This is a genomic window from Paraburkholderia phenoliruptrix, from assembly GCF_047325075.1.
Lineage (GTDB): Bacteria > Pseudomonadota > Gammaproteobacteria > Burkholderiales > Burkholderiaceae > Paraburkholderia > Paraburkholderia phenoliruptrix.
The window spans coordinates 1-909,862 of the sequence record NZ_CP168531.1 but is presented as its reverse complement, the minus strand read 5'-3'; the positions used below and the strand labels follow the sequence as shown (position 1 = coordinate 909,862).

The following is a 909,862-nucleotide window of genomic DNA, read 5'->3' as shown; positions in this document are numbered from 1 at the left end:
AGTTCGTCGGCGTCGCTGAAAAGCTGGACGGGCTGGAGGTTTTCTATCCGGACCGGATGGCGAACCGGATTCTGGGCATGGGCGACATTCTCGCCCTCGTCGAAGAAGCGCAACGCGGCGTGGACGTCCAGGCCGCACAAAAGCTCGCCGACAAGGTCAAGAAAGGCGGCGACTTCGACCTGAACGATTTCCGCGCGCAGCTCACGCAAATGAAGGGCATGGGCGGCCTGTCGTCGCTGATGGACAAGCTGCCCGCACAGTTCCAGCAGGCGGCGGCCGGCGCCGACATGAGCCAGGCCGAAAAGCAGATGCGCCGCATGGAAGGCATCATCAACTCCATGACGCCGCTCGAGCGCGCCAAGCCGGATCTCATCAAGGCGACGCGCAAGCGCCGCATCGCCGCGGGCGCGGGCGTGCAGGTGCAGGAAGTCAACCGCATGCTCAACCAGTACGACCAGATGCGTACCATGATGAAAAAGCTGAAGGGCGGCAATCTGCAAAAGATGATGCGCGGCATGAAGGGCATGTTGCCCGGCATGCGCTAAGCTTTAGCAAGACGGCGGCGCGCAGGGTGTCCACGCAAGCGCCAGCCGCCGTCTTGAAAGAAGAATGGGTTGTGAGCATTCCCGCTCACACTATGTATACAGTTACCGCCCGTCACATGTCATGAACCGCGAAGAAGCTCTCCATATTTTCAGCCACTCCGAAGAAATCGTTTCGGCCGACGAGGTGAACGCGTCGATCAGCGGCATGGCGGCCGCCATCCGCGCCGAAATGAGCGAGGACTTCCCGCTCGTGCTTTCGGTCATGGGCGGCGCGGCGGTGTTTACCGGCATGCTGCTGCCGCATCTCGACTTCCCGCTCGAATTCGACTACATCCACCTGACCCGCTACCGCAACACCACCAAGGGCGGCAACGAGATGCAATGGCGCGTGGCGCCGGCGGAGTCGGTGAAGGATCGCGTGGTGCTCGTGCTCGACGACATTCTCGACGAAGGCGAGACGATGGCCGCAATCCGCGACCGCATTCTCGCAATGGGCGCCAAGCGCTTTCTAAGCGCGGTGCTGTGCGAGAAGATCATTCCGAAGGCGAAGCCGCTGCGCCCCGACTTCTGCGGCTTCGAAGTGCCGGACCGCTACGTGTTCGGCTGCGGTATGGACGCCAAGGGTTACTGGCGCAACCTGCCGACTATTCGGGCGCTGACTGAAGGCGCTTGATGAGTCCCGCCGTGGGCCGGTAGCCTGTAGCAGGCGAAGCAGAAAAAAAGCGGCCCGCCGGGCCGCTTTTTCATTTGCGCCACGAATGGCGCGAAGCGGCGCCGAAGCAACAGCGTGCCCGCTTCACAGTTGATGCACGAACGCGCGAATACCGCCCAGCATCATCTCCACCGAGATCGCGACCAGCACGAGCCCCATCAGGCGCTCGAACGCCATCATGGTGCGCTCGCCAAGCCACGCCTGAATGCGCTCGGCCAGCATCAGGACCACGGCGCAGACGATCATGGTGACCGTCAGCGCGCCGATCCACTCGAACATCTTGCCGGGCGCCTGCGACGTCAACAGCATCACCGTTGCGAGCGCCGACGGCCCGGCGAGCGCCGGAATGGCGAGCGGCACGATAAGCGGCTCGCCGCCGCGCGTGTCGCCGCCGAACGGGCCGTCGGGATGCGGAAACACCATACGCAGCGCGATCAAAAACAGCACGATGCCGCCGCCGATGCGCAACGACTGGTCCGTGAGGCTCATCATGCGCAGAAAGCCGTCGCCGAGCACCATGAACAGCAGCAGGATCGCAAACGCGATCGCGACCTCGCGCAGAATCACCGCGGTGCGCCGCTTCGGCGACACACCGCGCAGACAGCTGATGAAGAGCGGAATGTTGCCGAGCGGGTCGGTGATCAGAATCAGCAGGACGGTCGCGGACAGGAAGGTGTACTCCACCGTCCGCTCCGCTTAGCGCGCGAGCGCCGCGCGAACCTTCGCGATGACCGCTTGCGCGGCCTCGTCGACCGGCAGCAGGGTGGCTTCGACATCGCGGCGGCCCTGATATTCGAGCTTGCCTTCCTTCAGGCCGCGGTCGCCGATCACGAGACGATGCGGCACGCCGATCAATTCCCAGTCGGCGAACATGACGCCCGGGCGCTCGCCGCGATCGTCCAGAATCACGTCGATGCCCGCACCCACCAGTTCCGCGTACAGCTTGTCGGCCTGCTCGCGGACGGCTTCGCTGCGGTCGTAGCCCATCGGGCACAGCACGACTTCGAAAGGCGCAATCGATTCCGGCCAGATGATGCCCTTCTCGTCGAAATTCTGTTCGATCGCCGCGCCCAGAATGCGCGTGATGCCGACGCCGTAGCAGCCCATTTCCATAGGCTGCGGCTTGCCGTTTTCGTCGAGGCAGGTCGCGTTCATCGCTTCGGAATACTTGGTGCCGAGCTGGAACACGTGACCCACTTCAATGCCGCGGCAGATGTCGATCACGCCCTTGCCGTCCGGCGACGGATCGCCCTTCTTCACGTTGCGGATATCCGCGACGACCGGCTCCGGCAGATCGCGGCCCCAGTTGACGCCGGTGGTGTGGTAATCCACTTCGTTCGAGCCCACCACGAAGTCGCTCATGTTCGCGACGGTGCGGTCCGCTACCACCTTGACCGGCTTCTTCGTGTTGAGCGGCCCGAGATAGCCCGGCGGCGTGCCGAACGTTTCGATAATCTCGGCCTCGGTCGCCATGCGGAATTCGGCGAGGCCCGGCAGCTTGCTCGCCTTGATCTCGTTCAGATCGTGATCGCCGCGCAGCATGAGCAACCAGATGGTCGGTTCGGCGCCTTCATTTTCGGTGGCGAGCACGATCGACTTGATGGTCCGCTCGAGCGGAATGTTCAGATACTCGGCGACGGCCTCGCACTTTGCCTTGCCCGGCGTGGGCGTCTTTTTCACTTCCTCGGCCGGGGCCGCGCGCTCGGCGTAGAGCGGCAGCGCTTCGGCTGCTTCCACGTTTGCCGCGAAATCGGAGGTCGGGCAATAGGCGATGGCGTCTTCGCCCGTGTCGGCGATCACGTGGAACTCATGCGAACCGCTGCCGCCGATCGAGCCGTTGTCCGCCGCCACCGCTCGAAAATCGAGACCGAGGCGGGTGAAAATGCGCACATACGCGTCGTACATCTTGCGATACGACTCGCGCAGGCCCGCCGCATCCTTGTCGAACGAGTAGGCGTCTTTCATGATGAACTCGCGGCCGCGCATCACGCCGAAACGCGGGCGGATTTCGTCGCGGAACTTGGTCTGGATCTGATAGAAGTTGACCGGCAACTGACGGTAGCTCTTGATCTGACCGCGCGCGATGTCCGTCACCACTTCTTCGTGCGTGGGTCCGATCACGAAGTCCGATTGTTTGCGGTCCTTGAAGCGCAGCAATTCGGGGCCGTATTTCTCCCAACGGCCCGACTCCTGCCACAACTCGGCCGGCTGCACGGCCGGCATCAGCAATTCGATCGCGCCTGCCCGGTTCATTTCCTCGCGCACGATGGCTTCCACCTTGCGGATAGAGCGCAGGCCGATCGGCAGATAGTTATAGATGCCGCCGGCGACGCGGCGGATCATGCCGGCGCGCACCATCAGTTTGTGGCTGACGATCTCGGCGTCTGCCGGAGCTTCTTTCAGGGTGCCGATAAAGAAACGGGAAGCTTTCATTCAGATTTTCCAAAAGCGGCGGCTCCGGAGGGACCGCCCGAAAGGGTGAAAACAGGAAATCGACACGGCTTGGGCGCCAAATCCCCGCCCCGGGCCGCACTGCGCGGCGCCGCCATTACGGAGCCGTCGCCGCCGCGCAAGGCCTTGCACGCAAGGGATGACGCACGGGAAACTTGACAGGCTACCCCAAATGCAGGCCATTTGCGGCGAATCGTTCCATTCTGGTGCGAATCGGTGCGTGAGGGCCGTTATCTGTTTATAATCAAAGCAATTTTAAAGGATTCGAAGGTGGTTGTATGCTGGATCGTGAAGGCTTTCGCCCGAACGTCGGCATCATCCTCTTGAACGCGCACAACGAGGTGTTTTGGGGCAAACGGCTCCGTGAACATTCCTGGCAGTTTCCGCAAGGGGGCATCAAGTACGGTGAGACCCCCGTGCAAGCGATGTATCGGGAGTTACACGAAGAAACCGGTCTGCTTCCTGAGCACGTCAAGGTGATTGGTCGCACGCGCGACTGGTTGCGTTACGAGGTGCCTGACAAGTTCATCAAGCGCGAGGTACGCGGTCATTACCGCGGCCAGAAGCAAATCTGGTTTTTGCTCCGAATGGTGGGGCGCGATTGCGACATCTGCTTGCGCGCCACCGACCACCCGGAGTTCGATGCCTGGCGCTGGAACGAATATTGGGTGCCGCTCGACTGTGTGATCGAGTTCAAGCGGGATGTGTATCAGTTGGCGCTGACGGAGCTATCCCGTTTCATGCGCCGGACTGCGCCGCGTACGGAAAAAACGGGCGGTCACCATGGCCCGCGCTATCCGCGGATAGCGTCGTCAATGGAAAGTCCGCCGGATTCCACGGTGATGACGGTGACCTCGGTTACGTCAGTCACGTCGGTCAGAATCGAAACGTCGGTTCACACAACGGGCGCGGCCGACTGCGGCGAGCATGTCGGCTCAGCGGATCAGACCGGCACTGCGTCCGAGCTCGAAAACGAATCGGCTCGCGAGGCGGGGGGTTCGCTCCTTCGCCACGGCGCGCGCAGTTGATTGTTCTGAGCGGCGTCTCGCGCCGTCCATGCGGGCGCGGCCCCCGGGATCCGGGAGCCGCGCCCGTTTTTTGAGGAAATCATATTGAAAGCACTTGCTCTCGTCGTGGCGTGCGTCGCCACCGGCGCCCTGCTGGCTGGCTGTTCGAGCGCCGGCAAACCCACCAACAAGGACGACAGCGCGTTCACCTACCTGCTCGACCGACCCACGAACTGGGTGGAAAACAAAGTCGACACGTTGCCGCCGTTGCCGCAGGAGTCCAACCTGCTTCCGTTCGAGGTGTCGGGCAATACGCCGCTGCATTTCGCGATAGATCGCAACTCGTTGAGCGTGGGTTCCGACGGCGTGGTGCGCTACACCGTGGTGGTCACGAGTCCGAGCGGCGCGCGCAATGTGAACTACGAAGGCATTCGCTGCGACACCTACGAATGGCGCCTCTATGCCGGCCTGAATTCGGATCACGACGGCTGGGACAGAACGGTCGCCAACGACTTCACCCGCATTGAAAACGGCACGCTGAACGCTTATCACGCAGCGCTGTATCAGGATTACCTGTGCGCCAACAAGCTGCCTACGGGCAGCGCGAAGTCGATTATCGAGAACATCCGTTATAAGCGCACAGCAACGTCTCTGGTTCATTGATCACATTGAACTGCTGACGATGAGCCCGCCGAGAAGCCGTTCCGGTCCCACTGGAACGGCTTTTTTTATGTGCTTCTGGAGCTCAGCTCGAGGCTCGGCTCAGCGTGCTAACCGGACGTGCCGACCGGAAACCGGCGAGCAGATCAAACCAGCACCAGATTGTCGCGATGAATCAGCTCGGGCTCCAGCATATAGCCGAGCACCGTTTCGATCTCGCCGCTCGGACGCCGCTGGATCAGCTTGGTTTCCGCACTACTGTAGTTGGTGAGGCCGCGCGCCACCTCGCGGCCGGTCGCGTCGAGGCAGGCAATGACCTCGCCGCGGGCAAACGCGCCCTGCACACCAACAATGCCGATTGGCAGCAAACTCTTGCCGCCGGCGGTCAGTTTCTCGACGGCGCCGTCGTCGATTACCACGTGGCCGCGCACCTGCAGGTGATCGGCCATCCACTGCTTGCGCGCCGCCATGCGCGCGGTGCGTGCGATCAGCTGCGTGCCGATCGCCTCCCCGGACGCAAGGCGCGATAGCACGTCTGCTTCGCGGCCGCTCGCGATCACCGTATTGGCCCCGCTGTGCGCGGCGCGTTTGGCGGCCAGAATCTTCGTCAGCATGCCGCCGCGGCCCAGGCTGGAACCGGCGCCGCCGGCCATGGCTTCGAGATCCGGCGCGCCGGCATCCGCCTGCTGGACCAGCGTTGCATTCGGATCTTTCCGCGGATCGGCGGTGAAAAGCCCTTGCTGATCGGTGAGGATGATGAGCGCGTCGCCCTCGATCAGGTTCGCCACCAGCGCGCCCAACGTGTCGTTGTCGCCGAACTTGATCTCGTCGGTCACGACGGTGTCGTTCTCGTTGATGATGGGCACCACGCCGAGCCGCAGCAGCGTCAGCAACGTGGAACGCGCATTCAGATAGCGCTCCCGGTCCGCGAGGTCGGCATGAGTCAACAGGATTTGCGCGGTCTGAATGGAATGCTCGGCGAAGCGGCTCTCGTAGACCTGCGCGAGGCCCATTTGACCGACAGCGGCGGCGGCCTGTAATTCGTCGATCTCTCGCGGCCGCTTGGTCCAGCCGAGCCGCTGCATGCCTTCCGCGATGGCGCCCGAACTCACCAGCACCACTTCCTTGCCTTGCGCGCGCAAAGCGGCAATCTGCGCAGCCCAGCGACCAATGGCCGCATGGTCGAGGCCGCGACCGTCGTTAGTGACGAGGCTCGAGCCGACTTTGACTACCAATCGCCGTGAATCTGCGATGACGGAACGCATTGTGCGCTGTCTCCCAAGATGACGCCTGACGCGCGCCGGCGCCGCTCAAGCGCCGACGCTCCGGTTGTTAGTCCTGCGGATCGACGCTGGACTCGCCCGCGGCGGCCTTCGCATCGGGCTTGTCGCGAAAGCGCACATCAGCGGCAAGATCTTCTGCCTCGGCTGCGCGCTGCGCGTCCGAATGCGCGGCGATGTGGTCGTACACCGCATAGCAAAGGCTCTCGCAACCCTGACCGGTCAGCGCCGAAATCTCGAAAACAGGACCGTCCCAGCCGAAGCCTTCCAGGAAGGCCGAGACGCGCGCCTCGCGCTCGTCTTCAGGCACCATGTCCAGCTTGTTGAGCACGAGCCAGCGCGGCTTTTGATACAACTGCTCGTCGTACTTGCGCAGCTCGTTGACAATCGCCTTGGCCTCCGCGACCGGATCGACCGATTCGTCGAACGGGGCGAGGTCGACGATATGCAGCAGCAGCCCCGTGCGCTGCAGGTGGCGCAGGAACTGGTGACCGAGCCCCGCGCCTTCGGCGGCGCCTTCGATCAGGCCCGGAATGTCGGCGATCACGAAGCTGCGGCTCGGCCCCACGCGCACCACGCCGAGATTCGGCGCCAGCGTGGTAAACGGGTAGTCGGCAATTTTCGGCCTGGCATTCGATACCGACGAAATGAATGTCGATTTGCCCGCGTTCGGCATGCCGAGCAGGCCGACGTCAGCCAGCACCTTCAGCTCGAGGCGCACCATGCGGCGCTCGCCCGGCTTGCCGTCCGTCTTCTGGCGCGGCGCGCGGTTGGTGCTGGATTTGAAATGGAGGTTGCCGAGACCGCCCGCGCCGCCCTGCGCGATCTGCACGCTCTGGTTGTGCTCGGTCAGATCGGCAATGAGCTCGCCGGTTTCCATGTCGGTGATCGTGGTCCCGACCGGCATGCGCAGCGTGATGTCGTCGCCGCCCTTGCCGTAGCAATCCGAACCGCGGCCGTTCTCACCGTTGCGCGCCTGATGCTTTTTCGCGTACCGGTAGTCGATCAGCGTGTTGATGTTGCGGTCTGCTACCGCGATCACGCTGCCGCCCCGCCCGCCGTCCCCGCCATCCGGCCCGCCGAACGGAACGAATTTCTCGCGGCGCATCGACGCGCTGCCATCCCCTCCGTCGCCGGCGATGACTTCAATCCTCGCTTCGTCAATGAACTTCATGCGTAACTCCGTCCCGTGGTGTACCGCCAGATGGTGCTGCCAGATCTGGTGTTGCTGGATCCTGCTTCAAACTGCTATTTTGCCGCGCCCGCCGCGCGATGATCAATCGACCGAACGGCATAAGACGATGTCCGAATGCGCGGCGCGACCGGCGCTTGCTGCAATAAAAAAAGCCCCGCTAACTTCGCGGGGCCTTTTCCGGTCCTGAAGCCCGTGCCTGATTAAACTCAGGCTGCTGCCGGGACAACGCTGACCGTGTGCTTCTTCGCGGCGCCTTTCGTCGAGAACTGGACGTGGCCGTCCGTCAGCGCGAACAGGGTGTGATCCTTGCCGATACCGACGTTTTCACCCGCGTGCATGCGCGTGCCACGTTGACGAACGATGATGCCGCCGGCGTTGATAGCCTGACCGCCGTACACTTTCACGCCAAGTCGCTTCGACTCGGAGTCGCGGCCGTTCCGGGACGATCCGCCTGCCTTTTTGTGTGCCATTTGATTTGCTCCTTAACCGGTGCGCTTACGCGTTGATCGCGTCGATGCGCAGTTCGGTATAGTTCTGGCGGTGGCCGCCATGCTTCTGGTAGTGCTTCCGGCGACGCATCTTGAAGATGGTCACTTTCGCGTGACGACCTTGCGACACGACGGTAGCCTTGACGGAAGCCCCACTGACCAGCGGCGTACCGAACTTAATCGATTCGCCTTCGCCCACTGCGAGAACCTGGTCGAGCGTGATTTCAGCGTCAATGTCTGCCGGTATCTGTTCTACTTTAAGTTTTTCGCCGACGGCAACTTTATACTGCTTGCCACCGGTTTTTATGACCGCGTACATTGAGAACCTCACTCTGTGTTCATTTTTCCCGCGCACCGCGCGCGGAAACCCGTGATTATACATAGAGTTAGCTGCTCGGTCAAAACTCATTGAGAGCCGCCGCGCGGCCCTTGCGGGCGACGCGCGGTCCGCCGCCGAGCGCCGCCTGACGGCGTCCCGCGCGCGCCGCGCGGCAGTCCGCGACCCGGAATCTCCGCGATTCGCCTTATAATTCGCGGCACTACCCAATTCAGCCATCATGTCGTCGACTGCCACCCCCTCCTCCAACGCCGCCAGCCTGCTTGCTCCCATCGCCGAAGACATGCAGCAGGTGAATCGCGTCATCCGGCACCGTCTTGCGTCCGAAGTGATGCTGATCAATCAGATCTCCGAGTACATCATCAGTGCCGGCGGCAAGCGGCTGCGGCCCGCGCTGCTTCTGCTGGTGGCCGGCGCGCTCGGAGAAACCACGGGGCACCGGCACGAACTGGCGGCGGTCGTCGAATTCATCCACACCGCCACGCTGCTGCACGACGACGTGGTCGACGAATCCGACCTGCGGCGCGGCCGCCAGACGGCCAACGCGCTGTTCGGCAACGCGGCGAGCGTGCTCGTCGGCGACTTCCTCTATTCACGCTCGTTCCAGATGATGGTGGGTGTCGGCAAGATGCGCGTGATGGAGATTCTGTCGGAAGCCACCAACATCATCTCCGAAGGCGAAGTCCTGCAGTTGCTGAACATGCACGACGCGGACGTGGACGAAGCGCGCTACATGCAGGTGATCCGCTACAAGACGGCCAAGCTGTTCGAGGCCGCCGCCCAGCTGGGTGCGGTGCTGGCCGGCGCGGACGCTCGTACCGAAGCGGCCGCCGCGGAGTTCGGGCGGCGCATCGGCACGGCCTTCCAGATCATGGACGACTGGCTCGACTACACGGGCACGGCAGAGTCCATGGGTAAAAATGCCGGCGACGACCTGCGCGAGGGCAAGCCCACGCTGCCGCTCATCTATCTGATCGAGCGCGGCACGCCCGAACAGTCGGCGCTCGCCCGCGAGGCTATCGAACAAGGCGGCACGGATCGTTTCGACACGATTTTCGAGGCCATCACGCGCTCGGGCGCGCTCGACCACACGCTCGAATGCGCGAAACAGGAGGCTCAGGCAGCGGCCGCAGCAATTTCTTCGTTTCCTGATTCCATTTACAAAGAAAGCCTGCTAGAATTATGTTCTTACTCGACGGCGAGACAGTCTTAAACGAGACAGAAACGCCGGTTTAGTCTGAAACGAGTCCGCAGTACATTTCGGGGTGTAGCTTAGCCTGGTAGAGCGCTACGTTCGGGACGTAGAGGCCGGAGGTTCGAATCCTCTCACCCCGACCAGATTTGCCTTGTTCATTCAAGGCTCGAAAAACCGCCCAGCTTGCTCGGCGGTTTTTTGTTTTTTGCGGCGCATTGTCGTCAGAGCGCCGAACGCGGTGCGCGTCAAGAGGGAAGCCGGGCGCGGCGCCGCTGGCGGCTTGCACTGCCCCCTCTGCTATATTCTCTCCATCCTTCCTCCCTCTATTCTTCACGACGCGTGGAACAACTTCCCTTATGGGCGCAGATTGGCGCCGTCTTCCTGCTGCTTGTCTGCTCGAGCTTCTTCTCGATTTCCGAAACGGCGATGATGGCGCTCAACCGCCATCGCCTGAAGCACCTTGCCAGCAAGAACGCGCTCGGCGCCAAGACCACGCAGGGCCTGCTCGCGCACACAGACCAGCTGCTGAGCGTCGTGCTGATCGGCAACAACCTGTTCAACACCATCATTCCGGTGCTGACCACGTCCATCGCGTTGCACACCTTTGGACGCAACAACGTGGTGCTGTCCATCGCGACGGGTATCGTCGCGTTCCTGATCATCGTGTTTGCCGAAATCACGCCGAAAATCGTGGGCGCCACCTTCCCCGAGAAGATCGCGCTGCCCGCGAGCCTGCTGATCGCGCCGATGATGCGGGCCGCCCGACCGCTCGTCTGGTTCGTCAATCTCTTTGCCACCGGCATCTTGCGCGTCCTGCACATCAACACCCAGGGCGCGCGCGACCAGCGCCTTTCCACCGAGGAGCTGCGCACCATCGTGCTCGAGTCCGGCAGCTTCATGCCGACCAAGCACCGCAGCATCCTGCTGAATCTGTTCGACCTGGAAAACATTTCCGTCGACGACGTGATGATCCCTCGCCGCCGTATCGAGGCGCTAGACTTCGACGCGCCGTTCGAACAGATCCTTCATCAGCTCGAAACCTGTTATCACAACAAGCTGATCGTCTACCAGGGCGACATCGACCGCGTGCTTGGCGTGCTCCACGTTCGTAAGACGCTGGCGGCGCTGCACAACCAGGAACTGGAGCGCGAGACGCTGCGCGAGCTGCTCACCGAGCCCTACTTCGTGCCGACCGGCACGCCGGTGTTCCAGCAACTGCAGTACTTCCAGGAAAGCCGCCATCGCATCGCGCTCGTCGTCAACGAATACGGCGAATTGCAGGGGCTCGTCACGCCGGAAGACATCATCGAGGAACTGATCGGCGAATTCACCACGTCCATTCCGCGCGGCGCCAGTTCGCGCGGCGGCTGGAACGAGCAGGGCGAATGCATCGTCGCGGGCAGCATGCCGCTGCGCGAATTGAACCGCTGGCTTCAGCTCACGCTCCCGACAGACGGGCCCAAAACACTCAACGGCCTGATCCTCGAAATTCTCGAAGACATTCCCGACGGCGACGTGTGCGTGCAGATCCGCGACGTCAAGATCGAGGTGATGCGCAGCGACGACCAGGCAATCCGCACCGTGAAGCTTTTCAAACCGCCCGCGCGTGCGAAGAGCGCCAAGGCGCTGCTCAGTTAGCGGGCTCGCGCGCTGCCGAGCCGCTACCCCTTCACGTCTCGTTCAGATCGTCGTCGCCATCCGACCCGGCGTGCCGTTCGCTTCCCCGACGGGCACGCCCAGCATCGCATAAGCCTGCGGCACGCGCCATTAGCCGAATGGCCGAATGTCATTCAGACGCGCCTTGGCGGAAACTGGAGCCGTCGTGTTCTACAGGCGGCGCATCGCCGGCTTTTCATGCAAGCTTCTTTTCAATCTGCGGCGCCGCTGCGGCCGCTCGCGGCCGACGGCGAAAGCGCCTCCCGCGGCAAGCCCAGCGGGTTCGCCGCTGATTCAGGCGCGGCCACGCTCAACGATTCTGATAACGCCCCCGCCGTGCGTCTGCTGACCGACACGCTGCGTGAGGCGACTCGCCGCAACGCGTCAGACCTTCACATCGAGCCGGCCGAAAACAGCTGGCGAGTGCGGCTGCGTATCGACGGCGTGCTGCACGAATTGGCGCCGCCGCCGGCTCACCTGCGGGACGCCTTCATCACCCGTGTAAAGGTGCTGGCTCGCATGGACATCGCCGAGCGCCGCATACCGCAAGACGGCCGGCTGCGGATCGCGACCTCGCCGGGACGGATCGAGGACTACCGCGTCAATTCGCTGCCCACGCTGTTCGGCGAAAAGCTGGTGCTGCGCCGGCTCGACGCTCTGCCAACCGACCTTTCGCTCGACTCGCTCGGCCTCGACGTCCGCCAACGGCAAACCGTCGATGCGGCCATCCGCGCGCCGCATGGCCTCGTGCTTGTCACTGGGCCGACTGGCAGCGGCAAGACTCTCTCGCTGTACTGCTTTCTGAATCTGCTCAACAGCGAATCGCGCAATCTCTGTTCGGTGGAAGATCCGGCGGAAATCCAGCTGGCCGGCATCAATCAGGTCAGCGTGCGCGAGAAGGCCGGGCTGACCTTTGCGGTCGCGTTGCGCGCGTTCTTGCGCCAGGACCCGGATGTCGTTATGGTCGGCGAAATCCGCGACGAGGAAACCGCCGACGTCGCCGTGAAAGCCGCACAAACCGGCCACCTGGTTCTCTCGACTTTGCACACGAACGACGCGCCGGCCGCCGTCGCGCGTCTGATCGACATTGGCGTCGAACCGTACAACCTTGCTGCCGCGTTGCGTATGGTGACCGCGCAGCGGCTGGTGCGGCGCCTGTGCGAGGCGTGCCGGGCGCCCGCGCCGCATTCGGCGGCAGCGCTAGAAGCCGCGGGGTTCGCCGACCATCAGCTCGACGGCTGGCAGCCGTATGCGGCGAAGGGCTGCGCGGCATGCCACGGCATCGGTTATCGAGGCCGCGTCGGCATCCATCAGGTGATGCCGGTATCTGACGCCATGCGTGAGCTGATCGTCGCGCGCGCGAGCACGCATGAGCTCGCGCGACAGGCGCAGAGCGGAGGCGTCCGCACGCTGCGCGATGCCGCGTTGGCCCGCGTGCGCGACGGCACAACGAGCCTCGCCGAGGCACTCGCGGCGACGGAGGTCGCGTGAACACGCCGACCGCAAGCCCGCTAAGGCCTGCAGATATTCGCTTCCGATGGCGCGGTGTCGATGCGGACGGCAGCCGCAAAACCGGCGCACTCATTGCGCCGGATGCAGGCACGGCTCGGGCGCTCCTCCAGCGCGACAAGCTGTTCGTGGTCGATCTGAAGGCCGAAGGTCCCGCCCCGCGCCCAAGCGCCAATGCCGCCGAGGTCACGTTGTTCACACGCCAGCTAGCCAGTCTTCTGCGCGCCGGCTTGCCGCTCGCGCCCGCGCTCGATCTGCTGGCGCAGGCGCCAGGCTCGCGTCGCATGGGCATGCCGCGCATCGTCGGCACGCTGGCGCGCGACATCACGGCCGGCCTGCGGTTTTCGGCTGCGTTGCAGCGGCATCCGGCGCAGTTCAATGCGCTGTATTGCCAGCTCGTCGAGGTCGGCGAGGCGGCGGGCGCCCTCGCCGGAGTTCTCGCCCGAATCGCCGACGACCGGGAACGCGCCGCCGCCCAGCGTTCGAAAGTGCGCGCCGCATTGACCTATCCGCTCGCGATTTTGCTGCTGGCTCTCGCGATTACCGCTGCGTTGCTGGTCTGGGTCGTACCGACTTTCAAACAGATCTTCGACGGCTTTGGCGCCCGCCTGCCCGCGCCCACGCAGTTCGTCCTCGCGCTGTCCTCCGGCGTGGCCCGATGGAGCGTTCCGGCCATTGCGGTCATCGTCGCGACGAGCTCGATAGTGACGTTTCTCCTGCGGCGCTCCGAAGCGGCGCGCATCCGCTTCGCCCGCCTATCGCTGAAAATACCGGTCGCCGGAACGCTGCTCGCCACCCTGTGCTCCGCGCGCTGGAGCCGCGCGCTCGGCACCTTGCTGTCGGCCGGCACGCCGCTCGCCGATGCCTTCGACTCGCTCACTCACGCCACCGGCAATGCGTTTTTCGACCGTGCCACCGTCGACATCGCGGCCCGGCTGCGCCGCGGAGAACGGCTCGCCGCGGCTATGCGGGCGGCGCGCTGCTTTCCGCCCGAGGTGGTGCAGCCGATCGCGGTTGCCGAGGAGTCCGGAGCAATCGACTCGATGCTGCTCGACGTGGCCTCATTGGCCGATCGTCAGGTCGACGAAAAGATCGGCGCGCTGGCGAGCCTCTGTGAACCGCTCGTCATCATTGTGTTGGGAGCGCTCGTCGGCGGTCTCGTCGTCGCCATGTATCTTCCCATTATTCAACTCGGCAACGTGGTGTAGCATCGCAGCCGAATCCATCGTTTATCCATGCAGGCAGCTCATTCACTCGTGCCAGACACTTCATCCAGCGTGCTTTCAGGCGCATTTTCGAACCTGCTTCCGGCGCATTTCGCAGCCGTTCCCGGCGAGGCATTCGGCAGCCTGCCCGCCGGTTGGCAGTTCGCCTTTGCAATCGTGTTCGGGCTCGCAATCGGCAGCTTCCTGAACGTGGTCGTCCACAGGCTGCCGATCATGCTCGAACGCGCATGGCGTCTGGAAGTCAGCGAGGCGACCGACGAACCTCTCGAAGAAGATGGCCTGCCCACGCGCTACAACCTGTGGGTGCCGCGCAGCGCCTGTCCTCACTGCGGGCACGTGCTGCGCGCGTGGGAGAACGTGCCGGTGCTGAGCTACCTGCTGCTGCGCGGGCGCTGCTCCGAATGCAAGGCGCACGTGAGCCTGCGTTACCCGCTGGTCGAGGTCGCGAGTGCGGCACTCGCGGCGGCCGCGCTCGCGCTCTTTGGCCCGACACTCGCCGCGCTTGCCGCGTTCGGGCTGTGCGCGGCATTGTTGGCGATGAGCATCATCGACATGGACACGCATCTGCTTCCCGATTCCATGACGCTGCCGCTCTTGTGGGCCGGCATCGTCGTCAACTTCAACGGGGTCTTCGCGAGCCTGCACGACGCGGTGCTCGGCGCTATCTTCGGCTATCTGGTGCTATGGGCCGTGCATTGGCTGTTCCGGCTGGTACGAGGTATCGACGGAATGGGTTACGGCGACTTCAAGCTGCTGGCCGCGCTGGGCGCGTGGCTGGGCTGGGCGGCGCTGCCGCAGATCGTGCTGGTGGCCGCCGTGGCAGGCGCGGTGGTCGGGCTCGCGGCGACCTGGCGCGGCCGGATGCGCTTTGAAGAGCCGCTGCCCTTCGGGCCGTTTCTGGCAGCGGGCGGCGCCCTCACCCTGTTTCTCGGCACACCGCTCTACCTGGCTCTCGGAGGCTGAAGCATGTTCGTTGTGGGATTGACCGGCGGCATCGGCAGCGGCAAATCGACGGTGGCGGACCTGTTCGCGGCGCACGGCGTGCCGATCGTCGACACAGACCTGATCGCGCATCGCATCACGGCTCCGCAAGGCATGGCGATGCCGCAGATCGCCGCCGAATTCGGCCATGCTTTCGTCGCCGCCGACGGCTCGCTCGACCGCGCCCGCATGCGCACCCTCGTCTTCAGCGACGACGCCGCGCGCAAGCGCCTCGAAAACATCACGCATCCGTTGATTCGTGCGGAAACCGAGCGCGAGCAGCGCGAAGCGAAGGGACCCTATGTGATCGTCGTGGTGCCGCTGCTCGTCGAGTCGGGCAGTTGGGAAAACCGGGTAAATCGCGTGCTTGCCGTGGATTGCAGTGTGGAAACGCAAATCTCCCGTGTAATGATCCGCAACGGTTTCAGCCGCGACCAGGTGCTTGCGATTATCGCGCGTCAGGCGACTCGCGAAGCGCGCCTTGCCGCCGCGGACGACGTTATCGTGAACGACGACGCGCCGCTTGCGGCGCTCACGGCGCAGGTCGACGCGCAGCATCGCGCGTACCTGGCGCTGGCGGCGGCCTGATCGGCGGCATCGGAAACAGTCGGCCACACACTGCAAGCGCGCGGGGAACGCCGTGTGTAGGCCGTTAGACAAAAACAGCGCTTGCGGTGCGTCACCGGTTGGCGCGAATCGTTGAACTTCGGCACTTTCCGCATGCCGAACCGGCTGAAAACCGCCGAAAACACGCGAAAAACTTTGCCAAAGCACGCGCAAAACGCGCGCGATTGCTAGGGTAGTCCCACGGCATTAGAATGTCCTGCATTCCCGTCACCGACCACGCCCGAGGCGAGCCCGCTTGATCCTTTACGAGTACCCCTTCAACGAGCGAATCCGGACGCTATTGCGCCTCGAAGATCTGTTCGAGCGCTTCACGTTCTTCCTGACGCAGGAAGACGCCAGGGAACACCACGTCGCACTGACCACGCTGTTCGAGATTTCAGAGGTAGCGGGTCGCGCGGATCTCAAGTCGGATCTGATGAAGGAACTCGAGCGGCAGCGGCAAACGCTCGCGCCGTTTCGGGGCAATCCGGGCATCGAGCAGAACGCGCTCGAAGTCGTGCTCGGCGAAATCGAACAGACCCTCGCGGGCCTCTCGCAGATGCAAGGCAAAACCGGCCAGCATCTCGCAGAAAACGAATGGCTTGCCAGCATCCGCAGCCGGGCCATCATTCCGGGCGGCACCTGCAAGTTCGACCTGCCGTCCTATTATGCGTGGCAGCAGCTTCATCCCGACCAGCGCCGTCAGGACATCGCCAAATGGGTCACGCCGCTGCTTCCGCTGCGCGACGCCGCAACTATCGTGCTGAGGCTCGCGCGCGAGTCGGGTCAGGCGTCGAAAGTCATGGCCATGGCGGGCAGCTATCAGCAAATGCTGTCGGGCCGCTCCTATCAATTGATGCAGGTACGGGTCGCGCCCGAATTGCGCGTGATTCCCGAGGCCAGCGCCAACAAGTACATGCTGTGGGTGCGCTTCACGGTGCAGGACGGCGATCTGCGTCCGCGCGCGGTGGATGTCGACGTGCCCTTTCAGCTTACGCTCTGCAGCCTGTAAGCCAGGCTCGTCCCGACTGTCAGATAGATTCGAACAGATCCGGCGGCTTTACTCAGCCGCGCCTTTGAAGCGGCGAGAAATGGCCTAATATTCGTTACTTGTTCCATCTGCCATGTCTGCCTGACCGTATGCCAACCGTCGTCAAATGCCCCACTTGCGGAAAGGACGTCCGCTGGACACCTGAAAATCGATTCCGCCCGTTCTGCTCAGAACGCTGCAAACAGATCGATCTCGGCGCCTGGGCCGCCGAGAAGTACAAGATCGGCGGGACGGATCAGGACGCGCCGTCGGACGAGACACCTGGCGGGGATTACAGCCCGCATTGATCGACAGCGCGGTGTTCCACCTGCGTCGAAGCGCCTCGGAATAACCGCGCGAAAAACGGCGTCGCGTGGCGACTCACTCAGCGGGGTCAACCGGCCTTCCGACGTCCGTGCGCTTTCCCTATGCAGTCTTTTCCGCCGCGAGCCATTCGAGCACGGGAATCGTGGCCGGCAGCAGCGGCGAAACGTCGGCGGGCAACGCCTGCCAGACAAACGCCTGACCTTCGCGGCCATGCGGCTCGCCGGTCCACTGCGTCACCTTGCAGAAATAAAGCCTCACATAAGCGTGCGGATAGTCGTGTTCGAGCGTGTGCCACAAGTGGCACGCTTTGACGTCGATACCGAGTTCCTCGTGCAACTCGCGCGCGAGCGCCGCCTCGACCGATTCGCCCGCTTCCAGCTTGCCGCCGGGAAACTCCCAGTAGCCCTCGTACGGCTTACCTGCGGGACGTTGCGCGAGCAGATAGCGGCCATCAGGCTGCACGAGCACGCCAACGGCAACCTCGGTGACGGGCCGGCCCGCCGCGTTCTTCTGAACGTCGCTCATGCCTGTGATTTCCTGCCGGACCAATCGCGCGCGAACTGCCACGCGACACGTCCCGAACGCGACCCGCGCTCCAGCGCCCAGACGAGCGCATCGCCGCGCGCCGCCTCGACTTCCGCGTCGGTGCAGCCGAAATGGCGCAACCAGTGCGCGATGATCGACAGGTAGTCGTCCTGCTTAAACGGATAAAAGCTGACCCACAGCCCGAAACGTTCTGACAGCGAGATCTTCTCTTCCACCAACTCACCGGGATGAATCTCACCGTCGGACGTGTGCTTGTACGTCTCGTTATCGCTCATATACTCGGGCAGCAGATGGCGCCGGTTCGAGGTCGCGTAAATGAGCACGTTGTCCGACTGCGCGGCGACCGAGCCGTCGAGCGCGACTTTCAGCGCCTTGTAGCCCGACTCGCCGTCTTCGAACGAGAGGTCGTCGCAGAACACCACGAAGCGCTCCGGACGCTGCGCGATCAGCTCGACGATGTCGCCGAGGTCGTGCAAATCATCCTTGTCCACTTCGATGAGACGCAGCCCGTCTTTCGCGTAGGCGTTCAGGCAGGCCTTGATCAGCGACGACTTGCCGGTGCCGCGCGCGCCCGTCAGCAGTACGTTGTTCGCCGGCAGCTTGTGGACGAATTGGCGCGTGTTCTGCTCGATCAGCGCTTTTTGGCGGTCGATGTTTTGCAGGTCGTCGAGCTTGATCTCAGAAATGGCCGGCACTGCCTGCAGGTAGCCACGCCCTTGGCGCTTGCGCCAGCGGAATGCGACCGCCGCCGACCAGTCGATGTCAGGCGCGGCAGGCGGAAGCATCGCCTCCAGGCGAACGAGCACGGCTTCGGCCCGTGTCAGAAACTGTTCGAGTTTGTCCATGACCATGATGAGCGGCCCGAAGGCCGCGTGATGAACCGGGTTACGAGCGGTAGTCGGCGTTGATGCTCACGTAGTCGTGCGACAGGTCGCAAGTCCAGATCGTGGCTTGCGCATTGCCGCGACCGAGCACGACGCGAATGCCGATCTCGCTCTTCTTCATGACGCGCTGGCCGTCTTCTTCGCGGTACGCCGGGTTGCGGCCGCCGGCCGTCGCGACCAGCACGTCGTCCAGATACAGATCGATTTTGCCGACGTCGAGATCGTCGATGCCGGCATAGCCGATGGCCGCCAGAATGCGGCCGAGGTTCGGGTCCGATGCGTAGAAGGCCGTCTTCACGAGCGGAGAGTGGCCGATCGCATACGCGATCTGGCGGCATTCGCCGACGCTCGAACCACCTTCCACATGAACCGTCATGAATTTGGTCGCGCCTTCGCCGTCGCGCACGATCAGTTGCGCGAGCGTCTGCGCGACTTGAGTCACCGCATCGCGCAACGTGGCGTAGGCGGGCGAGTCGGTGGACGTGATCGCCGGCAGGCTGGATTTGCCCGACGCGATCAGGATGAACGAGTCGTTGGTCGACGTGTCGCCGTCAATCGTAATGCAGTTGAACGAGCGGTCCGCCACGTGTTTGACGAGCGCGTCCAGCACCGGCTGCGCGACGGCTGCGTCGAATGCGAGGAAGCCGAGCATGGTGGCCATGTTCGGCTTGATCATGCCGGCGCCCTTGCTGATGCCCGTGAGCGTAACCGTGTGCCCCTCGATCGTGACCTGACGCGAGGCCGCTTTCGGCAGCGTGTCGGTGGTCATGATCGCCTGCGCGGCGTCGTACCAGTTGGCTTCCTTGCGGTTCGCAAGCGCGGCCGGCAGCCCGGCTTTCAGGCGATCGACCGGCAGGGGCTCGAGAATCACGCCCGTCGAAAACGGCAGCACTTGCTCGGGCGCAATATCCGCGAGACGCGCGAGTTCAGCGCAGGTTTCCCGCGCATGCGCGAGGCCCGGCTCGCCGGTGCCCGCGTTTGCATTCCCGGTGTTGATCACCAACGCGCGAATCGGCTTGCCGCCGGCGCGCACGCGCGCGAGATTCTCGCGGCAGACGGTGACGGGCGCCGCGCAGAACCGGTTCTGCGTGAAGACGCCGCCGACCGTCGCGCTTTCGTCGACGGAAATCACCAGCACATCCTTGCGGTTCGGCTTGCGAATGTTCGCCTCCGCCCAGCCGAGCGTGACGCCGGCGACGGGATGCAGTTGAGCGGGATCGATCGAGGGGAAATTGACAGCCATGGTCGCGACCTGTCGAAGAAAATGCCGGCGAGCGCCGGCATAAAGGAAAACGGAACTGGTGGCTCGGGGAGGGTGCCGCACCACCGCGCAATCAACAACACCACACGGTGCAAAAGACACGCTGTAAAGCGACGCGGCGCGCCGCGGGGCGCGCCGCCTTCGGCATTATGCGATCTTGCCGTGACACTGCTTGTACTTCTTGCCGCTGCCGCACGGGCATGGGTCGTTGCGGCCGACCTTCGGCACGCTGTCCGCGCCGACAGGCGACGCCGTTTGCGCCGACGCCGCGTGGCTCATTGCGTCGCCGATCATGGCGGCGGTGGCGGCTTCCGCGGCGGCGGGCGCCGCAGCCGACGCTTCGGCAAACTCCGCGTGGCGGAACTCCACATTCTCGAGGTGGCCGCCCTGCTCTTCCATCTGCTCGGCGGCCTGCTCGAGTTGCTCGGGCGACTGGATCTGCACGTTCATCACAATACGGGTGACTTCGAGCTTGACCGCGTCGAGCATGGCGGCGAACAGTTCGAACGCCTCGCGCTTGTATTCCTGCTTCGGGTTCTTTTGCGCATAGCCGCGCAGATGGATACCCTGGCGCAGATGGTCCAGCGCCGCCAGATGCTCGCGCCAGCTCCGGTCGAGCGTCTGGAGCATGATCGAGCGTTCGAACGCGCTGAACGACTCGCGGCCGACCAGTTCGACCTTCGCCTCGTAGGCTTCGTCCGCGGCGGCCTGCACGGCCTCCAGAATTTCGTCCGACGTGATCGAGTTCGACTCGTTGATCATTTCCTGGATCGCGAGGTCGAGCTGCCATTCGTTGCGCAGCACTTCTTCGAGTTCCGGCACGTCCCACTGTTCTTCGATGCTGCCAGGCGGCACGAACTGGTGAACGATGTCCGCGATCACGCCATGACGCATTGCGCCGATGGTTTCGGTGATGTCGTTCGCCTCCAGCAGCTCATTGCGCTGCTGGTAGATGACTTTGCGCTGATCGTTGGAGACGTCGTCGTATTCGAGCAGCTGCTTACGAATATCGAAGTTGCGCGCCTCGACCTTGCGCTGCGCGGATTCGATGGAACGCGACACGATGCCCGCTTCGATCGCCTCGCCTTCCGGCATTTTCAGGCGGTCCATGATCGCGCGCACGCGGTCGCCCGCGAAAATGCGCAGCAGCGGATCTTCCAGCGACAGATAGAAGCGCGACGAACCCGGGTCGCCCTGACGGCCCGCGCGGCCGCGCAGCTGGTTGTCGATCCGGCGCGATTCGTGACGTTCGGTGCCGATAATGTGCAAACCGCCCGCAGCCTTCACCTGATCGTGCAGCGCCTGCCATTCGTCGTGCAGCTTCTGGATGCGGCGCTGCTTTTCGTCGTCGGCAAGCGTCTCGTCCTGTTCGATGAACGACGCCTGCTTCTCGGCATTGCCGCCGAGCACGATGTCGGTACCGCGACCGGCCATGTTGGTGGCGATCGTGATGCGCTTCGGCCGGCCCGCTTCCGCGACGATCTCCGCTTCGCGCGCGTGCTGCTTGGCGTTGAGCACCTCGTGCGGCAAACCGGCCTGCTTCAGCAGATGCGACAGCAGCTCCGAGTTTTCGATCGACGTGGTGCCGACCAGCACCGGCTGCCCGCGCTCATAGCAATCGCGGATGTCGCGAATCACCGCGTCGTAGCGTTCCTTGGCCGTCTTGTAGATCTGATCCTGCTTGTCGATCCGCTTGGGCGGACGGTTGGTCGGGATCACGACCGTTTCGAGACCGTAGATCTCGTTGAATTCGTACGCTTCCGTGTCCGCCGTGCCGGTCATGCCGGCCAGCTTCGCGTACATGCGGAAGTAGTTCTGGAACGTGATGGAAGCGAGCGTCTGGTTCTCGCTCTGAATCTTCACGTGCTCCTTTGCCTCGACAGCCTGATGCAGCCCGTCGGACCAGCGACGGCCCGCCATCAGACGGCCGGTGAATTCGTCGACGATGATCACTTCGCCGTTCTGCACCACATAGTGCTGGTCACGGTGGAACAGCGTGTGTGCACGCAGCGCCGCGTAGACGTGATGCATCAGCGTGATGTTTTGCGGCGCGTAGAGGCTCTCGCCCTCGCCGATCAGGCCCCATTCGGCGAGCAGGCGCTCGGCCTTTTCGTGGCCCGATTCCGTGAGGAACACCTGACGGCCCTTTTCGTCGAGCGTGTAGTCGCCCGGCTTTTCGACGCCCGTGCCGTCCGCCTTCTCTTCGCCGATCTGGCGCTCGAGCAGCGGCGGCAGCGCGTTCATGCGCACGTAGAGTTCGGTGTGGTCTTCGGCCTGACCGGAGATGATGAGCGGCGTACGCGCTTCGTCGATCAGGATCGAGTCCACTTCGTCGACCACGGCGAAGTTGAGCCCGCGCTGCACGCGCGCTTCGGGCTCGTACACCATGTTGTCGCGCAGGTAGTCGAAGCCGAACTCGTTGTTCGTACCGTACGTGATGTCCGCGGCGTAGGCCTGCTGCTTGGCCGCATGGTCCATTTGCGACAGATTGATGCCGACCGACAAGCCGAGGAAGTTGTAAAGACGCGCCATCCACTCGGCGTCGCGCTGGGCGAGATAGTCGTTCACCGTCACGACGTGAACGCCGCGGCCCGACAGCGCGTTCAGATAGACCGGCAGCGTGGCGACGAGCGTTTTACCTTCGCCGGTGCGCATTTCGCCGATCTTGCCGTAGTGCAGCACCATACCGCCGATCAACTGCACGTCGAAGTGGCGCATTTTCAGCACCCGCTTGCTCGCCTCGCGGCAGACGGCAAACGCTTCCGGCAGGATCTTGTCGAGCGACTCGCCGCTCGCGACGCGCTGGCGGAATTCGTCCGTCTTCGCGCGCAGTTGCTCGTCCGTCAATTGCTCGATCTGCGGTTCGAGCGCATTGATCGCCGCGACGGTCTTTTGATATTGCTTGACTAGCCGCTGGTTGCGGCTGCCAAAAATCTTCTGTAGAAAACCGGTGGTCATCGGATCGGTGTCTGCGTCGCGGCTTCGGCTGGTCGCGGCGTGCGGTTCGTGCACGCGCGCTCCGGGGTCGGAATGGCCTCGGCGGCTTCGTCCAAGAGTGAATTCGAATCGGGCATTTTAGCACGCGCCCTCGCCCGCGCTGATGTCAGCGGCGCGAGGCCGGGAACGCAGCAAACCCCGCCCCGCCGCGCTTCGCGGCTGCCGATGCGGCCGGCCGGGGGTGCATGCTGCGCGGTACAATTGCGGCAGGTTCGCGCGTGGGGCGCGGACACGCCGTCACAGTCAAACATGAGCCGTTTTCCCTCGTTTTCAAGGCCGCCCAGGCAGTTCGAGGCGCGCCGCCCGCAGCCGGTCGCCGACGTGCTCAATCGCACCGACGCGTTCGCCGCGCTGCGCGCGGGCGTCGAGCAGATTGCGGCGCTGGAAAAGGACCTGCGCGACCTGCTGCCCGACTACCTGGCGACGAGCGTCGAACCTGGTTTTATCAAAGAAGGCGTGCTCTCGCTCTTTGCCGCGCACAACGCGCTCGCGGCGCGTCTGCGGCATCTGGAGCCGCGGCTCCTGGCGGATTTGCAGCAGCGCGGCTGGCCGGTCAATGCGCTGCGCATCCGCGTGCGGCCGCAGCCCGCCAAAGAGCCGCCGCCCGTCAAGCAGGCGCGCATGACGCCGGCCGGAGCCGACGCGCTGCACGCGCTCAGCGAATCGCTCGCGCCGTCGCCGCTGCGGGAGGCGCTGGCGAAAATGGCGGCGCGGCATCGGCGAAATCGCTGAACAAAAAAAGCGGCTCATCTGAGCCGCTTTCTTTTCGTCCACTCGCTTCGGAAATTTCACCGAAGACGCGATGCCGATTCTTTATGCAAAAGCCGTCTGCGTCTCGTAAGCAAAGCCGCGAGGCGCCTTTTGTGTGTCGTCGAACGTGACGATTTCGTACGAATCTTCGTGCGCGAGCAACTCGCGCAGCAACGCGTTGTTCAGGCCGTGACCCGACTTGTAGGCGTTGTACGAAGCCAGCAGCGGATGCCCGACCACATACAGGTCGCCGATTGCGTCGAGCATCTTGTGCTTCACGAACTCGTCGTCGTAACGCAGCCCATCGTTGTTCAGAATGCGGTATTCGTCGAGCACGATCGCGTTGTCCATGCTGCCGCCGCGCGCGAGGCCCAGCTCGCGCATCATTTCCACCTCGTGCGCGAAGCCGAATGTGCGGGCGCGCGCGATTTCGCGCACGTACGACGTGTTGGCGAAATCGACTTCCAGCGCCTGGCCGGTCTTATCGACAGCCGGGTGGCGGAAATCAATCGTGAATTTGAGCTTGAAACCGAAATACGGATCGAGACGGGCGAACTTGTCGCCGTCGCGAATCTCAACGGGCTTCGTGACCTTGATGAACTTCTTCGCGGCGTTCTGTTCTTCAATGCCCGCCGATTGAATCAGAAACACGAACGAGCCGGCGCTGCCGTCCATGATCGGAATTTCTTCCGCGGTGACGTCGACATACAGATTGTCGATGCCGAGACCGGCGCAGGCGGACATCAGATGCTCGATGGTCGAGACGCGCGCGCCGTCTTTCTGCAACACGGAAGCGAGGCGCGTGTCGCCAATCGCCATGGCCGACGCAGGAATGTCCACCGGCGTGGGCAAATCCACGCGCGAAAACACAATGCCCGTATCCGGCGCTGCGGGGCGGAGCGTCAGGTCGACCTTGCGGCCGGAATGCAAGCCGATGCCGACCGTCTTGACGATTGATTTGATGGTGCGCTGCTTCAACATGGTGATCTTTTGTTCGATTGAAAATCCCAATCGGGACTTTTTATTCCATAGCACGAATTATACTCCATAACCCTAAGAAGCGTCTTCGCGCGGAAAGTATCAATCTGTTTCGCTGCATTACCCGCATTTTCCAACGGGCGCCCGTGAGGGAAAGCGTGACGGGCCGGCGTCCGGAACGGAGGCGTTTCCGGTCGTCGGCCCGCGTAACGGCCTGTCACAAAGCGTCATGCTCGCCGTTGCCATTGCGCCACGCGGCGGACCGCGTGTCGGGCGAAGGCGCCGACGCTTCCATAACTAGCTCAACGTGGCGAGGATACTCCTTGCATCGCTTACTTCGAATTTGCCGGCAGCCTCGACGTTCAACGTCTTGACCACGCCGTCGTCGACCACCATCGCGTAGCGCTGGGAACGGATCCCCATGCCGCGCGCCGACAAATCCTGCTCGAGACCGAGCGCTCGGGTGAAAGCCGCACTGCCGTCCGCCATCATGCGCACCTTGCCCGAGGCGTGCAGATCGCGTCCCCACGCGCCCATCACGAACGCGTCGTTCACGGACACACACCAGATTTCGTCGACGCCGGCCGCGCGCAACTGCTCGGCGTGCTCGACATAACCCGGTACATGTTTGGCCGAACAGGTCGGCGTGAAGGCGCCGGGCAATCCGAAGATCACCACGCGCTTACCCGCCGTCTGCTCGCGCACGTCGAAGCTGTTAGGCCCGATCGTGCAGCCCGCCCGCTCGTCTTCGACATATTCGAAGAGCGTTGCGTCGGGCAGCTTGTCACCAGCTTGAATCATGCTCAGTCCTTTGCATCGATGCGAAGCATCGTTCGCACGTCATCGTGTCGCAGTGAATCGGCGACAGTTGCCCGATCCGCTTCGCGATTGCGAAGAGGGCACTTGTCCTTGCCGCGAATCCGACGATACGCGGCTTGTCTGCCGTTCACCCGCCACGCTCGTGCATTCGTCCGCCAACGCCTGAAATCCGGAAAAAACCCGGCGGCGCGGCAGCGAAAGCCTGCCCCGTGCGCTCAGTCCGCCTGCTTGCGCAGGAAAGCCGGAATGTCGTACGTGTCGACGCCCTTTTCCTGCAGCGCCTGCACGTGCGAAGCCGCGGTGTCGCGCGACGTACGCCACACGGCCGGCGTGTCGAGCGCGCCGTAGTCGGCGGTGCTCGCGTGCGACGGCGTGGCGTACGAAGCATGCTGTGCGGCGATCGGCTGATTGTCGGTGCCGGTGCGCAGGAGCGTCATCGGTGCCGATTGCTGCTTCTTCGCCGCGCGGCCGAGACCCGTTGCCACGACCGTCACACGCAGCGCGTCGCCCATGGCGTCGTCGTACACCGCGCCGAAGATCACCGTGGCGTCTTCCGCTGCGTAGCTCTTGATCGTGTTCATCACTTCGCGCGTTTCCGACAGACGCAGCGAACGGCTCGACGTGATGTTGACCAGCACGCCGCGCGCGCCCGACAGGTCCACGCCTTCCAGCAGCGGGCTGGCAACAGCCTGCTCGGCCGCGAGACGCGCGCGATCGACGCCGGCCACCGTGGCCGTGCCCATCATCGCCTTGCCCTGCTCGCCCATCACCGTTTTCACGTCTTCGAAGTCGACGTTCACCAGACCGTCGACGTTGATGATTTCCGCGATGCCGGCCACTGCGTTGTTCAGAACGTCGTCAGCGCACTGGAAGCACTTGTCCATCTCGGCGTCGTCGCCCATCACCTCGAACAGCTTGTCGTTCAGAACGACGATCAGCGAGTCGACGTGATCCTCCAGTTGCTGCGAACCGGCTTCTGCCACACGCATGCGCTTGCCGCCTTCGAATTCGAACGGCTTGCTGACCACGCCAACAGTCAAGATACCCATTTCCTTGGCGATTTGCGCGACCACCGGCGCTGCGCCCGTGCCCGTGCCGCCGCCCATGCCCGCCGTGATGAAGACCATGTGCGCGCCGCGCAGTGCGTCGGCGATGCGCTCACGTGCTTCTTCCGCTGCGGCGCGGCCCATTTCCGGCTTGGCGCCGGCGCCCAAGCCCGTGTTGCCCAACTGGATCACCGCGGTGGCGCGCGAACGCGACAGAGCCTGCGCGTCCGTGTTCATCACGATGAAGTCGACGCCTTGCACGCCCTTGTTGATCATGTGCTGAACGGCATTGCCGCCAGCGCCACCTACTCCGACCACCTTGATGATGGTGCCGTTCGTTTCGGTTTCCAGCATCTGGAATTCCATGTTGCCTCCGTCAAGATAAAAAATTGCAGCCACTCGGCCGTTATTCGGCAGAAGATCGGGCAACCTTCTGTCGCGCGCCAGCCGCCGGCACCAGCGCGTATTTCTAAACCCGTTCGGTCACGCGAATTCGTTAGAAGTTGCCGAGGAACCAGTCCTTCATTCGCGTGAAGACTTGTCCCATCGACCCTGACTGCACCGCCACCTTGCGGCCGCGCATGCGTTGCGAGCGTCCTTCGACGAGCAGACCCATCGCCGTCGAATAGCGCGGGTTGCGCACCACGTCCGCGAGACCGCCCGCGTATTCGGGCACGCCGATCCGCACCGGCTTCAGGAAAATGTCCTCACCCAGCTCGACCATGCCGAGCATCATCGACGCGCCGCCCGTCAGCACGACGCCGGAGCTCAGCAGTTCTTCGTAACCCGACTCGCGCACCACCTGCTGCACGAGCGAAAACAGTTCTTCGACGCGCGGCTCGATCACCGCGGCGAGCGCCTGGCGCGACAGCGTGCGCGGACCGCGCTCGCCGAGCCCCGGCACTTCGATCATTTCGTCAGGATCGGCGAGCGCCTGCTTGGCGATGCCGTAATCCACCTTGATGTCCTCCGCGTCCGGCGTCGGCGTACGCAGCGCCATGGCGATGTCGCTCGTGATCTGGTCGCCGGCAATCGGAATCACGGCCGTGTGGCGGATTGCGCCTTCGCTGAAAATCGCAATGTCCGTCGTGCCGCCGCCGATATCGACAAGCACCACGCCGAGCTCTTTTTCGTCTTCCGTCAGCACCGCGAGCGACGACGCGAGCGGCTGCAGAATCAGATCGTTCACTTCGAGCCCGCAACGGCGCACGCACTTCACGATGTTCTGCGCCGCGCTCACCGCGCCGGTGACGATATGCACCTTCACTTCGAGGCGGATGCCGCTCATGCCGATCGGCTCGCGCACATCCTCCTGACCGTCGATGATGAATTCCTGCGTGAGGATATGCAGCACCTGCTGGTCGGTCGGAATGTTGATCGCCTTCGCCGTTTCGATCACGCGCGCCACGTCGGCCTGCGTGACTTCCTTCTCCTTGATCGCCACCATGCCGCTCGAATTGAAGCTGCGAATGTGGCTGCCGGCGATCCCGGTGAACACGTTCGTGATCTTGCAGTCGGCCATCAGCTCGGCTTCTTCGAGCGCGCGTTGAATGGACTGCACGGTGGCTTCGATGTTCACCACCACGCCTTTCTTGAGCCCCTTCGATTCGCTCTGGCCGAGGCCGATCACCTCGTAGTGACCTTCGCCCTTCAGCTCGGCGACGATGGCCACGACCTTCGACGTCCCGATGTCGAGGGCGACCAGCAAGTCTTTATAGTCTTTACTCATAGCGTGCTCATTGCGTGTGATGTCCCTTTACTTCTTGCCCTTGTCGGGTTCGCTGATAAAGCGCATGCCAGCGGCACGAATCGCGAAACCGTTCGGATAGCGCAAGTCCGCATACTCGATATCCTTACCCCAACGTTGCGTCACCGCGCTCCAGGCCGCGGTCAGACGCTTGCTCCGATCGAGCAGCGTGTCCTGATTGCGTTCGCGCCCGAGTTCCACCTGCATGCCGTTTGACAGCTTCACCGTCCATGCATAACGCGGCGACAGCGTCACTTCTTCCGGCGTGGCGTTCAGCGGTGCGAACCACTTCTGGAAGTCGTGATAGCGCGCGACCACTTCCTTCGCCGTGCCGTCCGGACCGTCGAACGCCGGCAAGTCTTCTTCGAGCTCGCCCTGATTCGCGGTGAAAAGCTCGCCGTCGACGCTCACCAGCTGGTCGCTGCCCCACGTGCCAAGCGGTTTGTACTCCTCCAGCGTGACAGCCAGCGCGTTCGGCCAGACCCGGCGCACGCTCGCGTGACGCACCCACGGCATCTGCTCGAACGCCTGGCGCGCGACGTCGAGATCCACCGTAAAAAAGTTGCCCTTCAGGCGCCCCACGACGCCCGCGCGAACCGTCGGCGAATTGATGTGCTCGGTATCGCCGTCGATCTGTATCTCGCGCAGCGCGAAACTGGGGCGCTGGATCAGCCAGTAACCGCCCGCCGCCAGCAGCACGAGCACCAGCAACGCATGCAATGCGCTGGCGGCGAGATTGAGCTGGCGAACGTTATTCCACATAGTGTTGCTTTCGGGTTGCCCCGCTTATTGCTTCGAACAGGTGCTGCCGATTAATCCTTCAAGGTCAGCGCCAGCACGCCGACCACCAGTTCCTGATAGCTGATGCCCACCGCGCGCGCCGCTTTCGGCGGCAGCGAATGGTCCGTCATGCCGGGCGCCGTATTCACTTCCAGGAAGTACGGATTGCCGTCGGCGTCGAGCATGAAATCCGCGCGGCCCCAGTCGGTGCAGCCGAGCACGTCGAACGCGCGGCGCGCCAGCACTTTCATGCGCGTTTCTTCGGCAGGCGTCAGACCGCAGGGAATCAGATACTGCGTGTCGTTCGCGATGTACTTCGCGTGATAGTCGTAGAACTCGCCGGCCGGCACGATGCGGATCACGGGCAGGTCGAGATCGCCCGCGATGCACGCGGTGTATTCGCCGCCGCCCTCGATGCTCTTCTCGACCACGACAATCCGGTCGTACTTCACCGCTTCGACGAGCGCCGCAGGCAACGCGTCCGCGCTCTTCACCTTGATCACGGCGACGCTCGAACCTTCGCTGGCCGGCTTCACGAAAAGCGGCAAACCGAGCTTCGCGACAATGTCTTTCGCGCGCGCTTCGTAGTCGTCGCCACGCATGACGGCTTCGAACGGCGGCGTCGGAATGCCGAGTTGCTGCCACACGAGTTTCGTGCGGAATTTGTCGAGTCCGAGCGCCGAGCCGAGCACGCCGCTGCCGGTGTATTTGATGCCGTAAAAATCCAGCGCGCCCTGAATCTGGCCGTTTTCGCCGTAGCCGCCGTGCAGCGCATTGAACGCGCGCACGAAGCCTTCGTCCTTCAGCGCGGCTAGCGGGCGCTCAGCCGGATCGAACGGATGCGCGTCGACGCCGGCGTCGCGCAAACCCTGCAGCACGAGGCGCCCGGAATTGAGCGACACCTCACGCTCGGCCGAATTGCCGCCGAGCAACACTGCCACCTTGCCGAATTTGTTGGGGTCGATACTGCTCATCTCACACCTTCGTTTCCTGAGCGAGACGACCCGGCACACCGCCGATCGAACCCGCGCCCATCGTGATCACCACATCGCCGTCGCGCACCACTGCTGCGAGCGCGCCCGGCACTTCGTCCACCGTATCGACAAACACCGGCTCCACCTTGCCCGCAACGCGCAATGCGCGCGCGAGCGCACGGCCGTCCGCCGCGACGATCGGCGCTTCGCCCGCCGAATACACTTCGGTCAGCACCAATGCGTCCACCGTCGAGAGCACCTTCACGAAGTCTTCGAAACAATCGCGCGTGCGCGTGAAGCGGTGCGGCTGGAACGCAAGCACGAGGCGCCGCCCCGGAAACGCACCGCGCGCCGCCGCGACCGTGGCCGCCATTTCCACCGGGTGATGACCGTAGTCGTCGACCAGCGTATAGGTGCCCGCCGCCTGGCCGTCGGCGATCACGGGCACTTCGCCGTAACGCTGAAAGCGTCGGCCGACGCCGTTGAAATCCGCCAACGCTCGCTGGATATCGGCATCTTTCACTTCAAGTTCAGTCGCAATGGCGATAGCGGCCAGCGCGTTCTGCACGTTGTGCTCGCCCGGCAGGTTCAGCGTGATGTCGAGCGGCGCCGCATCTTCGCGCATCGCCGTGAAATGCATCTTGCCGTCGCGCGCTTCGACATTGACCGCGCGCACCTGCGCATCCGGCGCGAAGCCATAACGGATGATCGGCTTCGACACGAACGGCAGAATTTCCTTCACGTTCGGATCGTCGACGCACAACACGGCGATGCCGTAAAACGGCAGACGGTGCGTGAATTCGATGAACGCCTGCTTGAGCCGCGCGAAGTCGTGCCCATAGGTGTCCATATGATCGGCGTCGATGTTCGTGATGACCTCGATCACCGGGAACAGATTCAGGAACGACGCGTCGGACTCGTCCGCTTCCGCGACGATGAAGTCGCCCGTGCCGAGCCGCGCGTTTGCGCCGGCGCTGATGAGCCGTCCGCCGATCACGAAGGTCGGATCCAGGCCGCCCGCCGCGAGCACGCTCGCCACCAGCGAGGTCGTGGTGGTCTTGCCGTGGGTGCCTGCAATCGCAATGCCTTGCTTCAGGCGCATCAGTTCGGCGAGCATGACCGCGCGCGGCACGATCGGAATGCGGCGGTGACGCGCGGCCAGCACTTCCGGGTTGTCGCTGCGCACTGCCGTGGAAACGACCACCGCATTCGCCCCTTCGATATTTTCCGCCGCATGGCCGATCGCAATGCGCGCGCCGAGCGCGGCGAGGCGATCAGTGACGGCGTTGCTCGACAGATCCGAGCCGCTCACCTGATAGCCGAGATTGACCAGCACCTCCGCGATGCCGCTCATGCCGACACCGCCGATGCCGACAAAATGAATATGTTTGACGATGTGTTTCATTGCTTTCCTTCTGGGCTCGCGCCCGAAATCGAACCCGCCACGGTGGCGCAAATCTGCGCCACCTGTTCCGTGGCGTCGGGTTTCGCGAGCGAGCGCGAACGCTCTGCCATCTGCGCGAGACTTTCGCGCGTCAGGCTGCGCAACCAGTCGGCGAGTTTTTCCGCCGACAGATCGCGTTGCTGCACGACCAGCGCCGCGCCGTTGTCGGCGAGAAACGCTGCATTAGTGGTTTGATGATCGTCCACCGCATAGGGAAACGGCACGAACAACGCGGCCACACCAACCGCTGAAATCTCCGACACCGTCATTGCGCCCGAGCGGCAGATCACGAGATCCGCGCGCGCGTAGGCGCTCGTCATGTCGTCGATGAACGGCACGAGCTGTACGTCCGCGCCCGCCTGCAGTCCCGCTGCCGCGTAGTTCTCGCGCAGCGCGTCGATATGCTTCGCGCCCGCCTGATGCACGATGCGCGGCCGTTCCTGCGGAGCGAGCAGCGCAACCGCGCGCGGCACGACTTCATTGAGGGCTGCCGCACCCAGACTGCCGCCGACCACCAGCACATTCAGCGGACCGTTGCGTTCTGCATAGCGTGCTTTGGGCGCAATCGCGCGCGCAAGTTCCGCACGAATCGGATTGCCGGTCCATTCGCCGTGCGGCAGCGCGTTCGGAAACGCGACGAGCACGCGTTTGGCGAGCTTCGCGAGCACCTTGTTCGCGAGCCCCGCAATCGAATTCTGTTCGTGCAGCACGAGCGGACGTCCGCTCAATGCCGTCATGAGGCCGGCCGGAAACGTGATGTAGCCGCCCATGCCGAGCACCACGTCAGGCTTCACGCGACGCAGCACATTGAGGCTCTGCGTGCAGGCACGCAGCAGATTCAGCGGCAGCATCAGCTTGGTCTTCAGGCCTTTGCCGCGGAGTCCGCCAAAGCGCACGTACTCCATCGGAATGCCGTGCTTCGGCACGAGCGTGGCTTCCATGCCCGCCGGGTTGCCGAGCCAGACGACTTTCCAGCCCCACGCCTGCATCAGATGCGCGACCGCGAGCCCGGGGAACACGTGCCCCCCTGTGCCGCCGGCCATCACCATCAGCGTGCGTTGCTGGATGGAGGTCATACTTTTCCTCCGCGCATGAGCACCCGGTTTTCGTAATCGACGCGCATCAGCACCGCCACGGCGACGCAGTTGAGCAGAATGCCCGAGCCGCCGTAACTGACAAGCGGCAACGTCAAACCTTTAGTGGGCAGCAAGCCGAGATTCACGCCCATATTGATAAACGTCTGCGCGCCGAACCAGATGCCGATGCCTTTCGCGACGAGACCCGCGAACGTGCGGTCGAGCGCGAGCGCCTGACGGCCGATCTCGAACGAGCGGCGCACGATCCAGTAGAACATCAGGATCACGACGAGCACGCCGACAAAGCCGAGCTCCTCGCCGATCACCGCCAGGATGAAGTCGGTATGCGCTTCCGGCAGATAGTTGAGTTTTTCGACGCTGCCGCCGAGGCCCACGCCGAACCATTCGCCGCGGCCAAAGGCGATCAGCGAGTGCGTCAATTGATACGCCTTGCCCTGCGCGTAGCGGTCGTCCCACGGATCGAGGTAAGCGAAGATCCGCTCGCGCCGCCACGGCGACGCCCACACGAGCAGGGTGAACGTGCCGACGGCGGTGGCGACGAGGCCGCCAAACAGCTTGCCGTTCACGCCGCCGAGAAAGAGCAGCCCCATCGCGATCGCGGCGATCACCATGAAAGCGCCCATGTCCGGCTCGAGCAGCAGCAATGCGCCGACGAAGCCGACCGCCATCGCCATCGGCAGAAAGCCTTTGGCGAAGCTGTGCATGTATTCCTGCTTGCGCACGGTGTAGTTCGCCGCATAGATCGTCACCGCGAGCTTCATGATTTCCGACGGCTGCATGTTCGTGATGCCGAGCGGAATCCAGCGGCGCGCGCCGTTCACGCCCTTGCCGACGTGCGGAATCAGCACGATCACGAGCGCCGCGAGCGCGATCAGGAAGAGCTTCGGCGCGTATTTGTCCCACGTCGAAATGGGAATACGGAACGACACCACGCCCACCACCGCGCCCATGATCACGAAAATGATCTGACGCACGAGGAACGCGTAGTCGCGATACGACGCGTACTTCGGCGAATCGGGCATCGCAATGGACGCCGAGTACACCATCACGACGCCGAGCCCGAGCAGCGCGACGACAACCCACAGCAGCGAGTGGTCGTAGTCGAGCATGCGCGAGCGCAGCGGCCGCACACCGTTGACGGCGCTCGCCAGGCCGCTGCCGCCCGTGCGGCCGCCGCCGCGTGCGGCGCCCGCCGTCTCGCCCGAGCCGCCCGCGCGTGAACCGAAGCGTTCCGACCAGCTCATATCATCGCCCCCCGTTCGGCGGCGATTTCTTCCACCGTGCTGCGGAACACCGCTGCGCGGTGCGCGTAACCCTTGAACATGTCGAAGCTCGCGCAAGCGGGCGACAGCAGCACGGCGTCGCCCGGTTGCGCGAGGGCGGCGGCGGCACGCGTCGCTTCTTCAAGCGTCGTGTGATCTGTCATGGCGATGCCGGTGTCTTCGAGCGCCGCGCGAATCTGCGGCGCGTCGCGGCCGATCAGCATCACGGCGCGGCACCAGCGCATGACGGGCGCGGCCAGCGGCTCGAAATCCTGGCCTTTGCCGTCGCCGCCGGCGATCAGCACGACGCGCTGCGCGAGGCCGTCGAGCGCGGCGACCGTCGCGCCGACGTTCGTGCCCTTGCTGTCGTCGACATAATCGATGCCGTCGATCGACGCGATCAATTCCACCCGATGCGGCTCGCCGCGATATTCGCGCAATCCATGCAGCAGACGCGCGCCGGGCAGGCTGATCGCGCGCGCGAGCGCGTAGGCGGCGAGCGCGTTGGCGGCGTTGTGCAGCCCACGAATGCGCAGCGCGTCCGCCGGCATCAACCGCTTGAGCGCGATGTTCGGCGGCGTGACGGCTTCGTTCTTGCGGCGGCGTTTCGGTGTGGGTTCGTCGCTCGCGTCGAGGTCGTGCGCTTCCACGAGCCACACCATGCCGTTCTCGCGCTGCAGGCCGTAGTCACCGTCGTTCTTCGGCTCGGTTACGCCGAACGTGACCACGTCCGCGTCGCTCGACTCGGAAGGCGCGAGCGCCATGACGCGCGCGTCGTCGCGGTTCAACACGCGCACGGTTTGTGCACCGAAGATGCGGCCCTTGGCGGCGGCGTAGGCATCCAGCCCGCCGTGCCAGTCGAGATGATCCTGCGTGATGTTGAGAATGGCGGCCGCGTCCGGTTCGAAGGTATGCGAGGTTTCGAGCTGGAAGCTCGACAGCTCGAGCACCCACACGTCGGGCAGCGCGGTGTTGTCGATGGCTTCGCTCAGCTTGTCGAGCAGCGACGGGCTGATGTTGCCCGCCACCGCCACCTTCTTGCCCGCTCGCTCGCACAGCAGACCCGTCAGGCTCGTCGTGGTGGTCTTGCCGTTCGTGCCGGTTATCGCGAGCACCTTCGGCGCGTAGCCGCTTTCGCCGAGCGTCCTCAGCGCTTGCGAGAACAGTTCGAGTTCGCCCCACACGGGAATGTCCTGCTCGCGCGCCGCGGTGATCAGCGGCAACAGGTCGGCGGCGAGCGGCGACAAGCCCGGGCTGATCGCGACGAGCTCCACGCCTTCGAGCAGCACCGGCGAAAACGGGCCGCCGACAAACGCAGCGTCGACGCCGTGCGCTTCCAGCGCGGACAGGTTCGGCGGCACCTCGCGCGTGTCGGCCACTCGCAGCCGACAGCCGTGCCGCGCGCACCAGCGCGCCATGGCGAGACCGGATTCACCCAGTCCCAGCACGAGCACCATCGGCTTTTGCCGATCCCGAAACTTCTCGCCGAACATCGTCTGCTTCCTTAAATGCCTTCTTAACGCAGTTTGAGCGTGGACAACCCGAACAGACACAACATCAACGTGATGATCCAGAAGCGCACGACCACCTGCGTTTCCTTCCAACCCGACAATTCAAAATGGTGATGCAGCGGCGCCATCTTGAAGAGACGCCGTCCTTCGCCGAACCGGCGCTTGGTGAACTTGAACCACGCGACCTGCAACATCACCGAAAGTGTTTCGGCGACGAAAATGCCGCCCATGATGAACAGCACGATTTCCTGCCGCACGATGACCGCGACCGTGCCGAGCGCGCCGCCGAGCGCCAATGCGCCGACGTCGCCCATGAACATCTGCGCCGGGTGCGTGTTGAACCAGAGGAACGCGAGCCCCGCGCCGCCCATCGCCGAACAGAAGATCAGCAGCTCCCCCGCGCCGGGAATGTGCGGAAACAGCAGATATTTCGAGTAGACGGAGCTGCCCATCACATAAGCGAACACGCCGAGCGATGCGCCCACCAGCACGACGGGCATGATGACGAGGCCGTCGAGACCATCGGTCAGATTCACGGCGTTGCTCGCGCCGACAATCACCAGATACGTCAGCACGATGAAGCCCCACACGCCGAGCGGATAGCTGATCGACTTGACGAACGGCAGCATCAGGTCGGCGCGCGCGGGCAAGCCCATGGACAAACCGCTGCGCACCCATGCCATGAAGAGGTCGAACACGCGCACATTGCTTGCTTCCGACACGCTGAACGCGAGGTACACCGCAGCGAACAGACCGATCACCGACTGCCAGAAATACTTTTCGCGCGACGACATGCCGCGCGGGTCCTTGTAGACCACCTTGCGATAGTCGTCGACCCAGCCGATCACGCCATAGCCGAAGGTGACGAGAATCACGATCCAGATGAAGCGATTGGTCAGATCGGCCCACAACAGCGTAGCCACGGCGATGCCGAGCAGAATCAGCACCCCGCCCATGGTCGGGGTGCCGGATTTCACGAGGTGCGTTTGCGGACCGTCTTTACGGACGGCCTGACCGACCTTCATCGCGGTCAGTTTGCGAATCACGGCCGGGCCGCAGACGAGCCCGATCAGCAACGCGGTAATGGTGGCCATCACCGCGCGGAAAGTCAGATAACTGAACACGCGCAAGAAGCTTGCGTCATTCTGCAGCCATTGCGCCAGCGCCAGTAGCATGCTTCGGTCCTTCTATTTCAGTGTGCGGCGGGCGCGCTGCCCGCTGCGTTGGGTTGTGGACTCGTAACGGCGTCCACCACGCGCTCCATTTGCATGAAGCGCGAGCCTTTCACGAGAAGCGTTGCAGCCGCGCCGAAACCGGCCTGCTGCAATTGCGCGACCAGCATGCCGACGTCGGCGACGTGATGCGCGCTTGCGCCATACGCCACGCAGGCGTCGCGCGAGGCGTCGCCCATTGCGTACAGTGCGTCGACACCGCGTTCTTTGGCATAAGCGCCGATTTCGCGGTGGAATTCGGGACCGTTGTCGCCGACTTCGCCCATGTCGCCCATTACCAGCACGCGCGGCGAAGCGTGCGACGCGAGCACGTCGATCGCGGCGCGCATCGAATCGGGATTCGCGTTGTAGGTGTCGTCGATCACCTTGGCGCCCGCAAGCGTGCCGAGCGCGGCTCGCTTGACCTGCAAGCGGCCTTTCACCGCGCCGAACGATTCGAGGCCGCGCTTGATCGCGTCGAGCGAAACGCCTGCGGCAAGCGCCGCCGACGTCGCGGCGAGCGCGTTGTGCGCGTTGTGGTCGCCGAGCACCTGCAGCGTGACCTGCAAAGCGCCTTCGGGCGTTTCGATGCTGAGCAGCCCGCCGTCGAACGTGCCCGTGACAGCCGCTTCGGTCGCGCGTTCCGCCGTGTTGAGCGCGAAGTCGATGATGCGGTTTCCCGTGGCCGCCACGCGCCAGATGCTCGCGTAAGCGTCGTTCGCCGGGAAGACCGCGACGCCTTCAGGCTTGAGCGCGTGGATCACACTCGCGTGTTCGAGCGCGACCGCTTCAACCGTCGCCATGAATTCCTGGTGCTCGCGCTGCGCGTTGTTGACCACCGCGACCGTCGGCTCGGCGATCTTCGCGAGCAGCGACGTTTCGCCCGGGTGGTTCATGCCGAGTTCGACGACAGCGAGGCGATGCGCGGCATCCAGACGAAACAGCGTGAGCGGCAAGCCAATGTCATTATTGAAGTTGCCGGCCGTGGCGAGACGCTCGTCCGCGCCGACGGCCGCGGCGAAGATCGACGCGATCATTTCCTTGACCGTCGTCTTGCCGTTGCTGCCCGTCACGGCGACGAGCGGCATGCCGAACTTGCGGCGCCAGCCGCGCGCCAGCGCGCCGAGCCCAGCGCGCGTGTCGGCGACCCGCACGGCGGGCACCGTCCAGCCGTCCGGCACGCGTGCGACGAGCACAGCGCTCACATTGCGCGCGGCGACATCGGCGAGGAAGTCGTGTGCGTCGAAACGGTCGCCTTTGATCGCGACGAACAGATCGCCGGGACCGGCGCTGCGGCTGTCGGTCGACACGCGTTCGAACGCGGCGCTCTCGTCGCCGACTATGGTGGCGCCCGGAATCAGCGCGGCTGCTTCACGCAGCGTGAACATGACGTTGCCCTGATCGCTCATTCGCCGCCTCCGCGTGCCTGCGTCGCCCGCGCGGCGAGCGCGAGCCGGGCGTGGTCCTGGTCGGAGAAAGCGCGCTTTTTGCCCATGATTTCCTGTGTTGCTTCGTGCCCCTTGCCGGCCAGCACAATGACGTCTTCGCGCGCGGCGCCGCGGATCGCCTGCAGGATCGCGCTCGCGCGATCTTCGATGCGGCGCGCTTTCGACGCGTCCTTCATGCCGGCGGCGATCTGTTCGATGATCGATTGCGGGTCTTCGCTGCGCGGGTTGTCGCTAGTGACGACGACACCGTCGGCAAGCTTCTCGGCAATCGCGCCCATCAGCGGACGCTTGGTCGCGTCGCGATCGCCGCCGCAGCCGAACATGCAGACGAGTTCGCCGCCGCGCGCGGCTGCCATCGGCCGCAATGCTTCGAGGGTTTTTTCGAGGGCGTCCGGCGTGTGTGCGTAGTCGATCACGACGAGCGGCTCGTCGTTCTGCAAGCGGCCGCCGAGACGCTGCATGCGGCCGTTCACCGACTCGAGCCTGGCCAGTTCGGCGAGCGCGGCGTCGAACGGAACGTCGGCGGCAAGCAGCGCGCCGAGTACGCCGAGCAGATTGCTCACGTTGAACGCGCCGAGGGTTTGCACTTCGACATCCGCGTCGCCCCAATCGGACGTGCTCAGGTGGAACGCGGTGCCCGTGGCAGTCGCGCGCACGTTCGACGCGAGCAGCAACGCGTCGGCCTGCGGCGTGCTGTCCGGCGTGCTTCGGGACGCATCTTGCTGCGCGGAGTCGAGACCATATGCGATGGTGCGTGCGTGGCCGCGTGTGCTCGCGAGCAAACGACGGCCCGCCGCGTCGTCGCGGTTGATCACGGCCACGCGCAGTTCGGGCCACGCGAAAAGGCGCGCCTTCGCCGCCTCGTAGGCCTCGAACGTGTGGTGGTAATCCAGATGGTCTTGCGTGAGATTCGTGAACACGGCAATGTCGAACGCCGTGCCGTTCACGCGGCCCTGATGCAGCGCGTGCGACGACACTTCCATCGCCACCGCCTTGGCGCCGGCGTCGCGCAACTGCGCAAGACTGCGCTGCAATTGCGGCGCGTCGGGCGTCGTGAAGCCGGTGTGCACGAGTTGCCCCGGCAAACCGGTGCCGAGTGTGCCGATGATCGCGCAGCGCGTGCCGAGCGCGGTCAGCGCCGCCGAAATCCACTGGCTGCACGAGGTTTTGCCGTTCGTGCCGGTAACGCCGACCGTGAGCATGCTGTCGCTCGGATCGCCGTACCACGCGCTCGCGATCGAACCGGCGAGCTCGTTCAACGCCGGCACCGCGAGCATCGTGGATGCGTCGATCGCGCCGCCGAAACCTTCCGGCTGGACGAGCACCGCGGCAGCGCCGCGTTCGAGCGCGCCGTCGATAAACGGGCGGTTGTCCGCGCCCTCCACCGCGTAGGCGAAAAACGCGTCGCCGGCTGCGAGCGAACGCGTGTCGGCATGCAGATGCGCGCCCGGCTGCACGCGTGCGCGCAGCCACTGCAACGCGTCGGCAATCTGTTGATGCGCGGGATGGTGCTGGCGGAGCGCGCTCATCGAACGACTCCCGGGTGGCTCTTCGCGTTCGCGGAAATCGTCATCTTCTTCGCGCTCGCGCTGGTCGAAATTTTCTTCGCCGCCGACGGCGCCGGCGTGGCCGAAGGCGCAGCGGACGCGGAATCGTCCGACACGACCATCTGCTTGACCGGCATTTGCGGCGGCACGTTCAGCGAGCGCAGCGTGTCGCCGACAATGCCCGAGAACACCGGCCCGGACACCTGACCGCCGAAGTGGCTGCCCGCCGTCGGTTCGTCGACGGAAACCGCGACCACGATGCGCGGATTGGGCATAGGTGCCATGCCGACGAACGACGCGCGGTACTTCGAGTGGTCGTAGCCGTGCGGCCCGTGCTTATACGCGGTACCGCTCTTGCCGCCGACGCGATAACCCGGCACAGCCGCATCGGGCGACGTGCCGCCCGGCGAGACGACGGTTTCGAGCATCGCGCGCACTTCGCGGGCGGTGGTCGGCGAAAAGATTTGCGGGCCGGTTGCCGGCTGGTCGCCCGGCGTGCGGAAAATCGACACCGGCATGATCTGGCCGTCGTGCGCAATGGCGGTATAGGCGCGGCCCAGCTGGAACAGCGACACGGAAAGGCCGTAGCCGTACGACATGGTCGCCTGCTCGATGCGGCGCCAGCTCTTCCACGGCCGCAGCCGCCCCGCCGCCGCGCCCGGGAACCCGACCTTCGGCGCCTGGCCGAGACCGATGCTCGTGTACATGTTCCACATCTCTTCGGGCTTGAGCTGCATGGCGATCTTCGTCGCGCCGATGTTGCTCGACTTCTGGATCACGCCGCCGACGGTCAGCACGCCGAACGCGCTGTCGTCGGTGATCGGCGCACCGTCAAGCACGAAGCGGCCGCCGCCGGTATCAACCAGTGTAGTCGGCGTGACGCGGTGCAGATCGAGCGCGAGCGACACGGTGAACGGCTTCATGATCGAGCCGGGTTCGAACGTGTCGGTCAGGATGCGGTTGCGCAGCTGGTCGCCCGTCAGGTGAGAACGGTCGTTCGGGTTGTACGTCGGGTAATTCACCAGCGCGAGCACTTCGCCCGTGCGCACGTCGATCACCATCGCCGCGCCGGCCTTCGCCTTGAATTTTTCGACGGCCGCCTTCAGGTTCGCGTAGGCGATGTACTGGATCTTGCTGTCGATCGAGAGGTCGACGTCCCGGCCGTTATGCGGCACGACCTGCTCGTCCACGTCCTCGATGATGTGGCCCATGCGGTCCTTGATTACGCGACGGCTGCCCGACACGCCCGCGAGCAGCTTCTGATCGCCGAGCTCGACGCCTTCCTGGCCCTCGTCCTCGACGTTGGTGAAGCCGATCAGGTGGGCGGTGATTTCGCCTTCTGGATAGAAGCGCTTGTATTCGTCGCGCGCGTAAATGCCGGGGATGTCGAGCGCCTTCACCTTGTCGGCAATATCCACCGGCACCTGGCGCTTCACGTAGACAAAGGTCTTGTCTTCCGAGAGCTTCGCGCGCAGTTCCTTGTTGGTCATGCCGAGCAGCTTGCCAAGCGCGTCCAGCTTGTCTGCGCCGAGGTCGTCGGGCACGGACTCGGGAATGGCCCAGATAGCGCGCACGGGCAGACTCGTGGCCAGCACGAGACCGTTACGATCGAGAATCTTGCCGCGCGTGGCCGGCAGTTCGAGGCGCCGCTGATAGCGGATTTCGCCCTGCTTCTGATAGAACGCGTTGCCGGGGCCCTGAATCCAGAACGCGCGCGCGGTCAGCGCGACGAACGCCATGAAGAGCAGGAACACGACGAGCTTCGAGCGCCACATGGGCAGGCGCACGGACAGGATCGGGTTGGCGGAAAACGCGACGCTCTTGTGAGCCGACGATTTTTTCATCGCACGCCTCCGCTGCGTTTCGCTGCGCCAACCGGCGCCGAGGCCGGCGCGGAAGTCGGGATCGGCGCGTCTTCGGCCTTCGCGGCGCCGGGGTCGAGCGTCAGGTACTGGGTGCGCCCGGTGCTGACCGCCTGCATTTTCAGCGACGCGGTCGCGATCTGCTCGATGCGCGACGTCTTCGACAGCGCGCTCTGCTGATATTGAAGCTGCGAATAGTCCTGCTGCAGCTGGCGCTCCTGCGACTGCGCGCGCTGCAACTGGATGAAGATCTGGCGCTGCTGATTGGTGGCGTTGACAACAGACAAGGCGCAACCCATCACGATCATCAGCAGGAATATATTGAGGCGATTCATGGTGCAATCCGCTCCGCCACGCGCATCACGGCAGAACGGGCGCGCGGGTTCGCGGCGACTTCAGCGTCGCTCGCAAATACGCGGCCGATGATTTTGAGCGGGGGGCTCGGCAGATCGACGGCGCGAATCGGCAGGCGACGATCGACCGCGGGCGCACTGGCGTGTGCCTGCATGAATCGCTTGACGATCCGGTCCTCGAGCGAATGAAAGCTGATGACCACCAGCCGCCCCCCTTGCTCCAGCAGCGCTAACGCTGCTTCTAAAACGACTTGCAGCTCCGCAAGCTCTTGATTGATGTGAATCCGTATAGCCTGAAAGGTGCGGGTTGCCGGATCCTTGCCCTTCTCACGGGTTTTGACGACGTTAGCCACGATTTGGGCAAGCTCGCCCGTGCTGACGAGAGGCCCAAGACGGTCGGACTCTGCCCGGCGAGCAACAAGCGCCTTTGCAATCTGAAAAGCAAACCGTTCTTCCCCATAATCTCGTATCACCTCCGTCAGTTCCTGCACCGTGGCCCGCGCCAGCCAGTCGGCGGCAGACTCGCCGCGCGTCGGGTCCATCCGCATGTCGAGCGGGCCGTCGGCGCGGAAACTGAAACCCCGCTCCGGGTCGTCGACTTGCGGCGACGACACGCCCAGATCCAGCAAAACGCCCGACACCCGTTCAATGCCGCGCGCCGCAATCGCAGTGCGCAGCGAAGCAAAACTCTCGTGCACGATGCCAAAGCGCGGATCCGCGATCTGCTGCGCCGTGGCGATGGCGAGCGGGTCTTTGTCGAAAGCGATCAGACGCCCCGCTTCACCCAGCTTCTCCAACACCAGACGGCTGTGACCGCCGCGCCCGAATGTGCCGTCCACATACACGCCGTCCGCGCGCGTGACGAGCGCCTCTACCGCTTCTTCCAGCAGCACCGTGCGATGCTGCAATTCGTTTCTCATCGCCGATGCCATATATATAAGCCGCGATCAGAACGTGAAGTTCTTCAACGCCTCGGGCATGCCCTCGGCGATCGCCGCCTGTTCCTTCGCGGCGTAAATCTGTGCGTCCCAAATTTCGAAGTGGCGCCCCATGCCGAGCAAGGTCACTTCTTTTTCCAGCGAGCCGGCCGCACGCAATTCGGGCGACACGAGCACGCGGCCCGCGCCGTCCATATCGACGTCCATTGCATTGCCGAGGAAGATGCGCTTCCACCACGCCGCATTCATGGGGAGCTTGTCGACTTTGTCGCGGAAGATTTCCCATTCCGGGCGCGGAAAGAGCAACAGGCAGCCGTCCGGGTGCTTGGTGATCGTCACCCGGCCCTCTGCCTGTGTTTGCAGCGCATCCCGATAGCGCGAGGGAATCGACATCCGCCCTTTCGCATCGAGCGTCAGCGCCGACGCCCCTTGGAACACTTCGCTCTCCCTCTTGACCAGCGCCTGTGCGCTGGCTGCCCGATTCGTAAAAATCTACCCGAAACCGCCAGTGAGATCACACAAAAATGCACTTTCTCACACTGTCTCCCACTTTAGAGGAACGCTAAACACGGGTCAAGGGAGAGAGCCGCTTTTTGAGCGAATTTTGTTTGTTAGAACAAGGACTTAGCGCGACTCCTTCATGTCAGACTTAAAACGGAAAACCGTTATAAATGAAGGAACTACTGAAGCTTGTGAAGGTGATACGTGAAAAGTGCGGGCGAAGGGCGCGGATCGTAAGCGATCGTGAAGGGCGTCTGGAAGGGGTCCGGCGGGGTTTCAGCAGTTACGTGCGGACGACGCGAGCGGCGTCGTCCCACTTGGCGCGATGTGACGGAAAGCTGGCGGTTCTTAGAGGTAGTACGCGGTGCGCGTCATGACTTTCGACATCGCGCGCATCAAGGCGCGCGCTGGGAACGGCAACTCGATGCCGCCCGCGTCCATGGCCGCTTTTCCGTGCTCGGCCTCGTCGACGCGCATCTGCTCGACAATGGCGCGCGATTCGCGGTCGGCGGCAGGCAGGCGGTCCATATGACTATCCAGATGCTGTTCGACCTGCCGCTCGGTTTCAGCCATGAAGCCGAGGCTCACGCGATCGCCGAGGCGTCCCGCCGCGAGCCCAATGGCAAGCGCGCCTGTGTACCACAGCGGATTGAGCAGACTCGGGCGCGAATCCAGCGCCTCGAGGCGCTTGGCCGTCCAGGCGAGGTGATCTTCTTCCTCGATTGCGGCACGATTGAACACGCTGCGCAGCGACGGCGACTTCGTCGCCAGTTTCTGCGCCTGATAGAGCGCCTGCGCACACACTTCGCCGACGTGATTCACGCGCATGAGACCCGCGGAATGCGCGCGCTCGGCCGGGGACAGTTCCGGCACTTCCGCAGAGGCCGCCGATTCTTGCGGAACCGGCAAAGGACGGCTCATTCGCGAAACGCCGGTCATTGAGCGTAAACCCCGATCAAACTCAGTAATCAACTCGTCCAGAAACATTCGGCACTCCCTGATTCAACAACCGGCTTCCTGCACTTCGTAGTCCGTGCGGCAAGGCTTTGCGGGGGAAAAAGCGGCCTGCGAGCGGCTCTGATCCAGCCGTCTAAGGCATCAGGATTTCGATTTTAGATCATGTTGCGTAAACGAAACAGGAGCGTTCCCGGCGACCTCCTTTTTCTTTGTGCCATCTAGCCCTTTTGTTACATTACGTGCAACTTCTCGCGAAGTTGGACAAGCAAGGCCTCAACGCTACATAAATATTTCGCCTTGTAGAAAAGATTCGTAATCCTTGGAGATCATTCGATGAAAAAGTCGCTTCTCGCTCTCGCAGCACTGGGCGCATTCGCAGGCGTCGCACATGCGCAGAGCAGCGTGACCCTGTACGGTATCATTGACGAAGGCTTCAACATCAACACCAACTCGGGTGGCAAGCACCTGTACAACCTGTCCAGCGGCGTTATGCAAGGCTCGCGTTTCGGCCTGCGTGGCACGGAAGATCTGGGCGGCGGTCTGAAGGCGCTGTTCGTGTTGGAAAACGGCTTTGACGTGAACAACGGCAAGCTGGGTCAAGGCGGCCTGATGTTCGGTCGTCAAGCTTATGTCGGTCTGTCGAGCCAGTTCGGCACGGTCACGCTGGGTCGTCAGTACGACTCCGTCGTCGACTACGTCGGTCCGCTGGAAGCGGGCGACCAGTGGGGCGGCTACATCGCTGCTCACCCGGGCGACATCGACAACTTCAACAACGCATACCGTACGAACAACACGGTTAAGTACACCAGCGCGGATTACGGCGGCCTGAAGTTCGGCGGCACGTACAGCTTCGGCGGCGTTGCAGGCAACTTCTCGTCGAACCAGATCTGGTCGTTGGGCGCTGGCTACAACAACGGTCCCCTGGTCTTGGGCGTCGGTTACCTGAATGCACGTACGCCGGCAGCTCAAGGTGGCCTGTTCAACAACGGCGGTCAGTCGCCGCTGCCGGCTGCGAACGCAGCAGTGAGCTCGCCGGTCTACGCTGGTTTCGCATCGGCTAACACGTACCAGGTTATCGGTGCAGGCGGTGCTTACACGTTCGGCGCAGCAACCGTCGGTCTGACGTACTCGAACATCCGCTTTGCAAACCTGGGCGCTTCGTACGCATCGCCGTTCAAGGGCCAAACGGCTACGTTCAACAACGCAGAAGTCAACTTCAAGTACCAGTTGACCCCGGCATTGCTGGTCGGCGCAGCGTATGACTACACGCGCGGCACGGAAATCAACGGCAACTCGCGCGCTCAGTACCACCAAGGCGCAGTTGGCGTGGACTACTTCCTGTCCAAGCGTACCGACGTCTACGTGATCGGCGTGTATCAGCACGCTACCGGCGAAACGGTCAACGCAGCAGGTGCCGTGGTTGCAGCAACGGCTGGCATCAACGGCCTGTCGGGCTCGTCGAACCAGAACCAGCTGGCAGCTCGTGTCGGTATCCGCCACAAGTTCTAATAAGTCGTAAAAACGCAGTTTGCCTCAAAGGCGCCTTCGGGCGCCTTTTTTTACGTCCGTGGCGGGACTGCGCAAATAAGAAGGCCCGGCTGACCTGGCGTCTGCCGGACCCTTCCGTTCTGCTTATATCGACGGCTTACTGCATGTCACCTGTTGATCAATTCAACGCGACAGGCGCTCATGCACGACCATCGCGCAGCTCGCGGCGCAAGATCTTGCCGACATTGCTCTTCGGCAGCTCGGTGCGGAATTCGACGATTTTCGGCCGTTTGTAGCCAGTAAGCTGCTGTTTGCAATAAGCCAGAATGTCGGCGTCGGTAAGCGCCTCGTCCTTTTTCACGACAAACAGCTTCACCGCTTCGCCGGAATGCTGATCGGGCACCCCAACCGCGGCGACCTCGAACACGCCGGGAAGCTTCGCGACCACGTCCTCAATCTCGTTCGGATACACGTTGAAGCCGGAGACCAGAATCATGTCTTTCTTGCGGTCGACGATCTTCACAAAACCATGCTCGTTCATGAAGCCGACGTCGCCTGATTTGAAGAAGCCGTCCGGCGTCATGACTTTCGCCGTTTCTTCCGGCCGATTCCAATAGCCGGCCATGACCTGCGGGCCACGAATGCAGATCTCGCCCGCCTGGCCGAGCGGCATTTCGTTGCCCTCGTCGTCGCGGATGGAGACTTCCGTGGACGGCAGCGGCAAACCAATCGTCCCGCTATATTCCGTCACCGTGACGGGATTGCAGGTCACGCACGGCGAGGTCTCGGACAAGCCGTAGCCCTCGATGATCGGCGTCTTCGTATGCTCGAACCAGCGCTTCGCGACCGCTTCCTGCACGGCCATGCCGCCGCCGTTGGCCGCAATCAGTTTCGAAAAATCGAGCTTGTGAAAGTCGGGGCTGTTCAGGAGCGCGTTGTACAGCGTGTTGACCGCCGGGATCGTCGTAATGGCGTAGCCTTGCAGCGCTTTGACCATACCGGGGATGTCGCGCGGATTCGGGATGAGCACGCCGAGGCCGCCGGTGCGAATGGTCAACAGGCCGCACACCGTCAGCGCGAACACGTGATACAGCGGCAAAGCCACCACGGTGATGAACTGGTCGATGTCCGTGCGGTTTGTGCGCACCGGATTCAGCCAGACTTCGGACTGCAACACGTTTGCAATCAGGTTCCGATGCAGCAACGTGGCGCCCTTGGCCACTCCCGTCGTGCCGCCGGTGTACTGCAGGAATGCGACGTCGTCGGGGCCCTGCTCGACTGGCTTGAAGCTTTGACGTTCGCCTTCCGCGATTGCCGCGTTGAATTTGACGTGGCCGGGCAAGCTCCAGGCCGGCACCATCTTCTTCACACGGCGCACGACAAAGTTGACCACAGTGCCTTTCACGCCCATCAGATCGCCCATAGCGGCGACCACGATGTGCTTCACCGCTGTATTGCGCACGATTGCCTGCAGCGTGACAGCAAAGTTTTCCAGCAGGATGATTGCTTCCGCGCCGCTGTCTTTCAACTGATGTTCAAGCTCACGCGGCGTGTACAGCGGATTGACGTTCACGACCACATAGCCCGCGCGCAGGATTGCCGCAATTGCGACCGGATATTGCAGCACGTTGGGCATCATGATCGCGATGCGAGCGCCGCGCGCAAGACCCTTTGACTGAAACCACGCGGCCAGCTTGCGCGAAAGCGCGTCCAGTTCGCCGTAGCTGATCACCTTTCCCATGCACACGAAGGCCGGCTTGTCGCGATGCTCGCGGAACGCTTCCTCAAGCAGCTCGGCGACAGACGAATAGCGGGTCGGGTCGATCTCTGCGGGAACGCCGGGCGGGTAAGATTTCAGCCAGATTTTATCCATGCAGCGTCTCCTTCTTTATTTTCGAATGGTCGTGCTAAAAACGCATCGTAGCATGGGCACCTCTGCGGTATCCGCGAAAAACGGCTGGGTTAGACTGCTGCCTCGAACCTGCGAACGCCTTGCTGGCGACGCTTGCGCAGTGCGAGAAGCGCGGCTCAGACGCGCTCCACTTCGACGAGGCAGTCGTAGAAAGTGGCCGATCCGCCGAGATCGGTGAGCGCCTGGCTCGTGACCTGATTGGCGTTGCGACCGTCGGGCGCAAGCTTTTTCCACCAGATCGACAAGCCGATCACGACGCCCTGGCGCGCGCGGTCGGTGACGCGGGCGCGCGCCTGCATCGAGCCGCGGTCGTTGAAAATGCGCACCGTGTCGCCGTGGGCAATACCGCGCGCGTCAGCGTCCACCGGATGAATGTCGAGATGCGGCTCGCCTTCCGTCGAGCGCAGACTCTCCACGTTGACGAACGTGCTGTTCAGGAAGTTGCGCGCGGGCGGCGAGATCATCGCGAGCGGGTAGCGCGCGGCGAGTTCCGGTGCGTATTCCGCCGACTCGTAAGGCGGCAGGTAATCCGGAAGCGGGTCGAGGCCCTGCTCGGCGAGGCGCTCGCTGTAAAACTCGCATTTACCCGACGGCGTGCGAAAGCCGCCCTCGGCAAACGGCGCGTCTGGCACATTCAGCTTTGCCCAACCGGTCTGCTTGAGCGTCTCCCAGTCGACGCCTTCGAGCGTCTTGTCCTCCCATCGGAGCGCCCGGCGCGCGACGGCTTCGTCGCTTTCGAAGAGTGCTGGCTCGTCAAGCGCCATTTGACGCGCGAGGCCGCGAAAAATCTCAGTGTTCGGACGGGCACCGGCGACCGGCGGAATCGCCGGCAGGTTCACCATGACGTGCGTGTGGCCGTACGACTTGTGCACGTCGAGATGCTCGAGCTGTGTCGTGGCCGGCAGAAGCAGGTCGGCATAATCGGCCGTATCCGTCTGGAAATGCTCGAGCACGATGGTGAAGAGGTCCTCGCGCGCAAAACCTGCCGCGACGCGCTCTGAATCGGGCGCGACGGCGACCGGATTCGAGTTGTACACGACGATCGCCTCGATTTTCGGGCCGAACTGCGGGTCGCCCGGGTGCAGGAGTGCGTCGCCGATTGCGTTCATATTGATGACGCGGCTCGGTTTCTCGGGCCAGCCGGGCATCAGATCGGGACGTTGCAGAGCATGCGTATCGACCGGCGCCCAGCCGGACGACGACAGCAAGGCGCCGCCGGCGCGCTCGCGCCACGCGCCGGTCAGCGACGGCAGACACGCGATCGCGCGGACCGCGTTGCCGCCGCCGCGCACTCTTTGCAGACCGTAGTTCAGGCGAATCGCAGCTTTCCGCGTGCTGCCGTAAAGTCGCGCGAGGTCAATGACAGCCTGCTCTTCAATGCCGCAAATGTCTGCCACGCACGCCGGCGAATACGTGAGCGCGCGGGCTTTGAGTTCGGCGAAGCCCACGGTATGCGCGGCGATGTAAGCGTGATCGAGCAGGTCCTCTGAAATCAGCACGTTCATCATGCCGAGTGCCAATGCGCCGTCAGTGCCCGGCTTCAGCGCAATATGCTGATGGCACTTCTCCGCCGTCAGCGAACGATACGGATCGATCGCAATCAGTCGCGCGCCTCGACGCTTCGCCTCCTGCGCCCGCGTCCAGAAATGGAGATTCGACGCAATGGGATTCGAGCCCCAGATCAGAATGACCTCGCTCTCCTCGAAGAACTCCGTGAGCATGCCGAGGCTCGCGCCATAGGTGTATTTCAACCCCGCCGCGCCGGCCGCCGCGCAGATCGTGCGGTCCAGTTGCGATGCGCCCAGCTTGTGAAAGAACCGTTGCGCAATGCTGTCGCCCTGGACGAGACCCATCGTGCCGGCGTAGCTATAGGGCAGGATAGCTTCGGGCGTGCGACCCGCGATCTCCGACAGGCGCCTCGCGCCCCACTCCAACGCGTCTTCCCAGCTAATGGCTTCAAAACGGCCCTCGCCTTTGCGGCCGATGCGCTTCATGGGGGTTGTCAGGCGTTGCGGATGATGGACCCGTTCCGCGTAGCGGCTGACTTTGGTACACAAGGCACCCTGCGTCGGAGCATGGTCCGGGTCAGCGACGACCTTGATCGCCCGCCCGCCGTCAATGGTGACCCTCATTGCGCAGGTGTCGGGGCAATCGTGAGGGCAAACAGCGCGAGCGAATTCGGTGGGGGCGTTCATTGGGTAACCATTCGGGGGACGGTAAGCGGGGCGCAACGCGGAATTTTATTACGTCCGTTGGCGCTTGCCTGCATGCTGCCGCCAAAAAGCCTTCGGCGTAGAATCGTTAGCACTGCGTCCGGCACCTATCGCCACGACGATTTCATGCAAGTCAAAGCGCAAGCACATCGGCACTCTATTATGAAACTGATCCCCGAAATCCAGGCTGCTCACGGAGAAATCCGAAACCTTCGACGAACGATCCATGCTCATCCCGAACTGCGTTACGAGGAAACCGCGACCGCCGACCTGGTTGCGAAGACACTCGAGTCGTGGGGCATAGAAACTCATCGCGGATTAGGCAAGACAGGCGTCGTGGGCGTGCTGAAACGCGGCAGTGGCGCGCGTTCGATTGGCCTGCGCGCCGACATGGATGCGCTGCCGATTCAGGAGCTGAATAGCTTCGAACATCGGTCGCAGAACGACGGGAAAATGCACGCGTGCGGTCACGATGGACACACCGCGATGCTCCTCGGTGCAGCCCGGCATCTCGCGAAACACGGCGACTTTGAAGGCACGATCGTGTTCATTTTTCAGCCGGCCGAAGAAGGCGGCGCTGGCGCTCAGGCCATGATCGAGGACGGCCTTTTCGAGAAGTTTCCCGTCGATGCGGTGTTCGGCATCCACAACTGGCCGGGCATGCCGGCGGGGCAGTTCGGCGTGACCGAAGGTCCGATCATGGCCTCGAGCAACGAATTTCGCATTGATATCAAAGGGGTAGGCTCGCACGCCGCGTTGCCGCATAACGGACGCGATCCGGTATTTACTGCGGTGCAGATCGCTAACGGGCTGCAGGGCATCATTACGCGGAACAAGAAGCCGCTCGATACGGCCGTGCTCTCGATCACCCAGATCCATGCCGGCGACGCAGTCAACGTCGTTCCCGACGACGCGTGGATCGCGGGCACTGTACGCACTTTCACCACTGAGACGCTGGATCTCATCGAAGCGCGTATGCGCAAAATCGCCGAAAACACGGCGGACGCTTACGATTGCACGGTCGACGTCCACTTCCACCGAAACTACCCGCCCACGATCAACAGCAGTGAAGAGGCGCGCTTTGCGGCGGCAGTCATGAAGGAGGTGGTGGGGGCGGAGAATGTGAACGATTCCGTCGAACCGACGATGGGTGCCGAAGACTTCTCGTTCATGTTGCTGGCGAAGCCTGGATGCTATGCGTTCCTCGGCAATGGCGACGGTGGCCACCGCGAGGCAGGCCACGGTGCCGGCCCCTGCATGCTGCATAACGCGAGCTACGATTTCAACGATGAGTTGCTGCCCATCGGTTCGACGTATTGGGTGCGACTTGCGCAGCGGTTTCTGGCGGAAGGGAAATAGGATTTCGCGTGGATGTAGACAGGACGCCGCGGCAGGGCCCATCGCGCTGGTGGGGTGCATATGGCTTGCGTTGCCGCGTTTCTGTAGCTTCGGGCGCCAGCCGTTTCCGTGCCGCTGTACCCGCGGTCGGTCCGTAAACGCAGAAACCCCACCTTTGCGGGGTGGGGTTTCTGACGGTGGTGGGGAGCCTGACGATTACCTACTTTCACACGGGTAATCCGCACTATCATCGGCGTGGAGTCGTTTCACGGTCCTGTTCGGGATGGGAAGGGGTGGGACCGACTCGCTATGGTCATCAGGCTTTGACGGGTTGCCGTACTGCCGGTGGGGCAATACAGCCAATCTGGAAGAAGTAGTTTCTGGTGATGCTCACCAGGCGATGCGGGGTTGTGCTGTATCGGGCACAACATGGATCTCAACCGTGTGTGGTCTGCATAAGACCCTGCGCGTGGCGCAGGGTGGGGCATCCATAAGTGCTGAAGCACTCACGGCTGCCGACACACACCTGTTATAGGATCAAGCCTTACGGGCAATTAGTATCAGTTAGCTGAACGCATTACTGCGCTTACACACCTGACCTATCAACGTCCTGGTCTTGAACGACCCTTCAAGGGGCTCGAAGCCCCGGGGATATCTCATCTTAAGGCGAGTTTCCCGCTTAGATGCTTTCAGCGGTTATCTCTTCCGAACATAGCTACCCGGCGATGCCACTGGCGTGACAACCGGTACACCAGAGGTTCGTCCACTCCGGTCCTCTCGTACTAGGAGCAGCCCCCTTCAAATATCCAGCGCCCACGGCAGATAGGGACCAAACTGTCTCACGACGTTTTAAACCCAGCTCACGTACCTCTTTAAATGGCGAACAGCCATACCCTTGGGACCGGCTACAGCCCCAGGATGAGATGAGCCGACATCGAGGTGCCAAACACCGCCGTCGATATGAACTCTTGGGCGGTATCAGCCTGTTATCCCCAGAGTACCTTTTATCCGTTGAGCGATGGCCCTTCCATACAGAACCACCGGATCACTATGACCTGCTTTCGCACCTGCTCGACTTGTCGGTCTCGCAGTTAAGCACGCTTATGCCATTGCACTATCAGCACGATTTCCGACCGTACCTAGCGTACCTTCGTACTCCTCCGTTACACTTTGGGAGGAGACCGCCCCAGTCAAACTGCCTACCATGCACTGTCCCCGATCCGGATTACGGACCAAGGTTAGAACCTCAAACAGATCAGGGTGGTATTTCAAGGATGGCTCCACGCAGACTGGCGTCCACGCTTCACAGCCTCCCACCTATCCTACACAGACCGGTTCAAAGTCCAATGCAAAGCTACAGTAAAGGTTCATGGGGTCTTTCCGTCTAGCCGCGGGGAGATTGCATCATCACAAACACTTCAACTTCGCTGAGTCTCGGGAGGAGACAGTGTGGCCATCGTTACGCCATTCGTGCAGGTCGGAACTTACCCGACAAGGAATTTCGCTACCTTAGGACCGTTATAGTTACGGCCGCCGTTTACCGGGACTTCAATCAGGAGCTTGCACCCCATCATTTAATCTTCCGGCACCGGGCAGGCGTCACACCCTATACGTCCACTTTCGTGTTTGCAGAGTGCTGTGTTTTTATTAAACAGTCGCAGCCACCAGTTTATTGCAACCCCTTCACCCTTCTCGCGCAGGCGAGTCAAGCTACAGGGGCGTACCTTATCCCGAAGTTACGGTACCAATTTGCCGAGTTCCTTCTCCCGAGTTCTCTCAAGCGCCTTAGAATACTCATCTCGCCCACCTGTGTCGGTTTGCGGTACGGTCTTGTTGAACTGAAGCTTAGAGGCTTTTCCTGGAACCACTTCCGATTGCTTCGTGACCTAGATCACTGGCCTCGCACCCTTGAATTCCGCGCCCGGATTTGCCAAAGCGCCTTCTCCAATGCAAGGACCGGGACTTCCAACACCCGGACAACCTTCCGCGATCCGTCCCCCCATCGCATTCAACAATGGTGCAGGAATATTAACCTGCTTCCCATCAGCTACGCATTTCTGCCTCGCCTTAGGGGCCGACTCACCCTACGCCGATGAACGTTGCGTAGGAAACCTTGGGCTTACGGCGAGGGGGCCTTTCACCCCCTTTATCGCTACTCATGTCAGCATTCGCACTTCCGATACCTCCAGCACACTTTCCAGTGCACCTTCGCAGGCTTACGGAACGCTCTCCTACCATGCATATAAATATGCATCCGCAGCTTCGGTATATGGCTTAGCCCCGTTACATCTTCCGCGCAGGACGACTCGATCAGTGAGCTATTACGCTTTCTTTAAAGGATGGCTGCTTCTAAGCCAACCTCCTGACTGTTTTAGCCTTCCCACTTCGTTTCCCACTTAGCCATATTTGGGGACCTTAGCTGGCGGTCTGGGTTGTTTCCCTCTTGACACCGGACGTTAGCACCCGATGTCTGTCTCCCGTGATTGCACTCTTCGGTATTCGGAGTTTGCTATGGCGTAGTAATCCGCAATGGACCCCACAACCATGACAGTGCTCTACCCCCGAAGGTGATACACGAGGCACTACCTAAATAGTTTTCGGAGAGAACCAGCTATTTCCAGGTTTGTTTAGCCTTTCACCCCTATCCACAGCTCATCCCCTAACTTTTCAACGTTAGTGGGTTCGGACCTCCAGTACGTGTTACCGCACCTTCATCCTGGCCATGGATAGATCACCTGGTTTCGGGTCTACACCCAGCGACTGAACGCCCTGTTCGGACTCGCTTTCGCTACGCCTGCCCTAATCGGTTAAGCTTGCCACTGAATGTAAGTCGCTGACCCATTATACAAAAGGTACGCCGTCACCCCCTTGCGAAGGCTCCGACTGTTTGTATGCATGCGGTTTCAGGATCTGTTTCACTCCCCTCCCGGGGTTCTTTTCGCCTTTCCCTCACGGTACTGGTTCACTATCGGTCGATCACGAGTATTTAGCCTTGGAGGATGGTCCCCCCATCTTCAGACAGGATTTCACGTGTCCCGCCCTACTTCTCGCATACCTAGTTCTTCCAATCTGTTTTCGCTTACGGGGCTATCACCCGCTATGGCCGCACTTTCCAGAGCGTTCAGCTAACAGTTCAGATAAAGAATGCAGGCTGCTCCCATTTCGCTCGCCACTACTCTGGGAATCTCGGTTGATTTCTTTTCCTGCGGTTACTTAGATGTTTCAGTTCACCGCGTTCGCCTCACATGACCTATGGATTCAGTCATGGATACTCCATTCGGAGTGGGTTTCCCCATTCGGACATCTACGGATCAAAGCTCGTTTGCCAGCTCCCCGTAGCTTTTCGCAGGCTACCGCGTCCTTCATCGCCTGTGATCGCCAAGGCATCCACCACATGCACTTGTTCGCTTGACCCTATAACGGGTATGTCTCATCGTGCTGGACACGACAGGACCCACTCGCTACAGGTTGAGTATTCGTGTTGCGCCGTATTCCAAGGCGATCTTTCGATCACCTTTAAAATACATCGATACAATCACAACCCTGATTCACCTACTCGCGCACCCATCTCCAGGTACACTTTCGTGAATCTCTTTACTACTTCTTCCTGATTGTTAAAGAACGTTCAGCCGATATCACGACTGGATCGTGCATCACGCTGACTGGCTCAATTGCCAATGCATAACGCTCAGCTCGCACTGAACACTAGGCATTGGGAATTGGTGGAGGATGACGGGATCGAACCGACGACCCCCTGCTTGCAAAGCAGGTGCTCTCCCAGCTGAGCTAATCCCCCCGCGGGTCACACAGATACAGGGCACCTCAGTGTGCACTTCAGTGAGCACCCCGGTCAGCCACCACACAAGACAGCTGGTGGGTCTGGATGGATTCGAACCATCGACCCCCGCCTTATCAAGACGGTGCTCTAACCGACTGAGCTACAGACCCCTGCGTCTGTCTGCGTTTCTTTACTTACAGCCGATAAGCGTGAGCGCTCAACACCCTGACGCGTCAAGCTCTGGAAAGGAGGTGATCCAGCCGCACCTTCCGATACGGCTACCTTGTTACGACTTCACCCCAGTCATGAATCCTACCGTGGTGACCGTCCTCCTTGCGGTTAGACTAGCCACTTCTGGTAAAACCCACTCCCATGGTGTGACGGGCGGTGTGTACAAGACCCGGGAACGTATTCACCGCGGCATGCTGATCCGCGATTACTAGCGATTCCAGCTTCACGCACTCGAGTTGCAGAGTGCGATCCGGACTACGATCGGTTTTCTGGGATTGGCTCCACCTCGCGGCTTGGCGACCCTCTGTTCCGACCATTGTATGACGTGTGAAGCCCTACCCATAAGGGCCATGAGGACTTGACGTCATCCCCACCTTCCTCCGGTTTGTCACCGGCAGTCTCCCTGGAGTGCTCTTGCGTAGCAACTAGGGACAAGGGTTGCGCTCGTTGCGGGACTTAACCCAACATCTCACGACACGAGCTGACGACAGCCATGCAGCACCTGTGTGATGGCTCCCTTTCGGGCACTCCCACCTCTCAGCGGGATTCCATCCATGTCAAGGGTAGGTAAGGTTTTTCGCGTTGCATCGAATTAATCCACATCATCCACCGCTTGTGCGGGTCCCCGTCAATTCCTTTGAGTTTTAATCTTGCGACCGTACTCCCCAGGCGGTCAACTTCACGCGTTAGCTACGTTACCAAGCCAATGAAGGCCCGACAACCAGTTGACATCGTTTAGGGCGTGGACTACCAGGGTATCTAATCCTGTTTGCTCCCCACGCTTTCGTGCATGAGCGTCAGTATTGGCCCAGGGGCTGCCTTCGCCATCGGTATTCCTCCACATCTCTACGCATTTCACTGCTACACGTGGAATTCTACCCCCCTCTGCCATACTCTAGCCCGCCAGTCACAAATGCAGTTCCCAGGTTAAGCCCGGGGATTTCACATCTGTCTTAGCGAACCGCCTGCGCACGCTTTACGCCCAGTAATTCCGATTAACGCTTGCACCCTACGTATTACCGCGGCTGCTGGCACGTAGTTAGCCGGTGCTTATTCTTCCGGTACCGTCATCCGCCACGGGTATTAGCCACGGCGTTTTCTTTCCGGACAAAAGTGCTTTACAACCCGAAGGCCTTCTTCACACACGCGGCATTGCTGGATCAGGGTTGCCCCCATTGTCCAAAATTCCCCACTGCTGCCTCCCGTAGGAGTCTGGGCCGTGTCTCAGTCCCAGTGTGGCTGGTCGTCCTCTCAGACCAGCTACAGATCGTCGCCTTGGTAGGCCTTTACCCCACCAACTAGCTAATCTGCCATCGGCCGCCCCTGTAGCGCGAGGTCCCGAAGGATCCCCCGCTTTCCTCCGCAGAGCGTATGCGGTATTAATCCGGCTTTCGCCGGGCTATCCCCCACTACAGGACACGTTCCGATGTATTACTCACCCGTTCGCCACTCGCCGCCAGGCCGAAGCCCGCGCTGCCGTCCGACTTGCATGTGTAAGGCATGCCGCCAGCGTTCAATCTGAGCCAGGATCAAACTCTTCAGTTCAAACCTGTTACTGTTTTCGGGCTCTCTCGAACCCGGTCGCTCACTCAACGTACTGACGAATGATTAACCCCACTCCTCCATAGAAGAGTCAGGCAACCTTCCTTTCATTACTATTACTGTGTGAGACTTGATACTTTCGCTTTTCCGCCAGACCCCGAAGAGTCCGGCGTAGCGTCGTCGCATCAAGCGCCCACACTTATCGGCTGTTAGTTTTTAAAGATCGGTTCGCACACTTTGCAGCGCCTGATTTCAACCACCCGGCACCGCTTCGTTCTGCGTCGCTGCATCAGCAGCAGAGAAGCGAGATTATGAAGAACTTCCGTCGCGCCGTCAACAGGTTTTTGTTACTGACTGAACCTGCTGCCACCGCCGGAAGCCTTGCCACTGCTGGCTTTCCCGCTTCCCGTGCCCCGGCGTCCGGAGCACGAAAGAGCGAGATTCTAGCGAGCCCGGCGGCGGGTTGCAAGCGTTATTTTGACAAGCGTATTAACGGTGTTTGAAAACTGGCTTGCGCTTCTCCACGAACGCCGCCATCCCTTCTTTCTGGTCCTCCGTCGCGAACAGCGAATGGAAGAGCCGACGCTCGAAATGCACGCCCTCCGCAAGCGTCGTTTCGTACGCCCGATTCACCGACTCCTTCACCATCATGACTGCCGGCAGCGGGAACTCCGCGATCGTAGCGGCCGCGGCGATCGACTCCTCGATCAACGACGCAGCGGGAATGACCCGCGACACCAATCCGGCGCGCTCGGCTTCCGTGGCGTCCATGAAGCGCGCCGTCAGGCAAAGGTCCATCGCCTTGGCCTTCGACACCGCGCGCGGCAAGCGCTGCGTGCCACCGGCGCCCGGCATGATGCCGAGCTTGATTTCCGGCTGACCGAACTTCGCAGTGTCCGCGGCGAAAATCATGTCGCACATCATCGCGAGTTCGCAGCCACCGCCCAGCGCAAAGCCCGCCACCGCTGCAATGATCGGCTTGCGGATCGAGCGAACCGTCTCCCAGTTGCGCGTGATGTAGTCGCCCTTGTAGACGTCCATATAGGAATAGGTCGACATCATGCCGATGTCGGCACCGGCGGCGAACGCCTTCTCACTGCCCGCCACCACAATGGCGCCGATGCCGTCGTCGGCATCGAACGCGCGCAGCGCCGCCCCCAGTTCGTCCATCAACGCATCGTTAAGCGCGTTCAATGCCTTCGGGCGGTTCAATGTGACCAAACCGACCCGCCCCCGCGTTTCGACCAGAATGTTCTCGTAAGCCATGCCGCCTCCTTGTGATCAATTGAGCGCGAAAAACGCTTCGCGCGGCCATCCTAATAATGCTAACATTCCCCAACCAACCGGTCGGTCAATTATTCGACGGGCTTTCCCCAACACACAGCCAAGCCTCTGCCATGACACATCCGTTATTCACCAAGCACGAAGATACGCTGCAAAAGGCGCTCGCCGCGGCCGAGACGCGCGGTTACTGGAGCCCATTCGTCGAAATGCCCAGTCCGAAAGTGTACGGGGAAACCGCCAACGCGGACGGCGAAGCGGCTTTCAAAGCGCACCTGAACGCAGCCTTCGAGTTGGACCAACCGTCCACGGGGGAGACGGTCGGCGCGGAAGTGTCTCCTTTCGGCTTCCCGCTCGGCATTCGCTATCCCAAGTCCGATCCCGATGCACTGATCGCCGCCGCCGCGGCCGCTCAACGCAACTGGCGCGCCGCCGGGCCCAAGGCATGGATCGGCGTGTCGCTCGAAATTCTCGCCCGGCTCAATCGCGCCAGCTTTGAGATCGGCTATAGCGTGATGCATACGACCGGTCAGGCCTTCATGATGGCCTTCCAGGCGGGCGGCCCGCACGCACAAGACCGGGCGCTGGAAGCTGTGGTCTACGCGTGGGACCAGTTGCGCCGTATTCCCGCCGACGCCCATTGGGAAAAACCGCAAGGCAAAAACCCGCCGCTCGCCATGCACAAGCGTTACACCATCGTGCCTCGTGGCACAGGCCTTGTGCTCGGGTGCTGCACCTTCCCCACCTGGAACGGCTATCCAGGGCTTTTCGCCGACCTCGCCACGGGCAACGCCGTGATCGTGAAACCGCATCCCGGCGCGATTCTGCCGCTCGCGATCACCGTGCGCATTGCGCGCGACGTTCTGCGCGAAGCCGGTTTCGATCCGAACGTCATCACCCTGCTCGCCACTGAGCCTAACGACGGCGCGGTCGTCCAAAGCCTCGCCGTACGTCCGGAAATCAAGCTGATCGACTTCACGGGCAGCACGCAAAACGGCACCTGGCTCGAACGCAACGCGCACCAGGCCCAGGTCTATACCGAGAAAGCTGGTGTCAACCAGATCGTGATCGACTCCGCGGACGACATCAAGGCCGTCGCCCGCAACATCGCGTTCTCTCTCTCGCTCTACTCCGGCCAGATGTGCACCGCGCCGCAGAACATCTATGTCCCCCGCGGCGGCATTCGTACCGCGGACGGCACGCTCACCTTCGACGAAGTCGCGCAGGCCATAGCCGGCGCCGTGCAAAAACTGGTGGCGGACCCGGCCCGTGCCGTCGAACTACTCGGTGCCATTCAGAACGAAGGCGTCACGCAACGCATCGACGAAGCCGCGAAGCTCGGCCGGATTCTGGTCGAGAGTCAAACGCTCGGGCACCCCGCTTTTGCCGGCGCCCGTGTGCGCACGCCGCTTGTGGTCCAGCTCGACGCCGCAACCGACCGCGCCCAATTCACCAAGGAATGGTTCGGTCCCATCTCGTTCGTCATTGCTACGGACTCGACCGCGCAATCTCTCGAACTTGCCGGCACGATCGCAGCCGAGCACGGCGCGCTTACGCTGTCCGTGTACAGCACCGATGAAGCCGTGCTCGAAGAAGCGCACGAGGCGTCGCTGCGCGGCGGTGTCGCGCTTTCGATCAACCTGACGGGCGGTGTGTTCGTCAACCAGTCGGCTGCGTTCTCCGATTTCCATGGCACTGGCGCGAACCCTGCGGCCAACGCCGCACTTACCGATGCAGCCTTCGTCGCAAATCGTTTCCGTGTGGTTCAAAGCCGCGTACATGTTGAACCGAAAGCGGCGCCAGCGGTAGCTAGCTGAACGTCATAAGACAAAAGCACGGCTTCGTCCTATGCCTTTTGGCTGAATAGACCGCGCCGTGCCCGCCAACTAACATGAGACATCGGATCGGCATGCACCGCCGGTCCGCCTGAGCAGGAATGGACATGAACGACGCCTTTATCTGCGACGCGATTCGCACTCCCATCGGCCGCTACGGCGGCGCCCTGAAAGACGTCCGGGCCGACGACCTCGGCGCCGTGCCGATCAAGGCATTAATCGAGCGCAATCCTGGCGTCGACTGGCGTGCCGTGGACGACGTGATCTACGGCTGCGCGAACCAGGCCGGTGAAGACAATCGCAACGTGGCGCGCATGTCGGCGTTGCTCGCGGGACTTCCCACCGACGTACCGGGTTCGACAATCAACCGCCTGTGCGGATCTGGCATGGATGCTGTCGGCAGCGCGGCGCGCGCCATCAAGGCGGGCGAAGCCCGGTTGATGATCGCCGGCGGAGTGGAAAGCATGACCCGCGCGCCGTTTGTAATGGGCAAGGCGGCGAGCGCGTTTTCGCGGCAAGCGGATATCTACGATACGACGATTGGCTGGCGCTTCGTCAATCCGCTCATGAAACGTCAGTATGGCGTCGACTCCATGCCCGAAACGGCGGAAAACGTCGCAGTGGAATTCGGAATCAGCCGTGTCGATCAGGACGCGTTCGCATTGGCGAGCCAGCAGAAGGCCGCGCGCGCGCAACGTGACGGCACGCTCGCCCAGGAAATCGTCGGTGTGGAAATCGCGCAGAAGAAGGGCGATCCCATTCGCGTGACGCTCGACGAGCATCCGCGCGAGACCTCGCTCGAAAGCCTGGCGAGGCTCAAGGGCGTGGTTCGTCCGGACGGCACCGTGACTGCCGGCAATGCGTCGGGCGTGAACGACGGCGCGTGCGCGCTGCTGCTAGCGAACCAGCAAGCCGCCGACCAATATGGGCTGCGCCGCCGCGCGCGCGTGGTGGGCATGGCAACGGCGGGCGTCGAGCCGCGCATCATGGGTATAGGGCCCGCGCCCGCCACGCAGAAGTTGCTCAAGCAACTCGGCATGAGTCTCGAGCAGTTCGACGTGATCGAGTTAAACGAGGCATTCGCATCGCAGGGACTCGCGGTTCTGCGCACGCTCGGACTGCGCGACGACGATCCGCGCGTCAATCCGAACGGCGGAGCAATTGCCCTCGGGCACCCGCTCGGCGCATCGGGCGCGCGCCTCGTCACGACCGCGCTCTACCAGCTGGAGCGCTGCAACGGGCGCTTCGCGCTTTGCACTATGTGCATCGGCGTGGGTCAGGGCATCGCGCTCGTCATCGAGCGGCTCTGAAATCAAGCGCTGCAGTTCCGCGAAAGAGACTTTGAGGAGACACCCAATGTCATACGAAGCGATCCGCCTCGCGTTCGACGCGTCGAGCCGCGTAGCGACCATTACGCTGAACCGCCCGGACAAGCTGAACAGCTTCACGCGCGCCATGCATGAGGAACTCGCGGCTGCGCTCGGCGAGGTAGAGGCAAACGGCGCTCGCGCGCTCGTCCTGACCGGCTCGGGCCGCGGATTCTGCGCGGGGCAGGACCTCGCCGATCTGGATTTCACGCCCGGCGCCATGACAGACCTGGGCGACTTGATCGACGCGCATTTCAACCCGCTGATTCGCCGCTTGCAAGCACTGCCGCTACCCGTGATCGCGGCAGTCAACGGCACGGCGGCGGGCGCCGGCGCCAATCTGGCGCTCGCCTGCGATATCGTGCTGGCAGCACGTTCGGCGAGCTTCATCCAGGCATTCGTGAAGATCGGTCTCGTGCCGGATTCGGGCGGCACCTGGTTCTTGCCGCAGCGAGTCGGCATGGCGCGCGCGATGGGACTCGCCATCACCGGCGACAAACTCAGCGCGGAAAAAGCCGAAAACTGGGGCCTCATCTGGCAAGCAGTCGACGACGAGGAGCTCGCCGCAGCCGCCACCAGACTGGCGGCGCAGCTCGCGCAGCAACCGACGCGCGCCATTGCCGCGATCAAGCAGGCCATGCGCGCCGGCGCGACGCAAACGCTCGATCAGCAACTCGACCTGGAGCGCGACCTGCAGCGCGAGCTGGGTGCGTCGCATGATTATGCGGAGGGCGTGCAAGCCTTCGTCGACAAGCGCGCGCCGCGTTTCGAGGGCCGCTGATATGTCGACGCAATCTCTCTATCCTGCGGAAATGACACCCGACGAACTCGCCCGCGCCACCGCCGCCGCGATGTACGAGAACGATGCGTGCAGCCGTGCGCTCGGCCTCGAAATCGTGGAAGTGCGCGCCGGCTATGCGCGTCTGCGGATGCCTGTGCGCGACGACTTTCTCAACGGCCATCAGATCTGCCATGGCGGACTGATCTTCACACTCGCCGACTCGAGCTTTGCGTTCGCCTGCAACTCGCGCAACCTCAACACTGTGGCATCCGGTTGCTCGATCGAGTTTCTGCGTCCCGTGCATGGCGGTGACGTGCTCACTGCAGAGGCCGTCGAACAGACCTTGAACGGCCGCACCGGAATTTACGATATTCGCGTCACCAATCGTGCCGGGGACACAGTTGCCCTGTTTCGCGGCAAATCGGCGCAGATCAAGGGAAACGTCATTCCGCATACGTCGTCCGGCACGGGACCCGAGTAAGACGAGACGAGACGAGACGCGACAGCGTCACAGCGCACGGAGAAGGCGTGCGGCAAGCGCTCCGCCCGGGAGTCGCAAGTCCGCGGCAGTGATGAGCGGCGACACGGCAATCGATTCGCCGCGTAGCAGCGGCGCGCAGTCCGGCGCCCACGCTCGAATTTTGCGCTTGAGCGCAACCTATATCAGCCCCGCATTAGCATTGAGGCAGCAAGGAGACATGCAATGAGCCCCGCCCTTCCGCTCGATCCGATCGAGACCGCCAGCCGCGACGAACTTGCCGCGCTTCAACTTGAACGGCTCAAATGGTCGCTGAACCACGCTTACGAAAATTCACCGGTCTATCGTCGAAAGTTTGACGAAGCGGGAATTCATCCGAGCGAACTGAAGACGCTCGCGGATCTTGCGCGCTTCCCGTTCACGACCAAGAAAGATTTGCGCGACAGCTATCCGTTCGGAATGTTCGCCGTGCCGCAAGAGCGTGTCTCGCGCATTCACGCTTCGTCTGGAACGACCGGCAAGCCGACCGTGGTGGGCTACACCGCTCGCGATATCGACACGTGGGCGAATCTCGTCGCGCGTTCGATCCGCGCGGCCGGCGCCAAACCCGGCGACAAAGTCCATGTGAGCTACGGCTACGGCCTCTTCACCGGCGGTTTGGGCGCGCATTATGGCGCCGAACGGGCGGGCCTCACCGTCATCCCGTTCGGCGGCGGCCAGACGGAAAAGCAGGTGCAACTGATCCAGGACTTCCGGCCCGACATCATCATGGTGACGCCGAGCTACATGCTGTCAATCGCCGACGAGCTGGAACGCCAGGGCATTGACCCGGCCACTTGCTCGTTGCGCATCGGCATCTTCGGCGCCGAGCCGTGGACCAACGACATGCGTCAGGCAATCGAAAGACGTATGGGAATCGACGCGGTCGACATTTATGGTTTGTCGGAAGTGATGGGACCGGGCGTGGCCTCGGAATGCGTCGAAACGAAAGACGGGCCGACCATCTGGGAAGACCATTTCTATCCCGAAATCATCGACCCGGAAACGGGCGAGGTTCTTCCGGACGGAGAACTGGGCGAGCTGGTGTTCACGTCGCTCACCAAGGAAGCGTTGCCGATCATTCGCTACCGCACGCGCGACCTCACGCGTCTCTTACCGGGCAGCGCCCGCACCATGCGCCGCATGGAAAAAATCACCGGTCGCTCGGACGACATGATGATCGTTCGGGGCGTCAACGTATTCCCCACGCAAATCGAGGAACTGCTGCTGAAGCAACACGCTCTCGCGCCTCACTATCAGATCGTGCTCACCAAGGAAGGTCCGCTCGATGTGTTGACGCTGAACGTCGAGCCTTGCCCGGAAAGTGCGCCGGACACCACCGCGCTAAGCGCGGCGAAGCAGGCGCTCGCGTACGACATCAAGGCGCTGATCGGCGTGAGCGCGGTCGTGAACGTGCTGCCGGTGAACGGAATCGAACGTTCGGTGGGCAAGGCAAGGCGCGTCGTCGACAAGCGCAAGTCGGGGCAGTGAACCCCGCCGTTTTTCGCCGAGGCTGCGGATAAGCGGTTAGCTCGGGCGCGCGGCGCAGACCGCGGCAATGGGGTAGGACGCGTCACGAGCGCCAGCGGCGTCCGAGTAGCCATCGCCGCGACACTGACGGAGAGGCTGCTGCCCACCCTAAGAATTCGGCAGCAGCAACCACATCCGGCCGCCCTGCTTCATCTTGCCGGCGAGGTCGCCCGCGTCATCGCCGAGACCCCAGAAGTAATCGGCGCGCACGCCGCCCTTGATTGCCGAGCCGGTGTCCTGCGCAAATACGAGGCGGTTCATGGGCGAGTTCGTCAGCGGGCGCGTGGTCTGCAAGAACACCGGTGTGCCAAGCGGGATCGAGGTCGGATCAACGGCAATGGAGCGCTCCGGCGTCAACGGCACGCCAAGCGCACCGATGGGACCGTCTGCGCCGCCTTTGGGCGCGCTTTCCGCCGACGGCATCTCGCGGAAAAAAACGAAACGGGGATTCGTATCGAGCAGCGCGTCCACGCGGCCGGGGTTCGCGCGCGCCCAGGCCTTGATGCCTTGCATGGTGGCTTGTGCTGGCGTCAGCTCGCCGCGGTCCAGAAGCCATCTTCCGATAGATTTGTACGGCTGGTTGTTCGTGCCGCCAAAGCCCAGGCGCATTACGCTGCCGTCTTCCATGACGATCCGGCCGGAACCCTGCACTTGCAGGAAGAACGCTTCAATCGGGTCGTCGACCCAGACAAGCTCGTTGCCGTTTAGCACGCCCATTCGTTCGAGCTGCGCCCGCGGCGGCATCGGCGCACCCGGCCGATAGCTGGATGGCCAGCGATACAACGCCGTTTGATACACGCCATGGCGAGTGCGCGACCCGCGCAGCAACGGCTCGTAATAACCGGTGACGAGGCCGTCGAGCGTGCCGTCGGTGTTGGCTAGCTGGAACGGCGTGAAATAGGCCTCAAAAAAAGCTCGCGCGCTCGTCACGTCGAGATCGTCCAACTGCGCCGCTGCCGCACAGGCCCGCGCCCAATTCGGTTGCCGCGCGAGCCTCAGGCAGTTCTGCCGCAAGGCGGCCGTGGCGCCAATCAGCGAATCGTCCTGCCAGCCGGGAACCTGCTGCCACGCTACCGCCGTGAGGCGCGTAGCGGCGATCTGGCCAGGAATGATCGCGGCGCCGGTAGGTGGCGAAGTCACCGGCCGCACCGCGCCGCCGCCGCCACAGGCGGCGAGAATGACCGCAACCGACAGCGCACCGAGCCAGGCTCCGGCCGCGCGGACAAAACGCATACAATGTTCGTTCTTGATGGAAACCGCCATGTCTGATCTGTTCGACGAATACCCAATGCTCATCTTCGCGCTGGAATCGCTTCTCGCGTTGTTCCTGCTCGTGTTCATCGTCGTGTGGACGTCATCCGGTAAAAAGAAAGCGGCGCGCGCCCACAGCCGCGAAACGCAAAAGCCGCCAGAACCGCGCTGACGCAGCGCCCCTCCGCGCACTCCACTGTGCCGATGGAAGCCGCGTCGCCGCCGCATTGCCCAGTTAAAGACCGCGGGCAATGGCCCCGGTTCAATGCAGCGTGCGCGGCATGCGCAGAATGAACTCCGGCACGGGCGCGTCGAAACGCTCACCGTCCTCAGCCACGCAGAAGTACTCTCCTCGCATCGTGCCGACCGGCGTGGCGATGACCGCCCAGCTCGTGTATTCGAACTGCTCGCCGGGTTTGAGGAGCGGCTGGTGGCCAACCACGCCGAGACCCTTCACTTCCTGCACCGTCTTTTCACTGTCTGTGATCACCCAATGCCGCGCGATCAGTTGCGCGGGCACCTGACCGGTATTGCGGATGGTCAGCGTATAGGCGAACGCATACTGGCGGCGCTCCGGGTCTGACTCCTCGGGCAGAAACTGCACTTGCGCCGACACGCTGAATTCGTACTGGCTCATCCTGATTCCAATCTGGTGAAACGGTGCGACAAGATCGCTGGAAAGCCCGAGCGCCAACGGCTTCAGGCCCCTCGACGCCGATGCGCCATGGTTTGGCATTCTGCGTCATGAGCGAGGCGCCCGCAACCGGACATAACCTTTGGACTAGGGCGCATAAGGCGCCCCGGGCGCTCACGGCCTTCGCGCGGCTTCGTATTCGACGCCGGCAAGCCAGCAGCGGCCAAACTCCAAAGGACCGCCACGAGAACCGCCCTCCGTCGCTCGGCCATTCCCGCCATTCCCCGCCACTCGGCCGCACCACCCGCCGCACTGCCCACCACCCGCACAAAAGGTAAAATGGCGCTTTCCCGCTTGCATCCGCCCGCCGCCATGACGCAATTCCGCATCGCCCCCAGCATTCTGTCAGCCGACTTCGCCCGCCTCGGCGAAGAAGTCCGCAACGTCGTCGCCGCCGGCGCCGACTGGATCCATTTCGACGTGATGGACAACCATTACGTGCCGAACCTGACGATCGGTCCGCTCGTATGCGAAGCCATCCGTCCGCATGTGGACGTGCCCATCGACGTGCATCTGATGGTGCGCCCCGTCGACCGTATCGTGCCGGACTTCGCGAAGGCGGGTGCGAATCTGATCAGCTTCCACCCGGAAGGCTCGGACCACATCGACCGCACGCTGTCGCTGATCCGCGATCATGGCTGCAAGGCCGGCCTCGTCTTCAATCCGGCCACCTCGTTGAATTACCTCGATCACGTGATGGACAAGCTCGACCTCGTGCTCATCATGTCGGTGAACCCGGGCTTCGGCGGCCAGTCGTTCATTCCCGAGGCGCTCAACAAGCTGCGCGAAGCGCGCAAGCGGATCGACGCGTACAAGGAGCGCACCGGGCGCGAAATCCATCTTGAAGTGGACGGCGGCGTCAAGGTCGACAACATTGCCGAAATCGCCGCGGCCGGTGCGGACACGTTCGTGGCGGGCTCGGCGATATTCGGCCAGCCGGACCACAAGGTCGTGATCGACAAGATGCGCGCCGCGCTCGCCAACATCCAGCACCAAGCCCAGCACTGATACCGCGCGCCCGATGACCGCTCCGTTCCCCGCCCCGACTTTCACCGGCTTGCGCCTGCAGGCCGCGATCATCGACCTCGACGGCACGATGATCGACACCGCCGACGACTTCACCGCCGGTCTCAACGGCATGCTCGCGCAGCTCGACGCTGAGGAAACCTCGCGCGAGGAAGTGGTCGGCTATGTCGGCAAAGGCTCGGAGCATCTGATCCGCAGCGTGCTCGCGCCGCGCTTCGAAGCGGAGCACGCGCAAGACCGTTTCGACGAGGCGCTCGCCATCTATCAGGCGGAGTACGCGAAGATCAACGGTCTGCACACGCGCCTCTATCCCGACGTGGAAGCCGGCCTCGCCGCGCTGCGCGACGCCGGCCTGAAGCTCGCGTGCGTGACCAACAAACCGCACCGCTTTGCCGTCGAGCTGCTCGCGCAATACGGCCTCGCGCACTATTTCAGCGTGGTGCTGGGCGGCGACAGTCTGCCTAAGAAAAAGCCCGATCCGTTGCCCATGCTCACGGCTGCGGCGCAACTGGGCGTCGATCCGCGTGCCACGGTCGCGATCGGCGATTCGGAAAACGACGCACTGGCGGGCCGCGCGGCCGGCATGGCGACGCTGACCGTGCCCTACGGCTACAACCATGGCCAAGCTATACAAACAATAAAATCCGATGGTATAGTTGCCTCGCTGCTCGACGCCGCCAGGGCGATCGCAGCGCACCATTCCACGACTTGAAAAGTCCTTCATCCTCATGTTTCTGAATAAAAAACGGAGTCTGATTAGCATCGACCGGGGAGCCTGGCCCTGGCGTCGCTGGTCGCGCTAACCTCGCCCGAGGTACGCTGAAGCTCGTCTTCGGCAACCGTTTTTTACTTCGCTGCGCTCACGCGTTTTTCCCTCGTTCGCATCGCTGTACTCAGCTGCATCGGTTGATTCGGCCTGCGTGTGCTTGCACAGTACCGCTGGCGCCGGAACTCCGTGCTTGCGTCGATGGGAAAATCGCGCCGGTCGGTTCATCATCGCCAATATCGAACGAACGCCTGACCGGCTGCGCTATGCCCCGCTTTGTCCGACGCACGCTGCCGCCGGACCTATGAACAGGATCGGAACATGACCGAACTCGAATTCCAGTCCCTCGCCAACGAGGGCTTCAACCGCATCCCGCTGATCGCCGAAGCGCTCGCCGACCTCGAAACGCCGCTTTCGCTGTACCTGAAGCTCGCGCAAACCGAGCGCAACGGCGCCAATTCGTTCCTGCTCGAATCCGTCGTGGGCGGCGAGCGCTTCGGCCGCTATTCGTTCATCGGCCTGCCGGCGCGCACACTCGTGCGCACGCGCAACGGCGTCTCCGAAGTGGTGCGCGACGGCAAGGTCGTCGAAACCCATGAGGGCGATCCGCTCGACTTCATCCAGCAATTCCAGGGCCGCTTCAAGGTCGCCCAGCGCCCCGGCTTGCCGCGTTTCGCGGGCGGCCTCGCCGGTTACTTCGGCTACGACGCAGTGCGTTACATCGAGAAAAAACTCGCACATACCGCGCCGAAAGACGATCTGAACCTGCCGGACATCCAGTTGCTCCTGACAGAAGAAGTCGCGGTAATCGACAACCTCGCGGGCAAACTGTACCTCGTGATCTACGCCGACCCGACACAGCCCGAGGCCTACACGAAGGCGAAGCAGCGTCTGCGCGAACTGCGCCAGCGCCTGCGCGCGACGGTCGAGCCCCCGGTCACATCGGCGAGCGTGCGCACCGAAACCTATCGCGAGTTCGCAAAAGACGATTATCTGGCCGCCGTGCGCAAGGCCAAGGAGTACATCGCCGCGGGCGAACTCATGCAGGTGCAGGTCGGCCAGCGTCTGACGAAGCCGTATCGCGACAATCCGCTGTCGTTGTATCGCGCGCTGCGTTCGCTGAATCCGTCGCCTTATATGTATTACTACAATTTCGGCGACTTCCACGTGGTCGGCGCGTCGCCCGAAATTCTGGTGCGCCAGGAAAAGCGCGGCGAAGACCGCATCGTCACGATTCGCCCGCTCGCCGGCACGCGTCCGCGCGGCAATACGCCCGAGCGCGACGCCGAACTCGCGACGGAATTGCTCAACGACCCGAAGGAAATCGCCGAACACGTGATGCTGATCGACCTCGCGCGCAACGACGTGGGCCGGATCGCACAAATCGGCTCGGTCGTCGTCACGGACAAGATGGTGATCGAGAAATACTCGCACGTGCAGCACATCGTGAGTTCGGTGGAAGGCAAGCTGAAGCCCGGCACGACCAATTTCGACGTGCTGCGCGCCACCTTCCCGGCGGGCACATTGTCCGGCGCGCCAAAGGTCCGCGCGATGGAGCTGATCGACGAGCTCGAACCCGTGAAGCGCGGCCTGTACGGCGGCGCAGTCGGCTATCTGTCGTTCACCGGCGAAATGGACCTCGCCATCACGATCCGCACCGGCGTGATCGCCAACGGCAATCTGTACGTGCAGGCGGCAGCGGGTGTCGTCGCCGATTCGGTGCCCGAATCCGAATGGCAAGAGACCGAAAACAAGGCGCGCGCCGTCCTGCGCGCGGCCGAGCAGGTCCAGGACGGCCTCGATAGCGACTTCTGACCGGAGACACACCATGCTGCTCATGATCGACAATTACGACTCGTTCACCTACAACCTGGTGCAGTACTTCGGCGAACTCGGCGAAGACGTGCGCACCTATCGGAACGACGAAATCACGCTGGACGACATCGCAAAGCTCAACCCCGAGCGAATCTGCCTGTCGCCCGGCCCGAGCAATCCGCAACACGCGGGCATCACGCTCGACGTGCTGCGCGAATTTTCCGGCAAGACGCCGATTCTCGGCGTGTGCCTCGGCCATCAGGCCATCGGCGAAGCATTCGGCGGGCGCGTGGTGCGCGCGCAAACCATCATGCACGGCAAGGTCAGCACGATCGAAACCGACTGCAAAGGCGTGTTCGCCGATCTGCCGAAGCATTTCGTCGTGACGCGCTATCACTCGCTCGCCATCGAACGCGAATCGCTGCCCGATTGCCTCGAAGTCTCCGCATGGACCGAAGACGGCGAAATCATGGGCGTGCGTCACAAGGAGCTGGCGGTTGAAGGCGTGCAGTTCCATCCGGAATCCATTCTTTCCGAACACGGCCACGCGCTGCTCGAGAACTTCGTGAAGCAGTCCAAAGCGAAGACCGCCCAACGCACCGCCTGATGAAGCGAGACGACATCATGACCATCACGCCCCAGGAAGCGCTGCAGCGGACCATCGAGCATCGCGAGATTTTCCACGACGAAATGCTGCATCTGATGCGCCTCATCATGCGCGGCGAACTTTCGCCCGTCATGGCCGCCGCGATCATTACCGGCTTGCGCGTCAAAAAAGAGACCATCGGCGAAATCACCGCCGCCGCCACGGTGATGCGTGAATTTGCCCGGCACGTCGACGTGCAGGACAACTCGAACTTCGTCGATATCGTCGGTACCGGCGGCGACGGCTCGCATACCTTCAACATCTCCACGGCGACCATGTTCGTGTCGGCCGCGGCCGGCGCGAAAGTCGCGAAGCACGGCAATCGCGGCGTGTCGAGCAAGTCGGGCAGCGCGGACGTGCTCGAAGCGCTCGGCGTAAATATCGACCTGCAGCCGGAACAGGTGGCCGCATCCATCGCGGAAACCGGCATGGGCTTCATGTTCGCGCCGAACCATCACCCGGCCATGAAGAACATTGCGCCCGTGCGCCGCGAACTCGGCGTGCGGACCATCTTCAACATTCTCGGTCCGCTCACCAATCCGGCCGGCGCGCCGAATCAATTGATGGGCGTGTTCCACGCGGATCTGGTCGGCATTCAGGTTCGCGTGATGCAGCGTCTCGGCGCAAAACACGTGCTGGTTGTGTACGGCATGGACGGCATGGACGAAGTCTCGCTCGGCGCGGCCACGCAAGTCGGCGAATTGCGCGACGGCGAGGTGCACGAGTACGAGATTCATCCGGAAGACTTCGGCATGCAGATGGTGTCGAACCGCACGCTGAAAGTGGCGGACGCCGCCGAATCGAAAACCATGCTGCTCGAAGCGCTCGACAACAAACCGGGCGTCGCGCGCGAGATCGTCACGCTGAACGCGGGCACGGCGCTTTATTCGGCAAACGTGGCGTCGTCGATTGCGGACGGCATTCAGCTTGCGCGCGAAGCAATTTCCAGCGGCAAGGCTCGCGCGAAAGTCGACGAGCTGATCCGCTTCACGCAGCAATTCAAGCACTGATTACGTAGCAACCATCGTAGCGAGACACCTATGAGCGACATCCTCGACCGTATCATCGCGGTCAAACGCGAAGAAGTCCGCGCGGCCGAACAAAGCGCCCCGCTCGAAGAACTGCGCCTCGAAGCGTCGTCACGCGACATTCGCGATTTCGTCGGCGCATTGCGCGCGAAGCACGCAGCGGGTCTCGCCGCTGTGATCGCCGAAGTGAAGAAGGCGAGCCCCTCCAAAGGCGTGCTGCGCGAAGACTTCGTGCCCGCGCAGATCGCGCGTTCTTACGAGCAGCACGGCGCGGCCTGCCTGTCCGTGCTGACTGACGTGCAGTTCTTTCAGGGCAGCGTCGCGTATCTGGAACAGGCGCGCGCCGCCTGCCAGTTGCCGGTGCTGCGCAAGGACTTCATCGTCGATCCGTATCAGATCGTCGAGGCGCGCGCCATGGGCGCGGACGCGATCCTGCTGATCGCCGCCGCGCTCGAAACCGCGCAGATGCAGGATCTCGAAGCGCTCGCGCATTCGCTCGGGCTTGCCGTGCTCGTCGAAGTGCACGACCGCGAAGAGCTGATGGAGGCGCTCACGCTGAAAACGCCGCTCATCGGCATCAACAATCGCAATCTGCGCACGTTCGAGACGTCGGTCGAAACGACAATCGGCATGCTCGAGGCCATTCCCGACGACCGTATCGTCGTAACGGAATCGGGCATTCTGGGGCGAGCGGATGTCGAACGGCTGCGCGCGAAGGACGTGAATACGTTCCTCGTCGGCGAGGCGTTCATGCGCGCCGACGAGCCGGGTGTGGAGCTTGCTCGCATGTTCTTTCCCGGCGCGGCGTGATGTCAGCGCGTCGCGTTTAGCAAAAACAGCGGAGCAGACCATGGGCATGGAACGCGAGATCAAGTTGCTGCTGCCGGCCGCGCAGGTCAAGGCGGCCGGCAGCTGGTTCGCCGCGCGCACCGGCGAGGAAGGCCGCGCGATCAGGTTGTCGAACATTTACTTCGATACGCCGCAACTCGCGCTCGCAGCGTCGAAGAGCGCGCTGCGTTTGCGCCATACCCCGGACGGCTGGCTGCAAACCTTCAAAACGGTGGGCCACGCGACGAACGGCTTGCATAGCCGTCACGAGTGGGAAATGCCTGTCGCGGGCGAGGCGCTCGACATCGACGCATTGCTGCGAGACTGCGACGAGCCTGCGGCGGCAGAAGCGCTGCGCCAAGCGGCGCCCCAGCTGATCGAACTCTTCCGCACCGATTTCACCCGCACGCTGTGGCAGGTGAGCGTCGACGGTTCGGAGGTCGAAGCCGCAATCGATCAAGGCAACGTGCTTACCGAAGTGAACGGCGAGTTGCGTCGTGCGCCCATCTCGGAGATCGAACTCGAACTGAAATCCGGCGACGAAGCCGCGCTGCACGCGCTCTGCGCCGAACTCGGCAAAGCGGTCGCGGGCCTTGAGCCGGAAAGCATCAGCAAGGCGCAGCGCGGATATCAGTTGCGGGCAGGCTGAGCGGCGCGCCGTCTCGCGGAGGGCTGCTGGGCTCCGTGGGCAGCCGGCCTTCCTTCAACGATGCTCACCGCTTCCCACCGATGGTCACGGCTTCTCACCGTTGCGTCGCCCTGCACGGCATCTAAAGAGGCGCCCGCCGCCACGACTTGAGCCGTATCCCGTTTGCTGCGACACTTGTGCGCCATGACTTCCTCATCCCGTACACGCTCGACGCGGTCGCAGGCGCCCCAGGCATCGCTATTCGGCGACGACGCTGCACCGGCCAGTGCAGCCTCCGCCGCGCCGCCACCGCACACGGCCGCCAGCACGCCGCCCACGCTGGAAGCGCAATTCGCCGCCCTGCCCGCTGCCTGGCGCGCGCACCTGAAACCGTTTATTGAAAGCGACGCCTATGCGCCGCTCTGCCGTTTCGTCGACGGTGAGCGCGCCGCAGGCAAAACCGTGTATCCCGCCGACGTGTTCCGCGCGCTGCGCCTGACGAGCCCCGACGAAGTGAAGGTCGTGATTCTCGGCCAGGACCCGTATCACGGCGAAGACCGCGGCACGCCGCAAGCACACGGGCTCGCGTTTTCCGTCGCGCCAAACGTGCGCACGCCGCCGTCGCTGCGCAACATCTTCAAGGAAATCGCTGCCAGCCTCGGCCACGAACCTCCGCGTCACGGATGCCTGGACACCTGGGCGAGACAAGGGGTGCTACTGCTGAACACCGTGCTGACCGTCGAGCGCGATTCGGCAGCGAGCCACGCCAAACGCGGTTGGGAGAAATGCACGGACACGCTGATTCACGAACTCGCGATGCGCCACGACGGTCTCGTGTTCATGCTGTGGGGCGCGCACGCACAGGCAAAGCGCGCGCTGCTCGGCGGCAAATCGCATTACGTGCTGGAGGCGCCGCATCCGTCGCCGTTGTCGGCGCATCGGGGTTTTCTCGGCTGCGGACATTTTGCCAAGGCCAACGAGTATCTCGTGCAGCATGGCCGCAAACCGATCGACTGGCGTCTGCCCGACGAAGCACAAATGCTCGCGTAGGCGGCAGCAACGCGCGTGGGCCGGCGCAACGCCGATCGCGCACGCCAGACAAAAAACGCCACGCGGCCCAAAGCCGGTGGCGTTTTTTTCGCAGTGTGCCGGAAGGCGCTGCGGCGAAGTGGCGGTAACGCTGCTCGAATCGCCCGGTTAGACGCTACCCGCGCGGCATCCCAAGACGCACCCCGGACATCGCCGAGCCCGCACCTTAGGCAGCAGCAATCGCTTCGCGTGCCGATGCCAGCGCGGCGCTCGCCGCGTCGGGGCCCATGTTCAGGCCTTCCGCGTAGATGAAGCTCACGTCGGTCATGCCGAGGAAGGCGAGGAAGGTCTTCAGATACGGCGTCTGGCTGTCGTTCGGCGTGCCCAGATACTTGCCGCCGCGTGCCGACACGACATAAACCTTCTTGCCCGTCACGAGGCCTTCCGGACCGTTCGCGGTATAGCGGAACGTGATGCCGGCGCGCGCCAGGAAGTCGAAGTACGTCTTCAGTTGCGACGAGATGCCGAAGTTGTACATCGGCGCGCCGATCACGATGATGTCGGCGGCTTGCAGTTCGGCGATCAGCGCGTCGCTGCGGGCGGCGATCGCGGCTTGCTCAGCCGTGCGCTGGTCAGCCGGCGTGAAGAACGCGCCGAGCACGGCATCGTCCAGGTGCGGCAGCGGTTCGGCTTGCAGATTACGGACGACGACTTGCGCGCCCGGGTTCGACTGTTGCAGCTTGTCGGTCAGTTCGTTCACAAGCAGCGTCGAGTTTGCGCCTTGCGAACGGGCCGCCGAGTTGATTTGCAGGATCGTGGTCATGGTTGACTCCAGTAGGGGGCGCGCAGCGTTGCGCGAGTGGAGCCATTGTGTTTTTTTACCGACCCGGGAAAAAGCCGTCCGGCGGCGACGGATTGTTGCACTGATAGAACAATCCGCCGCTTGCCAAGGCCAATTGACGTTATCGCAGATTACAGTCAGCTTGCAAGCCAGCGCTCGCGTGCCTTCCGCGTGGCGGGCCGCTTGTCGCTGGCGGTGAGCTTGTAGCGCGACACGTCGGGCCCGTCCAGCTTGAGTTGCGCGGTGCGCAGCTCGTCGCGGCGAAACGCATGCACTTCAACCTTGGCGCCCGGCTGGTAGCGCGCGAGCAGCGCGTCCAGATTGGAGCCGGTCACGCGCAGGCCGTCGAGTGCGATCAGCACGTCGCCGGCTGAGAGCCCGGCCTTCTGCGCAGCGCTGCCCTCGTGAACCGCGGCCAGCGTGCAGTCCGCGCCGCCGCGCACGCGCGCGCCGAGCGACGGCTTGCCATTTTTGTCGGGTTCCGGCGCGATCGTCACGCCGAACGGCTCCAGCAGCGTCTCCAGCGGCAAATCGCGCGTGCCGTGGACAGCTTGCGTGAACAGCTCGCCCAGTTCCACGCCGGTCGCCTCGGTGAAAAGCGCCTCGATTTCGCTTTCCTCGACGCCGACCGGCTTGCCCAGGTAGAAATCGCGGCCAAAACGCTGCCACAACAGGCGCATCACGTCGTCGAGCGACTTGCGGTTGCTGGTTTCTGCGCGAATCGCGAGGTCGAAGGAAAGCGCCACGAGGGAGCCCTTCGTGTAATAGCTGACAATCGCGTTGGGCGCGTTTTCATCTTGCCGATAGTATTTGACCCACGCGTCGAACGAACTTTCGGCGACGGTCTGCTTCGTCCGCCCGCTGCCGCGCTGCACGCCGCCGATCACCTTGCCGAGCATGCCAAAATAATCGTCCTGTGAAATCAGACCGCTGCGCACGAGGATCAGGTCGTCGTAATAAGACGTGAAACCTTCGAAAAGCCACAGCAGCGACGTGTAATTCTCGACGGAAAGGTCATACGGCGCGAACACCGCCGGCTTGATCCGCTTCACGTTCCAGGTGTGGAAATATTCGTGGCTGCACAAGCCGAGGTAGGTGCGATAGCCCTCCGTCAGCGCCTCGCGGCCTTGCACCGGCAGATCGCCGCGATTGCAGATCAGCGCCGTCGACGCGCGGTGCTCGAGGCCGCCATAACCGTCGGTGACGGCTTGCGTCATGAACACATAGCGGTCCACCGGCGCCTTCTTCGACTTCGGCTCGAACAGCGCGATCTGCGCCTCGCAAATGCGCTTGAGGTCCGCGCAAAGCCGCGGCATGTCGAGCCCGATCACGCGTCCCGCGATCACCACGTCGTGCGGCACACCGTGAGCCTTGAAGGTGGCGAGCTCGAATTCGCCGAGCGTCACCGGATGGTCGATCAGTTCGTCATAGTTTTGCGCGCGATATTCGCCGAAGCCGTAGCGCTTCGTGCCGCGCGCCTCCGGCAGCGCCGTCGCGACGCGCCAGTTGCGATACGCGGCGCCTTCGGGCTTCTGAATGTCGATCACGCACTGCGCTTCCTCGTGACCGAGCGGCGACACAAACACGCTCGTGCCGTTGAAAAAACCCGTGGTGTCGTCCAGATGCGCCGCGCGCACCGACAGATCCCACGCATAGACCTCATAGCGCAGCGTCAGCGCGCCTTTCACCGGCGCCGCCTGCCACGTGTGCTTGTCGGTTTTCTCGACGCGTACTTTGCGGCCCGCGTCGTTGAATGCGCGCAGCGTGACGATGTTGCGCGCAAACTCCCGCACCATATAGCTGCCGGGAATCCACACCGGCAGCATGAAACGCTGGCCGGCCGGATCGGGATCGGCGACGGTGACGGTGACTTCGAAGAGATGGGCGGCGGGTTGCTTCGGAACGATGGTGTAGCGGATCGGCTTCATCGGCGGCGCTTGTTTTTTCGGGCTTGAATGTTTGAGGAGCTTGATGCGAAAGGAGGCGCCAGTCGCGCCTCCTTTGTCAGATGTGAACCGCGTGCTCAATGCACCGCGGCCATTTCCTTGTCGAGCCGGTCGGCCGGCACGGCGCCGGGCAGGCGGCGGCCGTCGGCGAGAAATACGGTCGGCGTGCCTTCGACGTTCATCGCGTGGCCGAGCGCGAGGTTCTTGTCGATCGCGGCGGTGTCGCAAGTGCCGGCGGCCGTGGGCGCCTGATGATCCTGCATCCACGACTCCCAGGCTTTCGCGCGGTCCGTCGAGCACCAGATGGACTTCGACTTGGCAGTGGAATCCGGCGACAACACCGGGTACAGGAAGGTATAGACCGTCACGTTGTCGATCGACTTCAGCGTGGTTTCGAGCTGCTTGCAGTACGGGCAGTTCGGATCGGAGAACACGGCGATCTTGCGCGAGCCGTTGCCCTTCACGACCTTGACCGCATTTGCAAACGGCAGGCTCGCGAAATCGATACGGTTGGTTTCCGACAGACGCGCGTCCGTCAGATTCTTGCGCGTCTTGGTGTCGACCATGTCGCCGAGCAGCAGATAGTCGCCGTTGGCGTCGCTATAGACGATCTGGTTGCCGAGGTTCACTTCGTAAAGGCCGGCGATCGGCGACTTGGTCACACTCTTGATGGTCACGTCGGCAAGGCGGCTTTGCAGCGTGGCCTTGAGCTTGTCGGTGGACTGGTCGGCCTGCGCGGAGCAGCCGAACGTGACGGCGGCGATCGCGAGCACGGCTGCGGCCATGCGGAAAGTTCTTTTCATGCTGAATTCCTGGTTCAATCGCGCGCGTGGCGCACGCGTTGGCGTTTTGCGAGGTTCGCGCGGTGACGCGAACCGCCGCTGTGCGTTCATGATACCCGTCTCACCGGACTGGCACGGCGCGCGGCGTGTCGGCCAACGCGTCAGCCGAGCGCCGCGGACACCAGCCAGCGCTTGATGAATGGCTGTGCGCCGACAAAAGCCATGCCGCTATTGCGCACGATTTTCGCGAGCGGGCCGGGCACGGAGAAGAGCTTTTGCAGACCGTCGGTCGCGATCATCAGCGCGCGAATGTCTTCGCGGCGCGCGCGCTCGTAGCGCCGCAGCAGCACCATGTCGCCGAGATCGCGGAACGACTCCTTGCCGGCGACCGTATCGGCCAGCGCCGCGACGTCGCGCAGTCCGAGGTTCATGCCCTGCCCGGCGAGCGGATGAATCAGATGCGCCGCGTCGCCCACCAGCGCGACGCGCGGTGCGACGAGCCGGTCGACCGTTTGCAGCGCGAGCGGAAAGCCTTGCGCGGGCGTCACGCAATCGAGTGCGCCGAGCTGGCCGCCGGTTACGCGCTCCACTTCCGCCGCGAGTTGCGCGGGATCGAGCGCGATCAGCTGCTCGGCGTGCTCGGTGCGCGCCGACCACACGAGCGAGACGTGGCCGTCCGGCATCGGCAGCAGCGCAATGATCTCGCCGTCCCTGAACCACTGGAAGGCGGTCTCGCCGTGCGGCCTCTCGGCCTTGAAGTTCGCGACGACGCCTGTTTGCCGGTAGTCGCGCCGGTTCATCTTCGAGCCGATCTGCGCGCGCACCCACGAGTGGGCGCCGTCCGCGCCCACCACCAGATCCGCCACCAGCACGCTGCCGTTCGCGAGACCGACGCTTGCGCTGTCGGCGGTGAAGTCGAGCGCCTGGGCGCGGCTGTCGATCCACGTGAGGTTCGGCTGAAAGCGCAATCCCGCGTCGAGCGCGCGCTCGATCACCGACGACTCCACGATCCACGCCAGTTGCGGCACCGAAGCCTGAAACGCGGAGAAATGCAGTTCGGCATGCGCGTCGCCGTAGACTCGCATGTCGTAGACGGGCCCGAGCCGCGCCAGATCGAGCGCCTGCCAGACGCGCAACCGCTCGAGCAGGGCCTGTGAGCTCGACGACAACGCGTACACCCGCGAGTCGAACGAAGCGCCGGCGGCGAGCGGCGCGCACGCCTGCGCGAGCAGCGCGACGCGCAAGCCGGCTTGAGTGAGCGCAAGCGCGGCGGTTTTGCCGACCAGCCCGCCGCCGATCACGGCGGCGTCGAAAGTCTGATGGTGTGCGTTCATCCGCGCATTATAGCTGCGGGGTTGCGGGGGACGGACCGGGCGCGCAGCTTTCTGACGCCACGTCAAGAAGCGGGTGGGAACGGGTTACAATTACGGTTTCCGTGACAAAACCGGCCCAGAATCGTCGAGGCAATGCCCGCCTGGTGTCGTGTCCCGCTCCGCTGCGTCTTCCTTGCCGGTCCACCGCGAAGGCTCCTGAATCCTGCACACGGCGTCGAGCGCATCACGCAATTTACTGAATCACTGAAGGATTTCCATGAGCCTCAAATGCGGCATCGTCGGCTTGCCTAACGTCGGCAAGTCCACCCTGTTCAATGCGCTGACGAAGGCGGGCATCGCCGCCGAGAACTATCCGTTCTGCACGATCGAGCCGAACGTCGGGATCGTCGAAGTGCCGGACGCGCGCCTGAAAGCGCTGGCGGAAATCGTCAAGCCGGAGCGCATCCTGCCTGCAGTCGTGGAATTCGTCGACATCGCCGGTCTGGTGGCGGGCGCGAGCAAGGGCGAAGGGCTCGGCAACCAGTTCCTCGCGAACATCCGCGAAACGGACGCCATCACGCACGTCGTGCGCTGTTTCGAAGACGAGAACGTGATTCACGTCGCGAACAAGATCGACCCGCTGTCGGACATCGAGGTCATCAACACCGAACTCGCGCTCGCCGACCTCGCCACGGTTGAAAAGGCGCTCGCGCGCTATTCCAAGGCGGCCAGGTCGGGCAACGACAAGGAAGCCGTCAAGAACGCCGCGGTGCTGGAAAAGGTGCGCGCGCAGCTGGATCAGGCGAAGCCGGTGCGCGCGCTGGATCTGTCGGACGAAGAGAAGGCGACGCTCAAGCCGTTCTGCCTGATCACGGCGAAACCGACCATGTACGTGGCCAATGTGAAGGAAGACGGCTTCGAGAATAATCCGCATCTCGACGCGGTCATGAAGTTCGCGGCGTCGGAAAACGCGCCGGTGGTCGCCGTCTGCGCAGCAATCGAAGCGGAAATCGCCGACCTCGACGAAGCAGACATGGAAGTGTTCCTCGCCGACATGGGCATGGAAGAGCCGGGCCTGAACCGCGTGATCCGCGCGGGCTTCAAGCTGCTCGGGCTGCAAACGTACTTCACCGCGGGCGTGAAGGAAGTGCGCGCGTGGACCATCCATATCGGCGACACCGCGCCGCAAGCCGCGGGCGCGATTCACACCGACTTCGAGCGCGGCTTCATTCGTGCGCAAACCATTTCTTTCGACGACTACATCACTTACAAGGGTGAGCAAGGCGCGAAAGAAGCCGGGAAAATGCGCGCGGAGGGCAAGGAGTATGTCGTGCACGACGGCGATGTGATGAATTTTCTGTTTAACGTCTGAGCGATCTCTCCTATCGACGCCCCAAGCCGGAAGCCCACCGGCTGTTCCGACTTGCATCTTCAGAAGCCCGCCCCGCGCGGGCTTTTTTCATTGCCGAAGCCCTCTATTTCAGTTTCGTGACATGCGATGTTAAATTGCGACATCCGGCGCCCGTCAAAGGCGTAAAAGAGCGCCGGCCCGGCGGCGACGCCGGACTGTCATCGAATATAAATAGAATCGCGCGATTCGCATTCGCGCACCTTCCGTCAGGAGACAAATCGATGAGTTTGAAGCCGCTGTTCCGTTCGCTTTCCGTTGCCGCCGTGCTGAGTGTCGGCACCCTCGGCATGAGCCAGACGGCTCGGGCCGCCACTGAAATCCAGTTCTGGCACGCCATGGAAGCCGCGCTAGGCGAGCGTCTGAACGACATCGCCAACGCGTTCAACGCGTCGCAGTCCGACTACAAGATCGTGCCCGTGTTCAAGGGCACCTACGACCAGACGCTGGCAGCGGGCATCGCCGCTTATCGCAGCGGCAATGCGCCGGCCATCCTGCAGGTCTATGAGGTCGGCACCGCGACCATGATGCAGGCGAAAAAAGCCGTGGTTCCGGTATCGGACGTGTTCAAGCAAGCCGGCCTGCCGCTCGACGAAAAAGCGTTCGTGCCGACCATTGCGAGCTACTACAGCGACGCGAAAACCGGCCATCTCATCTCCATGCCGTTCAACAGCTCGACGCCGGTCCTGTACTACAACAAGGACGCATTCAAGAAAGCCGGCCTCGATCCGAACCAGCCGCCTAAAACCTGGGCCGAACTGCAAACCGACGCGCAGAAGCTGAAAGCGTCCGGCATGGCGTGCGGCTACTCGTCGGGCTGGCAGAGCTGGATCCAGTTGGAGAACTACAGCGCGTGGCACGGTGCGCCGTTCGCGTCGAAGAACAATGGTTTCGACGGCGCCGACGCGCAGCTCGAATTCAACAAGCCGCTGCAGGTCGCGCACATCCAGTTCCTGCAGAACATGCAGAAAGACGGCACGTTCACCTATGTAGGCCGCAAAGACGAGCCGATCTCGAAGTTCTATAGCGGCGACTGCGGGATCATCACGAACTCGTCGGGCTCGCTCGCCACCATCAAGAAGTATGCGAAGTTCAATTTCGGCACCGGCATGATGCCTTACGACGCCAACGTGAAGGGCGCACCGCAGAACGCGATCATCGGCGGGGCGAGCTTGTGGGTGCTGTCGGGCAAGGATCCGGCTGTCTACAAAGGCGTGGCGAAATTCCTGTCGTACCTGAGCTCGCCGGAAGTCGCCGCGAAGTGGCATCAGGACACGGGCTATCTGCCGGTCACGACCGCCGCGTATCAGTTGACCCAGCAACAGGGCTTCTACGAGAAGAACCCGGGCAGCGACACCGCCATCAAGCAGATGCTCAACAAGCCGCCTCTGCCGTACACGAAGGGCCTGCGCCTTGGCAACATGCCGCAGATCCGCACCATCATCGACGAAGAACTCGAGCAGGTGTGGGCCGAAAAGAAGACGCCGCAACAGGCGCTCGACTCGGCGGTCTCGCGCGGCGACGAATTGCTGCGCCGCTTCGAGAAAGCCGGCAGCTGATCGCCGCGTAAGCCTCAGCAATCGCCTCACCAATCGCATCAGCAAGCGCAAACCGGCAGGTTTCCGGCGCACTCGCGCCGGAGCCCGCCCGCAGCCACCCTCTTGAGATTCGTCGATGGAAAAGCGCTCCCGCTTCGGCACCAGCCTGCTGCCCTATCTGCTCGTCGCGCCGCAACTTCTGATCACGGCGCTGTTCTTTCTGTGGCCCGCCGGCGAAGCACTGTGGCAATCCACGCAAAGCCAGGACGCGTTCGGCACGTCGAGCGAATTTGTCGGGCTCGCGAACTTCAGGCAGCTTTTCGCCGATCCGTTGTATCTGTCGTCGTTCAATACGACGATCATTTTCTGCGCGTTCGTCACCGCGTCGGGCCTCGTGATTTCGCTGCTGCTCGCCGTTTGCGCCGATCGCGTGACGCGCGGCGCAAAGGCGTATCAGACACTGTTGATCTGGCCGTATGCGGTCGCGCCGGCCATCGCCGCCGTGTTGTGGTCGTTTCTCTTTAACCCAAGCATCGGCCTCGTCACCTTTGCGCTCGCCAAGTACGGCATTGTGTGGAATCACGCCCTGAACGCTGGGCAGGCGATGTTTCTCGTGGTGCTCGCCTCGGTGTGGAAGCAGGTCAGCTACAACTTCCTGTTTTTCTACGCAGGCTTGCAGGCCATTCCGCGTTCGCTGATAGAAGCCGCGGCAATCGACGGCGCCGGTCCCCTGCGGCGCTTCTTCGGCATCGCGCTGCCGCTGCTGTCGCCCACCAGCTTCTTTCTGCTAGTCATCAATATCACCTACGCGTTCTTCGACACCTTCCCCGTGATCGACGCAGCAACGGGCGGCGGCCCCGCCCAATCGACCCGCACGCTCATCTACAAGATTTTCGCCGAAGGCTTCCAGGGACTCGATATCGGCAGTTCGGGCGCGCAATCCGTGGTTCTGATGGTGATCGTCGTCGCGTTGACGGTCGTGCAATTCCGCTTCATCGAACGCAAGGTTCAATACTCATGATCGAGAACCGCCGCGGTTTCGACCTCTTCTGCCACGCGGTGCTGATTCTCGGCGTCGTGCTCGTGGTGTTTCCGGTGTACGTCGCGTTCTGCGCGGCGACCATGAGCGAGCACGAAGTGTTCACCGTGCCGCTCTCACTCGTGCCGAGCTCGCATCTGTTCGACAATATCGCGACCGTCTGGGCGCACGGCAGCGGCAACGCGGCAGCGCCCTTCGGCCGCATGCTGTTCAATAGCCTCGTGATGGCACTCGTCATTGCCATCGGCAAGATTGCAGTGTCGATGATCTCGGCGTATGCGATCGTGTTCTTCCGCTTTCCGTTTCGCAATCTGTCGTTCTGGCTCATCTTCATCACGCTGATGCTGCCGGTCGAAGTGCGCATCTTCCCGACCGTGCAAGTCGTGTCGTCGATGCATCTGAGCAACACGTACAGCGGTTTGACGCTGCCGCTTATCGCGTCGGCCACGGCGACCTTTCTGTTCCGCCAGTTTTTCATGACGCTGCCGGACGAATTAATGGAAGCGGCGCGCATCGACGGTGCGGGCGCGATGCGTTTTTTCTGGGACGTCGTGCTGCCGTTGTCGAAGACGAACATGGCGGCGCTCTTCGTGATCACCTTCATTTACGGCTGGAATCAGTATTTGTGGCCGATTCTGATCACGAGCCAGCAGTCGCTCACGACCGCCGTGGTCGGCATCAAGAGCATGATCGCCTCGGGCGATACGGCCACGGAATGGCATCTGGTCATGACGGCCACCTTGCTCGCGATGCTGCCGCCGCTCGCCGTCGTGCTCGCCATGCAGCGCTGGTTCGTGCGCGGACTCGTGGATGCCGAGAAGTGATCCGCACGGCGTGGACCGCATCAAGAAACTCGCAGAAAAGCACGCAAACGAAGACTCGCAAACGAAGGGCTAAAACCGCATGGCTGCACTCACACTGCAAGGCGTTAAAAAAACCTACGACGGCAAACAATTCGTGTTGCACGGCATCGACGTCGATGTGAACGACGGCGAGTTCGTCGTCATGGTCGGGCCGTCTGGATGCGGCAAATCCACTTTGCTGCGGATGGTGGCGGGACTCGAGCGGATTTCCGAAGGCAGCATTTCGATCGCCGGCAAAGTGGTGAACGAGCTCGAGCCGAAAGACCGCAACATCGCGATGGTGTTTCAGAACTACGCGCTCTATCCGCACATGAGCGTCGCGGAAAACATGGGCTACGCGCTGAAAATTGCGGGCGTCCACCGGGCGCAGATCGCAGAGCGCGTGAAGGCCGCCGCGCAGATTCTCGAACTGCAAGCGCTGTTGCAGCGCAAGCCGCGCGAATTGTCGGGCGGTCAGCGTCAGCGTGTCGCCATGGGCCGCGCGATTGTGCGTGAACCGGCCGTGTTTCTGTTCGACGAACCGCTGTCGAATCTCGACGCGCGTCTGCGCGTGCAGATGCGGCTCGAAATTCAACGTCTGCATGCGCGCCTCGCCACAACAAGCCTGTATGTGACGCACGACCAGATCGAAGCGATGACACTGGCCCAACGCGTGATCGTGATGAACAAGGGTCACGCAGAGCAGATCGGCGCACCGACCGAAGTCTACGAGCGGCCGGCCACGGTGTTCGTGGCGGGCTTCATCGGCTCGCCCGGAATGAATCTGCTGCAAGGCCGCGTATCCGGCGACGGCTCCACTTTCGACGTGGCCGGCAACGGTCCGCAGCTGCCGCTCGCGGGCGTGCCGTCGATGGGCCGCGAAGTCGCGAAGGGGCGCGAGTACACGCTCGGCATTCGTCCCGAGCACATGAGTCCGGGGCAAGCGGATGCGCCGCACGCAAGCCTCACCGTCGATTCCTGCGAACTGCTCGGCGCGGACAATCTCGCGCACGGACGCTGGGGTCAGCATGATGTGACCGTGCGTTTGCCGCACGCGCACCGGCCCGCGGCCGGCGAAGCGTTGCAGGTCGCGCTGCCTGCGCGCCATCTGCATTTCTTCGATACGGTGAGCGGCCGGCGCGTGAACTGACCTGCGCTTCGAGAACCGATGAACCACTACGCCAGAACGACATGCAAGCTCATGGCCTGAAAAGCGCGCGCCGCGGCGCATTGGTTGCAGCGGCGTTGCTGCTGACGCTGTCGATCGGCATCTCGCCGACATTCGCGTATGTGGCGCCCGGCACGACGCCGAACGAGGCCGACCTCAGCAATCACAACACCTACCGAAATCGCGACGGCAACACCGTGCATGCGCCGGCCCGCTCGCTGTCGGGCAAGGCGCCCAACGGCGCGACCGCGCGTTGCCGCGACGGCAGCTACAGCTTCAGCCGGCACCACGGCGGCACCTGCTCGCGGCACGGCGGCGTCGCCGATTGGCTGTAAGCGCCGCTAAAGCACGAACAGGCGAGCACGAACAGACGAGCACAAACAAGCGGGCGCAGGCAGACCGGCGCAAGCCGCCGGCAGTGCCCTCTGCCGTCGCGCGCTCCCGCCGAAGTACAATGCCATCTGCACAGGGCCCGCATGGGCGTCGTCGCGCTGACACCGCGTCCGACGCCGCGCCGGCCGACGCCGGGCGCTTCGCCCCGGCATGACACCGATTACCTATCCACCCACGACTGCCCGCCCCCGCGCGGCCGGCGTCGTCAACGTCTATCAAGCACACAAGCAAATGGCCCAATACGTCTTCACCATGAACCGGGTCGGCAAGATCGTGCCGCCCAAGCGTCAAATCCTCAAAGACATCTCGCTGTCGTTTTTCCCCGGCGCGAAGATTGGTCTGCTCGGCCTGAACGGCTCGGGCAAATCCACGCTGATCCGCATCATGGCCGGTGTGGACAAGGACATCGAAGGTGAAGCCACGCCGATGCCGAACCTGAACATCGGCTATCTGCCGCAGGAGCCGCAGCTCGACCCGAACAAGACGGTGCGCGAAACCGTCGAAGAAGGTCTCGGCGACGTGTTCAACGCGCAAAAAAAGCTCGACGAAATCTACGCGGCGTACGCGGAGCCGGACGCGGATTTCGACGCGCTCGCCGCCGAGCAGGCCAAATACGAAGCGATTCTCGCGACGTCGGACGGCGGCAGCGCCGAACAGCAGATCGAAATCGCCGCCGACGCGCTGCGCCTGCCCGCATGGGACGCGAAGATCGAGCATCTGTCGGGCGGCGAAAAGCGCCGCGTCGCGCTGTGCAAGCTGCTGCTCGAAAAGCCCGACATGCTGCTGCTCGACGAGCCGACCAACCACCTCGACGCGGAATCGGTCGACTGGCTCGAACAGTTCCTCACGCGCTTCCCCGGCACGGTGGTCGCCGTCACCCACGACCGCTACTTCCTGGATAACGCGGCCGAGTGGATTCTCGAACTCGACCGCGGCCACGGCATTCCGTGGAAGGGCAACTACAGCAGCTGGCTCGACCAGAAGGAAGAGCGCCTGAAGCAGGAAGAAGCGTCCGAGTCGGCGCGTCAGAAGGCAATCAAGAAGGAACTGGAATGGGTGCGCCAGAATCCGAAGGGTCGCCAGGCGAAGTCGAAGGCGCGTATTGCCCGCTTCGAGGAACTGAACAGCCAGGACTACCAGAAGCGCAACGAAACGCAGGAAATCTTCATTCCGGTCGGCGACCGCCTCGGCAATGAGGTGATCGAGTTCAAGAACGTCAGCAAATCGTATGGCGACCGGCTGCTGCTCGACAACGTCAGCTTCAAGGTTCCGGCGGGCGCGATTGTCGGCATCATCGGTCCGAACGGCGCGGGTAAGTCCACGCTGTTCCGCATGCTGACGGGCCGCGAACAGCCGGACTCGGGCGAAATCGTGATGGGGCCGACCGTGAAGCTCGCTTACGTCGATCAAAGCCGCGACGCGCTGGATCCGTCGAAGACCGTGTTCGAGGAGATTTCCGGCGGCGCGGACGTGCTGACGGTCGGCAAGTACGAGACGCCCTCGCGCGCGTACATTGGCCGCTTCAACTTCAAGGGCGGCGACCAGCAGAAGATCGTCGGCAACCTGTCGGGCGGCGAGCGCGGCCGTCTGCATCTGGCCAAAACGCTGATTGCCGGCGGCAACGTGCTGCTGCTCGACGAGCCGTCGAACGACCTCGACGTCGAAACGCTGCGCGCGCTCGAAGACGCGCTGCTCGAATTCGCCGGCTCGGTGATGGTGATCTCGCACGACCGCTGGTTCCTCGACCGGATCGCGACGCACATTCTGGCGTTCGAAGGCGATTCGCAAGTCACGTTCTTCGACGGCAATTACCAGGAGTACGAAGCCGACAAGCGCGCACGTCTCGGCGAAGAAGCAGCGCGTCCTAAGCGTCTGCGCTACAAGCCGATCACGCGTTAAGTTCGCCGGTCCGGCAGCGGCCTGCCCGTAGAAACACGGGCGGGCTGCCTGGCATTCACGCCTCTGCTCTTCAGCTTCCCACGCGCTTCTCGCACGATTGCCGCACGCTTCCCGCACGATTGCCGCAGCCTCGCGGCACGTCCGCCAGTTCTTCGCAGCCACTCCATACCATCCGCAACCGCCAGACGTCGGCGGCCTCGCGACACGGCACACGCATTGCTCGCCTGCGCGTGCTATATGTCGTCCCCGCGGCGCGCGAGGGCGGCGCGCACTCATCACGGCCTGGCCGCGCATCGCGGCAACGAGGAGACAAGCATGGCGATGTCGAGGAGCCAACGCTGGATCGTTGCCGCGGGCAGCGTGCTGATGGTGCTCGTCGTCATTGCATTCGGCCTGCTGCAATACGCGCAGCGCGAAGTGAAAGCGCGCGTGGTCGCCGCGCTCGGGCCGCTGGGCAGCGCGCAAAGTATCGATGTCGGGCTGACCTCGGTTCATCTCACCCATGTACTGCTGAAGCCGCCGCCCGGCTGGCCCGCCGGCGATCCCTTGAAAGCGGAAGACATCACGCTCACGCCGGACATCCGCGATCTGCTCGCGCACCGCATGCATATCCGCAGCGTGGTGGTGCGCGGTTTCGACATGGCCGTGCTGCGCACGCAAAACGGCACGCTCCGTTTGCTGCCGAATTTGCGCCAGTCCGTCAACAGAACCAACGACGAGGCGCGCGGCGCGTCGGCGAGTTCGGCGCCGCGCGAGAAGCAGGTCGATCACATCAGCTTCGAACAGGGCCGCTTCCATTTCTACGACATGACCGTCGGACCGCCCGCCTACAAGGTGACGGTGAGCGACGCCAACGCGACTGTCGACAACATTCATTTACCGGAGCTCACGGAGCCGACCCGCGTCGACGTCAAAGGCTCGATCAAAGGACCGGCGCACACCGGCACGGTCACGTTCAGCGGATGGATCCGAATCGCGAGTAAGGACTCGCAGACGACGAGCACGCTGCGCGGCGTCGACGTCGCCATGCTCGATCCCTATCTCGTGAAGAAGACCGGCGCGAGAGCACAAGTGACGGGCGGCACGGTCGACATGAGCATTCAGTCGACGGTGCGCAACTATCAGCTGCACGCGCCGGGCACGATAACGGTCCACAACCTGCAACTCGCGGACAACGGCAATCCGCTGGACACGTTCCTGTCCATTCCGACCAAGGCGGCGGTCGCCGCGCTGAAGACGCATAACGGCGACATCACGCTGCACTTCGTGCTCGACGGCAATTTGCGCGATCCGAAGTTCTCGGTGCAGGAACGGCTGACCACGCGGATCGCGGAGGGCTTCGCGAAAGCGCTGGGCGTCAGCGTGGAAGGGGTAGCGAAAGGCGCGGGCGAAACCGTCAAAGGTTTGGGAAACGCCTTGAAGAACTTACTGGGGCAGTAATCGTAAGCGGCTGCGCACCCGCTCGAAGCAGCGCGTCATCATGGCTCACGCCTGCCGCGCGCGGGTCGCGCACAGCGCCGCGCGGCCCGTCAAACCGGCAAACCCAATTCGCGCAAGCGCGCTTCGGTTTGCGCCGCGCTGGTGTGATGTACGCCGTGCCAGCCGAGCGCGGTGGCGGCGGCCGCGTTCTTCGGGTTGTCGTCGATAAAGACAAGCTCGGCCGGCTCGATGTCCGGCAGTTGCACGTTGATCCGCTCACGCATGGCCGCGAAGATCGCCGGATCGGGCTTCACGAGACCCACTCGCCCGGACACGATGATGTCCCTGAAACGCCGCAGCACCGGGTAGTGTTCCCATGCATACGGAAACGTCTCCGCCGACCAGTTCGTCAGCCCGAAGAGCGGCACCTCGGCGGCTTCGAGCTTTTCCATGATCGCGACCCCGTCGTCCAGCACGCCGGCCACCATTTCGTGCCAGCGCTCGTAGAACGCGCGGATCAGCGCTTCGTGGTCGGGAAACTGCGCGACCCGTTCCGCCGTCGCCTCGACGATCGGCTGGCCGCCGTCCTGACGCACCACCCAATCCATCGAGCAGACGTGCGTGAGAAACCAGCGGCGCTCGGCCTCGTCCGGAATCAGCTGCCGATCGAGGTACTCGGGATTCCAGTCGATCAACACGCCGCCGAAGTCGAACACGACTGCCTTGATGCCCATGCGCTCTCCGTCGCGAGGTGGTTACGGCTCAGATTGGCTGCGTGCGCAGTTCCAGCCACGCCTTCGCGTCGCCGGAAACATGCGGCGAGAGGCGCGTGCGAACCGTCTGATGATAGCCGTTGAGCCACGCGCGTTCGTCGTCGCGCAGCAGCGACAGGTCGAGGCAACGCGTGTCGATTGGACAGAGCGTGAGCGTCTCGAACTTGAGGAAGTCGCCGAATTCCGTCTGGCCCGCGGGCACATTCAGCACCAGATTCTCAATGCGCACGCCCCACTTGCCCGGCCGATAGATGCCGGGTTCGACCGACGTGATCATGCCCTCTTCCATGGCCGTCCACGGTTCGGCCGGCGCGTAGTGAGAGATGACTTGCGGGCCTTCGTGCACGTTGAGGAAGTAGCCGACTCCGTGGCCCGTGCCGTGACCGTAGTCGGCGCCGGCTTCCCAGATCGGCGCGCGGGCGATCGCGTCGAGCATCGGCGAGCGGATGCCGCGCGGAAATTTTGCGCGCGACAGCGCCATGGTGCCTTTCAGCACGATGGTGAAGTCGCGCCGCTGCTCGTCGCTGATCGTGCCGATCGGCACCACGCGCGTGATGTCGGTCGTGCCGCTCAGATACTGCGCGCCCGAGTCGATCAGCAACAGGCCGTTGCCTTCTATCACCGAATGCGATTCCTGGGTCGCGCGATAGTGCGGCATGGCGCCATTCGCGTTGAAGCCCGCGATGGTCGCAAAGCTCAGCGACACGAAGCCCGGCCGGCGCGCACGCGCGGCCGTCAAACGTTCGTCGATAGTCAGCTCGGTGATGGTCTCGCGGCCGAGCGCGCCTTCGAACCACGCGAAGAATTCGGCAAGCGCCGCGCCGTCCTGCTCCATGGTCTCGCGCACGTGCTGCGCTTCAGCTTCAGTCTTGCGCGACTTGAAGAACGTGGACGGATTGACCGCCTCGACCACTTTCACCGTCGACGGCACCGACTGCAGCGAGCCGTACGTGATACGGCGCGGGTCGATCAGCAGCGTGCTGCCGGCGGGCAGCGCGGCGAGCGCATCCGCCGCTTTTGCATACGGCTCGACACTGACGCCGTCGCGCGCGAGCGCCTCGGCGAGCGCGGACGGCACCTTGCCGTCTGCAATGAAAAGCGACGCGTGGTCTTTGCCGATTAGCGCGTGCGCGACGAAAACCGGGTTGAAGCTCACGTCGGCGCCGCGCAGATTGAAAAGCCACGCGAGGTCGTCGAGCGTGGAAATGAAGTGCCACTGCGCGCCCTTTTCCGCCATGACGCGGCGGATCTGCGCGAGCTTCTCGGCACGCGCGACGCTCGCATGCGGCGCGGCGTGCTCGAACACCGTGGCATCGGGCAGCGACGGGCGCTGCGGCCAGACGCCGTCGAACAGATCGACGTCGGTGCGCAGCTTCACGCCGCGCGCCGTGAGCGCCTGCGTCAGCGCCCGCGCCGCCGCCACGCCGAGCACGGCGCCGTCCACGCCGACGGTACCGCCGGGCGCCACGTTTTCAGCGAGCCAGTCGAAGTGCGGCGCGGTTTGCTGGCCGCCGGTCATCTTCATGAGCTGGACGCCGCTGCCGGCCAGTTGCGCGTTGGCCTGCTCCCAGTAGCGGCTGTCGGTCCACACGCCCGCGAATTCGGCCGTGACGACGAGCGTGCCCGCCGAGCCGGTGAAACCGGACAGCCATTCCCGCCCTTGCCAGCGCCCCGGCAGATATTCGGACAGATGCGGATCCGCGGACGGCACGAGGTAAGCCGCGACGCCTTCGCGCGCCATGGCGCTGCGCAAGCTGGCAAGCCGTTCGGGAATGGAGGAAGTCTGGGGAAGTCGGGCATTCATGGAAGTCACCTGCAAAGATTCAACGACGGGAAAGCAAGCCGACCGTCACGGCAACAGCGATCATCGCGACGGCCGTGCATACGGGCCATTCGAGCAATTCACCGTCATGAAAAAGTCCCACCACATTGCCGGCCATGTGCGCGACGCTCGCGCCCAGCACGCCGGTCACAAGCGCCACCCATAAGCGGGCACGATTCGAGCGATTCATGCGGCGCAGCGGATGCAGCCACCATCCCACGAAGCCGATTGCGGCTCCCAGTACGACGATTCCGGGCCAACCCATCAGCGAGTGATCTCGCGCAGTTTCGGATTTGTCTCATGGGCGCGAGGCTCGACGACAGCTAGCATTTTTGTCTCTTTCTCAAAAAATCAGCACGGCGCTTTCCGCACAGCGGTTGAGTTTAGGGGTCGGGGTGATGTTAGGCAAGCTGTAGGCCTTACGGAAAAGCCTGGTTCCTGGCCGTGGTCAAGTGGAACGCGCGCATGCGAATCGCCCTTATCGAGCCGGACACGCGACACGCCAAACTGGTCACCCGGCTGATTTTCGCCGGCGGCCACGTCTGTCAGCACTTCACCACTAGCGCTCCTTTTTTCGCCCAGGCCGCGGACCAATTCTTCGACCTGCTGATTACCGAAAATTGGGCCGGCGACCATTCGGCGGAAGACGTGATCGCACGTGCGCGCGCGCTGCTGCCGAGCCTGCCGGTCATCGTGATGATGTCAGAGCCGCGCGAAAGCCAGATCGTCGCGGCACTGCACGCGGGCGCCGACGACTGTCTGACAAAGCCAGTGCGCGGGCCGGAAACGATCGCGCGCGTGGACGCGCTGCTGCGCCGCGCGGGACTGCGCCGGCCGCCCAACCGGCGGCACGACGTCATCGGCGGTTATGCGTTCGACGCTGCGAATTTCGCCGTCACCTTCCGCAACCGCACGGTCACGCTCACGCCGAAGGAATTCCGCTTCGCGCTGCTTCTGTTCAGCAATCTGTCGCGGCCGGTGTCGCGCGCGCACATCATGGAAACGGTGTGGGCGCGCCGCCGCGACGTTAAGTCGCGCACGGTCGACACGCACGCGTCGCGCGTGCGATCCAAGCTCGAGCTACGTCCTGAAAACGGCTATTCGCTCGCGCCGCTGTATGGCTACGGCTATCAACTGGACGCCTTTCCGGTGGAAGCCGCAGCGGCCTGATGCCGATGCCGGCGCTGATGCCCGCCATAAGCGGCACGGCGCGGGCGTCGGCGGTGTAAGAATCGTGGAAACGCTATAATATGGGGCTAAACCATAGCTCCCCAGCATGCAGCTTCTAACGATCGGAATCAATCACCACACTGCGCCTGTCGCCTTGCGCGAACGCGTGGCGTTTCCGCTCGAACAGATCAAGCCTGCGCTGGACACCTTTAAAAGCGTCTGGCTCGGCACCACGGCCCGCTCGGCGCCCGAAGCGGCGATTCTCTCCACCTGCAATCGCACCGAGCTCTACTGCGCGACCGACGACGCCGCCGCGCGCGAAGCCGCGATCCAATGGCTGTCGCGGTATCACAACCTGCCTATCGAAGAGCTCGCGCCGCACGTCTACGCGCTGCCGCAGTCCGAAGCCGTGCGCCACGCATTTCGCGTCGCGTCCGGTCTCGATTCGATGGTGCTCGGCGAAACGCAAATCGTCGGACAAATGAAGGATGCCGTGCGCACGGCCTCGGAGGCAGGCGCGCTCGGCACCTATCTGAACCAGTTGTTCCAGCGCACGTTTGCCGTCGCGAAGGAAGTGCGCACCACGACCGAAATCGGCGCACAGTCCGTTTCCATGGCCGCAGCAGCCGTGCGGCTCGCGCAGCGCATTTTCGACAAGGTCTCGAACCAACGCGTGCTGTTCATCGGCGCGGGCGAAATGATCGAGCTGTGCGCCACGCACTTCGCCGCGCAGCAACCGCGCGAACTCGTGGTCGCGAACCGCACCGCGGAGCGCGGCATGCGGCTCGCCGAACGCTTCAATGGGCGCGCCATTCCGCTGTCCGAACTGCCCACACGCATGCATGAGTTCGACATCATCGTGTCGTGCACGGCGTCCACGTTGCCGATCATCGGCTTGGGCGCGGTCGAGCGCGCGGTCAAGGCGCGGCGTCATCGGCCGATCTTCATGGTCGATCTGGCCGTGCCGCGCGACATCGAACCGGAAGTCGGCAAGCTGGAAGACGTGTTCCTGTATACCGTCGACGACTTGGGCGCAATCGTCCGCGAAGGCAATGCGTCGCGCCAGGCCGCGGTGGCGCAAGCTGAAGCGATTATCGAAACGCGCGTGCAGAATTTCATGCAATGGCTCGACGCACGCAGCATCGTGCCGGTCATCCGCCATATGCATACGCAAGCCGACGTGCTGCGCCGGGCCGAAGTCGAACGCGCGCAGAAAATGCTCGCGCGTGGCGACGATCCGGCCGCGGTGATCGAGGCGCTCTCGCAGGCGCTCACCAACAAGCTGATTCACGGCCCCACCCACGCGCTCAACCGCGCGAGCGGCGAACACCGTGACACGCTCATCGAACTGATGGGCGGCTTCTACAAACACTCCGGTTCCACCGAGCGTTAGCGGCGCGCACGCCGCCGCCCCGCCCGCCCGTGGCCCCGCAGTGGCCCGCCACGTGCTTCTGTCCCGGGCATCCGCCCATTTTTCTGGTTGCCGTCCTTGCCGGAGCCCGCTCCGATACCCGCCCGATGAAAACGAGCATGCAACACAAGCTCGACCAGCTGACTACGCGGCTGGCCGAACTCAACGACCTGCTGAGCCGAGAGGACATCACCTCGAATCTCGACCAATACCGCAAGCTCACGCGCGAACACGCCGAGCTGGGCCCTGTGGTCGAGCATTACGCGCTGTGGCGCCAGGCCATGCACGACGCCGCCACCGCGCAGGAACTGCTGACAGACGCATCCATGCGCGATTTCGCCGAAGAGGAAATTCGCGCGGCGCGTGACCGAATGGAGCAGCTCGGCGGCGAACTGCAGACCATGCTGTTGCCGAAAGATCCGAACGACGACCGCAACATCTTCCTCGAAATCCGCGCGGGGACCGGCGGCGACGAGTCCGCGCTTTTTGCGGGCGACCTGTTGCGTATGTATCTGCGCTACGCCGAGCGCAACCGCTGGCAAGTGGAGATGATGTCGGCGAGCGAATCGGACTTGGGCGGCTATAAGGAAGTGATCGTGCGGATTGCGGGCGAAGCCGCGTATTCCAAGCTCAAGTTCGAGTCCGGCGGCCACCGCGTGCAGCGCGTGCCGGCAACCGAAACGCAGGGCCGCATTCACACGTCGGCGTGCACGGTCGCGGTGATGCCGGAAGCCGACGAAATCGGCGAAGTCGAAATCAATCCGGCCGACTTGCGCATCGACACGTTCCGCGCGTCCGGTGCGGGCGGCCAGCACATCAACAAGACGGATTCGGCCGTGCGGGTCACGCACTTGCCGACGGGCATCGTCGTCGAATGTCAGGACGACCGCTCGCAGCACAAGAACAAGGACCGCGCGCTGAAGGTGCTCGCGGCCCGCATCAAGGACAAGCAGTCGCACGAGCAGCAGGCGAAGGAAGCCGCGACGCGCAAGAGCCTGATCGGCTCCGGCGACCGGTCGGAGCGGATTCGCACTTACAACTTCCCGCAAGGACGTCTGACAGACCATCGGATCAATCTGACGCTGTATCGCCTCGATGCGATCATGGACGGCGATCTGGACGAACTGATCGGGGCGCTTGTGAGCGAACATCAAGCCGAGTTGCTCGCTTCGCTCGGCGACGCGGATTAGGCGTCAATGACCGCCCAGGACCCAGCCGATCGCGACCGCGCCGCCACGCCGGCCACTCCCGGCACGCCAGCCACGCTCTTGCGCGCCTCGCCATTGCCGCCGCTCGAAGCGCGGATTCTGCTCACGCATGTGCTGGGCTGGCGGCAAACGCAACTCATCACACGCGCGGACGAAGTGCTCGACGGCGCCTGCGTCGAACGCTATCTGGCGTTGCAGGCACGGCGCATGGCCGGTGAGCCGGTGGCGCAGATTGTCGGCGTGCGCGAATTTTTCGGACTCGAATTCGAGGTCACGCCGCATGTGCTGATTCCGCGTCCCGAAACCGAATTGCTGGTCGAAACGGCGCTCACGGCCATGCAAGACCTCGCGCGTCCGCGCGTGCTCGATCTCGGAACCGGCACGGGCGCGATTGCGGTGGCCATTGCGTCGATGCGACCGGATGCGCAAGTCACTGCGGTGGATCGTTCGGCAGAAGCACTCGCGGTCGCGGCGCGCAATGCCGCGCGCCGGCTCGATGCAAAGCGACCCGGCGGCGCCGTGATCTTCGCGCAAAGCGACTGGTACGGTGCGCTTGACCGCAGGCTGTGCTTCGACGTGATCGTCAGCAACCCGCCGTACATTGCGAGCGGCGATCCGCATCTGGCGCAGGGCGATCTGCGCTACGAGCCGCGCGGCGCGCTCACCGACGAAGCCGACGGCCTCAGCGCGATTCGCGCGATCGTCGCCGGCGCGCCCGCGCGGCTGAGCTCGCACGGCATACTGTGGATGGAGCACGGCTACGATCAGGCCGAGGCCGTGCGCACACTTCTGACAGCGCAAGGTTTCGCAGATGTCAGATCCGAGCGGGATCTCGCAGGTATCGAGCGAATCAGCGGCGGGCGGCTTGCCGGCTGAGCTCGCCTCGCCAACACACACGCCGCCGCTCGACTCACGTCAAACGCCAAACGCCGGACGCCCAACGCCAAACGCCAAACGCCAAACGCCCAATACCAAGCCGCCGCCGGCCACAGCGAGCCGCCGCAATAGCCGCAATCACCATATGGTCAAAGCGGCCGTCGGCCGGTACGAGCGAAATCCGCTATCATTTCAGCCTATTCCCTACACATACCGGAACCGCAAGGTCAGTCATGGATACGCAACAACGCATCAAGCAAATCGTCGACGAAAACAACGTCGTGCTCTTCATGAAGGGCAGCGCACAGTTTCCGATGTGCGGCTTTTCCGGCCGCGCCGTCCAGATCCTGAAGGCTTGCAACGTCAGCGACTTCAAGACCGTCAACGTGCTCGAAGACGACGAAGTCCGCCAGGGCATCAAGCAGTTTTCGAACTGGCCGACCATTCCGCAGCTTTATGTGAAGGGCGAATTCGTCGGCGGCTCGGACATCATGATGGAAATGTACGAATCCGGCGAACTGCAGCAACTGTTTGCCGCGGCCTGATCGGCTGCTCCCGAGCTGCTCTCGAAACACGCTGAGGCGCCGCGAGTCATGGAAACACGCGCTGCGGCGCCACGCCGGCTGATTGTCGCCATCACCGGCGCGACTGGCGCCATTTACGGCATTCGCCTGCTCGAAACGCTGCGCAAGCTGGGCGGCGTGGAAAGTCATCTGCTTATTTCAAACGCCGGCTGGCTCAACATCCAGCACGAACTCAAGCTAGGCAAGGAAGACGTGCATCCGCTCGCGGATGTCGTCCATTCGGTGCGCGACGTGGGCGCGAGCATCGCGTCGGGCTCCTTTGCGACGGACGGCATGATCGTCGCGCCCTGCTCGATGAAAACGCTCGCAAGCGTCGCGCACGGTTTCTCCGACAACCTCATCACCCGCGCCGCCGACGTCACGCTCAAGGAGCGCCGCCGGCTCGTGCTGCTGGTGCGCGAAACACCGTTCAACCTCGCGCATCTGCGCAATATGACGGCGGTCACGGAAATGGGCGGCGTGATCTTTCCGCCCTTGCCTGCCTTCTACAACCAACCGGCGAGCATCGACGAGATGGTCGATCACACGGTCGCGCGCGTGCTCGATCTGTTTGCGCTCGGGCCGGCGCTCTCGCCGGCGTGGACGGGATTGCGCGGCGCCGACGATTGACTGCGTGGCGCGACCCGAGCGCCCCATTAACAACTGCCGCAAGACAATCAATTCCGCTTTCGCCCGTTTATCAAACAGCGGTGCGGCTTTATATTGGCAGCAACCGAACTTCCGATCGCGCCTTGCGGGCGCCCCGCTGCCATGAACCGCTTACCTTCGCTTTTCCTGTCCCACGGCGCGCCGACGCTGCCGATCGACCCGTCATTGCCGTCCGCCGAGTTTGCGACGCTGGGCGCGCAGTTGCCGCGGCCGGAGGCGGTGTTGATGCTCTCGGCGCATTGGGGCACCGCGCAGCCTGTCGCGAGCATCTCGACTGAACCCGAGACCATCCACGACTTTTACGGCTTTCCACGCCAACTGTACGAGATTCAGTATCCGGCTCCCGGCGCGCCCGATCTCGCGCGCCGCGCCGCCGCGCTGCTCGGTGAAGGCGGCCTGCACGCCGAGCTGCAGCCGCACGGGCTGGACCACGGCACGTGGGTGCCGATGCTGCTGATGTTTCCCGACGCGGCCATACCCGTCGCACAGTTGTCGATCCAGCCGCGCCTCGACGCCGGTCATCATTTCCGCGTCGGCCGCGCGCTGCGCGCGCTAAAGGACGAAGGCGTGCTGGTGATCGGCTCGGGCCAGATCACCCACAATCTGCGCGCGGCCGACTTTTCCGCGCGGCCCGAAGATGCCGATCCGCGCGTCGCCGAATTCACCGACTGGTTCGAGGAAAAGCTGACCGCGCGCGACATCGACGCGCTGCTCGACTACCGCCGCCAGGCGCCGCATGCCGTGCTGATGCATCCGACCGACGAGCATCTGCTGCCGGTCTTCGCCGCGCTCGGTGCCGCCGACGACGATTACTCGCTGACGATCCAGTCGCTCGGCACGTACCAGCGCGCGCTCGCCATGACGAACTACGTGTTCGGGAGCGCCTGAGCGCCGGCTCCGCCCGCGGCGGAACGAGCGGTCAAATGCCGCAGCAGAAACAAAAAGCCCGCCCGAGCAGAACTCAGGCGGGCTTTTACTTTTGACTTGCCGCCGGGACGGCGAACGCTGCAGTTTAATGTGCGCCGATACCTTCGAGCACTTCGTCGTGCGTCTGACGCTCTTCCAGATATTCGGAGCGATAACCGCTCTGCACGCCCCAGTAATAGAAGACGAGCGAGAACGCGATCACGACCAGCATGTCCCAGCCGTACGGCAGCAGGCCATGGCCGCCGAACTCCTTGCTGCCGATCAGCGACAGGATCGCCATCACCGGCAGATAGGCGACGAGCCACCATGCCGCCTTCAGGTCGCGGCCCCAGCCGCCGAAGCCCGACTTCGCCTGGAAGTAGAAGTAGACCGGCAGCGCGACAACCATCAGCAGAATGATCTCGCCCGTCAGCGGCCATTTGGCCCAGTACAGGATCAGCGACGCACACACGAACGCGAACGGCGCGATCACCTGCATGCCGGGAATATGCAGCGGACGCTCGAGATCCGTCGCCGCGCGGCGCAGCGCCATCAGGCTGATCGGGCCCGTCAGGTAGGAAATCACGGTCGCCACCGAAATCACCGCCGCGAGCGAGCTCCAGCCGCGGAAGAAGAACAGGAAGATGAACGAGACCAGCAGGTTGAACCACATCGCCGGGCGCGGGACGCCGTAAAACGGATGCACGCTGCCGAAAATCTTCGGCATCGTGTTGTTGCGCTCCATCGCGTAGATCATGCGCGTGGTGGTCGCCATGTAGGTCGTGCCGGTGCCGCTCGGGCTCACGAAGGCGTCGACATACAGCAGAATGGCCAGCCAGTTCAGGTTCAGCGCGATCGCCAGTTCCGCGAACGGCGAGGCGAAATTGAAGTGGCGCCAGCCCTTCATCACGTCGGTCGGATTGACCGAGCCGATATACGCGACCTGCAGCAGCACATAAATGACGAGCGCAAGCAGAATCGAGCCAATCACGGCGAACGGCACGCTTTTCGCGGGATTACGCGCTTCGCCGGCGAGGTTAATCGGGCTCTGGAACCCGTTGAACGCGAACACGATGCCGCTCGTGGCGACCGCCGTCAGCACGGCCGACCAGCCATACGGCGCGAACGTGCTCACCTGGCCGAAGTTTTCCGTGTGAAAGCTGCTCGCCATCAAGCCGGCGATGGTCGCCCCCGGAATCAGGAACTTGAAGATCGTAATGGCCGAGTTGGCGCGCGCAAACAGCTTCACGCCCCAGTAGTTCAGCAGGAAGTAGACGATCACGAGGGCCGCCGAGAGCAGCAGCCCGGTTGTCGTTAATGATTCGTCGACGAATAATGCATGCGCCCAGGCATACGGCCAGGTGCTCATGTATTGAATGGAGGCCTCGGCCTCGATGGGAATCACCGACACAATGGCGATCCAGTTGGCCCACGCACTGATGAAGCCCACCAGCGCGCCGTGCGAATAGCGCGCGTAACGCACCATGCCGCCCGACTCCGGGAACATCGCGCCCAGTTCGGCGTAGGTCAGCGCAATGGCGAGAATCACGACCGCGCCGATGATCCACGCGCAGATCGACGCCGGACCCGCGATTTTCGCGGCTTTCCACGCGCCGAACAGCCAGCCTGAGCCGATGATCGAACCCAGGCCGGTCAGCATGAGTGCGAACGGCCCGATGTTCCGTTGTATAGAACTTTTCACGTCTTCTCCTGTTTCAGAACCATGTCGGCACCCCCTGACCTGCGCTTATGGCGCTGAGAACGGGTGACGCGCATGTATGCGCGGCGGTTATCCGTATGGTGCAACCGGCGCGGGCGCGTAGTTTAACGGTTGCACCCGCCTCCTGCAGCGAAACTAAGGGTTCTCCCTAGCAAAAAAACTACCCACTTCGCAAGCTTTGTAAGCAACTTTTCGGTGCGCTATCGCGAATTTTTGTAAAGTTGCCGGCCGAGTGTTGACCTTCTCTCGAAATCGCCGTATAACGTTCGGGCAGGATTTCAAGCGGCGAGTGAATTGGTCTTTCGTAGTTCGCCCATCAACGGTACTCCGGTTGGTCCCATTACCCCCTTCCTTGATTTTCATGCACTCATGGGCTTCGGCCTTATTCACCATCTTTAGGAACAAGTAATATGGAAACCGGTACCGTCAAGTGGTTCAATGACGCAAAGGGCTTTGGCTTCATCACCCCGGACGGCGGCGGCGAAGATCTGTTCGCGCATTTCTCGGAAATCCGCACGGAAGGCTTCAAGACGCTGCAAGAAAACCAAAAGGTTACGTTTGAAGTGAAGACGGGCCCGAAGGGCAAGCAAGCTGCTAACATCAAGCCGGTGTAAGCGCTACGCTGCTTCCTTCTGGACGCAAAAAACCCCGCCAAGGCGGGGTTTTTTTATATCCGTCGACATTGCGACAAGGCGATTATCTTCGCGCTATGCGAGTTGTGATTCGCGTTCAGGTGAAGACACGCCGCGCGTGAATGCCGAGGCCCGTGGCCACGCTGGCGAGGCGGTCGCCGAATACGGCTTGCGCATCGGGGAATGCCGCGGCCAATGCGTTAGAGAGAAACGCGAGACCGGTCGAGCCGCCAGTAAAGTACACCGCGCTCACGTCGCGAACGGACACGCCCGCGGCCTGCACGGTGTCGCGCGCCGCCGCCACGATGCGCCGCGTCTCTTCCTGCCCCGCCTCGATCAGCTGGGCTTCGTCGAATGCAAGACGCAGTTCGTCTTCCACTTCGTCCAGATCGATCACCGTCTCGCCGCCCGCCGCGACGCCGATCTTCGCCTCTTCGGCATGCGCTGCGAGCGCGTGACCGAGACGCCGCTCGACCACGCGCATCAGGCGGTCGTGGTGCTTGACCTCGCTGAAGAGGTGCCGCATCAAAGCGAGTTCGCTCACACGCTTCGGCGCATAGACCGTGTTGATCAGATGCCACGTCGCAAGGTCGAAATAGACGCGGTTCGGGATTTCGCGGCCTTCCGGGTCGAGCGATTGATAGCCGAGTTCGCGCAGGATCGTGGCCAGTTCCACGCGGCGGTCGAAATCCGTGCCCGCGACATGCACACCGTGGTGAGCCAGCACGTCGTCCTTGCGCTCCACGCGCTGCATCCGTTCGGGCCCCACGCGCACCAGCGAAAAGTCTGACGTGCCGCCGCCAATGTCGGCCACCAGCACGAGGCCTTCGCGCGTCAGGCGCGATTCGTAGTCGAAAGCGGCCGCAATCGGCTCATACTGGAAGTGAATGTCGCGCAAACCAACTGCGCGCGCCGCCGTTTCCAGCTGCTTTTGCGCCATCTGATCCGCGCGCGGGTCGTCGTCGACGAAGAACACCGGGCGGCCCAGCACCGCGCGGTCGATCGGCGCCCCCGCGCTTTTTTCCGCCGAACGCTTCAGATGGTCGAGGAAAATCGCGATGACGTCCGTGTACTTGATTGCCGTGCCGTCGCCGAGATCCGTCGAATTATCGGCAAGCGGCGAGCCGAGAATGCTTTTCATCGAGCGCATCAGCCGCCCGTCGAAACCGTCGATGTACGCCGCGAGCGCGGCGCGCCCGAATTCGCGGGTGTCTTCGTCGGTATTGAAGAAGACCGACGTGGGCAGCGTCGTGTACGCGCCTTCGACCGGAGCGAGTCGGAGCGCCGCGCCGTCCGGAACGGCCACGGCCGAGTTGGAAGTACCGAAGTCAATCGCGCAATAGGTCATGGCAGGAATCGCCGCTCACGGCTGGCGCGCACTGGTAGGGGGAGCGGCTTTGTATCACGAAAGCCGGACCAGCATCAACATGCCAATTAGCCCGGCGGGTCGTGAGGAAAGCGCAATGCAGGCGCGACCGAGCCGCAAACGGCGTGCAGCCCCGACGCGCGCTTTGCGCGCCACGCGCGGCGGAACGCAAATTGCTACCCACTGCTGTTCCAGCCGCCGCATTCCAACGACTCAGGAGACCATCAGCAATGAGCGCGCCGCCTGCCGCCGACGTCGAGCGAAAAACCGCCGGGGTGATCGAAACGGACTTGCCGTCGCGGCTCGACCGCCTGCCTTGGGGACGCTTTCATACGTTGATCGTCGTGGCGCTCGGCGTGACCTGGCTGCTCGACGGGCTCGAGGTGACACTCGCCGGGGCGGTCGCGAGCGCGTTGAAGTCGAGCCCGTCGCTGCATTTCAGCAACGCGGACGTGGGTCTCGCCGGCAGCGCCTACATTGCCGGCGCGGTGCTGGGCGCGCTCGGTTTCGGCTGGCTCACCGACCGGCTGGGCCGCCGCAAGCTCTTTTTCATCACGCTCGCGCTGTATCTGGCGGCCACCGCCGCCACCGCCCTGTCGTGGAATCTCGCCAGCTTTTTGCTGTTCCGCTTTCTGACCGGCGCGGGCATCGGCGGCGAATACACGGCGATCAATTCGACGATTCAGGAATTCACGCCGCCTCGCGTGCGCGGCTGGATCGATCTCGCGATCAACGGCACGTTCTGGGTAGGCGCCGGGCTGGGCGCGGCGGGCTCGCTGGTGCTGCTCGATCCGCACCTGCTGCCGGGCGACTGGGGCTGGCGCGCGTGCTTTTTCATCGGCGCGGCGCTCGCGCTGATCGTGCTGCCGATGCGCATCTGGGTGCCTGAAAGCCCGCGCTGGCTGCTGACGCACGGCGACGAGCGCGACGCTCGCGGCATCGTCGAAGGCATAGAAAGTCGCTTTCGCAGCGAAGGCCACACGCTGCCCGCCGACGGCTTCACGCGCCTGCGCCTGCGGGCCCGCGGGCACACGCCGCTGCGCGAGGTGTTCCATACGCTGTTCAATCTGCACCGACGGCGCGCGCTGGTCGGTCTTTCGCTGATGACCGCGCAGGCGTTCTTCTACAACGCGATTTTCTTCACCTACGCGCTCGTGTTGACAGATTTCTACGGGGTGCCAGGCGATCACATCGGCTGGTATCTACTGCCTTTTGCGCTCGGCAATTTCCTCGGGCCGCTGCTGCTCGGCCGGCTTTTCGATGTGATCGGGCGGCGCAAGATGATCGCGTCGACTTACGGCATGTCGGCGATTCTGCTGACGGCAAGCGGCTACCTCTTCGAGCAGCACATGCTGACGGTCGTCACACAAACCGTCGCGTGGATGGTGATTTTTTTCTTCGCGTCGGCGGCGGCCAGCTCGGCTTATCTCACGGTCAGCGAATCGTTTCCGCTCGAAATCCGCGCGCTCGCCATTGCCGTGTTCTACGCGTTCGGCACGGCGCTCGGCGGAATCGCCGGCCCGGCCTTCTTCGGACGGCTGATCGACACACACCAGCGCGGCGAAGTGTTTTCCGGCTATCTGGTCGGCTCCGCGCTCATGCTCGCGGCAGCCGTGATCGCCGCGATCTGGGGTGTGGACGCGGAGCGCAAGTCGTTGGAGCATGTGGCCGCGCCGCTTTCGAGCGTAACCGACGACGACGCGCTTTGACGCGCCCCAAAAAAACGCGCGGTAGGCGCCGCGCGTTCTTCGTCAACGTGCAAGGCAACGGAAGCCGCCTCAGAACGCCTTTTTCCAGCCGCCGCCATAGGCAATCTCGCCAAGCGGCAAACGCTGGCGCGCCGACTTTTCGCGCTCGCGCAGCACCGGATCCAGCTTCTCGACGTCGCCGTAATGGCCGAGAGAAATGATCGCGATGGGCTCGACGTCGTTCGGCAACTCAAAAGCCGTGCGGAATGCGTTCGGGTCGAAGCCGCTCATCTGATGCGCGGCGAGGCCGAGCGCATGCGCCTGCAAGACCAGCGCCATGGCCGCCGCGCCGGCGTCGTATTGCGCGCAGCGGTTCACTTCGCCCTTCGCGGTACGCGTTTGCGTCGTCACGGCGATCAGCACGGGCGCGGGTGCGTTCCAGCCCTGGTTGAACGGCACGAGGGTGGCAAACGCCTGCTTGAATGCGACTTCATCGACGCTGCGGTCGAACACCAGAAAACGCCACGGCTGGGCGTTGTACGACGAAGGCGCCCAGCGTGCCGCTTCGAGCACCGCGCGCAGGTTCTCGCGGCTCACCGGCTCGCTCGAATAGGCGCGCGGGCTCCAGCGACCGGCAATCAGCTCGTGGATGGCAACTTCGGTGGGGGCGGGTTTGTGGGTCATGCGCTTCTCTCGGTGGAAATTCATGATCAACGGGCGGCTGCCCAAGGCCACATAGCATACCCAAGGATTGGCGCGCGCGCTGTGCAATGCGCGCAGATGGTTTTTCCGTGGTGTGGAAAGACGCGGAGGCGGCGGGCTCGCGTCTTTCCGCGGCGTCGCGTCAAACGGCCTGCGGCTGCGGCACCTTGGCCGGCCGGTTGATCCGCAGCACGATAACAGCCGCGACGAGGCACAGACCGCCCGAAATCATCGACGCCACCGTGTAGGTGCCGAGGCTCGCGCGCAGCATGCCCGCGCCGAGCGCCGCGAACGCCGCGCCGAGCTGATGCCCCGCCACGACCCAGCCGAACACCACGGGCGCCGACTCCTTGCCGTAGACGTCGGTCGCGAGACGCACGGTCGGCGGCACGGTGGCGATCCAGTCGAGCCCGTAGAACACGGCGAATAGCGGCAGCCCGAAAAAATCGATGCCGAAGGCGTGCGGCAGATACATCAGCGACAAGCCGCGCAGCCCGTAATACCAGAACAGCAGCACCCGGCTATTGAAACGGTCCGAGAGCCAGCCGGAGAGCGTCGTGCCGAACAGATCGAACACACCCATGGCCGCAAGCAGCGACGCGCCCTGCACTTCCGACATGCCGTAGTCGCCGCACATGGCGATCAAATGCGTGCCGACGTAGCCATTCGTGCTCGCGCCGCAAATAAAGAAGCTAAAGAACAGCAGCCAGAAATCGCGTGTCCTGCTCGCCATGGCGAGCGTGCCGAATGCGATGGCGAGCGGGTTCTGCTTCGTGACCGTGGCCGCCACGGGCGCGTCGTGCGGCTCGCCGTACGGACGCAGCTTCACATCGGCCGGGCGCTCGGGCAGCAGAAACGCCACCAGCGGCAAAACGACAGCCGCGGCCGCCGCGACGACCCACACCACCTGACGCCAGCCATAGTGCTCGGCGATGGCCGCGAGCATCGGCAGAAACACGAGCTGGCCGGTCGCCGAACTCGCCGTAAGAATCCCCATGACCAGCCCGCGGTGCGTGGTGAACCAGCGCGTCACCACGGTCGCGGACAAGGACAGCGCGGCCACGCCCGTCGCGCCGCCCACCATCACGCCCCACACGAGCACCATCTGCCACGGCTGTGTCATCAGCGACGACAGCGCGACGCCCACCGCCATCGTGCCGAGCGCAATGAGCAGCGTGGGCCGCACGCCGAAGCGCTGCATCGCCGCTGCCGCGAACGGCCCCATCAACCCGTAAAGCGCGATGTTCACGGAGATGGCGAGCGAAATCGTCGCGCGGCTCCAGCCGAACTGGTGCTCGAGCGGCACCATCATCACGCTCGGCGTGGCGCGCGTGCCGGCCGCCGCGAGCAACACCAGAAACACCACGGCGACCGTCAACCAGCCGTAGTGGAAACGCCTGCCTATCAGTCCTGCTGCCCAGTTCATCGGTTCTCCTGTCGCGCGAATTCGAAGCGTCGGCACCGTCGGTATTTTTACGGTTTCGGTAAGGGACTTGTGACAGATCAGTCACAATCAGTGTTGCGATGTTAGTTACAGCTCGGTAACATGTCAAGGCGTCAATTGAATTCAGGGGCCGTTCATGTCTGCAAGCGAAACTTCCAAGCCAGCCGGCGCTCCGCCGGGGTCCGGGCCGGTGGGCGCCCCGCGCCGGGCCCGGGGCACGCATACGACCGGGCCCGAAGCGCAACAGCACTTGCTGCGCGCCGCGGACGAACTGTTCTATCGCGAGGGCGTTCGCGCAGTGGGCGTGGACGCGGTGGTCGAGCGGGCCGGCGTCAACAAGATGAGCCTGTACCGCCAGTTTTCGTCGAAAGACGAACTGGTGATGGCGTACCTGGAGCGCAAAGACGCGCAGTTCTTCGGCTATGTCGAGAAGAGCTTCGCGAAACATCCCGGCGAGCCCGCGCGGCAGTTGCAGCAATATTTCGACGACCTCGCGGCGCGGGCGTCGCTCGAGGACTATCGCGGCTGTCCGTTCGTGAATGTCGCCGTCGAGTTTTCGGACACCGAGCACGCCGCGCGGCAATTCGTGTTCCGCAACAAGGAGCGGCTGCTCGCGCGTCTCACTGAACTGGCGACGGCCGCAGGCGCCGACGATCCCGAGCTGCTCGGCAACGCGCTCGCTTTGCTGATCGAGGGTGTGTATGCGGCGAGCCAGACCTATCGCGCCGGTTCCGGGCCGGTGCTGGCCGCGCCGAAAGCGGCAGCGCAATTGATCGCCGCCGCATGCGGGGGCAGATCGGCAGGTTAGTTTTGGCTGGATCGCTGGTTCGCTGATTCGCGCGAGCGCACGCACGCAGCCAGCAGCGCCGTCGTGAGCCCGCGCGGGCGCCGCTAAAATGACGCTTTGCCTGAATTGCCGAACCGCCATGCCCTCATCCGCCGAACCGCACGACGCAGTCGTTGCCGCCACCCGTCACTGGCTGACTGAAGCCGTGATCGGACTCAACCTGTGTCCGTTTGCGAAGGCCGTCCACGTAAAGGGACAAATTCGCTACGCGGTGAGCGAGGCCACCGACCTGGAAGGCGTGCTCGCCGATCTCGAAACGGAGCTGAACACGCTGGTCGCCGCCGATCCCGCTGCCGTGGACACGACACTATTAATCTTGCCCCAGGCGCTCGGCGATTTTCTCGAATACAACGACGCGCTTTTTTTCGCCGAAAGAATGCTCAAGCAGCTTCGGCTCGAAGGCATTATCCAGATTGCCAGCTTTCACCCTTTCTATCAGTTCGAAGGCACCGAACCTGACGACATCGAGAATTACACGAATCGCGCGCCGTACCCCATTCTGCATTTACTCAGAGAAGACAGCATTGAGCGCGCGGTTCAGGCATTTCCCGATGCTGAAGCAATCTACGAACGCAATCAGGAAACGCTGCGACGAATCGGACTCGCCGGCTGGCATAAATTGATGAAAGCCTGAATTACGCGGAAACGAAAAACCGCTCTTTCAGTTCCTCGATACCGAGCGTCTGCATCACCTCGTTGAGGCGCTCGGCCGGGCGCCGCCGCGGCAGGTCCTTGAACTGGGCGATAATCAGTTCGTTTTTCATCGAATGTTCCCAGCCGACCAGTTCCGTCACGCTCACCTGATAGCCGTGCGCTTCCAGCTGCAAGCAGCGCAGCACGTTGGTAATCTGACTGCCGAATTCGCGCGTATGCAACGGATGCCGCCAGATTTCCGTCAGCGCATTGCCAAGCGATTTACTTTTGTTTTGCCGTAAAACGCCTGCCACTTCGGCCTGACAACACGGCACCACCACAATGTATTTCGCCTTCTTTTCGAGGGCGAAGCGAATGGCGTCGTCGGTGGCGGTATTGCAGGCGTGCAATGCGGTGACAATATCGATTTGCGCCGGCAGGCGCTCCGACGTAATGGATTCGGCTACCGACAGATTCAGAAACGACATGCCCGTAAAGCCGAGCCGCGCCGCCAGTTGCTCGGAGCGGGTCACGAGCTCCTCGCGCGTTTCAATGCCGTAAATGTGCGACGCCCCACCTGCGGCACCCTGAAAGTCCTTGAAGAACAGGTCGTACAGGATAAAACCTAGATATGACTTGCCCGCGCCGTGGTCGACGAGCGTGAACGCGCCCTTCTGCTCCTTCAGGTCCGTCAGCAGCGGCTCGATGAACTGGAACAGATGGTAGACCTGCTTCAGCTTGCGGCGGCTGTCCTGGTTCATCTTGCCGTCGCGCGTCAGGATGTGCAGCTCCTTGAGCAACTCGATGGACTGGTTCGGGCGAATTTCGTGGGTTTTGCTGGACATCGTGGGAAGCCGTGGGCAATTGCGGCGGGAACGTGCGTCAGGTGACGGAAGAAAACAAAAGTTGCTGCCAGTTTACCCAAACGGCGGGCCGTTCACCGAAGAGCGCGCCAAAACATGCAGGAAGTGCCGCATTCCTGGAACAGTTCCTGCTGTTTTTCGGCACGCCGCGGGAATTCTCCGCGCGCAGCAGAACCGTTTCGCGCCGCCAAGGTCCCAAAGGCTTAAGCCGTGGTGCCCATAACAACAAGCTGTCGGTCGTGGTGACGAACACCCGGCCCGGATGCAAGTGGGGAGGACGGCTCCGTAACACGAGCCGAACGTTACGTAACCGGCAGCGCGCCGCAATGTCGACAGCACTCGCGCCCGGACAATAGAAGAGGCAGCAATGGATACGGTACCCAACGGAAACGTCGAACAGAAGTTCCAGGAAATGATGGCGAAGCTCACCGCCATGCCCGCCTGGAGCGAAAAGCAGCAGCTCGAGCTGGAGATGGCGCGCGACATCTCCACGGAAATGCTTCGTCTCGCCGAAGTCATGCGCGACGGCAGCGTCGACATGGAAACCTGCCTGACGCTGCTCAAATACGCGAAAGTGCTGGACTTCGTGATGACCACGCTCGCGTCGCGGCGCGACATCAAACCGCAAACGCTGCGTGTCATCTTCAAGCTTGCCGGGCTCAAGGTCGACGAAGCCTACCCGAGCTGAGACCTCGGGCAACGCGTCGAGACGAGATCGACACCACGCCGCGACTCGCGCGAGCGGTCACGCGCCGCTCGCCTCCCCCGCGAGTCAGCGCGGCGGCTCTTTTTCCTGCCCGAGTGCAGTCAGAGGTTCGAGGCTCAATCCGCGAGTCAATGCCGCAAGTCAACGCCGCGAGTCAATGCCGCGACTCACATGCGCGGAGCCTGAACCGGGGGCGTGCCTTCGTGAAAAAGCGTCCTCAATTGCGACCGGAGTTCCGGCGAATCAGCATGCTTGTGCACGCTGACCGCGTGCTGCACGGCGGCGTCGAGCAACTCGTCTTCGCTGTCGGCCGACAGCGCGACCGTGCAGTTCATTTCGCTTGGAAACTCGCGGCAGTCGATGTAGTGGCGGGTCATGGCAGTCTCCTTGATCGATAGGTGCGGACATCCACGCAGGACACGACGCGCGAACTCGCGCGGGAACGACGCGGTGAGTGGAAAGATGCGGGGAACGACGCGAATGGCGCCCGGTGGAAGGTGTCCAGAAATTATAGTTCGCGATGCTGAATAACAAAGCGGCGGCCTTACGGCGCGGTGGGCGCAAAGGCGCCGAAATGTAGCGTTCTCGCGTCTGTGGTGAAGACCGACGCGTTTGCCCGGCGCCGCTTGCAATGTAAAAATAGCGGCCTTCGCCGCGCCACGTCTCACCGCAGCACGCTGTTGTGCTGGTGAGAGGAGCACGCCCGTTGTTTCGCCGCATAGGCTGCGGCACGCCGCCTCTTCCCTTATCCGCAGGCCCGCATGTCATCTTCGTTCGATTCCGCCCGCGTCGCCGTCATCGGCGGCGGCCCCGCCGGTTTGATGGCCGCCGAGGCGCTTTGCCTGCAAGGCGTGCAGGTGGACGTCTATGACGCCATGCCCTCCGTGGGCCGCAAATTCCTGATGGCCGGCAAAGGCGGCATGAACATCACGCATTCCGAGCCGCTCGAGCCGTTTCTCGATCGCTACGGCGCGCGCCGCGACCGCATCGCGCCGCTTGTGGACGCGTTCGGGCCGCACGCGCTGCGCGCGTGGCTACGCGAGCTGGGCGTGGAGACGTTCGTCGGCAGTTCAGGACGCGTTTTTCCGACCGACATGAAAGCCGCGCCGATGCTGCGCGCGTGGCTGCATCGGTTGAGGGAAGGCGGCGTGCGCTTTCACATGCGGCACAAGTGGAGCGGCTGGGACGGCGAGCACACGGACGGCGAAGGCGCGCCATCCGCCCGCTTGCGCTTCGCGACGCCCGAAGGCGAACAGTCCGCCGACTGTGGCGCCGTCGTACTTGCGCTCGGCGGCGCCAGCTGGCCGCGCCTCGGGTCCGACGCGGCGTGGGTGCCGTTGCTCGCCTCGCGCGGCGTGCCGGTGCAGCCGCTCAAGCCCGCGAACTGCGGCTTCGACGCCGGCTGGAGCCCTTACCTGGTGGAGCGTTTCGCGGGTCAGCCAGTGAAGTCGGTGGCCATTTCACTGACCGACGTAGACGGAAAAGTCCACAATCGACAAGGTGAAATACTTCTGACCGAAACCGGCCTTGAAGGCAGTCTGATCTACGCGCTTTCCGCGCCGATTCGCGAGCGGATTGCCGCCGACGGCGAACTCACGATTTCGCTGGATCTGGCGCCAGGCCTGGCTCTCGAGCGGGTGGTGGCGGAAGTGACGCGGCCGCGCGGGTCGCGCTCCATGTCGAGTCATTTGCAAGGAAGAGTCGGCATTGGCGGCGTAAAACTCGCGCTGCTGCACGAGATTCTGCCGAAGGAAGTTTTCGTCGACGCGACGCGTCTCGCGCATGCGATCAAGGCGTTGCCCGTGCGGCTGTTGCGCGCGCGGCCCATTTCCGAAGCAATCAGCAGCGCTGGCGGTGTCCCGTTCGAGGCGCTGGATGCGCATCTCATGATCGAGTGTGTGCCCGGCGTTTTCTGCGCCGGAGAAATGCTGGACTGGGAAGCGCCGACGGGCGGCTATCTGCTGACGGCCTGTTTTGCGAGCGGTTTGGTCGCGGGGCGCGGGGCCGCGGCGTTTGCCAAGGCGCGGGCGGGGTTGCCGTAAGACGGCTCTGCCCGTTACGCCAGAGTCGTCTTAAGCCCCAGCCGGCAGTGCCCGTTCGCGACTGCTGAATCTCTCACCCGCCGCTTACAACCGGCTCAAGCACGCGCCTTCAGTCGCCACAACGAGGTCACTTCGGCCACGCGCGCCTTGTAGAGCGGATCCGCCTCATCCGTCGACTTCGGATGCCTCGGGCGAATATCCTCCCGACCGACTACGGTGAGCCCCGCATCGTCGATAGCGGCGAGCAACCACTCGCGCGTGCGCAATCCGAGATGCTCGGCAAAGTCTGACAGAATCAGCCAGCCTTCCCCGCCCGGCGACAGATGTTCCGCGAGGCCCTTGAGAAAGCCCAGCAGCATGCGGCTTTCCGGATCGTAGACGGCATATTCGATCGGCGAAGCGGGCCGCGCCGGCACCCACGGCGGGTTGCAGACGACAAGCGGCGCGCGTCCTTCCGGAAACAGGTCGGCTTGCACGACTTCGACTTGCTGCTCATAACCAAGGCGCGTCAGATTCTCGCGCGCACAGGCAAGTGCCCTCGGATCCTGGTCCGTCGCGACGATTTTCTTCACGCCGCGTTTGGCGAGCAGCGCAGCGAGCACGCCGGTGCCCGTGCCGATGTCGAAGGCCTTGTTCAGCGAAGGCAGCGGCGTGCGCGCGACGAGATCGACATATTCCCCGCGCACCGGCGAAAACACGCCGTAGTGCGGATGAATCCGATCGCCGAGCGCAGGAATTTCCACACCCTTCTTCCGCCATTCGTGCGCGCCGATCAGACCGAGCAGCTCACGCAGCGACACGACCGAGGCTTCGTCGCCCGGCGGCCCGTAAGTTTCGATGCAGGCCTGCTGCACATCCGGCGCACGGCGCAGCGGAATCGCGTAATCGGCGTCGAGCGGAATCAGGATCATGCCGAGCGTGCGCGCGCGCTGCGACTGCGTCTGCCGATGCAGGTTGAACGCATCGAGCGGCGTCGCGCCCTGCTTGCGCGGCTTGCGCTCCAGCCGCCGCGTGACCGCCTGCAGCAATTGACGCGCGTTCTGGAAGTCGCCGCGCCACAGCAGCGCGGTGCCTTCGCACGCGAGCCGGTAGGCGGAATCGGCGGTGGTTCTGTCGTCGGCGACGATCACGCGCTTCGGTGGCGGCACCGCCGCCTCGGAGCGCCAACGCGCGGTACGGGGGCCGTCGGCTTCGGGCCAGGTGATGCTTGCAGGGCTCGTCATGGAAAGTTGAATGGTTGGGCGAAGTGGCGCTGCGACGTACTCTCGGCGCTCAGGCTCGGCGAAATGTAGACAGTTTAGTCCACAATCGACAAGGTGAAAGAGATATGGCGATTTTAGCCCTCACCTGCGCTCACCGTTTGCAGTGTCAACCGCTGAGCGGCCAAATAAAAAACGGGGTTCCTGACTGAACAGAAACCCCGTTTCGCACTACTGGTGCCGGCTGCAGGACTCGAACCCGCCACCTCATGATTACAAGTCAAGCGCTCTACCTGATGAGCTAAGCCGGCATGAGGCCGTGATTCTACTTCATTTTACGATCTTGAGGCGAGCCCTCCCGCCACCTTTCGAACCGTCGTCGTCGGGCTGGTCGCCCTCCGGCGCGCGATCGGCTTTGGCGGCGGCATCGGCTGCGGACGGACTCTCGACCGCACGCGGCGCGGCCGGTGAGGCGACCGGTTCGGCCGGCTGGGCCGATTCGACCGCTTCGGCGTCTGCGCCCGAATCCTGCGCTTCGCCGCCTGTCGACTCGACCGGAAACGCCATGCCTTGCCCGTTTTCACGCGCGTAGATCGCGAGAATATTGGCGACCGGCACCTCGATCTTGTGCGACTTGCCGGAGAAACGGGCGCTGAACTCGACCCACTCGTTGCCCATCTGCAACTGGCTGGTGGCCTCGAAGCTGATGTTCAACACGATCTCGTTATCGCGCACGAATTGCCGCGGCACGCGCGTGTGATTGTCGACGCGCACCGCAATGTGCGGCGTGTAGCCGTTATCCGTGCACCATTCGTACAGCGCGCGCAGCAGATAAGGCTTGGTGGAAATCTCTTGCATCAGCAGTCCTCTTACCGGGCGCGGGGCCGCGCGCGACAAGCCGCGTGGCGCCCTGCGCCCAAAGCCAAACTCAACGACGCATCACCTTTTCGGAAGGCGTGAGCGCCTCGATATAAGCCGGACGGCTGAAAATGCGCTCGGCGTATTTCATGAGCGGCGCCGCGTTCTTCGACAGCTCGATGCCATAGTGGTCCAGACGCCACAGCAGCGGCGCGATCGCGACGTCGAGCATCGAGAACTCTTCGCCGAGCATGTATTTGTTTTTCAGGAAGATCGGCGCGAGTTGCGTCAGGCGGTCGCGAATCGCGAGGCGCGCTTTCTCGTGGTTCTTTTCGGCGGCCTTGCCCTTTTCGTTTTCGAGCGTGCCGACGTGGACGAACAGCTCCTTCTCGAAGTTGAGCAGGAACAGGCGCGCGCGGGCGCGCTGAACCGGGTCGGCCGGCATGAGTTGCGGGTGCGGGAAGCGCTCGTCGATATACTCGTTGATGATGTTCGATTCGTACAGAATCAGGTCCCGTTCGACGAGGATCGGCACTTGACCATACGGATTCATCACGGCGATGTCTTCCGGCTTGTTAAACAGGTCGACGTCGCGGATCTCGAAGTCCATGCCCTTTTCGAACAACACCAGCCGGCAACGCTGGGAGAACGGGCAAGTAGTGCCGGAATACAGAACCATCATGATTTACGTTTCCTCAAAAAGCTGAAGGGCCAGCGCGCGGAAAAACCGTTCAGCAGGTTTTTCCTGGCGCCGGCCCCACGCCGTGGTGCGGCGTGATTATTTGATATGTTTCCAGTACGCGGCGTTCAGTCGCCAGGCGAAAAAGCTCAGAATACCGAGGAACAACAGCACCCACACGCCAAGTTGCTTGCGGGTTTTCTGCGTCGGCTCGGACATCCAGGACAGATACGACACAAGGTCGGCCACAGCAGAATCATAATCTACCGGCGACATCGTCCCCGGAGTGACCTGCTGGAAGCCCACAAATTTGTGCACCGTTTCGCCTGTTCTTTCGTCGACTTCGTCACCGAACTTCGCGGTACGTTGCCCCTGAAGCTGCCACAGCACGTGAGGCATGCTCACGTTTTCATACACCAGATTGTTCCAGCCGGTCGGCCGCGTATTGTCGCGATAAAAACTGCGCAAATACGTGTACAGCCAGTCCTTGCCGCGCGCCCGCGCTTCCACTGACAGATCCGGCGGACTTGCGCCGAACCAGGCTTTCGCGTCGTCCGGGCGCATTGCCACGGTCATCGTGTTGCCGATCTTGTCGGTGGTGAAGAGCAGGTTCGACTGAATTTCGTTCGGCGTGATGCCTAAGTCGGTCAGCCGGTTGTAGCGCATCAGGTTCGCGCTGTGGCAATTCAGGCAGTAGTTTACAAACAATTGCGCGCCGTGCTGCAAAGAAGCGAAATTGTCTGCGTTATCCGGCGCGTGGTCGAGGTGGATATTCTCGTCCGCGAAAGCCGGGCCGGCCAGCACCGCGAGCAGTGTCGCGCCGATCAGCGCGCACGTCGAAAGCAGCTTTTTCATCTTCGTGTTCTCCTCGCTCGCGATTAGTGGGGCTTGTAGCGCACGCGCTCAGGCGGTTGCTTGAACGTGCCAAGCCGCGTCCAGAACGGCATGCCGAGGAAAAACGCAAAATAGATCAGCGCGCACACCTGCGCAATCAACGTGGCCGCCGGCGATGGGGGTTTGGTGCCGAGGAAGCCCAACGTCAGGAAGGCCAGCACGAAGATCCCGTAGAACACCTTGTGAAAGAACGGCCGGTAGCGGATCGACTTGACGGGCGAGCGGTCGAGCCACGGCAGGAAGAAGAGCGAAATCACCGCGCCGCCCATCACCACCACGCCCCAGAACTTCGACTCGGTGAACGCCATCGCCAGAATCACGAGCACGGCGAGCACCGGCAAGCCGAGCTTCCACTTGCCGCGCGCGCGCACGAGCGCGAGCAGGCCGAGCAGCGCGATCACGACCATCAGCACGATCTTGAACGGGTCGGTGGTGGCACGCAGCATCGCGTAAAAGGCCGTGAAGTACCAGACCGGCGCGATTTCCGGCGGCGTCTGCAGCGGATTTGCCGGCACGAAGTTGTTCGCTTCGAGGAAATACCCGCCCATTTCCGGCGCGAAGAAGATGATCGCCGCAAAGATCATCAGGAAGATGCATACGCCCATGAAATCGTGCACCGAGTAGTACGGGTGAAACGGAATGCCGTCGAGCGGGATGCCGTCGCGGTCCTTCTTCGCCTTGATCTCGATGCCGTCGGGATTGTTCGAGCCGACTTCATGCAGGGCGACCAGGTGCGCAACCACGAGCCCCAGCAGCACGAGCGGTATGGCGATCACGTGAAACGCGAAGAAGCGGTTCAGTGTGACGTCCGACACCACATAGTCGCCACGAATCCACAGCGACAGATCCGGGCCGATGAACGGAATCGCCGAAAAGAGGTTCACGATCACCTGCGCCCCCCAGAACGACATCTGGCCCCACGGCAGCAGGTAGCCGAAAAACGCCTCGGCCATCAGACACAGAAAAATCGCGCAGCCGAAAATCCACACGAGTTCGCGCGGCTTGCGGTACGAGCCGTACATGAGCCCGCGGAACATGTGCAGGTACACGACCACAAAGAACATGGACGCGCCCGTGGAGTGCATGTAGCGGATCAGCCAGCCCCACGGCACCTCGCGCATGATGTACTCGACCGACGCGAAAGCCAGCGTCGCGTCGGGCTTGTAGTTCATGGTGAGGAAGATGCCCGTGACAATCTGGTTGACGAGCACCAGCAGCGCGAGCGAGCCGAAGAAGTACCAGAAGTTGAAGTTTTTCGGCGCGTAGTACTCGGAAACGTGCTTTTTCCAGGTCGACGTGAAGGGAAAGCGCCGGTCGATCCAGCCGACGAGCCCGGTCGTCTCTACTTCGTGTTCGATCGCCATTACGCTTCTCCTTTCTCGTCCTTGCCGATCACGAGCCCATTGGCCGACGTGAACATATAAGGCGGGATGTCGAGGTTTTGCGGCGCAGGTTTGTTCTTGAAGACGCGGCCGGCCATGTCATAGGTCGAGCCGTGGCACGGGCACAGGAAACCGCCTGGCCAGTCGTCCGGCAGATTGGGCTGCGCGCCCTCCTGGAAGCGCGGCGTCGGCGTGCAGCCAAGGTGGGTGCACACAGCAACAGCGACAAAAATATTCTTGTGGTCGGTGCGCGAGCGGAATTCGTTGTTGCAGTACTCCGGCAACGGCATCGAAAACGGATTCTTCGAGTGGGGATCGGCTACTTCGTTATCGGCTTTCTGGACATCGGCGAGCATCTTCTCGGTGCGGTTGATGATCCAGACCGGCTTGCCGCGCCAGGCCACGGTCTTCATGTCGCCGGGCTTGAGATCGCTAATGTCGACTTCGACCGGGGCTCCTGCTGCCTTGGCCTTTTCAGATGGTGCAAACGAACTAACAAAGGGTACGACAGTGGCAACACCTCCAATGCCACCTGCTACGGTCGTCGCTATCAGCCAGGTACGGCGGCTGCCGTCGACGCGTTCATCTTCCTTGTCTCGCATCACACGCCCCACTTCTGAGTTGGATTTTCCTTCAGGTCGCTTCTACCGCCGCTAGTTTGCTCGAATGGAGTCGCCATTTACAAGGGCCGATTGCCAAAAACCGTGCGAAGCCTTTGATAACTCAGGGTTTCTCCGTACGGATCGCAAACATTTTCACCACTGCTTTTAAGTGCTCCCTCCGTTATTCAAGCTTTTTTCTTCGCTAATGCGTATTCGATATGCCGACGCCTCAAACGGGGTTCGGGATATCGATAAAGAGGTGCTCTATATCGAACTGTTCGGACAGGTGCTTGCCGACCGCCTGCACGCCGAAGCGCTCGGTGGCGTGATGCCCTGCCGCGAGAAACGCGACGCCGCTTTCCGCCGACGTGTGCATGACCGATTCCGAGACCTCACCCGTCAGATAGACGTCCGCGCCGGCGTTGATGGCCGCATCGAACATGCCTTGCGCCGCGCCCGTGCACCACGCGACGCGGCGCAACATGCGGTCCGGGTCGCCGAACACCAGCGGCGTGCGGCCGAGCGTCTGCTCGATCTCTGCGGTGAAGTGCGCGAGTGTGATTGGCATGGCGAAGGTGGCGAGCCAGCCCAGGTCGTTTTCGCCGAAGCGCGCGTCGCTGATCCAGCCCATCTTCGCGCCGATCTGCGCGTTGTTGCCGAACTCGGGATGATCGTCGAGCGGCAGGTGATAGGCGAACAGGTTCAGGTCGTTCGCCAGGAGGAGCTTCAGGCGCGCGTACTTGCGGCCGGTGATCTGCGGCGCCTCGTTGCGCCAGAAGTAGCCGTGGTGAACCAGCACGGCGTCCGCGCCCCACTCCAGCGCGGCTTCGAGAAACGCGACCGACGCGGTGACGCCGGTGGCGAGTTTGCCGACCTTGCGGCGCCCTTCGACTTGCAGACCGTTCGGGCAATAGTCCTTGAAGCGCGCGGTTTCAAGAAGATTGTTCAAGTACAATTCAAGTTCGATCCGATCCATATAAACCTCTAGTCTTCAGATGCTTAGACGCTTCTGGCTGTTCTTCGCCCAAGCGGTGACTGTGCTGTTGGCGCTGATGTTCATCATCGCGACTCTCAAACCGCAGTGGCTTCAGCGTCAAGGGCAATTCGGCAAGCAGCTTGCCGAACCGATTGTCGCGCTGCGGGAAGTGGCGCCCGGCATCGGCAACGGGCCCGCCACGGCGTCTTATGCGGACGCCGCCCAGAAGGCCATGCCCGCGGTCGTCAATGTGTTTTCCAGCAAAGACGGCTCGCTGCCGCCGGATCCGCGCGCGAAAGACCCGCTGTTCCGCTACTTCTTCGGCGACAAGAACAACAACCGCAAGCAGCGCGAGCAGCCGGCCGCGAACCTGGGCTCCGGAGTGATAGTGAGTTCGGAAGGGTACATTCTAACGAACCAGCACGTGGTCGACGGCGCGGATCAGATCGAAATCGCGCTCGCCGACGGTCGCACAACGAACGCCAAGGTGATCGGCATCGATCCCGAAACGGATCTGGCGGTGCTCAAGGTCAACATGACGAACCTGCCCACCATCACGCTCGGCCGCATGGAGCAGACGCGCGTGGGCGACGTGGTGCTCGCCATCGGCAACCCGTTCGGCGTCGGGCAGACGGTCACCATGGGTATCGTGAGCGCGCTCGGGCGCAATCATCTCGGCATCAATACCTTCGAAAACTTCATTCAGACCGACGCGGCAATCAATCCCGGCAACTCGGGCGGCGCGCTCGTCGACGTGAACGGCAATCTGCTCGGCATCAACACCGCCATCTACTCGCGCTCGGGCGGCTCGCTCGGCATCGGCTTCGCGATTCCGGTGTCGACGGCGCGCAGCGTGCTCGAGAGCATCATTACCACCGGCTCGGTCACGCGCGGCTGGATCGGCGTCGAGCCGCAGGACGTGACGCCGGAGATTGCGGAGTCGTTCGGGCTCGATCAAAAGTCGGGTGCGATCGTGGCGGGCGTGCTGAAGAACGGTCCCGCCGACCGCGCGGGCATCAAGCCGGGCGACATTCTGATGAGCGTCAACGGACAGGAAATCACCGACACCACGCGTCTCCTGAACGTCATCGCGCAGATCAAGCCGGGCACGCCGGCGAAGGTGCACCTGGTGCGCAAGAACCACGAGATGGATGTCGACGTGATCATCGGCAAGCGCCCGCCGCCGCCGAAACAGCCCGCCGACGACAGCGACCAGCAGGACGACGACGCAGGTTAAGGGCGGCGGAGCGACTGAGCGCGATAGCGCGCGGGCTGAGCGCACCACCGCATGCAACAAGCAAGGCGCCAATCCGCAGCGTGAAATGCAAAAAAGGGCAGTCCACATCAAGCGGACTGCCCTTTTTGTTTTGCTGCACGACCTACTAACCGTCATCGCCACCGCGTCAGTCGATTCGACTTAGCCCGGCGGACTCGCTTCTTCGACCACCGCCGGTTGTTTCCCGACAATGAGCCGCGCCGCGATGATGCCCGCCTCATAGAGCACGATCAGCGGAATGGCCAGAATGAGTTGCGAAAACACGTCCGGCGGCGTGACCACAGCCGAAATCACGAACGCGCCGACAATCACATACGGCCGCACTTCCTTGAGCTTCTTGAGCGTGACCACATTCATGCGCACGAGCAGCACGACGACAATCGGCACCTCGAAGGTCACGCCGAACGCAATGAACATGGTGAGCACGAAGCTAAGGTAATTGTCGATATCCGTCGTCATCTCCGCGCCGAGCGGCGCGTTGTAATGCGCCATCACGCGGAAGATGGTGGGAAACACGACGAAGTACGCGAACGCCATGCCGCACAGAAACAGCGTGTAGCTGCTGCCGACGAGCGGCCCGACCAGCTTCTTCTCGTGCTGATAGAGACCCGGCGCGACGAACGCCCAGATCTGATACAGCACGAAAGGCAGCGCGATCACGAAGGCGACCAGCATGGTCACTTTCATCGGCACGAAGAACGAGCCGGTGACGTCGGTCACAATCATCTTGCCGTCTTTCGGCAGGTTGTTCATGAGCGGGCGCGCCAGCAGCCGGAAGATATCCGGCGCCCAATACACGAGCCCGACAAACACCACGATGACGGCAAGACCCGCACGGATGATGCGATCGCGCAATTCAACGAGGTGGGAAATGAAGGTCTCTTCAGTGCCTTCGTCCTGGCTTTGCTGGGGGTCGCTCACACCGGCCCTCGGTTAGAGATTGTCGTTCTGATCATCAGAAAAACCGCGTCGGACGACGCATGCTGGCAGGCGTATGCCGTGCGACGCGCGCCGCCCCGGACTGCACGCGCGTGCGGCGCGTGGTGGCGCGTTTGTACCAGGTGGGCATGGCGGTCTGCTTGACGCGCCAGTTCTTGCGCTTGGGCGCCGCAGCCGGTGTGCTGTTCGGCCAGGACGCGTTGCCGGCGTCTTCCAGCGCGCCGCCGGCAATGCTCGGCGACACCGACGTCCCGCTGTTCCACGCGTCGTTCAACTCGGCTTCGTGCTTGCGCAGATTTTCCTGAACGGCGGTTTCGACATTGCTCGCCGCCGTCTCGAACTCGGTTTTCATACGCCGCAACTCGTCGAGTTCGATTTCCCGCGTAACTTCCGCCTTCACGTCGTTGATATAGCGCTGCGCGCGGCCGAACAGCGCGCCGGCCGTGCGGGCGACGCGCGGCAACCGCTCAGGGCCGAGCACGACCAGCGCGACGACGCCGATCAGCGCCATCTTGGTTAGACCGAGGTCCAGCATGGAGGGAAATGTCCGTCAGTAACGCGGTTGGCCCGCGGCTTAGCGGTAATCGCCCGAACGCGGGGTCTTTTCCTTGGCTTCCACATCCACGGCGCCGTTGCGCGGCAGTTCGCGCTGCTGCTGCGCATCTGTCGACGACGGCGTTTCGCTTTCGCGCATGCCTTCCTTGAAGCCCTTCACCGCGCCGCCCAGATCGCCGCCGATGTTGCGCAGTTTTTTCGTGCCGAACACCAGCGCGACGATCAGCAACACGATCAACCAATGCCAAATACTCAACGAACCCATGACTACTCTCCTTAACCCCGACGCCGCACCTGGTGCGGCAAAAATTCGTCTGCCTCGCGGCGTGAATCGAAGCGCACGCGCTTCATCTCTACCTTACAGCAGCGTTGCGTGCTTTGCCGATGCGTTGCACCGGCGGCGAAGCGCCACGGCCGGCGTGTATTGTGACCAGGCAATCGCGTCGCCAAAATTACAAGCGCGCAAAAATGATGCTTGCCCGCCGGCCGATTCGCGTGATGGCTGGGACACACACGTCGCGCTCGCCGTATCAACCCATGCGCTGCCAGGGACGCGGCCCCGCGAGAATATGCGCGTGCAGGTGATACACCTCTTGCCCGCCGCCCGGACCGGTATTAATGACCGTGCGGAAGCCGGTTTCGCCACCGGTGTACGCCACGCCCAATTGATCCGCCAGACGCGCGGTCAAAACAAGCATTCTACCAAGCAGCGGCGCGTCGCTTTCGGTGCAACTGCTGAGCGTGGGGATATGCTTGCGCGGAATGACCAGCACGTGGGTCTCGGCTGCCGGACGGATGTCGCGGAAGGCCAGAAACTCTTCATCTTCATGGACTTTGGTCGACGGGATCTCGCCGGCGGCGATCTTGCAGAAGAGGCAATTCGGGTCGTGACTCATCGTATTCCTGACGCGGTATGGCTAAAGCGCGAACCGTGATCTGAGACGGCGCAGCGAACCGCGCCGACGCCCGAAACATCGGACGAATTCAGAACCACGCGCGCGGATTCGCAAGCGGCTTGTTATCGTACAGATACAGCCAGCCTTTGATAATACGGTACAACATCCAGATGCTGACGGCCCACAGCAAGGGAATGCCGATCACGACGAAGATCAGCAGCCCGCCGATCGCATAACCCAGCAAACCGATCCAGAACGTGCGGATCTGCCACTCGAAGTGCGGCTCGTACGGCGTGCCCGCCGCGTCCGCGCGCTTCACATAATTGATGATGATGGCGACGAGAATCGTCAAACCGCCCGTCAGCCAGTGAACCGCATACAGCGCGTACAGCACATGCGTCAGCGTGCGCAGGCTGCGTTCCCGCTCCGGCTCCATGGCGTGGCGGTAAGCCGGCGGCGGATAGCTCTCGTGCGACTGTTCCATGCTGCATCCTCCCGAGGATGGGTTGTCCGGCTGCGTTCACTGCAATGTGGGCGCCGGCGCCCGCCACTTCAAGCGGCAGCGGGCCAATCCGCGCCAAAAAATCGCACCGGCGAAAACTGCAGGCTCAGTCGCCGTTCTTCTCGCGCTCGCGGCTTTTGCGCAGCGCCTTTTCCTCGATGCCCGACATGCCTTCGCGGCGCTCCAGTTCGGCGAGCACGTCGGCCGGGCTCAGATCGTAGTGCGACAGCATGACGAGGCAATGGAACCACAGGTCCGCGACCTCGCCGACCAGCGCCTTCGTCTCGCCGCCGTGACGCGTGTCCTTGGCGGCCAGCACGACTTCGGTGGCCTCTTCGCCGATTTTCTTGAGCACCGCGTCGTCGCCCTTGTGAAAGAGGCGCGACACGTACGACACGTCCGGATCGCCGCCCTTGCGGCTGTCGATAATCGCCGCGAGGCGCATCAACGTATCGGTCGTGGACGGCGTGGCGACTGCGGCTTGGGTGGTCTGCGTCATTTGTAGATGTGTTCGGGGTCTTTCAACACCGGATCGACGGCGATCCAGTCGCCATCCTGCACGGTGCCTTCGAATTTCTGGAAAAAGCACGAGTGGCGGCCGGTGTGGCAGGCAATGCCGGACACCTGCTCGACTTTCAGCAGCACGACGTCTTCGTCGCAATCGAGCCGCACTTCATGCACGTGCTGCACGTGGCCGGATTCCTCGCCCTTGAACCACAGGCGCTGGCGCGAACGCGAAAAGTACACCGCGCGGCCGAGCTCGATGGTTTTCGCGAGCGCCTCGCGGTTCATCCACGCGAACATCAGCACGTCGTTCGTCGACGCCTCCTGCGCGATAACCGGCACGAGTCCGTTCGCGTCCCACTTGACCTTGTCGAGCCAATTGACTGCCGTTGGATTCACCACGTCACAACCTCACCGAAATGCCCTGGTCGGCCATGAAGCGCTTGGCCTCGCCGACTGTGTGTTCGCCGTAGTGGAAAATGCTCGCGGCGAGCACGGCGTCCGCGTGGCCGCTCTTGATGCCGTCGGCGAGATGCTGCAGATTGCCGACGCCGCCGGAGGCGATCACCGGAATCGGCACCGCGTCGGACACCGCGCGCGTGAGCGCCAGGTCGAAGCCGCTTTTCGTGCCGTCGCGGTCCATGCTGGTCAGCAGGATTTCGCCCGCGCCGAGCTCGGCCATCTTGCGCGCCCACTCGACGGCCTCGAGGCCGGTCGCCTTGCGCCCGCCATGGGTGAAGACTTCCCAGCGCGGCGGCTCGCCGTCCGCGGACACGCGCTTCGCGTCAATCGCGACGACGATGCATTGCGAGCCGTATTTGTCCGTCGCGTCCTTCACGAGCTGCGGATTCGCGACCGCCGACGAGTTCATGCTGATCTTGTCCGCGCCCGCATTGAGCAGGCGCCGCACGTCTTCGACGGCGCGCACGCCGCCGCCGACCGTCAGCGGAATGAATACTTGCGAGGCGACCGCCTCGATGATCGGGAGGATCAGGTCGCGCTGGTCGGAAGTCGCGGTGATGTCGAGAAAAGTGAGTTCGTCCGCGCCCTGATCGTCGTAACGGCGCGCGATTTCGACGGGATCGCCCGCGTCGCGCAGTTCGACGAAGTTGACGCCCTTGACCACACGGCCAGCGGTGACGTCGAGACAGGGAATGATGCGTTTAGCTAGAGCCATGATCGTGCAAATCTGCCAATACTGCTGATGAGGCCGCTCGCTTCAAGTGAGAATGCGAGCGGTGGTGTGCCGGGGGCTGCCCGAAGGCGCCGCCCCGCCCGCCTATGCGCCGCGCGTCCGACGCGCGCTCACGCGTCGTCCGATTCGCGCAGCCGGTCCGCGAGGGTTTGCGCCGCCGCGAAGTCGAGGTCGCCCGAATAGATGGCGCGGCCGCAAATCACGCCTTCAATGCCTTCGTCTTCGACTTCGCACAGCGATTCGATGTCGGCCAGATTCGACAGGCCGCCGCTCGCGATCACAGGAATCTTCACCGCGCGCGCAAGGCGCACCGTCGCCTCGATGTTGATGCCCTGAAGCATGCCGTCGCGGCCGATGTCCGTGTAAATGATCGATTCGCAGCCGTAATCCTCGAACTTGCGCGCGAGATCGGCCACTTCGTGGCCCGTCAGCTTGCTCCAGCCGTCGGTGGCGACTTTGCCGTCTTTCGCGTCCAGCCCGACGATGATATGGCCGCCGAACGCCGTGCAGGCGTCCTGCAAAAAGCCCGGATTCTTCACCGCCGCCGTACCGATGATCACGTACTCAAGGCCGTCGTCGAGATAACGCTCGATAGTATTCAGGTCGCGGATACCGCCGCCCAGCTGCACGGGAATCTCGCCGCCCACTTCCTGGATGATCGCTCGGATCGCGTCTTCGTTCCTCGGCTTGCCGGCGAACGCGCCGTTCAGATCGACGAGGTGGAGACGCCGCGCGCCGCGTTCGACCCAATGTCGGGCCATCGCCGCCGGTTCCTCGGAGAATATCGTCGCCTGGTCCATATCGCCCTGTTTGAGGCGTACACACTGACCGTCTTTCAGGTCGATGGCGGGGATCAGCAGCATAGCAATCGGGTGTTGTCTGGGAAGGGGTTGAAGGTCGGCGGCAGCGGCTGGAGAGCCAGCGCGCCGGAACGCCGTCTCGCTAGTTTAGTACAACTCTTTCGACGCCCTTGCGCGCGGGCGGCGCAAGGCGGAATCGGCATACGGCCGCAGCGGCGCACGGCGACGGCCCCGCGGGTGGCGGACGGCGCTCGCCGACAGGGCGAAGAAAGGCGCTCACGGGTTCCAGTGCACGAAATTACGATACACGCGCAGCCCCGCTTCGGCGCTCTTTTCCGGGTGAAATTGGGTGGCGAAGATGTTATCCCGCGCTACCGCCGAGGTAAAGGGCACGCCGTACACGGTCTCGCCCGAGGTGTGCGCCGCATTGTCCGGCACCACGTAATAGCTGTGCACGAAGTAGAAGAACGCATTGTCCGCGACGCCGTCCCACAGCGGATGCCGCTGCGTCTGATGCACGCGGTTCCAGCCCATTTGCGGCACCTTGAAGCGCGAACCGTCGTCCTGCACCTGGCCTTCCAGATCGAAGCGCAGCACCTTGCCCGGCAGAAGGCCCAAGCCCGGCGTGTCGCCCTCGGCGCTCCAGTCGAACAGCATCTGCTCGCCGACGCACACGCCCATCAGCGGCTTCACGCGCGACGCTTCGACGACCGCTTCCTGCAGGCCGGACTCGGCGAGACTGCGCATGCAGTCGGGCATTGCGCCCTGGCCGGGCAGCACCACGCGGTCGGCCGCGCGGATCGCTTCCGGCTGGTCGACGATAGCCACGTCCGCTTCCGGCGCGGCCTTGCGCAACGCCTGCGCCACCGAGCGCAGGTTGCCCATTCCGTAATCCACAATCGCTATCGAAGTTTTCATTTCAAGTTAGGCAGCAAAGCCTTCAATCCATCGACGATGAATTCCACCGCCAGCGCCGACAACATCAAACCCATGAGCCGCGTGCCGATGTTGATACCGGTGCGACCGACCCAGCGCGCAATCGGTTCGGCAAGGCGCAGCGAAAAAAAGCAGATCGCCGCCAGCACCGCACCGATCACGATCAGCCCAATGCGGTCGTACCAGTGCGGCGAGCCGGCCGCGTAGATGATCGTGGTGCTGATCGCGCCGGGGCCGGTCAGGAGCGGAATGGCCAGCGGCACGACCGCGATGTTGTCCTTCTGCTCCGCCTCGTCGCGCTCTTCGGGCGTGGACCGGCTATTGCCGATCTGCGCGTTCAGCATGTTGATCGCCATCAGCAGCATGATGATGCCGCCGCCCACTTCGAGCGAGCCGACCGAAATGCCGAAGAAGCTGATGATCTGCTGCCCGAGCAGCGTGGTCACCGCGATCACGCAGAACACCGAAATCGCCGCGATCCGGATGGTTCTGCGCCGTTCGGCGTCGCTCTGATTCGCCGTCAGACTCATGAAGAACGGAATGGCGCCGACCGGATTGATCAGCGCGAGCAGCGAAATAAACGACTTCAGAATGTCCATTGCACACCGGGCGCGCGCCGTGCGCGTACCGGTCCGGGTAAGTAAGAGTCGCTTAAAGGCTGCCCTTGGTCGACGGAATCTGGCCCGCTGCGCGTTCGTCGAGTTCGACGGCCATGCGCAGCGCGCGGCCAAACGCCTTGAACACCGTTTCCAGCTGATGGTGAGCGTTGAGGCCGCGCAAATTGTCGATGTGCAGCGTCACGCCCGCGTGGTTCACGAAGCCGCGGAAAAATTCGATGGACAGGTCGACGTCGAACGTGCCGATGCGCGCACGCGTGAACGGCACGTGGAATTCGAGCCCCGGACGGCCCGAGAAGTCGATCACGACGCGCGACAGCGCCTCGTCGAGCGGCACATACGAATGCCCGTAGCGGCGAATGCCCTTGCGGTCGCCGATCGCCTTTGCCACTGCCTGGCCGAGCGTGATGCCGGTGTCTTCGACCGTATGGTGGTCGTCGATATGCAGGTCGCCATGCGCTTCGATGTCGAGATCGAAAAGACCATGCCGCGCAATCTGGTCGAGCATGTGGTCGAGAAACGGCACGCCCGTGGCCAGCTTCTGCTGACCGGTGCCGTCCAGGTTGATCTTGACACGGATCTGCGTTTCGCTGGTGTTGCGAACGACTTCCGCAAGGCGCATGGTAATTCCTCGAATCTGGCTACAAAGCGATAGTAGTGTGGGAGGGAAGCGGCAAGCCGCCGTTTAATGCAATACGAGCTTTAACGCGGCGAGCAACTGGACGTTTTCCTCGGGAGAACCGACGGTCAAACGCACGCAATTCGCCAGCAATGGGTGCATTTTACTCACGTTTTTGACCAGAACCCGCGCCGTCAGCAGGGTTTCGAACAGAATGGAGGCGTCCGGCACGCGCACGAGCAGGAAGTTGCCGGCGCTCGGAAACACTTCGGCGCCCGGCAATTGCGCGACGGCGTCGGCCAGTTTGGCGCGTTCGTCGCGCAATTTCGCCGCCTGCGAGTCCAGCACGTCGACGTGATCGAGCAGGAAATCCGCCGCCGCCTGAGTGAGCACGTTGGTGTTGTACGGCGGGCGCACCTTGTCCAGCTCGGTGAGCCACGCGGGCTTGCCGACGAGGTAGCCAAGGCGAATGCCGGCCAGACCGAGCTTCGACACCGTGCGCATCACGACGACGTTGTCGAACGCGTCGGCGCGCGGCAGCCAGCTTTTCTGGGCGAACGGCTGATACGCCTCGTCGATCACCACAAGGCTCTTCGTCGCGGCGGCGATGATGCGCTCCATATCGGCGTCGTCGAACAAGGTGCCGGTAGGATTGTTCGGATAGGCAAGATAGATCACCGCGGGCTCGTGTTCCGCGATGGCCGCGAGCAGGGCTTCGGTGTCGAGCGTGAAATCCGCCTTGAGCGGCACGCCGACAAATTCGAGATTCGCGAGCTTCGCCGACATCTGATACATGACGAAACCCGGCACCGGCGCGAGCACCTTGGCGCCCGGCTTCGCGCACGCCACCGAGAGCATGCTGATGATCTCGTCCGAGCCGTTGCCGAGCAGCACGTCGCAGCCGGCCGGCACGCCCATCACACGCTTGATCTTCTCGATGAGCGCTTCCGGGCGCGGCGCCGGGTAGCGATTCAGCGCGACACCGGCCAGATGCTCGCCGAGATGCGCGGCCAGCACCGGCGGCAGCGCAAAGGGATTTTCCATCGCGTCGAGCTTGATGTAGCCCGTGGCGTCCGGTACCGGATAGCTCGTCATCGCGAGCACGTCGGGGCGGATAATGTCTTGAGGTGTCGTCATAAGTCAGTGGGCTCGGCCGCGTGCGCCGAATGCGTGTCGAGCATGCACGCTTCGGACACGCCTCGTGGCGCGGCGGCTTGCCGCGCCGGGTTGGTCTGTATTGTGTGGGCCAGGCCGCCGGCGCCCGCGCCGGCTCCTCGGCTCAGCCGCCTTGCCGCATCCGGTATTCCGCGCTGCGAGCGTGCGCCTGCAAACCTTCGCCGTAAGCCAGTTCGGCGGCGATTTCGCCGAGCGTCTGCGCGCCTTCCGCGCTCACTTCGATCACGCTCGAGCGCTTGAAGAAATCATAGACGCCGAGCGGCGACGAGAACCGTGCCGTGCGCGACGTAGGCAGCACGTGGTTCGGCCCCGCGCAGTAGTCGCCGAGACTCTCGCTCGTGTAGCGGCCGAGGAAGATGGCACCCGCGTGGCGGATCAGCTGGCCCCACTGATGCGGCTCCAGCGCCGAAATCTCAAGGTGCTCCGGCGCGATGTCGTTGGCGATCGCGCAGGCTTCAGCCATGTCGCGCACCTTGACGAGCGCGCCGCGCCCTTCGAGCGACGCCTGAATCACATCGCGGCGCGGCATGGTGGGCAGCAGTTCGTTGATCGCATCCTGCACGCGGCCAATGAACGCGTCGTCCGGACATAGCAAAATGGACTGCGCGAGTTCGTCGTGCTCGGCTTGCGAGAACAGGTCCATGGCGACCCAGCGCGGATCGGTCGTGCCGTCGCAGAGCACGAGAATTTCCGACGGCCCCGCAATCATGTCGATGCCGACCGTGCCGAACACGCGGCGCTTGGCCGACGCCACATACGCGTTGCCCGGGCCGCAGATCTTGTCGACAGCCGGCACGGTCTCGGTGCCGTACGCGAGCGCGCCGACAGCCTGCGCGCCGCCAATGGTGAACACGCGATCCACGCCGCCGAGCAGTGCGGCCGCCAGCACCAGCGGATTCTTCACGCCGTCAGGCGTGGGCACGACCATGACGATTTCGCGCACGCCGGCCACGCGAGCCGGAATCGCATTCATCAACACCGACGACGGATACGCCGCCTTGCCGCCCGGCACGTAGATGCCCGCCCGATCGAGCGGCGTGACCTTCTGGCCGAGCACGGTGCCGTCGGCTTCCGTGTATTGCCAACTGTGACTGCCGCACTCGATCTTCTGTTTCTCGTGATAGCCGCGCACGCGCGCCGCCGCGGCTTCGAGCGACGCGCGCCGCTTCGGCTCGAGGCCTTCCAGCGCCGCTTCCAGCTCCGAAATCGGCAACTCCAGCGCGCCGACGCTCGGCGCGTCCAGCCGGTCGAAGCGGTTCGTGTATTCCAGCACCGCCGCGTCGCCGCGCGCCTTCACGTCGTTCAGGATCTGCGCGACCGAGCGCTCGATTGCTTCGTCTTCGCTCGCCTCGAACGCGAGCACCGCGTGCAGCGACTTCTGGAAGTCGGGAGCGGTGGAATCGAGTTTGCGAATCTTGATAGACATACGTGTATCCGTTTCGGTAAGGCGCGCTTTACAGCGAGGTCAGACGGGTCGAGCGAACTCTCAGGCCGCGGCAAGGCCGGCTTTCGTCGCGCGTTCGAACGCGTCGAGAATCGGCCGCAACGCGGCGCGCTTGAGCTTGAGCGCCGCCTGGTTCACAACGAGGCGCGACGAAATCTGCATGATTTCCTCCACCTCCACGAGGTTGTTGGCGCGCAAGGTGTTGCCCGAGCTCACCAGGTCGACGATGGCATCCGCGAGGCCGACGAGCGGCGCGAGTTCCATCGAACCGTACAGCTTGATCAGATCGACGTGCACGCCCTTGGCCGCGAAATGCTCGCGCGCCGTCTCCGTGTACTTGGTGGCCACGCGCAAGCGAGCGCCCTGGCGCACGGCGTTCGCATAATCAAACCCCGCGGCGACCGCGACCGACATGCGGCAGCGCGCGATATCCAGATCCACCGGCTGATACAGGCCGCTGCCGCCGTGTTCGAGCAGCACGTCCTTGCCCGCCACGCCGAAGTCCGCGGCGCCGTATTCGACGTACGTCGGCACGTCGGTCGCGCGCACGATGATCACGCGCAGATTCGCGTCCGTGGTCGGCAGAATCAGCTTGCGCGAGCTTTCCGGATCTTCGGCCACCTCAATGCCGGCTGCGGCGAGCAGCGGCAGCGTTTCCTCAAAGATACGCCCCTTCGACAAAGCCAGCGTAAGCGGCGCGCTGACCGCCGGCGAAGTCGAGGTTTGCGGCATCGAACTCATGCCTCGCTCCCGGATACGCGGCGCACCTTTGCGCCGATCGCGTTCAGCTTGGTTTCCATGCGGTCATAACCGCGGTCCAGATGGTAGATGCGGTCGATCAGCGTCTCGCCTTCCGCGCGCAACGCGGCAATCACGAGGCTCGCCGACGCGCGCAGGTCCGTCGCCATGACCTTTGCGCCGGACAGCTTGTCGACGCCGGTCACGAGCGCGGTCTTGCCGTCAGTCGTAATGTTCGCGCCGAGGCGGTTCAGCTCCTGCACGTGCATGAAACGGTTCTCGAAGATGGTCTCGACCACCTGCGACTTGCCGTCCGCCACCGCATTGAGCGCCATGAACTGCGCCTGCATGTCGGTCGGGAACGCCGGATATTCCGACGTGCGGAACGACACCGCGCCCGGGCGCTGATTCATGCGCACGCGCATCCAGTCGTCGCCTTCCTCGATGGTCACGCCCGCTTCGCGCAGCTTCGCGGTCACCGCTTCCAGAATCTGCGGACGCACCTTTCGCAGCGTGACGTCGCCGCCCGCCGCGGCCACCGCGCACAGGAACGTGCCGGCCTCGATGCGGTCCGGAATCACCGTGTGCTTCGCGCCGTGCAGCTTGTCCACGCCCTGAATCACGAGACGGTCCGTGCCGATGCCTTCGATCTTCGCACCCATCTGCACGAGCAGATGCGCGAGATCGCCGACTTCCGGCTCGCGCGCCGCGTTCTCGATGACCGTCTCGCCTTCCGCGAGTACCGCCGCCATCAGCAGATTTTCGGTGCCGGTCACCGTGATCATGTCGGTGATGATGCGCGCGCCCTTCAGCCGCTTCGCACGCGCTTCGATAAAGCCGTGCTCGATCGTGATCTCGGCGCCCATGGCCTGCAGGCCCTTGATGTGCTGATCCACCGGCCGTGCGCCGATCGCGCAGCCGCCCGGCAGCGACACCCGCGCGTGGCCGAAGCGCGCGACGAGCGGCCCCAGCACGAGGATCGACGCGCGCATGGTCTTGACCATCTCATACGGCGCGACGAGGTTGTCGACCTTCGACGCGTCGAGCGACACGCGCCCGTCGCCGCTCTCGATGCGCACGCCCATCTGCCCGAGCAGCTTGAGCATGGTGCGCACGTCCTGCAAATCCGGCACGTTGTCGAGATGCACCGGCTCCGCGCTCAGCAGACTCGCGCACAGAATCGGCAACGCCGCGTTCTTCGCGCCCGAGACAACGACCTCACCCGACAGCGGGTAGCCACCTTCAATGACGAGTTTGTCCATGCCCATGTGTTCCTGATCGACCCGGACTTCAGCCGGGACTGCTTGCATTATGTTCGGCGCGCCGCTGCCCGCGTCGCGCCCTTCCTGAGTGATTCGCACTAAATTTCCAGATTACGCGTTCTGCCATTCGGCGGGCGTCAGCGTTTTCATGCTGAGCGCGTGAATTTCTTCGCGCATGCGGTCGCCGAGCGCCGCATACACGAGTTGATGGCGCTGGATCAGCCGCTTGCCCTCAAAGCTCGGAGACACGATGGTCGCAAAGAAATGCTGACCGTCGCCTTCGACTTCGAGATGCTGGCAGGCGAGCCCAGCGGCGATGTATTGCTTGACCTGTTCGGGAGTCGGCAACATGAGAGAAGCTCCTCGTCAGTGGCGCAGCTTGTAGCCGGAGGCGAGCATGCGCATCGCCACCACGGCCAGCACCACGAAGAAACCGGCGACAATCGCAAGGCTCGCGAGCGGATTGATATCCGACATCCCGAAGAAACCGTAGCGAAAGCCGTCGATCATGTAGAAAAATGGATTGAGCCGCGACACCTCGCGCCACACGGGCGGCAGCGTATGCGTCGAGTAGAACACGCCCGAGAGAAACGTGAGCGGCATGATCAGAAAATTCTGGAACGCAGCGAGCTGGTCGAACTTTTCGGCCCAGATGCCCGCGATCAGACCGAGCGTGCCGAGAATCCCCGCGCCGCAAATCGCGAACAGGATGATGTAGAGCGGCGCCGCGAAACTGACGGGCACGAACCAGATGGTCACGATGAACACGCCGAAGCCCACTGCGAGGCCACGCGCGACGGCCGCGAGCACATAGGCGGCGAACATCTCGTAGTGCGACAGCGGCGGCAGCAGCACGAACACCAGGTTTCCGGTGATTTTCGACTGAATCAGCGACGACGAACTATTGGCGAACGCATTCTGCAACACGCTCATCATCACAAGGCCCGGCACGAGGAAGCTTGTATATTCGACGCCCGGATAAACCTGCACATGGTTGCGCAAGGCGTGGCCGAAAATGGTCAGATACAAGAGCGCCGTGATGATGGGCGCGAGCACGGTCTGGAACGACACCTTCCAGAAACGGAGAATTTCCTTGTAGAACAGCGTGCCGAAACCGCTATAGCCGCTCATGCGAGCCCCTCGATCACTTCCGGACCGTTCATGACCTGAACGAAAACATCTTCGAGGTCGGCCTTGCGGACCTCGATCTCTTCGAACGTGCAGCCTGCCGCGCGGCATTGCGCGAGAATTTTCTCGACGTCGTCATAGCTCGCCAGACGCAGCAGATGCTGGCGGCCATTGCCGTTGCCCGCGCCGCCCTCGGCTTCGAGCGGCCGCAGTTCGGCGGGCAGCACGCCTTGCGCGAAGCGCACGAACAGCTGCATGCCGGCAAAACGCTGGAGCAGCGTGCTCGTGCGATCGAGCGCGACCACTTCGCCGCGGCGCAGCATCGCAATGCGGTCGCACAGCGATTCGGCTTCTTCCAGATAGTGCGTGGTCAGCACAATGGTGTGGCCCTCGCGATTCAGGCGCGAGATGAATTTCCACAGCGTTTGACGCAGTTCGACGTCGACGCCGGCAGTCGGCTCGTCGAGCACGATGACGGGCGGCCGGTGCACGAGCGCCTGCGCGACCAGCACGCGGCGCTTCATGCCGCCCGAGAGCGCGCGCATGTTGGCGTCGGCTTTGTCGGTGAGATCGAGGTTGGCCATAATCTCGTCGATCCACGCGTCGTTGTTGCGCAGCCCGTAGTAGCCCGACTGGATGCGCAAGGTTTCGCGCACGGTGAAGAACGGGTCGAACACCAGTTCCTGCGGCACCACGCCCAATGCGCGCCGTGCGGCGCGGAAGTCGTCCACCACGTCGTGCCCGCGCACGGCGATGCTGCCTTCGTCGGCGCGCGCGAGGCCCGCGAGAATGCTGATGAGCGTTGTCTTGCCCGCGCCGTTCGGACCGAGCAGCCCGAAGAACTCGCCTTCTTCCACCGTGAGGCTGACGCCCTTGAGCGCCTGCAAGTCCTTGTAGCGCTTCTTGACGTTACGAATTTCAATGGCTGACATGACAGTGCGCCACGTGCGTCGCGGCGCTTAAAGAAGCCCTGGGCGGGCGCAAAATGCTGGAAAGAAACGGAATTGGGGCGAGTTGGGCGACCCGAACCCTGCCCCCAAAAAACGTTTGATTATAGGGCAAAACCCGGCGGCCCTATCTCAGTTGCGGGGATTGGAAGGTGTGCGACGCAGGTGCGGGGCAGGTGAGACTGCCGTGCTCGCGGCAACCTGCTGCGCGGAAGCAAAAAACAGCAGCCGGCACGCGCACGACTGCTCAGTTGGGGCGATCGCCTTGCGCGGCACCGGCGATCAGCGTATCGACGCCATAGGCTTGCGCGAGACTCGCGAGCCCAGCCGGCAGATTGACGACCTGAAACGCGCCGCCGCGGGCTTGCGCGGCCCGCTGCCACGCGAGAAGCACGGCCAGCGCCGACGAATCGAACTGCGTAAGCGGCGTGCAATCCACACCGCGCGCGCCGGCGGCAATGCGCTCCAGACCCGCCGCAAGCGCGGCCTTCGCGCTCGCGTGGGTCAGCGTCGCGCCGCTTGCGAAGCGATTGGCGACGGGGCTCAGCACTTCGCTCACGACTGCTTGCCCGCGGCGAGTTGCTGATTGCGCTGCGTGAGGAACTGGATCAGTCCGTCCACGCCCTTCTGCTGGATCTGCTCGTTGAACTGCTGCTGATAAGCCTGAATGAGCCATGCGCCCAGCACGTTGATGTCATACACGCGCCAGCCCTGCGGCGTCTTGTACAGACGATAGTCGAGTTCGATCGGCGAACCGTTGTTCATCACGACCGAACGCACCACCGTGTCGGTGTCGTCCGGATTCATGCGGAACGGCTTGTACTGGATCTGCTGGTCGCGCACCTGCGCGAGCGCGCCCGAATACGTGCGGATCAGCAGCATCTTGAACTGCTCGACCACCTGGTTCTGCTGCTCCGGCGTGGCGGTGCGCCAGTTGCGGCCCATGGCCAGCTGCGTGGTGCGGCGGAAATCCGTGTACGGCAGGATCTTTTCGTTGACGAGACGCGTGATGTGAGAAATGTCGCCCTGCTGGATGGACTTGTCGGCGCGCACCGCGTCGATCACCTGCTGAGTCACGGTTTTGACGAGCACGTCGGGCGCGTTGCTGTCGACAGTTTGTGCCGATACACCAGCACTCACGAAGGAGAACAGCGCAGCAAACAACGGAATGAGGAAGAATTTTTTCATATCGAGCCTTGCGTAAAAAATAGTGCAACCGTTTGAACCGACATTAACACGCGAGTTCAGCAGCAATCCATGCGCAAACTGCGAGAGTCGTATCGATGTGTTACGGCCGCACCCGCACTATCAACGCAGCTTGAACGACGGGAAATTGAACCGCGTGGGCGGCACCAGCTGCCCCGCCGGAATCTGCGTGGTTTCGGGACCGCCGTTGACGTCGAGCGGCGGCGTTTCCGCGCTGCCCGACGCAGCTTCCGGCGCGGAAGCGCTGTTGGCGGTGGCCGGCTGCGGCGGCGTGGCGGCGTTCGCGCCGGGAGCGGCCGACGCCTTCGCTGCAGCACCGCCCGTTCCCGCTGCGCCGGCGGTTCCCGTTACTGCGCCCGCCGGGGCGCCCGCGGCCGTGCCGTCGACGTCCTCGTACTTCGGCAGCGGCGCCTCGTCGCCATAGTTCGGCAGCGCCTGCGCCTGCTTGCCGTCAGACAGCAGATACTGACGACGCTGCAAATACGCGTTACGCACGAACGAATATTTGTCGAGCGCGGCGCCTTCCAGCACGTCGCTTGCATTCAGCAGATTCGCGCGCGTGTTGACGATGTTCAGGCCGTACAGCGCCCAGCTCAAGCCCGGCGGATCGATGTAGCTGAGCGGGTTGACATAGTAATTGCCGATCGAGCCGACCGCATCGCGCAAGGTGCTCGGGCCGAAGAGCGGCAGCACCAGATACGGACCCGCGGGTACGCCGTAATGGCCGAGCGTCAGACCGAGGTCGTTGTCGTGCTTGGGCAGCTTCGCGAGCGTCGCCACGTCGAACAGGCCGCCCACACCGAAGACCGTGTTGATCACGATCCGCATGATGTCTTCTACGCCGTCGGTGATCTTCAGTTGCAGCAGGTTGTTTGCCGCAATGTAGACGTCGCCGATATTCGAGAAGAAGTTCGTCACGCTGTCGCGCACCGGCTGCGGCGTGATGAATACGTAGCCCTTGGCGACCGGCTTGAGCGCGTACTGGTCGAGCTTGTCGTTGACCGTGAAGATGGTGCGGTTCAGGCCCTCGAGCGGATCGCCCTTGGTCGGCGTCTGCACGGTGGTGCAGCCGGCGAGCGCCGCCGCCGCGACGGCCAGTCTGGCCAACCGGAAGACGCGCGCGCCTCCGGCCTGTAAGGTCTGCATTGTTGTTCTCCTTATTGACCGGCCGAGCCGGAAGCAGGCAGCGCCGCCGCGGGTGCCGGCGCAGGTGCCGGCGCCGCCGCGTTTCCGCCCGGTGCGGCGCCCGGCTTCGATGCGCCCGAATCGGCCGCTTTACTGTAGAGGAACTGCCCGATCAGGTTTTCCAGCACGATGGCCGATTGTGTCATCGAAATCGTGTCGCCCGCCTTCAGCATCTCGGAATCGCCACCCGGCTCGAGTCCGATGTATTGCTCGCCGAGCAGCCCGGAAGTCAGGATCTTCGCCGAGGTGTCTTTCGGAAACTGGTATTGCTTGTCGATGTCGATCGTGACGAGCGCCTGATAGGCATTGCTGTCGAAACCGATCGACGCCACGCGGCCCACCGTCACGCCCGCGCTTTTCACGGGCGCACGCGCCTTCAGTCCGCCGATATTGTCGAACTTGAGCTTGACCGGGTAGGTCGCCTGAAACGACAGCGAGCTCATGTTGCCGGCCTTCAGCGCGAGAAACAGCAACGCCACGAAACCCAGCACTACGAACAGGCCGACCCAGAAGTCGAGAGCAGTCTTTTTCATCGTCATCCTAAAGTGAATCCGCCACGCCGCCGCCGTACCGCGCGCGCCGAGCGACGCGCCGCAGCAACCGACAGGCGACGCAGTCCTAGCTGAACATCAGTGCGGTCAGCAGAAAATCGAGGCCGAGCACCGCGAGCGACGCATACACGACCGTCTTCGTCGTGGCGCGCGACACGCCTTCCGGCGTAGGCCTCGCTTCGTAGCCCTGGAACAGCGCCACGAACGTCACGGCCAAGCCGAACACCACGCTTTTGACGACGCCCGCGCCGACGTCGCGCCAGACATCCACGCCGCCTTGCATTTGCGACCAGAACGCGCCGGCGTCTACGCCGATCAGCAGCACGCCGACCACATAGCCGCCCGCCACACCGACCGCGCTGAAAATCGCGGCGAGGATCGGCATGGAAATGATGCCGGCCCACAGACGCGGCGCGACCACGACCTTGACCGGGTCGACCGCCATCATTTCCATGGCGGTCAATTGCTCGCCGGCCTTCATCAGACCGATCTCGGCGGTAAGCGACGTGCCCGCGCGGCCGGCGAACAGCAGCGCGGTGACCACCGGCCCGAGCTCGCGCACGAGCGACAACGCGACGAGAAGCCCAAGCGCCTGCTCGGAGCCATAGCGGTTCAGTGTGTAATAGCCCTGCAAGCCGAGCACGAAGCCGACGAAGAGCCCCGACACCGCGATGATCACGAGCGAATAATTACCCACGAAGTGGATCTGCTTCGTGACAAGGCGCGGGCGGCGCAGCAACGGAAAGAATTCGAACAGCAGCCGGAAGAAGAAACGCGTCGCGTAACCGGCCGTGCCGAGGCCGCCGAGCACCGAGCGGCCGAGCGTGCTGATCAATGAGCCGATCATGACTGACCTCCGCCGACGCCGAAGTCCGCCGCGAGCGGCGTTCTGCTCGGATAGTGAAATTTGAAGGGACCGTCCGGCGCGCCGTCGATGAACTGCCGCACCGTCGGATCCGTCGACGCGCGCAGCTGCGCGGGCGTGCCCTCGGCATGAACGCCGCCGTTGGCGAGGAAATAGACGTAGTCGGCAATGGCGAACGATTCCGGCACGTCGTGCGTGACCAGAATGGAGGTCGCGCCGAGCGCCTGATTGAGCGCGCGAATCAGATTGGCGGTGATGCCGAGCGAGATCGGGTCGAGGCCGGCGAACGGCTCGTCGTACATCATCAGTTCCGGGTCCAGGGCGATGGCGCGCGCAAGCGCCACGCGCCGCGCCATGCCACCGGAAATTTCCGAGGGCAGCAGATCGCGCGCACCGCGCAGGCCGACCGCGTTGAGCTTCATCAGCACGAGGTCGCGGATCAGTTCCTCGGGCAGATCGGTATGCTCGCGCAGCGCGAACGCGACGTTCTCGAACACCGACATGTCAGTGAACAGCGCGCCGAACTGGAACAGCATGCCCATCTTGCGGCGCAGCGTGTACAAGCCCTCGCGCGTTTGTGCGCCGACGTTTTCGCCGTCGAACAGGATCTCGCCGCGCTGCGCGCGCACGAGGCCGCCGATCAGCCGCAGCACCGTGGTCTTGCCGCAGCCCGAGCCGCCCATGACCGCGACGACCTGGCCGCGCTTGAAGCGCAGATTCAGGTTCGACAGGACGAGCCGGTCGCCGTAACCGAAGTCGACGTCGCGCAGCTCGAGTAAGGTCTCGGATGGGGAAGACACTGACTGACAATCCTTTTACACGGAAGGCCGAATTATAGGGCCATCATGCAAAAGTTGCCGTGAGGTGCCCTCTCCCTTAACGATTCGCGACCATTATTGCGTAAACGCTTGTTGCAGTGCGGAAACAGCGGCCGCCGGATCGGCCGCTTCCGTGACGGCGCGCACCACCGCCGCGCAGCCCACGCCGGTGGCGAGCACGTCGGGCAGCACCTGCAAATCGATCCCGCCGATCGCGACGAGCGGCACCACGCCGTCGAGTAGCCGGACGTAGCGCGCGAGGCGCTTCAGGCCCTGAGGCGCGGTCGGCATCACCTTGGTGGTGGTCGGGAAGACGGCGCCGAGCGCGATATAGCTCGGGCGGAAGTGCAGCGCCTTCAGAATCTCGTAGAAACCGTGCGTCGACAAACCGAGGCGGATGCCCGCCGTGGCAAGCGCCGACAAGTCCGCCGTGTGCACGTCTTCCTGCCCGAGATGCACGCCGTAGGCGCCCGCCTCGAGAGCGGCCCGCCAGTGATCGTTGATGAAAACCTGCGCGTCGTGCCGCCGCCCCGCCGCGACGCAGCGGGCAATTTCGCGCTGGAGCTCATCCGCGGGATGAGCGGACTTGCGGCGCAACTGCACCGTCTTCACGCCGAAGTCCAGCACCCGTTCGACCCACTCGGCGCTCGGCAGCACCGGATACAGGCCGAGCCGCTCGGGGCAGCGCGGAAACGCCTCGGCCGGCGCCGGCGGCAAACCGGCCACGCGCGGGAAGCTGGCCAGATCGCACGGGAAGGAATCGCCGGCGGCGTGCGTGCGGGTTTCATCGCCGTCGCGCCACGCGAGCGCGAGCACGAGCGCGTCGTGCGGATCGAAACCGCAGTCCAGAAATGCGGCCAGCGCGGGAATCCAGTCTTCCGCGAGATGCCCTTCCAACCGGTACTTTTCGCCGCCGAGGTGCAGCGTCGCCTTGTGCTCGGCGGCCTCGACCACGGCCGCGCCTCGCACGAGCCAGCGCGCCATCTGTTCGCCATGCCGGGCGGCGTCGGCGACCACGATCAGATCGCCGCCGTTCGGCTCGTCCGGCGCGGTCAGACAGATGCGCCACGGCGCGCGCGTGGGCGGCCAGTCGCCGAGGCGCGCGCGGATGCGCTCGGTGGCTTCGACGAGTTCGTCGGCGGGCGGCCAGAACAGGTCGCGGTCTTTCAGAGCCAGAGTCTGCGTCATGCTGCGCTCCCATCCTGATGCCAGAAGGGCATGCCGACCACCGGCGTGCTCGCGTGCGCGCTTTCGCGCTCGGCCATCGGTCCGGCGAGGAAGGCCTCGCGGCCGGCTTCGACGCCGAGCGCAAAAGCGCGGGCCATTGCCTCGGGATGCGTCGCCTGCGACACGGCCGTGTTCAACAGCACGCCGTCGAAGCCCCATTCCATCACCTGCGCCGCGTGCGACGGCACGCCGAGTCCGGCGTCCACAATGAGCGGCACGTCCGGCAGCCGTTCGCGCAGCACGCGCAGGCCGTACGGATTGATGACGCCCTTGCCCGTGCCGATCGGCGCGCCCCACGGCATCAGCGCTTCGCAGCCGGCGTCGAGCAGACGGCGGCCGATCACGAGGTCTTCTGTGCAATACGGCAGCACCTTGAAGCCGTCTTTGACGAGCTTCGCGGCCGCCTCGATCAGGCCAACCGGATCGGGTTGCAGCGTGTAGTCGTCGCCGATCAGTTCGAGCTTGATCCACTCGGTTTCGAAGATTTCGCGCGCCATGTGCGCGGTCGTCACCGCCTCGCCGACGGTCAGACAGCCGGCCGTGTTAGGCAGCAGCGGCACGCCGTGGCGCTTGAGCAGATCGAAGAACCCGGCTTCGGCGCCGCCTTCGTTCATCTGCCGGCGCAGCGCGACGGTCACCATGCCGGGGCGCGCGGCCGCGATCGAATCCGACAGCGATTGCAGCGACGGATAGCGCGACGTGCCGAGCAGCACGCGGCTCGCGAAGGTCTGGCCGTAGAGCGTGAGCGCGTCGGCGGGTTGGGTGGAAGTCATGTGCATCATCGGGTCTCCGGCAAGGCAAGGCGGGCGGCGATTGGGTGCGATTGGGTGCTCACCCGCCGGCCACCGGCTGCACCACGTCCAGCTTGTCGCCGGGCTGCAACGCACGCGCCGCATGCTGCGTGCGCGCGACGAAATCGCCATTCAGCGCGACGGCAAACGGCGGCCGCGCGCCATACGCGGCGAGCGCATCCGCGACAGTCGCGCCTTCGGGCAGCGACAACGGCTTCTGATTGATATGAATGTCCATAGTGCTCAAATACGATTCAGTCGATGGCCAATAGATGACCAATGCCCGAGCGCTCACCGCGCCGCCTCGTCATCCCAACGCTCATGCCGGCTCCCGCGCGCGGTCCTCGTGGAACAGCTCGCTCCAGCGCGCGGCGTGCCGCCAGTCGGCGAATGCGTCCGCGTCGGCGACGCGCCCGTCCAGCAGCGCCGCCGCAAAACGCACGGCTTCGTCCGCGACTTCGGGCACGATCATGTAGCCATGCCGGTACAGGCCGTTCACGCGCAGCGTCTGTCCGCCGTCCCACAACAAGGCCGGCCGATGATCGGGCAAGGTCGGCCGGCACTGCGAATTCAGTTCGAGAATGCGCGCCTCGCCGAAGCCCGGATGCACGGAAAACGCCGCGCTCAGCAGCTCCAGCGCGGAGCGCACGCTGACGGGCGACATGTCCTCGCCCTCCACTTCGGTCGCGCCGATCACATACAAATCGTCCTGCTTCGGCGCGATGTAGAGCGGATAGCGCGGATGCAGGAGCCGCACCGGCCGCGTCAGATGGATGCCCGGTGCGTGCACGCGCGCCACTTCGCCGCGAATGCCGCGCAGCGTCGGCAGCACGGGTTTGGCGCCGAGGCCGCGGCAATCGATCGTGATACGCGCCGGCGGCAGCGCACCGTCTTGCACCGGCGTATTCCAGTGTGTTTGCACACCGCGTTGCGCGAGGCCCGCGGCGAGGGCGCGCAGCACCTGGCGGTTGTCCAGCTGCCCCTCGCGCGGCAACAGCCAGCCCTGGTTGAAGCGCCCGGCAAGCGCAGGCTCCGCCGCGCCCAGTTGCGCGCCCGCCAGCGTGACAAAGCCGCCGTCCAGCAACTCGGCCGGCGCGTTCGAGCGCACGCGCCTTTCGAACAGCGGCGCCTCGGTCCGATCCGCGTGATGCCAAACGACGAGCGTGCCGTTGCGCTGGAAGAACACCGGCTCGGGCAGCTCGGCCAGCACACGCGGCCAGCTTTCGAGCGATGCCGCGCCCAGCCGCGTGATCAGCAGCTCCGCACTCGCGGCTTCGGCGAGCGGCGCCAGCATGGCCGCCGCGACCCACGCTGCGGCGTCCGAACCGGTGGCGTCGCCGCGCTCATAGAGTGCGACGCGATGGCCGTCTCCGGCAAGCCGCCACGCGACGAGGCGCCCGCACAGGCCGCCGCCGAGCACGGCGAAATCGGGTTGCGCGGCGCGGCTCATCGTGCGCCCTCCGCTTCGATATGACGGTCAACGGCGACACAGTGCGCGTGCCGAACAGCGCGGCCGGCGCAGTTGGCGCGATCAGGGGCAAAACACATAACTGAACAATAGGCGGTCATCGAGTCCTTTCCGTACGGCCAACAAGAAGCGCGTACCCAGGACGAAACCGGCGGGCAAGGCCGGCCAGGCAACAGGCGTGCTCGAATGAACTACGCCGCCCGGCGGGGAATGGAAGACTGGCTGCTTCCGGAAACTTCCCGCGCCGGTATTACCCGGATCGGGTGCAAAGGGTCTCTCTCAGCCTCGCTGCCGCAGCGTGAGAATCACGCCGCTCAAGTGCGAAGCACCCCTGTTTCGTCGAAAGGTCATTAGACCATAAAAGGCGCGGCGCTCGCAAACGAGCGGCGCTTTGCGTCGCACGCGGCTTGATCCGGCACCATCTCTCGCGGCTTTTGTCTGCCTTTGTGCGCTTTTGTCACTTAGAGAGCGGCGGCCCGGCGCTCTGGCACAATGCCAGCAGAGATGACGCGGCGAACGCGGCATCGCGCGCGAGACGGCGGTGAAACGTGGCGGCGGCGCAAGACAGGGCCGCCCGCGACCGGCGGCACGCGCGGCGCCGGGAATTAATTTTCGCTTAAGGGCTTCGCGCCAGAATCGGCAGTCGCCGCGGCGCTCGCCCATGGGGCGCCGCGCCCGCACATGCACCAGGACCCGCGACGGGCCGGCCCGCGTGGCCCGTCCAACGTGGCGCGGCCACCGTGGCACGGCCAGATTAGAACAGCACTCCTCAGGACGCTCATGACAACGCATACTTCTGTCAGCCCCGCGCTGCCGCCCGACGAGAAAGTCTCCGCCTGGAGTCTGATCAAGCCTTACTGGGTGTCGGAAGAAAAAAAGACCGCGTGGGCCATGCTCATTGCGATCATCGCGATGAACCTCATGGTCGTGTGGATCAACGTCCGCCTGAACCGCTGGAGCGCGGACTTCTACAACGCGCTGCAAACCAAGAATGTGCGCGACTTCCCACATCTGCTGATGATCTTTTCCGGGCTCGCGTTCGGCTACATTATCCTCGCGGTGTATGGGCGTTACATGCGCCAGATGCTCGGCTTCCGCTGGCGCCAGTGGCTCACCACGCGCTATCTGAACGAGTGGCTGCACGACAGCGCGTTTTACCGCATCGAGCGCGACCGCCTCGCCGACAACCCCGATCAGCGGATCAGCGACGACCTGCAGTCTTTCGCCACCACGACGCTTTCGCTCACGCTCGATCTGCTGTCCACCGTGGTCACGCTGGTGTCGTTCATCACGATCCTGTGGGCGCTGGCCGGCGCGCTGACCATCACGCTCGGCGGCGTGCCGCTGCATATTCCCGGCTACATGGTGTGGGCGGCCGCGCTCTACGCGGTGGGCGGGTCGCTCGTGATCCAGAAGGTCGGGCATCCGCTCGTGCCCATCAACTATCAGGCGCAGAAAGTCGAGGCGGATTTCCGTTTCGGCCTGATCCGCCTGCGCGAGAACGCCGAGCAGATCGCCTTCTACAACGGCATGGACACGGAGAAGAAAAACGCCCACTCGCTGTTCAGCCGCATTCGCGACAACTGGTGGCAGGTCATGAAGTACACCAAGCGGCTCACCTTCGTGCTGAGCTTCTACGGTCAGATCGCGATTATCTTTCCGCTTGTCGTCGCCGCGCCGCGCTATTTTGCCGGCGCCTTCACGTTCGGCGTGCTGATGCAGATCTCCAGCGCGTTCGGCACCGTGAGCGATTCGTTTTCGTGGTTCATCAACAGTTATTCGACGCTGGTGGAATGGCGCGCCACGGTCAACCGTCTGCGCGAATTCAAGCGTGTCGTGCATGCGCCGCGTCTGAAGGAATCCGTCTCGCCGGCCACCGCGCACGGCGGCATCAATCTGCATTTCGTCGACGCCGACGAGCTCTCCACCGACGGCCTCGAGCTCGCGCTGCCGAACGGCAGCCCGCTGTCGCGCATCCGCGATATCGTGATTCACCCCGGTTCGCGCTGGCTCGTGCGCGGCCCGTCGGGCTCGGGCAAGAGCACGCTGATGCGCGCGCTGGCGGGCCTCTGGCCGTTCGGCGACGGCGCGATCGACGCGCCGGTCAACGCCCGCATGATGTTCATTCCGCAGGTAAGCTACATGCCGATCGGCACGCTGAAGGCAGCGCTCGGGTATCCGTCGGCGGCCGACACCTATACCGACGACGAATGCCGCGAGGCGCTCGTGACCTGCCATCTGTCGCAATACGCGGACCGTCTGCAGGAATCCGCGCACTGGACGCGCGTCCTCTCGCCAGGCGAGCAACAGCGCCTCGCCGCCGCGCGCGTGCTGCTGCACAAGCCCGACTATCTGTTCCTCGACGAAGCGACGAGCGCGCTCGACGCTGAAAACGAAGCGCGTCTCTACCGCCTCTTCACCGAGCGGCTGCCGAAGGCGGCGATTGTCAGCGTCGCGCATCGCGAGTCGCTCGCTGCGTTCCATGACGAAACGCTCGACGTCGAGCGTGCCGCCGAAGCGGTCGCCGCATGAACACCGCAAGCGCCGTCACCGGCGAAAGCAGCGCGGCTTTCGAGCGTGTCGTGCTGATCACCGGCGCCGGTTCGGGTATCGGCGCGGCGCTGGCCCGGCGCATCGCCGCGCCGCGCACTGCCCTGATGCTGCATGCACGCGGTGCCGAGCGCGAGTCGCGTGAACGCCTTGCGCAGGTGGCCGCCGATTGCAGCGCCAACGGCGCCGTCTGCGCCACGGTGTTCGCCGATCTCGCCGAGCGCGGTGCGGCGGAACACGTGGTGCATCAAACGCTCGCAAGCTTCGGCGCGCTCGATCAACTGGTCGCGAATGCCGGGCATGCGCAGCGTCAAACGCTTCAGGCGCTGGATCCCGATGCACTCAGCGCGGCATTCGCCGCCATGCCCGCTGCGTTCGCCGCGCTCGTCAAACGCGCCACCGCTGCATTGGAAAGCTCGAAGCGCGGCCGCGTGGTCGCACTCAGTTCGTTCGTCGCGCATCGTTACCGCGCGGACACGCCGTTTGCCGCCACCGCCGCAGCGAAAGCGGCGCTCGAATCTCTGGCGAGAACCGCGGCCGCCGAACTCGCGCCGCACGGGGTGACGGTGAATTGCGTTGCGCCCGGCTACACGCGCAAGGACCGCGGGCCGAGCGCCGACAATGCCGCGGCGTGGACACGCGCCGCCGAGTCGACACCGCTCGGGCACATCGCCGAACCGGCGGATGTCGCCGCGCTGATCGCGTTTCTGCTGTCCGACGAAGCGCGCCACATCACGGGCCAGGTGATTCATGTCGACGGCGGACTGACGCTCGGCTGAGTCGCGCGCCAGCGCACGTTTATCCCGCCACAACGCCAGGCCACGGCAAGATCCGGCAACACACGAGAACACTCGGGAACACCCGGAAAGCATTTGCGAAGCGGGCAAGCTTTTCCGCCCTTTGAAACAAGCCCGAAAGAGCGACGATAGTCGTGCGCGCCGTCCCCGCGGCTCGCACGCTCTCCACTGCTAACGGACTCCCGCTCATGTCACTCGATCGCCGTTCTTCTCCGCTTCACCGCCTCGGGCTCGCTCTCGGCGCAGCCATGCTGCTCGCTGGCGCCGCGCACGCAGCGCAAACCACGCCGCCGAATGAACCCGCCGACGTCTGCCCCGCGCTCAAGCACATCGTCGAAGCATCCGACTTCAAGCAACTGCATGCACAACCGGCCGCACAATTGCCGGGCGTCGAAAGCACTGAAGATTGCCGCGCCAACGCGCATGCCTACGACTGCCACTGGCGCGCGCACTGGCAGGCCGACGGCGTCGTCAACGATCCGCTCGAAGAAATCGGCGCCGATATCGCCGCGTGCTTTCCGAATGTCGTGCACGACGTCAACACGCCGACGCGCCAGCACTTCATCGTGACCACCGCCGCGCGCCGTGTGAACGTGAGCGCGAGCGTGCAAGGGCAAAACGAGTTGCGCCTGCGCGTCACGCGCTGAGCGCAGGCACTGCGCAACAATCTTGACGATGGTGACGATGCGCCCGCCGCTGCTTTCGCGCCGCTCAGTCGCCGTCCGTTGTTGGCCTTCATCGCATCTCGCCCTGCATCATGACCTTCCTGCCTTGCATACGCGCTAACGCATTCGCGCACGCTCCCCGTGCGGCGTGGGTCATGTTGCGGCGGCCGGGCGCGCGGCTTGTGGCGTGCACGACGCTCACGATGGGACTGAACGGCTGCGCGTGGACCCTGATCCAGGCAGCCGACGCCACCGGCTCCGTGATCCAGGCGGGCTACGCCATCGCGGCGAACTATTCGTCGCCGACTTTTGTGAGCGGCCGTCCCGCGGATGTGCGCCACGTGTGCATCGAGGTCAACACTGCGGTGTCGGTCGGCGATTTCGTGCCGGCGCTGCAACTCGCGCTCGACCGCCACGGCATTCGTTCGGACGTCTACAATCCGGGCACCTCGCCGGCCGGATGCGAGGCGCGCCTCGTGTACAACGCCGCCATCGACTACGGCCGCCGCTCGTTCAGCGACGACGCAATCCAGTATCTGTCCATCATCGATCTGACGCTCGTGCAGAACGGCCGCGTTCTCGTCACCGCGCGCTATCAGACGGGCGGCCTGAACACCGACCGCTTTTCCTCCGCGTCCACCAAACTCAACGGACTGATCGACAGGATGGTGATCGACCAGACAGATTTTGGCCGCCGGACGCTGCAGACCATTCAGACCTCGCAGATCAATTAGCCTCGCGCCCTTGCTTTGTCTTACGCGAGAAAGTATTGGAAAGCGTTAGCCGCTTTGCTGCGCCCGCGCGGATCACTAAGATGACCTGAATGAACCCATCCATTCTGGTCGTCGACGACGACCCCGTCGTACGCGAGCTCGTCAGCCAATATCTCGAAGGGCGCGGCTTCAAGGTTGCCACGCTCGAACATGGCATGGCGCTGCAGCGCAAGCTCCAGGACGAACGTCCCGCGCTCGTCGTGCTCGACATCATGATGCCCGAGCTCGACGGCATCAGTGCGCTGCGCGCGTTGCGCGTGGCGGGCGACGACATTCCCGTGATTCTTCTCACGGCGCGCGCCGATCCGATCGATCGCGTCATCGGCCTCGAACTCGGCGCCGACGATTATCTCGGCAAGCCGTTCGAACCGAGCGAACTCGTCGCGCGCATCCGCACAGTGCTGCGGCGGCGCGGCTCGGTTGCGCCGAGCGCGCCCGAGCAGCGCGCGCCGTATCGTTTTGGCCGCTTCGAAGTCAACTTCCCGGCGCGCGAATTGCGCCGCGACGGCGAGCGCATTACGCTGCGTTCAAGCGAATTCGCGATGCTGAAAGTGTTCGTCACCCACGCGATGACCGTGCTCACGCGCGCGCAACTGCTCGAAAAACTGCACGGCAATAGCGACACGCATCGCAACCGCAGTCTGGATGTGTCGATCTGGCGATTGCGCCGGCTAATCGAGGTCGATCCGTCCGAACCGCGCTACGTGCAAACCGTGTGGGGACGCGGCTACGTGTTCGTGCCGGACGGCGAAATCGGTGCGGCGGAACGCGGACCGGCCTCGCTTGCGGAGTAAGTACCGCGGGCGCCGGTTCGGCGGGGCGGCGCGGGCCGCGCAGCGCGCGCGCCGACATGACGCGGCGCGATCCTGCGCGTCAGAACGTCAGCACGCTCAGGAACATTCTCTGCAGCCAACCCATGGTCGTCGCGTCGGAGATCATGCCGGTGCCGGCCTGCTCGATGCGCGCATTCGCGACCTTGCTCGACGCAACGTAGTTGCCTGCTTCGATGTCCTTAGGATTGACGACGCCCGATAGCCGCAGCCGGTCGCGGTTACCACTCATCGAAATCACCTTTTCGCCGGACACGACGAGATTGCCCGAGGGCATGGTGCCGATCACGGTGACAGCCAGCGTGCCGTTCATGCCGCTCACGTCGGTGAGGCTGCCCTGCCCTTTGAACTCCGTGCTCGCCGAGCCGATGTTGAACAGCCTCGCGAGCCGCGCGGCCGCGCCGGTCGACTTGTCCGCCGCGTCCGCGGTAATGCTGCTCGCGCGGCTCGCCGCCGCCGTCGAACTGTTGTTGCCGCTGTACGATTCCGACAGCCGGATGGTCAGCACGTCGCCGATATGCTGCGCGCGCGGCGTCTCGTACAGCACCATGAGCGTGCCGGCCTGATAGATCGCGCCCTGCGTGTTGACGTTCAGCGGCGCGGACACGAGCGGTGGCGCCATCGGCGTGTCGACAATCGACTTCTGTGTGCTGGCGCAAGCGGATAGACAGGCTGCCGCCACGCACACCGCGGCGGAAAAACGTGACGTAAGCATTGTTGTACTCCCAGGTCTCAAGGTGTCCGAAACGAGTTCAGGCTCGACCGGCCGCCCACTCATGGCGGACCGAGCATGCGCGTCACCTCACATCAACCGGCTTCCGCATCGCTCGCCTGCCATTGCCGTACGACCGACTTGACCCACGCGTCGGAGCCCTTCAGCAGATAAGTCAGCGTGCCGTTGCGCGTGCCCGGCAGGAAACACAGCGTGATCGAACTGACCGCGTTTTCCCACACATAGACCGGCAGCGCGCCGGGCGACGACACGTTCTGCGTCGCGTGACGCGGCGGGCCATAGCGCTCCGCGAGCGCGTCGCGCAAGTCCTCGGCGGTGACCTCGTCGATCACGAAGGAAATCTCGTAGAGCCGCAGCGCGCTTCGGCCCTCGCCCTGGCCTTCCATGCGCGCGAAACGCAGCACATGTTCGGCCGCCGGCGCACCGTCGACCACCGCTTGCGAGAGCGCCCACCCGCTGTCGTCCCGATGCGCCCAGCGGCAGGCGACCGTCAGGCTGTCGCGCGACTTGAGCCGCATGCCGAGCGCGCCCGCCTGCACGTCCGTCTCGCAGACCGGCACGCTGCCGAGCGGCGTCGCCCGCACCTTCGAACCGGCGCGGAATTCGTCGAGCGTGATGCCAAGCGCAATGCCGCGGAATGCAAACGGCGTCTCCTGCGCGCGCCGGCGCGCGTCGGCGGCAGCTTCTCTCGTGGCCGAAGCCGGCGCGCCTGCATCGCGCGCCGCCGGCTGTGCCGGCACGGTCAGCGGGAACATGCCGCACAGCAGCGCGAACGCAAGGGCAATCCGTTTGGGTGTCATGACTCAGTCGATCGCGGATGAACACATGTCGAACGGGGTGGCCGCCGCATGGCCGACGACCGGGATGATTTTCAGCGTAGCCGACGTGAGCCGGCATGGCAGCGCGGCCACGGCGCAGCCGTCGAGCGGCAGCAACGCCGCGCCGAGCGCGAGCCACGCGGTGGCGCGAACCACGCGCCTGCAAAGTTTCGAAGTCGACACGCGCGCCTCGCCAGATCAGGCGGTGGTGTTGACGTGATGGCCGACGAGGCCCGCAGGCAGCGACGGCTGCGCCTGCGTCCCGGCGCCCTTGCTTTGCGCGGTGCCGCCGGCCCCCGCGGAACTGCCGGACGACGCCGGTTTTTCGGCCGGCCTCGCGGGCGCAATGGAAGAAAACCTGGTGGAATTGAGGTTGCTGGGAACTGTCATGATGAGCCTCGCATGGCACTGGGTTGGGCGGGATGCCGGTCGTGCGCCGCGCGGACCGGCGAGCGCTCAAGGCGCTGCCGGCGTGCGACGCGACGTATCGCAGGACGAATCATCCCGCCGCGCGCGCCTCGCCGATGCACGAAGAAAAGCGCGCTTTCCGGCGGTTCTTACGACCCATTGCGAGCGGTTTCCAGCACTTCCTTAAGCATCCAGATTGTTTCCGGAAACGCCGCGCGCGCCGCCTCGAGGCGATTTCGCACGGTCCCGTGCGTTGCCGCACAGGACCGCTGTGCAATATGCTGTGAACCTTGGGTGACGAGCCTTACGCGTACATAGACCGGATTCGCGCCGCTTTTCGGCCGGATCGGCATGTCATCGGGTAAGCATTGGTAAGCAAACTGCCGGCCGCACGCCGCGCGCGCGAGGCGCGCGGCAGTCTAGAATTTCGCCATGAATCCACAGGTCCTTATCGTCGACGACGATCCGGTCGTACGCGATCTGCTTTGCAAGTTCTTGCAGTCGAACGGCTTCGACGCGTCCGTGCTGCATGACGGCACGCATCTCCAACGCCGGCTCGAGCGCGAACGGCCGTCGGTCGTCGTGCTCGACATCATGATGCCGAACACCGACGGTCTGCGCGCGCTCACCGCGCTGCGCGCCGCCGGCGACGACATTCCGGTGATCTTCGTGACGGCGCGCGGCACGGTGGCCGACCGCATTGTCGGGCTTTCGCTCGGCGCGGACGACTACCTGACCAAGCCCTTCGATCCGCGCGAACTGCTCGCACGCATTCACACGGTGCTGCGCCGCCGCGGCCCGTCGACCACGAGCGCGCCCGAGGCCCGCAAGCCGTACCGCTTCGGCCCATTCGAACTGGACTTCGCCACGCGTTCGCTGTCGCGCGCCGATAGCAAGCTGCCGCTGCGCGACAGCGAGTTCGCGCTGCTGAAGATCTTCGTCAACCATCCGTATAAGGTGTTGTCGCGCGTGCTGATTCACGACCTCGTGCATCGCGACAACCTCGCCTTTCGCGACCGCAGCCTCGACGTGCCGATCTGGCGCCTGCGCCGCGTGATCGAGGACGATCCGTCCAATCCGTGCTATGTGCAGACCGTGCGCGGCAAAGGCTATGTCTTCGTACCCGATGCCGACGGCACGCCGTTCTCCGACGAGGCCGCCTCGAACGCATGAGAAACCCGCTGAACACGCTATTCGGCAGAATGGCGTTGCTTTCGACGGCGGTGCTATTGGCAATTCAGGCCGGCTGGTTCGTGCTCGTGGTCATGCAGCCGCCGCGGCATGAAATCGACGGCTTTGCGCGCGGCGTCGTGCTGGCCTTGCAGGCCGTCAACGGCGAGCCGATCAAGGGCGCCGCGCTCGCGCCCGCCATGCGCGTGCATCTGGTTCCGACCTGGAACATGCCGCCGAGCGTCCATCTGCGTGAACCCACGGAACATCTGGTCGTGCAGTTGACCCGGCATCTGCGGGAGACGCTGCCGCCGGGCACCCAGATCGCCGTCGACGATCTGCATCCGCCGCAGCTGTGGGTGCTGTTTCCGGGCAAGTCCAACTGGGTCGTGCTGCCGGTCGACTTGCCGCCGCCGCCGCGCTTTCTGATCGAAGCGATTTCGATGCTGGCCGCCGCGCTGATCCTGTCGCTCTTCGCCGTGTGGCAGATGCAGCGCCCCCTTTCGCGCGTCGCAGAGGCGGCGCGCGCTTTCGGCTCGGGCGGCCGTCCGGAGCCGGTGACGGTGCAAGGGCCGCGCGAACTGCGCGATCTGATCGGCTCGTTCAACGACATGATGCGGCGCCTGAACGAAGCCGGCGACGATGAGGCCGTCATGCTGGCCGGCGTCGCGCACGACCTGAAAGCGCCGCTCACGCGCCTGAAGCTGCGGGCGAGCGTGCTGGTGGCGGAAAGCGAGCGCGCCGGCCTGATTCGGGACGTGGATTCGCTCACCAACATCGTCCAGCAGTTTCTGGAATTCGCCGGCCAATCGGCCGATGCCGGGCCGCCGGTCGAAGTCGACGAATTCCTGCGCGAGCAGTTCTCCGACAGTGACAGCGCGAGCGCCAATCCCGACGAAGCGCCGGACGACCGCGCCGGCGAAACCGCGCTCTTCGCGCTGGATTTGCGTGCCGGGCCGTCGTTCACGCTGCCGCGCACGCTGCTCGACCGGCTCGTGACCAACCTCGTCGATAACGCGCTGGAACACGGCGCGCCGCCCGTCGACATCGCCACTGCGCGCAACGGGGAACATTGGACCATCAGCGTGCGCGACCACGGTGCGGGCATTCCCGACGACCGCATTGCCGCCGCGATGAAACCGTTTGTGAGACTCGATGCCGCGCGCGGCGGCGAGGGCCATTGCGGCCTCGGCCTCGCAATCGTGGCGCGTCTTGCGAACGACCGCGGAGGACGTTGTCACGTCCGCAATCACGCCGAGGGCGGTCTGGTAGTGTGTATCGAGTTGCCGGTCGAGGCGGCGTGCGCGTAAGACGCCGATCGCGCCGATCACGCCTATCACAGGCGCGGCTCACCGACGCCGCCGAGGTGCGCTTACTCCGCCTTACCGAATGCGCTACCGCATGGCCGGCGGTCTTATAGTGGCCCCCGGCAACCTCGATGCCGCCCTTCTCAGTCCGCCCGCTTATCTGGGGGCGGATTTTTTTTGCCCGCGGGTTTGGCCCACGGGTTTGGCCCGCGCGTCAGACCACGAGCCGACTGCGCAAGCTCTCGATGGTGGAGTCCGATACGCCCAGGCCTTCCGTCAGATAACGCGTCATCGTGCCGTAGCTAGCCTGAACCTGATCGAAGCCCGCCTGCAGAAAACTTTCCTGCACGCCGAGCAAAGGCTCCTGGATTGCCGCGAGCGCGTCGCCGTCCTGCGCGCGCAATGTTTCCCTCAGCGACCGGATGGCCTGCGCGCGATACACGTTGCTGAGCAGGTAGTCCTGCATGATGACGTCGAGCGGCACGTTGGCAATGCTTTGCAGCAGCGCCGCGACCCAGCCCGCGCGATCCTTTCCCGCATTGGAATGGAAAAGCTGCGCGCCGGTGCCGTCGGCGAGCTGACGCAGCAGCGCGCCGAAGCTCGCCCGCTGTGCGGCGCCGGTGACATAGCCGCGCGCCTGCGACTCCATGAACGCGACGGCGTCGGCCGCCGAATTGACAGCGGGCGGCACGAAGTCGCGCACGCCCAGCACGTCGAGCCTTTGCGAAACCGCGCCGCGCGGCAGCATGTCGGCCGTCCGCTCGATCTCGCCGGGCGTGCGCAGATCGAAAACGCTCGCGATGCCGAGTCTCTCCATTTCAGTCTGATCGGCCACGCTGAGCGTCAGCACATTCGCGCGGAAAAAGGCGCCGCGGCGCATCTTCTTGCCGTCGACAGTCGGATAGCCGGCCGCGGCGCCCGCGACGTCGCGAAAATTGTCGACCGACGCAAGCCGCGGCGTCTCGCCCTGCTCATCGTCGAGATTGCCGCCGCCGCATGCCGAAAGCAGCGAGCTGCTCACGCCGGACACCAGCAGCACGCTGGCCGAGCGCTTCAGAAATGTCCGTCGCGACGGGCATGCCGCGAGTGTGAGCGGCTCCCCGCGCAGGTCCATGGGCATAAAGTAGCGGCGAGGCGCCGGGCAGGTTTTCGCGGTGGCGGGCATCAGGCGGGTCGACGTGGCAGGCGCAAAGCATGAGTCAATAATGTGCAGCCTATGCGCTGCGGGCGCAGTTTAACGTTTTCAATAATTGTTTTGGTTACGGCGTATTAGTTCGTAAGCAATGTTTTTGCACGGCTTTTCCGTGTCGCGCCGGCCTTCCCAGTATGCGGGTTGCAATCCGCATATTCTGTGTTATCGGCTGCTTACCGCTTACTGCCGACCTGATGCCAATTTTGACCCCACGTGGTCGCATGACGCCTCGTCCCCGTAGAATAGAAACACTGCCCACAAGCCGCCGGCACACAAGAAAAGCGAGGAGAACACAACAAACATGCCCTCTCTCCAATGGTTCACCGAACTGACGCAGCGGGAACGCCGCACCCTGTACGCCGGTTTCGGCGGCTATGCGGTCGACGCGTTCGACTTCATGATCTACTCGTTCCTCATTCCGACGCTGATCGCGACGTGGGGCATGAGCAAAAGCGAAGCGGGCATGATCGCGACGAGCTCGCTGATTTCGTCGGCGCTCGGCGGCTGGCTGGCCGGCATTCTGGCCGATCGTTATGGCCGCATCCGCGTGCTGCAATGGACGATCGCGACGTTCGCGCTGTTCACCTTCCTGTCGGGTTTCACGCATTCGTTCTGGCAACTGCTCGCCACGCGCACGTTGCAAGGCATCGGCTTCGGCGGTGAATGGTCGGTCGTGACGATCATGATGGCGGAGACCATACGCTCGCCGCAGCATCGCGCGAAGGCGGTGGGCACGGTGCAAAGCAGCTGGTCGTTCGGCTGGGCGGCGGCGGCCATCATTTACTGGGCATTCTTCGCCTTGCTCCCCGAACAGTACGCGTGGCGCGCGTGTTTCTGGATCGGCCTGCTGCCCGCCGCGTGGATCATCTACATTCGCCACAATGTCAGCGACCCGGATATCTACCTGCAGACGCGCCGCGCGCGGGAAAGCGGCGTCGAGACTGCGCATTTCCTGCAGATCTTCTCGCTGCCCCATTTGCGTACCACGCTGCTCGGCAGCGCGCTGTGCACCGGCATGCTCGGCGGCTATTACGCGATCACGACGTGGCTGCCGACTTATCTGAAGACCGTGCGCCATCTGTCGGTATTCAACACGAGCGGCTATCTGATCGTGCTGATCGCCGGCTCGTTCACCGGCTATATCGTCGGTGCGATTCTGTGCGACAGGATCGGCCGGCGCGCGTCGTTCGTCCTGTTCGCGGTGGGCTCGTTCGTGCTCGGCATGGTCTACACCATGCTGCCGATCACCAACGGCATGATGCTCGCGCTCGGTTTTCCGCTCGGCATCGTCGTGCAGGGGATTTTTGCGGGCGTGGGCGCGTATCTCTCGGAGCTTTATCCGAATGCGATTCGCGGCTCGGGCCAAGGCTTTTGCTACAACCTGGGGCGCGGCTTCGGCTCGTTCTTCCCGATTCTCGTCGGCACGCTTTCGCAGACCATGTCGCTCGTGAAGGCCATGGGGATTGTCGCCGGTTCGGGCTATCTGCTCGTGATCGTCGCCGCGCTGTGCCTGCCCGAAACGAAGGGCAAGGTGCTCGGCGCGACCCGCCCCGCCGCCTGAGACCGCGACTCCGGCTTGCCGCTGAATGGCCCGATAAGCACATGAAAACGATCGTTCTCGGCGGCGGCGTGATCGGCGTCGCCACCGCCTTCTATCTGCGCCAGCAAGGCTGCGAGGTCACGCTGATCGAGCGCGAACCGGATGTCGCGCTGGCCACGAGCTTCGGCAACGCGGGCGTAATCGCGCCCGGTTATGTGACGCCGTGGGCGGCGCCCGGCATGCCGGCCAAGATTCTCAAATACCTGTTCAAGCCGGCATCGCCACTGGTCTTTCGCCCCACTCTGGACGCGGCGCAATGGCGCTGGATCGCGCGCTGGCTGCGCGAATGCGAGCTCGAACGTTTTCGCGTCAACAAGCAGCGCATGCAGCGAATCGCCTACTACAGCCGCGAGTGCCTGCGCGAGTTCCGCAACTATCATCCGTTCGACTACGGCCGCAGCCAGGGTTATCTGCAGCTTTTTCGCAGCGAGTACGACGTCGAACTCGCGCAACCGGCGCTGGCCGTGCTGCGCGACGCGGGCATGGCGTATCGGGAAGTGAGCGCCGCGCAATGCGTCGATATCGAGCCGGGGCTGCGCTGGGCGCGCGCGGCGCCGGTGTCGGGCGTCCATCTTCCCGACGACGAAGCCGGCGACTGCGCCCGCTTCACGCGCGAGCTGCGCGCCATCTGCGAGCGCCATGGCGTGCGCTTTTGCTTCGACACGCGCGTCACCTCGCTCGATGTGGAAGGCGGCGCCGTGCGCGCGGTCCGTGTGCAAAGCGAGCGCGGCGCGCAAACGCTGCCCGCGGACAGCGTGGTCGTGGCGCTGGGCGTCGACAGCGCGGCGCTGCTCGCGCCACTCGGCGTGAAGGTGCCGCTTTATCCGGTCAAAGGCTACTCGGCGACCCTGCCTGTGATCGACGACGAAAAGGCGCCGCGCGCCGCGCTCATGGACGAATCGCTCAAGACAGCCATTACGCGCTTCGGCAATAACCTGCGCGTGGCGGGCACGGCGGAACTCGGCAACCGCCACGCGACGCTGCGCGAGCAGGCCTTGCAGACGCTGATGAAAGTGCTGGCCGACTGGTTTCCGCACGCCGCGGCGCCCACGTCCGCGCATTTCTGGGTAGGCCGCCGCCCGATGACGCCCGACGGCGCACCCTTGCTCGGCCCGTCGGGAATCGGCAACCTGTGGCTCAATCTCGGCCATGGCTCGACCGGCTGGGCGATGTCGATGGGCTCGGCCCGCGTGGTCGCCGATCTCATCACGCAGCGCAAACCGGAGATCGATCTCGACGGGCTGACGTTGGCGCGATATGAGAAGTGACGGACCGCCGCGCCAGTGCCAACCCACGCACGTGAAAAAGCCGGGTCACCTTTGCAGGTGCCCGGCTTTGTTCTTACCGCCTTGAGGGTGCCGCTCGCGAGTCACGCCAGGCCGGCACTTGCCCCCTCCGGCCGGCGGCCGACGACGCTTAGCGCGGCAGTTCCGAATGGCCCATCAGGTACGCGTCGACCGAACGTGCGCACTGACGGCCTTCGCGGATCGCCCACACCACGAGCGACTGGCCGCGGCGCATGTCGCCCGCCGTGAACACCTTGTCGACCGACGTGTAGTACGCCTTGTCACCTTCGGTTGCAGCACGCACGTTGCCGCGCGCGTCCTTGTCGACGCCGAATGCCTCGAGCACCGGCGACACCGGCTGCGTGAAGCCCATGGCGAGCAGCACGAGATCGGCCTTCATTTCGAATTCCGAGCCCGGCACTTCGACCATCTTGCCGTCCTTCCATTCGACGCGCGCGGCGATCAGCTTCTCGACCTTGCCGTTCTTGCCTTCCAGGCGCTTCGTGGCCACGGCCCAATCGCGCGAGCAGCCTTCCTCATGCGACGACGACGTGCGCAGCTTGATTGGCCAGTACGGCCACACGAGCGGCTTGTTTTCCTCTTCCGGCGGCTGCGGCAGCAGTTCGAACTGCGTGACGCTCTTCGCGCCGTGACGGTTCGACGTGCCCACGCAGTCCGAGCCCGTATCGCCGCCGCCGATCACGACGACGTGCTTGCCCTTCGCGACCAGTTGGTGCGGAACCTTGTCGCCGGCATTGACCTTGTTCTGCTGCGGCAGGAATTCCATCGCGTAATGAATGCCTTCCAGCTCACGGCCCGGCACCGGCAGATCGCGCGGCGTTTCCGAACCGCCGGCGATCACGACGGCGTCGAAGTCTTCCTTCAACTGCTCGGGCGTGATGGTCTCCTTCGCCGTGTTGCCGATGTGCGCGGGCAGCGAACCTTCCTTGCCGACGAACACGTTGGCGCGGAACGTCACCCCTTCGGCTTCCATCTGGCGCATGCGGCGGTCGATCAGCCACTTCTCCAGCTTGAAGTCGGGAATGCCGTAACGCAGCAGGCCGCCGATGCGGTCGTTCTTCTCGAACACCGTCACCTCGTGGCCCGCGCGCGCGAGTTGCTGCGCGACGGCGAGGCCCGCGGGCCCGGAGCCGACCACGGCGACCTTCTTGCCGGTCTTGTGCTTCGGCGGCTGCGGCGCAACCCAGCCTTCGGCCCAGGCTTTGTCGATGATCGCGTGTTCGATCGACTTGATGCCGACCGGGTCGTTATTGATGCCGAGCGTGCATGCCGCTTCGCATGGCGCCGGACAAATGCGGCCGGTGAACTCCGGGAAGTTGTTCGTGGAGTGCAGCACTTCGATCGCGTTCTTCCAGTCCTGATGGAACACCAGGTCGTTGAAGTCCGGGATGATGTTGTTCACCGGGCAGCCGTTGTTGCAGAACGGGATGCCGCAGTCCATGCAACGCGCGCCTTGAATCTTCGCTTCGTCGTCGGTGAGGGCCGCGACAAATTCCTTGTAGTGCTTCACACGCGTGAGCGGAGCTTCGTACGCCTCGTGGCGGCGCTCGAACTCGAGAAAACCGGTTGCCTTGCCCATGTGGTTCTCTTCTCTATCTGTATCTAGGGGTAATCTGGACCCGCCGCGCGTCGGCTTGCCGAGCGGCGGCGGGTACGGCTAAAGGTGACGTCTACCGTTCTGGAGCAGTCGGCGACAATTCGGCGATCAGGCGGCGAGTACTTCCTTGTTCGCCTTCTTCGCTGCCATTTCGCCCAGCGCGCGCTTGTATTCGGTCGGGAACACCTTCACGAATTGGCGGCGCGACGCGTCCCAGTTTTCGAGCAGCGCTTTCGCACGCGGCGAGCCCGTGAACTGGAAATGACGCTCGACGAGACCCTTGAGCAGCGCTTCGTCCGTCGTGCCCGCGTGCCACAGGCCGCGGTCGACCGTGCGCTCCTGTTCGGCCTGCTGCAACACCGGGTCGAGCGCGACCATCGACTTGTTGCACTTGCCCGCGAACGTGTTGTCCGGGTCGTACACATAAGCCACGCCGCCCGACATGCCGGCCGCGAAGTTACGGCCGGTTTCGCCGAGCACGACGACGGTGCCGCCCGTCATGTATTCGCAGCCGTGGTCGCCCGTGCCTTCGACAACCGCCGTCGCGCCGGAGTTACGCACGCAGAAGCGCTCGCCCGCCACGCCGCGGAAGAACGACTCGCCTTCGATCGCGCCGTACATCACCGTGTTGCCGCAGATGATGTTCTCTTCCGACTTGCCGCGGAAATCGTTCGTGGGACGAATGATGATGCGCCCGCCCGACAAACCCTTGCCGACGTAGTCGTTGCCGTCGCCGACCAGATCCAGCGTGATGCCCTTCGCGAGGAACGCGCCGAAGCTCTGGCCCGCGGTGCCCTTCAGCTGGATGTGGATGGTGTCGTCGGGCAGGCCGTCGTGGCCGTACTTCTTCGCGATCGTGCCGGACAGCATGGCGCCGACCGTACGGTTGACGTTGCGCACCGGCTGGATGAACGAGACGTGCTCGCCCTTCTCGATGGCCGCTTTCGCCTTTTCGATCAGCGTGTGGTCGAGCGCGCGGTCGAGACCGTGATCCTGCTCTTCCACGTGCTTGCGCGCCACTTCAGCCGGCACTTGCGGCTGATAGAACACGCGCGAGAAGTCGAGACCCTTCGCCTTCCAGTGCTCGATGCCCTTCTTCATGTCGAGCAGTTCGGCGTGGCCGATCAGGTCGTCGAACTTGCGGATGCCCAGTTGCGCCATGATCTCGCGCGCTTCTTCGGCGACGAAGAAGAAGAAGTTCACGACGTGTTCCGGCTGACCCTTGAACTTCGCGCGCAGCACCGGATCTTGCGTCGCAACGCCGACCGGGCACGTGTTCAGGTGGCACTTGCGCATCATGATGCAGCCTTCCACCACGAGCGGCGCCGTCGCGAAGCCGAATTCGTCCGCGCCGAGCAGCGCGCCGATCACGACGTCGCGGCCGGTCTTCATCTGACCGTCTGCCTGCACGCGGATACGGCCGCGCAGCTGGTTCAGCACGAGCGTCTGCTGCGTTTCCGCGAGGCCGAGTTCCCACGGCGTGCCCGCGTGCTTGATGGACGACAGCGGCGACGCGCCGGTGCCGCCGTCGTGACCCGCGATCACGACGTGATCGGCCTTGGCCTTGGCCACACCCGCGGCAACCGTGCCGACGCCCGACTCCGACACGAGCTTGACCGACACGCTCGAACTCGGATTCACGTTCTTCAGGTCGTGAATGAGCTGCGCCAGATCTTCGATCGAATAGATGTCGTGGTGCGGCGGCGGCGAGATCAGGCCGACGCCCGGCACCGAGTAACGCAGCTTGCCGATGTATTCGGACACCTTATGGCCCGGCAACTGGCCGCCTTCGCCCGGCTTCGCGCCCTGCGCCATCTTGATCTGGATCTGATCGGCCGAGGCGAGATATTCCGCCGTCACGCCGAAGCGGCCGGACGCGACCTGCTTGATCTTCGAGCGCAGCGAATCGCCGTCCTTCAACGGAATGTCGACGATCACTTCGTCGCCGATCACGGACTTCATCGTGTCGCCGTTTTTGATCGGAATGCCGCGCAGTTCGTTGCGATAGCGGTTTTCGTCCTCGCCGCCTTCGCCGGTGTTCGACTTGCCGCCGATACGGTTCATCGCGACCGCCAGCGTGGCGTGCGCTTCCGTGCTGATCGAGCCGAGCGACATGGCGCCGGTGGCGAAACGCTTGACGATTTCCTTGGCCGGTTCCACTTCGTCGAGCGGAATGGCGCGGGCCGGGTCGAGCTTGAACTCGAACAGGCCGCGGAACGTCATGTGACGCTTCGTCTGGTCGTTGATCAGGTGGGCGTATTCCTTGTACGTCTGATACGAATTGCTGCGCGCCGAGTGCTGCAGCTTGGCGATCGCATCCGGCGTCCACATGTGTTCTTCGCCGCGCACGCGGTACGCGTACTCGCCGCCCGCGTCGAGCATGTTCGCGAGAACCGGGTTCTCGCCGAACGCGTCGCGGTGCAGACGGATTGCTTCTTCGGCGACGTCGAAGAGACCAATGCCGCCCACCTTCGACGACGTGCCCTTGAAGTACTTCTGCACGAGGTCTTCAGCGAGGCCGACGGCTTCGAAAATCTGCGCGCCGGTGTACGACATGTAGGTCGAAATGCCCATCTTGGACATGACCTTCTGCAGGCCCTTGCCGACCGCCTTCGTGAAGTTGTAGACCGCCTTCTCCGGCGACAGGTCGCCCTTCAGGCCCGCTGCCAGCTGGCCGAGCGTCTCCATGGCGAGGTACGGGTGCACGGCTTCCGCGCCGTAGCCCGCGAGCAGCGCGAAGTGGTGCGTCTCACGCGCGGAACCCGTTTCGACGACGAGACCCGTGCTCGTGCGCAGGCCCTGCTGCACGAGGTGCGTGTGGATCGCGGCCGTGGCGAGCAGCGCCGGAATCGCGACGTTGTCGCGGTCGGTCTTGCGGTCCGACACGATGAGCATGTTGTAGCCGGACTTGACCGCGTCGACGGCTTCCGCGCACAGCGACGCGAGGCGCGCCTCGATGCCTTCCTTGCCCCACGCGACCGGATAGCAGATGTTCAGTTCGTACGAGCTGAACTTGCCGCCCGTGTACTGATCGATCGCGCGGATCTTCGCGATGTCCTTGAAGTCGAGCACGGGCTGCGACACTTCAAGACGCATCGGCGGGTTGATGTTGTTGGTGTCGAGCAGGTTCGGCTTCGGCCCGATGAACGACACGAGCGACATCACCATGTTTTCGCGGATCGGGTCGATCGGCGGGTTCGTCACTTGCGCGAACAGCTGCTTGAAGTAGTGGTAGAGCGTCTTGTTCTTGTTGGACATGACCGCGAGCGGCGAGTCGTTGCCCATGGAGCCGACGGCTTCCTCACCCGCTTGCGCCATCGGCGCCATCAGGAATTTGAGGTCTTCCTGGGTGTAGCCGAACGCCTGCTGGCGATCCAGCAGTGCAGCGGCTTCGCGGCGTTCCGTCGCGACGTCTTCGGCCTTCGCCTCGATCTCGTCGAGCTTGATGCGCACGGCGTCGATCCAGCTCTTGTACGGCTTGGCGTTCGCGAGGTTGTCCTTCAGTTCCTTGTCGTCGATGATGCGGCCGTGCTCCATGTCGATCAGGAACATCTTGCCGGGCTGCAGACGCCACTTCTTGACGATCTTCGACTCGGGAATGGGCAGCGTGCCCGCTTCCGACGCCATGATGACGAGGTCGTCGTCCGTGACGATATAGCGCGCCGGACGCAGGCCGTTACGGTCGAGCGTCGCGCCGATCTGCCGGCCGTCCGTGAAGGCAATCGCGGCGGGGCCGTCCCACGGCTCCATCATTGCGGCGTGGTATTCGTAGAACGCACGGCGGTTGTCGTCCATTAGCGTGTGCTGTTCCCAGGCTTCCGGGATCATCATCATCATCGCGTGAACGAGCGGGTAGCCGGCCATCACCAGCAGTTCGAGACAGTTGTCGAACGAGGCGGTGTCCGATTGGCCCGGGTAGATGAGCGGCCACAGCTTCGGCAGGTCGTCGCCGAGCACGTGCGACGCGATCGCGCCGGTACGCGCGTTCAGCCAGTTGACGTTGCCCTTCACCGTGTTGATTTCGCCGTTGTGGGCGATCATGCGGTACGGGTGAGCCAGTTCCCACGCCGGGAACGTGTTCGTCGAAAAGCGCTGGTGCACGAGCGCGAGCGCCGAGACGGTGCGCTCGTCCTGCAGGTCGCGGTAGTACACGCCGACCTGACCCGCGAGCAGCAGGCCCTTGTAGACGACCGTGCGCGCCGACATGGACGGCACGAAGTATTCTTTGCCGTGCTTGAGCTTGAGCGCCTGGATGCGGTGGCTCGCGGTCTTGCGGATCACGTACAGCTTCCGCTCGAGCGCGTCGGTCACCATGATGTCCTTGCCGCGGCCGATGAAGATCTGGCGGATCAGCGGCTCGCTCGCCTTGACGGTGGGCGAGATCGGCATGGTGTGATCGACCGGCACGTCGCGCCAGCCGAGCACGACCTGGCCTTCGGCCTTCACCGTGCGCTCGAGTTCCTGTTCGCAGGCGAGGCGCGACGCGTGTTCCTTCGGCAGAAACACCATGCCGACGCCGTATTCGCCGAACGGCGGCAGGGTGACGCCCTGCTTCGCCATTTCCTCGCGATAGAAGCCGTCCGGAATCTGGATCAGGATGCCGGCGCCGTCGCCCATCAACGGATCGGCGCCGACTGCGCCCCGGTGGTCGAGATTCTCGAGAATCTTGAGGCCCTGCTCGATGATCTCGTGGCTTTTCTTGCCCTTGATATGAGCGACGAAGCCGACACCGCAGGCGTCGTGTTCGTTTTGCGGGTCGTACAACCCTTGCGCGGCGGGAACCGGATGAGCCGGTTGCTGGTGATCGTTCATGGGGACACCGTCTGTGAGGGGCCGGACAGGCCGTTAAACCGTTTTTCTATTTGCCGCACGTGCACACCCGCAACGGCGAGGCGCTGGATGCGCAGGCCGCTAAGCCTGCCAGAACGCCGGAATTCGGAATATACGCGACGAATCAATGGAATAGCAAATAAAACGTGATGATCGATCCCCAATTATCAATTTGGTGCATTGCGGCCTCATTTAATTGGTTCCACATCAAAGTGGGGCAAAATAAAACGGCATATCGGGATGCCGTTTGAAACACAAACCTTTGATTCGAATCGCTTATCGCGTCTGCGGCGTCTCGCGCACCTTGCGCGGCCGCCCGCGAGGCAACGGCGACACGCGCCGGTTCGCGGCGCGCGCCGCCCATTCGCGATAGGTGTCGCTGCCGAGTACCCAACCCTTTAAGGTGGCCTGCTGAAGCTGGCTTGCCTCGCGTTCGTCGAGCGGCTGCTCGCACAGTTCGCGGTACGCGCGCTGGCGCTCGAACGGCGTGTTGCCGAGCGACCAGTAAAGCGGATGGTCGGTAATGAGGCTGTCGAGCGTGAGACCAATGTGATGCCGGTAGCTCGACCACCGGTAGTCTTCCGGCGCGCTCACGAGCTGCATGCGCACCGGGCACATTTCGACGACGCGGCTCGCCAGCAGAAAATACCGCTCGCCCTCGATCACCGTGGCGCGGTAGCGCCCTTCCCACAGCGTGCCGCGCCGCGCGTAGCGGCGGTTGAAGTGCGCCACGTAGCGGCGCCCGACTGCCTGCATCGCCTTGGGCAGGCTCGACTCCTCGGTAGGAGTGACGAGCAGCTGGACCGCGCCCGGCATCAACGCATACGCGTGGATGGACAAGTGATGGTCGCGCGAAGCTGCTTTCAGACAGTCGATGAACAATTCATAGTCCTGGTCGTCGACGAACGCAGGCTGCTGATCGAGTCCGCGGAGGATGACGTGCTGCGGCTGGTCAGGAACATAAAGACGTGCAAGCCGTGCCATGCTGAAGTATCCGATAGTCGCGTTGGTACATACCCGAAGGTCCGAGAAGCCGCATGCGCCGCAGGTTCGGCGCGGCGCGGCCAGGCCAGAAAGCGCGCGCGGCTTAGGGAGAAAGCTCTAATCGCCGCGTATGGTGAGTTTCAAACGTTGTGGTCATAATGAGCGGGCCTTTTTTGGAGGAGCACATATGAAATTAAAACAGGCCGTAGTGGGGACCGCGATGCTAGCCGGCATGACAACGGCAGCATACGCACAATCGGCCGGTAGCTTTTTCGTCTCAACAGGCTGGTTCCATCTTGCGCCTCAATCGAGTAGCGAGCCGCTGCGTGTGACGAGCATCGGCGGAAGCCCAACCAATATCGTAGAAGCCAACACCGGAGCCACACTCAGTTCCGCCGACACCATCGGCATCACAGCGGGCTACTTCGTCACTGATCACATCGCTGCCGAATTTGTAGTCGGCTACCCGCCTTCGTTCGACCTGAACGGTACCGGCAGCCTCGAACGGTTCGGCAAGCTCGGCCAGGCGAAACAGTGGAGCCCGACTCTGCTGTTCAAGTACTACTTCAACGCTCCGACTGCCACCTTCCGCCCGTACCTCGGTATCGGCGTGAGCCGTATCTGGTTCACCGACGAGAAGATCACGAACGGCACATTCGAAGCAAACGTTCTGCATGGTCCGACCAGCGTGACTACGGATAGTTCGTGGGAGCCTGTGTTTAATGCGGGCTTCACTTACGCGTTCAACCAGCACTGGTTTGCGGGCGTCTCGGTGTCGTATCTGCCGCTCAGCACCACGGCCAAGCTCAACACGCAGGCGAGCACGCCGGTCGGTACGCTTAACGTGCAATCGCAAACCAAGATCAAGCTGAACCCGATCGTGACCTACGTCAACATCGGTTACCGCTTCTAACACCTTTTCCGGTGCGCGATAGAACGATGCAGTGCGATTAGGGTAGTCGAATTTCCTTGGCTCCCACAACGCCGTCATTCATCCAATGGCGGCGTTTTTTATTTTGTGCGCGCGGCGAGGCGGCACGCCGGCTTTACCGATAATCGCCGCGCGTCACAGTGCGTTTGTAAATTTGACCCGCGTACAAGGCGCTTCGTGCAATATGTGCTGACGAAATCCGGCGCACACCACCGTCTGCCGCGCCTTCGGGTGTGGCACCGAAGTTGCGTTCTGCTGGTGCTTCCTGCGTTGCGATGTGGTTTGACGCAACCGTGAACGTGGGCCTTTTTCACCCTCATCGACGGAGCGACCATGACAGCACTTCCCAACACGCGAGACGCCCTCGGCGAATCCTGGACCAGCACGAGCCGCCGCGCACGCCGTATTGCCCGACATAGCCGCCATGCGGCCGAAGACATTGCAGGCGAACTGCGCACACTCATGTCGGAGCTGGAATCCACCCTGGCGGACGGCACTCAGGCCGACGCCGTTGCGCTACGCGGCAAGCTGCGCAAGCAGCTCGACAGCGCGCGCGCCCGTCTGAACGACACCCGCGAGGCCGTGCGCGAACGTGCCAACGTCGCGCTTGCCGACGCGGACGACTACGTGCATGAAAATCCGTGGCAGACGCTGGCGATTGTCGGCGGCGTTGCGTTGATTGCAGGCGCGCTGTTTGCCTCGCGGGTGCGCTAGACCATCTGCTGAAGATTGCGCCGCGCGTCGCGGTCGCGCTGCACATGTCGCCGAATCGGGCGAAGTGGGGCTGCGCGGCCGCTCAGTTTTCGTCCTCAGTTATCGTCGATCACGAAAAGACGCTGATACTCCTTCAGCGCATAGCGGTCCGTCATGCCCGCAATGTAGTGTGCGATGAGGCGCGGTTGCAGCGCGGCATCGGTCGACTGATAGCTGGGCGGCAAAAGCCGCGGATCGTCGGTGAACGCGTCGAACAGACCGACGACGACGCGGCGTGCCTTGTTCGCCATGCGCATCACGCGGTAATGGCGATACAGGTTCTTGAACAGAAAGCGCTTGAGCGCGGCAGCCTGCGCCGCCACGGGCTCGCTGTGCGCGACGAGCGCCGGCGCGGCACGCACAGCCTCGAGCGAATCCGGCGCATGGCGCACGAGATTCAGCTTGGTGGTGTCGATCAGATCGACGATCAGCGTGTTGATGATGCGCCGCACCGTCTCGTGAATCAGCCTGCGGCCTTCAATCTGCGGGAAATCGCTTCGCGCCGCCTCGTAGTGCGTTTGCCACAGCTCGACTTCGGCGAGTTGCTCGACGGTGAGCAGTCCCGAGCGCAAGCCGTCGTCGACATCGTGATTGTTGTACGCGATTTCGTCGGCCACGTTCGCAATCTGCGCTTCGATAGACGGCTGACGCCCTTGCAGAAAGCGCTCGCCCAACGCGCCGAGCCGCCGCGCATTCTCGCGCGAGCAATGCTTGAGAATGCCCTCGCGCGTTTCGAAACACAGGTTCAGGCCGTTGTACGCGCCGTAGTGCTCCTCCAGATCGTCGACGACGGCGAGGCTTTGCAGATTGTGCTCGAAGCCGCCGTGCTCACGCATGCATTCGTTCAGCGCGTCCTGCCCCGCGTGGCCGAACGGCGTGTGCCCGAGATCATGCGCGAGAGAGATGGCCTCCACGAGGTCTTCGTTCACGCGCAGATTGCGCGCCACGGACCGCGCGATCTGCGCCACTTCGAGGCTATGCGTGAGACGCGTGCGGAACAGGTCGCCTTCGTGATTCACGAAGACCTGCGTCTTGTATTCGAGCCGGCGGAACGCCGTTGAATGAACAATGCGGTCGCGGTCGCGCTGAAACTCGGTGCGCGCACTCGGCGGCGTTTCCGGATAGCGGCGCCCGCGCGATTGCGCGGAATGCGCGGCATACGGCGCGAGATGCGCTTCGAGCGCTTCCTGGCTGGGAACGCCGAGCGCTGCCGTGTCTGCCGCGGGTTGCTGCTTTACATCGTCGCTGCGCCTGTCTGTCACCGGGTTCTCCGAAACATGGGCGGCGCCGCTCGACGCCGTGCGCGGCGCCTTGCTGGAACGTCCGCCTTCTCAGACGGCGGCGGCCAGCGTGGCGCGCACCTCGGCGTCGGGCGCCTGGGTGATGAGCGTCTCACCGAAACGCTTCAGCAGAATGAATTTGATCGCGCCGCCCTCCGCTTTCTTGTCGACCTGCATCAGTTCGACGTAGCGCGATTCGCCCAGCGCGGGCGCGCGGGTCGGCAAATGCGCCGCGACGATCACGTCGACGAGCCGCTTGCGCGACGCTTCGTCGAGATAGCCGAGGCGCACCGACAGATCCGCCGCCATTACCATGCCGCAGCCCACCGCTTCGCCATGCAGCCACTCGCCGTAACCCAGGCCGGCTTCGATAGCATGGCCGAACGTGTGGCCGAAGTTGAGAATGGCGCGCAGGCCGCCTTCGCGCTCGTCCTGCGCGACCACCGACGCCTTGATCTCGCACGAGCGCTTGACGGCCTCGGCGAGCGCCGCGGGCTCGCAGCGGTTCAGCGCCTCGACGTTGGCTTCGATCCAGCGGAAAAAGCCGGCGTCCGCAATCGCACCGGTCTTGATGACTTCGGCGATGCCCGCCGCCAGTTCGCGCGCGGGCAGCGTGCGCAACGCGCCGATGTCGGCAATCACGGCTTGCGGCTGGTAAAACGCGCCGATCATGTTCTTGCCGAGCGGATGATTGATGCCCGTCTTGCCGCCCACCGACGAATCCACCTGCGAAAGCAGCGTGGTCGGCACCTGGATGAACGGCACGCCGCGCATGTAGCAGGCGGCGGCGAACCCTGTCATATCGCCGATCACGCCGCCGCCCAACGCGATCAGCGTCGTCTTGCGGTCGGCGCGCGATCCCAGCAGCGCGTCGAAGATCAGATTCAGCGTCTCGAGGTTCTTGTACGCCTCGCCGTCCGGCAACACGACTGTGGATACGTGCTTACCGAGCGGCGCCAGCGCCGCGCGCAGCTTGTCGCCGTAAAGCGGGTCGACGGTGGTGTTGGTGACAATCGTGACCGAGTTGCCGGCGATGTGCGGCGCAAACAATGCCGTCTGGCCGATCAGGTCTGCACCGATATGGATGGGGTAGGCGCGTTCGCCCAGTTCGACGTTGACGGTAATCATACGACCCATTATGAAGCAGGATGTTTGGCGACGCCGGCCATCTCGAGCTGCATCAGCACCATATTGACGAGCCCGTTGACCGAAGGCCGCCCCGTTTCGATCACGAAATGCGCGCACTCGCGGTAAAGCGGATCGCGTACTTCATAAAGCGCTTCGAGGCGCGCTTTCGGGTCTTCGGTTTGCAGAAGCGGGCGATTCTTGTCGCGCCGGGTGCGCAGCCAGAGATCGTGCGGATTGGCTCGCAGGTAAATCACGACGCCGCGGCTTTGCAGCGCTGCGCGGTTTTCCGGCCGGAGGACGGCGCCGCCGCCGGTGGCAAGCACGATATTGTCGCGCTCGGTGAGCTCCGAAATGACGCTCGCCTCGCGCTCGCGAAAGCCCGCCTCGCCCTCCAGCTCGAAGATCACAGGAATGCGCGCGCCCGTGCGCGCTTCGATTTCATGGTCCGAATCGAAGAACGGGCGGTCGAGACGGCGCGCAATGGCCCGGCCCACGGTGGTTTTTCCCGCCCCCATGAGCCCTACAAAAAATACATTGGCGTGTGCGTCCCGCGCTTGCAACGGTGTCCTCTGGCTAATCCGGTGTGGTTCGTGCCGCAGCTTACTGGCAAAGCGGCTGCCTTGTCGAGCCTGCGCGCCGCCGCTTTCCGGCGGCAAGAGCGTGCCCCTAATTCGTCTGAACGACGCGCGGCGTGATGAAAACGGCCAGTTCGCTGCGTTGGTCGCGATGAGCCCGATGGCGGAAAAGCGCGCCTAAAACCGGTATTTTGCCCAGGACCGGCACGCGAGTCACATCGTCGCGGCCGTCCGTCGCGTAAATTCCGCCGATCGACACCGTACCACCATCTTCCACCTCGACGCGCGTCTGCACGTGCTTGGTGTTGATCGCGGGCCCGGCGTCGGTCTGTTCGCCGACGCTGTCCTTCGCCACATCCAGGTCCAGCACGACGCGTCCGTCCGGCATGATCTGCGGCTCGACCTCCAGTTTCAGCGTGGCGCGCCGGAACTGCACGCCCGACACACCCTGCCCGACTTTCGCCTGATACGGCAGTTCGGTGCCCTGCTCGACCACGGCCTTCATCCGGTCCGCGGTGACCACGCGCGGACTGGAGACGACTTCGCCGCGCCCCTCGGCCTCCAGCGCGCTCAGTTCCACGTTCAGAAGCCGCGTGGCGCCGGCCGCGAACAGCGTGAGGCCGGCGGTGGCCGCGTCGAAACCGGCGATCGGCCGGGCGGACAGATCATAGACGAGGCCGTCCTTGCCGCCGCTCAAGCCGCGCGTGGTGCCGTCGGCGGCGGTGCCCGCCATCGAAAGCCGCACGCCCAGGTTGCGCGAGAAACCATGCTCGCCTTCGACGATGCGCGCCTCGATCAGCACCTGCCGCGTCGGCCGGTCGACGGAAGCCAGCAGCGCGGCAATCTGCGCGAGACGGCCTTCCAGGTCGGTGACGAACAGCAGATTGGTGCGCGGGTCCGCGGTCACCGCACCGCGTTTGGACAGCACGCGCTGGTTGCCGGAGCCGGTCAACAGACGGCGCACGTCCTCGGCTCGGGCATAGTGCAGCTCGAACGTGCGGCTCGCGAGCGGCTCCAGATCCGCCGCCCGCGCGTGCGCTTCGTAGCGCTGCCGCTCGCGCGCCGCCAGATCCGCGATCGGGGCGACCCATATGACGTTGCCATGACGCTCCATCGCGAGACCGTGGACGTCGAGCAGCGTGTCGAATGCGACGCGCCACGGCACCTTGTCGAGGCGCAGCGACACCGAGCCGCGTACCCTTTCGCTGGCAACGATGTTCAGGCCGGTGAACTGAGCGAACGCATTCAGCACCGCGCCCAGTTCCGCGCGCTGGAAGTTGAGCGAGATCGGCTTGTCATCGGCGGCGAGCGAGGCGTCGGCGGCGGTTTTCGGTGCGCCGCTCAGACGCGCGAGCGGCGGCAAGGGCACGGGCGGGCCTTCCAGCGTGGAGCTGGCGGCAGCGGCGTCGCCGCTCGCGGGCGCCGCTTGCCGGAAGAGAGGCGTGGAACCGTCGGCCGGGTCGATTGCGTCGTCCGTGCTGCTGCGGCTTGCGGGCACCGCCGCGCGCGACGCTTTCGGCTCGTCCGATGAATCGTCGCGGAACGGGTTCGGCGTCTCGGCGACCGCATCGCGCGGCAAAGGCGGCGCATTGTATGTCCCCTCGGACGACGCCAGCGCATCGTCGAGCGGCATGGCGGCCGGCAACGGCGGCAGCGATGGAATCGCGGCCTGCGCAGCGCCGACACTCAGTGCCACGCTCGCCGAGATGCTCAAGTACAGGCTCACCGACAGCCCAATGCCAACGCACCTGCGAACGCTGCCACCCACCACGACGCGATCAGCGGAGCGCGCTCGCACGCGTAACAGCTTCGTTGTGCTCATCAGGACGCCTCCGCGAGCGCCAGCGTACGCGTTGCATCGCCTTTGGCGAGCGTGATGCCCGACGCGTCAAAGTGCGTAAAGCGCTCGTCGCCGATCTGCTGACCGGACTCGACGGTGGTCGCGCCGTCCGGTGTATCGACTAGCGCGAGACCGCGCGCCCGATCATGCAGCAAGCCGAGCAGATGCAGTTGAGCGGCTCCGGGCGAATCCGCCGCGGCCTGCATCTGGGCGGGCGAGAACGGATCGAAGAACACGACATCTTCTTCGTCGTCCGAATCAAGACTGGCGTCGGCAAGCTGCTGTGCGGAGAGGCTCACAGGCGCCGGATGCAAGCCGCTGTACACGCGCAGTGCCGCGCTCACCGAGAGCGATGCGCTGTCCCGCTTGATTGTGACGTCCACGGGAACCATCAGCACCGGCAACTCCGTGAGTCCACGCAGAAACGACATGAGGTGGATGAAATCGGTGCGCGCCGTAAGCTGCAGCGGCCGCTCACTTTGAGCGCCCGCCCCGCTCTCAGCGCCCGGCTCGACCGCGAGCAGCAGCACGCCGTTTTGCGCGGCCAGTTCGGAGACGACGCGCACGTCGTCCGCCGACGTCCACTGTGCGGGCACAGGTGGAATCGCTGCCACGCCGCCGCGCGCGGCACCCGCTTCGCGGCGCAACGACGGCAACTGCGCGAGCGCACGCTTCCCATCCGCGAGACGTTGCGTGCTCGCGAGCAGCGCCGCACGGCTCGCCTCGACGCGACCGAGGTCCGCCACGACCCAGCCGTGCGCGCCAAGGACAAACACCGCGAGCCCAATCAGCAAGGCAACCGCCCACCGGCGACGCGTGCTCCACGTATGAAGCGGCGCGCGCGCGCATTTCAGCCAATGCGCGAGCACTGGGCCCGCCTGCACCGCGCCGCCGAATCCGGCAATCGTCGTACTCATTTCAAACCTCCTGTGTGATCCACGCCCGCTTTCGGCGATGCCGCCAGGGCCGCCTTCGTCGCCGGATTTTTTGTCGCGCCCGCCCAGTGCAGGCGCGCGCCGAACTCGATTGCGCCCGCGCTGCCCGCAGCGGAATTCGCCTTTGGCGGCGCGTGATGCGACTCGCTCATCTCCGCGCCCGTCACGCCGTGAATCGCACCGAGACGCTTCAGCCATTGCGCGGAATCGAGATGCGCTCGCGACGTCGCCACGAGTTCGGTCTCATGCTCGCGCTGGCGGAGCTGTTGCAGCAGCACGCCGTCGCCTGGTTCAAAGCTCAGCGCGTCGAGCAGATCGCGCAGATACGTGAGCGGCTCGGCGAGACGTTTGGCGCGCGCGGCTTCATCGCGTTGCCGGTCGCGCGCCCGCAGCAGGTTCGCGTGCGCTGCCAGCGGCGCCGCGAGTTGCGCGAGCGCCTGCTCGTTCGACTCGCGCTGCGCGTCGAGCCGCGCTTTGTCGAACGCCTGGTAGCCGGCCAGCGCGCCCACGGCTGCGCAGCCGGTCAGCGCTGCGGCAGCCCAAGTCAGCAGACAGCGCCTGCGCCCGAGCCGCGCCTTGCGTTGCCTGTGCGGCAGTAGGTTGAAGCCGCCGAGTTTCGGCACGAAAGAACGGACGGCGCCGAGCCGCCGCATGTCTCGCGCGACATGCAAATGCGCCGCCGCGCTCAACGGCACTGAATCGAAAACGGCCGCGCTCATTCGAGCACCCCGCGCAACGCCAGTCCGAAGGCGACGGCGCCGGCGGGTTCATGCAGCAACGGATCGCTCACCTGGCGCGCGACGCCGCCAAGCGCGGCGCATTCGAACGGCAAGGCAGTGCAGCCAAGCACCTCGGCGATATCCGCCATGGAAAAGCCGACGCCCTCCAGCAGCTCCAGCTCGCCGCTCACGAACGCGCAGTCGAACGCGGGGCCATGCACGAGGTCGCGCAGTGCGTCGGCGAGATCGGCATGCTCGGGCGCCGGGTACCGCATTTCGGCAGCGATGCTGTCGTCGACGAGACGCCAGCCTTGCACGCCGTCCGCGCCGATCCACAGCGCGACGTACGGTTCGTGCGGATCGAGTTCGCGACTCGCCGCGTAGCGCATGGCGCGCAGCGCGGCATGCGGCTCGCCGTCGATTGTGGTAAGCGAAATGCCCGCTGCCGCCGCGCATTCGATGCGCGCCTCGAGGTGCTGACGCCCCGTCGCGGCAATCGTCACCGAACGAACCGGCGACGGCCGCTCATCCACGAACCAGTCGACGGCGAGCGCGTGTCGCTCGAGCCCCGCAATGCGCTCCACTTCGCCCATGACCGCCGGTTCGAGCTCGGCGAGTTCATGGCCGCCGTCTTCCGCGCAACCGCTTTGCGCCGCGAGCCGCGCGAGCGGCACGGTGGTCGTCAGCGTCGCGGACGCGGGCACCGCCATCGCGCATCGCAACGCGGAGGTCGCGCACGCATGAGGCAAATCGGCAAATGCATCGCGCAAGGCGCGGGCGACCGCCTGACGGTCAGCGATTTCAACGCCGGCCATTGCATTCGCCGGCAACGGCACCGTGCGCATATATTCGATCTGCAGGGAAGCGCCTGCGCGCGCACGCTGACTCACCACGACGAGCCGCACCTCCTGCGCACTCACGTCGATACCGGCAGCGAAACGCTGCATACCTGCCTGCACGGCTTGCAGCCATGAACTTCTTATCGTCATCACACCCTCCCTGAGACTCGCGCGGCGAACCATTCGAACGCGAGCAGCGAGGAAGAATTGTGCGGATGGACGCGTCTGAGCGACACTCAGCCAAACGGCTAACGTGACCGAACCCACGCGCCGGCAATGACCAAAGCGGCTACAGTGAAGCCTCGTTCAACGCAGTGAAGAGACTTGTCAAGAACTGTCAGTAAGCACGCCGAAAGCTGAAATGCGGGACGGCTATAATCGCGGGACTGTTTTTTGGTGCCTATATGCAATCCACGTCTCCCACCTCTCCGCCGCCCGCGCCGCAGAAGCGCAAACGCCCGTTGTGGCTCAAGCTCATTCTTGGTTTTTTCGGGCTGATCGTTGCAGGCGTGGTGTGCGTGCTGCTGGTGCTCGGTTACGCGCTCGTGGTCGCCACACCCAACCTGCCCTCGCTCGATGCACTCACCGACTACCGGCCGAAAGTGCCGCTGCGCATCTACACGGCCGACCACGTGCTGATCGGCGAATTCGGTGAAGAACGGCGCGATATCGTGCGCATTCAGGACGTGCCCGACAGCCTCAAAAAAGCGGTGCTCGCCATCGAGGACGCGCGCTTTTACGACCACGGCGGTGTGGACCTGACGGGCATCGCGCGTGCGGGGTTCGTCGCGCTGACCAATGGCCATGCAACGCAAGGCGCGAGCACGATCACGATGCAGGTGGCGCGCAACTTCTTTCTATCGAGCGAGAAAACCTATACGCGCAAAATCTACGAGATGCTGCTCGCCTACAAGATCGAGTCGAAGCTCTCGAAAGATCAGATTCTCGAGGTCTATATGAATCAGATCTATCTCGGCCAGCGCGCGTATGGTTTCGCGAGCGCGGCGCGCGTGTATTTCGGCAAGGACATGAAGGACCTGACGCTCGCCGAGTCCGCAATGCTGGCCGGTTTGCCGAAGGCGCCTTCGGCCTACAACCCGGTGGTGAATCCGAAGCGCGCGAAGGTGCGTCAGGAGTACATCCTGCAGCGCATGTACGAGCTGCATTACATCAACCAGCAGCAATACGACGAAGCCAGCCGTCAGCCGCTCGTCGTGAAGGGCGCCGGCAAGGAATTCAGCGTGCATGCGGAATATGTCGCGGAAATGGTGCGGCAGATGATGTACGCGCAGTACCGCGAGGAAGCCTACACGCGCGGGCTGAATGTCGTGACGACGATCGACTCCGCCGATCAGGACGTTGCCTATCGCGCGCTGCGCAAAGGTTTGATGGACTATGAGCGGCGCCACGGTTATCGCGGCCCCGAAGCGTTCATCGACTTGCCGTCCGACGCGGACGACCGTGAGCAGGCCATCGACGACGCGCTGCTCGAACACCCGGATAACGGCGAGATCATCGCGGCGGTCGTGACCGCCGCGAGCCCGAAGCAGGTGCAGGCCACGTTTATCGACGGCAATGTGGCGACCATTCAGGGCGACGGCCTGCGTTTCGCGCAGTCGGCGCTCAGCGCACGCGCACAGCCGAATCAGCGCCTGCGGCCGGGCGCGATCATTCGTCTCGTCAAGAACGACGAGGGCGAGTGGGCCATCACGCAATTGCCGCAAGTGGAAGGTGCATTCGTTTCCGTCGTGCCGCAGGACGGCGCGATTCGCGCGCTCGTCGGCGGATTCGATTTCAACAAGAACAAGTTCAATCACGTCACGCAGGCGTGGCGTCAGCCGGGCTCGAGTTTCAAGCCGTTTATCTATTCGGCTTCGCTCGAAAAGGGTCTCGGGCCGGCCACCGTCATCAACGACGCGCCGCTCTTTTTCAGCGCCGCCGAGACGGGCGGCCAGGCGTGGGAGCCGAAGAATTACGGCGGCGGTTTCGACGGCCCCATGACCATGCGCACTGCGTTGCAGAAGTCGAAGAATCTGGTGTCGATTCGCATCCTCAATCACATCGGCACCAAGTACGCGCAGCAGTACATCACGCGCTTCGGTTTTGACGCGGACCGGCATCCCGCCTATCTGCCGATGGCGCTCGGCGCCGGTCTCGTCACGCCGCTGCAAATGGCGGGCGCATTTTCGGTGTTCGCGAACGGCGGCTATCGGATCAATCCGTACCTGATCGCGGAAGTCACCGATCCGCGCGGTGTCGTCGTCGCGCACGCGCAGCCGCTCGTCGCCGAGCAAAGCGCGCCGCACGCCATCGAGCCGCGCAACGCGTACGTCATGAACAGCCTGCTGCAGAGCGTCGCACAGCGCGGCACGGGCGCCAAGTCCAACGTGCTCAAGCGCACGGACCTGGGCGGCAAGACCGGCACGACGAACGATTCGCGCGACGCCTGGTTCGCCGGCTACCAGCACACGCTGACCGCCATTGCCTGGATCGGCTATGACAACCCGCGCAGTCTCGGCGACAAGGAAACCGGCGGCGGGCTCGCGCTGCCCGTATGGATCGAGTACATGGCACGCGCGCTCAAGGGCGTGCCGGACTACAAGATGCCGATGCCCGACGGCGTGGTCGAACTCGGCTCAGAACTGTATTTCGACGAATTCACGCCGGGTCACGGTTTTGTCGCGACGGTCGGCGTCAGTCAGGCGACACTGGACGAGGCTAGCGCAGCGTCCGCCGCGCCCGGGCAGGTGGGCGAGCAGGAGAAACAGGACATCATGAATCTGTTCCGCGGGCACTGAGCGGGCGGGTTGCCTGCAGCAAATAAAAAGCCGCCGCGCAGATCATGCGCGGCGGCTTTTTTTGACACTTGCGCGCAGGCGCGCGTTGCCGTGCTCAGGCCTCGAAGTGCACCGGCTCGCCGGCCTGTTGCGTCGCGTATTCAGAAAGCGCCGCGAAAAATTCCTTGCCGCTGCGGGTGTCGCGCCACTCGCCGTCGACGAAACGGTAGTGAAAACCGCCGGCTTTGGCAGCAATCCAGATCTCGCTCATGGGCGGTTGCAGATTGACGATGATCTTCGAGCGGTTCGCGAATTCGAGGGTCAGCACGTTGCCGCTGCGCTCGAGTTCGATGTCGGCTTCGGCGTCGTCCAGCGCCCGTTCGATGGCGGCTAGCGCGGCCTCGGCGCGGGTCAGGTAATCACTATCGGACATGCTAAACTCCATCGATTATTCATTCAGGGACAGTCATGCGAGTCGTATCTCGGATGCGCGCGGCGGCGCCCGGCCGCGCGATTGTAGCGGGTTTAGCCATTCTCGCAGGTTGCGCGCTCGGCGGTTCGCTCGCCGGGTGCGGGCAACGCGGTTCGCTCTATTTGCCCACCGTACCGCCCTTGCCGGCCAAGCCGATCGACCGCACGCAGCCGCCGTCGCCGGATGAAGTGAAGCCTGGCGCCGAAACTGCATCCGACGCGGACTCCATTCCCGATACGTCCGGCACGCCGCTTTCTCTCGCGCCGGCAGACGAACTATCGGCATCGGCGGCTTCTGCCGCTTCCGCCGGAACTGCCTCGAAGCCCGCCCCCGCCGCCACTCCCGCTCAATAAGAACTCCGCATGACTCGACCTGCATTTGACTATGTCGACGGCGTGCTGCACGCCGAAGGCGTGTCCGCCGTTTCGCTCGCCGAACAGTTCGGCACGCCGCTCTATGTGTACTCGCGCGCCGCGCTCACCGACGCGTGGAACGCCTACGCGGGCGCATGCGCCGGCCGCCGCGCGAGCGTGCACGTCGCCGTCAAGGCCAACAGCAATCTCGCGGTGCTGAACGTGTTCGCGCGGCTCGGCGCGGGCTTCGACATCGTGTCGGGCGGCGAACTGGCGCGCGTGCTGGCAGCGGGCGGCAAGGCGGAAAACACCGTGTTTTCCGGCGTCGGCAAGCACGCGGACGAAATGCGCGAAGCGCTTGCGGCCGGCGTCAAATGCTTCAACGTCGAGTCGATTCCGGAACTGGATCGCCTGAACGCAGTGGCGGCGCAAATGGGCAAGAAGGCGCCGGTTTCGCTGCGCGTGAACCCCGACGTCGACGCGAAAACACATCCCTATATTTCCACCGGGCTCAAGTCGAACAAGTTCGGTGTCGCATTCGAAGATGCGCGCGCCACCTATCAGGCGGCCGCCGCCATGGCGAACCTCGAGGTGGTCGGCATTGACTGCCATATCGGTTCGCAGATCACGGAGGTGGCGCCTTACCTCGACGCCGTCGACAAGCTCCTGGAGCTCGTCGAGCAGATCGAGCAGGACGGCCTCACAATCCGTCATATCGACGTGGGCGGCGGCCTCGGCATTACCTATGACGACGAAACGCCGCCGGACATCGGCGACTTCGTGCGCACGGTGCTCGACCGCATCGAGGCGCGCGGCCACGGCCATCGCGAGGTGTACTTCGAGCCGGGCCGTTCGCTCGTCGGCAATGCGGGCGTGCTGCTCACGCGCGTCGAATTTTTGAAGCCGGGCGCTGAAAAGAACTTCGCCATCGTCGACGCAGCCATGAACGATCTTGCCCGCCCGGCCATGTACGAGGCGTATCACGTCATCGACGCCGTCGTTCAGCGCGAGGCGCCGGCGCATGTGTACGACGTCGTCGGGCCGGTCTGCGAAAGCGGCGACTGGCTCGGGCGCGAGCGCCTGCTCTCCGTCGAGCCGGGCGACCTGCTCGCCATCCGCTCGGCCGGCGCGTACGGCTTTGTGATGAGCTCGAACTACAACACGCGCCCGCGCGCAGCGGAGGTCATGGTTGATGGTACACAAGCGCATGTGGTCCGTGCGCGCGAGGAAGTCCAGCAGCTGTTTGCGGGCGAAAGCATCCTGCCGGCGTAACCATAATCAGCGAGCGGCTGCATGAAAAAAGGCGATGTCACGGTGGTGGCATCGCCTTTTTTTCTGCAAAGCGGATTGAGCGCCAGTCAGCGCGACCGTTGCTTCATCGTCGTTTTGTTCCGCGCTCGCGCAACCACACAACCAGACGCCAGCCCAGCAGCGCCAGCATGATCCCGCCGTACAGCTTCGGCAGAATCAGGTCGTGCTTGCCTGCCTTCATCCACCAGAAGTGCAGAATCGCGAGCGCGCCGATCGCATAAACGGCGCGGTGCAACGCCTGCCAGCGGCGCCCGAGCTTGCGCACCATCGCGCGCGGCGACGTGACGGCCAGTGCAATCAGCAGCACGAAAGCGGCAAAGCCCACGGTGATGAAAGGCCGCTTGCCGATGTCCTTGACGATTTCCGCGACGTCGAACCACTTGTCGAACCAGAAATAAGTCATGAAGTGCAGCGTCGCGTAGAAAAATGCGTACAGCCCGAGCATGCGGCGAAACCGCAGAAAGGCCGCCACGCCGGTGAGCCGGCGCAACGGCGTCACCGCCAGCGTGATGCACAGAAAAACCAGCGTCCACAGCCCCGTGGAACGCGTGATGAATTCGATCGGATTGGCGCCCAACCGATCGGTCACGCCGAACAACACGATGCGCGCGAGCGGATACCACGCCGCCACGAAAACGGCGACTTTGGCCGGCACGACCCAACGCGAGCCAGCCGCGGGCCGTCTCGGTGCTGCGGACGCCGGAGCGGACGTGGCCGCGCGCGCCTGCTCCCGCGGCGCATTGTGCTCGGTACGCGCGACAGATTGAGTATCGGAAGCCATCGTCATGTCGCTTAAAAGTTCTTCTTCAGGTCCATGCCCTGGTACAGCGACGCCACCTGATCGCCGTAGCCGTTGAACATCAAGGTCTTGCGCTTCGGCGTGAAAAAGCCGTCTTCGCCAATGCGCCGCTCCGTCGCCTGACTCCAGCGCGGGTGGTCGACGTTCGGATTCACGTTCGAATAGAAGCCGTATTCGTTAGACGCATAGGTGTTCCAGCTCGTCGGCGGCTGCTTCTCGACAAAGCGGATTTTGACGAGCGACTTCGCGCTCTTGAAGCCGTATTTCCACGGCACCACGACACGCACCGGCGCGCCGTTCTGATTGGGCAGCACCTGACCGTACACGCCCATCGTGAGCAGCGTAAGCGGGTTCATCGCCTCGTCCATGCGCAAGCCTTCCGAATACGGCCAGTCGAGAATCGGCGTGGACAGCCCAGGCATCTGCGACGGATCCGCCAGCGTGATGAACTGCACATATTTCGCGTTGCCGGTCGGCTGTACGCGCTTGATAAGCTCCGCAAGCGGCACGCCGATCCACGGAATCACCATCGACCAACCCTCGACGCACCGCAGCCGGTACACGCGCTCCTCGAGCGGCGCGAGCCTGAGCAATTCGTCGATGTCGTACACCTTCGGATTCTTGATCTCACCTTCGACACTCACCTTCCACGGCCGTGGACGCAGCGTCCCGGCGTGCTCGGCAGGATCCGCCTTATCGGTGCCGAATTCGTAATAGTTGTTGTAGCTGGTGATGTCCTTGAACGGCGTGATCTTGTCGAGCGCGACGAACTTCGTGTTGGTCTTCGCCGCGAGCTTCTGCGCCTTGGGGTCGGGCGACGTGTAAGCCGCCAGCGCTTCGCCGTTCACGCCGATCAGACTGCCGAGCGCCAATGCGCCGGCCGCCCGCAGCACGCGCCGCCGGTTCTGGAAAATGTGCTGCGGCGTGATTTCGCTACGAGCGATATCGTCGCCGGTGAGTTGAATCCTGTCGCTTCGCTTGATCCACATCGTGCTGCTCCTTGCGGCCCCCGGGTCAGACATCCAGCGGGGCCATGGTGATGATCGCTCGTCGGGACATTTCACGCGCTCTCTCAATCACGAACACATTCAATGCGCCAATATTCCGCCAGCCGTAAAAAAACCGCCGGTGTGAAACACGCGGCGGTTGTTTGTCGGTCGAGGACGGCGAATATTACAGCTTGCCGTAACTATGCAGGCCGGACAGGAACATGTTCACCCCGAGGAAAGCGAAGGTGGTGACCAGCAGGCCGGTCAGCGCCCACCAGGCCGCGACCGCGCCCCGCAGCCCCTTCATCAGACGCATATGCAGCCAGGCCGCGTAGTTCAGCCAGACGATCAGCGCCCACGTTTCCTTCGGGTCCCAGCTCCAGTACCCGCCCCAAGCCTCCGCGGCCCACAGCGCGCCGAGAATCGTCGCAATCGTGAAGAACGCGAAACCCACGGCGATGGACTTGTACATCACGTCGTCGAGCACTTCGAGCGCCGGCAGGCGATCGGCCAGCACGCCGCGCTCTTTGGCGAGATAAGCAACCGCCACCATGGCCGACAACGCGAAGCTGCCGTAGCCGATGAAGTTCGCCGGCACGTGAATCTTCATCCACCAGCTTTGCAGCGCGGGAACGAGCGGCTGGATCTGCTGCGCGTCGCGCGCGACCGAATACCACATCAGGAAGCCGACGGCCGCGCTAATGACGAGCAGCACGAATGCGCCGAGCGCGCGCGTGTTGTAGTGCTGTTCGTAATACAAATAGAAGAGCGCGGTGATCAGGCTGAACAGCACGAACACTTCGTACAGATTCGAGATGGGGATGTGGCCGACGTCCGCGCCGATCAGATACGACTCGTACCAGCGCACCATCAGGCCGACGAAGCCCATCACCACCGCCGCCCACGTCATTCTGGAGCCGATCGCGGCGCCGGTGGGCGAGCGCGACAGCAGTCCGATCCAGTAGAAAACGGTCGCGAACACGAACAGCGCGCTCATCCACAGAATGGCGGATTGGCTCGACAGGAAGTACTTCAGGAAGAACGCGTTGTCCGCCCGGGCGAGATCGCCGTGATAGATCTGGATGGCCAGCAGCGACAGCACGGCGATTCCAGCCATGAGCGCGCGCGCGGGCTTCCAGCGCCAGCCGAGCACGACAAACGCCGGCACCGAGCACACCAGCACCAGCTTGTCGTAGTAATTCATGAACGGGTGATAGCGCGACAGCGCGAAACCGGCGCCCGCCACCATCGCGAGGGCGAACAGCCAGTCGACCACGCCGAGCCGTTTCAGGAACGGCCGCTCATCGTACTGAACCGCGTTGAGCGCTTCGTCCGCGGGCGTCTTGGCAGGCCGGGCGGCGGAAGGAGAAGATGAGGAAACCTGAGTCAAGTCCATGGTATTACCGGGTCGAATCTTGTGAGCTTGCCGACTGAGTGCCGGCGCTGCCGGACGCTGCATCGACGGGCTTCGCGCCTAGCGCGGCGCCGACGGCCTCGCGCGTCTGAGCAAAGTCTTTTTCGAAGTCGAGCGTTTTGCGGGCGCTCGACATGGCCATCACGACATGCGTGCCCTGCTCAGAGTCTTTGAGCCAGAACCAGAGGCGCCGTTCGCGGACGTAGAACATCGAGAAGATGCCCAATACGAGGAGCAGGCTGCCAAGATACACGACTTTTTTGCCGGGTGCGCGCGTCAACTGAAATACCGAGGCTTGCACCTGCTTGAAGGAGTCCAGCTGCAAATAGACCGGCGATCCATACAGAAAGCTGTCCGATATGGCATTAATCGAGCTTTGGACGAAGCGGCTCGTCTCCGCATTCGCCTGCGCGTCGGGCTCGCCCTGCTGCTGGCGCGACAGTTGCCAGAGATCCCACATCGAGCCTTCCAGCATGCGCAGCAGCAAACCAGCGGCCTTTTCCTGCTCGGCCTTCGGCACTGAATGGTCGATAAAACCGGCAATAGCCTGGAAGCCGCCCACCGGTTGGCCGTTCGGCAGCTTGACGCTGTTGTCGGCGCCCGCAAACAGGGTCAGCACGCGCAACGCGCTTTCTTCCAGATGCTGCTGCAATTCGGTGTTCGCTTCCGGCACCGAGCGCAGCGCAAAGCGGTGCGCGGCTTGTGCGCGCACGGCCGGGTTTTCCAGCACGGCGCGCAGGTTCATCCATTCGTTGACGGTCCCGCCGCTGTCCGCGGGAATGCGCAGGTAGCGGAACGGATCGTCGGGATTCAGGCGCATGCCGGCGAGGAAAAACTTCTCGCCGCCCACCGCAACGGGCAGCATGTAGTTGTTGTACTCGCGCGCCTGGCCGTCTTTGTCGCGCACCTTGTACTGCACCGAAGGGCCGACGTTGTGCAGCTCGAGCGGCTTGGACGTCTTCGCGCCGGAACCGAGCCGTTCGTCGAATGCTTCCTTCAGCGAGCGGTGCGCCGCGACGCCGCGGGTGTCCGTCTGGCCGTTGGCGTTCGAGATGTTCTCGACGTTGATCGCGCGGAAATCGGTGAACTCGACCGTCTGGCCGTCGGCGAGCGGCGTGGCCGAACTCAACGGCGCATTGCCGCCGATGGTGCCGCCGAACGGCGCCGTTTTCGCGCTCGCGCCGGTCATCGGGTAGGCGGTCATCTGCATTTGCGAGCCGCCGTCCTGGAAGCTCGACTGATAGATCGACACGCCGTCGTACTCGAACGGCTTGTTCACCTCGATGCGGGCCGGCACGCGCGCGCCGGTCTTGTGATCGACCACGACGATGTCGCTTGCGAACAGCTTCGGCATGCCGGTCGAGTAATAGTCGACGATGAACTTCTGCAGCTCGATCGAAAACGGCAGATCCTGAATGAGCGAGCCGTCAGGCTGATTCAGGATCGCGGTGGACACGTGCTGCCCTTCCGGCACCCACGCGTAGCCGCGGAACGTCGGATTGGACTGCGACAGGCGGTGCTCCGGCGGAATGTCGTTGATCACCGTGTTGGCGCGGATCGGCGATTTATCGAACAGCCACATTTGCAGCTTGATGGGCAGGTTGCTGTCGAGCAGGCCGCCGAGGCAAATCACCACAATCGCGAGGTGCGCGGAGATGTAGCCGAATTTGGTCAGCGCGCCGCGCTTCGCCGCGATCAGCGTGGCGCCGTCGGACTCGCGCGCGACGAACTTATAGCCGAGTTTCGCCGAAAGTTTGCCGAGCGCCGTGGCCGTCTGCGCGCGCGTGCCGTGCACGGCGAATTCGCTCTTGTGATGAAACGCGCGCAGGCTCGCTTCGCGAACCTTGTCTTTCCAGCTCTTCGCGTCGGCGATCATTTTCGGCGCGTTGCGGATCACGCACAGCGACACCGACACCATCAGGAAGCCGAGAATCAGGATGAACCACCACGAGCTGTACACCGTGTAGAGGCTCAGCGCGCGGAAGATGTCAGCCCAGAACGGGCCGAACTGATTGACGTAATTGGGATAGGGATCGTCCTGCGTGAGGACGGTGCCGATGATGCTGGCGATCGACAGAATCACCAGCAGCGCAATGGCAAAACGCATCGAACTCAATACTTCGACGACGCTGCGCAAGACGCGATGGCCCGACTTCGACTGCAAACCCGACGTGGTGACGCTCATTCATACTCCGACTGAACAGCAAAAAAGGGTGAAGGGCGATCGTAGCGACGACGCCCCCACCCTTTTCTTGTTTTTCACCGGCCTCGGCGGGCCGGTTGCACTTGCGCGCGAACCTCTTAGTGCAGGCCCGCGATGTAATCGGCTACAGCTTTGATCTCGCTGTCCGACAGACGCGATGCGACCGCATGCATCGCCTCATTGTTATTGCGTGCGCCGGGCCCCTGCGTGAACGCGTTCAGCTGCGCCACCGTGTACTCGGCCCATTGCCCGGACAGACGCGGATACTGCGACGGAATGCCTTGCCCCGTGGGCCCGTGACAACTTGCACAGGCCGGCACGCCCTTGTCCGCAATCCCGCCCCGATAAATTTTTTGCCCGAGCGGCACCGTATCTTTGTTGTGCGCGTAGCCGGGTTTCTGAGCCTGCGCCGCGAAATAGGCAGCGACGTTGACCATGTCCTGATCGGATAACGCCGACGCCATGCCCGTCATGATCGCATTGTTGCGCGCGGGTTGCTTGCCGCCGGGCTGCGCCTTGAAATCCTTGAGTTGTTTGACGAGATAGTCGGGATGCTGACCCGCCAGCTTCGGATACGCACCGCCGGCACTGTTGCCGTCTGCGCCGTGGCATGACGCGCAAACCTGCACCGCGATTGCCTGCCCCCGATTCATGTCCGGCTTTGCCGGATCTGCTGCTCGTGCCTGAATTGCCAAACCTGAAAGACCTGCCGCTACCTGAAACACCATCAGAGCCTTGCACAGTCGATTCATTCGCACACCCTGTCTCGTCTTGTGGGATTTTAGAGGTTTTGCACAATACGACGGCGACCCAAGTGACCGCCCAGGAGCCGCCGAGGCACGCGGGCTGGCCCCCTCAGGTTTTCAGTAAACCATCGTATTGTACAATAACTCGCTAATCGCTAAGACGCCAGTCGGGCTTGACCCGTCCCCAATCCGGGTTCCCCGGCGTCTCGAAATCCGGCCTGCCCATGTCCTTCCTGCTCCACCAATCCCGCTTTTTTACGACCGTCAATCACCTGCGCGATCTGCCGGCCACCGCTCAGCCTGAGATTGCTTTTGCCGGGCGCTCGAATGCGGGCAAATCGACGGCCATCAACATTCTGTGCAATCAGAAGCGGCTCGCCTTTGCGAGTAAGACGCCGGGGCGTACGCAGCACATCAACTACTTTTCGGTGGGAAAGGCGGACGACCCCGCTGCGCATCTCGTCGACCTGCCGGGCTACGGCTATGCCGAAGTGCCCGGCGCCGCCAAGGCTCACTGGGAGGCGCTGCTTTCCACTTATCTGCAATCGCGCTCACAACTGCGCGGCATGATCCTGATGATGGACGCGCGCCGCCCGTTGACCGAGCTGGACCGGCGGATGATCGAATGGTTTGCGCCGACGGGCAAGCCGATTCACGCGCTCTTGACGAAATGCGACAAATTGACGCGCCAGGAAAGCGTGAATGCGTTGCGCACCACGCAGAAGGGACTGGCGGAATATCGGGCCGCAGGCTACCAGGGCGAGCTGACGGCGCAGCTTTTTTCGGCGCTCAAGCGGGTCGGCATCGAGGAAGCGCACGAATTGATCGAAAGCTGGCTAATCCCCGACGCAAAGGGCGAAACGGACGCTGCGCAGTAAGGCGCGCGCGCTCTTTTGACGGCCTGAAGGCGCGATTTCGGCGGCCCATAAAAAAACCCGCCGCTTGAACGGCGGGTCAAACAGCCTAATCGAAAAACGACAGGCACCCGCTCAGGGAGGAGAAGCGGGGAGGTCAGCGCCAGGCGCCTTGCTCGATCGGTATGATATACCATTGTCTTGAAAAGTTTCCGCGAGTGGGCGCCGCCCCGGCCGGCGCCCCCCGTGTCATCGCCCCACTCAAGATATCCACGGTTTTCGATCCCACATGAGCTTCTACCCGCATTTTCGCCCGCGCCGTATGCGCCGCGACGACTTTTCGCGCCGTCTGATGCGCGAGAGCATTCTCACCACTAACGACCTGATCTACCCCGTCTTCGTCGTCGAAGGCAACAACGTCCGGCAAGCCGTGGCGTCGATGCCCGGCGTCGAACGCGTTTCCGTCGACCTGCTGATGAAAGTCGCCGAGCAGTGCGTCGAACTCGGCGTGCCCGTGCTGTCGCTATTTCCGGCGATCGAGCCCTCGCTGAAAACGCCCGACGGCCGTGAAGCGACCAACCCGGCGGGCCTGATTCCGCGCGCGGTGCGTGAACTGAAGAAGCACTTCCCGGAACTCGGCGTGCTGACCGACGTGGCGCTCGATCCGTACACGAGCCACGGCCAGGACGGCGTGCTCGACGAGACGGGCTATGTCATCAACGACGAAACCGTCGAGATCCTGATCGAGCAGGCGCGCGCGCAGGCTGAGGCCGGCGTCGACATCGTTGCGCCTTCGGACATGATGGACGGCCGCATCGGCGCGATCCGCGAAATGCTGGAAAGTGAGGACCACGTGCACACGCGCATCATGGCTTATGCGGCCAAGTTCGCGTCGGCGTTCTACGGTCCGTTCCGCGACGCCGTCGGCTCGGCCACCAACCTCGGCAAAAGCAACAAGATGACCTATCAGATGGACCCGGCGAATTCGAATGAAGCGCTGCGCGAAGTCCAGGCCGACATCAACGAAGGCGCGGACATGGTGATGGTGAAGCCGGGCATGCCGTACCTCGACATCGTGCGTCGCGTGAAGGACGAATTCCAGTTTCCGACCTACGTTTATCAGGTCAGCGGCGAGTACGCGATGCTCAAGGCGGCGGCGCAGAACGGCTGGCTGGACCACGATAAGGCGATGATGGAATCGCTGCTCGCGTTCAAGCGCGCAGGCGCCGACGGCGTGCTGACGTATTTCGCGCTGGATGCGGCGCGGATTCTCCGCTCGCAGAAATGATGAGGGCTGAGCTTGCCGCGGCTTGGCGTGCGTGCGTTCTTGAGTGAGTGAGTGGCGCGCCGCGTTGTGCGCAGCTGATCGCAGTTCACTCGCCCGTTGAATAGAAAAACGGAGGCGGACCTCTTGAGGTCACGCCTCCGTTTTTTTGCATGTCGTCAGGTTTGCGGCAGACTGGCCCGGTCGAGCGATCGCAGGAATTTGTCAGCCGATTCATAACCGACCACTCTGAGCACCTCCTTGCCGCCGCGGTCGAAAAAGATGATCCCCGGCGGGCCGAACAGGCCGAAACGCTTGAGCAGCACCTGATCTTCGGCATTGTTGGCGGTGACGTCGGCGCGCAGAAGGTTCATTTGCTTTAACTTCGCCTGCACGCGCGGGTCGCTGAACGTGAATTTCTCCATTTCCTTGCAGCTCACACACCAGTCCGCATAAAAATCGAGCATGGCGGGCTGTGGGGCCGCTTTGACGGCCTGGTCGAGTTCAGCCGACGAGCGCACCGGCTGGAACGCCAGATCGGCCTGCGACGCGATCTGCGGCGTGACAGGCCCACCTTCTCCCGTGGGCGCCGCGCCACGTGCGGCAAGCACGGCAAGCGGGCGCAAAGGGTCGGACGAACCCGCCGCAAGTCCGACCAGAATCACCGCCGCCCAAACGGCAAATGCAGCGCCGATGCCGCGTCCGAGCCGGCGCCATATCGGCGTCTGTGGCGCCGGCGCCGCAAAAAGGCCGAGCGATGCAGCAGCAATCAGCAGCCAGAGCGCGCTGAGCAGCATGGTGGCCGTGGCTCCGAGCACCGGCCAGACGATCCAGAGCGCCGCGGCGAGCAGCACGACGCCGAACAGCACTTTGACGCTGTCCATCCATGCGCCTGCGCGCGGCAGCAACGTGCCGGCGCCGAGACCGACGATCAAAAGGGGGACGCCGAGCCCAAGGCCCATCGAGAACAACGCCGCGCCGCCCAGCACGGCGTTCCCCGTATGCGCGATGAACGCGAGCACGGCAAAAAGCGGCGCCGTCATGCAGGCGCCGACCACCAGCGCGGACAGCGCGCCCATGCCGGCGACGGCGGCGAACCTGCCGCCCGAGCGCCCCGCCGACGCATGCGAGACGCCCTGCTGCCAGCGCTGCGGCAAAGCGATATCGAATCCGGCAATCAGCGTGAGCGCAAAAATGGTCAGCAGCACGCCGAATGCGCCCAGCACCCAAGGGTTTTGCAGCCAGGCGCCGAGGCTCTGGCCGACCAGCGCGGCGGCAATGCCGAGCGCGGTGTAGACGAGCGCCATCCCGAGCACGTAGGCGAGCGAGAGCGAGAAACCGCGGCCGCGCGTCACGCGAGCGCCTTCGCCGATGATGATGGCCGAAAGAATCGGAATCATCGGATAAGAACACGGCAGCAGACTCAGCACGATGCCCGCGACGAAGTAAAGCCCGATGATCGCGACGAAGCCACCGTCCTGCAGCAGCGATTGCGCGTAGTCGGCGCTGGTTGCGCGCTCGTACCACGGCGCGTCGCTCGCGGTGGAGCGCGGCGCGGCCGTGCTGCCCGCCGGCAGCAGCGCGGCGCCGCTGACGTGGTAGACGCGCTCCATCGGCGGATAGCAGATGCCGGCATCTGCACAGCCTTGAGATGTCACGGCGAGATCGAATCCCCCGGCAGCTTGTTTCACGGGGATCCGGATCGTCAGTTCATTGCGGTACGTCTCGACGTTCTTATTAAACGTCTGGTCGAACTTGATGTGACCCGCCGGCAGTTGCGGCTCGCCGAGTGTCGCGCTTCCATTACGGGTCGCAAACGCGAAACGCTCGCGATACATGTAGTAGCCGTCCGCGATCTTGTAGGTGACGTCGACTTCGCCCGGCTTTTCTGCCGCGCTGAACTTGAAGGCGACGGCGGGATCGAGGAAGTCGTCCGCCGCATGGGCGAGCGTGCCGAACTGCGCAAGAAGCAGGCTGGCGAAGACGAGGAAAGCGGCACGCCACGCATTGCGCGCGTGACGACTGAGGCGGTTAAACATGGAGGGGGCGTTGAGTTTCAGCGATGATCCATTGGCCATAGGCGGCCGACGCGGTGGCTTGCCAGGACAGGATTTCGGGCGTGTCGTACGGGTGGTGTGCCTGTAGGTACTGCTCGAGTTCGACCGCACGCGCCGCGCTCGTCTTGAACAGCAACTGGATTTCTTGCGCCGTCTCCACCTGGCCATGCCAGTAATAACTGGACTGCACGGCACCGAGCTGCGTGACGCACGCGCACAGCCGCGCAGCCAGCGCGTCGGCGGCAAGCTTCTGGGCCACGGCCGCGTCGGGTACCGTCGTCAGAAGTAAAGTCACGTTCACGCTCAAGCTCACAGATAGCTCCGGCAACACAAGCTGGGTGTCAATATCGTATCACCTGGCATTGCGGTGTCGCTCGCAGCTCGGCTCCGGGCATGCGGCATTTGGCCGCCGGGTCCTTTCGTGCGCGGGACTCAGCGTTTGCGCCGCCGCAAACAAAAAAGCCAGGCTGTAAGCCTGGCTTTTTCATGACCGATCAGCGCCTGAACGCTTATTCAGCTTCTTGCACTTCGACTTCTTCAACTTCCGGGCGGTCGAGCAGTTCGACGAGCGCCATGGGTGCGTTGTCGCCGACGCGGAAGCCGAACTTCAGCACACGCAGGTAGCCACCCGGACGGTTAGCGTAACGCGGGCCGAGGACGTCGAACAGCTTCGTGACCGAGTCACGATCGCGCAGGCGGTTGAATGCGAGACGACGATTGGCCAGCGACGGCTTCTTGCCGAGCGTGATCAGCGGCTCGACAACTTTACGGAGTTCTTTCGCCTTTGGCAGCGTGGTCTTGATGACTTCGTGCTCGATCAGCGAGTTGGACATATTACGGAGCATTGCCAGACGGTGGCTGCTCGTGCGGTTCAGTTTCCGCAGACCATGACGGTGACGCATGTTGATTCCTTCGATTCAAAGTTTTGGTCCAGCTCTTCTATCGCGCTGCTTCGCTCTGAAATGACTGCAGAGCAGAGAGCACACGGGCCGGTAGTGAAAAAAGACAGGACGCGGATTTTAAAGGAAAATCCGCGTCGTTGCCAGTGCAGCGGCGGGTTCTGCCGCGGACGGCTGCCGGCTTACTTGTCCAGCCCTGCGGGCGGCCAGTTTTCCAGCTTCATGCCGAGCGTCAAACCACGCGACGCCAGTACTTCCTTGATTTCGTTCAGCGACTTGCGGCCCAGGTTCGGCGTCTTGAGCAGCTCGTTTTCCGTGCGCTGGATCAGATCGCCGATGTAGTAGATGTTCTCGGCCTTCAGGCAGTTCGCGGAACGAACCGTCAGTTCGAGGTCATCGACCGGGCGCAGCAGGATCGGATCGATCTGCGGCGCGCGCGACGGCGCTTCAGCCGTTGCTTCGGTGCCTTCCAGTGCAGCGAACACCGACAGTTGATCCACCAGAATGCGAGCCGATTGACGGATCGCTTCTTCCGGCGAAATCACACCGTTGGTTTCGATGTTCATCACGAGCTTGTCGAGGTCAGTACGCTGTTCGACACGAGCGCTTTCAACGGCGTAGCTCACGCGGCGAACCGGCGAGAACGACGCGTCCAGCACGATCCGGCCGATGATCTTGGCCGATTCTTCGCCGTAACGACGCACATTGCCCGGCACATAGCCGCGGCCCTTCTCAACCTTGATCTGAACGTCGAGCTTGCCGCCCTTGGACAGATGCGCGATCACGTGGTCGGGGTTGATCACTTCGCAGTCGTGCGCCAGCTCGATGTCGCCAGCCGTCACGACGCCTTCGCCTTCCTTGCGCAGCGTAACCGTCACTTCGTCACGGTTATGCAGCTTGAACACCACGCCCTTCAGGTTCAACAACAGGTTGACCACGTCCTCTTGCACACCGTCGAGCGTCGAATACTCATGCACGACGCCTGCGATCGTCACTTCGGTCGGCGCATAGCCGATCATGGACGACAGCAGCACGCGCCGGAGCGCGTTACCCAAGGTGTGGCCGTAACCGCGTTCAAACGGTTCCATGACCACTTTCGCGTGGCTTTCGCCCAGCGATTCAACTGCGATGATCTTGGGCTTCAACAAACTGGTTTGCATAGGTTTTCCTTTTCAATACCCTCGGCTCGTTACACCGATAAGGCTGACCGGTAACAACCTGAAAATAAACAGCCGAGACGCCCCCTTGCGCAACGCAACGGGGTGCCCCGGCCGCTAATCCGATTACCGCGAATACAATTCGACGATCAGGCTTTCGTTGATGTCGCCAGCGATGTCGCTGCGTTCCGGCTTCTGCTTGAACGTGCCTTCGAACTTCTTCGAATCGACCGAGACCCAGCTCGGCATGCCGCCTTGCTCAGCCAGCGACAGCGCTTCGAGAATACGCGCTTGCTTCTTCGATTGTTCGCGCACGGCGACAACGTCGCCTGCCTTCACTTGCATCGACGGGATGTTCGAGACGACGCCGTTCACCATGATCGCCTTGTGGCTCACCAGCTGACGTGCTTCAGCGCGCGTCGAGCCGAAGCCCATGCGATACACGACGTTGTCCAGACGCGACTCGAGCAATTGCAGCAGGTTTTCACCCGTGTTGCCCTTCAGACGGTCGGCTTCAGCGAAGTAACGGCGGAATTGACGCTCCAGCACGCCGTAGATGCGCTTCACTTTTTGCTTTTCGCGCAGCTGCGTGCCGTAGTCGGACGTACGTGCGCCCGAGGTGCGGCCATGTTGGCCGGGCTTGCTGTCAAGCTTGCACTTGTCAGCGAGCGAACGACGGGCGCTCTTCAGGAAGAGGTCGGTGCCTTCACGGCGGGACAGCTTGGCCTTAGGGCCGATATAACGTGCCACGTTGATTCCTTCGTTGATTAGTCACGCGAATGCGTGCACTCGCGCTAGTCCGAACCCTTTGGGTCGAACGGTGGGCTTAGTCAATTCAATAGCGCAAGCAGCCTGTTTCGCCGGCTACTTGATCCGGCGGCAACAGGCGCAAGCGAAAACAGCGTCTTAGATACGACGACGCTTCGGCGGACGGCAGCCGTTGTGCGGAACCGGGGTCACGTCGGAGATCGCGGTGATCTTGATGCCAAGACCATGCAACGCGCGCACCGCCGACTCACGGCCAGGACCGGGGCCCTTGATCCGCACTTCGAGGTTCTTCACGCCGTATTCCATCGCCACGCGGCCAGCCGATTCGGCTGCCACCTGAGCTGCAAACGGGGTCGATTTACGCGAGCCCTTGAAGCCCTGACCACCCGACGTTGCCCAGGCAAGTGCATTGCCTTGACGATCGGTAATCGTGATGATGGTGTTGTTGAACGACGCGTGAACGTGAACCACGCCCTCGGCGACGTTCTTCTTGACCTTCTTGCGAACGCGTTGCGCCGCGGAGTTGTTCGAAGCCTTAGCCATTACGTTTTCCTGTAACTGTCAGTTCCGCTTACTTCTTCAGCGATTGCGCTGCACGACGCGGACCCTTGCGCGTACGGGCATTCGTACGCGTGCGTTGGCCGCGCAGGGGCAAGCCCTTACGATGCCGCACACCACGGTAGCAGCCGAGATCCATCAGGCGCTTGATGTTCATCGTCGTTTCACGGCGCAGATCGCCTTCAACGATGAACTTGCCGACTTCTTCACGCAGCTTTTCGAGGTCTGCGTCAGTCAGGTCTTTGACCTTCTTCGAAAATGCCACACCAGCAGCGACGCAAATGTCGCGCGAGCGCGTGCGGCCTACACCGTAAATAGCCGTCAGGCCGATTTCAGTGTGCTGGTGGTTCGGGATGTTAACCCCTGCGATACGAGCCATTGTTTTTCCTCAAACAAAAAGCGCAAGCAAAAGCGCGGCGTTCAGCCTTGACGCTGTTTGTGGCGCGGATCAGAGCTGCAAATCACGCGCACAACGCCTTTGCGCTTGATGATCTTGCAATTGCGGCAAATGCGCTTAACCGATGCCATCACTTTCATGATATTACCCTTTTTTCAAATCACTTCGCCCGGAACACGATCCGCGCACGCGACAGATCGTAAGGCGTCAATTCAACCGTCACCTTGTCGCCCGGCAGGATCCGGATGTAATGCATCCGCATCTTGCCGGATATGTGTCCCAATACGACATGGCCGTTTTCCAGCTTCACCCTGAAGGTAGCGTTAGGCAGGTTTTCGATGACTTCACCCTGCATCTGGATAACATCGTCTTTGGCCATAAGTCCTTTCAACGCATCGGGACGCCGCCGCCTTTGAAATTAGCTTTCTTCAGCAGCGATTCATACTGTTGCGACATAACGTACGACTGCACCTGCGCCATGAAATCCATTGTGACGACGACAATGATCAGCAGCGACGTTCCACCAAAATAAAACGGCACGTTCCAGCGCAGCACCAGAAACTCGGGCAGCAGGCAAACAAACACGATGTAGATCGCACCGGCCAGCGTCAGACGCGTGAGGATGCGGTCGATGTATCGCGCCGTTTGATCGCCCGGGCGGATGCCAGGAACGAAAGCGCCACTCTTTTTCAGGTTGTCGGCCGTCTCTCTGCTGTTGAACACCAGTGCGGTGTAGAAGAAGCAGAAGAACACGATCGCCAACGCGTACAGCAACACGTACACCGGTTGACCGGGCTTGAGGGCTTCGGCCACATTGTGCAGCGTGTCTGCGAACCAGCTGGTGCGCGATCCCGAACTGAACCAGTTCAGGATGGTTGCCGGGAAGAGAATGATCGACGATGCGAAGATCGGCGGAATCACACCCGACATGTTCAACTTCAGCGGCAAATGCGAGGATTGACCGCCGTAAATCTTGTTACCGACTTGCCGCTTCGCATAATTCACGAGAATCTTGCGCTGGCCGCGTTCGATGAACACCACCAGATAGGTCACGGCTGCGATCAGCGCGACGACGATAATCGCCGAGATGATGCTCATCGAGCCGGTTCGCACCAGTTCGAAAAGACCACCGATTGCGTTCGGGAAACCCGCCGCAATACCGCCGAAAATGATGATCGAAATACCGTTGCCAAGTCCGCGCTCCGTGATCTGCTCACCCAGCCACATCAGGAACATCGTGCCCGTCACCAGCGTCACGACCGTCGTCAACCGAAACACCATGCCCGGATCGATCACCAGAGCCGGCTGATTCTCCAGAGCCACGGCGATGCCGAATGCCTGGAACGTCGCCAGCAGAACCGTGAAGATTCGCGTGTATTGCGTGATCTTCCGCTGCCCCGCCTGCCCTTCCTTCTTCAGCGCTTCCAGCTGCGGCGAGACAATTGCCAGCAACTGCATGATGATCGACGCCGAGATGTACGGCATGATCCCGAGCGCGAAAATCGTGAACCGCGAAAGTGCGCCACCCGAAAACATGTTGAACATGCCAAGGATGCCGCCCGACTGGCTTTGGAACAACTTCGCCAGCTGGTCCGGGTCGATACCCGGCACCGGAATGTGCGCGCCGATACGGTAGACGATCAGCGCCAGCAGCAGGAACACTGCCCGCCGACGCAGATCGCCGAACTTCGCCGCGCTGCGACCGGGTTTTGCGAGACTCGGGCTGTTAGCCAAGTACCTTCTCCGATGCAAAAGCTAGTGACGGCAAATAACTTGCGCGTTACTCGGCGAAAGAGCCGCCGGCTGCTTCGATCGCAGCGCGCGCACCCTTCGTCGCACTCAGACCCTTCACAACGATCTTGCGCTTCAGCTCGCCCGTCGCGATGATCTTGGCGCTCTTGATCAGCTCGCCCACCAGGCCAGCCTGCTTCAGAGCCAACAGATCGATTTCGTCGACCGGCAGCTTTTCCAGATCGCCGAGACGCACTTCACCGACGAATTCCTTCGTCAGCGAGGTGAAGCCTCGCTTCGGCAGGCGACGTTGCAGCGGCATTTGACCGCCTTCGAAGCCAACCTTGTGAAAGCCGCCCGAACGCGACTTCTGACCCTTGTGACCACGGCCAGCGGTCTTGCCGAGGCCGGAGCCGATGCCGCGACCCACGCGACGCTTTGCATGCTTCGCGCCTTCAGCCGGCTTCAGGTTATTCAATTCCATTATCAACTCCTTGAGTCCTGGTCAGCCGCTTAGCTGATGACCTTAACGAGGTACGAAACCTTGTTGATCATGCCGCGCACGGCCGGCGTGTCCTGCAACTCGCTGACCGAGTTGAGTCGGCGCAGGCCCAGGCCACGCACCGTTGCACGGTGCGTATCACGGGTGCCGATCAGGCTCTTGACGAGCTGGACCTTGACAGTTTTTTCAGACATGGTGTCCACCTTAGCCCAGAATATCTTCGACGGACTTGCCGCGCTTCGCCGCGATATCGCTCGGCGTGGACTGCTTGCGCAGACCGTCGAGCGTTGCACGAACGAGGTTGTACGGGTTCGTCGAGCCGTGGCTCTTGGCCACAACGTTCTGCACGCCCATCACGTCGAACACTGCGCGCATCGGGCCGCCGGCGATCACACCGGTACCATCCTTCGCCGGAGCGAGGAGGACCATCGATGCGCCATGCTTGCCGTGCACTTCGTGTTGCAGGGTACCGTTCTTCAGCGGCACCTTGAACATGTTGCGGCGGGCTTGTTCCATCGCCTTCTGGACAGCAACCGGCACTTCCTTCGCCTTGCCCTTGCCCATACCGACGCGGCCATCACCGTCGCCAACCACGGTCAGTGCGGCGAAGCCGAGAATACGGCCACCCTTCACAACCTTGGTCACGCGGTTGACCGAAATCATCTTTTCGCGCAGGCCGTCGTCGCGTTCGTCAGCCTGAACTTTCGCTTGCATCTTTGCCATGACGAATTCTTCCCTTAGAACTTGAGTCCGGCTTCGCGCGCCGCATCAGCCAGCGCTTTCACGCGGCCGTGGTAACGGAAACCCGAACGGTCGAAGGCGACGGATTCGATGCCGGCAGCCTTAGCCTTTTCTGCGATGCGCTTGCCGATCAGCGTGGCAGCGGCGACGTTACCGCCCTTGCCCGTTTGATCAGCCAGTTGCGCACGCACTTCGGCCTCGAGCGTCGACGCGCTGGCGAGCACCTTGGTGCCGCACGGCGAGAACACTTGCGCATAGATGTGCGTGTTCGTGCGATGCACGGCGAGACGCGCGACCTGCAGCTCAGCGATCTTGATACGCGTCTGACGAGCGCGGCGCAGGCGAGATTGAGTCTTATCCATGATTGCGCACCCTTACTTCTTCTTCGTTTCTTTGAGGATCACGACCTCGTCAGCGTAGCGCACACCCTTGCCCTTGTAGGGCTCCGGCGGGCGGTAGCCGCGCACTTCTGCAGCGACCTGGCCAACTTTCTGCTTGTCGATCCCCTTGATCACGATTTCGGTTTGCGACGGGGTTTCAGCCTTCACGCCTTCCGGCATCTGGTGCACCACGGGGTGCGAGAAACCCAGCGACAGGTTCAGCTTGTCGCCTTGCGCCTGTGCGCGATAACCGACGCCAACCAGCGTCAGCTTGCGCTCGAAACCCTTCGTCACGCCGTTCACCATGTTCGCAACCAGTGCGCGCATCGTGCCCGACATCGCATTCGCTTCGCGGCTTTCGTCAACCGGCTCGATCTTCAGAATGCCGTTGTCGTTCACCACTTTCACGAGGCGGTTTGCCGCCTGCGTAATCGTACCCAGCGGGCCCTTGACGGTGATGCGATCATCGCTCAGGGCCACTTCTGCGCCTTGCAGCGCGATCGGGCTCTTACCTACTCGAGACATGTTTCTCTCCTTTCGGCCTTAAGCGACGTAGCAGATGACTTCGCCGCCAACGCCCGTTGCGCGCGCCTTGCGGTCCGTCATCACGCCCTTCGGCGTCGACACGATTGCCACGCCGAGGCCATTCATGACCACGGGGATGTCGTTACGGCCGCGGTACACACGCAGACCAGGCTTCGAGACGCGCTCAATGCGCTCGATGACCGGACGGCCAGCGTAGTACTTCAACACGATGTTCAATTCAGACTTCGCACCTTCGGACTTCACTGCGAAATCGTCGATATAACCTTCGTCCTTCAGGACCTGCGCAATCGCAACCTTGACTTTCGACGAGGGCATAGTCACCGAGACTTTCTCAACCATCTGCGCGTTGCGGATGCGAGTCAGCATATCGGCGATAGGATCACTCATGCTCATTTATGTTTCTCCTATTACCAGCTCGCCTTGGTCAGGCCAGGGATCTCGCCGCGGAACGCGATTTCGCGAATCTTGTTACGCGCCAGCCCGAATTTACGGAACGTACCGCGCGGACGACCGGTAATTGCGCAACGGTTGCGCTTACGGGTCGGGTTAGAGTTGCGCGGCAGTTGTTGCAGTTCCAGACGTGCTGCGTAATGCTCTTCGTCCGACTTGCTCATATCGCTAATGATCGCCTTCAACTCTGCACGCTTGGGAGCGTACTTAGCAGCGAGGCGAGCACGCTTCTTTTCACGTTCGATCAGTGCCAGTTTAGCCACGGTAACCTCAGTTTCTGAACGGGAACTTGAAGCTGGCGAGCAGAGCCTTTGCTTCGTCGTCGGTCTTCGCAGTCGTCGTGATGCTGATGTTCAGCCCACGCAGTGCGTCGATCTTGTCGTAATCGATTTCGGGGAAAATGATCTGCTCTTTCACACCGATGTTGTAGTTGCCGCGACCGTCGAACGCCTTGCCCGACACGCCACGGAAGTCGCGCACACGCGGGAGCGCCACCGTCACGAAACGGTCGAGGAATTCGTACATAGCCTGGCCACGCAACGTGACCATTGCACCGATCGGATAGCCCTGACGGATCTTGAAGCCGGCAATTGCCTTGCGCGCCTTCGTGATCACCGGCTTCTGACCTGCGATCTTGGTCAGATCGCCCACAGCGTTTTCGATGATCTTCTTGTCAGCAACCGCTTCGCCAAGGCCCATGTTCAGGGTGATCTTGGTGATGCGCGGCACTTCCATCACAGACTTGTAACCGAACTTCTCGATGAGGCCGGGTACAACCTTTTCTTTGTAAAACTCTTGCAAACGAGCCATTTTTTTACTCCGCAGCGTCAGGCGCTCAGCACGGCACCGGTCGTCTTCAGGAAACGGACCTTCTTGTCTCCTTCGACCTTGATGCCTACACGCGACGCCTTGCCATTCGCGTCGACCAATGCGACGTTCGAAATTTGCAGCGGCATCGTCTTGGCTTCCACGCCACCCGTCGTACCCTTCATCGGGTTCGGCTTGACGTGCTTCTTGACGAGGTTGATGCCCTCGACAGTGACCTTGCCATCGCCAACGGACAGCACGACGCCGCGCTTGCCTTTATCTTTGCCGGTGATGACGATAACTTCGTCACCTTTGCGAATCTTGTTCATCGCGACTCCTTACAGCACTTCAGGTGCCAACGAAACGATCTTCATGAATCGTTCGCTGCGCAACTCGCGCGTGACAGGCCCGAAAATACGGGTGCCAATAGGTTCGAGCTTGGCATTCAACAACACTGCGGCGTTGCCGTCGAACTTGATCAGCGAGCCGTCCTGACGGCGCACGCCCTTGGCGGTGCGAACCACCACGGCGTTATAAATTTCGCCTTTCTTCACGCGCCCGCGCGGCGTTGCTTCTTTGACGGTCACCTTGATGATGTCGCCAATGCTGGCATAACGACGCTTCGAGCCGCCGAGCACCTTGATGCACATGACTTCACGCGCACCCGTGTTGTCGGCCACTTCAAGCCGAGTTTCGGTCTGGATCATGGTTTATCTTTCCCAACTTAATCCGGTCACACCACCATGGCGTACCCGGTCAGTCTTGGTCCCGTCAGCCAATCGGCTGCTTGGGTTAGAACAGCAGCGACGGCAAACGAAACCCGCCATCGCAATCCGGTGAATCCTTCGGGACAGGCTGGCGCCTGAACCGCTTCCCCCACCAACTTCGCCCGCGACGGGGCTCCCACAAAGAGGGAAGACCGAGATTATAACAAATAATCTCGGTCTTGCAAGCGAAATCTACTGCGATTTCAACAACTTCTACTGCTTTGCGGCGTCAGATGACGCGAGCAGCCTCGACCAGGCGAGCCACAACCCAAGCCTTCGTCTTCGAAATCGGACGAGTTTCCTGGATTTCAACGAGGTCGCCCTCGTTGTACGTGTTCGCGTCGTCGTGCGCGTGGTACTTCTTCGAGCGCACAACGTACTTGCCGTAGATCGGGTGCTTCACGCGGTGCTCGACCAGCACGGTGACCGTCTTGTCCATCTTGTTGCTGACGACCTTGCCGACCAGCGTCCGCTTGAGCGAGGTTTTTACGCTATCGTTCATTTCTGGTTCGCCTTCTCAGTCAGGACGGTCCGCACACGTGCGATGTCGCGACGAACCTTCTTCAGCTGGCTCGTGTTCGTGAGCTGCTGGGTCGCGAGTTGCATGCGCAGGCCGAATTGCGCCTTCAGCAGGTCCGACAGCTCCTTGTTGAGCGCGGCCTGATCTTTCTGGTGAAGTTCGGAAGCCTTCATCATTTGCTCCTTAGGCGCCGAGCTGACGCACGATGAAGGTCGTCTTCAGCGGCAGCTTGGCTGCAGCCAGACGGAACGCTTCGCGTGCCAGCTCTTCGGTTACGCCGTCCATTTCGTACAGCATCTTGCCCGGTTGAATCTCTGCGACGTAGTACTCAGGGTTACCCTTACCGTTACCCATACGCACTTCCGCCGGCTTGTGCGAGATCGGCTTGTCCGGGAAGATGCGGATCCAGATGCGGCCACCACGCTTGATGTGACGCGTCATTGCACGACGTGCCGCTTCAATCTGGCGCGCGGTCAGGCGACCACGACCGATAGCCTTCAGGCCGAATTCACCGAACGACACCGCGTTACCGCGGGTGGCGACGCCGGTGTTACGACCCTTCTGCTCTTTGCGATACTTTCTGCGTTTCGGTTGCAGCATCGTTATTCTCCAGTCTTCCCGTCGCCGCCGGCACCGCCAGCACGACGAGGAGCGCCACGGCGTGCACCTGCCGGGCCACCACCTTCACCATCGCGACGCGGACGGCGATCGCCACCCGGACGTGCGTTGCGGCGCGGACGCTTTTCTTCGGCGACTTCTTCAACCACCGGTGCGTCGTTACGGCCGAGCGTGTCGCCCTTGTAGACCCACACCTTCACGCCGATGATGCCGTACGTCGTCTTCGCTTCCGAAGTCGCGTAGTCGATATCCGCACGCAGCGTATGAAGCGGCACGCGACCTTCGCGATACCATTCCGTACGTGCGATTTCGATACCGTTCAGACGGCCAGCGCTCATGATCTTGATGCCTTGAGCACCCAGACGCATCGCGTTTTGCATTGCACGCTTCATCGCGCGGCGGAACATGATCCGGCGCTCGAGCTGTTGCGTGATCGAATCGGCGATCAGTTGCGCGTCGGTTTCCGGCTTGCGAATTTCTTCGATGTTGACGTGAACCGGAACGCCCATGCGCTTTTGCAGCTCGGACTTCAGCAGTTCGATGTCTTCACCCTTCTTGCCGATCACGACACCCGGACGCGAGCTGAAAATCGTGATACGCGCGTTCTTTGCAGGACGCTCGATCACCACGCGGCCGACGGACGCGTTCTTCAGCTTCTTCTTCAGGTATTCACGAACACCGATGTCTTCCTGCAACATCGCCGCGAAATTGTTGTTGTTCGCGTACCAACGCGAAGCCCAATTGCGGCTGACGGCCAAACGGAAGCCAGTCGGATGAATTTTCTGTCCCATCGTATGACCCCTTAATTCCCGACCGTCACAGTGATGTGACAGGATTGCTTCTCGATGCGGTTACCGCGGCCTTTAGCGCGCGCGGTGAAACGCTTGAGCGACGCAGCCTTGTCGATGTAAATGCTCGTAATCTTGAGCTCATCGATATCGGCGCCTTCGTTGTGCTCCGCATTCGCGATCGCCGACAGCACGACCTTTTTCACGATTCCCGCAGCCTTCTTCGGCGAGAACGTCAGAACGTTCAGCGCCTTGTCGACCGGCAAACCGCGGATCTGGTCAGCCACAAGGCGCGTTTTCTGCGCCGAGATGCGGGCACCGCGATGAATTGCTTTCACTTCCATCTTGAGCCCCTTATTTCTTAGCCTTCTTGTCGGCTGCATGACCCTTGAACGTACGGGTCAGTGCGAACTCGCCAAGCTTGTGGCCGACCATGTTTTCCGAGATGTACACCGGAACGTGTTGACGGCCGTTGTGAACGGCGATCGTCAGACCGATGAAATCCGGGAGGATCGTCGAGCGACGCGACCAGGTTTTGATCGGCTTCTTATCCCGCGAAGCTGCTGCCGCCTCAACTTTCTTCAGCAAATGGGCGTCGCAGAACGGACCTTTTTTTACAGAACGTGCCATTGCCTACTCCTTAACGCTTGTGACGGCGCTGGACGATCATGCTCGTCGTGCGCTTGTTGCTGCGAGTGCGATAACCCTTAGCAGGCGTGCCCCACGGGCTCACCGGATCGCGACCTGCAGCCGTCTTGCCTTCACCACCACCGTGCGGGTGATCGACCGGGTTCATTGCAACGCCGCGCACCGTCGGGCGGATACCGCGCCAGCGGTTCGCGCCAGCCTTACCGATTTGACGGAGGCTGTGCTCTTCGTTGCCAACTTCACCGATCGTCGCGCGGCACTCAACGTGGACGCGGCGGATTTCACCCGAGCGCAGGCGGACCTGTGCGTAGATGCCTTCACGAGCCAGCAGCATGGCCGACGTGCCAGCCGAACGCGCCATTTGCGCGCCCTTGCCCGGCAGCATTTCGATGCAGTGGATCGTCGTACCGACCGGAATGTTGCGGATCGGGAGCGTGTTACCTGCGCGGATCGGCGCTTCCGAACCCGACATCAGTTGCTGACCGACGGTGACACCCTTCGGAGCAATGATGTAGCGGCGCTCGCCGTCGGCGTACAGAACCAGCGCGATGTTCGCGCTACGGTTCGGATCGTACTCGAGACGTTCGACCTTGGCCGGAATGCCATCTTTCGTGCGACGGAAATCGACGACGCGATAGTGGTGCTTATGACCACCGCCCTTATGACGCGTGGTGATGTGACCGTTGTTGTTACGGCCGGCGGTCGAGGATTGCGTGTCGAGCAGCGCAGCGAACGGCTTGCCCTTGTGCAGTTCCTTGTTGACCACCTTCACCATCGCGCGGCGACCCGGCGAAGTCGGCTTAACTTTAACGATTGCCATGATTACTTGGCCTCCGCTTCAAAGTTGATTTCCTGGCCGGGCTTCAGGCAGACGTACGCCTTCTTCACGTCCTTGCGCTTGCCCATGAAGCGGCCAAAGCGCTTGGCTTTGCCCTTCGAGACCAGCACGTTGACGGAATTGACTTCCACCTTGAACAGCAGCTCGACTGCAGCTTTCACTTCCTGCTTCGTGGCATCGGGCGCGACTTCGAACACGACTTGCTCGTTCTTGTCGGCCACCAGCGTCGCCTTTTCGGAGATCACCGGCGCGAGCAGGACCTGCATCAAACGATGATCGTTTTTGCGAATCTCGCTCATGACAGCAACTCCTCGATCTGGGCGACCGCAGCCTTCGTGATCAGGACCTTCTTGAAGTAGATCAGCGACAGCGGGTCGGCGTAACGCGGCTCGACAACCGCCACGTGGGCGAGGTTGCGCGACGCGAGGTACAGGTTTTCGTCAACCGTGTCGGTAATCACCAGCACGGAGTCGAGACCCATCGCCTTGAATTTTTCGGCCAGCAGCTTGGTCTTCGGTGCTTCGAGCGTCAGCTCGTCGACCACCGAGATGCGGCCTTCGCGGGCCAGCTGCGAGAAGATCGAGCAGAGACCTGCGCGATGCATCTTCTTGTTGACCTTGTGCGAAAAGTTTTCTTCCGGCGAATTCGGGAAGATCCGGCCACCGCCGCGCCACAACGGGCTCGACGACATACCGGCACGGGCGCGGCCCGTACCCTTCTGGCGCCACGGCTTCTTGGTCGTGTGCTTGACTTGCTCACGGTCCTTCTGCGCGCGGTTGCCGCTGCGGGCATTCGCTTGATACGCCACCACGACCTGGTGAATCAGGGCTTCGTTGTAGTCACGGCCGAACACGACGTCCGACGCGCTAACGCCTGCACCTTCCTGACCATTGGCATTCAGGAGCTTAAGTTCCATTATTTCGCTCCTTTCACGGCACGCGTCTTCACGGCCGGCGTAACGAATACCTTGCCACCCTTCGCACCCGGAACGGCGCCCTTGACCAGCAACAGCTTGCGGTCAGCGTCGATACGAGCGATTTCGAGGTTTTGCACCGTTACCGTTTCGTCACCCATGTGACCGGTCATGCGCTTACCCGGGAAAACACGACCCGGATCCTGCGCCATACCGATCGAACCCGGCACGTTGTGCGAGCGCGAGTTACCGTGCGATGCACGGCCGGATGCGAAATTGTAACGCTTGATGGTACCGGCGTAGCCCTTACCGATCGACACGCCTTGCACGTCGACCTTCTGGCCCACTTCGAACAGGTCGGGACCGACCACGGCGCCGTTCGACAACTCGGCTGCCTTAGCGGCGTCGATCTGGAATTCTTTGAGGATTTCACCGGCTTGAACGCCGGCTTTGGCGAGATGACCGGCCAACGGCTTCGTCACGCGCGATGCACGGCGCGTACCGAATGCAACCTGCACGGCGGTGTAGCCGTCGGTTTCAACAGTCTTGATCTGCGTCACGCGGTTGTCGGACACGTCCAGCACGGTAACGGGAATCGAATCCCCTTCAGCCGTGAAGATACGGGTCATGCCAACCTTGCGACCTACGAGTCCAAGGCTCATCGTTTTCTCCATTCCCGACTGCGATTGGTCGGGGCTAATTTACAAAATGCCGGTGCCGTTTCGGGCGTGAAACCACGCTGCAGCACACCGACTTTTTTGCGCAAATGCGCGAAAAGCCTTGCATTATAGCGAGGCTTTTCGTTTTCTGCAAGCAATCAAAGACTTAGCGTTGCCGATCAGGCTCGGCAACGGCTGGGAGCCTTATTGCAGCTTGATTTCGACGTCCACGCCAGCCGGCAGGTCGAGCTTCATCAGCGCGTCGACGGTCTTGTCCGTCGGATCGACGATGTCCATCAGACGCTGATGCGTACGGATTTCGAGCTGATCGCGCGACGTCTTGTTGACGTGCGGCGAACGCAGGATGTCGAAGCGTTGAATACGGGTGGGCAGGGGTACCGGGCCACGAACGATTGCGCCAGTCCGCTTCGCCGTGTCGACGATTTCAGCAGCCGACTGGTCGATCAGGCGATAGTCGAAAGCCTTCAGGCGAATACGGATTTTCTGGTTCTGCATGACAATTCCTTGGAAAGAGCGAGGCGGTATTGCGCCGCCAGATAGTAAAAGAACGTAGAGCCGGATGCCCACTTGGGGCGGGCGCCCGGCTCCGGGCACCACTTACTGCAAGTGAATCCGCGATTTTACTCGAGAATCTTGGCAACGACACCTGCGCCGACGGTACGGCCGCCTTCGCGGATAGCGAAGCGCAGACCTTCTTCCATCGCGATCGGGTTGATCAGCTTCACCGTGATCGACACGTTGTCGCCCGGCATGACCATTTCCTTGTCCTTCGGCAGCTCGATCGAGCCCGTCACGTCCGTCGTACGGAAGTAGAACTGCGGACGGTAGTTGTTGAAGAACGGCGTGTGACGGCCGCCTTCGTCCTTGCTCAGCACGTACACTTCAGCCGTGAAGTGCGTGTGCGGGTTGATCGAACCCGGCTTGGCCAGCACCTGGCCACGCTCCACGTCTTCGCGCTTCGTGCCGCGCAGCAGGATACCCACGTTGTCGCCCGCCTGACCCTGGTCCAGCAGCTTGCGGAACATTTCCACGCCCGTGCAGGTCGTCTTCACCGTCGGCTTGATACCGACGATTTCGATTTCCTCGCCGACCTTGATGACGCCGCGCTCAACGCGACCCGTCACCACCGTGCCGCGACCCGAGATCGAGAACACGTCTTCCACCGGCATCAGGAACGTGCCGTCCACAGCGCGCTCCGGCGTCGGGATGTACGTGTCCAGCGCGTCGGCCAGGTTCATGATCGCCACTTCGCCCAGCTCGCCCTTGTCGCCTTCCAGCGCCAGCTTGGCCGAACCCTTGATGATCGGCGTGTCGTCGCCCGGGAAGTCGTACTTCGACAGAAGTTCGCGCACTTCCATCTCGACCAGTTCCAGCAGCTCGGCGTCGTCCACCATGTCGCACTTGTTCAGGAACACGATGATGTACGGCACACCGACCTGACGCGCCAGCAGGATGTGCTCACGCGTTTGCGGCATCGGGCCGTCAGCGGCCGAGCACACGAGAATTGCGCCGTCCATCTGCGCGGCGCCCGTGATCATGTTCTTCACATAGTCAGCGTGGCCCGGGCAGTCGACGTGTGCGTAGTGGCGGTTAGCCGTTTCGTACTCGACGTGCGCGGTGTTGATCGTGATGCCACGTGCCTTTTCTTCCGGCGCCGCGTCGATCTGGTCGTATGCCTTCGCTTCGCCGCCAAACTTCTGCGTCAGAACCGTCGTGATCGCTGCCGTCAGCGTGGTCTTGCCGTGGTCAACGTGACCGATCGTGCCGACGTTCACGTGCGGCTTGGTCCGCTCAAACTTACCTTTAGCCATGTTTCTCTTCTTTCAAAAAGTTAATCGTTAATGACTTGCCGCGCGATTACTTCGACTTGGCGTTGATGATCGCTTCCGACACGTTACGCGGTGCTTCAGCGTAGTGCTTGAACTCCATCGTGTACGTTGCACGACCTTGGGTCAGCGAACGCAGCGACGTCGAGTAGCCGAACATTTCCGACAGCGGCACTTCGGCGCGAACGATCTTGCCGCCGCCCACCATGTCTTCCATGCCCTGGACGATACCGCGACGGCCCGACAGGTCGCCCATCACGTTGCCCATGTAGTCTTCCGGCGTTTCGACTTCCACAGCCATCATCGGTTCGAGGATGACCGGGTTTGCCTTGCGCATTGCTTCCTTGAACGCCATCGAACCGGCCATGCGGAACGCATTTTCGTTCGAGTCGACGTCGTGGTACGAACCGAACGTCAGGTGAACCTTCACGTCAACGACCGGGAAGCCCGCCAGCACGCCTGCCTTCAGCGTTTCCTGGATACCCTTGTCGACTGCCGGGATGTATTCACGCGGAATCACGCCGCCCTTGATCTCGTCGAGGAACTCGTAACCCTTGCCCTGCTCGTTCGGCTCCAGCGTGATCACTGCGTGACCATACTGACCGCGGCCGCCCGACTGCTTGACGAACTTGCCGTCGACGTCAGCCGCCGTGCTGCGAATGGTTTCGCGGTAGGCCACTTGCGGCTTGCCGACCGTGGCTTCCACGCCGAATTCACGCTTCATCCGGTCGACCAGAATTTCGAGGTGGAGCTCGCCCATACCCGAAATGATGGTTTGACCCGATTCTTCGTCCGTTTGAACGCGGAACGACGGATCTTCCTGAGCCAGGCGATTCAGCGCCAGACCCATCTTTTCCTGGTCAGCCTTCGTCTTCGGCTCGACAGCCTGCGAAATCACCGGCTCCGGGAAAATCATGCGCTCGAGCACGATCGGGTTTTGCGGATCGCACAGCGTGTCGCCCGTGGTCGCTTCCTTCAGACCGACTGCTGCGGCGATGTCGCCCGCGCGCACTTCCTTGATTTCTTCGCGCTGGTTCGCGTGCATCTGCAGAATACGGCCCAGACGTTCCTTCTTGTCCTTGGTCGCGTTCAGCACCGTGTCGCCCGAATTGACGACGCCCGAGTACACACGGAAGAAGATCAGCTGGCCGACGAACGGGTCGGTCATGATCTTGAATGCCAGTGCCGAGAACTTCTCGTCGTCGGCAGCGCGGCGCTCAGCCTTCTCACCGCTTTCCAGTTCGCCCGTAACCGGCGGAATGTCGATCGGCGACGGCAGGAAGTCCAGAACGGCGTCGAGCATGCGCTGCACGCCCTTGTTCTTGAACGCGGTGCCGCACAGCATCGGCTGGATTTCGCAAGCGATCGTACGGTCGCGCAGGCCCTTGATGATTTCCGCTTCGGAGAGCTCGCCCTCTTCCAGGTACTTGTTCATCAGCTCTTCGCTCGACTCGGCGGCCGCTTCGATCATCTTTTCGCGCCATTCGTTGCACGAATCGACCAGCTCAGCCGGGATGTCTTCGTACGAGAACTTGGTGCCTTGGGACGCGTCGTCCCAAATGATCGCCTTCATCTTCATCAGGTCGACGACGCCCGTGAAGTTTTCTTCCGCGCCGATAGGCACCACGACCGGAACCGGGTTGGCCTTCAGACGCAGCTTCAGCTGGTCGTAAACCTTGAAGAAGTTCGCGCCGGTACGGTCCATCTTGTTGATGAACGCGAGACGGGGAACCTTGTACTTGTTAGCCTGACGCCACACGGTTTCCGACTGCGGCTGCACGCCGCCCACTGCACAGTAGACCATGCAGGCGCCGTCGAGCACGCGCATGGAGCGCTCGACTTCAATCGTGAAGTCGACGTGGCCCGGGGTGTCGATGATGTTGATGCGGTGCTCGGCGCGGTCGCCGGCCATGCCTTTCCAGAACGCCGTCGTAGCAGCCGACGTAATCGTGATGCCGCGTTCCTGCTCCTGCTCCATCCAGTCCATGGTGGCGGCGCCGTCGTGCACTTCACCAATCTTGTGGTTCACGCCGGTGTAGAACAGGATGCGCTCGGTCGTCGTCGTTTTGCCGGCGTCGATGTGAGCGCTAATACCGATGTTACGGTAGCGCTCGATAGGTGTCTTGCGAGCCACTTTGATCCTCTATGGGGATGACGCGATGCGAGAAATACCCATCGCGCTGTAACACAAACGGGCGAGGCGCTTTGTAAGCGCACCCGCCCGGAATTTCTTTCCGTTTTTGCTGCTAACCCGGGTTCGGGAAGCTTAGAAACGGAAGTGCGAGAACGCCTTGTTGGCTTCTGCCATCCGGTGAACTTCGTCGCGCTTCTTCATTGCGCCGCCACGGCCTTCGGCCGCTTCGGAGAGTTCACCTGCCAGACGCAGGGCCATCGACTTCTCGCTGCGCTTCTTCGCGGCTTCACGCAGCCAACGCATCGCCAATGCCATACGACGCGACGGGCGCACTTCGACCGGAACCTGATAGTTCGCACCACCAACGCGGCGGCTCTTCACTTCGACCACCGGCTTGACGTTGTTGAGCGCTACCGTGAACACTTCCAGCGGGTCCTTGCCACCCTTGGTCTGGATCTGTTCGAAAGCGCCGTACACGATGCGCTCGGCAACCGACTTCTTGCCGGAGAGCATCAGCACGTTCATGAACTTAGCTACATCAACGTTACCGAACTTCGGATCCGGCAACACTTCCCGCTTGGGGACTTCGCGACGACGCGGCATGTTTCTTCCTTTAACTTTTCAGTTGGAGCTGGGTTGAACCCATCTAGCCCCGCGGCCACCAACTAACCCGATTCATCTCTGACGACTTACCAGCCTGGTCGGGTGACCACTTACTCGACAGCACCGGCGATTCCGGCACCACCGCTAATACCGCCTTTGCAGGCGACCTGAACTGCTGACCGACTGCTTACTTGCCGGCCTTGGCGCGCTTCGCACCGTACTTCGAGCGAGCCTGCTTACGATCCTTGACCCCCTGGGTATCCAGCGAGCCGCGAACCATGTGGTAACGCACACCCGGCAAGTCCTTCACACGGCCGCCGCGAATCAGCACGACCGAGTGTTCCTGCAGGTTGTGGCCTTCACCACCGATGTACGAAATGACTTCGAAGCCGTTCGTGAGGCGCACCTTTGCAACCTTACGGAGTGCCGAGTTCGGCTTCTTCGGCGTCGTGGTGTACACACGGGTGCACACGCCGCGACGCTGGGGGCAGTCCTGCAGGGCCGGCGACTTGCTCTTCGTCGTTTCCGACGTGCGGCCTTTGCGAACCAGTTGATTGATGGTTGGCATTGTTTATTCCTGAAATTGAACAAAATCGACGCATATGTTTTCGGGCAAAGCGAAAACGACTGCGCATCGAACTTCCGGCTTGAATCAGCTTGAATCAAATCTGGACTACGAACACACGGACAGCGCCCGCGCGCAAGCATCCCAAGAACCGGAACCTAGCATAGTATTCCGAAAACACTAAGCGAGTCAACAGGTTGCAATGTTTCGCAGACCTGCGCACCTCGCCGGGTGACGGCGGCCGGCTTAATCTGCGGCGACGACTTCCAGCAGTTCCTCGCCGAAACGGTCGAGCTTGCGCGCGCCCATGCCCGGAATGCCGCGCAGATCCTCGATAGAATCGGGGCCGTTGCGCGCGATCTCGGCCAGTGTGGCGTCGTGGAAAATGACATACGCCGGCACTCCGTCGCTTTTCGCGGTTTCCGTGCGCCACGCGCGCAGCCGCTCCCAGCGTGCGCGTTCGCGGGGACCCATGCCGAGCGTCGGATCCGCGCGTTCACTGGTCCGCCCGGACGACTGGCGGGTCCGGGTGGGCTTCACGTAGCGGCGCATGGTCACGCTTTGCTCGCCTTTCAACACGGGCTTGCTCGCCTCGGTGAGAACGAGCGAGCCGAAGCCTTCGTGATCGACCGTCAGGTAGCCGAATGCCACGAGCTGCCGAAACACCGCGCGCCACTCCGGCTCGCCGAGCGCGGCGCCGATGCCGAAGGTGGTCAGCTTTTCATGACCGCGCTGCAGGATTTTCTCGCTGCGATTGCCGCGCAAAATGTCGATCAGATGGCCCGCGCCGAAATTGAAACCGCTCGCCCGCTGCGCGCGGAACACACAGGAAAGCGCCATCTGCGCCTCACGCGTCGCGTCCCACGTGGCGGGCGGCTCAAGGCAGTTGTCGCAGTTGCCGCACGGCTTGCTCGCTTCGCCGAAGTACGCGAGAAGTCGCACGCGCCGGCACGTCGCCGCTTCGCAGAGTCCGAGCAACGCGTCGAGCTTGCCCGTCTGGACGCGCTTGTGCGCGTCGTCGGCGTCGGACTCGTCGATCATTTTGCGCTGCTGGACGACGTCGCCGAGCCCGTAGGCCATCCACGCGTTGGACGGCATGCCGTCGCGCCCCGCCCGGCCCGTTTCCTGGTAATAGCCTTCGACGCTCTTCGGCAAATCCAGGTGAGCGACAAAGCGCACGTCCGGCTTGTCGATGCCCATGCCGAACGCAATCGTCGCGCACATGACGATGCCTTCCTCCCGCTGAAACATTTCCTGGTGTTTCTGGCGCGTCTCGAATTCCATGCCCGCGTGATACGGCAGCGCGCGCATGCCTTTTTCTTTCAGCCACTCGGCCGTTTCCTCGACCTTGCGCCGCGACAGGCAATAGACGACGCCGGCGTCGGTCGTGCCGTCCGCGCGCGTGTGCTCCGCGCGAATGAAGTCGAGCAGCTGCGTGCGCGCGTTGTCCTTTTCGACAATCCGGTAGCGAATATTCGGCCGGTCGAAACTGGACACGAAGATGCGCGCGTCGTCCAGCGCAAGACGGTGGATGATCTCGTCGCGCGTGATCGCGTCCGCGGTGGCCGTCAGTGCAATGCGCGGCACATTGGGAAAGCGCTCGTGCAACACCGACAACTGAATATATTCGGGCCGGAAGTCGTGCCCCCATTGCGACACGCAATGCGCCTCGTCGATGGCAAACAGGCCGATGCGCGTGCGCTCCAGCAATTCCTGGAAGCGCGGCGTCATCAAACGTTCCGGGGCGACATACAGGAGATCGATGTCGCCGTCGCGCAACGCACGCTCGGTCGCCATGGCCTCGGCGCTCGACAGCGTGGAGTTCAGGTACGCCGCGCGCACGCCGACTTCGGTCAGCGCCGCCACCTGATCCTGCATGAGCGCGATCAGCGGGGAGACGACGATGCCCGTGCCAAAGCCGCGCTCGCGGCGCACGAGCGACGGTATCTGATAACACAGCGATTTACCGCCGCCCGTCGGCATCAGCACCAGACAGTCGCCGCCGCCGGCGACGTGCTCGACAATTTCGCCTTGTTGTCCTCTGAACGCGGGGTAGCCAAAGACTTCGTTGAGGATTTCGAGCGGACGGGACATGAATTTGAGAGAAGCGGCGCAAAGCGGGTGACAGGAATTTTACCAACCCATTCGGGTTACGCCCGCGCTTTGCAACAACGTTAGCCATTCGGCCTACGAATCGGCAAAAGCGGGCAAAAGGCCAGTAAAAAAGCGGCGCACGAAAAAAAAGCCGCCCAGTCGAAACTGGGCGGCTTTGCTGGCGGGTAAGCCGAGGCGGCTTGCGCCGCCCCGACATCCCGCTGAGCTTACTCGCCGGAGTGTTGCTGTTCGGCGGCCGGGGTTTCCGGCGTGCCGAATTCGAACGACTCTTCCGCTGCGATCTGGTCGAAACGCTCGCGGTCGGACAGCTCCTTGCTCTTGCGCGCCTTGTGGAACGCGAGACCCGTACCGGCCGGAATCAGACGGCCGACGATCACGTTTTCCTTCAGACCGCGCAGGTCGTCGCGTTTGCCCATGATCGCCGCTTCGGTCAGCACGCGGGTCGTTTCCTGGAACGACGCCGCGGAGATGAACGAGTCGGTGGACAGCGACGCCTTCGTGATACCGAGCAAGACGTTTTCGTACGTTGCCGGACGCTTGTCTTCCGCGATCATGCGGTCGTTTTCGTCGAGCATATCCGACCGCTCGACCTGTTCGCCCGGGATGAAGCGCGTATCGCCGTTGTCCGTGATCTGCACGCGGCGCAGCATCTGACGAACAATCACTTCAATGTGCTTGTCGTTGATCTTCACGCCTTGCAGACGGTACACGTCCTGCACTTCGTCCACGATGTAACGCGACAGCGCCTCGACGCCCTGCAGACGCAGGATGTCGTGCGGATCGGCCGGCCCGTCCACGATCATTTCGCCCTTGTTGACGACCTGACCATCGTGCACCAGAACCTGCTTTTCCTTCGCGATCAGGAACTCGTGCTGGTTGCCCTCGAGGTCCGTGATAACGAGACGCTGCTTGCCCTTCGTGTCCTTACCGAACGACGTCGTACCCGTGACTTCCGCCAGGATACCTGCGTCCTTCGGCGAACGTGCTTCGAACAGTTCCGCCACACGCGGCAGACCACCGGTAATGTCACGCGTCTTCTGCGATTCGGTCGGGATACGTGCGAGCACTTCGCCCACCTGCACCTGCTGACCGTCCTTCACGGTGATCAGCGCGCCGACCTGGAAGCCGATCTGCACCGAGTGCTCGGTGTTCGGGATCTTGACTTCCTCGCCGTTCGCGTCGAGCAGCTTGACCTGCGGACGCACCGTCTTCGACGCCTGCGAACCGCGGCGCTTCACGTCGATCACGACCAGCGTGGACAGACCCGTCACGTCGTCGATCTGCTTCGCCACGGTCACGCCTTCCTCGACGTTTTCGAACTTCACCGTGCCACCGTATTCGGTGATGATCGGACGCGTCATCGGGTCCCACGTCGCCAGTTGCGTGCCGGCCTTGATCTGCGCGCCGTCCAGTTGCAATAGCGTCGCGCCGTACGGCACCTTGTGACGTTCGCGCTCGCGACCGTGGTCGTCGGTGATCATGGCTTCGCCCGAACGCGAAATGACGATCTGCTCGCCCTTCGCGTTGGTGACGTAACGCATCGTGGACGTGAAACGCACCGTACCGTTCGACTTGGCTTCAACCGACGAAGCGACTGCCGCACGCGATGCCGCGCCACCGATGTGGAACGTACGCATGGTCAGCTGCGTGCCCGGCTCACCGATCGACTGAGCGGCGATCACACCGACCGCCTCACCGACGTTCACGAGCGAGCCGCGGCCCAGGTCGCGGCCGTAGCAGGCTGCGCACAGACCGTAGCGCGTTTCGCAGGTGAGCGGCGTACGCACGCGCACTTCGTCGATACCGAGGCGTTCGATTTCCTCGACCGCGTCTTCGTCGAGCAACGTGCCCGCTTCGTACAGCGTTTCCTGCGATTCCGGATTGACGACGTCGGCCACCGCCACGCGACCGAGAATACGGTCACGCAGTGCTTCGACGACTTCACCGCCTTCGACGAGCGCCTTCATGGCCACGCCTTGCGACGTGCCGCAATCGTCCTCGACCACCACCAGATCCTGCGTCACGTCGACGAGACGACGCGTCAGGTAACCGGAGTTCGCCGTCTTCAGTGCCGTATCAGCCAGACCCTTACGTGCGCCGTGGGTCGAGATGAAGTACTGCAACACGTTCAGACCTTCGCGGAAGTTCGCGGTAATCGGCGTCTCGATAATGGAGCCGTCCGGCTTCGCCATCAGGCCGCGCATACCGGCCAGCTGACGAATCTGCACCGCCGAACCACGCGCGCCCGAGTCCGCCATCATGTAGATGGAGTTGAACGACTCCTGACGCGTTTCGTTGCCGTCGCGATCGATCACCGGTTCCGTGGACAGCTGCTCCATCATCGCCTTGCCGACCGCTTCCGACGTTGCCGACCAGATGTCGACCACGTTGTTGTAGCGCTCTTGCGACGTGACGAGACCCGACATGTACTGACGGTCGTATTCCTTCACCTTCTTCGCGGCGTCGCCGACGATGGTTTCCTTCTGCGGCGGCACGAGCATGTCGTCCACGCAGATCGAGATACCCGCGCGCGTTGCCAGACGGAAACCGGACTGCATCAACTGGTCGGCGAAAATCACCGTTTCGCGCAGACCGCACTTGCGGAACGCCGTGTTGATGAGACGCGAGATTTCTTTCTTCTTCAGCGGCTTGTTCAGCACCGAGAACGGCAGGCCCGGCGGCAGAATCTCCGACAGGATTGCGCGGCCGACGGTCGTTGCGTACAACGTGACCTTCGGCACGAACGCCGGCGCACCTTCCGACTTGTCTTCGTTGTGGACCATTTCGGTGATCCGCACGTTGACGCGCGACGCGAGCTCGACTTCCTTGTTCTCGTAGGCACGCAGCACTTCCGAGACGCCGGTGAACGACAGGCCTTCGCCCTTGCCGTTCACGGCCTCACGGGTCGCGTAGTACAGACCCAGCACGATATCCTGCGACGGCACGATCGACGGATCGCCGTTCGCCGGGAACAGCACGTTGTTCGACGCCAGCATCAGCGTGCGCGCTTCCATCTGCGCTTCGAGCGACAGCGGCACGTGAACAGCCATCTGGTCACCGTCGAAGTCGGCGTTGAACGCCGCGCAAACGAGCGGGTGCAGCTGGATTGCCTTGCCTTCGATCAGCACCGGCTCGAAAGCCTGAATGCCGAGACGGTGCAGCGTCGGCGCACGGTTCAGCATGACCGGATGCTCGCGGATCACCTCTTCGAGGATGTCCCACACCACCGGCGTCTGGTTCTCGACTTCCTTCTTCGCAGCCTTGATGGTGGTTGCAACACCCATCACTTCGAGCTTGTTGAAGATGAACGGCTTGAACAGTTCGAGCGCCATGAGCTTCGGCAGACCGCACTGATGCAGCTTGAGCGTCGGGCCGACCACGATCACCGAACGGCCCGAGTAGTCCACACGCTTACCGAGCAGGTTCTGACGGAAACGGCCGCCCTTACCCTTGATCATGTCGGCGAGCGACTTCAGCGGACGCTTGTTCGCGCCGGTCATGGCCTTACCGCGGCGACCGTTGTCGAGCAGCGAGTCGACGGCTTCCTGCAGCATCCGCTTTTCGTTGCGGACGATGATTTCAGGCGCCTTCAGCTCGAGCAGACGCTTCAACCGGTTGTTACGGTTGATCACGCGGCGATACAGGTCGTTCAGGTCCGACGTCGCGAAACGGCCGCCGTCGAGCGGCACGAGCGGACGCAGTTCCGGCGGCAGCACCGGCAGCACTTCGAGCACCATCCAGTCAGGCTTGATGCCCGAACGCTGGAAAGCCTCGAGCACCTTCAGGCGCTTCGCGTACTTCTTGATCTTCGCTTCAGAGCCCGTGTTCTTGAGCTCGGTGCGCAGCAGTTCGACCTGTTCGTCGATGTTGATTGCGCGCAGCAGCTCGCGAACGCCTTCCGCGCCCATCTCGGCACGGAATTCGTCACCGTACTCTTCGACCTTGTTGTAGTAATCCTCTTCGGTCATGATCTGGCGCGCTTTCAGCGGCGTCATGCCCGGGTCGATCACCACATAGGCTTCGAAGTACAGCACGCGCTCGATGTCGCGCAGCGTCATGTCGAGCACCATGCCCAGACGCGACGGCAGCGACTTCAGGAACCAGATGTGCGCAACCGGCGAGGCCAGTTCGATGTGGCCCATCCGTTCGCGACGCACCTTGGCGAGCGTCACTTCCACGCCGCACTTCTCGCAGATCACGCCGCGATGCTTCAGGCGCTTGTACTTGCCGCAAAGGCATTCGTAGTCTTTGATCGGGCCGAAGATCTTCGCGCAGAACAGACCATCGCGCTCCGGCTTGAACGTCCGGTAGTTGATGGTTTCCGGCTTCTTCACTTCACCGAACGACCACGAACGGATCTTGTCCGGCGAGGCCAGACCGATCTTGATTGCGTCAAAAACTTCAGGTTGTTGGACTTGCTTGAATAGATCGAGCAAAGCTTTCATCGCTTCTCTCCAGTAGTCCGATTAGTTGCGGTCGAGGTCGATATCGATACCGAGCGAGCGGATTTCCTTCACCAACACGTTGAAGGACTCCGGCATGCCAGCATCGATCACGTGATCGCCCTTGACCAGGTTCTCGTACACCTTGGTCCGGCCCGTCACGTCGTCCGACTTCACCGTCAGCATTTCTTGCAGCACGTACGATGCGCCGTACGCTTCGAGCGCCCACACTTCCATTTCACCGAAACGCTGGCCACCGAACTGCGCCTTACCGCCCAGCGGCTGCTGCGTCACGAGCGAGTACGGGCCCGTGGAACGCGCGTGCATCTTGTCGTCGACCAGGTGGTGCAGCTTCAGGTAGTGCATGTAGCCGACCGTCACCGTACGTTCGAACATTTCGCCCGTGCGGCCGTCGTACAGACGCACCTGATTCTTCGACGGCGTCATGCCGAGGTTCTGCGCGATGTCGTCCGGGAACGCCAGATCCAGCGCGCGCGACATTTCTTCTTCCGTCGCACCGTCGAACACCGGCGTCGCGAACGGCACGCCTTCGCGCAGGTTCTTCGCCAGTTCGACGATTTCCTCGTCGGTGAAGCTGTCCAGCTCTTCGGCGCGGCCCGACTCGTTGTAGATCTTGGTCAGGAACTCGCGCAGTTCTTCGATCTTCGCCTGACGCTGCAGCATTTCGCCGATACGCCAGCCGAGACCCTTCGCGGCCCAGCCCAGATGCACTTCGAGAACCTGACCGACGTTCATCCGCGACGGCACGCCGAGCGGGTTCAGAACGACGTCAGCCGGACGGCCGTCGGCCATGTACGGCATGTCTTCGATCGGCACGATCTTCGACACGACACCCTTGTTACCGTGACGGCCTGCCATCTTGTCGCCAGGCTGCAGACGGCGCTTGACTGCCAGATACACCTTGACCATCTTCAGCACGCCCGGCGGCAGTTCGTCGCCTTGCGTGAGCTTCTTGCGCTTTTCTTCGAACGCCAGGTCGAACTGGTGACGCTTCTGTTCGATCGAATCCTTGATCGCTTCGAGCTGCGCCGCTGCTTCTTCGTCCGCGAGGCGGATGTCGAACCAGTGGTAATGATCGAGATCTTCCAGGTAAGCCTGTTCGATCTTCGTGCCCTTCGCGAGCTTCTTCGGACCGCCGTTCGCGACCTTGCCCGTCAGCATGCGCGCGAGACGCTGGAACGCGTCGCCTTCCACGATACGCAGCTGGTCGTTCAGGTCGAGACGATAGCGCTTCAGTTCGTCGTCGATAATCTGTTGCGCGCGCTTGTCGCGCTGAATGCCTTCGCGCGTGAACACCTGGACGTCGATCACCGTGCCGCTCATGCCCGACGGCACGCGCAGCGAGGTGTCCTTCACGTCCGAAGCCTTTTCGCCGAAAATGGCGCGCAGCAGCTTCTCTTCCGGCGTCAGCTGGGTTTCGCCCTTCGGCGTGACCTTGCCGACCAGCACGTCGCCTGCTTCGACTTCCGCGCCGATGTAGACGATGCCCGACTCGTCGAGACGGCCGAGTTGTACTTCAGCCAGGTTCGAGATGTCGCGCGTGATTTCTTCCGGTCCGAGCTTCGTGTCGCGAGCCACGACGTTCAGTTCTTCGATGTGGATCGACGTGTAACGGTCGTCGGCCACCACCTTCTCCGAGATCAGGATCGAGTCTTCGAAGTTGTAGCCGTTCCACGGCATGAACGCGACCAGCATGTTCTGGCCGAGCGCCAGTTCGCCGAGGTCCGTGGATGCGCCGTCAGCCAGCACGTCGCCGCGCGAAACCTTGTCGCCGACCTTCACGATCGGACGCTGGTTGATGTTCGTGTTCTGGTTCGAACGCGTGTACTTGATCAGGTTGTAGATGTCGACACCGACGTCGCCAGCCACCGCTTCTTCGTCGTTCACGCGAATCACGATACGGCCCGCGTCGACGTAGTCGACCACGCCGCCGCGGAAGGCCTGAACCGTCGTGCCCGAGTCGACCGCCACCGTGCGCTCGATACCGGTACCGACCACGGCCTTTTCAGGACGCAGACACGGCACAGCCTGACGCTGCATGTTCGAGCCCATCAATGCGCGGTTCGCGTCATCGTGCTCGAGGAACGGAATCAGCGATGCAGCCACCGAGACGATCTGCGACGGCGCCACGTCCATGTACTGGATGCGGTCCGGCGTGACCATCAGCGTTTCGCCCGCTTCACGCGACGACACGAGTTCGTCGGTCAGCGTGCCGTCTTCGGCCACCGCCGCGTTCGCCTGCGCGATCACGTAACGGCCTTCTTCGATCGCCGACAGGTAGTCGATCTGGTCGGTCACCTTGCCGTCCACGACCTTGCGATACGGCGTTTCGAGGAAGCCGTATTCGTTCAGGTGCGCGTACAGCGCGAGCGAGTTGATCAGACCGATGTTCGGACCTTCAGGCGTTTCAATCGGGCAGACGCGGCCGTAATGCGTAGGATGCACGTCGCGCACTTCGAAGCCTGCGCGCTCACGCGTCAAACCACCCGGGCCCAGTGCCGAAACACGGCGCTTGTGGGTAATTTCCGACAGCGGGTTGGTCTGGTCCATGAACTGCGACAGCTGCGACGAACCGAAGAACTCGCGAATCGCCGACGAAATCGGCTTCGAGTTGATCAGGTCGTGCGGCATCAGGTTTTCGCTTTCGGCCTGGCCGAGGCGTTCCTTCACAGCACGTTCCACACGCACGAGACCGGCGCGGAACTGGTTCTCCGCCAGTTCGCCGACGCAACGCACACGGCGATTGCCGAGGTGGTCGATGTCGTCGACTTCGCCCTTGCCGTTACGCAGCTCGACCAGAATCTTGATCGTCGCGAGAATGTCGTCGTCCTGCAGCGTCATCGGGCCGACGATCTCGTCGCGACCCACGCGGCGATTGAACTTCATACGACCCACCTTGGACAGGTCGTAGGCGTCTTCGCTGTAGAACAGACGGTTGAACAGTGCCTCGACCGCTTCTTCGGTCGGCGGCTCGCCCGGGCGCATCATGCGGTAGATCGCGATGCGCGCGGCCATCTTGTCGGCGGTTTCGTCGATACGCAGCGTGGACGAGATGTACGGACCCTGGTCCAGATCGTTCGTATAAAGCGTCTGGATGTCCTTGATCTTCGCTTCGCGCAGCTTTTCGAGGACGGTTTCCGTGATTTCGTCGTTCGCATTCGCGATGACTTCACCGGTGTCGCCGTCGACGACGTTCTTCGCCAGCACGCGGCCGAGCAGATAGTCTTCCGGAACCGAGATGAACTTGGTCTTGGCGTTGTCCAGGTCGCGGATGTGCTTCGCGTTGATCCGCTTGTCCTTCTGGACGATCACATTGCCGTCGCGGTCGGTAATGTCGAAACGCGCGACTTCGCCACGCAGACGCTCCGGCACGAACTCCATCTGCGCGCCTTCGGGCATCAGCGTGAAGTTATCGAACACGAAGAAGTTTGCGAGGATCTGTTCCGGCGTGAGGCCGATTGCCTTCAGCAGGATCGTGACCGGCATCTTGCGGCGGCGGTCGACGCGGAAGTACAGCACGTCCTTCGGGTCGAACTCGAAGTCGAGCCACGAACCGCGGTAAGGAATGATACGTGCGGAGAACAGGAGCTTGCCCGAGCTGTGCGTCTTGCCCTTGTCGTGCTCGAAGAACACGCCAGGCGAACGGTGCAGCTGCGAAACGATCACGCGCTCCGTGCCGTTGATGACGAACGAACCCGTCGGCGTCATGAGCGGAATTTCGCCCATGTACACTTCCTGTTCCTTCACTTCCTTGACGACCGGCTTGCTCGGCGATTCTTTATCGAGCAGCACCAGACGCACTTTGGCGCGCAGCGCCGAGCAGTAGGTCAAACCGCGCTGCTGACATTCCTTGATGTTGAATGCCGGCGGCGACAGCATGTAGCTGACGAACTCGAGGCGTGCGAACCCGTTGTGCGAAACGATCGGGAAAACGGATGTAAACGCAGCCTGCAGGCCTTCCGGCTTGCGCTGCGTAGACGGCGTATCTGCTTGCAGAAACGTGCTGAATGATTCAAGCTGGGTAGCCAGCAGGAAAGGTACTTGGTGAACGATGGGGCGCTTCGCAAAACTCTTGCGAATACGCTTCTTCTCGGTGAAGGAATATTGCATACGATCTCCGAATCACGGCGGGCATTGTTGTCGAGGCAGGATACCTTGATGAGACAACCCGAGTGTTCACCGACTGAGACCCGATGGCCGTCCGATGGCTTGAACGAGCCTAGAAGCTTGGTGGTTGGCCTCTACCAACCGCTGGCTGACGGTAGCGGATGCGTGTCGCATCTGGGACTTGAGCCGCTACCCGACCAAACTTGCCTTCTGCAGTCGCTTCAGAAGACAAAGAGAAGCGCCGGTCAATGTTGCCGATAGGCGATTTTCTTTGGCTTCTGGGAGTCGCATTCCTGCCGGACAGCAATGCAAAAACGCGTCCCCCACAAAGCACAAAAAGGCCGGCGGTGAAAAACCGCCAGCCTTCGCACAGCGCGCTGAAACTTACTTGATTTCAGCCTTCGCGCCGGCTTCTTCCAGCTTCTTCTTGGCTTCTTCAGCAGCAGCCTTCGGCACCGATTCCTTAACGGGCTTCGGTGCGCCGTCGACCAGGTCCTTCGCTTCCTTCAGGCCGAGACCCGTCAGTTCACGAACTGCCTTAATGACGGAAACCTTGTTCGCGCCGACGTCAACCAGGTTGACCGTGAATTCGGTTTGCTCTTCAGCTGCAGCAGCGCCGCCGCCTGCACCTGCCGGGCCTGCCACTGCAACAGCAGCTGCCGACACGCCAAACTTTTCTTCGAACGCCTTAACCAGCTCGTTCAGTTCCAGAACCGACATCGAGCCTACGGCTTCGAGGATGTCTTCTTTTGCGATTGCCATTTGAAATACTCCTAAATTGAATTCGGATACAGCTAGCGATCAATTACGCTCGGCTGAAGTGCATTACGCAGCGGATTCTTCGCCTTGTTTCTTCTCTGCCAGCGCGGCCAGAGCGCGCGCGAAGCCAGAAACAGGTGCTTGCATAACGAACAACAGCTTGGAGAGCAGTTCCTCGCGGCTCGGGATGTTGGCCAGCGCTTGCACGCCTGCCTTGTCCATCACGTTGCCTTCGTAGGCGCCAGCCTTGATGACCAACTTGTCATTGCTCTTGCTGAAGTCGTTGACGACCTTGGCAGCAGCAATTGCATCTTCCGAGATGCCGTAGATCAGGGGGCCAGTCATCTGCTCTGCCAGCGGAGCAAACGGGGTACCTTCGACAGCGCGACGCGCCAGCGTGTTCTTCAACACGCGAAGATAAACCTGTTGCTCACGCGCTTTCGCGCGCAGCTTGGTCAGATCGCCAACCGTGATCCCACGATACTCAGCCAGAACCACGGTCTGGGCTTTCGCGACTTGCGCGGCAACCTCAGCGACGACGGCCTGCTTGCTTTCTTTGTTGAGTGGCACGGTTAACCTCCAGATTCGATACACGCGGCGTGCGCCTTGTGTACCGCGTTCAATAACGGCGTCCGACCAGTCAGGAGTATTTCGACCGCCCGACACCCGCATTGCTGCGAGCATCAACCGGCTTCATCACTACAAAACTTTTTCGGGTTCGCCATCTGCGTTGGCTTTGCATTAAGGGCTCGCCTACCTGCTGCGTGCCCGCCAACGGTCTTTGACAACCGGCTGCGCGATGCAACTGCCACCGCACAACCGCCCAAAGCCCATAAACCACCCCGGCTTTCGCCGAGGCGATGAATTACTTACTGCGCCGCGAGCGATGCCTGGTCGACGCGAACGCCGACGCCCATCGTGCTCGACAGAGCGACCTTGCGCAGGTAGACACCCTTGCTGGTCGCCGGCTTGGCCTTCTGCAGCGCGTCGATGAGCGCGCTCAGGTTGCTGCGCAGAGCCGTCGGCTCGAACGAAGCACGCCCGATGGTGGCGTGGATGATACCGGCCTTGTCGACGCGGAATTGCACCTGACCTGCCTTGGCGTTCTTGACTGCAGTCGCGACGTCCGGCGTGACCGTGCCGACCTTCGGGTTCGGCATCAGGCCGCGCGGGCCGAGGATCTGACCGAGCGTACCGACAACGCGCATCGTGTCCGGCGAAGCGATCACGATATCGAAGTCCAGATTGCCGGCCTTAACCTGTTCAGCCAGGTCTTCCATACCGACGACTTCAGCGCCAGCTGCACGAGCCTGCTCAGCCTTTTCGCCTTGCGCGAACACAGCGACGCGGACCGACTTACCGGTACCTGCCGGCAGAACGACCGAACCCCGGACCACCTGGTCCGACTTCTTTGCATCGATGCCGAGTTGCACGGCCACGTCGATCGACTCGTCAAACTTGGCGCTTGCGCATTCCTTCACGAGCGACAGTGCGTCGTCGATCGGGTACAGCTTCTGACGGTCAACCTTTGCTGCAAATGCTTGCAGACGCTTAGAAAGCTTAGCCATTTACACGCCCTCCACGGTGATGCCCATCGAGCGGGCGCTACCAGCGATCGTACGAACCGCTGCGTCCAGATCAGCTGCCGTCAGATCGGGCATCTTGGTCTTGGCGATGTCTTCAGCTTGAGCGCGGGTAATCTTGCCGACCTTGTCGGTGTGCGGCTTGCTCGAACCCTTGTCGACCTTCGCTGCCTTCTTGATCAGGACCGTTGCCGGCGGCGTCTTGAGGACGAACGTGAAGCTCTTGTCAGCGAACGCGGTGATCACGACCGGAATCGGCAGACCCGGTTCCAGTGCTTGGGTCTGCGCGTTAAACGCCTTGCAGAACTCCATGATGTTCAGGCCGCGCTGGCCCAGTGCCGGACCGACCGGCGGCGACGGGTTGGCTTTACCTGCAGGAATCTGCAGCTTGATAAAGCCAATGATTTTCTTTGCCATGTTGAAAACCTCTTTGGAACGCCGCGTTGCGAGCAGACGTTCAGTGAGTAGTAACGCGCGTTCGTCGAAACTCGACTAGTTACGCTCCTCAACGGCCGTTACGCGGACCGTAAGCGCGAAGTACGAAACGCGCCGAATGGCGCGCCGCGTAAAATTCTGAATTACAACTTCTCGACTTGGCCGAATTCCAGTTCAACCGGCGTTGCGCGGCCGAAAATCGTAACGGAAACACGGACACGCGACTTTTCGTAGTTGACTTCTTCGACGCTGCCGTTGAAATCCGTAAAAGGACCGTCCTTCACCCGCACCATCTCGCCTACTTCGAACAGGGTCTTCGGGCGCGGCTTTTCCACGCCTTCCTGCATCTGCGACATGATCTTCTCGACTTCACGCGGAGAAATCGGACTCGGGCGATTACGTGCACCACCAACGAAGCCAGTGACCTTCGCCGTATTCTTCACGAGGTGCCACGTCTCGTCGGTCATTTCCATTTCCACCAGCACGTAGCCAGGGAAGAAACGACGCTCGGTCACCGACTTGTGACCACCTTTCACCTCGACCACTTCTTCAGTTGGAACGAGGATTTGACCAAACTGGTCTTGCATGCCAGCACGTTCGATGCGCTCCTGAAGCGCACGTTGCACGCTCTTCTCCATACCGGAGTAGGCGTGCACGACGTACCAGCGTTTGCCGCTCGGAGATGCCGGAGTATCGCTCATATCATTTCCAACCCAGAATCACCGAGAAAATCGCCCATTCGATGGATTTATCACTCACCCAAAGAAAGATCGCCATAACGAACACGAAGCCGAACACGACCAACGTCGTCTGGGTGGCCTCTTTGCGAGTCGGCCAGACAACCTTGCGGACTTCCTTGTACGAATCTTTGGCGAAAGCGATGAAACCCTTGCCAGGCGCGGAGAGAAGACCGACTGCAACACCCGCGATTGCACCAACAGCCAAGGCGGCTCCGCGGACGTACCATTCCTGACCGTTGAGCCAGAAGAACCCCACGAACCCGGCCAAGACCAGCAATACGCCCGCGACGAGCATCAGCTTGTCGCCGGATGTATTTACAGTTTCGACGGAAGGATTCGCCATAACACCTTAACGAAGCGTCACATACGACGCGAGAGTTGGCAGGGGCAGAGGGAATCGAACCCCCAACCTTCGGTTTTGGAGACCGACGCTCTGCCAGTTGAGCTATACCCCTAAACCATTTGGGGTTGACGACACCGCCAACCCCGAAACTACAGATTAACGAGAACTGTCTGGCGTTACTCGAGAATCTTGGCAACGACACCTGCGCCGACGGTACGGCCGCCTTCGCGGATAGCGAAGCGCAGACCTTCTTCCATCGCGATCGGGTTGATCAGCTTCACCGTGATCGACACGTTGTCGCCCGGCATGACCATTTCCTTGTCCTTCGGCAGCTCGATCGAGCCCGTCACGTCCGTCGTACGGAAGTAGAACTGCGGACGGTAGTTGTTGAAGAACGGCGTGTGACGGCCGCCTTCGTCCTTGCTCAGCACGTACACTTCAGCCGTGAAGTGCGTGTGCGGGTTGATCGAACCCGGCTTGGCCAGCACCTGGCCACGCTCCACGTCTTCGCGCTTCGTGCCGCGCAGCAGGATACCCACGTTGTCGCCCGCCTGACCCTGATCCAGCAGCTTGCGGAACATTTCCACGCCCGTGCAGGTCGTCTTCACCGTCGGCTTGATACCGACGATTTCGATTTCCTCGCCGACCTTGATGACGCCGCGCTCAACGCGACCCGTCACCACCGTGCCGCGACCCGAGATCGAGAACACGTCTTCTACCGGCATCAGGAACGTGCCGTCCACAGCGCGCTCCGGCGTCGGGATGTACGTGTCCAGCGCGTCGGCCAGGTTCATGATCGCCACTTCGCCCAGCTCGCCCTTGTCGCCTTCCAGCGCCAGCTTGGCCGAACCCTTGATGATCGGCGTGTCGTCGCCCGGGAAGTCGTACTTCGACAGAAGTTCGCGCACTTCCATCTCGACCAGTTCCAGCAGCTCGGCGTCGTCCACCATGTCGCACTTGTTCAGGAACACGATGATGTACGGCACACCGACCTGACGCGCCAGCAGGATGTGCTCACGCGTTTGCGGCATCGGGCCGTCAGCGGCCGAGCACACCAGGATTGCGCCGTCCATCTGCGCGGCGCCCGTGATCATGTTCTTCACATAGTCAGCGTGGCCCGGGCAGTCGACGTGTGCGTAGTGGCGGTTAGCCGTTTCGTACTCGACGTGCGCCGTGTTGATCGTGATGCCACGTGCCTTTTCTTCCGGCGCCGCGTCGATCTGGTCGTATGCCTTCGCTTCGCCGCCGAACTTCTGCGTCAGAACCGTCGTGATCGCTGCCGTCAGCGTGGTCTTGCCGTGGTCAACGTGACCGATCGTGCCGACGTTCACGTGCGGCTTGGTCCGCTCAAACTTACCCTTGGCCATTTTCGACTCCTAAGAGGATTTTTCCGTACGTTGCGCCGGGCGCAAACAATCACCGGGTACTTCTGGTGCCCATGGGCAGGATCGAACTGCCGACCTCTCCCTTACCAAGGGAGTGCTCTACCACTGAGCCACATGGGCGCTACTTCTATTTGGCTGGAGCGGGTGAAGGGAATCGAACCCTCGTCGTAAGCTTGGAAGGCTTCTGCTCTACCATTGAGCTACACCCGCAAGGACCCATGGATTCCCAACAACTGCTACAACTTGCATTCTGGTGGAGGAGGTTGGATTCGAACCAACGTAGGCGTAAGCCAACAGATTTACAGTCTGCCCCCTTTAGCCACTCGGGCACCCCTCCGCAGAGAACTGATGATTATGGGGGAACAACCGCTGAATGTCAAGAGTTACTCGACTGTTCCAAACCCAAACGCTCTCACTTATAGGTAGTGATTGCGGTGCTGCCGTAAACGCAGAAACCCCACCTTTGCGGGGTGGGGTTTCTGACGGTGGTGGGGAGCCTGACGATTACCTACTTTCACACGGGTAATCCGCACTATCATCGGCGTGGAGTCGTTTCACGGTCCTGTTCGGGATGGGAAGGGGTGGGACCGACTCGCTATGGTCATCAGGCTTTGACGGGTTGCCGTACTGCCGGTGGGGCAATACAGCCAATCTGGAAGAAGTAGTTTCTGGTGATGCTCACCAGGCGATGCGGGGTTGTGCTGTATCGGGCACAACATGGATCTCAACCGTGTGTGGTCTGCATAAGACCCTGCGCGTGGCGCAGGGTGGGGCATCCATAAGTGCTGAAGCACTCACGGCTGCCGACACACACCTGTTATAGGATCAAGCCTTACGGGCAATTAGTATCAGTTAGCTGAACGCATTACTGCGCTTACACACCTGACCTATCAACGTCCTGGTCTTGAACGACCCTTCAAGGGGCTCGAAGCCCCGGGGATATCTCATCTTAAGGCGAGTTTCCCGCTTAGATGCTTTCAGCGGTTATCTCTTCCGAACATAGCTACCCGGCGATGCCACTGGCGTGACAACCGGTACACCAGAGGTTCGTCCACTCCGGTCCTCTCGTACTAGGAGCAGCCCCCTTCAAATATCCAGCGCCCACGGCAGATAGGGACCAAACTGTCTCACGACGTTTTAAACCCAGCTCACGTACCTCTTTAAATGGCGAACAGCCATACCCTTGGGACCGGCTACAGCCCCAGGATGAGATGAGCCGACATCGAGGTGCCAAACACCGCCGTCGATATGAACTCTTGGGCGGTATCAGCCTGTTATCCCCAGAGTACCTTTTATCCGTTGAGCGATGGCCCTTCCATACAGAACCACCGGATCACTATGACCTGCTTTCGCACCTGCTCGACTTGTCGGTCTCGCAGTTAAGCACGCTTATGCCATTGCACTATCAGCACGATTTCCGACCGTACCTAGCGTACCTTCGTACTCCTCCGTTACACTTTGGGAGGAGACCGCCCCAGTCAAACTGCCTACCATGCACTGTCCCCGATCCGGATTACGGACCAAGGTTAGAACCTCAAACAGATCAGGGTGGTATTTCAAGGATGGCTCCACGCAGACTGGCGTCCACGCTTCACAGCCTCCCACCTATCCTACACAGACCGGTTCAAAGTCCAATGCAAAGCTACAGTAAAGGTTCATGGGGTCTTTCCGTCTAGCCGCGGGGAGATTGCATCATCACAAACACTTCAACTTCGCTGAGTCTCGGGAGGAGACAGTGTGGCCATCGTTACGCCATTCGTGCAGGTCGGAACTTACCCGACAAGGAATTTCGCTACCTTAGGACCGTTATAGTTACGGCCGCCGTTTTACCGGGACTTCAATCAGGAGCTTGCACCCCATCATTTAATCTTCCGGCACCGGGCAGGCGTCACACCCTATACGTCCACTTTCGTGTTTGCAGAGTGCTGTGTTTTTATTAAACAGTCGCAGCCACCAGTTTATTGCAACCCCTTCACCCTTCTCGCGCAGGCGAGTCAAGCTACAGGGGCGTACCTTATCCCGAAGTTACGGTACCAATTTGCCGAGTTCCTTCTCCCGAGTTCTCTCAAGCGCCTTAGAATACTCATCTCGCCCACCTGTGTCGGTTTGCGGTACGGTCTTGTTGAACTGAAGCTTAGAGGCTTTTCCCGGAACCACTTCCGATTGCTTCGTGACCTAGATCACTGGCCTCGCACCCTTGAATTCCGCGCCCGGATTTGCCAAAGCGCCTTCTCCAATGCAAGGACCGGGACTTCCAACACCCGGACAACCTTCCGCGATCCGTCCCCCCATCGCATTCAACAATGGTGCAGGAATATTAACCTGCTTCCCATCAGCTACGCATTTCTGCCTCGCCTTAGGGGCCGACTCACCCTACGCCGATGAACGTTGCGTAGGAAACCTTGGGCTTACGGCGAGGGGGCCTTTCACCCCCTTTATCGCTACTCATGTCAGCATTCGCACTTCCGATACCTCCAGCACACTTTCCAGTGCACCTTCGCAGGCTTACGGAACGCTCTCCTACCATGCATATAAATATGCATCCGCAGCTTCGGTATATGGCTTAGCCCCGTTACATCTTCCGCGCAGGACGACTCGATCAGTGAGCTATTACGCTTTCTTTAAAGGATGGCTGCTTCTAAGCCAACCTCCTGACTGTTTTAGCCTTCCCACTTCGTTTCCCACTTAGCCATATTTGGGGACCTTAGCTGGCGGTCTGGGTTGTTTCCCTCTTGACACCGGACGTTAGCACCCGATGTCTGTCTCCCGTGATTGCACTCTTCGGTATTCGGAGTTTGCTATGGCGTAGTAATCCGCAATGGACCCCACAACCATGACAGTGCTCTACCCCCGAAGGTGATACACGAGGCACTACCTAAATAGTTTTCGGAGAGAACCAGCTATTTCCAGGTTTGTTTAGCCTTTCACCCCTATCCACAGCTCATCCCCTAACTTTTCAACGTTAGTGGGTTCGGACCTCCAGTACGTGTTACCGCACCTTCATCCTGGCCATGGATAGATCACCTGGTTTCGGGTCTACACCCAGCGACTGAACGCCCTGTTCGGACTCGCTTTCGCTACGCCTGCCCTAATCGGTTAAGCTTGCCACTGAATGTAAGTCGCTGACCCATTATACAAAAGGTACGCCGTCACCCCCTTGCGAAGGCTCCGACTGTTTGTATGCATGCGGTTTCAGGATCTGTTTCACTCCCCTCCCGGGGTTCTTTTCGCCTTTCCCTCACGGTACTGGTTCACTATCGGTCGATCACGAGTATTTAGCCTTGGAGGATGGTCCCCCCATCTTCAGACAGGATTTCACGTGTCCCGCCCTACTTCTCGCATACCTAGTTCTTCCAATCTGTTTTCGCTTACGGGGCTATCACCCGCTATGGCCGCACTTTCCAGAGCGTTCAGCTAACAGTTCAGATAAAGAATGCAGGCTGCTCCCATTTCGCTCGCCACTACTCTGGGAATCTCGGTTGATTTCTTTTCCTGCGGTTACTTAGATGTTTCAGTTCACCGCGTTCGCCTCACATGACCTATGGATTCAGTCATGGATACTCCATTCGGAGTGGGTTTCCCCATTCGGACATCTACGGATCAAAGCTCGTTTGCCAGCTCCCCGTAGCTTTTCGCAGGCTACCGCGTCCTTCATCGCCTGTGATCGCCAAGGCATCCACCACATGCACTTGTTCGCTTGACCCTATAACGGGTATGTCTCATCGTGCTGGACACGACAGGACCCACTCGCTACAGGTTGAGTATTCGTGTTGCGCCGTATTCCAAGGCGATCTTTCGATCACCTTTAAAATACATCGATACAATCACAACCCTGATTCACCTACTCGCGCACCCATCTCCAGGTACACTTTCGTGAATCTCTTTACTACTTCTTCCTGATTGTTAAAGAACGTTCAGCCGATATCACGACTGGATCGTGCATCACGCTGACTGGCTCAATTGCCAATGCATAACGCTCAGCTCGCACTGAACACTAGGCATTGGGAATTGGTGGAGGATGACGGGATCGAACCGACGACCCCCTGCTTGCAAAGCAGGTGCTCTCCCAGCTGAGCTAATCCCCCCGCGGGTCACACAGATACAGGGCACCTCAGTGTGCACTTCAGTGAGCACCCCGGTCAGCCACCACACAAGACAGCTGGTGGGTCTGGATGGATTCGAACCATCGACCCCCGCCTTATCAAGACGGTGCTCTAACCGACTGAGCTACAGACCCCTGCGTCTGTCTGCGTTTCTTTACTTACAGCCGATAAGCGTGAGCGCTCAACACCCTGACGCGTCAAGCTCTGGAAAGGAGGTGATCCAGCCGCACCTTCCGATACGGCTACCTTGTTACGACTTCACCCCAGTCATGAATCCTACCGTGGTGACCGTCCTCCTTGCGGTTAGACTAGCCACTTCTGGTAAAACCCACTCCCATGGTGTGACGGGCGGTGTGTACAAGACCCGGGAACGTATTCACCGCGGCATGCTGATCCGCGATTACTAGCGATTCCAGCTTCACGCACTCGAGTTGCAGAGTGCGATCCGGACTACGATCGGTTTTCTGGGATTGGCTCCACCTCGCGGCTTGGCGACCCTCTGTTCCGACCATTGTATGACGTGTGAAGCCCTACCCATAAGGGCCATGAGGACTTGACGTCATCCCCACCTTCCTCCGGTTTGTCACCGGCAGTCTCCCTGGAGTGCTCTTGCGTAGCAACTAGGGACAAGGGTTGCGCTCGTTGCGGGACTTAACCCAACATCTCACGACACGAGCTGACGACAGCCATGCAGCACCTGTGTGATGGCTCCCTTTCGGGCACTCCCACCTCTCAGCGGGATTCCATCCATGTCAAGGGTAGGTAAGGTTTTTCGCGTTGCATCGAATTAATCCACATCATCCACCGCTTGTGCGGGTCCCCGTCAATTCCTTTGAGTTTTAATCTTGCGACCGTACTCCCCAGGCGGTCAACTTCACGCGTTAGCTACGTTACCAAGCCAATGAAGGCCCGACAACCAGTTGACATCGTTTAGGGCGTGGACTACCAGGGTATCTAATCCTGTTTGCTCCCCACGCTTTCGTGCATGAGCGTCAGTATTGGCCCAGGGGCTGCCTTCGCCATCGGTATTCCTCCACATCTCTACGCATTTCACTGCTACACGTGGAATTCTACCCCCCTCTGCCATACTCTAGCCCGCCAGTCACAAATGCAGTTCCCAGGTTAAGCCCGGGGATTTCACATCTGTCTTAGCGAACCGCCTGCGCACGCTTTACGCCCAGTAATTCCGATTAACGCTTGCACCCTACGTATTACCGCGGCTGCTGGCACGTAGTTAGCCGGTGCTTATTCTTCCGGTACCGTCATCCGCCACGGGTATTAGCCACGGCGTTTTCTTTCCGGACAAAAGTGCTTTACAACCCGAAGGCCTTCTTCACACACGCGGCATTGCTGGATCAGGGTTGCCCCCATTGTCCAAAATTCCCCACTGCTGCCTCCCGTAGGAGTCTGGGCCGTGTCTCAGTCCCAGTGTGGCTGGTCGTCCTCTCAGACCAGCTACAGATCGTCGCCTTGGTAGGCCTTTACCCCACCAACTAGCTAATCTGCCATCGGCCGCCCCTGTAGCGCGAGGTCCCGAAGGATCCCCCGCTTTCCTCCGCAGAGCGTATGCGGTATTAATCCGGCTTTCGCCGGGCTATCCCCCACTACAGGACACGTTCCGATGTATTACTCACCCGTTCGCCACTCGCCGCCAGGCCGAAGCCCGCGCTGCCGTCCGACTTGCATGTGTAAGGCATGCCGCCAGCGTTCAATCTGAGCCAGGATCAAACTCTTCAGTTCAAACCTGTTACTGTTTTCGGGCTCTCTCGAACCCGGTCGCTCACTCAACGTACTGACGAATGATTAACCTCACTCCTCCACAGAAGAGTCAGGCAACCTTCCTTTCATTACTGTGTGAGACTTGATACTTTCGCTTTTCCGCCAGACCCAGAAGAGTCCGGCGTAGCGTCGTCGCATCAAGCGCCCACACTTATCGGCTGTTAGTTTTTAAAGATCGGTTCGCACACTTCGCAGCGCCTGATTTCAACCACCCGGCACCGCTTCGTTCTGCGTCGCTGCATCAGCAGCAGAGAAGCGAGATTATGAAGACTCTCGTCCGTTTCGTCAACTAAATTTTTTCGCTTTCGCTTAAAAACCTGCTTGACGCCATCGCCGCTGGTTTCTGCCGCGGCTCCTCGTTCCCAAACGAGGAGCGAAATAATAGGTCACCGATAGCCTTATGACAAGGGTTCGACGAAAACTTTGTGCCAGTTCACCTGTGCACCGGATTCGCCACGGCCTCGACGGGGACCGCGTCGGCCATGGCGGCGTAACCGGCGTCGCTCGGATGGATGTGGTCGCCACTATCGAATTTGCGCTGCAGCCGATCAGGCGCCGCCGGATCGCGGAGGACGGCGTCGAAATCCACCACGCCGTCAAAAGCATGGCTGGACCGGATCCACTGGTTCACGGCGAGTCGAATATTTTCCCGCTCGGGCGGAAGCGCCGCGGGCGTCAACGTTCCGCCGAACACTTTCACCCCCGCGTGTCGTGCGCCCGCGATCAACCGCTGATAGCCCGCGATCAGCCCGGCCGCCGTCACCGAAGCATGCGGGAAGTCGCAGTCAAGGCCGTTGCGCGCGGGCATCGCCGCAAAATTGATATCGTTGATGCCGATCAACACAATTACCGACTTCACGCCGGGCCGCTCGAGCGCATCCCGCCCAAAACGCGTGAGGAGCGCTTCGCCATAGCAAGGCGAATCGTTCAGCAGCCGATTGCCGCTGATGCCCAAATTGATAACCGCCGTCGACCCGCTGCCCGCACTCGCCAACCGCCGGGCCAATGCGTCGGGCCATCGACGATTCTGGTTCAGGCTCGAGCGCATGCCGTCCGTGATCGAGTCACCGATCGCCGCGATCGCCGTCGCCTCAGGCGCCGCGTCGACGGACAGCGCCGTCACCCACGCGTACTGCGTGAAGCGCGCGCGAAACGCCGCGGCTGCCGTGTCCTGCGTGTGATTGCCGGATGCGGAAACATAATTGAGCTGACTGGAAACCCGGTGCCACGCCTCAATGCGCTGATCGGGCCCCACAAAGGCGCTGACCGCATAAGGCGCGCCCTCCGCGACGTCCATCGCGATGGGATCGCTATCCACCTCGCGGCCCGCCGGAAGGGTCACACTGCTTTTCCCACCGAACGTTACCCGCGCGCCGCCGCCAGCGGACGCCGCAGCGCCGCCGGCCGACCGCGCGATCCGCAGTTCCTCGATCACCAACGGCGTCTTGCCGTACTCGTTGCTGAGATGGATCCGCGCAGACTTCCCTGACAGCGTCGGATAAACAATCTGACGGACGGTGCGGCCGGCAACTTCCGGCGCGCGATAAAGCGGCGGCAAATCGGCACGCTGCGGAATGGGCTGCAGCGCGGTCGCCCAGGCGGCGACCCAATGCGCCGAGGTGTCGGCGGCCGCGGCGGGAACAGAAACGGCAAACTGGCCAAGCAGCGCCGCGCCGCATGCGGCAACCAGGGAGCGGATGGTCATTCCAGTATCTGACTCAGAGCAAAACGAGCATTGTGCACGATTCACGTCGCCCGCCGCGGGGAGCCACACCCAGCCCCGCCGGCGGGAGCGGCGAATAACGGGCAACTGACAGCGCGCACCGCGCAAACCGGCAGCATCGCCCGCGAACTCAGCCGGCCGCTAATGCCCTGTCATTTTCAAAGCCACGGCCTCGGCCACTTCAATCCCGTCGATAGCCGCCGAATAGATCCCGCCGGCGTACCCCGCGCCTTCGCCCGCCGGATACAGCCCCTCGACGTTCATGCTCTGATAGTCGTCACGGCGGCGCACCCGGATCGGCGACGACGTCCGCGTTTCGACGCCCGTCAGCACCGCGTCGTGCATCGCGAAGCCGGCGATCTTCTTTTCCAGCTGCGGGAGCGCTTCGCGGATCGCCTCGATCACGTAGTCGGGCAGTGCCGTACTCAGATCCGTGGGATGCACGCCTGGCTTATAGGACGGCACGACCGAGCCCAGCGACGTGGACGGCCGCCCGGCAATAAAGTCGCCGACCAGCTGGCCGGGGGCCATATAGTTGCCGCCGCCGAGTTCGAACGCCCGCTCTTCCCACTTGCGTTGAAACGCAATGCCGGCAAGCGGCCCGCCGGGGTAATCGTCGGGTGTAATACCCACGACGATTCCCGCATTCGCATTGCGCTCGGCCCGCGAATACTGGCTCATGCCGTTGGTCACCACGCGGCCGGGCTCGGATGTCGCCGCGACCACCGTGCCGCCCGGGCACATGCAGAAGCTGTACACCGCACGCCCGTTGCTGCAGTGATGCACGACCTTGTAGTCCGCGGCGCCCAGTTGCTTGTGGCCGGCAAACTTGCCGAACCGGCTGCGATCGATCACACCCTGCGGATGCTCGATCCGGAAGCCGAGCGAGAACGGCTTCGCTTCAATATAGACGCCGCGGTCGTGCAGCATCTGGAAGGTATCGCGCGCGCTGTGGCCAACGGCAAGCACCACGTGGTCGCAGCGCAGCGTTTCGCCGGTCGACAGCTTGAGGCCGCGCACTTTTCCCTGATCGATCTCGATATCGTCCACGCGGGTCTGAAACCGCACCTCGCCGCCCAGCTCGTGGATAGTCGCGCGCATCTTCTCGACCATGCTGACAAGGCGAAACGTGCCGATGTGCGGGCGGCTCAGATACAGAATGTCTTCCGGCGCGCCGGCACGCACGAATTCGTCGAGCACCTTGCGGCCGTAGTGCTTCGGGTCCTTGATCTGGCTGTACAGCTTGCCGTCCGAAAACGTGCCCGCGCCGCCCTCGCCGAATTGCACATTCGATTCCGGATTCAGCACCGACTTGCGCCACAGGCCGAACGTGTCCTTGGTGCGCTCGCGCACCGCCTTGCCGCGCTCGAGGATGATCGGCCGAAAGCCCATTTGCGCGAGGATCAGCCCGGCGAACAGCCCGCAAGGCCCCATGCCGATCACCACCGGGCGCGGCGCCGTGAGCTGCGCCGGGGCCTTCGCGACAAACCGGTACGTCATGTCGGGCGTCACGCCGCAATGCGGCACGTCGGCCAGACGCTTGAGCGCGGCGGCCTCGTCCGTGACCTCGACGTCGACGATATAAGTGAGCTTGATGTCGGCGCGCTTGCGCGCATCGTGCGCGCGGCGGAACACCGTGTATCGGACGAGCCCGTCGCGCGGCACGCCGAGTTCCGCAAGCCGTGCGCGAACGGCGGCGTCGAGCGCGCTCTCGGGGTGATCGAGCGGGAGTTTGATTTCGCTAAGACGTAACATGAAATACCGGGATGCAGGAGGGGCCGCAAATGGGGCCGCCAATCGCGGCCAATTCGCAATTTTATAGGTTAAGCGTCGGCGCGGGGCTTTGGCGCAAAGCCGATGCATCGCCGATCTGCCCCTCGCGATCTATCGGTCCGCGCATGTCGTCTCAAAATATTTATTAACCGACCGGTCGGTTGGTTTATACTGTGCGAACCAGACAACTCCCGCAGACGAGCGTCCCCATGTACACGCAATCCCTGGACATTCCCGGTAACGTGGCCCCGCTGGAATCCGGCGCGGCATCGCCGGACGAGGCGCAGTTCGACGCCGTGATGGCCGCCGACGGCAAGATCGAACCGCAGGACTGGATGCCCGAGGCGTACCGCAAAACGCTGGTGCGCCAGATTTCGCAGCACGCGCATTCGGAAATCGTCGGCATGCTGCCCGAAGGCAACTGGATCACGCGCGCGCCGAGTCTGAAGCGCAAAGCGATTCTGCTTGCCAAGGTGCAGGACGAAGCCGGCCACGGCCTCTATCTCTACAGCGCGGCGGAAACGCTCGGCGTCTCGCGCGATCAGCTGATCGCGGCGCTGCATGCCGGCAAGGCCAAATATTCGAGCATCTTCAATTATCCGACCCCCACTTGGGCAGATGTGGGCGTGATCGGCTGGCTGGTCGACGGTGCGGCGATCATGAATCAGATTCCTCTGTGCCGTTGCACCTACGGCCCGTACGCCCGCGCGATGATCCGCATCTGCAAGGAAGAGTCGTTCCACCAGCGCCAGGGTTTCGACGCGCTGATGGCGATGATGTCCGGCACCGAAGCTCAGCGCGAACTCGTGCAGCAGGCGGTGAACCGCTGGTGGTGGCCCGTGCTGATGATGTTCGGCCCGAGCGACAAGGATTCGATCCACAGCAATCAGTCGTCGAAATGGGGCATCAAGCGTATTTCGAACGACGACCTGCGGCAGAAATTCGTCGACGCCACCGTCGAGCAGGCCAAGGTGCTGGGCGTCACGCTGCCCGACCCGGCGCTCAAATGGAATGAGGCGCGCGGTCATTACGACTACGGCGATATCGACTGGGAAGAGTTCTGGCGTGTCGTGAACGGCGACGGCCCGTGCAACCGCGAGCGCCTCGGCACGCGCGTGAAAGCCCACAACGACGGCGCCTGGGTTCGCGAAGCGGCGCTCGCCCACGCCGAAAAGCAACGCCAACGCGCACAACAGCACGCCGCCTGAGCCGCGCGGCGCGCCATGCAACGAATCAGGAGATCAGGATGAACAAGGAATGGCCGATTTGGGAAGTCTTCGTGCGCAGCAAGCAGGGACTCGACCATAAGCATTGCGGCAGTCTGCATGCCGCCGACGCGCAAATGGCGCTGCGCATGGCGCGCGACGTCTACACGCGCCGCCAGGAAGGCGTGAGCATCTGGGTGGTGCCTTCTTCGGCGATCACGGCCTCGGCGCCGCAAGACAAGGCGGAAATGTTCGAACCGGCGGGCGACAAGATTTACCGCCATCCGACGTTCTACACGCTTCCCGACGAAGTCAATCACATGTAAGCGCGCCCATGAACACGACGCCCGACCATCTGCAATATGTACTGCGCCTCGCGGATACCGCGCTGATTCTCGGTCAGCGCAACACCGAATGGTGCGGCCACGGCCCGATTCTCGAAGAAGATATCGCGCTCTCCAACATGAGCCTCGACCTGATCGGCCAGGCGCGCCTGCTGTACACGCACGCGGCCTCGCTCGAACAGCAGCTCACCGGCAAGAGCCGCACCGAAGACGACTATGCGTACTTCCGCGCCGAGCGCGAGTTCGCCAATTACACATTGGTCGAGTTGCCGCACTACGGCCCGCTGTCCGCGACCGCGCAGGCCGAGAAGGACTACGCCGTCACCATCGTGCGAAATTTCCTTTACTCGACGCTGATGGCGCACCTGTGGACGGCGCTCATGCAATCGAAGGACACGCAGCTTGCCGCGATTGCCGCGAAGTCGATCAAGGAGACGAGCTACCACGTGCATCATGCGAGCGAGTGGCTGATCCGTTTCGGCGACGGTACGGACGAGTCTCACCGCCGCGCGCAGGCCGCGCTCGACTACCTGATGCCGTACACGCGCGAATTCTTCAGCACGGACGCCGTGGAGGAAGCCGTCGCCGCCGCCGGCATCGGGCCGCTCAGCGCCGATCTCGAGTCCGCCTGGCTCGACGACGTGCGCGCCACGCTCGAACAAGCCACGCTCGCGCTCCCCGAGCCGGTCAAGCACATCACGACCGGCAAGCACGGCGAGCATTCCGAGCACATGGGCTTTGTGCTGGCCGAGATGCAAAGCCTTGCGCGGCAGCATCCCGGTGCGACCTGGTAAGCGCGGCCACTCTGCCGATCCGATCATGACGACCTCGACCGCTCCCCTGGCCGCGCCCCGCGCCGCCCGCGACGCCACGCTGCAACGCGCGTGGGCCGTGCTTGAAGCCGTGCCCGATCCGGAGATTCCGGTGGTGTCGATCCGCGAGCTCGGCATTCTGCGCGATGTCCGCCGAGCCGACGACGGCGCGCTCGAAGTCGTCATCACGCCGACTTACTCGGGCTGCCCGGCCATGTCGCAGATCGCCGAAGACATCGGGCATGCACTCGAGCTCGCCGGTCTCTCGCCGTATCGGATCGCGACGGTGCTCGCGCCCGCGTGGACCACCGACTGGATGACCGCCGAAGCCCGCGACAAGCTGCGCGCCTACGGCATCGCACCGCCCACGGGCCATTGCGGATCGGCGGACGGCTCGGCCTTCGTGCCTCAGGAAAAAGTGATGCGCTTCGTGCCGCGCGCGCTGCCCGCGCCGTCGTGCCCGCGCTGCGGCTCGGCCCATACCGAACGCCTCGCGCAATTCGGCTCGACCGCTTGCAAGGCCTTGTACCGCTGCCTCGACTGCCGCGAACCCTTCGACTATTTCAAACCCTACTGATATGGCTACCCCGCAATTTCATCCGCTGCGTATCCGCGAAGTGCGGCCGGAAACCGCCGACGCCGTCTCGGTCGCCTTCGAAGTCCCCGCCGACCTGCGCGAGTTGTATCGCTTCACGCAGGGCCAGTTCGTCACGCTGAAAACGCACATCGACGGCGAGGAAACACGCCGGTCCTATTCGATCTGCGTCGGCGTGACCGACTACGACCGCGACGGCGAACTGCGCATCGGCATCAAACGCGTGCGCGGCGGCCGCTTCTCGAATTTCGCTTTCGACACGCTGCAGCCGGGCCACACGATCGACGTGATGACGCCGGACGGCCGCTTCTTCACGCATCTGAACGCGGACCACGGCCAGCAGTATGTGGCGTTCGCGGGCGGCTCGGGCATCACGCCGGTGCTCGCCATCATCAAGACGACGCTCGAGGTCGAGCCGCGCAGCACCTTCACGCTGATTTACGGCAACCGCAGCGTCGACCAGATCATGTTCGCGGAAGAACTGGAAGACCTGAAGAACCGCTTCATGAACCGCTTCGTGCTGTACCACGTGCTGTCCGACGATTTGCAGGACGTCGAGCTGTTCAACGGCGTGCTCGACCAGAAGAAATGCGCGGCGTTTCTGGAGAGCCTCGTGCCTGCGGATTCCATCGACGAAGCCTTTATTTGCGGCCCCGCGCCGATGATGGACGCCGCCGAGGCCGCGCTCAAAGCCGCCGGCGTGCCACCGGAAAAAGTGCACGTGGAGCGCTTCGGCTCGCCGCTGCCGCAAGCGGGCGTACCGCCCATCGAAATCACCGAAGATACGCCGGCCGCCGAGCTGGAAATCGTGCTGGACGGAAAACGCCGCAAGCTGCGCCTGCCCTATCAGGGCGTGAGCGTGCTCGACGTCGGCCTGCGCGCCGGCCTCGCGCTGCCCTACGCGTGCAAAGGCGGCGTTTGCTGCACGTGCCGTGCGAAAGTCGTGGAAGGCGAAGTGAAGATGGAAAAGAACTACACGCTGGAAGAACACGAGATCCGCGACGGCTTCGTGCTGACCTGCCAGTGTCATCCGATCAGTGACCGCGTCGTGGTGAGCTACGACGAACGTTGAGGAGACGCTCGTCGCGCATTGCGCCCGCCGTGCTTTGAGCCGTTCCGCGATCCGCTTACACTAGGGGCCGCTCGCCATCGGACCATTCCGGTCCGCGAGGCGAGCGGCCCTTTGTCAATCGCCCACTAAAACCCAATCACGGCCGATGAGCACGATCCACCTCACGAACGGCGATGTCGCCGCGGAATCACTGCGCACCGCCTTGCGCGAAGCGGGCTGCGACGATCGCGTGCACGCCCTGCGCGACGACCTCGCGGTCGGCCCTTTGCGCGGCATCGACGACGGCCCCGACGTGCGCGCCGCCTTCTGGGATCGCGTGAGCGCGGACACGAAGCGCGACTTCATCCGCGAGTTTCGCGAGCAGGCGGCGGCACTTGAGGCCATCGCGCGCGGCGCGGCAAACCTCGTGGTCTGGCACGCCGAAAGCGCCGCCGATCAATTGATGCTGCGCCGTGTCTGCTATTACCTACGCAATCAGCCGCAGCGCCTCAATGAAGTGCGTTTGTCGATTCGCGATCTCACCGATGCCGGCGCCTGGGCGCACACCCGCAGGGATCGCGCGACGTCCGTCGGCATGTTCGCGCCCGCGGTGCTGCAAACGCGTTTGCCTGACGCGGCGCCGATCTCCGTGCTGCGCATCAGCCGACTCGCGCTCGAATGGCAGGAAGCGAAACACGCCAACGGCGAAACGCGGCGCTGGCGCGACAACACCTTCACGAGCGGCAGCTTCGCCGATCTCGACGCCTTGATACTCGAGCACGCTGGCGCCGACTGGCAGCCGGCCGCGCGCGTGGCCGCGGAAGTCATGACCGCCGAGCTCGGGTTTCTCGTCAGCGACAGCATTGTGCTGTGGCGTTTCCGCGAGCTGGCCGCCACGCGCCGGATCAGGCTGCGCGGCGACGCGAGCGCGTGGCGCACCCTCGAACTGTGCGCGGCACTCGCACCCTGTCCCCACTGATAAGCCGATAAATAGCAGACCACCATGGCCCGCACCCGAGCCCCCGACCACGAAACCCAGCGCGAGCAGATTCTCGAACTAGCGGCGGCCAAGTTCGCGCAGACGAGCTATCCGAGCACGTCGATGTCAGATCTTGCCGCGGCGAGCGGCACGTCGAAAGCGCGCCTCTATCACTACTACGAGAGCAAGGAGGCGATCCTCTTCGATTTGCTGGATCGCTACACGAAACGGCTGATGCTGATCATCGCCGAGGTGGAAGGCGCGAGCCAGCGCCGCGGGCTGACCGAGCGCGAGACGTTCGCGGAGCTGATCCGCGCGTTCCTCTCCGAATATGAAACGTCGCACAGCCGGCACGTCGCCCTTTTGAACGACGTGAAGTATCTCGTCGACGCCCAGCGCGAGGTCATTCTCAACCGCCAGCGCGACGTGGTCGCCGCCTTTGCGCGGCAACTGGCGCGCGCTTACCCGGAGCGCGCGACGCGCGAAAATCAGACCGCGCTCACCATGATGGTGTTCGGCATGATCAATTGGACCTTCACCTGGCTGAAACCGGGAGGACGCATGGGCTACCGGGAATTCGCCGAGCAGGTGGTGGGTATGGTCGACCACGGACTGGGCGCGGAAGCCCGCTGATTGCGCACCACAGCAATATGCGCGCAGCATGAAGACCCGGGTTGCATAGATACGACAGCCTGAAACGAACGCCCGTCCTTTTATTCTTCTTCTTGTAATTCATAGACTTAGCATCAATGCGTTGCTCAATTAGGCAGCAACCTCCAATCTAGATACGGGTTTTCCCTAGTGTTGAGGTCGGGGTTCGGCTACAATCCTTTTTGCGGTGCACCAACGCCGCGCGATGAAAAGGAGAACCCGACCATGACCATGATTACACCCCGCGCCGCCGAGCCGATCGTCGCGCACGATCGCGCGTCGCTGCCAGCCGGTCGTGCGCCTGCTCTGGTCCGTGAACTCACGGCGGTCGACCGCGACCGCCTGTTGACGCATTTCCTCGCGCTGGACGAAGACGACCGCCTGCTGCGCTTCGGGCAAGTCGTGCCCGACCACGTCATCGAAAACTACGTCCGCGCGATCGACTTCACGCGCGACACCGTGTTCGGCGTATTCGACGATCAATTGCAGCTCACGGGTGTCGGTCACCTGGCTTATTTGCCGGCGGAAGGCGACAAGCGCACAGCGGAGTTCGGCGTTTCGGTACTGGAAAGCGTGCGCGGCCAGGGTATCGGTTCCAGGCTGTTCGAGCGCGCGGCCATTCGCAGCCGCAACACGCACGTCACCACGCTTTACATGCACTGCCTGTCGCGCAACTCGACCATGATGCACATCGCGAAGAAAGCCGGCATGAAGATCGAATACGCGTACGGCGAAGCGGACGCTTATCTCACGCTGCCGCCCGCGGATCAAACCAGCATCATCACGGAAATGCTCCAGGAACAGGCCGCGGTGTTCGACTATGCGCTCAAACGCCAGGCGCGCCGTACGTCGCGGTTGCTCGAGTCTTTCATGCCGGCGGCCGCGGCGGCATAACAAGTGAGGCATCGGGGCACGCAAGCACCCGCGCAGCAACAAAGGGCAGCCGCATGGCTGCCCTTTGTCGTTTGCCGCGTGGACCTTTGAGCGCCGTGAACCGCGCGTCTTCGCAGCACCTTTACAAAATAGGCAGCGCCGTCGTCTCCTTGATCGTGTCCAGCGAGAAGCTCGTTTTGACGTCGATCACCGAAGGATGATGCAGCAGCTGGTCCTGCACGAAGCGCGAGAAGTGCGCCATGTCCTCGACTTGGACCCGCAGCAGATAGTCCATGTCGCCCGTCATCGCGTGGCAAGCCACTACTTCAGGCCAGGTCTGGACGGCCGCGCGGAACAGGTCGGCGTGAGTCGCCTCGCCGCGCGGGCTGAGCGCCGAACCGCCGCGCTTTTCGAGCCGGACATTGACATACGCAAGCAGATCGAGCCCAAGGCGCTGCGCGTCCAGCAGCGCGACGTAGCCGCGAATCACTCCGCTCTCCTCAAGCCGCCGGATGCGCCGCAAACACGGACTCGGCGAGAGGTTGATCCGCTCGGCGATCTCCTGATTCGACAACCGGCCATTCTCCTGAAGGATCGCCAGAATCCGCCGGTCGATTGCGTCTATCTCGATATGAGCCACTTTCTGCCGCCGTTAGAGGAACTTGAGCCAGAAAATAGCGCAACGCTACGCCTTGGCGATTAAGTTCGCAAGTTTACGGCGCGATCCGGCCTCTACACTGGCGTCATTCGGTCGCGCTCTATCGCATTTCGCGCGCGCGATTCCGGCGCAAAGCGCCCTCGACATGGAGACAGACAATGCAGGTTCCAACCTGGGACAATCCCGTCGGCACCGACGGCTTCGAATTCATCGAATACACGGCACCCGATCCGAAAGCGCTCGGCAAGCTGTTCGAGCAGATGGGATTCACCGCTGTCGCGCGTCATCGTCATAAGGACGTGACGCTTTACCGGCAGGGCGACATCAACTTCATCGTCAATGCCGAGCCGGATTCGTTCGCGCAGCGCTTCGCGCGCCTGCATGGCCCGTCGATCTGCGCGATTGCGTTCCGGGTTCAGGACGCGGCGAAGGCCTACCAGCAGGCCGTAGAAAAAGGCGCGTGGGGCTTCGACAACAAGACGGGCCCGATGGAACTGAACATTCCGGCCATCAAGGGCATCGGCGATTCGCTGATCTATTTCGTCGACCGCTGGCGCGGCAAGAACGGCGCCGCGCCCGGCAGCGTCGGCAACATCGACATTTACGACGTGGACTTCGAACCGATTCCCGGCGCGAATCCGAATCCCGTCGGTCATGGCCTCACTTATATCGACCACCTCACGCACAACGTGCACCGCGGTCGCATGCAGGAATGGGCGGAATTCTACGAGCGCCTTTTCAACTTCCGCGAAGTGCGTTACTTCGACATCGAGGGGAAAGTGACGGGCGTGAAGTCGAAAGCGATGACGTCGCCGTGCGGCAAAATCCGCATTCCGATCAACGAGGAAGGTTCGGAAACCGCCGGCCAGATCCAGGAATATCTGGACGCGTATCACGGCGAAGGCATCCAGCACATCGCACTCGGCAGCAACGACATTTACCGTACCGTCGACGGTCTGCGTGCGTCGAACATCTCGCTGCTCGACACCATCGACACGTACTATGAACTGGTCGACCGCCGCGTGCCGAATCATGGCGAGCCGCTCGAGGAACTGCGCAAGCGCAAGATTCTGATCGACGGCGCGCCGGACGATCTGCTGCTGCAAATTTTCACGGAGAACCAGATCGGCCCGATCTTCTTCGAGATCATCCAGCGCAAGGGCAATCAGGGTTTCGGCGAGGGCAACTTCAAGGCGCTCTTCGAATCGATCGAGCTGGATCAGATCCGCCGGGGCGTCGTGCAGGACAAGGCGTGAAACAGCAAGGCGTCCGCCCGCATTGGCGGATGATCAAAAGCACGCATAGGCGTTGATAAAGCGACAAGGGCGAGGATCTCACGATCCTCGCCCTTGTCGCGTGTGCCGCTGCCTGGGTCCAGGCCGGGCAGCGGCGAGTCAACCATCGACACGCTGCATCAGCGGCGCGTCATGAATTCTGGTCTTCCTTGCGAGACGCGCTCTCGCGCGCGATGCGATTGATGGCAACGCGCGCCGGCGCAACCAGCGCCGTGCGGCTGATCGCGCTAGACGGCGCCCCCGTGCTCGCGTTCGAACGCACCGGCGCGCTCATGGCGAAAAAAGCGGCCGACACCATCAGGAAGGTCTGGATGTTTCTCGTGTTCATGCGTACTCCTTTTCTAACTGCCCTGTTGTCCTGAAGCGCCGCAACATGCGGCACGTTGCACAGACATTGCTCACAGGTGCGGTGTTAGACAGACATCTCAACCGCGGTTCCGCGAAATTGTAGGTTTTACAGCTTGTTACACCGACAGGCGCGCGCGACGGGCGAACCTTGCAAAAGAGCGCGACCGCTGAAAAGACTCACCTGACGACCGTGGCTCCGGAAGCTCCCGCCTGATGCGGCGGGTTTTCACCAGTGCTACCATCACTTAAAACACGTCAATATGGCGACCCCGGCCATACGCATTCACAAGATGCCGCGGCCCAAAAGTTCTGGCGATCCCAAACTGGGTGGAGGAGTACACATAATGAATGCCCCGCTAGACGCTGGTCAGCGAGCCTCGCTCGAAGCCGCGCTATCTTCCGTCACGCTCGACGACAAATACACCCTCGAACGCGGCCGCGCATACATGAGCGGCATCCAGGCGCTAGTGCGTCTGCCGATGCTGCAGCAGGAACGCGACCGCGCCGCCGGCCTGAACACCGCCGGCTTCATCTCCGGCTACCGCGGGTCTCCGCTCGGCGGACTCGACCAATCCCTGTGGAAGGCGAAACAGCATCTCGCCGCGCATCAGGTCGTGTTCCAGCCCGGCGTCAACGAAGACCTCGCGGCCACCGCCGTCTGGGGCTCGCAACAGGTCAATCTGTACCCGAGCGCCAAATACGACGGCGTGTTCTCGATGTGGTACGGCAAAGGCCCGGGCGTCGACCGTTCCGGCGACGTCTTCAAGCACGGCAATTCGGCGGGATCCTCGCGGCACGGCGGTGTGCTCGTGCTGGCCGGCGACGATCACGCGGCCAAGTCCTCGACCCTCGCGCATCAGTCGGAACACATCTTCAAGGCATGCGGCCTGCCGGTGCTGTTTCCGTCGAACGTGCAGGAATACCTCGATTTCGGCTTGCACGGCTGGGCCATGAGCCGCTATTCCGGGCTGTGGGTCGCCATGAAGTGCGTGACCGACGTGGTCGAGTCGTCGGCTTCGGTGGACATCGACCCGCATCGCACGAAGATTCTGCTGCCGGAAGATTTCGCCATGCCCGAGGGCGGGCTGAACATCCGCTGGCCCGATCCGCCGCTCGTGCAGGAAGCGCGTCTGCTCGACTACAAATGGTACGCGGCACTCGCGTACGTGCGCGCGAACAAGCTCGATCGCGTGGAAATCGACTCGCCGCACGCGCGCTTCGGCATCATGACGGGCGGCAAGGCCTATCTCGACGTGCGTCAGGCGCTGACCGACCTCGGTCTCGACGACGAAACCTGCGCGCGCATCGGCATTCGGCTGTACAAGGTCGGCTGTGTGTGGCCGCTCGAGGCGCAGGGTGCGCAAGCCTTTGCCCGCGGCCTCGACGAAATTCTCGTGGTCGAGGAAAAGCGTCAGATTCTCGAATACGCGATCAAGGAAGAGCTGTACAACTGGCCGGACACGCAGCGTCCGCGCGTCTTCGGCAAATTCGACGAGAAAGACGGCGCGGGCGGCGAATGGTCGGTGCCGATGGGCAACTGGCTGCTGCCGGCGCATTACGAACTCTCGCCAGCGATCATCGCGAAGGCAATCGCCGCGCGGCTCGCGAAATTCGATCTGCCGTCGGATGTGCGCGCCGGCATTGCCGCGCGCATCGCCGTGATCGAAGCCAAGGAAAAGGCGCTCGCGCGCCCGCGCGTCGAAGTCGAGCGCAAACCGTGGTTCTGCTCGGGCTGCCCGCACAACACGTCGACGAATGTGCCCGAGGGCTCGCGCGCCATGGCGGGTATCGGCTGCCATTACATGACGGTGTGGATGGACCGCAGCACCAGTACCTTCAGCCAGATGGGCGGCGAAGGCGTCGCATGGATCGGCCAGGCGCCGTTCACGAACGACAAGCACGTGTTCGCCAATCTCGGCGACGGCACCTACTTCCACTCGGGCTTGCTGGCGATTCGCGCGGCGATCGCGTCGAAGGCGAACATCACCTACAAGCTGCTCTACAACGACGCGGTGGCGATGACGGGCGGCCAGCCGGTCGACGGCGTGCTGACCGTGCCGCAAATCACGCATCAGCTCGCCGCAGAGGGCGCGTCGAAAATCGTCATCGTCACCGACGAGCCGGAAAAGTATTCAGGCAACGTCGGCCTCGCGCCGGGCATCGACATCCATCATCGCGACCAGCTCGACGAAGTGCAACGTCAGCTGCGCGAGGTTCCTGGCACGACGATCCTGATCTACGACCAGACCTGCGCGACCGAAAAGCGCCGCCGCAGGAAACGTGGCGCCTACCCGGACCCGGCCCGCCGCGTCGTGATCAACGAAGCGGTGTGCGAAGGCTGCGGCGACTGCTCGGTGAAGTCGAACTGCCTGTCGGTCGAACCGCTCGACACCGAATACGGCACCAAGCGGCAGATCAACCAGTCCACGTGCAACAAGGACTTTTCCTGCGTGAACGGCTTCTGCCCGAGTTTCGTGTCCGTTGAAGGCGGCCAGTTGCGCAAGCCGAAAACGGCCTCGGGCATTGTCGGCGACGCCATGCCGCCCGTGCCGGAGCCCGCGCTGCCCGCCATCGACCGTCCTTACGGCGTGCTGGTCACCGGCGTGGGCGGCACGGGCGTCGTGACGATCGGCGCGCTGCTCGGCATGGCCGCGCACCTGGAGAACAAGGGCGTCACCGTGCTCGACGTCACCGGCCTCGCGCAGAAAGGCGGCGCCGTGATGAGCCACGTGCAGATCGCGAACAAGCCCGACGACATCCACGCCACGCGCATTGCCATGGGCGAAGCGAGCCTCGTGATCGGCTGCGACGCCATCGTGACGGCGAGCGACGAATGCGTGTCGCGCATGCAAGCCGGCCAGACGCGCGTCGTGCTCAACAGCGCGCATACGCCGACAGCCGAGCTCATCAAGAACCCGAACTGGCGTTTCCCCGGCAGCAGTACCGAGGCAGACGTGCGCGCGGGCGCGGGCGACGAATGCGTCGACACCGTCGACGCAAACCATTTCGCGGTCGCACTGCTCGGCGACGCCATCTACACGAACCCGTTCGTGCTCGGCTATGCATGGCAACGCGGCTGGGTGCCGCTCACGTATCAGTCGCTGATGCGCGCCATCGAGTTGAACAACGTGCAAGTCGAAAAGAACCGCGCGGCCTTCGAATGGGGCCGTCGCGCGGCACACGATCCGGCAGCCGTGCGCAAGTTCGCGCAATCGCAAGGCAAGGGTGCCGGGGCTGAAGCGGCTGATGCGGCGAGCGGCAAGATCATCTCGCTGCATACGCCGAAGGCGCTCGACACGCTGATCGACAAACGCGCGTCCTACCTCGCGGCATGGCAGAACAACGCTTACGCAGAGCGGTATCGCGCGCTGGTCTCACAAGTGCGGGCAGCGGAATCGGCACTCGATTCAGCCGACACCCAGTTGCCGCTGACAGAAGCAGTCGCCCGGAATCTGCACAAGCTGATGGCCTACAAGGACGAGTACGAAGTCGCGCGCCTTTACAGCGATCCCGCGTTTATCGAGAAGCTGAAAGCGAGTTTCGAGGGCGACTGGAAACTGCACATCCACCTCGCGCCGCCCCTGTTCTCGAAGAAAGACGCGCAGGGTCATCTGATCAAGAAGAAGTACGGCCCGTGGGTGTTCAGCGCCATGCATGTGCTCGCGAAGCTGAAGTTCCTGCGCGGCACGGCGCTCGACATCTTCGGCAAGACGGAAGAGCGGCGCACCGAGCGCGCGCTGATCGGCGAGTATGAAGCGCTGGTTCGGGAACTGATCGGCGGGCTCAGCGCGCAGAACCGCGATCTGGCCGTCGAACTCGCGAATCTGCCGGACGGCATCCGCGGCTTTGGGCACATCAAGGAAAACAACCTGAAGGGCGTGCGCGTGAAGTGGAACGATCTGCTCGCGCGCTGGCGCTCGCCGCAGACCGGAACGACGCAGCACGCGGCTTGACGCGCTCCAGGACGTACGCCGCGCTCCGCACCTGGCGCACAGCGTGCGGGTCGCGGATAAAAAAACCGCCACGGAAGTGAATTCCGTGGCGGTTTTTTTTGCAGGCCGACTGCGGAACTGACCGCCGCCGGCCACCGGCCATGACGGCCGGTACGCCCGCGTGAGGCGCTGCGCCGATTACCGGTTGTTCACCGACTTGCGCGCGTTCGCCGAAGCGACCGCGGTCATGTTGATGATCCGGCGCACGGTCGCGGCCGGCGTCAGCACGTGGACCGGCTTTTCTGCGCCGAGCAGGAACGGGCCCACGGTCACGCCTTCGCCGCCGACCATTTTCAGCAGGTTGTAGGCGATGTTCGCCGCTTCCACGTTCGGCATGATCAGCAGGTTGGCTTCGCCCGACAGCGTCGTGCCCGGGAAAGCGGCCTTGCGAACCACTTCCGACAGCGCCGCGTCGCCGTGCATTTCACCGTCGATTTCGAGCGACGGCGCGCGTTCGGCAATCAGCTTGCGAGCCGCCGCCATGCGTTGCGACGACGAAGACGGCGCGCTGCCGAAGTTCGAGTTCGACAGCAGCGCGACCTTCGGCGTGATGCCGAATTTCTCGATTTCGCGCGCGGCGAGCATCGTCATGTCGGCGAGCTGCTCGGCGGTCGGCACTTCGTTCACGTACGTGTCGCAGATGAACAGGTTGCGGCCCGGCAGCATCAGCAGGTTCATGGCGGCGAAGTTCTGCACGTTGTCCGCCTTGCCCAGCACCTGCTCGATGAACTTCAGATGCGTGTGGTACTGGCCGATCATGCCGCAGATCATGCCGTCGGCTTCGCCGAGGCGCACCAGAATTGCGCCGATCAGCGTGTTGAACTTGCGCATGGCCGCCTTGGCGACGTCCGGCGTGACGCCTTCGCGCGCGCCCAGTTCGTGATACGCCTGCCAGCATTGCTGATAACGCGGATCGTCTTCCGGATCGACAATCTCGACATCTTCACCGCACTTGAGCTTCGAGCCCATCTTCTTCAGACGCATTTCGATCACCGACGGACGGCCGACCAGAATCGGCTTGGCGATCTTTTCCAGCAGCACGAATTGCGCGGCACGCAGCACGCGCTCGTCCTCGCCTTCCGCAAAGACGATGCGCGCCGGCTCCGACTTCGCGGCCGCGAACACCGGACGCATCACCATGCCCGTGCGGTAAACGGTCGTGCCGAGCTCCTCGCGATACGCGTCCATGTCCTTGATCGGACGGGTCGCGACGCCCGAATCCATGGCCGCTTGCGCAACGGCCGGCGCGATCTTGATGATGAGGCGTGGATCGAACGGCTTCGGAATCAGATATTCCGGACCGAATTCGAGCGAATGTCCTTCATACGCCTTCGCGACTTCATCGCCCTGATCGGTTTCTTCCGCCAGCTCGGCGATCGCGCGCACGCACGCGAGCTTCATTTCTTCCGTGATAGTGGTCGCGCCGACATCCAGCGCGCCGCGGAAAATGAACGGGAAGCACAGCACGTTGTTGACCTGGTTCGGATAGTCCGAACGGCCGGTCGCGATGATGCAGTCCGGGCGCACCTTCTTCGCTTCTTCCGGGCGGATTTCCGGCTCCGGATTGGCCAGCGCGAGAATGAGCGGCTGGGTGCCCATTTCGGCGACCATTTCCGGCTTCAGCACACCCGCGCTCGAGCAGCCGAGGAACACGTCGGCGCCGCGGATCGCGTCAGCCAGCGTGCGTGCCTCGGTATTGGCCGCATAGCGTTCCTTCGACGGATCCAGGTTGCCGCGGCCTTCGTAAATCACGCCCTTCGAGTCGACGACGAGAATGTTCTCTTTCGACAAACCGAGATTGACCAGCAGGTCCAGACACGCAATAGCCGCCGCGCCCGCGCCCGAGCAGACCAGCTTCACGCTGCCGAGCTGCTTGCCGACCACCTTCAGGCCATTCAGGATCGCCGCCGACGCGATGATCGCCGTGCCGTGCTGATCGTCGTGGAAGACCGGAATCTTCATACGCTCGCGCAGCTTCTTCTCAATGTAGAAGCATTCCGGCGCCTTGATGTCTTCCAGGTTGATGCCGCCGAGCGTGGGCTCGAGCATCGCGATAGCCTCGACGAGCTTGTCGGGATCGGACTCGGACAGCTCGATATCGAACACGTCGATGCCGGCAAACTTCTTGAAGAGACAGCCCTTGCCTTCCATCACCGGCTTGGCCGCGAGCGGGCCGATGTTGCCGAGGCCGAGCACCGCGGTGCCGTTCGTGATCACGCCGACGAGGTTGCCGCGCGACGTGTACTTCTGCGCGTCGAGCGGCTCGTCGTAGATCGCCATGCAGGCGGCTGCCACGCCCGGCGAATACGCGAGCGACAGGTCGAGCTGGTTGGACAGCGGCTTGGTCGGCGTGACGGAAATCTTGCCGGGCTTCGGATTCTGGTGATAGGCGAGAGCGCTTTGCTTCAGTTGTTCGTCCATTTTTTGCCTGCGAGACGTAAGAAATTTGGGCCGGCACACCGCACGCCCGGCGGCGCTTCGTTCTATCGAATGGATCATCGACCGAGGCGCTTTTCGCGTGCGCCGGTTAGGCGCGGCGTCGGTCCTCGGCGGAGGGCGGGACGGTGCGGAGTGCTACGCGGGTCGGTTAGTGTACACCCCGCGCGTGTCCATGGACCGACTGGTTAATGCGCCTCGCCATCGGCGAAACAGCCGCCAGCCATGCTGCGGCGCCGCATTTTCATGCGCCGGCCGGCAGCGCTCAGTGCAGTTCGGCGCCGCGCCGCTCGGGAATCAGCAGGAGGGTGGCGAGCACGTCCAGCACGTAGATCGAAGCGAGAAAGATGAGCGCCACCGCAAACGAATAACGCGCGGCGAGCGCGCCGACCACCACCGGCCCGAAGCCGCCGACCGCCCGGCCCACATTGAAGAGGACGTTTTGCGCGGTGGCGCGCGCGTCGGTGGGATAAAGCTCGGAAATCAGCGCGCCGTAGCCGCCGATCATGCCGTTGACGAACACGCCCATCGCCGCGCCGCCGACGAGCAGCGCCGCCGGCGTCGTCAGATGCGCGTAGACGAAGACCATTGCCACGGCGCCGAGCTGATAAAACAGAAAGGCCGGCTTGCGGCCGAAACGGTCCGCCGCCACGCCGAAGAGCCAGATGCCGCAGGCCATGCCGAGGACGGTCGCGGCTGTCCAGACGCCGGAGCGGGTCAGCGAATAGCCGAAGGTCTTCGACAGATAGCTCGGCAGCCAGATCATCAGCCCGTAATAGCCGAAGTTCTGCACCGAGCAGAGAATCGCCACGCCTAAACTTGCGCGCGCAGTCCGCGCGTCGGCGATCAGCAGTTTCAGCGGCAGCTTGCGCATGCCGCGTGCGGCGCGCTCGGTGAATAGCGCCGGTTCCTCCACGCGCCGTCGCACGAAGAAGGACGCCACGGCAGGCAGCAAGCCCAGCGCGAACATGCCGCGCCAGCCGACGAGCGGCAACAGCAGCGGCGTCAGCAGCGCGGCCGCCAGCACGCCGAGCTGCCACCCAAGGCCGACATACGACGAGACCCGCGCCCGCTGCGCGGCCGGCCACGCCTCGGCCACGAGCGTCATACCGATGCCGAACTCGCCTCCGAGCCCAATCCCCGCGATGGTCCGGTAAACCAGCAGGTCGGCGTAGCCTTGCGCGAGCGCGCAAAGTCCCGTGAACACGGCGAACACGAGAATGGTCCACGTCAGCATGCGCACGCGTCCGTAATAGTCGCTGAGCACGCCGAAAATCAAACCGCCGGCCACCGCGCCGATCAAGGTCCATGTGACGAGCGAGCCGGCCTGCGCGGAACTGAGATGCAGATCCGCCGCGATGACGGGCAGCATGAAGCCGAGAATCAGCAGGTCGAAGCCGTCCATCGCATAGCCGAGCACGGACGCGACGAGCGCCCGGGCGGCATAGCCGTTTCGGGCGGAAGCGGGCGTGTCGGCAGCGGAAGAAGCGGGCGTCATGGGAAGCAGTCCGTGATTCGATCGACGACGGCAACGGCCGGCGCCGGAGAAATTCGCGTGAGTGTAAAGGCGGCCCAGACGGCTCACAAGCTAGCCAAAAAGCCAATCCCGACGCGCGACTGCAACGTGCCGCGCGTCACCGTGGCTCGGGCGAAGCTTCCCGGGAAGCCTGGCGGGCCACTGCGCGCCACGACTCACGCGGCGGCGTCAAGGCGGCCGCGACTCGCCGCCCACCCGCACGACAGCCTCCTCGCAAGGACCCGTTTCGGGTAAAATGTCGGCCTACGCGCGCAGCAAAACCGGCCAGCTTCCACTGGCCGGCTGCACATTCCGCCCAGCACGGCGCGGCATGTCCCGCTTGCTGCGCCACCGGGCCCAGCGCCCGCTTCTCCCCGCTCAACCCCAAGGATCCGCCCATGACAGGCTTCGATCGCCAGACGATCTCCGACACCACCGCCAAGATGCTGCTCGAAGTACAAGCAGTGCACTTCAACGCGGAGAAACCGTACATTTTCACGTCCGGCTGGGCGAGCCCGGTTTATATCGATTGCCGCAAGCTGATTTCCTACCCGCGCGTGCGCCGTGGCCTCATGGAAATGGCGGAAACCACCATTCTGCGCGACGTCGGCTATGAGCAGATCGACGCCGTGGCCGGCGGCGAAACCGCGGGCATTCCGTTCGCCGCCTGGTTGTCGGACCGCCTGATGGTGCCCATGCAATACGTGCGCAAGAAGCCGAAGGGCTTTGGCCGCAACGCGCAGATCGAGGGTCTTCTGACCGAAGGGCAGCGCGTGCTGCTGGTGGAAGACCTGACCACGGACAGCCGCAGCAAGATCAACTTCATCAATGCGCTGCGCACCGCCGGCGCCACGGTGAATCACTGCTTCGTGCTGTTCCACTACAACATCTTCAAGGAAAGCGTGTCGGTGCTGAAAGACATCGACGTCGATCTGCACGCGCTCGCCACCTGGTGGGACGTGCTGCGCGTCGCCAAGGAAAACAAGTACTTCGACAGCAAGACGCTCGACGAAGTCGAGAAATTCCTGCACGCGCCGGCTGAATGGTCGGCGGCGCACGGCGGCGCCACCACCACGCCGCAGTAATCTCGGCTCTTACGCCTCGGCCAAACAGAAAGGCCGCCTGTCTCGCGACAGGCGGCCTTTTTGCTGCAACATGCCGAGCGGCTAGCGGCTCGTCCGGCGATTTATCCGTCAGCGCACCGTGGCGAGCAGCTACGCCACATCGCCCGTACCTTCCGCCGAATTCGACGACAGGTTCAGCAAGCCGTTGCTTTGCGCGTACTGAAACAACTCCGAATCGCGGTCGATGCCGAGCTTGCGCATCGCCGTGTTTTTCTGCGTGCTGATCGTCTTGATGCTGCGGTTCAGTTGCTCCGAAATTTCCTTGATGGTCATGCCCGACACGAACAGGCGCACGACTTCCAGTTCGCGCCTCGACAGCATGACTTCATCGCTCTTGCCGCCGGCGTTCATGCGCAGCGCGTCGAGCGACGCCTTCACCGACGGGCTCAGATATTCGAGATGCCGGCTCACGTGCTGCACCGCGAGCCCGATATGGCTCAGGTCGTCGGACTTGTTGACGACCGACGTCACGCCGAGCTCCCGCAACCGTTGCAGCAAGGCGGCGTTTTCCAGCATCGTTAGCACGACGATGGGAAGGTTAGGAAAATTGCGGCGCAGATAGCCGATCAACGGCAGGCCGTCGCCGAATTGGCCGCCCGGCATGGCGAGGTCGGTGACGAGCACGTCGCACGCGGTGGTTTGCAGCACCTTGATCAATTCCGTGGACTGTCTTGCTCGTGCAACCACCTGGATGCCGGGAAACTTGAGCAAGGCCTGTTCGGCGCCGAATAGGATGACTGGATGATCGTCGGCGATGACGACCTTGACTACGTCTTGCATTGCCCGCACCTCGACAAGAAAATCCCTCTCCAAAACTTCAGACATGCGTTGTTATTCTTAATGTTTAGTTCGACCTAATAGGACGCGGGCGACATCGCGTAAATTGTTCCGACTATAGCTGATTTTAGGCTCGCAATCCGCTTGCGCGCACAACAATGATGCACCGTAGAGCTAATGTTAGACTTGATTCGACGTCGAGGCACAAAATAGGGACAATAAACACCGCGAGGCAACCGCCTTGCACCCTCGCAGCGACCTGATGCTGCATGGGATCTGAGCCGGCGCCCGCGCGCCCACTCCGATCGACACAGGAGAGCCGGCACATGCGCTCGCGTTGCCTGGTTGTTTCGCACGCTTCACCGTCTAGCAGTACGCCGTTTTTTGTCTGCGCCACGCTCGGCCTGGCGCTCTGGCTCGGGCATGGCCCAGCGGCCTTGGCCGAGGCCACGTTTTCGATCACGAGCGCGAGTTTTCGCGCGGGTGGCGCAGTCAATTCCCCACAGGTTTTCGATCAGGACGACTGCAAAGGCGGCAACCGCTCGCCGCAACTGACATGGCGGGACCCGCCGGCCGGAACCCGCAGCTTCGCGATCACCATGTTCGATCCCGATGCGCCCGGCCGCGGCTGGTGGCACTGGGCGGTCGCGGGCATTCCCGCGACGGTCGAGAGCCTGCCCGAAAACGCGAGCGCGTCCGGCTTCCTGAAAAAGCTCGGCGCCGTGGAAGCCCGCAACGATTTTGATGTCGACGGTTACGGCGGCCCCTGCCCGCCGCCCGGCAAACCGCACCGCTACGTGATCACCGTGTATGCGCTGAATACTGCCGACCTCCGTCTGGCGCAAGGCCGCCCGGCGCTGATGTTCGATCACGAGATCGGCACGGCGGCGATCGGCAGCGCGAAGATGGTGGTGAACTACGGCCGGTAGGCCGGCACGCCGACGGTCGCGCGGGGCCGGTTCCTCGCGAATGCGGTGCTGCGACGACTTAACGCCCCCGCCCGCACGCACGCCAGGCCACCCTCAAGGCCCCGCGCCCGGGCCGGTCGCGTCCGACAAGTCACGCCCCTGTCACTTCGCGCGGGCATCGTCGTTTTTCCGCTGTTTTTGCGCCGTTTTCCCGCACCTGCGCACGCACATGCCGATGAAGTCTTAAAATGGCGGTTTCGCGCGGCGTCGGCCGCCGTTCCCCAAGAAGCCAGTGAGATCGAGATGAGCACGAAAGTTTTTGTCGACGGACAGGAAGGCACGACCGGCCTGAAGATTTTCGAATACCTGTCGCAGCGCGCCGACGTGGAAATTCTGCGTATCGACGAAGCGAAGCGCAAAGATATCGAAGAGCGCCGCCGTCTCATCAACGCGTCGGACGTCACGTTCCTGTGTCTGCCCGACGTGGCTTCGCGCGAATCGGCTTCGCTGGTCGAGAACGAGCGCACGGTGCTGATCGACGCGAGCACCGCGTTCCGCACGTCGCCGGACTGGGCTTACGGCCTGCCGGAACTTGCGCGCTCGCAGCGCGAACGCCTGCGCACGGCCAGGCGCATTGCCGTGCCGGGCTGCCACGCGTCGGCATTCGTGCTCGCCATGCGGCCGCTCGTGGAAGGCGGCGTGGTCGCGCCGGAGTTCGACGCGCATGCCTATTCGATTACCGGCTACAGCGGCGGCGGCAAGAAGATGATTGCCGACTACGAAGCCGGCGGAAACAGCAAGCTGAAGAGCCCGCGTCCTTACGCGCTCGGTCTCACGCACAAGCATCTGCCGGAAATGGCGGCGCATACGGGCTTGAAGTCGGCGCCGGTTTTCACGCCGATCGTCGGAGATTTCTACAAGGGTCTTGCGGTCACGACCTACTTCTCGCCGCGTCAACTGGCGAAGAAAACCACGCCGCAAGAAGTGCAGGCGCTGCTCGCCGAGTACTACGCGGGCGAAGCGTTCGTGCGCGTCGCGCCGTTCGACGCAGAGGCGAATCTCGACGGCGGCTTCTTCGATGTCCAGGCGAACAACGACACCAATCGCGTCGATCTCTTCGTGTTCGGCACGGCGGAGCGCTTCGTGACCGTTGCGCGTCTCGACAACCTGGGCAAGGGCGCTTCGGGTGCGGCGATCCAGTGTATGAATCTCGCCATCGGCGCCGCCGAGGAAAGCGGTTTGAAGCGATAACGAAAGTTTGAATAGCGCGGCAATGTGCCGTTTGCAAGCTTCACGAAAGCCGGTCTTTAAGACCGGCTTTTTTGTTTTAAACCCCCGCTGCTCGGATCGATTGAAAGATAATCAGTAGTAGCCCGCATTACTTTAAAAATCGAAAACAGGCTGGGCAGAATTTTTAAGGTAACTTTTCCCGTCGACGACCCGCGCGGCATACTTTTCCGCCTGGGGAAACTCCGGATTTTTTGTCGAACGGTCGTTCGAAGATCATGGAGCCATTTTGCTCCAAGGCTTACCAGTCAAGGGCGTGCAAGGAAACAACGACGAGCCGCCTCGCATCGCAATCTGCGTTTTTGTTTAAAAGGGCCGGTAGCGCCCGCACACTGCGCGTTTCGCCAAAATGCCGCTGTTTGAATCGTGCTTTTTAGACGGCTCATTCAATTGACATGCATTAATCGCGCGGCGAAATTAGCTCGCACAAATACATGAAGGGAGACAGCAGCATGGCGGACGCCATTATTCGAGGTTTGGCAGTGGCTATTGCCACGACTCCGTTTCTTATTGCTTGCGGCGGCGGTAAATCCGATAACCCGGGGCCGATCAACGCGCCGCAATGCTCGGGGTCGAGCTGCGGCGTACAGGGTCCGCCTGCTTCCAGCAGCACGTCGGCTGCGCTGTGTCCCGCAACCGCCGACATCGTCAAAAGCACGTTTCTCGGCGGCGCCGGCAGCGGCGAGGTCGTCCAGCTGAATATCAATGCCACCGCGATGACTTACACGCTCAAGTGGCTGGAATCGCCGATTCCGCTGCGCACCGGCACGGTCACGCCGACACGCGCGGGCACGCAGATCACGGGCGCGGTAATCCATCCGCCAACCGGCACGCTGCCGACCGCTGAGCAAACGCGCTGCGCCTTCATTCTCGGCGCCGGCACCGGCACGGCCGCTGGCGACGGCCAGCCCTACACGACGCCCGACTTCACCAACAACCCGAATCCGCCGATGATCTTCGTCGGCCAGGGCGTAGCGGGCGGCGGCATTCCGGGCGCGACGATCCAGTTCGACGGACTCTCCGTTCCGCTGATCGGCTCGGGCATCGGCGCGGTGCCGAACCGCCACTTCGACTTCTACCCGTTCCTCGGCTTCGCGAGCACGACCACGGACATCACGAAGCTGCCCGGCACCTACAACGGCCTCCTGTATCACCTCGCGCCGTCCGGCAACTATTCGACCGTCGCGACCAACACCGTCGAAACCTTCGACGCGAGCGGCACCTGCACGAGCAGCAACGCCGCGAACCCGAACTACTCGCCGAATGCGGGCGGCTGTCTGTCCACCGGCAATCCGTGGACCCTGAACAGCAGCGGCTACTTCGACAGCCAGCAGGCGCCGCAGATCGTCCAGCAGTTCCAGATGCCGCTGATCGGCGCGACCGGCAAGTCGGCCACGGCGCACATGGTGCTCGGCCAGATCAACGGCGCGACCGTGCCGCTCATTGTGCGCACCGGCTATATCAACCTCGGCACGGCGCCGCTGCATCTCGACGCCAAGGTCGACGACGAATCGGGCATCGCGATGCTCGCCGCCGCGACCCCGCTTGCCTCGGGCGGCTTCGACGGCGGCTACGTGGGCGCGGATTCGAACTTTAAGTACACCGCGACGCTGATCCAGGGCGCCGTCGGCACCTTCATCAATCCGACCACCTCGGCGGCCGAAAGCGGCTTCGGCCTCGGCTACGGCCTCGCGAGCCCTGGACTCGTCGGCGTGCAGGACACCAACGGCAAGACCGGCCTCGCGATCGCGTCGGGCGGCCTTTATGCCATCGAAGTCCAGGGCGCCGAGAACGGCGGCATCGCCCCGACGTCGGCCAATTCGGATACACCGAGCACGCCCTATTTCGGTATTGGAGCGCAAATCAGCAAGTAGTCCCTGGAGCACACGCAGTTCGCAGTACGAGACATAAAAGAGCAAGCGGTGGCTGGACAGGGAGCCGGCCATCTACAACGAAAAAATTCTGGAGGCGGTATGAAATGGAGATTTCTGTCGGTGCTCGCATTAGCGGCACCGTTGCTCGCGGCATGCGGCGGCGGAGGCGGCGGCAATGGCGACGGTCCGGTGACGCAGGTTCGGCTGTGTCCCGCGACGCTGGACTACAACACGGTCTACACGGGCGGCGGCGGCGACGGCGAACTCGTCAAACTGCAGCTCGACACGACGAAGATGACCTGGCAGGTGACCTACGTGGAATCTCCGATTCCGGCGACCACCGGCACGGTCGTGCCGACGCGCGCCGGCCAGACCGCAAGCGGCACGCTGACACAGGAAACCCTGCTGCCGACCAACAAGCTCAACCAGTGCGCGTTCCGGCTAAACGGCGCGAGCCTTGACCCGAATCGCCCGGCGCGTATTTTCGTCGGCGAAGGCGTGGCGGGCGGCACGATTCCGGGCGCCGAGATTTCGTTCGGCGGCATTCTCGGCGTGGGCGCGGTGCCGGATACCAAGTTTCCGTACTACCCGTTCATCGGTTTCTCGTCGATTGAAACGGATCTTGCGAAGGTGGCCGGCACCTACAACCAGCTCGGCTATCACCAGGTGCCGTCGCAGAATTTCATGCCGGTCGCCGTGGATACGAAGATCACGATCAACGCGGACGGCACGTGGACCGAATGCGACAACTCGGGCGTCAACGCGGGCAAATGCCAGCAGCCGGGCAGCAATTTCGCGCAGGCGTCCGACGGCAGCGGCGCGTTTCAGACCAACAATTTCCAGGGACAGGCGAAACCCACGCTCGCCACCACGCCCGAAGCGCGCGGCTACATGATCGTCGGCAAGCTGCGCAACCAGCTCGTGCCGATTCTGGTGCGCACCGGCGCCGCGAACTCGTCGGTGACGGTGCCGCAAAACGGCGCGCTCGGCCCTTACGCCGACGACGAATCAGGCATCTCCATTCTCGCGCCGCAAAGCGCGCTGGCGGTCAACTCGCAGAACGGCGAGTACATCGGCGTGGATAGCCAGTTCGACTATCGCACCACCGCGCTCGAAGGCACGCAGGCGACGCTGCTCGATCCGTTCAACCCGTCGCAGGCTTCGCTCGCGACGGCGCTGAACCTCGACTTCACGCAGACCGTGCCCGGCGTGGTCACGACGACGCACGTGGGCGCGTCCACGGGCAATACGCCGACCGGAAAGATGATTTTCACGGGCGGCGTGTTCGGCTATCTCGATCTGACCAACGCGGCCTCGCCGTATTTCACGATCGGCGCCTTCGTCCAGTAACCGGCGCGTTCCGCGCCGTCCGCACGCAATGAGGCGTTCGTGCCAGGGCGTTCGTGCCCCGGGCGTTCGTGCCCCGGGCGTTCGTGCCCCGGGCGTTCGTGCCCCGGGCGTTCGTGCCCCGGGCGATGGTGCCCCAGGCATCCGCGCTCCCGGGCATTCATGCACCGGCTTCCGCCCGCGCTTGCAGCGCGGCGGCCGGCGCACCGCCTGTTCCGCGCGCGGCTCCGCGGTCTACCCGCAGATGCCCACCGCGCGCGCATTGCGCCGGACGGCCGCTCAAGGAGAAGCAACACCATGAAAAAGATCTGTCTTGCAATACTGGCCGCGTGCCTCTCACTCAGCGCCCACGCACAGCACGCGGGCGACAACGTCGCGGTGCTCGGCTGGTTCCACGTCATGCCGAAAGATTCGAGCACGCCGCTGACCACCAACGTCGCGCCGACGCCGATCAACACCCCGCTGCGCCTGCCGAACTCCTTCACGTCAGCGGGCACGAGCCTCTCGACGAACACCGCCAATACGGTCGGCCTCGTCATGAGCCATTACCTGACCGATCACATTGCGGTGACGACCGTGGCGGGCGTGCCGCCCGTGTTCAAGATCTACGGTCACGGCACGATCAAGCCGCCGGGCCCGGCGGGCGCGCTCGGCCAGCAGAATATCGGCGATCCGCAAACCAATCCGATCGTGAAAAGCGTGCGCCAATGGAGCCCGGCCCTGCTCTTTCAGTACTACTTCAATGCGCCGACAGCAAAGTTCAGACCGTTTGTCGGCGTCGGCGTGTCGTACAACTGGTTTTCCGACATTCAGCTGAGCCAGAACTTCGTGCAATCGACGCAGGAGAATCTCGGCGCCATCCTCGCCGCCGGCGCAGGGAAGCCGGGCAAGACGCAGGTGTCGGCGAAGGCGTCGTCGTCGTGGGCGCCAGTGTTCAATGCGGGGCTCGCGTACAACATCACCGACCATTGGGGTCTCGTGGCGTCGGTCACCTACATTCCGTTGAAGACGACGTCGTCCGTCATCATCAAGGCGGCGGACGGCACGGAACTGGGCGTGTCCAAAGCCGAACTGAAAGCCGACCCGATCATTTCCTTCCTCGCGGTTTCCTACAAGTTCTGAGCGAACAGCAACACTGGCAACCCTGCGGCATACGTGCTGCAGCTTCAGGCACAGTAAGCCGGCGGTCCTCCCAAGGGCCAGCCGGCTCCGTGTTTTTGCAAGACCGGGGAAATTTTGGGCAAAAAAAAGCCCGCCTAAGTTGGCGGGCTGAATCCATATCAGAGGAGACATGGAGGAGACAAGACGAACTATAGCAAATGGTTTGGTGCGACGCAACATGAGAATCAGGGTTGTCCCCTCTTGTTGCGAATTCGCCACATGTGCTTGCTGGGCATGATGAGCGCCGCCAGACCCGTTAATGCCGGACGAGCGCCATCATGGCGCCAAAGCCGACAAACACGCCGCCTGTCAGCCGATTGAACAGACGCGCCACGCTGCGGCTCCTGAGCCGCGTACCGATGCGCGTGCCGAACCCCGCATACACGAGATACCAACTCACTTCGATCACTGCGAACGTGGCGACAAGAATGCCGAACTGCGGCAGCTTGGGCAGCCCGGCGTCGATGAATTGCGGCAGCAGCGCGGCGGCGAAGAGAATCGCCTTCGGATTACTGCCCGCCACCAGAAAGCCGTTGCGAAACAACGCGAACCGCGAATGGGCCGGCTTCGCGGCCAGTTCCTCGACTTGCGACGCGGCGGCCTCGTCGGCGGGTGCGCGCCACGCCTTGATGCCGAGATAGACGAGATAAGCCGCGCCCATCAAACGCAACGCGTTAAAGAGAGCCGGCCACGCTTCGAGAAATACGCCAAGCCCCGCCGCCGATACCGCCAGCATCAGCACCAGCGCCGACAGGCAACCCGCCATGGTGGCACCGGTGCGGCGCAGGCCGTGCCGCGCGCCGTGCGTCATGACGAGCAGCATGTTGGGGCCGGGAATGGCGCACACGACAAAGACAGTGGCCACAAACAGCCACCAGGTATGCAGACTCATCACATCACCGTGTAGAAAATGGGACGGCCATTATCGCCTGTTGCGCGGCCGCTCGCGCGCCGCGCTTGCGGCAAGGCTCAGCGGCCGGCGCGGCGGGCCGCCACCTGGCCGAGCACGGCGAAGTCCTTCTCGCCGTCGCCGTGCGCGACCGCTTCGATCAGGCTGTCGCGGACAACGCTGGCAATGGGCAGGGGTGTCGTGACTGCGTCGGCCGCGGCGAGCGCGAGGCGCAAGTCCTTCAGTCCCAAGCGGGCCTTGAAGAGCGCCGGCTCGTAGCTGTTTTCCGCGATCATCTTGCCGTAGCCCGCATAGACGGGTCCGGGGAAAATGCCGCTCGTGATCACGTCGAGGAAATCCTGGATCGCGAGACCGTGGCCGGAGACGAGCGCGGCGGCTTCGCCGAGCGTCTCGACGGCCGCGCCGAGCATGAAGTTCGCGGCCAGCTTCATGACATTCGCCTGTTGCGGCAGCGAGCCGATGCGCCAGGTTTTCTGACCGATCGCGTCGAACACCGGCTGCACGCGGTCGATCGCCTCCGCCGGGCCGCCCGCGACGATCGTCAGCTTGCCCGCCGCGGCCACGTCGGGCCGGCCGAGCACCGGCGCCGCGACGTAATTGATGCCGCGCGACGCGTGCGCGGTCGCGAGTTCCTCGGCCAACGCGACCGAGATCGTCGCCATGTTCACGTGAATGAGCCCGCGCGGCGCATGTTCGAGCAACGACGCCGTCACGACCTCGCGCAGCGCGGCATCGTCGGCGAGCATGGAGAACACGGCGTCGCCGGCAAAAGCGTCGGCCGGCGTCGCGACGATTCGCGCGCCCGCGTCCGCGAGCGCTTGCGCGCGCTCCGGCGAGCGGTTCCACACGCGCACCTGGTGTCCCGCTTTCAGAATGTTTGCAACCATCGCGGCGCCCATCTCGCCGAGACCGATAAAACCGATGTCCATCTGTGGCTCCGTCTTCTAAAGATGTGGAAGTAAAGCACACCCATGCGACAGATGCAGGAAAACGCGGCAACGCGGGCACGCGAACGCGGTGGCAGGGGCGCTCGCCGCCCGGCAGGCAACGGCGCGCAGTGCGATACTGCGACGATGGTCACCGCGACTTTCCGCTTCTACGAGGAGCTGAACGATTTTCTCGCCCGGCCGCTGCGCCGGCGCGCGTTTGCCTATGCCTGCGCGCGCGACGCGACCACGAAGCACGCAATCGAGGCGCTCGGCGTGCCGCATACCGAAGTCGAGCTGATCCTCGTGAACGGCGAGTCGGTCGGTTTCAACCATCTGCTCGCGGACGGCGACCGCGTCGCCGTGTATCCGAAGTTCGAGGCGCTCGACATCCGCCCGCTGCTGCGCGTGCGCGAGCGGCCGCTGCGCGTGGTGCGCTTCATCGCGGATGCGCATCTCGGCGGGCTCGCCCCGCTGCTGCGGCTGGCGGGCTTCGACACGCTCTACGACAACCATTTTCCCGACGCCCACATCGAAGCGCTGGCCGCCGCCGAAGAGCGCATCGTGCTGACGCGCGACCGCGAACTGCTGAAACGCCGCGCCATCACGCACGGCTGCTACGTGCGCGCGCTGCGGCCGCGCGAGCAATTGCGCGAGGTGTTCGAACGGCTGGATCTCGCCGGCAGCGCGCAGCCGTTTCGACTCTGTCTGATGTGCAACGCGCCGCTTCGACGCATCGCGCGCGACGAAGTCGGCGACCGCGCGCCCGATGGCGTCCTGCAGCGCCACAAGCAGTTTGTCACCTGCGACGTATGCCGACGTGTCTTCTGGGAAGGCACCCACTGGCAACGGATGCGAGCGCTCATGGACAGCATGGCGGCCACGCCCGCCCAGTCCGATTCGCTCGATTCCGGCGAATGCGGCGCGCCCGGCGCTTCGGCCTGAAACGCGCCGCGGCGCGCTCGCCCGACACAACGCCGCGTGCGTACAATGCGGGATTACTTATCTGTCAGAGGCCTGACGTATGGCGATGAAAAAAACCGACCTTGAAAAGAACAAGGCGCTCAAACTGAACAACGCAATGAAGCAGTCCACTGCCGAGCGCTTCGGCAAAGCCGCGGCTGCGGCGCCCAAGGTCGATCGCCGGGAACAGCGCAAGCTCGATCAGGCGCAAGGACTTGTGGCGTTCGCGTGCAAGCTGAACGGCGATCTGGTTGCCGAGCTGAAAGAGCGCGCTGCCACGCATCCAGAAGGCATGACGGGGCTGCTGAACGAAGTCATCAAACGCGGTCTTGCGGGATAAGCATGGCTAGCGAGTGACGAGTGCCGGCGCGGCATGCGCGCTTGCTGTTCGCGCGTAGACTGCGATCGCGCCGAGCCGGCGCGATAAACCCGGCTGAATGCAAAAAGGCCAGAGCTTGAGCTCTGGCCTTTTTGCTTGCGGCGCGTCTTGAGTGCGGCTGAAAAGCCGCGCTCGCTGGCGCCACGGCTGAAACCGCGGCTAACCCGGCGGCTAAAAAGCAGGCGCGCTGGTGGCACCTGCAATCGGCCGAGCCGCGCCCGCTGGCGCCCCGCGCCTCTTAGTTCTGCGAACCCTTGTCGTTCGTGCCGGCTGCCGATGCCGCTGCCGCGACCGGAGCGCGCTTGCCGTGCGACTTCAGCTTCTTGATGTGATGCTTCTTCGGTGCGCTAGCTGCAGCGGCCGGAGCGGCTGCGTCCGATGCTTGCGCGAAAGCCTGAACCGAGACCAGCGCGATGGATGCAGCTGCGAGCGAGACGATAACTTTTTTCATGTGTTGTTCCCCAAACCTCAACGACTGAGTCAGTGTGAATGAAATAGCTGCACGGTGAAGCAGGCAGGGCTTAGGAGCCTTACCGCTCCCCGCGGGAGAGTATTACCTGGCGTAGGCGGTTTGTCATGCGCAAAACCGGATATGTATTTTCCTGGAGACAGCTTGCTTTCGACATGCTTTCACTCACAAACACCCGATATGGGGTGACGACGCGCCGCGCATCAGACGAGGTTGCGCAGCAGGCTGGCGGTCTCGAGCAGCGTCGGCAGAACGCGGTGTAGCGCCGCGTTGGCCGACTCCTGGCCGATCGGCATACTGACGCTGATCGCAGCGACGACCGTGCCGTGCCGGTCGCGCAACGGCACCGCGACGCCGCGCACGCCGAGTTCCAGTTGCTGGTCGGTGACCACATAGCCGTTGCGGCGGATTTCGCCGAGCACTTCACGCAGCCGTTCGACGGTGGAGTAGGTGTACGGCGTGAACACCTTGATCGGGTACGACGCCAGCCATTGCTCGATACTCTCGGGCGCCTGGAACGCCAGCAACACCAATCCCGCCGACGACAAAGGCGCCGGCGCGCGCGAGCCCAGCACGAAGCCGACCGCCATCGCGCGATTCACGCCGTTGCGGGCCACGTAGACCACGTCGTGTTCGTCGAGAATCGCGACGAGCGCCGTCTCCTGAAGGGTCGCCGTGATGCGTTGCAGGAAGGGCTGCACCGTGCGCGGCAGGCGCGCGGAGTCGAGATACGACTGACCGAGCCGGAGAACGCGCGGCGCGAGCCAGAAGAGCTTGCCGTCCGTGTCGACATAGCCGAGCTCGCGCAGCGTCAGCAGATAGCGGCGCGCCGCGGTGCGCGACAGGCCGGCGCGGCCCGCGACGGCGGTCGGCGTCATGCGCGCGTGTTCTTCGTCGAATGCTTCGATGATGGCCAGTGCCTTGGCGGCGCCGGCGATCCAGTCTTTGTCGTCCATCGGGTTGCCATGAGAGTTGGCCGGCTCATGGGCGGTGCGGCAGGCGCCGCGCGCGGGGCCGCTGGGTCGGAGACAGTCGATACAGTCGAACGGAAGGGCCGGCCACTGCGCGCCATTGTGCCCGAAGCGGCGCGGCCGTTGCGCGGTGATCGCGCACACCGGCGCGATGCCAGGTCGCAATCCGGTTTGCTGCCGCAAGGGACTGGCTGGATTTGCCGGCAGCGGCAAGTCACTCGAACGCCGGGGCTCGACGCCGACCCTCGGCGCATCCGAGCCCCAACAGCGTTCAGGCCGCCCGGGGATGCGCGTACAGGTGCTGGGCGTCGCCCGTCGGCGGAAACACGCACCAGCAACCGTCGTCGTGACGGAAGAAGAAAAGTCCGCGGGAGCCGTTTGCTGCCGACGTTTCAACATGGACATAGCGCCGGCCGCCCATGCGCGTGCGGCTGAATTCGGTGACGTGAACAGCCGCGGAAGGCGCCGGCGCGAGCCACTTCTCGACGAGGAAACGCAACGAGTGTTCGCTCGTGGCTCTCATGACCTGCTCCCAGCCGGTTTGTTCGCCGGTGCTTCGCGGGCCGTATCCGTGCTGTCGTCGCTTTCGTGACTCTCGCCCGAAGCCTCGTGCCGCTCGGCCGATGCAAGCGCCATCTCCCGGTTAGTGGCGGCCGCCCGGAGCGTGCTGCAATGGGCTGCATGCCGGATATCCGAAAGGAGACGGACCAATTGTCGTGCTGTTCTGCGCTTCATTCCACACCCCCGCACTGCACCAATTACTTCAGAAACCACTTTAACTCTATGCCTGGATCGGGCGTTGCCAAACCTGTTTTGACTAAATAGCAACAGTTGCGCTCGCAAAAACAGACACGCAATCTTCGTACCGTCCGCCTTCAATTTGCGCGCGACGGGCAAAGCCATCTGTACGCTCGCGAGCAAACGACAGACGAAAGCCGCACTCGCGCCGAGCGCTGCGCCTGCGCCAGTTATCCACACCGGCCTTTGCATAACGTTGGGATAGCGCATGGAACAGCCTGTGCGCCGAATCTTGATAAGGCGGACCCGGCGTCACACGCCGCAAAACTTATCCCGCTTTGGCCGTCTTTCTGCAGAACCGTCCCGCGCGGTTATCGGATTCCCATTACCTTGATGTAACGGAAGAATCCGCGGTTATCCACAGAGCGGGCTTACCCTTGTTAACTACTACTACGTATGTATACGAAGAAAGTAAACGACATAGGACAACTGCCGCTGCGCGCTGCTTTTGCAAGCGAAGCGCGCCGCGTTCCGTGGCAACGCAGGGTCCTGGAACTTAACGGAGGGCGCCGGCTTCGCTCGCGGGCGCGAGAGCGGCGGCTTTATTGATCGGGAGGTCGGGGGTTTGCGCTGCGGGTGTAGATAGAGGTGCGGTTGCCGGCGCTATTGCCGGTGCGGTTGCCGTTAATGGCGCAGCTTCCACCGGGACCGGCAACACATGCGTCTCGATGCGGTCATTGACGACGGGCTGAGTCCGCACCACCGTCTGCAGATAATGATCGACGAGACCGAAGAAGCGGTCGTAGAACTTGCCCGACGGAATCGTTTCGCTGGAGATTTTCACCATGGCGTCGCTGTTCGAGCGGATCGGCAACGAGAGCGAACCGAGCACGCTCAGCCCGACGCTCGCCGACGTATCGCTCTTCTTCAGCGCAAAGCCGTTTTGCACCGCGTTCACGTAGACGATGCTCGTACTGCTCGCCTCTTCGCCGGGCGTGCAGACCACGTGAAATTCGACGACCACGTGCGTGTCGCCAGACGGCTGGAAGTTCTTGGTCCCGTCGACGGTGTCGTTGCGCGTCATCGTCGTCAAATAGCCCTGGCTCAGCAGTGCGCGGCGCGCGGCTTCGCAGGTGTCTGTCACGCTCGAATTGAAATTGCGCGCATACGGGCTCGCGCCGGTTTCGAAGAGCTCCTGCTGGAACTTCGGCGTCGGCGCGCTGCTGCATGCGGCGAGCATGAAGAGGCCGCACAGCGAGGCGGCGGTGGTCTTGAAAAGCGAGGTAGGCATGGTCGATCAGAAACGCTGCGTAGACGAGGGGCGAACCGCGAAGGCAATGCATTGTAGAGCGGTTGTCGCGCGTGCGTAAAAAGCGCGCAGCGAAGCCGACCGTGCGCGAATTGCGGCTGTCTTCAAGATGTGACTGGGGGCAGGATCTCAGCGAGAGTGAGAAGCGCTGAGTTGATGCGTCTGACCAGGACGCGGCGCATGGCAAGAGGCTGTGAGCGCCGGCCTTCAGTTCGATGTCGCCGACAGTCCCGCCGCGCTGACGGCGCCGCTGGCGCCAGCATTGGTGCTCACAGCCCCCGCGGAAGGGACAGCAAACGCATTCGTCCAATTGCCCGACACGGCCGGGCAGCGACCGGCCACGCGCGCGTCGCAGACGCCCGCCTGGGCGTCGGCATTTTTAGCGGAGTCTTCCCGGGTGGCGACGTTCGCGAAGTCGCCCGCGCGCAAGCTCACTTTCTGCGCGTAGGCTTGTGAGCCGCCATAGCTCTTGAGCGCGGCGTTCATGTCGCCGTTTGCCGAGCGCATGTAGCCGTACAGGATCGCGGAGCCCACCTCGATGTTCGCCGTCGGCTCGGTGAGATCTTTCACGTTGCGCAAAAGCCCGCGGTGCGCACTCGGCACGACCTGCATGAGCCCCGTTGCGCCATTCGCGCCCTTGGCCTTTTCCTTGAAGCGCGATTCGATCGAGATGATGGCCAGCAACAGCGCGGGCGGTAGCGAATATTTCGACGCCGCGGATTGCACCGCATCCGAAATCTTTTCAGCCTTTTCTTTCGCGATGCCGAATTTCTGCGTCAGATACGCGGACACACGGTCGCCATTTTCCTCGGCCATCGCGGATTGCGCGACACCGAGCGAAAGCAGAATCAGGCAGAGTAACCGGCTCATGGCAAACGTCTGAGGAAAAAGTCAGCGCATTATAACCTTGCCTTAAAAATAGGCATCTAGTGGTTTGGGTGCGGATTCGGGGCTCGGGGTGGGTCGGGAAAGCCGCGATGTCGCCCAGTGCCGGGCGCCGGGCGCGTCGGCGCGCTGGAGGCGATGGTTTTGATGGGCCGATAGTTTGTCTGTTAGTTGCAAATTTGACTCAGCGGAGCACCCAGGCGCCGCGTTTCCCTCAGTGGCGAGCCTGCCCGTCTCCTTGAGATTTGAGACAATGCCGGTCGCGCCGCGACAAACCGCCGTCCGTAACAGCCGTTTGCCTCGCGGCAACCGCAGACTGACCGAACACGAGATGTCCCCAGTATGAGCAAGACCGCATTCATCCCAAGCGTCCCCGCAACGTCTGAGGACGATTTCGAAATTTCGGCGACGTCCCGACTTGCGGGCTATCGGCGCTTCTTCGGCGTATTGAAGGTGGTTCGTACGACGGACGGCCGCGTGCTGTTCCCGTTCGACGGTGCGCCGGAACTCGGGCCCTACCCGACTAAGCTCGAAGCCATCGCCGCCGCGCAGGTCTACGGCGAGCACATCGCGACAAGCGACCTCGCCCGGCCGGAGTTGTGAGCGAGCGAGGCCCCGGGACGCGGATTCCGTAGCGACCGCGAAATAGAGACGGCCGACGGCGCAAAAAAAACGCCGGCTATATAGCCGGCGTTTTTGTTTGATGCCCTAACTCAATCGCCCACGCGACCCACCCCTCACTCCACCGTGACGGATTTGGCGAGATTCCGCGGCTTATCCACATCCGTGCCTCGCGCGCAAGCCGTGTGATACGCGAGCAACTGCAGCGGCACGACGTGCAGGATCGGCGAGAGCAGACCATAGTGCTCCGGCATGCGAATCACGTGGATGCCGTCGTCGTTGACGATCTTCGTGTCCGCATCCGCGAAAACGTACAGCTGGCCGCCGCGGGCGCGCACTTCCTGAATGTTCGATTTCAGCTTCTCCAGCAGCGCGTCGTTCGGCGCCACCGTCACGACTGGCATCGCCTCCGTGACCAGCGCGAGCGGCCCGTGCTTCAACTCGCCCGCCGGATATGCTTCCGCGTGAATGTAGGAGATTTCCTTCAGCTTCAAGGCGCCTTCTAGCGCAATCGGATAATGCATGCCGCGTCCGAGGAAGAGCGCATGTTCCTTGCGCGAAAATTCCTCCGACCACGCGATGATCTGCGGCTCCAGCGCCAGCACGCTGTTCAGCGCAGCCGGCAAATGGCGCAGCCGCTTGAAGTATTCGGCTTCCTGCTCCGGGCTTACACGGCCGCGCAGCTTGGCGAGCGTCACGGCCAGCACGAAGAGCGCGACCAGCTGCGTGGTGAACGCCTTGGTGGAGGCCACGCCGATCTCGCGGCCCGCATGCGTGAGAAACGCCAACTCGGTCTGGCGCACCATCGCGCTCGTGCTGACGTTGCACACGGCCAGCGTATGACGATGCCCCAGTTCCTGCGCGTGCTTGAGCGCCGCGAGCGTATCCGCGGTCTCGCCCGATTGCGAAATGACCACGACGAGCGACTTCGGATTCGGCACCGACTCGCGGTAGCGATACTCGCTGGCAATTTCGACCTGTGTCGGAATTTTCGCAATCGACTCGAGCCAGTACTTCGCCGTGAGCCCCGAGTAGTAGCTCGTGCCGCACGCAAGAATCAGCAGGTTGTCGATATCCGCGAAGACCTTGTCCGCGCCTTCGCCGAACAGCGACGCCTCGAACGAATCGGATTGCGGAATCGTGTCGGAAATGGCGCGCGGCTGCTCGAAAATCTCCTTCTGCATGAAGTGACGATACGGGCCGAGTTCCACCGCGCCCCCGTAGGCCGCAACCTGACGCACTTCGCGCCGCGCTTCGTTGCCTTCGCGATCGGCGATACGCACGCCTTCGAGCGTGAGTTCGCACACGTCGCCTTCCTCGAGGAAGATGAAACGCTCGGTGCTGCCCGCCAGCGCGAGCGCGTCCGAGGCGAGGAAGTTCTCGCCCTCGCCGAGCCCGACCACGAGCGGCGAGCCTTGGCGCGCGCCGACCACGGTATGCGGCTCGTCCTTATGCAGCACTGCAATCGCATACGCGCCGTGCAATTGCGCGACGGCCTCGCGCACAGCCGCGAACAAATCGCCGCCATACAGGCTGTGAATCAGATGCGCGATAACCTCTGTGTCGGTCTGCGAGACAAACGTGTAACCCTTGCCGCGCAACATCTCGCGCAGCGGCTCATAGTTTTCGATGATGCCGTTGTGTACCAACGCGAGCGCATCTTTCGAGAAGATCGGATGCGCGTTGTCGGTCACCGGCGCGCCGTGCGTGGCCCAGCGCGTATGCGCGATGCCCGTGATGCCGCCGAGGTGGCTGTCGCGCACCTGATCGTCGAGATCGGCGACGCGCGCGACGCTGCGCGCGCGCGCCGGGCCGCTGTCGCCCAGCACTGCGACGCCGCACGAGTCGTAGCCGCGATATTCGAGGCGCCGCAGTCCTTCGATCAGGACGGGGACGATATTACGTTGCGCTGCCGCGCCGACAATGCCGCACATGGTCTGTTCCTATTGAGTGCTGGAATTTTGCGGGGCGCGCGTCGCGCCGCCCGCGCCTCTCCGTCAATTTTTCTTTTTGGTCGGGCGCACGTAGCCCGACTTGCTGGTCTGGGTTTTGTCGTTCAGCACGAGCGCGTCCTGCTCGACGTCCTTCCAGACCGTCGTGCCCGCCGCGATTGTCGCGCCGCGCTTCACGCGCACCGGCGCAACCAGTTGCGTGTCGGAGCCGACGAACACATCGTCTTCAATGATCGTGCGGAACTTGTTCGCGCCGTCGTAGTTGCAGGTGATGGTGCCCGCGCCGATATTCACGCGCGCGCCGATGTCCGAGTCGCCGATATACGTGAGATGGTTCGCCTTGGAGCCGTGGCCAAGCACCGCGTTCTTCACCTCGACGAAATTGCCGACATGCGTTTCGTCGCTGAGCGACGCGCCCGGCCGCAGACGCGCATACGGTCCGAGCACGACCTTCGCGCCGACCTGCGCGCCTTCGATATGCGTGAACGCGTCGACCCGCGTGCCCGCGCCGATACTCGCGTTGCGGATCACGCAGTTCGGTCCGATCGTCACATTGTCGGCCAGTATGACGTGGCCTTCGAACACGCAGTTCACGTCGATCGACACGTCGCGGCCGCATTCCAGCGTGCCGCGCACGTCCACGCGCGCCGGATCGGCAAGCGTCACGCCGGCCACGAGCAGCGCGTCGGCCACATTGCGCTGATGAATCCGCTCGAGCTCCGCCAACTGCTGCTTGCTGTTCACGCCGAGCGTTTCCCACTCGTCCTGCGGCTGCGTGGTGACGACTTCCAGACCCGCCTCGATGGCCATTTCGACGGCATCGGTCAGATAGAACTCGCCTTGCGCGTTGTCGTTCTTCAGCGCGGCGAGCCAGCCCGACAGCCGCTCCGTGGGCGCCACGACGATGCCGGTGTTGATTTCGTCGATGAGAAGCTGGTCCGCGCTCGCATCTTTCTGCTCGACGATGCGCGAGACGTTGCCCTGCGGATCGCGCACGATACGGCCGTATCCCGTCGGATCCGCCAGCGTGACGGTTAGCACGCCGTAGGCATGACTGCCCGCACGTTCGACGAGTGCCTGCAAGGTGCTCGCGCGCGTGAGCGGCACGTCGCCGTAAAGCACGAGCGTAGGCACCGACGGATCGAGAAGCGGCAAGGCCTGCTGCACCGCGTGGCCGGTGCCGAGCTGTTGCTCCTGCACGGCGAATTGCAGGTCGGGCGCGGCAACCGTTTCGCGGACCGCTTCCGCCCCATGACCGATAACGACGACGAGGCGCGTAGGCTTCAGCGTGCGGGCAGTGTCGATGACATGAGCGAGGAGCGGCCGGCCAGCCAGAGGATGGAGCACCTTGGGCAGCGCGGAACGCATGCGCTTACCGGTGCCTGCCGCCAAAATCACGATGTTCATGGCGTCGGCAAATAGACGAGTTTGGAGCCGACGATTCTATCACGCACCCTCTTGCGAAAATGGCCGCGAAAGCGGCCACATTGCAAGCGAAAGTAAGTGCCCAAGCGCCTTTTTTGCAGGAATTCCGGTCAAAGATCGTCAAACTGCACGATCGAGATCGGCCGCGCCGCGCCAAGCGGCGCGGCCTCGCTGGCATCCGTCGAACACGGCTCTTCGTCGAAAGCAATATCGCCTTGCGGGTCGGCCTCGCCGGTCGCGCGCAGGCCAGCGAACGGAAACAGCTTGTGATCCATCAAATGCGACGGAACCACATTCGACAACGCGTTGAACATGTTCTCGATGCGGCCAGGAAAGCGCTTCTCCCAATCGCGGATCAGCGCCTTCATTTCCGCGCGTTTCAGGTTCGGCTGACTGCCGCACAGGTTGCACGGAATGATCGGGAACTCGCGCAACTCCGCGTATTTTTCCAGATCCGTTTCCTTCACGTAGGCGAGCGGGCGAATCACGATGTTCTTGCCGTCGTCGGATTGCAGCTTGGGCGGCATGCCTTTCAGCTTGCCGCCATAGAACAGATTGAGCAGCAGCGTTTGCAGAATGTCGTCGCGATGATGGCCGAGCGCGATCTTCGTCGCGCCTAGCTCACCCGCCACGCGGTAGAGAATGCCGCGCCGCAGCCGTGAGCACAGCGAGCAGGTGGTTTTGCCTTCCGGCACCAGCCGCTTGACGATGCTGTAGGTGTCCTGATTCTCGATGTGAAACGGAATGTCCAGTTGCTTCAGGTACTCGGGCAGCACGTGTTCCGGAAAGCCGGGCTGCTTCTGGTCGAGATTCACCGCGACGATGTCGAAGTCGATCGGCGCGCGCTCGCGCAAGCGCATCAGAATGTCGAGCATCGCGTAGCTATCCTTGCCGCCCGACAGGCACACCATCACCTTGTCGCCGTTCTCGATCATGTTGAAGTCACCGATCGCCTGGCCGACCTGACGCGCGAGCCGCTTGAAGAGCTTGTTGTTCTCGTACGCTTCCTTCTGCTCGCGGCGCGTGAGCGGCGACTTCTCGCGCGCGGCGGGCGTGGTGTCGTCGATGATGTCGGGCGCGTTCATGCCTCAGTCCTCCTTGATGCGGAACACTTCGACGCCCACCGCGTCGCAGTCGGGATAAACATCGGGCTTCTCGGTCGAAACGCGCGCGGCCCGCACCTGCGGATGCGCGAGCATGGTCTTCACGAGGTCGTCGCAGAGCGTTTCCTGCAAGTGAATATGGCCTTGCTCGACGCGGCGCGAAATGGTGGAACGCATGAAATCATAGTCGACGACCTCGGCCAGCTTGTCCTCCACCGGCGTGGACAGCGCGAGCGGCACGAACAGTTCGACGTTGATTACGACGCGCTGTTCGCCGCGCTTTTCGAAATCGTGCACGCCGATGTTGATGTGCACTTCGTAATTGCGCAGAAAGAGCCGGCGGCAATCGGCGAGCCGGGGATGCGAAAGAGCGGCAAACATGTTCGTTCCAGTCGAAAAAAGCGTGCGTGGCACGCAAGGGGGCGCGGACCTGAGTTAGGCGCCCGTCAAAAACATTACGTCGCGCGGCAGCGGCACGAGGTGCTGCCCGCCGTCGACCACCAGCGTCGTTCCTGTGACGCCGGTTGCGTCCGCGAGATACAGCGCGGCGGCGACAATATCCTCCGGCCGCGACGCGCGGCCCAAAGGCGTTACACGGTGAGCGGCCGCGAAACTTTCCGCGGTCTGGTCGCCGGATTGCATGGTGAGACCCGGCGCAAGTCCGACCACGCGGACCTTCGGCGCCAGCGCCTGCGCGAGCGCGACGGTGGCGGTCTGCAACGCCGCCTTCGACAGCGTGTAGGACAGGTAGTCCGGGTTCATGTTGTACAGCTTCTGGTCCAGCACGTTGATCACCACGCCGCGCTGCGTTTCGTCTGTCAGCGCGGCGGGGGGCGTCGCGTCGTACAGCATGCGCGCGAGCACGAGCGGCGCGCCCAGGTTCATCGCGGTCAGCTTGAGCAGCAGCTCATAGCCGACGTTGCGCGCCGTGTCTTCCTCGAAGCGCGACGCATTGTTGACGATGCACGCCGGCCGGCCAAGCGCCGCACTACAGGCCGGCAACAAGCCCGCGACCTGCGTCTCGTCGCCCAGCTCGGCGTGCAAAGCCACCGCCCGGCGACCCAGCGCGGTGATTTCTCCGACCACTTCTTCGGCTTCGCGCCGCGAGGCGCCATAGTGAACGGCGACGTCCCAGCCTCGCGCGGCAAAGCCGAGTGCGAGCGCGCGTCCGATGCGGCGCGCTGCGCCGGTAATCAGCACGACGCGCGGCGCGTCGGGCGCGCGGGCGGCGGCGGTGTCCGTAGAAGCGGTCATTTACAATGCGGGAATGAATCCGAAAGCTCACCAACCCGATAGTTTACCTGCTCCCGGCCCGAGCGCGCTTGCGCAGTCCGAGGCGCTCGTCGCGCGGATTCGCGCGGAGCTCGACGACGCCGGCGGCTGGATGCCGTTCGACCGCTACATGGAGCGCGCGCTGTATGCGCCCGGTCTCGGCTATTACAGCGGCGGCGCCCGTAAGTTCGGCCTGCGCGGCGACGACGGCAGCGACTTCGTCACCGCGCCGGAACTCTCGCCGCTCTTCGCGGACACGCTCGCGCGCCCCATCGCGGAAGCCTTGCAGGCAAGCGGCACGCGCGACGTGATGGAGTTCGGCGCCGGTACCGGCAAGCTCGCGGCCGGCCTGCTGAACGCGCTCGCGGCGCTGGGCGCGGAGTTCGACAGCTATTCCATTGTCGATCTGTCCGGCGAACTGCGCGAGCGCCAGCGTGAGACCATCGACGCCGCGGCCCCCGCGCTCGCCGGCAAAGTGCGCTGGCTGGACGCGCTGCCCGAGCGCTTCGAAGGCGTGGTGATCGGCAACGAAGTGCTGGACGCCATGCCCGTGCGGCTCTTCGCCTGCGCGGACGGCGCCTGGCGCGAACGCGGCGTGATCTGGCGCGACGGGCGGTTCGCCTTCGAAGACCGACCGGTCGCGGTGTCGGCCGAGCTGGCGCTGCTGTCCGACATCGACACGGCGGGCGGCGATTACATTGCCGAAACGCACGACGCCGCGCGGGCCTTTACGCGAACCATTTGCACGATGCTCGCGCGCGGCGCGGCGTTTTTCATCGACTACGGGTTCCCGCGTCACGAGTACTACCACCCGCAGCGCACCCAGGGCACGCTGATGTGCCACTACCGCCATCGCGCGCACGGCGATCCGTTTGTCTATCCCGGCCTGCAGGACATTACCGCGCACGTGGAATTTACCGGCATCGCCGAAGCGGGCGTGGAGACCGGTGCGGACCTGCTCGGCTTCACGTCGCAAGCGCGCTTCCTGCTGAACGCGGGCATGACGGACGCGCTCGCCGAAATCGATCCCGCCGACACCGCGCGCTTTCTGCCCGCGGCGAATGCGGTGCAGAAGCTGCTCTCGGAGGCCGAAATGGGCGAGCTCTTCAAGGTCATCGCTTTCTCGCGCGGGCTCGACGACACGCTGCAGGCGTTCTCCAGCGGCGACCGCTCGCACACGTTGTAATGCCGGACTACGCGCGATGATCCGCTGGCTGCTGACCACCTTTGTCGCCCTGGCTGTGCTGTCGGCCTGCTGGCCGTGGCTGCGCAAGCTGGGCATCGGGCGCATGCCGGGCGACGTGACGCTGCGTCTGTTCGGGCGCGAATATCATTTCCCGTTCATGTCGACACTGTTGCTGTCGATGCTGCTCTCGCTTATCGCCAGACTTTTGTAGAAGCCGCGCTGCGTTGTGTTGCGTTTTCGCTGCGTTGCGCGGCGTTTTCGCCGCGTTTTCGCGGACATGCGGCGCGAGCGCGGGCCGCCACACACTCACCCCAGCGCCGCCGCCACCGCGCGCACGCGCTCCTCGTGCACGGCGTCCTTGATCCCCGCCGGCGCATCGGCAAACCGCTTCGCGACAGCGCCCGCATCCACGCCGCGCGCGGCGACGAGCGCGACTCTCAGCCGCTCGGCCTGCGGATACTCGCGCGCCTCGAAACCGAGCCGCCCGCGCGCGTCCGCCTCGCACGCCTGCAAGGCTTCGGCAAAGCGCGAAGGCTTGCGAATCGCGTCGCCGCGCTCCAGCAGCCGCACGAGCGCAGCCGCGCCCATCTCCATCACACGATGAATGTTGCCGTGCTCGCGCGCGACCAGCAGCGCGAGGTCGCGGCAATCGTTCGGCACGCGCAGGCGCTCGCACAGCGGCTTGAGCAGATCGACGCTGCGTCCTTCGTGGCCGAGGTGGCGCGGCAGGATGTCTGCCGGCGTGGTGGCCTTGCCGAGGTCGTGCGTCAGCGCGGCGAATCGCACCGGCAGCGCGTAGCCCTGCTGTGCGGCGTGGTCGAGCACCATCATCACGTGCACGCCCGTATCCACCTCCGGGTGATAGTCCGCGCGCTGGGGAACGCCGAAGAGCGCGTCGATCTCCGGCAGAATCCGCGCCAACGCGCCGCACTCGCGCAAAACCTCGAACATGCGCGACGGCTTTTTTTCCATCAGGCCGCGCGACACCTCCCGCCAGACGCGTTCGGCGACGAGCGCGTCCACTTCGCCGTCGGCGACCATCTTGCGCATCAGCGCGAGCGTCTCCGGCGCGACGGTGAAATCTGCGAAGCGCGCAGCGAAACGCGCGATCCGCAAAATGCGCACGGGATCTTCCAGGAACGCGTCGCTGACATGGCGGAAAAGTTTGGCCTGCAAGTCGCGCTGGCCGCCGAACGGATCGACGACCGGCCCGGTCAGCTCGCCGTCGGGGCGCACTTCGCGCGCCATCGCGTTGATGGTCAGGTCGCGGCGCGCGAGGTCTTCTTCGAGCGTCACGTCCGGCGCGTAGAAAAACTGGAAGCCGTGATAGCCGGCGGCCGTCTTTCGCTCGGTGCGCGCGAGCGCGTATTCCTCATGCGTCTCGGGATGCAGGAACACCGGAAAGTCTTTGCCGACCGGACGATAACCCTGCGCGACCATCTGCTCGGGCGTCGCGCCGACCACTACGTAATCGCGATCCTGCACCGGCACGCCGAGCAGTTCGTCGCGAATCGCGCCGCCTACTGCATAGATATTCATGGGCATTCGTCGAGATACGGCACGGCGTAGGTGTCGCTCAACGCGTCGTCGATCCAGGCTTTGACCGCCGGCTCTTGCATCAGTCGACGAACATAAGCCTGCGACGTCTCCGACAACGCCGGCCGCCACGTGTTAAAGCGCATGGCCACCGGCGCATACATGGCGTCGGCAATACTGAATTCGCCGAACAGGAACGGCCCGCCGTAGGTGTCGAGGCAGTCGCGCCAGATCGTCTCGATACGCGCGATGTCGGCGAGCACGCCGGGCTTCGCGTTCTTGCCGGGAAACGACGCGCGAATGTTCATCCACATGTTCGAGCGCAATTCGCCGAAGCCCGAGTGCATCTCCGCGCTGATGCTGCGGGCACGCGCGCGCGCCGCCGGGTCGCGCGGCCATAGCGCGTGCTGCGGGAAACGCTCGGCGAGCGTCTCGGCAATGGCGAGCGAGTCCCAGATCGCCTCGCCCGCATCGTCGATCAGACAGGGAATTTTGCCTGGCCCGTTCGGCGCGTGCGCGAGGACCGCGGCATTCGTGCCCGGCTGATTCAGATGAATCAGCACTTCGTCGAACGCAATGCCGAAGTGCTTCAGCAGCAGCCATGGCCGCATCGACCACGATGAATAGTTCTTGTCACCAATAAGCAGCTTCATGCCGGTTCATATGAAGAGTGGGGAAAAGTAAAAGAGATCAGCGCCCCGCGCTCGCGCGGAATGCATCGAAACGCGAACGTGACGACGCGCCGGTCAGATAGACGGGCGCAATGGTTTCGATGCTGGCGGGCTCGATGCCCAACTCGGGCGCAAGCGGGCGGCTCAGCACGTTGTCGACTTTCATGGAGTCGAGATTGTCGCGCGTGATGACCGGTTCGCCCGGCGCCATTTCGAAGGTCATCGCCTGCATGCGCGCGAGCGCGTCGGGCAGACGGATGATGCTCGCGTGCCGGCCGATCACGTCGCCGCAATATTTGACGAGCTGTTCGAGCGTATAGACGCTCGGGCCGCCGAGTTCATAGGTCTTGCCGTTGGCCGCGTCGAGATCGAGCACATTGACAATGGCTTTGGCCACGTCGCCGACATACACGGGCTGAAACTTCGCGTCCGGCATGGCCAGCGGGATCACCGGAAAGACGCGCTGCAAAAACGCGAACTTGTTCAGGAACTGGTCTTCGGGCCCGAACACCACCGACGGCCGGAACACCGTCCATGCAAGATTCGCCGCGTGCACCGCTTTCTCGCCATCGCCCTTCGAGCGCGAGTACATGCTCGGGCCGTGCGAGTCCGCGCCGAGCGCGCTCAGATGAATCAGCCGATGCACGCCCTTGCCTTCGCAAGCCGCGGCGATTCGCGTGGGCAGTTCGACATGCGCGCGCGCGAATTCGGGACCGTAGGGCGTGCGGCGTTTGCCGTGCAGCGTGCCGACCAGGTTGATCACGCAGTCCGTGCCTTCGACAAAGCGCGCAAGCTGCACCGGATCGAACACATCGGTTTCGATCACGTCGATAGGCAGCAGCGTGAGATGCCGCGCGTTGTAGCGCCGCCGCGTGGCGATGCGCACGTCTTTGCCCATTTCAACGAGGGCGTTGACGAGATGGCTTCCGATAAACCCGGAACCGCCGATGATCGCAATGGCTTTATGTCGCATTTTCGACTCCCTGGTGGAAGCCGCGGCAACGGCTGGCGAGGCGCGCCGCCGCCTCGCAGGAGGCAGCGGCGGCACGGCGCTTACGGTGCGATGTAACCCAGACGCGCCTTCAGCGATTGCGGACGGCCTTCGAACAATGCCGCGTAGTAGACCGTGTTGGACAACACATTCTTAACGTAGTCGCGCGTTTCCTGGAACGGAATCGCCTCGGCGAAGATGGCGCCTTCAACCGGATGCTGCAACGACTGCCGCCAGTTGCGCGGACGGCCCGGACCGGCGTTGTACCCCGCGGTGGCCAGCACGGCGGAACCATCGAACTGATTGTAGATCATCGACAGATAGTTCGTGCCGAGCAGGATGTTGGTGTTGATGTCGTTCATCTGCTCGCGCGAAATCGGGCCGAGGCCGATCTTTTTCGCGACGAGTTGCGCCGTGCCCGGCATCAACTGCATCAAACCGCCCGCGCCGACTTCGGAACGCGCGTTGATGATAAAGCGCGACTCCTGGCGAATCAGCCCGTACGCCCATTCCACGTCCAGACCGGTGGACTGCGCATCGCGCTCGACAATGTCGCGGAACGGCGACAGATAGCGCAGCGAGAAATCGTGCTCGGTTTTCGTGCGGTCGGCCGTGTTGACGGTGCGGTCGTACAGCTGGATGCGGCGTGCGTATTCTGCAGCGGCGAGCAACTGACGATCGCTCATGTTGCGCAGCGGCCAGTTCCATTCGCGATTGCCTTCCAGACGCAGATTCAGCGCGTAGAAGCGCTGCGCGAGATCGAAGCCGGGCGTGTTGCCGGCCTGCTGGACTTCGGCGTCGGTCACCGAGGTTTTGGGCGGCGCCACGATCTTCTGGCCGAGTTCTTCTGCGGCGAGCTGGCCGTAGAAATTGAAGCCCTGCGAGATCGACTCGAATTCCTGGTTGGCTGTGGTCGTGTCGCCCGCCTGCTTGAGCGCGCGCGCGTGCCAGTAGATCCACGACGGCTGGTTGCGCAGCGCCGCCGGCATCTGCTCGATCGACCAGCGCACCATGTTCCAGTCGCCGGCGAGAAGTGCCGTGCGCGTGCGCCATTCGTACGCGGGATTGGAGAGCGGCGCGTTCACCGACAGGCGGTACCAGTCGGTCGCGCTCGGCATCTGTTTCGCGGCGGCCTGATAGGCGATCGTGCCCCAGCCGATGGCGCGCTCCGGCGAATTCAGCGAAGGTGCGACCGACGCAAAGGTGGCCGCCGCCATGGCCGGATCGTTGCGCGCCATGCGCGTGATCGCGAGCAACGCGAGCTGATGCGATTGCGGATCGGCACCGACGCCGCGCGCGAGCAGCAAGGGCGGCGTATTCGCCGCCTGCCCGAACAGCACGGGATCGGGCGCGTGGTCGCCCAGCGCGTCGACGAGCTTGCTGCCGACATTCGTGTAGTTCTGTTCGTACGCGAGACGGATCTGCTGCCAGACGTCGTCGGTACTGAACTGCTTGTTGACGCCGAGCATCGTGATCAGGTCGACGCAGCCGTCGCCGTACCATTTCGGATCGACGAGCAGCGCGCGCGCCGCGTCCGCGACATTCTCGCCGCGCGACGCACGCGATTCGAGCGCGTAGCACTTCACCTGCGTGTCGTCGTTCAGGACAAAGCGCGCATATTGCTGATCGAAGTTGCGCCAGTCGTGGCGCGTGCCAAGCACCGTCAGATAGTCGTTGCGCATGCGGTCGGCAATGGCCTGACCGTCGTATTTCTGCAGGAACGCGAGCACCGGCGCGTCCGGCGCGTCGACGCGCGCATGGCCGCCCGAATCGAAAAGCTGCGGCTTGAGCTGGAAATACTCCACATACGAAGGCGCCGGATAGCCCGGAATCATGCTCGCGAGCTGCGCCGCGCGCGCCGCGTCGTTATTGCGGGCAGCCTCGCGCAACTGGACGAAAATCTGGTCGTCGTTGGTGAGCTGCGAAATGGGAAGGGGCTTGACGGCTGACGCGGTGCTGCATGCGACGAGAGCGGCTGCGGCAAGCGCCATACCGGCCGCGCGATATACTCGAAAAAGACTTTTTGACATCGTTGTTTCTGGAGCGCGAATTGAACCCAAGCATAGCATGCAACCCTTCCGCCGAATCGAAAAAGGCGCTGCGTCGAATGCTATTGGAAGCAAGGCTGCAAGCGGCTTCCGAGCCGACGAACAATGCCGCGCTCGGACGCCGCGTGCTCGACGCGCTGAAGCATTTCGATGCCAAAAGCGTGGGGTTCTACTGGCCGCTCGCCGGCGAATTCGATGCGCGCGCAGCGGTCTCCATCTGGCTGGCGGGCGGCTCGCCGCGCGAAGCCAGTCTGCCGATCATCAGGGAACGCGGCTTGCCGCTCGAATTCCACGCGTGGTCGCCCGACGCGCCGATGAAGATCGGCCATCACAAGATTGCCGAGCCGGCAACGGAACGCCTTGTGATTCCCGAGCTGCTGCTCGTGCCCTGCGTGGGTTTCGACGCCGACGGCTACCGCCTGGGCTACGGCGGCGGCTATTACGACCGCACGCTCGCCGGCTGGCCCGGCGCGACGAGGCCGATCACGGTTGGCGTCGCATATGAAGCGTGCCGCACGCCCGCGCTCGAACGCGAGGCGCACGACATTCCCCTCGACATGATCGTCACCGAGACGGGGCTGCATGCGCGAGCCGCCGGTTAAGCCCGGACGAAGCGCGAGCGCGCGCTCGCTCTGCGCTGAGGTGCATTGACGCGTCAGGCTGCGCGCCTCTTCTTTATAACGACGCCGCCGCGCGCGCGGCCGTGTCGTACATGCCCGACGCACTGCGCATCAATTGCGCCGCCTCGCCGATCTGCTCGTTAGTGAGGCCGCTTTCCTTCAGCGTCGAAATGAGGCAGCTTTCGCGCACCTCGCGATACTTGAGGCATAGCGCGCGGCCCGCCTCCGTCGCCGAAAAGAACACTTCCTTGCCGGTCTTTTCGCTTTTTACATACCCTCTAGCTACGAGCTTCTTCAGCGCATAGGTCGCGACGTGCGTGTCTTCGATATTCAGCACGAAGCAGATGTCGGCCAGCTTCTTGCGACGCTCGCGATGACTCACGTGATGCAGCAGCGAGACTTCGATGGCGGTCATGTCCTTTTCCCCCGCCGCCGACATGCAGCGCACCATCCAACGGTTGAATGCGTTGCCGGCCATGATGAGCGCGTACTCGAGCTCGGACAGCTCCGCGCTCGTGTCGGACACGAGATGTTCCGACGAGACGATCTTGGTGGGATGCCGCGACATGTGAATTTCTCAGAAAACGAAATGGAAAGTGTCCGGAGTGTACGACGAGCGGGCGCGCCCCGCGAGCCTGGCGAAAACTCTTATTGATAAATCGTTGATATTTTATTGACAATGTATCCTTCAAACATCGCGTGACTGTCGTGCCGTGGTTGTCCGACGTTGCGCAATGCAGAACTCTTTGACTTCTTCGGGTCTTCAAGCCATGAGCCAACCCCACATCTTTCCGCTCGGCGACGCCGCGCTGGTCTGCGAGGCGCCCCCGCCCGCGACGCTCGACTGCCAGCGCCGCGTCTGGGCGGTCGCCGAACTCGCGCGCGACTGGCCGCATGTGCTCGAAGTGGTGCCGGGCATGAACAATCTGACGCTCGTGTTCGATCCGCTCGAAGCCGACCGCGACGCGCTGTCGAAGCTCTTGCAGGAAACCTGGGACGCCGCCGGCGAAGCCCCGGCGGCGGGCCGCGACGTGGAGATTCCGGTTCAGTACGGCGGCGAGTTCGGCCCTGACCTCGGCGCCGTGGCGAGCCACACCGGTTTGGGCGTGCGGGAAGTCATCGAGCGGCATTCCAGCGGCCAGTACGTGGTGTTCTTCCTCGGCTTCCAGCCGGGCTTCGCCTATATGGGCGGGCTCGACGAGGCGCTGCACACGCCGCGCCGCGCGTCGCCGCGGCTGGAAGTGCCGGCGGGTTCCGTCGGCATCGGCGGAGAGCAGACCGGCATCTATCCGGCGACGTCGCCGGGCGGCTGGCAGCTGATCGGCCGCACCGAACTGCCGCTCTTCGATCCCGCGCGCCGCCCGCCCACGCTGTTGCAGCCGGGCGACCGGGTGCGCTTCACCATCGCGGGGATACACGCATGATCGACGTGATTCGCGCAGGTCTTCTGACCACCATCCAGGACCTCGGCCGCCACGGCTACCGGCATCTCGGCGTCGCGATGGGCGGGGCGCTCGACCGCCTGTCGCTGGAAGTCGGCAACCGGCTGGTCGGCAACCGGCCCGACGCGGCCGGCCTCGAAATCACCTTCGGCCCGACCGTGCTGCGGTTTCTGCGCGCGACGCGGGTCGCGATCACCGGCAGCGAATTCGGCGCGACGCTCGACGGCAAGCCGGTCTATTCCTGGTGGAGCCTGCCCGTCAAAGCCGGGCAGGAGCTGGTGCTGAACGCGGCGAAGCGCGGCATGCGCGGCTACGTTTGCGTCGCGGGCGGCATCGACGTCTTGCCGATGCTCGGTTCGCGCAGCACGGATCTCGCCGGACGCTTCGGCGGTCTCGGCGGCCGGGCGCTGCGCGACGGCGACCGCGTGCCGCTCGGCGCGCCGCCGCAGCGCGGCCACGTCGGCTTCTCGCCCGAGGCGCCGGAATTCGGCGTGAAAGCGCCCGCGTGGTGCAAGTTCGTGCTCGTCGACGAGCCGCTGCGGCGCGGCCGGCATCCCACGGGCGTGCCCTGGGCTGTACCGATTCGCGTGCTGCGCGGCCCGGAATACGACAGCTTCACGGACGAAGCGCAGGAATCGTTCTGGTCCGACGAGTGGCTCGTCACGCCGAATAGCAACCGGATGGGTTACCGGCTCGCCGGCAACGAACTGAAACGCAAGCAGAAGGCCGACCTGCTGTCGCACGCGGTGCTGCCGGGCACGATCCAGGTCCCGCCGAACGGCCAGCCCATCGTGCTGATGAGCGACGCGCAGACCACCGGCGGCTACCCGAAGATCGGCGCGGTGATTCAGGCCGACTTGTGGAAGCTCGCGCAGGTGCGCCTGAACGCGGCCGTGCGCTTCATCCCGACCACACCTTACGAGGCGCGCCAGGCGTTGCTCGAAGAGCGCACCTACTTGCGGCAGATCGACGCCGCCATCGCCATGCATGAAGAGCGCTGCGCGCGGCAAATGGCCGTCGCGGCGCTGTAACTGAATAGAGGGAACACCATGGAAATCGATCTGAATGCCGATCTCGGCGAAGGCTGCGGCTCCGACGAGGCGCTGCTCGACCTCGTCAGTTCGGCCAATATCGCGTGCGGCTGGCACGCGGGCGGCGCCCAGGCCATGCGCGACTGCGTGCGCTGGGCAGTGCAGAAAGGCGTGTCGATCGGCGCGCATCCGAGCTTCAACGATCCCGAGAATTTCGGCCGCAAGGAAATGGACTTGCCGGCGAGCGAGATCTACGCGGGCGTGCTGTATCAGCTCGGCGCACTGTCGGCAATCGCGCAGGCCGAGGGCGGGCGCATCGCGCACGTCAAGCCGCACGGCGCGCTCTACAACCAGGCCGCGCGCGACCCGAAGATCGCGGATGCGATCGTGTCGGCCGTGCATGACTTCGACCCGTCGGTCGCGGTGTTCGCGCTTGCCAACAGCGGGCTCGTGACGGCCGCGCGCAACGCGGGGCTGACCGCCATCGAAGAAGTGTTCGCCGATCGCGGCTATCGCGCCGACGGCTCGCTCGTGCCGCGCAAGGAACCGGGCGCCCTGCTCGACGATGAAGACGAAGTGCTCGAACGCACGCTCGCGATGGTGCGCGAGCAGCGTGTGCGCGCGGTCGACGGCCAATGGGTGCCGCTCAATGCGCAGACCATCTGCCTGCACGGCGACGGCCCGCACGCGCTCGCGTTCGCGCGGCGCATTCGCAGCGCGCTGGAGCAGGCCGGTATCGAAGTGCATGCGGCCGGCGCCGCCAGCGTCTGACGTCGGCGAGTTTGTTCCGCGCCATGCCTTGATGATCCTCCAACGCCCCGCTCCACGCGGGGCGTTCGCCAGGTGCGGAACGCTTCCGGCGAACGGGCGGCGGACGGGCGGCGAGTTCGCCGCAGCAACGCGAGTTGCAGTTGCAGTAGAAGGTGAAGTAGCAGTACGTAGCAACGCGGCCGCCAAGAGCCGCGGCAACAAAACGGCGCGCGGATCGCCACGCGCCGGCCCATGCTGGCCGCCACAAGCGGCGAGGTTGAAACCTGTTTGGAGATCCAGATGCAGACAACAGTCAGTTTATGGCCGCTGATCGGCGTGGCCGTCATCATCGTTGGCTTTTTATTGCGGTTCAATCCGATGCTGATCGTGGCGGTTGCCGCGATCATCACCGGCCTCGCCGCGCACTTCCCGCCTGAAAAGATCCTCGCCGAAATCGGCACCGGCTTCATCAAGACGCGCAACATTCCGTTGATCATTCTTCTGCCGCTCGCGGTGATCGGCCTGCTCGAACGGCACGGCCTGCGCGAGCGCGCCCAGACGTGGATCAGCGGCATCAAGGCCGCCACGGCCGGGCGTCTGCTGATCGTCTATCTGCTCGTGCGCGAACTCACCGCGGCGGTCGGCCTGACCGGGCTCGGCGGACATCCGCAGATGGTGCGCCCGCTCATCGCCCCGATGGCCGAAGGCGCCACCGAAACCCGCTTCGGCAAGATCAGCGACGCCGTGCGCTTCAAGCTGCGCGCCTTCTCGGCGGCAACGGACAACGTGGGTCTCTTCTTCGGCGAGGACATTTTCGTCGCGTTCGGCGCCATCGTGCTGATGACCACCTTCCTGAAAGAGGCCGGCATCGTCGTCGAGCCGATCCACGTGGCGGTGTGGGGCATTCCGACCGCGATCAGCGCGTTTCTGATTCACGGCTTCCGCCTGTATCTGCTCGACCGCAAGCTCGACCGCGAACTGCGCGGCAACGCGAAAGCGGGCAACACCACCGTTTCGCCGGCGCAATCGGCCGCAGGAGACAAAGCATGACGCTCACGATTACCTATCTGTTCTGGCTGCTGGGCGTGGTGCTGCTGATCATCGGCGGCATGATCGTCACCGACAAGGAACACCCGCGCCGCCTGACGGCCGGCGGCTTCTGGATTCTCTACGCACTGATCTTTCTGATCGGCGACAAGCTGCCGCCCGCCGTGGTCGGCGTCGCGGTGATCGCCATGGCGCTGATTGCCGGCTTCGGCGGCGTGACCGCGGGCAAGCCGCGCGTGCTCTCGCTCGAAGCGCGCAAGGCGAGCGCCGCGCGGCTTCGCAACAAGCTGTTCGTGCCCGCGCTGACGATTCCGGTGATCACGGTGATCGTCACGCTGTCGGCAAGCCACCTGGTGTTCGGCGGCGTGCCGCTGATCGAAAAGGCCAACGTCACGCTGATCGGCTTCGGCATCGGCTGCGTCATCGCGCTCGCCATTGCCTGCGTGCTGACGCGCGACACCGTCGGCCAGTCGATGAAGGAAGCGCGCCGCCTCGTCGACGCCCTCTCCTGGGCCGCGGTGCTGCCGCAAATGCTCGGCATGCTCGGCCTCGTGTTTTCGGATGCGGGCGTCGGCAAAGCCGTCGCGCACGTGACGACCGCGTACATCAGCCTCGACTACCGGTTCATCGCGGTGGCTGTGTACTGCATCGGCATGGCGCTCTTCACGATGGTGATGGGCAACGGCTTCGCCGCTTTCCCGGTGATGACGGGCGGCGTCGGCGTGCCGATTCTCGTCGGCGTGTTTCATGGCAATCCGGCCGTGATGGTGGCGATCGGCATGTTCTCGGGCTACTGCGGCACACTGATGACGCCGATGGCCGCGAACTTCAACATGGTGCCGGCGGCGCTGCTCGAACTGCCTGACAAGAACGCGGTGATCAAGGTACAGATTCCGACGGCGCTCACGCTGCTGGTGGTCAATATCTTCCTGCTCAATTTCCTGATGTTCAGCTAGAACGCAGCGGTAAAAGACAGTACAAAATGCAGCAATTTCCGATGTGCCGTGCGACGTTTCGGCGGCACATCGGTGAAGCATGAGCAACAGGAAAAACCTGCAACGGAAATGGGATGTGTCCGAACGCCGGCCCATGAGACCGGCCATAAGATGCCGGACGATCTCCCGTCCACGCGCGCGGGCGCGCGCGTAGCGCACGGCCGCGGCTCTTCCCGCAGGTCTTCATGGAACATCAATCCCAGCGCCCCGGCGGGCGCACCGCGTCGCCGCCGTCGTCCAGTGTCGCTTCGCTCGTCGACGCCGCGCTGCACGCACATCAGGCCGGTCGGCTCGACACCGCCGACTCCCTCTACCGCGAAATCCTCGCGCTCGATCCAGCACATGCAAGGGCCTTGCATTACTTCGGCGTACTGCACTATCAACGCGGACAGCACGCGGCGGCCGCCACGCTAATGAGCCAGGCGCTCAAGCACGACCGTCACGACGCCGCGTGCTGGAGCAACCGCGGTCTCGCCGCCGCCGCGCTCGGCCGACTGGACGAAGCCACGATCTGCTACGACCAGGCGCTGCAACTGCAGCCCGATTTCGCCGACGCGCGCAACAATTTCGGCGTGGCCTTGCAGGCCCAAGGCGCACTGGATGACGCGCTCGAGCAGTACAGGCTCGCCATCGCGTCGAATCCCGCGTTTGTCGATGCGCATCTGAACCTCGGCACGGCGCTCGGCAAGCTCGGCCGTTTCGCCGAAGCGCTCGCGTGTTACCGCGACGCGCTGCGGCTCGATCCGACATCGGCGGAGGCGCACTTCAACGCGGGCAATGCGCACAACGCGCAGGGCGAACACGAGGCGGCGGTCGCCAGTTTCGAGCGCGCGCTCGCGCTGCGGCCGGATTACGCCGAGGCGCACGTCAACCTGGGCAGCGCGATCGGCAAGCGCGGCGACTATGCCGGGGCCGAGGCGCATTACCGGCGCGCCGTTGTGCTCCAAGCGAATCCGACGAACCTGGTGTGCCTCGGCGGTTCGCTCGGCGCGCAGGGGCGCCTCGACGAAGAAGAGAAGTTTTATCGCGAGGCGCTGGCGCAAGACCCCGGTTACGCGGACGCACATCAGAACCTCGCGTGGCTGCTGCTCAAGCGCGGCGATTACACAGAAGGATGGGCCGAGTTCGCGCTGCGCTGGCGCAAGAGCGACTATGACGCGCTGGCCGTCGCGGGCGTGGCCGAATGGCGCGGCGAGCCGCTCGACGGGCGGCGCCTGCTGATCGTCGGCGAGCAGGGTTTCGGCGATCACTTCCAGTTTCTGCGCTACGCGCGCGTGTTGCACGAACGCGGCGCGCGAGTGGATGTGTGCGTGCGCGAGCCTTTGCTGCGGCTCATCCAACGCATGCCGGGCGTGCATCGCGCGTTCGCCGGCAGGCCGGACGCGCCATACGACTTCTGGGTCCCGATGATGAGCGTGCCGTCCTGCGTCGGCACCGAACTGGCCACGATTCCGGCTGAGCTGCCCTATCTGTTCGCGGACGAGACAAAGATCGAAGCGTGGCGCAGCAAACTCGCCGCGAGCGGCGGCGCAAACCGCAAAGTCGGCCTGGTGTGGGCGGGCAGTCCGACATTCGGCAACGACCGCTACCGGTCGATGGCGCTCGCCGATCTGCACCCGCTTGCGGATGTCGCGAACGTGAGCTGGTATCCGCTGCAACAAGGCCCGGCGCACGCCCAGCTGGCCGGCGCACCGCTCGCGTTGCGCGCGCACGATTTCACCGGCGAACTGGGCGACTTCGAGGACACCGCCGCGCTCATCATGAACCTCGACCTGGTGATTGCCGTCGACACCGCCGTCGCGCATCTCGCGGGCGCGCTCGGCAAGCCGGTGTGGCTGCTGCTGCCGGCCAATTCCGACTGGCGCTGGCTGCAAGCGCGCAGCGACTCGCCGTGGTATCCGGGAATGCGGCTTTTCAGGCAGCAGGTGTTGGGGGAATGGGCGGGCGTGGTGGGGGAAGTGGTACACGCTCTCCAAACGGAGGAGCAAGAATGAAAACACCGCGCTTCGAAGCGGTTGATGTACCGCACGGCCGGCTGTCGCGTGGCGGTAATGTGCTACATTTGTTGCACACTCACGGCTCGGCAGCGAGCGGAGAAGAGACCATGGCTGTTACATCGAAAATTCGGAGGCAGGGCGGAGCACTTGTCATGACGATCCCGCCAGCGCTTCTCAAGTTGCTGCACGTAGACGCCGGAGATCACATGTCCTTGGAGGTCCAGGATGGACAATTGATCGCGCGGCCCGCGTCGTCGGCGACAAAACGCTATACGCTCGCCGAACTGCTGGAGGGCTCCGAAAGTATCGCGGAGTTGACCGCAGAGACCGCCTGGGCACGAGACGGCGGCCCTATGGGAAGCGAGCTGACATGATGGTCAAGCGGAATACGCCACGGCGCGGCGACGTCTACTGGATCGACCCGAACCCCGTAGCAGGCAAGGAGATGAAGGACCGGCACCGCTTCGTCGTGATCACGCCCGCCGAGATCAACGCGCTGGGTGTATGTATGACGGTGCCTATCACCACCGGCGGCAACTTCTTCCGTCACGCCGGCCTTGCCGTCCACATTTCCGGACACGATACAACCGGCATAGCGGTATGCAATCAGGTTCGCACTTTCGACATCAATGCTCGCGTAGAGCACGGTTCTGCTCGCTACGTAGAGACGCTCGACAAGCAAACAGCCGACGAGATCGTTGCGCGAGTAGTCAGCGCAATCGACCCCGCGCCGTGACTCGGCATTTCATGCCGGGCATTTCGCACCCGCTCTCACCCCGCCTCCACCACAAACCCATGCTGCCGCAGCAACTGCAGCACTCCTTTGCGTCCGCCCAGATGCAACGCGCCGATTGCCACGAACACGGGCTTATTCGGCGCGGCGATCAGCAGCATGCGCGAGACGAAGCGCCGGTTGCGCGCGTAGACGATTCTGTCGTCGATCGAATCCGACACGCGCTTGTCACGCGCGAGTTTCTCCGTTTTCGCGGCTTCCCACGCGGCGATTGCGTCGGCGTCCCCGACCCGCCATAGGCGATGCAAGGTACGCACGTCCTCGACATTTTGCGCGGGCGTCTGCACCAGATCCTGCGCGAGCATCTCGCGTTGCTGCGCGAGCGAGAGGCCGGTGAACGCGCGCATTTGCTGCGGCAGCGTCTCCAGTCCGACAATCTTGCCGCGCGTGCGCAAATAAACGTTCTGCAATTGCGCCTCGGTGCCGTATTCGGTCTGCAAACCGGCGCTGAGCGAATCGTAGGTTTCCACCAACAGCGAGGCGAGCCACGGCCGAGTCTTCTTGATCTCATCCAGCGCGGCGGGATTGCCGCGCAGACGGAACGCGAGCTTGCGCCACAGCGGCTCGGGCAGCAAGCCAGGCAGGCAGTCGCGGCGGCATACGCCGTATTTCGAGACGTCGTCTTGCGAGACCAGCAGCTCGTCCGGCGAGAGTTCCAGCGCCAGTGTCGGCGACGCCGCCAGGGCGCCCATGATCGGAGGACGAAACGGCTGAGCCGCCGGGTAATCGGCGGGATCGCCGACGTGCAGCGTGCCGAGCACGTAGAGCGTAGTGGTGCCGCGCGTCGCGACATAGAACGGCATGTGCGCCGGTTGCAGCCGCACAGGACCGCTCGCCGTCGTGCCGGGCGTGGCGGGCGGCGGATTGAAGCCGGGCAGCGCGGCGCGCGGCGGCGCCGGCGTCTGCGGCACCGGAACGCTCGGGTGCGCGCCTTTGGCGTTTGCCTCGGTGGATACGGTGGGCGTATTGGCCGCGGCACCAGCGGCATACGCGGCGCCGGGCAGTCCGACATAAAAACAAAAAACGCCGACAAGCGCGGCACTGGTCAGTGCACGCGCCCGCAAGCGTCGCGTGAAGGCAGCGCGGCGGCCGCCATCACGCGAGCGGCGCGCAAGACGACGCGCCGCCAGCGCATCAGGCATCCACGTCCCCCACCTCCTCGGCACGGTGACACGACACCAGACGGCCATCCACTTCACGCAGCTTCGGTTCCTCGCTGCGGCAGCGGTCGATCACATACGGGCAGCGCTGATGAAACGTACAGCCCGACGGCGGATTCAGCGGCGACGGCATTTCACCCTGCAGCTTGATCTTGATGGTGCGATCCGCCTCGAAGATCGACGGCGTCGCCGACATCAACGCACGCGTGTACGGATGACGCGGCTTCGAGAAAATCCGCTTCTTGTCACCGAGTTCCGCCACGCCGCCGAAGTACATCACCATCACGTCGTCGGCAATATGCTCGACGACTGACAGATTGTGCGAAATGAACACGTAGCTGGTCTTGAACTGCTGCTGCAGATCCATGAACAGATTCAGAATTTGCGCCTGGATCGACACGTCGAGCGCCGACACGGGTTCGTCGGCCACGACGATCTGCGGATCGAGAATCATCGCGCGCGCAATCGCCACACGCTGACGCTGGCCGCCCGAGAACATATGCGGATAGCGCTTCGCGTGTTCGGGACGCAGGCCGACGGTGCGCATCATCTGCGCGATGCGCTCGGCGCGTTCCGTCGCGCTCAGCTGCGTGTTGATCGCGAGCGGTTCGCCGAGCGTCTGCTCGACCGTCTTACGCGGATTGAGCGACGCGAAGGGATTCTGGAACACCATCTGCACGCGCCGCCGCAGCGCGGCAATCTTCGCGTGATCGGCGCCGGCGACGTCTTCACCGTTGATCAGCAAGCGGCCCGCGCTGGGCGACTCGATCATGGTGAGCTGGCGCGCCAGCGTCGATTTGCCGCAGCCGGACTCGCCGACCACCGCGAGTGTCTTGCCGCGCTCGAGTGCGAACGACACGCCGTTCAGCGCTTTCACCGTGCCCGTTGCGAACATGCCGCGCTTGACCGTGTAGTAACGCGCGAGCTTGTCGGCGACCAGCACGTGATCGCCCGCATGGTCCGACTGGCGCCGCGTTTCGGGTACTGCATTCATCGTGCGCCTCCATGGGTATGAACGTTCGCGTCGCCGGCGAGGTTCAGGGGTTTGATGCAACGCACGCGCGCCACCTCGGCGTGGCCTGGCATGGGCGCGAGCGCGGGGCGTCCCTTGTTGCAGTCGTCGACCATGTACTTGCAGCGCGGCGCGAAGAGGCAACCCTTCGGACGATCGTCGCGGCCCGGCACCATGCCCGGCAACGCGGCGAGCCGCACGGCGCCCACGTTGTGTTCCGGAATCGCCGCGAGCAGCGCTTCCGTGTACGGATGATGTGGCGCGGCGAAGATATCCGGCACCTTGTTGGTTTCGATTACTTCGCCAGCGTACATGACCGCGACGCGCTGCGCGACCTCGGACACCACCGCGAGGTCGTGCGAGATCAGCACGAGCGCCATGCCGCGCTCCTTCTGCAGGCGCATCAGCAGCTCCATGATCTGCGCCTGAATGGTCACGTCGAGCGCGGTAGTCGGCTCGTCGGCGATCAGCAGCTTCGGGTTGCAGGCAATCGCCATGGCGATCATCACGCGCTGGTTCATGCCGCCCGACATCTGATGCGGAAACGCGCCAATGCGATTCTTCGCGTCCGGAATGCCGACCTGGTCGAGCAGTTCTAGCGCGCGTTTGTCGAGCGCGCTGCCGCGCAGGCCTTCGTGCAGCTTCAGTACTTCCTTGATCTGATAGCCGACGGTGTAGCTCGGGTTCAGGCTGGTCAGCGCGTCCTGGAACACCATCGCGATCTCTTTGCCGATGATCTTGCGGCGTTCCTTCGCCGATGCCTTCAGCAGATCGCGTCCGTTGAAGGTGATTTCGTCCGCCGTGACCTTGCCCGGCGCGTCGATCAGGCCCATCAGCGCCATCATCGTCACGCTCTTGCCCGAGCCCGATTCGCCGACGACACCCAGCACTTCGCCCGGCGCGACGTCGAGGTTGATACGGTCGACGGCCGGCAAGCCGTTGAAGTTCACCGCGAGATTGCGGATGGTCAGTAGGTTGTTGCTCATTTATGCCATCCGTTTGAGTTTCGGATCGAGTGCGTCGCGCAGCCCGTCGCCGAGCAGGTTGATGGCGAGCACCGAGATCAGGATGGACAAGCCAGGCATGGTGACGATCCACCACGCGCTGTCGATGTAGTCGCGCGCCGAAGCGAGCATCGCGCCCCACTCCGCCGACGGCGGCTGCACGCCGAGGCCGAGGAAGCCGAGCGCGGCCGCGTCCAGAATCGCCGACGAAAAGCCGAGCGTGGCCTGCACGATCAGCGGCGCCGTGCAGTTGGGCAGCACTTGCGAGAACATCAGGCGCAGCGTGCCGGCACCCGCTACGCGCGAAGCCGTCACGTATTCCTTCTGCAACTCGCCTTGTGCCGACGCGCGCGTCAAACGCACGTAGCCCGGCAGCGCGACGATCGCGATCGCCAGCATCGTATTGACGAGGCCTGGACCGATGATGGCCACGACCGCCACCGCGAGCAGCAGCGAGGGCAGCGCGAGCAGCACGTCCATGATGCGCATGATCGGCGTGTCGGCCCACTTGTCGAAGAACGCGGCGATCAGCCCGAGCACGATGCCCGGAATCAGCGCGAGCACGACGGAGATGAAGCCGATCCAGAACGACAGCCGCGCGCCGTACATCAGGCGCGAGAGGATGTCGCGGCCCGCTTCGTCGGTGCCGAGAATGAACTTCCAGTTGCCGCCTTCGAGCCATGCGGGCGGAATCTTCACGAAGTCGCGGTATTGCTCGATCGGGCTATGCGGCGCGATGAGCGGCGCGAATATCGCCACGACGATCAACAGCAGCACGACGATGCCGGCGCCGACCGCGCCGCGATTGCGCGAAAAATTGGCCCAGAACTCGCGGGCCGCGATGGCGCGGCCGCTCGGCGGAGTCACCGACTGGGGAACGGTGTTTTGAATGTCTGCCATGTCCACTTACCTCGTATGGCGGATGCGCGGGTTGAGCACGCCGTACAACAGATCGACGACGAGGTTCACGAAGATCACGAGCGTGGCGATCATCAGAATGCCGCCTTGCACGACCGGATAGTCGCGTCGGCCGATTGCGTCGATGAGCCACTTGCCGATGCCCGGCCACGAAAACAGCGTCTCCGTCAGCACTGCGCCGGCCAGCAACGTGCCGACCTGCAGGCCGATCACGGTCACGACCGGAATCAGCGCATTGCGCAGTGCATGCACGACGATCACCCGCGCCGGCGACAAACCCTTCGCGCGCGCGGTGCGGATATAGTCCTCGCGCAGCACTTCGAGCATCGACGAACGCGTCATGCGCGCGACGACCGCGAGCGGAATGGTGCCGAGCACGATGGCCGGCAGGATCAGATGGCTCAATGCGGACTTGAACGCGCCTTCGTCGGTGGACATCATCGCGTCGATCAGCATGAAGCCGGTCACGTGCGGAATGTCGTATTCGACCGCGATGCGGCCCGACACCGGCGTCCAGCCGAGCTTGACCGAAAACACCATGATGAGGATCAAGCCCCACCAGAAGATCGGCATCGAATAACCGGTGAGCGCCGTGCCCATCACGCCGTGATCCACCGCCGTGCCGCGCCTGAGCGCCGCGAACACGCCCGCCGGCAGGCCCACGATCAGCGCAAAGAGCATCGCGCAGATCGACAGCTCGACGGTGGCGGGGAAGCGGGCGAGGAATTCGCCCATGACGCTGGTGTTGGTGATGATCGAGGTGCCGAGGTCGCCATGCAGCGCGCGGCCGATGTAATGGACGTACTGCATCGGCAGAGCTTCGTCGAGTCCGAGCCGGTGCATTGCCGCGGCATGCATGGCCGGATCGACGCCGCGCTCGCCCATCATCACTTCGATGGGATCGCCCGGTATCAGGTGAATCAGCGCGAATGCAAGGATCGTGATGCCGATGAAGGTCGGTATCACCATGCCGATGCGGCGCAAAACAAAGCGGAACATGGTTCGTCCCTATGGTCTTGATGAAGAAAAAACGCAACCGGCGACGAGGGCTCGTGACCCCGGTCGCCGGACCATTTCGACCAGTTTTCTAACCGTGCGAAAAGCGTACTGCGCGAATTTTACGACTTGCCCGACACGTGGCCGGGTGCCTTACTTGACGCTGACGCCGTCGAAGCGGGCATAGCCGAGCGGCTCGATGCGCATGTCGACCACCTTCTTGCTGACAGGCTGATAGACGGTCGAGTGAGCGATCGGCGAGAACGGCAGTTGCTGCGCGAAAATCTGCTGCGCCTGCATGTAGGCCGTGGTGCGTGCGCCCTGATCGGACGAGGAGCGGCCCTTCTGGATCAGGTCGTCGAACGGCTTGTAGCACCACTTCGAGAAGTTGTTGCCGTTCACCGCTTCGCAGCCGAGCAGCGTGCCGAGCCAGTTGTCCGGATCGCCATTGTCGCCGGTCCAGCCGATCAGCATCGTGTCGTCCTCACCAGCGTGGGCGCGCTTGATGTACTCACCCCACTCGTACGTGACGATCTTCGCCTTCACGCCGATCTTGGCCCAGTCGGCCTGGATCATTTCCGCCATCAGGCGGGCGTTCGGGTTGTAGGCGCGCTGTACCGGCATGGCCCACAGCGTGATGTCGAAGCCGTTCGGATAGCCGGCCTTCGCGAGCAGCGACTTGGCCTTTTCCGGATCGTACGAGGCGGCCTTCAGGTTCTTGTCATAGGACCATTGGGTCGGCGGCATCGGGTTCGTGGCGGCCTGGCCGGCGCCCTGGTACACCGATTCGATGATCGCCTTCTTGTTGATCGCCATGTCGAGCGCCTGACGCACTTCGACCTTGTCAACGGGCTTGTGCGACACGTTGTACGCCAGATAGCCGAGGTTGAAGCCCGGTTGCGACGGCATGGCAATGTTGGCTTCCGACTTCAGCGGCGCGATGTCGGCCGGACGCGGATAGCTCATCACCTGGCATTCGTCGCGCTTGATCTTTTGCACGCGCACGCCGGCGTCCGGCGTGATCGAGAAGATCAGCTTCGAGATCTTGACGGTGTTCGGCTTCCAGTAATCGGGATTGCCGTCGAAGCGGATGGTCGCGTCTTTCGTATAGCTGCGGAAGATGAACGGACCCGTGCCGACCGGGAACTGGTTGATGTCGGCGGCCTTGCCGGCCTTCAGCAGCTGGTCGCCGTATTCGGCGGACAGGATCGACGCGTATTCCATCGCCATGTTCTGGATGAACGGCGCGTTGACTTCCTTCAGCGTGAATTTGACCGTGTACGGATCGACCTTTTCGACCTTGGTGATCAGCTTGTCGAGGCCCATGTCCGTGAAGTACGGGAACTGCACGGGGTAAGCCTTGCGGAACGGCTGATTGGTGTCGAGCATGCGCTCGAACGTGAACACGACGTCGTCCGCGTTGAATTCGCGCGTCGGCTTGAAGAACGACGTGGTCTGGAACTTCACGCCGTGACGCAGATGGAACGTGTAGGTCTTGCCGTCGGCAGAGACGTCCCACTTTTCGGCGAGGCCCGGCTCGACCTTGGTGCCGCCGCGCTCGAATTCGACCAGACGGTTATAAACCGTGAACGTGTTGGCCGTGAAATCGGTGCCCGTGGTGTATTGGGCCGGATCGAAACCCGCGGGGCTGCCTTCTGAGCAGTAGACGAGGGTCTTGTTCGGAATCTCAGCACGGGCGACGCTCGCGCCCAGCATCGATGCCGCTGCAGCAGCGACGAGCGTCGTAACACGCGCGGCGCGCAACAGATTGTTTTGCTTCATGTTTCCTCCAGGTTCGGGGCCGGCTGTCGCCAGCGTAGCGCGATATTACTGAGCTTTCCCCGGTGTCACAAGCAGAGGAAATTATCCGCGACGCCGCATCCGGCGCGCCTCCGCGGTTATTTAGAGGGCTCTTTCGAATGACTTTCAGGGTCGGGCAGTTGGGGGAGAGGGGGCGATTCGACCTGCCCGGCCGGTTTTGAACCCGGCAAGAATACTAATGAGGAAACAGCCGCCAGACTCGCCGCACATGTCCCGCACGGCGAGTCTGGCGAGAACCGACAAAAAGCATGACAGGCAGCGCTTCGGCCGATCAGCCCTTCAACCGCTCACAAATCGCTCTCGTCGCCGCCGCGCCATTAAGCGTGTAGAAGTGCAGACCGGGCACCTTCGCGTCGATCAGACGAGCGCACAAATCCGTGACCACATCCAGCCCGAAGGCGCGGATCGACTCGCGGTCGTCGCCGAAACTCTCCAGCCGGCGCGCGATCCAGCGCGGCACTTCGGCGCCGCACATTTCCGAAAAGCGCATGAGTTGCGAGAAGTTCGTGATCGGCATGATGCCCGGCACGATCGGCACGTCGACGCCGAGCTTGCGTGCCTCGTCGACGAAACGGAAATAGGCGTCCGCATTGAAGAAGTACTGCGTGATCGCGGAGTTGGCGCCCGCCTTCACCTTGCGGGCGAAGTTTTCCAGATCGTGACGCGGCGAGCGCGACTGCGGGTGATATTCCGGATAGCCGGCCACCTCGATCCAGAACCAGTCGCCGAACTCGGCGCGGATAAAGCTCACCAGCTCCGACGCATAGCGCAGCTCGCCGACTTCGCCCATGCCGGACGGCAGGTCGCCGCGCAGCGCGACAATATGGCGGATGCCGTGCGCGCGGTACTGGTTGAGAATCGCGCGCAAGCTCTCCTTGGACGAGCCGATGCACGACAGGTGCGGCGCGGCCTCGAGCCCTTCCTTCGCCATTTCGACGACGGTATCGAGCGTGCCCTGTTGCGTCGAGCCGCCGGCGCCGAACGTGACGGACACGAATTTGGGCTTGAGCAGCGCGAGCTGCGCGCGCGTGGCCCGCAGCTTGTCGACGCCTTCCTGCGTCTTCGGCGGGAAGAATTCGAATGAAAGTTCGATCGGGTTCATGATTCAGTATGTCAACCGAGACTACGGTTGCCGAAAATGAGCGCGGACAGCAGCCATGAAACGATGCTGTACAGAATCGAGCCGAAGAACGCCGACCAGAACCCCGATACCTCGAAACCCTTCAGCAGCGACGCGCACAGCCAGAAGCACAGCGCGTTGACCACCAGAATGAAGAGCCCGAGCGTCAGAATCGTGACGGGCAGCGTCAGCAGAATCAGCACCGGCCGCAGGATCGTATTGATGAGGCCGAGCACGACCGCCACGATCAGCGCCGTCCCGAAGCTGCGGATGTGAATCGACGGAACGAGGTAGGTGATGATCAGGAGCGCCAGCGCATTGATCAGCCAGGTCAGCAGCACGGTCATGTAAAGCTCCTTGCAGGCAGAATGTCCGTTAAACAATGGGAAGCGGACATGGCGAAGAAAACGGCGCCTGCGCGCCGCCCCGTCGTCATGCCGTCATGCTTGCCGGCCGCCCGCGCGCTTGCGCGCAAGCGGGCGTGCCGCAACGCATGGGCTTAGTAGCGGTAGTGGTTCGGCTTGAACGGACCGTTCTTTTCGACGCCGATGTAGCTCGCCTGCGCGTCCGACAATTCGGTCAGCTGTGCGCCGATGCGCGCCAGATGCAGGCGCGCGACCTTTTCGTCCAGATGCTTCGGCAGCACGTACACGCGGTTCTCGTACTTGTCGCCTTGCGTGAACAGTTCGATCTGCGCGAGCGTCTGGTTCGTGAACGAGTTCGACATCACGAACGACGGGTGGCCCGTCGCGCAGCCGAGGTTCACGAGGCGGCCTTCGGCCAGCAGGATCACGCGCTTGCCGTCCGGGAAAATGATGTGGTCGACTTGCGGCTTGATGTTTTCCCACTGGTACTGGCGCGTCGACGCCACGTCGATTTCCGAATCGAAGTGACCGATGTTGCAGACAATCGCGTTGTGGCGCATTGCCTTCATGTGATCGTGGTTGATCACGTGGTAGTTGCCGGTGGCCGTCACGAAGATGTCGGCCTTGTCAGCCGCATATTCCATCGTCACGACGCGGTAGCCTTCCATGGCCGCCTGCAGCGCGCAGATCGGGTCGATTTCCGTGACCCACACGGTCGCGCCCAGACCGCGCAGCGATTGCGCGCAGCCCTTGCCCACGTCGCCGTAACCGGCCACCACCGCGATCTTGCCGGCGATCATCACGTCGGTCGCGCGCTTGATGCCGTCCACGAGCGACTCGCGGCAGCCATACAGGTTGTCGAACTTCGACTTGGTGACCGAGTCGTTCACGTTGATGGCCGGGAACGGCAGGCGCCCTTCCTTTTCCATCTGATACAGGCGATGCACGCCGGTCGTGGTTTCTTCGGTCACGCCCTTGATGTGCGAAAGGCGCGTGGAATACCACGTCGGGTCGGCGTCCAGATGACGCTCGATCGACTTGTACAGCGCGACTTCTTCCTCATTGGTCGGCTTGGCGATGACCGAGCGGTCTTTCTCCGCCTTCGAGCCGAGAATGAGCAGGAGCGTCGCGTCGCCGCCGTCGTCGAGAATCATGTTGGCGAACTCACCGTCCGGCCATTCGAAGATGCGGTGCGAGAACTCCCAGTATTCGTCGAGCGACTCGCCCTTGAACGCGAACACCGGCGTGCCGGCCTTGGCGATGGCCGCGGCCGCGTGGTCCTGCGTCGAGAAGATGTTGCACGAAGCCCAGCGCACGTCCGCGCCGAGCGCGGTCAGCGTCTCGATCAGCACGCCGGTCTGGATGGTCATGTGCAGCGAACCGGCGATGCGCGCGCCTTTCAACGGCTGCTGCGCCTTGTATTCGTCGCGCGTTTGCATGAGACCGGGCATTTCGGTCTCGGCAATGGTGAGCTCCTTGCGGCCCCAGTCGGCAAGCGACATGTCGGCAACGAGGTAGTCCTGGGAATTTTGGGAATCGATAACTGCGGCGTTCATCACGCCCTCCTTTCTAAGTAGTGACTAGAAATTTGACGTGAGCGCGGTTCGATGCGGTGGCTGGGACAGCGCGATTGCGCGTCCGGGTCCTCCGATTGAAGCCTTCGAGCCTGGCGGGCGGCCGGCGAATATGCGGAATTCGCGGTACCCGTCGCAACGCTCCTCGAAGACGAACGGCGATTGTAGCAAATCGGGATGACTGTGGGGCGCGGAGATGGGGGCGACGCGGAGGCTTGGGATTAGCGCGGTGGGGGCCGTTGGGGCTGTTTCGCCCGCAGCCTCCGGCGCGCGGTGCGGTGCGGCGGGTGCTACGGCGCGGCTTTTACATCGACATCGCGCTTAGCTGATCAGCGCGTCACGGCTGGGCTTGCTGGGTTTGCCGCTTCTGCCGCCGCCAGCCACCCGTTACGCAATTGACCGATGCCCGCTCGCGCCGACTCCACAAACCGCTGCGAGAAGCGAAACGCGTCGGCGACATCGGCGGGATCGGGCGTTTGCCAGCCGAACGCGATGCGGAAGTAGCGCTCAGCGTGAATGCCCGCGTGGTAATGCATGCGCACGCGCTTCGCGCCGTGCAGACGCGGATTGCCGAAAACTTCGCGCAACGCCCACGAAAATGCGCCATCCTCGCCGCCGATGCGTCGAAAGGCGTCGTCCATTGGAAAGCCCCCGAGCGCGGTGTAAGCCGCCCGTCGCACGACGAGACTGCTCGGCACCGTGTTGCTGAGCGTCGCCGCATGCTGCGCGAAGTCAGGGTGCTCCGTGATGTCGGCGGGGAAGCCGGCATAGTCGACGTCGAGCCGCACTGACATCTGCGCCGGGTTCCGCGCGAGGAATGCGCTCGCCGCCGCCAATGCGCCGGGCAGGTATTCGTCGTCGGCGTCGAGAAAGGCGAGCACATCGTGCGATGCATGCAGCGCGCCCCAGTTGCGCGCGCGCGCCGCGCCGCCGTTGCACGGCATGCGCAGCAACTGGACGCGCGGGTCGGAGCGGGCGCTTTCAAGCGCGAGCTCCGCGGACGCATCGCCCGAGCCGTCGTCCACCACGATGATCTGCGCCGCCTCGGGCTGGCAGCGGCAGCTATCCAGCGCGCGGACGAGTGTGGACGCGCCGTTGTAACAGGGAATCACGATGCAGATGCCGGAAAGAGGCGTCATAAGACAGTGCGGACGAACAAAGCGCCGATGGTAGCGCCCGCCGCGAAGCGCTCATCTTGATAAAGCGCGGCACGTTGAGCCGTGTCGCCAGGCCGGCGCCCCGCCCTCGCCGCCATAAATCGCATGACTTACAATCGTCCGATTCATTCCAATCTGGAATCCGGAGCCCACCGTGGAACTGCGTGCGCTGCGCTATTTCGTCGAAGTCGTTCGTCAGCAGAGCTTCACCGTCGCCGCCGAGCAGATGTTCGTCACCCAACCCACCATCAGCAAGATGGTGAAGTCGCTCGAAGACGAGATCGGCTCGCCGCTGCTCCTGCGCGACGGGCGGCAGATGGTGCTCACCGACGCGGGCCGCATCGTCTATCAGCGCGGCCAGGAGGTGCTCGCCGCGCACGCGCAGTTGCAAGCCGAGCTGAACGACCTGGACGCGCTCGGCCGGGGCGAACTGACTATCGGTATTCCGCCGATGGGCGGCTCGCTCTTCACGCCGGCCATCGCCACCTTCCGGCAGCGCTATCCGAAAATCGAGCTGAAGCTGTTCGAACAGGGCTCCCGAGCCATCGAGACGGCGCTCATCAATGGCGAACTCGAGCTCGGCGGAGTGTTGCAACCGGTGGATCCGCACAATATCGACGTGCTACCGATCACGCGCCAACTGCTATGGCTCGTCGCGCGCACCGGCTCGCGTTGGGACGACTTGCGCGAGGTGCCGCTCGCGCAGCTTGCGGACGAGCCGTTCGTGTTCTACGGCGAAAGCCTCGCGCTCAACGACGTCGTGCTGAGCGCCTGCCGCGCTGCGGGCTTTGCGCCGACTATTGTCGGACGCAGCGGGCACTGGGACTTCATGGCGGCGCTCGTGCTCGCCGGAGTCGGCATTGCATTGCTGCCCGCGCCCTACTGCCGGCGGCTCGATGCCGCGCAGTTCACATGCCGGCCGGTGGTCGAACCGGAGATTCCGTGGGAAATGGCGATCGGCTGGCGCCGCGACGGTTATCTGTCGCATGCCGCCCGCGCCTGGCTGGAGGTCGCTCGCGAGACGCTGCCCGGCCGCGCCGGCGACGATCTGATGCTCGGCCTGACCGGCATCGCCGCGCCGCTCCGGCTGCCGCGGCAGGAATGAGGCGCTGCCCGTCTCTCATGCCGCACTCGCAGTGGGCGCCGCCGCACCAGGCAATTCCACCGCTTGCGGCTCGCGCCGGCTTGCCGCGATCAGATCGGCCGCGCGTTCGCCGATCATGACAGTCGGCGAATTCGTATTGCCGCCGATCAGCGTCGGCATGACCGACGCATCCACAATCCGCAGCCCCGCGACACCGCGCACCCGCAATTGCGGATCCACCACCGACCGCGCGTCGCCGCCCATCCTGCAAGTGGCGACCGGGTGATAGATCGTGTCCGCGTGCCCGGCAATGGTCTGGCGCAGTTGCTCGTCGGTCTGCCCCGGCCGCGTGTACAACTCGCGCCCGCCGCACAGCGCAAGCGACGGCGCGTCGAGAATCCGCCGCGCCATCTGCACGCCTTCCACCAGCAGATCGAGATCGCGCGCATCGCTGAAAAAACGCGGATCGATCACGGGCGCCTCGCGCGCGTCCGCGCTCGCGAGCGTCACGGTGCCGCGGCTGAACGGCCGCAGCACGCACACATGCAGCGAATAACCATGGCCCCAATGCATGTGACGGTTATGGTCGTCGACGAGCGCTGCGCAAAAATGCAACTGCAGATCGGGGCGCGCGAGCGTCGGTTTGCTCTTCAGGAAGCCGCCGGCCTCGGCGACATTGCTCGACAGCATGCCGCGGCCATGGCGCATGAACGTGACGAGCTGCGGCACCATCCGCGCGATGCCGCGCACCGAAAAACCTGTCGGCTCGATCGACGACACGCGCTTGTTGATCGTGAAATCGACGTGGTCGATCAGGTTCCGGCCGACGTCCGGCGCATCGTGCAGCACCTCGATGCCCTGCGCCTGCAGGTGCGCGGCCGGCCCGATGCCGGAGCACATCAGCAGTTGCGGCGAATTGAAGGCGCCCGCCGCGAGCACGACTTCGGCGCGCGCCGTCAGCGTCTCGCGACGGCCCCCGCGCACCACGTCCACGCCGCACGCGCGCTTGTCCCTGAAAAGCACGCGCAACACCGTAGCGTCCGCGATGGTGTGCAGATTGGCGCGCGCACGGTCGTAGATATAGGCGCGCGCGACGCTGCAGCGCCGGCCGTCGCGCTGCGTGACCTGATAAAAGCCGATGCCTTCCTGATCCGCGCCGTTGAAGTCGTCGTTCGGTTTGTAGCCGGCTTCCATCGCGGCCTGCACGAAGCGCTTCGAAAACGGATTCCGGTAGCGCAAATCCGACACGGTCAGCGGCCCGCTGTCGCCGTGCCACGCGTCAGCGCCGCGCTCGTTGCCCTCGGCGCGGCGGAAATACGGCAGGACCTCCTGCCAGGACCAGCCCTCGCAGCCCAATTGCGCCCACTCGTCGTAATCCAGCGGATGACCGCGCGTGTAGATCATCGCGTTGATCGCACTCGATCCGCCGAAGCCGCGCCCGCGCGGCTGATAGCCACGCCGCCCGGCGAGGCCCGGCTGCGGCGTCGTCAGATAGCCATAGTTCGTCCTGAGCTTGTGCGGCACCACCGCCGCCACGCCCACCGGCATATTGACCAGCAGGTTGCGGTTGGTGTGCGGGCCGGCTTCGATCAGCGCAATCGTCGCGTCGGGACAGCTGTCCGCGAGACGGCTCGCGAGCGCGCAGCCGCCCGAGCCGGCGCCTACGATGATGTAGTCGTATTCCATCGCTCCTCCTGATGGGCCGCGTTGTCGGCGGGCCCTGTCTCGTGCACACTTGTCTACGTGTGTTGTCCACGCATTGTAGGGAGCGTTCGCAGGCCGCGGCGGCCCGACGTCAGAGCGATTACTCTAAACGTAAGCGCCCCCGCGCCCCTATGATGAAAGACCCGCGCGCGCCCGCCGGACGGCCGCTCGCTGGCATTCAAACAGCGCCCGCGCAGCGCCCGCTTTCGAGCCGTGGCGCACACGCGGCGATCAAACAGCGCCGCGCGAATTCATGCCGGAGACTGGGCACGAATGGCCCCGGAAGGGCGTTGGGAAAGCGTCGAACAATCGTCGAAAGGCGCCCGCACACGCAGGAGGGCGCGAAAAGGAGCCTACGCCGCGCGCCGAAAACGCGCCGGCGAGCGTGCCGCGAACACGCGGCGAAGGGAGACAGCAGATGCAACGCCATAGCTTCGGCCAGACTCACGAGGTCACCAATCAGGTGCCGCCGCTCGCGGATTACAACCTTTTTTCCACGGACGCCGCGTTGTCCGCCGCCGTGGAACGCGACGGCGCCGCATGGCACCGTGACGCGCTGCTGCGCCACGGCGCGGCGCTCACCACACCCGAGGCTCTCGCGCTCGCCGAGCTCGCCAATCGTCACACGCCCGAGCTCGTCACCCACAGCCCGCGCGGCGAAAGGATTGACGCGCTCGAGTTTCATCCCGCGTGGCATGCGTTGCTTGCGCTGCTGCGCCGCGAGGGACTGCATGCGCTGCCGTTCTCCGATCCGCGGCCCGGCGCGATGGCCGCGCGCTGCGCCGGCTACTTCCTGCATGCGCAGATCGAATCCGGCTCGCTGTGTCCGTTGACCATGACCTTCGCGAGCATTCCGGTGTTGCAGCGCGAGCCGCAGCTCTTCGACACGTTGCGCGACAAGCTGTACGCGCGCGAGCACGATCTGCGCGACCTGCCGCTTGCGCACAAGACTTCCGCGATGATCGGCATGGGCATGACCGAGAAACAGGGCGGCTCCGACGTGCGCAGCAATCAGACGCAGGCGCGCGCGATTGCCGCCGGCGGTCGCGGCGGCGCCTACGAGCTGGTCGGCCACAAATGGTTTTTCTCGGCCCCGCAATGCGACGCTCATCTGGTGCTCGCCCGCACGCACGATCACGTCGGCCTGTCGTGCTTCTTCGTGCCGCGCTTCACGCCCGACGGCAGCAAGAACGCCGTGCAGATCCAGCGTCTGAAAGACAAGCTCGGCAACCGCTCGAACGCGAGCAGCGAAGTCGAATTTCTTGACGCGTTCGGCATCATGATCGGCGACGAAGGGCGCGGCGTGCCGACCATCATCGAAATGGCGAACTACACGCGGCTCGATTGCGTGATCGGCAGCGCGGCGCTGATGCGCGCGGCGCTCGTGCAGGCCATTCACCACGCGCGCCATCGCAGCGCGTTCGGCCGCAATCTCGTCGACCAACCGTTGATGCGCAATGTGCTGGCCGACCTCGCGCTGGAATCCGAAGCGGCCACCGTGCTGTTCATGCGGCTCGCGCACGCATTCGAGCAATCGACCGACGCCGCGGCAACGTCCGCTGGAACTTCGTCCACGGCACTCGCCGAGCGCGCGTGGCGGCGCATCGTCACGCCGGCCGCGAAATACTGGGTGTGCAAACGCACGCTCGAATTCACCGGAGAGGCGATGGAAGTCTGGGGCGGCAACGGTTATGTCGAGACCGGCCCGATGGCGCGCTTCTATCGCGAGGCGCCCGTCAATTCGATCTGGGAAGGCTCGGGCAACGTCATGTGCCTCGACGTGCTGCGCGCGATGGAACGCGAACCCGAAGCCGCGCAGGCGCTCTTCGCCCAATGGCAGGCCGATGCCGCCGCACATCCGGCTCTGCGCGCCGCGCTCGGCCAACTCGCCGCGACGTTGCACGGGCCCGCCCAGCATCGCGAGGGCTTGGCGCGGCGCATCGCGCAGCAGATCGTGCTGATCGCGCAGGCCACGCTGCTCGTAAAGCACACGCCCGCGGCTGTCGCGGAGGCGTTCATTGCCACGCGTCTCGCGGAAGGCTGCGGCGAAAGCGGCCGCGTCTACGGCACGCTGCCCGCGACGTTCGATCATGCGGCGATCATCGAGCGGGCTTTTCCCGCTTGAGCGGCACCAACGTGGCATTGCAAGCGGCAACACCCAAAACATCAATAAGCGCGGCGTGACCGCGCATCCATCATCAGGGAGTGATGAACCATGAAGAACGATTTGCCCGAGGTCGCCGCGCTCGCCGCGCTGTTGCGCGATCAGCAGCATGCGTATCTGCGCGCGCCGTATCCGTCGTGGGACACGCGCGCGGCGCACCTGAAAGCGCTGCGCACCGTGCTGCTGGATAACCGCGACGCGCTCGCGGACGCACTGAGCGCCGACTTCGGCAATCGCGCGAAAGAGGAAGTGCTGCTTGCCGAATTCCTGCTGGTGAAGGAGGAAATCGACGCGGCGCTGCGCCACGGCAAACGCTGGATGAAAGCGCAGCGCCGCAGCACCAACAAATGGCTGCTGCCGGCGCGGGCGAAAGTCGTGCCGCAGCCACTCGGCGTGGTCGGGATTATCGTGCCGTGGAATTATCCCGTGCTGCTCGCCGCCGGGCCACTGATCAGCGCGCTCACGGCAGGCAACCGCGCGATCATCAAGATGTCCGAACTGACGCCGCGCACGTCCGCGTTGTTCGAGCGGCTGATCGGCGAGACGTTTGCGCGCGACCACGTCGCGGTCGTGAACGGCGACGCCGCGCTCGCCGCCGCTTTCAGCGCGCAGCCGTTCGATCACCTGCTGTTTACCGGATCGACGAAAATCGGCCACGAAGTGATGCGCGCCGCCGCCGCGAATCTCACGCCCGTCACGCTCGAACTCGGGGGCAAGTCGCCCGCGATCATTGGCGAGCACGCGCGCTTTGACAACGCCGTGGAGAATCTCCTCGCCGGCAAGACGCTCAACGCCGGGCAGACCTGCGTCGCGCCGGACTACGTGCTCGTGCCGCGCGGCAAGGAACAGGCGTTTATCGAGCGGGCGCGCGCGTGCATGGCGAAGATGTATCCAGGCATCGCGCGCAATCCGGACTACACGTCGATCATTTCGCCGCGGCACTTCGAGCGCCTTCAGCGTCTCGCGGACGAAGCGCAGGCCGCCGGCGCGCAACTGCAGCCGCTCACCGACAGCGCGCCCGATGCGGCCAGCCGCTGCTTTCCGCCTGTCGCGGTGACGAATGTCCCGCCCGAATGCGCGCTGATGGATGAGGAAATCTTCGGGCCGCTCCTGCCCATCGTGCCGTACGACACGCTCGACGACGCTATCGCCTGGATCAACGCGCGGCCGCGCCCGCTCGCGCTTTATCTGTATGCGGACGACGCCGCCACCATCGACCGCGTCACGCATGAAACCATCGCCGGGGGCATGGCGATCAACGAAACGCTAATGCATCTCGCCTGCGAGAGCCTGCCGTTCGGCGGAGTGGGCGCGAGCGGCATGGGCGCCTATCACGGCTACGAAGGCTTCGTGACGTTTTCGAAGATGAAGCCGGTGCTGACGCAGGCGCGCCTGAACGCGCGCGGCTGGATCGCGCCGCCGTACGGCAAGCGCGTCAATGCGTTGCTCAAGCTGATGATGCGGTTTTGAGGGGATCTGGCGCGGCGTGGGATGCCGTGATGCGGGGTTGGGTGATTCGGCGGTCGCATCGTCTGCGGCCCTCGCCGGCAGCGCCTTCACGGACTGCCGGTCAACGCCCGCCCGCGCCTCCATCCACATCCACCGCCACGACGTCGATGACATCGCCGGCCCGTCTCTTCGCACCGCCCGGCGCCGCCTGCGGCGGCTCCTGCTCTGCCCCGCTTTCCAGCCGATGCAGCCACGCCAGCAATTCCGCCACCGCCTGATACAGCTGCGGCGGAATGCGCGCGTCGAGGTCCACCTGCATCAGCAGCGAGACCATTTCGGGCGCTTCGTGCACGTAGAGGCCGGCTTCCTTCGCGCGCTGCACGATCATCTCGGCGAGCATGCCGTAGCCCTTGGCGATGACGCGCGGCGCGGGATCGCTGCCGTGGGCGTCGTAGACGAGCGCTGCCGCACTGCGGCGATGTTTGCGGCTCATCACATGTCCCAGTCGAAGTCGTCGAGCGGCGCGCGGCGGCCCTTTCCAGCCGCGCTGCCTGGTGCCGTGGCGGACGCACCGGCCGCTGTTGCCGCCGATGCCGCGGCGCCCACGCCTGCCGAAGCCGAGCGCGCATACGCCGACGCCGCCGCCTGAGCGGCCGCCGCCGCGCCCGCTGCGGCCGTGCCGGTGGCCGGCGCCCCGCCGCCAATCTCGCGGATCGTCAAGCCATGCAACTGGATGCCGGCCGCCGCAAGCCGCTGGCGAAAGCTCTCGCCCTGCATCGCAAGGCGCGCCGCGCCGCCGGGGCTCGCTTGCACGCGCGCGACGAGGCGCATGCCGGTCAAAGTCAATTCGGCGTCGACGGTGCCGAGCGTCGGCAGCGACAGCGTGAGGCGCGTGCGCCACGGCTGGTCGTCTTCGCTCGCCGTGCCGCCGCCGCTGCGGTCCCACTCGTCGCCTTCCTGTTCGATGGTCCAGTCAAGTTTCGCGCCGGGCCAAGCCTCGCCCGTCCAGCGGAACTGGCCGGTGGCGAGCAGATCGAGCTGCTGGCGCACAAGCGGCACCGTCGCGGGATGAACCGCCGCGGCCTGCGCCGTCTGCGACGCGCCGTTGTCGGCCGCCGTCGAAGCCGCGTTGTGCAGCCCCGCATGCGCCGGCTGACCGTTCAGGTCCGACAGCGAACTGGCCAGCACTTCACCGGCGACGAAACGCGCGGCGTGCGCCGTGTCGATCGACGGCATGGCGCGGCCGGCGCCCATGGCGGCATTCGCACTATTCGCGGCGTTCGGATTTGCGCCGTCGGCGGCCGCGCCGGACGCACCGTTCTGCGCGGCGCCCGTGCCCTGTCTGGCAGCGCCCGCGGCAGACGCAGTCGACGCCTCGCCGGCAGTCCCGCTCCAGTTCAGCGGCAATTGCGCGGCTGCGGCCACGAGCTTGTTCTGCGCCTCACCGGCGAGCGTCTCAGGCGAGCGCTGGCCGCTCAGCCATTGCGCAAGATGCGCTTCGTAAAAGAGACCGCTGTCGCCGACCGTCCGCGCTAGCGCGGCCGCAAGCGCCGCCACGGGCACCTGGGCCGCCGCCACATTGGCCGTGGCCGCGGCGGCGGCGGTGTTCGAAGCGGGATTGGAAGCAGGATTCGCAGCGGCGGGGGCGTCGAAGAGCGGCAACCCGCCGACTTCGACGTCGAGCGCAGGCGCGGCGGGCCAGATCGGCGTCTGCCCGACAATCGCGGGCGTCGCCTCGCCGCCCGAGCGCACGATCGCGTTGAGCGTGAGCGCGACGGCGGACAAGGCCGTCTGCGCGGAGGGCTGCGGCGCGGGCGGGGCGACGGGAGCCGCCATGGTCGGCGCCTCCTCGACGTCCGCCGCGCCGGTCTGAGTGGTGGCGGCGCTGCCGGGACCAATATTCAGCAGGCTGTCGATGCGGGTCGCAAGCAGCGATGCGAGAGCCGTGTCGATTCCGTTCATGCCGATTCCTTGGTCACATTGGCGGCAGCGCGCTCAAATTCGTTCAGTCGGACGCCTCGCGGCTACCTCGGGGCTCCAGTCAGCGCGCCCCGTACAGCTCCTTGAGCACCCGCGACGGCCGCCCGCCGAACAACGCCGACAGCTTGGCGAGGCTCGGATTGGCCAGATCGCGGATCGCGGCGTCGTCGGCGAGAATCTGCCGGATCAGCGCGTACTTGCGCAGGCGCTCCGTCTCGTCGAGCTTGACGCCCGTCTCCGCCTCCTTGAGCGCGTCCACGAGCAGCCGGTATTCGTCCTGCAGGTGGACCAGATCGTTCCACAGGGCGCGTCGGGCAGCCATCAGCATGCGGCAGGACAGCGCTGCGATGGCCTCGTAGCGGGCAAAGTATTCTGCGTTCGATGTCATCTCATGCTTTCCGCGGCCGGCTGTGCAGCCATCCGCGCTATCTCCGGGGCAATCCCGATCCATGCCTCTTCGAGCGTCGCCAGCAGACCGTCGACCTCGACCAGCATTGCCTCGCTCGCTTTTATATTGGCTTCCAGCAGCCGGCGCGACATATAGCCATATAGCGCGTTCAGCCGCTGCGCAATCTCGCCGCCCACCTCAAGGTTGAGCGACTGTTGCAGCCCGCTTTCGACGATTTGAATCGCCTTGCCGATCGCCTCTCCACGACCGGACACATTGCCCTGCTGCACGTGCATCCGCGCTTGCGCGATTGCCTGCCGGGCCCCCTGATACAACATCACGATCAGACGATGCGGACTCGCGCCCATCACCCCTGTCTCGACGCCCACGCGTGCGTACGCATTGGCTCCAGAGTGTCCTGGGGAAAACATCGGCGCTCCTCCTCAATTGCAACTACGGTTGGTCGTGGCAGCCCATCGGGCAGCGTTGCCGCACCCAGATTCATGCCTGTATCTGGTTATCGGATACGCAGCGAAAAAGCTTTAGGCCAGTGTAAGGAGGATTAAGGGGTCAGGCTGCGCGCACCCGCCAGGCGGGCGTGTACGCGCGTGCGGGCGGTTTGCGGCCGCAGCGGGCGGAACATTCTTGCCGCTGCGGCCGCGGTCTCGTTCAGACCTGCATCTGCATGATGTCGTTGTAGGCGGTCACCAGCTTGTTGCGCACCTGCAGGCCGAACTGGAAGCCGACATTGGCCTTCTGCATGTCGACCATCACGTCGTTCAGCGACACGTTCGACGCGCCCAGCTCGAACGCCTTCGATTCGCCGACCGCCTTGTTCTGATCGCCGCTGATCTTGTCCAGCGAGGCCTTCAGCGCCGACGCAAAGCCGCCGGCCGTGGCCGCGCCGGACTCCCCTGCGGCCGAAGCGCCGGTTGCCGCGGTGCTGCCGCCGGCGGCCGCTGCCGCCATCGAATGCAACTGTTGCAGCGCCGACGAAATCGCGTTCACGGGCAAAGTCATGTTCTCTCCAGTAATGACGAGCGGCACGACCAAACCGTACCGATCTGGACGAAAGCATAGCAGTGGCCCTCGCGGGAAAGCCCCGAAACTAGGGGGGAAACCCGGCTCTATTCAAGCAATCGGGCGGGGCGTGCGTGCGGATAATTTCAGTCGTGAAAGTATCTGTCCATACCCCCGCCGGCCCTCGGCGCGGTGCAGCGGCAGAACGCAAAGGCATCCCGGAGAAACCCGACGCATGGATTCGTCAGCCAACTCTTTGATCAACCCCGACGCCCGCATGGGCCTCGCCGGCGCGCAGCCCGGCGCGGCCGCGGCGGGCGCCGGCCAGCCAGGCGGCAACGCGGACCTGGGCGGCCTCGGTGGCGGCCTCGGCGGCAATTTCGGCCAGCGCCTGTCGGGCCTCGCGCAAATGCGCGGCAACCCGCGCGCCCCGCTGATCTTCGCGGTGGCGGTACTCGTCGCCGTGGTGGCGGGTCTGTTCCTGTGGTCGCGCGCGCCGGACTACAAGGTGCTTTACAGCAACCTGTCCGACCGCGACGGCGGCGCCATCATCACGGCGCTGCAGCAGGCGAACATTCCGTACAAGTTCTCCGATGCCGGCGGCGCCATCCTCGTGCCGGCCGAGCAGGTGCATGAGATGCGGCTGCGCCTCGCCTCGCAGGGCCTGCCGAAGAGCGGCTCGGTCGGCTTCGAACTGATGGACAACCAGAAGTTCGGCATCAGCCAGTTCGCCGAGCAGATCAACTATCAGCGCGCGCTGGAAGGCGAGCTGGAACGCACGATCGAATCCATTTCGTCGGTCAAGTCGGCGCGCGTGCATCTGGCGATTCCGAAGCCTTCCGTGTTCGTGCGCGACAAGGAAGCGCCGTCGGCCTCCGTGCTCGTCAATCTGTTCCCGGGCCGCGCGCTCGACGAAGGCCAGGTGCTCGCGATCACCCATATGGTGTCGTCGGCGGTGCCGGAAATGCCGGTCAAGGGCGTGACCATTCTCGACCAGGACGGCAACCTGCTGACGCAGCCGACGACGGGCGGCGGACTCGACGCCTCGCAACTGAAGTATCGCCAGCAGATCGAGCGCAACACGCAGCAGCGCATCGACGCAATCCTCGCGCCGCTCTTCGGCGCCGGCAACGCGCATTCGCAGGTGAGCGCCGACATCGACTTCTCGCGCAGCGAACAGACGTCGGAAAACTACGGCCCGAACGGCAACCCGCAACAGGCCGCGATCCGCAGCCAGCAATCGAGCACCGCGACCGAAATGTCGCAAGGCGGCGCCTCGGGCGTGCCGGGCGCGCTGTCGAACCAGCCGCCGCAGCCGGCCTCCGCGCCGATCAACGCGCCGAACGGCGCGAGCAGCAGCGTCACGACGACGCCCGTCAGCGACCGCAAGGACATGACGACCAACTACGAGCTCGACAAGACCGTGCGCCACCTCGAGCAGCCGATGGGCGGCATCCGGCGCCTGTCGGTGGCGGTGGTGGTCAACTATCTGCGGGTGGTCGACGGCAAGGGTCATGCGACCATGCAGCCGGTCAGCGCCGACAAGCTCGCGCAGGTCAACCAGCTCGTGAAGGACGCGATGGGCTTCGACGCGCAGCGCGGCGACTCGGTCAACGTGGTCAACAGCCCGTTCACCGCCGAGCTCGACCCGAACGCCGACCTGCCGTGGTGGCGCACGCCCGACATGCTGGCGCTCTACAAGCAGATCGCCACGTATCTCGGCATCGGCGCGGTGGCTCTGTTCCTCTACTTCGTGATGGTGAAGCCCGCGCTGCGCCGCGCCTTCCCGCCGCCGGAGCCGGTCGTGGCCGCGGCGCTGCCGTCGCCGGACGAGCCGATCCTGCTCGACGGCATTCCGGCCGCCGAGCGCGCCGGCAACGGTAATGTCGAAATCGACAACAGCGACAGCGAACTGCTGGCGCTGGAAAACGCGAAGCACAAATATGAGCGGAACCTGGAGTTCGCGCGCAACATCGCGCGCCAGGATCCGAAGATCGTTGCAACTGTCGTCAAGAATTGGGTGACCGATGAGCGCTGAAGGCGTAATGAAGAGCGCGCTTCTGCTGATGTCGATCGGCGAGGAAGAAGCGGCGCAGGTGTTCAAGTTCCTTGGACCGCGCGAAGTCCAGAAGATCGGCGTCGCGATGGCCGCCATGAAGGCCGTGACGCGCGAGGAGATCGACGTCGTGCTGCACGAGTTCGTGCGCGAGGCGGAAAAGCACACCGGCATGTCGCTCGACTCGAACGAGTACATCCGGTCCGTGCTGACCAAGGCGCTCGGCGACGACAAGGCCGGCGCGATCATCGACCGGATTCTGCAGGGCAGCGATACCAGCGGTATCGAGGGCCTCAAGTGGATGGACTCGCCCGCCGTCGCGGAACTGATCAAGAACGAGCACCCGCAGATCATCGCGACGATTCTCGTGCACCTCGACCGCGACCAGGCGTCGGAAATCGTCTCGTGCTTCACCGACCGTCTGCGTAACGACGTGCTGCTGCGCATCGCGACGCTCGACGGCATTCAGCCGGCCGCGCTGCGCGAGCTCGACGACGTCCTCACGCACCTGCTGTCCGGCAGCGACAACCTGAAGCGCAGCCCGATGGGCGGCATTCGCACGGCGGCGGAAATCCTCAACTTCATGTCGAGCAATCACGAGGAAGGCGTCATCGAGAACGTCCGCCAGTACGACGCGGAGCTCGCGCAGAAGATCGTCGACCAGATGTTCGTGTTCGAGAACCTGCTCGACCTGGAAGACCGCGCGATCCAGCTGCTGCTGAAAGAAGTGGAATCCGAGGCGCTGATCATCTCGCTGAAGGGCGCCGCGCCCGCGCTGCGTCAGAAGTTCCTCTCGAACATGTCGCAGCGCGCCGCCGAACTACTCGCCGAAGACCTCGACGCACGCGGCCCGGTCCGCGTCTCCGAAGTGGAGACGCAGCAGCGCCGCATCCTGCAGATCGTGCGCAACCTGGCGGAAAGCGGCCAGATCGTGATTGGCGGCAAGGCGGAAGATGCATATGTCTAACCGCAACTCCACGGCAAAGGAAAGCCTCTCGGCCTACCAGCGCTGGGAGATGGCCTCGTTCGACCCGGTGCCGCCCGCGCCGCCTTCAACCGAGGCCGACGAAGCCGCGCTGGAAGCCGAACTCGAGCGCCTGCGCGAAGCCGCGCATGCGCAGGGCATCGCGTCGGGCCATGTGGCCGGTCAGGCGCTCGGCTATCAGGCCGGCTACGACCAGGGCCATGCGCAAGGCTTCGAACAGGGCCGCAGCGAAGCGCGCGAGGAAGCCGCAAGGCTCGCCGCGCTCGCCGAAACCTTCAAGGCCGCGCTCGACGGCGCGCAAGGCGCGATTTCGGAGACGCTCGTCTCGCTCGCGCTCGACATCGCGCAACAGGTGGTGCGCCAGCACGTGCAGCACGACCCGACCGCGCTCATCGCCGCCGCGCGCGAAGTGCTCGCCGCCGAGCCGGCGCTCACGGGCGCGCCCGCGCTGATCGTGAGTCCGGCCGACCTGCCGGTGGTCGAAGCGTATCTGATGGAAGAACTGCAAACGCGCGGCTGGACCGTGCGCACCGATCCGGCTGTCGAGCGCGGCGGCTGCCGCGCGCAGGCCGGCAGCGGCGAAGTGGATGCGGGCATCGATACACGCTGGGAACGCGTCGCCGCGGCGCTCGGCAAAGTGAGTACATGGTGAAGCCGACGCTCGAGGAAATCCGCGCAAGCGACCTGACGCCGCTCGAACGCGAGCTGGCGCTGGCCTCGTTCGGCGCCGAGGCGCTCGCGGACACGCCGTTCGCGGATGGTGTGTCGGCCGGCGAATTGCTGGGCGGGTCTGCGCTGTCGGCGGCGTCTGCCGCGGGCGGTGCGGCTCAGGGTCACGCGCATCCGCTGACCGGCTCGGCGGCGAGCCGCGAGTCGGCGCCGGCCGCTCACGTCGGCGCAAATGCAGCGGCTGGAGCCGGGGCCGCGCGCACCGCCGCCAAGGCAGCGGCACCTTACGATCCCGCGCTCGACAGCAATCCGCACATGCAAGCCTGGCGCGGCCAGCTCGACGCGCTGCGCGCACGCAACGCGCTCGCCAAGCCGATGCTCGCCTGCGGACGGCTGACACGCGCCGCCGGTCTCGTGCTCGAAGCCGTCGGCCTGCGTCTTTCCGTGGGCGCCGAAGTGATGATCGAACTGCCGCCCGGCAGTTCGCTGCCGATGGCCGAAGCCGAAGTGGTCGGCTTTTCCGGCGACAAACTGTTTCTGATGCCGACCACCGAAGTGATCGGCCTGCTGCCCGGCGCGCGCGTCTTTCCGCTGGAAAGCGCGCCGATCGCGGACCCCATGGCGGGCGCGAAGCGCCTGCCGGTCGGCTGGGAGCTGCTCGGCCGCGTGCTCGACGCGTCCGGCCGTCCGCTGGACGGGCTCGGCCCGCTCGGCGCGCAGACCGACGCGCCGCTTTCCGCGCCGGTCATCAATCCGCTGAACCGCGAGCCGATTCACAAGGTGCTCGACGTCGGCGTGCGCGCGATCAATGCCCTTCTCACGGTGGGACGCGGGCAGCGCATGGGCCTCTTCGCCGGCTCGGGCGTCGGTAAATCCGTGCTGCTCGGCACGATGGCGCGCTACACCAGCGCCGAAGTGATCGTGATCGGGCTGATCGGCGAACGCGGCCGCGAAGTGAAGGAGTTCATCGAACAGATTCTCGGCGAGGAAGGTCTCGCGCGCTCGGTGGTGATCGCCGCGCCGGCCGACGTGTCGCCGCTTTTGCGGATGCAGGCGGCGGCCTACTCGACCTCGCTCGCCGAATATTTCCGCGACCAGGGCAAGCATGTGCTGCTGCTGATGGATTCGCTGACCCGCTACGCGATGGCGCAGCGCGAGATCGCGCTGGCCGTGGGCGAGCCGCCCGCCACCAAGGGTTACCCGCCTTCCGTGTTCGCGAAGCTGCCGGCGCTCGTCGAGCGGACCGGCAACGGCCCGGCGGGCGGCGGCTCGATCACCGCGTTCTACACGGTGCTGACAGAAGGCGACGATCAGCAGGACCCGATCGCCGACTCCGCGCGGGCGATTCTCGACGGCCATATCGTGCTGTCTCGCTCGCTCGCGGAAGCCGGCCACTATCCGGCGATCGACATCGAAGCGTCGATTAGCCGGGCAATGACCGCGCTGATCGACGATAACCATCTGGACAAAACGCGTATGTTCAAGCAGATGCTGTCGCGCTATCAGCGCAACCGCGATCTGATCAACGTGGGCGCGTATTCGAGCGGGCGCGACGCGCTGCTCGACCGTGCCATCGCGCTGTATCCGCGGATGGAAGCCTTCCTGCAGCAAGGCTTTCGCGAGTGCGCGAACTTTGAACCGAGTATCGAGATGCTGGACGCGCTGTTTGCCCAAGGAGGCTGACGATGGCGAAACACTTTCCGATCAAGACGTTGATCGGTCTCGCGCAGGACGACGTGGACGCCGCCGCGCAGCGACTGGGCCGCGCGCAGCGTGAGCGCAACGACGTCGAGGCGCAGCTGAACGCCCTCGTGCAGTATCGCGACGAATATCACGCGCGTTTCACGGCGACCGCCCAGGCGGGCATGCCCGCCGGCAACATGCGCAATTTCCAGGCGTTCATCGACACGCTCGACGCCGCCATCGAACAGCAGCGCAAGCTGCTGGCCGCCGCGACCGCGCGGCTCGAGGCGGCCAAGCCCGACTGGCAGCGTCAGAAGCAGAAGCTCGGCTCTTACGAGGTGCTGCAGGCGCGCGGCGAGGCAGCCGAGGCAAAGACCGTGGCGCGGCGCGATCAGCGCGACGCCGATGAACATGCAGCAAGAATCCTGAGGATGCGCGCGGAAGGCGCCTGACGCCCGCGCGGCCTCGACTAACAGACTCGATACCGTACCCTTTGACGGATTGACAGGACACTTATGTCGTTTCTCTCACAGATCGGTTCGCTGCTCGGCTCGGCCGGCAGCAACACCACCAGCAATGCCAGCAGTTCCAGCAGCGCAGCGGCGCTTGCCGCTGCGAACGCGAAGCCGTTTTCGCAGACCTTGCAGCAGAGCATCGACTGGCAAAACAGTGCGGCAAGCGCGTCGCCCAATAACGCGGCCGGCGTGAACGCTGGCGCAAGCCGGCCGGCGCCATCGTCGACGGATGTTTCGCAGGGGTCGAGCGTGCACGACGCGCCGCCGCCCGACGATTCCACGACGAAAAGCGCCGACGACACGAAGAGCGGCGGCACGGACAGCAGCGCCGCGAACGCGGCGTCATCCGCTGCGCCGGTGGACAAGCCGCAGCAGGCATCGACGGGTAAGACCGGCGACACGCCCCCGAAGCCGGCCAACGCGGCAAGCGCAAACGACGCCGCCACCGCCGCCGCGGCAGCCGCCGCTCAGGCGCAGGCTCAAGCGCAAGCCGACGCGAGCGCGCCCGCCGATCCGGCCGGCGCGAACCTCGCGGCATTGACGAATGGCGACCCGACCGCAACCGGCGCCGCCACCGACGCGACGCCGGCCGGCACGCTCGGCAAGAAGACGCCGACCGATCCGAAGTCGCTGCAGGACTCGTTGCAGGCCGCGCTCGCCGCGCTGGCGAACGGCCAGGCGGTGGTTCCGTCGCAGGCATTCGCGAGCGGCGCGGCAGCCGCCGCGGCGGCGAACGGTGTTGCGAGCGCGAATGCTTCGCTGAACGACACGACGAGCAAGACGCTGGAAGCCGGGCTGGCCGGCGGCGGCAAGGGTTCGGCCGCGGCGCGCGGCGCATTGGCCACGGCCGCGACGGCGGTCGCCGATCCGACTGCGGCGGCTTCGGCAGCGGTGGCGGGCACGTTGACATCGACGGGTACGACGGGCGCGCAAACGGGCGATCTCGCGTCGTTCAAGAACACCGCCGACGCGGCAGCGGCGGCGCTGGCCGCGAGCCAGGCGGCCGCGAGCGCGGCGAGCGCGACCGCAGCAGTGCAGACGACGGGCAACGCGAGCGCGGCGGAAGCAGCCAATGCATTGGGGCCGCACGTCGGCACGACCGATTGGGAAGACGCGTTGAGCCAGAAGGTGGTGTTCCTGTCGAACGCGCATTCGCAGAGCGCCGAGCTGACGTTGAATCCGAAGGACCTGGGGCCGCTGCAGGTGGTTCTGCAGGTCGCCGACAACCATGCGCACGCATTGTTCGTGTCGCAGCATCAGCAGGTGCGGGAAGCGGTCGAGGCTGCTTTGCCGAAGCTGCGCGAGGCGATGGAGGCGAACGGCATTGGGCTCGGCAGCGCGAGCGTCAGCGATGGGTTTGGGCGCCAGGGCGGGCAGCAGCAGAACGCCGGTTCGGGAAGGTCAGGGGGGCGCTCCGCGGCCGGCGGTGACGCGTTTGGGGCGGGCGCCTCCGGCGCGGTCGTTGCTTCTGTGGATGGCGCTGCGCGGCGGCGGGTTGGGCTCGTGGATACGTTTGCCTGATTTTTTTGTGGGTCTGGTTTTTTTGGGTTTTTTTGTTTGACACCTTTGGCCTTTCCTTGAGGTCACGGTGGTCTATTAGCGTTGCCCCTGTGCGGGGCGGCACCTACTTTCTTTGCATGCCGCAAAGAAAGTAAGCAAACAAAGCGGCTTCACACCGCCAGCTCATAAGTGGGTCCCCCGGCTCGGAGGGGGCAGTGGTGCATCTGGAATCCGTGCCCTCGCGCACTCCGCGCTCGTGACAAGGCAGTCATGCTTCCGGCGGCGCTGCGCGCGCCGCGGCGGTCGTTCTGCAACCATCGCGGGTCGAAGCGCCCCGGGTCGCTCCGCCGCTGGTCCCGAGTGCACTTGAGGCTCACCCCCAAACTCGCCGCCGTACGCCTCGCCGAGGCGCAGCCGACGGCCCCCGCCGCGCCAGCCGCGAGTGGTCGGTGTTGGGCCCGCCCCTTCCGGCGAGCACGCAGTGCGAGGCGGGAAGCATGACTGCCTTGTCACTGAGGCCGAATGTGCGGGAACACCGATTCCAGATGCACCACTACCCCCTCCGAGCCAGGGGACCCACTTATGAGCTGGCGGTGTGAGCCCGCTTTCTTTGCTTACTTTCTTTGCGGCGGCAAAGAAAGTAAGTGCCGCCCCGCACAGGGGCAACGCCAATAGACCACCGTGACAACAAGGAAAGGCCAAGGGTTTTAAAAAAACAGCCATCCAGAACAACAAAAAAGCCACGCCCCGCCGGGCCGCCAAAAACCAGGAATAGCCCGCATTAACCCTTCTGTTCGACCCATCGCGCCGCAGGCAAATCAACAACAATCACTATCACCAGCACTAACGGCAAGCACAGCACACCTCATGGCTACCACTCCTGCAAATCAGCAAGTCGCGCCCGCTTCCCCGGGCCCCTTGAAGCGCATCATCCTGATCGCCCTCATCGCTATCGTCGCCGCGGCCGTCGCCGGTGCCGGGGTGTGGTTCTTCATGTCGAAGCGCGCGCCCGCCCCCACGGCCGCCGCGCCCGCCCCGGTTCCCGCGCCCACGTTTTTCCCGCTCGATTCGATGACGGTCAACCTCCAATCGGACGACGGCCAGCAGCATTTCCTGCGCATCGGCCTCACGCTCAAGCTCACCGACCCGAAGACGCCGCAGGAACTTACCGAACACATGCCGGAAATCCGCAGCCGCATTCTGCTCGCGCTGTCGAACCATCATCCCGATGAACTCGCGCCGCTCGAAGGCAAGCACGCGCTTGCGACCGAGTTGCGCACGCTGATCGAACAGCCGACCGACAAGGGCGCCGCGCCGATCCACGTCCAGGACGTGCTGTTCACCGAATTCGTCGTGCAGTGACGCGCTTGCGCACTGCCCTCATCAAACGCCACGGTATGCACGAGGAATAGGAAATGGGCCACGAAGAGTTCATGTCCCAGGAGGAGGTCGATGCCCTCCTCAAGGGCGTAACCGGCGAGTCCGACTCTGAAGCCGAGCAAAGCGAGCGTGTAGGCGTACGTCCCTACAACATCGCGACGCAGGAACGCATCGTCCGCGGCCGGATGCCCGGCCTCGAAATCATCAACGACCGCTTCGCGCGCCTGTTGCGCGTGGGCATCTTCAACTTCATGCGGCGTTCGGCGGAAATCTCCGTCGGCCCGGTGAAGGTGCAGAAGTACAGCGAGTTCACCCGCAACCTGCCGATCCCGACCAATCTGAACCTGGTCCACGTCAAGCCGTTGCGCGGCACGTCGCTGTTCGTGTTCGATCCGAACCTGGTGTTCTTCGTGGTCGACAACCTGTTCGGCGGCGACGGTCGGTTTCACACGCGCGTCGAAGGCCGGGACTTCACGCAGACCGAGCAGCGCATCATCATGAAGCTGCTGAACCTGACGTTCGAACACTACGCGGCGTCGTGGAAAAGCGTGCGTCCGCTGCAGTTCGAATACATGCGCTCGGAAATGCACACGCAGTTCGCCAACGTGGCGACGCCGAACGAAATTGTCATCGTCACGCAGTTCTCGATCGAGTTCGGTACGACGGGCGGCACGCTGCACATCTGCATGCCGTATTCGATGATCGAACCGATCCGAGACATTCTGTCGTCGCCGATCCAGGGCGAGGCGCTCGAAGTCGACCGCCGCTGGGTCCGCGTGCTGTCGCAGCAGGTGCAGGCAGCGGAAGTCGAACTGACCGCCGACCTCGCGCAGGTGCCGATCACGTTCGAACAGATCCTGAACATGCGCAAGGGCGATGTTCTGCCGATCAACATTCCCGAGCAGATCACGGCGAAAGTCGACGGCGTGCCGGTGATGGAATGCGGCTACGGAATTTTCAATGGTCAATACGCGTTGCGCGTGCAGAAGATGATCAGCGCAGCCGACACAATGAAGGAAGGTGGATATGAGTGATCTGAACGCAAAGCCCGAGGAAGAGCTGAGCTCCGCCGCGGCGCAGGTTGCCGCCGACGCGGCGAGCGCCGAGGACGAAGCGGCGCTCGCCGACTGGGCAAGCGCGCTCGCCGAGCAGAACGACAACAGCAGCGAAGTCAGCGCCAGCACGGCCGGCGTATTCCAGCCGCTGTCGAAAGTCGCGCCGACTTCGACGCGCAACGACATCGACATGATTCTGGACATTCCCGTTCAGATGACCGTCGAACTGGGCCGCACCAAGCTCGCGATCCGCAACCTGCTGCAACTCGCGCAAGGTTCGGTCGTGGAGCTGGACGGTATGGCCGGCGAGCCGATGGACGTGCTCGTCAACGGCTGTCTGATCGCACAAGGCGAAGTCGTGGTGGTGAACGACAAGTTCGGTATTCGCCTGACCGACATCATCACGCCGTCAGAACGTATCCGGAAGTTGAATCGATGAAACCCGTCGTTCGCCGCGCGCTGTTCCCTGCGCCGCGTCATCTGTCCGCCCGCGCTGTGAGCGTCGCACGGCATGCCGCCGCGCTCTTCTGCGCGCTGTGCGCGCCGCTCGCCGCACACGCGGCCGACATGAACGCGGTCAACAACGCAGCGAAGATGGCGTCGAGCGTCGGTGCCGGCACGGCCGTTCCGGCGCTCGGCGTCGGCGCGGTATTGCAAACGATCGTCGGCCTCGCGGTCGTGATCGGCCTGGTCTTCGGATGCGCGTGGCTCGCGCGCCGCTTCGGCTTGCAGCCGGGCAGCCGCAGCGGGCTCGTGAAGACGGTCGGCGGCGCATCGCTCGGTGGCAAGGAGCGCGTCGCGGTGGTCGAAATCGGCGATACGTGGCTCGTGCTCGGTGCAGCGCCGGGCAACGTGCGTCTGCTTCACACCATGCCGGCCGGCTCCGTCGCAATCGACGCCGTCGGCACTGCCCAGCCGGGCACGCCGGGCGCAGCGGCTAACAGCGGCGCGGGCGGCACGACAGGCAGCGGCACATTGTCTGGCAGCTTCGGCCAGCGCTTTCGCGACGCCTTGAAGGGCGAAGTGAGCAAACGTTTCAACGGGCAAGGCAACGGGGTTCGGTAATGCAGTTCAGTCTTCAATCGGCGCATGACGCGCACTCCACCCGCACCTCGCGCGTCGCCTCGACAGTAGTTCGCGGTTTGCGCCGCGCCGCGCCCGTCGCCGCAGTGGCATTGCCTGCGCTGATGTTCGCGCTGCCCTCGCTCTCGTTCGCGCAAACCGCCGGCTTGCCGGCCTTCAACACGAGCCCGGGCCCGAACGGCGGCACCACGTATTCGCTGAGCGTGCAGACGATGCTGCTGCTCACGATGCTGTCGTTCCTGCCGGCCATGGTGCTGATGATGACGAGCTTCACGCGCATCATCATCGTGTTGTCGCTGCTGCGTCAGGCCCTCGGCACGACGACCACGCCGCCTAACCAGGTGCTCGTCGGCCTTGCGCTGTTTCTTACGCTTTTCGTGATGTCGCCAGTGCTGGACAAGGCTTACACGGACGGCTACAAGCCCTTCTCCGAAGGCACCGTTCCAATGGAAACCGCCGTGAGCCACGGCCTCGCGCCCTTCAAGACGTTCATGCTGCGTCAGACGCGCGAAAGCGATCTCGCGCTCTTCGCGCGCATCTCGCACGCGGCGCCGATGCAAGGCCCCGAGGATGTGCCGCTGTCGCTGCTCGTGCCTTCGTTCGTCACGAGCGAGCTGAAAACCGGCTTCCAGATCGGCTTCACCATCTTCATTCCGTTTCTCATCATCGACATGGTGGTGGCGAGCGTGCTGATGTCGATGGGCATGATGATGGTTTCGCCCGCAACGATTTCGCTGCCCTTCAAGCTGATGCTGTTCGTGCTCGTCGACGGCTGGCAGTTGCTGCTCGGCTCGCTTGCGCAAAGTTTTGTCTGAGTGCGCGGCGCGCTGCCCCGCGCGCTCGCGCTCTGCTGCAGTCCCTGTCTTTTACGTTGTCTACGCTTTCGGTTGAATCGCCATGAATTCAGAATCCGTCATGACACTCGCGCACCAGGCCATGTACGTCGGCCTGCTGCTCGCCGCGCCGCTGCTGCTGGTCGCGCTGGTGGTCGGTCTGGTGGTGAGCCTCTTCCAGGCCGCCACGCAGATCAACGAATCGACGCTGTCGTTCATTCCGAAGCTGCTCGCCATCGCAGTGACGATGGTGATCGCCGGTCCGTGGATGCTCACCACCATGCTCGATTATCTGCGCCAGACGCTCACCAACATTCCGACGCTCGTCAACTGAGCGCCGCGTTTCTCTTCCTGCAGCAAGCCTCGCCGCCACCATGTTTTCCGTCACTTATGCGCAACTGAACGCCTGGCTCACCGCGTTTCTGTGGCCGTTCGTGCGGATTCTCGCGCTGGTCGCGACCGCGCCCGTGCTCGGCAACCGCTCGCTGCCGCTGCGCGTGAAGATCGGCCTGTCGGCTTTCGTGACGATCATCGTCGCGCCGACCCTCGGCGCACTGCCGCAAGTCACGGTCTTTTCCGCCGAAGGCGTGTGGATCATCGTCAACCAGTTCCTGATCGGCATCGCGCTCGGCGTGACCATGCAGATCGTCTTTCAGGCGATCAGCGCAACCGGCGACTTCGTCGGCCTTGGCATGGGCCTCGGCTTTGCCACCTTCTTCGACGCGCAGGCGAGCAGCTCGAGCCAGGTGCTGTCGAGCTACATGTACACGATTGCGATGCTGGTTTTTCTCGTGATCGACGGCCATCTGCAGATGATCAGCGCGCTGCTTGCGTCGTTCAATTCGCTGCCTGTGTCCGCCAATATTCTCGGATCGCCCGGCTGGCGCACGCTGGCCAACTTCGGCAGCACGATTTTTTCAGCGGGGCTTTTGCTGTCGCTGCCAGTGGTCGCGGCATTGCTGATCACCAACCTCGCGCTCGGCATTCTGAACCGCGCGGCCCCGCAGATCGGCGTATTCCAGATCGGCTTTCCGCTCACCATGCTGATCGGTCTGTTGCTCCTGCAACTGATGATCCCGAACATGATTCCGTTCTTTGCGCGTCTTTTTGCGGTCGGGATCGATCAGATGGGGCGCGTGGCACTGGGGTTCAGGTAGGCCACCTTCCTTCCTAACGTGGACTAAGGGAAACCCGCGCAAACACACAGGTCTGAATGCAGAGAGGGCGGAGCCGGCTTCACCGGTCTCCGCCCTTTCTTCTTGAGCGACCAGTCAGTCGCTCACCGTCAGTTCAGATACTGAAACAACGACATGTTCTGGATCTTCACAAACGCCTGCTGTGCCGCCTGCAACGCATTCTGCGCCAACGTGTATTTGCCGACGGTCTTGATCATGTCCGTCTGCGTCAGATCCGACAGATTGCTCGACGTCTGCAGCGTATTCGCCTGGGTGACCGTCTGCAGTGCCTGGATCTCCTGCTCGCGGCCACCGACAGTCGCCTGCGCGGTCACGACGTTGTTCATCGTATTCTCGAGCTGGGTCATGCTGGTGACGAGCGCGCTCTGCAAGCTCGCCGTCGACGCGCCGCCCGAAACCGGCGACTGCAGCGTGCTGATCAGCTGGCTCAGGTTCGCGAACACGTCCATGCTGCCTTGCGTGGCGGGCGTCACCGAGAAGCTGTCGCCCGCATTCGGCGCGCCGCTGATCGAAATGGACTGGCCGCCGAGCGTGATCGCCGAGCCTGCCGTGAACGCCTGGGGACCGCTCGTCGTCACGGCGCCCGTGGCCGGGTCGGTCTGGCTCACGGTGTAAGTCGTCGACGACGTGAAGTCGATCGAGTACGTGTCCGCGTTGGCCGGGTTGGTCGGATTGTTCAGGCTCACCGTGCTGATGACGCCCGTGCCCGTGTTCCCCGCGGCGGCCGCCGGCACCGCGCTCGTGCCGATCGGCGCGACGCTGCCGAAAATCGCCAGGCCGTTGTCGCCGGTCTGCACGACGTGCGAGCCGGTGATCTGCACGGCAGGTGTGCCGGTGTCGCCGGAATACGTGACGACGCCGGCCGAGTTCGTGTTGTACGGCTGCGCGCTGCTTTGATAGCCGGCGAACAGATAATTGCCTTGCGGATCGGTCGCGTTGGCGAGCGTCATCAACTGGCTGCGCAGGCTTTGCAATTGGGTGGCGATCGAGCCGCGGTCGCCGTTGTTGAGCGACCCGTCGCCGGCGCGCAGCACGAGCGTGTGCATGCTTTGCAGCACGTTGTTGACGCTGCCGAGCGTCGAGTCTTCGAGCTGCAGCGACGCGAGCGCCGTGTTCTGGTTGCTCGTGTACTGCGCGAGGCTCGTCGCGGTCGAGCTCAACTGCACGGCCTGCGCCGCGCCGAGCGGATTGTCCGACGGCGTGGACAGGCTCACGCCGCTCGAAATCTCCGCGTAAAGCTGCGACAACTGAGCTTGCTGATCGCTCATCGTCGCCACGTTCATGGTGAAGTACTGGGTGCTGGAGATGCGCATGTTCAACGCCTCACTGGAAGATGCCGAGCAGCGTCTGGAACAGGGTCTGCGCGGTCTGGATCACCTTGCTGTTCGCCTGATAGAGCTGCTGATACTGAAGCAGATTGGCTGCTTCTTCGTTGATGTTGACGCCCGAGACGGACTGCTGCGCGGTCGTGATCTGCGTCACGAGCGAAGCCTGCGCCGTGCTCGCGGTCTGAATCTGATTCGTCTGGTTGCCGATTTCGTTGACGTAGTTCGCATACGCGCCCGTCAGCGTGACCGTGCCGCCGTTCATCGATTTGGCCGTGGACAGGTTCGACAGAGCCAGCGCATTGCGGCCGTCGTTGTTCGCGCCGGTGTTCGGGCCGATGGTGAACTTGTCGCCGGCAGCAGGCACGCCGCTGATTGTCACCGACACCTTGTTCATCTGGCCGGCGCTCGTGTTGTTGATCGTGAGACTCGCGCCGGTGCTCGACGAATACGGCACGACGGTCGTCGCGCTCGTGATGGAGTAAGTGGTCGCAGGCGAGCCGGCCACGGTCACCGTCGAGCCGACCGGGAAGCCGGTGAGCCCGGTGCCGTTGTAGGTCAACGTGGTGGTCGAGCCCGGCATCGTGTAGCCGGCCGTCACCGTGCCCGGCGAGATCGCGCCGGTGCCGGTGTTGGTCGTGGCGGCCGCGCCCAGAACCGGCGACGCAGCGGCGATTGCAGAGGCGTCCGTGGTGGCGGTCGCGAAGCTGTTCAACGCACCGCGGGTCGGTTCGACCGTGAACGAGTCGCCGGCATTCATCGTGCCGGTCATCGAGAAATTCAGGCCGTTGATCGGCTGGCTCAGGTTGCTGGCGGAACCGACCACGGTGCCCGTCGAGTTGTCGGTGAGCGTGTAGCTGCTGCCGTTGAAGGCGAGCGTGTAGTCGCCGGTGGTCGGCTGTGCGGCGTTCGCGAACGATACGGAGAGCGACGCATTGCCGGTGTTCTGCGTGTTCGCATAAACCGTCGGGCTGCCCACCGAGAACAGCGCGCCGCCCTGCACGCCTGCGAGCGTGATGCCGAGCGCGTTCTGTGCGTTGACCTGCGAAGCGAAGCTGACGGCGATCGCGCCGAGTTGCGCTTCTGCCGGATCGAGCGTCTGGCTGCGGAACGCAACCAGGCCGCCGAGCGTGCCGCCTTCAATCTTGCTGTCGGGCAGGTCCTGCGGCGCCGCCGCAGGATTGGCGCCGGCCTGGCCGAGGTACTGCACCGACAGTTCACTCGAATCGCCCGTGGAAGGCGCCGTGCCGAGGTTGAAGCTGTTGCCGGCCGACACGAGCGGCTGGCCGTTGCTCATGAACACGCTGTAGGCGCCGTTGCTGTTGACGACCTGCACGCCGATCAGTTGCGACAGATTCGACACGGCGAGATCGCGCTGATCCAGCAGCTGGTTCGGCGGCTGCCCTTGCGTGCTTGCAGCGTTGATCTGGCCGTTCAGCTGCGCGATCTGCTGCGTGTAGCTGTTGATCTGCGAAACGGTGTTGCTCAACTGCGTGTTGACGCTTTCGCGCAGCGCGTCGTATTGCTGACCGGCGGCGTTGATCTGGTTCGCGAGCGTCTGCGCGCCGCTCATCGCCGTCTGGCGCGTGGCGAGGCTCGAAGCATTGTTCGCGACGTTCTGCATGCCCGTGAAATAGCTCGTGATCGCGCTGGCAATGCCGGCAGTCGGGCTGCCGACCAGGTTGTTCAGTTGCGAGATCAACGAGTTGTAGGTGGACAGCGAGCTGCTCGACGACTGCGCGTTGTTGAGCTGCGTCGTCAGATACTGGCTGTACTGACGCGTGACGGTGACGGTCGAGACGCCCTGCGGCAGATAGCCGGAACCGGTGTACTGACCGCCCGTTTCCGCGAAGACGGGCGTTTCAATGGTGTAGCCGGGCGTCGACGCGTTGCTGATGTTCTGGCCGGTCGTCGTGAGTCCCCATTGGGCTGCGTTGAGACCGCTGAGACCGAGATTGATGAGATTGGACATGCGTCATCCTGAAGGGCGACACCGTACACATGCCGCCGCGTTACTTGAACTGACTGTTTAACGGCTTTAGCGACGGAAAATTGAGGCCATTCACGACGCTTCCGCAAGTTTGCTTCAACGTTTGCGAGGCCGATGCGCCAAGGCCGGCGGGTGCATGCTGGATAGTCCCGGCGCGGCGCGTGCGGCCTCTGTGCGCTGTTCGCTCTGTACGCCCGTTAGCGAACGAGCGACCGGCGCTTCATTTCGAGTTGCGTGATAAGACGCTGCAGCGTGTTTTCCGCGCTGCCCGGCAGCGTCAGAAAACGGAAGCCGAGCTGGTAACGCTGCGTGCCGTTCGGCAGCGCGAGCGACCGGTGCGACACGAGTTGCAGATCGAGCGACAGGCGACCCAAGCCGCCGAGCGCGAGCTCACAGTCGTCGAGCCGCGTGCCCATCGGCAGTTCGGCCACACGTTCGTCTGACGTGCGCATGCCGACGCCGCCCAGCGACAGATCGTGCACCTCGAAGCGAAACGAATCGCCTTCCGGCAAACGGCCGCTGCACGTGTACGGATCCAGAATGGGGGCGTCGACGCGGAAATACTCGCGACGTTGCACATAGAACAGCACTTGCGGAAAGTCGGCTTCGAATGCGGGCAGCCCCTCGAAGCGCGTTTCGCGCGGCGTGCCGGTGACGAACTCGACGCGCACGCCCTCGGGCGCCGCGTGGAACTGACAGCCCGCCGCGGCGAGCAGACCGCGGTTCTGGTCGGACAATGCGCCCCAGTCGAACGTGAAAGTGCGCCCGCGCACATCGACATCGAGCAGCCGCGTGACGAGCTGCCCACCCGGATACTGAACGGTGAGGAAGTCGCCCCGATTGACGAGATTGCGCAACTGAACGCCGATTTCCAGCGGATTACGACGGCCAAAATCGTGTGCGCTGTCGTCTAGCGGAACGTGCGGCTGGATCTGCGTGTCGGTTTGGCCGTTCGACTGATTGGTTTCCATGGGCTTGCCGGTATGCATGTTCTTGCGGGCACGTGCCACCGCTGCTGCCGGGGCTTTCACGCGGTCTTTTTCATGCAGACCGTGGCACGCGCATTCAACCGGACATTAACGCTTCCGGTATGGGGTCTAACGGATTAGCGGCAGTATCCCGCTAAAATTTAGGGGCGCCCAATGAATTATTTGGAAAGACCTCGCGCAAACGTTAAAGCTCCGTTAAAGCGCCATCAAGTCACCATTAAATTGCCGACCGCCGCGCATACCGCGCCGGTGATTCGTCAGCGGCAAACGGCGCGCGCCGGTGTTCGCACAGCGTTTCGCGGGTAGGCCGGCCGCCGTCGGGCAGCCGGCCTCGTCCGTCTTGTCATGCACCTGGCCCCGTCGCGTGCATGGTTTCTTTTGCGTTGACTCACTACGCAAGCGCTGTTTGCCGATTCGAATTACCGGCGTTTTAGCCCATTTTTTCCATAATCGACATCAACTTCTTCGCGTAATGCGGATCGGTTGCGTAACCGGCGCGCTGCATGCCGGTTGCAAAGCCCTTCACGTCATGCGCGGAATTGATGACCTGTGCATAGCGCGGGTTGCCCTTCAGCAGGCTCGCGTAATCGGTCATGGCTTCCTGATACGAGTCGTACGCCCGGAATTTCTCGACCACGCGTTGCGGCTTGCCGTTCACATACTCGGTGGTAAGCGTGGACACCGTCTTGCCGGTCCAGTCCTTGGTCGCCTTGATGCCGAACACGTTGTGGCTCGTCGTGCCGTCCGCCTTCTTGATCTCGCTCTTGCCCCAGCCGGACTCGAGCGCGGCCTGGCCGATGATGAAGCGCGCCGGAATGCCGGTCGCGGCGCTTGCCGCCTGGGCCGGAGCCGCGAGCTTGTCGACGAAAGCGTCGACCTTGGGCGAGCTGCCGTCGCCCTTCAACGGCGGCGTGAGCGCGCTGTTGGCCGAGTAGCCCTTGCCCATGGCCAACTGGCCGTTGGCCTGCGCGTTACCGTAGGCCTTGGCGAGCGCGTTGAGCGCCGCGGTCTGACCTTCGTCGCCGCCGCTGCCGCCGCCGAGCGCATTGGCCATGCCGACGAGACCGCCCGCGCCGCTGCCGCCATTGGCGCCGCCCGTCTGCATGCCCTGGTTGCGCATCAACTGCTTGAGCATGGCGTCGGCGACGCCGATGCCCTTCTGCGACAGCTGTTGCGACAACTGCTGGTCCATCATCGACGTGAAGGTGGCGCTGTCGTGCGAATCGAACGGGCCGTCCTGCGGCGTCGCGTCACGCATGCTCTTCAGCATCATCTGCGTGAAGACCGCGTCGAACTGCTGCGCGGCCATCTTCATGCCGGCTTGCGGCGATGCCTTCGCCTGCGCGCTCAGCTTCGCGAAACCCTGCACGTCGAGCGCGAAGCGCTGGGTCAGATCGTTCGCCGCCGTGGCGGAATTGGTCGTATCCGAATTCATCTGCTGTCTTCCTTAGATGATTTCCAGGTCGGCGCGCAGAGCGCCCGCCGCCTTCATCGCCTGCAGGATCGACATGAGATCCGCGGGCGTCGCACCCAATGCGTTGAGCGCCTTCACCACTTCGGCGAGGTTCGCGCCGGCCGTCACCATCTTCAGTGCGCCGTTGTCCTGCTTCATCTGAATCTGCGACTGCTTGGCCACCACCGTCTGGCCGTTCGAGAACGCGCCCGGCTGGCTCACCACCGGCTGCGTATTGATCACCACCGACAGATTGCCGTGCGCGACCGCGCAGTTCTGCAGCGTGACCATCTGGTTCATCACGATCGAGCCGGTGCGCGCGTTCAGGATCACCTTCGCGGCGGCCTGCGCCGGCTTCACGTCGAGGTTCTGCAACTGCGCCATGAAGGCGACCTGCTGCTCCGGATCGGCCGGCGCGCGCAGCTGGATCGTGCGACCGTCGAGCGCGGTCGCCGTGCCGCCGCCGAATGCGTTGTTCACCGCGGCCACCACGCGCTGCGTGGTGTCGTAGTCCATGTCGTTCAGGTTCAGCTGCATCGTGCCCGCTTGCGACACCGAGGTCGGCACCGCCCGTTCGACGATTGCGCCGCCGGCAATGCGGCCGGCCGCGAGCGTATTGACCTGCACCTTGCTGCCGTTCGCGCTCGCGCCCGCACCGCCGACCGCCAGATTGCCCTGGCCAAGCGCGTACACCTGGCCGTCCGCGCCCTTGAGCGGCGTGAGCAGCAGCGTGCCGCCGCGCAGGCTCTTCGCATTGCCGAGCGACGACACGGTGACGTCGAGCTGCTCGCCCGGACGCGCGAACGGCGGCAGCACTGCCGTCACCATCACCGCGGCGACGTTCTTCAACTGGATGTTCGAGAGCGACGACTGCGAGTTGCTCGAGCCGGCCGCCTGGTTGTTGATCGAGATGCCGAGGTTCGCCAGCATGTTGGCGAGCGTCTGCGTGGTGAACGGCGTCTGCGTGGTCTGGTCGCCGGTGCCGTCGAGACCGACGACGAGGCCGTAGCCGATCAGCGGATTGTCGCGTACGCCCTGGATCTGCGCGAGGTCCTTCAGGCGCTCCGCGTGAGCAGGGCTCGCCGCAGGCAGCGCCGCGCACGCGAGCACGACGAAGGCGAGCGCCCGGCCGATCTTGCCGGCGCGCGCGAGGAGGCGGAATGAAACAGTACCCATGATCACCACGGCGACACGTTAAGGAAGAAGCGTTGCAGCCAGCCCATGTTCTCCGCCTCGTCGACGTAGCCTTTCGCGGAGTATTCGATTTTCGCGTCGGCGACCTGCGTGGAGTACACCGCGTTCAGATTCGAAATGGTGTTCGGATTCACGACGCCCGAGAAGCGCACGAATTCGTTGCCTTGATTGATCAGCATCTGCTTTTCGCCGCTGACCATCAGGTTGCCGTTCGGCAGCACGCCGGTCACCGTCACGGTGATGGTGCCGTTGAACGTGTTCGACGCATTCGCGCCGCCCGTCGACGCGAACTTGTTGGCGCCGCTCGCGCTCAGGTTCGCCTTGCCGAACAGGCCGCCGAGGAAGCCGGCCGTCGGCACGTCGAAGCTCGTGTTGCCGCTGCGGTTCACGCCCGCGCCGGACGACTTCGTCGCGTTGACGTTTTCCTGAATCACGATGGTCAGGATGTCCCCGACATTGCGCGGCCGCTGGTCTTCGAACAACGGCCGGCCCGCGTAACCCGGGTTGTAGATCGAGCCGGGCGCCTGCGCTTGCGGCGGCATCGGCGGCATCGCCGTCATCGGCTGCTGCGTGATCGGCTGCTTCGGCACGAGGCCGCAACCGCCGAGCGCGGCGAGCAGCGCGAGCTGCACGAGCGCGACGGCAGTGCGCGAGTGGACCGGATTACGAGTGAAGTACGACATCTTGATTACCGCCTGTCAATTCCCGCTGGCTTCAGCGTTAAACCTGCATCTGGCTGAGCGTCTGCAGCATCTGGTCGGACGTCGTCACGGCCTTGCTGTTGATCTCGTAAGCGCGTTGCGTCTGGATCATGTTCACCAGTTCCTGCACCACGTTCACGTTCGATGCTTCCACGTAGCCCTGATTCAGCGTGCCGGCGCCATTCAGGCCAGGCTGCGCGACGTTGGGCGCGCCCGACGAGGCCGTTTCCGCAAACAGGTTTTCGCCCTTTGCGTCGAGACCGGCCGGGTTGATGAAGGTGGCGAGCTGCATCGTGCCGAGCTGCTGCGTGTTGGTCGAGCCGGCCACTGTGATGGACACCGCGCCGTCGCTGCCGATGGTGAGCGACGTCGCATTGGTCGGCACCGTGATGGCCGGAATCACCTGATAGCCGCTCGACGTGACGAGCTGGCCTTGCGCGTTGGTCTGGAACGAGCCGTCGCGCGTATAGGCGGTCGTGCCGTCGGGCATCTGCACCTGGAAAAAGCCCTGGCCGTTGATGGCGACGTCTTTCGAGTTGCCGGTCTGCTGCAGGTTGCCCTGCGTGTACAGACGCTCAGTGGCGACCTGCTGAACACCGGTGCCGAGCTGGATGCCGGACGGCAATTCGGTTTGCTGCGTCGAGTTCGCGCCGGGCTGACGGACGGTTTGATACAGCAGATCCTCGAACACCGCGCGCGAGCCCTTGAAGCCGTTGGTGCTGACGTTCGCGAGGTTGTTCGAGATCACGTCCATCTGCGCCTGCTGCGCATTCATGCCGGTAGCGGCGATGTAGAGTGAGCGGTTCATAAATTTCTCCAATTCGGGCCGCACTTTGCGCCTTAGCGCTGAGTGCGGTCCCATGCAACTTGTTTGCGAGCCGGTGCACGGCCCGCCATGCCCGTCAGCTGAAATTCAGCAACTGATTGGCGGCCTGATCGTTCTTGTCCGCGCTTTCCAGCAGCTTCGTCTGCATCTGGAACTGGCGCGCGTTGGTGATCATCGAAACCATCGCGCTCACCGGATTCACGTTGCTGCCTTCAAGCGATGCAGGCGCGACCGCCACGGTCGGATCCGCGTCGGCGGGATTGCCGTCGGCGGTGCGGAACAGGCCGTCGTCGCCGCGCGTCAGCGTTTGCGGATCGGGATTGACCAGCTTCAGCTGATCGATCGTCACCACGGCTGTCGGCGGATCGCCCGGCGTGAGCGCGGTCACCGTGCCGTCGCGGCCGATGGTGATCTGTGCGCCCGGCGGCACCGAAACCGGCCCGCCGTTGCCGAGCACCACCTGATTGGTGGCGTTGACCAGCTGGCCGTTCTGGTCGATGTGCAGATTGCCCGCGCGCGTGTACGCCTCGCCGCCGTCGGCGGTCTGCACGGACAGCCAGCCCGGGCCTTCGATCGCGACGTCGAGAGGATTGCCCGTCTGCTGGATCGGGCCTGGCGTGTAGTCCGCGCCCGGCGTCGACGACAGCACGAAGGTACGCGTGGTGTTGTCGTTGATCGAACTGCCGTCGCCGAACGACATCGGCACGGCGCGAAACGTCGCCAGCTGCGCGCGGAAACCGGTGGTGGACGCGTTCGCCAGATTGTTCGCAACGATGGCCTGCTGTTCGAGCGCTTGCGTGCTGCCCGACATCGCGGTGTAGATCAGCCGATCCATGATGGGTCCGTCCTGCTCGCTTACAGGTTGATGAGCGTCTGGTCGACGGTCTGTTGCGTCTTGATCGTCTGCGCGTTCGCCTGATAGTTGCGTTGCGCGGTGATCAGATCCACCAGTTGGCTCGTCAGGTCGACGTTCGAGTTCTCGACCGCGCCGCCTTGCAGCACGCCGTGGTTCGTCGAGCCCGGCGCCGAAATCTGCGCGACGCCCGACTGCGACGTCTGCTGGAATTCGTTGTTGCCGAGGTTGACGAGACCGTTCTGGTTCGAGAAGTTGGCGAGCACGATCTGGCCGAGCGCCGCGGTCTGCTGGTTCGAGTAGTTGCCGGTCAGCGTGCCGTCGGCGCCGATCGTGAAGCTCGTCAGCGTGCCGGCCGCGTAGCCGTCGGGCTGCAGCGAGTTCACGCCGTTCTTGCCGCCGTACTGCGTCGTGCCCGAAATGTTCAGCGTCAGCGCCTGCGGGGTCGACGAACCGTCGGTGGTCGGCACAGAGAAGTTGAAGACATACGGCGTGGTGGTCGCGGTACCCGCAGCGTCGGTCGTGCCGAGCAGCGTGCCCGACGAGTTGAAGTTCGCGTGGCCGACGAGCGAGGCGGTGCCGGTCGACACGCCGGCGTACACGTCCCACGTGCCGGCCGAGGTCTTGGCGAAATACATGTTGACCGTCTGCGAGCCGCCGAGCGAGTCGTACACGGTCGTGCTGGTCGAGTAGTTATACGTCGACGAGCTGTTCTGGTTGAAGGCCACCGGCGTCGGCGCAATGGTGTAGCTGTCGCCGGTGCCAGGCACGCCGTTGAACGTGACGGTCTGACCATTGCCGAGCGAGATCGGCGAGCCGGCCGTGTAGGTGCCGGTCGTCGAGGTGCCGAGCGTCGTGTCGGTCACCGTGTAGGCCGTCGCGCTGGTGAACGTGACGGTGTAGTTGTCCTTGTTCGTGCCGGAGGCGGTGTTGGTGATCGTCGCGCCCGGCGACGTCAGCGTGCCGGTATTCGACGCGTTGGCCGTCACGCTCGGCGTGCCGAGCATCAGCGGATCCTGCGCGTTCAGGTTGAGGCCGGCGGAAATGTTGGTCGTGGCCTTCGGCGCGATGTTCGCGGTCGGCACGCTCAACGGCACGGTCTGCGCGGTGTTGATGATGCCGGCGCTGTTGGCCGCATAGCCCATCAACTGCAAGCCTTGCGCGTTCGTGATGAAGCCGTTCTTGTCGAGCTGGAACACGCCGTTGCGCGAATACACGAGCGAACCGTTGTTCGACAGCTGGAAGAAGCCGTTGCCGTTGATCGCGACGTCGAGCGCCTGATTCGTGCTCGTAATCGTGCCTTGCGAAAACTGCTGCTGCACTTCCGAGAGCTTCGTGCCGATGCCGACCTGGTTGCCCACGGCGGTCGCCACCGAATTCGCGTACATGTCGGCGAATTGCGCCGCGCCGCTCTTGAAGCCAACCGTATTCGCGTTGGCGATGTTGTTGCCGATCACGTCGAGATCGCTCGACGATGCCGACAAACCACTCAAACCTTGTTGGTAACCCATGACGGTCTCCGTGTCTGGAAAGTCGTAACTGACTTGATCTGAATTAGAGGATGGCGGCGACGCTCGTCAGCGAGACGGTCGAGCCGTTCGACAGCACGAGGCCCGGCGTGCCGCTTGCCTGGGTCACGACGCTTTGCACCGTTGCGCCCGCGAGCGTGCTGGCCGTGGCCTGCTGGCCGTTGATCGTGCCGACCGCGCTGATGGTGTAGGTGCCGTCGGGCAGCGTGTTGCCGGCCGAGTCGGTCGGCGTCCAGCCCACCGGAATCGTGCCCGCCGACTGCTTGCCGAGGTCGATCGTGTTGACGATCTGGCCTGCCGAGTTCTTCACGACGACCTGCAGGTCGTTCACCGAGTTCGCGAGCTGCACGCCGAACGAGCTCGCCTTGCCGCCTGCAACCGAAATCGAGCTGCCCGGCGCGAGCACGGTCGAGCCGATCAGCAGCGCCGCCTGCGACTGCTGGCCGGCGGACATCTGCGTCGCGAGCGAGCTCAACGTCGTGTTCAACTGGCTGATGCCCGACACGGTGTTGATCTGGGCAAGCTGCGAAGTCATCTGCGAGCTGTCCATCGGATTGGTCGGGTCCTGGTTCTTCAACTGCGCCACGAGCAGGCTCAGGAAGGTGTTCTGCAGATCGGTCGCCGAGGTGCCGGAGGTGCCGGTCGTCGAACTCGTCGAACTGCCCGTGCTCGACGAGCTCTTCGTGCCGTTCATCGTGTCGAGCAGCGTTTGCGACACGTTCGTGCCGTTGCTGCCGATGGTGGTGCTGGTGGTCAAGGGGCTCTCCTCAGGTTCCGATCGTGAGCGTTTTCAGCATCAGGGTCTTGGCGGTGTTCAGGGTTTCGACGTTGGCCTGGTACGAGCGCGACGCCGAAATCATGTTCACCATTTCCTGCACCGGGTCGACGTTCGGCAAGGTGACATAGCCGTCCGCGTTCGCCGCCGGATTGCCGGGGTCGTAGGCGGTCTTCATCGGCGTCGGGTCGTCGACCACGCCGGTCACCTGCACGCCGCCAACCTGCTGGCCGGACGCCGTGCGCGCACCGCCGAGCGGCGCGACCGCGAACACGACCTGCTTGGCCTTGTACGGCTGGCCGTCCGGGCCGGTCGTGCTGTCCGCGTTGGCGAGGTTCGAGGCCGTCACGTTGAGCCGTTGCGACTGCGCGGACATCGCGGAGCCTGCAACACCGAATATGTTCATCAAAGAAGGCATGTTTGCTGACCTTTCTTGCCGGTTCGAGCCGGCTTCAAGTTAGTTCCCGTAGCGATTTGTTCTACCTGCCGCGCATGTCTTGCGGCGCTGCTCAGGAGCCCGACTGGATCGCCGACAGCATCGTCTTGATCTGGTTCGAGAGCACCGTCATGCCGGATTCGAAGTGCAGCGTGTTGTCCGCGAACTGCACGCGCTCCGTGTCGATGTCGACGGTGTTGCCGTCGAGCGCCGGTTGCGTCGGCACGCGGTATTGCAGATTGCCGTAGTCGTCGGAGGTGCCGCCTGACGCGCTCAGCGTCGATTTGCCGGACATGTGGCCCGGCGCCGTCGCCGCCATCGACATGCCGCTCGTCACGCCGGCCGGCTGCGCCATCGGCAGCGCGGCGGTGTTCGACGCCGCGTGACCGGTCGCGCCGGTCTTTTTCAGCGCGCCCGCAAGCGACGAGGCGAAGTCGACGTCGCGCGCCTTGTAGCCGGGCGTGTCGGCATTGGCGATATTCGACGACAGGAGCTCCTGGCGGTAAGCGCGCACGTCGAGCGCTTCACGTCCAAAAGCGAATTCGGCATCGAGTTTGTCCAGCATAAGAATCTCCGGAGAGCGGTCCCGAGGCTTCCCGTGCGCTCTTGTCAGAGAGCTGCATGAGACGGGAAGGCCTTTTTGCATGAGGAGCATCTTATGGGCGCCGCGCAAGCAGCAATCGGACGAATAACCGGGAAAGGGGGCTTCTATTCAACGTTTGCGCAAAGGGGGCGCTCAATAGAATGCAAGGCGTACCGAATGCATTCGATGGAGAACCGCGATGGACCAGCCCACTTCCGATCCGACGCCCCGCGCACGACGCGCGGCGGCGCATCGCATGAGTGCGGCCGCCCTGCGCGTCGCGGCGAGGCTTCTGTTGAGTTCGACGCTCGGCGTGGCCGCGTCGGGCGGCGCCGCGCTGCTGTTGGCCGCCGGCGCGCAGGCCGGCGAAGCCGACGGCCCGATCGTGATTGCCGGCCCGAACGAACAGAATCCCGCCGCGCTCGCGGAACTTGCCGAGCATATGCAGACGGCGCCCGCCAAACGGACCGGCTCGGCCGCGACACTCGCCGCCGCCACCGCGCAATCGCTGACGCGAGGTTCGTCCACGCGCGACGCCGATGCGTTTACCCGCGCCGCCAACGCCAGCGGCTCGATCGTCATTGCGGGCGCGGGCGACACGCCGGTCGCGCCGCAAATGATTCGCACCAATTTCAAGCCGGACGCGAACGGTGTCGTCACCATTCCCGCGCCGGGGCGCGCCGGCACGAGCGCCACCAGCACAACGAACTCCGCCAACCCGGCCGATACGGCCAGCCCAGCCGGCACCGCCGGCCGCCTCGACACGATGCCGGCTTCGCGCCGCGTCGTGCCGGTTGTCGTGGCCCCGGCGCCGCAAACCAACGGCGCACGCGGCAGCGCGGGCGTTCAGCCGGTCGCGGCCAACGCGCCTTCGGGCGTGGCAGGCCGCGCAGCGGCTGGCGTGTCGGGGTCGGCGGCAACTGCAGGTTCTTCGGCAACGGACAGTTTCGATCCGCTGGCGGCACGCGGCGAGCCGCCGCAGTTCGGCGCGGACGGCAAACCGGTTGCCACGCGCGCGAGCGCGCCCGCCAATGCGACGATGAGCGCCGGCGTCGCGCCGACGGCCAGCATGCCTGTCACGCGGCCTGCCGCAGCCGCGGCGGCCGTCGCCCAACCGAATCCGCGCACGGCAGCCCCGGCGCAGCCTGCGCCGCTACCCGGCCAGCAGGACCCGGAAGCGATTCGCGCCGTCGCGCTGGCGTTTTTGCAACAGCAATCGGCGGGCTTGCCGGGCAAGGTGGAAATCACCGTCGCGCCCGCGTTTCCGCGTGGTCTCGCCGCGTGCATGATGCTCGAGCCGTTCATGCCGAGCGGCGCGCGCCTGTGGGGCCGCGTGACCGTCGGCGTGCGTTGCGCGGGCCAGCGTCCGTGGACCATCTATCTGCAGGCGCGCGTTTCGCTGCATGCCACCTACTACCTCGCGGGCCGCGCCATGTCGGTCGGCGAAGTGGTCACCGCCGCCGACCTCGTCGCGCGCGATGGCGATCTGACGGGCTTGCCGCAGGCCATCGTGACGGATCCGGCGCAGGCGGTCGGCTCGGTCACGCTGACGCGCGTCTCCGCCGGCATGCCGCTGCGCCGCGACATGCTCAAAAGCGCGTCGGCGGTGTCCATCGGGCAGACGGTGCGCGTGGTGGCCGCCGGCGACGGTTTCGCGATTTCCTCGGAAGGCAGCGCGATGAACAATGCGTCGCCGGGTCAGCAGGTTCGCGTGAAGACCGCCAACGGCCAGATCATCTCGGGCATCGTCAAGGACGGCGCCACGGTGGAGATTCAACTGTGAAAGCGGACGACCCGCGCGTCGCGCAGGTTCTGGCGGCGCCGGCCGTTTCAGGGCCGGATCGTCTTGATAGACAAGGAAAAAGCTGCAGCGATTGCGCTAAAGTTTTGATGAACGCTTGCCGTTATCAGAATCAAATCGTTCAGGAAGCCAATCGTGAAAGTCGATTCCCAAACCAATTCGAACCTGCCGACGTTGAAAGATGCCGTGTCCCGCTCGCAGCAAAGCGAAGCGGCGACCGCGAACACCGGCGCGCAGACGGCGGGCACTGCCTCGCAACCCACTTCCAGCGGCTCGGGCGACGCGAGCGTCAGCCTGTCGGGCCTGTCGCAGCATTTGCGCAGCCTCGCGGCGTCCGGTTCCGCCGACATCGACATGGCGCACGTCGAGTCGATCAAGCAGGCCATCAAGGACGGCACGCTCACGATCGACTCCGGCAAGATCGCCGACGGCGTGCTCAGCACCGCACGCGAACTGTTGCAGACCAAATCCTCGTCGACCGGCAACTAATCGACGCATCGAAGTACGGTGAATTGCCGGGCGGCGTTCGACAAACCCGGCTCGCAATTCCTCTGCGAGCCGACGTTTTCAGCGAGTTGTTGAGATGAAAGACGCCCTGCTTGCCACCCTCATCGAAGAATATTCCGCCGTCGAGGCATTCGCGTCGGTCCTGACGCTCGAGACCAAGGCGCTCACCGCGTTGTCGCCGGTCGAATTGCTGCCTTCGGTAATCGAGAAAAAGACCGCACTGATCGGCGAGCTCGCGCAGCTCGAAACCCGCCGCGACGAGCTGCTCGCCGGCATGGGTTTTCCGGGCGGCTGGGCCGGCATGGAACTCGCCGCCAGCACCGACGAGCGCCTCGGCGCCCAGTGGTCGCTGCTGCAAAAGGCCGCCGAGCGCGCGCGCCGCTCGAACACCAGCAACGGCGAGCTGATTCGCGTCCGCATGGACTACAACCAGCGGGCGCTGGCCGCGCTGCAGGTGGTGATGCCGCAAAAGGCCGGTTTCTACGGTCCCGACGGGCGTATTCCGGCACGCGCGGCGGTGTAAAACCGCGATCAGACAGAACATTTCCATCAAGGGCTCGTCGCTGCGACGGGCCCTTTTTGTTTTCACCGTCTCGCTCGCTCGCACTTCCCTCCTTCCCTCACACATTGGCCATCCGGCCAGGTGGCGCTCAGGGTGCCGCCCGCGTTCAAATCTCCTCTTTCCCCAACGAGGTTTTCCGCCGCCGGCGCGCGTAGGCACGCCGCCTTTCCCGTGTCGTCCGACAGCAGCGGAAACTGACTCTAGCGAGGTTGTGTAATCGTGTGTATAGTACGAGGAGTGCAGTATGAACAGTGCCGAGGTCGTCAAACTGATTCACGCGGATGGCTGGCGGCTTGTCCGGATATCGGGCAGCCATCATCACTTCCGGCACGCATTGAAAGCCGGGCTCGTGACCATCCCCCATCCCAAAAGGGACCTTCCGCCCGGCACGCTGAACAGCATCTTGAAACAGGCAGGGCTGAAATGAAAAACTTGATCTTTCCGGTCGCCATCGAGCCAGGCGACGCAGAGCACGCGTTCGGCGTCATCGTGCCGGATATTCCGGGCTGTCATTCGGCGGGAGATACGCTGGAGGAGGCTTACGCGAACGCGAAAGAGGCGATCGAGGCGCATCTGGACACGCTGCTCGACGAAGGCTTGCCGATTCCCGAAAGGCGGACGCTAGACGAGCATCGGCGTAATCCTGACTACGCGGGTTTCACGTGGGGCTTCGTGACAACCCGGAATATTCCCGCGCTGAAGAAGGCGGTTCGCATCAACATCTCGTTACCCGAGGCGCTGGTGCATGAAATCGACGAATACGCGCAGGCGCGTGGCATGTCGCGTTCTGCTTTTCTCGCGCTCGCCGCCGAGCATGAAATGGCGGAGGCTTGACACGCATGCGTTGGCGCGCGAGGCAGAGCGCTCAGGTGGCCTCGGCATTCGCCCAGGCCATTTCGCGCAGACGTGTGCGCAAACGCGCCACCGCCTGGCTGTGCAGCTGGCATACGCGCGACTCGCTGACTTCCATCACCGCGCCGATTTCACGCAGGTTCATGCCGCGCTCGTAGTAGAGCGACATCAGCAGCTTTTCGCGTTCTGGCAAGCGGTCGATGGCTTCCACCAGCGCGGAGCGCAGGCTCTCGTCGAGCAATGCCGAGAGCGGATCCGAGTGATCCACGCAGTAACGGTCCAGAAACGGTTCGTCGTCGGCGGAACGGTCGAAGTCTTCGTAGTAGATGAGCTGGCTGCCGTGCAGATCCTGCAGCATCGACTGATACTCGTCGAGCGGCATTTGCAGGTGCTCGGCAATCTCCGTTTCGCTCGCCGAGCGGCCCAGGTTCTGCTCCACCTTGTGCACAGCTGTTTCCACTTCTCGCGAGGTGCGCCGCAAGCTGCGCGGCAGCCAGTCGTTACTGCGCAATTCGTCCAGCATCGCGCCGCGAATCCGCTGGCTCGCGTAGGTCTCGAACTGCGCGCCCTGATCTTCCTTGTAGCGGCTCGCGGCATCCAGCAGGCCGATCATGCCGGCCTGAATCAGATCGTCGAGGTCGACGCTGGCCGGCATTTTGGCGACGAGCTGCAAGCCGAGTCGACGCACGAGCGGTGCGTACTTCGTTAAAACATCGGCTTGGGAAATCTTTCCCTGAGCGTTATACATCGTGCTCCCCTTGTCCTTGTGCCGCCCCTCAGGCGTGCTGCGCAGACGGTTGGTCGGCGTGTTGCGCCGCTGAAACTGTCGCAGGCGCCATCCATGGCGTTTGCGACGACATCGCTGGCCGCATCGGCCAGTACTGCAGTTCGGCCGCGAGGTGCCGGAAATCGCGCGCTGCCGGTGTCGACGGAAATGCGTCGACGACACAACGCGACAACTCTTCGGCTCGCGCCATCCGCGCATCCGCGGCAATGCAACCGGCGTCTTCCAGCGCCACCGCGAGGTAGCGCCCGGCCACGCCGGCCAGGTTTGCAAAAGCAGTGCGAGCGTCTTCCACGCTCTGCACGTGGTTCACCAGCACGCGAAACTGCGCGATGGCGTGGGCGTAATGCAGGCGCTTCATGCATGCATAGGCGTCCGTGATCGCCTGCGCGGCCATGCGCGTGACGATCATCACGTCGTGCGCCTGCATCGCGAGCGCCGACAGGTGCCCTTGCTGATCCAGTTGCGCGTCGATCAGCACGACGTCGGCGGAGCCGTGCAGCAGCACGCTCAATTGCGCCGCGCTATAGCCCTCGCGATGCGCACGCGAGGCGGCCAGCACCGAGAAGCCGAGCGGATGCCGCGAAGCCGCGTCGTCGAGCGTCATCTCGCCGCGCATCACCGCCGTAAAGTTGCCCGCGCCGCGCACGCTGCCGGCAAGCGCGCTCACCGACTTGTCGCCGAGCCACTCGTCGATCACGAGCACGTCCTTGCCTTGCTGCGCGAGCGCCGCCGCGAGGTTGATCACCGTGGCTGTGCAGCCCGCGCCCAGCGACCCGCCCGTTATCGAAATCACGCGCGAGCCGCTGCGCGCGAGAAGGCGCCGCAGTCCTTCTGCCTGATCGGAGACGAGCTTATCCAAAGCGGACCTCGTGCAATTCAGCGGTGGAGCGCGCGGACAGCGCGGAGAGCAGCGCGGGCACGTCGTCGTCGTGCGGAACGAACGGCGAGTGATCGCGCGGAATGCAGAACGCGCTCTTCAGCAGGAAACGTTTGGTCGCGACGTAGAGGTTTTCCGGCACTTTCTGGCCGGTCGACACGTAGTGCACCGGCAGCTTGTAGCGGATCACCGTATCGAGTACGCCACCCAGGTTGGTGGCCTCGTCGAGCTTGGTCAGAATGCAGCCGGCGAGCGGCTGTTGATCCGGTCCGCGCTGGTACGCCTGCACGACTTCGTTGAGCGTGTCGCCGTGGCTCGTTGCGTTGAGCAGCAACAGACGCTGCACCGGCTGGCCCGCACGGCTTAACATCGCTATCTGGTCGGACACGAGCCGGTCGCGCTGGCTCATGCCGATCGTGTCGATCAGCACGATGTGCTTGTTGCGCAATTCGGAGAGCGCGAGTTGCAGGTCGGCGCTGTCTTTCACCGCGTGAACCGACACGCCGAGAATCTTGCCGAAGATGCGCAGTTGCTCGTGACCGCCGATCCGGTAGCTGTCGGTGGTGAGCAGCGCGACTTTGCTGGCGCCGAAGCGCATCACGCAGCGCGCCGCGAGCTTGGCCGTGGTCGTGGTCTTGCCGACGCCCGTCGGGCCCATCAGCGCGAATACGCCGCCGCGCTCCATGAGCGTGTCTTCGTCTTCCATCACCGGCAGGTTCGAGGCGAGCACCGAGCGCACCCAGTCCATGCCGTCGTCCATGTTGTCGACGTCCTCGGGCAGGTTGTCGACCATCATCTGCACGAGCTGCGCGGAAAAACCGGCCGCGAACAGATGCTTGGTCAGCGCGCCGTGCGCCGGATTGCGGCGTTGACGGTCGCCCCACATGAGGCCCGCGAACTGTTCTTCCATCATGCCGCGCAGCGACGACAGCTCGCTCATCACGGTTTCCTTGACGACCTGCTCCATGCGCGCCTTGATTGCTTCAGCGACAGCAGCAGGCGTGCGCGTGTCGTCGGCGGCGGCGGGCGCCGGCGCGAATTTCTGCGCGGCGCGGCGCGCGGCGACTTGCGCGGCTTCGCGAGCCCAGTCCGGCGTGTTGTCTGCTTGCGTTGCGGCGGCGTTGCCCGGCTCGACGGCGGCGCCGAGGCCCTTGGCCATCGCGTCGGCGGGCGTCATCGTGTGAGGACGCGCGCTGTATTCGCCGTGCTGCTGTTGCTCGGCGGCGATGCGTCGCGCGTGATCGATCAGCCACGGATTCGATTCGGCCAGCGTGCGCGGCGCCTGAGCGTCGGCGGACGAAGCCGCGGAGCCGGACGGCACACCGGCGGCCTTCAGCAGGTCGGCGCGAATGTCTTCGTTCAGGCGCGCGGCCGCGGCGCGGGCGCTCGGCTGACCGACGTTGATCTGTTGCGATTGCGGCGCAGGCGCGTGCTTCGCGCGCTCGGTGGCCGCATTGGCGGCAGTGGCGGAAGCGCCATGCAATGCGCCTTTGCGCGCGGCGGCCAGCGGGTCGGCCAGCGCCGCGGACGGCTTGGCGGCTTGCTTCGCCGCTTGCATCGCTGCATTCATCGCCGCACTCGGCATGACCTTGGCGGCCGGCTGCGCGTCATGACCGCCTGCGAGCGACGAATCAGCGAAGCTGCCCGCCGTCTCGGTGCCGGCTTCGGGGCTCGCGCCGAACACCGACGAGAACACGTCCGGCATGCCGCTCGCATACGGATTGGCTTGCATCGCCTGAGGCGCGGACATCGCGCGCGGCGCGGCCGGCGCGCCCAGCGCGGGTTGCGCGGCCGCCGGATTCGTCGATGCGGATGGTGCTGCGCTCGCTTCGGCGCGCGGTGCCTTCGGCGTGATCGCCGCAAGGTCGCTGTCGGCCAATGCGACGATCTCGACACTGCCGTCATCCATTGTCCGATTGGACAGCACGACCGCGTCGGCGCCCAGCGCTTCGCGCACGAGACGCAGTGCATCGCGACTGTTGGCACCGATAAATTTACGAATGTTCAAGCTGGACCCCCGATGAGGTAAACGGACTGACGGACCGGCAACACACCGCTTCCCATTGAGATCATTATTGCGAAACCCGTCGTCCGACGATCGGTGGATAAAGGCCGTTAAACGTGGGTAATTCGGCCGATGGAAGCACGCCGCCATCCCGACCCGCCGCGTGACGAAAACGCGCCGTGCCGCGCGCGCGCCGGCGAGTCGCAAGCCGCGCCAGGGCGGTGCCCGTGAGCGAAGCATGGACTCGCCGATACCTTCGCGGTGTGAAAAGTCAGGCGCGGAAATGAAAACCGGCGCCTTCAGGCGCCGGCTAACCGGTCGAGTGTCGGTCCACCCGTCATGCGCGCGGCAAGTGCCGCGCAGTTTGCGACAAGGTGCTCAGCGCGCTTTTCGTCGCGCGTTACCCCTGCGCGCCGATCAGATTGACCACCTTGATGTTGCGCGTGTCCGGCACTTCGGCATACGACAGCACCTTCAACTGCGGCAGGCTGCGGCGCAGGAAGCGCGCGAGCATCGGCCGCAATGCATGCTGCACGAGCAGCACTGGCGCAAGTCCCATGTTCTGCTGACGGCTCATCGCCTTCTGCGTTTCGGTCATCAGCGTATGCGCGAGGCCGGGCTCGAGGCCGGGGTTCGAACCGGTCGACAGCGCCTGCGACAGCACACGCTCCAGATTCGAGTCGAGGCCCATCACCTGCATGTCGCCGGTGCCCGGGAACCACTGCTGCGTAATCGCGCGGCCGAGTGCAAGACGCACGGCGGCGGTGAGATCGTGCGCGTCGGTGAGCTTCGGCGTGTGCTCGGACAGCGCTTCGAGGATGGTGCGCAGGTCGCGGATCGGCACGCCTTCTTCCAGCAGGTTTTGCAGCACCTTCTGCAGCGTGGTGAGCGGCAGCGTCTTCGGCACCAGATCGTCGACGAGCGACGGCGTGTCTTTCTGCATGCGCTCCAGCAGCGCCTGCACCTCGCGACGGCCGAGCAGCTCGGACGCGTGCGTGACCACGAGGTGATTCAGGTGCGTGGCGACCACGGTGCTCGAATCGACCACGGTGTAGCCATACACCTGCGCCTGTTCGCGCAGATTCGTGTCGATCCAGATGGCCGGCAGACCGAACGCCGGGTCTTGCGTCGGCGTGCCCGGCAGCGCGGCCGAAACCTGGCCCGGGTTGATCGCGAGCCATTGGCCCGGATACGCCTCGCCGACGCCCACTTCTACGCCCTTCAGCGCGATCCGATAACCGTTCGGCCGCAATTCCAGGTTGTCGCGAATGTGGATGACCGGCGGCAGAAAGCCGATTTCCTGCGCGAACTTCTTGCGGATGCTCTTGATCCGCTTGAGCAGTTCGCCGTCCGAGTTCTTGTCGACGAGCGGAATCAGCCGGTAGCCCACTTCGAGGCCGAGCGTGTCGATCATCGTCACGTCGTCCCAGCTGGCTTCGGTGTTCTCGACCGGCGTGACGGCGGCCGGCGCGACATTCACGAGCGCCGTCGTGTTCTTGCGTTCCTCGGCGCGCTTTTTCATGGTGCGGCCGAGCTGGATCAGACCGCCGCCCAGGATCAGAAACGCGAAGTGCGGCATGCCCGGAATCAGGCCCATCAGCACGAGAATGCAGCCGGTGATCATCAGCACGCGTGGGTTCGTGAAGAGCTGCCCGGTGAGCTGCGTGCCGATGTCTTCATTGGTTGCGACGCGCGACACGATCACGCCAGCGGCCGTCGAAATGACGAGCGACGGAATCTGCGCGACGAGGCCGTCGCCGATGGTGAGCAGCGTGTAGTTCTTGCCCGCCGACGCGAAGTCCATGCCGTGCTGAACCATCCCGACGATCAGCCCGCCGAAGATGTTGATCACCATGATCAGCAAACCGGCAATCGCGTCGCCGCGCACAAACTTGCTCGCGCCGTCCATCGAGCCGTAGAACTCGGCTTCCTGCGAGACTTCCGCGCGACGCTTGCGCGCCTGCTCTTCGTTGATGAGGCCGGCGTTCAGGTCGGCGTCGATCGCCATCTGCTTGCCGGGCATCGCGTCGAGCGTGAAGCGCGCGGACACTTCCGCGATCCGCCCCGCGCCCTTCGTGATCACCATGAAGTTGATCACCATCAAAATGATGAAGACGACGATACCGACCGCGAAGTTGCCGCCCACGAGGAAGTGGCCGAACGACTCGATCACCTGGCCCGCGGCGTCAGGACCGGTGTGGCCTTCGAGCAGCACGACGCGCGTCGACGCGACGTTCAGCGACAGGCGCAGCAGGGTCGAGAACAGCAGCACGCTCGGGAAAGCGGCGAAGTCGAGCGGTTTCATCGTGTACATGCTGACGAGCAGCACCATCACGGAAAGCGCGATGTTGAAGGTGAACAGCAAATCCAGCAGGAACGGCGGCAACGGCAGAATCATCATGCCGAGGATCATGCAGATCAGCACCGGGCCGGCTAAGGCGCGCAAATTGGTGCTGCTCAGGGCATCGGGCCGTCGAGCGAGGAAACCGGCGCGAGCGTTCATGCCGAGACTCCGTCATCGTTAGCGGGGTTGAGCGTGTCGGCGGCTTCCTGATCGGCTTCTTCATCCGATACACCGCCCTTGTCGAGTTCCGCGGGCACGTCGAGCTCGGTCGGTGCGACCGGCTTGACGCCGCCTTCGGTTTTGAAGCGCCGCAACTGGTACACCCACGCGAGCACTTCGGCGACCGCGCCATACAGCTGGCCGGGAATCTCGCGGTTCAGTTCGACGTTGTGATAAAGCGCACGCGCGAGCGGCGGCGCTTCCAGCAGCGGCACGTTGTTTTCGGCGGCGAGCTCGCGAATGCGCGCGGCCACGAGGTTCACGCCCTTTGCGACCACCTTCGGCGCGCGCATCTCGCCGTCCGTGTATTGCAGCGCGACCGCGAAGTGCGTCGGGTTCGTGACCACGACGTCGGCCTTCGGCACCTGCGTCATCATGCGGCGGCGGGCAATGGCGCGCTGCTGCTGGCGAATCCGGCCCTTCACGTGCGGATCGCCTTCGCTTTCGCGATGCTCGCGCTTCACTTCTTCCTTGCTCATGCGCAGTTTCTTGTGGAACTGCCAGAGTTGATAAGGCACATCCAGTGCGGCGACGACGAACATGCCCGCCACCGTCATCCCGCAGCACACGGCGATGAGATGCACGGTGTTGGCGAGCGCGATGTGCAGCGGCTGCGTGGCGAGCGCGAGAATCTCCTCGCGCCGGTTCCAGATCGCGGTACCGCCGATCACACCCACCACCAGCGTCTTGGCAAGCGACATGCCGAGCTGGATCGGGCCGTTGATCGAAAAGATCTTGCCGAGGCCGGCAATCGGATTGAGGCGGTCGAACTTGGGCTCGAGCCCTTTCGCCGACAGTTGCCAGCCGCCCAGCGCCATCGGCGCGAGCAAGGCGGCCGCGCCGGTAAACGCGAGGATCGGCAAAAGCGCGTAGAGGCCTTCGCGGCTCGCCGCGCCGGCGCCCGCCATCATGCGGTGCGTCTCGAAAGCGCTCGCGTGGTCGAATGTGAACGCCGCGCGCAGCATGGCCTGCAAATGCTCGCCGATGCTGCCCGACATGCCCCACACGCCGAAAAAGCCGGCCGCGAGCAGCGCGAACGTCGAGAGCTCCCGCGAACGCACGATCTGCCCCTCCTCGCGCGCTTTCTGCAAGCGCCGAGGGGTGGCTGATTCGGTTTTTTCGAGGTCGCTTTCCTCTGCCACAAGGCTCTCCAATCGGGCGAGGCACTGCGCCTCTTTCCAGTGAGAGCGATTATTCCCGGTCGGCGCAAGCACCGATCGGCGGATAAAGGAGGAGAAACCGGGGCTTTTCGGCGGATGGGCGAGCCGCGCGCGAGGCCGCGCGCCGCCGCAAAAGACAACGCCCGCGCTGCTTCGCGCGGGCGTCGTGGCTGGCGATCAGGCGGTGCGTCGCGCCGGATCAGCTTGCGTAGGCAACGAAAGGCGCCTGGGTGCCCCCGTTCGATTTCAGGTCGAAGCCGTGATAGACGTGACGTCCGTAGAAGAACGGCAAGCCCAGGTCGAACGCGGCGAGCCCGCCCAACTGGCCCGCGAGGTCGTTGAACGCGTAGTTGGTGCCGCTGTTAAAGAGCGTCGACGCACTCAGGATGCCGATGCTCGCCGTGGCCTGGGCGGCGTTCGCACCGACCAGCGTGATGGAGCGGGTCTGCCCGGAGGATGGGCAATAGAAGCCCGGGAAGCTGCTGCCGCACAGCGTGAGCGAGCTGTCGTTGAAGAAATAGCCGTTCGAGCCGGAATCCAGGAACGCAGTCGTGGTGCTGCCGTTGAAGACGCTGCCGGTCAGGTCGCCGTAGGCGTCGGTGGTCAGAACCTGCGCGGAGCCGAGCCCATTGTTGGACTGCGTGCCGATGCCGAACACCAGTGTGCCCGTGGCCGAAGCCTGCCCGTTATTGCTGATGGGCGGCATTTGCACGATCACGCCGTTGTTGTCGACCGGGAACTTCGCGACCGGATTGGCGACCTGGTTTGCGAGCAGAACCGTCGCGCGGGTGCACGAGGTGCCGCCCGGGCACGAGTAGTAATTGCTGTAGGTCGCCGCGGTCGATGCGTTCGCGCACGTCGAGCCGCAATCATAGAGTGCGGTTCCAATGCCGATGATGCCGTTTGCGCCCAGATCGCTCGGCGTATTCTCCGCCGCGCCGCTGCCGCAACCGGATGGCGCCGTGGCGCTCGCCGCCGTGTCGCCGATGATCTGCACCGGAACTGCCGCTGTGGTCGTTTCACCGCCAATCGTCACAGTCGCCGTGCGCACGCTGCCCCACGTATAGCCGTCGGCAAACGTGGCGCATTCGCCGAGCGGACTACCGGAGATGGAGCTGACGGGCAACGCGCCCTGCATCGTCGAATTCAACGCCGCGTTGGCGATGCGCAGTCCGAACGAGCCCGTGTCGACCTGAATGTTGTTGATGGTCTGGCATGTGGTCGTGTTAGGCACACACACCGTCACGCTGATCGTGGGAATGTTGATCACGCCCGTGACGCCGCGGCCAACCGAGATCGCCACCGTGTTGGCGGCGGTCGCCGCAATCGGCTGCTGCGTCGGGCTGGCCGGCAAGCCGCTCGTCGACGTGCCGCCGCTGGAGCCGCCCGTCGAACCGCCAGTCGAGCCGCTGCTGGAACCGGAGCCGCCGCTGTCACCGCCCCCCCCGCCGCACGCGGCAAGCGCGGAGACGAGCACGACGGTTACCGCAACCCGCGTCCAGTCCTTGAGTTTCTTTGCAATGAGCATGGTTTGCATCGTTCGTCCTCGCCGTTACTGGATGTCGGTGCCGCTGACGCCGGCAGGCAGCGCGGGCGGCAGCCATGCGCGGCCGGAGAAGGCGCCCATATGGCCGCCGGACTGCACGACGAGGCTGCTCTGATCGACCGCGACGGGTCCACGTGCGCCGCCGCGCGCCGCACGCGCGGCCTTCACACCTGCGACGTACTGCGGAAAGTAACTGCCGAGCATCTCATTCAGATCAGGCATTTGCGGGCCGTTCCACGCGATGCCGAAGACGGTGCCGTCGGTGGCCACGTATTCGCGCACCACCGTGCCGTTGCCGAGCGTGGTTTCACGAACGGTGTACGACGCCGTAGCGGAAGCGGAAGAAGCTGCACCCGACGCCGAGCGCACGACGGCGCTCGAAGGATGCATGGTGCGGGACGAGACCGACGCGTCCGCGGGAGGCGTCATCGGGGCGCCGCCGAGCGCCGCATGAGCGGACTGCACGGCGGAAAACGAACCGGGCAGGACAAAAGGCAACACAAGCGCCGTAACCCGACCGGCGCGGCGTACATGACTCCACATAACGAATTTCCTCCCTGGCTGCTGGCCGGCGCGCGCTCTCCCGCGGACCGGCTGCATGTAGGCCAATCATAGGACACGGATGGGGCCGCATCTGGAGGAAAACCTCGCTCTGCAAGCCCCGGTGATAGCGTTCACCTGGGTTCCGCGCCGCTCTTCGACCTCGTAGTATGCCTGCGGTTTGTGTCCATAGACAGCGTGGCGCCCGGGAGCGCGACTTGCTATATACACGGGTTGGGCCTCGCGCCGCGAGGGCGCGGGCCGCGAAAGGACCGCTAAAGGACCGCTAAAAGGCCGCTCAGAAACCGAGGCTGGCGAGTAGATCGTCGACCTGCGATTGATCCTGCATCACGTCCGTTTTGCCTTCCGGATTGATCTGCGGGCCGTTCAGCAGATGCTCGGGGCTGCCGGTCGGCGACACTTCCGCGACGAGCGCGGCGGCGTGCGCCGCGAACTGCTCGCGCCGCTCGAGCGCGATGTTCTCGACCAGCACGCCGAGCAATTGCTGCTCGATCAGATACACGACGTCGGTGATCTTCTTGATCACCTGGCCGGTCAGATCCTGGAAGTCCTGCGCCAGCATGATCTCCATGAGCTGCGAGTTGGTCGCGGTGGTTGCCTCGGGCACGCCGCGCAGGAACTCGCGCGTGTCGTTCATCAGCGCGCGCACTTCCGCGCGTTCGATCGGCGCCGCGTACCACTGCTCCCAACGCGCGTCGAGCTCGCCGGCGTCTTTCTGCAACTGTTCCTGAATCGGCTTCGCGATGTCGATCGAGGAAAGCACGCGCTCGGCGGCCTGCTCGGTCATGTTCGCGATGTACTTGAGACGGTCGCGTGCGTCGGGTACGGCTTCAGCCGCGCGCTCGACGTGCTTGTCGAGCCCGAGCTCGCGCATCGAATCACGCAGCGTGCGTGTCAGTTGTCCAATGCGGGCGAGAATGCGGTCTGACGCGAAGTCGCCGCTCTCGTTGACCGCTTCGGCGCTAGGCGCATTGGTGGGCAGGTTCACATCAGCTCCCGGTCTTGGCCATCTTCTCGAGAATCTTGTTGAGCTTCTCGTCCAGCGTCGCAGCCGTGAACGGCTTCACGACATAACCGCTCGCGCCCGCCTGAGCCGCCGCGATAATGTTTTCCTTCTTCGACTCGGCCGTCACCATCAGCACCGGCAAATGCTTGAGATTGGCGTCAGCACGGATTTCCTTGAGCATCGCGAGACCGTCGAGGTTCGGCATGTTCCAGTCGGAGATCACGAAGTCGTAGGTGCCGCCGCGCAGCCGCGCGAGGCCGGCCTGGCCGTCTTCGGCTTCGTCGACGTTGCCGTAGCCGAGCTCTTTGAGGAGGTTGCGAACGATCCGGCGCATCGTCGGAAAGTCGTCCACTACCAGAAACTTCATTGCCTTATCCATTTGATTCCCTTTACTTGATTCACGGTGCGGCATATGACCGCTTCAATCCAGACGGCGCATCATACCCGCTGAACGCGATCGCCCATCGACGCAAGACGCGCCATCACGCGCCGGCTCATGTCCGGCAGCGACGCGATTTCGTCGGCCGCGCCGAGAGCAATCGCCTCGCGCGGCATGCCGAACACGATACAGCTCGCCTCGTCCTGCGCCAGCGTATAAGCGCCAGCCTTTTTCATTTCCAGCAGACCCGCGGCGCCGTCGCGCCCCATTCCGGTCAGGATCACTCCGACCGCGTTCTTGCCCGCGTGCTGCGCGGCCGAGCGGAACAGCACATCCACCGAAGGACGATGCCGGTTCACCGGCGGATCGTCCGACAGATGCGCGATGTAGTTCGCGCCGCTGCGGGCAAGCAGCAGGTGAGCGTGGCCGGGCGCGATATACGCATGTCCCGGCAGCACGCGTTCGCCGTGCTCAGCTTCTTTAACGGTAATCCGGCACAAACCATTGAGGCGTTGCGCAAAAGATTTTGTGAAACCCGGCGGCATATGCTGCGCGATCAGCACCGCGGGCGCGTCCGGCGGCAGCGGGACGAGCACTTCGCGGATAGCTTCGGTACCGCCCGTCGACGCTCCAACGATAATCAGCTTCTCCGTACTGACGAGCGGATTGTTAAAGAGCGGCGCCGCGCTCACCGGCGCATGCGCGCCGGCAGCGGGCGCGTGATGCGCAGGCGCCGCCTGGCGCACGCGCGCGCGCGCCGCGGCGCGAATCTTGTCGGCGAGCTTTTCCGCGTAGTCGAGCATGCCGTCGCGAATGCCGACCTTCGGCTTCGTGACGAAGTCGACCGCGCCGAGTTCCAGCGCGCGCAGCGTGATTTCATTGCCGCGCTCGGTCAGCGAGGACACCATCACGACCGGCATGGGCCGCAAGCGCATCAGCTTCTCGAGAAAGTCGAGACCGTCCATGCGCGGCATTTCCACGTCGAGCGTCAACACGTCCGGGTTGTGCTGCTTGATGAGCTCGCGCGCGACGAGCGGGTCGGGCGCGGTCGCGACGACGGTCATGTCCGGCTGGCCGTTGATGATCTCGGTCATCAGGCTGCGGATCAGCGCCGAATCGTCGACACACAGTACTTTGATCTTTTGCACAGCGCTCACGCCTCCTCTGCGGTTCTGGCGTTGTTTGAATTGATGGGGCGCGGGGTCGAGCCGAACAGTTCGACTTTCGGCCTTGCTGCGCCGGCAGCCGCGCCGAACAGTTCGATCTTGGGGCGCGCGGCCGCGGGTGCGGCGAACAGTTCGACCCGCTTTCTGGCTGCGGCGAGCCGCTCGGCGCGCGCTTCGGCGGTCTGGCGCACGAGCGCCTGTTCGCGCTCGGCGACGCCCGGATCCTGCTGCAAACGCAGCTTTTTCACCATCACCTGGCCGGTGCGCGGCATGAACGCGACCTTGCGCGGATGCGAGCCCTGCAAGTCTTCCGCGACGATGCGGATCTTTTCGAGCGCCAGATAGCGGCGCACGAATTCCGAATTGCGATCGCCGATGTTGATGGTCGTCATGCCCGCGAGCACCGCGCCGCCGCCGAACACTTTCGCTTCGAAACGCTCGCGCCGGCCGCCGGCCTTGATGAGTTCGTTGATCAGCACTTCCATCGCGTAAGCGCCGTAGCGCATCGAATCGGATGCCGGCTGGCCGACTTCGGCGCCGTCGTCGGGCAACATGAAGTGATTCATGCCGCCGATGCCCGCGGTGCGGTCCTGGATACAGGCCGCGACGCACGAACCGAGCACGGTCACGAGCACCATGTCCTCGTGCGTGGTGTAGAACTCGTTCGGCAACAGCTTCACGCCCGGGCGTTGGAAGTGGTTGTCGTAGTAGAGATTGGTGGCGATCGGCAAGGCGCTGCTCATACCGTCACCCCGCTCGTCGATGCGCTCGCCGCCGTCCCCGTACGGGCCGGCGCACGGGCACCGGCCACGTCGCGCGTCAGTTCGTAGACGGTCTGGCCGCGCAGCCTGAATGCCTGCGTGACATACGTGAAGTTTTCCGAGTGGCCCGCGAACAGCAGGCCGCCCGACTTCATCAGCGGCTCGAAGCGCGTGAGCACTTGCGCTTGCGTCGGCTTGTCGAAGTAGATCATCACGTTGCGGCAGAAGATCGCGTCGAACTGCGTGCGCAACTGGTAATCGCGGTCGGTGAGGTTCAACTGCTCGAAACGCACCATGGCGCGTACTTGCGGGCGCACCTTCACCATGCCGGCATGCGGGCCGGTGCCCTTCAGGAAGAAGCGCTTGAGCCGCTCGGGCGAGAGATGCTTCACCTGGTCGAACTGATACATGCCGGCTTCGGCCTTGGCGAGCACCTGGGTGTCGATGTCGGTGGCGAGCACCGTCGCCTGGCGTGCGCCGCTTTCGCCGAGCGCTTCGATCAGCGTCATCGCGATCGAGTACGGCTCTTCGCCGGTCGAGGCCGCCGAGCACCACACGGACACCGGTTGCGCGCGGCGCGTCACGAAGTCCGCGAGAATCGGAAAGTGATGCGCCTCGCGAAAGAACGCGGTCAGATTGGTGGTCAGCGCATTGGTGAAGGCTTCCCACTCGGCCGGATCGTTTTCCGCTTCGAGCAGATCGAGATACTGCCTGAACGAGTCGAGGCCGCGGGCGCGCAGGCGACGCGCGAGTCGGCTGTACGCCATGTCGCGCTTGTGATCGGACAGGGAAATGCCGGCGCTGCGGTGAATCAGTTCGCGAATGCGAGTGAAATCTGCGGAGGTGAATTCGAAATCACGTCCCTGTTCACTAGATCGGATCGGGTCCGCACGGTCGGTGCGTTGCTGTGCGCGCGTTGCCATCATGAAAGTTCCTGCCTGCGATACGAGCCATCACGCCTGCCCGACGGAAACGCCCGCGAGCAAGGAATGTTTTCCGCGGGGTCGCGCCCGCCCGCACGTTCCATCACCATGCAGCCGGCCCGCGACACGCGTTGAAAGCGTGCTTCGATGATTCGCGCCGCATGGCGCGAGATGTCGAATGACTGCATGTTTCATCGTCATGTTTAAAAGGTTTCCCAGTCCGCGTCCGAACCGGCCGAGCTCACGCTCGCCGCTGCCGGACGTGCAACCGGCTCGGCGGCCGCGCGCGGCGCCTTCGGCTTGAGCGCCGGTTCGACGCGCCCGGTGCCTGCTTCGTGGTTGCCCGCGGCCGGCGCAGCGCTCGTTGCGGCGGCTGCATGCGCCGCTGCGCTGGCCGTTGCATTCGCCGTCGACGCATGAGCCGCCGGCGCGCTCGCTGCCGTCTTCGGGGCACGCGGTGCGGTCTTCGCCGCAGGCTTGCTGCTGCCGACGCTCGCCCGCGCCTTCACCTGCGGCACGACCGGCGCGCTCGCCGCACTGAAACTGCGCGCCGCATGGCTTGCCACCTTCCAGCCGCTCAGCACCTCTTGCAGCTGGCGCGTCTGATCTTCGAGCGACGCCGCAGCCGCTGCGGCTTCTTCGACGAGCGCGGCGTTCTGTTGCGTCACTTCGTCCATCTGCACGACGGCGCGATTGACCTGCTCGATGCCGCCGGATTGCTCCTCGGAAGCCGCGCTGATCTCGCCCATGATGTCGGTCACGCGGCGCACGGCCTGCACGATCTCGTCCATCGTGGTGCCCGCGCGTCCGACGAGCGCCGAGCCGCTTTGCACCTTGTCGGCGGAGTCGCCGATCAGTTCCTTGATTTCCTTCGCGGCGCTCGCGCTGCGTTGCGCGAGGCTGCGCACTTCGCCCGCCACGACCGCGAAGCCGCGGCCCTGTTCGCCGGCGCGCGCCGCTTCCACCGCCGCGTTGAGCGCCAGAATGTTGGTCTGGAACGCAATGCCTTCGATCACGCCGATAATGTCGACGACCTTGCTCGAGCTGCTCGCAATGTCCTGCATCGTCGTGACGACCTGGCTCACCACGTCGCCGCCGCGCGTCGCGATATCGGATGCATTCACGGCAAGCTGGCTCGCCTGGCGCGCGTTCTCGGCGTTCTGCCGCACGGTGCCCGTGAGCTGCTCCATGCTCTGCGCGGTTTGCTGCAGCGAAGCGGCCTGCTGTTCGGTGCGCTGCGACAGGTCCGTGTTGCCCATCGCGATTTCGCGCGCGCCGGTGTCGATCGACTCGGTGCTGCTGCGAACCGCCGTGACCATCGACGCCATGCTTTCCTGCATCCGCTTGATGCCGGCGAAGAGGCGGCCGATTTCGTTGCGGCTTCGCACTTCGATCGTTTCCGAGAGATCGCCCGCGGCGATCCGCTCGAAGCATTCGGTTGCGTCTTTCAGCGGCTGAACGATCAGGCCGCGCAGCGCGAAGCGCAGGCCGACCACGAGCAGCAGCGAGAGCGCGGTGAAGGCGATGATCAACGTGGTCATCAGCGAGATGTTGGACTGCGCGTCTGCCTGCTGGTCGACAGCCTGTTGCTGCAGGCTCTTCACCACCGCCGCCGCCACGTTGTCATACGCCACGAACATCGGGCTGATCTTCTTGTCGGCAATGTCGTGATAGGCCGCGAGATCGTTGGCGCGCAGCGCCGCGAATTCGGGCTCGACGCCGTCGCGCACGAGCGTCGTGCGCAGCGCGACGAGCTCGTCCATCTTCGCCTGGTCGACGCCGACCTTCGGCGCGTCCAGATAGGTCTGCCAGTTCTTGTTGCTGAAGCCATACAGCTCGACTGCGCGATCCAGCACCTTCTTCGCCGTTTCCGTGTCGCCTGCCGCGGTGAGCGCGGTGACACGGTCGAGCGAGATGCGCGAGCGCAGCAGATAAGCCGAAGCGTCGTCGAGCGCGTGAATCGCCACCAGATCGCCGCGCGCAATACGGTCGAGCGAACGGCTTGCGCTGCCGAGCGCCGTCAGCCCAAGCACGCCGACCACCATGGTCAGCGCGACGAGAATGATCCCCACTAGCGTGAGCGATGTGCGAATCGACCACCTGCTTAGCATCTCAGTGCTCCCTGTTTCAAACTTTTGAACGCCGCGGCCGTTAGACGCCGAGCGTTTCGATGAGCGCCATTTCGCGGCTCGTCATCAGCTTTTCGATGTCCATCAGAATCAGCATGCGGCCGTCGACCGTGCCGAGGCCCGTCAGGTACTCGGTCGTCAGCGTCGCGCCGAATTCCGGCGCCGGCATGATCTGGTCGACGGCAAGCGTCAACACGTCGGACACGCCGTCCACCACCATGCCCACCACGCGATGCGCGACGTTCAGGATGATCACCACGGTCTGGTGGTCGTACTCGACGCGGCCAAGATGGAACTTGATGCGCATGTCGACGATCGGCACGATGATGCCGCGCAGATTGATTACGCCCTTGATGAACTCGGGCGCATTGGCGATGCGCGTCACGTTGTCGTAGCCGCGGATTTCCTGCACCTTGAGAATGTCGATGCCGTACTCTTCGGCGCCGAGCGTGAAGACGAGGAATTCCTGACCGCCGGCGTCGGCCTGCTGCGCGTCGCGGCGACCATTCGTCGCGTTCGCGACGCTCGAATTGATGGATTGAACTTCTGCCACGTTAGCCCCCAAACGGTTGGGATAAATCAGGTTGAATAAGTGTTGCTGCGAATGCTGCGCACATCATGCGAGGCTCATTGCGCCGTGCGCGTTGCGCGACTCGCGGTTCAGCGCCGCCACGTCCACGATCAGCGCGACGCTGCCGTCGCCGAGAATGGTCGCTGCGGAAATGCCGTGCACCTTGCGGTAATTGGTTTCCAGGTTCTTCACGACGACCTGCTGCTGCCCCACCAACTCGTCGATGAGCATTGCAAAGCGGCGCCCCTCGGTCTGCATGATGGTGACGATGCCTTGAGTCGGCTCCTGCTTCGCGTCCGCCACGTTGAACACTTCGTGCAGCGCGACGAGCGGCAGATATTCGCCGCGCACGCGTACCACGCGCTCGCCGTTGGCGACCGTGTAGATGTCCTCGGCTTGGGGCTGCAGCGACTCCATCACGAAGTTCAGCGGCAGAATGAAGATCTCGTTGCCGACCTTGACGGACATGCCGTCCAGAATCGCCAGCGTGAGCGGCAGAATGATGCGCGTCGTGCTGCCCTTGCCTGCCTGCGAGGTGATTTCGACGTGACCGCCCATCGACTGGATGTTGCGCTTTACGACGTCCATGCCCACGCCGCGGCCCGAGACGTCCGTAACCTGCTCCGCCGTCGAAAAGCCCGGCAGGAAGATGAGGTTCCAGACTTCGTCGTCGGTCATGCTTTCGCTGACCTGCATGCCCTGCTTGGCCGCCTTGGCGAGAATCTTGTCGCGGCGCAGGCCGGCGCCGTCGTCGCTCACTTCAATGACGATGTTGCCGCCATGATGTGCCGCCGAGAGAACCAGTTGGCCGGTCGCGTCCTTGCCCGCCGCGCGCCGCGCTTCCACGGTTTCGATGCCGTGGTCGAGACTGTTGCGCACGAGGTGAGTCAGCGGGTCGATGATCCGCTCGATCAGGCTCTTGTCGAGTTCGGTCGCCTGACCGAAGGTGACGAGCTCCACTTCCTTGCCGAGCTTCGCCGCCAGATCGCGCACGAGGCGCGGGAAGCGGCTGAACACGTAATCCATCGGCATCATGCGGATCGACATGACGGCTTCCTGCAGATCGCGCGCGTTGCGCTCGAGCTGCGCCATGCCGTTGAACAGCCGGTCGTGCAGCGCCGGGTCGAACGTGCTGGTGGTTTCCGCCAGCATGGCCTGCGTGATCACCAGTTCGCCGACGAGGTTGATCAGCTGATCGACCTTTTCGACGCCGACGCGAATCGAGCTGCCTTCCGCGCCGCCCGCAGCCGCTGCCGGACGCGCGGCCTTGCGTTCGGCCTCGGCTGCCGCAGATCCCGCCGATGCGGCCGGCGCTGCCGCAGCAGGCGCCGCGGCCTTCGCGGGCTCGGCGGTGCTCGGCGGCGCCGCTTGTGCGGGCGCGGCCGGCGCCTCGGTATGAGTGGCGGCCGAAGCCGCCGGTGCTGCTTGCGCCGGGGACGAAGGCTCAGCGTCGGGCGTTCCAGGTTCGCCTTGCTGAGCACCGTCCGCCGGTGCGGTTCCGCGGCCGATCGAGATCTGACTTTCGTCGATCACGAAGCAGCACACGGCGATGATGTCGTCGGACGGAACATCGGTCTGAAGCCACAGCGTCAGATCGCCGCCGCTCTTGACCTGCCCGACGATGTTGCCCAGGTTGCCCAGCTCTTCGGCAAGCAGTTCCTGGTCCTTCGCATCAACGCCCCGTAGCGTAATTTTCAGATGCGGACCGGCGGCGTCGTCCGCGTCGCCGGCTCCTTCGGCACCGCCGGTCTCTGCCGGTTCGCCGTTATTCCATTCGCCCGCCGCCTGCACCGCCTGATCGACGACGTGCGCGGGCGGGTTGCCTTCTTCCACAACTGCGAGTTCCTCGACGGGCGCGGCAACCGCTGCCTGCGGCGCCTCGGCCGCGGCCGGTGCCGGTGCGGCAACGCCGCGGCTTTCGGCATGCAGCTGCTCGAGCTTCGCGCAGATCGCCTTCGCGACGGCGGTGTCGGGTTCGGCGCTCGCGCGGTAATCGGCGAGCTGGCCGGACAACACGTCCTTGGTTTCGAGGAACGTGTCGATCATGTCCTTGCGCAGCACGAGTTCGTTGTTGCGCGCACGATCGAGCAGCGATTCGAGGATGTGGGTCGTCTCCGTCAGCGCGGTAAAGCCGAACGTCGCCGCGCCGCCCTTGATCGAATGCGCCGCGCGGAAAATCGCCGCGAGATCTTCCGGGTCCGGATGCGCGACGTCCAGATTGAGCAGCAGCTGCTCCATCTGCGCGAGCAGTTCGTCCGCTTCGTCGAAGAACGTCTGGTAGAACTGAGTGATGTCGAGTGTCATGCCTGTGTCACCGCGAGAGTTCCTGTCTGGGCCTCGGCTACCTTGCCGCAGCGTCGAGAGCTTCCTAACCTGTGTGGGTTGATACTTATGCGTGATCTGGCTCGGCCAACGCCGCCACCAGTTCGGTCAGCAAATCGGGGTCGAGCGGCTTTTCTATCCAGCCGGTCGCGCCTGCTTCGCGCGCCGCAGCCTTGAAAGCGTCGCCCGATTCCGTCGTGAGGACGAGGATGGGCGTCTCCGCGTAAGCCGGATTGCCGCGCAGCTCGGCGATCAGATCGAGACCGGTCTTGCCCGGCATGTGCTGATCGGTGAGCACCAGGTCGAACCGCACGGCGAGCGCGTTTTCGAGCCCCTCCGCGCCGTCCGCCGCGAGCGTCACCTCATAGCCGGCCGCCGTCAGCGTCGCGGAAAGGATCTGCCGCATCGATGCCGAATCGTCGATTGCCAGGATATGCCTGATCATGAAAACCTCGCTGCACTGATGCTTTGAATCGCCCCGCTGTGCGCGCCGCTCTGGCGCGCGAACGGCCGGGCAACCGTCTTCCTGTTACTGAGCCGCCGGCGCTGCCGCCGGCACCTTCGGCGCGACCGTCACGGGCGGCGCCAGTCTTTGCAGCAGCGGCTTGGAGCCGGCTGCGTCGTCCGACAAGGTCGTCGTGGTCGAGTCGTCATGATTGAGCGCCTCCTCCGACTTCCTGTTCAGCACGATGATGCTGATGCGGCGGTTTTCCGGATCCATCGGGTCCGCCTTGTTGAGGTTCTGCGTGGACGCGAGACCGAGCACGCGCATCACCTTCGCTTCGTCCATGCCGCCGGCGATCAGCTCGCGGCGCGACGCATTGGCGCGGTCCGCGGACAGTTCCCAGTTGCTGTAGCCCTTCTCGCCGCCCGCGTACTGAACGGCGTCGGTGTGTCCCTGCACGATGATGCGGTTCGGCACATCGTTCAGCGTGTGACCGATCTCACGCAGAATGTCGCGCATGTACGGCTCCACCTGATCTCTCGCCGTTGCGAACATGGGCCGCTTCTGCGAGTCGACGATCTCGATGCGCAAGCCCGTCAGCGTCGAGTCGATGCGGATCTGCTGCTTGAACTGCCGCAGCACCGGATTCGCCTCGATGGCGGCCATCAGCTTCACCTGCAGATCGTGCAGGCGGACCTGCTCGCGACGTTCCAGCTCGCCTTGCAACTGCTTCATCGCGTCTTCGCTGCCGTGCGCGACCGTGCGATCCGAGCGATTGACCGAACCGTCGCTGGTCCGCGTCACGCCCTGGGAGTCGGTCGAAATATCGCGGCCGCCGCCCTTCAGAATGCTCGAATCCTCCGCGCTGCGGTCGCCGCCCCACAGCGTGATCTTCAACGGCTGGTTGAAGTAATCCGCGATGCCCTTCAACTGCGCCGACGACGCCGAGCTCAGCAGCCACATCAGCAGGAAGAACGCCATCATCGCGGTCATGAAGTCCGCATACGCGAGCTTCCAGGCGCCGCCGTGGTGGCCGGACTTCTTCGGTGCGGAGCGCTTGACGACAATGGCGCGGTCTTTGTCCTTGCTCATCGGTTCGGTCCCGGCGTCCTTACTTGGCCTTCACGCGGCGCACGTGCTCTTCGAGCTCGGCGAACGACGGACGCTCGGTCGAGAACAGCACCTTGCGGCCGAACTCAACGGCGATCGCGGGCGCATAGCCGTTCAGGCTCGCGAGAATCGTCACCTTGATGCACTGGAACATCTTGGTCGACTCGGTCACGCGCTGTTCGGCGACGCTCGCGAGCGGCCCGATCAGCCCGTACGAAAGCAGAATGCCGAGGAAGGTGCCGACCAGCGCCTGCGCGATCATTTCGCCGAGCACCGCGGGCGGCTTGTCGGCCGATGCCATCGTGTGCACCACGCCCATCACCGCGGCCACGATACCGAACGCGGGCATCGCGTCGCCGACCTTGGTCAGCGCATGCGCGGGCGCTTCGCCTTCCTGGTGATGCGTTTCGATCTCCTCGTCCATCAGACTTTCGATCTCGAACGCATTCATGTTGCCGCCCACCATGAGCCGCAGGTAGTCCGTCAGAAACTCGATGATGTGGTGATCGGCAAGAATCTTCGGGTACTGCGTGAAGATCGGACTTTTCGACGGATCGTCGATGTCCGCCTCCAGCGTCAACGTGCCTTCCTTGCGCGCCTTGGCGAGCAGGACGTAGAGGAGCGCCATCAGCTCCATGTACACGTCCTTGTTGTACTTCGCGCCCTTGAACAGGGTCGGAATGACGCGCAGCGTTGCCTTGATCGTCTTCATCCCGTTGCCGAGGATGAACGCGCCGACGCCTGCGCCGACGATCATCAGCACTTCAACGGGCTGCAACAGCGCGCCGAGATGGCCGCCTTCCAGCGCGTAACCGCCGAAAACGGACAAAAGCGTCACGAGTGTTCCCACGAAAATCAGCACTGCCGAGCCCTCACAAAGATGCGACGGTGACCGTCGTTAAACTGGTTTACGGCAACGCAACAGAAAACTTTGACGGAAAAGCGGCTTGTCGCGCCGGTGTAAACCAGAGGCGCGCGCTGTCGCGGGCGCCGCCTGGAAACGGCGACTGCGCGCCGTGCGGCGCGGCGATGGGCCGGCCCGAAGCGCCCGCCGGACGGGGAGAAATCTGTTTTTTGCTCGGGCGGGCGGGTGGCGGGAAGGTGGCCGCCGGGCGGCCGGACGGTGGCGGGCGCTAGGCGTCGAGCGCTGCGGCGAGGCTCTCGCGGGCGCGGGCGTCGGCGACTTTCTTTGTCTTACCGGCGCGCGAGGGCGGCTGGCACAGTCCGCAGACGAACCCCTGCTTCGGGTCGTGAGCGTGTGCGACAAAATGCCCGCCGCAGCGGCAGCAGGGCGTGATCTGCAGCATCCCCGAATCGAAGAAACGCACGAGCGTCCACGCACGCGTGAGGCTGAGCACGGGTTCGTCGGCGTGCAGTTGCATGTGCTCGAGGTAGAGCCGGTAGCTCTTCACGATCGACTGGATGGTCGCGCAGCCGCCGTGGTCGGCCATGAAACGGTAGATGTTGTAGAACAGCGAGGAATGGAAGTTCGGCTGCCAGGTCATGAACCAGTCGGTCGAAAACGGCAGCATGCCCTTGGGTGGCGAAACCCCTTTCAGCTCCTTGTACAGCTTGATGAGCCGGTCGCGCGACAGGCTCGTTTCCGCTTCGAGCAGTTGCAGACGCGCGCCCAGTTCGATCAGTTCGATGGCGAGCGTGATTTCCTTGACTTCGAGCACCACACTTTTATAGGCCATCCTGCTTACGTCTCCGTCCCGATTGCCTGGCTCGAACCGCGAAGGACCATCAGCCGAGCTGCTCGACCGGCTGGCTTGCCATCAGAATCGCGGAATGCGCCTGGGCCACGGCGCTCGACTTGCCCTTGTCCGCGAGCGCGGACAGCACGGCGTGATCGTCGAAACGGAAACGGCACAACACCTGATTGGACGCTGCAAGCTTGACGGTCTGCGCCAACGACAGATTGGCGAGCACATCGGCTAGCTGGTCTGAAATACCCATGCGAAACATGCCCATCGGCTTGTCTTCGCGAAGCAGACGCTGCGCGAGCAGGAGATAAGACAGGTTGACTTCTCTGATCTCATTGAGCATATCGCTTGTCGCGCTCATGATTCCCCCGGGGTGTATCTGGCTGGTCAGGCCGTTACGGAAACGTTTGCTCGACCGCGCGCACTTAAACCGCACGAATCGGCTCGTTTCTGGTCTTGCAAGCATTGTCTCGAAAGGGGGAGCGAAACAAAATCGGACAGACACCCAGCTTATTTGACGGATTAATCCGTCATTCGTGTAGGAGTTTTTCCTACATGGCTGGCTTCGCGGGAGGGAATTGGACTATGCAGCGTCCGCGCTGGGACGGGTTATGCGGTAACCCGAGGCGGCGGCGTGGGTGAACCATACGGTGAGTTTTGTGAACGCATGGGTCGCACCGTGCAGCGGTGAGCCGAATTATAAGGGGTTTTCACCACTGCGTAATATTTTGTGTGAAGCGGGATTTATGTGAAGCGGGCGCGTCGCTTGCTACCACCAAGCGCGGCGTTTTTCCGCACCGCCAGCCTCGCGGACGAAACCCCGCGTCGTGCGGCCTCCGCGTCTTGCGAAGGCGCGTGTAACGGTCCATGTTTCGCGCTGTAACAACATTAAGCGTTTGAAAAATAACTCGAATTGCCGCGGCCGATCCCGATAATGACGCTAAGGGATAACCCGATGCAGGTTCGGAGCACCCCCGGGCGGCGGCTCACCGCGCCCAACCGTCCGTCAGGCATTCGCTCCCCGCTCGACCCGAGCGCTGCCGTGCGAAGCCGTATCCAACAGGAGAAACGCATGCGAATCGCACAAATTGCGCCGCTGTATGAAGCAGTCCCGCCGAAACTCTACGGTGGCACCGAACGTGTCGTGTCCTATCTGACCGAAGCATTGGTCGACGAAGGCCATGACGTCACGCTGTTTGCGAGCGGCGACTCGGTGACGTCCGCGAAGCTCGACGCGTGCTGGCCTCGTGCGCTGCGGCTCGACCCCACGATTCGCGACGCGCTGGCCCCCCATGTCCTGATGATGGAAAAGGTGCGCCGCGTCGCGCACGAGTTCGATGTGCTGCACTTCCATCTCGACTACATGCCGTTCCCGCTGTTCTCGACTATGGACACGCCGTTCGTGACCACGCTGCACGGCCGCCTGGATCTGCCGGAGCTGCAGCCGGTGTTCGACGCGTTCCCGGGCGCACCGGTCATCTCGATTTCGGATTCGCAGCGCGTGCCGTTGCCGCAGGCGAATTTTCTGAACACGATCTATCACGGTCTGCCGGAACAGTTGCTCACGCCTCAGGCGGACAAGAAGCCGGAATACCTCGCGTTCCTCGGCCGTATTTGCCCCGAAAAGCGCGTGGACACCGCCATCAAGATCGCGGCGCAAAGCGGTTTGCCGCTGAAGATCGCCGCCAAGGTGGACAAGGCGGACCAGGATTACTTCAAGCGCGAGATCGAGCCGCTGCTGTCGCAAGCGCACGTGGAGTTCGTCGGCGAAATCAACGAGGCGCAGAAGCCGGCATTTCTGTCGGGCGCCAAGGCGCTGCTGTTCCCGATCGACTGGTCCGAGCCGTTTGGGCTCGTCATGATCGAGTCGATGGCCTGCGGCACGCCGGTGATCGCGTTCAACCGCGGGTCGGTGCCGGAAGTGATCGACCATGGCGTGACCGGCTATATCGTCGAGGACGTGCAGGGCGCGGTGGCCGCGCTGCAACGCCTGGATGAACTGTCGCGCGCGGAAATCCGGGCGCAGTTCGAGCGCCGCTTCAGCTCCAAGACGATGGCGCGCAACTACGTGGACGCCTATTCGGCGCTGATCGAAGCCACGCGCCGCCCGATTCTTCGCCAGGTCGCGGTGGGTTAAGGGCAGTGGAGAGCGGTCAAGGGGCGGTGAACGCCGCGCCGCCTCTTCCGCCTCTTAGCGCGCGACGCTTTAAACAAGCCGGCGGCGTGGTGCGATACCCACGGCTTCACTCCGCATACGCTTTCCGATTCCCGCACCGCGCGCAGACATTTTTTCCCTGTGAATCGTTTGCGCGAACAACAAGCCGGACTTATCGCGCTTCTTTTACAGAAAAGCCGCCTTGCCGATGCGGCTTTTTTTAATGGCGACGCAGATGCGCCTGCATGTCCGATTAGTACAGTCCGCTAAACCCGGACTCCCGCTCGTCCTTCAATCCGCTTTCGCGCCCACTTGCGAACAACTCAGCTCGCGCCAATCAAAAAGCGTTCACGGTTCTTGCCGACGATCCACTTGGGCGGTTTGCCGCGGCCGCTCCAGGTATTACCGGTTTTCGGGTCCTGGTATTTAGCCGGCAGCGGCGCCTTCTTGGGCGGGCGCCCGCGCTTGGCGGCCACTGCAAAGCCGAGGTCCTGGGCAGTCAGGCCGTATTCGGCGATTTTTTGGCGGATGTCGGCTATCACATTGTCGATTTCCGTGCGGCGGGCTTCTTCTGCTTGTGCCTGCAATTTGGCGATCTGCGCCTTGAGGTCTGCATATTGAGACATTCCGGTTCTCCCCTTTAGAACTCATTCGCCTCGCAGACTAACTGTAATTATAAAAATTCGCAATGGATAACAATACCGATTTAGGAAGCTATCTTCTGATAATTATTAAAGCTGGGTGAATTGTAAAACGGCTTTATCGCGGAATAATCGGTAAAAAACGGGCTGCATTGACAATTCTTGACACTCGATTGGCGACTCTTTCCCTAGAATTGGACGTTCACAGGCACACGCCTAGGTTAGCTGTGCGCCCTGCCTCTGTGCTTCCAGGCATCAACTATTTTAGGATTACCAATCATGCAGTTGTCAAAGCGCCTCGCCGCCGAGCTGTTCGGCACTTTCTGGCTCGTGCTCGGGGGCTGCGGCAGCGCGGTTCTCGCGGCGAACTTCGCGGGCCCGGTGCACGGTCTCGGCATTGGCTTCGTCGGCGTGTCGCTCGCCTTCGGACTCACCGTACTGACCATGGCCTATGCGATCGGCCACATTTCCGGCTGTCATCTGAACCCCGCGGTGAGCGTCGGGCTGACCGTGGCCGGGCGCTTTCCGGCTCGCGACCTCTTGCCGTACATCATCGCGCAGGTCGTGGGCGCCGTGCTGGGCGCAGCGGTGCTGGCGCTCATCGCGTCGGGCAAGCCCGGCTTTGAGCTGGTTGCGAGCGGCTTTGCCAGCAACGGTTACGGCGAGCGCTCGCCGGGCCATTACTCGCTCGCCGCGGCGTTCGTCTGCGAGGCGGTCATGACGGGCTTCTTCCTGTTCGTCATTCTCGGCGCGACCGACAAGCGCGCGCCCGCCGGTTTCGCCCCCATCGCCATTGGGCTGTGTCTGACCTTGATTCACCTGGTTTCCATTCCGGTCACGAACACGTCGGTGAATCCGGCGCGCTCCACGGGTCCGGCGCTCTTCGTCGGCGGCGCCGCAGTGGATCAGTTGTGGCTCTTCTGGATCGCGCCGATTATCGGCGCCGTGGTCGCGGGCGTGCTCTATCCGCTGATCGCGGAAAGCCGCGGCGGCAGCGCGCAGAAACTTGCGCTCGACTAATGGCGGCGGGTTGACCGGAGGATCAAAGGCGGGCGCTGAGGCGCCCGCTTTGTTTTGGCGCGGCGCACTCGTCCGCCGTGGCGTAAGGGCGGCGTTCTCCGCGTTGTGCGTACCGTTGCCCTTCGGTCGTTGGGTGCACGCTTCCCGTTAGGCTGAGGTCCTGCGGTGGTCCGCATCGCGCGAGGCCAAGGCAGTGAACTTGATTAATTCCGTTATACAGATGTAAGCCGCGATTACGCGCTGCGGACCTCGACGCGGCTTCCGCCCAGTGCCACGACAGCACCAGCGCCGCCCGTCTCGCCCCACACCGCGCTGCGACAGGCTTTTCCCGAATACCGCGCGACCCAGGCATCGCACCGCGCGACAACGCCGCCCTGCGCCAGCCCTGCGACGATGCTTGCAGTCCGTAACATCTAGTCGCAGTACCGCCCCGGCGGAATGCGTAGATTGGACCTGTGCGACAAACATACGTCGCTTCACAAGCAGGTCTCTCGCAGGAGAAAAACATGAAACGCATCGTCACTCAATTGCTGGTTGCCGCGGGCCTTGCAGCAGGCGCATGCGGTGTCGCGCAAGCCCACACGGACCTGAACATCGGCCTGTCGCTCGGGACACCGGTCTACACGCGAGCCGCGCCCGTGTACCCGGCACCGCAACCGGTGTATTACGGTAACGGCGGCTGGGACCATCGCTACGATCGCGGCGATTACTATCGCGGGTACCACCGTTATGAGCACGGCTGGGACCGCAATGACCGCCATTGGGGCTACGACGACCGCGGCGGCCGCGGCGACCATGGCGACCGCCGTGGCGGTTGGCGCGATTGAGCCGGCGCCCGCAAGACCGGGCCTTGCCGAAGATCAAGGTGCCGTATGAGCCGGCCCGCCGTTGCGTAAAACAACTGCGGGCCGATTTTCTTCAAACGATAGGCCGTGCTGGCGCTTCAGGCCATTAGTTCGTCGTCGAGTGAAAAGAGCTTGCGCAAGTGGTGCGCGACGCCCGCCTCGAAGTTATTGCCGATGCGCGGCACGTTCGGCAGCCGCGTCATCAGGTCGGGATTCGCGTTGTTCATCATGAACGGGTGTCCGGCCGTTTCGAGCAGGTCGATATCGTTCATGTTGTCGCCGAAAGCCACGCAGTGCGCGGCGTCCACGCCCACGCGCCCGAGCACGATTTGCAGCGCGCGCCCCTTTGAAACATTCGACGTCATCACTTCAAGGCAGTCGGGCAGCGAGTAGGTCACATAGACCGCGTCGCCGAATTCGCGCGCGAGATTCGCGGCCACCTGCGCGAGATCCGCCGGGTCGCCAATGTAAAGAACCTTGGCAATGTCCGCGCCGTCATGCGCGAGCAGTTCGGCCACCTCGTAGGTGAAGCCCGAGTCCTGATGAAACTTGAGCAACTCGGGCGCATCGCGGTCGATCAGCCACGCCTGATCGGCGAACAGGTTGACGATCACGCGACCGTGCGCGCCGACAATCTCCGGTTGCACGAGGCGTTGTACGACGGCGGGCGGCAAATCGTCCGCGTGGATCACCGTGTTGTCAGGCGCATGGATGCGCGCGCCGTTCGACGTAATCAGATACGGCTTGATGCCGAGAATGTCGCGAATACCCGCTACGTCGCAGAAATGACGGCCCGTGGCAATCACGAATTGCACGCCGTCACTTTCCAGCTTGCGCACGGTGGCGACCGTGAACGGGTCGACCTGGTGGTCGGCATTGAGCAGCGTGCCGTCGAGATCCGTGGCGATGACTTTATACATGGTGAAGTGGCGGGCAGCGTCGAAGGCGGTATTTTACCGTCGATGGCGCGACGCACCGGAGCGCTTTCCGCACAGTGGCTTGCACGATGCGCGCTATGCCGGCCGCTTTGCTATCTATATTGAGCCCCGCGTGCGCCCGCCAGGCGCCGCGCGACCCTCCACTCAAGCCTCGCCCGCGAGCCGCGCGGCTTCGCGTTGCGCCAGTTGCAAAGCGCCGTGCGCGGAATCCCCCAAGGGCTCGCGCAAGCGCGGCTGGTGCGCTTGCGGCACGTACTCGCGCAACGGCGCGCCAAGGCCGCCGCACAAGGCAACGGGCAGGGTCGCCGATGGATCGAGCGCCGCGATCATCTTGCCGATTTCAATGCCCGCCTCGCCGAGCAGCCGCGCGGCAAAAGGATGTGCGCGATGCGCGATCAGAACCCGTGCAAGGCTCGCGTACGCCGTCTGATTCGCCTCGCAAAGCCACACGACGAGCTCATCGCGATCGCGCGCGCCGACGTGGGCGAGGAGCGCCTGCGCGAAATCGTCGTTCGGGCCGCGCCCGTCGAGCGCGTGTTGTGCATGGACAATGGCGCGCACGCCGAGCCAGGCTCCGCTCGCTTCGTCGCCCGACGGGAAGCCGTAGCCGCTGACCATGCGGCATTCGCCGCCGTCGCGGTCTGCCGCCGCGCCGACGCTGCCTGTGCCGAGCGCCACGATCACACCGCAGGCGCCGCCGTGCGCCCCGAGCAGCGTGGTGTAGGCGTCGCTTTCTACGGCAAGACCCGCGAGGGCCGGCGCTTGCGCACGGAACGCCGCGAGCCAGTCGCGATTGTTCACGCCCGCCAGCCCGCAGCCCAGCACGCAGCGCGACCAGTCGAACGCGGCGCCGGCTTGCCCGAATGCGTCCGCGCAGGCGGCCGCGATAGCCCGCCATGCACGTTCGACGCCAAGTCCCAGGCCCGACGGCCCGCTCGCCGCCTGCGCCAGCTCGCGCCCCTGTGCGTCGGCGAGCACGATTCGCGTGCCGGTACCGCCGCCGTCCACGCCGATCAGAAAGAGGTCATTGTTCATCGATTCAGATGCGTTTCCTGGGAAATGTGCATAGCGTGGCAGGTCTGTTTCGATCCCGCAATTGGCCGAACGGCTAGCTTGCGGCGCCGATCCGATCCGCTATGCTGGCGAGCGACATCACAACGGGGAGCGCACAATTGACACAGCGATGCAACTGGGTATCGAGCGAGGCGCTCGCACACTATCACGACACCGAATGGGGCGTGCCGTCGCGCGACGACCAGCACCTCTTTGAAATGCTGGTGCTGGAAGGCTCGCAAGCCGGCCTGTCGTGGTCCACCATTCTGAACAAGCGAGCGGGCTACCGGCGTGCGTTTGCCGACTTCGACATCGACAAGGTGGCGCGCTTCACGCCGAAGCAGGTTGACGCGCTGGTCGCGGACGAAAGTATCGTGCGACATCGCGGCAAGATCGAAGCCGCCATTACCAACGCGCGCGCCGTGCAGCAGATCCAGGCGGAGCATGGGTCGTTCGCCAACTTCATCTGGTCTTTCGTCGACAACACACCCATCCAGAACGAATGGGCGTCGTACAAGAGTGCGCCGGCATCCACAGAAGTGTCCGACGCGCTCAGCAAAGCGCTGAAACGCTACGGCTGCAAGTTCGTGGGCTCGACCATCTGTTATGCATTCATGCAGGCGGTCGGCATGGTCAACGACCACGAGACAACTTGCATGTGCCGCGCACGCTGCGCGGCGCTGGGCAAGAAGAGCCGCTCGCGTAAAGCGGGTTGAGCCGGGTGCGCTAAAAACGGGCGGACCGGCCCGCTTTGCGATGGGCGAGCAAGTCAGCTCAGCCCGCGCTATCCTCGCGCGCCGGCTTCGAGCCGCTATCGGGTAAAGCCCTGCTGCGCTGGCCGCCGAATCCGGCCGTTATACAGATCAAGAGCGCTGGAGAAGAGTGACAACGCCACGGCGTTCGCTGCCGCGAGCCTGCGAGAAGCTCGCTGCGGACAGCGCGCAAACCTTGGAATTGAAGGCGTTTCGCCATGCTAGTCGGGGTTTCGCCGACAAAGCCAGGCGGGATACTGGAACCAGGCGCTCAACAACGAGTAACGACCGCGTGGCATAGCGAGACCAACCATGAAAACTCTCACCTTCCTCACCCATCAGGACATTTTCGACCAGGCCGTCGGTCATCTTTTCGGGCAAAAGCGCGCCGCTCTACTGCCGCGCGGAGGCGGCGCCTACCGCGGCTACTGCGGCGGCTGCCCCGTCGGCAATTTCATCAAGCTGCGCGACTATATGACGGCCATGGAAGGCGTGCCCGTGCGCTACGTCGGCAAGACGCCGGTCGCGGCGCCCGCCTATATGGATGCCGGCATCGCCGCACTCCGCAAAGCGCTGCTGCGCTCGCGCATCAATGTGTACGATCAGGCCACCGTCGACCTGCTCAGCTGCCTGCAAAATGTGCACGACGTGTTCGGCACGTGGGAGTGGAACGAGCGCTTGAACTCGATTGCGCGCCAGTTCGGGCTGTCCGCGCACAGATTGCAAAACGCGGCTTGACGACAGCCGGAGCGCGGCGCCGCCGTGCCGCCCGCTCCGACATGCCGGAAAACCGGCACCCAAAACCTGCACCCAATACGCGCCGAGCGTCCATGAGCGGCCACGACCGCCAAAGCGCAGCCCAGAACGCACATAACAAAACGGCGGTGTGGCTTCTTTCGAAGCTCACACCGCCGTTCCGATCGTGCGGAAAAAGCGTGCTTAGTGCAGCTTCTTCGGCAGCATCTGGCTGCGCAGGCGCTTGTGCAGACGCTTCACAGCGGCAGCCTTCTTGCGCTTACGTGCCGTGGTCGGCTTTTCGTACGATTGGCGCTCACGCAGTTCTGCGATCAGGCCGTTCTTTTCGATGGCGCGACGAAAGCGGCGAATCGCCACTTCGAACGGCTCGTTTTCCTTCAGAAGAATCGTCGTCATGTAATTCCTAACTCAATCACTTGATAGGGTTAATTGCGTGGCGGCAGACCGCTCACGCGCCGGCCCTCCGGTCGTTTCGATTCATGGCCAGTAACAGGCAAACGCGGGCAAAACCCGGCCAAACCACGAATGAAACGAGAGGCAAAGCGGCCACGGAGGCCGGAAAAGAGAGGTGGGGAGCTCACCGCGGAACGCGGACAGACGTATTGCAAAAGCCGCGCCTGCTGCCGTTTCGCCAACCTTTCATCAACGAGAAACCGGTGACGAAACAGGCAAAGATCTCAATTCACTCCCGATCATATCAGGAAACTCTCCATCGTACCAGGGGTTTAGGGATTACGCCAGGCCATCCGGAGCGGTTCAGGCGCTGGCATCGTCCAGTTCGCGGATGTCCGCGCCCGTGAGCGTGAGATGAACGGCGGCGACGAGGCTCTCCAGTTGCCGCAGCGAGGTGGCGCTCGCAATCGGCGCCGTCACGCTCGGCCGCGCGATGAGCCACGCCAGCGCGACGCTCGCGGGCGTGCTGGCATGGCGCGCGGCCACCCGGTCCAGCGCGCCGAGGATTCTCAAACCGCGCTCGTTCAGATATTTCTCCACGCGCCCCGCCCGCGCTTTGCCAGCAAGATCTTCCTTCGAACGATACTTCCCGGAGAGAAATCCGCTCGCCAGACTCCAATATACGACCACCCCGAGCTGATGGGCGAGCGCGACGGGCTCGATATCGGTTTCATAGCCGGCCCGGTCGTAGAGGTTGTATTCCGGCTGCAACACCTGATACGCGGGCAAGCCATGCCGGCGCGCAAGCGCCAGCGCCTCCTCCACCCGCGCGCCGCTGTAGTTCGACGCGCCGATCACTCGCACCTTGCCCGCCTCGATGAGCCGCTGATAAGCGCCGAGCGTCTCGGCAAGCGGCGTTGCGCTGTCGTCGTCGTGGGAAAAGTAGATGTCGATGTAGTCGGTTTGCAGGCGCCGCAGCGAATCTTCCACGGCCGCCTGGATATTGGCGGCCGAGAGCCCCTTTCGCTGCGGATGCTTCGACACCTTCGTCGCCAGCACGACCCTGTCGCGCTTGCCGCTCTTCCTGAACCACTTGCCGATGACGGTTTCCGACTCGCCGCCCTGATGGCCTGGCGCCCACGCGGAGTAGACGTCGGCGGTATCGATGAAGTCGAGCCCGGCGTCGACGAAGGCATCCAGGATCGAAAAGGAAGTGGCTTCGTCGGCGGTCCAGCCGAATACATTGCCACCGAACATTAGCGGCGCGACTTGCAATTGCGAGTGCCCAATGCGGCGTTTCCGCATGATTTCTCCCGGCTTTATCTGAAGAGAAAAAGAGAATACGCCGCCTTTCCAAATCCCGCAGCGCACTCGGCGGATCCCTTGCGAACCGTTGCCCGGCGCGGCCTGCGAGCCTTATCTCGCGAACTGATCGGGTCCCGATTACAGAAAGTTCCTCAAGTTTTTTTTAGGGGCGCCGTCAACCTTCACTGAGGCGGCCAGCAATGAACGAAGCTTCCGCCGATGCCAATGTGGCGTATTGGGCTCAGGCTTATTTAGGAGATTTTCCATGCTCGGAATCAATAGCAATATCAACTCGCTGGTTGCACAGCAGAACCTCAACGGCTCGCAAAGCGCCCTGTCGCAAGCTATCACCCGTCTGTCGTCGGGCAAGCGCATCAACAGCGCGGCTGACGATGCAGCAGGTCTCGCCATCTCGACGCGTATGCAGAGCCAGATCAACGGCCTGAACCAGGGCGTGTCGAATGCAAACGATGGCGTGTCGATGATCCAGACCGCATCGAGCGCATTGTCGTCGCTGACTTCCAGCCTGCAGCGTATCCGCCAGCTGGCCGTGCAAGCGTCCACCGGTTCGCTGTCGTCGAGCGACCAGGCCGCACTGCAGAAGGAAGTGTCGGCGCAGATCGCTGAAGTGAACCGTATCGCGTCGCAAACGACGTATAACGGCACGAACATTCTGGACGGCTCGGCAGGCAGCGTGTCGTTCCAGGTCGGCGCGAACGTCGGTCAGACGATCAGCCTCGACCTGAGCCAATCGATGTCGGCAGGCAAGATCGGTGGCGGTCTCGTGCAAACGGGTCAAACGGTTGGCACGATCGCCGTCAGCCTCTCGGCAACCGGCGCATACACCAGCTCGGGCGCAACGATCACGTCGATCAACGTGCTGTCGGACGGCAAGGGTGGCTACACCTTCACCGACCAGAACAACACCGCGATTACGTCGGGCGTGGCAAACGCGATCTTCAGCGCAGGCACGGCAGCGGGCACCGGCACCGCCGTCACGTCGCTGGCACTGAGCTCGGCAGCACTGCCGACGACCGGCGCAGCATCGTCGGCAGCAATCGCAGCGGTCAACCAGATCAACGCGATCAACGCACCGCCCACGGTTTCGGGCCTCGACATCAGCACGGTCACGGGCGCGAACCAGGCGATGGTCTCCATCGACAACGCGTTGCAGACGGTCAACACGCTGCAAGCTGCACTCGGCGCGGCGCAAAACCGCTTCTCGTCGATCGCAACGTCGCAGCAAGCCGAATCGACCGACCTGTCGTCGGCACAATCGCAAATCACGGATGCCAACTTCGCACAAGAAACGGCAAACCTGAGCAAGGCGCAAGTGCTGCAGCAAGCCGGTATCTCGGTCCTGGCGCAAGCTAACTCCAACCCGCAGCAAGTTCTCAAGCTCCTGCAGTAAGAGCCGCCGCGGTAAAGGCGATGCGCCCTGCGCAAGCGGGCGCATCGCCAGATTCAAAACGACGGGAGGCATGCCTCCCGCCGTGCGTTTCCGCCTTCCAATGATGTAGCATCGCGCAGCATCTGATACAGATTTCCGACGCCGGGAGCATTCTGCATGTCCACGATCTCAACTTCGTCTTCCACGGCTAGCGCCAACGCCGCGCTGCAGTCGGCCGCTCAATCGATTATCAGCGGCTCGACGGGCAATTCGTCCATGGACGTCTCGACGCTCGTCACAGCACTCGTGAACGCGAAGATCGCCGGACAAACTGCGGCTCTTACGGCAAAACAGACTACCGACAACACGACGCTCTCCGCCTACGGCGCGCTGAGTTCCGCGCTAAGCGCGTTGCAGTCTGGCATAGCCAGCCTGGCGAACGGCACCACGCTGAGCACCTTCTCGGCGACGGCGACCGGTACCGGGCTGACCGCGACGGCCGGTGTCGGCGCCGTGGCCGGCACCTACTCGGTCAACGTCACGCAGATTGCGAGCTCGCAAGCCCTGTCGTCGGCAGCCTTCGGCGCCACGACGCAACTGGGCACCGGCACGCTGTCCATCTCGCTCGGCGGCAAGTCGATGGACATCAACGTCGACAGCAGCAACAACACGCTTTCCGGCATTGCCGCGGCAATCAACGCAAACAGCAGCAACCCGGGCGTGACGGCAACGATCGTCACCGGCACGGACGGCGCGCACCTCGTGCTGCGTGCCGCCAACACCGGCGCGGCCAACGTCATCAACGTCTCGACCAGCAACATCACCACTGACAACGGCTTGTCGAGCCTCGGTGTCACCTCGACTGCGAGCACGACGGGCGGCACGTCGACGATCGTGTCGGCGAATTCGAGCCAGGCCTGGACGCAAAGCGGCTACGCGCAGGACGCCGAGTTCACGGTCGGCGGCATCGCGGCGAGCAGCTCGAGCAATTCCGTCACCACCGCGATTGCGGGCGTGACGATGAACTTGACCACCGCAGCAGCCGGCACCACGCAGACGCTGACCATTGCGCAGGACACCACCGCGCAGAACACCGCCATCACCAATTTCGTGAGCCTCTACAACACCGTCGTGACGACGATGTCGACGCTCACCTCCTACACGGCCGGCGCCTCGTCGCAAGGCGCATTGCTGGGGGATTCGACGCTCCAGACGATCAAGAACACGCTGGCCACGATCGTCGGCGGTTCGGTCGGCTCGGGCAGCGCCGGCGCCACGTTGGCGGCGATCGGTATAACGCTGAAGGACGATCCCGCCGACGGCACCCTGGTGGTCAACAATAGCGCGCTGAACACGGCGCTGACGAGCAGTCCGGCCACGGTCGCGTCGCTCTTTAACTCGACCAACGGTATCGCCCAGCAACTGAACAGCAGCATCACCACATTCACGCAGAAAGGCGGCATCATCGACACGCGCAACACCGCGCTGAATGCCGACCTCGCCAGCATCACCAAGCAGCAGTCCTCGCTCGCCGACTACACGACGCAGTTGACGAACCAGTACCAGGCGCAGTTCACCGCCCTGAACACGCTGATGGCGACCATGAACAACAACTCGCAATACCTGACCGCGCTATTCGGCGGCACGAACAGCGCGGGCGCGCTGGCGAGCAACAAGGGCTAAACCATGACGGCGCATAACCTGAACCAGATGGAACTGGTCGAACGCGTGTTGTCCATTACGCGGCAGATCCAGCAGGCGGCCGCACTTGCGGACTGGCCAGAAGCGGCGCGTCTGACGGAACTGCGCTCGCCGCTGCTCATGTCGCTTACTGCGGACGAGACGCCTGCGACGCTCGACAAGATCCGCCAGATTCAGGCCATCGACGCAGCGCTGCTCGCCGACGCCGCACTCACGCAACAGGAACTGCACGAGGAATTCGAAGCGGCGATGGGCCGCACCAGAGCGGCCGGCGAGTACCAGCGCATGGCCAGCCTGTAAAACACGGCCCCATACCGCCTGACACAAAGCCGGGCGCTGCCGCGCCCCCGCAAAGCCGGTTTCCCCGGCCAACCCGACAATAACAAGAAGTCCGCGCCGAAGTGAGGTGCGCTCGCTTCCTCAGCCCGCCTCGCGCGGGCTTTTTTCTTGCCTGGCGGGTTTCCGCGCCCCCGCCCATACGCTAAACAGACGGCCTTTTCACCGTCATCTCCGCGCATCGGAAAGCTGTGCCCCGCAGCACAATTTCTTCCATAGACGATTCTGCGCCGAGACCATGACTCTCCTGTACGAACAGCCATCTGCTGAAATTCTGACGCCCGAGCAGCAACTCGAGCGGGACATTGCGCTCGTGTTGCAAACCGCGCTGGAGCACCATCACAAGGGCGAGTTCGACGATGCGCAAGCGCTCTATCGCGCCATTCTCGACGCGAAGCCGAATCACGCCGACGTCATGTACAACCTGGGCGTGCTGCTTGGCCAGGTCGGGCAGGCGGCAGACGCGTTGCCGCTGTTCGAGCAATGTCTCGGCCTGCAACCGCACAACGGCCAGTATTGGGCGGCTTACATTAGCGGCTTGATCGACGCGGGCGAAACCGCGGCCGCGTGGCTCGCTTTGGAGATGGGCCAGAAGCAGGGTCTGAAGGGCCCGGCGGTGGACGGCCTGATCGTTCGCATGGCGAACCCGGGCCTGACGGTGCAGACGGTTCCGGTAGCAACGGAAAAACCGCAGTCCCCGGAAGCCGAGCCGCCGCAAGAGACGCCGGCCGCCAAAACCAGCATCGCTGCGGGCCGCCGCATCAGCCAGCAGGAAACCAGCCGCTTCACGTCGCTGTACAACAAAGGCAATATCGCCGAGGCCGTGAAGCTCGGCGAGTCGCTGACCCAGCGTTTCCCTGCCGACGGCAACTCATGGCGCTGGCTCGGCATCGCGCTGCACCGTCAGGGCCGCTACGACGATGCGCTCCCGCCATTGCGCAAAGCTGCCGAACTGAACCCCGAGGAGCTGGAAACCCGCACTGTACTCGCGGATACCCTGCGCCTGAAAAACATGCTGGCGGAGGCAGAGCGGGAATGCCGTGCAATCGTCGCAATCAATGCGGACAGCGCCGAGGCACAACGTATCCTCGGCATAGCGCTGGTTCATCAGGGACAGGTGGCCGAAGGCCTCGCCGCCGCACGCCGGGCAATTGAAATTGCGCCCAACAACGCGTCGGTGCATAGCTCGCTTGGCGTGCTGCAGCTCGATCTCGGCCTTGTTCAGGAAGCCGAGGAATCGTTTCGCACCGCTTTGCAAAAAGATCCGAAAGACGCGATTGCGGCGAACAACTATCTGTTCGCACTCTCGCACAACCCGACGATCGACCACGACACGCTGTTCGCCGAGCACACCGGTTTCGCGCGTCAACATGAAGACCCTGTGCGCTCGCAATGGCCAAACCATGCGAACAAGCGTTCGCCGGATCGCAAGCTGAAAATCGGCTTCGTTTCAGGCGACCTGTTCCGGCACGCCGTGGCGTCGTACCTGCTGCCTATCCTCGAGCATCTCGCAAAGGACGATAGCCTGTCGCTGCACGTGTACAACAACCACGTCCTCGAAGACGACTACACGCAAGCGTTGCGCGCTTGCGCCGACACGTGGCAGCAGATCACCGGCATGCCAGACGCGCAACTGGCCAACAAGATCCGCGACGAACGCATCGACATTCTGTTCGATCTGTCCGGACACACGGGCCGCAACCGTCTGCTGACTTTCGTGCGCAAGCCGGCGCCGATCCAGGTGACGTGGATGGGCTATCCGGGCACCACGGGCCTCAGCGCAATGGACTACTACCTCGTGGACAAATACGGTGTCCCGTTCGGCGCGCCGGAAAGTCAGTTCTCCGAGAAGATCGTGCATCTGCCTTCGAGCGCGACGTTCCTGCCCGAGAAGAGTGCGCCGCCCGTCAACTTTTTGCCGGCGATGCATAACGGTCACATCACCTTCGGCAGCTTCAACCGTCTGAACAAGCTGCGCCGCGACGTGATCGCGCTGTGGGCGGAGCTGCTGCGCGCGCTGCCGGACGCAAAAATGCTGCTCGGCGCGATCGCCACTGATCAGGACGAACAGATGCTGATCGACTGGTTCACCGCGGAAGGCATCGACCGTGAGCGCCTCACCTTCCGCCGCCGTTCGAGCATTCCGGTGTATCTGCAACAGCACTTCCACGTCGACATCTGTCTCGACACCTTCCCGTACACGGGTTCCACCACGGTGCTCAACTCGCTGTGGATGGGCGTGCCGACGCTGACCATCGCAGGCAGCACGCTGGCGAGCCGCGCCGGCACCACCTGGATGTCACATGTCGGTCTGGAACAGTTCGTTGTCGCAAACAAGGAAGAATTCGTCGCGCGCGGCGTGGCGCTAGCGTCCGACATTCCCGCACTCGCCGAAATCCGCATGAGCCTGCGTGAACGCTGCGCTGCGTCAGCGGCATTCCGCCCGGATGTGGTCGCCGCGGGCGTCTCGCGCGCGCTGCGCATCATGTGGCAACGGTGGTGCGCCGGCGAGTCGGCCGCCGCCTTCGAAGTTTCGATGGACGACCTCAGCGGCGCGCTCAATCGGTCGCCGATGTTGTCAGATAAAGGAGACACCAAGTGAACGCACCTTTGCCGCTGCGCGTGGTCGAGCCGCAGGCCGATGAGCGAATCTACGTCACCCAGCCTCATCTTGCGCCGCTGGAAGAGTTCATCCCTTATTTGCGCCAGATCTGGGACAGCAAGGTACTCACCAACGGCGGCCCGTTTCACCAGCAGTTCGAAAACGAACTGTGCAAGTATCTCGGCGTGCGGCATCTTTCGCTGTTCACGAACGGCACGCTCGCGCTCCTCACCGCGCTTCAGGCGTTGCGCGTGACGGGCGAAGTGATCACGACGCCCTACTCGTTCGTCGCGACCGCGCATTCGCTCGTGTGGAACGGCATCAAACCGGTATTCGTCGACGTCGATCCGGACACGCTGAACCTCGATCCCGCGAAGATCGAAGCCGCCATCACACCGCAGACCACCGCCATCATGCCGGTGCATTGTTACGGCAAGCCGTGTAACGTCGAGGCCATCCAGAAGATCGCCGACAACTACAATCTGAAGGTGATCTACGACGCCGCGCACGCATTCGGCGTGCAGACCGACACGGGCAGCGTGCTCGAATATGGCGATCTGGCGGTGCTGAGCTTTCATGCCACGAAGGTCTTCAACACCTTCGAAGGCGGCGCGATCATTTGCCAGGACGCGAAGACCAAGCAGCGCATCGACCACCTCAAGAACTTCGGTTTCGTCGACGAAGTGACCGTGGTCGCATCGGGCATCAACGGCAAGATGAGCGAAATCAATGCCGCGTTCGGCCTGTTGCAGCTGCAGCACATCGACGAAGCACTGGCGCGCCGCGCGCAGATCGACGCGGTTTATCGCGAGCGGCTTCGCGACATTCCCGGCATTCGCTGCCTGCCGAAAGGCGGCGAAAAGGTAGCGAACCATTCGTATTTTCCGATTCTGGTCGGCCCGGAATTCCCGGTGAGCCGCGACGTGCTGTACCAGAAGTTCCGCGACCACGACATCTACGCGCGCCGCTACTTCTACCCGCTGATTTCCGATTTTCCGATCTATCGCGGGCTTCCGTCCGCGCGCCGGGAAAATCTGCCTGTCGCACATGCGGCCGCGCAGCAAGTGCTGTGTCTGCCGATTTTCCCGGCACTCACCGACGGCATGCTCGATCGCATCGTCGGCATTATCGCGGACTGCCGGTCATGACGTCCCCGGTTCAATCGAGCGGGGTGCAGGCGCGCATTCTCGATATCGCCGGGTATCTGCCGCAGCAGATCCTGACGAACGATGAACTTGCCGCGCTTTATCCCGAATGGTCGGCGGACAAGATTCTCGCCAAGACCGGCATTCGCGAGCGGCATATTGCAGCGGCCGGACAAACCGCTGCGGACCTCGCCTACGAAGCGGCACGCAATCTCTTCGCCCAGACCGCGGTGAGCGCAGAGGACGTCGATTTCGTGATTCTGTGCACGCAGGCGCCCGACTATGTGCTGCCGACTTCCGCCTGCCTGTTGCAGGACCGGCTCGGCATTGCGACTCGCGCTGGCGCGCTCGACATCAATCTCGGTTGCTCCGGCTATGTGTATGGGCTTTCGCTCGCCAAGGGCCTCGTCGAAACCGGCGCCGCGCGGTGCGTGCTGCTGCTGACCGCCGACACCTATTCGAAATACATCCATCCGCTCGACAGGAGCGTGCGCACCCTGTTCGGCGACGGCGCGAGTGCGACGGCGATCGTCGGCTCGACAGACGGCAGCGGGTCGATCGGCCCATTCGTGTTCGGCACCGACGGCCGCGGCGCGGACAACCTGATCGTGAAGGCGGGATTGTTCCGCGAGCCGAAAAGCGTCGCCAGCGCAATCGAGAAAGAAGACGCCTCCGGCAATGTCCGCACCGACGAGCATCTGTATATGAACGGCGCGGAGGTGATGGCGTTCTCGCTTGCGGAAGTGCCCAAGGCCGCGACGTCGCTGCTCGAAAAGGCCGGCATGGACCGCGAGGACATCGACTTCTTCGTGCTGCATCAGGCCAACCGTTTCATGCTCGAAGCGCTGCGCAAGAAGATGAAGATCCCGGAGAGCAGATTTCCGATCGTCATGGAGCAATGCGGCAACACCGTGTCATCGACCGTACCGCTCGCGCTGAAACAGATGAAGGACGACGGCATGCTGCGGCACGGCAGCCGATTGATGTTGTTGGGCTTTGGCGTCGGCTACTCATGGGCCGGCTGCCTTGTCAATTACTAGTAGGAGCAGACATGGAACACTTTTACGAAGGCATGGCCGAAATTCTCGAGATCGACGCAAGCATCGTTACGCCGGAGCTCGATTTGCACGAACACAACTGGGACTCGCTCGCGGTGGTGTCGACGATTGCACTCGTCGACGACTGCTTCAGCGTGATGCTGAGCGGCCAGGCACTGAACAACTGCAACACCATTGCCGACATCGAAGCGCTGATCAGCACTGCGAAGAAGGCTGCCTGAGGAGTCAAGCATGAGTTCGCCGGACTTCGTCGCAGGCCGCGAGTTACACACGCAATCCGCCCGCATTGCGGGTGTGGTGTCGTGCGTGCCGTCACAGCAGGTGGATAACGACCACTTTGCGGAAAGGTTTGATGCGTCGGCCGTCCGTGATGTCGTCAAGATGATTGGTGTGAACCGGCGCCGTTGGGCAGACGCGCAAACGAGCGCTGGCGACCTGTGCCGCAAGGCCGGCGAAACATTGCTTGCCGGGCTCGGCTGGCAGGCGGACTCCATCGACGCGCTGATCTTCGTTTCGCAAACGCCCGACTATCGCCTGCCCGGCACCGCCTTTGCGTTGCAGGCCGATTTGAGCTTGCCGGTTGCGTGCCTCGCGTTGGATATCAACCTGGGCTGCTCGGGCTACCCGCAGGCGCTGTGGCTCGGCATGAACCTGATCCAGACCGGCGCGGCAAAACGCGTTCTGCTGGCGGTAGGCGACACCATCAGCAAGCTGGTCGATCCGGCGGATCGCTCCACCGCGCTGCTGTTCGGCGACGCCGGCACGATGACGGCGCTGGAGGCGTCGGCGGGCGATGCCCCCGCGCACTTCATCATCGGCGCGGACGGCCGGGGCGTGCGTAATCTGATTGTGCCCGCCGGCGGCTTCAAGCCTTACGACACAACCGCCGACGAACGCATGGCGGGCAAATCGGCGGAATGCCTGTTCATGGACGGCGGCGAAATCTTCAATTTCACGCTCAATGCAGTGCCGAAGCTCGTAGCGCGCACGCTCGAGATTGCCGGCCGCGACAAGCCAACTTACGACGCGTTTCTGTTCCATCAGGCCAACCTGTTCATGCTCAAGCATCTGAGCAAGAAGGCAGGACTGCCGGCCGAGCGCGTTCCGACCAATATCGGTGAATACGGCAATACGAGCTGCGCGTCGATTCCGCTCCTCATGACGACCGAGTTGAAAAACCGTCTGAAAGAAGAAGCGCTGCATCTCGGCATGTTCGGCTTTGGCGTCGGTTATTCGTGGGCATCGGCGGCGCTTCAGGTCGGGCCGCTCGCTATCGTGGACACCATCGAAACATGACTCTCTTCGCAAAAGACTGCCTCGCCGGTGGCCTCTTCCTGGTCACTGGCGCGTCGTCCGGCATTGGCCGGGCGAGCGCGACGCTGATCGCGAGCCTGGGCGGGCGTGTGATTGCCGCTGGGCGCGACGAGGCTCGTCTTCAGGCGACGCTCGCCGGCCTCGAAGGAAGTGGTCACGCCACGGCCGCCGTATCGCTCACTGACGCCGATCAGACCGCCGACTGGGTCAGCCAGCTCGCGCAGACACACGGCACGTTTGCCGGCGTGTTCCATGCCGCCGGCGTCGAGTTGATCCGTCCCGCCAAGCTCACGAAACAGGACCAACTGGAACAGGTGTTCGGCAGCAGTGTTTATGCGGGGTTTGGCATTGCTCGCGCGGCCAGCAAGAAAGATGTGATCGCGAATGGCGGCTCGCTGGTTTTCATGTCGTCGGTGGCGGGATCGACCGGCCAGGCCGGGATGACGGCCTATTCCGCAGCCAAGGCGGCTATCGACGGAATGGTTCGCTCGCTCGCCTGCGAAATGGCTCCGCGCAAGATTCGCGTCAACTCGATCGCGGCCGGGGCGGTCCACACCGCCATGCACGACCGCCTGACGGGCGGCAGCCCCGACGAAGCGCTGGCCGCTTACGAAAAGAGCCATCTGCTCGGTTTCGGCGAAGCGGGCGACGTTGCGCAGTCCGCGCTCTTCCTGCTGAGCGGCGCGAGCCGCTGGATCACCGGCACGACGCTCGTCGTCGACGGCGGATACAAGGTGCGGTGATGACGAAGCGATTGATCGTGGCCGGCTGCGGCGCCTTTGCACGCGAGCTGATCAACTGGGCGCAAGACGCGGCGGACGCCGGCAGCGGCCCTGCCATCAGCGCTTTTCTCGACGTCAGCCCGGCCGCGCTCGAAGGTTATCCGTACCAACTGGAATGGCGTGGCGACATCGACGACTATTGCGCGCGGGACGGCGAAACCGTCGTGGTCGCAGTCGGCGATCCGGCAGCCCGGCGCGACGTGGTTGCGCGTCTGCGCGCACGCGGCGCCGTGTTCGCGACGCTCGTGCATCCCCGCGCTGTCGTCGCGCGTTCCGCCGTATTGGGCGAAGGCGTGGTGGTATGTCCTCAGGCGGTGATCTCGGCTGACGCCCAGGTGGGCGACTTCGTCGCGATCAACGTGATGTCGAGCGTCGGCCATGACGTCAAGCTCGGCGCCTACTCGACGCTCAGTTCGCACGTCGATCTGACCGGTTATGTGCAAACCGGCGAAGGCGTGTTCTTCGGCAGCGGCGCCAAGATCCTGCCCAAGGTCAGGATCGGCGCGCGCGCGAAGGTAGGCGCCGGCGCGATCGTCATGCGCTCCGTACCGGAAGACGCCGTCGTGTACGCCGCTCCCGCGAGGAGGCTGTGAGATGACACTGGACCGGCTCCTGTTCGATGAATACTGGCATCTGGCCTGTCATCGCCGCGAGCTTGCCAATGACGGCGATTTCATCAAATTCGACGGCGTGTCCGGCGAAGTCGTGATCTTCAACGATAGCGGCGAACTCGTCGCGTTCGACAATATCTGTCCTCACCGCGGTGCGCGGATCTACACGGACGCGCACGGCAATCGCCCCGCCACCTGCGGCTATCACGGCTGGACCTATAGAAATGGCACCGTCATCGTGCCGCAAAGGCAACGCTTCAAGGCGTGCGACATCGACCGGGCACGCTTCAAGACTTTAAAGGTGGAGTGGTGCGGCGATTTCGTGTTCTTCGCCGTCAGCCCGCGCATGGGCTTGTATGAGCAGTTGGGAAAGACGGCTGAAATTCTCGAGAACATTTCGTTCAATGTGGATCGCCGCGTGGACCTGAACCGTTACGACTACGAATGCTATTGGCCGCTCGCGGTCGAAAACGCGCTCGAGCCGTATCACATCGATGCCGTGCACGCGGAAACGCTTGCCACATTGCAGCTTGCCGACGGCGAAAACGTGTTCGACGGCGCGAACTCGATCTGGTACGCGCCGCTCGGCAATTCGCGCGTGGCTAGCCAATTGGGCCGCCTGCGCAAGCTGTTTAGCATCGACTACCAGTACGAGGGATATATGAGCGTGTATATCTTCCCGTTCACGATGATTTCCTCGACGTACGGCTATTCGTATTCGTTGCAGCACTTCTTCCCGTCCTGCAATGGCGCGGACCGGACGCACTTCACGAGCCGTCTGTATGCGTCCCCTACCGTGAATGCGAATGCCGCACAGATGCTCGGCTCGTTCTTCGAATCCACTATCCGGATGAACCGACAGGTGTTCGAGGAAGACCACGAAGTCTGCAAGCTGCTGCCCAGGGAAAGCTGGTCGAGCAAGGCGCTTCGCTTTCCATCCGATGCGGAGGCAAAGATCGATCATTTCAGGCAGTCGTGCCGGGCTGTGAGCGAGGCGCGTGTTGCCGTATTGCACCGGATTCAAACATCAATCGAAGAAGACGCTTCGCCTTACACGGCGCGCACTGTCGATTGAAGCCTATACCAGCGAGAGTTCACCATGGCGACGCCATCAAAGTTCGACAACGACACGTTCCCGCTCACGCGCGAACACATGGATGCCTTCGTGCGGCGGACTGCCGACCGGCTTTCCGAAGAGACAGGCAGACTACTCGAAGTCGGCCCGCAGGACCGTTCACTGGTGCGCCAGTGCTTCACGAATTTCAGCGTTGATACCTTCGACGTAGTCGACACCTACAAGCCGACAATCGTCGGCGACATCACCAAGGTCAACGCGGCGATCCCGGAAAGCGCCTACGACGTAGTGGTGTGCATGGATGTGATCGAACACACGCTCAATCCATTCGACACCGTCAAAGAGATCCGTCGCATTCTCAGGCACGAAGGCCACCTGATGATTTCCGCGCCGTTGAACTGGCGTATTCACGGACCGTCGCCGGATTGCTGGCGCATTACGGAGCACGGCTGGAACGTTCTGCTGCGCGACTTCGATATTGTGGAAATCGACATTCTCGAATCGCCGGGGCGAGAACTCTTTCCGTTGAAGTACAACGTGCTCGCGAAGTGCAATAAGTTCAAAAACACACAGGATAACGAACTGACGTTCCGGTTCATCTAAAGTGCTGACATGAAAAAGACTCTGGCATCCGTCGAGGCGGTCGTCGATCAGATTGCTTCCGATACGTTTAATCCCAGCGTATTCAAAGAGACGGGCGTATTCGTGATGCGCAATGCGATCGCGCCGGCCGTGGTGCAGGAATGGCAAGCCGAATGGCAGGCTTTCTATGATGCCCAGCTCGCCGAAAGCCGCGCCGTGAACAAGGCCAATCCTGTTTCGCTCACGGAGCAGTTGCCGCCGAAGCTAGCCGTCATGTACAAGGAACCGGCTTTCGCCAAGGTCTGCAAGCAGATCTTCGGCGAGCACGTGGCGCTGTACAACCACCGCTTCGTGATAAAAGATAAGTTCAGTCCGAACAAGGTGTTCCTGCATCAGGACAGCTGCTATCACCTCGGCAACCTGAACAAGTGCAGCCTGTTCGTGCCCCTTAGCGAGGTGAACGCGGACAACGGCGGCATGACCTTTTACGCGGGTTCGCACAAGCTGGGTGTGCTCGGCGACGCCGGCGAAATCAATCCCGACAGTTTCGATTTCGAGTGGCCGAAGATCACGCCCGAGTTGAGTCCCGGCGACTTCGTGATCATGAACAGCGCGCTGTGGCACGAGTCCGGCCCGAACGTATCGGGCATTAACCGCATTATGGCCGACACGATCGTGCAGCCGGCGGACGATCCTACTGGCAAGGATCTGCTTTGCGGCGAATGGCAGACAGAGATATTCTATTCGACGGCGAACTACATCCGCTTTTTTGCGAATTCGCGCGTATTGAAGCTCATCAAGTACGAGAAAGAGCGCGCTGCCGCGGCAGCCTGACGGAGGCTCGCGAGTTCGTCTCCAGAAGCGCCGCCCGGCCTGGCCAAGGGTCATCCGCCGGGCAAGACGCACGACGAAGCACGGCGCCAGTGCAGCGCGGGTACGCGGGCGACGCGCCGGGACGGTGCGGCGCACGGCCGCTGTCGCCACTCGGCGCGCCCATCGAGCGGCGGTCAGCGACTCAACGTGATCGCCAGATAAGTCGCGTAAAGCGCGCCGCACACCAGCAGCGCCCACACCGGCGCGCCCTGCTCGCGCGCATTGAGCCGCAGCCAGGCCGCCGCGGCCAGTGTGATGACGATACCGGTGACGACTTCGATGCGCGGCGTCCATGGCGTGAGCAGAATGCCGATAGCGGGCAGCAAGGTGCCCTGAAACACCATTGCACCGGTGATGTTGCCGAATGCCAGCGTGTCCTTGCCGCGGCGAATCCACAGGATGCTGTTGACCTTCTCCGGCAATTCGGTCGCGATGGGAATAATCAGCAAGGACAGCAGCAGCGGCGACACGCCGAGCACCTCCGACACGCCCCGCACGCCGTGGATGAAGCCTTCCGCGCCCCACACCAGCAAGGCCACCGCGAGCAGCAGCTGGATCGCGATGGTCGCGAGGTTGGTCGGCACGCCGAGTCGCGCGAGCATCATCTTGCCGGGCGCCTCGGTGCCGTGACCGGCATCGACGAGATCGTTCGACGCGCGAAACGTCGCCACCACATAGGCGACATACACGCCGACGAGCGCCACGCTGAACACCGCGCGCACGATTCGCTGTTCGTGCGGCACATACATGGCGGCGGCGGCCAGCAGGAAGGCGAACAGGAAATAGTTGAGATCGCGCGTGAAGCCGGAGCGTTCCGGCCTGACGCGCCCGGCGAGACCGCGCGAGCGCAGCACCGCGAGCGTCATCAGAAAGGTGGACAGGGTGGAGAGCATCAACGGCGCACCGAGGATGGCACCGACACCGATTTCCTCATTGGCGGCATGGTCGGCGGTCCCGCCGACAATCGCGATCAGCGGCACCAGCGTCTCCGGCAACGCCGTGCCGACCGCCGCAAAGAGCGAACCGGTGACGCCTTCGGAGATCTTGAGCCGCTCGCCGAGATGTTCGAGCGCGTTGGTGAAAAGCTCGGCCGCCACGAGAATGACGACGAGCATGGCGGCCAGTTCGAAGAGAAGACCGGTCATGCGCGGCTCCGTGCATCGACGGAAAATGCGCGGCGCGGAAAAGCGCGCGAGAGGCTGGGGAAGGGAAAGCGGGTTTTGACAGCTTGAGGTTTCACAGCGGCTCCCAGGTCGGACGTAAGACGAACCATGACGCACCGCCACCCGTCCGACCAGAACGAAGCTGTGCGCCAATGGTCTCGCCAAACCGACCGGCCGAACGCGCCATGACCCGCAGGCCAAGTATGTTGACGCGCTCTCCTTCACGCGATGCGCAAAAGAAGGCTACTCCCCAGTGACCGGGGGATTCTAGCGGGTGTGGAGGCTTGCAACAAGCTTGCGGGGGTGCAGGGGGTGAGGGGTTAAAGCGGGGGAGGTGGGGTGGGGTGAAGCACTGCGGGAAATAAAAAAGGGCTTAGGCGACGTGGCCTAAACCCTTGATGATTCGTGAAGTTGGCGCGCCCGGCTGGGATCGAACCAGCAACCCCTGCCTTCGGAGTCTTACCGGTGCACCACAGCCCCTTATAAATCAACGCCTTGCACAACTCGCAAACTGCAGAATCAAGGCTAATCAAGGTCAATCAAGGCCAAACCAGCTCGTCCAAACTGTATTTTCACTGTACTGCCCCATTGCGTTAGACTGCATTCCAAACCACAAGGAGCGGGTTTATATGTCTCAGCTCGGCCCAACCGAATATGTGATGGCCGGGGCGACTCTGCTCGGCCCGATTTTCGCGGTTCAGGCACAGAAATGGGTAGAGCGTGCTCGCGAGGCTACGAATCGGAGGCAGTTGGTCTTCGCTACGTTGATGGCGACTAGACAATCGCGCGTATCGATCGACCACGTTCGAGCTCTAAATTCCATCGACCTCGCATTTTACGGGCGACGCGTACTCGGGATTCCCCTCCGGAGCCGGAAGGCTCAAGCAGTCCTCGACGCATGGCACGACTACCATGCGCATCTTTCTATCCCACTCGAACAGCGTCCGAAGACCGAGGCCGAAACTCGGGAATGGAACGGGCGAGGCGACGAACTGTTTACAAACCTCTTGGAGCGGCTCGCTACCGCTACGAAGTTCAAATTCGATCGGCAGCAATTGAAATCTGGCAGCTATTCACCGGAGGTACACGGGACAGTCGAGCTCGAGCAGAATCTCTTACGGCGACTCCTCCTCGAATTGTTGGCAGGCGATCGAACGCTCCCGTTGGATGTCCGGACAATCCAAGTGAACCCAGATGCAGCAGCCAGACAGCATGAATTCCAAGAACGCGTGGTAAACGTTCAGGCGGAAATCGCTACGAAATTGGGCGACGTCGCCGATCGTCTGGCACGTCCACGCGTCAACGAGAACGCTCGCGCCGAATAATCGAGGAATCAACATTTCTTCGAATTGCGCCCGCGAATCAGTAGAAGTAGAGAATTTCCAGTGTGACTGAGACCATCACAACCAGAGAGAGAGGGCAAAATGTCTACAGCAGTGGTAAAAATGCAGAAGAACGATACAAAAAGCGAGGATGTTAAAACAACGCTGGAAAAAAGGGCCTCGAAGGAAATGGTCATCGCTTTCATGGGGGCCGCAGGTTGCGGATTACCCCGAGTGATCACCGAATGCCAGCATCAACTTGAAAGTCTCGGCTACCGTGTCGAAAGAATAAAACTCAGCAAATTTATTAAAGACCACAGAGACACATGGAAGAGCAATTTATCGCCAGACGATGTTGATATTAGCTATCTAGAGAATCAGACCGGGGGTAATTTCTTTAGAAAAATGCATAGCCACGATATATTGGCCCAATACGCCGTCAACCACATCGCGCGCTTTAAATTTGCCACCAACTCAAATGCAGGAAATACCGCAATCGAATTGCCTCAGGTGGCCTATCTAATCGACCAAATAAAGCATCCCGATGAGGCAGCACTGCTTCGCCTGACGTATAGAAACCTCTTCTATCTAGTTGGCGTAATGAGCACCAACAATCACCGACTTGCGCGCCTTAAAGACCAAGGACTGGACGAAAACATCGCAAATCGAATAATGGAGCGCGATCGAAAGGAGACAGAGAGTTACGGGCAACACCTTGAGAAGGCGTTCAAAATGGCTGATTATTTTATACAACACCCGCTTGGCCGGGATGAGGCCATTCCACGGCAAATGGACCGTTTTTTGAAGTTGGCGCACGGAAACAATTCCATTACACCAACACGCCATGAACACGCAATGTATGTCGCGCACGCAAGTGGAATGAAGTCGGCGTGTTTCTCGAGACAGGTAGGGGCTTCAATATTGGACGCAAAAGGGAAGCTAATTGCGGTTGGTTGCAACGATGTCCCACAATATGGAGGTGGACTTTATACCGCCGAGAGCCGAGAAGATCAGCGATGCGCCTACAGGAAGGAAAAAATCTGCGAAAACGATCGACAGAAAAAAATTCGAAAAGATAAAATTCGATCCGGCTTAACCAACGAAATCGCGTCACTCTTTAAAGATGCAAAGACGAAGCTGGCCGTAACATCAAATATCGATTCGATAGTAGACTTAGCATATAAATATTCCGGCATCCCTGATTTGATAGAATTCTCTCGCGCTGTACATGCCGAAATGGATGCGATAGTTTCCGTATCGCGTGAAGGAGGGGCGTCTACTGTTGGCGGCACGCTGTATACAACCACCTTCCCTTGTCATAATTGTGCGCGCCACATCGTTGCCGCTGGCATCGACAAAGTCTATTACATTGAACCTTATGAGAAGAGCCTCGCCCTAGCCTCGCATGGCGACTCAATTGTTGTACTTGATCATGATGTCGAGGACAACGCCAACGTGGACGGAACGCCGGCGCCTCCCAATCAAGTGAAATTTATCCATTTCGCAGGGGCCGCACCAAGGGTTTACCCCAAGTTCTTTCACCGCGACAAAAGGAAAGACGGGGACGGCAATTTTGTCGAGTGGAGCGGTGAGAATGGTTCGTCCAAAATCATGGTGGAATATCTCGACTCTTATCGCGATTTCGAAGCGAAAGTCTCACAAAGATTCGAGGATGCATTTCCGTTGGAACCTGGCAACACGGGTTGACACCGCCTTGCTGCACCGCGTTGTGTGACCTATATTTGCGCCAAGCAGCTTGTGGTACTATCCCGCGCTGCACAAAGGAAGGAAAGCCATGAGAAAAGATGACCACGAGGCTGGCCAGATGTCTCTGGATTTCACTCTGCCAGTCGGCGAGCGAGAAATGACCGACCGGCGGCCGCCGAAAAGACCACTGCTGAGAGTGATCGTTTCCGACTCAGGCCGCGACGTGCCGTCATGCTCGCTGGGTCAGCAGAAAGCGCGAGAGACGGTCGAGCCGGACATCTACTCCACGGAAGTGACTCGTGCCCTTCATGCTTTCGCGGATAGGCTCCGTTGGTAGTTCGCCCGCGCTTCGGGCTCGTCCCATCGCGTTGTACTAACCTCGTTCGAAGAGCCCGCATCAGCGGGCTTTTTGCTTTACCCGTTCACGAAACACTACTTACTCAGCACGGTGCGCCCATTCGAACACGCGCGCATCAAAACGCACGATTTCCGCGCAGCCCAAATCCCCCAGAATCCCTTGCCACGATAGCCTTCGGCCCTGAAGGCCGGGTGCATAAAAACCGCCAGTTAAGCAAAGCCCGCAGGCGCGGGGGGGACTGCGTTTTTTTGCCTGCAGGCCCAAGCGGCCGCTAGCCGCACCACCGCTTACGCCAACGTGTGTTGTCCGCGGGCGAGGTAGTGCGCAAAAACTAGTCAAAGCGAAAAAAATAGCCGGCGGGATGACCACTTGCCGCCAGATGCTGCTCTTCGCAGTTGACTGCATGGGTTATTGCCCGACTGTAATTTCTTTTTCGTGAGATAGAATGACGCGGTTATTGGCCGGGCGTCTCCCGGCACTACTATCTCGGCGCAGCGCGTATGACGGGACCAGCTCGAACGCCGGCTGTTCAAGCTCAATGGCGCCGCACCGCGCACTGATAAAAATAGGGACCAACGTGTCTATCGACATCCTTGTAACAACGGATCGCATTAGCGACGACCCATTGGGGCGCGAATTCGTGCGTCATATAGAGACGCAAGCCACGGCGCTAGACTTGGACGACGCGGCGCTTTATTACGACTTTCCAACGTACTCGGACTACGAGACCGTCACCCACAAGCCAGATGCTTTGCTGCTTAGCCCCGTGCACGGCATCGTCGCGATCCGTTTTATCAGCGGGCATCAGGCCGAACGCCAACCGAGCCACGTACTAACTGACCTTGATGAGTCGCTTGGCCAGTTCTGCAGCATTCTTATTGGTCGGTTGTTGAAGAGCAGGACGTTACGGCGAGATCGCTCTAACCTGAGCATGGCAGTGACGCCGGTGATATTTTGCGATAGCCCTCGCGCCAGCCGGCTATTTCATGAAGCTGAGGGCGAAGTTATTTCATCCCTGGCGGCGTTTGATGACTTTCTTGCCGGGCAAGCAGACGACCGAATGTCCGACACTGCTTTTGCCGAAGCCAGATCCGTGCTGGAAGGAGCGAAAGCACTAACTCGCTCGAGCAAACGAGTCGTGGAGAATCCGGAGGCTCAGCGGCCGGCAGTAGCGCTCGCCCAGCTTGAGGCCGAGATCGCCAATTTCGACCAAAAACAGCGTCGAGCCGCCTTGGTCACAATCAATGGCCCACAGCGCATCCGGGGGCTGGCTGGTTCAGGCAAGACGGTCATCCTGGCAATGAAGGCAGCTCACCTTCACATGACTCGGCCAAATGAGCGAATACTTGTGACGTTCTTCACGAAGAGCCTTCGCTCCCCCATCAAGAACCTAATCACTAAGTTCTATAGACACTATAAAGAAGTCGATCCCGACTGGAATCAGATCCATATTCGCCACGGATGGGGAGGATCTAGCTCCAGCGGAACCTACGCTGACGCATGTCGTCGTTCAGGCATAACGCCACGGTCGTATGGATCAGCCCGCGACGCCGCGCCGAGTAAAGTTGACCCATTTGAGTTTGCATGCCGCGAGCTATTAGACCAGGCGGACATTGAGTCCTACTACGACCACGTCTTGATTGACGAGGGGCAAGATTTCCCCGCGGCGTTTTATAACCTCTGTTTCCAACTTGCGTCGGGTGATCGCGATAGTAAAAACATAGTCTGGGCGTACGACGAGCTGCAAAACATTCTGAACGTTCGCATGCGCTCACCGGAAGAGTTGTTTGGTAATGACACGGACGGTATGCCGCGAATCTCTCTCGCGCGAGCGGAGCAGGGACTACCGCCCGGGGCGACGAACGATACAGTGTTGAGCAAGTGCTACCGCAATCAACGAGAAATTTTGGTGACTGCTCACGCGCTCGGATTTGGCATTTATTCAGACATCGTTCAGTTGCTCGAAAGTCCTGATCACTGGCAAGACGTAGGATACGAAGTGGTAACGCCTAATTTCCGCGTCGGAAACCACATCGAGATCGTACGTCCCGCCGAGAATAGTCCCGTATCGATCGAGCGTGAAGGGTTGCCGCCGCTCATCGAACACATGGTGGCGGGCGATCTGGTGGAAGAAGTGGAATGGGTCGTGACGGAGGCTCTTGAGTTCTTGAACGGCGGCCTACAGCCGGAGGATATTCTTGTCGTAGCTCTTGACGATAGGAATATGCGTGACTATTTCAAGCTTATCTCTGCCGCCTTCGCAAGTCACGAAATTGCAACCAACAACATACACGCCGACCCCTACACTGAGCCGCCATTCACCATTCCCGGGAAAATAACGCTTTCGACCGTTTACCGGGCTAAAGGAAACGAGGCTGCCGTCGTCTTTGCTGTAGGTGTTGACGCGTTAGCTCTCAGCTTGAGGTCTGATCGGAACAAACTATTCGCGGCGTTCACCAGAACGAAGGCGTGGCTCCGAGTTTCTGGCTATAAAGATTCAGCACACCGAGTCGCCACAGAAATTGACGATGCAGCCGCCAATTTCCCGGCGCTGAAGTTTGTAATGCCCGACCTCAGCAGGATCAATTTGATTCAACGGGATTTGAGTCAACGATCCATCAGGGCGAAGCGAATTCGAAACGAATACTTTGCCAAGCTGAAGAGCGAAGGTTTCAGCGATGACGAGATCGCCGATCTGCTCTCCGCCGAGGAAAAAAATGGACCGCTCTGATGTAGTTCGGGGAATAAACAGAACATGGGAGACTGCAGAGCGCTTGGACATTGCAGAAACTTTCGGAAATGCGGGGCCGCTTCCTGTCAAGGACGAATTTCGCGACTTATTATTTTCAGCCGATACTCTATATGTTGACGCGTATCTAGCCGGGTTGAGTATGTCGCACTACAACGTACTGTTGTCAGACTACTCATATTTTCAGTTCAGTTGGGAACGCGAGGGCTACGTTCGGTATGCGTTTTATCCCAATCCCTTCATCTCAGGGAAGGAGGAAGAGCTCGCTAATTTCAAGCGCCTTCGCGAGCTTGTAGTAGCTGATATGATCACTCACGAGGAATATCTAGCGCTCATTGCGGACGGTTCTGTGAGTAGTGGCGTTCCGATGTTCCGATACGAAAATGCACCGGACCAACGCAAACCATTTCGACATCCCTGCTCGCACTTTCATATAGGATTTCACTCCGAAAACCGATGGCCTTTGAGGAGAGTTCTGACGCCGCTAGCGTTTTCGCTGATGGTGTTTAAGGCTTACTACGGACTCCCGTGGAAAGCCAAGGGTGACGACGAACAAAAGGACGTGAGCAACGTTTTTGAGCGCATGCTCATCGAGGAAAAAGCAAACTGTCGGCTCGTATCGATTGATCTCTTTGACGAGATCGAAGAACGAACCTTTTTCTTTGCCTGAGGTGCGCTGCACCCTCGCCATAAAAATAGGCGAGGGGCCCGAAAAGGCGCACCAACCAAGGCGCTGTACGGGCGCAGGCTCCTATCGTTGGGGCCAACGGTTCACGCTAGGGTGTCCCTCGCCCCGCATACTCCGAGTACGGCACAAACCGCACCACCTCATCGCCGGCCCACTCGTTTAGTTGCTCGAAGCGCCGTTGCAGCGGCGCGATTTCATTGAGTCCAAACACTTCGGCTGCTTTATCAGCCGCGCCGAAGCCACCGGTATTGCTCGGCACGATCCCCATGAGCTGCGGCGGAATGCGATGCGCCGCGAGCAAATCGTCGCGCGTCACATTCTTGATATTGAAAAACTCATCTTTCGCCGTGACCTCTGAAACAGGAATAAGCTGAATGCCGTCTTTCTTGCCGTTCGGCGCATACATGAAAAGGTTTCGGAAATTTCCCGGCCCCTTGCTGTTCTTCAAAGCCTCGCGCATTTTGTCGACATCGCTTTGACTCTGCGCCGCATCCGTCATGTACAGGATGAAACCGGCGTGCGAACCATTCTCGTAATACTTGCGACGAAAGAGAGTCGCCGACTCGTTCAACCATGCCGAGTGCAGCGCGCCGAGATATTCGGGCAAGCCGTACACCTCCTGATTAATGTCAGGTTCCATCAAGTGATGCACGGCACCCGGCTCGAACTCGTGTTCGATCTGTTGGTATCCGTTGAGCTGCACGAAGCGTTGCAAGTCGATCCGCCGGCGCATGTATTTCGACGGCGCACGTTTGAGCGCGAGTGTTCCGCCGAGCCGGTTCGTGCGGCGATCGATGTACCCGTTGCCGAACGTAAGGAAATCGAGCGCCCACTTGTCGAATTCCTCGCGCGTGAGCAACTTGTGCGGAATGAACGTGGATGAAAGCACGTTGCGTTTGAAGTAAATCGCCGAGCCGTGATGCACGCCGGCGCGAAACGTCTTTGCCAGTCCCGACCATGACACCGGCGGCTCATACCAATCGCCGGCCGACCACGCTTGCACGTAGTCAAGAATCTCGGCCCGATCCATCACCGGCACCGGATCGTCGAAAGTAAAGGCCTCGGCTCTTGCCGGCGTCCTGCTCGATGCGTTAAAACTGCGCTTGCGCTTGCTCATTAAGAGAACTCCATAAAGCCGGTATTGTTTGCGGTCACACCTTCTAGCGGCTCGTTATCGAGCGCGTGCAGACACGCCCAAGCTAGATCGGCGTGCCCTGTTTCCTCGCTGCGGCTCGCCTCGTATGTCACCTTTCGACCGCTCGCCGTCATGGTTTTACGAATTGCCATGAAGGATTGCGCAAGGTCCGTCCAACCCGCATCGAATTCGAGCCGGCCCTTGCTGATGACCGACAAGCCTTTCAGCACGAGTCGGCCTTTGATTTCGGGCGAGTAGTTAAGCGCGACCGCGCTCGGATAGAACTGTTTAACGAGCTGATAAACGCCCTGGCCGATGCCCGTCGTATCGATCGACATATATTCGACCTTGTATTGCTGCGTGATCTGTCGGATCGCCTCGGCTTGCGCCTCGAAATCCATGCCGCGAAACTGCTGCTTGTGCAGCACGCGGAACTTCCCCCCGGGCACCGCCGGCGGCGCAACGACGACAAGGCCGGCCGAGTCGCCGGATAGTGCAGGGTCATAGCCAACCCATACCGGCCGATAGCCGAAAGGGCGGGGCGCGAGCGGCTTGAAATCGTCGGCCCATTCTTCCCATGAGTCGACCATGCAGCGTTGCAGTTCGACGAGCGAAAAGAGCGATGCCGTGTCGTCGATAAACTGACACATCAAGAGATTCGCGTATTCCTGCGCGCTGTATTCAAGCCTCAGCTCGTCGATATCGAATAGGTCGCACCCGCCGGCTACGGCATCCTCGACCGTGACGATCTGGCGAAACTGTCGATCCTCGCAAAGCCGGCCGCGAGCGAGCGCCGCATGCGACGTATCGAGATGAATGTGATCGGCCTTTGGGCGCCCCCTGTTGTAGTGCTCGCCAGTCCAGAAGGTATAGGCCTCGTGCGTGATGCTCGACGGCGTTGAGAAATACGTCTTTCGCCATTTCTTGTGCATAGCCATGCCTGAGGCGACTTTGTTGAGCTGGCGAAACTGGCTCACCCAAAAGTATTCGTCGAAATAGAAATTGCCGTGATAACTCTGCGCCGTGCGCGAATTCGTGCCGAGGAAAATCAGCTCGGCCATGTTCGGCAAAATGATCGGGTCGCCGGTCAATTCAACCTCGGCGGCCTCGGCGGCAAACTGCCGAATGTAGGACTTGAAAACGTGCGCCTGCGCCTTGCTGGCCGAAAGGAAAATCTGATTGCGCGCAGTCTGCAAGGCATCGTCTAGCGCTTCGCGCGCGAAATAGAACGTCGCGCCGATCTGCCGCGATTTGAGAATGTTGCGCGTGCGCTTGTCGCCGTTGCGATACCACACCTTTTGATAGCCGAACTGGCAATCGAGAAACGCCTCGTGAAGCCGCGCGATCTGCTCGTCGCTGAAATCGTTGCGCACCTTCTCTTTGCGTGGCGCTTTGTTACGCGCCTCGATGTTCGGGTTTAAATCGCTCTCTTTCCCCGTTTCGCCGTACTTGCGCACTCGCGCGAGCCGTTCGACCTGCCGGCCGAGCAAGTCGATTTCTTTGAAGTCGTTACCCGTCTTTACCGGCTTGGCAATGAGCACCGCGAGGCGCGTTTCAAGCGACGACTCAATGCGCTCGATCGGCGCGGCCTTGTCCCACTCGTCGCGCTGTTTCCATGCCTCAACCGTCGCGCGCTTGAGCTGCAAGTGTTCCGCGACGGACGTGATGCGCCAACCCTGCCAGTAAAGCGCGCGCGCAATCCGGCGAGGGTTGGCATTCGATTCGAGTGCGGGTTTGATATCGGCTGTTTCGATCATGCCGGCAAGTTTCCCGCGTCGCGCGCGCGCAAGCACGCCCGCCTATGTGTACCGAACGCACGAACAAACGCGAAACGTTGAGCGCTTGCGGCCGTAATCGCAAGATATCAACTCACACCGAACCCTTCCCGAACCTGTTGGAGACCTAACAATGCAATTTCGCAAGCTGTCGCTCATGTCGCTCGCCGTCGCGGCGATCGCGCTCGCTGTCACGATGGACGCACACGCGTCAACACTCGCCGCACATGCCGTTCTCAACTCTGCCGGTGTGCTCGCGTTCATGGGCGATCACGGCATGAGCATCACCGGCGCTGCCGGCCTCGGCGCAATGGCGATCGGCTCGACCGCATCGACCGACGCGACGAAGCTCGCCAAGTCGAAAATGTTTCGCATCGCGGTCGAAGGTGCGACGACTGACGGCCGGGTGATTGAACGCTCATGGCTCGAACAGATTGCCGCGAACTACAGCGCGACGATGTACGGCGCACGCGTGAATCTCGAACACTATCGCGGCATCGTGCCCGATGGCCCGTTCAAGGCATACGGCGACGTGATCGCGGTCGAAACGCGCGAACTCGACGGCGAATTCGCGGGCAAGCTCGGCCTGTATGCGCAAATCGAGCCCACGCCCGAGCTGGTTGCCATGACGAAGGCGAAGCAAAAGATTTACACCTCGTGCGAAATCGACCCGTCTTTCGCTGACACGAAACAGGCGTATCTGATCGGCTTGGCTGTCACCGATAGCCCGGCAAGCCTCGGCACTGAAATCCTTTCTTTCGCAGCTCAGAACCCGAACGCCTCGCCGTTCGCCGGCCGGAAGCAATCGCCGACAAGCCTTTTCACGGTCGCCGACGAAACCCTGATCGAATTTGAAGAAGCCGAGAAGCCCTCGGCGATCGGCGCGCTGCTGTCCAGCGTCAAAGAAATTCTGTCCAGCTCGAAGAAGCGGGACGACAAGCAATTCAGCGAGCTGGCGCAAACGTGCGTTGAGCTGGCGACGGTCACGAAGTCGCAAGGCGAAACGATCGAAGCGCTCACGAGGCAAGTCGCCGATCTGAACACGGCGCGCGAAGCCGATCGCAAAGCGTTCGACGAGCTGCACACGCAGCTCTCGAAAACCGAGAGCGGCGTGCAGCGCCCCGCGTCGACCGGCTCGGCCGGCGGCACCGTAACGACCGATTGCTAACCCGGCAATTACCCATTTCACTGCCCCGGAGAACACACCACATGCGTAAAGAAACCCGCTTCGCGTTCGACGCTTTCCTCGACGCGATCGCCAAGCTCAACGGCATCAACAACGCGACGCAGAAATTCGCCGTCGCGCCGAGCGTGCAGCAAAAGCTCGAAACCCGCATTCAGGAATCGAGCGACTTCCTCAAGCGCATCAACATCATCGGGGTGGCCGAGCAACAGGGCGCAAAGCTCGGCCTCGGCGTTGGCGGCCCGATCGCGAGCACGACCGACACGACGCAGAAGGACCGCGCCACGGCTGATGTGACTGACCTCGACGAGAACGGTTACAACTGCACGCAAACGAACTTCGATTCGCACCTGACCTATGCGAAGCTCGACGCGTGGGCGAAGTTTCCCGACTTTCAGACCCGCATTCGAGACGTGATCGTGCGCCGTCAAGCGCTCGACCGTATCGCGATCGGCTTCAACGGCAAGACGCGCGCGGCAACGTCCGATCGCGCAGCTAACCCGTTGTTGCAGGACGTGAATAAAGGCTGGCTACAACGCATGCGCGAGCAAGCCCCGCAACGCGTGATGGATCACGGCGCGACGGCCGGCAAGATTGTCGTCGGCAAAGATGCCGATTACGAAAACCTCGATGCACTCGTCACCGATCTGGTCGCGAGCATGATCGACCCGTGGCACCAGGACGACACCGCGCTCGTCGTGATGTGCGGTCGCGGCCTGTTGCATGACAAGTATTTCCCGCTCATCAACAAGAGCCAGGCCCCGACCGAGATGCTGGCCGCTGATGTGATCCAGAGCCAAAAGCGCATTGGCAATCTGCCCGCCGTGACCGTGCCTTTCTTCCCGGCCAATGCGGTGCTCGTCACGAGTTTCGACAACCTGTCGTTGTATTTCCAAGACGGCGCGCGCCGGCGCACGATCGTCGACAACGCCAAGCGCGATCGCATTGAAAACTACGAATCGTCGAACGATGCGTATGTCGTCGAAGACCTCGGCCGCGCTGCTGTCGCCGAGAACATCGAAATCGCACCCGCACCGGCGGCGTAAAGGAGACACGACGCGATGACTAGCCCCGCACGACGCCACTTTCAGCGCGTATCGGCACAGCTCGCGTCGGCTTCGGCCGGCATGGGCGAAACGATGGTCGGAAGCGCTTACGAGCTGATGCTCGCGAAGCTCGCGATCGATCGTCGTCGACTCAAAGAGATCAAGTCGATCGCCCGAAAGATCGAAGTGAAGCGCGCCGAGCTGCTGCCGGAATACGTCGACTATGTGACGGGCGCGCTGAGTGGCGGGCGGGGCGCACAGGACGATGTTTTAACGACTGTGATGATCTGGCGCGTCGACGTCGGCGACTTCGCCGGCGCGCTCGATATTGCGCGCTATGCGATCGCGCACCGGATGACGCTGCCCGATCAATACGACCGCACGCTATCGACGGCGATCGCCGAAGAATTCGCCGAGGCTTCGCTTTCATCGTTCAAGAAAGACGCGAACGGCGATCGCTTGAGCGTCGCGCAGCTCAACGAAGTCGCGCAGCTCACCGAATCGCATGACATGCACGACCAGGTGCGCGCCAAGCTGCACAAGGCGATCGGTTACACGTTCGAGCGCGACGGCGATTCGCCGGCCGCCCTCGAACACCTGCGCCGCGCGCTCGAACTCGACGAGCGCGCCGGCGTGAAACAGGACATTGCCCGCATTGAGAAGGCGAGCAATGCGGCCGGCCCGACCGCCGGCCGCAAGTAAAGAGCCCACCCCGGCCGAGCGGCGCCGGCTGACGATCGCAACGCCTGACGGTTACGCGATCCGACGCCGGCCCACCGCTCACCCTTTCCCGAGCTGACGCCATGACGAGTTTTAACGCGATCGAAGACCCGACCATCACGCCCGAGCCGACACCGCCGGCCGACGCGCTGACGATCGAAAACGTCGCATGGTTTCCCTCTGTCGACCTCGCGCATATGCGCGAAGCCGTGCGCCTCACTGGCACCGTCACAACGGCCCGTCTGCGCGATGCCGCGATCGCCGCGATCGACGAAGTAAATCGCGAGCTGGCGAGCTGGCGCGCGGACCACGAAGCGGCCGGCGTTGCATCGCTCGCCGAGCTGCCCGCCGACAAGATCGGCGGCGAAAGCGTGCAGCTCGCGCGCTATCGCCGAGCGATCTATTTCCTCGCGCGCGCGGACCTCACCGAGAAGTATCGCGATTTCGATAGCACGAAGTCGGGCGCGAACGACGCCGACGAGCTGGTGACGACGATCGACGCCGATCGCCGCAACGCACGCCAAGCAATCAACGATATGCGCGGCGTCGCGCGCACAACGATCGAGCTGATCTGATGCGCGTCTATGCCCAACAGGGCGATACCGTCGACGCCCTCTGTTTCCGCTACCTCGGCCGCACGCAAGGCGTTGTCGAAACCACGCTCGAAATGAATGCCGGCCTCGCCGACTACGGTCCCGTGCTGCCGCATGGCCTCGCCGTCGACCTACCCGATCCGCCGAGCGATCAAACAACGCTCCAGCTCGTCAACCTTTTCGATTAACCCGGAGTCGTCAACATGGCCGAACCTAGCACCACCACCCTCGCCGCTGTGTCGGCCGGCATCGGCTTCGCAAGCCTGTTTCCCGGCATCGACGGCAACGCGCTCATCGGCGCTTTCACGGGCGCGGCGCTCGTCGTCGTCACGTCGAAAGACCTGTCGCTCGGCAAGCGCTTCGCCTATCTCGTGATTTCGCTGATCGCGGGCTATATGGCCGCGCCCGATGTTGTGAATCACACGCCGATCACGAGCACCGGCGTTGCGGCGTTCTTCGCCGCTGCACTGGCAATCACCGTCACTCTGCAACTGATCGAGCGCATCAAGTCTTTCGACCTGTTGTCGCTGTTCCGAAAGGGCTGACTCATGACCAACCCCCTCGCACTGATCGCTTTGATTGCGTACAGCCTCGCGGCGCTGCGCATCCTCGCCTATCGCCGCGACGGAGCGCGGCACCGGCATCACGTTTCATGGTTCGCCTGGCTGATGCTCGTCGCGCTTGGCGGCTCGGCGATCGAGCTGGCCGTGCATGCGAAAGCCGTCGGCTATTTCGAAGCGGCTCGCGCCGCTCTTTTCACTGTTCTCATTTTCGGCGCACGCGGCAACGTCGCGCGCCTGCTGCGGAGCGAATGACGATGATTCTGCGAAAGGGTGATATCGGCGACGAAGTTGCGTTGCTACAAAAGCGGCTCACGCGCGCCGGCTTTCCCGTGCACGAAACGCACGTCTTCGACCATGACACCGAATCCGCGGTTATGGCCCTGCAGAAAGCTCGCGGCCTTGTGATCGACGGCATCGCCGGCCCGAAAACGCTGATTGCTTTGCCCGGTGTCGCACTGCCCCGGCACCTGTCCGACGATGACCTCGTGAAAGCAGCCGACACGCTCGGCGTATCCGTTGCGGCGATCCGCGCGGTCAACGAAGTCGAATCGCGTGGCGAAGGTTTCTTGACCGATGGCCGGCCGGCGATTCTTTTCGAGCGGCATGTGTTCTATAAGCGCCTCGAGGCACGCGGCTTTGATGTGGATGCGCTCGCCGCTCGATATCCGAACATCGTATCGAGCACCACCGGCGGGTACATGGGCAAGGCGGCCGAGTACACCCGCCTTGCGATCGCCGAGCGCATCGACGCCGACACCGCGCACGAGTCGGCGAGCTGGGGCGCGTTTCAAATCATGGGCTATCACTGGCAAGACCTCGAATATTTGAGCGTCGCCGATTGGGTCGCTCGCATGCAGAGAAGCGAAGCCGATCACCTCGACGCGTTCGTGCGGTTTATCGCGGCCGACACGGCCTTGCTTTCTGCGCTGAAGGGTAGGAAGTGGACCGCGTTCGCCAAGGGCTACAACGGCCCGGATTACGCGCGCAATCTGTACGACGCCAAGCTCGCCCAGGCATACACGACGTATGCCGAGCGCGAGAAGGCGGCGGCATGAACCCTATCACCGCACGCCTCGTGCCGATCGCGCTCAAGCTCGCCGCGATCGCGCTCGTCGCGCTCGCGATCGCGGCCGGCTGGTTTTACGTGAAGTCGCTGCGCGCCGAGCTGGTCGACGCACAGGACACCGCGCACACAGCGCAAGAGACGGTCGGCCGGCGCGACGCGACGATCGTCGAACTACAGCAGAAAGAGCGCGAGCACGCGAAGGCGCTCGCGCAGCTCGACGCGAAGCGCGCCGGCATCGCCGCGAGCCTCGCACAGACTGAGACCGACTTTGAGGCGTTGAAACATGAAAACGAAGCGTTGCGCACATGGGCTGATGGCGCTTTGCCTGATGACGTTGTGCGCCTGTACGGCCGCCCCGCGATCACCGGAGCCGACGAATACCTTGCAATGCGCGCCCGTCGCGCGCTGCACGCTGCCGGCGACGGCACCGCGAACTAACGACGAGCTGCGCCGCGCGCTCGATATCACCGAGGCGGCATGGGGCGAATGCGCGGCCCGTGTCGATCTGATCGTCGATTGCCAGTCGAAAGCCCTTTCCCTTCCCGGCCCCGACCATGAATAAGGCGAACAGTCTGCGCAAGGCGCTCAATGTGGCCGTGCCGTCGCTCTCGACCGATCCCGACAAGCTGCTCGTGTTTATCGACGCCGGCAACATCATCGCGACGGGCGCGGCATCCGGCTCGTTCGATTACGCCTATACGCTTAACGTGCTGCTGCTCGACTTCGCTGGCGATGCCGATATCGTGTTCGCCGCGCTGCTCGCATGGATTAAGCGCAATCAATCGGACTTGCTGACGAACGACGATCTGCGCAAGACGGGCATATCGTTCGAAGCCGACCAACTCACGCAAACCACGGTTGATCTGTCGATCAAGCTCAAGCTCACCGAAAGCGTCGTCGTCGGCACCGACGACACTGGCGCGCAGACCATCACGCACGTCGACGAACCCGTGCCCGAATGGGAGGTGAGCGGCCTTTACGATCCGGCGCAATGGACGAACTAAGCGCGCTCGAATCATGGGCGGGCGGGCTGCTCTCGCGGCTCACGCCGGCCGCTCGACGCGCCGCGCTGCGCGATATCGGTCGCGAGCTGACGCGTAGCCAACGCACGCGCATCGCACAGCAACGCAACCCGGACGGGAGCGCATACGAGAAGCGCAAACCGCGCCCGAAGCATCTGCGCGACAAGGCCGCCCGCATCAAGCGCGCGGCAATGTTCGCTCGACTGAGGCAAGCGCGCTTCCTGCGCGCCGAAACTGACTCGCAAGGCCTCGCGATTGGTTTCGCCGGCCGCGTTGCACGCGTGGCCCGCACTCACCAATTCGGCGGCACCGATCGGGTCGCACCGGGCGGCCCCGAATACACCTACCCCGCGCGCGTGCTGCTCGGATTCACCGACGCCGATCGCGAAATGATCCGCGATTTACTGCTCAAGCACATCGCGCCTTAATCATTCGGCACCCGAAATTTGTACCCGACACGCTCACAAACGCAGCGTGTCGACTCGCGCGTGCGTGCTCGGCAACATGGAGCCATGAACGCAAACGAATCCTCACGCCAATTTCTGAACGGCATACGCAAAGGCACCGTTGAGTCGGTTGAAGGCGCGTTGTGTCGAGTAGTGAGCGGCGATTTACATACCGACTGGATTCAATGGTTCAGCCCTTTCGCTGGTGAGTCGATCGAGTGGCATGCGCCCTCGATCGGCGAAGGGGTGATGCTGCTTTGCCCGACCGGCGACCCTGCGCAAGCCGTCGCGCTGCGCGGTTTCTTTTCCGAAGATTTCCCACCGCCGAGCACCGACCCGGCGAAGCATATGCGCGTTTATCGCGACGGCGCATCGATCGAATACGACATGGCCGCCCATGTTCTCAACGCCGTCTTTCCCGATGGTGGAACCGTCAACATCACCGCCCCCGGCGCGGTCAACGTCACGACGAAAACGGCGACGGTTAAAGCCGACGATTTGACGCTCGACGCGACGCAAACGACCGTCACAGGCGCGATGCTTGTTAAAGGCTCGTTCGCGTTTGAGAACGGCATGACCGGCAAGGCCGGCACGAGCGGCGGCCCGACGATGGCTATTTCCGGCACCGTCGCCGTAAGCGATGACGTGATCGCCGGCGGCAAAAGTTCGGCACATCACAAGCACCTCGAACAGGGCGACGGGCAACTCGTCGGCGAACCGCAATGATTGGAATGAACGCCTCGACCGGCCGCGCTACGGCCGGCCTCGCACACCTGTATCAATCGATTTCGAAGATTCTCACGACGCCTATCGGCACGCGTATCGCTCGCCGCGATTTCGGCTCGGAGCTGCCCGACCTGATCGACGCGCCGAACAATGGCGCGACGCGCGTGCGCCTGTATGCGGCGATCGCGACCGCGCTGATGCAATGGGAACCTCGCTTGCGCCTTACGCGTGTGCAGCTCTCGACCGAACTGAGCGACGCCGGCGCGGGGGTGCAAGTCGTCGACATTGAAGGCACCACGACCGAGACCGGCGAGCCAGTATCGACGCGCGTGCAGCTCACGAGCGGGGTTGCGGCATGAGCGCAACGCCGATCGATCTGTCGCGCCTTTCATCGCCCGATATCGTCGAAACGATCGACTATGAAACGCTGCTCGCCGAGCGCAAGGCGCGGCTCGTGTCGCTCTATCCGCTCGATCAACAGGACGAAGTAGCGGCGGCCCTCGCGCTTGAATCCGAGCCGATGAACATTGCGTTGCAGGAAAACGCGTATCGCGAAATCGTGTTGCGCCAACGCGTGAACGATGCCGCGCGCGCCGTGATGCTGGCCTATGCAAAGGGCAAAGACCTCGAACACCTTGCCGCGCTGTTTGAAATTGAACGCCTCGTGATCACGCCGGCCGAGCCGGAAAATGACATTGAGGCGGTCTACGAAGACGACACCGATTTGCGCGCGCGCGTGCAGCTCGCGCCGCAAGGCTTTTCGGTTGCCGGCCCCGAAGGCGCGTATATCTCGCACGCTCGCAACGCTGACGGCCGCGTGCTCGATGCGTCTGCCGTAAGCCCCGCGCCGAAAGAAGTCGTCGTTACGGTTCTCTCGCGCGACGGCGACGGCACGGCCGACGAAACGCTCGTCGAAAAGGTGCGCGTAGCGCTCGCGTCCGACAACGTGCGCCCGCTCACCGATCTCGTGACCGTGCAGAGCGCGACGATCAAGCGATACGCCGTGCGTGCGACGCTCGTTTTCTTCGCCGGCCCCGATCGCTCTGTCGCACTCGCCGAGGCAAACAAGAACGTCAAGAAGTACACCGACGACATGCACAAGCTCGGCATGGCGATCACGCTCGACGGCGTTTATGCCGCTGCGCGCGCGCCGGGCGTGCAAAAGGTGATGCTCGACGAGCCGGCCGCCGACATTCCGGCAACGAAACAGGAAGCGCCGTATTGCACGGCGATCGAGCTGGTCGACGGCGGCATTTACAACAATGAGTGATCTGCTCCCGCCAAACTCGACTACGCACGAGCGCAACCTTGCGCGCGTCGGCGCACGCGTTAGCGATATTCCGTCGCCGCTGGCCGTACTGATGGACCCCGATGCGATCCCGTTGCCTTTGCTGCCGTGGCTCGCGTGGCACCTCGGCGTCGACGCATGGAAAGACTACTGGCCCGAACAGACCAAGCGCGCCCGCGTGAAGGCCGCCATTCCGATCGCACGCAAAAACGGCACGGCTGCTGCCGTGCGCGAAGTCGTCGCCGCGTTCGGCGCAAACATCGCCCTGCGCGAATGGTTCGAGCTGACGCCTCGCGGCGTGCCCGGCACGTTCGACGTAGTGCTAACCGTTAGCGGCCGGGACGGGCAAGTGCCGACCGCTGCACTCGTGGCCGACATCATCGCGGAAATCGATCGCACGAAGCCCGTAAGCGCGCACTACTCATTCACGCAAGGCTTTTCCATGCAGGGCACGCAGCGCGTCGCGGCGGCCGTTCGACCCGCGCTGTATCGCCGTCTTTCTCTCTCGGATATCTGACCTATGGCCGGAACCCTCATCACCATCACCGACGCCGGGCGAGCTGCGCTCGTCGCACCCGGCAACACGGGCACCAACGCGCACCAAGTCGTAAAGATCGGCCTTGCGTCTGCCCCTTTCGTCGCCGACAAGGGCATGCTCGCCATGCCGAACGAGCGCAAGCGCATCACGACATTCGCCGGAAAGAACGTCGCACCCGACACCGTGCATGTCACCCTGAAAGACGACACCGACGATCAATTCTCGCTATACGGATTCGGCCTGTATCTCGAAAACGATGTGCTGTTCGGAGTCTATAGCCAGGCGACGCCGATCATGGAGAAGTCGCCGGCCGCAATGCTGCTGCTATCCGCCGACATGCAATTCGCGACGATCGACGCGGCGGCGCTCACGTTCGGCGACGCGACGTTTCTGAATCCGCCGGCGACGACTGAAGTGCAAGGCGTGATCGAGTTGGCGACGCAAGCCGAAGTCGACGCCGGCACCGACGCCGTTCGCGCCGTGACGCCGGCGACGCTCAAGCCAAAGCTGGATGCAAAGGCGAGTCTGTCGGGCGCTGATTTCATCGGCCGCGTGCAAACCGTCGATTCTTTCCGCATCGCAGCGGCTCCCGGCAACGTCGCGACGCTTGGCCCCGGAAACGCAGATTCGGCGAGCTTCTATGGAAATAACGTTGCGCTGCGCTCTTGGTACGGCATCGGCTTCGGCCCGAATATTGATGGTTCGGCCGTGCCGAAAGCGGAGTTTTCGCACTGGTTCGACACGCGCACCGGAAACACCGGGTTTCGCGGAACGCTCGATGTAGGCGGTTTGATTACCGCGCTCACGCCCCCGGCCGGCGATGTATCGAAGCGCGTCCCGACGACTGAATGGGTAGTCGCGGCGATCGCGGCGGCTGCTGTCGGCACGATCGTTTTTGAACCGCGCACGAGCGTACGCGCTGGCTTTCTGAAGCTGAACGGCGCTGTTCTCAAGCGCGCGGATTACCCGGCGCTATGGGCCTATGCACAGGCGAGCGGCGCACTGGTCGCTGAATCCGCTTGGCCGTCGAATAACTGGGGGTGCTTTTCGAGCGGCGACGGCGCGACAACCTTTCGCCTTCCCGAGCTGCGCGGCGAATTCATTCGCTGTTGGGACGATGCGCGCGGCGCGGATACCAACCGTGGTATCGGCACCTATCAGGCCTATCAAAACATGGTCCACACGCACAGCGCGAGCGCTGCCGCTGTCGGCGATCACGTCCACAGCGCATGGACAGATTCGCAAGGCTGGCACGGGCACCACGGCAATACCTACGCGATCGGCGACCACGGGCACATATTGGATCAACCCGTGCCGATGTACACAACCGACACCGATCGCGGCGTCGGCAATTCGTCGACTTTCTCGATCGACGGCGCGCGATATCCATACACGAACGCGACCGGCGCACACGGGCACGGTTTCGACACTGACGGCGCGGGCACGCACGGGCACAACGTCGGCATCGGCGGCGCTGGCAACCACTCACACACGATCACCGTCGCTTATGACGGCGGCAACGAAGCGCGCCCGCGAAATATCGCGCTGCTCGCAATGATTCGCGCCTACTAAAAGGATCTGAACCATGCTGATTCACCAATACGACGCCGAGACCGGCCAGTACCTTTCCAGTCGGCTCGCCGACCCTGACCCGATCAACGCCGATCGCTGGCTCGTGCCTGCGTTCAGCACGACCGACGATCTACCGTCGCGACCGCGCCTGACGTGGCCGTTTTATATCGATGGCGCATGGAAGCTGCTGCCCGACTATCGCGGCCTGATGCTGTATCGGCAGGACAACGGCCAGCCGGCCGAAATTCAAATCGCCGGCGCTACGCCCGCCGAGCACGGTTTGACGGAAACCCCGCGCCCCTCGGACGACTACACGTTCCGCGATGGCGCATGGGTGATCGATCCCGCAATCGTCGCGCAACGCGTGCGCGCTGCGGCGATGGCCGAGTTTGATATGCGCATGGCGCGCGCCCGAACGATGAACGCGGGCAAGGCCGACGCCTATGCGGCCAGTTTGCTCTCGCGCGAAGAAGCCTATTACTTCCGCGCCTGGTCCGCGTATCAGCTCGACCTCGTGCGTGCGATCCAGCGTGAAGGCTTTCCCGATGCTGTGAGCTGGCCCGACGAGCCGACGCCGTTCGAAGTCGCGAGCGCGCCGGCAATGGCCGAATACGCTGCTCGCATTGCGAAGGCCGCGACCTTCACCGATGGCAAGGCCGAGGCTTACGCGGCCCGCACGCTGTCGGCCGAGGACTATTTCAACTATCAGGCGTGGACGGCCTACGCCGAGCAATGCACGCGTGCGCTCGATCGCGAAACCTTCCCGAACGCTGTCGTGTGGCCCGACGAGCCGGCCGCCTATACGCCCCCGGTTGAACTGCCCGTGATTCCGCCCACCGAATCCGCGCCGCAAACCCCGGCCGACCCCGCGTAACGCCGAAAGCGTCGCGATCTGCAACCCGCCCTTTCACTGCCCTTCTACACAGGAATTCATATGGCAACTGACTATCACCACGGCGTGCGCGTACTCGAAATCAATGAAGGCACGCGCCCGATTCGCACCGTATCGACGGCCGTTGTCGGCCTCGTCGCGACCGGCCTTGATGCTGATGCCGCAATGTTCCCGCTCGATACGCCCGTGCTGCTGACGAACATTCAAGCGGCGATCGGCAAGGCCGGCGACAAGGGCACGCTCGCGCGCACGCTCGAAGCCATGTCGGCACAGGCGAAGCCCGTCATTGTCGTCGTGCGCGTCGCTGATGGCGTCGACGATGCGGCGACGACGAGCAACGTGATCGGCACGACTGCGGTCGGCGGCGGTTACACCGGCATGCAAGCGCTACTCGCCGCGCAATCGAAACTCGGCATCAAGCCGCGGATTCTCGGCGCACCGGGCCTCGACACGCAACCCGTCGCGACGGCCCTCGGAGCGCTCGCGCAGAAGCTGCGCGGCTTTGGTTATATCTCGGCGAACGGCGCGGAAACGAAGGAAGCGGCGACCACGTACCGCAAGCAATTCAGCCAGCGCGAGCTGATGGTGTTGTGGCCTGATTTCCTCGGATGGGACACGACCGCGGACGCGTCGACCACGATCGACGCGACGGCGATCGCGCTCGGACTGCGAGCCAAGCTCGACGAGCAAAGGGGCTGGCAAAAGACGCTCTCGAATGTCGGCATCAACGGCGTCACCGGCATTAGCCGCGATGTGTTTTGGGATTTGCAAGACCCCGCGACCGATGCGGGCTACCTGAACGAACAGGACGTGACGACGCTGATTAACTCGAACGGTTATCGCTTCTGGGGTTCGCGCACCTGTTCCGACGATCCGCTGTTCGCGTTCGAGAACTACACGCGCACCGCGCAAGTGCTCGCCGACACGATGGCCGAGGCTCAAATGACGTTCGTCGACGTGGATTTACACCCGTCGATCGTGCGCGACATTATCGAAAGCATCAACGCGAAATTCCGCGAGCTGGTTTCGAATGGCTATCTGATCGGCGGCTCAGCCTGGTATGACGACAGCGTGAACGACAAAGACACGCTGAAGGCCGGCAAGCTCTCGATCGATTACGACTACACGCCGGTTCCCCCCCTTGAAAACCTGATGCTGCGCCAACGCATCACCGACCGCTATCTGATGGACTTCGCCGCACGCGTCACAGCCTAACTAGGAGCAATTAAACATGGCATTGCCGAAGAAACTAAAGAATTTCAATCTGTTCCAGAACGGCGAAAACTTCGCGGGACAGATTGCCGAAGTCACGCCCCCGAAGCTGACGCGAAAGATGGAGGCGTATCGCGGCGGCGGCATGAATGGCCCTATCGATATCGACCAAGGGCAAGAGGGCATCGTGCTCGAATGGACGGCCGGCGGCTTCATGCGATCGGTCTGCGCGCAATACGGCATCACGAAGCATGACGGCGTGCAACTGCGTTTCGCCGGCGCGTATCGCTCCGAGGATTCGACGAAGCACGACGCTATCGAAATCGTCGTGCGCGGCCGACACAAGGAACTCGATTTCGGCAACTCGAAGCCCGGCGACGATACGGCGTTCAAGGTTTCGACGACGTGCAGCTATTACAAGCTCACCGTCAACGGCGAAACCGTGATCGAGATTGACCTCATCAACATGGTCGAAAACGTCAACGGCGAAGACCTGTTGGCCGATCTGCGCAAGGCAATCGGCCTGTAACGCAAGCATGTCCCCTTCCCCGCCTGGTCAAGCACCGGGCGGGCATCAACGACCCAATCTGAACAGAGAAAGAAATGACCGAACAAGCCAAGTCGAACACCATCACCCTCGATGCTCCGATCACGCGCGGCGAACAGGTAATCAACGAAATCACGTTGCGCAAGCCGGCCGCCGGCGAGCTGCGCGGCACGTCGCTCAATGCGCTCGTGAATCTGGACGTCGACGCACTCGGCAAGGTGTTGCCGCGCATCTCGTCGCCGACGCTCACCGAGTTTGACGTGCAGCAGCTCGACCCCGCTGACCTCGTGCAATTGGGGGTGGCGTTCGCATCTTTTTTGCTGCCGAAGCGGGCGAGCTAGAGAACGGCATACCCGACCGCGTTGAAGAAGCGATGGCCGATATCGCGACCGTGTTTCACTGGACACGGCGCGATATGGACGATCTGACGTTGGCCGAGCTGGCCGACTGGCGCGAGCGAGCGCGCGTGCGCTCGCCGTATGGAAGCGAATAACGATGGCAAACAGTAACGACCTGAAATTGCGCGTGCTGTTCGATATGGTCGACGGCGCAACGAAGCCCCTGCGAAACATTCTCAACGGTAACAAGGGCCTCGCGAAGTCGCTCAAGGAGTCGCGTGAAGAACTCGGCAAGCTACAGCGCACGCAAAAGGACGTGGCCGCGTTTCGCGAAATGCGCGTCGGCCTGAACGGCACCAGGCGCGACATGCAGAGCGCGCAATCGCGCGTCGCCGAGCTGGCCCGCACGATCGGCTCGACCGACTCGCCGACGAAACAGATGGTCGCGGAGTTTGAACGCGCGAAGCGCACGGCCGCGCAGCTCACCGCCGAGCACGACAAACAGGCCGACAAGGTGCGGGCGCTCCGCGATCGCCTCGCGGGCGCCGGCATCGATACGCGCAATCTGTCGGAGCACGAGCGCAATTTGCGCTCGTGCATGGCCGCGACAATCGGCGTGATGACGATTCAGCAAAACAAGCTCGCCGACCTCACCACTCGCACGAAGCGGCTCGCCGAGGCGCGCGAGAAAATGAACAGGACAAAGGAACTGGCCGGTTCCATGGCGGGCACGGGCGCGAAGATGATGGCCGGCGGCGCTGTCGTCGGCGCGGCAACTCTCGTGCCTATCGCCGCATATGCGCAAGCCGAGGAATCGGCGACGCAGCTCGCGAGCGCGCTTATGCGCGCCGGCGGCGTCGTGCCCCCTGAATTCGAGAAGATCAACACGCTCGCGATGAAGCTCGGCGACCGGCTCCCCGGCACGACCTCGGATTTCCAGAACATGATGACCATGCTCACGCGGCAAGGTATCAGCGCGGAATCGATCCTAGGCGGCATGGGCGAGGCGACTGCCTATCTCGGCGTGCAGCTCAAGAAAGCGCCGGCCGAGGCGGCCGAATTTGTCGCGAAGCTACAGGACGCCACGCGCACGACCGAGAAAGACATGCTTTCGCTGACGGACGTGATTCAGAAATCTTTCATGCTCGGCGTCGACGATAACAACATGCTCGATGCGTTCGCCAAGCTCGGCCCGGCGATGGACACCATCAAGATCAAGGGCCTCGAAGGGGCGAAGGCGCTCGCGCCGCTGCTGGTGATGGCCGATCAATCGGGCCTGATCGGCGGCTCGGCGGGCAACGCTTTCCGTAAGGTGTTCCAGCTCGGCATGGACGCGAAGAAAGTCGGCAAGGCAAACAAGCAGCTCGCGCCGGCCCAACGCCTCGACTTCACGAACGGCAAGGGCGAATTCGGCGGCCTCGACAAGATGTTTGCACAGTTCCAAAAGCTCAAAGGCCTCACCACGCAAAAGCGCGAAGGCATCCTTAAAGAGATTTTTGGCGAGGACGCTGAAACGCTGCAAGCCGTGTCGCTGATGGTGAATAAGGGCAAAGAAGGTTACGAGGAAGTCGTCGCCAAGATGGCGGCGCAAGCCTCGATGCAGGAGCGCGTTAATAAGCAGCTCGGCACGCTTAAAAACCTTTGGGAATCGGCTACGGGCACCTTCACGAATGCCCTCGTCGCGTTTGGCGCGTCGATCGCGCCGGAAATGAAAGGCGTAGTCCAATGGCTCGGCGACATGGCGCAAGGCTTGGGCCAATGGGCGCGCGACAATCCGAAGCTCGCTAACGGCCTGATGAAAGTCGCGGCCGGCGTCGCGCTGCTGTTGACGGCCGGCGGCGCTCTCGTCGTGATGCTCGCCGGCGTGCTTGGCCCGCTCGCTGTCGTCAAATTCAGTATGACGGCGCTTGGCATGCAAGGCGGCATTCTCGCGCGCGTGCTCGGCCTCGGCGCGACTGCATGGCGCGTGTTCGCGTCGGCCGCCATGTTCGCCGGCCGCGCCATGCTGATGAATCCGATCGGCCTTGCGATCACCGCGATCGCGGCGGCGGCGCTCGCGATCTATGTCTATTGGGAACCGATCAAGGCATTTTTCGGCGGCCTATGGCCACAGGTTCAACAGGCGTTCGCTGGCGGCATTTCAGGTATCGGCGCACTTATCGTCAACTGGTCCCCGCTTGGTCTGTTCTATCAGGCGTTCGCGGCCGTGCTGTCATGGTTCGGCGTCGACATGCCGGCGAAGTTTTCGGAATTCGGCGGCAACCTGATCGCCGGCCTCGTCAACGGCATCACTAGCGGCCTCGGCGCTGTTCAAGCGGCGATCACGAACGTCGCGACAAGCACGGTCGGATGGTTCAAGGAAAAGCTCGGCATTCATAGCCCGTCGCGCGTGTTCGGCGAGCTGGGCGGATTCATCACGCGAGGCGCGGCGATCGGCATGGAAGGCGAGCAAGGCCGCATCGCGAAAGCCGCGGTCGGCCTCGCGACGCTCGCAGCGACCTCGTTCGCTGCCGCGCAAGGCGCACAGACGGCCGGCACGCCCGCCGGCGGTCCCGGCGCAGCGATTGATACCCGCCCCGCCCTGCAAGCCCGCCAGGCGACCGGAAACGCGGCCGGCGCGGCATCGTCGGCCGGCGGCGACACCTACATTTTTCAGATTTCAGGCGGCGGCTCTGACGAAATCGAGACGCGGATTCGCAAGGTGCTCGCCGATATCGAGCGCAAGAAGGCCTCGCGCGTTAGCTCCCGCCTGTCCGATTAACGGAGGAAGAAACGATGATGATGTCACTCGGCCAATTCGTTTTCAGTCTGTCGACGCTGGCCTATCAGGAGTTGCAACGGCGCACGAGCTGGAAGCACGCGAGTACGTCGCGCGTCGGCGGGCGTAATGCTCGGCAATACACCGGCCAGGGTGACGACACAATCACGCTCACGGGCTGGTTTGCGCCCGATCAAGGTATCGGCAAGCTGTCGTCGCTTACCGAGCTGCGCACGATGGCCGACGATGGCGAGGCCTATGTGCTCGTCGACGGCACGGGCACGGTATACGGCGCATTCGTGATCGAAGGCCTCGACGAAGGCCAATCGCTTCACCAGAAAGACGGCACGCCGAGGCGCGTCGAATTCACGTTAAACCTCACGCGCGTCGACGATGGCCTCGTGAAAACGAAAACTGAGCCGGCGAAGGACAAAGCGCAATGAAGCAACCGACGCCGATCTATCAAATCACGCTCAACGGCAAAGACCTCACGAGCAAGATTTCGCCGCGCCTGAATCACCTGTCGCTCGACGAGTCGCGATCGGACGAAGCCGATACGCTGATGCTCTCACTCGACGATGCCGATGGAAAGCTCGTGCTACCCAAGCGCGGCGAAGTCGTGCGCGTGGCGTTCGGATGGTCCGACACGGGCCTCGTCGACAAGGGCTCTTTCACGATCAACGAAATCGAGCACGCCGGCACCCCGGATATGCTCACCATTCAGGCGCGATCTGCTTCGATGACGAAAGGCCTCGGCGAACGAAAGGAAAAGAGCTGGCACGGCGAAACGATCGGCGCGATTGTGCGCAAGATCGCCGGCGCGCACGGCCTTAAACCGGCGATCACCGAGGCGCTTGCGGAAATCGTGATCGCGCACATCGATCAAACGCACGAGTCGGATATGTCATTTCTCACACGCCTCGCGAAGCGTTACGACGCCGTGATGAACGTGAAGGATACGCACCTGCTGTTCGTGCCGATCGGTCACGGCACGAGCGTTAGCGGCAAGGCGCTCGCCCCCGTTGAGCTGACGCGCAAAGAAGGCGACCGGCACCGCTATCACGTATCCGAGCGCGAGAACTATGCGTGCGTGCGCGCGTTCTACCACGCGACCGGCCGCGCGAAACGCAAGTCGATCGTCGTCGGCGGCGAAGATAACCATAACGCGAAGGTGTTGCCGGAAACCTATGCAACCGAAGCCGATGCACGCGCGGCAGCAACGGCCGAGCTGAACCGCACGAAACGCAGCCAGGCGACGATGACGTATAACCTCGCGCTCGGCCGGCCTGACCTCTACCCCGAAGTGCCCGTTTATCTGAACGGCTTCAAGCCCGATATCGATGCGGAGTCATGGCTTGTGAAGAAGGTGCGGCACGAGATTGACGGCAACGGCGGCTATACGTGCGAACTGGAACTTGAAACACGCGACGATCCGACGAGCGAGCGGCACCGCACGCACTTTCGCAAAGGCGGGCAATAAACAAAGGGCCAAGGTTTAGCCTTGGCCCTTTCGCTTTACTCGTCGCCGGCGGTCACTTCACCCGGCCGTCGCGGCCGACAGGCATTGCCGGCCACACACACCCAAAGGCGCTCAGAAATGTAGCTTGTCCGCTTTTCCGCATCGAGCGCGATGTTTTTAAGCGCCTCACACTCATTTCGCCCACCCTGAAATGAGAACCCTTGTGCGCCGATATCGTTCCGTATCTCAATGCGCCGTATGTCGGACCGCCCCCATGTGTTCGCAGTCCAGCATGCGCCGAACGTCAAAACATTATCGAAAGCTTCGCGCCTCACGACTGGTTTGCGAATCGTCATATAGAGCGATCCTTTTTCCAGTTTCACCCCGTCAACCTGTCGGCTTGCAAGGCTCTTTTGCAGAGCCGGCGGCAACTCGGCCGCGTGAACGCTGAGCACGTTGCATAGTGCGGCAATGATGATTGACTTGGCGGTCCATACAGATAGCTTCATTAATTTCCCCGTGCACAAATTTCCAGTCGGTCAGCCTTGGCCAATTCACTGGTGCCTGCTAGATGCAATGGTTCGCGTGACCTACCGCCGATGCCGTGTGTTGACCTTTTCCCACGTGACTGTGTTGTCGTCAGTTATCGCGCATTGCTGGCGTAAGCCAGCTTGCAGGACCACGCTACCGATAGAGTAGTGATGACCACCGTACTCGCATTGCGCCGCGACCGGTGCGGCGGGCGACTGCGCGGATGCTGTTGACAGGTCTACAACGACATAGGCCACGGCTGAAAGCGCGGCGATTACTCCGCACGCTACGGCAACCGCTCGCCACGGCGCCTTTCTCGCAGGCACGTCAGGCATTGCCGCCTGGGCGAAAAGCTGCGGAGTTGCTACGTTCGGATTTGTGGAGGTGAAAATATGCCTCGCGTCTTCCGTGGCATCGCGATATGACGCATCGGCAGCGGGGCTCGACGTTCGCGATGAAGCCTTGACCGGTGCCGGCTCCGTTGTGCCATTTCGCAACCAGACTTCGAGATAGGACATCGCACGCTGGTACACGTCGCGCGGCATCTCGTCCATGTTAGGGAACTTGAATACCGTCATCAGGCGCCGATATACCATCAGCTTGTCGGTCTGCGTCTTGGCTTGGATCTGATACGCCTTGCGGGCGATTGCACTGCGCTGACGGTCGCTGATGTAACGCTGTTTCGGTTCGTTGTGGATATGCACGCTTACGTTGGATTGCGCGCTATTTGTTTTGACATCGCGGCCCGCAACCTGCCCGATGTCCCCGTTGAATTTCTGTTCCATTGCTTTTTATTCTCCAACGCGGCTGGCCCCGCCGCCCTACTTTTCAACTGCTAATCTTTCTGCTCGCCCCGACGCTTCTTTCCCGTATTGCCCATGTCAATGGTGAAAGGACCGGTTACATCTCCGCTCACCTGCTGACCGATATTGGCGCCTTTAAAGCTTTGCTGGTACTTCGCTGGTGCCGCGCCTGCCGTCAGCGCTGCGACTGCAGCCACGCGGACCGCGTCTGGCGCTTCGCGGTATCGACGCACTAGGTCAGCTTCGTCCGGCGAAAGTGCCGACGTGTCACGTTCGCCGGTGAGGACGTAAAGCACGTCCACCCCAGCTCTCGCGACCGCTGACAGATATGCCCAATCAGGCGAGCGGTCACCGCTTTCGTACCGGCTTTGCGCAACGTTGGTCGTTGCGGCTAGTTCCGCAAGCTCAGCTTGTTTCAGACCCAAACGCTTCCGTTCGTCTTTGAGCCGCGCGCCGAAATTTTCCATAGTGGCAATAAACCTATTGAAACTTGCCAAACTGGCAATTACAATCAGATTGTGCAAGGTTAATGACAGGGAGTATATCGCCATGCCTCTGAAGAAAGCGCCTACAACACGCTCACCGCGCGGCGTGTTGTCCAGCAAGCCGGTCTATATGCGCCTGATGCCCATCGAGCGTCAGATGCTCGAGCAGCTTGCCGGAAGCCAGAACCGCTCGACCTCCAGCGTCGCGCGTCTGATCTATCTTGAAGGCGTTGAGCAGTACAGGGCCAAGGTTATCGGCTCCGTCGCTCAACTGCACGCAAATACTGTTGCGGGTCGTTGAGCCATGAGAACCCCCGCTCGCATCGAACCCGCCCTGCGTCAGGCGCTGAACGGCCCGGGACGCCACGACGTACAACAGACGATCGGTTGGGACGACTCGCAGGTCAGCCGCTTCCTGAGCGGCGGGCAGGGAGTTGTGATCGACAAGATCGACACGCTCGTCGCCGCAGTCGGCTTCGTGCTCGTCACGCGAAAGTATCTGGACGCTGTCGCGACGCTCGGCGAAGTCGGCGTCCATTGTGAATGCGCACGCCAGGGTTACGGCGAATGCGGCAAACGCTAACCCGGAGGTATTCATGCGCATTCTGAATCGCTGCCCGCACTGCCGGACACGCGCCACGGCGCGCAGTAGCCGGGACATGTCGCTCACATTCCGCGAAGTGACATTCATGTGCAACAACGCTGAATGCGGTCACACGTATGTCGTGAACATGGAGTTCGCGCGCACGCTGTCGCCGTCCGCGATGCCGAACCTGTCGCTCAAGCTGCCGCTGTCGCCTCACGTACGTGAACGGCTCGCCGAACAGCTCGAACTGCCCGTCTAGCTCCCTTAACCGTTTCCTCCCTCGCATCGTGCCCATCGGGCGCGAGGGACTTTTTTTGCCCAAAAAAAGGAGAACCTCATGGCTACCCCTGCTGCAGCGCCGCTTGTCCTGCCGTTCGACCCGTCGTTCCTGTCCATGCAGGAACGACGCGCATATCTGCGGCTTCTCTGGAACGCCGATATCGATCCGTTCGTGTTTGTCGGCATGGCCCGCCGGCTCGGCTACGTCCTCGGCTGCCGCTGGGATTGCGAGGCCGGCATGCCGATGCTCGCGCCGACCCTAACGACACTGCACTGATTGCCATGCGTGCGCCCATCACCGAAGCAGAACTGCGTGCGGCCTGGCAACGCCTGCGAATGGTCGGCGACTTCGATTCGTCGATGCGTCACCGGGCTGTGCACCGCGCGGTGGAAAGTGCCGCGCGCGCCATGCAGGCACGTAAATGCGACCGCCCCGGCTACGACGCCAAACGTCGCGCCGCGAACGATCAGAACGACTGACCCGACCTCTGCACCGATCACCGGTGCCCCTTGAAGGAAACCATCATGAAAACGTACATCTTCGGCTTAGGCGTATTGCTGATGCTGTCTTTCTCACTTGCTGGCATGACGTGGACAGCCGCGCTGACGCTGCGCCGCGCGTCTGACAGATTCGGCCCGCTCACCGCCGTCGCCATCGGCTTCGTGTCGCTCGTCGTCCTCATTACCGCACTGGCGTGGTCTGTTCCCGCACGGGAGGCCGTATGAGCTTCACTAACACCCCTCAACAAACGGCCGCGCCCCACGATGCTGCACTCACGGCCGCGATCGTTCGGGCCGCCGCCGTGCTGCGTTTCGATAGCCGGCCCGGCAGCCTGGAGCGCCAATGCACCATCGGCCTCTTTGTCGCCGCGCTGAGCGATCGTCTCGCCCTCGCTTTCCCGCACTCGTCGGACGCGCTGAAAGCCGTCGTATTCAGCCCGGCCACGGACGGCAACCCGGTCGAAACATTTGATTCCCAGTCACAGCAGCACGCATAACCATGGCCTCGATTGAAGAACTCAAACAGCGCGTCGACCTGCACGACCTGGCCGATCGCCTTGGCCTCAAACGCGGGCGCGGCGGCGATAAGGCGCTCTACCACTCGCCCCAGCACGAGGACCGGAGCCCGTCGCTGTCGATCTACCAGAACCACCCGAAACACGGCACCGGCTGGCGCGATCACAGCGCCGACCAGGGCGGCTCCTGCATCGATCTGGTGATCTATGCGCGCGGCGGCACGGTATCCGATGCGATACGGTTTCTGCATGAAGCCTACGGTATCCCGTTCGACCGGCCGGCCGCGCCGGCGGACCGCCGCGAGAAATCAACCGTGGAGTTCATTGCCGATCGATGCCTCGCGGAACGCGCGCGCGTACGCGACTACCTGACCGGGCGCGGGATTTCCGGCGATGCGATCGACGCCGCGATCGCAGCCAGAACGCTCGGCTTCAACGACTGGACCAGTTCGAAGGTGCAGTCCGGCGAGGTAGGGCACGGTGGCCCGGCTGCCGCGTTCATCGTCCGCACACTGAATCCCGGTCACGTCGTCGCCGTCGATATGCGCTACGTCGATCCGACCATCAATGGCGGTGTCAAGACGCAGACCCAGGGCGACAAGTCGGGTTATGGCTGGACCGCCGACGCGCGGCGTCTCAACAAGGCGAAGCGGGTGATCGTCGTCGAAAGCGCAATCAATGCGCTATCGGTCGACACGTGCAGCATTCCCGCGACAGCCGCATTTGCGCTGCGCGGCCTTGCGAACGTTGGCGGCATTGACTTTTCCTTCCTGCGAGGCAAACAGGTCGTGATCTGCCTCGACAATGACGAGCCGTTCGCGGACGGCCACCCGCGCGCCGGCCACCGCCCCGGCCCCGAAGCCGCGTGGGCACTGTACGAACGCCTCACGAGCCTGAATATCAGTGCCGTGATGGTCGATCAGTCCGGATGGCTGGCCGACCTGGCCGATGGGGAAAGGACTCGCAAGCCGATCAACGACGTCAACGACTTCCTGCAACTGCGCGGCCCTCGCGAGCTGCAACGCGCACTTGACCAGTACGAACCGTGGCTTATTGCCGGCATGGCGGGCGACGACAGCCGCAAGGGCCGGCCGCGCATCTACCTGCCGTCGCACGACTTCGCACAGTACTGGCGTTTCCGTACCCGACCCGACTTCACCAGCTATATCGCGAAAATGGAGCGCAACGAGGAAAGCGGCGTCGAGACACCCGTGACGACCGATCTGTGCGGTTTCCGTATCGCCTCCATGAGCCGGGTGTCCGTGGCGAGCGCGACCTCGACCATGACCGGCGACGCCGATCAGGCGCCGACCGTGTACTTCGCCGTGTCCGTGCAGGCGCCGCGTCACGGCCCGACGCTCATCCGTCGTGTGATGATGGATGACCAGCTTCACAACACGGACCAGTGGGCCAAGTTCGGGCCGATCTGGGCGCCGGCACCGTTCAAGCGCATGGTGAACATCCTTGAGCGCGGCGCGGACCTCGGCGCGCGCCACGCGGCGAACTTCGTGGGCCTCGCCTGGCGCGACGGCCAGCTCATCGTCAACGAAGGCCCCGACTGCTATTTCACCGAGGCCGACAAGCAGTGTCCGTATCACAACCTGTCATTTCCGGCAGGTCCGGTCGGCGACGCGCGGCGCGTGCTGGTCGCGTATCAGGAGACGTTCCGGCAGAACGCCGCCACGATCCCGCTCGTATGGGCACTCGGCGGTCACCTGAAAGCGCTGCTCGGCTTCTGGCCGCACATGACGGTGCAGGCCGACAAGGGCGCCGGCAAGTCGACGCTCATCAAACGGCTCGAACGGACGATCGCCTTCACCATGTTTTCCGGCCAAAGCCTGCAGACCGAATTCCGGCTCCTGACGAGTATCAGTCACACCAGCCACCCGGTCGGCTGGGAAGAACTGTCTGCACGTCGGCAGGATGTGATCGACAAGGCCGTCGGCCTGCTGCAGGAAAACTACCAGTACACCGTTACCCGCCGCGGCACCGACATGACGGAATACCTGTTGTGCGCGCCGGTGATGCTGGCCGGCGAAGACGTACCAGTAAAAAGTCTGCTCGGCAAGCTGGTGCGCACGTCGCTCACCGGCAAGCGCGGTCCCATGCTGCCTGACGATCTGCCGCGCTTCCCGCTGCGCCAGTGGCTTGAGTTCCTGGCCGGGCTGAACAGGCGCGACGTGCTCGACCAGTATCGCGCCATCCGGGAACGCTGCCTCGCCACCTGTCGCGCGAGCGGCGCCGACGATGGCGCGCTGCGCATGGCCGGCAACTATGCGGCCGTGGGGCTTGCGTGGCGATACCTGTGCGAGTTCGCCGGCATGGACCCCAGTGAAGGCGATTTTCCGCGCGACCTCACTGCCGAAATGAACAGCCACATTGCCGAAACCAGCGCCGATCGCGAGCCGTGGGTCTGGATTCTCGAAACCGTGCTGTCCGAAATCGACGGCGGCAATTACAAGCACCCGTACACGTTCGATACGGTCGACGGCGAATTCTGCATCCTGCTGCGCACCGGACACGTGATGGATCACATCGCACACACCGGGGCGCTCCGAGACAAGTGGAATGGTCTCCCTGTGAAATCCGATCGCGTGTTCAAGCGCCAGCTCCATCACGCCGGGGTCGTGGTCGGTGAGAAGGAAGTCGAACGGCGCATTTACACCCGCCGCGTGCCGTATCTCACACCGGTTTCACTCAATCGCCTGGCGGATTTCGGTCTGCACGTATCCGTGCGCGAAGACCTGGCGACGGACGCCGTCGAACAGCGGGGTCGCGCATGATGCCGGCCCGGCTCTCGTCGCCGCCGCGCGACCGGCACCTTCGTCCCGTTCCGTCTGGCCGCTGTCTGGCCGTCCTTTCCCCGGGCCAGGCCGGACGGAGACTGGCCCAAACCGGGAGGTCGGGGGACCGCGCGACCGACACTGGCCGATGGGGACGGGCAGGCAGCGCAGCTAACGCGTGGTTTTCGGGGGTGCGCGCCCGTAAGTCATTGATTGTTGAGAGGACTACCGCCACAGGTCGTCCGGGTTTTGCCATGAGTTGCTCCGGTTTTGCCACGAGTCTGTTTTTTGCGTTTTGCCGCGCCGTACCATCTTCTTCTCTCTCTAATTCATTGAAAGAGAAGAAGAAAGAAGGCTGTGAAGTGCGAGGAATCAGCCACGCACGCGCGCCACGGGTTACCGCTGTTTTGCCACGAGTCAGACATGCTGCCTATTTTTTAGGCCATCAGTCAGCCACGCCGGAATCGGCTGACTCATGGCAACTGATGGCAGGCGTTCCCTTACCGATCAATGACTTGCAACTGCCCGCCCGGCAATCCACGTGTCCACGAGTTGCGCCGCGTGTGCCCCCATCTCGCGTCCGTCTGGAGAGCCGCCGATGAGTACTGTCGATCTTGTTCAGGCAGCGGCAATGCTCGGCGCGCATCCGGAAACGGTGAGGCTCAAGGCGAAGGCCGGCGAACTCCCGGGCCGGAAGGTAGGCAAGCGCTGGATGTTCTCCACGATTGCGCTGCATCGTTACCTCGCAGGAGAATGGATTCCGCGAGTTGTGCAGGGCGATCATCAGGAAGATGAAAAATGTCGCTCTATAAACGAAGTAGAAGTCCGAACTGGTATTACCGACTTTCCCCGCCCGGTGGCGGCCCGGTCGTACAGGGCAGCACTGGCACCAGCAACAAGGAGCAGGCGCAGGAGTTCTACGACCGCCTGAGAGTGGATCTGTGGAACCAGGCCAGGCTCGGTCACAAGCCGCGCTACACCTGGAATGATGCGGTCGTCCGCTATGTCAGCGAACGTGAAGGCATTGCCAGTCTGGAAACCAGCAAGACGCATCTGCGGTGGCTCGATCAGCACCTCTCGGGCGTGCTGCTGACCGATATTGACCGCAACCGCATCGACGCGATTGCGCACATCAAGCGGATGGAGCCCCGGGTCGTCCAGACCCGCAAAGGTCCCCGGAAGCTCGGCCGCAATGTCAGCGCCGGAACGGTGAACCGCGTCGTCGGCGTCCTCAAGGCCGTCCTGAATGCCGCGGTCGAATGGGAGTGGATCGACCGGGCGCCAAGGACGAAAAAGGCCAAGATCCTGTCGCGCCGGATACGCTGGCTGACGCTGGCGGAAGCCGAACGTCTGCTGGCCGAGCTGCCGGCGCATCTGGCCGACATGGCGCAGTTCAGTCTCGAGACCGGGCTGCGCCGTGCCAACGTGACGGGCCTCCAGTGGTCGCAGGTCGATCTGGCGCGGGCCGTCGCCTGGATTCATCCGGACCAGGCGAAAGCCCGCAAGGCGATCACCGTGCCGCTGTCGGACACGGCAATCGCGGTGCTACGGCGACAGCGCGGCAAGAAGCGCATGCCGGAGTACGTCGAAAGCGTGTTCGTGTACCACGGCAAGCCGGTTTATCAGACCGTGACGGCTGCATGGACCAAAGCGCTCAGGCGCGCCGGCATCCGCGATTTCCGCTGGCATGATCTGCGACATACGTGGGCCAGCTGGCATGTGCAGCGCGGCACGCCGTTACAGGTCCTGAAGGAGCTGGGAGGATGGGAAACGCTGGAGATGGTGCAACGCTACGCGCACCTGTCGGCCGATCACCTGGCACGCTGGGTCCAGCCGCACACACAGGTCGTCGACCTGCAGACGGCCACCGGCTGACTGTACCAACTGTATTTTCACTGTACTGGAGGGAAATGCTGAAGCAGGAAAACCGCTGAAACCCTTGTCAGAATTGGCGCGCCCGGCTGGGATCGAACCAGCAACCCCTGCCTTCGGAGGGCAGTACTCTATCCATTGAGCTACGGGCGCTTAGACAACAACAAACACTAAATCGGACACACTCGGCGCAGCATTCAGAACAAAAGCGGCGCCCAAGCGAGACCGGAAGCATACCCGGTTTCGGCCACAGCGTCCACCGGACGGCCTCCAAGGCCTTTCTCCGGGCTTTGCAGGCAGCTCGCCCCGCCTTCCCCGCCAGCCCAACCGACTTCGCACGATGCGGGTAAACGCCTGCTGAACAGCTCGCCGCGCCTCTCGCCGCCGTCGAAAGCTTGCGTCTATAATCGTCCGTGGCTGATCAAGAACAAGAAGTTGCCGTCGCGCTGTACCGCTCACATACCCACGGAGACGAGACAAGCATGAGCGAAGCACCACACGGAGCCCCGATCAAAACCCCAGGACAGCTCATCGCCGCGGTCATCGCCGGGTTTGCTGTGCCGATCGTCATCATCGTTCTGCTGGCTTACTACGTCGACAATTCGACGCGCACCGGCGCCGGCACCGACAGTCTCTCCGAAGCCGAAGTCACCTCCCGCATCAAGCCCATCGCTCAGGTCGAGATTCGCGATGCCAACGCGCCGCGCGTCTACAAGACCGGCGAGGAAGTCTACAAGGCGGTGTGCTCGGCCTGTCACGCGTCGGGCGCAGCGGGCGCGCCGAAATTCACCAATACCGCCGACTGGGCGCCGCGCATCTCGCAAGGCTTCGACACCTTGCTGCATACCGCGCTGACCGGCAAAGGCGCCATGCCCCCGCGCGGCGGCACGAGCCCCGACGACTACAGCGACTTCGAAATCGCCCGCGCGGTGGCCTACATGGCCAACAACTCGGGCGCGAGCTTCGCCGAACCGGCGCAACCGGCTGCGGGCGCGGCTGCGGCATCGGCGGCAACTGCAACGGCGACGGCAGGCGGCGCGTCCGATGCAGGCGCGGCTCAAGCCGCCGCAGCGATGGCCGCCATGGCAAGCGTGCCGCAAGCCGCCGCGCCGCCGTCGGGTGCGACGCAAAGCGCCGATGCATCGCAAGCGGGCAAGGCCTTGTATCAGCAGGTTTGCCAGGCGTGTCACGCAGCGGGTGTGCTGAACGCGCCCAAGTTCGGCGACAAGGAAGCCTGGGCGCCGCGCCTGAAGGAGCCCATGGACACCGTCTACAACTACGCGCTGCACGGCAAGGGCGCGATGCCGCCCAAAGGCGGCTCGAACGCGTCGGATGCGGACGTGAAGGCCGCCGTCGATTACATGGTGAGCGCGGTTAAGTAACGTACGCTTGTTTCACCCGGCGCAGCGCGAAGATTAGCGGCCTTGCGCCATACGACACCGGAATCCCTGCACCGCGGCCACGCGGGCAGGGATTTATTTTGCGGGATGGATTTGACCCACCGCGATGCCGCGCAATAGACAGTTTTCAGACGGGCGCATCTGCCGGACGGCTGAACGCCTCTGCAAAAGCGAGCTCGGGCAAGCTGCGCACATGCTCCACGAAGCGCGCCTGCAATTCAGCAGGCGCAAGCCACGGATAGCTCAAGCCTTCCTGCAACGCCTCGAGCAACGTGCCATCGGCATCAGGCACGACGTCCATGCGTGCGATGTGAATATGAAAGCGGCTCACGCTGCCCGTGTCGTCGAAAGTCCACCGATACACGCCGTGGCCCACGCGCAACGCACCCGCCGCGGGCTCGCGCATCAGCACCAGCCAAGGCAGCGGGTCGATCGCCCCGTCGCGCGCCCTCAATGAGTCGCACACGTAATATGTGCGGCACCGCGTATAAGTCGCACCAAAATCCGTGACCAGCGTTTTCGTAATCGCATCAATTCCGCCGGTCCGCGCGGGAAATGTGATCGTCGACGTCGCGAGCGAAATGGTGAGCTCGGCGTCAGACGCGAACGCGTCGGCCATGCGCTGCGGGCGCGTGTTGTCCTTGGCGTCGATGTAGGCTTCCAAAGCGCGCACGTAGGGCACGTGCGGCGGCGGCAGCGGCGAGTTCATGCGGGCGGTCTCCGGTTGGCATGCTCGAAGGCGCACGAATGATGGCGACCAACTAGCTGCGCCACTGTAGCGCGCAGGTCCGCTCAAACAGGCGAAGCACCTGTGGCCAGCGGGGTCTTGCGGACTCGCACGCGCAAGCGGCCCACCCTCAAGCCTTCTGCAACAACGCCTTCAAACTCGCAAGCCGGTCTTTGGGCGACATCGGCGCCTCATCAGCCGTGGGCGGCGGCGCATCGTCGAGCAGCATTTCGGGGATGAACCGCGACGGCTCGCACACCACCGTCTCCCGTGCGCGCTTGCGCTTCTTGCACCAGTTCAGATGCAGGCTGCGTTGCGCCCGCGTGATCGCCACATACATCAAACGGCGCTCTTCTTCGATGCGCGCGTCGTCGATCGGTTCGTCGTCCGCGCCGCCGCGATGCGGCATGATGCCTTCCTCGACGCCGACCAGAAACACATGCGGATATTCGAGACCCTTCGACGCGTGCACGGTCGAAAGCCGCACCGCGTCCGGGTCTTCTTCACGGCCTTCAAGCATCGACATCAGCGCGACCGTCTGGATCAAGCCGAGCAGATTCTTCCCGGTATCGGTCAAACCGTCCGCCGTGTCGTAACCCGTTGCCTCGCCGCTCGCAGCCCCAGCCGCATCGTCCGGTTCCGCCTTCGTGCCCTTGCGCTTGAGCCATTCGATGAACTCCAGCACGTTCTGCCACTTCGCCTGCGCCTGACGTTCGTCGAATGCGTCGTAGAGATACGCTTCGTAGTGGATCGCGTCCATCAACTCGTCGAGCAACGTGCCGGCCGCGTCTTTTTCGGCGCGGTCGGTGAGGCGCTGCATGAAGTCGCAGAACGCACGCATGGGTTCGATCTGGCGCGGCGACAGGCGCGCCTCGATGCCGCCCATATACACGGCCTCGAAGAGCGACGCCTTCGCCTGGCCCGCGAATGAACCGAGCGCCTCGAGCGTCGTATTGCCCACGCCGCGTCGCGGCGTCGTGATCGCGCGGATGAACGCGGGGTCGTCGTTCGCGTTGGCAATCAGGCGCAAATACGCGCAAATGTCCTTGATCTCGGCTTTGTCGAAAAACGACTGGCCGCCTGACAGCACATACGGAATCCGCTCGCGGCGCAGCACCTGCTCGAAAATGCGCGCCTGGAAGTTGCCGCGATAGAGAATCGCGTAATCGCGAAAGTTCGCGCGCCGCTCGAATTTGTGCGCCGACAGACGGAACACGACCGATTCCGCCTCGTGCTCTTCGTCGTTGCAGGCGGTCACGGTGATCGAATCGCCCATACCGTGCTCGGACCACAGCTTCTTTTCAAAGAGCTTCGGGTTGTTGGCGATCACGTTGTTCGCGGCCGTGAGAATGCGCACCGTCGAACGATAATTCTGCTCGAGCTTGATCACGTGCAGCTTCGGGAAATCCTTGCCGAGCTGCGCAAGATTTTCGAGCGTCGCGCCGCGCCAGCCGTAAATAGCCTGGTCGTCGTCGCCCACCGCCGTAAACGCGGCGCGCGGGCCGGCCAGTTGCTTCAGCAATTCGTACTGGCACGCGTTGGTGTCCTGATACTCGTCGATCAGGAGATAACGCAGCTTGTTCTGCCAGCGGTCGCGCACCTGCTCGTTCTTCGCGAAGAGTTCGGCGGGCAGGCGGATCAGATCGTCGAAATCCACCGCCTGGTAGGCGTGCAGCGTCGCCACATAATTGCGATAGACAATCGCGGCCTGATGCTCGTCCTCGTTCGCGGCAATCGCAATCGCCTCTTCCGGCATGATGAGGCCGTTCTTCCACAGCGAAATGATCGACTGGATTTTGCGGATGAACCCCTTATCCGTCGATCCGACCTGCTCCTGGATCATGCCGAAGCAGTCGTCGGAATCCATGATCGAGAACTGCGGCTTCAGCCCGACGTGCTCCGCTTCCTGCCGCAAAATCTGCACGCCGAGCGAGTGGAAAGTACACACCGTCAACTGATTGACGGGCACTTTGCGGCCTTCCTTGCCGGGCGTCGTCAGCGTTTTGCCTTCGAGCAGCTTGCCGACGCGCTCGCGCATTTCGGCCGCGGCCTTGTTCGTGAACGTGACAGCCGCGATATGGCGCGGCTCGAAGCCCTTCGCCTCGATCAGGTGCGCGATTTTCTGCGTGATCACGCGCGTCTTGCCGCTGCCCGCGCCGGCGAGCACGAGACACGGCCCGTCAAGATAACGGACCGCTTCACTTTGAGCGGGATTCAGGCCTGCGGACATCGTGTGTGGATGGGCGTTGCGGTTGAAATGCGGCGGCGAGAGGAAAGAAAGAGGGTCTGGCGCGCCCCGTCTGGCGCGTCCCGTTCCGCGCGAGAGGAGCGATGTTAACACGGATGAAATCGGCGGATAAATTCAGCCGGCGCTTCTCGCAGCTCACGCGTCCAACCAGCAGCTCATGCACAAAACCCGCCGCGCGCCGCCGAGGCACGCCAACTTCGCCCCATGCCACAATGACGGCGTTGCGCGCCGCCGCCGCGGTGGCCAGGCGGCGCGCCGTTTTTCCGGGAAGACACGCATGTCCGCATCGCTGAAGATTGGATTGATGGGTTACGGGTTTGCCGGCGCGACCTTTCATGCGCCGGTGATCGAGCACTGCGGCCGCGCGAGCGTCGCGGCTATCGCAACGGGCAAGCCCGAGGCCGCGCGCGCCGACTATCCGCACGCCAAGGTCGTCGCCGACCTGGACGCCCTGCTCGCGCTCGACGAGATTGACTGCGTCGTAATCGCCACGCCGAACGACACGCACTTCGACCTCGCGCGCCGCACGCTGGAAGCGGGCAAGCACGTCGTGGTCGACAAGCCGGTGACGCTCACCGCCGCCGACGCCCGCACGCTCGCCAACATCGCGCTCGCGCGGGGCAAGCTCTTCGTGCCGTTCCACAACCGCCGCTGGGACGGCGACTTCCTGACCGTGCGCGATCTGCTGGCCAGCGGCGAGCTGGGGCGCGTCACGCACTATGAATCGCATTTCGACCGCTTCCGGCCCGAGGTGCGTCAGCGCTGGCGCGAAGAAGCCTCGCGCGGCGGCGGTTTGCTGTTCGACCTCGGACCGCATCTGATCGACCAGGCGCTCGCGCTCTTCGGCGCGCCGCAAACGGTCTCGGCGACGGTGCGCACACATCGCGATCAGGCGAGCGCGCCCGACTACGTGCACATCCAGCTGGGCTACGGCGAATTCGAAGTGCTGTTGCACGCGAGCGCGCTGACCGCGATCGTCGCGCCGCGCTTCACCATTCACGGCACGCGCGGCAGCTACGTGAAGTACGGACTGGACACGCAGGAAGACCAGTTGAAAGCCGGCCTGCGTCCCGGCGACGACGGCTTCGCCGCGGGCAACGCGGCGGGCACGCTGCGCGTGCTGGACGGCGACCGCGAAGTCGAACGGGAAGTCCCCACGCGCAACGGCGAGTATGTGAACTTCTACATCGCTCTGGCCGAAGCGATCCAGCACGGCGCGAAGTTCCCCGTGACGCCGCAAGACGCCGTCGACGTCATGACGATCATCGAACTCGCCGCGCACAGCTCCGACGAAGGCGTGCGCCTGCCGTTCGAGCGCATCCGTTAAGTTGCCGCAGGCGCCGGCGCGCGAGGAACTATCGCGCGCGCCGGCCAAACCGCCCGACAGCTGACAAAGCCGAAAGCAATATAACGTTACAAATCAGCGCCCTTCAGCAGTCAGCGCGAGTGCGCCGTGAGCCGTTGCTACGTCTGCAGCATCCAAAAACGACAACGATTGACGGAGAGTCCATGCCACGTACCATTCGCGCGCTCGCCGCATGCGCCTTGCTCAGTTCCCTCGCCGCCTGCGTGGTCGCGCCGCAGCAGGAGCCGGCGCCGCGCCCGAACCCGCAGCAGATCGCCGACAAACGGCTGCATCAGGTCGACGGCCGCATCGACAACCTGAGCCGCCGTATCGACAATCGCGTGAATCTCGGCTATTACCCGCCCCCGCAAGGCGGCGAGCTGCATCATCGGCTTGAGGTAATCCGGCGGGAAGCGCACGACATGGCCGCGCAGCACGGCGGCGGCCTGTCCGCGGACGAACAGCGCGTGCTGAACGAGGAACTGGACGGCGCGGCGCACGCAATCGGCGAATAACGGCGAGCCGAGGGTCAAGAAAGACAGACGAAGGCCCACATCAAGGACAGATTCCCGGCGAATCCGCCCTTGATTTGACAAGCCCTCGGGCCTCGCGTACATTCGCCGCACGCGTCGGGAGAGCGCGCTGGCCGCTGGATTCGCAGGCCGCGCCGCCGAAGGGGCACACCCGCAAACTCTCAGGCAAAAGGACCGAACGCGTCGAGAAACCCGCGCCACGCAAGATCCACGCAACACCCCGGCGCCGTTTTTCGCACTCTGGAGAGCGGCAGTAGCCGTCTGCACCGCATACGCTGCGCAGACCCGGCAAGCTGCCCACCGAAGGGGCGCGCGTTCAGCCGCGACGAGTCAACCTCGCCGCGGCAGCGCAATCTCTCAGGTATCGAGGACAGAGGGGCCATGCAGCACCACGCTCGCAGCCACACGGCGCGAGGCGCGGCGCCGCATGGCCTTTTTTGTTTCGCGAGACGCCCGAGGCCCCATGACCGAACTCAAACACACTCCGCTCAACGCCACCCATCGTGCGCTCAACGCCCGCATGGTCGATTTCGGCGGCTGGGACATGCCCGTCAACTACGGCTCGCAAATCGACGAACACCGCGCGGTGCGCACCGACGCGGGCATGTTCGACGTCTCGCACATGTGCGTCGTCGATTTCACCGGCGCGCGCGTGCGCGCTTTCTTCGAATACGCACTGGCGAACAACGTCGGCAAGCTGCAAACGCCGGGCCGCGCGCTGTATTCGTGCCTGCTGAACCCGGAAGGCGGCGTGATCGACGATCTGATCGTCTATTACTTCGGCGAAGAGCATTTCCGCGTGGTGGTCAACGCGGGCACCGCCGAGAAAGACATCGCGTGGTTCAAGCAGTTGAATGAAGGCGGCTTCGACCTGACCATCACGCCGCGCCGCGATCTCGCGATCGTCGCCGTGCAGGGGCCGAACGCCCGCGAGAAGTTCTGGCAAACGGTGCCGGCCACGCGTGCCGCCACCGAGGCACTCAAGCCCTTCAACGCGGCACGCGTCGACAGCACGCCGTTCGGCGAACTCACGGTTGCACGCACCGGCTACACGGGCGAAGACGGCTTCGAGATCATCGTGCCGGCCGATCATGTGGTCGCGCTGTGGAACGCGCTGCAGGCGCAAGGCGTGCGCCCGGCCGGTCTCGGCGCGCGCGACACGCTGCGCCTCGAGGCCGGCATGAACCTGTACGGCCAGGACATGGACGACGACGTCTCGCCGCTCGACGCCGGCCTCGCGTGGACCGTCGACCTCGCTTCGCCGCGCGAATTCGTCGGCAAGAGCAAGCTCGAGCTGGAAGGCTCGAAGGCGGCGTTCGTCGGCCTGATTCTGCTGAAGGAAAACGGCAAGGCCGCGGGCGTGCTGCGCGCGCATCAGAAGGTCGTCACGCCGCACGGCGAAGGCGAAATCACGAGCGGCACCTTTTCCCCGACGATGCAGGAATCCATCGCCTTCGCGCGCGTGCCGACAGGCGTGCAGCCGGGCGACACCGTCCACGTGCAGATTCGCGACAAATCCGTTCCTGCAAGCGTGGTAAAACTGCCGTTCGTGCGCAACGGCAAAGTGCTCGCGGCGGGCTAAGCCGCCGCCGGCAACCGGCGCGCGCGTCACCTTATCCAGACATTACCGAATCACACCGCATAGGAGCATCCAATGAGCATCCCGGCCGACCTGAAATACACCGAATCGCACGAATGGGTCCGCACCGAAGCGGACGGCACGCTGACGGTCGGCATTACCGACCACGCGCAGGAAGCGCTCGGCGACATCGTCTTCTTCGAAGTCCAGGAACTGGGCAAGACCGTCACCGCGGGCGACACCGTCGCCGTGATCGAATCGGTGAAAGCCGCGTCGGACATTTACGCACCGGTTTCGGGCGAAGTCATCGAGGCGAACAGCGCCGTGGGCGACGCGCCGGATTCCGTGAACAGCGCGCCGTACGAAAGCTGGCTCTTCAAGATCAAGCCCGCGTCGGACGCCACGCTCGACCGCCTGATCGACGCCGACGCGTACTCTAAGTCCATCGGCGCCTGATTCACCTCTCGTCTAACCGTCAGGTGCGGCGCGCCCTTCGCATAAGGCCGGCCGCACCGCCAGGAACACCATGAAGCTCGAACACCCGGATCGTCTGATGAACCGCACTCCTCTCTCGCTTGCCGCGCTCGAAGTGCATGACGCCTTCGCCGAACGGCACATCGGCCCGGATTCGGCCGACCAGCAAGCCATGCTCGAAGCGCTCGGCTTCGCGTCGCGCGCGGCGCTGATCGACGCCGTCATTCCGAAGACGATCCGCCGCACCGAGCCGCTGCCGCTCGGCCCGTTCGCGCAGCCGAAAAGCGAGGCCGAAGCGCTCGCCGCCCTGCGCGAGCTGGCGGACAAGAACCAGGTGTTCCGCTCGTACATCGGGCAGGGCTATTACAACGCACACACGCCGACGGTGATCCTGCGCAACGTGCTGGAAAATCCGGCTTGGTACACGGCTTACACGCCGTATCAGCCGGAAATTTCACAGGGCCGTCTGGAAGCGCTGCTGAACTTTCAGCAGATGGTGGTCGATCTGACCGGCCTCGCCATTTCCAATGCGTCCTTGCTCGACGAAGCCACCGCCGCGGCCGAAGCCATGACGCTGCTGCAGCGCGTCGGCAAACCGAAGTCGAATGTGTTCTACGTCGCCGACGACGTGCTGCCGCAAACCATCGAAGTGGTGAAAACGCGCGCCACGCCGGTCGGCATCGAAGTCAAGGTCGGTCCCGCAGATGAAGCCGCGAACGCGAACGCATTCGGCGTGCTGCTGCAATATCCGGGCGTGAACGGCGACGTGCGCGACTACCGCGCGCTCACCGAAGCCATCCACGCAGCGGGCGGCCACGTGGTCGTCGCCGCCGACCTGCTCGCGCTCACCGTGCTCACGCCGCCGGGCGAATGGGGCGCGGATGTGGCGGTCGGCAATACGCAGCGTTTCGGCGTGCCGGTCGGCTTCGGCGGTCCGCACGCGGCTTACCTTGCGGTGCGCGATGAATTCAAGCGTCAGATGCCGGGCCGTCTCGTCGGCGTGACGGTCGACGCGCAAGGCAACCCCGCGCTGCGCCTCGCGCTGCAAACGCGCGAACAGCACATTCGCCGCGAAAAGGCGACGTCGAATGTATGTACCGCGCAGGCGCTCCTCGCCATCATGGCCAGCATGTACGCGGTCTATCACGGCCCGCGCGGCCTGAAGACCATCGCGCTGCGCGTGAACCGCATCGCCGCGTTGCTCGCGCAAGGCGCGAAGCAGCTCGGCTACTCGCTCGTCAACGAAACGTTTTTTGACACGCTCACGTTCGACACCGGCGCGCGCACGCAGGCGCTGCACGACGCAGCCAACGCAAAGCGCATCAACCTGCGCCGTGTGAGCGAGACGCAAGTTGGCGTGTCGATCGACGAAACGACCACGCGCGGCGATCTCGCCGATCTGCTCGCCGTCTTCGCGCAAGCCGCGGGCGCAAGCGACGTGCCGCAAGTCGACGCGCTGGACTCGGCAGTGGTGGCTTCGGACACGGCGTCGGTGCCGGCATCGCTCGAACGCACGAGCGCCTACCTCACGCATCACGTGTTCAACCGTCATCATTCGGAAACGGAAATGCTGCGTTATCTGCGCAGCCTGTCGGACAAAGACCTCGCGCTCGACCGTTCGATGATTCCGCTCGGCTCGTGCACGATGAAACTGAACGCGACCTCGGAAATGCTGCCGGTCACGTGGCCCGAATTCGGCCAGATCCATCCGTTCGCGCCGGCCGAGCAAACCGTCGGCTACCGCGAAATGATCGATCAGTTGGAGGCCATGCTGGTCGCGGCCACCGGCTACGCGGCCGTGTCGTTGCAGCCGAACGCGGGCTCGCAGGGCGAATACGCGGGCCTCCTGATCATCCACGCGTACCACGCGTCGCGCGGCGAGGCTCATCGCAACGTCTGCCTGATTCCCGCTTCGGCGCACGGCACGAACCCGGCTTCGGCGCAAATGGCCGGCATGCAGGTCGTGGTCGTTGCCTGCGACGCGCAAGGCAACGTCGACATCGAAGATCTGAAGAAGAAGGCCGATCAGCACGCCGACAAACTCGCGGCGATCATGATCACGTATCCGTCCACGCACGGCGTGTTCGAACAGAATGTGCGCGAAATCTGCGAGATCGTGCATGCGCGCGGCGGTCAGGTCTATGTAGACGGCGCGAACATGAACGCCATGGTCGGTCTGACGGCGCCGGGCCAGTTCGGCGGCGACGTCTCGCACCTGAACCTGCACAAGACCTTCTGCATTCCGCACGGCGGCGGCGGACCGGGCGTCGGTCCGGTCGCGGTCGGCGCGCATCTCGCGCAATTCCTGCCGAACCAGATTTCGTCGGGCTACGAACGCGCGCCCAACGGCATCGGCGCTGTGTCCGGCGCGCCGTACGGCTCGGCGTCGATCCTGCCGATCTCGTGGATGTACATCGCAATGATGGGCGCGAAGAACCTCACGGCGGCGACGGAAACCGCGATCCTCAATGCGAACTATGTGGCGAAGAAGTTGGCGCCGCATTATCCGGTGCTGTACTCGGGCCCGGGCGGCCTCGTCGCGCACGAATGCATTCTGGATCTGCGTCCCATCAAGGAAACGAGCGGCATTACCGTCGACGACGTCGCCAAGCGCCTCGCCGATTACGGCTTCCACGCGCCGACCATGAGCTTCCCGGTGCCGGGCACGCTGATGGTGGAGCCGACGGAATCGGAATCGAAGGAAGAGCTCGACCGTTTTATCGAAGCGATGATTGCGATCCGCGAAGAAATCCGCGCGGTCGAAGAAGGCCGCGCCGACCGCGAGGACAATCCGCTGAAGCACGCGCCGCACACGGCCGCGGTCGTGATCGCCGACGCATGGAAGCACGCGTACTCGCGTGAAACGGCGGCTTATCCGCTGCCCACGCTGATCGCGAAAAAGTACTGGCCGCCGGTCGGCCGTGCGGACAACGTATACGGCGATCGCAATCTGTTCTGCTCCTGCGTGCCGGTCGCGGATTACGAGTAAGACTGGCTTTAAACGTGCGCCGTCCGCCGGTGGCAGGCGGGCGGTGCGCGGTTCTGTCGCTTCACGCCGCAAACGGCTAACATCTCACACCGAATCAGCCCAACGAGGAGTTTCGCATGGTGCGAAAGGTGCGATTGATGCAAAGCCCGGCCGAAGCAATGCGAGTGCACATGCGGCGGCAAGCGTGCGGCTGGCTCTTTGCCGGCGCCGCCGTGCTGCTGCCGCTGCGGTATGCGCAAGCCGCGATGAATTTCTGCGCGGCCCCCGCGTGGCAAACCAGCGAGCGCACCAACGCCGATCCTGGCGTGAAGGCTTTGGTGAGCAATGTGCAGGCGCATCTGAACGACCCGCCTCATGCGCAGGCGAGGCTGCACACCGAAGGCACGCTGCCGCACGAGGGCATCTACGATCAGAGCGTGGAAGCGGAGAAGGACCTCGCGTTGCTGCGCGACGCCGCGCTCGCGTGGCGCGCCACCAGCGACGACCGCTATCTGAAGCTCGTCGACCGCTTGCTGTACGCGTGGGTCACGACCTACCAGCCGAGCTTCAATCCCATCGACGAAACGCATTTCGAAGGCCTGATTCTCGCGTATGACATGACCGCGAGCGCGCTGCCGGTGAAAACGCGCAACGCGTCGATGGCGTTTCTCACCAAACTCGCCAACGGCTATATCGCACAAATCGACGCGCAGCCGCGTCCGCTGAAAGGCAATTACCGGAACAACTGGCAGAGCCACCGGATCAAACTGATAGCAATGGCCGCCTTCACGCTCGACAACCGCAAGATGATCAACGCGGCGCAGCGTCTCTTTGTCGAGCATGTGGGCGACAACGTCGAGCCGGATGGATCGACCATCGATTTCGCCGAACGTGACGCGCTGCACTACGTCACGTACGATCTGCAGCCGCTCGTGACCGCCGCGCTCGCCGCCCGCCGCCACAACCGCAACTGGCTGCCGGAAAAGGGCGCGAACGGCGCGTCGCTGCAAGCCGCGCTCAACTGGCTCGCGCCGTATGCGAACGGCAGCAAGACGCATGAGGAGTTCGTGCATTCGAGCGTCGCGTTCGACGCAAAACGTCGCGAAGCCGGCTTGCCCGGCTATTCGGGCCAGTGGGATCCGAAGAACGCGGCGGAACTGTTTCACCTGGCGGCGCGTCTCGACGGACGCTATACGCCGATCGCGCTGCAACTCGCAGCGACGCCGCCGGCATGGCTCGCCGTGTGTTTGCCGATGCCGGCGCGCTAAACCAACACTTCATCAGCAGGAGCAGTCAATGGCAGTCAGTGTGTTCGATCTCTTCAAAATCGGCATCGGTCCGTCAAGCTCGCATACGGTCGGGCCGATGCGCGCGGCGCTGATGTTCGCGCAAGGGCTCGAACGCGACGGGCTGCTCGTGAACACCGCGTCAGTAAAGGTGGATTTGTACGGCTCGCTCGGCGCAACGGGCAAAGGGCACGGCACGGACCGCGGCGTGATGCTCGGCCTGATGGGCGACGCGCCCGACACCGTGAATCCCGACACGATTGCGCAGCGGCTCGAAGCGGTCCGCACCACGCGCAAGCTCGCGTTGCTCGGCACGCACGAGGTGCCGTTCGTGCAGAAGGATCACATTTCTTTCTATCGGCAGGCGCTGCCCGAACACCCGAACGGCCTGAAGCTGCGCGCGTTCGACGCGCAAGGCGACACGTTGCGCGAGTCGACGTATTTGTCCGTGGGCGGCGGCTTCGTTGTCACGGCCGGCGCGCCGAACACCAAAGTGCTCAGCGCCGTGGATCAACTGCCGCATTCGTTTCGCACCGGCAACGAGTTGCTCGCGCTGTGCGAATCGACCGGTAAAAGCATCGCGCAATTGATGTGGGACAACGAGCGGGCCTGGCACACCGAAGAGGAAACGCGCGCGGGCCTGCTGAAGATCTGGGAGGTCATGCAGTCGTGTGTGTCGCGCGGCTGCGGCATCAACAATCCGGATGCCGACGGCAATCTGCCCGGTCCGTTCCAGGTGAAGCGCCGCGCGCCGCAGCTGTATCGCGCGCTGTCGGGCAACCCGGAACTGGCTTTGCGCGATCCGCTTTCCATGGTCGACTGGATCAATCTGTACGCGATTGCCGTCAATGAGGAAAACGCCGCGGGCGGGCGCGTCGTCACCGCGCCGACCAACGGCGCGGCCGGCATCATTCCAGCCGTGCTGCATTACTACACGCGCTTCATGCCCGGCGCGAACGAGCAGGGCGTGATCGACTTTCTGATGACGGCTGCGGCCATCGGCATTCTGTACAAGCTGAACGCGTCCATTTCCGGCGCGGAAGTGGGATGTCAGGGCGAAGTGGGCGTGGCATGCTCGATGGCGGCAGGCGCGCTGGCTGCGGTCATGGGCGGCACGCCCAAGCAGGTCGAAAACGCAGCCGAGATCGGCATGGAGCATAACCTCGGGCTCACGTGCGATCCGGTCGGCGGCATGGTGCAGATTCCGTGCATCGAACGCAATGCAATGGCATCGGTGAAAGCGGTCAACGCGGCGCGCATGGCGCTGCGCGGCGACGGCAGCCACTACGTGTCGCTCGATTCCGTCATCAAGACGATGCGCGAGACCGGCGCCGATATGAAGACAAAGTATAAGGAAACGTCGCGCGGCGGCCTGGCGGTGAATATCGTCGAGTGCTGACGATTCGCTGTTCGTCTGGCGATGGCTTGACAGCGGCTTGACGGCGCCCGGATGATTGTGCGGCGCATGCGAACGCGGGCTCTCGGGCCCGCGCTTTCAGGTACGCGAGCGCCGACCGGCGTCTTCCGCGTGATCATGCATTGCGCTGCGCCGTGACACTGCACGCCCTGTCGGCGTAAGCTGTCAAAGCGCCGGTCGGCCTACTTCGCAGTCGATCCGGCATCCGACCGCACTCATGCACTCACAGCCTGGAGGCTTCATCGCGATGTCGCAGCCGAATGCTCCCGTTTCCGATTCTGCCGCCGCTCGAACCACGGGCGCGCGCCTCGTGGTCGATGCCTTGCTCACGCACGGCGTCGAACGTGTTTTCTGCGTACCCGGCGAGAGCTTTCTCGCGGTGCTCGATTCGCTGCACGACGAAACCGGACGCATTCAGACGATTGTCTGCCGTCATGAAGCCGCGGCCGCCAACATGGCCGAAGCGGTGGGCAAGCTGACCGGCCGTCCGGGCGTCGCGCTCGTTACGCGAGGACCCGGCGCCACGCATGCGTCCATCGGCGTGCATACCGCGTTTCAGGACTCCACGCCGATGATTCTGCTGATCGGCCAATGCGCGCGCGAGCATCTGGACCGCGAGGCGTTTCAGGAGATCGACTATCGGCGCATGTTCGGGCAAATGGCGAAGTGGGTCGCGCAGATCGACGATCCGAAGCGCATTCCCGAGTATTTGAGCCACGCATTTCACACGGCGACTTCCGGGCGGCCGGGGCCGGTCGTGCTGTCCTTGCCCGAAGATGTGCTGAGCGACGCGTGCGACGCCGTGCCCGGCGCGCCCGCTTATCAGCGCGTGGCCGCGTCGCCGTCGGCGGCGCAGATGGACAAGTTGCGCGATCTACTTGTGCGCGCGCAACGGGCCATGGTGATCGCGGGCGGCAGCGGCTGGACGTCGGCCGCCTGCGCGGATCTGCAACGCTTCGTCGAAAACTGGCAATTGCCGATTGGCCTTGCGTTCCGCTATCAGGACACGCTGAATAACGAGCATCCGAACTATGCCGGCGACGTCGGCCTCGGCATCAACCCGGCGCTTGCGCAGCGCATCCGCGATGCGGACCTGTTGCTCGCGCTCGGGCCGCGACTCGGCGAGGCCACGACGAACGGCTACACGTTGCTCGACATTCCGAAGACGAAGCAGACCCTCGTTCACGTGCATCAAGGTGCGGAAGAGCTCGGACGCGTGTATGCCGCCGATTTGCCGATCGTCTCCGGCATGCCGGAACTCGCGGCGGCGCTTGCGGCTTTGCAGCCGTCAGTTGGCCCGCTGCCGTGGACGGGCGCGGCGCAAGAGGCGCATCGCGCGTATCTGGCGTGGCGCGAGCCGCGCCCCATTCCCGGCGATGTGCAGATGGGCGAAGTCATTCAACAGTTGCGCGCGCAACTTCCTGACGACGCGATTCTCACGAACGGCGCGGGCAATTACGCGACGTGGCTGCATCGGCACTTTTCGTATCGTCAGTACCGTTCGCAGCTGGCGCCGACCAGCGGCGCGATGGGCTACGGCGTGCCGGCCGCGATCGCCGCGAAGTCGCTGTATCCGCAGCGAGCGGTTGTGGCGCTCGCCGGAGACGGCTGCTTCATGATGGCCGCACAGGAACTGGCGACGGCGATGCAATACGATCTGCATGTGCTTTTCATCGTCGTGAACAACAGTCAGTTCGGCACGATCCGCATGCATCAGGAGCGGCATTATCCGCATCGCGTGCATGGCACAGGGCTCACCAATCCCGACTTCGCGGCGTTCGCGCGGTCGTTCGGCGCGCATGGCGAGACGGTTGAACGCACCGAAGAATTTCTGCCGGCGTTGCGGCGTTCACTGGAGGCTAAGCGCGCCGCGTTGATCGAGATCCGCATGCCGCAGGAGGCGAGTACGCCCGGCGCGACACTGGAACAGATTCGGGAGCAGGGGAGGAAGTTGAGGGGGGAGTGAGGGCGAGTGAAAAGCAGCAACTCTGCAAAAGCCCATAAAAAAACCCCGCCGAAGCGGGGTCCTTGACGACGTCAAACAAGCTGCAAAATCAGCTTACTTGCCGCCCACGCTTTGCAGCGTCGTCCACTTGCCGTCGACAACCTTGTACAGCGTGATGCCGCCGTTCTTCAGGTCGCCCTTGGCGTCGTACGACAGATTCGACGACGTCACCGCCGGCATCGACGTCTTCGCGAGCAGCGGCAGGTACTTGGCCGGGTCCGTCGAGTTCGCTTTCTTCATGGCGGCAAACATGGCCATCGCGCCGTCGTAGGCGTACGGCGAGTACGTTTGCACGTCTTCGTTGAAGCGCTTCTTGTACTTTGCGACGTAGTCCTTGCCGCCCGGCATTTCTTCCAGCGGCAGGCCGGCGAGCGAGGCCACCGTGCCGTTCGCCGCGTCGCCCGCAATCTGGATGAAGGTCGGCGTGTGGACCATTTCGCCGCCCATCAGCGGCGCCTTGATGCCGAGCGCCTTCATCTGCTTGACCATCGGCGCTGCCTGCGAATCCGCGCCGCCGTAGTAGATCAGGTCCGGATTGACCGACTTCACCTTGGTCAGAATCGACTTGAAGTCGACTGCCTTGTCGTTCGTGTATTCACGATCGACGATCGAACCGCCCGCCGCCTTCGCCGCCTTCTCGAACTGATCGGCAAGACCCTGGCCATATGCCGTGCGGTCGTCGATGATCACGATCTTCTTTACGCCCAGGGACTTCACCGCGAACGCGCCGGCGACCGAACCTTGCTGCGTGTCGGACGTCATCATGCGGAACGTGGTCTTGAAACCTTGTTGCGTGTATTCAGGCGCCGTCGCCATGGCGATTTCGGGAATGCCCGCGTTCGCGTAGATGCGCGATGCCGGGATCGTCGTGCCCGAGTTGAAGTGGCCGAGCATGCCTTTGATGCCGTCGTCCACCAGCTTCTGCGCAACGGTCGTGCCGGTGCGCGGGTCGGCCTGGTCGTCGGCTGCGTCGAGCACGAAGCGCACCGGCTTGCCGCCGATCACCGGCTTCGTCGCGTTCATGTCTTCCACCGCCAGCGTGATGCCGTTCTGGAAGTCCTTGCCGTAGTGCGCCTGTGCGCCCGTCATCGGACCGGCAAAGCCGATCTTCACGTCTTCCGTGGATTGAGCGTTGGCCGTCCCCGCCACCGACATCGCCGCAACCAGCGCTGCGCCTGCCAGCTGTTTCATCTTGTGTTGCATATCTTCTCCTTGGTACCAGGTGTGGATGGAGCGGCTTCCGGGATCGCCGTTACCGCTTCCGTTTTAATGACCGCTTGAATCGGTGAGGTTCGCTCAGCCGATCGTCATCAAATTCGCATTGCCGCCGGCCGCGGCCGTGTTCACGCTGACCGAGCGTTCCGTCAGCAGACGCTCGAGCGCGTAGTCTTCGTCGCCGTTCTCCAGCGCGCGCGACGCGGCGCCTTGCACCGACACGATCGGGCCCGGGCGCTTCGCCACTTCCTTCACGAGCGTCAGCAGTTCGTCGCTGTCGCCTTCGAAGAGCACGGCGTCGAACGGTGTGTCGGCATTCTTGCGCACGCTCGCATACGGCTTGAGCGACGCGGGCAACTGCGCCACCAATTGTTCACCGGCAGCGCCTTCGAACAGCGCACGATTTCCCGTAGCCAGCGCGGCCGCCAACTGCATGCGCGCGCCGCTTGCCGTCGACGCAATGCAGAGCACCGTGCCGCGTGCGCCGAGCGTGTAGGTGTTGCGCTCGCCCGTCGGTCCGGACAGCACCGCCGTCGCGCCCGCCGGCATGTGCGACAGATAACCGTCGCAGCGCGCGGCCAGGTGCGGCTCGCGTTCGGCGATCAGCCAGTCGCGCAGCGCCGTCAGCGCGGCGGACGGATTGTCGCCCTTTTCCGCAGCTTGCGGGAGATCGGCGACGAGCGCCGCTGCAAGCGACTTCGGCAAGCCCGCCGGACGCGTGGCGAGCAGACGCTGCAGATACAGCGCGCCGCCGGCCTTCGGACCCGTGCCCGACAGGCCTTCGCCGCCGAACGGCTGCACGCCGACCACCGCGCCGATCACATTGCGGTTCACATAGATGTTGCCGACATGCGCGCGGCTGATCACGTGCGCAATGGTTTCGTCGATTCGCGTATGGATGCCGAGCGTCAGTCCGTAACCCGTGGCGCGGATCTGTTCGAGCAGCGTGTCGAGCTGGCTGCGGCGATAGCGCACCACGTGCAGCACCGGGCCGAACACTTCGCGCTTCAATTCGTCGATGCTGTCGAGTTCGATCAGCGTCGGCGGCACAAACGTGCCTTGTGCGCAGCTTTCCGGCAGCGGCAGTTGCTCGACCTTGCGGCCTTTTTCGCGCATCGCGGCGATATGCGCGTCGATGCCGCGCTTCGCTTCCACGTCGATCACCGGGCCGACATCGGTGGACAACCGGTCCGGATTGCCAACGCTCAGCTCACGCATTGCGCCCGTCAGCATTTCGAGCGTGCGGTCCGCGACGTCGTCCTGCAGGCACAGCACGCGCAACGCCGAGCACCGTTGACCGGCCGAATCGAACGACGACTGCAGCACGTCCGCCACCACCTGCTCCGCGAGCGCCGACGAGTCGACGATCATCGCGTTCTGACCGCCGGTTTCGGCGATCAGCGGAATCGGCTTGCCTTCGGGGTCGAGACGGCTCGAGAGCGTCTTGTTGATCAGGCGCGCGACTTCCGTGGAACCGGTGAACATCACGGCACGCGTGCGCGGGTCGGCCACCAGCGCGGCGCCGACCGTTTCGCCGTCGCCCGGCAGCAGTTGCACGGCGCCCGCCGGCACGCCGGCCTCGCGCAGAATGCGCACGGCTTGCGCGGCGATCAACGGCGTTTGCTCAGCGGGCTTCGCGAGCACCGTGTTGCCGGCTGCGAGCGCAGCGGCCACCTGGCCCATGAAAATCGCGAGCGGGAAGTTCCACGGGCTGATACACACGACCGGCCCGAGCGGACGATGCGTGTCGTTCGAAAACTCGCTGCGGATCTGCGCGGAGTAATAGCGCAGAAAGTCGATCGCTTCGCGGATTTCCGACACCGCGTTCGCGAGCGACTTGCCCGCTTCGCGCACGACGAGACCCATGAGCGTATGCATTTGCGCTTCGAGCAGATCGGCGGCGCGCGCGAGGCAATCGGCGCGCGCTTCGACCGGCGTCGCCTGCCAGATGGGCGCGGTGGCCACAGCGTGCGCGAGAGCGGCGCTCACATGTTCCGCGCTCGCTTCCACCACCGTGCCGACGAGGTCGCGATGATCCGCCGGGTTGCGCACGTCGCGCGCGTTGCCGAGCGCGATCTGATCGTCGGCGAGCATGGGCGCGGCGCGCCACGGATGGTTCGCGCTCGCGAGCAACGCCGACGACAGCGACGCGAGACGATGCTCGTTCGACAGATCGAGGCCCATCGAATTGAGGCGCTCGGCGCCATACAGATTGCGCGGCAACGGAATCTTGGCGTGCGGCGCGCCGAGCGGCACGATCTTCGACGCCTCGTCGACTGGATCGGCGATCAGGTCCTTGATCGCGACGTTTTCATCGGCGATGCGATTCACGAACGACGTGTTCGCGCCGTTTTCCAGCAGACGCCGCACGAGGTACGCGAGCAGCGTTTCATGCGTGCCGACGGGCGCATACACGCGGCACGGACGGTTCATCTTGTCGCGGCCCGTCACCTCTTCGTACAGCGGTTCGCCCATGCCGTGCAGGCACTGAAACTCGTACTGGCCCGGATAGTAGTTGTTGCCCGCGAGGTGATAGATCGCCGAGAGCGTGTGCGCGTTGTGCGTGGCGAACTGCGGATACACCGCGTCGGGCGCGCCGAGCAGCTTCTTCGCGCAGGCGAGGTACGACACGTCGGTGTAGACCTTGCGCGTGTAGACCGGGTAGCCTTCCAGGCCGTCCACTTGCGCGCGCTTGATTTCGGTGTCCCAGTACGCGCCCTTCACGAGGCGCACCATGATGCGGTGACGGCTGCGGCGCGCGAGGTCGACAATGTATTCGATCACGAACGGGCAGCGCTTCTGATAAGCCTGCACCACGAAGCCGATGCCGTTCCAGCCGGCCAGTTCCGGGTCGAAGCACAGTGCTTCGAGCAGATCGAGCGACAGTTCGAGGCGGTCGGCTTCTTCAGCGTCGATATTCAGGCCGATGTCGTAGCGGCGCGCGAGGACCGCAAGCGAACGCACACGCGGCAGCAGCTCGCTCATCGTGCGTTCCTGCTGCGAGCGCGAGTAACGCGGATGCAGCGCCGACAGCTTGATCGAGATGCCCGGGCCTTCGTAGATGCCGCGGCCGCCGGCCGCCTTGCCGATCGCGTGAATGGCCTGTTCGTACGACGCGTAGTAGCGCTGCGCGTCGGCCTCGGTGGTGGCCGCTTCGCCGAGCATGTCGTACGAGTAGCGGAAGCCGCGCGCTTCATACTTGCGGCTGTTCGCGAGCGCTTCGGAGATGTTCTCGCCCGTGACGAACTGCTCGCCCATCAGGCGCATCGCCATGTCCACGCCTTTGCGGATGAGCGGCTCGCCGCCCTTGCCGATCAGACGCGTAAGCGCCGACGACAGGCTCGTCTCGCTATTGGTCGTGACCAGCTTGCCGGTGATCATCAAGCCCCAGGTCGCCGCATTGACGAACAGCGAAGGCGCCTGGCCGACGTGCGATTTCCAGTCGCCCTTGCTGATCTTGTCGCGGATCAGCGCGTCACGGGTGGCGCGGTCGGGAATGCGCAGCAGCGCTTCGGCGAGACACATCAGCGCGACGCCTTCCTGGCTCGACAGCGAGAATTCGTGGATCAGACCTTCCACGCCGCCGCCGCGGCTCTTGCCGCGCAGCGTCTCGACGAGCTTGCCGGCGAGCGCCTCGACGTCGCCCGCGAGCTTCGCCGGCAGTCGCGCCTGCTCGAGCAGGAACGGCACGCATTCCGGCTCCGGCCGCCGGTAGGCCGCCGTGATCGCCGCGCGCAACACCGATTGCGGTTGCACGTTCTGCGCAAAATCGAGAAACGGATGCGCTGCGCCGTCCTCGTCGTGTTCGACCGCTGCGCCGTCTGCCATATCGGCTGAGCCCACCGCGCCGGACAACTCCGGCGGCAATTGGCCCTGCTCGATCTTTTCGAGGTACGCGAAAATCGCCTGCTTGATGAGCCAGTGCGGAGTGCGTTCGAGGCGGGTAGCGGCATCTTTCAGCCGTGAACGCAGGAGGTCGTCGACCTTGACGCCAAGGGTGGTGCTAGCCATGTTTCCTTCTTCGGAGACCCAACGCAATGCTGGTGAAAGACTAAAAGTTGGCCGAATCGTACGCCTCTCAATAAAAAGGTGCAACCGATGCGGAGAATCGGTTGCACCTGCGTGCAGCCCTTGTGTGGCGCGGGTTTGCGCCGGGTGGCGCCGCCGCCGCGGACCGCGGTAAGGATCGGTATTTTCCCTGGCCTCATTTCTTTTGCCCCGAGCCCTTATCAAACCGGACGGCGCGCCGTTATAGAAGTCATAGCGGGCGCGGCGTGAAGGCGCGCACAACAACAGTACGGGGTTGAGGACAGCGAAATGGAAAAGTGGCTTGTCGTATTGGGCATCTGGGTGATGTGCGCAGCGTGCGCCGTGCTGTTTATCCGCGGCGCAACGGCCCGGTCGGACAAGCGCGAGGCGTCCGAGGGACATGCATCGGCGGGGAAAGCGCAGACCGCGTTGAACGATTGAGCAACGCGGCGGTTCGGTAAAGCGGGGCGAGCTTTTTGGAGCTTTTCAGAGCTGCGGGTGAGCTTCATGTGCGCTCCGTGCGCGCTCGTCGACGACCGCCCTCGGGAACGTGAACAGGCGAATATCGTGAGATCCACCATGCTTTGCTCCAGCGACTATCGATCTTCCGCGCGCTACCGGCAGCTTGCGGTGCGCGGCGTTCACGTGGCCTCGCGTGCGTCGGCCGTGCTGGGGACACGCACCGCCACGCGCGTCGCGGCCCCCGCCGCAAGCTATTCGAATACCGTGCGAGCACGCGCCCGGACTGCCCGCAGCCGGTGCCGGTACTGACCCGATACTGACGGGCTGCATACGCCGGGCGGGACCTAGATGTCGAGCGGATCGACTTCCAGGCTCCAGCGCAGCACGCCCTTCAAGCCGCGCAAGAGCGGCTGCCACGCGCGCAGCGTGGCCTGCAGCGCGGCGCGCGATGCGCTTTCGATCAGCAATTGCGCGCGGTGCACATGCATCACCTTGACGATGGTGAGCGGCACCGCGTCGTACACGGTCACGCGTTCGGCGGCCGGAATGCCTGCCAGCTCGGCTGCCGCCTGCTGCAGGAAGGCAAGCGCGGCTTCAAGCGTGCGGCCCTCGGCGCGCAGCAGCGCCTGATAGACGAAGGGCGGCAGATGAGCGTCGCGCCGCTCGGCGAGCGTGGAGTTGGCGAACCCGACGTAATCGTGACGCCCCAGCGCGTGATAAAGCGCATGGCGCGGATAGCGCGTCTGCACCAGCACTTCGCCGGGCAGGCCGGCTCGGCCCGCGCGGCCGCTGACCTGCATCAGCTGCGCAAAGAGCCGCTCGCTCGCGCGGAAGTCGTGGGAAAAGAGCGCGGTGTCCGCGTTCAGCACGCCGACCAGCGACACGCGCTGGAAGTCATGTCCCTTCGCGATCATCTGGGTACCGACGAGAATGTCGACTTCGCCGGCGTGCACGTCTGAAAAGAGCGCCTCTGCGCTGCCCTTGCGGCGCGTGCTGTCCGCGTCGATACGGAGCACGCGCGCGCCCGGCACCGCGCTCGCCAGCGTTTCCTCCACACGTTGCGTGCCGCGGCCGAGCGGCGCGATGTCCACGTTGCCGCAGTCGGGACACGAGCGCGGAATGCGCGACTCCCAGCCGCAGTGATGACAGCGCAACGCGCGCTCGGGCTTGTGAAGCACCACATAGGCGCTGCAACGCGGGCAACCGGCGACCCAGCCGCAGGCATCGCAAGCAAGCTGAGGCGCGTAGCCGCGCCGGTTCAGAAACACGAGACTCTGTTCGCCGCGCTCGAGGCGCGTCTTCAGCGCCGCGATCAACGGACCCGACAATCCTTCCATCGACGCGCGGCCGCGCCGGCGCTCGTCCTCGAGATCGATCAGGCGCACGGTGGGGAGCACTGCGTCCGCGACGGCGCGGCGCGACAGCGTGAGCCGTCTGTAGCGCCCCTGCTCGGCCTGCCACCAGCTTTCCAGCGACGGCGTGGCCGACCCCAGCACAACCGGCAAGCCAAGCTGCTTCGCGCGATAGATGGCGAGGTCGCGCGCCGAATAACGCAGGCCTTCCTGCTGCTTGTAAGCCGGGTCGTGTTCCTCGTCGACCACAATGACAGCGAGCCGCGGCAGCGACGCGAGCACCGCGAGACGCGTGCCGAGCACGATCCGAGCGCGGCACGCGTGCGCCGCGAACCAGTTGCGCGCGCGCTCGCCCTCGGCGAGACCGCTGTGCAGCGTGACGATCGCCGTATCGGCGAGCGCCGCGAAGCGGGCGCGGAATGCCGCTTCGAACTGCGGCGTCAGATTGATCTCGGGCACCAGCACGAGCGCCTGCGCGGTGGCGTCGGCCGCGAGAATGGCGGCGAGCGCGCGCAAATACACTTCCGTTTTGCCGCTGCCCGTCACGCCATGCAGCAGGAACGGCGCGAAGCCGCGGGCGTCGCGAATGGCTTCGACGGCGGCCGACTGCTCGCCGGTGAGCGTGGGCAGCGTCTGCGGCTCTGCCGCGCCCGACGTGGTGGCGGGCAGGGCTGCGGCAGCATCGACGAGATCGAGCGCCACCCAGCCCTCCGCTTGCCATGCGGCGAGTGTCGCAATGGCTTTGGGGTGCAACGCGCGAGCGTCGGCGGCAAGGAGAAAGTCTGCCGCGGCGAGCGCCTCGGCGAGGTTTCGCAGCGCCGTGGCGCGCGCGGGCAAAGCGTCCGGCAACGCAGCGCGGCCTTGCGGCGTCAAGCTGTAGCGTTCTTCCGGGGCCAGCAGACGCGGCCAGCGCGCGGCGTCGCGCAGCGCCTGCGGCAACGCGGGCAACGCCACTTCCCCAAGGCCGCGCTGATAGTAGTCGGCGGCAAACGCAGCCAGCGCGAGCCACTCGGACGACAGCGGCGGACAGGCCGTGCACACGGCATTCACGGCCCGCAGGCGATCGGCGGGCACCTCGCTGTGAGCGGCCACTTCACACACGAGGCCCACCACGTCGCGCTTGCCGAACGGCACGCTGACGAGCATCCCCGGCCCCGCCGGCTCGGGCGCATTCCAGTGGTAATCGAACAGCGTCGGCAGCGGGTGATCCAATGCGACGCGCACAAACGTCCCGGTCATGCCGCCGCTTCGGTCATCGCGGGGGCGCGTCGCGTCATAGCGCCGCAGCCGGCTCGCCGCGTCGCCGGCCTTTGACCCGCCCCGCTGAAGTTAAAGTAAAACTTCAATTTCGACGCTAAGTTTTGGATTCGGCTGAACAATTGCTGTCGACCCCATACGCCTGTGGATAACTTTGTTGAGAACTTCGCTCCGACGGCCCGGAAACCGCGACGCAGCGGCCTTCTGTGGGGTTCCGCACATTGCTTGCAGGCGCCGTCAAAGCCTTGCCAGACAAGGCTGAGATCAAATGCGCACGCACTGTGCAAGGGTCCGGACACGACTAAACGTTCTACCGCGCCGCAACGTGATGAATGTGTATAAGTCAAGTCTTGACAACTGCAAGAGTGCCTGTGGACGGCCCGCGTACCGCGAAGTTTCCCTTAGGTGAAGAGCCCAGTTCGCTGCGGCGCAACAATAAACGGTAGAAGTTGCAACATCACTTCGGTGCGTGCGCGCCGCTGCGGATGGCGCGACTGTGGCGATGCACTTCGTCGACGAGTTCCGCCACGTTCTCCGGCGGCGTGAATTGCGAGATGCCGTGGCCGAGGTTGAACACATGCCCGGGGTGATTACCGAAGGCGTCGAGCACCGCACGCGCCTCCATGCGGATCGACGCGGGCGGCGCGAACAGGACGGACGGGTCGATATTGCCTTGCAAAGCGACCTTCGCGCCGACTCGCTCGCGCGCCTTCCGCAGGTTGACGGTCCAGTCGAGGCCTACTGCGTCGACACCCGTCTCGGCAATTTCATCGAGCCAGAGACCGCCGCCCTTCGTGAAGGTGATGACGGGCACCTTCTCGCCGTCATGCTCGCGCTTCAACTGATTCACGACCTGCTGAATGTAGTGCAGCGAGAAGCGCTGATAGGCGCCGTCCGCGAGTGCACCGCCCCACGTGTCGAAGATCATCACGGCCTGGGCGCCGGCTTCGATCTGTGCATTGAGATACGCGGCGACCGAACTCGCGTTGACTTCGAGGATGCGATGCATCAGGTCCGGGCGCGCATACAGCATGGATTTGACCGTGCGGAAGTCCGCGGAGCCGCCGCCTTCCACCATGTAGCAGGCCAACGTCCACGGGCTGCCGGAAAAGCCGATGAGCGGCACGCGTTGCCGGCCTTGCGCGTCGGTCAGCGCCCGGCGGATCTCGCGCACGGCGTCGGTCACATAGCCCAACGCGGCCTCGATGTCCGGCACGGCGAGGCGCGCGACGTCATCTTCAGTGCGCACCGGCCGCGCGAACGTCGGGCCCTCGCCGGCCACGAACTCCAGCCCAAGACCCATGGCGTCCGGCACGGTCAGGATGTCGGAAAACAGGATGGCGGCGTCGAGCGGATAGCGCTCGAGCGGCTGCAGCGTGACCTCCGTTGCGAACGCCGGATTCTTCGCGAGGCCGAGAAAGCTTCCCGCGCGCGCACGCGTGGCGTTGTATTCCGGCAAATAGCGGCCAGCTTGCCGCATCAACCAGACGGGCGTGTAGTCGGTCGGCTGGCGCAGCAGCGCGCGCAGGAAAGTGTCGTTCAGGAGGTTATGGGCCACGTTGCGTGCGACTGAGAGCAAAGGGGCATTTTACCGGACGGCGCCCGCCTCATTCCGCTGATGCCAGCAATAAGGTAAGTGCGTGAGGTTCTGGCTCATTGTCCGCAGGCGCGCGCCTTAAGGCAACCTGGCCGAATGGCCGATGTTCAACGGCGAATTGCCGGGCTATCATCCGACGAACTTACACAACAACGCACACCAAGGAGACTTGATGAAGAAGGTTGCACTCGCACTGCTCGGCGCGCTGGCGGGCATTCTGATCCACAGCGGCGCGGCACAGGCGCAGGCGTCCGGCACGGCAGCAACGGCGTCGCGGCTCGACGAGATTCTCGCTCGCGGCACGCTGCGCGCCTGTACCACCGGGGACTACAAGCCATATTCGTTTTACAAGGCGGATGGGCAATTCGAAGGCATCGATATCGACATGACGGAGTCGCTCGCGAAGTCGCTCGGCGTCAAGGCGGAGTACATCAAGACTTCGTGGTCGAATCTGATGAACGATTTCGTCGCCAGATGCGACATCGGAGTCGGCGGGGTGTCACCCACGCTCGAGCGGCAGAAGCGCGCATTCTTCACGCAGGCGTATATGGTCGACGGCAAGACGCCGATTGTCCGCTGCGACGACGTCAACAAATACCAGACCGTGGCGCAGATTGACCAGCCCGCCACGCGCGTCATTGTGAATCCCGGCGGCACCAACGAACGGTTCGCGAAGCAATTCTTCACGCACGCGAACGTGACCGTCTATCCTGATAACGTAACGATCTTCAAGCAGATCCTCGCCGGCAAGGCGGATGTCATGGTGACCGACGCGTCGGAAACCCTGCTGCAGCAAAAGCTTAATCCAGGCCTTTGCTCGGTCCACCCCGACAAGCCGTTCCAGTACGGCGAGAAAGCGTGGCTGCTGCCGCGCGGCGATGTGGTGTTCCAGCAATACGTCGACCAGTGGCTTCACCTGGCGCGAGCCACCGGCGAATATCAGGCAGTGTCGGATAAGTGGTTGAAGTGAACTAAGCCCTCGGGCCGCGGGCATTCCTGAAGCGTTGAGGGGCTCCGGCAGACTCGCAGCTGCGCGGAGGGACTCCGCCGGCTGCATTGTGTAACGCAGGCAGGCGCGTACAGCCATCGGCTTAGCGGAGATGAATTTTCGCCGAGCGGTGAACGGGCCCTCTTCGGAGCGAGATTCGCACGGTATTTGTTGCACCGCATTCGGATTTCTGCACCTGCACTGGGAAAAGCCGGCAGCGCGCGAAGCAGTTGTAACAGCAGCGCTCTATTGTCAGAAAGATGACGACGCAACCATTTCATGCGGAATCGACTTAACGGTTTATGCGGCGCTATGCTTCGCGAATATCATTAAACGGGCGTATTAAATTGCGTCGCAGTCATAGGTAAAAATTGCGGATTTAACGTTTCCTTTCCGCAATAAATCCCGCAACGCCTTATCTGGCGGGCGTTACAACCTGAAACACTTTGTTACGGCGCTCCTAAGTTAATTCGCCCACAATGCCCTCAACGGTTTCAACACGGATGTGGCTGGGTGCGTGGTGTGAGCGGATACGATGCACTTGCCGGTCGGCGTATGCCGAAGCCCTGTGAAGGGGCATCCCTGCTGGGACCGTAGTCGACGCCGGGTCGTCGTCTCAGTCGGTTCCTACTTTGGTCTCCTCGCGCTAACCCCGTAGCGTGTGGTTTTTAGCGGGCTCCAGGCCCGCTTTTTTTTCGTCTTGCCAAACGTTTGCGCAGTGCAAAATGGCATCTTTTACATGCAATTAGGCGCCAGTTGACGTTTTGGCCGTGTGGGAATTTCGTCCCGGAAATAGACGAGCGAATAACAAGGGCTGCCTGAGGGCAGCCCTTTGTTTGTCGATTTGTGCCGCTCTGGCTTTCTCTCGCCGCGCGGTTCAGGCGGTCTTGCCTTCCTGCAGCCTGAGTTCGTTGATCATGCGCTCGCGCATGACGAACTTCTGCACTTTGCCGGTCACCGTCATCGGCAGTTCGTCGACGAAGCGGATGTACCTGGGCACTTTGTAGTGGGCGATCTGCCCTTGGCAGAACTGCTGGATTTCCTCCGCTGTCGCCTGTTCGCCTGAACGCAGCACCACCCAGGCGCACACTTCTTCGCCGTATTTTGCGTCGGGCACGCCGAACACCTGCACGCTCTGAATCTTCGGGTGGCGAAACAGGAATTCTTCGATCTCCCGCGGATAGATGTTCTCGCCACCGCGAATCAGCATGTCCTTCAGACGGCCGACGATGTTGCAATAGCCTTCGGCGTCGATTGTCGCCAGATCGCCGGTGTGCATCCAGCCGTCTACTATGCTCTCGCGGGTTTTTTCCTCGTCGCCCCAATAGCCCTGCATCACCGAATAGCCGCGCGTGCAAAGCTCGCCTGTTTCGCCCACCGGCACGATATTGCCGAGCGGATCAACGATCTTGACCTCCAGATGCGGTTGAATGCGGCCGACCGTCGTGGTGCGCTTGTCGAGCGGATCGGTGGTCGAACTCTGAAACGACACCGGGCTTGTCTCGGTCATGCCGTAGGCAATCGTGATCTCGCCAAGATGCATTCTGGAGACGACCTTTTTCATCGTCTCGATAGGACAGGGCGATCCTGCCATGATGCCCGTGCGCAAACGCGAGAGATCGTATGAAGCGAAGTTCGGATGGTCGAGCTCCGCGATGAACATAGTGGGCACGCCGTGCAAGGCCGTGCACTGCTCCTCGGCGACGGCAGCGAGCGTCGCCGCGGGGTCAAAGGCCTCCCCCGGAAACACCATGTTGGCGCCCACCGAAACGCAGGCCAAAACGGCGAGCACCATCCCAAAGCAGTGATAAAGCGGCACCGGAATGCACAGCGCGTCGTGCTCGCTCAGGTTCATGGCCATCGCGATATAGCGCGCGTTGTTGACCACGTTGCTATGGGTGAGCGTCGCGCCCTTCGGATTGCCGGTCGTGCCGCTGGTGAACTGAATGTTGATCGCCTCGTGGCAGGACAGCGTGTTGCCAATTTCATCGAGCCTGGCCACGTCGAGCGTGGCGCGCCCTTGCTCGATCACGTCGGAGAAGCTGAGCATTCCCGGCGTGTCCGTGTCGCACATGCGAATCACATAGCGCAAGGCCGGCAAGCGTGCGGCGCGCAGTTGGCCGGGCGCTTGTGTAGCGAGCTCGGGCGCGAGTTGCTGCAGCATTTCCAGATACATCGACGTCTTGAAACGCTCCGCCGCGACAATCGCCTTGCAGCCGACCTTGTTCAGCGCGTACTCGAGCTCCGCCAGCCGGTATGCCGGATTGATGTTCACCAGCACGGCGCCGATGCGCGCGGTCGCAAACTGCGTCAGCAGCCATTCGATGCGATTGGGCGACCAGATCCCGACGCGGTCGCCCTTCGCGATGCCCAGCGCCAGAAACCCGGCGGCCAGCACATCGACTTCTTCGGCGAACTCCTTCCATGTCCAGCGAATTTGCTGCTCGCGGAACACCACAGCGGGCCGGTCCGGGAAGCGTCCAGCCGTCTCTCGCAGAAATTCGCCGATCGTCGCCTGGCTCAGCGGAATGTCTGTCGATCCGCGGACATACGAGAGCCCGTTTTTCGGCTCGATGATTGCGCCTTCGCCTGACACTTGCGTTGCCATGGTGCTGTCTCCGTGAGCAGATCGCCCTATTGAAATGAGTTCGAAACCGATTGTGCCACCGGCGCGCGCCAGCCCGGCATCAAGTCTTACCCGCAGCGGATCGGCGCGGGCGGGCGGCTGGGTGCGGCCGCGATTGAGGCGCCGCGGGGGCTGCCGTGAAGGCGTCTGTGGAAGCCGCTGATGACGGACACACAATGTCGCTGACCTTTCCGTAAACGTCAACACGAGGTCAAAAAAAAGCAGCCACGCGGGCTGCTTTCTCTCTGATACCGGCTGCTTAATTCTGACTGCGCAGCTTACGCAGACGCTGGATTGCAGCGAGCTGAGCCGTCGCGTACGCCAGTTCCGCCTGGGCGGTCGCGTATTCGAGGTTCGAGCCCGTGTTTTGCAGCGCTTCTTCAGCACGCTTGCGCGCGTCTTCGGCCTTGGCTTCGTCGAGATCCTTGCCGCGGATGGCCGTGTCGGCGAGAACCGTCACTGCGCCCGGCTGGATTTCCAGGATGCCGCCGGCGACGAACACAAACTCTTCTTCGCCGTTTTCAGCTTCAATACGCACCGCGCCCGGCCGGATCCGCGTGATGAGCGGCGTGTGGCCCGGCAGAATGCCGAGTTCACCTGCTTCGCCCGGCAGCGCGACGAACTTCGCCTGGCCCGAGAAGATCTGCTCTTCCGCGCTGACGACGTCTACTTTAATGGTTGCCATATGTGTCGACTCCTGTGGCGACCAGAGTTACGGCTTGCGCCTGGCTCTCGTCGCATGCAAGGCTGGGTTTAGCGTAGTGAAGACGCCAGCCAGGGGAAAACCACCGTTGAGGCAGCTCTCACGCGCGCCAGCGCCTTCTTCGTTACACCCGGCCTTTACTGGATCTTCTTGGCCTTTTCGAAGGCTTCGTCGATCGTGCCGACCATGTAGAACGCTTGTTCCGGCAGGTGGTCGCACTCGCCTTCAACGATCATCTTGAAGCCGCGGATCGTTTCCTTCAGCGGAACGTACTTGCCCGGCGAGCCCGTGAACACTTCAGCAACGTGGAACGGCTGCGACAGGAAACGCTGGATCTTACGAGCGCGCGCCACGGCGAGCTTGTCTTCCGGCGCCAGTTCGTCCATGCCCAGAATCGCGATAATGTCGCGCAGTTCCTTGTAGCGCTGCAGCGTTTGCTGCACGCCGCGCGTGATCGAGTAGTGCTCTTCGCCGATCACGTTCGGGTCGATCTGACGCGAGGTCGAGTCGAGCGGGTCCACTGCGGGGTAGATACCCAGCGAAGCGATGTCACGCGACAGCACGACGGTTGCGTCCAGGTGGCCGAACGTCGTAGCCGGCGACGGGTCGGTCAAGTCGTCCGCAGGGACGTACACGGCCTGAACCGACGTGATCGAACCGGTCTTGGTCGACGTAATACGCTCTTGCAGCTTGCCCATTTCTTCAGCCAGCGTCGGCTGATAGCCCACTGCCGACGGCATACGGCCGAGCAGTGCCGACACTTCGGTACCGGCCAGCGTGAAACGGTAGATGTTGTCGACGAAGAACAGCACGTCGAGGCCTTCGTCACGGAAATGCTCGGCCATCGTCAGGCCGGTCAGCGCGACGCGCAGACGGTTGCCCGGCGGCTCGTTCATCTGGCCGTACACCAGCGCGACCTTGTCGAGAACGTTCGAGTCCTTCATTTCGTGATAGAAGTCGTTCCCTTCGCGGGTACGCTCGCCAACACCGGCGAACACGGAGTAACCGCCGTGTTCCTTCGCGATGTTGTTGATCAGTTCCATCATGTTCACGGTCTTGCCCACGCCGGCGCCACCGAACAGACCCACCTTGCCGCCCTTCGCGAACGGGCAGATCAGGTCGATAACCTTGATGCCGGTTTCGAGCAGTTCCGTCGACGGCGACAGTTCGTCGAACGCCGGCGCCTTCTGGTGGATCGAGCGCATGTTGTCGCTTGCGATCGGGCCAGCTTCGTCGATCGGACGACCCAGCACGTCCATGATACGGCCGAGCGTCGGCTTGCCGACCGGCACGCTGATCGGCTTGCCGGTGTTCTTCACGACCGTGCCGCGGCGCAGGCCGTCCGATGCACCCAGACAGATGGTACGGACGACGCCGTCGCCCAGCTGTTGCTGGACTTCGAGGGTCAGTTCCGAACCTTCCAGAATGAGCGCGTCGTAAACTTTCGGCATGTCCGAACGCGGGAATTCCACGTCGATCACCGCGCCGATGCACTGTACGATCTTGCCTTCTACCAAAGCAGTAGTACTCATCGCTTTTCCTTTAGATACTCAATTCTTCACTCGCGCAAAGGCGCTGTTTCGATGGGATCGCCCAGACCGTTGCCCAGACGGTGCGCCACACGGGCGCACACGAAGCGGCGTGCCTGACCTGAAGGTCAGACTGCCGCCGCGCCACCGACGATTTCCGACAGTTCTTTCGTGATCGCGGCCTGACGGCTCTTGTTGTACACAAGCTGCAGTTCGTTGATGACCGACTTCGCATTGTCCGAAGCGGCCTTCATTGCGACCATGCGGGCCGATTGCTCCGATGCCATGTTTTCCGCGACGGCCTGATAGACCAGCGCTTCGACATAACGCACCAGCAGTTCGTCCACCACTGCCTGAGCGTCCGGCTCGTAGATGTAGTCCCACTGGGTGCTCGGCGTCGCGCCCTGCTCTTCCTTGCGCTCGAACTGATCTGCCGCGAGCGGCAGCAGTTGCTCGATCACCGGCTCCTGCTTCATCGTATTGACGAAGCGCGTGTATGCGAGATACACCGCCGAAACCTTGCCTTCCGAGTACAGGTCGAGCTGCACCTTCACCGCGCCGATCAGCTTTTCAAGGTGCGGCGTATCGCCCAGATGCACGACATTCGACACCACCTTGGCGCGCAAGCGGTTCAGGAAACCCAGACCCTTGGTGCCGATCGCGGTTGCCTCGATCATCTTGCCCTGGCCTTCCAGTTCCTTGAACTTCTGCAGCGCCGCACGCAGCACGTTGGTGTTCATGCCACCGCACAGACCTTTGTCGGTCGTGACGAGGATGATGCCCGCCGTCTTCGCGCCTTCGTTCGACACCATGAACGGGTGACGATACTCGGGGTTCGCACGGCTCATGTGTGCAGCGATATCGCGGACCTTGTCGGCATACGGGCGAGCAGCGCGCATGCGCTCCTGAGCGCGGCGCATCTTCGATGCGGCCACCATCTCCATCGCTTTCGTGATCTTTCGCGTGTTTTGCACGCTCTTGATCTTGCCGCGAATTTCCTTCATTCCAGCCATTGCTTGCTCCTTGTCGGCCCGGATTTGCGCTGGCGCTCACCCGGGACCCATGCAAAGCGACCGAAGCCGCGCGGGAGCATTCGCATGCAGCCCGCGCCGCTTCAAGGTCCGTTTATGCCTTGCGGATCACTCGCGGATCAGTAAGCGCCGGACTTCTTGAAGTCTTTGAGAGCCGTGTGCAGCAGGCCTTCGTCGTCCTTCGAGAGTTCCTTGTTGTCTTCGATGCGCTTGACCAGGTCAGCGTGGCTCGACTTCAGATATTCGCGCAGGCCCTTTTCGAACGGCAGCACTTGCGACACTTCCAGATCGTCGAGGTAACCGTTGTTCGCGGCGAACAGCGAGATAGCCAGTTCCCACACTTGCAGCGGCTGATATTGCGGCTGCTTCAGCAGTTCCGTCACGCGGCGGCCGCGCTCGAGCTGCTTGCGGGTTGCTTCGTCAAGGTCCGATGCGAACTGCGCGAACGCCGCCAGCTCACGATACTGCGCGAGGTCGGTACGGATACCGCCCGACAGCTTCTTCACGACCTTCGTCTGAGCCGCACCACCGACGCGCGACACCGACACGCCGGCGTTAATTGCCGGGCGGATACCTGCGTTGAAGAGGTCGGTTTCCAGGAAGATCTGGCCGTCCGTAATCGAGATCACATTCGTCGGAACGAACGCGGTCACGTCGCCTGCCTGCGTTTCAATGACCGGCAGTGCCGTCAGCGAACCGCTCTTGCCCTTCACTTCACCGTTGGTGAACTTCTCGACGTACTCTTCCGAGACGCGAGCAGCACGTTCCAACAGACGCGAGTGCAGATAGAACACGTCGCCCGGATAGGCTTCACGGCCCGGCGGACGGCGCAGCAGCAGCGAGATCTGACGGTATGCCCAAGCCTGCTTGGTCAAGTCGTCATAAACGATCAGCGCGTCCTGGCCGCGGTCGCGGAAGTATTCGCCCATCGTGCAGCCGGCGTACGGTGCCAGGTACTGCATGGCAGCCGATTCCGACGCCGAAGCCGCGACGACGATCGTGTATTCCAGCGCGCCCGTTTCTTCGAGCTTGCGGACCACGTTCATGATCGACGAAGCCTTCTGGCCGATCGCAACGTAGATGCAGAAGAGGTTCTTGCCCTTCTGGTTGATGATCGCGTCGACTGCGACTGCGGTCTTGCCGCACTGACGGTCGCCGATGATCAGCTCACGCTGGCCACGGCCAACCGGCACCATCGCATCGATCGACTTCAGACCGGTCTGGACCGGTTCCGAAACCGACTTACGCCAGATCACGCCCGGAGCGATCTTTTCGATTGCGTCGGTCTTCTTGGCATTGATCGGGCCCTTGCCGTCGATCGGGTTGCCCAGTGCGTCGACCACGCGGCCGAGCAGTTCCGGACCCACCGGCACTTCCAGAATGCGGCCCGTCGTCTTGACGATGTCGCCTTCCGAAATGTGCTCGTACTCACCCAGAATCACGGCGCCGACCGAGTCGCGCTCGAGGTTCAGTGCGAGGCCGAACGTGTTGCCCGGGAATTCGAGCATTTCGCCCTGCATCACTTCCGACAGACCGTGAATACGCACGATACCGTCGGTCACGGAGATCACGGTGCCCTGGTTGCGAACGTCTGCGCTCGCTTCAAGGCCCTGGATCCGGCTCTTGATCAGCTCGCTGATCTCAGAGGGATTGAGTTGCATTATTCGCTCCTGATAGTCAATTCTGTTGCGTGCCAGCCGCCTGGCGCGAGGCGCTTCAGGCCGTCAGAGCCGTTTGCATGCTGGCAAGCCGCGCGCGGACCGAGGTATCGAGCACTTCGTCGCCGACCGTCACGCGCACGCCGCCGATCAGCGACGAGTCAACCTCGACCGTCGGCTTCAGCTTGCGTTTGAACTTGCGTTCGAGACTTGCGACGAGGTCGTTCAACTGCGCGCCTTCGAGCGGGAATGCGCTGACAATCAGCACATCGGCCGCCCCTTCGCGGGCGTTCTTCAACTCTTCGAACTGCGCGGCGATTTCCGGCAGCAATTGCAGGCGATGGTTGTCCACCAGCATTTGCACCAGATTCTTCGCTTGCGCGTTGTCCTTGAGCGGCGACTTGACCGCAGCCAGCAGCAGTTCGCTGATCTGGGCGCGGCTCACTTTCGGGCTCGAGGCGATCGACAGCACTTCGGGCAGACGCGCAACCTGTGCCAGCTCCTGCACGAGCGTGGACCAGGCGGCGATGTCACCAGCTTCGGCCACGCCAAACAGCGCTTCTGCGTACGGACGGGCGATGGTTGCAAGTTCGGCCATGATCAGAGCTCGGCTTTCAGTTGATTCAGCAGGTCAGCGTGTGCTGCCTGGTCGACTTCGCGCTTCAGGATCTGTTCAGCGCCCTTCACTGCCAGTGCGGCGACTTCGCCGCGCAGCGTTTCGCGCGCCTTCACGACTTGCTGCTCTGCGTCAGCCTTCGCTTGCGCGATGATGCGGGCGGCTTCGGCTTGCGCCTGAGCCTTGATTTCGTCAGCGACGGCGACAGCGCGCTTTTCTGCGTCAGCAATACGTTGCTGACCGTCATTGCGTGCCTGGGCGAGTTCCTGGTCGACGCGCTTGTGAGCGGCTTCCAGTTCAGCCTTACCCTTTTCAGCGGCAGACAAACCGTCAGCGATCTTCTTCGAGCGCTCGTCGAGGGCGTTGATCAGCGGCGGCCACACGAACTTCATCGTGAACCACGCGAGGATCAGGAACACGACCATTTGCGCAAACAGGGTTGCGTTGAGATTCACGGTGTTTCCTTAAACGTTGCTAGTTCGGAAAGTGAAACGGCAAGGCGCTCATCGATTCAGTGCTCGATCAGCGCCCCAGTGCCCGTTCCGCCCTGCGCCTTTAGTTATAGCTCAGGCGCAAACTTCCGAGGAACCTCAGCCTGCCAGCTTCGACAGCAGCGGGTTCGCGAACGCAAACAGCATTGCCACACCAACGCCAATCAGGAACGCCGCATCGATCAGACCAGCCAGCAGGAACATCTTGGTTTGCAGCGGGTTCATCAGTTCCGGCTGACGAGCACATGCTTCGATGTACTTGCCGCCCATCAGGCCGATACCGATACAGGCGCCGATTGCACCCAGGCCGATGATGATGCCGATACCGATGGCGGTCAGACCCTGGATGTTGGCGATGAAAGCTTGCATGATCACTCCTTTGTGAAAAGTCTTTTAGAACTGGTTGGAACTGGGATTTAAAAAACTACGATTCTTTCTACGACAGCGCGGGTTAGTGCGTGTCGTGTGCCTGGCCGATGTACACCAGCGTCAGCATCATGAAAATGAACGCCTGCAGCAGAACGATCAGGATGTGGAAAATTGCCCACACGCTGCCGGCGATCACGTGGCCGATGAAGCCAAGCACCGTCGTGTCCGCGCCGAAGCTCCAGATGCTGCCGAGCAGGGCAATCAGCAGGAACAACAGTTCGCCCGCGTACATGTTGCCGAACAGCCGCATGCCGAGCGAGACCGTCTTCGCGACGAACTCGATGATGTTCAGTGCAAGGTTCGGGATCCACAGCAGCGGATGTGCGCCGAACGGAGCGGACAGCAGTTCGTGCACGAAGCCGCCGGCGCCCTTGATCTTGAAGTTGTAGTAAATCATCAGCGCGAACACACCGAGCGCGATGCCGATCGTGCCGTTCAGGTCGGCAGTCGGGACGATACGGTGGTGCGGGATGGCTTCGGACAGGCCCAGCCAGCCAATGACATGGCCCGGCAGGTCGACGGGGATAAAGTCGAGCGAGTTCATGAGCGCGACCCAGACGAAGACCGTCAAGGCCAGCGGTGCAATGAAAGTGCGCGTGCCGTGGATCATCGACTTCGATTGATCCTCGACCATTTCCACCAGCATTTCGATCGCGCACTGGAAACGGCCGGGCACGCCGGACGTTGCCTTGCGGGCAGCGAGATGCAGGATGATGATGGTGGCCAGACCGCAAACGATCGACCAGAAAAGGGTGTCCAGATTCCACACGTGGATGTCGAAAATCGACGTCTGGTGCGCGGTGGAAAAGTTCTGCAAGTGGTGCGCGATGTACTCGGACGGATCCATTGCGCGCGTGCCTTCGCTAGCTGCCATATCGTTAAAGCCACCCAAATTGTCGAAAATCGTCTTAGGCCGTTTCCGCTGCAATGCTCTATTGCGGGAACGCGCCGGGTGCGGACCGTGTCATATCCGCACACTTTCACCGGCGCTATGCGCCGGCTTTAAATCTTGGTGTTACCTGCTGCATCCTCAGCGCCAGGCCAAGGCAATCCAGTACGTCTTGAGCGCGACGAGATAGGTCACGAGCAGCGGAACCCAGCGTACGTCGTGATACCAGAAGGCGATGGCTACAAACATCGCAATCGTGGCGCCCATCTTCAGCGCTTCGCCGAGCACCCAGCTCATCACTGTTTCGGCGCCGCTCAGCGTTCTCAGCCGTGCCGCGAACAATGCACCCGGCACCCAGCAGATCGCTCCCCCCAGGAACGCGGACAGCGCAGCAGCGCCCGGCGGCTTATAGAACAGCCACCACACCAACGTTGCAACCAGGGACAAAACCATTTGCGCTGCCACAACCTTGAACGGCGTAACGCGCGATGGACGGCTCACATTCGGGCCAAACAGCTTTTCGGCCTCGGCCCGGGTGAGCGGAACGATATTGTTATCTTGCTCGGCGTCCCAGGATTCTTCGCGCGCGGCTGACTGAGCGGTGGAGGCATCCGGAACGGTGCGCTCATCGCGGTGTTCGTCGCGCCCATTTTTTGGCGCTTGATTCGACGCTTTGACCGCCATCGCAGTGTTCCGAAAGTCTCGTTCCGATCAGCGGGCTTTCGCTGCGCTTACGGGGTTGCCGTGCAATTAAATCCGGGCGATTGTAAGCGATAGTTGCAGGCAATTCAAGACTTTAGGCCGTTCAATAAACAGTGCGAAACGACGCTTCGCGATGCGGAAAAGGCTTCATCGTCGACGGCAAGACGTCAACTGTAAGGCTGTCGGGGAGAGGCAAAACATGTGCGCAAACTGACAAGTTTTTGTCTCGCGGCCAGGCCCGACAATCGTTGCAACGGACGTCTCGAAAATGCAACAAACGCCGGTTGGGCGTTTACTTCCGCGCTGCCGGCTGCCTTTTTTGCGGCGCACTCACACGCAGACACGCCCTGCCCTTCGTTCGAGCTGAAAGCGTGTCATGTGGCCACAACAGATAGTTAGGATTCCATGGCAATCTGGACAGGGCAGACAATTTTTCCTGCACCGCCCGCTCGATGAGTCTGCAACGATCTGCGTTCTAGGCAGTAGCATTCCCGCGCAAGCGCACCAGAATGCCTTCCAGCGCATCCAGATCGCCGAAGTCGACGAGAACCTGGCCGCGGCCGCGCCGGCCGAGCTTGATCTTCACGGTCGCCGCAAGCAGGTCGGACAACTCTTCCTCGAGGCGCCGCGTGTCCCGCCCGCCGTCCGGATTGGCACGCGCCTTCACGGCCGGTGCGGCCTTCGTGGTCGCCGTCACCAGTTTCTCCGTTTCGCGCACCGACATCCGCTTGTTGACGACCTGATTCGCCAGCGTGATCTGCGTCGCGGCATCGACGGCGAGCAATGCTCGCGCGTGGCCCATATCGAGGTCGCCGGCGAGCAGCATCGTCTGAACCGGCGTAGCGAGGTTCAGGAGACGCAGCAGATTCGACACCGCACTGCGCGAGCGGCCGACCGACTCCGCCGCCTGCTCGTGCGTGAAATTGAACTCGTCGAGCAAACGCTGGATGCCCTGCGCCTCTTCCAGTGGATTCAGATCTTCGCGCTGAATGTTCTCGATCAGCGCCATCGCGGCGGCAGCCTGGTCGGGCACGTCCTTCACCAGTACAGGCACCTCTTCGAGGCCCGCGAGGCGCGCCGCGCGAAAACGCCGCTCGCCCGCGATGATTTCATATTTATCCGCCGAGACCGGCCGCACGAGGATCGGTTGCATCAGTCCTTGAGCGCGGATACTGGCTGCCAGCTCCTGCAAGGCGCCCTCGTCCATCCGCGTACGCGGCTGATACTTGCCGGCCTGCATCTTTGATAGAGGCAACACGTTCGGGGCGCCTTCTATCGCCACCGCTTCCGTGATGTCGGCGCTGCCGCCGAGCAATGCTTCCAGGCCGCGTCCCAATCCCTTCTTTCGTGCTACTGCATTCATCGTGCTTCCTCGATCCGCTTAGGATGCCTGGGGCGCGTCGCTCAGTGCGCGCACCCGTTCGATCATTTCCGCGCCGAACTGGACATAGGCCTGCGCGCCGCGCGACGCCCTGTCGAAGACCACGCCCGGCAATCCATAACTCGGCGCTTCGGCGAGCCGCACATTGCGCGGAATAACTGCGTCGAACACCTTGTCGCCGAAATGCTCTTTCAATTGATCCGAGACTTGCTGCTGCAAAGTGATGCGCGGGTCGAACATGACGCGCAACAAACCAATCACCTTCAGATCGCGATTCAGATTCGCGTGCACCTGTTTGATTGTATTGACGAGATCGGACAACCCCTCGAGCGCGAAGTACTCGCACTGCATCGGGATGACGACGCCGTGCGCGGCGCAAAGGCCGTTGAGCGTCAGCAGCGACAGAGCCGGCGGGCAGTCGATCAGAACAAAGTCGTACTCGCTTTCGACCGCGGCAAGGGCGGCCTTCAGCTGACGCTCACGGTTTTGCACGCTGACCAGTTCCACTTCGGCGCCGGCAAGTTCACGGTTGGCCGGCAGTACGTCGTAGCCGACCGCTTCGGGACGCATCCGTGCCTCGGCTACCGAGACGCCGTCCACCAACACCTCATAGACGGTGTTGGTGCACGCGGCCTTGTCGATGCCGCTGCCCATGGTGGCGTTGCCCTGCGGGTCCAGGTCGATGAGAAGGACCCGCTGTCCCTGCGCTGCCAGGCTGGCCGCCAGATTGACTGTCGTCGTCGTCTTGCCGACGCCGCCTTTCTGGTTCGCAACGCAGAAGATTTTTGCCATCGTTGGAATGTCCCTTTTGCTGCTTGAAGATGTAATTACGTGGTCAACCGTGAAGCGGTGAATGTGACTGCGTCGCCTGGCGGGCCTCGTCCTCAAGAACCGTCACAAGATGACGCTCGGCGTCCAGGAACGGCACATCGAGCCGCACGGTCTGTTCCACGTGGGCGCCCGCCGGCAGACGCTCGATTTCGCCGTCCGGACGTACGCCCTTCATGGCGAGAATTGCGCCGCGCTCCGCAACGAGATGACGGGCCAGTGTAACGAAATCGGCGAGTTCTGCGAATGCTCGCGAGACGATTACGTCGAACTTTGCCGACACTTCGGCGCCCGGTTGCAAAGTCTCCACGCGCCCTGTTACCACCGACAGATTCGCGAGCCCCAACTCGGCTTTGGCCTGAGCCTGAAAGGCCGTTTTCTTGTGAACGATGTCGTTCACGGTGACGGCCCAATCCGGCCGCACGATCGCCAGCACGATACCGGGCAAACCGCCGCCCGAGCCCACGTCAAGCACGGAGCGCGGATCACGCTCGGCCAGATGCGGCACGATCGAGAGCGAGTCGAGGATGTGCTGAATCAGCATCTGCCGCGGATCGCGAATGGCCGTCAGGTTGTAGACGGCGTTCCATTTGCCCAGCAAGGCGACGTAGTCGAGCAGCTTTGCCAATTGGGTATCGCTTAGCTCAAGGCCGAGCTGGCGCACGCCCTCTGCGAGAAGTTGCGCCAACGCTTCGCGGTCGCTTCCCTTCTGCTTCGTGGTCATTGAGCCACCGGCGTTGTGTCGGCGCCCGGCTCGGCCGGCTTCGCAGGACGGCGCCCAAGCCCCCGCTTCAGGTGCACCATCAGCAACGAGATGGCTGCCGGCGTGATCCCCGAAATGCGCGAAGCCTGCCCGATCGTTTCGGGCCGGAACTGCGTCAGCTTCTGACGCGCCTCGAACGACAGGCCCCTCACTTCCGCATAGTCCAGACCTTCTGGCAAACGCGTACTTTCGTGCGCTTCGTTACGCTCGATCTCGCCCGCCTGGCGGTCGATATAGCCCTGATATTTGATGCCGATTTCGATCTGCTCCTTGATCTGAGCCAGCAGCACTTGGTCTTCCGCCAAAATCTCGGGCGCACCACAAGCTCCACCGCGCAGCGCGCAAACGCCGTCATAGCTGACGCCCGGGCGACGCAGCAGGTCCGCCAGGCTGTACTCGTGATCGATTGGCTTGCCAAGCAAGGCAGTGGCTTCGTCGGCACTCAGGGTCTTTGGATTGACCCACGTCGTTCGCAGGCGCTCGGTTTCACGTGAAACAGCGTCGCGCTTGCGGCTGAATGCGTCCCACCGGACGTCGTCCACAACGCCAAGCTCGCGACCAATCTCCGTCAGCCGCATGTCGGCGTTGTCCTCGCGTAGGCTCAATCGATATTCTGCCCTGCTCGTGAACATGCGATACGGCTCGGAGACGCCGCGTGTTACCAGATCGTCGACGAGCACCCCGAGGTACGCCTGATCGCGACGCGGACACCACGCCTCTTTCCCCTGAACAAACAAGCCCGCGTTGATACCGGCCAGCAACCCTTGCGCGGCAGCTTCCTCGTAGCCTGTCGTGCCGTTGATCTGACCTGCAAAGAACAAACCACTGATCACCTTGGTTTCCAGCGATGCCTTCAGGCCACGCGGATCGAAGTAGTCGTACTCAATCGCATAGCCGGGGCGCAGGATGTGCGCGTGCTCCAGACCGCGCATCGACCGCACGAGTTCGAGCTGTACGTCGAACGGCAGGCTCGTCGAGATCCCGTTCGGGTAGAACTCGTTGGTGGTCAGGCCTTCCGGCTCCAGAAAGATCTGGTGCGATTCCTTCGACGCAAACCGGTGAATCTTGTCCTCGATGGAGGGACAGTAGCGCGGCCCCACCCCTTCGATCACGCCCGTATACATCGGCGAACGATCCAGTCCGCCGCGGATGATGTCGTGCGTACGCTCGTTGGTGTGCGTGACCCAGCACGGCATTTGCCGCGGATGCTGCTCCGCCCGGCCGAGAAACGAAAAGACCGGCACCGGATCGAGATCGCCCGGTTGCTCTTCAAGCTGCGAGAAATCGATCGTGCGGCCGTCAATACGCGGCGGCGTTCCGGTCTTCAAGCGCCCTTGCGGAAGCTTCAACTCCTTGAGGCGCACCGATAACGACACGGCCGCCGGATCGCCCGCCCGACCGCCCGTGTAATTGTTCAGACCGACGTGAATCTTCCCGTCGAGGAAAGTGCCCGCCGTCAGCACCACCGCACGTGCGCGGAAGCGGATTCCCACTTGGGTGACCGCGCCGACAACCCGGTCGCCTTCAACCATCAGGTCGTCCACGGCCTGCTGAAACAGCCACAAGTTCGGCTGGTTCTCAAGCCGGTGACGGATAGCCTGTTTGTAAAGCAGCCGGTCGGCTTGGGCGCGCGTCGCGCGCACCGCCGGCCCTTTCGACGAATTAAGAATGCGGAACTGGATACCGCCTTCGTCCGTCGCGGCCGCCATGGCGCCGCCGAGCGCGTCGACTTCCTTAACGAGATGGCCTTTGCCAATACCGCCGATCGACGGATTGCAGCTCATCTGACCGAGCGTTTCAATGTTATGTGTCAGCAAGAGCGTTTTATTGCCCATGCGCGCGGCGGCCAAAGCGGCCTCCGTGCCGGCATGACCGCCGCCGACGACGATTACGTCAAATTCTGTGGGAAAAAGCATCGCGGACCTCACGCCAGATCATCGCGTGAGCCTTCAAAGGAAAATGTATGGGCGAATTATAACGGGTTCGGTTTTGGCACGAATTCGGTCGAATGGCCTATGAATAAAAAAAGCGGCGTGTTTCACGTGAAACACGCCGCTTTGAACCGCCGCTCAGATCAGCTTCAGGCCGCTTTTTTCGCCAACCCGAGATACGTTTCGATCACCCGAGGATTCTGCGCCAGATCGGCCGCCTCACCTTCCAGCGCCAGCTCGCCCGTTTCCAGCACGTAGCCATAGTCCGAAATCTGCAGCGCGGCGCGGGCATTCTGCTCGATCAGGAGCGTAGCCACCCCCGTTTGACGCAGCGCGCTGATGATGTGAAAGATCTCCTTCACAATCAGCGGGGCAAGGCCCAAACTCGGCTCGTCCAGCATCAACAGATCGGGCTTGCCCATTAACGCGCGTCCGACGGCAAGCATCTGGCGTTCGCCACCCGACAAGGTGCCAGCCGCCTGCTTGCGGCGCTCCTTCAGGCGCGGAAAAAGCTCGAACACGGGCTCCATCTGATCCAGAAAATTGCGCTCGCCCGCGCGCTTGCGCCGGTACGCGCCCAAGACCAGGTTGTCTTCGACGGTCATCGACGCGAACAGCTCGCGCTTCTCCGGTACCAAGCACATACCGCGGGCGACGCGTTTTTCGACCGGCACGGCGCTGACATCCTCGCCCTGATAGACGACCGCGCCCTTCGCGTGCCCCGTGGGCGGCAACGCACCCATGATCGCGTTGAGCAGCGTGGACTTGCCCGCGCCGTTCGGTCCGATCACCGACACAATTTGCCCAGCCCGTACTTTGATCGCCGCGTTATGCAGGGCTTCGACCTTGCCGTAGCGCACGGAAAGCCCATTCACATCGAGAATCGGTGCTGTTGCATTCATGGTCTTCTCCATTACTCCACCCCGCCGAGGTACGCCTCGAGCACCGCCGGATCCTGCTGCACTTCCTGCGGCAAGCCTTCTGCGATACGTGTGCCGAACTCCATGACCACGAGCCGGTCGGTCAGATTCATCACAAAGTCCATGTCGTGCTCGACCAGCAGCACGCTCATCCCTTCCGCCTTCAGCCGGCGCAATAGGTCGGCCAGTTGTAGCTTTTCCTGATATCGCAGACCGGCCGCCGGCTCGTCGAGCAACAGCAAAGTGGGATCACAGCACAGCGCACGCGCGATTTCGAGGATTCGCTGCTGGCCGAGCGCAAGGCTGCCGGCTTCGTCGTACATATGCTGTTCAAGTCCGACGCGGCGAATCTGGCGAGCTGCCTCGGCCATCAGGCGCGCTTCCTCGACACTGTTCAAGCGCACAATGCTCCGCCAGACGCCCGCGTGCCCACGCAAATGCGCGCCGATTGCGACGTTTTCGAGGACCGTCATGCCGGGCAGCAGCTTGACGTGCTGGAACGTGCGGCCGATTCCCCGCTTGACGATTTCACGTGAACTCAGCGCGTCGATTCGCTCGCCGCGGAAGGTGATTTCACCGCTCGTCGCCTGCAGCACGCCGGTTACCAGATTGAACGTGGTGGATTTGCCCGCGCCGTTCGGACCAATCAAGCCGATGATCTGCCCTGCTTTCACTTCGAAGCTGACGTCGTTGACCGCGACCAGACCGCCGAACTGCTTGCGCGCCTTGTTCACCGTCAGCAGATTTTCACCGGCCGCAGGCTTGGTGCGCTGCGGCAACGCATCCGCATGGTCCGGCAGATGCGCGCGCGGGCCGCGCGGAAAGAAACGTGCGACGAACGGCCAGACGCCCTGTCGCGCGTATTGCAGCAACAGCACCATGAGAATGCCGAAAACGATCACCTCGAAGTTACCGTTCTCGCCCAGCAACTTCGGCAGCAGCGTTTGCAGATAGTCCTGCAACACCGTGAGAATTGCCGCCCCCAGCACAGCGCCCCAGACGTGCGACACACCGCCCACCACGGCCATGAACAGAAACTCAATGCCGTGATTGAGGCCGAACGGCGTTGGATTCACCGCCCGTTGCAGATGCGCGTACAGAAAGCCTGACACCGAAGCCAGCACGGCTGCGTACACAAAGATCACGACGCGCATCCATGCCGTGTTGACGCCCATCGCCTCAGCCATCATGCCGCCGCCGCGCAGGGCGCGAATCGCTCGCCCCGGCCGGCTGTTAAGCAGATTGTGAACAGACACGACCGCGCCCAACACCACGAGCCAGATCAGGTAATAAATATGGCGCCCCGATTCGAGGTCGATGCCGAACACGTTCAGCACCGGAATACCGTTGATGCCGTCGTACTTGCCGAGCATTTCCAGATTGCCGAACAGATAAAACAGCGAGAGCCCCCACGCTATCGTGCCGAGCGGCAAAAAGTGGCCGGACAGACGCATCGTCACAAGGCCAAGGATCAGCGCGATCAACGCCGTGACCAGCACGCCCGCGATCAGTGCGAGCCACGGCGAGACGCCAAACCGCGTGGTGAGGTATGCCGTCGCATAAGCGCCGATGCCCACAAACGCCGCCTGCCCGAAGCTGGTCATGCCGCCGATCCCCGTCAGCAGCACCAGCCCGATTGCAACGATCGAATACAGCCCGATGTAGTTGAGCAGCGTGACCCAGTACTCGGGCACGTGAATCGGCTGCGGCAACACAGGCAGCGCAAACAGCACCACGAGGAACAACCAGAAGAACCTGTTTTTCATGATCCGTTTCATCGCGTCACTCCTCTTCCTCTTCGGCGTGCGGGCTGGCAAGACTGCGCCAGAGCAGCACCGGGATAATCAGCGTGAACACGATTACTTCCTTATAGGCACTCGCCCAGAACGACGAATACGACTCCAGCAAGCCGACGAGAATCGAGCCGGCGGCCGCCAACGGATAACTGACGAGCCCGCCGATAATCGCCCCCACAAAGCCCTTCAGGCCGATCAGGAAGCCGGAGTCGTAATAGATGGTGGTCAGCGGGGCCACGAGGATCCCGCACAGCGCGCCAAGCCCCGCCGCCAACGTGAACGCGAGACGCCCCGCTTGCGTCGTGCCGATACCGACGAGCCGCGCGCCCAGCCGGTTCACCGACGTCGCGCGCAACGCCTTGCCCGAAATCGAGCGGTCGAAGTACAGATACAGCGCGCCGATCAGCACGACCGCCGTGCCGACCACCCAGAGGCTTTGCCCCGAGATCGACAGACTGCCCAGGTTGAAGGTCGCGTCCGAAAACGCCGTGGTGCGCGAGCCTTCCGCGCCGAACATCACGAGACCGAGGCCGACCATCGCGAAGTGCACCGCCACCGCGACGATCAGGAGCAGCAGCGTGGTCGCCTCCGCGATCGGCTCATACGCGAGCCGGTAGACGAACGGACCCATCGGAATCACGATCAACAGCGTCAGGGCGATCTGCGCGATCATCGGCAAAGGCTGCAGGAAAACGCCCTTTGTCAGCGCATAGACGGCGACCGGAAACAGCAGGTATTTGCCGGTCAGCACGGCCAGGGTGCGGGCCGCATGCCGCCGCCGCTCGGCGTGCCGCGCGAGCCCCGCCACTTCGATCACGAAGCACGCCGCGCCCATCGCCATCAGCAGCCAGCACGTGGCCGGAAATTTTTGGGTTTGCAACGCGGCGAGCGTGAGCGCGCCGTACGAGACAAACTCGCCCTGCGGGATGAAGATCACCCGCGTGACGGAAAACACCAGCACCAGCGCGAGCGCGAGCAACGCGTAAATCGCGCCCGTGGTGATGCCGTCCTGCGCGAGGATCGCCGCAATTGATAGATCCATACTTCCTCGTCCTGAAGCGTCGAAATCGAAACTGGAAACAGTCATGGCGGCGCAACCTGCGGCCGTCCATCAAACTGCAATGCCTGAAAGACGACCGCCGCGCCGGAGCACGGCGCGGCGGTCGGTGCCATTGTCCGCGAACAGAATGGCAGTGCGGCGTGATGTGCCGCACTTCACGAGAGGCGCGTACCGCCTTGTATTAGTCGTTCTGCAGCTTCCACTTGCCGTCGACGATCTCCACGATCACGCGTGCGCGCTTGTCGAGGCCGTTGTGGTCGGTCGTGGTCGTGTTCATGATGCCGTGCGAGACCGGCAGCTCCTTGATGTTTTCCAGCGCGCCGCGCAGTGCCACGCGGAATGCCTCCGTGCCCGGCTGAGCGGTCTTGAGCGCCTCCGGAATCGCACGCTGCAGCATCTGGCCGGCGTCCCATGCGTGGCCGCCGAAGGTCGCCACGGAGCCCGCGCCATAGGCTTTCTCGTAGGCAGCCTTATAGGCCAGCGACGACTTCTTCACCGGGTTCGAGTCCGGCAATTGATCGGCGACGAGAATGGGGCCGGCGGGCAGGATCTCGCCTTCGCAGTCCTTGCCGCACACGCGCAGGAAGTCGTTATTGGCGACGCCGTGCGTCTGATAGATCTTGCCCTTGTAGCCGCGCTCCTTGAGCGTCTTGGCCGGCAGCGCGGACGGCGTGCCCGAGCCGGCGATCAGAACCGCGTCGGGATTCGCGCCCATCGTCTTCAACACCTGCCCCGTCACCGAAGCGTCCGTGCGGTTGAATCGCTCGTTCGACACGATCTTCAGCTTGTGCGCAGCGGCGGCCGCGGTGAACACGTTGTTCCAGCTATCGCCGTAGGCGTCCGCGAAACCGATGAAGCCGACGGTCTTCACGCCGTGATGTTCCATGTAGTCGGCAATGGCGTCGGCCATCAGACTGTCGTTTTGCGGCGGTTTGAAGGCCCAGGCGCGCTTCGCGTCCATCGGCGAAATGATCGCGGCCGACGCAGCGAGCGAAATGACCGGCGTCTTGCCTTCCGACGCAGGATCGAGCATGGCGAGCGAGTTGGGCGTCACAGTGGAGCCGATAATCGCGTCGACATGGTCTTCGTCGATGAGCTTGCGCGTGTTCTGCACGGCCTTGCCCGTGTCCGACGCGTCATCGAGAATAATGTACTGCACCGTCTTGCCGCCGATCTCCTTTGGCAGCAACGCAATCGTGTTCTTTTCAGGAATCCCGAGCGATGCAGCCGGCCCCGTGGTGGACAGCGTCACACCGATCTTCACCTGAGCGAGTGCGGCGCCCGCGCCGCACATCAATGCCATCGCGATGCCCGTCCGTACCCATTGCTTTGTCTTTTTCATTGCAAGTCTCCAACGCTTCGAAGTGCGTATTTGTAATCCGACTCGTGGGTCGGGTGTCTGAATCTAGTTATAGGGTCCGGGCGTGCCAAGCATGGTTTTCCCTGCTCGACGCGCGTGCCTTCGCCGCCTGTACGTTGCTCCCTACTGCTGCAATTCCTGCGATGCCTTCCTGGACTGGCGCGCGCAAAACACTAACATGTTAGTAGTATTGCGTCGTGCCGCGCCGACGGTCAATAGACTGCAACCCAAATGCGGGTTTCTCCTGAAGCCGTACAACCACACTTTTCCCACCGGGCGCGCAATAAAAAAGACGCGTCAACTGCACGCGTCTTTTTGTATTGGGTCACCTATCGCTTCGCCTTCGCTCAGTCGCCGGACAACTTCCACTTGCCGCCGACAATCTGCACCATCACGCGCGCCCGCTGGTCGAGACCGGCGTGGTCGTTCGCGCTCATGTTGAAGATGCCGTGCGACGCGGGCAGGTCTTTCGTGGCTTCGAGCGCCGCGCGCAGCGCCTCGCGGAATGCCGGTGTGCCCGGCTGCCCCTTCTTCAGCGCGACAGGAATCGCGCGTTGCAGCAGCAGGCCCGCGTCCCATGCGTGGCCGCCGAAAGTCGACACCGAACCTGCGCCATACGCGGCTTCGTAGGCACGCTTGTAGGCGAGCGCGCTCTTCTTCACCGGATTGGAATCGGGCAACTGCTCGGCAACGAGCAACGGACCCGCCGGCAGATACGTGCCCTCGCAGTCCTTGCCGCACACGCGCAGGAAGTCGTTATTCGCGACGCCGTGCGTCTGATAGTACTTGCCCTTGTAGCCGCGCTCCTTCAGCGTTTTCTGCGGCAACGCGGCGGGCGTGCCTGCGCCGGCCACCAACACCGCATCCGGATTCTGCGACATGATCTTCAGCACCTGGCCGGTGACCGACGCGTCGTTACGCGCGAAACGCTCGTTTGCCACCACCTTGATCTTCGCGAGGTCGGCGGCCTTGCTGAATTCCTTGAACCAGCTTTCGCCATAGCCGTCCGAGAAACCGATGAACGCGACGGTCTTCACGCCGTGATTGGACATGTGCTGCGCGATGGCCGTGGCCATGAGAATGTCGTTCTGCGGCGTCTTGAAGACCCACGCGCGTTTGGCGTCCATGGGTTCGACGATGCTGGCAGCCGCGGCAAGCGAGATGACCGGCGTGGTGTTTTCCACGGCGACGTCCATCATGGCAAGAGAATTCGGCACGACGGTCGACCCGATCAGCGCGTCAACGTGGTCTTCGCTCGTGAGCTTGCGGGCGTTTTTGACGGCCTGAGTGGAGTCGGTGGCGTCGTCAAGCACAATGTAATCGACCTTCTGGCCGGCCACTTCCTTCGGCAACAGCGCGATGGTGTTCTTTTCCGGAATGCCGAGCGATGCGGCCGGGCCGGTTGCCGAGACAGTGACGCCGATTTTCACATCTGCGAATGCATGCGTGCTCCATGCAGCCGAAACTCCGGCGGCGACTAATGCCGCGCTGATCCAACGCAATGCCGACTTCATCCCGCTCCTCTACGTCCCGTTAAAACAATTCGGATTAAATTCGTGAATTAAATCCCGACCCAGCGGTCGGTGAATAAGGAGTGTAGCGGACGGAAGCCGCGCGCCGCAAGCGTTTTGAAGGGGTGCGATGCGGGAAAAGGCTAATTACCGGCGACATAAAAAACCGTCACCGCGTTAGCAAAAGATTTGAATGACGCCAATCGAAAATCGACAAATAAAAAGCGCTGTTGGATATCAATCCAACAGCGCTTTCGTGTGGGCACTTAGTGCCTCATGTCTCCTCGTTCTCCACCTGCAAATTCGTGGTGCATCAGAACTGCATGAAGATTAAATGAGCACCCGGCATGCCACAACTAGCAATTACCCTAGTGGTGCACTGCGGCACTGAATTGGGGCGCATAGAGCCGGCGTCGCCGCAGGATACGCAAATAAGGGCCTAAGCGCGCCTTGGTGTCCATACTGCACAGCAGCGAGAATTGGATCGGATACCGAAGCATTTCAATTCGCCTTTGCTCACGCGCGCAGCGGCCGCACGCGCGCGATGATTTCGCCGACAATGCCGCGCCGGAAAGCGAGCACGCATGCAATAAAGATGATGCCCGTCACAATGGTGACCGATTCGCCCAATGAGCGGAACCATTCCACGCCTGTCGTGGAAGCCAGCGCGCCTCCAATATCGCCGAGGCGATCCTCGAGCGCCACGATCAGCGCAGCACCGAGCAGCGGCCCAAACAACGTGCCCATTCCGCCGACGAGCGTCATCAGCACGACGAGGCCTGACATGGTCCAATAGGCGTCGCTCAGGGTCTCGAAGCCCTGCACCACCACCTTGAGCGAGCCCGCGAGTCCCGCCAGCCCCGCCGACAGGATGAAGGCGAGCAACTTGAAGCGGTCGGTATCGTAACCGAGCGACACGGCGCGCGGCTCGTTCTCCTTGATCGCCACCAGCACCTGCCCGAACGGCGAATGCACGATCCGCACGATCAGCAGGAACGCGAGCACCATGATTGTCAGCACGACGAAGTACAGCGCGACATCGGACGTCAAATCCAGCAGGCCGAAGAGCTTGCCGCGCGGCACGCCTTGCAGGCCATCTTCGCCATGCGTGAAGGGCGCCTGCAGGAACACGAAGTAGACCATTTGCGCGAGCGCGAGCGTCACCATCGCGAAGTAAATGCCCTGGCGGCGAATCGCGAAGATGCCGACGACAAGACCCAGCAGCGTCGCGCTGGCCGTGCCTGCGAGCACGCCCAGTTCAGGGGAGAAGCCGAGCGTCTGCATCGCGTAACCGGTGATATAGCCCGCCGACGCGAGAAACATGGCATGCCCGAACGACAGCAGCCCGGTGTAGCCGATCAACAGGTTGAAGGCGGCGGCAAAAAGCGCGAAGCACATCACCTTCATCACGAAGAGCGGATAGATGCCGAGCACGGGCACCGCGAGGAGCGCGAGCAGCAGCAGACCGTAGAGCACTTTTCTATGCATCATTTTTCCTTGCCGAAGAGACCCGCCGGGCGCACCAGCAGCACGAGCGCCATGATGACGAACACGACGGTCGCCGACGCTTCCGGATAGAACACGCGCGTCAGTCCTTCGATCACGCCCAGCATCAGGCCGGTCAGAATCGAGCCCATGATCGACCCCATCCCGCCGATCACGACCACCGCGAACACGGTGATGATCATCGGCTGGCCCATCAGCGGCGAGACCTGAATCACGGGTGCGGCGAGTACGCCGGCGAACGCGGCAAGCGCGACGCCGAAACCGTAGGTGAGCGTGATCATCAGCGGCACGTTGATGCCGAAAGCCTCGACGAGTTTCGGGTTTTCCGTGCCCGCGCGCAGATAGGCGCCGAGCCGCGTTTTTTCGATGACGAACCACGTCGCGAAGCACACAATCAGCGAGGCCACCACCACCCACGCGCGATAGTTCGGCAGGAACATGAAGCCAAGGTTGGTCGCGCCGGACAGTGCCGACGGCACGTCGTACGGCTGTCCGGACGAGCCGTAGATGGAGCGGAATACGCCCTCGACGACGAGCGTGAGCCCGAACGTGAGCAGCAGTCCGTACAGATGATCGAGCTTGTACAGCCAGCGCAGCATCGAGCGTTCAATCAGGACCCCGAACAGACCGACGACGAGCGGCGCGATGATCAGCATCGGCCAGTACGGCACGCCGAAGTAAGAGAAGCCCATCCACGCGAGCATCGCGCCGAGCATGAACAACGCGCCGTGCGCGAAATTGATCACGTTCAGCAAGCCGAAGATCACCGCAAGTCCCAGACTCAGAATTGCGTAGAACGAGCCGTTCACGAGCCCGAGCAGCAACTGGCTCAGCATCGCGGGAAGCGGAATGCCAAAGATGTCCATTGAAGCCTTCACCCATCGTCAAGGTGAGATCGGTCGCGCACGATCGGGCCGGCACGCGAACAGCACGCGCATAACGCCCGGCGCGCGCCATATGAAACAAACGGAACAACGCAAACGAACGGCTGTCTGCCCGCGGACAGCCAGCCGTCGCTCAGGCCATCACGCGTCGCTTATTTCCACAGTGCGCAGCGCGTTTCGGCCTTTGTCGTGAACGCCTGCTCGCCGGGGATTGTCGCGGTGATCTTGTAGTAGTCCCAAGGTTCTTTCGACTCTGCCGGCGTCTTCACCTGCATCAGGTACATGTCGTGGATCATGCTGCCGTCCTGACGGATGTAGCCCTTCGCATAGAAGTCGTCGATCTTCGTCTTCTTGAGTTGCGCCATCACCTTGTCGGCATCGGTCGAACCGACCGCCTGCACCGCCTTCAGGTAATTCATCGTCGCGGAATAGTCGGCGGCCTGCAGGCTCGACGGCATCTTGCGCATCTTGTCGAAGTAACGCTGCGCCCACTTGCGCGTGTTCGCGTCCTTGTTCCAGTACCAGCTGTCCGTCAGCACAAGGCCCTGCGTCGTTTCGAGGCCGAGGCTATGCACGTCGTTGATGAACATCAGCAACGCAGCGAGCTTCATGGTCTTCGTAATGCCGAATTCCTTCGCTGCCTTGATCGAGTTGATGGTATCGCCGCCTGCATTCGCGAGACCGAGAACCTGCGCTTTCGACGACTGCGCCTGCAACAGGAACGACGAGAAGTCCGACGCCGACAGCGGATGACGCACCGAGCCCAGCACCTGGCCGCCGCTCGCCTTCACCACGTCTGCCGTGTTCTTTTCGAGCGCCTTGCCGAACGCGTAGTCGGCGGTCAGGAAGTACCACGTCTTGCCGCCCTGCTTCACCACTGCCGAGCCCGTGCCCTTTGCGAGCGCAGTGGTGTCGTACGCATAGTGAATAGTGTACGGCGTGCATTGCTCGTTGGTCAGCGTGTCGGCACCCGCGCCGATGCTGATGTACACCTTGTGCTTTTCACCGGCGACGGTGTTCATCGAAAGACCCGTTGCCGAGTTCGTGCCGCCGATCAGCAGATCGAGACCCTCGCGATCCATCCATTCGCGCGCGCGCGACGCTGCAATGTCCGCCTTGTTCTGGTGATCCGCATACAGCACCGTGATCGGCTTGCCGTTGACCTTGCCGCCGAAATCGGCCACGGCCATGCGGATCGCTTCGAGACCGCCCTGGCCATCGATGTCCGCGTAAAGCCCCGACATGTCGGTGATGAAGCCGATCTTCACTGCGTCATCTGCCGCTTGCGCGCTGCTCATGGTGATGGCGGCGCCGGCTGCGACCGCGAAGCAGACTGAAGCAATTCGCGCGAGTGGGTTCTTTTTCATTTGTGTCTCCTGGTTCTTCGCTTGTGGTTATCAGAGGCAATGGGGCGTGCTCTCTACACGCCCAGCAGATCATGCAGGACCGGCATCTTGCTTTCGAGTTCACTAGCCCCGAAGTGTTCGACGATCGTTCCGTGCTCCATCACGTAGAAGCGATCGGCAAGCGGCGCGGCAAAGCGGAAATTCTGTTCGACCATCACAATCGTGTAGCCACGCGCCTTCAGTGTGACGATCATGCGCGCGAGCGCCTGCACGATGACAGGCGCGAGCCCTTCGGAGATCTCGTCCAGCAACAGCAGATTGGCGCCCGTGCGCAGAATACGCGCGACCGCGAGCATCTGCTGCTCGCCGCCGGAGAGCCGTGTGCCCTGGCTCATGCGGCGTTCCTGAAGATTCGGGAACATCGCATAGATTTCCTCGAGCGACATCATGTGCGCCTTGTCGCCGACGAGCGGCGGCAGCAACAGATTTTCCTCGCACGAGAGGCTCGAAAAAATGCCGCGCTCTTCAGGGCAATAACCAATGCCGTGATGCGCAATGCGATGCGTGGGCAGATTGATCGTTTCGCGGCCGCCAACGCGGATCGACCCTGTGCGCCGGCCCGTGAGGCCCATGATCGCGCGCAAGGTGGTGGTGCGCCCCGCGCCATTGCGGCCGAGCAGCGTGACGACCTCCCCGCGGTCCACGGTCAGATCGACGCCATGCAGGATATGCGATTCCCCGTACCAGGCTTGCAGTCCCGCTATCTGGAGTGCGGGCGCGCCCGCGGCCTTGCCGCTCACCTCGAGGCCTTCGCGCTCGGCAATTGTGTTCATGCGTGGGCTCCGGCGAGCGCCGCGTCGGCGCTGCCCATGTAGGCTTGCATCACGAGCGGGTTCTTCGACACGTCGGCATACGTGCCCTCGGCGAGCACTTCGCCCCGTTGCAGCACGGTGATCGTGTCGGAGATGCCGGCAATCACGTTCATATTGTGTTCGACCATCAGGATCGTGCGGCCGCTCGATACTTTCTTGATCAGCGCCGTGACGCGGTCGACGTCTTCGTGGCCCATGCCTTGCGTCGGTTCGTCGAGCAGCATCAGCTCGGGCTCCATGGCGAGCGTGGTCGCGATTTCGAGCGCGCGCTTGCGGCCATAGGAGAGTTCGACCGTCAACACATCGGCGAAATCGGTCAGGCCCACCTGCGTGAGCAGATCCATCGCGCGGTCGTCGAGCCGGCGCAGCGTGCGCTCGCTCTTCCAGAAATGAAAGGCGGTACCGAGCGAGCGCTGCAAACCGACGCGCACATTCTGCAATGCCGTCAGATGCGGAAACACAGCGGAAATCTGGAATGAACGGATGATGCCGCGCCGCGCGATCTGCGCCGGCCGCTCATGCGTGATGTCGACGCCGTTGAAAACGATCTGACCGGCCGTCGGTTCGAGAAACTTGGTGAGCAGGTTGAAGCAGGTGGTCTTGCCCGCTCCATTGGGCCCGATCAGCGCATGGATCGAGCCGCGGCGCACGCGCAGGTTCACGCCGTTCACGGCAATGAAGCCTTTGAACTCACGGGTGAGGCCGCGCGTTTCGAGAATCGTATCGCCGAGAATCATGTTCCCTTCCATACGGAGTGAGGCGAAGCACTACGATCTTTCGCGCGAAGCTCTGCGCGACTATTTGGACGGCGGCACCCCGTGCACGCTCGTTGGCGTGCTGCACCAATCCGGACGGTAATCCTTGGGGCAACACGCAGCATGGCTGCCATTGTCGCGCCAATGATGCAGCGCATTCATTGGGATTTGCACTTAGTGGATGGTGTATGTATGTAATCGCGCGCCGCAGTCTCTTATCGGAGACATGCGTGGGCAGCCCCGCATGCAAAGGCGGCGCCTGCCACGCGTGCCGCGACGCGACGTGTGTCACACAGCGGACATCGATACCGCATTGGCCGCGCGTGCGGCCACGCTGCCCGTCACGCGCGCGCGACGGTCCTCGCGAATCATCGCGCTGCCTCGTTCGGCAATCATCAACGTGGGCGAATTCGTGTTGCCGGACGTGATGGTCGGCATGACGGATGCATCGACCACACGCAGACCGTCAACCCCGATAACTCGTAGCCGGTTGTCCACCACTGCTGCGGGATCGTCGGTCGTGCCCATGCGGCATGTGCCTACCGGATGGAAAATCGTCGTGCCGACGAGACCTGCCGCACGCTGTAGTTCTTCCTCGGTCTGATACTCGATGCCCGGCAAGATTTCCCGAGGCTGGTAACGCACGAGCGCGGGCGCGGCTGCAATGCGGCGCGTGAGACGCAGCGCGTTCGCGGCCACGTGCCGGTCATAGTCGGTGGAGAGATAGTTGGGCGCGATGAGCGGAGGCGCCGCAGCGTCCACCGATTCGATATGAATGCTGCCGCGCGATGTGGGCCGCAACTGGCACACCGATGCGGTGAATGCATTGAAGCGGTGCAGCGGCTCGCCGAAGCGATCCAGCGAAAGCGGCTGCACGTGATATTCGAGGTCGGGGCGCGTGAGCGAGCGATCGTCCGGATCGGACTTCGCGAAAGCGCCCAGTTGCGACGGCGACATCGACATGGGACCGCTTTGGAAAAACGCATACTGCATGCCGATCATCAGCTTGCCCCACCAATGCGCGGACGCAGTATTCAGCGTGCGAACGCCGTCCACGCGATAGGCCATGCGCAGTTGCAAATGATCCTGCAAATTTTCGCCGACGCCGCGCAGATCGTTGACCACGCCGATACCCAGGTTCTGCAGACGCGCACCATTCCCGATGCCGGACAACTCGAGCAATTGCGGCGAGTTGACCGCGCCCGAACTCAATATCACTTCCCAGCGCGCCTTCGCCATATAGTCGGTACCGTCGCCGCGATATTCGACGCCGGTGCAGCGGCGTCCTTCGAATGTGACGCGCTGAGTGTGCGCGCCGGTGATGACAGTGAGATTCGGCCGCCGCATTGCCGGACGCAAGAATGCCTTCGACGCATTCCAGCGAATGCCGCGCTTCTGATTGACGTCGAAATAGCCGACGCCGGTGTTATCGCCGCGGTTGAAGTCGTCGGTAGCGGGAATGCCTGTCTGTTGCGCGGCCTTCGCAAACTCCTCGAGTATCTTCCACTTGAGGCGCTGTTTTTCGACGCGCCACGGCCCACCCTCGCCGTGCGCTTCGCTCGCGCCCGCGTAGTGATCTTCGCTGCGTTTGAAGACCGGCAGCACCGCGTCCCACGACCACGACGGATCGTTCGTCACGCGCGCCCACTCGTCGTAGTCCTCGCGTTGCCCGCGCATATAGATCATGCCGTTGATCGACGAACAACCGCCGAGCACGCGGCCGCGCGGATACGAAAGCGCGCGCCCGTTGAGGCCCGGCTCCGCCTGCGTTTTATAGAGCCAGTCAGTGCGAGGATTGCCGATACAGTACAGATAGCCGACCGGCACATGAATCCAGTGATAGTCGTCCTTGCCGCCTGCTTCGAGCAGGAGCACCTGCACGTCGGGATCTTCGGTCAGACGATTGGCGAGCACGCAGCCCGCCGTCCCCGCGCCGACAATGATGTAGTCGAACTCGCCTTCGAGACGCCGCTCGGAAGACGCGGCTTGCACGTGGCTCATCGTTCAGTCTCCTAATCATTTTTTCCGGCAGCGCAGTGAGCGGCGACCGGTTTTATCGATGCTTTCGGCGGGCCGCGCGAAGCACTGCGCGAGCATCGCCGAAGGCCAACATCATCAGCACTACTTGGCGACCGGCATGGTGAACTCGGCGCCCTTCGCGATGCTGTCAGGCCAGCGCTGCATGATGCTCTTGTAGCGCGTGTAGAACCGCACGCCTTCCTCGCCGTACGCGTGATGATCGCCGAACAGCGACTTCTTCCAGCCGCCGAACGAGTGCCACGCCATCGGCACCGGAATCGGCACGTTGATGCCGACCATGCCGATCTGGATCTGCCGCGAGAAAGCGCGCGCGATTCCGCCGTCCGACGTGAACAACGACACGCCGTTCGCAAACTCGTTGGCGTTGATGAGCTCCACCGCCGACGCAAAATCCGGCACGCGCACCACGCACAGCACCGGCCCGAAAATTTCCTCGCGGTAAATCTTCATATCGGTCGACACATTGTCGAACAACGTACCGCCAAGAAAGAACCCCTTCTCGTGTCCGTCGACGCGATGAGCGCGGCCATCCACGACAAGCTTCGCACCCGCGGCGACGCCGGCTTCGATATAGCCCAGCACTTTGTCGCGATGCGCGGCGGTTACCAACGGTCCCATTTCGGCAGCCGATTCCATGCCGTTCAGAATCTTCAGGCTCTTCACGCGAGGCGTGAGCCGCTCGATCAGCTCATCGGCGATATGCCCGACCGCGACCGCCACGGAAATCGCCATGCAACGCTCGCCGGCGGAACCGTACGCGGCGCCGATCAGCGCATCGACGGCCTGGTCGAGGTCGGCGTCCGGCATCACGACGAGGTGGTTCTTGGCGCCGCCCAGCGCCTGCACGCGCTTGCCGTGCCTGGTGCCTTCCGTGTGGATGTATTCGGCAATCGGCGTGGAGCCGACAAACGACACCGCGCTCACGTCGGGATGCACGAGGAGCGCGTCGACCGCGACCTTGTCGCCGTGCACGACATTGAATACGCCGTCGGGCAAGCCTGCTTCCTTCAGCAATTCCGCGAGACGGTTCGCCGCCGACGGGTCGCGCTCCGACGGCTTGAGCACGAACGTGTTGCCGCAGGCGATGGCGACGGGGAACATCCAGCATGGCACCATCATCGGAAAATTGAACGGCGTAATGCCGGCGACCACGCCGAGCGGCTGGCGCAGATTCCAGTTGTCGATGCCGCCGCCGATCTGGTCGGTAAAGTCGGTCTTCAGCAGATTGGGAATGCCACACGCGAACTCGACCACTTCGATGCCGCGCATCACCTCGCCCTTCGCGTCGGAAAACACCTTGCCGTGCTCGCGTGTGATCAGTTCGGCCAGCTCGTCGTGATGGCGGTCGAGCAACTCCTTGAACTTGAACAGCACGCGCGCGCGCTTGATGGGCGCCGTTTCGCTCCACGCGGGAAACGCGGCATACGCGGCGGCAACCGCGGCGTCCACTTCGGCCACGCTGCCGAGCGGCACCCGCGCGCTCACCGCGCCGAGGGCGGGATTGAAGACGTCGCCGTGACGGCCGCTGGTTCCGTCGATAGCCTTGCCGTTGATGAAATGCGCCAGCGTGCGCACGCCGGCACCCGCGCGGACGGTTTCGTCCTGATATGTCTCGCTCATGTTGTTCCTCTCGGTGGTGGACCATCATCCGGGATGGCTGCCGCGATCTTCCGCCACAAGAATGGCGTGCTGAAACACGAGCGTACGGCGCTTCGCCGAGCGAAATCCAATGAGTAATGCTCAACTGCGCTATAAGCGGCGTTAATATCAGCGGATGGATCTCATTCTGCTACGCGCGTTCGTCACCGTGGCACGCGAGGGCAACCTCACGCGCGCGGCGGTGCAACTGCATCTGACGCAGCCGGCCGTCAGCCTGCAAATCAAGCATTTGCAGGAGACGCTCGGCGTGACGCTGTTCACGCGTACGTCGCATGGACTCTCGCTCACGCGCGACGGCCAGGCGCTGCTGCCGCACGCCGAACGCGCGCTGGCCGCGGCGAGCGACGTGCAGCGCGCGGCGCAGTCGCTGCGTCAGGAGGTGCGCGGGCGGCTGCGCATCGGCACCATTCTCGATCCTGAGTTTCTGCGGCTGGGCGGCTTTCTCAAGCAGCTGGTGGAGACGTGGCCGCATATCGAAACGGCCTTGCGGCACGGCATGTCGGGCTGGGTGCTGGAGCAGGTCCGCGCGGGCGAACTCGACGTCGGCTACTACATCGGCGTGCCTTCCGACGACGAGAGCCGCGACGCGCCCGCGTTCCACACGCTGACGCTCACGCATTTCCAGTACCGCGTGCTGGCGCCGGCCGGCTGGAAAGACCGCGTCAAAGGCGCGCGCGACTGGCGCTCGCTCGCCGCCTTTCCGTGGATCTGGACGCCGCCAGCCTCCGCACACAACCGGCTCTTGTCGCGCGCATTCGGCGAGGCGGGCGTGAAGCCGGTGAAGGTCGCGGAAGTCGACCAGGAGCCGTCCATGCTCGATCTCGTCAAGTCCGGCGTGGGTCTGACGCTGGCGCGCGACGCGATTGCCCTTGCCGAGGCGCACGCGCATGCGCTGACGATCGTGGAAGGCATTACGGTGCCGACGCAACTGAGCTTCATCGCGCTTGCCGAACGCAAAGACGAGCCGGCGATAGCCGCCGCGCTCAAGCTGATCGAGTTGCAATGGGCCAGCTGACGGACGCGCCGGGCACGCCTTGACGATCGTCTGAGCGTGACGCGCCGCGATATGAGCGGTTCTCATGACAGCACGCGCGAAGCCTCGCGCTACGCCTCGCTGCTGCGTGAAACCGCGGCGTCACGCAGTTTTTGTTAGATTGGCGGTTCGCTCATGCGCCCGTCTCGCCGCTTTTCCGTTCCAACCGACTCTGTCTGTCCCGGCAGCTTCACCGCACACGACGCAAGCTGCCGGCCATCCCATTCCCGACAGGAGGCCGACATGGCACGCAACATCGAAATAAAAGCCCGCGCCCAGCATTTTGAGCAGCTGCGCGAACGCGCGGCGCAGCTCGCGCCGGACGCGCCGCTGATCTTCCGCCAGCAGGACTTCTTCTACGACGTCCCGCGCGGGCGCCTGAAGCTGCGCCAGTTCGACGACGGCACGCCCGCCGAACTGATCTTCTACCAGCGCGACGACCGCGACGGGCCGAAGGCCTCGTACTACACGCGCAGCCCGGTGACGAATCCCGAAGCCATGCACGCGCTGCTTGCGACGGCGCTGACCACGCGCGGCATTGTGACCAAGGAACGGCACGTGTATCTCGCGGGACGCACGCGCATTCATCTGGACCGCGTCGACGGCCTGGGCGATTTCGTCGAACTCGAAGTGGTGCTCGGACAGGACGACGACGAGGAACACGGCCACGCGGAAGCGCATGCGATGTTCGCGAGCCTCGGCGTGCCCGAAACGGATCTCGTGGCGGTGGCCTATGTCGATCTGCTGAGCAGCCCGAACGGCGAGCCGAAGCAGGCTGCGTAAAAGCGCCAATATGCGCGGTAGGGCAGCGCGGAGGGCCTCCGCGGCAGGGCCGCGCGAGCCGCTTCAGCCCGCGGCCGTTCCCGGCGACAGATGCGCAAGCGGCAGCGGCCCGTTGCGCTTGAACGTGGTGAGCACGATGTTCGAGCGCACGCTATCCACGCCCGGCACGCGCATCAGCTTCTTCATCACGAAGGTGGACAGATAGTTGAGGTCGGGCGCGACGATGCGCAGCAGATAGTCGGCGTCGCCCACCACCGCGTGGCATTCCAGCACTTCGGGCAACACGTCGATCTGCTGCTGAAACTGCTCGATGATCGAGTCGCCGTGATGTTTCAGCTTGAGGCTCGTAAAGGCGGTGACGCCCAAGCCGAGCTTTTCCGGCCGCAGCACGACGCGATAGCCGTCCACCACACCGACCTGCTCGAGCCGCTGCAAGCGCCGCCCAATCTGCGACGGCGACAGCGGCACCTGTTCGGCAAGCTGCTGATGCGTGGCGCGGCCAAAGCGCTGCAGTACGTCGAGCAGCGCCAGGTCGAAGTGGTCGAGATCCAGCATGTAGAAAACCCGCATCGAATCCAAGTTTGATGCGCGATTATTGCATGGCGTACGCGCCACGCGTCTGATCGCCCGGAGCGGTTCAACGCGTACGACAAGGTGGAGATCGGCCTGTCGACGCACGAAGCGAATGGCCTCACGACGCGCGACATTGAACCGGCGCGGTGTATCGAGCGTGTCGCAGTGCACGCAGCCACCGCTCAGAATTCGTCGTATTGAAAGGGCTTTGCAGGCAATGCCGTAGACAAACCTTCAGTTCTACAGGCCATTTTTAAGGCGCACGTAAGAATCCCATGCCTGCTGTGCATTCGCGTCCAAACGATCCCGCGATAGCGTGTTCCGACGCTGTACAATCAGGAGCGCATACGGCTTGGAGAGCGCGCTTGCCTCCTTGCACAGAATGAGTTCGTCCCCGCTCGCGGGTGAGCGGGCGCGCCAGAAGTTGATCGCGGCTTCGAGTTCCTGAATGCTGATCTCGGACATGCTTCGATTATCCGGAGGGCGCGAGCAAGCTGCTCGATGCAGCAGACGGGCGAACCAGTCTGTGAAGCAGGCGCCCCGGCGAACCGCTTGCCCGAACGCCTAAACCCATTGTACTTGAGCGAAATCCATGCGACTCCTTCTGATCGAAGATGACCGTCCCATCGCACGCGGCATCCAAAGCAGTCTCGAACAAGCCGGCTTCACTGTCGACATGGTCCACGACGGCATTTTCGCCGAACAGGCCCTCACGCAAAACCGCCACGAACTGGTGATTCTCGACCTCGGCTTGCCGGGCATCGACGGCATGACGCTGCTCTCGCGCTTCCGTCAGAGCAATCGCCATACGCCCGTGATCATCCTCACCGCGCGCGACGAACTGAACGACCGCGTGCAAGGCCTCAATTCCGGCGCGGACGACTACATGCTCAAGCCGTTCGAGCCGACCGAACTCGAAGCGCGCATTCGTGCCGTGATGCGCCGCAGCGGTCCGCACGGCGACATGCCGCGTCCGGAAGTGTCGCTCGGCGGCGTGCGCCTGTCGGGCGTGGATCGCCGCATTTTCAACGACGACAAGCCGCTCGAACTCTCGCCGCGCGAATTCGCCGTGCTCGAAATGCTGCTGCTGCGCCATGGCCGCGTGGTCAGCAAGGCGCAACTGCAGGACCATCTGACGCATTTCGGCGGCGATCTCGGCGACACAGCCATCGAGGTTTATGTGCACCGCGTGCGCAAGAAGCTCGAAAACTGCCGCGTTGAAATCGTCACCGTGCGCGGTTTCGGTTATCTGTTGCAGGAAATCCGCCAGGCCGCATAATCGTCGTGAAGGCCGCCATCCGCTGGCGGCCCGACGGCGCCGGGCCGGCGCAGCGCACAGCGTGCGCGAGTTGCCGGCATCCGGTGAAACTTCAGGGCGCCTCGCGCCTGCTCTTTTCCCGCGCGCTCGATCATGCCCCAGCCGGCCGCCAATAGTCTGCGCCGCACGCTGCTGCGGCGCCTCGCTGCTCCCCTTTCGCTGCTCGCGCTGATGAGCGGCCTGATCGCCTACTGGCTCGCGTGGCAGTACACGCAGCACGTGGTCGACCGCTCGCTCGCCGACCTCGCCACCGCCATCTCCAAGCAGATCCAGATTGCGGGTCCGGAAGCGCCCATTACCGTGCCGCCGCTCGCACAAGCCATGTTTTCCGATCCGATCGAGCATCTGGTCTATCGGATCAGCAACGGCGAAACCGAAATTGCCGGCGATAAAACGCTGCCGCTGCAAGGCACGAGTGTTCGGCGTATGCACTACGCGTACGTGTTCGAAACGCAGCACCAGGGCGTAACGGTGCGCGTCGCGCAAGTACGCGTCGATCAGCCGGTCGGCAACCCGATCGTCGTCGAGGTCGGGCAGCCGGTGCATCACCGCTTTCGCATCGCCGCCGAGTTTCTCGTGGCGATCATGATGCCGCTGCTGTTGCTGCTGCTCGCGGGCTGGGTGATCGTGTGGCGAGTGGTGAATCAGCAGCTCAACCCGCTGACCGATCTCGCCGATTCGCTGAACCGGCAAACGCACACGTCGCTCGAGCCGGTCGACGAAACCTATGTGCCCGTCGAGATCCGCCCGCTGACCGGTGCAGTTAACGCCCTGCTCGGCCGTCTCAAGACCGCGCTCGACGGTCAGCGCAAATTTATCGCCGATGCCGCGCATCAACTGCGCACGCCGCTCACGGCCGTCAAGCTGCATGCGGAGCAGGCTGCGGTCGCGCGCGATCCGCAGCAGACGCTCGCCGCGGTGCGGGAGCTGCGCGCGGCCGCCGATCGCGCGGTGCGCCTGTCCAACCAGCTGCTGTCGCTCGCGCGGGCGGAGCCGGCCGAGCAGGCCGCGCGCTTCGTCAATGTCGACATGGCCGCGCTCGCCTTCGACACCGGCGCGGAATGGGTACCGCGCGCGCTGGCCTCGCACATCGACCTGGGCTTTCAGCGGCTCGACGATCCCGCCAACGATCAGCCGTTAATCGCGCGCGGCAATCCCGTGTTGCTGCATGAAGTGATTGCGAATCTGCTGGATAACGCGCTGAAGTATGTGCCGCCTTCGCGCTTCGACGGCGGGCGCATCACGGTCACCGTGTCGCAAACCGTGGTGGACGACGTGCGCATGGCCGAGATCGTGGTCGAAGACAATGGCGCGGGCGTGCCGCCTACGCAGCAGGCCGATCTGTTCAAGCGGTTCTTCCGCGGCGACGGTCAGAGCGATGCCGGCGTGGACGGCGGCGCCGGGCTCGGCCTCGCGATCGTGCACGACATCATGGCGCTGCATCACGGCACCGTGCATTACGAAGATGCGCCGGAAGGCGGAGCGCGCTTTATCGTGCGCATTCCGCTCGTGAAAGCCGCTTTGCCGAAAGACGCGAACGACCTCAAGCAAGGCCACGACAAAAAACCGGCGCACTCGGCGCCGGTCGATCTGTAGCGATAACTTGTTGGAGCGCGCTGCGCGGGCGTCATTCGCACGACGAACCCCGCAGCTCGCCGCGTGTTACTTCTTTTTGGCTTTCTTTGCCGCTTTAGCGGATTTCTCAGACTTCGCGGACCTGGACGCTTTGGTCGCCTTAGCCGCTTTATCCGCGCCCTTCTCCTTCTCCGGCGGCGCCAGCATGGTGCCGCGGCACTTGCGCGAGCCGCAGCGGCATTCGTATTCCTTCTTCAGCTTCTTGGTCTGGCGCGCGTCGATCACAAGGCCGTAGTCATAGAAGAGTTCTTCACCCTCGGCGATGTCGCGCAGCGCGTGCACATACACGTGACCGTCGATCTCTTCCGCTTCGCAGTTCGGCGCACACGAGTGGTTGATCCAGCGCGCGCTGTTGCCGTTCACCTTGCCGTCGATCACCTTGCCGCTGTCGAGCGCAAAGTAGAACGTGTGATTCGGTTCGTCAGGATTATGCGGATGACGGCGCAACGCTTCTTTCCAGGAAATCCGCTCGCCCTTGTATTCGATTAGCCGCTCGCCGGCCGCAATCGGTTCGAGCGCAAACACGCCTTTGCCGTGCACACCGGAACGACGCACGGCGATCCTGCGTGAACTCATTGAATGAATCCTTGTGAAGAACTGGGGATGAAGTCCGGCAGCCGTCGGAAACGCCCGCGTCTGACGCGCTGATTTTTCTGGCGCTGATAGCAAACGCGGCGCCCTGCGAGCGCCGCGTCGACACTGCGACGCACATGCGCCACATCCGGCATCCTACACGGTCAAGACGGCTTCGTTCAACCGTCAAAACCATATGCCGCGTGAGCATGTGCGATGCGCGCGTGCTGCTTCATCGTTGCCCGAATGAAATCTCGCCGAACAGCGCCTTCTGGTCGCGCGGCTGCGAGCGCCAGTACTGCGGCGGCGCCTCGACTGTCGCGCCGAGTTGCGCGGCCGCATGCCACGGCCAGCGCGGGTTGTACAGCAACGCACGAGCCAGCGCGATGAGATCGGCATCGCCCTCTTCGATCAGTTGCTCAGCGTGAACCGGGTCGGTGATGAGTCCGACGCCGATGGTCGTGAGGGCCGTCGCTTTCTTGACAGCCTTCGCGAACGGAATCTGATAGCCCGGCTCGAGCGGAATCTTCTGCAACGGCGAGACGCCGCCGGACGATACGTCGATCCAGTCGCACCCGCGCTTTTTCAACTCGTGCGCAAACGCGATGGTGTCGTCGAGCGACCAGCCGCCTTCCACCCAATCCGTCGCGGACACACGCACGCCGACGGGTTTGTCGGCGGGAAAAGACGCGCGCACGATGTCGAAGATTTCAAGCGGAAAGCGCATGCGGTTTTCGAGCGACCCGCCGTAGTCGTCGTCCCGTTGATTGGCGAGCGGCGAGAGGAACTGGTGCAGCAGATAGCCGTGCGCCGCATGCACTTCCAGTGCGTCGATGCCGAGGCGCGCTGCGCGCCGCGCGGACGCCGCGAAGGCTTCGCGGATCCGATTGAGCCCCGGCGTGTCGAGCGCGAGCGGCGGTTCTTCGCCGGCCTTGTGCGGCAATGCCGAGGGCGCGTGCGGCAACCAGCCGCCTTGCGATACCGGAATCAGCTGGCCGCCTTCCCAAGGCGCATGACTCGATGCCTTGCGCCCCGCGTGCGACAACTGCATCGTCACGTTGATATGCGAATGCTTGCGGATCGCGGCAAGCACTGGCCTGAGCGCGGCCTCGGTTGCATCGTCCCACAAGCCGAGATCGCCGGGCGTGATGCGGCCGTCCGGTTCGACCGCCGTCGCCTCGATGCACAGCATGCCCGCGCCGGACAAGGCGAGGCTGCCAAGGTGAATCATGTGCCACGCGGTGGCCTCGCCGCGTTCGGCGGAATACTGGCACATCGGCGATACGACGATACGGTTCGGAAGCGTCACGCTGCGCAGCGTGAGTGGAGAAAATAGCGCGCTCATGGATCACCGCCCAGTAGAAACCCGAGAGCGATCGAGCATAGCACCGTGAGTCGTTTGCTGCAGGCAGCCCACGCTCGTGATCAACGTGATGCCGCTCAGGGTTTCGCTTCGACCTGATCCAGCCATTCGCCGAACATGCGGCAAGCCGCGGCCTCGAGAGCCGGACCGAATTGCGCGGTCTCGGCGCGCAGTTGACGCGCGTCGATTCCATGACCGACGAGTTCACCCGCATTGCCGATCAGCCAAGGCTCGAAGCGATCTGTGCGGATCTCCGGATGACATTGCAGCGCGAGCACATGGCGGCCCCATGTGAAAGCCTGGTTCTCGCATGCACGCGTGGAGGCGAGGCGCGTTGCGTTGGCGGGAAGATCGAAGGTGTCGCCATGCCAATGCAGCATGGACGTATGCGCGCCATCCAGATGACGCACCGGCGATGAACGACCGGCATCGGTGAGCGTGAGCGGTTCCCAGCCGAGTTCCGTCTGGCCCGCCGGATACACCCGCGCGCCGAGCGCCCGCGCGATCAGTTGCGCGCCGAGACAGATGCCGAGTGTGGGAAGCCCTGCTTCGATGCGCTTTTCGATCATCGAAAGCAGCGGCACGAGCGTGGGATAAAGCGCGTCGTCGGTCGCGCTGATCGGGCCGCCGAGCACGACCATCAACGACGGCGTGACGGGGTTCGGCGCCTCGATGCGGGCAAAGCCGACGTCGAGATAACGGACTGGGCGCCCGCGTTCGCCGAGCACCCGCTCGAGACTGCCCAGATCCTCGAAGTGCACGTGGCGAATGGCCAGAACTTCCTGATTCATCAGCCTGTCACCTTCAGGTTGACTGCAGACTGCCGCTACGCGGCGCCGGAAAGGCCGGCAGACGGCGTGTGCCGTCTGCCGCTGCCGGTTGCAGTGTAGCGGATTGCCCGGTGAGCAGCCGCCTTACTGGGCGAAGATCTTCCAGGTCTTCTTCTGGGTGGCGACATCCGCGGTTTCATGCACCGCGCAATCCAGACGCAGGTCGGTGTCCGCCATATTCAGATCGAGCAGCTTGCAGTGATGCGGCGCCTTCTTCGGATTCTTGCTCGGCTCGAAATGAGTGCAGCTCAGGCACATGCGGTGCGGCGGAATCGTGCCCTGCGCTTCCAGTTGATAAACCGTCTTGAGCAGCGTTCGGTAGAACGTGGCCTGCTCGTCGTCGCGCAAGGTGCCAACTGCCTTCGCAAGGAAGTCCGGCCATTGCGCGGCGCGCTTCGCAGCTGTACGGCCACGAGCGGTGAGGCGCACGGCGAGCGCGCGGCCGTCATCGAGCGCGCGGCGTTTCTCGACCAGCCCCTTGGTTTCCAGCGTGCTGACAGCGTCGCTGGTGGTCGCCGCGGTCAGTGCCGTTTCGCGCGCGATTTCCCCGAGCCGCATCGGACCCTTTCGCTGCATCAACAGAACCAGGATTTCGCCCTGCGTGGGCGTGAGCCCCGCGCCTTCGGCCCATTCCCAAGCCTGGCTTCGCATTGCCGTGCTGAGTCGCAAGAGGCTGTGGGTGACTCGCCCGGTTGCCTGTTCTCCGTATACGCCTTCGCTCATAATCTTCGATTGGTTTATTTACAGCTTTTGTGCGGTGCCGGCCGATTGCTCGCCGGGAACGCCCGTAGCCTGTGTGGGGTAGCCCCGCCCAAAACAGGACGAGACGGTCTCAACTATCTCAAAAATTCACCGCCTTGCAAGCCAAAGCAGTTAAGACGACATTCTATGCGAGAGCGGCGAATCGTACAGCTAAGTTATCCAATCTAATCTGTGGATAACCGTGGGACAACATCGGGGAAGACATGTGCGCCGATTCTTGATAGGTATCCGTACCACACTTACCAGTCCTTAAGTTGTCCTCGCCGAGCGACGCCCGCCCACTGCTCACCGGTCCACTTATGGTTTACGCAGCGCCTTGACTTTGCAGGGAATTATTCAGTTGTCCACAGCCTGCGGCGCTGCTTGTTAACTACTACTACGTTTGTATACGTACATATTTGAAAAACCTTAAGGGCACCGAACTGGAAATTTTAATGACGAAAAAAAACCCGCGCGTGGCGGGTTTGTTACGGTTGAACACAAGCAAAGACGCCCGATCGGTCAGGCTCGCCACTTCAGGCACTGCTGCCGCACGGCTTCATGCAGCGATTTTTCCTTTTCGACGACGCCTCTTAGCCACGTTGCATCGTTGATCTGGCCGCGTGCGATCGCGCCGATTTCAGCAAGCGCATGGCCCGAACCCAGCGCGTCGCCGTGCGGCGCGATCCGGTCGAGCGTTTCGAGGATATCTTCCGAAATGGTCTTGCGTTCGCCCGTCTGCGGATTGATGCAGGTGCCGGCGAGACCGAAGCGGCAGGCCTCGAAGCGGTTGAACGTGTAGACGAGGTAATCGTCTTCATGCGGCGTGACCGGCTTGTCGAGCAGCAGATGCCGCGCGAGCGTCTGGATGTAGCACGCAATGGCCGCGGCGCGATCCACGGAAAGCGGCGTGTCCATGACGCGTACTTCGATGGTGCCGAAACCCGGCTTCGGCCGGATGTCCCAGTAGAAGTCTTTCATGCTGTTGACCACGCCCGTGTGGACCATCTTCGAGAAATATTCCTCGAAACTGTCCCACGTCAGCACGAACGGCGCGCGGCCCGACAGCGGAAAGGCAAACACGGAATTCAGGCGTGCCGAGTGAAAACCGGTGTCCACGCCCTGCACGAACGGAGACGATGCGGACAACGCAATGAAATGCGGGATAAAGCGCGACATCGAATGCAAAAGGAATAGCGCGCTGTCCGCGTCCGGGCAGCCGATGTGCACGTGCTGGCCGAACACCGTGAACTGCTTGGCGAGATAGCCGTAGAGCTCGGAAAGATACTGAAAACGCGGCGTATCCACGATCTGCCGCTCGCTCCATTGCTGGAAAGCGTGCGTGCCGCCACCGCACAGGCCGACATTCAGATGATCCGCTGCCGAAACGAGCGTGTCGCGAATCTTGCGCAGATCGGCAAGCGCCTGCTCGTGATTCGTGCAGATTCCGGTAGAGAGTTCGATCATGCTCTCGGTGATTTCCGGCGTGATATTGCCGGGGATCTTCTGATCCTTGACGAGGCGCAGCAGATCCGAGCCGGCTTTGGTCAGATCATAGTCATGCGTATTGACGATCTGCATCTCGAGTTCGACACCGAAAGTGAACGGCTTCGAATCGATGAAGGGTTCGAGTGACATGGCGTCCCCTGAGTGAGGTCGGCCGGGCGGTTGTCGGAAGCCCGGCCGTTATGTGAAGCGAATAACCTGAATAACGCGCGATCTGAATGGCGAAGCGCTACTCTTCGCGCCGTTCGGCAACCAGCGCGAGGCTGCGATAAACGAGCCACGGCCCGAGAATCTGCAGCACGACGATCGAACACATGACGATGGCCCGCAGTTGCGGATCGAAATTCGGATACAGGTTGTAGGTGTCGTCGACGAGCAGATAAGCCAGCGCCGACATGGGCGAGAGCGACAAACCGAGCGCCATGCCCTGCTTCCAGTTCAGCCCGCTCGGCTTCGCAAACGCGAGCACGCCGACGAGCTTTGCGACCAGACGCGCAACAATCAGGCCCAGCGCCGCGACGCCGCCGAGCGCAATGTCTTTCCATTCGAACGATGTCAGCGTGAGTACGAACAGAATCACGGTGAGCAGCCAACCGGCGGTGCCGAAGTGCTGAGGCCACAGCTGCGGCCGCGCTTCGTGATTCTTCACGATGATGCCGGCCGCCAGCAGCGCGAGAATGGTCGACAGCTTGAACAGATGCGCCACCGCAATGGCCAGCAAAACGAGGCCGAAGAGGGCGACGAACGAATGCTCGTCCTGCATATTGAGCCGCCGGTAAAAGAACGTGCAGGTGCGCGCGAGCAGATACGCGAGCACGAGCGAGCCGACCAGCAGATAAAGCGGCTGGAGAATCGTTGCGAACACGTTGCCGTACGCTTCCTGATGCAGCCAGCTCGACACCAGCTTTTCGATCACGACCGCATACATGCTGTTCAAGGCGGTAAGCGTCAAAAGACGCTGCGTGACCTGCCCTTCCGCGCGAAGCTCAGTCTTGAGCTGGATCACCATGGCGGGCGAAGTCGCCATGGCAATGGCGGCGAGCACCGTTGCGACCATCAGCGGCACGTTCAGGAACAGCAGCACCGGCAAGACCAGCGCGAAAGTGAGCGTGGCTTCGGCGACGCTCGACATCACAAGCCACGGGTTACGGCGGATCCAGCGCAGATCGAGCCGGCTGCCGAGTTCGAACAGCAGCAGGCCGAGCGCCACGTCGAGCAACGGCCGCGCTGCCTTGGCCGAATCGGCGTCGATCACGCCCGAACCGGCCGCGCCGGCAATCAGACCGATGACGGCATAGCCGGAAATACGCGGCAAACGCCACGCGCGGTAGCACAGCTCGCCGCACAAGCCCGCGGCGAGTAAGGCGAGACCAGCCCAAAAGATGGCGTCGGGTGCGAGCGGCCAGGCTGGAAAAAATGAAAACGCCGAATTCATCGTTATGGGTTCTCCTTTGCTGCAACGGCAGATGACACGAACCAGCGTGAGCCGGCGCGAACACCGGCGAGCGGGTGGACGCACGAGACGTTCCACTGGCGTACATCGCTTCGCGTGATCCGCGTTGCGAATTTTCAACGATCGGATGATTCGAACGCGCCGCAGTCGCAAGGATCCCGGCGCATTCAGGGGTGCGGCCGTCGCAGCCGGCACGGCACGGTGAAAGAACGCCGTCGACGTTGAATCAGAGTCTGATTGAACGGCACCGTTCCGTAGCAGCGGGTACCGCTAGAGGCGAGGCACCACGCGAAAAAGAACGGCGATTGTGCCATAGCTTTTTCGGCTTCAACCGAAAACACACGAACATGCAGGCAAAACGGTAAAAAAGTACTTTATCTTCGTGAGACGCGGAAAAAGCGCCCGTTTTATCGGCTCTGTGCACAGGCATTGCCCGGCTGTTTCGCGGGTGCAGTCGGTGCTCTGGGAGCAGTGTGCACTGCTCGTATGTGCTTTTCAGGACAGCACTTAGCATGAGGGTCTCAGGCGTCGCGTGATCTGTGCGGTGGCGCACCGTCCGGCTCAGGCCTTGCTGTTTACGCGTTTACTGTATGTATACGTAGTAGCAGTTAACAAGCTGCCCGCTTTTCTGTGGATAACCGTGGTTTACCGAAGCGAATCAGCACGTTGCAGACTTCATAACCGCGCGCACAGCGTGTGCGGCGACGACTCGTATACGCGGGTAACTTTTGGCGAAATTTTGCGGCGTTCGAGTTACCCCGTTTACGTCCACAACGGTTCCACACGAGTTGCAGCGGTAAACAGCGCGGTTATCCACAATTTGCGGTGGATAACCGTGGCCCACGCGGCGGTGAGTTAACCGACGACGCTTCCCTGCCGCAACGCGCGCAGCAGAAATCGCGCAGGGTCGATGTCTTCGGCGAGATCCCGTTCGAGCGGCCACGGCTCGCCTTCGATCTGCGAAGCGATCAGCTCCGCGCCGAGCGCAGCCCATACGAGACCGCGCGAACCGTAGGCGAATGCGCTGTAGAGGCCCGGCGCACGCGGCAGATCCAGCGGCCACGCACCGCGCAGGCGTTCGGCGTCGCGCGCGGCGAGTGTTTCGTCGGCGATGTTGCCGATCATCGGCATGCGGTCGCTCGTCACACAGCGGAACGCGACGCGGCCCGTGACGGCCGCGGCATCGGCGTGATCCGTGGGATCGAGGTGAGCGGCCGAGCGCGCAAACGCAGGCAGCATGTGCGCGACGCGCTCGATGTTTTCCAGATGACCCGCTGGACGAAGCGACGTCTCCGCGTCGTCGAGCTCATAAGTGGCGCCCGTCAGCGTGACGCCGTCGGGCAGCGGTATCGCATAACCTTCGCCGATCACAGGCAACGCGAGCGACGGCGCGGCGCCCGGTGGCAGCAAAGTGAGCTGGCCGCGGATGCTGCGCGTCGGTGCATGACGCAAGCCGGCAAGGCGCGGGGCCTCATGAGCGCTCGCGACAACCAGGACCGGCGCGCGCGCGAGCGGCTCGCCCGCCGTGTCGAACACGGTCCACTGATCGCCGGAATGCTCGATGCGCGCGACGTCCACGCCGAAGCGCCGCTCGAGCAGGTCACCGGCGGCGGCGCACTGGGCGGCGCAGAGCGACGCCGGGTCGATCCAGCCGCCGTGCGGGAAAAACCAGCCGCCGCGCGCGAGCGGCGTACCGGCGAGTTTTTGCGCCTCGTCGGCGGAGACGGGCGTGACGAACTCCGGCGGATAGCGCAGCGCCGCGATGGCTTCGCTCATCGCGCGCGCTTCGTCTTCGTTTTCGGCGATCTGCAAAAGACCAGGGCCGCCGCGCTTCGGCGCGTGGCCGAGCCGTTCCAATGCCGCCCAGCGCCTGAGCGCGTACAGAAAACCCGCGCGCGTGACACGCGAGGCGACGCTGTCGTCGCGCGAGATCATCGGGTGGAAGACGCCGGCCGGATTGCCTGATGCATCCTGGGCAACCGACGCATGCCGCTCCAGCAACGTCACCCGCCAGCCGCGCGCCGCGAGCCGCTCGGTGAGCGCGCATCCCGCAAGGCCGGCGCCGATCACCATCGCGTGTCGTTCGCCGGGCGCGAGCGGTCCGAGCGCCACGGGCGGCTCATGGCGGCGCACGCGCCAGCGCGGCGCAAAGTGGCCGACCAGCATCGCGCGTTTCCAGCCGAAGCCGTCCACCTTTCTGTACTCGAAGCCGGCCTGCGTCAGCGCGCGCTTGATGTCGCCGGCGCTGCTGTAAGTGGCGAAAGTCGCGCCCTCGCCCGCCAGCCGCGCGAGCGACTTGAAGACGGCGGGCGTCCACAGTTCCGGATTTTTGGCGGGCGCGAAACCATCCAGATAAAACGCGTCCGCGCGCAGCCTCAGGTTCGGCAAGCTCTGCTGCGCGTCGCCGAAAACCAGCGTGAGCACGACGCGCCCATCGTCGAATTCCAGCCGATGCATGCCCGGCACGAGCATCGGCCATTCGCTCGCCAGCGTGTCGGCAAGTGCCGCGATCGCCGGATCCGACAGAATCGCGGCGTAGGCCCGCCGCAGATCGGCGAGCGCGAAAGGATGCTTTTCCGTCGATACGAAATGAAGCCGCTCGCAACGCGCCGGGTCCGCCCGCCATGCGGCCCACGTCACGAGAAAGTTGATGCCCATGCCGAAGCCCGTCTCAAGCACGGTGAAGACGCGTCGGCCGTGCCAGCGTTCGGGCAGCGCGTTGCCGCGCAGGAAAACGTAATGAGCCTGCTCGAGCGCGCCGACGGCGCTGTGATAGATGTCGTCGTAGAGCGGCGAAAAAGGCGTGCCGTTGTCCCGGAACGAGAGCACGGCTGGGATCAGCGGATCGGTCATGCGCGACGCAAAGTGACGCCCCGGAATGCGGGTGCAATGTTACCGCCAGCGCGCGCGGCTCGCCGGGCGGCGAAAAAGACGCGCCGAGCGTTGGCAAAAACCAACGTCAAAGCCCCGTCCACACTGGGTTTCGGGCTGATTAGCGAGGCTGGATCAGCAAAAAGTGCCGTTTCCTTGCTGTATCTGTTCCAAAACCGCGTAATTCTTCGAAACCCTTGTCCTGATTGGGTTTGCGCTGCGCTATCATAGCAAGCGCCGCGAAGGGAGCGGCAGCACGGCCGACGGACACTCGCTGTCCGGCGCTTTCGATCCGGAGGGGCTCCGGAGCCGCAGCTGCTCGACGGCGCGGCGCGCGCACGTATAATCGGCGCGTTCGCGCTGTTCGTGTCAACCTAAACTCAGAAAGGAACCTTAATGAACAAACAGGAACTGATCGACGCCGTCGCAGGACAGACGGGCGCCAGCAAGGCTCAAACCGGTGAAACGCTGGACACGTTGCTTGAAGTGATCAAGAAGTCTGTGTCGAAGGGTGACGCGGTCCAGTTGATCGGCTTCGGCAGCTTTGGTTCGGGCAAGCGCGCAGCGCGTACGGGTCGCAACCCGAAGACGGGCGAAACCATCAAGATTCCGGCCGCGAAGACCGTCAAGTTCACGGCAGGCAAGGCGTTCAAGGACGCAGTCAACAAGCGCTAAGCAGATTACTGCCAGGCAGTTGACACCCGCCAACGGCGGGTTTTTTTTCGCCCGTTTTTTCGTCTCTGTGCTGGGATCGAGCGAATGCGCCGCGTGGGGACCGGCCCGCGGGCGCTTTGCGGTTGCCGCAGCCGATGCCGCCAACGGCGCTACCGCCTAGTCGTGGCGATGCGGCGTGTCGCCGTGAGTGTGGCTGTGTTCGTGACCGTCGTGATCATGGTGGCTATGTCCATGTCCATGGTGCTCATGATCATGATCATGATCGTCTTCGTCGAAATCCCATGCGGGGAATGGATCGGCGAGCTGCTGCCAGCCTTGCGGTCCCAGCGCGTATTCGTCGCCGGTCAGGAGGCACGCGTCGAATTTCGCCGCCCACAGCGCCGGGTCGATGCCGACGCCAATCATCACCAGTTCCTGCCGGCGGTCGCCGATGCTCGAGTCGTCCGGCGCGCCGTACCAGTCGGCGGCGATTTCGGCGGCCAGTTCGTCGTCGGCGTCCGGCCATTCGCTGCGGTCCTGAGCCGCCCACCACATGCCCGCCGGACCATGCCGGCAAGCGCCGCCCGCCTGCGACAGCGAACCGGCGATGTCGTTGCGCGTCGCAAGCCAGAAAAAGCCCTTGCTGCGCAACACGCCCTTCCATTCCTCGTGCAGCAGCGCCCACAGGCGCTCGGGATGAAACGGACGGCGCGCGCGATACACGAAGTTGCCGATGCCGAACTCGTCCGCGTCGCTGCGATGGCCGTGGCCATGCTCGTCTTCGCTTCGGTTCTGCGGATCGAGCGACGCCAGCCAGCCCGGCGCATTGGCGGTTTCGTCGAAGTGAAAGCGCTGGGTATTCACGATCTGCTCGAGCGGCACGGCGCCGAAGCGGCTCACCACTTGCACGGCGCGCGGGTTGATCCGCGCGAGCAGGCGTTGCAGGCGCATGAGTTCGCCGGTACTGACGAGGTCGGCCTTGTTCACGACGAGCACGTCACAGAATTCGATCTGCTCGATCAGCAGCTCCACCACCGTGCGGTCATCATTTTCCGTCGCGGCGATGCCCCGCTCGGCGAGCGCTTCTGCTGAGCCGTAGTCGCGCAGGACATTGACCGCGTCGATCACAGTGACCATGGTGTCGAGCCGCACCGCTTCCGAAAGCGAGTCGTCGTCAAGCTCGGCGTCCGCAAAAGTCTCGGCGATCTGCGTGGGCTCGGCCGCAGCCGCCGACTCGATCAGAATCGCGTCGAAGCGTTTTTGAGCGGCCAACCGTTGCACCTGCGCGAGCAGATCGTCGCGCAACGTGCAGCAGACGCAGCCGTTCGCGAGCTCGATCAGCTCGGCGTCCGGACGCGAGGCCGCCGCCGCATTGCGTGCGAGCGTCGCCTCCACGTTGACGGCGGCGAGATCGTGGACGATCGCCGCCACTCGCAGGCCGGCGCGATTCGCGAGGATGTGGTTCAGGAGCGTGGTCTTGCCGGCGCCCAGAAAACCGGAGAGCACGGTGACGGGCAATGGCGGCTGGTTCATCGCAGTACGGAAATCGGGAGGATTGGAAGGCGTGCCGGGCGCCGTGTCGCGGCGTGAGTCCAACGACGGGCGAGCGCGGGCAGCAGCACGAAGCCGCATTGTGCATCAAATCGGCAAGGCCAAGCGGACGGCGGCCGCAACCGGCAAATTCCCGCACTGCTTCAGCGTGCCGCCGGCATCAGATTCCATTTGCGCAGAATCGCGGCGATCTGTTGAGCGTACTTGTCGCGCAACGCGGGCGTCTCCGAGTGATACGCGCCTACCGCCTGCCAGGTATTGCCGTACTTGTTCATCTGCCGGCGCAGATGCCATGCGGCGATGTAGACGTTCTTGCACGGCTCCATGAGCGTGCCTTGCGAGATGCCATACTGAGCCAGCGTGGGCAGGTGAACGGAGTTGATCTGCATGACGCCGTAATCGGTCGAACCGTTGGCGTTCTTGTGCTGGGCGTCGGGACGGTTATGCGATTCCTGCCACGCGATCGCGCGCAGAATCAGCGGGTTCACTTTCTGATATTTCGCGGCTTCGTCGAAGCAATCGGCGTGTACCGGCCCGGCTGCGGCCAACACGGTAATTCCTGCCAGAAAGGTCACGAAGGTTCGTTTCATCGGTCAAGACGACTTGGCAAACCGCAAGGGTAAGGGATAGTAAGGCCTGCTATCAGTCATTGTTCAGCCGATTCAAGCCGGCACGCGCAATCTGGCCGGGACATTGGCGGAATCTACGGGAAAACCCGTGCCCGCGAGGGCGAACCGGCGGCTCGAACGGCTCGTATGATACCGGCAGGTCGAGACCCGTCAAGTTGGCTAACAGACATAAGCGAGACAATAGGCGAGACATAAGCGGGAACTGAGCGAGACCTAAGCGCGCGAAAACATAGGGTTTTCTTGCGGCTTTCAACTAGCGGCGCTTTGCCTTTCAAGGGTCCGCGAGCGGGCGTGATCCCTCGCGAAAACTCACTCGGCCTTTCCATTTGTGACAAATCCGACATGAAAAACTGTTACTGTTCCTTCTTTTCGGACATCGGATGGCCAGCATTTTAGGGCGGGTTCGCCCCCCTGGCCCGCCGGCAGACCGACAGACCGGCGGTCTGCTTCCCTGTCCGTGCTGCATGACCGCCGGCGGCTCGCGCTGCCGGCATCGACATTACATTCCATGAGAAGAAATCGTATGGCTTTGCGTCGCGTCGCAACGGCGTTGCTGCTGGCTGGACTGATCACCGCGCAGACCGCACAGGCACAGGTGACACTCAACTTCGTCAACGCCGATATCGACCAGGTCGCGAAGGCGATCGGCGCGGCGACGGGCAAGACAATCATTGTCGACCCGCGGGTCAAAGGTCAGTTGAATCTGGTATCGGAAAACGCGGTGCCCGAGGACCAGGCGCTGAAGACGTTGCAATCGGCGCTGCGCATGCAGGGCTTCGCCCTCGTCCAGGATCACGGCGTACTGAAAGTCGTGCCCGAGGCGGACGCCAAACTGCAAGGCGTGCCCACCTACGTCGGCAATGCGCCGACCGCGCGCGGCGACCAGGTGGTCACGCAGGTGTTCGTGCTGAAGAACGAATCGGCGAATAACCTGTTGCCGGTGCTGCGTCCGCTGATTTCGCCGAACAACACTGTGGCCGCTTATCCGGCCAACAATACGATCGTCGTGACGGACTACGCGGACAACGTGCGGCGCATCGCGCAGATCATCGCCGGGGTGGACACGGCGGCGGGTCAGTCGGTGTCGGTCGTACAACTGAAGAATGCCAACGCGCTCGACATTGCCGCGCAGTTGAACAAGATGCTCGACCCGGGCGCGATCGGCAGCACGGATGCGACGCTCAAAGTGTCGATCACCGCGGATCCGCGCACCAATTCGCTGCTGATCCGCGCCTCGAACGCCGCGCGTCTTGCCGCGGCAAAAACGCTCGCGCGCGAACTCGACGCGCCGACCACCATGCCGGGCAACATGCACGTCGTGCCGCTGCGCAATGCCGAGGCGACCAAGCTCGCGAAGACCTTGCGCGGCATGCTCGGCAAAGGCGGCGAAAGCGGCTCCCCGACCGGCGGCAACGAGGCCAACTCGTTCAATCAGAACAGCGGCGGCGGGATCGGCGGCAACAATTCGACGGGCACGTCCGGCACGCCGCCGCTGCCGTCGGGCGGCCTTAACATGAGTTCCATGTCCTCGCCGATGGGCGGATCCGGCGGCGGTGGCTACGGCGCGAACAATGCCAGTCAGTCCGGCGGTTTCCTCGGCAACGACAAGGACAAGAACGACGAGAATCAGCCGGGCGGCATGATCCAGGCGGACGCCGCGACCAACTCGTTGATCATCACCGCGTCCGAGCCGGTGTACCGCAATCTGCGCGCGGTGATCGACCAGCTCGACGCGCGTCGTGCTCAGGTTTATATCGAGGCGCTGATCGTCGAGCTTAATTCGAACACGAGCGGCAATCTCGGCATTCAATGGCAGGTGGCGAACAATTCGGTTTTTGCCGGCACCAACCTCGCGACCGGTTCGAGCAACAGCATCATCAACCTGACGGCAGCGGCCGCGGCGGCGGGCACGACGGGCGGTCTTGCCACGGCCCTCGGCACGCAGGGTATCCAGCAGGGCCTGAACATCGGCTGGATTCACAACATTTTCGGCGTGCAAGGTCTCGGCGCGCTGCTGCAGGCACTCTCGCAGACGGCGGACGCCAACGTGCTGTCCACGCCTAACCTCATTACGCTCGACAACGAGGAAGCGAAGATCGTTGTCGGTACGAACGTGCCTATCCAGACCGGTTCGTACTCGAACCTGACGAGCGGTAACGCCAGCTCGGCATTCAATACCTATGACCGCGTCGATGTGGGCCTCACGCTGCACGTCAAACCGCAGATCACCGACGGCGGTATTCTCAAGCTGCAGCTGTACACGGAAGACTCGGCCATCGTGAACGGCACCACCAACGCGGCGACCAACCCGGCCGGCCCGCAGTTCACGAAGCGCTCGATCCAGTCGACGGTGCTCGCCGACAACGGCGAAATCATCGTGCTCGGCGGCCTGATGCAGGACAACTATCAGGTCAGCAACAGCAAGGTGCCGCTGCTTGGCGACATCCCGTGGATCGGCCAGCTGTTCCGCTCGGAGCAGAAGAATCGCAACAAGACGAATCTGATGGTGTTCCTGCGTCCGGTGATCATCAGCGATCGCGATACGGCGCAGGCTGTCACGTCGAATCGCTACGACTATATTCAAGGTGTGCAGGGCGCGTACCGTCAGGACAACAACCTGATGAAGGACAACGACGACCCGGTGGTTCCGCCGAAGCCGGTGGGCCCGAGTCAGGGCGGTTCGACGCTCAATCTGTTCGATCTCGATCAGATGCGCCGTCAGCAGATGCAGCCGCCGCAGGTTCAGCCGCGTCTGTCCACGCCGCAGTCCAGCGCGGCGCCGAGCACCGCGCCGGCCACCGTGCAGCCGGCGCCTGCCGTGAACGGCGGCGCCGTGCAAAGCAATCCGGTGCCGGTCGCGCCGTCCACCGCATCGCCAGGAGTCAAGCCGTGAACACGCCGTCCATGCCGCCGTCAGCGTCAACGTCGCCGGCATCGTCGCGGGCCGGATCGCCGGCCGCCGGGTCGCCGGTCGCCGGATCGCCGGCCGCCGGTCTTTCATCCGCGGAGGTGATCGGGCAGGCGGAACGCGCGGCGCCGTCGGCCGTCGCCGCGCGCCTCGTGCCGTACGGCTTCGCGCGCAGCGGCCAGATTCTCGTCGCGCATCAGTACGCCGACAGCCTCGAGGTGTGGATCAGCGAGCGCACGAGCGAAGCCGCGCTCGCGGAAGTCGCGCGCAATTTCGGCGCGGTCTCGGTGGTGCGTCTTCCCGCGGACGAACTCGCGCAGGCGATCAACCAGGCTTACGCGCGCCAGGACGGCAGCGCGGCGCAGGTGGTCGGCGAGGTGGAAGGGGAAGTCGATCTGTCGCGCCTGATGCAGGACATTCCCGAAGTCGAAGACCTGCTGGAATCGGAAGACGACGCGCCGATCATCCGCATGATCAATGCGCTCCTTACGCAGGCCGCGCGCGAACAGGCATCGGACATTCACATCGAACCGTTCGAGAACGCGTCGGTGGTGCGCTTTCGCGTCGACGGCACGCTGCGCGACGTCGTGCGCCCGAAAAAAGCGCTGCACGGCGCGCTGATTTCGCGGATCAAGATCATGGCGCAGCTGGATATCGCCGAAAAACGCCTGCCGCAGGACGGCCGCATCACGCTACGCGTCGGCGGGCGTCCGGTCGACGTGCGGGTCTCGACGCTGCCCACCGGCCACGGCGAGCGCGCGGTGCTGCGTCTGCTGGAAAAAGACGCCACGCGCCTGAACCTCGAGGCGCTCGGCATGGGCCCGGACACGCTCGGCAAGTTCGACAAGCTGATCGGCAGGCCGCACGGCATCGTGCTCGTGACCGGCCCGACCGGCTCGGGCAAGACCACCACGCTGTATGCGTCGATGTCGCGGCTGGAGACGGCGACCACCAACATCATGACGGTGGAAGATCCGATCGAATACGACCTGTCGGGCATCGGCCAGACACAGGTCAACGAGCGGATCGGCATGACCTTCGCGCGGGCGCTGCGCTCCATTCTGCGGCAGGACCCCGACGTCATCATGATCGGCGAAATCCGCGATCTGGAAACCGCGCAGATCGCCGTGCAGGCTTCGCTGACCGGCCACCTCGTGCTGGCCACGCTGCATACCAACGACGCGGCCTCCGCCGTCACGCGTCTGACCGACATGGGCGTCGAGCCGTATCTGCTGGCGTCGTCGTTATTGGGCGTGCTGGCGCAGCGGCTCGTGCGGCGCTTGTGTCCAGTGTGCCGCGAACAGCGCGTCGAGGAAGACGGTCGCGTCCATTGGCATCCGGTCGGCTGCGACAAGTGCGGCCAGTCGGGCTATGCGGGCCGGCGCGGCGTCTACGAACTGCTTCTCATCGACGACGACATCCGCTCGCTGATTCACCGCAATGCATCGGACGCCGACATTCTCGCCGCCGGCCGCGCACAAGGCATGCACACGCTGCGCGAGGACGCGGAGCGCTGGCTCGCCTCGGGACTCACGTCGCTCGAAGAAGTGATTCGCGTGACGGGCGGAGCGTAAGCGCATGCCGGCATTTCGTTTTGAGGCGATCGACGCGGCGGGCAAGGCGCAAAAAGGCGTGCTCGACGCGGATAGCGCGCGCGGCGCGCGGACCAATCTGCGTTCGCAAGGGCTCACGCCGCTCGTCGTCGAACCGGCGGCCACGCGCACGCGCGGTGAGCGCAATCAGCGGCTTTCGTTGGGGCGGCGGCTGTCGCAACGCGAGCAGGCCATTCTCACGCGGCAACTCGCGAGTCTGCTGATTGCCGGCCTGCCGCTCGACGAAGCGCTCGCCGTGCTCACCGAGCAATCGGAGCGCGACTACATCCGCGAATTGATGGCGGCGATCCGCGCCGAAGTGCTCGGCGGCCATTCGCTCGCGAATGCGCTCTCGCAGCATCCGAAAGATTTCCCCGAGATTTACCGCGCGCTGGTTGCGGCGGGCGAACACACCGGCAAACTCGGCCTCGTGCTCTCGCGGCTCGCTGACTATATCGAGCAACGCAACGCGCTCAAGCAGAAGATCGTGCTCGCGTTCACCTACCCGACCATCGTCACGATCATTGCGTTCGGTATCGTCACGTTTCTGCTCAGCTACGTGGTGCCGCAGGTGGTCAACGTGTTCGCGAGCACGAAGCAGCAACTGCCCTTTCTCACCATCATGATGATGGCGCTCTCGGGCTTCGTGCGGAACTGGTGGTGGGCCGTGCTGATCGCCGTCGCGGTGCTGTTCTATGGGGTGCGCTCCACGCTGCGGCAAGCCGGTCCGCGCCTCGCGTTCGACCGGTGGCTGCTCACCGCGCCGCTTCTCGGCAAGCTCGTGCGCGGCTACAACACCGTGCGGTTCGCGAGCACGCTCGGCATTCTGACGGCGGCCGGCGTGCCGATTCTGCGCGCGCTGCAAGCCGCCGCCGAAACGCTCAGCAACACGGCGATGCGCGGCAACATCGACGACGCAATCGTGCGCGTGCGCGAAGGCACCTCGCTGTCACGCGCGCTTGGCAATACGAAGACGTTTCCGCCGGTGCTGGTTCACCTGATCCGTTCGGGCGAAGCCACGGGCGACGTCACCACGATGCTCGACCGAGCCGCCGAAGGCGAAGCGCGCGAGCTCGAGCGCCGCACGATGTTCCTGACGAGTCTGCTGGAGCCGCTCCTGATTCTGGCGATGGGCGGCGTGGTGCTGGTGATCGTGCTGGCGGTGATGCTGCCGATCATCGAGTTGAACAACCTGGTGCAGTGACCTACAGGGTGCGGCCGGGCCGGCCGCGCTTTAGCGAACGTAGATGGTCGGGCCCGCTGCGTTGGCCGGCAGGAATATTTCGGAATGCGCGCCGTTGCGGTCGATCACGATGGAGCGGGCGCGCACTTCGGAGAGCTTCGCGCCTTGCATCAGCGTGCTGCCGAGCGACACGGCATGCGGCGGCTCGCCGCCCACGCTGACAATGGCCGCGGCGCCTTCGCGCAGCGCGAGGATGCCGAACAGATGCACGTCCTGATTGACCGTGCGCGTGAGCTGCCCGCCGAACAGCGTGGCCGCCTGCTCGGTCGAGACCTGCGGGTGCGCGGCGGCTGCGGGCAGCGGCGCGCCGGACATCGTGGTGAGCGTGATGACCCAGTAGGTCAGCGTCGCGCAAAAAACGGCGAACAGCGCGAGCGACAGAAGGCGGATTTGGAGGGCGTTCATGCGCATCATTGTACGGACTATTGTGAAAATTGCGTTGCGTTGAAACCCTTCAACTGCATGACATTAAAATGACCGGCCGGGCGTGTTCAATGGCATCGAAACTGCTGGACGCTAACGCCCGCAGTCAAAAATTTATCTGAAAGAGGTAGCAAGCTATGCAACTGTCGACCACTCGCCGCACAGCAATCGCGGGTCTGCGCAGCCGTCGTCAACGCGGCTTCACGCTGATCGAAATCATGGTCGTGATCGCGATTCTCGGCATTCTGGCCGCGTTGATCGTGCCGAAAATCATGAGTCGTCCCGACGAAGCGCGGCGCGTCGCCGCCAAGCAGGACATCGGCACGGTGATGCAGGCGCTCAAGCTTTATCGTCTGGACAACGGCCGTTATCCGACGCAGGAGCAAGGCCTGCGCGCATTGATCGAAAAGCCCGCGACGGATCCCGTGCCGAACAACTGGAAGGACGGCGGCTATCTGGAGCGTCTGCCGAACGATCCGTGGGGCAACAGCTATCAGTACCTGAACCCGGGCGTGCACGGCGAGATCGACGTGTTCAGCTACGGCGCGGACGGCAAGGCAGGCGGCGAAGGTAATGACGCCGATGTGGGCTCGTGGCAATAGACGTCAGCAGCACGCGTGTCGTGATTCATTCGCCGCTGCGCGCGGCGCAGGCGTTGGCGCGCGCGGCTGACGGAGGCCGCGGCAAGACCGGCGACATGGCGAGCCCGATTGCAAGCCCGAATGCAAGCCCGAGTGCAGGCGTGAGACGCCGGCATCAGACGGGCTTCACACTGCTCGAAATGATGGTGGTGCTGGTGATTGCCGGCCTGCTGGTTTCCCTCACGGCGTTGACGATGACGCGCAATCCGCGCACCGACCTGAACGAAGAGGCGCAGCGTCTTGCGCTGCTGTTCGAATCGGCCGGCGACGAAGCGCAGGTGCGCGCGCGCCCCATTGCGTGGCAGCCGCTCGACGGCGGCTTTCGTTTCGACATGCGCACGGAAGACGGCTGGCGTCCGCTGCGCGACGACCTGCTCAAGCCGCGCCAGTGGGAAGGCGGTGTGACTGGCGTGACGATCGATTATCCGGGTTCGAGCTCGCAGGCGAGCCGCGTGGTGTTCGGCACCGAGGCCATCGACGTGCCCGTGCGCGTCACGCTCTTTTCCGCCGTGGGCCGCGCGACGATCGTCGGCACCGGCAATGGCCGCTACGAGGTGCATTGACATGCGTCGTCGCAGCAGCACGGCGGCGCGCGGCGCCGCGCACCGCGAACGCGGTTTCACGATGATCGAAGTGCTGGTCGCGCTTGCCATCATCGCGGTCGCGCTGGCCGCGTCGCTGCGCGCGGTCGGCGGGCTGGCGAGCGGCGAGGCCGACCTTCACCGGCGGCTGCTTGCCGGCTGGAGCGCCGACAACACGCTTGCGCAGTTGCGTCTCACGCATGCGTGGCCGAATGTCGGCTCGATCAGCTTCGACTGCTCGCAGGGCAATTTGCAGCTGATCTGTACCGAGCAGGTGACGGCGACGCCCAATCCGGTGTTCCGTCGCGTGGAAGTGAAGGTGACAATGCCTGGGCGCTCCGGCAATCTCGCCCAGATGGTCACGGTGGTCGCGAATGAAACAAACCGTTCGCTCTGAGCGCGGCCTCAGCCGCGTCGGCCACGCAAGCCGCCGGAGTCGCGTGAGCCGCTTGAGACGCCGCGGCGCCCGCGGCTTCACGCTCATCGAGCTGCTGGTCGCGATTGCGATCATGGCGGTGATCGCCGTGCTGTCGTGGCGTGGGCTCGACCAGATCATCCGCGGGCGGCAGACCATCACGAACGCGATGGAAGACGAGCGTGTCTTCGCGCAGCTGTTCGACCAGATGCGCATCGACGCGCGTCTGGCTGCCTCCGACGACGAATCCGGCCAGCCCGCCGTGTCGCTCGCGGGCGGCGCCTTGCAGATCGTCCGGCAGATGCACCTGCCGGGTTCGGCGCCGCGATTGCAGGTGGTGCGCTACCGCGTCACCGAGGGCCGCGTGGTCCGCTATGCGTCGCCGCCGCTGGCCAATATCGGCGATCTGCGCGCGGCCTCGCGCGGCGGAGAAGGCGAAGGCTGGTCGGCCGTCCCGCTGATGGGCGGCGTCGGCGCGATTTCGGCGCGCCTGTACGTGCCGCGCGTCGGCTGGACCACGCAGATGAAGGACGTGCAAGGCGCGATCACCGAGGCCGACAACAACCTGAAGGTGCCGCAGCTCGGCAACGCGCCCCTGCCGCGTTCGGTGACCGGGCTGGAAGTGAGCGTGGGCGCGAAGTCGCTTGCGCGGCCCATCACGCGCGTTTTTCTGATTGGAGAATGAGATGAGATTCTCCTTCCATGCTGGCTGTGCGGCTGCGGCTGCGGCTGCGGCTGCGGCTCCGGCTCTCGCTCCGGCGCTGCGCGCGCAACGCGGCCCGCGCGGCGCGGCGCGCAGTTGCGGGAAGCGAGCGCGACAGCCGCAACGGCCGCAACCGGCGCAACCGCTGCAACAGCGGCCGCGGTCACGGCAGCGCGGCGCGGCCATCATCAGCGCGTTGCTCGTGGTCGCGCTGTCGGCGATCCTCGTCTCCGGCATGCTGTGGCGTCAGCAAGTCCAGGTTCGCCGGATCGAGAACCAGCGTCTGCTCGCGCAGGCGCAATGGGTCGCGCGCGGTGCGCTCGACTGGACGCGCCTGATTCTTCGCTCGGAAGGCGATACGTCGGCTGGCATCACGTATCTCGGCGGCGTGTGGGGCGTGCCGATCGCGAAGACGCGGCTCTCCGACTTCCTCGGCCAGATCGGCGAGGTGCGCGCGCAGCAAGGCGCGGCGACCTACCTGTCGGGGTCGATCGAGGACGCCCAGGCGAAGTTCAATTTGCGCAACCTGGTGGCGAGCCCGGCGCCCGGCGTCATGCAGCTCGACGCGCAGCAGATCGGCGCGTATCAACGCCTCCTCGTCTCGCTCGGCGTGAACAGCCAGCTCGCGAAAAATACGGCAGTGCAGGTGCGCGCGAGCCTGATGCAATCGGCCACGCGGTTTCAGACGGTGACGTCGACGTCCGGCACGACCTCCACGCAGGCCATCCAGGGGGGGGCGATGGGTGGCGCAACGAGCGGCGGCTTCACCGACAAACCCGGCATAGAAGACAGCGAGGACAGCGCCGCCCACGCGCCGCTGCAAATGACGAGCGTCGATTCGCTGCTCGACATTCCCGGCTACACGCCGGAGATGGTCGCGCGCCTGCGGCCCTTTGTTACCGTGCTGCCCACGGTGACGGCGGTCAACATGAACACGGCCTCCGCCGAAGTGATCGCGGCGGTCGTGCCGGGCATGAGCCTGTCTTCGGCGCAGGCGTTCGTCGCGCGCCGGCAGACGGTGTTTTTTCATAACGTCGGCGACGTGCAGCTCGCGTTGCGCGGCGCGGGCGTGCAGCAGGTGTCGATTGATCCCAACCAGTTCGACGTCAACACCAATTACTTCCTGATTCACGGCCGCGTGCAGCACGAGCGCGCCGAGGTGGATCGCACGACTCTCGTCTATCGCGACGCTTTGACTCACACTACGCGTATCGTGCGGGTGCAAGACCAACTATGAACAACGCCTTTCCCAGAGAGAGTGGCCTTTGAGCACGCTGATCGTCTTATTGCCGCCGCGTGATCCGGCGGTGCCGTCGCAGGAATGGCAGCTGCCGGACTTGCCGTTCGTGCTGCTCGACAAGTCGGGACGCACGCAGCGGGCCGGGCGCTCGGCGCTCGCGCTGTTGCCGCGCGCCACGTCGACGGTGCTGATGGTCGCCGCGCGCGACCTGCTGATGATGCCCGCCACGCTGCCGCCGCTGCGCGGGCCGAAGCTGCGCCAGGCGTTGCCGAACATCGTCGAGGATCAGCTGATCCAGGACCCGCAAACCTGCCACATCGCCGTCGATCCGCAACCGGCCGCGGGCGGACGTCAGATACTTGCGATCATCGACCGGGGATGGTTCCGCTTCATCTGCGAGGCGTTTTCCGCAGCGGGTCACCGCAGCCTGCGCGCGGTGCCGGTCACGCGCTGCCTGCCGGAGGCGCCGCTGTCCGCGCCAGTCCAGGTGGCCGAAGAAGCGACACAGACGGCGAACGCGCCCGAGCCGGCGCTGGCGGGCGCGGGCGCTTCCCTGCGCGAGGCCCCGCCGAAGCCAGGCGCGCCCAACGCATCTGCCGACGCCGCATCCGAAGTCGTGCCGATGGTAGCGGCCGTGCTCGGCGCGGTCGTGCAAACGGCGCCGGCCATGCTGCTGGAAGGCGCGGCGCAAAGCGGCCCGCCGCGCGTCGAACTGGCGATTGCGCGCGGCGCGCAAGGCGAAGGGCTGGCCGTGCCCGCGAGCGCGGTGAACGCGACGCTCGCCGCCCTCGCCGGCGCGACGCCGGTCTCGCTTCACATGCTGACCGAGGTGCCGGGCAACGAGCCGAGCCTCGGTGCGAGCAGCCCGGCGCGGCTCGCCGCCCATGTGCACGGCGCGAGTCCGTTGCCGTTCGAGCAGCTCGCGCGCCGCGCGCTCGCCTGCCGCTTCGATCTGTGCCAGTTCGAGTTCGCGTCGCAGCCGTGGCGGCTCGATCGCGCGACGCTGCGCCGCCTGCGCCTGCCGGTGCTGCTCGCGGTCGGCGCGCTGCTGGTCGCGATTGTCGGTGCCAATGTGCAGTGGCTGATGCTTTCGCGCCAGCGCGACGCCATCAACACGCAGATGACCGAGCTGCTGCTCAACGCCTTCCCGAAAACGACCGTCGTGCTCGATGCGCCCGATCAGATGTCGCGTCAATTGCAGCAGTTGCGCGTGGCCGCTGGCGAGCTGTCGCCCGACGACTTCCTGTCGCTCGCCGATGGCCTCGCGCGGTCACTGCCGCCCGTGCCCGTCAACGGCATCGCCGCGCTCGATTATCACGACCGGCGGCTCGACGTCACCTTCAAGCCCGAGGTCAAGCTCGATCCGGATTTCGGCAAGCGCCTCGCGCGCAACGGACTCAATGGCGCGGTCGACAGCAATACCGGCAAGTGGACCATCAGGAACGGACAATGAAAGCTCAACTCGCTCAAACCTGGGCCGGCTTCTGGGAGCAGCGGACCGACCGCGAAAAAATGCTGCTGACGTGGGGCGGCGCACTGCTCGCGGTCGTGATCGCGTGGTCGGTGCTGTGGGCGCCCGCGCAGGAGGGGCGCGCGCGGCTGCGTGAGTCGCTGCCCACCTTGCAGCGCCAGCTCGCGCAGATGACGGCGCAAGCCAACGAAGCGCGCCAGCTTGCCGCGGCGGCTCAGGGCGTGGCGCCGACGGGCGGCGCGCTGAAGGACGCGCTCTCCGCGTCGCTGGCCGACCACGGTCTCGCGGCCACGCAGGTCCAGGTGATCGGCAACGCGGTGCAGGTGCAGATGAAAAACGCGTCGTTTCCCGCGTGGACGGCCTGGGTCGACGACGTGCGCCGCCAGTTCAAGGTGCAGGTCGCGGAAGCGCATGTGACCGCGCTGAAGGAAGACGGCCAGGTGGACCTGACGGCGTCGCTGCAGCCATCCACGGCCAAATGAGCGCGCTGCCACGGGATCTCGCATGACTTACTGGATGCGGCGCCTGCGCGCCGCGCTGCCCTGGCTGCTGGTCGCCGTTTTCTCCAGCCTGGCCGTGATGCTCGCGATGTTGCCGGCCGCGTGGATCACGCCGCAATTCGCCCGGCAAAGCGGCGGACACGTGAACCTCGTCAACCCGGCAGGGTCGCTTTGGCACGGCTCCGCCACGCTGATGCTGGCCGCCGGTTCGGACATGAGCGCCGCGACGCTGCTGCCCGGGCGGATCGAATGGCGCACGGCGTTCTGGTCGCTCTTCACGGGCCGCGTGCGCATGACCATGCGTCATAGCGAGGCGATGCCCGACCCGATCACCATCGACGCGACGCCGCGCAGCGCGAATGTAACGCCCGGCACGATTGCCGTGCCGGCTTCGCTGCTGAGCGGGCTCGGCGCGCCTTTCAACACGCTCGATCTGCAAGGCGATGTGCGGCTTTCGTGGTCCGACTGGCGCAGCTTCAATCGCGAGGCGTTCGGCCAGTTGACTGTCGCGCTGACCGACGTGAGTTCGCGCGTCTCGCCCGTGAAGCCGCTCGGTTCGTATCAGCTGGTGTTTCAGGCGGAAGGCGCGTCGTCGACAGTCGAGTTGCGGACCGTCAAAGGACCGCTGATGCTGAGCGGGCGCGGCGTCGTGTCACCGGCTTCCACGTCGTTTCACGGAACGGCGAGCTCCGCGCCCGAGGCGCGCGACAATCTGGCGGGACTGCTGAATCTGCTCGGACGGCCGAGCGGGCCGAACGCGGTGATGTTGTCGTTCGTGCATTGAAGGCCGCGGCCACGCGCTTCGGCGCGGGCCGCACGCGACGCCACGCGATTTACCGGCTTTGCGCCTCGGTCTGCGGCGAGGCTTCGCCGGATTGTGCAACCGGCGTCGTCGCGGGCGCCGAAGCGGATGACGGCAAAGGCGCGGGCGCCGCGACGTCGCCGGTTTCGCGGTTCATCTGCGAGACGTCCCAGCCGCCGCCGAGCGCCTTCACCAGTCCGACCGACGACACCATCCGCTGCCCCGCAATGGTCTGCAGCTTCTGCTCGGCCGTGAACGCGGTGGTTTGCGCGGTCAGCACGTTGAGAAAGCCGACTGTGCCCGCCTTGTATTCGTTCGTCACGATGGCGAGCGCCTGGCGCGCCGACTCCACGGCCTGCTGCTGCACCACGATTTCCCGTTCGAGGATGCGTTGCGACGCGAGGTTGTCCTCGACGTCCTGGAACGCCGTGAGCACCGTTTGACGATACGTGGCGACGCTCTCGTCATAAGCGGCGCGAGCCGCTTCGGTTTTCGCGCGGCGCAGCCCGGCGTCGAACAGGGTCGCCGCGAGTTGCGGTCCGACCGTCCAGAAGCGCGACGGCACGGTCAGCAGTTGCGAGAAAACCGAGCTCTGGAAGCCGCCGGTCGCCGACAAGGTCAGCGACGGAAAAAACGCGGCAATAGCGATGCCAATCTGCTCGTTCGCCGCTGCCGCCTTGCGTTCCGCCGACGCGATGTCGGGCCGCCGTTCGAGCAGCGCCGACGGCACCTGCGCGGGCACGGCGGGCGGCGTCGCGGTGAGCGGCATGGGCGGAAGCGAGAAGCTGGAGGCCGGTTCGCCGACGAGCACCGCAATGGCATGCTCGTCCTGGGCGCGCTGCACGCCGTTGTCGATCGCGGAGGCCTGCGCCGATTGCAACTGCGTTTGCGCCTGGATCACGTCCGAGCGCGCGGCCACGCCCGCGGCGTACTGGTTCTGCGTCAGTTGCAGCGAGCGCTGATAGGCGGCGACGGTCTCGTCGAGCAGTTTCTGGTTGGCATCGAGCGCGCGCAGCGAGAAGTAGGTTTGCGCGAGCGTGGCCTGCGCCGACAGACGCGCGTTGGCGAGATCGGCGGCGGCGCTTTGCTGGCCGGCCTTCTGCGCGTTGACCGAGCGGCCGACCGAGCCCCACAGGTCGGGTTCCCAGGTGGCGTCGAGTTGCAGGCTGTAGCTGTTGTAGACGCCCGAGCGGCTAGCCGTGGTGGAACTCCCGCTCGACGAAGCACCGTTGCCCGAGCGCGTGGCGCCCGCCGACGCGCCGACAGTCGGAAAGTAGGCCGCGCGCGCCTCGCCGACCAGCGCGCGCGCCTGCCGGTACGCGGCGGCATATTGCGCGATGGTCTGGTTGGCGGCGTTCAGCTTCTCTTCCAGTGCGTCGAGCTGCGGGTCCTGGTAGAGGGTCCACCACGCGCCGCGGTCCTGCTGGTCCGCCGGTTGCGCGACTTTCCAGCCGGGGGCGGCTTCCTTGTAGGACGCGGGAATCCCGGCGTCCGGGCGCTTGTAGTCGGGGCCGACCGCGCACGCGGCGACGAGGCCGGCAACGGCCACTGCTACCGCGAGAGTCAGGACGCGAGGCGCAGATGTCCGCGCGGACGGGATTCGGTCAGACTGCATGCATTGTTTCCTTCTGGACGCCACGTGCCGCCAGTGACGGCGCCGGCCTGTACGTGTGCCGGCATGTTAGCGTATGAGCCCGCTGGGCGCGGGAAACCGAAAGGTTAATGCGGGCAGCGAAGAAGGTGTGTTACCGACGATGTCGCGAAGGTTACGTGCTGTTACCGGGCGGTGGTTCAAAACCGCCCTGGCCGCTCATGCCTGCCGCCAAGTCAGCCGCGCGATTCCGCGGAAGTCGCCTTGCGCGCCAGCTTGCCGGCCGCGGCCCGGCACGGTGCTTCACCGCGCGACTGGCAGGCGTTCGCCGCACCATGCGCCGGAGCGGCCGGAGCAGCCGCAGCGCTTGCCGCGCGCACGGGCGCGGCAGCGATTTCCGCGGATGCCCCGTTCGCGCCCTTGCGCCCCCGGCGATGCTCGAACCACGCCAGTACCGCGACCCCCACCGATCCGCCGGGCAGCACGAACAGCACGGCAAACAACGCGAGCTTCCACCAGCGATGCGGGCCCTGGAAGCTGTGCAAAGCGGAATCGGTCAGAGAGCGGCTGAGGCCGCCGAGGGTATTTTTCAGGTACAGCATGGGCGGAACATCCTTAGGTCGCGCCGACTTGGCGGCGCGATAAAAAAGCGGTCAGAACATAGTCTCGGGTGGCGCGGATCGCGTAACTCGTTGCTTAATATAATATTGACTATGCAAGTAAATTTCAAGATACTGTGCGCGATGCACGGCCGCGGTGTTGTTTTTCGGCGGATCGCGCGCCTGCCACTTCGGCCTGCTGCCATGTCCACGAATTCAAGATGACTGACGGTCCTTACAAAGCCGACGAAATCCGGCTCGATACGAGTCTCGGCTATTACTTGTCGAAAGCGCGCAACGTGCTGGTCGAGCGCACCGACCGGGCCGTTAAACCACTCGGGCTGACGGCGCAGCAGATCGGCGTGATCCTGATGCTCGCCGCCGGGCGCGCGAACACGCCGTTCGAGCTGTCGCGCGTCATGTCATACGACAGCGGATCGATGACCCGTCTGCTGGACCGCCTTGAAAAGAAAGGCTTTTTGCTGCGCACGCGCAGCGACGCGGATCGCCGGATGGTGAAGCTGGAGCTGACCCAGCAAGGGCAGGACGCGGCGCGGCAGTTGCCCGGCATCGGCGCCGCCGTGCTGAACGAGCAGTTGCGCGGCTTTTCGGCCGCCGACCTCGCGACGCTGATCGATCTGCTTGGCCGTTTCATTGCCAACGGGATCGACGCCGGCTCCAACGCAGGCTGCGGTTTGTGCGCCGAGGCGGAGCCCTCCGATGCCGGGCTCGACGATTCATCGCCGGAAAATGGCAAGCATTAACTGACTGATGATTCTGGAGGGCGCAGTTGCAATCCGATCTCTGTCTGGGCAGAGTGTGATGGGGCATGTAACCAGCGCTTCGACTGAAGCGATCCACGTGGCGACAATCTTTCCGCGCTGAGGAGAACAACCATGGCCGCTACGGCTACCAACGCTGCTGAACCCGCAGCACAACCGGCCACGCCGCCTGCGGCCGAGCCCGCCCCGCTGACGGGCGGCGCGCTCGCGCTGCTGACCGTCGGACTGGCGCTCGGCACCTTCATGGAGGTGCTGGACACGTCGATTGCGAACGTCGCCGTGCCGACTATTTCCGGCAGTCTCGGCGTCGCCACGAGCCAGGGAACGTGGGTGATCTCGTCGTATTCGGTGGCCTCGGCGATCGCCGTGCCGCTCACCGGCTGGCTTGCGCGGCGCGTCGGCGAAGTGCGGCTCTTCACGCTGTCCGTGCTGCTCTTTACGATCGCCTCCGCGCTGTGCGGTTTTGCGCAGAACTTTGAGTCGCTGATCGTCTTCCGGCTCGCGCAAGGGCTCGTGTCCGGGCCGATGGTGCCGCTCTCGCAGACTATTCTGATGCGCTCCTATCCGCCGGAGAAACGCGGGCTCGCGTTGGGACTATGGGCGATGACCGTGATCTGCGCGCCGATCTTCGGGCCTGTGATGGGCGGCTACATCACGGACAACTACACGTGGCCGTGGATCTTCTACATTAATGTGCCCATCGGCCTTTTTTCCGCGGGCTGCGCGTTCGTGCTGCTGCGCGGGCGCGAAACGAAGACCACGCAGCAGCGCATCGACGCGGTCGGCCTTTCCTTGCTCGTGATCGGCGTGGCGTGCCTGCAGATGGTGCTCGACCTCGGCAAGGATCGCGACTGGTTCAACTCCACGTTCATCGTGACGCTCGCGGTCATCGCGGTGATCTCGATTGCATTCATGCTGGTGTGGGAGATGACCGAGAAAGAGCCCGTCGTCGATCTGTCGCTCTTCAAGGACCGCAACTTCGCGCTCGGCGTGGTCATTATCTCGTTCGGCTTTATGGCTTTCTTCGGCTCGGTGGTGATTTTTCCGCTGTGGCTGCAGACCGTGATGGGCTACACCGCCGGCCTCGCGGGTCTTGCCACCGCGCCGGTCGGCATACTTGCGCTGTTCCTTTCGCCGCTGATCGGCAAGAACATGCACCGGCTGAACCTGCGCGTCATTGCGAGCTTCGCCTTCATCGTGTTTGCATTCGTGTCGCTGTGGAATTCCACCTTCACGCTTGATGTGCCGTTCAACCACGTGATCTGGCCGCGCCTCGTGCAAGGCATCGGCGTGGCCTGCTTCTTCGTGCCGATGACGACCATTACGTTATCGAGCGTGCCGGACGAACGGCTCGCGAGCGCATCCGGCCTGTCGAACTTTTTCCGGACGCTGTCCGGCGCGATCGGCACCGCAATCAGCACGACTTACTGGGAAAACGACACCATTCGCCATCACGCTCTGCTGGTCGATAACGTCAACGTGTACACCGCGAACACCAACGCGTACACGAATGCGCTGGCCGGTGTGGGTCTTTCCGGCGACAGCATCACCGCGCAGCTGAACCAGGTGGTGACCGCGCAGGCTTATATGCTGGCCACCAACGACTTTTTCCGCATTTCGTGCGCGGCCTTCCTCGTGCTCGCCGTGCTCGTGTGGATCACGAAACCGCGCAAGGGCGTGGGTCCTTCAATGGGGCACTGAGCGCGCCGGGCGCTGCTTACTGACTGGCTGCCGCGCCGGCCGACGGCGTGGCCGACTGTCCTTGCTGCGCCTCCGGGTGCAGGGCGGCGGACGCCGGCTGCGACGGTTTCGCGTCGTTTCCTTGTGTGCCGGCCGCTGTGCCGCGCACGTACTGCTTGAAGTCGGCGCCCGCTTCCCACGGGTTCGGCTTGCAGCCGAGCGATCCGTCGCAATGCGCAGCAAAGCCGATTGTCGCAGTGCCGTCGGGATTGGGCGTGCGGGTGATCTGATACGCGAGCGCGCGCTTGCCGCCGTCGGGGCCGGCGGTCTGGATCAGCGTGTCGGTGGCGGCTTCGACCTTGTATTTCGAATGGCTGGTCACCCATGTTTGCGCGCGCTGCCACCAGAGGTCGCACTCAGCCTTGTTCGAGCAGGTGAGCGGCGTGGTTGCAATCTGCATGACGTCGGGATCGACCTGTCCCTGCGTCGAGCATCCGGCCGCGGCCATGGCCGCAATGGCCGCGATGGCGACGCTGGCGTCGCGCAATGTGGGCAACAGACCTTTATTCATCACGTTGATCTCCCTCTCGCTAACGTGTCATGAAAGTTTGGACCGTCTTGCGCGGAGCGTGTTTCGTCTGGATCAGAGAAACGTGGAAAGGCGCGAATAATTTGCCGACGAGGCCGCGGTTCGCCGACGTTCTGCGTAGTCGTTACCGCGAGGTGCAGCAGGCAATAAAAAAGCGGCTCGGGGAGCCGCTTTACTGTCTTGCCGCAAATGAGCCGCAAATGAGCCGCAAGCGGGCCGCAAATGAGCCCGAGCTGCACTCACACGCTGAACCGGTTCAACGTATACGCCCGATAAGCCGCGACGAACGCATCGAACGAGCCGATCTCCTCGCGCTCCAGCTTCGCCTGTTCCTCTAGCGACTGCGCGGCAAGATCCGCGAACGCTTTCGCCGTGCCCGCGTCGAGCGGATGCGCGCGGAAATACGCCGCGTGCGCCTCGCTCTGCTCAAGACCGAATTCGAGGAAGCTTTGCTGCTTGTCGCGCATCGTCTGCAGCACACGTGCGGACGGCGTCAGCGACGGATCGGCCAGCTTCGCCCGCTGCACGGCAACGGAGCGCGCGTGCGCGTCGCCGCCGTGCAGCGCGTCGAGCGCGGCTGCCGCGGCGTCGATCTTTGCGAACAGTTCGTCGGCCCATTCGGTCATCGCCACAGCCTGGCCGTCGCGGACCAGTTCCAGGCCGGGCTTGCGCCCTTCCGTCGTGACGCGCGCGAAGTTCTGATTGGCTTCGCAATACGCGGGCGGCGGCAGCGGCGCGCTGTCGTCGAGCGCGCACACGAGCAGGTAGGCGTCGAGAAAGCGCGACGTCTCCAGCGAAATGCCGACCGGCTCGAACGGATCGATGTCCATGCAGCGCACCTCGACGTATTGCACGCCGCGCGCGGCGAGCGCATGCAGCGGACGCTCGCCGGGATAAGTCACGCGCTTCGGACGGATCGTCGAGTAAAACTCGTTTTCGATCTGCAGCACATTCGTGTTGATCTGCACCCACTCGCCGTCGCGCTGCGTGCCGATCGCCTCATACGCGGGATACGGCTGGCTCACGGCTTTGGCGAGCGCGTCGAGATAGCCGGGCAGCGTGTCGTAGTCGGCGTGCAGCGCGGCTTGCGCGGTGGTGTTCGAGTAGCCGAGGTCGCTCATGCGCAGACTCGTCGCATACGGGCGGTACAAGGTGTCGGCGTCGAAAGTGTCGAGCGTGTGTTTGCGGTCGCGCAAAAAGCGGCGGTCGAGCGCGGGCGACGCGCCGAACAGATACATCAGCAGCCAGTTGGTGCGGCGGAAATTGCGGATCAGCGCGAGATAACGGTCGGACTGAAAATCGACGGCGCTCGCGGTGGATTGCTGGTCCGCGTGCAGGAGCCGCCACACTTCTTCGTTCAGCGAATAGTTGTAGTGAATGCCCGCGATGCATTGCATCGTGCGGCCATAGCGCAGCGCGAGGCCGACGCGGTATACGTACTTCAGCTTGCCTATATTCGACGTGCCGTAGTTCGCAATGGGAATGCCTTCGTCGGTGTCGGGCAACAGCCCCGGCATGGAGTTGTTCCACAGAATCTCGTCGCCGAGTTCCGCATAGACGAAACGATGCAGCGTATCCAGTTTCTCGAGCGTCAGCGCGACGTCGTGCTCAGCGGGCGTGATCAGTTCGAGCAGCGCTTCCGAATAGTCGGTGGTCAGCGACGGATGCGTCAGCGCCGAACCCAGCGCGCGTGGGTGAGGCGTCAACGCGAGCTGGCCCGCATGCGTGACGCGCAGGCTTTCTCTTTCTATGCCGCGCAGGCCGCGCAGCAGCGCTTCGCGCTGCGGCCCGGAAGTGAGCACGGACAGGCGGTGCGAAAACGCGTCGGTCGTGCGGGATGAGGTCGTGTTTGGCATTGATGCGGGTCGGGCGTTGTCGGCCGCCATGTGCCGCGCGGCTGCCGGCTGGCAGCCCCGTGCGGTCGACAACGTTCGGCAAAATTTTCAGTAGCGGGCACTTTAACATCTCGCCACCGCGCCTGCTTGAGGCCGCTTCAGCGGGCGTTTGCGGGCCGCCGGCACGTGTGTTTGCCCGCCGCAAGTGCGGATTTGGCCACACGGTTTCCAGGTTATTCCGGGCATTTATTCTGGACGTTTCGCCAGCCGGAGGTTCAGTAGCGTGCCGGGCTTCGCGCTTCGCGCTTCGGGCTTCCGGCTTCCGGCTTCGGCCTTCAGGCTTCAGGCTTCAGGCCTCGGCACGGCGTCGCTTTTCGTCAAAGGGCTCGATATCAGCCGCCGGTGCGCCTAACCGCCGCGTGCGGCCCCGGCTCGGTCCGCCACCTCGTTCCACAGATGCATGGCCGCATAAGCGCGCCACGGGCGCCACGCGTCGGTGCGGGTGCGCTGCTGCGTGGGCCGCACGAGCGACGGGTCGCGCGCACAGATCGACTGCATCAGCACGAGGTCCCACGCGGGCCACGCGTCGGGATCGCGCCACGCACGCATCGCCACATATTCGACGGTCCAGGGGCCGATGCCCGGCAGCGCGAGCAATGCGGCGCGCAGCGTGTTGGCGTCAGCGGCGGCGCTGTCGAGCGGCACGTCGCCGCTCGCGACAGCGTGCGCAAATCCTTGCAGCGCGGCGACGCGTTTGCCAGGCATGCCGATCTGCGCGAGGTCGGCGCGCGCCAACGCTTCAGGCGTGGGAAAGCGCCACGCGGTGTTCTCATGCGCATGCCCTTCGATACGCTCGCCCGCCCGCTGGACCAATCGTCCGATGATGGTGGTCGCGCCCTTCACACTGATCTGCTGGCCGACGATCGCGCGCACCACTAGTTCGAAGCCGGACCACGCGCCGGGCACGCGCAGTCCGGGCGCCGCCTCGACGAGCGGCGCGAGCCAGGGGTCCTCGGCGAGGGCCGCGCCGATCTTCTTCGGGTCGGCCTTCAGGTCGAACATTTTCGCAATCGGCGCGGCGAGCGCGCCGGCGTGACGGCTGACCGGGCCTTCGAGGCTCGCCACCAGACAACGCTTGCGCGGGTGCGGGCGCACGCTCAGCGTGCCGCTCTCGCCGGCCCATTCGATCGCGCGGCGGTATGCGCCGTCTTCCACGGCTTCCACGCCGGGCGTTGCGCGTCCGCCGAAGAAGCGCAACAGGCGCGGCCAGTCGAACGGCGGTTTATAGGGGAGTTCAAGGGAGGTGACGTCGTCGAGCGTGCTCACGCAGCGTGATCCAGTTTGGTGGCGAGGGTTGAGATGGAAGCGGTGCCGGCATCGTCGGCGCAAACGTGCTGGGCGTGCTGCGCCTCGGCGTCGAGCAGCGCGACCTTGCGCGGCAAGCCCCAACGATAGCCGGCGAGCGCCCCGCCCTTTTGCACCACGCGATGACACGGAATGGCGAGCGCAACCGGATTGTTCGCGCACGCGCTGGCCACGGCACGCACGGCGCGCGGCGCACCGACGGCTTCGGCAATCTCCGAATAGCTGCGCGTTTCGCCGTAGGGAATGCGCCGCAGCGCGTCCCACACCCGCTGGCGAAAGGCCGTCGCCGCGATGTCCAGCGGCAGCTCGACCTGCTGACGCGTGCCGCGCAAATAGGCGTCGATCTGCGCGATGAACGGTGCGAGCCGCTCGCCGTCCTCGAGCAGTTCCGCATTGGCCAGTTCGCCGCGCAGTTCGTCGATCAGACAAGCGGTGTCGTCGGCGAAACCGATCTTGCAGATGCCTTTCTCCGTCGCGGCCACCAGCACGAAGCCGAGCGAGGTCGGCGCGCTCGCGTAGCGCACGGTCAGCCCCGCGCCCTTGCGGCGGTATTCGGAGGGCGCCATGCCCAATTCCGCGGACGCGCTGTCGTACATCCGCGAAGGCGAATTAAAGCCGGCGTCCAGCGTGGCGCGCGTGACGTCAGCGCCGCTTCTGAGCGCATCGCGCAACGCAGCGCCGCGCCGCGCGGCCTGATATTGACGCGGCGACACGCCCACCACTCGCTTGAACAGCCGCTGCAGGTGGAACGGGCTGACATGCACGGCGTCGCTCAATTGCGCGAGCGTAAGGCGCTGCTGCGGATCGGCGTCGAGCGCGGCGCACGCGCGGTTGACGATATCGAGTTCGCGCGGCAAGCCGCCCGGCTGACAGCGCTTGCAGTCGCGAAAGCCGGCGGCGCGGGCCGCGGCGGCATCGGCGAAAAAGGCCACGTTCTCACGACGCGGCTGGCGCGATGCGCACGACGGCCGGCAAAACACGCCCGTGGTCGTCACGCCGTAGAAGAAAGCGCCGTCCGCGAGCGGATCGCGGCGCGTGACGGCTTCCCAGCGTTCGTCGTCGGAACGCCAGGCGGCGCTGCGGCGGGTCGTGTCGGTTTCTGTGGGATGAGGCGTGCGGTTCATGATGATGTCCGATAGTGCTGTCGATGAGCTTATTCCATGCTCACCAATGTAGGCCGCATCCCGACACGGTACGCTCCGGATCTTGCTGTGTCATTGCGCTTCCTCGTAGGCAGCGGGTAGCCCTGAGGCGTCCAGGAAGTGGCCCTGCGCGCCCGCCAACGGGTCGTTTTGCCCCAACCTGCGACAAATTTCCACGATGTCGGGTTTTCCCCTAAAAAGTTATTGCGTCGCACCAAGCGCGTGTGTATATTAGTACCTGTCTCCTCCATGTCTCCTCCTGATATGGATTCAGCCCGCTCCACATAGAGCGGGCTTTTTTTCGTCTGTACATTTGGTTCGTCCGGCCGATTCCGGCTCCGTCAACGCCGGCCCCGCTTTCTCCTAAACTGGCTGTTCACCGTCAGAATGCCAGCCTCAGGAGGCCTTCCAATATGAAGATTCATATCCGCGAGATCGATCATGTGGTGATCCGGGCGGCCAATGTCGACGCCATGGCGCGCTTTTACTGCGACGTGCTCGGTTGCAGTCTCGAGAAGGAGCAGCGCGAGCTTGGTCTCACGCAATTGCGCGCGGGGCGCTCGCTGATCGACCTGCTGCAGGTGGGCGCGAAGATCGACCGGCCGGAGAACGGGTCGCCCGGCGCAGCGCGCAACATGGATCACGTGTGTCTGCGCGTCGAACCATTCGACGCCGAAGCGCTCAAGGCGCACCTCGCCGCACACGGCGCGCGTCTCGGCGAAGAAGGGGTGCGTTATGGCGCGGACGGCTATGGGCCGTCGCTGTATCTGTTCGACCCGGAGGGCAACATGGTCGAATTGAAGGGGCCACCGGAGGCCGCGCGCGTGACGTCGCTGTGACCGTCTCGCGCGGGTCTGGGTAAGTCGCATGGGCGAAGCTCAGGCTTCCGCGGCTCAGGCTCGGGGCCATAGCCCAGACGCCGCAACTCAGGCGTTGGCGGGCGCCTTCAACACCGTCCAGTCGATCTTGACCGCGTCGGCCTCGGCGCTGCCGAGCCACGCTTCGCCGTCCTGCACCGTGCATTGCAGGCGCATCGTGCGTTCCGCGAGCGAGCCGAGCTCCGCCGCCACATTTTCGCCGAGCGACCACACCGTCACATTGCGCATGCGCTCGACCTTGTTGCGCACGCCCTGCCACCAGATATCCGAAGTCCGGCCGCCGTAGGCGATCACGACCACGTCGTTGGAGCGGCCGCTCGCCTTGGCGATGCGCCGCTCGTCCGGCTGGCCGACCTCGATCCAGGTTTCGATGGCGCCCGTCAGGTCCTTTTGCCAGAGATCCGGCTCGTCCACGTCCGACAAGCCCTTGCAGAATTCGAGCCGTTCCTGCGCGAAGAGCGCGAACGCGGCGACGCGCACCATCATCCGCTCGTCCGTTTCCGACGGATGACGCGCGATGGTGAGTGAATGATCGGCGTAATAGTGCCGGTCCATGTTGGCGATCTGCAGTTCCGCCTTGTAAATCGTCGATTTGAGAGCCATGCCGTTGCTGAACCAGACGCTCGCCCCACCGGAGCGAACGGAAAATGAGTCGTCGACGGCGCGCTGCCGTTTTCCGTGCTTGTTATACATATCGGGTCCCTCCCGCGCTCCGAGGCGTCTGCCTTATACACGGGAAGGAGCATTTATCGAGCCACGGCCGCTTCCGACGGCGCGCCGTAGACCTCGCCGGCCGCCTCCCGCAGCGCCTCCAGTACGACGGAAGCCGCCGGCGACAAGAGGTGCGACTGGCGCGTGATGATACCGAAAGTGTCCATCCTGCACGGTAAATCGATCGGCAGACGCTTCAATACACCGTACTGTTGGTACTGACCCGCCACTTCGTTCGGCAAAACCGCCAACATGTCGCTCTGTAGCAGCAGGCTGGAAATCGCGAGGAAGTTGTTGGTATTCACCACGTTTTGCGGCGGATTCAGGCCGATTTGCGAAAACATCAGATCGAACCGATGCCGCAGCACGCTGCCGGGCGGATGCAGCACCCAGCTCGCGTTGACGATGCCGCGCAAGGTCAGCCCGGTCTCGTTTTCGAGCGGATGGCCCGGCCGCGCGACAACGCACAGCGGCTCGTCGGCGAGCGGCTCATAGCGGACTTCGGTCTTGAACTGGTTCTGCCGCTCCAGCACCCGGCCGATCATGATGTCCAGCTCACCCTCGGCGAGCCGCGGCAGCATCACGTCGGAGGTTTCGACTTCCGCCCACATTTGCAATTGCGGATAGCGCTCCTTCACGCTCGCGATCGCGCGCGGCACCATGGTCGCCGCCGCCGCCGCAATCACGCCAATTCGCACCTGTCCCGCAAGCCCCGCGCGCAGCGCCGAGATTTCGTCGTGCGCGTGGCTCAGGTTAGAGAGCACCATGCGCGCGTGGCGGATCATCACCTCGCCGTACAGCGTTGCGTGCATGCCGTGCGGCGTGCGATCGAAAAGGCTCACGCCCAGCATGTCTTCCAGCTCCTTAAGGAGCCGCGAGGCCGCCGGCTGCGTCATGCCGAGCACGTCGGCGGCGCGCCGCACGTTGCCCTCTTCTTCCATGGCGGCAAGCAGCAGCAATTGCCGCGTCTTCAGCCGCGCCCGCACGAACCAGTTCGAGTAGCTACGCGTCATGGCCTGTCTCCAGCGTCTTTGTCGTTGGCTGAATGATGCCATACCGGAATTGTTATCGGGATAGCTCAAAAAGGGATTGGAAAGTTATTGCCCCCGCTCATACCATTCGTGGACTTTCATGCATCTCACGTGACGCCCTTCCGTCGATGAACCGCGATCCGCTCGTCCCGCTCGTTGCCAGCCCGCTGCGCCATTACATCAATGGCGGCTGGGAGACGGGCGCGACCACGGGCGTTTCGCTGAATCCGTCAGATCTGGACGACCCGGTCGGCGAATATGTGCGCGCCGACGTGCGCCAGACCGACAGTGCGATTGAAGCCGCCAACGCGGCGTTCGACGAATGGTCGCTGAGCTCCGGTCAGCGCCGCGCAGACGCGCTGGACGCAATCGGCAGCGAAATGCTCGCGCGCCGCGACGAGCTCGGCCGTCTGCTTGCGCGCGAAGTCGGCAAGACCTTGCCCGAGGCGCTCGCGGAAGCCACCCGCGCGGGCCAGACGTTCAAGCTGCTCGCCGCCGATGCTCAGCGCGCGTACTCGGAGCCGGTCGCCTCGGCGCGCGCGGGCGTCGAAATCGACATGACGCGCGAGCCGCTCGGCGTGGTCGGCATCATCGCGCCGTGGAGCGCGCCGCTCGCGATTGCCGCGGCCAGGATCGGCGCGGCGCTGGCGCATGGGAATTGCGTCGTCTTCAAGCCGGCCGAGTCCACGCCGGCTTGCGCGGCGGCGCTTGCATCCATTGTGAGCCGCGCGGGTCTGCCGGCGGGCGTGTTCAATCTCGTGATGGGCAGCGGCCGCCAGGTCGGCGCGCGGATCGTCGCGCATCCGCTTGTCGCGGGTGTCAGTTTCAGCGGCTCGGCGGAAACCGGCACGCGTGTGCTGCAGGCCGCCGCGGCCCGGCAGGCGCGCGTGCAGCTGGAGATGGGCGGCAAGAATCCGTTCGTCGTGCTGGCCGACGCCGACCTCGACATTGCCGTCGATGCGGCGTTGACCGGCGCCTATGGCTCGACCGGCCAGCGCAGCACGGCGGCGGCGCGGTTGATCGTCGAACGCGCGATGTATGAGCCGTTTGTCGATGCGCTGCGGGCAAGGCTCGCCCAGCTCACCGTCGACCACGCGCTCAAGCACGGCACCGACATGGGCCCGGTCGCGAACGCCGCGCAGCTCGAGCGCAACCTCGACTATGTGCGCATCGCCGCGCAGGAAGGCGCGCAGCTGCTGCACGGCGGCCGGCGCCTCGAACGCGCGACGCGCGGCTACTTCTTCGAGCCCGCGTTGTTCGCGGGCGAAGCCGAACAGCGGATTGCGCGCGACGAAATCTTCGGGCCGCTCGCGGTCGTGCTGCGCGCCGACGATTACGAGCACGCGCTGCATCTGGCGAACGACAGCGCCTATGGCCTGTGCGCCGGCATCTGCACGCGCTCGCTCTCTCGCGCGCGGCATTTCCGCCGTCATGTGCACAGCGGCCTCGTCACGATCAATCTGCCGACCACGGCAGTCGAGCATCACGCGCCGGGCGGCGGGCGCAAGGCGTCCGCGTACGGCTCGACCGACGCGGCGTTCTGGACGGCCGTGAAAACGGCTTACGTCGCGAGCTGAGCCGGTGATGCACATGCACATCGCCGCCGGCATCGATCCATTCACCCGCTTTTCAAGTCCCGGCTAACGCCGTGTATCGCCTCGCTGCACATAAATGAAATCAATGCAGCTTTTCAACCTCAGGAGACAGACATGACCAGCAAGCTTCGCCGTTTGACGCTGACCGCGATTGCCGCGGCCACCCTTGCCGCGCCCTTCGCGATGCAGCTTTCCGCCCATGCCGACCAGCCGCTCAAAGTCGGCTTCCTCGTGAAGATGCCGGAACAGGCGTGGTTCATCAACGAACAGAAAGCCGCGACCGCGCTCGGCCAGAAGGACGGTTTTTCGGTGGTGAACATCGGCACGCCGGACGGTGAAAAAGTGCTGTCCGCCATCGACAATCTCGGCGCGCAAGGCGCAAAGGGTTTCGTGATCTGCGCGCCCGACGTGCGCCTCGGACCGGCAATTCAGGCGCGCGCCAAGCGCTACAACATGAAGTTCGTGACGGTGGACGACCAACTGGTCGATTCCAGCGGCAAGCCGCTCGCCAACGTGCCGCACCTCGGCATGTCCGCGTTCAAGATCGGCAACCAGGTCGGCCAGGCGATCAGCGACGAAATGAAGCGCCGCGGCTGGAAGCCGGAAGAAGTCGGCGCGCTGCGCATCACGAACTACGAGCTGCCGACCGCGAAGCTGCGCACCGACGGCGCGACGCAAACGCTGCTCGCCGGCGGCTTCAAGAAAGAGAACATTTTCGACGCGCCGCAAAAGACGACCGACGACGAAGGCGGCTTCAACGCATCGTCGCCAGTGCTCGCGCAGCATCCGAACATCAAGAAGTGGGTGATCTTCGCGCTGAACGAGGAAAGCGTGCTGGGCGGCGTGCGCGCGACCGAGCAGCTGCATATTCCGGCGGCGGACGTGATCGGTGTCGGCATCAACGGCGCGGGCGAAGCCTTTGCCGAGTTCCAGAAGAAGGAGCCGACCGGCTTCTACGGCACGATCGCCGTCAGCTCGACGATGCATGGCCGCGAGAGCACGGAAAACCTCGTCGAGTGGATCAAGAACGGCAAGCAGCCGCCGGCCGACACGCAAACCACCGGCAAGTTGATGGTGCGCAGCAACTGGCAGGACGTGCGCAAGGAACTCGGTATTTAAGCCGCGTTTCGCTTTCGCACGCGGCGGGCCGCGCCGCAGTTCGCCAGATCGCGCATTCGCATCTCGCGTGAAGCGGGAGCGGCCCGCACAGCCTGTTCACCACTGAGGTTTTTTGATGATGTCCTCACACACTGCGTCTTCCGCCGGCACTGCCGAGCCGGTGCAAGCGCCCTCGCCTGCGCTCGCGTCCACCGAGCCGTATCTGCAACTCGACGGCATTACCGTGCGTTTTCCCGGCGTGCTCGCACTCGACCAGGTGTCGCTCGAAGTGCGGCCCGGCGAAGTGCATGGCCTGATGGGCGAAAACGGCGCCGGCAAATCGACGCTGCTGAAAGTGCTCTCCGGCGTCAATCAGCCGGCTGCGGGCACGCTGTCGCTCGGCGGCGTCGAGCAGCAGTTCACGACGACGAAAGCGGCCATTGCGGCGGGCGTCGCGATCATCTATCAGGAACTGCATCTCGTGCCCGAGCTGACGGTCGCGGAAAACCTGATGCTCGGCGCGCTGCCCAATCGCTTCGGTGTGCTGGACGAAAAGACGCTGGCGGCGCGCGCGCTGCACGAGCTCGAACGGCTCGGCGAAAAAATCGACCCGTCGCAGCAGGTGAAGAATCTGTCCATCGGTCAGCGGCAGATGATCGAGATCGGCAAGGCGCTGATGCGCGACGCGCGCGTGATCGCGTTCGACGAACCGACCAGTTCGCTGTCGTCGCGCGAGACCACGCAACTGTTCCGGATCATTCGCGCGTTGCGGGCCGAAGGCCGCGCGATCATCTACGTCACGCATCGCATGGACGAGGTCTACGAGTTGTGCGACCGCGTGACCGTGTTCCGCGACGGCCGCCGCATCGATACGTTCGACGCAGGCGCGGGCCTCGACCGCGATCGTTTGATCAGCTGCATGGTGGGCCGTTCTATCGCGGACGTGTACGGCTATCGCACGCGCGAACTCGGCGACGTGCAGCTCGATGTGAAAGGCGTCATGGGTCCGGGCCTGCGCGAGCCCGCCACTTTTTCCGCGCGCAAGGGCGAAATTGTGGGCTTCTTCGGGCTCGTGGGCGCGGGGCGCTCCGAGTTGATGAAGCTCATCTACGGCGCGGTGAAGCCGACCGCCGGCGAAATCACGCTCAAAGGCAAGCCGGTGCGCTTTGCCACGCCGCGCGACGCGGTGCGCGCGGGCGTCGCACTCTGTCCCGAAGATCGCAAGCAGGAAGGCATTGTCTCGATCGCTTCGGTATCCGACAACCTCAATATCAGCTGCCGCCGGCATTTCAGCCGTTTCAACGTGCTCAACGGCCGCAAGGAAGCGCAGACCGCGAAGGAGTTCATCGGCAAGCTCGCCATCAAGACACGCAATGGCGAGACGCCGATCGGCACGCTCTCGGGCGGCAATCAGCAGAAGGTGATCCTGTCGCGCTGGCTCGCCGAAGAGATCGACGTGTTTCTGATGGACGAGCCTACGCGCGGCATTGACGTCGGCGCGCGCAGTGAAATTTACGGGCTGCTGTATGGACTCGCCGAAGCGGGCCGCACGGTGATCGTGGTGTCGAGCGACCTGGCGGAAGTGATCGGCGTGACGGATCGCGTGATCGTGATGAAGGAAGGACGCCTCGTCGGCGACCTGCCGAAAGCGCAGGCCACGCCCGACGCGCTCATCAAGCTCGCCCTGCCCCGCTAGACATGCCGGCTCGCCTTCGCCCATCGCGGGCCGAACCGAACGCAACTGAATGGCGCCGCTGAACCGAAACCGCGGCATTGAAACGGAACACACATCATGAATACACCTTCAACCGAATCCTCCACGCCGGCCGTCGCCTCGGCGGGCCTGAGCGCGCGCGCCGCGCGCACGTGGGATCTGATCAACAAGTCCGGCATCGTGATGGTGTTCGTCATCCTGTTCGCGGTGCTGTCGTTCACCGTGCCCGACTTCCTCAGCTCGCGAAACATTCAGGGCCTGCTGCTTTCCGTCACGCTGATCGGTTCGATCTCCGTGACGATGATGTTCGTGCTCGCGCTCGGCGAAGTGGATCTGTCGGTCGCCTCGATCGTGGCGTTCGCGGGCGTGGTGGCGTCGACGCTCATTACGGCCACGCATAGCGTGCTGCTCGGCGTGGCCGCGGGTGTGGTCGCGGGCGGCGTGGTCGGGCTCGTGAACGGCGTGCTCGTGGCGCGCTACAAGATCAACTCGCTGATCGTCACGCTTGCGATGATGGAAGTCGTGCGCGGCCTCGCGTACATCACGTCGAGCGGCGACGCGGTGATGATCTCCGAAGAACGATTTTTCGACCTCGGCGGCGGCTCGTTCCTCGGCATTTCGTATCCGATCTGGAGCAACATCATCGGCTTCGTGCTGTTCGGTTTTCTGCTGAAGAAAACCGTGTTCGGCAAGAACGTGCTGGCCGTCGGCGGCAATAGCGAGGCGGCGCTGCTCGCAGGCCTGCCCGTCACCCGCATCAAGATCACGGTGTTCGTGCTGCAAGGTCTCGTTACCGGTTTTGCGGGCGTGATGCTTGCGTCGCGTATGAGTCTCGGCGATCCGAAAACGTCGGTCGGCCTGGAGCTCGGCGTGATTTCCGCGTGCGTGCTCGGCGGCGTGTCGCTGACGGGCGGCGTCGCGACGATTTCCGGCGTGCTGGTGGGCGTGCTGATCATGGGCTCGGTGCAGGACGCGATGAGCCTGATGAATGTGCCGACTTTCTATCAATACCTGATTCGCGGCGGGATTCTGCTGCTCGCGGTGCTGTTCGACCAGTTCCGCCGCAGCAAGCGCGTGCACTAAAGCATTCCGATTGCGCGCCCCGCTCTACACGTTTGCCAACAGGAGATTTCATGGCTGATTCCAACCAGACTAAAAAGCCGCTGCGCAGCCAGGCGTGGTTTGGCCTCAAGGACCGCGACGGGTTTCTGCATCGCTCGTGGATGAAAAACCAGGGCATTCCGCACGACGAATTCGACGGACGCCCGGTGATCGGCATCTGCAATACGTGGTCCGAACTCACGCCTTGCAACGCGCATTTCCGCGAACTCGCCGAGTATGTGAAAAAAGGCGTGCACGAGGCCGGCGGCCTGCCGCTCGAATTCCCAGTGATGTCGCTCGGCGAAACGAATCTGCGGCCGACGGCCATGCTGTTTCGCAACCTCGCTTCGATGGATGTCGAGGAATCGATCCGCGGCAATCCGATGGACGGCGTCATTCTGCTCGTCGGCTGCGATAAAACGACGCCCGCGCTGCTGATGGGCGCGGCGTCCTGCAATCTGCCGGCGCTCGCCGTGTCGGGCGGACCGATGCTGAACGGGCGCTTTCGCGGCAAGCATATCGGCTCGGGCACGGGCGTCTGGCAGATGTCGGAGGAAGTGCGCGCCGGCACGATGACGCAGGAGGAATTCACCGAGGCCGAGTCGTGCATGAACCGCTCGCGTGGCCACTGCATGACAATGGGCACGGCTTCCACGATGGCTTCGATGGTCGAATCGCTCGGCATGGGTTTGCCGCACAACGCGGCCATTCCGGCGGTCGACGCGCGCCGTCAGGTGCTCGCGCATATGGCCGGCCGGCGCATTGTCGACATGGTCCGCGAGGATCTGACGATGGACAAGATCCTGACGCGCCAGGCGTTCGAAAACGCGATCCGCACGAACGCGGCGATTGGCGGCTCGACGAATGCGGTCGTGCACCTGATCGCGCTGGCCAAGCGCATCGGCGTGGAGCTTTCGCTGGAAGACTGGGAGCTTGGCTCCAACGTGCCGTGTCTCGTGAACCTGCAGCCGTCGGGCGAATACCTGATGGAAGATTTCTACTACGCGGGCGGGTTGCCGGCGGTGCTCAAGCAACTCGGCGAACAGGGTCTGCTGCATCGTGAAGCGTTGACGGTCAACGGCAAGACGATCTGGGACAACGTGCGCAATGCCCCGAATTACGACGAGAAAGTCATCACCACGTTCGCCGAGCCGTTCAAGGCGAAGGCGGGCATTGCCGTGCTGAAGGGTAATCTCGCGCCGAACGGCGCGGTGATCAAGCCGTCGGCGGCCACTGCGGAATTGCTGAAGCATCGCGGCCGTGCGGTGGTGTTCGAGAACATCGAGGAACTGCACGCGAAGATCGACGACGAGTCGCTCGACATCGACGAAAACTGCATCATGGTGTTGAAGGGCGCCGGACCGAAGGGCTATCCGGGCTTCGCCGAAGTGGGCAACATGCCGCTGCCGAAGAAGGTGCTGCAAAAAGGCATTACGGACATGGTGCGCATTTCCGACGGACGCATGAGCGGTACCGCGTACGGCGCGGTGGTGCTGCACGTGTCGCCGGAAGCGGCCGCGGGCGGCCCGCTCGCCCTGGTGCAAACCGGCGACATGATCGAACTCGACGTGGAGGCGCGGCGTCTGCACCTCGAAGTGGGCGACGAGGAGCTCGAGCGCCGGCGCGCAGCGTGGCAGGCGCCCGAGTCGCCCAAGCGCGGCTACTACAAGCTCTACGTCGAGCACGTGCTGCAGGCGGATCAGGGTGCGGACCTCGACTTCCTGGTCGGTTCGAGCGGCGCGCCGGTGCCGCGCGATTCTCACTGATGACGCGAGCGGGTCGACCAGATAAAACGTGTTTCTGCGCTTTGCGAGAAGGCGTACTGCCGATGCGGATGATAGGCCGCATCGGTTTTTTTTCGCTTCGTGTGTTATCTCGCTGCGCAAAATAAAAATCGACGCTACACCTAACCGTGTCTCGCCGATTTTTTTAATCGCAAGCTTGCCGTCTCCGGTATCTAAAGCCGGAGAATGCGCATGTTCGCACTGCGCTCCCGCGTATTATCGGAAGCGTGCTTGACGACGCGTTAAAGCCGAAGCGCGAAAAGCTTATTGCTTGATGAATCGGTCGTTTGCCCAGAGGCCTTGCGTGTCGCTATTGCCGGCATTCACGAACTCGAAGTCGTGACCGACCACGCGCACCACGCGGAAGCTCGAATTCTCCGGCGTGGAAACGCATTGGTATCCGGAGAAGAACTCCTGCATTTTCTGCTGTTCACCGGCTTGCGCGTGCTGGTCGACGGCGTCGAGCTTGTCTTTCGACAGGCAGCCATACGAGTTGGCCTTGAACTGAATGGTTTGCTGCGGCTTGATCACGACGTCTTGCGCCTGAACGGTTGCGGCAGCCAGACTTGCAATGGCGAAAACAAGGGCGAGTCGAGTTTTCATAGTTCCTCCGGTGCGGGCCAAATGCTCAGGTTAGCTATGTATTTAACTCCATCGTCTAACCCGCAACTTGCACTTTAGGAGAACGCCGCAGAACAACAAGCACATCTTGTGTGCGGTTGCAACAGCGGCGAATTGTCGCACCGCGCGCCGCACGTGCCTAAACCTTAGGCAGCAGGAAAAAGCGGCGAAAGTGCAACGGATAACTAAACGACCGGGCATGGGCACCGCTTTCACCAGTAACGGTTTGCGGCCCGCATTAGCGTAAACGCGATAGTCGATTTAAGCGATTTACTACAATCGGAAATGCGCTTGGTGCATTGCACACAAAGTCGTTCATATCGTCGCACGCACGACGCGAATTAACGCGGCAGATGCAGAAGATAAACAATGCCAGGTCACGTTCTATGTGGTGGGCACAGGTTAATGCGCGCTGGCCGGCAGTGCGGGTACGTGCGGTGCTCTAGAATGGATTCCATGCTCGAGCAAACGGAGGCCACCGTGATCGAGAACGTGATATTGGGCGTTTTTCTTGTCCTTCCGCTGCTGATCGTCGCGTTTCTTTTCTCCGACGAATTGTGGCAGGAACACCGCCATTTGCACGACATGCGTCCGCTGCATGCAAAGCCGCGGCGGCTCGACTGGCGCCATCCGCTGCGTCGTTCGCGGCATCGGCTGTAAGCGGCGCGTGTGTGCTTGACGCGATACACCGGCGCGCCGCATGCGAGTGCCTGAGCGCAGTCCGTCAATCTGCGCGCCAGTGCGCTCGGATGCGTTTGGCCAGCGCTTCGAGCGTGTCCGCGTCGGCGACCTCGCGGGCATGCAGGCGCAGCGGCTGGCCTTCCCAACGCGGAATCACGTGAAAGTGCACGTGCGGCACCGTCTGGCCCGCCGCTGCGCCGTTGAACTGGCCGATGAATACGCCGTCCGGTTGCAACGCCGCGCGCACCGCAATGGCGAGCTTTTGCGTCATGCGCATGCAGGCCACCGTCGCCGCGTCCGACAAATCGAAAATCTCCGCGGCGGCCTCCTTCGGCACGACCAGCACGTGGCCGTCGGCCTGCGGCATCAGATCCATGAAGGCGAGCGCTGCATCGTTTTCCGCGACCTTGATGCATGGTAGTTCGCCGCGCAGAATCTTCGCGAACGGATTGCTGTCGTCGTAGGTCATCGTTTTCTTCTCCTGATTAGTGATCGTGCGGTTGCGCAAGACGAGGGCGGCGTGCAGGACGCATTAGCGCCAGTCGGTCGCGACATCGTCCGGGTCCGTCAGCGTCAATCCGGACGCGGGCAGCGGCAGCGCCGTCTTGTAGCGCACCTGTTTCAGCGCAAAGCTCGAACGGATGTTGGAAATGCCGGGAATCTTCGTCAAATGATCGACGATAAAACGCTCAAGCGTTTGCATGTCCGGCATCACCACGCGCAACAGATAGTCGGCGTCGCCCGTCATCAGATAGCACTCCATCACCTCGGGGCGCTCCGCAATGGCCTGCTCGAAGCGCTGCAGCGCATCTTCCACCTGCTTTTCCAGACTCACCTGGATGAACACGTTGATGCGCAGCCCAAGCGGTTCCGGATTCAGCAGCGTGACCTGCTGCTTGAAGAGACCGAGCTTTTCGAGCGCGCGCACGCGGTTAAAACACGGCGTGGGCGACAGATTCACCGAGCGCGCCAGGTCGGCATTGGTGATGCGCGCGTTCTGCTGCAACTGGCTCAGGATGCCGATGTCGATGCGGTCAAGCCGCCGGGTTGGCGTGGTCATAGTCGAAATATTCTGTGAGCGGTGGGAAATCCGGAACAAATAGCCTATCGCAGCCTAACATCTCAAGCAAATGAGACGCTCATTTTGCCGACTCGCAAGTACCATTGACTCACTCGATTGTGAACCGAACGCGTCGACACGGAGTGATGTCATGACGGATTTGTCCAGCGGTAGCGAGCAGTGGCGGACCCTCGGTGCAGCGCGTGCGGAGCCGGCGGACGCCGATCCGCAGGAAACCGCCGAGTGGCTGGAGGCGCTGGACGCCGTTGTCGAACACGTGGGCCGCGAGCGCGCGCAGTTTCTGTTCGACAGGCTGGCGAGCCATGCTGTCTCGCTCGGCGTCGAAGCGGCGCGCAACAACGTGACGCCGTACCGGAACACGATCGCGCCGGAGGACGAGCCGCGCTATCCGGGCAATCTGGAGCTGGAAGAGCGGCTTGCGGCCGCGCTCCGCTGGAATGCGCTGGCGATGGTGGTGCGCGCGAACAGGGCGTACGGCGAACTCGGCGGGCATATTGCGAGCTATGCGTCGGCGGCGGATCTGTTCGAGGTCGGCTTCAACCATTTCTTTCGCGCCTCGGCTTCGGAAAAAGGCGCGGGAGCAGGCGAGGGCGCGGGCGACCTCGTGTACTTCCAGCCGCACTCGTCGCCGGGCGTGTATGCGCGAGCGTATCTGGAAGGCTTTCTGTCGGAGGAGAACCTGCGGCATTACCGTCGCGAGATCGGCGGCCCCGGGCTGTGTTCGTATCCGCATCCGTGGCTGATGCCGGATTTCTGGCAGTTTCCGACCGGCTCGATGGGCATTGGCCCGATCAACGCGATTTATCAGGCGCGCTTCATGCGCTACCTCGCGAATCGCGGGCTCGCGCACACGCAAGGGCGCAAGGTGTGGGGCTTTTTCGGCGACGGCGAGATGGACGAACCCGAGTCGACCGGCGCGTTGTCGCTCGCGGCGCGCGAAGGGCTCGACAACCTGGTGTTCGTGATCAACTGCAATTTGCAGCGTCTGGACGGCCCGGTGCGCAGCAACGGCCGCATCATCGACGAACTCGAGGCGCATTTCACCGGCGCCGGCTGGAACGTGATCAAGGTGATCTGGGGTTCGGACTGGGACGCGCTGTTTGCGCGCGACCGCAGCGGCGCCTTGCTGCGCGCATTTGCGCAGACCGTCGACGGCCAGTTCCAGACCTTCTCGGCTAACGACGGCGCCTACAACCGCGAGCGTTTCTTCGGCCAGAATCCGGAACTCGCCGCGCTCGCCGGGCAATTGAGCGACGAAGATATCGACCGCTTGCGGCGCGGCGGCCACGACGCGCGCAAACTGCACGCCGCCTACGCCCGCGCGCTTGCGCATCGCGGCCAGCCGACCGTGATTCTCGCGAAAACGATGAAGGGCTTCGGCATGGGCGCGGCGGGCCAGGGGCGCATGACGACGCATCAACAGAAGAAGCTCGACTACGACGACCTCAAGGCGTTTCGCGACCGCTTCCGCCTGCCGCTCACGGACGCGGACGTCGAACAGCTGAAGTTTTACAAACCCGCGGAAGACAGCCCGGAAATGCACTACCTGCATGCTCGCCGGGCCGCTCTCGGAGGCTATCTGCCCAGAAGGCGGAGAGTTGCATCGGAGGGGCTGATCGTCCCTCCGATGTCCTCCTGGGGCCAGTTCGCGCTGGACGCCAACGGCCGCGAGATGTCCACGACGATGGCGCTCGTGCGCATGCTGACCGCGCTGCTCAAGGACACCGCGCTCGGCCCGCGCATCGTGCCGATTGTCGCCGACGAGGCGCGTACCTTCGGCATGGCCAACATGTTCCGCCAGGTCGGCATCTATTCGCCGCTTGGCCAGTTGTACGAGCCCGAGGATCTCGGCTCGATGCTGTACTACCGCGAAGATACGCAGGGCCAGATTCTGGAGGAGGGTATTTCGGAGGCGGGCGCGGTGTCGTCGTGGATCGCGGCGGCAACGTCCTACAGCGTGCACGACCTGCCGATGCTGCCGTTCTACATCTACTACTCGATGTTCGGCTTTCAGCGCATCGGCGACCTGATCTGGGCGGCGGCGGACCAGCGCGCCCGCGGCTTCCTGATCGGCGCGACGTCGGGCAAGACCACGCTCGGCGGCGAGGGCTTGCAGCATCAGGACGGCACGAGCCACCTGGCGGCATCGACCATTCCGAATTGCCGCGCGTACGACCCCGCGTTCGCGTATGAAGCCGCGGTGATCGTCGACGAAGGCATGCGCGAGATGGGCGAGCGCCAGCGCGACGTGTTCTATTACGTCACGGTGATGAACGAGAACTACGCGCAGCCTGGCGCGCCGGGCGGCGACGTGGATGCCGTGCGCGAAGGCATTCTCAAAGGCCTGTATCCACTCGCCGCTCGTTCTGACGAGCGAGCGGCGGCGCAGATTCAACTGCTCGGCGCCGGCGCGATTCTCGGCGAGGTGCTCGCGGCGCAGCGCATGCTCAGGGACGACTGGCAGATCGGCGCGGCGGTCTGGAGCGTGACGAGCTTCAGCGAACTGCAGCGCGACGGCATGGCGGCCGAGCGGCTCGCCCGCTATGGCGAGCCGCAGCATGTGCCTTACGTCACGCGGATGCTTGGCGGTACTGAAGGTCCCGTGGTTGCCGCCACGGATTATGTTCGCGCGGTGCCCGAACTGATTCGCGCGTACGTGCCGCGCCGCTATGTGACGCTCGGCACCGACGGGTTCGGCCGCAGCGATACGCGCGGGGCGCTGCGCGAGTTCTTCGAAGTGGACGACAAGGCCATCGTGATGGCCGCGTTGAAAGCGCTGGTGGACGAGCGCGCAATAGAAGCGCACGTGCTGCGCGACGCGCGCCGCAAGTATTACGGCGATGCGCCGGTGCCGGCGGCGTCGTGGCAACGTTGATGCGCCGCCGGTGACCGCGCAGCCGCCGCGGCGGTTACACCCGTAATGCGTCGTTACCACTTGCAGCATCTATTTCCGCGCGTCTCGCCGACAATTCGTTCCATGCCTCAACGGCGGGAGCGGACAATGAAAAAGTTAGCAGTGGCTTTGGTGATGGTGGGCAGCTTGAGCGTCGCAGGACAGGCGTCGGCGCATGGCCATGACGGCGGCGATCTGGTCGGCGCGCTGATCGGCGGCGCGGTGCTGGGCGCGGTCGTGACCTCGGTGTTGAATCCCGCGCCGGTCGTGGCCTATCAGCAGCCTGTTTATGCACAACCCGTGTACGCGCAGCCCGCGTATCAGCCGGCACCGGCCTACGACGGCCCGCCGCCCGGCTACTGCTATGACCAGTACCAGCGCGCGTATGTGGCGTGCGGAGCGCCGCCGCGGCAGTATGAATACGCGGACCCGAACCCGAGGTGGTAAGCGCGAGGCGCGCGCCTTGTGTGCGCGCTACTCGCTACAGACAGAAAGGCCGTCGCCTGCTGCGACGGCCTTTTCATTTGAGGCGCCGCCTGGCGCTGCCGCTCAGTGCCTGTGGTGCAGCCACTCGGCGTAATGCGTGTCGAGCCAGCGCTCGAGCTTTTGTGATCCCGCCTTGTGGTGATAGCGGGACGTCGCCCAGATTGCCGCGCCGACCAGCACCATGACGGTCGGTCCAAGCAGGTAAGCGATCAACGATTCGGACATGGCCGCCTCCTTGGAAAGGTTGCATCGTTGCTCCAGTGTAGGCGATTGATTGCAGGATAAAAGTGCGGCGTGAAGCGAGGGCCTGGCGCGGTGCTTTGGGTTCTAGGCGGTGTTTTAGTAACCTTATGAACGAGCTAGGTTTTCCCGCAATTACAAATGCTTGTGATGCACATGCATTCCTTTGTGTACCTAAAAAGCGGCGCCGCCACTGCTGTGATGCCGTGACCGGCATTGGGCCAGTTCAGCTTGCGCGAGTCGCGCTCTTGCGCGCCGCGTCAAGCTGGGCGTCGACGAAGTCCGCCCAGCGCTGCGCGATTTGCCGCGCTTCGGCCGCAGCGCTTGTGGCTTCCACGTGGCGCGCGTGTTGTCGCGTTTGCGCTGAACTTTTGTCCTCTTGTGCGTGCCGCGCCATCTCGCGCAGATGAACCGACGCCGTTCGCCGGAAGTCGTGCAGAACGAAATGCTCGACGTCGAGGCCGAGCGCCTTCACGGCCTGGTTGAGCGTGCTCTTTGCGATCGGCCGGTCGCCGCCTCGCACGCTCGGAAACACGAACCGCGTGGCGGCTCGCGCGCGATGCAGCTCGCGCAGCAGCGTGACTGCCTGCTGCGGCAGGTAGACGAGCTGATCGGTGTCCTGCTTCAGACGCGAGGCCGGAATGCGCCACGACGCCTTCTCGAGGTCGAATTCCTCCCACGTCGATTCCACGAGGTCGGACTTGCGCACCATCGTCAGCGCGAGCAGATGCAGCGCGATCTTGAGCGGGCGCCGAATGCTCGAGGTGTCGATTGCATGGAGCGTCGCGCCGATTTCGTCGCCGGAGAGCACGCGCGTGCGGCTCTCGAAGGTCGCAATGGAGCGCGCCGGCACGACTTCGGCGGGATTGGCCCTCGCGAGTTGGCGCGCGATCAGATACTCGTAGAGGCGCTTGATCACATTGCGCGTGTGCAGCGCCATTTTCGGCGAGCCGCGGCTTTTGATGCTGTCGCAAATGGCCACCACGTGCTCGGCCGTCACGCTTTTGACGGGCAAGCCGCCTATAGCGGGCAACACGTCCTTGTCGAGCGCGCGCCGCGTGGTGCGGCGATATTCGTCCGACTTGCCGGCCATTTCGGTCGCCATGTAGAGCTCGGCGGCTTCGCGCAGCACGTCGGCTTTCGCTTCGGCACCGCGGTCGCGACGCGCGGTCGCAACCGGCGAAATGCCTTGCGCGACCAGCTCGGCGTACTTCTGCGCCCTGGCTCGCGCGACCCGCAGCGAAATCATCCGATAGTCACCGATGGTCGCGAGCGGCTGGCGCTTGCCGTTCAGCGAGTAGCGGAAGCGCCACACCTTGGTGCCGGTGGTCATGACTTCGATGACGAGGCCATTGCCGTCGGCGACGCTGTAGCGGGCGGCGCGCGGTTCGAGCGCGCGGACTTGCGATTCGGTGAGGGGGACGGCTTGGCGGGGCATGCTCGGGTGCGTAGAAGGCGACAGCGCGAGTTTAACCCGTTTGCACTTTGTGTACCAATGAAGCGGCGCGGTGATGGCTCACAAATGCGAACTGCGCGGCTTGGGTGCGATGCGGGTTTCTGCTGTGTGAGACCATGCGCGAAGGCATTTCAGGCGCAGTCAGCACTTTCCTCGCACGGCGCACTACTTCCCGATACAAAACCTGCTGAAAATCACTCCCAGCAGATCGTCGGAGCTGAACTCGCCCGTAATCGAGTTCAACTGATCCTGCGCGAGCCGCAGTTCCTCGGCGAATAGATCAAGCGCCTGCGAGTTCTGGTCGGCATGCGCGGCGGCTGTCGCGAGATGCTCCTCGGCCGCGCGCAACGCGATCAGATGACGTTCGCGCGCCAGATAAACGCTCTCCGCGCCGGCCTGCCAGCCGGCAATGCGCAGCAGTTCGCCGCGCAGCAGCCCCACGCCGTCTCCCTGTTTGGCGGACAACCGCACTTCGCTGAGGTCGAAGTCAACGCCGAGCGCGCGCGCTTCCGGCGGCAAGCCCACCAGATCCGTCTTGTTCAGCACGCGCACGACCGGCACGCCGGCGGGAAAACGCCTCGCGATGGTTTCGTCCTCGGCAGTCATGCCGGTGCGGGCGTCCAGCAGATGCAGCACCACGTCCGCGCGCTCGATCTCGCTCCACGTGCGCGCAATGCCGATTTTCTCGACTTCGTCTTCGGTATCGCGCAGGCCTGCCGTGTCGATCACGTGGAGCGGAATGCCCTCGATCTGAATGGTTTGCGCGACCTTGTCGCGCGTGGTGCCGGCAATCGGCGTGACGATGGCGAGCTCGGCGCCTGCCAACGCATTCAACAGCGACGATTTGCCGACGTTCGGCTGTCCCGCGAGCACTACCGAGAGCCCCTCGCGCAGCAGCGCGCCTTGCCGCGCCTCGGCGAGCACGCTCGCGAGGCGCTCGCGAATGCGCGCGAGCTTGCCGCGGGCGTCGGCGGCTTCGAGAAAGTCGATCTCTTCTTCTGGGAAGTCGAGCGTGGCTTCGACCAGCATGCGCAGCGTGATGACTTCCTCGACCAATGCATGGATGTCGCGCGAAAACGCCCCCTCGAGCGAGCGGCCTGCCGAGCGCGCCGCGGCTTCCGTGCTCGCCTCGATCAGATCGGCGACCGCTTCGGCTTGCGCCAGATCCAGCTTGTCGTTGAGAAACGCGCGCCGGGTGAATTCGCCGGGCTCGGCGAGCCGCAGACCGAACGCGCGGCCGGCGTCGATACAACGTTGCAGCAGCAGTTGGAGCACGACGGGGCCGCCATGGCCTTGCAACTCCAGCACATGCTCGCCGGTGTATGAATGCGGCGCTGGAAAGTAGAGCGCGATGCCGCGATCGAGCGCGTTGCCGCTGCCGTCGAGGAAAGGCACGTAGCTCGCGTGGCGAGGCCCGAGCGTCTGACCGGTGAGCGCCTGCATGAGCGAGTGCGCCGCGGCCTCGCCCGCGCGTCCGAACGAAATGCGCACCACGCCGATGCCTCCCCGGCCGGGCGCGGTGGCAATGGCGACGATGGGATCGGAGTCGGTGGTCAGCATGACAGAAGAGGCGGCGAGATCGGGAGAATGGGGCAGGGCGGCGCGCGGAACCGCGCGGCGCCGGGCATTGTAACGCGCGCGCCGGTGGGAGCCTGTGGGCGGTCCTCTTGTGCATCCGCATTCTTGCTTTCTATGCCGCGCTTAAGATTGATCCTAAGCAAGCTAGGATTGTTACTACACCGTTAGGACTAGTCCAAGCCCGGGGCGCGTCGCGCATGGCTCTGGCTCAAGCCCCATATGGAAATTTCGCAAAAATTGACATCCGGCGGAACTGCATGCCCCTTCGGCGCGTCAAGCTAAATTTATCTCAAATACGCTAAACATGAGCCTGTTCAGTTGTCAACCGGGAAGACGCTGAATTGCACAATCTGGCCCATGCCTACCCCCAAAGAAAAAGCCGCCTTCGCCAAGAGGCTGAAGGACAGCCTGGAGCCGCTGAAAATTCGCGGCGGGACCAAGCTCGCCGAACAGTTCAACCTTCGTTATCGCGGCGACCGTCCGGTTACGCCGCAAACCGCGCACAAGTGGCTGACGGGCACGACGATTCCCAAGCCCGACAAGCTGCGCACGCTGGCCGAATGGTTGAACGTGAAGGAGCATTGGCTCCACTACGGACCTTCGCCCGGCGCGAGCACAAGACCGCTGGCACGCGGCGAGAAGTATCCGCCGTCGCAGGAGACGATCGAGCTGGCTTCGAAGATCGAGTCGCTAACGCCGAAGGATCGGTTTCTCGTCGAAGAAATGATCGTGCGCTTCTACGGCGAGGATACCGAAGAAGAATAACGGATGCGTCGTTTCCGCTGGCCCTGGCCATGAAAAAAGCCGCCCGGTTCGATGAACCGGGCGGCTTTGTCTTTGCGGCTGCATTTGCCGCGCGTACTTTCAGTGCAACTCAGGCCACACTCAGGCCGGCTTCGCCTTCGACTGACCCATCATGCGCGTAATGTAGTACTGCTGCGCGATGGACAGCACGTTGTTGACCACGTAGTACAGCACGAGACCGGCCGGGAAGAAGAAGAACATGACCGAGAACGCGATCGGCATGAACATCATCATCTTGGCCTGAACCGGGTCGGGCGGCGTGGGGTTCAGCTTCGTCTGCAGGAACATGGAGACGGCCATCAGCACCGGCAGGATGAAGTACGGGTCCTGTTGCGACAGATCGTGAATCCACAGAATCCACGGCGCGCCGCGCATTTCCACGGAAGACAGCAGCACCCAGTAAAGCGAAATGAACACCGGAATCTGCACGACGACAGGCAGACAGCCGCCGAACGGATTGACCTTCTCGGTCTTGTACAGCTCCATCAGCGCAGCGTTCATTTTCTGCGGATCGCCCTTGAAGCGTTCGCGCAGCGCCTGCATGCGCGGCGTGATCGCCTTCATGCGCGCCATGGACTTGTAGCTTGCCGCCGACAGCGGGAAAAACACCGCCTTGATGAGCAGCGTGAGCAGCACGATTGCCCAACCCCAGTTGCCGACATAGCTGTGAATCTTCTCGAGCAGCCAGAAGAGCGGCTTCGCGATGATCGTGACCCAGCCGTAGTCCTTCACCAGTTCGAGACCCGGCGCGATGCCTTCCAGCATGCGCTCTTCTTCCGGACCGGCGAAGAGGCGCGCGGACACGTCGACCGTCTGGCCCGGCGCGATGGCCGCGACCGGCTCCTTCACGCCGACGCGATAAAGCGCCGGATCGATCTTCTCGACATAGATGTCGCGCTTCACGCCCTGCTGCGGAATCCACGCCGACGCGAAGTAGTGCTGCACCATCGCGATCCAGCCGTTGTCGGCCTGCTTCGCGTAGTCTTCCTTGTTCTTGTCGATGTCGCCGAACGTCATCTTCTGGAAGTGGTGCTGGTCGGTGTAGACAGCCGGTCCGATGAACGTGTGCGAGAAGCGCGGCGTTTCCACCGGCTGGTCGTCGCGCACCAGTTCCATATAGACCGACGGGCTCACCGGCGCCGTGCCGACGTTCTGGATCTTCGTGTCGACGCCGATCACATAGCTGCCGCGCGTGAACGTGTAGGTCTTGATGACCTTCACCCCACCCTTGACCGGCGACTCGAAGCTCAGGCTGAACGATTTCTGGTCGCCCTTCAGCTCGGTCTGCTGATTGGGCATCAGCGTGTAGACGTCGTTGTGGTTCGGGAAATCGCCGCCGAGCAGACCCGTGCGCGCCAGATACGTGTGATTGCCCGTACGGTCGAACAGCGTGATGACGAGGTCCGGCTGCTTGCCGTCGCCTTGCTTGACGAGCGACAGCTTGGACAGCGTGCCGCCGCGCGTGTCGATTTCGCCGCTATAAACGTCGGTGCTGAACTTGACGAGCTGCGATTGCGCGGCCGCCGGCGTGTTGGCCGGCGCCGCAGCGTTGGTGGCCGGCAGATCGGCGGGCTGGGTTCCCGGCGTCGTGGTTCCCGGTGCGGCGTTGCCGGCCGTTTTGGTCGGCGTGGCGCTTGGGAAGAACATCGACGGGCGTCCGTGGTCGCGTTGCCAGTTGTCGAACAGCATGACCGCTGACATGAAGAAGATGACCCATAGGACGGTGCGTTTGATATCCATGCGTTGTCTCAGTGTCGATGGAACGGCGCGTCAGCGCTTTTCAGAAGTGGGAGGCGGGACGAGATCGATGCCGCCCGCGGAAAACGGGTGGCAGCGGCAAAGGCGCCTGGCGGCGAGATAAGTCCCGCGCGCGGCGCCATGATACTGGATTGCTTCGCGCGCGTAATCAGAGCAGGAAGGGTAAAAACGGCACCGGTTGCCGAGCATGGGGCTCACGGCAACCTTGTAAAAGCGCAATAAAGCGATGAGTACCGTTTGCATGGCTCATGCGGCCGGACGGCGCCGCGCAACGTGGAGTACCGGACAACGTCCGCCGACAAAGGCTGCCGCAGCGACGGCGGCCCGGGCGAAACAGCGGACGGTTGCCTGAGCGTCATTCCGTCTTCGGCGCTTCCCCGGCCGGCGCCTCGCGACGGGCAATTTCGCGCGCTGCCTTGTCGAGCAGCGCCTCGATTTCACGGCGGCACAGCGCCTTCAGCGGCGGCGACGAGGCGCTCGGCAAAGCCTTCCTGTCGAAGCGCGTATGCAGACGCAGCAGCACGTCCCAACCGCCGAATTCCGCGCGACGCAGCCGGAAAGCCTCCCGCGCAATTCGACGCACCAGATTACGCGTGGCCGCGCGCGGCGCATACTTCTTGCCGATCACGAGGCCGAGGCGCGCGTCATTGCCGGTGGGCCGGCCATACACGACGAAGTGCGCGGTGCGGCGCCAGGGGCGCAAACGAAAAACGGATGAAAATTCATCCGTTTTCAGTAGCCTTGCGGCTTTGGGGAAGGCGGCTTGCGTTCGCAACGGTACGGAGCCCTGTTGCGGCGCCTTGGCCGGTTCCGCTTCCGCCTGGCCGTGATTGTCGGGCGTGCCGCGCATGTTGTTTGCCACAGTCAAGCCCGGAGCAACGACGTCTCGCGCAGACAGAGCGCGCAATCCGCTCGCCTGCCTTAGATGGCGAGGCGCTTGCGGCCCTTCGCGCGACGTGCGTTGATGACCTTGCGGCCGCCAGCGGTCTTCATGCGAACGCGAAAGCCGTGGGTGCGCTTGCGACGGGTAACGGAAGGTTGGTAAGTACGTTTCATGTTGCTCTCACTTGATCGAAAAAAAACCGCGCGATCATCGCTGAAAGCGCAATGGCCGGAGGTTTACTGAATTGGTTTTCGCGGAACCCGCTATTTAAACCGGTTTTTCGTTGACCGTCAATAGTTTAGCCGGGGCCGCCCGCGCAGAGCGGGCTTCGGCCCAAGATGATCCGGCCCTGTGGATAACTCACTTGCGGCTCCGATTTGGCGTTAGAATCTCGCCTTACTTCCCAAAAATGATGCACGCCGCTCCGGCTCGCTTGTCCCGCAAACCCTTGTGGCACAAGCGCCTGGGGCTGCTACGCCTGGCTGCTCCGGGCCTTGTTGCGCGCGCGCGACGGGGGCAGCGGCGAGCCTCGTGCACACCATAACGACAGCATCTTGATGAACGAATTCTGGCAACACTGTTCCGCATTGCTGGAGCGTGAGCTCACGCCCCAGCAGTACGTGACGTGGATCAAACCGTTGGCCCCGGTCGCCTTCGACGCCGCTGCGAACACCCTCAGCATTGCGGCGCCGAACCGCTTCAAGCTCGACTGGGTCAAGAGCCAGTTCTCCGGCCGCATCGCGGATATGGCCCGCGATTTCTGGCATGCCCCGATCGACGTGCAATTCGTACTGGACCCCAAAGCGGGCATGCGCGCGCCCGCGGCAGCGGCGCCGGGTCCGGCGCGCGCGGGTTCTTCGGGGCCCGCTGGCGGCCATGCGGGTGCTCACTCGGGCGCAAGCGCGGCCGTGGATGCCGCCGTCGGCGCGGTGCAGGCGGCGCATGCCGCGCGTGGCAATCCGGCAAACGCGGTCAATGCCGCCAACGCGGCACTGGCGGCGCAAAACGCAAGTGCACGCGGCGCAGGGGAAGACGCCGCCGACCTCGACCTGCCGAGCCTCGACGCGAACGAAGCCGCGGCGGCGCGCCGCACGTGGCGCCCTGGCCAAAGCGCGGGCGCGAACGGCAGCGCCGAGACCGACTCCATGTACGAGCGCTCCAAGCTGAACCCGGTGCTGACTTTCGACAACTTCGTGACCGGTAAGGCCAACCAGCTCGCGCGCGCCGCGGCGATCCAGGTCGCGGACAACCCGGGCATCTCGTACAACCCGCTGTTCCTGTATGGCGGCGTGGGGCTCGGCAAGACTCACCTGATTCACGCAATCGGCAATCAGCTGCTGATGGACAAGGCGGGCGCGCGGATTCGCTACATCCACGCGGAGCAATATGTGTCCGACGTCGTGAAGGCGTACCAGCGCAAGGCGTTCGACGACTTCAAGCGCTACTACCATTCGCTCGATCTGCTGCTGATCGACGATATTCAGTTCTTTTCGGGCAAGTCGCGCACGCAGGAAGAGTTCTTCTACGCGTTCGAGGCGCTCGTCGCGAACAAGGCGCAGGTCATCATCACCAGCGACACGTATCCGAAGGAAATTTCCGGTATCGACGACCGCCTGATCTCGCGCTTCGACTCCGGCCTGACGGTCGCGATCGAGCCGCCCGAACTGGAAATGCGCGTCGCGATCCTGATGCGCAAGGCGCAGTCGGAATTCGTGAGTCTCAATGAGGATGTGGCGTTTTTCGTCGCGAAACATTTGCGTTCGAACGTGCGAGAACTGGAAGGCGCGCTGCGGAAAATTCTCGCGTACTCGAAGTTCCATGGTCGCGAGATCACCATCGAGCTGACGAAAGAAGCGCTGAAAGATCTGCTGACGGTGCAGAACCGGCAGATTTCGGTGGAAAACATCCAGAAGACCGTGGCGGATTTCTACAGCATCAAGGTCGCGGACATGTATTCGAAGAAGCGTCCGGCGAATATTGCGCGGCCGCGGCAGATCGCGATGTATCTGGCGAAGGAGCTGACGCAGAAAAGTCTGCCGGAAATCGGCGAACTGTTCGGCGGGCGGGATCACACCACGGTGCTGCACGCGGTGCGCAAAATCGCCGACGAACGCGGCAAGGACGCGCAGCTGAATCACGAATTGCACGTGCTGGAGCAGACGCTGAAGGGTTAAGCGGCGCGGGCGGAGAAATCGACCTGTTTATTTCCAAAGTCGCCCCCAATTTAGTGAGGCGGTTCCTTTTTCAGGCACAATACAGGTTTAACCGCCCGGCGCGGCCGCGGGCGGATTTCACGCCGTGACGGGCGCTGCGTGGCGCCGGCGGGGAGCCACGGCTGGGTGCCGGAAACGCCTTGATTGGCTGGAAGGCGCGCAGGCCGTTATATCAACGAAGGAACTCTATGCAACTGGTCAAGACCGAACGCGATAACCTCCTCAGGCCGCTGCAAACCGTGAGCGGCATCGTCGAACGCCGCCATACGTTGCCGATCCTCGCCAATTTGCTGATTACCAAGAACGGCCCGGACGTGTCGTTCCTGTCAACCGACCTGGAGTTGCAGATCACCACGCGCGCCGACTTCGGCGTGGGCGGCGAATCCGTGGCGACCACGGTGGCAGCGAGAAAGCTCCTCGACATTCTGCGCGCCATGCCCGACGGGCAGGTCACGCTCACGCTGAACGACAAGCGTCTGACGGTGCAATCCGGCAAGAGCCGCTTCGCGCTGCAAACGCTCGCCGCTGACGAATTCCCGACCGTCGCGCAAGCTAAAGACTACGGCGCGAGCCTCGTGGTTCCCCAAAAGACGTTCCGCCAGCTGCTCGGCATGGTCCATTTTTCGATGGCCCAGCAGGACATTCGCTACTACCTGAACGGCATGCTGCTGGTGGTGGACGGCGACCAGCTGATGGCAGTGGCGACAGACGGCCACCGCCTCGCGTTCTCGTCGATGAAGATCGAGGGTTCGTTCGCGCGCCAGGAAGTGATCATTCCGCGCAAGACGATTCTTGAATTGCAGCGTCTGCTCGAAGACATCGACGACACCCTCAAGATCGACATCGCGCAAACGCAGGTCAAGTTTACGTTCGGCCAGGTGGAACTCGTGTCGAAGCTGGTGGAAGGCAAATTCCCCGACTTCCAGCGCGTGATTCCGAAGTCGCACAAGAATCAGTTCGTGATCGGCCGCGAAGAACTGCAGCGTTCGCTGCAGCGCGCGGCGATTCTGACGTCGGACAAATTCAAGGGCGTGCGCTGCATTATCGAGCCGGGCCAGTTGAAGATCATGTCGACCAACGCCGATCAGGAAGAGGCACAGGAAGAACTGGAAATCGCATACGACGGCGACAGCGTCGATATCGGGTTCAACGTCACGTATCTGCTCGACGTGCTCGCGAACCTGAAGGTCGACATGCTGCAAGTGAGCCTCGGCGACGCCAGCTCCAGCGCGCTGATCACGATTCCCGAAAACGACGAATTCAAATACGTGGTGATGCCGATGCGCATCTGACGCGTCCAATACCAGGAACACACCAAGGGGCGCAGCGCCCCTTTGGCGTTTTTATGGCGTTTTGAAAAGTCCCGAGCAGCAACCCAGCAGTAATGCAGAACCGGAAAAAATCCATGACTGAAACGAACAATACGCAACCCGACAACAGCTACGGCGCTTCGTCCATTCAGATCCTCGAAGGTCTGGAGGCGGTGCGCAAGCGGCCGGGGATGTACATCGGGGATACATCGGATGGCACCGGTTTGCACCACCTCGTGTTCGAAGTGCTCGACAACTCGATCGACGAAGCGCTGGCCGGCTATTGCAACGACATCCAGGTGATCATTCACGCGGACAACTCCATCTCCATTACCGACAACGGCCGCGGCGTGCCGACCGGCCTGAAGATGGACGACAAGCACGAGCCGAAGCGCAGCGCCGCCGAAATCGTGATGACCGAGCTGCATGCCGGCGGCAAGTTCGACCAGAACAGCTACAAGGTGTCGGGCGGCCTGCACGGCGTGGGTGTCTCGTGCGTGAACGCGCTTTCCGCGTGGCTGCGCCTGACCGTGCGCCGCGACGGCAAGAAGCACTTCATGGAGTTCCACCGTGGCGTGCCGCAAAACCGCGTGCTCGAAGAAATCGACGGCGTGATGACCTCGCCGATGCAGGTCGTTGGCGACACCGAAAACCGCGGCACCGAAGTGCATTTCATGGCCGACGAGACGATTTTCGGCAACGTCGAATATCACTATGACATTCTGGCCAAGCGTATTCGCGAACTGTCGTTCCTGAATAACGGCGTGCGCATTCGCCTGCTCGATCAGCGCTCGGGCAAGGAAGAAGACTTTGCGTTCGTCGGCGGCGTGAAGGGTTTTGTCGAGTACATCAACAAGACCAAGAGCGTGCTGCACCCCACGATTTTCCACATCACCGGCGAGAAAGACGGCGTGGGCGTGGAAGTGGCCATGCAGTGGAACGACAGCTACAACGAAAACGTGCTGTGCTTCACGAATAACATTCCGCAGCGCGACGGCGGCACGCACCTCACCGGTTTGCGCGCGGCCATGACGCGCGTGCTGAACAAGTACATTGCCGATCACGAAGTCGCGAAGAAGGCGAAGGTCGAGACATCGGGCGACGACATGCGCGAGGGGCTTTCGTGCGTGCTGTCGGTGAAGGTGCCGGAGCCGAAGTTCAGCTCGCAGACTAAGGACAAGCTGGTGTCGTCGGAAGTGCGCGCGCCGGTGGAAGAAGTCGTTGCAAAGGCGCTGGAAGAATTCCTGCTCGAAACGCCGAACGACGCGAAGATCATTTGCAGCAAGATCGTCGACGCGGCGCGCGCGCGCGACGCGGCCCGCAAGGCGCGTGAAATGACGCGGCGCAAGGGCGTGCTCGACGGCGTCGGCCTGCCGGGCAAGCTCGCGGATTGCCAGGAGAAGGATCCGGCGAAGTCCGAGATTTATATCGTCGAGGGCGACTCGGCAGGCGGCTCGGCGAAGCAGGGCCGCGACCGCAAGTTCCAGGCGATCTTGCCGCTGCGCGGCAAGGTGCTGAACGTGGAGAAGGCACGCTACGACAAGCTGCTCTCGTCGGAGCAGATCGTGACGCTGATCACGGCGCTCGGCTGCGGCATCGGCAAGGAAGATTACAACCTCGAGAAGCTGCGCTATCACCGAATCATCATCATGACCGATGCTGACGTGGACGGCGCGCACATCCGCACGCTGCTTCTCACGTTCTTCTATCGTCAGATGCCGGAGATGATCGAGCGCGGCTACATCTACATCGCGCAGCCGCCGCTGTACAAGATCAAGGCGGGCAAGGACGAGCGGTATCTGAAGGACGAGACCGAGGTCAATGCGCACATTCTGAAGCTGGCGTTGCAGGGTTCGGAATTGCTGCCGTCGGAGAACAGCACCGCGATTACCGGCGACGCGCTGGGCGAATTGGCCCGCGCGTATCTGCTGGCGCAGGCGGTGGTGGACCGGTTGAGCCGGCTGTACGACGCGGGTGCGCTCGAGGCGGTAATGGATGGCGTGGCGATCGATCTGTCGAGCGAGGCGGCGGCCGAGGCATCGGCAAAGGCTTTGGAAGCGAAGCTGCGTGACGATGCCTTGAAGCCTGAAGTGACCGTGACCACGATGTATGACCCGGTTCGGGAATTGCGCTCGCTGAAGGTGGCGCGCACGCATCACGGCAATCAGAAAATCTCGGTGTTCGACGAGGAGTTTCAGCTGACCGCGGATTATCAGCAGTTGGTGAATACCGCGAATACGTTCAAGGGGTTGATCGGCGCCGGCGCGGTGATCAAGCGAGGTGAGCGGAGCATGGCGGTGACCGACTTTAAATCGGCCATGAAGTGGTTGCTGGCCGATGCAGAGCGCAATGTTTCCAAGCAGCGGTATAAGGGTCTCGGTGAAATGAATCCCGAGCAGCTGTGGGAAACGACGATGGATCCGGCAGTGCGACGTTTGCTGCGTGTGCAGATTGAAGATGCAATTGCGGCGGATGGGATCTTTACGACGCTGATGGGGGATGATGTGGAGCCCCGGCGGGCTTTCATTGAGTCTAATGCGTTGAGAGCGGGGAATATTGATGTTTGATTTTGTCTGTAGCAGGAACCATAACGTGAGATTTTGGGAAGCATCCGCTGAGACATTTATTGAATGATGCATCCCGATAGCTCAAGCTTAGGGCATCCAGTCAAGCGTTAGTCGGACGGAAAAACGGCCACCTTTGTAAGGTGGCCGTTTTTTTCAGTGAGAAATTCCAGACTGGAGTCGTCAGCAAACTCGGGTTCGCACAACACGGCCGTGGACAACGTAGTCTTGGTCTGTGGTGATTCAAGGGGAACAACGATGTCTTCCAATTCGATGTCGACAAAAGGTGAAATCTGGCCAAGTTCGTGATGGTGGAGTGAGGGGGCGATGGCAGCATCGTTTTGTGCTACGTTGCATTAGTTTCGGTACGGGCCCCTCGATTTGATTTCGGTTACGGGGGCTGACCAACCGCTGAGCCTTTTGTCGCAAGGCGTAACCAGAACTATCGTCAAAGGGCCGCTGGAGTCATTTCCAGCGGCCCTTTTTTGCGATTGCCCTAGCAAGCTTGTAGATTGCACCGCGCGAACATGCGCGACTCAGGTCTCACCACGACCTGAGGCATCAAGACATCCGGGGGCACAGCCACCTCCAAGTCAATGGCCAACGCCGTTTTGCTTCGATTGCGCTCGTGCCGCCCACTTCTCATAAAACGGACAATAGATTTCGTAGAGATGCGCCGGTAGGCGCCGAGGCGATGCCGACGATAGTTTCGGCCGTCCGCACCGGCTTGCCATTGTTGCGGGCGCGCGAATACCACTGAAGCAAACTGCACTAACAGGTAGATTTTTCGATTAAGCGCACACATAATCGCCTGAAAGGTCAGACCTGCCTGCGCCAGTGTGCGGCGAGTGCTCGCGTCCGCCGACGAGATAACCATCGGTGGCCTTGTCCAGACGGTGGCGCTAGGTCTGCTCAGGCACTACCCGCTTGACATCGACCTCGATGTGTCGGCCTCAGCATTACCGGCAATCTGGGCCGCACCGAAACACCGGCGAACTGGCCCAACAGCAGCCCCAGAACGACCAAGAAGCAACACTGGCCGGGGCGATGCTGAGGATATTCGCGGTCAGGGAGAAGATGATGACCAGACGCCGTGGGGTTCCTGACGATTTCCCGAGAGAGCCGGCGCCTGGACTTCTGCCCGGTACGCAGCCCAAGCTTCTCGTGCGCGAGTTGGATGGGCGGTACCAGGCAAGGTGCAGCGCACGTATGAGGTCGCTTAGCAGGTGCTCGTTTCCACTGCCTGCTGGTATTGCGGCGAGCGCAAGATGATTGCGTAGTGAAAGCGAGCGGGCAGACTCTAGCGTCGGGAGTGGGAACGTGGCGTTTCTGGATGACTTGCTGGATACATAACGCCACCACTCTCCTTATATTCACCTGGCATAAAAATCACGAATCAATTGGTTCGATGCTGGCCCATGAAATCCATGTACGTTGCACTCGTTTTCAATCTTGCGGAGTCTTGTCGTCAATGACCCGCCGAAAACGGAGGCACTATGAATCCGGCACGAGAATCGCTGCCGTGAATTGAAATATTTAACAGTCTGAAAGTGATGATTGCGTGAACATCATGTGTCATTCATTGATAGTCGCCTTGGCAAGCTGTTTTTCCCAAAAAATGCCGGAAGAGCAACGAATGTGGCTGAGAGCGTAAATGGTGGGTCAGTCGGAGCGCGGCGCTTACTCCGTATGAGCGATGTTTGTGTTCGTCCACGATTCGGCGCTTCGCTATTTCAAGTGTTACGGGAGATTGCTGCGATAATCAAGGCAGCCTAATCCCCGCCTAGCGAAACTATCTCCGCCGTGCTGATAAACGTCAAAGCGGGAAAAAACTACCTTTCATGCGTGCATCTGTAAATAATTCCGAATCGCAAGTTGATTGCGCGCGGTCTTTTACAAAAATTGTCCGGTAAAGATTTTCATCATATTATTCCGGGTGGCAATCCGCAGCGGAGTCTAAAAATGACAGTAAATGACTGGGCAGCCGCGCTGGGCGCGGGGTTGGACCAATCTCGACGCTTGTTGAAGCTGGATACAGCTCTGGGCGGAAATGTGCTGGTGCCAGTCCGTGTAGTCGGCACTTCGCGTATCGGGCGCAACTACTACTTCACTGTTGATGTCGCTTCCCTGAAGGATTCAATTGAGCTCAAATCCCTCATTGCGAAACCGGTGACGCTCTGGACTCAACAGACTGACTCGTCATATCTGCCGCGTCACGGCTATGTCCACACTGCGCGATTTCTGGGCTCGGACGGAAGCGTCCAGCTTTACCAGCTCAGTTTTTCGTCCTGGTTGCATTTCCTTAAGTTTCGCAGCGACGCGCGAATATTCCAGGACAAGACCGCAGAGGATATTATCGCGGCGGTATTCAATGAGCATCCCCAATCACGCGGTGCCTATCGCTTTGAGCTTGGTAAGCAGCTACCTCAGCGGTCGTTCTGTGTCCAGTATGAAGACGACTGGAACTTCGTGCACCGGATTATGGAGAGTGAAGGGCTCTTCGGCTATTTTGAACAGGCGGAAGACGGCAAATCGCATACGCTGGTCATTACCGACGACCTCTACACCGTTAAAGCCCTTGCACCACAAGATGTGTCGTTTTATCGAGCGGGCGCGGGAAGTGAGACGGATGCCATAGTTCAGTGGGGCGGAGCACGCACATTGCAGAGCGTGAGCTATACCACGCGCACATTCGACTATAAGAATCCGACTTTCAGCAGAGAGCTATCCACGCCGACAGTCGACAAGCAAGGCGACCTGCCCGACCAGGCTGAGGTCTACGAGTACACGGGCGCTTATACCTACGGCGACAGCGCTCGTGGCGACACGTTATCCAAGACGCGGATGGAAGAATGGGAGTCGCGCGCGAAGCGTTTCTTTGCGACGGGCAGTGTGCGGCGAGCCGATGTGGGACGCTGGTTCCAGCTCGAGGGCGCAACCGCTCTCGCATCTGACAGCGCAGAAAACCGTCAGTTTGCGATTCTGGCATTGACCTGGTACATCGAGAACAATCTGCCCGTTTCGACCGGAACACAGTTCCGTCATAGTCTCCAGTCACAACTGGCTGAAGCTCGCACTTATCACGCGGGTTCGTCGGACGTCTTCAACGTAAAGGACGCGTTGGGCGGTGAGGGATTTTTTCTGGTCGAAATGGAAACGCAGCGTCGCACCGTTCCTTTTCGCAGTCCCTTTGAACACCGCAAACCTGTAATGCATATGCAGACCGCAACAGTGGTCGGCCCGAATCAGGAGGAAGTGTTCACGGACGACCTCAACCGGGTGAAGGTGCTGATGCACTGGGACCGGGAGAACGGTGGCGATGAAAAAGCTTCGTGCTGGCTACGCGTCATGTCGCCAAACGCCGGCGGGACGCTCGGTGGCGTATTTGTCCCGCGCGTGGGGCATGAAGTGGGAATCGTCTACCTGGACGGAGATTGTGACCGCCCCGTCGTCAGCGGAAGCCTGTTCAACGCACAGCAGACGCCGCAATGGCACTCCAACGGATTGCTGTCGGGTTACAAGTCGAAGGAATTTCAGGGCACAGGCTACAACCAGCTTGTGATGGACGATTCAACGGGCCAGAACCGGGCGCAGCTATTCAGCAGCACGGCCCAGAGTTATTTGCATCTCGGTTATCTCATCGACCAGCAAGGCAATACGCGCGGCAACTATCTCGGGACGGGCTTCGACCTGAAGACCGATTCGTATGGCGCTGTGCGCGCTTCGCAGGGCATGTATCTGTCGACGTACGCGCGAGTCGGCACGTCGAGTCAGCCGCTTGATGTCAAGGAGGCACATCAGCACCTAGTCGACTCGGGCGGTGTCGTTGAGCGGCGCTCCGAAGTCGCAACAGGCAGCCAAGCTGAAGGCTTGCAGGACGCGCAGGACACCATTAACGATTTTGCTGCCGCGACGCAGAGCCCTCGGCAGGCGAACTCGGGTGGCGGCAACACGGCCAGTGGTGGAACTGGTGAGGCGAACGGATTCGCTCAGCCCGTGATGCTGCTGGCCAGCCCGTCCGGTATCGGTCTTTCGACGCAGAAATCCATTCAGGCTGCGGCGACGGAGCACGTCAACATTGTGAGCGGCGCCAGCACGCATATCGCCGCAACCAAATCGCTCATCGCGAGTGTTGGCGAGAAACTCAGCCTGTTTGTCCAGAGCGCCGGTATGAAGCTCTTTGCCGGCAAGGGGAAGGTCGAACTTCAGGCCCAGTCCGACAACGTCGAAATTACGGCCGACAGAACGGTCAAGGTTGTCTCGACGTCTGATGCCGTCAATGTGATGGCTGACAAGGAAATCAAACTGATGGCTGGTGGCGCAACGATTCGGCTTGCTGGCGGCAACATCTATGTACATGCGCCGGGCTTGGTCGAAATCAAGGGTGCCCAACATTCATTCCAGGGGCCCGCGAGCGAGAACGCGGCAGCGCAGCTACCGACCACTGAAGCTTGCGCGCAAAAATTCGCTTCTGCCTCGCAAACCGGTGCGGCCATTGTCGACTAGGAGTACCTATGGACCAGTACCTGATTGTCGAGCCTGACAACGGCAGCGTTGACCTTGGCACGGCGCCGCGGATGTACGAAATCGGCGAGATTGTCCCCGCTGCGATGCCGGAACTCAAAGGCGTGATGCCGATGCTTTACTCGGTGGAGCACCCTGAACAGCAACTGCCAGCTATCGAGGTCATTGCGGGACGGGACCAAGAGAGTGGCCTCCCACCGCGCGTCTGCGCGCTGCTTGAGACTGATGCAAGCGCTGAGACCTTGATGAAGCACATTAGCGACATGATTGCCCTGCCGCGCGAAACCGGGGGCCATTCTGTATTCCGGTTCTACGACCCTCGCGTGGTTCGCAACCTTGGATGGGTGCTGCAACCGGAGCAGTTGTCGCTAATGCTCGGACCAGTGCAGCGCTGGCGCTACTACTCTGACAATGGGTGGCTGGCGATGGAACACCCAGCAGTCGCTCCTGCCGAACGCCTGTCGCTATCCACTGACCAGTGGGCAACGCTGCGCCGCCTGCATCTTATTGAGCAGGCGCTGAAGTCCATACGCGACGTTGGGGAGCCAGTTGATGACCGTACACCTCGCCGGCTCGACGCCCTCTTTACGAAGGGCACCCGATATCGCCTCGCGGGGGAGGACCTGACAGTGTTTGCCGTACAGGGCTTGCTGGTCTCGTCGAACTTCGACCGACATCCCAAAGTTGCCGCAGCGCTTCAGCCGGGACAGACGTCGTCGTACTCGGAAATTACTGCCCAGTGGAGCGACGAGAACTGGGCCGTGATTGCACAGGAAGTGGCGCTGTACGCGCAGCAATAAGACCGACAACGCAAGACAGAGAGAGCAACGATGGGAACTATTCCGAAGGTCCAGGCCGCGTCAACCGGCGCTAAAGCCAATGCAGCCTGCCAGAAGTCCTGCAACATGTGCGAGAAGCAAGGTCTTCTCATTCTGCCGGTAAGGTATGCAGCAGCTGCCGCGACCACTGCTCACAATCTCGGCGCAGCCACGGCGCTTGCATTGCCGAAGGGGCCGTTTGGTAACGGCGTCACAACCGTGAGCGCGAAGAAGGCGAGCTACTTCCTGCGCTCCGTGCGCAAAGGCTTCATCCACGTCTACTACCAGTCGCAGAACAAATGGCAAATCTATGGAGTGACGTCCGAGGGATACGTTTTCAACTATCCACTCGACGTTGACCTGCCCGAAACCCAGGAGAAGGGATTCAACTGCCAGCAGACCGGGCATAAGGAACTCGCGCAGTGCATCAGCATCGAGCATCCACATAAAGCCGGCAAGGTCTATCTGGCATTCAGCGACGTACGTTGGACGGCCGCCGTACGCAAGCGCTATGAAGGCAATGAAAATGGTTGCAGGGACCAACGGATGCAGCTTTTCGATGCAGCGGGATGGGCGAACGGTAACCATTCGCAGAAGCATGCCCAGACCATTGCAGACGTTTCCGAGTACGTCCTCGAGTACAAGGGAGGTGTGGACGTCGCAGCATCCGGTTCGCCGTTTGCCTTCAAGGACCGTTCGACTGAAGCTGACGGGCTCAAGCAATTTATGGACGCACATGAGAAGGGCAATGGCGTCTTCTTCGCGCTTTGGGACCCATCTGGCATCACGCAGGAACTCAACGCCGAGCAGATAATCGCTATGGGTGCGGCAATGAAGCCATACCAGCGGAAGATGTGGACGGCGAGCGTGATTGACGGAATGAAGTCCTCCATTGAAGAAAGCGCAGAGGAAGACGAGAACGCAGCCGCCGAGCAGCTCAAGGGGCAGACAGCTGAATCGTACGCTATTTACTCCCTGTTTGATGGTGGGAAGGCCTACGAGAAGGAAATCAAGTCCATCGACGAACAGAAGGAAAGAGAGATGGATTCGGTTAAGGCAGCGGCCTGGAAACCGTACACCGAAGCCTACAGCCAGAATGCAGTGACTCAGTTCCGCAACGACATGAAGACGCAGATGCAAAAGGTGGAGGAGACGATTCTCACCCCGCTCGCGGAAGACTATGTCGCCTGGCTAAAGGGCACGCAGATGAGGACGGTGTTTGCGTGGGACTTCCACGAACTCGATGTAGCAAAGGGCGTCGAATATGCCGAACTCTTCTACGCATGTATATATGGGTCGGCTGACCGCAGGGTGGTCTATGACCTGGTCCTCGAATGGGCCAAGGGAGACTTGAAGGACCGCCATAATCCGCTTCTGCGTTCGATGATTCTGAATCACGACCCGTCGGCTGAAAAACTGAAGGAAGCGGCAGGATTCCCTCTGCTTGAAGTGCGGGAGCCGGCCGCGAAGCTCATTGAGCTGAACCACTCTGCCAACGAGATTCTCGAGAAGAAAGGCCAGGGCCTGATTGTGCGGGCCGACAAGGCAGTGGCTGGCATGCTGCACGAGCTGGGTGGCCCGATTGCCGGCTTCATCGCCAAGGCTGGCGATACAGCGAGTGTCCGGGTACTCACAGCGTGCATGGGTCTGCGTTCGCGCACCACAGTCATCTACAAGCCCGTCGAAGGAACCGTCAACCAGTGGATTTCCTATATGGCGCGCCAGATGTACGAACAGATGCCCGCGAACAAACGTCCGAGCCTGGGTTCGTTGAACGCGAACCTGCGTAAGACTTTCCAGAGTTCGTCTCCCAAGGATGGTCCAATCAAGGTTCCGCAGTTCATTGTCTTCAACGCCGATGAGGCTCTCCAGGCGTCATCGGGCGCTACTTCCCTCAGTGGCAGGGGGGCGGCAATCTTTGCACCGGGAGTGCGCGCGGTATTGACGGAAGAGAACATCAATGCGAGCTTTCTTCCAAAATTTCGGGCCGCGACACAGGGTGAAGTTGGATATGGCGTCATCGGGGTTATCTTCAACGCGGTCAACTGTATGTTGGCTAGCAAGGAGTTGGCAAAGTCCAGTGCGCTGAACCGCAAGGAGAACCATGACAAGTTCGTTGCTGCTATGGTCTCAACGGGTGCGGCGTCCTTTCAGACGGTTGGTAATGGCATGAAGGCATTTAGCAAACTAGGAGGGCGTTATTCGCAACTGTTGCTGAAATGGGGCACCGTTATCGAAATTGCCTTCCGTGTCGTAGGTGCGGTAGCCGGATTGGTCGGGGCATGGTATGACCTCCAGCAATTCAAGACCGAACGAGAGTCCGGACATGCGGGCCTAGCCTCCTTGTATTTTGCATCTGCCGTTACAAACGGCCTGCTTTGCCTTGCCCTGATTGCCGGCGCGACGGTCCTGGTTTTTGCGCTTATGGTCGTGCTTGTTATCATCGGTCTTTTAATAGCATGGAAGAAGCACCGGGAAATCGAGGAATGGCTCAGTAAGTGCTTCTTTGGTACAGCGGCGGAAAAGTTCTCAGAACTCGACGAACGCAAGCAGTTCGAAGCGCTGACCTCATAAGCGAGTCACCATGGCATACGATTACCTGACAAAGATTCGAATCAACCGTCCACTAACCGAGGAAGAGGTCGCACGGCGCATTGATGTTCACAAGCCCGTCGTCGATGAAGCTGCCGATGCCTACACCGTGTTCGGGATGAACGATGTTTATCTCGAAGTCTGCGACGCTTCTTACTCGCAGGTTGGCTGGGGCCTTCTTGCATTCCTGCTTTGTTTCCCGGCATTTGCTTTACTCACCGTGGAAGCCGTGCAAAGCGCGATTGTCGATACGCCGGCGATGGTCAGGAACGGGGAACAGGGGATGTTCAGCGCCGGCATGTGGGTCTTCACCGTGATTACGGTGCTGTGCTGTGTGCTCACAGTTGTGATACTGCTGCGCGATTGCTTCAACTACAGGCACAAGGCCGTGCGTTTCAATCGCCAGACGCGCATGGTGTACGCCTTCCGGCACAACGGGCCCGGCGGTGTAATCGCGGTGCCTTGGGACAAGGCGTTTTTCTACCCGCACCGGCTGCCTTCCAACGGGCTCGCCGGGGGCGCGCCAACCCTGATGCGCTGCTTTGTGCTTGACGACGCTGGAAAGAATATCGTGAACACGTTCAGCTTCGGTGCTCGTACGGTCAACGGCGCGGACGAGTCCACTCCAATGGGCAAACAGGTCCTCTATCAGATTCAGGCCAACTTCGAGTTCATCCGGCGTTACATGGAACAGGGTCCGGGCGCACTACCGAAGGTCGAGCGGTATCTGCCGCGGGGCCCCTCGCTGCGCGCGTCTATGAGCGTCTGGTTCTACGGCATCGGAGCCGTCGGCCGTGCCAACGGTGCCATGCGCGTTCTTACAATACTGCTTTCGGGGCCAATATTCCTGCTGTCGATTCTGCACTACATTGCCCAACTGACGAGCCGGGAGCCAGTTTGGCCGACCGACGTAGAGGCCGCCTGCGGCAACTCAGAGTCGACGGCAATGGCTCAAGCCTAAGCTTGCGGGCTTCCGTTGCTGTCTGAACGCGCTGCTGCTGTCTTGCGCGGAATCGCCTGGGTGAACGGCAAGGGTCTGCGTCGTGGCCTCGGTCAGCGCGTCAACTCGTATCGTAACGTCAGGCCTTTCCGGGCTCAAATTCACACGCGCGCAAGCACGTTCACATTCAACTTGTCGCCATATATTCGATGCAAAAGAATTGCGGTTTTCTGGTCTGCACCACAACGCTGATTTTCCTCACAGCCTGCCACAGCGCATCAGACAGCCCACTCGCTCGCGCAGCCGCCACGCTTGCAAAGACGGAGGCCCCGCATGATGCCCAGTGGGTTCAGCTCGATAGCAATGACGCGGCCGTGCAGGAGTGTGCCATCAAGTTCCCGGACGACGACCACCCCTGGACCGCGCGCATCGGGCTCAAGCCGGGGCAGTATGCAATTCACGCCCGCATCCAGCAGGATGGGGCAAATGGTTCCTGGTCGTCCGGTGAGGTATGGTCGGACGCGAAGACCGATGGTGACAAAGATGCGCTGGACGAGAGCACGCTCAAGGCTAGGCTGCATGACTGCGCCACGCACGTGATGTCCATCGGTGTGCTTGAGAGCCATCTTGGTCCGGACAACGCCGTCGTAACGGGACTGCGCGCGCTGGAAAAGCGGGATATCGAGAATGCGAAGTTGCTTCGCAAATCGACGCAGAACGGCAGCTAAGCCTGGTACGCCGTCAAACAGCCAATTCGTGGTCACAGCATCGCGAAATTACCGAAGTAGCGTTGAGGTCATCTGATATTCGCCGTCAGTGTTGACGCGAAACCCGAAGCTTTTTTGATGGGATTCCCGCGTGACTTGACCGCAAGAGTTTCCGCGCAGAAACGCGCTAAGTTATTCGCCGGAATATATCGAGTGAAAGGAGGAAGTCTTACCATGGACCGCAGATTCATCCTGAAAGATGACAAGACTACCCACAATGGTGTGGTGCTCGATGGCATCGTCGGCTCGTCCTTCGACGGTCGGCCGTTGGCTTATCTCGGGGCGCCCGTGTCGTGCCATACGTGCAACACGCAGGGCATCATCGTCAGTGACGGCTCGCCTCACACGATGAGTGTCATGGGCAAGCAGGTCGCACTCGAGAACGATTTATGCCAGTGCAAATGCGAGCCTCTTCCGAAGCTGGTGGCGTCGCAAACCATGGGCTCACTCACAGCCTGATTGACGGCAGCTCATTCGGGTCAAGCATCGACTTGAAAGTCTTTGTTCAAAGAGAATCGGCTGTCGAAATGACGTGAACAAAGCGCCGCGACCAAGGTAACTGCTGCTGCCGCTGAGTCGCTTCGCGAGCGGCCTCGGAACTTAAGAGGAACCGCTATGACATCGTAAGCGAGAAGATATGGCGTATGACCACGTGACCCGGATTGCGTTGAATCGCCCGGTTGACGAGGATGAAGCCGCACGGCGCATAGATATCCGCAAACCGGTCGCGGACGAGGTTGCCGACGCCAATACCGTGTTCGGCATGAACGATGTGTACCTGGAAGTTTGTGACGGCTCATATTCGCAGATTGGATGGTGTCTGCTTGCCTTCCTGATTGGTTTCCCCGCGTTCATATTTTTCACAGTCACCGCGATACAGGGCGCTGTAGAGGTGAACCCGGCTATGGTCAGGAACGGTGAGCAAGGCGCCTTCAGCATCGGGATGTGGGTCCTTGCGGTGGTGGGAGTGCTCTGCTGTGCGTTCACGGTAATGCTTCTCCTGCGCGACTGCTTCAACTATCGGCACAAATCTGTGCGGTTCAACCGCAAGACTCGCATGGTGTACGCGTTTCGACACAACGGCCCGGGCGGTGTCATCGCTGTTCCTTGGGATAAGGCATTCTTCTTTGTACATCGGCAGCCCTCCAATGCCACGTTTGGCGGAGCCCCCACCCTGATGCGCTGTTTCGTTCTTGACGACTCCGGCAAGAAAATCGTCGATACGTTCAGCTTTGGGCTGCGGACAGTCAATGGGGCGAAAGAGTCCACGCGCTACGGCAAACAGGTGCTTTATCAGGTCCAGGCCAACTTTGAGTTCATTCGCCGCTATATGGAAAGCAGTCTGGATTCGCTGCCACCTGTGAAAAAGTATCTGCCGCGCGGCCCCTCCCTTCGAGCGTCGATGAGTATATGGTTTTACGGACTGCTGGATATTGGCGGCGTTAACGCGGGACTCCGCATTTTTTCTCTCGTACTCAGTGTCCCGGTTTTTTTGCTGTCCGTGCTTCACTACATTGCACAGCTGACTTGTCGTGAGCCGGTGTGGCCGGAGGACGTCGAGGCAGCATGCGACAACGTCCGGCCAGCGGTGGTAGCGGAAGTGTGACTGGCTACAGATGCCACCCTATGCAGCGGCCTTACAAGTCGCGAGCCCGTTTGGCCCGCGGACGTCGGGTTGCCTGCAGGGACACATCAGCCACGCGGCTTGTACGCGTCTAACGCGGCGCCACTAGCGAAGAAGAAATTGCTCACGGAGATGAAAGTATGGGACGTAGATTCATTGTCCAGGGCGACACAACTGACCGTAACGGCGTCGTGATGGACGGCATAAGTGGGTCATCACTGGACGGGAAGCCGCTGGCTTATATCGGCGGCGTTGTCAGATGCCATAGCTGCGACAAGGAAGGTGTCATCATCACTGACGGTTCGCCACATTCCGTATCAATGATGGGCAAGCAAGTCGCTTTAGAAAATGACCTCTGTAAATGTACGTGCGACCCGCTTCCGAAACTCATTGCCTCACAGACGCGTGGCTCGCTATCTACATAGTGACAATTGCAGGGCTGCGCTCAACGGTAGAATCGCTGGCGTTGCGTCGTCGAGCCAAGAATTCGCGCGAGTGCTTAATTCGACCTCACAACGAGGATGATTAGAGGACCGTGCCGAATTGCTGCTGGTCGAGAGAAATGGTTGCAATGATGGATTCGAACTCTGCCATCAAATCCGGATGGCGTTGGGCAACGTACTGCCGTGCAGATTCGTTTTCGAGGAGCTTGGCGAGATATTCTTTCGCAAGCACTAGATTCGCGCAGCTCCTTCGTCGGAACCTGCATCTGGAGCAGGCGCAGGCACACCGACCATTCAAACGCGCACTCAGGAAGGTCAGGGTCGTCCCGCCGGCCTCGTCCTGCCCGATCAGCCGCGCGCCACGTGGATGAGCATCGCCATCAAGGAAGCCGAGCGTTGGGGCGGTGCGGATGAAAGCGTTATAACAAAGACCATGAATTATCACGACTTGGTCGACAACCAGAACTGGATCAAGAGTCTGAATGGCAGCGCCAATGCGTGGTGCGCCGCGTTCGTCAACTGGGTGATGAAACAGGACGGACGGGACATGGTGACGAAGCGGGACGATCGGCACCGTGCTCGAAAGTTCGTTGGGGACCCCAACTTTCCGCCGATCAAGGAGCCAGTGTACGGTTGCATCGCGGTGCTCGCTAACCTGGAGCACGTAATGTTTGTATACGGTTACGATTCCAAGAGCAAAAAGTTAGTGGTGCTTGGCGGCAATCAGGGCGGCCACGGTACATTCGGCGGCACCATCGACTTCACCGATTTTCCAAAATCTGCTATGCACGGGTTCTATGTCCCGCTGACCTACTTGCCTTTCGCGCAGGAAGAAATCAAGAAGGGCGCTCAGTTACCCGAAGCGAATGCCGAAGAACTCAACAAACTGCATCACATCAAAGATCCCAAAGGCCATGGAACACGTTAAGGCATTACGATCATCGGTCGTCACAGCCATCGCGCTATCGGCAATGTGCGCATGCAACGTAGCCTTCGCCGGCCCGAAGGAAAGTTGCATTACAACTGACGATCTGCAGACGTTGCAGCGCGATTTCTTCACGCATTTTCCAGACGCCAAAGCGTTTTCCAAATATGTGGACAGGTCGCAATTTGAATTGCTTACCAACGCGTCCGAGGGGCGCAAACTGGAGCAAGGGGGGCGTCCGACCGCAGAGAAGATCGACTGGCTGATCCACACGATGAACACCTACAAAGATCTGTTTTCCGGCTTCCAATTTGACAAGCCGGACTTCACCTATATGAGGGGACAACTCAGAGGCGGCAAACCGTCGGTCGACAATCTGCGAACATCCAAGCGATTCCCGAAAGACGAGTGCGTGCAGGAAGTCAACTATGACATACCTTCTGGCGCCTGCGTGATGTCACAACGACTGACCAGGCTTTCAATCACGTTTGTGAAAGACAAGCGTCCGCTATCACTCGCTAGCGTCGAAATGTTCTTCATCGCATGCACCGCAAAATAATTATGCTGCCTATGCAAACGCGGTCCTCGCCGGGGATGTCGCCGTCGGCCCCGAATACAGGTCGGTCGCAGCGCCCAAACGAATTGACGACCGACCTTCTGCTTCGCAAGATAGCTGCCGTTCCCATGCCTTGGGGCGCAGGTGACGCTGCGGCCAAGAGGCCGCATCAATACTCCCGGTGACCGATTGATGATGCTTTCCAAACGACTTAAATGGATCGCCCTGCTGTGCATACTCGCGCTGGCCGCATGGTTTTTCTGCCGGCCGGTAATCGTGCTGCATTACTCGGCGGACGCGCAGAAGCCGGTGGTCTATTTCCTGAACGAAAACGATCAAATCACTCGCGGTGAACTGGCACCCGGGCAGACCGAAAAGTTCTACACGCCCATGTTTGCATCGCGGGATGCGTGGATCGAGGTCAGTTTGCCTTTCGCGAGTCGCGACGGTGTGCACGTCAAGCCTCCGTATAGCCGGGTCGACGTGTATATCGACGCGAGCACGAAGATTGAGCGAACGGATACAAAGCATAATTTCTTCGCGCGCTTTTGAGGTCTCATGACGTTGCGGCGCGTCCGTGGACATTCTGGATAGACTACGCCCGTCGCACGAGGTGGGGCGCACTGGTGCCCCTCGCCAACCAACTTATCCCCACCCTCCTCTGCACAACCCGTGTAAAACCCGGTTCACACGATGTGGGGCAAACCTTGATAACCCCACCGCTCAGTGGGCCGCACGAAAACTTCCCCTTGGCCCGAGCCTGATATCCACGCTCGCCCAGCAAGGTTATCTCCGCTGCAACCCATTGATGCGAAAGAGAGCTTCGCAGTTGTCCACAAGCCACACCACCCCTTGTTAACTATTACTACGTATACATATACAAAGCCTATAAAAACCAAAACAAGCACCCACATTCGCGCCACCTGAACATGCAACGCACCGCCAACCCACAAGCAACACTTAGGCAACCCTCACCGAAGCGGCAAACAGATCTCCGTCACCAACTTCGCGGGCGCCGTCGTCTTCGGACTGTTCAAATACTCCTCGAATACGGGCGCATCGGCCGCCTCGCGCCCTGACTGCACGAGCCACGTGCCATACAACCACTCGTAGGCCGCGCGCATATCGCTGTACGGCCCCGTGTGCCGCAACACCGCATACTCGCCGCCGCGCACAGGCTCGATCGACACCGGCGGGCTCACCGTCACCGACATTGGTAGCGGACCCGGCAACAGCACCCCCGCTTTCGAGCGCAGTGCGTGTTCATCCACCATGCCGGGATCGTCGTAATACACGCCGATCATGCGCAGCTCCGCAGCGAGCAAATTGTTTTTACCCAGCCATCCAAAAAGCGCGTCGAACGCCTTGCCGATCTGCATATACGAGCCAACGTGATCGACCGACAGAATTGCCATCGGCTCCATGCGACGGATCTCCACTTCACGCAGTGTCATTTGCTTCTCTCCCGAAAGTGCCGGACGAAACCGGCGGTGTGTGCCCTCGTTGCGGTACTGCGCGGGCGGCACGCCGAATATCGCGCGAAACGTGCGAGAAAACGATTGCAGGCTGCTATAACCCGAGCGCGATGCAATCTCGGCAATCGGCATCGTTCCGTTTGCCAGATAACCGGCGGCGCGATGCAGCCGCAGGCGCCGAACCGTGGCGGCCACCGTCTCGCCGTACATCGCCTGATAAATGCGGTGCCAGTGATAGGGCGACAGGCACGCAATTTCCGCGAGCCGATCGATGTCGAGCGGTTCGTCCAGATGATCGTAAATGTGGTCGAGCACGCGGCCGAGGCGCGTCTCGTAGCGTGTCCGACTGGTTGAATCGTTCATGTTGTCGCGAGTGTGGAAAGTCATTGGTTTTGCGAAGCGAAAACAAAAACAAAAATATCACGCGCCCGTTTACCAAATCCTGCGAATCCGAAGCGCAAACCTCACGTGCTCAATTAAGCGCCTTCTGCAAAAAGCGTCCCCCCAACTTTGCCAAATTTCGATACCACCCCCGAATAATGGCTCACTACCATCGGCGAAAGCCTGCCCGTCCACTCACCGCAAAGCCTTGCGGCGTCGAGCAAGCGGAAAACTCCGGAGCGTCCGATGAAATCAGAGTCCAACAGTCAGCACGTCGGTAAGGTCACGCATCACGAGTTGAAGCAGACGCTCGGCACGTGGCAACTATGGGGAATCGCGGTCGGTCTCGTGATTTCCGGCGAATACTTCGGCTGGAGTTATGGCTGGGCGAGCGCCGGCACGCTCGGCTTTGTCATCACGGCCGTCTTCATCGCCGCGATGTACACCACCTTCATTTTCAGCTTCACCGAGCTCACCACGTCGATTCCGCACGCGGGCGGCCCGTTCGCGTACGCGCGTCACGCGTTCGGCCCGACGGGCGGTTATCTCGCGGGCGCCGCCACGCTCGTCGAATTTGTGTTTGCGCCGCCGGCCATCGCGCTCGCAATCGGCGCCTACCTCCACGTGCAGTTCCCGGCGCTCGAACCGAAACACGCGGCAATGGGCGCGTATCTCGTCTTCATGGCCTTGAACATCGTGGGCGTGCAGATCGCGGCCGCGTTCGAACTATGCGTCACGCTGCTCGCCATTTTCGAATTGCTCGTTTTCATGGGCGTCGTTTCGCCGGGCTTTCACTGGTCGAACTTCACGAAGGGGGGCTGGGCCGGCGCGGACACGTTCAGCATGGGCTCGTTTAACGGCATGTTTGCGGCGATTCCGTTTGCGATCTGGTTCTTCCTCGCGATCGAAGGCGTCGCCATGGCCGCCGAAGAAGCGAAAAACCCGAAGCGTTCCATTCCCATCGCTTATGTCGCGGGCATTCTGACCCTGGTGGTGCTCGCCATCGGCGTGATGGTGTTCGCGGGCGCGGCCGGCGACTGGACGAAGCTCGCGAATATCAACGACCCGCTGCCGCAAGCGATGAAATACATCGTCGGCGAACATAGCGGTTGGATGCATATGCTGGTGTGGCTCGGACTGTTCGGTCTCGTCGCGTCGTTTCACGGCATCATCCTCGGCTATTCGCGGCAGATTTTCGCGCTGGCTCGCGCGGGCTATCTGCCGGAATGGCTCTCGAAGGTGCATCCGCGCTTCAAGACGCCGCATCGCGCGATTCTGGCGGGCGGCGTGATCGGCATCGCGGCGATCTACAGCGACGAGCTGATCCAGTTCGGCGGCCAGACGCTCACCGCGAACATCGTGACGATGTCCGTGTTTGGCGCTATCGTGATGTATATCATCAGCATGTTGTCGCTTTTCAAGCTGCGCCGCGCCGAACCGGACATGGAGCGTCCGTTCCGTGCGCCGCTCTTTCCGCTGTTTCCGGCCTTCGCGCTGGCGGCCGCGGTGATCTGTCTGGCGACCATGGTGTACTTCAACTTCCTGGTGGCCGTGGTGTTCGCCATCTTTCTCGCGCTCGGCTACGTCTATTTCCTGTTGACGCGCCATCAACGCGAGGCCGCGCCGACGGACGCCTTGCTGGAAGAATGACCGACGAAGCCGCTGCGCGCAGCGGCGCCGCAGTCGCAAGCTGGAGTCGTAAAAGATGAGCTATACGGAGACAATCGGCAGCCGAACATATCGCTTTGCCGATCTGAAAACACTCATGGCGAAGGCGAGCCCGCAACGTTCCGGCGACCAACTCGCCGGCGTCGCGGCAGCAAGCGAGGAGGAACGCGTCGCCGCGAAAATGGCGTTGGCGCAGGTGCCGTTGCGTACGTTCCTGAATGAAGCGCTGGTTCCTTATGAAAGCGACGAGGTCACGCGTCTTGTGATCGACACGCATTCGCCGCAGGCATTCGCCGAGATTTCGCATCTGACGGTGGGCGACTTTCGCAACTGGCTCTTGAGCACGTCGACGGATGCGGATGCGCTCACCCGTATCGCCGCGGGTCTCACGCCGGAGATGGTGGCCGCTGTTTCGAAGCTGATGCGCAATCAGGATCTGATCGCGGCGGCGCGCAAACGCCCGGTCATCACGCGCTTTCGCAACACCGTGGGACTGCCGGGCCGCATGTCGGTGCGTCTGCAACCGAATCATCCGACGGATGACGTCAAAGGCATTGCTGCCTCCATGCTCGACGGCCTGATGTACGGCTGTGGCGATGCAATGATCGGCATCAATCCGGCCAGCGACAATCTCGCCGCCATCACGAAGCTGCTGCTGATGATCGACGACTTCCGTCAGCGCTACCAGGTGCCCACGCAATCCTGTGTGCTCACGCATGTCACCAATACGATTGCCGCAATCGAAAAAGGCGCGCCCGTGGACCTCGTGTTTCAGTCGATTGCCGGCACGGAAAAAGCCAACGCCGGTTTCGGCATTTCGCTCGCGCTGCTGCAGGAAGCGTATGAAGCGGGACTGTCGCTCAAACGCGGCACCGTCGGCAGTAATCTGATGTACTTCGAAACGGGGCAGGGCAGCGCGCTCTCCGCGGACGCGCATTTCGGCGTCGATCAGCAAACCTGTGAAGTGCGCGCGTATGCGGTTGCGCGCAAGTTCAACCCGTTTCTCGTGAATACCGTGGTGGGTTTCATCGGCCCTGAATACCTGTACGACGGCAAGCAGATCACGCGCGCCGGTCTTGAAGATCACTTCTGCGGCAAGCTGCTCGGCGTGCCGATGGGTTGCGACATCTGCTACACGAACCACGCGGAAGCCGATCAGGACGACATGGACAACCTGCTCACGCTGCTCGGCGTCGCGGGCATCAACTTCATCATGGGCATTCCGGGCGCGGACGACGTGATGCTCAATTATCAAAGCACGTCGTTTCATGACGCACTATACGTGCGCGACGTGCTCGGCCTGCGCCGCGCGCCTGAATTCGAGGAATGGCTGGAGTCGATGCAGATCACCGACGCACGTGGCGCACTGCTCAGCGCATCGCCACAGCAACCGCTGCTCGAGGGCGCGCGCGACTGGATGGGTATCGCATGAGTGATTTCGTCGACAAGAACCCGTGGAATGCGCTGCGCCAGTTCACCAATGCGCGCATTGCGCTGGGCCGCGCGGGCAGCAGTGTGCCGACTGCGCCTTTGCTCGCGTTCAATCTTTCGCATGCGCAGGCGCGCGACGCCGTGCATCATCCGCTGGACACAGAGGCATTGCATGAGCAGTTGCATGCGCTCGACTTCACAACGCTCGACGTGCATAGCGCCGCGCCCGATCGCGAGCATTACTTGCGGCGCCCGGATCTCGGGCGGCGCCTGTCGGACGAGAGCCGCGCCGCGCTCGCGCAGTTAGCGAACGAGTCGCCGGATGTCGTGTTCGTGATTGGCGACGGCTTGTCGGCCTTCGCCGCGTCGAAGCAGGCGGTTCCGCTGCTGCAAGCCGTGGTGCCGCAGCTTGCGGACTGGAGGATCGGTCCTGTGGTCGTCGCGCGGCAAGCGCGCGTTGCACTCGGCGACGAGATCGGCGAGCTGCTGCACGCGAGGATCGTGGTGATGCTGATCGGGGAACGGCCAGGCCTCAGTTCGCCCGATAGCCTCGGCATCTACCTCACGTATGCGCCGAAAGTGGGTTGCAGCGACGCGCAGCGCAATTGCATTTCCAACGTGCGTCCGGAAGGACTCGACTATCCGTTGGCTGCCCACAAACTGCACTATCTGCTCACGCATGCGCGGCGTCTCGGTCTCACCGGCGTCGGACTGAAAGATGACAGCGACGCGTCGCTGCCCGCTGGGCCAGCAGCGCCCGCGATCGGCGCCGCGGCAAACTCCAGCCCCCATCCGTAAAGCCCCGGCGCACACGCCAGCGCGACCTGGACGCGGCTTCACGCATCGGCGCGCTGCACAGGGTGCGATTCGAGCCACGCGTTTTCGTCGTCGTCAAATAGACGCGAGCGCGTGAGAAAGCGCAAACCCGTGGGCCGTTCAAGCGAGAACATGCCGCCGTTGCCCGGCACCACGTCGATAATCAACTGCGTGTGCTGCCAGTACTCGAATTGCGAATCGCTCATGTAAAACGGCACACCGGCGAGCGTGCCGAGCTTCACGTCGGACGAACCGACCATGAATTCGCTGCGCGGAAACAGCATCGGCGCGCTCCCGTCGCAGCATCCGCCGGATTGATGGAACAGCACGTCGCCATGCTCCGCGCGCAATCTGTCGATCAACTCGATTGCGGCAGGCGTTGCAATGACGCGAGCCACTTCTTGTTTGTCGGCCATCGTAGGTCCTCGCAGAAATAAAGCGAGCCGCGCAAGGCGGCCCGCTTGAACAGAGTCGCTAGCGTTGCGCGCTTAGAAGAAACCGAGTGGTTTCTCGCTATAGCTCACGAGCAGGTTCTTGGTCTGCTGATAATGGTCGAGCATCATCTTGTGATTTTCGCGGCCAATGCCCGATTGCTTGTAGCCGCCAAACGCCGCGTGGGCCGGATATGCGTGGTAGCAATTGGTCCACACGCGGCCCGCCTGAATCTGCCGGCCGAAGCGATAGGCGCGCGTGCCGTCGCGTGTCCAGACGCCCGCGCCGAGACCGTACAGCGTGTCGTTGGCGATTTCGAGCGCTTCTTCTTCGGTCTTGAACGTCGTGACCGACACCACCGGCCCGAAGATCTCTTCCTGGAAGATGCGCATCTTGTTGTTGCCGCGGAACACAGTCGGCTTCACGTAATAGCCCTTGCTCAGTTCGCCGCCAAGTACGTTGCGTTCGCCGCCGATCAGACACTCGGCGCCTTCCTGTTTGCCGAGATCCACATACGACAGGATCTTCTCCAACTGCTCCTGCGAAGCCTGCGCGCCGATCATCGTCTTCGTATCCAGCGGATGACCCTGCGTGATCGCCGCGACGCGTTTTAACGCGCGCTCCATGAAGCGGTCGTAAATCTTTTCATCGATCAATACGCGCGAAGGGCACGTGCACACTTCGCCCTGATTCAACGCGAACATCGCGAAGCCTTCGAGCGCTTTATCGAAGTAGCTGTCGTCCTGACTCATGACGTCGGCGAAAAAGATGTTCGGGCTCTTGCCGCCCAGTTCGAGCGTGACCGGAATGATGTTCTGGCTCGCGTACTGCATGATCAGGCGACCCGTGGTGGTTTCGCCGGTGAAGGCGATCTTCGCGATGCGCTTGCTGGAGGCGAGCGGCTTGCCTGCTTCCAGACCGAAACCGTTGACCACATTCAGCACGCCGGCGGGCAGCAGGTCCTGAATCAGTTCGACGAGCACGAGAATCGATGCGGGCGTTTGCTCGGCGGGTTTGAGCACGACGCAATTGCCGGCCGCGAGCGCAGGGGCGAGTTTCCACACCGCCATGAGAATCGGGAAATTCCACGGAATGATCTGACCGACCACGCCGAGCGGCTCGTGAAAGTGATAGGCCACCGTGTCGTCGTCGATCTCGGAGATCGAGCCTTCCTGCGCGCGCACCGCGCCGGCGAAATAGCGGAAGTGGTCGATGGCCAGCGGAATGTCGGCGGCCATCGTTTCGCGCAGCGGCTTGCCGTTGTCGATCGTTTCAGCGACCGCGAGGCGCTGCAGGTTCGCTTCCATGCGGTCGGCAATGCGGTTCAGAATGTTCGCGCGATCCGTCGTCGAGGTCTTGCCCCATGCAGCTTTCGCACGGTGCGCGGCATCCAGCGCCAGTTCGACGTCGGCCTCACGGGAGCGCGGAATGGAAGTGAACGGCTCGCCCGTGATCGGCGACACATTGTCGAAGTACTCGCCACCTACCGGCTTCACCCATTCGCCGCCGATAAAGTTCGCATACTGCTTTTTGTACGGGAATTCGGTCGTCAGAAACTGCATCTCCGCGTGATTCATCTCAGTGCTCCTCACATGTTTGAATGGGCTATAGTCGGCGCGATGCTGCGCTCGGGTTGCAATCCGTTGAAGCTGGCCGCGAGACCCTTGGAGCCAGAACCATGCCAATGCACCTGGCTGGTGAGCCGTGCACGCACGGCAGGCACGGGCGCACCGCGGCGTGGGGTCGAGGCTCGAACGGGCAACAGGCGGGCGCGTCGTTTCTGAGCAGTGCTGTTGTTGCTGTTCACGAATTGAACAGGGGCCTGGCCCATGCTGGAGCAGTCGGCGCGATGATCGGCCGCGCACGATCGGCATGGGACTTGCCTTGTTTTTTCTCTTCGATAATCCATCGCGCGGATTCGCCATGACGATCGAAACCCTCAGCGACACCTTCGCAAACGCAGCGCCCCCCGCAGCTTCAGCGCGCGCGCCGCAGCCTAGCTTCCGCGTGCAGACCCGCATTGCTCACGACGCGGACGAGCAGGCGCGCAACCTTCACGGCTGGCATCAAACCTACGACCAGCTGACCGCAGGCAGCTTTGTCGGCGGTTTGACGGAGCTGTGCGTCGATCACATGCAGATCTTCGTCGAAACGACGAGCCACACGCTGCGGCAAACCTGCGAGGTGCAAAAAGACGCGTACTGGTTCGGCATTCCGACGTGCCGCGCGGGCTCGGGCCGCATCGACGCGCAGATCATTGCCGGCGATGCACTCGCGTTTCGTCCTGGCGGCATCGAGTTCGAACTGCTGACGTCGGCGGGCTACGAGATTTTTGGCGTGGTCGTGAAGAGTGACGTGTTGCGCCGTTATGCAGCGGATGTCGAACACGTCGTGCTGGCGGAGCAGTTGGCGCACACTGAGGTCGTGCCCATCGGCATGGAGCGCAAGGAGCGTTTGTGCGCTTCGTTGCGCGAGCTTCTCACGCAAAGCGCGGCGAGCGGCGCGCCTTTGTCCGCGCCGGCGCGCGAGAGCCTGCAAGCCGCGGTGCTGGGCGCGCTGTTCGATGCATGCGCGTTGCCCGCCGCGCTTGAACCGCTTGCCATGCCGACACGTGTGCGCCGTCAGTCGATCGTCGCGGAAGCGCGCGACTATGTGCTCGCCAATCGCGACCGCGCGGTCGGCGTGCCCGAGCTGTGCGAGCGGCTGCATGTCAGCCGGCGCACGTTGCAGTACTGCTTTCAGGACGTGCTCGGCATGGCGCCCGCCCACTACGTGCGCGCGATCCGCCTGAACGGCGCGCGGCGCGATCTGTGCAACGCATCGCGCGATGCGCGCTCGGTGCAGGACGTCGCGGCCGCCTGGGGTTTCTGGCATATGAGCCAGTTTGCGACCGATTATCGCAAGCTCTTCGGCATGCGCCCTTCGGACACCTTGAAGGCTGCGATCGACGCGCATTCTGCCGGCAGCAACCGCTCGTTCGCGCACTAGCCCGTTTTCGACGCCTCGGGCATCACGCGGTGCGCAAGAGCGCCCGCGTTTATTTTCTCAGCAGCCGCAAGCCGTTGGCCACAACCAGCAGGCTCGCTCCGACGTCGGCGAATACGGCCATCCACATGGTGCCGAGACCCATCACGGCCAACACCAGAAAGACGCTTTTGATGCCGAGCGCGAGCGCGATGTTTTGCACGAGCACCGCATGCGTCGCTTTCGACAGGCGGATGAAGAGCGGGATCTTGCGCAGGTCGTCGTCCATCAACGCGACGTCCGCCGTCTCGATTGCGGTGCCGGTGCCCATTGCGCCCATCGCGAAGCCGATGTCCGCGCGCGCCAGCGCGGGCGCGTCGTTGATGCCGTCGCCGACCATGCCGACGCTCGCGCCTTCAGCCGACCATTGCGCGATAGCGTCGAGCTTGTCTTGCGGCAACTGGTTACCACGCGCTTCGTCGATCCCGACCTGCTCGGCGATCGCCGCTGCCGTGTGCGGATTGTCGCCGGTGAGCATGGCCGTGCCGACGCCCATGCGGTGCAATTCGGCGATAGCGGCGCGGCTCGTCTCCTTCACGGTATCCGCGACGGCGAAAAGGGCGAGCACGCGCTGGGCATCGATCAGGAGTACGACGGTTTTGCCTTCGCGCTCAAGCGCGTCAAGCCGTGCTTCGAGCGAGGGCGAGCAGCGTCCGAGCTCTTCCGCCAGCCGATGATTGCCCAGCCAGTAGGTGAGGCCGTTTATTTCACCGCGCGCGCCGCGTCCGGCGAGTGCTTCGAATGAATCGACGGCGAGGTGCGCCACGGCGTCTTTTTGCGCGGCGCTCGCAATCGCCATCGACACCGGATGGTCCGAGCGCGCTGCAAGACTCGCGGCGAGCCCGCGGCAAAGTGCAGCGCGAGTGCCGGCATGGATGGGGGTGTCGGAGCGCGCATCCGTGTTCGCGTCCGCGTCGGCAAAGATCGCGAAGTCGGTCTGCACCGGTTTGCCGTGCGTAATCGTGCCGGTCTTGTCGAACGCGAGGCGGCGCAGCTTGCGGCCCTGTTCGAGATAGGTGCCGCCCTTGATCAGAATGCCCTTGCGCGCAGCCGCCGCAAGACCGCTGACGATGGTGACCGGCGTCGAGATGACGAGCGCGCACGGACACGCGATCACAAGCATCACGAGCGCTTTGTAGATCCACGCCTGCCATACTCCGCCGAAAACGAGCGGCGGCACGAGCGCCACCGCGAGCGCGACGGCGAACACGAGCGGCGTGTACACGCGCGCAAACTGATCGACGAAACGTTGCGTGGGCGCTTTGGTGGCCTGCGCTTCCTCGACCGCATGGATGATGCGCGCAAGCGTCGTATTGCCGGCTGGGGCCGTCACGCGATAATCAAACGAGCCCGCCTGGTTGATGGTGCCCGCGAACACCGCGTCGCCCACGTTCTTGTCGACCGGCAGGCTTTCTCCGGTAATGGGCGCCTGGTCCACACTCGAGCGTCCGGCGACGATTTCTCCATCGAGCGCGATCCGCTCGCCGGGCTTCACGCGAACCCGCGCGCCCGGCGCGATCGCCTTGATGGCGGTGAGCCGCCAGCCGCCGCCCGGCTGCTGCACGCTCGCCTGCCCGGGCGTGAGTTGCATCAAGTCCTGAATGGCGTGGCGGGCGCGGTCGAGCGACCTGGCCTCGATCAATTCGGCGACGGTGAAGAGCACCATCACCATCGCCGCTTCCGGCCATTGACCGAGGATCAGCGCGCCGGTCACCGCGATGCTCATCAACGCATTGATATTGAGGTTGCCATGGCGGAGGGCGAGCCAGCCCTTGCGGTAGGTTGTGAGCCCGCAGGAGCCGATGGCGACGATCGCGAGCGCTGCTGCTATCCAGGCAGGCGCGCCGAGCCACCCAGCGGCCTCAGAAGCCGTCGCTGCGACGGCCGCGAAGGCGAGCGGGAGCCATGACCCCGAGCGTGCGCTGCCCCGCGCGCGTGGCCCGTCTTGCACGGTCTTCGGCGCGCCGTGCGAATTCGCCTCGGCGATTTCCGGCGTGAAGTCCAGCGAACGCAGCGCGCCGAGAACCGCGTCGAGTGCAGCGGGCGCGTGGACGACGGTCAGCACGCGCTGCATCAGATTGAACTCCATGCTGCGCACGTCCGCCATGCGGCTCAGCTTCTTGCGGATCAACGCTTCTTCGGTCGGACAATCCATTTGCATGATGCGGATTGCCGTGCGCACGTCGCCGTCCGCCGCTTCGGATGGCGGCGGCACATCGGCTCGCAGCGGCATCGGGGCGGGGCCGCGCGCGCCGCAGCAGTGGCCGCACGCTGGGTCGTGCGCGGGCTTTTCATGGCGATGCTCCTGCCGATCGGCACCGGTTTCGTTCTGTTCCTCGCGGTCGGTGTTCACCTTGTGCGCGTGCTGCATGGTGGCTTCCTCGTTGGATTTGTGGTCTAGTAAACACCTTGAAGCCACTACAAGGTCAAGGCCGGTATCGGAGGGCCCATGAAAATCGGCGAATTGGCGAAAATTGCCCATTGCACGACCGAAACCATCCGCTTCTACGAGAAAGAAGGGCTGTTGCCCGAAGCGGAGCGCACCGAGGCCAATTACCGCAGCTATTCGGCGAAGCACGTCGAGCGGTTGCGCTTCATCCGCAATTGCCGCGCGCTCGACATGACGCACGACGAAATCCGCGCGCTGCTCAGTCTGACCGACGCGCCGGCCAACGGCTGCGGCGGCATCAACGACCTGATCGACGAGCACATTGCGCACGTCGATACGCGTATCGACGAATTGCAGCAGTTGAAGGCGCAACTGCGTGCGCTGCGCGAGCAATGTCACGGCGAACAGGCGGTCGAAGACTGCGGCATCGTGCAGGGTCTCAGCGAAATGGACGTGAGCGCACCGCGCGCGCGGCACACGCATCTCGGTTAATGCGGCATTCCGGTTTATGCCGTCAGCGAATCAACCATCGAATCCAGTTGGAGAAGCAACGTGTTTACATGTAGAAATCAGTCCTGCGGCGCGCAGTGGGAGCAGTCGGACGTCGTCATCAAAAACGAGGGGCAGGGGCTGCTTTTCCGTTGCCCCTTGTGCGGGGCGCGCAATTACGTCGAACGTTTCGAAGGCGACGACGGCTCGGTGCTCTATGAGCAAATGGAAGGCCGTCCGTCTCCCGGCCCCATGGCCGAATAAGCGCCATTTGCCCGTATTTTTCTTTCGGCCTTGAGCCGATCACGAGTCATCATCTTATGAACAGTCCCATCACGGCCGGCGCGCCGTTCAGCCAACTGCCGCTGCCGGCCGCGGCGCTCGCGAATCTCACGCAGCTCGGCTACGTCGAGATGACGCCCATTCAGGCCGCGAGTCTGCCCATTGCGCTCGCCGGCCACGATCTGATCGCCCAGGCAAAAACGGGCAGCGGCAAGACCGCGGCGTTCTCGCTCGCGCTCCTCGCGCGTCTCGACGCGCGCAAGTTCGCCGTGCAGGCCATGGTGCTGTGCCCGACGCGCGAGCTCGCCGATCAGGTCACACAGGAAATTCGCCGTCTCGCGCGCGCGGAAGAAAACATCAAGGTGCTGACCTTGTGCGGCGGCACGCCGATGCGGCCGCAAACCGCCAGTCTCGAACATGGCGCGCATATCGTGGTCGGCACGCCGGGCCGCATCATGGATCACCTCGAGCGCGGCAGCTTGCCGCTGCAATCGCTCAATACGCTCGTGCTCGACGAAGCGGACCGCATGCTAGACATGGGTTTCTTCGACGACATCGCAACTGTCGTCAGGCAATGCCCGAAGGAGCGGCAAACGCTGCTTTTCTCGGCGACGTATCCGGAGGGCATTGTCAAGCTCAGCCAGCAGTTCCTCCGGAATCCGAAGGAAGTGAAGTTGGCCGAGCGTCATGACGATACCAAGATCCGCCAGCGCTTCTATGAAGTGAGCGAAGACGAGCGTCTGCATGCCGTCGGGCTGCTGCTCAATCACTATCGCCCGGTGAGCACGCTCGCGTTTTGCAACACGAAGCAGCAATGCCGCGATCTGCTCGACGTGCTGCGCGCGCAGGGGTTTCATGCGCTCGCGCTGCACGGCGAACTCGACCAGCGCGAACGCGATCAGGTGCTGATTCAGTTCGCGAATCGCAGCTGCTCGGTGCTGGTCGCGACAGACGTCGCCGCGCGCGGCCTCGACATTGCGCAACTGGAGGCAGTGATCAACGTCGACGTCACGCCCGATCCTGAAGTGCACGTGCACCGGATCGGCCGCACGGGCCGCGCCGATCAGGAAGGCTGGGCATTGAGCCTCGCGAGCATGGACGAAATGGGCCGGGTGGGCGGTATCGAGCAGGCACAAAAGCGCGAGGTCGAGTGGCACAAGCTGTCCGAACTCACGGCAACGAGCAATGAGCCGCTCTTGCCGCCCATGGAAACGCTGCAGATTCTCGGCGGCCGCAAGGAAAAAATCCGTCCCGGCGACGTACTCGGCGCGCTCACGGGCGAGGCCGGTTTTGCCGGTTCGCAAATCGGCAAGATCAACGTGACGGAGATGTCGACCTATGTGGCGGTTGAACGCAGCATTGCCCGCGAAGCAGTCCGCAAGCTGAGCGCGGGCAAGGTGAAGGGCAAGAAAGTGAAGGTGCGGTTGATGGACGACGCGTGATCCGTTGGCGGCCCGCGCATCACATCCCGTCATGCCGCCGGGATGTCCCGCCGCCTTTTCTTCTGCCCAACGCGCCTGCCAGCCGCCCGCCCGCTGCGCTGCGCCTTCGCGCAAGCCATGAAATAAACGCATGCGCGGCATGACAAAGTTTCGATTGTGATGCTTCTTTGGCTGATGCCTAATCACTGAACCGGCACTCGACCGGAATGGCCGGCACGCGTACTGTGCCGCCGCCAGTCCGCCGCCGGATGGAGATAGGGAGAAGCCTTATGCAGAGCGCCATGCAAGCTCGCTCGAAATTGCCTGACATCGGCACCACGATTTTCACCGTGATCGGCCAACTGGCCGCGCAACATGACGCGCTGAATCTGTCGCAAGGCGCGCCGAATTTCGCGCCGGACGCAAAGCTGATTGACGGCGTCGCGCACGCCATGCGCGCCGGCCATAACCAGTATGCGCCGATGTCCGGCATCGCCGCGCTGCGCGAAGCGCTCGCGGACAAAGTGCATAGGCTCTACGGCGTGCGCTATGACCCCGCGAGCGAAGTGACCGTCATCGCAAGCGCGAGCGAAGGTCTTTATTCGACCATCAGCGCATTGGTCCACCCGGGCGACGAAGTGATCTACTTCGAGCCTTCGTTCGACAGCTATGGACCGATCGTACGGCTGCAAGGCGCAACGCCTGTGCCGATCAAGTTGTCGCCCGACGACTTTCATGTGAACTGGGACGAGGTGGCCGCGGCCATCACGCCGAAGACGCGCATGATCATCATCAACACGCCGCACAATCCGACCGCGACCGTGCTCGGCGAAGCGGACATCGCGCGTCTCAAGGCGCTCACGCGCAACACGGACATTGTGATTCTGTCCGACGAAGTCTACGAACATGTGGTGTTCGACGGCGCGAAACATCAAAGCATGGCGTGCCACAGCGAGCTGGCCGAGCGCAGTGTGATCGTGTCGTCGTTCGGCAAGTCGTATCACGTCACCGGCTGGCGCGTCGGCTATTGCCTCGCGCCCACTGAACTGATGAACGAGATCCGCAAGGTGCATCAGTTCATGGTGTTTTCCGCCGATACGCCGATGCAATACGCGTTCGTCGACGCATTGGCCCATCGCGAGAGCTACCTCGGCCTGTCCGCTTTCTATCAGCAAAAGCGCGATCTGCTCGCGCATGGTTTGCGCGAATCGCGCTTCGAGCTGTTGCCAAGCAAAGGCAGCTTCTTCATGCTCGCGCGCTTTCGCGGTTTCTCCGACGAAAAGGACAGCGATTTCGTGTTGCGCCTGATTCGCGATGCGCGCGTGGCGACCATTCCGCTGTCCGCGTTCTATAGCGACGGCACCGATTCGGGCCTGATTCGCCTGAGCTTTTCGAAGGACGACGCCACGCTAATTGAAGGCGCTCGCCGCTTGTGCGAGATCTGAGACTGGCTGCATACTCGCGCGACGGCGGCATTTTTGAACGCAGTATCATCGTCGCGCCGTTGCACATTCACACGCTGCGTGTTCGTACTACTACTCAACCGAAGGAAAGGGACTTGCCATGAAACTGCTCAAGCCTCTGCTGGCGCTGGCCTGCGCATTCGCGTCGCTGGCGGCTTCGTCCGGCGCGATTGCCGCCGATACATCGACGCTGCGTTTCGGGCTCGAAGCGCAGTATCCGCCATTCGAATCCAAAGGTCCTAACGGCGAGCTGCAAGGTCTCGACATCGATGTCGGCAAGGCCGTATGCGCAGCCGCGCATATGACCTGCAAATGGGTCGAGACGTCATTCGACGGTTTGATCCCCGCGTTGCAGGGCCGCAAATTCGACGCGATCAATTCGGCGATGAACGCCACCGAGCAGCGCCGCCAGACCATCGACTTCACGACGGTTGTTTATCGCGTGCCCACGCAACTGATCGCGAAGCGCGACAGCGGTCTGCTGCCGACGGCCGAAGCGCTGAAGGGCAAGCGTGTGGGCGTGCTGCAGGCGTCGATTCAGGAGACGTTTGCGAAGACGCATTGGGAACCCGCCGGCGTCACCGTGGTCTCGTATCAGGATCAGAACCAGGTTTACACGGACCTGGTCGCGGGGCGCCTCGACGCAACGCTCGTGCTCGCACCCGCGGGGCAAACCGGTTTTCTGTCGAAGCCGAGCGGCAAGGACTACGCATTCGTCGGACAGCCGGTGCGCGACGACAAGATTCTCGGCAGCGGTATCGCTTATGGCATTCGCAAGGGCGACACAGCACTGCGGGACCGTTTGAACGCGGCCATCGCGAAGGTGCAGGCCGACGGCACGGTGAAGACGCTCGCTGCGAAATACCTCGGCGATATCGACGTTTCAGCGAAGTAAGGGCCCGCGGTGTGTGGGGCGCAGCTCGACACCGCATAAGTCCGCGTGTCAGTTGGATGCGGACGCAACGAAATCGCAGCGTGACCTACTCGCTCCCGTTTTCCACCACGCGGCCCTCCGCGCGCCAGCGCAGCATGCCGCCCGCGAGATTGGCCACGTCGTTAAAACCTGCCTGGCGCAGGATCACCGTGGCTTGTGCTGACCGGCCGCCCGCGCGGCACACGGTCACGATGGGGCGATCTTTCGTAAGCTCCTCGGCACGGGCGGCCAGATTACCGAGCGAAATGAGCCGCGCGGCGGGAATGCGGCCAAGCGGCCCGTTGAACTCGTCGGGCTCGCGCACGTCGACGATCTGCACGGAACGCATATTGTCTTCGAGCCATTGCGGGCCGATTTCCCAGATGCCCGCAAAGGTGTACACGAGCGGCGCCCACTCCGGCTCCGCCGCTTGCGTGGGGTCGCTCGCGGCGACGCCGCACTTCAGGTTCGCCGGCACCGCAATGTCGATCTGCTTCGGATGCGGCAGCCGCAAATTCGTCACATAGCCGACGAAATCGTCTTCACACAGTTCGCCGCCAAGGCGCGGATTGAAGCTGCGCTCTTCGCCGACGCTCGTGACCGTCAAGCCGCGATAATCGTGCGCCGGATACAGCAGGCACGTGTCGGGCTGACTGAAGATCTGGCTGTGGATGGCGCGGAACATCGCGTGCGCATCGCCGTGCTGGAAGTCGGTACGGCCCGTGCCGCGAATCAGCAGGCAGTCGCCGGTGAACATCATCGTGCCGTCGTCGAGCGCGAGGCTGATGCAGCCGTTGGTGTGGCCTGGCGTCGCGCGCACTTCCAGGTAGCGCGTGCCGAACTCGCATCGGTCGCCATGGTTCAGATAGCGGTCGGCACCTTCCGCGCCGCTTGCTGCCGATATCGCAATCTGGCTGCCCGAGCGGCGTTTGTGCATCCACGCACCCGTCACGTGGTCGGCGTGCACGTGCGTGTCGATCGTATAAAGCAGGCGCAGCCCGAGTTCCTTGATCAGCGCGGTGTCCCGGCGCACCTGCTCGAATACCGGATCGATAAGGACTGCTTCGCGCGTCGCACTGTCGGCGAGTAGATAGGTGTAGGTGGACGATTGCGGGTCGATCAGTTGGCGGAAGATGAGCAAGGTTTTTCTCCGTGGGCACGCATCGTCAAGTGTACCGGGCGCGGAGCGCGCCCGGCTTCACAGCGCCGCCGATCTCACCGCGGCTGTGCGACGGTCCGCAAATACGGCTTCAAGGTCTTGAAGCCTTCGGGGTACTTCTTCGCGGCATCCTCGTTCGAGACGGACGTCGGAATGATGACATCATCGCCCGGCTTCCAGTTCACCGGCGTGGCGACCGCGTGCTTCGCGTTCAGTTGCAACGAATCCAGCAGACGGAGCACTTCGTCGAAGTTGCGTCCCGAACTCATCGGATACACGAGCATGGCCTTGACCTTCTTGTCCGGCCCGATGATAAACACCGAGCGCACCGTCGCATTGTCCGCCGCGGTGCGCGTGCCGCCGCTCGCGTTCGGGTGGATCATGTCGTAGAGCTTCGCGACGTTGAGGTCGGCATCTCCGATGAGCGGGTAGTTGACCGCGTGGCCCTGCGTCTCTTCGATATCCTTCACCCATCTCTCGTGATCGCTCACCGGGTCGACGCTCAGACCGATAATTTTCGTGTTGCGCTTTTCAAACTCCGGCTTGAGGCCGGCCATGTATCCCAGCTCGGTGGTGCAGACGGGCGTGAAGTCCTTGGGATGTGAAAAGAGAACCGCCCACTGGTCGCCGATCCATTCGTGGAAACGGACAGTGCCTTGGGTGGTGTCGGCGGTGAAATCCGGAGCTTCTTCTCCAAGTCGAATCGACATCGTCATCCTCCATGGGAATGCGCCGGGCAATGCGCCGATTCTCGGAGCGGCGATCCCCGGGCGGCCTGAGTGTTTGATCAGGCGATTGCATGACTCACGATCAGCCTCCAGCCGGTTCGGTGTCTTGCCGCGGGAGGACCTTGCACGCGCGTGAAGGCGGGCGTCTTCGCCGGATTGCTGTGGTGCGGAAACACACGGATGCGCCACGCGTCGCGCTTAAAGCGTAGGACAAAAAAGCGCGCCGCTCTAGCCAGCATGCAGAGGTAATCTGCCGCGCCTGCCGGTTACGTCTCGCTCCACATGCGCAGCAGGTTGTGATAACAGCCGACGAGCGTGCGGCGCGCGGCGTCGTCCGCATTGGACGCGTTCAGCCGCTGGATTGCACCGTCCAGATCGAACAGCATCGCGCGCTGCGTATCGTCGCGCACGAGGCTTTGCACCCAGAAGAAGCTCGATACGCGCGCGCCGCGCGTCACCGGCCGGACCTCGTGCAGGCTCGTGCCCGGGTAAACGATGGCATGGCCGGCGGGCAGCTTCACTTCCTGCACGCCGAAAGTATCTTCGATCAGCAGTTCGCCGCCGTCGTATTCGTCTGGCGGCGTGAGGAAGAGCGTGACGGACAGGTCGGTGCGCACGCGCGCGCCGCTGCCGGGTACGAGGCGAATGGCGCCGTCGACGTGGCTGCCGAAGTGCATGCCGCCTTCATAGCGGTTAAAGAGCGGCGGATAAACCTTGTTCGGCAACGCGGCGCTGATAAAAAGCGGATGCCGCTCGAGCGCCGCGATGATTCTGTCGCCCATTTCCAGCGCGATCGGCGAGCCTTCCGCGATCTGCTGGTTGCGCTTGACGGGCGCGCCCTGATAGCCGGCCGTTGCGCGGCCGTCCACCCATGCGTCCGCGGCCGCTTCGAGATGCGCGCGCATCGCGGCGGCGTCGGCGGGGGTGACTACGTCGGGGATGGAGACAATCATCGTTCGAGTTTCCTGCGAAACCGCGCGCCTTTTGCTGCCTGGTGAAGCGGGAAGCGGCAAGGCGCGCGGCGTGCGTGGCGTCGATCGCGCGTTGCGGCGATCAGAAGAATCGGTAGTTTACCGTCGCGAGGAACGTGCGGCCGTTGCCCGGCACCGCGCGTCCGCCGTCCGACGGAATCAGCGCGTCGTAGTAGTTCTTGTCCGTGATGTTCAGCACGTTGAACTGGACGTCGTACTTTTTCGCGTGATACGCGGCCATTGCATCCCAGCGCGTATAGCCGCCCACCTGCACGAAGTTGTTGTTCGCGGCGTAGCGCGACGACGTGTAGATCGGCCCGCCGCCGATTTCCCAATGCGGCGTGAACGCGTAGGTAGTCCACAGCGTGAGCATGTTGCGCGGCGTGTTCGCGGGCGTTTTGCCGGCGGTGCCGTCGAGCGCCTTCAGAATCGTCGCGTCCATATACGTGTAGCCGCCGAACACTTGCCACTTGTCCGTGATGTGGCCGGCGACGCCGAGCTGGTAGCCGCGCACGCGCACGTCGCCGTCGAGTGTGTAGCTGCCGTCCGCGTTCAGTGTGCGCGCGTTGGTCTTTTCGATGTTGAAAAGCGATTGCGTGACGGACAGGCCGCCGTTCAGCAGATCCCACTTCGCGCCGACTTCATACGACTTGTTGTGCTCCGGCGCGAGGTTCTGCGTGTTGTTCGTCACCGTGAGTGCTTCGAGCGACGGATTGAAGGACGTGCCGTACGACACGTAGTACGACTGCCAGTCGGTCGGTTGCCAGATGACGCCGCCGCGCACGCTCGTGAAGTAGTTCGTCTGCGTGGCGTACGAAGGCGAATTGATCGAGTTGTGAATCGACGCCTCGTAGCGGTCCCAGCGCACGCCGCCCACCACCTTCCAGTGTTCGCCGATGGACACCGTGTCGTTCGCATACACGCCGATGCCGTTTGCGGTCGACTCCGCGAGATTCGTCGCCACCGTTTTCGCGTTCGACGGACGCGTCGTGTACGAAGGGTCGACGAGCGGCACGATCGCGATCGTGTTCGACGTCAGGCCCGGCGTGGTGGTCGCGAAGCTCTGGTTGCTGTAGGTCTCGTGGCTCAGGTCGACGCCCGCCACCATTTCATGCTTGATGAAGCCGGTGTTGAACTTGGCCTCGATGTCGGTCGAGTTGTAGACCGAGTGATCGTTGATGTTGCGGTCCTTGCCTTGCAGCTTCACGAACAGTTTCGACGGATCGATGCTCGTGTAGTTGCCGTTGGTGAGTGCCGTCGACGTCGGCAGCGGACCCGTCAGCACCGACGCCGCGTTGGTCGCGCGCGCTTCGGTGCTGTAGTGGCTGAATTGCGTCTGGTTGCGCAGTTTCAGGCTGTCGTTGAAGCGATGTTCGATGCGTGCGTTGAGTGTCTGCACGTCCTGGATCGTGCGGTCGTCGGTGAAGCCGTAGAACGTGCCGCGATTGACCGGCGCCGGATGGCCGTTGAGCGCCGGCACGCCGTAGTCGGGCTGGTCGCGGTTATGCTGGATCAGCGCGGACAGCGTGATTTCCGTCGGCGTGCCGATGCCGAATTTGACTTCCGGCGCGACGCCGTAGTCCTTGCTCTTCATCACGTCGCGCGAGGAGCCGAGGTCCTGGCCGAACGCGTTGATCCGGAAGGCGGAAGTCGACGTGATCGGCGTGTCGAGGTCGACCGTGTTGCGGTAGCGGTCGTGCGTGCCGGCTTGCACCGAGACGTCGGCGCGCGGTTTCAACGTGGGCTGTTTGCTGACCTGGTTGATGACGCCGCCCGTCGAGCCGCGCCCGAAGTAGAGCGAGGACGGCCCGTAGAGCACGTCGATCGATTCGAGGTTGAACGTGTCGCGATAGTACTGGCCGCGGTCGCGGAAGCCGTCGAGGTAGATGTCGGTGCGCGCGGAGAAGCCGCGCAGGTTGATGTTGTTGCCGATCTGGCCGCCTTCGGCGGCGCCGATGGTGATGCCCGGCACGTTGCGCAGCGCGTCGGTGAACGAGCTCGCGGCCTGCGATTGCAGCACCGACTTCGGCACCACGACGGCGGCTTGCGGAATGTCGCGCAGGGCGGTCGGCACTTTGGCGCCGACGCTCGAGACATCAGCCGCGAATTCCGCGGGCGCGCCGCTTTGACCCGTCACCTTGACGGCGGGCAGCGTGGCGCTATCGGCGGCCTGGTTCGCGGCGGAAGGGGACGCGGAAGCGGATGATGCGGGCAGCGCGCCGATCGCGGGCGTGGCTGTCGTTTGAGCGTAAAGCGGCGTCGCGAACGCGACCAGAACGGCCGCCGCGAGAGGCGTGTTTCGGAACATCTCAATACCCTGTCGTTGTCGCTATTGTTCTGATTCGACGGACGCCCGCGCCGTGGCGGCATCGGCAGGTGGACTGCCGGAGTGTGCCGCAAGGGATGGTGGGCCCGTCGTCATGTTCTCAAATGAGAATCAGTATCATTGCATGGATGATAATCGTTCGCAATAATTTGTTACGCATCGGTAACGGAGGGATGGGAGTTGTGTGGTGGGGTTGGGGACGGCGGGGAGGTGCGAAGCAAAAAGGCCGATCAGCTTTTCGCTGACCGGCCTTTCAAATTCTTTGGTGGGGCGTGAGTGACTCGAACACTCGACCTACGGATTAAGAGTCCGCTGCTCTACCAACTGAGCTAACGCCCCAACAGAAGCGAAATTATGCAGTAACTTTCCGACCTTGCCAAGCCCCTTTAGCAGATTTCTTAAAAAAACCGCCACCTCAAGCTGGAGTAACTCCTCAACGAAAGCGACTGTCTTCAAAAAGACGTCGCGTCCGGCGTCCCGGTATCATGTCGCGGACAGTTGCCGCTCTTGCTCCGCGCGGCTTTCGACGGGAATCGCCATGGACGACAAAGAAACACTCGAACTGCTCGACCGCGTTCTCGCGCCGTGGGTGCGCGAGTTGGCGCTCACTCCCGTCAAGGCCGACGCAGAAAGCGCCACGCTGCGCCTCCCGTTCGCCGGCGCCCTGCGTCATTCGGGCGGCGTGATCTGCGGTCAGGTGTTCATGGCGGTTGCCGACACCGCCATGATCGTCGCCATTTCGGCCGCGCTCGGCGGTTTCAAACCAATGACTACCGTGTCGCTCAACATCAGCTTCATGCGCGCGGTGCGCAAGGGCGACGTGCTGGTCACGGCCCGCGTGCTGCGCCTCGGCCGCAATCTCGTATTCGGCGAAGTGGAACTGTTCGATGAGACGGGCGCGATGGCCGTCCACGCGACCACGACCTACGCGTTGCTCGAGTAACCCGGCATACCGGCCGCCTCGCGGCACATGACAAAGCAGTCAAGGAAAAGAGGATGTTCGATCAGGTCGTATTCGCCGGCGGCGGCAATCGCTGCTGGTGGCAGGCGGGTTTCTGGGACGTCGTGCAGCCGGAGTTGCGCATCCGTCCGCGCGTCATCACCGGCATTTCGGCGGGCGCCGCCACCGCGTGCATGCTCTACACGCGCGATTCCGAATGGGTCATGCGCTACTACGAAAACGCGCTGCGTCACAACTCGCGCAACGCGTATTGGGGCAATCTGCTACGCGGTCAGTCGGTGTTTCCGCATTACCGCATTTATCGCCAGGCGCTGCTCGACATCTACGGCGAGAAGTTTTCGTCGCTTGCTGAGGCGCCCGAAATTCGCATTGGCGTGTCGCACCTGCCGCGCTGGCTCGGCGCGCGCAGCGCGGTCGCCGCGGGGCTTATCGCGTACAACATCGAAAAATATGTGCGCAAGACGCTCCACCCCACGCTTGGCCAGACGCTCGGTTTTCACCCCGAGTTCGTGCGCGCGCAAGATTGTGCGACTGTCGAAGATCTCGCCGATCTGATCCTGCAGTCGTCGAGCACGCCGCCTTTCACGCCGGTCTTGCGGCGCAACGGCCGGCCGGTGCTCGACGGCGGCATGGTCGACAACGTCCCCGTCGGCGCGCTCGACGCCGACGCGCCCGGCAATGTGCTCGTCATGGTGACGCGCCTTTATCCGCGGCCGCAGATGTTCGTCGTCCCGCACGGCGTGCAGCAACGGCTGTATGTGCAGCCGTCGCGCAAAGTCCCGATTTCGAGCTGGGACTACACGAGCCCGTCGCAGATGGTGCATGCCTACAATCTCGGCCGCGCGGACGGCGAGACCTTCCTCCAGCGCATGCCGGATCTGCAGGAATTTGCCGCCTGAGGTGAGCGCCGGCGCCAACCCCGCTAGCGCCGGCGTCCGCCCTGCAACGCTTCGGGATTGGCCACGCTGGCGGTGTCGCCGGCGTCGAAAGCAAGAATGTTCTTGAACGCGGCGCTGAAGTACAGCTCATAGTTCTCGCGCTCCACGTAGCCGATATGCGGCGTGCAGATCACGTTCTCCATGCGCAGCAGACTGTAGCCCTGCAGAATCGGCTCGCTTTCATACACGTCGATGGCCACCATGCCCGGCCGGTTGTGCGACAGCGCGTTGACGAGCGCGTTGTCGTCGAGCAGCTCGGCGCGGCTCGTGTTCACGAGCAAAGCAGTCGGCTTCATGCGCATCAGGTCTTCCTGCTTCACGATGCCCCGCGTGTCGTCGTGCAGACGAAGATGCAGCGACAGCACGTCGCTCTGCTCGAACAGCGCTTCGCGGCTTTCCGCTACGCCATAGCCGTCCTGACGCGCGGCTTCGCGCGAATGCTCGCGGCCCCAGATCAGCACATTCATGCCGAAGGCCTTGCCATAGCCGGCGACGAGCCGCCCGATCTTGCCATAGCCCCAAATGCCGAGCGTCTGGCCGCGCAGCACCTGGCCCAAGCCAAAGTTAGGCGGCAACGCGGACGTCTTCAGCCCGGACTGCTGCCAGGCGCCCTGCTTAAGGTTCGCCACGTATTGCGGAATGCGCCGCTGCGCCGCCATGATGAGAGCCCACGTAAGTTCGGCCGGCGCGATGGGCGAGCCGCTGCCTTCCAGCACGGCGATGCCGCGCTCGGTACAGGCGGCGAGATCGATATGGCTCGACACTTTGCCCGTCTGGCTGATCATGCGCAAACGCGGCAGTTTATCGAGCAGTTGCGAGCTGATGCGAGTGCGTTCGCGAATTAGCACGAGCGCGTCCACCTCGGAAAGACGGCTCGCCAGCTGACCCAGTCCCCGGACGGTGTTGTTGAAAACTTTGACCTCATGATCGGCCAGCAATTGAAAGCAGTCGAGCTTACGTACGGCGTCCTGATAGTCGTCGAGGATGGCAATCTTCATGGTATGTATCTTGCGCCGCACCGTAGTGGTGCGGGAACGGAGTGTTATGCTGACTGTCCCACCATGTGACCCAGGTCACATGCCGGTCTGGCTGAATGGCTTACCGTAGAAACTGCCGCGTAGAACGACAGCGCTACGGCAAGGCCGATTGACATCGTTTTTAACAGTTTGTTGCGTGTTGAGGCAAGCCGCTTTACAGACGGTTGCAGACGCCCGTCCCGTGTGGCTTTGCCGGACAAACTGCATTGAAGCCCGTGATGACCTGCGCAATTGCGCGTCGGTTTGTAAAAACCGGCGCGACCAGTTCAATGCCTCTCGCATGCAGCGTCGCCGGGCTTGTACCGTTTTCCAATCCCTACAAACGGAGACAAGTCGATGAATCTTCCATCATTCGAGGCACATCCCACAGCCCAAGCGTCAGTAGAAGCGCCAGCGTGGGTCAAACATCGGAAACTGATCGACTGGGTTCAGCGCGTGGCCGCCATGACGAGGCCGGACAAGATCGTCTGGTGCGACGGTTCGCAGGAGGAATACGACCGCCTGTGCGCGCAGATGGTCGAAGCCGGTACGCTCAGAAAGCTCAATCCCGCGAAGCGTCCGAACTCGTATCTCGCCTGGTCCGATCCTTCCGACGTCGCGCGCGTCGAGGATCGCACGTTCATTTGCGCGGAGCGCCGCGAGGACGCGGGGCCGACCAACAACTGGGTCGCGCCCGATGAAATGCGCGCCACGCTCGACGGTTTGTTCGACGGCGCCATGCGCGGCCGCACCATGTATGTGGTGCCGTTTTCCATGGGCCCGCTCGGCTCGCCCATCGCGCATATCGGCGTGGAGCTGAGCGACAGTCCCTATGTGGTCACCAACATGCGGATCATGACGCGCATGGGCCGCAAGGTATACGACGTGCTCGGCGAAGACGGCGAGTTTGTGCCTTGCGTGCATTCGGTTGGCGCGCCGCTCGAAGCGGGCGCGAAAGACGTGCCGTGGCCGTGCAATCCGACCAAGTACATCGTCCATTTTCCGCAGACGCGCGAAATCTGGAGCTACGGCTCGGGCTACGGCGGCAACGCGTTGCTCGGCAAGAAGTGCTTTGCGCTGCGCATTGCATCGACAATGGGCCGCGACGAGGGCTGGCTCGCCGAGCACATGCTGATTCTCGGCGTGACCTCGCCCGAGGGACGCAAGCACCACGTGGCGGCGGCGTTCCCGTCGGCGTGCGGCAAGACCAACTTCGCGATGCTGATTCCACCCGAGGGCCTCAACGGCTGGAAAATCTCGACCATCGGCGACGACATCGCGTGGATCAAACCGGGCAAGGACGGCCGCCTGTACGCGATCAACCCCGAGGCCGGCTACTTCGGCGTCGCGCCGGGTACGAGCGAAAAAACCAATTTCAACGCCATGGCCACGTTGAAGGAAAACGTGATTTTCACGAACGTGGCGCTGACCGACGACGGCGACGTCTGGTGGGAAGGCATGACCGACGAGCCGCCCGCGCATCTGATCGACTGGCAGGGGAAGGACTGGACGCCCGCGAGCGCGAAGGAAACCGGCCGCAAGGCCGCGCATCCGAACGCGCGGTTTACGGCGCCGGCATCGCAATGTCCGTCCATCGACGCCGACTGGGAAAATCCGGCGGGCGTGCCGATCGACGCGTTCATCTTCGGCGGACGCCGTTCGACCACGGTGCCGCTCGTCACGGAGGCGCGCAACTGGGTCGAGGGCGTCTATATGGCGGCCACCATGGGTTCGGAGACGACCGCCGCGGCCGCCGGCCAGCAAGGCGTGGTGCGCCGCGACCCCTTCGCGATGCTGCCGTTCTGCGGCTACAACATGAGCGACTACTTCGGCCACTGGCTGAAAACGGGCGAACGCTTGCAGCAATTGAACGCGAAGCTGCCGAAAATCTTCTGCGTCAACTGGTTCCGCAAGGGCGCCGACGGCAAATTCGTCTGGCCCGGCTTCGGCGAGAACATGCGCGTGCTCGGCTGGATGGTCGGCCGCATCGAGGGCACTGCGCAGGGCGAGGAGCATGCGTTCGGTGTATCGCCGCATTATGAGGACATCGACTGGAACGGTCTGGAGTTCAGCCGCGAGCAGTTCGAACAGGTCATTTCCGTCGACGACGCAGCGTGGCGCGCCGAACTCGCGCTGCACAGCGAACTCTTTGACACGTTGCAGCAAGGCCTGCCGCCCGCGCTGACGCAGGCAAAGAGTCAGCTGGAGAGCAAGCTCGCAGCCTGACCATGTGAGTACTCACTACGCTACAGGAGCCGCCTTCGGGCGGCTTTTGTTTTGGCGGCAGCCGTCGCGGTGCGATGCGAGGCCGAAGCGCGCGCACGCGGTCCACGTTGCATCTGTTCGAACCATGCCCTGCCGCAAGCTGCGCCGCAGCAAATTGTTTCGTGTCGCGGAACAATCGACGCTCCTGCCCCACATTTGGGCGCACAGTCGCACGAAATTTGACGAGATTTCCGCTTTTGCGGGCAACTTCTGCACGATTGCGCGAGTCGTAGGAGAATCCCTAGTTCGCTTCCAATGGTTATCACCAATTGTCAGGAAGCCGTAACACGGCAGGAGTTGTCATATGGATCATTTGCAGTCGATGCGAGTTTTCGTCAAAGTGGCGGATCTCGGCAGTTTTGCCCGCGCTGCGAGCGCGATGGATATCTCCAACGCAGTTGCCACCCGTCACGTTGCCGACCTCGAAGGGCGTCTTGGCACGCGACTGCTCAACCGTACAACCCGCAGTTTGTCGCTGACCGAATCGGGTCAGGTGTATCTCGAACGCGCGCGCCAGATTCTCGACGAACTCGAAGACGTCGAACAGATGGTGGTCGCGCGCAATCACGAACCCGTCGGCACGTTGCGCATTGTCGCGCCGGTCGTGTTCGGCCTGCATAACCTCGCGCCCGTTCTCCAAACGTACGCCGAGCGTTATCCGAAAGTCATTCCTGACGTCACGCTCGTCGACCGCCAGGTCGATCTGGTCGAAGAAGGTTTCGACGTCGGCGTGGTGATCGCGCGGCAAATGCGCAGCGCGAGCATCGTCACGCGGCGCCTGACCACGGGCTGCATGACCGTGTGCGCGACGCCGGCTTATCTGGAGAAGCACGGTACGCCCACGCGTCCGGAGCATCTGCTCGAGCATCCGTGCCTGAGCCTGCCCTCGGAGTATTGGGGCGACGAGCGCGTGTTTACCGGTCCAGAAGGCGAAGTTCGGGTGCGTCCGTCGAATGTGATCGTGGCCAACAATACGGAGATGCTGCGTCAGTTTGCGCTGCTCGGCATGGGCATCGCGATTCTGCCGAGCTATCTGATCGGACGCGACATGACGCGCGGCCGGCTGGTGCGCCTGCTCGGCGACTACCGTTTGCCGCAAGTCGAGATCAACATCGCGTATCCGAGCCGGCGCCATTTGCCGGCCAAGGTCCGCACGTTCATCGATCATCTGGTCGAGCATTTCAGCCAGACCCCGAATAGTCTGCTCGGCGAGCAGTGGATCAAGGACGGCGTAGGACATCCGGCGGCGCCGGCGTCGTTCGAAGCAGCGGATGCTTCCATGCCGCCCGAAGCGTTCGACGGCGCAGAACCGCTGTCGCGTCTCCTGGACAGCGAGCTCTCGCCGGTGCCGAAGACGTTGGCCAAGCCGGCGAACCGCTCGCGGCCCGCGGCGTTGACGCCGCTGTAAAGGCAACCTTGCGTGCAGGGCAGTGGGCAGTGCGCAGTGCGCAGTGCGCGCAAGACCCGGCGCGTTGCCGAACCCATGAAAAAAAGCGCGGTCACCTCATAGGTGATCGCGCTTTTTTGTTCTGAGCGGTGTGGTGTAGCGCACGCGGCCGGACCTGCTTGGCAGGCCCGGCGCGCCTCGCGCTCGTATCCAACCGATTACGAGCCGGTTTTGCGAGCCGCCGTCTTTTTGGCCGGCGCCTTCTTTGCTGCTGCCGTCTTTGTCGCGGGTGCTTTCTTCGCAGCGGCCTTTTTCGCGGCCGGCGCGGCCTTCACCGCGACCGGTGCTTCGTCGTCATCGGATTCGAACTCAGGGCCGCCGGCTTTTGCTGCCGATTTCACTGCCGATTTCGCCGCCGCCGTCTTCGCAGCCGTCTTGGCCGACGGCTCTTTCTTCTCGAATTCGAAGCCGATTTTGCCGTCGTTCTGCTTGACGAGGAACGCCTTGAAGTTACGGCCCGTGCGCGACGACTTGAAGTTCGTCAGCAGGTCGGTGCGTCCTTCTTCGAGCAGCTTCGCCATCTGCTCGCGGGCAATCTCCTGTTGCAGGATGACCTTGCCGGAGCGGAAGTCGCACGTCTTCGGATTCGCGACCGAGTTCTCGCAGACGTAGCTCATGCCGTGCTCGAACACGCGGCCCTTGCACTTCGGACACGCACCCACCGGCGCCTGATCGGAGAAGTCGGGCGGTTCGCCGTCTTCACCGCCCGCGTCCTGACCGAAGTCGAACTCGAGCTTGTAGTTCTTGATTTCGTCGTCGAGTGAAAGCTTGAGGATCGCCGAGAACGGCCGGCCCATCTTGCTGCGGAAACCCGACAGCGGCCCAATCGTCTTGTTCTTCAGCAGTTCCTCGACTTCCTCGATCTCGAACTGGCGGCCGCCTGGAATCTTCGAAATGGAGAACTCGCACTTTGAACACGCGAAGCGGCGGTAATTCTCCTTCACCTGGCCGCCGCAATTCGGACACGGCGTTTGCAGCGTCGCGTAGTCGCCGGGAATCGTGTCGGAGTCGTACTCTTTCGCGCGCTTCACGATGGTCTGCGTCATGCGGGCGATTTCCTGCATGAACGCGTCGCGCGGCAGATTGCCGCGTTCCATCTGCGACAGTTTGTATTCCCACTCGCCGGTCAGTTCGGGCGCGGTCAATTCCTTCACGCCGAGGCCACGCAGAAGCGTCATCAACTGGAATGCCTTCGCGGTCGGAATGAGATCGCGGCCTTCGCGAATCAGATACTTCTCACCCAACAGCCCTTCGATGATGGCGGCGCGCGTAGCCGGCGTACCGAGCCCTTTTGCAGCCATGGCTTCGCGAAGCTCGTCGTCTTCCACGAGCTTGCCTGCGCCTTCCATCGCCGAGAGCAAGGTGGCTTCGTTATAGCGTGCCGGCGGCTTCGTCACGAGCTGCTGCGCGGCGATCTTGTCGGTCTTGACCTTCTCGTCCTTCTGCACCGGCACGAGGTTGGCGTCTTCACCGCCGGTCTCGCGGCCGTAGATTTGCAGCCAGCCCGGTTCGACGAGCACCTTGCCTTCGGTCTTGAAGTGATGACCGACGACTTCGGTGATACGCGTCGTCACGCGGAACTCGGCTGCCGGGAAGAACACGGACAGGAAGCGCTTCACGACCAGGTCGTACAGCTTCTGTTCGGGCTCGGACAGATTTTTCGGCGCTTGCAGCGTCGGGATGATAGCGAAGTGGTCGCTGATCTTCGAATTGTCGAAGATGCGCTTGTTCGGCTTCACCCAGCCCTTGTCGAGCACCTGCTTGGCAAACGGCAGATAGTTGTTGCTCTCCTTGAGCATGCCGAGCGTCTGCTTGACCGTCTCCATATAGTCTTCGGGCAGCGCGCGCGCGTCGGTCCGCGGATACGTCAGCACCTTGTGCTTTTCGTAGAGCGCCTGCGCGAGGCCCAGCGTGTTTTTCGCCGAGAAGCCAAAGCGGCCGTTCGCCTCGCGCTGCAGGCTCGTGAGGTCGAAGAGCGCGGGCGAGAGTTGCGTGGACGGCTTCGATTCTTCAGTGACCGTGCCAATCTGGCCGCGGCAGGCCGCGACGATGGTTTCCGCCGCGGGCAGCGACCACAGGCGCGAGTCGCGTTTTTCAGGATCGAACTCGTCGCGCTTGAACTTCGGGTCGAACCAGCGGCCCTCGTAGAAACCGGCCGCGCAGACGAACTCCGCTTTCACTTCCCAATAGTCGCGCGGCACGAAGCGGCGAATCTTCTCCTCGCGCTCGACGACGATAGACAGCGTGGGCGTCTGCACGCGCCCCACGGTGGTGAGGAAAAAGCCGCCGCCCTTGCTGTTGAACGCGGTCATCGCGCGCGTGCCGTTGATGCCGACGAGCCAGTCCGCTTCCGAGCGGCAACGCGCGGCGTCGGCGAGCGGCTGCATTTCCTCGTCGCTGCGCAGACGCGCGAAGCCGTCGCGGATCGCCGCGGGCGTCATGGATTGCAGCCACAGCCGCTGCACCGGCTGTTTGGCTTTCGCGTGCTGCGCGATCAGGCGGAAAATCAGCTCGCCCTCGCGCCCCGCGTCGCATGCGTTGATGAGGCGGTCAATATCCTTGCGCTTGAGCAGCTTGGTCAGCACCTTCAGGCGCGACTCGCTCTTCGCGATCGGATTCAGATCGAAATGCGGCGGAATGACGGGCAGATTGGCGAAACTCCACTTGCCGCGCTTCACTTCGTATTCTTCGGGCGCGGCGATTTCCAGCAGATGGCCCACTGCCGAAGAGAGCACGTACTCGTCGCTCTCGTAGTATTCGTCATGCTTGGTAAAACCGCCCAAAGCGCGCGCGATGTCGTTCGCGACGGAAGGCTTTTCGGCGATGATCAGTGCTTTGGACATGACTCGATGTGAGGTTGGTATATCCGGGTTGGTGGTCTTGAGCGCGCCCAGGCGGCGCGACCCTCGTTTGCGACCTTGCTACCCATTAACGACCGCTTTATAGCACACGGCGCCAAAGCGGCGTGTCAAGTGCCATAAAAGCGCGCCATCATAATTGCGCGCTCAGCAATTGGGCAAGCTGCGGCAAACGCGCGGTGCGCCGGTCGCAACGGCCGTGCCGCTGAGCCTTCGGCGATGCCCCGGCGCGTCGGCTGCAGTTGTCGGACGAGTGGCGAAAGCGGCCGGCACGCGGTCAACGCGCGGCCATCCGACGGCGCTCAAACGGCGCTCAAACGGCGCTCAAACGGCGCTCAAACGGCGCTCAAACGGCGCTCAAACGGCGCTGAGGCAGCGTTCAGGCGGCCGCCAGCGCCGGTCGCAACTTCGGCGCGCCGACCACGCCCGGCAGCGCGGTCAGGTCCGACAACATCCGCTCGACGATAGCTGCCTGCGGCAAAACAGTGCCGAAAAAGCGTGTCGTTACTGAGTCTTCGATCAGGATGGTCGGAAAATTCTCGACGTCGAGATCGTCGAATCGATCTGCATGCGTTTCGATGTCGATCCATGCGAAACAGATGTCGGGATGCCGATCGGCCAGCTTGTCGAATGCCTCGCGGTACTCGCGACAGGTTCCGCACCACTCCGCGCAGAGGCAGGCGACGAACAGCGTGTCGGGCTCGTTGACGCGCTCGGCGATCCGGTCTTGGTCGGTGTCGAGATTCAGCGCGGGCATGGTGGTTCCTCAGTTGCTTGATCGAATGCTTTGGCGCGAATGTAGCATGGCCGGTCTGCGACAGTGGTCGAGCCGGGAGCGCCGAGCCGCGCTCGAGCCGCCCTCGCGCCTTAGCCGTGGCTTGCCCGCGTATAGCGGCCGCCGGGCAGGGCACTGACGTGGCCGGCCAGTTCGAGCTGCAATAGCGTCGTCTGCAGGACCGCGTAGTCCATCTCGGTGCGCGTTGCAAGAATTTCAAGGCTGGTGGGCGCGTGGCCTAGCGCGGCCAGCAGGCGCTGCGCGTCGGGGTCGGACGGAACCAGCGCGCGTGAGTCGTGCGTTCTGGCGGCTGCCGGGCGGGATTCCGCCGACGCGTAAGCAGCCGTGTCCGCGTATTTGTCGACGCTGGCCGCCGAGCCTGCCGATGCGCTGTCCGGCTCTCTGTTCGACGCGCTGTCAGACACCTTGTGAGACGCATCGTCGGGCTGGCGGAACACCACATCGGCGAACGCGCCGGTCCCGCCCCTCCGCCCACGAATGCCCGCCCCGGCAGGCGACGCAGGCGCGGAAATCGGAGCTGCTTTCGCAAACCCGAGTTCCTCCAGCACCTCGTCAGGCGTCTCGACGAGCTTCGCTCCCTGCTTGATCATCCGATGACACCCGCGCGACAGCGGCGCGTGGATCGAGCCGGGTAACGCAAAGATGTCGCGGCCCATCTCGTTGGCGAGCCGCGCAGTGATGAGCGAGCCCGAGCGCATGGCCGCCTCGACAATCAGCACGCCGCTGACCAGCCCGGCGATCAGCCGGTTGCGCTGTGGGAAGTTGGCGGCGCGCGCCGGCGTGCCGAGCGGCCATTCCGACAGAATGGCGCCTTGTGCGGCAATCTGCCGGGCGAGCGCGTGATGCGCGGACGGATAAACGAGATCCGCTCCCGTGCCGATTACCGCGACCGTACTGCCGATACCGTCGAGTCCGCCGCAATGCGCCGCGCCGTCGATTCCTTGCGCGAGTCCCGACACGACGGTCACGCCTGCCGCGGAAATCGTGCGCGCGAAGCGTTCCGCATCTTCCAGACCTTGCGGCGTCGCGCTGCGGCTGCCCACCAGCGCGACCGCACGCCTGTGCAACAGCTCGAGCCGCCCCTTTATATATAGCAGCGGCGGCGGGTCGGGCATGGTCAGGAGTGCGGGCGGGTAAGCCGGGTCGTCGAGCGTCACGATCTGATTGCCGGGCAGCTCCCGCCAGGCGATCACCGCGTCGAGCTGGGCATCGAATTCAGGGCCTGTGGGAGCCAGCGCCGCGCGCGCCGCGGCCTCGCCGGCAATCGCGGCGAGCGTTTCATGCTCCTGCTGCAAAATCGCCGCGGGGAGGCCAAAGGCGCTCAGCAAGAGGCGCAGCGCCGCGGGTTTGAGTCCCGGCGCGAGAGAGAGCCGCAGCCACGCGGCAAGTTCCAATTCCGTTGAAGGCAAGGTGTGCATTGCGGGTCGATCCTCCTACAGGGCCAGCGGGCAGGCGGGCGCCATGCTAAAATTTTCATCATCCGAAATAACGGTAGCGCCGCGCCCACCCGCGCGGGCTCGTCGTCTGCGCGCGGGGCGCGTTGAATCGAACCGGTTCGACACCATCTATCGTGTGCGTATTGCGACGGGCCCACAACCTGGCCGAATGGCCAACGCGAGCCTTCCCACGGTCAGCGGCGCCGAAAATCACACTCGAAATCATGGCCTTACTGAACATCCTCAATTACCCGGACAAACGGCTGCACAAGGTTGCGAAGCCGGTTGAAGAGGTCAACGACCGTATCCGCCGCCTCGTCGCGGATATGGCGGAGACCATGTACGCGGCGCCGGGCGTCGGCCTCGCGGCCACCCAGGTCGACGTGCACGAGCGCGTGATCGTGATCGACGTGTCGGACGCGCACGATCAGCTGCTCGCTTTCATCAACCCGGAAATCATCTGGTCGAGCGACGAGAAAAAGCTGTCGGAAGAGGGCTGTCTCTCGGTGCCCGGCATTTACGACAATGTGGAGCGCGCGGAGAAAGTGCGCGTGCGCGCGCTGAACGAGAAGGGCGAAACGTTCGAGCTGGACTGCGAGGGCTTGCTCGCCGTGTGCATTCAGCACGAGATGGATCACCTGATGGGCCGCGTGTTCGTCGAATATCTGTCGCCGCTCAAGCAGACGCGCATCAAGAGCAAGATGAAGAAGCTCGCTCACGCAATGTGATGCGCGCCTGTTCCGATACCCGCCGCCTCTCCCGCTCATGAGTCATTCGTTGCGCGTTGTCTTCGCCGGTACGCCGGAATTCGCCTCGGCTGCGCTGGCCGCCATCCACGGTGCCGGTTTTCCCGTGCCGCTCGTGCTCACGCAGCCCGACCGGCCGGCGGGGCGCGGCATGAAGTTGCAGGCGAGCCCCGTGAAGCGCTACGCCGTGGAGCACGGGCTCGCTGTCGCGCAGCCGCCGTCGCTGCGCCGCGCGGGCAAGTATCCGGCCGAGGCCGCGGCTGCCATCGAGCAGTTGCGCGCCACGCCGCACGACGTGATGGTGGTGGCCGCTTACGGCCTTATCCTGCCGCAGGAAGTGCTCGATATCGCGCCGTTCGGCTGCATCAACATTCACGCGTCGCTGTTGCCGCGCTGGCGCGGCGCGGCGCCGATTCACCGCGCGATCGAGGCAGGCGACGCCGAAACCGGCATCACCCTCATGCAGATGGACGCCGGCCTCGACACGGGCGCCATGATCTCCGAAACGCGCACGCTCATTTCCGCCGACGACACCACCGCCAGCCTGCACGACCGCCTCGCGCAAGACGGTGCGAAGCTGATCGTCGAGGCACTCGTCGAGCTGGAACGCAGCGGCAAGCTGAGCGCTACACCGCAACCCGCCGACGGCGTGACCTACGCCGAGAAAATCGGCAAGCACGAAGCCGCGCTCGACTGGCGCCGCCCGGCCGCGGCGCTGGCGCGTCAGGTGCGCGCATTCGACCCGTTTCCGGGCGGCATGGCGACCCTTGAGGACGGCACGGCAATCAAGATCTGGGCCGCCTCCGCGGAAGACGCGAAAAGCACCGCGGCGCCCGGCACGCTCATCAGCGTTTCGCCCGAAGGCGTGCTCGTGGCCTGCGGCGAAGGCGCGCTGCGTCTCACGCAACTGCAAAAACCCGGCGGCAAACGTCTGCCGGTGCGCGAATTCCTGGCCGGCTTTGCGCTCGCGCCGGGGCAGCGTTTCCAGCTTCCGGCGGCAAACTAACACGGGGCGGCGGCGCTCCGCCATCGTCCGTTCGGCCGATGGCGAGCGGCCCCCGCCGGGCGCACGCCGCGCGTTAGAATCCTTGTTGCGCAGCCAGTTTTTCGAGGATTTCCATGTTCGGCATCACCCATTTTGAGTTTTTCGTCGTTGCCGTTTTCCTGCTGAATGTCACGCCCGGGCCGGATACGGCGTATATCGTCGGGCGTAGCGTCGCGCAGGGCCGCGGCGCCGGGCTCATGTCCGCGCTCGGCATTTCGGCGGGCTGCTGCGTGCACTCACTGGCTTGCGCGTTCGGTCTGACGGCGCTGCTCGCGGCGTCGGCCACGGCGTTCACCGTCATCAAGTTCGTCGGCGCGATTTATCTGATCTATCTCGGCGTGCGCCTCATTTTCGCGAAGCCTGCCGCCGACGAAGCCCGCGGCGAAGCACGCGCGGCCGGTGCGCCCAAGTCGCTGCGTCAGCTTTTCCTGCAGGGCTTCTGGACCAATGTGCTGAACCCGAAGGTGGTGCTCTTCTTCGTGTCGTTCTTCCCGCAGTTCGTGGCCGCGGGCGCGGAGCAGAAGGCGCTCGCCTTTCTCACGCTCGGCGCGGTGTTCGTGGTGATGAGCATGATCTGGAACAGCTTCGTCGCGTGGATCGCCGGCAGTATGACGCAGCGCTTCTCCGGCAAGCCCTCGGTGAAGAAGTGGCTCGACCGCGGCGTCGGCAGTGCCTTTGTCGGCTTGGGGATCAAGCTCGCCACCGCATTAAGATAATTGAATTTTCCGCGCGCGCCCATATCTAACATTTCGCTTACAATCAGGCGCCGTGATGATGCGGCACAGAGATGAACCCCGCGTTAGGGCAAGGAGTGGCAGACATGTTCAATTGGGTCAAAACCGCGATGTTGATGGCCGCGATCACGGCCCTTTTCATCGTGATCGGCGGAGTGATAGGCGGCTCGCGCGGCGTGACGATCGCGCTCGTCATTGCGCTCGGTATGAATTTTTTCTCGTACTGGTTCTCGGACAAGATGGTGCTGCGCATGTACAACGCGCAGGAAGTCGACGAAACCAGCGCGCCGCAGTTCTATCGCATGGTGCGGGAGCTGTCCACGCGCGCCGGCTTGCCGATGCCGCGCGTCTATCTGATCAACGAAGACGCGCCGAACGCCTTCGCCACCGGCCGCAATCCCGAGCATGCGGCGGTTGCCGCGACCACCGGCATTTTGCGCGTGCTGTCCGAGCGAGAAATGCGCGGCGTCATGGCACACGAACTCGCGCACGTGAAGCATCGCGACATTCTTATTTCGACGATATCGGCCACCATGGCCGGGGCGATTTCCGCGCTGGCGAACTTCGCGATGTTCTTCGGCGGGCGCGACGAAAACGGGCGTCCGGCGAATCCGATCGCGGGCATTGCCGTTGCGCTGCTCGCGCCGATCGCCGGCGCGCTCATCCAGATGGCGATTTCGCGCGCGCGCGAATTCGAGGCGGATCGCGGCGGCGCGCAGATTTCCGGCGACCCGCAGGCGCTCGCCTCGGCGCTCGACAAGATTCATCGCTATGCGAGCGGTATTCCGTTCCCCGCGGCGGAACAGCATCCCGCCACCGCGCAGATGATGATCATGAACCCGCTGTCGGGCGGCGGCATCGCCAATCTGTTTTCAACGCACCCGGCGACGGAAGAACGCATCGCGCGTTTGATGGAAATGGCGCGCACGGGGCGCTTCGAATAAGCGCAGGGCGCGCGGCTGCTCAAGCGTTGCATCAAGGCGGGTCTTCGGACTCGCCTTTTTGTTTGGCGAAGCCGGTATGCACCGGCTGCCCAGGCCTGCCGGCGGCCCGCGCGCCGCGCCACGCTACAATGTGTGTCCATTGTGCCGTGCCTACCGCGCGGCCTGCCTTTGCCTTCCCATGATCCCAAAGTCTTCTTCGCGTTCTGCTTCTTCGCCGGCGCGTCCGCGCGAATCCCGCTTGTCCGTGTTGCATCTCGCGCCGGAGTCGCTCGGTTTTGCGCTTGACTGCGCCGCGCAGGCCGTCGGCGCCGTGCGTCTGGGCGCGGCGTTGCCGGCCGCGCTGCAATCCGTGTTCGTGTCCGCGCCCGAGGGCAGTGCCGCTGCCGCGCGCGGCGCGGTGCAGGACATCGCGTATCGCACGATGCGGCGTTTCGGCACGGCCGAGTGGCTGATCGCGAGGCTCGTCAAGAAGGCACCGCCGCCGCACGTGGGCCATGTGCTGGCCTGCGCGCTCGCCCTGTTGATCGACGACGAAGCGAGCGCCGCCTACACGCCGTTCACGGTGGTCGACCAGGCGGTCAGGGCAATTTCGGCGCGCCGCGAATTCTCGTTTGCGAAGGGACTCGTCAACGCCGTGCTGCGCAACTTCCTACGCGAGAGGGACGCGCTGCTGACAGAAGCGCAAGCCGACGAAGTCGCGCATTGGAACTATCCGACATGGTGGATCGATGCAGTGAGACGCGCATGGCCCGACGCATGGCAAGACGTGCTCGCGGCCGGCAACACGCAAGGTCCGCTCACGCTGCGCGTGAACGCGCGTCATTCGACGGTCGAGGCGTATCTGCACGTCCTCGAGCAGCATCACATTGCGGCGAGCAAAGTCGGCGAATACGCGGTGAAGCTCGCGACGCCGATGCCGGTCGATCGTATTCCCGGTTTCAATGAGGGCGTGGTCTCGGTGCAGGACGCCGGCGCGCAACTCGCCGCGCAGCTGCTCGGCGTGCGTGACGGCATGCGCGTGCTCGACGCGTGTGCGGCGCCGGGCGGCAAGACCGGGCATCTGCTGGAACTCGCGAACCTGCAACTGGTGGCGCTCGAAAGCGACGTGTCGCGCGCGCGGCGCATCGGCGAAAACCTGCAGCGGCTGAAACTCGAAGCCGAGGTGCGGATTGGCGACGCCGGTGCGCCGGCCAAATGGCACGACGACATCGACCAGCCGTTCGACCGCATTCTCGCCGACGTGCCGTGCTCGGCGTCGGGCATCGTCCGGCGTCATCCGGACATTCGCTGGTTGCGCCGTGCATCCGATATTCCCGCGCTCGTCGAGGAACAGCGGCGCATTCTCGATGCGCTCTGGCCGCTCGTGAAACCTGGCGGCGAATTGCTCTACGTTACGTGCTCGATCTTTCCGGAAGAAGGCGAGTTGCAGGCGCAGTGGTTTGGAAACAAGCACCAGGATGCGGTACGATTGGACGCGCCGGGGCAACTTTTACCCTCAGTCGCCCGCGCGCCCGCCGACCCATCGGCCGGTTCTCATGCCGGAGAATTCGCTGAGCCCAGCGCCGGCACGAACTCAGACCACGACGGATTTTTCTACGCGCGCTTTCAGAAACGGTGACCATCAAACGCTTCTTCCCGCTTCGGCTCGCCGCCGTGCTTTGGGTCGCGCTGGCCGTCTGGCTCGCGCTGCCGGGCGCGGCGCACGCCGACTCGATCGCTGTGCAGCGCGCTTCGCTGCAGGCCGACAACACCGGTTGGAGCCTCGACGCGCGTTTCGACTTCGAGTTGAACAGCAATCTCGAAGACGCGGTCAATAAAGGCATTCCGCTGTACTTCACGACAGATTTCGAACTGAGCCGGCCGCGCTGGTATTGGTTCGACGAGCAGCCGGTCAACGTGTCGCAAAGCCTGCGGCTGTCGTTTCAGCCGCTCACGCGCGAATATCGGGTGTCGAGTGTGTCGTCCGGCGGTTTGCAGCTCGGCTTTTCCACGCTCAAGGACGCGCTCGCGGTCATCAAGCATGTGTCCTCGTGGCACGTGATCGATCGCAACGACGTGCATGTCGGCGAAACGTACACCGCCTCGGTGCGCATGCAGCTCGACATCGCGTTGATGCCCAAGCCGTTCCAGATCGACGCGGTGAACAACCGCGACTGGAACCTCGCTTCCGAATGGAAGCGCTTTACTTTTACGGTGACCGAACGTGCTAAATAAAGTGCGCTCCGCCACCAGCGTCAGCAGCATCGTCGTGCGCGTGCTGGTGTCCACGGTCGCGGTGACGGCCGTGCTGCTGCTCGTGCTGCTCGCGGCGGCAAGCGCGAACACCGAATTCTTCGACCGCTATTACCAGTGGCTCTATGCCGCGAATCTCGTCGTCGCGATGATCTTCCTGCTGGTGGTGACGACGCTCGTCGTCATCATCATTGCGCGATTGCGCAAGGGCAAGTTCGGCACGCGGCTGCTCGCGAAGCTGGCGTTTTTCATGGCGCTCGTCGGCGTGGTGCCGGGCGGCATCATTTATGTGGTCTCGTATCAGTTCGTGTCGCGCAGTATCGAATCATGGTTCGACGTGAATGTGGAAACCGCGCTGACGTCCGGCCTCAATCTCGGCCGCGGCATGCTTGACGCGTCGCTGTCCGATCTGCAAACCAAGGCGCGGCTCATGTCTGAGCAGCTCGCGAGCGCGGACGCCGCCGGCACGACGCTCACGCTGCTGCGTCTGCGCGACCAGTTCGGCGTGCAGGACGCGACCATCGTCGAGCCCACGCGCAGCATGTCCGGCGCCACGCCCGACATGCACGTGGTCGCGCAGGCGTCGGGCAATTTCGCGACGCTCGTGCCGAGCGACCTGCCCACGCAGTTGATGATCGACCAGGCGCGCGGGCGCGGCTATGCGGCGATTGAAGGCGAAGTGGACGGCGATCCGCACGCGCACGGCAGCAAGGGCGCGCTGCGCCTGCGCGTCGTGCAGCGCATTCCCGATTCGAACGCGGCGCTTCTGCAACCCACGGAGCGTTTTTTGCAACTGACGCAGCCGGTGTCGCAGTCGCTCGCGCGTAACGCCGACGCCGTGCAGCGCGCCTATCGCGAGTATCAGGAGAAAGCGCTCGGGCGTACCGGTTTGCGCAAGATGTACATCGGCACGCTGACGCTCGCGCTCTTTCTCGCCACCTTTATCGCGATGATGCTCGCGCTCGCGCTCGGCAATCAGCTCGCGCGGCCGCTGTTTCTGCTCGCGCAGGGCACGAAGGAAATCACCGAGGGCGATTACACGCCGAAGCGCGAGATCAAATCGCGCGACGAACTGGGCTTTCTCACGCAGTCGTTCAATGCGATGACGCGGCAACTCTCCGAGGCGCGCGCGGCGGTCGAAAACAACCGCATCGCGCTCGAGCATTCGAAGGCCTATCTGGAGAGCATTCTTGCGAACCTGACGGCGGGCGTGTTCGTATTCGACCGCCAGTTCCGGCTCACCACCGCGAATCGCGGCGCCGAGCGCATCTTCCGTCAGCAGTTCCAGGAGGTGCTCGGCTCGGCGCTCGAAAAGATCGGCGTGCTGAGCGAATTCGGCGGCATGGTGCGCAAAGCGTTTGCGGACCGCGAAGCGGCCGGCGGCGACGCTCATGACGACGGCGGGCATTGGCAGCAGCAGTTTTCGATTCAGGTGGCGGGCGAATCCGAGCCGCTCACGCTGCTCGTGCGCGGCGCGCGCCTCGTGTCCGCCACCGATCCCGACGCGCAGGATCTGCAGACATCCGGCTACGTGGTCGTGTTCGACGACATCTCCGACGTGATCTCCGCGCAGCGCTCCATCGCGTGGGGCGAGGTCGCGCGGCGACTCGCGCACGAGATCAAGAATCCGCTCACGCCGATCCAGCTTTCCGCCGAGCGCCTGCAGATGAAGCTGGCCGACAAGCTCGCGCCGTCGGATGCGGATGTGCTCAAGCGCGGCGCGACCACGATCGTCAATCAGGTCGCCGCGATGAAGCAGATGGTCGACAATTTCCGCGACTACGCGCGCACGCCGCCGGCCGTGCTTGCGCACCTGCAATTGAACGATCTGGTGAGCGAAGTGCTGACGCTTTACGGCATCGAAGAAGGCAAAGGCGCGATTCAGGTCGAGCTCTCCGAACTGCCGGCCATTCGCGGCGATGCGACGCAATTGCGGCAGGTGATCCACAACCTGCTGCAGAATGCGCAGGACGCGGTGGCCGAGGTCGAGCGCCCGCGTGTGCTGCTCGAGACGAGGACAGTAGAATACGGAGACCCCGACGCGGAAGGCAAGGCGCGCGTCGCGGTACGTCTGACAGTGTCGGATAACGGTCCGGGTTTCCCCACGCGCATTCTCACGCGCGCATTCGAGCCCTACGTGACGACGAAGGCCAAAGGCACGGGCCTGGGTCTTGCGATGGTCAAGAAGATCGTCGACGAACACGGCGCGCGCATTGACATTCGCAATCGCATGAAAGCGGGCGATGTGATCGAAGGCGCGCAGATTTCGATTCTCTTCCTTCAACTGGCAGACGACGCCGCGGCTCCCGAAGCGGGACCGCGTCCTGCGCATGGCGGCACGTCGCAGGGAAAGACAAAAGCAACAGTGCAGACAAAGGCAGCGTAAATGGCAACCATCCTGGTGGTAGATGATGAAATGGGCATCCGGGAATTGCTCTCGGAGATCCTGAGCGACGAGGGGCATGTCGTGGAGGCAGCGGAAAACGCGCAGCAGGCGCGCGAGTTCCGTTTGCGTCAGGCGCCGGACCTGGTGCTGCTCGACATCTGGATGCCCGATACCGACGGCGTCACGTTGCTCAAGGAATGGGCCGCGCAAGGGCAGCTCACCATGCCGGTCATCATGATGTCCGGTCACGCGACCATCGACACGGCAGTCGAAGCAACCAAGATCGGCGCGCTTAACTTTCTGGAAAAACCGATCGCGTTGCAGAAGCTGCTGAAGGCCGTCGAGCAGGGTCTCGCGCGCGGCACCGCGGCCGTGGCGCCGGGCGGCGCGGCCGCGAAATCCGCCATGCCGATGAATTCGTCGACGGTGGCTTCCGCGGCGGCGTTGCCCATGCTGTCCGCCGACGGCCACGGCAGCGGCGTGCTCGCGGCGCAAACGGCCTCCATCTCGTTCGACATTCCGCTGCGCGATGCCCGCGACGCATTCGAGCGCGCGTACTTCGAGTATCACCTCGCGCGCGAGAACGGCAGCATGACGCGGGTCGCGGAAAAGACGGGACTGGAGCGCACGCATTTGTATCGCAAGCTCAAGCAGCTCGGCGTGGATCTCGGCAAGAACAAAGGTGAGTGAGCGCGGCGGCGCGGTGGGCGAGCATCGGGTGTGCAGATTTTTTTAGAGAAGGGGCTTGCCCAGTAGATGACCCTTTGATATTATTTCTTTCTTCGTTGGCCCGGTAGCTCAGTTGGTAGAGCAGCGGATTGAAAATCCGCGTGTCGATGGTTCGATTCCGTCCCAGGCCACCAGGATTCAGCCCCAGGAAATCGCAAGATTCCTGGGGCTTTTCCTTTTGCGGTGAGGTTTGTTGGTTCGGCGGTCGTTGGTTCGGTGCTGGCCGATCCTGCGCCGGGCGCGTCCGGCGAGCTTCGGCGTCGCGTGATAAAATCTCGCCAGTTCAAGGACTTGCATGAGAGTGCGGCGCCCGCCGAATGGGTTCATCAGGCGTTCATGGGCGCGCGGTCAGTCCGCGATCCGCACGAAACCCCTCGCCCGACGATCAACGGTATAAGGGCCCAGCAGCTTTGCAGCCAAAGGCGCGGCCTATACTGCTTTGGGCCGGCAGCAGTGCCGGCTCGCGTCGCGCCGCGTTGCTTGCATGGCGCACCTCGCGCAGCGCGACGCGGCACTCATCATTCACGGAGTTTCACGGTGATCCGCAAAGACGCTAAACGTAGCGCTCTGGTGCTGTTTTCCGGCGGCCAGGATTCCGCCACGTGCCTCGCATGGGCGCTTGAACGCTATGAGACGGTCGAGACGCTCGGCTTCGATTATGGTCAGCGGCATCGCGTCGAACTGGAGTGCCGCGAGGGCTTCCGCAACGCGGTGGCGCGCACGTTCCCCGCGTGGGGCGAGCGCCTCGGCGACGATCACATGGTCGATCTGTCCGTGCTCGGCGCGATCAGCGAAACCGCCATGACACGCGAAATCGAGATCGAGGCCACGGCCAACGGTTTGCCGAACACCTTCGTGCCGGGCCGCAATCTGATGTTCATGACGATTGCTGCGGCCATCGCTTATCGGCGCGGTTTGCAGGTGCTTGTCGGCGGAATGTGTGAAACGGACTTCTCGGGCTATCCCGATTGCCGCGACGACACCATGAAGGCGCTGCAGGTCGCGCTGAATCTGGGCATGGACTCGCGCTTCGTACTCGAAACTCCGCTCATGTGGCTCGACAAGGCGGACACGTGGCGCCTCGCACACGAGCTGGGCGGCGATGAGCTGGTGGAGCTGGTGCGCGTGGAAACGCACACCTGCTATGTCGGCGAGCGCGCGGAGCTGCACGCATGGGGCTTCGGTTGCGGCGAATGTCCGGCCTGCCGCTTGCGCAAGCGTGGCTACGAGGCTTGGCTCGCGGGCGAGAAGGTAACCGAGCCGGTGTGAGCAACCCGCGCAGCGGCGCGGCTCGGGCAATCATTCGTAGGTACACAAGCTGGACAAGGTACGCGAGTACAAGGACAAGGCACAGGGCGGTAAGCATGACGTACGCGGTCAAGGAAATCTTCTACACGTTGCAAGGCGAGGGCGCGAATGCCGGGCGCCCGGCCGTGTTTTGCCGCTTTGCCGGCTGCAATCTGTGGTCGGGCCGTGAGGAAGATCGCGCGGAGGCCGTGTGCCGCTTCTGCGACACGGATTTCGTCGGCACCGATGGTGAAAACGGCGGCAAGTACCGTACCCCCGAAGAACTCGTGCAGATGATCGCGTCGCAATGGCCGGAAGGCGAGGGCCAGCGCTTTGTCGTGTGCACGGGCGGCGAGCCGATGTTGCAGATCGACGCGCCGCTCGTCGACGCGCTGCACGCGGCCGGCTTTGAAATCGCCATTGAAACCAACGGCTCGTTGCCGGTGCTCGAGACAATCGACTGGATTTGCGTGAGCCCGAAGGCCGACGCGCCGCTCGTCGTGACTAAAGGCAATGAGCTGAAGGTCGTGATTCCGCAGGACAACCAGCGTCTGTCCGATTACGCGAAGCTCGACTTCGAGTATTTCCTCGTCCAGCCCATGGACGGTCCGTCGCGCGACATCAACACCAGGCTCGCCATCGACTGGTGCAAACGCCATCCGCAATGGCGCCTGTCGATGCAGACCCACAAGTATCTGAACATTCCCTGATTTGCCGTGCTGACGATTACACGAAAACTCGAATTCGACGCGGGTCACCGCATTCCCGATCACCGCAGCCAGTGCCGCAATCTGCACGGCCATCGCTATGTGCTCGAAATCACGCTGCAAGGCGATCTCGTCGACACCGAAGGCGCGCCCGATCGCGGCATGGTGATGGACTTCGCCGATGTGAAGTCGCTCGCTGTCGAACATCTCGTCGACAAATGGGACCACGCGTTCCTCGTCTACGAAGGCGACTCGCAGGTGCGCGGCTTTCTCGACACCATGGCCGGCCACAAGACGGTCGTGCTCGACCGCATTCCGACGGTGGAAAATCTCGCGGCCGTCGCGTTCGAGGTGCTCGCGAACGTCTATGACGCGCACTACGGCGTGAATCTGCGGCTCCATAAGGTGCGCCTGTACGAGACGCCGAACTGCTGGGCCGACGTGGTCCGCGACTAACGTCCCTGCGCGCTGCGCGACCCAGCCGCCGCGTTATTGTCACGGTATGATCGCTCCATAACCACACGGAGCGAGACATGCCGGTCACCGCATTGCGCCGCAGCAGGCAGAAAGGCCGCCCGCGTCCGGGCGCGGCTCGTTGGCGCGCTCATTGGAAAGGCGCGCTGACCCGCTTCTCGGATCCTGACGCAGGTCAACGTCACGGAGCGCGGCCATGAGCACCTTCACGAATCCCCTCAAGCAACGTCTGAAAGAAGCGGATCCGCTGTTCGGCCTATGGCTCTCGCTCGGCAGCGATGCCGCCGCGGAGGCACTCGCGCACGCCGGCTTCGACTGGCTGCTGATCGACATGGAACATGCGCCCAATGACAGCGGCGACGTCACATCGCAATTACGCGCCATTGCGGCCGCGCATCTGCCGAGCGAACCTGTGGTGCGTCTGCCGGCTCGCGAGCCGTGGCTCGTCAAGCGTGTGATGGATGCCGGCGCGCGCACGCTGATGTTTCCGAATATCGAGTCCGCCGAAGAAGCGGCGCACGCCGTGCGGCTCACGCAATATCCGAGCGCCGAGGCGGTGAACGGTCTGCGCGGCGTCGCGGGCGCCGTGCGCGCCGCGGCATACGGCATGCGGCGCGACTATGTGCAAACGGCCAATGCGCAGATCGCGACCATCGTGCAGATCGAGTCGGCGCGCGGGCTGGATGAAGTGGAAAAGATCGCGGCGACGCCGGGCGTCGATTGCCTGTTTGTCGGACCCGCCGATCTCGCCGCGAGCCTTGGGCATCTCGGCGATTCGAAGCACGCCGACGTGCAGGCGGCGATGGCGCGCATTGTCAGCGCCGCGGACAATGCGGGCATTGCCGCCGGCATTTTTTCGATGGACGCCGCGAGCGCAAGGCAGCATCGCGACGCCGGTTTTCGTTTTATCGCTCTGGCCGCCGACGTCATGTGGATGTTGCGCGCAACCCGCCAGGCGTTGCAGGAGGTGAGAGCATGAAGTGGCTGATGCAAGGCGTCGTCGCGCGGGTAGCGGTAGCGGCGGCGTTGACGACGGGCATGGCGGCGCAGGCGCAGGAGCGCGTGGCCAAACCGAACGATCCCGAGACGCAAACCGCGGTCGCCGACTACAACGCCGGCAATCTGACGGCGGCGCTTGCCGAGTTCCGCAAAGCCGCCGAGCGCGGCAGCCGTCTCGCGCAGTTCAATTACGCGATGATGCTGCTCAATGGCGAAGGCACCGCAACCAACGTCGACGAAGGCAAGAAATGGCTGCGCAAGGCCGCCGACGCCAACATGTCGCACGCGCAATACGTGTACGGCAAGATGTATGACGATGGCGAGTTTGTCGGGCGCGATCCGGTCGAGGCGCACCGCTGGTTTCTGAAGGCGGCGCAACAGGGGCACGTGCAGGCGGAGCTCGCGCTCGCCAATCAGTTCCTCGACGGACGCGGCACCGATCGCGACAACAAGCAGGCATTCGTCTGGTACAAAAAGGCCGCGGAAGGCGGCGACATGACCGCGCAGTACGTGACCGGCTCTTTCTACGAGCGTGGCGGCGACGGCGTGGACAAGAATCTGAATGTGGCGCGAGCTTATTACGCGGCGGCCGCCGCGCAGGGCGATCCGGCGGCGCGCCTGAAGTATCAGCAGCTGAGCGCGCAGTTGCGCGATCAGAAGGAAGTGAAACCGCAGTAAGCGAAAGGGGCGCGTCACACGACGCGCCCCTTGTGTGGGGTACGGCCCTCGCGCGCCTGCTCGCGCTGCGCTAGCTCTGCATCAATCGCTTTTGACGCGCGACGCTCATGATGAGGCCGATTGCCACGCCGAGCGTCGTGAGCGCGGTGCCGCCGTAGCTCATGAACGGCAACGGCACGCCGACCACGGGCAAAATGCCGCTCACCATCCCGATATTGACGAAAGCGTAGGTGAAGAACGCCATGGTCAGCGAGCCGGCGAGCAGGCGCCCGAAGAGCGTCGCGCCGTTGGCCGCGATATACAGCCCGCGCGCGATGAGCAGCATATAGAGCGTCAGCAGCACGATGCCGCCCGCAAGCCCGAATTCCTCGGAGAACACGGCGAAAATGAAGTCGGTGTGCTTTTCGGGGATGAACTCCAGATGCGCCTGCGTGCCCTTCAGCCAGCCTTTGCCGAGCGGGCCGCCCGAGCCGATGGCGATCACGGCCTGAATGGTGTGGAAGCCTTTGCCGAGCGGATCGGAAGTCGGGTCGAGCAGCGTGCAGATGCGGTGCTTCTGATAGTCGTGCATGAGCGGCCATTGCACTTCGGGCTGACAGATCTTGTCCTGGAACGCCGCAATGGATGCCACCGCGATCACGCCCGCAATCAGCACGGGCACGATCAGTTTGAAGCTCAGGCCCGCGAAATAAATCACGAAGAAGCCGGCAGCGAAGACCAGTACCGCCGTGCCGAGGTCGGGCTGCTTGGCGATCAGCCCGACAGGCACGGCAAGAATCAGCAGTCCGACCAGATAGTCGTACCAGCGCATCACGCCTTCTCGCCGCTGATAGTACCAGGCGAGCATCAGCGGGGTCGCGATCTTCAGAATCTCCGAGGGCTGAATGACCACGCCCACGTTGATCCAGCGCTTCGCGCCCTTGCGCGTGAGGCCGAACAGCGCGACCGCGACCAGTAACGCGATCCCGAATGTATAGAGCGGCACCGCGAAGCGCATGAGCGTGGTGGGCGGCACGTTGGCGAGCGCCCACATCAGCACGAACGTCAGCATGATGTTGCGCAACTGGTCCTCCACGCGGCCCGGCACGTCCAGACTCGCGCTGTACAAGGTCACGATGCCTACGCACAGCAGCAGAAACACAATCAGCGCGAGCGGGCGGTCGAAGCCCGCAAACATCCGCTTGATGCGGTCGAGCCAGGCGCGCTTGTCGAATTGCATGCCTTTCTCCTTATTCGTCGATGCCGCCGGAAACCGGCTGGCGTGGCGGCGCGGACTCAGTGCCGCTATCGCGCGATGAGTTCCGGGCCGCATTCGCTGCGGGGCGCGCGGCGGCCGCGGATGCGGATGCGGGTGCGGGCTCGCTTGCGGGCCTCGGCTGACGCGGGGCGCCCGATTTGTGCGAGGTCGCGTTCCTTGCCGCCGAGGCCGACGCCGGCGCGGGCGAGTTTGGCGCGGTGGCGGCCGTGGTTGCTGCGGCGCTTGCCGCCGCGCCTGTCGTCGATGTGGACGGGCTGCGCGGTGATGCGGCGTTTGCGGCGGGCGCAGTCGGTTTCGATACTGCTGGGACGGCCGCCGAAGCCGCCGCCGCCGGCCCCCCGGGCGCGCCGTCCGCCGCGGAGGCGGCAGATGCCGCCGAAGCCGCAGCCGCAGCCGAAGCCGCACCCGGCATCGGCAGCGCGGTATAGCCCGCCGCGATCTTGACCGGCTGCCCGGCTTCCTGTGGCGCCGGCGCGGTGCCGACTTCGGGCGCGGACGCGTCCTCGGTAGCGGAGGCCGCCGCGGCGACGGCTGCCGCTGCGGCCCCCGGCTTATTCTTGCCGACGAGGTAGTAGTCGAGCACCTTGCGCGCAATCGGGCCGGCCGCCTCTGCGCCCCACCCGCCGTTCTCGACGATTAGCGCGAGCGCGATCTTCGGCTGCTCGGCCGGCGCGAAGGCGATGAAGAGCGCGTGGTCGCGCAAATGTTCGGCGATCGCGTGACCCTTATAGTTGGCGCCCTGCAGCGAATACACCTGCGCCGTGCCGGTCTTGCCCGCCGCCAGATACGGCGCGCCGATGAACACCTTCGACGCCGTTCCGTTCGTCACGACGCCTTCCATGGCGTGCTTGATGATGTCGATGTCCGACTGCTTGACCGCGATCTTGTCGCTCGGATCGCGCACGACCGGACGCGTGTCTTTGGTGATCGGGTTCTCGATGTCGCGCACGAGGTGCGGTTTCATCACGACGCCGTTGTTCGCGAGCGTGGCCGTGGCGTGCGCGAGTTGCAGAATCGTGAACGAGTTATAGCCCTGGCCGATGCCGAGGCTGATCGTCTCGCCTTCGTACCACTTCTGCTGTTCAGGCTTGCGGTACGCCTTGCGCTTCCATTCCGTGGACGGCAGGATGCCGCGCGCCTCGCCCGCGATGTCGATGCCGGTGATCTGGCCGAAGCCCCACGGCTTCATGAAGTTCGCGATGTTATTCACGCCGAGGTCATGCGCGAGCATGTAGAAATACGTGTCGTTCGACACCACGATCGCGCGGTTCATGTCGACCCAGCCCTGACCGGAGCGCACGTCGTTGCGGAACGTGTGGCCGCCGAAGGTGTACGAGCCCGGATCCTGGAAGCCCCAGCCCGGCGTGCGCTTGTGCAGCGTCAGCGCGGCGAGCGCCATGAACGGCTTGTAGGTCGAGCCCGGCGGGTAGGTGCCGTGCAGCGGCCGGTTCAGGAGCGGGTGGTCGGGCGAGTTGTTGAGCTCGTCCCAGGTCTGCTGGTCGATACCGTCGACGAATGAATTCGGATCGAAGCTCGGCGCGGAGACGAACGCGAGCACGTCGCCGGTGGACGGCTCGATGGCGACCAGCGCGCCGCGGCGGCCTGCGAAAGCCTGCTCGGCGACCTGCTGCAAGCCGATGTCCAGCGACAGCACCAGGTTGTTGCCGGGCGTGGCCTGCGTGCGCGACAGCGTGCGCACCGGCCGGCCGCCGGCGGTGACTTCGACTTCCTCGAAACCGGTCTGGCCGTGCAGCTCCGTCTCATAACTCTGCTCGACGCCGATCTTGCCGATGTAGTCGGTGCCCTTGTAGTTGTTTGCGTCGAGGCGCGGATCGTAGTGTTCCGGGTCGCTGTCGTTCTGGTCGCTCGCGTCGTCGATGCGTTCCTGGTCGCGCTGCGAAATCCGGCCGATATAGCCGATCACGTGCGCGGCCGTCGGCCCGAGCGGGTATTGGCGGAACAGGCGCGCACGCACTTCGACGCCGGGAAAACGGAAGCGCTGGGCGGTGAAACGCGCGACTTCGTCGTCGGTGAGACGCGTGCGGATCGGCAGGCTTTCGAAGTTCTTCGAATCTTCCTGCAGCTTCTTGAAGCGGCGGCGGTCGCGGGCGTCGATCGAGACGACCGTGGCCAGATCGTCGATCACGCTTTCGAGCGGCGCGTTGAGCTTGGACGGCGTGATTTCGAGCGTGTACGCCGAGTAGTTCTTGGCCAGCACGACGCCGTTACGGTCGGTGATGATGCCGCGATTCGGCACGATGGGCGCGACGGAAATGCGGTTTTCGTCGGCCTGCAGCGAGTACTTGCTGTAGTGCCACACCTGCAGGAACAGGAAACGAAAGCCGATCAGCCCGAAGCAGACGAACACGAACAGACCCGCCGCCGCGACGCGCAGGCGGAACTTCGAGAGCTGTTGCTGGGTGTCCTTGAATTCGGTCATGCTGTTTCAGCAAAAGGCCGGACGACGGCCATCATGAGTGTGCGCCCGATCCGGGCGAGGCCGGAAGGCATGAACGGCGATGGGCGTCGAGCGGGCGGAAGAGGTGCGTTTCATGGCAACGGCCTGCGCGCGCGGCGCCGCGTTAAATGGGCCGCGTATCGTCGGGGTCGGCGGGGCGGCGCTGCGGCATCAACAGCAGCACGCTCGCGACCGGCCACAGTGCGGCCTCGACGAACCCGTCGATCAGATAACCCCAGCCGGGAAACGCCGCGCCCGTCAGCAGACGGATGACGAACGGCACCAGTTGCGCGGTGACGAGAAGCGGCATGACCGCGAAAGTCTGCACGCCGAGCGACATCCACAGCACGCGGCGGTGGATCGTGATCGCGCCATACGACAGCAGCGTGTACGCCAGCGCATGCTCGCCGAGCAGGCTTGCGTTGTGCACGTCCATCAGCAGGCCGAGCAGAAACGCGATGCCCATTCCGACCTTGCGCGGCTGATGGACGTTCCAGAACAGCAGCACGAGCGCGACGAAGTCCGGCACGCCGATCAGGCGCCCCCACGGCATCAGGTTCAGCAGGAACGCCGCGGCGAGGCTGAACGCGATGAAGTACGGATTGACCGGCTGCAGAATGTATTGCGGACGGTTCATGGTTTTGCCCCCGGCGCGGCTTGCGGCTTCGCTTTTTCAGCAGCGGCGGATTTTTTCGATGCCGCGGATTTCTGGTCGGCGGCGCTTGCCTTACCGGTTTGTGCCGTTTGTGCCGGTTGTGTGCTTTGGCCCGCCGCCTTGTCCGCCGGCTTTTCCGCCGGTTTTTCGCCCGGTTTCGCGGATTTGTCCGCGGCGGCCTTGCTGTCGGCCGACTTCGCGCCTTTCTTTGCCTTCGCGTCTTTCGCGGACACTTCCGGCTCCTCGACAGGACGCGGCGGCACGTCGTTCACGTAATGCAGCACCAGCAACTGACGCGCGCCGCGCACCGGCGCGATGGGCAGGCAGATCACGCGCGCAAAGGCGGTGTCCGCCTGCCTGTCGACCCGCACGACCTTGGCGACGGGCAAACCCGGCGGATAGACGCCGTCGAGGCCGCTCGTGACGAGTTCGTCGCCCGTTTGCACGTCGGCGCTGATGGGCACGAAGCGCAGGTCGAGCGTGTCGCCCTTCGGGGTGCCGTAAATCACGCTGCGCAAACCGGTGCGCACGATCTGCACCGGCACGGCCTGGTCCTTGTCGGTCAGCAGCGTAACTTCCGCCTGCAGCGGGAACACGCGGGTCACCTGGCCGATTACGCCGTCTTCATTGACGACCGGCGAGCCGTTCTGAATGCCTTGCTGCGCGCCGCGGTTGATCACGACCTTCTGCGTGAACGGATCGCGCGTGTCGTACTGGATTTCCGCAGGCAGCGACTGCGTGGTCGCGCGCTGCGACAGCTGCAGCAATGCGCGCAAATGCGCGTTTTCGGCGGAAAGTTCGGCGGCCGTATTGGCCTGCTGCGAAAGCTGGAGGTTTTTGGTGCGCAGCTTCTCGTTGTCGCTGCGCAGCGTGGCGCTCGTTACCGCGAGGTCGGCGGCGCCCATGAAAACGTCGCGCGGCACGAGCGCCGCGCGTTGCAACGGATAAAGACCCGCGCCGAGCACGCCGCGAACGATTTCGAGCGTCTTGAAGCGTGCGTCGGAGATCAGCAGGGCGAGCGCCAGCACGACGAAAAACACGAGTCGTGCGAGGGCGGACGGGCCTTGCTTGAACAGGGGCGGCGGACTGTATTCCATGGTCGGCGCCGGGGGCGTAAGCGGTTGGGTGAGGCGGCGGCGCGCTGAGAACGCGGTTCAGCGTGCGGACGCCGGGCGGCCGAGCCAATGGCAAACCGGCCCGCATGGGGCCGTTTGCCAGATCCGCGCTACTGACATCGAACTTGCTCGCTTACTCGTACGAGAAGATGCTGCCGAGCTTGTCCATGCGCTCGAGCGCCATGCCGGAGCCGCGCACGACGCACGTGAGCGGGTCTTCGGCGACGAGCACCGGCAGGCCCGTTTCTTCCGCGAGCAGACGGTCCAGGTCGCGCAGCAGTGCGCCGCCGCCCGTGAGCATCATGCCGCGTTCGGCGATGTCCGCGCCGAGTTCCGGAGGCGTTTGCTCGAGCGCGATTTTCACCGACGAGACGATCTGGTTCAGCGGATCGGTGAGCGCTTCGAGAATTTCGTTGCTGGAGATGGTGAAGCTGCGCGGAATGCCTTCCGACAGATTGCGGCCCTTCACTTCCATTTCCTTCACTTCGGAGCCCGGGAAGGCCGAACCGATTTCCTTCTTGATGGCCTCGGCGGTTTGCTCGCCGATCAGCATGCCGTAGTTGCGACGGATGTAGTTGACGATAGCTTCGTCGAACTTGTCGCCGCCCACGCGCACGGAGCCCTTATAAACGATGCCGCCGAGCGAGATCACGCCGACTTCGGTCGTGCCGCCGCCGATATCGACCACCATGGAACCGGTGGCTTCCGACACCGGCAGGCCCGCGCCGATTGCGGCGGCCATGGGTTCTTCAATGAGATACACCTGCGAGGCGCCCGCGCCGTGCGCGGCTTCCTTGATGGCCCGGCGCTCGACCTGGGTCGAACCGCACGGCACGCAAATAATGATGCGCGGCGACGGCGAGAACATGCGCGATTCGTGAGCCGTTTTGATGAACTGCTTGATCATCTGCTCAGTCACCGTGAAGTCGGCGATCACGCCGTCTTTCATGGGGCGGATCGCCTCGATGTTGCCCGGCACCTTGCCGAGCATCTGCTTGGCTTCCTTGCCGACTGCCTGGATGGTCTTCTTGCCGTTGGGTCCGCCTTCCTGGCGGATGGACACGACCGACGGTTCGTCAAGAACGATGCCCTTGCCACGCATGTAGATGAGCGTGTTGGCGGTGCCGAGGTCAATCGCCAGATCGTTGGAGAAGTAGCTGCGCAAAAAACCGAACATTCAAAATCCTGTCTCGCTTGGGGCCGGGCCTCGCAACGTTTGCGCAGGGCGGCAGCGGAAAAAAATAACAGCTTCAACCGGGCGAAGCGGCGCCACAGGAACTTGAAGCTGCGAGGGAGTCTACCGGAGGCCGGTGCAAAGCCAGGCCAGAAATATCCGAACCATCTTCACGAAATGTCCAGAAAGGCCTTGGTAAGTCGGTCCGGGTTTGGGTCGAACGCGTAATGATACCTTATAATTTTGGATGTTTTGAAGGAAACGGACGGCACTTTTTGCCGCCGCTGGCCCCTTTTTCGAGGTCTTCCTCCAGCGTCGTAACTCGCTGTCGCAGCGCTCTTTTTTGTGCTGCGGCGGTCCGCCACTTTTTCCGGTGACTGCATGGCTTTGACCCTGACCGATGTTAAGCGCATCGCGCATCTCGCGCGGCTCGAACTGGCCGACGCCGACGCCGAACACACGCTTGTCCAGCTCAACGAGTTTTTTGGCCTCGTCGAGCAGATGCAGGCGGTCGACACCACGGGCATCGCGCCGCTTGCCCATCCGATCGAGCAGATCGAAGACGTCGCGCTGCGCCTGCGCGACGACGCGGTGACCGAAACGATCGACCGCGAAGCTTTCCAGCGCCCCGCGCCGGCCGTGCAGGACGGGCTGTATCTCGTGCCGAAGGTGATCGAGTAATACGCGCGCGGCGAGCCCCGCCCGGCCGGCAGGCGGCGCGGGCGGCTTGCCGCTTTCGGGCTGGCGCTCGCAGGTTCGCTTTTCGCCGATACCTCGGCCCGGTTCGCCGGCGGGCAATCGAACGCCTCCACGGCAGCGCGATCCGCGCTGCCGCGCTTTCCAGGACATCACGCAATGCATGAAAAAAGTTTGACCGAACTGCGCGCCGCGTTGACGGCGAAGGAATGCTCCGCAGTCGAGCTGGCGCAGCTTTATCTGAAACGCATCGAGGCGGCGAGCGGCCTCAATGCATTCATCCAGGTCGACCCAGACCTCACCCTCGCGCAGGCGAAAGCCGCGGACGCGCTGCTTCACGCGGGCCACGGCGGTCCGCTGACCGGCGTGCCCATCGCGCATAAGGACGTGTTCGTGACGAAGGGCTGGCGCTCCACCGCCGGCTCGAAAATGCTGTCGAACTACGAAAGTCCGTTCGACGCGACCGTGGTCGAGCGTCTCTCCAACGCCGGCATGGTGTGCGTCGGCAAGACCAACATGGACGAGTTCGCGATGGGCTCGTCGAACGAAAATTCCTACTTTGGCGCGGTGAAAAATCCTTGGGATCGTCAGGCGGTGCCGGGCGGTTCGTCGGGCGGTTCAGCTGCGGCTGTCGCTGCGCGCCTCGCGCCCGCAGCGACGGGTACGGATACGGGCGGCTCGATCCGTCAGCCGGCCTCGTTCTCGGGCATCACCGGCATCAAGCCGACCTACGGCCGCGTGTCGCGCTACGGCATGATCGCGTTCGCTTCGTCGCTGGATCAGGGCGGGCCGATGGCGCAAAGCGCCGCGGAGTGCGCGCTGCTGCTCAACGCCATGGCCGGCTTCGACGAGCGCGATTCCACGAGCCTCGTGCGCGACGACGAAGACTACACGCGCTATCTCGGCCAGCCCTGGCAGCAAGGCGACGCAGCCAGGCCGCTCGCCGGCCTGCGCATCGGCTTGCCGAAGGAATATTTCGGCGCCGGTCTCGCCGACGACGTCCGCGCATCCATCGACGCCGCGCTGAAGCAATACGAGGCGCTCGGCGCCACGCTCGTCGAGGTATCGCTGCCGAAGACCGAGCTGTCCATTCCGGTCTATTACGTCATCGCGCCGGCGGAGGCCTCGTCGAACCTGTCGCGCTTTGACGGCGTGCGCTTCGGCCATCGCGCCGCGGAATACCGCGATTTGCTCGACATGTACAAGAAGTCGCGCGCGGAAGGCTTCGGGCCCGAAGTGAAGCGCCGCATCATGGTCGGCGCCTACGTGCTGTCGCACGGCTATTACGACGCGTATTACCTGCAGGCTCAGAAAATTCGCCGCATCATCGCGCAGGATTTCCAGCAAGCGTTCAAGGAATGCGACGTCATCATGGGACCGGTCGCGCCGTCGGTGGCGTGGGATCTGGGTGCGAAGGGCGACGATCCGGTGCAGATGTACCTCGCCGACGTCTACACGCTGTCGGTCAGCCTTGCCGGCTTGCCGGGCATGAGCGTGCCCTGCGGCTTCGGCGCGGGCGCCAACGCGCAGCGGCCGGTGGGATTGCAGATCATCGGCAACTATTTCAATGAAGCCCGGATGCTCCAGGTGGCCGACGCGTTCCAGCGCGCGACTGACTGGCACCGCAAGGCACCGGCAGGAGTGTGAGCACCATGACCAAGCAATGGGAAGTCGTGATCGGTCTGGAGACCCACGCGCAGCTGTCCACGCAATCCAAGATTTTCTCGGGCGCGCCTACGCAGTTTGGCGCCGCGCCTAACACGCAGGCCTGTCCCGTGGATCTGGCCTTGCCGGGCACCTTGCCGGTGATGAACCGCGGCGCCGTGGAACGCGCAATCCAGTTCGGCCTCGCAATCGGCGCAACGGTCGCGCCGCGCAGCATCTTCGCGCGTAAGAACTACTTTTACCCCGACCTGCCGAAGGGCTATCAGATCAGCCAGTACGAGATTCCCGTGGTGCAAGGGGGCCAGGTGACGATCCAGGTGCCCGCCAACGAGAAAGCGGGCACGGCAGCCTACGCGAAGGTCGTCAATCTCACGCGCGCGCATCTCGAGGAAGACGCCGGCAAGTCGCTGCACGAAGACTTCGCGGGCATGACGGGCATCGACCTGAACCGCGCCGGCACGCCGCTGCTCGAAATCGTCACCGAGCCGGAAATGCGCAGCGCGGCGGAAGCGGTGGCTTACGCGAAGACGCTGCACACGCTCGTCACGTGGCTCGGCATTTGCGACGGCAACATGCAGGAAGGCTCGTTCCGCTGCGACGCCAACGTGTCGGTGCGCCCGCTCGGTCAGGCGGAATTCGGCACGCGCGCCGAGATCAAGAACCTGAACTCGTTCCGTTTCCTCGAAGAAGCCATTCAGTACGAAGTGCGCCGCCAGATCGAACTGATCGAAGACGGCGGCACGGTGGTGCAGGAAACGCGTCTCTACGATCCGGACCGGCGCGAAACGCGCTCCATGCGCAGCAAGGAAGACGCGCACGATTACCGCTATTTCCCCGATCCCGATCTGATGCCGCTCGTGATCGACGCGGCGTGGGTCGAGCGCGTGAAGCGCGAAATGCCGGAACTGCCGGAGGCGATCCAGCAGCGCTTCGTCTCGCAATACGGTTTGACGCCGTACGACGCCAACGTCCTGACGTCGAGCAAGGCGACGGCCACGTACTTCGAAGCGGTGGTCGAGAAGCTCGGAGCGGCCAATGCGAAGGTCGCGGCGAACTGGGTGATGGGCGAGGTGTCGTCGCAGCTGAATCGCGAAGGCCTCGACATTGCTGAATGCCCGGTGTCGTCCGCGCAACTCGCGCTCCTGTTGCAGCGCATTGCCGACGGCACGATCTCGAACAAGATCGCGAAGGAGATTTTCCTCGCCATATGGGAAGAGAAGGCGACGGACGACGTCGCGGCCGACCGCATTATCGAAGCGAAGGGCCTGAAGCAGATTTCGGATACCGGCGCGCTCGAAGCGATCATCGACGAGGTGCTGGCCGCCAATCAGAAGTCGGTCGAGGAATTCCGCGCGGGCAAGGAGAAGGCGTTCAACGCGCTGATCGGCCAGGCGATGAAGGCGACCAAGGGCAAGGCGAACCCGGCGCAGGTGAACGAACTGCTGAAGAAGAAGCTGGGCTGATGCCCGGTTGAACTCAGTTTGCAGCCAGGTTCAAGCTTGGCCCGCGAGCTGACAAAATGCGCTCGAACGCAGATAGCCGAAGCGCTCGCTTCGGCGCCCGCGGGCTGTTGCCGGAAACGAAAGTGCGGGCAACGGCCCGTTTCATTTGCAAGCCCGCTTTGGCGTACCGGGCGCAGATTACGGAGTGTGTGGATGGCGAAGCAACCCGATCTCGACGATTTCCGCGTGCCTTACTTCGACGGGAAGAAGAAAAACAAGTTTTCCCTCGACGACTTCGATCCCGCCGCGAAGCCTTTTTCGACGGGTACGAAAGAGTCCGACCGTCAGCGGCTTTCCGAAATCGGCGCGGAGCTCGACGTCTTCCAGGAACGATTGCATGCGCAGCGAAAACGTCGCGTGTTGCTGGTGCTGCAAGGCATGGACACGAGCGGCAAGGACGGCACGATTCGCGCCGTGTTCCACGAAGTCGATCCGCTCGGCCTGCGCATCGCGCCGTTCAGGGCGCCCACACCCGACGAACTCGCGCACGATTTCCTGTGGCGCGTGCACGCGCAAGCGCCCGCGGCGGGCGAACTCACCATCTTCAACCGCAGCCATTACGAAGATCTGCTCGTGCCGACGGTGCTCGGCAGCATCGACGAAAAGGCATTCGACGTGCGCTGCCGCCACATTCGCCAGTTCGAGGAACTGCTCGCCGACAGCGACACGACGATCATCAAGTGCATGCTGCATGTTTCGAAAGACGAGCAGCGCGAGCGGCTGCAGGCGCGGATCGACGATGAAACCAAGCACTGGAAATTCGACCTGTCGGACCTCGACGCGCGCAAGCAGTGGGACAAATACCAGGCGGTCTATCGCGACGCGCTGGCCGCGACTTCCACCGAATACGCGCCGTGGTACGTGATTCCGGCAGACTCGAAAACGCACCGCAACGTGATGGTGGCCGAGTTGCTGTTGCGCACTTTCCAGGGGCTGAAGCTCGACTACCCGCCGGCCAAAGAATCGCTGAAAGGCGTCAAGGTCGAATAGCCGCGGGCTTCGTCAGCCAGGCATCCCGAACACGAATCTGAAACCAAGCGAACACAAAGGAACGACATGTTGCGAGTGATTACCGCCAACCTGAACGGCATCCGCTCAGCGGCAAAGAAGGGATTCTTCGACTGGTTCGGCGAGCAGAATGCCGACGTGCTGTGCGTGCAGGAAATCAAATGTTCGCAGGACGACATGACGCCGGAATTCATGGCGCCGCACGATTTCACCGGCTATTTCCAGCATGCGGTGAAAAAGGGCTATAGCGGCGCCGGCGTCTATACGCGCCACGAGCCGGACGAGGTCGTGATCGGCTTCGGCAGCGAGGAGTTCGACCCCGAAGGGCGGTATGTCGAACTGCGTTTCGGCAAGCTGTCCGTCGTGTCCGTGTACGTGCCGTCAGGCTCGAGCGGCGAAGAGCGTCAGCAGGCCAAGTACCGTTTCATGGACGAGTTCATGCCGCATCTCGCCGAACTTGCGCGCGAGCGGGAAGTGATCGTGTGCGGCGACGTGAATATCGTCCACAAGGAAATCGACATCAAGAACTGGAAGAGCAACCAGAAGAACTCCGGCTGCCTGCCGGAAGAACGCGCGTGGCTCACCAAACTGTTCGACGAAGTGGGTTACGTCGACGTCTTCCGCACCCTCGATCAGCGGCCCGAGCAATACACGTGGTGGAGCAATCGCGGCCAGGCGTATGCGAAGAACGTGGGGTGGCGGATCGATTATCAGATTGCGACGCCGGGCATCGCGAGCACGGCGAAACGCACTGAGGTGTTTCGCGACATCAAGTTCAGCGACCACGCGCCGCTGACAGTCGACTACGACCACGACGTGAAGAAGTAAGGTTCAGGTTTCGCGCGGCGCGGCGGGGCGGCGGCTGTCCAGCGCCGCGGCGCGGTTCAGTCGCATGCGATGATGAAACGCACGCGTATGCTCAATCGCGCGCCAGCTTGCGGCGCGGACGGCCCATGCCGGCGTAATCCGGCAGCGCATCCACGGTTTTGCCGATAGCCTTCGCGTAAAGCGGCAGCATGTCCGGCAGGCGCTTGATGATGTCCTGGCGCCGCGCCGGCGGGTACGGATGCACGTAAATAAAGCCCTGCTGATTGCTGCGCGTGGCCTGCGCGAGCTTGTCCCACAGCGTGACCGCCGCGCGCGGATCGAAGCCGGCGCGCGAGGCGATGTCGCTGCCGATCACATCGGCTTCCGTTTCGTCCGTGTTTTCGTACTTCATTTCGAGCAGCCGCGAGCCGATGCCGAGCGGCGCCATGCCGAGGTCCGCAAGGCCGAACAGCTGCGGAATGGTGCCCGACGAATCCAGCTGGCTCGCCTGCAACTGGCCGAGCCGCTCGCGCGCATGTTCGCGCAGCGCGTGGGCAATCTCATGGCCCAGCAGCATGCCGAGTTCGTTGTCGTTCAGACGCGCGCGGTCGAGCAGGCCGCCGTACACGACGATCTTGCCGCCCGGCAGACAGTACATGCGGATGTCCGGCGAGCGCACTACGGCGATGTCCCACTTCCAGCCTTTGGCGCGCTCGTTCCATTTGAGCGAGTAGGGCACCATCTTGTCGACGATCGAGCGCACGCGCGTAACGTGCGCGTCCGTTTCGCCGTAGAGACGGTTGGCGTGCTCGGCGCCGTACGCGATCTGGCTGAACTCTTCGGCGGCTTGCGCCTCCAGCATCGGCGATGGGATCAGGTTGCGGAACACCAGATAGCCGCCGTAGCGCAACTGGTTGTTGGGGCTGTACGGCGCGGACGCAGGTGCGACGGCCGGGGGCCTGGCCGCGCCCGCGGGCGACGACGTGGCTGCTGTCGCGACCGCTTTCGCGCTCGGGGAGGGTTGCGCCGATGATCCCGGCGAGGTGCCCGCGGCCGGCGCGCTGCCGGAGTTGGCTGCGCTGTTCGCGGCTGGTGCGGCAGGCGGCGCGCTTTCGGCGCCGGCAGCCGTCGCGGATTTCGCGGTTGCCGCCGGTGCTTGCGGCGCCGCAGCGGTTGCAGGATTGGCCGTGTTCGCAGACGTCGCCGTAGTGGCGCTGTTCGCGGCTGCTGCGGTCGCCGCCGCATCTGCACCGGACGGCATCAGCAGACCGCCGATAAAGCTCAGACAGCCTGCGCTCAGCACGGCGCCGAGCGCGCTGCGGCCCGCGTCGCGCCGCCTGCCGGAACCGGCGCGCAAGCACAAGGGCTTGTGGTCAAAAAGCGCCTTCACGACCGGACTCTCCACGGCGCGATGCGCAACAGCAGCAGCATGCCCGGCACAGCGAGCGCGGTGCAGACGATGAAATAGTCGAACCAGCCGATTTTCGCGACCACATAGCCGCTCGCCGCCGAGGCCAGCGTGCGCGGCACCGAGGCGAGGCTCGTGAACAGCGCGAACTGGGTGGCCGTGTAACGCGGGTCGGTCGTGCTGGCGATGTACGCGGTGAAGGCCGCCATCGTCAGACCGGTGGAAAAGGTCTCGAAACCGTAGACGAGCGCAAGCGCAACCGAGCGCGGCTCCAACTGCACCGACCAGTCTATGCCGACCCACGACAGCAGTTTCGTCGTGCCTTCGCTGATTCCTACCGCGATGTCGTAAATTGCCGTCAGGCCGGGCGAAGCCGGCCCGAGGTGCGCGAGCCATGCAAAGCCGAGCGTCGACACCATCTGCAGAATGCCGAAAATCCACAAGCCCCGGCCGATGCCGATTTTCATGAGCCACACGCCGCCGACAATGCCGCCCGCGAGACTCGCGCCGAATGCCGTCGTTTTCGCGATCACGCCGATCTGCGTACGCGAGAAGCCGATGTCGAGAAAGAACGACGTGGACAGCGTGGTCGCCATCGTGTCGCCGAGCTTGTAGAGAAAGATGAAGCCGAGCACGAAGAGCGCGCCGCGCCAGCCGTCGCGCTCGATGAATTCACGGAACGGCTGCACGATGGCTTCGCGCAGATTCCTGGGCGGCGTGCCGTGCACTTCGGGTTCGCGGACTACGAGCGTCATGACGATTCCCGGCAGCATGAAGGCGCCCGTCACCATGAAAACCGTCGTCCACGGCAAATGATCCGACAGAATAAGCGCCAGCGATCCGGGTACCAGCGCCGCAATCTTGTAGGCGTTCACGTGCACGGCATTGCCGAGACCTTGCTCCGTGTCGCTCAGCAACTCGCGCCGGTAGGCGTCGATCGAAATATCCTGGCTCGCGCCGAAAAACGCGACGAGCGCTGTCAGTGCGGCGACCGTCCAGATGGAGTCGCGCGGCGACACGAATCCCAACGCGGCGATGGCGCCCGCGACGAGAATCTGCGTGACGAGCATCCAGCCGCGGCGCCTACCCGGACGCCAGCCGGGCAAGCGCGGGACGTAGCGGTCCATGAGCGGCGCCCAGATGAATTTCCATGTATAGGGAAATTGGATCAGCGCAAAAAGACCGATTTCCTTCAGATTGACGCCTTCCGAGCGCAACCAGGCCTGCACCAGATAGACGAGCGTGAACAGCGGCAATCCCGACGTAAAACCGAGAAAGACGCAGATCAGCATGCGCGTATTGAAAAACGCGCGCCAGCCGGGATGTTCTTGGTGAGCGGTAAGTGCGGGCGCCTCGTGCGGCGGGTTCGACATGTGAATAAGTTGCGTTAGCTTTTCTTGACGCGATAGACCGCAAGACTACCACGCCAGTTCACCCCCCACCGCACCGTCTGACCGTCGTGCAGCACGACGCGGTCGAGAATTTCAATGCCGACTTCGGGCGCGAGCGCTTCGAAGTCCTTGATGGTCAGCACGCGCACGTTCGGCGTGTTGTGCCATTGATAGGGCAGCGACTTCGACACCGGCATGCGTCCTTGCAGCACCGAGAGCCGATGCGCCCAATAGCCGAAGTTCGGAAACGATACGATGCATTCGCGACCGACGCGCACCGTTTCGCGCAGAATCGCAGCGGTCTGATGAATGGTTTGCAGCGTCTGCGACAGAATCGCGAAATCGAAGCTGCCGTCCTCGAAAAGACGCAGGCCGTCTTCGAGATTCTGCTGGATCACGTTGACGCCGTTTTGCGTCGCGGCCAGCACGCCCGCGTCGTTGATCTCGATGCCGTAGCCCTGCACGTCCAGCTCCTCGCTGAGAAGCGAGAGCAGCGAGCCGTCGCCGCAGCCCAGATCCAGCACCGTGGCGCGCGGTTCCACCCAGCGGGCGATGGCGCGGAAGTCCGGGCGCAGCGCCAGATAATCGAGTGCTCGCTGGTTCATGCGTTCACCTCGTTTGCAATGCGTTCGTAGTAGGCGCGCATCAGGTTGTGATAGCGCGCGTCGTCGAGCAGAAAGGCGTCGTGGCCGTGCGGCGCGTCGATTTCCGCATAGGTGACCGTGCGCTTGTGGTCCAGCAGCGCCTTCACCAGCTCGCGCGAGCGGGCCGGCGCAAAACGCCAGTCGGTTGTGAAACTCGCAATCAGATATTTCGCCGTGGTGTGCGCAAGAGCCGCTGTCAGATCGCCCTCAAAAGCCTTGGCGGGATCGAAGTAATCCAGCGCGCGCGTGATGAGCAGATAGGTGTTCGCGTCGAAGTAGTCGGCGAACTTGTCGCCCTGATAGCGCAAATACGACTCCACTTCGAACTCCACGTCGAAATTGAAGTTGTAGGCGTCGAGCGCGCCTTCCGCGCGGCGCAGCGACCGGCCGAATTTCTCGGCCATGTCGTCGTCCGACAGATAAGTGATGTGGCCGATCATTCGCGCGACGCGCAAGCCGCGTTTCGGCTTCACGTTGTGCGCGTAGTAGTTGCCGCCGTGGAAGTCCGGGTCCGACAGAATCGCCGAGCGCGCCACTTCGTTAAACGCAATGTTCTGCGCGGACAGCTTCGGCGTGGACGCCACCACGATGCAATGCGCGACGCGCTCCGGATACATCATGCTCCACGCGAGCGCCTGCATGCCGCCGAGGCTGCCGCCCATGACCGCCGCGAAGCGCTCAATGCCGAACTGATCGGCGACGCGCGCCTGCGCATTGACCCAGTCTTCCACGGTGACGACCGGGAACGTCGCGCCGTACGGCTTGCCCGTGGCCGGATCGATGCTCATGGGGCCGGTCGAGCCGAAGCACGAGCCGAGATTGTTGACGCCGATCACGAAGAACCGGTCGGTATCGAGCGGCTTGCCGGGGCCGACCATGTTGTCCCACCAGCCGATGTCCTTCGGATTGTCCGCATACACGCCCGCCACGTGATGCGACGCGTTGAGCGCGTGGCACACGAGCACCGCATTGCTGCGCGCGGCGTTGAGCGTGCCGTAGGTCTCGACCATCAGGTCGTAGCCCGCGAGCGAGCTGCCGCTTTGCAGACGCAACGGCTCGGGGAAATGCATTTTTTGTGGAGCGACGATGCCGATCGATTCCATTCATTCCGCCATTTGACAAATACAGGGCGGCTAGACGGCGTCGGCAAAGCACGGGGGAAAACGACTTGTGCGCGGCTGACGACCTCTTTAGCCGCATTTATAGTGAACCGGGGATTTATTCCACTGGTTCGCGCGCCCGCAATCGAGTCAGCAAATCGGCGCGTATGACGTATTCAGTTCTGGAGCGCGGCGCCCGATACCGGAAGAGGGTTTGAGGCAGATGCAGCGCCGCAGTCAGGCGCAAAGTATAGCGGAAAATTCCGCGCGGCAGCGTCTGGCTGACTGTCGGTGCGCCGTCCCGCGCACTACTGCAGGATCACGCGCAATTGCGGGTCGGCCTCGTCGGCGGGCAGGCGCACAAAGCCGCTGCGGACAAAGCGATGCCAGCGCCCAATCACATAGCTGAGCAGCAGGCTCGCGCGAATGGCGGGATCGTAGTCCGCCGGCACGAGCGCCGGTGCGTCTTGCGCCCCGGCGCCGGCATTCGCCGCGGCGACGCGCAGGCATTGCTTGAGCGAAGCTTCCACACGCTCCAGCATCTGATTGACGCGCATCGTGAGCCGTTCATGTTCGCCGACGAGCGCCTCGCAGGTCAGCACGCGCGTCATGCCAGGATTTTTCGCAGAGAAATTCAGAAGCATCAGCGCGATGGCGCGCGCCTGCAGCACGCCATTGTTTTCCTTGTCGACGATCTGATTGATCAGGCCGAAGATGGTCTGCTCGATGAACTCGATGAGTCCTTCGAACATTTGCGCCTTGCTCGCGAAGTGCCGGTAGAGCGCGGCTTCGGATACGCCAAGCCGCGCGGCGAGCGCCGCGGTCGTGATCTTTTCGCTTTTGGGCGCTTCCAGCATTGCGGCGAGCGTCTGCAGGATGTGCACGCGGCGCTCGCCGGGCTTCAGGCGCTGCGCGCGCGGGACGGCCGGCGCAGCAGCGGCTTCGTGTTCGGCTAGGGCTTCGTCAGGCTTGTCGATCGGCTGCATGGCTGTCGTCCCGTCTGCTGGCGCTTCAATCGAACCGAGCGGGTGCTCAGTCGTAGCGATTTTAACGAACGAATGCTGCGATCCACATAATGCGGGCGGCCCGTGCCCGGCAGCCGCGTGGGCACGCCGTCCGCATGCGGTTTGCGCGGCAGGTGACCGGTGATCCACACCGTGCGGATGCCGAGCCGCCGGTAGTTCTTCAGGTGCGAGCGCGTGTCTTCGACGAGAATCACGTCCTTCAGCGACACATTGGCGTCGCGCATGGCCTTGCGCAGCATCGCGTGGTCGGGCTTCGCGCGCCAGCGGCGCCGGTCGCGCATGTGCTCGATTGCGATGACCTGCTCGAACAGACGCTCGATGCGCAGTTGCGCGAGCACCGCGCGCGCATACGCTTCCGGCGCGTTGGTCAGCACGATCTTGCGGCCCGGTAACGCGGCCACGAGACGTGCGACGCCGCGCTCGTGGCGAATCATGGAGCCGAGATCGGGAAACGTGTGTACGACTTTGAGGAAGTCGGTGGCATCGAGCGGATGGTGGCGCGTGAGGCCGAGGAGCGCCGCGCCGTAGCGCTGGGTGTACCCGGTGCGCAGACGGTTCGCTTCGTCGAGTTCCACCTGCAGCGCGTCGACGATGTACTGCGTCATCGCCTGATTGATTGCGGGGAAGATCGCGTGCGACGCGTGGTGCAGCGTATTGTCGAGATCGAACAGCCAGACCGGGCGACCACCTGCGATGAGCGGACGACGGCGCCGGGAAGTCGGAGTGCGCATGGGAAAGAGGGCGGTTCAGGCGCCGGGCGCCGCGATTAGCATGCTACCGGGCTGTGAGTGGGACGGGGCGCGACTCGGGCGTAACCGGGCGCCTGATCTGGCGTGATGGGGACCCGGTGCCGACCCCGGTGACCGATCCGGCGCGGCGCAGACGCCGCGCAGCCCACGGGGCGGCATACGAGGCGCGTTACAGCAGCGCGCCTCATATGCCGGTCTGCCCCAGCAATCAATGCGAGCGGATCATCGTGCCGAACGGCTGTTCGGTGAGAATTTCCAGCAGCACCGAATGTTCGATGCGCCCGTCGATAATGTGCACCGAGCGCACGCCGCTCTTCGCCGCGTCGAGTGCGGACGAGATCTTGGGCAGCATGCCGCCCGAGATAGTGCCGTCGGCGAACAGGCCGTCGATTTCACGCGCGGACAGGTCGGTGAGCAGATTGCCTTCCTTGTCCATCACGCCGGGAATGTTCGTCATCATCACGAGCTTTTCGGCGTTCAGCACCACCGCCAGCTTGCCCGCGACGAGGTCGGCGTTGATGTTGTACGACAGCCCGTCTTCGCCGAAGCCTATCGGCGAGATGACCGGAATGAATGCGTCGTCCTGCAGTGCCTTCACCACGGCCGGATTGATTGCCTCGACTTCGCCCACCTGGCCGATGTCCACATACTGCCCGGGATTGTCGCGGTCCGGCATCAGCATCTTGCGCGCGTGGATCAGGCCGCCGTCCTTGCCGGTCAGACCCACTGCGTGACCGCCGAAGTGATTGATCAGCGTGACGATGTCCTGCTGCACTTCGCCGCCGAGCACCCATTCGACGACTTCCATCGTCTCTTCGTCGGTGACGCGCATGCCCTGAATGAACGTGCCCTGCTTGCCGACCTTCTTGAGCGCCTGGTCGATTTGCGGACCGCCGCCGTGCACGATGACCGGATTGATGCCGACCAGCTTGAGCAGAATCACGTCGCGCGCAAAGCCCTGCTTCAGCCGCTCTTCCGTCATGGCGTTGCCGCCGTATTTGATGACCACGGTCTTGCCGTGATACTGGCGAATGTAAGGCAGCGCCTCGGCCAGGATTTCAGCCTTCAGGGTGGGCGCAATCTGCGAAAGGTCGGGAAGCTCGGACATGGCGGCAGGCTCGGGCACGGAACAGTTGAAACAGGGCGAATTGTACAGGACTGGCGCACTGCAACAGGGTTTTCGACACGCGTGGCGGCGGCGCACAAGCACCGTTTCCGCACTGCGACACCGCGGTTTGCAGCGCCATCCGACGGCAAAGCGTAGCGCGCAAACGGCGCGCCTGTGAATTAGCCGAATGGACGACTCACGGTAGGACGCGAGCCGTGGCATCATTTCTTCGTCGATGTCCCGCGAGAACGCCGTCTGTCATGAAACCGTCTGCCTCCCGCTCTCAGGGCAGCGCGCGTTGCCCGCGCTGCGGCAATGCGTTTGACTGCGCGATGCAAAAAGAGCCGTTCGACTGCTGGTGCCGCCAGATGCCGGCGCTGCCGCGCGAGCGGCTGGACCCAGCCGGCCGTTGCTTGTGCCCAGAATGCCTCGCCGCGGAAATCGCCCGGGCGGCTCAGCCTGAGCCCGGCGCCGGCTGACCGTGAGCGGTTTTCCGGGCGCTGAGGCCTGCCCGCGCTAGCACGGCGCGGCGGCGTGCCGGGCCGCGAGTGCATCCAGATCGCGGGTGAGCGCCGCAAGCGCCGGCTCCCACTCGCCGAACCGCGGCTGCCGGTACAGCGTCGCGCTCGGGTACCACGGGTTGTCGCGTCGGTCGACGAGCCACACCCAATGCGGATTGACGTCGAGCAGCACCCAGGTGCGCTGCCCGAGCGCGCCGCTCAGATGCGCAACGGAGGTGCAAACGGTAATGACCAGATCGAGTGCGCCGACAAAGGCGGCGGTGTCGTCGAAAGTCGCCAATTCGGCGGTGTAGTCGGTCATGGGCAGACCGGCGGCGCTTGCTGCCGCGACCTCCGCGCCCGCGCCCGGCTGCAACGAGTAGAACGCCACGTTGCGCAGGTTGGCGAAGTGCGTCGCATAGCGTTCCCAGCCGACACGGCGAAACGGATTGCGTTGGTGCCCGTGGCTGCCGGTCCATGCGAGCCCGACCTTGAGCCGCGGCTCGCCGGCGAGCCGCTCCCGCCAGCGCGCGAGGGCACCAGCGTCCGCGTGCAGATAGGGCGTGGCAGCGGGAATGGTCGCCTCGCGCGTGCCGAGAATCAACGGCAGGCTCAGCAGTGGAATCTCGAAGTCGAACGACGGCAGCGTTTCGACCCCGCCGCCCGCCGAATAATGATCGACATGGCCGCCGAGGCTGCGCGCGAGGAGCGCGCCCATCTGCGGGAACGAGTTCCATGCAAGGCGGCCGCCTTCGCGATGCGCACGCTCGGCCACAAGCGGAATGTAGCGGCTGAACTGCAGCACGTCGCCCATGCCTTGCTCGCCCCACACGAGTAGTGTCTTACCGGCAAGCGGCTCGCCGCGCCAGGTGGGCCCGGGCAGGGCCGGACGATGGCCGTGCAGCTCCGCCGAGCCGCTCCAGCGTGCTTCATGCGAGAGCCAACCGTTCGCATGATCGCCGCGCATGAGTTGCAGCATGGCCAGATTGGAGCGCATGAAGGCGTCGGCGGGTGCGAGCGCGCAGGCAGTTTGCGCGGCTTGCAGCGCTGTGTCCCAGCGTTGCGCTTCCCGTAGCGTCAGCGCATAGTTGTTGTGCGCAAGCGGGTTGAGCGGCGCGCAGAGCACGGCGCGCTCGCCGGCTTCCAGCGCGCGCGGCAAATCCATGTTCTTGCGATAGGCTCCCGCGAGATTGATCCACGCATTGCCGTCGGCGGGATCGTGTTCGACCGCCTCTTCGAGCAGCGCGATCTGCTCGTCCAGACCGCGATGGGTGAAAGCAAGCGCGCCCGCGAGATTGCAGCGCAGCGAGGGCAGCGCCGGATTCAGTGCGAGCGCGCATCGATACGGGGCCAAGGCGTCGTGGTGCCGGCCCGCCATCTGCAATGCGTAGCCGAGACGGAAGTGTGCGTGGGCGTTGTGCTCGTCGAGTTGCGCAATAATGGCGGCCAGTTCGATTGCATCGCCAGGTCGTTGCTGTTCGATCAACCCGTGCATGAGCGAAGCGAGCGACTCGTCGTCGAGCGGGCGGAGTTGTGCGGCGGCATGAAGCGCCTCGGCCTCGAGCGCCCGCGCGCCAGTGCGGCGAGCCGCGGCACCTTGCCGCAAAAAGTTAAGGAAAGCTGACGACATGTCGGGGTTGACCATGGGTGATTGCAGCCGAACGACCGGCTTCGCGCTGACAAAGCGACTATGGTAGCGCCGCGCGGCGGCGGCATCATTCGGAAGCATCCGAACAGGTAAACTGAAGTCATGCATCGTATAACTAACACCGGCCGCGTCAATCTCGGCCATCTGTTCTGGCTGCGCAGCCTTGCGATCATCGGGCAGCTGCTGACTATCGCGTTCGTGCAGATCTTCATCGGCGTGCATTTGCCGTTGCCGGCCATGCTGCTCGTCATCGCGCTCGAAGTGATTTTCAACGGGCTCACATGGTGGCGCGTCGCGCAGCAGCGGCCCGAGTCGAATATGGAGTTGTTCGGCCAGATCTGGGTCGATCTCGGCGCATTGTCGGCGTTGCTGTTTCTGTCCGGCGGCACCACCAATCCGTTTGTGTCGCTATATCTGCCGTCGCTCGCCATTGCGGCGGCCGTCCTGCCGTGGCAGCTCATGGCCTGGCTCGCGGCGTTTGCCGTGGCCTGCTACGCCGTGCTCGGCTTCGATTCGGTGCCGTTGAATCTCGATAATCCCGCGAACCTGTTCGACTACTACCGCGCCGGCATGTGGGTGAACTTCATGGTGAGCGTCGGGCTGATCGCGTGGTTCGTCGCGCGCATGTCGCGAGCCCTGCGGCTACGTGACGCAGCGCTCGGAGAAGCGCAGCAGCGCTTGCTCCAGGACGAACGCGCGGTCGCGCTGGGCGTCCAGGCGGCGACCGTCGCTCACGAAATCGGCACGCCTCTGTCTACAATTGCAATGCTGTCCGAAGAACTCCGCGACGCCGCGCGCACCGACAAGGGACTCGCGCCGTACAGCGCCGACCTTGAACTGCTCGAGCAACAGATGAGCTTGTGCACGTCGGCGCTTGCGAGGTTGCGCAGCCGCGCAACGACCAGCACGCAGCGTCAGCCGGTGGACGAATGGCTCGAATCGTTCGCCGAGCAATGGCGCTTGCGCCATCCGCATGTGAAGTTCGAGCGGCTCGGCGCTCCGCCCGCCGATGTCAGCCTTGACGACACGGTAGCCGTCAGCCAGATTCTGACGATTCTGCTCGACAACGCGGCGCGCGCGAGTCGCGATCACGTCACGCTGTCGTGCAGGTTGGCGGCGCGCGGCGACCAGATCGAACTGGAAGTCTGCGACGCGGGCCCAGGCATTCCGGCTGCGCTGCGCGGCTCGCTCGGAACCATGCCCGTGGAGAGCACGCAGGGCGGGCACGGCGTCGGTCTGTATCTGGCGTTTTCGGCGGCGGCGCGTCTGAAAGGGTCGATCGAATTGACAGACGTCAGTCCAACCAGGCCGCGCGGTACGCGCGCGGTTTTGCGGCTGCCGCTCACCGAGCGCAAAATTTCCGGTCCGGGCCGTCAAGGCGCCGCGCCATCCAACACGGAGAAACAGGCATGAGCGAAATGAATTTTCTGGTGATCGACGACGACGAGGTGTTCTCCGGCATCCTCGCGCGCGGTCTCACGCGGCGCGGCTACACGGTGAGCGAAGCGCACAACGCGGACGAGGCCATCAGGCTCGCTAACCAGCAGAAGTTCAGCCAGATCACCGTCGACCTGCATCTTGGCAACGACTCCGGCCTCACGCTCGTCGCGCCGTTGCGCGACCTGCAACCCGACGCGCGCATGCTGGTGCTGACGGGCTATGCGAGCATCGCGACTGCGGTACAGGCGGTGAAAGACGGCGCCGACAACTATCTGGCAAAGCCTGCCAACGTCGAAACCATCTTGTCTGCACTGCAAAGCGAGGCGAGCGCGTTGCAGGCGGAAGAGGCGATCGAGCATCCCACGCCGCTTTCCGTTGCGCGTCTCGAGTGGGAGCACATTCAACGTGTGCTGGCGGAACACGGCGGCAATATTTCGGCTACGGCGCGTGCGTTGAACATGCATCGCCGGACCTTGCAGCGCAAGCTCGCGAAGCGGCCGGTGAAGCAGTAGGCGGCGGTTCGTTTTTGCCTTTCTCCTGAATCGGAGTGCAAGCGGTTCTGGCGAGCGCGGCGCGTCACAGTGCTTGGGCAACGCAAGGCAAAACAACGCAAAACATAAGGCCAAACAAAACACCAAACAAAACGGGCTGCTCTTTTAAGAGCAGCCCGTTTTTGCTTCGCCGTTCAGGCTTCAGATCAGAGCACGTAGCGCGACAGATCTTCGTCTTCGGCTACTTCGTTCAGTGCGCGGTCCACATACGCGGCGTCGATCTGCACCGTCTTGCCGGAATGATTGCCGGCGGAGAAAGAGACTTCTTCGAGCAGTTTTTCGATGACCGTATAGAGACGCCGCGCGCCGATGTTTTCAGTCTTTTCGTTCACCGAATAAGCAATTTCCGCCAGGCGGCGAATGCCGTCGTCGGCGAATTCGAGGTGGACGTCTTCCGTTGCGAGCAATGCCTGGTATTGCTTGACGAGGCTCGCGTCCGTCGACACGAGGATCGACTCGAAGTCTTTGACCGACAGCGAATCGAGTTCCACTCGGATCGGAAAGCGCCCTTGCAGCTCGGGAATCAGATCGCTCGGCTTGGCAAGATGAAAAGCGCCGCTCGCGATGAACAGAATGTGGTCCGTCTTCACCATGCCGTACTTGGTGTTGATCGTGGTGCCTTCCACGAGCGGCAGCAGATCGCGCTGCACGCCCTGACGGGACACTTCGCCGCCGCCGGCTTCGCTGCGCGAGGCGATCTTGTCGATTTCGTCGAGGAACACAATGCCGTTCTGCTCGACGTTCTGCACCGCCTTGGTCTTCACCTCTTCGTCGTTGAGCATCTTGCCGGCTTCTTCGTCGGTGAGCACCTTGAGTGCCTCCTTCACCTTCATCTTGCGGCGCATTTTCTTGCCGCCGCCGATGTTGGCGAACATCGAACGGATCTGCTCGGTCATGTCTTCCATGCCCGGCGGCCCCATGATGTCCATGCCGACTTGCGGCTGCTCGACGTCGAGCTCAATTTCCTTGTCGTCGAGAAGACCTTCGCGCAGACGCTTGCGGAACGTCTGGCGCGTGGTGCTGCCTTCGTCGGCGGTGTCCGCGGCGCTCGAACTCGAGCCGAAACCGACGGGGCGCGCGGTGGGCAGCAGAATGTCGAGAATGCGGTCTTCGGCCTGATCTTCGGCCTTGGTCCGCACTTTGCGCATTTCCGATTCGCGCGTCTGCTTGACCGAAATTTCGATCAGATCGCGCACGATGCTGTCGACATCGCGTCCGACATAGCCCACTTCGGTAAATTTGGTGGCTTCGATCTTGATGAACGGCGCGTCCGCGAGCTTGGCGAGGCGCCGCGCGATTTCCGTTTTGCCGACGCCGGTCGGTCCGATCATCAGAATGTTTTTCGGCGTGATTTCCTGGCGCAGCGGCTCGTCGACTTGCTGACGGCGCCAGCGGTTGCGCAGCGCCACGGCAACCGCTTTCTTCGCGCGGCCTTGGCCGATGATGTGTTTGTCCAGTTCCGAGACGATCTCGGCGGGGGTCATGGTGCTCATCGTGGGTCCTTACTCGATCGTCTCGATGACGCGGTTGTGGTTGGTGTAGATGCACATGTCGCCGGCAATTTCCAGCGACTTCTCCACGATTTCGCGCGGCGACAACTGCGTGTTGTCCGCGAGGGCCTTGGCGGCGGCCTGCGCATAAGCACCGCCGGAACCGATCGCGCAAATGCCGCCTTCGGGATCGAGCACGTCGCCGTTACCGGTGATGACGAGCGTGGTGGTCGCGTCCGCCGTGATCAGCATCGCTTCCAGACGGCGCAGCATGCGGTCCGTGCGCCAGTCTTTCGCAAGCTCGACCGCGGCGCGCGTGAGATTGCCCTGATGCTTTTCCAGCTTCGCCTCGAAGCGGTCGAGCAGCGAAAAGGCGTCCGCCGTACCGCCCGCGAAGCCCACCAGAACCTTGCCGTTGTAAATGCGCCTGACCTTCTTCGCACCGCCTTTCATGACGATGTTGCCGAGCGTCACCTGGCCGTCGCCGCCGAGCGCGACTTTGTCGCCGCGGCGCACGGAGACGATCGTCGTGCCGTGAAATTGCTCCATATGCGTTCCTCTTTGCAAAGCGGGTAGGACGCGGCAGCGCGATGCGCGACCGCATGAATGCCTGGAAGCGGACGGCGCGCGACGCGAATTGGAGCCGCCTCGCGCGCTCGTGCAGCGCATGTCGGAATTATTTTAGGGCGCGCGCGGGCATATCAAGAGCCGGCAAACGGCATAGGACAAAAGAAAAAAGGCGCACGGATCACCGTGCGCCTCTCGACGAAGCAGCGTTTGTGGGCACGGCGCCGAAGCCGCGCCGTCGGCGGCGTTCAGTCGCCGAACAGCTTCTGGCGCAGTTCGCGGCGCTCCTGCGCCTCGAGCGACAGCGTGGCCGTGGGCCGTGCGAGCAGACGCGGAATGCCGATCGGCTCACCGGTTTCCTCACACCAGCCGTACTCGCCCGAGTCGATGCGCGCGATGGACTGCTGCACCTTCTTCAGCAGCTTGCGCTCGCGGTCGCGCGTGCGCAGCTCGAGGGCATGCTCTTCCTCGATCGTTGCGCGGTCGGCCGGGTCCGGCACGATTACCGTTTCGCGCAGGTTTTCGGTCGTCTGGCCCGCATTGCGGAGAATGTCCGCCTGCAGCTGTTCGAGCTTGTTCTTGAAGAAAGCGAGCTGATCCTCATTCATGTAATCCTTGTCGCTCATCTTCAGGATTTCGGCTTCGGTCAAGAGTCGTTTCGTCGTCATCTGGCTTACTTCTTCAATGTGAGGCAAAACTCTTACATAGTGCCCGCACTTTCGTATTGCCCGCAAGGCGCCTGGGGCGCGCGGCACAAGGCTGGCACGGACGATGACCTGTCGTGACGCCGAAGCGCCTCACGCCCGCCTCGGGCGTCGCAACGCCAATGCGGGGCCGAACTCCTCTGGAAACCGGTTCTCAAATGCTCCTGAGGTATTTGCTCCGGGGCAGCGAGTCTCCTCTGGCTGCTACGGGCATTGTCGGCGAGTCCCCGGATAAGATTTTCCGGCGCCGCTTCAGGCCCGGCGCGCAATATGTCATGACCGCGCACTGACCGGGCAAATCGTTCTCATTCTCCAGTGGGCACGTATTGTAACTGAATCGCAATCGGGCGCCGCAACTGGTGGAAATCCCTCTGCGGCGCACCGGTATCCCGAAAATATAACGCGCGAACGGTCAAAAAGCGATGGTTGGGCGCGCACTAATACAGCAGGGTTTTCACGCGTTTTTCATACGTGTGCGCCACCGCACATTTCGCGGCGGCGGTTTGGCCGCCGCCGCGCTCAGACGAGGCAGGCGTCGAGGCCGTCGGTAATCAGGTCCTGCGGCAATTCGATTCCGATAAAGACCATTTTGTTGGTCTTTTTCTCGGCAGGTTGCCATTTGGCCGCGAGGTCGCTGCCCATCATCTGATGCACGCCCTGAAACACGACTTTGCGGTCGACGCCCTTCATATAGAGCACGCCCTTGTAGCGCAACAGGCGCTCGCCGTAGATCTGCAGAATGCCGCCGAGAAAATCTTCGAGCTTGTTCGGATCGAACGGGCGGTCGTTGCGGTACACGAACGACTTGATCTTATCGTCGTGATGCGCGTGATGACGATGGCCGTGGTCATGACCTTCGTGGTCGCAATGGCCATGATCATGGTCGCAATTCGCGTGGTCGTGATCGTGGCCGTGCGTGTGGCCGTGCTCGTCGTGCGCATGAGCGTGGCTGTGCGCATGTTCGTCCTCGGCGAGGAAATCCGGATCGATCTCGAGCTTCGAATTCAGGTTGAAGCCGCGCAGATCGAAGATTTCCTTGATGTCCGCCTCGCCGAAGTTGACCACCTTGATCGCCGCCTTCGGATTCATATGTAGGAGGCGGTGGCGCAGATCGCCGAGCTGCTGTTCGTCGACGAGATCGGACTTCGTGATGAACAGCCGGTCGGCGAAACCGACCTGGCGCTGCACGACTTCATGCTCGTCCAGTTGATGGTTCGCGTGCTTCGCGTCGACCAGCGTGATGATCGCGTCGAGCAGGAATTCGTTGGCGATCTGGTCGTCCATGAAGAAGGTCTGCGCGACCGGGCCGGGATTCGCGAGACCGGTGGTTTCGATCACCACGCGGTCGAAGTCCAGCTTGCCCGACTGCTTTTGCGCGGCCAGGTCGCCGAGCACGCGTGACAGGTCGCCGCGGATCGTGCAGCAGATGCAGCCGTTGCTCATCTGGATGATCTGCTCGCCCGTGTCCTGCACGAGGATGTCGTTGTCGATGTTTTCTTCGCCGAACTCGTTTTCGATCACGGCGATCTTCATGCCGTGCTTTTCGTTCAGGATCCGCTTGAGCAGGGTGGTTTTGCCGCTGCCGAGAAAGCCGGTCAGGATGGTGACTGGAATCATGTTGTTCGCCTATTGAGTCGTGAAACGATGCGTAATCGTATGCATAAGGTATGCATGAGCCGGGCGCGGCAGCCTTGCGGCGCGCAGCCCGTCCAGCCGGTTATTGAAACATATCTGCCCACGCCGCGCTGGCAGGCGGCGTCCGGCAGCCAGCGCCGCACGCGCTTCGACACGAAATAACCGTGAAGTTATAGGCGATCAGGCGATTTGCAACAGCAGGCCCTTCAGATATTCGCCTTCCGGAAATGCTGTCAGCAACGGATGATCCGCCCCCGCGCCAAGGCGCTTGAGAATGCGCGCATCGACGCGTGCGTCGGCCGCGGCGCTCGCCACGATTTTCTGAAACAGCTCGGAGTCGATCGCGCCCGAGCATGAGTACGTAAACAGCAGGCCGCCTGGGCGCAGCAGCTTGAGCCCGGTCAGGTTGATATCCTTGTAGGCGCGTGATGCGCGGTCCACATGTTCGCGCGACGGCGCGAATTTGGGCGGATCGAGCACGATCAGGTCGAAACGCTCGCCTTCTTCGTAGAGACGCCTGAGCGTCTTGAAGGCGTCCGCGTCGAGCCAGGTCGCGCGCCCGGCGTCGAAACCGTTCGCCGCGACGTTCTGCTGAGCGAGCGCGAGCGCTTCGCCGGAGGAATCGACGGAAACGACCCGCTTCGCGCCGCCTTTGAGCGCCGCGAGCGAGAAACCGCCGGTGTAGCAAAAGCAGTTCAGCACCTCGCGGTCCCGCGCGAATTGCTGCACGAGCAGGCGGTTGTCGCGCTGATCGACGTAAAAGCCCGTCTTATGGCCGTTGCGCACGTCGACGTGATAGCGCACGCCGTTTTCGCTGGCGATCAGCACGTCCGACGGCGACTCGCCCGCCAGCACGCCGGTCATCTGCTCAAGCCCTTCCTTCTGACGAATCGACACGTCAGAACGTTCGTACACGTTCGGACAGCCGGTTGCGCCGACGAGCGCGGCGACAATCGCGTCTTTCCACGCCTCGACGCCCGCGGCCATGAACTGGCAGACGAGCTGGCTGCGCTGGCCTTCGTCCTCGGCGACATAATGGTCGACGATCAGGCCCGGCAGGCCGTCCGCTTCGCCGAAAATGAGCCGCACGGCCCCGGTGTCGCGCACCATCGCCTGACGATGCGCGAGCGCGCGCTGCACGCGGCGCTTGAAAAACGCATGGTCGATCGGCTCGGTTTCGTCGAAGCTCCACACGCGCGCGCGGATCTGCGAGTGCGGGCTGTAGGCGGCGCGCGCGAGAAACCGGCCGTCGTGCGCGCGCACCAGCACGGTGGCGCCGGGCGCCGGGTGGCCGTCAATCCGGTCGATCGCGTTTGCATAAATCCACGGATGGCGGCGCAGCAGCGATTTTTCTTTCGACGGTTTCAGCGTAACGGTATTCATGAGGGTGTCAGCAGGGCAATGGGCCGCGCGGCCTTCTGCGCACGCGGCGGATGAAGCGGGGCGATGACTGTCGAGCCGCAAAAAACGGGCATCAGTCGCGTTTTTTGGCGCGCGGATGCGCCTGATCGTAGACGTGCGCGAGATGCTGGAAGTCGAGCCCGGTGTACACCTGCGTCGCCGTGATGCTGGCGTGGCCGAGCAGTTCCTGCACGGCGCGCAGGTCGCCGCTCGACTGCAGCACATGCGTGGCAAAAGAGTGCCGCAGCACATGCGGATGCACGTTGGCGGGAATGCCGGCGACGAGCGCCGCGCGCTTCACGCGCTCGCGCACCACGTTCGGCGAAAGGCGATTGCCGCGCGCCGACAGAAAGAGCGGATGCGGATCGTGCTTCACCATCTCGTCGCGCACGGCGAGCCACGCGTTCAGCGCTTCGAGCGCTTTGCTGCCGACCGGCACAATGCGGCGCCGGTTGCCTTTGCCGAGCACTTCGACTTCCGCGGAATCCAGCTTCAGCCAGCCGACAGAGCGATGACCGTCGACGTCCGCGAAACGCACGTCGAGACCGACCAGTTCCGACAGACGCAGCCCGGACGAGTAGAAGAGTTCGAGCATCGCGTGGTCCCGCAAACCTTCCGCCGATGCGGCGGGCGGGCTTTCCATCAGACGGTTGGCGTCGTCGACGGAAAGCGCCTTGGGCAGCGCCTTGGCCTGCTTCGGCGCGCGCACGGTGGCGACCGGATTGGCCGGCAGATCGACGCGGCCCGCGAGCCAGCGGTAAAACGCGCGCCATGCCGACAGACGGTGACTGATCGAGCGCGCCGTCAGTCCGCCCGCGTGCGCCCGGGCCACGGCGCCGCGGATGTCGACGGCTGTCAAACTCTGGAGCGGCCGGCCTTTTGCGAGGAGCCGCAACTCGTCCAGTTCGTGCGCGTAGCCGCGCAAGGTGTGCGCCGACAGCCGCCGCTCGTGTTCGAGATTCGACAGATACGCGGCGATGAAGTCGGTTTCGGTCACAATGGGCAGGTTTCGCGGGAGATCGCTGTGAATCGGTTCAGGGCGGACAGCGCTCGCTTGTCGGCTCAGCGCGGCAACAGACGGCTCAGCGCAGCGCTCGCAAGCGCGCCGATCTGGGTGAGGAAGTCTGTGGCCATGCCGTCGTGAAAGCGCCGGGCGTCGGCGGAACCCATGACGAGCAGGCCGAAAGCGGAGGCCTCCTCGCCGGCTTCGGGCGCGCGCAGGGCGAGCAGCGCAATCGACTCCGTGGCGTGCGCCGGCTCCGGCGCGGCGCCGCCCGACGGGCTCTCGTCGGCTGCGCCGACGGCCCGCACGAGCCACTGCGCCGCCTCGAAGCCGGTGTTCGCGCCGCAGTATGGCGCCGCCAGGCTGTTCGCGAAGATGCGGACTTCTTCGCCGACATGGCGCGCGAAATCCGCCTGGGCGTATTGCTCCGCGACGTCCCAGACGCGCAGCGCCGCTTGCGGCACGTCGAAGATTTCGCGCAGACCGTTGGCGATGGTGCGCGGCAGCGCGTACGGATCGCGTTCCGCCATCACGCGAATGGTCCAGCGGTTGAACTTGGAGGCAATGCTGTCATTCTCGTGGCCGTAGCGCAGCAGTTCGGCGAGACGGCGTTCGAGGTGCTTGTTCTTGTCGCGCAGCATTTCCATCTGCCGCTCCTGCAGCGACACCGCGGCCTTGCCGTGCGGGTTCGCGAGCCGGATGGTCGCGAGCACTTCCGCGTGTTCGGCAAAGAATTCGGGGTTGGCGAGCAGATATTCGGCGACTTCGCGATCGTTCATGGTTTCGGCTAAAGGACTACGGGACGACGCCTTGATGCGACGCGTCGGTCAATGAGTTAGTGAATCGGTCCGGCCCTCGTGAACGCGCACGTTCAGTCGGCCAGTTCGATCTCGCCCTGAAAAACGGTGGTGGCCGGGCCCGCCATCAGGAGCGGTTCGCTTGCCTTGTTGCTGTCCCACGAAATGGTGAGCGTGCCGCCATGCGTATGGACCAGCACCGGCGCGTCGAGCAGTCCGCGGCGAATGCCCGCGGCCACGGCCGCACACGCGCCCGTGCCGCACGCCAGCGTTTCGCCGGCGCCGCGCTCATAGACGCGCAGCCTGATTTCGCTGCGGCCGACAATCTGCATGAAGCCTGCATTCACCCGCTGCGGGAAGCGCGCGTGCCGCTCGATCACCGGGCCTTCGACGAGCACCGGAAACGCCTCGACGTCGTCCACCACTTGCACCGCATGCGGATTGCCCATCGACACGACGGAAATCCAGCGCGTGGTGCCGTTGACGTCGAGCGGCCAAAGCGTGTCCGCGCCTTCGCGGCGTCCTTCAAGGCCTTTGGTGGCGAAGGGCACGCGTTCCGGCTCGAACACCGGCGAGCCCATGTCGACGAGCACCTCGCCGTTTTCCTGCATGGTCAGCGTGATAGTGCCTTTCTGCACCTGCACGCGCACGCTGCGCTGATCGGTCAGGCCGCTGTCGCGTACGAACTTGACGAAGCAGCGTGCGCCGTTGCCGCAATGCTCGACCTCGCCGCCGTCGCAATTGAAGATGCGATATCGGAAATCGACACCGTCCACCGTGGGTTTTTCGACCAGCAGCAACTGGTCGGCGCCGACGCCGAAGTGACGGTCGGCGAGCGCGCGCACCTGCGCCGGCGTCAAATTGACCGGTTGCGTGTAGCCGTCGAGCACGACGAAGTCGTTGCCCGCGCCGTGCATTTTGGTGAATTTCAGTTTCATCGCGCTATTGTAAGTGACAGGCCTGCCAGTGCGCCGAACCGTGGCGCTAGTAAACGCTCGGCACCCCCGGCGGCCGGGTCTTGAAACGCTTGTGGACCCAGTAATACTGCTCCGGCATCGACGGAATCTGTTCTTCGAGGAACGCATTCATGCGCCGCGCGTCGGCGTCGTCGTCGCCGGTCGGGTAGTTGTCCCACGGCTTGAACACTTTCAGGCGATAACCCTTGTAGTTCGGCAGCACTTCGCCGATGAACGGCACCACTTGCGCGTGCCCGACTTTCGCGAGACGGCCGACCGCCGTCAGCGTGCAGGTCGGCACGCCGAAGAACGGCACGAAGGTCGAATTGCGCGCGCCGTAGTCCATGTCCGCGCCGAGCATGACCGGCTTCTTTTCGCGCAGCCAGCGCAGCACGATGCGCGCGCTGTCGGCGCGGCTTGCCATGTCGGCGCCGAAACGCGCGCGTGCGGCTTTCGCGACTTCCTCGAGCTCGGGGTTCGACATCGGCTGATAAAGCGAGCCGCAACGGCGCTTGAGCGAGTAATTCAGAAAGATCGAGCCCGCCTCGATGCCCACGAAGTGAAAGCCGAGAAAGAGCGTGGGCGGGAGGTTCGGGTCGGTGAGGTCGATCGCGCTGTCGACCTGGATCAGCTTTTCGAGCTTCTTCGCCGAACCGAACCATTGCACGCTGCGCTCCAGATAGCTGCGGATCGCGTGGCGGAAATGCTTTTGCGCGACTTCCTCGCGGCGCGCGTCGCTCCACTCGGGAAAGCACAGTTTTAAGTTGATGTGGACGATGCGCTTGCGCCGGCTCGGAATCTGATAGAGCAGCCAGCCGAGTCCGTCGCCGAGACGGGCGACGAAACCATAGGGCAGCAGGGCAAACAGTTTCAACAGGCCGATCGCGAGCCGGGGGCCGAAGCGGCTCAGCATGCCGCCTCCAGGAAGACGCGAGGCGTGACGCGGTTAAGGAAAGCAGAGAAGTTGACGTAATACCGCACTCGTGGACACTCTGTGACAATCATTGGAAGTCGCTATAATAAGGGCTTCGCCGAGTTAATAGACAACTTGCGGGGCGAAGCCAGGCGGCGCGGACCATGTGATTCGCGCCGGCCGGTAAGGTAATCCGCTAAAGCGTCGCCGCTTCAGACCCCCGGAGCTGGCTACGTGACCATCAACCGTAACCACAAAACAGGAGTCTGCAACGTGGCAAACGACTATCTCTTCACCTCCGAATCCGTTTCTGAAGGCCATCCCGACAAAGTCGCGGACCAGATTTCGGACGCGATTCTCGACGCCATCCTGTCGCAGGACAAATACTCGCGTGTCGCGGCGGAAACGCTGTGCAACACGGGTCTCGTGGTGCTCGCGGGCGAAATCACCACGACCGCGAACGTCGACTACATTCAGATCGCGCGCAACACGATCAAGCGCATCGGCTACGACAACACCGACTACGGTATCGACTACCGCGGCTGTGCGGTGCTGGTCGCGTACGACAAGCAGTCGCCGGACATCGCCCAGGGCGTGGACCGCGCGCACGACAACAACCTCGACCAGGGCGCCGGCGACCAGGGCCTGATGTTCGGCTACGCGTGCGAGGAAACGCCCGAGCTGATGCCGCTGCCGATCCACCTGTCGCATCGTCTGGTCGAGCGCCAGGCCAATCTGCGCCGTGACGGCCGCCTGCCCTGGCTGCGCCCGGACGCGAAGTCGCAGGTCACCGTGCGTTATGTCGACGGCAAGCCGCATTCCATCGACACGGTGGTGCTCTCCACGCAGCATTCGCCGGATATCGACCTGACCACGCTGCGCGAAGCGGTGATCGAAGAAGTCATCAAGCCGACGCTGCCGGCCGAGCTTATCAAGGGCGACATCAAGTTCCTCGTGAACCCGACCGGCCGGTTCGTGATCGGCGGCCCGCAGGGCGACTGCGGTCTGACGGGCCGCAAGATCATCGTCGATACGTACGGCGGCGCGGCACCGCACGGCGGCGGCGCATTCTCGGGCAAGGATCCGTCGAAGGTGGACCGCTCGGCAGCGTATGCCGGCCGCTACGTGGCGAAAAACATCGTGGCCGCGGGCCTCGCGTCGCGCTGCCTGATCCAGGTGTCGTACGCCATCGGCGTCGCGCAGCCGACCTCGGTCATGGTCAACACGTTCGGCACCGGCCGGGTGTCGGACGCGACCATCACGCGCCTCGTGCAGGAACATTTCGACCTGCGTCCGAAGGGCATTATCCAGATGCTCGACCTGCTGCGTCCGGTCTACGAGAAGAGCGCGGCTTACGGTCACTTCGGCCGCGAAGAGCCGGAATTCACGTGGGAAGCCACGGACAAGGCGCTGGCGCTCGCGGAAGCCGCCGGTACGGAGCCGGTCGCCGCGCTGGCGGATTAACGCGAGGCGCAGACCGCTTCAGTGCAAAAAACCCCGCCGGCTTGCGCCGGGCGGGGTTTTTTTATGGATTCCTGGTTTCGTGTCGCTTCGCGTCTGGCAACACCCGACGTCGCGCCAAGCCGGCGCATCCATCACGCGCGCGAGGGAAAGCGCTGTTTAACGGCTCGCGAACGCGAACGCAAACCAGCCGGTGCTGCCGTTCGTCGACATGCGACGCGGACGGCGGCCCGCGCTTTGCGACCTGGCGGCCGGGGCGCGCTGCGTGGCGCTCAGACGTAGCGGCGTCGGCTTGCGCAGCAGTGTGCGCAGCGAGAAGCGGCGTGAGGCGCCGCGCGCGCGCAACGCCGAGAAGAAACTGTTGAACCAGGTGCGGAAGCCGTCGACCGCTTTGGCATCGCGCCATTGTTCGCCCAACGCGCGCGTGCGCGTGGCGTGATGACGCAGGGCGCGGACGACATGCCGGCGCGCCGGACGAGCGGCTTTCAGGGCGGCTCGGGTAAAACGGGTGCTCAGAAGAGTATGCATGGCTTTACAAACAGGCAGCGTGTCGCGCGATGAAATGTGCGTCAGTAGCAGCACCAAGCATGCCAATGGCGCTTTCGCGGCGGACGGCGCCGGAGCCCGGGATTCGGTGAAGAACTGCGCGGCGACAAACTGCGCGGTGGACGGCGCCTTCTGGCTCGACGGCCGGTGCGGCGCAAAAGCAGGCGGGAATAGCGATCAACATGCGTGCAGGCTACACGTGAATCGTGACGCCCGAAAGTCGGTTTTTACCCTGCGCATCAGGGTTTCTACGGAGCGCTAACGAACCCGCGCCGTATTCGATACCCGAGAGAATGCCTGCGCCGCCGGACGATTTCCGTGCGCGGCTGCACAGCCCGCGTGCGTGAGCAAGCGGCGTGCTGCATGCAAATAGTGCGAGCCTGGCCGACCTGCATCAACTGCACTGCGCGACGCGCAGGCGAAACAGCAGGCGGTATGATCGCGCCCGTTTTACAATCGAAGATCGGTTAGTCGACGGTCACGGAACACCATGTCACTCCATTCGAAGAAAGAGCAGATTCACACGCTGCGCGAGCAGGGCTTTGTCGTCGTGCCGGGCCTCGTGTCGGCCGAACGGTGCGAGGAAATGAAACAGGTCGCGCAACGTCAGCTGGAAGAAGCTGCCGCGCCGATCGAGTTCGAAGCGGATCTGCAATATCCCGGTGCGCCGTCGTCGAAGCTCGCGCCTGGCGGTCATACCGTGCGGCGCCTGCTGGACGCCTATGGACGCGACCGCAGCTTCGCAGAGTGGGCGACGGCCCCGGAAATTCGCGGCTGGATGGAGCTGTATTTTGGCGAAGAGCCGCGCCTGTCGCGCGCGCATCACAACTGCATGATGACAAAGCACCCGGCGTACGGCAGCCTGACCGGCTGGCACCGCGACGTGCGTTACTGGTCGTTCGAGCGCGACGATCTGGTTTCGGTATGGCTCGCGCTCGGCAATGAAACCGTCGACAACGGCGCGCTGTGGTTCGTGCCCGGCTCGCATAGCGCCGCCTTCACCGGCGAGCGCTTCGACGAGGCCAAGTTCTTCCGCTCCGACCTCGAGGAAAACCAGGCGTGGATTCGCGCGGCGGTATCGCCCGAACTGAAAGCCGGCGACGTGGTGTTTTTCCACTGCAACACGCTGCACTCGGCGGGCAAGAATCTGAGCGATCAGGTGAAGTTTTCGCTGGTGTTCACCTATCACGGCGCGAGCAATGTGCCGTTGCCGGGAACGCGGTCGGCGGCGAAACCTGAAATTGCTTTCTGAGCGCGGCTGCGCTTAACGGCTACCTTCTCGGTCGCCACTTCTTTTTGCGGCGCGTGCTGTGCAAGCCGAACACGCAGTCATGCGCCTACGCGGCGCGCGTGACAGCACCGCCGCCTTCACTGTCTAGCGCTTGCGCCCCGACAGCGCCATGCCCGTAATGCCCGCGAGCGTGGCCACCACGCCGCCCACGATCAGCATGATCGCCTTGTTCGACGGCGAGCCGGTAAAGACGCGCGAGACGTCGCTACTCACCGAGTTGAACGCCTGCCCGCCGAAATACAGCAGCAATACGCCGCCGACAATCAGTGCAATCGAAATCGCCTTCGTCATTTAACGCTCCCTCAATCTGATCGGCGAAAGTGTAGGGGAGGGGCAAGCCCGCGTCCATCCCGCGGGGCGCTGGCCTGCACGGCTTGCGTCGATTGGCTACCATAGCGGTCTGGCCGCACATAACAACACACTCACAGCAGCACGCCTCCCGCAGCATGCGATTGCCCCAGCCCGACGTGACCGGGCGACATCATCCTCAAGGACACCAGCAATGGCTTACGAAGCAGCTTCAGAACGCTACTCGGACATGCAGTACCGCGTGTGCGGCAAGACGGGGCTCAAACTCCCCGCGCTGTCGCTCGGCTTGTGGCACAACTTCGGCGACACGACACCGCTTTCCACCCAACGCGAGATTCTGCGCACGGCTTTCGACCTCGGCATCACGCATTTCGATCTGGCGAATAATTACGGCCCGCCGTATGGCAGCGCCGAAACCAACTTCGGCCGCCACTTCAAGGACGACTTCAAGCCGTATCGCGACGAACTGCTGATTTCGTCGAAGGCCGGTTGGGATATGTGGCCGGGTCCGTATGGACAAGGCGGCGGTTCGCGCAAGTACGTGCTCGCGAGTCTGGACCAGAGCCTGAAGCGCATGGGCCTCGACTACGTCGACATTTTCTATTCGCACCGCTTCGACGCGAACACGCCGCTCGAGGAAACCGCCGGCGCGCTGGCGAGCGCCGTGCAGCAGGGCAAGGCGCTCTACATCGGCATTTCGTCGTATTCGGCGAGCAAGACGCTCGAAATGGCGAAGCTGCTGGCTGAGTACAAGGTGCCGCTGCTGATCCATCAGCCCGCGTACAACATGCTCAATCGCTGGATTGAACGTGAACTGCTCGACACGCTGGAACAGGTGGGCGCGGGCACGATTGCGTTCACGCCGCTCGCGCAGGGTCTGCTCACCGGCAAGTATCTGAACGGCGTGCCGCAGGACGCGCGCGTCAACAAGCCGGGCGGCGGGTCGCTCAAGCAGGAGCATTTGAGCGCGGAGAATATCGAGCACGTGCGCAAGCTCAATGAGATCGCGCAGCGTCGCGGACAAAGCCTTGCGCAAATGGCGTTGGCGTGGGCGTTGCGCGATCCGCGCGTGACCTCCGTGCTGATCGGCGCGAGCCGTGCCGAGCAGGTGCGCGAAAACGTCGGCGCTTTGAAGAACCTTGCGTTCTCGACAGACGAACTCGCGGAAATCGACCGCTATGCAACGGAAGGCGGCATCAACCTGTGGGAGAAACCGTCGACGGATCAGGCGATCTGATTCCCGCGACGCTGCCGCCACGCAGATGAAAAGAAAGCCGCCGCACAGGCGGCTTTTTCGCTAGACGAGCGCCGGCAAGCCTTCGACCAGCACGACGGCGAACACGACACCGAGCAGCGCACCCAGCACGCGCAGCGCGTTGTGCCGCAATTCCGTCTTGCAAGGCAGCGCGCCTACGAATAGCGCCCCCGCCAGCGCCATCGGAATGACCAGAATGAAGTCGCCAATCGTGAAGTAGGTCGTCATACTCGTCTCCTTTTGTATCGGCCGCGAAGGCAGCGGCTCGATTTGCGAGCCGTGCGCTGCGAACGCGCGATTTGAGTATAGGTGACGCGTGACGCGGCGTTGGTGCGTCGACGAGCGTGCCAGCGCTTATTGGCAAGCCGCAGAAGCCAGCGCCTGTAAGGCTTGGCGTCGTTGTCGCGACGCAGCAAAGCACGCGTTTAAAAGTGAAGCGTTTGCTTACGCAGTCCTTTCTTTTTATCGACTTTCGATGCAGCCCGGATTGTGGCGATTGGCCACCGTCGCTTAGGTCTGGCTCAACTGTGAGCCACGTCCAGCCGACGCAACCTCAGCGCAGCAACCATGCCGGTCGCGAGCAGCGCCGCAACCAGTCCTGCCACGCCGCCCCATCCATAACCGGCCCACATGTGGCCGCCATACGAACCGACCACGCTCGAGCCGATGTAATACGCGAGCAGATAAAGCGCGGCGGCCTGGCCCTTCGCCTCTTTCGCGAGGCGCCCCACCCAGCCGCTCGCCACCGCGTGACCTGCAAAGAATCCGAACGTCACGCATGCGATGCCGCCGACAATCGCCGCGAGCGGACTGAACAGAGTGAGCGCGAGACCTGCGCCCATCAGCAGCAAACTGGCGGTGAGCACGCGTGCGCGCCCGAACGTGTCGGCCATGCGTCCGGACCACGGCGACGCGACCACGCCGGTCAGATACACGACGAAGATCGCGCCGATCGCCGTTTGACTCAGGCGATACGGCGGCGCGAGCAGCCGGTAGCCGATGTAGTTGTAAAGCGTGACGAAGCTGCCCATCAGCACGAAGCCGAGCAGGAACAGCAAGGGCAAGCCTGGCCGCGTGAACTGCCGCAGCAGCGCGCTGCGATGATGCGTGAAGCCCAGCCCGCGCCGCGGCACGAAATGACGCGACGGCGGCAGCAGCGCGCGAAACGCGAGCATCGACAGAATGCCGAGCACGCCGATCGTGCCGATCGCGACGCGCCACGAAAACAGATCGGCGACCACGCCGGTGATCACGCGGCCGGCCATCCCGCCGATTGCCGTGCCGCCGACATACAGACCCATTGCGAGGCCGAGGCCGTCGGGGTGCACCTCTTCGGCGAGATAGGCCATGGCGACGGCCGGCACGCCGCCGAGCGCGAGACCTTCGAGGGCGCGCAACGCGAGCAACTGATGCCACTGCGGCGCAATCGCCACGCCGATGGTCAGCAGCGCCGAAACGGTCAGCGACAGCGTCATCAGCTTGTGACGGCTCCAGCCTTCAGAGACAAAGCCGGCGGTGAAGATGGAGAACGCGAGTGCCGCGGTCGACAGCGAAACGGTCAGGCTGCTTTGCGCAGGCGTCACCCCGAACGCCGATGAAAACGACGGCAACAGCGGCTGCACGCAATACAGCAGCGAAAACGTGGCGTAGCCGGCGAACAGCAAGGCGATGCTCGCGCGCCAGTAGGCACGGCTGCCGCGTTCCAGGTAAGGAGTGTCGTGGGCGTTGGGCACGTCAAGGAAGAAAAAGCGGAATAGGCGGGGCACAGGCGGCTCCAAGCCAGAGCACGAGCGAAGTATCCGCCCGCTGCGGACATCCACGAAGCTTCGCGCCGGCGCCGCGCATGCAAAGCGGTTAAGGATACGCTGAAAATCAGCACCACGCGTGCCTGAGCCGCGCGAGCCCGGCCCCCCGCCTCGTTTTTGATATCTGCGGCCAGCAGGGTTTATGATGGTCCCGTTGCGATGCCGCGCGTCGCGACGGATCAGCCGAAACGACGGGCGAAACGCCTTCACTTCCGGCGATCAAGGGCCCCGCAAAACGGGAACAATGACTCGTAGCTCTCACGCGTATCCACGCGCAGCAGTCTGGGTGCGTACGCAACGTTAGTGCGAAGCGGCGCTTTTATCATCACCTTGACCGGCATGAATTCATAAAGCCGGCTATGGGAGAACGGGGAAACATCATGCAAATCGGTTCCATTGTCCGATCGGTGCATATCGCCGTGCCGCAAGGCGCGCGCGGAATCGTCATGCGCATTCTCGGCGACATGGCCATGGTGGCGTGGTATGCCGGCGAGCCCGGCGCTTCGCCGCAACTGAACACCGAACCCTTTTTCCTCGAAGACCTGATCGACACCGGCGAACTCGTGCGTCCTTCAAGCGCGCAAATGCATTAAGGCGGTTGTGGTTTCGCGCGTCGGCAGTTTGTCTCAGCGACGCGCGCCGCAGCTTGCGTCGCACTCGTCTTTGACGGCGGCGCGGCGCACAATGCGGGCATGAACGACATTCTCGATCCACAGGACGGCGCCGCGCGCGCCGTGCCTTTCGCCCGGCTCCAACCGGAAGTCGTGCTCGACGCGCTGGACAGCGTGCTCGCCACCGTCGGCGTACGCACCGACGGGCGCCTGCTGCCGCTCAACAGCTACGAAAATCGCGTGTATCAGGTGGGCGTCGAAGACGGGCCGCCCGTGGTCGCGAAGTTCTATCGTCCGGAGCGCTGGAGCGACGCCGCCATCCTCGATGAACATGCGTTCGTCGCCGAACTGGCCGCGCGCGAAATTCCGGCCGTGCCGGCGCGCGTGTTCGAGGGCCGCACGTTGCATAGCTTCGGCGGCTTCCGCTTTTCGATCTTCGAGCGCCGCGGTGGACGCGCGCCCGACCTGGATCGCCGCGATACGCTCGAGTGGCTCGGACGCTTTATCGGCCGGATTCATGCGGTCGGGCAGACGCAGCACTACACGGAGCGTCCCGCGCTCGACATTCAGACTTTCGGCTACGAGCCGCGCGATTTCCTGCTCGCGCACCGTTTCGTTCCCGACGACGTGCGCGGCGCGTGGGAAACCGTCGTCAATCTGGCACTGGAGGGCGTCGAGCGCGCATTCGAGCGCGCCGGCGACATCCGCCTGCTGCGCATGCACGGCGATTGTCATCCGAGCAATGTGTTGTGGACGGACGCGGGCCCGCATTTCGTCGACTTCGACGACAGCCGTATGGGCCCGGCCGTGCAGGATCTGTGGCTGTTGCTGCCGGGCGAGCGGGCCGAGGCGTCGCGCGCGCTCGCCGATCTGCTCGCCGGTTACGAAGACTTCTGCGAGTTCGAGCCGCGCGAACTGCATCTGATCGAAGCGCTGCGCACACTGCGGCTGATTCACTACCAGGCGTGGCTCGCGCGCCGCTGGGACGACCCCGCGTTTCCGGCGGCGTTTCCCTGGTTCAATACACAGCGGTACTGGGAGGACCGCATCCTTGAAATGCGCGAGCAGCTCGGCGCGATGCAGGAAGGGCCGCTCTGGCCGGTGTGACGGTGCGCATTGCGTCCCGCCACGCCGCGATTGAGCAAACACGCCAATTGTGTAATGATAGCCATTCTCAATTGAAGGGCATCGCCAGCTTCCTGTCACATCTCTCCTCCTCTGTGACTGCCAGCCAGCCTCTCAACGGAAGGGCTCCGTGCCGCTAGCCGGGGCCGTCCGCTTTCCTTTGTCGAATTCCTCCGCTGCCGGTTGGTGAGCGCGCGCCCGTGCGTGCGCGGGCGGCGGCTTAACCTGCTGCACCGGAGCATGGATGTGAACGCGCCTGAATCGATCGATATGAAACCTGCTGCCGACGGCGCCTCGCGCTACGTCGTCCACGACGAGCCGCCCGGCCATCATTTGATGGACGGCGCCGGGCAGGCGGCGCGGCGTCACCGTTCGAGGCGCGCGAACTTCATCAAATGGCTGCGCAAGGTGCATGGATGGGTTGGCCTGTGGGGTGCGGTGCTCGGGCTGATGTTCGGCGCGACCGGCTTCCTGCTGAACCATCGCGCCGGTCCGATGAAGGTGCCGACCGGCCAGCCGCAGGTCGAAGAATTGCAGATGGCCGTGCCCGACAAGCCGTTCCATTCGCCGATGGACATGGCGAAGTGGCTCAAAGGCGAGCTGAAAATAGACGGCAAGCCCAGCAGGATGAAACGCGAGCCGGCGCATCCCGTCGCATGGGGCGACCGCAGCACCGTTCAGCCGGAGTTCTGGCAGGTGGCGTTCGCCGCGCCAACGCAGAACGTGCAGGCCGAGTACTGGGTCGGCAACGGTTTCGTCGCGGTGAAACGCACACAAAACTCTTTCCTCGCGACCATGACGAACCTGCACAAGGGCGTCGGCCTGAGCATCGGCTGGATGCTGCTGGTCGACACAATCGCGGGCTCGCTGATTCTGCTTTCGCTGACGGGCGTGCTGCTGTGGACCGAGCTGAACAAACGCCGCGTGGTGGGCGTCGTGCTGGTGGGCGGATCGATCGTCGCCGCCGTGGTGTGCGGCCTGATGTGAGTTTGGCCGCGCCTCGCGTGCGCGCCGCTGTGGCGAGCGCTCGGACGCCTACCCGGCCACCATGTAGACGCCGCCGCGGCCAACGCTCAAACGCCTACGGGCTGCAAGCGGCGCCGCCCGAGGCCGCGATCTCCCGCGCGGCCTTTGCGCCTTCCACCTGAAGCAGCGTCGGCAGCGACACGCCGTTTTTGGCCGCCGTCACTTCCGCGAGAATCGACACGGCAATCTCGGGCGGCGTGCGGCTGCCGATATAAATGCCCACGGGCCCATGCAACCGCGCCAACTCGGCTTCATTGAGATCGAATTCCTTGAGCCGCTCGCGGCGCGCCTGGTTATTGCGCCGTGAACCCAGCGCGCCGACATAGAACGCCGGAGTCTTCAGCGCTTCCATCAAGGCCAGGTCGTCGAGCTTGGGGTCGTGCGTGAGCGCGATCACCGCGCAGCGTTCGTCGAGCTTCATGTCGAGCACGGTGTCGTCCGGCATGGTTCGCACGATCTTCGTGCCGGGGATGTTCCACTCTTCCGTGTACTCCTCGCGCGGGTCGCAAACCGTCACCTGATAGTCGAGCCCCACGGCGATGTTGCACAGATAGCGCGACAACTGTCCCGCACCGATCACGAGCATCCGGTAACGCGGACCGTGAATCGTCAACAGGCGCTCGCCGTCGAAATGCACGCCGTCGGTGGCCAGCGCCTTGCCGAGCCGCGCCTCGCCCGAGCGCATGTCGAGCTCGCGCACGACAAGCCGTCCTTCTTCCACCGCATGGCAGAGTTCGGCGATGCCGCTTTGCCGCGTCAACGGTTCGAGCACGAGTTGGATCGTGCCGCCGCAAGGCAGTCCGAAGCGATGCGCTTCTTCAGCGGTGATGCCGTATTTCACCGCTTCGGGATGCGTTTGCTCGATACCTCTTTGCCGCACGCGATCGATCAGGTCGTCTTCGATGCAGCCGCCCGAAACCGAACCGACCACGAGTCCGTCGTCGCGTACTGCGAGCATCGCGCCCTCGGGCCGCGGCGACGAGCCCCACGTCTTGACCACCGTCACCAGTAGCGCGCGATGTCCTTCGTCAAGCCAACGTGCGCTGGACTTCAGGACTTCGAGATCCACGCTGTCCATGATTTCTTCCTCTTCGTGGCATCGCCGCCGGACTCGCCGTCCGCGGCCTCGGCCGATGCGGTATTGTGCCCCGTGGCGTCCGCGGCTGCAGTGAGGGCGCCGTCGCCGGCGGTGTCCGCCTCGGCGGGACTCGCGTTTTCGCCACTGAGCTGCGCGCTGAAGCGCTTGAAGAATTCCCCGGCGATCTTGCGCGCGGCGCCGTCGACGAGCCGCGAGCCGATTTGCGCCAGCTTGCCGCCGACCTGCGCGCTCGCCGTGTAGCTGAGTTGTGTCGCCGCGTCGCCGTCGGCTTCGAGCGTGACGCGCGCGCTGCCCTTGGCGAAGCCGGCCGCGCCACCCTGACCCTCGAACACGATGTTGTACGCGTTCGGCGCGTCGATGTCGGTGAGCTGCATGCGTCCTTTGAAGCGCGCCTTGACCGGGCCGACCGCGGCGCTGAGCGCGACCAGGTAGGCATTCTCGCCGTCCGGGTCGATGCTTTCGCAGCCCGGAATGCAGCCGCGCAAAATGTCCGTATCGTTCAGCGCCTCCCATGTGCGTTGCTGGGAAACCGGCAGCGTATGAGTTTCGGTCAGTTCCATGAACTTGCTCCTGCGGTTGGCGTGGCGAGATCGCCCGGACGCGGCGCGCGCGTGAGCTGCGCGAGGTCGTGGCCGAACGCGGCGAGGCTCTCCAGATTATGAACCGGGCGATGCGCGTCGACATACGGCAGGATCGCCTGCACGCCGCGCGCCTTCGGAGAAAAGCCGCTGAAACGCAGCAGCGGGTTGAGCCATACGATTCGATGCGCGAAGCGGCGTAAGCGCGCCATTTCGGTGTCGAGCACGTCGATCGCTTCGTGGTCGAGGCCGTCGGTCACGAGCAGCACGGTGGCGCGTCCGGCGAGCACGCGTCGCGCCCAGCGCCGGTTGAATTCCGCGAGCGCCGCGCCGATGCGCGTGCCGCCCGACCAGTCGACAACCTGTTCGGTGAGCGCCGCCATCGCCACGTCGGGGTCGCGCTCGCGCAGCGCGCGGGTCGCGTTGGTAAGCCGGGTGCCGAACAGAAACACCTGCAGACGTTCGCGCGACTGCACGAGCGCATGGCAGAAGTACAGCACGGCGCGCGAATAACTGCTCATCGAGCCGGAGATGTCGAGCAGCAGCACGAGCGGCGGCTTGCGCTCTGCCGCCGCGCGATATTTCCACACGGTCCAGTCGCCGCCCGCGCGCACGGCTTGCCGCGCACTCGCGCGCAAGTCCGCATGCGTGCCGTGCGACGCGGCCTTCAGACGCCGTGTCGGTTCCGTCGCAAGCGGCAGCCGCTGCGCGCGAATCAGATGCCGCAGCGTGCGCCATTCGTCGGCGGAAAGGGTGTCGAAGTCGCGATGACGCAGCCTCTCTTCTGCGCTGAACGTCAGATGCGCGCGCAGCTCCCGCTGCTCGGTTTCCTGCGGCTGGCGCGCGTGCGGCGAGGGCGGCGCGCGGACCGCGAGCGCGTCCGCGAGACGGTTGTTGCGTTTGGGCGGCGGCAGGCCGTCGCGCACTTTCGGCAGCAGCAGCGTGCGCAGCTTGCCTTCCCAGTCCGGATCGCGCCAGAAAAGCGCGAACGCGGCATCAAAAAGCTCGCGTTCGTCGGGCGCGGAAACGAGCGTCGCGGCGAGGGCGGCACGCACATCGTCGCGGCGCGCGAGATCGATCCAGTGCAGGGCGGCGAGCGCGTCGACCGCATGGGCGGGTGACATGGGCAGGCCCGCGCTGCGCAGCACGCGCACGAAATGCACGACGTTGCGGGCGAGCGTAGGCGTGTCGGTTTCGAGCGGCCCGGCGGCGACGCTCATTGCGGCTGTCGCGCTTTCAGCGCGCGCGGCGCCACGGTCGTTCGGGCCTTTAACGCGAGTCGGCGTCGTCATGCTCGCTATCCCGGCGCGGCGAGGCACGCTGCGATCTGCGCCGCGTCGACACGTGCCAGGTCGTCCTGATACTTGAGCAGCACGCCGAGCGTGTTCTGCACCGATTGCGGATCGAGCTCCGTCACCGAAAGTGCTTCGAGCGCGCGGCACCAGTCGATCGTTTCGGCGATGCCCGGCGCCTTGAAGAGATCGATGCCGCGCAGCCGGTGCACGAAATCGACCGCGCGCCGTTGCAATTCCGCCGATGTGTGAGGCGCGCGCGCTGCCACGATCTGAAGCTCGCGGTCGCGGTCCGGATAACCGATCCATTGATACAGGCAGCGGCGCTTCAACGCGTCGTGCACTTCGCGCGTGCGGTTGGACGTCATCACGACGAGCGGCGGTTGCGCCGCGCGCACGGTGCCGTACTCGGGAATGGATACCTGAAAGTCGGACAGCAGTTCGAGCAGAAACGCTTCGAACGGTTCGTCCGCGCGGTCGATTTCGTCGATCAGCAGCACGCGTCGCGCACCCGGATGATTTTCGTCGGGCATCAACGCTTGCAGCAGCGGGCGCTTGAGCAGGAATTCGCCGCGGTACAGGGTGTCGTTATCGGGCCGCTCGCCCGCGGCTTCGGCAAGCCGCAGCGCCATGATCTGGCGCGGGTAGTCCCATTCGTAGAGCGCGCTCGCGGTGTCGAGGCCCTCATAGCATTGCAGCCGCAGCATGGTCGTGCCCAGCATGCCCGCCGCCGCTTTGGCGAGTTCCGTCTTGCCGACGCCAGGCTCGCCTTCGACGAAGAGCGGCCGCTCCATGCGAAGCGCGAGATACAACGCCGTCGCCAGTTCGCGGCTCGCAAAGTAGTTTTGCGCGGCGAGTTGCGCGAGGGTGTCGTCGATTGAAGCGGGATGCATGACGTTCCTGAAATCCGCGCTCAGCGGCGCGCTTGAGCGAATACAGCCGGCGCGAGCGTGCAGACCCGCGCCGGCTGTCAATACAAAGGATGGCTAACTATTCGCCATCGCCACCGCGCGCGCCGCGAGTATCGGAATCAGGTGCGCGCGATACTCGGCGCTCGCGTGCATGTCGTCGTTCAGATCCGCGGCCGGCAGGCTGACCGCGCGCGCGGCCTCGGGCGTGAAGTTCGCCGTCAACGCGCTTTCCAGTTCGGACACGCGAAACACCGAGGATGCCGCGCCCGTCGCCGCGACGCGCACGCCGCTCGCGAACTTCGCCACGAACACGCCCACGAGCGCGAAGTGCGAGGCCGGATTGCGGAATTTCTCGTACGCCGCGCGCTCGGGCACCGGAAATTCAACGGCGACGATCAGCTCGTCCGGCTCCAGCGCGGTCTCGTACATGCCCACGAAGAAGTCGCTGGATGAAATGCGCCGGCGTTGCGTGACGAGGGTGGCGTCGAGCCCCATTGCCGCGGCCGGGTAGCAGGCGGCCGGATCGTTGTTGGCGAGCGAGCCGCCCAGCGTGCCGAGCGCGCGCACCTGCCGGTCGCCGATATGCGCGGCGAGGTCCGCGAGCGCCGGCAGCACGCGGCGCAACTCGGCATGCTCCGCGACATCCGCGTGACAGACGGCGGCGCCGATCTTCACCATGTTCGCGTCGACGGTGATCGACTTGAGCGCGGGAATGCGCGTCACGTCGATCAGTTGCGACGGCTGCGCGAGACGAAGCCGCATGGTCGGCAGGAGGCTCTGTCCGCCCGCGAGGAACTTCGCGTCGCTGTCGGCGGCAATGGCTGCGGCGGCCGCTTGCGGGTCCGTCGCGCGTTGATACTCGAATGAATACATGTCGAATGCTCCGCTCAGGATATCAAAGGGCTGCCTGCTTTGCCGCGTGAATGGCCGACCACACGCGATGCGGCGTGGCGGGCATCTGCAGATCGGTCACGCCGAGTGGCGCGAGCGCGTCGATGATCGCGTTGATCACCGCGGGCGGCGAGCCGATCGCGCCCGCTTCGCCGCAACCTTTGACGCCGAGCGGATTGTGCGTGCACGGCGTGCCCTTCGCGGTCTCGACGGTGAAGTCCGGCAAGTCCGACGCGTGCGGCATCGCGTAGTCCATATACGAGCCGGACAGCAACTGGCCGCTTTCCTTGTCGTACACGCAGCGCTCCAGCATGGCCTGGCCGATGCCTTGTGCGAGGCCGCCGTGCACCTGGCCTTCGACGATCATCGGGTTGATCACATTGCCGAAATCATCCACGGCTGTGAACTGCTGGATCTGGCACACGCCCGTGTCCGGATCGACCTCGATTTCGCAGATGTACGCGCCCGACGGATACGTGAAGTTGCTCGGGTCGTAGAAGGCGCTTTCTTCTAGGCCCGGCTCCAGCACTTCGAGCGGATAGTTGTGCGGCACATAGGCCGCGAGCGAAATGTCGGCGAAGGCCTTCGTGCGATCGGTGCCGGCCACGCGGAACACGCCGTCCTTGAACTCGATGTCTTCCGCGGCCGCTTCGAGCAGATGCGCGGCGATCTTCTTCGCCTTCGCTTCGATCTTGTCGAGCGCTTTCATGATCGCCGAGCCGCCGACCGCGATGGAGCGCGAGCCATACGTGCCCATGCCGAACGGAATGCGCCCGGTGTCGCCGTGCACGATCTCGACGCTTTCGAGCGGAATGCCGAGCCGGTCCGCGACCACTTGCGCAAAGGTCGTTTCGTGTCCCTGGCCGTGACTGTGCGAGCCGGTGAACACGGTGACGGAGCCGGTCGGATGCACGCGGATCTGCCCGACTTCGAAGAGACCCGCGCGTGCGCCGAGCGCGCCGGCAATGTTCGACGGCGCGAGTCCGCACGCCTCGATATAGCAGGAATAGCCGAGGCCGCGCCGCTTGCCGTTCTGTTCGGATTGCCGGCGGCGCGCTTCGAAGCCCTTCACGTCGGCGAGCTCGAGCGAGCGCGCGAGGATCGTTTCGTAGTCGCCCGTGTCGTAAGTCAGGCCGACCGGTGTCGCATACGGAAATTCGCGGATGAAGTTGCGGCGGCGAATCTCGGCCGGGTCGATCTTCATCTCGCGGGCGGCCGTTTCGACGAGCCTCTCCACGACGTAGGTCGCTTCGGGGCGGCCGGCGCCGCGATACGCATCGACGGGAACGGTGTTCGTGAAGACGGCCTTCACCTCCGCGTAAATGGCGGGCGTCGCATACTGGCCGGCGAGTAGCGTCGCGTAGAGGATGGTGGGCACGCTGGAGGCGAAGGTGGACAGATACGCGCCCATGTTCGCGATGGTGTGAATGCGCATGCCGAGGAACTTGCCGTCGGCGTCGAGCGCGAGCTCGGCTTTCGTCACATGATCGCGGCCATGCGCGTCCGACAGGAAGGCTTCGGAGCGCTCGGCCGTCCACTTCACCGGACGGCGAATTTTCTTCGACGCCCAGGTGAGCGCAACATCTTCGGCGTACAGAAAGATTTTCGAACCGAAGCCGCCGCCGACGTCGGGCGCGATCACGCGCAACTTCGACTCCGGCAACGAGAGGACGAACGCGGCCATCAGCAGGCGCTCCACGTGCGGATTCTGATTCGCGACGTAGAGCGTGTAGCTGTCGTCCTGCGGCGAATAGCTCGCGTTGACCGCGCGCGGTTCGATCGCGTTCGGCACGAGGCGGTTGTTGACGATGTCGAGTGTGGTGACGTGCGCGGCTTTGGCGAAGGCGGCGTCGGTGGCCGCTTTGTCGCCGTGGCCCCAGTTGTAGCAGACGTTGTCCGGCACTTCGTCGTGCACGGCCGGCTGGCCGGGGTCGGCTGCATGCGCCGTGTCGACCACGGCGGGCAGCACGTCGTAGTCGACCTCGATCAGCTCGGCGGCGTCTTTCGCGGCCTTGATCGAGTCGGCGATGACGAGCGCGACCTGATCGCCGACGTGGCGCACTTTCGTGTGCGCGATGATCGGATGCGGCGGCTCGTTCATCGGCTTGCCGTCGGTACTGTGGATCAGCCAGCCGCACGGCAGGCCGCCGACGTTTTCCACCGCCATGTCCTGGCCGGTGAAGATGGCGACCACGCCCGGCGACTGCTTCGCCGCGGTGGTGTCGATGCTGTTGATCCTGGCGTGCGCGTGCGGCGAGCGCAGAAATACCGCGTAGGTCTGCTGAGGCAGCAGGATGTCGTCGGTGTACTGGCCGTTGCCGGTCAGGAATCGATAGTCTTCCTTACGTTCGACGGAAGCGCCGATCAGGTTGGGCGTGTCGGGTGCGTTCATCGTCGGCTCCTCAGGCGGTGGTTTGCGCGGTGGCGGTGGCCGTTGCGCTTGTCGTTGCCTTTGCCGCGCCGGACGACTTCATGCCCTCGGCGCCTTCGAGCACCGCCTTCACGATGTTGTGATAGCCGGTGCAGCGGCACAGATTGCCGTCGAGCTGCGCGCGCACGTCATCGCCGGTGAGGTCGGGCTGACGCGTCACGAGCGAGATGGCGCTCATCACCATGCCGGGTGTGCAGAAGCCGCATTGCAGGCCGTGGCAGTGCTTGAAGGCGGCTTGCATGGGATGTAGCGCGCCGTCTTTGGCGAGGCCTTCGATGGTGGTCACCTGCGCGCCGTCTGCCTGCGCTGCGAGGATGTTGCACGATTTGATCGCGCGGCCGTCCAGGTGGACGGTGCATGCGCCGCACTGGGCCGTGTCGCAGCCGACGTGCGTGCCGGTCAAGCGGAGTTGATCGCGAAGGAACTGAACAAGCAGGGTGCCGGGCTCGACTGAAGCGCTGATGGGCGCGCCGTTCACCGTCAGACTAATGCTGATCGCCATGAAGTCGTCTCCTTAGGGGAAAACCGGACCGCTCTTGTTCTGCCTTCAGCCTGCCTGTTCGTTGGGTCCGATTAGGGTGCTGCGGTTTTTTTATGAGTCTGCCGAAAAGTAAAGCACAAATTGGGCGGGGGCGCTATGAGGGGTTTTTTGTTTTTCTGGATGGTTTTTTGAAACCCCTTGGCCTTTCCTTGAATTCACGGTGGTCTATTAGCGTTGCCCCTGTGCGGGGCGGCACTTACTTTCTTTGCCGCCGCAAAGAAAGTAAGCAAAGAAAGCGGGCTCACACCGCCAGCTCATAAGCGGGTCCCCTGGCTTGGAGGGGGGAGTGGTGCATCTGGAATCGGTGTCCTCGCACATTCCGCGCTCGTGACAAGGCAGTCATGCTTCCCGCCTCGCACTGCGTGCTCGCCGGAAGGTGCGCCCCCAACACCGACTGCTCGCGGCGGGGGCCATCGGCTTCGCCTCGGCGCAGAGGCGAAGGACAAGGCAGCGCGGGGCGGAGGCCGCACAGGCGTTCCGCTCGCGGAGGAGCGATCTGGCTGATCAAAGATTTGGATACCGGCAAACGAAAAGAAATGGCCGCACTGAGCCGGCTATTTTCCGGGACCAGACGGCTTGGCGTCTGAAGTCGAGGCGGCGCGAGCGACGACGATGGTTGGGTGAACGACCGCTACGGCGCGCGAAGCGCCGCCGGAAGCATGACTGCCTTGTCACCAGCGCGGAGTGTGCGAGAGCACGGATTCCAGATGCACCACTGCCCCCTCCGAGCCAGGGGACCCGCTTATAAGCTGGCGGTGTGAGCCCGCTTTCTTTGCTTACTTTCTTTGCGGCGGCAAAGAAAGTAAGTGCCGCCCCGCACAGGGCAACACAAATAGACCACCGTGAATTCAAGGAAAGGCCAAGGGTTTAAAAAAACCATCCAGAAGCACAAAAAACAACCCCGCCGCAGGCGATTCAACCCGCCAACTTCGACCGTCTCCTCGAATACCCAAAATAAATCACCATCCCCACCACCAGCCAAACCAGAAACGCCACCCACGTCACAGCCTGCAGATTGACCATTAAAAACAGACACGACGCGACAGCGAGCACCGGCACCACCGGCACGCCCGGGCAGCGGAACGCACGCGGCAACTCAGGATGCGTCCTGCGCAAAACCAGAACCGCTATCGACACCATCGAAAACGCCGCCAGCGTGCCAATGTTGATCAGTTCCGCCAGTACGTTCAGCGGCACGAGCGCCCCGATCAGCCCGAAGAAAATGCCGACCAGCCACGTCGTAAAGAACGGCGTTGCAAAACGCGGATGCACGCGCGAAAGCCGCGCGGGCAACAAACCGTCGCGCGACATCGCGAAGATCACGCGCGTCTGGCCGTAAGCCATCACGAGGATCACCGTCAGCATGCCGAGCACCGCGCCCAGATCGATGAAGCCCGCCACCCACTTCTGACCGGCCACCTGCAGCGCGTAAGACACCGGGTGCGAAATGTTCGCGAATTGCGCCGACGGCACAATGCCCGTCACCACGGCCGCCACCGCGACATACAGCACCGCGCACACGCCGAGCGACGCGATGATGCCGATGGGCAGATCGCGCTTCGGGTTTTTCACCTCTTCCGCGGCAGACGACACCGAGTCGAAGCCAATGAACGCGAAGAACATGACCGCCGCCGCGCCGAACACGCCGTTCCAGCCGTTCGGCATGAACGGATGCCAGTTCGCCGGCGTCACGTGGAACACGCCCACGGCGATCACGAGCAACACCACCGTCACCTTGATCGCGACCATGATGTTGTTGATCCGCGCGGACTCGCGCACGCCGACCGACAACAGCGCCGTAATCGCCATCATCACGAGGAACGCGGGCAGATTGAAGAGCGTCTCGTGGCCGGGCAGCGCGCCAGGCGCCGCCGTCAGCGCGACGGGCAAGGAGACGCCGAAACCGGACAGGAGCGACTGCAGATAACCCGACCAGCCGACGGAAACAGCGGAGGTGGCAAGCCCGTATTCCAGCATGAGATCCCAGCCGATAATCCACGCCGCCAGTTCGCCGAGCGTCGCGTACGAGTACGTGTAGATGGAGCCCGCGACCGGAATCGTCGACGCAAACTCGGCGTACGCGAGCGCCGCGAAGCCGCACGCGACGGCCGCGATCAGAAACGAGATCATCAGCGCCGGGCCGGCCTGGACCGCGCCCGTGCCCGTCAGCACAAAAATGCCGGTGCCGATAATGGCGCCGACGCCGAGAAACGTCAGGTCCAGCGCGCCGAGCGCCTTCTTGAGCCCGGCGTTCTGGGCGCTCGTCGCGAGCATGTGCTCGACGCTCTTCTTGCGAAACAGGGACATTGGCGGGGGTCTCCAGTAGTGCACGCGTGTTGCGCGCCGAATGTCGGGGAAACCCGCAATTTTAGCGGATGCACGCGCGTGCACCTTTTTGGGACGCACAGGGAGTTGGGGTGCCAAGGACCTGTCGGCGCCTTGAAGACAACGCGGCCGGAGAAAGGGCCCGCCGGGCGGCGAGGGCGCCCGGGCCGCCCGAGTTCAGCCCGCCATCGCCGGATTGAGGTCGACGAGGCGGTTGCTCATCACATAGAAAGTGAGCTCCGCGTTGTTGCGCAGCTTCATTTTTTCGAGCAGGCGCGAGCGGTACACGCTCACCGTTTTCACCGACAGCGACAGCGCCTCGGCAATGTCCGTCAGCCGTTTGCCCGACGCGAGCATGCACAGGGTCTGATATTCGCGATCGGACAGCTTTTCGTGCGGCAGCTGCTCGCCGTCGAAGGACACGTAATCGGCAAGCGCCTCCGCCATCGCGGGGCTCACATATTTGCGGCCGGCCGCGACTTGCTGGATGGCGCCGATCATCTGGGCGGCGTCGACGGTTTTCGACAGATAGCCGGCCGCGCCGGCCTTCAGCGCGCGCACGGCGTACTGATCCTCGCGATACATCGAAAACATCAGCACCGCGAGGCGCGGCGCCTTGCGCTTGATGCGCTTGAGCACTTCGACGCCGTTCATGTCCGGCAGGGAGATGTCGAGCAGCACCACGTCGTAGCTGTGGGCCGCCACCGCCTCGAGCGCCTCCGCGCCCGACTGCGCTTCGGTGACCTCGCGCGCCACGCCGCGATCCAGCAGCAATTGACGCACGCCCTGGCGAACCACGGCGTGATCGTCGGCGAGGAGGATGCGCAGGCTCATGACCGGGCGCTCACGATTGCACGGCGCGCAGGCCGGCCGGTTGAGCGTCGGCGAGCATCGCGTCCCACGCAAAGCGCGCGCGCACGAGCGTGCCGCGGGCGCCTGCGCCTTCGCGCTCGCCGCGCCGCGCCGGGCTCGAAGCCGGCTGTTCGCCGCGCCGGGCGGTCACGCGCAGCGTGCCGTCGAACGCCGCGCAGCGCGCTTTCATCCCGCTCAGGCCGAAATGGCCGCTTCTGCGATGCGCGTTGCGCGAAACGCCCACGCCGTCGTCAGCGACGATCAGCGTCAGATGGCGGCGGCTGGTTTCGATGCGCACGTCGGCGGATTCGGCGCGCGCATGTTTGGCGATGTTGTTCAGCGCTTCCTGCGCGACGCGAAATATGGCCAGCGCCGCGTCGGCCGGCAGACGCGTGAGGCGCAGGTCGGCCGCGCAGACGAAGCTCGTGCGCAGCTGGGTGCGCGCGGCGAAGTCGCCCGTCCACTGGGCGAGCGCGCCCACAATCCCGGCTTCGAGCGCAGGCGTATGCAGTTCGGCCACCGCTTGACGCGTCGCGGCGCACACGGCGTCCAGCGAGCGGTTGGCTACGGCAAGCGCCGCCGAGCATTGCGCGGGCGCCTCGGCGGGCAGCCACGTTTCGACGCCGGCGAGCGCAAAGCGTGTCGCGGTCAACTCCGCGCCCACGCCGTCGTGCAGTTCGCGCGCGACGTGGCGGCAGGCCGCTTCCTGCGCCCGAACCAGTTCGGCGGACAGTTCGCGCACCCGCGCCCGCAAGCGCGCCAGCTCGCGCTCGACCCGCGCCGCGGCAGCTGCGCCCGCGCCGAAAGCGCCGAGCGGCGATGGGGCGGAAGGATGGCTTGCGAAGGGGACGACCGTCGGCGTATCCATGACCTTCACTCAGAAAGCGGCGTGGACAGCGAAAGAGTGGCGCGTCGGCGCCGCGAAGACGAAAGAACACATAAGGTCTCTGGCCTCCAGAATGGCCGTATCAGAGCAGCACGACGGGCAAATCACTACGCAGCCACGTAACGAAATTTACATTCTGTAACATACGGGTCGTACCATGAGCGGCGTTTAAATCGACTGACGGTGCGCCGCGATCATATCGTAAAAAAACAAAAAATACAGTCCCACCAAGGGTTAGCGCCAATCTTTCGTGTAATGGTTGACGACGCCGCCAGCTTCTTATGTAGGAACAATGCCGACAGCAAATGTCAAACGTGGGACGCGCAATTGTAACGGCGAAAAAAAAGGAGCCGGAAGGCTCCTTTGCTTGATTCGCGGCGCCAGCCGCGAAAAACCGCTTAACCGACGAACGCCTTTTCGACCACGTAATGGCCCGGCGCATTGTTGCTGCCTTCCTGGAAGCCCATGTCGTCGAGCAGCTTGCGCGTGTCGCGCAGCATGTGCGGGCTGCCGCACAGCATGACGCGGTCGTCTTCCAGCGAGAAGCCCGGCACGCCGAGGTCGGCGAAGAGTTTTTCGGTTTCGATCAGCTCGGTAATACGGCCGCGGTTCTGGAACGCTTCACGCGTGACCGTGGGGTAGTACAGCAGCTTTTCCTGCACCAGTTCGCCGAGGTGCTCGTGCGCCGGCAAGTGGTCGGTGATGTATTCCTTGTACGCCAGTTCGTCGACGAAACGGCAGGTATGCGTGAGGATCACGCGCTCATAGCGGTCGTAAATGTCCGGATCTTTGATGATCGACATGAACGGCGCGAGCCCCGTGCCGGTGGACAGCAGCCACAGCGTCTTGCCGGGCAGCAGGTTGTCGGCCATCAGCGTGCCGACCGGCTTCTTGCCGATCAGGACCTGGTCGCCCACCTTCAGATGCTGCAACCGCGACGTGAGCGGGCCGTCCTGCACCTTGATGCTCAGGAATTCGAGGTGTTCTTCGTAATTCGCACTGGCGAGGCTGTACGCGCGCAGCAGCGGCTTGCCGTCGACTTCGAGGCCCACCATCGTGAACTGGCCGTTTTCAAAACGGAACGACGGATCGCGCGTGCAGGTGAAGCTGAAAAGCGTATCGGTCCAGTGATGGACGCTCAGGACGGTTTGTGAATTCAGGTTGCTCATGGCTTCGTGGATAGTGCGAAAACAAAGGCGGCCAGTCGTTCAAGCCGGCCGGCACGGCAAGGGCAATGCTGCGCTCGCCCGCGAGCGGGAACGGCGCGCAATCCGTTATTTTACCGCGCCCGCTGCCGACGGCCCGAGGCGCGGCGATTGAGCGCGAGAAAGCAGATCAGAAACGCAAATCAAAAAACGCAAATCAAAAGCGAATGATGCGGTCGAGCGGCTGTTGCCAGGCGGCGCTCGTCAAGCTCGTCAAACGGGTTACCGGTGCTGGAAGCGTCGGCGCCGGGTCCGTCGGATTCCAGTTACGCCCGGCGACGGAAAGTACCTGGCGTGATTGCAGCCGCGCGTCACCAGGGGTACGGCGATGGACGAGGGCCGCGCAGGGCGGCTGCCACCGGCTGTCCGGCTGGCGCCGGGTAGGCGCGCCGCGTGGGCAGCATTTTCAGGATGATACCCAAAGCTGCCGTGCGGCGCAGCATAGACCCTGCCACTAAAGCAGGCAAACGCTCGGGGAAATGCGCCAACGGCAGGCGCATGGCGGTGTGCCGAAGCGCGGCAGGGAAGCTGCGGCGAAGCGGATGTTCGAAGCCGCGGTGCACAGGGCCCGCGGTTGTTACGCGGTCCTCAGTCAGCCCGTTCGGACGTTTCGGACGCAATCGCACTTAAAAAGACGCGATGGCAGCGCCCCTGCGCGATTCGGCGCGGCGCGCATTCAGCGCCATCACTCCACGCGCAGCCGCGCCATATAAGGCAAGTGATCCGACAGCCATGCGGTTTCCTGCGTCGGCTGGATCCACTCGACCGGCTTCATGCCGCGCACGAACATCTTGTCGAGCGCAAGCGCGGGCGAAAATGCCGGGAACGTGCGCCCCGATTCGCCGAGCAGCGTGGCGACTTCCTGCAGGCCGTGCTCAGCGAAAAGCGGCACGGAGTCGTTGCGCCAGTCGTTGAAATCGCCGGCCAGCACGAGCGGGCCGTCCGGCGCTTCCTTCGTGATCCAATGGGCGATCCAGTTCATCTGACGCAGGCGCGCCGAGCGCGTCAGCGCGAGGTGCGCGCACAGCAATGTGACCGAGTGGCCGCCGAAAGTCGCGCGCGCGACCAGCAACCCGCGTTTTTCGAAGCGATGCGCGGAAATGTCCCACCGTCCGCCGAGATCCAGCGGATGCGGCGACAGGATCGCATTGCCGTGCCGCCACGACGGCTTGAACACGTTCGGCCCGAGCGCGATTTCGAGCTGCAGCGCCCGCGCGATTTCAGTCGCCTGGCAATGCCACACATCGTTCAGAGGATCCGTGACGGGCGCGCCGAAGCTGCTCGCGAGGACCGGCGACGGCATGCGGCGCGCCATCGCCTCCTGCAGGAAATAGGCGTCTGCGTGGGTCGACTGAACCCAGCGCTGCATGGCCTGCCAGGCCTGAAAGCCGAGCGGCGTGCGGCCCTTGTGCAGGTTCCAGCTCACCGCCACGAAATCTTTAGGTGCTGCGCTTTCGCGGATCAATTCTTCGGGGTTTCGCATGCCGCGTTATCCACGTTCTGTTTTCGGGGCTTCGAGTATTCGTGCGTTGTTCGCGCGACGTTCAGGTTGGCGCTTTAGCTTCGCATTTCAACCTTTCGCTTACGGCTTGACCGCAGTTCGTCTGCAGCTCGTCTGCCGCTGGTTCACTTTGCCGCGCTGGCCGCAGTGGCCGCGCTGGATGTGCTCGCGGCGACGGTGCCGTTCGCGCCATTCGTCAGGCTAGCCCGCACGCGGTAGACGAGCGTCGGATCCTTGTCGACGATCGTCCAGTTTGTCCATTGACCCGCCGTCACCTTCAGGCCCGGATGGCTCGCGCTCACCTGGCGCGGCTGCGGCGGCAGCTTGCAGCCGGTGTCGGTCTGGCGCGCAGCGGGATCCTCCAGGGTTTCCTGCGCCTCGATGGAGAGCGTCACTTCGTTGCCGTCCGCGCGCAACGGCGACACCGTCAGCGTGCGCGACAGGTCGATGCTGCCCGCCGGCTGATCCTTGCAGCCGACGTTATGCTGCACGACTTGGTGATGCGTGTCCGTACGCGCCTGGCCGACCGTGGTGGTGCCACCGAACGTATCGATCTGCTGGCCGTCGCGCAACACCTGCAGCTCCCACTGCACGACCTGCTGCGGCGGCCGTTGTTGTGCCTGTGCAAGCAACGAAGTGCCGAGCAGGACAGCCGCGATACTGGTTTTCCACATAGAACACATCTCCGGTGACTGCGTCCGGCAGCCTGGTCAGAGGGTCATCTTACGCCTGATGAGCGGAACCCTTTTTCTGACACGTTAAACGGGGCCGGGTTCAGCAACAATGCATTTCGACGCGCGCCGGGAATTCCTGCCGCCGGGCCGCGCGCGTCGCCGTCAGACTCGTCCGTTAGCAGCAGAGCCGCATGACTGCTGGCTTGCGTGCCGATCTGTCCTCGTTAAACTGGACTTGAAACGGCGTCCAGCGGATGCCGCCAGCAAGGCCAGCCAAACGGGGTGAGCAATGACAACAGCAATGGTCAAACAGGAAATCGCCGTGGCATCGTTCAGTCAGGTGTACGACCTCGATCAGGTCGAGACCGCGCTGAACGACCTCAGCGAGGGCGCAAACGACGCGTTGCGCACCACCTACGAAAAGATGCTGAAAACCGGCAATCTGCGCTTCTGCGTGAAGCCGAACCGCATGCCGTCCATCGACGATCTGATCGGCGCGCTGCCCAACTTCGCCGACCCGCTCGACGACATCCGCAAACAGGTCGCGCTCTGTCTCGAGACCGAGGACCGCCTCGAATTGATGCCGATCCTGCTGCTCGGCGACCCCGGCATCGGCAAGACGCATTTCGCGAAGCAGTTAGCGCGCCTGCTCGGCACGGCTTATCAATACGTCGCGATGAGTTCGTTGACGGCCGGGTGGATTCTTTCGGGCGCGTCGTCGCAATGGAAAAACGCCAAGCCGGGCAAGGTCTTCGACGCGCTCGTGAACGGCAGCTACGCGAACCCGGTCATTACCGTCGACGAAATCGACAAGGCCACCGGCGACTCGCAATACGATCCGCTCGGCGCGTTGTACGCGCTACTGGAGCACGACACGGCGCAGACTTTCATCGACGAATTCGCCGAGATTCCGATCAATGCCGGTCATGTGATCTGGATCGCCACGGCGAACGACGAGCGCTCGATTCCCGAGCCGATCCTGAACCGGATGAACGTGTATGAAATTCCACCGCCCGACCGTGACGGCGCGCGCCGCATCGCGCAGTCCATCTACGCGGAAATTCGCGGCGCGCACACATGGGGGCTGCGGTTTCCGGAGCTGCTCGGCGACGCCGCGCTCGACGCGCTCAAGAACGCGTCGCCGCGCGAAATGCGGCGGGCCATTCTGAACGGCTTCGGCGCGGCGCGGATTGACGGACGCGACGAAATCGGCGGCGGCGACATACGGCTCGATTTTGGCAACCGGCGCCGGCCGATCGGCTTCTGAGCAACCGTGGGTCATTGCCGTGGGCAATGCGGCGAATCCCGGCACGATGCCCGCGGCGCCACACGGTGCGACACGGCCTGACACCGCGCTGCGCATCGCCGTCTGTGCGCCGTCGTACAATTTCAGGCGGCGGTTGCAAAACCGTTGCAAACCCGCTGCAAAACGGCAGTGCGTTCGGCAGCGAGCGGTGACGGGCGCTCGGTGGCCGCATGCTGGCCATCTACATGGATGAACGAGGCGGCGCGCGGCGAAGTCGGCTGCGTCGAGGGACATGGATCAGATCGAATGTGTGGTGGTCGGCGCGGGCGTGGTCGGGCTCGCGGTAGCGCGTGCGCTGGCGGCGCGCGGGCGCGAAGTGATCGTGCTGGAAGCCGCCGAGGCGATTGGCGTGGGTACGAGTTCGCGCAACAGCGAGGTGATTCACGCCGGCATCTACTATCCGCGCGGCTCGCTGAAGGCCACGCTGTGCGTGCGGGGCCGCGAGATGCTCTATGACTATTGCGTGGAGCGTCACGTGCCGCATGCGCGCTGCGGCAAGCTGCTCGTTGCGACGTCGAACAATCAGATTCCGCAGCTCGACGGCCTCATGCACAAGGGCCGCGAAAACGGCGTGCTCGACCTGATGCGCATTTCCGGCAGCGAGGCGCAGGCGCTCGAGCCGGCGCTCGAATGCGTCGCGGCGGTCTTCTCGCCGCAGACGGGCATTGTCGACAGTCATCAATTGATGCTGGCGTTGCAGGGCGATGCCGAACGCGACGGCGCGGTGTTTGCGTTTCACTCGCCCGTCGAATCGATCGAGGCAAGCAATGGCCGTTTCGTCATCAAAGTGGGTGGCGCCGCGCCGGCCACGATCAGCGCCGCGTGCGTGATCAACAGCGCGGGGCTGCATGCGAATGCGCTGGCGCGCAGCATCCGCGGACTCGACGCGCGCCACGTTCCGCCGCTTTATCTTGCGCGCGGCAACTACTTCAGCATCTCGGGACGCGCGCCGTTCAGCCGCCTGATTTATCCGATGCCGAACGAAGCGGGGCTCGGCGTGCATCTGACCATCGACTTAGGCGGGCAGGCGCGTTTCGGCCCGGACGTCGAATGGGTCGACGCCATCAATTACGACGTCGATCCGCAGCGCGCCGAATCTTTTTACGCGGCGATTCGCGCGTACTGGCCCGCGCTGCCGGACAACGCGTTGCAGCCCGCGTATGCGGGCATTCGTCCGAAACTCTCGGGCCCCGGCGAACCCGCCGCCGACTTCGTCATTCAGGGGCCGGCCGCGCATGGCGTGCGCGGACTCGTCAATCTGTTCGGCATCGAGTCGCCGGGTTTGACTGCGTCGCTCGCCATCGCGCAGCGGGTCTGCGAACTGAGCGGACGCGCGTGAGCGGGCTTGGTCATGCGTCACGCGTCATGCAGCACGGTGCGACGTCGTAGCGATTCGCTTATCTCTATCATTTGACCCGTCACTTTCGGCGGCTTCGTTGCTATGCTTGGGGACCGCTGTCATCAGAACGGCGATCAGTTCAATATAAATGGAGTGAGTCCCCATGAAAGCTTCCCGTCGTACGTTTTTGATTTCCAGTATCGGCGTTGCCTCGTCGCTCGCGCTTTCCCGCCAGGCGTTCGCGGACGCGCCGAAGGTCGCCGAAAGCGATCCGACCGCCCAGGCGCTCGGCTACAAGGAAGACGCCAGCAAGGTGGACAAGGCCAAGTTCGCGAAGTACGCACCGGGGCAGGACTGCGGCAACTGCAGCTTCTATCAGGGCAAGGCAGGCGATGCCTATGCGCCGTGTCCGATGTTCGCCGGCAAACAGGTCGCGGCCAAGGGCTGGTGCAGCGCCTATAACAAGAAGGCCTGATCGCGCGTCTGCCGTGCTGCGCTCATGTTGCTCTCATGTTGCTCTCATGTTGCGGCTCATGTGCGCTGCAACATGACGGCGTTTCGCAGACGAACCCCCGACAAAGCGCCTGCCGCCGCGCGCGGCAGCGTCGTTTTGTGGCTCAAAAACAGGCCTAGCTGCGCGCCTTCATGAGCGGCGGCCGTTTGTCGAACCAGGGCCGCGCGGCTTCCAGTTGCGCGGCGAGGCGCAGGAGCGTCGCTTCGCCGCCGTCGCGCGCCGCGAACTGGACGCCGATGGGCAGTCCGCGGGCATTCCAGTAAAGCGGTATCGACATGGCCGGCTGGCCGCTCAGATTGAACAGTTCGGTGCAGCCCGCCCACGCAAAGGCCTTGTTCGACGCCTCCGCAAGCAGCTTCTTCATCAGCGGTTCGAGCGGCATGGCGCTGACCGCGCGCATCTGCATGCGCTCGGCCGGCGTCGGCTGCATCTCGCCGATCTTGATGGGCGCGCCTGCGAGCGTCGCACACAGGATCACGTCGTAGCGGCTCAACAGATCGGTCAGACGTTCGGTGATGCGGCGCTGTTCTTCGAGCGCACCCGGCAGGCCGCGCTCACCGAGCTTGCGGCCCACGTGCGCCATCGCCCAGGTGGAGACTTCGAACTCCTCGCGCAGCGGCTTGCGTCCGGTGATGCGCTCGGCGTTCAGCACGAGATCTTCTGCCGTGACGGACCACAGCGTGAGAAACGCATGACGGACCGCCGCGAAATCGATGCCGAGCGAAATCGGCTCGATGCGATGGCCCAGCGAGCTGGCCAGTTGCGCGGCGTCGTCGAGCGCGGCGCGCGCGTCGGCGGAAAGCGAGGGGGCGAGCATCGGCTCGGTGACGTAGGCGATATTCAACGGTGTGCACGGCTCGCGGCTCGCACCGAGGAACGTGCCTGGGGCGCCGAGCGGACGGTCCGCGTTGCCTGCAAGCAGGTCCAGCAACAACGCGCTGTCGCGCACGCTGCGCGAGACGGCGTGGTCGACACCGAGTTCGCCCGCCGCGACCGCAGCGGGCATGCGCGGCACGCGCCCACGCGACGGCTTGAGCCCGAAGAGGCCGCAACACGAGGCGGGAATGCGGATCGAACCGCCGCCGTCCGACGCATGCGCGAGCGGCACCACGCCGGCGGCGACGGCCGCCGCCGCGCCGCCGCTGGAGCCGCCCGGCGTATGGTCGAGATTCCACGGATTGCGGCACGCGCCGAATAGTTCGGGCTCCGTATAAGGCATCTGGCCGAGCTCCGACGTGCTCGTCTTGCCGAAGATGTTGAGACCCGCTGCTTTGGCGAGCGCAACCACCGGCGCGTCGTCGGCGGGAATGAAGTGGCGGTAGTGGCGGCTGCCCATCGTCATGGGCAGGCCGGCGACCGGGGCGCCGAGATCCTTGATCAGGTACGGCACGCCGGCGAGCGCGCTGTGCGTGGCTGGCAGGCCGCCGGCGTGTGCGCCGTCGACATTCCTCGCGTCGTAACGCGACGCGCGTTCGCGGGCCGTGTCATAGTCCTTCAGCACAATCGCGTTGATCGCCGGATTGACCGCCTCCGCGCGCGAAATGGCCGTGTCGAGCAGCTCACGCGCGCTGGCTTGGCGAGTGCGCACGAGTTCGGCGAGGCCGAGGGCGTCATGGGCAAGATAGTCGGATAGCACGGCGGGTGGTGCCTCGCTGTCGGATGTTGGGGGCGGGACGTCGCGAGCGCGGCCGTGATGAACCGCGCCCCTTGCATCATTTACAGCCGCTCGCCGAGGAACGTCAACGTGCGGCCGTGCGCGAGTGCGGCGGCGCGCTGGTTGTACGACGCACGGTCCGAACAGTTGAAGCCGTGATCGGCGTTCGGATAAATGTGAAACTCGGTATCGGTGCGGCCCGCAAAGCGCTCCTGAATCTGGCCGACGGCCGACAGCGGAATATGCGCGTCCAGTTCGCCGTAATGGAACTGCATCGGCACCTTGATCTTCGCGGCTTCGTCGAGCTGGTTCTGAATGCCGCCGCCGTAATAGGCGACGGCCGCGTCGACGCTGCCGCGCGCCGCCGCCATATACGCGAGCCGTCCGCCGAAGCAGAAGCCGATCGCGGCGATCTTGCCGGTGACTTCGGGCATCGCTCGCAGCGCTGCGGCTGCGGCGCCGATGTCGTCGGCGGCTTCGTCTGCGTTCAGCTTCTGCATCAGCTCGATGCCCTTCGCGCGGTCGGCGCCTTCATACGTCAGCTCGACGCGCGGCTGCACGCGCCAGAAAACGTCTGGCGCAAGCGCGATGTAGCCGTCTTGCGCATATTGATCCGCGACCGAGCGGATATGGCTGTTCACGCCGAAGATTTCCTGAATGATGATGACGGCCGGTCCCTTGCCGCTCTTGGGCAACGCCAGGTAGCCGCCGAACGTGTCATTGCCGGCAGGAATGTCGATCCATCGGGAAGTGATGCTCATGGTGTTCTCCATAGTCGCGCGGGCGCGCGAGTTGAGTCTGCGAGTTGCGTCGAATTGAAAGCAGGAGGCTCGGATGCCTGAAGCGGGCGGTCAGTTTGCCATCAAAAGAATGCTGATGCAGGCAGGCCCGCGCGAGCCTTGCGAGCAGCCTTCAAAGGCATGCCGGGCGCGGGTCGCCGAGGCAATCTCCTCTGACGATCGAAACGTTCTCGATAATTCATTTTCCCGTTGCGCACGGCCCCGGTAGAGTCCAACGTGGTGGTTCGCCGTGATGGCGAGCAGATTGCGCGAAGGAGAATCGATCATGAGTGAAGGCAATTTTGTGACGCCGTTTGCCGAGCGTTTTGGCTTGCGCGTGCCGGTCGTGCAGGCGCCCATGGCGGGCGCCACGACGCCCGAGCTGGTCGCCGCGGTGTCGAATAACGGCGGCCTCGGCACGCTGGCCGGCGCGGCGCTCTCGCCGGAGAAAATTGCCAGCGACGTCGCGGCGATCCGCGCGCTGACCGATCGTCCGTTCGGCGTCAATCTGTTCGTGCTGGAGCCGGCCTCGCCCGACGACGCCACCGTGCGCCGCGCGCTGGAAGCCATCGACCCGGTGCGTGCGGACCTCGGCTTGCCGCCGGGCCGGCCGCTCGAACGCTACGCGCCGGATTTTCGCGCGCAGCTCGAGGCGCTGATCGAATCGCGCGTGCCGGTGGTGAGCTTTACGTTCGGGCTGCTTTCCCGCGAGGACGTCGCGCGGCTGCATGCCAACGGCCAATATGTGATCGGCACCGCGACGCATGTCGCCGAAGGTGTCGCGTGGCGCGACGCGGGCGCCGATGCCATTGCCGCGCAAGGCTCGGAGGCGGGCGCGCATCGCGGCACCTTCATCGGTTCGTTTGAAGAAGCGCTCGTCGGCACCATGGCGCTCGTGCCGCAACTCGTCGACGCAACCGGACTGCCGGTGCTCGCCGCGGGCGGCATCATGGACGGACGCGGCATCGTCGCCGCGCTTGCGCTCGGCGCGCAAGCGGCGGTCATGGGCACGGCGTTTCTCACTTCTCGCGAGAGCGCGATTCCGCAGATATGGAAAGAGCGGCTGCGCTCTATCTCCGACACGTCGACTTCGGTGACGCGCGCCATCACGGGCCGCCATGCACGCGGCATCCGCAATCCGCTGATGCAGCGTTTGAGCGACGCGCCGCAGAAGATCGCGCCGTATCCCGTACAAAACGCCCTGACGCAGGAGTTGCGGCAAACGGCCGGCCGCGCGCAGAACGGCGACTATCTGTCGCTGTGGTCGGGGCAGGGCGCGCCGCTTGGCCGCGCGCGCGGCGAGGACTTCGGCGCGGCCGAGCTGATGGCGCAACTGGAAGAAGAATGGCGCGCGGCGAGCGCACGCATCGCCGCATTCAAACTCTGATCGCGAGCGAGTCCGACGCGCGCCGCCCCCGCTCGCGGCGCGCCTCGTTTTCAACATACGCGCCCAAGCGGCAAAAAACCTGGTTCGAAACCGCATTCGAAACGTCATTCGGAACCGCATTCGAAACATTAACGGTTCGAGTCGCCAAAAGCTTGAGGTGTTACCCTCCGGCGCATTGTCCATATAGCGCAAACCCGCATGGGACGGTGCTTTGCGGCCCGCGAGGCACGCCGGGACCCGGCGCCGCTGGATAAACGCTATTAGTGTTCATCCCACTTCCTCAAAAAAGTCCCACAAATTAATTTGATAGCCTACACTTGCGCGCAAGTACGGTTTGCCGCCTGTCACAAACAGTCCGGCAGGCGTGCTGCCAAGTGCATGAACGATGCAACCGGCGTGGTCGTCCACGGGACTGAGCGACACGTGTTGGGGAAGCGGGGGCACAGGGCGATTACGTTGTTTTTGGGACCGAAACTGGAGACTTACATGAACATCAAGATTCAAAAGCTGTTGCCGATCAGCGCTGCGGCGATGCTGTTCGCAACGTTGGCAACAACGGCCGCGGCGGACACGGTTGTCAAGATCGGTCACGTTGCACCGCTGACTGGCGGTATCGCTCACCTGGGGAAAGACAACGAAAACGGCGCGCGCCTCGCGGTTGAGGAAATCAACGCGAAGGGCCTGACGATCGGCGGCCAGAAGATCACGCTGCAACTCGACGCACAGGACGACGCAGCCGACCCGCGTACTGCTACGCAAGTCGCGCAGAAGCTGGTCGACGACAAGGTCGTCGCAGTGGTCGGCCACTTGAACTCGGGCACGTCGATCCCGGCTTCGAAGATCTATAGCGATGCAGGCATCGTGCAGATCTCGCCGTCGGCAACGAACCCGGCTTACACGCAACAAGGCTTCAAGACGACGTACCGCGTCGTCGCGACCGATGCGCAGCAAGGTCCGGCACTGGCTAACTACGCAGCCAAGGGCCTGAAAGTGAAGAGCGTCGCGATCGTCGACGACTCGACTGCTTACGGCCAGGGTCTCGCGAACGAATTTGAAAAGACGGCCAAGTCGCTGGGTCTGAACGTCATGTCGCATGACGCGACGAACGACAAGGCTGTCGACTTCCGCGCCATTCTGACGAAGATCAAGGGTGAAAACCCGGACGCGATCATGTACGGCGGCATGGACGCCACCGGCGGCCCGTTCGCGAAGCAAGCCAAGCAGCTCGGCCTGCGCGCGAAGGTGCTGGCAGGCGACGGCGTGTGTACCGACAAGCTGTCCGATCTGGCCGGCGACGCGACCGACAACATCGTCTGCTCGGAAGCCGGCATGGCGCTCGAGAAGATGGAAGGCGGTTCGGCGTTCCAGGCGAAGTATCAGAAGCGTTTCGGCCAGCCGATCCAGATTTACGCTCCGTTCACGTATGACGCGGTGTACATCATCGTCGACGCAATGAAGCGCGCTAACTCGACCGATCCGGCGAAGATCCTGGCTGCAATGCCGAACACCGACTACAAGGGTGTCATCGGCGAGACGACCTTCGACTCGAAGGGCGATCTGAAGCACGGCGTGATCTCGCTGTACAACTACAAGTCGGGCAAGAAGACGCTGCTCGACGTGGTGAAGATGTAATACCGCATCGGGGCGGCAGCCGTGCGCTGTCCGCCGCCGGATGTTCAGGAAGGCACGTGACCCTTTGGGCCGCGTGCCTTTTTTCTTTTGAGGTTGCAGGGCGTGCGGTCGGGCGCTTTGCGCGCGTGCTGACGCAATCGTTTGCGGGCGAGTCGTATGCGTTGCGTGAGCGGTTGCTGAGCAGTGCTACTTTCCAGTTGCTGCACGCGTGAGGCCTGAATCCATCACGTGTACGAGTGAATGCGGTGGGCACACGGCATTAGCCGTAGCGTTAAAAAACAGCGAGCCGGTTGCCCGGCTCGCCACCTCCCTTGCGACGCTTTATTGTTTGCGTCGTTATCTGCTGCTGTTATCCGTTGTTCTTATCCGCTGTTGTTCCCCGCGCCTATTGGTTACTTCTTCGTGGCCAGGCTGCCCAGGCCGCCGAGCAGACCGGCGCCGTTCGTGCTGCCAGTCGAAGTCGCCGCTCCGGTCAATGTGCCGGTCGCTGTCGTGAGCAAGCCGGTGATCGGCGCGAGCGGATTGCCGGTCGCGCTGCTTGCGCCGCCGTTGGCCGCGCCCGTGGCCGAGCCGAGTGTGCCGGTTAAGCTCGACACGGTCGACGTCAACGGCGCCAGCGGATTTGCGCCGCCGCCCGAGGCTCCGCTCAGTGCGCCCGTCACCGAGCTCAGCACGCCGGTGAGCGGCCCGAGCGCGCCGCCCGCGCCAGTGCCAGTGCCTAAGGAGCCGCCGCTCAATGTACCGATGACGCTCGTCAGCGGCGCAAGCGGGCTCGTCGATCCGCTGCCGCCGGCGAGACCGCCGCTCAATGTGCCGGGGAGCGCGGTCAACAGGCTGGACAAAGGCGCGAGCGGTGTGCCGCCCAGCGGTGTGCCGCTTGCCGTTCCGCCCGCGGTGAACAGGCTTCCCGCAGCGGTCACCGTGTCGCCGAGCCGGCTGACCACGTCGCCGAGACCCTGGCCGGCTGCATTGCCGGTCGCGCTGCCGATCTGTGAGCCGGCGCTGCTGAGGCTTTGGCCGAGTGTGGATAGCAGGCCGTTGAGCGGTAAGCCGAGGCCGCTCGTGTCGCCGATGGTTTGAGTCGTCTGCGCGAGTGTCGTCGTGATCGGAGCGATGGCGGTGGTGGCCGGCTGCGTGACTTGCTGGACGGCGCCGCCCGTCAACTGCGCGCCCAATTGCGTGCCGATACCGCTGACGGTGTTGCCGAGCGTCGAGACGGCGCCGCCTAGCGGGGTCGAAAGCGGACTGAGCGGCGCCGTGGGGCCACTGCCGAGACTTGTGACGAGCTGGCCCGTGCTGTTGACGGCCTGGCCCGCGTCATACACGAGGTTGCCGCTGCTCGCGAGCGTGGTGCCGAGCGGGTCGGTGGAACTGCCGAGCTGGCCGAGGCCGTTCGCCACGCCGCTGCCCACCGCCGTCACGCCGTTGCCCAGGTTGGATACGACGCCGCCCAGTGCCGCCGATGTGGCGGCGTTCGTGCCGGGGATCGGCGTGAGCGCAATCTGATTGCCGATCGCGGAGACCGTCTGACCGGCCGCCGTCACGACACTACCCGTGCTTTGGACCACTTTATTGATGGGGTTGGCGCTGCCCGGCGACGGCGTGGGGCTCGGACCGGGGCTCGGGCTGGGGCTCGGCGTTGGTGTCGGTGAAGGTGTGGGCGTCGGGGTCGGCGTCGGCGTGCCGCCGCCCGAGCCGCTCTTCAAGCCCGCCGAGGTCAATGTGCTTCCGCATCCTGTCAGGACGATCATCGACGATACACACATCGCGATGGCCGTCAGTCTGAACGTGCGATTCATGGTCTGCTCCCCGTAGTTTGGAAACCGCTGGGGAGCTAACTGCAACGTCTGTGCCATTTTCTGCGGCTGGCATGACGCGACCGCCGAACATCAAGCGGGGCAACGGTTTACGGGCAGGCGGCGCGAATCGCAAATGACTTCGGCGAAGCGAGTGTGCGCCGGAACACGTTCGCGCGAAGTCCGCGTGTAACGTAACGCGGCGCATTGGCGGACCGAAGTCCGCGAGGAAGACCGTGGCGCGCGCCCCCAGCTCAGCAGGCGAGCACCTGCTAGATTTTCAGCCGCTGCAGCACCTTCGGACCCAGGACTGCGATCAGCGCGCAGCACACTGCGACCACGGAGAGCCCGATCGACAGGTTCGTCACCTGCGCCACCGCGCCGATCACGACCGGTCCGAACAGCAGCCCGAAATACGCCAGCCCCGCGACATGCGCGAGTCCTTCGGCGGCGTGGATGCCCTTCACGCTAGCGGCGGCCGCGAACAGCACCGGCATCATGTTGGCGAGGCCGAGACCCATCAGCGTGAAGCCCGTCAGGGCTGCGACCGGCGTCGGCAGCAACAGCGCGCCGATCATGCCGACAAGCGCGAGCGTCGCGCTGCCCATCACCAGTTGCGGCGCGCCGAAGCGCGCGCGCACCGCGTCGCCGGCAAAACGCGCGGCTGCCATGCCGCCGGAAAACGCCGCATAGGCGGCGCTGGCGGAAGCCGGCGTCGCGAGGACGACGTCGCGCATATAAACCGTCGCCCAGTCGTACATGGCGCCTTCGGCGATCAGCGCGACGAGCGCCATCGTGCCGAGCGCCCACAACGCGGGCGAGCGCCAGCGGTTCGCGCGCGGTGTCGCCGAATCCGGATGCTCGTCGTGCGGCACATGCGGCAGCACCGACGGGCAGGCCACGATCAGCACTAGCGCGCTGACGGCCGAGGCCAGCGCAAGATGCACAGCCGGCGCCATGCCATGCGCGAGCAGCGCGCCGCCGACTGCCGCGCCGACCATCCCGCCGACGCTGAACATGCCATGCAACGACGACATGATCGGCTTGCGCAGCGCCTTCTCGACGGCGCTGGCTTCGGCGTTCATCGCGACGTCGAGCGTGGCCATGCCCGCACCGAAGAGGGTCAGCACGATCAGCAGCAACCAGTAATACGGCGCCACGAGAATCAGTGCGACGCAGGCCGCCATCACGAGGCCGCCGGTGAGACACGCGCGCCGCGTGCCGACCCGCGCGATCCACGATGCATCGGCCGCCATCGCCCCGATCGAGCCGCCGGCGACCGCGAGGAGCGCGAGCGACAGCAAGGCCGGGCTCAAGTGGAAGCGGTCGCGCACGGTCGGCACATGCACGCCCCACGAGCCGTACACCATCCCGGCGATGAAAAACAGCGCCATCGTCGCCACGCGCGCGCGCTGGCGCGCCGTGTCAGACAGGTTTCGGTGAGCGGCGGGAATGGCGGCGAAGTCGGTCGAGCGATCGGACACGGAAGTCTCGAGTAGAAGAAAGATGCGAAAGAAAGCGCACTGAAAGCGAATTTCCGATTCTAACGAAGCGCGCTGTCTTATGCTTGAAGCCATCGGATTGCTGGTTTTGACGCGTGTATTCGCGGCTTTCAGCGCCTCCGGTGGGGTTCCTGCGGTTCGTGCGGCCCGTGGCGCGCTGGTCGGCAAGTTTCGGCGACGGCGCACACCTCATGCCTGAGCGCCTGGCGCTTTCGCTCCCGATTGCCGCCTCCGCCGACGACCGCACGCAAGCGTTCATTCATCGAGGAAAGCACTTGAACATTCCCGCCCAAGCACCCTTGCACCTGTTGCATACCGCCGCGGTCGGCACGCTCGCCACGCACGCGCGCCAGCCGGAGGGCTTCCCTTATCCATCCGTGCTGCCCTTCGCGCCGGATGAGCAGCATCGGCCGACCATTCTGGTGAGCCGGCTCGCCGAGCACACGCATAATCTGCACGCCGATCCGCGCGCCGGCTTTCTGGTCGTCGATGCCCCGGACGGCGACGTGCTCAACGGTCAGCGCGTCACGTTGCTTGGCCGGTTCGAGCCGGTGGAGCCGGCGCCCGGACTCGTCGCGCGTTATTTGCGCTATCACCCGGACGCGGAACGCTATCTCGTGCTCGGCGACTTCACGTTCTGGACGATGAAACTCGACCGGCTGCGCTACATCGGCGGATTCGGGGCAATGGGATGGCTCGGCGGCGACGAACTCGACCCGCTGCCCGAGCTCGAGCGCGAGGCCGAAGATTCGCTCATCGGCGAGTTTGCGGACGCGCTGGCGAGCGCTTCCGGCTACCAGCTGATCGGCGTCGACCGGTATGGTGTCGATTTGCGCAAAGACAGCCAGCGCAAGCGTTTTGCATTCGAAAGTGCAAAGCCCGACCAGGAAACCTTGCACGCCGCGCTAGAAGATTGCATTCGACGGCAAGGCAATTAGGCGTTTATCGCCTATTCGGGAAAACCTTATCGCCAAAAACGACGCGGGGCGGCACTCGAAATATGTTACGACGTTTCATGTCAAAGCTTTCATGAAATGAAATGTTTGCTGTCACAACGTATCTTAATTTTCATGCGCTGATAATTAATCCCATATTTACCGATTCGCGAGCCGCTTTGTCTGCAAAATGCGGAGGTAGCTAAATGAAAGGTGCCGCGAGACCGCGCGCCGCAGCGAAAGTTTTTGAAACGACAAGGTATTAGTTTTACGCCAATGCATTTGTAGTCTTTCTATTTTGTGTTAATCTCGCGTTCAAATTCCGAGGCATGAACACCTTCAAAGGGCAAGCCGGCTTAAGACTGGCAGTCGTTAATCCAAACCACAAGGGAACCTATGTCTTCCTACAAGGAACTACTCGCGCAGCGAGAGAAGCTGGAAAAGCAGATCGAAGAGGCGAAGTCGCGCGAATACGCGGAAGTGCTGAACGAAATCAAACAGAAAATGGCGGACTACGGCATTTCGCTGAGTGAACTTGGCGGCGGCCGCGGAGCCAAGGGCGCCAAGGCGGCTCGTCCACGCGCCGGCGTCGCGCCTAAATACCGCGACCCGGAAAGCGGCAGCACGTGGTCGGGCCGCGGCAAACCGCCGCGCTGGATTGCAGGCATGGACCGCGATAAGTTTCTGATTCAGAAGTAATCAGGCCAAGGGCTTACTGAGCACTTGCCTCGCGTTAATCAGGCGTAATGCCTGTCGCATTAAAGGTAATACGAATAGGAGCCCGTGGTCGCAACCGCGCCGGGCTCAATGGCTAAGGCCGCGTAGGTCTTTCAGACGCGGCCTTTTCGTTGCGATGCCAAACGCGAGCGACTGCGTGCACCGATGCTTTGCGCAATTCGAATGCGAATGCTTTTCGTTTTCATAACCGCTTGATTTTAAAAGATCTTTACGGGGCAAGGCACTCGCTTTGAACGTCAGGCGGGTAGAATGGCGGAATCGGACGTCCATTTCTTTCCCCCATGCCTTCCGCCGCCATTGAATCCGCTGAAAAACACCGTGTCGCGCGCAAAAGTACGTTTGTCAGTATTGCGCTGAATGCGGTATTGATGGCGCTGCAAATCGCCATCGGCGTGTTCGCGCACTCGCAGGCATTGGTCGCCGATGGCATCCATTCTCTCGCCGACCTGATTTCCGATTTTGTCGTGCTGTTTGCCAACCGGCATAGCGGCGCCAAGCCGGATGCCGATCACAACTACGGCCATAGCCGTTATGAAACGGTCGCCTCGCTGTTCCTCGGCGCGCTGCTGATCGCAGTCGGCGTCGGCATGCTGTGGCGTGCCGGCACGCGTCTCGCCGATCTCGAAAGCATCCCCGCTGTTCACCTGAGCGCGCTCGTCGTGGCCGTGCTCGTCCTTGTCTCGAAAGAGGGGCTTTTCCGCTACATGCTGCGCGAAGCGCAACGCGTGCGCTCCGCCATGCTGATTGCCAATGCGTGGCATGCGCGCTCGGACGCGGCGTCGTCGCTTGTGGTCGCGCTGGGTATTCTCGGCAGCCTCGCCGGCGTGCGGCTGCTCGATCCGATTGCGGCGGCGATCGTCGGTTTCATGGTGGCGCGCATGGGCTGGATGTTCGGATGGGACGCGCTGCAGGATCTTTCCGACAGAGCACTAGACGAAACCGCCACCGCCGACATGCGCGCGCTACTGCTGTCGACACCCGGCGTGCGCGACGTCCACGAAATGCGCACGCGCAAAATGGGCGATTTCGCGCTGGTGGACGCGCACATTCTGGTCGATCCGCTGATTTCGGTGTCGGAGGGGCACTACATTGCGGAGACGGCGCGGCTTCGGGTGCTGAACGACAGCCGGGTACTCGACGCGCTTATCCACGTCGATCCGGAAAACGATGCGGTCGCGCATCCGCCCGTTGGTTTGCCGCCGCGCGAGCGGATCGTCGCGGACATCAACGCTGCGTTGGCGGCGGGCAGCGTGAAGGCCGCGGCGGTGAACATTCATTATCTGAGCACGGGGCTCGACGTCGAAGTCGTGCTGCCGGCGCAGCCGTCGCAGGACGCCGGCCGCGGGGATGCGCAAGGGCTCGAGCGCGTGGATCTCGCCGCGCTCAAGCGCCGGGTCGGCGCGCGTAAGCTCGAAGTGCTGCGCGAGGTGAACACGCCGTCGACGCAAAGCGGTTCGTCCACGCAAGCCGGCGCGGTGGAGGAGCATCGTCAGCACAGTACGGCGCCTCACGGGACCACGTAACAGGCCTCGCGGCACCCGACACAAAGCGCATCTGGCCTTGGCGAACCGCGGCCAGGCCGCCTTTCATAGCCTAACGGCAGTTCACACCCGGCTCACCGGCACACCAACTGACGCCTCAAAGCGGCAACTGCGTATCGAATTTGATCTCGCGCAGCACGACGCTCGTGCGCACTTGCGCGACGGCCGGAATCTTGAAAATGCGTTCGTGCAGAAACGTGTCGTACGCCTTGATGTCGGGCGCGACGATCTTGAGGATGTAGTCGGACTCGCCGGTCGTGCTGTAGCACTCGGTGACTTCCGGGCAGGTGGCGATTTCCCGCTCGAACTGTTCGACGCCGCCTTCGGTGTGACGCGTGAGGTGAATATGCGCGAGCGCGCAGACGTGCAGCCCCAGTTTCTCGCGATCCAGCAGCGCGGTGTAGCGCTGGATCACGCCCGATTGCTCCATGTCCTTGATGCGCCGCCAGCAGGGCGTGCTCGACAGGCCGACCTGATCGGATATTTCTTGCACTGAACGGCGCGCGTCCAGCTGCAAAAGGCGCAGGATTTTTTGAGAGAACGTATCGAGTGTCAACTGCGCCTCCGTTTGCGTCGCCGTATCACCGCATGGTAGAGGGCGCGAAAACGAAACGCAATGCAAAACGGCTCCGGCGAGGGAGATTACCTAATTTGCCGGTTCCTCAGCGGGATTTTGACCTGAGCCGTCCCCTTCTTGGTTTGCAGCGATATCGGCGGCCTGCATCGCGCGCAAATCCTTAAGCATGTTGCAGAAAAGCGCGCCTTGTTCGATGGCGTCATCAAGCGCGACATGCGTGTGCGGATGCTCGTCGAACCAGTGTTTCGGAAAGCGCGGCTTGATGTTCTTGCGATACGGCAGCCCGGTCATCGCGAACGCGAGCGTCTTGATGTCGAGCGCGGACCACGAAAACGGGCAGCGTCCGACAAAGCGCATCATGTACCAGAACATGTAGGTGAAGTCGAAGCCGGCCGGCATCGCCACGAACACCGGCTTGCCCGGCAGCGCCTCCACCCAGTCGACATAAGCCGCGAGCGCCTCAGCGGGATGCTGCAGGTCCGTGCGGCACGCTGCCCACGCCTCCGGCTGGGTCTTCCACCAGGCTTCCTGCACCGGATGCGGCGCGGCGCCTTCGAGCAGTTCCAGGTTCGCGGAGAAGGTGGCGATCAGCTGCTTGTCTTCCGTGTAGGCGGCCGAGGCGAAACTCAGCATCGAATGCGGACCGGGAATCGGCCCATCCGCCTCGACGTCGGTGCTAACGTAGATTTCGCTGCTCATGCGACGACTCCGTCGGCCACGTACGGATTGCTGCGCCGCTCCTCGCCGAACGTCGACGTGGGGCCGTGGCCGGGCACAAACGTGACGTCGTCGCCGAGCGGCCAGAGCTTTTCGCGGATCGAGCGGATCAGGTCGGCATGGTTGCCCCGCGGGAAGTCCGTGCGGCCGATCGAACCGGCGAACAGCACGTCACCCACGAGCGCGAGCCGATGCGCGCGGCTGAAAAACACCACGTGCCCCGGCGTATGCCCTGGGCAGTGATAGACCTCGAGCGTTTCGTCGCCGAATCGCACCGTGTCGCCGTCGTCCAGCCAGCGGTCGGGCTCGAACGCCTCCGCAGCGGGAAAGCCGAAGCGCGTGCTTTGATCCGCCAGTTTGTCGAGCCAGAAGCGTTCGTCGGGATGCGGGCCTTCGATCGGCACGCCGTAATGCGCGGCGAGCGTTTTTGCGCCGGCGCAGTGGTCGATATGACCATGCGTTAGAAAGACTTTCTCGACGCTCACCTTCTGGCGCGCGATCTCGCCTTGAATGATGTCCAGGTCGCCGCCCGGATCGACGACGGCCGCGCGCCCGGTCGCCTCGCAAACGAGCAGCGAGCAGTTCTGCTGGAACGGCGTAACGGGGATCAAGGTGACTTTCATGAGTGACGGCGACGCGGAGAAAACGTTGATTGTACCGGCGTCTCAGCGGTACGCGCCGAGCCTCGTCACCCGCCCGCAAGGGCTGGGCCAGCGGGCTTTTGTCTGTCGATTCTTGCAGCAATGGTGAAGATTCATCAAGGTTTTCAGTCGCTTAGCAACACAGAATTCTGTTTTGGGTATAATGGAGTCCATGCACGAGGGAATCGTGCTGCCACAAGGCGATGCGTCCCCATCAAAAATGGGAGCGCGGATCGCCACTCAAGTAAGGGCTGTCGCGGTTTGACGGCCATCAGGTATCGATGCATTCGATGCACACGTCTTGCCCAGCCAGGCGCCGCGCGCCTGCTACGACTCTGACGGTCGTGACGCTGGGTGGGGCCTACGCCGCCGTTCCTGCGCGCTGAGCTTCGCGCGCAAGAACGTGTTTGCCACGTTCGATGGCGGCATGTGGGGTCTGGTCAGGCTGCCGGGGACAGGTTGCGCCAGACGTGAAAATTAACCGTGCGGTAGCGGCTCAGTGAGCTGCGTCCGGGCTTTGACGTTCTGCGCTCATCTCGCGCGGCGCGTTGCTGTCCTTTGCCGCCGGAGTCGCAGGCAACACGCTCAACTACGCGTGATGCGGCTCGACACTGTGATTGCACGTCTTATGAAAACTCGGTTATCCCGTAGTCTGGGGACTCTTTTTGCCTTTTTTGTGCTGGCCGGCTGCGCGACGCCCCCGGGCGCCGACAACAGCGTCGCAAACGCTGTGCCGCTTCGCACGAAGAATGCGCAAGCCGCCTCCTTCGGACCGCAAGCCTACGGCAGCGCGCCGGCCTCGGACGCCGCCGCCAAAGGCCCGTCGCTGGCCGACGCCAAACCGCTGACGGATGACGGCACCGGCGTGTCCGACTTTCATCAGACCGGCCGCGCCTCCTGGTACGGCCGCGGCTTCCATGGCCGCCGCACCGCGAACGGCGAGCGTTACGACATGCACGCGCTGACCGCGGCGCACCGCACGCTGCCGCTCGGCTCCTACGTGCGCGTGACCAATCCGGCCACCTCGCGCTCGGTGGTGGTCCGGATCAATGACCGCGGCCCGTACGCGCGCGGCCGCGTGATCGATCTGTCGATGGCGGCGGCGACCATGCTCGACATGCGCCACGCCGGCACTGCGCGTGTGAAGATCGAAGGCCTGACGCAGGAAGAGGCCCGCGCTGCGCGTGAGGAAATGCTGGCGTCCAACTCGGGATCGACCGCGCAGAAATGATTTGGCGGCGGCGCGCGCTGCGTCGCCCGGCATCGCGAAACGACCCGCTGTGCGTGTCAGGACGTAAGAAAGGCCGCTCATCCGTATGAGCGGCCTTTTTGTTTGCGCGGCGCTGCCCTGCGACGGATTTTTTGCAGGCGCTCGCCGTCAGTTGTCTTCCTTCTTGAGCGCGAGCGCGCGCGTGTACAACGCATTACGCGACGCACCGGTGATCGCCGCCGCCACTTTCGCCGCGCTGCTCACCGTCAATTCTTCCAGCAGCAGTTCGAGCAGCGCGTCGTGATCGTGTTCGCCGGCTGCTTCCTCGCGCGCGCCTTCCACCACCAGCACGAATTCGCCCCGCTGACGATTTGCGTCGGCGGCGAGCCACGTTGGCCCTTCGGCCAGGGTGCCGCGATGCAAGGCTTCGTGTAACTTCGTCAGCTCTCGCGCGATCAGCAGCTTGCGTTCGCCGCCCAATGCATCGGCCAGCGCCTGCACGGTTTCGACAATGCGGTGCGGCGCTTCATAGAACACCATGGCGTGCGCGTGCCTCGTCAGCGCTTGCAGTGCAGCGGCGCGGGCTTTGGGCTTCGGCGGAAGAAAGCCGAGGAACGAGAACGTGGCGACCCAATCGCCTGCAGCGGAGAGGGCAGTGGCGAGCGCGCTCGCGCCCGGCAGCGGAATGACGGCAAAGCCGGCTTCGCGAGCGGCATCGACGAGTTTTGCGCCCGGGTCGGAAATGCCGGGCGTGCCGGCGTCGGACACATAGGCCACACGTTCGCCCGCTTGCAGATGCTCGACGATGCGTTGCGCGGCGGCTCGCTCGTTGTGCTGATGGACCGCGATCAGCGGCTTCGAAATGCCATAGCGCGCGAGCAACTGACCGGTGTTGCGCGTGTCCTCGGCGGCGATGCGATCCACGAGTCCGAGCACATGCAGCGCGCGCAGTGTGATGTCGGCGACGTTGCCGATCGGCGTGGCCACCACATACAGCGCGGCGGCAGGGTACTGCTGTCCTTGCGCGAGTTCAGGGAGAGGAGTCATGAGGCAGAAAACGCAAACGGACGGAATGAGGCCGTCATTGTGCCACGCAGGGCGAGCCGCGCCGGGCGGCGCGCGTCCTGAGAGTACGCCTCGCGCGAAGCCGGCGCCGAGGCAAGCGCCGCGCGCTGCGATGCCCGACAACTTTTCTGGGCAGGCAGGGTCCAAACTCGTCGGTGCGGCTTTCGAGACGCGAGCGCAGGAGTTTTTGCAGCGTCAGCGTTTGCGCCTCGTCGCGCGCAATGTGTCGTGCCGCGGCGGCGAAATCGATCTCGTCATGCGCGATCGGGACGGTGCGCTGGTATTCGTCGAAGTGCGGGCGCGCGCGCAACGCAAGTATGGCGGTGCGGCGGCGAGCATCGGGTGGCAGAAGCGGCAGCGTATCGTGCGCGCCGCGCAGCATTACCTCGCCACGCAGGCTTCGCGTGCAGGCGCGCAGCCCGCTTGCCGCTTCGACGTGATTGCTTTCGAAGCGGGGCGGCTCGTCTGGCTGCGCGATGCGTTCCGTGCTGACGAAGTGTGACGCAAGGCGCGGGGAACGCGTGTTAGTGCGATAAACTTGCGCTCGCACGCGAGCTAGGGGGCGAGGACTCTGGCGGGCGCGAAACGCAACGGGCGGCACGACAGCGCAGTGCGAGGCGTTCTCGTCCATGCATCCAGAAGCCCGCGTGTCCCCGCTTCCGCTTTTAACGCGTCGCGCGCCGGCTTCGCTGCAGCAGCGCGGGGCGCTGCACGATTTCATCAATACGACTTCACAACACGGCTGCGCAGTGCGGCCCACTCGCGGTAGAAGATAGAGACTCGATGTCAGTCGAACGCATTCAACAACACTTCCGCGATAGCGCGGCAGTCAAACTCGAAGCCCTGGAATCCTTGTCGATGCCGATTGCCGCAGCAATCGACACGATGTTCGCCGCGCTTGCCAACGGCAACCGCATTCTTGCCTGCGGCAACGGCGGCTCGGCTGCGGATGCGCAGCATTTCGCCGCGGAGCTGATCGGCCGCTTCGAGCGCGAGCGGCCGGGCTTGCCCGCCGTTGCGCTCAGCACCGACACGTCCGTGCTCACCGCGATCGCCAACGACTACTCGTTCGAGCAGATCTACTCGAAGCAGGTGTGGGCGCTCGGACAGCCCGGCGACGTGCTGCTCGCGATCAGCACGTCGGGCAATTCGGCGAACGTGCTCGCGGCGATCGAGGCTGCGCACGAGCGCGAAATGATCGTCGTCGCGCTGAGCGGCAAGGGCGGCGGACGCATGCAGGAAGTATTGAGCGACACCGACATCCACGTGTGCGTGCCGTCGGATCGCACCGCGCGTATCCAGGAAGTGCATTTGCTGACCATCCATTGTCTATGCGACGGCATCGATGCCATGTTGCTGGGCGAAGACTGACACCGATCCGAAGGAGAGCTAGTTGATGAGCGCATTCCGCGTCAAGAAGACACTGGTGAGAACCGTGCTGGTGGTGGGGTTCGCGGCGGGCTTGTCCGCGACGTTGCAGGGCTGCTTTCTCGCGGTCGCGGGCGCGGCGGGCGGCGGCGCGCTGATGGCGACCGACCGGCGCACGCTCGGCGCCCAGACCGAGGACCGCGAGATTCAGGTGAAGGCGCTTGCGCAGATCAGCCAGAACCTGCCGGACTCGGCGCACGTCAACGTGACGGTGTTCAATCGCCGCGTGCTGCTGACGGGCGAAGTGGCGGGCGACGCGTCGAAGCAGCGCGCCGAGAGCATCGTACGTGGCCTGAATAACGTGAACACGATCGTCAACGAACTCGCGATCATGCCGGCGAGCTCGTTCTCGTCGCGCACGAACGACACGTATCTGGAAACGCGCGTTAAGACGGCGCTGATCGCCGAGAAGGATATTTCGGCGAACGACTTCAAGGTCGTCGCCGAGCGCGGTTCGGTGTATCTGATGGGCCTCGTCACGATGGACGAGGGCAATCGCGGCGCGGACGTCGCGAGCCGCGTGCCGGGCGTCACGCAGGTCGTGAAGGTGTTCCAGTACATCCAGCCGCAGGAAGCCGCGGCGGCCGCTGCCGCTGCGGCAACTGCGCCGGTCGCCGCGTCGCAGCCGGATGCCGGCGCGGCGACGGTGGGCACCATTCCGGATTCGTCGGTGAGCGCGCGGCCGCTCGAGCAGCAAGCGCCGGCACCGGTCACGAATTCGAACGCGGTGCATCCGGGCAACCCGAAGGCCGCGCAATGAAGCGTGCGGTTGCGGGTGTTCTTATTGTGCTGACGCTGGGCGCGGCGGCGGGCTTGTCCGGCCCCGCAGCATTTGCCGCCGATGCGCCGCGCGGCCAGCGCATTGCCAATGCCAATGCGTGCATGGGCTGCCATGCGGTGGATCGCAAGCTGGTCGGTCCGTCGTTCCAGCAGATCGCCGCCCGCTACAAGGGCGACGCCCAGGCGCCCGCCAGATTGGCGCGCAAGGTGAAGGAGGGCGGCTCGGGCGTGTGGGGCATGATTCCCATGCCGGCTCATCAATCGATGAGCGATGCCGACATTCGCGCCGTGGTGGATTGGGTGCTCGCTGGCGCGCCGTCGAAGTGACGTTTTGTGCGGTTTTGCCGCGCCTGGCGGCTTGGCAAAACGCAAAATGCTTGTGCTAGAATTGTTTGACGTTGGGGGGGTAGCTCAGCTGGGAGAGCGTCGCGTTCGCAATGCGAAGGTCGGGAGTTCGATCCTCCTCCTCTCCACCAAACGAATTTCTGCTACGAAAGGCGTGAGACGGGCAGCATATTTTTTGCGCCCAGCCTAACGAATGCTCTCTCTCACCAAGTGCGAGATCACGCGCCAACAAAAAAGCCGACTTTTGAGTCGGCTTTTTTGTTTCTGGCGCGCCCAGCATGGTGTGCCCTTAAGGGGCGTAGGTTGCACAATAAGCCCGGCGCAGTGAATGATCGATGGACCTCATCGCCAGAACAAGTGGCGACGTTTATTGCCAACGTGACGGGCGAATCACATCCGCTTCGTCTGGCCTGCACCGCAGTTGGCGACGCAGTGCCGCGCTGAGGCGCACTACCAGCTGTTTTAATTTCTCGCGCATGGCGGCCACTCAGCTCTCAGGTCGCTCGATCCACGTCTCTCCAACGCGGGTTTCGGGCATGCGCGTCACCGCGCGAGCCGCGCAACGAAGGCCGTCATCTTTTAACGGGGGCTCTGAATCTAGTCAATTGGCATAATTGGCGGGTATTTAGTGCAAACTGATTCCGTGGGCGTCCGGGGAAAAACGATCTTCCAAATTTGTTAAATGCAGAAAACGAAGCGATTGTGAGGTGCACCGTTAAATTTCGTATGGAATACGTTGCACAATAGCGATTTTGCTAAAATCAGACGAATTGCGTTTTCCGGCCGGTTAACTAACCCGGTGACGCGGACAGTCAAACAAAGGCTCGACCGCCGTTAAGGCGAGTCAGCAAAAACTTCAAGAGATCAACCGTGAATTCTGCTGATCTGCTGCGGGCATTCGCTTCCGGGGTCCTGGACCAGAACAATCGTCCCATTCGCCTGCAGTGGGGGCATGCGCAGAAGGCGCTCGAGCAAGTGCTGATAATCCAGCGCATCGACATTAAGGAAGGCTTGTGCGCTGGTATCGAAGGGCACCTGACATGTGTGTCAACACGCGCCGACCTGCCGCTTAAGGCTTTCATCGGATTACCGGTGTCCGTTCAGCTCGTAACCGATCGCAAAGCGATACATCAGATTTGCGGACTGATAACAGACGCACGCGCAGGCCAATCCGATGGTTCGCTGGCAACCTATCAGCTCACTATTCGAGACGCACTTTCCGTTCTGGAGCGGCGGGTCAATACCCGTATATTCCGCACAAAGAACGTGCCCGATGTCATTGAGATACTGCTTCGGGAATGGCAAAAGAAAAGCCCTGCACTGGCGAGCGCATTTGATTTCGACCTGTCAGGCATAAATCGTAGCCAGTATCCAGTACGCGAACTGATTTTCCAGTTTCACGAGTCTGATGCTGACTTTATCCGACGCCTCTGCCGTCGTGACGGAATAGCCTGGTTTACTGCGGCGGGCAAACGTGGGCAGGCACCGTCCGAGGGCGGTAGTGCCGACACGCCGGTGCACACGTTGGTGCTGTTCGACGATTCCATGAAGTTGGCTGAATCGGCCGCAGGCACGATTCGCTACCACCGCGATGCCGCGACTGAGGAGCGAGATTCGGTCACTTTGTGGTCTGCCTCGCAGCAACTGGTGCCAGGCAGCGTGAAGCGTGCGAGCTGGGACTATAAGGCCGGCACCATGGCTCAGGCCTCCGAGTCAAACCTCGTTGATCAGGGCCCGGCCGGTAACGATCTGTCGCAGCTTCTGTCGGATAGCGTAATCGACGTGCCGCACGCGGGCGACTCGTGGAGCGACTACGATCGACTCGGCAAGGCGCGGATGCTCTCTCACGAACTGCGGGCTGTAAGCGTAGAGGCAGCAAGTGGCGTGCGGGATCTGGCGGTTGGCCGCTGGTTTGAGCTGACTGGTCATCCAGAAGTTGATACGCGAGCGGAAAGTGAGAGACAGTTCGTCGTCACCGCCCTGCATCATCGCGCTGAGAACAACCTTCCGAAGGATCTGAATGAGCGGGCGCTGGCGCTGTTCGAAGCCAACCGCTGGCATTTTGATTCGCTGCCGACTGGCTTCAGTTCGGCAGAGAGACGCTCCTCCGACGAGGTCGGAACGCGCTATCACAACACGTTCACTTGCGTGCGACGCGGCACAGCGCTTACACCATCCTACGATCCGCGCATTGATCTTCCGCGCGTCTACCCAATCACCGCAATGGTTGTTGGCCCCGAGGGTGAAGAAGTGTATTGCGACGAATTGGGACGGATCAAGGTGCAGATTCAGGGCCTCGATCCGGACGATCATGCACATGCCCAGGGTGTTGGGGTCAGCGGTACCGATCGGGACAGCGCCTTTGTGCGTGTCAGTACGAGTCTGGCTGGTCAAAGTTTTGGCCATACTTCATTGCCGCGGGTCGGGATGGAAGTTTCACTGGACTTCCTGAACGGTGACCCCGACAAGATGTTCGTGACCGGAGTGCTGCATAACGGGCCCAACAAGCCGGCGGCGTTCAGTCACACCGGCTCGTTGCCCGGCAACCGGTATGTGTCGGGGATCAAGACGAAGGAAATAAAGGCAGCACGCTACAACCAGCTCAGATTCGACGATACACCCGGACAGATCAGCGGCCAGCTGGCGAGCGAGCATGCTTACAGTCAATTGAACCTGGGGTATCTGACGCAGCCGCGTGATAACGGGCAAGGACAGGACCGTGGCGAGGGCGCGGAACTGCGCACGGATGCGGCTGCAGCATTACGTGCCGCGCGGGGCATTCTACTGACCACTTATGCCCGCACGCAGGCAAGCGGAAACCAGTTGGATCGTGATGAACTGGTGCAGCTCCTTGGGCAGTGCACGGAACTGTTCAAGTCGCTGGGTGACTATGCCGGGCAGCACGGCGGGCAGGCCGCCGATACAGCGGGACAGAACGCGGTGGCGTCTGCGTTCAGGGAGTGGACGCCGGGTAGTGCATCCGGTGCCGGTGCGTCGTCAGCGGGCTCGCAGGCACTGATGGCATTCGGAGCGCAGGCCGGGTCGGTCAACGTAACGCCGAAAACGCATGTGAGCTATGCGGGTGAAAACATCGATAACGTTGCGCAGCAGCATCTTCAACTGGTGAGCGGGCAGCGGTGGGTTGGCCATGCGGGACAGGGCATGCAGTTGTTTGCAATGGCTAACGGCATTAGCGCTATTGCGAATCAGGGCAATGTTCAGCTTCAGGCTCAAGCGGGCGACGTAGTCATCCAGGCGCAGAAGGATTTGCATGTGGCTGCCACCGGGGACGTCTATATCCGCGGAGAAAAGATTCACCTGGTCGCATCGGACGGCAGCTACTACACGATCGGCGGCGGACACGAAATGGGTTCTGATGGCCGCCTTAACGTGAAGACGGCAGGGCATTCCTTTAACGGCCCTGCGACGCAGCAATCGACGCCGCTGAACTTTGGCAAGGACGGCACAAAGCAGCGTTACCAATTGCATTACCCCGGCCACACCGACGATTCGCCAATGCTCGCCGCGAATCAGGCCTACAAGATCACGATGAGTGACGGGCGTGTCATTCAGGGCACCTCAGACGCGCAAGGTTTGACGGACCTTTTGCAGGACGACGTCATGCGAATCGCCAGGATCGATGTTTTGAAACCTCAACTGTGAGTCTCTGACAGGATGTACCGGTATGACGGACACCAAACAACACGTCACGGCCAGCGCTACTGCGGTCACTGACCCGAACTTCAACAATCAGCCGCGACTCGTCGAAGTACCGCCGGATCGTCCGGGGATCGTAATCTTTCTGCACGGCGTGAACGATCCGGGGGCGACCTATCAGAACGTCGAGCGCGGTATATGTGAAGGACTGAACTGGCGACTGAACCGAACGGATCTCGCAGCGGGGGAGTACGGCGCGGCATGGCGTGAGGCCAAACAGAAACAGGCGGAAGCCAGCCAGAACCAGACGAAACTCACGGACGCAGATAAAGCCGTTGTTTACGACCCGGACACGCATCTTTACAGACGGACGGATACTGAAAAGACCAACAGCGTCTTTATTCCTTTTTATTGGGGATATAGGGCCGCGAACGGTGAAATTGCCAAGGATCGCAAGGGAAATCCTATCAAGCTGCGCAGCCAGCATCAGGATGCCAAAGGTAATCGGCTGGATGCACACTTCGCCAAGGAGGGCGGCTACTTCGACAACGCGACCAACAACATCCCCGATATGTACGGCAAGGGATTCGAGCTGGGCGCGAAAGAACACGCGGCGAGACACCTTGCGGATCGATACACGTATATCGGGGAAAGCCCAATGAGGCTGTACTTCGTACTGGCTGCGCATCGACTTGCCATGCTCATCCGGCAAATTCGCGAGGCGAGTACGGACCAGGGGACCGGTGACGAAACGATAACGGTGATCGGCCATAGCCAGGGCACCATCATCACGCTGCTTGCTCAGGCCATCCTGGCCAAGGAGAACGCGCGTCTCGCGGACAATATCATCATGGTAGACAGTCCGTATGCGGTTTGGGAGAACGACGACGAGAAGCAGACGTCGCAAGCGAAACTGAAGACGTTCGCGAACATCGTCGAGGCGGTGACCGGCTCCCGGCATCAGCAGCCCGCCTTGACCGAACTCGCATGTACTGACCAGAACCCGAAACATAGGGGACGCACAGGTCCCAAATGGTCGCCGACGCAAGGTGTACGCCCGCTGGGGACGGGCGGCGCGAGTGCCCAATTCAATGAACGGGATAACCGCGGCAAGGTGTATTTGTATTTCTGCACGGACGATACGGTGGTTGGTCTCGACAACATCCGTGGGATCGGAACTTATGGCATGCCTAACAGTGTGACTGCCGTGGCGCTGGGGTCGACCGCCAGCGCGTGGGCAAAGTTTGTACAGTTGGCTGCGATGGATGCCTTCAAGAAGGCTCCTGGTCGTTTCGCGTTTTATCAACGGCTGTGGACGAAATTGAAGCGCGACGGAAAGCCGGTTCTGGTGGGTCTGGCGCCACAGACGGTAACGGCACGCACGCCGAACGAGCCGCGTTTCCCGGGGGGCTCGAGTACGTCGGCGGCCGCGGTGACACAGCACCCCTACCGCACAGCCTGGTCGAGCGCTCCTGTGGACGGAAGTCTTGATCGCTGGATCAATGGTGAGCAGATCGATCCACCCTATGCGCCCAGTCTGTTCGGTGGCGAGACGCGTGACAAACGGGGTAACCCGTCGGGCCAACTTCCCGTGGATGCAGTCGGTGTAAATGTAGCGCTGGGGAATCCGGATGCGGAATACGACTGGAAGTTGATCAAGGGCATTCCGTCTTCTGTCGTCGCGCAGGCTGCTCAACAGAAGACTCAGGCGACTTCTGCTGCAGTGGTGAAGCAGTGGTACAACAGCCAGCAGCAGGACGAAAACGACCAGACGAGCGATGTGTCGTCGCTTGACGGCGTCAATTTCATGCGCCGCGAAACGCCAAACGAAGTGCGGGCGCGTCTTACGGGTAAGGACGCGACCGACAACAATTACCACTCCGGCATCCTGAACGACGCGGCGAACGTGCGCGCGATTGCCGCAATGGACGTGGCAATCGGTCAGGCGAAGACTCTGGATGATCCGGATTGGCGCGCGACGTTGATCGCGTTTGCGGATTGGCGGACGAATTGGGAAAAGGTTTCGCCCAATGTCAGTGCTTGCTTTGAGAAATTCAGCGATGACGCCAAGGGGCTTGCGCACGCAACCCAGCAGTACTACTACGCGGGTAAATTTCCCGAAGAAAAGTATGTTCCGCGGACGTGGCCGCCTCTCATCAAAAGTCAGACGCACGAGGAGCGCGCAAGCGGAAAGAACGACCCAGGAGTCGTGGCATGAAAGCCGTGATGCATTCGCAGTCGCGCACTTATCTCGCGTTGTTTGTCGCCTGGTCGACGGGCTGGACGGGATACAACATGATCAGGTATTACGATGCCTGGTCGAAAACGCAAATCGAGGCAACAGGGATGGCGAGAAATGTCATGTGGGGAATAGTGGCCGGAGCGGTTTTTTTGGCGATTTTGTTCTTTGGCGCGTGGCGGCTTCGTGCGGGATCTCCGGCGGCGACAAACGGTACCGTAGCCGGAGCGTCCATAGGTTCTGCGGCTGACCCCGCGAGTGCACTCTCATCCGCTATCGCCGCAGAGCCACGCCCGGATCGTCTCGAGTTACGTGGCGTTGGCGTGCGCGTGGATGTGTGGGCGCAGACCGATCTATGGCAATTCCTGAAAGAGCAGAAAGACGCGTATCGGAGCGTGCTTTCGAATAACCCTAAGGACTACCCGAGCGACCGTGCTCTTGTTCAGGATAAAACCTCGGGAGCACTTGGGTCCTCCTTCAAGTACAGCGCAGGCGAGGGCGTTGAGCGCTGGCCGATCCCGGTGATCATTTTCGGCCCACCCAGGAGCGAAGGGCGAAAAACGAACATAGGCAGTTTCATTACGACGAATCGCCAGGAGGCAAGCCTATCGCAGCACATGTTCCTGTCTGCTCAGACGGTCAGCGTCGACAACCCGCAGGCCCAGATCGACTACTTGTTCGATTTCTTCGACCGGAATCCGACCGTTCCCCAGGTGCTGATTTACGGCATGGACGGCCTGGCTGTTCGTAGCTGGTTCACCCAGAACGACGTGCCTTCGGGGCAGCGCGTTCCCTCGCAATTCGATGCGATGGTAGGACTGCTGGTTTCCCGGTCGGACCGGGTGAACCATTACATGCGTCCCTATGTCAATGACGATCCTGAAGACGCAGGTGCCGATGACAGACAGTACGACACCATCAAGCTGGCAAATTTTTTCTGGAATGTCAGCTCCGAGCCCCAGGATGGGTTCGACGTCTCACCTCCGTCGGTCGCGCACTGGCAGTCCAAGTTGCCGCTGTTGTGGCCATCGCTGAGCAACAAGGGACCCGGCTCGTTCAAGCCCGACGACTGGTTTCCCGCGCGTTGGGCACGCTGGCAACTGAAGGAGTTCGATGATGCACCCCTGCTCGGGTACCTGCATCGCCCCGTCGCAGTGAGTCTAAAAGACGCTGACGGTCATCCTCTTCGCGGCGGGGCTCAGGCCGATGCATTGCGCGCAGGTTGGCAGAAGGTGCAGACCCAACTCCCCAAGGGCGACAAGGTCGCACGGCTCTTCTTCGACAGCGTCGCGTCGCCGGCAGTGCTCCCGTTGTTGCACACGCTGGACGCAGATGACCGTCTTGATCCAACCAGTCTCGCGGAGGGCTTCGACCTCGGTCATCGTTTTGGCAACCTCGGCATCATGGGGCCAATGGTCGGGCTCGGGCTGTCGGCGATGGCAAGTTACGATGCGGGGCATGGTAGTCTTACCGCCAACCTGACGCCAGATGGTGACCTGCATTTCATGCTCGTTACACCGCCGGATGCCGCGGAAAAAACCGCCAATACACAGGTCCGTCATCTGCCGGCTGATCCTTTCATTCATCTGGTGCCAGGAGGCTAATCAGTGCCACTCGGCAAATCCTGGGCATTCTATGACTCAGATGTTCTCGTGATGTCTGGTGCCCCGCATCGCGACGACCGGCGTCCCGGTGCCGTTCCGAAGGAAGGGTGAAATCATGAACCGCCCGTTTATTTGTCTGGGAGACAAGCATAGCCACGGAGGCAGGGTCGTCACTGGGGCGCCCCAATCCGACATCAACGGTAAAGCGGTGGCTCGTGTTGGTGATCGGGCCGTATGCAAGATTCACGGTTCTGTCGTCATTGTCTCGGGAGACGCCAATGTCACCTTTGACGGAATGGCCGCGGCGCGCGAAGGCGACAAGCTCAGCTGTGGCGCGGTGTTGATCGCGCAACAGCAAGCCACGGGAAGCGAGTAATGCGCTGGCGGTGACGGCAGACGCGCGCCCATGCACATGCCGCCCGCCGCCAAACATGGCCAATCGATAGCGTGCTGAGCTATCATCCCGCTTCACCGCGGCTCGTAAGCCGCGCGCAAGGTGGCAAAGGCCCGTCTTTTCCGCGATTTGGGCCGCTACCACCTCTGGTACCCTACCGGTTCGCCCTATGTACTCCGTTGGGCGCGTCTCTTTCCCTCTCGCGCGTCAAGGTCGCGCATGCCCGAATCGAACAAAATGGTCACGCGTCGTCCGAACCTCATCATTGCGATCAGTGTCGTGCTGGCCAGCGCAATCCTCGCCATTGCGGTGTGGGTGCTGGCGCAAATGCGCGACGACGCGTTGCGGCGCGCGCAGGACGCGGTCTTCAATGTGTCGCTGCTGGTCGAGCGCGACGTCTCGCGCAATCTCGAGATCTACGATCTGTCGATACGAACCGTGATAGACGGCCTGAAGCAGCCGGGCGTGCTGCAGCTCGATCCCGTGCTGCGTCAGATGGTGCTGTTCGACGGCTCGGCGTCCGCGAAAGACATGGGCTCGATCCTCGTGATCGACGAAACCGGCTATATCAAGTTCGACTCGCAGTTCGTGCCGCCGCGGCACGTCTATCTCGGCGATCGCGACTATTTCAAGGTTCACCGCGATTCGCCCAACGTCGGTCTGTACGTGAGCCACCCGTTCATGCCGCGCACGACGGGCGCTGACGCGAGCATCGGTCTCAGCCGGCGCATTACGAAAGCCGACGGCAGTTTCGGCGGCGTGGTGGTAGGGACCATGCGCCTGAAATATTTCCGCAGGCTGTTCGACGGAATGAACCTCGGCGCGGGCGGGTCGATGGCGCTCATGCTGAACGACGGCACAATGCTGATGCGGCGCCCCTACGATCCGAAGATCATCGGCATCAATCTCACGGGGACGGCGAACTACTCGCGCTTCGTCCAGCAGCCGAGCGGCGATTTCTTCGGCACGGCGGCGATCGACGGTGTCGAGCGCTGGTACGCGTTCCGCCATATCGACATGTATCCGCTGATCCTCGACGTCGCGCTGTCCACGCGCGACATCTATGTCGGCTGGCGGCGGCGGGCCTGGATCATCGGCTCGCTGATCGCCGCGCTCGACCTCACGCTGATTGCGCTGGCCGTGCTGTTCGCGCAGCAGATGCGGCGGCGCCTCGCCGCCGAGGACGAGTTGCGCATGCTCGCGCGCACCGACGGCCTCACGGGCGTCGACAACCGCCGTGCCTTCGAGCAGGCCGTAGAGAACGAGTGGCGCCGCGCGCAACGCCACGGCGGACCGCTTTCCATGCTGCTCATCGACGTCGACAGTTTCAAAGGTTTCAACGACCTCTATGGCCACTCGGCCGGCGACGACGCGCTGATCACGGTGGCTCACTCGATCGCCGGGAACGTGCAGCGCCCGGGCGACACGGCGGCACGCTATGGTGGCGAGGAGTTCGCCGTTCTCCTGCCGGACACCGACGAAGCCGGCGCCACCTCGATCGCCGAGAAAATCCGCGCGGCCGTGGAGGCGCTCGCGATCCGCCACGTCGCGAGTTCGCACCATGTGCTGACCGTGAGCATCGGCGTCGCGACCATGCAGGGCGAGGCATTCTCCACAAGCCGCGGACTCGTCGAGGCCGCCGACCAGGCCTTGTATGCCGCGAAAGACGCCGGCCGCAACCGCGTGTTCTCCTATCGGACGGGGACACCGGCGGGCGGCGGCAGCGTCGTGGTCGTGGCGGGGCGGTGACGCGTCAATAATATTACCCGGGCAATATATTGCGCGTTAATTTAATCCGGGTATAATTCGGCAACTTCCTGAACTGAAGTTTGTCGTGACCACGCATTCGCGCACCTGCACCGCCTTTGAAGGCCACCGTCTGATTGCTTCCGGCACGTTGCCGCCCGTCGCCCTCGCCGTGAGGGAGGTACTCGCGCGCGGCGAGCAGGCGCCTGTGCTTGTTTTCGACGACGCCACCGCCACGCCAGTCGAATTCGATCTGCGTGGCACGGAGGAAGAGATCGTCGCGCGCCTGGTTGAGGCGCAGCACGCCGCTGATCCGGCGAACGACGCAAGCCCCGACGCGGCCGCGGCAGGCGCGCCGCGCGGTCGCGGACGGCCGAAGCTCGGCGTCGTCGCACGCGAAGTGACCTTGTTGCCGCGTCATTGGGACTGGTTGAACGCGCAGCCGGGCGGCGCGTCGGTCGCGCTGCGCAAACTGGTGGACACGGCGCGCGCCGCTGGCGAGCCTCTCGACCGCAGACGCGCCGCGCAGGAAGCGGTCTACCGCTTCATGACCGCGCTGGCCGGCAACCTGCCGGATTACGAGGAGGCGACCCGCGCGCTGTATGCCGGCGACCGGCCGCGCTTCGAAGAAAAAATCGCGCAATGGCCGGAAGATGTTCGCGCATACACGGTGCGGCTTGCGGGAAACGCGTTCGAAGCTCACGCGTGAACCGCAGCGAAGGCGATGGCACGCGCGGCGCAACGCGAGCCGACGCCCGCCAACGCAACTGTTCAGCGCGCGGCGCAAAGCCGCCCCCGTGCAGGCAAAAAAAAGCCGCTCACACTCGGCGAGCGTGAGCGGAAAGTCGGAGAGTTACAACAACATTGCATGCGCTGCCTGAGGTCAACGCAGCGGGAGAAGTCTAAGAGTCGCAGCGCCGCTCTCCTATCGGACGAATCTCAAAGCGAGCGACCGCTTGCGCTGGTTCGCGCTTGCCACCTCCAAGCCCACTCCGTACACTCGCGCGTGTTTCCCGCACGGCGCCGCTTTCACGCGCCGTCGTCCACGAAAAACGCCGAATAGAGGAGAACCCCCGCGATGGCCGATTCCTATTTTCCCCGCTGGCGCCAGCAGCCAGATGCCGTCGAGGGGCGCATCGTCGGTACCGACGAACGCCTTGCCTGGCCGCAGATGTTCGCCATGGGCATTCAGCACGTCGTCGCCATGTTTGGTTCGACAGTGCTCGCGCCGTTGCTCATGGGCTTCGATCCCAATCTGTGCATCTTCATGTCGGGCATCGGCACACTGTTGTTCTTCGTGCTCGTGGGCGGCCGCGTGCCGAGCTATCTCGGCTCCAGCTTCGCGTTCATCGGTCTCGTGATCGCGGTCACGGGCTATGGCGGCCACGGGCCGAACCCGAACATTCCGGTGGCGCTCGGGGGCATCATCGCGTGCGGCGCGGTGTACGCGGTCATCGGGCTGATCGTGTCGGCGGTCGGCACGCGCTGGATCGAAACGCTGATGCCGCCGGTGGTCACCGGCGCGATTGTCTGCGTGATCGGTTTGAATCTCGCGCCGATTGCCGTGCGCGGCGTGAGCAGCAGCAACTTCGATTCGTGGATGGCGCTCGTCACCGTATTGTGCGTCGGCGCAGTGGCGGTGTTCGCGCGCGGCATGCTGCAACGCCTGCTGATTCTCGTCGGCCTGCTGATGGCCTACGTGATCTACGCAATCGTGACGAATGGCCTCGGCATGGGCAAGCCGATCGACTTTTCGATCGTGGCCAACGCAGCGTGGTTCGGCATGCCGCATTTCACCGCGCCCGTCTTCAACATGCAGGCCATGACGCTGCTCGCACCGATTGCGGTGATTCTCGTCGCTGAAAACCTCGGGCATATCAAGGCAGTGAGCGCCATGACGGGACAGAATCTCGACCGCTATATCGGCCGCGCGTTTCTCGGCGACGGGCTCGCCACGGTCGTCTCCGGGTTCGCGGGCGGCACGGGCGTGACGACCTACGCGGAGAATATCGGCGTGATGGCGGTCACCAAAATCTATTCGACGCTGGTATTCGTCATCGCCGCCGTGATCGCGCTCGTGCTCGGCTTTTCGCCGAAGTTCGGCGCGGTGATCCAGACGATTCCGGGTCCGGTGCTCGGCGGCGTTTCCATTGTCGTGTTCGGGCTGATCGCGGTAACGGGCGCGCGCATCTGGGTCGTCAACAAGGTGGATTTCTCGGACAACCGCAACCTGATCGTGGCCGCCGTCACGCTCGTGCTCGGCGCGGGCGATTTTTCGCTCAAGCTCGGCGGCTTCGGTCTGGGTGGCATCGGCACGGCGACGTTCGGCGCCATCATTCTTTATGCGCTGCTCAGAAGGAAGCCGGCACAAGGGCCGGTGGCATGATGGCCGAGGCGGCAGCGGCGCGCAGACCTTTAACGGGAGCCGCCGCAACCGCGTTTCAGGCGGGCGTCATCTGCGGCGCGCGGTCAGCGCGCTCTCCGACAGATCGACTTCGTGCATGAGCTTGTTGAACGTCTCGTCGTTGATGATCTGGCCGCTGCGCAGACTGAGCAACACCTGGCGCTCGGCGCGCATCGCCGAAAGCTTCATGCGAAATTCCAGTGCGTCCGCGCGCCGCGCCATCTCGCGCGGCTCCTTCTCTTCGCCGAGCGCGGTCAGCCGGCGACGATAAATGTCCATGACGCGGGCGGTGACGTCGGCGGCATAGGCGGAAGCCGATTCGTCGAGATTCGTGCACTCCTTGTCATGCAGGTCGTCCACCGCGCGGATCGCCGCTTGTGCCGCCATCGTGCGCGCGAGCGCTTCTTCGGCGGCGTGCGGATCCTTGCCGCGGCGCCATCCGCGCAACAGCAAAGGCAGCGCGATCATGCCGACGACGAGCGACACCAGAATGACCCCGGACGCGATGAAGATCGCAAGGTCGCGTCCCGGCAACGCCGCGCCGCCAGGCAGCGTTTCGGGCAATGACAACACGCCCGCGAGCGTCACCGCGCCGCGCACGCCCGCAACCGTCGTGACGGCGACGGTGCGCAGCCCCGGCACCGCGTTCGCGACGCCGTGCCGCGCTGCACCGCGGCTCGCGAACCAGCGCAGCAGCCAGACCCACACGAAGCGCATCGCGTACAGCGCCGCGGCGACGGCGGCGATATAGCCGATCAGCCGTCCCACTTGCGCGTCGCTCGTCTGGTGCGCGTCGAGCAACGCGCGGCCCAGAATGTGCGGGAACTGCAGCCCCAGCAGAATGAACACCATGCCGTTGAAGACGAACTCGATCATCATCCACGTATTGCTTGCACGCAGGCGCGACGCGACGGGGCCGGAGGTGGCGAGCGTCGTGTAGTTCATCATCATGCCGGCGGCGACCGCCGCGAGAATCCCCGAGAGTTCGAAGCGTTCGGCGATCAGATAGGCGGCGAACGGAATCAGCAGCGTCATGACGACGCCGGGCGCGGGGTCGCCTTCTTCGGCGAGATTCAGGAAGTGCACGGACACGAAGCTGAAGAGCCAACTCACCGCTGCGCCGATGGCGAGGCCGCCGGCGGCGATGATCACAAAGCTGATCGACGCGTCGCGCAGCGAAAAGACGCCGGTTAACGCGGCCGCGATCGCGAACTTCAACGCGACGAGGCCGGACGCGTCGTTCATCAATGCTTCGCCTTCGAGGATATGCATGAGCCGGCCCGGCACCTTGCCTTTGCCGGCGATGCCGGACAGCGCAACCGCGTCCGTCGGCGACAACACGGCGGCGAGGGCGAACGCGACGGGCAGCGGCATCGACGGCACGAGCGCGTGCACGAAGTAGCCGACGGCGAGCACCGTCATGAACACGAGGCCGAGCGCGAGCATCAGGATCGAGCGGCGCGCCATGAAGAATTCGCGCTTCGGAATGCGCCAGCCGTCGGCGAACAGCAGCGGCGGAATGAACAGCATCATGAAGATGTCGGGATCGAACGTGACGTGCAGTCCGAACTTCGGCCACGCGAGCATCGCGCCGATCGCAATCTGCACGAGCGGCAACGGCAAAGGCAGCAGGCGCGTCACGACCCCTGAGGCCGCGACGGCAAGCAGAAGAATCAATACGGTGAAGACGATTTCCATCGGAACGAAGTTGGCGGAGGGCGGCGATGCAAAGGTTGGGCGGGGGGCGCACGAGCGATTCGCCGGCTGAGCCGCGCGGTATGACGCGCACCGGCGTGGATAACGCGAACCAGGAGGCAGGGCGACGAAGCTCGAGCGCGGGCCGTAGACCGCGAGTTTAGCGCGTGATGCCGGCTCACGCAGTGAAGCCGCCAGTCGCGCCGCGCGCCTGCCGAGCCGCCGAGCCGCCGAGCCGCCGAGCCGCCGAGCCGCCGAGCCGCCGAGCCGCCGAGCCGCCAAGCCGCCAAGCCACCAAGCCACCAAGCCACCAAGCCACCAAGCCACCAAGCCACCAAGCCACCAAGCCACCAAGCCGCCGCGCATCCAGCGCCGCCGCGCCTCCTGCACTCCAACGGTGCGCACGCGCCCACGCGTGGCGCACACGCCATATCGCCGGTGCACTCTTTCACGCGAGTTACATCGCTATGTGCGCAAGCGTGCGCATGGAGCTTGCTTAAGCCATATCGATGACGCACATTTTGGAGCAATGGCGCCGTGGGTTGTACGCATCCGCGTTCGGACCGGCCCGGCTCTCGCGTGAGAGGACTGCATGACGATTGCGCAACAGGAAAGGACGGCCACCGCGCCCCACGGCTTCGACGTCGAAGTGACGTCGGGCCTCGAACGCTTTTCGGTGCAGCATGGCGAGCTGACGCTGACGAGCGTGTTTCAACCCATCTTCAGCCTGTCGCATATGCGGGCTGTCGGCTATGAAGGCCTGCTGCGCGCCCATGACATGCTCGACCGGCCGGTGTCGCCGCTCGACGTGTTCGGCGAGGCCGCGCGTATCGGCGACGTATTGCAACTGGACCGGCTCGCGCAAACGCTGCATCTGGAAAACTTCAAGGTGCTCGGCGCCGAGCGCGAGTGGCTGTTCCTCAACGTGCATCCGGGCGCGCTCACCGATCCGTATCTGTCCGCCGCGTTGCTGGCGACGCTCAGGCGCGTCGGCTTGCCGCCGCGGCGCATCGTGCTCGAAGTGCTGGAGCACCGCGCGGAGGACCTCGAACGTCTCGCGGATGCCGTGCGTCAATTCCGCGAGCGCGGCTTTCTGATCGCGCTCGACGACTTCGGCGCCGGGCACTCCAACGTCGAGCGGATCTGGCAACTGAACCCGGATATCGTGAAGCTCGACCGCATCATGCTGTCGCACGCGGCGCATCGCGCGGACATGGCGACGATCCTGCCGGGCCTCGTCGCGTTGCTGCACGAAGCCGGCAAGCTCGTGCTGATCGAAGGTGTGGAAACCGAGCATGAAGCCCAGATGGCGCTCGCCTGCAACGCCGACTTCGTGCAAGGCTTTTTCTTTGGACGTCCGAGCCCGGGCGCGGCCGATGCGACGCATGCCGCCACGTGCATCGGCGAGCTCACCGAGCGCTACCGCGATCAGACCGAAGCGCGCGAGCGCCGCAACGCGAGCCGCCTCGCGCCCTATTTGCGCGCCTTCGAACGCGCGGCGGAGCGGCTTGCGGCCGGCGAGCCGCTCGACGAAGTGTGCTGGAATTTTCTCGGGCTCGACCACGCCGCGCGCTGCTTTCTGCTCGACGCCAAAGGGCGGCAGGCGGGCCGCAACGTCGTGCTGCGCGCCGACCGCGCGGCGCACGAGACGCGCTTTCTCCCGCTCGCCGACGCGCAAGGCGCAAACTGGCTGCGTCGTCCGTACTTTCGCGATGCGATCAATGCGCCGGAACGTGTGCACGTGACACGTCCGTATCTGTCGATCAACGAAGCGCTGCCGTGCGTGACTTTGTCGGTGGCGACGCGCGTCGGCGACAAGACTTGCGTGCTGTGCGGCGATATCGACTGGGTGGAGGAACCGCGCATCTGAGATCATGTCGTTTTTAACGACACCCGTTGCGCTCATGTCCGTTCTGCTTGAAGTCATTGCCACCACCGTTGCCGACGCGCGGCTCGCCGCGCAGGCGGGCGCCGACCGTCTCGAACTCATCACCGCGATGGGCGAGGGCGGGCTCACGCCGAGCCTCGGCCTGATCGAAGCCGTCGTCGAGACGGTCAGTATTCCTGTCAATGTGATCGTGCGTCCTCACAGCCGTTCGTTCGTCTACGACGCCGACGATCATGCGGTGATGTTGCGCGACGTCCGGGCCGTCAAAGCCGCAGGAGCTAACGGCGTGGTGATCGGCATGCTGAACGCGCGGGGCGAGATCGACCGCGAACAGCTCGCGCGCGCGATCGACGCTGCGGACGGCCTCGCCATTACCTTCCATCGTGCATTCGATGAAGTGCGCGATCAGCGCAGAGCATTGGACGTGCTGCTCGGTTTCGATGCCGTGACGAATGTGCTGACCTCAGGCGGAAAGCCGTCGGTGCTGGATGCCGAAGCGACGATTCGCGACCTGGTGCGCGAGGCGTCGGGTTCGCACTGCACGGTGCTGGCAGGCGCGGGTCTGACCGTCGACGCAGTGGCCGGCTTCGTGAACCGGACGCAAGTTCAAGCGGTGCATTTCGGTTCGGGCGTGCGTGTGGGCGGCAACGGGCTTGCGCAGATCGACATCGACAAGGTGGCGCGAGTCAGGGCGCAGCTGAACGCGCAATAACGCCAACCCTAATAAAAAGCCGCTTCATGTTTGCACACGAAGCGGCTTTGCCCTTCATGCAGCAGGCGTTAGAAGCGCACTGGCGCTTATTTCGCGACCACCACCGGAATGCCGCGCAACTGCCCGGCGCCTTTCACTTCCTCCAGCGACTTCTTCACCGACTCACTCGTCGCCGCTTCGATTTGCAAGCGCGCGGCAAGATCGCGCTCGCCGCGCTTCACGCCCGCCAGATTCGCGAGCTTCACATGCCCATACCCGCGCACGCGTGCATGCAGGTCGGCGAGCTTTGCGACGTCTTCGAGATTGCCCGCGTCGAGCTTCGCGAGCGCGCGCTGCAGCGTGGTTTCGTAGTCGTCGGCGAGTTGGCGCTCCATCTTGCGTTCGAGCGTGCGGCCGAACGGATCGAGCATCGTGCCGCGCAGCCCGCGCGCTCTGGCGAGTACGCCGAGCACCGGCCATAGCCATTGGCCGAAGGTTTTCTTCGTCGGATGCGCGCCCTCGTGCGCACGCGTAAGCGTCGGCGGCGCGAGATTGAATTGGATGCCGAAGTCCTTGCCCGCGACACCTTCGAACTGCGCCTCGAGTGCTTCGCGGAACGCGGCATCCGTGTGCAGGCGCGCCACTTCATACTCGTCCTTCACTGCGAGCAGACGATAGAAGGTGGTCGCCACCGCGCGCGTCAGACGCTCGCTGTGTGCGTCGACGGCATGCTCGGCGCGGCGCGCGGCATCGACGAGCGCGCCATATCGCTTCACATAGCTCGCGCCGCCGTAAGTTTGCAGACGGCCCTCGCGATGGGCGATCAGTTCATCGAGCGTATCGACACGCACACCTGGCTTCACTGCGTGCCGCGCCTGCCACAGCGATTCCAGCGCGGCGGGATCTTCGGCAGCGAGCCGGCCGATGGAGAACGCCAGTTGATTCATCTGCACTGCGACATTGTTCAGCTCGATGGCCCGCATCAGCGCACCGAACGACACCGGCACGAGACCCAATTGCCACGCGAAGCCCAGCATCAGAATGTTCGCGCCGATCGTGTCGCCGAGAAAACGCGTGGCGAGCGCCTGGGCGTCGCACGTCGACAGACGCTCCGCGCCGGCGGCGTGGCGCATCTTGTCGATCAACGCGTCGGCGTGCAGCGTCGCGTCCGGGTTCGTCACAAAGGTCGCATTCGGAATCGCATGTGTGTTGACGACGATGCGCGTGCGGCCATGACGCACCGTCTGCAACGCATCGGCGCTCGCGCCGACCACCATGTCGCAGGCGAGCAGCACGTCCGCTTGTTGGGTGTCGATACGCACCTGATTGAGCCATTCGTCGCGCGCGGCGAAGCGCACGAACGACAGCACCGAGCCGCCTTTTTGCGCGAAGCCCATGAAATCGAGCACCGACGCGCTCTTGCCTTCCAGATGCGCGGCCATGCTGATCAATGCGCCGACCGTCACCACGCCGGTGCCGCCGACACCCGTCACCAGAATGTCGTACGGCGCGGCGTCCAGATGCGTTGCGGGCAGCCGCAATGCGTTGACGCGTTCGGCCAGGGCTTGCGGGTCGAATGCGACGCCCGCGGCTTTCTTCAGCTTGCCGCCTTCCACCGTCACGAAGCTCGGGCAGAAGCCGTTCACGCACGAGTAGTCCTTGTTGCACGACGACTGATCGATGCGGCGCTTGCGCCCGAGCGCCGTTTCGACCGGCTCCACCGACAAACAATTGGACTGCACGCCGCAATCGCCGCAACCTTCGCAGACTTCCTCGTTGATAAAGAGGCGCTTGTCCGGATCGGGAAATTCGCCCTTTTTCCGGCGACGGCGCTTTTCCGCCGCGCACGTCTGGTCGTAGATGAGCACGGTCACGCCGTCCGTGTCGCGCAACTCGCGCTGCACGGTGTCGAGTTCGCTGCGGTGATGGAAGGTGGTGCCCTTCGGAAACAGATCGTGATGGCCGTCGTATTTCTCGGGTTCGTCGCTGACCACGACGAAGCGCGACACGCCTTCGGCTTCCACCTGACGCGCAATTTGCGGCACCGAAATGCTGCCGTCGACGGGCTGGCCGCCCGTCATCGCAACCGCATCGTTATAGAGGATCTTGTAGGTGATCGTGGCCTTAGCGGCGACCGCCTGGCGGATCGCGAGAATGCCCGAATGAAAGTACGTGCCGTCGCCGAGATTCTGGAACACGTGGCGCGTTTTCGTGAACATCGAATGCGAGGCCCAGTCCACGCCTTCGCCACCCATCTGAATGAGGCCAGTGGTGTCGCGCTCCATCCATGAAGCCATGAAGTGGCAGCCGATGCCCGCCTGCGCGATCGATCCTTCAGGCACTTTCGTCGACGTATTGTGCGGACAGCCCGAGCAGAAATACGGCGTGCGCTTCACGCTGTCGGCGGCATTGGAGAGAATTTGCGGCGCGACGAGATCAACCACGCGTTCGCGGCGATCGAGCGCGGGCTTGTGCTTCGCGAGCCAGTTGGCGAACACGGGCAGAATGCGCGAAGGCCGCAATTCGCCGAGCGACGAGAGCAGCATGCTGCCGTCTTCTGCATGCTTGCCGATCACGACGGGTCGCGCGCCTTCTGCGCGGTTGTACAGATAGTCCTTGATCTGCTGCTCGATGACGGGACCTTTCTCCTCGATCACCAGCACCTCGGACAGACCGGCGACGAACGTGTCGATGCGCGTCATTTCCAGCGGGAACGACAAGCCGACCTTGTAGATGCGCACGCCCGCCGCGTCGAGGTCCGCGACGGTCAGATCGAGGCGCCGCAGCGTTTCCATCAGATCCAGATGCGCCTTGCCGCACGTGACGATGCCGACATTCGCCTGCGGACTCGGCGCGACCCATTTGTCGATACTGTTGGTTCTTGCAAAGTGGCGCACCGCGTCGAGCTTGGCGTGCATTCGCGCTTCGATGGTGAGGCTCGGCAGATCGGGCCAGCGGTTATGCAGGCCGCCCGCCGGCGCGACGAAATCTTCGGGCGCGGTCCATTCGGTGCGCAGCGCGTCGAGGTCGACGGTCGAGCCGGATTCCACGGTTTCGGAAATCGCCTTGTAGCCGACCCACGCGCCCGAGAAGCGCGACAGCGCCCAGCCGTACAAGCCGAATTCGAGCATGTCCGCGATATTCGATGGATTCACCACCGGCATGTGCCAGGCCATCATCGCGAAGTCGCTTTGATGGGGCATCGACGACGACACGCAGCCGTGGTCGTCGCCCGCTACGACCAGCACGCCGCCGTGCGGCGAGGAGCCGTACGCGTTGCCGTGCTTGAGCGCGTCGCCCGCGCGGTCCACGCCCGGGCCCTTGCCGTACCACATCGCGAACACGCCTTCGACGGTGCGCTCCGGGTCTGCTTCCACGCGCTGCGTGCCGAGCACGGCGGTGCCGCCGAGTTCTTCGTTGATGGCGGGCAGAAAGCGCACGTCGCTCGCCTGGAGCAGCTTCTTCGCCTTCCACAATTGCTGATCGACCATGCCGAGCGGCGAGCCGCGATAGCCGCTGATAAAGCCCGCGGTGTTCATGCCGCGCGCCTTGTCGAGCGCGCGCTGCATGAGCGCGAGCCGTACCAGCGCCTGTGTGCCGGTCAGGAAGATGCGCCCGCGCGTGGCGGTGAGATTGTCGGACAGCTTGTAGTCGGCGAGAGCGGGCGTGCCGTCGATGGGCAGGCGAGCGGTCATGGGTGAGTCTCCGTAATTGGGCATTCGGCGCGCGCGGGTGGGACCGCGAAAGTCGCGCAGCGAAAGAGACTCTATTTTTTAGCGCCAATCAGAGTGGATTTTTTCTACTTTACCGACGCGAGCGCGAATAGGCGCGAAGAGCGGCGCGTTTTCCCGCGCTTTTGAGATAGATATGCCACGTGAAGGGCGAATTCGGGTATGCCCTGGGTGTCCTGCAGCACAGCGGCAAGCGACGCAGGGGCGGCCCGCCTTCGCCGCCCTGGTGCGTTTATGGACGAACACTCGCGCCGACCGGCGCTTCGTCGAGCGGCACGATCTCGTGAAAATGCGCGTAGTCGATATGGCTCACGCCGTTCTGCTCGCTCATGATGTCGACGAAACGGTGGTGCCAGTAGATCTGGTCGCACGACCACATGTGGCGCGCCTGCATGGTTTGCGACGTCGATTCGTCGACGCCTTCGAGCGTGAGCAGCAACGATGTGTCGCGCGCCTTGAGTGTTTCAGCCGTTTCGCCGAAGAGCGGACTCGTTTCGTCGATCACATGCATGACCGTCCAGCCGAGTTTGAACACCGGATGCTGGTCGCGCACGAGCGTCAGGTCGTGAAGCCGGCGCAGCGTGTAGCCTTCCGCCGTGGTTTCCCGCCGCAGGATGCGCAGCCGCGCACGCGCTTCGGCGATCACGTTCTGACGTCCGTTGGCGGAGCGCACCATCAGCGTCATGCGGCCGTCGAGCGGCCGGATGATCGCGTAGCGCGCGAACATGATCTTGGCGTGCGGACGCGAGAAGCGCGCGAAAATCAGCCCCGTTGCCAACGCAATGCCCGACATCCCGACGAATATTTCCAGCGTCGCGATCGAATGCGCGTAGACCGTTTGCGGATGCATGTCGCCGTAACCGACGGTGGCGAGCGTTTCGACGCTGAAGAAAAACGCGCCTCCGAAGCCAGGCGGATACTGATTGGCAATGGGTGCGTCGCCGAGCATATAAAGCGTGGCGAAGGTGGTGTTGAGCAGCATGAACAGCACCGCAAGCGAGACAAAGAAAGTCGGCCAGCGGACGTCCAGCGCACGGTGATAGAGGTCCTGCCAGAACGGCGTCGGCATGCCGTGCGCAACGACTACCCGATCGTCGAGACGCAGTTCGCGGCTGCCGCGCATGCGGCGTTTTTGCGCGCTGCTTTCAGCGTCGCCGATGCCGGGAAAACGGTCGGTCGGTTCGGTTGCCATCGCGTGCTCATGGAATAAAAACGGCGCAAGCGTAGCACGGCGCGTTGCTCGCCGAACGCGGCCCTGGCTCCTGCCTTGCGACCTGCGAGCAATGTTTCAGGGAAATGCGCGCGGCTTCGGGATGCCGGCGCCGTGCTCGATGTCGTCGACGGCCTGCTGATGGGCCGCGGCAATCGCCTCGGCTTCGTCGCCGTAACCTTCGTCGCCGCCGACCGTGGTCCACGGCTTGACTGCTTTCTCGCGATGCCGGATCTCGTACTCCGCGTCCCAGCGCGCGCCGCTGAGTTCGATGGGGCGGACGTGAATCGAGTACACGCCGTAGAGGAAGAGCTGTTCAACCATGATCGCCTCCGACCATTGCGTTCAGGCGGCGCGGCGCGCGAGACACGAGCGCCGCGACGCACAGCCTAGAGTTCGAGTTCCCCGAGTATCCGATGAGCGAGCGCCTTGGCTTCTTCCAGCGCCTCGCCCGGTGTGGACGAGGTGGCCTCCACTTCGTAGACCGTGGTTTCCTGGTCCTGCCTCGCTTCGCCTTCGTCGCGCGCGAGTGTGACCACGCCTTGCCAGGTGTCCCGATCGAGCTCTCTTACCGACGCGGTGGCCGTGTAGATGCCTTTGGTGTAGGTGATGTCCTCCATGGCGTCGCTCCTCGTTCCAAAGGTTGCGGTGTTTTCATGCTAGCACGGCCATCGCGCGTCGGCTGGCGGGTCGGCGCAAAGGGCCGCTGGCCGCACGCACGACCCGCGTGCGCGCCGCAACGCCAGCATAAAGCGCTCGCGTTACAACAGCGCGACGACCTCGTCCAGCGACGGCGCGTGCGCGCCCGCATGGCGGCAGGCCGCTGCGCCGGCCGCCAGCGCGAACGCCAGATGCTCCGGCCACGCGCGCTGCGAAGCGGTCATCAGGCTGAACAGCAAGCCGCCGATGGAAGCGTCGCCCGCGCCGACCGTGTCCACCACCTCGACGCGCGGCGGCCGTGCCTCCACCGTCATCGCGCCGTCGATCAGCAGCGCGGTATCCGGCCCGCGGGTGACGAGGACGGTGGCGCGCGGGTTCATCGAACGCAATTGGGCGAGCGCGTGCGCTTCGTCGTCGGTCTTGAAGATGAGGCGCAGGTCTTCGTCGGAGACCTTGATGAGATCGGCAAGCGCCGCCATTTTGCGCAGCGTGGGTTCGTAGCCGTGCTCCATCGAATTGCGGTAGTTCGGGTCGAAGCTGATCCTCACGCCGCGCGAACGCAGCTCGGCGGCCAGTGTGGCGAGCGTATCGCCGAGCGGCCGTCGCACGAGGCTGATGCAGCCGAAGTGCGCCCACTTCACGTGCTCCATCCAGCCGGCCGGCAGACGCGCCGGATCGAAGGCGAGATCGGCACTGTTCTCGCCCATGAAAAAGTAGGCGGGCGGATGCGTGCGATGCACGATCGCCAGCAAAGGCGGTCGCTCGACGCGCTGCATGAAGCGCATGTCGAGCCCGGCCGCGACGCTCGCGTCCCACAGCTCGTCGGAGAAATTGTCGACGCCTAGTGAGCCCGCGCAGGCGGTCGGCAGGCCGAGCCGCGCCACGCAGCGCGCGACGTTCCAGCCGGCGCCGCCAGGACGCGACAGCCATTGCGAGGCGCCCGTGCGAACCAGATCGGTGAGGATGTCGCCCGCCGAAACGAAGACGGGCAGTTCAGGGTTCATGCCGGGCTGAGTGTTGATGTGGCTCATTTTGCCTGCTCCGCTGAGACGGCCGCGGCGGCGGCCGCGTCCTCCGGCAGCGCGTGCGCGAGCACCTCGTAGCACGCGCCCATGGTGTGATAGTCGGTCTTGCCGGCCGGGCTCTTTTCGTCGCTGTACTTGCGGTTGTCGCACGTGAGGATGCGATACCACGCGCCGTATTTGTGATCGACGAAGTGCGCCCAGCTATAGCGCCAGATCTCGTCGTACCAGTCCCAGAAGCGCTCGTTGCCGGTGCGCTTGCCGAGCAGCGCGGCGGTCGCGAAGGTCTCGGCCTGGACCCAGAAGTACTTGTCGTGATCGCACACGGTGCCGTCCGGGCCGAAGCCGTAGTAGAGGCCGCCGTGATCCTCGTCCCACGCGTGGGTCATGGCGGCGTCGAACAGTTCGATCGCGCGCGGCAAAAGCCACGGCAACGGGCGATAACGCTCGAGAATCAGCAGCAGCTTCGCCCATTCCGTCTGATGCCCGGGCTGGAAGCCCCACGGACGGAAAATGTTCGAGCTGTCTTCCTCGTTGTAGTGCCAGTCGACCGACCAGTCCGCGTGAAAGTGCTCCCACACGAGCCCTTGCGAAAGCTTCGCCTGCCGCAGCGTGATGTTCGACGCGACCCGTTCGGCGCGATCCAGATAGACGAGGTGGCCGGTCGCTTCGTGCGCGGCGAGCAGCGCCTCGGTGGTGTGCATGTTCGCGTTCTGCCCGCGGTAGGAACTCACGCGCCATTCCGGCGACGCTTCGTCGGCGTAAAGGCCCGCGGCGGCGTCCCAGAAGCGGTGCTCCATCAGCTCGAAGGTCGCGCCGATCATCGGCTTTGCTTCCTCGATGCCGGCCATCGCCGCATGGGCGTAAGCGAGCAGCACGAACGCGAGGCCGTAGCAGTGGCGCGTGCCGTCGAGCGTGCGCTTTTTGCCGTCGCGCCATTCGATCTCCCAGTCGTAGCCTTCGTGCTGCGCATCCCAATGCGCGTCGCGCAGAAAACGCAGACCGTGGCGCGCGTATTCCAGATGCTTCGGATCGCCGAACTGCCGATACGCCATCGCGTAGTTGAAGACATAGCGGCAACTGCTCACGAGGTGCCGCGTGGTTTTGTCGTAGACCGAGCCGTCGTCGCGGAAAAAATGGAAAAAGCCGCCGCTCGGATCGAGCACATTGGGCGCGTAAAAGCGCAGCGTGTCCTCGATGTGCGAGAGCAGAAACTCGCGGCTGCGGAAACTGGCGACGGGCGGCACGGCAGGCGCGCCGTTGGCGGAGTGGGGCGTGGCGGTTTGCGTCATGGCGTTTTCACCAAAGTACTGGCACGGGCAATGAGATGGACGGGCAAGCGCACTTCCGTTTCGGCGGGCGTTTCTTCGAGCAGCAGCTCGACGCCGCGCCGGCCGAGCGCTTCCTTGTCGACAGAAAGGGTGGACAGCGGCGGCGTGGCGTGAGCCGCGGCGGGAATATCGTCGAAACCGATGATGGCGATGTCCTCCGGCACGCGTACGCCGCGCGCGAAGCAGGCGCGCAGTGCCGCGAGCGCGGCGGCGTCGTTGTAGGCGAACACGGCGTCCGGGCGCGGGCCGGGCGCATCGAGCAACTGCTGCATCGCGCGCGCCGCGCCGGTGTCGGGGTCGAGGCCGGCGTCGATCGTCACTTCCAGCGACGGGTCGAACAGCAGCCCCGCTTCGAAAAACGCTCGCCGGTAGCCGAGCGCGCGCTGCGCGATGCTGAAGTGCGCGAGCGAGCCGCCGATGAACGCGACGCGCTTGCGCCCCTGCTCGAACAGATGCCGCATGGCGAGCGCGGCGCCCGCCGCATTGTCGAGATTCACCGAGCGCAGGCCGGGCGCCCACAGGTCGATCAGCACAAGCGGGCGCTGCATGGCGACAAGCGTGGCCAGCGTCTCGGGTTCGACAAAGCCGGCAATCGCGACGGCGTCGGGCGCATGCAGGCGCATCTGCTGGATCACGTCTTCGGTCGGGCCGGCGGTCAGCACGGACGGCACGATGCCGCGCTCGCGGCAGGCGTCTTCCACGCCGTGCAGTACATGCGAGAAAAACGGGCTGACGGCGAAATTGTTGTGCTGCCGGTGCAGCAGGAAGGTGAGACGGCGAATGCGCGGACGCAGTTGGGCGGCGTCATAGCCGAGCTCGCGCGCCGCCTCGACCACGCGCACGCGGGTCGCCTCGGACAGGCCGGGCTGGTTTTTAAGCGCGCGCGAGACGGTGCCGATCGACACGCTGGCCGCGCGCGCAACGTCGCGAATAGTGATCGCCATCGAAGCAGGCGGCCGTGCAAGGGCGGCCGCGCGGTGTTGGGGTCCGGGCGATTGTATAGTAAAAAAGTGCGAAAACAGCTATAAATCCCTGCCAACGACACCCGTAAATACCCGTAGTTACAGGGTATTTTGACGATTTAGTTGTTTAGTAAAAACAACTAAACACGCACTGTTGCGGGCGTTTGGCGGCGGCGCTTTATTTTCAGTTCTTGGTCACGGCGCCTTCGGGTTGCCCGCGCAGCAAAGCCACACTTTCTTGCGCGCCGATCAGCACGAAGCCGCTCGCCTCCAGCTTCGCGCGGCGCTTCGCGAGCGCGGCGAGCGAGGCGATTTCTTCGCTGTTGTAGAGCGACGCGCCGTCGGCGGAATCGGGCTCGACGCGCACGCAGCCAATCGCCATCGTCACGAAGCCGAAGAAGGTCGGATTGCCGCGCCGGTCCTCGCCGTGGATGCCGCCGGCGAGGCGGTCGTCCGGCGCGTAGAAGCGCTGCGCGCCTTCGTTGAATACGTGAATCGCCCGCAGCACGCGCTCGCGCCAGTCGTCGCTCTGGAACAGGATCAGGAAGTCGTCGCCGCCTACGTGGCCGAGAAAGTCGCGCATCGGGTCGCATACGTCCGCGAGAACGGCGGCAGCAAACTTCAGCACCTCGTCGCCTTGCCAGTAGCCGTACTGATCGTTGAAGGGCTTGAAGTGGTTCAGGTCCACATAGCACGCGTAAAAACCGGCGTGATTGCCGACGAGTCGCGCGATGTGCGAACTGATCGGAATGTTGCCGGGCAGAAAGGTCAGCGGGTTCGCGTAGCGCGCCGCTTCGATTCGCACCTCGGTGACCGCACGCACGAGGTTTTCGCCGGTGCCGAGCCCCGCATATTTGCCGTTTTCGGTGATGACGAAGCCGTCCGCGAGATAGCGCTGGTCGTCGCTGGCGAGCAGCTTGGCCATCTGCTCGACGGTCATGGATTTTTCGATCACGACCGGCGACGCGTTCGCAAACAGCAGGCAGGGCCGCTTGCCGAACAACTCGCGGTGGTAAGGCAGCGCGTAGCGGTCCATGAAACTGCGGCGGTTGATGAGCGCAACAGGCTCGTCGCGCTCGACCACGGCAACCGCGTGCAGGTCGGGCAGGCGATTGAAGAGTTCGAGCACGTCGTTATTGGTCGCGTGGCGCGGCAGTGCAGGCGCGTGCACGAGCATCTTTTCCGACGCCATGCCGCCCGAGGGCGACGCGCCGCCGAGTGTGCGCGTCGCCTCCGGAAATACCGCGATGTGGCCGGCGCGCAGCGCGTCGCGCGCGTCGTCGGTTACGGTGCGCGCCGGTTGCGCGTTTGGGCGGCCGAAGAAAAACCCCTGTCCGCAGCCGATTCCCATATCGCGCACGACGATCAAGTCCGCTTCCTTCTCGATGCCTTCGGCCACGAGCCGCGCGCCGCTCGCGCTCGCAAAATGCTGCATCGCGCGCACGGCTTCGAACTTCAGCGGGTCGCAGGCAATGTCGTGAATAAAAAAGCGGTCGATTTTCACGACGTCCGGTTGCAGCCGCACCCACAGATTCATGCTCGCGTTCGCCGTGCCGTAATCGTCGAGCGCGAACTGCGCGCCCGCCGTGCGCAGGGCGGCGATCACGGGGAGAAAGGCGCCGACGTCGGGAATCGTGCTTTGCTCGGTCAGCTCGATCACGATGCGCTGCGGATCCACGCCGCGGTGGCGCAGCAGCGCGAGCGTGTCGTCCGGCGTCTCGGCCAGGCGCCGAAGCGCGCCGGCGCTGAAGTTGAGAAAGAGCTTGCCGTCGTAGCCGAGCCGCGCAAACGCTTCGATGCACGCGCGCGCGGCGGCCTGTTCCAGCTCGATCGCGCAGCCCTCGGCGAGCGCCTGCGCAAAGAGCGCGAACGGCGCCTCGAGCGACGTGCCGGCCGGCCCGCGGATCAGACCTTCGTAGCCGAGAATCGCGCCGCCGTCGAAATCGACGATGGGCTGAAAGACGGCGGACAGCTCGCGCCGGGCAATCAACTCCTCGATGCGCGGCGCGGCGGAGCGGGAGGGCGAGCGAAGTTGCATGGCAGAAAGGCGTAGCGGTGGACCATCGGCTTAACGACTTGTGCTGCAAAGAATTAAGTGAAGTTTTGGTGAAGCGTTGCACTGAAGTGGTGCGCGGAAGGCTTTCCGAAGCCGTCGAGAAATTTCGGGGACGCGCGTCCTATGCCATCCGGCTAAGGCGACAAGCGCGGCATTTGCGCGTGAAATAACAAAAAGCCGCGCAAGGCGGCTTTTGGAAAAACGACGCTCAGGGAGGGCGCTTATGAATGTCCTATTTGCATTGCACGCGTACTCAACGGCGAGCGACGGCGGCGGCAGTCCGTTCACGTGTGGCGGCGCGAGTTTCGCCGCTGGTGTCGCGGGCGCCCCAGCGCTGCGCGAGCGCGGCGCACACCATCAACTGGATCTGGTGGAACAGCATCAGCGGGAGCACGACGGCGCCCACGGCCTGCGAGGCGAAGATGACCTTGGCCATCGGCACGCCGGCGGCAAGGCTTTTCTTGGAGCCGCAGAAGATGATCGTGATCTGGTCCGCGCGGGAAAAGCCGAGCCGCTTGCTCACGACAATGGTGACGGCCAGCGCCAGCGCGAGCAGCGCCACGCTGATGAGCACCACGCCGCCGAGCGCGGAGAGCGGAATCTGGTGCCACAAACCTTCGGTGACGGACTCGCTGAAAGCGCCGTACACCACGAGCAGAATCGACCCCTGGTCAACGAACTTGAGCACGCCGCGGTGCCGCTCGATCCATTTGCCGATCAGCGGGCGCAGCAGCTGGCCCGCCACGAACGGTACCAGCAGTTGCAGCACGATATTGCCAATGGTGTGCCAGGGCGAGTTACCGCCCGCCGCCTGATTCGTGACGAGCACGCTGACGAGCGCGGGCGTGACGAAGATGCCGAGCAGGCTGGAGGCCGACGCGCTGCATACGGCGGCCGGCACGTTGCCTTTGGCAATGGACGTGAACGCGATAGAGGACTGAACCGTCGACGGCAACGTGCAGAGGAAGAGGATCCCGCCGTAGAGCGCCGGCGTGACAAGTGGCGAAAGGAGCGGTTTAAGCGCGAGGCCGAGCAGCGGAAACAGCGCGAACGTGCTGAGCAATACGACTATATGCAGACGCCAGTGCGTCGCGCCCGCAATAATCGCTTCCCGCGAAAGCTTCGCGCCGTGTAGGAAGAACAGCAGGCCGACTGCCACGTTCGTCACCCAGTCGAACGCCACGGCGGCCTGCCCGTGAACCGGCAGCAAGCTGGCCAGTATCACGGTGCCGACGAGGCACAAGGTGAAGTTGTCGGGAAGCAGTTTCGGGCGGGCCATGTCGGGTTCTCGAAATCGGTGATGCGGGACTGTACGCAAGGCGCGTGCGCAAAGCGCGGCGTATCGACGTCAGGGAAAACCAGTATTGTCCCGCTAAAGCGATTGAAAACGCAAATTCATTTGCCGAATCGATTGATGCATTCAACGCATTCGAGATGGTTTTACGCGTGCGCGGCAGGTGGCCCGGAGCGCGTTCTCGGGGTTCGCCGACGCAGCGCATTTGCGCCGCTTGCTGAGACTATAGACGCGCGATGCACCGTGCATCGCCGCCTTTTTTGCTACGCGTTCCGCGAAGGGTCGAGGCCTTGCCGGCAAGCGCTATCAGGCGGTTTCCGCAAGGGATCTGTCGTAGAAAAACGTCGCAGTAACAAGGTGTTACAACAGCGGGCGAGGCCTAACACTTTTTGGCTCGACACCCTCTCACCACGACCATAAATTACCGTTCAATGGCCGTCGGGAATGCCCCGCGCCGCAGCATGTCCGCGGCGTCCGCGCGAGTCCCTCAACAAGTCCGCCGCAGCTCGAACGGCGGGTTTCAGGCAAGTCTTCGGGCAAGTGAGTCACGGGTGGACGGGTTGTCGAGAACGAAGCACTGGTCGTGGGGCGCGCTGATCGTCGCGCTGTGCTCGTTCGCCTATGCGAAAGGCCCCGGCGCGCTGCCCGGCGGCGCGCGTTTTTTCGTCGATACGTACGGCCATGGCAACTACGTCAACCGCGACGTGGGCCGGGACTTGCAACGCCCTGCCAAGCCGGACTCGAATATTCGCCGGGTGGCCGGGCCGGGCGCTTATCCGGGCGAAGGCCGCGGCGGCATCCCGTATCGCGGCGTCATCACGCAGGTCAGCGCCGAGTCCCGCCCGGGACAACGGCCGCAGTCCAATGCGCCGGTGCGCTCGGGCTCGATCCGGGCCGACGTCGCGCGCTACAACGAAGAACGCAGTTCGCTGCGCACCATGCAGCGCCAGGCCGACGACGGCCGCCCGCCCGAAGGTTCCCCTTACCGCAACTGAGAAGCCGGTTCCCGGCTTAGGTCGCGCGCCTGACTGGGACGCGGCGCGTTTGCGCCTGCGCCGGGCGCTTCTGAACGCCTGTTACTTCCCACCTTCCGCGGCCACCCATCCTTTCAATTAGCTTCTTGCGCGCATTACATCTCGATTCACTGCCACGCGCCGCCGAAACTGCGTTCTCCAATTGACGTATCGACGCCACACTTTTTTGAAAAATACTCGGCAACAAACGGCCTCGCGTCGTCAAATCGTGGCGTTTATGCGGCGACGCGTCATCGGCATGTCATCTGATGCGTTATTGACCGGCTGACGCATGGCGGCGCTGCTTTGCGCGAGCAGGAGCGCTGGCCGCAGTACCGCGACCCCGTGCCTGGCAAGGCCTTTTAGCAGGCCGATAAGCGACAAAACTAATCGGACTGATATACCCGCAATAACCAGCCATATTTTTGTTTATAAAAATGGTCCGCAAAGATGGTCCCGCCCAGATTGGCTCGACGATCGGACGGACAACAACAATGGTTTGCGCGAGCTTGCCCTTTCGCACAGCCACACCTTTTTGACAAAGACTGGAGAATCCATGAAAACAAGCATCAGCCGTGCGCTGAAGACCACCTTGAAGGCAACCGCGTGCGCGGCTTTGCTGGCGAGCGCATCGTCCGCTTTCGCTCAATCGAGCGTGCAGCTTTACGGTCAGGTCGACGAATGGGTCGGCGCGCAGAAATTCCCGGGCGGCAAGACCGCGGTGCAGGTGTCCGGCGGCGGCATGTCGACGTCGTACTGGGGCTTGAAGGGGGCTGAGGATCTCGGCAACGGCTACAAGGCGATCTTTACGCTGGAAGGCTTCTTCCGCGCGCAGAACGGCCAGTACGGCCGCTTTACCGGCGACACGACGTTCTCGCGCAATGCCTATGTCGGTATCGAATCGCCGTACGGCACGGTCACGGCGGGCCGCCTGACGACGGAACTGTTCGTCTCGACGATTCTGTTCAATCCGTTCATCGACTCGTACGTCTTTTCGCCGATGGTCTACCACGTGTACCTCGGCCTCGGCACGTTCCCGACCTATTCGACCGATCAGGGCGTGACCGGCGACTCCGGCTGGAACAACGCGGTGCAGTACCAGTCGCCGAACTTCAACGGCCTGTCGGCGAGCGCGATGTACGCGCTTGGCAACACGACTCAGAACGGCGCGAAGAAGTGGAGCGGCCAGGTGCTGTATTTCCACGGCCCGTTCGCGGCGACGGCGGTCTACCAGTACGTGAACTTCAACAACACGCCGGGCGATCTGGGCAGCTTCGATTCGTCGGGCGTGCCGGGCCTGAAGGCGCAAAGCGTCGCGCAGCTCGGCGTCTCGTACGACCTGAAGTACGTGAAGCTGTTCGGCCAGTACATGTACACCCACAACGACCAGACGCTCACGAGCTGGCACGTGAACACGGCGCAGGGCGGCGTGTCGGTGCCGGTGGGCCCGGGCACGGTGATGGCCTCGTACGCGTACTCGCGCGACGGCGGCGGCTTCGACCAGACGCGCCAGACCGCCGCGGTCGGCTACGACTATCCGCTCTCGAAGCGCACCGATGTCTACGCCGCTTATCTCTACGACCACATCAGCAACCAGTCGAGCGGCAACACGTACGGCGTCGGCCTGCGCGCGAAGTTCTAGGCGTCGTGGCTTAAGCGCGATGGGCCGGCTGGCCCCGGTCCACGGCTGGCGGCTGGTGGCTCACGCCTCAAGGCTCACGGCTCCGGCCTCACGGCGACCGCACGAGTCACGAGCCACGGCCGCGACTGACCAGCCATCGCGCCACCAGCCGCACCGCATCCCTTCAATCCCAAGAAGCCCGCTTCCTCGCGAACGCGGGCTTTTTCTTTTCAGCAGCTCACGCCACCCTTTCCTCACTCGCCCTTGATAAAGCGGGCAAAATGACGCCGATTCATTCCTTAAGCGAGCGATTCGGATGGACACCCTCGTCAGCATGAAAGTGTTCCGGCAGGTGGTGGAGGTGGGCAGCTTCGTCGGCGCCGCCGAGCGGATGGAAATGTCGGCCGCCATGGCGAGCAAGCATGTGATGCATCTCGAGCAGCAGCTGGGCGCGCGTCTCTTGAACCGCACCACGCGCCGCGTCGCGCCGACCGAAGCAGGCCGCGAATACTACGAGCGTCTGAGCCAGGTGCTCACCGAACTCGAGGAAGCCGAGCAGGTGGTCGGCGCGGCGAGCGTTGTGCCGCAAGGGCGCTTGCGCGTGTCGTCGCTGTCGGCCTTCGGGCTGAGCCACGTGATGGCCGCCGTCGCCGACTACGCCGCGCAGTATCCGCAAGTGACCGTCGACATCACCCTGTCCGACCGCGTGGTCGAGCTGATCGACGAAGGCTTCGACGTTGCGATCCGCGCGTCGCCGAGCGGCCTGAAGTCGTCGTCGCTGATTGCGCGGCCGATCGCAATGGCGCATCTGGTGCTGTGCGCGTCGCCCGACTATCTGCGCCGGCGCGGCACGCCGAAGACCGCCGCCGACCTCGCGCGCCACAACTTCATCCAGTACGCCGGCGTGTCCGGGCTCGATGTGCTGCAAACCACCGGCGAAGTCGCGCGCGTGCGGCTGTCCGGCAACTTGATCGTCAACCACCTCGAGGCGCAACGCGTGATGGTGCTGCAAGGCGCGGGCATCGCGTTGCTCGGCACGGAGGTGATCGGCGCCGATCTGGCCGCGGGGCGTCTCGTGCCGCTGCTCGTCGACGAAGTGCCGCCGCGCGAGCTGCCCATTCACGTCGTCTATGCAAGCCGCCGCCATTTGTCGGCGAAGGTGCGTTCGTTCGTGGATTTTTTCGCCGAGCGCTTCGCGAACGAATCGCTGTGGCCGTCGCTCGAACAGATCAAGGCGTTGGCCGTGCCGCCGCGCGCGGGCTGACCCGCGAGCCTTCGCGACCCGTTTCGCTATACTGGTTGCCAGCACCCGCACACGCCAACCGCGTAATGATCTGGGGGAGACATGACCGATCTGTCCTCGCCGCAGCGCGCCGCCAGCCACGAGCTGCCGGCCGGCCGGCGCTTGCGTTTCGTCACTGCCGCAGCCTTGTTCGACGGGCACGACGCGTCGATCAACATCATGCGGCGCATCCTCCAGGCGAGCGGCGTGGAAGTCATCCACCTGGGCCACAACCGTTCCGTCGATGAAGTCGCGACCGCCGCGCTCCAGGAAGATGCCGACGGCGTCGCCGTGTCGAGCTACCAGGGCGGCCATAACGAATATTTTCGCTATCTCGTGGATCTGCTGCGAGCGCGCGGCGGCGAGCGCATCAAGGTGTTCGGCGGCGGCGGCGGCGTGATCGTGCCCGAGGAAATCGTCGCGCTGGAGCAATACGGCGTCGAGAAAATCTATTCGCCGCACGACGGCCAGCGGCTCGGCCTGCAAGGCATGATCGACGACATGATCGGGCGCTGCGCGGCGCTCGCGCGGGAAACGTCGGCGGAGCATGCAGGCGCCGTCGGCGAATGGATCGACGCGCTGACAGCGCGGCCGGTCTCGCGGCGGCCAGCGTGCGAAGAAACGCGCGAAGAAGCGCAGGCCGACGCCGCAACCGGCCTCGCATTTCGCCGCCTCGCGCGACTCATCAGCGCGTTCGAATCGGGCGGCGTAAGTGCCGCCGGGCGCGACAAGGTCTCGACACTCGCGCAGGCGGTGCAGATTCCCGTGCTGGGCATCACCGGCACGGGCGGCGCGGGCAAGTCGTCGCTGACCGATGAATTGATCCGCCGCTTCCGGCTCGATTACGGCGACGCGCTGACGATCGCCGTGCTCGCCATCGACCCGTCGCGCCGCAAGTCGGGCGGCGCGCTGCTCGGCGACCGCATCCGCATGAACGCGATTGGCGACTGGGGCGGCGGCGCGCGCGTCTACATGCGCTCGATGGCGACGCGCGAAGCGTCGAGCGAAATCTCGAACGCGCTGCCCGACGCGCTCATGCTGTGCAAGGCGGCGGGCTTCGATCTGATCGTCGTCGAGACGTCCGGCATCGGTCAGGGCGACGCGGCGATCGTGCCGTTCGTCGACGAGTCGCTGTATGTGATGACGCCCGAGTTCGGCGCGGCAAGTCAGCTTGAAAAGATCGACATGCTCGATTTCGCCGACTTCGTCGCCATCAACAAATTCGATCGCAAAGGCGCAGCCGATGCGCTGCGCGACGTCGCGAAGCAGGTGCAGCGCAACCGCGGCGACTTTGCGAAATCGCCCGACGCGATGCCGGTGTTCGGCACGATCGCCTCGCGTTTCAACGACGACGGCGTGACCGCGCTCTACCGGCACATCGCGAACGCGCTGCAACGGCATGGCTTGCGCGCGTGCGGCGGGCGCCTCTCCGCGCGCGCCGACGTGCGATTTTCGAGCGGCCGCCACGCGATCGTGCCGCCCGCGCGCGTGCGCTATCTCGCTGAAATCGCGCAGACGGTGCACGCGTATCGCGAGCGCGCCGAGGCGCAGGCGCGCATCGCGCGAGAGCGCTGGCAACTCGTCGAAGCACGGCGGATGCTGGGCGAAGCCCGCGCCGATGAAAGTGAGGCCAGCGCGGAGCCGTCGTCCGCAACCCGGCTCGACGCGCTGATCGCGCGGCGCACGGCAGCGTTGGGCGAGCGCGAACGCCAGCTCCTCGATGCGTGGCCGCAAACCGTCGCTGCCTATTCCGGCGACGAACACGTGGCCCGCATCCGCGACCGCGAGATTCGCACGGCGCTCACGGTCACGACATTGTCGGGCACGCAGATACGCAAGGTCGCGCTGCCCCGGTTCGTCGATCACGGCGAAATCCTGCGTTGGCTGATGCTTGAAAACTTGCCGGGGTATTTCCCGTTCACCGCCGGCGTGTTCCCGTTCCGCCGCGAGAACGAAGACCCCACGCGCATGTTCGCGGGCGAAGGCGATCCGTCGCGCACCAACCGGCGTTTCAAACTGCTGTCGGAAGGGATGCCCGCCAAGCGTCTGTCGACCGCGTTCGACTCGGTCACGCTGTATGGCGAGGAGCCGCACGAGCGCCCCGACATCTACGGCAAGGTCGGCAATTCGGGCGTGTCCGTCGCGACGCTCGACGACATGCACGCACTCTACGACGGCTTCGACCTGTGCGCGCCGGAAACGTCGGTTTCCATGACGATCAACGGCCCGGCGCCGACCATCCTTGCGATGTTTTTCAACGTCGCCATCAATCAGCAGATTGCGCGCAGGATGCAGCAGCTCGGCCGTGCGCTCACCGGCGACGAACTCGCCGACACGCGCCGCCTCGCGCTCGCGAACGTGCGCGGCACCGTGCAGGCCGACATCCTGAAGGAAGACCAAGGTCAGAACACGTGCATTTTTTCGACCGAGTTCAGCCTGAAAGTGATGGGCGACATTCAGGCGTATTTTGTCGAACACGGCGTGCGCAATTTCTATTCGGTGTCGATTTCCGGCTATCACATTGCCGAGGCCGGCGCGAACCCGATCTCGCAGCTCGCCTACACGCTCGCGAACGGCTTCACTTATGTCGAGGCGTATCTGGCCCGCGGCATGTCGATCGACGACTTTGCGCCGAACCTGTCGTTCTTCTTTTCTAACGGCATGGACCCGGAGTACACGGTGCTCGGCCGCGTCGCGCGGCGCATCTGGGCAGTCGCGATGCGCGAGCGTTACGGCGCGAACGAGCGCAGCCAGAAGCTCAAGTATCACGTGCAGACGTCGGGCCGCAGCCTGCATGCGCAGGAAATCGACTTCAACGATATTCGCACCACGCTGCAAGCGCTGATCGCCATCTACGACAACTGCAACTCGCTGCACACCAATGCGTTCGACGAGGCAATCACCACGCCCACCGAGGAGTCGGTGCGGCGCGCGGTAGCGATTCAGTTGATCATCAATCGCGAATGGGGGCTCGCGAAGAATCAGAACCCAAATCAGGGCAGCTTCGTGATCGACGAATTGACGGATCTTGTCGAAGAAGCCGTGCTCGCCGAGTTCGACCGGCTGACCGAGCGCGGCGGCGTGCTGGGCGCCATGGAGACCGGTTATCAGCGCGGCCGTATTCAGGACGAGTCGATGCTGTACGAGCATCGCAAGCATGACGGCTCATATCCGATTGTGGGCGTGAACACGTTTCTGAGCGCGCATCCGCACGAAGCGCCGCAGCCCATCGCGCTCGCCCGTTCCACCGAGGAAGAAAAGCAAAGCCAGCTCAAACGCCTGCGCGATTTTCAGGCGCGCCATCGCGAGGCCGCGCCCGCCGCGCTCGAGCGGCTGAAACGCGCGGTGATGGACAACGAAAATGTCTTCGCCGTGCTGATGGACGTGGTGCGCGTGTGCTCGCTCGGGCAGATCACGCACGCGCTCTTCGAGGTGGGCGGGCAGTATCGGCGGAATATGTAGGCTTGGGCCGGCGATGCCGCTGCAAGGTCAGGGCAAAGCCTCAAAGCGCGCCCTCGCGCAACTCAGCGCGCGATGCCGAGGCGCGCCTTCGCGTCGTCGTATTCCTTCGCGAGACGCGCGACCAGTTCACTCACGCTCGGCACGTCGTCCATCAGGCCGACACCCTGGCCCGCGCCCCAGATGTCTTTCCACGCCTTGGCTTTTTCGCTGGCGAAGTTCATCTTGGTCTTGTCGGATTCCGGCAGCGCGTCCGGATCGAGCCCCGCGTTGACAATGCTCTCGCGGATGTAATTGCCGTGCACGCCCGTGAACAGGTTCGTATAGATGATGTCCGACGCCGTCGAATTGACAATGGCCTGCTTGTAGCTCTCCACCGCGTGCGCCTCTTTCGTCGCGATGAAGCGCGTGCCCATGTACGCGAGGTCGGCGCCCATGGCCTGCGCGGCGAGAATCGAGCCGCCGTTGGCAATCGCGCCGGAGAGCACGATCGGGCCGTCGAAAATCCGCCGCACTTCGCCGACGAGCGCAAACGGCGAAGTGGTGCCCGCGTGGCCACCCGCGCCCGACGCCACCAGGATGAGGCCGTCGGCGCCCGCTTCGAGCGCTTTTTGCGCGTGCCGCAGATTGATCACGTCGTGCAGCACGATGCCGCCATAGCTATGCACCGCATCGACGATCTCGCGCGCCGGCGCGCGCAGGCTCGTGATGAAAATCGGCACCTTATGCTCGACGCACACGCGCACGTCGTGTTCGAGCCGCGTATTCGATTGATGAACGATCTGGTTGACGGCAATCGGTCCGACCACCGCGTCAGGATGCGCCGCCTTGTGCTCGGCGAGCTGCGTCTGGATTTGCGTGAGCCATTCGTCGAGCAGTTCGGCGGGGCGCGCATTCAGCGCCGGAAACGAGCCGACGATGCCGGCCTTGCACTGCGCCAGCACGAGCTCGGGATAGCTGACGATGAACATCGGCGAGGCGACGACGGGCAGCGCCAGATTTTGCAGAACGGCGGGCAAAGCCATGGTGCGGGTCTCCTGATTGACGAGCCGGTGCGCGCAAGGCGCCCGGCTATGGGTGAGTTTAGCGGCAATGCGGCGAGCGGCACGTTGAGGCCGGCCAAACCGCGGACGGCACAAGCGCAGACGCCAAAACCGCAGACCGCGACGTTGCGCCTGGCCGCTCAAACGTTTAAGAACGATCGTTCGATTATAGGCGAAGCGCCGCTGCCGCGTTCGCCAGAACGTTTAGAACGGTTGGAAGGAGTGTTCAGGTTCTACGCCTGCGTGGGCTAACCCACCTCGGGCGGACACGCTGGGCTTTTACAATGCACGGACTTCAAACGACACGAGACCGCTCATGCCCTTCGACCATTTCACGCCCTTTCGCGTCGTCGCGGGCGATACGGATATCTTCGGAGTCAAGGGCGGGGCAGGGCCGCCGCTTCTGCTGCTGCACGGCCATCCGCAGTCGCATCTGATCTGGGGGCGTTGTGCCGCGGAACTGGCCCGGCACTTCACGGTGATCGCCACCGATCTGCGCGGCTACGGCGCCTCGGGCAAGCCGCCGAGCGACGCCGCGCACACGCCGTATTCGAAACGCGCGATGGCCGCCGACCAGGTCGCCGTGATGCGCCACTTCGGCTTCGAGCGCTTCCTTGTTTGCGCGCACGACCGCGGCGCGCGCGTCGCGCATCGCATGGCGCTCGACTACGCGGACGCCGTCGAGCGATTGATGCTGCTCGACATCGCGCCGACGCTCGCCATGTACGAAGCCACCGACCGCGCGTTCGCCACGCATTACTTCCACTGGTTCTTCCTGATCCAGCCCGAGCCACTGCCGGAAACGCTGATCGGCGCGAATCCAGCCGCCTATGTCGATGCGGTGATGGGCGGCCGTCACGCGGGCCTTGCGCCTTTCGAACCTGCGTCGCTCGATGCCTACCGCGCGGCGCTCGCGCAGCCGGGCGCGGTGCACGCGATGTGCGAGGACTATCGCGCGTCCGCAAGCATCGATCTGGAACATGATCGTGCCGACATCGAGCGCGGGCACAAGATTGCGTGCCCCTTACGCGTGTTGTGGGGCGAGAAAGGCGTGATCGAAAAGTGTTTCGACGCGCTCGCTGAATGGCGCCACGTGGCGCGCGACGTGAGCGGCCGCGCGCTGCCCTGCGGCCACTACATTCCCGAAGAGGCGCCCGAGCAACTCGTCGCCGAAATGCTGGCTTTTTTCGAAGCGGTTGAGCGGTAAACGCGCGGTGAGCGCGCGAGGTTTTGCCGCCGCCGCTTAGCCGAGCGGCGGCAGCCGCCGCGCGACCGGCGTCGATTTGACGATGGCCGTGCTGGTCTCCGCGCGCTCGGTGACCTTCGAGAGAATCTCGTCGAGCTGCTCGATGGAATGCAGATAAAGGCGGCAGATGAAGCAATCGTCGCCCGTCACCTTGTCGCATTCGACAAACTCCGGAATTCGCCGGATCACGTCTTCTACCAGATGCAACTGCCCCGGCAGCGGCTTCACGCGGACAATGGCCTGCAGCGTGAAGCCGAGCGCGCGCGGGTCGAGTTGCACGGTGAAGCGCTCGATCACGCGTTGCGCCTCCAGCCTGCGGATGCGCTCGGCCGTGCTGGGCGCGGAGAGTCCGACGAGCCGCGCCAGTTCGCTGACGGGGCGGCGCGCATCTTGGGCGAGCGCGGCGATGAGCGCGCGGTCGATTTCGTCGAGCGACACAGGCGCCGAGGGAGCAAGGCGTTTTGTCATGACAGCCTTCGAATATGAGGTTTAGTTGCGCTGGTGCTTAAGTTTAGCCATGTATTCGGCGAATCGGATTATTTACACTGCTTGCCATGCAGGAATCCATTCGAGGATCGAACCATGGCTTCAAACGAAATCCGCCGCGGCGCAGCCGAGATGACTATTGCCATGCTGATGTCGGGCACCATCGGCTGGCTGGTGGTGTCGTCGCAGCAAAGCGCCTTCAATGTGGTGTTCTTCCGCTGCATTTTCGGCGGCGCGACGCTCGCGCTCGTGTGCGCGATGCTCGGACTCTTCAGGCGCCGCCTGTTCTCGTGGAAGATGCTCGGGCTTGCGCTCCTAGGCGGCGCTGCGATTGTCGCCAACTGGGTGCTGCTGTTCGCCGCGTACTCGCGCGCGTCGATCTCGATGGCGACCGCGGTCTACAACACGCAGCCCTTCATGCTCGTCGCGCTCGGCGCCGTGGTGTTCCGCGAGCGCATTAGCGCGTCGACGGTGGTGTGGCTAGTGCTCGCGTTCGTGGGGCTCGTGTTCGTCGTCAAAGTCGAGCCTGCCGTACTGGCCGTGCCGGGGCACTATCTGACCGGCATCGCGTATGCAGTCGGCGCGGCCGCGATGTATGCGGTGTCGTCCATTATCACGAAGCGTTTGAAAGGCACGCCGCCGCATCTCATCGCGCTGATCCAGGTGTTGCTCGGCGTGGTGATGCTGGCGCCGCTCGTGCGTTTCGACGCACTGCCCGCTACCGGCGTGCAATGGCTCGAGCTGATCGTGCTGGGTGTCGTGAACACGGGCCTCATGTATGTGCTGCTGTACGGCGCGATCCAGAAGCTGCCCACCTCCATGACCGGTGCGCTGTCGTTTATCTATCCGGTGGTCGCGATCATCGTGGACAGGATCGCGTTCGGGCAGACGCTCGCGTGGATTCAGGTGCTGGGCGCGGTGCTGATTCTGCTGGCCGCCGCGGGCGTCAATCTGGGTTGGCGGATCGTGCCGCAAAGGCGTGTGCCATCGGTTTGAACGAGGCGCTTTCCGCGGATGCTACGGATTGCAAACGAACCTGTTTGTTCATATCAGCCGACTAATGATTCGTAAGATGGGCACGAGGCCCGGCCCATTTGGCCGCGTGTATGCGGGTTAACAGCCGTCGTCATGCATCTGTAGGGAAATCACTGATGCGGCTCAAAATCGCGCGCGCGTATGATTCAGTGAGACGCTGATCACGTCCGACAGAATTTCCGCCGCTCGCCGTAACAGGTTGAGCGGCTTTCTTTTTGTGGCGGCGCTTTCGCGTGTGCTTTTGCGTGCGCTATCGCGCGGGCGCGTGCCCGGCAACACGAACGACGATCGACTCGCCGTCCACCGTGAGCGGCCCATTCGCGCCGGCCAGTTCATCGACAAGACCCTTCAGAAGCGCGGGCCATTCGCCGCGCGGCTTGAGCATCGATGCCGCTGCGCGCATCGCCGCTGCGTCGTCGAGCATGCGCAGCAGCGACGCGAAACTCGTTGCGCGCACATCGAGCAGTTTGAAGACGATCAGCACCTTCAGCGCGTTCTTCGCATTGCGCGCCGGATCGGCACGCAGCCACGCGAGCCGCGAGAAGGCGCGCTCCAGCGCCGCGTCAACCTGGGCGAACGGCGCGCCATGGCCGGGAATCACGAGGCGCACGTCGAGCGCGGAGATGGCGTCAAGCACCGCCTGCTGCTCCGCAAAGCCGCTTTCGCCTTCCAGTTCCGGAAAGATCACGCCGAAGCCGTTTTCCCACAGCGCGTCGGCGCTGATCAGCAGGCGCTCTTCGGCGCAATAGAGCATCAGCGAATGCGGATCGTGGCCGGGCGCGCCGAGCACCTGCCAATCGAGTGAGCCGAGCTGCAGCGTCGCGCCTGGCGCGATCGTGCCTGTGAAGCCGAAGCGCTCGCAGCGCTGCGCGGTCGCGCGAAAAGTCAGGCGCGTTTCGTCCCAGTGGCGCACGGCCTCGGCTTCGCAGGCAGGAATGAGGGTGCGGCACGGCCACGTCGCTTGCAGGAGCGCATTGCCGCCGCAATGATCCGAATGCAGATGCGTGTTGACGATCAGATCGAGCGGGCGGTCGCCGAGCGCCTGCTGCACGAGCGCACGCGTTTGCTGTGCATGGGTCGCATAGCCGGTGTCGATGAGGGCCGCGCACGCGTCGTCGACGATCAGCACGTTGTTCGACGAAAGCCAGCCGCGCTCGAACACGCGCACCGCTGCGGGCAACGTGTTCATGGCGCGCTGCTGCCGTTGCCAGCTTCGGCGCGGGCCGGCGCGTCGGGTTTCGGCATCACGAGAATGGTCGACGCGCCGACCACGGCAACTTCGCCGCGCTGGTTTTTCACCGTGCCGTCCAGATGCGTGAGGTCGCCGTTCAGGCTTGGCTTCCAGTAAGCATCGCGCACACGCCACGTCATGACGAGCGTGTCGCCCGCGTGCGCGGCCTTCTTCAGCTTGATGTCGAATTCGAGGCCGAGCGGCTGCGCGTAGGTGGAAAAGTGCGTGGCCAGCAGCGCCATGAAATGCGCGGTGGGCTGCGTGCCGGACGCGATGAGGCCGCCAAAGCGGCTTTGCGCGGCATAAGCGTCGTCGTGGTGCAGCGGGTTCAGGTCGTTGACGAGCGTCGCGAACGACTTCACCGAATCCGCCGACAGCGTGAGCGTCGCGCTGAACGTCTCGCCGACGGTGACAATGCGCGGCGGCGCGTTCATCGCTGCACCTTCGTCTGGCTGGCGATGAATTCGGCATGGCGCGACGCCAGCGCGTCCCACACCGCGCGTTTCTCGTCGTCGTCGTAGAGCGACCAGCCGGCAATTTCGTCGATGGTGCGCAGGCACCCTTCGCACCAGCCCGTCGACGCATCCATGCGGCACACGTTGATGCACGGCGACGGCACGCCACCGCCTTTCGTCGCCTGATCGTCTGCTGCTGTCATCGGATCAGGCCGTTTCGCGCAGCGCCACGTCCGCCACCGGCGCGCCCGTCAGCGCGATCAGTTCTTCAGCGGTCAGATTGAACACCGCGTGCGGATGGCCGGCGGCGGCCCAGAGGCTGTCGAGCGCGAGCAGATCTTCGTCGATCAGCGTGACGGGTTCCACGGCATGGCCGACGGGGCACACGCCGCCTATCGCATAGCCGGTATTTTCGCGGACGAACTTCGCATCCGCGCGGCCAATTTCGCCGACGTGCGCCGCCACCTTTTTTTCGTCGACACGATTGGCGCCGCTCGCGACGACCAGCACCGGCGCGCCGTCTTCGCGGCGGCGAAACAGAATCGACTTCGCGATCTGCGCGACCGAGCAGCCGAGCCCGGCGGCGGCTTCGGCGGATGTCTTGCCGGTTTCCGGCAGCATGACGATTCGCCCCGCGTGACCGCGTTCGCGCAACAGCAGCGCGACGCGGCGTGCGGAGTCGGGCAGGGCGGTGAGGTCGTCGGCGTCGAGAAAAGCGTGGTCCGTCATCGTTTGGGTCCTGACTTTGGGTGCGGATCTGGGTTCATGATGTTGCGGGAGTACGTCTGTTTCCAAATGCGTGGAAGTGTTTCCGAGCCGGGCACACTCACACGCAGTTGGCCGCCGCTTCGCTACGCGCCTTGGCGAGCAACGCCTTGCCCGCGCGCGATACGTTCGGCCGGCCGATCGTCGTCGAAATGAAATCGCCGATGGCCACCACCTGCGCGAGGTCGATGCCGGTTTCGATGCCGAGGCCGTTCATCAGATACAGCACGTCTTCCGTCGCGACATTGCCGGTGGCGCCCTTCGCATACGGGCAGCCGCCGAGTCCGGCCACCGACGCGTGATAGATCTCGATGCCTTCCTGCAGCGCCGCGTAGATGTTCGCAAGCGCCTGGCCGTAGGTGTCGTGGAAATGCCCGGACAGACGCTCGCGCGGAAACACGCGCGTCACGGCCTCGAAGATTTCGCGCGTGCGCTTCGGCGTGCCGACGCCGATCGTATCCGCAATGTCGATCTCGTCGCAGCCGAGTGCCGCGAAACGTTGCACCACGTCGACCACCGACGCCACCGGCACCTCGCCCTGATACGGACAACCCAGCGCGCACGAAACGCTGCCGCGTATGCGCAGGCCGTGTTCCTTCGCTGCTTGCGCGACCGGCACGAATCGCTCGATGCTTTCCGCGATGCTGCAATTGATGTTTTTCTGCGAGAACGCTTCGCTGGCGGCGCCGAAGATCACGATCTCGTCGGCGCGCGCGGCAAGCGCGCCTTCGAAGCCGCGCAGATTCGGCGTCAGCACCGAATAGATCGTGCCGGAACGACGCTCGATGCCGGCCATCACCTCGGCGCCGTCGGCCATTTGCGGCACCCATTTCGGCGACACGAACGAGGCCGCCTCCACGTTGCGAAAGCCGGCCGCGGAAAGACGATTGATCAATTCGATCTTGGTCGCCGTCGGGACGAACTCCTTCTCGTTCTGCAACCCGTCACGCGGACCGACTTCGACGATTTTCACTTGCTGGGGTAGGGCCATGATGTGTCTCCGCAAAGTTGTAGTGACGGCGCTTGCTCAAGGTGTTTCGGCGCTCAATAGCCACGCTCGATATTCACCACGCCGCTGACCGCTTCACCTCGTTCGAGCGCGAGCATTTTGCCGGCGATCTGCGCGACGCTTTCTTCGCGCAAGGTCAGCGCGGACATGTGCGGCGTGATGGTAATGCGCGGCTCCTGCCAGAACGGATGATCCGGCGGCAGCGGCTCCTGCCGGAACACGTCGAGCGTGGCGGCCGCGAGTTGGCCACTCGCGAGCGCGTCAAGCAGATCGGCTTCGACGAGATGCGCGCCGCGCGCAACGTTGATCAGGTACGCGCCGCGGGCGAGCTTCGAAAACGTACGGGCGTTCAGCACGTTCGCGGTGTCCGGGGTATGCGGCAGCAGATTGACGAGTACTTTCGCGCCGTCGAGAAACGCGTCGAACTGGGCTTCGCCGGCGAACGCGGCGATGCCTTCCACCTCTTTCGCGCCGCGGCTGTAACCGCGCACGGGCAGGCCGAATGCCGCGAGCGTTCGGGCGACATGCGTGCCGAGCACACCGAGACCCAGCACGCCGACCGTGAACGCTTCGCGCGGGTGCGGATCGAGCACGTGCCAGCGGCGCTCGCGCTGCAGCGTTGCATATTCGTCGAAGCGCCGCAGATAACGCAGCACCGCGTGCGTCACATATTCGGCCATTTGCGGTGCCATGCCGGTGTCTTCAAGGCGGATCAACTGCGCATTGCGCGGCAAGCTGCCGGGTTGTTCGCGCTCGAGCGAGAGAATGGCGTCGACGCCCGCGCCCAGATTGAAGATGGCGCGCAGATCGGCGCGGCCGGCCAGCATCTCGCGCGGCGGCCGCCAGACGACAGCAAAGTCTGCGGGCGCGGTGTCGCCGGGTTGCCATTCACGCAGGCCGGCGTGAGGCAGCGCTCGCGCGAAGTCATGCAGCCAAGCGGCAGCTTCGGCGTCCGGCATATAAAAGAGGATTTTCATGCGGCTTCACCGTGGAATGCGCCATGGCTCCGGCTGGCGCGACAAGCCGCGCGCACCCGGCAGGGCGGCTCTGCGGATCGCGACGGCTGAGGCGCGGCGCGCGACGCTGGCGACATGAGGGCTCCTCCTTTTATAAGCAGGCTTCATTCTACTTTTTCGCCGGCAATCCCGCGCGCTTGCGCACGACCGTACGCAGCCGCGTTCGCCATCCGCGCAGCTTCCGCCCATAAACAAAGCACAAAAACTTGGTTCGTCGGCGCGCCTCGCGGCGGGACAATGGCTGCCCGGTTTCCCTTTGCGAGGGACAGACATGCTTTCATGCTCCAGATCGCCGTGGCCGCCGCGGCTCGTGACCGTTCCGGGCCTGCACGGCAGCGAAGGCGCACATTGGCAGACGTGGCTCGAGCGCCAGTTCGCGCGCTCGCTGCGGGTCGAACAGGTGGACTGGGACGCGCCTGACGTCGCAGGCTGGGCCCACTCGTTGCGCGAGCTGCTCGCGCGCGAACGCGGACCGTTCGTGCTGGCCGCGCACAGCTTCGGCTGCCTCGCGACCGCCCACGCGTTGCAGCAGGCATCGTATGCGAACGAGGTGGTCGGCGTACTGTTCGTCGCGCCCGCGAGCCCGCAAAAATTCGCCTTCGCGGGGCCGTTCGAGGCGCGGCGCCTCGGCGTGCCGTCCATTCTGATCGGCAGCGAAACGGATCCGTGGATGCCGCTTAGCGGCTCGCGCGAACTGGCGCACCGGTTCGGCAGCGCCTTCGTCAATCTCGGCGACGCGGGGCACATCAATACCGCAGCGGGATTCGGACCGTGGCCGAGGGCCAAGTATTTCATCGACACGCTGGTGCACTGCGCGGCGCCGCTGCGATTTGGCGACGAGACGCTGGAGGTCGCGCAGCACGCCCTGGTCTGACGACGCGCGCCGTGTTGGGCACCGCTTGCGCGGCGCGGCGCCGACAGGCGATCCGCTAGAATCCCGCTTCATGCCGCGACGGTGCGGCCACGGGTTTTATCATCGACAGCGGGGACAACATGGCAGGCAGAACGGGGACTTCGCGCTGGCTGGCGGCCGGCGTTACGGCGATCACGCTCGGCTTCGGGCTTGGCGGCAGCTCAGCAGCGCTCGCGGATACGTCGCTCATGAACGTGTCGTACGACGTGACGCGCGAGTTGTACAAGGACATCAATGCCGGCTTCATTGCGGCCTACAGGCAAAAGATCGGTGAAACTGTGTCGATCCGCCAGTCGCATGGCGCGTCGAGCGCGCAGGCGTTGTCGGTATTGCAGGGCTTGCAGGCCGACGTCGTGACGATGAATCAGCCGAACGACATCGACCTGCTCGCCGAAAAAGGCCAACTGGTCCCGGCTAACTGGCGCACGCGCCTGCCGGACGACAGCGCGCCGTACACCACGACGATGGTGTTTCTCGTGCGCAAGGGCAATCCCAAGCACATCAAGGACTGGGACGATCTCACGAAACCCGGCGTGCAGGTGGTGATCGCCAATCCGAAGACATCCGGCAATGGACGCTACACGTATCTGGCCGCGTGGGGCTATCGCAAGCAGCATGGCGGCACGGACGCCGACGCGCTCAACTTCGAAAAAGCGCTCTTCCGGAATGTGCCGGTGCTCGACACGGGCGGCCGCGGCGCGACGACGACGTTCACGCAACGCGGCATCGGCGACGTGCTGGTGACTTTCGAGAACGAGGTCGCGCTGATGAACAGCGGCGTGGGCGCGGGCAACTTCGAGGCGGTGTATCCGTCGGTGAGCCTGCTCGCGGCGCCGCCGGTTTCGATCGTCGACAAGGTGGTCGACAAGCGCGGCACGCGCAAGGAAGCGCAGGCGTATCTCGACTATCTGTGGTCGCCCGCCGCGCAGGAGATCATCGCGCAACACCATCTGCGTCCGCGCGACAAGAGCGTGCTCGCGAAGCACGCGGCGGAGTTCAAGCCGATCAAGACCTTCACCGTCGAAGAAATGTTCGGCAGCTGGCAGAAAGCGCAGCAGACGCATTTCTCCGACGGGGGGACTTTCGATCAGATCATCGTCGACAGGAAGTAACGCGCGTTACGCGTGGTCGCAGCCGTGCTCGCAGCCGCTCCTGTCGAGCGGCATCTGCTGCGCGGCTTCGGCGCGAATGCCGAGGCGCGCGAGCAGCTTGCGGTCCGCTTCGGCTTGCGGATTGCTCGTGGTCAGCAACTGATCGCCGTAGAAAATCGAGTTCGCGCCCGCGAGGAAGCACATGGCCTGCAGCGCTTCGTCCATCTGCTCGCGGCCCGCGGACAGGCGCACCATGGCACGCGGCATCGTAATGCGCGCAATCGCGATGGTCCGCACGAATTCGAACGGATCGATCGATTCCGTGCCGGTCAGCGGCGTGCCTTCCACTTGCACCAGATTGTTGATCGGCACCGACTCCGGATACGGGTCCATGTTCGCCAGTTGCGCGATCAGTCCGGCCCGTTCGCGGCGCGACTCGCCGAGGCCCACAATGCCGCCGCAGCACACGTTGATGCCCGCATCGCGCACGCGTTCAAGCGTGTCGAGGCGATCCTGGTAAGTACGCGTCGAAATGATCTGGCCGTAGAACTCCGGCGACGTGTCGAGATTGTGGTTGTAGTAGTCGAGGCCCGCCTCGCGCAGCGCCTGCGCCTGGTGCGTTTCCAGCATGCCGAGCGTCACGCAGGTCTCGAGTCCCATCGCCTTCACGCCGCGGATCATGTCCTTGATCGGCTCGAGATGCCGGTCTTTCGGATTGCGCCACGCGGCGCCCATGCAGAAACGGGTCGCGCCATTTTCCTTCGCGGCTTTCGCGGCGGCGAGCACTTCGTCGACCGGCATCAGCTTGTCGGCTTGCAGACCGGTGTCGTGATGCACCGACTGCGGACAGTACGCGCAGTCTTCCTCGCAGCCGCCGGTCTTGATCGACAGGAGCGTCGACAGTTGCACGGTGTTCGCGTCGAAATGTTCGCGATGCGTTTGCTGCGCGCGAAACATCAGGTCGTTGAACGGCAGTTCGTACAACGCAACAATGTCGGCGACGCGCCAGCGCGCGAGTTGTTGGGTCGCGGCATCGGCATTGATGGCTGTGCCCGCGGACGACGGAGCGATGTTCAGTTGGGTCATGTGGTCGATCCTCATGAATGGATGTGATGTTCGATTCAGCGCTGCGCGTCACGCAGCGTTTGCAATAACCGTGGAATGTCGAGCCGTTCGGCCGCGAGTTCGGCCGATGCCGGGCTCAAATGCGGCACGATGCCGAGCAACGGCGCGTGATGTTCGCGCGCGAGATGCTCGCGGATCGACGCGATGTTTTCGTCGGGAAAGGTCATGTCCGGATCCACGCGGTTCGCGACCCACCCGGCCAGCGTGAGTCCGCGCGCGGCGATAGCCTCGGCGGTGAGCAGCGCGTGGTTGATGCAGCCAAGGCGCATGCCGACGACCAGCACCACCGGCAGCTTCAGGGCGACGGCGAGATCGGCGGTGTCGCGCGTCGCCGTCAACGGCACGCGAAAGCCGCCGACGCCTTCCACTACGACGACATCGGCGCGCGTCAATGCTTGCCGATGGCACGCGACGATATGTTCGATATCGAATGCGACGTTTTCCAACGCCGCCGCGATATGCGGCGCGGCCGGTTCCTTCAGCAGATACGGCGTGCGCATGTCGGGCGGCAGCAGCACGTTCGACGCCGCGTCGAGCTGATCCGCGTCTTCGTTATGCAGTTCGTCATTCAGCATGAACGCGCCGGCGGCGATCGGCTTCATCGCGGCCGCCTTCAGGCCCTCGCGAACGAAGCCTCGCAGCAACGCAGACGAGACGAAGGTCTTGCCGATTTCGGTGTCCGTGCCGGTGACAAACACGGACAGGGCGGAATGCGCAGAGGTCATGCGGCCAGCGCTCCTGTCTGTTGCAAGCCCGCTTCCAGCCGGTCCAGATCCGCGTGCGAATGCGCGGCGGACAGCGAAATGCGCAGGCGCGATGTGCCGGTGGGCACGGTCGGCGGACGGATCGCGGGGACCCACAAACCTGCTCGATCGAGCGACGCGGCGATCTCGAGCGTGGCCTCGTTCGCGCCGATGATGAGCGGCTGCACGGCCGTGTGCGAATCGACCGGCAGCCACGGCGTGGCTTTGAGCATGGCACGCGTGCGTTCGATCAATTGCCGCAGATGCGCGCGCCGCTCATCGCCTTCGGCGCCGCCGATGATGCGCAGGCTCGCCGACACCGCGTGCGCGGCGGCCGGCACGGAAGCCGTCGTGAAAATGTACGGACGCGCGCGCTGCACGAGCCATTCGATCACCGTCTCATGCGCCGCCACGAATGCGCCCGACACGCCGGCCGCTTTGCCGAGCGTGCCGATCGAGATCAGATTGGGCGAGCGCAACGCGGCCTCGGCGATCGCACCGCGCCCTTGCGGACCGAGCACGCCGAAACCATGTGCATCGTCGACGATCAGCCATGCGCCGTGCTTTTCCGCGAGTTCGAGCAGGCGCGGCAGCGGCGCAATGTCACCGTCCATGCTGAACACCGTATCGGAAACGATGACCTTCACGTCGGCGTCAGACGCGTCGAGCATGGCGCTCAACGCTTCCATATCGCAGTGCGGATAGATCTGCACATCTGCTCGCGACAAACGCGCGCCGTCGATCAGCGAAGCATGGTTCAGCGCATCGGAAAAGAGCGTCGTGCCGCGGCCCGCGAGCGCGGTGAGCGTCGCGAGGTTCGCCATGTAGCCCGTGCTGAAGTAAAGGGCGCGCGGCGCGTCCACGAATCCGCCGACGAACTCCGCGAGGTCGTCTTCGAGTTGCGCATGCGCGCGCGAGTGGCCGCCGAGCAGATGCGAGCCGCCGCTGCCCGCGCCATAGCGTTGCGCGCCTTCCGCGATGGCTGCGATCAGTTGCGGATGCGCGGCGAGGCCGAGGTAGTCATTGCTTGCAAAGCCGACCATCTCGCGGCCGTCGACTGTCATGTGAGCGGCGCAAGGCGTGTCGGCGGTGCGGCGGCGACGGCGCAAGCCGCGCTCGTCGATTTCCTTGAGCCCCTGCGAAAGTTTGTCGAGGAGATGCATTAGCGGACCTCCGCGAGCGTGGCCTCGAACGTTTCGCGCGTGCGCGAGGCGAGCAGCGCAAGTTCTTCGTCGTCGAGAATGTAGGGGGGCATCAGGTACACCGTGGTCGCAATGGGGCGCAGCAGCAGCTCACGCTGCAAGGCGTTTTCGAAGAAGCGGCGCGAAAATGTTTTGGCATGCTCAGCGTTTTCGATGGCTGCGTCGAAAGCGAAAATCGTCCCGCACTGACGCAGATTGCGCACGTGCGCATGGTCCTGCAGCGGCGCAAGCGCTGACCTCAGTTTCGCTGACTTGTGCGCGTTGGCGGCGAGCACGTTGTCGCTCGCGAACAGCTCGAGCGTGGCGAGTGCCGCACGGCACGCGAGCGGGTTGCCGGTGTACGAATGCGAGTGCAGAAAGCCGCGAGCGGTATCGTCGTGATAGAAGGCCTCGAAGATTTCGTCGCGCGACAGCACGATGGACAGCGGCAGATAACCGCCGCTAATGCCTTTGGACAGACACAGGAAGTCCGGCCAGATGCCGGCCTGTTCGCAGGCGAAGAAGGTGCCCGTTCGTCCGCAGCCGACGGCGATTTCATCCGCGATCAGATGCACGCTGTACTGGTCGCACAATGCGCGTAAGCCGGCGATATACGACGCGTCGTGCATGGCCATGCCGGCGGCGCATTGCACGAGCGGCTCGACAATCAACGCGGCGATTTTCGCGGCGCGCGCTTCGAAGAGCGAACGCACGTGTTCGAGCGCGCCACGCGCGACGTCCGCTGCCGACTCGCCCGGTTGCGCGAGTCGCGCGTCCGGCGAAGCGACGACGTGCGCGTTGCGGATGAGCGGGTCGTAGGCGTCCTTGAACAGCGCGACGTCGGTCACGCCGAGCGCGCCGATCGTCTCGCCGTGGTAACTGTTAGCGATGCAGACGAATTCCTGCTTGTCGGCGAAACCGCGATTGCGCCATGAGTGGAAGCTCATTTTCAACGCGATTTCGACGGCGGAGGCGCCGTCCGATGCGAAGAACGCATGGCCCAGCGTGTTATGAGTGAGCGCGCCTAGGCGCTCCGCGAGTTCGACGGCGGGCTCGTGCGTGCAGCCCGCGAGCATGGCGTGTTCGAGGGTATCGAGCTGATCCTTCAGTGCCGCATTGATGCGCGGATTGGCGTGGCCGAACAGATTGACCCACCACGAACTGATCGCATCCAGATAACGATGACCGGCGCGGTCGTAGAGCCATGCGCCTTGTCCGCGCGCGACGGGCACGAGCGGCAGGCGCTCGTGATGCTTCATCTGCGTACACGGATGCCAGACCGCGCGCAGGCTGCGGGCAATCCAGTCTTCCGTCGATGTAGGTGATGTTGCTGACATTTCCAAGAGGTACTCCCAGGGATGCATGTTGCCGCTGCCGTGGGGTGTTTCTTTTGTCAGGTTTTTGGGGGCGCAACGCGGAGATTCTAGGCGCTGCGCCGGGCCGGTCGGCTAGCGTGCGGGGTCGAGATTAGCGGTTTCTTTGGGGCTTTGCACTAGCGGGTTGCCTGGCGTTTGGGCTTGTGCGGCGGCGGTTTGCGGCGGTTCGGCGCAGCTCGTTGGGGATACGGAAGGAAGGGTGTGGATGGGCGGAGTTAGCGACGACAAAGTATTGGGCGTAGTGGGGGAGGTTTCGGGTGGATTGTCTGAACGGCGCCCGGCACGGGCTGCAATGACCGCCTCGACCGACCGTCCTTTTTGGCCTTCTACCGGTCCAATCACGGTGTTATGAAAAGCAACCACCGTCAGGCTGTTGAGACTTTGAGCCAGAACCAGCCTGCTTGGTCTACTTCATCCAAGCCCGCATATACGGCTCGTTGTCGGCCGAATGCAAACGGCGAAAGACGGCATGGTTGCTGCCGTCGCCGTCACAGATCTCGGCAAGCAGGCGGCGTCGCCGGAATGATGCTTCGACATACGAACCCGCGCCGTCCCTCTCCTATCTCGATTGCGCAAAATCCCGCAAAATGCGCCGAGCCTGCATCCGCTCGGCAGCGCGCAGCTCTTTCAGGTACTGCTCGTCTGACGCGGGTGAGAGCAGATCCGCGGTTGTCCGGACGCGGCTGCCGGCAGCCCCGGCGCGTGCTTGCAATGCGCACGCATCGTCGATGGGGCACGACACCGGGAAAATCGTGGCGCCCGCGGTCAGGAGCCAGATGGTGCGCGTCACGCCGTCGGCAATGCTCAATTGCACGGAGCCGCCGTTCTCCGCGCGGCATGTCATGAGGGCAAGCGGAACGGGGTCGAATTGCCCTTCCATGAAGCCGATTTCGGCGGCAGCGAATTTTTCGTCGGACGGCCACAAGGCTTGCGACGCATCCGCGCATCGCTCGGGTTTGCCGCCGGTACGCCGCCATTGTTCGAGCAGCCGGTCGGCGTCGACCTCGACGACCGCAACGCTCGCGTCTCCCGGCGAGGCGGACACGCGCATGAACACGGTGCCGAAATTAGCTGTCGGAATCTGAAATACGGCGCAGCGTTGCTTCGCGTGCCACGCGATGCCATAGAGCGTCTTCACGTGCTTCTCCTGTCGTGATGGTCCGCATACTTATAGCGGGCACGACCATACCCAAAAATGGGAGAAGTCCCAATCGTCGGCAGCGCGGCGTCAGGTCTGAACCGGCGCGGCTATTCCCGGCTGGCAATAGCCGGTCGCGCGTCGTCAGTGGAAGAGAGAGAAGAAGAAGCGGAAGCACCACCAGGCGCGCCGGAGCCGCTGTCAGCCGTCCGTGAACCTTGATCGCCCCAGACAACGGAGTTATCCACGGCGTACAGGCGGCAAGGCGCCGAGCTCTGCTTCTGGCAATTCGCAATGGCAACCGACATCGGATCGTCGCCGCCCTCGGCCCACGACCATGCGCCGGTGTCCGACACCGCGAACGCGCGGCTCGGATACTGGCGCAGGAAGTTGCGGTAGCCCGCGCGCCCGGCTTCGTCGACGTAGGGCACGGCGTCCACGGCATCGACGGAAGCAAAGCCGCTCGCCTTCGGCGCGGCCGGATCCGCCACGCGGTATTGCACGCCGGTCGGCATGCCCACGCGGGCAAGGAACGCCTCGACTGCCGGCCACCAGACCTGCACGCCGTCGCGGTCGCCGACGAGCCGGTGCGCATCGTTCTTATATTTGCCGTAGTCGACCATTTTCGCGCTGGCGCCGTGCGCGATATACGCCGCGTACATGCCGGCCACGAGGGGCGCGTTCCACACCGAATCGTTGTCGCCGTACATCCACAGCGACGGCACCTTCGTCTTGTCGCCGTACGCGCCGAACGCGCGTGTCAGGTTGCCTTGCCAGTCGCCGCACGCGTCCTGCCGCAAGCCGCCCGAGAAGTTGATGAGCGCCCGCACGCCCGGCGCGGCTTCGGTGCCGTACGCCATCGTCGCGAGGCCGCCGTGCGACGTGCCCGCCACCACAATGTGCGACGCGTCGACGTAAGCTTGCTTCGACATGTAGTCGATGGTGGCCGCGACGTCGCCGGCCTGCGAGATGCCGTTGCGTTCGACGTCACATCCGTCCTGATGATAAACGCCGCCCGACTGGCCGAAGCCCTGGCGGTTCGGCGCCACCACCACGTAGCCGCGGCGCACGAATTCGCGCGCAAGCGGCAGCGGGTCGCTGCGTTCCTGCATACGCGGATCGCCGGGAATCTTGCCGTGGTTGAAGACGATCATCGGGAACGGACCCGCGCCATCCGGCTTGTAAATCGTCGTTTGAAGCGTGATCTGTCCGTCGGCGTCGACGGGAATGCGAATGATCTGCTCGTTCAGGCGCGCGCTCGGCAGATAGATGTCGTCCGGCAACGCGATGCGCGGCACCTGCGCGCGGGCGAGCGGTCCGGGGGCGTCCGCGAGCGGGTTGGCGTGCGCGGCCGCGACAGCGCACATCGCCGCTGCACCCATCGCCGCACACTTCGCCAGAACCTTGCTCAACGCCATTCACGCACCTGCCAGAAAAACCGCCTCGACATCGCACGTCTGTTTGGTGAAACGCGCGGCTGACATTCGCCTTTCGCCCGCATTTGCGACAAACAAAAACATGCTCACGTACGCATTGCGCGAAGCGCACGCACGCCAGATCGAGATCGCACGGGATAAACCCAACGGCCGGCGCGACCCCACGCGCCGATGATGAACGCCACGTCTGCTGCCGGGGAACCGCGGCCGCAACCTCATATCTGGTTATCGGCCGGCGCCGGCGCAACTTGCGGAACCCTTACCAGCGAGCTCTCGCAGGGTGGCGTCATGAAGCAACGGCCTCATCCTGGCACGACAATTTTGTTTTGTGCAATCAAGGAGAACCCGTGACGAAAAATTTGCCGCGTAGCGGCGGAGGCACAGGGGAGGCGGAATGAGGCCGCGGAAGTGCGCTGAGCGTGCGCATTGGGGCGCGAACCAAGCCACAGATGGTCTGAGTCGACGTGTCGAGCGGAAGCGATCGCCGGGCGCTGCTGCAGGTCAGCCGACTGCGGACGAGCCGAGCTGTGGCGTCGCGCCAACATAAAAGAGCCTCGCCAGTGGGCTAAGCGCCCAAAGGGCCAAATGCGATGGCGGCGACACGTCGCAGCACGCTGTCCGCCACCGCGCCACCGCGCCACACGCCAAGACGCCAAGACGCCAAGACGCCAAGACGCCAAGACGCCAAGACGCCAAGACGCCAAGACGCCAAGACGCCAAGACGCCAAGACGCCACCGCGCCAAGTAAGCCGCCGAAAGCTGCCCCAAGCCACCTAAGCCACCGAAGCCACCGAAGCCACCGAAGCCACCGAAGCCACCGAAAAACTACTCCCTCACATCGCCGTCGACATACAGCCAGTGGCCGCAATCATCACGAACGAACCGGCTCAGCTCATGCAACCGATGCGCGCGGCCCGCCACCTTGTACCGTGCGACGAACTCGACCATCGCGTGCTGCGGGTCGGTTTCGGCGAATGCCTTGATCTGGAGTCCGAGCCAACGCGGCGCGTCGGGCGCTTCGAGGTCCACGTCGAGGTCGGCGGGGCAGGTTGCCGGCGCCCAGGTGGCGCGCAGGTAGTCGGTTGCGCCGACAACATACGCGCTGTAACGCGAGCGCATCAGTTCGAGCGCCCGCGGCGCCGGCTCGCCGCCGTCGATGTAACGGCCGCAGCACGCCGCAAATCGCGGTGCCTTCACAGCACCCGACGCGTGAGGCGCGGCGCCGCCGCAAGGACAGTCGACGGGGCGCCGCGTGGACAATTCATGCTTGCTCATGGGACTCTTAAGCGGACTCTTAGGGAAACTTTTAAGGAAACTCTTAACCAAGACCGCGCGCAATCAATATCTTCTGGATGTCGCTCGTGCCTTCGTAGATCTGGCACACGCGTACATCGCGATAAATCCGTTCGACCGGGAAGTCGCTCAGGTACCCATAGCCGCCGTGAATCTGCAATGCCGCCGAACAGATGCGCTCCGCGGCTTCCGACGCGAACAGCTTTGCCATGGCGGCTTCCGTCAGACACGGCTGGCCCGCGTCTTTCAGCGCGGCCGCGTGCCAGATCAACTGACGCGCGGCTTCGAGTTGCGTCGCCATGTCCGCGAGACGGAATTGCACGGCCTGGTGCGAGAAAAGCGGCGCGCCGAAGCTCTCGCGTTCTTTCGCATAGCTCAACGCGGCTTCGAACGCCGCGCGCGCCATGCCGACGCTTTGCGCGGCGATGCCGATGCGCCCGCCTTCGAGCCCCGACAGCGCGATGCGATAACCCTCGCCTTCCGCGCCGATCAGGTTCGCGGCGGGGACGCGGCAGTCCTCGAAGACGATTTGCGCCGTGTCCGACGAATGCTGGCCGAGCTTGTCCTCGAGCCGCGCGACGACGTAACCGCTGCTGTCGGTCGGCACGATGAACGCGCTGATGCCGCGCTTGCCCGCCGCCTTGTCGGTGACGGCCATCACGATTGCGACCTGAGCGTTCTTGCCGCTCGTGATGAACTGCTTCACGCCGTTGAGCACGTACGCGTCGCCGTCGCGCGTTGCCGTGGTGCGCAGCGCCGACGCATCCGAGCCCGCCTGCGGTTCGGTCAGACAGAACGCGCCGAGCATCTCGCCGCGCGCAAGCGGCGTGAGCCAGTCGCGCTTTTGCGCGTCGCTGCCGTACGTCAGCAGAATGCTGCACACCGGGCAATTGTTGACAGAGATGGCCGTGGATGTGCCGCCGTCGCCGGCTGCGATTTCTTCGAGAATCAGCGCGAGCGCAAGCGCGTCCATGCCGGCGCCGCCGTACGCTTCGGGCACCAGCACGCCGTAGGCGCCGAGTTCCGCGAGCTGACGGTGCACATCTTTCGGAAAGGTGCGCTCGCGGTCCCATGCCGCCGCGTGCGGCGTGATGGCGTCGCGCACGAAGGTGCGCAGCGCGTCGCGGACCATCAGGTGGTCCTGATCAAGCACCATGAGCCTGTCTCCTCACCAGTCGAGCTGCGTGCCGTCGTATTGATAGAAGCGGCCATTGAACGCCTCGCGCGAGGCCGCGGCCTGCGCCAGCACTTCGCGCATGCCGCTCACGCTGCGCGTGGGGTGCACCGCCGCCTGAGCGCCGCCCATGTCGGTCTGTACCCAGCCCGGATGCAGCGACACGCAGGTGGCGCGCTGCGCTTCGAGCGACGCGAGCTTGAGCGCGTCGTTCAGCGCCGCCTTGCTCACGCGATACAGCCAGCCGCTCGTGCCGCTCGGGTCGGCAATGCTGCCCATCCTGCTCGAAATGACGGCCAGCACGCCGCCCGTTTCTTCGACGAGCGGCAACAGGATCGGCATCAGTTGCATCGGCCCGCGCACGTTGGTGTGCATCACGTGATCGAAGTCTTCCGCGGTAATGGTTTCAACGCCTTCGCTGCGCGGACCATACACCCCGGACACGACGATGGCGACATCTACATGTTCGCCGTCGAGCTTCCAGCCGAGCGCGGCGATATCCGCAGGTTCCGTGACGTCGACGGAGTACGGTTGCGCGCCCAACTGGGCGAGGGCGTCGAGCGCGGCGCCGTCGCGCGCGGTGGCCAGCACGCGCCAGCCGCTCTCCTTGTATTGCCGGACAAACTCCTGGCCGATGCCGCGCGACGCACCGACGATCAACACTGTCTTCATGAATCACCTCCAACTCTGTTAAGCGCTGGAATGCGCGCACGACATGTCAAACCAGCTCGATGCCCATCGCGGTCGCTTCGCCGCCGCCGATGCACAGCGTCGCGACGCCGCGCTTGCCGCCGCGCTTTTTCAGCGCGCCGATGAGCGTGACGAGAATGCGCGCGCCGGATGCGCCGATCGGATGGCCGAGCGCACAGGCGCCGCCATGCACGTTGACCTTGTCGTGCGGGAGCTTGTGCTCTTTCATCGCGGCCATGGTCACGACGGCAAAGGCCTCGTTGACTTCATACAGATCGACTTCGTCCGCGCGCCAGCCGTTTTTCTCGAACAGTTTGCGAATGGCGCCGACCGGGGCCGTGGTGAACTTCGCCGGCTCCTGCGCGAAGGTGGAATGGCCCACTACGCGTGCAAGCGGCTCGACGCCGAGACGCTTTGCCGTCGATTCGCGCATCATCACGAGCGCCGCGGCGCCGTCCGAAATCGACGACGAGTTAGCGGCCGTCACGGTGCCCGTCTTGCTGAACGCGGGCTTGAGCGTGGGGATTTTGTCGAGGTTGGCCTTGTACGGCTGTTCGTCGTGCTCGACGGTGACTTCGCCTTTGCGGCTTTGCACTTTGACCGGCGCGATTTCCCAGGCGAACGAACCGTCTTCGTTTGCGCGCTTCGCGCGGTTCAGCGACTCGACGGCGAACGCGTCCTGCGCTTCGCGCGTGAAGTCGAACGACGCCGCGCATTCTTCCGCGAACGTGCCCATCAGGCGGCCTTTCTCGTACGCGTCTTCGAGACCGTCGTAGAACATGTGATCGATCACCTGGCCGTGACCCATGCGCATGCCGCCGCGCGCCTTGGGCAGCAGATAGGGCGCGTTGGTCATGCTCTCCATGCCGCCCGCGACGATCACGTCGACCGAACCGGCGGCGAGCATGTCGTGCGCGAACATCGCCGCGCGCATGCCGGAGCCGCACATCTTGTTGACGGTCGTGCTGCCCGTGGAAAGCGGCAAGCCCGCGCCGAGCGCGGCTTGCCGCGCGGGCGCCTGGCCGAGGCCCGCGGGCAGCACACAGCCCATCACCACTTCGTCGATCTGTTCGGGCTTCAAGCCCGCGCGTTGAACCGCGGCTTCAATCGCGATCGAGCCGAGTTGCGGCGCGGTGAGCGACGCAAAGTCGCCCTGAAATGCAGCCATCGGCGTGCGCGCCGCGCTCACGATCACAATCGGGTCGGCGCTCGCGCCGCTCGTCTCGCTCATCTTTGTCTCACTCATGTTTTAGCTCCTTGATCACACCCTGGACGATGGCCGGCACGTCGCCCAATTGAGCCGCGTCGGCCGCCACCACGTCGTTGTCCGCTTCATGCGCGCGGCTCGCCGACACACCGGCGACGCAGCGCTCGTAGGTCTCTTCGAGCGCGGCCGCGTTGTTGACCGTCATGCCGAGGTCGCGCACCTTGCCGTCGTGCACGCCATACGCCCAGCCGTGCACGGTCAGTTCCTGGCCGCGCGCCCATGCATCGTTGATGATGGTCGTGCGGCATACATTCACCACCTGTTCGATTGTGTTCAGTTCCACGAGACGCCGGTGACGCGCCTCGCCGAGCGGCCACTCCTCGAGCAGCGCCGCGTGCTTCGCACGCACGTCCTGCACGTGATGCAGCCAGTTGTCCGCGAGACCCACGCGGCGGCCGTGCAAGGCCGCGCCCACGCCCGAGCAGCCGTAGTGGCCGACCACCATGATGTGCTTGACCTTCAGCAGGTCGACGGCGAACTGGATCACCGAAAGGCAGTTCAGATCGGTGTGCACGACCACGTTGGCAATGTTTCTGTGCACGAACACTTCGCCCGGCGGCAGGCCGATGATCTGGTTCGCCGGCACGCGCGAATCGGAGCAGCCGATCCACAGATACTCGGGCGTCTGCTGATGCGCGAGGCGCGAGAAGTACTCGGGATCTTCCGAGAGCTTGCGGGCGACCCACGCGTCGTTGTTCTCGAACAGATGGGCGAGCGGATGAGCAGAGTTGGAAGCGTTCGTGTTCATGATGCGTTTTGGCGGTTAGTCGACCGTTTGAGCGGCCGGTTTCGTTAGATTGGATTCGGTTGATGCATGCGACGTGCGAATCACGCCTGACCCACATGCGGGTACCAGGTGGATCAGGCCACTCTCACGTCGCGTTCGTCGGCTTGCGGATCAGCAGCGGGCGTATTGGCCGCGCCCTCGAAACGCTCCGGATAGCGGATGCAAAACCGCACGCTGTTGTCATACGGAAAAAAGTCGGGCAATTCGCCTTTCAGTAGCTGTTCCTTGTGCCTTTGCCACAGCGCGGGATCGAAGAAGTCCGCGTGATGCTGCATGAACGAGCGCCGCACGCGTGGATCGCCGAGCAGGAACGTGCCATACGTTTCGGGGAAAATGTCATGCGGGCCGACCGAGTACCACGGCTCACCCGACATTTCGTCTTCCTCGTTGCGCGGCGCCGGCACCGCGCGCACGTTGCAGTCGGTCAGATATTCGATCTCGTCGTAGTCGTAGAACACCACGCGGCCGTGGCGCGTCACGCCGAAGTTCTTGTACAGCATGTCGCCGGGGAAGATGTTTGCCTGCATCAGCTCCTTCACCGCATTGCCGTATTCCTTGATGCCGTGCTCGACGTCCGCGTCGTTGCCGTTTTGCAGGAACAGATTCAACGGCACCATGCGCCGTTCGATATACATATGGCGAATCACGACGTTCTCGCCTTCGTATTCCAGCAGCGACGGCACTTCTTTTTCGAGCTCGCGAAGGAGCGTCTCGTCGAGCCGCGAAATGGGCAGGGCGACGCTCGAATACTCGAGCGTGTCGGCCATGCGCCCGAGGCGGTCGTGCCGCTTGACGAGCAGATACTTCTCCTGGATTTTCGCGCGCGTGGTTTCCTTCGGCGGCGGGAAGTTGTCCTTGATGAGCTTGAAGACGTACGGGAAGGAGGGCAGCGTGAACACCAGCATCACGAGGCCCTTGATGCCCGGCGCGATGATGAACTGGTCGCTCGAATGCGACAGGTGATGCAGCAGGTCGCGATAGAAGAGATTCTTGCCCTGCTTCTGCAAACCCACCGACGTGTAGATTTCCGCTTTCGGCTTGCCCGGCATGATCATGCCGAGGAATTCCACATAAGCGGACGGCACTTCCATGTCGACCAGAAAATACGAGTGCGAAAAACTGAAGATGATCAGCAACTGCTCGCGCTTGAGCAGCACGGTGTCGAGCGCCAGCACACCCGGCTTCACGTGACGCAGCGGCACGGCGAACGGCAGCAGCATGTCGCCGTTGATGATTCGCCCGACGATATACGCCGCCTTGTTGCGAAAGAACAGCGACGAGAGCACGTGAATCTGGAAGTTCGGCGCTTCGTCGAAGGTGCCGAACGCGTCGTGAATGGCTTGCATCACGCAGCCCACATCGCGTGTCAGATCTTCGAACGGCGGTTCGAGCTGAAAATTCGTGACGATGCGCTCGAGCGTCGCGGCGAGACCGTCCTTGCCCGGGTAGTACGCGCGATACGTCGGCTTGGCGGCCGGCTCGTCATTCTCGAGATATTCCGTCGAGATCGCCGGGCGCACGAAAATGAAGTCGTTATTGAAATACGAGCGGTGCAGGATTTTGCAGCACACCGAATTGAAAAAGGTTTCCGCGCATTCGGGCTGACGGTGCGTGGTCAGCAGACCAATGTAGTGCAGCTTGATCTGCTGCCACACTTCACTGTCAATGTTCTCCGCGTCGTATTCGTCTTCGAGCAGTTCGACGCATTCCTGAACGCGGTCGTCGTATGAAGTAATGCGCTCGCGCGCGAGCTTTTGCAGGCCGTGCCAGTCGCCGTTTTCGAACAGCGTCTTGGCGTGGATCGCCGCGTCGCTAAAGATCCGGTAGTGCCGGTTGAATCCTTCGAGCATGGTTTGCGCGACGTCAAAGCCGATTTGCGACGACAACAGTTTGGGAAAGTGATTCATGTCGACCGTGCATTCGTCTCATGTCGTGAAGACACCCGTGATTGTATCGTTCGGGTGCGCCCGCGACGCATTGCGTCAACCGGCGCGTGCCTCGGCGCCGCGTGGGCGCTGCCGGGCATTGGCCGACTTTTCCAGGCAACTGCGTTCAATGCCGCGGTTCGGCATTGCTAAACCAGCCAATTTCCAGCAAAAAATTTCCTTCGCCTTGACGCTTGTCTCTGCTTAGGCGGGCTTGGCTTCGCGGGTATCTCGCGTGCCGGCTGCATGCGTGCCGCCTTCGAGCAGCGCGCGCGCCTGCGCTTCATACTGCGCGAGGTCTTCGAGCGTCGCGTTCAGGTCTTCCAGCTGCCGCTCCAGCACCTCGCGATGACGCGTGACCGTGGCGAGAAACGCGTGCAGTTGCGGGACGGTGTCCGTCGGCGATTCATACACGTCCAGCAGATCGCGAATCTCCGAGAGCGTGAAGCCGAGCCGTTTGCCGCGCAGCGTGAGCTTCAGCCGCGTGCGGTCGCGACCCGAATAGACGCGCCGCAAGCCGCTCGAACCTTCGCGGCTCGGCGAGAGTAAACCCTGGTCTTCGTAGAAACGAATGGCGCGCGGCGTGACGTCGAATTCGCGCGCGAGTTCGGTGATCGTGTATTGGGTGGTCATCGGGCATTCACTAGCCGGGCACAAAACCGGATTGACGATAGAATCGACGTTTACGTTATCGTCAACTTGGGTTGAATGCAACCTGCGGCAAGTACGCGGAAAGCGTGGAGGAAGACAGCGGAATGAATGCACTCGAACATCAACTCGACTATCCGTTCAAGGACTTGATGCCTGAGCTGGGCCGCGCGCAGGAAGTCGCGCCCGGCGTGTTCTGGCTGCGCATGCCGCTGCCGTTCGCGCTCGACCACATTAATGTGTGGCTGCTGCGCGACCGGATCGACGGCGAAGAGGGCTGGACGGTCGTCGACTGCGGGATCGCGTCGGACGCGATCCGGGAGAACTGGGAGAAGGTGTTCGACTCGGTGCTCGGCGGCTTGCCCGTGCTGCGCGTGATCGTCACGCATTGCCATCCGGACCACATCGGTCTCGCGCACTGGGTGTGCAGCGGCGGCGACAAGAAGCGCTGGGACGCGCGCCTGTGGATGACGCTCGGCGAATACATGCAGGCTCGCGTGATGGCGGCCGGCGACGGCTCCAACGCAGGCGGCGAGGCGGCCGCGCGGCACTTTGCACTGCACGGCGTGACCGACGAGACATCGCTCGATAAATTGCGCAGCCGGCAGAGCTATTACGCGAATCTCGTGCCGGCCGTGCCGGGCCAGTACCGGCGCCTGCGCGAGGCGGACGGCGTGACGATCGGCGCAAAGACGTGGCGCGTGGTGACCGGCTACGGCCATTCGCCCGAGCACTGCGCGCTGCATTGCGAAGAGCTCGGCGTGCTCATTTCCGGCGACATGGTGCTGCCGCGCATTTCGACGAACGTGTCCGTGTTCGCCATGGAGCCGGAAGGCTCGCCGCTTGCGCTCTATCTGGAGTCGCTCGCGCGCTACGAGGCGATGCCGGAAGACACGCTCGTCTTGCCCTCGCACGGCAAGCCGTTTCGCGGCGTGCGCACGCGCGTCGCCCAATTGCGCGAGCATCACGACGCGCGTCTTGCCGAAGTGCGCGAGGCGTGTGCGCACAAGCCGCACAGCGCCGCGGATATCGTGCCGCTCATGTTCAAACGCCAGCTCGATATTCACCAGTTGACGTTCGCCATGGGCGAGGCGCTCGCGCACCTGCATCTGCTGTGGCTTGCCGGCACATTGAAGCGCACGCACGACGCCGACGGCGTAATGCGGTTCTCGGCGTGAGCGCCCGGATCGTTTGATGCGATAGGCCGGCAAAAAAAGCCCGGCGCGCTTTGATCGCGCGACCGGGCTTTTTTGTGTTGCGGCTGAAAGGGCAGCGCGTTACTGCACCGACACGGCCCCGAAGTTCTGCCGTCCGAACGGACTCACGTGATAACCGCTCACATTGGTTCGCGTGATGGCCGCCGCCGTCGGATAGCCGAGCGGAATCCACAGCGCCTCGTCGTGGATGATCTGCTGCGCGGCCTCATACGCTTTCGCGCGCTTGGCCTGATCCGGCGTGGACTTGCCTTCGGCGATCAGCTTGTCGAGGTCCTGATCGCAGAAACGCGCGAAGTTGATCCCAGACTTCACCGCATTGCAGCTGAAGAGCGGCGACAGGTAGTTGTCCGGATCGCCGTTGTCGCCGGCCCAGCCCATGAAGAGCGAGTCGTGCTGGCCTTGCTTCGCCTGCTTGATCAGCTCGCCCCATTCGATCACCTTCACGTCGGCCTTCACGCCGATCTTCGCGAAATCCGCCTGCAGCAGTTCGGCGCCCGCCTTCGGATTCGGATTGAGCACGCTGCCGTTCGGACGCACCCAGATGGTCGTTTCAAAGCCGTTCGGGTAGCCCGCGTCGGCGAGCAGTTTCTTTGCCTTCGCCGGATCGTACGGCCAAGCCTTCACCGCCTTGTCGTAGCTCCAGGTGTTCGGCGGATACGGATTCACGGCCGGCGTTGCCGTGTTGTCGAACACCGTCTTCAGATAGGTGCCGCGGTCGAACGCCATATTCAGGGCGGCGCGAACTTTCTGATTGTCGAGCGGCTTCTTCTGCGTGTTCAGTGCGACGAACGCCGTCATGAACGCCGGCGTTTGCACGATGGCGAGCGATTTGTCGCTTTTCGCATCCGCGAGATCCTGCGGTTTCGGCGACAGCGCGATCTGGCATTCGCCCGCTTTCACCTTTTGCGCGCGCACGGTGGCGTCGGGCGTGATGGCGTAGATCAGGCGGTCGATTTTCGGCTTCGGTCCCCAGTAGGTCGGGTTCACGTCGTAGCGGATCACCGCGTCTTTCGTGTAGCTCTTCAGCTCGAACGGACCAGTGCCGATCGGCTTCGAGTTCAGATCGACCTGCTTGCCGGCCTTCAGCAACTGGTCGGCGTATTCGGCCGAATAGATAGAGGCGAAGCCCATCGTCAGGATCGACACGAAAGTCGCGTCCGGCGCGTTCAGTTCGAACTTGACGGTGTTGTCGTCGACCTTGCTGATCGACTTGATGAGCTTCGGCAAGCCCATGGACTGCGCGTGCGGGAAGCCGCTCGCGCCCGCCACCTTGTGCCACGGGTTGCTGTCGTTGAGCATGCGGTCGAACGTGAAGACGACGTCGTCGGCATTCAGCGGGCGAGTGGGCTTGAAGTAGTCGGTGGTCTGGAACTGGACGTTCGGGCGCAGATGGAACGTGTAGGTGAGACCGTCCGCGCTCACTTCCCATTTGTCCGCGAGCGATGGCACCACTTTCTTCGCGGCCTCGTCGTAGGACACGAGCGAGTTGAAGATCACATCGGCCGACGCGTTGGTCGTGACGAGCGAGTTGAACTGCACGACGTCGAAGCCGTCGGGGCTCGATTCGGTGCAGACGGTCAGCGGTTTGGCGAGCACGAGCGCGGGCGCCGTGAACAGTACGGCGGCTGCGAGCAGTTTGAAGCGCATAAGATCTCCGGTAACGAGCGCAGTCAGGCAGTGCGTCGGGTTGTGGTTATGTTCCGTCGACTTCATTTTGATACGTTTCGGGCGCTCGCGCAGGGTCGCCAGAATCCCGACTCATGCGCGCGCCGGCCTTCGCGAAAGCTTATCGAAGGGCAGTTTCGACGACAACAACATAATCCGCATATTCATATGGCGGCTGCCGAGCCGGCGCTCGTTCATGCCGCTGCGGCGCGCTGCATCAGATAAGCGATGCCTTCGATCGCCCGCGCGCCGTACCACGAGACCATTTCCCCGTCGATCAGCTCGATGCGCTTGCCGCCCATGCGCGGATCGCGCTGGAGCGCCTCGCAATGAGCTTGCGTGAAGCGGTAGGGCTCGGTAGAAAGCAGAATGCGCTCGACGTCGGCAAGCCACGGTGCGCGGTTTGCGCCAGCGAATTCGAACGACGGATAGCGGGCCGCGCCCGCCGTGCCGCCTTGCACGTCGGGCAGCGTCTGCCAGTTGACGAGGCGCAGCATCGCGGAAATATAGGTGTCGCGCGCGACGGTCATCCACGGTTCGCGCCAGATCAGATACAGCACGTTTTGCGGGCGGAAAGCGCGTGTCGCCGCTTCGTGCAGCCGGGCTTCCAGTTGATCTGCGAGATTCGACGCCTCCCGCTCGCGACCGAAGATCGCGCCGAGCAGCGCGTACAGCGAGAGATTGTCGTGCGGCGTCTGCGGGTGAGTCACGACGACATGCGGCACGAACGTGCGCAGTTGCTCGACGGTATCGCGCTCGTTCTCGTCGATATTGACGATCAGATGAGTGGGTTGCAGCGCGCGAACGGCCTCGACATTCACCGCTTTCGTGCCGCCCACCTTCGGCACGTTGCGGACCTTGTCGCGCGGATGCACGCAAAAGCCGGTGCGCCCGACAATTTGCCGATCGAGGCCGAGCGCGAATAACAGTTCGGTGATGCTCGGCACGAGCGAGACGATGCGGGCGCCGGTGCCCACTTTTTCGTGCGCGACGCCGGTTGCATCGACCGCACGCGTGGACATGATTTACTCGACGACGGCGCGCGGCTTGCGCGGCGCGCGTTCGAACACGCGGTCGTACAACCAGCGCGGCACGACGTGCAGCAGCATGGCGACGAGCCGCATCTGCCACGGAAACACCGCGAACGCCGCGCGGCGCTCGATTGCCTGCGCGGCCTTGGCGGCGAAGCGATCGGCGTCCATCAGAAAGGGCATGGTGTAGGGATTGTGCGCGGTCATCGGCGTGCGGATATAGCCGGGCGCAATGGTGACCACGCCGACGCCGTGGGGACGCATTTCGACGCGCAACGCCTCGAGATACTTGAGCGCCGCCGATTTCGATGCGCTATACGCGCCCGAACCCGGCAGCCCGCGCACGCCTGCGACGCTCGCAATGCCGACGAGCGTGCCGCGTCTCGCCGCCACCATGGCCGCGGCGAACGGCTCGAAGGTCGCGACCATGCCGAAATAGTTGATGTCCATCACTTCGCGGAAGGTGCGCAGGTCGCCTTCGCCGGTCACGGCGCCGCGGCTCACGCCCGCGTTGGCGATCACAATGTCCGGCAGGCCGTGTTGCGCGATGAACTGCGCGGCAGCTTCCGCGAGCGCCTCGGCGTCGCGCACGTCGACGCAATAAGTGGAAATGGAATTTTGCGGATGAGACCGCTGGAAGGCGGCGAGGGCGTCGCCGCGGCGGGCCACGAGGCCGAGAACCGCGCCGCGCCGCGCGTATTCGGCGGCGAGCGCGAGGCCGATCCCACTCGAAGCGCCGGTAATGAAGACTTTCAACGGTGAACTCATTCCGGCGCCTCGGCTTTACATCTTCTTCGCGCGGACCTGCTGGACCAGGTAGTCGAGCACCTGGATCGTGCCCGGCAAGCTGTTGGTCGCGGCCGGGCCGGTTTCATACTTGCCCTGCACGGCGATGGTCGGCACGCCGTCGATCTTGTAGTCCTCCAGCAGCTTCTTGTCCTTTTGCAGCGCGCTTTGCGTCGAGAACGAGTTGTACGCGTCCATGTACTTCTTCGGATCGACGCCGTTCTTCGCGAGGAACTTGGCCTGGTCTTCCGGCGTCAGCAGGTAGTTCTTGTTGACGTGGATCTCGTTGAACACCTTCGGCGTAAGCTGCGAAGCGAGGCCGAGCGCGTCGAGCGCATGGAACATCTTCGAATGCGGAATGAAGTCGTCGCGGAAAGCCACCGGCACGCGTTTGAAGACGACGTCCGGACCCTGCTTCTTCACCCACGCTTCGAGGTACGGGTTGAATTCGTTGCAATGCGGGCAGCCGTACCAGAAAAATTCGGTGACTTCGATCTTGCCGGCGGGCACGTCGGTAGGCTGCGCGGTGGGCAATACGGTGTAGTCCTTGCCCGCGACCGGCGCGCTCGGCGACGCGTGCGCCGAGGCCGCGACAAGGCCCAGCGAGAGGAACAGGATGCTCAGCAGTTTTTTCATGTTGTGTTGACCCAGGTAGGCGTAAAACAGTGGCGCCACGCAAATGCCCGTCACCGTTTTCAGTATCGGCGTTCAACGGTTCTGTCGTCCGTCGTGCTCAATCATGCTTGTCTTGCTTGCGAATCTTGTGACAGGCGCCGCGCACCGATAGTTCGGCGGCGGCGCCCGATCTGCGGATCCTTGCTATTTATTGCTTGGTGAAGCGGATGACGGCGGTGTCCACGCCCGCGTCCGAGAGACGCTGACGGCTCGCGTTCATGTCCTCGAACTTGGAGAACGGCCCAATGCGCACGCGATAGTACGTGACGCCGCCCGCCTCGCGCTGCGTGACCTTCGACTCGAAACCCTGGAACGCGAGGCGCGCGCGCTGCTGCTCGGCGTCGGCAGCGGTCTTGTAGGCGCCTACTTGCAGGAAGTAGCCGGTGTTCGCGTCGCCGGGTGCGGGTGCTGCGCCTGAGCCCGGCTTCACATTCGCGACCGTTGCCGAAGAGGTGCTCTTCGGCGCCGAACCCGCCGCGGTGGCGGCCGGTGCGCTCAGGGCTTGGGGTTTTTTCACCGCGGCCGTGGCGCTGCTGCTGCCGTTTTCCTGCGCGGGCTTGGGCGCGACGGCCGTGCCGTTGGCATTGCTGTTGGCGCTCGTGTTGCCGTTGCCGATGGTAGGCGGCACTTCGATGATTTGCGGCTGTTCCAGCATGCCGGACTGCGTCTGCGAGTTCGTCTGGCCAGGCGCAGTGTTCGGCGGCGCGGGTTGCGCGGCCTGCGGCACCGGCTGACCCGGCGACTTGCCTTGCAGCGGACGGTTAGGATCGTATTGCGCCTGGCTCGCGCCCGAATCCGACGCAGCCGGCGGCGCCACCTTCGAGACGAACGGCGTAGGCGCACGGGTGATATACAGCGCCACCACTACCGCGATCGCAAGGCCGACGATGAGGCCCAGCACGATGCCGAGAAAAGTACCCCCGGTTTGTTTCGATTGCTTTGTTGTGCGGCGTGGTTTTGCCATCGTATGAATCACCTGCAAAAAGAATCCTGGAACGGCCGTCGATTATAACGACGGCCGCATGCATGTTGCGCCGGAGGACTTACATCTTGACGGGAGCGGAGACGCCGATGATCGCGAGACCGTTGGCGAGCACCTGACGCGTGGCCGCGAGCAGCGCGACGCGTGCATTACGTTCGGCTGCATCGTCGACCAGCACGCGCTCGGCTTTGTCATTGTAGAACGAGTGGAATTCCCCGGCGAGGTCGCGCAGATAGAACGCGACCGCGTGCGGCGCGAGTTCGTCGGCGGCGTGTTGCAGCATGTCCGGGAACTCGGCGAGCTTGTTCAGCAAGGCCATGGCGCGTTCGCTCGAGAGCGGCGCGAGGTCCACCTTGGCGAGCGCGCTTTCGTCAGCGCCGTAGCGTGTCTTGCATTCCGCGATCACCGAGCAGATCCGGGCGTGTGCATATTGCACGTAGTGCACCGGGTTTTCGTCGTTTTGTTTCAACGCGAGGTCGATGTCGAACACGAACTCCGTGTCCGCCTTGCGCGAGATCAGGAAGAAGCGCACCGCGTCGCGGCCGCGGCGAATGGTCTCTTCGTCGATCAGGTCGACGGCGGCTTCCGAGCCCGGTGTCGCGCCGCCCGACCATTCGATCAGATCGCGCACCGTCACATAGCTGCCCGCGCGCTTGGAGATCTTTACCTCTTCGCCGTTGCGCATGACGGTGACCATCTTGTGCAGCACGTAGTCGGGGTAACCCTTCGGAATGCCGATGCCGAGCCCTTGCAGGCCCGCGCGCACGCGCGCGATGGTGCCGTGGTGGTCGGAACCCTGAATGTTGATGACCTTGGTGAAGCCGCGTTCCCACTTCGCGACGTGGTATGCGACGTCCGGCACGAAGTACGTGTAGGTGCCGTCGCTCTTGCGCATCACGCGGTCTTTGTCGTCGCCGTCGTCTGTCGTGCGCAGCCAGAGCGCGCCTTCCTGCTCATAGGTCTTGCCCGCGGCAATGAGCGCCTGCACGGTCTTTTCGACGCGGCCTTCCGTATAAAGCGACGACTCCAGGTAGTACTGGTCGAACTTCACGCCGAACGCCTGCAAATCCATGTCCTGCTCGCGGCGCAGATACGCGACCGCGAAGCGGCGGATCGCGTCGAGGTTCTCGACGTCGCGCGCGCCCGTGACGGGCTCGCCGTCGCTCGCGGAAACCGTGACGCCGTTCAGATAGTCTTTCGCGATGTCGGCAATGTACTCGCCGTTGTACGCCGACTCCGGCCAGCCCGCGTCGCCCGGCGCGAGGCCGCGCGCGCGCGCCTGCGTGGACAGTGCGAGCGTGCCGATCTGCACGCCGGCGTCGTTGTAATAGAACTCGCGATGCACGTCCCAGCCTTGCGAGGCCAGCACGTTGGACAACGCGTCGCCGAGCGCCGCCTGGCGGCCATGGCCGACGTGCAGCGGCCCCGTCGGATTGGCCGACACGAACTCGATCAGCACGTGCTTGCCGGCGTCGCGTCGCGAGCGGCCGTACGCGTCCTGCTCGGCGAGCACGGCTGTCACCACCGCCTGCTTGGCGGCGGCGGCGAGACGCAGGTTGATGAAGCCGGGGCCCGCCACTTCGGCGGACTCGATCAGGCCTTGCGCCTGCGGCTGCCCGAGCAGCGTGTCGACGATCTGCTGCGCCAACTGGCGCGGATTCGCGCGCAGCGGCTTGGCGAGCTGCATCGCCACATTGCACGCGACGTCGCCGTGCGCGGCGACCTTGGGGCGCTCCAGCGCGATGGTGGGCGACACGAACGCGGCTTCCGTCGCGCCTTGGGTGGCAAGGGCGACGTGCTTCACCGTGTCGGCGAGCAGTGTTTCGAGAGTATGTTTATGTGCGGGCAGCATGCTTGTTGCGAGTCCAGTGAGGCAATCCGGTGATACGGAGGAAGCGCCGGCCGCCGGGTGCGCGGCCGATTCGGCAGAAGCGTGGAAAGCGGCGCTCGCCTGCTAGCGGGGTCCGTCATGACGCATCGGCATAACGGGTGCGCCGACGGGGTGCTGGCGTGCAATGCAAGGCGTGCGCGCTTCGGCCGCCCGCAAAGGCTGGCCGCTGCGGCCCGCAGGCCCGAACCGGCCAGCCCGGCCACGCGTGTTGCGCCTTGCCGCGCGCGGTGCAGGGCGGCGCGCTTTTCCGTCCAGACGGATTTTAGCAGGTGCTAATATGTTCAATGAGATGCCCAGCAAGGGCCGTAGCCGCCGCGTCCTGTCGGGCGACTAACGGAGCGTGCGGGAGCGCGCGCGGGCGGCCTTCGGTGCCGTTTGCGTGTGAAGCCAACATAACGAAAAAGGGAATAGTCATGCTGATTACTTTCAAATGCCGCGCTTGCCCGGACGTGATGATGCTCGAGAATCTGGCGCAGTATCTTGTCGGCATTGTGGGCAAGCGCCTCGGTGAACGCGGCGTGATTACGCACGAGGAAACCGCCGAGGCGATTGCCAAACTCGAAGCGGCGATTACCTTCGACAAGCAGGAGCGCGCCGAGCACGACGGTCATTTCCACGAAGGCGAAGAGGGCCACGAGCATCACGAGATCCCGCCGGGGCTGGCGCAGCGCGCCTATCCGTTCCTCGACATGTTGCGTGCCGCGCAGAAGGACAATGCGGACATCGTTTGGGGGCTGTGACCGGAGCGAGCCCGCGAAGGCGGCAACCGCGAGCATCGCGACCGCGGGGCCGGCAGTACCGGTCGCGGCTGGCTAGCCGGCCGCGCGTGTAATGTGTATCGACCAGAAAGATGAGCCCGCTCGAAGCGGGCTCATCTTTTTTGCAAAGCCCGAAAACAGCTTGGGCGTGTGCGGATTTACTGGCTGGCAGCTTCGGGCGCTGCTGCCGGCGCCGACTCGCCTTTCTTCATTTTCTGCTTCTTCGGCTTCTTGACGTGTTTCGTAGTGGGCGGCGAATACGAACTGACCGAACTGGAGGCGGCCGGAGCGGCGGTTTGCGCAAGCGCCGCGGTCGCGCTCAGGGCAAACGAAACAGCAGTCAATAACAGCGTCAGCTTCTTCATATCATTCTCTCCGTTGACGGTTGCAAGTCGATGAGCCGACGCGTTTTGGCCGCGTCTGGCGGGTCAAGCCGCCTCAGTCTACAAAGCCGAAAATTACGTTGCCGCAAATATTCAGTCTTTGCCGCCCGATATAGTGGCTTTCCCGCCACGCGGTTCGCCGTGCCTCGTCTGGCCGCCGCTGCGTCGGCTCAAGGCAACGCCGCCACTGCCGCCGCTCAGAGCAACGGCGCCAACGCCCGCTCAGCGTCCGCCTTCGAGAGCGACATGCGCCGCGCGTAGTCCTCCAACTGGTCCTGCCCGATCTTGCCGACCGAGAAATACGTGCTGTCTGGATGCGCGAGATAGAAACCGGAGACGCTGGCCGCCGGCAGCATCGCGAGCGACTCCGTCACGCTCATGCCGATTTCGCCGGCCTGCAGCACCTCGAACATGTCACGCTTCACGAGATGGTCCGGGCACGCCGGATAGCCCGGCGCCGGCCGAATGCCGCGGTATTTTTCCGCGATGAGCTCGTCATTGCCGAGAGTTTCGGTGCTGGCGTAGCCCCACAGGTCGCGCCGCACGCGTGCATGCAGCGCCTCAGCGAAAGCTTCGGCGAAACGGTCGGCGAGCGCCTTCAGCATGATCGCGCTGTAGTCGTCGTGATCCTTTTCGAACTGCTTTTCCTTCACGTCGACGCCGAGGCCCGCCGTGACCGCGAACATGCCGATGTAGTCGGCCACGCCCGACTCTTTCGGCGCAATGAAGTCGGCGAGCGAGCGGTTGGGCCGCATCACGCCGTCCACCACCGGCCGCACGCTTTGCTGACGCAGGTTGCGCCAGGTCAGCGCGACTTCGCTGCGCGACTCGTCCGTGTAGATTTCGATGTCGTCGTCGTTGACCGTGTTGGCTGGCAGCAGCGCGAGCACGCCGTTGGCCTGCAGCCAGCGGCCCTGAATCAGGCGCGCGAGCATCGACTTGCCGTCGGAAAACACGCGCCGCGCCGATTCGCCGACGATCTCGTCGTTCAGGATGGCCGGATACGGGCCGGCGAGATCCCAGGTCTGGAAAAACGGTCCCCAGTCGATGTAGTTCGCCAGTTCGTTCAGGTCGAAGTTCTTGAAGACGCGCCGGCCGATGAACTTGGGCTTGACCGGCTGATAGCTCTTCCAGTCGATGGGCGTTTTGTTCGCGCGGGCTTCCGCGAGCGTCACCATGGGCAGCGCTTTCTTGTTCGCGTGCTGGTCGCGGATGCGGTCGTAGTCGGCCTTGATCTCGTCGAGGTATTTGGCCGCGCCTTCGTCCGAAAGCAGGCTTGACGCGACCGACACCGAACGCGATGCGTCGGGCACATACACGACGGGGCCTTCGTAGTGCGGCGCGATCTTGACCGCGGTATGCACGCGCGACGTGGTCGCGCCGCCGATCAACAGAGGAATCTTCTTCACGCGGAAGTAGTCGTCGCGCTGCATTTCGGACGCGACGTAGGCCATTTCCTCGAGGCTCGGCGTGATGAGCCCCGAGAGCCCGATGATGTCCGCGCCTTCGACTTTCGCCTTCGCAAGAATGTCGTTGCACGGGACCATCACGCCCATGTTGACCACTTCGAAGTTATTGCACTGGAGCACCACCGAAACAATGTTCTTGCCGATGTCGTGCACGTCGCCCTTCACGGTCGCGATGACGATCTTGCCCTTCGCGCGCACGTCGCCGCCCGCGGCCGCGAGCTGCTTCTTTTCTTCCTCGATGAACGGGATCAGATGCGCGACCGCCTGCTTCATCACGCGCGCCGACTTCACGACTTGCGGCAGGAACATCTTGCCCTGGCCGAACAGGTCGCCCACGATGTTCATGCCGTCCATCAGCGGGCCTTCGATCACGTTGATCGGGCGGCCGCCTTGCGCGGCGATCTTGGCGCGTACTTCCTCGGTATCTTCGACGATGAAGTTCGTGATGCCGTGCACGAGCGCGTGCGACAGGCGCTTCTCGACCGGCTGGTTGCGCCACTCGAGGTTCTCTTCCTTCTTCGCCGCGCCGGTTTTGAATTTGTCGGCAATTTCCAGCAGACGGTCCGTGCCGTCGGGACGGCGGTTCAGCACGACGTCTTCGACCATCTCGCGCAGTTCGGGATCGAGGTCCGCGTATACGCCGAGCTGGCCCGCGTTGACGATGCCCATGTCCATGCCCGCCTGAATGGCGTGGTACAGGAACACCGTGTGAATCGCCTCGCGCACCGGATCGTTGCCGCGGAACGAGAACGACACGTTCGACACGCCGCCGCTCACCTTCGCGTACGGCAGGTTCTGCTTGATCCAGCGCGTCGCCTCGATAAAGTCGACCGCGTAGTTGTTGTGCTCTTCGATGCCGGTCGCGATAGCAAAGATGTTCGGATCGAAGATGATGTCTTCGGGCGGAAAGCCCACTTCGTTCACGAGAAAATCGTAGGAGCGCTTGCAGATCTGCGTCTTGCGCTCGAACGTGTCGGCCTGGCCTTGCTCGTCGAAGGCCATGACGACGGCCGCCGCGCCGTAGCGCCGGATCTTTTTCGCGTGATGGCGGAAGGCCTCTTCGCCTTCCTTCAGCGAAATCGAATTCACGATCGCCTTGCCCTGCACGCATTTCAAGCCCGCTTCGATCACGTCCCACTTCGACGAATCGATCATGATCGGCACGCGCGCGATGTCGGGCTCGGACGCGACGAGGTTCAGGAAGCGCACCATCGCCGCCTTGGAGTCGAGCATCGCCTCGTCCATGTTCACGTCGATCACCTGCGCGCCGTTTTCGACCTGCTGACGCGCGACGGCAATCGCCTCGTCGAACTGGTCGTTCAGGATCATTCGCGCGAACGCTTTCGAGCCCGTCACGTTGGTCCGTTCGCCAACGTTGATGAAGAGCGTCCCGGACGTGACGTTGAACGGCTCGAGGCCGGCAAGGCGCATGGTGTGATCGGTCATGGCGTATGTACGAGTCGATTGCGTGCGTTAGGTGCGGCCTGGTGCGGCTGATGGGCGTGAACCGGCGGGTCGTTGGCGCCGGTTCACGCGGTTACGCGGCGTCGCGATATTGCGTGGGCCACTTGCGCGGCTTCACGTCGGCGAGCGCCTTTGCAATGGCCGCAATGTGCTCGGGCGTCGTGCCGCAGCAGCCGCCCGCAATATTCACGAGACCTGCCTCGGCGAACTCTTTCAGCAGCCCGGAGGTGTCGGCCGGCAATTCGTCGAAACCGGTATCGCTCATCGGATTCGGCAAGCCGGCGTTCGGATAGCACGACACATAGGTGTCGCAAAGCTTGGCCAGCTCGGCGATGTACGGACGCATCAGCGCCGCGCCCAGCGCGCAGTTCAGGCCGAAGGTGAGCGGTTTGGCGTGGCGCAGCGAGTTCCAGAAAGCCTCGACGGTCTGGCCGGACAGAATGCGCCCGGAGGCGTCCGTGACCGTGCCGGAGATCATGATGGGCAGACGCTCGCCGGTGTCTTCGAACAGCTCGTCGAGCGCGAACAGCGCGGCTTTGGCATTGAGCGTGTCGAAGATGGTTTCCACGAGGAACAGGTCGGCGCCGCCTTCGAGCAGCGCCTTCGCCTGCTCGTAATAGGCGGCGCGCAGTTCGTCGAACGTCACGTTGCGCGCGCCCGGGTCGTTCACGTCAGGCGAAATGCTCGCAGTTTTCGGCGTGGGACCGATCGCGCCGGCGACAAAGCGCGGCTTGTCCGGCGTCGAGTACTTGTCGCACGCGGCGCGCGCGAGTTTCGCCGATTCGAGGTTCATTTCCGCCGCCAGCGACTCCATGCCGTAGTCCGCCTGCGCGACGGTGGTCGCGCCGAACGTGTTCGTCTCGATGATGTCGGCGCCCGCAGCCAGATACTGCTCGTGAATCTCGCTGATGATCTGCGGCTGCGTAATGGACAGCAGTTCGTTGTTGCCCTTGATGTCGCGCCCATAGTCCTTGAAACGCTCGCCGCGATAGCGCGCTTCGTCGAGCTTGTAGCGCTGGATCATGGTGCCCATGGCGCCGTCCAGAATCAGGATGCGCGACTTGAGCAGCGCGGGCAGCGCCGCGCCCCGCGTGTACTCGGACTCGGGACGGATTGGCTTGGCGGTTTGGGCAGGCTGGTTCATGGCGGACGAGGGCTTGGGCCGGCTTTTTCGGGAACCTGTCATTGTAGCCGCAGCCGGGCTATTGCGCCGGACACGGTATCGGACGGCAGAGCGGGCAAACGCGCGCGCCGCGGCTTGCAAAAGAAAACGGTTCAGCGCGCCGCAGCCCGCTGAACCGTTTCGATGAGAGCCGACCGCCTGATGAGGGCCGCCGGCGAAGCCGGACGGCGCGGTCGATAGATGTCGCCAAAAACGTTGAAAAAGCTCCAAACGTTGAAAGATCAGGCGCAACTGGTGCTCAGTTGGGCTCAGTGAAGGATGACCGGTTGATGCATCAGACTGTCGAACTGGCCGAGGAATTCGTCCACTTCGTCGAGCGACGGTTCCTCTTCGATCAGCTTCTGCACGTTCTCGCGAAACCGCGCCGCCATTGCACCGTCGATGTAAATCTCGCGTTGCATGTTCTTGTCGACGATCTCGTAGCCACCCGATTTCATGGCCAGCGGACCTTCTTGCGGCGGAAACTCGACGACACAGTAATTGGGGCTGTTATAGATCATTTGCATGGCGACACTCCTTATTTCCGTTGGCTCCTGGCCGTTCCTGCGCCTTACGTGGAGCTTATGGTTTGGAATTCAAGGGGTGGGTCCGGATTGACGCTTGTAAAAGTTCCGAACCTACCGGTTAGACCGGCCTTTCAAGAAACGTTTCAAGCAGTGCGGCAAACCGTTGGGACTGCTCGACAGGCGCAAGATGAGCGGCCTCGAGCAATTCGAACTGCGCGCCTTCAATGGCATCTGCTATTGCCTGACTAGCAGCAGGCGGCGTGCCCGTGTCATGGCGCCCGGCCACGACCAGCGTTGCGCAGCGAATGCTTCCCAGCTTACTGCGTACGTCGAAATCGCGCAGCGCTTCGCACGCCATTGCGTAGCCTTCCGGCAACGTTCGGCTGAGCGCCTCGCGTATCGGCTCGACGGCTTCGGGGTGCGCGGTGCGGAAATCGGGCGTCAGCCAGCGCTCCAGCGTGGCGGGCACGAGCGGCGCCATGCCGTCGCGGCGCGCGTTGGCGGCGCGTTGGTCCCACATTGCGCGGGCTTCGGGCAAGGTGGCGGCCGTGCTGTCGGCAATCGTCAGGGTGTTCACGCGCGAAGGGTGGGCGAGGGCGAACTGCTGGGCGATCATGCCGCCCATCGACATGCCCACGAGGTGTGTGCCCGGTGCGCCGAGCGCATCGAGCAGCGCGGCGAGGTCGCCGGCAAGATCGGCAATGTTGAACGGTTCCGGCGATAGCGCCGTCTCGCCGTGGCCGCGCACGTCGTAGCGCAGCACCGTGTAGTCGTCGCGGAAATAGCCGGCGAGCTGGTCCCAGACCGACAGATCGCCGCCGAGCTGATGAACGAACGTGAGCCAGGGCCCGCCGCCCTCGTTGCTCAGCACGTAGCGCGTTTCGATACCGTTGACGTTTACTTGCATGCAAGCTCCTTCAAGGAGAACGCAGGGGAAGAATCCGTCGGCTCGTGCCGCCGAACGGTTGCATCAGATGATGCAGAGTCGGCGGCAAGACGGAAGTTTCGTGCAATCGCCGAGGCACCATTCGGGTGCAGGGCTTGCCTTTTTGCCGTCGGTCGGCAGGTGCGCGATTACGGCTTGATGTTGCCCGAAGGGTCGCCGCCGGGACCGGTCGAATTGGCCGGTGCATCTGGAAGAGAAGCGTCTCCTGAGGTGTTCGGCAAACCGGTCGGCGAATCCGCGGCCGCGCCGCTATCGGCGTTCAGCTTGCCGCGCCATACGAGTTCGAACTGCGTGCCGTTCGGCTCGGTCTGCACGAGCCGCGCGGGCAGCCAGCCGAGCGACGGCGCGAGCCACACGTCGATGCGGCGCCGGTCGCCCTCACGGCGCGGCAGGCGCTTGAAATGACGCGTTTGCAGGTAGCCCTGCGCGGTGCGGATCGTTTCGTCGCCGATGGTTTCCACCGGCCAGTTCTCGCCGCTGTCGCTGTCCACCACGAAAAACTGCCGCGTGACGCCCGGCTTATACGCGTCGGGGTCGCCGCGCACGAGGCTTGCCAGTTGCATCACCATGCTGAAGCGGTCCTGTGCGCCGTCCGGCAGCGGCAGCGTGGCCGGCGTGCGCGTGAACGCGATCTTTTTGTCGGTGCGATTGAAGATCGAGATGTCTTCCGCGCGACGGCCGCGCTTTTCCACGTATTGCTCGGGCGCGAGCCCGAATGCGTCGATACGGCCATGGCTCGAATAGACGAAGGTGCCCACAAAGGGTAAGGGCACCGAAACCACCATGTCGTAACGCTGTGCGCTGCTTGTCCAATGGATCGTGCCGGGCTGGTTGCGCACGCCGTTGTAAAACGTGTCGTACTGAAGATCGCCCGATGGCGGGACCGAGAACTTCACGCCTGATGCGGCTTGGGGCGCATCGGCGCTCGCGGTTGCGCTTGCCGTTGCATTGACATTGGCATCGCCCGACGCTGCGCTCGCGGCGCTTGCCGCATTCGCGGGCACCGCGTTTGCGGTGGGTTCGCTCGCGGCGGCGTCCGAGGTTGCTGTTGCCGCTTGCGCTGGCGCTTTGTCCGCGGGTTGCAAGGCGGTCAACACATGTTCGCGGGGCTTGCTGGCGGCGGGCTTGCGCTTCGGCGGCTGCGCGGGCGCGACCGATGCCGCAGCCGCCGGATTGCGCTCGATACGTTCCGGCTTGAGCAACGCGACCTGCACGGGCACGTGTTCGTCGTCCGTTGGGTTCAGTGTTGCGCGATGACGCTCCACCCACTGCGCGGCAATCCAGTGAAGCAGGCTGACGACCAGCAGCACGGCAATCCAGCGCCACGTGCGCCAGCGGGCGCGCGGCTCGCCGGGCGGCGTGAGACTGGAACGACCTGCGGCGGAAGGTAAGGCCATCGGCGAAAAAATGAAGGCGCGGCGGAAAGCGGAACGATGTGTTAGCGCGGCGTCGGACTATAGCCGAGCTCGTACGAGAGCTTTTGCGCGCACTCGCGCAGCGCGGTGTCGATTTCGCCTCCCCAGCTAATGTCGAACGCGCCTTCGTGACCGAGCGCGACGAGACCGAGCGCCAGCGCGCCGGTCGAGTCGAATACCGGCATGCAGAATGCGTGAATAGTCGGCAGCAACATGCCTTCGACGCGCGCCGCTTCGTGCTCGCGCACCTGCGCAAGCACGCGTTCGACTTCCTCGCGCGTGCGCGGCACCCCGAGGTGCGACGAGCGGCGCGTGTCGGCCAGCTCGCGTTCGAGCATCGCCGCGGTTTTGCCCGCCGGCAGGTAGGCCGCGAACAGCAAGCCCGTGGCGGAGCTGAGCAGCGGCATGACGTCGCCGAGCTTGAGCGACGCCTTTGCCGGATGACTCGACTCCATCCAGTGAACCATGGTCGGCCCCTGATTGCCCCACACGGCGATGCCCACCGTCAGGTCCAGGCGATCGCGCAATTCGGCAAGTGCAATCCGCGCGAGCTTCACGCCGTCGACGCGGGCGAGGCGCGCGAGTCCCAGTTGCAGGGCAAAGCCGCCGAGCTCATAGCGTCCCGACAAAAGATCTTGCGCGACGACGCCAAGTCGCAGAAAGCTGACCAGATAGCGATGCGCTTTCGCCGGGCTCATGCCGGCGCGCTGTGCGAGATCGCGCAGCATCATCGCGCGCGGCTCGTGAGTCAGCACGTCGAGCAGCCTGAAGCCGACTTCGATCGACTGGATGCCGGAGCGCAGTTTTTCCTCGCCGGCCTCGGCGGAATCGTCGTCGGTTTCGGGGGCGTCGAGCGGATCGGCGGCGGTCGGGTCGTGGGACATTGCGCCGGAGCGGGCAGTGTGCGGCATGAGCAAAGGCGCGAAGCGCGTTCAGAATCAGTGTGAAAGGAACCGGCTGCGGCAGGGCGCGAACGGGCCTGCCGTGCGGCGCCGGCAAGCCGGGCTTGGGCGGCGCCGATTCACCATCGTAGAATAGATTCCCTCTATCGTCACTAACACGGTTCATCTCTCCATGAAACTTGCCACGCTGAAGGACGGCACGCGCGACGGTCAACTGATCGTCGTGTCGCGCGACCTGCACACCGCCGCCGTTGCCGATGCCATTGCGCCCACGTTGCAGCGCGTGCTCGACGACTGGACCTTCTACGCGCCGCAATTGCACGACCTGTACGACGCGCTCAACCAGGGCCGCGCGCGCAACACGTTTTCGTTCGACGCGAGCGACTGCATGGCGCCGCTGCCGCGCGCATTCCAGTGGGCTGACGGCTCGTCGTATGTCAATCACGTCGAACTCGTGCGGCGCGCGCGCGGCGCGGAGATGCCCGCTGAATTCTGGACCGATCCGCTCATGTATCAGGGCGGCAGCGACGACTTCATCGGGCCGAAAGACGACGTGGTGTGCGCATCCGAAGCGTTCGGCATCGACTTCGAGGCAGAAGTTGCAGTGATCACGGGCGATGTGCCGATGGGCGTCGCGCCTGAGCAGGCGTTGAGGAGCGTGCGGCTCGTGACGCTCGTCAACGACGTCTCGCTGCGCAACCTGATTCCCGCCGAACTTGCCAAGGGCTTCGGCTTTTTCCAGAGCAAGCCGGCCACGTCGTTCGCGCCCGTTGCGGTCACGCCCGACGAACTCGCCGAACATTGGCGCGAAGGCCGCGTGCACCGGCCGATGATCGTCCACTGGAATGGCAAGAAGGTCGGTCAGCCGGACGCCGGCAGCGATATGGTGTTTCACTTCGGGCAACTGATCGCGCACGCGGCCAAAACGCGCAACTTGCGCGCGGGCACGATTGTCGGCTCGGGCACGGTGTCGAACAAGGACGCGAAGCGCGGCTACTGCTGTATCGCCGAAAAGCGCTGCCTGGAAACCATCGAGCACGGCGCGCCGCAGACCGAGTTCATGAAGTACGGCGACACCGTCAAGATCGAAATGTTCGACGAAGCGGGCAAGTCGATTTTCGGTGCCATCGAGCAGAGCATCGCGCCGCTCGAGTGACGCGGTCAGTTTGCCGAAAGGGTTTCGCCCGATGTTGCCGCTGTCGCACGCCGCTACACTGACTGGCGCGACGGCATCGGCGGTAAATCAGAACGAAAAACTCATGTGAGGAGACACCATGCGGCGAGCTGGATCGTTTGAAGCGGGATGGGCGGGTAATGCAGATGGCCGCGCGTGGCGCGAGCGGTTGCAGCAATTCGCGCCCATCAGGCGGTTCGCGCGCCTCATGCGTCGCCCGGCCTTGCTGGTTGCGACGCTTGCCGGCCTGTCGCCGGCTGTCGCACTGGCGCAGGTGAAGATCGGGCTCGTGCTGTCGCTGACGGGGCCGGCCGCGTCGCTCGGTATTCCCGCGCGCGATACGGCCACGCTGTTGCCGAAGCAGATCGCCGGCCAGAGCGTCGACTATATCGTGCTCGACGATGCGTCGGACACGACCCAGGCCGTGCAGGACACCAAGAAGCTGATCTCCGAAAACCACGTCGACGCGATCATCGGCTCGTCGATCACGCCGAACTCGCTCGCAATGATCGACGTGGTGGCGGACGGAACGACGCCGATGATCTCGCTCGCGTCGTCGGCAAAAATCATCGAACCGGTGGACGCGAAACGCCATTGGGTCTTCAAGACGCCGCAAACGGACGCGATGATGGCTTCGGCGATTGCCGAGCACGCCAGCACGCACGGCGTGAAAACCGTCGCGTTCATCGGCCAGGCGGACGCGCTCGGCGAGACTTTTTACGCCGAAGTCGCGAAGTTCGCACAATTGCATCACATGGAGATGGTGGCTAGCGAGCGCTTCAATCGCACGGACCCGAGCGTGACGGGCCAGGTGCTGAAAATTCTCGCGACGCATCCGGATGCCGTCGTTGTGGGGGCGGCCGGCACGCCCGCCGCGCTGCCGCCGAAGACGCTCAGGGAGCGCGGCTACAAAGGGCTGATCTATCACAACCACGGTGTGGGCAATAACGACTTCCTGCGCGTGTGCGGCGCCGACTGCAACGGTACGTTCCTGCCCGCAAGCCCTGTGCTCGTGGCAGCGCAATTGCCGGCGGATCATCCGGCGAAGCGCCTTGCGCTCGACTACATCGCGCGTTTCGAGGCGCTGCGTGGTCCGGGCACCGTATCGGCTTTCGGCTCCTACACATGGGATGCGGGCATGCTGCTCAATCACGCGGTGCCTATCGCATTGAAAGCGGCGTCGCCCGGCACGCCGGAATTCCGCCGCGCGTTGCGCGACGCGCTCGAAGCCACGCGCGGTCTTGCGGACACCAACGGCGTGGTCAACATGAGCGCCGCGGATCACCTCGGCCTCGACCAGCGCGCACGCGTGATGGTCGAAATCAAGAACGGCAAATGGGTTTATCAGCCGCGCTGAAGAGGCTGCGACGCAACGACTCGACGGCGCACCGACACGCACTCGCACGCACTGATACGCAAACACGGATCGCTCACCATGTCCCAGCAACCTCACACCAACGACGCCTTTTACGCGCATTACCGCTCGCTTCAACTGCATCGCCGTCCGCATGGCGTGCTCGAAGTGGTGATGAGCGGCGAGGGCGCGAACAGAAGTGCCCTCGCGACCGCGGATGCGCGCATGCATTACGAGCTCGCGGAAATCTGGCGCGACATCGACCGCGATCCGGACACGCGTGTCGCGATCATTCGCGGCGAGGGTAAGGGCTTCTCAGCCGGCGGCGATCTGCAACTCGTGGAAGACATGGCGACCGATTTCGACGTGCGCGCGCGCGTGTGGCGCGAGGCTCGCGATCTTGTCTACAACGTGATCAATTGCAGTAAGCCGATCGTATCGGCCATGCACGGTCCGGCGGTCGGCGCGGGGCTCGTCGCGGGGCTGCTTGCGGACATCTCGATCGCCTCAAAAACCGCGCGCATTATCGACGGGCATACGCGGCTCGGTGTGGCCGCAGGCGACCACGCGGCGATTGTCTGGCCGCTTCTGTGCGGCATGGCAAAAGCCAAGTATTACCTGATGCTGTGCGAGCCGGTGAGCGGCGCGGAGGCGGAGCGCATCGGCCTCGTATCGCTCGCCGTCGACGAAAACGATCTGCTGCCGAAGGCATTTGAGGTCGCGCAGAAACTCGCTCACGGTTCGCAAACCGCGATCCGCTGGACCAAGTATGCGTTGAACAACTGGCTGCGCGCAGCGGGCCCGGCCTTCGATACGTCGCTGGCGCTCGAATTCATGGGCTTCGCCGGACCGGACGTGCGCGAGGGCGTGAGCTCGCTGCGCGAGCGGCGCGCGCCGGATTTCGGCGGCGCCGACCCGTGGCGCACACGGTGACGGCCGGGTGGGATCGTCGCGCGTCGCGCGGTATGATCGGATTCGTCTGCGCGGCCGTTGCTGTTTTGTGCTCCCTTCTTCCGCGCTTTTCCGTTAATGCAGCGAGGCGACAAGCATGACCGACACACCTGGCTCCACGCCGCCGTTTCCCGGTTTCCCCGGCTTTCCGCCGGCCGAAATGCTCGACCGCATGTGGGGCATGATGCGCCTCTCGCCATTCGGCTCCGCGTTTGCGGGCGCGCAGCCGGGCGCGGGCCTGGGACCGTCGCTCTCCATGATGTCCGACATGATGGCGCCGCTCACCAACGTCGAGGAACTCGACAAGCGCATCACCGACATGCGCGCCGTCGAGCAATGGCTCAAGCTGAACCTCAACATGCTGCAGTCGGCGATTCAGGCGCTAGAAGTGCAGCGCGCGACGCTGGCGACGCTGCGTGCGTTCGGCGCGTTCGCGCAACAGTCGATGGCGCAGCCTGCAGCGCCTGAAGCGCCGGCGCCCGCGCCGAGCCCGTCGCCGGCGAGCGGCTGGCCGCATCCGCAGGCGGGTGCTTCGGCATCCGGTTCCAGTTCCGCCGCCACGGAAAGTGCGGGCGCCGCAGAGCCGCCGGCCGACGAAGAAGCCGCGCCCGCCGCGCCGAGCTTCGACGCATCGGCATGGTGGAACCTGCTGCAATCGCAATTCAATCAGATCGCCCAATTCGCGATGACCCAGCCGGCGGCCGCCGCCGGGGACGCCGCGGGCGCACCGTCTGACTCGAGCGAAGATCCGGCAGACGAGGCCGCAGACGAGGCGGCGGAGGCGGTCGGCGGCGCGACGGACGTGCCGCGCCCATCGCCCGCCGACGCGCCGGCCGCGGCTTCCGGCGAATCCAGCGGACCGGCCGAAGCCGCCGCGAAACGCCCGGCGGCGAAGCGCGCACCGGCTGCGACAAAGCGTGCGGCCACGGGCACGGGAACGGGCAGCGCTGCGTCCAAGGCGCCGAAAAAGTCTCTGTAGGAGCCGGCGCGCCGGGCGGCGGCGCGCTCCAACTGTCGGCGCCAAACAACAGTGCGAAATCGCCGGCTGTCATGGTTTTGACGCCGATCGCGCGTCACACTCGGCGGATTCGGGGTTTCATTGAGACAGGTCAATCAGGCATCCGGATTGCGTCTGTCCCCGGGCGGGTTTGGAGAAGCCAGCGTGCTATCATTGGAAGGTCTTTGTTTGGCTTTTGGGCGTGCGCTGAAAACAACCAATCCAGCCGCCCTTGCTCCATTCGCCGCCGGCACGACCGGCGCAGGGCTGGACGGTGCGGTTTTCATCGCAAACTGGCTCGACCTCAGGCATAGGGTATCCCTCACGTATCCCTCACCCACGGTTGGCCGCGCAGCGCGTTATTCGAGCGTGGAATGTCGTGTTAGCCGCTCTTCGCGCAAGCGCCCGGACTTCTTCGCTGCCCGTGCATCCGTGCGGCCGGTTACCGCGTAAAATTGAAGGCTTGGCCGGCGAGCGGCGCGGCACTCGGGCACAACACCCGGTGCGCCTCGTTCGTCGTCAGCAAGAGTGCTACACGTAGTAGTGACAGACACACACAGTATGTGCAGAACAGGGGTGGGACTATGAACACCATGCTTTATCCGGAACTTTATAAATCGCTCGAATCGGTTCGATGGGACATGGAGAAGGACATTCCCTGGGACAAGTTCGATGCATCGCTCTTGACCGACGAGCAGGCCGCGACGATCAAGATGAACGCGATCACCGAATGGTCGGCGCTGCCCGCCACGGAAATGTTTCTCCGTGACAACCATCACGACAGCGATTTTTCCGCATTCATGAGCGTGTGGTTCTTTGAAGAGCAGAAGCATTCTCTGGTGCTGATGGAATACCTGCGCCGCTTCAAGCCCGAAATGTGCCCCACGGAAGAAGAACTCCACGCTGTGCGCTTCGAGTTCGACCCGGCGCCGCCGCTCGAAACGCTGATGCTGCACTTCTGCGGCGAAATTCGCCTGAATCACTGGTATCGCCGCGCGGCCGAGTGGCACACCGAACCTGTCATCAAGCACATCTACGAAACCATTTCGCGCGACGAAGCGCGGCATGGCGGCGCGTATCTGCGCTACATGAAGAAAGCCATGGCGCAAACCGGCGACATCGCGCGTGCGGCTTTTGCGAAGATCGGCGTGCTGATGGCGTCGGCGCGCCGCACCGAAAAGCCGCTGCATCCCACCAATCTGCACGTGAATCAGGCCTTGTTCCCGCGCGACACGATCCAGTCGCGTCTGCCGGACCCCGAATGGCTGGAGCGCTGGCTTGACGAGCAGATCCGTTTCGACGACGGTTGGGAAAAGAAGGTGGTCGAGCGCATTCTGCACAACCTGTCGCTGCTGTTCGAGCGCACGTTCACCACGGCGCAGGAACTGAACCGCTATCGCAAGGAAGTCGTGGCACGGCTGCAGGCCGACCAGAAATCGGCCGAACAGCCGGCTTGACGGGCCACGTCGCGTCGACTTCGCGTCCGTGTCGCATCCACTTTGGGGCGCCGGGCACCGCGCAAAGCTCGCGCTGCTCAGGCGGCAACGTGGTTTGACGGCGTTGGACGGTTTTAAATAGTTCAAGAAGCGGCTTTAAAAAACAGCTTCAAAACGGTCCGGCGGCTGACAGCTTGCCGGGCCGTTTTATTTCAGCGGCTTTGTTTTGCCTTTTTCGTTTGTCCGGTTGGAGCTGTTCGATGCGGTGCGCGCTGTATCGTGACGGCATTCCCTCTGTCTCTCCTCCACGTCGCTCATGGCTGCCATTTTCGAACGCAAGATTCTCACGCGCGACGCGCTCGTCGCGCTGCGCCCCACGCTCAAGGCGCCGGTCGTATTTACAAACGGCGTGTTCGACATCCTGCATCGCGGGCATGTGACCTATCTCGCGGATGCGAAAGTACAAGGCGCTTGCCTGATTGTCGGCGTGAATAGCGACGCGTCAGTCCGCATGCTCGGCAAGGGCGACGACCGGCCGATCAACAACGAAGCCGACCGCATGGCGCTGCTCGCGGCGTTGGAAAGCGTCGATTATGTCGTGTGCTTTGCTGAAAAAACGCCGGTCGAACTGATCTCGGCGCTGCGCCCGGACGTGCTCGTCAAGGGCGGCGACTATGACATGGACGCGTTGCCGGAGTCGGCCATCGTGCGAGGGTGGGGCGGCAAGGCGCTGGCAATCCCGTTCGAGCATGATCGCTCGACCACGGCATTGCTTACGAAAGTCCGCACGCAGAGCTGAGTGCCAGGGCGTTTTTTGCAGGGGCGCTTTATTGCGGCAATGCCGAAGCCGCAATCGGCGCGGCCGGAGCCGGCGCGCCGACCACCGCCTGGTCGCCTGCCTCGGCGGCCGTGATGGGGCGCACCTTCAGCCAGTCGGGATGAATTTCGCGGCTGAGATGATTGGGTTCCCGTCCGCTTGCCGTGGGTGTCGGACCGAACATGCCGCGGACCGCGACGAATGCCAGAAGGTTGGCTAGAAACAAGATGGCGATCAGCCAGCGCAGCATTATTTTGTTTTCCCGTCCATAAATTGAACCGCCCCGTGTCGTTCTGCCGCGATCCTGGCCACGGCGCGCCCCGTGACATTGCAGCCTGCTTCAGGCGCCGCGCTCCGAAGCGATGAGCGCGAGCCCCGACAAGACCAGCGAATCGTGGCGAGTATGCGGCACTTTCAGCGCGCTCGCCACTTCGTCCGCCGCGCCGCCGCCCACGACGAGGCGCACCGGCACCTGCCACTCATCCTGCAAGTCGCGCCATGTTCGCTCGACAAGCCCCGCTTGCGCTAGCGTGCAGCCGGCGGATAAAGAACGCGGCGTGTCGGTCGCGAAGAACGGGCCGCGACGCGCGGCGTCTGGCGTGCCGCCAGCCTCGAGCAGGCCGCGCGCGGCGTGGGCGTCGAGCGTCGGCAGTTGCGCCGTGTGCTCGCCGAGCGAGCGCATCATCAGGCTCCAGCCTGGCGCAATGAGTCCGCCGACAAACAATCCGTCGGCGCGCAGGGCTTCGAGCGTGGTCGCCGTGCCGAATGTCGCAATCAGCAGATGCTCGCCCGGAAAAGCCGCGCGCGCGCCGATCATACCGGCCCAGCGGTCGCTGCCTAGCGCATGCGGCGTGGCGTAGCTATTGATCACGCCGCACTGCCGCTCGCTTGCACGGACCGCGGTGAGCGGCAAGCGCGGCCACTGCGCGTCGACCAGCGCGGCGATGCGCGCCGCCACTGCAGCACCGGCGACATTGGATAACCACGCGCCGCCAGGCGCCGGCAAGCGTGACCACTGAGCTGACCACTGAGCCGACCGCTCCGGCGATTCGCTCGCCTCATGAGCGAGCGCGCCGGCCGCGATCTGCGCGCCGTCCGCCGCCACCATCGCCCATTTGACGCGGCTATTGCCCGCGTCGATCAAAAGCTGGGGCAACAGATGAGACGTGCCGCCCGTCATGCAGCACCGTCGGCGAGACGCAAGGACACGTCGCCGGTCGCAATGCTTTGCCTGCCCGCGTCGGTATCGAGCAGCAACTGGCCGCGTTCATCGACGCCCGCCGCGACGCCGCGCGTGACCTCCTGCCCTTGCTCGAGCAGCACGACCTCGCGGCCCGCGTAGGCATGCATTGCATTCCAGCGCGCCTGGAACGGCGCAAAGCCCTCGGCGCCGAAACGCTGCAACGCGGGTTCGAGCGCGTTGAGCTCGGCGGCGAGCGTATCGGTGAGATTGGCGTTCGGCAGCGCGCGCTGCAGCGCGGTCGGCGCCGTGCCGCGCGCCTGCGGCGGCGTTTCTGCGTTGAGCGCGCCGAGCTTCGCGGCGAGTTCGTCGGCGCCTTTGACATTGGTGCCGATGCCGATCACGACCGCGCTCGCGCTGTCTGTGCTCCACGCGGTTTCGATCAGGATACCGGCGAGCTTGTCGCCTTCGAGCAGCACGTCGTTCGGCCACTTCAGCGCGATCTGGCCCGGCCCGGCGACAGGCAGCGAGCGCAATCCGTCGACGAGCGCGACGCCCACCGCGAGGCTCAAGCCCACGAGCCCTTCGAGCGGACGCGGCAGCACGCAGGCCACGGAAAACAGCAGTGCATTGCCCGGCTCGGCATACCAAGGACGGCCGCGCCGTCCGCGCCCGGCGGTTTGCAGGTACGCGACCCGCACGATCGGCCGCGGCAGCGCGCCGGCCCGGCGCGGGAGCGCTTTCACGCGGCTCATGAGGTCGGCATTGGTCGAGCCGGTTTCCTCGACGATTTCAATCGGCCAGTCATGCGCATGCGCGCCGAACAGCGCGACGGCGCGTTCACGGTCGATGCGCCAGTCAGCTGTGTTCGCGGCAGCGGCCGGGTCTTGGGGCAGAGTGCGGGAAGCGTTCATGCTCCCTATTGTAGCGATAGCGAACGGCCGGAGGGCCGCCCGGACGGTCGATCCGCTGCGCCTTCGTTACAATGGCCGCTAATCCGATCACCAGATTGCAGCGATCCTTGAACTACGACACTCCGCCCGGCCTCGAAGTCGCGGCCGGCAGCCAGGGCAAGATCGTCCGGCTCTCGGGCCAATGGACGGCGCTCGCGCTCGCGCGCGATCGCGCGACCGGACACGTGATCCCGCAATTGCGCTCGCTGGAGGGCGCCGAAGGCATCGGCCAATGGGACCTGTCGCGTATCGACCGGATGGACCATGTGGGCGGCCAGGCGCTGTGGCGTGTGTGGGGCCACAGAATGCCGCCGGACACGGAGCTCACCGACACGCAGCGCGATATTTTCGAGCGAATCGCGTTGCTCGACACGGTTCGCGAAACCGCTGAGCCCGTCGTCAAATTCGATCCGTTTACGCGGCTCGGTCTCGCGATCTTTTCCTTCCTCGAGCATCTGTACGGCGGCGTGGCGATGTTCGGGCGCGTCGTGCTCGATCTGCTCGCCATTGCGCGCAAGCCGGCCATCACGCCGTGGACCGAAATTTCGGCGAACGTCTACAACGCCGGCACCAAAGCGCTGCCGATCACCGCACTCGTCGCCTTCCTGATCGGCATCGTGCTGAGCTATCTGTCGGCGCAGCAGTTGCGGCTCTTCGGCGCGAATCAGTACATCGTGAACATTCTCGGGCTGTCGGTGATCCGCGAACTGGGGCCGGTGCTGTCGGCGATTCTGGTCGCGGGCCGCTCGGGCTCGGCGATCACCGCGCAGATCGGCGTGATGCGCGTAACCGAGGAGCTCGACGCCATGCGCGTGATGGGCATTCCACACGGCCTGCGGCTCATCCTGCCGCGCGTGGTCGCGCTCGGTGTGGCGATGCCGCTCCTCGTCATGTGGACCAACATCATTGCGCTGACGGGCGGCGCGCTCGCCGCGAAGATCGTGCTCGGCATCGACATGAGCTACTTTGCGCGCGCGCTGCCGGGCGTGGTGCCCGTTGCCAATCTGTGGATCGGGCTCGGCAAGGGCGTCGCCTTCGGCATGCTGATCGCGATTGTCGGCTGTCATTTCGGGTTCCGTATCAAGGCGAATTCGCAAAGCCTTGGCGAGGGCACGACGAGCTCGGTCGTGACGTCGATTACGATCGTGATTCTCGCGGACGCCGTGTTCGCGATCCTGTTCCAGAACGTGGGGCTCGGATGATCGCGCCGCTCACTCAGGCCGTGCGCGGCCAGCCGATGCCTTCCATCGCCGAGCCGGTGATCGAGGTGATCGACGTCACCAAGCGCTATGGCCGCAACATCGTGCATCAGCATCTGAATCTCGACGTGCGGCGCGGCGAAATCCTGTCGATTGTCGGCGGCTCGGGGTCGGGCAAGACCACGCTCGTGCGGCAGATTCTCGGCCTCGAGCGGCCGTCGTCCGGCACCATCAAGCTGTTCGGCGAGGACCTCGCGACCATTTCGCCGGAAACGGCGCTGCTCATGCGCAGCCGCTCCGGCATGTTGTTTCAGCGCGGCGCGCTGTTCTCGTCGCTGTCGGTGTTCGACAACGTCGCGCAGCCCGTGCGCGAACTCGGTCAGGTGCCGGAAGACCTGCTGCGCGACATCGTGATGCTGAAGCTGGAAATGGTCGGCCTGCCGTGCAAGCACGCGTCGAAAATGCCGTCGGCGCTGTCGGGCGGCATGATCAAGCGTGTCGGCATTGCGCGCGCCATCGCGCTCGAACCCGAACTGCTGTTTCTCGACGAACCGACGGCGGGCCTCGATCCTCAGGCGTCCGAGGAATTCGTCGAACTCATTTCGGCGCTGCATCGCGCGCTCGGTTTGACGGTCGTGATGATCACGCACGACCTGGATACGATGGTCGCGCTGTCCACGCGCGTCGCCGTGCTGGCGGACCGCAAGGTGCTGGTCGCGGCGCCGGTGGAAGAGGCCGCGGGCGTCGATCATCCTTTTATCCGCGAATATTTTCTCGGCTTGCGCGGGCGTCGCGCGTTGCAGGCGCTGCCACCCGAGCGCCGCGCGAAGCTGCCGCGCGCGGCGCTCGAGCCGGCGTCGTCGGAATTGCCGCTGTGAATCAGGGAACCCGGTAATGGAAAACAAATCACATGCGTTCTGGGCAGGACTCTTCACGGTCGTGCTGCTCGGCGCGATCGCCACGGCGGCATTTTTGTTCAATGTCGACCGCGCCGTGCGCGTGCCGTACGATCTGATTGCGCGCACCAATGTGACGGGCCTGTTTACCGACGCCGCCGTGCGCTATCGCGGGCTCGACGTCGGCAAGGTGCAGTCCATCAAGTTCGACCGCGATCATCCGGGGCAGATCGTGATCCGCATTCTCGTCGACACTCACGCGCCGATCACGCATTCCACGTTCGGCAGTCTCGGCTTCCAGGGCGTGACCGGCATTGCGTTCATCCAGCTCGACGATACGGGGCGCGATCCGTCGCCGCTCGCTTCGTCGCCGAAACAGGTGGCGCAGTTGCCGATGCGGCCTGGCCTGCTCGACCAGTTGCAGCAGCGCGGCGACGTGCTGCTGAGGAAACTCGAAAAGGTCACGGACGACGTCGACAATCTGTTGTCGCCCGAGATGGTCGACCAGTTGCACGGCACCGCGGCCAGCATTCAGAAAGCCGCGGACGGCGTCGCCACGCTCACGCAGCAGATGGCGCCCGCGGCCGGCAAGCTGCCCGCGACCATCGACAAGCTGGGCTCCACGCTCGCCTCGACCAACCAGTTGATCACGAGCCTGAACCGCCCCGACGGTCCGTTCGAGAGCAATCTGAACAAGGTCGGCACGGCTGCGCAGCAGGCAGGCGACGCGCTCACCGCGATGAACGGCTCGTTGCAGGAGTTGTCGGCGCGAGTCGGTTACGACACGCTGCCGCGCGTGAATTCACTCGCCGAAGACGTGCGTTCCGCTGCACGTTCGGTGGACCGTGCCGCCGACACGTTCAGCACCAGTCCGCGCAGCGTGCTCTTCGGTGCGCCGGCCGCGGCGCCGGGGCCGGGCGAGGCCGGATTTACGTGGCCCGCCGCGCGCGCCGCGCAATGATTCTGAAGGTTTGAAGAAAGGAAGATAGTCATGTCACGCTCCATTCACCGGCTGTTGTCCTCGCGCGTCACGCGTGCGGGCGCGGCGTGCGCGGCGCTCGTCGCCGTGGGTCTCCTGGCCGCCGGCTGCACGAGCACGCCGGCCGCGCTGTCGGACATCCGCTACGATTTCGGCCCGCCGAAGCCGGCGTCGTCGGCGGGAACGCAGCCGGCCGTGAAGGTGCTCGACGTGAGCGCGCCCGAAGGGCTGCAGTCCGACAAGCTCGTGTACCGGCTCGGCTACGCGGACTCGCAGCAGGTCGCCGCGTACGCCAACAGCCATTGGACGATGCCGCCGTCCGCGTTGCTCACGCAGCGTCTGCGCGGCGCGCTCAGTTCGCGCGGCACGGTGCTGACGGGCGCCGACGGCGTTGCCGCGCCGGTGCTGAAAATCGAACTGAGCGAGTTCGAGCAGGTTTTCGATAGCCAGTCGCAAAGCCATGCGGCCGTGACCGCGCGCGCCACGCTCACGCAAAGCGGCAAGGTGATCGGCCAGCGCACGTTTATCTCGCGCGCGCCGTCCCGTTCCGCCGACGCCGCCGGCGGCGCGCAGGCGCTCGCCGCCGCCAGCGACGACCTCGTTGCGCAAATCGGCGCCTGGCTCGGTGTGCAGGCGCTGGTCGCCGCGCAATGAAGCACGCGCAGCGCACGCAACGGAGCGCTGCATGAGCGAACGATCGTGGCTGCGCCGCCCTTCGGTGCTCTCGCGGCAGGCGCTGGTGCTCTATACCGCGCTGATCGTCTACGGTTCGTGGTATCCGTTTTCGGGCTGGCGCTCGCTCGGCATCGGGCCGCTGGCCTATCTCGCGGACCCGATGCCGCAATACCTGACAGCTTTCGATGTCGTCACGAACGTGCTCGGCTACATGCCGTTCGGCGCGCTCATGGTGCTCGCGCTTTACCCGCGCTGGCGCGGGCCGCTGGCGGTCGCGTTGGCGTTCCTCGTGGGCGGACTGCTGTCGGGCGTGATGGAAGCCGTGCAAACCTATCTGCCGACGCGCGTCGCCTCCAACCTCGATCTCGCGGCCAATGCACTCGGCGCGCTGCTGGGTGCCGCGATCATGTCGCCCGCGACCGGCGCGCTGCTCGACCGCGGCTTGCTGCGGCGTCTGCGGCTCATGTGGTTCGAGCGCGACAGCGCGGCGTTGGCGTGCCTCGTGGCGGCCTGGCCGTTTGCGACGATGTATCCGGCGCCGCGCCTCTTCGGCCTCGGCAACTGGCCGCGCGTCCTGTGGACCCGTTTCGATTCCACGACGCAGGACGCGCTCTTCGCCTGGACGCCGGCCGGCTGGCACGTCGGCGCGTGGCCGGCATGGGTGGCCGCCTGGCTGCCGGAGGACGCGTGGGAAGCGCTCATCACGACGCTCAATCTGTTTGCCGCGCTGGCGCTCGCGTCGTTGTCCGTGCGCCGTCATGCGCCGCGCGTGCGGCTGATGCTGCTGTTTATCGTCGTCGCTCTGGGTGTGAAGGCGGGCGCGACCTTCCTGCAATCGCAATCGGGCCTGGCTTTCGACTGGGCGACGCCGGGCGGGCTTGCGGGCCTCGGCGGCGGCGCGCTGCTCGGGCTCGTCGTGCTGCGTCTGCCGCGCAGCGCGCGGGCGTCGCTGGCGGCCGGCGCGCTTGTGCTCACGCTGGTGCTGGTCAACCTGCTGCCGGTGAATCCTTATTTCGATGTGGTGCTGGCCGACTGGCGGCAAGGGCGGTATTTGCACTTCAACGGCCTTGCGCGCTGGCTCGCGTGGGTCTGGCCGTATGCGGCGCTCGTGTGGCTCGCGTTTGTCGTCGAGCGGGTGTGGCTTGGGCGGCGCACGCGGCGCGCCTGAGCGCGCGGCAGGCGCGGACGAGGCGCGGCTCGGCGTGGGAGGTGGCTTGCTGGATATAATCGTCGGCTGCGGGCTGCGGGCTGCGGGCTGCGGGCTGCGGGCCGCGCGCTCGCGCCGTGCGCAGGCCCGCAGGCATCGGCCGCGCCAGCATCCGCCCGATAGCCGCGTCGCTGCGCCCAACCGCGTTCTGCTGCACTATTGCCCTTCTGATAGCTTTCCCTCCCGTACATCATGGACTCGTTCTACAAATATCACGTCTTCTTTTGCCTGAATCAGCGCGAGCCGGGCGCGGAGCGTCCGAGCTGCGCGAATTGCAACGCGCAGGCCATGCAGGAGCACGCGAAAAAACGCGTGAAGAAACTCGGCCTCGCCGGCCCGGGCCAGGTGCGCATCAATAAGGCCGGGTGTCTCGACCGCTGCGAGCTGGGTCCGGCGCTCGTGGTGTATCCGGAAGGCGTCTGGTACACGTACGTGGATGAAAGCGACATCGACGAAATCGTCGACTCGCATCTCGCGAACGGCAAAATCGTTGAGCGTCTGAAGATCGATCAATAAACGGCACCATGAACGTACACACGAAGAAGTATCTGATCGACGGCCCGGTCGGCAAGATCGAGGTCGCGCTCGACCTGCCCGACGAAGCCCGCGAAAACGGCGCCGCGCCGCGCGGCATCGCGCTCGTCGCGCATCCGCATCCGCTCTTCGGCGGAACCATGGATAACAAGGTCGCGCAAACCCTCGCGCGCACGCTCGTCGGGTTGAACTACGTGACGTATCGCGCGAATTTTCGCGGCGTAGGACAAACGCAAGGCGAGCACGACGCGGGCATCGGTGAGCGCGACGATCTGCGCGCGGTGCTCGACCACATGCGCGCGCAACCTGGGCACGGCGATCTGCCGCTCGTGCTGGCGGGCTTTTCGTTCGGCACGTTCGTGTTGTCGCACGTGGCGGCGAAGTTGCGCGACGAAGGGCAGCAGATCGAGCGCATGGTGTTCGTCGGCACGGCCGCGAGCCGCTGGGAAGTCGCGCCGGTGCCGGAAAACACGCTCGTCATTCACGGCGAGACCGACGAGACGGTTCCCATTCAATCCGTTTACGACTGGGCGCGGCCGCAGGAATTGCCGGTTGTCGTGATTCCGGGCGCCGAGCATTTCCTGCATCGCAAGCTCCACATCCTGAAGCGGATCATTGTCGACGCGTGGCGTTGACGGATCGGCTGACGCGCGTTTTCAGGGGTACAGGTAGGCAAAAACTCACAATTTATCGCCCGCCGTTGCGCGAAGTTGCGAGTGTAGCGCGCGTATAATGGGCGCTCTTTTTTGGGCGCAGCACGGCCTGTGCGGCAGTTCGCGCGACGCGTAGCTTCTTTTCACGCGCGCAGCGGTGCCGGCTGCAGGTGTGCTGCGCGAACCGATCGCGTGGCCGGAAGTCCAATGGGCGCCCGAGCCGCTACGCTTGATGTTGCGGCCAGACGCTCGCCGACCGGCTCTCCCAACTCTGCGCTCGCGCGCGCTGTACTTTTCTGCACGAACCGACCCTATGCGTTTTTCCACCTCCGGCCGCCTGTCTTTCCCCTCCGCTGCATCCTTCGTTCCCTCCACGCTCAGCCGCGCCATCACGCTCGGCGTCGTGTTGCCCGCCACGCTCGCGGCCAGCACCGCGTTCGCGCAAGTGCCGCCGCCGGCGGTGAATGCGCGCTCGTGGGTGCTCGTCGACGCAACCAGCAATCAGGTGCTCGCGTCGGGCAATCCGGACGAGCGCGTGGAACCGGCATCGCTTACCAAGCTGATGACGGCGTATCTCGTCTTCGAAGCACTGCAGACGAAAAAGATCGCGATGGACCAGACGGTGACGCCGAGCGAAGCGGTGCGCCGCGTGCGCACGGACGAATCGCGCATGTTTATCGAGGCGAACAAGCCCGTCACCGTGCACGATCTGGTGTACGGCATGATCGTCCAGTCGGGCAACGACGCCGCCATCGCGCTCGCCGAACTGGTGGGCGGCAGCGAGGCGCAGTTCGTCAACATGATGAACACGGAGGCGCAGCGCCTCGGCATGACGCACACGCATTTCGCCGACGTGAACGGCATGCCCGACCCGCAGCACTACACGACCGCGGGCGACCTCGCCGTGCTGTCGGCGCGTCTGATTCGCGACTTCCCTGACTACTACAACATCTTCTCGGTCAAGGAATTCACATACAACAAGATCAAGCAGCCGAACCGCAACCGTCTGCTGTGGATCGACCCGACCGTCGACGGTCTGAAGACCGGTCACACGCAAGCGGCCGGCTACTGCCTGATCGCGAGCGCGAAGCGTTCGCTGCCGGGCACGCCGGACGCGTCGCGCCGTCTCGTCTCCGTAATGATGGGCGAGACGAAGGAGCACGACCGCGTGCAGGACAGCCTGAAGATGCTGAACTACGGCTACTCCGCGTACGACACCGTGCGTCTGTACAAGGCGAATCAGGTGGTCGGCACGCCGCGCGTCTACAAGGGGGCGCAGGACAGCGTGCAGATCGGCGTGAAGAGCGATCAGTACATCACGGTGCCGAAGGGCATGGCCGACAAGGTCAAGCCGCAGATCGACCAGATGGATCCGCTCATCGCGCCGATCGCGAACGGTCAGCAGGTCGGCACCGCGAAGCTCGTCGCCGACGGCAAGGTGCTCGCGCAATTCCCGGTGGTCGCCTTGCAGGCCGTGCCGCAAGCCGGCGTGGTCGGCCGCGTATGGGACTCGCTCATGCTCATGTTCAACAAGAAAAAGTAAGCGCCTGATCGCAATGACTGCTCTTCCCGATGTTCCGCTGGAACCTATCGTTTATCTCAACGGTGAAGTGGTGCCTTTGTCCGAGGCGCGCGTGCCGGTTCTCGACCGCGGCTTTATCTTCGGCGACGGCATTTACGAAGTCGCGCCGCTCTACGCGCACGCGGGCGGTCGCACGGCTTTCCGCTTCGAGCAGCACTTGGCGCGCCTCGCGCGCTCGCTCGGGAAGATCGGCATTGCCAATCCGTTCGAGAACGCCGGCTGGCGCGCGCTGATCGAGCGCGTGACGGCGGCCAACGAAGCCGAGGGCGGCCTCGCCGCCGAACAGGACGCGATCGCGTATATCCAGATCACGCGCGGCGTCGCGAAGCGCGGCCACGCATTTCCTGCCGGCATCCAGCCGACGGTGTTCGTCATGGTCACGCCGCTCAATCTGCCGAACGCCGCTCAGCGCGCCGAGGGCGTGCGTTGCGTGAGCGCCGAGGATCGCCGCTGGCTTCATTGCGACATCAAGTCGGTCTCGCTGCTTGGCAATGTGCTGATGGCGCAGTACGCGGCGGAGAACGACGCTTTCGAGACTATCCAGTTTCGCGACGGCATGCTGACCGAGGGGTCGTCGTCGAATGTTTGGGTCGTGAGGAACGGCGTGCTGGCGGCGCCGCCGCGCAGCCACAAGATTCTCGAAGGCATTCGCTACGGGCTGATCGAGGAACTGGCGGCCGAATGCGGCATCCGCTTCGAGGTGCGCGAGATCGCCGAGGCCGAAGTGCGCGCCGCCGACGAGATCGTGATCAGTTCCGCCACCAAAGAGGTGCTGCCCGTCACGCAACTCGACGGCCAGCCGGTCGGCGAGGGCAAGCCGGGCGCGGTGTTTGCGGCACTGTACGCGGCTTATCAGCGAGCCAAGGCGAAAGAGGCACAAGCGGCAAAAGAAGCACAAGCGGCAAAAGAGGCGCCCGAGGCGCGGCAAGGAGCAGCACATGAATCCGGCGAACGAATCACTCATTGAGTTTCCCTGCGATTTCCCGATCAAGATCATGGGCAAATCGCACCCCGAGTTTGCTGAGACGATCGTCACGGTGGTCCGGCAGTTCGACAGCGCAGTCGACGCCTCGCGCGTCGAAACCCGTCCGTCCAGCGGCGGCAATTACACCGGACTGACGGTGACGGTGCGCGCCACCAGCCGCGGGCAGCTGGACGACATTTATCGCGCGCTCACCGGGCATCCGATGGTCAAGGTCGTGCTGTAACGCGGCGCTTGAATCAGGCTTGAATCCGGCTTGAATCGGGCTTGAGTCAGATTATGGCGCGACGCGCAACGCGTCCGCCGTCCCTGCGGAGCTTGCCGCATTCGCCGTCGGCCCGGCTTCGCAGGCCTGGTCGAAAAGCAGTTTGAAGCGTCCCACCTCCGCGAACACCCAGTCCCGGAAGGCCTTCACCCTCGCCGTTTCCAGCATGTGCGGCGGGCAGATGAAGTAGTACTGCCACGGGCTAGGTCCGTCCACATTGAAAAGCCGCACGAGGCGGCCCGCCGCGATCTCGTGCATGGCTAGCGAGCGGCGCGTGAGCGCGATGCCCTGACCGTCGATCGCCGCCTGCAGCAGATTCGACGAATCCTGATACAGCACGCCGCGCTTGGGCTCCGGCCACTCGGTCAGGCCGGCCGCGTCGAACCACGGACGCCAGAGTTCGTCGTCGGAGCGCAGCAGCGGGAGATTCGCGAGTTCGGCGGGCGTTTTGGGCAGCTTGCCGCCGTTGAAACTGGGCGCGCAGGCCGGGAAAAAGATCTCCTCCAGCAGAAGCTCCGAATGCAGCCCCGCGTACTTGCCGTAGCCGAAACGGATTGCCACGTCGACGTCGTCGCGCGCGAAGTCCGTCAGCGCATTCGTGGACAGAAGTTCAAGATCCCACTGCGGATGCGCCTCGATAAAGCTGCCGACGCGCGGCGTCACCCAGCGCGCGGCGAACGACGACAGCATGGACACCACGAGCCGCCGTTCCCGGTCGCCGGCGCGGATCTGACGCGTGGCGTCGCACAGCGCGCCGAGCGCCGCGCGCACCTGTTGGGCATAGCGCCGGCCGGTTTCGGTGAGCCGCACGCGTTTGCCGTCGCGCGCGAACAGCGAGACGCCGAGTTCGGCTTCCAGCGCACGGATCTGATGACTGACGGCGCCATGAGTGACGAAAAGCTCGTCTGCAGCGCGCGAAAAGCTCTCGTGGCGGGCGGCGGCTTCAAAGGCCTTGATCGCGTTCAGTGGCGGGAGATGACGGAGCTCCATCGCAATTATTCTCACATAGAGGTGAAAATTGATCGTTTTGCGTAAACCCTTGCTGCGCCTACGATTGTAGCCATGAAACGACTTTTGGCGAGGGCATTATGCGAGAAGTTTCCTCTAGCATCGCGTATGAAATCCACAGCGGCGAGATGCTGCCCCTGAAGGTGGCGCGCAGCACCAAGCTCGTCGTGCGCGGCGGCGCCGTCTGGGTGACGCGCAGCGACGACACCGAAGACTACTGGCTGCAGCCCGGCCACACGTTGAGACTGCGCCGTGGCGAGCGGCTCTGGTTGAGCGCCGAGGGCACGCCGCGCGCAACGGTCGCGTTCTCGGTGCCGACGCGTTGCGACGAGCGCGCGCTGAACTGGTTTGCGCGCATGGGCGAGCGTTTCACGGCGTGGCTACGCGGCGGGTGGCGCACGGTTTGACGGGAGTGCCGCGCCGTTCGCGCGCGTCGACTTTGGGCGGGGATTCCTGGATTTCGGTAAACTGCCGGGATCATGTCTGCCCCTTCGGTTTCCTCATCTCCATTGCCTGCCGCAGCGCCGCCTACGCTGCGCTGGCGCGGCAGCGAACGCTACGAAGCCAGTTTCGACGCGATGCGCGCCTTCACCGACGCGCGCACTGCCGAGACGCCCGACGAAATCTGGCTGGTCGAACATCCGCCCGTCTTCACGCTCGGCCAGGCGGGCGATCCAGCGCACCTGCTGGCCGCCGACAGCGCCATTCCTCTGGTGAAAGTCGACCGCGGCGGACAGATCACGTATCACGGCCCGGGGCAGGTGGTGGCTTACCTGCTGCTCGATTTGCGGCGCCGCAAACTGATGGTTCGCGACATGGTCACGCGGATCGAGCAGGCCGTGATCGACACCCTTGCGGCGTATAATCTTGCCGGGGAACGCAAGGCCGGCGCGCCGGGCATCTACGTGTCGCCGGGGCCGCAGGCCGGATTGCACGCCGGCGCGAAGATTGCCGCGCTCGGTCTCAAGATTCGCAACGGCTGCAGCTATCACGGCGTCAGCCTGAACGTGAAGATGGATTTACGGCCGTTCCTGGCCATCAACCCTTGCGGCTACGCGGGTCTCGAAACAGTCGACATGGCAACGCTCGGCGTTGCGGCCGGCTGGGACGACGTGGCCCGCACCCTTGCAGCCCGCCTCACCGCAAACCTCGACGGCAGTCCCGCGGCCGTCGCCCAACCGCAGGCCGGTGCGCTCACCGCCTGACTGGATCGAACGAATGACTGACGTTACCGCGAACCTCGCAGCTTCTCCCGCGCCGGAAGGCGTGCCGGCATCGGCTGCGGCCTACGACGCTACCGCGAAGCAGAAGGCGCAAGCCAAGACCGCCCGTATTCCCATCAAGATCGTTCCGATCGAAAAACTCAAGAAGCCGGACTGGATCCGCGTCAAGGCGGCAACCGGCAACTCGCGCTTCTACGAAATCAAGCAGATCCTGCGCGAACACAACCTGCACACGGTCTGCGAAGAAGCGAGCTGCCCGAATATCGGCGAATGCTTCGGCAAGGGCACCGCGACCTTCATGATCATGGGCGACAAGTGCACGCGGCGCTGCCCGTTCTGCGACGTGGGCCATGGCCGTCCCGATCCGCTCGATCCGGACGAGCCGGCGAACCTGGCGCGCACCATCGCCGCGCTGAAGCTCAAGTACGTCGTGATTACGAGCGTGGATCGCGACGATCTGCGTGACGGCGGCGCGGCGCACTTCGTCGAATGTATCCGTCAGACGCGCGAGTTGTCGCCTGACACGCGCATCGAAATTCTCACGCCGGACTTCCGCGGCCGCCTGGACCGCGCGCTGGGCATTCTGAATGCCGCGCCGCCCGACGTGATGAACCACAACCTGGAAACCGTGCCGCGTCTGTATAAGGAGGCGCGTCCGGGTTCGGACTACGCGCATTCGCTGAAACTGCTCAAGGATTTCAAGGCGCTGCACCCGGACGTCGCGACCAAGTCGGGTCTGATGGTCGGTCTCGGCGAAACTGAAGAAGAGATCCTGCAGGTCATGCGCGATCTGCGCGAGCACGACGTGGATATGCTCACCATCGGTCAGTATTTACAGCCTTCGGAACACCATCTGCCGGTCCGTTCTTATGTGCATCCGGACACCTTCAAGATGTACGAAGAAGAGGCGTACAAGATGGGCTTCACCCACGCGGCAGTGGGCGCGATGGTGCGTTCGAGCTATCACGCCGATTTGCAGGCGCATGGAGCCGGCGTGGTCTGAGTGCCTGCTTTTCCGTCCGCTCACTGAAGAATGCCCGCACACGTTGCGGGCATTTTTTTGCGCCCGAACAAGGGCGAATGCGCGAGCCCGGGTTGCAGCAGCGGCGGGGCTGGCAGAGGGATGTCAGAGCGCCCGCATGAGGGGCGCCGCCGTTCATCTCATAGAAACAGTTCGATGACCGGCCAGCCGCGCTCGGTGGCGATCGCACGCAAACGCGCGTCGGGGTTGGTCGCGACCGGATGGGTCACGCGTTCGAGCAACGGCAGGTCGTTGATCGAATCGCTATAAAACCAGCTCTCTGGAAAGTCCTGCAAACGATGGCCGAGCGAGGACAGCCAGCTCTCGGTACGGGTGATCTTGCCTTCGCGAAAAGTCGGCACGCCGACCGCCGCGCCCGTGAAGCGCGCGAGCGGATCGCCGCCTTCGGTGTCCAGTTCAATCCCGAGAAGATGCTCGAAGCCGAGCGCCTTGCCGATCGGCGCGGTCACGAACACATTGGTCGCCGTGACGATGCAGCACAGGTCGCCTGCGTCCATGTGGCGTCGCACCAGCTCGCGCGCGGCCGGCAGAATGGCGGGCGCGATCACCTCCCGCATGAACCGCGCATGCCATTCATCGAGTTGCTCGCGCGTATGGCGCGCGAGCGGCGCGAGCGTGCGCTCCAGGTAGGCGGTCATGTCCAGCGTGCCGGCCACATATTGCCGGTAATACTCGTCGATATCTTGCGCATGCCGTGCAGCGCCTTCAATGCCGAGGCCGGCGACAAAGTGGGCCCATGCCTGGTCGCTGTCGAGCGGCAGCAAGGTGTGGTCCAGGTCGAATAGCGCGAGATTGCGGCTCATCCGGTTGTCCTCGTGATCAGGTGGTCGAAGCGTTAGACAGACGTTGTATCAGCGCCATTTGAGCGAAATGAGAGCGGTACCGGAGCGGCCCCGGAGCGGCGCAAAGCGCGAGGCGCGCAGCAAGAACAGCCGCGCCGCTCGACATTCGTTGCGCGAGCGTATATTTAAAAGCACAAAATTACAATAAGGCAAAAATGTGCAACACTACTGTCATACGCCCCGGGTGCCGTACGCGGCATGCGGTTCCGCTTACGGCAGCAGAGAACAAATGCGCAGTGCCTTATGTTGATTCTCCTTAACCTTCTGGCCGGTGTGGCACTGCTCGTGTGGGGCTCGCATATCGTGCGCACGGGCATTCTTCGGGTGCTGGGCGCGGACCTGCGCACGGTGCTTGGGCGCAGCACGCGTAGCCGCTGGCGCGCATTCGTGTCGGGTGTCGGCGTAACGAGCCTCGTGCAAAGCAGCAACGCGACCGCGGTGATCCTCACTTCGTTCGCGGCGCAAGGGCTTCTGCCGCTCACCAGCGGGCTTGCCATCATGCTCGGCGCGGACGTCGGCACGGCGCTGATGGCGCGGGTTCTCACGCTCGATCTGTCGTGGCTGTCGCCCATCCTCATTCTGTTCGGCGTGCCGTTGTTTCTGTCGCGCAAGCAGACGCGCGCCGGTCAGGTCGGGCGGACGCTGATCGGGCTCGGGCTGATCCTGCTCGCACTGCATCTGATCGTCGAGGCGGCTCAGCCGATGATGCATGGCGCCGGCGTGCGCGTCATGTTCGGCGCATTGACGGGCGACACCATGCTCGACGCCCTGGTGGGCGCGGCCTTCGCGGTGGTGTCGTATTCGAGCCTCGCAGCGGTGCTGCTCACGGCGACGCTCGCGTCGTCGGGCGTGATCTCGTTGAAGGTGGCGCTGTGTCTCGTGATCGGCGCGAATCTCGGTAGCGGCCTCGTAGCTTTGCTGGGCGCTGCCGCGCAGAATTCGGCGGCGCGGCGGCTGGCGCTGGGCAGCTTCGCCTTCAAGCTGGCGGGCGCCTTGCTGATCCTGCCGTTCGCGTCATTGCTCGCGCGCTGGCTGCCGGTGCTGATCGCCAATCCGCGCGAAGCCACGGTGGGCTTTCATCTGATCTATAACACGCTGCGTTGCTGCCTATGCCTGTCGCTGATCGATCCGGTTGCGCGCATCTGCGAGCGCGTGTTGCCGGATCGGCCCATGCCGAACGGCGAACTGCGGCCGCTGCATCTCGACGCCGCCGCGCTCACCACCCCCACGCTCGCGCTCGCGAATGCCGCGCGCGAGGTGCTGCGTATCGGCGACATTGTGCGCACCATGCTCGACAACGTGGCGGAACTGATCCATCACAACCATATCGAGAAGGCGCGCGAAACCGTTCGTATGGACGACGACGTCGACGAACTCTACGCCGCAATCAAGGACTACCTCACGCTGATTTCACGCGAGCAGCTTGACGAAGCCGATAGCCGCCGATGGACCGACATCATTTCGCTGACCATCAACCTCGAGCATGCGGGCGACATCATCGAGCGGATTGTGGGCGATATCGAGGAAAAGAAGATCGCGCACCGTCTGTCGTTTTCCGAGGAAGGCCTCGGCGAACTGGACGATTTGCAGGCGCGGCTCGTCAGCAATCTGCAACTCGGACTTTCGGTATTCCTGAATAACGATCTGCGTTGCGCCGAGCGGCTGCTGGCCGAGAAGGAGCGTTTTCGCGATCTGGAGCGCGCCTATTCATACCGGCATCTGGACCGCCTCGCCGGGCAGACGCTGCGCAGCATCGAAACCAGCGCACTGCATCTCGATCTGATCAGCGACATGAAGCGGCTCAATTCGCTGTTCTGCTCGACTGCCTATCCCGTGCTAGATGCCGCGGGCGCGTTGCATGACACGCGCTTGCGCAAGCGCGCGCTGGACACCATGCATGTGAAGGAGTGACGCGCGGCTGGTCCGCACGCGGTGCGGCGCGGCAGTGCTGCAGGGCGCTGCGCGCGCGTCGCGCGCTACGCCAGCACAACTTCATCGAGCTTCTTTTTCAGCGCACCGAAATCCGCGACGTCCGCGGCCTTCTTGTTGGTGACGAGCACGTCGATCCGCTCGACGGGGCAATATGAAATCCGGCTGCGCTGACCAATCTTGCTGTAATCGGCGAGGATCACCACACGGTCTGCATTCGCGACCATCGCGCGCGCCACTTCCGTTTCGGCGTGGTCGTAGTTGGTCGCGCCATGCCGGTGGTCGATGCCGACCGGCGAGAGCAGCGCGAGATCGGCGCGATAGCGTTGAATATCAAGCACCGTGGTCGCGCCGGTGGTCGCCATGGCGCGGTCGCTGATCGTGCCGCCGAGCAGAATCACTTCGTTGCCGGCTTCCGGCTGCTCCGCCGCGCCGCGCAGTTTCAGTGCGACGTCGATTGAATTCGTCACGATGGTCAGGTTCGCGAGCTTCGCCAGTTCTTCGGCGAGCGCGGCGGTGGTGGTGCCGGCGTCGATAAACAGCGTCTGGCCGCTCGCAATGAGCCCGGTGGCCGCCTTCGCAATGGCCGTTTTAGATTTGACGCGCATGTGCGCGCGCTCGGCGATAGGCGCCTCGTCGGCTGGTTTGATGGCGCCGCCGTGCACGCGGCGCAACTCACCGAGCGCTTCGAGATCGAGCAGATCGCGCCGCACGGTTTCGCGCGACACGCCAAGGTCCGCCATGATCCGTTCGGTGGACACCCGATGCAATGTCGACAATAACGCGCGTATTCTCTGATGACGGTCTTCCTGCCACATGCATTTTCCCTGGATGCGAAGGCGTTCGCATAACGTGTCTTAACCGACGACATCGTGGCCACGAATGTGTGTCCGGACGATGTCAAGCGTACTACTTCAGCCGGATTGTGTTGTATTTTTTTGGTAGCTTGCAAGTTTGTGTATTTGAATTTAGCCTTCGCAAATCGAAGTGCCGCCTGATTCGAACATCGAATGTTCGAATGGACAGTTTAATCTGTGTTTTCGCGCGTTTTCATGGCGCTTTTGGACAAGACCGCAGGCGTCGGCGCCTGGTGCGCTTTATTCTCAGTGAAAGGTGACGGGACGTGGCAAACGGGATCGATCGCGCAGCACCTGCAGACTGGCCGTATCCGCCGCTCGTCGCGCATCGTTGCGGCGGCACGCTCGCGCCCGAGAACACGTTAGCGGGTTTCGACGCCTGTGTGCGCTACGGTTACCGCATGGTCGAATTCGACGCCAAGCTTTCCTCCGACAACCAGCTGTTCCTGCTCCACGACGACACGCTCGAGCGCACGACCAACGGCTACGGCGCGGCGGCGGTCTACTCGTGGGCGCAACTTGCGTTGCTCGACGCGGGCGCATGGTTCGGGCCGCAATTTGCAGGCACGCGTCTGCCCACGCTGGCGGAGGCGGCCGCGCGTTGCGCGCGCGAGGGCATCGCGGCCAACATCGAAATCAAGCCGTGTCCCGGTCGCGATGAAATCACCGGCCGGCTCGTCGCGAGCGCCGCGCTCGAGTTGTGGCAAGGCCAGACGCCCCCGCTGCTGTCGTCGTTTTCGTTCGAGGCGCTCGCGGCCGCGCGCGACGCGGCGCCTTCGTTGCGACGCGGCATGCTGTTCGAGGAAGTGCCCGCGGACTGGCTGCGCATTGTGCGCGAACTGGACTGCGTGTCCTTGCATGCGAGCCACCGTTATCTGAGCCAGCCGCTCGTCGCCGACATCCGCGCGGCCGGCTTGCATGTACTCGCCTACACGGTGAACGACCCGGCGCGTGCGCAATTGCTCGCGGAGTGGGGCGTCGACATGATTTGTACAGATCGCATCGATAAGCTGCAGCACGACATGCTTTGAACGCCGCACCGGCGCGGGCATGGCGCGGGCGCGAGAGCACGGAAGTACCGACGCATTGACGGACGCACAAGCCAGCAATAAGCGTGGGCAACAAGCGCATGGAATAAGCGCAGACAAAAGTGCACGCCATAGCGAACGGCTCGCGCCCTTGAAGTCGAACGAGACATTTTCCAAACGCAACAACTTCGGCAGAGGATGGGGAAAACTATGAACCGCACCGTGTTAGCTCGCGTACTTTCGATGTCGGCCGCAGCGGGCGTGGCCGCCGCGGGCGCGAGCAGCGCTTGCGCCGCGCCGCTCGACGCATTGATCGCCGCCGCGAAGCAGGAAGGCCAGCTCACCGTGATCGCGTTGCCGCACGACTGGTGCAACTACGGGCAACTCGTCGCGGGTTTCCAGAAGAAGTACGGCATCAAGATCAATGAACTGAATCCGGACGCCGGTTCGGGCGACGAGGTCGAGGCCATCAAGGCCAACAAGGGCAACAAGGGTCCGCAGGCACCGGACGTCATCGACGTGGGTTTGTCGTTCGGTCCCAGCGCGAAGGCAGAAGGGCTGCTGCAGCCGTACAAGGTGTCGACGTGGAACTCGATTCCGAAAGAGTCGAAGGATCCGGACGGCTACTGGTACGGCGACTACTACGGCGTGCTCGCGTTCGAAGTGAACGCCGACATGATCGACAAGGCGCCCGCCGACTGGAGCGATCTGCTCAAGTCCGATTACAAGAACGCTGTCTCGCTCGCGGGCGATCCGCGCTCGGCGAACCAGGCGATCCAGGCCGTCTATGCAGCCGGCCTGTCGCAAAGCAAGGGCGACGCGTCGAAGGCGGACAAAGCCGGCCTCAAGTTCTTCGCCGATCTGAACAAGAGCGGCAACTTCGTGCCGGTGATCGGCAAGGCGGCATCGCTCGCGCAAGGCACGACGCCGATCGTCGTCCGTTGGGATTACAACGCGCTTGCCGACCGCGATACGTTGAAGGGCAACCCGAAGGTTCAGGTGGTCATTCCGAAGACGGGCGTGGTGGCCGGCGTCTACGTTCAGGCAATCAGCGCCTATGCGCCGCATCCGAACGCCGCCAAGCTGTGGATGGAATATCTCTATTCCGACGAAGGCCAGATCGGCTGGCTGACGGGCTACTGCCATCCGATGCGCTACAACGAACTGGTGGCCGGCAAGAAGGTGCCGCAAGCGCTGCTCGACAAGCTGCCGCCGCCTGCATCGTACAAGAATGTGGTGTTCCCGACGCTCCAGCAGCAGGACGCGTACAAGGAAACCATCACGAAGCATTGGGACGAAGTGGTCGGCGCGAACGTCAAGTAAGCGCCGTGACCTCAACGTTGCGTGATTGAAGTGCGCCGCGGCGCCGCTCGAAAGGGCGGTTTCCGCGGCGCGAGTCGTCAAGCCCAAAGGGTGAACTATGAGCGCTTCATCGGATGCTGGATCGGTGCAGCCGGAACTGCTGGTGCCCCCGGTGCCCAAGCCGGCGCCGCGCGTCGACGGTCCGGGCCGCGCGTCGCAGATGCTGGCATGGATCGGCGTCGTGCCGTTCTTCACGTTCGCGCTGTTATTCCTGATTCTGCCGACCGGCTTTCTGATGATCGGCGCGTTCCAGGATGCGCAAGGTCACTTCACGCTCGCCAATCTGCGCGATCTGTTTCAGCCGTCCGTGCTGGACGCCTACTGGATCAGCTTCAAGGTGAGCGCGGCGTCCGCCGCGGGCGGCGCGTTGATCGGCTCGCTGCTCGCGTGGGCGGCGGTGCAGGGCAAGCTGCCGGGCTGGATCCGTCCCACATTGATGACGTTCTCCGGCGTGGCGTCGAACTTCGCCGGCGTGCCGCTCGCGTTCGCCTTCATCTGCACGCTCGGGCGCGTGGGGCTCGTCACCGTGCTGCTGAAGAAATACCTCGGCTTCAATCTGTATTCGACGGGTTTCAGCATTCTCAGCTTTTCGGGGCTCACGCTCACCTACCTGTATTTCCAGATTCCGTTGATGGTGCTGATCGTCACCCCTGCGCTGGACGGCCTCAAGCGCGAATGGCGCGAAGCCTGCGATTGCCTCGGCGGCACCGCGTATCAATACTGGCGTTATGTCGCGCTGCCGGTGCTCTGGCCGAGCGTGCTCGGCGCGACGCTCCTGCTGTTCGCCAACGCGTTCGGTGCGGTCGCGACGGCCTACGCGCTGACGGGCAGTTCGCTGAACATCGTGCCGATTCTGCTGTTCGCGCAGATTCGCGGCGACGTCATGCATAACCAGAATCTCGGCTACGCGCTCGCGCTCGGCATGGTGCTCGTGACGGGTTTGTCGAATGGCGGGTATATCTGGCTGCGCTCGCGCGCCGAAAGGGGCCGTCGATGAAAAGCCAATCGCGCGTGGGCGCGTGGACCGCGATGACGGTCGGATCGCTCTACTTCCTGATTCCGCTCATCGCCACCTTTGAATTCAGCCTGCGGATGAAGCGCGGCACCTACAGCTTCGAAGCATATAGCGTCGTGCTGAGCGATCCGCGTTTTCAGGCGTCGTTCGGCTATTCAATTCTGATGGCCTTGCTGACGATCGTGGTCGGCATTCTGCTCGTCGTGCCGACCGCTTACTGGGTGCAGCTGCGCTTGCCGAAGCTGCGGCCGGTGGTCGAATTCATCACACTGCTGCCGCTCGTCGTGCCGGCCATCGTGATTGTGTTTGGCTATCTGCGCATTTACAACAGCAGTTCGATTTTGCCGCTCACGAGCAATGAGCGCGCGACCGACCTGCTGCTCGTATTCGGCTACGTGACGCTCTCGCTGCCGTACATGTACCGCGCGGTCGACGCGGGGCTGCGCGCCGTCGACGTGCGCTCGCTCACCGAAGCCGCCGAATGTCTCGGCGCGAACTGGCCGACCATTCTCTTCAAGGTGATCTTTCCGAATATCCGCTCGGGCATTCTGTCCGGCGCGTTTCTCACCTTTGCGGTCGTGATCGGCGAATTCACGTTGGCCAGCCTGCTCGACCGGCCCGCGTTCGGCCCGTATCTGCAACTGATCGGCGCGAATCGCGCGTATGAGCCGTCGGCGCTCGCGATCATCGCTTTCATGATCACGTGGGCGTCGATGGGCCTGATCCAGGTGTTCGGCTCGGCCCGCGCGCTAAGCGGCCAGAAAATCTGACTCACTGAGGCAGCGAATCATGGCATTTCTCGAAATCGAAAATTTGCACAAGTCCTTCGGGGCGAACATCGCGCTGCATCACTTCGACATGAAGATCGAGCGCGGCGAGTTCATCACGTTTCTCGGACCGTCGGGTTGCGGCAAGACGACCGTGCTGCGGATGATCGCCGGCTTCGAGGCGCCGACGCGCGGCGTCATCCGGCTCGACAACAAGGACGTCACGCATTTGCGCACGCGTCAGCGCAAGGTCGGCATGGTGTTCCAGTCGTATGCACTCTTTCCGAACATGACGGTGGCCGAGAACATCGGCTTCGGGTTGAAGATCACGCATCGGCCGCAGGCGGAGATCGATCAGCGTGTAGAGGAAATGCTGCACCTCATCAAGCTGCCGAAGCTGGGCGGCCGTTATCCGTGGCAGCTTTCGGGCGGCCAGCAGCAGCGCGTCGCGCTTGCGCGCGCGCTCGCAGGCAAGCCGCAGGTGCTGTTGCTCGACGAACCGCTCTCCGCGCTCGACGCCAAGATTCGCATCTCGCTGCGCCAGGACATTCGTGCGTTGCAGCGCGAGCTCGGCATCACGTCGATTTTCGTCACGCACGATCAGGAAGAGGCGCTGTCCATTTCCGACCGTATCGTCGTGATGAACGAAGGGCGCGTCGAGCAGATCGGCTCGCCTTCGGAGATCTATAACTATCCGCGCACACGCTTTGTTGCGTCGTTCGTCGGCACGCTGAACATTCTGGCCGGCCACGTGGTCGATCCGGCGACCGGCAAGATGGCGGTAGATGGCCAGGAGCTCACCACGACCCAGGAACTGCCCGCCGGCGACGCAGGCAAGAAGCGCCTGCTCGCGCTGCGGCCGGAGGCGATCGTGCTCGAACCGGCGGCGCCCGGGCGCAACACGCTGAACGCGACCGTCGAGGAAGTGAATTTCCTCGGCGCCGTGGTGCGGATCCGAACACGCGTGAAAGATGCGGTGATCTCGCTCGACGTGTTCAACGACCCGAATCGCGGTTTGCCCGAGCGCGGTCAGCCGGTGTCGCTCGGTTTTTCCCACGACAACCTGCTGGTGCTGGAAGAAGGCAACGCCTGAACCCGCGCGAAAGCCCGCCGGCAAAGGCTGCGGGTTTTCCCTGGCGTTTTTGCCGCGACGAATTCCGGCTTTCCCGACGCCGCTCGTCCGGATTTCCGGAAACCCGGAAGGCGCGCGACTGTCTCGAATAAAAAATCTATAAGAATCAAGGGTATGTCTTAAGCATCAAGCTGGCATCGAGCTTGCAAAATAGATGGCGCGGCCGCAACGGTCCGACAACTAAAGCAAGGAGACAACGATGTCCGATTTCCCTTCCTGGTATTTCTGAATTCGTCGTCTTGTCGCGGCCTAATGCCGTGCAGAGGCGACGTTCATTCGTTCGCATGATGCGCAGCGTGGCAGGCCATGGGCTCACCCACATCGCAGGAAACATCGTGAAGAAACCTATCCATAAAGTGCTGTACGTCCAGGTGATCGTGGCGATCATCATCGGTATCGCGCTCGGACATTTTTATCCCAATCTCGCCGTCGACATGAAGCCGCTCGGCGATGCGTTCATCAAACTCATCAAGATGGTGATCGGGCCGATCATCTTCTGTACGGTGGTGACCGGCATTGCCGGCATGGAAGACATGAAGAAGGTCGGGCGCGTGGGCGGCAAGGCGCTTCTGTACTTCGAAATCGTGTCGACCTTCGCGCTGGTGCTCGGGCTCGCCGCCACGCACCTGCTGCGTCCGGGCGTCGGCTTCAACGTCGATCCGTCCACGCTGAACGGCAAGGAAGTCGCGTCGTACGCCGCGAAGGCGCACGGCCAGACCACGGTCGACTTCCTGATGCACATCATTCCGGACACGCTCGTGTCGGCGTTCTCGCAAGGTGAAATCCTGCAGATCCTGCTGATCGCGCTGCTGTTCGGCGCGGTGCTCGCGCATATCGGCGAGCGCGGCAAGCCGGTGACGACGTTTATCGAAAGCCTGTCGAGCATCCTGTTCGGCATGGTGGGCATCATCACGAAGCTGGCGCCAATCGGCGCGTTCGGCGCGATGGCGTTCACCATCGGCAAGTACGGCATCGGTTCGCTGCTGCCCATGCTCAAGCTGATCGGCACGTTCTATCTGACGTCGATTGTCTTCGTGGTGGTGGTGCTCGGCATCATCGCGCGCGCGGTGGGCTTTAACATCCTGCGCTTTGTCGCGTACATCAAGGAAGAGATGCTGATCGTGCTCGGCACGAGCTCGTCCGAAGCCGCGCTGCCGCAACTGATGCTGAAGCTCGAAAAGCTCGGCTGCTCCCGCTCGGTGGTGGGCCTCGTGGTGCCGACCGGTTACTCGTTCAACCTCGACGGCACCAACATCTACATGACGATGGCCGTGCTGTTCATCGCGCAGGCGACCAACACCGACCTCACGTGGACGCAGCAGCTCACGCTGCTCGCCGTGACGATGCTGACCTCGAAGGGCGCGAGCGGCGTGACGGGCGCGGGCTTCATCACGCTCGCCGCAACGCTGGCTGTGGTGCCGACCATTCCGCTGTCGGGCATGGTGCTGATTCTCGGTATCGACCGCTTCATGAGCGAATGCCGTGCGCTGACCAACATCGTCGGCAATGGCGTCGCGACCGTCGTGGTGTCGGCGTGGGAAAAGGAACTGGACCGCAACAAGCTGAATGCCGCGTTGCGCGGCGACGTGGCGGTCAAGGAACCGGCCGGCGTTTGAGCCGGACGTCGTCTGGCATCGCCTCCTAAAAAAGCGTGACATTCGCGGCCGCGGACACCCGAACATGCAACCGGTGACCGCGCGCCCAAACCCACTGCCGTCGGGCGGGGAAGCTCGCGCCGACGGCGCTTCGCCTTATGCCACAATATCCGATCACACCCGACCGGATATTGCCAACGTGACCCGCCGCCTGCTGATCCTCTTCGCGCTCCTCGCCGGGCTCGCGGCGGCGTGCGGGCTCACTTACAGCATCGCGTGGCAAAGCGGGATCGACAGCTTGCGGCTCAATGCGGCGGGGCGCGTCGACCGCACCACCAGCTCGCTGAAAAGCACGCTCGAGCGCTATGAATCGCTGCCGTATCTGCTCGCGGAACATCCTATCGTGCAGGACGTGCTGGTCGATCCGTCGCCGGCCAACGTGGCGCGTGCGAATCTTTACCTTGAAGACCTGAACCGCCACGCGCGCGCCACGGTCACCTACATCATTCCGCTCGACGGCTACTGCGTGGCCGCGAGCAACTGGCAAGGCCCGGGCAGTTTCATCGGCGCGGGCTATCAGTTCCGGCCGTATTTCGTCGACGCAGTCAAGGGCGGCGTGGGCCGCTTCTTCGGCATCGGCACGATCTCGCAGGCGCCGGGCTACTACATTTCGCAGCCGGTGCGGCGCGACGGCAAGATTGTCGGCGTGGCCGTCGTCAAACTCGATCTCGAATGGTTTCAGGGCGCCGACGCGTCCGAGCCGCTCCTCGTCACCGACGACCACGGCGTGATCTTTCTTTCGTCGGTGCCCGCCTGGAAGTACCACACGATACGACCGCTCTCCGGGCAGGTCGCCGATTCCATCTACCAGGCGCGTCAATACGCGCAGCAGCCGATTGCGCCGCTGCCGGTCACGATCGAGCGCAAGCTGGACGGCGACGCGCAGATCGTGCGCGTGGGCGGCGGCCGCTATGCGCCGCGCTACCTCGCGTCGCGGCGCGGCATGGGCGTACCGGACTGGCATCTGATCACCATGGCGCCGGTGAGCCCCGTCGACGCCGACGCGCGCAACGCGACCATCGTGACCGGCTTCGGCTATGTGTCGCTCGTGCTGCTCGCCTTCTACTGGAGAATGCGCCGCGCGCGCGTGCGCGAAGTGATGCGCAGCCGCGCGCTGCTGCAAAAGGCGTATGCGGAGCTGAACCAGCGCGTTGCCGAACGTACCGCGGACCTCTCGCAGGCAAACGAGCAGTTGCAGAAAGAGGTCGCCGAACGCACGCGCGCCGAGCAGGAACTGCGCGCCGCGCACGACGAGCTGATCCAGGCGAGCAAGCTCGCCGCGCTCGGCCAGATGGCGGCCGGCATCACGCATGAACTGAATCAGCCGCTCGCCGCGCTGCGCGGCTTTTCCGACAACACGCGCGTGCTGCTCGAGCGGGGCGACCAGGCGTCGGCGCGTGAGAATCTGGAAGCGATTGCCGCGCTCACCGAGCGCATGGGCAAGATCACCAATCAGCTGAAGCTGTTTGTTGGACGGGCGCGGCCGCGCAGTGCGCGTGCGCCGGCTGTGCGCGCGCTGCGCAACGCCGTCGCGCTGCTGCAGAAGCGCCTGCAGGGCGTCGAGCTGGAGCTTGCGCTGTTCGATGCGCAAAGCGGCGCGCGGACGCCGCTCGACCTTGCCGACGATCATCCCGAGCTGATCGTTCACTGCGACGACCTGCGTCTCGAACAGGTGCTCATCAACCTGCTCGGCAATGCGCTCGACGCGACCGCGGGCAGCGGCGCGCCGCGCATTTCGGTTCACATCGAGGTCGCCGCGGACAGCCTGTCTTTCGCGGTAAGCGACAACGGCCCCGGCATTCCCGAAGATGTCTTGCCGCGCCTGTTCGAACCGTTTTTCACCACCAAGGAAATGGGCCAGGGCCTCGGCCTCGGGCTCGCGATTTCGTCGTCGATCGCGCGAGACTGCGGCGGCACGCTCGTGGCGCGCAATGCGCCGCAAGGCGGTGCATTATTTGTGTTGACGCTGCGCCGCGCCCGCGCGCAGACGAGCCCTGCCGCGGACTCGCTCGCGACGGGTTCCTGAATCCCATGAGAAAGACATGCTGAACGACGGCTTGCAGGTGCTGTATATCGAAGACGACGAACTCGTGCGGCGCGCCAGCGTGCAGAGTCTGCAACTGGCAGGCTTCGACGTGGTCGGCCATGCGTCCGTGGAATCCGCGGCGAAGTCGATCAGCGCGGATTTCTCCGGCGTGATCGTGAGCGACATCCGGCTGCCGGGCGCAAGCGGGCTCGATCTGCTCGCCCAATGTCACGAACGCGCGCCCGACGTGCCGGTGATTCTCGTCACCGGTCACGGCGATATTTCGATGGCGGTCCAGGCGATGCGCGACGGCGCGTACGACTTCATCGAAAAGCCGTTCGCGTCGGAGCGACTGATCGAGACCGTGCGGCGCGCGCTGGAGCGGCGCAAGCTCGTGCTCGAAAACAACGCGCTGCGGCGCGAACTCGCGGGGCAGAATGCGGTGGCGCCGCGCATCATCGGCCGCAGTCCGGCCATCGAGCAGGTGCGGCGGCTCATCGCCAACATTGCGCCGACGGATGCGTCGGTGCTGATCAACGGCGACACCGGCGCCGGCAAAGAACTCATTGCGCGCAGCCTGCACGAGCTCTCGCCGCGGCGCGACAAACCGTTTATTGCGGTGAATTGCGGCGCGCTGCCTGAGCCGATGTTCGAATCGGAGATGTTCGGCTACGAGCCAGGCGCCTTCACGGGCGCCGCGAAGCGCCGGATCGGCAAGCTCGAACATGCCTCCGGCGGCACGCTGTTCCTCGACGAAATCGAAAGCATGCCGCTCGGGTTGCAGGTCAAGCTGTTGCGCGTGCTGCAGGACGGTGTGCTCGAACGTCTGGGCTCCAATCAGCCCATTCGCGTGAACTGCCGCGTGGTCGCGGCGGCAAAAGGCGACATGGCCGAACACGTCGCGGACGGCTCGTTCCGCCGCGATTTGCTGTACCGGTTGAATGTGGTGACGATCGCGCTGCCGCCGCTCGGCGAGCGTCGCGAGGACATCGTGCCGCTTTTCGAGCACTTTCTGCTCGACGCGGCGGTGCGCTATCAGCGGCCCGCGCCGATTCTCACCGACCGGCAACGCGCGAGCTTGATGCAGCGCGACTGGCCCGGCAACGTGCGCGAGCTGCGCAATGCCGCCGACCGCTTCGTCCTCGGCGTCGCCGACGATCCGGTGATGTCTTTCGGCGAAGAGGGCGGCGAGACCCAGCCGTTGAAGGAGCGTGTCGAGCAGTTCGAGCGCGCGGTGATCGCGGAGGCGCTGGAACAATGCGGCGGCGCGGTGGCGGTGGCGGCGGACCGGCTGCAGTTGGGCAAGGCGACGCTCTACGAGAAGATCAAGCGCTATGGGCTTGCGGCCAAAGGGGACGGGGAGCGGTGAAAACGGAAACGCCGGCAATTTGCGATGCCGGCGTTTTTTTATTGAGCCTTAAGCTCGCTGTGGCGACGCTCAGCCAGCCGCCGTGGCGCTCTCGCCATTAGGTGGCGTTCAGCGCTTTTTCCAGCAACTGGTCGAGTTCCGCGAATTGCGGCTCGCCGACATAGCGCTTCAGAATCTTGCCGTCCTTATCGACGAGAAAGGTGGTCGGCGTGAGTTGCACGTTGCCGAACTGTTTGGCGGCGGAGCCGTCGTCCATCGCGACCTTGAACGGCAACTGACGGGTTTGCGTGTAGTTGGTCACGTACATCGGCGCGTCGTAGCTCATGGCGACCGCGACGAATTCGAGCCCTTTGCCTTTGAAGCGGTTATACGTCTGCACCATTTGCGGCATTTCCTTCATGCAGGTGTCGCAGCTCGTCGCCCAGAAGTTGACGAGGTAGACCTTGCCTTTCAGGTCCGCAGTGGTGACTTTCTGGCCGGAGAGCAGCGTGAAGGTAGCGTCGGGCACGCGCTGCTGGCCGGCGAACGCGAAATAACCCGCCACGCCGATCGCAATCGCCACGGCGGCGATGATCAGATAGCGAAGCGGATTCGTGCGCGTGACGGCGCTAGTCGACGTGATGGAGCTCATGAACGGAACCTCGGAAGTCGCGCAAACGCGCGGGACAGTGCGCCGGCTGGGCTCGGGGGGCGCTGCGGCGTAGCTTCGCTATTGTAGTCCTATTCGGGCGACGCGGCAGTGGAGGGCGGGAGCGTGGCCGAGGCGGCGGCGAGAGGCTCATACCGTCCCGACGCACGCTTCCGACTGCCGACGGATAATAGCGCTTCATCCTCACGTCATCTTCGCCGCCTCACCGGTGCCTAGTTCTCATGCTCCACACAGTTTTTCGCCTTCTTCTCGCTCGAATTCCCTCGCATCTTTTTCCCAGTCGCGCCGTCCTCATCCATGCCCCGGATCCAACACGGCACAACGGGCCGCGAGGCTGGCCGGCAGTGCGCGTGGCGGCCTGCGCGCTCGCGCTGGGTGTGGCGCTCGGTGGCTGCTCGCCGACCTTCGACTGGCGCACCATCATGAATAACGACAATGGCTACACCATCGACCTGCCGGCCAAACCGGGCAACGATCAGCGCGCGGTGCAGATCGACGGCACGCCGATGCAGATGGCCATGCAGACGGCCGAAGCCGGCGACGCGGTGTTCGCGGTCGGCACGATCATGCTGCCCGACGACAGCGAAGCGACGCAACGCAAGGCGCTCGACTTTCTGCGCACCGGCCTCGCGCGAAATGTAGGCGTCCCGCCCGACGCCCACGTGGTCCAGATCCCGCTCGCGGCAGGCGGCAAAGTTCCAGGACTGGAGATGAAGCTGACCGGCGAGGCCGGCTCGGCTCATGAGTCGCGGACCGTATACGCGCGCCTCGTGGCACGCGGACGCCATGCGTATCAGGCGGCGATCATCGCTTCAAAGCCGTTGCCGCAGGAACAGGTCGACCAGTTTTTTTCGTCATTCCAACTGTATTGAAAGCGGTAGTTTTGGCCGATTGCCTGGCTAAGCGATTCGCTCGCACAGTGAAAGTTCCTTCATAGCTTCCAGCGCTAATTCGCGGTTTACGTTGAGGTTTTCCACTGCATCGACCGTTCTGTGGATAACTCTGTTGAGAACTCCCGTTTTTTTGCCGCAGATGCCCGCCCGGCGGGCATTTCGTCAACCGCAACGCCGACGGTGCCTAATAAAAAGTCCTTTTAAATCAATGGCATCAGCGGTGCGCCTTCGAAGTGCCTTTCAGATGTTTCAAAATTTATCTGGAACGCGGGCGTGTGTATAAGTCAAGTCTTGACAGCATATTTTTCTTCTCAACTAGAGCCAAAAGCGCGCCGATATTGAACTGCCTCGCCGATCTGCGCGGCGCTGGGCATGCTCGCACCGGCCAGGTCGGCGATAGTGCGCGCAACCTTCAGGACCCGGTAATAGGCCCGCGCCGACCAGCCGAAGCGCTCGCCCGCCTCCCGCAGTAGCGCTTCGCCGGCCGCGTCGGGACGGCAGACTTCGTCGACTTCACGTCCGCTCAGTTCCCGGTTCGTCTTGCCTTGCCGCGCCAATTGCCGCTCGCGCGCGGCATGCACGCGGCGGGCGATGGCCTCGCTGCTTTCACCGGCGGCAGTCGAGCGCGCGGACAATTCCGTCGACGTGAGCGCCGGCACTTCCAGTTGGATGTCGATCCGGTCGAGCAACGGGCCGGACAACTTGCGCAGGTAGCGCGCCGCGATCTCCGGCGTGCAGCGGCAACGTCCGTTGGGGTCGCCGCGCCAGCCGCATGGGCACGGGTTCATCGCCGCGATCAGTTGGCACGCCGCCGGAAAATCGGCTTGCAGCGCCGCGCGGGAAATCGTGATGCGGCCGGCCTCCAGCGGCTCGCGCAGTGTTTCGAGCACGTCGCGGTCGAACTCCGGCAATTCATCGAGGAAAAGCACGCCGAGGTGCGCGAGCGTAATCTCGCCCGGCTGCGGCGGGTTGCGCCCGCCCACCAGCGCTGCCGCGCTCGACGAGTGATGCGGCGCCCGAAACGGCCGCCGGCGCCATTGCGCCGGCGTAAAACCGGCGCGGCTCGCCGATAGCAGCGCCGCCGAACTGAGCGCTTCGTCGTCGGTCATGGGCGGCAGGAGGCCAGGCAAGCGGGCGGCCAGCATCGACTTACCCGCGCCCGGCGGGCCAATGAGCAGCACGTGGTGACCGCCGGCCGCCGCGACTTCGAGCGCCCGTCGCGCGCCCCGTTGACCGATCACATCGCCCATGTCGGGCACCGCGGCAGGCGCGGCATCGGCCAGGCTGGGCGCGGCCACCGGATGGAGGCGCGCGTCCGGCGCGTCGGCGAGATGCGCACACAGCGACGGCAGATCGGTCGCGCCGTACACGTCGACGCCGGGAACAAGCGCCGCTTCCGCCGCGCTTGCCGCGGGAAGATACAGCTGTGGATTGCGCGGCGGCGGCAGCTGTGCGGCCGCGTTTCCATCATCGACCGCGGCACGGGCACCCGCACCAGCACCCGCACGCGCGCCGCGCGCCGTGCCGCAAGCCATCGCGAAGGCGCCGCGCATCGGACGTAATGCGCCCGTCAACGACAGCTCGCCGGCAAATTCCCGATTGACGAGCGACTCAGCCGGAATCTGTCCGCTCGCCGCGAGAATGCCTAAGGCAATGGGCAGGTCGAAGCGGCCGGACTCCTTGGGCAAGTCCGCGGGCGCGAGATTGACCGTGATACGCCGCACAGGGAAATCGAAGCCGCAGTTTTGCAGCGCCGCGCGCACGCGCTCGCGGCTCTCGCGGACTTCCAGATCAGGAAGCCCCACGATGGAAAAAGAGGGTAGCCCGTTGGCGAGGTGAACCTCGACGGTTACTTCGGGCGCGCGGCCGGCGGCCGGCGCGCGACTGCGCACCACGGCAAGCGACATGTTTTCTCCCGTCGGACGGTGCGCACACGGCGCGCTCCATCCCCTTAATACGCTGATGACGTCACGGCTCGCTTGCCTGTGATGTGCAGCTCGATGCAGCTAAAGCGCGGTCAGTGAAACCGTCAGACGGTTTGCGTCGTGACCGGCAGCTTCTGTTCGAGCTCGGCGACGCGGCGCTCCAGTTCCTCGAGGCGCGCCCGCGTGCGCACCAGCACCTGCGTCTGCGTCTCGAATTCCTCGCGCGTGACCAGATCGAGCTTCGAAAAACCTTGCGACAGCATGGCTTTCACATTGCGTTCGACGTCTTTAGCCGGCGAGTTCTTGAGGAGTTCGCTCATGCGGGCCTGAATGTCGTTAAAAACATCGTTGGGTTGTTTCATGGTGTTCCCCTTGGCGCACAAAAAATGTGCAGTGTTTCATTCCGTCTGTGCCTCAGCTTTCGCCGTGCGCTCTGTTGGTGCGTGCATGCGGGCGCTGCTGCACCGCATGAGCCCCTTTGGTGCGTGCTCTTGCTGCGAAAGCCTGCGAACACTCTAGCAACGATCCCCGCCTCACGCCACCGGGCGGCCCGCGCGTTGGCCATCTGGACAAGGGCGGCTGAGCCCTCTGCGGGTCCGCACGGGCGCAGTCTGACACAACATGGCATACGAGTTGCTCTTACTGCCCCGCGCGCACTGGCGGCACTATTTTCCGGCAGCGCAACGAGACCACGCGAACAGGCTGCGAGTAGCGCCAGGCTTGCGCGAGCGGCTACAACGAGCTTACGCAACGGTTGCGCAAACGCTTACGCAACGGGTCAGCAACGGGTTAGCAACTAAGCGAGGGGATTTCATGAAACTCATCACCGCAATCATCAAGCCGTTCAAGCTCGATGAGGCACGCGAAGCCTTGTCGGCGATCGGCGTCTCGGGCATCACGGTCACCGAGGTCAAGGGGTTCGGCCGTCAGAAGGGCCATACGGAGCTGTATCGCGGCGCGGAGTACGTCGTCGATTTCCTGCCGAAGGTGAAGATCGAGGCGGCAGTCTCGGACGACATCGTCGACCAGGCGATCGAGGCGCTTGAGCGCGCGGCGCGCACGGGCAAGATCGGCGACGGCAAGATTTTCGTCACGCCGATCGAGCAGGTGGTCCGCATCCGCACCGGCGAGACCGGCGCGGACGCTCTGTAACACCAAAAGATAGCGACACAGATAGCGACAAGAGGAAACGAAAGATGCGCAAATTATTGATGTCCTTGCTGATGGCCGGTTCGCTGCTCGCGGGCGGTATCGGCGCCGCCCTCGCGGACGACGCTTCAGCCCCCGCAGCCGCCTCGGCCGCTGCTTCCGACACGGCGGCAAGCGCGCCCGCAGCGGATGCGTCCGCGGCACCGGCCGCATCGGCACCCGCTGACGCGTCGGCTGCACCGGCAGCAAGCGCCGCGGCAGCTGCGCCGGCCGCATCGGACGCCGCCCCGGCTGCGCCCACCGCACCGTTCTCGGTCGATTCGTCGAAGATCAATTCCGGCGATACCGCCTGGATGCTGACCTCCACCGCGCTCGTCCTCTTCATGACGATCCCGGGCCTCGCGCTCTTCTACGGCGGCATGGTCCGCAAGAAGAACGTGCTGGCGACGCTCATGCAGAGCTTCGCAATCACCTGCCTCGTGACGATCATCTGGGCCGTGGTGGGCTACTCGCTCGCCTTCACGCCGGGCGGCTCGTTTATCGGCGGCTTCTCGCGCTTCTTCATGGCGGGGATGAACTACATCAAGGGCGACAAGGCGACCACGCTGACCGTCAGCCATCTCGCGCCGACCATTCCGGAAACGGTCTACTTCGTCTATCAGATGACGTTCGCGATCATCACGCCGGCGCTGATCACGGGCGCGTTTGCCGACCGTATGAAGTTCTCGGCGATGCTCGTGTTCATGTCGCTGTGGTCGATCATCGTCTACGCGCCGATCGCGCACATGGTGTGGGAACCGACCGGCTGGCTGGCGACCGCAGGCATCCTCGACTTCGCGGGCGGCACGGTGGTGCACATCAACGCGGGTATCGCGGGTCTCGTCTGCTGTCTCGTGCTCGGCAAGCGCATCGGCTACGGCCGTGAAGCCATGGCGCCGCACAACCTCACGCTGACGTTGATCGGCGGCGCAATGCTGTGGGTGGGCTGGTTCGGCTTCAACGCGGGTTCGGCAGTCGCAGCGGACGGCCGTGCCGGTTTCGCGATGTTCGCAACGCAAGTGGCAACCGCGGCGGCAGCGCTCGCGTGGATGTTCGCCGAATGGGCCGCGAAGGGTAAGCCTTCGGTGCTCGGTATCGTGTCGGGCGCGGTGGCGGGTCTCGTCGCCATCACGCCGGCTTCGGGCTTCGTCGGCATGACGGGCTCGCTCGTGATCGGCATCGTCGCTGGCGTGGTCTGCTTCTGGTCGGCAACGTGGCTCAAGCACAAGCTCGGTTACGACGATTCGCTCGACGCCTTCGGCGTGCACTGCATCGGCGGTATCGTGGGCGCGCTGCTGACGGGCGTGTTCGCGGTCAAGGACATCGGCGGCTTCGACGGCAGCCTCGTGCTGCAGGCCAAGGGCGTCGTGACGACGCTGGTCTACAGCGGCGTGGTGAGCTTCATCCTGCTCAAGATCATCGACATGGTGATGGGCATCCGCGTGACCGAAGAACAGGAACGCGAAGGTCTCGACGTCAGCCTGCACGGCGAACACGTCGAATAACCAGGGTCTTTCGAGCCCGCGCTCCCGGGCTCGACGACCGCACGCTCTGGCACCCGCGCCGACCGGCGCGAGGCGCCAGAGCGGCACCCAAACGGTAGCAACAAGCGCAGCGATTTGGCCCGCCTTCATGGCGGGCTTTTTTCTTGCTCGCCATCTTGTTAACAGCACTTTTTCCTGCCTATCATTGCGATAGGGAGAATGCATTCCGGCTAGCTTGCGAATGGAGAAACCATCCCCAAATGGGCAAAGCATTTGCTCTACAATCTTTTTTCTCCAGTCTGCGAGTGATCAATGGTTCCGCACCTAGTTACGGCGTTAAACGGCCCGCTGCTCGATCTCGAGCGGAAGATCCTCGACGCTACGCCCGCCATCGAACGCTGGTTCCGGCTCGAGTGGCAGGAACACACGCCGCCTTTCTACTGTTCCGTCGACTTGCGCAACGCGGGTTTCAAGCTTGCGCCCGTCGACACCAATCTGTTTCCGGGCGCATTCAATAATCTGCCGCAGGAAGTGCTGCCGCTCGCCGTGCAGGCCGCCATGGCGTCCATCGAAAAGATCTGCCCGGACGCGAAGAATCTGCTCGTCATTCCCGAGCGCCACACGCGCAACGCCTTCTATCTGGAGAACGTGGCCCGGCTCGCGGCGATCATGCGCCAGGCCGGCCTGAACGTGCGTTTCGGCACGCTCGACGAAAGCATCAACGGACCTGTCACCATTGCGCTGTCCGACGGCCAGAAGCTCGTGCTCGAACCGCTTGAGCGCTCGCAGCGGCGCCTCGGGCTCAAGAATTTCGACCCGTGCTCGATTCTGCTGAATAACGATCTGTCGGGCGGCATTCCGCCCGTGCTCGAGAATCTGCACGAGCAGTATCTGCTGCCGCCGCTGCACGCGGGCTGGGCGGTTCGCCGCAAATCGACGCATTTCTCGTGTTATGACGACGTGGCGAAGAAGTTCGCGAAGATGGTCGAGATCGATCCGTGGATGATCAACCCGTACTTCGCGCATGTCGAAGGCGTGGATTTTCAGGAGCGCACCGGCGAAGAAGCGCTGGCCGACGCGATCGACGGCGTGCTGAAGAAGATTGCGAAGAAGTATCGCGAGTACGGCATCTCCGAAAAACCGTATGTCGTCATCAAATCCGATGCGGGCACTTATGGCATGGGCGTCATGACGGTGCACGACGCGTCGGAAGTCGCGGCGCTCACCAAGCGCGAGCGGGCGAAGATGGCGGCTACGAAGGACGGCCTCGAAGTGCACGACGTGATCGTCCAGGAAGGCGTGTACACGTTCGAGCGCATCGGCGAGGAAGTGGCCGAGCCGGTCGTCTACATGATCGACCGCTATGTGGTGGGCGGTTTCTACCGCGTGCACGGCAGCCGCGAGCGCGATCAGAACCTGAACGCGCCCGGCATGCACTTCGTGCCGCTCGGCTTCGAGCACACGGCGCTGCCGGACGCGCACGCGAAGCCGGGCGCGGCGCCGCCGAACCGCTTCTATATGTACGGCGTGGTGGCACGGCTCGGTTTGCTCGCCGCCTCGGTCGAACTGGAAAAGACCGATCCGGAAGCGATCCAGGTCTAAGCGCGGCGGCGCATTGCCGTCCGCGCTGTTTTCACCCGCCACCTTCGCCGTCTTTCACGATTAACGCCAGGCCCAACCGGGCGCAACGGGACCTTCATGGACATTCTTTTCATCGCCGATCCGCTCACGCAGTTCAAGATCTACAAAGACTCCACTTACGCGATGATGGCCGAGGCGGCGCGCCGCGGTCATACGCTGTACACGTGCGAGCCGAAGCATCTGGCGTGGACGGGCGGCGACGTCGAAGCCAACGTGCAGCGCTTCGCGATTACCGGCGACGTGACCGATCTGCAGCGCGACGTATGGTATGCGGCGGAAAGCGCCGCGCCGCGCGCGCTCAGGAGCTTCAGCGCCGTCGTCATGCGCAAGGACCCGCCGTTCGACATGGAATATGTGACGTCCACGTGGCTGCTCGAATTGGCCGAGCGAGCGGGCGCGCGCATCTTCAACAAGCCGCAGGCGATCCGCGATCATTCGGAAAAGCTCGCCATCGGCGAGTTCTCGCAATTCGTCGCGCCTACGCTCGTGACGCGCGACCCAGCGCGCCTGAGGGCATTCCATGAGCAGCATGGGGACGTGATCCTGAAGCCGCTCGACGGCATGGGCGGAATGGGCGTGTTCCGCGTGAAGCCGGACGGCATGAACCTCGGGTCGATCATCGAAATGCTGAGCCACGACGGCGCGCGCTCGGTCATGGCGCAGAAGTTCATCCCCGAGATCAAGGACGGCGATAAGCGGATTCTACTGATCGGCGGCGAGGCGGTGCCCTATTCGCTCGCGCGCATTCCGCAGGGCAACGAGGTGCGCGGCAATCTCGCCGCCGGCGGGCTCGGCGTTGCGCGTCCGCTCACGGAGCACGACCGCAAGATCGCGGACACGCTCGCGCCCGTGCTGGCGGCACGCGGTCTGCTGCTGGTTGGACTGGACGCGATCGGCGACTGGCTTACCGAAGTGAACGTGACGAGCCCGACGTGCTTCCGCGAGATCATGGATCAGACGGGCTTCGACGTCGCCGCGATGTTCGTCGACGCGCTGGAACGCGCGGCAGGCTGAGCGGCCCGGCTTGAAAGCGCGCAGCGGCGCCCAAACTGAGTGGTGGAATCCGCAGGTTGTCCGCTGCGGGCGGGACATCGGCGTTGGCCCGAAAACGGGCCTGCTACAATGCCCGCTCTCCGCATCGATTTCTGGCGATGAGCCCCACGCGGAGCGCTCGGCGTGGACCGCGGAGTGTTGAAGCCCTCATGGCCAACGGCCGGCCGGGGGCGTGAGCATCTCGGACAAGGTTCCGACCCACGTTTGGGGCCGTCTTTTTGCAGTAGGCTGACATGGCAGGCATTCTGATCATTGCGCACGCTCCGTTCGCCACCGCGTTGCGCGACTGTATTTCGCATATTTACGGCGGTTTGCCGGCTCGCATCGGTGTGATCGACGTATCGCCCGACTGCGATCCCGCACAAATGGTTGCTTTTGCCGAGTCGGAGATTGCGCGCCTGAAGGAAGAAAACGGCGCGCTGGTGCTCACCGACATGTTCGGCGCGACGCCCGCGAACATTGCGGGGCGGCTTGCTTCGGTGCCGGACGTGCGCGTGCTGTGCGGCGTCAATCTGCCGATGCTGGTGCGCGCGGTCTGTTATCGCGCGACGCCGCTCGACACGCTGGTGGACAAGGCGCTCGCCGGCGCGACTAAAGGCGTGCATGCTATCGGACCGGCAACGCCCGCGCCCGCCGAGGCGGCGGCGGTGACCGGAGACTGCCTGCCGGCCTTGCCGCCCGACGCGAATCTCGCGCAAAAGAGCGGCCCGGCAGGTCTGTAGGCGCCTCGCATGGCAAGCCGCGGCGCAACTCGCGCGGCGGCGTGCGTCTCGATTCGCATTGCGCCTGAGCAGTTTCTTTTTTCACAACAACATTACACGCGCTTCGGACCATCACATGCTGCAACAGGAAACGACTATCGTGAACAAGCTGGGGCTGCACGCGCGCGCGTCGGCCAAGTTGACGCAACTCGCAGGCAACTACCAGTCCGAAATCTGGATGAGCCGCAATGGCCGCCGTATCAATGCGAAAAGCATCATGGGCGTGATGATGCTGGCCGCGGGTATCGGCAGCACGGTGCTGATCGAAACGGAAGGCGCCGACGAAAAGGAAGCCATGGACGCATTGTTGAAACTGATCGCCGATAAATTCGGTGAAGGTCAGTGAGCTTGCGAATCGCCATTGCGATGAATAACAACGCCGCGGCCATCCGCGGCGTTTTTTTTAGCGCGCGACAATATGCGTGGCAGCGCGAGCGGCGCTGCCACGGGGCAGGTTTTTTCTACGCGCTTTCGTGCTGCGCTGCACACAGCATTCGCACACGTGAGCGACGGTGCGGAATTTATAATGACGACGACAGTCTGAGAGCATTGCAGCGGTTTGCCGCGGCATCACACAACTAGAGGAGGTGCGCGTGTCGTTCACGCTGCATGGAATTCCCGTGTCACGCGGTATTGCCATCGGGCGGGCTTATCTCATCGCCCCGGCTGCACTTGACGTAGACCACTATCTGATCGAACCCGCGCAGATCGAAAGCGAGGTCGAGCGGTTTCGCGCGGCCCAGCAACGCGTGCATGAAGAACTCGACGCGTTGCGCGCCGACCTCGCCGCAGACGCACCCAGCGAAATGGGCGCGTTCATCAACGTTCATTCCATGATCCTGAACGACGCCATGCTCGTTCAGGAAACTATCGACCTGATTCGCACGCGCCGCTACAACGTGGAGTGGGCGCTCACCGAGCAGCTTGAACGCCTGTCACGTCATTTCGACGATATCGAAGACGAATACCTGCGCGAGCGTAAAGCCGACATCGAGCAAGTGGTGGAGCGCGTGCTGAAGGCGCTGGCGGGCGCGTCCGGCGCACTCGCGGACGGCGTGCACGGCGCCTGTGACGAGATGATCGTGGTCGCGCACGACATCGCGCCGGCCGACATGATGCAGTTCAAGACGCAAACGTTTCAGGGTTTCGTCACCGACCTCGGCGGCCGCACGTCGCATACGGCTATCGTCGCGCGAAGCCTCGGCATTCCGGCTGCGGTCGGCGTGCAGCATGCGAGTGCGCTGATCCGTCAGGACGATCTGATCATCGTCGACGGCGACCATGGCATTGTGATTGTCGATCCCGCGCCGATCGTGCTCGAGGAATATTCGTACCGGCAAAGCGAAAAGGCGCTGGAGCAGCGCAAGCTGCAGCGCCTCAAATTTTCGCCCACGCAAACGCTGTGCGGCACGCGCATCGAGCTGTGCGCGAACATCGAGTTGCCGGAAGACGCGCGCGCCGCGCTCGATGCCGGCGCGACGGGCGTCGGCCTGTTTCGCACCGAGTTCCTGTTCATGAATCACAAGGACCGGATGCCGGAAGAGGAGGAGCAGTTCGAGGCGTATCGGCGCGCGGTCGAGTTGATGAACGGACTGCCCGTCACGATCCGCACCATCGACGTCGGCGCGGACAAACCGCTCGATTCGATGAGCGGCGGCGACGGCTACGAGACGGCGCCGAACCCGGCGCTCGGGCTCAGAGCGATTCGCTGGAGCCTGTCCGAGCCGCAAATGTTCCTCACGCAACTACGCGCGATTCTGCGCGCGTCGGCGTTCGGCTCGGTGAAGATTCTGGTGCCCATGCTCGCGCATGCGCAGGAAATCGATCAGACGCTGGATCTGATTCGCGAAGCCAAGCGTCAGCTCGACGACGCCGGAATTGCCTACAACCCGAACGTGCAGGTCGGCGCGATGATCGAGATTCCGGCGGCTGCGATTGCATTGCCGCTGTTTCTCAAGCGGCTCGATTTCCTGTCGATCGGCACGAACGATCTGATCCAGTACACGCTCGCTATCGACCGCGCGGACAACTCCGTCGCGCATCTTTACGATCCGCTACACCCGGCCGTGCTGCATCTGATCGCGTTCACGTTGCGTGAGGCGAAGCGGGCGGGCGTGCCGGTGTCGGTGTGCGGCGAAATGGCGGGCGATCCGGCGTTGACGCGCCTGTTGCTCGGCATGGGCCTGACCGAGTTTTCCATGCATCCGAGCCAGTTGCTCGAGGTCAAGCAGGAAGTGTTGCGCTCGCATCTGAAGACGCTGGAGAAGCCGGTGGCCGACGTGCTCGCATCGTTCGAGCCGGAAGAAGTGCAAGCCGCGCTCAAGCGTGTCGCGCAAGCCTGATCGACTTTGCCTGCCTCAATGACAAACGCCGCACAATGTGCGGCGTTGTGTTTTGGGGTTTCGCTAGGTGCGCGCGACGTGGCGCTCTCGGCAGACCGGGCAATCCGGCTGCCGTGCAATGCGCATGGTGGTCCATTCCATCCGCAGCGAATCGAGCATGGTCAGCCGGCCGGTGAGCGGCGTGCCGATCTGGCCGATGACCTTCAGCGCTTCCGCCGCCTGCATCGACCCGATAATGCCGACCGTCGGCGCGAACACGCCCATGGTGGAACACGCGACTTCCTCGAACGGCTGGTCTTCCGGAAACACGCACGCGTAGCAGGGCGAGGCTTCGTCGCGGAAATCGAAGGTGCTGATCTGGCCGTCAAAGCGCAACGCCGCGCCCGACACGAGCGGCACGCCATGCTTCACGCACGCGCGGTTGATCGCGTGGCGCGTCGCGAAGTTGTCCGTGCAATCGAGCACGACCGTGGCGCCTGGCACTTCGCGATCGAGCCAGGCGTCGTCCACGCGTTCGGCGACCGCGTTCACCCGCACTTCGGGATTGATGCGCGCCAGCGTGTCACGCCCGGACTCCACCTTCTTGCGCCCCACCGACGCGCTCACATGCAGGATCTGCCGTTGCAGATTGGTGAGGTCGACCGTGTCGGCATCCACGAGCGTCAAGCGTCCGACGCCCGCCGCCGCCAGGTACATCGCAGCAGGCGAACCCAGCCCACCCGCGCCCACGATGATCGCGTGGGCGTCGATAAAGCGCTGCTGCGCCTCGATGCCGATTTCGTCGACGAGAATGTGGCGGGAATAGCGGAGGAGTTGATCGTCGTTCATGGCGGGAGCCGGCGTGTCTTCGCGGTGTACGGACCGCGAAGACACGCGAGGTGTGCTGCTTGCGTGACTACTTGCCTTGCGTTGCCGGAGCGGAAGCCGGCGCCGTGTTCGACGCGCCCGGCACCGGTTGCGTCGGCTTGACCGCGACCGGCGCGGAGGCCGAAGTGGCCGGCTTGTTCTGCGCGAGACGGCGCTCGGTCAACGACTTCGACTCCTGCACCGGCTTGCCTTCCAGCTTGTTCAGCGCCTGTTGCAGCATGAAGTCGTCGGCGGAACCGAATTCGACCGGCTTGCGCTCACGATCCTTCTGACGCTGTTCCGGCGTTTTCTTGTCGTTCTGCTCTTCGAGCTGACGCAGCTGATCCATGCGATCCTGCTCGCGCTTCTCGGCTTCCTTCTTCTCGTTCGGATCTTGCGTATTGGCAAGGTGGTTCGAGTAGTCGACTTCGCGCGTGACGAGTGCGTCGTCCGGATCGCCTTCCGCGTATTGATCCACCGCGATGTCGGGACGGATGCCCTTGTTCTGGATGGAACGGCCGCTCGGCGTGTAGTAGTACGCCGTGGTCAGGCGCAGCGCGGTGTCGGCGGTCATGGGGCGCACGGTTTGCACCGAGCCCTTGCCGAAGGTCGTCTTGCCGACGATCAGCGCGCGATGCTGATCCTGCAGCGCGCCCGCGACGATTTCCGATGCCGACGCCGAATACGCGTTGGTCAGCACGACCATCGGCACGGTCTTGAAGATCGGCGCTTCGTCCTTCAGCGGGTCGCTGTCGAAAGATTGCAGGCGGTAGTTGTCGTAAGTGTCGCGATAGACCTGCTTCGAATCCGGAATCTGCCCGTTGGTGGACACGACCACCGAATTCGGCGGCAGGAACGCGCCGGCCACGCCGACCGCGCTTTGCAGCAGACCGCCGCCGTTGTTGCGCAGGTCGAGGACGAGGCCCTTCAGATTGGGCTGCTGACGCGCGATGTCCTGCAGCTTTGCGGCGAGGTCGGGCGTGGTGCGCTCCTGGAAGCTCGTGATACGCACGTACGCGTAGCCCGGCGCCAGAATCTTCATCTTGACCGATTGCACCTTGATGACCGCACGCGTGACGGTGAGCGGGAAGGTGCGGTCGTCCGTCTTGCGGAAGATGGTGAGCGTGACCTTGGTGCCCGGCTCGCCGCGCATCTGCTTGACGGCCTGGTCGAGCGTCATGCCGCGCACGGGCTTGTCGTTGATGCGCGTAATGAGGTCGCCCGGACGGATGCCGGCGCGGAACGCGGGCGTGTCTTCGATGGGCGAAATGACCTTGATCAGACCGTCTTCCGACGAAATTTCAATGCCGAGGCCCGCAAAGCGGCCTTTGGTCTGCTCCTGCAGTTCCTCGTAATCGGTCTTGTCGAGGTAGGACGAATGCGGGTCGAGGCTCGACACCATGCCCTTGATGGCGGCGGTGAGGAGCTTTTTATCGTCGACGGGTTCGACGTACTCGTGCTTGATCTGCCCGAACACTTCGGCGAAGAGCCTGAGCTGGTCCAGCGGCAACGGAGCGGCGGCGGCGCTGGCAGGCTGCTGTGCCGAGGCCGAGAGTTGCAGAGTGGCAAATACACCGGTAGCAAGGCCCGCGGCGATCAGGCCGATATTTTTCAGGTTCTTTCGCATAGAGTCTGTTGCGGTCGGAAGCGCGTGGCAGCGTCGATAGAGATGGGGACGGACAAGTATAACTGCACACCCGCCCACAGAGGGCGCGGCGCCGGTAATCGAGGTTCGACAGCGCGGAGCGTGCCGGGTTCGGCGGACCGTGCGCCCGGCGGCGAAGTAATGTGCGGTAACAATGGATGGCGGTGGGCGGGAATGCTCTGCGGAGGAGCGCTTTGGCGGGTGGGTGGGTTGCCGGGCGTGCGTTCGCCGCGTTCACCGCGTTCACCGCGTTCGCCGCGAGGTTCGCGGCCACCTTCTTTAACAAAGATGCCCGCGAATGCGCCTGTTCATGCATCAAGCCCGCACAAGCACGCACAAGAAAGAACAAACGCGAGCAAGCAGCGGTCGCAGCGACGGCCAGGAAATCTGGCGTGGGCAGGCGCCCGCCACTGCGCCCCGCCGCAATCAGCCCGCCTTGCCTTGCTTGGCAACCGCAGCCTGCGCCTTCGCGATGGCGTCCTGATCGCCGAGATAGTAGTGCTGGATGGGTTTCAGGTTCTCGTCCAGCTCATAGACGAGCGGTACGCCGTTCGGAATGTTGAGCCCGACGATGTCGCTATCCGAGATGTTGTCCAGATACTTCACCAGCGCGCGGATCGAGTTGCCGTGCGCGGCGATCACCACCTTGCGGCCCGACTTGATGGCCGGCGCGATCGACTCGTTCCACAGCGGCAGCACGCGTGCGACGGTATCTTTCAGGCACTCGGTGAGCGGCAGCTGTTCGCGCGGCACCTTGGCGTAGCGCGGGTCGTCGTAGGGCGCGCGTTCGTCGGTCGGCTCGAGCGCCGGCGGCGGCGTGTCGTAGCTGCGGCGCCAGACGAGCACCTGTTCGTCGCCGAATTTCGCCGCCGTTTCAGCCTTGTTCAGGCCCGACAGCGCGCCGTAGTGGCGCTCGTTCAGACGCCACGAATGGACGACGGGGATGTACATCTGGTCCATCTGGTCCTGCACGTGCCACAGCGTGCGGATCGCGCGGCGCAGCACGGACGTGTACGCGATGTCGAACGTGTAGCCGGATTCCTTCAGCAGCACGCCCGCCTGCTGCGCTTCGCGGTTGCCCTGCTCGGTGAGGTCGACGTCGACCCAGCCCGTGAAGCGGTTTTCCTTGTTCCACGTCGATTCGCCGTGGCGGATGAGAACGAGTTTGTACATAAGATTGCCGGTCGGTAGTAAGGAAGCGGTAAAGCGTGCGAAGCGCCCGCCGGGGAGCGCCGCCATCGCGTCAGACGGTTATTTTATAATGGCCGGATTGCCCTTTCCGATTTCTCTCTTTTCGGCGGATCTTCCGTGAAGTTTTTCACTGATTACACAAACCTTGTCCTGATCGCAATCGTCCTCATCTCCGGTGGGTTGCTGCTGTGGCCGACCATCAGCCGGCGCGGCCGCGGCGGCCTGTCGGCGGCCGAAGCCACGCAGCTGATCAACCGGCGCAATGCGGCCGTCATCGACCTGCGTCCGTCGGCCGACTTCGCCCGCGGCCATCTGCCCGCGGCGCGGCATCTTGAATTTGCCGAGTTGCAAGCAAAGGTCGCGCAACTGGTGAAGAATAAGAACAACCCCGTGCTGCTGGTGTGCCAGACCGGCCAGCAGTCGAACAAGGCAGCGCGTATCGTGCAGGACGCCGGATATGCGGAAGTCCACGTTCTGGAAGGCGGTGTCGACGCCTGGCAGAAAGCCGGTATGCCGGTTGTGAAACAAGGAGTAGCCAAGTGAACAAAGTGATCATGTACAGCACGCAGGTGTGCCCGTATTGCCAGATGGCCGAACGTCTTTTAAAGTCGCGCGGCGTCGAGAATATCGAAAAAGTACTGATCGACAAGGACCCGGCCCGTCGTGAGGAAATGATGACCAGGACCGGTCGTCGCACGGTGCCACAGGTGTTCATCGGCGAGAAGCATGTCGGCGGGTACGACGACCTTTCCGCGCTCGATCGCGCGGGCGGTCTGACGCCTCTGCTCGAAGCCGCCTGAGTTCGCGCGCATCTTGCGCGCGTGTCCCGGCGGGTGAAACACAAGCCGGCGCATCGTTGCTCCTCACCGGAGCCGGCGGTGCGCCGCAACGATCCGGCGGCCCATGGAACCCGTGGGCCGCCGCTACGCATATCTATCAGGGAATCACACCATCATGTCCGACGATAATAACCAGCCGTTCTTCAACATCCAGCGCATCTATCTGAAGGACATGTCGCTCGAGCAGCCCAATTCGCCGGCCATTTTCCTCGAGCAGGATATGCCGTCGGTCGAAGTGGAAGTCGACGTGAAGGCGGAGCGCCTCGCGGAAACCGTGTTCGAAATCCTCGTGACCGGCACCGTAACGGCCAAGGTGTCGGACAAGGTTGCGTTCCTGATCGAAGCGAAGCAGGCCGGCATTTTCGACATCCGCAACATCCCGGCTGAGCAGATCGATCCGCTCGTCGGCATTGCGTGCCCGACCATTCTGTTCCCGTACCTGCGCTCGAACATTGCGGACGCGATCACGCGCGCGGGCTTCCCGCCGATCCACCTCGCCGAAATCAACTTCCAGGCGCTCTACGAGCAACGTCTCGCGCAAATGAGCGGCCAGGACGGCGCCACGGCGCAAAACGGCGTCACGCATTAAGTGTCAGAGGCAGTGCCGGCCATGAAGGTTGCTGTCCTCGGAGCCGGCGCATGGGGCACAGCCCTCGCCGGGCATCTGGCCGTTCGGCACGACACCGTGTTGTGGGCGCGCGATTCCGCGCTTGTTGCCGATCTGTCCGCGTCACATGAAAACGCCCGCTATCTGGCGGGCGTTGCTTTGCCCGCGGCGCTTCGCTACGAGGCGGACCTGAACGCGGCGCTTGGCCACGCGCTCGCCGACGACGCGTTATGCGTCGTTGCGACGCCTGTGGCCGGACTGCGCAGCTTGATCCAGTCGATGCGCGATGCCGGCAAGGTTCCGGCGCATGTCGTCTGGCTGTGCAAGGGCTTTGAGGCGGACTCGCAGCTGCTGCCGCATCAGGTGGTCGCGGCGGAACTGCCGCAGCACGGCAGCAATGGCGTGCTGTCGGGCCCGAGCTTCGCGCGCGAAGTCGGCCAGGGCTTGCCGGTCGCGCTGACTATCGCGAGCGCTTCAGCGGCCTGCCGTGAGCGAACGGTGGCTGCGTTCCATCACGGCGCGATGCGCATTTACACCGGCGACGATGTGATCGGCGTGGAAGTGGGCGGCGCGGTGAAGAACGTGCTGGCCATCGCAACAGGCATTGCCGACGGTCTCGGTCTCGGCCTGAATGCGCGTGCAGCGTTGATCACGCGCGGGCTCGCCGAAATGTCGCGCCTCGGCGTGACATTGGGCGGACGTGCCGAGACGTTCACCGGTTTGACGGGGCTCGGCGATCTGATTCTGACTGCCACCGGCGACCTGTCGCGCAACCGGACCGTTGGCGTGCAGCTTGCCGCCGGTCGTTCGCTCGCCGATATTCTGGGCGGCCTCGGGCATGTGGCCGAGGGCGTGCGCTGCGCGCAGGCCGTGCTCGCCATTGCGCGCGCTCATGCAATCGACATGCCGATCACCCAGGCGGTCTGTGCCGTGCTGTTCGACGGCGTGGCCCCGCGCGACGCCGTCAGCGCCTTGCTGCGACGCGACTCCAAGGCCGAATAGGCCCCATTGCGCCTTTTTTTCTCCGTCGTTTCAATCAGTCGTTCGGCGTGCAAAACGCTGAACGGCTGCCTGCTCTCGCTGTCCATTGTGTATTGACTCCTGGGTCAGCGAGGTTCACATGCTCACTATCGATCGTTGCACGCTGGAAGCGCGCGTGGCCGACATCACGACGCTTGATGTGGATGCCATCGTCAACGCGGCCAATACTTCGTTGCTCGGCGGCGGCGGTGTGGACGGTGCGATTCATCGCGCGGCCGGCCGGGAGTTGCTGCACGAATGCGAAACGCTGGGCGGCTGCGCGACCGGCGATGCCAAACTCACGCGCGGCCACCGTTTGCCAGCGCGATATGTGATCCACGCGGTCGGCCCCGTATGGCGCGGCGGCACGCACGGCGAACCCGACCTGCTCGCTTCGTGCTACCAGCGCTCGCTGGAGGTGGCGCGCGAGGTGAATTGCGCGAGCATTGCGTTCCCCGCGATTAGTTGCGGCATCTACCGTTTTCCAGCCGACGAGGCGGTCCGCATCGCGATCGACACGGTACTCGAAAACCTGCCGCGCATGCCGCAGCTACAAAGCGTGATCTTTGCCTGTTTCGACCACGCGATGTTCGAGCGCTACCACACTGAATTGAGAGGCCGTCAGGCGCCACCCTCGAAGCCCATCTGACGCCACGCTTCGAACACCACGATTGCGACGGTATTGGATAGATTCAGGCTGCGGTTGCCGGGACGCATGGGCAGCCGCACGCGCTCTTCGCTGCCGAATTGCTCAAGGACCGAGTCCGGCAGGCCGCGCGTTTCGGCACCGAACACGAACCAGTCGCCGGCGGCGAACGCGTGGTCGTGAAAGCGGCCCGAGCCGCGCGTGGTGAACGCGAACATGCGCGATGGCTCGGGCGACTCCTTCGCGATGAACGCCGCCCAGTTCGCATGCACATTCATTTGCGCGTACTCGTGATAGTCGAGGCCGGCGCGGCGCAGCTTGGCGTCGTCGAGCGGAAAGCCGAGCGGCTCGATCAGATGCAGGCGCGCCCCCGTGTTCGCGCACAGGCGGATGACGTTGCCGGTGTTCGGCGGAATTTCCGGTTCGACGAGAACGACATTGAACATAACAGTAGCCAGGTAAAAACTAGTTTTTCGGTGTGCGCAGCGCGACAAAGTTCGTGACCCGGCGCGCGCCCGCTGCCTTTAATGTGCGAGCCAGCGCTTCGAGCGTTGCGCCGGTCGTCATGACGTCGTCGACAATGCCGATGTGCTGCCCTTCGACGCGTCGCGCAACCTCGAACGCGCGCCCAACATTCATTCGGCGCGCGTCGAGGTCGAGCCGCGACTGTGGCGCGGTTTCGATGACCCGGCGCAGCAGCGTCGCGTCAGCGGGTACACGCAATGCACGAGCCAAAGGCCGCGCGATCTGCCAGGCCTGGTTATAACCGCGCTCGATCAGGCGGCGACTCGCAAGCGGCACCGGTGCGATCACGTCCGGACACTGGGACGGGTCTTGCCTGGCATCTTCTGCGAGACGCGCGAGGCGCCGCGCGAACTCACGCGCCAGCATGAGCTGCGCACGAAACTTCAGGCCGACCGCGAGCGTGTCGAGCGGCGCGCGGTAGTCGGCGAGCGCAAAGGTCGCGTCGAACGGCGGCTTTTCGGCGATGCAGTCTGCACAGCGATATGACGCACGGCGCCCTCGGAATGTGACAGGCAGCGGAACGGCGCATACGTCGCACCGCAAAGCGCCGTTATTCCAATAGGATTCGTCGCAAAAGGTGCACAGCGGGTTATGCGACAAATTGCCGCACAACGTGCAGGCATTCGGCAGCACCGCCTGCAACGTGCGCGGCCACGCCGATTCCAGACCGCGCGCGAATCGCGCGAGGCCGCTTCGTGACGACAGGAAATGGGCTCGGAATGACATACGGGGACGGCCGCTCGGGCCTTCGGCGCTGAATCGAAGGAAGCGAACGAGTATACTTCGGGCTCCACGCCAGTACGACACCCATGTCCCCAACGCCCCCTCAATCCGACCGTCCGGCCTATGACTCCCGGCGCCTGCGGCGGATTTTCGATCGCCGTGCCGCGACTTTCGACGACGTCGCCTTTCTGCCGCGCGAAATTTCGCAGCGCATGCGCGAGCGTCTCGATTACATCAAGGTCGCCCCGGCGAGCGTGCTCGACGCGGGTTGCGGCGCGGGCGAAGATATTCCCGCATTGCGCGAGCGTTTTCCTGAAGCGCCGGTGTTCGGCACGGATCTGTCGCGCGGCATGCTCACGCGCGCGCTGCGCCACGATTCCGGCGACACGAGCTGGCGCCGCTTCCTGCCGGCCACGCTCGGCAAGGCGCTGGGCGCGCGCGGTCCGCGCTTCGCGCAAGCCGACTTTGCCGCGCTGCCCTTCGCGGCGGGCGCGTTCGAATTCATCTGGTCCAATCTCGCGCTTCACTGGCACTCGCGGCCCGACCTCGTGTTCCCGGAATGGCAGCGCGTGCTGAAGGTGAACGGGCTCCTGATGTTCAGCACGCTCGGCCCCGACACGCTGAAGGAGTTGCGCGGCGCCTACGCTGAAGTGGAAGCGGCGCACGGCATCGCCTCGCGCAAGCACGTGATCGATTTCGTCGACATGCACGATCTCGGCGACATGCTCGTGGAAAGCGGCTTCGAGATTCCCGTGATGGACCAGGAGACGCTCACCATCACTTATAAATCGCCGGAGTCGCTGCTCGCGGACGTGCGCCGTTGGGGCGCGTATCCGTTCGAGCGCGAACCGTCTTCGGGCGCGGCGGCACGCCGGTTGCACAAGGCATTGCTGGCCGCACTGGAAGCGCGCCGGCGCGGCGACGGCACTATCGCGCTGACCTTCGAGGTGATCTACGGACACGCATGGAAAGCCGTGCCGCGCACGACGGCAGAAGGGCATGGCATCGTGCGGATCGAGGACATTGGACGAGGTTCGCCAAGGAATCGCTGAAGCGGTAAAGAGGGCATCTGTTATGTCTGAAATTACCGTTTCCAAACACCGGCAAAAGGTGCGGCAAAACGGCGCGGAGGCTTGTCGCGCCTGGCTTGTGGGGCAGCCGGGGCTTGCTTGTGGATGCTATGGATCACGCCTATAATGCGTCAGTTTGTCGCCCGGGGTTCCCACATTTGGGGCGGCAGGCCCGAGGCACTGGGCCGCAGCAAGAGTGGGCGCGGTAGCGGTCAGGCGGCCGGAACAAGAGGCCGTGGTCTGGCGCAGTTGGAGCGTCCCAGGCGGCCTTTGGGACGATCGGCGGGAGGCAGCGATGGAAGCATCTGATCTGCTGGCGGAGTCAGAACCGGTCCTGAAAGACTGGACGATGAAGCGCAACTGCTCCATGTCGCCCCGGCAGTTCGTCTGTTTCTACGTGTCGCTTGCGTTGTTCTCGTTGGCAATTGCTTTCATGCTGGTTCTGGTCGGCGCCTGGCTGGTGTTGCCGTTCACCGGTATTGAATTGCTGGCGGTGGGCGTCGCGTTTGCCATTTATGCGCGCCATGCTGTGGATTACGAACGCATCCGGCTGTTTCCGAACCGGCTCGTGATCGAACAGGTGAGTGCCGAGCAGGTCACGCAGTTCGAGTTCAATCCGCGCTGGGTGCGGATCGAGGCTGGCGCAACACCGCGTGACCAGATCAGGCTGATCTCGCGCGGCGAGACGATCATGATCGGGCAGCACCTCGCGCAGCACCGGCGCGCGCAGTTCGCCGGCGAATTGCGTATGTGGCTCGCGCGGTGTTAGACGCGCCGGGGCATGCGGCGTTCGCGGCAGCGGTGAGCGGGCGGGCTAGCGGGGTCGGCGGGCCAGCGGGGTCGAGGGTTTGAATGGAAATTTTGGGTAAGGAAGCTATGAAAACAATCAAGCGAGCGCTCATGGGCGTGCTGGCGATGAGCGGACTGCTTTTCGCCGGCGCCGCCCTGGCAGTGGGCGATGTTCCGGGCGGCCCCGCCGTCAACGAGATCAATCTCCAGCCGCCTGCGACGAAAATCGCTGAGGAGCTCTACAGCCTCCACACGCTGATGCTGATTCTGTGCACGGTGATTTTCGTCGGCGTGTTCGCTGTGATGTTCTATTCGATCTTTGCGCACCGCAAATCGAAAGGGCACAAGGCTTCGAACTTCCACGAAAGCACCACCGTCGAAATCATCTGGACGATCGTGCCGTTTGTCATCGTCGTCTTGATGGCGCTGCCCGCCACCAAGACGGTCGTCGCGATGAAAGACACCACCAATGCCGACGTCACCATCAAGGTCACCGGCTATCAGTGGAAGTGGGGCTACGACTACGTGAAGGGTCCGGGCGAGGGCATCAGCTTCCTCTCCACGCTCGCCACGCCGCGGGCTGAAACCGACGGCCGTCAGCCGATTTCCACGACGTATCTGCAGGAAGTCGACAATCCGCTCGTCGTGCCGGTCGGCAAGAAAATCCGCATCATCACCACCGCGAACGACGTGGTCCACTCCTGGTACGTGCCGGCGTTCGGCGTGAAGCAGGACGCGATTCCGGGCTTCGTGCGCGACACGTGGTTCAAGGCGGAGAAGGTCGGCACGTTCCGTGGCTTCTGTACCGAACTGTGCGGCAAGGAACACGCGTTCATGCCGGTCGTGGTCGAAGTGCTGTCCACCGACGACTACGCGAAGTGGGTCGACGCGCAGAAGAAGAAAATGGCCGCGGGTCAGGACGACCCGAACAAGACGTACACGCTGGCCGAACTGATGGAGCGCGGCGGCAAGGTCTACGCAGCGAACTGCGCGGTCTGCCATCAGCCCACGGGCAAGGGCGCAGGCGCGTTCCCGGCGCTCGACGGCAGCAAGATCGCCAACGGTCCGATCGCCGAGCACGTCAGCCTCGTGCTGAAGGGCAAGAACGCCATGCCTTCGTGGGCGCCGACGCTGAACGATGTGGAAATCGCTTCGGTCGTCACGTTCGAGCGCAACTCGTGGGGCAACCACACGGGCGACATTCTCCAGCCGAAGCAGGTCGCGGACGCGCGCAACGGCAAGCTGCCGGAAGGCGGCAACCATCTCGCCGACGCCGGCGCGGCGGCGTCCGATGCATCGGGCGCGCAAGCCCCATCGGGCGCGGCGGCTTCTGAAGCGTCGGGTGCGCAAGCCGCCGCGACGGGTTCGGAAGGCGCAGCGGCACTGCCGGCCAGCGTCTATTTCGAAACCGGCAAGAGCACGCTGCCGGCCGACGCCAAAGCGGCAGTCGAGGCCGCTGCGGCCTATGCGAAGGCACATCCGGACGCGAAGTTCGCCCTGTCGGGCTTCACCGACGCCACCGGTTCCGCCGACACCAACGCGAAGCTCGCGAAGAGCCGCGCGGAAGCCGTGCGCGACGCGTTGAAAGCAGCCGGCATCGCCGAAGACCATATTATTTTGAAGAAGCCGGAAACGATCACGGGCGGCAGCGACGCAAAAGAAGCGCGCCGTGTTCAGATCAGCGCGGCTGCAAGCCCGGCTGCCTGACATGTCATGGTCAGCACCGCAGTATTCGCTTTAGGAGATTGTCATGTCTAGCATCGGACACGATGTAGTCGCGGGCCACGAGCACGTGCACGGCGACCATGCCCACGAAACGCCGCACGGCTGGCGTCGTTGGCTGTTCGCAACCAACCACAAGGACATCGGTACGCTGTACCTGATCTTCTCGTTCACCATGTTCCTCTCCGGGGGCGTGATGGCGTTGATGATCCGTGCCGAGCTGTTCGAGCCGGGCCTGCAGATCATGCGCCCCGAGTTCTTCAACCAGTTGACCACCATGCACGGCCTCATCATGGTGTTCGGCGCGATCATGCCGGCCTTCGTCGGCTTTGCGAACTGGATGGTGCCGCTGCAGATCGGCGCATCGGACATGGCCTTCGCCCGTATGAACAACTTCAGCTTCTGGCTTCTGCCGGTGGCGGCTGTTCTCCTCGTCGGTTCGTTCTTCTCGCCGGGCGGCGCGACCGCCGCGGGCTGGACGCTCTACGCGCCGCTCTCCACGCAGATGGGCCCGGGCATGGACTTCGCGATTTTCGCGGTCCACCTGATGGGTGCGTCGTCGATCATGGGCGGGATCAACATCGTCGTGACGATCCTGAACATGCGCGCGCCGGGCCTCACGCTCATGAAGATGCCGATGTTCGTCTGGACGTGGCTCATCACCGCGTACCTGCTGATCGCCGTGATGCCGGTTCTGGCTGGTGCGATCACCATGGTGCTGTTCGATCGTCACTTCGGCACGTCGTTTTTCAACGCGGCAGGCGGCGGCGACCCGGTCATGTACCAGCACATCTTCTGGTTCTTCGGGCACCCCGAGGTGTACATCATGATCTTGCCGGCGTTCGGGATCGTGTCGCAGGTCATTCCGGCGTTCTCGCGCAAGCCGCTGTTCGGCTATAGCTCGATGGTGTACGCCACGTCGTCGATCGCGATTCTGTCGTTCATGGTCTGGGCGCACCACATGTTCGCCACCGGCATGCCGGTCACGGGCCAGCTGTTCTTCATGTACGCGACCATGCTGATCGCCGTGCCGACGGGCGTGAAAGTGTTCAACTGGGTCGCCACCATGTGGCGCGGTTCGCTCTCGTTCGAAACGCCGATGCTGTTCGCGGTGGGCTTCCTGATCGTGTTCACGTTCGGCGGTCTGTCGGGCCTCATGCTCGCGATGGCGCCGCTCGACATCCAGTATCACGGTACCTACTTCGTGGTGGCGCACTTCCACTACGTGCTGGTGGCGGGTTCGCTGTTCGCGCTCTTCTCCGGCTGGTACTACTGGGCGCCGAAGTGGACCGGCTGGATGTACAACGAAACGCGCGGCAAGATCCACTTCTGGGCGTCGCTGTTCTTCTTCAACCTCGCGTTCCTGCCGATGCACTTCGTCGGTCTCGCCGGCATGCCGCGTCGTTACGCCGACTATCCGGCGCAGTTCACCGACTGGAACCAGGTCATCTCGATCGGCGCGTTCGGTTTCGGTCTCGCGCAGGTGTACTTCCTGTTCGCGGTTGCATTGCCCGCTTATCGCGGCGGCGGCGATCACGAAAAGGCGAGCGACAAGCCGTGGGACGGCGCAACGGGCCTCGAATGGACCGTGCCGAGCCCGGCTCCATTCCACACGTTCGAACATCCGCCGACCGTCGAGTAATCGTCGTTGGGCGCGTTGACCGGTTCCGGCGGCAGCAGCAGTGCCGCTTCCGAACCGGGCGGCCGCGAAAGCGGCGAGCGCTGTGAAATGGCTGTAATGGCCGCAGTGAGCAGAGCAGTAAAAAGAGCAGCACAAACGGTATTCAGAAACGTGAGCATGACGCGCAATCCACAGGAAAGACGTACGCCGGAGCAGATTCGCGCGAGCAACAGGCGGTTAGGTCTCGTGCTGCTTGCTATCGCAGCGGTTTTTTTCGCCGCCGTCATCGTCAACCAGGGTTGGTTTTCCTGACGGGAACGGGTAGCCCGGTTTGCAGGTTTGTTGAGGATTGAGATGTCGACGCAGCCGCCGGCTCAGGCCGATCGCTCTTTTAACCGTTCGATGCTGATCAAGCTGTTCGTCGTCGCGTTGATGATGTTCGGTTTCGGTTTCGCGCTGGTGCCCATGTACCGCGCGATCTGCCAGATCACCGGCATCAACAACCTCGTGCAGCGCGATGCGACGGCGCGGGAGGCGAAGAATACGCAGGTCGACATGAGCCGCACGATTTCGATCGAATTCGATGCGAACGCGCGCGGCCCGCTCGGTTTCAAGCCTGAGCAGCACAGTCTGGACGTGCATCCGGGCGAAGTGACGGCGGTGATGTACGAGGTCAGCAACGAACAGGCGCGCACGATTCAGGCACAAGCCATTCCGAGCTACGCGCCGAAGCAGGCGACCGAGTACTTCAAGAAGATCGAATGTTTTTGCTTTACGCAGCAGACGTTGAAGGCGAACGAGACGAGGCGCATGCCGGTGGTTTTTGTCGTCGATCCCAAGCTGCCGAAGGATGTGAAAACGATCACGTTGTCGTACACGTTCTTCGAGTTGAACACGCCGGCAACGGCAAAGGTCGGAAGCGCGGCGCTTCCGGCTGAGACGGCGGCCACGGTCGCCAATCCCGCCTGACGGCCAAAGCCCGGGCGAAGGAAGACAACAATGAGCGATAACAGTGGCGGCCCGCGCAAAAGCAGCTTTGGCCAGTCGATGCGGGCGGTGTTCTGGTCGTTTTTCGGGGTGCGCAAGCGGCGCGATCTGGAAAGCGACGCCACGCAGCTCAATCCGCTGCATGTGATTATCGCGGCGCTGATCAGCACGGCGATTTTCATCGGCGTGCTGATTCTGGTGGTCCGGGCGGTGGTCGGCTGAGACGCCGACACGGTGCGGGCACGATGCAGGACCGGGCGCGCGGCGCCCAAGAATTAGAGTGAAGCGGTGCGGTACACACGCGCCGTCGAAGATGCAGCCGGAGTTTCCGGAACAACTGGACTGAAGTGGAGAATCAAGAATGAGCGGTCAAAACGAGAGCCCGTACTATTTCGTACCGCATCCGTCGCGGCATCCGATCAGCGCCGCGGTTGGCTTGCTGATCATGCTCGGATCGCTGGCGGCCTGGATCAACGAACATGAACTGGCGCCGATCGGCGTGGTCGTCGGTCTGTTGTGGCTGCTCTTTACGTTGTGGCACTGGTTCGGCGACGCCATCGCGGAATCCGAAGGCGGCATGTACGGCAAGAACGTCGACAAGTCGTACCGCTGGAGCATGAGCTGGTTCATCTTCTCCGAGGTCATGTTCTTCGGCGCTTTCTTCGGCGCGCTGTTCTATGCACGCGCCATTGCGCTGCATGAGCTGGCCAGCCTCGACTACAAACTGATCTGGCCGGATTTTTCGGCGGTGTGGCCGAACAACGGTCCGGCTTCGCTCGTGTCGACCTTCAAGTCCATGACGCCGTGGCCCGTGCCGACTATCAATACGGCGCTGCTGCTGTCGTCGGGCGCGACGCTCACGGTCTCGCACCACGCTCTGCGTGAAAATCATCGCAAGAAGGCGATTGTGTGGCTGGCGGCTACGCTGGTGCTCGGCGTCTGCTTCCTGTTCCTGCAAGGCTTCGAATATTTCCATGCGTACAACGAACTGAACCTGACGCTGGCTTCAGGCGTGTATGGCTCGACGTTCTTCCTGCTGACGGGCTTTCACGGTTTCCACGTGTTCCTCGGCGGCACGATGCTGGCGGTGGTGCTGGTGCGCATGATCCGCGGCCACTTCACAGCGGATCACCACTTCGCGTTCGAAGGTGCGGCCTGGTACTGGCACTTCGTGGACGTGGTCTGGCTCGGGCTGTACGTCGTCGTGTACTGGCTGTAAGAATGCCGGCCTGCGCGCCGGCCGCTCTTGCGGATCGTGCGCGGGCCTGTTGCGTAAGCTGTTCGCGGCGCGCGTTGCCAAAGAAGCGGTCGACGCGCAAGGCGACGGGCCGTCGTTGGGCAGGTCGCGAGCAGTTCACAAGCAGTGAGCGAACAGTGCGCAAGCAGCGGGCGGAACGTCCGCAGCAAATACGCACAAATGGATGCAGCGCCGCCCTCGACCCTGTCAGGGCGGCGTTTTGCTTTGGCGCAAGAGAGCTCTAATTCCGGACTCAGCGCCCGTACGGAATGCCGGTAGACTGAATCCAGCCCATCCAGTAGGCGAACAGGATGAAGAGGAACAGCGAGATCGACAGTCCGACTCGCGTGGCGAGCGACCAGACCATCCGCTTGGTTTTGCCCTTGTCATGCATCATGAAGTACAGCGCCGACACCATGCTGGCGATGATCAATGCAAAGGCAATGGGAACGAGAATGTGCATGGAACCTGCTGAAACGGAAAAGCGCGAAGGCAAGATAGCCATTATCTCACCGCGAGCCGGCGTTTGCCCCGCGTCTCTCGCGGCGATCAACGCAGGGCGGGAGTGCGGTCGATGAAAATCCGGCTCGTTCCGGCGTTGTTGATCCTCTTCGTCGTGGTGGTGACCGTGCGGCTCGGTTTCTGGCAGCGCGAGCGCGCGCATCAGAAGGAGGCGCTCGAGGCGCGCATCACGCAATTCGAGAATGCACCTGCGCAGGCCGTCACCGGCGCGCCCGTGGCCTTGAAGGACATCGAATTCCATCGCGTCAAAGCGCGCGGCACGTTCGTCGCGGACAAGGTTGTGTATCTCGATAATCGTCCGTATAACGATCAGCCGGGCTTTTATGTCGTGATGCCTTTTAAACTCGCCGACGGCGGGTACGTGCTGGTGAACCGCGGCTGGTTGCCGCGCAACATGAGCAATCGCGAAACGATCGCGCCGTACGTCACGCCGCCGGGCGAGATTGAAATCGAAGGCATTGCGCGCGCGGATGCGACGCGCGCCTACGAGCTCGGGCAGGGCGGGTCGGCCGCGCATCAGCTGATTCGCCAGAATCTCGACGTCGCCGCCTACGCCGCAGAGACCGGATTGCCTTTGCAATCGTTCGTGATCCAGCAATTGAGCGACGACGGCGACAAGCTCGTGCGCGATTGGCCTGCGCCAACCAGCGGCGTCGAGCGCAATTATGGCTACATGTTCCAGTGGTGGGGCATGGCGGCTGCGGCGCTCGCCTTTGGCCTGTACGCGGCGCGCCGCGCGGCGAGGAAAGAGCATGCGCCCGGCGTGTAATGCGCAGTGCTGCGCGCGGCTTCACGCGAATCCCGCGCCGGCAGAACAATCATTGAAAGAGGTCAGGTAGTGTCCACGCAATCTCCCCGTTCGCCGCAGTCCGGCAAATCTGCCGTCCAACCCGCCGCCGCGCAGGCCAACGCCGCGCCGGCCAATGCCGCCCAACCCGCCGCGGCGAAGCCGATGCCCGGCCAGCCCAACGGCCGCGGCTCGTGGCAACGCGGCCGCTGGATGCTGCTGCTGGTGGCGATTGTCTGCGGCGCGCCGATCGCTATCTCGTACTTCATGTATTACGTGGTCAAGCCGACGGGCGGCACCACGAGCTACGGCACGCTCGTCGAACCGCAGCGGCCGATTCCGGATTCGCTCGTCGTCACGGGCGAAGACGGCAAGCCGCTCAAGCTCGCCTCTCTGCGCGGCCACTGGCTGATGATCTCCGTCGACAGCAGCGCCTGCGACAAAGCCTGCGCCACCAAGCTCTACTTCATGCGGCAAATCCGCGCGGCACAGGGCGCGGAACGCGAGCGCGTCGTGGAAGTGTGGCTGCGCACCGATGCGGGCAAGGTCGCGGACGTGATACAAAAGGCGTATCCCGACACCGACATGCTGGTCGCCGATCCGGCGCAGGTCTCGGCGTGGCTGCCCGTCGACCAGGGCACCCAGATTTCCGACCACCTCTATCTGGTCGATCCGAACGGCAATCTGATGATGCGTTTCCCGAAAGACCCGAACCCCAGCAAGATCAAGGGCGACCTGACCAAGCTGCTGAAGTGGTCGCGCATCGGCTGACGCCGTCACCAGGGTAAAGAAGATGTTCGTTCTGCAATTAGGCCTGATCGGCTTGTGTATCGCGTTGTTGCCGCTGTCCTACGTGTGGGTCAAGGCCGACGACAACAAATTCCGCAAGCTCGTCTGGCTCACCACTTTTCTCACGCTCGACCTCGTGATGTTCGGCGGCTTCACGCGCCTCACGGATTCGGGGCTCGGCTGTCCGGACTGGCCCGGCTGCTACGGCACGTCGTCGCCGTTTATCGCGCACGCGGCCATCACCGCGGCGCATCAGGCCATGCCGACCGGCCCCGTCAGCATGACGAAGGCCTGGATCGAGATGATTCACCGCTATTTCGCCATGGCGATCGGCGTGCTGATCATTGCGCAGACGATCATCGCGTGGGTCGCGCGCATCAAGCGCCGCCCGCTGCACGTGTCGCCGTGGTGGCCGACTTCGCTGCTGCTGCTGATTCTCGTGCAAGGCGCGTTCGGCGCGTGGACCGTGACGATGAAGCTGCAGCCGGTCATCGTGACGACGCATCTGCTGCTCGGTCTCGCACTGCTCGGCACGCTGGGCTGGCTCGCCGCGCGGCAAACGCCGCTGCCCGCCTATGAACCGGAGGCCGCGCGCTGGCGCGCCGCGGCGCTCGCCGGTCTCGTGCTGCTGGTTGCGCAGATCGCGTTGGGCGGCTGGGTGAGCACGAACTATGCTGTGCTCGCATGCACGGACTTCCCCACGTGCAACGGACAATGGGTTCCGCCAATGGATTTCACGCACGGCTTCCACCTGTGGCGCGCGCTCGGCATGACCGGTGACGGCGACATGATCACGCAAGATGCGCTCGTCGCCATTCACTGGACGCATCGCACATTTGCGTTCGTGGTGATTGCCTACCTGGTGTGGTTTGCGCTGAAGCTGCGCCGCTTCGAGTCGCTGCGGCGTCCCGCGAACGGCGTCTTGCTGGTCGTGCTGATCCAGTTCGTCACCGGGCTGTCGAACATCGTGCTGCAATGGCCGCTGCCTATTGCGGTAGCGCATAACGGCGGCGCCGCGGTCCTGCTGCTTTTGCTCGTTATGTTAAACTTTCGAATCGCTTATAGCCGTCCCGGCCGCGCCGTGTTGCCTGCGCGCGATGCCGCGCCAGCGTGACTCCACATGGACAGCACAACACTCTCCCAAACGCCCGGCAGCCGGATGTCCCAGTACATCGCCCTGACCAAGCCGCGCGTCACGCAACTCGCCGTGTTTTGCGCCGTTATCGGCATGTTTCTGTCGACGCCGGGCATGGTGCCGTGGACCGTTCTGATCGGCGGCACCGTCGGCATCTGGCTGTTGGCCGGCGCGGCGTTTGCCATCAATTGTCTCGTCGAACAGAAGATCGACGCGAAGATGCGCCGCACTTCGTGGCGTCCGTCGGCGCGCGGCGAAATTACCACTGCGCAGATTCTGCTGTTTTCGGCCGTGCTCGGCGGCCTCGGCATGTGGACGCTCTACACCTTTGCGAATCCGCTGACCATGTGGCTCACGCTCGCCACCTTCGTCGGCTACGCGGTGATCTATACGCTGCTGCTCAAGCCGGCTACGCCGCAGAACATCGTGATCGGCGGCGCCTCGGGCGCCATGCCGCCGGCGCTCGGCTGGGCCGCCGTGACGGGCCATGTTCCCGGCGACGCGTGGATTCTCGTGCTGATCATCTTCGTGTGGACACCGCCGCATTTCTGGGCGCTCGCGCTGTATCGGCGCAAAGACTATGAAAACGCCGGCCTGCCCATGCTGCCCAACACGCATGGCGAAAAATACACGCGGCTGCACATTCTGCTTTACACGGTGATCCTGTTCGCCGTCACCATGATGCCGTTCATCTCCGGCATGAGCGGCGTGGTCTACCTTGCCGCGGCCGTCGTGCTGGGCGCCGTGTTTCTCGCGTACGCGTGGAAGATCTACCTCGAGTATTCTGACGATCTGGCGCGCCGAACCTTCCGTTATTCGATCGTCTATCTGTCGCTGCTGTTCGCCGCGCTGCTGATCGACCACTATGTGCGCGTTGTGATCGGCGCGTAATACCCATGCTCTCTACCCGCTTCGGGCGCGCGGCGCGCGCCGCTGTGATTGCTTGCGCGCTCGGCGGCGCGTTGTTGGTTGGCGGCTGCGGCAAAGAGCAGCCGGCCTTCCAGAATCTCGACATTACCGGCAATACGCAATTCGGCAGCAACTTCTCGCTGCCGGACACGTCAGGGAAGGTCCGCACCATGGCGGACTACAAGGGCAAAGTCGTCGTGCTGTTCTTCGGCTATACGCATTGCCCGGATGTCTGCCCGACCACCATGGCCGAGCTCTCGCAGGCGCTGCAGCAACTCGGCCCCGAAGATGCGAAGCGCGTGCAGGTGCTGTTCGTCACTGTCGACCCGGAGCGCGATACCGCACCCCTGCTCGCGCAATATGTGCCGGCGTTCAATCCGACCTTCGTGGGTTTGCGGCCCGCCGACGAGACCGAGCTCAAGAAGGTGACGAAGGACTTCCGCGTCTACTACGCGAAGGTGCCCGGCAAGACGCCTGACAGCTACACGATGGACCACACCGCCGCCAGCTACGTGTTCGATACCGACGGCAAGCTGCGCCTTTTCGCGCGCGATGGCCAGGGCGCCGCGCCGTGGGTGCACGACATCAAGCTGCTGCTCGACTGACGCGGCGGCGAGGCCGCGTCCGAAGCAAGTCGGAACCGCGTCACCGCGGCGTCACTGCAGAGTCACCGCGGCGTCACCACAGGCACATCTGCCCGCGACAACCTCAAACCGGTATCGGCAGATTCAGGCCCGGCGCGAGCCGCGTGGTCTTGAATTCCGTCACCTCATAACGCGCGAGCTTCTGCACGGCGAACGGGTCGCTTGCGAGGATCGCGTCGAGCCTGTCGCGCTCGATGCGTACCGCCAGAATGATGCCGCCGTCGCGCGGCACTTTCGGCCCGGCGGCCACGAATACACCCGCCTCGAACTGCTTTGCCAGGAATGCGCGATGCGCTTCGAGCGCGTCGTCGATCCGTTCGAGCGGTGCGGTGTAGATGAGGTTGATGACATACATGGATAAGCGTCCTCGCGAGCAGTGAAGAGGCCGCGAAAACTCGCGGCAAGACTCCGGATTATCTGCCACCGCGCCGGGCAGTGGTGTCCGAGCGCGTCGCATACTCATATGCCATTGCGGTATTTCCCATCTTGCGCAGCCTGTGAGACGATTTACGGTCCGGCTGGAGGCGCCGCTGTCGTTGCGCGGTGACGCGTGTGTGCTGAGCGCGTGCTTCCGGCTATCACCCGGGTCCGTTTGCTAACGGCTCCGATCAGAAACAGCGAGAATTACATGCAGCGCAGAAACATCCTCAAAGCCCTCTCAGCAGTGATCGCCGGCGCGGCGATCGTCACCAGCTTCGGCGCACATGCCGACGACAAGGTCATCAAGGTCGGCACCATCAGCGGCCCGGACGCGCAGATCTGGGAAGTCGTCACGAAAGTGGCCAAGCGCGAGGGCCTCAACGTGAAGGTCGTCGAATTCAACGACTACGTGCAGCCGAACGCCGCGCTCGACGCGGGCGACCTCGACGCCAACAGCTTCCAGCATCAGCCGTATCTCGACAGCCAGATCAAGCAGCACGGCTACAAGATTGTCGGCGCTGGTCTCACGTATATCTCGCCGCTCGGCATCTACTCGAAGAAGCTGAAGTCGGTGAAGGATCTGCCGCAAGGCGCGAAGGTCGCGGTGCCGAACGATCCGTCGAACGAGAACCGTGCACTGTTGCTGCTGCAAGCGCAGGGCGTGATCAAGCTGAAGGCGGGCGCGGGCACGAACGGCAACAACGCGACGGCGCTCGACGTCGCCGACAATCCGAAGAAGATCAAGCTCGTCGAACTCGACGCCGCGCAATTGCCGCGCTCGCTCGCCGATGTCGACGCCGCCGCAATCAACACGAACTTCGCGCTCGCCGCCGGTCTGCAGCCGACCAAAGACGCCATCGCGCTCGAGGACATTCACAGCCCGTACGCGAACCTGATCGCGGTCCGCACGCAGGACAAGGACAAGCCGTGGGTGAAGAAGCTGGTTGCCGCGTATCAGTCCGAAGACGTGCGCCAGTTCATCAAGACGCAGTTCAAGGGCTCGGTGGTACCGTCGTTCTGACGAAGGCGGCCTACAGCCCCAATTCCCAGCGCTCGATCATCAGGTCCTTGCCGAAACGGCGCTCCGGCGCCGTGCTGACGAGCTCGAATCCGGCACGCTTGCACAGGCGCCGCGGTTCTTCCAGAGTGCTGGCCGTGGTCAGCGTCAATCGGGTGTAACCGGCGCGCAGCGCGAAGTGCGTTGCTTCCGCTACGAGGCGTGTGCCGATGCCGCCGCGCTGCACGTCCGGCTCGACCCACAGGAGCCGCACGCCTGCCACTGTCGTCGAAACGGCGACGACGCACACGCCGCCCACTACCATGCCGTGCTGATCGGCGACCACGCACCGTTCGCGAACGGTATCGTTGCGCTGCGTGTAGTCGGCGACGACGCGCGCGAGCAATCCTTCGAATGATTCGTCCCAACCGTGTTGCGCGGCGAACCATTGCGCCTGCCGATGCACGAGCCAGCCGCATTCGCCGGGGCGCGGCGCACGGAACGCCACGGCGTCCTGTCGCGGCTTGTCGCCAAGGAGCCTTTCGATGAGGTTCATCGCGGCAATCAACTGTTCCTGCGAGCTCACGCTGAGACCGCCGAGCAGATCCAGCACTTCCTGACTGGCGGCGGCGTCGAGCGGCGCATAGGCCGCGTGCCCCTCATGCGTGAGCGCGATCAGCGACTGACGCGCGTCCGTCTCCGACGGCCGTCGCGTGATGAGATTGCGTCGCTCGAAATTGGTCAGCAGGCGGCTCAGATAACCGCTGTCCAGTCCCAGCGCGCGGCCGAGCACGGACGCAGTCTGCGCGCGTCCGCGCGACAGCTCGTGCAGGACGCGCACCTCGGTCAAGGAGAACGTGCTTTGGGCCAGGTGCTCATGCAGAGCGCCGATAAGCCGCGTGTAAAAGCGATTGAAACGGCGGACTGCCTGAGCCCGCTGCAGCGCCTCGGAATCGGTCAAATGCTGCTCTCCGGATTTTATGCATTCGCGTATCACTATATTGGAACGCGCCCTTATTAACAAAGGCGCGTGGGCTGCGCCTGCATCGCGCGATGCGAAGAAGCGCCGAGCTAGCGGCGCCCAAAAGTGGGCAAGTGGTCCGCAATTGGCCACCAACGCGTGCCACCCATCTCGAATACGGGTAAGTCCTGGGGCGGGGAATCCGGTGGCCGAAGCGGGTTCTTCACCGTGGAAAGCCCGCGCCACAAGGCTTTCCATATCAACAGACCAGCCTATAACCAGTTCGTTGACTGGTATTATGTTGGTTATATAATGGGCTCTTATTTTTGTAGGCCGGATTTTGGCAAGGTCGCACGGAGCGCCATGGAAACCCGCTGGTCCGCACTCATGCCTGACGCTCGCAACGTCACGCCGCTGTATCTGCAGCTCGCGCGCAATCTGGCGACGGCCATCCATTGCGGCGTGTGGTCGGCGGGCGAGGCGCTGCCTTCCGAGCGCACGCTGTCTGACGCGATCGGCGTGTCGCGCATCACCGCACGCAAGGCGATCGAGCTGCTGGTCGAGCAAGGCCTGATCCGGCGCGCGCGCGGTGCGGGCAGTTTTATTACGCCGCGCGTGGAAGATCCGCTGTCGCGGCTCACCGGTTTCACCAAGAAAATGCAGCAGCGCGGCTTTCGCCCTGACTCGGTATGGCTCGAGCGCGACATCCGCGCCGCCAATCGCGAGGAGCTGGTGCACCTCGGTTTGTCGCCCGGCGCGGCAGTAGCCAGCCTGCGCCGCTTGCGGCGCGCGGACGGCATTGTCATGGCAGTTGAACATTCCGCGTTGCCGGTCGCGATCGTGCCCGATCCGCTCGCCATCGGCGTCTCGCTTTATAGCTACCTGGAGCAACGCGGCGCGGCGGTCGTGCGCGCCTTGCAGCACTTTCGCGCGGTCAACGCTTCGAGCGAGATCGCTGCATTGATGGATATCGAACCGCGCTCGGCGCTGCTGGTCATCACCCGTATCGGTTACAGCGCCGATCAGCGCGCAATCGAGTTGACCGACACCTATTGCCGCGACGACTACTACGACTTCGTCGCTGAATTGCGCACCTGAGCCGCGTCCGGTTGCATCACGCGAGCCGCACGAGCCGCACTCACCCGCGACGCCGCCCAGCCCATTCAGCCTCGCCCTGTATCACGCCTTGCAAGAGAGACTCATGCTGACCGGAAACATACTCACCACCGAAGGGTGGATTCACGGCACGCTCGAATTCGAAAACGGCCGCATCACGGCGCTCACCGGCGAGCGCGTCGATCCCGCTACCAACGATGCGCCGTACATCCTGCCGGGTTTCATCGACCTGCACGTGCACGGCGGCGGCGGCGCCGACGTGATGGAAGCCGGCGACGCGATCCAGACCATCACGCGCACGCATGCCCGCTTCGGTACCACCAGCCTGCTCGCCACCACCATGACCGCGCCGCGCGACGAACTGATGAGCGTGGTGGCCGGCCTCGGCGACGTCGCGCGAGTCCGCACGCCGGGGTGCTCGCGCGTGCTGGGCGTGCATCTGGAAGGACCGTACATCAACCCCGGCAAGCTCGGCGCGCAACCGGACGCGGCCGTCTCCGCCGTGATGGACGAAGTGCTCAAGTATCTGTCCATCGCGCCGATTCGCGTCGTCACGCTTGCCCCCGAGATTGCGGGGCACATGGACATCATCTCGGAGATGGCGGCGCGCGGCGTGCGTGTGCAACTGGGTCACTCGCTCGGCACCTACGACGACGCCGTCGCCGCGCTCAAGCACGGCGCGTGCGGCTTCACGCATCTGTTCAACGCGATGTCGCCGCTGCATCACCGCAATCCGGGGCTCGTCGGCGCAGCGCTCGCGCACGCCGAGTTCGCCGAAATCATTCCCGATCTGCTGCATGTGCATCCCGGCGCGATCCGCGCCGCACTGCGCGCGATTCCGCGTCTTTACGTGGTCACGGACAGCACGTCGGCGACCGGCATGCCCGACGGCGAATACCGCCTCGGCAGCCAGCACGTGACGAAGTGCCTCGGCGGGGTTCGCCTCGCCGACGGCACGCTCGCCGGCAGCACCCTGACGATGGATCAGGCGCTGCGCAATCTGGTGTCGATCGGCCTGCCGATCGCCGATGTTTCCAACCGTATGTCGCGCTATGCCGCCGACTACCTCGGCATCGAAGACCGCGGGCGCCTCGCGCGTGGCGCGTGGGCCGACGTCGTCGTGTTCGATCGTGAACTGGCGCTGAGCGCGACTTACGTCGAAGGAGAAGCAATTGTCGAATATGCTTAAAGAAGCGCTGGCGTCCGCAGAGACGGTCGCCGCGCAACTCAGGGACACCTCGCGCGTCGAGGCGTTGGCCGCACGGCTTGCGGAAAAGCCGCGCCACGTCGCGCTGACTGTCGCGCGCGGCAGCTCGGACCATGCTGCAAGTTATTTCGCATCCCTGACGATGAGCCGCCTCGGCGTGCCCGTCGCCTCGCTGCCGATGTCGGTTGCGACGCTGCAGCAGGCACCGCTCCAGGTGCGCGATCAGCTCGCTCTGGCGTTCTCGCAGTCGGGCAAGAGCCCGGATCTCGTCGGCACGATGCAGGCGCTGCGAGCGGCCGGTGCGCTGACCGTGGCCGCCGTCAACGCGCCCGCTTCGCCGCTCGCCGACGCGTGCGAGTGGCATCTGCCGCTCGTGGCCGGTCCCGAGTTGAGCGTGGCCGCGACCAAGAGCTATATCGCGATGCTGTCGATGTCGGCGCAGCTCGTTGCCCATTGGCAGAAAGACGCGGCGCTCCTCGACGCGTTGAACGCGCTGCCCGCCGCGCTGCAGGCTGCGGGCCAGCTGGACTGGTCGCAAGCGGTCGAGGAATTGCGCGGCGTCGAACGCATGATCGTGATCGGGCGCGGTCTCGGCCTTGCCATTGCGCAGGAAGCCGCGCTGAAGCTGAAGGAAACCTCCGGCATTCAGGCCGAGGCGTTTTCGAGCGCGGAAGTGCGCCACGGCCCGATGGAGCTGATCGACCGCGACTATCCGCTGCTCGTATTCGCGCCGCGCGGCCCGGAGCAGGCGGGCTTGCTGCAGCTCGCGCGCGACATGCGCTCGCGCGGCGCGCGCGTGCTGCTCGCCGCACCTTCGAATGTGGCCGAGGCGACGCTGCCGCTTGCCACTACCGCGCACGCGGCGCTCGACCCGATCGCCGCCATCCTGTCCTTTTACGTGATGGCCGCGGGCCTCGCGGCCGCGCGCGGGCGCAATCCCGACGCGCCGCGCCATCTCAACAAAGTCACCGAAACTCACTGACGAGAGAATCAGATGCGACGTGTCGAGGAGTCCCGCTTGATGAGCCATTCTGAAGGCCATATTGTTTTGCTCGCGCCGATGACCGGTCCGGTCGTGCCGCTCGCGAACGTCCCTGATCCGGTGTTTTCGGGCGGCATGTTCGGCGACGGCATCGGTGTCGATCCGCTCGAGGGCCGGCTCGTCGCACCATGCGACGCCACCGTCACCCATCTCGCGCGCACTGGCCACGCGGTGACGCTGGCCACCGCGGAAGGCGCGGAAATCCTGCTGCATATCGGCATCGACACGGTCGAGCTGAACGGCAAGGGCTTTGCGCCGATGGTCGAGCAAGGCGCGCAGGTGCGTGCCGGCGACGTGCTGATCGAGTTCGACCAGGATCAGGTCGCGCTGCATGCACCGAGCCTCGTTTCGGTGATTGCGATCGCCAATTCGGACGCATTCGAGATTGTCGAGCGCGCGCAGCGCGGCATGCTGAAGGCGGGCGAAACACCGTTGTTGCGCCTGCGTGCCCGCGACGGCGCCGCGGCTGCGGCCTCGCGCGAGCTGAGCGCAAGCAGCGTGACCGAAGAAGCGCGCGCGCAGATCACGCTGGCTCACGCGGGCGGTTTGCACGCGCGCCCGGCGGCGCGTGCTCGCGAAGCGGCGCGCGGCTTCGATGCGCGTGTCGAGGTCCGCTACGAAGGACGCAAGGCGCCAATCGAAAGCGTGGTCGGTCTGCTGGGTCTCGGCGCGGGGCAGGGTTCCACGGTCGAGTTGCTCGGCGTGGGCCCGCAGGCGCAAGCCGCCGTCGACGCAATCGCGCATGAACTGACGCGCGAGGCGCTCGGCGAAGTGGAAGAGAAGCCCGCGCGGCAAAGCTCGCCCGCGCCGCAAACGGCGGCGCCCGCCGTCGGCGAGGCGCTCGCGCCGAACACGCTCGCGGGTGTGTGCGCGGCGCCCGGCGTCGCGGTCGGCAAGCTGGTGCGCTGGGACGACGCCGACATCGATCCGCCGGAGCAGGCGAGCGGCACGTCGGCGGCGGAAAGCCGTCTGCTCGACAAGGCGCTTGCGACCGTCGACGCCGATCTCGGCACCACGGTGCGCGACGCGTCGCAGCGCGGCGCGGTCGGCGAGGCGGGCATTTTCGCGGTGCATCGCGTGCTGCTCGAAGATCCGGCGCTGCTCGACGCCGCGCGCGACCTGATCAGCCTCGGCAAGAGCGCGGGTTTCGCGTGGCGCGAAGCCATCCGCGCACAGATAGACATCCTGAATAATATTGAAGACGCCTTGCTCGCCGAGCGTGCTGCCGATCTGCGCGACATCGAAAAGCGCGTGCTGCGCGCGCTGGGTTATACCAACGCGGCCGCGCGGGCGCTGCCGGACGAAGCCGTGCTCGCCGCGGACGAGTTCACGCCCTCCGATCTGTCGACGCTCGACCGCTCGCGCGTCACCGCGCTCGTCATGGCGCGCGGCGGCGCGACCTCGCACGCGGCGATCCTCGCGCGCCAGGCCGGCATTCCGGCGCTCGTGGCCGTCGGCGACGCGCTGCATGCGATTCCCGAAGGCACCCAGATCGTGGTGAACGCGAGCATCGGCCGCCTAGAGTTTGCGCCGACCGAGCTGGACGTCGAGCGCGCGAGGCTCGAGCGTAGCCGCCTCGCGGGCGTGCGCGAGGCGAACCGCCGCATGTCGCAGCAAGCGGCGGTCACCGCGGACGGTCGCGCAATCGAAGTGGCGGCGAACATCGCCACACTCGACGACGCGAAGACGGCCGTTGAAAACGGCGCCGACTCCGTCGGCCTTCTGCGCACCGAGCTACTCTTCATTCACCGCGCCGCCGCGCCGACCACGGACGAGCATCGGCAGAGCTATCAGGACATTGTCGACGCATTGAGCGGGCGCACGGCGATCATCCGCACGCTCGACGTGGGCGCCGACAAGGAAGTGGATTACCTGACGCTGCCGCCGGAGCCCAATCCCGCGCTCGGCTTGCGCGGCATTCGCCTCGCGCAGGTCCGCCCGGATCTGCTCGACGATCAGTTGCGCGGCCTGCTTGCCGTGAAGCCGTTCGGCGCCGTGCGCATTCTGCTGCCGATGGTGACCGACGTCGGCGAACTGGTTCGCATCCGCAAGCGCATAGACGAATTCGCCCGCGAGCTCGGGCGCACGGAGCCGATCGAAGTAGGCGTGATGATCGAGGTGCCGTCGGCGGCGCTGCTCGCCGACCAGCTCGCGCAACACGCGGATTTCCTGTCTATCGGCACGAATGACCTCACGCAATACACGCTCGCCATGGACCGCTGCCAGGCGGACCTCGCCGCGCAGGCGGACGGTTTGCATCCGGCGGTGCTGCGACTCATCGCGGCGACCGTGCAAGGCGCGAACCGGCATGGCAAATGGGTCGGCGTGTGCGGCGCATTGGCGGGCGATCCGCTCGCGATGCCGCTCCTCGTCGGCCTCGGCGTGACCGAACTGTCGGTTGATCCGGTCTCCGTGCCGGGCATCAAAGCGCGCGTGCGCAACCTCGATTATCAACTGTGCCGCCAACGTGCCCAGGACGCCCTGGCGCTCGAATCGGCGCAGGCGGTAAGAGCAGTCAGCCGGGAAACCTGGCCGCTGGACTGAAACCCGCGGTCGGCAGCCGTCCGGCCACACAACTTAACGACGTCCGTCGACAACGAGACATGGATTGGAGGTAATCAATGGATGGGAATCCGTTTCTGAAGATACAGCGCCTGGGACGCGCGCTGATGCTGCCTATCGCGGTGCTGCCGGTTGCCGGCCTGCTGCTGCGGCTGGGTCAGCCCGATGTGTTCAACATCAAGATGATCGCCGACGCCGGCGGCGCGATCTTCGACAACCTGCCGCTGCTTTTTGCAATCGGCGTTGCGGTCGGCTTTGCGAAGGACAACAACGGCGTGGCGGGTCTCGCGGGCGCGATCGGTTATCTGATCGAAGTCGCGGTGATGAAGGACATCAACGACAAGCTCAACATGGGCGTGCTGTCGGGGATCGTGGCGGGTGTCGTCGCGGGCTTGCTGTACAACCGCTACAAGGACATCAAGCTGCCGGATTACCTCGCGTTTTTCGGCGGCAAGCGCTTTGTACCGATTGTCACGGGCGTGGTCTGTCTCGGGCTCGGCATTCTGTTCGGGTACGTGTGGCAGCCGGTGCAGGCCGTGATCGATACGGCCGGCCACTGGCTCACCACGGCCGGCGCGTTCGGTGCGTTCGTGTTCGGCGTGCTGAACCGGCTGCTGCTCGTCACGGGGCTGCATCACATCCTGAATTCGCTGACGTGGTTCGTGTTCGGCACGTTCACGCCGCCGGGCGGCGCCGCGGTGACGGGCGACCTGCATCGCTTCTTCGCCGGCGATCCGACTGCCGGAACCTTCATGACCGGCTTCTTCCCGATCATGATGTTCGGTCTTCCCGCCGCGTGTCTCGCGATGTTCCATGAAGCGCCGAAGGAGCGCCGCGCGGTGGTGGGCGGCCTGCTGTTCTCGATGGCGCTGACGTCGTTCCTCACGGGCGTGACGGAGCCGATCGAGTTCAGCTTCATGTTCCTCGCGCCGGTGCTGTACGTGATTCACGCGCTGTTGACCGGGCTCTCGCTCGCCATTTGCTCGGCGCTCGGCATTCACCTCGGCTTCACGTTCTCCGCAGGCGCAATCGACTACGTGCTGAACTACGGTCTGTCGACCAAGGGCTGGCTGGCCATCCCGCTCGGTCTCGCGTATTCGGTCGTGTATTACGGGCTGTTCCGCTTCTTCATCCGCAAATTCAACATGGCGACGCCGGGCCGCGAGCCGGCCGCCGCCGACGAGCAGGTCGAGTCGTTCGCGGCGGGCGGCTTCGTTTCGCCGATTGCAGGGGCCGCCGTGCCGCGCGCGCAGCGCTATATCGCTGCGCTCGGCGGGGCGTCGAATCTGTCGGTAGTGGATGCATGCACGACGCGCCTGCGTCTGTCGGTTGTCGATTCCAACAAGGTCTCGGAGAACGAACTGAAGACGATCGGCGCGCGCGGTGTGCTCAAGCGCGGCGCGACCAATGTGCAGGTGATCATCGGGCCGGAAGCAGACATCATCGCCGATGAAATTCGCACGGCGATCGGGCAGGGCGGCGGCGCTGCTGATCGTGCCGCTGCCAGCGTGGCAAAGCCCGCGGCCGTCGCTGCTGCTCCGGTTGCGGCCTCGGCCCCGTCTTCGGCTTCGTCAGGCGCGGCCAATGGTCCGCTCGACCCCGATCCGTTGCGCTGGCTCGCGGTGTTCGGCGGCGCGGGCAATGTGTTGTCGCTCGACGCGGTGGCCGCGACGCGTCTGCGGATCGTCGTGCGCGATCCGTCGGCGGTGGATCGCCAACGTCTGGCCGCGCTCGATACCGCGTGGGTATCGGCGGACACGTTCCACATTGTCGTCGGCGATGCCGCGCGGCGTTATGCGGACACGCTCGCAACGCGCATGCCGGCGAGCGGCGGCGCGGCGCCTGTGCCGGCCTGACGCAATCAGGATGGCGGCGGAGCGCTTTCGTTTGCGCTTTGTCGCCGATGGACTTTAGTGACATAGAAGCGCTGCGAACGCGGCTGGCGCGCAGTAATAAAAAAGCCCTGCCGTCATGCGACGGCAGGGCTTTGCTACTTGCGGGCTGCTTTCGTGCGCTTTGGGTGGCGCGTGGGTGGCGCTCTCGGGCAATTCGTAACCCGCCTACAACGCCGCCCGTAAGCCGCGGACGAGCGTTACGCGTATTCAGTCAGCGCGCCACGCATCTTCTTCATGGCGCTCGCTTCGATCTGACGAATACGCTCCGCCGACACGCCGAACTCGTCGGCCAGTTCGTGCAGCGTCGAGCCGCCCGAACCGTCGTCCTGCACCTTCAGCCAGCGAGCTTCGATGATGCGGCGGCTGCGGGCGTCCAGCGCCTCGAGTGCGGTCGCGATACCGTCGCTTTGCAGCTTGTCGCGCTGACGCGAGGCCAGCACGGCAGTCGGCTCGCTGTGCGAGTCGGCGAGATACGCGATAGGCGCATACGACTCTTCGCCGTCTTCAACCTGGCCTTCTAGCGCGATATCGCCGCCGGACAGACGCGTTTCCATTTCGGCCACTTCTTCGCGCTTGACGTTCAGCTCTTTGGCGAGACCGTCGATCTCGTCCGGCGTGAAAGCGCCCAAGCCTTGTTTGTGACTGCGCAGATTGAAGAACAGCTTGCGCTGCGCCTTCGTGGTGGCGACTTTCACCATGCGCCAGTTGCGCAGAATGTATTCGTGAATCTCGGCCTTGATCCAGTGCATGGCGTACGAGACGAGGCGCACGTTCTGTTCGGGATCGAAGCGCTTCACGGCCTTCATCAGGCCGATATTGCCTTCCTGGATCAGGTCGGCGTGCGGCAGCCCATAGCCCAGGTAGTTGCGCGCGATCGAAACGACCAGCCGCAGGTGCGACAGCACGAGGCGGCGTGCGGCCTCGAGGTTGTCGTGCTCGCGGAATTCTGTGGCGAACTGGCGTTCTTCTGCCGGCGTCAGCATCGGAATCCGATTTACGGCCTGGATGTAGGCGTCGATATTGCCCAGTTGACCGGGCAGCAGGGAGGAATGCGAGAGCGCCAGCGCACCTGCCGGAGCGGCCTTAGCCGACGACGGGCTCAGAGTACTCGGAAGGGTCAATGCATGGCTCACGTGTAAAACTCCTTTGGAATCAGGCAAAAGCTTGTTCAGTTAACGACTCCAGCGTTGGATGTTAGCACTCTCGTTTTCCGAGTGCTAATACTTAGAGGTCGTAGGGGCATCGAAGTTCCGTCAATTCCTATCGAATCTGCGTTTTCAATAGTCATCATACGCGCCTTTGGCGCTCGCCGCAGAGGCCGTATAAATTACCTGACGAAGCGCCTTCGCTCTCACTTTCGACCGATTTTTTCGCTTTTTAACGTGAGTAATTGCGAAAATTTAAGTTTCTTAAGATGATCCGCCGACTTCCGATTGTCTTTAGAATAAGCAGGACTATTACAATTTGTTCAACCTTTGCTGAGCTCGGGTGTCCAGATGAACAACAAAAAGAATGTCTTGCGCGGTCTGGCTCTAAAAAGCGGCTGTGCGGCCCTGCTGCTTGGCCTTTCCGGCGTCGCCGCGGCCGACCAGTTCGGCGTGCAGATTGCCGGCGGGCTTGGCGACCATCATGTCAGGAAGCTGGACCTTGGCATTGTCTGGGACCCGAACCTCACGTGGTGGCAGATCGGCGACTGGCATTTCGCGCTGATCGGCGAGGCGCACGTGGCATGGTGGCATACGAACGAAGGCAATGTGCACGGGAACATCGGCGAGATCGGTGTGACGCCTATCATTCGCTTCATTAAAGGATCTGGATCGATCCGGCCTTTCGTCGAGGCCGGCGCCGGCGTCCGCCTTCTGTCGAGCCCCCGGATCTCTTCTGACTTCACGCTTTCCACCGCGTTCCAGTTCGCCGATATGGCGGGCGTCGGCGTGCAATTCGGCGGACATCAGCAGTATCAGGCCGGCTACCGCTTCCAGCATGTGTCGAATGGCGGTATCAAAGAGCCCAATCCTGGTATAAATTTCCACCAGCTATATCTGCAATATAACTTCTGACCGTGGCCGCGTCCGGCTCACCGGTACAAGGGGCTGAGCAATGGCGGCAAAGACAATCGAGGCGATTCGCGGGCTGGAAAGGGAACGCTTCCGCGCGATGGTCGACGGCGACGGGCAGTCGCTCGACGCGCTGCTCGCTGAAAACGTGAGCTACGTGCACACGAACGGTAAGCGCGAGACGAAGCGGCAGTTTATCGACGGCATTACCGCGGGGCGCCGCCGCTACCGGCAGATCGAAGTGCAGTCGCAGGACGTGCTGCCGGTCGGACGCGAAACCTGCGTCGTGACCGGCCGCGCGCTGATCGAGATGGAAGCGAACAACGGCGCGCTGCTGTTCCCCATTGCCTACACGGCGATCCACACGCACGAAGACGGCCAGTGGCGGCTCATCGCGTGGCAGGCGACGCGTTGCGCGATCGAGTGAACTCAGGCCGGCGTTCTGGCGACATCCACGATCAGCTCGACCTGCCGCTCGATCGCCCCCGGCACCGGCGCCTCCCCGCGCAGGACCGCGCCGATCCACGCCGCGGTGGTCGCGGCGTCGCGCGCTTCGGGTAACTCGACTTCGGGCGCGTCGCGCGAAGAACGTTCGTGCGGCACGCGCGTTTCGCAGATGCCGTCGTGCAGCCAGTCCATCTGCACCTGACGCCGCGTGTCCGCCACCGCTTCGCCTTCCGTGCCGCGCGCGAGCAGCGCGCCGCCCGCCGCCGCATCCGGATGTGTGCTGAAGAGCTCCGTGAGGCTGTCGCGATACGGCGGATGGGTGTAGTTCACGAGCCGCAGTCCGGCGGGCGCGAACGGCTGCAGAATTTTCACGAGCGTGTGCGTCGAGTTGCGCACGCCCATGCGCCGGCGCAGCGCGAGCAGATGCGCGAGCTTCGGCGCGAGGATCTCGATGGGCGCGAAAGCCATGCGCCGCTCGGCGAGACCGTCTTCGATATCGTCGTGCGAGCTTGCGTGCGCAATCCGCAGATGCGTGAATATTTCCGCGCTCGTCACGCGGCCGGGATCTTCAGTTACGCCGTGCACGAGAACCGGCACGCCCTCGCGCGCGAGCAGCAGCGCGAGGAGCGGCACCAGGTTCGGCTGCTTGCGCGCGCCGTTGTAGCTCGGAATCGACACCGGCCGGAATTCGCCCGGCGGCAGATGAACCGGTTCGAACGATGCATGCGCGGCCGCCAGCATGGCGGCGAGTTCGTCGGCGGATTCGCCTTTCACGCGGTAGGCGAGCAGGACTGCGCCCAGCTCGAGTTCGCCGACGCGGCCGTCGAGCATGGCGGTGTAGAGCGCGCGCGTGTCCTCGGCGGTGAGCGCGCGGGCGCCGTTCGGCCCGCGGCCGATCTCCTTGATGAAGCGGGCGCACGGGAACGGGTTGGCGGTGTCGGCGGAATCGGTCATGAGGGCAATGGACGTGCTGGCGTGCCGCCGGGGAGCCGGCGGCCGCGGTATTCAAAGGACGATGTCTGGTGTGAGTATCGCATCTATGGCGGTCCCGCGAGACCCGGCGGTGTCGCGCCGCCCCGCTGGACTGGCGCGCGCCGCCTTGCGCCGCGCGTTACACTCGCGGTTTATCGCCGCGCCGCGGCTCATATCCAATGAAAAACGGAGAACCGGATGAGTTACGTTTTTGCGCCGGCACCGGGGGTTGCGGTGCCGGTTGTCGGGTCCAGCGAACAGTTTCCCGTGCGCCGCATCTACTGCGTCGGCCGCAATTACGAGGCGCATGCCCGCGAGATGGGACACGATCCGGATCGCGAACCGCCGTTTTTCTTCGGCAAGCCGGCGGATGCCGTTCTCTATGTCGCGCCTGGCGCGACGGGCGAATTTCCGTATCCGTCGCTGTCCAGCAACGTCCACTTCGAAATGGAGCTGGTCGCGGCGATCGGCAAAGGCGGCAAAGACATTCCCGCTGAGCGCGCGCTCGACCACGTCTACGGTTACGCGCTCGGTCTCGATATGACGCGCCGCGACCTGCAGGCGGAAGCGAAGAAGCTCGGGCGCCCGTGGGACATCGCCAAGGGCTTCGATCATTCGGCGCCGCTCGGACCGATCCATCCCGTTGCCACGGTCGGCCACGTCGGAAAAGGCGCGATCTGGCTGTCCGTCAACGGCGAGGAGAAGCAGCGTTCAGACGTGTCGCAGCTCATCTGGTCGGTGGGTGAAACCATTGCCTACCTGTCCACGCTGTTCGAACTGCAACCCGGCGATCTCATCTTCACGGGCACGCCCGAAGGCGTCGGCGCGGTGGTGCAGGGCGATCTGATGAAGGGCGGCGTCGACGGGCTCGGCGAGCTGAGCGTGCGCGTGGTTTGACGCGGTTTGGGGAGGAGACAACGACATGAAGCTCTACAGCTATTTCCGCAGCTCGGCGTCGTATCGGGTGCGCATCGCGCTGAATGTGAAGAATCTGCCGTACGAGTACGTGCCCGTGCATCTCGTGCGCGATGGCGGCGAGCAGTTGAAGCCGGAGTATCGCAAGATCAACCTGGACGGCATCGTGCCGACTCTGGTGGACGGCCACGAGGTGATGCCGCAGTCGCTTGCGATCATCGAGTATCTGGAGGAAACGCACCCCGAGCCGCCGCTATTGCCCAGAACGCCGGCCGATCGCGCATATGTACGGTCAGTCGCGTTGCAGGTGGCGTGCGAGATTCATCCGCTGAATAACCTGCGCGTGCTGAAGTATCTGAAACACACGCTGCGCGTCGACGACGACGCCAAGGACGCGTGGTACCGTCATTGGGTGGAAGCCGGCTTTGCGACGCTCGAGGCGCATCTTGCGGGCGACGAGCGCACCGGCAAGTTCTGTTTCGGCGACGCACCGACGCTCGCCGACGCGTGTCTGATTCCGCAAGTGTTCAACGCGCAGCGCTTCAAGGTGGATACGGCGAAGTTTCCGACAATTCAACGCATTTACGATCACGCGATGCAGACCGATGCGTTTGCCCGCGCCGCGCCGGGCGTGCAGCCGGACGCCGAATGAATCTGCGGCGGCGGCAGTGAAGACAAAAGGGCACTCCGCGGAGGGCCCTTTGTTTGTCGCCTTGCTTTCAGCGGTGGTGCGGCCTAAGGGACCGCCCGGTCGCGCCTCAGGCGCCCAGCAACGCGTCTGAAAACTCTTCCGCGCTGAACGGCTGCAGATCTTCGACCTTTTCGCCGACGCCGATGAAGTACACCGGAATCGGCCTTTGCCGCGCGATAGCCGCAAGAATGCCGCCTTTCGCCGTGCCGTCGAGCTTGGTCACGATCAGCCCCGTAAGCCCGAGCGCGTCGTCGAAAGCCTTGACCTGCGTGAGCGCGTTCTGCCCCGTATTGGCGTCGATCACGAGCAGCACTTCGTGCGGCGCGCCGTCCTGCGCCTTGCCGATCACGCGCTTCACTTTGCGCAGCTCTTCCATCAGATGCAGCTGCGTGGGCAGACGGCCGGCCGTGTCCGCCATCATCACGTCGATCTTGCGCGCCCGCGCGGCGCCGACCGCGTCGAAAATCACGGCGGCCGGGTCGCCGCTTTCCTGCGCAACCACCGTCACGTTGTTGCGCTGACCCCAGATCGCCAACTGCTCGCGCGCGGCCGCGCGGAACGTGTCGCCGGCGGCCAGCAGCACCGACTGGTTAAAGCTCTGCAGATGCTTGGCGAGCTTGCCGATGCTGGTCGTCTTGCCCGCGCCGTTGACGCCGGCGATCATGACGACGAGCGGCTTGGCGCGCCCGAGCATGAGCGACTTTTCCAGCGGTTTCAACAGATCGACCAGCAGCGCGCGCAGCGCCGCTTTGACCTGCTGCGGCTCGGTGAGACGCTCGGCGCGCACTTTCTCGCGCAAAGCCTCGAGCAGGAATTCGGTGGCGTCGACGCCCGCGTCGGACATGAGCAGCGCGGTTTCCAGCTCTTCGTACAAATCCTCGTCGATCTTCGTGCCGACAAAAATGCCGGTGAGGCTGGAACTGGTCTTCGACAAGCCCGTCTTCAGACGAGTCAGCCACGAGCGTTTCGCGCTCGCGTCCTGCACCGGCGGCGGCACGATTTCCACGGTCTCGAGCGACGACTCTTCGAAATCCGTCTCGGGCTCGGCTTCTGGCGCGAATTGTGGGGCGAGCGACGGCGCAGCCTGCGGCGCAACTTCGGCGGGCGGGGCGGCCGGCGTTTCTACCGCCGTGGACTCGTCGACGAACTCATCTGCAGCGGTTGGCGACTCGTCTGGCGCGTTTTCGGACTCTTTCGAACCCTTGAATCGTTTGAAAAAGCTGAACATGATCTGGCGTGGTGAGAGCGCGCGCCGATGCGCGCAACCGGCACAGCACCGGCGGGAGCGGCAGGCAGCGTGGCAATGCGGGATGCAAGGCGCTGGAAGCCGCACATTTTATCAGGCGCGCCGTCGCGCGTCGTATCGTCCGAACGGCCAGGCTGGACGCGCTGCGCCCCTGTGGTAACGTGGGCGCTCCGGTCCGCTTGTGCCCTCGCGTGCGCGAAGACGGCGGACGCTTTCATCAACGTAATCGAATCTGCATGCCTCGTTCCGCACCTTCACGCGCCCACGGCGCTTCGTCCAAAGGCGGCAAGCCGCACGCCATCCGGATTATCGGCGGCGACTGGAAACGCACGCCTCTGCCCGTGCTCGACCTCGACGGGCTGCGTCCCACGCCGGACCGTGTCCGCGAAACGCTGTTCAACTGGCTCGGCCAGCGTCTGGACGGCGAGCGCTGCCTGGACCTCTTTGCCGGCAGCGGCGCGCTGGGTTTTGAAGCGGCGTCGCGCGGCGCCGCGCGCGTGCTGATGGTCGAGCGCAATGCGCGGGCGGCCGCGCAGTTGCGGGCGAATCAGGAGCGGCTCGCCGCGCGCATGATCGAAATTGCTGAGGCCGACGGTCTGCGGCTTGCAGCGAGCCTGCCGCCCGGTTCGTTCGACGTGGTGTTCCTCGACCCGCCTTTCGGCGACGATCTGCTCGACAAGGCGCTCGCGCTCGCCGCCCCGCTCGTCAGCGAAGACGGCTTTCTCTATGTCGAAGCCGGCGCGGAACTGGAGCTGAGCAAGAACGAAGCGCTGACCGGATGGAAAATGGTGCGGCAAGGCAAAGCCGGCGCTGTCCACTTCCATTTGCTGCAACGCGAAAATGAGGAATAATGCGCCTTCCATAACAAGCGCCGGACGGTTTGACGTCACGCGCGCGGCCGGTGCCAAATGCGTCGCGTGGACGCTTTGACGTGCCCAACTGTCTGAAGAGAGGAGAAATCTCATGGTAGTCGCCGTGTACCCGGGCACGTTCGATCCACTGACGCGCGGTCACGAAGACCTCGTTCGGCGGGCGTCGAGCATTTTCGACACGCTGGTGGTCGGCGTGGCCGACAGCCGCAACAAGAAGCCGTTTTTCACGCTGAAAGAGCGTCTGGATATCGCTCACGAAGTGCTCGGCCATTACCCGAACGTGCAGGTCATGAGCTTCAAAGGGCTGTTGAAGGACTTCGTGCGCACTAACAACGCTCGGGTGATCGTGCGCGGCCTGCGTGCAGTGTCGGACTTCGAATATGAGTTCCAGATGGCCGGCATGAACCGCTATCTGCTGCCCGACGTCGAGACCATGTTCATGACGCCGTCCGATCAATACCAGTTCATCTCGGGCACGATCGTCCGCGAGATCGCGCAACTGGGCGGCGACGTGAGCAAGTTTGTGTTTCCGTCGGTCGAGAAATGGTTGAAGGAAAAGGTCGCCGCATTGGACCCGAATAACGGCGCTCCGGCGGGGCAGCCATAACCGGCGTAAACTGTCGGTTTGACGGAACGAAACCGGCTCTGGCCGGCATGAAGTGAGAGAAGCATGGCCTTGATGATTACCGACGAGTGCATCAATTGCGACGTGTGCGAGCCCGAGTGCCCGAACGACGCCATTTCGATGGGCCCGGAAATCTATGTAATCGACCCGAAAAAGTGCACCGAGTGCGTCGGTCATTTCGACGAACCGCAGTGCATTCAGGTGTGCCCGGTCGAGTGTATTCCGCGCGATCCGGAGCATCTCGAAACGCCGGAAGGGTTGATGGCGAAGTACCACGCGCTGCAGGCTGCAAAAAGCGCGTGAGCTTTCGTGCAACGGAACGGAAAACGGCGAGGCGCAGGCCTCGCCGTTTTTTATTGAGTTGCGCCGGTCCGCGGCTAGCTGACGTAGCTGCCGAAAATCTCGCGCAATGCGTCGAGCAGAATGTCGCATTCGGCGTCGGTGCCGACGGAGATGCGCAAATGCTGGTCGATTCTCGGTGCCTTGAAGTGGCGCACGAAAATCTCCTTCTCGCGAAGCCGCGCGACCAATGTCGCCGCGTCGTAGGCTGCATGGCGAGCAAACAGCAGGTTGGCCGCCGAGGGCACTACGTCGAAGCCGAGCGCGCTTAGCCCCGCCGCCAGCCGTTCGCGGCTCGCAATCACCTTGGTGCAGGTGTCGCGAAACCACGCGTCGTCCTCATAAGCTGCGCGGGCGGCGCCTTGCGCGAGGCGGTCGAGCGGATACGAATTGAAGCTGTCTTTCACGCGATTGAGCGCGTCGATCAACCCGGCATTGCCAAACGCGAAGCCGACACGCATGCCCGCGAGCGAGCGCGACTTGGACACCGTCTGCACGACGAGCAGATTCGGATAGCGGTCGATCAGGCCGATTGCCGATTCCGCACCGAAATCCACGTACGCTTCGTCGATCACCACCACCGAATCGGCGTTCCTGGCGACCAGCCGTTCAATGTCCGCGAGCGGCAACGGGCGACCGGTCGGCGCGTTCGGATTGGGAAACAGGATGCCGCCGTTGGGCACCGCGTAGTCGTCCACATTGATTGCGAAGGTGTCGTCGAGCGGAACTGTCCGATAGTCGACGTCGAAAAGCCGCGCGTAAGTCGGGTAGAAGCTGTACGTGATGTCAGGGAACAGCAAGGGCTTGTCGTGCTTCAGCAAAGCCTGGAAGGTGAGCGCGAGCACCTCGTCGGAGCCGTTGCCGACAAATATCTGATCGGCGCGGATGTTGTGATACGCGGCGACCGTCTGGCGAAGCTGGAGCGCGGTGGGGTCGGGGTAGCGCCGCAACGACTCGCCGGCGTCGCCGAGTTCCTGGCGGATCGCGTCGAGCACGCGCGGCGAAGGCGGGTACGGGTTCTCGTTGGTGTTCAGCTTCACCGGATGGGCGAGGGCCGGCTGTTCGCCCGGCACGTACGGCGTGAGACGGTGAACGATGTCACTCCAATATCGGCTCAAAGCTTTCTCCCAAGCAAGACGGTTCGGGGCCACGAGCGCGCGCCGCGCCGCGGCACCGCCCGGCAACACGGATTACGAATTGCGATGCAGTTGCATCATCGCGCGTTCAAGCTCGCCCTTGATGATCTGCGGCATGACGGCGAGCGCTCGCTCGATAGACGCGTCGATCACGTCCTGCTCTTCGCGGCGCGGGGGTTTCAACACGTAGTTGGCGACGTCCGGCTTCGCGCCCGCGCGCGCGCTTTCGGGAATCAGATCGCGCGGATGGCCGATGCCGATGCGCAGCCGCCAGTATTGCTGCGAGGACAAATGTGCGGTGATGTCCTTCAAACCATTATGGCCGCCGCTGCCGCCGCCGAGCTTGAGCTTCACGCTGCCGGGCGGCATGTCGAGTTCGTCGTGCGCGACGAGAATCTCGTCGGGAAGAATCTTGAAGAACTGCGCCAGCGCGACCACCGACTGACCCGAGCGGTTCATGTAAGTCTGCGGCTCGAGCAGGTGCACTTCCTCGCCGTGAAGCCGCGCCTTCGCGTAAAAGCCGTGAAAGCGCCGCTCGTCGCGCAGCGTGATGCCTGCCTCGCGCGCCAGTTGATCGACCAGCCAGAAGCCTGCGTTGTGGCGCGTCGCGGTGTATTCGGCGCCCGGATTGCCGAGCCCGACGATCAGCTTGATCATGATTGCGTGGGTCCATCAGGCCCGGAAGCCGAACGCGGCCGAGCCGAAAAAAACCGAAAAAAAACCCGCCGGGGCGAACCTCGGCGGGTCACGTCGACCGTCTCATTGAAACGGATCGAGAGGATTGCTTGCTCAGTGCGCGATGGGCGCTCAAGCAGCCGGCGTTTCGCCTTCAGCGGCAGCAGCGTCGCTTTCCGACACGGCGCCAGCCGGGATCGTTGCCGAAGCGACGACCGGGTTTTCAGCTTCCACGTGAGCAACCAGCGCCACGCCTGCCGGCAGCGGGATGTCCTTCGCGTGAACCGATTGACCGGCTTCGATCTTGGCCAGGTCGACTTCGATGAATTCCGGCAGTGCCGACGGCAGGCACTCGATTTCCAGTTCGTTGACGACGTGCGAGATCACCGCGCTCGACAGCTTCACTGCCGGGTTGGTTTCCTGGTTCATGAAGTGCAGCGGCACCTTGGTGTGCAGCTTCTTCTTCGCGTCGACGCGCTGGAAGTCCACGTGCAGCACGAGCTGACGGAACGGGTGGTATTGCACGTCGCGCAGCAGAACCTGTTGCGACTTGCCGCCGATTTCCAGATCGAGAATCGACGAGTGGAAAACTTCTTTCTTCAGCGCGTGCCACAGCGCGTTGTGGTCCAGTTCGACCAATTGCGTTTCAGCACCAGCGCCATATACGATGCCCGGGGTCTTGCCCGAGTTACGCAGGCGGCGGCTCGCACCCGTACCTTGCAAAGAACGCTCGAAAGCGACAACTTTCATTTTGAATCTCCATTGCACTGCCCGCGACCAGGCAGTAAAAACGGGGCCCGCAAGCCGTTATGGCTGAGGCCCCAGAACTGCGGCATGAACCTTCGTTCGTTCATGCCGATTGTGCAAAAGCGCGGCATGCCGCATGAAGCGGCCGCCGCGCCTTCGCAAATACTTAGCTTTCCGCGAACAGCGACATGACCGAATCGCCGCGACGGATGCGCGAGAACGTTTCGGCCAGGAGGCCGGCGCTGGTCAACGAACGGATCTTGGCGCACGAGCGGGCTTCTTCGCCGAGCGGGATCGTGTCCGTGACGACCAGTTCGTCGAGCGCGGAGGCGGCGATACGCTCGCCCGCGCCGCCCGACAGAACCGGGTGGGTGGCGTAAGCGAAAACCTGTTTCGCGCCACGTTCCTTCAAAACCTGGGCTGCCTTGCAAAGCGTGCCGGCCGTGTCGACCATGTCGTCCATGATCACGCAGGTCCGGCCTTCGACTTCACCGATGATGTTCATCACTTCGGCAACGTTCGCCTTGGGGCGGCGTTTGTCGATGATCGCGAGGTCGCAGTTCAGCTGCTTCGCCAATGCCCGGGCACGCACCACACCGCCGACGTCCGGCGACACGACCAGCAGATTCTCGTAGTTCTGCTTGCGCAGATCGCCGAGCAGCACGGGCGTAGCGTAGATGTTGTCGACCGGAATGTCGAAGAAGCCTTGAATCTGGTCGGCGTGCAGATCCATGGTGATAATCCGCTCGACGCCGGCGATTTCCAGCATGTTCGCCACGATTTTCGCCGAGATGGCGACGCGCGCCGAACGGGGGCGGCGATCCTGGCGTGCATAACCGAAGTAGGGGATGGCTGCGGTGATCCGGCCGGCGGATGCGCGCTTGAGCGCGTCGACCATGATCATCAGTTCCATCAGATTGTCGTTCGCCGGTGCGCACGTGGACTGCAGCACGAACACGTCTTTGCCGCGCACGTTTTCCTGGATCTCGACCTGGATTTCACCGTCCGAGAAACGGCTAACCATTGCTTTGCCGAGGGGAATACCGAGGATTTTGACGACTTCCTGTGCAAGCGCGGGATTTGCGTTGCCAGTAAAAACCATCAGGCCGTCATGGCTGCTCATCGTGCACCTGCTTCAGGCTGGGGGCGAGGGGAAATGCGAGAATTTTTGGCAGGGGAGAAAGGATTCGAACCTTTGCATGCCGGAATCAAAATCCGGTGCCTTAACCAGCTTGGCGACTCCCCTACACTAACTTTGAGCTCCGCCGAACGTGGAGTTTCGTTCGACGATGCAAAACCTATGACGCGAAAGCAAAGAGTGGATGCTGCTCTAGACTCGCGGCCACTGCGCTGTTCCATTCGCCCGGCAGTTTGGCTTGAGCTGCTTCTGCCTCAGCTTTGCTACGGAACGCTGCAAAGACACTTGCACCGGATCCAGACATCCGCGCTGGCGCGATATTTTCAAACCATCGCAGCACTTGCGCTACTTCCGCGTACTTCCCTACGACAACCTGCTGCATGTCATTACGGCCGAAGCTTTCTGGCCATTCAGTGTTGCAGCTAAGTTCTGCAGGAAAGTCCGTAATTGTGAGGGCTTTTGAATCTCTTGTCAACGCTTTTTCGGAAAAAATCGCTGCAGTCGGAACATGAACCCTTGGCGTCACTACCAGGAAATGACGCGGCGGCAATTGTACAACGTCTAATGCTTCTCCGACACCCTGCGCGAACGCATTTTTTCCAAAAACGAAGAACGGCACGTCGGCGCCGAGCTTTAATGCCAAATCCTGCAGTTCCTGGCGCGGCAAATTGAGGTTCCACAGGCGGTTCAGCGCGAGCAGCGTGGTCGCCGCGTCGGAACTGCCGCCGCCGAGACCCGCACCCATCGGCAGGCGCTTGTCGATTTCGATATCGACGCCTTGCGGCGAGCCCGTATGCGCTTTGAGCAGATTTGCCGCGCGCACGGTCAGATCGTGCTCCGGCGGCACGTCGGCGATGTCGGTGCTGCGCGTGACAAGGCCGTCGTCGCGCCGCGTGAAATGGAGCGTGTCGCCCCAGTCGAGCAACTGGAAGACCGTTTGCAGCGTGTGATAACCGTCCGGCCGGCGCCCGGTGATGTGCAGGAAGAGGTTGAGTTTCGCTGGCGCGAGGCAATCGCGCAGCGAGTGGGTGGTTTCGATCATGAGTCGAGGCTACTTGCGCCAAACAGGCGCCGAATAAGCGGCAAGTGCGCGCGAAGGCGCGCGATTACTGGTCCAGCACGAGCTTGATGTCGAGCGGCGGCTCCGAACGCGACAGATTGACGCGCTTCACGCCGGTGGCGGGCGCGTCGGCGTAGGCGAGATAGTCGATCGTCCAGCCGTCCTGGGTGATTTCCTTAAGACGCGACGGCTGCTCCGGGTCCTTCTCCGTTTTCGCGCGCGAGGTGGGCGCGGGCGACGGCTGCAGCCAGTAACGCAAGCCTTCGACCGGAAGTGCGAAGCCCAGAGCGTTCTGCATCAACGTGGAGACGTTGTCCGCCGTGAGCGGCTGACGGTTCGGCAACTCGAGCGTGGCCGAAGCCGGCGACGACGTCACGATGGCGAGCGTCTGGCCGAGCGGATTGCGCAACTGCAAAGTGACCGTGTCGCCCGTTTCCTGCCACGAGAAATTACCGTAGGCATTGCGCTGCTGGCCGTTCTGGTCGTTGTACTGGACGGCGAAACGACCCTGGTAAGCCCGGCTGGTTTGCGCGGTCACCGCGGTTGCGGCATTCGACGTGGACGGCCCTTGCGGTTTCACCGACGCGCAGCCGGCCAGTGCGACGACGGCTGCCGCCGCGAGCCCGAGCGCCGCACGGCGCGGCGCCGGAAAGGAAGTATCAAGACTGAAAAGATGCATTAAAGATCGTTCACCTGAAGACGTTGCAGCGTTTTGACGAGCGTTTCGTTGTCCGGTTCGAGCTTGCGCGCCTCGCGGAACGCGGCGCGCGCCTGGTCCTGGTCGCCGGATTTCCACAGCACTTCGCCGAGATGCGCGCCGATTTCGGCGTTCGGCTGAAGGGTGTAGGCCTTGCGCAGCAGCCTGATCGCGTCTGTCGTGTCGCCCATGCGGTACTTGACCCAGCCGACGCTGTCCATGATGAACGCGTCGTTCGGCGCGAGCGACGACGCCTTCTCGACCAGCTTGTCGGCTTCCGCGAGACGCTGATTGCGATCAGCCAGCGAATAGCCGAGCGCGTTATACGCCTGCGGATTGTCCGGCTGCGTCTGGATCAGCTTGCGCAATTGCGCTTCCATGGTGTCGAAGTGGCCGTTCTTTTCGGCGGCCATCGCGTAGTCGTACGTCAGATCGGGGTCGTCAGGAAACGCCGCTGTGGCTTGTTGCAGGCGCGATTCGGCTTCCGGATAGCGCTTCGCGTCGAACAGGATCGCCGCGTCGGTGCGCGCCACCAGCGCCTGATCGCGCGGATCGGCCGGGTGCAGGTTGGCGAGCTGGCGCCGCGCGTCGTCAGGCTTGCCCTGCTTGGCGAGCAACTGTGCGCGCGTAATCTGCGCCGACAGGTACTGCTGGCTCGCCGGCGAGATTTTGTCGAGCCAGTCGGCAGCGGCCGCATCGTTCTTCTGTTCCAGCGACAACTGCGCAAGGTAGATGTACGCCTGGCCCGGGTCCGCGCCCGGCGTTTTCTCGGCCTGCTGCGCGTACTGGGTGAGGTACGTTTGCGCGTCGTTGAAGTTCTTCTGCTGGATCTTGATGAGCGCGAGCGCCATGAGCGGCGTCAGGTCGTTCGCGTTCGCCTTGTGCATGATCTCGAACTGCTTTTGCGCGTCGTCCAGACGGTCGCTCGCCAGATACATTTGCGCGAGCGCGAGGCGCGCATCATGCGATTTCGGATTCTGCTGGACGTATTTTTCGAGCGACGCTATGCCTTCCTTGCGCTCCTCCGGGCCCATTTGCGACAGCATGAGCGCCGCCGGCAAATAATCGGGCTTGAGCGCGAGCGCCTGTTCGAGCGACTTGCGCGCACCCGGCGCGTCGTCCGCGACCAGTTGCTGACGCGCGACTGCCAGTTGTGCTTCCGGCCGGTTCATGTCGTTCTTCAGCATGTCCTGCAATACGTGCAGGCCGCCGATCCGGTTCGGTCCGCGCGAAAGCAGCAACTGCAGCGCGAGAATCGCGTTGCCGCGGTTGTCCGCGGGTACCTTCGCGAGTTCGCGCGCAAGCAGCGGCTCGGCGTCATCCGGCTTGCCGGAGAGCACGAGCAGCGACGCGTCCAGCTGGGCGGCGCGCTCCGAGCTCGGCGCATACTGCTGCCACAATTGCGCGGCGGCCAGGGCGTCCGACGGGCTTTGCGCGGCCAGCGCGATTTCCGTGGCCCGCTGCGCCATGCGCGGATCGTGCGTGTCGCGCGCGAGCGCAAGATACGTCTGATAAGCAGGCGCCGGCTGGTTGCGTTGCAGCGCGACTTCGGCGGCGAGCACCTGGAATACGATCTGGCTCGTCAGTTGTACGTTGGGCAGCGCCTTCTGTTCTTCCGCCGACGGCGGGCCGAGCGGATCGCTCAGCGTGACCGAGGTGTCGTCCGCGTCCGGCGCCGGGTCCTGCGCGTGCGCGGGCACCGCGGCGAGCGCCCACAGCGCCAGCGCGGCCACACCCAGCGAGCGCCGGACGGACACTGCGCGCGGTACACGGAACGCGCTCGTCGGGCGCTTCAAAAACAGCTTCACGAAGGACAAGTTCATGGAAATCCGTTCAATGTTTCGGACGATTGTAACGCGCTCGCTACAATACGCGCACAACCACTCACGCAAGTTGCACACCAGTTAGACATGCCAGAGTTGCCAGAAGTTGAGGTTACCCGACGGGGAATCGAACCGTATGTGTCCGGCCGCAAGGTCGAGCGCGTCGATGTCCGCACCCCCGCGCTGCGCTGGCCGATTCCGGCGGACCTTGCGAAGACCTTGCGCGGTCGCGTGGTGCGCAATGTGGAGCGGCGCGGCAAGTATCTGCTGTTCGAAACGGACGCGGGCTGGTTCATCGTGCATCTTGGCATGACAGGGACGCTGCGGGTGCTGCGTCATGTGCCGCATCCGCCGGCCGCGGCGAAGCACGACCATGTCGACTGGATTTTCGACGACTTCATTTTGCGCTTTCGCGACCCGCGGCGCTTTGGCGCGGTGCTCTGGCATCCGCGTGAAGCCGGCGATGTGCTCGCGCATCCGCTGCTCGCGGGTCTCGGCGTCGAGCCGTTCTCGCCGGCATTTTCGGGTGCGCTCATGCATCGGCTCACGCGTGGGCGCAAGGTGTCGGTGAAACAGGCGCTGCTTGCGGGAGAAATCGTGGTCGGCGTGGGAAATATCTATGCGTCGGAAAGCCTGTTTCGCGCCGGCATCCGGCCGACCACCGCAGCGGGCCGTGTGTCGCTCGTGCGTTATGGGCTGCTGGCCGACGCCGTGCGCGTGACGCTTGCCGCGGCGATCGAAAAGGGCGGCAGCACGCTGCGCGATTTTGTCGGCAGCAATGGCGAAAGCGGCTATTTCCAGCTGGACTATTTCGTCTATGATCGCGCGGGGCAGCCCTGCCGTGTGTGCGGCACGCCGGTCAGACAGATCGTGCAAGGTCAGCGCTCCACTTACTTTTGTCCTACCTGTCAGCGCTAAATTTCGCATGCCTTCCCGCTTAAGTCCGCGCTCTGCCCAGCCTTTGCCGACCGCCGCCGCGGCCGATTCGTCCACGTCTTCGCTAACGTCCGACTTCTCCGTGCGGCTGATCGCCTGGCAGCGCAAGCATGGCCGTCATGATCTGCCTTGGCAGAACACGCGCGATCCGTATCGGATCTGGCTGTCAGAAATCATGTTGCAGCAGACGCAGGTGTCGACGGTCATTCCGTACTACGCGAAATTTCTCGCGCGTTTTCCGGATGTTGCCACGCTGGCCGTTGCGCCTGTCGACGACGTCATGGCGCTATGGGCCGGTCTCGGCTACTACACGCGCGCGCGCAACCTGCACCGCTGCGCGCAAGCCGTGGTCGAACAGCATGGCGGCGCGTTTCCGGCATCGGTCGCGGAGCTCGCGGAATTGCCCGGCATCGGCCGGTCGACCGCAGCCGCGATCGCGTCGTTTGCATTCGGCGCGCGCGCGACCATTCTCGACGGCAACGTGAAGCGCGTGCTCGCCCGGGTGTTCGGCGTGGAAGGTTTTCCCGGCGAGAAGAAGGTCGAGAATGCCATGTGGACGCTGGCGGAATCGCTGCTGCCGTCCAACGCATCGGACGACGACGTCGGCGCATACACGCAAGGCCTGATGGATCTCGGCGCCACCTTGTGCGTGCGCGGCAAGCCGGACTGCCTGCGTTGCCCGTTTGCCGCCGACTGCGTCGCCAACGTGACGGGGCGTCAGCGCGAACTGCCGGCCGCGCGCCCGAAGAAAGCCGTGCCGACGCGCCGCACGTGGATGCTCGTGCTGCGCGACGGCAATGCGGTGATGCTGGAGAAGCGTCCGCCGTCGGGAATCTGGGGCGGCCTGTGGAGCCTGCCTGAAGCCGCCGACGAAGCCTCGCTCGCGGCCCGCGCGCGCGAGTTCGGCGGCGATGGCGGCGGCGTTCCTCAGCTTTCGCCGCTCGCGCCGCTCACGCATGTATTCACGCATTTCAAGCTCGATATCGAGCCGCGGCTCGCGGAACTGGATCGCGGTGTCGGCGCGCTCGCCGCGCTTGGCGATGCTGACACCGCGTGGGTTGCGCTCAGCGATCTCGATTCGTTCGGTGTGCCGGCGCCCGTGCGCAAATTGCTGGACAGCCTGCAAGGTTCGCTGATCTGACGAATCGCGCGTGAGGGCGTCGCGCGCAGCCTACAGCAGCTGATGTTGCTGCATGTAGCGATGAACCACCTCGATGCGCGCGCCCGCGTCCATCATTTCGAGCAGCTTCTGACGTGCGCGCAGCGCGATCGGCAGCACTTCGGCGAGCCGGTTCGACACCCACGACGGGTCTTCGAGCCTGAACGGCTCGGCAAACGGCAGGCTGTCCGGATCGCGCTCGCGAATGGTCGCAATGATCCGCTCGAGCACTTCCGCGCATGCGCCGAATTTGGCCAGCTGCTGATTGCCTTCGAGCGGTTCATCTTCTCCGAGCGGCTCGGCCATGCCGACCAGCAAGCCACTGCTTTCCACGCGGTGCGACAGCAGCCGGAAGCGGCGCGTGCCGCGCGCGCGAATCAGCAGCATGCCGAAGGTCTCGACGTCGCATTGGTCGATTTCGGCGAGACAGCCGATTGATTCGGGCACCGAAGGTTCGTTTTCCCGTGCGACCTCCGCGCCGCTTTTGAGCAGGCAGACGCCGAACGGCGTCTTTTCGCGCAGGCAGTCGCGCGCCATGTCCAGGTAGCGCGCTTCGAAAATCTTGAGCGGCAGAATGCCGTCGGGAAACAGAACCGTGTGTAGCGGGAACAGCGGCACATCGGCGAGCACAGTAGAAGTAGAGGACATGGCGCAACGCTTCGAGTTGAGGCCGCGCGATGCGGCCGGTTAAGCCACTAACTTCGATGATGCGCCGGCGTCGACCGGTGCATCGCGGTGCCGCACGATCACATTCGCTGCATTGGCAAGACGCGCGGCGAGCGTCTCGGCAATGAACACCGAGCGGTGCTGGCCGCCCGTGCAACCAATTGCGACTGTCAGATAACTACGATTGTCGTCGCGGAAATGCGGGAGCCATTTGGCCAGAAACTTCTGAATGTCGTCGATCATTTCATGCACGACCGGCAGGGCGTCGAGGAAATCGATCACCGGTTTGTCGAGGCCCGTGAGTGGGCGCAATTCATGATCGTAGTACGGGTTAGGCAGCGTGCGCACGTCGAATACGAAGTCGGCGTCGAGCGGCACACCGCGTTTGAATCCGAACGACTCGAACATCAACACGAGACCGGCATGCTCCTGTTCGATAAAGCGCTTGACCCATTGGCGCAACACGTTTGCGCGCAGATTGCTGGTGTCGATCTGATGGCCGAACTCCGCGAGGCCCGCGACAAGTTCGCGTTCCCGTTCAATCGCCTCGGCGAGCGAGGTGAGCAGCCCGACATCCGCATCATGCGCGGTGGAACCCGAGAGCGGATGACGGCGGCGCGTCTCCGAAAAGCGCTGAATCAGCGACTGCGTACTCGCGTTGAGGAACAGCACCCGCACGTCATGCGCGCGCGACAGGTCGCGGATCATGGCCGGCATGTCGTCGAGCGATGCGCTCGAACGGGCGTCGATCGCGACCGCGAGGCGGTCGTGTCCGTCTTCGGCAAGATAGGACGCGAGTTCGGGCAAAAAGCGCGGCGGCAGATTGTCGACGCAGTAATAGCCCGCGTCTTCCAGCGCGTTGAGCGCGACGGACTTGCCGGAGCCGGATATGCCGGTGATGAGGATTATGCGCATGGAATCGTGAAATCGGTCCGTTTCATCATAGCATCTGAGCCTTGCGCGCGTTATCCGCGGCCGCCCGTGGGCGAAGGCTGCGAGCGCCGCGCGAAGCCCCGGCTCAGATCAGTTTGCCGGGAAACTGGCTATCCGGATCCTGCATGGCGAGACGCTGACGGTCCATGAAATCGCGCAAGGTGTCGATGCCGCGCAATTGCAGGATCGTGTTGCGCACGGCCGCTTCGACGAGCACCGCGAGGTTTCGGCCGGCCGCCACCTGGATGGTGACCTTGCTGATGGGCAGGCCCAGCACGTCGACGGTTTGGCTCTCCAGCGGCAGCCGCTGGAACTCGCCGTCAGGACGGCGCACCAGCTGCACGATCAGCTTCAGTTTCATTTTCCGCCGCACGGCGGTTTCACCGAAAATCGTCTTGATGTCGAGCAGGCCGAGGCCGCGCACTTCCAGCAGATTCTGCAGCAGCGGCGGGCAGCGCCCTTCGACGAAGTCCGGGCCGAGGCGCACAAAGTCCACGGCGTCGTCGGCGACAAGGCCGTGGCCGCGGCTGATCAGTTCGAGGCCAAGCTCGCTCTTGCCGAGGCCGGAGTCGCCGGTGAGCAGCACGCCCATGCCGAGGATGTCCATGAAGACGCCGTGCAGCGTGGCGCGCGGCGCGAGAATGCGCGACATGTAAAGCCGCAGGCTGTCGATCACCGCGGCCGCGGACATCGGCGTGGTGAAAAGCGGCGTGGACGAGCGCGTGCAGCGCAGTACCAGTTCGGGCGGCGCGGCAACCCCGCCCGCCACCACGAGGAACGGCGGTTCCAGTGCGATCAGCTCGGCCATGTGGCGCGAGCGGTCTTCGTCGGTCTGGCGTTTGTAGTAGTCGATTTCGGCGTCGCCGAGCACCTGGATCCGGTTCGGGTGGATCAGGTTCAGGTGACCGACGAGGTCGGCGCTCGACGTGGCGTTCGCGACCGATTCCGAAGAAAAGCCGCGCTCCCAGCCTTCATGCCCTGTCAGCCAGCTCAGTTTCAGCGTGGCGGCGTTATCGTCGAAAATGCTTTGGGCGTTGATGCTGGACGTATCCATGAGTCAGTGACTCCAGTGTTGGCCGCTTGCCGGGCACGGCGCCGGCCGCGCTAACGCGGGCCGTGAGCCGAGCCTGGCTGTACCCACACGCGGACGGTTGTGCGTGCGGATTGGCGGCGTGCGGATGACCGCCGCTGCATCAAGGTTGCCACTGAGTGAGCAGGCGATGCAATGATTCGCGGTCTTGTTCCGTATGCAGGCGCTCCCGTGCGTCGCGATCGGACAGCAGTTGCGCGATTTCCGAAAGGATTTCGAGGTGCTGCTGCGTGGCCTGTTCGGGCACCAGCAGGAAGATGAGCAGCGAGACCGGCTGACCGTCGGGCGATTCGAAGGGAATGGGTTCGGCCAGGCGGACAAAGGCGGCGAGCGGCTGCTTGAGTCCTTTGATGCGGCCGTGCGGAATCGCGACGCCTTCGCCGAGCCCCGTGGATCCGAGGCGCTCGCGCGCAAACAGATTGTCTGTGACCGTGCTGCGGGCGATGCCGTTCTGGTTCTCGAAGATGAGGCCCGCTTGCTCGAACACGCGCTTTTTGCTGGTGACCGATAGTCCGACGACGACGTTCTCGAGGGGAAGAAATTTGGCTAAACGATTCATGTTGACAGGCGAAAACGTGGCCTGGGTTCTCCTCGCTGGGGCGTTTGATTGGCGTTCCATTCGTTTGATGCTCACGGCGATGTACATGGGAGTCCGAAAGCACAGGACTCCGGCAGACCGCCTTGTTGCGAGCTAGACCCCGATGGTAACCGGAACATTATAGAACAGGGCGACGGCCTATGGTGCGGCGCGCCATCAATGCGTAATAGGTGGTTTCTTCGGGTTTCCGAGGCGCGGATATCAAATCAGAACCGCAACGAAAAACCGCCCGGTGGCGGGCGGTTTCGGTTAAGCGAACGGAAGCAGTTCTTCTGGATTCGCTTACTGCGGCGGCACGTCGAGTTGTGGCGCCGGTTGATACTTGATCGCTTCGTGCTGATGGCCTTGCAGGCGATCCTTGTGGCGGATTACTTGCCGGTCGAGCTTGTCGATCATCAGATCGATCGCAGCGTATAGGTCGCTGTCGCAGCTCTCGACAAAAATGTCCTTGCCCTTCAGATGCAGGTTGATTTCAACCTTTTGCCGCTTTTCCTTTTCCTTGTGGTTGTCGACCGAGAGGACCACACTGCCGTCGATGACCTGATCGAAATGTCTTAGCACCCTATCCAATTTGGAGATCACGTATTCGCGCAACGCAGGCGTAACTTCGAGGTGGTGTCCACTGATCTGCAGATTCATAGTGCTTCTCCAAGCTAGTGGCCGCTTGGTCCGCACGATGACGAAGGTCCGGTCGATCTGTCGGCTTGCCTGAGTCGCCCCCCGGTGACTGACTACTGGCAGGTCGCATCGGCCGGCCTGTCCGCCAACTTGCGGAGCGGCCGGTAAATGCCCGCCGCGGAAGGCAACGGGCTACAGAGACTTGCGCAGGTTGACTGCCGGAATCCTGAGCGCTTCGCGATACTTCGCCACGGTGCGCCGTGCGACCACGAAGCCCTGTTCCGCCAGCAGTTCGGCTATGCGGCTGTCTGAGAGAGGCGTTTTTGCGTTTTCCGCTCCTATCAGTTGCTTGATGAGCGCGCGAATGGCCGTTGAAGACGCCGCGCCGCCCGTGTCCGTCGAAACATGCGAACCGAAGAAGTATTTGAACTCGAGCGTCCCGAACGGGGTGAGCATGTACTTACCGGTTGTCACACGCGAGACAGTTGACTCGTGTAGGCCCAGCGTATCAGCAATTTCTCGCAAAACCAAGGGGCGCATGGCAATTTCGCCGTGCACAAAAAAGCTCTTTTGACGCTCGACAATGGCCTGCGCGACACGCAGGATTGTTTCGAAACGCTGCTGGATATTTTTGATCAGCCAGCGCGCTTCCTGCAGTTGCTGGCGCAACGAACCGCTGCCGGGATCGCCCCGGTTGTTGCGCAAAATATTGGCGTACAGGTGGTTGATGCGCAGTTTCGGCACCACTTCGGGATTGAGTTCGGCCTGCCAGCCCTGCGCGGTTTTACGCACCATGATGTCCGGCACGACGTAATCCGCCTCGGCCTTGCCGTAGGCCGCGCCCGGGAATGGTTCCAGCGAGCGGATGAGCGCGTGGGCGTCGCGCAGGTCGTCGTCGCTTGCTTTCAGATGCTTGCGCAGGCGCGTGAAATCGCGCGCGGCGAGCAGTTCCAGATAATGGGCAACGATGTCGAGCGCGAGCGCGCGCGTAGGCGACGGCTCGAGCCGCAATAATTGCAGCTTCAGGCACTCGGACGCGGAGCGCGCCCCGACGCCCGCTGGGTCGAAGCTGTGCAGCAGCGCAAGCGCCGCATTCAGTTCGTCGAGGTCGACTTCCAGCTCTTCGGGCAGGTCCGCGAGCACTTCTTCGAGGGTGGCGGCGAGATAGCCGTCGTCGTCGAGCGATTCGATCAGAAAAGTGACGAGCGCCCGGTCGCGCTGACCGGCCTGCGTGACGCGCAATTGCGCCATCAGGTGATCGCGCAGCGAAGTACTCGATTCGTGAATTTGCAGCGGCGGCAGGTCGTCGTCGTCCGAGGCGTTGCCGGAGCGGCCGTAGTCGTCGAGATTCCATTGGGACGCGTCGCCGTTGCCGTCGCCAGAGAGGCCGTTGTACTCGTCCACGCCTTGCGGCTCGCCGTTCTCCGAGCGCTCGCTGCCGCTCGTGGACGACGACGAGCCGTTGCCGCCCATCTGGTCGGGCGGGGTGGCGGAGCCGGGCGCCTGCGCGATCAGCGAGCCGTCGGCCGCCACGCGAAGCGGGCTCGCGATCCAGTCGTCTTCGTTCTCGAGGAGCGGGTTTTGCGAGATCGCGGTGGCCACTTCCTGCTGCAGTTCGAGCGTAGACAGCTGAAGCAGCCGGATGGACTGCTGCAGTTGCGGGGTCAACGCAAGATGCTGCGATAGGCGGAGTTGGAGGCTGGCTTTCATGGCAAGTTCAGATTCATTGTAGAGAGTTTGCCACGACCGCGATACCTTGCGAATCGCAATTACCTATGGGCGCGCCCGCGGCGACGCCGGGCGCGCGCCGGACAGGTCAGAAATGCATGGGAACGAAGGCCGCAAACGGCGCGGGAAGCAGGCTGGAAGCGGGCTGAAATGAGCCAAAGATGGGCGGCGAGTGGCCGCAAGCGAGCCACAAATCAGCTCGCAACGGGCCGCCGCCCGGCCGTCTGCCGCCTGCGCTTACATGCGGAAATGCTCGCCGAGATAGACGCGCCGCACGCTTTCGTTTTCGATAATTTCGCTCGGCGCGCCGGCTGCGAGCACACTGCCGTCGCTGATGATGTACGCGTGATCGCAGATGCCGAGCGTCTCGCGCACGTTGTGGTCGGTGATTAGCACGCCAATATTGCGCTGCTTCAGAAATTTGACGATCTTCTGGATTTCCAGCACCGCAATCGGGTCGACGCCCGCGAACGGTTCGTCGAGCAGAATGAAGCTCGGATTGGTGGCGAGGGCCCGCGCGATTTCCACCCGGCGGCGCTCGCCGCCCGACAGCGAAAGCGCCGGATTCTCGCGCAAATGCGCGATTTGCAGCTCGTCCAGCAGGGCTTCCGTGCGGCTTTTGATCGCGTCTTTCGACAGGCGCTTGCCGTTTTCCTCGTGCTGCAGTTCGAGCACGGCGCGAATGTTTTCCTCGACGGAAAGCTTGCGGAACACGGACGCTTCCTGCGGCAGATACGACAGCCCGAGCGACGCCCGCTTGTGGATGGGCAAAAGGCTGATGGACTTGCCGTCCAGGTCGATTTCGCCCGCATCGAGCGGCACGAGGCCGACGATCATGTAGAACGACGTGGTCTTGCCCGCGCCGTTCGGGCCCAGCAGGCCGACCACCTCGCCGCTTTTCACATCGAGAGAAACGTCTTTGACGACCGTGCGCGAACCGTAACGCTTTTTCAGATTCCGTACGACCAGCGAACTACTGGTGCCGGCCGGCTTGCGATTGGGAAGGGACGCGGAAGTGCTCACTGGTTCGGCGCTCCCTGAATCGTGGTGGACGGCGCGAGCGTGGCCGACGCGCCGTTCAGCGGCGCCGCGCCGCCGTTGCGCGGCGACAGCATGGCGCGCACGCGGCCGCTCGGGTTGCCTGGACCGGCAACGTCTTTGCCCGCCTTCGCGGTATAGAAATCCTTCTGGCCGTCATACGTGATGACGCTGCCGTGCACCTGATCCATCACCGTCGAGAGGCCTTGCAGGCGCCTGACCGTCGCATTCGTGGTGAGCGTGGTCAGATCCTGCTTGCCGTCGTAGTCGATGCGAACGGCCGTGCCTTCGATATATTCGTCGAGGCCCTCGCGCTTCTGGCGGAAATACGACAGGTTGCCGCCGCTCGACGTGCCGGTTGCGTACTGATAGCCCTGCGGATCCTGCGTCACTTCGACACGGTCGGCCTTGATCACGATCGTGCCCTTGGTGGCGACCACATGGCCGGTGAAGATGTTGACCTGCTTCAGGTCGTCGTAAGTCATGTTGTCCGCTTCGATGTTAAGCGGCTTGTCCTTGTCGGCGCGGTCCGCGTGCGCGAGCGGCGCGAAGCCGGCGAGCGGCAACGCGACCAGCAGCGCAGCGAGTCCGGCGCGGCACGCGGACAGGGTGCGCGCGCGGCCGGTATCAAAACGGGGGAACGATTCGTTCATGCAGTCACGCTGGAATGGGATTACCCGGGTTGCCTCGGCGAGCTGCCGCCGGCCTCGGACGCGGCAATCGCGCCCTTCACATTGCCGAAGAGCTTCATGACCCGGGTGACGTTGTTGTAGTTCATGCCGCTGGCAGTCATTATGGACATGCCGCGCTGGAGTTTAACCGGCTTTTCCGTCTCGATCACATCGTCGTTCACGAGCACGCGAAAATGCTCGGAATCGGCCTGCATCTGCGGATCGCCGTAGCCGGCCGCGCGCAGGATGCGGGCGTTGCCGTACAGGTCGACGATGGACGCGTCGCCGTTCACCTTGCCGGTGTCGCCGGTTGCGGTGACGACGGGCTTGCCGGGCTGGAACGCGCGCATGGCCGGCTTGACGAGGTCGCTCAGTTCGTCGTCTTCATAATGAATCAGCGACTGCGCGGTCAGGCGATACTGCGTCGAGCCCGACTGATCGAGTTCGGAAACCGAAAAATTGTCGGCGAAATAATCCGGCGTGTGTTCCTTCGGGCGCACCGCGCCTTCGTTCTGCCGCGGCAGCGTGGCTTGCAGCAGCCACCACGTAAAGCCCGCGAGGGCGGCCATGGCGACGAGCGGAATCAGCGAAGTCAGGCGGAACGTGTTATTCATCCGACGAGGCCCCGCTGTTCGCCGCTACAGGCGGCCGCGAGCAGCGCCTCGTACTTGTGCTGCGCGCGCAGCAGGGTGTCGCAGACTTCGCGCGCCGCGCCGTGGCCGCCGCGCGCCTCGCTGACCCAGTGCGCCCGTGCGATCACTTCCGGATGCGAATTGGCCGGCGCCGCCGCGAAGCCGACCTTCAGCATCACGCCGAGATCGACCCAGTCGTCGCCCATGTAGCCGCATTCCTCGGCGCTCATGCCGGTCGCTTCGAGCAGCTCCGCGAATGCCTGCGGCTTGTTCTCGACGCCCTGATACACGTGCGTGATGTGCATTTCTTTCGCGCGCGCCGCGACGATGCCCGACTTGCGCCCGGTGATGATCGCCGTTTCAATGCCGGCCTGGCGGAGCAGCTTCATGCCGTGGCCGTCCATGGAATTGAAGCCTTTCATCGTGTCGCCTTCCGCCGTGAAGAGCAGGCCGCCGTCGGTCAGCACGCCGTCGACGTCGAAAATCATCAGCTTCACGCGGCTCGCGCGTTCGGTAGCGGTTGGGGGCGCGACGGCCATCAGATCACCTTCTTCGAGAACAGGTCATGCATGTTCAGTGCGCCGATCAGCTTGCCTGCTTCGTCGACGACCAGCATCTGATTGATGCGATGGCGCTCCATCAGTTCCACGGCTTCCACGGCGAGGTGGTCCGGACCGATGGTGCGCGGGTCGGCGGTCATGACCGCGGCGATGGACAGCGCGCGGAAATCGCCGTCGCGCTCCAGCACGCGGCGCAGATCGCCGTCGGTGAAAATGCCTTTCACGCGGTCTTCCTGGTCGACAATCGCGGTCATGCCCATGCGCTTGGCCGTCAACTGGAACAGCGCGTCGCGCACGGTTGCTTCGGGCGTGACTTTCGGCACCTGGTCGCCCGTGCGCATCACGTCGCTCACATAAGTGAGCAGGCGCCGGCCGAGCGCGCCGCCGGGATGCGAGCGCGCGAAGTCGTCGCGGCCGAAGCCACGCGCGTCGAGCACCGCGACCGCGAGCGCGTCGCCGAGCGCAAGCGCCGCGGTGGTGCTGGCGGTGGGCGCAAGATTCATCGGGCAAGCTTCTTTGGCGACGCCGGAATTCAGATGCACGTCGGCGAGTTTCGCCAGGCTCGAGCCGGGCCGCCCGGTCATGGCAATCAGCTTGGCGCCAATTCGTTTGATGAGCGGCAGGATCGCGACGAGTTCTTCGGTTTCACCCGAATTGGAGAGCGCGAGGAAGACGTCGTCGGCAGTGACCATGCCGAGGTCGCCGTGGCTTGCTTCTGCCGGATGCACGAAAAAGGCCGGCGTGCCCGTGCTCGCGAGCGTGGCCGCGAGCTTGCGCGCCACGTGCCCCGATTTGCCGATGCCGGAGACGACCACACGCCCACGGCAGCCCAGGATGAAGTCCACCGCCCCGACGAAGGCGCCGTCGAGTTGATCGCGAAGCGCGCGCACGGCGTCCGCTTCGATGTCGAGCACGTCGCGAGCGAGCGCAAGTGCCCGGTCGCCATTGATTTTCGCTATCATTCGCGAAGTATAGCAAAGGCGCTTGTTCGCCGCGCCGGGCCTGCTGTGCAAGACTGCTGGCTTCATCGGCTTCTTTTATCGCCCCCTGTAACGGCCCCTCAACCTTGTCGCACGGCCTCATGCGTGCGCGGTTCCGCTGACGAACGAGGACGCTTCACCCATGCGTTTTTGCCGATGATTTCCCCGCTGGAAATGACGCTGTTCCTGCTGCTGGCTTCGGTAGCGGGCGTGGTGATTTTTCGCTTTCTGAATCTTCCGCCGATGCTCGGCTATCTGACCGTCGGCATTGTGGTCGGACCGCATGCGCTCGGCCTCGTGCCGGATTCCGTCGGCGCCCAGAACCTCGCGGAATTCGGCGTCGTGTTCCTGATGTTTTCCATCGGCCTCGAGTTTTCGCTCGCGAAACTGCGCTCCATGCGTCGGCTCGTGTTCGGTTTGGGCCTCCTGCAGGTGCTCGGCACGATCGCGGTCGCGGTGACGCTCGGCTTCGTGTTCGAGCGCTGGGTGCACATCAAGTGGCAGGCGAGTATCGCGCTCGGCGGCGCGCTCGCCATGTCGTCCACGGCGATCGTCAGCAAGATGCTCGCGGAGCGCCTCGAAATCGAGACCGAGCACGGCCGCAATATCTTCGGTGTGCTGCTGTTCCAGGATCTGGCGGTGGTGCCGCTTCTTATCATCATTTCGGCGCTGGGCGGCGACTCCAAAGACCTCGTCAATGCGCTCGGCGTCGCCGCGATCAAGATCGTCGTCGCGCTGTCGCTGCTCCTGATCGTCGGACAGCGTTTCATGACGCGCTGGTTCAACGTGGTCGCGCGGCGCCGCTCGCAGGAACTGTTCATTCTCAACCTGCTGCTCGTCACGCTCGGCGCGGCGTTCATCACGGACAAGTTCGGCCTCTCGCTCGCGCTGGGCGCGTTCATTGCCGGTATGCTGATCGCCGAGACGCCTTATCGCCACCAGGTGGAAGAGGACATCAAGCCGTTCCGCGACGTGCTGCTCGGGCTCTTCTTCATCACGACCGGCATGCTGCTGAATCCGCGCGTGATCTGGCAGCATCCGCTGATCGTGCTCGGCTTCCTGATCGGTCCGACCTTGCTGAAGGCGGTGATGATCACGGGGCTTTCGCGCCTGTTCGGCGCATCGCCGGGTGTTGCCATGCGCACCGGCATCGGTCTCGCGCAAGCGGGCGAGTTCGGCTTCGTGCTGCTGAATCTGATTCTCGACAAGCACCTCGTCGACACCACGCTGCTCCAGGCCATTCTCGCGGCGATGCTGCTGTCGATGCTCGCCGCGCCGTTCCTGATCCAGAACGCGGACCGCATCGTGCTGCGCCTGTCTTCCACTGAATGGATGATGCAATCGCTGCAGATGACGCGCATCGCCACGCAGAGCCTGAAGCAGAGCGGCCACGTGATCATCTGCGGCTACGGCCGCTCGGGGCAGAACCTCGCGCGCATGCTCGAACACGAAGGTTTGTCGTATGTCGCGCTCGACCTCGACCCGGACCGCGTGCAGGCGGCCGCGACGGCGGGCGAATCCGTCGTGTTCGGCGACGCCGGGCGGCGCGAGTCGCTGCTCGCCGCGGGCATCCACCGCGCCGCGGCGATTGCGATCACGTATGCGAACACGCCGTCGGCATTGCGCGTGCTGCACAACATCCACGAACTGGAACCCACGTTGCCGGTGATCGTTCGTACCGTCGACGACGCCGATCTGGAAAAGCTGCTGGCCGCGGGCGCAACGGAGGTGATTCCGGAGATCGTCGAGGGCAGCTTGATGCTCGCCTCGCACACGCTCGTCGTGATGGGCGTGCCGATGCGCCGTGTGGTGCGTCGCGTGGAGGAAATGCGCGACGAACGCTATGCGCTGTTGCGCGGCTACTTCCACGGCGCCGACGACATGGACGACGACGACGGCCACGAACAGGTGCGGCTACAATCGGTCCCGGTCGACGAAAACGCCGATGCGGTCGGCCGCACGCTCGCGGACCTCGGCCTCTACGAACTCGGCGTGGAAGTCACCGCGATCCGCCGGCACGGCATTCGCGGCGTGGAGCCGGACCCGTCGACCAAGCTGCGCGCGAGCGACATCGTCGTCTTGCGCGGCTTGCCCGAGCAACTGGCGCAAGCCGAGGAGCGGCTCTCGAAACACCGCCGCGCGGGCGCCGCCGCGGCGTAGCTCAGGTGCGGCACGGCTCGCCGCTGATTTCAGCTTTTCATGGGACCTTGCGAGGTCCCTCCGGAGACATCATGTCAAACGCGCTTGCGAGCGCGCCGCTCGACGCGGCCGACTACATCAAGAGTCACATTCGCACGGTTGCCGACTGGCCACAGCCGGGCGTGCAGTTCCGCGACATCACGCCGCTGTTGCGCGAGCCGAAGTCGCTGCGCGTGCTGATCGACCTGTTCGTGCAGCGTTATATCGACGCCAAGCTCGACTATATCGCCGGTCTGGATGCGCGCGGGTTCATCATCGGGCCGATTCTCGCCTATGAGCTGAACCTCGGTTTCATCCCGATCCGGAAGGCGGGCAAACTGCCCTACAAGCGCGCGTCGCAATCGTATGAGCTCGAGTACGGCACGGCCACCGTGGAAATCCACGAGGACGCGTGCAGGCCGGGCGACCGCGTGGTGATCGTCGACGATCTGATTGCGACCGGCGGCACCATGATGGCCGGCAAGATTCTGCTCGAGCGGCTCGGCGCGGTGGTCGTGGAAGGCGCCGCGATTATCGATTTGCCGGACCTGGGCGGCTCGAAGCTGCTCGCGGGCGGCGGTTTGCCGCTTTATACGGTGACGAGTTTCGCGGGCCATTGAGCGTCGCGCGGGGCTCTTCGCATCAATCGCAAGGAAAGGTCGATAACCAGTATGCCTAACTTCGCATTATTTCTCGCCACGTCGATTGCCATCACCATGGCGCCCGGCCCGGACAATCTGCAAGTGCTGGCGCGCGGCATCTCGCAAGGCCGCGCCGCGGGCCTCGTCGCGGCGCTCGGCTTCGCGGCGGGCATCGCGTTTCATATGACACTGGCCGCGCTCGGCGTCGCGGCGCTGCTGCGCTCGTCGCCGCTCGCGTTTCAGGCGATCAAGCTCGCCGGCGCCGCGTATCTCGTGTGGATCGGCATCAAGGCGCTGCGCAGCCAGGGTCTCGCGACCGCGCACGAGCGCGCGCCTCAACCGTTGATGACCGTGTTTCGCCAAAGCGTGCTCGGCAATCTGCTCAATCCCAAGGTGACGCTGTTCTTTGTGGTGTTTCTGCCGCAATTCGTGCAGACCGGTGGTATACAAAGCGTCACCGTGCAGATGCTCGAACTCGGCGCGCTGTTCATGTTGCAGACGCTGGTGGTCTTTTCGCTGTTCGGCGTCTGTGCCGGCATGATCGGCGGATGGTTGCGGCGTCGCCCGCGCGTGGGCGTGTGGCTCGACCGGCTTGCCGGCGCCACCTTCATCGGGCTCGGAATTCGCGTCGCGCTGCGCGACTGATCGGTGCGGCGGTTGACCTGTGCTCGCGTCCGGCCGTCGCCGAAAGTAGGGAGTGTTGAATGAGTTTGCCTTGCCTGATTGCCGCGCGCCGCTTCGATGCTGCCGCGCATCTGCCGTTCTGGATCGACGCCGAACGGGTCGGCTGGATCCGTTCGAGCGACGTGCACCTGCTCGCGCGCTGGCCGGACGTCTTCGAGATCGACAACGCGCGCGTGGTGCTCGCGCCGTCCTTCAATACGGTGGATCTGCGCAGCGCCGCGCTCGCTTCGGTGATCGGCGCGCTCGCCGCCGAGGGGCGCATCCCCAGCTGGCGCGACGAGACCTACGCCATCCGCAATGCATTCGACGCGCGGCCGCTCGCATACATCGAGCGCGCCGCGTCGCGCTTTTTCGGCACGATGACCTACGCGGTGCATCTGAACGGCGTCGTAGAATACGCGGATGGCGGCGCGCCGCGATTGTGGATCGCACGCCGCAGCGACACCAAGGCGACCGATCCGGGCATGCTCGACAACGTGGTGGCGGGCGGAATCGGCTGGGGCTTCAGTGTGGAGACGACGATCGTCAAGGAGTGCTGGGAAGAAGCAGGCATTCCCGAGGAGATCGCCGCGCGCGCCGTGGCGGGCCGCACCGCGCACGTGCTGCAATCGTTACCGGAAGGCACGCAGGCCGAGCAGATCTTTATCTACGACCTCGCGTTGCCGGCTGACTTCGCGCCGCGCAATCAGGACGGCGAAGTCGGCGAGCATCGCCTTGCGCGTATCGACGAAGTGGCGCGCTGGATCGAAGAAGGCGCGATGACCGTTGACGCGAGCCTTGCGACGCTCGATTGCCTGCTGCGCCGCCGCTGGATCGACGAGGGGGCGTGCGCGGGCATCGAGGCTTTGTTCACGCCGCCGCTGCTGGAGTAAGCGCCGGCGTCGCGCACCACGCTGCAACACCGAACAAACCACGCATTGAAGAAGGGAGTCACCCAGGTCATGTCGACCGATCACAGCTTTATCCTCAAACTGTCGTGCGCCGACCGGCCCGGCATTGTTCACGCCGTGTCGGGCTTCCTGTTCGAGCGCGGCAGCAATATTCTCGACTCCGCGCAGTTCGGCGACAGCCGCACCGGCGAGTTCTTCATGCGCGTGCATTTTCAGCAGGTGGGCGGCGATCCGGGGCTCGAGGCGCTGCGCGCTTCGTTCGACACGCTTGCCGCGCAGTTCGGCATGAGCTGGGAAATGCATGACGCCTCGGTCAAGCCGCGCGTCGTGATCATGGTCTCGAAGATCGGTCATTGCCTGAACGATCTGCTGTTCCGCTACCGTACGGGTCAGCTGAACATCGAGATTCCGGCGATCATCTCGAACCACAAGGAGTTCTATCAGCTCGCCGCGAGCTACGACATTCCGTTCCATCATTTCCCGCTGCTCGGCGGCACGCCCGAGGCGAAGGCCGCGCAGGAAGCGCGCGTGCTGGAAGTGATCGACGAGCATCAGGCCGATCTCGTCGTGCTCGCCCGCTATATGCAGATTCTGTCGCCCAAATTGTGCGAGGCGCTTGCCGGCCGCGCAATCAATATTCACCACTCGTTCCTGCCGAGCTTCAAGGGCGCGAAGCCGTATTACCAGGCGTTCGACCGCGGCGTGAAACTGATCGGCGCCACGGCGCACTATGTGACGACCGATCTGGACGAAGGTCCGATCATCGAGCAGGAAGTGGAGCGTGTGGACCACAGCATGACGCCGGAGCAGTTGACGGCGATTGGCCGCGACGTCGAATGCGTGACGCTCGCGCGCGCGGTGAAGTGGCACGTCGAGCATCGCGTCGTGCTGAACGGCAGCAAGACGGTGGTGTTCCGTTAGGCGCCTGAGGACGAAAAAAACGGCACCGTCGTGCCGTTTTTTATGTCCGCGAGCGCCGCGGCAAGCAGTTCGCGCGCTCAAACCAGCCGCAGATAAATCAGCTCGCGCTTGATATACGCATAAAAGATCGGCGCCGCGATCACGCCGGGCAGGCCGAACGCGGCTTCCATGACGAGCATCGCGACCAGCAGCTCCCACGCGCGCGCCTCGATCTGCCCGCCGACAATGCGCGCATTCAGGAAATATTCGAGCTTGTGGATCAGGATCAGGAACGCGAGCGACATGACCGCGGCGGGAAAGCTGACCGAGAGCGCCACCGCCACGATGATCGTATTCGAGATCAGATTGCCGATGACCGGCAGCAAGCCGACGATAAACGTGATCAGCACCAGCGTTTTCGAGAGCGGCAACTGGTCGTGGAAAATCGGCAGAACGATCAGCAGGAAGATGCCGGTGAACACCGCATTGATGGCCGAAATCTTGACCTGCGCGAAGACGATGCGGCGAAACGCGTCGGCGAAACGTGTCACGCGCGTGACGAACGCCGTGGACAGCGGCAGCCGCTGCATATGCTTTTGCGCGCTGACCGCGATGATCGCCCCGATGATCATGCCGATCAGAATATGCGTGAACGCACGCGCCGCCGTCTTGCCGCTTTGCTGCAGCATGTTCGCGTGCGTCTGCATCAGCTCGGCCGCGCGGGTTTTCATCTGCTCGGTGTCGACGGGCAGATAGCTCGCAATAAATTGCGGAATCCGCCCGCGCGCCTGGTCGATCAGCTGCATCGCCTGGTCAAGCAGCTTCTGCACGCTCGGCACGTCGTTCTCGAAGTGCTCGATGACGCCGAGCGTCAGGCCCGTGAGCGCGCCCACGATCACCGTGGAGAGGATCACCACCGCCAGCCAGCGCGCCCGCCCGCTCGACATATGACGCTCGATGCGCGGCGCGATGGTATGCACCAGCTGGAACACCAGCAGCCCGGCGAGCAGCGCGCCGAGCAGCCGCAACTGGATGACCGCCCACATTCCGAACAGCATCAGCACGTAACTGCCGATCTCGACCGCCGAGAGTTTCGGCAGACTCATGTTGCTGGTCAGCCTGACCGGGCGTGGGCGTAAGTCCTGCACTTGCCCGTTTTCGCTCGCCTGATTCCGCTTGGCCATGGCTTATCCGTCTCCAACCCGTGTTGTGCAGCGTTACTTTTTACTGGCCGCGCGTTTCAGCAAAGGCGCCAGGTATCTACCGGTAAAACTTGCCTTGGACTTCGCAATCTGCTCGGGCGTGCCCTGCGCGATGATCTGGCCGCCGCCCGCGCCGCCTTCCGGGCCCATGTCGATGACCCAGTCGGCGGTTTTGATTACATCGAGATTATGCTCGATGATCACGACGGTATTACCCTGGTCGCGTAACCGATGAATAACTTCCAGCAAAAGGGCGATGTCATGAAAGTGCAATCCGGTGGTCGGTTCGTCGAGAATGTATAGCGTGCGACCCGTGTCACGCTTGCTCAGTTCCAAAGATAGTTTGACCCGCTGCGCCTCGCCGCCGGAGAGCGTGGTTGCCGACTGGCCGAGCCGGATATAGCCGAGGCCGACGTCGAGCAGCGTTTTCAGCTTGCGCGCGACGACCGGCACCGGCTTGAAGAACTCGTACGCGTGTTCGACCGTCATGTCGAGCACTTCGCTGATGTTCTTGCCTTTGTACTGCACGTCGAGCGTTTCGCGGTTGTAGCGTTTGCCGTGGCAGACGTCGCACGGCACGTAGACGTCCGGCAGAAAGTGCATTTCGACCTTGAGCACGCCGTCGCCCTGGCAGGACTCGCAGCGCCCGCCCTTCACGTTGAACGAGAAACGGCCCGGGTCGTAACCGCGCTCCTTGGCGGCGGGAACGCCCGCGAACAGCTCTCGGATCGGCGTGAAGAGGCCCGTGTAGGTGGCCGGATTGGAGCGTGGCGTGCGGCCGATCGGCGACTGGTCGACGTTGATCACCTTGTCGAAGTGCTCGAGCCCCTCGATCGACTCATACGGCGCCGGCTCCGTGGACGACCCGTAAAGGTGCTGCGCGACGGCCTGATACAGCGTGTCGTTGATGAGCGTGGACTTGCCCGAGCCGGACACGCCGGTCACGCACGTGAGCAGGCCGACCGGCAGATCGAGTGTGACGTGCCGCAGATTGTTGCCGTGCGCCTCCACGATGCGCAGACGCCGCTCGTCCGGGTCCTTGCGCTCGTCCGGATACTCGATGGTGCGCGCGCCGGACATATACTGCCCCGTCATCGACGCCGGGTTGCCTTGCACCTGTTCCGGCGTGCCCTCGGCGATCACCATGCCGCCGTGCTCGCCCGCGCCCGGACCCATGTCGACCACGTAGTCGGCCATGCGGATCATGTCTTCGTCATGTTCGACCACGATCACCGAGTTGCCCAGATCGCGCAGATGCTTGAGCGTGGCGATCAACCGGTCGTTGTCGCGCTGATGAAGGCCGATGGACGGCTCGTCGAGCACATACATCACGCCGGTGAGGCCCGAGCCGATTTGCGACGCGAGGCGGATGCGCTGCGCCTCGCCGCCCGACAGCGTTTCGGCGCTGCGTTCGAGCGACAGATAATCGAGCCCGACATTGTTCAGAAACATGAGCCGCGCGACGATTTCCTTCACTACCTTGTCGGCGATCTCGCGCTTCGAGCCTTCGAGGCGCAAGGTCTGGAAGTAGCCGAGCGCGTCGCGCAACGGCCAGCCGCTGATTTCGTAGATGCCGCGCGCGTCGCCGTCCGCGCCGATCCGCACGAAGCGCGCTTCGCGGCGCAGCCGCGTGCCCGCGCAAGCCGGACACGGCTGATTGTTCTGATACTTGGCAAGTTCCTCGCGCACCGCGGCCGAATCCGTCTCGCGGTAGCGGCGCTCCAGATTCGGAATGATGCCTTCGAACACATGCTCGCGAACGGACGCGCGGCCCCGCTCGTTGATATACGAGAACGGAATTTCCTGCTTGCCCGAGCCGAACAGCAGAATCTTGCGGACTTTTTCCGGCAGGTCTTCGACGGCCGTGTCGATGTCGAAGTCGTAGAACGCGGCGAGGCTTTGCAGCATCTGGAAGTAGAACTGGTTGCGCCGGTCCCAGCCCTTCACCGCGCCCGCCGCGAGCGACAGCGACGGATGCGCGACCACCCGCTTCGGATCGAAGAAGGTGATCTGGCCGAGCCCGTCGCATTCCGGGCACGCGCCCATCGGGTTGTTGAACGAGAACAGCCGCGGTTCCAGTTCCTGCAGCGAATACGAGCAGATCGGGCAGGCGAATTTCGAGCTGAACAGATGCTCCTTGTCCGTGTCCATTTCGAGCGCGATCGCCCGGCCGTCGGCGAGACGCAGCGCGGTTTCGAACGATTCCGCGAGACGCTGCTTCATGTCGGGCCGCACCTTCAGGCGGTCCACCACGACGTCGATGGTGTGCTTGTCGTTCTTCTTCAGCTTCGGCAGCGAGTCGACTTCGTAGATTTTCGCGGCGCCTTCGTTGGCGGTGCCGCCGCCCGAGCGCACGCGAAACCGGATGAAGCCCTGCGCCTGCATCTCCTCGAACAGTTCGACGTGCTCGCCCTTGCGGTCGGCGACCACGGGCGCGAGGATCATCAGCTTCGTTTCTTCCGGCAGCGCGAGCGCGGCGTCGACCATTTGCGACACGCTTTGCGCCTCGAGCGGGATTTCATGGTCCGGGCAATAAGGCGTGCCGACACGTGCGAACAATAGCCGCAGGTAGTCGTGGATCTCCGTGACCGTGCCGACCGTGGAGCGCGGATTGTGCGAGGTGGCCTTCTGCTCGATCGAGATGGCCGGCGACAGGCCTTCGATCAGATCGACGTCGGGCTTTTCCATCAACTGCAGGAATTGACGTGCGTAGGCAGAGAGGCTTTCGACGTAGCGCCGCTGCCCTTCCGCGTAAAGCGTGTCGAACGCGAGCGACGATTTCCCCGAGCCGGAAAGACCGGTAATAACGACGAGCTGATGACGTGGTAGGTCGAGATTGACGTTCTTCAGGTTGTGGGTGCGAGCCCCACGAATACGGATTTGTTCCACGGATTTATTCCATGAACTGCGGAAAGAGGAAGAGGCTAAACCTGCTACTATAACGACTTTTCAAGGCCGCCGTTACGGCTTGCTGACGGCCTGAACAGGGCCTCGGGCATGCTGTAAGACTGCGGTTGAGCGTCGCGGCAAAAGAGCTAGCTGGGGCCGTTTTCCGTCAGTACAAGGCGCCGTGAACTGTGCGAAGGCGCGCAGCTCCCGGCATGAGGCGCCTGCAAGGCACGAGTCCGAACGCCGCGTGGCCGGTCCGGTTTTCCAACGGGCCGCGCCGCATGCGCCGCCGCCTTCATGTGGAAAGCCGTCCGGTCGTGGCGCCCGCAGCGCGCCGCCAGCTCATTCAAAGAACGCTTCCGATGTCCAATCCGTCCGCCACATCTTCACGCATGAGCGCGCCTGAACTGCGCGCGACCGTGTCGCTTGCCGCCATCTTCGCGCTGCGCATGCTCGGTCTCTTCATGATCATGCCGGTGTTCTCCATCTACGCGAAGACGATTCCCGGCGGCGAGAACGTGCTGCTCGTCGGCATCGCGCTGGGCGCCTACGGCGTCACGCAGTCCATGCTCTACATTTTTTACGGCTGGATTTCCGACAAGGTGGGCCGCAAACCGGTCATTGCGACCGGGCTTCTCATCTTCGCGCTTGGCAGCTTCGTCGCGGCGGGCGCGCACGACATGACGTGGATCATCGTCGGCCGGGTGATTCAGGGCATGGGCGCGGTGTCGTCCGCGGTGATCGCGTTCATTGCGGACCTGACTGCAGAGGAGCACCGCACGAAGGCCATGGCCATGGTGGGCGGCAGCATCGGCATCTCGTTCGCGGTGGCGATTGTCGGCGCGCCGATCGTGTTTCACTGGCTCGGCATGAGCGGGCTCTTCGCGCTGGTCGGCGTGTTCTCGATTCTGGCCGTGGGCGTCGTGCTGTGGGTCGTGCCCGATGCGCCGAAGCCCGTGCACGTGCGCGCGCCGTTCGCCGAAGTGCTGCACAACGTCGAGCTGCTGCGCCTGAATTTCGGCGTGCTCGTGTTGCATGCCACGCAAACGGCGTTGTTCCTCGTGGTGCCGCGCATTCTCGAGGCGGGCGGCCTGCCCGTCGCGTCGCACTGGAAAGTGTATTTGCCCGTCATGGGCCTGTCTTTCGTGATGATGGTCCCCGCCATCATCGCCGCCGAAAAGCGCGGACATATGAAAACCGTGCTGCTTTCCGCTATCGCGCTTATCCTGTTCGGACAGTTGTTATTGGGCGTCGCTCCGCATACGATTCTGAGTGTGGCGGCCATCCTTTTTGTGTACTTTCTCGGCTTCAATGTTCTGGAGGCGTCGCAGCCTTCGCTGGTGTCGAAACTGGCGCCGGGCAACCGCAAGGGCGCGGCGGCCGGCGTCTACAACACCACGCAGTCCATCGGTCTGGCGTTAGGCGGCATGATCGGCGGCTGGCTGCTGAAAGTGGACGGACAGAGCGCGGTGTTTTTTACCTGCTCAGGGCTCGTCTTTTGCTGGCTTATAATCGCCGCCAGGATGAAACAGCCGCCGCGCAAGGCGTAACAGCCCGGTTTTCGCGGCGGGATCAGCACACTCGGGTCTAGCCCGGCATCACCCAGAACTCACCCGGCGGCGGGCAGAGGCGCACTTCCGATCCCGGGCCCGCAGGCCGCGAGACGGGAAACCGCGAATTGCCGTGCCGTCCGCAATGGAATCAACAGGAGAAACTCATGGCATCCGTGAACAAGGTTATTCTCGTCGGCAATCTCGGAGCCGATCCGGAAGTCCGTTATCTTCCGAGCGGCGACGCAGTGGCGAACATCCGCCTTGCCACGACGGATCGGTACAAGGACAAAGCGTCGGGTGAAATGAAAGAGGCCACCGAATGGCACCGTGTGTCGTTCTTCGGCCGTCTCGCGGAAATCGTGTCCGAATATCTGAAAAAAGGCTCGTCGGTCTATCTGGAAGGGCGCATTCGCACCCGTAAGTGGCAGGCGCAGGACGGCACCGACCGTTACTCCACGGAAATCGTCGCCGAACAGATGCAGATGCTGGGCGGTCGCGGCGGCTCGATGGGCGGCGGCGGCGACGAAGGCGGCTACAGCCGCGGCGAGCCGTCGGAACGCAGCGGCGGCGGTGGCGGCCGCGCGATGTCGGGCGGCGGTTCGCGCGGCGGCAGCAGCGGTGGTGGCGGTGGCGGTTCCAGCCGTCCGAGCGCGCCGGCCGGTGCCGGGTTTGATGAGATGGATGACGATATTCCGTTCTAAAAACTACTCCCGCTGCCAAATCAGCAAGCAAACCCCGCTCATGCAGCGGGGTTTTTTCATATCCACGCGCCACTACCGCATCAAATGCTCTAGCGCGTCCCGCATCGGCGAGCTGGAAATCATGATCGGCCCGGTCAGCGGCGTATCCAGATCCACGATCACATAGATTGCCGACGCAATCGACACCGCGCCCAGCGTAATCGTCACCAGCGCCAGCGCATTGCGCGGTGCGATCAACCCGAAGCTCAGAAAAATCACGCACAGCCAGAACGTCAGCGTCTTGAAGAAGGGCTGCGAAATCGAACTGTGCGCCTCCTCGATGATCTTCCACCGCGCGTCCACCACCCGGCGAAATTGCGTCAGAGCGTCGTCGAGCGCGCGCTGTTGCAGCGGATCGTGCGCGCGCAGCTGCCGCAATTGCCGGCCCACGGCACTCAGCAATTCGCCGAGCCGCACGTTTTCCAGCTTCGGCGAGTTGTCGGGCGAGCCGAGATTTCGCGGATAGTCGCCGACCGGAGCCGCTTCGCGCGGCCACGTCGACGCAATCGCCGCCGCCGTGTAGACGCGCAACAGCTTGCGCGCCGCGTCCGTGTCGCTGCCGTAATCTCGCAGCGTCATGTCGAGCTCGATGATGTCGGCGGCATACGTGCGCAAATCGTTCGCCGCCGTGTCGAAGCTCGATTTCGCCGACGCGGTCATCAAACCGAGCACCAGTGCGGCGAACGTCACCAGCATGCCGATCACCAGTTGCACGAGCTGCACCGTTTCGTGCGCCTTGTGTTCCTCGGGCAGCAGCGGCCGCACCCACACGCCGAAGCCGGTCGCCACGAGCAGCAGAACGAAAACCAGCAGAGCCGAGCCTATTTCCGACATAGCAATGCTCCCAGTGCGCTGGCGCCGTTTGGCGTCGTCATCCCTTGACGTCACGCAAACGCTTGCGCCGTCACCATAAAGTTTTCAGGCATTCAGCCGTAGTCCCTATGTGTGGCATTCGCTTAAATTCTGACAAAAGTTGCGGACCATGCCAAAACGGGCTTGGGCGCAGCATGCGTGGCCGGGCCACCTTCACTGAGTATTCGGTCAGGCAGCCCAATCTGGAGACTAGCCCGATGCTGAAAAATCTGTCGATTCGCAGTTGCCTTACCTTGATGATCGCGTTCTTTGCCGCCGCGCTGCTGCTGGGCGCCGCGGCCGGGCTACTGTCGCTGCGCTCGAGCAACGCGTCGCTGCAGCAGATGTACACCGTGGATACGCCCGCCGTCGCCGACCTGGAAGGCAGCGCCGGCCAGTTGCTGCGGCTGCGCCTCGCGCTGGCCACGTACGCGTCGCTCATGGATCTCAACGATCAGGACGGCGCAAACGCCGTGCTCAAACGTTTCGACCAGTACCAGAAAGCGTCGGACGAACGACTTGCCCATTATTTGAGCCGCGCCAGCGCCGACGAGAACGAGCAGCGCCTGATCAAGGATATGCAGACGAAGCGCGACACGTTCCTGCGCGAGGGCGTGCAACCGGCATTCGACGCGCTGAAAGCGGGCGACCGTCCCACGTTCCAGCAATTGCAGGCGCACAAGCTACCGTCGCTCTACAGCGCATACGAAAAAGCGATGCTCGCGCTCGAGCAGTTGCAACTCGATCACGGCGCCCAGCGTTATCAGAGCGCACAGGATCTGTTTTACGCGATTTGCGTGACGGTGGCGATCGGCATTGTGATCTCGCTGCTGGGTTCGTTGATCGGCCGCGCCGTGCTGGTGCGCGCTATCGTGAGTCCCGTCGATGCCACCGTCGCGCAGTTTCAACGGATCGCCAATGGCGATCTGACCGGCCGGATCGTGGTGACGAGCAATAACGAAATGGGACGCCTCGCCGCCGCGCTGCGCAAAATGCAGGAGTCGCTGATCGCGACGGTGAACTCGGTGCGCCAAGGCACGGAAGCCATCGACAGTGGCGTCAGCGAAATCGCAGCAGGCAACACGGATTTGTCGCAACGTACTGAGGAACAAGCGGCGTCGCTCGAGGAAACGGCCGCGAGCATCGAGGAACTCACGTCGACGGTCAAGCAGACCGCGGAGAACGCGAAGCAGGCGAGCTCGCTCGCGCAGGGGGCGTCGACGCTGGCCGCGCAGGGCGGCGAGCTCACGGAGAAGGTGGTCGGGACCATGCACGAGATCGTCGACGACTCGAAGCGTATTGCCGATATTGTCGGCGTGATCGAAGGGATCGCTTTTCAGACCAACATTCTCGCGCTGAACGCCGCGGTCGAGGCCGCGCGCGCCGGCGAGCAGGGGCGGGGTTTTGCGGTCGTCGCGAGCGAGGTGCGTTCGTTGGCACAGCGAAGCGCTTCGGCGGCGAAGGAGATCAAAACGCTGATCGAGGCGTCGACCGCGCGGGTGGAAAGCGGCTCGCATCTCGTCGAACGCTCGGGCTCCACGATGAGCGACATCGTGCAGGCTATCTCGCGCGTCAGCTCGATCATGGGCGAGATTGCGGCGGCGGCCACCGAGCAGAGCACCGGCATCGATCAGGTGAATCTCGCCGTCGCGCAAATGGATGAGGTCACGCAGCAGAATGCCGCGCTTGTCGAGCAGGCCGCGGCGGCGGCGAGTTCGCTGGAGGAGCAGGCGGGGAGGTTGACTTCCGCGGTGGCTGTGTTTCGGACCGAGGGCGGGGTGACGGCTTTGCACGGCGTCGCGGGTGCGCGGGAAGAGCAAGGTGTCGGGGCAGCGGCGCTTTCTTCTTAAAACCCTTGGCCTTTCCTTGTTCTCACGGTGGTCTATTGGTGTTGCCCTGTGCGGGGCGGCACCTACTTTCTTTGCATGCCGCAAAGAAAGTAGGCAAAGAAAGCGGCTTTACACCGCTAGCTCATAAGCGGGTCCCCTGGCTTGCAGGGGGCAGTGGTGCATCTGGAATCTGTGTTCTCGCACATTCCGCGTGAGTGACAAGGCAGTCATTCTTCCGGCGGCGCTTCGCGCGCCGCGGCGGTCGCGCTCTATTCGCTGCTGCTTTTTCTTCTTCTACTGCTGGGCTGCGTAGTACTTTGCCAGGCTGTCAATTTCCGCCGATGTCATGTGGCGCGCCACATTGCGCATCTGCTCGTTGATGTCGTTACGACGTGCGCCCGAAGCAAAAGCCCGCATTTGCGCCGCAAGATAAACCGACGACTGGCCGCCGAGCCAGGGCGCCGAGCCCTTGCGGTCGAGCTGGCCGTGGCAGGCCGCGCACGGTGCGATGTTGCGCTGCGGATCGCCCTGCATCGCGAGGCGCACCGCGTTGGCATCGGGCGTGCTGCCGGTCGGCGCGACTTCCGCCGCCGGACCCCGAGGCAGCGACGCATAGTAAGCGGCGAGATCGTGCAGGTCCTGATCGCTGCGAGCCGCGACGATCGGCTGCATGATCGCGTTCTGCCTCACGCCCTGCTGAAAATCGCGCAATTCCTTGTACACGACGTCCGCGTATTGGCCGGCCAATGCCGGCGCCGTGATTTGCACGGTGCCGAGCACGCCGTGGCACATCGAACAATTTTGCGTGGCGATCGTCGCCCCGCGTCCAATCGAAATGGCGTCGGCTTTCACGTGCCGCAGCGGCGGCAAGACCACCACGTTGCTCGGCGCCGGGCCGGCGACATTCGTGCCGCTATACCAGCTCGACGGCGCGCCCGCCGCGCTGCAGATGGTTGCCCATAAGTCGCGGCCCGCAAACGCGCTATTCGCGGACGGCAGCCAGATGAAGCCGATCAGTATCGAGATGATGGCAATCGCGAGCGTGCCCCCGACGCTTACCGTGAACCACGGGTTGCGCAAGCTGAAGACGCGTTCCTGGTTCATCGCTGTGCTCCAACGACAACCGCCGGCACCGAAGTCTGCGGCAGTTTCAGCAATTGAACGATCGGCACGCTGTAGTTGACGACGGTCAGACCGATCATCAACGCCACCCACAAGCCGAAGGTATTGAGCGCGGCCGGCACGCGTTCGACGGGATGCACCGCAGTCGAGAAACGGAAGCCTTGTTGCTGAACCGCCGGACCGAATTGCGACTTCGCGAGAATGTAGATGAAGAGCACGCCCGACACCACGAGAATCAGGCCGCCCACCGCCGACATGCCGACCCAGAACGCCTGCGACTCGAGGCCCGGCATGTGGTAATCGTAATAAGCCATGCGGCGCGGCGCGCCGAGCAGGCCGACGTAGTGCCACGGCAGCGTCACCACGAGCATGCCGATGAACCACAGCCACAACTGCGTGCGCACGAGCTTCAGCGAGACGATTGCGCGGCCGGTCAATTGCGGCCACAGTTCATAGGCAATCGCGAAGTACATGATGACGATCGCGCCGCCGAAGATCAGATGGAAGTGCCCCGTGACCCATTGCGTGTTGTGCACCGTGGTATTCAACTGGTAGCTCATATTGATGAGACCGCCGGCGCCGCCGAGGCCGAGCATCACGAATGAGAACGCGACGACGAGCATCATCGGATTTTGCCAGGGCAACGCCGTGAGCCAGCCGAACGCGCCCTTGCCGCCGCGCAGCCGGCCGGCGATTTCCACCGACGCGCAGATCGTGAACACGGTCAGCAGCGTGGGCACGGAAACCATGCCGGTAAAGACCGCGTGCAGGAACTTGAAGCCCGAGCCGACCTGCGGATCCGCGAACAGATGGTGAATGCCGATCGGCATCGCGAACACGAGAAATAGAATGAACGACACGCGCGCCATCGAATCGCTGTAGAGCCGCCCGCCGATCGCCCGCGGCACCAGCGTGTAGTAGGCGATGTAGGCGGGAATCAGCCAGAAGTAGACGATTGCGTGCAGCGTCCACGAAAACAGTACGCGTGACAGGCCGGCGTCGATCGTATTCTTGAGGCCGAAGGCGACCGGCAGAATCTGCAACAGGATTTCGAGCGCGGCGCCGATGGCAGTCCACGCCCACAAGTACGCACCGGCCACGTTCGCGAACATGGCGAGCGGCACCGGCTTGCCGGGGTTCGCGCGGCGCCAGATGCGCAGGTTCACGTGCATCAGCGCGACCCAGATCCACGAACCGACCACGACCAGCACCACGCCCAGGTAATAGAACGGACTGCCGATCATCGGCGGATAGAACGTGTAAAGCACCGAGGCCTTGCCGAGCGCGACGGGCACCATCGCCATCGCCGCGCCGACCGCCAGCATGATGAACGCGGCCCACGCCCATTTGAGGCCGGCGAGGCGCTGCGCGAGCGCGAGTTCGACAATGGCGTAGCCGAAGCCCATCGAGACGAGGGTCGGCAGCACGTAGGCCATGACCGAGCCGTGCGCGGTGACCGAGCGGTAGTACAGCTCGGGGTCGCCGATCCACGGGGCGAGCGGGCTGCGCACCAGCATCTGCCAGGCGCCGAGAAAGAGCGCAATGATGAACGCGATGAAGGCGAGCCAGAAATGCGCGAGAACGAGTCGCTTAGCGTGAAACACAGCTGAGCCTCCGTGATTGTCGGGCCTGTTCGAAGAAAGCCGCTTTGTCGATCACCTTGACATGCGCCCACATGGCCTGATGGCCGAAGCCGCAGAACTCGTGACAGGGCATAGTGTGATTGGCGGGCGTGTCGAAGCGCGTATTCAGCGTCGCGACGTAGCCGGGCACGACCATCGTGTTGATGTTGGTGTCGGTGACGAGCAGGCCGTGCACGACGTCGGCGCTCGTCGCGCGAATCGTGATCGGCGTGTCCGCGGGCACGAGCAGGCACTGCGGCGTGAACGAGTACTGCTGCGCGATGAAACGCACCACGACCGAGCCGTCCGGCTCGACCGCGCTGCCGAGATTGTCTTCGACGAATTCGCCGGAGAGTTGCAGACGCGACGGGTCGATGGTCTCGACGCGTGACGGCGGCATCATCGCCCAATGCAGTCCGGAGAAGACGATCACGGCGAGCATCAGCACGATCAGCGCGCTCGCGAAAATTGCCCAGCGGCGTTCCGCACGCACGGCGACTGCGTGGCCGCTGCCGGGTTGATGCTGGGAGTCGGGGGAATGGGTGGACATGATCAGTGCACGACGCCGCGCGGCAGGAACACAAGGAAGTAGAAGGCGAACCAGATCGCCATGACGATCAGCGTGGCCACGCCCGCCACGGCAACGGCGCCGTGCGGACCGGCGGCTACCACGCGGTCGACTTCTTCATCCGTGGACGGGCGCGCAGCGCGCGTATCGTTCGCTTCCATTCAAGGCTTCTCCAGTTTCCGATGCAGCGGCGGGTGCGCGGCCGCCGCGTCGTTAATGCAGCGGCGCGTTGCGCAGTTCGTTGACCTCGTGCGCGGTCACGGGCTTGCCGTGATTGCCCCACGCAGTGCGGATATACGTCACGACGGCGGCGGCTTCCGTGTCGTTCAATTCGTGCGCAAAAGGAGGCATGCCGTAAGGCTCCGGATTGCGTTTCGTGCCAGGCGGGAAGCCGCCATTCAGCACGATGCGGATCGGGTTGACCGAGGAATCCATTTCGATCGACTGGTTGCCCGCGAGCGGCGGATAGTGCTGCAACTGACCTTCGCCTTTCGCGCCGTGACACAGCGCGCATTTGTCCGCGTAGATCTTTTCGCCGAGCGCGAACAGGTTCGTGTCGGTCGCCGCAGTCGGGCCGGACTTGCGGCCGGAATTGTCGGGCAGCGTCTTCAGATAGACGGCCATGGCCTTGACGTCTTGGTCGGTCATGTATTGCAGGCTGTGGTACGTGACTTCGGCCATCGGGCCGTACACCGCGCCGCGGTCCGAAATGCCCGCCTGCAGCAGATCGACGATGTCCTTGATGCTCCAGTCGCCGAGCCCGCCGTCCTTGTCGGAGGTGAGCGACGGTGCATACCAGTTCTGCACCGGAATCAGACCGCCCGCGAACTGCTCGCTTTGCGACGAGCCGCCGAGCATGTTGATCTTGGTGTGGCACATGGTGCAGTGCCCGAGCCCTTCGACGAGATACGCGCCGCGATTCCATTCCACCGAACGCGTCGGATCGGGCTTGAATTCGCCTTCGCGGAAATACAGCGTGCGCCAGCCGTACAGCAATTTGCGCTGGTTGTACGGAAAGCGCAGCGTGTGCTTGCGGTTCGCCTCGCGCACCGGCTCGACGGATTTCAGATAGGCGAAGATCGCGTCCGAATCCTCGCGCGTCACCTTGGTGTATTGCGCGATCGGCATGGCCGGGTAGAGCAGCGCGCCTTCGGGCGTGATGCCTGTGCGCATCATGCGGAAGAACGCCTCCTCGCTCCATGTGCCGATGCCGTATTGCGCGTCCGGCGTGATGTTCGGCGAGTAGAGCGTGCCGAACGGCGTTTCCATCGGAAGGCCGCCCGCGAACAGCTTGCCGCGCGGCGCGGTGTGGCAGGCCACGCAGTCGCCTGCGCGCGCGAGGTATTCGCCGCGTTTGACGATGTCCGGGCGAGTGTCCGCCCAACTGGCGGCTTTGGCCGCCGCGCTTTCCGCGGCGCGCGCCTGCGCGACGAAGGTTGGCAACGGCGCGGACACGCGGGCGAGCGTCGCGCTACCGGCCACGAGCGCTGCAACGACGATCAGCGAGAAGCGGCGGCGCGTCATCAGGCGAGAACAACGAAGTAGCGATTTCATTGCGGTTGGCTCCCGCAGGCGAGAGGCAACCGTTGCGCCGATGCCGGCTCGGGCCGCGGATCGGCTGGGCGCGGTTGGCGCGCAAGCCACGTGGAGACGGCGGTGATGTCCTTGTCGGTGAGCTTGACGGCAATGGAGCGCATGCAGTCGGGCGCGAGCGCATGGCGCGTGCCGGAGCGCCAGGTGCCCATTTGCCCGGCGATATAGCTCGCATGCAGACCGAGGAGGCCAGGAATGCCCGGCTGCTGACCGGTCATGCGCGCACCATGACACGCGATGCACGCGGGAATCTTGCGCGCCGGATCGCCTTGCGTGACGAGCCGCTGACCGGCGGCGAGCACCGCGGGCGTGACGTCGGATTGATCGGCGTTCGGATAGGGCGGCTGAAGATCGGCGAAATACTGACTGATTTTGCGCAGATAGTCGTCGGGCAGAAAAGCAACCAGATAACCCATGGGCGGATAGGTGCGGCCGCCGTCACGAAATGCGGTTAGCTGATTGAACAGATACTCGGCGGGTTTGCCGGCGATGCGCGGGAAATAATCGTTGTTGAGGCCTTGACCTTGCACGCCATGGCACGAGGTGCAGGCACGCACGCGTTCGTCCATGGCCGAAGGCATTGCGCCGGCCGCAGCGCCGGCCGCGAGCGCGGTGCCGCTCCACACTACGTGGAGCACGAATAAAACGGCAAATCCCAATGCTCTACGATGCACGTCGGGCCTCGCTGGGAACGTTCTTTTATCGATTCTGCTTCACCTGCATTCGCGGCTGGGTTTCGATCCAGCCTCGATATGCCACGCACAGCGGGTCTGCCACTTCGCTACTCGGACAACTTCAGACAGATTCAGACAGCCTAAGACAGCAAACGGAAGCTTATTCTGGATGGCGAAAGCTGATTCGCCATGGCGATGCAATGGCTTGATCGAAATCAATCAGACGCGTGAGGCGCGGAAATACGGCGACTGATTCACTGCCTGCTTGACGCCTGGTTGGCCAATGCCCATAACCGGTCGAAGGGACTTATTGATTTGTCTTTGACCATCATAGGTGTCGATCAAAGCGCTTTCAACACCTCGATTCGGCTTGCATATAAACGGCCGTGGTCAAGCCATAGCGGGATTACGCGTACTCAACTGAAGAGCCGCATTAACGCCGTGCGCGCATTGCTGACGCGTTCGCTTTCGCCGATCCGCCCCGGCAACAGATGAAACTCGACGGCCGGCAACGCAGGCAAGCCGATGCCGGGCGGGCAGGCCATCACGCCCGCTCCGATCGACGATTCGTTCAGGCACGAGATGCCGAGCCCCGCCTTCAGCGCGAGTTGCAATCCGGCCACGCCGGAGGCCGAGTGGGAGACCACATAGGGCACCTTGTTTTCGTCGAGCAGCTTGACGACGAAGCGCTGCAACTGGCAGCTCGACGGCAACAGCACCAGTTGATACGGCGCGCTGGGTCGGGCATCGGCGGCACTGACCCACAGCAGCTTCTCGCGCCGCACGACGGTGCTCTGTGCACTGCCGCGCCGGCCCGGCCCGCGCGCGCTGCCCGTGACGAGCCGCAAGGAGAGGCCGATGTCGAACGACGCGTCGTCGCCGGCATGGCTGTCGATCACGGCGCTCGGCAGCACGGTCACATGCAGCTTCAGCCGCGGATGTTGCTCGGAGAACGTCTTCAGGATGCGGGCGATGTCATGCGGCCGGTAATAGTCGGTGATGGCAATGCGCAGCTCGCCGTCGAGCGAGCGGCCTTGCAGGTCCTCGAACGCCGCTTCGCTCATCGCGAGGATGCGCCGCGCGTGCTCGAGCAGGCGGCTGCCCGCGGGCGTCGCGCTCACGCCTTGTTTGCTGCGCACGAAAAGCGGCTGGCCGGCGCGCTCCTCGAGCTTCTTCAACTGCTCGCTGACTGACGATTGCGACAGGAACACGCGCTCCGCGCCGGCCGAAACGCTGCCCGATTCGGCGACGGCAACGAAGGTCCGCAACTGGGTGAGGTCGAATCCGCGCTGGCTCATGTTTCGCTAAACCCGATAGATGACATCTAAATTTCCGGCTTTTCCGATGGAAACCGTCGCCGTAGCATACCTCCGAAATCATCGCGGAGGAATCATGGCAAACGGATTGACGGCAAGCGGACTCATCACCGGCCACCGCACGGCGAGCCACAGATGGAAGGTGTTGGGCGTCGGCTTCGCAGCGAACGCGAGCTTTTCGGCGGCCTTCTCAGGCATTCCCACGACGGCGGTCTATTTGCGCTCGGGTTATCACCTCGGCAACGACGGCCTCGGTCTCGTGCTCGGCATGCTCGGGTTGGGCATTGCGGTGAGCGAACTGCCCTGGGGGCTGTTGACCGACCGCTGGGGCGATCGTCGCGTGCTGTTGCTGGGGCTTCTTTCGACTGCCGCGGCGCTCGCCGGCCTCACGTTGTTTGCCGCGCCGTCCGGCGCACAGGCGCCGCATATCGCGACGCTCGCGCTCGGCCTGCTGCTCGTCGGCCTGCTCGGCGGCAGTGTCAACGGGTCGAGCGGCCGCGCGGTGATGGCATGGTTCCGCGAAGGCGAGCGCGGACTGGCAATGAGCATTCGTCAAACGGCGGTGCCCGCGGGCGGCGGGGTCGGCGCGTTACTGCTGCCGCTGCTCGCCGCGCGGTTTGGTTTCGTGAGCGTCTACGCGGTGCTCGCGCTGGCGTGCGCGATAACGGCGGCGTTTGCATGGCAATGGCTGCATGAACCGGCACATGCCGAAGCCGGCGATGCACGCGCGGCGCATGCCGATGCGGTTCCGGTCGCACACGGCGCACAGCCGGTTGCCCGCTCGCCGCTGGGCGAAATCGGCATCTGGCGCGTGGCGCTCGGGGCCGGCGCGCTTTGCGTGCCGCAACTTGCTGTCGTGACCTTCGGAACCGTATTCCTGCATGACTTTGGCCACGCCGGCGTGCTGACGATCAGCGTGGCCATGGCCGCCGTACAGGTCGGCGCCGCCATCGCGCGTGTGTGGAGCGGCCGATGGACGGACCGGCGCGGCAACCGGCGCGCCTACATGCGCGGCTGCAGTCTGCTGACGGCTGTGCTGTTCGCCGCGCTCGCGCTTGCCACGGGCGTCGCCGGCATGCAGCACGCCGCGATGCCGATGGTCGGGCTGATCCTCGCGTCGATGATCGTGCTCGGCGGCGTCAGCGCGTCCGCATGGCACGGCGTCGCCTTCACCGAACTCGCGACGCTCGCCGGCACTCAGCGCGCCGGCACGGCGCTGGCAATCGGCAACACGTGCGTGTTCCTCATGCTGTTTTTTACGCCGCTCGCGATTCCGCCCCTGCTCTCGCTCGGATCATGGCCGATGGTGTGGACGGTGGCCAGCATCAGCGCGCTGATTGCATTGCCGGTTTTCCCGCGTGTGCAACGCATCGGCGCCGCCAGCGGCGCGCAAAACTGCAATGCCGCTCGATGATCGCCGGCACTATGAATTGCCGAGCTCAGCGACTTTGATCGAAGGTCGCGCAAGACGGCGTTAATGGCAGGCGAATTCCGCGACCGTTCTTCTCGAATTATTCATTTTGAGTATTCAGGTCTTTTGTCGTCGGCACGGCACGATTGACGGATCGATTCACCGGAGAATCACGCCCGCTGCGATTTTCACTGTGCGCGTGGCGTGATTTTATCGGCGTCGATCCGTAGCGCTTCGTTGCACCCATTCCTACAGTAAGCCGGTCCTCCTTGCGTTGGTGACCCGCTCGCGAGACTTCTCCCGGGACCGCGCGCGAGGTCCGCTGCTGGTGGCGCTTGCATTGCCTCTGTCAGTAATGCGGGCGGTGATTGTCAGAATATTCGTCGGAGGTCGCCTCATCGCGGAAATTGCCGCTGCTCCCGGATGCCATCGCCGCACTGTTATTCGGCAAAGGCATGCGGCCATAACAAAACTTGGCTTTACTAACGATCCTGGTTATTCTCGTGCGTCGGATACATTGCAATTCTTAAAATTGAATCGCATAGCTAAGCAATTTAATCGACGTGGTTATTGAGGTTGTTTCAAAGCTGTTTCGGATCGATCTTATGTTTAAAGCCGGCGGAATGCCGGATGATCGAACACGGCCAGTTGCGCATGAGACGACGACGGGAGTCAGGATATGGAGAAGAGGTAGACGATGGGCGAGACGGCTGAAATAGGCGCGCCGGTTCGGGCGATCATCGCGGACGATCATCCGCTCGTCCTGTTGGCGATCGAGAATCTGATGAGCGGCTACCCCAACATGGAGGTGGTCGGCCGCGCGCTCGACGCGACGGAGCTTTTTGCCGAGGTCGAACGCACGGGCTGCGACCTCGTGCTCATGGATCTCTACATGCCAGGCGGCGCGGACGGCAGTGGCATCGAGGCGGTTCGCCAGTTCAGGCGGCGTTATCCCCATGTCGCGCTCGTCGTGCTCACCATGGAAACGGAGGCCGCGGCGCTGCAAAGCGTCCTCGCGCTGGGCGTGCATGCGCTGATCAGCAAGCGCGACCGCATCGATCTGATCCACGTGGCGATCGTCACGGCGCTCGCGGGCGAGTCGTATCTGGGGCCGGCCGTGCGCGCGCTCATTGCCGAGGCAACGGCCATGCAGCGTCTTGACTTCGTGCGTTCCGTGTTGTCGCGGCGCGAGCTCGAGGTGTTCACACAGTACGCGTCGGGGCTCGGCGTCACGGAAATTGCCGGCCGGCTGGGGCGCAGCGTCAAGACCATCAGCGCGCAGAAATGCACGGCCATGCGCAAGCTGGCGCTGCACAGCGACGCCGAACTGTTCCGTTTCGCTGTCGAGCACGGCGTGGTGTCCGAGGCGCGCGCCGAAGGTCGCTGACCTGCGGCGCACGTGCAGACAGAGGTTGCGCGCAGCCGGCGCGGCCAGCAAACCAATGCATTGGCGTTGTTCGGGGGAAGTACTTTTTGTACTCGGCAAGCCAGTCGATCACATAAGAAAACAATGACAGAGAAAATGCGCGTTATCGTGGCGGACGACCACGACTGGATTCGCGTCGGCGTGACGAGGTTGTTGCAGGCCGCGCCTGGCGTCGAGATCGTTGGCGAGGCCTGCGATACGCATGGCCTCGCCAGCCTGCTCGACAACTGCGAGTGTGACGTCGTCATATCCGACATCGGCATGCCCGGACTGGACGGCGGCAGCAATGCAGTTTCGTTCCTGCGTCGCGTGTTGCGGGGCCGCGTCCATCCGCCGGTTGTCGTGCTCACCATGACCTCTCAGGCGCACATGCTGTCGGGGCTTCTGCATCTGGGCGTCAGCGCTATCGTCGACAAGCGCGACACGGCCGCTGCCTTGATCGACGCGATTCAGGCAGCCATGGCCGGAGACGTCTATCTGTCGGAACAGGTACGCATCGTGATGAAGACGACAGAGGCGCCGCCGCAACCGCGTGCCGGTGTCCTGAGCGCGCGCGAATGGGAAATATTTCAGCTTTATGCGCAAGGCTTCGCGGTGCACGAAATTGCCGCGCGCGTTCAGCGCAGCGGCAAAACCATCAGCACTCAGAAGCGTACCGCCATGCGCAAGCTCGGCCTCGAAACCGAGTCCGATCTTGTCGACTACGCGCGGCAGATCGGTTTGATCTAGCAGAATCGTGCGACCACTCGCGCCTATCCCCAGCTCGCAGTCCCGAAATTAGGAGTCTTCTGATTGGTCGAGACGCCTTGCCCCTCCATAGTTGCGAATTAGCTTCGGCATTTGCGGACGTTGGCCTCATCGAAGCAGTGATTTCTTGAGGCCGCGCCGGGCAAAGCCGGGAACTTGAGGCGGGCGCCTGGCGCAAATCACGCGGCGCCGTCTGCTTTGCATAGCGACAGGAGGGCGGCATGGCCGTGCTAGGTAAGCGGTTGTTGGTCGAGGGTGTGGGTACCGCATGGCTTGTGTTCATCGGCTGCGGCAGTATCGTATTGAACACGGGCGCCGTTCAGCAGGGATACGGCGTACTCGAGGTCTCGCTGGCATTCGGTGTTGCGCTCGCCACGGCGAGCTACTGGTTTCGCGAAACCTCCGGCGCCCATTTCAATCCGGCCGTCACGGTCGGCTTCACCGCCGCGCAACGGTTTCCAGTCAAAGACCTGCTGCCCTACATTGCCGCGCAGATTCTCGGCGCGGTGGCAGCCGCGGCGCTCCTCGTCTATGTGGCGAACGGTCGCCCCGGCTTTGACATGGGCGCGAGCGAATTCGCGGCCAATGGCTTCGGCGATCACTCGCCTGCCGACTACAAGCTGCACTCGGCGCTCGTCGTCGAATTCGTGCTGTCGTTCGCGTTCGTCATGGTGAGTCTCGTCGTGGCCAAGCGATACAAGGCGGAGCCTGGCGGCCCGATGGTGGTCGGCGGATGTCTCGCGCTGATCTATCTGGTGTCGATTCCGGTGACCAACGGCTCGGTCAATCCGGCGCGCTCCACGGGGCAGGCACTGTTCGTCGGCGATTGGGCGCTCGACCAGCTGTGGCTGTTCTGGGCGGCGCCCATGTCCGGGGGCGTGCTGGCCGGCTTTCTGTTTTCGTTCCTTGGCGGACGATCGGACCAGCCCTCCGCTGCGCTGGCCGACGGGCACAGCGAAGCCGCCTGAGCCGTGCCGTGTCGCTGAATTTCATCGCCATGCGCTTGCAGACGGCTACGAGAGCGCGCGTGCTGCGGCGTGCGTGGATGTGGCTCGCCGGGCTCTGTCTGCTCGCTGCGGCGCAGTTGGCGGCCATCGCACAGCCGTTCGGCGAACCCGCGGCACGGCAGACGGCCGGCGCCTTTCCGCAGCACATCACCGTCGGCGTCCTCGCAGACAACTGGCTGCCGTTCGACTCGCTGCAGGACGGCCGGCTGAGCGGAATGAGCGTCGATTACCTGCGCGCGCTCGTCGGGCCGGGCGTCGCGATCGAGCCCAAGGCCTATCCTGACATGCCGCAACTGATCGCCGCCGCATGCGCGGGCGAAGTGGATCTCGTGATGAGCCTCGCCCGCACCCCGGAGCGCGAGCGTTGCATCAGTTTCACGGCGCCGTATTTTCGCGCGTCGACGTCGGCGGTGGTCCGTCGCGACAGCGACATGTACGAGGGTCCGGCGCGCATTGCAGCGGCGTCCATTGCAATCGAGAAGGGCTTTGCGCTCGAGCGCTCCTTGCGCGAGCGCTTTCCGCATGCGCAGATCAGCGCGTTCACGTCGACGCACGCCGCGCTCGCTGCCGTCGCCCATGGCGACGCCGACGTCTATCTCGGCTTTACGCCGGCCGTCCAATATGCGCTCGCGACGGAGGAATTCCGCAATCTGCGCGTGGCATTCGAGGAAACCACCAAAAGCGCGGAACTGCGTTTCGGTGTGCCGCGCAGCCGGGCCACATTGCGCGACAACCTCGACCGCGCGCTGGCCTCCATGAATCAGGCCGACGAAACGGCGATTCGCGTGCACTGGCTTTCCGGCAATTTCGGCGTGAAGCCTGAGCTTGCCACTTCGCGTCTGGAACTCACGCAGCAGGAACGGGCCTGGCTGCGATCGCTGCCGCCGTTGCAGGTCGGCTTCGACAGCAGTTGGCCGCCTTTCAGCTATATCGACACGTCCGGGAGCCCCGCCGGCGTGACCTCCGACTACCTCGCCTACCTGAGCCGCACGCTTGGCGTCGTGTTCAACCGCGCGCGGCAGCCCGACTGGCCGAGCACGATCGAAGCCTTCCAGCGCGGCGAACTTGCGGTTCTCACCACGGGATCGAGCAACGATCCACGCCTCGCGAAGGCGCGGCATACGCGTGCGTACGAGAGCTATCCACTCGTCATGGTCGGGCGCGACGACGAGCCCGCTGCGCGTGCCCTCAGCGATTTCGCCGCGCGGCGCATCGTGGTGTCGTCGCATGTCGCCGGGGTCGACCCGCTTGCCTTTCAGCGCATTCCGAAGAACCACGTGGTCATCGCGCCCAGCCTCGACGAGGCGCTGCGCATGGTGGCGTCCGGCGAGGCGGACGTGGTGGTGGAAAACGTGGCCGCGGTGGACATCGTGCTCAAGCGCCAATACGCCGGCGTGCTGAAGATTCTCGGCACCGTCGGCGAATCGGATGCGCTCGACTTTGCCGTGCGCCCGGATCTGAGCCCGCTCGCCGGGCTGATCGACCGCGCGCTGCTGGCCATGCCGCCCGCCGAGAAACAGCGTATCCGGCAAAAATGGGTGACGGGCAATGCGGCCGGTGTGGGCACATGGAGCGTTTCCGCGGTGCGTCTGCTGCCTGTGCTTATCGGCATCGGCGTGGCGTTGCTCGTTACGTTGCGCGCGTATCTGCTTCTGCAGCGCGAAGTGCGCCGCCGCAAGAAGACGGAGCGCGAGCTCGCGCTGCAACTGAACTTCCAGGAAACCATGATGCAGATGGTGCCCTATCCGCTCGTCGCCAAAGACCTGCAAGGCCGCTATATCGCCGTCAACGGTGCCTATGAAGAAGCGTGCGGGCTCGGCCGCGAGGCAGTTCTCGGGCGCACCACCATGGAGGTGCAGACGTGGGGCGAGGCCAACAGCCGCGTACTCGACCAGATGCGGCTCGACTTGCTCGAAGGCGGCGACATGGCTCAGGTGGAGCTTCAGTTCGAGCGCAGTCCCGGCGATGTGCGGCATGGCCTGTTCTGGACGAGCATCTGCCGCGGCAACGACGGCCAGCCGGTGTGTTCGCTCGGCACCATGGTCGACATCACCGATATCCGGCGCGCGGAAATGCGTGCGCGCGATACCGAGCGGCGGCTATTCGACGTCACGCGCTCGTTGCCCGCGGTGGTGTTCCAACTGCGACGCACGGCGGACGGCGCCTATTCGTTCCCCTACATCGGCGGTGCGCCAGGACTTCTGCTTCGCCAGGGGCGGACGAGAGACGCTTGCCGCGAGCACGCCGATTTCGAACGCATCTGCGAAGAAGACCGTGCCTTTGTGATGGCCGAGCTCGAGCGTTCGGCGCGGCTCGAGACGCCCGTGCTCGTCGAATTTCGTCTCGGTCCCGAGCAGGAGTTCAAATGGACCCGCGCGGAAGTGGTGCCGCGCCGCGAGGCGGACGGAAGCGTCGTGTGGAGCGGCTATTGGGTGGACGCGAGCGTCGAACACGCGCGTGCCGAGGAACTCGCTCGCGCGCGCGACGTCGCCGAGGCCGCTTCACGCGCCAAAGACGACTTCTTTGCCATGATGAGCCACGAAATCCGCACGCCGATGAACGGCGTGCTCGGCCTCGTCGAAGTGCTGGAGCGCACGCCGCTCAATGCGGACCAGGGCGAAATGCTCGGCATGATTCACGAGTCGGCGGGCGCGCTGCTGCAAATTCTCGACGATCTGCTCGACTACTCGAAAATCGAGGCGGGGCGCCTGACCATCGAGGCGGAGCCCATCGACCTGCGCGAACTGGTTGACAACGCGGTGGGCCTGCTCGCCGGGCGCGCGCACGAGAAGGGTCTGAAAGTCCGCGTGGACATTGCCTCCGACGTCGCCGCCACGCTGCGCGGCGACAGTGTGAGGTTGCGGCAGGTGCTCTTCAACCTGCTCGGCAACGCGATCAAGTTCACGCCCGCGGGCCAGGTGGACGTGAGCGTGGCGGTCGTAGCGCAAACGGGCGAGCTTCAGACCATCGAGGTGATTGTGGAAGACACCGGCATCGGCATCGCAGCCGATGTTCAGGCGAAACTCTTCGAGCCGTTCGTGCAGGCCGAATCTTCCACCACGCGCCGCTTCGGCGGTACCGGCCTCGGTTTGACCATTTGCCGCAAGCTGATCGAATTGATGAACGGCTCGCTCGCGCTGGAAAGCGAACCGGGCCGCGGCACGCGCATGACGGTGCGTCTCGGCATGCCGGTCGAGACGCGAGGCTATTCGGTGAACGGCTTGCGCGGCAGGCGCGGTCTCGTCGCGATCAACGACGCGCGAGTCGGCCAGGCGCTCGTCCATTTCGGGCAAGCGCTGGGGCTCGAACTGCGCCACATGCCTGCCGATACTGTCGAACTGCGTTGCAGCGCCGCGCTCGGCGGCATCGATCTGCTGTTCGTGAGCGAGGACGTGAGGTTGCCCGCCAACGTCAGACACAACGTGCGGGTCATATCGCTCACGGAAAAAGCGAAGCCCACGGGTTACCGCGTTCTCGAAGACAATGTGCGCCTCAGCATCAATCCGATATCGTGGCGCGGGCTCGGGGCCGCGTGCGCGGCGGCCATGACGGGGCTTCAGTCCGTGCCGGCGCCGTCGGTCGGAATGTCGCGCACACCTGAGCGGATCACCGCGCCGCCGGACCGCGAGCGGGCCATCGCGAGCGGCCGGCTGATCCTTGTCGCTGAAGATCATCCGGTGAATCAGGAGCTGATTCGGCATCAGCTCGCGCTGCTCGGTTTCGCGTGCGACGTCGCCAACGACGGCGCCGAAGCGCTGGCCGCGCTCGAGCACACCAGTTATGGATGCCTGATCACCGACTGCCATATGCCGAACGTGTCCGGCTATGAGTTGACGCGTCGCATCCGCGAGCGCGAGCGCGAGCAGGGCGGCGCGCAGCGTCTGCCCATTCTCGGCGTGACCGCGAACACCGCGCCCGAAGACTTGCGCCTGTGTCGCGAAGCGGGCATGGACGAGAGTCTCATCAAGCCGACGCGCCTAGCCACGCTGCGCGAGTATCTGAGCCGCTGGTTCGGCACGGACAGCGCGTGGCAGGCCGCGCCGGCCGAGACCGCCGACGCAGCTGACATTGCCGGGTCTTCGGCAAAGGCCGCTGATCCGTTCGTCCCCGTCGACCTCGGTCAGATGACGCAACTGTGGGGCAGCGAATCCACGGTGAAGGCGTTGCTCGATTCGTTCGTCTCTTCCGTGCGCGAAGACATTCAGTCGCTCGCGCCGTTGCTCGAGAACATGGACGGGGTCCGCGTGCGCGAGTGGCTTCATCGCGTGGCGGGAGCAGCGAGCGTGCTGCAGTATCCGCCGCTGATCGGCGCGCTGGACGACTATCGCCGCCTGATCCTCCGTTCCCCGGAGCGCACGCGCCGCGACGGACTGGCGCTCATCGACAGATGCAACGCGATGCTCGACGGCATCGAGCAGCAAGCCGCGCTGCTCGCCTGATCGTTTCGCTCTCTGCGGAGACTCGCATGCGCGAGACAACCTCCGTCAACCGCATTGCAATGAAGCAGGGCAAAAAGCCGAGGCGAAAAAAAACGCGGCCGAAGCCGCGTTAAAGATTTGGAGACATCCCTCGATGAAGGAGTCACTTCTCGCGAGCCCAAAGCATACCCGGGATCGCGCGGATAATTCATTACAGAATCTGCAAATAACCGTTTCAAAAGTTCGCAACAGGCGCGCCAAGCGGCGCGCCGCCACGCAGACGTCGACGCGCTTTCCTCGGCCGACGTGCTCCGACGTTTTGCACTAGTATGTGATGGCTTCGCCGCCGGCCCACAGGTCGACGGGTCGGCGCTGGGGCGCAACGAGTCGGAGAAGACCATGATTACGCTAAAAAAACTGAATCTGGCGGTGGCTGTGTGGGCGGCAATGGCGGGTGTGGCGTTGGCGGACACCGTCGCCTTGAAGGCAGACCTCGAACCCTCCAGCGAAGTGCCGCCTCGTGTGAGTCACGGGCACGGCGCACTGAATGCAACTTTTGACACGTCGACGAAATCGCTGCAATGGACGGTCAGCTACGAAGGGCTGAGCGGCCCGGTAACAGCCGCGCATTTCCACGGCCCGGCGCCCGTGGGGCAAAACGCGAAAGTGCAGGTGCCCATCGACAAGAACGCGCTCGCGAGTCCGATTAAAGGCTCGGCCGCGCTCAGCGAACAGCAGGTCACCGACCTGATGGCGGGTCAGTGGTACTTCAACATTCATACCGCGCAAAATCCGACCGGCGAAATTCGCGGGCAGGTCTTGCCGGCAAACTGACACGTCCGGAAAAATCGCAAGAGTCGCGCCGCGCCGCGTGTTTGGCGCGCGCCGCGGCCGCGGCTTTTTCGAGATTAGAAGCCGCCGTCCATCGGCGCAGCGGCCAACGCACGTACCATGAGGGGACATTTCCGAAGGAGCATGTCCCGATGAGTTGGCAAAGCGCACTGGCGTGCTGGTTTTTGCGCAGGCAGTTTCGCCCTCGAACGCTGCATCCGCAGATCGACGTGAACAAGGCGCGCGCATTGACGGCAAAGCGCGTCTGGTCGCCGGATGTGCCGCGCGGCTGGCGTCTGCGGCAGCTGAATGGCGCCGACGGCAAGCCGCGCGGAGAATGGATCGAGCGCGTGGGCGCCGAGCCCGCAGCCGGCCCGCAAGCCACGGTGTTGTACTGCCACGGCGGCGGCTATTACTTCTGCTCGCCGCGGACCCATCGGTCGATCGTGTTCGGCCTCGCCACGCGTGCAAACGCGCCGGTCTTTTCGCTCGACTACCGCCTCGCGCCCGAGCACCGTTTTCCTGCCGCGCTCGACGATGCAACCGCCGCCTACCGCCAGTTGATCGCCGACGGCACGCCGCCGCGGTCCATTGTCATTGCAGGCGATTCCGCGGGCGGCGGCCTTGCGCTCGCGGCGCTCGTCGCGCTGCGCGACGCGGGCGACCCGCTGCCCGCGGGCGCGCTGCTGTTCTCGCCGTGGACGGATCTCGCGGCAACGGGCGCGAGCATTGTCGAGAACGATGGCGCCGATCCGATGTTCAGCGGTCCGGCAATCGCACGAGCCGCCAGGGTCTATCTCGGCGACATGCCGGCCACGCATCCATATGCGTCGCCGGTTTACGCGGATTTGCGCGGCTTGCCGCCGCTTTTCATGATGGCGGGCAGCACCGAAGTCCTGCTCGACGACTCGCGGCGCGTCGCGGCCAACGCGCGCGCGGCGGGTGTCGATTGCGAACTCGAGGTCTGGAACAAGATGCCGCACGTGTGGCCGCTGTTCACGCCGTTCATCCCCGAGGCGAATCGCGCGCTCGACCGCGGCGCCGCCTTCATCCGGCGCACGACGAGTCGCGCCGCCCATGCCGCTCAGGCGTCGAGCGCGACGTCGATCGTCTGATACGCGGCCTTCACGGTCTCTTCGCCGTACTGCCGTTCAAGCCGCCGCACGGTGAAATGGCCGTGCGCGACCTGCTGGAAGTGGTCGATGAACACCGTGTTGACCATTGCGCCGAGCACCGCGCCGATCGCCGGAATGGACTTCGCGGCGATCTGCTCGCTGACCTGCACGGAGAAGCGCGCGGCGATCGTGTTGACGAGGCGCAGCAGGGCGGCGGAGCCGTGCGTGGTGAAACCCTTCGTCGCGACTTCGGACGACGCTTTCGATACCGCCTGCGCAAGCGCGCCGCGCATGATGAAGTAGCCGTAGTCAGCGTCGTCGTCCGCGCTCGAGGTGCCGCCCATGCCCAGCACCGTCAGGCACTGGAGCTGCGTGTCGATCGACTTCAGGTCCTCGCCTTCGCTGCGCGCCACGTCGCAAATCGAGCGGAACATCAGCGTCGTCGTGACCGGCAACTCGACGGGCAGCGCGAAGAGGCCGAACGCGCCGCCGGCCGCGCCGGTCGTGGCCACCGCGAATTTATGCAGCAGGTTGCTCGGCTTCTCGGGCGTGACGAGCGACGAAGCGCCGTCGCGCCGGCCGAGCGTGCGCAGCGCGATGGACAGGCACTTGCGCAGCGCCAGTTCCGTCGCGTCCGCGACCTTTTCGTTGGCGAACGCGGGCATGCGCGCAATCAGCTTCTCCAACGGCGCACCGACGATGCTCGCCAGTTTCATCGTCAGTGCGGGGCTTTCCAGTTCATGTTTCGCGCGGCACAGCGCGGCCAGGTCTTCTTCAGACAACGATTGTGCTGTGAGCGAACTCGGCTCCATGTGCCTCCCAGGCGTCATGTGAAATGCATTCTTCAGTCGAGCGAGGCGCGGCGTAGCGCCTTTCGACGTCCTGCTTAGAGCCCGCATGCGTGGTATGATTCCCAAATCGTTTGACGCGTCAACTGTTGCTATATCAAAAATGGCTGTTCATACCGCCGCCCATCATTCGAGTGGGCAAGTCTTGCCGTTCCGGGAATCGCTGCTGGCGATGCTCGGCATTTCCTTCGTCACCATGCTGGTCGCGCTCGACCAGACGGTGGTCGGCACCGCGCTTCCCACCATCGTCGCCGAACTCAAGGGTTTCGAGCTCTATGCATGGGTGGCCACGTCGTATCTGCTGACTTCGGTGATTACCGTGCCGATCTTCGGGCGGCTCGGCGATTACTACGGGCGCAAGCCGTTCGTGATTGCGTCCATCGTGGTGTTCACGGGCGCGTCGGTGCTTTGCGGCGTCGCCAACAACATGCTGTTCCTCGTGCTCGCGCGCGGCCTGCAAGGCATCGGCGGCGGCATGCTGGTCGGCACCGCGTTTGCCTGCATTCCGGACCTCTTTCCGGATTCGGTCGTGCGTTTGCGCTGGCAGGTGCTGATGAGCTCGGCGTTCGGCATTGCGAATGCCGTCGGACCGTCGCTCGGCGGCTTCCTGACTCAGTACTACGGCTGGCGCTCGGTCTTTTATGTGAATCTGCCGGTCGGCATCCTGTCGCTGTTTTTCGTCTGGCGCTTCCTGCCGCATCTGCGGCACGTCGAACATAAGGGCAAGATGCGGCTCGACTGGCCCGGCGCCGCGCTGATCGCCGTGGCGCTCGGCTCGCTGCAACTGTTCGTCGAATTGCTGCCGAAACATGGGCTCACATGGGGCGCATGCGCGCTGCTCGTGCTGAGCGTCGCTTCGGCGTATGCGCTGTGGCAGTGGGAAAAGCGTTGCCCCACGGCGATTCTTCCCGTCGACATGTTCCGCAACCAGAGCCTCGCCGCGCTTTTCACGCTCGCGGTGCTCGGCGGCTTCACGATGTTCTCGCTGCTCTTCTACGCGCCGCTGCTGTTCCAGGGCGGCTTCGGCATGTCGCCGAAAGAAGCCGGTGTGGTGATCACGCCGCTCGTCGTGTTCATCACGATCGGCAGTATCGCCAACGGCCGCGTGGTCTCGCGCGTGCGCAATCCGAATCTGATGCTGTACGTCGGCTTTGCGCTGGTTGCGCTGTCGTGCCTCGGCGTGGTGGTGGCCGCGCGCTCCATGCCGCATTGGCTGCTCATGTCGTTCATGGTGCTCGGCGGCCTCGGCCTCGGTTTTGTCATGCCGAACCTCACGATCTTCGCGCAACAGACAGCCGGCCGGGAGCATCTCGGTATTGCAACGGCGCTGCTGCAGTCTCTGCGGATGATCGGTGGCATGATCGGCACTGCGCTCACCGGAACGCTCGTCGGCCATATGTACGCGAGCGGCGTGCGCAGCGCGCTCGAAAGCGATCACGCCTCGCAATGGTTCGGCGACCTCGGCGATCCGCAGATTCTGATCAACCACGAAGCGCAAGCCAGCCTGCTCGGCCAGCTGGCGCACGCGGGCCATAATGGCGCAATGCTTCTCGAGACGGCGCGCGAGACGCTCGTCGCCGCGATTCATTTCGGTCTCGCGATGGCGGCCATCGTCGCGGTCGTGTCGGTATGGCAAAGCCGCCGTGTTCCGCCGATCAAGCTCCAGCGCAAGCTCGAGCCGGTGATCCACGCGGATTGATTTTCGATTTCAGCGATACATAACCCTTATGGAAGAACAGGACCGCGTCGCCGTCATGCAGCAGTTCGGCCGCACCTATCGTGCGTTCATGTCGGCCTTCGAGGCGCAAGTCGGCCACCCGTTGCCGCGCTGGCGCATCATGCTCGCGCTGCATGAGCAGGCGGGCGAGTCGTCGCAGAAGCGGCTTGTCGAACAGTTGCGGGTCGATCCCGGCGCGCTGACTCGCCAGTTAAAAGCGCTCGAAGGGCTCGGCTGGGTCGCCCGCAGCATGGACTCGCGCGATAACCGCGTGACCAATGTGCGCCTGACCGAAGCGGGTCTGTCCGCCACCGAAGCGAGCCTGCCGCGCCGCAACGCGTTCTTGCACGACACGATGGCCGCGCTGCCGGACGACGCGCTCTGCGCCTTGTCCGGTGCGTTGAAAATGCTCGAAGCGAGAATCGGCGAAGTGGTGTCGGCGGCTAACGTCGAAGAAACGGCCGGAGAAAAGCTGGGCTAAGCGGTGGCCGAGCAGTCGGCCAAACGGTCGGCTTAAGCGCTCGGCAACACGGTCGGCTGAAGGGTTGGCTAAACGGCCGGCTAAACGGCCGGCTAAAGGGTCGGCTAAAGGGTCGGCTAAAGGGTCGGCTAAACGGTCGGCTAAACGGTCGGCCAAACGCCCCGCCAAGCGGTCGGCCAGACGCGCGCCGGGCCGGCTACAACGAGGCGCGCCAACCGCGGCAGCCCGCGCGCGGCATGCGGCCCGCGCGCGGTCAAAACCGTTGGAACAATCAGAAGAACGTCTCGATCACTTCCGTGACGCGGTAAGCCGGATCGACCACCAGCACCTGGCGCCATTTGTCGAACGTGAGGCACGGGTGCGAGATGTCGAATGCGATCATGTCGCCCACCTTCAGATCCGCGCCGGTGGGAATCCGCATGTACGCGTGCTGATCCATCAAGCCGAAGACTTCCCAGCCTTCGCTCGCGGCGATGTCGCGCGGCGCCTGATTGCCCGGCCGGTAATGGCGCGCCGGCTCCGGCAGACCCGCGTCGAATGCGGAATCGCGCTTGCCGAGGCCGATGATCGCGCGGTCCGGCTCCGGAATGGACTGCACGTAGGCCCACAGTTGCAGCGCAGGCAAGAGGCCTTCGCCCATTTTCTTCGCGACGGGATTGCGCGCGAAGATGTCGGTCTGCGCCTTACGGTAAATGCCGACGTCATGCGTCAGATAGCAGCCGGGGCGCAGCACGACTTCGACCTTGCCGGACTGCGACGCCTTCACGAATTCCTCCGCGACCACGTCGTACCATGCCGAGCCCGCGCCCGACAGAATGGCGGGCGTGCGCTCGAAACGCCCCGCGTCGACGAGCGTGCGCGTAACCGCGACCGCGCCTTGCAGAAATTCGCGGACTTCGTGCTCTTCCTTCAGCACGCCTTCATACAATTCGACGCCCGCAAGTTTTAGCACGCCAGGGTAGCGGGCGATTGCGTCGAGCACGGCATTGCGCTGTGCTTCGTCACGCACGCCGGTGCGCCCGCCCGGCACGCCCAGTTCGAGCAGCACCTGCAGCGGCTTTTTCACCGACGTGAAAAAACGCCCCAGTTGCTCGACGCCTTCCACTGAATCGACGAGACAGAAGAACTCGAAATCCGGGTCGCTCAGCAATTCGGCGACCATCATCATGTTGCGGCGGCCCACCAGTTGATTGGCCATCAGCACCCGCGAGACGCCGCCGTGATAAGCCGCGCGAACCTGATGCGCGGTGGCGAGCGTGATGCCCCACGCGCCGGTTTCCAACTGACGGCGGAAGAGTTGCGGCGCCATGGTCGTCTTGCCGTGCGGCGCCAGCTTCACGCCGTATTCGGCGACGAAGGCCTGCATCCACTTGAGGTTGTGCTCGATGCGGTCCGCGTAGAGCACGGCGGCGGGCAGGCTCACGTCTTCGTCCAACAGATTCCACTCCAGACGCGCCGCGTCCGTGAGCTGGATGCTCGCGCCCGGAACCATGCCCAAGCCCTTGCTATAAGGATCAATCGTTGCGCCCTGATAGTTTGTAACTTTCATGTCTCCTGCTCCATCGTCCGGTTAAATTGCATCGAGGTTGACTTTACCATGTTACCGAAAGTACGATGGGCAGAGAAATGTTATTTAGTACCACGGTTTCCATCGCATTCCGCCGGCCCGGGCAGCCATGAACTCCACCGCCGAACCGCTGACTTTCGACATCGTCGCGCGCATTGCCGAGTGCGCGCCGGAGCTGCGCTCGGCCGAACGCAAGGTGGCCGCGCTGATTCTCGACGATCTGATGGGCGCCTCGCGCGCCAGCATCGGCGCGCTGGCGGAGCAGGCGCAGGTGAGCGTCGCGACCGTCACGCGCTTTGCGAAGGCGGTGGGCTGCCGCGACGTCCGCGAATTGAAGCTGCGGCTCGCGCAGGCCGCGGCGGTCGGCCAGCGCTTCTTGCAGGCCGGCACGCCCGGCGACGCACCGGAGCCCATCGCGACCCGCGTGTTCGACGAATTGCAGACGGCGCTGGCGCACAACCATCAACTGCTGCGCCAGGCGCCGTTGGCCGAAGCGGCCGCCGCGCTGCGCGCCGCGCGCATGATTTATGTGTTCGGCATGGGCGGCGGCTCCACCGCGCTCGCCGACGAAATGCGGTTCCGGCTCGTGCGCCTCGGGCGACCCGTGGCCACGTATCAGGACGGCCTGTTGCAGCGCATGGTCGCGAGCACCGTGTCGCGCGATACCGTGCTGATCGCGCTGTCCACGACCGGCCGCGTGCCGGAGATGGTGGAAAACTGCCAGATCGCGCGCAGCTACGGCGCGACGGTGATCGCGCTGACGGCGCCCGCGTCGCCCCTCGCACGGCTCGCGGACTGGCTGATTCCGATTGTCGCCTTCGAGACCGACTTCATTTACAAGCCGTCGTCGTCGCGCTACGCGATGATGATGGCGCTCGATGTGCTCGTCACCGAACTTGCCGTCAGTCAGGGTGACGAGAGCCGCGAATTGCTCCGCCGCATGAAGCACGCACTCGACACGCACCGCGGCGGCGGCGATCGACAACCCTTGGGTGACTGATAGGAGACTGATCCATGCACTCGCATCCCGAAGCCGCCGATACCCTGATTGTCGGCGCGCAGCTGTATGACGGCACGGGCGCGCCGCCTGTCGAGCGCGATGTCGCGATCCGCGACGGGCGCATCGTCGCGATCGGCAATCTGTCGAACTGGCTGGCCGAAGACGTGATCGAAGCGGAGGGGCGAGCGCTCGCGCCGGGCTTTATCGACGTTCACACGCACGACGACACGCATGTCATCCGCTCCCCGCAGATGCTGCCGAAGATCACACAAGGCGTGACCACGGTGATCGTCGGCAATTGCGGCATCAGCGCTTCGCCGGTCGCGCTGAAGGGCGATCCGCCTGATCCGATGAACCTGCTCGGCGAGCGCGACGCGTTCCAGTACCCGACTTTCGCGGACTACGTGAAGGCAGTGAACGCTGCGCGTCCTGCGGTCAACGTCGGCGCGCTGATCGGCCACACGGCCTTGCGCAATAATCACATGGACCGCCTCGACCGCGCGGCCACGCCGCAGGAAATCGAAGGCATGCGCGCGCAGCTCGAAGAGGCGCTCGCGAACGGCGCGCTCGGCCTGAGTTCGGGACTGGCGTACGGATCCGCGTTTGCCGCGCCGACCGAAGAGGTGATGGCGCTCGCCGAGCCGCTCGCCGCCGCCGGCGCGCTGTACACCACGCACATGCGCACGGAATTCGATGCGATTCTCGACGCGATGGACGAAGCGTATCGCGTGGGCCGTCACGCGCGCGTGCCGGTGGTGATCTCGCACTTGAAGTGCGCGGGGCCGTCGAACTGGGGGCGCAGCGAGGAAGTGTTGAAATCGATCGAAGGCGCGCGGCGCATGCAGCCTATCGGTTGCGACTGCTATCCGTATAACCGCAGTTCGTCGACGCTCGATCTGAAGCAGGTCACGGGCGACATCGACATCACGGTGACGTGGTCCGAGCCGCATCCGGAAATGGCCGGCAAGCTCGTCAAGGACATTGCCGCCGAGTGGGGCGTCACGCAGCAGGAAGCGGCACAGCGCCTGCGGCCGGCGGGTGCGGTGTATCACAACATGTCGGAAGACGACGTGCGGCGCATTCTCTCGCATCCGGCGACGATGGTCGGCTCCGACGGCTTGCCGAACGATCCGCTGCCGCATCCGCGTTTGTGGGGCGCCTTTCCGCGCGTGCTCGGCCACTATGCGCGGGACGCCGGTTTGCTGCCGCTCGAAGAGGCGGTGCGCAAGATGACGAGCCTGTCCGCACGACGCTTCGGTCTCGCGCAGCGCGGCGAGGTGCATATCGGCTATCACGCCGACCTCGTGTTGTTCGACCCGGCGAAAGTGCGCGATGCGGCGACCTTCGAGAAACCGCAACAGGCGGCCGACGGCATCGACGCGGTTTGGGTCAACGGCGTGCTGACCTACCGCAACGGCGAAGTCACGGGCGAGCGCGCCGGACATTTCGTGGCGCGCGGCGCGGCGTCGAAAGGCGACGCCACCGGCGCGTTCTGACGGGGCTGGGGCAACCGGTCTAGCGAATCCCGATTTATGAAGGCGCGCGGCGCGACGGCTGCGCGCGTCCAATCTTTAAGGAGCGTAATGATGAAGCGATATGGCGTTGAAGGCGGTAAAGGAACGGGCGGCCAGCACATGCCGTTTGCACGTGCAGTGGAAGCCGACGGCTGGCTGTTTGTTTCAGGACAGACGCCGATGGAAAACGGCGAAGTGATCAACGGCGGCATCGTCGAGCAATCGCACAAGGCGATTCAGAACGTGTTCGCCATTCTGAAGGAAGCCGGTTACGGCGCAGAGCACGTGGTGCGTTGCGGCGTGTGGCTCGACGATCCGCGCGACTTCGCGTCGTTCAACAAGGTGTTTCGCGAATACTTCGGTGACAATCCGCCGGCGCGCGCATGCGTGGTTTCGTCGATGGTGATCGACTGCAAGGTCGAAGTGGATTGCGTCGCCTACAAGAAGCCGGCGGCCTGACGCGCCTGGAGGTTCGCCGCGGGGCGTGACCGAAGCACGTCCGCGGCGAAAAGGCTTCAACGAGTGCTTATTGCCGCGCGAGACGCATGTTGTCCGGCATCGGCAGGTTGTAATTGGTGCGAAACGGGTTGATGTCGAGCCCGCCGCGCCGCGTGTAGCGCGCATAGACCGCGAGCTTGACCGGGCGGCACGCGTTGAGCACGTCGATAAAAATCCGTTCGACGCATTGCTCGTGAAAGCCGGTGTGATTGCGATACGAAATGATGTAGCGCAGCAGGCCTGCATGATCGATCTGCGGCCCGACGTAGTGAATCTGCACGCTGCCCCAATCCGGCTGTCCCGTCACCGGGCAGTTCGATTTCAACAGGTTGGAGAACACCGTTTCCTCGACGGGGGCTTCGTCCAGCGCCGCTTTGAGCAGCGAAGCGTCGGGCGTGTAGACATCCGCGTCGAGATCGAGCCGGTCGAGCGGCGTGCCCTCGAATTCTTCCATCCGCAATTTGGCGAAATCGTGCGGCGCGGTCAGATAAACCGAGACCGTCGAGCCGCAGGACGCCGACACGTCGCGCTTGATCGTGTCGCGCACCGCTTCGATGGAGTCGAACGCGGTCTGCGCAAACGAGCCGAGATAAAGCTTGAACGACTTGGATTCGACGATGTTCGGCGAATCCGCCGGCACGAAGAAGGTGGCCACCGCGATCTGCGGTTTGCCGCGCTGATTGAGCCACGACAGCTCATACGCGTTCCAGATGTCCGTGCCGAAAAACGGCAATTGCGCGCCGATGCCGATCGCGCCGCGCGCGTTGCCGCGCGCAATCGGAAAGAGCAGCGAGGCGTCGTACTGTTCGGTGTAAGTGGAGGCCTTACCCAGCGGTGATTGTTCGGGTGTCATGATGCGTTCACGATGCCACTCAGCACATGCCCGGTCGCCGTCACGACACGGGCCGACTCGCAGTGGCCAATTTGGTCGTCGAAGAAAAAGTCAGGCTCGAACTCGCGCAGAAATGCGCTCTTGTCGAGGCCGCCCAGAAACATCGCTTCGTCGATTTCGATGTTCCAGGCCATCAGCGTTCGGATGGCGCGCTCGTGCGCGGGCGCCGACCGTGCCGTCACCAATGCCGTACGAATATGCATGGGCGCGGCCTGATCCGCGAGCTTTTGCAGCCGATGCAGCGCTTCGAGCAAAGGCTTGAGCGGCCCGTCGGCAAGCGGCAGATTCCTGTTGTGCGTCTCATGGCCGACGAAAGCCCGCAAGCCGTCTTTCTGGAACACGCGCTCGGCTTCGTCGGAAAACAGCACCGCGTCGCCGTCGAAAGCAATGCGAATTTCGTCCGGATACTTGCTCGCCATTTTCGCCGATTCCGGCAACACGCGTGCGGCCGGGAAACCGGCGGCGAGCGCATCGCGCACGTCGTCCTGATTCGCGGACAGAAAGAGCGACGCGTTCAACGGCTTCAGATAGCCGAACGGCGCGCGGCCACGCGTGAAGACGCCGCGCTCGATCGCGAGTCCGTGCTCGCGGCACGAATGAAACGCGCGCAATCCGCTGATCGGATCGCTGCGCGACAGAATCACCACTTCCACGCGATGGCCGCCCGCATTCAACGCGAGCAGCTTGCGGATCAGCGGAAACGCGACGCCCGGCTTCGCGGGCACGGTAAGCCGCGCGCGCTGCAGCGCTTCATAGGCCTGAAGGTCGCCTTCCTCGTAGACGCGGTTTTCTTCCTCGAAGTCGAAGAGCGCGCGCGAGGAAATCGCCACCACCAGTTTGTCGACAAGCGAAAGAGCCATCTGCGGTGTCAGGTTCGTTGCAGTCGTATTGCAGTCGTTCAACCCAGGAACAGCCGATACACCGGATTCTCCGTCTCTTCCCAATACGGATAGCCGAGCGTCGCGAGAAAGCGCTCAAACTCCGCGTTATCGGCTTCCGGCACCTGAATGCCGACGAGAATCGAGCTGTAATCCGCGCCCTGGTTCCGGTAGTGAAAGAGGCTGATGTTCCAGTCGGGCGCCATCGACGATAAAAACTTCATCAGCGCGCCGGGCCGCTCCGGAAACTCGAAGCGAAAGAGGCGCTCGTCATGCGCGAGCGGCGAGCGCCCGCCCACCATGTAGCGGATGTGCTGCTTGGAGAGTTCGTCGAAAGTCAGATCGACGGTGGCAAAACCATGCGCCTCGAATGCGCCCGCGATCTGCGCGGACTCGCTGCGGTTGCGGATCTGCACGCCCACGAAAATATGCGCGGACTCGGCCTGCGCAATGCGGTAATTGAATTCGGTCACGCTGCGCGTGCCGACCAGTTCGCAGAAACGCTTGAAGCTGCCGCGCTCCTCGGGAATCGTCACCGCGAACACCGCTTCGCGCGCCTCGCCGACTTCGGCGCGCTCGGCGACAAAGCGCATGCGGTCGAAATTCATGTTCGCGCCCGAGGTGATCGCGATCAGCGTCTGGTTCTCGATGCCCTCGCGCTCCGCGTACTGCTTCGCGCCCGCGACCGCGAGCGAGCCCGCCGGTTCGAGCACGCTGCGCGTGTCCTGGAAGACGTCCTTGATCGCGGCGCACAGCGCGTCGGTGTTCACGAGCAGCAGGTCGTCGAGATACTCGCGGCACAGCCGGAAGGTTTCCTCGCCGACGAGTTTCACCGCGGTGCCGTCGGAAAAGAGGCCCACTTCGTTGAGCGTGACGCGCTCGCCGGCCTTCAGCGACGCGGCCATCGCGCACGAATCGTCGGTCTGCACGCCGATCACCTTGATTTCGGGCCGCACCGATTTGACATAGGCCGCAACGCCCGCCGCGAGTCCGCCGCCGCCGATCGGCACGAAGATCGCGTGAATCGGGCCCTGATGCTGGCTGAGGATTTCCATCGCCACGGTGCCCTGGCCGGCGATCACATACGGATCATCGAACGGATGCACGAACGTGAGGCCGCGCTCTTCCTGGAGCTTGACCGCGTGGCCGTAGGCGTCGCTATACGATTCGCCGAACTGCACGACTTCGACCGTCGGACCGCCGTGCGCGCGCACCGCGTCGACCTTGACCTGCGGTGTCGTGACCGGCACCACGATGATCGCCTTCACGCCCATGCGTGCCGCCGACAGCGCCACGCCCTGCGCATGATTGCCCGCCGACGCGGTGATCACGCCGCGCGCGAGCGCCTCGGCCGGGATGTGCGCCATCTTGTTGTACGCGCCGCGTACCTTGAACGAGAACACCGGCTGGTTGTCCTCGCGCTTCAGATACACCGGATTGCGCAGACGCGCCGACAGATGCGGCGCGCGTTCGAGCTCGGTCTCGTGGGCCACGTCGTAGACGCGCGCGGTGAGGGTTTTTTTCAGGTAGTCGT

Annotated in this window: 844 protein-coding genes, 15 tRNA genes, 6 rRNA genes, 1 pseudogene and 5 riboswitches (1 of these 871 cut by a window edge); of the genes and pseudogenes, 395 read left to right on the top strand and 471 right to left on the bottom strand. The window is 63.6% G+C overall.

The features are described from left to right. Both ffh and ACEN8U_RS16205 read left to right on the top strand, forming a co-directional pair. Nucleotides 1-545, top strand: the final stretch of a protein-coding gene (ffh, locus tag ACEN8U_RS16210) for a signal recognition particle protein (protein ID WP_013589665.1). Its footprint begins 823 nt before the window's first position; the window shows 545 of its 1,368 coding nt (coding positions 824-1,368); the start codon falls outside the window, past its left edge; it ends in the stop codon at nt 543-545. A 121-nt stretch (nt 546-666) separates the two neighbouring features. Beyond that, nucleotides 667-1,218 carry a hypoxanthine-guanine phosphoribosyltransferase gene (locus ACEN8U_RS16205; RefSeq protein WP_013589666.1) on the top strand — a complete coding sequence of 184 codons (552 nt, stop codon included), beginning with the start codon at nt 667-669 and terminating at the stop codon, nt 1,216-1,218. Nucleotides 1,219-1,341: 123 nt separating this feature from the next. On the opposite strand, the gene ACEN8U_RS16200 is transcribed toward ACEN8U_RS16205, so the two are convergent. Both ACEN8U_RS16200 and ACEN8U_RS16195 read right to left on the bottom strand, forming a co-directional pair. After that, the gene (locus tag ACEN8U_RS16200; RefSeq protein WP_015003791.1) at nt 1,342-1,941 is read right to left on the bottom strand and encodes a MarC family protein; all 600 of its coding nucleotides are present in this window, start codon (nt 1,939-1,941) and stop codon (nt 1,342-1,344) included. Between the two features lie 12 nt (nt 1,942-1,953). Continuing rightward, entirely contained in the window at nt 1,954-3,690 is a 1,737-nt protein-coding gene (locus tag ACEN8U_RS16195) for a proline--tRNA ligase (protein WP_015003792.1), read from the bottom strand. Nucleotides 3,691-3,986: 296 nt separating this feature from the next. Between ACEN8U_RS16195 and ACEN8U_RS16190 the strand changes: the two genes are divergently transcribed. Both ACEN8U_RS16190 and ACEN8U_RS16185 read left to right on the top strand, forming a co-directional pair. Then, nucleotides 3,987-4,736 (top strand): RNA pyrophosphohydrolase, encoded by a 750-nt coding sequence (locus tag ACEN8U_RS16190; RefSeq protein WP_015003793.1) that lies wholly within the window; start codon nt 3,987-3,989, stop codon nt 4,734-4,736. 84 nt (nt 4,737-4,820) lie between these two features. Then, nucleotides 4,821-5,378 (top strand): CNP1-like family protein, encoded by a 558-nt coding sequence (locus tag ACEN8U_RS16185; protein ID WP_013589670.1) that lies wholly within the window; start codon nt 4,821-4,823, stop codon nt 5,376-5,378. Between the two features lie 143 nt (nt 5,379-5,521). Here ACEN8U_RS16185 and proB read toward each other — a convergent pair whose 3' ends face one another. From proB to rplU, 4 genes are all read right to left on the bottom strand, one after another. Then, on the bottom strand, nt 5,522-6,640 hold the full coding sequence (gene proB / locus ACEN8U_RS16180) for a glutamate 5-kinase (protein ID WP_013589671.1): 1,119 nt from the start codon (nt 6,638-6,640) through the stop codon (nt 5,522-5,524). 67 nt (nt 6,641-6,707) lie between these two features. Then, complete coding sequence (cgtA, locus tag ACEN8U_RS16175) at nt 6,708-7,829, bottom strand: Obg family GTPase CgtA (protein WP_013589672.1); 1,122 nt, start codon at nt 7,827-7,829, stop codon at nt 6,708-6,710. A 227-nt stretch (nt 7,830-8,056) separates the two neighbouring features. Then, the gene (gene rpmA, locus ACEN8U_RS16170; protein WP_013589673.1) at nt 8,057-8,320 is read right to left on the bottom strand and encodes a 50S ribosomal protein L27; all 264 of its coding nucleotides are present in this window, start codon (nt 8,318-8,320) and stop codon (nt 8,057-8,059) included. A gap of 25 nt (nt 8,321-8,345) precedes the next feature. Beyond that, nucleotides 8,346-8,657 (bottom strand): 50S ribosomal protein L21, encoded by a 312-nt coding sequence (rplU, locus tag ACEN8U_RS16165; protein ID WP_007180329.1) that lies wholly within the window; start codon nt 8,655-8,657, stop codon nt 8,346-8,348. 238 nt (nt 8,658-8,895) lie between these two features. On the opposite strand from rplU, the gene ACEN8U_RS16160 reads away from it, so the two are divergent. The 9 genes from ACEN8U_RS16160 (at nt 8,896) to yacG (ending at nt 17,186) form a co-directional block, all read left to right on the top strand. Next, entirely contained in the window at nt 8,896-9,888 is a 993-nt protein-coding gene (locus ACEN8U_RS16160; RefSeq protein WP_013340559.1) for a polyprenyl synthetase family protein, read from the top strand. Nucleotides 9,889-9,936: 48 nt separating this feature from the next. Further along, nucleotides 9,937-10,013: transfer RNA gene (locus tag ACEN8U_RS16155), tRNA-Pro, on the top strand. Nucleotides 10,014-10,209: 196 nt separating this feature from the next. Next, nucleotides 10,210-11,508 carry an HlyC/CorC family transporter gene (locus ACEN8U_RS16150; protein WP_015003795.1) on the top strand — a complete coding sequence of 433 codons (1,299 nt, stop codon included), beginning with the start codon at nt 10,210-10,212 and terminating at the stop codon, nt 11,506-11,508. A 216-nt stretch (nt 11,509-11,724) separates the two neighbouring features. Next, on the top strand, nt 11,725-13,017 hold the full coding sequence (locus ACEN8U_RS16145) for a GspE/PulE family protein (protein ID WP_015003796.1): 1,293 nt from the start codon (nt 11,725-11,727) through the stop codon (nt 13,015-13,017). After that, the gene (locus ACEN8U_RS16140) at nt 13,014-14,243 is read left to right on the top strand and encodes a type II secretion system F family protein (protein WP_015003797.1); all 1,230 of its coding nucleotides are present in this window, start codon (nt 13,014-13,016) and stop codon (nt 14,241-14,243) included. Before ACEN8U_RS16145 ends, ACEN8U_RS16140 begins: the two co-directional genes overlap by 4 nt. Nucleotides 14,244-14,270: 27 nt before the next feature. After that, nucleotides 14,271-15,224, top strand: a complete 954-nt coding sequence (locus tag ACEN8U_RS16135) for a prepilin peptidase (RefSeq protein ID WP_041745783.1) — start codon at nt 14,271-14,273, stop codon at nt 15,222-15,224. Between the two features lie 3 nt (nt 15,225-15,227). Further along, the gene (gene coaE / locus ACEN8U_RS16130; RefSeq protein WP_015003799.1) at nt 15,228-15,830 is read left to right on the top strand and encodes a dephospho-CoA kinase; all 603 of its coding nucleotides are present in this window, start codon (nt 15,228-15,230) and stop codon (nt 15,828-15,830) included. A gap of 274 nt (nt 15,831-16,104) precedes the next feature. After that, nucleotides 16,105-16,860: a cell division protein ZapD gene (gene zapD, locus ACEN8U_RS16125; RefSeq protein ID WP_013589679.1), complete on the top strand. Its 756-nt coding sequence runs from the start codon at nt 16,105-16,107 to the stop codon at nt 16,858-16,860. A 128-nt stretch (nt 16,861-16,988) separates the two neighbouring features. Continuing rightward, entirely contained in the window at nt 16,989-17,186 is a 198-nt protein-coding gene (yacG, locus tag ACEN8U_RS16120; protein ID WP_081588228.1) for a DNA gyrase inhibitor YacG, read from the top strand. Between the two features lie 118 nt (nt 17,187-17,304). On the opposite strand, the gene ACEN8U_RS16115 is transcribed toward yacG, so the two are convergent. From ACEN8U_RS16115 to secA, 4 genes are all read right to left on the bottom strand, one after another. Beyond that, a complete protein-coding gene (locus ACEN8U_RS16115; protein WP_015003800.1) occupies nt 17,305-17,730 on the bottom strand; it encodes an NUDIX domain-containing protein in 426 nt (141 codons plus the stop codon). Continuing rightward, nucleotides 17,727-18,596 carry an ATP-binding protein gene (locus ACEN8U_RS16110; RefSeq protein ID WP_028362430.1) on the bottom strand — a complete coding sequence of 290 codons (870 nt, stop codon included), beginning with the start codon at nt 18,594-18,596 and terminating at the stop codon, nt 17,727-17,729. Before ACEN8U_RS16110 ends, ACEN8U_RS16115 begins: the two co-directional genes overlap by 4 nt. 40 nt (nt 18,597-18,636) lie before the next feature. Then, nucleotides 18,637-19,878: a bifunctional glutamate N-acetyltransferase/amino-acid acetyltransferase ArgJ gene (gene argJ / locus ACEN8U_RS16105; RefSeq protein WP_015003801.1), complete on the bottom strand. Its 1,242-nt coding sequence runs from the start codon at nt 19,876-19,878 to the stop codon at nt 18,637-18,639. Between the two features lie 165 nt (nt 19,879-20,043). Then, on the bottom strand, nt 20,044-22,854 hold the full coding sequence (secA, locus tag ACEN8U_RS16100; RefSeq protein WP_041746400.1) for a preprotein translocase subunit SecA: 2,811 nt from the start codon (nt 22,852-22,854) through the stop codon (nt 20,044-20,046). A gap of 288 nt (nt 22,855-23,142) precedes the next feature. Here secA and ACEN8U_RS16095 point away from each other — a divergent pair, with 288 nt between their 5' ends. Further along, the gene (locus ACEN8U_RS16095; protein ID WP_028362427.1) at nt 23,143-23,625 is read left to right on the top strand and encodes a DUF721 domain-containing protein; all 483 of its coding nucleotides are present in this window, start codon (nt 23,143-23,145) and stop codon (nt 23,623-23,625) included. A gap of 81 nt (nt 23,626-23,706) precedes the next feature. Here the strand turns inward: ACEN8U_RS16095 and lpxC are convergent, their stop codons facing one another. The 18 genes from lpxC to coq7 form a co-directional block, all read right to left on the bottom strand. After that, nucleotides 23,707-24,624 carry a UDP-3-O-acyl-N-acetylglucosamine deacetylase gene (gene lpxC, locus ACEN8U_RS16090; RefSeq protein ID WP_027802319.1) on the bottom strand — a complete coding sequence of 306 codons (918 nt, stop codon included), beginning with the start codon at nt 24,622-24,624 and terminating at the stop codon, nt 23,707-23,709. Between the two features lie 294 nt (nt 24,625-24,918). Next, nucleotides 24,919-25,422, bottom strand: coding sequence for a peroxiredoxin (locus ACEN8U_RS16085; RefSeq protein WP_015003805.1), 504 nt, complete (start codon nt 25,420-25,422; stop codon nt 24,919-24,921). A 233-nt stretch (nt 25,423-25,655) separates the two neighbouring features. Beyond that, nucleotides 25,656-26,852, bottom strand: a complete 1,197-nt coding sequence (gene ftsZ / locus ACEN8U_RS16080; protein ID WP_013589688.1) for a cell division protein FtsZ — start codon at nt 26,850-26,852, stop codon at nt 25,656-25,658. Nucleotides 26,853-26,982: 130 nt separating this feature from the next. Beyond that, entirely contained in the window at nt 26,983-28,215 is a 1,233-nt protein-coding gene (ftsA, locus tag ACEN8U_RS16075) for a cell division protein FtsA (protein ID WP_013340575.1), read from the bottom strand. Nucleotides 28,216-28,242: 27 nt separating this feature from the next. After that, the gene (locus tag ACEN8U_RS16070) at nt 28,243-28,995 is read right to left on the bottom strand and encodes a cell division protein FtsQ/DivIB (protein ID WP_015003807.1); all 753 of its coding nucleotides are present in this window, start codon (nt 28,993-28,995) and stop codon (nt 28,243-28,245) included. 50 nt (nt 28,996-29,045) lie between these two features. Beyond that, on the bottom strand, nt 29,046-29,987 hold the full coding sequence (locus tag ACEN8U_RS16065) for a D-alanine--D-alanine ligase (protein ID WP_013589690.1): 942 nt from the start codon (nt 29,985-29,987) through the stop codon (nt 29,046-29,048). 1 nt (nt 29,988) lies between these two features. Continuing rightward, complete coding sequence (gene murC / locus ACEN8U_RS16060; protein ID WP_015003808.1) at nt 29,989-31,392, bottom strand: UDP-N-acetylmuramate--L-alanine ligase; 1,404 nt, start codon at nt 31,390-31,392, stop codon at nt 29,989-29,991. Next, a complete protein-coding gene (gene murG / locus ACEN8U_RS16055; RefSeq protein ID WP_015003809.1) occupies nt 31,389-32,507 on the bottom strand; it encodes an undecaprenyldiphospho-muramoylpentapeptide beta-N-acetylglucosaminyltransferase in 1,119 nt (372 codons plus the stop codon). The genes murC and murG overlap by 4 nt, the downstream gene beginning before the upstream one ends. Next, nucleotides 32,504-33,772 (bottom strand): putative lipid II flippase FtsW, encoded by a 1,269-nt coding sequence (gene ftsW, locus ACEN8U_RS16050; RefSeq protein WP_015003810.1) that lies wholly within the window; start codon nt 33,770-33,772, stop codon nt 32,504-32,506. Before ftsW ends, murG begins: the two co-directional genes overlap by 4 nt. Beyond that, nucleotides 33,769-35,283 carry a UDP-N-acetylmuramoyl-L-alanine--D-glutamate ligase gene (murD, locus tag ACEN8U_RS16045; protein WP_015003811.1) on the bottom strand — a complete coding sequence of 505 codons (1,515 nt, stop codon included), beginning with the start codon at nt 35,281-35,283 and terminating at the stop codon, nt 33,769-33,771. Before murD ends, ftsW begins: the two co-directional genes overlap by 4 nt. 23 nt (nt 35,284-35,306) lie before the next feature. Further along, nucleotides 35,307-36,476 (bottom strand): phospho-N-acetylmuramoyl-pentapeptide-transferase, encoded by a 1,170-nt coding sequence (mraY, locus tag ACEN8U_RS16040; RefSeq protein ID WP_013340582.1) that lies wholly within the window; start codon nt 36,474-36,476, stop codon nt 35,307-35,309. A 17-nt stretch (nt 36,477-36,493) separates the two neighbouring features. Then, nucleotides 36,494-37,921, bottom strand: a complete 1,428-nt coding sequence (locus tag ACEN8U_RS16035; protein WP_015003812.1) for a UDP-N-acetylmuramoyl-tripeptide--D-alanyl-D-alanine ligase — start codon at nt 37,919-37,921, stop codon at nt 36,494-36,496. Beyond that, nucleotides 37,918-39,489 (bottom strand): UDP-N-acetylmuramoyl-L-alanyl-D-glutamate--2,6-diaminopimelate ligase, encoded by a 1,572-nt coding sequence (locus tag ACEN8U_RS16030; RefSeq protein WP_015003813.1) that lies wholly within the window; start codon nt 39,487-39,489, stop codon nt 37,918-37,920. The genes ACEN8U_RS16035 and ACEN8U_RS16030 overlap by 4 nt, the downstream gene beginning before the upstream one ends. Next, complete coding sequence (locus tag ACEN8U_RS16025) at nt 39,486-41,351, bottom strand: peptidoglycan D,D-transpeptidase FtsI family protein (RefSeq protein ID WP_015003814.1); 1,866 nt, start codon at nt 41,349-41,351, stop codon at nt 39,486-39,488. The genes ACEN8U_RS16030 and ACEN8U_RS16025 overlap by 4 nt, the downstream gene beginning before the upstream one ends. Next, on the bottom strand, nt 41,348-41,704 hold the full coding sequence (gene ftsL, locus ACEN8U_RS16020) for a cell division protein FtsL (RefSeq protein WP_013589698.1): 357 nt from the start codon (nt 41,702-41,704) through the stop codon (nt 41,348-41,350). Before ftsL ends, ACEN8U_RS16025 begins: the two co-directional genes overlap by 4 nt. Then, nucleotides 41,701-42,654 carry a 16S rRNA (cytosine(1402)-N(4))-methyltransferase RsmH gene (rsmH, locus tag ACEN8U_RS16015; RefSeq protein WP_015003815.1) on the bottom strand — a complete coding sequence of 318 codons (954 nt, stop codon included), beginning with the start codon at nt 42,652-42,654 and terminating at the stop codon, nt 41,701-41,703. Before rsmH ends, ftsL begins: the two co-directional genes overlap by 4 nt. A 15-nt stretch (nt 42,655-42,669) precedes the next feature. Beyond that, the gene (mraZ, locus tag ACEN8U_RS16010; RefSeq protein WP_013340588.1) at nt 42,670-43,098 is read right to left on the bottom strand and encodes a division/cell wall cluster transcriptional repressor MraZ; all 429 of its coding nucleotides are present in this window, start codon (nt 43,096-43,098) and stop codon (nt 42,670-42,672) included. 411 nt (nt 43,099-43,509) lie between these two features. Beyond that, a complete protein-coding gene (gene coq7, locus ACEN8U_RS16005) occupies nt 43,510-44,148 on the bottom strand; it encodes a 2-polyprenyl-3-methyl-6-methoxy-1,4-benzoquinone monooxygenase (protein ID WP_041745787.1) in 639 nt (212 codons plus the stop codon). 303 nt (nt 44,149-44,451) lie between these two features. On the opposite strand from coq7, the gene ACEN8U_RS16000 reads away from it, so the two are divergent. Beyond that, nucleotides 44,452-45,627 carry a porin gene (locus ACEN8U_RS16000; RefSeq protein WP_013589701.1) on the top strand — a complete coding sequence of 392 codons (1,176 nt, stop codon included), beginning with the start codon at nt 44,452-44,454 and terminating at the stop codon, nt 45,625-45,627. 178 nt (nt 45,628-45,805) lie between these two features. On the opposite strand, the gene ACEN8U_RS15995 is transcribed toward ACEN8U_RS16000, so the two are convergent. Continuing rightward, a complete protein-coding gene (locus ACEN8U_RS15995) occupies nt 45,806-47,479 on the bottom strand; it encodes a long-chain fatty acid--CoA ligase (protein ID WP_015003817.1) in 1,674 nt (557 codons plus the stop codon). A 155-nt stretch (nt 47,480-47,634) separates the two neighbouring features. After that, entirely contained in the window at nt 47,635-49,713 is a 2,079-nt protein-coding gene (locus tag ACEN8U_RS15990; protein ID WP_041745789.1) for a molybdopterin-dependent oxidoreductase, read from the bottom strand. A 180-nt stretch (nt 49,714-49,893) separates the two neighbouring features. Between ACEN8U_RS15990 and ACEN8U_RS15985 the strand changes: the two genes are divergently transcribed. Beyond that, nucleotides 49,894-51,090 (top strand): M20 aminoacylase family protein, encoded by a 1,197-nt coding sequence (locus tag ACEN8U_RS15985; RefSeq protein ID WP_015003819.1) that lies wholly within the window; start codon nt 49,894-49,896, stop codon nt 51,088-51,090. Nucleotides 51,091-51,276: 186 nt separating this feature from the next. On the opposite strand, the gene rrf (ACEN8U_RS15980) is transcribed toward ACEN8U_RS15985, so the two are convergent. From rrf (ACEN8U_RS15980) to ACEN8U_RS15955, 6 genes are all read right to left on the bottom strand, one after another. Next, nucleotides 51,277-51,390, bottom strand: a 5S ribosomal RNA gene (rrf, locus tag ACEN8U_RS15980). A 212-nt stretch (nt 51,391-51,602) separates the two neighbouring features. Beyond that, nucleotides 51,603-54,483: ribosomal RNA gene (locus ACEN8U_RS15975) — 23S ribosomal RNA — on the bottom strand. A gap of 306 nt (nt 54,484-54,789) precedes the next feature. Then, nucleotides 54,790-54,865, bottom strand: a tRNA-Ala gene (locus ACEN8U_RS15970). Nucleotides 54,866-54,940: 75 nt separating this feature from the next. Further along, a tRNA-Ile gene (locus tag ACEN8U_RS15965) sits at nt 54,941-55,017 on the bottom strand. A 74-nt stretch (nt 55,018-55,091) separates the two neighbouring features. Beyond that, a 16S ribosomal RNA gene (locus tag ACEN8U_RS15960) occupies nt 55,092-56,623 on the bottom strand. Together the 16S, 23S and 5S rRNA genes with 2 tRNA genes alongside form the textbook arrangement of a ribosomal RNA operon. 486 nt (nt 56,624-57,109) lie before the next feature. Then, nucleotides 57,110-57,886, bottom strand: a complete 777-nt coding sequence (locus ACEN8U_RS15955) for an enoyl-CoA hydratase (protein WP_015003820.1) — start codon at nt 57,884-57,886, stop codon at nt 57,110-57,112. Nucleotides 57,887-58,017: 131 nt separating this feature from the next. Between ACEN8U_RS15955 and paaN the strand changes: the two genes are divergently transcribed. The 5 genes from paaN to paaK all read left to right on the top strand — a co-directional run bounded on the left by paaN (nt 58,018) and on the right by paaK (nt 63,892). Continuing rightward, nucleotides 58,018-59,718 (top strand): phenylacetic acid degradation protein PaaN, encoded by a 1,701-nt coding sequence (gene paaN / locus ACEN8U_RS15950; protein WP_015003821.1) that lies wholly within the window; start codon nt 58,018-58,020, stop codon nt 59,716-59,718. A 125-nt stretch (nt 59,719-59,843) separates the two neighbouring features. Continuing rightward, nucleotides 59,844-61,046, top strand: a complete 1,203-nt coding sequence (pcaF, locus tag ACEN8U_RS15945) for a 3-oxoadipyl-CoA thiolase (RefSeq protein WP_041746402.1) — start codon at nt 59,844-59,846, stop codon at nt 61,044-61,046. Nucleotides 61,047-61,092: 46 nt separating this feature from the next. Next, nucleotides 61,093-61,884, top strand: a complete 792-nt coding sequence (gene paaG, locus ACEN8U_RS15940) for a 2-(1,2-epoxy-1,2-dihydrophenyl)acetyl-CoA isomerase PaaG (RefSeq protein ID WP_015003823.1) — start codon at nt 61,093-61,095, stop codon at nt 61,882-61,884. Nucleotide 61,885: 1 nt separating this feature from the next. After that, nucleotides 61,886-62,365 (top strand): hydroxyphenylacetyl-CoA thioesterase PaaI, encoded by a 480-nt coding sequence (paaI, locus tag ACEN8U_RS15935; protein WP_015003824.1) that lies wholly within the window; start codon nt 61,886-61,888, stop codon nt 62,363-62,365. A gap of 222 nt (nt 62,366-62,587) precedes the next feature. Continuing rightward, nucleotides 62,588-63,892, top strand: a complete 1,305-nt coding sequence (gene paaK, locus ACEN8U_RS15930) for a phenylacetate--CoA ligase PaaK (RefSeq protein ID WP_015003825.1) — start codon at nt 62,588-62,590, stop codon at nt 63,890-63,892. Nucleotides 63,893-64,039: 147 nt separating this feature from the next. Here the strand turns inward: paaK and ACEN8U_RS15925 are convergent, their stop codons facing one another. After that, a complete protein-coding gene (locus ACEN8U_RS15925; protein WP_041746404.1) occupies nt 64,040-65,164 on the bottom strand; it encodes a murein transglycosylase A in 1,125 nt (374 codons plus the stop codon). Between the two features lie 16 nt (nt 65,165-65,180). Between ACEN8U_RS15925 and ACEN8U_RS15920 the strand changes: the two genes are divergently transcribed. Next, nucleotides 65,181-65,354, top strand: coding sequence for a hypothetical protein (locus tag ACEN8U_RS15920; protein WP_310110888.1), 174 nt, complete (start codon nt 65,181-65,183; stop codon nt 65,352-65,354). Nucleotides 65,355-65,444: 90 nt separating this feature from the next. Here ACEN8U_RS15920 and apaG read toward each other — a convergent pair whose 3' ends face one another. Further along, nucleotides 65,445-65,819: a Co2+/Mg2+ efflux protein ApaG gene (apaG, locus tag ACEN8U_RS15915; RefSeq protein ID WP_006052785.1), complete on the bottom strand. Its 375-nt coding sequence runs from the start codon at nt 65,817-65,819 to the stop codon at nt 65,445-65,447. Between the two features lie 369 nt (nt 65,820-66,188). Between apaG and rpe the strand changes: the two genes are divergently transcribed. From rpe to ACEN8U_RS15875, 8 genes are all read left to right on the top strand, one after another. Continuing rightward, nucleotides 66,189-66,884 carry a ribulose-phosphate 3-epimerase gene (rpe, locus tag ACEN8U_RS15910; RefSeq protein WP_041745791.1) on the top strand — a complete coding sequence of 232 codons (696 nt, stop codon included), beginning with the start codon at nt 66,189-66,191 and terminating at the stop codon, nt 66,882-66,884. Nucleotides 66,885-66,897: 13 nt separating this feature from the next. Continuing rightward, the gene (locus ACEN8U_RS15905; RefSeq protein ID WP_015003830.1) at nt 66,898-67,614 is read left to right on the top strand and encodes a phosphoglycolate phosphatase; all 717 of its coding nucleotides are present in this window, start codon (nt 66,898-66,900) and stop codon (nt 67,612-67,614) included. A gap of 375 nt (nt 67,615-67,989) precedes the next feature. Beyond that, the gene (gene trpE / locus ACEN8U_RS15900) at nt 67,990-69,483 is read left to right on the top strand and encodes an anthranilate synthase component I (protein WP_015003831.1); all 1,494 of its coding nucleotides are present in this window, start codon (nt 67,990-67,992) and stop codon (nt 69,481-69,483) included. 13 nt (nt 69,484-69,496) lie between these two features. Beyond that, nucleotides 69,497-70,090, top strand: coding sequence for an aminodeoxychorismate/anthranilate synthase component II (locus tag ACEN8U_RS15895; protein ID WP_013589716.1), 594 nt, complete (start codon nt 69,497-69,499; stop codon nt 70,088-70,090). A gap of 17 nt (nt 70,091-70,107) precedes the next feature. After that, on the top strand, nt 70,108-71,139 hold the full coding sequence (gene trpD, locus ACEN8U_RS15890) for an anthranilate phosphoribosyltransferase (RefSeq protein ID WP_041746407.1): 1,032 nt from the start codon (nt 70,108-70,110) through the stop codon (nt 71,137-71,139). Between the two features lie 30 nt (nt 71,140-71,169). Further along, nucleotides 71,170-71,967, top strand: a complete 798-nt coding sequence (trpC, locus tag ACEN8U_RS15885; protein ID WP_015003833.1) for an indole-3-glycerol phosphate synthase TrpC — start codon at nt 71,170-71,172, stop codon at nt 71,965-71,967. A gap of 40 nt (nt 71,968-72,007) precedes the next feature. After that, nucleotides 72,008-72,634 (top strand): CYTH domain-containing protein, encoded by a 627-nt coding sequence (locus tag ACEN8U_RS15880; RefSeq protein WP_015003834.1) that lies wholly within the window; start codon nt 72,008-72,010, stop codon nt 72,632-72,634. Between the two features lie 183 nt (nt 72,635-72,817). Continuing rightward, nucleotides 72,818-73,663, top strand: a complete 846-nt coding sequence (locus tag ACEN8U_RS15875) for a uracil-DNA glycosylase (RefSeq protein WP_015003835.1) — start codon at nt 72,818-72,820, stop codon at nt 73,661-73,663. 205 nt (nt 73,664-73,868) lie between these two features. Here the strand turns inward: ACEN8U_RS15875 and ACEN8U_RS15870 are convergent, their stop codons facing one another. From ACEN8U_RS15870 to ACEN8U_RS15855, 4 genes are all read right to left on the bottom strand, one after another. After that, nucleotides 73,869-74,465 carry an FMN-dependent NADH-azoreductase gene (locus ACEN8U_RS15870; protein ID WP_013589721.1) on the bottom strand — a complete coding sequence of 199 codons (597 nt, stop codon included), beginning with the start codon at nt 74,463-74,465 and terminating at the stop codon, nt 73,869-73,871. A gap of 155 nt (nt 74,466-74,620) precedes the next feature. Continuing rightward, nucleotides 74,621-76,411, bottom strand: coding sequence for a M61 family metallopeptidase (locus tag ACEN8U_RS15865; protein WP_015003836.1), 1,791 nt, complete (start codon nt 76,409-76,411; stop codon nt 74,621-74,623). Between the two features lie 95 nt (nt 76,412-76,506). Further along, a complete protein-coding gene (locus tag ACEN8U_RS15860) occupies nt 76,507-77,232 on the bottom strand; it encodes a DsbC family protein (RefSeq protein ID WP_013589723.1) in 726 nt (241 codons plus the stop codon). Nucleotides 77,233-77,372: 140 nt separating this feature from the next. Next, complete coding sequence (locus ACEN8U_RS15855) at nt 77,373-78,545, bottom strand: UbiH/UbiF family hydroxylase (RefSeq protein WP_015003838.1); 1,173 nt, start codon at nt 78,543-78,545, stop codon at nt 77,373-77,375. 256 nt (nt 78,546-78,801) lie between these two features. Here ACEN8U_RS15855 and ychF point away from each other — a divergent pair, with 256 nt between their 5' ends. From ychF to ACEN8U_RS15815, 8 genes are all read left to right on the top strand, one after another. Further along, nucleotides 78,802-79,896, top strand: coding sequence for a redox-regulated ATPase YchF (gene ychF, locus ACEN8U_RS15850; protein WP_015003839.1), 1,095 nt, complete (start codon nt 78,802-78,804; stop codon nt 79,894-79,896). Between the two features lie 260 nt (nt 79,897-80,156). After that, the gene (gene ugpB / locus ACEN8U_RS15845) at nt 80,157-81,491 is read left to right on the top strand and encodes a sn-glycerol-3-phosphate ABC transporter substrate-binding protein UgpB (RefSeq protein ID WP_015003840.1); all 1,335 of its coding nucleotides are present in this window, start codon (nt 80,157-80,159) and stop codon (nt 81,489-81,491) included. A gap of 115 nt (nt 81,492-81,606) precedes the next feature. Beyond that, a complete protein-coding gene (gene ugpA / locus ACEN8U_RS15840) occupies nt 81,607-82,491 on the top strand; it encodes a sn-glycerol-3-phosphate ABC transporter permease UgpA (RefSeq protein WP_015003841.1) in 885 nt (294 codons plus the stop codon). Continuing rightward, entirely contained in the window at nt 82,488-83,333 is an 846-nt protein-coding gene (gene ugpE / locus ACEN8U_RS15835) for a sn-glycerol-3-phosphate ABC transporter permease UgpE (protein ID WP_013589730.1), read from the top strand. The genes ugpA and ugpE overlap by 4 nt, the downstream gene beginning before the upstream one ends. A gap of 79 nt (nt 83,334-83,412) precedes the next feature. Then, entirely contained in the window at nt 83,413-84,501 is a 1,089-nt protein-coding gene (locus ACEN8U_RS15830; RefSeq protein ID WP_015003842.1) for a sn-glycerol-3-phosphate import ATP-binding protein UgpC, read from the top strand. Between the two features lie 41 nt (nt 84,502-84,542). Then, on the top strand, nt 84,543-84,854 hold the full coding sequence (locus tag ACEN8U_RS15825) for a DUF3761 domain-containing protein (protein ID WP_015003843.1): 312 nt from the start codon (nt 84,543-84,545) through the stop codon (nt 84,852-84,854). Nucleotides 84,855-85,143: 289 nt separating this feature from the next. Then, nucleotides 85,144-86,811: an energy-dependent translational throttle protein EttA gene (gene ettA / locus ACEN8U_RS15820; RefSeq protein ID WP_028362336.1), complete on the top strand. Its 1,668-nt coding sequence runs from the start codon at nt 85,144-85,146 to the stop codon at nt 86,809-86,811. A gap of 315 nt (nt 86,812-87,126) precedes the next feature. Further along, nucleotides 87,127-88,251 carry a DUF748 domain-containing protein gene (locus ACEN8U_RS15815; protein WP_015003844.1) on the top strand — a complete coding sequence of 375 codons (1,125 nt, stop codon included), beginning with the start codon at nt 87,127-87,129 and terminating at the stop codon, nt 88,249-88,251. A gap of 89 nt (nt 88,252-88,340) precedes the next feature. Here the strand turns inward: ACEN8U_RS15815 and ACEN8U_RS15810 are convergent, their stop codons facing one another. The 3 genes from ACEN8U_RS15810 to ACEN8U_RS15800 are packed head-to-tail and all read right to left on the bottom strand — an operon-like array spanning nt 88,341 to nt 91,090. Next, nucleotides 88,341-88,964, bottom strand: a complete 624-nt coding sequence (locus tag ACEN8U_RS15810; protein WP_310110829.1) for an HAD family phosphatase — start codon at nt 88,962-88,964, stop codon at nt 88,341-88,343. Nucleotides 88,965-88,992: 28 nt separating this feature from the next. Then, the gene (locus ACEN8U_RS15805) at nt 88,993-90,807 is read right to left on the bottom strand and encodes an aminopeptidase P family protein (protein ID WP_310110830.1); all 1,815 of its coding nucleotides are present in this window, start codon (nt 90,805-90,807) and stop codon (nt 88,993-88,995) included. A gap of 19 nt (nt 90,808-90,826) precedes the next feature. Next, nucleotides 90,827-91,090: a hypothetical protein gene (locus ACEN8U_RS15800; RefSeq protein ID WP_015003847.1), complete on the bottom strand. Its 264-nt coding sequence runs from the start codon at nt 91,088-91,090 to the stop codon at nt 90,827-90,829. 200 nt (nt 91,091-91,290) lie between these two features. Here ACEN8U_RS15800 and ACEN8U_RS15795 point away from each other — a divergent pair, with 200 nt between their 5' ends. From ACEN8U_RS15795 to ACEN8U_RS15765, 7 genes are all read left to right on the top strand, one after another. Next, complete coding sequence (locus ACEN8U_RS15795; protein ID WP_041746409.1) at nt 91,291-91,995, top strand: response regulator transcription factor; 705 nt, start codon at nt 91,291-91,293, stop codon at nt 91,993-91,995. 106 nt (nt 91,996-92,101) lie between these two features. Beyond that, nucleotides 92,102-93,388, top strand: coding sequence for a glutamyl-tRNA reductase (gene hemA, locus ACEN8U_RS15790; protein ID WP_015003849.1), 1,287 nt, complete (start codon nt 92,102-92,104; stop codon nt 93,386-93,388). A gap of 125 nt (nt 93,389-93,513) precedes the next feature. Continuing rightward, on the top strand, nt 93,514-94,596 hold the full coding sequence (gene prfA, locus ACEN8U_RS15785; protein ID WP_015003850.1) for a peptide chain release factor 1: 1,083 nt from the start codon (nt 93,514-93,516) through the stop codon (nt 94,594-94,596). Nucleotides 94,597-94,602: 6 nt separating this feature from the next. After that, entirely contained in the window at nt 94,603-95,490 is an 888-nt protein-coding gene (prmC, locus tag ACEN8U_RS15780) for a peptide chain release factor N(5)-glutamine methyltransferase (RefSeq protein WP_310110834.1), read from the top strand. Between the two features lie 233 nt (nt 95,491-95,723). Further along, nucleotides 95,724-96,035 carry a Grx4 family monothiol glutaredoxin gene (gene grxD / locus ACEN8U_RS15775; RefSeq protein WP_013589742.1) on the top strand — a complete coding sequence of 104 codons (312 nt, stop codon included), beginning with the start codon at nt 95,724-95,726 and terminating at the stop codon, nt 96,033-96,035. A gap of 48 nt (nt 96,036-96,083) precedes the next feature. Further along, nucleotides 96,084-96,683, top strand: a complete 600-nt coding sequence (locus ACEN8U_RS15770; RefSeq protein ID WP_015003852.1) for a UbiX family flavin prenyltransferase — start codon at nt 96,084-96,086, stop codon at nt 96,681-96,683. A gap of 141 nt (nt 96,684-96,824) precedes the next feature. Further along, nucleotides 96,825-97,610: a DODA-type extradiol aromatic ring-opening family dioxygenase gene (locus ACEN8U_RS15765; protein WP_015003853.1), complete on the top strand. Its 786-nt coding sequence runs from the start codon at nt 96,825-96,827 to the stop codon at nt 97,608-97,610. 124 nt (nt 97,611-97,734) lie between these two features. Here ACEN8U_RS15765 and ACEN8U_RS15760 read toward each other — a convergent pair whose 3' ends face one another. Beyond that, a complete protein-coding gene (locus tag ACEN8U_RS15760) occupies nt 97,735-99,330 on the bottom strand; it encodes an APC family permease (RefSeq protein WP_013589745.1) in 1,596 nt (531 codons plus the stop codon). Nucleotides 99,331-99,758: 428 nt separating this feature from the next. Between ACEN8U_RS15760 and ACEN8U_RS15755 the strand changes: the two genes are divergently transcribed. Further along, on the top strand, nt 99,759-99,962 hold the full coding sequence (locus ACEN8U_RS15755; protein WP_007180251.1) for a cold-shock protein: 204 nt from the start codon (nt 99,759-99,761) through the stop codon (nt 99,960-99,962). Nucleotides 99,963-100,077: 115 nt separating this feature from the next. Here the strand turns inward: ACEN8U_RS15755 and ACEN8U_RS15750 are convergent, their stop codons facing one another. Continuing rightward, nucleotides 100,078-101,328: an Hsp70 family protein gene (locus ACEN8U_RS15750; RefSeq protein WP_015003855.1), complete on the bottom strand. Its 1,251-nt coding sequence runs from the start codon at nt 101,326-101,328 to the stop codon at nt 100,078-100,080. Nucleotides 101,329-101,576: 248 nt separating this feature from the next. On the opposite strand from ACEN8U_RS15750, the gene ACEN8U_RS15745 reads away from it, so the two are divergent. Then, on the top strand, nt 101,577-103,055 hold the full coding sequence (locus ACEN8U_RS15745) for an MFS transporter (RefSeq protein WP_015003856.1): 1,479 nt from the start codon (nt 101,577-101,579) through the stop codon (nt 103,053-103,055). Between the two features lie 69 nt (nt 103,056-103,124). On the opposite strand, the gene ACEN8U_RS15740 is transcribed toward ACEN8U_RS15745, so the two are convergent. Together ACEN8U_RS15740 and ACEN8U_RS15735 are read right to left on the bottom strand one after the other, a co-directional pair. Continuing rightward, nucleotides 103,125-103,718, bottom strand: a complete 594-nt coding sequence (locus ACEN8U_RS15740) for a nitroreductase family protein (RefSeq protein WP_175126371.1) — start codon at nt 103,716-103,718, stop codon at nt 103,125-103,127. A 160-nt stretch (nt 103,719-103,878) separates the two neighbouring features. Then, complete coding sequence (locus ACEN8U_RS15735; RefSeq protein ID WP_015003858.1) at nt 103,879-105,162, bottom strand: MFS transporter; 1,284 nt, start codon at nt 105,160-105,162, stop codon at nt 103,879-103,881. Between the two features lie 154 nt (nt 105,163-105,316). On the opposite strand from ACEN8U_RS15735, the gene ACEN8U_RS15730 reads away from it, so the two are divergent. Then, entirely contained in the window at nt 105,317-105,988 is a 672-nt protein-coding gene (locus tag ACEN8U_RS15730) for a TetR/AcrR family transcriptional regulator (protein WP_041745797.1), read from the top strand. Between the two features lie 118 nt (nt 105,989-106,106). Beyond that, nucleotides 106,107-106,661, top strand: coding sequence for a DUF1415 domain-containing protein (locus tag ACEN8U_RS15725; protein ID WP_041745799.1), 555 nt, complete (start codon nt 106,107-106,109; stop codon nt 106,659-106,661). Between the two features lies 1 nt (nt 106,662). Here ACEN8U_RS15725 and ACEN8U_RS15720 read toward each other — a convergent pair whose 3' ends face one another. Then, nucleotides 106,663-107,505, bottom strand: coding sequence for a class I SAM-dependent methyltransferase (locus tag ACEN8U_RS15720; protein ID WP_015003861.1), 843 nt, complete (start codon nt 107,503-107,505; stop codon nt 106,663-106,665). A gap of 385 nt (nt 107,506-107,890) precedes the next feature. On the opposite strand from ACEN8U_RS15720, the gene ACEN8U_RS15715 reads away from it, so the two are divergent. Then, entirely contained in the window at nt 107,891-108,211 is a 321-nt protein-coding gene (locus tag ACEN8U_RS15715; RefSeq protein ID WP_013589753.1) for a hypothetical protein, read from the top strand. 185 nt (nt 108,212-108,396) lie between these two features. Here the strand turns inward: ACEN8U_RS15715 and ACEN8U_RS15710 are convergent, their stop codons facing one another. Beyond that, the gene (locus ACEN8U_RS15710) at nt 108,397-108,606 is read right to left on the bottom strand and encodes a DUF1059 domain-containing protein (RefSeq protein ID WP_041745801.1); all 210 of its coding nucleotides are present in this window, start codon (nt 108,604-108,606) and stop codon (nt 108,397-108,399) included. Between the two features lie 384 nt (nt 108,607-108,990). Here ACEN8U_RS15710 and ACEN8U_RS15705 point away from each other — a divergent pair, with 384 nt between their 5' ends. Beyond that, entirely contained in the window at nt 108,991-110,271 is a 1,281-nt protein-coding gene (locus ACEN8U_RS15705) for a TIGR03862 family flavoprotein (RefSeq protein WP_015003862.1), read from the top strand. Nucleotides 110,272-110,366: 95 nt separating this feature from the next. Here ACEN8U_RS15705 and ACEN8U_RS15700 read toward each other — a convergent pair whose 3' ends face one another. The 8 genes from ACEN8U_RS15700 to ACEN8U_RS15665 all read right to left on the bottom strand — a co-directional run bounded on the left by ACEN8U_RS15700 (nt 110,367) and on the right by ACEN8U_RS15665 (nt 116,861). Continuing rightward, nucleotides 110,367-111,494, bottom strand: coding sequence for a methyltransferase (locus ACEN8U_RS15700; protein WP_015003863.1), 1,128 nt, complete (start codon nt 111,492-111,494; stop codon nt 110,367-110,369). 211 nt (nt 111,495-111,705) lie between these two features. After that, a tRNA-Thr gene (locus ACEN8U_RS15695) sits at nt 111,706-111,781 on the bottom strand. Between the two features lie 19 nt (nt 111,782-111,800). Further along, complete coding sequence (locus ACEN8U_RS15690) at nt 111,801-112,328, bottom strand: ClpXP protease specificity-enhancing factor (RefSeq protein ID WP_013589757.1); 528 nt, start codon at nt 112,326-112,328, stop codon at nt 111,801-111,803. Between the two features lie 70 nt (nt 112,329-112,398). Next, nucleotides 112,399-113,010 carry a glutathione S-transferase N-terminal domain-containing protein gene (locus ACEN8U_RS15685; protein WP_006052302.1) on the bottom strand — a complete coding sequence of 204 codons (612 nt, stop codon included), beginning with the start codon at nt 113,008-113,010 and terminating at the stop codon, nt 112,399-112,401. Between the two features lie 96 nt (nt 113,011-113,106). Beyond that, nucleotides 113,107-113,862 carry a cytochrome c1 gene (locus tag ACEN8U_RS15680; protein ID WP_013589758.1) on the bottom strand — a complete coding sequence of 252 codons (756 nt, stop codon included), beginning with the start codon at nt 113,860-113,862 and terminating at the stop codon, nt 113,107-113,109. A 23-nt stretch (nt 113,863-113,885) separates the two neighbouring features. Beyond that, nucleotides 113,886-115,265, bottom strand: coding sequence for a cytochrome b (locus ACEN8U_RS15675; RefSeq protein ID WP_013589759.1), 1,380 nt, complete (start codon nt 115,263-115,265; stop codon nt 113,886-113,888). Continuing rightward, the gene (gene petA, locus ACEN8U_RS15670) at nt 115,265-115,885 is read right to left on the bottom strand and encodes a ubiquinol-cytochrome c reductase iron-sulfur subunit (protein WP_013589760.1); all 621 of its coding nucleotides are present in this window, start codon (nt 115,883-115,885) and stop codon (nt 115,265-115,267) included. Before petA ends, ACEN8U_RS15675 begins: the two co-directional genes overlap by 1 nt. Nucleotides 115,886-116,114: 229 nt before the next feature. Next, nucleotides 116,115-116,861 carry a Nif3-like dinuclear metal center hexameric protein gene (locus tag ACEN8U_RS15665; RefSeq protein ID WP_015003866.1) on the bottom strand — a complete coding sequence of 249 codons (747 nt, stop codon included), beginning with the start codon at nt 116,859-116,861 and terminating at the stop codon, nt 116,115-116,117. Between the two features lie 19 nt (nt 116,862-116,880). On the opposite strand from ACEN8U_RS15665, the gene ACEN8U_RS15660 reads away from it, so the two are divergent. After that, nucleotides 116,881-118,098 carry a Do family serine endopeptidase gene (locus ACEN8U_RS15660; RefSeq protein WP_013589762.1) on the top strand — a complete coding sequence of 406 codons (1,218 nt, stop codon included), beginning with the start codon at nt 116,881-116,883 and terminating at the stop codon, nt 118,096-118,098. Between the two features lie 180 nt (nt 118,099-118,278). Here the strand turns inward: ACEN8U_RS15660 and tatC are convergent, their stop codons facing one another. The 29 genes from tatC to ACEN8U_RS15515 form a co-directional block, all read right to left on the bottom strand. Continuing rightward, the gene (gene tatC / locus ACEN8U_RS15655; protein WP_013589763.1) at nt 118,279-119,058 is read right to left on the bottom strand and encodes a twin-arginine translocase subunit TatC; all 780 of its coding nucleotides are present in this window, start codon (nt 119,056-119,058) and stop codon (nt 118,279-118,281) included. Between the two features lie 34 nt (nt 119,059-119,092). After that, a complete protein-coding gene (gene tatB / locus ACEN8U_RS15650) occupies nt 119,093-119,611 on the bottom strand; it encodes a Sec-independent protein translocase protein TatB (protein WP_013589764.1) in 519 nt (172 codons plus the stop codon). Nucleotides 119,612-119,650: 39 nt separating this feature from the next. Further along, the gene (tatA, locus tag ACEN8U_RS15645) at nt 119,651-119,896 is read right to left on the bottom strand and encodes a Sec-independent protein translocase subunit TatA (protein WP_013589765.1); all 246 of its coding nucleotides are present in this window, start codon (nt 119,894-119,896) and stop codon (nt 119,651-119,653) included. Between the two features lie 265 nt (nt 119,897-120,161). Then, the gene (locus ACEN8U_RS15640; RefSeq protein ID WP_013589766.1) at nt 120,162-120,527 is read right to left on the bottom strand and encodes a histidine triad nucleotide-binding protein; all 366 of its coding nucleotides are present in this window, start codon (nt 120,525-120,527) and stop codon (nt 120,162-120,164) included. Between the two features lie 88 nt (nt 120,528-120,615). Continuing rightward, nucleotides 120,616-121,011: a DUF4870 family protein gene (locus ACEN8U_RS15635; protein ID WP_015003869.1), complete on the bottom strand. Its 396-nt coding sequence runs from the start codon at nt 121,009-121,011 to the stop codon at nt 120,616-120,618. Nucleotides 121,012-121,135: 124 nt separating this feature from the next. Continuing rightward, nucleotides 121,136-121,528, bottom strand: a complete 393-nt coding sequence (locus ACEN8U_RS15630) for a phosphoribosyl-ATP diphosphatase (protein ID WP_015003870.1) — start codon at nt 121,526-121,528, stop codon at nt 121,136-121,138. After that, a complete protein-coding gene (gene hisI / locus ACEN8U_RS15625; RefSeq protein WP_013589769.1) occupies nt 121,525-121,935 on the bottom strand; it encodes a phosphoribosyl-AMP cyclohydrolase in 411 nt (136 codons plus the stop codon). Before hisI ends, ACEN8U_RS15630 begins: the two co-directional genes overlap by 4 nt. A 1-nt stretch (nt 121,936) precedes the next feature. Next, complete coding sequence (gene hisF, locus ACEN8U_RS15620) at nt 121,937-122,710, bottom strand: imidazole glycerol phosphate synthase subunit HisF (protein WP_013589770.1); 774 nt, start codon at nt 122,708-122,710, stop codon at nt 121,937-121,939. Between the two features lie 128 nt (nt 122,711-122,838). Continuing rightward, on the bottom strand, nt 122,839-123,591 hold the full coding sequence (hisA, locus tag ACEN8U_RS15615) for a 1-(5-phosphoribosyl)-5-[(5-phosphoribosylamino)methylideneamino]imidazole-4-carboxamide isomerase (RefSeq protein ID WP_013589771.1): 753 nt from the start codon (nt 123,589-123,591) through the stop codon (nt 122,839-122,841). A 213-nt stretch (nt 123,592-123,804) separates the two neighbouring features. Continuing rightward, a complete protein-coding gene (gene hisH / locus ACEN8U_RS15610) occupies nt 123,805-124,446 on the bottom strand; it encodes an imidazole glycerol phosphate synthase subunit HisH (protein ID WP_013589772.1) in 642 nt (213 codons plus the stop codon). Next, entirely contained in the window at nt 124,443-125,063 is a 621-nt protein-coding gene (locus ACEN8U_RS15605; RefSeq protein ID WP_013589773.1) for a YchE family NAAT transporter, read from the bottom strand. Before ACEN8U_RS15605 ends, hisH begins: the two co-directional genes overlap by 4 nt. A gap of 52 nt (nt 125,064-125,115) precedes the next feature. After that, a complete protein-coding gene (gene hisB, locus ACEN8U_RS15600; RefSeq protein WP_015003873.1) occupies nt 125,116-125,703 on the bottom strand; it encodes an imidazoleglycerol-phosphate dehydratase HisB in 588 nt (195 codons plus the stop codon). A gap of 63 nt (nt 125,704-125,766) precedes the next feature. Continuing rightward, nucleotides 125,767-126,837 carry a histidinol-phosphate transaminase gene (hisC, locus tag ACEN8U_RS15595; RefSeq protein WP_015003874.1) on the bottom strand — a complete coding sequence of 357 codons (1,071 nt, stop codon included), beginning with the start codon at nt 126,835-126,837 and terminating at the stop codon, nt 125,767-125,769. Between the two features lie 142 nt (nt 126,838-126,979). Further along, complete coding sequence (gene hisD / locus ACEN8U_RS15590; protein WP_015003875.1) at nt 126,980-128,302, bottom strand: histidinol dehydrogenase; 1,323 nt, start codon at nt 128,300-128,302, stop codon at nt 126,980-126,982. A 60-nt stretch (nt 128,303-128,362) separates the two neighbouring features. Continuing rightward, nucleotides 128,363-129,061 carry an ATP phosphoribosyltransferase gene (gene hisG, locus ACEN8U_RS15585; RefSeq protein ID WP_013589777.1) on the bottom strand — a complete coding sequence of 233 codons (699 nt, stop codon included), beginning with the start codon at nt 129,059-129,061 and terminating at the stop codon, nt 128,363-128,365. After that, nucleotides 129,058-130,320 (bottom strand): UDP-N-acetylglucosamine 1-carboxyvinyltransferase, encoded by a 1,263-nt coding sequence (gene murA / locus ACEN8U_RS15580; protein WP_013589778.1) that lies wholly within the window; start codon nt 130,318-130,320, stop codon nt 129,058-129,060. Before murA ends, hisG begins: the two co-directional genes overlap by 4 nt. A gap of 111 nt (nt 130,321-130,431) precedes the next feature. Continuing rightward, a complete protein-coding gene (locus ACEN8U_RS15575) occupies nt 130,432-130,671 on the bottom strand; it encodes a BolA family protein (RefSeq protein WP_006052280.1) in 240 nt (79 codons plus the stop codon). 15 nt (nt 130,672-130,686) lie between these two features. Then, entirely contained in the window at nt 130,687-131,451 is a 765-nt protein-coding gene (locus ACEN8U_RS15570; RefSeq protein WP_013589779.1) for an ABC transporter permease, read from the bottom strand. Then, nucleotides 131,448-132,380: an ABC transporter ATP-binding protein gene (locus ACEN8U_RS15565; protein WP_013589780.1), complete on the bottom strand. Its 933-nt coding sequence runs from the start codon at nt 132,378-132,380 to the stop codon at nt 131,448-131,450. Before ACEN8U_RS15565 ends, ACEN8U_RS15570 begins: the two co-directional genes overlap by 4 nt. A 262-nt stretch (nt 132,381-132,642) precedes the next feature. Further along, nucleotides 132,643-132,954, bottom strand: coding sequence for a lipid asymmetry maintenance protein MlaB (locus ACEN8U_RS15560; RefSeq protein WP_015003877.1), 312 nt, complete (start codon nt 132,952-132,954; stop codon nt 132,643-132,645). Continuing rightward, complete coding sequence (locus ACEN8U_RS15555) at nt 132,951-133,583, bottom strand: phospholipid-binding protein MlaC (protein ID WP_015003878.1); 633 nt, start codon at nt 133,581-133,583, stop codon at nt 132,951-132,953. The genes ACEN8U_RS15560 and ACEN8U_RS15555 overlap by 4 nt, the downstream gene beginning before the upstream one ends. A 120-nt stretch (nt 133,584-133,703) precedes the next feature. Next, the gene (locus ACEN8U_RS15550; RefSeq protein WP_015003879.1) at nt 133,704-134,747 is read right to left on the bottom strand and encodes a VacJ family lipoprotein; all 1,044 of its coding nucleotides are present in this window, start codon (nt 134,745-134,747) and stop codon (nt 133,704-133,706) included. An 11-nt stretch (nt 134,748-134,758) separates the two neighbouring features. Next, nucleotides 134,759-135,319, bottom strand: a complete 561-nt coding sequence (gene mlaD / locus ACEN8U_RS15545) for an outer membrane lipid asymmetry maintenance protein MlaD (RefSeq protein WP_041746411.1) — start codon at nt 135,317-135,319, stop codon at nt 134,759-134,761. Between the two features lie 85 nt (nt 135,320-135,404). Next, nucleotides 135,405-136,172: a lipid asymmetry maintenance ABC transporter permease subunit MlaE gene (gene mlaE / locus ACEN8U_RS15540; RefSeq protein ID WP_041746412.1), complete on the bottom strand. Its 768-nt coding sequence runs from the start codon at nt 136,170-136,172 to the stop codon at nt 135,405-135,407. An 8-nt stretch (nt 136,173-136,180) separates the two neighbouring features. Beyond that, the gene (locus ACEN8U_RS15535) at nt 136,181-137,002 is read right to left on the bottom strand and encodes an ABC transporter ATP-binding protein (RefSeq protein WP_013589786.1); all 822 of its coding nucleotides are present in this window, start codon (nt 137,000-137,002) and stop codon (nt 136,181-136,183) included. Between the two features lie 93 nt (nt 137,003-137,095). Next, nucleotides 137,096-138,208: a thiamine phosphate synthase gene (gene thiE / locus ACEN8U_RS15530; RefSeq protein ID WP_015003882.1), complete on the bottom strand. Its 1,113-nt coding sequence runs from the start codon at nt 138,206-138,208 to the stop codon at nt 137,096-137,098. Then, the gene (locus ACEN8U_RS15525; protein WP_041746414.1) at nt 138,205-139,020 is read right to left on the bottom strand and encodes a thiazole synthase; all 816 of its coding nucleotides are present in this window, start codon (nt 139,018-139,020) and stop codon (nt 138,205-138,207) included. The genes thiE and ACEN8U_RS15525 overlap by 4 nt, the downstream gene beginning before the upstream one ends. 58 nt (nt 139,021-139,078) lie before the next feature. Continuing rightward, entirely contained in the window at nt 139,079-139,276 is a 198-nt protein-coding gene (thiS, locus tag ACEN8U_RS15520; protein ID WP_006052269.1) for a sulfur carrier protein ThiS, read from the bottom strand. 81 nt (nt 139,277-139,357) lie between these two features. After that, the gene (locus tag ACEN8U_RS15515) at nt 139,358-140,488 is read right to left on the bottom strand and encodes an FAD-dependent oxidoreductase (RefSeq protein ID WP_015003885.1); all 1,131 of its coding nucleotides are present in this window, start codon (nt 140,486-140,488) and stop codon (nt 139,358-139,360) included. 237 nt (nt 140,489-140,725) lie between these two features. Beyond that, nucleotides 140,726-140,849: riboswitch (TPP riboswitch) on the bottom strand. 437 nt (nt 140,850-141,286) lie between these two features. On the opposite strand from ACEN8U_RS15515, the gene ACEN8U_RS15510 reads away from it, so the two are divergent. From ACEN8U_RS15510 to ACEN8U_RS15490, 5 genes are all read left to right on the top strand, one after another. Continuing rightward, nucleotides 141,287-143,038 (top strand): ABC transporter ATP-binding protein/permease, encoded by a 1,752-nt coding sequence (locus ACEN8U_RS15510; RefSeq protein ID WP_015003886.1) that lies wholly within the window; start codon nt 141,287-141,289, stop codon nt 143,036-143,038. Continuing rightward, nucleotides 143,035-143,835, top strand: coding sequence for an SDR family NAD(P)-dependent oxidoreductase (locus ACEN8U_RS15505; RefSeq protein ID WP_015003887.1), 801 nt, complete (start codon nt 143,035-143,037; stop codon nt 143,833-143,835). Before ACEN8U_RS15510 ends, ACEN8U_RS15505 begins: the two co-directional genes overlap by 4 nt. Nucleotides 143,836-144,041: 206 nt before the next feature. Beyond that, nucleotides 144,042-144,500, top strand: coding sequence for a hypothetical protein (locus ACEN8U_RS15500; RefSeq protein ID WP_015003888.1), 459 nt, complete (start codon nt 144,042-144,044; stop codon nt 144,498-144,500). Between the two features lie 173 nt (nt 144,501-144,673). After that, the gene (locus ACEN8U_RS15495; protein WP_015003889.1) at nt 144,674-145,252 is read left to right on the top strand and encodes a hypothetical protein; all 579 of its coding nucleotides are present in this window, start codon (nt 144,674-144,676) and stop codon (nt 145,250-145,252) included. Between the two features lie 89 nt (nt 145,253-145,341). After that, nucleotides 145,342-146,085 (top strand): response regulator, encoded by a 744-nt coding sequence (locus ACEN8U_RS15490; protein ID WP_015003890.1) that lies wholly within the window; start codon nt 145,342-145,344, stop codon nt 146,083-146,085. Between the two features lie 79 nt (nt 146,086-146,164). On the opposite strand, the gene ACEN8U_RS15485 is transcribed toward ACEN8U_RS15490, so the two are convergent. The 4 genes from ACEN8U_RS15485 to ACEN8U_RS15470 form a co-directional block, all read right to left on the bottom strand. Further along, complete coding sequence (locus ACEN8U_RS15485; protein ID WP_310110848.1) at nt 146,165-146,836, bottom strand: flagellar basal body L-ring protein FlgH; 672 nt, start codon at nt 146,834-146,836, stop codon at nt 146,165-146,167. A gap of 92 nt (nt 146,837-146,928) precedes the next feature. Next, nucleotides 146,929-147,654 (bottom strand): hypothetical protein, encoded by a 726-nt coding sequence (locus ACEN8U_RS15480; protein WP_015003892.1) that lies wholly within the window; start codon nt 147,652-147,654, stop codon nt 146,929-146,931. 3 nt (nt 147,655-147,657) lie between these two features. Next, on the bottom strand, nt 147,658-147,855 hold the full coding sequence (locus tag ACEN8U_RS15475) for a DUF6726 family protein (RefSeq protein WP_081588229.1): 198 nt from the start codon (nt 147,853-147,855) through the stop codon (nt 147,658-147,660). 15 nt (nt 147,856-147,870) lie between these two features. Continuing rightward, on the bottom strand, nt 147,871-148,062 hold the full coding sequence (locus ACEN8U_RS15470; RefSeq protein ID WP_041745810.1) for a hypothetical protein: 192 nt from the start codon (nt 148,060-148,062) through the stop codon (nt 147,871-147,873). A gap of 450 nt (nt 148,063-148,512) precedes the next feature. Between ACEN8U_RS15470 and ACEN8U_RS15465 the strand changes: the two genes are divergently transcribed. Both ACEN8U_RS15465 and ACEN8U_RS15460 read left to right on the top strand, forming a co-directional pair. After that, nucleotides 148,513-149,253 (top strand): response regulator, encoded by a 741-nt coding sequence (locus ACEN8U_RS15465; RefSeq protein ID WP_013589799.1) that lies wholly within the window; start codon nt 148,513-148,515, stop codon nt 149,251-149,253. Then, a complete protein-coding gene (locus ACEN8U_RS15460) occupies nt 149,250-150,560 on the top strand; it encodes an ATP-binding protein (protein ID WP_041745815.1) in 1,311 nt (436 codons plus the stop codon). The genes ACEN8U_RS15465 and ACEN8U_RS15460 overlap by 4 nt, the downstream gene beginning before the upstream one ends. Before the next feature lie 211 nt (nt 150,561-150,771). Here the strand turns inward: ACEN8U_RS15460 and ACEN8U_RS15455 are convergent, their stop codons facing one another. Further along, nucleotides 150,772-151,722 (bottom strand): tyrosine-protein phosphatase, encoded by a 951-nt coding sequence (locus tag ACEN8U_RS15455; RefSeq protein ID WP_148281811.1) that lies wholly within the window; start codon nt 151,720-151,722, stop codon nt 150,772-150,774. 328 nt (nt 151,723-152,050) lie between these two features. Between ACEN8U_RS15455 and ACEN8U_RS15450 the strand changes: the two genes are divergently transcribed. Both ACEN8U_RS15450 and ACEN8U_RS15445 read left to right on the top strand, forming a co-directional pair. Next, nucleotides 152,051-153,310: an MFS transporter gene (locus tag ACEN8U_RS15450; RefSeq protein ID WP_015003896.1), complete on the top strand. Its 1,260-nt coding sequence runs from the start codon at nt 152,051-152,053 to the stop codon at nt 153,308-153,310. 41 nt (nt 153,311-153,351) lie between these two features. Further along, a complete protein-coding gene (locus tag ACEN8U_RS15445; protein WP_413658529.1) occupies nt 153,352-154,617 on the top strand; it encodes a D-amino acid dehydrogenase in 1,266 nt (421 codons plus the stop codon). A gap of 148 nt (nt 154,618-154,765) precedes the next feature. On the opposite strand, the gene ACEN8U_RS15440 is transcribed toward ACEN8U_RS15445, so the two are convergent. The 3 genes from ACEN8U_RS15440 to ACEN8U_RS15430 form a co-directional block, all read right to left on the bottom strand. Then, nucleotides 154,766-156,235, bottom strand: a complete 1,470-nt coding sequence (locus ACEN8U_RS15440) for a glutamate synthase subunit beta (RefSeq protein WP_013589804.1) — start codon at nt 156,233-156,235, stop codon at nt 154,766-154,768. Between the two features lie 126 nt (nt 156,236-156,361). Continuing rightward, nucleotides 156,362-161,065 (bottom strand): glutamate synthase-related protein, encoded by a 4,704-nt coding sequence (locus tag ACEN8U_RS15435; protein WP_013589805.1) that lies wholly within the window; start codon nt 161,063-161,065, stop codon nt 156,362-156,364. A 294-nt stretch (nt 161,066-161,359) separates the two neighbouring features. Further along, nucleotides 161,360-162,067: a transposase gene (locus ACEN8U_RS15430; protein ID WP_015003898.1), complete on the bottom strand. Its 708-nt coding sequence runs from the start codon at nt 162,065-162,067 to the stop codon at nt 161,360-161,362. A 187-nt stretch (nt 162,068-162,254) separates the two neighbouring features. Here ACEN8U_RS15430 and ACEN8U_RS15425 point away from each other — a divergent pair, with 187 nt between their 5' ends. Both ACEN8U_RS15425 and ACEN8U_RS15420 read left to right on the top strand, forming a co-directional pair. Continuing rightward, nucleotides 162,255-162,980, top strand: a complete 726-nt coding sequence (locus ACEN8U_RS15425; protein WP_013589806.1) for an OmpW/AlkL family protein — start codon at nt 162,255-162,257, stop codon at nt 162,978-162,980. 351 nt (nt 162,981-163,331) lie between these two features. Beyond that, entirely contained in the window at nt 163,332-163,712 is a 381-nt protein-coding gene (locus ACEN8U_RS15420) for a DUF883 family protein (protein WP_013589807.1), read from the top strand. A gap of 95 nt (nt 163,713-163,807) precedes the next feature. On the opposite strand, the gene ACEN8U_RS15415 is transcribed toward ACEN8U_RS15420, so the two are convergent. From ACEN8U_RS15415 to pilM, 7 genes are all read right to left on the bottom strand, one after another. After that, nucleotides 163,808-165,013 carry a deoxyguanosinetriphosphate triphosphohydrolase gene (locus ACEN8U_RS15415; RefSeq protein WP_015003900.1) on the bottom strand — a complete coding sequence of 402 codons (1,206 nt, stop codon included), beginning with the start codon at nt 165,011-165,013 and terminating at the stop codon, nt 163,808-163,810. A gap of 69 nt (nt 165,014-165,082) precedes the next feature. Next, a complete protein-coding gene (gene aroB / locus ACEN8U_RS15410) occupies nt 165,083-166,168 on the bottom strand; it encodes a 3-dehydroquinate synthase (protein WP_175126370.1) in 1,086 nt (361 codons plus the stop codon). Beyond that, nucleotides 166,168-166,719 carry a shikimate kinase AroK gene (aroK, locus tag ACEN8U_RS15405; RefSeq protein WP_041745817.1) on the bottom strand — a complete coding sequence of 184 codons (552 nt, stop codon included), beginning with the start codon at nt 166,717-166,719 and terminating at the stop codon, nt 166,168-166,170. Before aroK ends, aroB begins: the two co-directional genes overlap by 1 nt. A 106-nt stretch (nt 166,720-166,825) precedes the next feature. Continuing rightward, nucleotides 166,826-168,556 (bottom strand): type IV pilus secretin PilQ, encoded by a 1,731-nt coding sequence (locus ACEN8U_RS15400; RefSeq protein ID WP_310110858.1) that lies wholly within the window; start codon nt 168,554-168,556, stop codon nt 166,826-166,828. Further along, nucleotides 168,556-169,491, bottom strand: coding sequence for a hypothetical protein (locus ACEN8U_RS15395; RefSeq protein ID WP_015003904.1), 936 nt, complete (start codon nt 169,489-169,491; stop codon nt 168,556-168,558). Before ACEN8U_RS15395 ends, ACEN8U_RS15400 begins: the two co-directional genes overlap by 1 nt. Next, entirely contained in the window at nt 169,488-170,228 is a 741-nt protein-coding gene (locus ACEN8U_RS15390; RefSeq protein WP_015003905.1) for a hypothetical protein, read from the bottom strand. The genes ACEN8U_RS15395 and ACEN8U_RS15390 overlap by 4 nt, the downstream gene beginning before the upstream one ends. Further along, entirely contained in the window at nt 170,225-171,217 is a 993-nt protein-coding gene (gene pilM, locus ACEN8U_RS15385; protein WP_310110860.1) for a type IV pilus biogenesis protein PilM, read from the bottom strand. The genes ACEN8U_RS15390 and pilM overlap by 4 nt, the downstream gene beginning before the upstream one ends. 254 nt (nt 171,218-171,471) lie before the next feature. Between pilM and ACEN8U_RS15380 the strand changes: the two genes are divergently transcribed. Continuing rightward, the gene (locus tag ACEN8U_RS15380) at nt 171,472-173,865 is read left to right on the top strand and encodes a penicillin-binding protein 1A (RefSeq protein WP_015003907.1); all 2,394 of its coding nucleotides are present in this window, start codon (nt 171,472-171,474) and stop codon (nt 173,863-173,865) included. A 94-nt stretch (nt 173,866-173,959) separates the two neighbouring features. Here ACEN8U_RS15380 and cyaY read toward each other — a convergent pair whose 3' ends face one another. Then, entirely contained in the window at nt 173,960-174,277 is a 318-nt protein-coding gene (gene cyaY, locus ACEN8U_RS15375; protein WP_015003908.1) for an iron donor protein CyaY, read from the bottom strand. A gap of 35 nt (nt 174,278-174,312) precedes the next feature. Between cyaY and ACEN8U_RS15370 the strand changes: the two genes are divergently transcribed. Beyond that, the gene (locus ACEN8U_RS15370) at nt 174,313-174,669 is read left to right on the top strand and encodes a lipoprotein (RefSeq protein WP_013589817.1); all 357 of its coding nucleotides are present in this window, start codon (nt 174,313-174,315) and stop codon (nt 174,667-174,669) included. 9 nt (nt 174,670-174,678) lie between these two features. Beyond that, the gene (lysA, locus tag ACEN8U_RS15365) at nt 174,679-175,941 is read left to right on the top strand and encodes a diaminopimelate decarboxylase (RefSeq protein ID WP_310110861.1); all 1,263 of its coding nucleotides are present in this window, start codon (nt 174,679-174,681) and stop codon (nt 175,939-175,941) included. 103 nt (nt 175,942-176,044) lie between these two features. On the opposite strand, the gene msrQ is transcribed toward lysA, so the two are convergent. The 5 genes from msrQ to ACEN8U_RS15340 form a co-directional block, all read right to left on the bottom strand. Beyond that, entirely contained in the window at nt 176,045-176,761 is a 717-nt protein-coding gene (msrQ, locus tag ACEN8U_RS15360) for a protein-methionine-sulfoxide reductase heme-binding subunit MsrQ (protein ID WP_310110862.1), read from the bottom strand. An 11-nt stretch (nt 176,762-176,772) separates the two neighbouring features. Further along, the gene (gene msrP / locus ACEN8U_RS15355; protein ID WP_310110863.1) at nt 176,773-177,768 is read right to left on the bottom strand and encodes a protein-methionine-sulfoxide reductase catalytic subunit MsrP; all 996 of its coding nucleotides are present in this window, start codon (nt 177,766-177,768) and stop codon (nt 176,773-176,775) included. Nucleotides 177,769-177,952: 184 nt separating this feature from the next. Beyond that, nucleotides 177,953-179,164, bottom strand: a complete 1,212-nt coding sequence (ccsB, locus tag ACEN8U_RS15350) for a c-type cytochrome biogenesis protein CcsB (protein WP_310110864.1) — start codon at nt 179,162-179,164, stop codon at nt 177,953-177,955. Between the two features lie 4 nt (nt 179,165-179,168). Continuing rightward, the gene (locus ACEN8U_RS15345) at nt 179,169-181,367 is read right to left on the bottom strand and encodes a cytochrome c biogenesis protein ResB (protein WP_310110867.1); all 2,199 of its coding nucleotides are present in this window, start codon (nt 181,365-181,367) and stop codon (nt 179,169-179,171) included. 116 nt (nt 181,368-181,483) lie between these two features. After that, nucleotides 181,484-182,137: a c-type cytochrome gene (locus ACEN8U_RS15340; protein WP_310110870.1), complete on the bottom strand. Its 654-nt coding sequence runs from the start codon at nt 182,135-182,137 to the stop codon at nt 181,484-181,486. 218 nt (nt 182,138-182,355) lie between these two features. Between ACEN8U_RS15340 and yihA the strand changes: the two genes are divergently transcribed. Then, a complete protein-coding gene (yihA, locus tag ACEN8U_RS15335) occupies nt 182,356-183,009 on the top strand; it encodes a ribosome biogenesis GTP-binding protein YihA/YsxC (RefSeq protein ID WP_015003916.1) in 654 nt (217 codons plus the stop codon). Between the two features lie 265 nt (nt 183,010-183,274). Continuing rightward, nucleotides 183,275-184,273 carry a porphobilinogen synthase gene (gene hemB / locus ACEN8U_RS15330; RefSeq protein WP_310110872.1) on the top strand — a complete coding sequence of 333 codons (999 nt, stop codon included), beginning with the start codon at nt 183,275-183,277 and terminating at the stop codon, nt 184,271-184,273. Nucleotides 184,274-184,428: 155 nt separating this feature from the next. Here hemB and dsbD read toward each other — a convergent pair whose 3' ends face one another. The 56 genes from dsbD to ACEN8U_RS15050 form a co-directional block, all read right to left on the bottom strand. Beyond that, nucleotides 184,429-186,288 carry a protein-disulfide reductase DsbD gene (gene dsbD / locus ACEN8U_RS15325; protein ID WP_310110876.1) on the bottom strand — a complete coding sequence of 620 codons (1,860 nt, stop codon included), beginning with the start codon at nt 186,286-186,288 and terminating at the stop codon, nt 184,429-184,431. Beyond that, nucleotides 186,281-186,613 carry a divalent-cation tolerance protein CutA gene (gene cutA, locus ACEN8U_RS15320; RefSeq protein WP_374725943.1) on the bottom strand — a complete coding sequence of 111 codons (333 nt, stop codon included), beginning with the start codon at nt 186,611-186,613 and terminating at the stop codon, nt 186,281-186,283. Before cutA ends, dsbD begins: the two co-directional genes overlap by 8 nt. Nucleotides 186,614-186,815: 202 nt before the next feature. Beyond that, nucleotides 186,816-187,208 carry a 50S ribosomal protein L17 gene (gene rplQ, locus ACEN8U_RS15315; RefSeq protein ID WP_013589828.1) on the bottom strand — a complete coding sequence of 131 codons (393 nt, stop codon included), beginning with the start codon at nt 187,206-187,208 and terminating at the stop codon, nt 186,816-186,818. A 179-nt stretch (nt 187,209-187,387) separates the two neighbouring features. Next, on the bottom strand, nt 187,388-188,365 hold the full coding sequence (locus ACEN8U_RS15310) for a DNA-directed RNA polymerase subunit alpha (protein WP_006052226.1): 978 nt from the start codon (nt 188,363-188,365) through the stop codon (nt 187,388-187,390). A 123-nt stretch (nt 188,366-188,488) separates the two neighbouring features. Further along, nucleotides 188,489-189,112 carry a 30S ribosomal protein S4 gene (gene rpsD, locus ACEN8U_RS15305; RefSeq protein WP_013340731.1) on the bottom strand — a complete coding sequence of 208 codons (624 nt, stop codon included), beginning with the start codon at nt 189,110-189,112 and terminating at the stop codon, nt 188,489-188,491. Nucleotides 189,113-189,268: 156 nt separating this feature from the next. Continuing rightward, a complete protein-coding gene (gene rpsK / locus ACEN8U_RS15300) occupies nt 189,269-189,673 on the bottom strand; it encodes a 30S ribosomal protein S11 (protein WP_006052224.1) in 405 nt (134 codons plus the stop codon). Between the two features lie 28 nt (nt 189,674-189,701). Continuing rightward, nucleotides 189,702-190,067 (bottom strand): 30S ribosomal protein S13, encoded by a 366-nt coding sequence (rpsM, locus tag ACEN8U_RS15295; RefSeq protein WP_013589830.1) that lies wholly within the window; start codon nt 190,065-190,067, stop codon nt 189,702-189,704. Nucleotides 190,068-190,108: 41 nt separating this feature from the next. Further along, nucleotides 190,109-190,225 (bottom strand): 50S ribosomal protein L36, encoded by a 117-nt coding sequence (gene rpmJ, locus ACEN8U_RS15290; RefSeq protein ID WP_004199844.1) that lies wholly within the window; start codon nt 190,223-190,225, stop codon nt 190,109-190,111. Nucleotides 190,226-190,245: 20 nt separating this feature from the next. Then, entirely contained in the window at nt 190,246-190,464 is a 219-nt protein-coding gene (infA, locus tag ACEN8U_RS15285; protein WP_004521905.1) for a translation initiation factor IF-1, read from the bottom strand. 8 nt (nt 190,465-190,472) lie between these two features. Then, nucleotides 190,473-191,819, bottom strand: coding sequence for a preprotein translocase subunit SecY (secY, locus tag ACEN8U_RS15280; protein WP_013340732.1), 1,347 nt, complete (start codon nt 191,817-191,819; stop codon nt 190,473-190,475). A gap of 46 nt (nt 191,820-191,865) precedes the next feature. Continuing rightward, nucleotides 191,866-192,300, bottom strand: a complete 435-nt coding sequence (gene rplO / locus ACEN8U_RS15275; RefSeq protein WP_013589831.1) for a 50S ribosomal protein L15 — start codon at nt 192,298-192,300, stop codon at nt 191,866-191,868. 29 nt (nt 192,301-192,329) lie between these two features. Next, nucleotides 192,330-192,512: a 50S ribosomal protein L30 gene (gene rpmD / locus ACEN8U_RS15270; protein WP_013340734.1), complete on the bottom strand. Its 183-nt coding sequence runs from the start codon at nt 192,510-192,512 to the stop codon at nt 192,330-192,332. A 10-nt stretch (nt 192,513-192,522) separates the two neighbouring features. Then, nucleotides 192,523-193,041, bottom strand: coding sequence for a 30S ribosomal protein S5 (rpsE, locus tag ACEN8U_RS15265; RefSeq protein WP_013340735.1), 519 nt, complete (start codon nt 193,039-193,041; stop codon nt 192,523-192,525). 14 nt (nt 193,042-193,055) lie between these two features. Next, nucleotides 193,056-193,421: a 50S ribosomal protein L18 gene (rplR, locus tag ACEN8U_RS15260; protein ID WP_006052218.1), complete on the bottom strand. Its 366-nt coding sequence runs from the start codon at nt 193,419-193,421 to the stop codon at nt 193,056-193,058. A 12-nt stretch (nt 193,422-193,433) separates the two neighbouring features. Further along, nucleotides 193,434-193,964, bottom strand: a complete 531-nt coding sequence (gene rplF, locus ACEN8U_RS15255; protein ID WP_013589832.1) for a 50S ribosomal protein L6 — start codon at nt 193,962-193,964, stop codon at nt 193,434-193,436. 18 nt (nt 193,965-193,982) lie between these two features. After that, the gene (gene rpsH / locus ACEN8U_RS15250) at nt 193,983-194,378 is read right to left on the bottom strand and encodes a 30S ribosomal protein S8 (protein WP_006052216.1); all 396 of its coding nucleotides are present in this window, start codon (nt 194,376-194,378) and stop codon (nt 193,983-193,985) included. Nucleotides 194,379-194,392: 14 nt separating this feature from the next. Then, on the bottom strand, nt 194,393-194,698 hold the full coding sequence (gene rpsN, locus ACEN8U_RS15245; protein ID WP_013340737.1) for a 30S ribosomal protein S14: 306 nt from the start codon (nt 194,696-194,698) through the stop codon (nt 194,393-194,395). A gap of 7 nt (nt 194,699-194,705) precedes the next feature. Continuing rightward, on the bottom strand, nt 194,706-195,245 hold the full coding sequence (gene rplE, locus ACEN8U_RS15240) for a 50S ribosomal protein L5 (RefSeq protein WP_008923339.1): 540 nt from the start codon (nt 195,243-195,245) through the stop codon (nt 194,706-194,708). A 17-nt stretch (nt 195,246-195,262) separates the two neighbouring features. Beyond that, entirely contained in the window at nt 195,263-195,571 is a 309-nt protein-coding gene (gene rplX, locus ACEN8U_RS15235) for a 50S ribosomal protein L24 (RefSeq protein WP_013589833.1), read from the bottom strand. A gap of 9 nt (nt 195,572-195,580) precedes the next feature. After that, nucleotides 195,581-195,949, bottom strand: a complete 369-nt coding sequence (rplN, locus tag ACEN8U_RS15230) for a 50S ribosomal protein L14 (protein WP_006052212.1) — start codon at nt 195,947-195,949, stop codon at nt 195,581-195,583. A gap of 289 nt (nt 195,950-196,238) precedes the next feature. Next, nucleotides 196,239-196,511, bottom strand: a complete 273-nt coding sequence (gene rpsQ / locus ACEN8U_RS15225) for a 30S ribosomal protein S17 (RefSeq protein ID WP_007180129.1) — start codon at nt 196,509-196,511, stop codon at nt 196,239-196,241. Continuing rightward, nucleotides 196,508-196,702: a 50S ribosomal protein L29 gene (rpmC, locus tag ACEN8U_RS15220; RefSeq protein ID WP_007180130.1), complete on the bottom strand. Its 195-nt coding sequence runs from the start codon at nt 196,700-196,702 to the stop codon at nt 196,508-196,510. Before rpmC ends, rpsQ begins: the two co-directional genes overlap by 4 nt. Before the next feature lie 10 nt (nt 196,703-196,712). Next, entirely contained in the window at nt 196,713-197,129 is a 417-nt protein-coding gene (gene rplP / locus ACEN8U_RS15215; protein WP_013340739.1) for a 50S ribosomal protein L16, read from the bottom strand. Between the two features lie 2 nt (nt 197,130-197,131). Beyond that, a complete protein-coding gene (gene rpsC / locus ACEN8U_RS15210) occupies nt 197,132-197,938 on the bottom strand; it encodes a 30S ribosomal protein S3 (protein WP_012434570.1) in 807 nt (268 codons plus the stop codon). 11 nt (nt 197,939-197,949) lie between these two features. Further along, nucleotides 197,950-198,279 (bottom strand): 50S ribosomal protein L22, encoded by a 330-nt coding sequence (rplV, locus tag ACEN8U_RS15205; RefSeq protein ID WP_011490054.1) that lies wholly within the window; start codon nt 198,277-198,279, stop codon nt 197,950-197,952. Between the two features lie 10 nt (nt 198,280-198,289). After that, nucleotides 198,290-198,565, bottom strand: a complete 276-nt coding sequence (gene rpsS, locus ACEN8U_RS15200) for a 30S ribosomal protein S19 (RefSeq protein WP_004199273.1) — start codon at nt 198,563-198,565, stop codon at nt 198,290-198,292. A 10-nt stretch (nt 198,566-198,575) separates the two neighbouring features. Next, nucleotides 198,576-199,403, bottom strand: coding sequence for a 50S ribosomal protein L2 (rplB, locus tag ACEN8U_RS15195; protein ID WP_013589834.1), 828 nt, complete (start codon nt 199,401-199,403; stop codon nt 198,576-198,578). Between the two features lie 2 nt (nt 199,404-199,405). Then, entirely contained in the window at nt 199,406-199,720 is a 315-nt protein-coding gene (gene rplW, locus ACEN8U_RS15190; RefSeq protein ID WP_007180135.1) for a 50S ribosomal protein L23, read from the bottom strand. Next, nucleotides 199,717-200,337: a 50S ribosomal protein L4 gene (rplD, locus tag ACEN8U_RS15185; protein ID WP_008923346.1), complete on the bottom strand. Its 621-nt coding sequence runs from the start codon at nt 200,335-200,337 to the stop codon at nt 199,717-199,719. Before rplD ends, rplW begins: the two co-directional genes overlap by 4 nt. Continuing rightward, entirely contained in the window at nt 200,337-200,996 is a 660-nt protein-coding gene (gene rplC, locus ACEN8U_RS15180) for a 50S ribosomal protein L3 (protein ID WP_013340741.1), read from the bottom strand. Before rplC ends, rplD begins: the two co-directional genes overlap by 1 nt. 201 nt (nt 200,997-201,197) lie before the next feature. Further along, on the bottom strand, nt 201,198-201,509 hold the full coding sequence (gene rpsJ, locus ACEN8U_RS15175; protein ID WP_006998489.1) for a 30S ribosomal protein S10: 312 nt from the start codon (nt 201,507-201,509) through the stop codon (nt 201,198-201,200). A gap of 125 nt (nt 201,510-201,634) precedes the next feature. Next, complete coding sequence (gene tuf, locus ACEN8U_RS15170) at nt 201,635-202,825, bottom strand: elongation factor Tu (RefSeq protein WP_013340742.1); 1,191 nt, start codon at nt 202,823-202,825, stop codon at nt 201,635-201,637. A 46-nt stretch (nt 202,826-202,871) separates the two neighbouring features. After that, entirely contained in the window at nt 202,872-204,974 is a 2,103-nt protein-coding gene (fusA, locus tag ACEN8U_RS15165) for an elongation factor G (protein ID WP_013589835.1), read from the bottom strand. Between the two features lie 132 nt (nt 204,975-205,106). Beyond that, nucleotides 205,107-205,577: a 30S ribosomal protein S7 gene (rpsG, locus tag ACEN8U_RS15160; RefSeq protein WP_006053291.1), complete on the bottom strand. Its 471-nt coding sequence runs from the start codon at nt 205,575-205,577 to the stop codon at nt 205,107-205,109. Between the two features lie 187 nt (nt 205,578-205,764). Then, nucleotides 205,765-206,145 carry a 30S ribosomal protein S12 gene (gene rpsL, locus ACEN8U_RS15155; RefSeq protein WP_006053290.1) on the bottom strand — a complete coding sequence of 127 codons (381 nt, stop codon included), beginning with the start codon at nt 206,143-206,145 and terminating at the stop codon, nt 205,765-205,767. Between the two features lie 243 nt (nt 206,146-206,388). Beyond that, nucleotides 206,389-208,236, bottom strand: a complete 1,848-nt coding sequence (recQ, locus tag ACEN8U_RS15150) for a DNA helicase RecQ (protein ID WP_013589836.1) — start codon at nt 208,234-208,236, stop codon at nt 206,389-206,391. Nucleotides 208,237-208,463: 227 nt separating this feature from the next. Beyond that, on the bottom strand, nt 208,464-212,702 hold the full coding sequence (gene rpoC, locus ACEN8U_RS15145; protein ID WP_013340745.1) for a DNA-directed RNA polymerase subunit beta': 4,239 nt from the start codon (nt 212,700-212,702) through the stop codon (nt 208,464-208,466). A 21-nt stretch (nt 212,703-212,723) separates the two neighbouring features. After that, nucleotides 212,724-216,830 carry a DNA-directed RNA polymerase subunit beta gene (gene rpoB, locus ACEN8U_RS15140; RefSeq protein WP_013589837.1) on the bottom strand — a complete coding sequence of 1,369 codons (4,107 nt, stop codon included), beginning with the start codon at nt 216,828-216,830 and terminating at the stop codon, nt 212,724-212,726. Nucleotides 216,831-217,211: 381 nt separating this feature from the next. Beyond that, nucleotides 217,212-217,589 (bottom strand): 50S ribosomal protein L7/L12, encoded by a 378-nt coding sequence (gene rplL / locus ACEN8U_RS15135; RefSeq protein ID WP_013340747.1) that lies wholly within the window; start codon nt 217,587-217,589, stop codon nt 217,212-217,214. A 63-nt stretch (nt 217,590-217,652) separates the two neighbouring features. Continuing rightward, nucleotides 217,653-218,156, bottom strand: coding sequence for a 50S ribosomal protein L10 (gene rplJ / locus ACEN8U_RS15130; RefSeq protein ID WP_013340748.1), 504 nt, complete (start codon nt 218,154-218,156; stop codon nt 217,653-217,655). A 299-nt stretch (nt 218,157-218,455) separates the two neighbouring features. Next, on the bottom strand, nt 218,456-219,154 hold the full coding sequence (gene rplA / locus ACEN8U_RS15125; protein WP_006053278.1) for a 50S ribosomal protein L1: 699 nt from the start codon (nt 219,152-219,154) through the stop codon (nt 218,456-218,458). Further along, a complete protein-coding gene (gene rplK, locus ACEN8U_RS15120; RefSeq protein ID WP_013589839.1) occupies nt 219,155-219,586 on the bottom strand; it encodes a 50S ribosomal protein L11 in 432 nt (143 codons plus the stop codon). It abuts the gene before it with no gap. 161 nt (nt 219,587-219,747) lie between these two features. Next, entirely contained in the window at nt 219,748-220,305 is a 558-nt protein-coding gene (gene nusG / locus ACEN8U_RS15115; RefSeq protein WP_007180147.1) for a transcription termination/antitermination protein NusG, read from the bottom strand. Between the two features lies 1 nt (nt 220,306). Next, the gene (gene secE / locus ACEN8U_RS15110) at nt 220,307-220,687 is read right to left on the bottom strand and encodes a preprotein translocase subunit SecE (RefSeq protein ID WP_015003929.1); all 381 of its coding nucleotides are present in this window, start codon (nt 220,685-220,687) and stop codon (nt 220,307-220,309) included. Between the two features lie 36 nt (nt 220,688-220,723). Next, nucleotides 220,724-220,799 (bottom strand) — tRNA-Trp (locus ACEN8U_RS15105). Nucleotides 220,800-220,863: 64 nt separating this feature from the next. Then, the gene (tuf, locus tag ACEN8U_RS15100; RefSeq protein WP_013340742.1) at nt 220,864-222,054 is read right to left on the bottom strand and encodes an elongation factor Tu; all 1,191 of its coding nucleotides are present in this window, start codon (nt 222,052-222,054) and stop codon (nt 220,864-220,866) included. 63 nt (nt 222,055-222,117) lie between these two features. Further along, nucleotides 222,118-222,192 (bottom strand) — tRNA-Thr (locus ACEN8U_RS15095). Between the two features lie 16 nt (nt 222,193-222,208). Continuing rightward, nucleotides 222,209-222,282: transfer RNA gene (locus ACEN8U_RS15090), tRNA-Gly, on the bottom strand. A gap of 41 nt (nt 222,283-222,323) precedes the next feature. Next, nucleotides 222,324-222,409: transfer RNA gene (locus ACEN8U_RS15085), tRNA-Tyr, on the bottom strand. A 158-nt stretch (nt 222,410-222,567) separates the two neighbouring features. Beyond that, nucleotides 222,568-222,681, bottom strand: a 5S ribosomal RNA gene (gene rrf / locus ACEN8U_RS15080). A 212-nt stretch (nt 222,682-222,893) separates the two neighbouring features. After that, nucleotides 222,894-225,775: ribosomal RNA gene (locus tag ACEN8U_RS15075) — 23S ribosomal RNA — on the bottom strand. A gap of 306 nt (nt 225,776-226,081) precedes the next feature. Beyond that, nucleotides 226,082-226,157, bottom strand: a tRNA-Ala gene (locus ACEN8U_RS15070). 75 nt (nt 226,158-226,232) lie between these two features. Then, a tRNA-Ile gene (locus ACEN8U_RS15065) sits at nt 226,233-226,309 on the bottom strand. Nucleotides 226,310-226,383: 74 nt separating this feature from the next. Next, a 16S ribosomal RNA gene (locus tag ACEN8U_RS15060) occupies nt 226,384-227,915 on the bottom strand. 472 nt (nt 227,916-228,387) lie between these two features. Continuing rightward, a complete protein-coding gene (locus ACEN8U_RS15055) occupies nt 228,388-229,659 on the bottom strand; it encodes an SGNH/GDSL hydrolase family protein (RefSeq protein ID WP_310104132.1) in 1,272 nt (423 codons plus the stop codon). Between the two features lie 159 nt (nt 229,660-229,818). Continuing rightward, nucleotides 229,819-231,432, bottom strand: coding sequence for an NAD(P)/FAD-dependent oxidoreductase (locus tag ACEN8U_RS15050; RefSeq protein WP_015003932.1), 1,614 nt, complete (start codon nt 231,430-231,432; stop codon nt 229,819-229,821). Nucleotides 231,433-231,659: 227 nt separating this feature from the next. Here ACEN8U_RS15050 and paaA point away from each other — a divergent pair, with 227 nt between their 5' ends. From paaA to ACEN8U_RS15010, 8 genes are all read left to right on the top strand, one after another. Further along, nucleotides 231,660-232,658, top strand: coding sequence for a 1,2-phenylacetyl-CoA epoxidase subunit PaaA (gene paaA / locus ACEN8U_RS15045; RefSeq protein ID WP_013589842.1), 999 nt, complete (start codon nt 231,660-231,662; stop codon nt 232,656-232,658). Nucleotides 232,659-232,696: 38 nt separating this feature from the next. After that, complete coding sequence (paaB, locus tag ACEN8U_RS15040; RefSeq protein ID WP_013589843.1) at nt 232,697-232,981, top strand: 1,2-phenylacetyl-CoA epoxidase subunit PaaB; 285 nt, start codon at nt 232,697-232,699, stop codon at nt 232,979-232,981. Nucleotides 232,982-232,989: 8 nt separating this feature from the next. After that, a complete protein-coding gene (gene paaC / locus ACEN8U_RS15035; protein WP_015003933.1) occupies nt 232,990-233,793 on the top strand; it encodes a 1,2-phenylacetyl-CoA epoxidase subunit PaaC in 804 nt (267 codons plus the stop codon). A 25-nt stretch (nt 233,794-233,818) separates the two neighbouring features. Further along, nucleotides 233,819-234,388 (top strand): 1,2-phenylacetyl-CoA epoxidase subunit PaaD, encoded by a 570-nt coding sequence (gene paaD / locus ACEN8U_RS15030; protein ID WP_310104140.1) that lies wholly within the window; start codon nt 233,819-233,821, stop codon nt 234,386-234,388. Between the two features lies 1 nt (nt 234,389). After that, nucleotides 234,390-235,478, top strand: a complete 1,089-nt coding sequence (gene paaE / locus ACEN8U_RS15025; RefSeq protein WP_309584132.1) for a 1,2-phenylacetyl-CoA epoxidase subunit PaaE — start codon at nt 234,390-234,392, stop codon at nt 235,476-235,478. A 145-nt stretch (nt 235,479-235,623) separates the two neighbouring features. Then, nucleotides 235,624-236,436, top strand: a complete 813-nt coding sequence (locus ACEN8U_RS15020) for a DUF1835 domain-containing protein (protein WP_015003936.1) — start codon at nt 235,624-235,626, stop codon at nt 236,434-236,436. A 24-nt stretch (nt 236,437-236,460) separates the two neighbouring features. Continuing rightward, on the top strand, nt 236,461-237,069 hold the full coding sequence (locus ACEN8U_RS15015) for a TetR/AcrR family transcriptional regulator (RefSeq protein WP_015003937.1): 609 nt from the start codon (nt 236,461-236,463) through the stop codon (nt 237,067-237,069). A 243-nt stretch (nt 237,070-237,312) separates the two neighbouring features. Beyond that, nucleotides 237,313-237,981, top strand: a complete 669-nt coding sequence (locus ACEN8U_RS15010; RefSeq protein WP_015003938.1) for a GNAT family N-acetyltransferase — start codon at nt 237,313-237,315, stop codon at nt 237,979-237,981. A gap of 121 nt (nt 237,982-238,102) precedes the next feature. Here ACEN8U_RS15010 and ACEN8U_RS15005 read toward each other — a convergent pair whose 3' ends face one another. After that, entirely contained in the window at nt 238,103-238,600 is a 498-nt protein-coding gene (locus ACEN8U_RS15005) for an Lrp/AsnC family transcriptional regulator (RefSeq protein WP_015003939.1), read from the bottom strand. A gap of 176 nt (nt 238,601-238,776) precedes the next feature. Here ACEN8U_RS15005 and hppD point away from each other — a divergent pair, with 176 nt between their 5' ends. Then, nucleotides 238,777-239,874: a 4-hydroxyphenylpyruvate dioxygenase gene (hppD, locus tag ACEN8U_RS15000; RefSeq protein ID WP_013589851.1), complete on the top strand. Its 1,098-nt coding sequence runs from the start codon at nt 238,777-238,779 to the stop codon at nt 239,872-239,874. Nucleotides 239,875-240,043: 169 nt separating this feature from the next. Here the strand turns inward: hppD and ACEN8U_RS14995 are convergent, their stop codons facing one another. Then, nucleotides 240,044-240,241, bottom strand: a complete 198-nt coding sequence (locus ACEN8U_RS14995) for a hypothetical protein (RefSeq protein WP_041745844.1) — start codon at nt 240,239-240,241, stop codon at nt 240,044-240,046. A 364-nt stretch (nt 240,242-240,605) separates the two neighbouring features. On the opposite strand from ACEN8U_RS14995, the gene ACEN8U_RS14990 reads away from it, so the two are divergent. Next, a complete protein-coding gene (locus ACEN8U_RS14990) occupies nt 240,606-244,214 on the top strand; it encodes an indolepyruvate ferredoxin oxidoreductase family protein (protein WP_310104147.1) in 3,609 nt (1,202 codons plus the stop codon). A gap of 177 nt (nt 244,215-244,391) precedes the next feature. On the opposite strand, the gene ACEN8U_RS14985 is transcribed toward ACEN8U_RS14990, so the two are convergent. Together ACEN8U_RS14985 and ACEN8U_RS14980 are read right to left on the bottom strand one after the other, a co-directional pair. Next, nucleotides 244,392-246,674 carry an NADP-dependent malic enzyme gene (locus tag ACEN8U_RS14985; RefSeq protein ID WP_310104149.1) on the bottom strand — a complete coding sequence of 761 codons (2,283 nt, stop codon included), beginning with the start codon at nt 246,672-246,674 and terminating at the stop codon, nt 244,392-244,394. Between the two features lie 280 nt (nt 246,675-246,954). Continuing rightward, the gene (locus ACEN8U_RS14980) at nt 246,955-248,187 is read right to left on the bottom strand and encodes an MFS transporter (RefSeq protein WP_310104152.1); all 1,233 of its coding nucleotides are present in this window, start codon (nt 248,185-248,187) and stop codon (nt 246,955-246,957) included. Between the two features lie 416 nt (nt 248,188-248,603). On the opposite strand from ACEN8U_RS14980, the gene ACEN8U_RS14975 reads away from it, so the two are divergent. Continuing rightward, nucleotides 248,604-249,290: an orotate phosphoribosyltransferase gene (locus ACEN8U_RS14975; protein WP_013589856.1), complete on the top strand. Its 687-nt coding sequence runs from the start codon at nt 248,604-248,606 to the stop codon at nt 249,288-249,290. Between the two features lie 129 nt (nt 249,291-249,419). Here the strand turns inward: ACEN8U_RS14975 and ACEN8U_RS14970 are convergent, their stop codons facing one another. Beyond that, nucleotides 249,420-250,109 (bottom strand): response regulator, encoded by a 690-nt coding sequence (locus ACEN8U_RS14970; protein ID WP_015003944.1) that lies wholly within the window; start codon nt 250,107-250,109, stop codon nt 249,420-249,422. 323 nt (nt 250,110-250,432) lie between these two features. Here ACEN8U_RS14970 and ACEN8U_RS14965 point away from each other — a divergent pair, with 323 nt between their 5' ends. The 4 genes from ACEN8U_RS14965 to ACEN8U_RS14950 all read left to right on the top strand — a co-directional run bounded on the left by ACEN8U_RS14965 (nt 250,433) and on the right by ACEN8U_RS14950 (nt 255,525). Then, complete coding sequence (locus tag ACEN8U_RS14965; protein WP_310104157.1) at nt 250,433-251,035, top strand: YbhB/YbcL family Raf kinase inhibitor-like protein; 603 nt, start codon at nt 250,433-250,435, stop codon at nt 251,033-251,035. Between the two features lie 282 nt (nt 251,036-251,317). Beyond that, nucleotides 251,318-252,265 (top strand): N-acetyl-gamma-glutamyl-phosphate reductase, encoded by a 948-nt coding sequence (argC, locus tag ACEN8U_RS14960; protein WP_013589859.1) that lies wholly within the window; start codon nt 251,318-251,320, stop codon nt 252,263-252,265. Nucleotides 252,266-252,753: 488 nt separating this feature from the next. After that, nucleotides 252,754-254,175 (top strand): DUF2957 domain-containing protein, encoded by a 1,422-nt coding sequence (locus tag ACEN8U_RS14955; protein WP_013589860.1) that lies wholly within the window; start codon nt 252,754-252,756, stop codon nt 254,173-254,175. 99 nt (nt 254,176-254,274) lie between these two features. Continuing rightward, a complete protein-coding gene (locus tag ACEN8U_RS14950; RefSeq protein ID WP_013589861.1) occupies nt 254,275-255,525 on the top strand; it encodes a DUF2957 domain-containing protein in 1,251 nt (416 codons plus the stop codon). Here the strand turns inward: ACEN8U_RS14950 and ACEN8U_RS14945 are convergent. Continuing rightward, entirely contained in the window at nt 255,500-255,682 is a 183-nt protein-coding gene (locus ACEN8U_RS14945) for a pentapeptide repeat-containing protein (RefSeq protein WP_374725901.1), read from the bottom strand. The two genes, ACEN8U_RS14950 and ACEN8U_RS14945, sit on opposite strands and share 26 nt — an antisense overlap. A 137-nt stretch (nt 255,683-255,819) precedes the next feature. Between ACEN8U_RS14945 and ACEN8U_RS14940 the strand changes: the two genes are divergently transcribed. Then, nucleotides 255,820-256,644, top strand: coding sequence for an OmpW/AlkL family protein (locus ACEN8U_RS14940; protein WP_015003947.1), 825 nt, complete (start codon nt 255,820-255,822; stop codon nt 256,642-256,644). 295 nt (nt 256,645-256,939) lie between these two features. Here the strand turns inward: ACEN8U_RS14940 and ACEN8U_RS14935 are convergent, their stop codons facing one another. Continuing rightward, nucleotides 256,940-257,575 carry a LysE family translocator gene (locus tag ACEN8U_RS14935; protein ID WP_041745845.1) on the bottom strand — a complete coding sequence of 212 codons (636 nt, stop codon included), beginning with the start codon at nt 257,573-257,575 and terminating at the stop codon, nt 256,940-256,942. 77 nt (nt 257,576-257,652) lie between these two features. Continuing rightward, complete coding sequence (locus tag ACEN8U_RS14930) at nt 257,653-258,522, bottom strand: NAD(P)-dependent oxidoreductase (RefSeq protein WP_013589864.1); 870 nt, start codon at nt 258,520-258,522, stop codon at nt 257,653-257,655. 144 nt (nt 258,523-258,666) lie between these two features. On the opposite strand from ACEN8U_RS14930, the gene ACEN8U_RS14925 reads away from it, so the two are divergent. Then, on the top strand, nt 258,667-259,464 hold the full coding sequence (locus tag ACEN8U_RS14925) for a Mut7-C RNAse domain-containing protein (RefSeq protein ID WP_035486052.1): 798 nt from the start codon (nt 258,667-258,669) through the stop codon (nt 259,462-259,464). A 79-nt stretch (nt 259,465-259,543) separates the two neighbouring features. Further along, complete coding sequence (locus ACEN8U_RS14920) at nt 259,544-259,822, top strand: hypothetical protein (RefSeq protein ID WP_013589866.1); 279 nt, start codon at nt 259,544-259,546, stop codon at nt 259,820-259,822. A gap of 277 nt (nt 259,823-260,099) precedes the next feature. On the opposite strand, the gene ACEN8U_RS14915 is transcribed toward ACEN8U_RS14920, so the two are convergent. The 5 genes from ACEN8U_RS14915 to ACEN8U_RS14895 all read right to left on the bottom strand — a co-directional run bounded on the left by ACEN8U_RS14915 (nt 260,100) and on the right by ACEN8U_RS14895 (nt 264,218). Beyond that, the gene (locus ACEN8U_RS14915; RefSeq protein ID WP_013589867.1) at nt 260,100-260,312 is read right to left on the bottom strand and encodes a hypothetical protein; all 213 of its coding nucleotides are present in this window, start codon (nt 260,310-260,312) and stop codon (nt 260,100-260,102) included. Nucleotides 260,313-260,533: 221 nt separating this feature from the next. Then, nucleotides 260,534-261,286 (bottom strand): IclR family transcriptional regulator C-terminal domain-containing protein, encoded by a 753-nt coding sequence (locus ACEN8U_RS14910; protein ID WP_015003950.1) that lies wholly within the window; start codon nt 261,284-261,286, stop codon nt 260,534-260,536. Nucleotides 261,287-261,572: 286 nt separating this feature from the next. Beyond that, nucleotides 261,573-261,824 carry a hypothetical protein gene (locus tag ACEN8U_RS14905; protein WP_041745846.1) on the bottom strand — a complete coding sequence of 84 codons (252 nt, stop codon included), beginning with the start codon at nt 261,822-261,824 and terminating at the stop codon, nt 261,573-261,575. A 771-nt stretch (nt 261,825-262,595) separates the two neighbouring features. Further along, a complete protein-coding gene (locus ACEN8U_RS14900) occupies nt 262,596-263,330 on the bottom strand; it encodes a DUF2242 domain-containing protein (RefSeq protein WP_310104163.1) in 735 nt (244 codons plus the stop codon). Nucleotides 263,331-263,555: 225 nt separating this feature from the next. After that, nucleotides 263,556-264,218: a transglycosylase SLT domain-containing protein gene (locus tag ACEN8U_RS14895; protein ID WP_310104165.1), complete on the bottom strand. Its 663-nt coding sequence runs from the start codon at nt 264,216-264,218 to the stop codon at nt 263,556-263,558. A gap of 357 nt (nt 264,219-264,575) precedes the next feature. Here ACEN8U_RS14895 and ACEN8U_RS14890 point away from each other — a divergent pair, with 357 nt between their 5' ends. Continuing rightward, complete coding sequence (locus ACEN8U_RS14890; RefSeq protein WP_013589872.1) at nt 264,576-264,836, top strand: DUF6723 family protein; 261 nt, start codon at nt 264,576-264,578, stop codon at nt 264,834-264,836. 134 nt (nt 264,837-264,970) lie between these two features. Here the strand turns inward: ACEN8U_RS14890 and glmS are convergent, their stop codons facing one another. The 5 genes from glmS to ACEN8U_RS14865 all read right to left on the bottom strand — a co-directional run bounded on the left by glmS (nt 264,971) and on the right by ACEN8U_RS14865 (nt 270,588). After that, entirely contained in the window at nt 264,971-266,788 is a 1,818-nt protein-coding gene (gene glmS, locus ACEN8U_RS14885; protein WP_310104167.1) for a glutamine--fructose-6-phosphate transaminase (isomerizing), read from the bottom strand. A gap of 63 nt (nt 266,789-266,851) precedes the next feature. Beyond that, nucleotides 266,852-268,213 (bottom strand): bifunctional UDP-N-acetylglucosamine diphosphorylase/glucosamine-1-phosphate N-acetyltransferase GlmU, encoded by a 1,362-nt coding sequence (glmU, locus tag ACEN8U_RS14880; RefSeq protein WP_310104169.1) that lies wholly within the window; start codon nt 268,211-268,213, stop codon nt 266,852-266,854. 128 nt (nt 268,214-268,341) lie between these two features. Continuing rightward, nucleotides 268,342-269,316 carry a tRNA 2-thiocytidine(32) synthetase TtcA gene (gene ttcA / locus ACEN8U_RS14875; protein WP_310104171.1) on the bottom strand — a complete coding sequence of 325 codons (975 nt, stop codon included), beginning with the start codon at nt 269,314-269,316 and terminating at the stop codon, nt 268,342-268,344. Nucleotides 269,317-269,319: 3 nt separating this feature from the next. Then, nucleotides 269,320-269,715: a dihydroneopterin aldolase gene (locus ACEN8U_RS14870; RefSeq protein WP_013589876.1), complete on the bottom strand. Its 396-nt coding sequence runs from the start codon at nt 269,713-269,715 to the stop codon at nt 269,320-269,322. 54 nt (nt 269,716-269,769) lie between these two features. Further along, nucleotides 269,770-270,588: an SDR family oxidoreductase gene (locus ACEN8U_RS14865; protein WP_310104173.1), complete on the bottom strand. Its 819-nt coding sequence runs from the start codon at nt 270,586-270,588 to the stop codon at nt 269,770-269,772. Between the two features lie 13 nt (nt 270,589-270,601). Between ACEN8U_RS14865 and ACEN8U_RS14860 the strand changes: the two genes are divergently transcribed. Then, nucleotides 270,602-271,792, top strand: a complete 1,191-nt coding sequence (locus ACEN8U_RS14860; protein ID WP_310104175.1) for a class I SAM-dependent methyltransferase — start codon at nt 270,602-270,604, stop codon at nt 271,790-271,792. A 16-nt stretch (nt 271,793-271,808) separates the two neighbouring features. Continuing rightward, on the top strand, nt 271,809-272,003 hold the full coding sequence (locus ACEN8U_RS14855) for a DUF2905 domain-containing protein (protein ID WP_013589879.1): 195 nt from the start codon (nt 271,809-271,811) through the stop codon (nt 272,001-272,003). A 95-nt stretch (nt 272,004-272,098) separates the two neighbouring features. Here ACEN8U_RS14855 and ACEN8U_RS14850 read toward each other — a convergent pair whose 3' ends face one another. From ACEN8U_RS14850 to ACEN8U_RS14835, 4 genes are all read right to left on the bottom strand, one after another. Further along, the gene (locus tag ACEN8U_RS14850; protein WP_310104176.1) at nt 272,099-273,331 is read right to left on the bottom strand and encodes a multifunctional CCA addition/repair protein; all 1,233 of its coding nucleotides are present in this window, start codon (nt 273,329-273,331) and stop codon (nt 272,099-272,101) included. Continuing rightward, a complete protein-coding gene (locus tag ACEN8U_RS14845) occupies nt 273,328-273,981 on the bottom strand; it encodes a glutathione S-transferase family protein (RefSeq protein ID WP_015003961.1) in 654 nt (217 codons plus the stop codon). Before ACEN8U_RS14845 ends, ACEN8U_RS14850 begins: the two co-directional genes overlap by 4 nt. A 37-nt stretch (nt 273,982-274,018) precedes the next feature. Then, complete coding sequence (locus ACEN8U_RS14840) at nt 274,019-274,972, bottom strand: complex I NDUFA9 subunit family protein (protein WP_310104179.1); 954 nt, start codon at nt 274,970-274,972, stop codon at nt 274,019-274,021. An 80-nt stretch (nt 274,973-275,052) separates the two neighbouring features. After that, the gene (locus ACEN8U_RS14835; RefSeq protein ID WP_310104182.1) at nt 275,053-277,020 is read right to left on the bottom strand and encodes a lytic transglycosylase domain-containing protein; all 1,968 of its coding nucleotides are present in this window, start codon (nt 277,018-277,020) and stop codon (nt 275,053-275,055) included. A 77-nt stretch (nt 277,021-277,097) separates the two neighbouring features. Here ACEN8U_RS14835 and ACEN8U_RS14830 point away from each other — a divergent pair, with 77 nt between their 5' ends. Next, a complete protein-coding gene (locus ACEN8U_RS14830; RefSeq protein ID WP_310104185.1) occupies nt 277,098-277,640 on the top strand; it encodes a 5-formyltetrahydrofolate cyclo-ligase in 543 nt (180 codons plus the stop codon). 73 nt (nt 277,641-277,713) lie between these two features. Here the strand turns inward: ACEN8U_RS14830 and ACEN8U_RS14825 are convergent, their stop codons facing one another. Then, entirely contained in the window at nt 277,714-278,226 is a 513-nt protein-coding gene (locus ACEN8U_RS14825; protein WP_013589885.1) for a winged helix DNA-binding protein, read from the bottom strand. A 202-nt stretch (nt 278,227-278,428) separates the two neighbouring features. Here ACEN8U_RS14825 and pxpB point away from each other — a divergent pair, with 202 nt between their 5' ends. The 8 genes from pxpB to ACEN8U_RS14785 all read left to right on the top strand — a co-directional run bounded on the left by pxpB (nt 278,429) and on the right by ACEN8U_RS14785 (nt 285,656). Then, on the top strand, nt 278,429-279,082 hold the full coding sequence (pxpB, locus tag ACEN8U_RS14820; RefSeq protein WP_015003965.1) for a 5-oxoprolinase subunit PxpB: 654 nt from the start codon (nt 278,429-278,431) through the stop codon (nt 279,080-279,082). Continuing rightward, complete coding sequence (locus tag ACEN8U_RS14815) at nt 279,079-280,131, top strand: biotin-dependent carboxyltransferase family protein (protein ID WP_310104188.1); 1,053 nt, start codon at nt 279,079-279,081, stop codon at nt 280,129-280,131. The genes pxpB and ACEN8U_RS14815 overlap by 4 nt, the downstream gene beginning before the upstream one ends. 18 nt (nt 280,132-280,149) lie before the next feature. After that, on the top strand, nt 280,150-280,902 hold the full coding sequence (pxpA, locus tag ACEN8U_RS14810; protein WP_013589888.1) for a 5-oxoprolinase subunit PxpA: 753 nt from the start codon (nt 280,150-280,152) through the stop codon (nt 280,900-280,902). A gap of 279 nt (nt 280,903-281,181) precedes the next feature. Beyond that, complete coding sequence (locus tag ACEN8U_RS14805) at nt 281,182-281,931, top strand: DUF969 domain-containing protein (protein ID WP_041746416.1); 750 nt, start codon at nt 281,182-281,184, stop codon at nt 281,929-281,931. After that, the gene (locus ACEN8U_RS14800; protein ID WP_310104193.1) at nt 281,928-282,884 is read left to right on the top strand and encodes a DUF979 domain-containing protein; all 957 of its coding nucleotides are present in this window, start codon (nt 281,928-281,930) and stop codon (nt 282,882-282,884) included. Before ACEN8U_RS14805 ends, ACEN8U_RS14800 begins: the two co-directional genes overlap by 4 nt. A gap of 224 nt (nt 282,885-283,108) precedes the next feature. Next, nucleotides 283,109-284,917 (top strand): tetratricopeptide repeat protein, encoded by a 1,809-nt coding sequence (locus ACEN8U_RS14795; protein ID WP_310104196.1) that lies wholly within the window; start codon nt 283,109-283,111, stop codon nt 284,915-284,917. After that, on the top strand, nt 284,914-285,294 hold the full coding sequence (locus ACEN8U_RS14790; protein ID WP_310104199.1) for an AbrB/MazE/SpoVT family DNA-binding domain-containing protein: 381 nt from the start codon (nt 284,914-284,916) through the stop codon (nt 285,292-285,294). Before ACEN8U_RS14795 ends, ACEN8U_RS14790 begins: the two co-directional genes overlap by 4 nt. Further along, a complete protein-coding gene (locus ACEN8U_RS14785; RefSeq protein ID WP_015003970.1) occupies nt 285,291-285,656 on the top strand; it encodes a type II toxin-antitoxin system PemK/MazF family toxin in 366 nt (121 codons plus the stop codon). Before ACEN8U_RS14790 ends, ACEN8U_RS14785 begins: the two co-directional genes overlap by 4 nt. Before the next feature lie 35 nt (nt 285,657-285,691). On the opposite strand, the gene ACEN8U_RS14780 is transcribed toward ACEN8U_RS14785, so the two are convergent. The 10 genes from ACEN8U_RS14780 to ACEN8U_RS14735 form a co-directional block, all read right to left on the bottom strand. Beyond that, nucleotides 285,692-286,855: a TraB/GumN family protein gene (locus ACEN8U_RS14780; RefSeq protein ID WP_310104203.1), complete on the bottom strand. Its 1,164-nt coding sequence runs from the start codon at nt 286,853-286,855 to the stop codon at nt 285,692-285,694. Further along, nucleotides 286,848-287,867 (bottom strand): peptide ABC transporter ATP-binding protein, encoded by a 1,020-nt coding sequence (locus tag ACEN8U_RS14775; protein WP_013589895.1) that lies wholly within the window; start codon nt 287,865-287,867, stop codon nt 286,848-286,850. The genes ACEN8U_RS14780 and ACEN8U_RS14775 overlap by 8 nt, the downstream gene beginning before the upstream one ends. Continuing rightward, nucleotides 287,864-288,871, bottom strand: coding sequence for an ABC transporter ATP-binding protein (locus tag ACEN8U_RS14770; RefSeq protein ID WP_015003972.1), 1,008 nt, complete (start codon nt 288,869-288,871; stop codon nt 287,864-287,866). The genes ACEN8U_RS14775 and ACEN8U_RS14770 overlap by 4 nt, the downstream gene beginning before the upstream one ends. Then, entirely contained in the window at nt 288,872-289,789 is a 918-nt protein-coding gene (locus ACEN8U_RS14765) for an ABC transporter permease subunit (protein WP_013589897.1), read from the bottom strand. It lies immediately after the preceding gene. 6 nt (nt 289,790-289,795) lie between these two features. Next, the gene (locus tag ACEN8U_RS14760; protein WP_015003974.1) at nt 289,796-290,806 is read right to left on the bottom strand and encodes an ABC transporter permease subunit; all 1,011 of its coding nucleotides are present in this window, start codon (nt 290,804-290,806) and stop codon (nt 289,796-289,798) included. Nucleotides 290,807-290,956: 150 nt separating this feature from the next. After that, nucleotides 290,957-292,585, bottom strand: a complete 1,629-nt coding sequence (locus tag ACEN8U_RS14755) for an ABC transporter substrate-binding protein (RefSeq protein ID WP_015003975.1) — start codon at nt 292,583-292,585, stop codon at nt 290,957-290,959. 310 nt (nt 292,586-292,895) lie between these two features. Next, complete coding sequence (metF, locus tag ACEN8U_RS14750; RefSeq protein ID WP_013589901.1) at nt 292,896-293,726, bottom strand: methylenetetrahydrofolate reductase [NAD(P)H]; 831 nt, start codon at nt 293,724-293,726, stop codon at nt 292,896-292,898. An 11-nt stretch (nt 293,727-293,737) separates the two neighbouring features. Continuing rightward, the gene (locus tag ACEN8U_RS14745) at nt 293,738-294,091 is read right to left on the bottom strand and encodes a phage holin family protein (RefSeq protein ID WP_013340808.1); all 354 of its coding nucleotides are present in this window, start codon (nt 294,089-294,091) and stop codon (nt 293,738-293,740) included. Between the two features lie 152 nt (nt 294,092-294,243). After that, a complete protein-coding gene (gene ahcY / locus ACEN8U_RS14740) occupies nt 294,244-295,665 on the bottom strand; it encodes an adenosylhomocysteinase (protein ID WP_041745855.1) in 1,422 nt (473 codons plus the stop codon). 32 nt (nt 295,666-295,697) lie between these two features. Beyond that, nucleotides 295,698-295,836: riboswitch (S-adenosyl-L-homocysteine riboswitch) on the bottom strand. A 176-nt stretch (nt 295,837-296,012) separates the two neighbouring features. Further along, entirely contained in the window at nt 296,013-296,822 is an 810-nt protein-coding gene (locus tag ACEN8U_RS14735; RefSeq protein WP_310104210.1) for a glycosyltransferase family A protein, read from the bottom strand. Nucleotides 296,823-296,994: 172 nt separating this feature from the next. On the opposite strand from ACEN8U_RS14735, the gene ACEN8U_RS14730 reads away from it, so the two are divergent. Then, the gene (locus ACEN8U_RS14730; protein WP_015003978.1) at nt 296,995-297,945 is read left to right on the top strand and encodes a LysR family transcriptional regulator; all 951 of its coding nucleotides are present in this window, start codon (nt 296,995-296,997) and stop codon (nt 297,943-297,945) included. A 15-nt stretch (nt 297,946-297,960) separates the two neighbouring features. Here the strand turns inward: ACEN8U_RS14730 and ACEN8U_RS14725 are convergent, their stop codons facing one another. Beyond that, nucleotides 297,961-299,610 carry a GMC family oxidoreductase gene (locus tag ACEN8U_RS14725; RefSeq protein ID WP_310104215.1) on the bottom strand — a complete coding sequence of 550 codons (1,650 nt, stop codon included), beginning with the start codon at nt 299,608-299,610 and terminating at the stop codon, nt 297,961-297,963. Between the two features lie 436 nt (nt 299,611-300,046). Here ACEN8U_RS14725 and ACEN8U_RS14720 point away from each other — a divergent pair, with 436 nt between their 5' ends. Continuing rightward, nucleotides 300,047-301,753, top strand: coding sequence for an isovaleryl-CoA dehydrogenase (locus tag ACEN8U_RS14720; RefSeq protein WP_310104218.1), 1,707 nt, complete (start codon nt 300,047-300,049; stop codon nt 301,751-301,753). 90 nt (nt 301,754-301,843) lie between these two features. Then, nucleotides 301,844-303,262, top strand: coding sequence for a coniferyl aldehyde dehydrogenase (locus tag ACEN8U_RS14715; RefSeq protein WP_310104222.1), 1,419 nt, complete (start codon nt 301,844-301,846; stop codon nt 303,260-303,262). Nucleotides 303,263-303,362: 100 nt separating this feature from the next. Here ACEN8U_RS14715 and ACEN8U_RS14710 read toward each other — a convergent pair whose 3' ends face one another. The 5 genes from ACEN8U_RS14710 to fliE all read right to left on the bottom strand — a co-directional run bounded on the left by ACEN8U_RS14710 (nt 303,363) and on the right by fliE (nt 306,629). After that, complete coding sequence (locus ACEN8U_RS14710) at nt 303,363-303,734, bottom strand: EscU/YscU/HrcU family type III secretion system export apparatus switch protein (RefSeq protein ID WP_310104224.1); 372 nt, start codon at nt 303,732-303,734, stop codon at nt 303,363-303,365. Beyond that, nucleotides 303,734-305,203, bottom strand: coding sequence for a flagellar hook-length control protein FliK (locus ACEN8U_RS14705; protein WP_310104227.1), 1,470 nt, complete (start codon nt 305,201-305,203; stop codon nt 303,734-303,736). Before ACEN8U_RS14705 ends, ACEN8U_RS14710 begins: the two co-directional genes overlap by 1 nt. Nucleotides 305,204-305,282: 79 nt before the next feature. Next, nucleotides 305,283-305,609 (bottom strand): flagellar protein FliT, encoded by a 327-nt coding sequence (locus ACEN8U_RS14700; protein WP_013589910.1) that lies wholly within the window; start codon nt 305,607-305,609, stop codon nt 305,283-305,285. Then, nucleotides 305,606-306,040, bottom strand: coding sequence for a flagellar export chaperone FliS (fliS, locus tag ACEN8U_RS14695; RefSeq protein ID WP_013589911.1), 435 nt, complete (start codon nt 306,038-306,040; stop codon nt 305,606-305,608). Before fliS ends, ACEN8U_RS14700 begins: the two co-directional genes overlap by 4 nt. Before the next feature lie 238 nt (nt 306,041-306,278). Next, the gene (fliE, locus tag ACEN8U_RS14690) at nt 306,279-306,629 is read right to left on the bottom strand and encodes a flagellar hook-basal body complex protein FliE (protein ID WP_013589912.1); all 351 of its coding nucleotides are present in this window, start codon (nt 306,627-306,629) and stop codon (nt 306,279-306,281) included. Between the two features lie 235 nt (nt 306,630-306,864). Between fliE and fliF the strand changes: the two genes are divergently transcribed. The 13 genes from fliF (at nt 306,865) to fliR (ending at nt 319,545) form a co-directional block, all read left to right on the top strand. Then, nucleotides 306,865-308,667, top strand: a complete 1,803-nt coding sequence (gene fliF / locus ACEN8U_RS14685) for a flagellar basal-body MS-ring/collar protein FliF (protein WP_015003986.1) — start codon at nt 306,865-306,867, stop codon at nt 308,665-308,667. Further along, nucleotides 308,657-309,652 carry a flagellar motor switch protein FliG gene (fliG, locus tag ACEN8U_RS14680; RefSeq protein WP_013589914.1) on the top strand — a complete coding sequence of 332 codons (996 nt, stop codon included), beginning with the start codon at nt 308,657-308,659 and terminating at the stop codon, nt 309,650-309,652. Before fliF ends, fliG begins: the two co-directional genes overlap by 11 nt. Continuing rightward, a complete protein-coding gene (gene fliH, locus ACEN8U_RS14675) occupies nt 309,639-310,322 on the top strand; it encodes a flagellar assembly protein FliH (RefSeq protein ID WP_015003988.1) in 684 nt (227 codons plus the stop codon). Before fliG ends, fliH begins: the two co-directional genes overlap by 14 nt. Further along, complete coding sequence (gene fliI, locus ACEN8U_RS14670; protein WP_015003989.1) at nt 310,316-312,022, top strand: flagellar protein export ATPase FliI; 1,707 nt, start codon at nt 310,316-310,318, stop codon at nt 312,020-312,022. Before fliH ends, fliI begins: the two co-directional genes overlap by 7 nt. A 2-nt stretch (nt 312,023-312,024) precedes the next feature. Beyond that, nucleotides 312,025-312,474 (top strand): flagellar export protein FliJ, encoded by a 450-nt coding sequence (fliJ, locus tag ACEN8U_RS14665; protein WP_013589917.1) that lies wholly within the window; start codon nt 312,025-312,027, stop codon nt 312,472-312,474. A 63-nt stretch (nt 312,475-312,537) separates the two neighbouring features. Next, nucleotides 312,538-314,058: a flagellar hook-length control protein FliK gene (locus tag ACEN8U_RS14660; protein WP_310104232.1), complete on the top strand. Its 1,521-nt coding sequence runs from the start codon at nt 312,538-312,540 to the stop codon at nt 314,056-314,058. Between the two features lie 846 nt (nt 314,059-314,904). Then, entirely contained in the window at nt 314,905-315,399 is a 495-nt protein-coding gene (fliL, locus tag ACEN8U_RS14655) for a flagellar basal body-associated protein FliL (protein WP_013589919.1), read from the top strand. Nucleotides 315,400-315,452: 53 nt separating this feature from the next. Further along, the gene (fliM, locus tag ACEN8U_RS14650; protein WP_013589920.1) at nt 315,453-316,451 is read left to right on the top strand and encodes a flagellar motor switch protein FliM; all 999 of its coding nucleotides are present in this window, start codon (nt 315,453-315,455) and stop codon (nt 316,449-316,451) included. Next, a complete protein-coding gene (gene fliN / locus ACEN8U_RS14645) occupies nt 316,444-316,911 on the top strand; it encodes a flagellar motor switch protein FliN (RefSeq protein WP_015003992.1) in 468 nt (155 codons plus the stop codon). The genes fliM and fliN overlap by 8 nt, the downstream gene beginning before the upstream one ends. Further along, entirely contained in the window at nt 316,908-317,537 is a 630-nt protein-coding gene (fliO, locus tag ACEN8U_RS14640) for a flagellar biosynthetic protein FliO (protein ID WP_310104235.1), read from the top strand. Before fliN ends, fliO begins: the two co-directional genes overlap by 4 nt. Next, nucleotides 317,537-318,370, top strand: coding sequence for a flagellar type III secretion system pore protein FliP (gene fliP, locus ACEN8U_RS14635; RefSeq protein ID WP_015003994.1), 834 nt, complete (start codon nt 317,537-317,539; stop codon nt 318,368-318,370). Before fliO ends, fliP begins: the two co-directional genes overlap by 1 nt. An 82-nt stretch (nt 318,371-318,452) precedes the next feature. Continuing rightward, a complete protein-coding gene (gene fliQ, locus ACEN8U_RS14630; RefSeq protein ID WP_013340831.1) occupies nt 318,453-318,722 on the top strand; it encodes a flagellar biosynthesis protein FliQ in 270 nt (89 codons plus the stop codon). 40 nt (nt 318,723-318,762) lie between these two features. After that, complete coding sequence (gene fliR / locus ACEN8U_RS14625) at nt 318,763-319,545, top strand: flagellar biosynthetic protein FliR (RefSeq protein ID WP_013589924.1); 783 nt, start codon at nt 318,763-318,765, stop codon at nt 319,543-319,545. Nucleotides 319,546-319,673: 128 nt separating this feature from the next. On the opposite strand, the gene flgL is transcribed toward fliR, so the two are convergent. The 12 genes from flgL to flgB all read right to left on the bottom strand — a co-directional run bounded on the left by flgL (nt 319,674) and on the right by flgB (nt 332,220). Beyond that, nucleotides 319,674-320,897, bottom strand: a complete 1,224-nt coding sequence (flgL, locus tag ACEN8U_RS14620; protein WP_015003995.1) for a flagellar hook-associated protein FlgL — start codon at nt 320,895-320,897, stop codon at nt 319,674-319,676. A gap of 10 nt (nt 320,898-320,907) precedes the next feature. After that, nucleotides 320,908-322,881 carry a flagellar hook-associated protein FlgK gene (flgK, locus tag ACEN8U_RS14615; protein ID WP_310104240.1) on the bottom strand — a complete coding sequence of 658 codons (1,974 nt, stop codon included), beginning with the start codon at nt 322,879-322,881 and terminating at the stop codon, nt 320,908-320,910. 215 nt (nt 322,882-323,096) lie between these two features. Further along, on the bottom strand, nt 323,097-323,870 hold the full coding sequence (locus ACEN8U_RS14610) for a flagellar brake protein (RefSeq protein WP_175126354.1): 774 nt from the start codon (nt 323,868-323,870) through the stop codon (nt 323,097-323,099). A 448-nt stretch (nt 323,871-324,318) separates the two neighbouring features. Then, nucleotides 324,319-325,323, bottom strand: coding sequence for a flagellar assembly peptidoglycan hydrolase FlgJ (flgJ, locus tag ACEN8U_RS14605; RefSeq protein WP_015003998.1), 1,005 nt, complete (start codon nt 325,321-325,323; stop codon nt 324,319-324,321). A 12-nt stretch (nt 325,324-325,335) separates the two neighbouring features. Further along, entirely contained in the window at nt 325,336-326,517 is a 1,182-nt protein-coding gene (locus ACEN8U_RS14600) for a flagellar basal body P-ring protein FlgI (RefSeq protein ID WP_310104243.1), read from the bottom strand. A 2-nt stretch (nt 326,518-326,519) separates the two neighbouring features. Further along, nucleotides 326,520-327,218: a flagellar basal body L-ring protein FlgH gene (flgH, locus tag ACEN8U_RS14595; RefSeq protein WP_310104245.1), complete on the bottom strand. Its 699-nt coding sequence runs from the start codon at nt 327,216-327,218 to the stop codon at nt 326,520-326,522. A 37-nt stretch (nt 327,219-327,255) separates the two neighbouring features. Beyond that, a complete protein-coding gene (gene flgG, locus ACEN8U_RS14590; RefSeq protein WP_013589931.1) occupies nt 327,256-328,044 on the bottom strand; it encodes a flagellar basal-body rod protein FlgG in 789 nt (262 codons plus the stop codon). A 94-nt stretch (nt 328,045-328,138) separates the two neighbouring features. After that, the gene (flgF, locus tag ACEN8U_RS14585; RefSeq protein WP_013589932.1) at nt 328,139-328,897 is read right to left on the bottom strand and encodes a flagellar basal-body rod protein FlgF; all 759 of its coding nucleotides are present in this window, start codon (nt 328,895-328,897) and stop codon (nt 328,139-328,141) included. Between the two features lie 20 nt (nt 328,898-328,917). Beyond that, a complete protein-coding gene (locus tag ACEN8U_RS14580; protein ID WP_310104248.1) occupies nt 328,918-330,426 on the bottom strand; it encodes a flagellar hook protein FlgE in 1,509 nt (502 codons plus the stop codon). A 43-nt stretch (nt 330,427-330,469) separates the two neighbouring features. Further along, complete coding sequence (locus ACEN8U_RS14575; protein ID WP_015004002.1) at nt 330,470-331,201, bottom strand: flagellar hook assembly protein FlgD; 732 nt, start codon at nt 331,199-331,201, stop codon at nt 330,470-330,472. A 10-nt stretch (nt 331,202-331,211) separates the two neighbouring features. Next, on the bottom strand, nt 331,212-331,637 hold the full coding sequence (flgC, locus tag ACEN8U_RS14570) for a flagellar basal body rod protein FlgC (protein WP_028361470.1): 426 nt from the start codon (nt 331,635-331,637) through the stop codon (nt 331,212-331,214). A gap of 91 nt (nt 331,638-331,728) precedes the next feature. Then, nucleotides 331,729-332,220 carry a flagellar basal body rod protein FlgB gene (flgB, locus tag ACEN8U_RS14565; protein ID WP_310104252.1) on the bottom strand — a complete coding sequence of 164 codons (492 nt, stop codon included), beginning with the start codon at nt 332,218-332,220 and terminating at the stop codon, nt 331,729-331,731. Nucleotides 332,221-332,437: 217 nt separating this feature from the next. Between flgB and flgA the strand changes: the two genes are divergently transcribed. From flgA to ACEN8U_RS14540, 5 genes are all read left to right on the top strand, one after another. Next, nucleotides 332,438-334,021 carry a flagellar basal body P-ring formation chaperone FlgA gene (gene flgA, locus ACEN8U_RS14560; RefSeq protein WP_310104255.1) on the top strand — a complete coding sequence of 528 codons (1,584 nt, stop codon included), beginning with the start codon at nt 332,438-332,440 and terminating at the stop codon, nt 334,019-334,021. Nucleotides 334,022-334,174: 153 nt separating this feature from the next. Then, nucleotides 334,175-334,528 carry a flagellar biosynthesis anti-sigma factor FlgM gene (gene flgM / locus ACEN8U_RS14555; RefSeq protein ID WP_015004005.1) on the top strand — a complete coding sequence of 118 codons (354 nt, stop codon included), beginning with the start codon at nt 334,175-334,177 and terminating at the stop codon, nt 334,526-334,528. Between the two features lie 94 nt (nt 334,529-334,622). Further along, nucleotides 334,623-335,069: a flagella synthesis protein FlgN gene (locus ACEN8U_RS14550; protein ID WP_015004006.1), complete on the top strand. Its 447-nt coding sequence runs from the start codon at nt 334,623-334,625 to the stop codon at nt 335,067-335,069. A gap of 283 nt (nt 335,070-335,352) precedes the next feature. Beyond that, nucleotides 335,353-335,535 carry a type II toxin-antitoxin system HicA family toxin gene (locus tag ACEN8U_RS14545; protein ID WP_013589940.1) on the top strand — a complete coding sequence of 61 codons (183 nt, stop codon included), beginning with the start codon at nt 335,353-335,355 and terminating at the stop codon, nt 335,533-335,535. Beyond that, entirely contained in the window at nt 335,532-335,942 is a 411-nt protein-coding gene (locus ACEN8U_RS14540; RefSeq protein ID WP_028361467.1) for a type II toxin-antitoxin system HicB family antitoxin, read from the top strand. Before ACEN8U_RS14545 ends, ACEN8U_RS14540 begins: the two co-directional genes overlap by 4 nt. A gap of 31 nt (nt 335,943-335,973) precedes the next feature. Here ACEN8U_RS14540 and ACEN8U_RS14535 read toward each other — a convergent pair whose 3' ends face one another. The 20 genes from ACEN8U_RS14535 to flhD all read right to left on the bottom strand — a co-directional run bounded on the left by ACEN8U_RS14535 (nt 335,974) and on the right by flhD (nt 358,338). Continuing rightward, nucleotides 335,974-336,708 (bottom strand): RNA polymerase sigma factor FliA, encoded by a 735-nt coding sequence (locus ACEN8U_RS14535; protein ID WP_015004008.1) that lies wholly within the window; start codon nt 336,706-336,708, stop codon nt 335,974-335,976. A gap of 28 nt (nt 336,709-336,736) precedes the next feature. Beyond that, a complete protein-coding gene (locus ACEN8U_RS14530; RefSeq protein WP_310104260.1) occupies nt 336,737-337,606 on the bottom strand; it encodes a MinD/ParA family protein in 870 nt (289 codons plus the stop codon). Further along, nucleotides 337,599-339,632 (bottom strand): flagellar biosynthesis protein FlhF, encoded by a 2,034-nt coding sequence (gene flhF / locus ACEN8U_RS14525; RefSeq protein WP_310104264.1) that lies wholly within the window; start codon nt 339,630-339,632, stop codon nt 337,599-337,601. The genes ACEN8U_RS14530 and flhF overlap by 8 nt, the downstream gene beginning before the upstream one ends. Nucleotides 339,633-340,029: 397 nt before the next feature. After that, nucleotides 340,030-342,132, bottom strand: a complete 2,103-nt coding sequence (gene flhA, locus ACEN8U_RS14520) for a flagellar biosynthesis protein FlhA (RefSeq protein ID WP_310104267.1) — start codon at nt 342,130-342,132, stop codon at nt 340,030-340,032. Further along, nucleotides 342,129-343,334, bottom strand: a complete 1,206-nt coding sequence (flhB, locus tag ACEN8U_RS14515) for a flagellar biosynthesis protein FlhB (RefSeq protein WP_015004011.1) — start codon at nt 343,332-343,334, stop codon at nt 342,129-342,131. Before flhB ends, flhA begins: the two co-directional genes overlap by 4 nt. Nucleotides 343,335-343,551: 217 nt before the next feature. Next, nucleotides 343,552-344,889, bottom strand: a complete 1,338-nt coding sequence (locus ACEN8U_RS14510; protein ID WP_310104270.1) for a DUF3443 domain-containing protein — start codon at nt 344,887-344,889, stop codon at nt 343,552-343,554. Between the two features lie 15 nt (nt 344,890-344,904). Then, nucleotides 344,905-345,441: a DUF2844 domain-containing protein gene (locus ACEN8U_RS14505; protein ID WP_015004013.1), complete on the bottom strand. Its 537-nt coding sequence runs from the start codon at nt 345,439-345,441 to the stop codon at nt 344,905-344,907. 295 nt (nt 345,442-345,736) lie between these two features. Beyond that, nucleotides 345,737-346,447 (bottom strand): protein phosphatase CheZ, encoded by a 711-nt coding sequence (gene cheZ / locus ACEN8U_RS14500; RefSeq protein WP_013589949.1) that lies wholly within the window; start codon nt 346,445-346,447, stop codon nt 345,737-345,739. 1 nt (nt 346,448) lies between these two features. Beyond that, nucleotides 346,449-346,844, bottom strand: a complete 396-nt coding sequence (cheY, locus tag ACEN8U_RS14495; RefSeq protein WP_006050905.1) for a chemotaxis response regulator CheY — start codon at nt 346,842-346,844, stop codon at nt 346,449-346,451. 59 nt (nt 346,845-346,903) lie between these two features. Continuing rightward, the gene (locus tag ACEN8U_RS14490) at nt 346,904-347,992 is read right to left on the bottom strand and encodes a protein-glutamate methylesterase/protein-glutamine glutaminase (protein WP_015004014.1); all 1,089 of its coding nucleotides are present in this window, start codon (nt 347,990-347,992) and stop codon (nt 346,904-346,906) included. Between the two features lie 5 nt (nt 347,993-347,997). Beyond that, on the bottom strand, nt 347,998-348,753 hold the full coding sequence (gene cheD, locus ACEN8U_RS14485) for a chemoreceptor glutamine deamidase CheD (RefSeq protein WP_013589951.1): 756 nt from the start codon (nt 348,751-348,753) through the stop codon (nt 347,998-348,000). Next, complete coding sequence (locus ACEN8U_RS14480; protein ID WP_310104274.1) at nt 348,750-349,697, bottom strand: CheR family methyltransferase; 948 nt, start codon at nt 349,695-349,697, stop codon at nt 348,750-348,752. Before ACEN8U_RS14480 ends, cheD begins: the two co-directional genes overlap by 4 nt. Nucleotides 349,698-349,897: 200 nt before the next feature. After that, nucleotides 349,898-351,805: a methyl-accepting chemotaxis protein gene (locus ACEN8U_RS14475; RefSeq protein ID WP_310104277.1), complete on the bottom strand. Its 1,908-nt coding sequence runs from the start codon at nt 351,803-351,805 to the stop codon at nt 349,898-349,900. Between the two features lie 40 nt (nt 351,806-351,845). After that, nucleotides 351,846-352,376 (bottom strand): chemotaxis protein CheW, encoded by a 531-nt coding sequence (locus ACEN8U_RS14470; protein ID WP_006050900.1) that lies wholly within the window; start codon nt 352,374-352,376, stop codon nt 351,846-351,848. Between the two features lie 63 nt (nt 352,377-352,439). After that, the gene (gene cheA / locus ACEN8U_RS14465) at nt 352,440-354,698 is read right to left on the bottom strand and encodes a chemotaxis protein CheA (protein ID WP_015004019.1); all 2,259 of its coding nucleotides are present in this window, start codon (nt 354,696-354,698) and stop codon (nt 352,440-352,442) included. A gap of 85 nt (nt 354,699-354,783) precedes the next feature. Continuing rightward, on the bottom strand, nt 354,784-355,161 hold the full coding sequence (locus ACEN8U_RS14460; RefSeq protein WP_310104280.1) for a response regulator: 378 nt from the start codon (nt 355,159-355,161) through the stop codon (nt 354,784-354,786). Between the two features lie 84 nt (nt 355,162-355,245). Continuing rightward, complete coding sequence (gene motB / locus ACEN8U_RS14455; protein ID WP_015004021.1) at nt 355,246-356,253, bottom strand: flagellar motor protein MotB; 1,008 nt, start codon at nt 356,251-356,253, stop codon at nt 355,246-355,248. 19 nt (nt 356,254-356,272) lie between these two features. Continuing rightward, nucleotides 356,273-357,133: a flagellar motor stator protein MotA gene (motA, locus tag ACEN8U_RS14450; protein ID WP_013340867.1), complete on the bottom strand. Its 861-nt coding sequence runs from the start codon at nt 357,131-357,133 to the stop codon at nt 356,273-356,275. Between the two features lie 271 nt (nt 357,134-357,404). After that, nucleotides 357,405-357,968: a flagellar transcriptional regulator FlhC gene (flhC, locus tag ACEN8U_RS14445; protein ID WP_041745872.1), complete on the bottom strand. Its 564-nt coding sequence runs from the start codon at nt 357,966-357,968 to the stop codon at nt 357,405-357,407. A gap of 49 nt (nt 357,969-358,017) precedes the next feature. Continuing rightward, nucleotides 358,018-358,338, bottom strand: a complete 321-nt coding sequence (gene flhD, locus ACEN8U_RS14440) for a flagellar transcriptional regulator FlhD (protein ID WP_013589958.1) — start codon at nt 358,336-358,338, stop codon at nt 358,018-358,020. A 711-nt stretch (nt 358,339-359,049) separates the two neighbouring features. On the opposite strand from flhD, the gene ACEN8U_RS14435 reads away from it, so the two are divergent. Continuing rightward, entirely contained in the window at nt 359,050-360,114 is a 1,065-nt protein-coding gene (locus tag ACEN8U_RS14435) for a glycosyltransferase family 4 protein (protein WP_013589959.1), read from the top strand. Nucleotides 360,115-360,455: 341 nt separating this feature from the next. Here ACEN8U_RS14435 and ACEN8U_RS14430 read toward each other — a convergent pair whose 3' ends face one another. Beyond that, nucleotides 360,456-360,758: an H-NS family nucleoid-associated regulatory protein gene (locus ACEN8U_RS14430; protein ID WP_006050891.1), complete on the bottom strand. Its 303-nt coding sequence runs from the start codon at nt 360,756-360,758 to the stop codon at nt 360,456-360,458. Nucleotides 360,759-361,052: 294 nt separating this feature from the next. Here ACEN8U_RS14430 and aqpZ (ACEN8U_RS14425) point away from each other — a divergent pair, with 294 nt between their 5' ends. Both aqpZ (ACEN8U_RS14425) and ACEN8U_RS14420 read left to right on the top strand, forming a co-directional pair. Continuing rightward, a complete protein-coding gene (gene aqpZ, locus ACEN8U_RS14425) occupies nt 361,053-361,793 on the top strand; it encodes an aquaporin Z (protein WP_015004023.1) in 741 nt (246 codons plus the stop codon). 506 nt (nt 361,794-362,299) lie between these two features. Beyond that, complete coding sequence (locus tag ACEN8U_RS14420) at nt 362,300-362,620, top strand: PXPV repeat protein (protein ID WP_015004024.1); 321 nt, start codon at nt 362,300-362,302, stop codon at nt 362,618-362,620. 116 nt (nt 362,621-362,736) lie between these two features. Here the strand turns inward: ACEN8U_RS14420 and ACEN8U_RS14415 are convergent, their stop codons facing one another. Further along, nucleotides 362,737-363,558: a Cof-type HAD-IIB family hydrolase gene (locus tag ACEN8U_RS14415; protein ID WP_310104287.1), complete on the bottom strand. Its 822-nt coding sequence runs from the start codon at nt 363,556-363,558 to the stop codon at nt 362,737-362,739. Between the two features lie 162 nt (nt 363,559-363,720). After that, nucleotides 363,721-364,611, bottom strand: coding sequence for a BadF/BadG/BcrA/BcrD ATPase family protein (locus ACEN8U_RS14410; protein WP_310104289.1), 891 nt, complete (start codon nt 364,609-364,611; stop codon nt 363,721-363,723). 101 nt (nt 364,612-364,712) lie between these two features. Between ACEN8U_RS14410 and ACEN8U_RS14405 the strand changes: the two genes are divergently transcribed. Continuing rightward, a complete protein-coding gene (locus tag ACEN8U_RS14405; RefSeq protein ID WP_310104292.1) occupies nt 364,713-365,345 on the top strand; it encodes a DNA-3-methyladenine glycosylase I in 633 nt (210 codons plus the stop codon). A 348-nt stretch (nt 365,346-365,693) separates the two neighbouring features. Continuing rightward, nucleotides 365,694-366,119, top strand: a complete 426-nt coding sequence (locus ACEN8U_RS14400; RefSeq protein ID WP_310104294.1) for a hypothetical protein — start codon at nt 365,694-365,696, stop codon at nt 366,117-366,119. A 201-nt stretch (nt 366,120-366,320) separates the two neighbouring features. On the opposite strand, the gene rpsU is transcribed toward ACEN8U_RS14400, so the two are convergent. Both rpsU and ACEN8U_RS14390 read right to left on the bottom strand, forming a co-directional pair. Then, nucleotides 366,321-366,533, bottom strand: a complete 213-nt coding sequence (rpsU, locus tag ACEN8U_RS14395) for a 30S ribosomal protein S21 (protein WP_006050883.1) — start codon at nt 366,531-366,533, stop codon at nt 366,321-366,323. Nucleotides 366,534-366,893: 360 nt separating this feature from the next. Next, complete coding sequence (locus ACEN8U_RS14390; RefSeq protein ID WP_310104297.1) at nt 366,894-367,835, bottom strand: aldo/keto reductase; 942 nt, start codon at nt 367,833-367,835, stop codon at nt 366,894-366,896. Between the two features lie 265 nt (nt 367,836-368,100). On the opposite strand from ACEN8U_RS14390, the gene ACEN8U_RS14385 reads away from it, so the two are divergent. From ACEN8U_RS14385 to ACEN8U_RS14325, 13 genes are all read left to right on the top strand, one after another. Next, nucleotides 368,101-369,246: a flagellin gene (locus ACEN8U_RS14385; protein WP_028361450.1), complete on the top strand. Its 1,146-nt coding sequence runs from the start codon at nt 368,101-368,103 to the stop codon at nt 369,244-369,246. 156 nt (nt 369,247-369,402) lie between these two features. Continuing rightward, nucleotides 369,403-370,908 carry a flagellar filament capping protein FliD gene (fliD, locus tag ACEN8U_RS14380; protein ID WP_015004031.1) on the top strand — a complete coding sequence of 502 codons (1,506 nt, stop codon included), beginning with the start codon at nt 369,403-369,405 and terminating at the stop codon, nt 370,906-370,908. A 3-nt stretch (nt 370,909-370,911) separates the two neighbouring features. Further along, nucleotides 370,912-371,226 carry a flagellar protein FliT gene (locus tag ACEN8U_RS14375; RefSeq protein WP_015004032.1) on the top strand — a complete coding sequence of 105 codons (315 nt, stop codon included), beginning with the start codon at nt 370,912-370,914 and terminating at the stop codon, nt 371,224-371,226. A 274-nt stretch (nt 371,227-371,500) separates the two neighbouring features. After that, on the top strand, nt 371,501-373,864 hold the full coding sequence (locus tag ACEN8U_RS14370) for a tetratricopeptide repeat protein (protein WP_310104302.1): 2,364 nt from the start codon (nt 371,501-371,503) through the stop codon (nt 373,862-373,864). Further along, entirely contained in the window at nt 373,861-375,012 is a 1,152-nt protein-coding gene (locus ACEN8U_RS14365; RefSeq protein ID WP_015004034.1) for a DegT/DnrJ/EryC1/StrS family aminotransferase, read from the top strand. The genes ACEN8U_RS14370 and ACEN8U_RS14365 overlap by 4 nt, the downstream gene beginning before the upstream one ends. Continuing rightward, nucleotides 375,009-376,049 carry a ketoacyl-ACP synthase III gene (locus ACEN8U_RS14360; protein WP_310104307.1) on the top strand — a complete coding sequence of 347 codons (1,041 nt, stop codon included), beginning with the start codon at nt 375,009-375,011 and terminating at the stop codon, nt 376,047-376,049. The genes ACEN8U_RS14365 and ACEN8U_RS14360 overlap by 4 nt, the downstream gene beginning before the upstream one ends. Nucleotides 376,050-376,060: 11 nt before the next feature. After that, nucleotides 376,061-376,288 (top strand): acyl carrier protein, encoded by a 228-nt coding sequence (locus ACEN8U_RS14355; RefSeq protein WP_015004036.1) that lies wholly within the window; start codon nt 376,061-376,063, stop codon nt 376,286-376,288. Between the two features lie 10 nt (nt 376,289-376,298). After that, entirely contained in the window at nt 376,299-377,363 is a 1,065-nt protein-coding gene (locus tag ACEN8U_RS14350) for a ketoacyl-ACP synthase III (RefSeq protein ID WP_310104310.1), read from the top strand. Further along, nucleotides 377,360-378,124 carry an SDR family NAD(P)-dependent oxidoreductase gene (locus ACEN8U_RS14345; protein ID WP_015004038.1) on the top strand — a complete coding sequence of 255 codons (765 nt, stop codon included), beginning with the start codon at nt 377,360-377,362 and terminating at the stop codon, nt 378,122-378,124. Before ACEN8U_RS14350 ends, ACEN8U_RS14345 begins: the two co-directional genes overlap by 4 nt. Beyond that, nucleotides 378,124-378,756: an acetyltransferase gene (locus tag ACEN8U_RS14340; RefSeq protein ID WP_041745880.1), complete on the top strand. Its 633-nt coding sequence runs from the start codon at nt 378,124-378,126 to the stop codon at nt 378,754-378,756. Before ACEN8U_RS14345 ends, ACEN8U_RS14340 begins: the two co-directional genes overlap by 1 nt. A 1-nt stretch (nt 378,757) precedes the next feature. After that, nucleotides 378,758-379,849 (top strand): aromatic ring-hydroxylating oxygenase subunit alpha, encoded by a 1,092-nt coding sequence (locus ACEN8U_RS14335; protein WP_015004040.1) that lies wholly within the window; start codon nt 378,758-378,760, stop codon nt 379,847-379,849. A gap of 24 nt (nt 379,850-379,873) precedes the next feature. After that, complete coding sequence (locus tag ACEN8U_RS14330; RefSeq protein WP_015004041.1) at nt 379,874-380,452, top strand: class I SAM-dependent methyltransferase; 579 nt, start codon at nt 379,874-379,876, stop codon at nt 380,450-380,452. A 9-nt stretch (nt 380,453-380,461) separates the two neighbouring features. Next, nucleotides 380,462-381,265 carry a phytanoyl-CoA dioxygenase family protein gene (locus ACEN8U_RS14325; protein WP_310104319.1) on the top strand — a complete coding sequence of 268 codons (804 nt, stop codon included), beginning with the start codon at nt 380,462-380,464 and terminating at the stop codon, nt 381,263-381,265. Nucleotides 381,266-381,438: 173 nt separating this feature from the next. Here ACEN8U_RS14325 and ACEN8U_RS14320 read toward each other — a convergent pair whose 3' ends face one another. Beyond that, a complete protein-coding gene (locus tag ACEN8U_RS14320; RefSeq protein ID WP_310104322.1) occupies nt 381,439-382,449 on the bottom strand; it encodes a sodium:calcium antiporter in 1,011 nt (336 codons plus the stop codon). A gap of 105 nt (nt 382,450-382,554) precedes the next feature. Next, nucleotides 382,555-382,731, bottom strand: a riboswitch (yybP-ykoY riboswitch). Nucleotides 382,732-383,096: 365 nt separating this feature from the next. On the opposite strand from ACEN8U_RS14320, the gene ACEN8U_RS14315 reads away from it, so the two are divergent. From ACEN8U_RS14315 to ACEN8U_RS14300, 4 genes are all read left to right on the top strand, one after another. After that, nucleotides 383,097-383,792, top strand: coding sequence for a DUF6680 family protein (locus tag ACEN8U_RS14315; protein WP_310104324.1), 696 nt, complete (start codon nt 383,097-383,099; stop codon nt 383,790-383,792). Nucleotides 383,793-383,912: 120 nt separating this feature from the next. Further along, the gene (locus tag ACEN8U_RS14310; RefSeq protein WP_310104326.1) at nt 383,913-385,496 is read left to right on the top strand and encodes an anti-phage dCTP deaminase; all 1,584 of its coding nucleotides are present in this window, start codon (nt 383,913-383,915) and stop codon (nt 385,494-385,496) included. A gap of 935 nt (nt 385,497-386,431) precedes the next feature. Further along, nucleotides 386,432-388,585, top strand: a complete 2,154-nt coding sequence (locus ACEN8U_RS14305) for a DEAD/DEAH box helicase (protein ID WP_310104329.1) — start codon at nt 386,432-386,434, stop codon at nt 388,583-388,585. Next, complete coding sequence (locus ACEN8U_RS14300) at nt 388,572-389,273, top strand: DUF2290 domain-containing protein (RefSeq protein ID WP_310104331.1); 702 nt, start codon at nt 388,572-388,574, stop codon at nt 389,271-389,273. Before ACEN8U_RS14305 ends, ACEN8U_RS14300 begins: the two co-directional genes overlap by 14 nt. Nucleotides 389,274-389,379: 106 nt before the next feature. Here ACEN8U_RS14300 and ACEN8U_RS14295 read toward each other — a convergent pair whose 3' ends face one another. Both ACEN8U_RS14295 and ACEN8U_RS14290 read right to left on the bottom strand, forming a co-directional pair. Continuing rightward, a complete protein-coding gene (locus ACEN8U_RS14295; RefSeq protein ID WP_310104333.1) occupies nt 389,380-390,408 on the bottom strand; it encodes a phage portal protein in 1,029 nt (342 codons plus the stop codon). Beyond that, nucleotides 390,408-392,183 carry a terminase ATPase subunit family protein gene (locus ACEN8U_RS14290; RefSeq protein WP_310104337.1) on the bottom strand — a complete coding sequence of 592 codons (1,776 nt, stop codon included), beginning with the start codon at nt 392,181-392,183 and terminating at the stop codon, nt 390,408-390,410. The genes ACEN8U_RS14295 and ACEN8U_RS14290 overlap by 1 nt, the downstream gene beginning before the upstream one ends. Before the next feature lie 151 nt (nt 392,184-392,334). Here ACEN8U_RS14290 and ACEN8U_RS14285 point away from each other — a divergent pair, with 151 nt between their 5' ends. The 25 genes from ACEN8U_RS14285 to ACEN8U_RS14165 all read left to right on the top strand — a co-directional run bounded on the left by ACEN8U_RS14285 (nt 392,335) and on the right by ACEN8U_RS14165 (nt 410,191). Beyond that, entirely contained in the window at nt 392,335-393,369 is a 1,035-nt protein-coding gene (locus tag ACEN8U_RS14285; protein ID WP_310104340.1) for a GPO family capsid scaffolding protein, read from the top strand. 41 nt (nt 393,370-393,410) lie between these two features. Continuing rightward, nucleotides 393,411-394,430: a phage major capsid protein, P2 family gene (locus ACEN8U_RS14280; RefSeq protein WP_310104343.1), complete on the top strand. Its 1,020-nt coding sequence runs from the start codon at nt 393,411-393,413 to the stop codon at nt 394,428-394,430. Nucleotides 394,431-394,445: 15 nt separating this feature from the next. Then, nucleotides 394,446-395,132, top strand: a complete 687-nt coding sequence (gene gpM / locus ACEN8U_RS14275; RefSeq protein ID WP_310104347.1) for a phage terminase small subunit — start codon at nt 394,446-394,448, stop codon at nt 395,130-395,132. 101 nt (nt 395,133-395,233) lie between these two features. After that, nucleotides 395,234-395,725: a head completion/stabilization protein gene (locus tag ACEN8U_RS14270; RefSeq protein WP_310104350.1), complete on the top strand. Its 492-nt coding sequence runs from the start codon at nt 395,234-395,236 to the stop codon at nt 395,723-395,725. Continuing rightward, nucleotides 395,725-395,931 (top strand): tail protein X, encoded by a 207-nt coding sequence (locus tag ACEN8U_RS14265; RefSeq protein WP_310104354.1) that lies wholly within the window; start codon nt 395,725-395,727, stop codon nt 395,929-395,931. Before ACEN8U_RS14270 ends, ACEN8U_RS14265 begins: the two co-directional genes overlap by 1 nt. Before the next feature lie 15 nt (nt 395,932-395,946). Then, nucleotides 395,947-396,288 carry a putative holin gene (locus ACEN8U_RS14260; protein ID WP_310104357.1) on the top strand — a complete coding sequence of 114 codons (342 nt, stop codon included), beginning with the start codon at nt 395,947-395,949 and terminating at the stop codon, nt 396,286-396,288. Between the two features lie 3 nt (nt 396,289-396,291). Further along, on the top strand, nt 396,292-396,558 hold the full coding sequence (locus tag ACEN8U_RS14255) for a phage holin family protein (RefSeq protein WP_310104360.1): 267 nt from the start codon (nt 396,292-396,294) through the stop codon (nt 396,556-396,558). Continuing rightward, nucleotides 396,555-397,361, top strand: coding sequence for an N-acetylmuramidase family protein (locus ACEN8U_RS14250; protein ID WP_310104363.1), 807 nt, complete (start codon nt 396,555-396,557; stop codon nt 397,359-397,361). The genes ACEN8U_RS14255 and ACEN8U_RS14250 overlap by 4 nt, the downstream gene beginning before the upstream one ends. Continuing rightward, a complete protein-coding gene (gene lysB / locus ACEN8U_RS14245; protein WP_310104366.1) occupies nt 397,358-397,810 on the top strand; it encodes an Rz-like lysis system protein LysB in 453 nt (150 codons plus the stop codon). Before ACEN8U_RS14250 ends, lysB begins: the two co-directional genes overlap by 4 nt. Further along, entirely contained in the window at nt 397,701-397,934 is a 234-nt protein-coding gene (gene lysC, locus ACEN8U_RS14240; protein WP_310104369.1) for an Rz1-like lysis system protein LysC, read from the top strand. The genes lysB and lysC overlap by 110 nt, the downstream gene beginning before the upstream one ends. Beyond that, nucleotides 397,927-398,376, top strand: a complete 450-nt coding sequence (locus tag ACEN8U_RS14235; protein ID WP_310104375.1) for a phage tail protein — start codon at nt 397,927-397,929, stop codon at nt 398,374-398,376. The genes lysC and ACEN8U_RS14235 overlap by 8 nt, the downstream gene beginning before the upstream one ends. Beyond that, nucleotides 398,364-398,822, top strand: a complete 459-nt coding sequence (locus ACEN8U_RS14230) for a phage virion morphogenesis protein (RefSeq protein WP_310104378.1) — start codon at nt 398,364-398,366, stop codon at nt 398,820-398,822. Before ACEN8U_RS14235 ends, ACEN8U_RS14230 begins: the two co-directional genes overlap by 13 nt. 84 nt (nt 398,823-398,906) lie before the next feature. Then, nucleotides 398,907-399,566, top strand: a complete 660-nt coding sequence (locus ACEN8U_RS14225) for a phage baseplate assembly protein V (protein ID WP_310104382.1) — start codon at nt 398,907-398,909, stop codon at nt 399,564-399,566. After that, nucleotides 399,563-399,925: a GPW/gp25 family protein gene (locus ACEN8U_RS14220; protein WP_310104384.1), complete on the top strand. Its 363-nt coding sequence runs from the start codon at nt 399,563-399,565 to the stop codon at nt 399,923-399,925. Before ACEN8U_RS14225 ends, ACEN8U_RS14220 begins: the two co-directional genes overlap by 4 nt. Then, nucleotides 399,922-400,836 (top strand): baseplate J/gp47 family protein, encoded by a 915-nt coding sequence (locus ACEN8U_RS14215; protein WP_310104387.1) that lies wholly within the window; start codon nt 399,922-399,924, stop codon nt 400,834-400,836. Before ACEN8U_RS14220 ends, ACEN8U_RS14215 begins: the two co-directional genes overlap by 4 nt. Beyond that, entirely contained in the window at nt 400,829-401,371 is a 543-nt protein-coding gene (locus tag ACEN8U_RS14210) for a phage tail protein I (protein WP_310104391.1), read from the top strand. The genes ACEN8U_RS14215 and ACEN8U_RS14210 overlap by 8 nt, the downstream gene beginning before the upstream one ends. Nucleotides 401,372-401,374: 3 nt before the next feature. Then, nucleotides 401,375-402,964, top strand: coding sequence for a tail fiber protein (locus ACEN8U_RS14205; RefSeq protein ID WP_310104394.1), 1,590 nt, complete (start codon nt 401,375-401,377; stop codon nt 402,962-402,964). A gap of 13 nt (nt 402,965-402,977) precedes the next feature. Beyond that, the gene (locus tag ACEN8U_RS14200; RefSeq protein WP_310104397.1) at nt 402,978-403,838 is read left to right on the top strand and encodes a tail fiber assembly protein; all 861 of its coding nucleotides are present in this window, start codon (nt 402,978-402,980) and stop codon (nt 403,836-403,838) included. 60 nt (nt 403,839-403,898) lie between these two features. Continuing rightward, the gene (locus ACEN8U_RS14195) at nt 403,899-405,071 is read left to right on the top strand and encodes a phage tail sheath protein (protein WP_310104401.1); all 1,173 of its coding nucleotides are present in this window, start codon (nt 403,899-403,901) and stop codon (nt 405,069-405,071) included. Nucleotides 405,072-405,087: 16 nt separating this feature from the next. Continuing rightward, complete coding sequence (locus tag ACEN8U_RS14190) at nt 405,088-405,597, top strand: phage major tail tube protein (protein WP_310104404.1); 510 nt, start codon at nt 405,088-405,090, stop codon at nt 405,595-405,597. Nucleotides 405,598-405,671: 74 nt separating this feature from the next. Continuing rightward, nucleotides 405,672-405,956, top strand: coding sequence for a phage tail assembly protein (locus ACEN8U_RS14185; protein WP_114163332.1), 285 nt, complete (start codon nt 405,672-405,674; stop codon nt 405,954-405,956). Between the two features lie 32 nt (nt 405,957-405,988). Continuing rightward, nucleotides 405,989-406,108 (top strand): GpE family phage tail protein, encoded by a 120-nt coding sequence (locus tag ACEN8U_RS14180; protein WP_114163333.1) that lies wholly within the window; start codon nt 405,989-405,991, stop codon nt 406,106-406,108. 2 nt (nt 406,109-406,110) lie between these two features. Next, nucleotides 406,111-408,714 (top strand): phage tail tape measure protein, encoded by a 2,604-nt coding sequence (locus ACEN8U_RS14175; protein ID WP_310104411.1) that lies wholly within the window; start codon nt 406,111-406,113, stop codon nt 408,712-408,714. A 14-nt stretch (nt 408,715-408,728) separates the two neighbouring features. Then, nucleotides 408,729-409,154, top strand: a complete 426-nt coding sequence (locus ACEN8U_RS14170; RefSeq protein ID WP_310104413.1) for a phage tail protein — start codon at nt 408,729-408,731, stop codon at nt 409,152-409,154. Beyond that, a complete protein-coding gene (locus ACEN8U_RS14165) occupies nt 409,151-410,191 on the top strand; it encodes a phage late control D family protein (protein WP_310104416.1) in 1,041 nt (346 codons plus the stop codon). The genes ACEN8U_RS14170 and ACEN8U_RS14165 overlap by 4 nt, the downstream gene beginning before the upstream one ends. A gap of 35 nt (nt 410,192-410,226) precedes the next feature. Here the strand turns inward: ACEN8U_RS14165 and ACEN8U_RS14160 are convergent, their stop codons facing one another. From ACEN8U_RS14160 to ACEN8U_RS14150, 3 genes are all read right to left on the bottom strand, one after another. After that, nucleotides 410,227-410,679, bottom strand: coding sequence for a hypothetical protein (locus ACEN8U_RS14160; RefSeq protein WP_310104418.1), 453 nt, complete (start codon nt 410,677-410,679; stop codon nt 410,227-410,229). A gap of 81 nt (nt 410,680-410,760) precedes the next feature. Further along, nucleotides 410,761-411,486 carry an alpha/beta hydrolase gene (locus ACEN8U_RS14155; protein WP_310104421.1) on the bottom strand — a complete coding sequence of 242 codons (726 nt, stop codon included), beginning with the start codon at nt 411,484-411,486 and terminating at the stop codon, nt 410,761-410,763. A 50-nt stretch (nt 411,487-411,536) separates the two neighbouring features. Further along, nucleotides 411,537-411,971 carry a helix-turn-helix transcriptional regulator gene (locus ACEN8U_RS14150; RefSeq protein ID WP_310106309.1) on the bottom strand — a complete coding sequence of 145 codons (435 nt, stop codon included), beginning with the start codon at nt 411,969-411,971 and terminating at the stop codon, nt 411,537-411,539. An 82-nt stretch (nt 411,972-412,053) separates the two neighbouring features. Between ACEN8U_RS14150 and ACEN8U_RS14145 the strand changes: the two genes are divergently transcribed. The 10 genes and pseudogenes from ACEN8U_RS14145 to ACEN8U_RS14100 all read left to right on the top strand — a co-directional run bounded on the left by ACEN8U_RS14145 (nt 412,054) and on the right by ACEN8U_RS14100 (nt 418,528). Next, nucleotides 412,054-412,290, top strand: coding sequence for a hypothetical protein (locus ACEN8U_RS14145; protein WP_310104425.1), 237 nt, complete (start codon nt 412,054-412,056; stop codon nt 412,288-412,290). Nucleotides 412,291-412,293: 3 nt separating this feature from the next. Then, entirely contained in the window at nt 412,294-412,572 is a 279-nt protein-coding gene (locus ACEN8U_RS14140; RefSeq protein WP_310104428.1) for a DNA-binding protein, read from the top strand. A gap of 13 nt (nt 412,573-412,585) precedes the next feature. Further along, on the top strand, nt 412,586-412,834 hold the full coding sequence (locus ACEN8U_RS14135; RefSeq protein WP_310104431.1) for an ogr/Delta-like zinc finger family protein: 249 nt from the start codon (nt 412,586-412,588) through the stop codon (nt 412,832-412,834). A 78-nt stretch (nt 412,835-412,912) separates the two neighbouring features. After that, nucleotides 412,913-413,131 carry a hypothetical protein gene (locus ACEN8U_RS14130; RefSeq protein WP_310104434.1) on the top strand — a complete coding sequence of 73 codons (219 nt, stop codon included), beginning with the start codon at nt 412,913-412,915 and terminating at the stop codon, nt 413,129-413,131. Between the two features lie 5 nt (nt 413,132-413,136). Next, nucleotides 413,137-413,334 carry a hypothetical protein gene (locus tag ACEN8U_RS14125; RefSeq protein ID WP_310104437.1) on the top strand — a complete coding sequence of 66 codons (198 nt, stop codon included), beginning with the start codon at nt 413,137-413,139 and terminating at the stop codon, nt 413,332-413,334. Nucleotides 413,335-413,379: 45 nt separating this feature from the next. Continuing rightward, the gene (locus ACEN8U_RS14120) at nt 413,380-413,580 is read left to right on the top strand and encodes a hypothetical protein (protein ID WP_310104440.1); all 201 of its coding nucleotides are present in this window, start codon (nt 413,380-413,382) and stop codon (nt 413,578-413,580) included. Then, nucleotides 413,577-413,852 carry a hypothetical protein gene (locus ACEN8U_RS14115; RefSeq protein ID WP_310104442.1) on the top strand — a complete coding sequence of 92 codons (276 nt, stop codon included), beginning with the start codon at nt 413,577-413,579 and terminating at the stop codon, nt 413,850-413,852. Before ACEN8U_RS14120 ends, ACEN8U_RS14115 begins: the two co-directional genes overlap by 4 nt. A gap of 2 nt (nt 413,853-413,854) precedes the next feature. Next, nucleotides 413,855-416,653: a toprim domain-containing protein gene (locus ACEN8U_RS14110; protein ID WP_310104444.1), complete on the top strand. Its 2,799-nt coding sequence runs from the start codon at nt 413,855-413,857 to the stop codon at nt 416,651-416,653. Nucleotides 416,654-417,251: 598 nt separating this feature from the next. Then, a pseudogene (locus ACEN8U_RS14105) lies at nt 417,252-417,341 on the top strand (DNA-binding protein); the annotation flags it as partial. 110 nt (nt 417,342-417,451) lie between these two features. Continuing rightward, complete coding sequence (locus ACEN8U_RS14100; RefSeq protein ID WP_310104447.1) at nt 417,452-418,528, top strand: site-specific integrase; 1,077 nt, start codon at nt 417,452-417,454, stop codon at nt 418,526-418,528. Nucleotides 418,529-418,602: 74 nt separating this feature from the next. Here the strand turns inward: ACEN8U_RS14100 and ACEN8U_RS14095 are convergent. Then, nucleotides 418,603-418,678 (bottom strand) — tRNA-Arg (locus ACEN8U_RS14095). A gap of 329 nt (nt 418,679-419,007) precedes the next feature. Here ACEN8U_RS14095 and ACEN8U_RS14090 point away from each other — a divergent pair. After that, on the top strand, nt 419,008-419,907 hold the full coding sequence (locus tag ACEN8U_RS14090) for a c-type cytochrome (protein ID WP_310104450.1): 900 nt from the start codon (nt 419,008-419,010) through the stop codon (nt 419,905-419,907). Nucleotides 419,908-420,052: 145 nt separating this feature from the next. Here ACEN8U_RS14090 and ACEN8U_RS14085 read toward each other — a convergent pair whose 3' ends face one another. Continuing rightward, the gene (locus tag ACEN8U_RS14085) at nt 420,053-420,634 is read right to left on the bottom strand and encodes a hypothetical protein (RefSeq protein ID WP_015004066.1); all 582 of its coding nucleotides are present in this window, start codon (nt 420,632-420,634) and stop codon (nt 420,053-420,055) included. Between the two features lie 148 nt (nt 420,635-420,782). After that, nucleotides 420,783-422,882 carry a UvrD-helicase domain-containing protein gene (locus ACEN8U_RS14080; protein WP_310104455.1) on the bottom strand — a complete coding sequence of 700 codons (2,100 nt, stop codon included), beginning with the start codon at nt 422,880-422,882 and terminating at the stop codon, nt 420,783-420,785. Between the two features lie 295 nt (nt 422,883-423,177). Between ACEN8U_RS14080 and ACEN8U_RS14075 the strand changes: the two genes are divergently transcribed. From ACEN8U_RS14075 to ACEN8U_RS14040, 8 genes are all read left to right on the top strand, one after another. Then, on the top strand, nt 423,178-424,227 hold the full coding sequence (locus ACEN8U_RS14075; protein WP_015004068.1) for an oxidoreductase: 1,050 nt from the start codon (nt 423,178-423,180) through the stop codon (nt 424,225-424,227). 182 nt (nt 424,228-424,409) lie between these two features. Next, nucleotides 424,410-424,760 (top strand): hypothetical protein, encoded by a 351-nt coding sequence (locus tag ACEN8U_RS14070; protein ID WP_013590030.1) that lies wholly within the window; start codon nt 424,410-424,412, stop codon nt 424,758-424,760. 105 nt (nt 424,761-424,865) lie between these two features. After that, nucleotides 424,866-424,966: riboswitch (glycine riboswitch) on the top strand. A gap of 42 nt (nt 424,967-425,008) precedes the next feature. After that, nucleotides 425,009-425,162, top strand: a riboswitch (glycine riboswitch). A gap of 79 nt (nt 425,163-425,241) precedes the next feature. Continuing rightward, on the top strand, nt 425,242-426,360 hold the full coding sequence (gcvT, locus tag ACEN8U_RS14065; RefSeq protein ID WP_310104461.1) for a glycine cleavage system aminomethyltransferase GcvT: 1,119 nt from the start codon (nt 425,242-425,244) through the stop codon (nt 426,358-426,360). A 72-nt stretch (nt 426,361-426,432) separates the two neighbouring features. Further along, the gene (gcvH, locus tag ACEN8U_RS14060; RefSeq protein ID WP_310104463.1) at nt 426,433-426,813 is read left to right on the top strand and encodes a glycine cleavage system protein GcvH; all 381 of its coding nucleotides are present in this window, start codon (nt 426,433-426,435) and stop codon (nt 426,811-426,813) included. Nucleotides 426,814-426,883: 70 nt separating this feature from the next. After that, nucleotides 426,884-429,820 (top strand): aminomethyl-transferring glycine dehydrogenase, encoded by a 2,937-nt coding sequence (gene gcvP, locus ACEN8U_RS14055; protein WP_310104466.1) that lies wholly within the window; start codon nt 426,884-426,886, stop codon nt 429,818-429,820. A gap of 116 nt (nt 429,821-429,936) precedes the next feature. Continuing rightward, a complete protein-coding gene (locus ACEN8U_RS14050) occupies nt 429,937-431,067 on the top strand; it encodes an alginate lyase family protein (protein WP_310104469.1) in 1,131 nt (376 codons plus the stop codon). Between the two features lie 28 nt (nt 431,068-431,095). Beyond that, nucleotides 431,096-432,484, top strand: a complete 1,389-nt coding sequence (locus tag ACEN8U_RS14045) for an L-serine ammonia-lyase (RefSeq protein ID WP_015004074.1) — start codon at nt 431,096-431,098, stop codon at nt 432,482-432,484. A gap of 265 nt (nt 432,485-432,749) precedes the next feature. Further along, the gene (locus tag ACEN8U_RS14040; protein WP_310104473.1) at nt 432,750-434,468 is read left to right on the top strand and encodes a thiamine pyrophosphate-binding protein; all 1,719 of its coding nucleotides are present in this window, start codon (nt 432,750-432,752) and stop codon (nt 434,466-434,468) included. Between the two features lie 93 nt (nt 434,469-434,561). Here the strand turns inward: ACEN8U_RS14040 and ACEN8U_RS14035 are convergent, their stop codons facing one another. Further along, the gene (locus tag ACEN8U_RS14035) at nt 434,562-435,710 is read right to left on the bottom strand and encodes a branched-chain amino acid ABC transporter substrate-binding protein (protein ID WP_013590047.1); all 1,149 of its coding nucleotides are present in this window, start codon (nt 435,708-435,710) and stop codon (nt 434,562-434,564) included. 93 nt (nt 435,711-435,803) lie between these two features. Next, entirely contained in the window at nt 435,804-439,733 is a 3,930-nt protein-coding gene (gene putA / locus ACEN8U_RS14030) for a trifunctional transcriptional regulator/proline dehydrogenase/L-glutamate gamma-semialdehyde dehydrogenase (RefSeq protein ID WP_310104478.1), read from the bottom strand. A gap of 306 nt (nt 439,734-440,039) precedes the next feature. On the opposite strand from putA, the gene ACEN8U_RS14025 reads away from it, so the two are divergent. Continuing rightward, entirely contained in the window at nt 440,040-440,192 is a 153-nt protein-coding gene (locus ACEN8U_RS14025; RefSeq protein ID WP_167330881.1) for a hypothetical protein, read from the top strand. Nucleotides 440,193-440,557: 365 nt separating this feature from the next. On the opposite strand, the gene ACEN8U_RS14020 is transcribed toward ACEN8U_RS14025, so the two are convergent. Together ACEN8U_RS14020 and hemE are read right to left on the bottom strand one after the other, a co-directional pair. After that, nucleotides 440,558-442,804 (bottom strand): primosomal protein N', encoded by a 2,247-nt coding sequence (locus ACEN8U_RS14020; protein WP_310104481.1) that lies wholly within the window; start codon nt 442,802-442,804, stop codon nt 440,558-440,560. A 475-nt stretch (nt 442,805-443,279) separates the two neighbouring features. Then, the gene (hemE, locus tag ACEN8U_RS14015; RefSeq protein ID WP_310104484.1) at nt 443,280-444,380 is read right to left on the bottom strand and encodes a uroporphyrinogen decarboxylase; all 1,101 of its coding nucleotides are present in this window, start codon (nt 444,378-444,380) and stop codon (nt 443,280-443,282) included. A gap of 211 nt (nt 444,381-444,591) precedes the next feature. On the opposite strand from hemE, the gene ACEN8U_RS14010 reads away from it, so the two are divergent. Next, nucleotides 444,592-445,389: a transporter substrate-binding domain-containing protein gene (locus tag ACEN8U_RS14010; RefSeq protein WP_041746419.1), complete on the top strand. Its 798-nt coding sequence runs from the start codon at nt 444,592-444,594 to the stop codon at nt 445,387-445,389. 895 nt (nt 445,390-446,284) lie between these two features. Here the strand turns inward: ACEN8U_RS14010 and ACEN8U_RS14005 are convergent. The 26 genes from ACEN8U_RS14005 to ACEN8U_RS13880 all read right to left on the bottom strand — a co-directional run bounded on the left by ACEN8U_RS14005 (nt 446,285) and on the right by ACEN8U_RS13880 (nt 476,654). Continuing rightward, nucleotides 446,285-448,015 carry an AMP-binding protein gene (locus ACEN8U_RS14005; RefSeq protein WP_015004080.1) on the bottom strand — a complete coding sequence of 577 codons (1,731 nt, stop codon included), beginning with the start codon at nt 448,013-448,015 and terminating at the stop codon, nt 446,285-446,287. Nucleotides 448,016-448,292: 277 nt separating this feature from the next. Beyond that, nucleotides 448,293-448,718: a F0F1 ATP synthase subunit epsilon gene (locus ACEN8U_RS14000; protein ID WP_013340935.1), complete on the bottom strand. Its 426-nt coding sequence runs from the start codon at nt 448,716-448,718 to the stop codon at nt 448,293-448,295. A 155-nt stretch (nt 448,719-448,873) separates the two neighbouring features. Next, nucleotides 448,874-450,268, bottom strand: a complete 1,395-nt coding sequence (atpD, locus tag ACEN8U_RS13995; RefSeq protein ID WP_013340936.1) for a F0F1 ATP synthase subunit beta — start codon at nt 450,266-450,268, stop codon at nt 448,874-448,876. Between the two features lie 125 nt (nt 450,269-450,393). Next, nucleotides 450,394-451,278, bottom strand: a complete 885-nt coding sequence (gene atpG, locus ACEN8U_RS13990) for a F0F1 ATP synthase subunit gamma (protein WP_310104490.1) — start codon at nt 451,276-451,278, stop codon at nt 450,394-450,396. Between the two features lie 137 nt (nt 451,279-451,415). Beyond that, nucleotides 451,416-452,957: a F0F1 ATP synthase subunit alpha gene (gene atpA / locus ACEN8U_RS13985; RefSeq protein WP_015004083.1), complete on the bottom strand. Its 1,542-nt coding sequence runs from the start codon at nt 452,955-452,957 to the stop codon at nt 451,416-451,418. A gap of 55 nt (nt 452,958-453,012) precedes the next feature. Continuing rightward, nucleotides 453,013-453,552 carry a F0F1 ATP synthase subunit delta gene (locus ACEN8U_RS13980; RefSeq protein ID WP_013590055.1) on the bottom strand — a complete coding sequence of 180 codons (540 nt, stop codon included), beginning with the start codon at nt 453,550-453,552 and terminating at the stop codon, nt 453,013-453,015. 2 nt (nt 453,553-453,554) lie between these two features. Then, nucleotides 453,555-454,025, bottom strand: a complete 471-nt coding sequence (locus ACEN8U_RS13975; protein WP_006050845.1) for a F0F1 ATP synthase subunit B — start codon at nt 454,023-454,025, stop codon at nt 453,555-453,557. 135 nt (nt 454,026-454,160) lie between these two features. Then, the gene (atpE, locus tag ACEN8U_RS13970; protein ID WP_007180033.1) at nt 454,161-454,430 is read right to left on the bottom strand and encodes a F0F1 ATP synthase subunit C; all 270 of its coding nucleotides are present in this window, start codon (nt 454,428-454,430) and stop codon (nt 454,161-454,163) included. 82 nt (nt 454,431-454,512) lie between these two features. Next, nucleotides 454,513-455,364, bottom strand: coding sequence for a F0F1 ATP synthase subunit A (gene atpB, locus ACEN8U_RS13965; RefSeq protein WP_015004084.1), 852 nt, complete (start codon nt 455,362-455,364; stop codon nt 454,513-454,515). Between the two features lie 156 nt (nt 455,365-455,520). Further along, nucleotides 455,521-456,063, bottom strand: coding sequence for an ATP synthase subunit I (locus ACEN8U_RS13960; RefSeq protein WP_015004085.1), 543 nt, complete (start codon nt 456,061-456,063; stop codon nt 455,521-455,523). A gap of 493 nt (nt 456,064-456,556) precedes the next feature. Beyond that, entirely contained in the window at nt 456,557-457,444 is an 888-nt protein-coding gene (locus tag ACEN8U_RS13955) for a ParB/RepB/Spo0J family partition protein (RefSeq protein WP_013590057.1), read from the bottom strand. A gap of 18 nt (nt 457,445-457,462) precedes the next feature. Next, complete coding sequence (locus tag ACEN8U_RS13950) at nt 457,463-458,254, bottom strand: ParA family protein (protein WP_013590058.1); 792 nt, start codon at nt 458,252-458,254, stop codon at nt 457,463-457,465. 43 nt (nt 458,255-458,297) lie between these two features. Further along, nucleotides 458,298-459,014 carry a 16S rRNA (guanine(527)-N(7))-methyltransferase RsmG gene (gene rsmG, locus ACEN8U_RS13945; protein WP_015004086.1) on the bottom strand — a complete coding sequence of 239 codons (717 nt, stop codon included), beginning with the start codon at nt 459,012-459,014 and terminating at the stop codon, nt 458,298-458,300. Beyond that, complete coding sequence (mnmG, locus tag ACEN8U_RS13940) at nt 459,011-460,969, bottom strand: tRNA uridine-5-carboxymethylaminomethyl(34) synthesis enzyme MnmG (protein ID WP_310104494.1); 1,959 nt, start codon at nt 460,967-460,969, stop codon at nt 459,011-459,013. The genes rsmG and mnmG overlap by 4 nt, the downstream gene beginning before the upstream one ends. A gap of 164 nt (nt 460,970-461,133) precedes the next feature. Next, complete coding sequence (locus ACEN8U_RS13935) at nt 461,134-461,886, bottom strand: ABC transporter ATP-binding protein (protein WP_085963869.1); 753 nt, start codon at nt 461,884-461,886, stop codon at nt 461,134-461,136. Nucleotides 461,887-461,897: 11 nt separating this feature from the next. Continuing rightward, nucleotides 461,898-463,682, bottom strand: coding sequence for a branched-chain amino acid ABC transporter ATP-binding protein/permease (locus ACEN8U_RS13930; protein WP_310104500.1), 1,785 nt, complete (start codon nt 463,680-463,682; stop codon nt 461,898-461,900). A 4-nt stretch (nt 463,683-463,686) separates the two neighbouring features. Further along, entirely contained in the window at nt 463,687-464,742 is a 1,056-nt protein-coding gene (locus ACEN8U_RS13925) for a branched-chain amino acid ABC transporter permease (protein WP_015004090.1), read from the bottom strand. A 199-nt stretch (nt 464,743-464,941) separates the two neighbouring features. Then, nucleotides 464,942-466,102: an ABC transporter substrate-binding protein gene (locus ACEN8U_RS13920; protein ID WP_015004091.1), complete on the bottom strand. Its 1,161-nt coding sequence runs from the start codon at nt 466,100-466,102 to the stop codon at nt 464,942-464,944. 365 nt (nt 466,103-466,467) lie between these two features. Continuing rightward, nucleotides 466,468-467,634, bottom strand: coding sequence for an ABC transporter substrate-binding protein (locus ACEN8U_RS13915; RefSeq protein ID WP_015004092.1), 1,167 nt, complete (start codon nt 467,632-467,634; stop codon nt 466,468-466,470). A gap of 513 nt (nt 467,635-468,147) precedes the next feature. Further along, nucleotides 468,148-469,119, bottom strand: coding sequence for a branched-chain amino acid ABC transporter permease (locus ACEN8U_RS13910; RefSeq protein ID WP_310106312.1), 972 nt, complete (start codon nt 469,117-469,119; stop codon nt 468,148-468,150). Next, on the bottom strand, nt 469,119-470,003 hold the full coding sequence (locus ACEN8U_RS13905; RefSeq protein ID WP_015004094.1) for a branched-chain amino acid ABC transporter permease: 885 nt from the start codon (nt 470,001-470,003) through the stop codon (nt 469,119-469,121). Before ACEN8U_RS13905 ends, ACEN8U_RS13910 begins: the two co-directional genes overlap by 1 nt. A 170-nt stretch (nt 470,004-470,173) precedes the next feature. Then, nucleotides 470,174-471,388 (bottom strand): ABC transporter substrate-binding protein, encoded by a 1,215-nt coding sequence (locus tag ACEN8U_RS13900; protein WP_013590068.1) that lies wholly within the window; start codon nt 471,386-471,388, stop codon nt 470,174-470,176. 53 nt (nt 471,389-471,441) lie between these two features. Next, nucleotides 471,442-472,200 (bottom strand): ABC transporter ATP-binding protein, encoded by a 759-nt coding sequence (locus tag ACEN8U_RS13895; protein WP_310104508.1) that lies wholly within the window; start codon nt 472,198-472,200, stop codon nt 471,442-471,444. After that, nucleotides 472,197-472,976 carry an ABC transporter ATP-binding protein gene (locus tag ACEN8U_RS13890; RefSeq protein WP_013590070.1) on the bottom strand — a complete coding sequence of 260 codons (780 nt, stop codon included), beginning with the start codon at nt 472,974-472,976 and terminating at the stop codon, nt 472,197-472,199. Before ACEN8U_RS13890 ends, ACEN8U_RS13895 begins: the two co-directional genes overlap by 4 nt. A gap of 306 nt (nt 472,977-473,282) precedes the next feature. Continuing rightward, complete coding sequence (locus ACEN8U_RS13885) at nt 473,283-474,995, bottom strand: GMC family oxidoreductase (RefSeq protein ID WP_310104511.1); 1,713 nt, start codon at nt 474,993-474,995, stop codon at nt 473,283-473,285. A 120-nt stretch (nt 474,996-475,115) separates the two neighbouring features. Then, complete coding sequence (locus ACEN8U_RS13880; RefSeq protein ID WP_015004097.1) at nt 475,116-476,654, bottom strand: CoA-acylating methylmalonate-semialdehyde dehydrogenase; 1,539 nt, start codon at nt 476,652-476,654, stop codon at nt 475,116-475,118. 154 nt (nt 476,655-476,808) lie between these two features. On the opposite strand from ACEN8U_RS13880, the gene ACEN8U_RS13875 reads away from it, so the two are divergent. Both ACEN8U_RS13875 and ACEN8U_RS13870 read left to right on the top strand, forming a co-directional pair. Next, nucleotides 476,809-477,708, top strand: coding sequence for a LysR family transcriptional regulator (locus tag ACEN8U_RS13875; protein WP_015004098.1), 900 nt, complete (start codon nt 476,809-476,811; stop codon nt 477,706-477,708). 261 nt (nt 477,709-477,969) lie between these two features. Then, nucleotides 477,970-478,509, top strand: coding sequence for a class IV adenylate cyclase (locus ACEN8U_RS13870; protein WP_015004099.1), 540 nt, complete (start codon nt 477,970-477,972; stop codon nt 478,507-478,509). A gap of 63 nt (nt 478,510-478,572) precedes the next feature. Here the strand turns inward: ACEN8U_RS13870 and ACEN8U_RS13865 are convergent, their stop codons facing one another. Continuing rightward, a complete protein-coding gene (locus ACEN8U_RS13865; protein ID WP_013590075.1) occupies nt 478,573-479,064 on the bottom strand; it encodes an Lrp/AsnC family transcriptional regulator in 492 nt (163 codons plus the stop codon). A gap of 99 nt (nt 479,065-479,163) precedes the next feature. Between ACEN8U_RS13865 and ACEN8U_RS13860 the strand changes: the two genes are divergently transcribed. After that, a complete protein-coding gene (locus ACEN8U_RS13860) occupies nt 479,164-479,283 on the top strand; it encodes a hypothetical protein (protein ID WP_374725902.1) in 120 nt (39 codons plus the stop codon). Between the two features lie 39 nt (nt 479,284-479,322). Here the strand turns inward: ACEN8U_RS13860 and ACEN8U_RS13855 are convergent, their stop codons facing one another. After that, on the bottom strand, nt 479,323-479,547 hold the full coding sequence (locus ACEN8U_RS13855) for a DUF3717 domain-containing protein (protein ID WP_310104516.1): 225 nt from the start codon (nt 479,545-479,547) through the stop codon (nt 479,323-479,325). A gap of 127 nt (nt 479,548-479,674) precedes the next feature. Here ACEN8U_RS13855 and ACEN8U_RS13850 point away from each other — a divergent pair, with 127 nt between their 5' ends. Both ACEN8U_RS13850 and ACEN8U_RS13845 read left to right on the top strand, forming a co-directional pair. Beyond that, a complete protein-coding gene (locus tag ACEN8U_RS13850; protein ID WP_013590077.1) occupies nt 479,675-480,361 on the top strand; it encodes a response regulator transcription factor in 687 nt (228 codons plus the stop codon). 132 nt (nt 480,362-480,493) lie between these two features. Next, nucleotides 480,494-481,996, top strand: coding sequence for a sensor histidine kinase (locus tag ACEN8U_RS13845; protein WP_015004101.1), 1,503 nt, complete (start codon nt 480,494-480,496; stop codon nt 481,994-481,996). Between the two features lie 66 nt (nt 481,997-482,062). Here ACEN8U_RS13845 and ACEN8U_RS13840 read toward each other — a convergent pair whose 3' ends face one another. The 7 genes from ACEN8U_RS13840 to mnmC form a co-directional block, all read right to left on the bottom strand. Next, on the bottom strand, nt 482,063-482,611 hold the full coding sequence (locus ACEN8U_RS13840) for an SET domain-containing protein (protein ID WP_310104520.1): 549 nt from the start codon (nt 482,609-482,611) through the stop codon (nt 482,063-482,065). 229 nt (nt 482,612-482,840) lie between these two features. Then, nucleotides 482,841-483,953 (bottom strand): NADH:flavin oxidoreductase/NADH oxidase, encoded by a 1,113-nt coding sequence (locus tag ACEN8U_RS13835; protein WP_310104523.1) that lies wholly within the window; start codon nt 483,951-483,953, stop codon nt 482,841-482,843. Nucleotides 483,954-484,048: 95 nt separating this feature from the next. Further along, nucleotides 484,049-484,762 (bottom strand): glutamine amidotransferase, encoded by a 714-nt coding sequence (locus tag ACEN8U_RS13830; protein WP_310104525.1) that lies wholly within the window; start codon nt 484,760-484,762, stop codon nt 484,049-484,051. Nucleotides 484,763-484,885: 123 nt separating this feature from the next. Then, nucleotides 484,886-485,524 (bottom strand): MarR family winged helix-turn-helix transcriptional regulator, encoded by a 639-nt coding sequence (locus ACEN8U_RS13825; RefSeq protein ID WP_015004105.1) that lies wholly within the window; start codon nt 485,522-485,524, stop codon nt 484,886-484,888. 540 nt (nt 485,525-486,064) lie between these two features. Beyond that, the gene (locus tag ACEN8U_RS13820) at nt 486,065-487,180 is read right to left on the bottom strand and encodes a YbdK family carboxylate-amine ligase (protein WP_015004106.1); all 1,116 of its coding nucleotides are present in this window, start codon (nt 487,178-487,180) and stop codon (nt 486,065-486,067) included. Between the two features lie 97 nt (nt 487,181-487,277). After that, nucleotides 487,278-488,483 (bottom strand): cation:proton antiporter, encoded by a 1,206-nt coding sequence (locus ACEN8U_RS13815; protein WP_013590084.1) that lies wholly within the window; start codon nt 488,481-488,483, stop codon nt 487,278-487,280. Nucleotides 488,484-489,356: 873 nt separating this feature from the next. After that, nucleotides 489,357-491,354, bottom strand: a complete 1,998-nt coding sequence (gene mnmC, locus ACEN8U_RS13810; protein WP_310104529.1) for a bifunctional tRNA (5-methylaminomethyl-2-thiouridine)(34)-methyltransferase MnmD/FAD-dependent 5-carboxymethylaminomethyl-2-thiouridine(34) oxidoreductase MnmC — start codon at nt 491,352-491,354, stop codon at nt 489,357-489,359. A 414-nt stretch (nt 491,355-491,768) separates the two neighbouring features. Between mnmC and ACEN8U_RS13805 the strand changes: the two genes are divergently transcribed. Continuing rightward, on the top strand, nt 491,769-492,047 hold the full coding sequence (locus ACEN8U_RS13805; protein ID WP_006050811.1) for an HU family DNA-binding protein: 279 nt from the start codon (nt 491,769-491,771) through the stop codon (nt 492,045-492,047). 156 nt (nt 492,048-492,203) lie between these two features. Here ACEN8U_RS13805 and ACEN8U_RS13800 read toward each other — a convergent pair whose 3' ends face one another. Together ACEN8U_RS13800 and ACEN8U_RS13795 are read right to left on the bottom strand one after the other, a co-directional pair. Beyond that, nucleotides 492,204-493,559 carry a GTP-binding protein gene (locus ACEN8U_RS13800; protein WP_015004108.1) on the bottom strand — a complete coding sequence of 452 codons (1,356 nt, stop codon included), beginning with the start codon at nt 493,557-493,559 and terminating at the stop codon, nt 492,204-492,206. Between the two features lie 161 nt (nt 493,560-493,720). Then, entirely contained in the window at nt 493,721-494,167 is a 447-nt protein-coding gene (locus ACEN8U_RS13795) for a lytic transglycosylase domain-containing protein (protein ID WP_310104533.1), read from the bottom strand. A gap of 562 nt (nt 494,168-494,729) precedes the next feature. On the opposite strand from ACEN8U_RS13795, the gene gspD reads away from it, so the two are divergent. From gspD to gspF, 3 genes are read left to right on the top strand one after another with little or no spacing between them, the layout of a single operon-like run. Then, nucleotides 494,730-497,099, top strand: coding sequence for a type II secretion system secretin GspD (gene gspD, locus ACEN8U_RS13790; protein WP_309583975.1), 2,370 nt, complete (start codon nt 494,730-494,732; stop codon nt 497,097-497,099). Continuing rightward, nucleotides 497,096-498,688, top strand: a complete 1,593-nt coding sequence (gspE, locus tag ACEN8U_RS13785) for a type II secretion system ATPase GspE (protein ID WP_310104537.1) — start codon at nt 497,096-497,098, stop codon at nt 498,686-498,688. Before gspD ends, gspE begins: the two co-directional genes overlap by 4 nt. A 4-nt stretch (nt 498,689-498,692) precedes the next feature. Continuing rightward, a complete protein-coding gene (gene gspF / locus ACEN8U_RS13780) occupies nt 498,693-499,910 on the top strand; it encodes a type II secretion system inner membrane protein GspF (protein WP_015004111.1) in 1,218 nt (405 codons plus the stop codon). Between the two features lie 30 nt (nt 499,911-499,940). On the opposite strand, the gene ACEN8U_RS13775 is transcribed toward gspF, so the two are convergent. Further along, nucleotides 499,941-500,354, bottom strand: coding sequence for a type II secretion system protein N (locus ACEN8U_RS13775; protein ID WP_028362220.1), 414 nt, complete (start codon nt 500,352-500,354; stop codon nt 499,941-499,943). A 155-nt stretch (nt 500,355-500,509) separates the two neighbouring features. On the opposite strand from ACEN8U_RS13775, the gene gspG reads away from it, so the two are divergent. Genes gspG through ACEN8U_RS13735 form a run of 8 tightly spaced genes read left to right on the top strand, consistent with a single transcriptional unit; the run spans nt 500,510 to nt 506,707 of the window. After that, a complete protein-coding gene (gene gspG / locus ACEN8U_RS13770; protein WP_013340976.1) occupies nt 500,510-500,974 on the top strand; it encodes a type II secretion system major pseudopilin GspG in 465 nt (154 codons plus the stop codon). Continuing rightward, nucleotides 500,965-501,576 (top strand): GspH/FimT family pseudopilin, encoded by a 612-nt coding sequence (locus tag ACEN8U_RS13765; protein ID WP_310104542.1) that lies wholly within the window; start codon nt 500,965-500,967, stop codon nt 501,574-501,576. Before gspG ends, ACEN8U_RS13765 begins: the two co-directional genes overlap by 10 nt. Before the next feature lies 1 nt (nt 501,577). After that, complete coding sequence (gene gspI, locus ACEN8U_RS13760) at nt 501,578-501,991, top strand: type II secretion system minor pseudopilin GspI (protein WP_015004114.1); 414 nt, start codon at nt 501,578-501,580, stop codon at nt 501,989-501,991. Further along, nucleotides 501,969-502,694, top strand: coding sequence for a type II secretion system protein J (locus tag ACEN8U_RS13755; RefSeq protein WP_041745920.1), 726 nt, complete (start codon nt 501,969-501,971; stop codon nt 502,692-502,694). The genes gspI and ACEN8U_RS13755 overlap by 23 nt, the downstream gene beginning before the upstream one ends. 1 nt (nt 502,695) lies before the next feature. After that, entirely contained in the window at nt 502,696-503,949 is a 1,254-nt protein-coding gene (gspK, locus tag ACEN8U_RS13750; RefSeq protein WP_310104546.1) for a type II secretion system minor pseudopilin GspK, read from the top strand. Between the two features lie 28 nt (nt 503,950-503,977). Then, entirely contained in the window at nt 503,978-505,405 is a 1,428-nt protein-coding gene (gspL, locus tag ACEN8U_RS13745) for a type II secretion system protein GspL (protein ID WP_310086228.1), read from the top strand. Continuing rightward, nucleotides 505,402-505,905, top strand: a complete 504-nt coding sequence (locus tag ACEN8U_RS13740) for a type II secretion system protein M (RefSeq protein WP_013590097.1) — start codon at nt 505,402-505,404, stop codon at nt 505,903-505,905. The genes gspL and ACEN8U_RS13740 overlap by 4 nt, the downstream gene beginning before the upstream one ends. A gap of 22 nt (nt 505,906-505,927) precedes the next feature. Continuing rightward, a complete protein-coding gene (locus ACEN8U_RS13735) occupies nt 505,928-506,707 on the top strand; it encodes a type II secretion system protein N (RefSeq protein ID WP_310104549.1) in 780 nt (259 codons plus the stop codon). 49 nt (nt 506,708-506,756) lie between these two features. Here the strand turns inward: ACEN8U_RS13735 and ACEN8U_RS13730 are convergent, their stop codons facing one another. Continuing rightward, nucleotides 506,757-508,340, bottom strand: coding sequence for an efflux transporter outer membrane subunit (locus ACEN8U_RS13730; protein WP_310104552.1), 1,584 nt, complete (start codon nt 508,338-508,340; stop codon nt 506,757-506,759). Nucleotides 508,341-508,552: 212 nt separating this feature from the next. Then, entirely contained in the window at nt 508,553-508,918 is a 366-nt protein-coding gene (locus ACEN8U_RS13725) for a hypothetical protein (RefSeq protein WP_310104555.1), read from the bottom strand. A 218-nt stretch (nt 508,919-509,136) separates the two neighbouring features. Between ACEN8U_RS13725 and ACEN8U_RS13720 the strand changes: the two genes are divergently transcribed. Together ACEN8U_RS13720 and ACEN8U_RS13715 are read left to right on the top strand one after the other, a co-directional pair. Continuing rightward, nucleotides 509,137-509,679 carry a MarR family winged helix-turn-helix transcriptional regulator gene (locus ACEN8U_RS13720; RefSeq protein ID WP_015004122.1) on the top strand — a complete coding sequence of 181 codons (543 nt, stop codon included), beginning with the start codon at nt 509,137-509,139 and terminating at the stop codon, nt 509,677-509,679. A gap of 132 nt (nt 509,680-509,811) precedes the next feature. Beyond that, nucleotides 509,812-511,398, top strand: a complete 1,587-nt coding sequence (locus ACEN8U_RS13715; RefSeq protein ID WP_015004123.1) for a DHA2 family efflux MFS transporter permease subunit — start codon at nt 509,812-509,814, stop codon at nt 511,396-511,398. Between the two features lie 16 nt (nt 511,399-511,414). Here the strand turns inward: ACEN8U_RS13715 and ACEN8U_RS13710 are convergent, their stop codons facing one another. The 4 genes from ACEN8U_RS13710 to ada form a co-directional block, all read right to left on the bottom strand. After that, nucleotides 511,415-511,948 carry a hypothetical protein gene (locus ACEN8U_RS13710; RefSeq protein ID WP_041745924.1) on the bottom strand — a complete coding sequence of 178 codons (534 nt, stop codon included), beginning with the start codon at nt 511,946-511,948 and terminating at the stop codon, nt 511,415-511,417. Nucleotides 511,949-512,205: 257 nt separating this feature from the next. Then, entirely contained in the window at nt 512,206-513,822 is a 1,617-nt protein-coding gene (gshA, locus tag ACEN8U_RS13705) for a glutamate--cysteine ligase (protein ID WP_310104562.1), read from the bottom strand. A 387-nt stretch (nt 513,823-514,209) separates the two neighbouring features. After that, a complete protein-coding gene (locus tag ACEN8U_RS13700) occupies nt 514,210-515,127 on the bottom strand; it encodes a DNA-3-methyladenine glycosylase family protein (protein WP_015004126.1) in 918 nt (305 codons plus the stop codon). Next, nucleotides 515,124-516,290, bottom strand: a complete 1,167-nt coding sequence (gene ada, locus ACEN8U_RS13695; RefSeq protein WP_310104567.1) for a bifunctional DNA-binding transcriptional regulator/O6-methylguanine-DNA methyltransferase Ada — start codon at nt 516,288-516,290, stop codon at nt 515,124-515,126. The genes ACEN8U_RS13700 and ada overlap by 4 nt, the downstream gene beginning before the upstream one ends. A 431-nt stretch (nt 516,291-516,721) precedes the next feature. Between ada and ACEN8U_RS13690 the strand changes: the two genes are divergently transcribed. Further along, nucleotides 516,722-517,147, top strand: a complete 426-nt coding sequence (locus tag ACEN8U_RS13690) for a VOC family protein (protein WP_015004128.1) — start codon at nt 516,722-516,724, stop codon at nt 517,145-517,147. A gap of 87 nt (nt 517,148-517,234) precedes the next feature. On the opposite strand, the gene ACEN8U_RS13685 is transcribed toward ACEN8U_RS13690, so the two are convergent. Continuing rightward, nucleotides 517,235-517,789: a YaeQ family protein gene (locus ACEN8U_RS13685; protein ID WP_041725319.1), complete on the bottom strand. Its 555-nt coding sequence runs from the start codon at nt 517,787-517,789 to the stop codon at nt 517,235-517,237. Nucleotides 517,790-517,932: 143 nt separating this feature from the next. Continuing rightward, nucleotides 517,933-518,910 carry a LysR family transcriptional regulator gene (locus ACEN8U_RS13680; RefSeq protein WP_310104571.1) on the bottom strand — a complete coding sequence of 326 codons (978 nt, stop codon included), beginning with the start codon at nt 518,908-518,910 and terminating at the stop codon, nt 517,933-517,935. 146 nt (nt 518,911-519,056) lie between these two features. Here ACEN8U_RS13680 and ACEN8U_RS13675 point away from each other — a divergent pair, with 146 nt between their 5' ends. The 5 genes from ACEN8U_RS13675 (at nt 519,057) to ACEN8U_RS13655 (ending at nt 526,202) form a co-directional block, all read left to right on the top strand. Further along, on the top strand, nt 519,057-520,505 hold the full coding sequence (locus ACEN8U_RS13675) for an aldehyde dehydrogenase family protein (RefSeq protein ID WP_310104574.1): 1,449 nt from the start codon (nt 519,057-519,059) through the stop codon (nt 520,503-520,505). A gap of 132 nt (nt 520,506-520,637) precedes the next feature. Next, nucleotides 520,638-521,642, top strand: coding sequence for an arabinose ABC transporter substrate-binding protein (locus ACEN8U_RS13670; protein WP_013590111.1), 1,005 nt, complete (start codon nt 520,638-520,640; stop codon nt 521,640-521,642). Between the two features lie 115 nt (nt 521,643-521,757). Beyond that, nucleotides 521,758-523,317: an L-arabinose ABC transporter ATP-binding protein AraG gene (gene araG, locus ACEN8U_RS13665; protein WP_015004131.1), complete on the top strand. Its 1,560-nt coding sequence runs from the start codon at nt 521,758-521,760 to the stop codon at nt 523,315-523,317. Between the two features lie 96 nt (nt 523,318-523,413). Then, nucleotides 523,414-524,418, top strand: coding sequence for an L-arabinose ABC transporter permease AraH (gene araH, locus ACEN8U_RS13660; RefSeq protein WP_013590113.1), 1,005 nt, complete (start codon nt 523,414-523,416; stop codon nt 524,416-524,418). A 50-nt stretch (nt 524,419-524,468) separates the two neighbouring features. Next, nucleotides 524,469-526,202: an IlvD/Edd family dehydratase gene (locus ACEN8U_RS13655; RefSeq protein ID WP_310104577.1), complete on the top strand. Its 1,734-nt coding sequence runs from the start codon at nt 524,469-524,471 to the stop codon at nt 526,200-526,202. A gap of 282 nt (nt 526,203-526,484) precedes the next feature. Here ACEN8U_RS13655 and sap1 read toward each other — a convergent pair whose 3' ends face one another. Next, nucleotides 526,485-526,823: a surface attachment protein Sap1 gene (gene sap1 / locus ACEN8U_RS13650; protein WP_013590115.1), complete on the bottom strand. Its 339-nt coding sequence runs from the start codon at nt 526,821-526,823 to the stop codon at nt 526,485-526,487. A gap of 465 nt (nt 526,824-527,288) precedes the next feature. Between sap1 and ACEN8U_RS13645 the strand changes: the two genes are divergently transcribed. Beyond that, nucleotides 527,289-527,501 (top strand): hypothetical protein, encoded by a 213-nt coding sequence (locus tag ACEN8U_RS13645; protein ID WP_374725903.1) that lies wholly within the window; start codon nt 527,289-527,291, stop codon nt 527,499-527,501. 64 nt (nt 527,502-527,565) lie between these two features. Here ACEN8U_RS13645 and ACEN8U_RS13640 read toward each other — a convergent pair whose 3' ends face one another. Together ACEN8U_RS13640 and ACEN8U_RS13635 are read right to left on the bottom strand one after the other, a co-directional pair. Next, nucleotides 527,566-527,991 (bottom strand): HIT family protein, encoded by a 426-nt coding sequence (locus ACEN8U_RS13640; RefSeq protein WP_041746424.1) that lies wholly within the window; start codon nt 527,989-527,991, stop codon nt 527,566-527,568. A 63-nt stretch (nt 527,992-528,054) separates the two neighbouring features. After that, nucleotides 528,055-528,582: an Lrp/AsnC family transcriptional regulator gene (locus ACEN8U_RS13635; RefSeq protein ID WP_013590118.1), complete on the bottom strand. Its 528-nt coding sequence runs from the start codon at nt 528,580-528,582 to the stop codon at nt 528,055-528,057. Nucleotides 528,583-528,733: 151 nt separating this feature from the next. On the opposite strand from ACEN8U_RS13635, the gene mdeB reads away from it, so the two are divergent. After that, nucleotides 528,734-531,478 (top strand): alpha-ketoglutarate dehydrogenase, encoded by a 2,745-nt coding sequence (mdeB, locus tag ACEN8U_RS13630; RefSeq protein ID WP_310104583.1) that lies wholly within the window; start codon nt 528,734-528,736, stop codon nt 531,476-531,478. Nucleotides 531,479-531,604: 126 nt separating this feature from the next. Beyond that, on the top strand, nt 531,605-531,943 hold the full coding sequence (locus tag ACEN8U_RS13625; protein WP_013590120.1) for a hypothetical protein: 339 nt from the start codon (nt 531,605-531,607) through the stop codon (nt 531,941-531,943). A gap of 102 nt (nt 531,944-532,045) precedes the next feature. Here the strand turns inward: ACEN8U_RS13625 and ACEN8U_RS13620 are convergent, their stop codons facing one another. The 3 genes from ACEN8U_RS13620 to mnmE form a co-directional block, all read right to left on the bottom strand. Next, nucleotides 532,046-532,207: a hypothetical protein gene (locus ACEN8U_RS13620; RefSeq protein ID WP_013590121.1), complete on the bottom strand. Its 162-nt coding sequence runs from the start codon at nt 532,205-532,207 to the stop codon at nt 532,046-532,048. 241 nt (nt 532,208-532,448) lie between these two features. Next, entirely contained in the window at nt 532,449-533,660 is a 1,212-nt protein-coding gene (locus tag ACEN8U_RS13615) for a tyrosine-type recombinase/integrase (protein ID WP_310104586.1), read from the bottom strand. A 183-nt stretch (nt 533,661-533,843) separates the two neighbouring features. Beyond that, entirely contained in the window at nt 533,844-535,238 is a 1,395-nt protein-coding gene (mnmE, locus tag ACEN8U_RS13610; RefSeq protein ID WP_310104589.1) for a tRNA uridine-5-carboxymethylaminomethyl(34) synthesis GTPase MnmE, read from the bottom strand. Nucleotides 535,239-535,613: 375 nt separating this feature from the next. Between mnmE and ACEN8U_RS13605 the strand changes: the two genes are divergently transcribed. Further along, nucleotides 535,614-536,021: a transcriptional regulator gene (locus tag ACEN8U_RS13605; protein ID WP_015004139.1), complete on the top strand. Its 408-nt coding sequence runs from the start codon at nt 535,614-535,616 to the stop codon at nt 536,019-536,021. Between the two features lie 120 nt (nt 536,022-536,141). Here ACEN8U_RS13605 and yidC read toward each other — a convergent pair whose 3' ends face one another. From yidC to rpmH, 4 genes are all read right to left on the bottom strand, one after another. Then, on the bottom strand, nt 536,142-537,800 hold the full coding sequence (gene yidC, locus ACEN8U_RS13600) for a membrane protein insertase YidC (RefSeq protein WP_310104592.1): 1,659 nt from the start codon (nt 537,798-537,800) through the stop codon (nt 536,142-536,144). A gap of 30 nt (nt 537,801-537,830) precedes the next feature. Then, nucleotides 537,831-538,061, bottom strand: coding sequence for a membrane protein insertion efficiency factor YidD (gene yidD, locus ACEN8U_RS13595; protein ID WP_015004140.1), 231 nt, complete (start codon nt 538,059-538,061; stop codon nt 537,831-537,833). Between the two features lie 112 nt (nt 538,062-538,173). Then, nucleotides 538,174-538,668, bottom strand: a complete 495-nt coding sequence (locus ACEN8U_RS13590; RefSeq protein WP_310106315.1) for a ribonuclease P protein component — start codon at nt 538,666-538,668, stop codon at nt 538,174-538,176. A 71-nt stretch (nt 538,669-538,739) separates the two neighbouring features. Then, nucleotides 538,740-538,874 (bottom strand): 50S ribosomal protein L34, encoded by a 135-nt coding sequence (gene rpmH, locus ACEN8U_RS13585; protein WP_004198824.1) that lies wholly within the window; start codon nt 538,872-538,874, stop codon nt 538,740-538,742. A 384-nt stretch (nt 538,875-539,258) separates the two neighbouring features. Here rpmH and dnaA point away from each other — a divergent pair, with 384 nt between their 5' ends. From dnaA to ACEN8U_RS13530, 11 genes are all read left to right on the top strand, one after another. Then, nucleotides 539,259-540,875 carry a chromosomal replication initiator protein DnaA gene (dnaA, locus tag ACEN8U_RS13580; protein WP_310104595.1) on the top strand — a complete coding sequence of 539 codons (1,617 nt, stop codon included), beginning with the start codon at nt 539,259-539,261 and terminating at the stop codon, nt 540,873-540,875. Nucleotides 540,876-541,102: 227 nt separating this feature from the next. Then, a complete protein-coding gene (gene dnaN / locus ACEN8U_RS13575) occupies nt 541,103-542,206 on the top strand; it encodes a DNA polymerase III subunit beta (protein ID WP_013586764.1) in 1,104 nt (367 codons plus the stop codon). 113 nt (nt 542,207-542,319) lie between these two features. Further along, nucleotides 542,320-544,791, top strand: a complete 2,472-nt coding sequence (gyrB, locus tag ACEN8U_RS13570; RefSeq protein ID WP_041745927.1) for a DNA topoisomerase (ATP-hydrolyzing) subunit B — start codon at nt 542,320-542,322, stop codon at nt 544,789-544,791. A gap of 1,959 nt (nt 544,792-546,750) precedes the next feature. Beyond that, nucleotides 546,751-549,294 carry a type VI secretion system Vgr family protein gene (locus ACEN8U_RS13565; RefSeq protein WP_310104598.1) on the top strand — a complete coding sequence of 848 codons (2,544 nt, stop codon included), beginning with the start codon at nt 546,751-546,753 and terminating at the stop codon, nt 549,292-549,294. 8 nt (nt 549,295-549,302) lie between these two features. Further along, nucleotides 549,303-550,112: a DUF4123 domain-containing protein gene (locus tag ACEN8U_RS13560; RefSeq protein WP_015001339.1), complete on the top strand. Its 810-nt coding sequence runs from the start codon at nt 549,303-549,305 to the stop codon at nt 550,110-550,112. A 30-nt stretch (nt 550,113-550,142) separates the two neighbouring features. Beyond that, on the top strand, nt 550,143-552,704 hold the full coding sequence (locus ACEN8U_RS13555; RefSeq protein ID WP_310104602.1) for a T6SS effector BTH_I2691 family protein: 2,562 nt from the start codon (nt 550,143-550,145) through the stop codon (nt 552,702-552,704). Nucleotides 552,705-552,714: 10 nt separating this feature from the next. Next, nucleotides 552,715-553,683: a DUF6708 domain-containing protein gene (locus ACEN8U_RS13550; RefSeq protein WP_015001341.1), complete on the top strand. Its 969-nt coding sequence runs from the start codon at nt 552,715-552,717 to the stop codon at nt 553,681-553,683. Between the two features lie 188 nt (nt 553,684-553,871). Next, nucleotides 553,872-554,390 (top strand): hypothetical protein, encoded by a 519-nt coding sequence (locus ACEN8U_RS13545; RefSeq protein ID WP_041744821.1) that lies wholly within the window; start codon nt 553,872-553,874, stop codon nt 554,388-554,390. A 213-nt stretch (nt 554,391-554,603) separates the two neighbouring features. After that, on the top strand, nt 554,604-554,888 hold the full coding sequence (locus ACEN8U_RS13540) for a PAAR domain-containing protein (RefSeq protein WP_015001342.1): 285 nt from the start codon (nt 554,604-554,606) through the stop codon (nt 554,886-554,888). Nucleotides 554,889-555,066: 178 nt separating this feature from the next. Further along, entirely contained in the window at nt 555,067-556,035 is a 969-nt protein-coding gene (locus tag ACEN8U_RS13535; protein WP_015001343.1) for a DUF6708 domain-containing protein, read from the top strand. A 158-nt stretch (nt 556,036-556,193) separates the two neighbouring features. Further along, nucleotides 556,194-556,478: a PAAR domain-containing protein gene (locus ACEN8U_RS13530; RefSeq protein WP_310104608.1), complete on the top strand. Its 285-nt coding sequence runs from the start codon at nt 556,194-556,196 to the stop codon at nt 556,476-556,478. A 100-nt stretch (nt 556,479-556,578) separates the two neighbouring features. Here the strand turns inward: ACEN8U_RS13530 and ACEN8U_RS13525 are convergent, their stop codons facing one another. After that, nucleotides 556,579-556,728 (bottom strand): hypothetical protein, encoded by a 150-nt coding sequence (locus ACEN8U_RS13525; protein WP_310104611.1) that lies wholly within the window; start codon nt 556,726-556,728, stop codon nt 556,579-556,581. Between the two features lie 135 nt (nt 556,729-556,863). Between ACEN8U_RS13525 and ACEN8U_RS13520 the strand changes: the two genes are divergently transcribed. The 3 genes from ACEN8U_RS13520 (at nt 556,864) to ACEN8U_RS13510 (ending at nt 558,529) form a co-directional block, all read left to right on the top strand. After that, nucleotides 556,864-557,424, top strand: coding sequence for a TIGR02594 family protein (locus ACEN8U_RS13520; protein ID WP_310104614.1), 561 nt, complete (start codon nt 556,864-556,866; stop codon nt 557,422-557,424). After that, nucleotides 557,411-557,980 (top strand): hypothetical protein, encoded by a 570-nt coding sequence (locus ACEN8U_RS13515; RefSeq protein ID WP_015001348.1) that lies wholly within the window; start codon nt 557,411-557,413, stop codon nt 557,978-557,980. The genes ACEN8U_RS13520 and ACEN8U_RS13515 overlap by 14 nt, the downstream gene beginning before the upstream one ends. A 141-nt stretch (nt 557,981-558,121) precedes the next feature. After that, nucleotides 558,122-558,529: a hypothetical protein gene (locus ACEN8U_RS13510; RefSeq protein ID WP_238558528.1), complete on the top strand. Its 408-nt coding sequence runs from the start codon at nt 558,122-558,124 to the stop codon at nt 558,527-558,529. A 419-nt stretch (nt 558,530-558,948) separates the two neighbouring features. On the opposite strand, the gene ACEN8U_RS13505 is transcribed toward ACEN8U_RS13510, so the two are convergent. After that, nucleotides 558,949-559,839, bottom strand: coding sequence for an AraC family transcriptional regulator (locus tag ACEN8U_RS13505; protein ID WP_015001350.1), 891 nt, complete (start codon nt 559,837-559,839; stop codon nt 558,949-558,951). A gap of 240 nt (nt 559,840-560,079) precedes the next feature. Here ACEN8U_RS13505 and eat point away from each other — a divergent pair, with 240 nt between their 5' ends. The 3 genes from eat to eutC are packed head-to-tail and all read left to right on the top strand — an operon-like array spanning nt 560,080 to nt 563,730. After that, nucleotides 560,080-561,483, top strand: a complete 1,404-nt coding sequence (gene eat / locus ACEN8U_RS13500; RefSeq protein ID WP_013586784.1) for an ethanolamine permease — start codon at nt 560,080-560,082, stop codon at nt 561,481-561,483. A gap of 55 nt (nt 561,484-561,538) precedes the next feature. Next, nucleotides 561,539-562,933 (top strand): ethanolamine ammonia-lyase subunit EutB, encoded by a 1,395-nt coding sequence (locus ACEN8U_RS13495; protein ID WP_015001351.1) that lies wholly within the window; start codon nt 561,539-561,541, stop codon nt 562,931-562,933. Next, nucleotides 562,930-563,730, top strand: coding sequence for an ethanolamine ammonia-lyase subunit EutC (gene eutC, locus ACEN8U_RS13490; RefSeq protein ID WP_310104621.1), 801 nt, complete (start codon nt 562,930-562,932; stop codon nt 563,728-563,730). Before ACEN8U_RS13495 ends, eutC begins: the two co-directional genes overlap by 4 nt. A 38-nt stretch (nt 563,731-563,768) precedes the next feature. Here the strand turns inward: eutC and ACEN8U_RS13485 are convergent, their stop codons facing one another. Together ACEN8U_RS13485 and adh are read right to left on the bottom strand one after the other, a co-directional pair. Next, nucleotides 563,769-564,164 (bottom strand): DUF779 domain-containing protein, encoded by a 396-nt coding sequence (locus ACEN8U_RS13485; protein WP_013586787.1) that lies wholly within the window; start codon nt 564,162-564,164, stop codon nt 563,769-563,771. A gap of 72 nt (nt 564,165-564,236) precedes the next feature. Then, nucleotides 564,237-565,757 (bottom strand): aldehyde dehydrogenase, encoded by a 1,521-nt coding sequence (adh, locus tag ACEN8U_RS13480; protein WP_035482059.1) that lies wholly within the window; start codon nt 565,755-565,757, stop codon nt 564,237-564,239. 346 nt (nt 565,758-566,103) lie between these two features. On the opposite strand from adh, the gene ACEN8U_RS13475 reads away from it, so the two are divergent. After that, nucleotides 566,104-567,168 carry a helix-turn-helix domain-containing protein gene (locus ACEN8U_RS13475; protein WP_310104624.1) on the top strand — a complete coding sequence of 355 codons (1,065 nt, stop codon included), beginning with the start codon at nt 566,104-566,106 and terminating at the stop codon, nt 567,166-567,168. A gap of 49 nt (nt 567,169-567,217) precedes the next feature. Here the strand turns inward: ACEN8U_RS13475 and ACEN8U_RS13470 are convergent, their stop codons facing one another. Further along, nucleotides 567,218-569,575 (bottom strand): heavy metal translocating P-type ATPase, encoded by a 2,358-nt coding sequence (locus ACEN8U_RS13470; protein ID WP_015001356.1) that lies wholly within the window; start codon nt 569,573-569,575, stop codon nt 567,218-567,220. 78 nt (nt 569,576-569,653) lie between these two features. Here ACEN8U_RS13470 and cadR point away from each other — a divergent pair, with 78 nt between their 5' ends. The 5 genes from cadR to ACEN8U_RS13445 all read left to right on the top strand — a co-directional run bounded on the left by cadR (nt 569,654) and on the right by ACEN8U_RS13445 (nt 574,143). Beyond that, the gene (gene cadR / locus ACEN8U_RS13465; protein WP_013586791.1) at nt 569,654-570,085 is read left to right on the top strand and encodes a Cd(II)/Pb(II)-responsive transcriptional regulator; all 432 of its coding nucleotides are present in this window, start codon (nt 569,654-569,656) and stop codon (nt 570,083-570,085) included. 60 nt (nt 570,086-570,145) lie between these two features. Continuing rightward, nucleotides 570,146-570,346, top strand: coding sequence for a hypothetical protein (locus ACEN8U_RS13460; RefSeq protein ID WP_013586792.1), 201 nt, complete (start codon nt 570,146-570,148; stop codon nt 570,344-570,346). A gap of 56 nt (nt 570,347-570,402) precedes the next feature. Further along, entirely contained in the window at nt 570,403-571,806 is a 1,404-nt protein-coding gene (gene dbpA / locus ACEN8U_RS13455; RefSeq protein WP_015001357.1) for an ATP-dependent RNA helicase DbpA, read from the top strand. Between the two features lie 269 nt (nt 571,807-572,075). Next, a complete protein-coding gene (locus tag ACEN8U_RS13450; RefSeq protein WP_310104627.1) occupies nt 572,076-573,230 on the top strand; it encodes a pyridoxal phosphate-dependent aminotransferase in 1,155 nt (384 codons plus the stop codon). 118 nt (nt 573,231-573,348) lie between these two features. Beyond that, on the top strand, nt 573,349-574,143 hold the full coding sequence (locus ACEN8U_RS13445) for an ABC transporter substrate-binding protein (RefSeq protein ID WP_310104630.1): 795 nt from the start codon (nt 573,349-573,351) through the stop codon (nt 574,141-574,143). An 85-nt stretch (nt 574,144-574,228) separates the two neighbouring features. Here the strand turns inward: ACEN8U_RS13445 and ACEN8U_RS13440 are convergent, their stop codons facing one another. The 5 genes from ACEN8U_RS13440 to ACEN8U_RS13420 all read right to left on the bottom strand — a co-directional run bounded on the left by ACEN8U_RS13440 (nt 574,229) and on the right by ACEN8U_RS13420 (nt 579,684). Next, complete coding sequence (locus tag ACEN8U_RS13440) at nt 574,229-575,302, bottom strand: rhodanese-like domain-containing protein (RefSeq protein ID WP_310104633.1); 1,074 nt, start codon at nt 575,300-575,302, stop codon at nt 574,229-574,231. Nucleotides 575,303-575,376: 74 nt separating this feature from the next. After that, nucleotides 575,377-576,030 (bottom strand): peroxiredoxin, encoded by a 654-nt coding sequence (locus ACEN8U_RS13435; protein WP_310104636.1) that lies wholly within the window; start codon nt 576,028-576,030, stop codon nt 575,377-575,379. Between the two features lie 284 nt (nt 576,031-576,314). Next, the gene (locus ACEN8U_RS13430; protein ID WP_015001362.1) at nt 576,315-577,001 is read right to left on the bottom strand and encodes a Fe2+-dependent dioxygenase; all 687 of its coding nucleotides are present in this window, start codon (nt 576,999-577,001) and stop codon (nt 576,315-576,317) included. Nucleotides 577,002-577,101: 100 nt separating this feature from the next. After that, on the bottom strand, nt 577,102-579,327 hold the full coding sequence (locus ACEN8U_RS13425; RefSeq protein ID WP_310104641.1) for a TonB-dependent siderophore receptor: 2,226 nt from the start codon (nt 579,325-579,327) through the stop codon (nt 577,102-577,104). Between the two features lie 281 nt (nt 579,328-579,608). After that, nucleotides 579,609-579,684 (bottom strand) — tRNA-Lys (locus ACEN8U_RS13420). A 199-nt stretch (nt 579,685-579,883) separates the two neighbouring features. Between ACEN8U_RS13420 and ACEN8U_RS13415 the strand changes: the two genes are divergently transcribed. Then, entirely contained in the window at nt 579,884-580,288 is a 405-nt protein-coding gene (locus ACEN8U_RS13415; protein WP_013586800.1) for a PaaI family thioesterase, read from the top strand. A gap of 53 nt (nt 580,289-580,341) precedes the next feature. Further along, nucleotides 580,342-581,205 carry a patatin-like phospholipase family protein gene (locus ACEN8U_RS13410; RefSeq protein WP_015001364.1) on the top strand — a complete coding sequence of 288 codons (864 nt, stop codon included), beginning with the start codon at nt 580,342-580,344 and terminating at the stop codon, nt 581,203-581,205. 23 nt (nt 581,206-581,228) lie between these two features. Here the strand turns inward: ACEN8U_RS13410 and ACEN8U_RS13405 are convergent, their stop codons facing one another. Next, the gene (locus ACEN8U_RS13405) at nt 581,229-582,242 is read right to left on the bottom strand and encodes a D-2-hydroxyacid dehydrogenase family protein (protein WP_310104645.1); all 1,014 of its coding nucleotides are present in this window, start codon (nt 582,240-582,242) and stop codon (nt 581,229-581,231) included. A gap of 375 nt (nt 582,243-582,617) precedes the next feature. On the opposite strand from ACEN8U_RS13405, the gene ACEN8U_RS13400 reads away from it, so the two are divergent. Together ACEN8U_RS13400 and ACEN8U_RS13395 are read left to right on the top strand one after the other, a co-directional pair. Continuing rightward, nucleotides 582,618-584,486: a phosphoenolpyruvate carboxykinase (GTP) gene (locus tag ACEN8U_RS13400; RefSeq protein ID WP_310104648.1), complete on the top strand. Its 1,869-nt coding sequence runs from the start codon at nt 582,618-582,620 to the stop codon at nt 584,484-584,486. 343 nt (nt 584,487-584,829) lie between these two features. After that, on the top strand, nt 584,830-585,933 hold the full coding sequence (locus tag ACEN8U_RS13395) for a LysR family transcriptional regulator (protein ID WP_015001366.1): 1,104 nt from the start codon (nt 584,830-584,832) through the stop codon (nt 585,931-585,933). A 197-nt stretch (nt 585,934-586,130) separates the two neighbouring features. Here the strand turns inward: ACEN8U_RS13395 and ACEN8U_RS13390 are convergent, their stop codons facing one another. The 3 genes from ACEN8U_RS13390 to dprA form a co-directional block, all read right to left on the bottom strand. Beyond that, on the bottom strand, nt 586,131-588,815 hold the full coding sequence (locus ACEN8U_RS13390) for a DNA topoisomerase III (RefSeq protein ID WP_310104652.1): 2,685 nt from the start codon (nt 588,813-588,815) through the stop codon (nt 586,131-586,133). A gap of 394 nt (nt 588,816-589,209) precedes the next feature. Then, the gene (locus ACEN8U_RS13385; protein ID WP_015001368.1) at nt 589,210-589,587 is read right to left on the bottom strand and encodes a thioredoxin family protein; all 378 of its coding nucleotides are present in this window, start codon (nt 589,585-589,587) and stop codon (nt 589,210-589,212) included. A 110-nt stretch (nt 589,588-589,697) separates the two neighbouring features. Further along, on the bottom strand, nt 589,698-591,044 hold the full coding sequence (dprA, locus tag ACEN8U_RS13380; protein WP_310104656.1) for a DNA-processing protein DprA: 1,347 nt from the start codon (nt 591,042-591,044) through the stop codon (nt 589,698-589,700). A gap of 242 nt (nt 591,045-591,286) precedes the next feature. On the opposite strand from dprA, the gene def reads away from it, so the two are divergent. The 14 genes from def to ACEN8U_RS13310 all read left to right on the top strand — a co-directional run bounded on the left by def (nt 591,287) and on the right by ACEN8U_RS13310 (nt 604,023). Continuing rightward, nucleotides 591,287-591,790 carry a peptide deformylase gene (gene def / locus ACEN8U_RS13375; protein ID WP_013586808.1) on the top strand — a complete coding sequence of 168 codons (504 nt, stop codon included), beginning with the start codon at nt 591,287-591,289 and terminating at the stop codon, nt 591,788-591,790. Between the two features lie 37 nt (nt 591,791-591,827). After that, entirely contained in the window at nt 591,828-592,814 is a 987-nt protein-coding gene (gene fmt, locus ACEN8U_RS13370) for a methionyl-tRNA formyltransferase (RefSeq protein ID WP_310104659.1), read from the top strand. A 113-nt stretch (nt 592,815-592,927) separates the two neighbouring features. Further along, nucleotides 592,928-593,569 carry a LysE family translocator gene (locus ACEN8U_RS13365; RefSeq protein WP_310104661.1) on the top strand — a complete coding sequence of 214 codons (642 nt, stop codon included), beginning with the start codon at nt 592,928-592,930 and terminating at the stop codon, nt 593,567-593,569. A gap of 104 nt (nt 593,570-593,673) precedes the next feature. Further along, the gene (gene htpX, locus ACEN8U_RS13360) at nt 593,674-594,531 is read left to right on the top strand and encodes a zinc metalloprotease HtpX (RefSeq protein WP_310104664.1); all 858 of its coding nucleotides are present in this window, start codon (nt 593,674-593,676) and stop codon (nt 594,529-594,531) included. Nucleotides 594,532-594,709: 178 nt separating this feature from the next. Continuing rightward, nucleotides 594,710-596,149 carry a 16S rRNA (cytosine(967)-C(5))-methyltransferase RsmB gene (gene rsmB / locus ACEN8U_RS13355; protein WP_310104666.1) on the top strand — a complete coding sequence of 480 codons (1,440 nt, stop codon included), beginning with the start codon at nt 594,710-594,712 and terminating at the stop codon, nt 596,147-596,149. Next, nucleotides 596,146-596,745, top strand: coding sequence for a DUF4390 domain-containing protein (locus ACEN8U_RS13350; protein ID WP_013586813.1), 600 nt, complete (start codon nt 596,146-596,148; stop codon nt 596,743-596,745). Before rsmB ends, ACEN8U_RS13350 begins: the two co-directional genes overlap by 4 nt. Then, on the top strand, nt 596,735-599,149 hold the full coding sequence (locus ACEN8U_RS13345) for a PAS domain-containing sensor histidine kinase (RefSeq protein ID WP_310104668.1): 2,415 nt from the start codon (nt 596,735-596,737) through the stop codon (nt 599,147-599,149). The genes ACEN8U_RS13350 and ACEN8U_RS13345 overlap by 11 nt, the downstream gene beginning before the upstream one ends. Continuing rightward, a complete protein-coding gene (gene esaR / locus ACEN8U_RS13340) occupies nt 599,150-599,839 on the top strand; it encodes a response regulator transcription factor EsaR (RefSeq protein ID WP_013586815.1) in 690 nt (229 codons plus the stop codon). 97 nt (nt 599,840-599,936) lie between these two features. Beyond that, nucleotides 599,937-600,012 (top strand) — tRNA-Phe (locus tag ACEN8U_RS13335). A gap of 403 nt (nt 600,013-600,415) precedes the next feature. Continuing rightward, nucleotides 600,416-601,147, top strand: coding sequence for a 7-cyano-7-deazaguanine synthase QueC (gene queC / locus ACEN8U_RS13330; RefSeq protein ID WP_013586816.1), 732 nt, complete (start codon nt 600,416-600,418; stop codon nt 601,145-601,147). Between the two features lie 95 nt (nt 601,148-601,242). Then, nucleotides 601,243-601,875, top strand: coding sequence for a 7-carboxy-7-deazaguanine synthase (gene queE / locus ACEN8U_RS13325; protein WP_013586817.1), 633 nt, complete (start codon nt 601,243-601,245; stop codon nt 601,873-601,875). 6 nt (nt 601,876-601,881) lie between these two features. Then, complete coding sequence (gene queD / locus ACEN8U_RS13320) at nt 601,882-602,328, top strand: 6-carboxytetrahydropterin synthase QueD (protein WP_013586818.1); 447 nt, start codon at nt 601,882-601,884, stop codon at nt 602,326-602,328. 214 nt (nt 602,329-602,542) lie between these two features. Next, a complete protein-coding gene (locus tag ACEN8U_RS13315) occupies nt 602,543-603,325 on the top strand; it encodes an HpcH/HpaI aldolase family protein (protein WP_310104671.1) in 783 nt (260 codons plus the stop codon). Next, complete coding sequence (locus tag ACEN8U_RS13310) at nt 603,322-604,023, top strand: tetratricopeptide repeat protein (RefSeq protein ID WP_015001375.1); 702 nt, start codon at nt 603,322-603,324, stop codon at nt 604,021-604,023. Before ACEN8U_RS13315 ends, ACEN8U_RS13310 begins: the two co-directional genes overlap by 4 nt. 70 nt (nt 604,024-604,093) lie before the next feature. On the opposite strand, the gene rodA is transcribed toward ACEN8U_RS13310, so the two are convergent. From rodA to ACEN8U_RS13285, 5 genes are all read right to left on the bottom strand, one after another. Further along, nucleotides 604,094-605,242 carry a rod shape-determining protein RodA gene (rodA, locus tag ACEN8U_RS13305; RefSeq protein ID WP_013586821.1) on the bottom strand — a complete coding sequence of 383 codons (1,149 nt, stop codon included), beginning with the start codon at nt 605,240-605,242 and terminating at the stop codon, nt 604,094-604,096. Nucleotides 605,243-605,252: 10 nt separating this feature from the next. Then, a complete protein-coding gene (mrdA, locus tag ACEN8U_RS13300) occupies nt 605,253-607,721 on the bottom strand; it encodes a penicillin-binding protein 2 (RefSeq protein WP_310104677.1) in 2,469 nt (822 codons plus the stop codon). Nucleotides 607,722-607,863: 142 nt separating this feature from the next. Further along, nucleotides 607,864-608,376 (bottom strand): rod shape-determining protein MreD, encoded by a 513-nt coding sequence (gene mreD, locus ACEN8U_RS13295; protein ID WP_013586823.1) that lies wholly within the window; start codon nt 608,374-608,376, stop codon nt 607,864-607,866. Continuing rightward, a complete protein-coding gene (gene mreC, locus ACEN8U_RS13290; RefSeq protein ID WP_310104680.1) occupies nt 608,373-609,491 on the bottom strand; it encodes a rod shape-determining protein MreC in 1,119 nt (372 codons plus the stop codon). The genes mreD and mreC overlap by 4 nt, the downstream gene beginning before the upstream one ends. A 151-nt stretch (nt 609,492-609,642) precedes the next feature. Next, nucleotides 609,643-610,686, bottom strand: coding sequence for a rod shape-determining protein (locus ACEN8U_RS13285; protein ID WP_004189550.1), 1,044 nt, complete (start codon nt 610,684-610,686; stop codon nt 609,643-609,645). Between the two features lie 378 nt (nt 610,687-611,064). Between ACEN8U_RS13285 and gatC the strand changes: the two genes are divergently transcribed. The 5 genes from gatC (at nt 611,065) to ACEN8U_RS13260 (ending at nt 616,382) form a co-directional block, all read left to right on the top strand. Beyond that, nucleotides 611,065-611,364: an Asp-tRNA(Asn)/Glu-tRNA(Gln) amidotransferase subunit GatC gene (gene gatC, locus ACEN8U_RS13280; protein WP_013586825.1), complete on the top strand. Its 300-nt coding sequence runs from the start codon at nt 611,065-611,067 to the stop codon at nt 611,362-611,364. Between the two features lie 174 nt (nt 611,365-611,538). After that, complete coding sequence (gatA, locus tag ACEN8U_RS13275) at nt 611,539-613,026, top strand: Asp-tRNA(Asn)/Glu-tRNA(Gln) amidotransferase subunit GatA (RefSeq protein ID WP_310104683.1); 1,488 nt, start codon at nt 611,539-611,541, stop codon at nt 613,024-613,026. A 5-nt stretch (nt 613,027-613,031) separates the two neighbouring features. After that, entirely contained in the window at nt 613,032-614,507 is a 1,476-nt protein-coding gene (gene gatB, locus ACEN8U_RS13270; RefSeq protein ID WP_015001379.1) for an Asp-tRNA(Asn)/Glu-tRNA(Gln) amidotransferase subunit GatB, read from the top strand. 192 nt (nt 614,508-614,699) lie between these two features. After that, complete coding sequence (locus ACEN8U_RS13265) at nt 614,700-615,536, top strand: PPK2 family polyphosphate kinase (RefSeq protein WP_015001380.1); 837 nt, start codon at nt 614,700-614,702, stop codon at nt 615,534-615,536. Between the two features lie 66 nt (nt 615,537-615,602). Further along, nucleotides 615,603-616,382 carry an exodeoxyribonuclease III gene (locus ACEN8U_RS13260; RefSeq protein WP_013586829.1) on the top strand — a complete coding sequence of 260 codons (780 nt, stop codon included), beginning with the start codon at nt 615,603-615,605 and terminating at the stop codon, nt 616,380-616,382. A 91-nt stretch (nt 616,383-616,473) separates the two neighbouring features. Here the strand turns inward: ACEN8U_RS13260 and ACEN8U_RS13255 are convergent, their stop codons facing one another. From ACEN8U_RS13255 to argB, 7 genes are all read right to left on the bottom strand, one after another. Then, a complete protein-coding gene (locus ACEN8U_RS13255; protein ID WP_081588237.1) occupies nt 616,474-617,751 on the bottom strand; it encodes a M48 family metallopeptidase in 1,278 nt (425 codons plus the stop codon). After that, entirely contained in the window at nt 617,748-619,142 is a 1,395-nt protein-coding gene (locus tag ACEN8U_RS13250; RefSeq protein WP_015001383.1) for an AmpG family muropeptide MFS transporter, read from the bottom strand. The genes ACEN8U_RS13255 and ACEN8U_RS13250 overlap by 4 nt, the downstream gene beginning before the upstream one ends. A gap of 14 nt (nt 619,143-619,156) precedes the next feature. After that, nucleotides 619,157-619,765, bottom strand: a complete 609-nt coding sequence (gene metW, locus ACEN8U_RS13245; RefSeq protein WP_013337743.1) for a methionine biosynthesis protein MetW — start codon at nt 619,763-619,765, stop codon at nt 619,157-619,159. Then, nucleotides 619,762-620,907, bottom strand: coding sequence for a homoserine O-succinyltransferase MetX (gene metX, locus ACEN8U_RS13240; protein WP_013586832.1), 1,146 nt, complete (start codon nt 620,905-620,907; stop codon nt 619,762-619,764). The genes metW and metX overlap by 4 nt, the downstream gene beginning before the upstream one ends. Before the next feature lie 305 nt (nt 620,908-621,212). Then, the gene (gene slmA, locus ACEN8U_RS13235; protein ID WP_041744835.1) at nt 621,213-621,890 is read right to left on the bottom strand and encodes a nucleoid occlusion factor SlmA; all 678 of its coding nucleotides are present in this window, start codon (nt 621,888-621,890) and stop codon (nt 621,213-621,215) included. Further along, on the bottom strand, nt 621,857-622,660 hold the full coding sequence (locus ACEN8U_RS13230) for a pyrimidine 5'-nucleotidase (RefSeq protein ID WP_015001385.1): 804 nt from the start codon (nt 622,658-622,660) through the stop codon (nt 621,857-621,859). The genes slmA and ACEN8U_RS13230 overlap by 34 nt, the downstream gene beginning before the upstream one ends. Nucleotides 622,661-622,886: 226 nt before the next feature. Further along, the gene (gene argB / locus ACEN8U_RS13225; RefSeq protein WP_013337747.1) at nt 622,887-623,786 is read right to left on the bottom strand and encodes an acetylglutamate kinase; all 900 of its coding nucleotides are present in this window, start codon (nt 623,784-623,786) and stop codon (nt 622,887-622,889) included. A 260-nt stretch (nt 623,787-624,046) separates the two neighbouring features. On the opposite strand from argB, the gene ACEN8U_RS13220 reads away from it, so the two are divergent. Continuing rightward, complete coding sequence (locus tag ACEN8U_RS13220; protein ID WP_081588181.1) at nt 624,047-624,265, top strand: cysteine-rich CWC family protein; 219 nt, start codon at nt 624,047-624,049, stop codon at nt 624,263-624,265. Between the two features lie 37 nt (nt 624,266-624,302). Here the strand turns inward: ACEN8U_RS13220 and ACEN8U_RS13215 are convergent, their stop codons facing one another. Then, complete coding sequence (locus ACEN8U_RS13215; RefSeq protein ID WP_368608356.1) at nt 624,303-625,931, bottom strand: tetratricopeptide repeat protein; 1,629 nt, start codon at nt 625,929-625,931, stop codon at nt 624,303-624,305. Nucleotides 625,932-626,036: 105 nt separating this feature from the next. Here ACEN8U_RS13215 and ACEN8U_RS13210 point away from each other — a divergent pair, with 105 nt between their 5' ends. Then, on the top strand, nt 626,037-627,347 hold the full coding sequence (locus ACEN8U_RS13210) for an ATP-binding protein (protein ID WP_015001388.1): 1,311 nt from the start codon (nt 626,037-626,039) through the stop codon (nt 627,345-627,347). Then, complete coding sequence (locus tag ACEN8U_RS13205) at nt 627,344-627,886, top strand: response regulator transcription factor (protein WP_006050519.1); 543 nt, start codon at nt 627,344-627,346, stop codon at nt 627,884-627,886. Before ACEN8U_RS13210 ends, ACEN8U_RS13205 begins: the two co-directional genes overlap by 4 nt. Before the next feature lie 185 nt (nt 627,887-628,071). On the opposite strand, the gene hslU is transcribed toward ACEN8U_RS13205, so the two are convergent. The 9 genes from hslU to ACEN8U_RS13160 all read right to left on the bottom strand — a co-directional run bounded on the left by hslU (nt 628,072) and on the right by ACEN8U_RS13160 (nt 637,391). Continuing rightward, a complete protein-coding gene (hslU, locus tag ACEN8U_RS13200; protein WP_310104696.1) occupies nt 628,072-629,418 on the bottom strand; it encodes an ATP-dependent protease ATPase subunit HslU in 1,347 nt (448 codons plus the stop codon). Between the two features lie 9 nt (nt 629,419-629,427). Next, nucleotides 629,428-629,964 carry an ATP-dependent protease subunit HslV gene (gene hslV / locus ACEN8U_RS13195; RefSeq protein WP_015001390.1) on the bottom strand — a complete coding sequence of 179 codons (537 nt, stop codon included), beginning with the start codon at nt 629,962-629,964 and terminating at the stop codon, nt 629,428-629,430. Nucleotides 629,965-630,230: 266 nt separating this feature from the next. Continuing rightward, the gene (gene dksA / locus ACEN8U_RS13190) at nt 630,231-630,650 is read right to left on the bottom strand and encodes an RNA polymerase-binding protein DksA (protein WP_007179681.1); all 420 of its coding nucleotides are present in this window, start codon (nt 630,648-630,650) and stop codon (nt 630,231-630,233) included. A 555-nt stretch (nt 630,651-631,205) separates the two neighbouring features. Then, nucleotides 631,206-632,303, bottom strand: coding sequence for a CobW family GTP-binding protein (locus ACEN8U_RS13185; protein WP_015001391.1), 1,098 nt, complete (start codon nt 632,301-632,303; stop codon nt 631,206-631,208). 198 nt (nt 632,304-632,501) lie between these two features. Further along, nucleotides 632,502-633,704, bottom strand: a complete 1,203-nt coding sequence (locus tag ACEN8U_RS13180; RefSeq protein WP_310104699.1) for a class I SAM-dependent rRNA methyltransferase — start codon at nt 633,702-633,704, stop codon at nt 632,502-632,504. 91 nt (nt 633,705-633,795) lie between these two features. Further along, nucleotides 633,796-634,719 carry a tyrosine recombinase XerC gene (gene xerC / locus ACEN8U_RS13175; protein ID WP_015001393.1) on the bottom strand — a complete coding sequence of 308 codons (924 nt, stop codon included), beginning with the start codon at nt 634,717-634,719 and terminating at the stop codon, nt 633,796-633,798. A gap of 65 nt (nt 634,720-634,784) precedes the next feature. Further along, nucleotides 634,785-635,504: a DUF484 family protein gene (locus ACEN8U_RS13170; protein WP_015001394.1), complete on the bottom strand. Its 720-nt coding sequence runs from the start codon at nt 635,502-635,504 to the stop codon at nt 634,785-634,787. Nucleotides 635,505-635,596: 92 nt separating this feature from the next. Continuing rightward, nucleotides 635,597-636,460: a diaminopimelate epimerase gene (gene dapF, locus ACEN8U_RS13165; RefSeq protein ID WP_015001395.1), complete on the bottom strand. Its 864-nt coding sequence runs from the start codon at nt 636,458-636,460 to the stop codon at nt 635,597-635,599. 46 nt (nt 636,461-636,506) lie between these two features. Beyond that, complete coding sequence (locus tag ACEN8U_RS13160; RefSeq protein ID WP_015001396.1) at nt 636,507-637,391, bottom strand: lipid A biosynthesis lauroyl acyltransferase; 885 nt, start codon at nt 637,389-637,391, stop codon at nt 636,507-636,509. A 273-nt stretch (nt 637,392-637,664) separates the two neighbouring features. Here ACEN8U_RS13160 and metK point away from each other — a divergent pair, with 273 nt between their 5' ends. After that, nucleotides 637,665-638,855 (top strand): methionine adenosyltransferase, encoded by a 1,191-nt coding sequence (metK, locus tag ACEN8U_RS13155; protein ID WP_013586845.1) that lies wholly within the window; start codon nt 637,665-637,667, stop codon nt 638,853-638,855. 156 nt (nt 638,856-639,011) lie between these two features. On the opposite strand, the gene ACEN8U_RS13150 is transcribed toward metK, so the two are convergent. Continuing rightward, nucleotides 639,012-639,380: a hypothetical protein gene (locus tag ACEN8U_RS13150; RefSeq protein ID WP_310104702.1), complete on the bottom strand. Its 369-nt coding sequence runs from the start codon at nt 639,378-639,380 to the stop codon at nt 639,012-639,014. On the opposite strand from ACEN8U_RS13150, the gene ACEN8U_RS13145 reads away from it, so the two are divergent. Continuing rightward, nucleotides 639,379-639,660 (top strand): hypothetical protein, encoded by a 282-nt coding sequence (locus ACEN8U_RS13145; RefSeq protein WP_148281750.1) that lies wholly within the window; start codon nt 639,379-639,381, stop codon nt 639,658-639,660. The genes ACEN8U_RS13150 and ACEN8U_RS13145 overlap by 2 nt on opposite strands. Before the next feature lie 228 nt (nt 639,661-639,888). After that, nucleotides 639,889-640,650 carry a phytanoyl-CoA dioxygenase family protein gene (locus ACEN8U_RS13140; RefSeq protein WP_013586847.1) on the top strand — a complete coding sequence of 254 codons (762 nt, stop codon included), beginning with the start codon at nt 639,889-639,891 and terminating at the stop codon, nt 640,648-640,650. A 123-nt stretch (nt 640,651-640,773) separates the two neighbouring features. On the opposite strand, the gene ACEN8U_RS13135 is transcribed toward ACEN8U_RS13140, so the two are convergent. Further along, nucleotides 640,774-640,980 carry a DUF3185 family protein gene (locus ACEN8U_RS13135; protein WP_013337762.1) on the bottom strand — a complete coding sequence of 69 codons (207 nt, stop codon included), beginning with the start codon at nt 640,978-640,980 and terminating at the stop codon, nt 640,774-640,776. A gap of 211 nt (nt 640,981-641,191) precedes the next feature. On the opposite strand from ACEN8U_RS13135, the gene mgrA reads away from it, so the two are divergent. Continuing rightward, nucleotides 641,192-642,235: an L-glyceraldehyde 3-phosphate reductase gene (gene mgrA, locus ACEN8U_RS13130; protein ID WP_015001400.1), complete on the top strand. Its 1,044-nt coding sequence runs from the start codon at nt 641,192-641,194 to the stop codon at nt 642,233-642,235. A gap of 60 nt (nt 642,236-642,295) precedes the next feature. On the opposite strand, the gene ACEN8U_RS13125 is transcribed toward mgrA, so the two are convergent. Continuing rightward, nucleotides 642,296-642,481 carry a hypothetical protein gene (locus tag ACEN8U_RS13125; RefSeq protein ID WP_006050504.1) on the bottom strand — a complete coding sequence of 62 codons (186 nt, stop codon included), beginning with the start codon at nt 642,479-642,481 and terminating at the stop codon, nt 642,296-642,298. A gap of 293 nt (nt 642,482-642,774) precedes the next feature. After that, nucleotides 642,775-644,019 carry an MFS transporter gene (locus ACEN8U_RS13120; RefSeq protein WP_310104706.1) on the bottom strand — a complete coding sequence of 415 codons (1,245 nt, stop codon included), beginning with the start codon at nt 644,017-644,019 and terminating at the stop codon, nt 642,775-642,777. A gap of 419 nt (nt 644,020-644,438) precedes the next feature. On the opposite strand from ACEN8U_RS13120, the gene ACEN8U_RS13115 reads away from it, so the two are divergent. From ACEN8U_RS13115 to ACEN8U_RS13105, 3 genes are all read left to right on the top strand, one after another. After that, nucleotides 644,439-644,651, top strand: coding sequence for a hypothetical protein (locus tag ACEN8U_RS13115; RefSeq protein ID WP_006050502.1), 213 nt, complete (start codon nt 644,439-644,441; stop codon nt 644,649-644,651). Nucleotides 644,652-644,750: 99 nt separating this feature from the next. Beyond that, nucleotides 644,751-645,776: a serine/threonine protein kinase gene (locus tag ACEN8U_RS13110; RefSeq protein ID WP_310104709.1), complete on the top strand. Its 1,026-nt coding sequence runs from the start codon at nt 644,751-644,753 to the stop codon at nt 645,774-645,776. A 264-nt stretch (nt 645,777-646,040) separates the two neighbouring features. Next, nucleotides 646,041-646,781, top strand: a complete 741-nt coding sequence (locus ACEN8U_RS13105; RefSeq protein WP_310104712.1) for a PepSY-associated TM helix domain-containing protein — start codon at nt 646,041-646,043, stop codon at nt 646,779-646,781. A gap of 94 nt (nt 646,782-646,875) precedes the next feature. On the opposite strand, the gene ACEN8U_RS13100 is transcribed toward ACEN8U_RS13105, so the two are convergent. The 13 genes from ACEN8U_RS13100 to ACEN8U_RS13040 form a co-directional block, all read right to left on the bottom strand. Continuing rightward, nucleotides 646,876-647,898 (bottom strand): XdhC family protein, encoded by a 1,023-nt coding sequence (locus tag ACEN8U_RS13100; RefSeq protein WP_310104715.1) that lies wholly within the window; start codon nt 647,896-647,898, stop codon nt 646,876-646,878. Next, nucleotides 647,871-648,479: a carbon monoxide dehydrogenase subunit G gene (locus ACEN8U_RS13095; protein WP_310086025.1), complete on the bottom strand. Its 609-nt coding sequence runs from the start codon at nt 648,477-648,479 to the stop codon at nt 647,871-647,873. The genes ACEN8U_RS13100 and ACEN8U_RS13095 overlap by 28 nt, the downstream gene beginning before the upstream one ends. Continuing rightward, nucleotides 648,470-649,789 (bottom strand): vWA domain-containing protein, encoded by a 1,320-nt coding sequence (locus ACEN8U_RS13090; RefSeq protein ID WP_015001406.1) that lies wholly within the window; start codon nt 649,787-649,789, stop codon nt 648,470-648,472. The genes ACEN8U_RS13095 and ACEN8U_RS13090 overlap by 10 nt, the downstream gene beginning before the upstream one ends. Nucleotides 649,790-649,794: 5 nt before the next feature. Further along, nucleotides 649,795-650,682 (bottom strand): AAA family ATPase, encoded by an 888-nt coding sequence (locus tag ACEN8U_RS13085; protein ID WP_035482000.1) that lies wholly within the window; start codon nt 650,680-650,682, stop codon nt 649,795-649,797. A 93-nt stretch (nt 650,683-650,775) separates the two neighbouring features. Further along, complete coding sequence (locus ACEN8U_RS13080) at nt 650,776-651,573, bottom strand: xanthine dehydrogenase family protein subunit M (protein WP_310104718.1); 798 nt, start codon at nt 651,571-651,573, stop codon at nt 650,776-650,778. A gap of 22 nt (nt 651,574-651,595) precedes the next feature. Next, the gene (locus ACEN8U_RS13075) at nt 651,596-653,983 is read right to left on the bottom strand and encodes a xanthine dehydrogenase family protein molybdopterin-binding subunit (protein ID WP_015001409.1); all 2,388 of its coding nucleotides are present in this window, start codon (nt 653,981-653,983) and stop codon (nt 651,596-651,598) included. 10 nt (nt 653,984-653,993) lie between these two features. Further along, a complete protein-coding gene (locus ACEN8U_RS13070) occupies nt 653,994-654,524 on the bottom strand; it encodes a (2Fe-2S)-binding protein (RefSeq protein ID WP_310104722.1) in 531 nt (176 codons plus the stop codon). A gap of 954 nt (nt 654,525-655,478) precedes the next feature. Further along, nucleotides 655,479-656,870: an amino acid permease gene (locus ACEN8U_RS13065; RefSeq protein ID WP_028362455.1), complete on the bottom strand. Its 1,392-nt coding sequence runs from the start codon at nt 656,868-656,870 to the stop codon at nt 655,479-655,481. Nucleotides 656,871-657,065: 195 nt separating this feature from the next. Further along, the gene (gene rqpR, locus ACEN8U_RS13060) at nt 657,066-657,722 is read right to left on the bottom strand and encodes a response regulator transcription factor RqpR (RefSeq protein ID WP_015001412.1); all 657 of its coding nucleotides are present in this window, start codon (nt 657,720-657,722) and stop codon (nt 657,066-657,068) included. Nucleotides 657,723-657,732: 10 nt separating this feature from the next. Next, nucleotides 657,733-658,608 carry a sensor histidine kinase gene (locus tag ACEN8U_RS13055; RefSeq protein WP_041744844.1) on the bottom strand — a complete coding sequence of 292 codons (876 nt, stop codon included), beginning with the start codon at nt 658,606-658,608 and terminating at the stop codon, nt 657,733-657,735. Nucleotides 658,609-659,024: 416 nt separating this feature from the next. After that, nucleotides 659,025-659,795, bottom strand: coding sequence for a ferredoxin--NADP reductase (locus ACEN8U_RS13050; RefSeq protein ID WP_013586862.1), 771 nt, complete (start codon nt 659,793-659,795; stop codon nt 659,025-659,027). 721 nt (nt 659,796-660,516) lie between these two features. After that, on the bottom strand, nt 660,517-661,314 hold the full coding sequence (locus ACEN8U_RS13045; protein WP_013586863.1) for an endonuclease/exonuclease/phosphatase family protein: 798 nt from the start codon (nt 661,312-661,314) through the stop codon (nt 660,517-660,519). Nucleotides 661,315-661,457: 143 nt separating this feature from the next. Next, the gene (locus ACEN8U_RS13040; RefSeq protein WP_310104726.1) at nt 661,458-662,006 is read right to left on the bottom strand and encodes a hypothetical protein; all 549 of its coding nucleotides are present in this window, start codon (nt 662,004-662,006) and stop codon (nt 661,458-661,460) included. A gap of 289 nt (nt 662,007-662,295) precedes the next feature. Here ACEN8U_RS13040 and ACEN8U_RS13035 point away from each other — a divergent pair, with 289 nt between their 5' ends. The 3 genes from ACEN8U_RS13035 to ACEN8U_RS13025 all read left to right on the top strand — a co-directional run bounded on the left by ACEN8U_RS13035 (nt 662,296) and on the right by ACEN8U_RS13025 (nt 665,126). Further along, on the top strand, nt 662,296-663,273 hold the full coding sequence (locus ACEN8U_RS13035; RefSeq protein WP_041744847.1) for an AAA family ATPase: 978 nt from the start codon (nt 662,296-662,298) through the stop codon (nt 663,271-663,273). Nucleotides 663,274-663,544: 271 nt separating this feature from the next. Then, nucleotides 663,545-664,651 carry an NAD(P)/FAD-dependent oxidoreductase gene (locus ACEN8U_RS13030; protein WP_015001416.1) on the top strand — a complete coding sequence of 369 codons (1,107 nt, stop codon included), beginning with the start codon at nt 663,545-663,547 and terminating at the stop codon, nt 664,649-664,651. 163 nt (nt 664,652-664,814) lie between these two features. Continuing rightward, nucleotides 664,815-665,126, top strand: a complete 312-nt coding sequence (locus tag ACEN8U_RS13025; RefSeq protein ID WP_013586867.1) for a high-potential iron-sulfur protein — start codon at nt 664,815-664,817, stop codon at nt 665,124-665,126. Nucleotides 665,127-665,280: 154 nt separating this feature from the next. On the opposite strand, the gene ACEN8U_RS13020 is transcribed toward ACEN8U_RS13025, so the two are convergent. The 3 genes from ACEN8U_RS13020 to ACEN8U_RS13010 form a co-directional block, all read right to left on the bottom strand. Beyond that, nucleotides 665,281-666,801 carry an amidase gene (locus ACEN8U_RS13020; protein WP_015001418.1) on the bottom strand — a complete coding sequence of 507 codons (1,521 nt, stop codon included), beginning with the start codon at nt 666,799-666,801 and terminating at the stop codon, nt 665,281-665,283. Between the two features lie 80 nt (nt 666,802-666,881). Next, nucleotides 666,882-667,580, bottom strand: coding sequence for a dienelactone hydrolase family protein (locus ACEN8U_RS13015; protein ID WP_041745938.1), 699 nt, complete (start codon nt 667,578-667,580; stop codon nt 666,882-666,884). 90 nt (nt 667,581-667,670) lie between these two features. Then, nucleotides 667,671-667,886, bottom strand: a complete 216-nt coding sequence (locus ACEN8U_RS13010; protein ID WP_167330862.1) for a hypothetical protein — start codon at nt 667,884-667,886, stop codon at nt 667,671-667,673. Here ACEN8U_RS13010 and ACEN8U_RS13005 point away from each other — a divergent pair. Then, the gene (locus ACEN8U_RS13005) at nt 667,885-668,985 is read left to right on the top strand and encodes a nitronate monooxygenase (RefSeq protein ID WP_310104734.1); all 1,101 of its coding nucleotides are present in this window, start codon (nt 667,885-667,887) and stop codon (nt 668,983-668,985) included. The genes ACEN8U_RS13010 and ACEN8U_RS13005 overlap by 2 nt on opposite strands. 486 nt (nt 668,986-669,471) lie before the next feature. Next, nucleotides 669,472-670,617 carry a branched-chain amino acid ABC transporter substrate-binding protein gene (locus tag ACEN8U_RS13000; RefSeq protein WP_013586871.1) on the top strand — a complete coding sequence of 382 codons (1,146 nt, stop codon included), beginning with the start codon at nt 669,472-669,474 and terminating at the stop codon, nt 670,615-670,617. 392 nt (nt 670,618-671,009) lie between these two features. On the opposite strand, the gene ACEN8U_RS12995 is transcribed toward ACEN8U_RS13000, so the two are convergent. Beyond that, nucleotides 671,010-672,416: a collagen-like triple helix repeat-containing protein gene (locus ACEN8U_RS12995; RefSeq protein ID WP_310104737.1), complete on the bottom strand. Its 1,407-nt coding sequence runs from the start codon at nt 672,414-672,416 to the stop codon at nt 671,010-671,012. A 269-nt stretch (nt 672,417-672,685) separates the two neighbouring features. Continuing rightward, nucleotides 672,686-673,897, bottom strand: coding sequence for an MFS transporter (locus tag ACEN8U_RS12990; protein WP_413658377.1), 1,212 nt, complete (start codon nt 673,895-673,897; stop codon nt 672,686-672,688). A gap of 293 nt (nt 673,898-674,190) precedes the next feature. Between ACEN8U_RS12990 and ACEN8U_RS12985 the strand changes: the two genes are divergently transcribed. The 3 genes from ACEN8U_RS12985 to ACEN8U_RS12975 all read left to right on the top strand — a co-directional run bounded on the left by ACEN8U_RS12985 (nt 674,191) and on the right by ACEN8U_RS12975 (nt 677,111). Then, nucleotides 674,191-674,853 carry a HugZ family protein gene (locus tag ACEN8U_RS12985; RefSeq protein WP_309583875.1) on the top strand — a complete coding sequence of 221 codons (663 nt, stop codon included), beginning with the start codon at nt 674,191-674,193 and terminating at the stop codon, nt 674,851-674,853. Between the two features lie 393 nt (nt 674,854-675,246). Continuing rightward, nucleotides 675,247-675,549 (top strand): H-NS family nucleoid-associated regulatory protein, encoded by a 303-nt coding sequence (locus tag ACEN8U_RS12980; RefSeq protein ID WP_013586875.1) that lies wholly within the window; start codon nt 675,247-675,249, stop codon nt 675,547-675,549. A 320-nt stretch (nt 675,550-675,869) separates the two neighbouring features. Further along, a complete protein-coding gene (locus ACEN8U_RS12975; protein ID WP_310104746.1) occupies nt 675,870-677,111 on the top strand; it encodes a cation diffusion facilitator family transporter in 1,242 nt (413 codons plus the stop codon). 115 nt (nt 677,112-677,226) lie between these two features. On the opposite strand, the gene ACEN8U_RS12970 is transcribed toward ACEN8U_RS12975, so the two are convergent. The 3 genes from ACEN8U_RS12970 to ACEN8U_RS12960 form a co-directional block, all read right to left on the bottom strand. Next, nucleotides 677,227-677,685: an Lrp/AsnC family transcriptional regulator gene (locus ACEN8U_RS12970; RefSeq protein WP_006050474.1), complete on the bottom strand. Its 459-nt coding sequence runs from the start codon at nt 677,683-677,685 to the stop codon at nt 677,227-677,229. A 90-nt stretch (nt 677,686-677,775) separates the two neighbouring features. Then, nucleotides 677,776-678,405 (bottom strand): exonuclease, encoded by a 630-nt coding sequence (locus ACEN8U_RS12965; RefSeq protein ID WP_013586877.1) that lies wholly within the window; start codon nt 678,403-678,405, stop codon nt 677,776-677,778. Further along, a complete protein-coding gene (locus ACEN8U_RS12960; RefSeq protein ID WP_015001425.1) occupies nt 678,402-679,046 on the bottom strand; it encodes an MBL fold metallo-hydrolase in 645 nt (214 codons plus the stop codon). The genes ACEN8U_RS12965 and ACEN8U_RS12960 overlap by 4 nt, the downstream gene beginning before the upstream one ends. 646 nt (nt 679,047-679,692) lie before the next feature. Between ACEN8U_RS12960 and ACEN8U_RS12955 the strand changes: the two genes are divergently transcribed. Further along, nucleotides 679,693-680,295, top strand: coding sequence for a septal ring lytic transglycosylase RlpA family protein (locus ACEN8U_RS12955; RefSeq protein ID WP_374716994.1), 603 nt, complete (start codon nt 679,693-679,695; stop codon nt 680,293-680,295). A gap of 147 nt (nt 680,296-680,442) precedes the next feature. Here ACEN8U_RS12955 and rsmI read toward each other — a convergent pair whose 3' ends face one another. Further along, on the bottom strand, nt 680,443-681,321 hold the full coding sequence (gene rsmI / locus ACEN8U_RS12950) for a 16S rRNA (cytidine(1402)-2'-O)-methyltransferase (RefSeq protein ID WP_015001427.1): 879 nt from the start codon (nt 681,319-681,321) through the stop codon (nt 680,443-680,445). Nucleotides 681,322-681,358: 37 nt separating this feature from the next. On the opposite strand from rsmI, the gene ACEN8U_RS12945 reads away from it, so the two are divergent. The 12 genes from ACEN8U_RS12945 to ACEN8U_RS12890 all read left to right on the top strand — a co-directional run bounded on the left by ACEN8U_RS12945 (nt 681,359) and on the right by ACEN8U_RS12890 (nt 695,918). Further along, a complete protein-coding gene (locus ACEN8U_RS12945) occupies nt 681,359-681,841 on the top strand; it encodes a YraN family protein (RefSeq protein WP_015001428.1) in 483 nt (160 codons plus the stop codon). Nucleotides 681,842-682,122: 281 nt separating this feature from the next. Continuing rightward, on the top strand, nt 682,123-682,710 hold the full coding sequence (locus ACEN8U_RS12940; protein WP_015001429.1) for a phosphoheptose isomerase: 588 nt from the start codon (nt 682,123-682,125) through the stop codon (nt 682,708-682,710). 25 nt (nt 682,711-682,735) lie between these two features. Further along, on the top strand, nt 682,736-683,527 hold the full coding sequence (locus ACEN8U_RS12935; RefSeq protein ID WP_013586883.1) for a BON domain-containing protein: 792 nt from the start codon (nt 682,736-682,738) through the stop codon (nt 683,525-683,527). Next, entirely contained in the window at nt 683,524-683,874 is a 351-nt protein-coding gene (locus ACEN8U_RS12930) for a c-type cytochrome (RefSeq protein WP_051156719.1), read from the top strand. Before ACEN8U_RS12935 ends, ACEN8U_RS12930 begins: the two co-directional genes overlap by 4 nt. 73 nt (nt 683,875-683,947) lie before the next feature. After that, nucleotides 683,948-684,023: transfer RNA gene (locus tag ACEN8U_RS12925), tRNA-Ala, on the top strand. A gap of 739 nt (nt 684,024-684,762) precedes the next feature. After that, entirely contained in the window at nt 684,763-687,555 is a 2,793-nt protein-coding gene (locus ACEN8U_RS12920; protein WP_310104756.1) for a type VI secretion system Vgr family protein, read from the top strand. 22 nt (nt 687,556-687,577) lie between these two features. Further along, entirely contained in the window at nt 687,578-689,767 is a 2,190-nt protein-coding gene (locus tag ACEN8U_RS12915; RefSeq protein ID WP_310104759.1) for a DUF3274 domain-containing protein, read from the top strand. Beyond that, nucleotides 689,764-691,392, top strand: a complete 1,629-nt coding sequence (locus tag ACEN8U_RS12910) for a DUF2875 family protein (RefSeq protein ID WP_310104762.1) — start codon at nt 689,764-689,766, stop codon at nt 691,390-691,392. The genes ACEN8U_RS12915 and ACEN8U_RS12910 overlap by 4 nt, the downstream gene beginning before the upstream one ends. 115 nt (nt 691,393-691,507) lie before the next feature. Next, nucleotides 691,508-691,768 (top strand): PAAR domain-containing protein, encoded by a 261-nt coding sequence (locus ACEN8U_RS12905; protein ID WP_309583867.1) that lies wholly within the window; start codon nt 691,508-691,510, stop codon nt 691,766-691,768. A 237-nt stretch (nt 691,769-692,005) separates the two neighbouring features. After that, nucleotides 692,006-693,535, top strand: a complete 1,530-nt coding sequence (locus ACEN8U_RS12900) for a sensor domain-containing diguanylate cyclase (protein WP_310104764.1) — start codon at nt 692,006-692,008, stop codon at nt 693,533-693,535. 85 nt (nt 693,536-693,620) lie between these two features. Next, entirely contained in the window at nt 693,621-694,241 is a 621-nt protein-coding gene (locus ACEN8U_RS12895) for a DUF2239 family protein (protein WP_310104766.1), read from the top strand. Between the two features lie 369 nt (nt 694,242-694,610). Next, nucleotides 694,611-695,918, top strand: coding sequence for a solute carrier family 23 protein (locus tag ACEN8U_RS12890; RefSeq protein WP_310104769.1), 1,308 nt, complete (start codon nt 694,611-694,613; stop codon nt 695,916-695,918). A 66-nt stretch (nt 695,919-695,984) separates the two neighbouring features. On the opposite strand, the gene ACEN8U_RS12885 is transcribed toward ACEN8U_RS12890, so the two are convergent. After that, nucleotides 695,985-697,634, bottom strand: coding sequence for a Na+/H+ antiporter (locus ACEN8U_RS12885; protein WP_310104772.1), 1,650 nt, complete (start codon nt 697,632-697,634; stop codon nt 695,985-695,987). 589 nt (nt 697,635-698,223) lie between these two features. On the opposite strand from ACEN8U_RS12885, the gene ACEN8U_RS12880 reads away from it, so the two are divergent. Beyond that, entirely contained in the window at nt 698,224-699,501 is a 1,278-nt protein-coding gene (locus ACEN8U_RS12880; RefSeq protein WP_013586889.1) for an EAL domain-containing protein, read from the top strand. A 34-nt stretch (nt 699,502-699,535) separates the two neighbouring features. Continuing rightward, nucleotides 699,536-700,231, top strand: a complete 696-nt coding sequence (locus ACEN8U_RS12875) for a copper homeostasis protein CutC (RefSeq protein WP_041744855.1) — start codon at nt 699,536-699,538, stop codon at nt 700,229-700,231. Between the two features lie 86 nt (nt 700,232-700,317). On the opposite strand, the gene ACEN8U_RS12870 is transcribed toward ACEN8U_RS12875, so the two are convergent. From ACEN8U_RS12870 to ACEN8U_RS12830, 9 genes are all read right to left on the bottom strand, one after another. Beyond that, nucleotides 700,318-703,905, bottom strand: coding sequence for an indolepyruvate ferredoxin oxidoreductase family protein (locus ACEN8U_RS12870; RefSeq protein WP_310104777.1), 3,588 nt, complete (start codon nt 703,903-703,905; stop codon nt 700,318-700,320). Nucleotides 703,906-704,173: 268 nt separating this feature from the next. Further along, the gene (locus ACEN8U_RS12865) at nt 704,174-705,133 is read right to left on the bottom strand and encodes an ion channel (RefSeq protein WP_015001440.1); all 960 of its coding nucleotides are present in this window, start codon (nt 705,131-705,133) and stop codon (nt 704,174-704,176) included. Between the two features lie 96 nt (nt 705,134-705,229). Then, nucleotides 705,230-705,475, bottom strand: a complete 246-nt coding sequence (locus ACEN8U_RS12860) for a hypothetical protein (protein ID WP_013586893.1) — start codon at nt 705,473-705,475, stop codon at nt 705,230-705,232. A 65-nt stretch (nt 705,476-705,540) separates the two neighbouring features. Beyond that, the gene (locus ACEN8U_RS12855) at nt 705,541-705,771 is read right to left on the bottom strand and encodes a hypothetical protein (protein ID WP_013586894.1); all 231 of its coding nucleotides are present in this window, start codon (nt 705,769-705,771) and stop codon (nt 705,541-705,543) included. Nucleotides 705,772-705,912: 141 nt separating this feature from the next. After that, nucleotides 705,913-706,842, bottom strand: a complete 930-nt coding sequence (locus tag ACEN8U_RS12850; protein ID WP_310104782.1) for a carbohydrate kinase — start codon at nt 706,840-706,842, stop codon at nt 705,913-705,915. After that, nucleotides 706,839-708,125, bottom strand: coding sequence for an AGE family epimerase/isomerase (locus ACEN8U_RS12845; RefSeq protein ID WP_015001442.1), 1,287 nt, complete (start codon nt 708,123-708,125; stop codon nt 706,839-706,841). Before ACEN8U_RS12845 ends, ACEN8U_RS12850 begins: the two co-directional genes overlap by 4 nt. Then, a complete protein-coding gene (locus tag ACEN8U_RS12840) occupies nt 708,122-709,108 on the bottom strand; it encodes a LacI family DNA-binding transcriptional regulator (protein WP_015001443.1) in 987 nt (328 codons plus the stop codon). The genes ACEN8U_RS12845 and ACEN8U_RS12840 overlap by 4 nt, the downstream gene beginning before the upstream one ends. Before the next feature lie 202 nt (nt 709,109-709,310). After that, entirely contained in the window at nt 709,311-711,164 is a 1,854-nt protein-coding gene (locus ACEN8U_RS12835; protein WP_310104787.1) for a phosphodiesterase, read from the bottom strand. Nucleotides 711,165-711,435: 271 nt separating this feature from the next. Next, nucleotides 711,436-712,461, bottom strand: a complete 1,026-nt coding sequence (locus ACEN8U_RS12830) for a bile acid:sodium symporter family protein (protein ID WP_310104790.1) — start codon at nt 712,459-712,461, stop codon at nt 711,436-711,438. 566 nt (nt 712,462-713,027) lie between these two features. Between ACEN8U_RS12830 and ACEN8U_RS12825 the strand changes: the two genes are divergently transcribed. From ACEN8U_RS12825 to icmF, 4 genes are all read left to right on the top strand, one after another. Continuing rightward, nucleotides 713,028-713,471 carry a hypothetical protein gene (locus tag ACEN8U_RS12825; RefSeq protein WP_310104792.1) on the top strand — a complete coding sequence of 148 codons (444 nt, stop codon included), beginning with the start codon at nt 713,028-713,030 and terminating at the stop codon, nt 713,469-713,471. Between the two features lie 574 nt (nt 713,472-714,045). Further along, complete coding sequence (locus ACEN8U_RS12820; RefSeq protein WP_013586901.1) at nt 714,046-715,131, top strand: porin; 1,086 nt, start codon at nt 714,046-714,048, stop codon at nt 715,129-715,131. A gap of 295 nt (nt 715,132-715,426) precedes the next feature. After that, nucleotides 715,427-716,374, top strand: a complete 948-nt coding sequence (locus ACEN8U_RS12815; protein WP_013586902.1) for a LysR family transcriptional regulator — start codon at nt 715,427-715,429, stop codon at nt 716,372-716,374. Nucleotides 716,375-716,455: 81 nt separating this feature from the next. Further along, nucleotides 716,456-719,854 (top strand): fused isobutyryl-CoA mutase/GTPase IcmF, encoded by a 3,399-nt coding sequence (gene icmF, locus ACEN8U_RS12810; RefSeq protein WP_413658365.1) that lies wholly within the window; start codon nt 716,456-716,458, stop codon nt 719,852-719,854. A gap of 62 nt (nt 719,855-719,916) precedes the next feature. Here the strand turns inward: icmF and ACEN8U_RS12805 are convergent, their stop codons facing one another. Continuing rightward, on the bottom strand, nt 719,917-720,876 hold the full coding sequence (locus ACEN8U_RS12805) for a nitronate monooxygenase family protein (RefSeq protein WP_310104797.1): 960 nt from the start codon (nt 720,874-720,876) through the stop codon (nt 719,917-719,919). 48 nt (nt 720,877-720,924) lie between these two features. Here ACEN8U_RS12805 and ACEN8U_RS12800 point away from each other — a divergent pair, with 48 nt between their 5' ends. Beyond that, nucleotides 720,925-721,146 carry a hypothetical protein gene (locus tag ACEN8U_RS12800; RefSeq protein WP_310104800.1) on the top strand — a complete coding sequence of 74 codons (222 nt, stop codon included), beginning with the start codon at nt 720,925-720,927 and terminating at the stop codon, nt 721,144-721,146. A gap of 64 nt (nt 721,147-721,210) precedes the next feature. After that, nucleotides 721,211-722,101, top strand: coding sequence for an alpha/beta fold hydrolase (locus ACEN8U_RS12795; RefSeq protein ID WP_015001450.1), 891 nt, complete (start codon nt 721,211-721,213; stop codon nt 722,099-722,101). A 36-nt stretch (nt 722,102-722,137) separates the two neighbouring features. On the opposite strand, the gene ACEN8U_RS12790 is transcribed toward ACEN8U_RS12795, so the two are convergent. Continuing rightward, the gene (locus ACEN8U_RS12790) at nt 722,138-722,608 is read right to left on the bottom strand and encodes an Lrp/AsnC family transcriptional regulator (RefSeq protein ID WP_310104803.1); all 471 of its coding nucleotides are present in this window, start codon (nt 722,606-722,608) and stop codon (nt 722,138-722,140) included. A 114-nt stretch (nt 722,609-722,722) separates the two neighbouring features. On the opposite strand from ACEN8U_RS12790, the gene ACEN8U_RS12785 reads away from it, so the two are divergent. Beyond that, nucleotides 722,723-723,622, top strand: coding sequence for a DMT family transporter (locus ACEN8U_RS12785; protein WP_015001452.1), 900 nt, complete (start codon nt 722,723-722,725; stop codon nt 723,620-723,622). 289 nt (nt 723,623-723,911) lie between these two features. Here the strand turns inward: ACEN8U_RS12785 and ACEN8U_RS12780 are convergent, their stop codons facing one another. From ACEN8U_RS12780 to ACEN8U_RS12755, 6 genes are all read right to left on the bottom strand, one after another. Further along, nucleotides 723,912-724,850, bottom strand: coding sequence for an MBL fold metallo-hydrolase (locus tag ACEN8U_RS12780; protein ID WP_310104806.1), 939 nt, complete (start codon nt 724,848-724,850; stop codon nt 723,912-723,914). Beyond that, nucleotides 724,847-725,326 carry a MaoC family dehydratase gene (locus tag ACEN8U_RS12775; RefSeq protein ID WP_015001454.1) on the bottom strand — a complete coding sequence of 160 codons (480 nt, stop codon included), beginning with the start codon at nt 725,324-725,326 and terminating at the stop codon, nt 724,847-724,849. The genes ACEN8U_RS12780 and ACEN8U_RS12775 overlap by 4 nt, the downstream gene beginning before the upstream one ends. Beyond that, nucleotides 725,323-725,550 (bottom strand): DUF1289 domain-containing protein, encoded by a 228-nt coding sequence (locus ACEN8U_RS12770; protein WP_013586910.1) that lies wholly within the window; start codon nt 725,548-725,550, stop codon nt 725,323-725,325. The genes ACEN8U_RS12775 and ACEN8U_RS12770 overlap by 4 nt, the downstream gene beginning before the upstream one ends. 4 nt (nt 725,551-725,554) lie before the next feature. Next, entirely contained in the window at nt 725,555-726,076 is a 522-nt protein-coding gene (locus ACEN8U_RS12765) for a YbaK/EbsC family protein (protein WP_310104811.1), read from the bottom strand. A gap of 97 nt (nt 726,077-726,173) precedes the next feature. Continuing rightward, a complete protein-coding gene (locus ACEN8U_RS12760) occupies nt 726,174-727,103 on the bottom strand; it encodes a hydroxymethylglutaryl-CoA lyase (protein WP_041744860.1) in 930 nt (309 codons plus the stop codon). Between the two features lie 53 nt (nt 727,104-727,156). Then, nucleotides 727,157-728,098 carry a glyoxylate/hydroxypyruvate reductase A gene (locus tag ACEN8U_RS12755; RefSeq protein WP_310104814.1) on the bottom strand — a complete coding sequence of 314 codons (942 nt, stop codon included), beginning with the start codon at nt 728,096-728,098 and terminating at the stop codon, nt 727,157-727,159. 310 nt (nt 728,099-728,408) lie between these two features. Here ACEN8U_RS12755 and ACEN8U_RS12750 point away from each other — a divergent pair, with 310 nt between their 5' ends. Together ACEN8U_RS12750 and ACEN8U_RS12745 are read left to right on the top strand one after the other, a co-directional pair. Continuing rightward, nucleotides 728,409-729,011, top strand: a complete 603-nt coding sequence (locus ACEN8U_RS12750; RefSeq protein ID WP_310104817.1) for an alpha/beta hydrolase — start codon at nt 728,409-728,411, stop codon at nt 729,009-729,011. 119 nt (nt 729,012-729,130) lie between these two features. After that, nucleotides 729,131-730,162 carry a sulfate ABC transporter substrate-binding protein gene (locus tag ACEN8U_RS12745; protein WP_310104820.1) on the top strand — a complete coding sequence of 344 codons (1,032 nt, stop codon included), beginning with the start codon at nt 729,131-729,133 and terminating at the stop codon, nt 730,160-730,162. Nucleotides 730,163-730,168: 6 nt separating this feature from the next. On the opposite strand, the gene bioB is transcribed toward ACEN8U_RS12745, so the two are convergent. The 13 genes from bioB to ACEN8U_RS12680 all read right to left on the bottom strand — a co-directional run bounded on the left by bioB (nt 730,169) and on the right by ACEN8U_RS12680 (nt 744,909). Then, the gene (gene bioB, locus ACEN8U_RS12740; protein ID WP_041744864.1) at nt 730,169-731,227 is read right to left on the bottom strand and encodes a biotin synthase BioB; all 1,059 of its coding nucleotides are present in this window, start codon (nt 731,225-731,227) and stop codon (nt 730,169-730,171) included. Between the two features lie 35 nt (nt 731,228-731,262). Continuing rightward, nucleotides 731,263-731,991 carry a dethiobiotin synthase gene (gene bioD, locus ACEN8U_RS12735; RefSeq protein WP_041744866.1) on the bottom strand — a complete coding sequence of 243 codons (729 nt, stop codon included), beginning with the start codon at nt 731,989-731,991 and terminating at the stop codon, nt 731,263-731,265. Beyond that, on the bottom strand, nt 731,988-733,172 hold the full coding sequence (gene bioF / locus ACEN8U_RS12730) for an 8-amino-7-oxononanoate synthase (RefSeq protein ID WP_310104825.1): 1,185 nt from the start codon (nt 733,170-733,172) through the stop codon (nt 731,988-731,990). Before bioF ends, bioD begins: the two co-directional genes overlap by 4 nt. Then, nucleotides 733,172-734,533 carry an adenosylmethionine--8-amino-7-oxononanoate transaminase gene (bioA, locus tag ACEN8U_RS12725; RefSeq protein ID WP_310104828.1) on the bottom strand — a complete coding sequence of 454 codons (1,362 nt, stop codon included), beginning with the start codon at nt 734,531-734,533 and terminating at the stop codon, nt 733,172-733,174. The genes bioF and bioA overlap by 1 nt, the downstream gene beginning before the upstream one ends. Before the next feature lie 592 nt (nt 734,534-735,125). Beyond that, nucleotides 735,126-735,704 (bottom strand): plasmid fertility inhibition factor family protein, encoded by a 579-nt coding sequence (locus ACEN8U_RS12720; RefSeq protein ID WP_310104830.1) that lies wholly within the window; start codon nt 735,702-735,704, stop codon nt 735,126-735,128. A 110-nt stretch (nt 735,705-735,814) separates the two neighbouring features. After that, nucleotides 735,815-737,122 (bottom strand): dienelactone hydrolase family protein, encoded by a 1,308-nt coding sequence (locus tag ACEN8U_RS12715; RefSeq protein ID WP_015001465.1) that lies wholly within the window; start codon nt 737,120-737,122, stop codon nt 735,815-735,817. A gap of 843 nt (nt 737,123-737,965) precedes the next feature. Beyond that, nucleotides 737,966-738,415, bottom strand: coding sequence for a YchJ family protein (locus tag ACEN8U_RS12710; protein ID WP_015001466.1), 450 nt, complete (start codon nt 738,413-738,415; stop codon nt 737,966-737,968). A gap of 43 nt (nt 738,416-738,458) precedes the next feature. Further along, nucleotides 738,459-739,589, bottom strand: coding sequence for an acyl-CoA dehydrogenase family protein (locus ACEN8U_RS12705; RefSeq protein WP_013586937.1), 1,131 nt, complete (start codon nt 739,587-739,589; stop codon nt 738,459-738,461). A gap of 12 nt (nt 739,590-739,601) precedes the next feature. Next, nucleotides 739,602-740,279 carry an SDR family oxidoreductase gene (locus tag ACEN8U_RS12700; protein ID WP_310104843.1) on the bottom strand — a complete coding sequence of 226 codons (678 nt, stop codon included), beginning with the start codon at nt 740,277-740,279 and terminating at the stop codon, nt 739,602-739,604. A gap of 46 nt (nt 740,280-740,325) precedes the next feature. Then, nucleotides 740,326-741,543 (bottom strand): acetyl-CoA C-acetyltransferase, encoded by a 1,218-nt coding sequence (locus ACEN8U_RS12695; RefSeq protein ID WP_310104846.1) that lies wholly within the window; start codon nt 741,541-741,543, stop codon nt 740,326-740,328. After that, complete coding sequence (can, locus tag ACEN8U_RS12690) at nt 741,536-742,312, bottom strand: carbonate dehydratase (RefSeq protein ID WP_015001469.1); 777 nt, start codon at nt 742,310-742,312, stop codon at nt 741,536-741,538. Before can ends, ACEN8U_RS12695 begins: the two co-directional genes overlap by 8 nt. 113 nt (nt 742,313-742,425) lie before the next feature. Beyond that, nucleotides 742,426-744,258 (bottom strand): bifunctional isocitrate dehydrogenase kinase/phosphatase, encoded by a 1,833-nt coding sequence (gene aceK, locus ACEN8U_RS12685; RefSeq protein ID WP_310104851.1) that lies wholly within the window; start codon nt 744,256-744,258, stop codon nt 742,426-742,428. A 222-nt stretch (nt 744,259-744,480) separates the two neighbouring features. Continuing rightward, nucleotides 744,481-744,909, bottom strand: a complete 429-nt coding sequence (locus ACEN8U_RS12680; protein ID WP_013586942.1) for a MerR family transcriptional regulator — start codon at nt 744,907-744,909, stop codon at nt 744,481-744,483. Nucleotides 744,910-745,031: 122 nt separating this feature from the next. Between ACEN8U_RS12680 and ACEN8U_RS12675 the strand changes: the two genes are divergently transcribed. Next, nucleotides 745,032-746,102 (top strand): MBL fold metallo-hydrolase, encoded by a 1,071-nt coding sequence (locus tag ACEN8U_RS12675; protein WP_310104858.1) that lies wholly within the window; start codon nt 745,032-745,034, stop codon nt 746,100-746,102. 99 nt (nt 746,103-746,201) lie between these two features. On the opposite strand, the gene ACEN8U_RS12670 is transcribed toward ACEN8U_RS12675, so the two are convergent. From ACEN8U_RS12670 to argS, 6 genes are all read right to left on the bottom strand, one after another. Further along, nucleotides 746,202-747,788 (bottom strand): ABC transporter substrate-binding protein, encoded by a 1,587-nt coding sequence (locus ACEN8U_RS12670; RefSeq protein ID WP_041745952.1) that lies wholly within the window; start codon nt 747,786-747,788, stop codon nt 746,202-746,204. A gap of 212 nt (nt 747,789-748,000) precedes the next feature. After that, nucleotides 748,001-748,828: a cobalamin-binding protein gene (locus ACEN8U_RS12665; RefSeq protein WP_310104861.1), complete on the bottom strand. Its 828-nt coding sequence runs from the start codon at nt 748,826-748,828 to the stop codon at nt 748,001-748,003. A 3-nt stretch (nt 748,829-748,831) separates the two neighbouring features. After that, a complete protein-coding gene (locus ACEN8U_RS12660) occupies nt 748,832-749,605 on the bottom strand; it encodes an SDR family oxidoreductase (protein WP_310104863.1) in 774 nt (257 codons plus the stop codon). Nucleotides 749,606-749,620: 15 nt separating this feature from the next. After that, nucleotides 749,621-750,259, bottom strand: coding sequence for a thiol:disulfide interchange protein DsbA/DsbL (locus ACEN8U_RS12655; protein ID WP_028361566.1), 639 nt, complete (start codon nt 750,257-750,259; stop codon nt 749,621-749,623). 187 nt (nt 750,260-750,446) lie between these two features. Then, complete coding sequence (locus ACEN8U_RS12650; RefSeq protein WP_310104865.1) at nt 750,447-751,280, bottom strand: SPOR domain-containing protein; 834 nt, start codon at nt 751,278-751,280, stop codon at nt 750,447-750,449. Between the two features lie 61 nt (nt 751,281-751,341). After that, nucleotides 751,342-753,132 carry an arginine--tRNA ligase gene (gene argS / locus ACEN8U_RS12645; RefSeq protein ID WP_015001476.1) on the bottom strand — a complete coding sequence of 597 codons (1,791 nt, stop codon included), beginning with the start codon at nt 753,130-753,132 and terminating at the stop codon, nt 751,342-751,344. A gap of 452 nt (nt 753,133-753,584) precedes the next feature. On the opposite strand from argS, the gene ACEN8U_RS12640 reads away from it, so the two are divergent. Further along, the gene (locus ACEN8U_RS12640; protein ID WP_013586950.1) at nt 753,585-753,911 is read left to right on the top strand and encodes a DUF1840 domain-containing protein; all 327 of its coding nucleotides are present in this window, start codon (nt 753,585-753,587) and stop codon (nt 753,909-753,911) included. Between the two features lie 176 nt (nt 753,912-754,087). On the opposite strand, the gene ACEN8U_RS12635 is transcribed toward ACEN8U_RS12640, so the two are convergent. The 7 genes from ACEN8U_RS12635 to ACEN8U_RS12605 form a co-directional block, all read right to left on the bottom strand. Then, nucleotides 754,088-754,294, bottom strand: a complete 207-nt coding sequence (locus ACEN8U_RS12635) for a hypothetical protein (protein ID WP_013586951.1) — start codon at nt 754,292-754,294, stop codon at nt 754,088-754,090. Nucleotides 754,295-754,509: 215 nt separating this feature from the next. Next, on the bottom strand, nt 754,510-757,227 hold the full coding sequence (gene metH, locus ACEN8U_RS12630; protein ID WP_413658353.1) for a methionine synthase: 2,718 nt from the start codon (nt 757,225-757,227) through the stop codon (nt 754,510-754,512). A 91-nt stretch (nt 757,228-757,318) separates the two neighbouring features. Further along, nucleotides 757,319-758,389 carry a homocysteine S-methyltransferase family protein gene (locus tag ACEN8U_RS12625; protein WP_013586953.1) on the bottom strand — a complete coding sequence of 357 codons (1,071 nt, stop codon included), beginning with the start codon at nt 758,387-758,389 and terminating at the stop codon, nt 757,319-757,321. Nucleotides 758,390-758,676: 287 nt separating this feature from the next. Further along, on the bottom strand, nt 758,677-758,934 hold the full coding sequence (locus ACEN8U_RS12620; protein WP_013337859.1) for a DUF3567 domain-containing protein: 258 nt from the start codon (nt 758,932-758,934) through the stop codon (nt 758,677-758,679). A gap of 118 nt (nt 758,935-759,052) precedes the next feature. Then, nucleotides 759,053-759,841 carry an alpha/beta fold hydrolase gene (locus tag ACEN8U_RS12615; RefSeq protein WP_015001480.1) on the bottom strand — a complete coding sequence of 263 codons (789 nt, stop codon included), beginning with the start codon at nt 759,839-759,841 and terminating at the stop codon, nt 759,053-759,055. 167 nt (nt 759,842-760,008) lie between these two features. Further along, nucleotides 760,009-761,277 (bottom strand): DUF3108 domain-containing protein, encoded by a 1,269-nt coding sequence (locus tag ACEN8U_RS12610; RefSeq protein ID WP_310104869.1) that lies wholly within the window; start codon nt 761,275-761,277, stop codon nt 760,009-760,011. A gap of 41 nt (nt 761,278-761,318) precedes the next feature. Next, the gene (locus tag ACEN8U_RS12605; RefSeq protein ID WP_374725904.1) at nt 761,319-762,206 is read right to left on the bottom strand and encodes an IclR family transcriptional regulator; all 888 of its coding nucleotides are present in this window, start codon (nt 762,204-762,206) and stop codon (nt 761,319-761,321) included. Between the two features lie 163 nt (nt 762,207-762,369). Here ACEN8U_RS12605 and ACEN8U_RS12600 point away from each other — a divergent pair, with 163 nt between their 5' ends. From ACEN8U_RS12600 to ACEN8U_RS12585, 4 genes are all read left to right on the top strand, one after another. Beyond that, the gene (locus tag ACEN8U_RS12600; RefSeq protein ID WP_015001483.1) at nt 762,370-763,353 is read left to right on the top strand and encodes a fumarylacetoacetate hydrolase family protein; all 984 of its coding nucleotides are present in this window, start codon (nt 762,370-762,372) and stop codon (nt 763,351-763,353) included. 118 nt (nt 763,354-763,471) lie between these two features. Continuing rightward, nucleotides 763,472-764,728, top strand: coding sequence for an ABC transporter substrate-binding protein (locus ACEN8U_RS12595; RefSeq protein ID WP_310104875.1), 1,257 nt, complete (start codon nt 763,472-763,474; stop codon nt 764,726-764,728). Between the two features lie 78 nt (nt 764,729-764,806). Further along, entirely contained in the window at nt 764,807-765,658 is an 852-nt protein-coding gene (locus ACEN8U_RS12590) for an enoyl-CoA hydratase/isomerase family protein (RefSeq protein WP_015001485.1), read from the top strand. Nucleotides 765,659-765,773: 115 nt separating this feature from the next. Continuing rightward, nucleotides 765,774-766,655, top strand: coding sequence for a PhaM family polyhydroxyalkanoate granule multifunctional regulatory protein (locus ACEN8U_RS12585; protein ID WP_310104878.1), 882 nt, complete (start codon nt 765,774-765,776; stop codon nt 766,653-766,655). Between the two features lie 189 nt (nt 766,656-766,844). Here ACEN8U_RS12585 and ACEN8U_RS12580 read toward each other — a convergent pair whose 3' ends face one another. Further along, nucleotides 766,845-766,985, bottom strand: coding sequence for a hypothetical protein (locus ACEN8U_RS12580; protein ID WP_156946604.1), 141 nt, complete (start codon nt 766,983-766,985; stop codon nt 766,845-766,847). 272 nt (nt 766,986-767,257) lie between these two features. Here ACEN8U_RS12580 and ACEN8U_RS12575 point away from each other — a divergent pair, with 272 nt between their 5' ends. Both ACEN8U_RS12575 and rfaE2 read left to right on the top strand, forming a co-directional pair. After that, nucleotides 767,258-768,130: a ferritin gene (locus ACEN8U_RS12575; RefSeq protein WP_013586961.1), complete on the top strand. Its 873-nt coding sequence runs from the start codon at nt 767,258-767,260 to the stop codon at nt 768,128-768,130. A 295-nt stretch (nt 768,131-768,425) separates the two neighbouring features. Beyond that, a complete protein-coding gene (rfaE2, locus tag ACEN8U_RS12570; RefSeq protein WP_310104882.1) occupies nt 768,426-768,908 on the top strand; it encodes a D-glycero-beta-D-manno-heptose 1-phosphate adenylyltransferase in 483 nt (160 codons plus the stop codon). 28 nt (nt 768,909-768,936) lie between these two features. Here the strand turns inward: rfaE2 and ACEN8U_RS12565 are convergent, their stop codons facing one another. The 3 genes from ACEN8U_RS12565 to ACEN8U_RS12555 all read right to left on the bottom strand — a co-directional run bounded on the left by ACEN8U_RS12565 (nt 768,937) and on the right by ACEN8U_RS12555 (nt 771,020). After that, the gene (locus tag ACEN8U_RS12565) at nt 768,937-769,176 is read right to left on the bottom strand and encodes a hypothetical protein (protein ID WP_015001488.1); all 240 of its coding nucleotides are present in this window, start codon (nt 769,174-769,176) and stop codon (nt 768,937-768,939) included. Nucleotides 769,177-769,266: 90 nt separating this feature from the next. Continuing rightward, a complete protein-coding gene (locus ACEN8U_RS12560; protein ID WP_310104885.1) occupies nt 769,267-770,106 on the bottom strand; it encodes a type III pantothenate kinase in 840 nt (279 codons plus the stop codon). Next, nucleotides 770,103-771,020, bottom strand: coding sequence for a biotin--[acetyl-CoA-carboxylase] ligase (locus ACEN8U_RS12555; protein ID WP_310104888.1), 918 nt, complete (start codon nt 771,018-771,020; stop codon nt 770,103-770,105). Before ACEN8U_RS12555 ends, ACEN8U_RS12560 begins: the two co-directional genes overlap by 4 nt. Before the next feature lie 107 nt (nt 771,021-771,127). Between ACEN8U_RS12555 and ACEN8U_RS12550 the strand changes: the two genes are divergently transcribed. The 10 genes from ACEN8U_RS12550 to ACEN8U_RS12505 all read left to right on the top strand — a co-directional run bounded on the left by ACEN8U_RS12550 (nt 771,128) and on the right by ACEN8U_RS12505 (nt 779,992). Continuing rightward, entirely contained in the window at nt 771,128-772,261 is a 1,134-nt protein-coding gene (locus ACEN8U_RS12550) for an MlaE family ABC transporter permease (protein WP_015001491.1), read from the top strand. Then, a complete protein-coding gene (locus ACEN8U_RS12545; RefSeq protein ID WP_013586967.1) occupies nt 772,258-773,136 on the top strand; it encodes an ABC transporter ATP-binding protein in 879 nt (292 codons plus the stop codon). Before ACEN8U_RS12550 ends, ACEN8U_RS12545 begins: the two co-directional genes overlap by 4 nt. Nucleotides 773,137-773,152: 16 nt before the next feature. After that, nucleotides 773,153-774,115, top strand: coding sequence for an MlaD family protein (locus tag ACEN8U_RS12540; RefSeq protein WP_310104891.1), 963 nt, complete (start codon nt 773,153-773,155; stop codon nt 774,113-774,115). A gap of 30 nt (nt 774,116-774,145) precedes the next feature. Further along, on the top strand, nt 774,146-774,787 hold the full coding sequence (locus tag ACEN8U_RS12535; protein ID WP_310104893.1) for an ABC-type transport auxiliary lipoprotein family protein: 642 nt from the start codon (nt 774,146-774,148) through the stop codon (nt 774,785-774,787). A gap of 31 nt (nt 774,788-774,818) precedes the next feature. Then, nucleotides 774,819-775,976: a VanZ family protein gene (locus tag ACEN8U_RS12530; protein ID WP_015001493.1), complete on the top strand. Its 1,158-nt coding sequence runs from the start codon at nt 774,819-774,821 to the stop codon at nt 775,974-775,976. A 231-nt stretch (nt 775,977-776,207) separates the two neighbouring features. Beyond that, nucleotides 776,208-776,531 (top strand): (2Fe-2S) ferredoxin domain-containing protein, encoded by a 324-nt coding sequence (locus ACEN8U_RS12525; RefSeq protein ID WP_013337877.1) that lies wholly within the window; start codon nt 776,208-776,210, stop codon nt 776,529-776,531. 8 nt (nt 776,532-776,539) lie between these two features. Beyond that, nucleotides 776,540-777,184, top strand: a complete 645-nt coding sequence (locus tag ACEN8U_RS12520) for an alpha/beta hydrolase (protein WP_015001494.1) — start codon at nt 776,540-776,542, stop codon at nt 777,182-777,184. Between the two features lie 331 nt (nt 777,185-777,515). Next, a complete protein-coding gene (locus ACEN8U_RS12515) occupies nt 777,516-778,745 on the top strand; it encodes a D-alanyl-D-alanine carboxypeptidase family protein (protein WP_015001495.1) in 1,230 nt (409 codons plus the stop codon). 13 nt (nt 778,746-778,758) lie between these two features. Then, nucleotides 778,759-779,751 carry a D-amino acid aminotransferase gene (locus ACEN8U_RS12510; RefSeq protein ID WP_015001496.1) on the top strand — a complete coding sequence of 331 codons (993 nt, stop codon included), beginning with the start codon at nt 778,759-778,761 and terminating at the stop codon, nt 779,749-779,751. Further along, nucleotides 779,723-779,992, top strand: coding sequence for a DUF493 family protein (locus ACEN8U_RS12505; protein ID WP_015001497.1), 270 nt, complete (start codon nt 779,723-779,725; stop codon nt 779,990-779,992). The genes ACEN8U_RS12510 and ACEN8U_RS12505 overlap by 29 nt, the downstream gene beginning before the upstream one ends. 51 nt (nt 779,993-780,043) lie before the next feature. On the opposite strand, the gene ACEN8U_RS12500 is transcribed toward ACEN8U_RS12505, so the two are convergent. Continuing rightward, entirely contained in the window at nt 780,044-781,021 is a 978-nt protein-coding gene (locus tag ACEN8U_RS12500) for a transcriptional regulator GcvA (RefSeq protein ID WP_015001498.1), read from the bottom strand. A 98-nt stretch (nt 781,022-781,119) separates the two neighbouring features. On the opposite strand from ACEN8U_RS12500, the gene ACEN8U_RS12495 reads away from it, so the two are divergent. The 3 genes from ACEN8U_RS12495 (at nt 781,120) to lipA (ending at nt 783,265) form a co-directional block, all read left to right on the top strand. Next, on the top strand, nt 781,120-781,446 hold the full coding sequence (locus ACEN8U_RS12495; protein WP_015001499.1) for a DUF2917 domain-containing protein: 327 nt from the start codon (nt 781,120-781,122) through the stop codon (nt 781,444-781,446). A gap of 72 nt (nt 781,447-781,518) precedes the next feature. Then, nucleotides 781,519-782,244 carry a lipoyl(octanoyl) transferase LipB gene (gene lipB / locus ACEN8U_RS12490; RefSeq protein ID WP_310104900.1) on the top strand — a complete coding sequence of 242 codons (726 nt, stop codon included), beginning with the start codon at nt 781,519-781,521 and terminating at the stop codon, nt 782,242-782,244. Between the two features lie 13 nt (nt 782,245-782,257). Then, nucleotides 782,258-783,265 carry a lipoyl synthase gene (gene lipA / locus ACEN8U_RS12485; protein ID WP_310104902.1) on the top strand — a complete coding sequence of 336 codons (1,008 nt, stop codon included), beginning with the start codon at nt 782,258-782,260 and terminating at the stop codon, nt 783,263-783,265. Between the two features lie 158 nt (nt 783,266-783,423). On the opposite strand, the gene ACEN8U_RS12480 is transcribed toward lipA, so the two are convergent. Continuing rightward, nucleotides 783,424-784,107: an HAD family hydrolase gene (locus tag ACEN8U_RS12480; RefSeq protein WP_015001502.1), complete on the bottom strand. Its 684-nt coding sequence runs from the start codon at nt 784,105-784,107 to the stop codon at nt 783,424-783,426. A gap of 282 nt (nt 784,108-784,389) precedes the next feature. Between ACEN8U_RS12480 and ACEN8U_RS12475 the strand changes: the two genes are divergently transcribed. After that, on the top strand, nt 784,390-786,057 hold the full coding sequence (locus ACEN8U_RS12475) for a Na/Pi cotransporter family protein (protein ID WP_015001503.1): 1,668 nt from the start codon (nt 784,390-784,392) through the stop codon (nt 786,055-786,057). Between the two features lie 65 nt (nt 786,058-786,122). Here the strand turns inward: ACEN8U_RS12475 and ACEN8U_RS12470 are convergent, their stop codons facing one another. Beyond that, nucleotides 786,123-786,893: a DeoR/GlpR family DNA-binding transcription regulator gene (locus tag ACEN8U_RS12470; protein ID WP_310104904.1), complete on the bottom strand. Its 771-nt coding sequence runs from the start codon at nt 786,891-786,893 to the stop codon at nt 786,123-786,125. Between the two features lie 305 nt (nt 786,894-787,198). Between ACEN8U_RS12470 and ugpQ the strand changes: the two genes are divergently transcribed. From ugpQ to ACEN8U_RS12430, 8 genes are all read left to right on the top strand, one after another. Beyond that, on the top strand, nt 787,199-787,963 hold the full coding sequence (ugpQ, locus tag ACEN8U_RS12465) for a glycerophosphodiester phosphodiesterase (protein ID WP_310104907.1): 765 nt from the start codon (nt 787,199-787,201) through the stop codon (nt 787,961-787,963). 207 nt (nt 787,964-788,170) lie between these two features. Further along, entirely contained in the window at nt 788,171-789,283 is a 1,113-nt protein-coding gene (locus ACEN8U_RS12460; RefSeq protein ID WP_013586983.1) for an ABC transporter substrate-binding protein, read from the top strand. 97 nt (nt 789,284-789,380) lie between these two features. Continuing rightward, nucleotides 789,381-790,319, top strand: a complete 939-nt coding sequence (locus tag ACEN8U_RS12455) for an ABC transporter permease (protein ID WP_013586984.1) — start codon at nt 789,381-789,383, stop codon at nt 790,317-790,319. Beyond that, on the top strand, nt 790,316-791,107 hold the full coding sequence (locus tag ACEN8U_RS12450) for an ABC transporter permease (RefSeq protein WP_013586985.1): 792 nt from the start codon (nt 790,316-790,318) through the stop codon (nt 791,105-791,107). Before ACEN8U_RS12455 ends, ACEN8U_RS12450 begins: the two co-directional genes overlap by 4 nt. A 19-nt stretch (nt 791,108-791,126) precedes the next feature. Next, on the top strand, nt 791,127-792,197 hold the full coding sequence (locus tag ACEN8U_RS12445) for an ABC transporter ATP-binding protein (RefSeq protein WP_013586986.1): 1,071 nt from the start codon (nt 791,127-791,129) through the stop codon (nt 792,195-792,197). Nucleotides 792,198-792,571: 374 nt separating this feature from the next. After that, nucleotides 792,572-793,852 (top strand): dicarboxylate/amino acid:cation symporter, encoded by a 1,281-nt coding sequence (locus tag ACEN8U_RS12440; RefSeq protein WP_028361590.1) that lies wholly within the window; start codon nt 792,572-792,574, stop codon nt 793,850-793,852. Nucleotides 793,853-793,916: 64 nt separating this feature from the next. Further along, nucleotides 793,917-795,917: a sensor histidine kinase gene (locus ACEN8U_RS12435; RefSeq protein ID WP_310104911.1), complete on the top strand. Its 2,001-nt coding sequence runs from the start codon at nt 793,917-793,919 to the stop codon at nt 795,915-795,917. A gap of 16 nt (nt 795,918-795,933) precedes the next feature. Continuing rightward, nucleotides 795,934-797,286: a sigma-54-dependent transcriptional regulator gene (locus ACEN8U_RS12430; RefSeq protein ID WP_013586989.1), complete on the top strand. Its 1,353-nt coding sequence runs from the start codon at nt 795,934-795,936 to the stop codon at nt 797,284-797,286. A 97-nt stretch (nt 797,287-797,383) separates the two neighbouring features. On the opposite strand, the gene ACEN8U_RS12425 is transcribed toward ACEN8U_RS12430, so the two are convergent. After that, nucleotides 797,384-797,917, bottom strand: a complete 534-nt coding sequence (locus ACEN8U_RS12425; protein ID WP_310104915.1) for a TlpA disulfide reductase family protein — start codon at nt 797,915-797,917, stop codon at nt 797,384-797,386. A 239-nt stretch (nt 797,918-798,156) separates the two neighbouring features. Between ACEN8U_RS12425 and ACEN8U_RS12420 the strand changes: the two genes are divergently transcribed. Beyond that, nucleotides 798,157-798,807, top strand: a complete 651-nt coding sequence (locus ACEN8U_RS12420) for a hypothetical protein (RefSeq protein ID WP_310104917.1) — start codon at nt 798,157-798,159, stop codon at nt 798,805-798,807. Nucleotides 798,808-799,139: 332 nt separating this feature from the next. Here the strand turns inward: ACEN8U_RS12420 and ACEN8U_RS12415 are convergent, their stop codons facing one another. Together ACEN8U_RS12415 and ACEN8U_RS12410 are read right to left on the bottom strand one after the other, a co-directional pair. Beyond that, nucleotides 799,140-800,735: a YifB family Mg chelatase-like AAA ATPase gene (locus tag ACEN8U_RS12415; RefSeq protein WP_015001509.1), complete on the bottom strand. Its 1,596-nt coding sequence runs from the start codon at nt 800,733-800,735 to the stop codon at nt 799,140-799,142. A gap of 122 nt (nt 800,736-800,857) precedes the next feature. Continuing rightward, complete coding sequence (locus ACEN8U_RS12410) at nt 800,858-801,115, bottom strand: accessory factor UbiK family protein (protein WP_310104921.1); 258 nt, start codon at nt 801,113-801,115, stop codon at nt 800,858-800,860. Between the two features lie 451 nt (nt 801,116-801,566). On the opposite strand from ACEN8U_RS12410, the gene ACEN8U_RS12405 reads away from it, so the two are divergent. From ACEN8U_RS12405 to ptsP (ACEN8U_RS12375), 7 genes are all read left to right on the top strand, one after another. Beyond that, a complete protein-coding gene (locus ACEN8U_RS12405) occupies nt 801,567-801,905 on the top strand; it encodes a P-II family nitrogen regulator (protein WP_013088261.1) in 339 nt (112 codons plus the stop codon). Nucleotides 801,906-801,949: 44 nt separating this feature from the next. Further along, nucleotides 801,950-803,446: an ammonium transporter gene (locus ACEN8U_RS12400; RefSeq protein WP_310104924.1), complete on the top strand. Its 1,497-nt coding sequence runs from the start codon at nt 801,950-801,952 to the stop codon at nt 803,444-803,446. A 291-nt stretch (nt 803,447-803,737) separates the two neighbouring features. Further along, entirely contained in the window at nt 803,738-805,027 is a 1,290-nt protein-coding gene (gene gshA, locus ACEN8U_RS12395) for a glutamate--cysteine ligase (RefSeq protein ID WP_013586995.1), read from the top strand. 96 nt (nt 805,028-805,123) lie between these two features. Further along, a complete protein-coding gene (gene gshB / locus ACEN8U_RS12390) occupies nt 805,124-806,080 on the top strand; it encodes a glutathione synthase (protein ID WP_310104927.1) in 957 nt (318 codons plus the stop codon). Nucleotides 806,081-806,352: 272 nt separating this feature from the next. Continuing rightward, nucleotides 806,353-806,841: a PTS sugar transporter subunit IIA gene (locus tag ACEN8U_RS12385; protein ID WP_013586997.1), complete on the top strand. Its 489-nt coding sequence runs from the start codon at nt 806,353-806,355 to the stop codon at nt 806,839-806,841. Between the two features lie 115 nt (nt 806,842-806,956). Continuing rightward, complete coding sequence (locus tag ACEN8U_RS12380) at nt 806,957-807,226, top strand: HPr family phosphocarrier protein (protein WP_006048084.1); 270 nt, start codon at nt 806,957-806,959, stop codon at nt 807,224-807,226. A 247-nt stretch (nt 807,227-807,473) separates the two neighbouring features. Beyond that, the gene (gene ptsP / locus ACEN8U_RS12375) at nt 807,474-809,222 is read left to right on the top strand and encodes a phosphoenolpyruvate--protein phosphotransferase (protein ID WP_028361597.1); all 1,749 of its coding nucleotides are present in this window, start codon (nt 807,474-807,476) and stop codon (nt 809,220-809,222) included. Nucleotides 809,223-809,285: 63 nt separating this feature from the next. Here ptsP (ACEN8U_RS12375) and ACEN8U_RS12370 read toward each other — a convergent pair whose 3' ends face one another. The 3 genes from ACEN8U_RS12370 to gpmA form a co-directional block, all read right to left on the bottom strand. Next, the gene (locus ACEN8U_RS12370) at nt 809,286-810,050 is read right to left on the bottom strand and encodes a HesA/MoeB/ThiF family protein (RefSeq protein ID WP_015001514.1); all 765 of its coding nucleotides are present in this window, start codon (nt 810,048-810,050) and stop codon (nt 809,286-809,288) included. Between the two features lie 67 nt (nt 810,051-810,117). Continuing rightward, nucleotides 810,118-811,695, bottom strand: a complete 1,578-nt coding sequence (locus ACEN8U_RS12365) for a S41 family peptidase (RefSeq protein WP_015001515.1) — start codon at nt 811,693-811,695, stop codon at nt 810,118-810,120. A gap of 444 nt (nt 811,696-812,139) precedes the next feature. Continuing rightward, a complete protein-coding gene (gene gpmA, locus ACEN8U_RS12360; RefSeq protein ID WP_015001516.1) occupies nt 812,140-812,886 on the bottom strand; it encodes a 2,3-diphosphoglycerate-dependent phosphoglycerate mutase in 747 nt (248 codons plus the stop codon). 135 nt (nt 812,887-813,021) lie between these two features. Between gpmA and ACEN8U_RS12355 the strand changes: the two genes are divergently transcribed. The 5 genes from ACEN8U_RS12355 (at nt 813,022) to ACEN8U_RS12335 (ending at nt 816,019) form a co-directional block, all read left to right on the top strand. After that, nucleotides 813,022-813,447, top strand: coding sequence for a rhodanese-like domain-containing protein (locus ACEN8U_RS12355; protein ID WP_013587002.1), 426 nt, complete (start codon nt 813,022-813,024; stop codon nt 813,445-813,447). Continuing rightward, entirely contained in the window at nt 813,444-813,704 is a 261-nt protein-coding gene (gene grxC / locus ACEN8U_RS12350) for a glutaredoxin 3 (RefSeq protein WP_006048078.1), read from the top strand. Before ACEN8U_RS12355 ends, grxC begins: the two co-directional genes overlap by 4 nt. Before the next feature lie 154 nt (nt 813,705-813,858). Continuing rightward, a complete protein-coding gene (gene secB / locus ACEN8U_RS12345; protein WP_028361600.1) occupies nt 813,859-814,332 on the top strand; it encodes a protein-export chaperone SecB in 474 nt (157 codons plus the stop codon). A 21-nt stretch (nt 814,333-814,353) separates the two neighbouring features. Then, complete coding sequence (locus ACEN8U_RS12340) at nt 814,354-815,352, top strand: NAD(P)H-dependent glycerol-3-phosphate dehydrogenase (RefSeq protein ID WP_041744880.1); 999 nt, start codon at nt 814,354-814,356, stop codon at nt 815,350-815,352. A gap of 118 nt (nt 815,353-815,470) precedes the next feature. Further along, nucleotides 815,471-816,019 (top strand): O-acetyl-ADP-ribose deacetylase, encoded by a 549-nt coding sequence (locus ACEN8U_RS12335; protein WP_310104934.1) that lies wholly within the window; start codon nt 815,471-815,473, stop codon nt 816,017-816,019. Here the strand turns inward: ACEN8U_RS12335 and trmL are convergent. Together trmL and ACEN8U_RS12325 are read right to left on the bottom strand one after the other, a co-directional pair. Further along, a complete protein-coding gene (trmL, locus tag ACEN8U_RS12330; RefSeq protein WP_013587006.1) occupies nt 815,992-816,462 on the bottom strand; it encodes a tRNA (uridine(34)/cytosine(34)/5-carboxymethylaminomethyluridine(34)-2'-O)-methyltransferase TrmL in 471 nt (156 codons plus the stop codon). The genes ACEN8U_RS12335 and trmL overlap by 28 nt on opposite strands. Nucleotides 816,463-816,481: 19 nt before the next feature. Continuing rightward, nucleotides 816,482-817,267, bottom strand: a complete 786-nt coding sequence (locus ACEN8U_RS12325; protein ID WP_310104937.1) for a ComF family protein — start codon at nt 817,265-817,267, stop codon at nt 816,482-816,484. Nucleotides 817,268-817,350: 83 nt separating this feature from the next. On the opposite strand from ACEN8U_RS12325, the gene ACEN8U_RS12320 reads away from it, so the two are divergent. The 8 genes from ACEN8U_RS12320 (at nt 817,351) to ACEN8U_RS12285 (ending at nt 824,672) form a co-directional block, all read left to right on the top strand. Next, nucleotides 817,351-818,316 (top strand): methyltransferase domain-containing protein, encoded by a 966-nt coding sequence (locus tag ACEN8U_RS12320; RefSeq protein WP_310104940.1) that lies wholly within the window; start codon nt 817,351-817,353, stop codon nt 818,314-818,316. Nucleotides 818,317-818,629: 313 nt separating this feature from the next. Next, nucleotides 818,630-819,103, top strand: a complete 474-nt coding sequence (locus ACEN8U_RS12315) for a DUF2244 domain-containing protein (protein WP_015001520.1) — start codon at nt 818,630-818,632, stop codon at nt 819,101-819,103. Nucleotides 819,104-819,186: 83 nt separating this feature from the next. After that, nucleotides 819,187-820,830: a cytochrome c oxidase subunit II gene (gene coxB, locus ACEN8U_RS12310; protein ID WP_310104942.1), complete on the top strand. Its 1,644-nt coding sequence runs from the start codon at nt 819,187-819,189 to the stop codon at nt 820,828-820,830. Between the two features lie 43 nt (nt 820,831-820,873). Beyond that, nucleotides 820,874-822,487 (top strand): cytochrome c oxidase subunit I, encoded by a 1,614-nt coding sequence (gene ctaD, locus ACEN8U_RS12305; protein WP_013587011.1) that lies wholly within the window; start codon nt 820,874-820,876, stop codon nt 822,485-822,487. A 156-nt stretch (nt 822,488-822,643) separates the two neighbouring features. Continuing rightward, on the top strand, nt 822,644-822,778 hold the full coding sequence (locus tag ACEN8U_RS12300; protein ID WP_015001523.1) for a cytochrome oxidase small assembly protein: 135 nt from the start codon (nt 822,644-822,646) through the stop codon (nt 822,776-822,778). 42 nt (nt 822,779-822,820) lie between these two features. After that, nucleotides 822,821-823,435: a cytochrome c oxidase assembly protein gene (locus tag ACEN8U_RS12295; RefSeq protein WP_310104945.1), complete on the top strand. Its 615-nt coding sequence runs from the start codon at nt 822,821-822,823 to the stop codon at nt 823,433-823,435. 30 nt (nt 823,436-823,465) lie between these two features. Beyond that, nucleotides 823,466-823,675 (top strand): DUF2970 domain-containing protein, encoded by a 210-nt coding sequence (locus ACEN8U_RS12290; RefSeq protein WP_013587014.1) that lies wholly within the window; start codon nt 823,466-823,468, stop codon nt 823,673-823,675. A gap of 139 nt (nt 823,676-823,814) precedes the next feature. Continuing rightward, the gene (locus tag ACEN8U_RS12285) at nt 823,815-824,672 is read left to right on the top strand and encodes a cytochrome c oxidase subunit 3 (protein ID WP_013587015.1); all 858 of its coding nucleotides are present in this window, start codon (nt 823,815-823,817) and stop codon (nt 824,670-824,672) included. Between the two features lie 271 nt (nt 824,673-824,943). Here ACEN8U_RS12285 and ACEN8U_RS12280 read toward each other — a convergent pair whose 3' ends face one another. Beyond that, complete coding sequence (locus ACEN8U_RS12280; protein ID WP_013587016.1) at nt 824,944-825,153, bottom strand: twin transmembrane helix small protein; 210 nt, start codon at nt 825,151-825,153, stop codon at nt 824,944-824,946. Nucleotides 825,154-825,264: 111 nt separating this feature from the next. On the opposite strand from ACEN8U_RS12280, the gene ACEN8U_RS12275 reads away from it, so the two are divergent. The 5 genes from ACEN8U_RS12275 (at nt 825,265) to ACEN8U_RS12255 (ending at nt 829,437) form a co-directional block, all read left to right on the top strand. After that, nucleotides 825,265-825,981: an SURF1 family protein gene (locus ACEN8U_RS12275; protein WP_015001525.1), complete on the top strand. Its 717-nt coding sequence runs from the start codon at nt 825,265-825,267 to the stop codon at nt 825,979-825,981. 69 nt (nt 825,982-826,050) lie between these two features. Continuing rightward, nucleotides 826,051-826,770 carry an SCO family protein gene (locus tag ACEN8U_RS12270; RefSeq protein ID WP_015001526.1) on the top strand — a complete coding sequence of 240 codons (720 nt, stop codon included), beginning with the start codon at nt 826,051-826,053 and terminating at the stop codon, nt 826,768-826,770. Between the two features lie 22 nt (nt 826,771-826,792). Continuing rightward, nucleotides 826,793-827,902 carry a COX15/CtaA family protein gene (locus ACEN8U_RS12265; RefSeq protein ID WP_310104948.1) on the top strand — a complete coding sequence of 370 codons (1,110 nt, stop codon included), beginning with the start codon at nt 826,793-826,795 and terminating at the stop codon, nt 827,900-827,902. Between the two features lie 6 nt (nt 827,903-827,908). Beyond that, a complete protein-coding gene (gene cyoE / locus ACEN8U_RS12260; RefSeq protein ID WP_041744884.1) occupies nt 827,909-828,814 on the top strand; it encodes a heme o synthase in 906 nt (301 codons plus the stop codon). A gap of 5 nt (nt 828,815-828,819) precedes the next feature. Then, nucleotides 828,820-829,437 (top strand): SCO family protein, encoded by a 618-nt coding sequence (locus tag ACEN8U_RS12255; RefSeq protein WP_015001529.1) that lies wholly within the window; start codon nt 828,820-828,822, stop codon nt 829,435-829,437. A gap of 103 nt (nt 829,438-829,540) precedes the next feature. Here the strand turns inward: ACEN8U_RS12255 and ACEN8U_RS12250 are convergent, their stop codons facing one another. Beyond that, on the bottom strand, nt 829,541-829,831 hold the full coding sequence (locus ACEN8U_RS12250; protein ID WP_015001530.1) for a YciI family protein: 291 nt from the start codon (nt 829,829-829,831) through the stop codon (nt 829,541-829,543). Between the two features lie 273 nt (nt 829,832-830,104). Here ACEN8U_RS12250 and ACEN8U_RS12245 point away from each other — a divergent pair, with 273 nt between their 5' ends. Continuing rightward, nucleotides 830,105-830,917 (top strand): MetQ/NlpA family ABC transporter substrate-binding protein, encoded by an 813-nt coding sequence (locus ACEN8U_RS12245; protein WP_310104956.1) that lies wholly within the window; start codon nt 830,105-830,107, stop codon nt 830,915-830,917. A gap of 10 nt (nt 830,918-830,927) precedes the next feature. Here the strand turns inward: ACEN8U_RS12245 and ACEN8U_RS12240 are convergent, their stop codons facing one another. Continuing rightward, the gene (locus ACEN8U_RS12240) at nt 830,928-831,854 is read right to left on the bottom strand and encodes a helix-turn-helix domain-containing GNAT family N-acetyltransferase (protein ID WP_310104959.1); all 927 of its coding nucleotides are present in this window, start codon (nt 831,852-831,854) and stop codon (nt 830,928-830,930) included. 363 nt (nt 831,855-832,217) lie between these two features. Here ACEN8U_RS12240 and ACEN8U_RS12235 point away from each other — a divergent pair, with 363 nt between their 5' ends. The 5 genes from ACEN8U_RS12235 (at nt 832,218) to nagE (ending at nt 839,637) form a co-directional block, all read left to right on the top strand. After that, the gene (locus ACEN8U_RS12235) at nt 832,218-832,952 is read left to right on the top strand and encodes a GntR family transcriptional regulator (RefSeq protein WP_013587025.1); all 735 of its coding nucleotides are present in this window, start codon (nt 832,218-832,220) and stop codon (nt 832,950-832,952) included. A 103-nt stretch (nt 832,953-833,055) separates the two neighbouring features. Continuing rightward, the gene (gene nagA / locus ACEN8U_RS12230; RefSeq protein ID WP_310104962.1) at nt 833,056-834,159 is read left to right on the top strand and encodes an N-acetylglucosamine-6-phosphate deacetylase; all 1,104 of its coding nucleotides are present in this window, start codon (nt 833,056-833,058) and stop codon (nt 834,157-834,159) included. Then, nucleotides 834,152-835,159 (top strand): SIS domain-containing protein, encoded by a 1,008-nt coding sequence (locus ACEN8U_RS12225; RefSeq protein ID WP_015001536.1) that lies wholly within the window; start codon nt 834,152-834,154, stop codon nt 835,157-835,159. The genes nagA and ACEN8U_RS12225 overlap by 8 nt, the downstream gene beginning before the upstream one ends. Before the next feature lie 39 nt (nt 835,160-835,198). Beyond that, nucleotides 835,199-837,763 carry a phosphoenolpyruvate--protein phosphotransferase gene (ptsP, locus tag ACEN8U_RS12220; protein ID WP_310104964.1) on the top strand — a complete coding sequence of 855 codons (2,565 nt, stop codon included), beginning with the start codon at nt 835,199-835,201 and terminating at the stop codon, nt 837,761-837,763. 77 nt (nt 837,764-837,840) lie between these two features. Then, on the top strand, nt 837,841-839,637 hold the full coding sequence (nagE, locus tag ACEN8U_RS12215; RefSeq protein ID WP_310104967.1) for an N-acetylglucosamine-specific PTS transporter subunit IIBC: 1,797 nt from the start codon (nt 837,841-837,843) through the stop codon (nt 839,635-839,637). A 236-nt stretch (nt 839,638-839,873) separates the two neighbouring features. On the opposite strand, the gene rpoH is transcribed toward nagE, so the two are convergent. Then, nucleotides 839,874-840,809, bottom strand: a complete 936-nt coding sequence (gene rpoH, locus ACEN8U_RS12210; RefSeq protein WP_013587030.1) for an RNA polymerase sigma factor RpoH — start codon at nt 840,807-840,809, stop codon at nt 839,874-839,876. 363 nt (nt 840,810-841,172) lie between these two features. On the opposite strand from rpoH, the gene ACEN8U_RS12205 reads away from it, so the two are divergent. Continuing rightward, nucleotides 841,173-841,736, top strand: coding sequence for an acyloxyacyl hydrolase (locus ACEN8U_RS12205; protein ID WP_310106323.1), 564 nt, complete (start codon nt 841,173-841,175; stop codon nt 841,734-841,736). Nucleotides 841,737-841,776: 40 nt separating this feature from the next. Continuing rightward, entirely contained in the window at nt 841,777-842,160 is a 384-nt protein-coding gene (locus tag ACEN8U_RS12200) for a nuclear transport factor 2 family protein (RefSeq protein WP_015001540.1), read from the top strand. Between the two features lie 2 nt (nt 842,161-842,162). On the opposite strand, the gene ybiB is transcribed toward ACEN8U_RS12200, so the two are convergent. Further along, a complete protein-coding gene (gene ybiB / locus ACEN8U_RS12195; protein ID WP_310104969.1) occupies nt 842,163-843,134 on the bottom strand; it encodes a DNA-binding protein YbiB in 972 nt (323 codons plus the stop codon). Nucleotides 843,135-843,350: 216 nt separating this feature from the next. Between ybiB and ACEN8U_RS12190 the strand changes: the two genes are divergently transcribed. Together ACEN8U_RS12190 and maiA are read left to right on the top strand one after the other, a co-directional pair. Further along, nucleotides 843,351-844,049, top strand: coding sequence for a fumarylacetoacetate hydrolase family protein (locus tag ACEN8U_RS12190; RefSeq protein ID WP_310104972.1), 699 nt, complete (start codon nt 843,351-843,353; stop codon nt 844,047-844,049). A gap of 25 nt (nt 844,050-844,074) precedes the next feature. Beyond that, nucleotides 844,075-844,719 carry a maleylacetoacetate isomerase gene (gene maiA, locus ACEN8U_RS12185; RefSeq protein ID WP_015001543.1) on the top strand — a complete coding sequence of 215 codons (645 nt, stop codon included), beginning with the start codon at nt 844,075-844,077 and terminating at the stop codon, nt 844,717-844,719. A 106-nt stretch (nt 844,720-844,825) separates the two neighbouring features. On the opposite strand, the gene ftsY is transcribed toward maiA, so the two are convergent. Continuing rightward, nucleotides 844,826-845,986, bottom strand: coding sequence for a signal recognition particle-docking protein FtsY (gene ftsY, locus ACEN8U_RS12180; RefSeq protein WP_015001544.1), 1,161 nt, complete (start codon nt 845,984-845,986; stop codon nt 844,826-844,828). 254 nt (nt 845,987-846,240) lie between these two features. Here ftsY and rsmD point away from each other — a divergent pair, with 254 nt between their 5' ends. The 3 genes from rsmD to ACEN8U_RS12165 all read left to right on the top strand — a co-directional run bounded on the left by rsmD (nt 846,241) and on the right by ACEN8U_RS12165 (nt 847,804). Further along, entirely contained in the window at nt 846,241-846,855 is a 615-nt protein-coding gene (gene rsmD, locus ACEN8U_RS12175) for a 16S rRNA (guanine(966)-N(2))-methyltransferase RsmD (RefSeq protein WP_310104978.1), read from the top strand. A gap of 112 nt (nt 846,856-846,967) precedes the next feature. Next, on the top strand, nt 846,968-847,483 hold the full coding sequence (coaD, locus tag ACEN8U_RS12170) for a pantetheine-phosphate adenylyltransferase (RefSeq protein ID WP_013337946.1): 516 nt from the start codon (nt 846,968-846,970) through the stop codon (nt 847,481-847,483). Nucleotides 847,484-847,546: 63 nt separating this feature from the next. Beyond that, nucleotides 847,547-847,804 (top strand): YfhL family 4Fe-4S dicluster ferredoxin, encoded by a 258-nt coding sequence (locus ACEN8U_RS12165; RefSeq protein ID WP_013337947.1) that lies wholly within the window; start codon nt 847,547-847,549, stop codon nt 847,802-847,804. Between the two features lie 74 nt (nt 847,805-847,878). On the opposite strand, the gene hisC (ACEN8U_RS12160) is transcribed toward ACEN8U_RS12165, so the two are convergent. The 8 genes from hisC (ACEN8U_RS12160) to ACEN8U_RS12125 form a co-directional block, all read right to left on the bottom strand. Next, entirely contained in the window at nt 847,879-848,958 is a 1,080-nt protein-coding gene (gene hisC, locus ACEN8U_RS12160) for a histidinol-phosphate transaminase (protein WP_310104980.1), read from the bottom strand. Nucleotides 848,959-849,030: 72 nt separating this feature from the next. Further along, nucleotides 849,031-849,633, bottom strand: coding sequence for an aminoacyl-tRNA hydrolase (gene pth / locus ACEN8U_RS12155; protein WP_015001548.1), 603 nt, complete (start codon nt 849,631-849,633; stop codon nt 849,031-849,033). A gap of 150 nt (nt 849,634-849,783) precedes the next feature. Continuing rightward, on the bottom strand, nt 849,784-850,401 hold the full coding sequence (locus ACEN8U_RS12150) for a 50S ribosomal protein L25/general stress protein Ctc (protein WP_013587039.1): 618 nt from the start codon (nt 850,399-850,401) through the stop codon (nt 849,784-849,786). A gap of 163 nt (nt 850,402-850,564) precedes the next feature. Beyond that, nucleotides 850,565-851,521, bottom strand: coding sequence for a ribose-phosphate pyrophosphokinase (locus tag ACEN8U_RS12145; protein ID WP_006048037.1), 957 nt, complete (start codon nt 851,519-851,521; stop codon nt 850,565-850,567). A gap of 46 nt (nt 851,522-851,567) precedes the next feature. Further along, nucleotides 851,568-851,644, bottom strand: a tRNA-Gln gene (locus ACEN8U_RS12140). A gap of 52 nt (nt 851,645-851,696) precedes the next feature. Continuing rightward, nucleotides 851,697-852,578: a 4-(cytidine 5'-diphospho)-2-C-methyl-D-erythritol kinase gene (gene ispE, locus ACEN8U_RS12135; RefSeq protein WP_015001549.1), complete on the bottom strand. Its 882-nt coding sequence runs from the start codon at nt 852,576-852,578 to the stop codon at nt 851,697-851,699. 64 nt (nt 852,579-852,642) lie between these two features. Further along, on the bottom strand, nt 852,643-853,275 hold the full coding sequence (lolB, locus tag ACEN8U_RS12130; protein WP_015001550.1) for a lipoprotein insertase outer membrane protein LolB: 633 nt from the start codon (nt 853,273-853,275) through the stop codon (nt 852,643-852,645). Next, complete coding sequence (locus ACEN8U_RS12125; RefSeq protein WP_013587042.1) at nt 853,275-855,116, bottom strand: tetratricopeptide repeat protein; 1,842 nt, start codon at nt 855,114-855,116, stop codon at nt 853,275-853,277. The genes lolB and ACEN8U_RS12125 overlap by 1 nt, the downstream gene beginning before the upstream one ends. Nucleotides 855,117-855,203: 87 nt before the next feature. On the opposite strand from ACEN8U_RS12125, the gene mutM reads away from it, so the two are divergent. Next, nucleotides 855,204-856,034: a bifunctional DNA-formamidopyrimidine glycosylase/DNA-(apurinic or apyrimidinic site) lyase gene (mutM, locus tag ACEN8U_RS12120; RefSeq protein ID WP_013587043.1), complete on the top strand. Its 831-nt coding sequence runs from the start codon at nt 855,204-855,206 to the stop codon at nt 856,032-856,034. A gap of 7 nt (nt 856,035-856,041) precedes the next feature. Continuing rightward, a complete protein-coding gene (mutY, locus tag ACEN8U_RS12115; protein ID WP_310104987.1) occupies nt 856,042-857,193 on the top strand; it encodes an A/G-specific adenine glycosylase in 1,152 nt (383 codons plus the stop codon). Nucleotides 857,194-857,223: 30 nt separating this feature from the next. Here the strand turns inward: mutY and ACEN8U_RS12110 are convergent, their stop codons facing one another. The 11 genes from ACEN8U_RS12110 to kdsD all read right to left on the bottom strand — a co-directional run bounded on the left by ACEN8U_RS12110 (nt 857,224) and on the right by kdsD (nt 866,707). Then, nucleotides 857,224-857,859, bottom strand: a complete 636-nt coding sequence (locus ACEN8U_RS12110; protein ID WP_013587045.1) for an LON peptidase substrate-binding domain-containing protein — start codon at nt 857,857-857,859, stop codon at nt 857,224-857,226. A gap of 39 nt (nt 857,860-857,898) precedes the next feature. Continuing rightward, on the bottom strand, nt 857,899-858,792 hold the full coding sequence (gene rapZ / locus ACEN8U_RS12105; RefSeq protein ID WP_310104990.1) for an RNase adapter RapZ: 894 nt from the start codon (nt 858,790-858,792) through the stop codon (nt 857,899-857,901). Nucleotides 858,793-858,895: 103 nt separating this feature from the next. Beyond that, entirely contained in the window at nt 858,896-859,864 is a 969-nt protein-coding gene (gene hprK / locus ACEN8U_RS12100) for an HPr(Ser) kinase/phosphatase (protein WP_006048029.1), read from the bottom strand. 139 nt (nt 859,865-860,003) lie between these two features. After that, complete coding sequence (gene ptsN, locus ACEN8U_RS12095; RefSeq protein ID WP_013587047.1) at nt 860,004-860,519, bottom strand: PTS IIA-like nitrogen regulatory protein PtsN; 516 nt, start codon at nt 860,517-860,519, stop codon at nt 860,004-860,006. Between the two features lie 261 nt (nt 860,520-860,780). Next, the gene (gene hpf / locus ACEN8U_RS12090; protein WP_006048027.1) at nt 860,781-861,137 is read right to left on the bottom strand and encodes a ribosome hibernation-promoting factor, HPF/YfiA family; all 357 of its coding nucleotides are present in this window, start codon (nt 861,135-861,137) and stop codon (nt 860,781-860,783) included. A gap of 171 nt (nt 861,138-861,308) precedes the next feature. After that, nucleotides 861,309-862,826, bottom strand: a complete 1,518-nt coding sequence (locus tag ACEN8U_RS12085) for an RNA polymerase factor sigma-54 (protein ID WP_015001557.1) — start codon at nt 862,824-862,826, stop codon at nt 861,309-861,311. Between the two features lie 255 nt (nt 862,827-863,081). Further along, a complete protein-coding gene (lptB, locus tag ACEN8U_RS12080) occupies nt 863,082-863,867 on the bottom strand; it encodes an LPS export ABC transporter ATP-binding protein (protein ID WP_013587049.1) in 786 nt (261 codons plus the stop codon). Continuing rightward, entirely contained in the window at nt 863,864-864,535 is a 672-nt protein-coding gene (lptA, locus tag ACEN8U_RS12075) for a lipopolysaccharide transport periplasmic protein LptA (protein WP_310104997.1), read from the bottom strand. The genes lptB and lptA overlap by 4 nt, the downstream gene beginning before the upstream one ends. Before the next feature lie 20 nt (nt 864,536-864,555). Continuing rightward, on the bottom strand, nt 864,556-865,167 hold the full coding sequence (gene lptC, locus ACEN8U_RS12070) for an LPS export ABC transporter periplasmic protein LptC (RefSeq protein WP_013587051.1): 612 nt from the start codon (nt 865,165-865,167) through the stop codon (nt 864,556-864,558). Further along, complete coding sequence (locus tag ACEN8U_RS12065; protein ID WP_013587052.1) at nt 865,164-865,724, bottom strand: KdsC family phosphatase; 561 nt, start codon at nt 865,722-865,724, stop codon at nt 865,164-865,166. The genes lptC and ACEN8U_RS12065 overlap by 4 nt, the downstream gene beginning before the upstream one ends. After that, nucleotides 865,724-866,707 (bottom strand): arabinose 5-phosphate isomerase KdsD, encoded by a 984-nt coding sequence (gene kdsD / locus ACEN8U_RS12060; RefSeq protein ID WP_013587053.1) that lies wholly within the window; start codon nt 866,705-866,707, stop codon nt 865,724-865,726. Before kdsD ends, ACEN8U_RS12065 begins: the two co-directional genes overlap by 1 nt. A 174-nt stretch (nt 866,708-866,881) precedes the next feature. On the opposite strand from kdsD, the gene ACEN8U_RS12055 reads away from it, so the two are divergent. The 5 genes from ACEN8U_RS12055 (at nt 866,882) to purU (ending at nt 872,039) form a co-directional block, all read left to right on the top strand. Then, entirely contained in the window at nt 866,882-868,885 is a 2,004-nt protein-coding gene (locus ACEN8U_RS12055) for a cation:proton antiporter (RefSeq protein WP_310105001.1), read from the top strand. Between the two features lie 71 nt (nt 868,886-868,956). Next, nucleotides 868,957-869,523: an adenine phosphoribosyltransferase gene (locus tag ACEN8U_RS12050; RefSeq protein ID WP_015001560.1), complete on the top strand. Its 567-nt coding sequence runs from the start codon at nt 868,957-868,959 to the stop codon at nt 869,521-869,523. Nucleotides 869,524-869,574: 51 nt separating this feature from the next. Beyond that, complete coding sequence (locus tag ACEN8U_RS12045) at nt 869,575-870,189, top strand: LysE family translocator (protein WP_015001561.1); 615 nt, start codon at nt 869,575-869,577, stop codon at nt 870,187-870,189. Between the two features lie 59 nt (nt 870,190-870,248). After that, entirely contained in the window at nt 870,249-871,100 is an 852-nt protein-coding gene (locus ACEN8U_RS12040) for an NUDIX hydrolase (RefSeq protein WP_310105007.1), read from the top strand. A 69-nt stretch (nt 871,101-871,169) separates the two neighbouring features. Then, entirely contained in the window at nt 871,170-872,039 is an 870-nt protein-coding gene (gene purU / locus ACEN8U_RS12035; RefSeq protein ID WP_013587058.1) for a formyltetrahydrofolate deformylase, read from the top strand. Nucleotides 872,040-872,116: 77 nt separating this feature from the next. Here purU and ACEN8U_RS12030 read toward each other — a convergent pair whose 3' ends face one another. Together ACEN8U_RS12030 and uvrA are read right to left on the bottom strand one after the other, a co-directional pair. Next, on the bottom strand, nt 872,117-873,202 hold the full coding sequence (locus tag ACEN8U_RS12030; RefSeq protein ID WP_013587061.1) for an AI-2E family transporter: 1,086 nt from the start codon (nt 873,200-873,202) through the stop codon (nt 872,117-872,119). Nucleotides 873,203-873,235: 33 nt separating this feature from the next. Then, complete coding sequence (gene uvrA, locus ACEN8U_RS12025) at nt 873,236-876,109, bottom strand: excinuclease ABC subunit UvrA (protein ID WP_015001564.1); 2,874 nt, start codon at nt 876,107-876,109, stop codon at nt 873,236-873,238. A gap of 362 nt (nt 876,110-876,471) precedes the next feature. On the opposite strand from uvrA, the gene ACEN8U_RS12020 reads away from it, so the two are divergent. Then, the gene (locus ACEN8U_RS12020) at nt 876,472-877,659 is read left to right on the top strand and encodes an MFS transporter (protein ID WP_028361637.1); all 1,188 of its coding nucleotides are present in this window, start codon (nt 876,472-876,474) and stop codon (nt 877,657-877,659) included. Between the two features lie 167 nt (nt 877,660-877,826). Further along, entirely contained in the window at nt 877,827-878,363 is a 537-nt protein-coding gene (locus ACEN8U_RS12015; protein ID WP_310105010.1) for a single-stranded DNA-binding protein, read from the top strand. Nucleotides 878,364-878,435: 72 nt separating this feature from the next. On the opposite strand, the gene ACEN8U_RS12010 is transcribed toward ACEN8U_RS12015, so the two are convergent. Next, nucleotides 878,436-879,236, bottom strand: a complete 801-nt coding sequence (locus ACEN8U_RS12010) for a hypothetical protein (RefSeq protein WP_310105013.1) — start codon at nt 879,234-879,236, stop codon at nt 878,436-878,438. Nucleotides 879,237-879,472: 236 nt separating this feature from the next. Here ACEN8U_RS12010 and ACEN8U_RS12005 point away from each other — a divergent pair, with 236 nt between their 5' ends. Beyond that, the gene (locus ACEN8U_RS12005; protein WP_310105017.1) at nt 879,473-881,104 is read left to right on the top strand and encodes a methyl-accepting chemotaxis protein; all 1,632 of its coding nucleotides are present in this window, start codon (nt 879,473-879,475) and stop codon (nt 881,102-881,104) included. Nucleotides 881,105-881,377: 273 nt separating this feature from the next. On the opposite strand, the gene ACEN8U_RS12000 is transcribed toward ACEN8U_RS12005, so the two are convergent. The 7 genes from ACEN8U_RS12000 to ACEN8U_RS11970 form a co-directional block, all read right to left on the bottom strand. Beyond that, nucleotides 881,378-882,187, bottom strand: coding sequence for a c-type cytochrome (locus tag ACEN8U_RS12000; protein WP_310105020.1), 810 nt, complete (start codon nt 882,185-882,187; stop codon nt 881,378-881,380). Further along, entirely contained in the window at nt 882,184-883,809 is a 1,626-nt protein-coding gene (locus ACEN8U_RS11995; RefSeq protein ID WP_015001569.1) for a b(o/a)3-type cytochrome-c oxidase subunit 1, read from the bottom strand. The genes ACEN8U_RS12000 and ACEN8U_RS11995 overlap by 4 nt, the downstream gene beginning before the upstream one ends. Continuing rightward, nucleotides 883,796-884,377, bottom strand: coding sequence for a cytochrome C oxidase subunit II (locus ACEN8U_RS11990; RefSeq protein WP_310105023.1), 582 nt, complete (start codon nt 884,375-884,377; stop codon nt 883,796-883,798). The genes ACEN8U_RS11995 and ACEN8U_RS11990 overlap by 14 nt, the downstream gene beginning before the upstream one ends. Before the next feature lie 2 nt (nt 884,378-884,379). Beyond that, nucleotides 884,380-884,556, bottom strand: coding sequence for a hypothetical protein (locus ACEN8U_RS11985; protein ID WP_013587070.1), 177 nt, complete (start codon nt 884,554-884,556; stop codon nt 884,380-884,382). A gap of 52 nt (nt 884,557-884,608) precedes the next feature. Further along, nucleotides 884,609-885,949 (bottom strand): cytochrome c, encoded by a 1,341-nt coding sequence (locus tag ACEN8U_RS11980; RefSeq protein ID WP_310105025.1) that lies wholly within the window; start codon nt 885,947-885,949, stop codon nt 884,609-884,611. Then, on the bottom strand, nt 885,946-886,662 hold the full coding sequence (locus ACEN8U_RS11975) for a c-type cytochrome (RefSeq protein ID WP_310105028.1): 717 nt from the start codon (nt 886,660-886,662) through the stop codon (nt 885,946-885,948). The genes ACEN8U_RS11980 and ACEN8U_RS11975 overlap by 4 nt, the downstream gene beginning before the upstream one ends. A gap of 416 nt (nt 886,663-887,078) precedes the next feature. After that, nucleotides 887,079-887,960: a LysR family transcriptional regulator gene (locus tag ACEN8U_RS11970; protein WP_310105031.1), complete on the bottom strand. Its 882-nt coding sequence runs from the start codon at nt 887,958-887,960 to the stop codon at nt 887,079-887,081. 94 nt (nt 887,961-888,054) lie between these two features. On the opposite strand from ACEN8U_RS11970, the gene ACEN8U_RS11965 reads away from it, so the two are divergent. The 7 genes from ACEN8U_RS11965 to ACEN8U_RS11935 all read left to right on the top strand — a co-directional run bounded on the left by ACEN8U_RS11965 (nt 888,055) and on the right by ACEN8U_RS11935 (nt 898,933). Further along, complete coding sequence (locus tag ACEN8U_RS11965; protein WP_310105034.1) at nt 888,055-889,392, top strand: MFS transporter; 1,338 nt, start codon at nt 888,055-888,057, stop codon at nt 889,390-889,392. Between the two features lie 694 nt (nt 889,393-890,086). Next, a complete protein-coding gene (locus ACEN8U_RS11960) occupies nt 890,087-890,776 on the top strand; it encodes a response regulator transcription factor (RefSeq protein WP_015001575.1) in 690 nt (229 codons plus the stop codon). 123 nt (nt 890,777-890,899) lie between these two features. Further along, a complete protein-coding gene (locus ACEN8U_RS11955) occupies nt 890,900-891,544 on the top strand; it encodes a response regulator transcription factor (RefSeq protein ID WP_310105037.1) in 645 nt (214 codons plus the stop codon). 239 nt (nt 891,545-891,783) lie between these two features. Next, nucleotides 891,784-892,530: an aquaporin Z gene (gene aqpZ, locus ACEN8U_RS11950; protein ID WP_041744899.1), complete on the top strand. Its 747-nt coding sequence runs from the start codon at nt 891,784-891,786 to the stop codon at nt 892,528-892,530. Between the two features lie 8 nt (nt 892,531-892,538). Beyond that, nucleotides 892,539-897,008: an ATP-binding protein gene (locus ACEN8U_RS11945; protein ID WP_310105040.1), complete on the top strand. Its 4,470-nt coding sequence runs from the start codon at nt 892,539-892,541 to the stop codon at nt 897,006-897,008. A 378-nt stretch (nt 897,009-897,386) separates the two neighbouring features. Next, entirely contained in the window at nt 897,387-897,821 is a 435-nt protein-coding gene (locus ACEN8U_RS11940) for a CHRD domain-containing protein (protein ID WP_015001579.1), read from the top strand. Between the two features lie 149 nt (nt 897,822-897,970). Then, the gene (locus ACEN8U_RS11935; RefSeq protein WP_015001580.1) at nt 897,971-898,933 is read left to right on the top strand and encodes an alpha/beta hydrolase; all 963 of its coding nucleotides are present in this window, start codon (nt 897,971-897,973) and stop codon (nt 898,931-898,933) included. Here ACEN8U_RS11935 and ACEN8U_RS11930 read toward each other — a convergent pair. Further along, entirely contained in the window at nt 898,903-899,745 is an 843-nt protein-coding gene (locus ACEN8U_RS11930; RefSeq protein WP_310105047.1) for an EcsC family protein, read from the bottom strand. The genes ACEN8U_RS11935 and ACEN8U_RS11930 overlap by 31 nt on opposite strands. A 139-nt stretch (nt 899,746-899,884) precedes the next feature. Here ACEN8U_RS11930 and ACEN8U_RS11925 point away from each other — a divergent pair, with 139 nt between their 5' ends. After that, on the top strand, nt 899,885-901,480 hold the full coding sequence (locus ACEN8U_RS11925; RefSeq protein ID WP_310105050.1) for an MDR family MFS transporter: 1,596 nt from the start codon (nt 899,885-899,887) through the stop codon (nt 901,478-901,480). Nucleotides 901,481-901,508: 28 nt separating this feature from the next. Beyond that, on the top strand, nt 901,509-901,979 hold the full coding sequence (locus ACEN8U_RS11920; protein WP_013587083.1) for a MarR family winged helix-turn-helix transcriptional regulator: 471 nt from the start codon (nt 901,509-901,511) through the stop codon (nt 901,977-901,979). 271 nt (nt 901,980-902,250) lie between these two features. On the opposite strand, the gene ACEN8U_RS11915 is transcribed toward ACEN8U_RS11920, so the two are convergent. After that, nucleotides 902,251-903,528 carry an amino acid deaminase gene (locus ACEN8U_RS11915; RefSeq protein ID WP_015001583.1) on the bottom strand — a complete coding sequence of 426 codons (1,278 nt, stop codon included), beginning with the start codon at nt 903,526-903,528 and terminating at the stop codon, nt 902,251-902,253. 127 nt (nt 903,529-903,655) lie between these two features. Here ACEN8U_RS11915 and ACEN8U_RS11910 point away from each other — a divergent pair, with 127 nt between their 5' ends. From ACEN8U_RS11910 to ACEN8U_RS11900, 3 genes are all read left to right on the top strand, one after another. After that, the gene (locus tag ACEN8U_RS11910; RefSeq protein ID WP_015001584.1) at nt 903,656-904,546 is read left to right on the top strand and encodes a MurR/RpiR family transcriptional regulator; all 891 of its coding nucleotides are present in this window, start codon (nt 903,656-903,658) and stop codon (nt 904,544-904,546) included. 14 nt (nt 904,547-904,560) lie between these two features. Next, on the top strand, nt 904,561-906,042 hold the full coding sequence (locus ACEN8U_RS11905) for an N-acyl-D-amino-acid deacylase family protein (protein ID WP_015001585.1): 1,482 nt from the start codon (nt 904,561-904,563) through the stop codon (nt 906,040-906,042). Nucleotides 906,043-906,132: 90 nt separating this feature from the next. After that, nucleotides 906,133-906,519, top strand: coding sequence for a RidA family protein (locus ACEN8U_RS11900; protein ID WP_013337998.1), 387 nt, complete (start codon nt 906,133-906,135; stop codon nt 906,517-906,519). 67 nt (nt 906,520-906,586) lie between these two features. Here the strand turns inward: ACEN8U_RS11900 and queF are convergent, their stop codons facing one another. From queF to ilvA, 3 genes are read right to left on the bottom strand one after another with little or no spacing between them, the layout of a single operon-like run. After that, the gene (queF, locus tag ACEN8U_RS11895) at nt 906,587-907,411 is read right to left on the bottom strand and encodes an NADPH-dependent 7-cyano-7-deazaguanine reductase QueF (protein WP_015001587.1); all 825 of its coding nucleotides are present in this window, start codon (nt 907,409-907,411) and stop codon (nt 906,587-906,589) included. Next, nucleotides 907,408-908,310 carry a 5'-nucleotidase gene (locus ACEN8U_RS11890; protein ID WP_310085660.1) on the bottom strand — a complete coding sequence of 301 codons (903 nt, stop codon included), beginning with the start codon at nt 908,308-908,310 and terminating at the stop codon, nt 907,408-907,410. Before ACEN8U_RS11890 ends, queF begins: the two co-directional genes overlap by 4 nt. A gap of 38 nt (nt 908,311-908,348) precedes the next feature. After that, nucleotides 908,349-909,821: a threonine ammonia-lyase, biosynthetic gene (gene ilvA, locus ACEN8U_RS11885; RefSeq protein ID WP_413658307.1), complete on the bottom strand. Its 1,473-nt coding sequence runs from the start codon at nt 909,819-909,821 to the stop codon at nt 908,349-908,351. Nucleotides 909,822-909,862 lie beyond the last annotated feature (41 nt).

Bases quoted from the DNA above. Each gene is read 5' to 3' on its own strand.
- ACEN8U_RS16205 (WP_013589666.1), top strand. From the start codon at position 667: ATGAACCGCGAAGAAGCTCTCCATATTTTCAGCCACTCCGAAGAAATC.
- ACEN8U_RS16195 (WP_015003792.1), bottom strand. From the start codon at position 3,690: ATGAAAGCTTCCCGTTTCTTTATCGGCACCCTGAAAGAAGCTCCGGCA.
- ACEN8U_RS16190 (WP_015003793.1), top strand. From the start codon at position 3,987: ATGCTGGATCGTGAAGGCTTTCGCCCGAACGTCGGCATCATCCTCTTG.
- proB (WP_013589671.1), bottom strand. From the start codon at position 6,640: ATGCGTTCCGTCATCGCAGATTCACGGCGATTGGTAGTCAAAGTCGGC.
- cgtA (WP_013589672.1), bottom strand. From the start codon at position 7,829: ATGAAGTTCATTGACGAAGCGAGGATTGAAGTCATCGCCGGCGACGGA.
- rpmA (WP_013589673.1), bottom strand. From the start codon at position 8,320: ATGGCACACAAAAAGGCAGGCGGATCGTCCCGGAACGGCCGCGACTCC.
- rplU (WP_007180329.1), bottom strand. From the start codon at position 8,657: ATGTACGCGGTCATAAAAACCGGTGGCAAGCAGTATAAAGTTGCCGTC.
- ACEN8U_RS16160 (WP_013340559.1), top strand. From the start codon at position 8,896: ATGTCGTCGACTGCCACCCCCTCCTCCAACGCCGCCAGCCTGCTTGCT.
- ACEN8U_RS16145 (WP_015003796.1), top strand. From the start codon at position 11,725: ATGCAAGCTTCTTTTCAATCTGCGGCGCCGCTGCGGCCGCTCGCGGCC.
- ACEN8U_RS16135 (WP_041745783.1), top strand. From the start codon at position 14,271: ATGCAGGCAGCTCATTCACTCGTGCCAGACACTTCATCCAGCGTGCTT.
- coaE (WP_015003799.1), top strand. From the start codon at position 15,228: ATGTTCGTTGTGGGATTGACCGGCGGCATCGGCAGCGGCAAATCGACG.
- yacG (WP_081588228.1), top strand. From the start codon at position 16,989: ATGCCAACCGTCGTCAAATGCCCCACTTGCGGAAAGGACGTCCGCTGG.
- ACEN8U_RS16115 (WP_015003800.1), bottom strand. From the start codon at position 17,730: ATGAGCGACGTTCAGAAGAACGCGGCGGGCCGGCCCGTCACCGAGGTT.
- ACEN8U_RS16110 (WP_028362430.1), bottom strand. From the start codon at position 18,596: ATGGACAAACTCGAACAGTTTCTGACACGGGCCGAAGCCGTGCTCGTT.
- argJ (WP_015003801.1), bottom strand. From the start codon at position 19,878: ATGGCTGTCAATTTCCCCTCGATCGATCCCGCTCAACTGCATCCCGTC.
- secA (WP_041746400.1), bottom strand. From the start codon at position 22,854: ATGACCACCGGTTTTCTACAGAAGATTTTTGGCAGCCGCAACCAGCGG.
- ACEN8U_RS16095 (WP_028362427.1), top strand. From the start codon at position 23,143: ATGAGCCGTTTTCCCTCGTTTTCAAGGCCGCCCAGGCAGTTCGAGGCG.
- lpxC (WP_027802319.1), bottom strand. From the start codon at position 24,624: ATGTTGAAGCAGCGCACCATCAAATCAATCGTCAAGACGGTCGGCATC.
- ACEN8U_RS16085 (WP_015003805.1), bottom strand. From the start codon at position 25,422: ATGATTCAAGCTGGTGACAAGCTGCCCGACGCAACGCTCTTCGAATAT.
- ftsZ (WP_013589688.1), bottom strand. From the start codon at position 26,852: ATGGAATTCCAGATGCTGGAAACCGAAACGAACGGCACCATCATCAAG.
- ftsA (WP_013340575.1), bottom strand. From the start codon at position 28,215: ATGAGTAAAGACTATAAAGACTTGCTGGTCGCCCTCGACATCGGGACG.
- ACEN8U_RS16070 (WP_015003807.1), bottom strand. From the start codon at position 28,995: ATGTGGAATAACGTTCGCCAGCTCAATCTCGCCGCCAGCGCATTGCAT.
- ACEN8U_RS16065 (WP_013589690.1), bottom strand. From the start codon at position 29,987: ATGAGCAGTATCGACCCCAACAAATTCGGCAAGGTGGCAGTGTTGCTC.
- murC (WP_015003808.1), bottom strand. From the start codon at position 31,392: ATGAAACACATCGTCAAACATATTCATTTTGTCGGCATCGGCGGTGTC.
- murG (WP_015003809.1), bottom strand. From the start codon at position 32,507: ATGACCTCCATCCAGCAACGCACGCTGATGGTGATGGCCGGCGGCACA.
- ftsW (WP_015003810.1), bottom strand. From the start codon at position 33,772: ATGAGCTGGTCGGAACGCTTCGGTTCACGCGCGGGCGGCTCGGGCGAG.
- murD (WP_015003811.1), bottom strand. From the start codon at position 35,283: ATGTTCGGCGAGAAGTTTCGGGATCGGCAAAAGCCGATGGTGCTCGTG.
- mraY (WP_013340582.1), bottom strand. From the start codon at position 36,476: ATGCTACTGGCGCTGGCGCAATGGCTGCAGAATGACGCAAGCTTCTTG.
- ACEN8U_RS16035 (WP_015003812.1), bottom strand. From the start codon at position 37,921: ATGAGCGATCAGGGCAACGTCATGTTCACGCTGCGTGAAGCAGCCGCG.
- ACEN8U_RS16030 (WP_015003813.1), bottom strand. From the start codon at position 39,489: ATGAGCGCGCTCCGCCAGCACCATCCCGCGCATCAACAGATTGCCGAC.
- ACEN8U_RS16025 (WP_015003814.1), bottom strand. From the start codon at position 41,351: ATGAAAAAATCGTCGGCTCACAAGAGCGTCGCGTTTTCCGCCAACCCG.
- ftsL (WP_013589698.1), bottom strand. From the start codon at position 41,704: ATGAATCGCCTCAATATATTCCTGCTGATGATCGTGATGGGTTGCGCC.
- rsmH (WP_015003815.1), bottom strand. From the start codon at position 42,654: ATGGCATCGGCGATGAGAAACGAATTGCAGCATCGCACGGTGCTGCTG.
- coq7 (WP_041745787.1), bottom strand. From the start codon at position 44,148: ATGTTTCTGGACGAGTTGATTACTGAGTTTGATCGGGGTTTACGCTCA.
- ACEN8U_RS16000 (WP_013589701.1), top strand. From the start codon at position 44,452: ATGAAAAAGTCGCTTCTCGCTCTCGCAGCACTGGGCGCATTCGCAGGC.
- ACEN8U_RS15995 (WP_015003817.1), bottom strand. From the start codon at position 47,479: ATGGATAAAATCTGGCTGAAATCTTACCCGCCCGGCGTTCCCGCAGAG.
- ACEN8U_RS15990 (WP_041745789.1), bottom strand. From the start codon at position 49,713: ATGAACGCCCCCACCGAATTCGCTCGCGCTGTTTGCCCTCACGATTGC.
- ACEN8U_RS15985 (WP_015003819.1), top strand. From the start codon at position 49,894: ATGAAACTGATCCCCGAAATCCAGGCTGCTCACGGAGAAATCCGAAAC.
- ACEN8U_RS15955 (WP_015003820.1), bottom strand. From the start codon at position 57,886: ATGGCTTACGAGAACATTCTGGTCGAAACGCGGGGGCGGGTCGGTTTG.
- paaN (WP_015003821.1), top strand. From the start codon at position 58,018: ATGACACATCCGTTATTCACCAAGCACGAAGATACGCTGCAAAAGGCG.
- pcaF (WP_041746402.1), top strand. From the start codon at position 59,844: ATGAACGACGCCTTTATCTGCGACGCGATTCGCACTCCCATCGGCCGC.
- paaG (WP_015003823.1), top strand. From the start codon at position 61,093: ATGTCATACGAAGCGATCCGCCTCGCGTTCGACGCGTCGAGCCGCGTA.
- paaI (WP_015003824.1), top strand. From the start codon at position 61,886: ATGTCGACGCAATCTCTCTATCCTGCGGAAATGACACCCGACGAACTC.
- paaK (WP_015003825.1), top strand. From the start codon at position 62,588: ATGAGCCCCGCCCTTCCGCTCGATCCGATCGAGACCGCCAGCCGCGAC.
- ACEN8U_RS15925 (WP_041746404.1), bottom strand. From the start codon at position 65,164: ATGCGTTTTGTCCGCGCGGCCGGAGCCTGGCTCGGTGCGCTGTCGGTT.
- ACEN8U_RS15920 (WP_310110888.1), top strand. From the start codon at position 65,181: ATGGAAACCGCCATGTCTGATCTGTTCGACGAATACCCAATGCTCATC.
- apaG (WP_006052785.1), bottom strand. From the start codon at position 65,819: ATGAGCCAGTACGAATTCAGCGTGTCGGCGCAAGTGCAGTTTCTGCCC.
- rpe (WP_041745791.1), top strand. From the start codon at position 66,189: ATGACGCAATTCCGCATCGCCCCCAGCATTCTGTCAGCCGACTTCGCC.
- ACEN8U_RS15905 (WP_015003830.1), top strand. From the start codon at position 66,898: ATGACCGCTCCGTTCCCCGCCCCGACTTTCACCGGCTTGCGCCTGCAG.
- trpE (WP_015003831.1), top strand. From the start codon at position 67,990: ATGACCGAACTCGAATTCCAGTCCCTCGCCAACGAGGGCTTCAACCGC.
- ACEN8U_RS15895 (WP_013589716.1), top strand. From the start codon at position 69,497: ATGCTGCTCATGATCGACAATTACGACTCGTTCACCTACAACCTGGTG.
- trpD (WP_041746407.1), top strand. From the start codon at position 70,108: ATGACCATCACGCCCCAGGAAGCGCTGCAGCGGACCATCGAGCATCGC.
- trpC (WP_015003833.1), top strand. From the start codon at position 71,170: ATGAGCGACATCCTCGACCGTATCATCGCGGTCAAACGCGAAGAAGTC.
- ACEN8U_RS15880 (WP_015003834.1), top strand. From the start codon at position 72,008: ATGGGCATGGAACGCGAGATCAAGTTGCTGCTGCCGGCCGCGCAGGTC.
- ACEN8U_RS15875 (WP_015003835.1), top strand. From the start codon at position 72,818: ATGACTTCCTCATCCCGTACACGCTCGACGCGGTCGCAGGCGCCCCAG.
- ACEN8U_RS15870 (WP_013589721.1), bottom strand. From the start codon at position 74,465: ATGACCACGATCCTGCAAATCAACTCGGCGGCCCGTTCGCAAGGCGCA.
- ACEN8U_RS15865 (WP_015003836.1), bottom strand. From the start codon at position 76,411: ATGAAGCCGATCCGCTACACCATCGTTCCGAAGCAACCCGCCGCCCAT.
- ACEN8U_RS15860 (WP_013589723.1), bottom strand. From the start codon at position 77,232: ATGAAAAGAACTTTCCGCATGGCCGCAGCCGTGCTCGCGATCGCCGCC.
- ACEN8U_RS15855 (WP_015003838.1), bottom strand. From the start codon at position 78,545: ATGAACGCACACCATCAGACTTTCGACGCCGCCGTGATCGGCGGCGGG.
- ychF (WP_015003839.1), top strand. From the start codon at position 78,802: ATGAGCCTCAAATGCGGCATCGTCGGCTTGCCTAACGTCGGCAAGTCC.
- ugpB (WP_015003840.1), top strand. From the start codon at position 80,157: ATGAGTTTGAAGCCGCTGTTCCGTTCGCTTTCCGTTGCCGCCGTGCTG.
- ugpA (WP_015003841.1), top strand. From the start codon at position 81,607: ATGGAAAAGCGCTCCCGCTTCGGCACCAGCCTGCTGCCCTATCTGCTC.
- ugpE (WP_013589730.1), top strand. From the start codon at position 82,488: ATGATCGAGAACCGCCGCGGTTTCGACCTCTTCTGCCACGCGGTGCTG.
- ACEN8U_RS15830 (WP_015003842.1), top strand. From the start codon at position 83,413: ATGGCTGCACTCACACTGCAAGGCGTTAAAAAAACCTACGACGGCAAA.
- ACEN8U_RS15825 (WP_015003843.1), top strand. From the start codon at position 84,543: ATGCAAGCTCATGGCCTGAAAAGCGCGCGCCGCGGCGCATTGGTTGCA.
- ettA (WP_028362336.1), top strand. From the start codon at position 85,144: ATGGCCCAATACGTCTTCACCATGAACCGGGTCGGCAAGATCGTGCCG.
- ACEN8U_RS15815 (WP_015003844.1), top strand. From the start codon at position 87,127: ATGGCGATGTCGAGGAGCCAACGCTGGATCGTTGCCGCGGGCAGCGTG.
- ACEN8U_RS15810 (WP_310110829.1), bottom strand. From the start codon at position 88,964: ATGGGCATCAAGGCAGTCGTGTTCGACTTCGGCGGCGTGTTGATCGAC.
- ACEN8U_RS15805 (WP_310110830.1), bottom strand. From the start codon at position 90,807: ATGAATGCCCGACTTCCCCAGACTTCCTCCATTCCCGAACGGCTTGCC.
- ACEN8U_RS15800 (WP_015003847.1), bottom strand. From the start codon at position 91,090: ATGGGTTGGCCCGGAATCGTCGTACTGGGAGCCGCAATCGGCTTCGTG.
- ACEN8U_RS15795 (WP_041746409.1), top strand. From the start codon at position 91,291: ATGCGAATCGCCCTTATCGAGCCGGACACGCGACACGCCAAACTGGTC.
- hemA (WP_015003849.1), top strand. From the start codon at position 92,102: ATGCAGCTTCTAACGATCGGAATCAATCACCACACTGCGCCTGTCGCC.
- prfA (WP_015003850.1), top strand. From the start codon at position 93,514: ATGAAAACGAGCATGCAACACAAGCTCGACCAGCTGACTACGCGGCTG.
- prmC (WP_310110834.1), top strand. From the start codon at position 94,603: ATGACCGCCCAGGACCCAGCCGATCGCGACCGCGCCGCCACGCCGGCC.
- grxD (WP_013589742.1), top strand. From the start codon at position 95,724: ATGGATACGCAACAACGCATCAAGCAAATCGTCGACGAAAACAACGTC.
- ACEN8U_RS15770 (WP_015003852.1), top strand. From the start codon at position 96,084: ATGGAAACACGCGCTGCGGCGCCACGCCGGCTGATTGTCGCCATCACC.
- ACEN8U_RS15765 (WP_015003853.1), top strand. From the start codon at position 96,825: ATGAACCGCTTACCTTCGCTTTTCCTGTCCCACGGCGCGCCGACGCTG.
- ACEN8U_RS15755 (WP_007180251.1), top strand. From the start codon at position 99,759: ATGGAAACCGGTACCGTCAAGTGGTTCAATGACGCAAAGGGCTTTGGC.
- ACEN8U_RS15750 (WP_015003855.1), bottom strand. From the start codon at position 101,328: ATGACCTATTGCGCGATTGACTTCGGTACTTCCAACTCGGCCGTGGCC.
- ACEN8U_RS15745 (WP_015003856.1), top strand. From the start codon at position 101,577: ATGAGCGCGCCGCCTGCCGCCGACGTCGAGCGAAAAACCGCCGGGGTG.
- ACEN8U_RS15740 (WP_175126371.1), bottom strand. From the start codon at position 103,718: ATGACCCACAAACCCGCCCCCACCGAAGTTGCCATCCACGAGCTGATT.
- ACEN8U_RS15735 (WP_015003858.1), bottom strand. From the start codon at position 105,162: ATGAACTGGGCAGCAGGACTGATAGGCAGGCGTTTCCACTACGGCTGG.
- ACEN8U_RS15730 (WP_041745797.1), top strand. From the start codon at position 105,317: ATGTCTGCAAGCGAAACTTCCAAGCCAGCCGGCGCTCCGCCGGGGTCC.
- ACEN8U_RS15725 (WP_041745799.1), top strand. From the start codon at position 106,107: ATGCCCTCATCCGCCGAACCGCACGACGCAGTCGTTGCCGCCACCCGT.
- ACEN8U_RS15720 (WP_015003861.1), bottom strand. From the start codon at position 107,505: ATGTCCAGCAAAACCCACGAAATTCGCCCGAACCAGTCCATCGAGTTG.
- ACEN8U_RS15715 (WP_013589753.1), top strand. From the start codon at position 107,891: ATGGATACGGTACCCAACGGAAACGTCGAACAGAAGTTCCAGGAAATG.
- ACEN8U_RS15710 (WP_041745801.1), bottom strand. From the start codon at position 108,606: ATGACCCGCCACTACATCGACTGCCGCGAGTTTCCAAGCGAAATGAAC.
- ACEN8U_RS15705 (WP_015003862.1), top strand. From the start codon at position 108,991: ATGTCATCTTCGTTCGATTCCGCCCGCGTCGCCGTCATCGGCGGCGGC.
- ACEN8U_RS15700 (WP_015003863.1), bottom strand. From the start codon at position 111,494: ATGACGAGCCCTGCAAGCATCACCTGGCCCGAAGCCGACGGCCCCCGT.
- ACEN8U_RS15690 (WP_013589757.1), bottom strand. From the start codon at position 112,328: ATGCAAGAGATTTCCACCAAGCCTTATCTGCTGCGCGCGCTGTACGAA.
- ACEN8U_RS15685 (WP_006052302.1), bottom strand. From the start codon at position 113,010: ATGATGGTTCTGTATTCCGGCACTACTTGCCCGTTCTCCCAGCGTTGC.
- ACEN8U_RS15680 (WP_013589758.1), bottom strand. From the start codon at position 113,862: ATGAAAAAGCTGCTTTCGACGTGCGCGCTGATCGGCGCGACACTGCTC.
- ACEN8U_RS15675 (WP_013589759.1), bottom strand. From the start codon at position 115,265: ATGGCGATCGAACACGAAGTAGAGACGACCGGGCTCGTCGGCTGGATC.
- petA (WP_013589760.1), bottom strand. From the start codon at position 115,885: ATGCGAGACAAGGAAGATGAACGCGTCGACGGCAGCCGCCGTACCTGG.
- ACEN8U_RS15665 (WP_015003866.1), bottom strand. From the start codon at position 116,861: ATGGATCGGATCGAACTTGAATTGTACTTGAACAATCTTCTTGAAACC.
- ACEN8U_RS15660 (WP_013589762.1), top strand. From the start codon at position 116,881: ATGCTTAGACGCTTCTGGCTGTTCTTCGCCCAAGCGGTGACTGTGCTG.
- tatB (WP_013589764.1), bottom strand. From the start codon at position 119,611: ATGCTGGACCTCGGTCTAACCAAGATGGCGCTGATCGGCGTCGTCGCG.
- tatA (WP_013589765.1), bottom strand. From the start codon at position 119,896: ATGGGTTCGTTGAGTATTTGGCATTGGTTGATCGTGTTGCTGATCGTC.
- ACEN8U_RS15640 (WP_013589766.1), bottom strand. From the start codon at position 120,527: ATGAGTCACGACCCGAATTGCCTCTTCTGCAAGATCGCCGCCGGCGAG.
- ACEN8U_RS15635 (WP_015003869.1), bottom strand. From the start codon at position 121,011: ATGGAACAGTCGCACGAGAGCTATCCGCCGCCGGCTTACCGCCACGCC.
- ACEN8U_RS15630 (WP_015003870.1), bottom strand. From the start codon at position 121,528: ATGACGCAGACCACCCAAGCCGCAGTCGCCACGCCGTCCACGACCGAT.
- hisF (WP_013589770.1), bottom strand. From the start codon at position 122,710: ATGGCTCTAGCTAAACGCATCATTCCCTGTCTCGACGTCACCGCTGGC.
- hisA (WP_013589771.1), bottom strand. From the start codon at position 123,591: ATGCTGCTGATCCCCGCCATCGACCTGAAAGACGGTCAGTGTGTACGC.
- hisH (WP_013589772.1), bottom strand. From the start codon at position 124,446: ATGAAAACTTCGATAGCGATTGTGGATTACGGAATGGGCAACCTGCGC.
- ACEN8U_RS15605 (WP_013589773.1), bottom strand. From the start codon at position 125,063: ATGGACATTCTGAAGTCGTTTATTTCGCTGCTCGCGCTGATCAATCCG.
- hisB (WP_015003873.1), bottom strand. From the start codon at position 125,703: ATGCGCCTTGCGGAAGTCGTTCGCAACACCAGCGAAACGCAGATCCGT.
- hisC (WP_015003874.1), bottom strand. From the start codon at position 126,837: ATGACGACACCTCAAGACATTATCCGCCCCGACGTGCTCGCGATGACG.
- hisD (WP_015003875.1), bottom strand. From the start codon at position 128,302: ATGTCTATCAAGATTCGCAAACTCGATTCCACCGCTCCCGACTTCCAG.
- hisG (WP_013589777.1), bottom strand. From the start codon at position 129,061: ATGAGTTCGATGCCGCAAACCTCGACTTCGCCGGCGGTCAGCGCGCCG.
- murA (WP_013589778.1), bottom strand. From the start codon at position 130,320: ATGGACAAACTCGTCATTGAAGGTGGCTACCCGCTGTCGGGTGAGGTC.
- ACEN8U_RS15575 (WP_006052280.1), bottom strand. From the start codon at position 130,671: ATGTTGCCGACTCCCGAACAGGTCAAGCAATACATCGCCGCTGGGCTC.
- ACEN8U_RS15570 (WP_013589779.1), bottom strand. From the start codon at position 131,451: ATGAGCGGCTATAGCGGTTTCGGCACGCTGTTCTACAAGGAAATTCTC.
- ACEN8U_RS15565 (WP_013589780.1), bottom strand. From the start codon at position 132,380: ATGTCAGCCATTGAAATTCGTAACGTCAAGAAGCGCTACAAGGACTTG.
- ACEN8U_RS15555 (WP_015003878.1), bottom strand. From the start codon at position 133,583: ATGAAAAAATTCTTCCTCATTCCGTTGTTTGCTGCGCTGTTCTCCTTC.
- ACEN8U_RS15550 (WP_015003879.1), bottom strand. From the start codon at position 134,747: ATGCAGACCTTACAGGCCGGAGGCGCGCGCGTCTTCCGGTTGGCCAGA.
- mlaD (WP_041746411.1), bottom strand. From the start codon at position 135,319: ATGAAAAAGACTGCTCTCGACTTCTGGGTCGGCCTGTTCGTAGTGCTG.
- thiE (WP_015003882.1), bottom strand. From the start codon at position 138,208: ATGACGCAGACTCTGGCTCTGAAAGACCGCGACCTGTTCTGGCCGCCC.
- ACEN8U_RS15525 (WP_041746414.1), bottom strand. From the start codon at position 139,020: ATGACTTCCACCCAACCCGCCGACGCGCTCACGCTCTACGGCCAGACC.
- thiS (WP_006052269.1), bottom strand. From the start codon at position 139,276: ATGGACATTCATATCAATCAGAAGCCGTTGTCGCTGCCCGAAGGCGCG.
- ACEN8U_RS15515 (WP_015003885.1), bottom strand. From the start codon at position 140,488: ATGAGCCGCGCCGCGCAACCCGATTTCGCCGTGCTCGGCGGCGGCCTG.
- ACEN8U_RS15510 (WP_015003886.1), top strand. From the start codon at position 141,287: ATGACAACGCATACTTCTGTCAGCCCCGCGCTGCCGCCCGACGAGAAA.
- ACEN8U_RS15505 (WP_015003887.1), top strand. From the start codon at position 143,035: ATGAACACCGCAAGCGCCGTCACCGGCGAAAGCAGCGCGGCTTTCGAG.
- ACEN8U_RS15500 (WP_015003888.1), top strand. From the start codon at position 144,042: ATGTCACTCGATCGCCGTTCTTCTCCGCTTCACCGCCTCGGGCTCGCT.
- ACEN8U_RS15495 (WP_015003889.1), top strand. From the start codon at position 144,674: ATGTTGCGGCGGCCGGGCGCGCGGCTTGTGGCGTGCACGACGCTCACG.
- ACEN8U_RS15490 (WP_015003890.1), top strand. From the start codon at position 145,342: ATGAACCCATCCATTCTGGTCGTCGACGACGACCCCGTCGTACGCGAG.
- ACEN8U_RS15485 (WP_310110848.1), bottom strand. From the start codon at position 146,836: ATGCTTACGTCACGTTTTTCCGCCGCGGTGTGCGTGGCGGCAGCCTGT.
- ACEN8U_RS15480 (WP_015003892.1), bottom strand. From the start codon at position 147,654: ATGACACCCAAACGGATTGCCCTTGCGTTCGCGCTGCTGTGCGGCATG.
- ACEN8U_RS15470 (WP_041745810.1), bottom strand. From the start codon at position 148,062: ATGACAGTTCCCAGCAACCTCAATTCCACCAGGTTTTCTTCCATTGCG.
- ACEN8U_RS15465 (WP_013589799.1), top strand. From the start codon at position 148,513: ATGAATCCACAGGTCCTTATCGTCGACGACGATCCGGTCGTACGCGAT.
- ACEN8U_RS15460 (WP_041745815.1), top strand. From the start codon at position 149,250: ATGAGAAACCCGCTGAACACGCTATTCGGCAGAATGGCGTTGCTTTCG.
- ACEN8U_RS15455 (WP_148281811.1), bottom strand. From the start codon at position 151,722: ATGCCCGCCACCGCGAAAACCTGCCCGGCGCCTCGCCGCTACTTTATG.
- ACEN8U_RS15450 (WP_015003896.1), top strand. From the start codon at position 152,051: ATGCCCTCTCTCCAATGGTTCACCGAACTGACGCAGCGGGAACGCCGC.
- ACEN8U_RS15445 (WP_413658529.1), top strand. From the start codon at position 153,352: ATGAAAACGATCGTTCTCGGCGGCGGCGTGATCGGCGTCGCCACCGCC.
- ACEN8U_RS15440 (WP_013589804.1), bottom strand. From the start codon at position 156,235: ATGGGCAAGGCAACCGGTTTTCTCGAGTTCGAGCGCCGCCACGAGGCG.
- ACEN8U_RS15435 (WP_013589805.1), bottom strand. From the start codon at position 161,065: ATGAACGATCACCAGCAACCGGCTCATCCGGTTCCCGCCGCGCAAGGG.
- ACEN8U_RS15430 (WP_015003898.1), bottom strand. From the start codon at position 162,067: ATGGCACGGCTTGCACGTCTTTATGTTCCTGACCAGCCGCAGCACGTC.
- ACEN8U_RS15425 (WP_013589806.1), top strand. From the start codon at position 162,255: ATGAAATTAAAACAGGCCGTAGTGGGGACCGCGATGCTAGCCGGCATG.
- ACEN8U_RS15420 (WP_013589807.1), top strand. From the start codon at position 163,332: ATGACAGCACTTCCCAACACGCGAGACGCCCTCGGCGAATCCTGGACC.
- aroB (WP_175126370.1), bottom strand. From the start codon at position 166,168: ATGGGTCGTATGATTACCGTCAACGTCGAACTGGGCGAACGCGCCTAC.
- ACEN8U_RS15400 (WP_310110858.1), bottom strand. From the start codon at position 168,556: ATGAGCACAACGAAGCTGTTACGCGTGCGAGCGCGCTCCGCTGATCGC.
- ACEN8U_RS15395 (WP_015003904.1), bottom strand. From the start codon at position 169,491: ATGAGTACGACGATTGCCGGATTCGGCGGCGCGGTGCAGGCGGGCCCA.
- ACEN8U_RS15390 (WP_015003905.1), bottom strand. From the start codon at position 170,228: ATGAGCGCGGCCGTTTTCGATTCAGTGCCGTTGAGCGCGGCGGCGCAT.
- pilM (WP_310110860.1), bottom strand. From the start codon at position 171,217: ATGACGATAAGAAGTTCATGGCTGCAAGCCGTGCAGGCAGGTATGCAG.
- ACEN8U_RS15380 (WP_015003907.1), top strand. From the start codon at position 171,472: ATGCAATCCACGTCTCCCACCTCTCCGCCGCCCGCGCCGCAGAAGCGC.
- cyaY (WP_015003908.1), bottom strand. From the start codon at position 174,277: ATGTCCGATAGTGATTACCTGACCCGCGCCGAGGCCGCGCTAGCCGCC.
- ACEN8U_RS15370 (WP_013589817.1), top strand. From the start codon at position 174,313: ATGCGAGTCGTATCTCGGATGCGCGCGGCGGCGCCCGGCCGCGCGATT.
- lysA (WP_310110861.1), top strand. From the start codon at position 174,679: ATGACTCGACCTGCATTTGACTATGTCGACGGCGTGCTGCACGCCGAA.
- msrQ (WP_310110862.1), bottom strand. From the start codon at position 176,761: ATGGCTTCCGATACTCAATCTGTCGCGCGTACCGAGCACAATGCGCCG.
- msrP (WP_310110863.1), bottom strand. From the start codon at position 177,768: ATGTGGATCAAGCGAAGCGACAGGATTCAACTCACCGGCGACGATATC.
- ccsB (WP_310110864.1), bottom strand. From the start codon at position 179,164: ATGGACTTGACTCAGGTTTCCTCATCTTCTCCTTCCGCCGCCCGGCCT.
- ACEN8U_RS15345 (WP_310110867.1), bottom strand. From the start codon at position 181,367: ATGAGCGTCACCACGTCGGGTTTGCAGTCGAAGTCGGGCCATCGCGTC.
- ACEN8U_RS15340 (WP_310110870.1), bottom strand. From the start codon at position 182,137: ATGAATCGACTGTGCAAGGCTCTGATGGTGTTTCAGGTAGCGGCAGGT.
- yihA (WP_015003916.1), top strand. From the start codon at position 182,356: ATGTCCTTCCTGCTCCACCAATCCCGCTTTTTTACGACCGTCAATCAC.
- hemB (WP_310110872.1), top strand. From the start codon at position 183,275: ATGAGCTTCTACCCGCATTTTCGCCCGCGCCGTATGCGCCGCGACGAC.
- dsbD (WP_310110876.1), bottom strand. From the start codon at position 186,288: ATGTTTAACCGCCTCAGTCGTCACGCGCGCAATGCGTGGCGTGCCGCT.
- rplQ (WP_013589828.1), bottom strand. From the start codon at position 187,208: ATGCGTCACCGTCATGGTCTGCGGAAACTGAACCGCACGAGCAGCCAC.
- ACEN8U_RS15310 (WP_006052226.1), bottom strand. From the start codon at position 188,365: ATGCAAACCAGTTTGTTGAAGCCCAAGATCATCGCAGTTGAATCGCTG.
- rpsK (WP_006052224.1), bottom strand. From the start codon at position 189,673: ATGGCTAAGGCTTCGAACAACTCCGCGGCGCAACGCGTTCGCAAGAAG.
- rpsM (WP_013589830.1), bottom strand. From the start codon at position 190,067: ATGGCTCGTATCGCAGGGGTTAACATCCCGAACCACCAGCACACTGAA.
- rpmJ (WP_004199844.1), bottom strand. From the start codon at position 190,225: ATGAAAGTGATGGCATCGGTTAAGCGCATTTGCCGCAATTGCAAGATC.
- infA (WP_004521905.1), bottom strand. From the start codon at position 190,464: ATGGCCAAAGACGATGTTATCCAGATGCAGGGTGAAGTCATCGAAAAC.
- rplO (WP_013589831.1), bottom strand. From the start codon at position 192,300: ATGGAATTGAATAACCTGAAGCCGGCTGAAGGCGCGAAGCATGCAAAG.
- rpmD (WP_013340734.1), bottom strand. From the start codon at position 192,512: ATGTCTGAAAAAACTGTCAAGGTCCAGCTCGTCAAGAGCCTGATCGGC.
- rpsE (WP_013340735.1), bottom strand. From the start codon at position 193,041: ATGGCAAAGATGCAAGCGAAAGTTCAGGCTGACGAACGCGACGACGGC.
- rplR (WP_006052218.1), bottom strand. From the start codon at position 193,421: ATGGATAAGACTCAATCTCGCCTGCGCCGCGCTCGTCAGACGCGTATC.
- rplF (WP_013589832.1), bottom strand. From the start codon at position 193,964: ATGTCTCGAGTAGGTAAGAGCCCGATCGCGCTGCAAGGCGCAGAAGTG.
- rpsH (WP_006052216.1), bottom strand. From the start codon at position 194,378: ATGAGCATGAGTGATCCTATCGCCGATATGCTGACTCGCATCCGCAAC.
- rplE (WP_008923339.1), bottom strand. From the start codon at position 195,245: ATGGCTCGTTTGCAAGAGTTTTACAAAGAAAAGGTTGTACCCGGCCTC.
- rplX (WP_013589833.1), bottom strand. From the start codon at position 195,571: ATGAACAAGATTCGCAAAGGTGACGAAGTTATCGTCATCACCGGCAAA.
- rplN (WP_006052212.1), bottom strand. From the start codon at position 195,949: ATGATCCAGACCGAAACTCGGCTTGAAGTGGCCGACAACACGGGTGCG.
- rpsQ (WP_007180129.1), bottom strand. From the start codon at position 196,511: ATGAACGATAGCGTAAAAACCTCGCTCAAGCGGACGCTGGTCGGCAAG.
- rpmC (WP_007180130.1), bottom strand. From the start codon at position 196,702: ATGAAGGCTTCCGAACTTCACCAGAAAGATCAGGCCGCGCTCAACAAG.
- rplP (WP_013340739.1), bottom strand. From the start codon at position 197,129: ATGCTGCAACCGAAACGCAGAAAGTATCGCAAAGAGCAGAAGGGTCGT.
- rpsC (WP_012434570.1), bottom strand. From the start codon at position 197,938: ATGGGACAGAAAATTCATCCGACTGGCTTCCGTTTGGCCGTCAGCCGC.
- rplV (WP_011490054.1), bottom strand. From the start codon at position 198,279: ATGGAAGTGAAAGCAATTCATCGCGGTGCCCGCATCTCGGCGCAGAAA.
- rpsS (WP_004199273.1), bottom strand. From the start codon at position 198,565: ATGGCACGTTCTGTAAAAAAAGGTCCGTTCTGCGACGCCCATTTGCTG.
- rplB (WP_013589834.1), bottom strand. From the start codon at position 199,403: ATGGCAATCGTTAAAGTTAAGCCGACTTCGCCGGGTCGCCGCGCGATG.
- rplW (WP_007180135.1), bottom strand. From the start codon at position 199,720: ATGAGCGAGATTCGCAAAAACGATCATCGTTTGATGCAGGTCCTGCTC.
- rplD (WP_008923346.1), bottom strand. From the start codon at position 200,337: ATGGAACTTAAGCTCCTGAATGCCAATGGTCAGGAAGGTGCAGGCGTT.
- rplC (WP_013340741.1), bottom strand. From the start codon at position 200,996: ATGAGCCTTGGACTCGTAGGTCGCAAGGTTGGCATGACCCGTATCTTC.
- rpsJ (WP_006998489.1), bottom strand. From the start codon at position 201,509: ATGCAGAACCAGAAAATCCGTATTCGCCTGAAGGCTTTCGACTATCGC.
- tuf (WP_013340742.1), bottom strand. From the start codon at position 202,825: ATGGCTAAAGGTAAGTTTGAGCGGACCAAGCCGCACGTGAACGTCGGC.
- rpsG (WP_006053291.1), bottom strand. From the start codon at position 205,577: ATGCCGCGTCGTCGCGAAGTCCCCAAGCGGGAAGTGTTGCCGGATCCG.
- rpsL (WP_006053290.1), bottom strand. From the start codon at position 206,145: ATGCCAACCATCAATCAACTGGTTCGCAAAGGCCGCACGTCGGAAACG.
- recQ (WP_013589836.1), bottom strand. From the start codon at position 208,236: ATGTCCCGTCCGCTCGAAATCCTCAACGAAGTCTTTGGCTACCCCGCG.
- rpoC (WP_013340745.1), bottom strand. From the start codon at position 212,702: ATGAAAGCTTTGCTCGATCTATTCAAGCAAGTCCAACAACCTGAAGTT.
- rpoB (WP_013589837.1), bottom strand. From the start codon at position 216,830: ATGCAATATTCCTTCACCGAGAAGAAGCGTATTCGCAAGAGTTTTGCG.
- rplL (WP_013340747.1), bottom strand. From the start codon at position 217,589: ATGGCAATCGCAAAAGAAGACATCCTCGAAGCCGTAGGCTCGATGTCG.
- rplA (WP_006053278.1), bottom strand. From the start codon at position 219,154: ATGGCTAAGCTTTCTAAGCGTCTGCAAGCATTTGCAGCAAAGGTTGAC.
- rplK (WP_013589839.1), bottom strand. From the start codon at position 219,586: ATGGCAAAGAAAATCATTGGCTTTATCAAGCTGCAGATTCCTGCAGGT.
- nusG (WP_007180147.1), bottom strand. From the start codon at position 220,305: ATGAGCGATACTCCGGCATCTCCGAGCGGCAAACGCTGGTACGTCGTG.
- secE (WP_015003929.1), bottom strand. From the start codon at position 220,687: ATGGCGAATCCTTCCGTCGAAACTGTAAATACATCCGGCGACAAGCTG.
- tuf (WP_013340742.1), bottom strand. From the start codon at position 222,054: ATGGCCAAGGGTAAGTTTGAGCGGACCAAGCCGCACGTGAACGTCGGC.
- ACEN8U_RS15055 (WP_310104132.1), bottom strand. From the start codon at position 229,659: ATGACCATCCGCTCCCTGGTTGCCGCATGCGGCGCGGCGCTGCTTGGC.
- ACEN8U_RS15050 (WP_015003932.1), bottom strand. From the start codon at position 231,432: ATGTTACGTCTTAGCGAAATCAAACTCCCGCTCGATCACCCCGAGAGC.
- paaA (WP_013589842.1), top strand. From the start codon at position 231,660: ATGTACACGCAATCCCTGGACATTCCCGGTAACGTGGCCCCGCTGGAA.
- paaB (WP_013589843.1), top strand. From the start codon at position 232,697: ATGAACAAGGAATGGCCGATTTGGGAAGTCTTCGTGCGCAGCAAGCAG.
- paaC (WP_015003933.1), top strand. From the start codon at position 232,990: ATGAACACGACGCCCGACCATCTGCAATATGTACTGCGCCTCGCGGAT.
- paaD (WP_310104140.1), top strand. From the start codon at position 233,819: ATGACGACCTCGACCGCTCCCCTGGCCGCGCCCCGCGCCGCCCGCGAC.
- paaE (WP_309584132.1), top strand. From the start codon at position 234,390: ATGGCTACCCCGCAATTTCATCCGCTGCGTATCCGCGAAGTGCGGCCG.
- ACEN8U_RS15020 (WP_015003936.1), top strand. From the start codon at position 235,624: ATGAGCACGATCCACCTCACGAACGGCGATGTCGCCGCGGAATCACTG.
- ACEN8U_RS15015 (WP_015003937.1), top strand. From the start codon at position 236,461: ATGGCCCGCACCCGAGCCCCCGACCACGAAACCCAGCGCGAGCAGATT.
- ACEN8U_RS15010 (WP_015003938.1), top strand. From the start codon at position 237,313: ATGACCATGATTACACCCCGCGCCGCCGAGCCGATCGTCGCGCACGAT.
- hppD (WP_013589851.1), top strand. From the start codon at position 238,777: ATGCAGGTTCCAACCTGGGACAATCCCGTCGGCACCGACGGCTTCGAA.
- ACEN8U_RS14995 (WP_041745844.1), bottom strand. From the start codon at position 240,241: ATGAACACGAGAAACATCCAGACCTTCCTGATGGTGTCGGCCGCTTTT.
- ACEN8U_RS14990 (WP_310104147.1), top strand. From the start codon at position 240,606: ATGAATGCCCCGCTAGACGCTGGTCAGCGAGCCTCGCTCGAAGCCGCG.
- ACEN8U_RS14985 (WP_310104149.1), bottom strand. From the start codon at position 246,674: ATGGACGAACAACTGAAGCAAAGCGCTCTCGCCTATCACCAGAATCCG.
- ACEN8U_RS14980 (WP_310104152.1), bottom strand. From the start codon at position 248,187: ATGACGCCCGCTTCTTCCGCTGCCGACACGCCCGCTTCCGCCCGAAAC.
- ACEN8U_RS14975 (WP_013589856.1), top strand. From the start codon at position 248,604: ATGACAGGCTTCGATCGCCAGACGATCTCCGACACCACCGCCAAGATG.
- ACEN8U_RS14970 (WP_015003944.1), bottom strand. From the start codon at position 250,109: ATGCAAGACGTAGTCAAGGTCGTCATCGCCGACGATCATCCAGTCATC.
- ACEN8U_RS14965 (WP_310104157.1), top strand. From the start codon at position 250,433: ATGCGCTCGCGTTGCCTGGTTGTTTCGCACGCTTCACCGTCTAGCAGT.
- argC (WP_013589859.1), top strand. From the start codon at position 251,318: ATGAGCACGAAAGTTTTTGTCGACGGACAGGAAGGCACGACCGGCCTG.
- ACEN8U_RS14955 (WP_013589860.1), top strand. From the start codon at position 252,754: ATGGCGGACGCCATTATTCGAGGTTTGGCAGTGGCTATTGCCACGACT.
- ACEN8U_RS14950 (WP_013589861.1), top strand. From the start codon at position 254,275: ATGAAATGGAGATTTCTGTCGGTGCTCGCATTAGCGGCACCGTTGCTC.
- ACEN8U_RS14945 (WP_374725901.1), bottom strand. From the start codon at position 255,682: ATGCCCGGGAGCGCGGATGCCTGGGGCACCATCGCCCGGGGCACGAAC.
- ACEN8U_RS14940 (WP_015003947.1), top strand. From the start codon at position 255,820: ATGAAAAAGATCTGTCTTGCAATACTGGCCGCGTGCCTCTCACTCAGC.
- ACEN8U_RS14935 (WP_041745845.1), bottom strand. From the start codon at position 257,575: ATGAGTCTGCATACCTGGTGGCTGTTTGTGGCCACTGTCTTTGTCGTG.
- ACEN8U_RS14930 (WP_013589864.1), bottom strand. From the start codon at position 258,522: ATGGACATCGGTTTTATCGGTCTCGGCGAGATGGGCGCCGCGATGGTT.
- ACEN8U_RS14925 (WP_035486052.1), top strand. From the start codon at position 258,667: ATGGTCACCGCGACTTTCCGCTTCTACGAGGAGCTGAACGATTTTCTC.
- ACEN8U_RS14920 (WP_013589866.1), top strand. From the start codon at position 259,544: ATGGCGATGAAAAAAACCGACCTTGAAAAGAACAAGGCGCTCAAACTG.
- ACEN8U_RS14915 (WP_013589867.1), bottom strand. From the start codon at position 260,312: ATGAAAAAAGTTATCGTCTCGCTCGCAGCTGCATCCATCGCGCTGGTC.
- ACEN8U_RS14910 (WP_015003950.1), bottom strand. From the start codon at position 261,286: ATGGACGACAAAGACTGGATCGCCGGCGCCGCCAAGGCACTGGCCATC.
- ACEN8U_RS14905 (WP_041745846.1), bottom strand. From the start codon at position 261,824: ATGAGAGCCACGAGCGAACACTCGTTGCGTTTCCTCGTCGAGAAGTGG.
- ACEN8U_RS14900 (WP_310104163.1), bottom strand. From the start codon at position 263,330: ATGCCTACCTCGCTTTTCAAGACCACCGCCGCCTCGCTGTGCGGCCTC.
- ACEN8U_RS14895 (WP_310104165.1), bottom strand. From the start codon at position 264,218: ATGAGCCGGTTACTCTGCCTGATTCTGCTTTCGCTCGGTGTCGCGCAA.
- ACEN8U_RS14890 (WP_013589872.1), top strand. From the start codon at position 264,576: ATGAGCAAGACCGCATTCATCCCAAGCGTCCCCGCAACGTCTGAGGAC.
- glmS (WP_310104167.1), bottom strand. From the start codon at position 266,788: ATGTGCGGCATTGTCGGCGCGGCAGCGCAACGTAATATCGTCCCCGTC.
- glmU (WP_310104169.1), bottom strand. From the start codon at position 268,213: ATGAACATCGTGATTTTGGCGGCAGGCACCGGTAAGCGCATGCGTTCC.
- ttcA (WP_310104171.1), bottom strand. From the start codon at position 269,316: ATGAACGCGCCCGACATCATCGACGACACCACGCCCGCCGCGCGCGAG.
- ACEN8U_RS14870 (WP_013589876.1), bottom strand. From the start codon at position 269,715: ATGTTTGCCGCTCTTTCGCATCCCCGGCTCGCCGATTGCCGCCGGCTC.
- ACEN8U_RS14865 (WP_310104173.1), bottom strand. From the start codon at position 270,588: ATGACCGCTTCTACGGACACCGCCGCCGCCCGCGCGCCCGACGCGCCG.
- ACEN8U_RS14860 (WP_310104175.1), top strand. From the start codon at position 270,602: ATGAATCCGAAAGCTCACCAACCCGATAGTTTACCTGCTCCCGGCCCG.
- ACEN8U_RS14855 (WP_013589879.1), top strand. From the start codon at position 271,809: ATGATCCGCTGGCTGCTGACCACCTTTGTCGCCCTGGCTGTGCTGTCG.
- ACEN8U_RS14850 (WP_310104176.1), bottom strand. From the start codon at position 273,331: ATGAATATCTATGCAGTAGGCGGCGCGATTCGCGACGAACTGCTCGGC.
- ACEN8U_RS14845 (WP_015003961.1), bottom strand. From the start codon at position 273,981: ATGAAGCTGCTTATTGGTGACAAGAACTATTCATCGTGGTCGATGCGG.
- ACEN8U_RS14840 (WP_310104179.1), bottom strand. From the start codon at position 274,972: ATGCGACATAAAGCCATTGCGATCATCGGCGGTTCCGGGTTTATCGGA.
- ACEN8U_RS14835 (WP_310104182.1), bottom strand. From the start codon at position 277,020: ATGTCAAAAAGTCTTTTTCGAGTATATCGCGCGGCCGGTATGGCGCTT.
- ACEN8U_RS14830 (WP_310104185.1), top strand. From the start codon at position 277,098: ATGCTATTGGAAGCAAGGCTGCAAGCGGCTTCCGAGCCGACGAACAAT.
- ACEN8U_RS14825 (WP_013589885.1), bottom strand. From the start codon at position 278,226: ATGTCGCGGCATCCCACCAAGATCGTCTCGTCGGAACATCTCGTGTCC.
- pxpB (WP_015003965.1), top strand. From the start codon at position 278,429: ATGAGCCAACCCCACATCTTTCCGCTCGGCGACGCCGCGCTGGTCTGC.
- ACEN8U_RS14815 (WP_310104188.1), top strand. From the start codon at position 279,079: ATGATCGACGTGATTCGCGCAGGTCTTCTGACCACCATCCAGGACCTC.
- pxpA (WP_013589888.1), top strand. From the start codon at position 280,150: ATGGAAATCGATCTGAATGCCGATCTCGGCGAAGGCTGCGGCTCCGAC.
- ACEN8U_RS14805 (WP_041746416.1), top strand. From the start codon at position 281,182: ATGCAGACAACAGTCAGTTTATGGCCGCTGATCGGCGTGGCCGTCATC.
- ACEN8U_RS14800 (WP_310104193.1), top strand. From the start codon at position 281,928: ATGACGCTCACGATTACCTATCTGTTCTGGCTGCTGGGCGTGGTGCTG.
- ACEN8U_RS14795 (WP_310104196.1), top strand. From the start codon at position 283,109: ATGGAACATCAATCCCAGCGCCCCGGCGGGCGCACCGCGTCGCCGCCG.
- ACEN8U_RS14790 (WP_310104199.1), top strand. From the start codon at position 284,914: ATGAAAACACCGCGCTTCGAAGCGGTTGATGTACCGCACGGCCGGCTG.
- ACEN8U_RS14785 (WP_015003970.1), top strand. From the start codon at position 285,291: ATGATGGTCAAGCGGAATACGCCACGGCGCGGCGACGTCTACTGGATC.
- ACEN8U_RS14780 (WP_310104203.1), bottom strand. From the start codon at position 286,855: ATGCCTGATGCGCTGGCGGCGCGTCGTCTTGCGCGCCGCTCGCGTGAT.
- ACEN8U_RS14775 (WP_013589895.1), bottom strand. From the start codon at position 287,867: ATGAATGCAGTACCCGAAACGCGGCGCCAGTCGGACCATGCGGGCGAT.
- ACEN8U_RS14770 (WP_015003972.1), bottom strand. From the start codon at position 288,871: ATGAGCAACAACCTACTGACCATCCGCAATCTCGCGGTGAACTTCAAC.
- ACEN8U_RS14765 (WP_013589897.1), bottom strand. From the start codon at position 289,789: ATGGCAGACATTCAAAACACCGTTCCCCAGTCGGTGACTCCGCCGAGC.
- ACEN8U_RS14760 (WP_015003974.1), bottom strand. From the start codon at position 290,806: ATGTTCCGCTTTGTTTTGCGCCGCATCGGCATGGTGATACCGACCTTC.
- ACEN8U_RS14755 (WP_015003975.1), bottom strand. From the start codon at position 292,585: ATGAAGCAAAACAATCTGTTGCGCGCCGCGCGTGTTACGACGCTCGTC.
- metF (WP_013589901.1), bottom strand. From the start codon at position 293,726: ATGAACCCGATCGAACTTTCATTCGAATTCTTCCCGCCGAAGACGCAG.
- ACEN8U_RS14745 (WP_013340808.1), bottom strand. From the start codon at position 294,091: ATGACCGTGCTGCTGACCTGGCTGATCAATGCGCTGGCGCTCCTGATC.
- ahcY (WP_041745855.1), bottom strand. From the start codon at position 295,665: ATGAACGCCGCAGTTATCGATTCCCAAAATTCCCAGGACTACCTCGTT.
- ACEN8U_RS14735 (WP_310104210.1), bottom strand. From the start codon at position 296,822: ATGACGCCTCTTTCCGGCATCTGCATCGTGATTCCCTGTTACAACGGC.
- ACEN8U_RS14725 (WP_310104215.1), bottom strand. From the start codon at position 299,610: ATGGAATACGACTACATCATCGTAGGCGCCGGCTCGGGCGGCTGCGCG.
- ACEN8U_RS14720 (WP_310104218.1), top strand. From the start codon at position 300,047: ATGCAACGCCATAGCTTCGGCCAGACTCACGAGGTCACCAATCAGGTG.
- ACEN8U_RS14715 (WP_310104222.1), top strand. From the start codon at position 301,844: ATGAAGAACGATTTGCCCGAGGTCGCCGCGCTCGCCGCGCTGTTGCGC.
- ACEN8U_RS14710 (WP_310104224.1), bottom strand. From the start codon at position 303,734: ATGAGCCGCAAACATCGCCGCAGTGCGGCAGCGCTCGTCTACGACGCC.
- ACEN8U_RS14705 (WP_310104227.1), bottom strand. From the start codon at position 305,203: ATGAACGGAATCGACACGGCTCTCGCATCGCTGCTTGCGACCCGCATC.
- ACEN8U_RS14700 (WP_013589910.1), bottom strand. From the start codon at position 305,609: ATGACATCGAACGCAGAATACTTTGCCCGCTACGAGGCCATCGCAGCG.
- fliS (WP_013589911.1), bottom strand. From the start codon at position 306,040: ATGTTTTCCCCAGGACACTCTGGAGCCAATGCGTACGCACGCGTGGGC.
- fliE (WP_013589912.1), bottom strand. From the start codon at position 306,629: ATGACTTTGCCCGTGAACGCGATTTCGTCGGCGCTGCAACAGTTGCAT.
- fliF (WP_015003986.1), top strand. From the start codon at position 306,865: ATGGATTCGTCAGCCAACTCTTTGATCAACCCCGACGCCCGCATGGGC.
- fliG (WP_013589914.1), top strand. From the start codon at position 308,657: ATGAGCGCTGAAGGCGTAATGAAGAGCGCGCTTCTGCTGATGTCGATC.
- fliH (WP_015003988.1), top strand. From the start codon at position 309,639: ATGCATATGTCTAACCGCAACTCCACGGCAAAGGAAAGCCTCTCGGCC.
- fliI (WP_015003989.1), top strand. From the start codon at position 310,316: ATGGTGAAGCCGACGCTCGAGGAAATCCGCGCAAGCGACCTGACGCCG.
- fliJ (WP_013589917.1), top strand. From the start codon at position 312,025: ATGGCGAAACACTTTCCGATCAAGACGTTGATCGGTCTCGCGCAGGAC.
- ACEN8U_RS14660 (WP_310104232.1), top strand. From the start codon at position 312,538: ATGTCGTTTCTCTCACAGATCGGTTCGCTGCTCGGCTCGGCCGGCAGC.
- fliL (WP_013589919.1), top strand. From the start codon at position 314,905: ATGGCTACCACTCCTGCAAATCAGCAAGTCGCGCCCGCTTCCCCGGGC.
- fliM (WP_013589920.1), top strand. From the start codon at position 315,453: ATGGGCCACGAAGAGTTCATGTCCCAGGAGGAGGTCGATGCCCTCCTC.
- fliN (WP_015003992.1), top strand. From the start codon at position 316,444: ATGAGTGATCTGAACGCAAAGCCCGAGGAAGAGCTGAGCTCCGCCGCG.
- fliO (WP_310104235.1), top strand. From the start codon at position 316,908: ATGAAACCCGTCGTTCGCCGCGCGCTGTTCCCTGCGCCGCGTCATCTG.
- fliP (WP_015003994.1), top strand. From the start codon at position 317,537: ATGCAGTTCAGTCTTCAATCGGCGCATGACGCGCACTCCACCCGCACC.
- fliQ (WP_013340831.1), top strand. From the start codon at position 318,453: ATGAATTCAGAATCCGTCATGACACTCGCGCACCAGGCCATGTACGTC.
- fliR (WP_013589924.1), top strand. From the start codon at position 318,763: ATGTTTTCCGTCACTTATGCGCAACTGAACGCCTGGCTCACCGCGTTT.
- flgL (WP_015003995.1), bottom strand. From the start codon at position 320,897: ATGCGCATCTCCAGCACCCAGTACTTCACCATGAACGTGGCGACGATG.
- flgK (WP_310104240.1), bottom strand. From the start codon at position 322,881: ATGTCCAATCTCATCAATCTCGGTCTCAGCGGTCTCAACGCAGCCCAA.
- ACEN8U_RS14610 (WP_175126354.1), bottom strand. From the start codon at position 323,870: ATGGAAACCAATCAGTCGAACGGCCAAACCGACACGCAGATCCAGCCG.
- flgJ (WP_015003998.1), bottom strand. From the start codon at position 325,323: ATGAATTCGGATACGACCAATTCCGCCACGGCGGCGAACGATCTGACC.
- ACEN8U_RS14600 (WP_310104243.1), bottom strand. From the start codon at position 326,517: ATGGGTACTGTTTCATTCCGCCTCCTCGCGCGCGCCGGCAAGATCGGC.
- flgH (WP_310104245.1), bottom strand. From the start codon at position 327,218: ATGTCGTACTTCACTCGTAATCCGGTCCACTCGCGCACTGCCGTCGCG.
- flgG (WP_013589931.1), bottom strand. From the start codon at position 328,044: ATGAACCGCTCACTCTACATCGCCGCTACCGGCATGAATGCGCAGCAG.
- flgF (WP_013589932.1), bottom strand. From the start codon at position 328,897: ATGGATCGGCTGATCTACACCGCGATGTCGGGCAGCACGCAAGCGCTC.
- ACEN8U_RS14580 (WP_310104248.1), bottom strand. From the start codon at position 330,426: ATGGGTTACCAACAAGGTTTGAGTGGTTTGTCGGCATCGTCGAGCGAT.
- flgC (WP_028361470.1), bottom strand. From the start codon at position 331,637: ATGCCTTCTTTGATGAACATATTCGGTGTTGCAGGCTCCGCGATGTCC.
- flgB (WP_310104252.1), bottom strand. From the start codon at position 332,220: ATGCTGGACAAACTCGATGCCGAATTCGCTTTTGGACGTGAAGCGCTC.
- flgA (WP_310104255.1), top strand. From the start codon at position 332,438: ATGGACCAGCCCACTTCCGATCCGACGCCCCGCGCACGACGCGCGGCG.
- ACEN8U_RS14550 (WP_015004006.1), top strand. From the start codon at position 334,623: ATGAAAGACGCCCTGCTTGCCACCCTCATCGAAGAATATTCCGCCGTC.
- ACEN8U_RS14545 (WP_013589940.1), top strand. From the start codon at position 335,353: ATGAACAGTGCCGAGGTCGTCAAACTGATTCACGCGGATGGCTGGCGG.
- ACEN8U_RS14540 (WP_028361467.1), top strand. From the start codon at position 335,532: ATGAAAAACTTGATCTTTCCGGTCGCCATCGAGCCAGGCGACGCAGAG.
- ACEN8U_RS14535 (WP_015004008.1), bottom strand. From the start codon at position 336,708: ATGTATAACGCTCAGGGAAAGATTTCCCAAGCCGATGTTTTAACGAAG.
- flhA (WP_310104267.1), bottom strand. From the start codon at position 342,132: ATGAACGCTCGCGCCGGTTTCCTCGCTCGACGGCCCGATGCCCTGAGC.
- ACEN8U_RS14510 (WP_310104270.1), bottom strand. From the start codon at position 344,889: ATGCAAACCATGCTCATTGCAAAGAAACTCAAGGACTGGACGCGGGTT.
- ACEN8U_RS14505 (WP_015004013.1), bottom strand. From the start codon at position 345,441: ATGTGGAGTCATGTACGCCGCGCCGGTCGGGTTACGGCGCTTGTGTTG.
- cheY (WP_006050905.1), bottom strand. From the start codon at position 346,844: ATGGATAAGGCAATGAAGTTTCTGGTAGTGGACGACTTTCCGACGATG.
- cheD (WP_013589951.1), bottom strand. From the start codon at position 348,753: ATGAGCAGCGCCTTGCCGATCGCCACCAATCTCTACTACGACAACCAC.
- ACEN8U_RS14480 (WP_310104274.1), bottom strand. From the start codon at position 349,697: ATGATGGCAACGCGCGCACAGCAACGCACCGACCGTGCGGACCCGATC.
- ACEN8U_RS14475 (WP_310104277.1), bottom strand. From the start codon at position 351,805: ATGCTAAGCAGGTGGTCGATTCGCACATCGCTCACGCTAGTGGGGATC.
- cheA (WP_015004019.1), bottom strand. From the start codon at position 354,698: ATGACACTCGACATCACTCAGTTCTACCAGACGTTCTTCGACGAAGCG.
- ACEN8U_RS14460 (WP_310104280.1), bottom strand. From the start codon at position 355,161: ATGATCAGGCATATCCTGGCAATCGACGATTCGGCATCGATGCGGCAG.
- motB (WP_015004021.1), bottom strand. From the start codon at position 356,253: ATGAGCAAGGACAAAGACCGCGCCATTGTCGTCAAGCGCTCCGCACCG.
- flhC (WP_041745872.1), bottom strand. From the start codon at position 357,968: ATGGCCTATAAAAGTGTGGTGCTCGAAGTCAAGGAAATCACGCTCGCC.
- flhD (WP_013589958.1), bottom strand. From the start codon at position 358,338: ATGAGCGCGACAAGCGATATGCTCAATGAGATCAGAGAAGTCAACCTG.
- ACEN8U_RS14435 (WP_013589959.1), top strand. From the start codon at position 359,050: ATGCGAATCGCACAAATTGCGCCGCTGTATGAAGCAGTCCCGCCGAAA.
- ACEN8U_RS14430 (WP_006050891.1), bottom strand. From the start codon at position 360,758: ATGTCTCAATATGCAGACCTCAAGGCGCAGATCGCCAAATTGCAGGCA.
- aqpZ (WP_015004023.1), top strand. From the start codon at position 361,053: ATGCAGTTGTCAAAGCGCCTCGCCGCCGAGCTGTTCGGCACTTTCTGG.
- ACEN8U_RS14420 (WP_015004024.1), top strand. From the start codon at position 362,300: ATGAAACGCATCGTCACTCAATTGCTGGTTGCCGCGGGCCTTGCAGCA.
- ACEN8U_RS14415 (WP_310104287.1), bottom strand. From the start codon at position 363,558: ATGTATAAAGTCATCGCCACGGATCTCGACGGCACGCTGCTCAATGCC.
- ACEN8U_RS14410 (WP_310104289.1), bottom strand. From the start codon at position 364,611: ATGAACAATGACCTCTTTCTGATCGGCGTGGACGGCGGCGGTACCGGC.
- ACEN8U_RS14405 (WP_310104292.1), top strand. From the start codon at position 364,713: ATGCTGGCGAGCGACATCACAACGGGGAGCGCACAATTGACACAGCGA.
- ACEN8U_RS14400 (WP_310104294.1), top strand. From the start codon at position 365,694: ATGAAAACTCTCACCTTCCTCACCCATCAGGACATTTTCGACCAGGCC.
- rpsU (WP_006050883.1), bottom strand. From the start codon at position 366,533: ATGACGACGATTCTTCTGAAGGAAAACGAGCCGTTCGAAGTGGCGATT.
- ACEN8U_RS14390 (WP_310104297.1), bottom strand. From the start codon at position 367,835: ATGCGGAAACGCCGCATTGGGCACTCGCAATTGCAAGTCGCGCCGCTA.
- ACEN8U_RS14385 (WP_028361450.1), top strand. From the start codon at position 368,101: ATGCTCGGAATCAATAGCAATATCAACTCGCTGGTTGCACAGCAGAAC.
- fliD (WP_015004031.1), top strand. From the start codon at position 369,403: ATGTCCACGATCTCAACTTCGTCTTCCACGGCTAGCGCCAACGCCGCG.
- ACEN8U_RS14375 (WP_015004032.1), top strand. From the start codon at position 370,912: ATGACGGCGCATAACCTGAACCAGATGGAACTGGTCGAACGCGTGTTG.
- ACEN8U_RS14370 (WP_310104302.1), top strand. From the start codon at position 371,501: ATGACTCTCCTGTACGAACAGCCATCTGCTGAAATTCTGACGCCCGAG.
- ACEN8U_RS14360 (WP_310104307.1), top strand. From the start codon at position 375,009: ATGACGTCCCCGGTTCAATCGAGCGGGGTGCAGGCGCGCATTCTCGAT.
- ACEN8U_RS14355 (WP_015004036.1), top strand. From the start codon at position 376,061: ATGGAACACTTTTACGAAGGCATGGCCGAAATTCTCGAGATCGACGCA.
- ACEN8U_RS14350 (WP_310104310.1), top strand. From the start codon at position 376,299: ATGAGTTCGCCGGACTTCGTCGCAGGCCGCGAGTTACACACGCAATCC.
- ACEN8U_RS14345 (WP_015004038.1), top strand. From the start codon at position 377,360: ATGACTCTCTTCGCAAAAGACTGCCTCGCCGGTGGCCTCTTCCTGGTC.
- ACEN8U_RS14340 (WP_041745880.1), top strand. From the start codon at position 378,124: ATGACGAAGCGATTGATCGTGGCCGGCTGCGGCGCCTTTGCACGCGAG.
- ACEN8U_RS14335 (WP_015004040.1), top strand. From the start codon at position 378,758: ATGACACTGGACCGGCTCCTGTTCGATGAATACTGGCATCTGGCCTGT.
- ACEN8U_RS14330 (WP_015004041.1), top strand. From the start codon at position 379,874: ATGGCGACGCCATCAAAGTTCGACAACGACACGTTCCCGCTCACGCGC.
- ACEN8U_RS14325 (WP_310104319.1), top strand. From the start codon at position 380,462: ATGAAAAAGACTCTGGCATCCGTCGAGGCGGTCGTCGATCAGATTGCT.
- ACEN8U_RS14320 (WP_310104322.1), bottom strand. From the start codon at position 382,449: ATGACCGGTCTTCTCTTCGAACTGGCCGCCATGCTCGTCGTCATTCTC.
- ACEN8U_RS14315 (WP_310104324.1), top strand. From the start codon at position 383,097: ATGTCTCAGCTCGGCCCAACCGAATATGTGATGGCCGGGGCGACTCTG.
- ACEN8U_RS14310 (WP_310104326.1), top strand. From the start codon at position 383,913: ATGCAGAAGAACGATACAAAAAGCGAGGATGTTAAAACAACGCTGGAA.
- ACEN8U_RS14300 (WP_310104331.1), top strand. From the start codon at position 388,572: ATGGACCGCTCTGATGTAGTTCGGGGAATAAACAGAACATGGGAGACT.
- ACEN8U_RS14295 (WP_310104333.1), bottom strand. From the start codon at position 390,408: ATGAGCAAGCGCAAGCGCAGTTTTAACGCATCGAGCAGGACGCCGGCA.
- ACEN8U_RS14290 (WP_310104337.1), bottom strand. From the start codon at position 392,183: ATGATCGAAACAGCCGATATCAAACCCGCACTCGAATCGAATGCCAAC.
- ACEN8U_RS14285 (WP_310104340.1), top strand. From the start codon at position 392,335: ATGCAATTTCGCAAGCTGTCGCTCATGTCGCTCGCCGTCGCGGCGATC.
- ACEN8U_RS14280 (WP_310104343.1), top strand. From the start codon at position 393,411: ATGCGTAAAGAAACCCGCTTCGCGTTCGACGCTTTCCTCGACGCGATC.
- gpM (WP_310104347.1), top strand. From the start codon at position 394,446: ATGACTAGCCCCGCACGACGCCACTTTCAGCGCGTATCGGCACAGCTC.
- ACEN8U_RS14270 (WP_310104350.1), top strand. From the start codon at position 395,234: ATGACGAGTTTTAACGCGATCGAAGACCCGACCATCACGCCCGAGCCG.
- ACEN8U_RS14265 (WP_310104354.1), top strand. From the start codon at position 395,725: ATGCGCGTCTATGCCCAACAGGGCGATACCGTCGACGCCCTCTGTTTC.
- ACEN8U_RS14260 (WP_310104357.1), top strand. From the start codon at position 395,947: ATGGCCGAACCTAGCACCACCACCCTCGCCGCTGTGTCGGCCGGCATC.
- ACEN8U_RS14255 (WP_310104360.1), top strand. From the start codon at position 396,292: ATGACCAACCCCCTCGCACTGATCGCTTTGATTGCGTACAGCCTCGCG.
- ACEN8U_RS14250 (WP_310104363.1), top strand. From the start codon at position 396,555: ATGACGATGATTCTGCGAAAGGGTGATATCGGCGACGAAGTTGCGTTG.
- lysB (WP_310104366.1), top strand. From the start codon at position 397,358: ATGAACCCTATCACCGCACGCCTCGTGCCGATCGCGCTCAAGCTCGCC.
- lysC (WP_310104369.1), top strand. From the start codon at position 397,701: ATGACGTTGTGCGCCTGTACGGCCGCCCCGCGATCACCGGAGCCGACG.
- ACEN8U_RS14235 (WP_310104375.1), top strand. From the start codon at position 397,927: ATGAATAAGGCGAACAGTCTGCGCAAGGCGCTCAATGTGGCCGTGCCG.
- ACEN8U_RS14230 (WP_310104378.1), top strand. From the start codon at position 398,364: ATGGACGAACTAAGCGCGCTCGAATCATGGGCGGGCGGGCTGCTCTCG.
- ACEN8U_RS14225 (WP_310104382.1), top strand. From the start codon at position 398,907: ATGAACGCAAACGAATCCTCACGCCAATTTCTGAACGGCATACGCAAA.
- ACEN8U_RS14220 (WP_310104384.1), top strand. From the start codon at position 399,563: ATGATTGGAATGAACGCCTCGACCGGCCGCGCTACGGCCGGCCTCGCA.
- ACEN8U_RS14215 (WP_310104387.1), top strand. From the start codon at position 399,922: ATGAGCGCAACGCCGATCGATCTGTCGCGCCTTTCATCGCCCGATATC.
- ACEN8U_RS14210 (WP_310104391.1), top strand. From the start codon at position 400,829: ATGAGTGATCTGCTCCCGCCAAACTCGACTACGCACGAGCGCAACCTT.
- ACEN8U_RS14205 (WP_310104394.1), top strand. From the start codon at position 401,375: ATGGCCGGAACCCTCATCACCATCACCGACGCCGGGCGAGCTGCGCTC.
- ACEN8U_RS14200 (WP_310104397.1), top strand. From the start codon at position 402,978: ATGCTGATTCACCAATACGACGCCGAGACCGGCCAGTACCTTTCCAGT.
- ACEN8U_RS14195 (WP_310104401.1), top strand. From the start codon at position 403,899: ATGGCAACTGACTATCACCACGGCGTGCGCGTACTCGAAATCAATGAA.
- ACEN8U_RS14190 (WP_310104404.1), top strand. From the start codon at position 405,088: ATGGCATTGCCGAAGAAACTAAAGAATTTCAATCTGTTCCAGAACGGC.
- ACEN8U_RS14185 (WP_114163332.1), top strand. From the start codon at position 405,672: ATGACCGAACAAGCCAAGTCGAACACCATCACCCTCGATGCTCCGATC.
- ACEN8U_RS14180 (WP_114163333.1), top strand. From the start codon at position 405,989: ATGGCCGATATCGCGACCGTGTTTCACTGGACACGGCGCGATATGGAC.
- ACEN8U_RS14175 (WP_310104411.1), top strand. From the start codon at position 406,111: ATGGCAAACAGTAACGACCTGAAATTGCGCGTGCTGTTCGATATGGTC.
- ACEN8U_RS14170 (WP_310104413.1), top strand. From the start codon at position 408,729: ATGATGATGTCACTCGGCCAATTCGTTTTCAGTCTGTCGACGCTGGCC.
- ACEN8U_RS14165 (WP_310104416.1), top strand. From the start codon at position 409,151: ATGAAGCAACCGACGCCGATCTATCAAATCACGCTCAACGGCAAAGAC.
- ACEN8U_RS14160 (WP_310104418.1), bottom strand. From the start codon at position 410,679: ATGAAGCTATCTGTATGGACCGCCAAGTCAATCATCATTGCCGCACTA.
- ACEN8U_RS14155 (WP_310104421.1), bottom strand. From the start codon at position 411,486: ATGGAACAGAAATTCAACGGGGACATCGGGCAGGTTGCGGGCCGCGAT.
- ACEN8U_RS14150 (WP_310106309.1), bottom strand. From the start codon at position 411,971: ATGGAAAATTTCGGCGCGCGGCTCAAAGACGAACGGAAGCGTTTGGGT.
- ACEN8U_RS14145 (WP_310104425.1), top strand. From the start codon at position 412,054: ATGCCTCTGAAGAAAGCGCCTACAACACGCTCACCGCGCGGCGTGTTG.
- ACEN8U_RS14140 (WP_310104428.1), top strand. From the start codon at position 412,294: ATGAGAACCCCCGCTCGCATCGAACCCGCCCTGCGTCAGGCGCTGAAC.
- ACEN8U_RS14135 (WP_310104431.1), top strand. From the start codon at position 412,586: ATGCGCATTCTGAATCGCTGCCCGCACTGCCGGACACGCGCCACGGCG.
- ACEN8U_RS14130 (WP_310104434.1), top strand. From the start codon at position 412,913: ATGGCTACCCCTGCTGCAGCGCCGCTTGTCCTGCCGTTCGACCCGTCG.
- ACEN8U_RS14125 (WP_310104437.1), top strand. From the start codon at position 413,137: ATGCGTGCGCCCATCACCGAAGCAGAACTGCGTGCGGCCTGGCAACGC.
- ACEN8U_RS14120 (WP_310104440.1), top strand. From the start codon at position 413,380: ATGAAAACGTACATCTTCGGCTTAGGCGTATTGCTGATGCTGTCTTTC.
- ACEN8U_RS14115 (WP_310104442.1), top strand. From the start codon at position 413,577: ATGAGCTTCACTAACACCCCTCAACAAACGGCCGCGCCCCACGATGCT.
- ACEN8U_RS14110 (WP_310104444.1), top strand. From the start codon at position 413,855: ATGGCCTCGATTGAAGAACTCAAACAGCGCGTCGACCTGCACGACCTG.
- ACEN8U_RS14100 (WP_310104447.1), top strand. From the start codon at position 417,452: ATGTCGCTCTATAAACGAAGTAGAAGTCCGAACTGGTATTACCGACTT.
- ACEN8U_RS14090 (WP_310104450.1), top strand. From the start codon at position 419,008: ATGAGCGAAGCACCACACGGAGCCCCGATCAAAACCCCAGGACAGCTC.
- ACEN8U_RS14085 (WP_015004066.1), bottom strand. From the start codon at position 420,634: ATGAACTCGCCGCTGCCGCCGCCGCACGTGCCCTACGTGCGCGCTTTG.
- ACEN8U_RS14080 (WP_310104455.1), bottom strand. From the start codon at position 422,882: ATGTCCGCAGGCCTGAATCCCGCTCAAAGTGAAGCGGTCCGTTATCTT.
- ACEN8U_RS14075 (WP_015004068.1), top strand. From the start codon at position 423,178: ATGTCCGCATCGCTGAAGATTGGATTGATGGGTTACGGGTTTGCCGGC.
- ACEN8U_RS14070 (WP_013590030.1), top strand. From the start codon at position 424,410: ATGCCACGTACCATTCGCGCGCTCGCCGCATGCGCCTTGCTCAGTTCC.
- gcvT (WP_310104461.1), top strand. From the start codon at position 425,242: ATGACCGAACTCAAACACACTCCGCTCAACGCCACCCATCGTGCGCTC.
- gcvH (WP_310104463.1), top strand. From the start codon at position 426,433: ATGAGCATCCCGGCCGACCTGAAATACACCGAATCGCACGAATGGGTC.
- gcvP (WP_310104466.1), top strand. From the start codon at position 426,884: ATGAAGCTCGAACACCCGGATCGTCTGATGAACCGCACTCCTCTCTCG.
- ACEN8U_RS14050 (WP_310104469.1), top strand. From the start codon at position 429,937: ATGGTGCGAAAGGTGCGATTGATGCAAAGCCCGGCCGAAGCAATGCGA.
- ACEN8U_RS14045 (WP_015004074.1), top strand. From the start codon at position 431,096: ATGGCAGTCAGTGTGTTCGATCTCTTCAAAATCGGCATCGGTCCGTCA.
- ACEN8U_RS14040 (WP_310104473.1), top strand. From the start codon at position 432,750: ATGTCGCAGCCGAATGCTCCCGTTTCCGATTCTGCCGCCGCTCGAACC.
- ACEN8U_RS14035 (WP_013590047.1), bottom strand. From the start codon at position 435,710: ATGCAACACAAGATGAAACAGCTGGCAGGCGCAGCGCTGGTTGCGGCG.
- putA (WP_310104478.1), bottom strand. From the start codon at position 439,733: ATGGCTAGCACCACCCTTGGCGTCAAGGTCGACGACCTCCTGCGTTCA.
- ACEN8U_RS14025 (WP_167330881.1), top strand. From the start codon at position 440,040: ATGGAAAAGTGGCTTGTCGTATTGGGCATCTGGGTGATGTGCGCAGCG.
- ACEN8U_RS14020 (WP_310104481.1), bottom strand. From the start codon at position 442,804: ATGACCGGGACGTTTGTGCGCGTCGCATTGGATCACCCGCTGCCGACG.
- ACEN8U_RS14010 (WP_041746419.1), top strand. From the start codon at position 444,592: ATGAAGAAGGTTGCACTCGCACTGCTCGGCGCGCTGGCGGGCATTCTG.
- ACEN8U_RS14005 (WP_015004080.1), bottom strand. From the start codon at position 448,015: ATGGCAACGCAAGTGTCAGGCGAAGGCGCAATCATCGAGCCGAAAAAC.
- ACEN8U_RS14000 (WP_013340935.1), bottom strand. From the start codon at position 448,718: ATGGCAACCATTAAAGTAGACGTCGTCAGCGCGGAAGAGCAGATCTTC.
- atpD (WP_013340936.1), bottom strand. From the start codon at position 450,268: ATGAGTACTACTGCTTTGGTAGAAGGCAAGATCGTACAGTGCATCGGC.
- atpG (WP_310104490.1), bottom strand. From the start codon at position 451,278: ATGGCTGGAATGAAGGAAATTCGCGGCAAGATCAAGAGCGTGCAAAAC.
- atpA (WP_015004083.1), bottom strand. From the start codon at position 452,957: ATGCAACTCAATCCCTCTGAGATCAGCGAGCTGATCAAGAGCCGGATC.
- ACEN8U_RS13980 (WP_013590055.1), bottom strand. From the start codon at position 453,552: ATGGCCGAACTTGCAACCATCGCCCGTCCGTACGCAGAAGCGCTGTTT.
- atpE (WP_007180033.1), bottom strand. From the start codon at position 454,430: ATGCAAGCTTTCATCGCCAACATCCAGGGTCTGACCGCCATCGGTATC.
- atpB (WP_015004084.1), bottom strand. From the start codon at position 455,364: ATGGCAGCTAGCGAAGGCACGCGCGCAATGGATCCGTCCGAGTACATC.
- ACEN8U_RS13960 (WP_015004085.1), bottom strand. From the start codon at position 456,063: ATGGCGGTCAAAGCGTCGAATCAAGCGCCAAAAAATGGGCGCGACGAA.
- ACEN8U_RS13955 (WP_013590057.1), bottom strand. From the start codon at position 457,444: ATGAATGCAGTAGCACGAAAGAAGGGATTGGGACGCGGCCTGGAAGCA.
- ACEN8U_RS13950 (WP_013590058.1), bottom strand. From the start codon at position 458,254: ATGGCAAAAATCTTCTGCGTTGCGAACCAGAAAGGCGGCGTCGGCAAG.
- rsmG (WP_015004086.1), bottom strand. From the start codon at position 459,014: ATGACCACGAAGCAGAAGGGAAGCGACCGCGAAGCGTTGGCGCAACTT.
- mnmG (WP_310104494.1), bottom strand. From the start codon at position 460,969: ATGCTTTTTCCCACAGAATTTGACGTAATCGTCGTCGGCGGCGGTCAT.
- ACEN8U_RS13935 (WP_085963869.1), bottom strand. From the start codon at position 461,886: ATGAATGCAACAGCACCGATTCTCGATGTGAATGGGCTTTCCGTGCGC.
- ACEN8U_RS13930 (WP_310104500.1), bottom strand. From the start codon at position 463,682: ATGAAACGGATCATGAAAAACAGGTTCTTCTGGTTGTTCCTCGTGGTG.
- ACEN8U_RS13925 (WP_015004090.1), bottom strand. From the start codon at position 464,742: ATGGATCTATCAATTGCGGCGATCCTCGCGCAGGACGGCATCACCACG.
- ACEN8U_RS13920 (WP_015004091.1), bottom strand. From the start codon at position 466,102: ATGAAAAAGACAAAGCAATGGGTACGGACGGGCATCGCGATGGCATTG.
- ACEN8U_RS13915 (WP_015004092.1), bottom strand. From the start codon at position 467,634: ATGAAGTCGGCATTGCGTTGGATCAGCGCGGCATTAGTCGCCGCCGGA.
- ACEN8U_RS13910 (WP_310106312.1), bottom strand. From the start codon at position 469,119: ATGCATAGAAAAGTGCTCTACGGTCTGCTGCTGCTCGCGCTCCTCGCG.
- ACEN8U_RS13905 (WP_015004094.1), bottom strand. From the start codon at position 470,003: ATGGACATCTTTGGCATTCCGCTTCCCGCGATGCTGAGCCAGTTGCTG.
- ACEN8U_RS13900 (WP_013590068.1), bottom strand. From the start codon at position 471,388: ATGAAAAAGAACCCACTCGCGCGAATTGCTTCAGTCTGCTTCGCGGTC.
- ACEN8U_RS13895 (WP_310104508.1), bottom strand. From the start codon at position 472,200: ATGAACACAATTGCCGAGCGCGAAGGCCTCGAGGTGAGCGGCAAGGCC.
- ACEN8U_RS13890 (WP_013590070.1), bottom strand. From the start codon at position 472,976: ATGATTCTCGGCGATACGATTCTCGAAACGCGCGGCCTCACCCGTGAG.
- ACEN8U_RS13885 (WP_310104511.1), bottom strand. From the start codon at position 474,995: ATGAGCCACGTGCAAGCCGCGTCTTCCGAGCGGCGTCTCGAAGGCGAG.
- ACEN8U_RS13880 (WP_015004097.1), bottom strand. From the start codon at position 476,654: ATGAGCGAGACATATCAGGACGAAACCGTCCGCGCGGGTGCCGGCGTG.
- ACEN8U_RS13875 (WP_015004098.1), top strand. From the start codon at position 476,809: ATGGATCTCATTCTGCTACGCGCGTTCGTCACCGTGGCACGCGAGGGC.
- ACEN8U_RS13870 (WP_015004099.1), top strand. From the start codon at position 477,970: ATGGCACGCAACATCGAAATAAAAGCCCGCGCCCAGCATTTTGAGCAG.
- ACEN8U_RS13865 (WP_013590075.1), bottom strand. From the start codon at position 479,064: ATGCTGGATCTCGACCACTTCGACCTGGCGCTGCTCGACGTACTGCAG.
- ACEN8U_RS13855 (WP_310104516.1), bottom strand. From the start codon at position 479,547: ATGTCCGAGATCAGCATTCAGGAACTCGAAGCCGCGATCAACTTCTGG.
- ACEN8U_RS13850 (WP_013590077.1), top strand. From the start codon at position 479,675: ATGCGACTCCTTCTGATCGAAGATGACCGTCCCATCGCACGCGGCATC.
- ACEN8U_RS13845 (WP_015004101.1), top strand. From the start codon at position 480,494: ATGCCCCAGCCGGCCGCCAATAGTCTGCGCCGCACGCTGCTGCGGCGC.
- ACEN8U_RS13840 (WP_310104520.1), bottom strand. From the start codon at position 482,611: ATGAGTTCACGCAGGATCGCCGTGCGTCGTTCCGGTGTGCACGGCAAA.
- ACEN8U_RS13835 (WP_310104523.1), bottom strand. From the start codon at position 483,953: ATGAGCGCGCTATTTTCTCCACTCACGCTGCGCAGCGTGACGCTTCCG.
- ACEN8U_RS13830 (WP_310104525.1), bottom strand. From the start codon at position 484,762: ATGAATCAGGAAGTTCTGGCCATTCGCCACGTGCACTTCGAGGATCTG.
- ACEN8U_RS13825 (WP_015004105.1), bottom strand. From the start codon at position 485,524: ATGAGCGAAGGCGTATACGGAGAACAGGCAACCGGGCGAGTCACCCAC.
- ACEN8U_RS13820 (WP_015004106.1), bottom strand. From the start codon at position 487,180: ATGTCACTCGAACCCTTCATCGATTCGAAGCCGTTCACTTTCGGTGTC.
- ACEN8U_RS13815 (WP_013590084.1), bottom strand. From the start codon at position 488,483: ATGAATTCGGCGTTTTCATTTTTTCCAGCCTGGCCGCTCGCACCCGAC.
- mnmC (WP_310104529.1), bottom strand. From the start codon at position 491,354: ATGACCGATCCGCTGATCCCAGCCGTGCTCTCGTTCCGGGACAACGGC.
- ACEN8U_RS13805 (WP_006050811.1), top strand. From the start codon at position 491,769: ATGAACAAACAGGAACTGATCGACGCCGTCGCAGGACAGACGGGCGCC.
- ACEN8U_RS13800 (WP_015004108.1), bottom strand. From the start codon at position 493,559: ATGAACCAGCCGCCATTGCCCGTCACCGTGCTCTCCGGTTTTCTGGGC.
- ACEN8U_RS13795 (WP_310104533.1), bottom strand. From the start codon at position 494,167: ATGAAACGAACCTTCGTGACCTTTCTGGCAGGAATTACCGTGTTGGCC.
- gspD (WP_309583975.1), top strand. From the start codon at position 494,730: ATGGCTTTGCGTCGCGTCGCAACGGCGTTGCTGCTGGCTGGACTGATC.
- gspF (WP_015004111.1), top strand. From the start codon at position 498,693: ATGCCGGCATTTCGTTTTGAGGCGATCGACGCGGCGGGCAAGGCGCAA.
- ACEN8U_RS13775 (WP_028362220.1), bottom strand. From the start codon at position 500,354: ATGAACGCCCTCCAAATCCGCCTTCTGTCGCTCGCGCTGTTCGCCGTT.
- gspG (WP_013340976.1), top strand. From the start codon at position 500,510: ATGCAACTGTCGACCACTCGCCGCACAGCAATCGCGGGTCTGCGCAGC.
- gspI (WP_015004114.1), top strand. From the start codon at position 501,578: ATGCGTCGTCGCAGCAGCACGGCGGCGCGCGGCGCCGCGCACCGCGAA.
- ACEN8U_RS13755 (WP_041745920.1), top strand. From the start codon at position 501,969: ATGAAACAAACCGTTCGCTCTGAGCGCGGCCTCAGCCGCGTCGGCCAC.
- gspK (WP_310104546.1), top strand. From the start codon at position 502,696: ATGAGATTCTCCTTCCATGCTGGCTGTGCGGCTGCGGCTGCGGCTGCG.
- ACEN8U_RS13740 (WP_013590097.1), top strand. From the start codon at position 505,402: ATGAAAGCTCAACTCGCTCAAACCTGGGCCGGCTTCTGGGAGCAGCGG.
- ACEN8U_RS13735 (WP_310104549.1), top strand. From the start codon at position 505,928: ATGACTTACTGGATGCGGCGCCTGCGCGCCGCGCTGCCCTGGCTGCTG.
- ACEN8U_RS13730 (WP_310104552.1), bottom strand. From the start codon at position 508,340: ATGCAGTCTGACCGAATCCCGTCCGCGCGGACATCTGCGCCTCGCGTC.
- ACEN8U_RS13725 (WP_310104555.1), bottom strand. From the start codon at position 508,918: ATGCTGTACCTGAAAAATACCCTCGGCGGCCTCAGCCGCTCTCTGACC.
- ACEN8U_RS13720 (WP_015004122.1), top strand. From the start codon at position 509,137: ATGACTGACGGTCCTTACAAAGCCGACGAAATCCGGCTCGATACGAGT.
- ACEN8U_RS13715 (WP_015004123.1), top strand. From the start codon at position 509,812: ATGGCCGCTACGGCTACCAACGCTGCTGAACCCGCAGCACAACCGGCC.
- ACEN8U_RS13710 (WP_041745924.1), bottom strand. From the start codon at position 511,948: ATGAATAAAGGTCTGTTGCCCACATTGCGCGACGCCAGCGTCGCCATC.
- gshA (WP_310104562.1), bottom strand. From the start codon at position 513,822: ATGCCAAACACGACCTCATCCCGCACGACCGACGCGTTTTCGCACCGC.
- ada (WP_310104567.1), bottom strand. From the start codon at position 516,290: ATGAACCGCACGCCTCATCCCACAGAAACCGACACGACCCGCCGCAGC.
- ACEN8U_RS13690 (WP_015004128.1), top strand. From the start codon at position 516,722: ATGAAGATTCATATCCGCGAGATCGATCATGTGGTGATCCGGGCGGCC.
- ACEN8U_RS13685 (WP_041725319.1), bottom strand. From the start codon at position 517,789: ATGGCTCTCAAATCGACGATTTACAAGGCGGAACTGCAGATCGCCAAC.
- ACEN8U_RS13680 (WP_310104571.1), bottom strand. From the start codon at position 518,910: ATGACGCGTAGCTACTCGAACTGGTTCGTGCGGGCGCGGCTGAAGACG.
- ACEN8U_RS13675 (WP_310104574.1), top strand. From the start codon at position 519,057: ATGAACCGCGATCCGCTCGTCCCGCTCGTTGCCAGCCCGCTGCGCCAT.
- ACEN8U_RS13670 (WP_013590111.1), top strand. From the start codon at position 520,638: ATGACCAGCAAGCTTCGCCGTTTGACGCTGACCGCGATTGCCGCGGCC.
- araG (WP_015004131.1), top strand. From the start codon at position 521,758: ATGATGTCCTCACACACTGCGTCTTCCGCCGGCACTGCCGAGCCGGTG.
- araH (WP_013590113.1), top strand. From the start codon at position 523,414: ATGAATACACCTTCAACCGAATCCTCCACGCCGGCCGTCGCCTCGGCG.
- ACEN8U_RS13655 (WP_310104577.1), top strand. From the start codon at position 524,469: ATGGCTGATTCCAACCAGACTAAAAAGCCGCTGCGCAGCCAGGCGTGG.
- sap1 (WP_013590115.1), bottom strand. From the start codon at position 526,823: ATGAAAACTCGACTCGCCCTTGTTTTCGCCATTGCAAGTCTGGCTGCC.
- ACEN8U_RS13645 (WP_374725903.1), top strand. From the start codon at position 527,289: ATGGATTCCATGCTCGAGCAAACGGAGGCCACCGTGATCGAGAACGTG.
- ACEN8U_RS13640 (WP_041746424.1), bottom strand. From the start codon at position 527,991: ATGACCTACGACGACAGCAATCCGTTCGCGAAGATTCTGCGCGGCGAA.
- ACEN8U_RS13635 (WP_013590118.1), bottom strand. From the start codon at position 528,582: ATGACCACGCCAACCCGGCGGCTTGACCGCATCGACATCGGCATCCTG.
- mdeB (WP_310104583.1), top strand. From the start codon at position 528,734: ATGACGGATTTGTCCAGCGGTAGCGAGCAGTGGCGGACCCTCGGTGCA.
- ACEN8U_RS13625 (WP_013590120.1), top strand. From the start codon at position 531,605: ATGAAAAAGTTAGCAGTGGCTTTGGTGATGGTGGGCAGCTTGAGCGTC.
- ACEN8U_RS13620 (WP_013590121.1), bottom strand. From the start codon at position 532,207: ATGTCCGAATCGTTGATCGCTTACCTGCTTGGACCGACCGTCATGGTG.
- ACEN8U_RS13615 (WP_310104586.1), bottom strand. From the start codon at position 533,660: ATGCCCCGCCAAGCCGTCCCCCTCACCGAATCGCAAGTCCGCGCGCTC.
- mnmE (WP_310104589.1), bottom strand. From the start codon at position 535,238: ATGCTGACCACCGACTCCGATCCCATCGTCGCCATTGCCACCGCGCCC.
- ACEN8U_RS13605 (WP_015004139.1), top strand. From the start codon at position 535,614: ATGCCTACCCCCAAAGAAAAAGCCGCCTTCGCCAAGAGGCTGAAGGAC.
- yidC (WP_310104592.1), bottom strand. From the start codon at position 537,800: ATGGATATCAAACGCACCGTCCTATGGGTCATCTTCTTCATGTCAGCG.
- yidD (WP_015004140.1), bottom strand. From the start codon at position 538,061: ATGCAAACGGTACTCATCGCTTTATTGCGCTTTTACAAGGTTGCCGTG.
- ACEN8U_RS13590 (WP_310106315.1), bottom strand. From the start codon at position 538,668: ATGCGCGGCACGCCCGACAATCACGGCCAGGCGGAAGCGGAACCGGCC.
- rpmH (WP_004198824.1), bottom strand. From the start codon at position 538,874: ATGAAACGTACTTACCAACCTTCCGTTACCCGTCGCAAGCGCACCCAC.
- dnaA (WP_310104595.1), top strand. From the start codon at position 539,259: ATGAACGAATTCTGGCAACACTGTTCCGCATTGCTGGAGCGTGAGCTC.
- dnaN (WP_013586764.1), top strand. From the start codon at position 541,103: ATGCAACTGGTCAAGACCGAACGCGATAACCTCCTCAGGCCGCTGCAA.
- gyrB (WP_041745927.1), top strand. From the start codon at position 542,320: ATGACTGAAACGAACAATACGCAACCCGACAACAGCTACGGCGCTTCG.
- ACEN8U_RS13565 (WP_310104598.1), top strand. From the start codon at position 546,751: ATGACAGTAAATGACTGGGCAGCCGCGCTGGGCGCGGGGTTGGACCAA.
- ACEN8U_RS13560 (WP_015001339.1), top strand. From the start codon at position 549,303: ATGGACCAGTACCTGATTGTCGAGCCTGACAACGGCAGCGTTGACCTT.
- ACEN8U_RS13555 (WP_310104602.1), top strand. From the start codon at position 550,143: ATGGGAACTATTCCGAAGGTCCAGGCCGCGTCAACCGGCGCTAAAGCC.
- ACEN8U_RS13550 (WP_015001341.1), top strand. From the start codon at position 552,715: ATGGCATACGATTACCTGACAAAGATTCGAATCAACCGTCCACTAACC.
- ACEN8U_RS13545 (WP_041744821.1), top strand. From the start codon at position 553,872: ATGCAAAAGAATTGCGGTTTTCTGGTCTGCACCACAACGCTGATTTTC.
- ACEN8U_RS13540 (WP_015001342.1), top strand. From the start codon at position 554,604: ATGGACCGCAGATTCATCCTGAAAGATGACAAGACTACCCACAATGGT.
- ACEN8U_RS13535 (WP_015001343.1), top strand. From the start codon at position 555,067: ATGGCGTATGACCACGTGACCCGGATTGCGTTGAATCGCCCGGTTGAC.
- ACEN8U_RS13530 (WP_310104608.1), top strand. From the start codon at position 556,194: ATGGGACGTAGATTCATTGTCCAGGGCGACACAACTGACCGTAACGGC.
- ACEN8U_RS13520 (WP_310104614.1), top strand. From the start codon at position 556,864: ATGAGCATCGCCATCAAGGAAGCCGAGCGTTGGGGCGGTGCGGATGAA.
- ACEN8U_RS13515 (WP_015001348.1), top strand. From the start codon at position 557,411: ATGGAACACGTTAAGGCATTACGATCATCGGTCGTCACAGCCATCGCG.
- ACEN8U_RS13505 (WP_015001350.1), bottom strand. From the start codon at position 559,839: ATGACTTTCCACACTCGCGACAACATGAACGATTCAACCAGTCGGACA.
- eat (WP_013586784.1), top strand. From the start codon at position 560,080: ATGAAATCAGAGTCCAACAGTCAGCACGTCGGTAAGGTCACGCATCAC.
- ACEN8U_RS13495 (WP_015001351.1), top strand. From the start codon at position 561,539: ATGAGCTATACGGAGACAATCGGCAGCCGAACATATCGCTTTGCCGAT.
- eutC (WP_310104621.1), top strand. From the start codon at position 562,930: ATGAGTGATTTCGTCGACAAGAACCCGTGGAATGCGCTGCGCCAGTTC.
- ACEN8U_RS13485 (WP_013586787.1), bottom strand. From the start codon at position 564,164: ATGGCCGACAAACAAGAAGTGGCTCGCGTCATTGCAACGCCTGCCGCA.
- adh (WP_035482059.1), bottom strand. From the start codon at position 565,757: ATGAATCACGCGGAGATGCAGTTTCTGACGACCGAATTCCCGTACAAA.
- ACEN8U_RS13475 (WP_310104624.1), top strand. From the start codon at position 566,104: ATGACGATCGAAACCCTCAGCGACACCTTCGCAAACGCAGCGCCCCCC.
- ACEN8U_RS13470 (WP_015001356.1), bottom strand. From the start codon at position 569,575: ATGCAGCACGCGCACAAGGTGAACACCGACCGCGAGGAACAGAACGAA.
- cadR (WP_013586791.1), top strand. From the start codon at position 569,654: ATGAAAATCGGCGAATTGGCGAAAATTGCCCATTGCACGACCGAAACC.
- dbpA (WP_015001357.1), top strand. From the start codon at position 570,403: ATGAACAGTCCCATCACGGCCGGCGCGCCGTTCAGCCAACTGCCGCTG.
- ACEN8U_RS13450 (WP_310104627.1), top strand. From the start codon at position 572,076: ATGCAGAGCGCCATGCAAGCTCGCTCGAAATTGCCTGACATCGGCACC.
- ACEN8U_RS13445 (WP_310104630.1), top strand. From the start codon at position 573,349: ATGAAACTGCTCAAGCCTCTGCTGGCGCTGGCCTGCGCATTCGCGTCG.
- ACEN8U_RS13435 (WP_310104636.1), bottom strand. From the start codon at position 576,030: ATGTCGATTCGACTTGGAGAAGAAGCTCCGGATTTCACCGCCGACACC.
- ACEN8U_RS13430 (WP_015001362.1), bottom strand. From the start codon at position 577,001: ATGATTGTCTCCATCCCCGACGTAGTCACCCCCGCCGACGCCGCCGCG.
- ACEN8U_RS13425 (WP_310104641.1), bottom strand. From the start codon at position 579,327: ATGTTCCGAAACACGCCTCTCGCGGCGGCCGTTCTGGTCGCGTTCGCG.
- ACEN8U_RS13415 (WP_013586800.1), top strand. From the start codon at position 579,884: ATGGACGACAAAGAAACACTCGAACTGCTCGACCGCGTTCTCGCGCCG.
- ACEN8U_RS13410 (WP_015001364.1), top strand. From the start codon at position 580,342: ATGTTCGATCAGGTCGTATTCGCCGGCGGCGGCAATCGCTGCTGGTGG.
- ACEN8U_RS13405 (WP_310104645.1), bottom strand. From the start codon at position 582,242: ATGAAGATTGCCATCCTCGACGACTATCAGGACGCCGTACGTAAGCTC.
- ACEN8U_RS13400 (WP_310104648.1), top strand. From the start codon at position 582,618: ATGAATCTTCCATCATTCGAGGCACATCCCACAGCCCAAGCGTCAGTA.
- ACEN8U_RS13395 (WP_015001366.1), top strand. From the start codon at position 584,830: ATGGATCATTTGCAGTCGATGCGAGTTTTCGTCAAAGTGGCGGATCTC.
- ACEN8U_RS13390 (WP_310104652.1), bottom strand. From the start codon at position 588,815: ATGTCCAAAGCACTGATCATCGCCGAAAAGCCTTCCGTCGCGAACGAC.
- ACEN8U_RS13385 (WP_015001368.1), bottom strand. From the start codon at position 589,587: ATGCCCGCGCTGAATCTCGACACCGACCAAGACCGGATCGCCGAGCGC.
- dprA (WP_310104656.1), bottom strand. From the start codon at position 591,044: ATGCACACCTTGCCTTCAACGGAATTGGAACTTGCCGCGTGGCTGCGG.
- def (WP_013586808.1), top strand. From the start codon at position 591,287: ATGGCCTTACTGAACATCCTCAATTACCCGGACAAACGGCTGCACAAG.
- fmt (WP_310104659.1), top strand. From the start codon at position 591,828: ATGAGTCATTCGTTGCGCGTTGTCTTCGCCGGTACGCCGGAATTCGCC.
- ACEN8U_RS13365 (WP_310104661.1), top strand. From the start codon at position 592,928: ATGTTCGGCATCACCCATTTTGAGTTTTTCGTCGTTGCCGTTTTCCTG.
- htpX (WP_310104664.1), top strand. From the start codon at position 593,674: ATGTTCAATTGGGTCAAAACCGCGATGTTGATGGCCGCGATCACGGCC.
- rsmB (WP_310104666.1), top strand. From the start codon at position 594,710: ATGATCCCAAAGTCTTCTTCGCGTTCTGCTTCTTCGCCGGCGCGTCCG.
- esaR (WP_013586815.1), top strand. From the start codon at position 599,150: ATGGCAACCATCCTGGTGGTAGATGATGAAATGGGCATCCGGGAATTG.
- queE (WP_013586817.1), top strand. From the start codon at position 601,243: ATGACGTACGCGGTCAAGGAAATCTTCTACACGTTGCAAGGCGAGGGC.
- ACEN8U_RS13315 (WP_310104671.1), top strand. From the start codon at position 602,543: ATGAGCACCTTCACGAATCCCCTCAAGCAACGTCTGAAAGAAGCGGAT.
- ACEN8U_RS13310 (WP_015001375.1), top strand. From the start codon at position 603,322: ATGAAGTGGCTGATGCAAGGCGTCGTCGCGCGGGTAGCGGTAGCGGCG.
- rodA (WP_013586821.1), bottom strand. From the start codon at position 605,242: ATGCAATTCGACAAGCGCGCCTGGCTCGACCGCATCAAGCGGATGTTT.
- mrdA (WP_310104677.1), bottom strand. From the start codon at position 607,721: ATGACCGAATTCAAGGACACCCAGCAACAGCTCTCGAAGTTCCGCCTG.
- mreD (WP_013586823.1), bottom strand. From the start codon at position 608,376: ATGAACCGTCCGCAATACATTCTGCAGCCGGTCAATCCGTACTTCATC.
- mreC (WP_310104680.1), bottom strand. From the start codon at position 609,491: ATGGAATACAGTCCGCCGCCCCTGTTCAAGCAAGGCCCGTCCGCCCTC.
- ACEN8U_RS13285 (WP_004189550.1), bottom strand. From the start codon at position 610,686: ATGTTCGGTTTTTTGCGCAGCTACTTCTCCAACGATCTGGCGATTGAC.
- gatC (WP_013586825.1), top strand. From the start codon at position 611,065: ATGGCTTTGACCCTGACCGATGTTAAGCGCATCGCGCATCTCGCGCGG.
- gatA (WP_310104683.1), top strand. From the start codon at position 611,539: ATGCATGAAAAAAGTTTGACCGAACTGCGCGCCGCGTTGACGGCGAAG.
- gatB (WP_015001379.1), top strand. From the start codon at position 613,032: ATGACCAAGCAATGGGAAGTCGTGATCGGTCTGGAGACCCACGCGCAG.
- ACEN8U_RS13265 (WP_015001380.1), top strand. From the start codon at position 614,700: ATGGCGAAGCAACCCGATCTCGACGATTTCCGCGTGCCTTACTTCGAC.
- ACEN8U_RS13260 (WP_013586829.1), top strand. From the start codon at position 615,603: ATGTTGCGAGTGATTACCGCCAACCTGAACGGCATCCGCTCAGCGGCA.
- ACEN8U_RS13250 (WP_015001383.1), bottom strand. From the start codon at position 619,142: ATGTCGAACCCGCCGCACGAGGCGCCCGCACTTACCGCTCACCAAGAA.
- metW (WP_013337743.1), bottom strand. From the start codon at position 619,765: ATGAACCAGCGAGCACTCGATTATCTGGCGCTGCGCCCGGACTTCCGC.
- metX (WP_013586832.1), bottom strand. From the start codon at position 620,907: ATGGAATCGATCGGCATCGTCGCTCCACAAAAAATGCATTTCCCCGAG.
- slmA (WP_041744835.1), bottom strand. From the start codon at position 621,890: ATGCAGCCGATCGACAAGCCTGACGAAGCCCTAGCCGAACACGAAGCC.
- ACEN8U_RS13230 (WP_015001385.1), bottom strand. From the start codon at position 622,660: ATGCGCACTCCGACTTCCCGGCGCCGTCGTCCGCTCATCGCAGGTGGT.
- argB (WP_013337747.1), bottom strand. From the start codon at position 623,786: ATGTCCGAGCTTCCCGACCTTTCGCAGATTGCGCCCACCCTGAAGGCT.
- ACEN8U_RS13220 (WP_081588181.1), top strand. From the start codon at position 624,047: ATGAAACCGTCTGCCTCCCGCTCTCAGGGCAGCGCGCGTTGCCCGCGC.
- ACEN8U_RS13215 (WP_368608356.1), bottom strand. From the start codon at position 625,931: ATGGTCAACCCCGACATGTCGTCAGCTTTCCTTAACTTTTTGCGGCAA.
- ACEN8U_RS13210 (WP_015001388.1), top strand. From the start codon at position 626,037: ATGCATCGTATAACTAACACCGGCCGCGTCAATCTCGGCCATCTGTTC.
- ACEN8U_RS13205 (WP_006050519.1), top strand. From the start codon at position 627,344: ATGAGCGAAATGAATTTTCTGGTGATCGACGACGACGAGGTGTTCTCC.
- hslU (WP_310104696.1), bottom strand. From the start codon at position 629,418: ATGAGCACCATGACCCCCGCCGAGATCGTCTCGGAACTGGACAAACAC.
- hslV (WP_015001390.1), bottom strand. From the start codon at position 629,964: ATGGAGCAATTTCACGGCACGACGATCGTCTCCGTGCGCCGCGGCGAC.
- dksA (WP_007179681.1), bottom strand. From the start codon at position 630,650: ATGACGACGAAACGACTCTTGACCGAAGCCGAAATCCTGAAGATGAGC.
- ACEN8U_RS13185 (WP_015001391.1), bottom strand. From the start codon at position 632,303: ATGATTCCAGTCACCATCCTGACCGGCTTTCTCGGCAGCGGCAAAACC.
- ACEN8U_RS13180 (WP_310104699.1), bottom strand. From the start codon at position 633,704: ATGAATACCGTTACGCTGAAACCGTCGAAAGAAAAATCGCTGCTGCGC.
- ACEN8U_RS13170 (WP_015001394.1), bottom strand. From the start codon at position 635,504: ATGAACGATCGCGAAGTCGCCGAATATCTGCTCGCCAACCCCGAATTC.
- dapF (WP_015001395.1), bottom strand. From the start codon at position 636,460: ATGAAACTGAAATTCACCAAAATGCACGGCGCGGGCAACGACTTCGTC.
- ACEN8U_RS13160 (WP_015001396.1), bottom strand. From the start codon at position 637,391: ATGCTGAGCCGCTTCGGCCCCCGGCTCGCGATCGGCCTGTTGAAACTG.
- ACEN8U_RS13145 (WP_148281750.1), top strand. From the start codon at position 639,379: ATGGCTTTACAAACAGGCAGCGTGTCGCGCGATGAAATGTGCGTCAGT.
- ACEN8U_RS13150 (WP_310104702.1), bottom strand. From the start codon at position 639,380: ATGCATACTCTTCTGAGCACCCGTTTTACCCGAGCCGCCCTGAAAGCC.
- ACEN8U_RS13140 (WP_013586847.1), top strand. From the start codon at position 639,889: ATGTCACTCCATTCGAAGAAAGAGCAGATTCACACGCTGCGCGAGCAG.
- ACEN8U_RS13135 (WP_013337762.1), bottom strand. From the start codon at position 640,980: ATGACGAAGGCGATTTCGATTGCACTGATTGTCGGCGGCGTATTGCTG.
- mgrA (WP_015001400.1), top strand. From the start codon at position 641,192: ATGGCTTACGAAGCAGCTTCAGAACGCTACTCGGACATGCAGTACCGC.
- ACEN8U_RS13125 (WP_006050504.1), bottom strand. From the start codon at position 642,481: ATGACGACCTACTTCACGATTGGCGACTTCATTCTGGTCATTCCGATG.
- ACEN8U_RS13115 (WP_006050502.1), top strand. From the start codon at position 644,439: ATGCAAATCGGTTCCATTGTCCGATCGGTGCATATCGCCGTGCCGCAA.
- ACEN8U_RS13110 (WP_310104709.1), top strand. From the start codon at position 644,751: ATGAACGACATTCTCGATCCACAGGACGGCGCCGCGCGCGCCGTGCCT.
- ACEN8U_RS13100 (WP_310104715.1), bottom strand. From the start codon at position 647,898: ATGGACAGCGTGGATCTCGAAGTCCTGAAGTCCAGCGCACGTTGGCTT.
- ACEN8U_RS13095 (WP_310086025.1), bottom strand. From the start codon at position 648,479: ATGGAACTGACCGAAACTCATACGCTGCCGGTTTCCCAGCAACGCACA.
- ACEN8U_RS13090 (WP_015001406.1), bottom strand. From the start codon at position 649,789: ATGACGACGCCGACTCGCGTTAAAGGCCCGAACGACCGTGGCGCCGCG.
- ACEN8U_RS13085 (WP_035482000.1), bottom strand. From the start codon at position 650,682: ATGCATCCCGCTTCAATCGACGACACCCTCGCGCAACTCGCCGCGCAA.
- ACEN8U_RS13080 (WP_310104718.1), bottom strand. From the start codon at position 651,573: ATGTATTCATTCGAGTATCAACGCGCGACGGACCCGCAAGCGGCCGCC.
- ACEN8U_RS13075 (WP_015001409.1), bottom strand. From the start codon at position 653,983: ATGAACGCACCCGACACGCCCAACCTGATCGGCGCTTCCGTCGAACGT.
- ACEN8U_RS13070 (WP_310104722.1), bottom strand. From the start codon at position 654,524: ATGGCGATCAGCATTAGTCTGACGGTGAACGGCGCGCCCATCAGCGCT.
- ACEN8U_RS13065 (WP_028362455.1), bottom strand. From the start codon at position 656,870: ATGTCCCTGTTTCGCAAGAAGAGCGTCGAGCACATGCTCGCGACGAGC.
- rqpR (WP_015001412.1), bottom strand. From the start codon at position 657,722: ATGAGCCTGCGCATCCTCCTCGCCGACGATCACGCCGTGGTTCGCCAG.
- ACEN8U_RS13055 (WP_041744844.1), bottom strand. From the start codon at position 658,608: ATGGATACGCCGACGGTCGTCCCCTTCGCAAGCCATCCTTCCGCCCCA.
- ACEN8U_RS13050 (WP_013586862.1), bottom strand. From the start codon at position 659,795: ATGAGCAACCTGAATTCACAAACCGTCCTGAGCGTCCATCACTGGACC.
- ACEN8U_RS13045 (WP_013586863.1), bottom strand. From the start codon at position 661,314: ATGCGAAACCCCGAAGAATTGATCCGCGAAAGCGCAGCACCTAAAGAT.
- ACEN8U_RS13040 (WP_310104726.1), bottom strand. From the start codon at position 662,006: ATGTGGAAAACCAGTATCGCGGCTGTCCTGCTCGGCACTTCGTTGCTT.
- ACEN8U_RS13035 (WP_041744847.1), top strand. From the start codon at position 662,296: ATGACAACAGCAATGGTCAAACAGGAAATCGCCGTGGCATCGTTCAGT.
- ACEN8U_RS13030 (WP_015001416.1), top strand. From the start codon at position 663,545: ATGGATCAGATCGAATGTGTGGTGGTCGGCGCGGGCGTGGTCGGGCTC.
- ACEN8U_RS13025 (WP_013586867.1), top strand. From the start codon at position 664,815: ATGAAAGCTTCCCGTCGTACGTTTTTGATTTCCAGTATCGGCGTTGCC.
- ACEN8U_RS13015 (WP_041745938.1), bottom strand. From the start codon at position 667,580: ATGAGCATCACTTCCCGATGGATCGACATTCCTGCCGGCAATGACACG.
- ACEN8U_RS13005 (WP_310104734.1), top strand. From the start codon at position 667,885: ATGAGTGAAGGCAATTTTGTGACGCCGTTTGCCGAGCGTTTTGGCTTG.
- ACEN8U_RS13010 (WP_167330862.1), bottom strand. From the start codon at position 667,886: ATGATCGATTCTCCTTCGCGCAATCTGCTCGCCATCACGGCGAACCAC.
- ACEN8U_RS13000 (WP_013586871.1), top strand. From the start codon at position 669,472: ATGAACATCAAGATTCAAAAGCTGTTGCCGATCAGCGCTGCGGCGATG.
- ACEN8U_RS12995 (WP_310104737.1), bottom strand. From the start codon at position 672,416: ATGAATCGCACGTTCAGACTGACGGCCATCGCGATGTGTGTATCGTCG.
- ACEN8U_RS12980 (WP_013586875.1), top strand. From the start codon at position 675,247: ATGTCTTCCTACAAGGAACTACTCGCGCAGCGAGAGAAGCTGGAAAAG.
- ACEN8U_RS12975 (WP_310104746.1), top strand. From the start codon at position 675,870: ATGCCTTCCGCCGCCATTGAATCCGCTGAAAAACACCGTGTCGCGCGC.
- ACEN8U_RS12965 (WP_013586877.1), bottom strand. From the start codon at position 678,405: ATGAGCAGCGAAATCTACGTTAGCACCGACGTCGAGGCGGATGGGCCG.
- ACEN8U_RS12960 (WP_015001425.1), bottom strand. From the start codon at position 679,046: ATGAAAGTCACCTTGATCCCCGTTACGCCGTTCCAGCAGAACTGCTCG.
- ACEN8U_RS12955 (WP_374716994.1), top strand. From the start codon at position 679,693: ATGAAAACTCGGTTATCCCGTAGTCTGGGGACTCTTTTTGCCTTTTTT.
- rsmI (WP_015001427.1), bottom strand. From the start codon at position 681,321: ATGACTCCTCTCCCTGAACTCGCGCAAGGACAGCAGTACCCTGCCGCC.
- ACEN8U_RS12940 (WP_015001429.1), top strand. From the start codon at position 682,123: ATGTCAGTCGAACGCATTCAACAACACTTCCGCGATAGCGCGGCAGTC.
- ACEN8U_RS12935 (WP_013586883.1), top strand. From the start codon at position 682,736: ATGAGCGCATTCCGCGTCAAGAAGACACTGGTGAGAACCGTGCTGGTG.
- ACEN8U_RS12930 (WP_051156719.1), top strand. From the start codon at position 683,524: ATGAAGCGTGCGGTTGCGGGTGTTCTTATTGTGCTGACGCTGGGCGCG.
- ACEN8U_RS12915 (WP_310104759.1), top strand. From the start codon at position 687,578: ATGACGGACACCAAACAACACGTCACGGCCAGCGCTACTGCGGTCACT.
- ACEN8U_RS12910 (WP_310104762.1), top strand. From the start codon at position 689,764: ATGAAAGCCGTGATGCATTCGCAGTCGCGCACTTATCTCGCGTTGTTT.
- ACEN8U_RS12905 (WP_309583867.1), top strand. From the start codon at position 691,508: ATGAACCGCCCGTTTATTTGTCTGGGAGACAAGCATAGCCACGGAGGC.
- ACEN8U_RS12900 (WP_310104764.1), top strand. From the start codon at position 692,006: ATGCCCGAATCGAACAAAATGGTCACGCGTCGTCCGAACCTCATCATT.
- ACEN8U_RS12890 (WP_310104769.1), top strand. From the start codon at position 694,611: ATGGCCGATTCCTATTTTCCCCGCTGGCGCCAGCAGCCAGATGCCGTC.
- ACEN8U_RS12885 (WP_310104772.1), bottom strand. From the start codon at position 697,634: ATGGAAATCGTCTTCACCGTATTGATTCTTCTGCTTGCCGTCGCGGCC.
- ACEN8U_RS12880 (WP_013586889.1), top strand. From the start codon at position 698,224: ATGACGATTGCGCAACAGGAAAGGACGGCCACCGCGCCCCACGGCTTC.
- ACEN8U_RS12875 (WP_041744855.1), top strand. From the start codon at position 699,536: ATGTCCGTTCTGCTTGAAGTCATTGCCACCACCGTTGCCGACGCGCGG.
- ACEN8U_RS12870 (WP_310104777.1), bottom strand. From the start codon at position 703,905: ATGACCGCTCGCCTGCCCATCGACGGCACGCCCGCTCTCGCCGACTAC.
- ACEN8U_RS12865 (WP_015001440.1), bottom strand. From the start codon at position 705,133: ATGGCAACCGAACCGACCGACCGTTTTCCCGGCATCGGCGACGCTGAA.
- ACEN8U_RS12860 (WP_013586893.1), bottom strand. From the start codon at position 705,475: ATGGTTGAACAGCTCTTCCTCTACGGCGTGTACTCGATTCACGTCCGC.
- ACEN8U_RS12855 (WP_013586894.1), bottom strand. From the start codon at position 705,771: ATGGAGGACATCACCTACACCAAAGGCATCTACACGGCCACCGCGTCG.
- ACEN8U_RS12850 (WP_310104782.1), bottom strand. From the start codon at position 706,842: ATGAGCCACATCAACACTCAGCCCGGCATGAACCCTGAACTGCCCGTC.
- ACEN8U_RS12845 (WP_015001442.1), bottom strand. From the start codon at position 708,125: ATGACGCAAACCGCCACGCCCCACTCCGCCAACGGCGCGCCTGCCGTG.
- ACEN8U_RS12840 (WP_015001443.1), bottom strand. From the start codon at position 709,108: ATGGCGATCACTATTCGCGACGTTGCGCGCGCGGCCAGCGTGTCGATC.
- ACEN8U_RS12835 (WP_310104787.1), bottom strand. From the start codon at position 711,164: ATGCAACTTCGCTCGCCCTCCCGCTCCGCCGCGCCGCGCATCGAGGAG.
- ACEN8U_RS12830 (WP_310104790.1), bottom strand. From the start codon at position 712,461: ATGGCCCGCCCGAAACTGCTTCCCGACAACTTCACCTTGTGCCTCGTC.
- ACEN8U_RS12820 (WP_013586901.1), top strand. From the start codon at position 714,046: ATGAAAACAAGCATCAGCCGTGCGCTGAAGACCACCTTGAAGGCAACC.
- ACEN8U_RS12815 (WP_013586902.1), top strand. From the start codon at position 715,427: ATGGACACCCTCGTCAGCATGAAAGTGTTCCGGCAGGTGGTGGAGGTG.
- icmF (WP_413658365.1), top strand. From the start codon at position 716,456: ATGACCGATCTGTCCTCGCCGCAGCGCGCCGCCAGCCACGAGCTGCCG.
- ACEN8U_RS12805 (WP_310104797.1), bottom strand. From the start codon at position 720,876: ATGGCTTTGCCCGCCGTTCTGCAAAATCTGGCGCTGCCCGTCGTCGCC.
- ACEN8U_RS12800 (WP_310104800.1), top strand. From the start codon at position 720,925: ATGGGTGAGTTTAGCGGCAATGCGGCGAGCGGCACGTTGAGGCCGGCC.
- ACEN8U_RS12795 (WP_015001450.1), top strand. From the start codon at position 721,211: ATGCCCTTCGACCATTTCACGCCCTTTCGCGTCGTCGCGGGCGATACG.
- ACEN8U_RS12790 (WP_310104803.1), bottom strand. From the start codon at position 722,608: ATGACAAAACGCCTTGCTCCCTCGGCGCCTGTGTCGCTCGACGAAATC.
- ACEN8U_RS12785 (WP_015001452.1), top strand. From the start codon at position 722,723: ATGGCTTCAAACGAAATCCGCCGCGGCGCAGCCGAGATGACTATTGCC.
- ACEN8U_RS12780 (WP_310104806.1), bottom strand. From the start codon at position 724,850: ATGAACACGTTGCCCGCAGCGGTGCGCGTGTTCGAGCGCGGCTGGCTT.
- ACEN8U_RS12775 (WP_015001454.1), bottom strand. From the start codon at position 725,326: ATGAACGCGCCGCCGCGCATTGTCACCGTCGGCGAGACGTTCAGCGCG.
- ACEN8U_RS12770 (WP_013586910.1), bottom strand. From the start codon at position 725,550: ATGACAGCAGCAGACGATCAGGCGACGAAAGGCGGTGGCGTGCCGTCG.
- ACEN8U_RS12765 (WP_310104811.1), bottom strand. From the start codon at position 726,076: ATGACGGACCACGCTTTTCTCGACGCCGACGACCTCACCGCCCTGCCC.
- ACEN8U_RS12760 (WP_041744860.1), bottom strand. From the start codon at position 727,103: ATGGCCCTACCCCAGCAAGTGAAAATCGTCGAAGTCGGTCCGCGTGAC.
- ACEN8U_RS12755 (WP_310104814.1), bottom strand. From the start codon at position 728,098: ATGAAAATCCTCTTTTATATGCCGGACGCCGAAGCTGCCGCTTGGCTG.
- ACEN8U_RS12750 (WP_310104817.1), top strand. From the start codon at position 728,409: ATGCTTTCATGCTCCAGATCGCCGTGGCCGCCGCGGCTCGTGACCGTT.
- ACEN8U_RS12745 (WP_310104820.1), top strand. From the start codon at position 729,131: ATGGCAGGCAGAACGGGGACTTCGCGCTGGCTGGCGGCCGGCGTTACG.
- bioB (WP_041744864.1), bottom strand. From the start codon at position 731,227: ATGACCCAACTGAACATCGCTCCGTCGTCCGCGGGCACAGCCATCAAT.
- bioD (WP_041744866.1), bottom strand. From the start codon at position 731,991: ATGACCTCTGCGCATTCCGCCCTGTCCGTGTTTGTCACCGGCACGGAC.
- bioF (WP_310104825.1), bottom strand. From the start codon at position 733,172: ATGCATCTCCTCGACAAACTTTCGCAGGGGCTCAAGGAAATCGACGAG.
- ACEN8U_RS12715 (WP_015001465.1), bottom strand. From the start codon at position 737,122: ATGGCGTTGAGCAAGGTTCTGGCGAAGTGTGCGGCGATGGGTGCAGCG.
- ACEN8U_RS12710 (WP_015001466.1), bottom strand. From the start codon at position 738,415: ATGAGCAAGCATGAATTGTCCACGCGGCGCCCCGTCGACTGTCCTTGC.
- ACEN8U_RS12705 (WP_013586937.1), bottom strand. From the start codon at position 739,589: ATGGTGCTTGATCAGGACCACCTGATGGTCCGCGACGCGCTGCGCACC.
- ACEN8U_RS12700 (WP_310104843.1), bottom strand. From the start codon at position 740,279: ATGAAGACAGTGTTGATCGTCGGTGCGTCGCGCGGCATCGGCCAGGAG.
- ACEN8U_RS12695 (WP_310104846.1), bottom strand. From the start codon at position 741,543: ATGAGTGAGACAAAGATGAGCGAGACGAGCGGCGCGAGCGCCGACCCG.
- can (WP_015001469.1), bottom strand. From the start codon at position 742,312: ATGAACACGAACGCTTCCAACTCTGCTCATCCGCTCGCCCATCTGTTC.
- aceK (WP_310104851.1), bottom strand. From the start codon at position 744,258: ATGAATCACTTTCCCAAACTGTTGTCGTCGCAAATCGGCTTTGACGTC.
- ACEN8U_RS12680 (WP_013586942.1), bottom strand. From the start codon at position 744,909: ATGACCACCCAATACACGATCACCGAACTCGCGCGCGAATTCGACGTC.
- ACEN8U_RS12675 (WP_310104858.1), top strand. From the start codon at position 745,032: ATGAATGCACTCGAACATCAACTCGACTATCCGTTCAAGGACTTGATG.
- ACEN8U_RS12670 (WP_041745952.1), bottom strand. From the start codon at position 747,788: ATGCGCTTCAAACTGCTCGCAGCCGCCGTACTGTTCACGGCGCCCGCG.
- ACEN8U_RS12665 (WP_310104861.1), bottom strand. From the start codon at position 748,828: ATGTCCACGCGTGCGGTCGATGCAACCGGCGTCGCGCACGAAAAAGTG.
- ACEN8U_RS12660 (WP_310104863.1), bottom strand. From the start codon at position 749,605: ATGAGTTCACCGTTGAAAGTCTTCATTACCGGCGCTTCGAGTGGGATC.
- ACEN8U_RS12655 (WP_028361566.1), bottom strand. From the start codon at position 750,259: ATGAAAAAACTGCTGAGCATCCTGTTCCTCTCGCTGGGCCTTGTCGCG.
- argS (WP_015001476.1), bottom strand. From the start codon at position 753,132: ATGCTGCCCGCACATAAACATACTCTCGAAACACTGCTCGCCGACACG.
- ACEN8U_RS12640 (WP_013586950.1), top strand. From the start codon at position 753,585: ATGCTGATTACTTTCAAATGCCGCGCTTGCCCGGACGTGATGATGCTC.
- ACEN8U_RS12635 (WP_013586951.1), bottom strand. From the start codon at position 754,294: ATGAAGAAGCTGACGCTGTTATTGACTGCTGTTTCGTTTGCCCTGAGC.
- metH (WP_413658353.1), bottom strand. From the start codon at position 757,227: ATGACCGATCACACCATGCGCCTTGCCGGCCTCGAGCCGTTCAACGTC.
- ACEN8U_RS12625 (WP_013586953.1), bottom strand. From the start codon at position 758,389: ATGAACCAGCCTGCCCAAACCGCCAAGCCAATCCGTCCCGAGTCCGAG.
- ACEN8U_RS12620 (WP_013337859.1), bottom strand. From the start codon at position 758,934: ATGCAAATGATCTATAACAGCCCCAATTACTGTGTCGTCGAGTTTCCG.
- ACEN8U_RS12615 (WP_015001480.1), bottom strand. From the start codon at position 759,841: ATGCAAGTAAACGTCAACGGTATCGAAACGCGCTACGTGCTGAGCAAC.
- ACEN8U_RS12610 (WP_310104869.1), bottom strand. From the start codon at position 761,277: ATGGCCTTACCTTCCGCCGCAGGTCGTTCCAGTCTCACGCCGCCCGGC.
- ACEN8U_RS12605 (WP_374725904.1), bottom strand. From the start codon at position 762,206: ATGCCGCACACTGCCCGCTCCGGCGCAATGTCCCACGACCCGACCGCC.
- ACEN8U_RS12600 (WP_015001483.1), top strand. From the start codon at position 762,370: ATGAAACTTGCCACGCTGAAGGACGGCACGCGCGACGGTCAACTGATC.
- ACEN8U_RS12595 (WP_310104875.1), top strand. From the start codon at position 763,472: ATGCGGCGAGCTGGATCGTTTGAAGCGGGATGGGCGGGTAATGCAGAT.
- ACEN8U_RS12590 (WP_015001485.1), top strand. From the start codon at position 764,807: ATGTCCCAGCAACCTCACACCAACGACGCCTTTTACGCGCATTACCGC.
- ACEN8U_RS12585 (WP_310104878.1), top strand. From the start codon at position 765,774: ATGACCGACACACCTGGCTCCACGCCGCCGTTTCCCGGTTTCCCCGGC.
- ACEN8U_RS12580 (WP_156946604.1), bottom strand. From the start codon at position 766,985: ATGCCTGAGGTCGAGCCAGTTTGCGATGAAAACCGCACCGTCCAGCCC.
- ACEN8U_RS12575 (WP_013586961.1), top strand. From the start codon at position 767,258: ATGAACACCATGCTTTATCCGGAACTTTATAAATCGCTCGAATCGGTT.
- rfaE2 (WP_310104882.1), top strand. From the start codon at position 768,426: ATGGCTGCCATTTTCGAACGCAAGATTCTCACGCGCGACGCGCTCGTC.
- ACEN8U_RS12565 (WP_015001488.1), bottom strand. From the start codon at position 769,176: ATGCTGCGCTGGCTGATCGCCATCTTGTTTCTAGCCAACCTTCTGGCA.
- ACEN8U_RS12560 (WP_310104885.1), bottom strand. From the start codon at position 770,106: ATGACGGGCGGCACGTCTCATCTGTTGCCCCAGCTTTTGATCGACGCG.
- ACEN8U_RS12555 (WP_310104888.1), bottom strand. From the start codon at position 771,020: ATGAACGCTTCCCGCACTCTGCCCCAAGACCCGGCCGCTGCCGCGAAC.
- ACEN8U_RS12545 (WP_013586967.1), top strand. From the start codon at position 772,258: ATGATCGCGCCGCTCACTCAGGCCGTGCGCGGCCAGCCGATGCCTTCC.
- ACEN8U_RS12540 (WP_310104891.1), top strand. From the start codon at position 773,153: ATGGAAAACAAATCACATGCGTTCTGGGCAGGACTCTTCACGGTCGTG.
- ACEN8U_RS12535 (WP_310104893.1), top strand. From the start codon at position 774,146: ATGTCACGCTCCATTCACCGGCTGTTGTCCTCGCGCGTCACGCGTGCG.
- ACEN8U_RS12530 (WP_015001493.1), top strand. From the start codon at position 774,819: ATGAGCGAACGATCGTGGCTGCGCCGCCCTTCGGTGCTCTCGCGGCAG.
- ACEN8U_RS12525 (WP_013337877.1), top strand. From the start codon at position 776,208: ATGGACTCGTTCTACAAATATCACGTCTTCTTTTGCCTGAATCAGCGC.
- ACEN8U_RS12520 (WP_015001494.1), top strand. From the start codon at position 776,540: ATGAACGTACACACGAAGAAGTATCTGATCGACGGCCCGGTCGGCAAG.
- ACEN8U_RS12515 (WP_015001495.1), top strand. From the start codon at position 777,516: ATGCGTTTTTCCACCTCCGGCCGCCTGTCTTTCCCCTCCGCTGCATCC.
- ACEN8U_RS12510 (WP_015001496.1), top strand. From the start codon at position 778,759: ATGACTGCTCTTCCCGATGTTCCGCTGGAACCTATCGTTTATCTCAAC.
- ACEN8U_RS12505 (WP_015001497.1), top strand. From the start codon at position 779,723: ATGAATCCGGCGAACGAATCACTCATTGAGTTTCCCTGCGATTTCCCG.
- ACEN8U_RS12500 (WP_015001498.1), bottom strand. From the start codon at position 781,021: ATGGAGCTCCGTCATCTCCCGCCACTGAACGCGATCAAGGCCTTTGAA.
- ACEN8U_RS12495 (WP_015001499.1), top strand. From the start codon at position 781,120: ATGCGAGAAGTTTCCTCTAGCATCGCGTATGAAATCCACAGCGGCGAG.
- lipB (WP_310104900.1), top strand. From the start codon at position 781,519: ATGTCTGCCCCTTCGGTTTCCTCATCTCCATTGCCTGCCGCAGCGCCG.
- lipA (WP_310104902.1), top strand. From the start codon at position 782,258: ATGACTGACGTTACCGCGAACCTCGCAGCTTCTCCCGCGCCGGAAGGC.
- ACEN8U_RS12480 (WP_015001502.1), bottom strand. From the start codon at position 784,107: ATGAGCCGCAATCTCGCGCTATTCGACCTGGACCACACCTTGCTGCCG.
- ACEN8U_RS12475 (WP_015001503.1), top strand. From the start codon at position 784,390: ATGTTGATTCTCCTTAACCTTCTGGCCGGTGTGGCACTGCTCGTGTGG.
- ACEN8U_RS12470 (WP_310104904.1), bottom strand. From the start codon at position 786,893: ATGTGGCAGGAAGACCGTCATCAGAGAATACGCGCGTTATTGTCGACA.
- ACEN8U_RS12460 (WP_013586983.1), top strand. From the start codon at position 788,171: ATGAACCGCACCGTGTTAGCTCGCGTACTTTCGATGTCGGCCGCAGCG.
- ACEN8U_RS12455 (WP_013586984.1), top strand. From the start codon at position 789,381: ATGAGCGCTTCATCGGATGCTGGATCGGTGCAGCCGGAACTGCTGGTG.
- ACEN8U_RS12450 (WP_013586985.1), top strand. From the start codon at position 790,316: ATGAAAAGCCAATCGCGCGTGGGCGCGTGGACCGCGATGACGGTCGGA.
- ACEN8U_RS12445 (WP_013586986.1), top strand. From the start codon at position 791,127: ATGGCATTTCTCGAAATCGAAAATTTGCACAAGTCCTTCGGGGCGAAC.
- ACEN8U_RS12435 (WP_310104911.1), top strand. From the start codon at position 793,917: ATGCAACCGGTGACCGCGCGCCCAAACCCACTGCCGTCGGGCGGGGAA.
- ACEN8U_RS12430 (WP_013586989.1), top strand. From the start codon at position 795,934: ATGCTGAACGACGGCTTGCAGGTGCTGTATATCGAAGACGACGAACTC.
- ACEN8U_RS12425 (WP_310104915.1), bottom strand. From the start codon at position 797,917: ATGAGCTCCATCACGTCGACTAGCGCCGTCACGCGCACGAATCCGCTT.
- ACEN8U_RS12420 (WP_310104917.1), top strand. From the start codon at position 798,157: ATGCTCCACACAGTTTTTCGCCTTCTTCTCGCTCGAATTCCCTCGCAT.
- ACEN8U_RS12415 (WP_015001509.1), bottom strand. From the start codon at position 800,735: ATGTCGCTTGCCGTGGTGCGCAGTCGCGCGCCGGCCGCCGGCCGCGCG.
- ACEN8U_RS12410 (WP_310104921.1), bottom strand. From the start codon at position 801,115: ATGAAACAACCCAACGATGTTTTTAACGACATTCAGGCCCGCATGAGC.
- ACEN8U_RS12405 (WP_013088261.1), top strand. From the start codon at position 801,567: ATGAAACTCATCACCGCAATCATCAAGCCGTTCAAGCTCGATGAGGCA.
- ACEN8U_RS12400 (WP_310104924.1), top strand. From the start codon at position 801,950: ATGCGCAAATTATTGATGTCCTTGCTGATGGCCGGTTCGCTGCTCGCG.
- gshA (WP_013586995.1), top strand. From the start codon at position 803,738: ATGGTTCCGCACCTAGTTACGGCGTTAAACGGCCCGCTGCTCGATCTC.
- gshB (WP_310104927.1), top strand. From the start codon at position 805,124: ATGGACATTCTTTTCATCGCCGATCCGCTCACGCAGTTCAAGATCTAC.
- ACEN8U_RS12385 (WP_013586997.1), top strand. From the start codon at position 806,353: ATGGCAGGCATTCTGATCATTGCGCACGCTCCGTTCGCCACCGCGTTG.
- ACEN8U_RS12380 (WP_006048084.1), top strand. From the start codon at position 806,957: ATGCTGCAACAGGAAACGACTATCGTGAACAAGCTGGGGCTGCACGCG.
- ACEN8U_RS12370 (WP_015001514.1), bottom strand. From the start codon at position 810,050: ATGAACGACGATCAACTCCTCCGCTATTCCCGCCACATTCTCGTCGAC.
- ACEN8U_RS12365 (WP_015001515.1), bottom strand. From the start codon at position 811,695: ATGCGAAAGAACCTGAAAAATATCGGCCTGATCGCCGCGGGCCTTGCT.
- gpmA (WP_015001516.1), bottom strand. From the start codon at position 812,886: ATGTACAAACTCGTTCTCATCCGCCACGGCGAATCGACGTGGAACAAG.
- secB (WP_028361600.1), top strand. From the start codon at position 813,859: ATGTCCGACGATAATAACCAGCCGTTCTTCAACATCCAGCGCATCTAT.
- ACEN8U_RS12340 (WP_041744880.1), top strand. From the start codon at position 814,354: ATGAAGGTTGCTGTCCTCGGAGCCGGCGCATGGGGCACAGCCCTCGCC.
- ACEN8U_RS12335 (WP_310104934.1), top strand. From the start codon at position 815,471: ATGCTCACTATCGATCGTTGCACGCTGGAAGCGCGCGTGGCCGACATC.
- trmL (WP_013587006.1), bottom strand. From the start codon at position 816,462: ATGTTCAATGTCGTTCTCGTCGAACCGGAAATTCCGCCGAACACCGGC.
- ACEN8U_RS12325 (WP_310104937.1), bottom strand. From the start codon at position 817,267: ATGTCATTCCGAGCCCATTTCCTGTCGTCACGAAGCGGCCTCGCGCGA.
- ACEN8U_RS12320 (WP_310104940.1), top strand. From the start codon at position 817,351: ATGTCCCCAACGCCCCCTCAATCCGACCGTCCGGCCTATGACTCCCGG.
- ACEN8U_RS12315 (WP_015001520.1), top strand. From the start codon at position 818,630: ATGGAAGCATCTGATCTGCTGGCGGAGTCAGAACCGGTCCTGAAAGAC.
- coxB (WP_310104942.1), top strand. From the start codon at position 819,187: ATGGAAATTTTGGGTAAGGAAGCTATGAAAACAATCAAGCGAGCGCTC.
- ctaD (WP_013587011.1), top strand. From the start codon at position 820,874: ATGTCTAGCATCGGACACGATGTAGTCGCGGGCCACGAGCACGTGCAC.
- ACEN8U_RS12300 (WP_015001523.1), top strand. From the start codon at position 822,644: ATGACGCGCAATCCACAGGAAAGACGTACGCCGGAGCAGATTCGCGCG.
- ACEN8U_RS12295 (WP_310104945.1), top strand. From the start codon at position 822,821: ATGTCGACGCAGCCGCCGGCTCAGGCCGATCGCTCTTTTAACCGTTCG.
- ACEN8U_RS12290 (WP_013587014.1), top strand. From the start codon at position 823,466: ATGAGCGATAACAGTGGCGGCCCGCGCAAAAGCAGCTTTGGCCAGTCG.
- ACEN8U_RS12285 (WP_013587015.1), top strand. From the start codon at position 823,815: ATGAGCGGTCAAAACGAGAGCCCGTACTATTTCGTACCGCATCCGTCG.
- ACEN8U_RS12280 (WP_013587016.1), bottom strand. From the start codon at position 825,153: ATGCACATTCTCGTTCCCATTGCCTTTGCATTGATCATCGCCAGCATG.
- ACEN8U_RS12275 (WP_015001525.1), top strand. From the start codon at position 825,265: ATGAAAATCCGGCTCGTTCCGGCGTTGTTGATCCTCTTCGTCGTGGTG.
- ACEN8U_RS12265 (WP_310104948.1), top strand. From the start codon at position 826,793: ATGTTCGTTCTGCAATTAGGCCTGATCGGCTTGTGTATCGCGTTGTTG.
- cyoE (WP_041744884.1), top strand. From the start codon at position 827,909: ATGGACAGCACAACACTCTCCCAAACGCCCGGCAGCCGGATGTCCCAG.
- ACEN8U_RS12255 (WP_015001529.1), top strand. From the start codon at position 828,820: ATGCTCTCTACCCGCTTCGGGCGCGCGGCGCGCGCCGCTGTGATTGCT.
- ACEN8U_RS12250 (WP_015001530.1), bottom strand. From the start codon at position 829,831: ATGTATGTCATCAACCTCATCTACACCGCACCGCTCGAACGGATCGAC.
- ACEN8U_RS12245 (WP_310104956.1), top strand. From the start codon at position 830,105: ATGCAGCGCAGAAACATCCTCAAAGCCCTCTCAGCAGTGATCGCCGGC.
- ACEN8U_RS12235 (WP_013587025.1), top strand. From the start codon at position 832,218: ATGGAAACCCGCTGGTCCGCACTCATGCCTGACGCTCGCAACGTCACG.
- nagA (WP_310104962.1), top strand. From the start codon at position 833,056: ATGCTGACCGGAAACATACTCACCACCGAAGGGTGGATTCACGGCACG.
- ACEN8U_RS12225 (WP_015001536.1), top strand. From the start codon at position 834,152: ATGCTTAAAGAAGCGCTGGCGTCCGCAGAGACGGTCGCCGCGCAACTC.
- ptsP (WP_310104964.1), top strand. From the start codon at position 835,199: ATGAGCCATTCTGAAGGCCATATTGTTTTGCTCGCGCCGATGACCGGT.
- nagE (WP_310104967.1), top strand. From the start codon at position 837,841: ATGGATGGGAATCCGTTTCTGAAGATACAGCGCCTGGGACGCGCGCTG.
- ACEN8U_RS12205 (WP_310106323.1), top strand. From the start codon at position 841,173: ATGAACAACAAAAAGAATGTCTTGCGCGGTCTGGCTCTAAAAAGCGGC.
- ACEN8U_RS12200 (WP_015001540.1), top strand. From the start codon at position 841,777: ATGGCGGCAAAGACAATCGAGGCGATTCGCGGGCTGGAAAGGGAACGC.
- ybiB (WP_310104969.1), bottom strand. From the start codon at position 843,134: ATGACCGATTCCGCCGACACCGCCAACCCGTTCCCGTGCGCCCGCTTC.
- ACEN8U_RS12190 (WP_310104972.1), top strand. From the start codon at position 843,351: ATGAGTTACGTTTTTGCGCCGGCACCGGGGGTTGCGGTGCCGGTTGTC.
- maiA (WP_015001543.1), top strand. From the start codon at position 844,075: ATGAAGCTCTACAGCTATTTCCGCAGCTCGGCGTCGTATCGGGTGCGC.
- ftsY (WP_015001544.1), bottom strand. From the start codon at position 845,986: ATGTTCAGCTTTTTCAAACGATTCAAGGGTTCGAAAGAGTCCGAAAAC.
- rsmD (WP_310104978.1), top strand. From the start codon at position 846,241: ATGCCTCGTTCCGCACCTTCACGCGCCCACGGCGCTTCGTCCAAAGGC.
- coaD (WP_013337946.1), top strand. From the start codon at position 846,968: ATGGTAGTCGCCGTGTACCCGGGCACGTTCGATCCACTGACGCGCGGT.
- ACEN8U_RS12165 (WP_013337947.1), top strand. From the start codon at position 847,547: ATGGCCTTGATGATTACCGACGAGTGCATCAATTGCGACGTGTGCGAG.
- pth (WP_015001548.1), bottom strand. From the start codon at position 849,633: ATGATCAAGCTGATCGTCGGGCTCGGCAATCCGGGCGCCGAATACACC.
- ACEN8U_RS12150 (WP_013587039.1), bottom strand. From the start codon at position 850,401: ATGAAAGTTGTCGCTTTCGAGCGTTCTTTGCAAGGTACGGGTGCGAGC.
- ACEN8U_RS12145 (WP_006048037.1), bottom strand. From the start codon at position 851,521: ATGAGCAGCCATGACGGCCTGATGGTTTTTACTGGCAACGCAAATCCC.
- ispE (WP_015001549.1), bottom strand. From the start codon at position 852,578: ATGATCGAAACCACCCACTCGCTGCGCGATTGCCTCGCGCCAGCGAAA.
- lolB (WP_015001550.1), bottom strand. From the start codon at position 853,275: ATGCATCTTTTCAGTCTTGATACTTCCTTTCCGGCGCCGCGCCGTGCG.
- ACEN8U_RS12125 (WP_013587042.1), bottom strand. From the start codon at position 855,116: ATGAACTTGTCCTTCGTGAAGCTGTTTTTGAAGCGCCCGACGAGCGCG.
- mutM (WP_013587043.1), top strand. From the start codon at position 855,204: ATGCCAGAGTTGCCAGAAGTTGAGGTTACCCGACGGGGAATCGAACCG.
- mutY (WP_310104987.1), top strand. From the start codon at position 856,042: ATGCCTTCCCGCTTAAGTCCGCGCTCTGCCCAGCCTTTGCCGACCGCC.
- ACEN8U_RS12110 (WP_013587045.1), bottom strand. From the start codon at position 857,859: ATGTCCTCTACTTCTACTGTGCTCGCCGATGTGCCGCTGTTCCCGCTA.
- rapZ (WP_310104990.1), bottom strand. From the start codon at position 858,792: ATGCGCATAATCCTCATCACCGGCATATCCGGCTCCGGCAAGTCCGTC.
- hprK (WP_006048029.1), bottom strand. From the start codon at position 859,864: ATGGATACGTCCAGCATCAACGCCCAAAGCATTTTCGACGATAACGCC.
- ptsN (WP_013587047.1), bottom strand. From the start codon at position 860,519: ATGGAACGCCAATCAAACGCCCCAGCGAGGAGAACCCAGGCCACGTTT.
- hpf (WP_006048027.1), bottom strand. From the start codon at position 861,137: ATGAATCTGCAGATCAGTGGACACCACCTCGAAGTTACGCCTGCGTTG.
- ACEN8U_RS12085 (WP_015001557.1), bottom strand. From the start codon at position 862,826: ATGAAAGCCAGCCTCCAACTCCGCCTATCGCAGCATCTTGCGTTGACC.
- lptA (WP_310104997.1), bottom strand. From the start codon at position 864,535: ATGAACGAATCGTTCCCCCGTTTTGATACCGGCCGCGCGCGCACCCTG.
- lptC (WP_013587051.1), bottom strand. From the start codon at position 865,167: ATGAATAACACGTTCCGCCTGACTTCGCTGATTCCGCTCGTCGCCATG.
- ACEN8U_RS12065 (WP_013587052.1), bottom strand. From the start codon at position 865,724: ATGGCCGTCGCGCCCCCAACCGCTACCGAACGCGCGAGCCGCGTGAAG.
- kdsD (WP_013587053.1), bottom strand. From the start codon at position 866,707: ATGATAGCGAAAATCAATGGCGACCGGGCACTTGCGCTCGCTCGCGAC.
- ACEN8U_RS12055 (WP_310105001.1), top strand. From the start codon at position 866,882: ATGATTTCCCCGCTGGAAATGACGCTGTTCCTGCTGCTGGCTTCGGTA.
- ACEN8U_RS12050 (WP_015001560.1), top strand. From the start codon at position 868,957: ATGTCAAACGCGCTTGCGAGCGCGCCGCTCGACGCGGCCGACTACATC.
- ACEN8U_RS12045 (WP_015001561.1), top strand. From the start codon at position 869,575: ATGCCTAACTTCGCATTATTTCTCGCCACGTCGATTGCCATCACCATG.
- ACEN8U_RS12040 (WP_310105007.1), top strand. From the start codon at position 870,249: ATGAGTTTGCCTTGCCTGATTGCCGCGCGCCGCTTCGATGCTGCCGCG.
- purU (WP_013587058.1), top strand. From the start codon at position 871,170: ATGTCGACCGATCACAGCTTTATCCTCAAACTGTCGTGCGCCGACCGG.
- ACEN8U_RS12030 (WP_013587061.1), bottom strand. From the start codon at position 873,202: ATGGCCAAGCGGAATCAGGCGAGCGAAAACGGGCAAGTGCAGGACTTA.
- ACEN8U_RS12020 (WP_028361637.1), top strand. From the start codon at position 876,472: ATGTCCAATCCGTCCGCCACATCTTCACGCATGAGCGCGCCTGAACTG.
- ACEN8U_RS12015 (WP_310105010.1), top strand. From the start codon at position 877,827: ATGGCATCCGTGAACAAGGTTATTCTCGTCGGCAATCTCGGAGCCGAT.
- ACEN8U_RS12010 (WP_310105013.1), bottom strand. From the start codon at position 879,236: ATGTCGGAAATAGGCTCGGCTCTGCTGGTTTTCGTTCTGCTGCTCGTG.
- ACEN8U_RS12005 (WP_310105017.1), top strand. From the start codon at position 879,473: ATGCTGAAAAATCTGTCGATTCGCAGTTGCCTTACCTTGATGATCGCG.
- ACEN8U_RS12000 (WP_310105020.1), bottom strand. From the start codon at position 882,187: ATGAACCAGGAACGCGTCTTCAGCTTGCGCAACCCGTGGTTCACGGTA.
- ACEN8U_RS11990 (WP_310105023.1), bottom strand. From the start codon at position 884,377: ATGTCCACCCATTCCCCCGACTCCCAGCATCAACCCGGCAGCGGCCAC.
- ACEN8U_RS11985 (WP_013587070.1), bottom strand. From the start codon at position 884,556: ATGGAAGCGAACGATACGCGCGCTGCGCGCCCGTCCACGGATGAAGAA.
- ACEN8U_RS11980 (WP_310105025.1), bottom strand. From the start codon at position 885,949: ATGAAATCGCTACTTCGTTGTTCTCGCCTGATGACGCGCCGCCGCTTC.
- ACEN8U_RS11970 (WP_310105031.1), bottom strand. From the start codon at position 887,960: ATGAGCCAGCGCGGATTCGACCTCACCCAGTTGCGGACCTTCGTTGCC.
- ACEN8U_RS11965 (WP_310105034.1), top strand. From the start codon at position 888,055: ATGGCAAACGGATTGACGGCAAGCGGACTCATCACCGGCCACCGCACG.
- ACEN8U_RS11960 (WP_015001575.1), top strand. From the start codon at position 890,087: ATGGGCGAGACGGCTGAAATAGGCGCGCCGGTTCGGGCGATCATCGCG.
- ACEN8U_RS11955 (WP_310105037.1), top strand. From the start codon at position 890,900: ATGACAGAGAAAATGCGCGTTATCGTGGCGGACGACCACGACTGGATT.
- aqpZ (WP_041744899.1), top strand. From the start codon at position 891,784: ATGGCCGTGCTAGGTAAGCGGTTGTTGGTCGAGGGTGTGGGTACCGCA.
- ACEN8U_RS11940 (WP_015001579.1), top strand. From the start codon at position 897,387: ATGATTACGCTAAAAAAACTGAATCTGGCGGTGGCTGTGTGGGCGGCA.
- ACEN8U_RS11935 (WP_015001580.1), top strand. From the start codon at position 897,971: ATGAGTTGGCAAAGCGCACTGGCGTGCTGGTTTTTGCGCAGGCAGTTT.
- ACEN8U_RS11930 (WP_310105047.1), bottom strand. From the start codon at position 899,745: ATGGAGCCGAGTTCGCTCACAGCACAATCGTTGTCTGAAGAAGACCTG.
- ACEN8U_RS11925 (WP_310105050.1), top strand. From the start codon at position 899,885: ATGGCTGTTCATACCGCCGCCCATCATTCGAGTGGGCAAGTCTTGCCG.
- ACEN8U_RS11920 (WP_013587083.1), top strand. From the start codon at position 901,509: ATGGAAGAACAGGACCGCGTCGCCGTCATGCAGCAGTTCGGCCGCACC.
- ACEN8U_RS11915 (WP_015001583.1), bottom strand. From the start codon at position 903,528: ATGAAAGTTACAAACTATCAGGGCGCAACGATTGATCCTTATAGCAAG.
- ACEN8U_RS11910 (WP_015001584.1), top strand. From the start codon at position 903,656: ATGAACTCCACCGCCGAACCGCTGACTTTCGACATCGTCGCGCGCATT.
- ACEN8U_RS11905 (WP_015001585.1), top strand. From the start codon at position 904,561: ATGCACTCGCATCCCGAAGCCGCCGATACCCTGATTGTCGGCGCGCAG.
- ACEN8U_RS11900 (WP_013337998.1), top strand. From the start codon at position 906,133: ATGAAGCGATATGGCGTTGAAGGCGGTAAAGGAACGGGCGGCCAGCAC.
- queF (WP_015001587.1), bottom strand. From the start codon at position 907,411: ATGACACCCGAACAATCACCGCTGGGTAAGGCCTCCACTTACACCGAA.
- ACEN8U_RS11890 (WP_310085660.1), bottom strand. From the start codon at position 908,310: ATGGCTCTTTCGCTTGTCGACAAACTGGTGGTGGCGATTTCCTCGCGC.